The sequence below is a fragment of the Candidatus Symbiobacter mobilis CR genome, from assembly GCF_000477435.1.
Classification (GTDB): Bacteria; Pseudomonadota; Gammaproteobacteria; order Burkholderiales; family Burkholderiaceae_C; genus Rhodoferax; species Rhodoferax mobilis.
The window spans coordinates 1,321,984-2,244,729 of the sequence record NC_022576.1 but is presented as its reverse complement, the minus strand read 5'-3'; the positions used below and the strand labels follow the sequence as shown (position 1 = coordinate 2,244,729).

760 protein-coding genes, 8 tRNA genes, 4 rRNA genes, 2 other RNA genes and 11 pseudogenes (2 of these 785 cut by a window edge) are annotated in these 922,746 nt (G+C 59.8%); 401 read left to right on the top strand and 384 right to left on the bottom strand.

Features of this window, described 5'->3' with window-relative positions; genetic code table 11:
• From CENROD_RS09210 to CENROD_RS09150, 13 genes are all read right to left on the bottom strand, one after another.
• Window positions 1-787: ribosomal RNA gene (locus tag CENROD_RS09210) — 16S ribosomal RNA — on the bottom strand (it extends 749 nt beyond the left edge of the window).
• A 189-nt stretch (window positions 788-976) separates the two neighbouring features.
• Window positions 977-1,089: ribosomal RNA gene (gene rrf / locus CENROD_RS09205) — 5S ribosomal RNA — on the bottom strand.
• Window positions 1,090-1,187: 98 nt separating this feature from the next.
• Window positions 1,188-4,070: ribosomal RNA gene (locus CENROD_RS09200) — 23S ribosomal RNA — on the bottom strand.
• 331 nt (window positions 4,071-4,401) lie between these two features.
• Window positions 4,402-4,477: transfer RNA gene (locus CENROD_RS09195), tRNA-Ala, on the bottom strand.
• A 39-nt stretch (window positions 4,478-4,516) separates the two neighbouring features.
• Window positions 4,517-4,593, bottom strand: a tRNA-Ile gene (locus tag CENROD_RS09190).
• 114 nt (window positions 4,594-4,707) lie between these two features.
• Window positions 4,708-6,243: ribosomal RNA gene (locus tag CENROD_RS09185) — 16S ribosomal RNA — on the bottom strand.
• Together the 16S, 23S and 5S rRNA genes with 2 tRNA genes alongside form the textbook arrangement of a ribosomal RNA operon.
• A gap of 282 nt (window positions 6,244-6,525) precedes the next feature.
• Window positions 6,526-7,530 (bottom strand): cytochrome c-type biogenesis protein CcmH, encoded by a 1,005-nt coding sequence (locus CENROD_RS12605; protein ID WP_238551773.1) that lies wholly within the window; start codon window positions 7,528-7,530, stop codon window positions 6,526-6,528.
• Window positions 7,531-7,717: 187 nt separating this feature from the next.
• Window positions 7,718-8,338: a redoxin family protein gene (locus tag CENROD_RS09175; RefSeq protein ID WP_187292294.1), complete on the bottom strand. Its 621-nt coding sequence runs from the start codon at window positions 8,336-8,338 to the stop codon at window positions 7,718-7,720.
• The gene (locus CENROD_RS09170; RefSeq protein WP_081699865.1) at window positions 8,335-10,269 is read right to left on the bottom strand and encodes a heme lyase CcmF/NrfE family subunit; all 1,935 of its coding nucleotides are present in this window, start codon (window positions 10,267-10,269) and stop codon (window positions 8,335-8,337) included. Before CENROD_RS09170 ends, CENROD_RS09175 begins: the two co-directional genes overlap by 4 nt.
• A gap of 39 nt (window positions 10,270-10,308) precedes the next feature.
• Window positions 10,309-12,396: an excinuclease ABC subunit UvrB gene (gene uvrB / locus CENROD_RS09165; RefSeq protein ID WP_022775027.1), complete on the bottom strand. Its 2,088-nt coding sequence runs from the start codon at window positions 12,394-12,396 to the stop codon at window positions 10,309-10,311.
• 27 nt (window positions 12,397-12,423) lie between these two features.
• Window positions 12,424-13,956: a sensor domain-containing diguanylate cyclase gene (locus CENROD_RS12600; RefSeq protein ID WP_022775023.1), complete on the bottom strand. Its 1,533-nt coding sequence runs from the start codon at window positions 13,954-13,956 to the stop codon at window positions 12,424-12,426.
• Window positions 13,957-14,018: 62 nt separating this feature from the next.
• Complete coding sequence (locus tag CENROD_RS09155) at window positions 14,019-14,762, bottom strand: substrate-binding periplasmic protein (protein ID WP_041193476.1); 744 nt, start codon at window positions 14,760-14,762, stop codon at window positions 14,019-14,021.
• Between the two features lie 232 nt (window positions 14,763-14,994).
• The gene (locus tag CENROD_RS09150; protein WP_041194521.1) at window positions 14,995-15,633 is read right to left on the bottom strand and encodes a MotA/TolQ/ExbB proton channel family protein; all 639 of its coding nucleotides are present in this window, start codon (window positions 15,631-15,633) and stop codon (window positions 14,995-14,997) included.
• Between the two features lie 358 nt (window positions 15,634-15,991).
• On the opposite strand from CENROD_RS09150, the gene CENROD_RS12595 reads away from it, so the two are divergent.
• The 7 genes from CENROD_RS12595 to CENROD_RS09115 all read left to right on the top strand — a co-directional run bounded on the left by CENROD_RS12595 (window position 15,992) and on the right by CENROD_RS09115 (window position 25,536).
• Complete coding sequence (locus tag CENROD_RS12595; RefSeq protein ID WP_022775012.1) at window positions 15,992-18,577, top strand: Cache 3/Cache 2 fusion domain-containing protein; 2,586 nt, start codon at window positions 15,992-15,994, stop codon at window positions 18,575-18,577.
• Window positions 18,578-18,732: 155 nt separating this feature from the next.
• Window positions 18,733-19,119 (top strand): response regulator transcription factor, encoded by a 387-nt coding sequence (locus tag CENROD_RS09140; RefSeq protein WP_022775008.1) that lies wholly within the window; start codon window positions 18,733-18,735, stop codon window positions 19,117-19,119.
• On the top strand, window positions 19,116-20,933 hold the full coding sequence (locus CENROD_RS09135; protein WP_022775005.1) for an HD domain-containing phosphohydrolase: 1,818 nt from the start codon (window positions 19,116-19,118) through the stop codon (window positions 20,931-20,933). Before CENROD_RS09140 ends, CENROD_RS09135 begins: the two co-directional genes overlap by 4 nt.
• 1 nt (window position 20,934) lies before the next feature.
• Window positions 20,935-22,986: a cache domain-containing protein gene (locus CENROD_RS09130; protein ID WP_022775004.1), complete on the top strand. Its 2,052-nt coding sequence runs from the start codon at window positions 20,935-20,937 to the stop codon at window positions 22,984-22,986.
• 109 nt (window positions 22,987-23,095) lie between these two features.
• Window positions 23,096-23,740, top strand: coding sequence for a protein phosphatase CheZ (locus tag CENROD_RS09125; protein WP_022775001.1), 645 nt, complete (start codon window positions 23,096-23,098; stop codon window positions 23,738-23,740).
• Window positions 23,741-23,842: 102 nt separating this feature from the next.
• Entirely contained in the window at window positions 23,843-24,220 is a 378-nt protein-coding gene (locus CENROD_RS09120; RefSeq protein WP_022774997.1) for a PilZ domain-containing protein, read from the top strand.
• Window positions 24,221-24,285: 65 nt separating this feature from the next.
• Window positions 24,286-25,536, top strand: a complete 1,251-nt coding sequence (locus CENROD_RS09115; RefSeq protein ID WP_022774993.1) for a nitronate monooxygenase — start codon at window positions 24,286-24,288, stop codon at window positions 25,534-25,536.
• A 65-nt stretch (window positions 25,537-25,601) separates the two neighbouring features.
• Here CENROD_RS09115 and CENROD_RS09110 read toward each other — a convergent pair whose 3' ends face one another.
• The 4 genes from CENROD_RS09110 to CENROD_RS09095 are packed head-to-tail and all read right to left on the bottom strand — an operon-like array spanning window position 25,602 to window position 29,038.
• Entirely contained in the window at window positions 25,602-26,810 is a 1,209-nt protein-coding gene (locus CENROD_RS09110; protein WP_022774990.1) for a branched-chain amino acid ABC transporter substrate-binding protein, read from the bottom strand.
• Window positions 26,779-27,120: a hypothetical protein gene (locus CENROD_RS09105; RefSeq protein WP_022774986.1), complete on the bottom strand. Its 342-nt coding sequence runs from the start codon at window positions 27,118-27,120 to the stop codon at window positions 26,779-26,781. Before CENROD_RS09105 ends, CENROD_RS09110 begins: the two co-directional genes overlap by 32 nt.
• A complete protein-coding gene (locus tag CENROD_RS09100; RefSeq protein ID WP_022774982.1) occupies window positions 27,117-27,548 on the bottom strand; it encodes a DNA polymerase III subunit chi in 432 nt (143 codons plus the stop codon). Before CENROD_RS09100 ends, CENROD_RS09105 begins: the two co-directional genes overlap by 4 nt.
• A 2-nt stretch (window positions 27,549-27,550) precedes the next feature.
• Window positions 27,551-29,038, bottom strand: coding sequence for a leucyl aminopeptidase (locus CENROD_RS09095; RefSeq protein ID WP_238551772.1), 1,488 nt, complete (start codon window positions 29,036-29,038; stop codon window positions 27,551-27,553).
• Between the two features lie 28 nt (window positions 29,039-29,066).
• Between CENROD_RS09095 and lptF the strand changes: the two genes are divergently transcribed.
• The 8 genes from lptF (at window position 29,067) to mfd (ending at window position 36,940) form a co-directional block, all read left to right on the top strand.
• On the top strand, window positions 29,067-30,143 hold the full coding sequence (gene lptF, locus CENROD_RS09090; protein WP_022774976.1) for an LPS export ABC transporter permease LptF: 1,077 nt from the start codon (window positions 29,067-29,069) through the stop codon (window positions 30,141-30,143).
• Window positions 30,144-30,165: 22 nt separating this feature from the next.
• Window positions 30,166-31,272, top strand: coding sequence for an LPS export ABC transporter permease LptG (lptG, locus tag CENROD_RS09085; RefSeq protein ID WP_022774972.1), 1,107 nt, complete (start codon window positions 30,166-30,168; stop codon window positions 31,270-31,272).
• Between the two features lie 185 nt (window positions 31,273-31,457).
• On the top strand, window positions 31,458-31,676 hold the full coding sequence (locus CENROD_RS09080; RefSeq protein ID WP_202961196.1) for a DUF4160 domain-containing protein: 219 nt from the start codon (window positions 31,458-31,460) through the stop codon (window positions 31,674-31,676).
• Window positions 31,673-31,936 carry a DUF2442 domain-containing protein gene (locus CENROD_RS09075; protein ID WP_022774965.1) on the top strand — a complete coding sequence of 88 codons (264 nt, stop codon included), beginning with the start codon at window positions 31,673-31,675 and terminating at the stop codon, window positions 31,934-31,936. The genes CENROD_RS09080 and CENROD_RS09075 overlap by 4 nt, the downstream gene beginning before the upstream one ends.
• A 22-nt stretch (window positions 31,937-31,958) precedes the next feature.
• Window positions 31,959-32,222 carry a DUF4160 domain-containing protein gene (locus CENROD_RS09070; RefSeq protein WP_041193473.1) on the top strand — a complete coding sequence of 88 codons (264 nt, stop codon included), beginning with the start codon at window positions 31,959-31,961 and terminating at the stop codon, window positions 32,220-32,222.
• 35 nt (window positions 32,223-32,257) lie between these two features.
• On the top strand, window positions 32,258-32,506 hold the full coding sequence (locus tag CENROD_RS09065; protein WP_202961148.1) for a DUF2442 domain-containing protein: 249 nt from the start codon (window positions 32,258-32,260) through the stop codon (window positions 32,504-32,506).
• Window positions 32,507-32,815: 309 nt separating this feature from the next.
• On the top strand, window positions 32,816-33,277 hold the full coding sequence (locus tag CENROD_RS09060) for a hypothetical protein (RefSeq protein WP_022774952.1): 462 nt from the start codon (window positions 32,816-32,818) through the stop codon (window positions 33,275-33,277).
• Window positions 33,278-33,448: 171 nt separating this feature from the next.
• Window positions 33,449-36,940 carry a transcription-repair coupling factor gene (mfd, locus tag CENROD_RS09055; protein WP_022774949.1) on the top strand — a complete coding sequence of 1,164 codons (3,492 nt, stop codon included), beginning with the start codon at window positions 33,449-33,451 and terminating at the stop codon, window positions 36,938-36,940.
• A gap of 161 nt (window positions 36,941-37,101) precedes the next feature.
• On the opposite strand, the gene CENROD_RS09050 is transcribed toward mfd, so the two are convergent.
• The 4 genes from CENROD_RS09050 to CENROD_RS09035 all read right to left on the bottom strand — a co-directional run bounded on the left by CENROD_RS09050 (window position 37,102) and on the right by CENROD_RS09035 (window position 40,580).
• The gene (locus CENROD_RS09050) at window positions 37,102-38,040 is read right to left on the bottom strand and encodes an electron transfer flavoprotein subunit alpha/FixB family protein (RefSeq protein WP_022774946.1); all 939 of its coding nucleotides are present in this window, start codon (window positions 38,038-38,040) and stop codon (window positions 37,102-37,104) included.
• 106 nt (window positions 38,041-38,146) lie between these two features.
• A complete protein-coding gene (locus tag CENROD_RS09045) occupies window positions 38,147-38,902 on the bottom strand; it encodes an electron transfer flavoprotein subunit beta/FixA family protein (RefSeq protein ID WP_022774944.1) in 756 nt (251 codons plus the stop codon).
• Window positions 38,903-38,953: 51 nt separating this feature from the next.
• Window positions 38,954-39,718 (bottom strand): PP2C family protein-serine/threonine phosphatase, encoded by a 765-nt coding sequence (locus CENROD_RS09040; protein WP_022774941.1) that lies wholly within the window; start codon window positions 39,716-39,718, stop codon window positions 38,954-38,956.
• Window positions 39,719-39,773: 55 nt separating this feature from the next.
• On the bottom strand, window positions 39,774-40,580 hold the full coding sequence (locus CENROD_RS09035) for an outer membrane protein assembly factor BamD (RefSeq protein WP_022774939.1): 807 nt from the start codon (window positions 40,578-40,580) through the stop codon (window positions 39,774-39,776).
• 135 nt (window positions 40,581-40,715) lie between these two features.
• Between CENROD_RS09035 and CENROD_RS09030 the strand changes: the two genes are divergently transcribed.
• From CENROD_RS09030 to CENROD_RS08980, 11 genes are all read left to right on the top strand, one after another.
• Window positions 40,716-41,762, top strand: coding sequence for an RluA family pseudouridine synthase (locus CENROD_RS09030; protein ID WP_041194506.1), 1,047 nt, complete (start codon window positions 40,716-40,718; stop codon window positions 41,760-41,762).
• A 199-nt stretch (window positions 41,763-41,961) separates the two neighbouring features.
• Entirely contained in the window at window positions 41,962-43,236 is a 1,275-nt protein-coding gene (locus tag CENROD_RS12590) for a pseudouridine synthase (protein WP_022774931.1), read from the top strand.
• 119 nt (window positions 43,237-43,355) lie between these two features.
• Window positions 43,356-43,604 (top strand): RNA chaperone Hfq, encoded by a 249-nt coding sequence (gene hfq / locus CENROD_RS09020; RefSeq protein ID WP_022774929.1) that lies wholly within the window; start codon window positions 43,356-43,358, stop codon window positions 43,602-43,604.
• Between the two features lie 62 nt (window positions 43,605-43,666).
• The gene (hflX, locus tag CENROD_RS09015) at window positions 43,667-44,797 is read left to right on the top strand and encodes a GTPase HflX (RefSeq protein ID WP_022774927.1); all 1,131 of its coding nucleotides are present in this window, start codon (window positions 43,667-43,669) and stop codon (window positions 44,795-44,797) included.
• A 78-nt stretch (window positions 44,798-44,875) separates the two neighbouring features.
• Entirely contained in the window at window positions 44,876-46,198 is a 1,323-nt protein-coding gene (gene hflK / locus CENROD_RS09010; RefSeq protein ID WP_022774925.1) for an FtsH protease activity modulator HflK, read from the top strand.
• 10 nt (window positions 46,199-46,208) lie between these two features.
• On the top strand, window positions 46,209-47,108 hold the full coding sequence (gene hflC, locus CENROD_RS09005) for a protease modulator HflC (protein WP_022774924.1): 900 nt from the start codon (window positions 46,209-46,211) through the stop codon (window positions 47,106-47,108).
• Window positions 47,109-47,129: 21 nt separating this feature from the next.
• On the top strand, window positions 47,130-47,321 hold the full coding sequence (locus CENROD_RS09000; protein ID WP_022774921.1) for a DUF2065 domain-containing protein: 192 nt from the start codon (window positions 47,130-47,132) through the stop codon (window positions 47,319-47,321).
• A 115-nt stretch (window positions 47,322-47,436) separates the two neighbouring features.
• Window positions 47,437-48,648 carry an ATP phosphoribosyltransferase regulatory subunit gene (locus CENROD_RS08995; protein ID WP_022774917.1) on the top strand — a complete coding sequence of 404 codons (1,212 nt, stop codon included), beginning with the start codon at window positions 47,437-47,439 and terminating at the stop codon, window positions 48,646-48,648.
• Window positions 48,645-50,018, top strand: coding sequence for an adenylosuccinate synthase (locus CENROD_RS08990; RefSeq protein ID WP_022774914.1), 1,374 nt, complete (start codon window positions 48,645-48,647; stop codon window positions 50,016-50,018). Before CENROD_RS08995 ends, CENROD_RS08990 begins: the two co-directional genes overlap by 4 nt.
• Window positions 50,019-50,211: 193 nt before the next feature.
• Window positions 50,212-50,379, top strand: coding sequence for a hypothetical protein (locus tag CENROD_RS13940; RefSeq protein WP_022774910.1), 168 nt, complete (start codon window positions 50,212-50,214; stop codon window positions 50,377-50,379).
• 395 nt (window positions 50,380-50,774) lie between these two features.
• Window positions 50,775-52,235, top strand: coding sequence for a diguanylate cyclase domain-containing protein (locus CENROD_RS08980; protein WP_022774906.1), 1,461 nt, complete (start codon window positions 50,775-50,777; stop codon window positions 52,233-52,235).
• Window positions 52,236-52,408: 173 nt separating this feature from the next.
• Here CENROD_RS08980 and CENROD_RS08975 read toward each other — a convergent pair whose 3' ends face one another.
• Window positions 52,409-56,125 (bottom strand): PAS domain S-box protein, encoded by a 3,717-nt coding sequence (locus tag CENROD_RS08975; protein WP_022774903.1) that lies wholly within the window; start codon window positions 56,123-56,125, stop codon window positions 52,409-52,411.
• Between the two features lie 525 nt (window positions 56,126-56,650).
• Between CENROD_RS08975 and CENROD_RS08970 the strand changes: the two genes are divergently transcribed.
• The 11 genes from CENROD_RS08970 (at window position 56,651) to CENROD_RS08920 (ending at window position 72,071) form a co-directional block, all read left to right on the top strand.
• Window positions 56,651-57,247 carry a hypothetical protein gene (locus tag CENROD_RS08970; RefSeq protein ID WP_022774895.1) on the top strand — a complete coding sequence of 199 codons (597 nt, stop codon included), beginning with the start codon at window positions 56,651-56,653 and terminating at the stop codon, window positions 57,245-57,247.
• 94 nt (window positions 57,248-57,341) lie between these two features.
• Window positions 57,342-58,565 carry a PLP-dependent transferase gene (locus CENROD_RS08965; RefSeq protein WP_022774892.1) on the top strand — a complete coding sequence of 408 codons (1,224 nt, stop codon included), beginning with the start codon at window positions 57,342-57,344 and terminating at the stop codon, window positions 58,563-58,565.
• A gap of 18 nt (window positions 58,566-58,583) precedes the next feature.
• A complete protein-coding gene (locus tag CENROD_RS08960) occupies window positions 58,584-59,375 on the top strand; it encodes a spermidine synthase (protein WP_022774888.1) in 792 nt (263 codons plus the stop codon).
• Between the two features lie 18 nt (window positions 59,376-59,393).
• Window positions 59,394-61,175, top strand: coding sequence for a type IV pilus assembly ATPase TfpB (tfpB, locus tag CENROD_RS08955; RefSeq protein WP_022774884.1), 1,782 nt, complete (start codon window positions 59,394-59,396; stop codon window positions 61,173-61,175).
• Window positions 61,176-61,250: 75 nt separating this feature from the next.
• A complete protein-coding gene (locus CENROD_RS08950; protein ID WP_022774880.1) occupies window positions 61,251-63,989 on the top strand; it encodes a CHASE2 domain-containing serine/threonine-protein kinase in 2,739 nt (912 codons plus the stop codon).
• 10 nt (window positions 63,990-63,999) lie between these two features.
• Window positions 64,000-64,800, top strand: a complete 801-nt coding sequence (locus CENROD_RS08945; protein ID WP_022774877.1) for a Stp1/IreP family PP2C-type Ser/Thr phosphatase — start codon at window positions 64,000-64,002, stop codon at window positions 64,798-64,800.
• A 40-nt stretch (window positions 64,801-64,840) separates the two neighbouring features.
• A complete protein-coding gene (locus tag CENROD_RS08940; protein WP_022774874.1) occupies window positions 64,841-65,497 on the top strand; it encodes an FHA domain-containing protein in 657 nt (218 codons plus the stop codon).
• A gap of 51 nt (window positions 65,498-65,548) precedes the next feature.
• The gene (locus CENROD_RS08935; protein WP_041193469.1) at window positions 65,549-67,771 is read left to right on the top strand and encodes a CHASE2 domain-containing protein; all 2,223 of its coding nucleotides are present in this window, start codon (window positions 65,549-65,551) and stop codon (window positions 67,769-67,771) included.
• Between the two features lie 2 nt (window positions 67,772-67,773).
• Window positions 67,774-70,146, top strand: coding sequence for a GspE/PulE family protein (locus tag CENROD_RS08930; RefSeq protein WP_022774866.1), 2,373 nt, complete (start codon window positions 67,774-67,776; stop codon window positions 70,144-70,146).
• Window positions 70,134-71,036: a M48 family metallopeptidase gene (locus tag CENROD_RS08925; protein ID WP_081699862.1), complete on the top strand. Its 903-nt coding sequence runs from the start codon at window positions 70,134-70,136 to the stop codon at window positions 71,034-71,036. Before CENROD_RS08930 ends, CENROD_RS08925 begins: the two co-directional genes overlap by 13 nt.
• Before the next feature lie 108 nt (window positions 71,037-71,144).
• Window positions 71,145-72,071, top strand: coding sequence for a restriction endonuclease (locus CENROD_RS08920; RefSeq protein WP_022774859.1), 927 nt, complete (start codon window positions 71,145-71,147; stop codon window positions 72,069-72,071).
• 68 nt (window positions 72,072-72,139) lie between these two features.
• Here the strand turns inward: CENROD_RS08920 and CENROD_RS14585 are convergent, their stop codons facing one another.
• Entirely contained in the window at window positions 72,140-72,502 is a 363-nt protein-coding gene (locus CENROD_RS14585; RefSeq protein WP_022774855.1) for a group II intron maturase-specific domain-containing protein, read from the bottom strand.
• Window positions 72,503-72,671: 169 nt separating this feature from the next.
• Between CENROD_RS14585 and CENROD_RS08910 the strand changes: the two genes are divergently transcribed.
• The 10 genes and pseudogenes from CENROD_RS08910 to CENROD_RS08860 all read left to right on the top strand — a co-directional run bounded on the left by CENROD_RS08910 (window position 72,672) and on the right by CENROD_RS08860 (window position 82,887).
• Complete coding sequence (locus tag CENROD_RS08910; protein WP_022774852.1) at window positions 72,672-73,928, top strand: tyrosine-type recombinase/integrase; 1,257 nt, start codon at window positions 72,672-72,674, stop codon at window positions 73,926-73,928.
• Window positions 73,929-74,260: 332 nt separating this feature from the next.
• Window positions 74,261-74,458 (top strand): hypothetical protein, encoded by a 198-nt coding sequence (locus CENROD_RS08900; RefSeq protein WP_022774848.1) that lies wholly within the window; start codon window positions 74,261-74,263, stop codon window positions 74,456-74,458.
• Window positions 74,459-75,196: 738 nt separating this feature from the next.
• A complete protein-coding gene (locus CENROD_RS13630) occupies window positions 75,197-75,565 on the top strand; it encodes a hypothetical protein (RefSeq protein WP_022774841.1) in 369 nt (122 codons plus the stop codon).
• Between the two features lie 287 nt (window positions 75,566-75,852).
• Complete coding sequence (locus CENROD_RS13935; RefSeq protein WP_022774837.1) at window positions 75,853-76,095, top strand: helix-turn-helix transcriptional regulator; 243 nt, start codon at window positions 75,853-75,855, stop codon at window positions 76,093-76,095.
• A gap of 116 nt (window positions 76,096-76,211) precedes the next feature.
• Window positions 76,212-77,357: a toprim domain-containing protein gene (locus tag CENROD_RS08885; RefSeq protein WP_041193461.1), complete on the top strand. Its 1,146-nt coding sequence runs from the start codon at window positions 76,212-76,214 to the stop codon at window positions 77,355-77,357.
• A complete protein-coding gene (locus CENROD_RS08880) occupies window positions 77,354-78,949 on the top strand; it encodes a YfjI family protein (protein WP_022774827.1) in 1,596 nt (531 codons plus the stop codon). The genes CENROD_RS08885 and CENROD_RS08880 overlap by 4 nt, the downstream gene beginning before the upstream one ends.
• A 139-nt stretch (window positions 78,950-79,088) precedes the next feature.
• Window positions 79,089-79,310, top strand: a complete 222-nt coding sequence (locus CENROD_RS08875; protein ID WP_041193460.1) for a hypothetical protein — start codon at window positions 79,089-79,091, stop codon at window positions 79,308-79,310.
• A gap of 111 nt (window positions 79,311-79,421) precedes the next feature.
• The gene (gene istA / locus CENROD_RS08870; RefSeq protein WP_022771022.1) at window positions 79,422-80,963 is read left to right on the top strand and encodes an IS21 family transposase; all 1,542 of its coding nucleotides are present in this window, start codon (window positions 79,422-79,424) and stop codon (window positions 80,961-80,963) included.
• Between the two features lie 13 nt (window positions 80,964-80,976).
• Window positions 80,977-81,715 (top strand): annotated as a pseudogene (istB, locus tag CENROD_RS08865) (IS21-like element helper ATPase IstB).
• A 635-nt stretch (window positions 81,716-82,350) separates the two neighbouring features.
• Window positions 82,351-82,887: a hypothetical protein gene (locus CENROD_RS08860; RefSeq protein WP_022774815.1), complete on the top strand. Its 537-nt coding sequence runs from the start codon at window positions 82,351-82,353 to the stop codon at window positions 82,885-82,887.
• Window positions 82,888-83,466: 579 nt separating this feature from the next.
• Here the strand turns inward: CENROD_RS08860 and ltrA (CENROD_RS08855) are convergent.
• Window positions 83,467-84,465, bottom strand: coding sequence for a group II intron reverse transcriptase/maturase (gene ltrA, locus CENROD_RS08855; RefSeq protein ID WP_202961147.1), 999 nt, complete (start codon window positions 84,463-84,465; stop codon window positions 83,467-83,469).
• A 130-nt stretch (window positions 84,466-84,595) separates the two neighbouring features.
• On the opposite strand from ltrA (CENROD_RS08855), the gene CENROD_RS08850 reads away from it, so the two are divergent.
• From CENROD_RS08850 to CENROD_RS08840, 4 genes are all read left to right on the top strand, one after another.
• On the top strand, window positions 84,596-84,982 hold the full coding sequence (locus CENROD_RS08850) for a hypothetical protein (protein WP_041193457.1): 387 nt from the start codon (window positions 84,596-84,598) through the stop codon (window positions 84,980-84,982).
• Between the two features lie 264 nt (window positions 84,983-85,246).
• Window positions 85,247-85,996, top strand: coding sequence for a TIGR04255 family protein (locus tag CENROD_RS08845; RefSeq protein ID WP_022774801.1), 750 nt, complete (start codon window positions 85,247-85,249; stop codon window positions 85,994-85,996).
• Window positions 85,989-86,333 (top strand): hypothetical protein, encoded by a 345-nt coding sequence (locus CENROD_RS13625; protein WP_151194609.1) that lies wholly within the window; start codon window positions 85,989-85,991, stop codon window positions 86,331-86,333. The genes CENROD_RS08845 and CENROD_RS13625 overlap by 8 nt, the downstream gene beginning before the upstream one ends.
• A gap of 6 nt (window positions 86,334-86,339) precedes the next feature.
• Complete coding sequence (locus CENROD_RS08840; protein ID WP_022774794.1) at window positions 86,340-86,975, top strand: hypothetical protein; 636 nt, start codon at window positions 86,340-86,342, stop codon at window positions 86,973-86,975.
• Between the two features lie 46 nt (window positions 86,976-87,021).
• Here the strand turns inward: CENROD_RS08840 and ltrA (CENROD_RS08835) are convergent, their stop codons facing one another.
• Window positions 87,022-88,332: a group II intron reverse transcriptase/maturase gene (gene ltrA / locus CENROD_RS08835; RefSeq protein ID WP_022774790.1), complete on the bottom strand. Its 1,311-nt coding sequence runs from the start codon at window positions 88,330-88,332 to the stop codon at window positions 87,022-87,024.
• Between the two features lie 285 nt (window positions 88,333-88,617).
• Between ltrA (CENROD_RS08835) and CENROD_RS14580 the strand changes: the two genes are divergently transcribed.
• Together CENROD_RS14580 and CENROD_RS08830 are read left to right on the top strand one after the other, a co-directional pair.
• A complete protein-coding gene (locus tag CENROD_RS14580; RefSeq protein WP_022774782.1) occupies window positions 88,618-88,845 on the top strand; it encodes an addiction module protein in 228 nt (75 codons plus the stop codon).
• Window positions 88,800-89,138, top strand: coding sequence for a type II toxin-antitoxin system RelE/ParE family toxin (locus tag CENROD_RS08830; RefSeq protein ID WP_202961146.1), 339 nt, complete (start codon window positions 88,800-88,802; stop codon window positions 89,136-89,138). The genes CENROD_RS14580 and CENROD_RS08830 overlap by 46 nt, the downstream gene beginning before the upstream one ends.
• Here CENROD_RS08830 and CENROD_RS08825 read toward each other — a convergent pair.
• Complete coding sequence (locus tag CENROD_RS08825) at window positions 89,135-89,800, bottom strand: group II intron maturase-specific domain-containing protein (RefSeq protein ID WP_022774775.1); 666 nt, start codon at window positions 89,798-89,800, stop codon at window positions 89,135-89,137. The genes CENROD_RS08830 and CENROD_RS08825 overlap by 4 nt on opposite strands.
• A 303-nt stretch (window positions 89,801-90,103) precedes the next feature.
• On the opposite strand from CENROD_RS08825, the gene CENROD_RS13160 reads away from it, so the two are divergent.
• The 9 genes and pseudogenes from CENROD_RS13160 (at window position 90,104) to CENROD_RS13145 (ending at window position 96,278) form a co-directional block, all read left to right on the top strand.
• Window positions 90,104-90,415, top strand: coding sequence for a type II toxin-antitoxin system RelE/ParE family toxin (locus tag CENROD_RS13160; RefSeq protein WP_022774771.1), 312 nt, complete (start codon window positions 90,104-90,106; stop codon window positions 90,413-90,415).
• Window positions 90,408-90,695 (top strand): addiction module antidote protein, encoded by a 288-nt coding sequence (locus CENROD_RS08820; protein WP_022774767.1) that lies wholly within the window; start codon window positions 90,408-90,410, stop codon window positions 90,693-90,695. The genes CENROD_RS13160 and CENROD_RS08820 overlap by 8 nt, the downstream gene beginning before the upstream one ends.
• A 96-nt stretch (window positions 90,696-90,791) precedes the next feature.
• Entirely contained in the window at window positions 90,792-91,064 is a 273-nt protein-coding gene (locus CENROD_RS08815; RefSeq protein ID WP_041193453.1) for a BrnT family toxin, read from the top strand.
• On the top strand, window positions 91,051-91,281 hold the full coding sequence (locus CENROD_RS13155) for a hypothetical protein (protein WP_022774763.1): 231 nt from the start codon (window positions 91,051-91,053) through the stop codon (window positions 91,279-91,281). Before CENROD_RS08815 ends, CENROD_RS13155 begins: the two co-directional genes overlap by 14 nt.
• A 334-nt stretch (window positions 91,282-91,615) precedes the next feature.
• Complete coding sequence (locus tag CENROD_RS08810) at window positions 91,616-92,296, top strand: DUF4194 domain-containing protein (RefSeq protein ID WP_022774759.1); 681 nt, start codon at window positions 91,616-91,618, stop codon at window positions 92,294-92,296.
• Window positions 92,202-94,424 (top strand): annotated as a pseudogene (locus tag CENROD_RS08805) (ATP-binding protein); the annotation flags it as partial. The gene CENROD_RS08810 and the pseudogene CENROD_RS08805, both read left to right, overlap by 95 nt.
• A gap of 134 nt (window positions 94,425-94,558) precedes the next feature.
• A pseudogene (locus CENROD_RS14375) lies at window positions 94,559-94,792 on the top strand (DUF3322 domain-containing protein); the annotation flags it as partial.
• Complete coding sequence (locus CENROD_RS13150) at window positions 94,772-95,482, top strand: Wadjet anti-phage system protein JetD domain-containing protein (RefSeq protein ID WP_338010371.1); 711 nt, start codon at window positions 94,772-94,774, stop codon at window positions 95,480-95,482. The pseudogene CENROD_RS14375 and the gene CENROD_RS13150, both read left to right, overlap by 21 nt.
• Before the next feature lie 43 nt (window positions 95,483-95,525).
• Window positions 95,526-96,278: a proteasome-type protease gene (locus CENROD_RS13145; RefSeq protein ID WP_081699944.1), complete on the top strand. Its 753-nt coding sequence runs from the start codon at window positions 95,526-95,528 to the stop codon at window positions 96,276-96,278.
• Here CENROD_RS13145 and CENROD_RS13140 read toward each other — a convergent pair.
• The 10 genes from CENROD_RS13140 to ccmA form a co-directional block, all read right to left on the bottom strand.
• Window positions 96,241-97,308 (bottom strand): zinc-binding metallopeptidase family protein, encoded by a 1,068-nt coding sequence (locus tag CENROD_RS13140; protein ID WP_022774747.1) that lies wholly within the window; start codon window positions 97,306-97,308, stop codon window positions 96,241-96,243. The genes CENROD_RS13145 and CENROD_RS13140 overlap by 38 nt on opposite strands.
• Window positions 97,305-98,243 (bottom strand): alpha-E domain-containing protein, encoded by a 939-nt coding sequence (locus CENROD_RS08785; RefSeq protein ID WP_041193450.1) that lies wholly within the window; start codon window positions 98,241-98,243, stop codon window positions 97,305-97,307. Before CENROD_RS08785 ends, CENROD_RS13140 begins: the two co-directional genes overlap by 4 nt.
• A gap of 1 nt (window position 98,244) precedes the next feature.
• Window positions 98,245-99,693 (bottom strand): circularly permuted type 2 ATP-grasp protein, encoded by a 1,449-nt coding sequence (locus CENROD_RS08780; RefSeq protein ID WP_022774739.1) that lies wholly within the window; start codon window positions 99,691-99,693, stop codon window positions 98,245-98,247.
• Window positions 99,694-100,409: 716 nt separating this feature from the next.
• Window positions 100,410-103,712: an EAL domain-containing protein gene (locus CENROD_RS08775; protein WP_022774733.1), complete on the bottom strand. Its 3,303-nt coding sequence runs from the start codon at window positions 103,710-103,712 to the stop codon at window positions 100,410-100,412.
• Between the two features lie 623 nt (window positions 103,713-104,335).
• Window positions 104,336-105,202 carry a bifunctional methylenetetrahydrofolate dehydrogenase/methenyltetrahydrofolate cyclohydrolase FolD gene (gene folD, locus CENROD_RS08770; protein WP_022774729.1) on the bottom strand — a complete coding sequence of 289 codons (867 nt, stop codon included), beginning with the start codon at window positions 105,200-105,202 and terminating at the stop codon, window positions 104,336-104,338.
• Between the two features lie 211 nt (window positions 105,203-105,413).
• On the bottom strand, window positions 105,414-106,598 hold the full coding sequence (gene nhaA / locus CENROD_RS08765) for a Na+/H+ antiporter NhaA (RefSeq protein WP_022774726.1): 1,185 nt from the start codon (window positions 106,596-106,598) through the stop codon (window positions 105,414-105,416).
• A gap of 267 nt (window positions 106,599-106,865) precedes the next feature.
• Window positions 106,866-107,060, bottom strand: coding sequence for a heme exporter protein CcmD (gene ccmD / locus CENROD_RS08760; RefSeq protein ID WP_041193449.1), 195 nt, complete (start codon window positions 107,058-107,060; stop codon window positions 106,866-106,868).
• A complete protein-coding gene (gene ccmC, locus CENROD_RS08755; RefSeq protein ID WP_041194473.1) occupies window positions 107,038-107,763 on the bottom strand; it encodes a heme ABC transporter permease CcmC in 726 nt (241 codons plus the stop codon). Before ccmC ends, ccmD begins: the two co-directional genes overlap by 23 nt.
• A gap of 58 nt (window positions 107,764-107,821) precedes the next feature.
• Window positions 107,822-108,496 carry a heme exporter protein CcmB gene (gene ccmB, locus CENROD_RS08750; RefSeq protein WP_022774715.1) on the bottom strand — a complete coding sequence of 225 codons (675 nt, stop codon included), beginning with the start codon at window positions 108,494-108,496 and terminating at the stop codon, window positions 107,822-107,824.
• Window positions 108,497-108,503: 7 nt separating this feature from the next.
• The gene (gene ccmA, locus CENROD_RS08745; RefSeq protein WP_022774711.1) at window positions 108,504-109,214 is read right to left on the bottom strand and encodes a cytochrome c biogenesis heme-transporting ATPase CcmA; all 711 of its coding nucleotides are present in this window, start codon (window positions 109,212-109,214) and stop codon (window positions 108,504-108,506) included.
• Between the two features lie 614 nt (window positions 109,215-109,828).
• On the opposite strand from ccmA, the gene CENROD_RS08735 reads away from it, so the two are divergent.
• A complete protein-coding gene (locus CENROD_RS08735; RefSeq protein WP_022774706.1) occupies window positions 109,829-110,011 on the top strand; it encodes a hypothetical protein in 183 nt (60 codons plus the stop codon).
• A 26-nt stretch (window positions 110,012-110,037) separates the two neighbouring features.
• Here CENROD_RS08735 and CENROD_RS08730 read toward each other — a convergent pair whose 3' ends face one another.
• Window positions 110,038-111,645, bottom strand: coding sequence for an IS66 family transposase (locus tag CENROD_RS08730; protein WP_202961145.1), 1,608 nt, complete (start codon window positions 111,643-111,645; stop codon window positions 110,038-110,040).
• A 108-nt stretch (window positions 111,646-111,753) separates the two neighbouring features.
• Between CENROD_RS08730 and CENROD_RS12575 the strand changes: the two genes are divergently transcribed.
• Window positions 111,754-115,971: a PAS domain S-box protein gene (locus CENROD_RS12575; protein WP_022774700.1), complete on the top strand. Its 4,218-nt coding sequence runs from the start codon at window positions 111,754-111,756 to the stop codon at window positions 115,969-115,971.
• Between the two features lie 97 nt (window positions 115,972-116,068).
• On the top strand, window positions 116,069-117,187 hold the full coding sequence (locus CENROD_RS08720; protein ID WP_022774696.1) for an HD domain-containing phosphohydrolase: 1,119 nt from the start codon (window positions 116,069-116,071) through the stop codon (window positions 117,185-117,187).
• A gap of 185 nt (window positions 117,188-117,372) precedes the next feature.
• Here the strand turns inward: CENROD_RS08720 and CENROD_RS08715 are convergent, their stop codons facing one another.
• From CENROD_RS08715 to CENROD_RS08705, 3 genes are all read right to left on the bottom strand, one after another.
• Entirely contained in the window at window positions 117,373-118,662 is a 1,290-nt protein-coding gene (locus CENROD_RS08715; protein WP_022774692.1) for a mechanosensitive ion channel family protein, read from the bottom strand.
• A 47-nt stretch (window positions 118,663-118,709) separates the two neighbouring features.
• Window positions 118,710-119,573, bottom strand: coding sequence for a septum site-determining protein MinC (minC, locus tag CENROD_RS08710; protein ID WP_022774688.1), 864 nt, complete (start codon window positions 119,571-119,573; stop codon window positions 118,710-118,712).
• Between the two features lie 117 nt (window positions 119,574-119,690).
• On the bottom strand, window positions 119,691-120,302 hold the full coding sequence (locus CENROD_RS08705) for a 5-formyltetrahydrofolate cyclo-ligase (RefSeq protein ID WP_051360447.1): 612 nt from the start codon (window positions 120,300-120,302) through the stop codon (window positions 119,691-119,693).
• Window positions 120,303-120,324: 22 nt separating this feature from the next.
• Between CENROD_RS08705 and CENROD_RS08700 the strand changes: the two genes are divergently transcribed.
• The 5 genes from CENROD_RS08700 (at window position 120,325) to holA (ending at window position 126,746) form a co-directional block, all read left to right on the top strand.
• Window positions 120,325-122,280, top strand: a complete 1,956-nt coding sequence (locus CENROD_RS08700) for a lytic transglycosylase domain-containing protein (protein WP_022774681.1) — start codon at window positions 120,325-120,327, stop codon at window positions 122,278-122,280.
• Between the two features lie 154 nt (window positions 122,281-122,434).
• Window positions 122,435-123,619: a hypothetical protein gene (locus CENROD_RS08695; protein WP_151194608.1), complete on the top strand. Its 1,185-nt coding sequence runs from the start codon at window positions 122,435-122,437 to the stop codon at window positions 123,617-123,619.
• 13 nt (window positions 123,620-123,632) lie between these two features.
• Window positions 123,633-124,052 carry a hypothetical protein gene (locus tag CENROD_RS08690; protein WP_022774675.1) on the top strand — a complete coding sequence of 140 codons (420 nt, stop codon included), beginning with the start codon at window positions 123,633-123,635 and terminating at the stop codon, window positions 124,050-124,052.
• 78 nt (window positions 124,053-124,130) lie between these two features.
• Window positions 124,131-125,666, top strand: a complete 1,536-nt coding sequence (locus tag CENROD_RS08685) for a methyl-accepting chemotaxis protein (RefSeq protein ID WP_022774672.1) — start codon at window positions 124,131-124,133, stop codon at window positions 125,664-125,666.
• Window positions 125,667-125,693: 27 nt separating this feature from the next.
• Complete coding sequence (holA, locus tag CENROD_RS08680) at window positions 125,694-126,746, top strand: DNA polymerase III subunit delta (RefSeq protein ID WP_022774669.1); 1,053 nt, start codon at window positions 125,694-125,696, stop codon at window positions 126,744-126,746.
• On the opposite strand, the gene CENROD_RS08675 is transcribed toward holA, so the two are convergent.
• The 4 genes from CENROD_RS08675 to CENROD_RS08660 all read right to left on the bottom strand — a co-directional run bounded on the left by CENROD_RS08675 (window position 126,743) and on the right by CENROD_RS08660 (window position 133,021).
• Window positions 126,743-127,411 carry a glutaredoxin family protein gene (locus CENROD_RS08675; RefSeq protein ID WP_022774666.1) on the bottom strand — a complete coding sequence of 223 codons (669 nt, stop codon included), beginning with the start codon at window positions 127,409-127,411 and terminating at the stop codon, window positions 126,743-126,745. The genes holA and CENROD_RS08675 overlap by 4 nt on opposite strands.
• 5 nt (window positions 127,412-127,416) lie before the next feature.
• Window positions 127,417-129,486 (bottom strand): M3 family metallopeptidase, encoded by a 2,070-nt coding sequence (locus tag CENROD_RS08670; RefSeq protein WP_022774663.1) that lies wholly within the window; start codon window positions 129,484-129,486, stop codon window positions 127,417-127,419.
• A 128-nt stretch (window positions 129,487-129,614) separates the two neighbouring features.
• Window positions 129,615-131,702, bottom strand: coding sequence for a GGDEF domain-containing protein (locus CENROD_RS14100; RefSeq protein WP_202961144.1), 2,088 nt, complete (start codon window positions 131,700-131,702; stop codon window positions 129,615-129,617).
• 17 nt (window positions 131,703-131,719) lie between these two features.
• A complete protein-coding gene (locus tag CENROD_RS08660; protein ID WP_187292293.1) occupies window positions 131,720-133,021 on the bottom strand; it encodes a serine hydrolase domain-containing protein in 1,302 nt (433 codons plus the stop codon).
• Window positions 133,022-133,344: 323 nt separating this feature from the next.
• Here CENROD_RS08660 and CENROD_RS08650 point away from each other — a divergent pair, with 323 nt between their 5' ends.
• Window positions 133,345-135,798 carry a DsrE/DsrF/DrsH-like family protein gene (locus tag CENROD_RS08650; protein WP_022774649.1) on the top strand — a complete coding sequence of 818 codons (2,454 nt, stop codon included), beginning with the start codon at window positions 133,345-133,347 and terminating at the stop codon, window positions 135,796-135,798.
• Between the two features lie 41 nt (window positions 135,799-135,839).
• Here CENROD_RS08650 and mnmG read toward each other — a convergent pair whose 3' ends face one another.
• The gene (gene mnmG / locus CENROD_RS08645; protein WP_022774645.1) at window positions 135,840-137,825 is read right to left on the bottom strand and encodes a tRNA uridine-5-carboxymethylaminomethyl(34) synthesis enzyme MnmG; all 1,986 of its coding nucleotides are present in this window, start codon (window positions 137,823-137,825) and stop codon (window positions 135,840-135,842) included.
• A gap of 270 nt (window positions 137,826-138,095) precedes the next feature.
• On the opposite strand from mnmG, the gene nadB reads away from it, so the two are divergent.
• From nadB to CENROD_RS08595, 10 genes are all read left to right on the top strand, one after another.
• Window positions 138,096-139,691, top strand: coding sequence for an L-aspartate oxidase (gene nadB / locus CENROD_RS08640; RefSeq protein ID WP_022774641.1), 1,596 nt, complete (start codon window positions 138,096-138,098; stop codon window positions 139,689-139,691).
• Window positions 139,692-139,715: 24 nt separating this feature from the next.
• Window positions 139,716-140,597: a 3-methyl-2-oxobutanoate hydroxymethyltransferase gene (gene panB / locus CENROD_RS08635; protein ID WP_022774639.1), complete on the top strand. Its 882-nt coding sequence runs from the start codon at window positions 139,716-139,718 to the stop codon at window positions 140,595-140,597.
• Window positions 140,598-140,637: 40 nt separating this feature from the next.
• A complete protein-coding gene (gene panC, locus CENROD_RS08630; RefSeq protein WP_022774638.1) occupies window positions 140,638-141,516 on the top strand; it encodes a pantoate--beta-alanine ligase in 879 nt (292 codons plus the stop codon).
• A gap of 74 nt (window positions 141,517-141,590) precedes the next feature.
• A complete protein-coding gene (hyfB, locus tag CENROD_RS08625; protein WP_022774635.1) occupies window positions 141,591-143,609 on the top strand; it encodes a hydrogenase 4 subunit B in 2,019 nt (672 codons plus the stop codon).
• Complete coding sequence (locus CENROD_RS08620) at window positions 143,606-144,556, top strand: respiratory chain complex I subunit 1 family protein (RefSeq protein WP_022774631.1); 951 nt, start codon at window positions 143,606-143,608, stop codon at window positions 144,554-144,556. Before hyfB ends, CENROD_RS08620 begins: the two co-directional genes overlap by 4 nt.
• Window positions 144,556-145,218, top strand: coding sequence for a hydrogenase-4 component E (locus tag CENROD_RS08615; RefSeq protein WP_022774627.1), 663 nt, complete (start codon window positions 144,556-144,558; stop codon window positions 145,216-145,218). Before CENROD_RS08620 ends, CENROD_RS08615 begins: the two co-directional genes overlap by 1 nt.
• 46 nt (window positions 145,219-145,264) lie before the next feature.
• Window positions 145,265-146,725 (top strand): hydrogenase 4 subunit F, encoded by a 1,461-nt coding sequence (locus CENROD_RS08610; protein ID WP_041194461.1) that lies wholly within the window; start codon window positions 145,265-145,267, stop codon window positions 146,723-146,725.
• Window positions 146,722-148,362 (top strand): hydrogenase large subunit, encoded by a 1,641-nt coding sequence (locus CENROD_RS08605; RefSeq protein ID WP_041194459.1) that lies wholly within the window; start codon window positions 146,722-146,724, stop codon window positions 148,360-148,362. The genes CENROD_RS08610 and CENROD_RS08605 overlap by 4 nt, the downstream gene beginning before the upstream one ends.
• Before the next feature lie 10 nt (window positions 148,363-148,372).
• Complete coding sequence (locus tag CENROD_RS08600; RefSeq protein ID WP_041194457.1) at window positions 148,373-148,888, top strand: NADH-quinone oxidoreductase subunit B family protein; 516 nt, start codon at window positions 148,373-148,375, stop codon at window positions 148,886-148,888.
• 9 nt (window positions 148,889-148,897) lie between these two features.
• A complete protein-coding gene (locus CENROD_RS08595; RefSeq protein WP_022774615.1) occupies window positions 148,898-150,007 on the top strand; it encodes an MBL fold metallo-hydrolase in 1,110 nt (369 codons plus the stop codon).
• Window positions 150,008-150,045: 38 nt separating this feature from the next.
• On the opposite strand, the gene CENROD_RS08590 is transcribed toward CENROD_RS08595, so the two are convergent.
• Window positions 150,046-151,101 (bottom strand): hypothetical protein, encoded by a 1,056-nt coding sequence (locus CENROD_RS08590; protein WP_022774610.1) that lies wholly within the window; start codon window positions 151,099-151,101, stop codon window positions 150,046-150,048.
• 601 nt (window positions 151,102-151,702) lie between these two features.
• Between CENROD_RS08590 and CENROD_RS08585 the strand changes: the two genes are divergently transcribed.
• Window positions 151,703-152,398, top strand: coding sequence for a hypothetical protein (locus CENROD_RS08585; RefSeq protein WP_022774601.1), 696 nt, complete (start codon window positions 151,703-151,705; stop codon window positions 152,396-152,398).
• Here the strand turns inward: CENROD_RS08585 and CENROD_RS08580 are convergent.
• From CENROD_RS08580 to CENROD_RS12565, 4 genes are all read right to left on the bottom strand, one after another.
• The gene (locus CENROD_RS08580) at window positions 152,376-154,478 is read right to left on the bottom strand and encodes an EAL domain-containing response regulator (protein ID WP_022774597.1); all 2,103 of its coding nucleotides are present in this window, start codon (window positions 154,476-154,478) and stop codon (window positions 152,376-152,378) included. The two genes, CENROD_RS08585 and CENROD_RS08580, sit on opposite strands and share 23 nt — an antisense overlap.
• A complete protein-coding gene (locus tag CENROD_RS08575; protein ID WP_022774593.1) occupies window positions 154,475-157,465 on the bottom strand; it encodes a hybrid sensor histidine kinase/response regulator in 2,991 nt (996 codons plus the stop codon). The genes CENROD_RS08580 and CENROD_RS08575 overlap by 4 nt, the downstream gene beginning before the upstream one ends.
• 32 nt (window positions 157,466-157,497) lie before the next feature.
• Entirely contained in the window at window positions 157,498-158,376 is an 879-nt protein-coding gene (locus CENROD_RS08570) for a substrate-binding periplasmic protein (protein WP_022774589.1), read from the bottom strand.
• Window positions 158,377-158,536: 160 nt separating this feature from the next.
• Complete coding sequence (locus tag CENROD_RS12565) at window positions 158,537-161,437, bottom strand: response regulator (RefSeq protein ID WP_022774585.1); 2,901 nt, start codon at window positions 161,435-161,437, stop codon at window positions 158,537-158,539.
• Between the two features lie 161 nt (window positions 161,438-161,598).
• Here CENROD_RS12565 and CENROD_RS12560 point away from each other — a divergent pair, with 161 nt between their 5' ends.
• The 5 genes from CENROD_RS12560 to CENROD_RS08540 are packed head-to-tail and all read left to right on the top strand — an operon-like array spanning window position 161,599 to window position 166,366.
• Window positions 161,599-162,597, top strand: coding sequence for a response regulator (locus CENROD_RS12560; protein WP_022774581.1), 999 nt, complete (start codon window positions 161,599-161,601; stop codon window positions 162,595-162,597).
• The gene (locus tag CENROD_RS08555; RefSeq protein ID WP_051360350.1) at window positions 162,573-163,640 is read left to right on the top strand and encodes an ABC transporter substrate-binding protein; all 1,068 of its coding nucleotides are present in this window, start codon (window positions 162,573-162,575) and stop codon (window positions 163,638-163,640) included. The genes CENROD_RS12560 and CENROD_RS08555 overlap by 25 nt, the downstream gene beginning before the upstream one ends.
• On the top strand, window positions 163,637-164,734 hold the full coding sequence (locus CENROD_RS08550) for a FecCD family ABC transporter permease (RefSeq protein WP_022774574.1): 1,098 nt from the start codon (window positions 163,637-163,639) through the stop codon (window positions 164,732-164,734). Before CENROD_RS08555 ends, CENROD_RS08550 begins: the two co-directional genes overlap by 4 nt.
• Window positions 164,735-164,738: 4 nt before the next feature.
• Complete coding sequence (locus CENROD_RS08545) at window positions 164,739-165,488, top strand: ABC transporter ATP-binding protein (RefSeq protein WP_022774571.1); 750 nt, start codon at window positions 164,739-164,741, stop codon at window positions 165,486-165,488.
• Complete coding sequence (locus CENROD_RS08540; RefSeq protein ID WP_022774567.1) at window positions 165,485-166,366, top strand: Rossmann-like domain-containing protein; 882 nt, start codon at window positions 165,485-165,487, stop codon at window positions 166,364-166,366. Before CENROD_RS08545 ends, CENROD_RS08540 begins: the two co-directional genes overlap by 4 nt.
• 10 nt (window positions 166,367-166,376) lie before the next feature.
• Here the strand turns inward: CENROD_RS08540 and CENROD_RS08535 are convergent, their stop codons facing one another.
• Both CENROD_RS08535 and CENROD_RS08530 read right to left on the bottom strand, forming a co-directional pair.
• Window positions 166,377-167,552 (bottom strand): response regulator, encoded by a 1,176-nt coding sequence (locus CENROD_RS08535; protein ID WP_022774563.1) that lies wholly within the window; start codon window positions 167,550-167,552, stop codon window positions 166,377-166,379.
• Window positions 167,549-171,769, bottom strand: coding sequence for a PAS domain S-box protein (locus tag CENROD_RS08530; RefSeq protein ID WP_022774559.1), 4,221 nt, complete (start codon window positions 171,767-171,769; stop codon window positions 167,549-167,551). Before CENROD_RS08530 ends, CENROD_RS08535 begins: the two co-directional genes overlap by 4 nt.
• 322 nt (window positions 171,770-172,091) lie before the next feature.
• Between CENROD_RS08530 and CENROD_RS08525 the strand changes: the two genes are divergently transcribed.
• The 3 genes from CENROD_RS08525 to ybeY are packed head-to-tail and all read left to right on the top strand — an operon-like array spanning window position 172,092 to window position 175,671.
• Window positions 172,092-173,975, top strand: coding sequence for a metallophosphoesterase family protein (locus CENROD_RS08525; RefSeq protein WP_022774555.1), 1,884 nt, complete (start codon window positions 172,092-172,094; stop codon window positions 173,973-173,975).
• A complete protein-coding gene (locus CENROD_RS08520; protein WP_022774551.1) occupies window positions 173,972-175,213 on the top strand; it encodes a multidrug effflux MFS transporter in 1,242 nt (413 codons plus the stop codon). The genes CENROD_RS08525 and CENROD_RS08520 overlap by 4 nt, the downstream gene beginning before the upstream one ends.
• On the top strand, window positions 175,210-175,671 hold the full coding sequence (ybeY, locus tag CENROD_RS08515; RefSeq protein WP_022774547.1) for an rRNA maturation RNase YbeY: 462 nt from the start codon (window positions 175,210-175,212) through the stop codon (window positions 175,669-175,671). Before CENROD_RS08520 ends, ybeY begins: the two co-directional genes overlap by 4 nt.
• Window positions 175,672-175,909: 238 nt before the next feature.
• Here the strand turns inward: ybeY and CENROD_RS08510 are convergent.
• From CENROD_RS08510 to CENROD_RS14370, 8 genes are all read right to left on the bottom strand, one after another.
• Window positions 175,910-175,985, bottom strand: a tRNA-Thr gene (locus tag CENROD_RS08510).
• An 84-nt stretch (window positions 175,986-176,069) separates the two neighbouring features.
• Window positions 176,070-178,697, bottom strand: a complete 2,628-nt coding sequence (locus CENROD_RS08505) for a sensor domain-containing protein (RefSeq protein ID WP_022774544.1) — start codon at window positions 178,695-178,697, stop codon at window positions 176,070-176,072.
• Between the two features lie 49 nt (window positions 178,698-178,746).
• Complete coding sequence (locus tag CENROD_RS08500; protein WP_022774540.1) at window positions 178,747-181,677, bottom strand: chemotaxis protein CheB; 2,931 nt, start codon at window positions 181,675-181,677, stop codon at window positions 178,747-178,749.
• A 262-nt stretch (window positions 181,678-181,939) separates the two neighbouring features.
• The gene (gene glgC, locus CENROD_RS08495) at window positions 181,940-183,253 is read right to left on the bottom strand and encodes a glucose-1-phosphate adenylyltransferase (protein WP_022774538.1); all 1,314 of its coding nucleotides are present in this window, start codon (window positions 183,251-183,253) and stop codon (window positions 181,940-181,942) included.
• Window positions 183,254-183,393: 140 nt separating this feature from the next.
• Window positions 183,394-184,983, bottom strand: a complete 1,590-nt coding sequence (locus tag CENROD_RS08490) for a methyl-accepting chemotaxis protein (protein WP_022774537.1) — start codon at window positions 184,981-184,983, stop codon at window positions 183,394-183,396.
• Window positions 184,984-185,164: 181 nt separating this feature from the next.
• Window positions 185,165-185,629 (bottom strand): cache domain-containing protein, encoded by a 465-nt coding sequence (locus CENROD_RS08485; protein ID WP_022774534.1) that lies wholly within the window; start codon window positions 185,627-185,629, stop codon window positions 185,165-185,167.
• A gap of 139 nt (window positions 185,630-185,768) precedes the next feature.
• Window positions 185,769-186,233, bottom strand: coding sequence for a cache domain-containing protein (locus CENROD_RS08480; protein ID WP_022774530.1), 465 nt, complete (start codon window positions 186,231-186,233; stop codon window positions 185,769-185,771).
• A gap of 238 nt (window positions 186,234-186,471) precedes the next feature.
• Window positions 186,472-186,654 carry a hypothetical protein gene (locus tag CENROD_RS14370; protein WP_238551767.1) on the bottom strand — a complete coding sequence of 61 codons (183 nt, stop codon included), beginning with the start codon at window positions 186,652-186,654 and terminating at the stop codon, window positions 186,472-186,474.
• 372 nt (window positions 186,655-187,026) lie between these two features.
• On the opposite strand from CENROD_RS14370, the gene mscL reads away from it, so the two are divergent.
• Window positions 187,027-187,431: a large-conductance mechanosensitive channel protein MscL gene (gene mscL / locus CENROD_RS08475; protein WP_041193440.1), complete on the top strand. Its 405-nt coding sequence runs from the start codon at window positions 187,027-187,029 to the stop codon at window positions 187,429-187,431.
• Between the two features lie 15 nt (window positions 187,432-187,446).
• Here mscL and recX read toward each other — a convergent pair whose 3' ends face one another.
• The 4 genes from recX to alr form a co-directional block, all read right to left on the bottom strand.
• Window positions 187,447-187,881, bottom strand: coding sequence for a recombination regulator RecX (gene recX / locus CENROD_RS08470; RefSeq protein ID WP_022774518.1), 435 nt, complete (start codon window positions 187,879-187,881; stop codon window positions 187,447-187,449).
• A 22-nt stretch (window positions 187,882-187,903) separates the two neighbouring features.
• Window positions 187,904-188,941, bottom strand: a complete 1,038-nt coding sequence (gene recA / locus CENROD_RS08465) for a recombinase RecA (protein WP_022774515.1) — start codon at window positions 188,939-188,941, stop codon at window positions 187,904-187,906.
• 124 nt (window positions 188,942-189,065) lie between these two features.
• On the bottom strand, window positions 189,066-190,283 hold the full coding sequence (locus CENROD_RS08460) for an HD-GYP domain-containing protein (RefSeq protein WP_151194606.1): 1,218 nt from the start codon (window positions 190,281-190,283) through the stop codon (window positions 189,066-189,068).
• A 37-nt stretch (window positions 190,284-190,320) separates the two neighbouring features.
• Entirely contained in the window at window positions 190,321-191,424 is a 1,104-nt protein-coding gene (alr, locus tag CENROD_RS08455; protein WP_022774508.1) for an alanine racemase, read from the bottom strand.
• A 161-nt stretch (window positions 191,425-191,585) separates the two neighbouring features.
• Here alr and lplT point away from each other — a divergent pair, with 161 nt between their 5' ends.
• Window positions 191,586-192,851 carry a lysophospholipid transporter LplT gene (gene lplT / locus CENROD_RS08450; protein ID WP_022774504.1) on the top strand — a complete coding sequence of 422 codons (1,266 nt, stop codon included), beginning with the start codon at window positions 191,586-191,588 and terminating at the stop codon, window positions 192,849-192,851.
• 3 nt (window positions 192,852-192,854) lie between these two features.
• On the opposite strand, the gene yihA is transcribed toward lplT, so the two are convergent.
• From yihA to CENROD_RS14360, 3 genes are read right to left on the bottom strand one after another with little or no spacing between them, the layout of a single operon-like run.
• Window positions 192,855-193,487: a ribosome biogenesis GTP-binding protein YihA/YsxC gene (gene yihA / locus CENROD_RS08445; protein ID WP_022774501.1), complete on the bottom strand. Its 633-nt coding sequence runs from the start codon at window positions 193,485-193,487 to the stop codon at window positions 192,855-192,857.
• Window positions 193,484-193,906, bottom strand: coding sequence for a CinA family protein (locus CENROD_RS14365; RefSeq protein WP_238551853.1), 423 nt, complete (start codon window positions 193,904-193,906; stop codon window positions 193,484-193,486). The genes yihA and CENROD_RS14365 overlap by 4 nt, the downstream gene beginning before the upstream one ends.
• Before the next feature lie 50 nt (window positions 193,907-193,956).
• Window positions 193,957-194,424: a phosphatidylglycerophosphatase A family protein gene (locus CENROD_RS14360; protein ID WP_238551852.1), complete on the bottom strand. Its 468-nt coding sequence runs from the start codon at window positions 194,422-194,424 to the stop codon at window positions 193,957-193,959.
• A gap of 244 nt (window positions 194,425-194,668) precedes the next feature.
• Between CENROD_RS14360 and CENROD_RS08430 the strand changes: the two genes are divergently transcribed.
• The 7 genes from CENROD_RS08430 to CENROD_RS08400 all read left to right on the top strand — a co-directional run bounded on the left by CENROD_RS08430 (window position 194,669) and on the right by CENROD_RS08400 (window position 201,038).
• Entirely contained in the window at window positions 194,669-195,379 is a 711-nt protein-coding gene (locus tag CENROD_RS08430) for a zf-TFIIB domain-containing protein (protein ID WP_238551766.1), read from the top strand.
• A 75-nt stretch (window positions 195,380-195,454) separates the two neighbouring features.
• Window positions 195,455-195,946, top strand: a complete 492-nt coding sequence (locus CENROD_RS08425) for a PTS sugar transporter subunit IIA (protein ID WP_022774487.1) — start codon at window positions 195,455-195,457, stop codon at window positions 195,944-195,946.
• Window positions 195,943-196,209, top strand: coding sequence for an HPr family phosphocarrier protein (locus CENROD_RS08420; RefSeq protein ID WP_022774483.1), 267 nt, complete (start codon window positions 195,943-195,945; stop codon window positions 196,207-196,209). Before CENROD_RS08425 ends, CENROD_RS08420 begins: the two co-directional genes overlap by 4 nt.
• Window positions 196,206-197,984, top strand: a complete 1,779-nt coding sequence (ptsP, locus tag CENROD_RS08415) for a phosphoenolpyruvate--protein phosphotransferase (protein WP_022774480.1) — start codon at window positions 196,206-196,208, stop codon at window positions 197,982-197,984. Before CENROD_RS08420 ends, ptsP begins: the two co-directional genes overlap by 4 nt.
• A gap of 82 nt (window positions 197,985-198,066) precedes the next feature.
• Window positions 198,067-198,513 carry a FecR family protein gene (locus CENROD_RS08410; protein ID WP_022774477.1) on the top strand — a complete coding sequence of 149 codons (447 nt, stop codon included), beginning with the start codon at window positions 198,067-198,069 and terminating at the stop codon, window positions 198,511-198,513.
• Window positions 198,510-199,130, top strand: coding sequence for an OmpA family protein (locus CENROD_RS08405; protein ID WP_081699855.1), 621 nt, complete (start codon window positions 198,510-198,512; stop codon window positions 199,128-199,130). Before CENROD_RS08410 ends, CENROD_RS08405 begins: the two co-directional genes overlap by 4 nt.
• Window positions 199,131-199,313: 183 nt before the next feature.
• Window positions 199,314-201,038, top strand: coding sequence for an AAA family ATPase (locus CENROD_RS08400; protein ID WP_022774470.1), 1,725 nt, complete (start codon window positions 199,314-199,316; stop codon window positions 201,036-201,038).
• A 205-nt stretch (window positions 201,039-201,243) separates the two neighbouring features.
• On the opposite strand, the gene glnE is transcribed toward CENROD_RS08400, so the two are convergent.
• Window positions 201,244-203,925 carry a bifunctional [glutamate--ammonia ligase]-adenylyl-L-tyrosine phosphorylase/[glutamate--ammonia-ligase] adenylyltransferase gene (gene glnE, locus CENROD_RS08395; RefSeq protein ID WP_022774464.1) on the bottom strand — a complete coding sequence of 894 codons (2,682 nt, stop codon included), beginning with the start codon at window positions 203,923-203,925 and terminating at the stop codon, window positions 201,244-201,246.
• Between the two features lie 70 nt (window positions 203,926-203,995).
• Between glnE and CENROD_RS08390 the strand changes: the two genes are divergently transcribed.
• From CENROD_RS08390 to der, 19 genes are all read left to right on the top strand, one after another.
• On the top strand, window positions 203,996-207,946 hold the full coding sequence (locus CENROD_RS08390; protein ID WP_022774461.1) for a YhdP family protein: 3,951 nt from the start codon (window positions 203,996-203,998) through the stop codon (window positions 207,944-207,946).
• Window positions 207,943-209,052, top strand: a complete 1,110-nt coding sequence (gene mltA / locus CENROD_RS08385) for a murein transglycosylase A (RefSeq protein ID WP_022774458.1) — start codon at window positions 207,943-207,945, stop codon at window positions 209,050-209,052. Before CENROD_RS08390 ends, mltA begins: the two co-directional genes overlap by 4 nt.
• A gap of 105 nt (window positions 209,053-209,157) precedes the next feature.
• Window positions 209,158-210,111 carry a chemotaxis protein gene (locus tag CENROD_RS08380; protein WP_022774455.1) on the top strand — a complete coding sequence of 318 codons (954 nt, stop codon included), beginning with the start codon at window positions 209,158-209,160 and terminating at the stop codon, window positions 210,109-210,111.
• Window positions 210,112-210,378: 267 nt separating this feature from the next.
• Window positions 210,379-210,705, top strand: coding sequence for a preprotein translocase subunit YajC (gene yajC, locus CENROD_RS08375; RefSeq protein ID WP_022774451.1), 327 nt, complete (start codon window positions 210,379-210,381; stop codon window positions 210,703-210,705).
• Window positions 210,706-210,804: 99 nt separating this feature from the next.
• Window positions 210,805-212,676: a protein translocase subunit SecD gene (gene secD, locus CENROD_RS08370; RefSeq protein ID WP_022774448.1), complete on the top strand. Its 1,872-nt coding sequence runs from the start codon at window positions 210,805-210,807 to the stop codon at window positions 212,674-212,676.
• Between the two features lie 12 nt (window positions 212,677-212,688).
• Complete coding sequence (gene secF, locus CENROD_RS08365) at window positions 212,689-213,642, top strand: protein translocase subunit SecF (protein ID WP_022774445.1); 954 nt, start codon at window positions 212,689-212,691, stop codon at window positions 213,640-213,642.
• 26 nt (window positions 213,643-213,668) lie between these two features.
• A complete protein-coding gene (locus CENROD_RS08360) occupies window positions 213,669-216,017 on the top strand; it encodes a DUF1631 domain-containing protein (RefSeq protein ID WP_022774441.1) in 2,349 nt (782 codons plus the stop codon).
• A 79-nt stretch (window positions 216,018-216,096) separates the two neighbouring features.
• A tRNA-Asn gene (locus CENROD_RS08355) sits at window positions 216,097-216,172 on the top strand.
• A 232-nt stretch (window positions 216,173-216,404) separates the two neighbouring features.
• Entirely contained in the window at window positions 216,405-216,950 is a 546-nt protein-coding gene (locus CENROD_RS08350) for a hypothetical protein (protein ID WP_041193432.1), read from the top strand.
• Window positions 216,951-216,991: 41 nt separating this feature from the next.
• Window positions 216,992-217,384, top strand: a complete 393-nt coding sequence (locus CENROD_RS08345) for a hypothetical protein (protein WP_022774435.1) — start codon at window positions 216,992-216,994, stop codon at window positions 217,382-217,384.
• A gap of 384 nt (window positions 217,385-217,768) precedes the next feature.
• Window positions 217,769-218,191 carry a nucleoside-diphosphate kinase gene (gene ndk, locus CENROD_RS08340; RefSeq protein WP_022774433.1) on the top strand — a complete coding sequence of 141 codons (423 nt, stop codon included), beginning with the start codon at window positions 217,769-217,771 and terminating at the stop codon, window positions 218,189-218,191.
• A gap of 22 nt (window positions 218,192-218,213) precedes the next feature.
• Window positions 218,214-219,407, top strand: a complete 1,194-nt coding sequence (rlmN, locus tag CENROD_RS08335) for a dual-specificity RNA methyltransferase RlmN (RefSeq protein WP_022774431.1) — start codon at window positions 218,214-218,216, stop codon at window positions 219,405-219,407.
• A gap of 14 nt (window positions 219,408-219,421) precedes the next feature.
• Window positions 219,422-220,258: a type IV pilus biogenesis/stability protein PilW gene (gene pilW, locus CENROD_RS08330; protein ID WP_022774420.1), complete on the top strand. Its 837-nt coding sequence runs from the start codon at window positions 219,422-219,424 to the stop codon at window positions 220,256-220,258.
• Complete coding sequence (locus CENROD_RS08325) at window positions 220,251-221,195, top strand: helix-turn-helix domain-containing protein (RefSeq protein WP_041193430.1); 945 nt, start codon at window positions 220,251-220,253, stop codon at window positions 221,193-221,195. Before pilW ends, CENROD_RS08325 begins: the two co-directional genes overlap by 8 nt.
• Complete coding sequence (gene ispG, locus CENROD_RS08320) at window positions 221,192-222,469, top strand: flavodoxin-dependent (E)-4-hydroxy-3-methylbut-2-enyl-diphosphate synthase (RefSeq protein WP_041194423.1); 1,278 nt, start codon at window positions 221,192-221,194, stop codon at window positions 222,467-222,469. The genes CENROD_RS08325 and ispG overlap by 4 nt, the downstream gene beginning before the upstream one ends.
• Complete coding sequence (gene hisS / locus CENROD_RS08315) at window positions 222,466-223,770, top strand: histidine--tRNA ligase (protein ID WP_022774408.1); 1,305 nt, start codon at window positions 222,466-222,468, stop codon at window positions 223,768-223,770. Before ispG ends, hisS begins: the two co-directional genes overlap by 4 nt.
• 4 nt (window positions 223,771-223,774) lie before the next feature.
• Window positions 223,775-224,491: a YfgM family protein gene (locus CENROD_RS08310; RefSeq protein ID WP_022774404.1), complete on the top strand. Its 717-nt coding sequence runs from the start codon at window positions 223,775-223,777 to the stop codon at window positions 224,489-224,491.
• A gap of 13 nt (window positions 224,492-224,504) precedes the next feature.
• Window positions 224,505-225,722, top strand: coding sequence for an outer membrane protein assembly factor BamB (locus tag CENROD_RS08305; RefSeq protein WP_022774400.1), 1,218 nt, complete (start codon window positions 224,505-224,507; stop codon window positions 225,720-225,722).
• Window positions 225,723-225,849: 127 nt separating this feature from the next.
• Complete coding sequence (gene der / locus CENROD_RS08300) at window positions 225,850-227,181, top strand: ribosome biogenesis GTPase Der (RefSeq protein ID WP_022774397.1); 1,332 nt, start codon at window positions 225,850-225,852, stop codon at window positions 227,179-227,181.
• 47 nt (window positions 227,182-227,228) lie between these two features.
• Here der and CENROD_RS12555 read toward each other — a convergent pair whose 3' ends face one another.
• The 3 genes from CENROD_RS12555 to orn all read right to left on the bottom strand — a co-directional run bounded on the left by CENROD_RS12555 (window position 227,229) and on the right by orn (window position 232,806).
• A complete protein-coding gene (locus CENROD_RS12555; protein ID WP_022774393.1) occupies window positions 227,229-230,057 on the bottom strand; it encodes a methyl-accepting chemotaxis protein in 2,829 nt (942 codons plus the stop codon).
• A gap of 379 nt (window positions 230,058-230,436) precedes the next feature.
• Complete coding sequence (locus CENROD_RS08290) at window positions 230,437-231,942, bottom strand: DEAD/DEAH box helicase (RefSeq protein ID WP_022774385.1); 1,506 nt, start codon at window positions 231,940-231,942, stop codon at window positions 230,437-230,439.
• A gap of 261 nt (window positions 231,943-232,203) precedes the next feature.
• Window positions 232,204-232,806 (bottom strand): oligoribonuclease, encoded by a 603-nt coding sequence (gene orn / locus CENROD_RS08285; RefSeq protein WP_022774377.1) that lies wholly within the window; start codon window positions 232,804-232,806, stop codon window positions 232,204-232,206.
• Between the two features lie 32 nt (window positions 232,807-232,838).
• Between orn and CENROD_RS08280 the strand changes: the two genes are divergently transcribed.
• Window positions 232,839-234,113 (top strand): M48 family metallopeptidase, encoded by a 1,275-nt coding sequence (locus CENROD_RS08280; RefSeq protein ID WP_238551764.1) that lies wholly within the window; start codon window positions 232,839-232,841, stop codon window positions 234,111-234,113.
• Window positions 234,110-235,042 (top strand): ribosome small subunit-dependent GTPase A, encoded by a 933-nt coding sequence (gene rsgA, locus CENROD_RS08275; protein WP_238551763.1) that lies wholly within the window; start codon window positions 234,110-234,112, stop codon window positions 235,040-235,042. The genes CENROD_RS08280 and rsgA overlap by 4 nt, the downstream gene beginning before the upstream one ends.
• Window positions 235,043-235,245: 203 nt before the next feature.
• On the opposite strand, the gene CENROD_RS08270 is transcribed toward rsgA, so the two are convergent.
• The 5 genes from CENROD_RS08270 to rpsP all read right to left on the bottom strand — a co-directional run bounded on the left by CENROD_RS08270 (window position 235,246) and on the right by rpsP (window position 238,629).
• A complete protein-coding gene (locus CENROD_RS08270; RefSeq protein WP_022774364.1) occupies window positions 235,246-236,223 on the bottom strand; it encodes a CobD/CbiB family protein in 978 nt (325 codons plus the stop codon).
• A 119-nt stretch (window positions 236,224-236,342) separates the two neighbouring features.
• Complete coding sequence (gene rplS / locus CENROD_RS08265; RefSeq protein WP_022774361.1) at window positions 236,343-236,771, bottom strand: 50S ribosomal protein L19; 429 nt, start codon at window positions 236,769-236,771, stop codon at window positions 236,343-236,345.
• Between the two features lie 115 nt (window positions 236,772-236,886).
• Window positions 236,887-237,645: a tRNA (guanosine(37)-N1)-methyltransferase TrmD gene (gene trmD / locus CENROD_RS08260; protein WP_022774356.1), complete on the bottom strand. Its 759-nt coding sequence runs from the start codon at window positions 237,643-237,645 to the stop codon at window positions 236,887-236,889.
• Between the two features lie 65 nt (window positions 237,646-237,710).
• Complete coding sequence (gene rimM, locus CENROD_RS08255) at window positions 237,711-238,310, bottom strand: ribosome maturation factor RimM (RefSeq protein ID WP_022774352.1); 600 nt, start codon at window positions 238,308-238,310, stop codon at window positions 237,711-237,713.
• A gap of 73 nt (window positions 238,311-238,383) precedes the next feature.
• Complete coding sequence (gene rpsP, locus CENROD_RS08250; RefSeq protein ID WP_022774348.1) at window positions 238,384-238,629, bottom strand: 30S ribosomal protein S16; 246 nt, start codon at window positions 238,627-238,629, stop codon at window positions 238,384-238,386.
• Window positions 238,630-239,118: 489 nt separating this feature from the next.
• Between rpsP and CENROD_RS08245 the strand changes: the two genes are divergently transcribed.
• Window positions 239,119-239,733 (top strand): DsbA family protein, encoded by a 615-nt coding sequence (locus CENROD_RS08245; protein ID WP_051360347.1) that lies wholly within the window; start codon window positions 239,119-239,121, stop codon window positions 239,731-239,733.
• Between the two features lie 26 nt (window positions 239,734-239,759).
• Here the strand turns inward: CENROD_RS08245 and CENROD_RS08240 are convergent, their stop codons facing one another.
• From CENROD_RS08240 to CENROD_RS13605, 12 genes are all read right to left on the bottom strand, one after another.
• Complete coding sequence (locus tag CENROD_RS08240) at window positions 239,760-240,758, bottom strand: sensor histidine kinase (RefSeq protein WP_022774340.1); 999 nt, start codon at window positions 240,756-240,758, stop codon at window positions 239,760-239,762.
• A 4-nt stretch (window positions 240,759-240,762) separates the two neighbouring features.
• Complete coding sequence (locus CENROD_RS08235) at window positions 240,763-241,152, bottom strand: DUF1987 domain-containing protein (RefSeq protein ID WP_022774335.1); 390 nt, start codon at window positions 241,150-241,152, stop codon at window positions 240,763-240,765.
• Between the two features lie 12 nt (window positions 241,153-241,164).
• Window positions 241,165-241,710 carry a SiaB family protein kinase gene (locus CENROD_RS08230; RefSeq protein ID WP_022774331.1) on the bottom strand — a complete coding sequence of 182 codons (546 nt, stop codon included), beginning with the start codon at window positions 241,708-241,710 and terminating at the stop codon, window positions 241,165-241,167.
• Window positions 241,707-243,677 carry a cache domain-containing protein gene (locus CENROD_RS12550; RefSeq protein ID WP_022774327.1) on the bottom strand — a complete coding sequence of 657 codons (1,971 nt, stop codon included), beginning with the start codon at window positions 243,675-243,677 and terminating at the stop codon, window positions 241,707-241,709. Before CENROD_RS12550 ends, CENROD_RS08230 begins: the two co-directional genes overlap by 4 nt.
• Complete coding sequence (locus CENROD_RS08220; RefSeq protein WP_022774322.1) at window positions 243,674-245,608, bottom strand: cache domain-containing protein; 1,935 nt, start codon at window positions 245,606-245,608, stop codon at window positions 243,674-243,676. The genes CENROD_RS12550 and CENROD_RS08220 overlap by 4 nt, the downstream gene beginning before the upstream one ends.
• Window positions 245,609-245,665: 57 nt before the next feature.
• Window positions 245,666-247,537 carry a HAMP domain-containing sensor histidine kinase gene (locus tag CENROD_RS08215; protein ID WP_022774318.1) on the bottom strand — a complete coding sequence of 624 codons (1,872 nt, stop codon included), beginning with the start codon at window positions 247,535-247,537 and terminating at the stop codon, window positions 245,666-245,668.
• A 123-nt stretch (window positions 247,538-247,660) separates the two neighbouring features.
• Window positions 247,661-248,932 carry a hypothetical protein gene (locus tag CENROD_RS08210; protein WP_022774310.1) on the bottom strand — a complete coding sequence of 424 codons (1,272 nt, stop codon included), beginning with the start codon at window positions 248,930-248,932 and terminating at the stop codon, window positions 247,661-247,663.
• A gap of 25 nt (window positions 248,933-248,957) precedes the next feature.
• Complete coding sequence (locus CENROD_RS08205) at window positions 248,958-249,743, bottom strand: hypothetical protein (protein ID WP_022774307.1); 786 nt, start codon at window positions 249,741-249,743, stop codon at window positions 248,958-248,960.
• Between the two features lie 11 nt (window positions 249,744-249,754).
• Complete coding sequence (locus CENROD_RS08200) at window positions 249,755-250,306, bottom strand: hypothetical protein (protein WP_022774303.1); 552 nt, start codon at window positions 250,304-250,306, stop codon at window positions 249,755-249,757.
• A 112-nt stretch (window positions 250,307-250,418) separates the two neighbouring features.
• Entirely contained in the window at window positions 250,419-250,772 is a 354-nt protein-coding gene (locus tag CENROD_RS08195) for a J domain-containing protein (protein WP_420795866.1), read from the bottom strand.
• Between the two features lie 10 nt (window positions 250,773-250,782).
• Window positions 250,783-253,554 (bottom strand): Rne/Rng family ribonuclease, encoded by a 2,772-nt coding sequence (locus tag CENROD_RS08190; protein WP_022774294.1) that lies wholly within the window; start codon window positions 253,552-253,554, stop codon window positions 250,783-250,785.
• Window positions 253,555-253,564: 10 nt separating this feature from the next.
• A complete protein-coding gene (locus CENROD_RS13605) occupies window positions 253,565-253,933 on the bottom strand; it encodes a hypothetical protein (RefSeq protein ID WP_022774290.1) in 369 nt (122 codons plus the stop codon).
• Here CENROD_RS13605 and CENROD_RS14355 point away from each other — a divergent pair.
• The 8 genes from CENROD_RS14355 to CENROD_RS08155 all read left to right on the top strand — a co-directional run bounded on the left by CENROD_RS14355 (window position 253,927) and on the right by CENROD_RS08155 (window position 259,931).
• On the top strand, window positions 253,927-254,106 hold the full coding sequence (locus CENROD_RS14355; protein WP_238551762.1) for a hypothetical protein: 180 nt from the start codon (window positions 253,927-253,929) through the stop codon (window positions 254,104-254,106). The two genes, CENROD_RS13605 and CENROD_RS14355, sit on opposite strands and share 7 nt — an antisense overlap.
• 115 nt (window positions 254,107-254,221) lie before the next feature.
• Window positions 254,222-255,196, top strand: coding sequence for an RluA family pseudouridine synthase (locus CENROD_RS08180; protein WP_022774279.1), 975 nt, complete (start codon window positions 254,222-254,224; stop codon window positions 255,194-255,196).
• Between the two features lie 46 nt (window positions 255,197-255,242).
• Window positions 255,243-256,274, top strand: a complete 1,032-nt coding sequence (locus CENROD_RS08175; protein WP_022774276.1) for a S49 family peptidase — start codon at window positions 255,243-255,245, stop codon at window positions 256,272-256,274.
• Window positions 256,275-256,309: 35 nt separating this feature from the next.
• Window positions 256,310-256,405, top strand: an RNA gene (gene ffs, locus CENROD_RS13130) — signal recognition particle sRNA small type.
• A gap of 346 nt (window positions 256,406-256,751) precedes the next feature.
• Window positions 256,752-257,399, top strand: a complete 648-nt coding sequence (locus tag CENROD_RS08170; protein WP_022774269.1) for a DUF47 domain-containing protein — start codon at window positions 256,752-256,754, stop codon at window positions 257,397-257,399.
• An 11-nt stretch (window positions 257,400-257,410) separates the two neighbouring features.
• On the top strand, window positions 257,411-258,424 hold the full coding sequence (locus CENROD_RS08165) for an inorganic phosphate transporter (protein WP_022774265.1): 1,014 nt from the start codon (window positions 257,411-257,413) through the stop codon (window positions 258,422-258,424).
• 91 nt (window positions 258,425-258,515) lie between these two features.
• On the top strand, window positions 258,516-258,770 hold the full coding sequence (locus CENROD_RS08160) for a PsiF family protein (protein ID WP_022774261.1): 255 nt from the start codon (window positions 258,516-258,518) through the stop codon (window positions 258,768-258,770).
• A 90-nt stretch (window positions 258,771-258,860) separates the two neighbouring features.
• Complete coding sequence (locus CENROD_RS08155) at window positions 258,861-259,931, top strand: glycosyltransferase family 2 protein (RefSeq protein ID WP_420795904.1); 1,071 nt, start codon at window positions 258,861-258,863, stop codon at window positions 259,929-259,931.
• A gap of 38 nt (window positions 259,932-259,969) precedes the next feature.
• Here CENROD_RS08155 and CENROD_RS12545 read toward each other — a convergent pair whose 3' ends face one another.
• The 4 genes from CENROD_RS12545 to rfbF are packed head-to-tail and all read right to left on the bottom strand — an operon-like array spanning window position 259,970 to window position 265,865.
• Window positions 259,970-262,609, bottom strand: coding sequence for an EAL domain-containing protein (locus CENROD_RS12545; RefSeq protein WP_022774258.1), 2,640 nt, complete (start codon window positions 262,607-262,609; stop codon window positions 259,970-259,972).
• Complete coding sequence (rfbH, locus tag CENROD_RS08145) at window positions 262,602-263,945, bottom strand: lipopolysaccharide biosynthesis protein RfbH (protein ID WP_420795903.1); 1,344 nt, start codon at window positions 263,943-263,945, stop codon at window positions 262,602-262,604. The genes CENROD_RS12545 and rfbH overlap by 8 nt, the downstream gene beginning before the upstream one ends.
• Window positions 263,932-265,131, bottom strand: coding sequence for a CDP-glucose 4,6-dehydratase (gene rfbG, locus CENROD_RS08140; protein WP_022774252.1), 1,200 nt, complete (start codon window positions 265,129-265,131; stop codon window positions 263,932-263,934). The genes rfbH and rfbG overlap by 14 nt, the downstream gene beginning before the upstream one ends.
• The gene (gene rfbF / locus CENROD_RS08135; RefSeq protein ID WP_022774248.1) at window positions 265,092-265,865 is read right to left on the bottom strand and encodes a glucose-1-phosphate cytidylyltransferase; all 774 of its coding nucleotides are present in this window, start codon (window positions 265,863-265,865) and stop codon (window positions 265,092-265,094) included. The genes rfbG and rfbF overlap by 40 nt, the downstream gene beginning before the upstream one ends.
• Before the next feature lie 320 nt (window positions 265,866-266,185).
• On the opposite strand from rfbF, the gene CENROD_RS08130 reads away from it, so the two are divergent.
• Window positions 266,186-267,274, top strand: coding sequence for an FkbM family methyltransferase (locus CENROD_RS08130; RefSeq protein ID WP_022774245.1), 1,089 nt, complete (start codon window positions 266,186-266,188; stop codon window positions 267,272-267,274).
• A 95-nt stretch (window positions 267,275-267,369) separates the two neighbouring features.
• Here CENROD_RS08130 and CENROD_RS08125 read toward each other — a convergent pair whose 3' ends face one another.
• The 21 genes and pseudogenes from CENROD_RS08125 to CENROD_RS08030 form a co-directional block, all read right to left on the bottom strand.
• A complete protein-coding gene (locus CENROD_RS08125; protein WP_022774242.1) occupies window positions 267,370-268,749 on the bottom strand; it encodes a diguanylate cyclase in 1,380 nt (459 codons plus the stop codon).
• Entirely contained in the window at window positions 268,743-270,608 is a 1,866-nt protein-coding gene (locus CENROD_RS08120) for a polysaccharide biosynthesis protein (RefSeq protein WP_022774239.1), read from the bottom strand. The genes CENROD_RS08125 and CENROD_RS08120 overlap by 7 nt, the downstream gene beginning before the upstream one ends.
• Window positions 270,609-270,731: 123 nt before the next feature.
• Window positions 270,732-273,938, bottom strand: a complete 3,207-nt coding sequence (locus CENROD_RS12540) for a hybrid sensor histidine kinase/response regulator (RefSeq protein WP_051360344.1) — start codon at window positions 273,936-273,938, stop codon at window positions 270,732-270,734.
• Complete coding sequence (locus CENROD_RS08110) at window positions 273,935-275,017, bottom strand: cytochrome-c peroxidase (protein ID WP_022774233.1); 1,083 nt, start codon at window positions 275,015-275,017, stop codon at window positions 273,935-273,937. The genes CENROD_RS12540 and CENROD_RS08110 overlap by 4 nt, the downstream gene beginning before the upstream one ends.
• Window positions 274,983-276,020, bottom strand: a complete 1,038-nt coding sequence (locus CENROD_RS08105) for an HD domain-containing phosphohydrolase (protein WP_022774230.1) — start codon at window positions 276,018-276,020, stop codon at window positions 274,983-274,985. The genes CENROD_RS08110 and CENROD_RS08105 overlap by 35 nt, the downstream gene beginning before the upstream one ends.
• A gap of 210 nt (window positions 276,021-276,230) precedes the next feature.
• Window positions 276,231-277,724 (bottom strand): methyl-accepting chemotaxis protein, encoded by a 1,494-nt coding sequence (locus CENROD_RS14665; protein WP_476577879.1) that lies wholly within the window; start codon window positions 277,722-277,724, stop codon window positions 276,231-276,233.
• A 6-nt stretch (window positions 277,725-277,730) separates the two neighbouring features.
• Window positions 277,731-279,116: pseudogene (locus CENROD_RS14660) on the bottom strand (Cache 3/Cache 2 fusion domain-containing protein); the annotation flags it as partial.
• 243 nt (window positions 279,117-279,359) lie between these two features.
• Window positions 279,360-281,429, bottom strand: coding sequence for a methyl-accepting chemotaxis protein (locus tag CENROD_RS12530; protein WP_022774222.1), 2,070 nt, complete (start codon window positions 281,427-281,429; stop codon window positions 279,360-279,362).
• Window positions 281,430-281,508: 79 nt separating this feature from the next.
• Window positions 281,509-282,468, bottom strand: a complete 960-nt coding sequence (locus tag CENROD_RS08090; RefSeq protein WP_022774219.1) for a chemotaxis protein — start codon at window positions 282,466-282,468, stop codon at window positions 281,509-281,511.
• Window positions 282,469-282,488: 20 nt separating this feature from the next.
• Window positions 282,489-284,495 (bottom strand): methyl-accepting chemotaxis protein, encoded by a 2,007-nt coding sequence (locus CENROD_RS13600; RefSeq protein WP_022774216.1) that lies wholly within the window; start codon window positions 284,493-284,495, stop codon window positions 282,489-282,491.
• Window positions 284,470-284,988: a PAS domain-containing protein gene (locus CENROD_RS08080; RefSeq protein WP_022774212.1), complete on the bottom strand. Its 519-nt coding sequence runs from the start codon at window positions 284,986-284,988 to the stop codon at window positions 284,470-284,472. The genes CENROD_RS13600 and CENROD_RS08080 overlap by 26 nt, the downstream gene beginning before the upstream one ends.
• Before the next feature lie 137 nt (window positions 284,989-285,125).
• Window positions 285,126-285,680, bottom strand: coding sequence for a chemotaxis protein CheW (locus CENROD_RS08075; RefSeq protein WP_022774209.1), 555 nt, complete (start codon window positions 285,678-285,680; stop codon window positions 285,126-285,128).
• A 127-nt stretch (window positions 285,681-285,807) separates the two neighbouring features.
• Window positions 285,808-288,342, bottom strand: coding sequence for a methyl-accepting chemotaxis protein (locus CENROD_RS08070; RefSeq protein WP_022774205.1), 2,535 nt, complete (start codon window positions 288,340-288,342; stop codon window positions 285,808-285,810).
• Window positions 288,343-288,451: 109 nt separating this feature from the next.
• Window positions 288,452-288,862, bottom strand: a complete 411-nt coding sequence (locus tag CENROD_RS08065) for a hypothetical protein (protein WP_022774201.1) — start codon at window positions 288,860-288,862, stop codon at window positions 288,452-288,454.
• A gap of 84 nt (window positions 288,863-288,946) precedes the next feature.
• Entirely contained in the window at window positions 288,947-291,136 is a 2,190-nt protein-coding gene (locus CENROD_RS08060; protein ID WP_022774198.1) for a chemotaxis protein CheA, read from the bottom strand.
• Between the two features lie 13 nt (window positions 291,137-291,149).
• Window positions 291,150-291,437, bottom strand: coding sequence for an STAS domain-containing protein (locus CENROD_RS08055; protein ID WP_022774194.1), 288 nt, complete (start codon window positions 291,435-291,437; stop codon window positions 291,150-291,152).
• A 205-nt stretch (window positions 291,438-291,642) separates the two neighbouring features.
• On the bottom strand, window positions 291,643-292,011 hold the full coding sequence (locus CENROD_RS08050; RefSeq protein ID WP_022774191.1) for a response regulator: 369 nt from the start codon (window positions 292,009-292,011) through the stop codon (window positions 291,643-291,645).
• 11 nt (window positions 292,012-292,022) lie between these two features.
• Window positions 292,023-292,658 (bottom strand): hypothetical protein, encoded by a 636-nt coding sequence (locus CENROD_RS08045; protein ID WP_022774188.1) that lies wholly within the window; start codon window positions 292,656-292,658, stop codon window positions 292,023-292,025.
• Window positions 292,651-294,183, bottom strand: a complete 1,533-nt coding sequence (locus CENROD_RS08040; RefSeq protein WP_022774183.1) for a methyl-accepting chemotaxis protein — start codon at window positions 294,181-294,183, stop codon at window positions 292,651-292,653. Before CENROD_RS08040 ends, CENROD_RS08045 begins: the two co-directional genes overlap by 8 nt.
• Window positions 294,184-294,285: 102 nt before the next feature.
• A complete protein-coding gene (locus tag CENROD_RS08035) occupies window positions 294,286-294,681 on the bottom strand; it encodes a response regulator (RefSeq protein ID WP_022774178.1) in 396 nt (131 codons plus the stop codon).
• Between the two features lie 122 nt (window positions 294,682-294,803).
• On the bottom strand, window positions 294,804-295,121 hold the full coding sequence (locus tag CENROD_RS08030) for an Hpt domain-containing protein (protein ID WP_022774175.1): 318 nt from the start codon (window positions 295,119-295,121) through the stop codon (window positions 294,804-294,806).
• A 214-nt stretch (window positions 295,122-295,335) separates the two neighbouring features.
• On the opposite strand from CENROD_RS08030, the gene CENROD_RS08025 reads away from it, so the two are divergent.
• Window positions 295,336-296,841: an ISNCY-like element ISSymo1 family transposase gene (locus tag CENROD_RS08025; protein WP_022771644.1), complete on the top strand. Its 1,506-nt coding sequence runs from the start codon at window positions 295,336-295,338 to the stop codon at window positions 296,839-296,841.
• Between the two features lie 455 nt (window positions 296,842-297,296).
• Here the strand turns inward: CENROD_RS08025 and fmt are convergent, their stop codons facing one another.
• Together fmt and def are read right to left on the bottom strand one after the other, a co-directional pair.
• Window positions 297,297-298,262: a methionyl-tRNA formyltransferase gene (gene fmt, locus CENROD_RS08020; protein WP_041194371.1), complete on the bottom strand. Its 966-nt coding sequence runs from the start codon at window positions 298,260-298,262 to the stop codon at window positions 297,297-297,299.
• Window positions 298,263-298,314: 52 nt separating this feature from the next.
• The gene (gene def, locus CENROD_RS08015) at window positions 298,315-298,818 is read right to left on the bottom strand and encodes a peptide deformylase (protein ID WP_022774165.1); all 504 of its coding nucleotides are present in this window, start codon (window positions 298,816-298,818) and stop codon (window positions 298,315-298,317) included.
• A gap of 146 nt (window positions 298,819-298,964) precedes the next feature.
• Between def and CENROD_RS08010 the strand changes: the two genes are divergently transcribed.
• The 3 genes from CENROD_RS08010 (at window position 298,965) to CENROD_RS12525 (ending at window position 301,999) form a co-directional block, all read left to right on the top strand.
• Window positions 298,965-300,188, top strand: coding sequence for a LysM peptidoglycan-binding domain-containing protein (locus tag CENROD_RS08010; protein ID WP_022774160.1), 1,224 nt, complete (start codon window positions 298,965-298,967; stop codon window positions 300,186-300,188).
• Window positions 300,175-301,359 (top strand): DNA-processing protein DprA, encoded by a 1,185-nt coding sequence (gene dprA, locus CENROD_RS08005; RefSeq protein WP_022774155.1) that lies wholly within the window; start codon window positions 300,175-300,177, stop codon window positions 301,357-301,359. The genes CENROD_RS08010 and dprA overlap by 14 nt, the downstream gene beginning before the upstream one ends.
• Window positions 301,360-301,504: 145 nt before the next feature.
• Window positions 301,505-301,999 (top strand): DUF494 family protein, encoded by a 495-nt coding sequence (locus CENROD_RS12525; RefSeq protein WP_022774150.1) that lies wholly within the window; start codon window positions 301,505-301,507, stop codon window positions 301,997-301,999.
• Here CENROD_RS12525 and CENROD_RS07995 read toward each other — a convergent pair.
• The 7 genes from CENROD_RS07995 to CENROD_RS07965 form a co-directional block, all read right to left on the bottom strand.
• Window positions 301,956-303,623 carry a tetratricopeptide repeat protein gene (locus CENROD_RS07995; protein ID WP_022774146.1) on the bottom strand — a complete coding sequence of 556 codons (1,668 nt, stop codon included), beginning with the start codon at window positions 303,621-303,623 and terminating at the stop codon, window positions 301,956-301,958. The genes CENROD_RS12525 and CENROD_RS07995 overlap by 44 nt on opposite strands.
• Window positions 303,624-303,736: 113 nt before the next feature.
• Entirely contained in the window at window positions 303,737-304,156 is a 420-nt protein-coding gene (locus tag CENROD_RS07990) for a pilin (RefSeq protein WP_022774145.1), read from the bottom strand.
• A gap of 350 nt (window positions 304,157-304,506) precedes the next feature.
• Window positions 304,507-305,067, bottom strand: coding sequence for a sugar transferase (locus CENROD_RS07985; protein WP_022774141.1), 561 nt, complete (start codon window positions 305,065-305,067; stop codon window positions 304,507-304,509).
• Window positions 305,064-306,032: a UDP-glucose 4-epimerase family protein gene (locus CENROD_RS07980; protein WP_022774136.1), complete on the bottom strand. Its 969-nt coding sequence runs from the start codon at window positions 306,030-306,032 to the stop codon at window positions 305,064-305,066. Before CENROD_RS07980 ends, CENROD_RS07985 begins: the two co-directional genes overlap by 4 nt.
• Window positions 306,029-306,895 (bottom strand): glycosyltransferase, encoded by an 867-nt coding sequence (locus CENROD_RS07975; RefSeq protein WP_022774133.1) that lies wholly within the window; start codon window positions 306,893-306,895, stop codon window positions 306,029-306,031. Before CENROD_RS07975 ends, CENROD_RS07980 begins: the two co-directional genes overlap by 4 nt.
• Window positions 306,883-307,704, bottom strand: coding sequence for a glycosyltransferase family 2 protein (locus CENROD_RS07970; protein WP_022774132.1), 822 nt, complete (start codon window positions 307,702-307,704; stop codon window positions 306,883-306,885). Before CENROD_RS07970 ends, CENROD_RS07975 begins: the two co-directional genes overlap by 13 nt.
• Complete coding sequence (locus tag CENROD_RS07965; RefSeq protein ID WP_022774131.1) at window positions 307,674-308,576, bottom strand: glycosyltransferase family 2 protein; 903 nt, start codon at window positions 308,574-308,576, stop codon at window positions 307,674-307,676. Before CENROD_RS07965 ends, CENROD_RS07970 begins: the two co-directional genes overlap by 31 nt.
• 30 nt (window positions 308,577-308,606) lie before the next feature.
• On the opposite strand from CENROD_RS07965, the gene rsmG reads away from it, so the two are divergent.
• Together rsmG and gspF are read left to right on the top strand one after the other, a co-directional pair.
• On the top strand, window positions 308,607-309,245 hold the full coding sequence (rsmG, locus tag CENROD_RS07960; RefSeq protein ID WP_022774130.1) for a 16S rRNA (guanine(527)-N(7))-methyltransferase RsmG: 639 nt from the start codon (window positions 308,607-308,609) through the stop codon (window positions 309,243-309,245).
• A gap of 42 nt (window positions 309,246-309,287) precedes the next feature.
• A complete protein-coding gene (gene gspF / locus CENROD_RS07955; RefSeq protein ID WP_022774127.1) occupies window positions 309,288-310,502 on the top strand; it encodes a type II secretion system inner membrane protein GspF in 1,215 nt (404 codons plus the stop codon).
• Window positions 310,503-310,572: 70 nt separating this feature from the next.
• Here the strand turns inward: gspF and CENROD_RS07950 are convergent, their stop codons facing one another.
• The 19 genes and pseudogenes from CENROD_RS07950 to CENROD_RS14575 all read right to left on the bottom strand — a co-directional run.
• Window positions 310,573-310,989, bottom strand: coding sequence for a F0F1 ATP synthase subunit epsilon (locus tag CENROD_RS07950; protein WP_022774122.1), 417 nt, complete (start codon window positions 310,987-310,989; stop codon window positions 310,573-310,575).
• The gene (atpD, locus tag CENROD_RS07945) at window positions 310,986-312,416 is read right to left on the bottom strand and encodes a F0F1 ATP synthase subunit beta (protein WP_022774118.1); all 1,431 of its coding nucleotides are present in this window, start codon (window positions 312,414-312,416) and stop codon (window positions 310,986-310,988) included. Before atpD ends, CENROD_RS07950 begins: the two co-directional genes overlap by 4 nt.
• A gap of 139 nt (window positions 312,417-312,555) precedes the next feature.
• On the bottom strand, window positions 312,556-313,491 hold the full coding sequence (gene atpG / locus CENROD_RS07940; RefSeq protein WP_022774113.1) for a F0F1 ATP synthase subunit gamma: 936 nt from the start codon (window positions 313,489-313,491) through the stop codon (window positions 312,556-312,558).
• Between the two features lie 50 nt (window positions 313,492-313,541).
• On the bottom strand, window positions 313,542-315,095 hold the full coding sequence (gene atpA / locus CENROD_RS07935) for a F0F1 ATP synthase subunit alpha (RefSeq protein ID WP_022774109.1): 1,554 nt from the start codon (window positions 315,093-315,095) through the stop codon (window positions 313,542-313,544).
• Window positions 315,096-315,170: 75 nt separating this feature from the next.
• Window positions 315,171-315,701 carry a F0F1 ATP synthase subunit delta gene (locus CENROD_RS07930; protein WP_022774106.1) on the bottom strand — a complete coding sequence of 177 codons (531 nt, stop codon included), beginning with the start codon at window positions 315,699-315,701 and terminating at the stop codon, window positions 315,171-315,173.
• A gap of 12 nt (window positions 315,702-315,713) precedes the next feature.
• Window positions 315,714-316,184, bottom strand: a complete 471-nt coding sequence (locus CENROD_RS07925) for a F0F1 ATP synthase subunit B (RefSeq protein WP_022774105.1) — start codon at window positions 316,182-316,184, stop codon at window positions 315,714-315,716.
• Window positions 316,185-316,248: 64 nt separating this feature from the next.
• Complete coding sequence (gene atpE, locus CENROD_RS07920; RefSeq protein WP_022774104.1) at window positions 316,249-316,497, bottom strand: F0F1 ATP synthase subunit C; 249 nt, start codon at window positions 316,495-316,497, stop codon at window positions 316,249-316,251.
• A 111-nt stretch (window positions 316,498-316,608) separates the two neighbouring features.
• Window positions 316,609-317,481: a F0F1 ATP synthase subunit A gene (gene atpB / locus CENROD_RS07915; RefSeq protein WP_022774101.1), complete on the bottom strand. Its 873-nt coding sequence runs from the start codon at window positions 317,479-317,481 to the stop codon at window positions 316,609-316,611.
• A gap of 65 nt (window positions 317,482-317,546) precedes the next feature.
• On the bottom strand, window positions 317,547-317,969 hold the full coding sequence (locus tag CENROD_RS07910) for a hypothetical protein (RefSeq protein WP_022774096.1): 423 nt from the start codon (window positions 317,967-317,969) through the stop codon (window positions 317,547-317,549).
• A 134-nt stretch (window positions 317,970-318,103) separates the two neighbouring features.
• On the bottom strand, window positions 318,104-319,144 hold the full coding sequence (locus tag CENROD_RS07905) for a GGDEF domain-containing protein (RefSeq protein WP_022774092.1): 1,041 nt from the start codon (window positions 319,142-319,144) through the stop codon (window positions 318,104-318,106).
• Between the two features lie 5 nt (window positions 319,145-319,149).
• Window positions 319,150-320,502, bottom strand: a complete 1,353-nt coding sequence (locus tag CENROD_RS07900) for a heme biosynthesis protein HemY (RefSeq protein WP_022774088.1) — start codon at window positions 320,500-320,502, stop codon at window positions 319,150-319,152.
• Window positions 320,503-320,701: 199 nt separating this feature from the next.
• On the bottom strand, window positions 320,702-321,742 hold the full coding sequence (locus tag CENROD_RS07895) for a uroporphyrinogen-III C-methyltransferase (RefSeq protein ID WP_022774083.1): 1,041 nt from the start codon (window positions 321,740-321,742) through the stop codon (window positions 320,702-320,704).
• Between the two features lie 10 nt (window positions 321,743-321,752).
• A complete protein-coding gene (locus tag CENROD_RS07890) occupies window positions 321,753-322,601 on the bottom strand; it encodes a uroporphyrinogen-III synthase (RefSeq protein ID WP_022774078.1) in 849 nt (282 codons plus the stop codon).
• A gap of 25 nt (window positions 322,602-322,626) precedes the next feature.
• Window positions 322,627-323,553, bottom strand: a complete 927-nt coding sequence (hemC, locus tag CENROD_RS07885; protein ID WP_022774074.1) for a hydroxymethylbilane synthase — start codon at window positions 323,551-323,553, stop codon at window positions 322,627-322,629.
• Window positions 323,550-326,018 (bottom strand): glycoside hydrolase family 94 protein, encoded by a 2,469-nt coding sequence (locus CENROD_RS07880; protein ID WP_051360341.1) that lies wholly within the window; start codon window positions 326,016-326,018, stop codon window positions 323,550-323,552. Before CENROD_RS07880 ends, hemC begins: the two co-directional genes overlap by 4 nt.
• A 39-nt stretch (window positions 326,019-326,057) precedes the next feature.
• Window positions 326,058-329,552 (bottom strand): hypothetical protein, encoded by a 3,495-nt coding sequence (locus CENROD_RS07875; protein WP_022774065.1) that lies wholly within the window; start codon window positions 329,550-329,552, stop codon window positions 326,058-326,060.
• Between the two features lie 88 nt (window positions 329,553-329,640).
• Entirely contained in the window at window positions 329,641-334,728 is a 5,088-nt protein-coding gene (locus CENROD_RS12520) for a PAS domain S-box protein (RefSeq protein WP_238551851.1), read from the bottom strand.
• 91 nt (window positions 334,729-334,819) lie between these two features.
• Window positions 334,820-337,534 carry a response regulator gene (locus CENROD_RS12515; protein WP_238551760.1) on the bottom strand — a complete coding sequence of 905 codons (2,715 nt, stop codon included), beginning with the start codon at window positions 337,532-337,534 and terminating at the stop codon, window positions 334,820-334,822.
• A 108-nt stretch (window positions 337,535-337,642) separates the two neighbouring features.
• A pseudogene (locus CENROD_RS14575) lies at window positions 337,643-337,954 on the bottom strand (PAS-domain containing protein); the annotation flags it as partial.
• 390 nt (window positions 337,955-338,344) lie between these two features.
• Between CENROD_RS14575 and CENROD_RS14345 the strand changes: the two are divergent.
• Both CENROD_RS14345 and CENROD_RS14340 read left to right on the top strand, forming a co-directional pair.
• Window positions 338,345-338,623, top strand: a complete 279-nt coding sequence (locus tag CENROD_RS14345; protein ID WP_238551758.1) for a hypothetical protein — start codon at window positions 338,345-338,347, stop codon at window positions 338,621-338,623.
• A 36-nt stretch (window positions 338,624-338,659) separates the two neighbouring features.
• On the top strand, window positions 338,660-338,884 hold the full coding sequence (locus tag CENROD_RS14340; protein ID WP_238551757.1) for a hypothetical protein: 225 nt from the start codon (window positions 338,660-338,662) through the stop codon (window positions 338,882-338,884).
• A 438-nt stretch (window positions 338,885-339,322) separates the two neighbouring features.
• Here the strand turns inward: CENROD_RS14340 and CENROD_RS07850 are convergent, their stop codons facing one another.
• From CENROD_RS07850 to CENROD_RS13595, 3 genes are all read right to left on the bottom strand, one after another.
• Window positions 339,323-339,976, bottom strand: a complete 654-nt coding sequence (locus CENROD_RS07850; RefSeq protein WP_022774048.1) for a response regulator — start codon at window positions 339,974-339,976, stop codon at window positions 339,323-339,325.
• Between the two features lie 36 nt (window positions 339,977-340,012).
• On the bottom strand, window positions 340,013-343,366 hold the full coding sequence (locus tag CENROD_RS07845) for a PAS domain S-box protein (protein ID WP_022774044.1): 3,354 nt from the start codon (window positions 343,364-343,366) through the stop codon (window positions 340,013-340,015).
• A gap of 104 nt (window positions 343,367-343,470) precedes the next feature.
• Complete coding sequence (locus CENROD_RS13595) at window positions 343,471-343,716, bottom strand: Fic family protein (RefSeq protein WP_022774040.1); 246 nt, start codon at window positions 343,714-343,716, stop codon at window positions 343,471-343,473.
• Between the two features lie 96 nt (window positions 343,717-343,812).
• Between CENROD_RS13595 and CENROD_RS07840 the strand changes: the two genes are divergently transcribed.
• Entirely contained in the window at window positions 343,813-345,021 is a 1,209-nt protein-coding gene (locus CENROD_RS07840) for an ATP-binding protein (protein WP_022774036.1), read from the top strand.
• 175 nt (window positions 345,022-345,196) lie between these two features.
• Here the strand turns inward: CENROD_RS07840 and CENROD_RS07835 are convergent, their stop codons facing one another.
• A complete protein-coding gene (locus CENROD_RS07835; protein WP_022774033.1) occupies window positions 345,197-345,724 on the bottom strand; it encodes a Fic family protein in 528 nt (175 codons plus the stop codon).
• A gap of 129 nt (window positions 345,725-345,853) precedes the next feature.
• Between CENROD_RS07835 and ilvA the strand changes: the two genes are divergently transcribed.
• The 3 genes from ilvA to CENROD_RS07820 are packed head-to-tail and all read left to right on the top strand — an operon-like array spanning window position 345,854 to window position 350,207.
• Window positions 345,854-347,419 carry a threonine ammonia-lyase, biosynthetic gene (ilvA, locus tag CENROD_RS07830; RefSeq protein WP_022774029.1) on the top strand — a complete coding sequence of 522 codons (1,566 nt, stop codon included), beginning with the start codon at window positions 345,854-345,856 and terminating at the stop codon, window positions 347,417-347,419.
• On the top strand, window positions 347,416-348,339 hold the full coding sequence (locus tag CENROD_RS07825) for a 5'-nucleotidase (RefSeq protein WP_041193414.1): 924 nt from the start codon (window positions 347,416-347,418) through the stop codon (window positions 348,337-348,339). The genes ilvA and CENROD_RS07825 overlap by 4 nt, the downstream gene beginning before the upstream one ends.
• Before the next feature lie 41 nt (window positions 348,340-348,380).
• On the top strand, window positions 348,381-350,207 hold the full coding sequence (locus CENROD_RS07820) for an ABC transporter ATP-binding protein/permease (RefSeq protein WP_022774027.1): 1,827 nt from the start codon (window positions 348,381-348,383) through the stop codon (window positions 350,205-350,207).
• Window positions 350,208-350,231: 24 nt separating this feature from the next.
• Here CENROD_RS07820 and CENROD_RS13925 read toward each other — a convergent pair whose 3' ends face one another.
• The 9 genes from CENROD_RS13925 to CENROD_RS07780 form a co-directional block, all read right to left on the bottom strand.
• Complete coding sequence (locus CENROD_RS13925; RefSeq protein ID WP_187292289.1) at window positions 350,232-350,390, bottom strand: hypothetical protein; 159 nt, start codon at window positions 350,388-350,390, stop codon at window positions 350,232-350,234.
• 32 nt (window positions 350,391-350,422) lie between these two features.
• Window positions 350,423-350,962 carry a hypothetical protein gene (locus CENROD_RS07815; protein ID WP_022774024.1) on the bottom strand — a complete coding sequence of 180 codons (540 nt, stop codon included), beginning with the start codon at window positions 350,960-350,962 and terminating at the stop codon, window positions 350,423-350,425.
• Between the two features lie 188 nt (window positions 350,963-351,150).
• A complete protein-coding gene (locus CENROD_RS07810) occupies window positions 351,151-352,245 on the bottom strand; it encodes a protein-glutamate methylesterase/protein-glutamine glutaminase (RefSeq protein ID WP_022774020.1) in 1,095 nt (364 codons plus the stop codon).
• A gap of 88 nt (window positions 352,246-352,333) precedes the next feature.
• Window positions 352,334-353,047 (bottom strand): chemoreceptor glutamine deamidase CheD, encoded by a 714-nt coding sequence (cheD, locus tag CENROD_RS07805; protein WP_081699848.1) that lies wholly within the window; start codon window positions 353,045-353,047, stop codon window positions 352,334-352,336.
• A gap of 55 nt (window positions 353,048-353,102) precedes the next feature.
• Window positions 353,103-353,969, bottom strand: a complete 867-nt coding sequence (locus CENROD_RS07800) for a CheR family methyltransferase (RefSeq protein WP_022774011.1) — start codon at window positions 353,967-353,969, stop codon at window positions 353,103-353,105.
• A gap of 61 nt (window positions 353,970-354,030) precedes the next feature.
• Complete coding sequence (locus CENROD_RS07795; protein ID WP_022774006.1) at window positions 354,031-354,513, bottom strand: chemotaxis protein CheW; 483 nt, start codon at window positions 354,511-354,513, stop codon at window positions 354,031-354,033.
• Window positions 354,514-354,531: 18 nt separating this feature from the next.
• Window positions 354,532-356,700 (bottom strand): chemotaxis protein CheW, encoded by a 2,169-nt coding sequence (locus CENROD_RS07790; RefSeq protein WP_022774001.1) that lies wholly within the window; start codon window positions 356,698-356,700, stop codon window positions 354,532-354,534.
• An 82-nt stretch (window positions 356,701-356,782) separates the two neighbouring features.
• On the bottom strand, window positions 356,783-357,148 hold the full coding sequence (locus CENROD_RS07785; protein ID WP_022773997.1) for a response regulator: 366 nt from the start codon (window positions 357,146-357,148) through the stop codon (window positions 356,783-356,785).
• Window positions 357,149-357,250: 102 nt separating this feature from the next.
• Window positions 357,251-357,694 (bottom strand): hypothetical protein, encoded by a 444-nt coding sequence (locus tag CENROD_RS07780; RefSeq protein ID WP_041193411.1) that lies wholly within the window; start codon window positions 357,692-357,694, stop codon window positions 357,251-357,253.
• Window positions 357,695-357,829: 135 nt separating this feature from the next.
• Between CENROD_RS07780 and CENROD_RS07775 the strand changes: the two genes are divergently transcribed.
• The 3 genes and pseudogenes from CENROD_RS07775 to CENROD_RS14535 all read left to right on the top strand — a co-directional run bounded on the left by CENROD_RS07775 (window position 357,830) and on the right by CENROD_RS14535 (window position 360,161).
• The gene (locus tag CENROD_RS07775) at window positions 357,830-358,921 is read left to right on the top strand and encodes a hybrid sensor histidine kinase/response regulator (RefSeq protein WP_041193410.1); all 1,092 of its coding nucleotides are present in this window, start codon (window positions 357,830-357,832) and stop codon (window positions 358,919-358,921) included.
• Between the two features lie 86 nt (window positions 358,922-359,007).
• Window positions 359,008-359,637, top strand: a complete 630-nt coding sequence (locus CENROD_RS07770; RefSeq protein WP_022773985.1) for a response regulator — start codon at window positions 359,008-359,010, stop codon at window positions 359,635-359,637.
• Window positions 359,638-359,717: 80 nt separating this feature from the next.
• Window positions 359,718-360,161 (top strand): annotated as a pseudogene (locus CENROD_RS14535) (group II intron maturase-specific domain-containing protein).
• Between the two features lie 230 nt (window positions 360,162-360,391).
• Here the strand turns inward: CENROD_RS14535 and CENROD_RS14085 are convergent.
• Both CENROD_RS14085 and CENROD_RS07760 read right to left on the bottom strand, forming a co-directional pair.
• On the bottom strand, window positions 360,392-360,712 hold the full coding sequence (locus CENROD_RS14085) for a hypothetical protein (protein WP_022773976.1): 321 nt from the start codon (window positions 360,710-360,712) through the stop codon (window positions 360,392-360,394).
• Between the two features lie 118 nt (window positions 360,713-360,830).
• Window positions 360,831-361,199, bottom strand: coding sequence for a hypothetical protein (locus CENROD_RS07760; protein ID WP_022773972.1), 369 nt, complete (start codon window positions 361,197-361,199; stop codon window positions 360,831-360,833).
• 446 nt (window positions 361,200-361,645) lie between these two features.
• On the opposite strand from CENROD_RS07760, the gene CENROD_RS07755 reads away from it, so the two are divergent.
• Window positions 361,646-362,239 carry a group II intron maturase-specific domain-containing protein gene (locus CENROD_RS07755; RefSeq protein WP_022773964.1) on the top strand — a complete coding sequence of 198 codons (594 nt, stop codon included), beginning with the start codon at window positions 361,646-361,648 and terminating at the stop codon, window positions 362,237-362,239.
• 86 nt (window positions 362,240-362,325) lie between these two features.
• Here the strand turns inward: CENROD_RS07755 and CENROD_RS13920 are convergent, their stop codons facing one another.
• Together CENROD_RS13920 and CENROD_RS13115 are read right to left on the bottom strand one after the other, a co-directional pair.
• Window positions 362,326-362,496: a hypothetical protein gene (locus tag CENROD_RS13920; protein WP_022773960.1), complete on the bottom strand. Its 171-nt coding sequence runs from the start codon at window positions 362,494-362,496 to the stop codon at window positions 362,326-362,328.
• Window positions 362,489-362,971 (bottom strand): type II toxin-antitoxin system VapC family toxin, encoded by a 483-nt coding sequence (locus tag CENROD_RS13115; protein WP_022773956.1) that lies wholly within the window; start codon window positions 362,969-362,971, stop codon window positions 362,489-362,491. The genes CENROD_RS13920 and CENROD_RS13115 overlap by 8 nt, the downstream gene beginning before the upstream one ends.
• Before the next feature lie 441 nt (window positions 362,972-363,412).
• Here CENROD_RS13115 and CENROD_RS07750 point away from each other — a divergent pair, with 441 nt between their 5' ends.
• Window positions 363,413-363,697 carry a reverse transcriptase domain-containing protein gene (locus tag CENROD_RS07750; RefSeq protein WP_338010385.1) on the top strand — a complete coding sequence of 95 codons (285 nt, stop codon included), beginning with the start codon at window positions 363,413-363,415 and terminating at the stop codon, window positions 363,695-363,697.
• 65 nt (window positions 363,698-363,762) lie between these two features.
• Here CENROD_RS07750 and CENROD_RS13110 read toward each other — a convergent pair whose 3' ends face one another.
• The 4 genes from CENROD_RS13110 to CENROD_RS13915 all read right to left on the bottom strand — a co-directional run bounded on the left by CENROD_RS13110 (window position 363,763) and on the right by CENROD_RS13915 (window position 369,300).
• A complete protein-coding gene (locus CENROD_RS13110) occupies window positions 363,763-364,215 on the bottom strand; it encodes a GtrA family protein (RefSeq protein WP_187292287.1) in 453 nt (150 codons plus the stop codon).
• Entirely contained in the window at window positions 364,212-366,809 is a 2,598-nt protein-coding gene (locus CENROD_RS07740) for a 6-pyruvoyl-tetrahydropterin synthase-related protein (RefSeq protein WP_022773940.1), read from the bottom strand. Before CENROD_RS07740 ends, CENROD_RS13110 begins: the two co-directional genes overlap by 4 nt.
• A 3-nt stretch (window positions 366,810-366,812) precedes the next feature.
• The gene (locus CENROD_RS07735; protein WP_022773936.1) at window positions 366,813-367,604 is read right to left on the bottom strand and encodes a hypothetical protein; all 792 of its coding nucleotides are present in this window, start codon (window positions 367,602-367,604) and stop codon (window positions 366,813-366,815) included.
• 94 nt (window positions 367,605-367,698) lie between these two features.
• Window positions 367,699-369,300 (bottom strand): hypothetical protein, encoded by a 1,602-nt coding sequence (locus tag CENROD_RS13915; protein WP_187292286.1) that lies wholly within the window; start codon window positions 369,298-369,300, stop codon window positions 367,699-367,701.
• A 187-nt stretch (window positions 369,301-369,487) separates the two neighbouring features.
• Here CENROD_RS13915 and gspG point away from each other — a divergent pair, with 187 nt between their 5' ends.
• The 35 genes from gspG (at window position 369,488) to CENROD_RS13905 (ending at window position 407,854) form a co-directional block, all read left to right on the top strand.
• Window positions 369,488-369,904 (top strand): type II secretion system major pseudopilin GspG, encoded by a 417-nt coding sequence (gspG, locus tag CENROD_RS07725; RefSeq protein WP_022773928.1) that lies wholly within the window; start codon window positions 369,488-369,490, stop codon window positions 369,902-369,904.
• Entirely contained in the window at window positions 369,901-371,103 is a 1,203-nt protein-coding gene (locus CENROD_RS07720; RefSeq protein WP_022773924.1) for a type II secretion system F family protein, read from the top strand. The genes gspG and CENROD_RS07720 overlap by 4 nt, the downstream gene beginning before the upstream one ends.
• 108 nt (window positions 371,104-371,211) lie before the next feature.
• Window positions 371,212-371,478 carry a 30S ribosomal protein S15 gene (gene rpsO, locus CENROD_RS07715; protein WP_022773921.1) on the top strand — a complete coding sequence of 89 codons (267 nt, stop codon included), beginning with the start codon at window positions 371,212-371,214 and terminating at the stop codon, window positions 371,476-371,478.
• A gap of 269 nt (window positions 371,479-371,747) precedes the next feature.
• A complete protein-coding gene (gene pnp, locus CENROD_RS07710; RefSeq protein ID WP_022773919.1) occupies window positions 371,748-373,874 on the top strand; it encodes a polyribonucleotide nucleotidyltransferase in 2,127 nt (708 codons plus the stop codon).
• A 44-nt stretch (window positions 373,875-373,918) separates the two neighbouring features.
• A complete protein-coding gene (locus CENROD_RS07705) occupies window positions 373,919-374,941 on the top strand; it encodes an NAD(P)H-quinone oxidoreductase (RefSeq protein WP_022773916.1) in 1,023 nt (340 codons plus the stop codon).
• On the top strand, window positions 374,938-375,681 hold the full coding sequence (gene tpiA, locus CENROD_RS07700) for a triose-phosphate isomerase (RefSeq protein ID WP_022773913.1): 744 nt from the start codon (window positions 374,938-374,940) through the stop codon (window positions 375,679-375,681). Before CENROD_RS07705 ends, tpiA begins: the two co-directional genes overlap by 4 nt.
• 319 nt (window positions 375,682-376,000) lie before the next feature.
• On the top strand, window positions 376,001-376,345 hold the full coding sequence (gene secG / locus CENROD_RS07695; RefSeq protein WP_022773911.1) for a preprotein translocase subunit SecG: 345 nt from the start codon (window positions 376,001-376,003) through the stop codon (window positions 376,343-376,345).
• 223 nt (window positions 376,346-376,568) lie between these two features.
• Window positions 376,569-376,653, top strand: a tRNA-Leu gene (locus tag CENROD_RS07690).
• A 42-nt stretch (window positions 376,654-376,695) separates the two neighbouring features.
• Window positions 376,696-377,058, top strand: coding sequence for an NADH-quinone oxidoreductase subunit A (locus tag CENROD_RS07685; RefSeq protein WP_022773908.1), 363 nt, complete (start codon window positions 376,696-376,698; stop codon window positions 377,056-377,058).
• Between the two features lie 28 nt (window positions 377,059-377,086).
• Window positions 377,087-377,566, top strand: coding sequence for a NuoB/complex I 20 kDa subunit family protein (locus CENROD_RS07680; protein WP_022773905.1), 480 nt, complete (start codon window positions 377,087-377,089; stop codon window positions 377,564-377,566).
• Between the two features lie 61 nt (window positions 377,567-377,627).
• Window positions 377,628-378,317 carry an NADH-quinone oxidoreductase subunit C gene (locus CENROD_RS07675; RefSeq protein ID WP_022773902.1) on the top strand — a complete coding sequence of 230 codons (690 nt, stop codon included), beginning with the start codon at window positions 377,628-377,630 and terminating at the stop codon, window positions 378,315-378,317.
• Between the two features lie 71 nt (window positions 378,318-378,388).
• Window positions 378,389-379,642, top strand: coding sequence for an NADH-quinone oxidoreductase subunit D (locus CENROD_RS07670; RefSeq protein ID WP_022773899.1), 1,254 nt, complete (start codon window positions 378,389-378,391; stop codon window positions 379,640-379,642).
• A gap of 95 nt (window positions 379,643-379,737) precedes the next feature.
• On the top strand, window positions 379,738-380,292 hold the full coding sequence (locus tag CENROD_RS07665; protein ID WP_022773896.1) for an NADH-quinone oxidoreductase subunit NuoE family protein: 555 nt from the start codon (window positions 379,738-379,740) through the stop codon (window positions 380,290-380,292).
• Entirely contained in the window at window positions 380,289-381,644 is a 1,356-nt protein-coding gene (gene nuoF / locus CENROD_RS07660; RefSeq protein ID WP_041194333.1) for an NADH-quinone oxidoreductase subunit NuoF, read from the top strand. The genes CENROD_RS07665 and nuoF overlap by 4 nt, the downstream gene beginning before the upstream one ends.
• Before the next feature lie 78 nt (window positions 381,645-381,722).
• A complete protein-coding gene (gene nuoG, locus CENROD_RS07655; protein WP_022773892.1) occupies window positions 381,723-383,885 on the top strand; it encodes an NADH-quinone oxidoreductase subunit NuoG in 2,163 nt (720 codons plus the stop codon).
• The gene (gene nuoH / locus CENROD_RS07650) at window positions 383,882-384,961 is read left to right on the top strand and encodes an NADH-quinone oxidoreductase subunit NuoH (RefSeq protein ID WP_022773889.1); all 1,080 of its coding nucleotides are present in this window, start codon (window positions 383,882-383,884) and stop codon (window positions 384,959-384,961) included. The genes nuoG and nuoH overlap by 4 nt, the downstream gene beginning before the upstream one ends.
• Window positions 384,962-385,044: 83 nt before the next feature.
• Window positions 385,045-385,584 (top strand): NADH-quinone oxidoreductase subunit NuoI, encoded by a 540-nt coding sequence (nuoI, locus tag CENROD_RS07645; protein WP_051360339.1) that lies wholly within the window; start codon window positions 385,045-385,047, stop codon window positions 385,582-385,584.
• Between the two features lie 117 nt (window positions 385,585-385,701).
• Window positions 385,702-386,355 (top strand): NADH-quinone oxidoreductase subunit J, encoded by a 654-nt coding sequence (locus tag CENROD_RS07640; protein WP_022773882.1) that lies wholly within the window; start codon window positions 385,702-385,704, stop codon window positions 386,353-386,355.
• Window positions 386,352-386,660: an NADH-quinone oxidoreductase subunit NuoK gene (gene nuoK, locus CENROD_RS07635; protein WP_022773880.1), complete on the top strand. Its 309-nt coding sequence runs from the start codon at window positions 386,352-386,354 to the stop codon at window positions 386,658-386,660. The genes CENROD_RS07640 and nuoK overlap by 4 nt, the downstream gene beginning before the upstream one ends.
• A 4-nt stretch (window positions 386,661-386,664) precedes the next feature.
• Entirely contained in the window at window positions 386,665-388,683 is a 2,019-nt protein-coding gene (gene nuoL, locus CENROD_RS07630; protein WP_022773876.1) for an NADH-quinone oxidoreductase subunit L, read from the top strand.
• Between the two features lie 13 nt (window positions 388,684-388,696).
• A complete protein-coding gene (locus tag CENROD_RS07625; RefSeq protein WP_022773871.1) occupies window positions 388,697-390,172 on the top strand; it encodes an NADH-quinone oxidoreductase subunit M in 1,476 nt (491 codons plus the stop codon).
• A 45-nt stretch (window positions 390,173-390,217) separates the two neighbouring features.
• Window positions 390,218-391,711 carry an NADH-quinone oxidoreductase subunit NuoN gene (nuoN, locus tag CENROD_RS07620; RefSeq protein WP_022773867.1) on the top strand — a complete coding sequence of 498 codons (1,494 nt, stop codon included), beginning with the start codon at window positions 390,218-390,220 and terminating at the stop codon, window positions 391,709-391,711.
• Window positions 391,712-391,745: 34 nt separating this feature from the next.
• Window positions 391,746-392,327 (top strand): NUDIX domain-containing protein, encoded by a 582-nt coding sequence (locus tag CENROD_RS07615; RefSeq protein WP_022773863.1) that lies wholly within the window; start codon window positions 391,746-391,748, stop codon window positions 392,325-392,327.
• 20 nt (window positions 392,328-392,347) lie between these two features.
• Window positions 392,348-394,726: a DNA topoisomerase IV subunit A gene (parC, locus tag CENROD_RS07610; RefSeq protein WP_022773858.1), complete on the top strand. Its 2,379-nt coding sequence runs from the start codon at window positions 392,348-392,350 to the stop codon at window positions 394,724-394,726.
• Between the two features lie 7 nt (window positions 394,727-394,733).
• A complete protein-coding gene (locus CENROD_RS07605) occupies window positions 394,734-395,270 on the top strand; it encodes a DNA-methyltransferase (RefSeq protein ID WP_022773854.1) in 537 nt (178 codons plus the stop codon).
• Between the two features lie 144 nt (window positions 395,271-395,414).
• Entirely contained in the window at window positions 395,415-396,722 is a 1,308-nt protein-coding gene (gene gspL, locus CENROD_RS07600; protein WP_022773849.1) for a type II secretion system protein GspL, read from the top strand.
• Between the two features lie 29 nt (window positions 396,723-396,751).
• Window positions 396,752-397,243 (top strand): type II secretion system protein GspM, encoded by a 492-nt coding sequence (gspM, locus tag CENROD_RS07595; protein ID WP_022773845.1) that lies wholly within the window; start codon window positions 396,752-396,754, stop codon window positions 397,241-397,243.
• The gene (locus CENROD_RS07590; protein ID WP_022773839.1) at window positions 397,240-398,040 is read left to right on the top strand and encodes a type II secretion system protein N; all 801 of its coding nucleotides are present in this window, start codon (window positions 397,240-397,242) and stop codon (window positions 398,038-398,040) included. The genes gspM and CENROD_RS07590 overlap by 4 nt, the downstream gene beginning before the upstream one ends.
• Window positions 398,041-398,087: 47 nt before the next feature.
• The gene (gene gspD, locus CENROD_RS07585) at window positions 398,088-400,193 is read left to right on the top strand and encodes a type II secretion system secretin GspD (RefSeq protein WP_022773834.1); all 2,106 of its coding nucleotides are present in this window, start codon (window positions 398,088-398,090) and stop codon (window positions 400,191-400,193) included.
• Window positions 400,194-400,195: 2 nt separating this feature from the next.
• Window positions 400,196-401,596, top strand: coding sequence for a type II secretion system ATPase GspE (gspE, locus tag CENROD_RS07580; RefSeq protein WP_022773830.1), 1,401 nt, complete (start codon window positions 400,196-400,198; stop codon window positions 401,594-401,596).
• Window positions 401,597-401,733: 137 nt separating this feature from the next.
• Window positions 401,734-402,558, top strand: coding sequence for a prohibitin family protein (locus CENROD_RS07575; protein WP_022773827.1), 825 nt, complete (start codon window positions 401,734-401,736; stop codon window positions 402,556-402,558).
• Window positions 402,559-402,607: 49 nt separating this feature from the next.
• Window positions 402,608-405,343 carry a response regulator gene (locus CENROD_RS07570; RefSeq protein WP_081699846.1) on the top strand — a complete coding sequence of 912 codons (2,736 nt, stop codon included), beginning with the start codon at window positions 402,608-402,610 and terminating at the stop codon, window positions 405,341-405,343.
• A complete protein-coding gene (locus tag CENROD_RS07565; RefSeq protein ID WP_022773825.1) occupies window positions 405,340-407,136 on the top strand; it encodes a putative bifunctional diguanylate cyclase/phosphodiesterase in 1,797 nt (598 codons plus the stop codon). Before CENROD_RS07570 ends, CENROD_RS07565 begins: the two co-directional genes overlap by 4 nt.
• A complete protein-coding gene (locus tag CENROD_RS13910; protein WP_022773822.1) occupies window positions 407,133-407,333 on the top strand; it encodes a hypothetical protein in 201 nt (66 codons plus the stop codon). Before CENROD_RS07565 ends, CENROD_RS13910 begins: the two co-directional genes overlap by 4 nt.
• A 14-nt stretch (window positions 407,334-407,347) precedes the next feature.
• On the top strand, window positions 407,348-407,854 hold the full coding sequence (locus CENROD_RS13905; protein WP_022773818.1) for a YfiR family protein: 507 nt from the start codon (window positions 407,348-407,350) through the stop codon (window positions 407,852-407,854).
• Between the two features lie 19 nt (window positions 407,855-407,873).
• Here the strand turns inward: CENROD_RS13905 and CENROD_RS07555 are convergent, their stop codons facing one another.
• The 8 genes from CENROD_RS07555 to CENROD_RS07520 all read right to left on the bottom strand — a co-directional run bounded on the left by CENROD_RS07555 (window position 407,874) and on the right by CENROD_RS07520 (window position 414,095).
• Complete coding sequence (locus CENROD_RS07555) at window positions 407,874-409,415, bottom strand: ATP-binding protein (RefSeq protein ID WP_041193400.1); 1,542 nt, start codon at window positions 409,413-409,415, stop codon at window positions 407,874-407,876.
• Window positions 409,416-409,647: 232 nt separating this feature from the next.
• Window positions 409,648-411,198, bottom strand: a complete 1,551-nt coding sequence (locus CENROD_RS07550; RefSeq protein WP_022773809.1) for an ATP-binding protein — start codon at window positions 411,196-411,198, stop codon at window positions 409,648-409,650.
• A 111-nt stretch (window positions 411,199-411,309) separates the two neighbouring features.
• On the bottom strand, window positions 411,310-411,846 hold the full coding sequence (locus CENROD_RS07545; protein ID WP_051360438.1) for a dihydrofolate reductase: 537 nt from the start codon (window positions 411,844-411,846) through the stop codon (window positions 411,310-411,312).
• A 116-nt stretch (window positions 411,847-411,962) separates the two neighbouring features.
• Complete coding sequence (locus CENROD_RS07540) at window positions 411,963-412,130, bottom strand: hypothetical protein (RefSeq protein WP_022773804.1); 168 nt, start codon at window positions 412,128-412,130, stop codon at window positions 411,963-411,965.
• 13 nt (window positions 412,131-412,143) lie between these two features.
• Complete coding sequence (locus CENROD_RS07535; RefSeq protein ID WP_022773800.1) at window positions 412,144-412,359, bottom strand: DUF2281 domain-containing protein; 216 nt, start codon at window positions 412,357-412,359, stop codon at window positions 412,144-412,146.
• 256 nt (window positions 412,360-412,615) lie between these two features.
• Complete coding sequence (locus tag CENROD_RS07530) at window positions 412,616-413,530, bottom strand: Rpn family recombination-promoting nuclease/putative transposase (protein ID WP_022773796.1); 915 nt, start codon at window positions 413,528-413,530, stop codon at window positions 412,616-412,618.
• Window positions 413,531-413,604: 74 nt separating this feature from the next.
• The gene (locus CENROD_RS07525; RefSeq protein WP_022773792.1) at window positions 413,605-413,868 is read right to left on the bottom strand and encodes a Txe/YoeB family addiction module toxin; all 264 of its coding nucleotides are present in this window, start codon (window positions 413,866-413,868) and stop codon (window positions 413,605-413,607) included.
• Window positions 413,865-414,095, bottom strand: a complete 231-nt coding sequence (locus CENROD_RS07520) for a type II toxin-antitoxin system Phd/YefM family antitoxin (RefSeq protein ID WP_022773788.1) — start codon at window positions 414,093-414,095, stop codon at window positions 413,865-413,867. The genes CENROD_RS07525 and CENROD_RS07520 overlap by 4 nt, the downstream gene beginning before the upstream one ends.
• Before the next feature lie 101 nt (window positions 414,096-414,196).
• Here CENROD_RS07520 and CENROD_RS07515 point away from each other — a divergent pair, with 101 nt between their 5' ends.
• The 3 genes from CENROD_RS07515 (at window position 414,197) to CENROD_RS07500 (ending at window position 420,247) form a co-directional block, all read left to right on the top strand.
• Window positions 414,197-415,387: an IS1182 family transposase gene (locus CENROD_RS07515; RefSeq protein ID WP_041194319.1), complete on the top strand. Its 1,191-nt coding sequence runs from the start codon at window positions 414,197-414,199 to the stop codon at window positions 415,385-415,387.
• A gap of 208 nt (window positions 415,388-415,595) precedes the next feature.
• Window positions 415,596-418,400: an AAA family ATPase gene (locus tag CENROD_RS12500; RefSeq protein ID WP_022773781.1), complete on the top strand. Its 2,805-nt coding sequence runs from the start codon at window positions 415,596-415,598 to the stop codon at window positions 418,398-418,400.
• Window positions 418,397-420,247 (top strand): vWA domain-containing protein, encoded by a 1,851-nt coding sequence (locus CENROD_RS07500; RefSeq protein WP_022773777.1) that lies wholly within the window; start codon window positions 418,397-418,399, stop codon window positions 420,245-420,247. The genes CENROD_RS12500 and CENROD_RS07500 overlap by 4 nt, the downstream gene beginning before the upstream one ends.
• Window positions 420,248-420,316: 69 nt before the next feature.
• On the opposite strand, the gene CENROD_RS07495 is transcribed toward CENROD_RS07500, so the two are convergent.
• From CENROD_RS07495 to polA, 4 genes are all read right to left on the bottom strand, one after another.
• A complete protein-coding gene (locus CENROD_RS07495) occupies window positions 420,317-421,588 on the bottom strand; it encodes a hypothetical protein (RefSeq protein ID WP_022773773.1) in 1,272 nt (423 codons plus the stop codon).
• A 76-nt stretch (window positions 421,589-421,664) separates the two neighbouring features.
• A complete protein-coding gene (locus CENROD_RS07490) occupies window positions 421,665-422,087 on the bottom strand; it encodes a PIN domain-containing protein (protein WP_022773769.1) in 423 nt (140 codons plus the stop codon).
• On the bottom strand, window positions 422,074-422,274 hold the full coding sequence (locus CENROD_RS07485; protein ID WP_022773765.1) for a ribbon-helix-helix domain-containing protein: 201 nt from the start codon (window positions 422,272-422,274) through the stop codon (window positions 422,074-422,076). The genes CENROD_RS07490 and CENROD_RS07485 overlap by 14 nt, the downstream gene beginning before the upstream one ends.
• 69 nt (window positions 422,275-422,343) lie before the next feature.
• Window positions 422,344-425,295 (bottom strand): DNA polymerase I, encoded by a 2,952-nt coding sequence (gene polA / locus CENROD_RS07480; RefSeq protein WP_022773761.1) that lies wholly within the window; start codon window positions 425,293-425,295, stop codon window positions 422,344-422,346.
• A gap of 266 nt (window positions 425,296-425,561) precedes the next feature.
• Here polA and CENROD_RS07475 point away from each other — a divergent pair.
• The 3 genes and pseudogenes from CENROD_RS07475 to CENROD_RS07460 all read left to right on the top strand — a co-directional run.
• Window positions 425,562-426,290, top strand: a pseudogene (locus CENROD_RS07475) (transposase); the annotation flags it as partial.
• 70 nt (window positions 426,291-426,360) lie between these two features.
• Window positions 426,361-427,922, top strand: a protein-coding gene (locus CENROD_RS07465; protein ID WP_420795902.1) for an IS3 family transposase whose coding sequence is annotated in 2 segments (ribosomal slippage) — window positions 426,361-426,814 and window positions 426,814-427,922 — 1,563 coding nt in all. Because the reading frame shifts where the segments join, the coding sequence is not laid out codon by codon here.
• Window positions 427,923-428,115: 193 nt separating this feature from the next.
• Entirely contained in the window at window positions 428,116-429,147 is a 1,032-nt protein-coding gene (locus CENROD_RS07460; RefSeq protein ID WP_022773751.1) for an outer membrane protein assembly factor BamD, read from the top strand.
• Window positions 429,148-429,420: 273 nt separating this feature from the next.
• Here CENROD_RS07460 and CENROD_RS07455 read toward each other — a convergent pair whose 3' ends face one another.
• The gene (locus tag CENROD_RS07455) at window positions 429,421-429,813 is read right to left on the bottom strand and encodes a transposase (protein WP_187292285.1); all 393 of its coding nucleotides are present in this window, start codon (window positions 429,811-429,813) and stop codon (window positions 429,421-429,423) included.
• A gap of 201 nt (window positions 429,814-430,014) precedes the next feature.
• Window positions 430,015-430,314: a hypothetical protein gene (locus CENROD_RS07450; RefSeq protein WP_041193392.1), complete on the bottom strand. Its 300-nt coding sequence runs from the start codon at window positions 430,312-430,314 to the stop codon at window positions 430,015-430,017.
• A 12-nt stretch (window positions 430,315-430,326) separates the two neighbouring features.
• On the opposite strand from CENROD_RS07450, the gene CENROD_RS07445 reads away from it, so the two are divergent.
• From CENROD_RS07445 to CENROD_RS07415, 7 genes are all read left to right on the top strand, one after another.
• The gene (locus tag CENROD_RS07445; RefSeq protein ID WP_022773740.1) at window positions 430,327-430,944 is read left to right on the top strand and encodes a hypothetical protein; all 618 of its coding nucleotides are present in this window, start codon (window positions 430,327-430,329) and stop codon (window positions 430,942-430,944) included.
• Window positions 430,928-432,622 carry an Hsp70 family protein gene (locus CENROD_RS07440; protein WP_022773736.1) on the top strand — a complete coding sequence of 565 codons (1,695 nt, stop codon included), beginning with the start codon at window positions 430,928-430,930 and terminating at the stop codon, window positions 432,620-432,622. The genes CENROD_RS07445 and CENROD_RS07440 overlap by 17 nt, the downstream gene beginning before the upstream one ends.
• A gap of 6 nt (window positions 432,623-432,628) precedes the next feature.
• Window positions 432,629-433,786 (top strand): J domain-containing protein, encoded by a 1,158-nt coding sequence (locus CENROD_RS07435; RefSeq protein ID WP_022773732.1) that lies wholly within the window; start codon window positions 432,629-432,631, stop codon window positions 433,784-433,786.
• Window positions 433,787-433,850: 64 nt separating this feature from the next.
• Window positions 433,851-434,423, top strand: a complete 573-nt coding sequence (locus tag CENROD_RS07430; protein WP_022773729.1) for a T3SS (YopN, CesT) and YbjN peptide-binding chaperone 1 — start codon at window positions 433,851-433,853, stop codon at window positions 434,421-434,423.
• Between the two features lie 491 nt (window positions 434,424-434,914).
• Window positions 434,915-435,787 carry a formylglycine-generating enzyme family protein gene (locus tag CENROD_RS07425; RefSeq protein WP_022773722.1) on the top strand — a complete coding sequence of 291 codons (873 nt, stop codon included), beginning with the start codon at window positions 434,915-434,917 and terminating at the stop codon, window positions 435,785-435,787.
• A 164-nt stretch (window positions 435,788-435,951) separates the two neighbouring features.
• Entirely contained in the window at window positions 435,952-437,352 is a 1,401-nt protein-coding gene (locus tag CENROD_RS07420; protein ID WP_238551850.1) for an ankyrin repeat domain-containing protein, read from the top strand.
• Between the two features lie 549 nt (window positions 437,353-437,901).
• Window positions 437,902-438,603 carry a PP2C family protein-serine/threonine phosphatase gene (locus CENROD_RS07415; protein WP_022773708.1) on the top strand — a complete coding sequence of 234 codons (702 nt, stop codon included), beginning with the start codon at window positions 437,902-437,904 and terminating at the stop codon, window positions 438,601-438,603.
• A 100-nt stretch (window positions 438,604-438,703) separates the two neighbouring features.
• On the opposite strand, the gene CENROD_RS07410 is transcribed toward CENROD_RS07415, so the two are convergent.
• Together CENROD_RS07410 and CENROD_RS07405 are read right to left on the bottom strand one after the other, a co-directional pair.
• Window positions 438,704-439,237: a MotA/TolQ/ExbB proton channel family protein gene (locus tag CENROD_RS07410; RefSeq protein ID WP_022773704.1), complete on the bottom strand. Its 534-nt coding sequence runs from the start codon at window positions 439,235-439,237 to the stop codon at window positions 438,704-438,706.
• A gap of 23 nt (window positions 439,238-439,260) precedes the next feature.
• Window positions 439,261-439,716 (bottom strand): FliG C-terminal domain-containing protein, encoded by a 456-nt coding sequence (locus tag CENROD_RS07405; protein ID WP_041193388.1) that lies wholly within the window; start codon window positions 439,714-439,716, stop codon window positions 439,261-439,263.
• Between the two features lie 217 nt (window positions 439,717-439,933).
• On the opposite strand from CENROD_RS07405, the gene CENROD_RS07400 reads away from it, so the two are divergent.
• The 4 genes from CENROD_RS07400 to CENROD_RS07390 all read left to right on the top strand — a co-directional run bounded on the left by CENROD_RS07400 (window position 439,934) and on the right by CENROD_RS07390 (window position 442,077).
• The gene (locus tag CENROD_RS07400; protein ID WP_022773693.1) at window positions 439,934-440,122 is read left to right on the top strand and encodes a type II toxin-antitoxin system TacA family antitoxin; all 189 of its coding nucleotides are present in this window, start codon (window positions 439,934-439,936) and stop codon (window positions 440,120-440,122) included.
• Window positions 440,123-440,156: 34 nt separating this feature from the next.
• A complete protein-coding gene (locus CENROD_RS13580) occupies window positions 440,157-440,429 on the top strand; it encodes a hypothetical protein (protein WP_022773690.1) in 273 nt (90 codons plus the stop codon).
• A 128-nt stretch (window positions 440,430-440,557) separates the two neighbouring features.
• Window positions 440,558-441,070 (top strand): pilin, encoded by a 513-nt coding sequence (locus CENROD_RS07395; protein ID WP_022773686.1) that lies wholly within the window; start codon window positions 440,558-440,560, stop codon window positions 441,068-441,070.
• 89 nt (window positions 441,071-441,159) lie between these two features.
• Entirely contained in the window at window positions 441,160-442,077 is a 918-nt protein-coding gene (locus CENROD_RS07390) for a cation diffusion facilitator family transporter (protein WP_022773682.1), read from the top strand.
• A 141-nt stretch (window positions 442,078-442,218) separates the two neighbouring features.
• Here CENROD_RS07390 and htpX read toward each other — a convergent pair whose 3' ends face one another.
• A complete protein-coding gene (htpX, locus tag CENROD_RS07385; RefSeq protein ID WP_022773679.1) occupies window positions 442,219-443,118 on the bottom strand; it encodes a protease HtpX in 900 nt (299 codons plus the stop codon).
• Here htpX and rsmI point away from each other — a divergent pair.
• Window positions 443,117-444,175 (top strand): 16S rRNA (cytidine(1402)-2'-O)-methyltransferase, encoded by a 1,059-nt coding sequence (rsmI, locus tag CENROD_RS07380; RefSeq protein WP_022773676.1) that lies wholly within the window; start codon window positions 443,117-443,119, stop codon window positions 444,173-444,175. The two genes, htpX and rsmI, sit on opposite strands and share 2 nt — an antisense overlap.
• Here rsmI and CENROD_RS07375 read toward each other — a convergent pair.
• The 4 genes from CENROD_RS07375 to lgt all read right to left on the bottom strand — a co-directional run bounded on the left by CENROD_RS07375 (window position 444,152) and on the right by lgt (window position 446,333).
• The gene (locus CENROD_RS07375; protein ID WP_022773672.1) at window positions 444,152-444,475 is read right to left on the bottom strand and encodes a type II toxin-antitoxin system PemK/MazF family toxin; all 324 of its coding nucleotides are present in this window, start codon (window positions 444,473-444,475) and stop codon (window positions 444,152-444,154) included. The two genes, rsmI and CENROD_RS07375, sit on opposite strands and share 24 nt — an antisense overlap.
• On the bottom strand, window positions 444,472-444,693 hold the full coding sequence (locus CENROD_RS07370) for an antitoxin MazE family protein (protein WP_041194305.1): 222 nt from the start codon (window positions 444,691-444,693) through the stop codon (window positions 444,472-444,474). Before CENROD_RS07370 ends, CENROD_RS07375 begins: the two co-directional genes overlap by 4 nt.
• A 102-nt stretch (window positions 444,694-444,795) precedes the next feature.
• Window positions 444,796-445,509 carry a tRNA (guanosine(46)-N7)-methyltransferase TrmB gene (gene trmB / locus CENROD_RS07365; protein ID WP_022773666.1) on the bottom strand — a complete coding sequence of 238 codons (714 nt, stop codon included), beginning with the start codon at window positions 445,507-445,509 and terminating at the stop codon, window positions 444,796-444,798.
• Between the two features lie 8 nt (window positions 445,510-445,517).
• On the bottom strand, window positions 445,518-446,333 hold the full coding sequence (gene lgt, locus CENROD_RS07360; protein ID WP_022773664.1) for a prolipoprotein diacylglyceryl transferase: 816 nt from the start codon (window positions 446,331-446,333) through the stop codon (window positions 445,518-445,520).
• 199 nt (window positions 446,334-446,532) lie between these two features.
• On the opposite strand from lgt, the gene ilvD reads away from it, so the two are divergent.
• From ilvD to CENROD_RS07340, 4 genes are all read left to right on the top strand, one after another.
• Window positions 446,533-448,245: a dihydroxy-acid dehydratase gene (gene ilvD, locus CENROD_RS07355; RefSeq protein WP_022773661.1), complete on the top strand. Its 1,713-nt coding sequence runs from the start codon at window positions 446,533-446,535 to the stop codon at window positions 448,243-448,245.
• A gap of 9 nt (window positions 448,246-448,254) precedes the next feature.
• On the top strand, window positions 448,255-449,601 hold the full coding sequence (locus CENROD_RS07350; RefSeq protein ID WP_022773657.1) for a YuxH family protein: 1,347 nt from the start codon (window positions 448,255-448,257) through the stop codon (window positions 449,599-449,601).
• An 80-nt stretch (window positions 449,602-449,681) separates the two neighbouring features.
• Complete coding sequence (locus tag CENROD_RS07345) at window positions 449,682-450,980, top strand: ABC transporter substrate-binding protein (RefSeq protein ID WP_081699842.1); 1,299 nt, start codon at window positions 449,682-449,684, stop codon at window positions 450,978-450,980.
• Window positions 450,981-450,987: 7 nt separating this feature from the next.
• Entirely contained in the window at window positions 450,988-452,988 is a 2,001-nt protein-coding gene (locus CENROD_RS07340) for a PAS domain S-box protein (RefSeq protein ID WP_022773651.1), read from the top strand.
• A 73-nt stretch (window positions 452,989-453,061) separates the two neighbouring features.
• Here the strand turns inward: CENROD_RS07340 and metG are convergent, their stop codons facing one another.
• Window positions 453,062-455,254 (bottom strand): methionine--tRNA ligase, encoded by a 2,193-nt coding sequence (gene metG, locus CENROD_RS07335; protein WP_022773649.1) that lies wholly within the window; start codon window positions 455,252-455,254, stop codon window positions 453,062-453,064.
• Window positions 455,255-455,495: 241 nt separating this feature from the next.
• On the opposite strand from metG, the gene tsaB reads away from it, so the two are divergent.
• The 6 genes from tsaB to CENROD_RS07305 all read left to right on the top strand — a co-directional run bounded on the left by tsaB (window position 455,496) and on the right by CENROD_RS07305 (window position 462,414).
• Window positions 455,496-456,203 (top strand): tRNA (adenosine(37)-N6)-threonylcarbamoyltransferase complex dimerization subunit type 1 TsaB, encoded by a 708-nt coding sequence (tsaB, locus tag CENROD_RS07330; RefSeq protein ID WP_022773645.1) that lies wholly within the window; start codon window positions 455,496-455,498, stop codon window positions 456,201-456,203.
• On the top strand, window positions 456,200-456,682 hold the full coding sequence (rimI, locus tag CENROD_RS07325) for a ribosomal protein S18-alanine N-acetyltransferase (protein WP_051360337.1): 483 nt from the start codon (window positions 456,200-456,202) through the stop codon (window positions 456,680-456,682). The genes tsaB and rimI overlap by 4 nt, the downstream gene beginning before the upstream one ends.
• Window positions 456,679-457,560, top strand: coding sequence for a uracil-DNA glycosylase (locus tag CENROD_RS07320; RefSeq protein WP_022773637.1), 882 nt, complete (start codon window positions 456,679-456,681; stop codon window positions 457,558-457,560). Before rimI ends, CENROD_RS07320 begins: the two co-directional genes overlap by 4 nt.
• A 115-nt stretch (window positions 457,561-457,675) precedes the next feature.
• Window positions 457,676-459,376, top strand: coding sequence for a response regulator (locus tag CENROD_RS07315; protein WP_022773633.1), 1,701 nt, complete (start codon window positions 457,676-457,678; stop codon window positions 459,374-459,376).
• A 73-nt stretch (window positions 459,377-459,449) separates the two neighbouring features.
• The gene (locus tag CENROD_RS13900; protein ID WP_022773629.1) at window positions 459,450-460,334 is read left to right on the top strand and encodes a hypothetical protein; all 885 of its coding nucleotides are present in this window, start codon (window positions 459,450-459,452) and stop codon (window positions 460,332-460,334) included.
• 301 nt (window positions 460,335-460,635) lie between these two features.
• Window positions 460,636-462,414, top strand: coding sequence for an ATP-binding cassette domain-containing protein (locus CENROD_RS07305; protein WP_022773625.1), 1,779 nt, complete (start codon window positions 460,636-460,638; stop codon window positions 462,412-462,414).
• Window positions 462,415-462,518: 104 nt separating this feature from the next.
• Here the strand turns inward: CENROD_RS07305 and CENROD_RS07300 are convergent, their stop codons facing one another.
• Both CENROD_RS07300 and CENROD_RS07295 read right to left on the bottom strand, forming a co-directional pair.
• The gene (locus tag CENROD_RS07300) at window positions 462,519-463,445 is read right to left on the bottom strand and encodes a glycoside hydrolase family 16 protein (RefSeq protein WP_187292282.1); all 927 of its coding nucleotides are present in this window, start codon (window positions 463,443-463,445) and stop codon (window positions 462,519-462,521) included.
• A 77-nt stretch (window positions 463,446-463,522) separates the two neighbouring features.
• Entirely contained in the window at window positions 463,523-465,820 is a 2,298-nt protein-coding gene (locus CENROD_RS07295) for a glycosyl hydrolase (protein WP_022773618.1), read from the bottom strand.
• 641 nt (window positions 465,821-466,461) lie between these two features.
• Between CENROD_RS07295 and CENROD_RS07290 the strand changes: the two genes are divergently transcribed.
• The 6 genes from CENROD_RS07290 (at window position 466,462) to pepN (ending at window position 479,755) form a co-directional block, all read left to right on the top strand.
• Window positions 466,462-467,487 carry a hypothetical protein gene (locus CENROD_RS07290; protein ID WP_151194602.1) on the top strand — a complete coding sequence of 342 codons (1,026 nt, stop codon included), beginning with the start codon at window positions 466,462-466,464 and terminating at the stop codon, window positions 467,485-467,487.
• Between the two features lie 63 nt (window positions 467,488-467,550).
• Window positions 467,551-469,290, top strand: a complete 1,740-nt coding sequence (locus tag CENROD_RS07285; RefSeq protein WP_022773612.1) for a glycosyl hydrolase family 17 protein — start codon at window positions 467,551-467,553, stop codon at window positions 469,288-469,290.
• A 236-nt stretch (window positions 469,291-469,526) separates the two neighbouring features.
• Window positions 469,527-474,218, top strand: coding sequence for a glutamate synthase-related protein (locus CENROD_RS07280; protein ID WP_022773609.1), 4,692 nt, complete (start codon window positions 469,527-469,529; stop codon window positions 474,216-474,218).
• A 24-nt stretch (window positions 474,219-474,242) separates the two neighbouring features.
• Window positions 474,243-475,706, top strand: a complete 1,464-nt coding sequence (locus tag CENROD_RS07275) for a glutamate synthase subunit beta (RefSeq protein ID WP_022773607.1) — start codon at window positions 474,243-474,245, stop codon at window positions 475,704-475,706.
• 104 nt (window positions 475,707-475,810) lie between these two features.
• A protein-coding gene (gene prfB, locus CENROD_RS07270; protein WP_151194601.1) for a peptide chain release factor 2 occupies window positions 475,811-476,915 on the top strand; the annotation gives its coding sequence in 2 pieces (ribosomal slippage) (window positions 475,811-475,885 and window positions 475,887-476,915; 1,104 coding nt in all).
• Between the two features lie 119 nt (window positions 476,916-477,034).
• The gene (gene pepN / locus CENROD_RS07265) at window positions 477,035-479,755 is read left to right on the top strand and encodes an aminopeptidase N (RefSeq protein WP_022773601.1); all 2,721 of its coding nucleotides are present in this window, start codon (window positions 477,035-477,037) and stop codon (window positions 479,753-479,755) included.
• A gap of 54 nt (window positions 479,756-479,809) precedes the next feature.
• Here the strand turns inward: pepN and rnpB are convergent.
• Window positions 479,810-480,160: RNase P RNA component class A (gene rnpB / locus CENROD_RS12795), an RNA gene on the bottom strand.
• A 26-nt stretch (window positions 480,161-480,186) separates the two neighbouring features.
• Entirely contained in the window at window positions 480,187-480,576 is a 390-nt protein-coding gene (locus CENROD_RS07260; protein WP_041193384.1) for a YraN family protein, read from the bottom strand.
• Between the two features lie 94 nt (window positions 480,577-480,670).
• On the opposite strand from CENROD_RS07260, the gene CENROD_RS12495 reads away from it, so the two are divergent.
• Both CENROD_RS12495 and CENROD_RS07250 read left to right on the top strand, forming a co-directional pair.
• Window positions 480,671-482,023: an O-antigen ligase family protein gene (locus CENROD_RS12495; RefSeq protein ID WP_081699840.1), complete on the top strand. Its 1,353-nt coding sequence runs from the start codon at window positions 480,671-480,673 to the stop codon at window positions 482,021-482,023.
• Complete coding sequence (locus CENROD_RS07250; RefSeq protein ID WP_238551756.1) at window positions 482,020-482,847, top strand: glycosyltransferase family 2 protein; 828 nt, start codon at window positions 482,020-482,022, stop codon at window positions 482,845-482,847. The genes CENROD_RS12495 and CENROD_RS07250 overlap by 4 nt, the downstream gene beginning before the upstream one ends.
• A gap of 69 nt (window positions 482,848-482,916) precedes the next feature.
• Here the strand turns inward: CENROD_RS07250 and CENROD_RS07245 are convergent, their stop codons facing one another.
• Window positions 482,917-484,533 carry a transglycosylase SLT domain-containing protein gene (locus CENROD_RS07245; protein WP_022773586.1) on the bottom strand — a complete coding sequence of 539 codons (1,617 nt, stop codon included), beginning with the start codon at window positions 484,531-484,533 and terminating at the stop codon, window positions 482,917-482,919.
• Window positions 484,527-485,318, bottom strand: coding sequence for a hydroxyacylglutathione hydrolase (gene gloB / locus CENROD_RS07240; protein ID WP_022773581.1), 792 nt, complete (start codon window positions 485,316-485,318; stop codon window positions 484,527-484,529). Before gloB ends, CENROD_RS07245 begins: the two co-directional genes overlap by 7 nt.
• Before the next feature lie 129 nt (window positions 485,319-485,447).
• Here gloB and CENROD_RS07235 point away from each other — a divergent pair, with 129 nt between their 5' ends.
• Window positions 485,448-486,287, top strand: a complete 840-nt coding sequence (locus CENROD_RS07235) for a class I SAM-dependent methyltransferase (protein ID WP_022773576.1) — start codon at window positions 485,448-485,450, stop codon at window positions 486,285-486,287.
• Window positions 486,284-486,748, top strand: coding sequence for a ribonuclease HI (gene rnhA / locus CENROD_RS07230; protein WP_022773573.1), 465 nt, complete (start codon window positions 486,284-486,286; stop codon window positions 486,746-486,748). The genes CENROD_RS07235 and rnhA overlap by 4 nt, the downstream gene beginning before the upstream one ends.
• Window positions 486,749-486,797: 49 nt before the next feature.
• On the opposite strand, the gene ssb is transcribed toward rnhA, so the two are convergent.
• Window positions 486,798-487,304 carry a single-stranded DNA-binding protein gene (gene ssb / locus CENROD_RS07225; protein ID WP_022773569.1) on the bottom strand — a complete coding sequence of 169 codons (507 nt, stop codon included), beginning with the start codon at window positions 487,302-487,304 and terminating at the stop codon, window positions 486,798-486,800.
• 317 nt (window positions 487,305-487,621) lie between these two features.
• Between ssb and CENROD_RS07220 the strand changes: the two genes are divergently transcribed.
• Window positions 487,622-488,044, top strand: coding sequence for a VanZ family protein (locus CENROD_RS07220; protein ID WP_022773562.1), 423 nt, complete (start codon window positions 487,622-487,624; stop codon window positions 488,042-488,044).
• Here CENROD_RS07220 and CENROD_RS07215 read toward each other — a convergent pair.
• Complete coding sequence (locus CENROD_RS07215; RefSeq protein WP_022773558.1) at window positions 488,035-488,238, bottom strand: putative motility protein; 204 nt, start codon at window positions 488,236-488,238, stop codon at window positions 488,035-488,037. The genes CENROD_RS07220 and CENROD_RS07215 overlap by 10 nt on opposite strands.
• Before the next feature lie 135 nt (window positions 488,239-488,373).
• Here CENROD_RS07215 and CENROD_RS07210 point away from each other — a divergent pair, with 135 nt between their 5' ends.
• Entirely contained in the window at window positions 488,374-490,428 is a 2,055-nt protein-coding gene (locus CENROD_RS07210) for a hybrid sensor histidine kinase/response regulator (RefSeq protein ID WP_238551755.1), read from the top strand.
• A gap of 78 nt (window positions 490,429-490,506) precedes the next feature.
• Here CENROD_RS07210 and CENROD_RS07205 read toward each other — a convergent pair whose 3' ends face one another.
• The 11 genes from CENROD_RS07205 to bcsD all read right to left on the bottom strand — a co-directional run bounded on the left by CENROD_RS07205 (window position 490,507) and on the right by bcsD (window position 503,955).
• Window positions 490,507-491,232, bottom strand: coding sequence for a YggS family pyridoxal phosphate-dependent enzyme (locus CENROD_RS07205; RefSeq protein ID WP_022773547.1), 726 nt, complete (start codon window positions 491,230-491,232; stop codon window positions 490,507-490,509).
• Window positions 491,232-492,101 (bottom strand): HDOD domain-containing protein, encoded by an 870-nt coding sequence (locus tag CENROD_RS07200; protein ID WP_022773544.1) that lies wholly within the window; start codon window positions 492,099-492,101, stop codon window positions 491,232-491,234. Before CENROD_RS07200 ends, CENROD_RS07205 begins: the two co-directional genes overlap by 1 nt.
• A 151-nt stretch (window positions 492,102-492,252) precedes the next feature.
• Window positions 492,253-493,245, bottom strand: a complete 993-nt coding sequence (locus CENROD_RS07195; protein WP_022773540.1) for a porin — start codon at window positions 493,243-493,245, stop codon at window positions 492,253-492,255.
• 294 nt (window positions 493,246-493,539) lie between these two features.
• Entirely contained in the window at window positions 493,540-495,210 is a 1,671-nt protein-coding gene (locus CENROD_RS07190) for a Wzy polymerase domain-containing protein (RefSeq protein ID WP_041193379.1), read from the bottom strand.
• Between the two features lie 40 nt (window positions 495,211-495,250).
• Window positions 495,251-496,387: a glycosyl hydrolase family 18 protein gene (locus CENROD_RS07185; protein ID WP_022773533.1), complete on the bottom strand. Its 1,137-nt coding sequence runs from the start codon at window positions 496,385-496,387 to the stop codon at window positions 495,251-495,253.
• Window positions 496,384-497,130 (bottom strand): cellulose biosynthesis protein BcsQ, encoded by a 747-nt coding sequence (gene bcsQ, locus CENROD_RS07180; protein WP_022773529.1) that lies wholly within the window; start codon window positions 497,128-497,130, stop codon window positions 496,384-496,386. The genes CENROD_RS07185 and bcsQ (CENROD_RS07180) overlap by 4 nt, the downstream gene beginning before the upstream one ends.
• 73 nt (window positions 497,131-497,203) lie before the next feature.
• Window positions 497,204-499,498 (bottom strand): cellulose biosynthesis cyclic di-GMP-binding regulatory protein BcsB, encoded by a 2,295-nt coding sequence (locus tag CENROD_RS07175; protein WP_051360334.1) that lies wholly within the window; start codon window positions 499,496-499,498, stop codon window positions 497,204-497,206.
• A gap of 56 nt (window positions 499,499-499,554) precedes the next feature.
• A complete protein-coding gene (locus CENROD_RS07170) occupies window positions 499,555-501,552 on the bottom strand; it encodes a glycosyltransferase family protein (RefSeq protein ID WP_022773522.1) in 1,998 nt (665 codons plus the stop codon).
• Window positions 501,549-502,319: a cellulose biosynthesis protein BcsQ gene (bcsQ, locus tag CENROD_RS07165; protein WP_041193377.1), complete on the bottom strand. Its 771-nt coding sequence runs from the start codon at window positions 502,317-502,319 to the stop codon at window positions 501,549-501,551. The genes CENROD_RS07170 and bcsQ (CENROD_RS07165) overlap by 4 nt, the downstream gene beginning before the upstream one ends.
• 184 nt (window positions 502,320-502,503) lie before the next feature.
• Window positions 502,504-503,451 (bottom strand): hypothetical protein, encoded by a 948-nt coding sequence (locus CENROD_RS07160; RefSeq protein WP_022773510.1) that lies wholly within the window; start codon window positions 503,449-503,451, stop codon window positions 502,504-502,506.
• A 33-nt stretch (window positions 503,452-503,484) separates the two neighbouring features.
• Window positions 503,485-503,955, bottom strand: a complete 471-nt coding sequence (bcsD, locus tag CENROD_RS07155) for a cellulose biosynthesis protein BcsD (protein ID WP_022773506.1) — start codon at window positions 503,953-503,955, stop codon at window positions 503,485-503,487.
• Window positions 503,956-504,240: 285 nt separating this feature from the next.
• Between bcsD and CENROD_RS14330 the strand changes: the two genes are divergently transcribed.
• The gene (locus CENROD_RS14330; protein ID WP_022773502.1) at window positions 504,241-504,915 is read left to right on the top strand and encodes a PEP-CTERM sorting domain-containing protein; all 675 of its coding nucleotides are present in this window, start codon (window positions 504,241-504,243) and stop codon (window positions 504,913-504,915) included.
• 130 nt (window positions 504,916-505,045) lie between these two features.
• Here CENROD_RS14330 and CENROD_RS07145 read toward each other — a convergent pair whose 3' ends face one another.
• From CENROD_RS07145 to CENROD_RS07130, 4 genes are read right to left on the bottom strand one after another with little or no spacing between them, the layout of a single operon-like run.
• Window positions 505,046-505,840 carry a transglycosylase domain-containing protein gene (locus CENROD_RS07145; RefSeq protein ID WP_022773498.1) on the bottom strand — a complete coding sequence of 265 codons (795 nt, stop codon included), beginning with the start codon at window positions 505,838-505,840 and terminating at the stop codon, window positions 505,046-505,048.
• The gene (aroE, locus tag CENROD_RS07140; RefSeq protein WP_022773494.1) at window positions 505,837-506,691 is read right to left on the bottom strand and encodes a shikimate dehydrogenase; all 855 of its coding nucleotides are present in this window, start codon (window positions 506,689-506,691) and stop codon (window positions 505,837-505,839) included. Before aroE ends, CENROD_RS07145 begins: the two co-directional genes overlap by 4 nt.
• 14 nt (window positions 506,692-506,705) lie before the next feature.
• Window positions 506,706-507,557: an energy transducer TonB gene (locus CENROD_RS07135; protein ID WP_022773490.1), complete on the bottom strand. Its 852-nt coding sequence runs from the start codon at window positions 507,555-507,557 to the stop codon at window positions 506,706-506,708.
• 4 nt (window positions 507,558-507,561) lie between these two features.
• Window positions 507,562-509,706, bottom strand: coding sequence for a ribonuclease catalytic domain-containing protein (locus CENROD_RS07130; protein ID WP_022773486.1), 2,145 nt, complete (start codon window positions 509,704-509,706; stop codon window positions 507,562-507,564).
• 82 nt (window positions 509,707-509,788) lie between these two features.
• Between CENROD_RS07130 and CENROD_RS07125 the strand changes: the two genes are divergently transcribed.
• Complete coding sequence (locus tag CENROD_RS07125) at window positions 509,789-510,628, top strand: hypothetical protein (protein WP_022773482.1); 840 nt, start codon at window positions 509,789-509,791, stop codon at window positions 510,626-510,628.
• Between the two features lie 47 nt (window positions 510,629-510,675).
• Here the strand turns inward: CENROD_RS07125 and CENROD_RS07120 are convergent, their stop codons facing one another.
• The 5 genes and pseudogenes from CENROD_RS07120 to CENROD_RS14075 all read right to left on the bottom strand — a co-directional run bounded on the left by CENROD_RS07120 (window position 510,676) and on the right by CENROD_RS14075 (window position 512,970).
• Window positions 510,676-511,092, bottom strand: coding sequence for a type II toxin-antitoxin system HicB family antitoxin (locus CENROD_RS07120; RefSeq protein WP_022773478.1), 417 nt, complete (start codon window positions 511,090-511,092; stop codon window positions 510,676-510,678).
• Between the two features lie 9 nt (window positions 511,093-511,101).
• Window positions 511,102-511,287, bottom strand: coding sequence for a type II toxin-antitoxin system HicA family toxin (locus tag CENROD_RS07115; protein ID WP_022773474.1), 186 nt, complete (start codon window positions 511,285-511,287; stop codon window positions 511,102-511,104).
• Window positions 511,288-511,585: 298 nt separating this feature from the next.
• Window positions 511,586-512,230: a SprT family zinc-dependent metalloprotease gene (locus CENROD_RS14080; RefSeq protein ID WP_022773471.1), complete on the bottom strand. Its 645-nt coding sequence runs from the start codon at window positions 512,228-512,230 to the stop codon at window positions 511,586-511,588.
• 81 nt (window positions 512,231-512,311) lie between these two features.
• A pseudogene (locus CENROD_RS14655) lies at window positions 512,312-512,449 on the bottom strand (hypothetical protein); the annotation flags it as partial.
• Between the two features lie 44 nt (window positions 512,450-512,493).
• Window positions 512,494-512,970, bottom strand: a complete 477-nt coding sequence (locus CENROD_RS14075) for an ATP-binding protein (protein ID WP_202961141.1) — start codon at window positions 512,968-512,970, stop codon at window positions 512,494-512,496.
• Between the two features lie 204 nt (window positions 512,971-513,174).
• Here CENROD_RS14075 and CENROD_RS13095 point away from each other — a divergent pair, with 204 nt between their 5' ends.
• From CENROD_RS13095 to CENROD_RS07075, 7 genes are all read left to right on the top strand, one after another.
• On the top strand, window positions 513,175-514,008 hold the full coding sequence (locus CENROD_RS13095; protein WP_081699931.1) for an IS5 family transposase: 834 nt from the start codon (window positions 513,175-513,177) through the stop codon (window positions 514,006-514,008).
• A gap of 339 nt (window positions 514,009-514,347) precedes the next feature.
• Entirely contained in the window at window positions 514,348-514,668 is a 321-nt protein-coding gene (locus CENROD_RS07100; protein WP_022773464.1) for a hypothetical protein, read from the top strand.
• Between the two features lie 3 nt (window positions 514,669-514,671).
• Window positions 514,672-515,460 (top strand): phage antirepressor KilAC domain-containing protein, encoded by a 789-nt coding sequence (locus CENROD_RS07095; protein ID WP_022773460.1) that lies wholly within the window; start codon window positions 514,672-514,674, stop codon window positions 515,458-515,460.
• A 74-nt stretch (window positions 515,461-515,534) separates the two neighbouring features.
• Window positions 515,535-516,260 (top strand): putative barnase/colicin E5 family endoribonuclease, encoded by a 726-nt coding sequence (locus CENROD_RS07090; protein WP_022773456.1) that lies wholly within the window; start codon window positions 515,535-515,537, stop codon window positions 516,258-516,260.
• Between the two features lie 63 nt (window positions 516,261-516,323).
• A complete protein-coding gene (locus CENROD_RS07085) occupies window positions 516,324-517,115 on the top strand; it encodes a hypothetical protein (protein WP_041193374.1) in 792 nt (263 codons plus the stop codon).
• Between the two features lie 51 nt (window positions 517,116-517,166).
• Complete coding sequence (locus tag CENROD_RS07080) at window positions 517,167-517,796, top strand: IS607 family transposase (RefSeq protein ID WP_022773448.1); 630 nt, start codon at window positions 517,167-517,169, stop codon at window positions 517,794-517,796.
• The gene (locus CENROD_RS07075; protein ID WP_022773445.1) at window positions 517,790-518,986 is read left to right on the top strand and encodes an RNA-guided endonuclease InsQ/TnpB family protein; all 1,197 of its coding nucleotides are present in this window, start codon (window positions 517,790-517,792) and stop codon (window positions 518,984-518,986) included. Before CENROD_RS07080 ends, CENROD_RS07075 begins: the two co-directional genes overlap by 7 nt.
• A gap of 29 nt (window positions 518,987-519,015) precedes the next feature.
• On the opposite strand, the gene CENROD_RS07070 is transcribed toward CENROD_RS07075, so the two are convergent.
• Window positions 519,016-519,684 (bottom strand): hypothetical protein, encoded by a 669-nt coding sequence (locus CENROD_RS07070; RefSeq protein ID WP_022773442.1) that lies wholly within the window; start codon window positions 519,682-519,684, stop codon window positions 519,016-519,018.
• Complete coding sequence (locus tag CENROD_RS07065; protein ID WP_022773439.1) at window positions 519,672-520,496, bottom strand: biotin--[acetyl-CoA-carboxylase] ligase; 825 nt, start codon at window positions 520,494-520,496, stop codon at window positions 519,672-519,674. The genes CENROD_RS07070 and CENROD_RS07065 overlap by 13 nt, the downstream gene beginning before the upstream one ends.
• A gap of 379 nt (window positions 520,497-520,875) precedes the next feature.
• On the opposite strand from CENROD_RS07065, the gene CENROD_RS07060 reads away from it, so the two are divergent.
• Together CENROD_RS07060 and recG are read left to right on the top strand one after the other, a co-directional pair.
• Window positions 520,876-523,941 (top strand): DNA topoisomerase III, encoded by a 3,066-nt coding sequence (locus tag CENROD_RS07060; protein ID WP_041193372.1) that lies wholly within the window; start codon window positions 520,876-520,878, stop codon window positions 523,939-523,941.
• Between the two features lie 111 nt (window positions 523,942-524,052).
• Window positions 524,053-526,128, top strand: coding sequence for an ATP-dependent DNA helicase RecG (gene recG / locus CENROD_RS07055; protein ID WP_238551754.1), 2,076 nt, complete (start codon window positions 524,053-524,055; stop codon window positions 526,126-526,128).
• A gap of 165 nt (window positions 526,129-526,293) precedes the next feature.
• On the opposite strand, the gene CENROD_RS13090 is transcribed toward recG, so the two are convergent.
• From CENROD_RS13090 to CENROD_RS13570, 8 genes are all read right to left on the bottom strand, one after another.
• Window positions 526,294-526,509 carry a hypothetical protein gene (locus tag CENROD_RS13090; RefSeq protein WP_022773431.1) on the bottom strand — a complete coding sequence of 72 codons (216 nt, stop codon included), beginning with the start codon at window positions 526,507-526,509 and terminating at the stop codon, window positions 526,294-526,296.
• Entirely contained in the window at window positions 526,506-526,955 is a 450-nt protein-coding gene (locus CENROD_RS13085) for a PIN domain-containing protein (RefSeq protein ID WP_022773427.1), read from the bottom strand. The genes CENROD_RS13090 and CENROD_RS13085 overlap by 4 nt, the downstream gene beginning before the upstream one ends.
• A 256-nt stretch (window positions 526,956-527,211) precedes the next feature.
• The gene (locus tag CENROD_RS14570; RefSeq protein ID WP_081699838.1) at window positions 527,212-527,508 is read right to left on the bottom strand and encodes a restriction endonuclease; all 297 of its coding nucleotides are present in this window, start codon (window positions 527,506-527,508) and stop codon (window positions 527,212-527,214) included.
• Between the two features lie 19 nt (window positions 527,509-527,527).
• On the bottom strand, window positions 527,528-527,797 hold the full coding sequence (locus CENROD_RS07045; RefSeq protein WP_022773421.1) for a hypothetical protein: 270 nt from the start codon (window positions 527,795-527,797) through the stop codon (window positions 527,528-527,530).
• A gap of 108 nt (window positions 527,798-527,905) precedes the next feature.
• Entirely contained in the window at window positions 527,906-528,514 is a 609-nt protein-coding gene (locus CENROD_RS07040) for a PIN domain-containing protein (RefSeq protein WP_022773419.1), read from the bottom strand.
• Between the two features lie 10 nt (window positions 528,515-528,524).
• On the bottom strand, window positions 528,525-529,109 hold the full coding sequence (locus CENROD_RS07035) for a hypothetical protein (protein WP_022773418.1): 585 nt from the start codon (window positions 529,107-529,109) through the stop codon (window positions 528,525-528,527).
• A gap of 488 nt (window positions 529,110-529,597) precedes the next feature.
• Window positions 529,598-529,882 carry a hypothetical protein gene (locus CENROD_RS07030; RefSeq protein WP_022773410.1) on the bottom strand — a complete coding sequence of 95 codons (285 nt, stop codon included), beginning with the start codon at window positions 529,880-529,882 and terminating at the stop codon, window positions 529,598-529,600.
• On the bottom strand, window positions 529,866-530,138 hold the full coding sequence (locus CENROD_RS13570; RefSeq protein WP_151194599.1) for a hypothetical protein: 273 nt from the start codon (window positions 530,136-530,138) through the stop codon (window positions 529,866-529,868). Before CENROD_RS13570 ends, CENROD_RS07030 begins: the two co-directional genes overlap by 17 nt.
• Window positions 530,139-530,613: 475 nt before the next feature.
• On the opposite strand from CENROD_RS13570, the gene CENROD_RS07025 reads away from it, so the two are divergent.
• The 3 genes from CENROD_RS07025 to CENROD_RS07015 are packed head-to-tail and all read left to right on the top strand — an operon-like array spanning window position 530,614 to window position 531,915.
• Window positions 530,614-531,096 carry a mobile mystery protein A gene (locus CENROD_RS07025; protein WP_022773399.1) on the top strand — a complete coding sequence of 161 codons (483 nt, stop codon included), beginning with the start codon at window positions 530,614-530,616 and terminating at the stop codon, window positions 531,094-531,096.
• 2 nt (window positions 531,097-531,098) lie between these two features.
• Window positions 531,099-531,683, top strand: coding sequence for a mobile mystery protein B (locus CENROD_RS07020; protein ID WP_022773395.1), 585 nt, complete (start codon window positions 531,099-531,101; stop codon window positions 531,681-531,683).
• Between the two features lie 7 nt (window positions 531,684-531,690).
• On the top strand, window positions 531,691-531,915 hold the full coding sequence (locus tag CENROD_RS07015) for a hypothetical protein (RefSeq protein ID WP_022773391.1): 225 nt from the start codon (window positions 531,691-531,693) through the stop codon (window positions 531,913-531,915).
• A 22-nt stretch (window positions 531,916-531,937) separates the two neighbouring features.
• Here CENROD_RS07015 and CENROD_RS07010 read toward each other — a convergent pair whose 3' ends face one another.
• The gene (locus CENROD_RS07010) at window positions 531,938-532,237 is read right to left on the bottom strand and encodes a hypothetical protein (protein WP_022773389.1); all 300 of its coding nucleotides are present in this window, start codon (window positions 532,235-532,237) and stop codon (window positions 531,938-531,940) included.
• Window positions 532,238-532,386: 149 nt separating this feature from the next.
• On the opposite strand from CENROD_RS07010, the gene CENROD_RS07005 reads away from it, so the two are divergent.
• From CENROD_RS07005 to mnmH, 5 genes are all read left to right on the top strand, one after another.
• Entirely contained in the window at window positions 532,387-532,680 is a 294-nt protein-coding gene (locus CENROD_RS07005; RefSeq protein WP_022773386.1) for a hypothetical protein, read from the top strand.
• A 3-nt stretch (window positions 532,681-532,683) separates the two neighbouring features.
• Window positions 532,684-533,697: a homoserine kinase gene (locus tag CENROD_RS07000; RefSeq protein ID WP_022773382.1), complete on the top strand. Its 1,014-nt coding sequence runs from the start codon at window positions 532,684-532,686 to the stop codon at window positions 533,695-533,697.
• The gene (locus CENROD_RS06995; protein WP_022773379.1) at window positions 533,694-534,470 is read left to right on the top strand and encodes a BPSS1780 family membrane protein; all 777 of its coding nucleotides are present in this window, start codon (window positions 533,694-533,696) and stop codon (window positions 534,468-534,470) included. The genes CENROD_RS07000 and CENROD_RS06995 overlap by 4 nt, the downstream gene beginning before the upstream one ends.
• A gap of 67 nt (window positions 534,471-534,537) precedes the next feature.
• Window positions 534,538-534,765 carry a sulfurtransferase TusA family protein gene (locus CENROD_RS06990; protein WP_022773375.1) on the top strand — a complete coding sequence of 76 codons (228 nt, stop codon included), beginning with the start codon at window positions 534,538-534,540 and terminating at the stop codon, window positions 534,763-534,765.
• Between the two features lie 10 nt (window positions 534,766-534,775).
• The gene (mnmH, locus tag CENROD_RS06985; RefSeq protein ID WP_238551753.1) at window positions 534,776-535,939 is read left to right on the top strand and encodes a tRNA 2-selenouridine(34) synthase MnmH; all 1,164 of its coding nucleotides are present in this window, start codon (window positions 534,776-534,778) and stop codon (window positions 535,937-535,939) included.
• On the opposite strand, the gene CENROD_RS06980 is transcribed toward mnmH, so the two are convergent.
• The gene (locus CENROD_RS06980) at window positions 535,906-537,066 is read right to left on the bottom strand and encodes an ATP-binding protein (protein ID WP_022773368.1); all 1,161 of its coding nucleotides are present in this window, start codon (window positions 537,064-537,066) and stop codon (window positions 535,906-535,908) included. The two genes, mnmH and CENROD_RS06980, sit on opposite strands and share 34 nt — an antisense overlap.
• 343 nt (window positions 537,067-537,409) lie before the next feature.
• Between CENROD_RS06980 and CENROD_RS06975 the strand changes: the two genes are divergently transcribed.
• Complete coding sequence (locus CENROD_RS06975; RefSeq protein WP_022773364.1) at window positions 537,410-540,031, top strand: bifunctional diguanylate cyclase/phosphodiesterase; 2,622 nt, start codon at window positions 537,410-537,412, stop codon at window positions 540,029-540,031.
• Between the two features lie 129 nt (window positions 540,032-540,160).
• Here the strand turns inward: CENROD_RS06975 and CENROD_RS06970 are convergent, their stop codons facing one another.
• Complete coding sequence (locus CENROD_RS06970) at window positions 540,161-540,520, bottom strand: CZB domain-containing protein (protein ID WP_022773361.1); 360 nt, start codon at window positions 540,518-540,520, stop codon at window positions 540,161-540,163.
• A gap of 221 nt (window positions 540,521-540,741) precedes the next feature.
• Here CENROD_RS06970 and CENROD_RS06965 point away from each other — a divergent pair, with 221 nt between their 5' ends.
• Window positions 540,742-541,575: an NUDIX hydrolase gene (locus tag CENROD_RS06965; RefSeq protein ID WP_051360332.1), complete on the top strand. Its 834-nt coding sequence runs from the start codon at window positions 540,742-540,744 to the stop codon at window positions 541,573-541,575.
• 117 nt (window positions 541,576-541,692) lie between these two features.
• On the opposite strand, the gene CENROD_RS06960 is transcribed toward CENROD_RS06965, so the two are convergent.
• The 5 genes from CENROD_RS06960 to CENROD_RS12485 all read right to left on the bottom strand — a co-directional run bounded on the left by CENROD_RS06960 (window position 541,693) and on the right by CENROD_RS12485 (window position 552,064).
• Window positions 541,693-544,533, bottom strand: coding sequence for a sensor domain-containing protein (locus CENROD_RS06960; protein WP_151194598.1), 2,841 nt, complete (start codon window positions 544,531-544,533; stop codon window positions 541,693-541,695).
• A 16-nt stretch (window positions 544,534-544,549) separates the two neighbouring features.
• Window positions 544,550-546,472: a response regulator gene (locus tag CENROD_RS12490; RefSeq protein WP_022773351.1), complete on the bottom strand. Its 1,923-nt coding sequence runs from the start codon at window positions 546,470-546,472 to the stop codon at window positions 544,550-544,552.
• Window positions 546,469-547,524, bottom strand: a complete 1,056-nt coding sequence (locus CENROD_RS06950; RefSeq protein ID WP_022773348.1) for an HD domain-containing phosphohydrolase — start codon at window positions 547,522-547,524, stop codon at window positions 546,469-546,471. The genes CENROD_RS12490 and CENROD_RS06950 overlap by 4 nt, the downstream gene beginning before the upstream one ends.
• Window positions 547,525-547,639: 115 nt before the next feature.
• Window positions 547,640-548,683, bottom strand: coding sequence for an HD domain-containing phosphohydrolase (locus CENROD_RS06945; protein WP_022773344.1), 1,044 nt, complete (start codon window positions 548,681-548,683; stop codon window positions 547,640-547,642).
• A gap of 165 nt (window positions 548,684-548,848) precedes the next feature.
• Window positions 548,849-552,064 (bottom strand): hybrid sensor histidine kinase/response regulator, encoded by a 3,216-nt coding sequence (locus tag CENROD_RS12485; protein WP_187292281.1) that lies wholly within the window; start codon window positions 552,062-552,064, stop codon window positions 548,849-548,851.
• 190 nt (window positions 552,065-552,254) lie between these two features.
• Between CENROD_RS12485 and aroD the strand changes: the two genes are divergently transcribed.
• Window positions 552,255-553,070: a type I 3-dehydroquinate dehydratase gene (aroD, locus tag CENROD_RS06935; RefSeq protein ID WP_051360329.1), complete on the top strand. Its 816-nt coding sequence runs from the start codon at window positions 552,255-552,257 to the stop codon at window positions 553,068-553,070.
• 18 nt (window positions 553,071-553,088) lie between these two features.
• Window positions 553,089-554,654, top strand: a complete 1,566-nt coding sequence (gene gshA, locus CENROD_RS06930; protein WP_022773334.1) for a glutamate--cysteine ligase — start codon at window positions 553,089-553,091, stop codon at window positions 554,652-554,654.
• 52 nt (window positions 554,655-554,706) lie between these two features.
• Here the strand turns inward: gshA and CENROD_RS06925 are convergent, their stop codons facing one another.
• Together CENROD_RS06925 and CENROD_RS06920 are read right to left on the bottom strand one after the other, a co-directional pair.
• Window positions 554,707-556,119 carry an aminopeptidase P N-terminal domain-containing protein gene (locus tag CENROD_RS06925; protein ID WP_022773331.1) on the bottom strand — a complete coding sequence of 471 codons (1,413 nt, stop codon included), beginning with the start codon at window positions 556,117-556,119 and terminating at the stop codon, window positions 554,707-554,709.
• 93 nt (window positions 556,120-556,212) lie between these two features.
• A complete protein-coding gene (locus CENROD_RS06920; protein WP_022773328.1) occupies window positions 556,213-556,944 on the bottom strand; it encodes a sugar phosphate nucleotidyltransferase in 732 nt (243 codons plus the stop codon).
• A 76-nt stretch (window positions 556,945-557,020) separates the two neighbouring features.
• Between CENROD_RS06920 and CENROD_RS06915 the strand changes: the two genes are divergently transcribed.
• The 7 genes from CENROD_RS06915 (at window position 557,021) to CENROD_RS06885 (ending at window position 562,380) form a co-directional block, all read left to right on the top strand.
• Window positions 557,021-557,383 carry a response regulator transcription factor gene (locus tag CENROD_RS06915; RefSeq protein WP_041193365.1) on the top strand — a complete coding sequence of 121 codons (363 nt, stop codon included), beginning with the start codon at window positions 557,021-557,023 and terminating at the stop codon, window positions 557,381-557,383.
• Window positions 557,380-557,985 carry a chemotaxis protein CheC gene (locus CENROD_RS06910; RefSeq protein WP_022773321.1) on the top strand — a complete coding sequence of 202 codons (606 nt, stop codon included), beginning with the start codon at window positions 557,380-557,382 and terminating at the stop codon, window positions 557,983-557,985. The genes CENROD_RS06915 and CENROD_RS06910 overlap by 4 nt, the downstream gene beginning before the upstream one ends.
• Window positions 557,982-559,043: a sensor domain-containing diguanylate cyclase gene (locus CENROD_RS06905; RefSeq protein ID WP_051360328.1), complete on the top strand. Its 1,062-nt coding sequence runs from the start codon at window positions 557,982-557,984 to the stop codon at window positions 559,041-559,043. Before CENROD_RS06910 ends, CENROD_RS06905 begins: the two co-directional genes overlap by 4 nt.
• Window positions 559,044-559,194: 151 nt before the next feature.
• Window positions 559,195-559,617 carry a BLUF domain-containing protein gene (locus tag CENROD_RS06900; RefSeq protein ID WP_022773313.1) on the top strand — a complete coding sequence of 141 codons (423 nt, stop codon included), beginning with the start codon at window positions 559,195-559,197 and terminating at the stop codon, window positions 559,615-559,617.
• Between the two features lie 157 nt (window positions 559,618-559,774).
• Complete coding sequence (gene plsY / locus CENROD_RS06895) at window positions 559,775-560,467, top strand: glycerol-3-phosphate 1-O-acyltransferase PlsY (RefSeq protein WP_022773309.1); 693 nt, start codon at window positions 559,775-559,777, stop codon at window positions 560,465-560,467.
• Window positions 560,464-561,195: a glutamine amidotransferase-related protein gene (locus CENROD_RS06890; protein WP_022773305.1), complete on the top strand. Its 732-nt coding sequence runs from the start codon at window positions 560,464-560,466 to the stop codon at window positions 561,193-561,195. The genes plsY and CENROD_RS06890 overlap by 4 nt, the downstream gene beginning before the upstream one ends.
• 9 nt (window positions 561,196-561,204) lie before the next feature.
• Entirely contained in the window at window positions 561,205-562,380 is a 1,176-nt protein-coding gene (locus CENROD_RS06885; RefSeq protein WP_022773300.1) for an HD-GYP domain-containing protein, read from the top strand.
• A gap of 175 nt (window positions 562,381-562,555) precedes the next feature.
• On the opposite strand, the gene CENROD_RS06880 is transcribed toward CENROD_RS06885, so the two are convergent.
• The gene (locus CENROD_RS06880; RefSeq protein ID WP_041193363.1) at window positions 562,556-564,031 is read right to left on the bottom strand and encodes a cryptochrome/photolyase family protein; all 1,476 of its coding nucleotides are present in this window, start codon (window positions 564,029-564,031) and stop codon (window positions 562,556-562,558) included.
• Between the two features lie 78 nt (window positions 564,032-564,109).
• On the opposite strand from CENROD_RS06880, the gene CENROD_RS06875 reads away from it, so the two are divergent.
• From CENROD_RS06875 to CENROD_RS06850, 6 genes are all read left to right on the top strand, one after another.
• On the top strand, window positions 564,110-564,709 hold the full coding sequence (locus CENROD_RS06875) for a YqgE/AlgH family protein (RefSeq protein ID WP_022773292.1): 600 nt from the start codon (window positions 564,110-564,112) through the stop codon (window positions 564,707-564,709).
• On the top strand, window positions 564,706-565,119 hold the full coding sequence (gene ruvX / locus CENROD_RS06870) for a Holliday junction resolvase RuvX (protein ID WP_022773291.1): 414 nt from the start codon (window positions 564,706-564,708) through the stop codon (window positions 565,117-565,119). Before CENROD_RS06875 ends, ruvX begins: the two co-directional genes overlap by 4 nt.
• Window positions 565,116-565,616, top strand: coding sequence for a bifunctional pyr operon transcriptional regulator/uracil phosphoribosyltransferase PyrR (pyrR, locus tag CENROD_RS06865; RefSeq protein WP_022773288.1), 501 nt, complete (start codon window positions 565,116-565,118; stop codon window positions 565,614-565,616). The genes ruvX and pyrR overlap by 4 nt, the downstream gene beginning before the upstream one ends.
• Window positions 565,613-566,599: an aspartate carbamoyltransferase catalytic subunit gene (locus CENROD_RS06860; RefSeq protein ID WP_022773284.1), complete on the top strand. Its 987-nt coding sequence runs from the start codon at window positions 565,613-565,615 to the stop codon at window positions 566,597-566,599. Before pyrR ends, CENROD_RS06860 begins: the two co-directional genes overlap by 4 nt.
• A 14-nt stretch (window positions 566,600-566,613) precedes the next feature.
• A complete protein-coding gene (locus CENROD_RS06855; RefSeq protein ID WP_022773280.1) occupies window positions 566,614-567,945 on the top strand; it encodes a dihydroorotase in 1,332 nt (443 codons plus the stop codon).
• Window positions 567,946-568,007: 62 nt separating this feature from the next.
• Window positions 568,008-571,088, top strand: a complete 3,081-nt coding sequence (locus CENROD_RS06850; protein ID WP_022773276.1) for a bifunctional diguanylate cyclase/phosphodiesterase — start codon at window positions 568,008-568,010, stop codon at window positions 571,086-571,088.
• Window positions 571,089-571,184: 96 nt separating this feature from the next.
• Here CENROD_RS06850 and CENROD_RS06845 read toward each other — a convergent pair whose 3' ends face one another.
• From CENROD_RS06845 to rfbD, 15 genes are all read right to left on the bottom strand, one after another.
• Complete coding sequence (locus CENROD_RS06845; protein ID WP_022773271.1) at window positions 571,185-572,993, bottom strand: Fic family protein; 1,809 nt, start codon at window positions 572,991-572,993, stop codon at window positions 571,185-571,187.
• A 200-nt stretch (window positions 572,994-573,193) separates the two neighbouring features.
• On the bottom strand, window positions 573,194-573,658 hold the full coding sequence (locus tag CENROD_RS06840) for a hypothetical protein (protein ID WP_022773266.1): 465 nt from the start codon (window positions 573,656-573,658) through the stop codon (window positions 573,194-573,196).
• A gap of 233 nt (window positions 573,659-573,891) precedes the next feature.
• The gene (locus CENROD_RS06835; RefSeq protein ID WP_022773262.1) at window positions 573,892-575,322 is read right to left on the bottom strand and encodes a Fic family protein; all 1,431 of its coding nucleotides are present in this window, start codon (window positions 575,320-575,322) and stop codon (window positions 573,892-573,894) included.
• A 133-nt stretch (window positions 575,323-575,455) separates the two neighbouring features.
• Window positions 575,456-576,316 (bottom strand): methylenetetrahydrofolate reductase [NAD(P)H], encoded by an 861-nt coding sequence (gene metF, locus CENROD_RS06830; RefSeq protein ID WP_022773258.1) that lies wholly within the window; start codon window positions 576,314-576,316, stop codon window positions 575,456-575,458.
• Window positions 576,313-577,086 (bottom strand): TlyA family RNA methyltransferase, encoded by a 774-nt coding sequence (locus tag CENROD_RS06825; RefSeq protein ID WP_022773254.1) that lies wholly within the window; start codon window positions 577,084-577,086, stop codon window positions 576,313-576,315. The genes metF and CENROD_RS06825 overlap by 4 nt, the downstream gene beginning before the upstream one ends.
• 58 nt (window positions 577,087-577,144) lie before the next feature.
• Window positions 577,145-578,587 (bottom strand): adenosylhomocysteinase, encoded by a 1,443-nt coding sequence (gene ahcY / locus CENROD_RS06820; RefSeq protein ID WP_022773250.1) that lies wholly within the window; start codon window positions 578,585-578,587, stop codon window positions 577,145-577,147.
• A 165-nt stretch (window positions 578,588-578,752) separates the two neighbouring features.
• The gene (locus CENROD_RS06815; protein WP_022773246.1) at window positions 578,753-579,820 is read right to left on the bottom strand and encodes a porin; all 1,068 of its coding nucleotides are present in this window, start codon (window positions 579,818-579,820) and stop codon (window positions 578,753-578,755) included.
• Between the two features lie 277 nt (window positions 579,821-580,097).
• Entirely contained in the window at window positions 580,098-580,691 is a 594-nt protein-coding gene (locus CENROD_RS06810) for a superoxide dismutase (RefSeq protein ID WP_022773243.1), read from the bottom strand.
• A 110-nt stretch (window positions 580,692-580,801) separates the two neighbouring features.
• Window positions 580,802-582,157, bottom strand: a complete 1,356-nt coding sequence (gene xseA / locus CENROD_RS06805) for an exodeoxyribonuclease VII large subunit (RefSeq protein ID WP_238551752.1) — start codon at window positions 582,155-582,157, stop codon at window positions 580,802-580,804.
• A gap of 181 nt (window positions 582,158-582,338) precedes the next feature.
• Window positions 582,339-583,697, bottom strand: coding sequence for an adenylate/guanylate cyclase domain-containing protein (locus CENROD_RS12480; RefSeq protein ID WP_022773229.1), 1,359 nt, complete (start codon window positions 583,695-583,697; stop codon window positions 582,339-582,341).
• A gap of 83 nt (window positions 583,698-583,780) precedes the next feature.
• Window positions 583,781-584,854, bottom strand: a complete 1,074-nt coding sequence (locus CENROD_RS06795; protein WP_022773225.1) for a protein-glutamate methylesterase/protein-glutamine glutaminase — start codon at window positions 584,852-584,854, stop codon at window positions 583,781-583,783.
• A 10-nt stretch (window positions 584,855-584,864) separates the two neighbouring features.
• Window positions 584,865-585,323: a chemotaxis protein CheD gene (locus CENROD_RS06790; protein WP_022773221.1), complete on the bottom strand. Its 459-nt coding sequence runs from the start codon at window positions 585,321-585,323 to the stop codon at window positions 584,865-584,867.
• Between the two features lie 38 nt (window positions 585,324-585,361).
• Complete coding sequence (locus CENROD_RS06785) at window positions 585,362-586,180, bottom strand: CheR family methyltransferase (protein WP_041193361.1); 819 nt, start codon at window positions 586,178-586,180, stop codon at window positions 585,362-585,364.
• Between the two features lie 180 nt (window positions 586,181-586,360).
• Entirely contained in the window at window positions 586,361-587,230 is an 870-nt protein-coding gene (rfbA, locus tag CENROD_RS06780; protein ID WP_041194252.1) for a glucose-1-phosphate thymidylyltransferase RfbA, read from the bottom strand.
• Between the two features lie 19 nt (window positions 587,231-587,249).
• Complete coding sequence (rfbD, locus tag CENROD_RS06775; protein WP_022773212.1) at window positions 587,250-588,173, bottom strand: dTDP-4-dehydrorhamnose reductase; 924 nt, start codon at window positions 588,171-588,173, stop codon at window positions 587,250-587,252.
• A 294-nt stretch (window positions 588,174-588,467) separates the two neighbouring features.
• Here rfbD and CENROD_RS06770 point away from each other — a divergent pair, with 294 nt between their 5' ends.
• Entirely contained in the window at window positions 588,468-589,937 is a 1,470-nt protein-coding gene (locus CENROD_RS06770; RefSeq protein WP_238551751.1) for a homospermidine synthase, read from the top strand.
• A 27-nt stretch (window positions 589,938-589,964) separates the two neighbouring features.
• On the opposite strand, the gene CENROD_RS06765 is transcribed toward CENROD_RS06770, so the two are convergent.
• The gene (locus CENROD_RS06765) at window positions 589,965-590,474 is read right to left on the bottom strand and encodes an FKBP-type peptidyl-prolyl cis-trans isomerase (RefSeq protein WP_041193359.1); all 510 of its coding nucleotides are present in this window, start codon (window positions 590,472-590,474) and stop codon (window positions 589,965-589,967) included.
• A 290-nt stretch (window positions 590,475-590,764) separates the two neighbouring features.
• On the opposite strand from CENROD_RS06765, the gene CENROD_RS06760 reads away from it, so the two are divergent.
• Window positions 590,765-591,019 carry a hypothetical protein gene (locus tag CENROD_RS06760; RefSeq protein WP_022773199.1) on the top strand — a complete coding sequence of 85 codons (255 nt, stop codon included), beginning with the start codon at window positions 590,765-590,767 and terminating at the stop codon, window positions 591,017-591,019.
• Window positions 591,020-591,139: 120 nt separating this feature from the next.
• On the opposite strand, the gene efp is transcribed toward CENROD_RS06760, so the two are convergent.
• Together efp and earP are read right to left on the bottom strand one after the other, a co-directional pair.
• Window positions 591,140-591,694, bottom strand: a complete 555-nt coding sequence (efp, locus tag CENROD_RS06755; protein ID WP_022773196.1) for an elongation factor P — start codon at window positions 591,692-591,694, stop codon at window positions 591,140-591,142.
• Between the two features lie 222 nt (window positions 591,695-591,916).
• On the bottom strand, window positions 591,917-592,990 hold the full coding sequence (earP, locus tag CENROD_RS06750) for an elongation factor P maturation arginine rhamnosyltransferase EarP (RefSeq protein ID WP_041193357.1): 1,074 nt from the start codon (window positions 592,988-592,990) through the stop codon (window positions 591,917-591,919).
• Window positions 592,991-593,045: 55 nt separating this feature from the next.
• Here earP and uvrC point away from each other — a divergent pair, with 55 nt between their 5' ends.
• The 4 genes from uvrC to CENROD_RS06730 all read left to right on the top strand — a co-directional run bounded on the left by uvrC (window position 593,046) and on the right by CENROD_RS06730 (window position 596,268).
• The gene (gene uvrC, locus CENROD_RS06745) at window positions 593,046-595,010 is read left to right on the top strand and encodes an excinuclease ABC subunit UvrC (RefSeq protein WP_041193356.1); all 1,965 of its coding nucleotides are present in this window, start codon (window positions 593,046-593,048) and stop codon (window positions 595,008-595,010) included.
• A gap of 28 nt (window positions 595,011-595,038) precedes the next feature.
• Window positions 595,039-595,614, top strand: coding sequence for a CDP-diacylglycerol--glycerol-3-phosphate 3-phosphatidyltransferase (gene pgsA / locus CENROD_RS06740; RefSeq protein WP_022773185.1), 576 nt, complete (start codon window positions 595,039-595,041; stop codon window positions 595,612-595,614).
• Window positions 595,615-595,773: 159 nt separating this feature from the next.
• Window positions 595,774-596,049 carry an HU family DNA-binding protein gene (locus CENROD_RS06735; RefSeq protein WP_041194248.1) on the top strand — a complete coding sequence of 92 codons (276 nt, stop codon included), beginning with the start codon at window positions 595,774-595,776 and terminating at the stop codon, window positions 596,047-596,049.
• 143 nt (window positions 596,050-596,192) lie between these two features.
• Window positions 596,193-596,268: transfer RNA gene (locus CENROD_RS06730), tRNA-Val, on the top strand.
• A gap of 35 nt (window positions 596,269-596,303) precedes the next feature.
• On the opposite strand, the gene CENROD_RS06725 is transcribed toward CENROD_RS06730, so the two are convergent.
• The 8 genes from CENROD_RS06725 to CENROD_RS06690 all read right to left on the bottom strand — a co-directional run bounded on the left by CENROD_RS06725 (window position 596,304) and on the right by CENROD_RS06690 (window position 619,262).
• A complete protein-coding gene (locus CENROD_RS06725; protein WP_022773178.1) occupies window positions 596,304-596,903 on the bottom strand; it encodes a shikimate kinase in 600 nt (199 codons plus the stop codon).
• A gap of 19 nt (window positions 596,904-596,922) precedes the next feature.
• Entirely contained in the window at window positions 596,923-597,423 is a 501-nt protein-coding gene (locus CENROD_RS06720; RefSeq protein WP_022773174.1) for a pilin, read from the bottom strand.
• Between the two features lie 91 nt (window positions 597,424-597,514).
• A complete protein-coding gene (locus CENROD_RS06715; RefSeq protein WP_022773171.1) occupies window positions 597,515-613,750 on the bottom strand; it encodes a pilus assembly protein N-terminal domain-containing protein in 16,236 nt (5,411 codons plus the stop codon).
• Between the two features lie 257 nt (window positions 613,751-614,007).
• Window positions 614,008-616,239 carry a type IV pilus secretin PilQ gene (locus tag CENROD_RS06710; RefSeq protein ID WP_022773168.1) on the bottom strand — a complete coding sequence of 744 codons (2,232 nt, stop codon included), beginning with the start codon at window positions 616,237-616,239 and terminating at the stop codon, window positions 614,008-614,010.
• A complete protein-coding gene (locus CENROD_RS06705) occupies window positions 616,223-616,786 on the bottom strand; it encodes a pilus assembly protein PilP (RefSeq protein ID WP_022773164.1) in 564 nt (187 codons plus the stop codon). Before CENROD_RS06705 ends, CENROD_RS06710 begins: the two co-directional genes overlap by 17 nt.
• An 11-nt stretch (window positions 616,787-616,797) precedes the next feature.
• On the bottom strand, window positions 616,798-617,454 hold the full coding sequence (locus tag CENROD_RS06700) for a type IV pilus inner membrane component PilO (RefSeq protein ID WP_022773161.1): 657 nt from the start codon (window positions 617,452-617,454) through the stop codon (window positions 616,798-616,800).
• A 114-nt stretch (window positions 617,455-617,568) separates the two neighbouring features.
• Window positions 617,569-618,186, bottom strand: coding sequence for a PilN domain-containing protein (locus tag CENROD_RS06695; protein ID WP_022773158.1), 618 nt, complete (start codon window positions 618,184-618,186; stop codon window positions 617,569-617,571).
• Window positions 618,183-619,262 carry a pilus assembly protein PilM gene (locus CENROD_RS06690; RefSeq protein ID WP_041193353.1) on the bottom strand — a complete coding sequence of 360 codons (1,080 nt, stop codon included), beginning with the start codon at window positions 619,260-619,262 and terminating at the stop codon, window positions 618,183-618,185. Before CENROD_RS06690 ends, CENROD_RS06695 begins: the two co-directional genes overlap by 4 nt.
• A gap of 237 nt (window positions 619,263-619,499) precedes the next feature.
• Here CENROD_RS06690 and CENROD_RS06685 point away from each other — a divergent pair, with 237 nt between their 5' ends.
• The 4 genes from CENROD_RS06685 to rlmD all read left to right on the top strand — a co-directional run bounded on the left by CENROD_RS06685 (window position 619,500) and on the right by rlmD (window position 625,127).
• Window positions 619,500-621,884: a penicillin-binding protein 1A gene (locus tag CENROD_RS06685; RefSeq protein WP_022773150.1), complete on the top strand. Its 2,385-nt coding sequence runs from the start codon at window positions 619,500-619,502 to the stop codon at window positions 621,882-621,884.
• A gap of 66 nt (window positions 621,885-621,950) precedes the next feature.
• Complete coding sequence (gene surE, locus CENROD_RS06680; protein WP_022773146.1) at window positions 621,951-622,718, top strand: 5'/3'-nucleotidase SurE; 768 nt, start codon at window positions 621,951-621,953, stop codon at window positions 622,716-622,718.
• 82 nt (window positions 622,719-622,800) lie between these two features.
• Window positions 622,801-623,667: a peptidoglycan DD-metalloendopeptidase family protein gene (locus CENROD_RS06675; RefSeq protein WP_022773143.1), complete on the top strand. Its 867-nt coding sequence runs from the start codon at window positions 622,801-622,803 to the stop codon at window positions 623,665-623,667.
• 47 nt (window positions 623,668-623,714) lie between these two features.
• Window positions 623,715-625,127, top strand: a complete 1,413-nt coding sequence (gene rlmD, locus CENROD_RS06670) for a 23S rRNA (uracil(1939)-C(5))-methyltransferase RlmD (RefSeq protein ID WP_022773139.1) — start codon at window positions 623,715-623,717, stop codon at window positions 625,125-625,127.
• A gap of 118 nt (window positions 625,128-625,245) precedes the next feature.
• Here rlmD and CENROD_RS06665 read toward each other — a convergent pair.
• Window positions 625,246-625,319: transfer RNA gene (locus CENROD_RS06665), tRNA-Gly, on the bottom strand.
• A 164-nt stretch (window positions 625,320-625,483) separates the two neighbouring features.
• On the opposite strand from CENROD_RS06665, the gene CENROD_RS06660 reads away from it, so the two are divergent.
• From CENROD_RS06660 to waaF, 5 genes are all read left to right on the top strand, one after another.
• The gene (locus CENROD_RS06660; RefSeq protein ID WP_022773136.1) at window positions 625,484-627,250 is read left to right on the top strand and encodes a methyl-accepting chemotaxis protein; all 1,767 of its coding nucleotides are present in this window, start codon (window positions 625,484-625,486) and stop codon (window positions 627,248-627,250) included.
• A gap of 118 nt (window positions 627,251-627,368) precedes the next feature.
• Entirely contained in the window at window positions 627,369-628,211 is an 843-nt protein-coding gene (locus tag CENROD_RS06655) for a phosphate/phosphite/phosphonate ABC transporter substrate-binding protein (RefSeq protein WP_022773135.1), read from the top strand.
• Between the two features lie 19 nt (window positions 628,212-628,230).
• Window positions 628,231-630,453, top strand: coding sequence for an ATP-binding protein (locus tag CENROD_RS12475; protein ID WP_022773134.1), 2,223 nt, complete (start codon window positions 628,231-628,233; stop codon window positions 630,451-630,453).
• 167 nt (window positions 630,454-630,620) lie between these two features.
• A complete protein-coding gene (locus CENROD_RS06645) occupies window positions 630,621-630,827 on the top strand; it encodes a zinc-finger domain-containing protein (protein WP_022773133.1) in 207 nt (68 codons plus the stop codon).
• Window positions 630,814-631,887 (top strand): lipopolysaccharide heptosyltransferase II, encoded by a 1,074-nt coding sequence (gene waaF, locus CENROD_RS06640; RefSeq protein ID WP_274518141.1) that lies wholly within the window; start codon window positions 630,814-630,816, stop codon window positions 631,885-631,887. Before CENROD_RS06645 ends, waaF begins: the two co-directional genes overlap by 14 nt.
• 29 nt (window positions 631,888-631,916) lie before the next feature.
• On the opposite strand, the gene CENROD_RS06635 is transcribed toward waaF, so the two are convergent.
• Entirely contained in the window at window positions 631,917-633,200 is a 1,284-nt protein-coding gene (locus CENROD_RS06635) for a sensor histidine kinase (RefSeq protein ID WP_022773126.1), read from the bottom strand.
• A 15-nt stretch (window positions 633,201-633,215) separates the two neighbouring features.
• Entirely contained in the window at window positions 633,216-633,920 is a 705-nt protein-coding gene (locus CENROD_RS06630) for a response regulator transcription factor (RefSeq protein WP_022773123.1), read from the bottom strand.
• A 340-nt stretch (window positions 633,921-634,260) separates the two neighbouring features.
• Between CENROD_RS06630 and CENROD_RS06625 the strand changes: the two genes are divergently transcribed.
• The 4 genes from CENROD_RS06625 to cuyA are packed head-to-tail and all read left to right on the top strand — an operon-like array spanning window position 634,261 to window position 638,101.
• Entirely contained in the window at window positions 634,261-635,286 is a 1,026-nt protein-coding gene (locus CENROD_RS06625) for a taurine ABC transporter substrate-binding protein (protein ID WP_022773119.1), read from the top strand.
• 2 nt (window positions 635,287-635,288) lie between these two features.
• A complete protein-coding gene (locus CENROD_RS06620) occupies window positions 635,289-636,185 on the top strand; it encodes an ABC transporter permease (protein WP_238551750.1) in 897 nt (298 codons plus the stop codon).
• Window positions 636,182-637,057 (top strand): ABC transporter ATP-binding protein, encoded by an 876-nt coding sequence (locus tag CENROD_RS06615; protein WP_022773112.1) that lies wholly within the window; start codon window positions 636,182-636,184, stop codon window positions 637,055-637,057. The genes CENROD_RS06620 and CENROD_RS06615 overlap by 4 nt, the downstream gene beginning before the upstream one ends.
• A 21-nt stretch (window positions 637,058-637,078) precedes the next feature.
• Window positions 637,079-638,101: a D-cysteate sulfo-lyase gene (gene cuyA / locus CENROD_RS06610; RefSeq protein ID WP_022773109.1), complete on the top strand. Its 1,023-nt coding sequence runs from the start codon at window positions 637,079-637,081 to the stop codon at window positions 638,099-638,101.
• 35 nt (window positions 638,102-638,136) lie between these two features.
• Here cuyA and CENROD_RS06605 read toward each other — a convergent pair whose 3' ends face one another.
• On the bottom strand, window positions 638,137-639,441 hold the full coding sequence (locus CENROD_RS06605) for an AmpG family muropeptide MFS transporter (protein ID WP_051360327.1): 1,305 nt from the start codon (window positions 639,439-639,441) through the stop codon (window positions 638,137-638,139).
• Between the two features lie 66 nt (window positions 639,442-639,507).
• Here CENROD_RS06605 and apbC point away from each other — a divergent pair, with 66 nt between their 5' ends.
• On the top strand, window positions 639,508-640,593 hold the full coding sequence (gene apbC / locus CENROD_RS06600) for an iron-sulfur cluster carrier protein ApbC (RefSeq protein WP_022773103.1): 1,086 nt from the start codon (window positions 639,508-639,510) through the stop codon (window positions 640,591-640,593).
• A gap of 116 nt (window positions 640,594-640,709) precedes the next feature.
• On the opposite strand, the gene CENROD_RS06595 is transcribed toward apbC, so the two are convergent.
• Complete coding sequence (locus CENROD_RS06595) at window positions 640,710-641,666, bottom strand: tetratricopeptide repeat protein (RefSeq protein ID WP_022773100.1); 957 nt, start codon at window positions 641,664-641,666, stop codon at window positions 640,710-640,712.
• A 50-nt stretch (window positions 641,667-641,716) separates the two neighbouring features.
• On the opposite strand from CENROD_RS06595, the gene purE reads away from it, so the two are divergent.
• Genes purE through CENROD_RS06580 form a run of 3 tightly spaced genes read left to right on the top strand, consistent with a single transcriptional unit; the run spans window position 641,717 to window position 644,480 of the window.
• Window positions 641,717-642,211 carry a 5-(carboxyamino)imidazole ribonucleotide mutase gene (purE, locus tag CENROD_RS06590; protein WP_022773097.1) on the top strand — a complete coding sequence of 165 codons (495 nt, stop codon included), beginning with the start codon at window positions 641,717-641,719 and terminating at the stop codon, window positions 642,209-642,211.
• The gene (locus tag CENROD_RS06585) at window positions 642,208-643,437 is read left to right on the top strand and encodes a 5-(carboxyamino)imidazole ribonucleotide synthase (protein WP_041193347.1); all 1,230 of its coding nucleotides are present in this window, start codon (window positions 642,208-642,210) and stop codon (window positions 643,435-643,437) included. Before purE ends, CENROD_RS06585 begins: the two co-directional genes overlap by 4 nt.
• A 17-nt stretch (window positions 643,438-643,454) precedes the next feature.
• Window positions 643,455-644,480: an L-threonylcarbamoyladenylate synthase gene (locus CENROD_RS06580; protein WP_022773091.1), complete on the top strand. Its 1,026-nt coding sequence runs from the start codon at window positions 643,455-643,457 to the stop codon at window positions 644,478-644,480.
• Between the two features lie 53 nt (window positions 644,481-644,533).
• Here CENROD_RS06580 and CENROD_RS06575 read toward each other — a convergent pair whose 3' ends face one another.
• Complete coding sequence (locus CENROD_RS06575) at window positions 644,534-646,162, bottom strand: peptide chain release factor 3 (RefSeq protein WP_022773088.1); 1,629 nt, start codon at window positions 646,160-646,162, stop codon at window positions 644,534-644,536.
• A gap of 174 nt (window positions 646,163-646,336) precedes the next feature.
• Between CENROD_RS06575 and CENROD_RS06570 the strand changes: the two genes are divergently transcribed.
• Window positions 646,337-647,989, top strand: a complete 1,653-nt coding sequence (locus CENROD_RS06570; RefSeq protein ID WP_022773085.1) for an alpha-D-glucose phosphate-specific phosphoglucomutase — start codon at window positions 646,337-646,339, stop codon at window positions 647,987-647,989.
• Here CENROD_RS06570 and CENROD_RS14510 read toward each other — a convergent pair.
• Window positions 647,982-648,110, bottom strand: a complete 129-nt coding sequence (locus CENROD_RS14510) for a hypothetical protein (RefSeq protein WP_274518140.1) — start codon at window positions 648,108-648,110, stop codon at window positions 647,982-647,984. The genes CENROD_RS06570 and CENROD_RS14510 overlap by 8 nt on opposite strands.
• Before the next feature lie 83 nt (window positions 648,111-648,193).
• Between CENROD_RS14510 and glgA the strand changes: the two genes are divergently transcribed.
• The 4 genes from glgA (at window position 648,194) to CENROD_RS06550 (ending at window position 651,961) form a co-directional block, all read left to right on the top strand.
• A complete protein-coding gene (gene glgA / locus CENROD_RS06565) occupies window positions 648,194-649,642 on the top strand; it encodes a glycogen synthase GlgA (protein ID WP_022773082.1) in 1,449 nt (482 codons plus the stop codon).
• Between the two features lie 57 nt (window positions 649,643-649,699).
• Window positions 649,700-651,220: a 4-alpha-glucanotransferase gene (malQ, locus tag CENROD_RS06560; protein ID WP_022773079.1), complete on the top strand. Its 1,521-nt coding sequence runs from the start codon at window positions 649,700-649,702 to the stop codon at window positions 651,218-651,220.
• Between the two features lie 125 nt (window positions 651,221-651,345).
• Window positions 651,346-651,660 carry a BrnT family toxin gene (locus tag CENROD_RS06555; RefSeq protein WP_022773076.1) on the top strand — a complete coding sequence of 105 codons (315 nt, stop codon included), beginning with the start codon at window positions 651,346-651,348 and terminating at the stop codon, window positions 651,658-651,660.
• Window positions 651,626-651,961, top strand: a complete 336-nt coding sequence (locus CENROD_RS06550; RefSeq protein WP_051360433.1) for a BrnA antitoxin family protein — start codon at window positions 651,626-651,628, stop codon at window positions 651,959-651,961. Before CENROD_RS06555 ends, CENROD_RS06550 begins: the two co-directional genes overlap by 35 nt.
• A 58-nt stretch (window positions 651,962-652,019) precedes the next feature.
• Here the strand turns inward: CENROD_RS06550 and CENROD_RS06545 are convergent, their stop codons facing one another.
• The 6 genes from CENROD_RS06545 to CENROD_RS06520 all read right to left on the bottom strand — a co-directional run bounded on the left by CENROD_RS06545 (window position 652,020) and on the right by CENROD_RS06520 (window position 666,880).
• Window positions 652,020-653,453 (bottom strand): DUF4139 domain-containing protein, encoded by a 1,434-nt coding sequence (locus tag CENROD_RS06545; RefSeq protein WP_022773070.1) that lies wholly within the window; start codon window positions 653,451-653,453, stop codon window positions 652,020-652,022.
• Window positions 653,454-653,645: 192 nt separating this feature from the next.
• Entirely contained in the window at window positions 653,646-657,503 is a 3,858-nt protein-coding gene (locus CENROD_RS06540) for an Eco57I restriction-modification methylase domain-containing protein (RefSeq protein WP_022773067.1), read from the bottom strand.
• Between the two features lie 44 nt (window positions 657,504-657,547).
• Complete coding sequence (gene glgX / locus CENROD_RS06535; RefSeq protein ID WP_041193345.1) at window positions 657,548-659,641, bottom strand: glycogen debranching protein GlgX; 2,094 nt, start codon at window positions 659,639-659,641, stop codon at window positions 657,548-657,550.
• Between the two features lie 124 nt (window positions 659,642-659,765).
• The gene (glgB, locus tag CENROD_RS06530) at window positions 659,766-661,958 is read right to left on the bottom strand and encodes a 1,4-alpha-glucan branching protein GlgB (RefSeq protein ID WP_022773060.1); all 2,193 of its coding nucleotides are present in this window, start codon (window positions 661,956-661,958) and stop codon (window positions 659,766-659,768) included.
• 13 nt (window positions 661,959-661,971) lie between these two features.
• On the bottom strand, window positions 661,972-664,398 hold the full coding sequence (locus tag CENROD_RS06525) for a glycogen/starch/alpha-glucan phosphorylase (RefSeq protein ID WP_022773057.1): 2,427 nt from the start codon (window positions 664,396-664,398) through the stop codon (window positions 661,972-661,974).
• 184 nt (window positions 664,399-664,582) lie between these two features.
• Complete coding sequence (locus CENROD_RS06520; RefSeq protein WP_022773054.1) at window positions 664,583-666,880, bottom strand: NADP-dependent malic enzyme; 2,298 nt, start codon at window positions 666,878-666,880, stop codon at window positions 664,583-664,585.
• A gap of 276 nt (window positions 666,881-667,156) precedes the next feature.
• Here CENROD_RS06520 and CENROD_RS06515 point away from each other — a divergent pair, with 276 nt between their 5' ends.
• The 3 genes from CENROD_RS06515 (at window position 667,157) to CENROD_RS06510 (ending at window position 670,315) form a co-directional block, all read left to right on the top strand.
• The gene (locus CENROD_RS06515; RefSeq protein ID WP_022773051.1) at window positions 667,157-668,776 is read left to right on the top strand and encodes an ATP-binding protein; all 1,620 of its coding nucleotides are present in this window, start codon (window positions 667,157-667,159) and stop codon (window positions 668,774-668,776) included.
• 207 nt (window positions 668,777-668,983) lie between these two features.
• Entirely contained in the window at window positions 668,984-669,184 is a 201-nt protein-coding gene (locus tag CENROD_RS13075) for a hypothetical protein (RefSeq protein WP_022773048.1), read from the top strand.
• Between the two features lie 42 nt (window positions 669,185-669,226).
• Entirely contained in the window at window positions 669,227-670,315 is a 1,089-nt protein-coding gene (locus CENROD_RS06510; protein WP_022773045.1) for an FIST signal transduction protein, read from the top strand.
• A gap of 36 nt (window positions 670,316-670,351) precedes the next feature.
• Here CENROD_RS06510 and CENROD_RS14325 read toward each other — a convergent pair whose 3' ends face one another.
• From CENROD_RS14325 to CENROD_RS06500, 3 genes are all read right to left on the bottom strand, one after another.
• The gene (locus CENROD_RS14325; protein ID WP_022773042.1) at window positions 670,352-670,528 is read right to left on the bottom strand and encodes a hypothetical protein; all 177 of its coding nucleotides are present in this window, start codon (window positions 670,526-670,528) and stop codon (window positions 670,352-670,354) included.
• 487 nt (window positions 670,529-671,015) lie between these two features.
• Window positions 671,016-671,243: a hypothetical protein gene (locus tag CENROD_RS06505; RefSeq protein WP_022773036.1), complete on the bottom strand. Its 228-nt coding sequence runs from the start codon at window positions 671,241-671,243 to the stop codon at window positions 671,016-671,018.
• Window positions 671,244-671,583: 340 nt separating this feature from the next.
• Window positions 671,584-672,303 (bottom strand): Crp/Fnr family transcriptional regulator, encoded by a 720-nt coding sequence (locus tag CENROD_RS06500; protein WP_022773029.1) that lies wholly within the window; start codon window positions 672,301-672,303, stop codon window positions 671,584-671,586.
• Window positions 672,304-672,702: 399 nt separating this feature from the next.
• On the opposite strand from CENROD_RS06500, the gene CENROD_RS06495 reads away from it, so the two are divergent.
• From CENROD_RS06495 to CENROD_RS13555, 5 genes are all read left to right on the top strand, one after another.
• Complete coding sequence (locus tag CENROD_RS06495; protein WP_022773025.1) at window positions 672,703-672,945, top strand: hypothetical protein; 243 nt, start codon at window positions 672,703-672,705, stop codon at window positions 672,943-672,945.
• 3 nt (window positions 672,946-672,948) lie between these two features.
• Window positions 672,949-681,420: a glycoside hydrolase family 94 protein gene (locus tag CENROD_RS06490; protein WP_022773022.1), complete on the top strand. Its 8,472-nt coding sequence runs from the start codon at window positions 672,949-672,951 to the stop codon at window positions 681,418-681,420.
• A 159-nt stretch (window positions 681,421-681,579) separates the two neighbouring features.
• Window positions 681,580-681,990 carry a PRC-barrel domain-containing protein gene (locus tag CENROD_RS06485; protein ID WP_022773018.1) on the top strand — a complete coding sequence of 137 codons (411 nt, stop codon included), beginning with the start codon at window positions 681,580-681,582 and terminating at the stop codon, window positions 681,988-681,990.
• A 52-nt stretch (window positions 681,991-682,042) separates the two neighbouring features.
• Window positions 682,043-682,225, top strand: a complete 183-nt coding sequence (locus CENROD_RS06480) for a CsbD family protein (RefSeq protein ID WP_022773015.1) — start codon at window positions 682,043-682,045, stop codon at window positions 682,223-682,225.
• 54 nt (window positions 682,226-682,279) lie between these two features.
• Window positions 682,280-682,426, top strand: a complete 147-nt coding sequence (locus CENROD_RS13555; protein ID WP_022773011.1) for a lmo0937 family membrane protein — start codon at window positions 682,280-682,282, stop codon at window positions 682,424-682,426.
• Between the two features lie 195 nt (window positions 682,427-682,621).
• Here the strand turns inward: CENROD_RS13555 and CENROD_RS06475 are convergent, their stop codons facing one another.
• On the bottom strand, window positions 682,622-683,290 hold the full coding sequence (locus CENROD_RS06475) for a PRC-barrel domain-containing protein (protein ID WP_022773006.1): 669 nt from the start codon (window positions 683,288-683,290) through the stop codon (window positions 682,622-682,624).
• A gap of 359 nt (window positions 683,291-683,649) precedes the next feature.
• Here CENROD_RS06475 and CENROD_RS06470 point away from each other — a divergent pair, with 359 nt between their 5' ends.
• Window positions 683,650-683,934 carry a sll1863 family stress response protein gene (locus tag CENROD_RS06470; RefSeq protein WP_022772997.1) on the top strand — a complete coding sequence of 95 codons (285 nt, stop codon included), beginning with the start codon at window positions 683,650-683,652 and terminating at the stop codon, window positions 683,932-683,934.
• Between the two features lie 253 nt (window positions 683,935-684,187).
• Here CENROD_RS06470 and CENROD_RS06465 read toward each other — a convergent pair whose 3' ends face one another.
• On the bottom strand, window positions 684,188-685,099 hold the full coding sequence (locus tag CENROD_RS06465) for an OmpA family protein (protein ID WP_022772993.1): 912 nt from the start codon (window positions 685,097-685,099) through the stop codon (window positions 684,188-684,190).
• Between the two features lie 36 nt (window positions 685,100-685,135).
• Window positions 685,136-685,615 carry a DUF4398 domain-containing protein gene (locus CENROD_RS06460; RefSeq protein WP_022772988.1) on the bottom strand — a complete coding sequence of 160 codons (480 nt, stop codon included), beginning with the start codon at window positions 685,613-685,615 and terminating at the stop codon, window positions 685,136-685,138.
• Window positions 685,616-685,896: 281 nt separating this feature from the next.
• Here CENROD_RS06460 and CENROD_RS06455 point away from each other — a divergent pair, with 281 nt between their 5' ends.
• Together CENROD_RS06455 and CENROD_RS06450 are read left to right on the top strand one after the other, a co-directional pair.
• Window positions 685,897-686,205: a BON domain-containing protein gene (locus CENROD_RS06455; protein WP_041194223.1), complete on the top strand. Its 309-nt coding sequence runs from the start codon at window positions 685,897-685,899 to the stop codon at window positions 686,203-686,205.
• Window positions 686,206-686,456: 251 nt separating this feature from the next.
• Window positions 686,457-687,281 carry an EcsC family protein gene (locus CENROD_RS06450; protein ID WP_022772977.1) on the top strand — a complete coding sequence of 275 codons (825 nt, stop codon included), beginning with the start codon at window positions 686,457-686,459 and terminating at the stop codon, window positions 687,279-687,281.
• A gap of 340 nt (window positions 687,282-687,621) precedes the next feature.
• Here the strand turns inward: CENROD_RS06450 and CENROD_RS06445 are convergent, their stop codons facing one another.
• Window positions 687,622-687,900: a helix-turn-helix transcriptional regulator gene (locus CENROD_RS06445; RefSeq protein WP_022772973.1), complete on the bottom strand. Its 279-nt coding sequence runs from the start codon at window positions 687,898-687,900 to the stop codon at window positions 687,622-687,624.
• 195 nt (window positions 687,901-688,095) lie between these two features.
• On the opposite strand from CENROD_RS06445, the gene CENROD_RS06440 reads away from it, so the two are divergent.
• Both CENROD_RS06440 and CENROD_RS06435 read left to right on the top strand, forming a co-directional pair.
• Window positions 688,096-688,434, top strand: a complete 339-nt coding sequence (locus CENROD_RS06440) for a type II toxin-antitoxin system RelE/ParE family toxin (RefSeq protein ID WP_022772970.1) — start codon at window positions 688,096-688,098, stop codon at window positions 688,432-688,434.
• Window positions 688,435-688,444: 10 nt separating this feature from the next.
• Window positions 688,445-688,765, top strand: a complete 321-nt coding sequence (locus CENROD_RS06435) for a helix-turn-helix domain-containing transcriptional regulator (RefSeq protein WP_022772924.1) — start codon at window positions 688,445-688,447, stop codon at window positions 688,763-688,765.
• Between the two features lie 73 nt (window positions 688,766-688,838).
• Here the strand turns inward: CENROD_RS06435 and CENROD_RS06430 are convergent.
• The 3 genes and pseudogenes from CENROD_RS06430 to CENROD_RS06420 all read right to left on the bottom strand — a co-directional run bounded on the left by CENROD_RS06430 (window position 688,839) and on the right by CENROD_RS06420 (window position 689,650).
• Window positions 688,839-689,149 (bottom strand): annotated as a pseudogene (locus tag CENROD_RS06430) (addiction module antidote protein).
• Window positions 689,150-689,162: 13 nt separating this feature from the next.
• Window positions 689,163-689,387 carry a HipA domain-containing protein gene (locus CENROD_RS06425; protein WP_022772962.1) on the bottom strand — a complete coding sequence of 75 codons (225 nt, stop codon included), beginning with the start codon at window positions 689,385-689,387 and terminating at the stop codon, window positions 689,163-689,165.
• Window positions 689,384-689,650, bottom strand: a complete 267-nt coding sequence (locus tag CENROD_RS06420; RefSeq protein WP_022772958.1) for a helix-turn-helix transcriptional regulator — start codon at window positions 689,648-689,650, stop codon at window positions 689,384-689,386. The genes CENROD_RS06425 and CENROD_RS06420 overlap by 4 nt, the downstream gene beginning before the upstream one ends.
• A gap of 281 nt (window positions 689,651-689,931) precedes the next feature.
• Between CENROD_RS06420 and CENROD_RS06415 the strand changes: the two genes are divergently transcribed.
• From CENROD_RS06415 to CENROD_RS14505, 3 genes are all read left to right on the top strand, one after another.
• Window positions 689,932-690,372, top strand: coding sequence for a hypothetical protein (locus CENROD_RS06415; RefSeq protein WP_022772950.1), 441 nt, complete (start codon window positions 689,932-689,934; stop codon window positions 690,370-690,372).
• Between the two features lie 27 nt (window positions 690,373-690,399).
• Complete coding sequence (locus tag CENROD_RS06410; RefSeq protein ID WP_022772946.1) at window positions 690,400-690,639, top strand: YlcI/YnfO family protein; 240 nt, start codon at window positions 690,400-690,402, stop codon at window positions 690,637-690,639.
• A 95-nt stretch (window positions 690,640-690,734) separates the two neighbouring features.
• On the top strand, window positions 690,735-691,037 hold the full coding sequence (locus tag CENROD_RS14505) for a DEAD/DEAH box helicase-like protein (protein ID WP_022772943.1): 303 nt from the start codon (window positions 690,735-690,737) through the stop codon (window positions 691,035-691,037).
• 43 nt (window positions 691,038-691,080) lie between these two features.
• Here CENROD_RS14505 and CENROD_RS06400 read toward each other — a convergent pair whose 3' ends face one another.
• From CENROD_RS06400 to CENROD_RS06390, 3 genes are all read right to left on the bottom strand, one after another.
• Window positions 691,081-691,506, bottom strand: coding sequence for an RES family NAD+ phosphorylase (locus CENROD_RS06400; protein ID WP_022772939.1), 426 nt, complete (start codon window positions 691,504-691,506; stop codon window positions 691,081-691,083).
• A 53-nt stretch (window positions 691,507-691,559) separates the two neighbouring features.
• The gene (locus CENROD_RS06395) at window positions 691,560-692,003 is read right to left on the bottom strand and encodes an antitoxin Xre/MbcA/ParS toxin-binding domain-containing protein (protein ID WP_022772936.1); all 444 of its coding nucleotides are present in this window, start codon (window positions 692,001-692,003) and stop codon (window positions 691,560-691,562) included.
• A gap of 195 nt (window positions 692,004-692,198) precedes the next feature.
• Window positions 692,199-692,453 (bottom strand): hypothetical protein, encoded by a 255-nt coding sequence (locus tag CENROD_RS06390; RefSeq protein ID WP_022772932.1) that lies wholly within the window; start codon window positions 692,451-692,453, stop codon window positions 692,199-692,201.
• A 315-nt stretch (window positions 692,454-692,768) separates the two neighbouring features.
• Here CENROD_RS06390 and CENROD_RS06380 point away from each other — a divergent pair, with 315 nt between their 5' ends.
• The 9 genes from CENROD_RS06380 (at window position 692,769) to CENROD_RS06345 (ending at window position 700,509) form a co-directional block, all read left to right on the top strand.
• On the top strand, window positions 692,769-693,089 hold the full coding sequence (locus CENROD_RS06380) for a helix-turn-helix domain-containing transcriptional regulator (RefSeq protein WP_022772924.1): 321 nt from the start codon (window positions 692,769-692,771) through the stop codon (window positions 693,087-693,089).
• 50 nt (window positions 693,090-693,139) lie between these two features.
• Window positions 693,140-693,418 (top strand): type II toxin-antitoxin system RelB/DinJ family antitoxin, encoded by a 279-nt coding sequence (locus CENROD_RS06375; protein ID WP_022772920.1) that lies wholly within the window; start codon window positions 693,140-693,142, stop codon window positions 693,416-693,418.
• Between the two features lie 470 nt (window positions 693,419-693,888).
• Window positions 693,889-694,806: a helix-turn-helix transcriptional regulator gene (locus CENROD_RS06370; protein ID WP_022772912.1), complete on the top strand. Its 918-nt coding sequence runs from the start codon at window positions 693,889-693,891 to the stop codon at window positions 694,804-694,806.
• A 28-nt stretch (window positions 694,807-694,834) separates the two neighbouring features.
• Window positions 694,835-694,963, top strand: coding sequence for a hypothetical protein (locus CENROD_RS14500; protein WP_022772908.1), 129 nt, complete (start codon window positions 694,835-694,837; stop codon window positions 694,961-694,963).
• A gap of 103 nt (window positions 694,964-695,066) precedes the next feature.
• Window positions 695,067-695,903 carry an EcsC family protein gene (locus tag CENROD_RS06365; RefSeq protein WP_022772905.1) on the top strand — a complete coding sequence of 279 codons (837 nt, stop codon included), beginning with the start codon at window positions 695,067-695,069 and terminating at the stop codon, window positions 695,901-695,903.
• A 304-nt stretch (window positions 695,904-696,207) separates the two neighbouring features.
• Complete coding sequence (locus CENROD_RS06360; RefSeq protein ID WP_022772901.1) at window positions 696,208-697,308, top strand: hypothetical protein; 1,101 nt, start codon at window positions 696,208-696,210, stop codon at window positions 697,306-697,308.
• Window positions 697,305-699,008 (top strand): hypothetical protein, encoded by a 1,704-nt coding sequence (locus CENROD_RS06355; protein ID WP_238551749.1) that lies wholly within the window; start codon window positions 697,305-697,307, stop codon window positions 699,006-699,008. The genes CENROD_RS06360 and CENROD_RS06355 overlap by 4 nt, the downstream gene beginning before the upstream one ends.
• 562 nt (window positions 699,009-699,570) lie before the next feature.
• Window positions 699,571-700,002 (top strand): IS200/IS605 family transposase, encoded by a 432-nt coding sequence (gene tnpA, locus CENROD_RS06350; protein ID WP_022776326.1) that lies wholly within the window; start codon window positions 699,571-699,573, stop codon window positions 700,000-700,002.
• Window positions 700,003-700,287: 285 nt separating this feature from the next.
• A complete protein-coding gene (locus CENROD_RS06345) occupies window positions 700,288-700,509 on the top strand; it encodes a hypothetical protein (RefSeq protein WP_022772891.1) in 222 nt (73 codons plus the stop codon).
• A gap of 24 nt (window positions 700,510-700,533) precedes the next feature.
• Here the strand turns inward: CENROD_RS06345 and CENROD_RS06340 are convergent, their stop codons facing one another.
• Window positions 700,534-701,844 (bottom strand): hydroxysqualene dehydroxylase, encoded by a 1,311-nt coding sequence (locus tag CENROD_RS06340; RefSeq protein ID WP_022772888.1) that lies wholly within the window; start codon window positions 701,842-701,844, stop codon window positions 700,534-700,536.
• Window positions 701,845-702,699, bottom strand: a complete 855-nt coding sequence (gene hpnD, locus CENROD_RS06335) for a presqualene diphosphate synthase HpnD (protein ID WP_022772884.1) — start codon at window positions 702,697-702,699, stop codon at window positions 701,845-701,847.
• A gap of 271 nt (window positions 702,700-702,970) precedes the next feature.
• Between hpnD and CENROD_RS06330 the strand changes: the two genes are divergently transcribed.
• The 3 genes from CENROD_RS06330 to CENROD_RS06320 all read left to right on the top strand — a co-directional run bounded on the left by CENROD_RS06330 (window position 702,971) and on the right by CENROD_RS06320 (window position 706,992).
• A complete protein-coding gene (locus CENROD_RS06330) occupies window positions 702,971-704,059 on the top strand; it encodes an N-acetylneuraminate synthase family protein (RefSeq protein ID WP_022772877.1) in 1,089 nt (362 codons plus the stop codon).
• Window positions 704,060-704,131: 72 nt separating this feature from the next.
• Window positions 704,132-705,109 carry an NAD-dependent epimerase/dehydratase family protein gene (locus CENROD_RS06325; protein WP_022772874.1) on the top strand — a complete coding sequence of 326 codons (978 nt, stop codon included), beginning with the start codon at window positions 704,132-704,134 and terminating at the stop codon, window positions 705,107-705,109.
• A gap of 125 nt (window positions 705,110-705,234) precedes the next feature.
• Complete coding sequence (locus CENROD_RS06320; protein ID WP_022772870.1) at window positions 705,235-706,992, top strand: thiamine pyrophosphate-binding protein; 1,758 nt, start codon at window positions 705,235-705,237, stop codon at window positions 706,990-706,992.
• Here the strand turns inward: CENROD_RS06320 and CENROD_RS06315 are convergent.
• Both CENROD_RS06315 and CENROD_RS06310 read right to left on the bottom strand, forming a co-directional pair.
• Window positions 706,938-709,139 carry an O-linked N-acetylglucosamine transferase, SPINDLY family protein gene (locus tag CENROD_RS06315; protein ID WP_022772867.1) on the bottom strand — a complete coding sequence of 734 codons (2,202 nt, stop codon included), beginning with the start codon at window positions 709,137-709,139 and terminating at the stop codon, window positions 706,938-706,940. The two genes, CENROD_RS06320 and CENROD_RS06315, sit on opposite strands and share 55 nt — an antisense overlap.
• Before the next feature lie 138 nt (window positions 709,140-709,277).
• Complete coding sequence (locus CENROD_RS06310) at window positions 709,278-710,783, bottom strand: flagellin N-terminal helical domain-containing protein (protein ID WP_022772864.1); 1,506 nt, start codon at window positions 710,781-710,783, stop codon at window positions 709,278-709,280.
• A gap of 399 nt (window positions 710,784-711,182) precedes the next feature.
• On the opposite strand from CENROD_RS06310, the gene CENROD_RS06305 reads away from it, so the two are divergent.
• From CENROD_RS06305 to fliS (CENROD_RS06290), 4 genes are all read left to right on the top strand, one after another.
• The gene (locus CENROD_RS06305) at window positions 711,183-712,679 is read left to right on the top strand and encodes a flagellin N-terminal helical domain-containing protein (protein ID WP_022772860.1); all 1,497 of its coding nucleotides are present in this window, start codon (window positions 711,183-711,185) and stop codon (window positions 712,677-712,679) included.
• A 391-nt stretch (window positions 712,680-713,070) separates the two neighbouring features.
• Window positions 713,071-714,447, top strand: a complete 1,377-nt coding sequence (fliD, locus tag CENROD_RS06300) for a flagellar filament capping protein FliD (RefSeq protein ID WP_022772857.1) — start codon at window positions 713,071-713,073, stop codon at window positions 714,445-714,447.
• Between the two features lie 182 nt (window positions 714,448-714,629).
• Entirely contained in the window at window positions 714,630-715,049 is a 420-nt protein-coding gene (gene fliS, locus CENROD_RS06295) for a flagellar export chaperone FliS (protein WP_022772849.1), read from the top strand.
• Window positions 715,050-715,129: 80 nt separating this feature from the next.
• Window positions 715,130-715,573 (top strand): flagellar export chaperone FliS, encoded by a 444-nt coding sequence (gene fliS / locus CENROD_RS06290; protein WP_022772846.1) that lies wholly within the window; start codon window positions 715,130-715,132, stop codon window positions 715,571-715,573.
• A 56-nt stretch (window positions 715,574-715,629) separates the two neighbouring features.
• Here fliS (CENROD_RS06290) and CENROD_RS06285 read toward each other — a convergent pair whose 3' ends face one another.
• The 9 genes from CENROD_RS06285 to ribBA all read right to left on the bottom strand — a co-directional run bounded on the left by CENROD_RS06285 (window position 715,630) and on the right by ribBA (window position 724,008).
• Window positions 715,630-718,218 (bottom strand): [protein-PII] uridylyltransferase, encoded by a 2,589-nt coding sequence (locus CENROD_RS06285; RefSeq protein WP_022772843.1) that lies wholly within the window; start codon window positions 718,216-718,218, stop codon window positions 715,630-715,632.
• Between the two features lie 7 nt (window positions 718,219-718,225).
• Window positions 718,226-719,059, bottom strand: a complete 834-nt coding sequence (gene map / locus CENROD_RS06280; protein ID WP_022772840.1) for a type I methionyl aminopeptidase — start codon at window positions 719,057-719,059, stop codon at window positions 718,226-718,228.
• A gap of 291 nt (window positions 719,060-719,350) precedes the next feature.
• Complete coding sequence (locus CENROD_RS06275) at window positions 719,351-720,211, bottom strand: energy transducer TonB (RefSeq protein WP_022772838.1); 861 nt, start codon at window positions 720,209-720,211, stop codon at window positions 719,351-719,353.
• Complete coding sequence (locus CENROD_RS06270; RefSeq protein WP_022772836.1) at window positions 720,198-720,641, bottom strand: biopolymer transporter ExbD; 444 nt, start codon at window positions 720,639-720,641, stop codon at window positions 720,198-720,200. Before CENROD_RS06270 ends, CENROD_RS06275 begins: the two co-directional genes overlap by 14 nt.
• Window positions 720,642-720,695: 54 nt before the next feature.
• Entirely contained in the window at window positions 720,696-721,388 is a 693-nt protein-coding gene (gene tolQ / locus CENROD_RS06265) for a protein TolQ (RefSeq protein ID WP_022772834.1), read from the bottom strand.
• Window positions 721,385-721,819: a tol-pal system-associated acyl-CoA thioesterase gene (ybgC, locus tag CENROD_RS06260; RefSeq protein WP_022772831.1), complete on the bottom strand. Its 435-nt coding sequence runs from the start codon at window positions 721,817-721,819 to the stop codon at window positions 721,385-721,387. Before ybgC ends, tolQ begins: the two co-directional genes overlap by 4 nt.
• Window positions 721,797-722,324, bottom strand: coding sequence for a transcription antitermination factor NusB (gene nusB, locus CENROD_RS06255; RefSeq protein WP_022772829.1), 528 nt, complete (start codon window positions 722,322-722,324; stop codon window positions 721,797-721,799). The genes ybgC and nusB overlap by 23 nt, the downstream gene beginning before the upstream one ends.
• A complete protein-coding gene (ribH, locus tag CENROD_RS06250) occupies window positions 722,321-722,797 on the bottom strand; it encodes a 6,7-dimethyl-8-ribityllumazine synthase (protein WP_022772827.1) in 477 nt (158 codons plus the stop codon). Before ribH ends, nusB begins: the two co-directional genes overlap by 4 nt.
• Window positions 722,798-722,892: 95 nt before the next feature.
• Window positions 722,893-724,008 carry a bifunctional 3,4-dihydroxy-2-butanone-4-phosphate synthase/GTP cyclohydrolase II gene (ribBA, locus tag CENROD_RS06245; protein WP_022772825.1) on the bottom strand — a complete coding sequence of 372 codons (1,116 nt, stop codon included), beginning with the start codon at window positions 724,006-724,008 and terminating at the stop codon, window positions 722,893-722,895.
• Window positions 724,009-724,333: 325 nt separating this feature from the next.
• Between ribBA and CENROD_RS06240 the strand changes: the two genes are divergently transcribed.
• Window positions 724,334-725,839, top strand: coding sequence for an ISNCY-like element ISSymo1 family transposase (locus CENROD_RS06240; protein WP_022771644.1), 1,506 nt, complete (start codon window positions 724,334-724,336; stop codon window positions 725,837-725,839).
• 233 nt (window positions 725,840-726,072) lie between these two features.
• Here the strand turns inward: CENROD_RS06240 and CENROD_RS06235 are convergent, their stop codons facing one another.
• On the bottom strand, window positions 726,073-728,124 hold the full coding sequence (locus CENROD_RS06235; RefSeq protein ID WP_022772823.1) for a YgiQ family radical SAM protein: 2,052 nt from the start codon (window positions 728,122-728,124) through the stop codon (window positions 726,073-726,075).
• A 114-nt stretch (window positions 728,125-728,238) separates the two neighbouring features.
• On the opposite strand from CENROD_RS06235, the gene ftsY reads away from it, so the two are divergent.
• The 14 genes from ftsY to CENROD_RS06165 all read left to right on the top strand — a co-directional run bounded on the left by ftsY (window position 728,239) and on the right by CENROD_RS06165 (window position 744,109).
• On the top strand, window positions 728,239-729,333 hold the full coding sequence (gene ftsY / locus CENROD_RS06230) for a signal recognition particle-docking protein FtsY (protein WP_041193331.1): 1,095 nt from the start codon (window positions 728,239-728,241) through the stop codon (window positions 729,331-729,333).
• A 47-nt stretch (window positions 729,334-729,380) separates the two neighbouring features.
• On the top strand, window positions 729,381-730,061 hold the full coding sequence (locus CENROD_RS06225) for an alpha/beta hydrolase (RefSeq protein ID WP_022772817.1): 681 nt from the start codon (window positions 729,381-729,383) through the stop codon (window positions 730,059-730,061).
• A 343-nt stretch (window positions 730,062-730,404) separates the two neighbouring features.
• Window positions 730,405-730,968 (top strand): FxDxF family PEP-CTERM protein, encoded by a 564-nt coding sequence (locus tag CENROD_RS13895; protein ID WP_022772814.1) that lies wholly within the window; start codon window positions 730,405-730,407, stop codon window positions 730,966-730,968.
• A 210-nt stretch (window positions 730,969-731,178) separates the two neighbouring features.
• Window positions 731,179-731,955 (top strand): XrtB/PEP-CTERM-associated transcriptional regulator EpsA, encoded by a 777-nt coding sequence (gene epsA / locus CENROD_RS06215; RefSeq protein WP_022772812.1) that lies wholly within the window; start codon window positions 731,179-731,181, stop codon window positions 731,953-731,955.
• A gap of 131 nt (window positions 731,956-732,086) precedes the next feature.
• Window positions 732,087-733,286, top strand: coding sequence for a hypothetical protein (locus CENROD_RS06210; protein WP_022772808.1), 1,200 nt, complete (start codon window positions 732,087-732,089; stop codon window positions 733,284-733,286).
• A 94-nt stretch (window positions 733,287-733,380) separates the two neighbouring features.
• A complete protein-coding gene (locus CENROD_RS06205; RefSeq protein ID WP_022772805.1) occupies window positions 733,381-734,352 on the top strand; it encodes an EpsD family peptidyl-prolyl cis-trans isomerase in 972 nt (323 codons plus the stop codon).
• A gap of 45 nt (window positions 734,353-734,397) precedes the next feature.
• Window positions 734,398-735,207, top strand: coding sequence for a polysaccharide export protein EpsE (epsE, locus tag CENROD_RS06200; RefSeq protein WP_051360325.1), 810 nt, complete (start codon window positions 734,398-734,400; stop codon window positions 735,205-735,207).
• Between the two features lie 37 nt (window positions 735,208-735,244).
• Complete coding sequence (epsF, locus tag CENROD_RS06195; protein WP_022772797.1) at window positions 735,245-736,612, top strand: chain length determinant protein EpsF; 1,368 nt, start codon at window positions 735,245-735,247, stop codon at window positions 736,610-736,612.
• Window positions 736,609-737,598 (top strand): chain length determinant protein tyrosine kinase EpsG, encoded by a 990-nt coding sequence (gene epsG / locus CENROD_RS06190; RefSeq protein ID WP_022772793.1) that lies wholly within the window; start codon window positions 736,609-736,611, stop codon window positions 737,596-737,598. Before epsF ends, epsG begins: the two co-directional genes overlap by 4 nt.
• A complete protein-coding gene (gene xrtB / locus CENROD_RS06185; RefSeq protein WP_022772789.1) occupies window positions 737,591-738,517 on the top strand; it encodes an exosortase B in 927 nt (308 codons plus the stop codon). Before epsG ends, xrtB begins: the two co-directional genes overlap by 8 nt.
• 85 nt (window positions 738,518-738,602) lie before the next feature.
• A complete protein-coding gene (gene epsI, locus CENROD_RS06180) occupies window positions 738,603-739,286 on the top strand; it encodes an exosortase-associated protein EpsI, B-type (RefSeq protein ID WP_022772785.1) in 684 nt (227 codons plus the stop codon).
• A gap of 42 nt (window positions 739,287-739,328) precedes the next feature.
• Window positions 739,329-740,822 (top strand): oligosaccharide flippase family protein, encoded by a 1,494-nt coding sequence (locus CENROD_RS06175; RefSeq protein WP_022772781.1) that lies wholly within the window; start codon window positions 739,329-739,331, stop codon window positions 740,820-740,822.
• Between the two features lie 27 nt (window positions 740,823-740,849).
• Window positions 740,850-742,250, top strand: a complete 1,401-nt coding sequence (locus CENROD_RS06170; RefSeq protein ID WP_022772778.1) for an O-antigen ligase family protein — start codon at window positions 740,850-740,852, stop codon at window positions 742,248-742,250.
• A 140-nt stretch (window positions 742,251-742,390) separates the two neighbouring features.
• Complete coding sequence (locus CENROD_RS06165; RefSeq protein WP_022772775.1) at window positions 742,391-744,109, top strand: AAA family ATPase; 1,719 nt, start codon at window positions 742,391-742,393, stop codon at window positions 744,107-744,109.
• A gap of 277 nt (window positions 744,110-744,386) precedes the next feature.
• Here the strand turns inward: CENROD_RS06165 and CENROD_RS13540 are convergent, their stop codons facing one another.
• The 3 genes from CENROD_RS13540 to CENROD_RS12470 all read right to left on the bottom strand — a co-directional run bounded on the left by CENROD_RS13540 (window position 744,387) and on the right by CENROD_RS12470 (window position 752,661).
• Window positions 744,387-745,865: a hypothetical protein gene (locus CENROD_RS13540; RefSeq protein ID WP_022772768.1), complete on the bottom strand. Its 1,479-nt coding sequence runs from the start codon at window positions 745,863-745,865 to the stop codon at window positions 744,387-744,389.
• Between the two features lie 126 nt (window positions 745,866-745,991).
• The gene (locus CENROD_RS06160; RefSeq protein ID WP_202961140.1) at window positions 745,992-746,942 is read right to left on the bottom strand and encodes a diguanylate cyclase domain-containing protein; all 951 of its coding nucleotides are present in this window, start codon (window positions 746,940-746,942) and stop codon (window positions 745,992-745,994) included.
• Window positions 746,884-752,661 carry a PAS domain S-box protein gene (locus CENROD_RS12470; RefSeq protein ID WP_051360324.1) on the bottom strand — a complete coding sequence of 1,926 codons (5,778 nt, stop codon included), beginning with the start codon at window positions 752,659-752,661 and terminating at the stop codon, window positions 746,884-746,886. Before CENROD_RS12470 ends, CENROD_RS06160 begins: the two co-directional genes overlap by 59 nt.
• Before the next feature lie 247 nt (window positions 752,662-752,908).
• Here CENROD_RS12470 and CENROD_RS06150 point away from each other — a divergent pair, with 247 nt between their 5' ends.
• From CENROD_RS06150 to CENROD_RS06130, 6 genes are all read left to right on the top strand, one after another.
• Window positions 752,909-753,652 carry a glycosyltransferase family 2 protein gene (locus CENROD_RS06150; RefSeq protein ID WP_022772757.1) on the top strand — a complete coding sequence of 248 codons (744 nt, stop codon included), beginning with the start codon at window positions 752,909-752,911 and terminating at the stop codon, window positions 753,650-753,652.
• Window positions 753,652-754,530 (top strand): glycosyltransferase family 2 protein, encoded by an 879-nt coding sequence (locus CENROD_RS06145; RefSeq protein ID WP_022772753.1) that lies wholly within the window; start codon window positions 753,652-753,654, stop codon window positions 754,528-754,530. The genes CENROD_RS06150 and CENROD_RS06145 overlap by 1 nt, the downstream gene beginning before the upstream one ends.
• Window positions 754,482-755,660, top strand: a complete 1,179-nt coding sequence (locus CENROD_RS06140) for a glycoside hydrolase family protein (RefSeq protein ID WP_187292342.1) — start codon at window positions 754,482-754,484, stop codon at window positions 755,658-755,660. The genes CENROD_RS06145 and CENROD_RS06140 overlap by 49 nt, the downstream gene beginning before the upstream one ends.
• A gap of 164 nt (window positions 755,661-755,824) precedes the next feature.
• On the top strand, window positions 755,825-756,427 hold the full coding sequence (locus CENROD_RS14495) for an acyltransferase (RefSeq protein WP_151194596.1): 603 nt from the start codon (window positions 755,825-755,827) through the stop codon (window positions 756,425-756,427).
• Between the two features lie 105 nt (window positions 756,428-756,532).
• Window positions 756,533-757,588, top strand: coding sequence for a glycosyltransferase family 4 protein (locus CENROD_RS06135; RefSeq protein WP_187292341.1), 1,056 nt, complete (start codon window positions 756,533-756,535; stop codon window positions 757,586-757,588).
• A 221-nt stretch (window positions 757,589-757,809) separates the two neighbouring features.
• The gene (locus CENROD_RS06130; RefSeq protein WP_022772738.1) at window positions 757,810-758,577 is read left to right on the top strand and encodes a WecB/TagA/CpsF family glycosyltransferase; all 768 of its coding nucleotides are present in this window, start codon (window positions 757,810-757,812) and stop codon (window positions 758,575-758,577) included.
• 70 nt (window positions 758,578-758,647) lie between these two features.
• Here the strand turns inward: CENROD_RS06130 and CENROD_RS06125 are convergent, their stop codons facing one another.
• From CENROD_RS06125 to CENROD_RS06110, 4 genes and pseudogenes are all read right to left on the bottom strand, one after another.
• Window positions 758,648-759,214, bottom strand: a complete 567-nt coding sequence (locus CENROD_RS06125; RefSeq protein ID WP_187292350.1) for an anthranilate synthase component II — start codon at window positions 759,212-759,214, stop codon at window positions 758,648-758,650.
• 120 nt (window positions 759,215-759,334) lie between these two features.
• Window positions 759,335-759,514 (bottom strand): annotated as a pseudogene (locus CENROD_RS14565) (addiction module antidote protein); the annotation flags it as partial.
• Window positions 759,515-759,542: 28 nt separating this feature from the next.
• A complete protein-coding gene (mazF, locus tag CENROD_RS06115) occupies window positions 759,543-759,884 on the bottom strand; it encodes an endoribonuclease MazF (protein ID WP_022772727.1) in 342 nt (113 codons plus the stop codon).
• Window positions 759,884-760,126 (bottom strand): AbrB/MazE/SpoVT family DNA-binding domain-containing protein, encoded by a 243-nt coding sequence (locus CENROD_RS06110; protein WP_022772723.1) that lies wholly within the window; start codon window positions 760,124-760,126, stop codon window positions 759,884-759,886. Before CENROD_RS06110 ends, mazF begins: the two co-directional genes overlap by 1 nt.
• Before the next feature lie 279 nt (window positions 760,127-760,405).
• Here CENROD_RS06110 and CENROD_RS12465 point away from each other — a divergent pair, with 279 nt between their 5' ends.
• Window positions 760,406-762,238, top strand: coding sequence for a DNA translocase FtsK (locus CENROD_RS12465; protein WP_022772720.1), 1,833 nt, complete (start codon window positions 760,406-760,408; stop codon window positions 762,236-762,238).
• Between the two features lie 126 nt (window positions 762,239-762,364).
• On the opposite strand, the gene CENROD_RS06100 is transcribed toward CENROD_RS12465, so the two are convergent.
• Complete coding sequence (locus CENROD_RS06100; protein ID WP_022772716.1) at window positions 762,365-763,123, bottom strand: Fic family protein; 759 nt, start codon at window positions 763,121-763,123, stop codon at window positions 762,365-762,367.
• A 1-nt stretch (window position 763,124) separates the two neighbouring features.
• Window positions 763,125-764,720, bottom strand: a complete 1,596-nt coding sequence (locus CENROD_RS06095; RefSeq protein WP_022772712.1) for an AAA family ATPase — start codon at window positions 764,718-764,720, stop codon at window positions 763,125-763,127.
• Window positions 764,721-765,020: 300 nt separating this feature from the next.
• Here CENROD_RS06095 and CENROD_RS06090 point away from each other — a divergent pair, with 300 nt between their 5' ends.
• Together CENROD_RS06090 and CENROD_RS06085 are read left to right on the top strand one after the other, a co-directional pair.
• On the top strand, window positions 765,021-766,184 hold the full coding sequence (locus tag CENROD_RS06090) for an AAA family ATPase (protein WP_022772704.1): 1,164 nt from the start codon (window positions 765,021-765,023) through the stop codon (window positions 766,182-766,184).
• Window positions 766,181-766,783 (top strand): hypothetical protein, encoded by a 603-nt coding sequence (locus CENROD_RS06085; protein WP_022772700.1) that lies wholly within the window; start codon window positions 766,181-766,183, stop codon window positions 766,781-766,783. The genes CENROD_RS06090 and CENROD_RS06085 overlap by 4 nt, the downstream gene beginning before the upstream one ends.
• Window positions 766,784-766,820: 37 nt before the next feature.
• Here CENROD_RS06085 and CENROD_RS06080 read toward each other — a convergent pair whose 3' ends face one another.
• Window positions 766,821-768,419, bottom strand: coding sequence for a P-loop NTPase family protein (locus CENROD_RS06080; protein ID WP_022772696.1), 1,599 nt, complete (start codon window positions 768,417-768,419; stop codon window positions 766,821-766,823).
• A gap of 400 nt (window positions 768,420-768,819) precedes the next feature.
• Here CENROD_RS06080 and CENROD_RS06075 point away from each other — a divergent pair, with 400 nt between their 5' ends.
• The 4 genes and pseudogenes from CENROD_RS06075 to CENROD_RS14560 all read left to right on the top strand — a co-directional run bounded on the left by CENROD_RS06075 (window position 768,820) and on the right by CENROD_RS14560 (window position 776,253).
• Complete coding sequence (locus tag CENROD_RS06075) at window positions 768,820-772,215, top strand: site-specific DNA-methyltransferase (protein WP_022772689.1); 3,396 nt, start codon at window positions 768,820-768,822, stop codon at window positions 772,213-772,215.
• Window positions 772,216-772,219: 4 nt separating this feature from the next.
• Complete coding sequence (locus tag CENROD_RS06070; RefSeq protein WP_022772685.1) at window positions 772,220-773,413, top strand: AAA family ATPase; 1,194 nt, start codon at window positions 772,220-772,222, stop codon at window positions 773,411-773,413.
• Window positions 773,414-773,430: 17 nt separating this feature from the next.
• Window positions 773,431-773,967, top strand: a complete 537-nt coding sequence (locus CENROD_RS06065) for a DUF4276 family protein (protein WP_238551834.1) — start codon at window positions 773,431-773,433, stop codon at window positions 773,965-773,967.
• Window positions 773,964-776,253, top strand: a pseudogene (locus tag CENROD_RS14560) (DEAD/DEAH box helicase). The gene CENROD_RS06065 and the pseudogene CENROD_RS14560 overlap by 4 nt, the downstream one beginning before the upstream one ends.
• 47 nt (window positions 776,254-776,300) lie before the next feature.
• On the opposite strand, the gene CENROD_RS06055 reads toward CENROD_RS14560, so the two are convergent.
• The 3 genes from CENROD_RS06055 to CENROD_RS13060 form a co-directional block, all read right to left on the bottom strand.
• Window positions 776,301-777,896 (bottom strand): AAA family ATPase, encoded by a 1,596-nt coding sequence (locus CENROD_RS06055; protein WP_022772678.1) that lies wholly within the window; start codon window positions 777,894-777,896, stop codon window positions 776,301-776,303.
• 298 nt (window positions 777,897-778,194) lie between these two features.
• Window positions 778,195-778,530 (bottom strand): helix-turn-helix domain-containing protein, encoded by a 336-nt coding sequence (locus CENROD_RS06050; protein ID WP_022772674.1) that lies wholly within the window; start codon window positions 778,528-778,530, stop codon window positions 778,195-778,197.
• On the bottom strand, window positions 778,505-778,675 hold the full coding sequence (locus tag CENROD_RS13060; RefSeq protein WP_238551833.1) for a BrnT family toxin: 171 nt from the start codon (window positions 778,673-778,675) through the stop codon (window positions 778,505-778,507). Before CENROD_RS13060 ends, CENROD_RS06050 begins: the two co-directional genes overlap by 26 nt.
• Window positions 778,676-779,135: 460 nt before the next feature.
• Here CENROD_RS13060 and CENROD_RS06040 point away from each other — a divergent pair, with 460 nt between their 5' ends.
• A complete protein-coding gene (locus tag CENROD_RS06040) occupies window positions 779,136-780,080 on the top strand; it encodes an Rpn family recombination-promoting nuclease/putative transposase (protein WP_022772667.1) in 945 nt (314 codons plus the stop codon).
• Window positions 780,081-780,214: 134 nt separating this feature from the next.
• Here the strand turns inward: CENROD_RS06040 and vapC are convergent, their stop codons facing one another.
• The 20 genes from vapC to flgB form a co-directional block, all read right to left on the bottom strand.
• On the bottom strand, window positions 780,215-780,631 hold the full coding sequence (vapC, locus tag CENROD_RS06035) for a type II toxin-antitoxin system VapC family toxin (RefSeq protein WP_022772664.1): 417 nt from the start codon (window positions 780,629-780,631) through the stop codon (window positions 780,215-780,217).
• Entirely contained in the window at window positions 780,628-780,840 is a 213-nt protein-coding gene (locus CENROD_RS06030; protein WP_041194190.1) for a type II toxin-antitoxin system VapB family antitoxin, read from the bottom strand. Before CENROD_RS06030 ends, vapC begins: the two co-directional genes overlap by 4 nt.
• A 199-nt stretch (window positions 780,841-781,039) precedes the next feature.
• On the bottom strand, window positions 781,040-781,168 hold the full coding sequence (locus CENROD_RS14490) for a hypothetical protein (RefSeq protein WP_274518154.1): 129 nt from the start codon (window positions 781,166-781,168) through the stop codon (window positions 781,040-781,042).
• Between the two features lie 63 nt (window positions 781,169-781,231).
• Window positions 781,232-783,937, bottom strand: coding sequence for a DEAD/DEAH box helicase (locus tag CENROD_RS06025; protein WP_022772654.1), 2,706 nt, complete (start codon window positions 783,935-783,937; stop codon window positions 781,232-781,234).
• An 11-nt stretch (window positions 783,938-783,948) separates the two neighbouring features.
• Window positions 783,949-784,158, bottom strand: coding sequence for a hypothetical protein (locus CENROD_RS06020; protein ID WP_022772650.1), 210 nt, complete (start codon window positions 784,156-784,158; stop codon window positions 783,949-783,951).
• Window positions 784,155-784,442 carry a hypothetical protein gene (locus CENROD_RS06015; protein ID WP_022772647.1) on the bottom strand — a complete coding sequence of 96 codons (288 nt, stop codon included), beginning with the start codon at window positions 784,440-784,442 and terminating at the stop codon, window positions 784,155-784,157. The genes CENROD_RS06020 and CENROD_RS06015 overlap by 4 nt, the downstream gene beginning before the upstream one ends.
• 2 nt (window positions 784,443-784,444) lie before the next feature.
• Window positions 784,445-786,025 (bottom strand): site-specific DNA-methyltransferase, encoded by a 1,581-nt coding sequence (locus tag CENROD_RS06010; protein WP_022772644.1) that lies wholly within the window; start codon window positions 786,023-786,025, stop codon window positions 784,445-784,447.
• A gap of 262 nt (window positions 786,026-786,287) precedes the next feature.
• Window positions 786,288-786,437 (bottom strand): hypothetical protein, encoded by a 150-nt coding sequence (locus CENROD_RS14060; protein ID WP_202961180.1) that lies wholly within the window; start codon window positions 786,435-786,437, stop codon window positions 786,288-786,290.
• Window positions 786,430-786,657: an AbrB/MazE/SpoVT family DNA-binding domain-containing protein gene (locus tag CENROD_RS06000; protein WP_022772641.1), complete on the bottom strand. Its 228-nt coding sequence runs from the start codon at window positions 786,655-786,657 to the stop codon at window positions 786,430-786,432. The genes CENROD_RS14060 and CENROD_RS06000 overlap by 8 nt, the downstream gene beginning before the upstream one ends.
• A gap of 145 nt (window positions 786,658-786,802) precedes the next feature.
• On the bottom strand, window positions 786,803-788,050 hold the full coding sequence (flgL, locus tag CENROD_RS05995) for a flagellar hook-associated protein FlgL (RefSeq protein WP_022772637.1): 1,248 nt from the start codon (window positions 788,048-788,050) through the stop codon (window positions 786,803-786,805).
• Window positions 788,051-788,065: 15 nt separating this feature from the next.
• Window positions 788,066-789,997 carry a flagellar hook-associated protein FlgK gene (gene flgK / locus CENROD_RS05990; RefSeq protein WP_022772633.1) on the bottom strand — a complete coding sequence of 644 codons (1,932 nt, stop codon included), beginning with the start codon at window positions 789,995-789,997 and terminating at the stop codon, window positions 788,066-788,068.
• Window positions 789,994-790,941, bottom strand: a complete 948-nt coding sequence (gene flgJ / locus CENROD_RS05985; RefSeq protein ID WP_022772630.1) for a flagellar assembly peptidoglycan hydrolase FlgJ — start codon at window positions 790,939-790,941, stop codon at window positions 789,994-789,996. The genes flgK and flgJ overlap by 4 nt, the downstream gene beginning before the upstream one ends.
• A complete protein-coding gene (locus CENROD_RS05980; RefSeq protein ID WP_420795901.1) occupies window positions 790,941-792,053 on the bottom strand; it encodes a flagellar basal body P-ring protein FlgI in 1,113 nt (370 codons plus the stop codon). Before CENROD_RS05980 ends, flgJ begins: the two co-directional genes overlap by 1 nt.
• A 185-nt stretch (window positions 792,054-792,238) precedes the next feature.
• Complete coding sequence (locus CENROD_RS05975) at window positions 792,239-792,958, bottom strand: flagellar basal body L-ring protein FlgH (protein WP_022772625.1); 720 nt, start codon at window positions 792,956-792,958, stop codon at window positions 792,239-792,241.
• A gap of 86 nt (window positions 792,959-793,044) precedes the next feature.
• Complete coding sequence (gene flgG, locus CENROD_RS05970; RefSeq protein WP_022772624.1) at window positions 793,045-793,827, bottom strand: flagellar basal-body rod protein FlgG; 783 nt, start codon at window positions 793,825-793,827, stop codon at window positions 793,045-793,047.
• A 37-nt stretch (window positions 793,828-793,864) separates the two neighbouring features.
• Window positions 793,865-794,605, bottom strand: a complete 741-nt coding sequence (locus tag CENROD_RS05965; protein WP_022772620.1) for a flagellar basal body rod protein FlgF — start codon at window positions 794,603-794,605, stop codon at window positions 793,865-793,867.
• 136 nt (window positions 794,606-794,741) lie between these two features.
• Window positions 794,742-796,367, bottom strand: coding sequence for a flagellar hook protein FlgE (locus CENROD_RS05960; protein WP_022772616.1), 1,626 nt, complete (start codon window positions 796,365-796,367; stop codon window positions 794,742-794,744).
• A gap of 59 nt (window positions 796,368-796,426) precedes the next feature.
• Complete coding sequence (locus tag CENROD_RS05955; RefSeq protein WP_022772613.1) at window positions 796,427-797,077, bottom strand: flagellar hook assembly protein FlgD; 651 nt, start codon at window positions 797,075-797,077, stop codon at window positions 796,427-796,429.
• 71 nt (window positions 797,078-797,148) lie between these two features.
• Complete coding sequence (gene flgC, locus CENROD_RS05950) at window positions 797,149-797,553, bottom strand: flagellar basal body rod protein FlgC (protein WP_022772609.1); 405 nt, start codon at window positions 797,551-797,553, stop codon at window positions 797,149-797,151.
• A gap of 137 nt (window positions 797,554-797,690) precedes the next feature.
• A complete protein-coding gene (gene flgB / locus CENROD_RS05945; RefSeq protein ID WP_022772605.1) occupies window positions 797,691-798,140 on the bottom strand; it encodes a flagellar basal body rod protein FlgB in 450 nt (149 codons plus the stop codon).
• A gap of 421 nt (window positions 798,141-798,561) precedes the next feature.
• Between flgB and flgA the strand changes: the two genes are divergently transcribed.
• The 3 genes from flgA to CENROD_RS05930 all read left to right on the top strand — a co-directional run bounded on the left by flgA (window position 798,562) and on the right by CENROD_RS05930 (window position 800,417).
• Complete coding sequence (flgA, locus tag CENROD_RS05940) at window positions 798,562-799,257, top strand: flagellar basal body P-ring formation chaperone FlgA (RefSeq protein ID WP_151194595.1); 696 nt, start codon at window positions 798,562-798,564, stop codon at window positions 799,255-799,257.
• Between the two features lie 141 nt (window positions 799,258-799,398).
• Window positions 799,399-799,797 carry a flagellar biosynthesis anti-sigma factor FlgM gene (gene flgM, locus CENROD_RS05935; protein WP_022772598.1) on the top strand — a complete coding sequence of 133 codons (399 nt, stop codon included), beginning with the start codon at window positions 799,399-799,401 and terminating at the stop codon, window positions 799,795-799,797.
• A gap of 194 nt (window positions 799,798-799,991) precedes the next feature.
• Window positions 799,992-800,417 carry a hypothetical protein gene (locus tag CENROD_RS05930; protein WP_022772595.1) on the top strand — a complete coding sequence of 142 codons (426 nt, stop codon included), beginning with the start codon at window positions 799,992-799,994 and terminating at the stop codon, window positions 800,415-800,417.
• Window positions 800,418-800,591: 174 nt separating this feature from the next.
• On the opposite strand, the gene CENROD_RS05925 is transcribed toward CENROD_RS05930, so the two are convergent.
• Both CENROD_RS05925 and CENROD_RS05920 read right to left on the bottom strand, forming a co-directional pair.
• Complete coding sequence (locus CENROD_RS05925) at window positions 800,592-801,896, bottom strand: ISL3 family transposase (RefSeq protein ID WP_022772591.1); 1,305 nt, start codon at window positions 801,894-801,896, stop codon at window positions 800,592-800,594.
• On the bottom strand, window positions 801,889-805,125 hold the full coding sequence (locus CENROD_RS05920; RefSeq protein ID WP_022772587.1) for a type I restriction endonuclease subunit R: 3,237 nt from the start codon (window positions 805,123-805,125) through the stop codon (window positions 801,889-801,891). Before CENROD_RS05920 ends, CENROD_RS05925 begins: the two co-directional genes overlap by 8 nt.
• A gap of 54 nt (window positions 805,126-805,179) precedes the next feature.
• Here CENROD_RS05920 and CENROD_RS05915 point away from each other — a divergent pair, with 54 nt between their 5' ends.
• Together CENROD_RS05915 and CENROD_RS05910 are read left to right on the top strand one after the other, a co-directional pair.
• Entirely contained in the window at window positions 805,180-805,491 is a 312-nt protein-coding gene (locus tag CENROD_RS05915; protein WP_022772583.1) for a cytotoxic translational repressor, read from the top strand.
• On the top strand, window positions 805,484-805,765 hold the full coding sequence (locus CENROD_RS05910) for a helix-turn-helix domain-containing protein (RefSeq protein ID WP_041193322.1): 282 nt from the start codon (window positions 805,484-805,486) through the stop codon (window positions 805,763-805,765). Before CENROD_RS05915 ends, CENROD_RS05910 begins: the two co-directional genes overlap by 8 nt.
• Window positions 805,766-805,771: 6 nt before the next feature.
• On the opposite strand, the gene CENROD_RS12460 is transcribed toward CENROD_RS05910, so the two are convergent.
• From CENROD_RS12460 to queA, 13 genes are all read right to left on the bottom strand, one after another.
• Window positions 805,772-807,043, bottom strand: coding sequence for a restriction endonuclease subunit S (locus CENROD_RS12460; RefSeq protein WP_022772576.1), 1,272 nt, complete (start codon window positions 807,041-807,043; stop codon window positions 805,772-805,774).
• Entirely contained in the window at window positions 807,040-809,007 is a 1,968-nt protein-coding gene (locus CENROD_RS05900) for a type I restriction-modification system subunit M (protein WP_022772573.1), read from the bottom strand. Before CENROD_RS05900 ends, CENROD_RS12460 begins: the two co-directional genes overlap by 4 nt.
• A gap of 141 nt (window positions 809,008-809,148) precedes the next feature.
• Window positions 809,149-809,865 carry an RNA polymerase sigma factor FliA gene (locus CENROD_RS05895; protein ID WP_022772567.1) on the bottom strand — a complete coding sequence of 239 codons (717 nt, stop codon included), beginning with the start codon at window positions 809,863-809,865 and terminating at the stop codon, window positions 809,149-809,151.
• Window positions 809,866-809,922: 57 nt separating this feature from the next.
• Entirely contained in the window at window positions 809,923-810,714 is a 792-nt protein-coding gene (locus tag CENROD_RS05890; RefSeq protein WP_022772565.1) for a hypothetical protein, read from the bottom strand.
• Entirely contained in the window at window positions 810,707-812,215 is a 1,509-nt protein-coding gene (gene flhF / locus CENROD_RS05885) for a flagellar biosynthesis GTPase FlhF (protein WP_022772558.1), read from the bottom strand. The genes CENROD_RS05890 and flhF overlap by 8 nt, the downstream gene beginning before the upstream one ends.
• The gene (gene flhA, locus CENROD_RS05880; RefSeq protein WP_022772542.1) at window positions 812,212-814,299 is read right to left on the bottom strand and encodes a flagellar biosynthesis protein FlhA; all 2,088 of its coding nucleotides are present in this window, start codon (window positions 814,297-814,299) and stop codon (window positions 812,212-812,214) included. Before flhA ends, flhF begins: the two co-directional genes overlap by 4 nt.
• 52 nt (window positions 814,300-814,351) lie before the next feature.
• Window positions 814,352-815,509: an EscU/YscU/HrcU family type III secretion system export apparatus switch protein gene (locus CENROD_RS05875; protein WP_022772541.1), complete on the bottom strand. Its 1,158-nt coding sequence runs from the start codon at window positions 815,507-815,509 to the stop codon at window positions 814,352-814,354.
• A gap of 252 nt (window positions 815,510-815,761) precedes the next feature.
• On the bottom strand, window positions 815,762-816,409 hold the full coding sequence (locus CENROD_RS05870; protein ID WP_041194183.1) for a protein phosphatase CheZ: 648 nt from the start codon (window positions 816,407-816,409) through the stop codon (window positions 815,762-815,764).
• An 11-nt stretch (window positions 816,410-816,420) separates the two neighbouring features.
• Window positions 816,421-816,810 carry a chemotaxis response regulator CheY gene (cheY, locus tag CENROD_RS05865; protein ID WP_022772535.1) on the bottom strand — a complete coding sequence of 130 codons (390 nt, stop codon included), beginning with the start codon at window positions 816,808-816,810 and terminating at the stop codon, window positions 816,421-816,423.
• A gap of 85 nt (window positions 816,811-816,895) precedes the next feature.
• Window positions 816,896-817,798, bottom strand: a complete 903-nt coding sequence (gene motB, locus CENROD_RS05860; RefSeq protein ID WP_022772531.1) for a flagellar motor protein MotB — start codon at window positions 817,796-817,798, stop codon at window positions 816,896-816,898.
• A 27-nt stretch (window positions 817,799-817,825) separates the two neighbouring features.
• Window positions 817,826-818,683 (bottom strand): flagellar motor stator protein MotA, encoded by an 858-nt coding sequence (motA, locus tag CENROD_RS05855; protein ID WP_022772528.1) that lies wholly within the window; start codon window positions 818,681-818,683, stop codon window positions 817,826-817,828.
• 203 nt (window positions 818,684-818,886) lie between these two features.
• On the bottom strand, window positions 818,887-820,149 hold the full coding sequence (locus CENROD_RS05850; protein ID WP_022772522.1) for an HD-GYP domain-containing protein: 1,263 nt from the start codon (window positions 820,147-820,149) through the stop codon (window positions 818,887-818,889).
• Window positions 820,146-821,228: a tRNA preQ1(34) S-adenosylmethionine ribosyltransferase-isomerase QueA gene (gene queA / locus CENROD_RS05845; protein WP_022772519.1), complete on the bottom strand. Its 1,083-nt coding sequence runs from the start codon at window positions 821,226-821,228 to the stop codon at window positions 820,146-820,148. The genes CENROD_RS05850 and queA overlap by 4 nt, the downstream gene beginning before the upstream one ends.
• Before the next feature lie 219 nt (window positions 821,229-821,447).
• On the opposite strand from queA, the gene CENROD_RS05840 reads away from it, so the two are divergent.
• Entirely contained in the window at window positions 821,448-822,539 is a 1,092-nt protein-coding gene (locus CENROD_RS05840) for a nucleotidyltransferase family protein (RefSeq protein ID WP_202961179.1), read from the top strand.
• Between the two features lie 102 nt (window positions 822,540-822,641).
• Window positions 822,642-824,123, top strand: a complete 1,482-nt coding sequence (locus tag CENROD_RS05835; RefSeq protein ID WP_041193320.1) for a mannose-1-phosphate guanylyltransferase/mannose-6-phosphate isomerase — start codon at window positions 822,642-822,644, stop codon at window positions 824,121-824,123.
• Window positions 824,124-824,243: 120 nt separating this feature from the next.
• Here CENROD_RS05835 and CENROD_RS05830 read toward each other — a convergent pair whose 3' ends face one another.
• Complete coding sequence (locus CENROD_RS05830; RefSeq protein WP_187292340.1) at window positions 824,244-825,692, bottom strand: N-6 DNA methylase; 1,449 nt, start codon at window positions 825,690-825,692, stop codon at window positions 824,244-824,246.
• A 91-nt stretch (window positions 825,693-825,783) separates the two neighbouring features.
• On the opposite strand from CENROD_RS05830, the gene CENROD_RS05825 reads away from it, so the two are divergent.
• The 4 genes from CENROD_RS05825 (at window position 825,784) to CENROD_RS05810 (ending at window position 832,360) form a co-directional block, all read left to right on the top strand.
• Window positions 825,784-828,408 (top strand): DUF349 domain-containing protein, encoded by a 2,625-nt coding sequence (locus CENROD_RS05825; protein WP_022772508.1) that lies wholly within the window; start codon window positions 825,784-825,786, stop codon window positions 828,406-828,408.
• 107 nt (window positions 828,409-828,515) lie between these two features.
• On the top strand, window positions 828,516-829,580 hold the full coding sequence (fba, locus tag CENROD_RS05820) for a class II fructose-bisphosphate aldolase (protein ID WP_022772505.1): 1,065 nt from the start codon (window positions 828,516-828,518) through the stop codon (window positions 829,578-829,580).
• 129 nt (window positions 829,581-829,709) lie between these two features.
• Entirely contained in the window at window positions 829,710-830,051 is a 342-nt protein-coding gene (locus tag CENROD_RS05815; RefSeq protein WP_022772503.1) for a DUF167 domain-containing protein, read from the top strand.
• A gap of 101 nt (window positions 830,052-830,152) precedes the next feature.
• The gene (locus tag CENROD_RS05810; RefSeq protein ID WP_022772500.1) at window positions 830,153-832,360 is read left to right on the top strand and encodes a protein-disulfide reductase DsbD family protein; all 2,208 of its coding nucleotides are present in this window, start codon (window positions 830,153-830,155) and stop codon (window positions 832,358-832,360) included.
• Window positions 832,361-832,375: 15 nt separating this feature from the next.
• On the opposite strand, the gene CENROD_RS05805 is transcribed toward CENROD_RS05810, so the two are convergent.
• Together CENROD_RS05805 and CENROD_RS12455 are read right to left on the bottom strand one after the other, a co-directional pair.
• A complete protein-coding gene (locus tag CENROD_RS05805) occupies window positions 832,376-833,536 on the bottom strand; it encodes a response regulator (RefSeq protein ID WP_022772496.1) in 1,161 nt (386 codons plus the stop codon).
• Window positions 833,537-833,572: 36 nt separating this feature from the next.
• Window positions 833,573-838,603 carry a PAS domain-containing hybrid sensor histidine kinase/response regulator gene (locus CENROD_RS12455; protein ID WP_022772492.1) on the bottom strand — a complete coding sequence of 1,677 codons (5,031 nt, stop codon included), beginning with the start codon at window positions 838,601-838,603 and terminating at the stop codon, window positions 833,573-833,575.
• Window positions 838,604-838,890: 287 nt separating this feature from the next.
• Between CENROD_RS12455 and CENROD_RS05795 the strand changes: the two genes are divergently transcribed.
• Window positions 838,891-840,759: a potassium transporter Kup gene (locus CENROD_RS05795; RefSeq protein WP_022772489.1), complete on the top strand. Its 1,869-nt coding sequence runs from the start codon at window positions 838,891-838,893 to the stop codon at window positions 840,757-840,759.
• Between the two features lie 66 nt (window positions 840,760-840,825).
• Here CENROD_RS05795 and CENROD_RS05790 read toward each other — a convergent pair whose 3' ends face one another.
• Together CENROD_RS05790 and tsaE are read right to left on the bottom strand one after the other, a co-directional pair.
• Window positions 840,826-842,211 (bottom strand): N-acetylmuramoyl-L-alanine amidase, encoded by a 1,386-nt coding sequence (locus CENROD_RS05790; RefSeq protein ID WP_022772485.1) that lies wholly within the window; start codon window positions 842,209-842,211, stop codon window positions 840,826-840,828.
• A complete protein-coding gene (gene tsaE / locus CENROD_RS05785) occupies window positions 842,208-842,711 on the bottom strand; it encodes a tRNA (adenosine(37)-N6)-threonylcarbamoyltransferase complex ATPase subunit type 1 TsaE (RefSeq protein WP_022772482.1) in 504 nt (167 codons plus the stop codon). The genes CENROD_RS05790 and tsaE overlap by 4 nt, the downstream gene beginning before the upstream one ends.
• Window positions 842,712-842,824: 113 nt before the next feature.
• On the opposite strand from tsaE, the gene queG reads away from it, so the two are divergent.
• On the top strand, window positions 842,825-844,081 hold the full coding sequence (gene queG, locus CENROD_RS05780; protein ID WP_051360318.1) for a tRNA epoxyqueuosine(34) reductase QueG: 1,257 nt from the start codon (window positions 842,825-842,827) through the stop codon (window positions 844,079-844,081).
• On the opposite strand, the gene CENROD_RS14650 is transcribed toward queG, so the two are convergent.
• From CENROD_RS14650 to CENROD_RS13890, 10 genes are all read right to left on the bottom strand, one after another.
• Window positions 844,032-844,160, bottom strand: a complete 129-nt coding sequence (locus tag CENROD_RS14650; protein WP_476577876.1) for a MerR family DNA-binding transcriptional regulator — start codon at window positions 844,158-844,160, stop codon at window positions 844,032-844,034. The two genes, queG and CENROD_RS14650, sit on opposite strands and share 50 nt — an antisense overlap.
• Before the next feature lie 162 nt (window positions 844,161-844,322).
• Window positions 844,323-845,240 carry an Abi family protein gene (locus CENROD_RS05775; protein ID WP_022772475.1) on the bottom strand — a complete coding sequence of 306 codons (918 nt, stop codon included), beginning with the start codon at window positions 845,238-845,240 and terminating at the stop codon, window positions 844,323-844,325.
• Complete coding sequence (locus CENROD_RS05770; RefSeq protein WP_022772471.1) at window positions 845,237-845,620, bottom strand: type I restriction-modification system subunit M N-terminal domain-containing protein; 384 nt, start codon at window positions 845,618-845,620, stop codon at window positions 845,237-845,239. The genes CENROD_RS05775 and CENROD_RS05770 overlap by 4 nt, the downstream gene beginning before the upstream one ends.
• 182 nt (window positions 845,621-845,802) lie before the next feature.
• The gene (locus tag CENROD_RS05765; protein WP_022772467.1) at window positions 845,803-847,608 is read right to left on the bottom strand and encodes an ATP-dependent nuclease; all 1,806 of its coding nucleotides are present in this window, start codon (window positions 847,606-847,608) and stop codon (window positions 845,803-845,805) included.
• 77 nt (window positions 847,609-847,685) lie between these two features.
• Window positions 847,686-850,448 carry a DEAD/DEAH box helicase gene (locus CENROD_RS05760; RefSeq protein ID WP_022772463.1) on the bottom strand — a complete coding sequence of 921 codons (2,763 nt, stop codon included), beginning with the start codon at window positions 850,446-850,448 and terminating at the stop codon, window positions 847,686-847,688.
• Window positions 850,445-851,524: a virulence RhuM family protein gene (locus CENROD_RS05755; protein ID WP_041194168.1), complete on the bottom strand. Its 1,080-nt coding sequence runs from the start codon at window positions 851,522-851,524 to the stop codon at window positions 850,445-850,447. Before CENROD_RS05755 ends, CENROD_RS05760 begins: the two co-directional genes overlap by 4 nt.
• A gap of 44 nt (window positions 851,525-851,568) precedes the next feature.
• The gene (locus CENROD_RS05750; RefSeq protein WP_022772456.1) at window positions 851,569-853,380 is read right to left on the bottom strand and encodes a site-specific DNA-methyltransferase; all 1,812 of its coding nucleotides are present in this window, start codon (window positions 853,378-853,380) and stop codon (window positions 851,569-851,571) included.
• 7 nt (window positions 853,381-853,387) lie between these two features.
• A complete protein-coding gene (locus CENROD_RS12450; protein ID WP_022772452.1) occupies window positions 853,388-854,122 on the bottom strand; it encodes a retron system putative HNH endonuclease in 735 nt (244 codons plus the stop codon).
• Between the two features lie 3 nt (window positions 854,123-854,125).
• Window positions 854,126-855,421, bottom strand: a complete 1,296-nt coding sequence (locus tag CENROD_RS05740) for an AAA family ATPase (RefSeq protein WP_022772448.1) — start codon at window positions 855,419-855,421, stop codon at window positions 854,126-854,128.
• Between the two features lie 218 nt (window positions 855,422-855,639).
• On the bottom strand, window positions 855,640-856,200 hold the full coding sequence (locus CENROD_RS13890) for a winged helix-turn-helix transcriptional regulator (protein WP_041193316.1): 561 nt from the start codon (window positions 856,198-856,200) through the stop codon (window positions 855,640-855,642).
• A gap of 118 nt (window positions 856,201-856,318) precedes the next feature.
• Between CENROD_RS13890 and CENROD_RS05730 the strand changes: the two genes are divergently transcribed.
• The 7 genes from CENROD_RS05730 to CENROD_RS05700 all read left to right on the top strand — a co-directional run bounded on the left by CENROD_RS05730 (window position 856,319) and on the right by CENROD_RS05700 (window position 865,105).
• Entirely contained in the window at window positions 856,319-856,762 is a 444-nt protein-coding gene (locus CENROD_RS05730; protein WP_022772441.1) for a helix-turn-helix domain-containing protein, read from the top strand.
• A gap of 74 nt (window positions 856,763-856,836) precedes the next feature.
• Window positions 856,837-857,340 (top strand): hypothetical protein, encoded by a 504-nt coding sequence (locus tag CENROD_RS13050; protein WP_151194593.1) that lies wholly within the window; start codon window positions 856,837-856,839, stop codon window positions 857,338-857,340.
• Window positions 857,337-858,362, top strand: coding sequence for a GGDEF domain-containing response regulator (locus tag CENROD_RS05720; protein ID WP_022772433.1), 1,026 nt, complete (start codon window positions 857,337-857,339; stop codon window positions 858,360-858,362). The genes CENROD_RS13050 and CENROD_RS05720 overlap by 4 nt, the downstream gene beginning before the upstream one ends.
• Window positions 858,359-859,474, top strand: a complete 1,116-nt coding sequence (locus CENROD_RS05715; protein ID WP_022772429.1) for an ABC transporter substrate-binding protein — start codon at window positions 858,359-858,361, stop codon at window positions 859,472-859,474. Before CENROD_RS05720 ends, CENROD_RS05715 begins: the two co-directional genes overlap by 4 nt.
• Window positions 859,471-863,613, top strand: coding sequence for a response regulator (locus CENROD_RS05710; protein ID WP_022772426.1), 4,143 nt, complete (start codon window positions 859,471-859,473; stop codon window positions 863,611-863,613). The genes CENROD_RS05715 and CENROD_RS05710 overlap by 4 nt, the downstream gene beginning before the upstream one ends.
• Before the next feature lie 5 nt (window positions 863,614-863,618).
• Entirely contained in the window at window positions 863,619-864,506 is an 888-nt protein-coding gene (locus CENROD_RS05705; protein WP_022772422.1) for a CheR family methyltransferase, read from the top strand.
• Between the two features lie 17 nt (window positions 864,507-864,523).
• On the top strand, window positions 864,524-865,105 hold the full coding sequence (locus CENROD_RS05700) for a chemotaxis protein CheB (RefSeq protein ID WP_022772419.1): 582 nt from the start codon (window positions 864,524-864,526) through the stop codon (window positions 865,103-865,105).
• 329 nt (window positions 865,106-865,434) lie between these two features.
• On the opposite strand, the gene CENROD_RS05695 is transcribed toward CENROD_RS05700, so the two are convergent.
• Both CENROD_RS05695 and ribD read right to left on the bottom strand, forming a co-directional pair.
• Window positions 865,435-867,678 carry an O-antigen ligase family protein gene (locus CENROD_RS05695; protein WP_041193314.1) on the bottom strand — a complete coding sequence of 748 codons (2,244 nt, stop codon included), beginning with the start codon at window positions 867,676-867,678 and terminating at the stop codon, window positions 865,435-865,437.
• 24 nt (window positions 867,679-867,702) lie between these two features.
• Window positions 867,703-868,818: a bifunctional diaminohydroxyphosphoribosylaminopyrimidine deaminase/5-amino-6-(5-phosphoribosylamino)uracil reductase RibD gene (gene ribD / locus CENROD_RS05690; protein WP_022772411.1), complete on the bottom strand. Its 1,116-nt coding sequence runs from the start codon at window positions 868,816-868,818 to the stop codon at window positions 867,703-867,705.
• Window positions 868,819-869,138: 320 nt separating this feature from the next.
• Here ribD and CENROD_RS05685 point away from each other — a divergent pair, with 320 nt between their 5' ends.
• The 5 genes from CENROD_RS05685 to CENROD_RS05665 all read left to right on the top strand — a co-directional run bounded on the left by CENROD_RS05685 (window position 869,139) and on the right by CENROD_RS05665 (window position 871,832).
• Complete coding sequence (locus tag CENROD_RS05685) at window positions 869,139-869,537, top strand: DUF2721 domain-containing protein (protein WP_022772407.1); 399 nt, start codon at window positions 869,139-869,141, stop codon at window positions 869,535-869,537.
• 262 nt (window positions 869,538-869,799) lie between these two features.
• Window positions 869,800-870,228: a 50S ribosomal protein L13 gene (gene rplM / locus CENROD_RS05680; protein ID WP_022772404.1), complete on the top strand. Its 429-nt coding sequence runs from the start codon at window positions 869,800-869,802 to the stop codon at window positions 870,226-870,228.
• Window positions 870,229-870,237: 9 nt separating this feature from the next.
• Entirely contained in the window at window positions 870,238-870,630 is a 393-nt protein-coding gene (gene rpsI, locus CENROD_RS05675) for a 30S ribosomal protein S9 (RefSeq protein WP_022772401.1), read from the top strand.
• Window positions 870,631-870,705: 75 nt separating this feature from the next.
• Complete coding sequence (locus CENROD_RS05670) at window positions 870,706-871,401, top strand: DUF6776 family protein (RefSeq protein WP_022772398.1); 696 nt, start codon at window positions 870,706-870,708, stop codon at window positions 871,399-871,401.
• 38 nt (window positions 871,402-871,439) lie between these two features.
• Entirely contained in the window at window positions 871,440-871,832 is a 393-nt protein-coding gene (locus tag CENROD_RS05665; RefSeq protein ID WP_022772394.1) for a bactofilin family protein, read from the top strand.
• A 184-nt stretch (window positions 871,833-872,016) separates the two neighbouring features.
• On the opposite strand, the gene CENROD_RS05660 is transcribed toward CENROD_RS05665, so the two are convergent.
• On the bottom strand, window positions 872,017-872,577 hold the full coding sequence (locus CENROD_RS05660; protein ID WP_022772390.1) for a DapH/DapD/GlmU-related protein: 561 nt from the start codon (window positions 872,575-872,577) through the stop codon (window positions 872,017-872,019).
• Between the two features lie 85 nt (window positions 872,578-872,662).
• On the opposite strand from CENROD_RS05660, the gene erpA reads away from it, so the two are divergent.
• From erpA to CENROD_RS05630, 6 genes are all read left to right on the top strand, one after another.
• On the top strand, window positions 872,663-873,052 hold the full coding sequence (gene erpA / locus CENROD_RS05655) for an iron-sulfur cluster insertion protein ErpA (protein WP_051360316.1): 390 nt from the start codon (window positions 872,663-872,665) through the stop codon (window positions 873,050-873,052).
• Between the two features lie 147 nt (window positions 873,053-873,199).
• Complete coding sequence (tgt, locus tag CENROD_RS05650) at window positions 873,200-874,426, top strand: tRNA guanosine(34) transglycosylase Tgt (RefSeq protein ID WP_022772388.1); 1,227 nt, start codon at window positions 873,200-873,202, stop codon at window positions 874,424-874,426.
• A 33-nt stretch (window positions 874,427-874,459) separates the two neighbouring features.
• On the top strand, window positions 874,460-875,482 hold the full coding sequence (gene hemB / locus CENROD_RS05645; protein WP_022772387.1) for a porphobilinogen synthase: 1,023 nt from the start codon (window positions 874,460-874,462) through the stop codon (window positions 875,480-875,482).
• Window positions 875,483-875,768: 286 nt separating this feature from the next.
• Window positions 875,769-875,845 (top strand) — tRNA-Met (locus CENROD_RS05640).
• Window positions 875,846-875,975: 130 nt separating this feature from the next.
• Entirely contained in the window at window positions 875,976-876,560 is a 585-nt protein-coding gene (locus tag CENROD_RS05635) for a phosphoheptose isomerase (RefSeq protein WP_041194157.1), read from the top strand.
• 11 nt (window positions 876,561-876,571) lie between these two features.
• Window positions 876,572-877,243, top strand: coding sequence for a BON domain-containing protein (locus CENROD_RS05630; protein ID WP_022772378.1), 672 nt, complete (start codon window positions 876,572-876,574; stop codon window positions 877,241-877,243).
• 162 nt (window positions 877,244-877,405) lie between these two features.
• Here the strand turns inward: CENROD_RS05630 and dnaB are convergent, their stop codons facing one another.
• Both dnaB and metK read right to left on the bottom strand, forming a co-directional pair.
• Window positions 877,406-878,812, bottom strand: coding sequence for a replicative DNA helicase (gene dnaB / locus CENROD_RS05625; protein ID WP_041194155.1), 1,407 nt, complete (start codon window positions 878,810-878,812; stop codon window positions 877,406-877,408).
• A 37-nt stretch (window positions 878,813-878,849) separates the two neighbouring features.
• The gene (gene metK / locus CENROD_RS05620; RefSeq protein ID WP_022772368.1) at window positions 878,850-880,031 is read right to left on the bottom strand and encodes a methionine adenosyltransferase; all 1,182 of its coding nucleotides are present in this window, start codon (window positions 880,029-880,031) and stop codon (window positions 878,850-878,852) included.
• Window positions 880,032-880,295: 264 nt separating this feature from the next.
• On the opposite strand from metK, the gene CENROD_RS05615 reads away from it, so the two are divergent.
• The 15 genes from CENROD_RS05615 to CENROD_RS05555 all read left to right on the top strand — a co-directional run bounded on the left by CENROD_RS05615 (window position 880,296) and on the right by CENROD_RS05555 (window position 892,562).
• Window positions 880,296-881,141 (top strand): lysophospholipid acyltransferase family protein, encoded by an 846-nt coding sequence (locus tag CENROD_RS05615; RefSeq protein WP_022772358.1) that lies wholly within the window; start codon window positions 880,296-880,298, stop codon window positions 881,139-881,141.
• Window positions 881,138-882,007: an LpxL/LpxP family acyltransferase gene (locus CENROD_RS05610; RefSeq protein ID WP_022772354.1), complete on the top strand. Its 870-nt coding sequence runs from the start codon at window positions 881,138-881,140 to the stop codon at window positions 882,005-882,007. The genes CENROD_RS05615 and CENROD_RS05610 overlap by 4 nt, the downstream gene beginning before the upstream one ends.
• A 232-nt stretch (window positions 882,008-882,239) precedes the next feature.
• Window positions 882,240-882,683, top strand: a complete 444-nt coding sequence (locus CENROD_RS05605; protein ID WP_022772349.1) for a nucleotidyltransferase substrate binding protein — start codon at window positions 882,240-882,242, stop codon at window positions 882,681-882,683.
• Window positions 882,667-882,906: a nucleotidyltransferase domain-containing protein gene (locus CENROD_RS05600; RefSeq protein WP_022772343.1), complete on the top strand. Its 240-nt coding sequence runs from the start codon at window positions 882,667-882,669 to the stop codon at window positions 882,904-882,906. The genes CENROD_RS05605 and CENROD_RS05600 overlap by 17 nt, the downstream gene beginning before the upstream one ends.
• 442 nt (window positions 882,907-883,348) lie before the next feature.
• Window positions 883,349-883,522 carry a hypothetical protein gene (locus tag CENROD_RS13885; RefSeq protein ID WP_022772333.1) on the top strand — a complete coding sequence of 58 codons (174 nt, stop codon included), beginning with the start codon at window positions 883,349-883,351 and terminating at the stop codon, window positions 883,520-883,522.
• A 44-nt stretch (window positions 883,523-883,566) separates the two neighbouring features.
• A complete protein-coding gene (locus tag CENROD_RS05595; protein WP_238551832.1) occupies window positions 883,567-884,793 on the top strand; it encodes an AAA family ATPase in 1,227 nt (408 codons plus the stop codon).
• Window positions 884,790-885,317 (top strand): hypothetical protein, encoded by a 528-nt coding sequence (locus CENROD_RS05590; protein ID WP_022772325.1) that lies wholly within the window; start codon window positions 884,790-884,792, stop codon window positions 885,315-885,317. The genes CENROD_RS05595 and CENROD_RS05590 overlap by 4 nt, the downstream gene beginning before the upstream one ends.
• Window positions 885,318-885,331: 14 nt before the next feature.
• A complete protein-coding gene (locus CENROD_RS05585) occupies window positions 885,332-886,030 on the top strand; it encodes an RNA ligase family protein (protein WP_022772321.1) in 699 nt (232 codons plus the stop codon).
• A gap of 61 nt (window positions 886,031-886,091) precedes the next feature.
• Window positions 886,092-886,859: a DUF3800 domain-containing protein gene (locus CENROD_RS05580; protein ID WP_202961178.1), complete on the top strand. Its 768-nt coding sequence runs from the start codon at window positions 886,092-886,094 to the stop codon at window positions 886,857-886,859.
• 28 nt (window positions 886,860-886,887) lie between these two features.
• Entirely contained in the window at window positions 886,888-887,352 is a 465-nt protein-coding gene (locus tag CENROD_RS14055; RefSeq protein ID WP_022772311.1) for a hypothetical protein, read from the top strand.
• Entirely contained in the window at window positions 887,349-887,546 is a 198-nt protein-coding gene (locus tag CENROD_RS13530) for a hypothetical protein (RefSeq protein ID WP_151194592.1), read from the top strand. Before CENROD_RS14055 ends, CENROD_RS13530 begins: the two co-directional genes overlap by 4 nt.
• Window positions 887,547-887,648: 102 nt before the next feature.
• On the top strand, window positions 887,649-888,206 hold the full coding sequence (locus CENROD_RS05570) for an HNH endonuclease (RefSeq protein WP_022772307.1): 558 nt from the start codon (window positions 887,649-887,651) through the stop codon (window positions 888,204-888,206).
• A gap of 89 nt (window positions 888,207-888,295) precedes the next feature.
• Window positions 888,296-889,609: a sensor domain-containing diguanylate cyclase gene (locus CENROD_RS12445; RefSeq protein ID WP_051360315.1), complete on the top strand. Its 1,314-nt coding sequence runs from the start codon at window positions 888,296-888,298 to the stop codon at window positions 889,607-889,609.
• Window positions 889,610-889,638: 29 nt separating this feature from the next.
• Window positions 889,639-890,166 carry a YfiR family protein gene (locus tag CENROD_RS05560; protein ID WP_022772299.1) on the top strand — a complete coding sequence of 176 codons (528 nt, stop codon included), beginning with the start codon at window positions 889,639-889,641 and terminating at the stop codon, window positions 890,164-890,166.
• 56 nt (window positions 890,167-890,222) lie between these two features.
• A complete protein-coding gene (locus tag CENROD_RS05555; protein ID WP_187292339.1) occupies window positions 890,223-892,562 on the top strand; it encodes a TonB-dependent receptor plug domain-containing protein in 2,340 nt (779 codons plus the stop codon).
• Window positions 892,563-892,586: 24 nt separating this feature from the next.
• Here CENROD_RS05555 and CENROD_RS05550 read toward each other — a convergent pair whose 3' ends face one another.
• Entirely contained in the window at window positions 892,587-893,960 is a 1,374-nt protein-coding gene (locus tag CENROD_RS05550) for an ATP-binding protein (protein ID WP_022772290.1), read from the bottom strand.
• Window positions 893,947-894,687 carry an osmolarity response regulator transcription factor OmpR gene (gene ompR / locus CENROD_RS05545; RefSeq protein ID WP_022772286.1) on the bottom strand — a complete coding sequence of 247 codons (741 nt, stop codon included), beginning with the start codon at window positions 894,685-894,687 and terminating at the stop codon, window positions 893,947-893,949. The genes CENROD_RS05550 and ompR overlap by 14 nt, the downstream gene beginning before the upstream one ends.
• Window positions 894,688-894,817: 130 nt before the next feature.
• Here ompR and CENROD_RS05540 point away from each other — a divergent pair, with 130 nt between their 5' ends.
• From CENROD_RS05540 to CENROD_RS14300, 5 genes are all read left to right on the top strand, one after another.
• Complete coding sequence (locus CENROD_RS05540) at window positions 894,818-897,331, top strand: serine/threonine protein kinase (protein WP_238551831.1); 2,514 nt, start codon at window positions 894,818-894,820, stop codon at window positions 897,329-897,331.
• 184 nt (window positions 897,332-897,515) lie between these two features.
• Complete coding sequence (locus CENROD_RS05535) at window positions 897,516-897,890, top strand: hypothetical protein (protein WP_022772278.1); 375 nt, start codon at window positions 897,516-897,518, stop codon at window positions 897,888-897,890.
• 13 nt (window positions 897,891-897,903) lie between these two features.
• Window positions 897,904-898,713 carry a DUF2145 domain-containing protein gene (locus CENROD_RS05530; RefSeq protein ID WP_022772274.1) on the top strand — a complete coding sequence of 270 codons (810 nt, stop codon included), beginning with the start codon at window positions 897,904-897,906 and terminating at the stop codon, window positions 898,711-898,713.
• Between the two features lie 180 nt (window positions 898,714-898,893).
• Entirely contained in the window at window positions 898,894-899,307 is a 414-nt protein-coding gene (locus CENROD_RS05525) for a GGDEF domain-containing protein (protein WP_041193306.1), read from the top strand.
• A gap of 49 nt (window positions 899,308-899,356) precedes the next feature.
• Window positions 899,357-902,107, top strand: a complete 2,751-nt coding sequence (locus tag CENROD_RS14300; protein ID WP_022772262.1) for a methyl-accepting chemotaxis protein — start codon at window positions 899,357-899,359, stop codon at window positions 902,105-902,107.
• 84 nt (window positions 902,108-902,191) lie between these two features.
• Here the strand turns inward: CENROD_RS14300 and CENROD_RS05515 are convergent, their stop codons facing one another.
• The 4 genes from CENROD_RS05515 to CENROD_RS05500 all read right to left on the bottom strand — a co-directional run bounded on the left by CENROD_RS05515 (window position 902,192) and on the right by CENROD_RS05500 (window position 906,988).
• Window positions 902,192-902,782 carry a cytochrome b/b6 domain-containing protein gene (locus tag CENROD_RS05515; protein WP_022772258.1) on the bottom strand — a complete coding sequence of 197 codons (591 nt, stop codon included), beginning with the start codon at window positions 902,780-902,782 and terminating at the stop codon, window positions 902,192-902,194.
• 13 nt (window positions 902,783-902,795) lie between these two features.
• Window positions 902,796-903,053 carry a PepSY domain-containing protein gene (locus tag CENROD_RS05510; protein WP_022772254.1) on the bottom strand — a complete coding sequence of 86 codons (258 nt, stop codon included), beginning with the start codon at window positions 903,051-903,053 and terminating at the stop codon, window positions 902,796-902,798.
• Window positions 903,054-903,193: 140 nt separating this feature from the next.
• Window positions 903,194-905,377, bottom strand: coding sequence for a replication restart helicase PriA (priA, locus tag CENROD_RS05505; protein WP_022772250.1), 2,184 nt, complete (start codon window positions 905,375-905,377; stop codon window positions 903,194-903,196).
• A gap of 75 nt (window positions 905,378-905,452) precedes the next feature.
• Entirely contained in the window at window positions 905,453-906,988 is a 1,536-nt protein-coding gene (locus tag CENROD_RS05500) for a YifB family Mg chelatase-like AAA ATPase (protein ID WP_041194145.1), read from the bottom strand.
• A gap of 208 nt (window positions 906,989-907,196) precedes the next feature.
• Here CENROD_RS05500 and glnK point away from each other — a divergent pair, with 208 nt between their 5' ends.
• The 3 genes from glnK (at window position 907,197) to CENROD_RS05485 (ending at window position 910,819) form a co-directional block, all read left to right on the top strand.
• Window positions 907,197-907,535, top strand: coding sequence for a P-II family nitrogen regulator (glnK, locus tag CENROD_RS05495; protein ID WP_022772242.1), 339 nt, complete (start codon window positions 907,197-907,199; stop codon window positions 907,533-907,535).
• Between the two features lie 152 nt (window positions 907,536-907,687).
• Window positions 907,688-909,298, top strand: a complete 1,611-nt coding sequence (gene amt, locus CENROD_RS05490) for an ammonium transporter (RefSeq protein WP_022772238.1) — start codon at window positions 907,688-907,690, stop codon at window positions 909,296-909,298.
• Window positions 909,299-909,973: 675 nt separating this feature from the next.
• Window positions 909,974-910,819 carry a DUF3800 domain-containing protein gene (locus CENROD_RS05485; protein ID WP_022772234.1) on the top strand — a complete coding sequence of 282 codons (846 nt, stop codon included), beginning with the start codon at window positions 909,974-909,976 and terminating at the stop codon, window positions 910,817-910,819.
• Window positions 910,820-911,133: 314 nt separating this feature from the next.
• Here CENROD_RS05485 and CENROD_RS05480 read toward each other — a convergent pair whose 3' ends face one another.
• The 11 genes from CENROD_RS05480 to CENROD_RS05430 all read right to left on the bottom strand — a co-directional run.
• Entirely contained in the window at window positions 911,134-911,391 is a 258-nt protein-coding gene (locus CENROD_RS05480; protein WP_151194591.1) for a hypothetical protein, read from the bottom strand.
• Entirely contained in the window at window positions 911,379-913,265 is a 1,887-nt protein-coding gene (gene feoB, locus CENROD_RS05475) for a ferrous iron transporter B (protein ID WP_022772225.1), read from the bottom strand. Before feoB ends, CENROD_RS05480 begins: the two co-directional genes overlap by 13 nt.
• On the bottom strand, window positions 913,262-913,528 hold the full coding sequence (locus CENROD_RS05470) for a FeoA family protein (protein ID WP_022772221.1): 267 nt from the start codon (window positions 913,526-913,528) through the stop codon (window positions 913,262-913,264). Before CENROD_RS05470 ends, feoB begins: the two co-directional genes overlap by 4 nt.
• Before the next feature lie 33 nt (window positions 913,529-913,561).
• Entirely contained in the window at window positions 913,562-915,640 is a 2,079-nt protein-coding gene (locus CENROD_RS05465) for a hypothetical protein (protein WP_022772217.1), read from the bottom strand.
• Between the two features lie 60 nt (window positions 915,641-915,700).
• Window positions 915,701-916,627 (bottom strand): RNase adapter RapZ, encoded by a 927-nt coding sequence (gene rapZ, locus CENROD_RS05460; RefSeq protein WP_022772213.1) that lies wholly within the window; start codon window positions 916,625-916,627, stop codon window positions 915,701-915,703.
• 85 nt (window positions 916,628-916,712) lie between these two features.
• Entirely contained in the window at window positions 916,713-917,819 is a 1,107-nt protein-coding gene (locus CENROD_RS05455; RefSeq protein WP_022772209.1) for a saccharopine dehydrogenase family protein, read from the bottom strand.
• Between the two features lie 195 nt (window positions 917,820-918,014).
• A complete protein-coding gene (gene recN, locus CENROD_RS05450) occupies window positions 918,015-919,667 on the bottom strand; it encodes a DNA repair protein RecN (protein ID WP_022772206.1) in 1,653 nt (550 codons plus the stop codon).
• Entirely contained in the window at window positions 919,664-920,566 is a 903-nt protein-coding gene (locus tag CENROD_RS05445; RefSeq protein ID WP_022772203.1) for an NAD kinase, read from the bottom strand. The genes recN and CENROD_RS05445 overlap by 4 nt, the downstream gene beginning before the upstream one ends.
• A gap of 51 nt (window positions 920,567-920,617) precedes the next feature.
• Window positions 920,618-921,388, bottom strand: a complete 771-nt coding sequence (locus CENROD_RS05440; protein ID WP_022772200.1) for a type III pantothenate kinase — start codon at window positions 921,386-921,388, stop codon at window positions 920,618-920,620.
• Window positions 921,389-921,422: 34 nt separating this feature from the next.
• Window positions 921,423-922,304, bottom strand: coding sequence for a class I SAM-dependent methyltransferase (locus tag CENROD_RS05435; protein WP_022772197.1), 882 nt, complete (start codon window positions 922,302-922,304; stop codon window positions 921,423-921,425).
• 75 nt (window positions 922,305-922,379) lie between these two features.
• Window positions 922,380-922,746, bottom strand: partial view of a ParA family protein gene (locus tag CENROD_RS05430; RefSeq protein ID WP_022772194.1) — the 3' end only. Its footprint extends 413 nt past the window's final position; the window shows 367 of its 780 coding nt (coding positions 414-780); the start codon falls outside the window, past its right edge — the gene reads right to left on this strand; the stop codon is at window positions 922,380-922,382.

Here is a 922,746-nt window from a genome sequence, read left to right as displayed (position 1 = left end):
TCTAATCCTGTTTGCTCCCCACGCTTTCGTGCATGAGCGTCAGTACAGGCCCAGGGGACTGCCTTCGCCATCGGTGTTCCTCCGCATATCTACGCATTTCACTGCTACATGCAGAATTCCATCCCCCTCTGCCGTACTCTAGCATCTGCAGTCACAAATGCAATTCCCAGGTTGAGCCCGGGGATTTCACATCCGTCTTACAGAACCGCCTGCGCACGCTTTACGCCCAGTAATTCCGATTAACGCTTGCACCCTACGTATTACCGCGGCTGCTGGCACGTAGTTAGCCGGTGCTTATTCTTACGGTACCGTCATTCGCCTCACGTATTAGGCAAGGCTGTTTCGCTCCGTACAAAAGCAGTTTACAACCCGAAGGCCTTCGTCCTGCACGCGGCATCGCTGGATCAGGCTTGCGCCCATTGTCCAAAATTCCCCACTGCTGCCTCCCGTAGGAGTCTGGACCGTCTCTCAGTTCCAGTGTGGCTGGTCGTCCTCTCAGACCAGCTACAGATCGTCGCCTTGGTAGGCCTTTACCCCACCAACTAGCTAATCTGATATCAGCCGCTCCAATCGCGCGAGGCCCTCTCAGGTCCCCCGCTTTCATCCTTAGATCTCATGCGGTATTAGCACAGCTTTCGCTGCGTTATCCCCCACGACTGGGCACGTTCCGATACTCTACTCACCCGTTCGCCACTCGTCAGCACCTTGCGGCCTGTTACCGTTCGACTTGCATGTGTAAGGCATGCCGCCAGCGTTCAATCTGAGCCAGGATCAAACTCTTCCGTTCTTTCCTTCGCTCACTCAAAGTCCTTTCTTGACTTCACAAGCTTCTTCTTCCGTGAGCATCTACCTTCTAGTTAACCTCTCAGCTAACCTTCCACTAAACACCCACACCTATCGGCTGTTGGTTGTTAATGATCAATAAACACGCTGCATTGCCACGATGGACTACTAGCGATTACGAAACAATAATGTAGCCTGACGATGACCTACTTTCACGCGGGAATCCGCACTATCATTGGCGCGAAGGTGTTTCACGGTCCTGTTCGGGAAGGGAAGGGGTGGTACCACCAAGCTATGGTCGTCAGGCAAAACTTTTGCTCCCTTTATGGGGGAACCAATTTACGGAGATGATGATCTTGATTGTGTCTAGTCAAATTGGGTGATGGCAGACCTATCAAAGTTATAGGGTCAAGCCGAACGAGCCATTAGTATCGGTTAGCTGAAGCGCTTACACGCCTTACACACCCGACCTATCAACGTCCTAGTCTTGAACGGCTCTTCAGGCAGATCTCATCTTGGAACGAGTTTCCCGCTTAGATGCTTTCAGCGGTTATCTCTTCCACACTTAGCTACTCGGCTATGCCACTGGCGTGACAACCGATACACCAGAGGTGTGTCCACTCCGGTCCTCTCGTACTAGGAGCAGGCTTCCTCAAATCTGCAACGCCCACGGAAGATAGGGACCAAACTGTCTCACGACGTTTTAAACCCAGCTCACGTACCTCTTTAAATGGCGAACAGCCATACCCTTGGGACCTGCTACAGCCCCAGGATGAGATGAGCCGACATCGAGGTGCCAAACACCGCCGTCGATATGAACTCTTGGGCGGTATCAGCCTGTTATCCCCAGAGTACCTTTTATCCGTTGAGCGATGGCCTTTCCATACAGTACCACCGGATCACTATGTCCTGCTTTCGCACCTGCTCGACTTGTCAGTCTCGCAGTCAAGCACGCTTTTGCCATTGCACTATCGTCACGATTTCCGACCGTAACTAGCGTACCTTCGAACTCCTCCGTTACGCTTTGGGAGGAGACCGCCCCAGTCAAACTGCCTACCATGCACTGTCCCCAGTCCAGCTTATGGACCTAGGTTAGAACCTCAAACACACCAGGGTGGTATTTCAACGTTGGCTCCACAAGATCTAGCAACCTTGCATCTTAGCCTCCCACCTATCCTACACAGATCTGTTCAAAATCCAATACAAAGCTACAGTAAAGGTTCATGGGGTCTTTCCGTCTTTCCGCGGGGAGATTGCATCATCACAAACATTTCAATTTCGCTGAGTCTCTGGAGGAGACAGTGTGGCCATCGTTACGCCATTCGTGCAGGTCGGAACTTACCCGACAAGGAATTTCGCTACCTTAGGACCGTTATAGTTACGGCCGCCGTTTACTGGGACTTCAATCAAGAGCTTGCACCCCATCATTTAATCTTCCAGCACCGGGCAGGCGTCACACCCTATACGTCCACTTTCGTGTTTGCAGAGTGCTGTGTTTTTATTAAACAGTCGCAGCCACCATTTCTTTGCAACCCCTTCCAGCTCCATCCGCTAGGGACTTCACCTACTCAGGGCACACCTTATCCCGAAGTTACGGTGTCAATTTGCCGAGTTCCTTCTCCAGAGTTCTCTCAAGCGCCTAAGAATACTCATCTCGCGCACCAGTGTCGGTTTGCGGTACGGTCGCGTGTAGCTGAAGCTTAGTGGCTTTTCCTGGAAGCAGGGTATCACTCACTTCGGCAGCATGCTGCCTCGTTATCACCCCTCATCTATTCCGGGCGGATTTACCTACCCAGTACGACTACAGGCTTGAACCAACAATTCCAACTGTTGGCTGAGCTAACCTTCTCCGTCCCCACATCGCACTACACGTCGGTACAGGAATATTAACCTGTTTCCCATCAGCTACGCATCTCTGCCTCGCCTTAGGGGCCGACTCACTCTACGCCGATGAACGTTGCGTAGAAAACCTTGCGCTTTCGGCGAGGGGGCTTTTCACCCCCTTTAACGCTACTCATGTCAGCATTCGCACTTCTGATACCTCCAGCACGCCTCCCGACGCACCTTCACAGGCTTACAGAACGCTCTCCTACCACTCGCAATTCCTTGCGAATCCGCAGCTTCGGTAACTGGCTTAGCCCCGTTACATCTTCCGCGCAGAACGACTCGATCAGTGAGCTATTACGCTTTCTTTAAATGATGGCTGCTTCTAAGCCAACATCCTGACTGTTTTAGCCTTTCCACTTCGTTTCCCACTTAGCCAATTTTGGGGACCTTAGCTGGCGGTCTGGGTTGTTTCCCTCTTGAGTCCGGACGTTAGCACCCGGTGCTCTGTCTCCCAGGCTCTACTCGCTGGTATTCGGAGTTTGCATTGGTTTGGTAAGTCGCCATGACCCCCTAGCCAAAACAGCGCTCTACCCCCAGCGGTAATACCTGAGGCACTACCTAAATAGTTTTCGGAGAGAACCAGCTATTTCCAAGTTTGTTTAGCCTTTCACCCCTATCCACAGCTCATCCGCTAGTTTTGCAACACTAGTCGGTTCGAACCTCCAGTACCTGTTACAGCACTTTCATTCTGGCCATGGATAGATCACTTGGTTTCGGGTCTACACCCAGCGACTACAACTGAAAGTTTCCTTCCAATTACGCCCTATTCGGACTCGATTTCTCTTCGGCTTCCCTATGCGGTTAACCTCGCCACTGAATGTAAGTCGCTGACCCATTATACAAAAGGTACGCAGTCACCCTCTCGGGCTCCTACTTTTTGTAAGCATGCGGTTTCAGGTTCTATTTCACTCCCCTCCCGGGGTTCTTTTCACCTTTCCCTCACGGTACTTGTTCACTATCGGTCAATGATGAGTATTTAGCCTTGGAGGATGGTCCCCCCATCTTCAGACAGGATTTCACGTGTCCCGCCCTACTTGTCGCAAACTCAGTACCACGGTCTTCTTTTCGCATACGGGGCTATCACCCACTACGGCCGACCTTTCAAAATCGTTCTGCTAAAAAAACCGCTATCTCTTGCAGGCTTCTCCAATTTCGCTCGCCACTACTCTCGGAATCTCGGTTGATGTCTTTTCCTCGGGCTACTTAGATGTTTCAGTTCACCCGGTTCGCTTTCTTGCCCTATATATTCAGGCAAGAATACCCAAAAGGGTAGGTTCCCCCATTCGGAAATCTCCGGATCACAGCTCGTTGCCAGCTCCCCGAAGCTTATCGCAGGCTTCCACGTCCTTCATCGCCTATCATTGCCAAGGCATCCACCACATGCTCTTAATTACTTGACCCTATAACTTTGACGATCTTTCCGACCATCTCCGTCAGGTCACATCACTCTTCTTCGCCTCCCTGGTACTCTTCATACCAGAGCATGTCTCTTCAACATGTTTGTTCGACGCAATCAAGATCTCGTCACTAACTCCGTCATGCCTGGCTCGCGCCATACACAACCGCAATTAGCAACAATTTCATTCTCCATAAATTGTTAATGAACAGCCTACTAGCCTCTTCGGCTAGCATAATCTTTCCGCTTCACTTCATAACCATGAGCAAAACCATTCCAAAACCTTCTTCAAAAGCTTTGGAATGTTCGCCTCGGCATCGCCTTCTCTTTGCACTTGGTGGAGGTGACAGGACTCGAACCCGCTACCTACTGCATGCAAAGCAGCCGCTCTCCCAGTTGAGCTACACCCCCGCGTGTCCCGCCAAGTTCCTTTGTTCGCCCGTTCAACACTGGTGGGTCTGGTTGGTCTCGAACCAACGACCCCCGCCTTATCAAGACGGTGCTCTAACCAACTGAGCTACAGACCCGCTTGGCTTTCTCACCAATCCAGCACCGATGTCTCCAGCGCGGCTCTTCTCCCAATCAGCATTGCCGATCAGATTACAACCGATAAGTGTGGGTGTCTAGCGGTAACTTTCCAGAAAGGAGGTGATCCAGCCGCACCTTCCGATACGGCTACCTTGTTACGACTTCACCCCAGTCACGAACCCTGCCGTGGTAATCGCCCTCCTTGCGGTTAAGCTAACTACTTCTGGCAGAACCCGCTCCCATGGTGTGACGGGCGGTGTGTACAAGACCCGGGAACGTATTCACCGTGACATGCTGATCCACGATTACTAGCGATTCCGACTTCACGCAGTCGAGTTGCAGACTGCGATCCGGACTACGACTGACTTTATGGGGTTGGCTCCCTCTCGCGAGTTGGCATCCCTTTGTATCAGCCATTGTATGACGTGTGTAGCCCCACCTATAAGGGCCATGAGGACTTGACGTCATCCTCACCTTCCTCCGGCTTGTCACCGGCAGTCTCATTAGAGTGCCCAACTTAATGTAGCAACTAATGACAAGGGTTGCGCTCGTTGCGGGACTTAACCCAACATCTCACGACACGAGCTGACGACAGCCATGCAGCACCTGTGTTACAGCTCTCTTTCGAGCACTCCCACATCTCTGCAGGATTCTGTACATGTCAAAGGTGGGTAAGGTTTTTCGCGTTGCATCGAATTAAACCACATCATCCACCGCTTGTGCGGGTCCCCGTCAATTCCTTTGAGTTTCAACCTTGCGGCCGTACTCCCCAGGCGGTCAACTTCACGCGTTAGCTTCGTTACTGAGTCAGCTAAGACCCAACAACCAGTTGACATCGTTTAGGGCGTGGACTACCAGGGTATCTAATCCTGTTTGCTCCCCACGCTTTCGTGCATGAGCGTCAGTACAGGCCCAGGGGACTGCCTTCGCCATCGGTGTTCCTCCGCATATCTACGCATTTCACTGCTACATGCAGAATTCCATCCCCCTCTGCCGTACTCTAGCATCTGCAGTCACAAATGCAATTCCCAGGTTGAGCCCGGGGATTTCACATCCGTCTTACAGAACCGCCTGCGCACGCTTTACGCCCAGTAATTCCGATTAACGCTTGCACCCTACGTATTACCGCGGCTGCTGGCACGTAGTTAGCCGGTGCTTATTCTTACGGTACCGTCATTCGCCTCACGTATTAGGCAAGGCTGTTTCGCTCCGTACAAAAGCAGTTTACAACCCGAAGGCCTTCGTCCTGCACGCGGCATCGCTGGATCAGGCTTGCGCCCATTGTCCAAAATTCCCCACTGCTGCCTCCCGTAGGAGTCTGGACCGTCTCTCAGTTCCAGTGTGGCTGGTCGTCCTCTCAGACCAGCTACAGATCGTCGCCTTGGTAGGCCTTTACCCCACCAACTAGCTAATCTGATATCAGCCGCTCCAATCGCGCGAGGCCCTCTCAGGTCCCCCGCTTTCATCCTTAGATCTCATGCGGTATTAGCACAGCTTTCGCTGCGTTATCCCCCACGACTGGGCACGTTCCGATACTCTACTCACCCGTTCGCCACTCGTCAGCACCTTGCGGCCTGTTACCGTTCGACTTGCATGTGTAAGGCATGCCGCCAGCGTTCAATCTGAGCCAGGATCAAACTCTTCCGTTCTTTCCTTCGCTCACTCAAAGTCCTTTCTTGACTTCACAAGCTTCTTCTTCCGTGAGCATCTACCTTCTAGTTAACCTCTCAGCTAACCTTCCACTAAACACCCACACCTATCGGCTGTTGGTTGTTAATGACCTTTATTCCCTCCGCCGCGATGAGCAGAGCTACGCACTGTAGCATGGTTCGGCGCGCCACTTTTTCAAACAGCCTGTTTTCGTCACGGAAGTTCGCCAATGCCGTTGCAGCTCCACTACATGCGCGAATCGCTTCCGTCCCATCCAGCACCTAATTTTTGGCCTTGATTCCTATCGGTGATTTTTTCCTTGCTTGCTGAATAAGGATTTGCAGCTCCTTTTTCTGTGGCAAATCATTGGGAAGACGAGGTAACAGTTTCTCCCACTTTTCCACCGCCATTGCGTACTGTGCTCGCTGATACGCAGCAACGCCAGCGATCATCAGCGCAATCGGATGCTGTGGGTCTATCCGAAGCGCCTGATGGATCAACGCCAGCGCCTGATCCCCCACCGCATTGCCTTCCATCACCACGAGCAGATCCGCGTAATCGACCAACCAGTCTGCCTCGGGATATGCCGTATTGACGGCGTGCGCGTAGGCGTGCTTTGCTTCAGCCCATCTGCCTGCTGCCTTGTGCGCCCTGGCGATGGCAGCCCACTGTGCGGCGTCTTCCCTAGTGTGTGGCGCATCGGTGTTCTTCGACGTTCCCGGCAATGCGTTCGGCAACGTCGACGGAGGTCCACCGTGGGTATCCACTGCATACCTCGATCGCAGCCACGCTGTGGCGCACAGTGCCCCGGCCACCACGGCACACACGCCGACAACGACCCAACGTGTCGACACCGATGTTGCCTGCTTTGGCACAGCATGCGGAGTGCTATCCCGCTCTCGCTCGTGGGCATGGTCGTACTTGCCATCGCTATCGCCGTCGACGGCGCCACGCGATGCACACCCCACTGTTCGGAAAAACCACACCATCACCCCCGCCACCATCAACCCCGGGCCTAGCCACAGCAGCCATGTCGCCGGTCGCCAAGGGGGGGCGTACAACACCCGATCCCCGTACCGGTCCACAAGGTATTCGCGAATCTGTTCGTCCGTCTTCGACGCTCGCAGCAACCGCCGTATTTCGTTGCGCAAATCGCGAGCCAGGTCGGCCTGCGAATCCGCCACAGACTCGTTCTGGCAAACCAGGCAGCGTAGCTCTTTGGCTATCTCATGCACTTGTCGTTCGATCGCGACCGCACTCGCCGCGTTCATAGCACCTGCATTCATGGCACTCATGTTCGTAGCACCCGGATTCAGTCCCCCCCCCGATTCATCCACCCTGCCCATGGCGGCCCACGCTCCACCGCAGCAGAGAAACCACATAGCGCAACCATACAGGCAGCAAGAAAACCAATGCTTCATAGTGTCAGTGCATCACCGGTTCCATACATCACCACGTCGATGCATCACTGCATCACTGCGTAAATGCCCCAGTGCGGGAGTGCATCAGGGTATGAATGAGCGGCAGCAGGGTGTTCTGCCATATTTCCTGCGTCAATGGCCCGGATTGGTGGTGACGAATCGTTCCCGATGCATCGATGACGAACGTCTCTGGCAAAGCCGTCAACCCCCATTGCAGGCCCATCGCCCCCGTCGGATCCGTCACCACCACGTCATAGGGATTCCCCGCCCGTTGGAGCCACAGCGCTCCCTGCGGATCCTTGTAATCAAGCCCGATGATCGACAGCCCCGTAGGCCGATCAGACTCCCGGTGCAACGTCCACATCAGCCAGTCATGATCCTGTCTGCACGCAGCGCACCACGATGCCCATGCATGCAAGACCCACACCTTGCCCAGCATGTCTTCGCTCCGCCATACGGCGGCAGACTGGCCCGCAGACTGCCACGCCGTCGCGGTCATCGGCGGAGCTTGGCGGCCTACCCACACCGATGGCGCCGGTTTGCCACCCCACTGCCACCCTATCCACGCCACCCCCACAAGCAGTACGAAAAACAGCAAGGGCGCCCAGCGCCATGCGATCCCCACCCATTTCCTGCTGACCACCCCACGAGTGCTCCAGGGTGGCTGATTCACGGCTTGTCTCCTGCATGAACGGTCCGCCACGTTCCCCACACGCTGCCCGCAGCCATCATCCAGCAGCCCAGCCAAATCCATGCCACAAAAGGTTGATACGCCACGCGAAGGACCCACGCCTGCCCGGCATCGACCTGTTCCCGCAACGCCACCACCACATCCCGCATCCCATTCCGGTCGATGGATGCTTCGGTCACGATCGAAGCAGCGCCTTCGTAGCCGTACCCTCTGCGTTCTGATCGCAATGCCACCGGTGCGCGGCCAGGCTCTTCCCAGACGAAATCCGCCGCGTACCCACGGTAATTGGGGCCGCTATGCCGTTCCCATTGCACGAACCGCAACACCCCTCCACCCATAGGCAGCGCGTCTCCCGCCCGCATCCGTACATCGTGCTCCTCCCCATACGTCCCGGACATCGTCATGCCGACCATGCTGACCACCACCCCGGCATGGGCAAGCTGCGCGCCGGTTCCCAGCGTCCACCTGCGCGACTTCCAGGCATGGACCATCGGCGTGGCGACGACCCACACCGCCAGCGTCATCACGCCTGCCACGACGGGCGTGGCACCTCCCGCCCACAAGCATCCCCATGAGAGCGCAGCGCCCAACGCCGGCCATCGCCAATTCCATGGGGTGGGGGTCTGCGTACCGGGCTGCATCACGGCACCAGGCACCATCAGCACGACGACGAGCGCCATCAACGGCGCCATCACCCGCTCGAAATACGGTGGGCCGACGGAGATTCGGCCCACCCCTAGCGCATCGAGCACCATGGGGTATAGCGTTCCCAACAGCACCGTTCCGGCAGCCACGCACAGCAGCAGCACCAAAGCCAGCAAAACGGCTTCTCTGCTTCGCCACGGCAGTACGCCATCAGGCGGTAGCCTGCCTGCACCCAGGCCATACAGGCCCAGAGCGCCCCCCACGACCAACGTCAACACCACCAGCAAGGCCATGCCGCGCCCCGGATCCATCGCAAAAGCGTGGACGGACATCAACACCCCGGATCGAACCAGAAAAGTGCCTAGCAACGTCGTCGCAAACGCCGCAATCGCAAGCAACACTGTCCACCGTGCCCCCTTTCCTGCACTTCGTGTCACCAGCAGGGAATGCAGCAACGCGGTACCCAGCAGCCAAGGCACCAGCGAGGCGTTTTCAACCGGATCCCAAAACCACCATCCTCCCCACCCCAATTCGGCATACGCCCACTGCGACCCCGTCGCAATCCCCAGCGTCAACCAAGCCCAGGCCCACAGCACCCATGGGCGCATCCCATCGGCCCAGGCTGTACCAGGCTGCGCGGAACGCAGTACTGCGATGGCCACGGCGAAAGGCACCGCAAGCCCTGCATATCCCAGATACAGCAGCGGGGGGTGCCAAGCCAGCAGAGGGTCTTGCAGCAACGGGTGCAAATCCATCCCTTCCGACACCGGGGCTGGCAAGGGGACGAAAGGGTTCGATCCGTACAGGATCAGCGCCACCAATGCAAAGACCAGCCAAGCCAGCACCCCCACCGTGCGCGCCAGCAGCATTGCAGCGTCCTTGCCTGCCATGTCTACACCATCACAACCAGCGGAACCCACGCAACCAGCACAGCCACGCCACGCAACCAGCGCCATCCATCCCGCCAGCAGCAGCGCCCACAGGAGCAGAGAGCCTTCATGCCCCCCCCAGGCTGCCGCCAGGCGATACGCCACGGGCAACCGCGAATGCGCGTGCTGCGCCACGTACGCCATCGAAAAATCGTTCGTGTAGAACGCGAACTCCAGCGTGATGAACGCCGCCAGTACGCTGGCCAACACCCCCCACGCAGCCCACCGCAACTGGCGCAGAGTCAGCAAAGCTCCTTGGCGCGACGATGCAGTACATCCCAGCGCCAACGCGCCGACAGCACCCAACACCACGCAAAACAGGCCTACGTCTGCAACCACATCGCTCCCTGCACCGCCGTTCCCTGCACCATCGTTCCCTCATGCCCCCTGCATCGGCCGATCGACCACCGCAGCGCCGAAGACCTGTTCGCGCAAGATGAACAGCCGATCCCGCACGGCTGCAGCCTCTTCAAACTCCAGGTTCCGCGCGTGCTCGACCATCTGTTTTTCCAGCCGTTTGATTTCCCGTGCAACGTCGCTGGCGCTCATTTCCTTCGCCTGCTTGCGCTGCGCCTGTTGACGGTCACGCTGCTGCGCGGCCTGCTGGGCTTTTTCGCTATACACCCCATCGATGAGGTCGCGCACCTCCTTGACGATGGAGCGCGGCGTGATGCCGTTCGCTGCGTTGAACGCCATCTGCTTGGTGCGCCTGCGCTGTGTTTCGTCCATCGCACGCCGCATCGAATCGGTCACCCGGTCTGCGTACAGGATCGCACGCCCGGATCGATTGCGCGCCGCCCGCCCGATCGTCTGGATCAGCGAACGCTCTGACCGCAAAAAGCCTTCCTTGTCGGCATCGAAGATCGCCACCAGGGAAACCTCGGGAATGTCCAGTCCCTCGCGCAACAGATTGATCCCCACCAGCACGTCGAACACCCCCAGGCGCAAATCCCTGATGATTTCGACGCGCTCGACCGTGTCGATGTCGCTATGGAGGTACCGCACTTTCACCCCGTTTTCGGTGAGGTAATCGGTGAGCTGCTCTGCCATACGCTTGGTCAGGGTGGTGATCAACACCCGCTCCTGAGAGTCCACGCACCGGCGAATCTCCCCGAGTACATCGTCCACCTGCGAGGAAGCTGGCCGCACCACGACCTCTGGATCGACCAGCCCCGTGGGCCGCACAACCTGTTCGACGATCTGCCCGGCATGGTCGCGCTCCCACTGCGCCGGCGTCGCGGAGACGAGGATGGCCTGCCGCATCCGCGACTGGAATTCCTCGAATTTCAAGGGTCTGTTGTCCATCGCGCTCGGGAGGCGGAATCCGTACTCGACCAGCGTTGCCTTGCGTGCCCGATCGCCGTTGTACATCCCGCCGAACTGCCCGATGAGCACGTGGCTTTCGTCGAGGAACATCAGCGCATCCTTCGGCAAATAGTCGATGAGCGTGGCAGGCGGTTCGCCGGGGGCAGTGCCACTCAAATGCCTGCTGTAGTTTTCGATGCCTTTGCAGTGCCCGACTTCGACGAGCATTTCCAGGTCGAAGCGCGTGCGTTGCTCAATGCGTTGCGCCTCCACCAGCTTGCCTAGCGCCACGAACTCCTTTGCGCGCTGCGCCAACTCGACCTTGATCGTCTCGACCGCAGCGAGCACTTGCTCACGCGGGGTCACGTAGTGGCTGCTGGGGTACACGGTGAATCGCGTAGTCTTCTGCCGCAAATGACCGGTCAGGGGGTCGAAGAACTGCAAGCTCTCGATTTCATCGTCCCACAGCCCAAGCCGGATGGCCAGCTCGCTGTGCTCGGCAGGGAAGATGTCGATCGTCTCCCCACGCACGCGAAACGTTCCCCGCCCGAAATCCATATCGTTGCGCGTGTACTGCATCCGCACGAGCTGCGCGAGGATGTCCCGCTGCGGCATGCGATCCCCGCAACGCAGCGTCATGATCATCTGGTGGTACGACTCCGGCGCGCCGATCCCATAGATTGCCGACACCGAGGCCACGATCACGACATCGCGCCGCTCCAGCAAGCTCTTGGTGCAGGACAACCGCATCTGCTCGATCTGGCTATTGATGGCAGAGTCTTTCTCGATGAACAGATCGCGTTGGGGCACATAGGCTTCCGGCTGGTAGTAGTCGTAGTAGCTCACGAAATACTCGACCGCATTGCGGGGAAAAAATTCGCGGAACTCCGCATACAACTGCGCCGCCAGCGTTTTGTTCGGCGCAAACACAATCGCCGGGCGCCCCAGCCTGGCGATGACGTTGGCCATGGTGAACGTCTTGCCCGACCCCGTCACCCCCAGCAATACCTGGTATGCCTCCCCGTGATGCACCCCGGCGACCAGTTGCTCGATAGCCGCAGGCTGGTCTCCAGCAGGCGGGTAGGGCTGGTACAGCGCGAAAGGGGATTCCGGAAACGACACGAAAACCCCGCCCGAAGGCAGCGGTGGGGAAGCAGACATCGTGGGTAGAGGAGAGAAAACCGGTACTCAGGCCGGTGCCGTCTCCACGCGGTTACGCCCGTTCGACTTGGCGCAATACAGCGCTTCGTCCGCATGGCGAAGCAAATCGTCCGCAGACAGTGCCGCTACGGGGACCAGAGAAGCCACGCCCACGCTGACCGTAACCACCCCGAACGGGGTAGCGGGGTGGGGCAACGCCAGCGCAGCAACGGCGCGACACAGCTCCTCACCCAGCGTATACGCTTGCTGCCCGTCCAGGTTGGCTGCGACGATCACAAACTCTTCTCCCCCATAACGAGCCACGGTATCGGCGGGACGCCGCGCCTTGTTTTGCATCGCCTGCGCCACCCGCACTAGGCAATCGTCGCCAGCCAGATGCCCAAGTTCATCGTTGTATTTCTTGAAAAAATCCACGTCGATCATCAAGATCGACAAAGGGTGCCGTTCGCGCCGGGCGCGCGCCCATTCCGACACCACCACCTCGTCGAATCGGCGCCGGTTTGCCACTCCCGTCAACCCGTCAGTCACGGCCAATGCAGCCAGCTTGCGATTGGCCTGCCGCAATTCTTCCTCCATACGACGACGGTCGGAGATGTCAGCGATGCCCGCCATCAGCACAGGCTCCCCACGGAAAGTCGTCGGCACGACCGAAATCATCCCCCACAGCGTCGTACCGTCCACACGCCGAAGCAAGGCCTCGAAATGGGCGACAAAGCCTTTTTGCGACAACTCAGCAAGCAAACGCATGCGATCCTGGGGGTCGGCATAAAACTCTCCGACGAAAAACCCATCAAAGTCCTGCCCACACATCGCGCGCGCCTGCCGGTTGGCAAACAACACCCTGCTATCGCTACGACGAATCATCACGACCGGCACGGGCATGTTGTCGACAACCACCCGCAACCATTCCTCGCTCTCGCGCAACGCCTGCGCAGCGGCCCGTTCCTCTCCAAGCTGCCCGGCTTCGCGGGCATGGCGGCGAAAGACTTCCGCCGCTCTGGCGATATCGCCAATGTCGTCGGGTCGATCCACCCCCGAAAACTGCACATCTTGGCTGCCCTGCGCCAATTGCAGCAGGGTATGCGTGACCTCCCGCAAGGGCGTCGTAACCCTGCGCACACTCCAGACGATGGCGATCGATAGCGCGAGCACCATGGCGACCGTTCCGTACAGGCTCAATTGCACGCTGTGTCGCACGTCGCGATCCGCAGCTTCCGCAGAAAACCCGATGCGCACAGTCCCTACCGGGATGTCCTCGCGTCCTTGCCGAAAAAAAACCATGCGATCTACCTGCATCGCAGCAGGCATCTGGGCATCACGAAGCTGTCCAAAAATTTTCCCGTCTTCCCCCATCACCGTGGCCCAAACGATGTCGGGGTCGCCGCCCATCGCCTTGACAAGGATGGCAACGCCCTCCCGGTCGTAATCGAACAGAAGCCGGGACATCGCCACCGCCTGCACATCAGCCATTCGCTCGGCTTTCTGCTGCAGGACAGCCATCCTGTCGATGCGCAACGCCCAGATGCGATGGGTCTCCGCAGCCACGACGACAACAGCCATCGCTACAAGGGCTACCAACAATACCCTCGCTTCCAGGGAACGAGGAAAGCGACGGTAGAAATTCACAGCGCCATCTCTTCGCGAGTCCACGCTTCCAGGCGCCGTTCCTTGCGCAAGTCTTGCAAAACGGCTTCCAGCCGTTCGAGCAAGGTTTGTGCCTTGGCCGACGAACCATCCAGTTGGCGTGCAAGCACGACAAAGTAGTCTTTCTCCGAGACCGGCTTGGGCAGTATCTCTACCTTGTCACCCAGGCCCATATCCCGGATCAACAGCTTCGCAGCGGCATCCTCGATCACCGCAGTCCCCACCCGGCCGGCCACCAGCTTTTCCAGATTCTGGCGATCCTGGAGCGCGCCGTCGTCGACCGCCAACCCTTGCTTACGCAAGTCCCTGCCGACGTTGTAACCGCGAGGAATGGCGAGAGGGGCAGGCAAGGCAGCCAAGCTGGCCCCATCCCAGACTGTCCCTTTGCGAACGACAGCCATGTACGCCACGCGCTGCAACGGCGTCTTGGGATACAGCACCCGCGCCGCACGCTCCTCGTTGTACGAAGCCGAAAAAATCGCTTGGTACCTGCCCTTGGCCAGCTCGTTCCAGCAGCGTTCCCACGCCACGCTTTCCACTTGCGGTTCCATCCCGAGGCGCCGAAAGGCTTCGACGACCAAGCCCGTATGCACACCGCGCACCACCCCATCCCGGGTGTACTGGTACGGCGGCCATTCGGTAACGCACACCCGCAATGGCTGCGCATACACCGCCGCGCAGCACAGACTGCCCAGCACCATCCACAGTATCCGCAGCCTCATCTTGGCCTCCCGACCATTCCTGTCGCCGCAGCGAAAACCATCGCGACTTCCGGCGCTCCCACACCATGCATCCGCCGGGATAGGCTTTTGAACCTATTCCAGTAGGGGCTGCACCATCGCATTGCACGCGGCGGCGGTGCTCGGAATCCTCATGTACCGTAAGTACATTCCGGTTCCTGCGCTCCGGCGCCACGCACACTGCTTCGGCTCGCCTGCCTACTGAAATTGGTTCTTACCGGCGCGGCAACTGCCGCAATGCGTTGAGGTGATGAAGCAGTCGCTCCGCCGAGACCTCCAGCGTCAACAAATACGCATCGACGCGGGCACGAAAGTACCGCCAAAAAATCAGCGAGGGAATCGCAATCAACAACCCGAAGGCCGTGTTGTAGAGCGCGACGGAAATGCCATGCGCCAACTGCGCCGGGTTTCCCCCCACGCCCGCACCGGGCCCCTGGGAACCAAACAGTTCGATCATCCCGACGACAGTACCGAACAGCCCCATCAGAGGTGCTGCGGAAGCGATGGTTGCCAGCGCAGTCAGGTTCCTTTCCAGCCGATGGGCAACGATCCGGCCCGTGCTCTCGACGCGGGAGCGCAACTCGTCCTCGCTGCACTTGGGGTCTGCATTCAGGGTGCGCAGCCCGCTGGCCAGTACTTCCCCCAACGCAGAATTCCGTTCGAGCTGGGTAACCACATCGGGACTGGGAACGCTGGTCCGCGCAAAACTCAGCACCTCGTTGAGCAGGCTCGCGGGGGCCACTTTCGCCGGGCGCAAGCACAAAAATCTATCGATGATCAGCGCCACAGCCCAGACCGAACAGGCAACGAGAGGCCATACAGGCCAACCGGCCGCTTGCACCACGGCAAACAAATTCACACTGCACTCCCGAAAACAATACAAATGATTATCAATCGTCCACAACCCGAAAGCGCAGGGATGTTTGGGTGAGAAAGCAATGCGAGATTTGCGCGCACTCTATTAGCCTACAAAAAGCACCGGGCGGCGCCCATGGTTGTTCCTGCGGATGCAATACCCTGGCTCCCCGAAAATGGAATTCGGCAAGCTGATAATGCGCCGTCGTTTACAGGGTTCGCTCCACGTAATGACCAAGCTACCAAGCTGTCAGCCCATTGCAAGATCGGTGACGAAGCATGTGCCGTCTTTGCCTGGGTCATCACTTCTCGCTTTCGATGTCAAAGGCCCGACAGGCACCTAGGAATCGGTACCGATGTTGACACATAGCCTACAAGCCAAATTCATCTGGCCGGTTTCGTTGCTTGTCGTGGTGGTCACGCTGACCCTCGTTGCTGCCATTTCGCTGCGCAATAGTCGCAGCATCGAACTTTCCGCCCAGACCGCCAGCCGCGAAAACCTTGCCAGCGTCGGTCAGCTCCTGTCTGTGACGGACGCGATCCTCATGGAGCGCGTCAAAGGCTCGATGCGCCTGCTACTCGAACGGGGACAAGCCCTCGGCCCAGCGCGACGCGGCCCGCTCGTGCAAGTCGACGGACGCCAAGTGCCCGACATCCTGTTGGGCGGGCACGCGCAAGCCTTTCACTTTGGCCTCGTCGATGGCGTCACGGCATCCCAGGGTGGAACGGCGACCTTGTTTTCCCGCGATGGCGACCAGTTCGTTCGCATCAGCACCAACGTGCGCAAGGACGGAAAGCGCGCCGTCGGCACGCTGCTCGACCCCCACGGTCAAGCCATCCGTTCGATCTGGGAAGGGCGCCCTTTTTACGGCCAGGTCGACATCCTCGGCACGCCGTTCCTGACTGCTTACGAACCCATGCGCGACGCAAGCGGGGAAATCATAGGAATTTGGTACGTGGGGTACCCCGTCCATTTGCAGGCACTGCGCGAATCCATCGCACGCAGCCGCATCCTCACCAGAGGGTTTATCGTCCTGCTCGATGGCAAAGGCGCCGTGCGATTCCATTCCGGCAACGTCACCCCAGAAGTAGCGGCGAGCGTGACCGAAGGCACCGCGCGGGGCTGGGTCATCAGCAAGGAATCCTTTGCACCGTGGGGTTTTCAAATGGTCGCTGCCTACCCCAACGATGAAGTACTCCATATCGTTCGCCAAGAAGTGTTTGCCGTGGCGATGTTCGGCTTGGCCTTCGGCAGTCTGCTCATTGGTTTGCTGATCTGGCTTGCGCGTTCCCTCGTCATCGCACCGCTGCGAGAGGTCGTCGCCGTTGCAGAGGCCATCGCCCAAGGGAACCTCACAGACCCCATAGCCAGCCGCCGCAAGGACGAGATCGGTGTATTGCTGGCTGCGCTTAACCACATGCGCATCTCCTTGCTACAGATGATCGACAAGATCACTGCCCACGCCGAAAGCATCGGCAAACTCAAAGACACGGCGATCCAACACCTGCGCAAACAGGATCAGCTCAAATCCGGGTTCCTGTCTTCGGTTTCTCACGAATTGCGCACCCCGCTGACCTCGATCCGGGGGTTTGCCCACCTTGTGGAAAGAGAGTTCTCGCGCAGCTTCGCCCCCCTCGCAGCCCATGACCCCACGTTGGAGAAGAAAGCCGGGCGCATTCGGGAAAACCTCGACGTGATCCTCAAAGAGTCGGATCGCCTGACCAGGCTGATCAACGACGTGCTCGACCTCGCCAAGATCGAGGCAGGCCGCGTCGACTGGAGAGACGTCACCGTAGACGTCGGCCGCCTGGTTCGCGACGCATCCAAGGCCGCCCAGGGCGCATTCAACCTCAATCCGCACGTGGAACTGCTCGTCGATGTGCAGGAAGGGCTGCCTACCTTGATCGGGGACGTGGATCGTCTGCTGCAGGTGCTGGTCAACCTGCTCAACAACGCGGGCAAATTCACCGTCGAAGGCCAGGTGGTGATCTCGGCCCGGCTCGCCGAAGACGAATGCATACGCATCGAGGTTCGCGACACCGGCATTGGGTTCCCGCCGGAAGATGCCGAATCCATCTTCGACAAATTCCAGCAAGCCCGGCAAGGCGATACCCTCGTCGATCGTCCTAAAGGCACTGGCCTGGGCCTGGCCATTGCGCGGGAGATCGTCGAACGCCACGGCGGGAAGATCTGGGCGACTTCCCAGCCTGGATCGGGCAGCGTATTCACCATCTCCCTCCCGGTGAAAACGCCTCCAACCGCCGCGAACATTGCAGCGCAGGAATGCCCACTACCCTTACCTCCTGCCCATTACAACCGCACTCCACCACAGCGCAGCGATGCCACGCGCCCGCGTGTGCTCGTCGTCGACGACGATCCTGCTGTGCGTGAATACCTCAGCCAACTGCTGCAGGAGCACGACTACGAAGTGCTGGCCGTTGCCGATGGACAGGCATCCGTGCGCGCTGCACAAGACTTTTTGCCCCACCTCATCACCATGGATTTGGCCATGCCGGGGATGGACGGCCGCACGGCCATTGCCCGCCTGCGCGCCGACCCCCGCACCCGCCGCATCCCCGTGATGGTGCTGTCCGCCCTCCCGGATCTGGACAGCGCCGGGGGAACCATCTCGATGGGCAAGCCACTCAACGAAAAAGCCTTTCTCAAGAATATCGAATGCCTGTTGGGGCGCGCGGCGATTGCCGAGCAAAAGCAAATGCGCTTTCTGGTGCTGTACGACAAGCAACGCGACAAGACCGTGCAGCCCAATAACCTTCCCACCTTGTGCGAATGGGACTACTGCCCGCTGGAGGAGCTGGAGCAACGCATCCAGTCCGATTTCGACGGCGTGCTGCTGATTCCCAGCGATTTGCTCGACAAGATCGACGTGCATAAGCTGCAATCCTTTTCTTCCCTCAAAACTATGGTCGTCCCGGCATAGTTCGGACTTACGCAAAACTGCCCCAGCATCGTTCGCCCCCTTGCCGTACTGCTTTGTGCTGTCTGCGTGGGGCTGTCTGGCCGGGACTATTTTTTGTACATCCCAATAGTCCAGTCTTCCCTGTCCCACGCCCCAGACAACCGGAGCGCGCATCGATGAATAGCCCTATCAACAAGATCGTCATCGTCGACGATGAAGCCCACATCCGCTCGCTCTTGCAGCAGACACTGGAAGAACTGGAGGGTTCTCCCCCCATCCTCACCGCGCCCAACGGCGCAATGGGGTTGGCGTTGATCGAGAAAGAGCACCCTCGGCTCGTGTTCCTCGACGTCATGATGCCGCTGATGAATGGCTACGACGTCTGTGCCGCCGTGCGCAAAAACCCTGCGCTGGCCGACGTCACCATCGTCATGCTCACCGCCAAAGGCCAGGAAGCAGACCGCATTCATGGGCTTGATGTCGGCGCGCACCATTTCGTGACCAAACCTTTCGACCCGGACGAGATCCTCGAACTCGCCCGCTCCGTCTTCGACGCAGCATGAAACCCCTGGGGCGCTTGCTCAAACCCGCGTGGGTACGGCGGCAATTCGACCGGATTGCCGCACTGCTTCCTGCCGGAGGGCAATGCGTACTGTGGGTGGGTGATACCGTGCTGGCGCAGTGCGGCGCTCCCGCCGTCAATTCCGACGCCGTGACCGCATCCTGCCCGCTGCGCATCGAGGAAGAAGCCATCGGCAAGGTATGCGTACACCTCCCTGCCACATCTTCCGCCACGCTCGCACAACACTGGGCAAACTTTGTGGGCGACACAGCGCAGTCGCAGGTGGATGCCGCAGTGGCCGTGCGCGCCGTCACGCAGGAAACGCTGGAAAGCTACCGGGAGCTTTCCCTGCTGCAACGCGCAGTCACCGAGCTTAACCACAGCCTCCAACCCACGGCCGTGATCCAGGCACTGCTGCGGGAATTCGACGCAACCCGCAACGCTCCAGAATTTGGGGCGATCTTCCTGTACTCCCCCGAATCCGGCAAGCATTCGCTAGAACAATGTTTTGGCGAGGATTGCCGTACCGCCTTCGAGGAACTGCACGGTAGCCGGGTCTTCGACATCATGGCCCAGGCAGAGACAGGGGATATTGCCAACGACTGGACGCACTCCCCGCACTGGACGGGGGAATCCACGCAATTCTGTTCGCTGCTGTGGCTACCTTTGTTCGCCCATGACCGGCGCCTGGGGTTGCTCGTCCTCGCTTCCCGGCAGACCGAAGCCTTCAGCGCCGCCGACCTCAAGCGCGCACGCACCCTGGCTTCCGTTGCAGCGACTGCACTGCGCAACGCCCAGTTGTACGCTGCCGAACAGCAAATGTTCGAGTCCTTCGTTCACATCATCGCCACGACGATCGACGCCAAATCCCCCTACACGGCCGGGCACTGTCGGCGCGTGCCGGAAATCGCCCTCGATCTGGCCGATAGGGCACACCACTGCGAACAAGGCCCCCTTGCCGCTTTTTCGATGGAGGCAACCGACCGCAAGGCGCTCGAAATCGCAGCGCTGCTGCACGACTGTGGCAAGGTCATCACCCCGGAATGGGTCGTCGCCAAAGCCACCAAGCTCGAAGGCATCGTCAACCGTGCCGACCTGCTGGCTCTGCGTTGCGAAATCCTGCGCCATACTGCCACGAACGCCTATCTGCGCGCCATCGCCAACGGCCAGGATCCCCATGCGCAGCGCCCCCGGTTGACGGCTCGGCTGTGCGAGATCGACGAGGACTTCGCCTTCCTGCTGCGCTGCAACCTTGGCACCGAATTCCTTCGGGAAGAGCATATAGAACGCATCCACCGTATTGCCCAACAACGGTGGACGGACATCCACGGCGACACCCATCCCATGCTGACCGACGACGAGGTCTACAACCTGTGCATCGCCCGGGGCACGCTCAACACTCACGAACGCAAGACCATCGAAGATCACGCCGCCCACACGATCGCGATGCTCTCGCAGATTCGCTTTCCCTACGAGCTGCGCAATGTCCCGGAATACGCAGCCGGACACCACGAGCGCATCGATGGCAAGGGGTATCCACGCGGGCTGACCGGGCAGCAGCTTTCGGTGCCGGCCCGGATCATGGCCATTGCCGACATCTTCGAGGCCCTCACGGCCCCCGACCGTCCCTACCGCCGCCCCAGCACCTTGAGCTGGGCCATCGACACGATGCACAAGATGCGGATCGAAGGGCACATCGACAGCGACCTGTTCGACCTCTTCCTGCGCGACGGGGTGTACCTCGCCTATGCCCGCAAGCATTTGCCTGCGGCACAGATCGACGAGGTCGATGTAGCCCCCTACCTGCAGCGCTAACGTGCCTTCCGCCTTTCAATCCCGCCTGTTCCGGCGCATCTATATCCTGATCACGGTTGGCTTGGCCGTGCTCTTCGGCGTGCTGTACGCGCTGTCCGTACCCTTCACCCAACGTACCGTTGCCGACCTGGAAGAGCGCTCCGCCCACACCATCCTCGACAACGTCTACGAATTGGTCGAAAAAATCCACACCGACCAGCAAGTGGCGCGCGCTGCCCTGATCGAGGAACGCAAGGAAGCCCTGCGCCATATCGTCGAAGTCGTCCACTCCCGCGCGCAGATGCTCGACGCCAAGGTTCACCAAGGCGCCATGACCCGTGCGGCTGCCCGGCAAGCGCTACTCGAAGAACTGCGGCACATCCGGTATGGCCACGGTGGGTACATCTTCGCCGCAGACTACCAGGGAACGACCCGTGCGCACATCGACCCCGCCCTGATCGACCAAGACTTTTCCACGCAGCGCGATGCCCACGGCAACCTGATCCTGCAGCCGATGATCGACGGCGCACGGCGGGCTGGCGAAGGGTTCCACATCTACTGGTGGCGTCGCCTCGGTGAGCCTACGCCCTCGGAAAAACTGAGCTATTACAAGAATCTCGAATCCTTCGGCCTGGTCATCGGCAGCGGGATGTACCTCGACGACATCGACGCAGCCATGCGCACCCGGCTTGCCGTCGCGACCGACAACCTGCGTCGGCGCCTGCGCACAATCCACATCGCCCAATCCGGGTATGTCTACATCTTCACAGGCAAGATGCAGATGATCATCCACCCCAACGCCAACATCGAGGAAACGGATGTATCGGGCCTCATCGACCAAGCCACGGGGAAGCCACTGATGCCCATGCTTCAGGCCGCCGCCGATACGACATCCGGGCTGCGTTACCAATGGAATTGCCCCTTTACCTTAGGGGAAGGCGTGTGCGACAAAATTTCCTGGGTTCGCCACCATGTGGGGTACGACTGGTACATCGGCGCCAGCGTTTACCTCGCAGACCTCAACGCTAGTGGCATTGCTCTGCGCAACCGGATGCTGACGGTGTTTGGAACTACCTGGCTGGTTGCCATGGCGCTGGTGTATCTCTTCACACGCACGCTGACGACACCGCTACAACGACTCAGCGCCACCGCCCACCGCATCCAGCAGGGCGACCTCAACGCACGCTGCCCTCTGCTTGGCAACGACGAAATCGGCATCGTCGCGCAGGCCTTCAACGCCATGGTGGCCCAGCTCCAAGACAATATTCGCCATCTGGACGAGAAAGTGTCCCAACGCACGAGCGAGCTGGCCCATGCCAACGAAGAGCTACAACAGCTCGATCGCCTCAAGACGGACTTTCTCTCGACCATCTCCCACGAGCTGCGCACCCCCACGACGTCGATCGTCGGGTTCTCCAAACTGATTCGCAAAAAGCTTGATGCCGCCGTATTCCCCATCGTTCCCGACGATGCGTCCGCGCAGCGCGCCATCGTGCAGATTCGCCAAAACCTGGATATCGTCGCAGGGGAAGGCGAACGCCTGACCCGATTGATCACCGACGTCCTCGACAGCGCGCAACTTCAGGCGGGGCGCGTGGATTGGCGGTTTGCCACGCTGCCTGTGCAGCGTATCCTCGACCGGCTCCGTGACGCCACGTCCACGCTCTTTGCAAAAAGTCCCTACACGCTGGTCTTTGACATCCACCCCCCGATACCGGACATCCGCGCAGACGACAACCGCATCTTGCAAGTATTGGTCAACCTTGTGGACAACGCCGTCAAATTCGGCCATGATGGGGACATCGTCGTGGGGGTACAGGCATTGCCTGCGGCCGTGTGCTTTCGGGTCGAAGATCACGGCCCCGGTATCGCACCAGAAGCGCAGCAGAGACTCTTCCAGTCCTTTCAACAACTTGGCGATACCCTCACCGAAAAGCCCCAGGGCACGGGCCTGGGGCTTTCCATCTGCCGCCGTATCGTCGAGCATCACGGTGGCAAAATCTGGCTCGAATCTACGCTCGGGCAAGGAAGTGTATTTTTCTTCACTGTGCCGCTGGCCCATGGCGATTCTTGACACGATGCCGTGCAGGGCCGCAGGAAGCGATTTTCCGCACTGCTTCCCCGGGTGGATGGACTCTCTCCCACCACGCAGTTCTTCTGGTTTTCAAACAGGGTAGTCGTTCATGTCTGTAACGTTGTCCAAGGAAGAAGCGTACACCCGTCTTGGTGCGATCGTCCGTGAAATGCACGAAGCCCTGACTCTGCTTGGCTCCAACCAGTTGAATTCGATCGTCCAGGAAATTCCCAACGCCCGCGACCGGCTGACCTATGTCGGCAAAATGACCGAGGACGCCGCCAACAAGGTGCTTGGCCTCGTAGAAAAAGCCAAGCCCGATTGCGACCACCTCGCCACCCACGGCAGCGAGCTAAGCCAATCGCTTGCGCGGATGGCGTCTGCGGAGGATTTCAGCGTTGATCGCGCCCGTGCTTTGCTCATGGTATGTGGCAAGTTCGCCGACCGCACGGCCCGTTTTGCGCAAGATCAAGCCGAGACACTCAGTGACATCATGATGGCCCAGGACTTTCAGGATTTGTCCGGGCAGGTGATCAAGAAAGTCGTCGACATCATCAACCGCACCGAAGTACAGCTCGTTCAATTGCTGCTCGACAGCTCTCCCGGCGCATCCACCGCCGAATCACCGGATCCATCGGCTACGCAGACCGCAACCATGAATGTGAACGATCACCGTTTGGAAGGCCCGCAAACAGCCGATGACGCGCTCAAACAAAGCGACGTCGACGATCTTCTTGCTTCTCTGGGGTTCTAAGTACAGCCCGCTTCCTTCCCCTTCCTTGTCTTGTCCCGCTGCACAGTCCGGAGCATTGCGCGTACCGGCCGCCAGCCCGATGCCCTCCTGGAGACAGCATCCATGAACATTCCGTCCCAAGGCTGCCAGCGCCTGTTTTCCCGGGTTCCCTTCCACGCTCCGGTGCGTCTGCACCTGACTAATCAGACCCTGGATGTCGAGCTGCTCGACATCGCCCTGCGTGGCGCCCTGGTGCGCATTGATACCGCTGCGCCGGTGGCCCTGCAGGAGCCTTGCCGTCTGGTGCTTCCTCTGGCTACGGAGGAAGACTCCATCGAGATGCACGGCGTCGTCGTCCATCTGGAGGGGCCGAACGTCGGCATCTCCTGCCAAGACATCGACGTGGCCAGCCTCACGAGCTTGCGCCGCCTGCTCGAACTCAACACGGGGGATGCCGAGTTGATGGATCGCGAACTTTCTCTTCTTTTCGCCAAGCGCTGAACCACAGCGAACCCACTGCGGAACGTACCGGCGTACGTATACGCAAAGGCGCACCAAGGATTCTCATGAAATGTGTGGATGATTTCCGCCTGACTTTCGGCACCCGCGAATACGTTCCGATCATCGTTGGCGGAATGGGTGTTGATATTTCGACGGCGGAATTGGCCTTGGAAGCAGCCCGGCTGGGCGGCATCGGCCACATCTCCGACGCGATGGTGACTGACGTCTCCGACCGCCGTTTCGATACCAGTTTCGTCAAGGACAAAACCCGGCTGTACCGCTACAACATCCACAACAGCGACAAGTCCGAGGTCAAGTTTCATCTCGGCGCCATTGCGGAAGCGACCCGCCGCCACGTGGGCGCGACGATGGAAGCGAAACAGGGCGACGGGCTGATCTTTGTGAACTGCATGGAAAAGCTGACGATGAACGCCCCGCGCGAGACCCTGCAAGTACGCATGGCCAGCGCGCTCGACGCGGGCGTCGACGGCATCACCCTGAGCGCCGGGCTGCATCTGGGGTCCTTCGCGCTGATCGCCGACCACCCGCGTTTTCGCGACGCCAAGCTCGGGATCATCATTTCCTCGGTACGCGCCTTGCAGCTCTTTCTGCGCAAGAACGCCAGGCTCGATCGCCTGCCGGACTTCATCGTCGTCGAAGGCCCATTGGCCGGTGGGCATCTGGGGTTTGGCATGGACTGGGCGCAGCATGACTTGGCCACCATCGTGCATGAAGTGCATCAGTACCTACTGCAAGAACACTTGACGATCCCCGTCATTGCCGCAGGGGGCATCTTCACGGGGAGCGACGCCGTATCCTTTCTCGAAACGGGATCTGCAGCAGTGCAGGTGGCAACGCGGTTTACCGTCACGCACGAATGCGGCTTGCCTGCCGATGTCAAACAGGAATACTTCCGCGCCAGCGAGGCAGACATCGAGGTCAACACCATCTCCCCGACGGGGTACCCGATGCGTATGCTCAAAAACTCGCCCGCCATCGGCGACGGCATCCGCCCCAACTGCGAGTCGTACGGATACCTGCTCGACGGCAACGGCCACTGCGCGTACATCAGCGCCTACAACCGCGAACTGGCCCTGCACCCCGACGGCAAGAACCTGTCCGTCAAGGACAAAACCTGCCTATGCACCCAGATGCGCAACTTCCGCTGCTGGACTTGCGGGCACAACACCTACCGGCTCAAGGACACCACGCGCCGCACGCCGGAAGGCGGATATGTGTTGCTCAGCGCAGAGCACGTCTTCCGGGACTACCAGTACAGCAAGGACGGGGACATCGCGCCTGCGCCTGCCGCGTAGGCGCGCACCCGGTGTCATCACGATGGCAGCCTTTTTCCGCCATCGCCGCGCCTCCTGTGCCTCCCCTACCGCACCACCGCCAGCGTCGCGAGCTTGCCTGCGCGGATCGTCTTGAAGGTCAGCGCTCCATTGCGCAAATCGCCTTTCTCATCGAAGCTGATGGGGCCGGTGATGCCGGGGTAATCCCGGGTCGCAGCCAAAACGGGTAGATAGTGCGCAGGGTCGGCTGACCCCGCTTGCTGCATTGCCGCGACCATCACACGCACGGCGTCATACACATAGGGTGCATAAAGCTGCACATCGGTGCCAAAGCGCGCGCGGAATCGGGCCTTGAAGGCTTCCAGCGTCGCGACGCCGACCCCTTCGACGCCACCGGCTTCGGCGCAGAACACCTTGTCGTCTGCAATGGTGTTCCCGCTCAAGCGATACAGGGCGGACGAACAAATGCCGTCCCCACCCATGAACTTCGCATCGATAGCCAACGCCTTCATCTGTTTCAGCATTGGGCCAGCCACGGCATCAAGCCCCCCCAGAAAGATCAGGTCGGGTTGCTTGCCCTTGATCGAAGTCAGGATTGGCGCGAAATCGACGGCCTTGTCCGTCGTGAACTCGCGTGCGACGATGTTGCCCCCGGCCTGCTGCACAGCCTTGATGAACTCCTCGGCCACCCCCTGCCCATACGCAGTACGGTCATCAATGACGGCAATAGCCTTGCTCTGCAAGGTCGTCACTGCATACTGCCCCAGCGCGCTGCCCAGCCGGGTATCGTCGGCAACGACGCGAAACGTCGTGCGGAACCCTTGCCTCGTCAGACGCGGGTTCGTCGCCGCAGGGGTGATCTGCGGAATGCCGGCTTCGTGGTAGATGCGGGAAGCAGGAATCGACGTGCCGGAGTTGAGGTGGCCGACGACCCCGGAGACCTTCGCATCGACCAGCTTTTGCGCCACGGCCGTTCCCTGCTTGGGGTCAGAGGCATCGTCTTCGAGCAACAGCTCGATCCGCACCTTCTGCCCGCCGATCGTGATTCCTTCGGCGTTGAGGTCGGCAGCAGCAAGCAACGCACCGTATTCGTTGTCCTTGCCCAGGTGGGCATTGGCCCCCGTCGTCGGCGCCACATGGCCAATGCGCACCACGGTCACGTCCTGCGGTTCCCCAGCCGCAGGTGCTTCCTGACGGTTTCCACACGCTGCCAGCGCGATGCATGCAGCCAGTAGCCAAAGCTTTCCGCATTGCGGGATGCCGTTACGTGGGGTGTGGTTCTTCCTGGTTTCCATGGTGCTCCGTTTTGTGGGTATCAAGGTTTGGGGGTTCCGACAAAGCCTGCCGGACGAGTGCCTCCAACTGTGTACGCAACTGCTCTTGCACCTGCGTCCGAATCTGCTGCAACCCTTGCTCGAAAACCTCGCGCGCAAGGCGGTCGAGGTGCTCGTCCACGTACTGGTTCATCTGCTGCGCACAGTGTGCCAGCACGCGGCCATAGAGCGCATCGTCCGCAACCGTCTCGGCAGATTCCTGCACAGCGGGGGTGGGTTCGACGACTTCGGTCAGCGTCGGGACGAAACGTGGCGGCGCAGGCGTGCTCATGCATCCCCTTGCTGATGCGTCGTGGGGACGACCCCTGCCGCTGCGTAGTGCTTCCAGCGCCGCCGCGCCTGCCTTTTGTCTTCTTCGTCTTGCCCTACGATTTCGATGACCCGGGCATAACGGGGAAACTCCTGCGCCACGTCGGCGCCGAGGTTCAGCAAAAAGGCCTGGGCTGCGACGTCTTCGCTCCACGGCGGCGCTGCGGGGTCGAGCACGATCGGCGTTCGCGCCAGCACGCCATACGGCGCGCCCCCCCGGCAGTGGGGCAAAAACGCACCTTGAGACCACAGCGAAGCGTCAAGCTCGTCGAGCGTCTGCGCATCGCCGCGCACCCATACCGTTTTTTCTTGGCGAACCGCCTTGTGCAGCAAGCGGCGGGCGTAGTCGAGCCGATCCCCGACGTGCAAATGGAAAGAGACTTCAGCCACTCCTATTCCCCGACAGCCTGCACAGTCGCCAGCAAATACTCCAGCAACAAGGGCACGGGCCGACCCGTGGCGCCTTTGGCGTCGCCACTTTTCCAGGCCGTCCCGGCGATGTCCAGGTGCGCCCAGGGGTATCCCTGCGCAAAACGCTGGAGGAATTTCGCAGCGGTGATCACCCCCGCAGGCCGCCCAGCGACGTTGGCCACGTCGGCAAAGTTCGACTTCAGCCCTTCCGCATACTCTTCATCCAACGGCAAGGGCCAGCAGGGGTCGAGCGCGGCATCCCCAGCAGCGGACAAGGCTGCGGAAAGCGCGGCATCGCTCGCAAACAGCCCGCTGCGCACCTTGCCGAGCGCGATCACGCAAGCCCCGGTCAACGTGGCGATGTCGATCACGGCATGGGGGGCGAAGCGCTGGGCGTACGCGAGTGCATCGCAGAGGATCAACCGACCTTCTGCATCGGTATTGAGTATCTCGATGGTCTGGCCGCTCAGGCTGGTGACCACATCGCCAGGCTTGACTGCCCTCCCGCTAGGCAGGTTCTCGCAAGCGGGGATCAACCCCACGACGGAAATGTCCGGCTGCAACTCGCCCAGCGCGCGGAAAACGCCGAGCACGCTGGCCGCGCCGGACATATCGAACTTCATCTCGTCCATGTCCGCAGCGGGCTTGATGCAGATTCCCCCACTATCAAAAGTGATGCCCTTGCCCACGAGCACGATGGGAGGGTGCTGCGGTGTGGGGTCAGCCTTCTTTTTGCGCGCCGGGGCGTTGTAGCGCAAGACGATGAATTGGGGTGGCTCTTCCGACCCCTGCGCCACGGCAAGGAAAGCACCCATGCCGAGCTTGTGCGCATCCCCAGCGTCGAGCACCTTGCAGGTAATACGCGCATAGCACTTCAGCGAGGCAGCAGCCCGCGCAAGCATCCGGGGCGTTGCGTGGTTGGCAGGACGGTTGGCCCAGTCCTTGGCAAACTCGACCCCATGCACCGTCGCTACCGCTGCGTCGAAGGCAGCCTGCACGGCGGCAGGATCGGGGACGGCCACGTGCAAGGTCTGCGGAAACCGCCCCTTAGGCTCGGTCTTGGTCAGCTCGAAACGGTAGGTCGTCTCCGCCACGGCAAGCAATGCCGCCTGGAGCTGGCGCGCATCGGGCTGTTGGGCAAAGGCCAACGCAACGGCAGTGGGCTTTGTCGCAGCCAGCAACGCGGCAGCGGCCGAGGCAGCCTTGCGCACCTGCGCGGGGGTGCCGTCTTCCGTATGGGCCAGCAACACGCGCCGCCAGGGCACGTCAGCGGGACGGTACACGTCGAGCACGTTCCTGTCGATGGGAGCCAGATCGCCCGATTCCAGGGCGAGGGTGGTGATCCGCGCCAGAGGATGGAGCCACTGCACCGGCGGACGGCTGCATAGCACGATGCCTTCCTGCACCTCGGCTACTTCCAGCTCATCCAGCGCCACCAAAGTGAAACCCAGCCCGAAGTCCATAATCATTTCCCTTTTTGCCCGGAATCGTTCGACGATGTTATTCCATTCGTCCATTCGGCAAGAGTTGTCCCGCAGCTTTAGCGCAGTGCTGATCGTCCTATTGACGGTGGTGATGACGATGACGCTGATCCGCACGCTGGGCATGGCTTCCCGAGGGGGAATCGCCCCGGCGGACATCTTGGTCGCGATGGGGCTGACCGTCTTTTCCTATGCGCCCACGCTGCTGACGATGGGACTGTTCATCGCCATCATCGTGAGCCTGTCGCGTATGCACCGCGACAACGAAATGATCGTCTGGCAATGCAGCGGGCGCGGCGTGCTATCCCTATTGCCCGTGCTGCTGCGTTTTGCCTGGCCGGTGCTGCTGGTCATCGCCGGGCTGGCGCTGTGGGTGGTGCCGTGGGCGAATCAGCGTATCGACTACCTCAAGGCGCAATTCGAGCACCGCAGCGACGTCGAGCGCGTGGAGCCAGGGCAGTTCCGCGAGTCTGCGCGGGGGGAACGGGTGTTTTTCGTCGACAAGGACACTGCCAACGCCAAGGCTGCCTCGCACGTCTTCGTTTCCACGCATCTGCCCGACAGGGAAATCGTCACCTCGGCGCGCTCCGGCCGCGTCGAACACCGGCCTGACGGCACCTATGTGCTACTGGAACAAGGGCAAAACCTGGAGATCGACCCCCGGTCGGCCACGGTGCGCGTCACCGCTTTCGAGCAATACGGCACGCGCATCACAGCGCGGGGCGAAACAGGCGACGACCGCCCACCACCCAAAACCGTACACACCGCCACGCTGCTTGCCGACCCCACCCCGGCACACCTTGCCGAGCTGTTTTGGCGCTTGAGCCTGGTACTGGCTGCGGGGAATTTCCTGCTGATCGCCGTGGTCGTCTCCCACGTCCAGCCCCGCGCAGGGCGCGGCGCAAACCTGATCCTTGCGCTATGCACCTTCGTCGTCTACCAAAACCTGTTGCACCTGGGGCACAACTGGGTGACGCATTCCGTATTCGTCTGGTGGCACTGCCTGCTAGGGCTGCATGGAGTGGTGTTGGTGCTGGTTGTGGCGCGGATATTGGCTTTGCAGCACCCGTGGGGGCTACGCGATCTGCGCTGACCACAACCCTCAAGTAGACACCATGCGAACAATCCGCAAACTCCTGCACGCTGAAATCCTGATCGCCGTTGCTTTTGCAACGCTGGCCTTTCTTTCCCTGTTCTTTTTTTTCGACCTCGTCGAAGAGATGCAGGCAGTGACCCGGCACGATGGCACGGGGTACACGCTGACGCAGGCGCTGGGGTATGTTGCGCTGATCGCTCCTACGCATCTGTACGAGCTGCTTCCCATCACCGTGCTGATCGGCACCATCTTCGTGATGGCGCGGCTGGCGCAAAGTTCCGAGTACGTCATTCTGCGCACAAGCGGGCTGGGCCCGTGGCGGGCATTGGGCACGCTGCTGTCGCTCGGCTTGGTTTTCGTCGTCCTGACTTTCGTCCTCGGCGACTACGTGGCCCCGTCAGCCAGCCGGGCTGCGGAGTTGCTCAAAGCGCAGTACACGGGCCATATCACCGTGGGGCACACGGGGGCCTGGCTCAAGGAAAAACAGCCTGGGCGGCAGTTCATGGTCAACGTGGGCGAATTGGCCGCAGACGGCAGCTTGCGCGGGGTACGCCTATTCGAGTTCGACGACGCAGGCATTCTGGTCGCGACGACGCAGGCAGACCGGGCCGTACTCGAAGAAGTGGGCGCATGGCGGCTGTATGCGGTGCAGCGAACGGTGTTTCCGCACCCTGCCGATGCCGACGGCGCCGTGGTGCGGGAGTCGCAGGCAGAGTTGCGCTGGGCCAACCACCTGGGGGTGGAAACCATTTCTGCCGCCCTGCTACGCCCTGGGCGTATGCGCACCGTCGATCTCTACGGATACATCGCGCACCTGCACAGCAATAGGCAGGCTGCGCAACGCTACGAAATCGAGTTCTGGCGCAAGGTGTTCTATCCCTTGAGCTGCCTGGTGATGGTCGTGCTGGCGTTGCCTTTTGCGTACCTGCACTTCCGCTCGAACCGCATCGCCACCTACGTCTTCGCCGGAGTGCTGGCGGGGATCAGCTTTTTTCTGCTCAACAACGTGATGGGCTACGTTGGCAACTTGCGCCACTGGGCACCATGGTTCGCTGCGGCGCTGCCGGGGATGGTCTATTCGGCCTTATCGCTGGGAGCTTTTGGGTGGCTGGTGGTGCGGAGGTAATGAGCCGATGCCACGATCTAGCAACATCCCACGGATTACGGACCGATGCAGCAATTGGTACAGCCGCACGGTGGAGTGGTCATGCAAAATTTCCCACGAGGTGGGAAAATGATGAATTGTGAAATAGATACTATGCCTACTATTTCCATGTTTTACGGCGTTCTGATTCGAATGTTTTTCGGGACATTGATCGTCATAGCGTTGCGCATATTCATGCCGAATATCAGGGGGAAGTGGGTACATATTCCATTCCTGATGGGGTATTGCTTGCAGGAAATTTGCCGCAAAACAAGCATAAACTTGTTGTGGCATGGATTGAAATTCATCAGGATGACCTATTGGCTGACTGGGAACTTGCAGTCAATGGCCAGAAGCCATTTCCCATCAAAGGACTTGACCAATGAAAATCACACACCTTACCCCCCATGCAGACTGGTCGATCACCGTCACTGCCGACGACGGCAGAGTAGGGCATTTTGATGTGCGTCCTTATCTGCAATATGAAGCATTTTCACCATTGAAAGACATTGATCGATTTATGGAGTGCCATAACGGCGGATACTTTGTGGAGTGGGACTGTGGCGCGGACCTCTGCGTTGATACGATCGAGACAAAAATGGGAAAGGAAGTGACCAAAGTGCAACGGAGTCCGTGTACCCAATAACCTCACGCAACAACAACAGATCATGCCTACGATCAGCCAGTTTTTCGGCATACTCATCCACATGTATATCCGTGGCGAACACAATCCACCACATTTTCATGCCCTCTATGCCGAGTATGAAGCACAGCTCAACATTCAAACACTAGAAGTCATTGAAGGCAAACTTCCACGACGGGCACTGGCCATGGTGCTGGAGTGGGCTGCCGAACATCGAACCGAACTGATGGAAGACTGGAATTTATGTCAAGCCAAACAATTACCCAACCCCATCAAACCACTGGAATAATCCCCGCCGCACCCTGGCGAGTGTGTGCATGTAGTGTGCTGGCCGACTGGAAACTGGCAGTCACCTTTAATGATGGTTTGAGTGGTATGGTGGATATGTGTACGTTGGTGCATCAAGACAATGCGGGTGTATTTAAGCCGTTGCGTGATGTCGCTTTTTTTGAATCTGCTTACCTTGAATATGGTGCAGTGACATGGCCTAATGGGGCGGATATATCACCCCTGGCCATGTACAAAGCCATAAAGCGCGATGGTATCTGGCAAGGGGATGATGAATTGTGCTGATGGAATGTAACCGTTGAACGTGAAAGAACAAAAGAAGTATAGCAATGTATCCTTATCTTACAAAGGTTACAGGCCGTTTTGATGGTGTTCGGACGCACAGGGCGGTTAGCCAACGTAGCCCAGATGGAATGAAATGGAATCCGGGGTTGTGTGAACCCAACTCCACAAAATGCGTATGTGCCATTCCCTGGATTCTGCTTCGCTTCATCCAGGCTACTTGCTGCACCGATACGATCAAATTGCCCCTTTGAAATAGCCAACAGGTGACAGTATGTACTGGGACGTGATGGAACAGGGTGGCAGATATTTATGCCTTCTTTGACTACGGAGGAAATGCAATCTTTTGCAACACGCCGTGGATTGGGCGTTTTGCAAAGCATCGAACCGGGTGAAGGGTTTTGGCTCAATGTGGCCAGCACCGTATCGCTGGAATTACAAGCTGACAAACCGTTCATTCTGAAGAATACGAACTTGGTTCGTGGCTGGAATCTCGCTGCGACGGGAGAAGAATGCACGCCTTCCGCGTTCCATCGATCTTTGAGCGCGACTCCACCAGCGGATGATGTGGTGCCCAACCTTATCAAAACGCTGTGGGTATGGAATCACGATACCTCCAAGTGGTATTTCTATTCCCCTGCTTTGGAAGCGCAAGGGGGGTTGGGGCAAGATAGTCCGCTCGTGGAATACATTTCCCGCCTCGGTTACCTCGATTTCACCCAAGACCACAAAACCCTTGGGAACGGTATCGGTTTTTGGGTGAATAAGCGATAGGCAATAAGCGATAGGCATCTCGCTGCCTTATGCGATCGCTGGCCACCGCTGCACATTGCGCCGACCCCAACCGCCCTCCTCCTACAATTTCCCGCACTTCCCCCGCCCTACACCCCGCCGACCACCCTCGGCGGGGTTTTTGTGTTTTCTGTTTTTCGATCCAGGATTTGCATGGATTTGCCCAAATTGGCGCACGGCAAGCGGTTTGCCTTGCCTCTTCCCCCCGGTTCCGCCGACGCGATGTTGTTGGCGGAGTTGGCCTCCCGCGAAGCAGCCCAGGGCAGGATCGTTGCCGTCGTTACTGCGGATGCCGTCGACGCGCAACGGCTGTGCGAGGAAATCGCGTTCTTCGCACCCCAGTTGCGCTGCGTGCTGTTTCCCGACTGGGAAACCCTGCCTTTCGATACCTTTTCGCCGCACCAGGATCTGATTAGCGAGCGGCTATCCACCCTGTGGCGCATCCGCCGCTTTGACCCTGCCGACGTCGCGGATGTCGTCTTGCTGAGCGCGACATCCGCGCTGCACCGGCTTGCTCCGCCCAGCTTTCTGGCGGGAACCACCTTCCATTTCGCGGTCAAGCAAAAGCTGGCCGCCGCAAGCCTGAAGGAACAGCTCACGCTGGCGGGCTACCGCAACGTCACGCAGGTGCTCAGCCCGGGGGAATACACCGTGCGCGGCGGGTTGATCGACCTGTTCCCCATGGGCAGCCCCGTTCCCTACCGCATCGACCTGTTCGACGACGATGTCGATTCGATCCGCATCTTCGACCCCGACACGCAGCGCAGCGCCAAAGAAACGGTGCAGGAAGTGCGTCTGCTCCCCGGCCACGAGTTCCCGATGGATGAGGAGGCGCGCAAGGGTTTCCGTAGCCGTTGGCGCGAGACCTTCGAAGGCGATCCCTCTCGCAGCCAGGTGTACCAAGACATCAGCAAGGGCATCGCAGTCGGTGGGATCGAGTACTACCTGCCGCTATTTTTTGACGACACCGCGACGATCTTCGACTACCTCGGCGCAGACGCCACGGTGGCCACGGTGGTATTGCATGGCGACATTCCCCAAGCCATAGCGCATTTCTGGAAAGACATTGCCGAACGCCACCGCATGGCTGGCATGACCCCACACCGCCCTGTGCTCCCGCCGGGGGCGCTATTTCTGAGCGGGGAGCAGTTCTACGAACGCGCCAATCGCCACGCGCAGTTGGCGCTGCGTCCTGGTGGGGACGCGCCTGCTGCGGAAGGCGCTTTCCACAACCTGGGTGATGTGTCCGTCACACGCGGCGCCGAAGACCCGATGGCCCGGCTGCGTGCGCACATCCAAGCCACGCCGCACAAGGTGCTGCTGCTGGCGGAAAGCGAAGGCCGCCGGTCGAGCCTGCTTGACATACTGCACTCGGCGCACATCGAGCCGGTCGGGGTCGATGCCCTGCAAGACTTTCTGCGCGGGCCGCACAAGCTGGGCATCGCGGTATGTCCGCTGGCGCGCGGGTTCTCTGCCGTCGAGCAGGGGGTCGATTTCGTCACCGAAACCGAGCTGTACCGCCTGCCCCCCGCGCAACGTCGGCGCAAAAAGCAAGAGCAGGTCAGCGACGTCGAAGCGCTGGTGCGCGACCTCAGCGAGCTGCGCCCCGGAGACCCCGTCGTGCATATCGCCCATGGCATCGGGCGGTACCGGGGGCTGATCACCATGGACGTTGGCAGTGACAAGGCACCGCGCACCGAAGAGTTTTTGCACATTGAGTACGCAGACCAAGCCTGCCTGTACGTCCCGGTCGGGCAGTTGCACCTGATCGGACGGTACACGGGCGTGGCCGCCGAAGAAGCCCCCCTGCACCGCCTAGGCAGCCCGCAATGGGAAAAAGCCAAACGCAAGGCTGCGCAACAGGTGCGTGACAGCGCGGCGGAACTGCTCGACATCTACGCCCGCCGCGCCGCGAGGGAAGGGCACGCCTTCCGCATGTCCGCGCAGGATTTCGAATCCTTCTGCGCCGATTTCGGTTTCGAGGAAACACCGGACCAACTCGCTGCAATCCATGCCGTCGTCGCCGACCTGTGCAGCCCGCGACCGATGGATCGCCTCGTCTGCGGGGATGTCGGCTTCGGCAAGACGGAAGTGGCCCTGCGCGCAGCGTTCATCGCCGTCATGGGGGGCAAGCAGGTGGCGATCCTCACGCCCACGACCCTGCTGGCCGAGCAGCACTACCAGACGATCGTCGACCGCTTCGCACGTTGGCCGGTCAAGGTGGCAGAACTGAGCCGGTTCCGATCCGCGAAGGAAAACGCCAAGGCCCTCCAAGGATTGGCGGATGGGACGATCGACATCGCCGTCGGCACCCACAAGCTGTTGAGCCAAGACGTGCGGTTCCAGGACCTGGGCCTGCTCATCATCGACGAGGAACACCGCTTCGGCGTGCGCCACAAGGAAAAGATGAAAGCGATGCGCGCCGAAGTCGACGTGCTCACGCTCACCGCCACGCCGATCCCCCGAACGATGGGCATGGCGCTCGAAGGGCTGCGCGACCTCAGCGTCATCGCCACGGCGCCGCAGCGCAGGCTGGCCATCAAAACCTTCGTTCGCGACGACAGCGAAAGCGTGATCCGTGAGGCCGTGCTGCGCGAGCTACTGCGTGGCGGGCAGGTCTACTTTTTGCACAACGAGGTCGCAACGATCGAGGACCGCCGATCCCGCCTCGAAAAACTGGTGCCCGAAGCGCGCATCGCCGTTGCGCACGGACAGATGCCCGAACGCCAGCTCGAAGGCGTGATGCGCGACTTCGTCGCCCAGCGCAGCAACCTGCTGCTGTGCTCGACGATCATCGAAACGGGGATCGACGTACCCAGCGCGAACACCATCGTCATCAGCCGCGCTGACAAATTTGGGCTGGCGCAGTTGCACCAATTGCGTGGCCGCGTAGGCCGCAGCCACCACCAAGCCTACGCCTATCTGATGATTCCCGAAGCCGCCAGCCTGGGCAAGCAAGCGCGCCAGCGGCTCGATGCCATCGTGGCAATGGAAGAACTGGGCAGCGGCTTCTACCTGGCGATGCACGACCTGGAAATTCGCGGCGCAGGCGAGGTGCTGGGGGAAAACCAGAGCGGCAACATGATGGAAATCGGCTTCCAGCTCTACAGCGACATGCTGGCCGAGGCCGTTCGCTGCTTGCGGGAAGGCAAGGAACCCGATCTGCTCGCGCCCTTGCATCCAGCAACGGAGATCAACCTTCATGCGCCCACACTGCTCCCCACCGAGTACTGTGACGACATCCACCTGCGGCTGGGGTTTTACAAAAAACTCGCTTCTGCCAAGGCGATGCGCCAGATCGACGCCGTCGTCGACGAGCTGTCTGACCGCTTCGGCCCCCTGCCCGAAGCGGCGCAGACGCTCGTCGCCTCGCACCGGCTGCGCATCGTTGCCGAAGCCTGCGGGGTACGCAAGATCGACGCCAGCCCGGAACAAGCCTTGCTCACCTTTGGCGAACGGCCTGCCATCGACCTCGCAAAAGTGGTGCGGCTGCTGCAATCCCGCAAAGACCTGAAGCTCGACAAAACCCAAACGAAACTATGGATTGCCCGCGAAGTAGCGTCCCCGCAGGAGCGTGCGCAACTGGTGCGCGACACGCTGCGCAGCATCGCTGACGACGAAGCTGCCCGCACTGTGGCGGCGTAGTGCAGAAGGGCCAGCGCCAGCGCGACTGCCGTCGCTCCTACAGCGGGAACGCAAGCGTTGTGCTGGTGTAGGAGCGACGGCAGTCCACGATATAAGCAAAAACAAGCAGCAAAAACAAGCTGAGAAGCCAAACAGCAAAACCATGCGTTCGGCCCCAGCGCTCAACCCAATGCGTCGATCAACCGAGGAACGGCGTCGAAGAGGTCGGCGACCAGCCCGTAGTCGGCGACCTGGAAGATTGGCGCATCAGGGTCTTTGTTGATCGCGACGATCACTTTGCTGTCTTTCATCCCGGTAAGGTGCTGGATCGCGCCGCTGATCCCCACCGCGATGTACAGCTCCGGGGCGACGATCTTGCCCGTCTGGCCGACCTGCCAGTCATTCGGCGCATACCCGGCATCGACCGCAGCGCGGCTGGCCCCAGTGGCCGCGCCCAGCTTGTCCGCCAGTTTGCCGACGAGCGCCTGGAATTGCTCCGCCGACCCCAGCGCCCGCCCACCGCTGACGACGACGCGAGCGGTGGCCAGCTCGGCATGGGTGTTCTGCACCAATTCCTGCCCGACGAACATGGCACTGCACGGGGCTGCGACGACTGCGCAGACTTCGATGGGCGCGTGGGGTTCCGCCAAGGTCGGTGCAGCGTCGAAGCTCGTGGTGCGGATCGTCAACACGCAGGCATCGTCGAGGGTGCGCACCGTTTCGATGGCGCTGCCGGCATAAATGGGGCGGCAAAAGGTGTGGTCATCGACGATGCGCAAGACATCGGACACTTGTGCAATACCACACCGCGCAGCGACGCGCGGGGCAATGTTCTTGCCCGACGCCGTCGCGGCAAAAACGAGATGGCAATACCCTCCGGCCAGCGCGATGACCTGCTCGCACACGACTTCGGCAACCGCGTGTTCGAGCGAGGCATCATCGACGTGCCAGACCTTCGTCACGCCCTCGACGCACGCGGCCTCCCGAGCGACGGGCGCGACCTGGTGCCCGCAAACGAGGATGTGTACTTCCCCCCCACATTGGCGCGCCGCCGTGACGGCGTGCAGCGTGGCGGGCAGAAGGCGGGAATGGGCGTGGTCGGCAAGGACAAGGGCGGTCATGGGTCAGAACGCAAAAAACAGGGCACGGGGCGTGTAGCGGAAAAGTTGCGAAGCGGCTTCTCCAAGCTCCCCTCGCCCAGCGGGAGAGGGGCGGGGGTGAGGGCAGTTATGGCAACACCTTCGCTTCGGTACGCAGCTTGGCGACGAGGGTGGCGACATCGTGTACCTGCACGCCCGCTTTGCGCACAGGGGGTTCGGTCACGGCCATCGTCTGCAAGCGGGGGCGCACATCGACGCCCAGCTCGGCAGCGTCGATCGTCTGCACCGGTTTTTTGCGCGCGCGCATCAGGTTGGGCAGCGTGACGTAGCGCGGTTCGTTCAGCCGCAAGTCTGTGGTGACGACTGCTGGCAGGGCCATGCGCAGCGTTTCCAGCCCACCGTCGATTTCGCGGGTGACGAGCGCGGTGGTGGCGTCGACAAGCTCGATGCGGCTCGCGCATACCGCTTGCGGGGTGCGCAGCAGTGCAGCGAGCATCGGCCCGGTCTGGCTGCAATCGTCGTCGATGGCCTGTTTGCCCAGCAGCACCAGGTCAGGCCGTTCGCGCTCACAGACGGCGCAGAGCAAACGTGCAACGGCCAGCGGTTGCAGCAATGCCTCGCTTTGCACGAGGATCGCGCGGTCTGCGCCCAACGCCATCGCGGTGCGCAACGTCTCTTGGCACGCTGCTACCCCGCAGGAGACGGCAACGATGTCGTCGGCCAACCCTTTTTCCTTGAGCCGGACAGCCTCTTCGACAGCAATTTCGTCGAAGGGGTTCATGCTCATCTTGACATGCTCAATGTCCACCCCGGAGTGGTCGGGCTTGACCCGAACGTTGACGTTGTAATCGACGACGCGCTTGACGGCTACCAAGACTTTCATGCAGAAACCGAAGGAAAAGGAAGGAAAAAGTGACAGCGCGGCAACGCTCGCTCAGGCATCCAGGGGTTCGAGTTTGACGATGGCCAGCGAGAGGTTGTCCCCTGTGCCCCGGGCACGGGAACGCGCTTTCTGGATCAGAAACTCGCTGGCTTCACGGGGGGTGAGGGTGTGGAGCACGGAACCCAGCTCCTCGTTGGTGAAGTAGTGCCAAACCCCATCGCTGCACGCCATGAGCGTATCGCCGGTGCGTAGACGCTCGATGAAATGGGTATCGATAGGTGGGTCTTTCTCCGCGCCGAGGCACCCCATCAGAATATTGGACTTGGGGTGGCAATTGGCTTGCTCTTCGGTCAGCTCGCCTCGGCTGACGAGCAACTGGACATAAGAATGGTCGAGGGTGCGCTTGATCAGCCGGGGGCCGTGAAAGTGATAGATGCGCGAATCCCCGGCATGTGCCCAGTAGCAATCGCCACCAGGGTTGATGAGGAAGGATGCAATGGTGCTGTGAGGCTCTTCTTCGGCGGAAATGGCCGTCAAACGGATCACCGTGTGGGCCTCCTGCACAAGCTGCGATAGCGTTGCGACGGGATCGTCGGTGGCGGGGTCGTAGCGTTCAAAGAGCTGCCCAGCCGTCATCATCACTTGGTCGGAAGCCTTGCGTCCCCCGCTGCGGCCACCCATCCCATCGGCCAGCACGGCCATGACGCAGCCCTTGGCGCGCTGATGGCACAAGAACTTCACCTGGTCCTGCTGGTAATCGCGATCCCCCTTGTGCAGCCCAGTGGACGCATTTAGCCGAAACCCACCGTTGCTCATGGATGAACCTTGTTGGGGAAGGACAGCGTTCTTCCCAAGGCGCTGCCGAGGGCCTTTACCAGAACTTCCACCATGGACGCTCCTTGGTGTGCGCCGGAACCCCCTGGGGGTAGTTATGTTCCAGCACGCGGCGGGCGTCGTCACGCAGTTGGGTCATTCCCATCGCGTCGTAGGCACGAACCAGAATGTCAAGCGCCTGGGCGGTCGATGCAGCGCCGGGGTAGTCCGTGACCGCCGTCTGGGCGCGGTTTGCTGCGGCAAGGTATGCCCCGCGTTGTAGGTAGTACCGCGCAACGTGGACTTCGGATTGCGCCAGCAGATTGACGATATAGCGCATCCGGTGCGTGGCATCCGCAGCATAGCGGGATGCAGGGAAACGCCGCACCAGTTCCTGGAAAGCGTCGAAAGCGTCCTTGGCCGACTTTTGGTCGCGCTCGGACAAATCCTGCCGGGTGACCGACGCGAAAGGCCCCAAGTCATCCTGAAAATTCACCACCCCCTTGAGGTACAGCGCGTAGTCCAACACAGGGCTGGCGGGGTGCTGCTTCATAAAGCGGTCGAGCACCGCAACCGCAAGCAAAGGTTCCCCGGCTTTGTGGTGGGCGTAGGCACGGTCAAGCTGTGCCTGCTGCGCCAGCGGGGTTCCCACGGCGCGGCCTTCGAGCTTTTCGAGCAAGGGAACAGCTTTGTCGTAGGCGCCGACATCCATTTCTTCCCGCGCCAAGGCATACAACTCCTGCAAGGAGAGGTTGGCCGTGGGATCCTTGGGAACGGTGGAACACGCAGCCAACACCAGCGCTGCACAGGTAACGGCAACGGCAGCGCGGAAACTGGGCAAAGATAATCGTGCGCCGAGGGGCATGGAAGGAAAACGGAGGAAAAAAGGGTGGCCAAAAACGGTCGGGAGTGTATATCGGGCACCTTTTCTGGCGTCTTTGCAGAAACCTTTCCCACCCCCTTGTCTGGCGCCCTGTCACAACCCCCGTCGGGTTCCCCCTTGGCAGGATGCCCGTCAAGGGATAGCGACGGAGGCCAAGGCCCTGACCAGAGTGCTGACCAGGGTTATGCAAAAGGTAGCGCAATAAGCAGCGCAGGCCCCACGGTGCGCACCCTGCACGTCCCCGATACCGCGCACGGGCGCCGTCTGGATCAAGTGCTGCACGCTGCGATGGGGGAGTGCTCCCGCAACTATTTGCAGCAGTTGATCGAAGCCGGAGCCGTGCGCATCAACGGCGCCATCGTCACCCGCCCTGCGCACAAAGTTCGCGCCCTCGACGAAGCAGCCGTGGAACTGCGCCCCACGCCGCAAAGCCAATCCTTCACCGCCGAACACGCCGCGCTCGACCTCGTCTATGAAGACGAACACCTGCTCGTCGTCCACAAACCTGCGGGTTGGGTGGTACACCCCGCCCCCGGCCACTGGGGCGGAACGCTGATGAATGCTTTGTTGGGGTACGACGAACGCGCTTTCGACCTGCCCCGCGCGGGGATCGTCCACCGGCTCGACCAAGACACGAGCGGGCTGATGGTCGTTGCCCGCACCCGTTATGCGATGGATGCCCTGGTACTTGCCATTGCCGAGCGACGGGTCCACCGGCAGTACATCGCCCTGGCGCATGGCGCATGGACTGGCCCCGCACGGCGCAGGGTGGATGCGGCGATAGGCCGCGACCCGCGCCACCGCTTGCGCATGGCCGTGCTCGACGCGAAGCGCCCAGGCGCCAAGCCCGCGCAGACGGACATCGTGGCCCTAGGTAGCGTGGCGCAGGGCTGCTTGGTGCGATGCACCCTGCATACAGGCAGAACCCACCAGATTCGCGTACACATGGCGTCGATCGGGCACCCGCTCGTTGCGGATTCCCTCTATGGCGGTGCCCCCGCAGCAGGCATGACCCGGCAGGCGCTACACGCCGACAAGCTGGCCTTCCACCATCCGATTACCGCAACGCCCCTGGCTTTCCATATCCCTTGGCCGCAAGACATGGTGCATGCCATCGAGATTTGGGGCCTTCCCTACAATGATTCAGCCCAGATAGTCCATTAGGGTTTGCAGGGCAGGTGGATGCAGTGGCGAGGCAGTTTTGGCCTGACTGAGGCGTACATAGCTTGCGCTATGAACAACGAAGAAGGGCAAAAATGGCCGCCAATGCGCCGCATGCACGCAAACAGCACCGAAGGTGCGCCTAATGAACGATCTGGGTTCAGTGCATCGATACCCGGGCGCCGACTTGTAGGAAAACATCATGAGACCCTTTCGCAGCGCCCCGGATCGACGTCGTGGCCCCAATCCCCCCTCGCCTCCCCACTCGAATCACCCCGGTCAGCGTCCCCCCATGGCCGCACGCGGGGTGCCACGCGGCGCAAGGCCAGCCACGGCTTCCACGCGCTCGGCTCCTGCTCCCTCTGCCCGGCCTTCTTCCCCGCCATCTTCCCGGCCCCGGAACGCCCCCGCGCCCACTGCCACGCCGAAGCTGCACAAGGCGCTGGCGCAGGCGGGACTAGGCTCCCGCCTCGATATCGAAGCGCTGATCGCGCAACAGCGGGTCACGGTCAATGGGCAGCCCGCACACATCGGCCAGCGTACCAGCGCGGGCGACCGCATCCGCGTCGATGGCCGACCCGTTCGTGCGGTACTCGTGCCGTCAGCCGTAAGGGTGCTGCTGTACCACAAGCCAACGGGGGAGATCGTTAGCCACGACGACCCGCAGCACCGTCCCACCGTCTTTCAGAACCTGCCACGGCTCCCCGGGGGCAAGTGGCAGTCGATCGGTCGGCTCGACATCAATACCGAAGGACTGCTGCTGCTGACCAACTCCGGCGAGCTGGCCAACCGCCTTGCGCATCCCCGGTACGCGCTGGAACGCGAGTACGCCGTGCGTGTACTCGGGTCGTTGTCTGCAGAAGAACGACAGAGGTTGCGCGATGGAGTGCCCCTCTCGGACGGCCCGGCGCGCTTCGACCTCGTCGAAGAAGCAGGGGCTTCGGGGGTCAATTGCTGGTATCGCGTCGTGCTGCGCGAAGGGCGCAATCGCGAGGTGCGCCGCATCTTCGAGGCCGTGGGGCGCACGGTTAGCCGATTGATTCGCGTTCGCTACGGGTCGGTGCTATTGCCACGGTGGCTGCGCCGGGGGGCTTCGGTCGAGCTTGATGAAGTGGATATCGAGGCTTTGCTGCATCCCACCCATCATGCTTATCCCTCTTCTCATCCGCCTTCTCATCCGCCTTCTTCTCATTCATCTCCCCAGCCATCTCCCCACCCGCCGCAACGCCCGCCGAACCAAGGCAGGAATGGTGGCGGGCATCAGCGGCCGGTTCCACAGGCTGCTCGCCCTGCCCCGGCAACACCGGCAGCGCCGGGGTCACCCAGTGCAGGGCGGCGCGTGCTGTCTCCCGTGGCGGCGCGGCGCGGGCCTTCGCCCACGGCAGGGTCGCGCAGGAATGCGCCGTTACGGGCTACGGGGCCTCGTCCGCCCCGACGCCCTCCCGCATCGGGGTTTCGGAACCGCCCCGGTTCCTAGGCGCATCAGGGCTGTAGCATGGATTCGCTGCACTGGGGGCATGGTTGGTTGGGGGCATTTTGCGCACCCCCCCGTGTGGTATCGTCCCTGGGCTAACACTAGGAACACGGAGCTATATCGTGGAGCACAAAGGCTTACCGCTGCAAGACCCCTTTCTCAATGCGCTGCGGCGCGAGCATGTTCCGGTGTCGATTTACCTCGTCAACGGCATCAAGCTGCAAGGGCAGATCGAGGCTTTCGACCAATATGTCGTGCTGTTGCGCAATACCGTAACGCAGATGGTCTACAAGCACGCGATTTCGACCATCGTTCCCAGCCGCATGGTGGCTTTTCCCCCGGCTGAGGGGCAGCCCGCCGCCAGCGAGTGAGCGTCGGCGTTCACCACGGCCCGGCGCAGCTTGCGCCCTCTACGCCACCATGCACGCCCGTCGTGCTGGTGGGGGTGGATTTGGCTTCCTCCGGTTCTTCCGGTTCCCTCCTCTTCGACCCTGCGCTCGAAGAGCTGGGCTTGCTGGCCCAGTCTGCGGGGATGGAACCCGTCGCCCGCGTTGCATGTCGGCGCAAGGCCCCCGATCCTTCCTTGTTCATTGGCAGCGGCAAGGCCGACGAGATTCGCGACCTTGCTCGCGACTGCGGCGCACTCGAAGTACTTTTTGACCAGAACCTCAGCCCCGCGCAGCAGCGCAACCTCGAACGGCATCTGGGTTTGCCGGTCAACGACCGCACCTTCCTGATCCTCGGCATCTTCGCGCAGCGTGCGCGCAGCCACGAAGGCAAGTTGCAGGTCGAGCTGGCGCGCTTGCAGTACCTCAGCACGCGGCTGGTGCGGCGCTGGTCGCACCTGGAGCGCCAGAGCGGCGGGATCGGGATGCGCGGCGGCCCCGGTGAATCGCAAATCGAACTCGACCGGCGGATGATCGCCGATGGCATCCGCCGCATCCAGTCCCGCCTCTCGCGGGTCAAGCGCCAGCGTGCCACCCAGCGCAGGCAACGGCAGCGGCATGGGATGCTGTGCGTCTCGCTCGTCGGATACACCAACGCGGGCAAGTCCACCCTATTCAATGCCCTCGTCAAAGCTGGCGCTTTTGCCGCAGACCAGCTCTTCGCCACGCTCGATACGACCACGCGCAAGCTGTACCTGGGGTGCGCGCAGCCACCGCAGCCCATCTTGCTGTCCGATACCGTCGGGTTCATCCGTGACCTGCCTCACGGTTTGGTCGATGCCTTCGAGGCCACCTTGCAGGAAGCCGTCGATGCCGATTTGCTCCTGCATATCGTTGATTACAGCGACCCCCACCACATTGAGCGCATCGCGCAAGTGCAGACAGTGCTGGAAGAAATCGGTGCCGGGGACATCCCCCAGGTGCTGGTATTCAACAAGGTCGATGCCGTGGGGCCGGAGCGGCGTCCCGGGGTTTTGCGGGATACTTACGAGTGGGGAGGGTCGTGGGTTCCGCGTACTTTCGTCAGCGCCCACTCGGGGGAAGGACTCCCCGGGCTGCGACAAGTGCTGTGCGAAAAGTTGTTCCCCCCGCCGCGTGAATCGGACGTTCCGAGTTGACCACGTTGACCTAGTTGACCACCTTGACACCTCCCAGCGTTCGCCGCAGTGCGCCGGTGCGCTTTTTTTAGACATTCCATGAAATCGTTTCCTTTGTTCCACGGCTGGTCGTGGCAGGCATGGCTTGCCCGCCATCGAAGCACTGCCTTCCTCCGCAATGGCGCAGACGGTTCTCCTGGCGGCCCCGAGCATCCCAATGGCTCTGGTCGTCCAGAGCGCCCCCATCGCGAAGACCCCTACGGCAATCGGGGCGCGCCCCCGGACCTCGACGAGATGTGGGAAGACTTGCGCAGCCGGTTCGGCGGGCTTTTTGGCGGCCAACCTCCATCCCCGCGTGGGCCCGGAGGCGACGATCCCGGCCAGCGCGGGCCATGGTTTGGCGTCGGCGCCATCGTGCTTGCAGCAGTATTGATCTGGACGGGAACCGGGTTTTTTATCGTCGAGGAAGGCCAACAGGCGGTCATTACCCAATTTGGACGGTATGCCGACACCGTCGGCGCGGGGTTCCATTGGCGCTTGCCTTTCCCGTTCCAGCGTCATGAAAAGGTGTTCGTGACGCAGATCCGTTCCGTTGACGTGGGGCGGGACACCATCGTCAAAGCCACCGGTCTGCGCGATTGCGCGATGCTGACCGAGGACGAGAACATTGTCGAAGTCCGCTTTGCCGTGCAATACCGGTTGCACAACGCCAGGGCTTACCTGTTCGAGAGCAAGAACCCCGGCGAGGCCGTCGTACAGGCTGCGGAAACCGCCGTGCGCGAAGTGATCGGCAAGATGCGCATGGACAGCGTGCTGTCTGACGAGCGCGACCAGATTGCCCCTCGGGTTCGGGTGCTCATGCAACGCATCCTCGACCGCTATAAGGTCGGCATCGAAGTCGTCGGGGTCAATCTGCAACAAGGCGGTGTCAGCCCGCCGGAACAGGTGCAGGCGTCTTTCGACGACGTGCTCAAGGCAGGCCAAGAGGGCGAACGCGCCAAGAACGAGGCGCAGGCCTACGCCAATGACGTGGTGCCGCGTGCCACCGGTGCTGCGTCCCGGCTGCGCGAGGAATCCCATGCCTACCGTTCCCGCATCGTCGCGCAGGCGCAGGGCGATGCGCAACGCTTCCGCTCCGTCCTGGACGAATACCGCAATGCCCCGCAGGTGACGCGGGATCGGATGTATATCGATGCGATGCAGCAGGTGTATTCCGGGGTGAGCAAAGTGCTCGTCGATACCCGCCAGGGTTCGAGTTTGCTGTACCTGCCGCTCGACAAAATCCTGCACGCATCCCCGAACGAATCCGCAGTGCAGGCGCCCCCCGCGCCCGGCTCCGCATCGGGGCAGGGAACCCCCGATGCCGCCGCCGACGCACGACTGCGCGACGCGCTGCGTTCCCGTTCCCGTGAATTGCGCTAGGAGTCTCGGTATGCATCGATTCGGTTTTTGGGTATCGGGATTGCTATTGCTGGCGTGGCTGGCGAGCACAACCCTTTTCGTCGTCGACCAACGGCAGTTCGGCATCGTCTATGCGTTCGGGCAAATCAAGGCGGTGATCGTCGAACCCGGGCTGAATGTCAAGCTTCCCCCACCGTTCCAAAACGTGTCGTACATCGACAAGCGGCTGCTGACCCTCGACAGCACGGACACCGAACCCGTGCTGACCGCAGAAAAGCAGCGGATGGTGATCGACTGGTACGTGCGCTGGCGCATCTCCGAGCCTTCGCAATACATCCGCAACGTTGGCACGACGGAAGCCGCCGGGGCCAGCCAACTCAACCGCGTCGTGCGCAATGCCTTTCAGGACGCGGTCAACCAATACACCGTGCGCCAGCTTCTTGCCACCCACCGCGAAACCCTGATGAACGATGTCAAAACCGCCGTGCTCGCGCAAGTGCGTGGGGACAAACCCTGGGGCATCGATGTCGCCGACGTGCGCATCACCCGGGTGGACTATGTGGAAAACATCACCGAGTCGGTATACCGACGCATGGAGGCCGAACGCAAGCGCGTGGCCAATGAGCTACGTTCGCTGGGCGCTGCGGAAGGCGAGAAGATCCGCGCCGACGCAGACCGCCAGCGCGAAGTGGCCCTGGCCGAGGCCTACCGCGATGCGCAAATCGCCAAAGGCGAGGGCGACGCGCAGGCTGCGCGCATCTACTCCGAAGCCTTTGGTCAGGATCCGCAGTTCGCGCAGTTCTATCGCAGCCTCGACGCCTACAAGGCCGCCTTTGCGGGCAAGTCTGACGTGATGGTGATCGACCCCGCTTCCCACGAGTTCTTCCGCACGTTGCGCGGCGACCAGCCCGCCGCCGCTTCCAGGAAATGACCTGCCTTCGGAAAGCCCACCGTGCCCGACGACAACACCCTGCTCACTGCCCTGGCTCTGGTGCTCCTGTTCGAGGGGTTCATGCCTTTCGTCGCCCCCGCAGCCTGGCGCAAGGTGCTGCTCCAGCTCCTGCAATTCCGGGACGGGCAGCTCCGCTTCTTTGGCCTGTGTTGCCTGCTGCTGGCGATGGGGTTGCTATGGATGCAGCAGTGAGCGAGGGCATCGACAACGAGCAAAAGGAATCGCGGCTTCCGCCGACTCTGCAAACTCGTGCAAGCTCTTGGGCCTGCTCTGCCTGCATCGTGACTGTTTGCTAAGAACGTAGCCCATGTCTGCCTGGCTGTTGCCTGACCACTTTGCCGACCTGCTGCCTGCGCAAGCGGGGCACATCGAACGGATGCGCACGGCCATGCTGGGGGTGGCACGCACCTACGGCTACGAACTGGTGATCCCGCCCTTGCTGGAACACCTGGAATCGCTGCAAACAGCAAGCCACGGCGAGCTGGACTTGCAAACGTTCAAGCTCGTCGATCAGCTCTCCGGCCGGACGCTGGGGTTGCGCGCAGACACCACCCCGCAGGTTGCGCGGATCGACGCGCACCTGCTCGGCAGACCCGGGGTGAGCCGCCTGTGCTACTGCGGACCGACCGTCCACACACGCCCGCAGTCGCCCCAATCGAGCCGGGAACCCTTGCAGCTTGGGGCGGAAATCTATGGGGAAGCAGCGCTGGACGCCGATGTCGAAATCCTGCACCTGGCTTGCGACTGCCTGCACTCCGCAGGAATCGGCGACATCGGCATCGACTTGGCCCACGCACGCATCGTCACTGCCGTGCTCGAAGACGTTCCCCCCCGTGACGCGCAACGCCTGCACGAGGCGCTGGCCGCCAAAGACCGTAGCGCGATCCTTCAACTGGGTGCCGGGCTGCCTGCCTCCACGCTCGACGATTTGCTGGTGCTGATCGGGCTGTACGGCGACGAATCTGTGCTGGCCCAGGCACGGCAGAGCCTGCACCCCCGCCCCGCCGTGGAGCGTGCGCTGGGCGACCTGGAACGTCTGGCAGGCCGTGTTCGCGGTGTGCGGCTGACCTTTGACCTGGCCGATATGCGTGGTTACGACTACTACACCGGGCCGTGTTTTGCGCTCTACGCCCCGCGTACGAGCGAAGCCCTGGTACGCGGTGGACGCTACGACGACATCGGCGCAGCCTTTGGCCGCAACCGCCCGGCTGCGGGGTTCAGCGTGGACCTCAAGGCGCTCTTGCCCCTGCTTCCGCCCCCGTTGCCCGCACGGGCCATCCTGGCGCCATGGGACGCTGACCCCGATCTGGAGTGGGTTATCGCGACGCTGCGCGGCAAGGGGGAGACCGTGATTCGCACGCAGCCAATGCAGGACATGCACGGCGAACATGCCACGCCAGTCGTCCAGCCCGTTTTTCACTGTGACCGTGCGCTGGTTCGCCGGGCCGGAGCCTGGTGCCTCGCAGATATCGATCCCTCCCACACTCCACCCCACCCCCATTCCGCAGGATCAGCATGAACGCACAACGAGGACGCAATGTAGTCGTCGTCGGCGCCCAATGGGGCGACGAAGGCAAAGGCAAACTGGTCGATTGGCTCTCCGAAGGCGTGCATGGTGTCGTGCGCTTCCAAGGCGGGCACAACGCGGGCCATACGCTCGTCATCCACGGGGAGCGCACCGCGCTGCACCTGATCCCCAGCGGGATCATGCATCCCGGGGTGTACTGCTACATCGGCAACGGGGTGGTGCTCTCGGTTCCGAAGTTGTTCGACGAAATGGCCTCGCTGGAAAGCGCCGGAGTCGATGTGCGGTCACGGCTGCGCGTGAGCACGCTATGCCCGCTGATCCTCCCCATCCACGCCGTGCTCGACGCCGCGCGCGAGCAGGCCCGTGCCGATGAAGGCGTCGAAAAGATCGGCACGACGGGGCGTGGCATCGGCCCTGCCTACGAGGACAAGGTGGCCCGGCGGGCGCTGCGCGTGCAGGATCTGCGTTCCCCCGAACAGTTTGCGGACAAATTGCGTGCGTTGCTGGCCCTGCACAACCATACGCTGCGCCACTATCTGCACAGCGAGAGCATGTCCTTCGACCCCATGCTTCAGCCCTATCTGCAAGACGGGCAAGTGCTCTTTGCCCCGGTGTACGAAGAAGCCATGCGCTTCGCACCCCTGCTCATTCCGATGATGGCCGACGTCTCCCGCGAGCTGAACGATGCCCACCAGCGCGGCGAAAACCTGCTTTTTGAAGGTGCGCAGGGCACCTTCCTCGACATCGACCACGGTAGTTACCCCTTCGTGACGTCGAGCAACTGCGTAGCCGGCAATGCCGCTGCGGGCGCGGGGGTGGGGCCAGGGATGCTGCATTACGTTTTGGGGCTGGCCAAGGCCTACTGCACCCGGGTGGGCGGTGGGCCTTTCCCCACCGAGCTGGACTGGCAAACCCAGGGAACGCCGGGGTGGCACATGAGCACCGTCGGCGCGGAAAAAGGCGTGACCACGGGACGCAGCCGCCGCTGCGGGTGGTTCGATGCGGCGCTGCTCAAACGATCCGTGCAGGTCAACGGCATCACTGGGCTGTGCATCACCAAGCTCGACGTGCTTGATGGCCTGCCAGAAGTGCAACTCTGCACAGGCTATGAGCTGGACGGCCAGCGTATCGACATCCTGCCTAGCGCCGCAGAAGAAATCGCACGCTGCCGCCCGGTGTACGAAACACTGCCCGGATGGGACTGCACCGCGCACGTCACGCGCTACGAAGACCTGCCCCAGACCGCGCGTAACTACCTGGAACGCATTGAGCAATGCACGGGGGTTCCGGTCCACATCGTCTCGACCAGCCCCGACCGCGACCACACGATCACGCGCTGCCACCCTTTCGCGCAGGCATAGCCCCAGGGGTGGAACGCGGGGTGGGTGAAGAGAGCGTGCCCATCGGCACCTAGTCAGGCTGTGTGGTGGGCACTGCGCGGGGGTTGCTGCCCCCTGCAACGCCCAGGGTTTGCGCAAACGGGTCGCCTGGCTACGATGCGTAGGCTGCCCAGCCTTGGCAGGGGCACCCCATGTTTCCCCAGGAGTACCCACCATGCACCCTATTCAGGAATCCGCTCCCACCATCGGAAGAATCTGGAAGCTGATCGAGGAAACGAACCGGATCGTCCAGGAAGTGGCTGCGATGGTGATGGGGGAAGAAGCGCAGCAGTACGCGCAAAGCCAGGGTTTGTATGGCTCTGCCAAAGCGGAGAGGGCGTAGTGGTGGGGAACCAGCCAGGGTTCGTTCCCAAGGCCTGGGAACGGGGGGAACGGCCATAATTTGGCGCAAACACCTCGCCACCGCCATGACTTTGCACAGAGGCTATGAATCCAGATAGTGCATTAGGCGCACTTCGGTGCTGTTTGCGTGCAAGCGGCACATTGGCGGCCATTTTGGCCCTGCAAACCCTCATGGACTATCTGGGTTGAATCAGGAAAGTCATGGCAATTTTCCTCACCCCATCCACTCTCCTGCTGGGCACGGGGAACTTCGAGAAGCCTCTTCGCGACTGGCACCGTTTCGTAGTCATCATTGGCGCAGACACGGGTTGAAGGACAGATTCATTGATATATTGAATCTGTCGCCTATTTGATTCTACATCTATCATACTAATCATGATTAGCAGTACATCTGTTCAACACCGCCAGCGCATTATTCGTGAGTTGTTTGACGAGTACATTGAAATGTATGCTTCACGAGATGAACGGTTGACAACACATTTCAGCGAAAACTTTAGCGGCTACACGGGGTCCGGTGATTTTCTGGTCAAGGATCGGTTGGAATGGGAAAAAATCACTCGACAAGATTTCGGTCAAGTGCCTGGCCGTATTGGCATCGAGATGCTCGATATCGCGATGCAGGACATCAGTGATAACGTGGCCGTGGTGACTGCCTTCTTTCATATTCACTTGCCTTGCTTTAGCTCTCTGCTTTCGAAAGAGGTCGCACGACTGGTGTTGATTTTTCGTCTGGAACGTGAGGGCTGGAAGATTGTGCATAGTGGCATTTCCATCCCTTATCTGCAGCGGGCGCAGGCTGGTGAGGTGTATCCTCTCAAGGGCCTGCAGGAACGCAATAGCGAGCTTGAGGCTTTGGTCGAAGAACGCACTCAGGCATTACATGAAAGCCAAACTCTCTATCGCCGACTAACAGAGGATGCCTTGGACGTCCTCTGGAGGACCGATGCCAATTATTGCATCACTTACATCAGCCCGGCAGACGAACGCCTGCGCGGCTTCCAGGCAGATGAGGTCATTGGGCGCCACATTTTTGAATTTTTCAACGACAAGGGTGTGGAGACTGTCAAAAAGGTGATGCAACAGAGACAGATCAGTGAAGCATTGGGAAAGCCCGTTGGTTTTTTGAAATTTGAGGCAGAACATCGTTGTAAAGACGGCAGTCTTATCTGGGGGGAAGTCATGTCCAAGCCAGAGAGAAACGAGTACGGCGCCATTGTCGGGTACCACGGCATTACCCGAGAAATTACGGAGCGCAAACTTTTGGAAGAGCAGGTGCATGAATTGGCGTTCTATGACACGCTGACCAAGTTGGCCAATCGCCGGTTGCTGGAAAACCGCCTCACTCAGGCTATGTCATCAAGTAAGCGCAGCAGCCTTTATGGCGCACTGCTGTTTCTTGATCTCGACAACTTCAAGCCGCTCAATGACGCACATGGTCATGCTGCGGGTGACTTGTTGCTGATAGAGGCAGCAAATCGCTTGACATCTTCCGTACGTGAAACTGACACAGTCGCCCGTTTTGGCGGAGATGAGTTTGTGGTGTTGCTCACTAATCTGAGTACTAACAAAGAGGAAACCATCTCACACGCCCAAACAATTGCAGAGAAAATACGTGTTGGATTGTCAACCCCTTATGTACTACAGGCTTTGCAAAACGGATCGGCCCAGAATCAAATCCAACATCACTGCACCGCCAGCATCGGTTGTGTCGTATTCAGTGGTCATGAAAATAGTTACGGTAACATCATGGATTCGGCCGACTTGGCCATGTACCAAGCAAAAAAAGCGGGGCGTAATTCGATTCGCTTTTATGAGAATTCCGTGGACAAAATATAGAGTTATTCCGGTTGTTGTGGTCGGTGAGTATGCGTAATCCAGAATCCACTTTGACTGGCCACCAAACAGAATCAGTGGAAAACATGATCCTAGATTCCTCAGTGGGGGCTGCGCCATCGCATTGCACGCGGCGGCGGTGCTCGTGCTTTCGTTACGGATTGTTCGACAGACGGCTAGCCGGATTGCGAAAGCCATTTCTGCAAAGTCGATTGCAGGTCATTCAATATGATGGGTTTGGGCAGGAAATCGTCCATGCCTATCGCGATGCAACGTCGATAGGTTTCCTCGTACGCATCGGCAGTCACGGCAATGATGGGCGTATTGGGCAGATCGTTGTCCTGCTCCCATTGGCGTATTTGCTTCGTGGCCTGGTATCCATCCATATTGGGCATGTGCAAGTCCATCAGAATCACATCGGGACGAGCGCCTTGCGTGATGGCATCCAGGGCTTGTTGGCCGTCGTGGGCATGGGCTACATGGATACCGAGCGTCGCAAGCAAGGATTGGATGACCATGCGATTGACAGGGTTGTCTTCGGCTACCAGAATTTGCCGTCCCAACAACGAAATCGGTTGGGCGGTGGCATTTGGAGTTTGCTGTATCGGCGAATCGTTGGAATCGTTCTTATGGGCATCTTTGTCCACCAGTTTGGCCCGGACACGAAACCAGAATTTGGAACCTTGGCCGACTATGCTTTCGACCCCCACATCCCCGGCCATCATTTTGGCCAGATGATGCACGATCGATAGACCCAGCCCCGATCCATCATGCTGTCTGGTGATCGAACCGTCGGCCTGCGAAAACGATTCGAATAGCGAATCGATTTTGTCTTTGGGTATACCCATTCCTGTATCACGAACGGAAAGTTCCAATAACGCGGACGTTTCATCGCGCTCCACTTCTTCTCCTTGAATTTGAATGCCACCATGGGTGGTAAATTTGATGGCATTTCCAACAAGATTCGAGAGCATTTGGCGGATCCGATGGACATCGGAAATATATTGGGCGCTTGGGATACCTTTCCATTCATAGTGCAATTGCAGGCTTTTGGTATGCGCTGCGCAGGAAAATAGCAATTGCATTTCACGAAGAATGGCATGAGGTTCCCATACTTCGCTATGTAAATGTAGTTTGCCTGATTCGATTTTCGAGATGTCGAGAATATCGTTGAGCAGCGCCAACAAAGATTGGCTGGATGCCTGGATCGTTTTTGCATAGTCGATACGACGACTTTCGATCACATCCGCCATGGACAAAAGCTGTGCCATCCCCAAAATGCCATTCATGGGGGTACGCAGTTCATGTGACATTGTTGCCAAAAAGCGGCTTTTTGCAACGTTTGCGGCTTCTGCGGCGACCATGGCATCTCGTAGTTCTTCCTCAATGCGTTTCAATTTGGAAATATCTACCATGGCCCAGATCGTTGCTGTATCGTTGGAGGGCAAACGTGCGCCGGAAAGATCGAACCATTTCAAGGAGCTGTCTTTGTGGCGCAACTGGTGCTGACTATGGTATACCCTGCCATCGTCAATTTCACAGTAAGCCTTGCGTCCGAATTCCTCATAATAGGAATCGTCAGGATAAAGAATTCGGGAGTCTTTTCCGGCCAATTTATGGCATTCGTAACCCAGCATATTGGCCGCTGCATTATTGATCCACCTGATGGTGCGTTCGTGCATGATGACGAATCCCACGGCCTCGCTTTGCAGAATTGCATTCTGATCCGCCAGCAATTGGGACACTTTTTCTTCTGCAGCCTTGCGTTGCGTAATATCCTGCATGAAGCCGAGAATTTTGCGTGGAATTCCATGCTCGTCTTTTTCAATATTTCCCAGAACGTGGATGATTCTGGGGGACGATCCATCGGCGGGGTGGATTTCGTATTCGTCTTCGTATGGTCTTCCTTGGCGGATGGCGCCCAACAGATTTTGGCGAACGCGCTCTCGTTCCGGGATGCACGCCAGACAGAAATCCAGGGGGTAATCTTTGTCCTCTGGTGGGTACCCGAAAATCGCCTGGCAATGGTCTGATACGTGAAGGATATTCTTGTCAACGTCATATTCCCACGAACCCGTTCCGCCCAGGATTTGTGCAGAGGCCATCAGGCTTTGACTGCGTTGCAGCGCCTTTTGTTGTTCCGACAGCAATTGTTGGGCTTGGATACGATCGGTGATATCGCGATGGGAGACATACAACACTTTGTGGCCATGCAGATCAATCGGTGTGCCATGCAATTCCACGTCGTACATGCTGCCGTCCTTGCGACGATGGCGTGAATGAATCAGGGGATGAATGGGATTTGCCAATTCCTGTTCGAATATCGCGATGACTTTTTCAGGGTTCACCATCCCGCAATCCCATTGGGACGGGTTCATTCCCATCATTTCTTCACGTGAATAACCGAGCATCGCGCAAAATGAATTGCTCACTTCAATGACTTGTGCATATTCATTGAGGATGACGACACCATCGCTGGCATTGCGCAAAAGCGTCTGGTTGTTTTCGTACTCTTTCTGCAATTTTCTTTCTGCTTTTTTCTGTTCTGTGATATCCATACCCGTGACGGCAATGTAAAACTCCGTACCGACCTGCACAGGCTGGATATGCAGCATCACATCGATTATTTTTCCATCAGCCGTGGGATGCATGACTTCGAATCGTGAAAACTTCCCGATCGTCGTTGCGTCCTTGATGCCATTCTCGAGGCGGGCGCGGTCTTCAGCTTCAGACCACCAGGGGCAATCTGGGAAATACTTGCTCGTCACTGCTTCGCGACGGCTACCGATCACAGCCAAAGCCTTTTCGTTGATTTCCAGCACATATCCATCGCTGTTCAGAATACCAGCCAGCAACAGGGACTGGTCAAACAATGCGCTGAAGAGAGCTTGGCGATATTCGAGTATTTCCAAAGCAACCTTGGCAAGACGGTTGCTTCGGTGCAGGCGGACAAGAGCCACTCCAAAAGCCACGAACAAAGGTATCACCAGAATACCGATGCATAGTACTTGCCGCCGCCATGCATCCAGATAATGGTCTTTGGAAAAAGCCACCTTCACATAATACGGAAATCGATTATCCAATCTGGAAAAACTTGCGATGCGTTCCACCCCATCGGTGCTTGCCGTATACGCCAAGGTTCCATTCCGAGCGCCAGAAGCCAGGAGTTGAGATATAGGATGGTTTTTGGGCAATGGCTGGTTGAAGTCCTCTTCGTTATAGCGAGGGACGCGTGCAACCAATTGCAAGGTATCTGTACGCCGCAGTATCGTCGCACCACCGGGGCCTACATCGATACTGCGAAACAACTCCGAGAAGGTGTCGATGTGCATGACGGCATGGACAGCTCCCAGGAAGCGTCCCGTATCGTCCCGGATAGACCGGGCTTGGATCAACGACCACTTTCCGGTGGTGCGCGATACAAGCGGTTCGGAAAAAGTGAGGTTGACGTGAGGGTTGTCACGCAATATCTGGAAATGGCGACGGTCCGCCACGCTAAACGGCTTGACATCTGCTCTGGAGCTCATTTGCAGATTTCCTTCTGCATCGAAGGCACACAATACCGCCAGTTTGGGGAAGGAACTCACCATGCGAAGGAGATGCTGCCTCTTTGCTTCTGCAACGGATGCGGATCGACGGTGAAACGGTACTGCAACCACTTCGTGAGCGATGAAAGTGAGCATTCCATCGACGCGGGCCAATTCGCTGGATAGCCGCGATTCCATCAGCTCCGTCAGATTCCGGGTTTCGTTGCCCGCAACGACGATTGCATGACGGTAGCTGGCTTGCAAGAAATACCCAGTCATAAGTAGCAAACAAACCAGTGCTACCCAAACCAAGGTAATAGGATTCGTTTCACGCTGTGTAGACGAATCCGTGGGGTTCGTAGTCATGACTCGTAGTACTCCCTGTTTGCAAGCTATAGAATGGCTGACGACGGTACAGCAGTAGCATCTTGATAAGTATTACTGTACCACGATGACGAGTGGGGCTACGAAATACATAAATACATAAATACATAAATACATAAATACATAAATACATAAATACATGAAATGATGTATTGGTTTTTTATTGGCACTGCATCCATCTGCCCTGCAAACCCTCATGGACTATCTGGGTTCAATCCGGTCGGCCACAAAAAGCCTAATCGGGTAGCCAGGCGTTTCTTACTCCCAGCCCCCACACCAGCCATCGTGCGGGTCCGCAGTGGGCGGTTCCACCAGTCGACTTGCTCGACGAAGTCTTTCGCTTGACGATGCATAGCCTATTTATTGATGGGTTGAACCGTTCCGCTAGGCAGGTGCGGGCGTTGCGGGCGCGAGCGCAGGGTTTGCGCAAACGGGTCGCCTTGGCTACGATGCGTATAGGCAGCCCAACACGGGCAGGCGCGTTATGTATCCAGAGGAGAACCCACGATGCACCACACCCAAGAATCCAACCCCACTGTCGAAAGAATCTGGAAGCTGATCGAGGAAACGAACCGGATCATCCAAGAAGTGGCAGAACAGTCCCGCGAAACCGACCGGAAGTTTCAAGAAACGGATAGGCAGTTCCAGGAAACCAAACTCATGTTGCAGGATGTCTCCAGGCGAGAGGGCGATTTGGGGAACCGGCTGGGCGAATTCGTCGAGCACATGGTGGCCCCAGCGGTGGTGCGGTTGTTTCAAGAACAAGGCATCGAAGTGCATGAGGTCCACCAGAACTACGGCACCAAGCGTGGCGGGGGGATGGAAATCGATTTGCTCGTCGTTGACGATGGCGTGCTCGTTGCAGTGGAGTGCAAAAGCAAGCTGGCCACGGAGCACGTGGACAAACACCTGTCCAGATTGGGCCGCCTCAAGGAATGCTTTCCGCTGTACGCGAACCATCGCGTGCTGGGCGCCGTGGCTGCGATGGTGATGGGGGAAGAAGCGCAGCAGTACGCGCAAAGCCAGGGTTTGTATGTACTCTGCCAAAGCGGAGAGGGCGTAGTGGTGGGGAACCAGCCAGGGTTCGTTCCCAAGACTTGGTAATCCAAGGCTTGGGAATGCGCTGGGCAATACGAGGCAATACGATCAAGCAGCCTCGCAGCAACGAGGGCCATGAAGATACGAGTGTGCCAAGCCCATGACCACCCCACGCACCCAATTGATCCACCATCGCTATGAACCCCCGGCGGGTTTTTCCGCGCCGCAACCGGGGGTACATAAGGCTTCGACGGTGTTTTTCTCCAGCGTCGAAGCCCTGCGCTCCATCCGCTGGAAAGACCGTAGCGCCTACACCTATGGCCTGCACGGCACCCCTACGACCTACACGCTCGAAGAACGGCTGTGTACCCTCGAAGGAGGGCGCTACTGCGTGCTCACTCCCAGCGGGTTGTCGGCCATCACCTTGGTGTTCCTCGCAATGCTGCGAACGGGTGATGAAGTGCTCCTGCCCTGGAATACCTACAGTCCCGCAGTGGCTTTTGCCCAGCAGGAACTGCTGCGCTGGGGAATCACCCACCAGTTTTACGACCCCCTGCGCCCCGAAGACTTGGCCCAGCGCATCCGTGCAAGCACACGGCTGGTGTGGATCGAGGCAGCAGGCTCCGTCACGCTGGAATTCCCCGACCTCCCCGCGCTCGTTCGCATCTGCCTTGATGCCGGGGTGCGCTGCGCCTTGGACGACACCTGGAGCGCGGGGCAAGCCTACGCGCCGTTCGACTTGCTACCCGGAACCACGCCCGCCCTGGGGGTAGATATCGCCCTGTCCGCGCTCACCAAGTACCACAGCGGAGGCGGCGACATACTGATGGGCAGCCTTATTACGGTTGATGCCGACTTGCATGAACGCCTGTCGCTATGCCACATGCGCCTGGGGCTGGGCGTGGGCGCCAACGATGTCGAGGCCGTGTTGCGTGGCCTGCCTACGCTGGCCGTTCGCTACGCAGCGCAGGACGAGGCTGCACGCACGCTGGCCGTGTGGTGCCAGAGCAGGCCGGAATTCGCCCAGGTACTGCATCCCGCTTTGCCGGGTTCCCCGGGTCATGCGCACTGGCTGGCGCTATGCCATGGCAACGGGAGTCGTGCGGGCCGTGCTGCGGGCCTATTCGCCGTCGTCTTCCGCGCAGACATTCCCCAAGCCAGCGTCGATGCCTTTTGCAATGCCTTGCAGTATTTCCGCATTGGCTATAGCTGGGGCGGGCCAGTCAGCTTGGTCATGCCCTACGACTTGCCCCCTGAGCGCAGACAGTCCAGCCCACACCTGGCCTCGGGCTGCCTGGTGCGTTTCGCCATCGGTTTCGAAGACGTGGCGGACTTGCAGGCAGATTTGTCCCGTGCTTTGGGGCAATGCCTCCAGCCACGATGAACTTGCCAAAGCCTTCCCATGCATCTTCCCCATCCTTTGCAATCCTTGCTACGTAAGTACCGCCCTGGAAAAGGCCCAGGCAAAGGCCCTGGAGTGCGCTGCACGGAAGAAGGGCGCATTCGCCATCTGCATTTGGGGAGCGGATCGCTCTGCATCCAGGGGTCGATCGACCTCGACAAACCCACCCGGCTCGTGCATGAGTACACCGAACAAATGATGGCGGTTTTGCTTTTCGTCGATCCGCAGGACGTTCCAGACCTCCACGCCATGCAATTGGGGCTGGGGGCCGGTTCCCTGACGCGCTTTTGCACGCAAAAGCTCGGCGTGCGCGCCACCGTCATCGAAATCGACCCCGAAGTCGTGCAGGCTTGCCAACGCTGGTTCGGCCTGGCCGGAGAGCACCCGCTGCTGCGCATCGTCCTGGCTGACGCCGCCACCGAGATACAACAACCCCAGTGGTGGGGGATGGTCGATGTCTTGCACGTCGATGTCTATGACCACGACGCCGCCCGCCCCGTGCTGGACGACGCACCGTTTTACGCGCACTGCCGCCGCATGCTGTCCCCCAAGGGTTGCATGGCGGTCAACGTGTTCGGGGAGTCATCGCACGTGGAAGGCACGATCGAGCGCATCGCCCACAGTTTTGGGAACGCGGCGCTCTGGAAATTCCCTACCACCCGCTACGGCAACACCGTCGTGCTGGCGCAGTACACCCCTACGCATCCGGGAGGGGAAGACCGCGCCAGCGCCATCCAGGCACGCTGGGGGCTGCCTGCGCGGCGCTGGCTGCGTGCCCTGCGGCGGATTTGAGAGAACGAGTACAGCACGATGACAGCCACCCACGACTCTGGCCCGCTGGATTGGCGCCGTCTGGTGCAATGGCTGCGCGAGGACGGGATCATCGACGCAGCGCAGGCCCAGCGTATCCACGCACGGTGCGCCCACGCGGAAAGCGCGCAACACCCTCTGCTGCGGCTGGTGAGCGTAGGGGTGCAACGCACCAGCGACCACAAACCTCTGGATGTCGACATGCTGTTGCAATGGCTGGCAGGCCGTTCCGGCCTCGACTATGTGCGGATCGACCCATTGCGCGTGGACGTGGGCAAGGTGGCCGAAACCATGGGGCTGGCCTACGCGCAGCACCACAAGATTCTGCCGATCCAAATCGGTCCGGCGGAAGTGACGGTCGCCACGTCCGAGCCTTTCGTGACCGGATGGGTGACGGAAGTCGAACGCCAGTCGCGCCGCAGCGTGCGCCGCGTGCTGGCCAACCCGCAAGACATCCATCGCTACACCGTCGAGTTCTACACGCTGGCCAAGTCAGTGCAGTCGGCTGCGCGAACGGGGAACCATGTGGGGTCGAACTTTGAGCAGATCGTCGAGCTGGGCAAGAGCAACCGCCAGCTCGACGCCAACGACCAGGGTGTGGTGCAGGTCGTCGATTGGCTGTGGCAATACGCCTTTGACCAGCGTGCCAGCGACATCCACCTCGAACCCCGCCGCGAACAGGGGGTGATCCGCTTCCGTATCGACGGCGTGTTGCATCTCGTGTACCAATTGCCGATGGGGGTATTCGGCGCGATGGTCGCACGCATCAAGCTGCTGGGGCGGATAGACGTGCTCGAACGGCGGCGCCCGCAGGACGGACGCATCAAGACGCGCAACCCCGCCGGGGACGAAGTGGAAATGCGCATTTCCACCCTGCCGACCGCCTTCGGCGAAAAGATGGTGATGCGCATCTTCGACCCCGACACCACGGTGCGGAACCTCGACGCGCTGGGTTTTTCCGTACACGATGCCCAGCGCTGGGAAGACCTCGTCCGCAAACCGCACGGCATCCTGCTGGTGACAGGCCCGACGGGGTCAGGCAAGACGACTACCCTCTACGCCACGCTCAAGCGACTGGCGACGGAAGAAGTGAACGTCAGCACCGTCGAAGACCCCATCGAAATGATCGAGCCTGCCTTCAACCAGACGCAGGTGCAGACGCAGCTCGACTTTGGTTTTCCCGAAGGGTTGCGTGCGCTGATGCGCCAAGACCCCGACATCGTCATGGTTGGCGAGATTCGCGACCAGGCCACTGCGGAAATGGCCGTGCAGGCGGCGCTCACCGGGCATCTGGTGCTCTCGACCCTGCACACCAACGATGCCCCTGCGGCCATCACGCGGCTGATGGAACTGGGCATCGCGCCGTACCTGATCCAAGCCACCCTGCTAGGGGTGCTTGCGCAACGGCTGGTGCGCACGCTATGCCCCTCGTGCAAGCAGCCTGGGGAGGTGATTCCCCGCGAACAGCTTTCCCAGGCTGTCCACCCCTGGCGCATCGACGGCGATTACCGGCCCTTCCGCCCCGTAGGCTGCGTGGACTGCCGGACGACGGGCTTTCGCGGCAGGATGGGCTTGTATGAACTGCTCGTCGTCACCCCCGCGTTCCAGGCGCTGATCCGCCCCGACCCTGACTCCCCAGCCCTGCTACGCCAAGCCGTTGCCGACGGTATGCGCCCCCTGCGGCTCGCTGGCGTGCTGCGCGTGGCCGAAGGGCTGACCGTGCTGGACGAAGTACTGTCTTGCACCCCGGCGCCGCAGTACAAGGGTGGGGTAGGTGGGTAAAGGGTTCGTCGGCCATCTGGAATACTTTTTGCGCGGTGGCATACTCCCCGCCACCCCACGCAGAGGAGGTAGCCTGTGAAGCTTGGCAAATCGACGCGCCTGTGGCGCACGGATGGTTTTGTTGCAGTCGTTGCCATCGTGGCCATGCTAGTGCTACACCTGTCCACCGACGCCATCGGGACGATCGAACGTCGGTTCTACGACTACGCCAGCACCAGCACTGCACGGCAGCCTTCGGGCCAGATTGCCGTCATCGCCATCGATGACCAGAGCATTGCGAACATCGGCAGGTGGCCTTGGTCTCGCGATGTCTTGGCACGGATGATCGACACGCTCGCGCAAGCCAAGGCCAAGACCATCGTTTTGACGACGTTTTTCTTCGAGCCGCAGGTGGATCGCGGTTTGCGGTACATCCAGACGATGAAGGGCATCCTCGCGGCGCAGCCCCCGGCGGAGGATGGCACCCTGCCCAACCAGCCCTTGCTCGACCTGATTCGCGAAGCCGAAACCGCGCTCGATACCGACGCCCAGCTCGCGCAGAGCCTCGCACAGGCAGGCAATGTCCTCCTGCCCAGCCTGTTCGACTTGGGCGAACCCCGTGGGAACCCCGATACCGAGTTGCCAGCCTTTGCCCAACGCAGCGCGATCGAGGAATTCGAGGGCTTCTCGATCCCGGCCGTCCGTGCCCAGGAACCGCTGGCGGCACTGGGGGAAGCTGCTGCCGGTGTCGGCCACCTCAATCAATTGCAGGACATGGACGGGGCACTGCGCCGGGAAGTTCTGCTCGTGAACTACTACGGCAAAGCCATCCCCTCAATGGCGTTGCTGGCGGCGCTCCACAGCCTGAATCTGAAAGTGTCGGACGTGAAGCTCCATCCCGGTGAGGCCGTGCAAATCGGCAAACTGCGGATCACGACCGACGGCGCAGCGATGATGCTGCCGCAGTTCTACCCGATGCAGGCAGGGCGCGGCGCTTTCCCCGTCGATTCTTTTTTCGATGTGCTCAACGGCAAGATTCCTGCATCCAAGTACGCAGGCAAGATCGTCGTGATCGGCGCCACCGCAGCGGGTGTGGGGACGCAGTTCGCCGCGCCGGGCAGCCCCGCGTTGTCCCCGGCGGAAACGATCGCGCACGTGGGGTCGAGCATCCTGCAGGAACACTTCATCGTCCAACCTGGATGGGCGGTCGGGACGACTTGGTTGATCGGGCTACTGGTCTGCGCCTACCTTGTCGCGCTGCTGCCCAAAATGTCCGCAGGGATGTCCGCAGGTGTGACTTCCGTGCTGTTTGCGGGGATGCTCGGCAGTGAATTCGTGCTGCTGTCTGCGTCGGCGCTGTGGCTCGATCTGGTGTTCCCCGCCGCGCTGCTGTTGTGGGGGCACCTGGCGCTGACGACCAAACGCTTCCTCGTCACCGAAGCCGGCAAGCTCAAGTCTGACGAAGAGTCCGCAGAAACCAACCGGATGATGGGGCTGGCTCTGCAAGGGCAAGGGCAACTCGACATGGCCTTCGACCGCTTTCGCCGCGTTCCGGTCAGCGAGGAGCTGATGGGCAACCTCTACAACCTGGCGCTGGATTTCGAGCGCAAGCGCCAGTTCAACAAAGCCCAGGCCGTGTACGAACACATGGCTGGCTTCGATGCAGGCTACAAGGATCTGCAAACCAAGCTGAACCGGGCCAAAAACCTCTCGGAGACGGTCATGCTCGGCGGAGGGGGTTCGCACCCCGGCGGTGCGCTGTTGCTCGACGGCGGCGCCGTGGAAAAGCCCATGCTGGGGCGCTACCAGGTGGAAAAAGAGTTGGGCAAGGGCGCGATGGGAATCGTCTACCTGGGGCGCGACCCCAAGATCGGGCGCGTCGTGGCGATCAAGACCATGGCGCTCGGCGACGAATTCGAAGGCAGCGAATTGGTCGATGCACGCGAGCGCTTCTTCCGTGAAGCCGAAACGGCCGGTCGGCTACAGCACCAAAACATCGTCACGATCTTCGACGCTGGCGAAGAGCACGATCTCGCATACATCGCGATGGAATTCCTCAAGGGCAAGGATTTGACCGGCTACTGCAAGCCGGACAACCTGCTCCCCGTTTCCACGGTCGTGTCCATCGTCAGCCGCGTTGCGCAGGCGCTGGCCTATGCGCACCGTGCCCATGTGGTGCATCGCGACATCAAGCCCGCCAACATCATGTACGAGCTGGACTCCGACACCGTCAAGGTCACGGACTTCGGCATCGCAAGGATCACGGACTCCAGCAAGACCAAAACGGGGCTTGTCCTCGGCACCCCCAGCTTCATGTCGCCGGAGCAACTGTCGGGCAAGAAGGTCGATGGGCGCTCAGACTTGTATTCGCTGGGGGTGATGCTCTACCAGATGCTGACTGCCGTGCTCCCCTTCCGGGGCGAGTCGATGTCCGAGCTGATGTACAAGATCGCCAACGAAGAAGCATCGGACGTCCGCACGATCCGGCCCGAGTTGTCGGCAGAGCTGGCCGCCGTCGTGGCATGCTCCATGCGCAAAGACCCCAACACCCGCTACCAGGACGGGGACGCTTTTGCCCAGGCATTGCAGGCGGCGATGGGCGCCCCGGGGACGACGACACCGTCTTCGCCCTCTACCCCGGCTGCCCCGCCAACGCCGCCAGCCCCACCGCCACCCCAGTCGGCCCACCCCACCCCCGCTGGCAGCAACGAAAAAACATCTGCCTTCACGGCGCCTGGACAACACGACACCCAGCCCGACTTTGCCAACACGTCCACGATGCAGGCATCGACACCCGATGCCGCAAAAGGGGTACAACCTGATTTCGAACTCTAGGCGCACCACCATGATGTATTCGCACTATGCGCTCACCGACCCCGGCCTGGTACGCACCAACAACGAAGATGCCTTTCTCCTCGACGAAACGACAGGGGTCGTGGTGCTTGCAGACGGCATGGGCGGCTACAACGCCGGAGAAATTGCCAGCGGTATGGCAACGACGTTCATCCAGTCCGAAGTGGCGCGGTGGATGACGCAGACGGGGTCATCCGCCACGCCGGAAAAGATCGCGCAGGCCATCGAGATCAGTGTTTTCAAAACCAATCTGTCGATCTTCCAGTCGGCCAGTTCCAATCCGCAATATGCCGGTATGGGCACCACGCTCGTCGTCGGCGTTTTCCACGGGCCTGTGCTCGTTCTGGGTCATGTGGGGGATTCCCGCTGCTACCGCCTGCGCGACCACAAGCTGTTGCGAATAACCAAAGACCATTCGATGCTGCAAGAGCAGGTGGATGCCGGGCTGCTGACCGCGCAGGAAGCCAGCAAGGCCCCGGGGAAAAACCTATTGACGCGCGCACTCGGCGTCGAAGAAAACGTGCAGATCGAGTTGCACACGCACTCCGTCTGCCCCAACGACCTATACCTCATGTGTTCCGATGGGTTGACGGACATGGTCGACGATGATCGGATCGCCGAATTGCTCGACGCTGGTACGCCCCTGGAGGACACTGCGCAGGCGCTGATCCGCCAAGCCACCCAGGGAGGGGGACGCGATAACATCACCGTCGTGCTAACCCGGGCACACCCGGTTCCCGAAAGACCTGGGCTGCTTTCCCGTTTGCTGGGACGAGCCGCCAACCATTCCTGACCCCTTGCATCGGACTCGGACACATCCTTAGGAGGCATTCATGCCCAAAGTCATCCTGTCGCTCGATGGTGCCGTGCTCAAGGAAGTCGATCTGACGAAAGAACGCACCACCCTTGGGCGACGCCCCTACAACGATATCGTGATCGAGAACCTCGCGGTCAGTGGCGAACACGCTGTGTTCGTCTTGGTGGGGGGGCAGGTGGTGCTCGAAGATCTCAACAGCACCAACGGAACGTACATCAATGGCAAGGTCGTAAAAAAACAGGCGTTGCTGCATAACGATGTCGTCGAGATCGGCAAGTTCCGGCTCAAGTTCGAGAACCCCCAGCCTGCTGCAGATTTCGAGAAAACCATGGTGTTGCGGCCCCATGCCGCTGCTGCCCCACCTGCTGCCGCGCCCATGGCGCCCTCGATACCCGAAGCGCATCCCCAGGATGTGCGTGGCTCGATCAAGGTCATCTCCGGCGCTGCCGCTGGGCGGGAACTGCCCTTGACCAAGGTCGTGACCACCTTTGGCAAGCCTGGCGTAGCCGTTGCGGCCATCACGCGCAGAACCCACCAGTTCCTGGTACACCATGTCGAAGGGGACGACCGGCCGTTCCTCAATGGGGTCGCCATCGGCAGTGAGCCTGTGGTGCTCAAACACGGGGATCAGATCGTCCTGGCGGGAACCCACATGCAGTTCTTCCAATCGTAGGCGGCGTGCCGTGGGGTGCGCTCCACCATCCACACGGCTGCTGCGTAGCTGATGCGCTCCCTTGCGCGGCACCGGCGGCGCGTTGCGTTGTCGATGGTTCCGATCGTGCTGGCTTTGCTGCATGTCCTGGGTTGGGTCGAATGGGATGTGCTGCGCATTCTGGATGCCTGGGCCTATGACGTTCGCTTGGGATGGAGCATGTCGCAAACCCGTGACCCCCGAATCGTCATCGTGGACATCGACGAAAAAAGCCTTTCCCAGATCGGGCGCTGGCCGTGGTCGCGCAACAAAATGGCGCAACTCACCGGCGTGCTGTGCGCTCAGCAGGTGGCGGCCATCGGCTTCGATGTCGTCTTTGCCGAGCCTGACCAGAGTTCTGGAATCGAGCCGCTCCGTCGCCTGGCACAGCGGGAAGGGGCTGCCAATCCCGACTTGGCCCGGCACGTGGCACGCCTGGCGCCCGAGCTGGATTACGACGGACTCTTTGCCCAGGCGCTGCATCGCTGCCCTGTCGTGCTGGGCTACTACTTCTCCGGCGAGCCAGATGCCCGTCCCAGCGGAGTACTTCCTGCTCCTGTGGTTCACAGCGCGACCAAGCCACCCGCCTTGCGGGCCAACCCTGCCTGGCGCGGGTACGGCGCCAGCATCGCAACGCTGGCGCAGGCTGCGCCGTTGGGGGGCTTTTTCAACTCGATCACCGACCGCGATGGCGTGGTGCGGTCGCTGCCGATGTTGACGTGGTACGAAGGCCGGGTGTACGAATCGCTGCCCTTGTCCCTGTACCGGCTCGTCACCGGCATGCCTGCGATCCACCTCGACGCAGAACCCGGCGCGACGCTGACGTGGGAGACCGGAACCGTGCGCTTGCCCTTGGACGAACGCGGCACCATGGCCATCCCGTTCCGTGGCAAAGGGGGCGCTCGGGGCGGCACGTTCGAGTATGTGTCCGCAGCCGATGTGTTGGCTGGCGCCATGTCGCCGAAGCATTTGCAGGGCAAGATCGTGCTGGTAGGCACCTCCGCGCCAGGGATCGTCGACTTGCGCGCAACGCCCGTTGCTGCGGTGTACCCTGGGGTCGAGGTGCAGGCCAGCATGTTGTCGGGCCTGCTCGATCAGCGCTTTTTGCGTCGCCCCATGCACATGCAAACCTACGACGTACTGCTGATGCTCTTCGTCGGACTGGGGTTGGCGTGGGCACTGCCGAGGATGCGTGCGCCGGTTGCCGTCGCAGTGTGCGTATTGACTGCCCTCACGCTTGTCATATTGCACACCGCCCTGTTTCTGTGGCACGGGTGGATCATCGACTCGGCTGCGCCGCTGACCATGGTGCTGTCGATCTTCATCCTGAACATGGGGTATGGCTATCTGGTCGCCAGCCGTTCGCGGCGAGAGCTTGTCGAGCTTTTTGGCACCTACGTACCTCGCGAACTGGTTCGCGAGATGGTGCAAGACCCCGACAACTACTCCATGCGTGCGCGCAACGAGGAACTGACGGTGATGTTCTGTGACATGCGTGGCTTTACCACCCTGGCGGAAAGGTTGGACCCCCTGGCGCTCCAACGGTTTCTCAACGGCATCTTCACCGAGCTGACGAACCTGATCGGAGCCAATCGGGGAACGGTGGACAAGTACATGGGCGACTGCATCATGGCGTTTTGGGGCGCGCCCGTGCCGTCTCCCTTGCATGCACAGCTTGCTGTCAAAACAGCGATACAGATGGTGCAGGCCCTGGGGCTGATCAACGAACGCCAGCGACAGGCATCGCCAGAAGGGATCCACACCGAAATCGGGGTGGGAATCGGACTCAACACCGGGCAGATGTACGTGGGAGACATGGGGTCGAACATCCGGCGCAGCTACACCGTGATTGGCGACGCAGTCAACCTGGGGTCACGACTCGAAGGGTTGTCGAAGATCTACGGCGTCAGCATCGTCGTCAGCGAATCCACGCGCCTGCTTGGCAGCAACTACGCATGGCAGGAACTCGACTTGGTGCGCGTCAAGGGCAAGGCGCAGGCCATCGCCATCTTCACCCCCGTGTGTGAAGCATCCCTACTGACGCAAGCCGACGGCGACAGGATCGAAACCTGGCGGAATTTTCTCGACCGCTACCGTCGTCAGGACTGGAAAGCCTGCACCACGCTGCTCGCATCCATGCAACCCACGCAGCGGGATGCCGTGCTGATCGCGCTGTACGCCGACCGCGTTGCCCAGCGCAGTGCGTTGGGCTTCGACTTTTCCTGGGATGGGGTCACGAACTTTGACACCAAATAAGCATGAACACGCCCACCAAACCTTCGACGTCCGACCGCACCGGGATGACCTTCGAGGCGCTGTTCTACAAACAGCTCCAGCATGTCACGGCGCGAATCCACGAAACGGACAACGTCGAGCAGATCATGCTCGAATCCAGCGCGGACATTTGCAAACTTTTCAATGCAGACCGGCTGACGCTGTACGTGGTCAACGAGGAACGCAATGCGATCATCTCGAAGATCAAGACCGGCCTGAATAGCAGCCGCGACCTCAAGCTCCCCATGACGCCGCAGAGCGTTGCGGGCTACGTCGCGTGCAGCCGCACCTTGGTCAACCTGGCCGACGTATACGACGAAGAAGCGCTCAAAAAAGTCCACCCCTCGCTGACTTTCCTCAAGGAGGTCGACAAGCGCTCCGGGTACCGCACGAAGCAGATGCTCGTCGCGCCCATCGTCGAAGGCGACACCCTCAGTGGCGTGCTCCAGATCATCAACAACAAGGGCGACCAACCTTTTGGCGACCTGGAGGTCGAAGGGGTCACCCAACTGTGCAAGACGCTGGCGACCGCCATCCGGCAGCGGATGCGCAAGCTGGAGGAAGGCCCCCGGCGGATGCTGACCAAGTACGACGCCTTGGTTACGAACGGCATCATCACCGAAGAGGAACTGCAACGCTGCCTGCAAGATGCGCGTACCTCGGAGCAGTCGGTGGAACAGGTGTTACTGAGCCAATACCAAGTCAAGCCAGCGCAAATTGGGCAGTCGCTTGCCAAGTTCTTTGGCGTACCGTATGAGCCGTTCAGCCCGGGGATCATCCGCTCAGAAATGCTGCACGGCAGCCTCAAACGGGACTTCACCGAATCACAGGGGTGGATTCCGCTCGAAGATTCGCCCGAAGGGCTGGTGGTGATGTGCCTCGATCCAGAGGCCGTGCGCAGTTCGCGCATCGTTCCCCAGGTTTTTCCACGTTCGTCCAAGTTTTCGTACCGGGTCACGACCAACGTCGAATTCAAGGACACCTTGGGCAAGATTTTTGGCGTCGAGGCAACGACCGGCAGCATCGACGACCTGCTCGCGGACATGGACGGCGCGCCCATGGACGACGGAACGAGCGAGGACGCGCTCGAATCCGCTGCTGCGGACAACGAGCTGGTCAAGTTCGTCAACAAAATCATCATTGATGCCTATTCGATGGGGGTGTCGGACATCCACATCGAACCGATGCCCGGCAAGCTCAAGACGGGCATCCGTTTCCGTATCGACGGCTCGCTGCAACCGTATATCGAGGTGCCCTCCCATTTCCGCCAAGCCATGGTCACGCGGCTGAAGATCATGTGCGATCTCGACATCTCCGAGCGGCGCAAGCCCCAGGACGGCAAGATCAAATTCAAGAAATACGGCCCACTCGACATTGAGCTGCGGGTAGCGACGATCCCTTCCGCAGGCGGGGTGGAAGACGTGGTGATGCGGATCTTGGCTGCCGGCGAGCCGATTCCGCTCGACAAGCTGGGCCTGACTCCGCACAACAAGGCCCGCGTCGTCCAGACTATCGAGAAACCCTATGGACTGTTTTACGTCTGCGGGCCGACGGGTTCAGGCAAGACGACGACCCTGCACTCGATCCTCAAACACATCAACACCCCGGACAACAAAATCTGGACTGCCGAAGACCCCGTCGAAATCACGCAAAGGGGCCTGCGGCAGGTGCAGATCAACAAAAAGGCTGGGATCGACTTTGCGCTGGTGATGCGCGCCTTCCTGCGGGCTGACCCGGACGTCATCATGGTCGGCGAATCGCGGGACAAGGAAACCGTTTCGATGGGCGTGGAAGCCTCGCTGACCGGGCACTTGGTGTTCTCGACCCTGCACACGAATTCCGCGCCGGAATCGATCACCCGCTTGCTCGACATGGGCATGGATCCCTTCAACTTCGCCGATGCCCTGCTGGGCATTCTGGCGCAGCGGCTGGCCAAACGGCTATGCGCCTGCAAGGAAGCCTACGTGCCCGACGCAGACGAACTACGGCTCTTTGCCGTCGAGTACTCCGAAGAGCTGCGCCATTCCAGCGCATGGAAAGCCGACTACGAGGGCGAACTCGCCAAGCTCATCGAAAGCTGGAGGCAGGTGTACGGGGACAACGGGGAACTCAAGCTGTACCGGCATGTGGGATGCCCCAAGTGCAATAACACGGGCTACAAAGGCCGGGTGGGGTTGCACGAGCTGTTGATTGCCGATGACCTCATCAAGCGCCTGATCCAGGAACGCGCCCGGGTGGCCGAAATTTTTGCCGCAGCCGTCGAAGGGGGGATGCGCACCCTCAAGATGGACGGCATGGAAAAAATTCTTATGGGGCTGACAGACATCAAGATGGTTCGCTCGGTATGCATCAAGTAGATTTTTCTCCACCAGATCAACGCGATAGGGTGATCGACCTCGCCCCCTCCCCTGGCTGCCCCTGCTGCGCGCGCAGGTCCATGCTGCGTGCGCTGGCGCTGGCTCCCCTGCTGTCGGCTTCAGGCATCGTCCTCGGTCGCGAGGGCATTGATGTGGGGCAAACCTCGATGTTTGCGCGGTTGATCCCCGCAGAACAAATCGAGAAGGTCGCCGCCTTGCAGTACCGGCAAATGCTCCAGCAGGCTGCTGCGGCCAAAAAGCTGGCGCCTGCGGAGCATCCCTCCGTGCGCCGCTTACGCTCCATTGCGGGGAGTTTTCTGCGGCATACCGTCGGCTGGAACCCTCGCGCCAAGGACTGGAAGTGGGAAGTTCACCTGATCCAAAGCAAGGAAATCAACGCTTTCTGTATGCCAGGGGGCAAGATCGTCTTTTTCAGCGCGATCCTCGACACCTTGCGGCTCAGCGACGACGAAACCGCAACGGTGATGGGCCACGAAATGGCGCATGCGCTGCGCGAACATGCCCGCGAGCGGCTAGGCAAGTCCACGGCCACCAGTCTGGGGGTCAGCTTGCTCGGGCAGGTGCTGGGGCTGGGAGATCTGGGGCGCGAGTTGACCAACCTCGGCGCGAAGCTGTTGACGCTGCAATTCAGCCGCAGCGACGAGTCCGAGGCAGACCTGGTGGGGATGGAACTGGCTGCCCGCGCCGGGTTCGACCCACGCGCAGGCATTTCCCTATGGCAAAAAATGGCTGCGGCCAGCAAAGGGGCGCCGCCGCAGTGGCTGTCCACGCACCCCAGCAACGATGCCCGCATCGGCGACATCCGCGCCAGCCTGCCCAAGGTGCTGCCGCTGTACCGCCCCGCATCGTCGGCAACAGGGCGGCCATAGGCATCCATCCCTTGCAGGAATCCCCTGTAGAAGCGACGGAAGTCGCGATCAGCGCTCGCCTATGCTTGAAGCCTATCGTTAGAGACCAACAACCCACGCGGGAACACTATGCCCATTCCTGACTATCAAACGCTGATGCTCCCGTTGCTTCGGTTTGCCGCCGACGGAATCGACCACACCACGCGCGAAGCCGTTGAAGTTCTCGCCACTGAGTTTCAACTTACTCCGGCGGAACGCAATGAACTCCTGGCGAGCGGCCAGCAGGCGATTTTCAACAACCGGGTTGGCTGGGCCAATTCCTATCTCAAAAAAGCGGGACTCTTGGAGTCACCACGTAGAGGGGCGCTACGTATTACCGCCCGTGGAAAGCAGATTCTTGGCGACAACCCCGCAAGAATTGACATCAAGTTTCTTGAACGCTTTCCCGAGTTCATCGAATTCCGCGATGCTTCACGGAACAATCGAGAAACAACAACAACGGAATCCGTTGCTATCGCAACGGAACAAACCCCAGAGGAAGCGCTTGAACTTGCTCACCAGAGTCTTCGGCTCAGCCTTGCTCAAGACATTCTTAGTCGCATCCTCTCGTGTTCTCCTACCTTCTTCGAGCGGCTTGTCGTCGAGCTTCTAGTCAAGATGGGCTACGGCGGCTCTCGCCGCGATGCTGGTGAGCGTATCGGGCAAAGTGGCGACGGAGGCATTGACGGAATCATCAAGGAAGACCGTCTTGGTTTGGACACCATCTACATTCAAGCGAAGAGATGGCAAGGTTCAGTCGGTCGCCCAGAAATTCAGAAATTCGTCGGCGCGCTGCAAGGTCAGCGCGCAAAGAAGGGCGTTTTCATAACCACCTCGTCCTATACTGCCGAGGCAATTGACTACGCATCCCGCATTGACACCAAAGTCGTTCTCATTGACGGACAGCTTCTTGCAAACCTCATGATGGACTTCGACGTTGGGGTTTCGGTCTCCGCTTCATACATCGTCAAGCGCATCGACTCCGACTACTTCGAGGAGGGCGAAGTTGGTCTCTAATCGGGTAGGCAACGGCTTCTAACCGTCGCCCCCCACACCACCCACCGTGCGGGTCCGCAGTGGGCGGTTCAACAAGTCGGCTCGCTCGACAAAGTCTTTCGCTTCCTACCCGTGTACCCCTGTGCCTTGCACCACAGGTCTTTCACACTCAGCAAACCTTGCTCCTCTAGCCACGCATTGGATATCGCCTGATTGATTACCGGGGTTCTGGACATCTGCCAATAGCTCTTGCTGCTGACTCCGTGCTGAATTGCCGATTTCAGGCTTACGCCCAAAGCCAGTAAGTTCTTGATCTTCGTGCGCGCCCATCGCCACTGTTTCCAGTAGCACATTCGGATGCGCCTTCTGATCCACTCGTCCAGTTCGGGTACCGGGCGGTAATACTGGCTGATGCCAAAGTAACCCGTCCATCCCCGTAGGTATTGCCCCATTATGTAATTTAGTGGTTCACGGGGTATCAGGGGCACCCATACGGTGCCACCCAAAAAAGCACCATCACGGTAAATCAACGATTTAGCGATTCATGCAGTTTCAGGAGTAGCCACTACATCTAGTGGACAATGTTCCCATCGCAACCATGGAGGAAGGTTCGGTAGGAGCATGGCACAGAAACTAAGTGATGTTCAGATTCGGCAACTCAAGGCGCAAACCCGTGCCTACTGCTTGTCTGACGGACAAGGGTTGATCCTGACGGTATCGACGACCGGCGCAAAGAGCTGGAGCCACCGCTATCGGCTTCGTGGCGCAACGGTGCAGGAAAAGTGCATCCTGGGCGAATACCCGACCTTCGGGCTGGCCGAGGCACGGAGATGGCTGGCAGATAGCAAAACGCTTGTAACGAAGTTTCACCTTTCGCCAGCCAAGATCAAGGCCGACGGGCCACCGCTTGATCGTTCGCAGGAATCGATTGATGCAGCGACCGAGTACCTAAAAAAGTGGTTCCCGGCATCTTGGGCGCTTTTCAATCGGAAGAAGTCTAGTTCCGTTGCTGAGGCTGTTCAAGCGTGGATTGACGGGGTTTTGTCCGAAACAAGAGCGAGCACCGTTGCTGAAGAAGCAGCAATTGCGCGGCACGTAATCCCGGCCATCGGCGACCTACCGCTGATCGACGTTCGATCAATCCACCTTCGGGAGGTTATAGCGGGCGCAAAGATTCGCGGCGGTATTTCCGCAGCAAGGCGAATCGATCAATTGATGAAGCAATTTTTCCGTTACCAATTGCAGACTGAAGCGCTGAAGAGTGATCCAACTGTGGCACTGGAACCACTACCGCCAGCAATTGCGCGGGATAGGTATCTGAGCATTACCGAGATCGAGGAGGTATTGCGCCAGGCTGACGAATTACCACCACGAAGCGCGGCACTGGCATTGCGCCTATTGCTTTCCTTTGGATGCCGAAAGGATGAGTTACTCTCTTCAGCGTGGAATGAGTTTGACCTATCCAGCGATAACCCTATCTGGACAATTCCTGCTGCACGTACAAAAACCAATCAAGAAAGAATCATTCCCATTACTGGCAAGGTAGTGGAATGGTTGAAAGAGCTATATGAGCTTTCCAATGGTTCACAGTATGTATTTCCCGGAGAAGTGAAAAGCGGGCATGTAAGTCATGCATGGCTAAACAATTATTCCAAGGAATTGCAAGGCGATGGAGAACCGTGGACTATCCACGACCTGCGGCGGACATTCGCCACCATTGCGAACGAGCGTAAGCACCGACCAGACGCGATAGAGCTACAGCTAGGCCACGCTATAGGCGGGATTCGAGGTATCTATGCACGCATGGCCTTGATCGACGAGCGGCGGGCACTGGTCGAGGACATGGCACGATTCATTGACTGCCTTACCGAGGATTGACCCGTAGCGCTGAAGGGGGAATACACCATCACCCCCACCTAACCATTACATCCTGCTTTATCCACATAAACCAATTATTCTCTTCAACGAAAGGCTATATCATGGACACGAATCAATTTGCTGCTATTGAGGATGCATTGCACTCTACTACTACCACGTTATATGATGTATTGCGGAAGGACAAAGAGCAAGATGCCAGAACGGTATTATTTGATTTACTCGAAAGCATTGAGCAAGCAAGGAATGGGCTACGGGATTTTTGGATACGTAGAGCCATGTACGGTAGCGAGAGTGCTACCACTATTTCAACCAAGTAAGAAGGAGATATTTCAATGAATACGCATACAAGCATTGATTCAATTGCCAACTTCGAGGAAGCTGCACATGAGCTTGCAGAAACCATCATCCATGCACTGCACAGCACCAACGACCCGCGACTGACCACCCCCCTGCTGACCCTTTCCGAGGCGCTGGAGGATGCCAGGCACAAGATCAATTCGACCATGCTGGAGCTGTTCGACGCTTCGTAGGGCGAAACCCCCTCAAAGCCTTGTCCTGCCTAGCTTACACCGTAGAGTGCGTAGGGAGCGTAGGGGGCGTTGAGTGCGTAGGGAGCACCCCCATACCCCGATGCACTCTACGGCGCACCCTTCGGTCACCCCCCCCATGATTTTCTGCACACCCCCTAGGTGCCACCCGGCAAAACCGGCAAAAGGTACCAAAGCACCCCCATGATTTTCTGTACACCCCCTAGGTGCCACCCGGCAAAACCGGCAAAAGGTACCAAAGCACCCCCATGATTTTCTGTACACCCCCTAGGTGCCACCCGGCAAAACCGGCAAAAGGTACCAAAGCACCCCCATGATTTTCTGTACACCCCCTAGGTGCCACCCGGCAAAACCGGCAAAAGGTACTCCAATGGGTATATCGGGGACGGGGGCGGGGGCGGTTCCCACCCCCCCCACCAAGGCGACGGGATCGAGGGGGGCTATCCACCCCCTACCAGGCAGGGACGGTGCCAGCATGGGGGCGCTGGACGTGTACAGGCACCGTATGCGCTGAAGGAAGAAGGCATGGCATTCCTATTCACACATAGCGGGAGTAATTCATTCGACTGTTATGCATATTTGGCGGACTGTTCCAGCAAAGGCAATGGGTATGCTCAAAACCGAGCACACCCCCCTAGTAATTTTGGCAAGTAACCCCCCACTATAAACGGGGAATAGTGGAATCAGGGAATATCCCCCTTCAGCGAAAAGGTTTTTATCATGGAAGAGGCATCGAAGTATTCTGTAAATGATTCAACTTCAATTGTTGAGAAAGAAAAGCATGATGATAGATTCTCTGGGTTTTATGATTCGTATGGTGACGAACCGCCGATTATCCTGAACAAAAACGCTTCGATTCATTCCAAGGTTTGTTGGTGTTGTGAACAAGCTGGCGAAATGCTTACTTTGGCACTGGAATTGCAAGATGAAGAATCAAGCAAACGGGCAAAGGCGCATTTATCCGATGAAGATAAGTTACCCAGCAGGTTTGGTGACATTTTTTATCGCAATGCATTGCAGCTAAAGGCGATGCTGGAGCACTTGGAAGAAGCAACGAATCAGGCACCGGCGGCAAAAGCGGCGGCGTGAATCCACCCATGTACCGGCACGCCACCCCTTGCAATCCCCACGAAGAAGAGGGAAGGAGGGGGGCGCGGAGCCGGTACGCGGGCCGGGCACGGCACTGGCGCATTGACGCAGTTTCACCACGAATCACCACCGTGCAGGGGCTATCTAGAGCGGTTTTTGCGCCAAAAAGGGGCGATGTTCCCTATCTGAAACCATGTCGTGACGGAATGATTCACGGTGCCCACGGAGCATTTATCGAACCGGTTCCGTTGTGGCATGTATCAACTTTTCCCAAGGAGATCAACGACATGGACATGACATTACTACGACCCAAGGAGCTTGCAGCCGAATTGCGCCTGAGCAGAGCATCCGCGTACCGGCTGGCGCAGGAGCCGGGCTTCCCATCGGCGTTCCGCCTGAGCAAGGGCATTCGAGGCTGGCGGCGTGGCGAGGTTCACGCATGGCTGGAGAACCGTCGCGAAGGCCCCGCACCGACGGCCAGCACCACCACCACCCCCACCCCAAATAAAGGAGTTCGCAATGCGAAGTAGGCAAAAAAAAACCCTCGAGGCCGTGACAGCGACATCGAGGGAAATTGTGCGATTCGACGTAGAAAAGCAGCGAGTGCATTTTATGGCACCCCTGCTTCAATTTTCAGGAGCAGGATATGAGAGCGACACATTTTGGGCGTGAACCGTCCATCCCCCCCTTCAGCGAAACGGCGCGGGCAATGTCCGCACTGTGGGCTACTCACTCACCCAGCGAGATCGAGCGGGCACGTTCGGCATTGCACACCATCCCCCCCGACGGAATCGAATACCCAGAATGGGTTCGCGTTATCGGTAGCGCGGCGGCGAACGGGCTGACGCTTGACGATGTGCAGGAATGGGACGCGCAAAGCGCCAGGCACGACCATCGAGCCGTGCGGGACACCTTCAAATCCATGCGGCGCACCGGACGGGCTACGCTGTTTTGGTTCGCCAGGCAGCATGGATTCGCCGACGACTGCCCCCTCACCGCCGACGATCTCACGGCACTCCGAGCCGACCAGGAAGCCCGCATTGCGCAGGAGCGGGCCGACCAGGAACGGCGGACAACCGGGGAACGATGGACTGCCCACCGGCACGCCAAAGCGCTCTGGAGCCGGGCGCAGCAAGCCATCGACGACCACCCTTACCTTGTGCGGAAAAGGCTGCCAGGCACGGAGGCGCGTGAGCTGCCGGCCGTGGAAATCCACAACGCGCTGGGGTATCGACCGGCTGGCGCTGAAGGGGAAATCCAAGGCCGTTGCTTGGTTCTGGCCATCGCGGGCGCATTGCCTGACGGTTCGAGCGGGCTGACGAACGTCGAGCTGATCGACGAGGGCGGGCAGAAGGTTTTCCTTCGAGGGGCGGGCACGCTGCATGGTTCGTACATCCTGTGCAAGGCACACCCCCTGCCTGACAACGACGGCGCGGGGGCCACGATCCTTGTTGCTGAGGGCTGGGCCACTGCACTGGCCGCGAGCCTTGCCACGGGCCACCCGGCGCTTGCGGCACTGTCCTGCACGAACCTACGGGCCGTCGTTGATCGAGCGCGTGGGCGCTGGCCACGGGCTGGCTTCGTGATCCTTGCTGACCTTGACAAGACCGGCACAAGGCCGCACCAATCGGCTGTGGACGCTGCACATGCAACGGGCGCGAGGCTGGCAGTTCCTTCCTTCGGCGACGGCGAATCGCACCCCCACGGGGACTTTGCCGACCTTTGGGCACTAGGGGCCGTGGAAGCCATTCGGCGGGCCATTGCTGGGCATGAAGGGAGGGCCGCTGCATGAGCCACGACGCACCCCCAATTTGGGAACCATGGCCGGACGAGGACGCGATCCCCTCACTGCAAGCCACCCCCGACGAGCCGACACCGTTACCAAGCGGACTGCCACCGGTTCCACCACTGCCATTCAAGGCGCTTCCTTCAGCGATTCGACCATGGATTGAGGACATCGCCGACCGTATGCAATCCCCCCCGGACTACGTTGCGGCGGCTGCACTGACTGCGGCATCTAGCCTTGTTGGGGCGCGTGTAGTCATTCGACCGAAGCGGCTGGATTCGTGGCGCGAGGCGTGCAACCTTTGGGGACTGGTAGTAGGCCGACCGGGCACGATGAAGACCCCATGCGTCGATGAGGCATTGCGCCCACTGAAGGCCATTGCAAGCGCTGAAGAGAGGGAATTCCATGCCACGTTGAATGAGTGGGAGATTGATGCCAAGGTATCGAAGCTGGCGGCGGAGGAGCGGGAAAGACTCGCCCGGAAACTCGCCCGGAAAGCTGCACAGACCGACCTTGCAAAAGCACGGGAGCTTTTGGCACAGCGTGATGAAACCACCGGCACAGAACCGCGACAACGGCGCTTCATTCTTTGCGATCCCACTGTGGAAAAGCTGGGCGAACTACTCGCCGAAGGTTCCGAGGATGGCCATGGAGTGCTGCTGCAACGGGACGAATTGGCCGGGCTACTGGCATCGTTCGACCGCCAGGGGTATGAGGGGGCGCGGACGTTTTATCTGCAATCCTTCAACGGCATGGGTAGCTACACATTCGATAGGATAGGCCGAGGCAAGACCCACATACCGAAGCTGTGCCTATCGCTGCTGGGCGGCATCCAACCGGGCCGACTTCAGTCATACATCCGGGATGCTGTTCGCGGCAGTGGGGGCGACGACGGGCTATTGCAGCGATTCGGGCTGGCAGTTTGGCCGGACACGTCTACATCGTTCCAGTACATCGACCGTGAACCGGGCATGGCAGCAATGCAAGATTCCCAAGCGGTTTTCGAGCGGCTGGCCAAGCTACGAGCACAAGCCGACGGCACCCCCTGGGAGCGGCAATTTGACGCTGAAGCACAAGCGCTGTTCGTAGAGTGGCTGACCACCTTCGAGGAGGAATTGCGGCGCGGTGAAATGCATGATTCACTCGTTTCGCACCTTGCAAAGTATCGAAAACTTGTGCCAGTTCTGGCGACGCTGTTCGCGCTGATCGACAACGAGCCGGAAAACGTATCGGCACTATCCCTAAACCGCGCAATCGTTTTCGCCATGGAGTACTTGAAACCCCATGCCGAGCGGCTGTATTCGGCGGCGACACGGCCAGACGTTGAGGGCGCGCGACTGCTGCTTTCCAGGGTCAAGGTTGATCGAAACGGTATCGGCGGCACGTTCACCCCCCGCGAAATTGCCAAAAAAGGATGGACGGGGCTGACCACTTCGGACGAAGTGCGCAAAGCGGCGGACACGCTGACCGACTACGGCTGGCTGTACCAAGAGACCGTATCGACTGGCGGGCGACCGAGCGACCGATACATCCTGCACCCCTCACTTTTGAGCCATGGGCCAGTGGGCAGACAGGCTGAAAAACCTAGAAGCCACTAGGTACCACCCGGCAGAACCGGCAAAAGGGGGTTTTTCCTGTTTTGCCGGTTTTGCCGGTAGGGGGGGCGGGGCTATTGGGAATTCACAAGAGGGTTCCCCCGCTACCGAGCGCTGCTGTACATGGCCGACCGGGCCATGCATGAATGAGCAGGAGCTATCGGAATTCTGGGCACGCATGGAGCTTTTTGCACGGCGCGGGCTTCGTGATCTTGATGCCGAGCGACTGGCGGATAAGTGCCTTTTCCGGGATCGAGACCAAGCGGGCCACTGGCGAGCCTGCATGGAATGCGCCAATGCGCAACGGCTGGGGGCGACCGTGCGTATTTCACGCGAACGTGACCGCGAATTCGCAGAAGTGTGACCGGCGTTTCACGAAAGCGTGACCGCGATTTCACGGTGAACGTGACCGCTGAGTGGGAGCGTGATGGATAGTCCGAAGTAGCCTTGCTGTTTTTTTTGAAAGCGAGCGGGGATGCCACAAGAGAGACTATCCATGAGAAAAATTCGAGACGTACTGCGTTACCGAAACGACACTGACCTGAGTCTGGAGGCGATTGCCCGGGCGCTGAGGCTATCGAAAGGGGTGGTATCGAAATACCTGAAGCTGGCGGAGAACGCCGGGCTGAAATGGCCATTGCCAGACGACCTGGATGACGGCGCTCTGGAGCATCGGCTGTATCGCCAATTGGCTGCCCGGGAGTCGGCATTTGTTGAGCCTGACCATGCGCTGATCCACCAGGAGCTGAAGAAGAAAGGTGTCACTCTCACCCTGCTGTGGGAAGAGTACAAGCAAGAGGCCGGGGAAACGGCTTACCAGTACACAGCTTTTTGTACCCGCTACAGAGCTTGGGCTGGTTCGCTCAAGCGCTCGATGCGTCAGATTCACCGTGCAGGTGAAAAGCTGTTTGCCGACTTTGCGGGCCCGACCGTTGCGATCTTCGATGCCGACACTGGTGAGAGCAGAGTGGCGAGCATCTTTGTTGCCGTGCTGGGCGCATCCAGCTACACCTTTGCTTGTGCAACGGCTGGGCAAACGCAGGCAGACTGGCTGGGCGGGCTGGCCAGGGCGCTCGAGTTCATAGGTGGCGTGACAGAACTGATCGTTCCGGACAATCCCAAGGCGCTGGTCAAAGTCGCCAACGCTTATGAGCCGGAACTGAACCGGGCAACAGCCGAATTTGCCCAACACTACGGAACGGTGATATTGCCTGCGCGACCGAAGAAGCCGCAGGACAAGGCGAAGGTCGAAGTGGGTGTTCAGGTGGTCGAGCGCTGGATTCTGGCGCGACTACGGCATCGCCAATTCTTCTCGCTGGTGGAACTGGACAGTGCCGTAGGTGAACTATTGCCAGTGCTGAACGACCGGCCATTCAAGAAACTGCCTGGTTCCCGGCGGGAAGCATTCGAGAGGCTGGACGTTGCGTGCCTGAAAGCCCTGCCGACCACCCGATTCGAACTGGCAGACTGGAAACGCGCACGTGTCAATATCGACTATCACGTCGAGTTCGAGGGCCATTTCTACAGCGTACCGCATGTGCTGGCGCGGCAGGAAGTCGAATTGCGCATTACGCAAGGAATGGTGGAAATCCTGGCTCGCAATCGCAGGGTGGCAGGCCATGCGCGCAATACCAGCAAAGGCAACTACACGACCGTGGCCGAACACATGCCGGCGGCGCACCGCGCCCATGCAGAGTGGACACCTGGGAAGTTGATCGCCTGGGGGACTTTGGTAGGCGTTGCCACTGGCGAATTGGTTCAGCGCATGCTCCTGGAAAAGCAGCATTCAGAGCAAGGGTACCGCGCCTGCCTCGGCCTGATGCGTTTGGCCCGCAAGGTGGGCGCGGAACGGATGGAAGCCGCCTGTACCCGGGCACTGGCTATTGGCGCGTATCGCTTCCGGTCGGTGGCATCGATCCTGGACAAAGGTCTCGATCGCCAGCCCGTCGATCCCACCAAAACTGACACGCCCTTGCACAGCCATGCCAATGTGCGTGGGCCTGATTACTACCACTGATGAAGGAGGAATCATGTTGATGGAACAGACCGTACAAACTCTCAAGACCCTGCGTCTGCCTGGCATGCTTGCCGCATTCGAAGAGCAGCAGACGAATAGCGCAGCCGCCAGCCTGTCATTCGACGAACGATTCGCCATGCTCGTCGATCGTGAACAGACTTGGCGGGAAAACCGCCGTGTTTCTCGTCTGCTGCGCGAGGCCCGCATGAAGTCTGGTCAAGCGTGCCTGGAGGATGTGCGCTACGGCACCGACCGGGAAACTGGACAAAGCGTCCATGGCGCAGCTAGGTTCCTGCCAGTGGATACGAGCGCATCAAAATGTGATTTTGACGGGTGCCACGGGGTGTGGAAAGACCTGGCTTGCTTGCGCACTGGGCAACGCCGCATGCCGTCAGGGACTGTCCGTGGCGTATGTTCGTACCCCCCGGTTCTTCGAGGAACTGCGCATCGCGCACGGTGATGGCAGTTTCGGCAAGAAATTAGCCAGCCTGTCCAAGACGGACTTGCTGATCCTGGACGATTGGGGCCTGGCTGCGCTCAACCAGTCCGAGCGCAATGACCTGCTGGAGGTTCTCGACGATCGCGTCGGCTCCCGATCGACCCTGATAACGAGCCAATTGCCGGTCGAGCATTGGCATGCCTACCTGAACGATCCCACACTGGCCGATGCCATTCTCGACCGAGTCATCCATGCTGCGCACAAGATTGCCCTAGCGGGCGAATCCATGCGCAAACAGAAAGAACTTCAGTGAGACCGGTTCCATCCAAACCGGGTTACCCACCGCGCCGTCCACCTCCGGCAGGAAAGATACCTGCGGCGAACGGCACCGTGGATAACCCTATCCCCGTACCCATTTCATGCCATCGTGACCGGCGTTTCGCAAAAGCGTGTCCGCCATTTCACGAAAGCGTGACCGATTGAACCTACCATCTAGCCCTATCCATTTCGCACCCACTATCGGTCACGTTCGCGTGAAATCACCGGTCACGTTCCGCGAAATACGCACGACCGAATGGCGATGCCATGCGCCAGGGGCACCCTACTTCGGGCCAACCTTCGGTCATACGAGCGCGATACGGTTCCACAACTGCCACCGGTTCCAAAGCGCGACCGGGGGGCGGAAAGATGGATAGAGGGCTTTTGCCGGTTTTGCCGGTACCCACCCCTAGGCATTCTTGGAAATTCGTACACCGGAAAAGCCGATTCGGGAAGCACGCTGAAGGAGGGGATGGCCATGCGCTTTCCCTTCGGCGGAGGATGTGGGTTTACCCCGGATTCAGGGAAAAACTGGCTTTTGCCGGTTTTGCCGGGCCATACCCTAGGGCATATCTGGAAATTGTTGAGCCGAAAGCACCCACATCACGGGCACACATCGAGGAGGGACGAATGACGAAGAACGACACGAAAGCCGGAGCGGGGGCGCGGCGGTTCCTACGGGAGCAACTGGCCGGGGGCGCGAGAGCGGCGCGGGAGGTGCTCGAAGCTGGAAAGCTGGCCGGGTTCAAGCGGGGGGCGCTGCACCGTGCTTGCAAGAGGCTTGGAATCACCCCCAACAAGGCCGGTTTTCTTGGAGGATGGACATGGGTACTGCCCACCCCAGACAGTCACCGGCTAGGGGGCGAGGGCCAGGACATTCCCCCTTCAGCGAACAACGGCGCTGCACCCCCAAGCGATGCCACCATCGAGGAGAGCCAGGCTACCAGGAGGGAGCGGGTTTTGGCGCTGCTGAGGAAGCGGTATCTGAGCGAATCCGACATGAATCGAAGCGGGGGGCGGCCAGCCTGCATGACATGCAAGGAGCTTGACTGCACTTCAGGCTATCGATGCCTAGCCCCCAGACCGGCATTGCGTGCAGGGGAGCGAATGAGTTCCTTGACGGTGACATTGCCAGTCGTATGCCCACTGTTCGAGGATGCAGCTTGAATCCCCTTTGGCCGGTCACAATGGCCGTCCAGGGCTTGCATGTACTCGATTCCTGCGGTCACATTGACCAGGTAGGTAGGGCATCCATCGAAGCCGGAACCTACGGAATCTTCGAGCTTCGAGCTACGCGCCCCCCAAGGCAGATTGATCCCCCAAATTTGGGGAGCGCCCCCCACTGGAAAGCACGTGCCGAGGGATGCATTGCCATGCGCTGAAGGAGGAAGATCGTTCCTGATCGACGTTGTGAGCATCGATGGATGCACAGTGCCTGACCGACCAGGACACACCACAGAGGGGTTTTGTAGGTTTTGTAGGCACCTACCCTAGGGAATATCTGGAATCGAAGAGGCGACGATCCTGCACCGGGCACGGTCGATCCCAAAGGGAGCGATCCTTCACTTTTCCCCCTTCAGCGTGGCTGTTCGTGGCCTATCTGGTAGCACGATGGTTCAGGAAGATTCACAGCGTGATCTACATCACACTTTTGGGGAAGAGCGATACAACGAGGCTTCCAGTGCCACGTCATTGTTCCTGTTTTTGTTCCCTTCGAGGAAAGCCGATAGGCCGTAAAGCCTTGATTTATATGGGTTTCCTCGGAAAGGTTACATAATGCCCCAGTTTCTTCAGCCGGTATTCCATGGAAACGCCCCAGTTTCGCGCCGTCAGCTTCTTGATGCGGTGCTTGAAATCCGTCAGGGCCTTATCAGTCCAGCGTACTTTCTTGCCCTTGATCGTGAAGCCCAGAAAGGCGCTTTCGCTCATCGGTGCCACCTTGCTTTTGGCAAGATTGACTTGGAGTTGGAGAACGGTTTCCAGATACCGCGTGATGGATTGCATCACCCGCTGTGCGGCGCGTGGGCTTCTGACCAGAATGATCAGGTCATCGGCGTAGCGTGCAAAGCGGTGGCCCCGCCTTTCCAACTCACGGTCGAGTTGGTGCAGCAGGACGTTTGCCAGCAGTGGCGATAGTGGCCCACCCTGTGGGGTGCCCACTTCGCTGGGTTTTATGTGCTCACCGACCAGCACCCCGGCGCGCAGGTAGCGCCCTATCAGGCACAGCAGTCGCTTGTCCGCAATGGTTCGCCCTAGCAAGTTCATCAGCACGTCGTGGTTGACGGTGTCAAAAAACTTCGCCAGATCAATGTCCACTGCGATGTTTCTGCCTTCCTTTACGGTCGCTTGCACCTGCCTGATCGCCTGGTGTGCATTGCGGCCTGGTCGAAAGCCGTAGCTCGATTCCGAAAAGGTCGGGTCGAATATCGGCGTGAGCACCTGGGCGATGGCCTGCTGGATCACCCGATCCATGATGGTGGGGATGCCCAGCAGGCGTTTGCCGCCACCATGCTTGGGTATTTCTACCCTGCGCACGGCTTGCGGCTGGTATCGCCCTTCTCTGATTTGCTTTCGCACGGCTGGCCAGTGCGCGCGCGCATGGGTGGGAAAGTCTTCCATGGTCACGCCGTCAATGCCCGGCGCTCCCTTGTTGGCCTTCACCCGTTTCCATGCACGCGCCAGGTTGTCGCTGTCCAGCACGTCTTCAAGCAGGTCTCTCTTCACTTTGACTTCGTCTTGTTTCAAGGCCCGGTGCGTGTTGGCCGCCGCCCGCATCTGGCCCGGTCGGGCTTGATGGATGGGGGCGAGGTCTTCACGTCTGCTCCTTGTCTCTCGTTGTTTGGCCCTTCGATGTTCCGACTCCTGAGCACCTACTATGGCCTCTGCTGACTTCTGCACCATCACGGCCTGCATTGCTGCAAGTCGCGCTGTGTTCCGGAATGACGATGCTGCCAGTTTCTTCGTCACGCAGCGGGCAGCTCGCCACGGCGCTTGGGTCTTGGTTTCCCGGTACACCCTTCCGGGGTCATGTCGTCATCCATTCGCACCGCACGTGGTACAGATCTCCCCAGGTAAGAACGCAAACTTTCTGTGCGCAAACGCCGCATTTACCCTAAGCGCCAAACCGATGGGCTTTGCTGTCATGTGCCAGCTCGCCTCGGCACTCTGGGCCTTCTATGCGATTTCTGTTCGTCGTCTCGCACTTTTGCTCTCGGGCTTCCTCCAGACTACTTCTCGCGAAGTAGCCCTTGCCGTCGGCTAGTGGTTACTATTGCTCACGTTGAGTCCAATTCGGTTCTCCCACAGGGGACTTCCACACCTTCAGTTCGCGCCCATGCTGGGCGCACACTCTCCATTCAAGCGGGACGCGGCTAAACGCCGCGCCCCTTAATTTCAGCGTTAGGTTGCTTGGATGCCCCCGATATGATGCATATATTATGGTTTTAAGCGTGGTGGAAGAACAAGTAAAAATATGTTATTTTACAGAAGCATAAATCCCGTCAACATAGCTACTTAGTAAAAAAAGATGGCCAATAAACTTCCAAAGCGACTTCGCAAAGAACCATTATTAGACGCACTTTTTGAGTGTCGTTTTGATGCGCATTTTCCCGTGTCGAATATACTTCCTGGAATTTTGTTTTCGGAATTCGAAGGGGAAAAACAATTAGAACGACTTCCGCAGTCCGAAATACCTGAAGTAATACGGAAAAGCGATCCAAATCTACAATATGTTCCCCTCGTCCGCATTCGCTTTCAGAATTATAGCTTTTTGGTCGGTGATCGCAGTGTGGCCGTTGCCTGCAATTTGCCATACAAAGGTTGGAATGATTTCAAGGCAACAATCATTAAATTGATTGGGGTGTTAAAGAAAAGCGGATTAGTTGACAAGGTTCTACGTTATTCCACCAAATATGTTGATCTTATTCATTCTAATGACCCTACCGATCAAGTCGACTTGGCTAATTTATCGCTGAGAATTGGTAGCCATAACTTAACTAAGGAGTCATACCAAGTTCGGATGGAAATTTCCGTTGAAGGGTTCATTAATATCATCCAGATTATTTCTGGAACGAGAGTTATTATTCCTGGTAAACCCGAGCAAGAAGGCGTTGTAATTGACATAGACACTATAAAGGACATTGGCGGTATTTCCGTTGAACAGCTTGAGCAAGATTTGGATAGTGCGCTTGAGCACATCCATCGCGTAAGCAAAGAAACATTTTTCGATTGCCTTACTGAACAGACCCTCATGCGACTGGAGCCAGAATATGAATAAATACCAAACTAACCAAACATCACTGACACTCGGGACTGTAGTGATGGTCGGAATGTTGGCTAGCACTTTCTCGCCGCCGGATGGCAAGCATGAGCCATCCTCAAGCACGCCGCATTTTTCCGGGGGCAGTAATTATGGTTTTGTATTTCGTGGAACATCTCTAACCCACGAACCTAGCAAGAGTTTTTTGACTGGATATTCTCTATCAATTTTAGAAACATCATTTGAGGCTGTTGTCACTAGCTTTTTTGAGGAACTATCTTCAAATCAAGAGCCCCTAGGTCGTGAGTTTGAGAAGGTGTTATTCGAAAACCTCTGGGATTTTTATCAGGGCTAAGTTTTTATGGACATCACGATAGAAGACATCAAAGAGCATATTCCATATTATCTGACTCAGGAAGCCAAGGAAGGGCTTATTAAAGCACTCAAGGATTTCCCCGAGAAGATGAATTATTATACAGCGAGACACCCGGGTGGATTGCTACAAGGAGACGGCTGGAACAGTCTTGACATAATTAATATAGAAACTGCGGAACGAAAATCAATAAAAGGTATTATCCTCAGCAACAGTTGCGATATCAGCCAAGAAAATACTAGAGACCTTCCGGCTCGCATCGTATTCGCACCGATCTTCCCGCTTTCCCTTTATGAAAGTTTGCTTGCTCAAAGTGGGATTGATCCAAACAAAGTTTCATCGAAAATTAGCTCAATTAAATTGCAGAAGGTTACTTCTTTGTTCTATCTCCCCAAGGGCGGATACTTAGAATCTAATTATATTGCAGTGCTGGACGACTTGCATACATTGCCGGTACAGATTTTTGATAAAAAACCCAAAAGGGAAAAGCAATTTACTCTTAGCCAGGCAGGTTTTTACTTATTTCTTTTTAAGTTATCAATTCATTTTTGCAGATTTCATGAGAACGTATTTAGGGATTATGAGCAGCTACAGACAACCTATCGGGTAGGCAACGGCTTCTAACCGTCGCCCCCCACACCACCCACCGTGCGGGTCCGCAGTGGGCGGTTCAACAAGTCGGCTCGCTCGACAAAGTCTTTCGCTTCCTACCCGTGTACCCCTGTGCTTTGCACCACAGGTCTTTCACACTCAGCAAACCCTGCTCCTGTAACCACACGTTGGATATGGCTTGATTGATAACCGGGGTTCTGGACATCTGCCAATAGCTTTTGCTGCTGACTCCGTGCTGAATTGCCGACTTCAGGCTTACGCCCAATGCCAGCAAGTTCTTAATCTTCGTGCGTGGCCAGCGCCACTGTTTCCAGTAGCACATTCGGATGCGCCTTCTGATCCACTCGTCCAGTTCGGGTACCGGGCGGTAATACTGGCTGATGCCAAAGTAGCCCGTCCACCCCCGCACGTATTGCCCCAGTTTCTTCAGCCGGTATTCCATGGAAACGCCCCAGTTTCGCGCCGTCAGCTTCTTGATGCGGTGCTTGAAATCCGCCAGGGCTTTATCAGTCCAGCGTACTTTCTTGCCCTTGATCGTGAAGCCCAAAAAGGCGCTTTCGCTCATCGGTGCCACCTTGCTTTTGGCAAGATTGACTTGGAGTTGGAGAACGGTTTCCAGATACCGCGTGATGGATTGCATCACCCGCTGTGCGGCGCGTGGGCTTCTGACCAGAATGATCAGGTCATCGGCGTAGCGTGCAAAGCGGTGGCCCCGCCTTTCCAACTCACGGTCGAGTTGGTGCAGCAGGACGTTTGCCAGCAGTGGCGATAGTGGCCCACCCTGTGGGGTGCCCACTTCGCTGGGTTTTATATGCTCACCGACCAGCACCCCGGCGCGCAGGTAGCGCCCTATCAGGCACAGCAGTCGCTTGTCCGCAATGGTTCGCACTAGCAAGTTCATCAGCACGTCGTGGTTGACGGTGTCGAAAAACTTCGCCAAATCAATGTCCACTGCGATGTTTCTGCCTTCCTTTACGGTCGCTTGCACCTGCCTGATCGCCTGGTGTGCATTGCGGCCTGGTCGAAAGCCGTAGCTCGATTCCGAAAAGGTCGGGTCGAATATCGGCGTGAGCACCTGGGCGATGGCCTGCTGGATCACCCGATCCATGATGGTGGGGATGCCCAGCAGGCGTTTGCCGCCACCATGCTTGGGTATTTCTACCCTGCGCACGGCTTGCGGCTGGTATCGCCCTTCTCTGATTTGCTTTCGCACGGCTGGCCAGTGCGCGCGCGCATGGGTGGGAAAGTCTTCCATGGTCACGCCGTCAATGCCCGGCGCTCCCTTGTTGGCCTTCACCCGTTTCCATGCACGCGCCAGGTTGTCGCTGTCCAGCACGTCTTCAAGCAGTTCGATGGGCTTTGCTGTCATGTGCCAGCTCGCCTCGGCACTCTGGGCCTTCTATGCGGTTCCTGTTCGTCGTCTCGCACTTTTGCACTCGGGCTTCCTCCAGACTACTTCTCGCGAAGTAGCCCTTGCCGTCGGCTAGTGGTTAAGATTACTCACGTTGAGTCCAATCCGGTTCTCCCACAAGGGACTTTCACCCCATAAGTTCGCGCCCATGCTGGGCGCACACCTCGTAGTCAAGCGGGATGTCGCGTTGAAGCGCGTCGCCCCTTACTTTTGACGTTAGCCCCATTGGCGTATCCTTCATCTATGAACACAACCACATTAGACTTTAGATCTTTACCCATTGCAGAGCGCATCCAACTTGTCGAAGACATCTGGGACAGCATCGCTGAAAACACGGCAGGTGCATTGCATCTGTCGTCGGAGGAGTCGGCTGAGTTGCATCGTCGCCTGTCCGAACACCACAACGAGCCGTCAAGCAGTATTCCATGGGAACAGGTTCGTTCAACGCTTTTTGGAAACCAAAGGCAATGAAGGTGGTTTTCAGGCCAGAAGCTGAGCAGGAACTATTGGAGGCTCAAAATTGGTACGAGGCATGTGCAGTAGGCTTGGGTTTTGAATTTGCCCGTGCGGTAGATGCCGCCATTTCAAAAATGCAGCGAATGCCGCTTGCATTTCCGCGAATTGAAGGTGAGTTTCGTCACATCCTTACCCGGAAATTCCCGTATTCAATCATTTATCACGCAAGCAGTACAGAAATCATAGTAGTCTCAGTTTTCCACCACCGGCGTAAGCCGAAAGTATGGTTACAGCATACCAAAGGCTAATCGGGTAGGCAACGACTTCTAGCCGTCACCCCCCACACCACCCACCGTGCGGGTCCGCAGTGGGTGGTGCTACAAGTCGGCTCGCTCGACGATGTCTTTCTCTTGATGACCGTGTATCCCTGTGCCTTGCACCACAGGTCTTTCACACTCAGCAAACCCTGCTCCCATAACCACACGTTGGATAGGGCCTGATTGATAACCGGGGTTCTGGACATCTGCCAATAGCTTTGGCTGCTGACTCCGTGCTGCATTGCCGACTTCAGGCTTATGCCCAATGCCAGCAAGTTCTTGATCTTCGTGCGTGACCATCGCCACTGTTTCCAGTAGCACATTCGGATGCGCATTCTGATCCACTCGTCCAGTTCGGGTACCGGGCGGTAATACTGGCTGATGCCAAAGTACGCCGTCCACCCCCGCACGTATTGCCCCAGTTTCTTCAGCCGGTATTCCATGGAAACGCCCCAGTTTCGCCCAGTCAGCTTCTTGATGCGGTGCTTGAAATCCGCCAGGGCCTTATCAGTCCAGCGTACTTTCTTGCCCTGGATCGTGAAGCCCAAAAAGGCGCATTCGCTCATCGGTGCCACCTTGCTTTTGACCAGCACCCCGGCGCGCAGGTAGCGCCCAAATTTGCTGTCGCACGGCTGGCCAGTGTGCGCGTGCATGGGTGGGAAAGTCTTCCATGGTCACGCCGTCATCCATTCGCACCGCACGCGGTGCAGATCTCCCCAGGTAAGAATGCAAACTTTCTGTGCGCAAACGCCGCATGAACGCCGCATGTACCCTAAGCGCCAAGCCGATGGGCTTTGCTGTCGCCCCATAAGCTCGCGCCCATGCTGGGCGCACACGATTCATTCCAGCGGACTGCCTTCGGCAGCCCCTAAATTCAGACGTTAGGCCACACATGCTACGAACTGACAATTTCGCCAAGCTTGCATCCTGGTATCCGACTGGATACACTTAGTTGTATGAACACCTTTCAACGCTCAGATGAATTTGACGCTTGGCTTGCGGCATTGAAGGACAAGGCAGGACGTGCTCGTATCGCTCTCCGCATCCGATCTGCCGAGCATGGCAACTTCAGAGACTGTGAACCTGTCGGTGAGGGAGTTTCTGAAATGCGCATTCACTTCGGTCCTGGCTATCGCGTCTATTTCACCCGTCGTAAGGATGTGCTCTATCTGCTTTTGTTGGGAGGCGATAAGTCCTCACAGAAGCGCGACATCAAACGTCGCCATCGAGATGGCGCGAGCTTTGGACAAGGAGTAAATCATGGTTAAATTTTCCCCATTCGATGCCGCCGACTATCTCGACGATGAAGAAACCATCGCGGAATACATTACTGCTGCGCTTGAAGATTCCAACCCAGATGTGTTTCTAACCGCAGTGCGAGATGTGGCTCGCGCTCGTGGTATGTCACAACTCGCCAAAGATGCAGGCCTTGGGCGCGAAAGCCTCTACAAAGCGCTTATGCCCGGCGCAAAGCCGCGCTATGACACAATGCTCAAGTTACTTCATGCTCTCGGTGTAAAGCTCTCTGCTTCACCCGTCCATTCATGAGTTGCTTGCTACTAAGGAGTAAAATTAGCCAGGCAGAGTCTTCCATAAACATTATGGACTTGACCATGCCAGTAAGCTGAAGTATTTATTTTTATAATGACATACGAATGGGATGAACATAAAGCGACAGCGAACTTGTCGAAGCATGGTGTTTCTTTTGAGGAAGCCAAAACAGTTTTCGATGATCCGTTGTATGTGGATTTCTACGATCCTGACCATTCCTACGGGGAACACCGTTTTATCTTGCTGGGTCAATCGAAACAAGGGCGATTATTATTCGTCTCGTACATGGAGCGTAACGGCTCCATCCGTTTAATCAGCGCAAGGGAAGCAACGCCATCGGAGCGTAGAGCATATGAACAAAATTGAAGCAGAAGACGAATTACGGTCAGAGTACGACGTTCAAAGTTTACAAGTCCGTAAATTAGGCCCGAAACGTAAAAACTTTTGCGATACGGTTCGCTTAGAACCTGATGTGATAGCCGCGTTTCCAAATGCAGAAACCGTAAACGAAGCTTTGCGTTATCTGATCGAAATCGCCAAGCACTCGGCGAGCCTAACTCAGCGATCCAGCGGACTCCCCTAAGGAAGGTCTGCATAAGTCCCAATTTCGGCGGCCTATTTGTCGTAACCTATTGATGATTCTGTGGCAGAAACACCGAAAAATGACTTATGCAGAAGTTCCTTAGATATGGCCTGATTGATAACCGGGGTTCTGGACATCTGCCAATAGCTCTTGCTGCTGACTCCGTGCTGCATCGCCGACTTCAGGCTTACGCCCAATGCCAGCAGGTTCTTGATCTTCGTTCGCGGCCAGCGCCACTATTGCTCACAATGAGTCCAATTCGGTTCTCCCACAGGGGACTTCCACCCCATCAGTTCGCGCCCATGCTGGGCGCACACGATCCAGGGACAACGAGATGGACACCGTCGAACACGAAACACCGCTAGCCCCAACACCGACTGCTGCGCAGCCAGCCGTACCCGAACTATCGATCCTGCTCGTGCATCTGCTCAAAGGCGTGCTGTACCGGGAGGACGACGAGCGACTGTGGGCAAGCCTGTTGCGTTTGCAGGCCCGCGTGCGCGAGCAGGCCGCCGTGCTGCTGCTCGATCTGGTGCTGGACGAGTCCGAAGGTTTCGCCTTCCTCCAAAGCCGCCCTGACCCGGAGGAGTCCGACGGCGCGCCGCGCCTGCCCCGGCTGGTCGTCCGCCGCCCGCTGTCCTACCCGGTGAGCCTGATGCTGGCGCTGCTGCGCAAGCGCATGGCGGAGTTCGATGCAGCGGGCAGTGACACGCGGCTTGTGCTGCTGCGCGACGACATCGTCGAGCTGATGCGGGTGTTTCTGCCCGACGGTACGAACGAGGCACGGCTGATCGACCAAGTGGATTCGACCATCACCAAGGTCGTCGATCTGGGCTTTTTGCGCCGGTTGAAAGGTGCTGCGGGCACCGCGCCAGACCGAGGACGCTACGAGGTGCGCCGCATCCTCAAGGCTTTCGTCGATGCGCAGTGGCTGGCTAACTTCGATGCGCGGCTGGAGCAGTACCGCACGGCGCTGTCCGGCGGGGCGCAGACCAAGGAGGCCGCCGATGCGTGAGGCGCCGACGCAGGGACTGGACTTCGTCGCCGACGATAGCCGGGTGGGCTTTCGCCTGGAACGGCTGGAGGTGCTGAACTGGGGCACCTTTGATCAGCGGGTGTGGAGGTTGCCCCTCCACGGGCGCAACGGGTTGCTCACGGGTGACATCGGCTCGGGCAAGTCCACCCTGGTCGATGCCGTCACCACCTTGCTGGTATCGGCGCACCGCGTGGCCTACAACAAGGCTGCGGGGGCAGAAAGCCGCGAACGTACCTTGCGCTCCTACGTGCTGGGCCACTACAAAAGCGAGCGCAACGAGGGGTATGACCAGTCCGTGACGCTGGCCCAGGTCTTCTGGCTGAAAGACCCCCAGGGGCAGCCTGCACGCCTGTTGGTCGGGGCCGATCGCTCGCTCGGCATTGCGGAAGACTTTGCAGGCTTTGGCAGCGACATTGCCGCCTTGCGCAAGAAATTGCGCGGCGCAGGTTGCGAGCTGTTCGACGGCTACCAGTCCTATGGCGCGTGGTTCCGCCGCCGCTTTGGCATCGAGCACGACCAAGCGTTGGAGCTGTTCCATCAGACGGTATCGATGAAGTCGGTGGGCAACCTCACCGACTTCGTGCGGAACCACATGCTGGAGCCTTTCGACTCGGAGCAACGCATCGACGTGTTGCTCCAGCACTTCGATGATCTGGACCGTGCGCACCAAGCCGTGCTCAAGGCCAAGCGGCAGGTCGAGCTGCTGACGCCCTTGATCACAGACGGGCATCGCCACGCGGCGCTGTCGGCAGAGATTCAAGGCTTGCGCGAGGGCCGCGATGCGCTGCGCCCCTACTTTGCGCGGTGCAAGACGGTGCTGCTGGATCGTCGGCTGGAGTTGCTGACGCAAGATGCCCTGAAGCTGGACGCGCAGATCGAGCGCTTGAGCGTAGAGCGTGACACCGGGCGGGAAGAAGTGGGGCGCATCGAGCGCGCCTTGCGCGACAACGGCGGCGACCGGCTGGAGCAACTGGCCAAGCTGGAGGAGTTCACGCACTACCCGGACATCGACTGGCAAGCCGTGGCCCGCGACATCGCCCAGCTCCTCGACGAGCGCCAACGGCTGGAGGCAGCCGCCGACGCATTGCAGGAGCTGGGCCGACAGCTTGCCGCTGCACGCGGGCGCCTCGCTGTCACCGAAAGGACGCTTGATGACGCACGAGGCAAGCGCGGCGAGGTCAAGAGCAAGCTCGAAGCAGCCGAAGCCTTGCGTCAGCAGGCGCCAGCCATCGTCGATGCCACCGTGCTGGACGATGGCCAGACCACGCGCCTGGACGGCTGGCGCGCCGAGGCGCTGGGCGAACACCAGTTATCGGTGGAATCCTGCGACAACCGCGAGCAAGACGTGCGGCGCTGGCTGCAAGAGCGCATCGACTCCGAAGACAAACGCTTGGCCCGCCTTGCCGAAAGACTGGTCAAGGCGATGGCCGGCTTTCAGGACGAATTCAAGGCCGAGACCGTCGAGATGGACACCGCGCTGGCTGCGTTGCCGGAATATGAGCGGCTGCTGACGGGCTTGCAACGCGATGATCTGCCGCGATTCGAGGCGCGATTCAAGGATCTGCTCAACGTCAACACCATCAACGAGATTGCCAACTTCAACGCCCAACTGGCCCGCGAGCGCGAGACGATCAAAGAACGGGTCGAGTTCATCAACCAGTCGTTACAGGCCATCGACTACAACCCCGGACGCTTCATCAAGCTCGTGGCCCAGCCCAGCCCGGACGCCGAGATCCGCGACTTTCAGCAGGACTTGCGCGCCTGTACCGAAGGTGCGCTGACTGGATCGGGCGACGAACAGTATTCGGAAGCCAAGTTCCTCCAAGTCAAGGCCATCATCGACCGCTTTCGTGGCCGAGAAGGGCTGTCGGATGCCGATCGCCGCTGGACGGCCAAGGTCACGGACGTGCGGAACTGGTTCCTGTTCTCGGTTAGCGAACGGTGGCGCGCCGACGGTGTGGAACACGAGCACTACTCGGATTCCGGCGGCAAATCGGGTGGGCAGAAAGAAAAGCTCGCCTACACGGTGCTGGCCGCGAGTCTGGCGTACCAATTCGGCTTGGAGTGGGGCGCAGTGCGTTCGCGGTCCTTCCGCTTCGTGGTGATCGATGAAGCGTTCGGGCGCGGCTCGGACGAGTCTGCGCAGTACGGGCTGCGCCTGTTCCAGCAACTCAACCTGCAACTCTTGATCGTCACGCCGCTACAGAAGATTCACGTGATCGAACCCTACGTTGCCAGCGTGGGCTTCGTACACAACGAGCCAAGACGCCGCATATCACGGTCGAGTGGCGGGAGTGGACCCATCGGGTGCAAGGACGCCAGCGTTTGCCGGCTGCCGTGTGGGTCGTGTCGCTTGATGAAGCGCTCGCATGGATCGGCAAGGGGCGCGCTGCGGAACCATTGCAGGGCCTGTGGCAGCACACCGGCCATACACAGCCCGCCTTGCAGCCGTGGGTGCGCAAACGTCCCTTGCAGGCATTGGCCTTGCCCGCCGAAGCCATCGACGCGAACGCTACCGGCACCGCGCAATTCGCCCGGCGCTACGGGTTTCTGGACAAGCCAGTGCGCATTCGCTTCCGCCTGCTCGACCCCACGCTACCCAGCCTGCCGGGGTGCGTGGGCTGTACGGATATCACGCTTGATGCTGCAAGTTTTGCGGGGTTGGCGCTGCCTGTGGAGCGCGTGTTCATCACCGAGAACGAGACCAATTTCCTCGCGTTCCCGCCCGTGTCCCGTGCAATCGTCGTGTTCGGGGCCGGATATGGATGGGAGGCGCTGGCCCGCGCAGACTGGCTGCATCGCTGCCCCCTGCACTACTGGGGGGACATCGACACCCACGGCTTCGCCATTCTGGACCAGTTGCGCGGGTACTTTCCCCATACCGCATCCTTGCTGATGGACAAGGAAACGCTGCTGGCGCACCGGGAGCATTGGGGCGAGGAGCCTGACCAAGCGTGCCACGACCTTCGACGACTGACGCCCGACGAGGCCAGCCTCTACGATGCTCTGCGCTGTGACCGTTTTCAAGAGCGCTTGAGGTTGGAGCAGGAACGCATTGGGTACCACCATTTGCTTGCGCAACTGGGCTTGGCGCCCTATCCTTCGCAACCCCACCCTTTTCCCCCTGTGTTCAGCCGAACCAACCTACATGCCAGTGCCGGATAGTTGCTGAGTTTATTATGTTTGCGTTTATTTCAGGATGGATATTATGACGTACTGTATCGCAGTTTCCCTAAAAGATGGCTTGGTTTTAACATCAGATTCGAGAACCAACGCGGGTATTGATAACGTCAGCATTTACGGAAAAATGCACGCTTTTGAAACGGCGCCGGACAGGAAAATAGTTGTACTTAGCGCCGGGAATCTTGCCACCACACAAGCCGTTATTGATCAAGTGAAACGTGATCGCAAAGATCATGTCGAAACCAATTTGGATTCCGTGCGATATTTATCTGAAGCAGCAGAATATATTGGAAAAATCAGTGTGGAAAAACAGCGTCGTTATCTTGATGCTGGCGGACAAAACAGTTTTAACCCCACAGCAACGTTCATCCTGGCTGGGCAAATACGCAACGATACACACGCTGCCTATTTGATTTATCCAGAAGGCAATTTTATTACCACATCCACACAAACACCATATTTGCAAATTGGAGAAAATAAATATGGAAAACCCGTATTGGATCGTTTTTTGCGCATTGACACCCCACTACAGGAAGCGGGGCGTTGCTGTTTGATTTCGATGGACTCCACCATGCGTAGCAATGCAAGCGTGGGTGCGCCTGTGGAATTACTGATCTATCACACGGATAGCTTTATTTTGGATGAGTATTATTGTTTTCAAGAAGACAACGAGTATTTGATCAAGTTGCGGCGGATGTGGCACGAAAAACTGAAGGAAGTATTTATAGGTTTGCCTCACTTCAGCACGCAAGAGGCTCGCCCTTTACCAAACAGTTAATAAATTGCAATTTCCGCTTCACCATGTCGCCAATCACAAAAGGATAGGGGTCATCCATTCCCATACTTCGATTGAGCGCATTGAACGTGACCGAAAACCGCATCCATGCAGATAACCAGCGGTGAAACGTTCCCATGATTTCATCGCTGGGCAGCAATCCGAAACTGCAAGCCGTTTCCAACGTGTCACTGATATGCAAATAGTGCGCCCATGTTTCTGCCCAGTCTTCCAATGGATGGGAACTTGCATACGCACTAATGTAACGATTTTGCCAATCTCCACTTGCACCCAGTGTGTAAAACTGCTGCATCGTCTTGGCATAATCAGCGCGTTCGTCACCAAATAGTTCTCGAAATGCGTGCAAGGTCGCGTCCTGTTTTACTACAACGGACCAATAATAATGCCCCAATTCGTGACGAAAATGCCCCAGTAACGTGCGATACGGTTCATGCATACATTGCTGTGTGGCAATTCGATAACTATCGTCGGCTTCCGCAACATTGATCGTCACAACACCATTTGCATGACCTGTATAAACAAAGTCTAACGCAGAATCAGGATTCGAGCGTTGATCTTCCAAAAAATCAAATAACAGCGATAGTGATTCAGAGTGCAGTTGCGATGTAGACTGCGCATTATGAGACTGACCATTTTGAGACTGCCCATTTTTTGGTTGTTGTGGCAATAGTATTCGATCTGGAATTGCCAAATGCAAACGCAACAACGTATAAAAAGCGCGGCGTTTGGTAACTTCCAATTTTTCCCATCGCCGCCAATTATTTTCTTTATTCAAATTTGGCACAATGCGCGTCAATCGGCACGCGATGCATTGTGGATTGGAGTCACTTTCATGAATCAGCCAATTACATTGCAACGATTCATAATTTGAACAAAATCGATAACCCGTTTGCGTGAACGGATTGATGAACAATTGCTGCTTGGGTACAAACCCTAACGAATTGTTGCAAACATTACAAAATCGATTCTCAAAGAAAATTTCGTTGCCGCAATCGCAGTGAAATCGTTTCATGCAGTTAGATGATTAAAAAACCACGTTTGTGCAATACGCTGATGTAGCGCATTGAAATCGCTCTGTAATTTGTCAAAAATATGCCGCAGTTGCAGTGGTGTATGTTGCGCGATATTGACTGCCAATACATTCTCTTCGAGCATATCAATTTGTGTAATCAAACAGGAAGAATGGGGCAGTTTTTTTATACAACTTTCAATTTCGTGCAAACAATGATGTACCGCCGCTGAAAAATCAGCATTTTTCAACAAAAAATCCAAAACATCTTGCCCCGTAATGCGTCGGCGAACTTGTTTGCGATACATGAGCAGCGCGCTGAGCGATTTTAACACATTGATCCACAACATACTTTCGTATTCACGCATTGTTTGTGAACGATTTTCAGCCAGTAACACCGTGCCGAAATCCATAATTCTTGTAGTCATATCGGCACGTTCAATATTTCTTCCCAAACAAATAAAACGGTAACTATCATTACGGCTCATCGCGCCAGCAAGAAATCCTGTAAAACGCTGGCAGCCCTGCATAATTTGTTGTAAAAAAATGGCTCGCCCGCGCCGATTGGATAAATTTTCCAAATTATTTATGGCGTACAAATACATCTCATTGACTTGTTCCCATGCTTCGTCTGGCATCGAATCCCGGCTCGTTCGTATATTTTCTCGCGCAAACGACAATGACGATAACAACGAACTGGTATTCACCGAATCAGCAAGCAAAAAACGAATCACGTTTTGTTCACTAGGATTTTTGAAACGGTGATAAAACGCTTCTTCCACACCGCATATATTTAATAAATTATGCCAGCCTACTTCAATACCATAAGGCAGGTCGTAAATCAAATTCATCGTTGCATTGATTAAACGTGCGGTATTTTCAGTACGTTCTAAATAACGCGCAAGCCAATACAGTCTCTCTGCGGTTTTCGATAACATCTTACTGCTCCATATTGATAATCCACGTGTCTTTACTTCCGCCGCCTTGTGAAGAATTCACAACCAGTGAACCCTTGCGCAATGCAACGCGCGTCAGCCCCCCTGCTGTCACAAAGCTGTTTTCACCTTGCAAAATAAACGGGCGCAAATCGATGTGGCGCGGCTCCAAATGGTCATGGCAAAGAGTAGGACAAGTGGATAACGCAAGCGTTGGCTGCGCGATGTAATTGCGTGGATTTTCTTTGATCAATTGGCCAAATTGTGCAAGCTCTTTTTTTGTCGCTTGCGTACCAATCAACATTCCATAACCGCCTGATTCATTGGCTGGTTTGACAACCAATTCTGACAGATGCGCCAAAACGTAGGCGCGCTGTTCCTTATTGCTACATAAATAAGTAGGTACATTTGGCAATAATGGCTGTTCATGCAAATAATACTGGATCATTTGCGGAACATACGCATACACGACCTTGTCATCCGCAACGCCTGCACCGGGTGCATTGGCAATCGCCACATTGCCTGCTTTCCACGCACGCATCAAGCCTGTAACGCCAAGCAAAGAATCTTTGTGGAATACTTCAGGATCCAAGAATAAATCATCAATTCTCCGATAAATGACATCTACTTTTTCCAGTCCTTCTATCGTTTTCATGTAAACACAGTCGTCTTTTTGCACTACCAAATCACTTCCCTCGACCAGTTCTACGCCCATTTGCTGCGCCAAAAAAGCGTGCTCAAAATAAGCAGAATTATAAATTCCTGGCGTCAGAACCACAATTTGCGGATGGTCGATTTCTGAAAGTGAATTCAGCATTTCAAAAAGCTGTGATGGATAATCATCTACAGGCATGACGTTCAAATTGTGCAGCAATTCTGGAAAAACGCGCTTGGTAATCACGCGATTTTCAATCATGTATGAAACGCCAGAAGGAACGCGCAAATTGTCTTCTAATACATACACCACCCCATCGCCGCCACGCACCAAATCACTGCCACAGATGTTGGCCCATATTTCAAATTTTGGCGTAATCCCCACGCATTCACGGCGAAAATTACTCGAACTCAAAATCAATTCTGCTGGAACGAACCCGTCTTTGATAATTGATTGCGAGTTATATACGTCGTTAATAAAACAATTCAAGGCTTTCAAACGCTGCTGCAAACCTGCTTCAATACGCTTCCATTCCTGAAATTCAATCAGGCGCGGAATAATATCAAACGGCCAAGCGCGGTCTATATTTCCTGTATCGCTGTATACAGTAAAAGTGATGCCCATTTCCAGAATGGCCGCATCCGCAGCGGCGCGACGATTCTTCAATGCGTCAACGCCCAAATTTTGCAAATAGTCACACAACGTTTCGCATATAGGACGTGCATGACGTTGTGCAGAGAGCATTTCATCAAATGTTTTCTCTGCATCATAATGGTCCCAAATCGAGTGTTTTGTCATAATCTTACATTCCTCTCAGTGGAACGCGCCCGAGTGTGCTGCTGGCAGCGCATCCGGGTAGGCGCGACGACGACGCAGGCGACTGCCGTCGCTCATACATCAGTCGCTAATACATTATGAAGACGTACGCGAAACCGCACCTGCATCTTGATACCCACTTGCCGTCCTGTTATGTTCTATCTTCGTGGGTATGCCTACTGAAATTGGTTCTTAGGCTTGACGGCGGGTTCTGGACAGTTGCATCGCCAATCCACACACAATAACGGATACGCAAAAAACGTGCCAATGGAATGGTTGCTGCCAAAATGCTACGGTTTTGGTGCGTCGGTAACACCGATAACAGGGACGATAAGAGCGTCGGTCCTCTCTACCGAGCTTTTCCTGCGCAGTCGCATTGCTTACCAACGGCGGGTGCGCACGGTATCGCAGTAATCGGAACCGGTGGAGGCAATCCACTGCACCGCAGTGCGAAGACTGCTAGTCAGCCGAGTTTGCCTAGACTGCCTGCTCCACAGCAGGGCAGTATTGGTGCAGTAGGCATTGCTCCATGGCCCATGCGACGATGCACAGCACCATGTTGAGTACATCCCCCATCGCGCTGTATGACATAGCGCAGTCTTTTGGGTACAAACTGCACCCACTGACGTTCTCAGTGACCGTCATTTCGGGAAGTGCAGCGATGGAATTATCTGCATTGTGCAGAAATCAGCCTGGTGTCACGGAAGTTGGTTATTTTCTCTTGAGAGCGAATGAAAAAGCGCATAACAAACTCTTGGATCTTGTGAAAGTTCTGCAAAACCAAAGCGCTTGACGTTGAGTTCTTCAAAATCAAACTTTTTGTGCAGCTCATCGATAATCCAATAACCCATCGACCATTCATGAAAGAGCCTCGATTTTGTCAAACCTTTGAGGATCGTTTTCATATTTTTATGTCTACCATCTTGAGAGATTTTCAATAACAGCGAATCTACAATCTCCTTTCTCCCCTCAAGCAACTGCAAAAAATAGCCCTTTTCATAAAGCAGATAGCCTGTGATTCCGTGCGTACTGTTGAATTTTCTAGATTGTTGTACCAGCGATTCTATGGTGTGCCTATCCATGGCATCCACTGCTTCACTAACGTACATCGCAGTAAAGATATCGCTGTTTTCTGATGCGATCAAATTTTGATTTTCAAGCGCTTGCACAAATTGTCCGAATGCCAGTGGCTTATAAAAATAGTACCCTTGTATATAATCCACTCCGTTGGCTCGTAACTCAAAAAGCTGTAGCTCACTTTCGACACCCTCTGCGACAGTCTTTTTCCCAAGATTTTTGGCCATTTTGATGATGGTGGAGGTGACGAGCTTGCTATTTTCATGTTGATCAAGCCCATCGACAAACTCTTTATCTATCTTGATGTGCGAAATGGGCAATCGCAAAAGCTGTGCAAATGAGGAGTAGCCCGTCCCAAAATCATCGACTGCGATACTCATGCCGAGCTTACGCAACCCCTCTAATGTGGATATGTTTTTCTCCACATTGCTCATAATGGAGGTCTCGGTAATCTCCAAGAGTACTTTGGATGCATCCGCCCCCTCTTTTTGCAAAATTTCTCGAAAATCCTCCACTATGGTATTGCTATCAATCTGCTTTACAGAGATATTGACAGAGATATATGGGGCATGATTACCATATTTTTGAGTTAAAAAATGCTGTGTTTTGCACACCTGCTCAAAGACCCATTTCCCAATCGAGAGCATGGAACCACTCTCTTCGGCCAATGGGATAAAAATAGCTGGGGATATATTTTTCTCGTTTGTTTTCCATCGCAACAGTGCTTCGGCCCCTTGTATGGCGCCATTTTGCGCAGCAACGATGGGCTGGTACACGACCTCCATCTCCCCTTTTTCTATCGCGCTCCGAAGGCCCGATTCAATTTCCAGACGCTGCTTGGAGCGCTCATGAAGCTCACTAGAAAAAATATGCCATGTATCTCTTCCATGCTGCTTGGATGCATACATAGCCGTATCAGATTCGCGCAATAGATCATCTGCGCTGTGTGTCGCCCCACTTCCATACGTCAAACCAATAGATGCCGTGGAGATAATCTCTTTATTTTCCACAATGAGAGGCTGGCGCAATGCATCATTGATACGCTCGGCAAGTTGGATGAGCGCGCTCTCATTCCCTATGTTTTCGCACATCACCACAAATTCATCTCCACCGAGCCTTGCAACCGTATCTCCGGGGCGCACATGATCTGTGAGTTTTTTTGCAAAATCGATGAGCAGTTTATCGCCCGCATTATGTCCGTAGGTGTCATTGATAAGTTTAAACTTATCTAAATCTATAAAAAGCAATCCTACTTGGGAACCACTTCTTTTGGTTCGTGCAAGGGCGTTCTCCAGTCGCTCTTTGATCAGCGCTCTATTGGGAAGTCTGGTAAGTGCATCATGCGTAGCCCTCCATGTGAGATCCTCTTCTGCTTTTTTTCGAGCAGTGATATCCATGACAGTGGCCACAAGTATCCACTCATTTTCTGTTTGAAATTTGGCAATAGATGCTTCTGCGGAGAAGAAAGTACCATCTTTTTTGTAGCCGGCAATTTCCCCCCTTTTGCCCATTCTGAGTTCTTTCGTATCACTTGCCACAAATGATTTGATCGCTTCCTTATGAAAAGAGCGAAAATGGGGTGGCACAAGCATATTGATGGATATACCAGCCAACTCCACATCACTGTATCCAAAAAGCTCGTGCGCTCCTTTATTGGACTGCAAAATGATTCCATCTGCATCCGTGGCTATCACAGCAATATCGGTCGAATCCAAAATGGATTTGGAGGCAAAACCTAGTCCTCTATCTAGTGTTTCAGAGCGCTTTCGTGGGAAGGAGGGTACAGTGATCTGTGACGCACTGTATCGCTGGGGAATCATTGGGACTATCTGCCCAAAATTTTCAATAATCGCAAATCTGCCATTGCTGCCACATTGTGCAAGATAAGAATTTACGATAGCGTGATGTGTCTGTCTATCCATACAGACCACTCCTTGAGGCGCGTCCACACTCACACTCTCCAACGCTTCAACAATCTTTTCCCTGTCTACCTCTCCAGCCATTTTGCACGCTTTGGCAAACGCATGGACACAGACATAGGTGCCTTCGCCAAAGTTTGTAAGCACCCCATTACCAATGGGATGGATGCCTGTGACATCCTTTTGTTTTTGGAGTATTTCCAGGTAGGCTCTATTTTTTGCAGTCTCCAGCGACATAAAGTAGGTATTGCTTGAAAAAAATCCTTCCCTCACTTCGGGCTTCAAAAGAGAGGCCATCATTTCATCATAGTGCCCCATCACAACCGCCATCTTCCTTTTCAGCCCCATCTTTGTGAAGTGATTGAGAAGATTGATTTGATCTAAGCCTGCAAAATAGGGGACAAATACATCCGCGCCAGAGCTGCCTACCATCTCTACCAGCGCTTCCACCTCTGCCATCGAGGCTCCAATAGACAAATATTCTTCCCCGATAATCTCACCATTCTCTTTGAGGAGTACTCTCTTGGCTGCATCAATAGAGCCTCTTGGCCACTCATAGTTGTTGCCTGCTAGGAACATCTTGGAGCCAAAGCGATTGGCCATATAGGGAATCATCTTCTCTATCTGCTGATTAGGCAATGCCGCGAAACTAAAAAAGTATCGCCCACTGATGGATCCTTCATAAAAGGAGAAGTTGAGATAGGGAATTTTTCGCGGTTCTGCGACGAGATTGGCCACCGCGATGCGAGAGTTGGAGAGAAGATTGCCTATGATGGCCATACAGCCAAACTCATCAATGAGTCTAGTAGCCGCATGCACAGAAGACTCGGGAAGTGAGCCATCATCCAAGATGACAAGTTCGATGTCTCTGCCAAGCACGCCGCCGTTTCTATTGATCTCTTCCGTGGCGATTTTTCCTGCTCGTGAGATTTCCTCTCCATAGAGTGAAACGATGCCACTCAGGGGCGGCATAAGACCGAGTTTTATCTTTGTCTTTTCACTCATAATATGCCTTCTAGGTATGAATTTTATGTGTATTTGCTGATCCAATCCAACGTAGTGCCTATTGCTTAGGATGTATGCGGTTCCAATATCTAGAATATTTGCTCCACATGGGGAATGCATGTACCGTCGATCACCCTGCGTCGGATCTGTTCCGATAACGATTTGGCGTACCCTGTGAATACCTGCTGTTCCAGCATCCCACTTGTGCAGGAAGGCCGACGTTCGCTGCGGCCAACGCATGGTGCTGTGTATAGCTGGCGTGCTCGACCCATTCTCTGGCCATACTGTTCACACCCCACTGACCTGTAGAACCTATTCCATTAGGGGCTGCGCCATCGCATTGCACGCGGCGGCGGTGCTCGGACTCCTCATGTACTGTCAGTACATTCCGGTTCCTGCGCTCCGGCGCCACGCACACTGCTTCGGCTCGCCTGCCTACTGAAATTGGTTCTTATTGGCCGATTTGCCTGCGACCATCCACCACAGCAATAAAAAATTGTTGATGGGAACAATCTGGGATGATCTGTGCTGTGACCGTTTTCGAACCCCAAATCACAAAAAATAGAATGAATTCCGAATCAATGCTGAGTCAATGCTGAATCCATACCGAAAGATCGGGAAAGTCATTTCACCGCTCTTTCCGCCGCTTCCACCGTATTGGCCATCAGCATCGTGATGGTCATCGGGCCGACGCCGCCGGGCACGGGGGTGATAGCGCCAGCCACTTGGCGCACTGCGGGATAGTCCACGTCACCGCAGAGTTTGCCCTGGTCGTCGCGATTCATGCCTACGTCAAGGACGATGGCGCCGGGGCGCACCATGTCAGCCGTAACCAGGTTGCGTTTGCCGACTGCGGCGACGATGACGTCGGCTTGCAGGGTCAGGGCTTTCAAGTCCCGCGTGGCGCTGTGACAGATCGTGACGGTGGCGTTGTGCTGGAGTAGCAGCATCGCCATGGGTTTGCCGACGATATTGCTGCGGCCGATCACCACCGCGTGCTTGCCGCGCAGTTCGTAACCAATCGATTCGAGCATCTTCATGCATCCGTAAGGGGTGCAGGGCCGGAACCCAGGCATACCGGTCATCAACGCACCGGCGCTGGCGACATGAAACCCATCAACATCCTTGGCCACGGAGATGGTTTCGATCACCCTGGCTGCGTCGATATGGCGCGGCAGCGGCAGTTGCACGAGGATGCCGTGGATCGCAGGGTCTTGGTTGAGGGCTTCGATGCGGGCAAGCAGTTCGGCTTGCGTCAAGCTGGCGTCGTACTTCTCCATCACCGAATGCAGGCCGCATTCCTGGCAGGCTTTGACCTTGTTGCGGACGTACACCGCGCTGGCGGGGTCGTCCCCAACGAGGATCACGGCCAGCCCCGGCTGGCGCCCTTGTTCACGCAGGGTTTGGGCACGGGTGGCAAGTTGCGCGCGCAGCTCGCGGGAGAGCGCTACGCCGTCGATGATGCGGGCGGTGGAAGGTTCGGTTTGCATGGAAGGGTGCGCAATAAGGTGTACAACGGGGCCGAAAAACGATAAATGGTACCCGTGCAAGGGAGATTCCCCAGGGAACGCGGGGCTTGCCGCGTACCAGCTTGGCACCGGCCATGCACTACACCGATGGAGCACACCGGGAAGCCCGGCGATGCAGGGCAATCCCGGTGCGTGCCGCAGGATCGTGGGCGTAGTGGGGTGACCGAGCCGGTCACTTGCGTGGGCGATACCCCAGCAGCACACTGCCCAGCACCCCGGCTGTAAGGGAACCGCAGAGCACGCCGAGCTTGAGTTCCAGGGTGTAGAGGGGATCCAGCCCCCCGAAGGCCAGACCGCCGATGAACAGACTCATCGTGAACCCCATCCCGCACAACACGCCGATGCCGAACAGTTGGAGCGTGGTGGTTCCCGTTGGTTGGGGTACCCAACCCATGCGGATCAGCAGCAGGCTGGCGCCAAAAACGCCCAAGGTTTTGCCCAGTACCAGCCCCAGCCCGATGCCCAGCGGAACAGGCGATAGCAGCGTTTGCCACGTCACGCCCTGTAATGCCACGCCCGCGTTGACGAAGGCAAAGACCGGCAGGATCGCGAAAGCGACCCACGGGCGCAAGTCATGTTCCACCTGTTCCAGCACCTTGCCCCCACTGGCGGTACGCATGGGGATGGCCAGCGCAGTCAACACCCCCGCCAGCGTGGCATGTACCCCAGACTGGAGCACGAAGAACCACAGCACCAAACCGACGAGCGCGTACACGTCCACCCGGCAGACGCGCAGCCGATGCAGGCCCCACAACACCCCACATGCAACGAACGCGCCGCCCAACATGGGCCAAGACAAAGACGAGGTATAGAACAGCGCAATCACAACGATGGCGCCGAGGTCATCGATGATGGCTACGGCAGTGAGGAAAACTTTGAGCGAAGGCGGCACCCTGCTACCCAGCAAGGCGACGACGCCCAGCGCAAAGGCGATGTCGGTCGCCGCAGGGATGGCCCAGCCGCGTAGTGCGGCGGCGTCGCCCCAATTGATCATCGTGTACCAGAGCGCAGGCATGGCCATACCCCCCAAGGCCGCCGTGGCCGGCAACAGCAATTGCCCGGGGCCGGAGAGTTCCCCTTCCAGAAACTCGCGCTTGATCTCCAGCCCGACCTGAAAGAAAAACACCGCCATCCATAGGTCATTGACCCAGTGGAGCAGCGACTTGGACAGCACCAGCGCACGGTCGCCGAAGACAACCTCCGCGTGCAGATGCACCAAGGCCTGGTACCAGCCCCCCAGCGCGGAATTGCTGGCAACCAGCGCAGCCAGGGCAGCCACAGCCAACACCACGCCCCCGGCAGATTCGTGCGTGAAATGCTCGGGCAGGAACCGGCGACGAATAACAAGCTTGGCCATGGCAGTGCGGGGAGGAAAGCACACCGTCCTGCCTCCAGGGATGGGAATCGTTCAACCCCATCGCCTTGCCAGCAGCAACGGCGCAAAAAAAACGGGCCTACACAGCGTCAGGCAGCGTCAGGCCCGCTACAACAATGGTGCAAAAGAGTGTATGTGGCATCTTCCGGCGAACGTGACCGAGGGTCTGTGTTGCGCGTTGATAGTCCATGAGGGTTTGCAGGGCAGGTGGATACAGTGGCGAGGCAGTTTTGGCCTGAATGAGTGGGTTCAACCCCTCTCCATAGGCGCTACCGATTTGGCGCTTTCCCATTCCTCTGCAATCCTCCGCACCCATTCGCGGCGGCAGCGGCGCAGCAGGGCCACCTCAACCACAGCGACGAGCGCCGTGGCGGCGACGCTTCCCCACACATAGACGGCATAGCCGCCCATGTGCAGGAACTCAGCAGCGCTGTGCCACGACATCACGAACCCAGGGTTCGTTGCGCTCCCGCTCCAGCAGCAGGCAGCGCATGCGCAGCAAGGCCACGCAGGCTACATAGGCGGCGAAAGCCAGCGCCATCACGGCCATCCCCGCCAGCACGGGCGGGGCCACGGTGCTTCCGCGTAGCGATAGGGAAGCGCCCTGGTGCAGGGTGTTCCACCACTGCACCGAAAAATGGATGACCGGCACGTTGATGACCCCGACGACCGCAAGCACCGCCGCTGCCCGGTCAGCCCGGTGGAGGTCGGTGATCGACGAATGCAGCGCCAGAAACCCCAGGTAGAGGAACAGCAGCAGCAGCTCGGAAGTGAGGCGGGCGTCCCACACCCACCAAGTGCCCCACATGGGCTTGCCCCAGAGCGCGCCGGTACACAGCGCCAGCGCCGTACACCAAGCCCCGGTGGGAGCCAGCGCACGCGCGGCCATTCCTGCCAAGGGCAGCCTCCACACCAGCGCAGCCGCAGCGGCACCGGCCATTGCCACGTACACCAGCAGCGACATTTGCGCGGCGGGGACGTGTACGAAGATGATTCGATAGCCCTGCCCTTGCTGCGCGTCGATGGGCGCGACGAACCACCCGATCCACCCCCCCAGTACGGCCAGCAGCGCAGCCGCTCCCGCCAGCCAGGGCACGGCCAGCCCGGCGCGGCGGTAGCAGCCTTCGGGGGTACTGAAAGGGGGCATGGGGCGGGGGGCCATGGGGGCAAGACGAAAGGGCGGGCAGGGGTGCGGGATTGTCTGGTCACTCCATGGCAATGCGCAAAGCGGCCGCACTCGCCACCGGGGCAAAAAACGCGGAAAAGGCGAGCAGCGCCGCGAGCAACGACAGATGCCCACGTACCGCCGCCGCGTCTGCCCCCACCAACCCCGCGCCGAAAACCAGAACGGGCACGTACAACGGCAACACCAGCAGTGCGACGAGTACCCCACCATTGCGCGCACCCAACGCCAGCGCAGCACCCACGCTGCCGACGAGGCTGAGCGTGGGCACCCCCAGCAGCAGGGACAACGCGCACAACGCCGTGGTACGCGGTTCCCATCCAAAGAACAGTGCCGCCACCGGCGTAGCCAGTACCAGTGGCCCACCCGTCCAGACGCAGTGTGCCGCCACCTTGGCCAGCACCCATCCTTCTGGCGGCGCGGGGGATAGCAGCAGCCGGTCTAGTGTTCCCTCTGCTGCGTCGTCGGCGTACAGGCGGGGCAGCGACATCATCGTGGCCAGCAGCGCAGCCACCCACACCACTCCCGGTGTTGCCGCACGGGGCAGGGCGGGCACCGTTCCCATCGCAAACAGCGTGGCAACCATCAGAAAAAACGCCAGTGGCCACAGCGACTCCCCCGGGTGGAGCGCGCCGAGCCGCAACTCGCGCACGAACACGGCGCCGACGATGCGACCGGCAATCCTCAAGGAACGCATGGCATCCTCAATGTGCAAATCGCGAAGCGGCTTCTCGCAGCTCCCCTCGCCCGCCGACTTCTGCGCAAGCAAGCCGAACGCAGACGCTGGGCGTGCCCCAAGCCATGTCCTCGTGCCCTGTGCCGACCACCAGGCCGCCACCGCGAAGGTGTTCCCGCACCAGGTCTGCCAAGATCGTGCGCCCGGCTGCGTCGAGCGAGGCACCGGGTTCATCGAGCACCCATAGTGGCGACGGCTCCAGCAGCAGCGCTGCCAGCGCGACGCGACGTTGCTGCCCTTGGGACAGGGTACGCATCTGCCGGGCAGCGAGGGAGCGCACCCCCAGCCGATCGAGCGCGTCGAGCACGGCATCCGGCTTGGCGTCCATGCCGCGCACCGCAGCGCAGAAGGCAAGGTTTTCCTGCGGGGTCATCGAAGCGTGCAACGCATGGGCGTGCCCCAGGTATTGCAGACAGCGGCCATAGTCGCCGCCCCATTCCTGTACTGGCGCCCCATTCCAGCAAACCTGCCCGGATGCAGCGGGGTATAGGGCGCAGAGGGTGCGAAGCAGGGTCGTTTTGCCCGCCCCGTTGGAGCCATGCACATGCAGCCATTCGCCGCGATGCAGAGTTAGGTTCAGCCCCTCCACGATCTGCCGCCCCCCTCGCACCACGCGCAAGGCGCAGAGCTGCAAGACGGGAGATGCGCTATCCGTGGGGGAGCTAGGGGATGCACACATCAATGCCTCCGTCCCACGCCAGCGCGGTTTTCGTGGCGTTGACACAGGCAGGCAGGCGGTTTTGTCGTGGTAGGGGCGACGGAAGTCACGGTGGTTTCCGAATGCGAAATCAGCGATTTATTTGCACAAATGGCTGGCGAGGGCTACAGTGCTGAGCATATTGTGCGCAAGGCCCGAGAGCTGAAAAAACGCACGAAATCGCCTGCCAGAGCAGGGATCGCACTGTGTACTGTCCGCGTAGGTATGCCTAGCCGGGACTATTTTGCGTAAGAACCTATTTCAGTAGGCAGGCGAGCCGAAGCAGTGTGCGTGGCACCGGAGCGCAGGAACCGGAATGTACTGACAGTACATGAGGATTCCGAGCACCGCCGCCGCGTGCAATGCGATGGCGCAGCCCCTACTGGAATAGGTTCTCAGTCCCCGTGCTGATGGAAGGGACATGGCGACGTGGACAACCCGTGTATGCCAAGCACGAGAAGACGCTAGCGCTATCGCGAGAGATGTTTTGCGCTGGTACAGCCTGCGCTACCGCTGACGGCCAACATGGCGCAGCGAGCATTGCGGCACGAAGTGAACGATGACAACGGCACTACTCAAGGCAGAAGGGAATTTTCTTGAAAGCCATTCACAAAATTGCCGCATCGCTGGCTGGAGCGATCCTGCTTATAGCGCTGGGGACGACAGTGTCCTTTGTGTCCCTCAAACATGTCGAAGAAGCCGTCGCGGACAGAAAGCATACCCGCGAGGTACTAACCAAGGCGGACGAAATACTTTCCAAATTGGTAACTTCTCAATAAGTTATGGCGAAATTGCAAATAGTATATTAGGCACGAATGAGCGTTGCCAATCGCGGAATGGCATTAGTTTGTGTGATGCGATCTTCCAAATACCGCCAAAACGAAATGCCTTGTTTCCGACAAGTCTTCTTCAAACTCGCAAACGTGTCTCGACATTGTCGCCCAAGGTCGCTACGGGTTCCACCACTCACTTTTCGTTTCTTTACAAAATCCCGAAGGGCAGTTTCGCTTCCGTTCGTATGTAGCGGGATTTCTGGTCGTTGTAATACTAACAACAACTCTTCTTTTTTCCCATACAAGCGCTTCAGGAGCTTGTCTAGTGTTTGGTAGCCGGTTTTTCTATTGAAAACACTATCAAAACGTTTTTCGAACTGTTCTACCATATTCGCGTTCGGGTTGCGCTTGTATGCTTTCAAGTCGCCATACAACCTCCATATATCGGAGCGCACCTGCGCTACAGCTTGTCTCTGCCCTTCATTGACCGGTATCAGCTTGTGAACAAGACGTTCAGCGTGTATCCAGCACAGAGCATGCAACAGGACTGCGAATTGACCGGCTCCATCACTGACGATGGCCAATTTCAGGTTGAAGCCTTTTTCTACCAGGCTCCCAAGTAAAGCACCTTCCGTAGCGATACGTACGTGCGTCTCACTATCGATTTTCAATGCTTCGAGATGTTTGCGCCATAGTTCGATGCTTAAGAACTCAGGAGTTGCATGATTTTGTAGCTGACTACGTATGTCATTACTCAAGCCATGTTCTTCCATGTAGGTCAGGGCATGTTCGTTGACCAGGGTTGTGACCGGACCGGCGTGCAAACATTGGAGGAAGTTGATTCTACTCTTGCTGTCGGTGCTTTGGAACCAGCCGAACCCCTCGTTCCCGACGTGCAGGGCGTAGCCGTTCTGGCCTGCATGACGTGCGCCGGTGTCATCGACTGTGACGTACTGGCTTTTTTGCAGACCGATGGCTAGTATTTCATCTTTTTCTGTGTGGAATGCTTCAGTATGTTGACTCAGCAGGGCATTGATTTGACCTGACGAGATATCGATATGCCATTCGCTCAATTGCTCCAAGAGAAGTGGCTGTGTAACATGGCAGTGGTGATGTTGGTACAGAATATAGCTGCGCAATGTAGGATTGAAATGCTGGCCTTGCAATTCTGGTGGGAGTTGGCCTCTGAGGCATTTCCCGTCATTGGTTTGATAACAAGCGAGGCGATAACAGATGTTGTGCGCCTTGATGATGAGGCCTTGAACAACGAAGTCTTGATATGTTTTTAGCCGAGCGCCGGGGGGAATCGGGCCTGCTGGCTCAATGATGCGAATTTCGTGGATGATTAGTTGAGCTGTTTTGCTGCGCTTTGCGGAACCAGGTCTTTTGGAGATTACGCCACTGCCGTTACTGTGTGGGGGATTGTCACCCAGATCAGTATTTTTGTCCATTTTGCTGGGCTTTAATACTGGTTTTGGTTTTTCACCTTTGAGGATAGCGATTTCATCGCGCAACTGCTGAATCTCTGTTTTCAATTCTTGGATGGTTTCAGCTTGCGCATCAATAATGTCCGACTTATTTTTGCAATGCAGACATATTTCTTCTGCAGGAATTTGCGGGAGACTCGGTACAGGGGACACGGTATACTCGTCTCTGGCTAGTATCTGTGCTTGATCCATGGATAGCATTATATGCTGTTTTTTACGAAAAACAATATATTGCCATAACTTTTTGAGAAGTTACCCAAATTGAAAGATGCCGAGACTGGTCAACGCGGCTATTTGCTCAGTCGCAATGGCGCCTATCTGGAACGGTACCTCGCAGTGACCAACGACATCAGTGGGAATCTGCATGAACTTCGTAGGATGGCCTTCATCAGCGGTTCCCATAAGCATCTGGACACACTGGAACCATTGATTCATGAGAAGTTGCAGGAAATGGCGCGATCCATTCAATTGCGTCGTGACAATGACCAGAATGGCGCTCTGGCATTGTTCAATAGTGATGATGGTAAGCGCATAATGGATGCGATTCGTGCCGAGTTCATACAGTTCAATCGGGTAGAGTCAGATTCTTTGGAGCAACTCAATGCGAAGGCCAATGCGGAGTTATCCCGCTCTTTTGTCCTGGTAACTATTTCAAGTATGTTGGCGCTGCTGTTTGCCATTGCATTCGCCTCTTTGATTCATCAGCAAACACAGCAGCGGATCAAGAGTTTGTTGCTGATCGAAACGCGGCAGTTGCTTGATGCGCAGGACGTGGCGAATGCGCAGTTACGGCATGCCAACTTCACTTTGCAAGTCAGCGAGGCAAAGCTCACGGTAACGCTCAATTCCATTGGTGATGCGGTAATTGCCACTGACGCCGAAGCGTGCGTGACGCTGCTGAACCCCGCCGCCGAACTCCTTACCGGCTGGACAAACGCGCAAGCGAACGGCCGCAAAGTAGACGACATTTTTCACATCATCAACAAAGTCACGCGGCAGCCAGCGACGATCCCGGTTACGGCAGCATTGACATGCGGAACGATGCAGGGCCTCCTCAATCACACGGTGTTGATTGCACGTGATGGCAGCGAGAGAGATATTGCGGATAGTTGCGCGCCGATTCGCGACAGCGACGGCAACGTGGTCGGTGCAGTGCTGGTGTTCCGTAACGTCTCTGAAGAGTACGCGGCGCAACGGGTGCTCAGTAAGCAAAGGGAAGAACTGGAAGCCCAGAATGAAGCACTGAGTAGTTCGCAGGCAGAATTGGATTCCTCGCGAGCGCGCTATTTCGACCTCTACGACCTTGCGCCCGTCGGCTACTGCACCTTGAGCATAGACGGGCGAATCATGGAGTCCAACGCAGCCATAGCCACCCTGCTTGGACAGGAACAGACCTCTTTGAATGGACAATTCTTTTCCAAGTTTCTTTTGGAGACAGATGCCGACTCCTTTCATGTATTAAAGAATAGGCTGACCAAGACGAGCGCGCAGGAGACAGTCGAATTCCAATTGCGAGGAAAGGATGGTCGGCCATTCTGGGCGTATTTGACTGGTACCGTTGCGCAAGATGAAGGACAAACGGTTCTGCACTTTGCCATCATCGACATCAGCGCACGAAAACAGGCGGAAGATGCCTTGCTCCAGGCTGGAGCACTGCAAAGCGCCATTTTCAATAGCGCCAATTTCTCCAGCATCGCCACCGACGCCCAAGGCGTGATCCAGATCTTCAACGTGGGCGCCGAGCGCATGCTGGGCTACACCGCCACTGAGGTGCTGAACAAAATCACTCCGGCGGACATTTCGGACCCCAAAGAGGTGATTACGCGCGCCGAAACCCTGAGCGCCGAACTCGATACCCCTATCACGCCAGGCTTCGAAGCCTTGGTGTTCAAGGCATCTCGTGGTATCGAAGACATTTACGAACTGACCTACATCCGCAAGGACAGTAGCCGCTTCCCGGCGGTCGTCTCGGTCACCGCCCTGCGTGACGCCGAGGGCGCCATCATCGGCTACCTGTTGATCGGTACCGACAACACGGCCCGCAAGCAGGCGGAAGAAGCGCTGCTCAAGGCCGGCGCCCTGCAGAGCGCCATCTTCAATAGCGCCAACTTCTCCAGCATCGCCACGGACGCCCGAGGCGTGATCCAGATCTTCAACGTGGGCGCCGAACGCATGCTGGGCTACACGGCGGCGGAAGTGATGAACAAGATCACGCCTGCCGATATTTCTGATCCGCAGGAAGTGATTGCACGCGCCAAGTCACTGACCACCGAACTCGAAACCCCTATTGCACCAGGCTTTGAAGCATTGGTATTCAAGGCTTCTCGCGGCATTGAGGATATTTATGAGTTGACCTACATCCGCAAGGACGGCACGCGCTTTCCAGCGGTGGTCTCGGTAACGGCCCTGCGTGACGCCGAGGGCGCCATCATCGGCTACCTGTTGATCGGTACCGATAACACCGCCCGCAAACAAATCGAGGCAGAACAAGAGCAACTCGCTCAGCGCTTGCGGGACCACCAGTTCTATACACGCTCCCTGTTTGAATCCAATATCGATGCGCTGATGACCACCGATCCATCCGGCATCATTACCGACGTCAATAAGCAGATGGAAGCACTGACCGATCACACGCGGGACGAATTAATTGGAGCGCCATTAAAGAATTACTTTACCGATCCAGATCAGGCTGATCAAAGCATCAAACTCGTATTGAGTGAAAAAAAGGTGACCGACTACGAGCTTACCGCTTGTGCAAGAAACGGCCAAGAAACCGCAGTGTCCTTCAACGCCACCACTTTATATGATCGGAATAGGAAATTGCAGGGTGTATTTGTTGCAGCGCGTGATGTGACGGAACGCAAGCGTCTTGATCAAGTGCTGCGGGAAAAGAACCTGGAACTGGAGGGCGCAAAGTCTGCGGCGGAAAAAGCCAATCTGGCCAAGAGCACTTTCCTTGCCAATATGAGCCATGAGATCCGTACGCCGCTCAATGCCGTTCTGGGGCTGGCACAGATCGGCATGCGCGACGGCGCCGGGAGCCAAGCCAGCGATACCTTCAGTAGCATCGCCGATGCCGGAGAGCATCTGCTTGGGGTGATCAACGACATCTTGGACATCTCCAAGATCGAGGCCAACAAACTCCAGATAGAAAACCGACCCTTCGCCCTGCTCGACGTCATGGAGGGCGTGATGAGTTTTGTCACCGGTCGCGCCAAGGATAAGGGCCTATCCTTGCGCGTCTCTTTGGCATCCGAATTGCCGGAGTGGGTGGAAGGCGATGGTTTGCGTCTAGCGCAGATTCTTACCAACCTGCTGTCCAATGCCATCAAATTCACTGCTACCGGTGTAGTGACCGTCGCAGTGGAACGCGATGGCGACGATACCGATTTTCGGATCACCGATACCGGCATCGGTATGAACGACGAACAGCGGGCACGCCTGTTTCATCCCTTTGAGCAGGCGGATACATCGACTACGCGCACCTACGGCGGCACCGGCCTGGGACTGGCGATCAGCATGAATCTTGCCCGTTTGATGGCGGGCGATATCAGCGTGGAAAGCGTTCTCGGCAGGGGGAGCAGTTTCACCCTGCATTTGCGATTACCGGCAGTGGCCGCTGTGGAGGATGCAGCCGGTGTGTCGCCTACCGTGGGCTGTGGCTTGTCCGGGCTATCAGTGCTTGCGGTGGACGATGTTGCTGTCAATAGGATGCTGCTGGAGGACCTTCTCGTGCATGAGGGCGCGCATGTAGTCTTGGCGGAGCACGGCCAACAGGCCCTCGACTGTCTGCAACAGGCGGGAGCAGCAGCCTTCGACGTGGTACTGATGGACGTGCAGATGCCGGGCATGGACGGTTTCGAGGCCACTCGCCGAATCAGATTGATGGCCCCGGCCCTCCCCGTCGTGGGCCTTACGGCCTATGCACTGGCCGAGGAGCGGGCCAAATGTCTCGCATCAGGCATGGTAGACGTGGTAACCAAGCCGATCAATCTGAAAGTGCTGGTGGACGCTATCCGCCGTCAAACCCAACCCAGCAGGTGGAAAGCTTTCGAGGACGAGCGGCCAGCGCCTGGATTCGTAGCCTCGGCAGCACCAGTTCCTGCGGCAATGGCTACCGAAAGCGCGTTGGTAGCTGTCAGCGCCGTTGATTGGCCGATGACGCTCCTCCGTCACCACGGACGTCATGCATTCGTCAAAAAGTTAGCCACCGCGATGCACGAACACTTTGCCGAGATGCCGACCCAGCTTCGGGGGGCAGCCCGGGACGGTGATCGTGAGGCCATGGCGCTCATGGCGCACAGCCTCAAGGGGTTCAGCATGGAAGCCCCCCAACTCCATGAGCTGACGAAGACCTTCGAGGCAGTCATGCGTGGCGGGGACGCCATCCAAGCGGGAACCGTCGAGACCTTGGCGTGCGCATTGGAGGCCGTGTTGGCTGAACTGGTGCATCGCAGTCAGCAGGACGGAGATGCCTGAGGCCCAATGATCGGCCCTCGCATTGCGGGAATACCCAGGCACAGGCAATGTGGTAATGGCCACGCAGCAATTGCTGGAAGAAAAGTAGGAAATACCAATGGACACCCATATTCTGATTGTGGACGATGAGCTACCCAACCGACTCATCCTGGAAGATCTGCTAGAGACACAGTACTTTGTGCATGCACTGAGTAACGGGCATCAGGCGCTGGACTACCTCATGGCGGCTAGACCGGCCGATCTCATCCTGTTGGATGTAGTGATGCCGGGCATGGACGGTTTTGAAGTGTGCCGACAAATCAAGGCAGCACCTCGGTTGCAGGATATTCCGGTAATGTTCCTGACCAGCCTCGATAGCGTGGTGGACGAGGAGCACGGGCTATCGCTGGGGGCTGCGGACTTTATCCACAAACCGTATTCGCGGGCGATCGTTCTTGCCCGAATCCGCAACCATTTGGAACTAGCGCAGGCCCGCCGCCGATTGTGTGATCGCAATCTACAACTGGAACATCTGGTGGCTGAACGCACCCGCGAGGTGCTGCACGAGAAAGAACAAGTGATCGCAGTACAGGATGTCATCATCACGGCCCTGTGCGCACTGGCGGAAATTCGTGACAATGAAACAGGCAACCATATTCGCCGCACGCAAAAATACATACAGTCATTGGCCAATAAGCTCAGCAATCATCCCCGTTTCATGGCGGAATTGAGCAACGATATCATCCAATTGCTGTTCAAGTCAGCGCCCCTGCATGACATCGGCAAAGTCGGCATTCCCGATTCCATACTACTGAAGCCAGGCAAATTGACCGATGAGGAATGGGTCATCATGAAACGGCATACCGAATACGGCCGCGATGCCATATCCCAGGCAGAAGGCGAGATCGGTGCATCGACGAACTTTCTTCGCTACGCGAGAGATATTGCCTATAGTCATCATGAGAAATGGGATGGCTCCGGCTACCCTCAGGGCATCTCCGGGGATGCCATTCCTCTCGCCGCACGCCTCATGGCTGTGGCCGATGTGTACGACGCCCTGATTTCGGCGCGAGTCTACAAATCCGCATATTCCCACGACGAAGCCGTAAGAATGATTGTGGAGGAACGCGGAACGCATTTTGATCCAGACATCGCCGATGCACTACTGGAAGTCGAAGGGGAATTTCGAGCCATCGCGATGAGCTATTGCGATGAAGAAGCAGGGATTAGAAAGTAGGGATGAAAAAATAGAGATGAAAAAGTAGGAAGTAGGGATTAGGAAGGTTTCCACCCACTTGCCGACCCACTTTCCGTATTGCTTGGTACGGTCTGCGTGGATATGCCCAGCCGGGACCATGTGGCATACATCCCTGCGACAACAGTCGCGGAACAGTCGCAGTCCAGCCCCTACTGGAATAGGTTCTAAGCCAATGGCGCCTGGTGTACCACCCGTTGCGGGTAGGGAATGTCGATCTCGTGCTTGCGCAGCGCATGCAGCACGTCGAGCAGGATCGCTGATTTCAGGTTCAGCGTGCCGTTGGCGGGGTCGGCAATCCAGTACCCGAGCGTGAATTCCAGCCCGTCAGCGCCGAAGTTGCTCAGCGCTACCGAAGGCCCGGGGTCGCGCAGGACCCGTTCCTGGCGTAGGGCGGCTTGCGAGAGCAGCGACATCACGAGATCGACATCGCTGTCATACCCCACCATCACGACGGTCGATTGCCACACCTTGGGGTCGGCCAGCGAGAGGTTTTCGACGCGGCTTGTGATGAGCATTTCGTTGGGAACGATCGACTCGCGTCCCGTCAACGAGCGAATGACCGTATAGCGCGCCCTGATTTCCGTGATGACCCCGGTGAAGGAATCGACCATGATGCTGTCGCCGATGCGCATACTGCGCTCGGCCAGGATCACGAAACCGCTGACGTAGTTGGCCGCAAGTTTTTGCAGCCCAAAGCCGATGCCGACACCGATAGCGCCGCCAAGCACCGACAGCGCAGTGAGGTCGATCCCCACCGCAGACAGCGCAACCAGCAGCCCAACGAACAGTAGCAAAGCGCGCGTGGCATTGCTGACGGCCAGCCGCAGGCTCAGCTCCCCACCCGTTGCGCGACGCAGCAGCCGTGCCTCGATCGCTGCGGATACCCACAGCGCCAGAATCAGCACGACGGCGGCAGTGAGCGTTCCTTCGATGATCTTGCGCAGGGAAAGGTCTACGTCTCCGACCTTCCAGTGGATTTGGTCGAGTTCCGTCAGCACCAGTGGCAACAGCCCGGTGATCCACAACACGAGCGTGAGCCAGACCAGCCAGGAAATGCTGCGTTCGAGCATTCGAATGAGCGGCGTTTCCTGAAAAGCCGCTTGCAGCACCTTCACCGTGAGGCGAATGCTCACCAAAGCCAGCAAGATCGGGATCGCGAGGTGAAAAACCGGCGAGTGCAGCGAACCCGCAAAACCCCGCACGGCCAGAAAGGCCAGCCCCATCAGCAGCGTGGGGAACAGCACGCCGTCGATGACGCGACGGCCAAACATGATCGACGTGCTGGGCGTGGCTGCCGTGCCCTCGCGCGCGCCAAAAGCGCGTGCCAATCGCTGGGCGATCAGCCACGCCAGCGCCACGCACCCGGCCAGCACCAGGGTATCAAGCAAGGCGCCGACATGCAGCAGCGAGGCCCGCCAGCCATCGAGCTGCGAAGGCAGGGTGCCCGCTTGCATCACGCTTGCGGCGCTCCCCGTGCTTGCAGCGCCTGCGGGCAACACCATCAAACGCCCAGGGAATCGAAGACCAGGCGTTCCTGCCCGTCTTCGCTGAGCCAGACCTGCGCTGGCTTGCAGCGCAAGCCGGAAGCCTGTTCACCGTCCAGGGTGCAGTACACCCCGGCTATGCAGACTAGCTCTGCATCAAGGTACGTGGTAACGATGCGCGCCTGCGTATCGCCCCTGGCCCCGGCAATCGCCCTGCCCTTGAGGGGAGCGTAGGAGTAAATGCTGCCATCCGCCACCGCTTCCGCGCCAGAATGCACCGGGCACAGGAGCAGCAAATCCGCAGAGCGTGCATAGACCTTTTGGCCCGAACGCAAAGGCTTGCGCACGACGACGGGGGGGAGTGGGCCGACGGGGGGTTCCGGGGGAGCGACTGCTGCTGCAATATCCGCAGCTTGCTCCGTGTTGGCTGTAGGGGCGGCATGGGTCGGGGCGGCCGCCGTGGTCGCATTGCCGGAATGGGCAGGCTGGGCCGATTCCCCACCATGCCCTTGGGCAGCCTCGGCGTTGGTGGAAGCGGTGGGCGTAGCCGATGCAGGCACGCGCCGTTGTGGTGCAGGCGCAGAGAACAAGCCACGTTCTTCCAACGCGCCAGCCAACGCAGGCGAGATGCTGCGGTACGCCACCGGGCGCATCCTGCAACTTCGCAGCGCCGCGAACAAGGTGTCCAAGGCAGTGCCGGGGGGAATGTCCCAATCCTGAAAATCGAGAACGACGGGGTCGTCGTCAAAAAATCCACTCGATTGGCTATCCGGGCCGAAACGCTGCAACAACGATGCGGCGACGTCTTCCAATGCATCGGTACGCAACAGCAGTACGGTGCTTTGCAGGAAATGACTTTTGATGTCGAACAACGTACCCACTGGATCTCCTCGGGACAAAACACCCTTCAAATGATTCTATCGACGCACTTTGGGGCCGCTGAGAGAGGGCCATGGGGCTGCTATGGAATGGCTACGGCGCGGCTTGGGGGCCGGTTTCTACACGGGCCACACCACGCCGTGCTCGTTGAGAATGGCATCGAGCGGCTGGTCGTGGGGTTCGGGGTAGAAGTCGGGCAGGAAGCCCGAGGCAAAACCTACCCCCACGGTGTAGGGCCGTGGGGAAAGCGTGGCCAGCGTTCGGTCGTAAAACCCGCCGCCGTAGCCTAGGCGATACCCCCCGGCGGCGTACCCCACGCAGGGAACGAACAGCAAGGTCGGGATGATTTGGTCGGTATCCTTCGGCTTGGGGATGCCAAAAGCGTCTTCCTGCATCGGGCAGCCGGGGTACCAATCGTGAAAGCGCAGCGTTTTGTGCGCGGAATCGACGACGGGCAGGCCGATCTTGCGGCGCTGCGGGTATTCGAGCAGCTCGCCGTCTTCCTTCCACCGATGCAGTGCAGGCAGGGGGTCGAATTCCCCACGAATAGGCCAGTAGGCGCCAACGGAGGTGTCTGGTCGCGCAAGCAGCCAGACCCGAAGCACTTGCTGGAGCATCGCCACGCGCTCCATCCGATCCGGCATGTGGGTTCGGTACGCCAACAGCCGTTTGCGCAGCGATTTTTTGTCTTCCCCATCAGAGTGAGCTGGAGTACCGTGGCCACTATCCATACCACCATCCATAATTTGATCCATGCAATGGAAGGCTCTGTGCGCAGGCATCGCCGTCGTCGGCGCTCTATGCATCCCCCCGGCGGGGGCACAACCGTCGGCGGATGCGGTGATCGTGCGCATGCACGAGGCGTTTCAGAAGAACGATAGCACCACTTTGCAGGCGCTGCTTCCGCAAGCACGGGGGCATTTGCTTGCGCCATGGGCTGCATACTGGGCGCTGCGTGTCCGCCTCGACACCGCCAGCGATGCCGAAGTCGCCACATTCTTGCGCAGCCACGCCGGAACGTACCACGAAGACCGCTTGCGCAACGACTGGTTGCTGGTGCTGGGGCAACGGCGGGATTGGCCCCGTTTCACGCAGATGCTGGCCGGGTACCGGATGCACGACGACCCCGCAGTGCGTTGCTACACCCTGGCGCGGGACTTGCTGACCACTGCCATCCCCAATGCCGAGGAAGTGCGTTCCCTCTGGTTTGCGCTGAAAGCCCCGGACGACGCCTGCGCCCTGGCTGCCCAGAGCCACCTTGCCGCAGGGCACCTGACTGCCGACGACGTGTGGGAAAAAGCCCGCATCGCCGCGCAAGGCGGACATCTGCGCACAGCGAAGCAGGCGGTGGAGATGGTCGCGCCCGCAGCGATGCTCTTGGCCGACGAGGCGCTGGAGCGGCCTGAACGTTTCTTGCATTCGCTGCCACGCAGGGATGTCCTGTCGCGCGAGCTGGCCACGCTGGCGCTCCTCCGGCTGGCAACGCAATTCCCCCATCGCGCCGCAGCGGAACTGGCGCGCCGATGGGGCCGCTACCTCTACGAGCCGCAACGCGCATGGGTATGGGGGGCGATTGGCAGACAAGCGATGCTCGATCGCAGCGGCGGCGCCCTGGATTACTTTCGCTACGCCCGCCCTGAGCGGCAAACCGACGACCACTTGGCATGGCGGGTGCGTGCCGCGCTATGCCAAAGTCATTGGAGCGAGGTGCGCCGCAGCATCGAAGCCATGCGACCGGATGTCGCCGCGCAGCCCGTATGGGTGTACTGGTATGCACGCTCGCTGCTGCAACCCGGCGCCCTGCCTTCGCAGCGCAAAAAGGCGCATGCTGCATTGCAGCGTATTGCCAGCACCGGGGGCTTTTATGAAATGCTCGCGCTCGAAGAGCTGGGCCAGCTCATCGCCCCACCACCACGCCCAGCCCCCCTCACTGCCGAAGAGCGACGGCAGGCCCGATCCAACCCCGGGTTGCAGCGTGCGCTGGCTGCCATCGCCGTGGGGTTGCGCGCCATCGGGATTCGCGAATGGAACTACACGACGAGCCTGCACACCCCCGGCGGCATGGACGACCGATCCCTGCTCGCCGCAGCGGAATTGGCATGCCAAAAACAAATGTGGGATCGCTGCATCCACACCAGTGAACGCGCCCGCAAAGACATCGACATCAGCTTGCGCTACCCCATGCCGTACCGTGAAGCCATCGTCCGCCCCAGCACGATGGCGGGCCTCGACCCTGCTTTCGTGCTGGGGCTGATCCGTCAGGAAAGCCGATTCCTCGTCGATGCAAGCTCCGGCGTGGGGGCGACGGGGCTGATGCAGCTTATGCCCCGCACAGCACGGTGGATGGCAGCGGATGTAGGCATGGCAGGTTTTGCGCCGGAACAGTTGACCGATACGGACGTGAATCTCCGTCTGGGAACTGCATACCTGCGGCACCTCGTCGATGGCTTTGCAGGCGCATTGCCCATGGCAACGGCCGCGTACAACGCCGGCCCCGCCCGGCCCCGTCAATGGCGCTGCGGGCCTGCCGCTATCGATAGCGCGGCGTGGATCGAGTCCATCCCCTTTGGCGAAACCCGCGACTACGTCAAAAAAGTGCTGGCCAACGCGACGATGTATGCCGCATTGCTGACTGGCCAACCCCAGTCCCTGCGCAGCCGGTTGACATCAAGCAACGCAGTCGGCAAGCTGCCAGAAGGGCTGCCCTGATCCCGCTCCGACCACCCTTTTTTCCTCTTGTACCACTGTCTCCGTAGCGCCCGATTTCGCTCCCTACAATCCATGCGAGTGCATTCTCGGGCTGCCTTGTGCGCCGCCAGCCCCCCCACATCTTGGGGGTTTTCGTCTTTTTTCCTCCCCTATCATGACTAGTCCTCGTGTACCTTCGTGGCGGAGTTCGCGTCTGGGTATGGCGGCCGTGCTGGGCACCTTTGCCTTGACGGCATTCGCCGAACCGGACTCCTTGCCTGCGGAATCTTCCCGTTTGCAGATTTCCGGCTACCTGTCCCTGGTCGGTGGCAGGGTGTGGGACGGCGTTCCCGACGTATACGGAACCGCGCAAATGCTCGATGCCACCTGTCCTTGCTACATCGCGGACTGGGGCAACGCTGGCGTTTATGGGCGCGATTTCTCGATTACCCCCGAGAGTCGTATCGGATTGCAAGGCACCTATACGTTGACGGATACCGCGAGTGTGACAGCGCAAATCGTCAGCCGGGGCACCGACGAGCGCCCCACGCTGACGTGGGCGTATGCCAGCGTCAAGCTCTCTGATGCCTTCGAGGTACAAGCCGGGCGCAAGAGGATCCCGCTGTATTACTACTCGGACTTTCAGGACATCGGCCTGTCATACCCCTGGATCACGCCGCCACCCGAGTTGTATGGATGGGAAGCCACCAATTACAACGGCGCGAGCGTGCGCTATGAAGGCAATGTCCAGGGTACCGACGTGCGTGCCAGCCTCTTTGCGGGGCAGGAAAAGGTCGATGATTCGTTGTACTACGAGTTGCTCGGTTATATGGATGGATATCAAGGTCCTACCACCGTGAAGTGGAAAAACCTCGTTGGCGCGGACGCCGAATTCAGCAGAGGCCCACTCGTCGCACGCCTGGTCACGATGCAATCCGATATCCATATCGATAACACCGCTGACCCCGACGACCCGTGGGAAGAACAGCAAAGACTGCGTGCGCACGGCATTGCGGTCAATCTCGATTTCGACAGTTGGTTCGTGCTCTCCGAGTTCACCAAACTCACCCGCGACTACCCGCAGGACGGCTATACCGTCAGTGCTCCGGCCAAAACCATCGGTGCAGGGTACCGATGGGGCGCGTGGACACCCTTCTTGAACTACGCCAAGTTCACCGAGGAAAGCTCGGATATCGAGTTGTACCCACCCACCGGATACAAACGGACCTCGCTGACCCTGCGCTACGACTTGCGCCCAGGCAACGCGATCAAGGTGCAGTGGGACAAAAATACCGACATCACCAAAAATTACGGTGGGGATGGCAAAGTGTTGCGCATCGCCTATGACTTGGTGTTCTGAAGGAAGCCGCCTCATGAAACAACATATTCTGGCCACCGTTGCGCTGGCTTTGTGGGCGCAAACCTCGGTGGCGCAAGTCGCCGTCGTCGTCGGCGCGGGCAGCCCGGCTACTTCGTTGACCCTCGAACAAGCCGCCAGCCTATTCCTGGGCAAATCCGGGCAGCTCCCAGGGTTTGGCACGGCCCTGCTCTTGGATCTGCCGGATTCCTCGTCGGCGCGGGAGCATTTCTACACCAAGGTCACGGGCAAATCCGCAGCGCAAATCAAGGCAGCTTGGTCCAGGCTGATGTTCTCCGGCAAAGCCACTCCGCCCAAAGAGGTGGCGAACTCCGCAGCGGTCAAAAAAGCCGTTGCCGCCCATCCTGGCACAGTCGGGTATATCGAAAAAAGCCAGGTGGATTCTTCGGTCAAGGTGCTGTTGGCAGTCGATTGACCCACGTAGGCTACGGCGCGGGCTATTGGCCTGTTCCCCGCAGCCTGCAAGCGCCTTCCAGGCTCTACAGGAGTAGCCATGAAATTCCGTTCGAAGATGTGGGCGCTCCCCGCGAGCGTCGGCGTTGCACTTGCAGTGGGGTTGGCGCTGAGCCTGACCGTGGGGGTGCGCAACAACCGCAACCTGGAATTGCTCCGCACGGTCGAAACACCGTACCTGGAGTACCTCTTCGAAGCGGAGCGCGGGGTACACCAGCTCCAGGCCGACTTTCAGGCCGCTGCCTCCGAGGGCGAGGCCGAACGCCTGCGCGACGCCCAGGCCAGCGCAGATGCCGTGCGCAACGCGCTGACCCGTGCGCGCCAGCTTGACGGCAAGGGGCAGCCTGCCGAGGCGCTGGTTGCAGCCTTCGATGCCTACCATTCCGCAGCGTTGGCGGCGACGCAAGCGATGCTGGAACACCGCATCGGCCCCGAGCTTGTCGAGCGCATGAACAACGCGCAAAAAGAGCTGGCGGTCCAGACCCAACGTTCCCGCGAGGAAGCGCACCGCACCCTCGAAGCCCGTTTCCAGAACGTCGCGCAAGCGCAGCGGGACGCGCTGACCATCAGCACGGTGCTGGGGGTATTGATCGTCGTGGGGCTGGGGCTAGGGTCGCGTGCCATCATTACCTCGGTGTGGAATGATTTGGGCGCTGAGCCGTCTGACGCAGCAGCAGCGGTACAGCGTGTTGGCAGCGGGGATCTCAGCGTGCATATCGACGTTGTGTCCCAGGACACGTCCAGCCTGATCGCCTACATCGCGCACATGCAGGACAACCTGTCTGATGTGGTCACCCACATCCGGACAGGTGCGGAAACCATGGCCGACGCCACCACGCGCATTGCCTCCGAAAACATCGATCTCTCCACCCGTACCGAAGAACAGGCCACCGCACTCAAGCAAACGGCCCGCTTGATGGAAGAACTGGCCACGACGGTGCGGAGCAACTACGAAGGTGGCCTCAACGCCAACGCCATCGTTGGTTCGGCGCGGGATACGGCCTTGCAGGGTGGAACCGTCGTCAAGCAGGTGGTACAGACGATGGAGTCGATCAATGCCTCGTCCAAGAAGATCGGCGACATCATCGGCGTGATCGATGGCATCGCTTTCCAGACCAACATCCTCGCCCTGAATGCTGCCGTCGAGGCCGCGCGCGCCGGGGAGCAAGGGCGCGGTTTTGCCGTTGTCGCCAGCGAGGTGCGCAACCTGGCCAGCCGCGCTGCCGCAGCCGCCAAAGAAATCAAGGCGCTCATCGTGTCGTCGGTCGATAGCGTCGATGCAGGCTACCAGCTCGTCGAGCAGGCGGGCAGCACGATGGATCAGATCGTCGACGGCGTGCGGCGCGCTGCGGACATCATGGGCGAAATCACTGCGGAAAGCGCACACCAATCCGAAGAAATCGAGCGGATCAAACAATCGATCTTCCAGATGGATCAGGTGACGCGCCAGAACGCAGAACTGGTCGTCAAAGCCGCCGACGCAGCGCAGTCCTTGCAACAACAGGCCAACGCCATGGTGGAAGCCGTCAGCGTATTCAAGGTCGCATCCGCATCCTGGCCGGCCTTGGGGCGCTGAGAAACGGTACGCCAAGATAGTGCGGCCATGGCGCTAAGCCCCGCGCAGCTTCCTGATCATCTGGCTGGCGGGCTGCGCAGCCTGTACACCGTTGTGGGGGACGACCCCTTGCTGGTCCAGGAGTGCATGGACTCTCTGCGCGCAGCAGCCCGTGCGCAAGGAGCTGCGGAGCGCGAGCGCTACGTCAGCACCGACCCGCGCTTCGACTGGAGCGCAGTCTGGATGGCGCTACACAGCGTGGGGTTGTTCGCGCCCAAAAAGATTCTGGAGCTGCACGTCCCCAACGGCAAACCCGGCAAGGAAGGCAGCACAGCCCTGCAACGCCTGGCACAGGATGCCTTGCGCAGCGATACGGCGACGACCCTTGTCGCCCTGCCCCGGCTCGACAAGGCATCGCGTGGTTCGTCGTGGTTCGCCGCGCTGGAAAAAGGGGTGACGATCGACGTCCCGCCGGTGGATCGTGCGCAATTGCCCAAGTGGATCGCCCAACGCCTGCGCCAGCAGGGGCAGCGCGTCCCCGCCGGGGCCGAAGGGCAGCGCGTGCTGGATTTCTTTGCCGACAGGGTCGAAGGCAACTTGCTCGCCGCGCACCAGGAAATCCAGAAACTCGCGCTGCTGTACCCGCAAGGCGAGCTTGGATACGAACAGATCGCCGAGGCCGTGCTCGACGTTGCCCGCTACCACGTCTTTCAGCTTCCCGAAGCCGTGCTCGCCGCCGATGCCCAGCGCGTGCAGCGCGTGCTCGACGCACTGCAAGGGGAGGGAGAAGCCGTCGTCCTCGTGCTCTTCACCTTGGCCGAGGACTTGCGTGCGCTCTGGCGAGTGAAAGAGGCCACGCTCGCTGGCAAGGCGCTGGCTGCTGCGCTGCAAGAACACCGCATCTGGTACCAGAAAGCCCGCGCCTTCGAGCAGCTTATTCCCCGCCTGCGTCGAGAAGATTTGGGGCACCTCGTGCAAGCCGCGCACCAGGTCGATGGCATCACCAAGGGGCTGCGCCACCCCGATTGGCCCGAAGACCCCTGGCAAGCGGTGCTACAGCTTGCGCTGCGGGCGTGCAAGGTACTGGGGCGGCCGTCTTAAAACTGCAACCCCGCTGGCGGCGCGACAGAAGGGGTGGCTGGAGTAGGTTGCGCGGGTTCGGCGTCACGAGCCGGTACGGGCACCTTGGGGGGGACGAGCGCAACGGGCGCCGGGTTGCTGTACCCGGGCGGGAGCTGGGACTCTTGCGGATAGCCCGCAGCGTCGATGTTCTGCACCCACTCGGCCTCGGAAAACCCCCGAAGGTGCTGTGCCCCGACGGTCAGCATCGGAATCGAGACGCTGCCAAAAAGCTGGCGCAGCATCTTGGCGTCTTCCGGCGACTGCACGAGCTTTTCGGAAAACGGCACGCCGCGCTGCTGCAACCATGCCCGCCCACCGTCGCAAGGGACACAGCCTTTGGTGGTGTACAGCGTCACGGGGTACTGGCTGACCGCTTGGCGTAATGCAAACGGCATCCCGGTGGTCGTCACGGCATCGCTTGCCGCAGCCCCCCGGATGTCCAGCGGCTGGGCGTTGTCGGTATCTGCAGGCGGTTTGTCCGAAAACACCACCCTGCCTTTGGCATCGACGCTGCGGTAGATCGTCTGCGCCCCGGCTGGGTACGCGCTGCATACGGCGGCGACGAGGGCGCAGCACCACAGCCCCCTAGCCCAAGGCGCCACCATGCGATGCGGTGGCAACGGTAGGGATGTATATCGATCCATGGCAATCACTCCTTGTATTCCTTGTTCCCCAACCCACGGTGCCGTAGCAGGGCATCGATGCGTGGCGCACGACCGCGAAAGGCCTGGAAAGACTCCATCGCCGGTCGGCTCCCCCCCACTTCCAGAATCTCCTGGCGGAAGCGCAGCCCGGTTCGTCGATCCAGCTCCCCGTCGGGAGACGCCGTTTCCTCGAAGGCGGCGTAGGCATCGCTGCTCAGCACCTCGGCCCACAAATAACTGTAGTAGCCCGCGCTGTACCCGCCGGAGAAAATGTGGCTGAATGTGTGCGCAGGCCGCGCCCATGGCGGCGAAGGCAGCACGGCTACCTCGTCGCGTACTTGCTGCAACAGGGCCTGTACCTCCGCCGGGGGTGGGGTTTGCGCATGGAGCAGCATGTCAAACAGCGCGTATTCCACCTGTCGCAGAAGCTGCAACCCGCTGTGGAAATGGCGTGCGGCGACCATCTTGTCGAACAGCGTGCGAGGCAGGGGTTCGCCCGTATCGACGTGCGCGCTCATTCGTGACAGCACGTTCCACTCCCAACCAAAGTGTTCGAGGAACTGGCTGGGCAACTCGACGGCATCCCATTCCACCCCCTGGATGCCTGCGACCTCGACCTCATCGACCTGGGTGAGCAGATGGTGCAGCGTATGGCCAAACTCGTGAAACAGGGTCAGCACATCTTCGTGCGTCAGCAATGCCGGTTTGCCATCCGCCCCGGTGGAAAAATTGCACACCAGGTACGCAATCGGCAACTGCTGCCGGTCTGCACGGAACCAGCGGTTTTGGTACTCGTCCATCCAAGCACCGCCGCGCTTACCGTTGCGCGCCGTCGTATCGAGGTAAAAGCGCCCTAGCTCCGTGGCAGGAGATGTATCGGTAGCCAGGCGCGAGACGCGAAAACAGCGCACGTCCTCATGCCAGACTGGGGCATCGTGTGGCTCGATACCGATGTCGAACAAGGCACGCGCCAAGCCAAACAGCCCGTCGAGCACCCTGGGCAACGGGAAGTAGGGTTTGACCTCCTGCTCGCTGTACGCATAGCGGGATTGCCGCAGCCGCTCGCCAAGGTATGTCCAATCCCAAGCCTCGGGGTGATCGCAACCCAGTTGCTGCGCGGCGAACTGGCGCAGTGCCCGCACGTCGCGGCGCGCATAGGGGCGGGCCTTGCGAGCCAGGTCACGCAAAAAGGCCAGCACGTCCTGGGGCGAATCGGCCATTTTGGGAACGAGCGAGACCTCGGCAAAGCTGGAGTACCGCAGCAGCCGGGCTTCCTCCTGCCGCAAGCGCAGTAGATCGGCGATGACGGGGGTGTTGTCCCAGCGGCACCCTGCTTCGGCCGCCTGTTCCGAAGCGCGTGTCGTGTAGGCGCGGTACAGGCGCTCGCGCAGCGAACGGCTGTGTGCAAACTGCATCACCGGCATGTAGCACGGCGCTTTCAGCGTTAGCTTGTACCCCGGCTGGCCTTCGGCCTGGGCCTGCTCCCGCGCCTGTGCGATGACGTCTGTGGGCAAACCAGCGACCTCGTCCTCCGTCGCGAAGTACGCAAAGGCTTCGGTGGCGTCGAGCACGTTTTCGCTGAAAGTCTGGCTGGCCTGCGCCATGCATTCCTGCAACTGCAAGAAGCGTTCGCGCTCTTCCCCCTGGAGCTGCGCCCCGCCCAGAACGAAGTCCCGCAGGGCATTGCGCAGCGCACGCAGGGTCTCTCGCCCCAGCCCTTCCTGCGGAATCGCCTGGTACTTGGCATACAGGCGCGTATCGCTGGCCAGACGCGCAAAAAACTCCGTGATCCGGGGCAGCACCACATGCACCACAGCGCGCCATTCCGCGCTATCGCACACACTCTTGAGGTGCCCCACCACCCCCCATGCGCGGGAAAGCCGCTCGACGGCAACGCCCAACACGCTGGCCATGGCATCCCAGTCTGGAGCAAAGTCCGGCGCGGCCACTTGCTCCAGCGCAGCCTGCGCCTGGTCGATCAGCGCCGTGATCGCAGGTTCGATATGTGCGGGAAGGACGGCGGGAAAGTCGGGACGGTCGTCAAGGTGCAGCAGGGGGTTGTGGGCAGCAGGCATAGGGGTGGCAAGAGGTAGGAGGATCTCATCCAAAACGGGGGATCGTACGAAAAACTTGCAGACAGTCCCGATAGGGGCTGCAATATGCACATTCCTTGGCCAACATGGCTCGGCCCACGCGCCTTGGGCTATCCCTGCCGACCGCCATTGCGGTTGTCGCCGCTCCTACTGGGTGCAACCGCCACACACACCCGATTTCGTCCCTGGGCCTTGGCTTGGTATAAGGCTTGGTCAGCCTGCCGTAGCAAATCGTCGGGGGTGTTGGGGGCGCCAACGGCCGCGCTCACCACCCCGAGGCTGGCGGTGACGCAGTCTGCGACCTGCGAGCGTGCATGCGGCAGGGCACGCGCCGCGATGCCCTGGCGAATTTGTTCGGCCACTTTGCTGGCGCCAGCGGGTTCCGTTCCCGGCAGGATGCAGGCAAATTCCTCCCCACCGTAGCGTGCGGCCAGATCGGTGGGGCGTTTGGTGGCCTCGGCCAGCACCTGGGCCACTTGCCGCAGGCATTCGTCCCCTTGCTGGTGGCCGTAGTGGTCGTTGTACAGCTTGAAAAAATCCACGTCGAGCAGGATCAGCGACAGCGCAGCGCCGGTGCGAGCATGACGTTCGCATTCGGCAGCCAACGTCAAGTCGAACTGCCGACGGTTGGCGATGCCTGTCAGCGCGTCGGTGTTGCTCAGTGCTTCCAGTTTCTCGTTGGAGTCTGCCAGGGCTTGGTTGGCAAGCTCCACTTCTTCGAATGCCTGCTGGGTGCGCTCGTGGTGTTCGCGCAGTTGCTCGACCATCCGGTTGAGCGAATGCATCAGCCGGTCTCCGTCGGATCGGGGCGTGGCATGTGCAGCCAGGTTGCCTGCGGCGATGGTTTCCGCCAGGGCAACAGTGTCCGCACTGGCGTGGAGCAACTCGTCGAGGGCACGATCCATTTGGCGCACCTCGACGAACGCTGCGCGTTCCACAGCACCCACCGGTTCGAGTTCCCCGCGTGCCAGGCGCTCCATCGCATGCACCATCCTGCGAATTGGCGTGGAGATGGCCTGACTGAATCGCGCCGCTTCTGTAGCCGCTAGCAGCCCGAAGAGGATGACCGCCCCGGCAATGCTCAGCAACATCGTTCGCATGGACTGCTGTTCGGTGCCACGGGATCGCAGCACCGCCACCGAGGCCACGGGACCCTCCTCGTTGCCGACGTCGATATGGCTTTCGTAGTAGGCATTGCTGGCCACCGTGCGGGCAACGACTGGCTGGATAGGCTGGGTGTTGACGAAGGTACCGAAGGAAACCCGGTCTACGACGGAATGCAACGGGTGTGCAAAGTGCGTGTAGGGATGGAGCGTTCCCAGTACCCAACGGCCATCGACATAGGCATTGATGTCGGTGCGGCTCATAGCCGCGATGCGCTGGATGTCTGAAGCGCCCCATGCCAGGGACAGAAGGAGCAAACCGTTGGGGGGGTCTGCGCGCCCGGGTTCTTGGTCGACGGGAGAGAAGTAGTCGAACCCGGAGGGCACCCCGTGTACCGGGGCACGGTATTCGATCGCAGGGCGCCGATGCAGCAGCGCGAACCGTTCCTGCGCGGGGGCCGCAATGGCATGCACCGGCAAGCCTGGCGCCACAAAGTCGGGCAAGGGCGTCGTGTCTAGCCGTTGCAAGGCATCCCCCCGGCTGAAGCGCTCTTCTGCCAAAACGGTGCGGGCGACGCCGCTGCCAACGAGCACTGTTTTTTTGCGCTGCACCAGCAACATGCCGGGCTGCCACTCGGGAAGGTGCAGGTACACCGTTTTGTGCGGGGTATCGTCGGCCACGTAGAGCAGAAGCAGCCTGCCAAGGTCGTCATAGACGGCAATGTGCAACCCTTCCCGGCCCAGTGCGTCGGCCAAGTCATAGAGGTGATCCGCCAGCGGGGCGGTCTGTGCGACGACGGACTGGATCCAAGCCAGGCGCTGCGCTGGATGCGGCGATAGCGGTTTTTGGCGCGCTGCCCGCACCTTGTCGAGCGCTGCGCGAATCGGGTAATTGCGCTTTTCCACCTCGCGCGCCATTTCCCGCTGCTTTTGTTGCATGGTGTCCGCCAGCAAGGCAAAGGCCGCTTCGATCGAGAGTTGCGTGCGTTGCTTGACGTCGTGGGCAAAGATCGCGTAAAACACGCCGGACAAGGACAACACCGACAGGCCGAGCAGCAGCCCGACCCGCATCAGGATAGTGCGGCGCAACGTCACGACCGGGCCAATCGGAACTATTCGAGAGCTTGGTACACCAATCGGGAAATCTGCTCGGAGATTTCCCACGCGGGTTTCGGGGGCAGCACGGTTTGCAGCACAACGATCAGCAGGTTGCGGTCGAAATTCAGGTCCAGGTTCTTGCCTCCCAACCCCAGCACGCTGACCGAACCAGGATCGCGAAAACTGCCCTTGCCGTTGAGGAAGCAGCCCAGGCCGTAGCGCTCGTACCCCTGCTGAAAAAAGTGAAACTTGTCTACCCCTGGCAAATCGCCGACCTGGTTGGTATGGATTTCCTGGACGGATTCTGGCTTCAGGATACGCACACCGCCGTATTCCCCGCCGTTGAGCAACATCTGCCCGAGCCGGAAATAGTCGGCAGTCGTCGAATACACGCCGACCCCCGCAGAATAGAGCTTTCTGTTGCGGTGGGCGTGGGGGCTGACTTTGCCGGTCAGTCGCTGACCGTCACTTTCCCAGGACACAGAAGTGCGACCGATTTTGTCGGTGGGGGGGTAGAAGAAGCTGTCGCGCATCCCCAGCGGACCGAAGATGTGCCGCTGGTAGTAGTCTGCCAGCGACAGGCCCGAGACCACCTCCACCACCCGTCCGGCCACATCGGTGCTGAGGCCATAACCGAATTCTGTTCCTGGATGAAACAGCAGGGGAACTGTGGCAAGGCGGCGGGTGTTTTCCGCCAAGTCGAAGTCGGGATCCCCCGCGCCGATGTCCACGCCTGCGGGGATGAAGTCTTCGTCCCAGTAGCCGACGATGCCCGAAGTCATCGATAGCAATTGGCGAACGGTGATGAGGCTGCGCGCCGGTTCCAGCCGGTAAGGCGTGGGCGAACCTGGGGGCAGCTTGACCTTGACCTGGGGGTGGGCAAATTCTGGAAGGTATTGGGAAACGGGGTCGTCAAGCCGGAGCCTGCCCTGCTCCACCAACTGCATGACCGCAATGCCAACGATGATCTTGCTGCTGGAGTACATCAAAAAGATCGTGTCCGTGGTCATCGGAACGCCGAGGTTGGCGTGGCCGAAAGCCTTGTGGTAGACCACCTTGCCATTCTTGGCGACAAGCACCGTCGTGCCGGGGACGATGCGGTCGGCGATGGCCTGGTTCACTAGCGCGTCAATGCGCGCCAAACCCGATGCAGAAAGGCCGACTTGTTTCGGTGCGGCGGTGGGCAGGCCCGTGGAACCGGGCGCTTGTGAGCCTTGGCAGGCGACAAGCAGCGCCACGACGATTCCCCCAACCCCCAGGCGTATCCAGCAAGGCCCACAACGCAAGATGCAAGAGAGGGATACAGGTCGTGCCATGGCGTTCCTTGCAAGGTATGTCGTGGGTGGGGAAAGAGAGGGTGCATTATGGAAGCGTGGCATGTCCCCGTTTGGTACGAGCGACGGCAGTCGCGATGCACCGATGTCGGCCGTGCTCACAGTCGACCAGTACACGCACTCGGTATGCATCTCCCTTCCCCTTCTGCCTGACGCCAGGGCGCAAGCATAAAATCCAAGGCATCGCAGCGCAAAGGCCCCGTCACGTCGGGCCTTTTTTTTGCGCTGCGTTTTTCTTTTTTCTTGCCCGTGCTTGCTTGCTGGGCAATTCCCCTTTCCCTTTTTTTCCCTATCAGGAGGTTTGCATGAGGATATTGATCGTCGGTGGTGTGGCGGGGGGTGCTTCCGCTGCGGCGCGAGCTAGAAGGTTGTCGGAGGATGCCGAAATCGTTCTGTTCGAGCGCGGGGAGTACATCTCCTTTGCCAATTGCGGGCTGCCGTACCACATCGGCGGCGTGATTGCCGACCGCCAGCGCCTGTTGGTGCAAACCCCTGAAGCGATGCGCGCGCGGTTCCGCATCGACGTGCGCACCCGCACCGAGGTGCTCCAGATCGATCGCGCTGGCAAATTCGTGCTCACCCGTGACCTGGCCACGGGAACCGAGCGTCGGGAACCCTACGACTTTCTGATCCTTAGCCCCGGCGCAGAACCTGTGCGCCCACCGCTGCCCGGCGTCAACCTGCCCCGCGTGCTGACGCTGAAAAACATGGCCGACATGGACGCCATCAAAGCCAAGCTCGACGGCGGCGGGGTACGCAAAGTCGCCGTCATCGGAGCGGGCTATGTGGGGCTGGAAATGGCCGAAGCCCTGCGTGAGCGCAAGCTCGACGTGACGCTGATCGAACTGCGCAAGCAGGTGATGGAGCCGGTAGACCCGGAAATGGCGGCGTTCCTGCACCAGGAACTCGCCTTGCATAGGGTCGATCTGCGCCTGGGCACGGCTGTCAAAGGTTTTGCGGACGAGGGCAATGCCCTGCGCGTCGAGCTGGGTACCGGCGAATCCTTGCAGTTCGACCTGGCGATTCTTGTCGTCGGCGTCAAGCCCGAATCACGGCTGGCCGTTGTCGCCGGGCTGCCAGTCGGCCAGCGTGGCGGGATCGTCGTCGATGACACCATGCGCACCGCCGATCCTGCTATTTACGCGGTCGGCGACGTGGTCGAAGTCACCGACTTTGTCACCCAACAGCCTACGATCATCCCGCTGGCCGGCCCAGCCAACCGCCAAGGCCGCATCGCTGCAGACAACATTTTTGGCAGGCACTCGGTCTACAAAAGCACCCAGGGCACCGCAGTCTGCAAAATTTTTGGCCTGACGGTCGCGATGACCGGGGTCAATGAGAAGCAGCTTGCGGAAAAGTCCATCCCCTGCGAAAAGGTCTACATCCACCCTGCCAGCCACGCCAGCTACTACCCAGGCGCTTCGCAAATCAGCCTCAAGCTCCTGTTTGACCCCGCCAAGGGAACCATTCTGGGCGCCCAAGCCATCGGTCGGCAAGGCGTGGAAAAGCGCATCGACGTGCTGGCCGTGGCGATGCGCGCCAAACTGAGCGTGCGGGACTTGCAGGATCTCGAACTGTGCTACGCCCCCCCCTATGGGTCGGCCAAGGACCCCGTCAACTATCTGGGCTTCGTCGCCACCAACGTGCTCGACGGTTCCTGTGGGGTTTGCCATGTCGAGGAAGTCACCCGTCCGAAGCCAGATCAAGGGCTGCTTGACGTGCGCGACCCTGCCGAAGTCGAACTGGGGATGATCCCCGGCGCGATACATATTCCACTCAACGACTTGCGTTCGCGTATGAGCGAGCTGGCCAAGGACAAGGAATGGCTCGTGTACTGCAAGGTGGGGCTGCGTGGGTATTTGGCGTGCCGCATCTTGTTGCAACACGGGTTCCGCTGCCGGAACCTGTCCGGCGGGTACCTGACGTACGAAGCCAAGCTCGGGCTATTCGCCAAACCCGAGCATACGGAAGCCGAGTTGGTCGATGACTCCGGCGCGCAGCAAGCGCCCCAACCGCTGGAATCGAATGTTCCCGCAGTGCGCATTGATGCCTGCGGCTTGCAATGCCCCGGCCCGATCCTGCGCATCAAGCAGACCATCGACACGCTGCAACCCCGCCAAGTGCTCGAAATCACCGCGACGGATCCGGGTTTCCCCGGCGACGTGCGCTCCTGGTGCAAGGTCACTGGCAACGAGCTGCTGAGCTTGCAAGCCCAAGCTGCCGGAACGACCGCAGTGATCCGCAAACAGGGGCAAGCCGCTCCGGCGCCTGCCGCGCTGCCTTCGGGGGGATCGGGCAAGACGATCATCGTCTTTAGCAGCGATTTCGACAAGGTCATGGCCGCATTCGTCATCGCCACGGGAGCAGCGGCGATGGGAAGCCCGGTCACGCTGTTCTTCACCTTCTGGGGGCTGAATGCCCTGCGTCGCAAAGAATGCGTGAAGGTCTCCAAAAACTTCGTCGAGCGCATGTTCGGCTGGATGATGCCCCGTGGCACCGACAAGCTCGTCCTTTCCAAAATGAATATGTGCGGTGCTGGAACGAGCATGATCAAGGCCATCATGCAGCGCAAGAATGTGTCTTCGCTCCCCGAGCTGGTCAAGATCGCGCAGGAATCGGGCGTGCGCCTTGTCGCTTGCACGATGTCGATGGATCTGATGGGAATCAAGCAGGAAGAGCTGATCGACGGCGTCGAATTCGGTGGCGTGGCGATGTACCTCGAACAAGCCGACCGTTCGAACGTCAATCTGTTCGTTTGATCGATCGTCGGGTTGCTGCCGGGATGGGGCTGAAATGGGTTCTACGTATCCAGATTCTCGGAATCAAGGCTGTCGCCGAGGGATTTTTTCCCTATCGCTGGGTGTTTTTTGAGATACACCAGCAGCAGCGAGATGGCCGCCGGAGTCACCCCGGACAACCGCGACGCCTGCCCCAAGGTGCGCGGCTTGTGCTTGTGCAGAATCTGCCGTACCTCAATGCTCAGCGATGCAATGCCCATGTAGTCGAGATCGGGCGGCAATTCGAGGTGCTCGTGGTGCGCGGCGCGTGCGATGTCCCCTTGTTGGCGCTGGATGTACCCGGCGTACTTTGCCTCGATTTCGACCTGTTCCTGCGCTGCCACCATCTCGCGCGATGTTTCACGGGAAACATCGCTGGCAAACTTGCCACCTGCCATGGTCATGAGGCCCTCGTAATGCACATCGGGCCTGCGTAGCAGATCGGCCAAGTTGTATTCATGCTCCAGCGCACGCCCGAATATCCGGGCTGCCTCTTCCGCATCCAGGTTGTGCGGGCCTACCCAGGTGGAACGCAGTCGCTCCGTTTCACGTGAAACGGCGTCACGCTTGCGGCAAAACGCATCCCAGCGCTGATCGTCGACCAATCCGAGCTTGCGCCCGGTTTCGGTGAGGCGCAAATCGGCGTTGTCCTCGCGCAGTTGCAGTCGAAATTCCGCACGGCTGGTAAACATGCGGTACGGTTCGGTCACGCCACGGGTAATCAGGTCGTCGATCATCACGCCAAGATAGGCTTCGTTGCGCGCCGGGGTCCAACTGTCCCCCGTCCACGCGCACCGTGCGCCAGAACGAAGCGCTGCATTGACCCCAGCGTATAAGCCTTGCGCTGCGGCCTCCTCGTAGCCCGTCGTTCCATTGATCTGGCCTGCGAAAAACAATCCGGCGATTTGGCGGGTCTCGAACGTGCTGTGGAGCGCACGCGGGTCGTAGTAGTCGTACTCGATGGCATAGCCGCTGCGCAGGATGTACGCGCTTTCCAGCCCAGGCAGGCTGCGCACCAGGGCGAGCTGAATATCGAAGGGAAGACTGGTGCTGATTCCGTTCGGGTAGTACTCAGTTGTTGTCAGCCCTTCGGGTTCGAGGAAGATTTGGTGGCTGTCCTTGTCGGCAAACCGGTGAATCTTGTCTTCGATACTGGGGCAATACCGGGGGCCGATGCCTTCGATCTTGCCTCGGAACAACGGGCTGCGATCCAGACCACTGCGAATGATGTCGTGCGTGCGCTCGTTGGTATGGGTGATCCAGCACGGCACTTGCTGCGGGTGCATCTGTGGCGTGCCCAAAAAACTGAATACCGGCATCCCGCCATGCAACCCGCCGGGCATCCCATCCCCCGGCTGTGCGGTACATCGGGAAAAGTCAATCGTCCTAGCATCAATGCGCGGGGGGGTGCCCGTTTTGAGCCTGCCCTGTGGAAGCTGCAACTCCATCAGACGCGCTGCCAGCGCCGTCGAAGAGACATCCCCCGCACGGCCAGCGGGGCAATGCTGAAGGCCAATGTGGATCAATCCGTTCAAAAAGGTACCCGCAGTCAGCACGACAGTCGTGGCAGCAAAGCGAATGCCCATCTGCGTGACCACGCCCGTAACGCGGTCTCCCTGCACCAGAATGTCATCGACAGCCTGCTGGAACAGACACAACCCGGGCTGGTTCTCGATCCTGGTGCGAATCGCCGCGCGGTACAGCAGCCGATCCGCTTGGGCACGTGTGGCACGCACTGCGTAGCCCTTGCTCGAATTGAGGATGCGGAACTGGATGCCGCTTTCGTCGGTGGCCAGCGCCATCGCGCCACCCAGCGCATCGACTTCCTTGACCAAATGCCCCTTGCCGATGCCCCCGATCGACGGGTTGCAGCTCATCTGACCCAGGGTTTCGACCTGGTGCGTCAACAGCAGCGTTTTGCACCCCATCCGCGCCGCCGCCAACGCAGCCTCCGTCCCGGCGTGCCCTCCACCAACGACGATGACATCGAAATGGTCTGGATACAGCATGGGTAACTCCGGTGGTGGGTGAGGGACAGCGTCGTGATACCCGCTGGCTGTACGGCTTTGTATGGCCTGCGTGGATAGGCCTAGCCAAGACAATTGTGCGGAAGTCCTGGATGGGGCAGAAGCGTCGATTGTGTCCCCACAAATCGGAAAAGCCGCAGAAAAACCCAGCCCTCAGGCACGGCAGAGAACGTATATGCTCAGGCCTTCTCGCCCAGTATTGGCTATCGGCGCGGGCCTTGTGGCCGCTCGTCAGCTCGGTTCCGGTTTCGTATGACCTCCCCTACTTCCCCTACTTCTCCACGTTCTTTTGACGTGCTCATCGTCGGCAGTGGTTTGGCTGGACTCAGCGCCGCACTGCTTTTGCCCCGTACTTGCTCGGTCGCCGTGCTCACCAAAAGCCATCGCTGCGATGGTTCGAGTTGCTGGGCGCAGGGAGGTATTGCCGCCGTTTGGGATCAAAACGACAGCTTCGACGCCCACGTGCAAGACACGCTGATCGCCGGTGCAGGGTTGTGTGACCCCACCGTCACCCGTTTTGTCGTCGAGCACGCCCCCCATGCCATCGGTTGGCTCCAAAAAATGGGGGTATCTTTTTCGGAACACGATGGCAAGTTGCACCTGGGCCGGGAGGGTGGGCATAGCGCACGGCGCATCGTCCATGTCACGGACGCCACAGGCGCCGCCGTCCAGCGGTCGCTGATGCAGGCCGTGCTCGAAGCGCCCAACATCACGCTGTGCGAGCAACATACCCTGGTCGATCTGATTACGACGCGCAAGCTGGGTTTGCCCGGCAAGCGTTGCCTTGGGCTGTACGCGCTGGATAACGCCACGGGCCAGGTGCTGACCTTCGCAGCGAGCCATACGATCTTGGCCACGGGGGGGCTGGGCAAGGTGTACCTCTACACCACCAACCCTGATACCGCGACGGGCGACGGCATCGCAGCCGCGTACCGCGCAGGCTGCCGGGTCCAGAACATGGAGTTCATCCAGTTCCACCCGACTTGCCTTTACCACCCCCACGCCAAATCGTTTCTGATCAGCGAAGCCGTTCGCGGGGAAGGGGGGAAATTGCTATTGCCCGATGGCACGCGGTTCATGCCTCGTCACGACCCGCGTGCAGAGCTGGCTCCCCGGGACATCGTTGCGCGTGCGATCGACTTCGAGATGAAAAAAGGCGGTCACGACTGCGTCTACCTCGACATCAGCCACCAGAGCGAAGCATTCCTGATCGAGCACTTCCCCACCATCCACCAACGGTGCCTGGAACTGGGCATCGACATCGCCAAACAGCCGATTCCCGTCGTTCCCGCTGCGCACTATGCATGCGGCGGGGTAGCCACCGACCTCGACGGCAAAACGCCTCTGCAGGGCCTGTACGCCATTGGAGAAATGGCATGTACCGGCCTGCATGGGGCCAACCGCCTTGCCAGCAACTCCCTGGTCGAATGCATGGTTTTTGCGCAGGCTGCGGTGGAACACATCGTCCGCCAAGGCAACCGGCCCGTTCCCGCGCTGCCGGCCTGGGATGTCAGCCAGGTCAGCGATGCAGACGAGGCCGTGATCCTTTCGCACAACTGGGACGAATTGCGCCGTTTCATGTGGGACTACGTTGGCATCGTCCGCACGAACAAGCGGCTCGATCGCGCCCAACACCGCATCGCCCTGTTGCGCAGTGAAATCCACGAGTACTACGCGCACTGTCCCATCACGCGCGATTTGCTGGAAGTGCGCAACCTCGTTCTCGTCGCGGAGCTGATCGTTCGCAGCGCGCAGCAGCGCCACGAAAGCCGGGGGCTGCATTGCAGCCGGGACTACCCCGATCTGCTGCCCGAGGCGCGCCCCACCATCTTGGCCCCTCGCCGTTAGCCGATGTAGCCGATGACCCCAACCATGCCTTCCAACGACTGCGCAGGGCTGCATACAGGGCTAGGGCCACACATAGGGCAACGTGCAGAGCAGCGCAAACCCTTCACCCTGCCCCGCCTGCGCGAGATGCATACGCGGCGGGAAGCCATCGCCATGCTTACGGCCTACGACGCCACGTTCGCAGCCGTGGCCGACGCAGCGGGGGTCGACGCCATCCTTGTCGGCGATTCGCTGGGAATGGTCTGCCAAGGCCACCCCAGCACGGTACCCGTGCGGATGGATGCGATGTGCTACCACGTCGAATGCGTTGCACGCGGGCTGGCCCGCACGAGCGGTACGGCCATGGTGATCGCAGACTTGCCTTATGGCTCGTACCACGAATCTCCCTCGCAAGCGCTGCGCAACGCCGTGGCCCTGATGCAGGCCGGCGCGCACATGGTCAAGCTGGAAGGGGGAGGGTGGACGACGGACACTGTACGTTGCCTGACCGAGCGGGGCATCCCCGTCTGCGCGCACCTCGGGCTGACGCCGCAAAGCGTCCACGCCCTGGGGGGCTACCGCGTGCAAGGCAACACGGCTGACGATGCATCCAGGCTGCGCACGCACGCCGTGGCCTTGCAAGAGGCTGGCGCCGCCATGCTGGTGTTGGAGATGGTGCGGGCGCAGGTGGCTGCGGACATCACCGCAGCGTTGGCCCATTGCCCAACGATTGGCATTGGCTCCGGGCGCGGCACCGCCGGGCAGGTGCTGGTGTTGCACGATGTGCTGGGGGTCGGGCTGGGCCGTACACCACGCTTCGTGCGCAACTTTCTGGCCGAAGGCGGCGGCATCGAGGCTGCGCTGCGGTCGTATGTGTGCGCCGTCAAAGACGGCAGTTTCCCCGACGACAGCTTGCATGCCTGGTAGGCACAGGTCGTCCGCGCGTTCTTTCCGTTCTTTCGCTTCCATGCTTATCGTCCAGACCATCGCTGCACTTCGGCAGCATCTCGCAGCGTTTCACCGACCCGCCTTCGTCCCGACGATGGGCAATTTGCACGAGGGCCATCTTGCGCTGGTACAGCGTGCCTGTGTGCTGGGCGACGTGACCGTGGCCAGCCTCTTCGTCAACCGGCTGCAATTCCTCCCGCACGAAGATTTCGACACCTATCCACGCACCCCGCAAGAAGACTACGAAGCGCTGGAGCGCGAGGGTTGCGATGTCGTCTTCGCCCCTGCGGAAGCGGAGCTGTACCCCGTTCCGCAAACGTACAAGGTGCATCCACCCGCCGCACTGGCAGACATCCTGGAAGGGCATTTCCGCCCAGGGTTTTTCGTGGGGGTCAGCACGGTGCTGCTCAAGCTGTTCGGGATCGTTCGCCCGGCAGTCGCCGTATTCGGGGATAAGGACTACCAGCAACTGCTCGTCGTTCGCCAGCTCGTTGCGCAGTTTGCCTTGCCCATCGACGTAGTCGGCCACCCGACTGTGCGCAGCAAGGACGGGCTGGCGCTGTCCTCGCGCAACCGCTATCTCGATGCCGCCGAGCGGGTGGAGGCCGTGCAGCTCTCCCAAACGCTGCGGACGATGGCCCAGGCGCTGCGCGACGGTGCGCAGGATGTCCCCAGCCTCGAAACCCAGGCAACCCAGGCCATGCAGGCGCGTGGATGGAGCGTGGACTATCTGTGCATACGCCGCAGTGCTGATTTGCAGGAACCCACCCCACAAGACCTGGCCACCCCCATCGCAGCAGACCGACTGATCGTGCTCGGCGCTGCCAGATTGGGACGTACCAGATTGATCGACAACCTACTGGTAGGAGAGTTGGGTGGATGCGCCGAGGCCCCATAGAGCACCGGAATTGCCGTATCACGCCCCCACCCCCCCCGCAGTAACATCCTCCCTTCCCCACTTTCACACCCGCAATGACCGACTTTCTGCGCCCATGGGCAAGCCTGGATTGGGCTTTGGCTGTGGTGGTGGCGTGGCTGCTTATCGGGGTGGCGGGGGTGGTGGCGATGCGGCGGTTGCGCTTTGTCGCGCTGGTGTTGTTTCCCACCGGGGCCGTGCTGTCACTGGTGTTATTGGCTGTGGGGGTGGTGGCTACTTTGGGGCCGACGCAGCACGCCATCTTGCCCTTGGGCCTGCCTAACCTGCCGTTTCACTTGCGGCTGGATGCCCTCTCAGCCTTTTTCCTTGCGCTCATCGGCGCTGCGTCTGCGGGTATTTCGACCTTCGCCGCAGGGTATTTCCGCACGGGGGAGGGCACTGCGCCGGGCTTGATCTGCCTGGAGTACCACGTCTTCCTCGCCAGCATCGTGCTGGTGGTGCTGGCCGACGATGCCTATGCCTTTATGGTGATGTGGGAATCGATGGCGCTGTCCTCGTTCTTCCTGGTCATTACCAACCACCGCATTCCCGACATTCGCCGCGCGGGGTATCTGTACCTGCTGATCGCACACATCGGGGCATTGGCCATCTTTCTGTGTTTCGGGCTGTTGCAGGCCAATACGGGGGACTACACCTTTGCCAACATGCGTGCGCAGCAACTCCCCAACGGCTGGGCTTCCGTCGCTTTTGCGCTGGCGGTGTTCGGTTTCGGCGCGAAGGCGGGCTTGCTTCCCGTCCATGCCTGGTTGCCGGAGGCACACCCCGCTGCCCCGTCGCCCTTTTCGGCGTTGATGAGCGGGGTGATGCTCAAGATTGCGCTGTATGGGTTGCTCCGCGTCGCTTTTGATTTGCTTGCGCACCCTCTGTGGTGGTGGGGGCTGGCGTTGATGCTGCTGGGGCTGTGTACCGCGCTGTTTGGCGTCGTGTTTTCGACCGTGCAGACGGAGATGAAACGCCTGCTCGCCTATTCCTCGATCGAGAACATCGGGCTGATCTGCACGGGGCTGGGGCTGGCGCTGCTGTGTGCTGCGTATGCGATGTCCACCTTCGCCGCACTGGCGCTGACTGCCGCGCTGTACCACATGCTTAGCCACGCTTTTTTCAAAGGCCTGCTGTTTTGCAGCACGGGCGCGGTGATGCACGCCACAGGGGAGCGCAGTCTGGGCAAGCTGGGGGGACTGTTGCGATTCATGCCCTGGGTAGGTTGGCCCACGCTCGTCGGCGTGCTGGCTTGCGCAGGGCTGCCGCCCTTCGGGGGCTTCGTCGCCGAATGGCTGTTGTTGCAAACCTTTTTGTTCACGACCGGGCTGCCCAGTTCTTCGCTGGACATGCTCGTCCCCGTGCTGGCTGCGTGGGTCGCGCTTGTCGCCGCGCTCTCCGGGTACACGATGGTCAAGTATTTCGGCGTCGTCTTTCTGGGCCAGCCACGCGAGGAAAAAATCGCCACCGCACGCGATGCTGGTATCCGTGAACGGATCGGGATGCTCTGGCTCGCTGCGGGTTGCGTGCTGCTGGGGCTGTTCCCGAACCAAGTCATCGCGTGGATGGCGCCCGTTACCCGGATGCTCGTCGGTGGGGTGCTTGCGCCATCGTCGCAGGGGGCGTCCTGGCTGCTGGTTCCCGTCGATGTCGAACGCGCAAGCTATGCGCCGCTGTTGTTCCTGTTGGGCGTGCTGTGTACCGTGGGGCTGACGTTCTATCTGGTTCGCAAGCGGTACCACGGCCGGGTACGGCGCGTTCCGGCCTGGGGCTGCGGGTACCCCGTGGCCAATGCACGCATGCAAGACAGCGCCGAAGGCTTCGGCCAGCCGATCCGCCAGATCTTTGCGCCGTTCTTCCTCATGCATCGCAATCTGCCCAGCCCCTGGGATACCCAGCCGCAGTACCGGGTCACGCTCGAAGACCCCTTCTGGCGCGGGCTATACCTTCCCGTCGCCGCGCTCGTCGAGCGCATTTCCGGCTTCGTCGCCCTGTTGCAGCGCGGGCGCATTGCTGTGTACCTTCTCTATAGCTTCGGCACCCTGCTGCTGGTGCTGTGGTTCGTGATGCGATGACTGCCGGTGGTGTTTTCGTCCAAGGGCTGGAGCTTGTGCTCGCGCTGGCGCTGGCCCCGTTGCTATCGGGGTGGGTGCAGAGTTGGCGCATCCGCTTGCAGAACAAACAGCCCCCGAGCATGCTCCAGCCGTACCGAAACCTGCACAAGCTCTTCCACAAGGAATGCCTCGTCGCGCAGGGGGCCTCGCCGTTGTTTCGGATGGCACCGTACCTCGTTTTCGGCTGCATGTTGCTGACGTGCGCGATCGTTCCCACGTTGTCGACAGAACTGCCCCTGGCCCCCGCCGCCGATGCCATTGCCCTCGTCGGGTTGTTTGCCTTGGCGCGGGTATTCCTCTCGCTGGCGGCAATGGACGTGGGCACCGCATTCGGCACGCTGGGCGCGCGTAGGGAGATGCTCGTCGGCTTTCTGGCTGAACCGGCTTTGCTGATGGTGCTGTTTTGCGCATCGACCATCACCGGTTCGACGTCGCTGGCCACGATCGTCGATACCCTCAGCCACCGCGAATTGGTGATTTACCCCAGCCTGCTGCTGGCCGGTGTGGCGTTCACGATGGTCTCGCTTGCCGAAAACGCCCGTGTCCCGGTCGACAACCCCGACACGCACCTGGAACTCACGATGGTGCATGAGGCCCTGCTGCTCGAATACTCCGGCCGGCACCTCGCGCTGATGGAATGGGCGGCGAGCCTCAAGCTCTTTTCGTATTCGTGCATCGGGCTGGCGATCTTTTTTCCGTGGGGGGTGGCGCAGTCGCACCAGCCTGTCGCGCTGGCTTCTGCGGTAGCGGTGTTGATGGGCAAGCTCGCCATCGGGGGCTTTTTGCTGGCGTGGATTGAAACCCTCAGCGCCAAGATGCGCATCTTCCGGGTGCCGGAATTTCTGGGCACCGCGTTTCTGCTCGCGGTCATCGGCCTGCTGGTCAATGTGTTGCTGGGGGTACGGTGATGCGACACGTCCCGCAGCTCATCCACCTGTTTGCCACGCTGATCCTGCTGCTGTCTTTCGCGATGATTGCGCAGCGGCGCATTGTCACGCTGCTCCATCTGTTCCTTGCGCAAGGGGCTGCTCTCGTTGCCACGTCGTTTCTGCTGGCTGCCGTGTCGAACCAGCCGCATCTTTACGTTTCCGGGGCCTTGACGCTGGTGCTGAAGGTGCTGTGCATTCCCTGGCTGCTGCATCGCCTCATCCGCAAGCTCAATGTGCGCTGGGACGTCGAAACCCTGCTCAATATCCCCAGCACGATGCTCATCGGGATCATGCTCGTCATCTTCGCCTTCAGCCTGGCGTTGCCCGTTTCCCGCTTATCCGATTCGATTGCCGGTGCTGCGCTGGGCATCGCTTTGGCGTGCATCTTTTTGTCGTTTTTGATGATGATCACGCGCTCGAAAGCCGTTGCGCAAATCGTCGCGTTCCTGTCGATGGAAAACGGGCTGATCCTTGCCGCGATCACGATCACGCACGGTATGCCCATGGTCGTCGAATTCGGCATCGCGCTCGACGTGCTCGTGGCAGTGCTGATCCTCGGCGTCTTTCTCTTCCAGTTGCGCGAGAAATTCGACACCCTCGACATCCACCACCTCGAAGCGCTGAAGGAGGATGGCGTATGAGGATGCGCGGGCAGGCTGCGGGGCAGGGACCGCTGTGGGGGCCGCAATGAGCGCGCTGTGGTTCGTGCTCGCCTTTCCGCTCGCTGGCAGTGTGGTGTTGGGCCTTGTCGGGCACCGCGCCTACGCCACGCAAGTGAACACGGCTTTTGGGGTTTGTACTTTCCTGTCCGCGTGCCTGCTGACGCTGCAAGTCATCGGCAACGGCCCCCAGACGGTGTGGGGCGCGCAGTTTTACGTCGATCCGCTCAATGTCTTTCTCGTTGCGCTCACGTCATTCGTGGGGTGGACTACGGCGATTTTTTCCGGGCCGTACATGCGCGTCGAGCAGGATCACGGCAAGATGAACCCCAAGCGCATGCGGCTGTACCACAGCATGTACCAGCTTTTCTGCTTTGCCATGCTGCTGGGGCTGACGACGAACAACCTTGGCATCCTGTGGGTGGCGATGGAAGCCGCCACGTTGACTACCGTGTTGCTTGTCAGCGTGTACCGCACTTCCGAAAGCCTGGAGGCAGCGTGGAAGTACTTCATCCTTTGCGGCGTCGGCATCGCGCAGGCGCTTTTTGGAACGATCCTGCTCTACATGGCCGCAGAACGTGTGCTCGGCCCACAAAACGCCACCCTGCTGTGGACGGGGCTGGAAGCGATCAAGGGCCAGCTCGACCCCACCATCGTGTTCCTCGCTTTCGCCTTTTTGCTCGTCGGCTACGGCACCAAAATCGGCTTCGTTCCGCTGCACAACTGGCTGCCGGATGCCCATGCGCAAGGGCCTACGCCCGTGTCTGCGGTGCTTTCCGGGCTGCTGCTGAATGTGGCGATGTATGCCGTGCTGCGCTGCAAGGTACTGACTGACGGTGCCATCGGCACGGCCATGGCCGGGCAATTGATGATGGGCTTTGGCCTGCTTTCGGTGGTGGTGGCGGCGTTTTTCCTCTCGCGCCAGAAAGACGTCAAGAGGATGTTTTCGTATTCGTCGATCGAACACATGGGGCTGATCACCTTTGCCTTCGGAATGGGCGGGCCTGCGGGGAACTTTGCCGGGCTGCTGCACATGACAGTGCATTCCTTGGTCAAGTCCGCCATCTTCTTCACCGTAGGTCATGCCGCCCAGAACGCACGTTCGCAGCGCATGGACGAGATTCGCGGGCTGATTCAGGTACACCCTTCCGTGGGGTGGGGGCTGATTCTGGGGACGATGGCGATTTTGGGGATGCCGCCCTTTGGCGTGTTTGCCAGCGAATTTCTGATTCTGACGACGGCCATGCGGGAACACCCCTGGGCCACGCCGTTCCTGTTCATAGGACTGGGGGTGGCTTTTGCCTCGATCCTCGCGCGGATTCTGCCGATGGTCTTCGGCCAGACGGATCGGAAACCGCTGCCGCACCCGCCTTCGCTGATGCCGGTGTTCGTACACCTGGCGCTGGCATTGCTGCTGGGGCTGTACATCCCGGCCTTTCTGAACCAGTGGTACGTGCTGGCCGGGGCGATGCTGGGGGGTGTACGGTGAGTACCCCATTGCCCACGCCCGTTCCCATTGCCCACGCCGTCGTCGATGCCGAGGCGTGGATAGGCACCGCACGCTCGTTGCATGAGGCTGGGGCGCGGTTGGTCGCGCTGTGGGGCAGCATCGGCGCCTGCGGAACCCCGCACATCCACGCTGCTTTTGCGCGCAAGACCGGCGCGCTGTGGATCACGTTGCCCATCACGCTGCCCATACCTCAGCCTATTCTCCAGCCTGATCCGCCGACTGTCCCGCCTTACACCACTGCGCAGCACTCCACTCCAGAACACCCCGCCCCGCCAAGCCCCACACCACAGTACCCCGATCTGTCCACGCTGTTCCCCGCTGCGGGACGGATGCAGCGCGCTGCGGCGGATTTGTGCGGCATCGTCGCGGCAGGCGCTGCCGACACACGCCCCTGGCTCGATCACGGCGCTTGGTTCTTCGCCCCCGGTGTTTCCCCTTGCCCCCTGGGCGCACCTGGGCCGCACCGCTCTGGCGCCACCAGCGACTACCCCTTCATTCCCGTGGCGGGGGACGGGGTACATGAAATCGCCGTCGGCCCCGTTCACGCCGGGATCATCGAACCCGGCCACTTCCGCTTCAGCGTCGTGGGGGAAAAAATCCTCCGGCTCGAAGAGCGGCTGGGGTATACGCACAAGGGGATCGAACGCCGGATGACCGAGGTCGATCTGGCGCAGGCCTGCCGCATTGCCGGCCGCGTCTGCGCAGATTCGACCGTTGCCTACACCTGGGCCACGTGCATGGCGCTCGAAGCCGCTGCCCACGCCGACATCCCCCCCCGGGCGCAGACGCTGCGGGCCGTGCTGCTGGAACGAGAGCGGGTGGCGAACCACCTTGGCGATCTCGGCGCGCTGGCCAATGACGTGGCCTTTGCCTTCGCGCTGGCGCAGTTCTCCCGCCTGCGGGAAGACTGGCTGCGCGCCTCCGCCGCCGTATTTGGGCACCGCTGGCAGATGGATGCCATCGTCCCCGGCGGCGTGGCCCGGGACATCGATGCCTCCCAACTGGATACGCTGCGCCAAGTCTGCAACGCCACCGAGCGCGCCGCGCACGAGCTGTTCACGATCTACGAAGAACACGCCACCTTGCAGGATCGCTTCGTCACCACCGGCAAGGTCAGCCCCACGCTGGCCGCCACCTTGGGGCTGACCGGCCCCTGCGCCCGCGCCAGCAGCCAGAACGTTGACCTGCGCCACCATCACCCCTTCGGGCCTTACGCCAAGCACCCGGTGCGCGTGGCAATGCGCCGCAATGGCGATGTCGCCGCACGCGCAGCCGTTCGCTTCGACGAGCTGTTCGAATCGCTACGGTGGCTGCGCGAGGTGCTCGACTCCCTGCCGCCCGGAGCGGTGCGCATCCCGCTAGCGTGGCCCACGCAATGGCCTGATACCCCCGTGCTGGGCGCGGGCTGGGTGGAGGGCTGGCGTGGCGAAGTCTGGGCCGCGCTCGAAGTCGTTCCCACGCAAGAAGGCGGCCACCGCCTGCTGCGTTGCCATCTGCATGACCCTTCCTGGCAGAACTGGCTTGCGCTGGAGCACGCGATCATCGGCGACATCGTCGCGGACTTTCCGCTGATCAACAAATCCTTCAACCTCAGTTACACGGGGCAAGACCTGTGAGGCCACGATGATTTGGCGCATCGTTCGTTCCATCGCTGCAGCCGGGGTGTGCAGCGAACCGCCCCCGGACATCGGCGCAGAGGCTGCCGAAGAAGCCCATCGCATCCAGTCCGAACTGCTGGCGACGCTGGGGCGCGCGCTGACGATCCGGCAGGTCGATGCAGGCTCCTGCGGCGGTTGCGAGCTGGAAATCCACGCGATGGGCAACCCCTACTACAACCTCGAAGGGCTGGGAATCCGCTTCGTCGCCAGCCCCCGCCACGCCGACCTATTGCTGGTGACCGGCCCCGTGGCGCGCAATATGCACGCGGCGCTGCTGCGCACCTATGAGGCCGTTCCCGAACCGAGGCTCGTCGTCGCTGTGGGGGACTGCGCCTGCGACGGCGGCGTATTCGGCGCTGGGTATGCCACTGCGGGAGCGCTGTGCGACGTGCTCCCCGTTGACGAAACGGTTCCCGGCTGCCCCCCACCACCTGTGGACATCCTGCGCGGCATTCTGCGCGCTGTGCGTCGGCGGGCTGGGTAACGCATCCCCATGCGTCGGTGGCTGTTCTGGGCGGGCGCCTGTCTGGTCGTTGCGCTGGGCGCATCGGCCCAGACCCAGATTCCGACCCAGATTGCAACCCACATCCCACCCCCGATCCCGCTACATGCCGACGCTGCATCCAGCGCGCCCAGCCTAGCTGCCAGCGATAGCGACGTGGACACCTCGCCCTCCACGTGGCCCTGGTACCGCAGGCTACGGCTGTGGTGGATCTTTTTGTTTGACAAGCCCGCGAACACGGCGCCGCACAAGCCGATTCCCCTACAGCCGCTGACCCGCGCAGCCCTGCTTGCCGCGCCAGAAGGCACCGTGGTGCGCATGGGGCATTCCAGCGTGCTGCTCAAGTTGCACGGCAAGTTCTGGCTTACCGACCCGATGTTTGGCGAGCGTGCCTCCCCGGTTCCCTGGATCGGCCCCCGTCGCTTCCACCCCCCGCCCATCGCCATCGAAGAGTTGCCCCCCATCGAGGCGGTGATCCTCTCGCACGACCACTACGACCACCTCGACCAAGGGTCGATCCTCGCATTGCAGGGCAAAACCTCGCACTTCCTTGCCCCGCGCGGGGTGGGCGACATCCTGCGGGACTGGGGCGTTCCCGCACACAAGGTGCGGCAGTTCTCGTGGTGGGAATCGGCCGAGATCGCCGGGGTGCGCCTGGTGGCCACGCCCACGCAGCACTTTTCCGGGAGGTGGTTGTGGGGGCGTAACCGCACCCTGTGGTGCTCCTGGGCCATCCTGACTCCGCAATGGCGAATCTTTTTTAGCGGGGACTCAGGCTACTTCGACGGCTTTCGCACCATCGGCGACAAGCTGGGGCCTTTCGACCTGACACTGCTCGAAGCAGGCGCCTACAACCCCCGTTGGAAGCGCAACCACATGTTCCCGGAGCAGACCGTGCAAGCGCACCGCGACCTGCGCGGACGCTGGCTGCTCCCCATTCACCACGGCACCTTCTCGCTGGCGTTCCACCCCTGGAACGAACCGCCGGAGCGCGTCACCCAGGAAGCGCGGCGACTCGGCGTATCCGTCACCACCCCCCGCATGGGGGAACCCCTCGACCTTTCGCAAATGCACCCAGGCAGCGCGTGGTGGAGGGAGTGACTGCCGCCAGATGGTCCCCGCATGGTCTCCGATTTCCGCTATCGGTACGAAGAGCAGCGTGCGCTGGCTTCGGCAGAGGTCATGCGATCCAGGTGCGAATTCATGCACGTCCAATAGCGTTTTTCATTCGCCGCTTTGCGCTCTTCCATCATTCTTTGTTGCTCTTGCGCCCTTTGTGCTTGCACGGCAGCGTACCGTTCTTGTTCTTGCCTGCGCATCTCCATATTCCGCGCATTCATCTCGGTGCGGTATTCCATTTCCTGGCGTTGGCGTCGTTCTGCCACGTCCAGTGATCTATTGTGGATTTGCGCAGTGTGGTCGATTGCCGTTGCCTGGTTTTCCAAGGCCCCTTCCACCAGGATTCTTTCCGTTTGGGCGCGCGTGGCATCGTTATCTGCCGTGCGGTTGGTTTGCAACATGGTGGCGTCGATCGCTTGTTTTTGCACTTCGCTGGTTTTTTGTTCCTTGAAAAATCCCAGCAGCATATAGCCGACGATGGCAATGCATACGGATGCGACGATCATCCCAGTCTTGTGGGTAGCCCAAAGCGACAACACTACGCTATCGTTATCCGGTTCCACTTCCACGGAACGACGCCGTGGGCGGGATTCCGTAGTGGAACCGGAACGGAAACGTTCCAGCATCTTTCGGTCGTAGCTTTCCCTCAATCTGGGGTTTCCCAGTGTCTCGCTGGCATATTTGAATTCGGGTGTAGAGGCCAGGGCGCCACTGGCGATTTGGGCTTCCATCGCAGCAATGGCATGGGCAATGGCTGCATCGCTGGCGCTGGCAGGCAAACGCAGAACGGAATAAAAGCTCGATGCCTGGTTGATAGCCAGCGTTTTGGCCAATTCCGTGCGTAGCAATTGCAGGCCATGATCCTCGACAGAAGGAGGTTCTACAGCCATGCGCATCGGTTCCGCTTGCGCTGCTGCGATTTTTTTCAATTCGGCCAGACGAAGCCGAATATAGAGCGCCTTGGTTTTCTCTATATCCCCGCCGGACTCGCCGAGCGCACGTGTCCATGTGACGCGATCGGTTTTGTTTTGTTCCAACTCGTCGGCAATGCGTTGGTACAGGGATTCATCAGTCATGGTTGACTCCTTTCCTCGGTCATCCTTGCAGTGGGGGTGCTGGGCACTGCTTGATCGTAGCGCGGCGAAGCAGCCTACTCCAGCCCTCGCCGCCATCGACGCGCCCCACACCGCACCCCGTTGCCCATACCACCCTGCTAAGAACCTATTTAAGAACCGATTTCAGTAGGCAGGCGAGCCGAAGCAGTGTGCGTGGCGCCGGAGCGCAGGAACCGGAATGTACTGACAGTACATGAGGATTTCGAGCACCGCCGCCGCGTGCAATGCGATGGCGCAGCCCCTACTGGAATAGGTTCTAAGCGCAGCGCATCCAATACGTTGTAGGAGCGACGGAAGTCGCGATACAGCTCGGAATGCGCCAACCTTGTTCCCACTACTAGTAGCCCGGTCATCGCGATGGGTTCCGAAGCCCCAAAGATGTTTGCTTACCGTAGCCTGTGATCAACAAATCGCCACCCGATATGCCAAAGGGTAAGGTAGTACACAAGGCGGGGATAGAAAATGCTAGTACAATTTCTCGATCAACAGGCTTTTTCGAGGCTTGTTGACCGTTCCTTTTCACATCTTTCCACCTTTTCGTCCTTTACTTGAAGAGATCACCATGAAATACAACGAATTTTTGCAGAAAAAAGCCGCGCTCATTCAAAGACTGGAGGCTGTCAACGATGAGTTGGCTTTGGAAGATCTGTTCGCACGGATCAAAGAAACCAATAAGGCGCTGCAAGACTACGGCCAAGAGCGCGAGAAAGCCCGGGTGACGGTCGAGGGCTACATCCGGGACTACGATTTCAAGCTCGTAGATTTCGCGTACGAAATACAAATGCGGATGAACCCACCCAAGTCGGCCATCGAGGAGCCGGAGGCGGAATCCAAAAAAGCCAAGACCAAGGTCGCCAAGCCCGAATTGATCGTCGGTACCTTTTGGCTATCCGACTATGGCTTCAAAATGCCCACAAACAGCAAAGGCGACCCGATGAGCCATGCGACGTCCCTCGTTTGGAATGCCAATCAACGTTATGGCGGCCGGTCCTGGGAGCAATCTTTCATTGCCACCATTCTGCAAGGTGGCATCGACAAAGCGCAAAGATACTTCTCGGATGCATTCCAAGCCTGGCTGGAAGAAACGATCACCAACCAAAAAGGCCGTTATGCAGGCAAGCCCGTCTACAACAACAAGAAAGACTTTTACGCCAAGTTTGGCGTGGATATCGATCCGCTGACCGGCGAAGCCGTCACCAAGGCAGCCCAGCCCTCCGTCGCACAGCCCACCATCGTTACAGTGGGATCGTCGTACTAAGAGCGTAAGAGCCTTCCCCCGCATACCTCCGCCCCAAGTCCAGCACATCTGCGGGCTGAGGGCGGGCAAACAGGTATCCCTGCATCACGTCACAGCCCAGCGATTGCAGAAAGGCGTGTTGCGCCGGGGTTTCCACCCCTTCCGCGACGACACGCAGCCCCATCGCGTGGGCCAGAGCCACGGTGGCGGAGCAGATGGCGGTGTCATGGGGGTCGGTTTCGATGTCGCGGACGAAAGACCGGTCGAGCTTGAGACGCTGGATCGGCAGCAGCTTGAGGTGATTCAGCGAGGAATAACCCGTGCCAAAGTCGTCGAGCGCCAAGTCGATGGCCTGGGCGCGTAGCAGATGCAGCACCCGGATGGTTTCTTCGGGGTTTTGCATCGCCATCGATTCGGTCAATTCCAGCTCGATGTCGCGGCCATGCAGGCGGTAGCCGTGGAGAATTTCGACGATATGGTGCGCAAAACTCTCCTGCCGCAACTGGTGCAGCGACAAGTTGACGGCGACGCGCACGGTGGCATGGCCTGCGTCGCGCCAGTGCCGCAATTGTTGGCAAGCCTGGTGGAGCACCCAGCTCCCCAACGGGAGGATCAGCCCGATTTCCTCGGCCAGAGGGATGAATTGATCCGGCGGCACCATCCCCAGTTCGGGGTGATGCCAACGTAGCAGTGCCTCGACAACGACGACCTCGGTGCTCAAGGTATCGACCAAGGGCTGGTAGTACAACTGCAATTGCCCGCGTTCCAATGCCAAATGCAGATCGTTTTCCAGCCGCAGCCGTTCTCGTGCAGCCTGGTTCACGCCTTGGCTGAAAAACTGCGCGTTGTTGCGCCCCCGGGACTTGGCCTGGTACATCGCCAAATCGGCGTTGCGCATCAGGGTATCGGCATCTGCGCCGTCTTCCGGGAACAGGCTGATGCCGATGCTGGGCGAAGTGCGCAGCGTGTGCCCGTACATTTCATAGGGCTGCGCGACGAGAGTGATGATCTTCTCGGCCACCTGCGCCGCCGCAGTAGCGCCCGCACCGCTGAGCAGCACGACGAATTCGTCCCCGCCCAGGCGGGCAACGATGTCGCTCTCGCGCACGCAGTTGCGCAGCCGCCGGGACACTTCCATCAACAGCTCGTCGCCAACGTGGTGGCCCAGGGTGTCGTTGATCGTCTTGAAGCGGTCGAGGTCGATGAACATCAGCCCCAGGGGCCGGTTCTCGCGCCGAGACAGCGCCAAGTCCCGCTGTAGCGTTCCTTGCAGGTGCAGCCGGTTGGGCAGCCCGGTCAGGGGATCGTGGTGCGCAAGGTGGCGGATGCGATCCTCGGCCTCTTTTTGCTCGGTCAGGCTGGCAAAGCTGCCGATGTAATAGTCCACCCCGCCCAAGCGGTTGCGCACGACCGAGATCGTCAGCAGCTTGGGGTACACGCTGCCATTTTTGTGGCGATCCCACATCTCGCCCTGCCAAAAACCGTTCTGGCGGATGGCGGCCCACATGCCCTGGTAGAGACCCGCTTCGGTGCGGCCCGCGCTCAATAGCTTGGGGTCTTGGCCGCGTACCTCGTCCTGGGTATAGCCCGTCATCCGCGTAAACGCAGGGTTCACCTCCATGATGCGGTTGTCGTTGTCGCACAGGATGATGGCTTCGCCGCTGTGTTCGAACACATGCGCAGCCAATCGCAACTGGCTTTCTCCGAGCTTGCGCAGCAGCAGGTTGCGCACCCGCGCTTGCAGCACCGAAGTGAGTACGGGCTTGGTCAAGTAATCGTCGGCCCCCAGGTCCAGCCCGTCGAGCTGCGTTTGTTCGGAGGTGTCCGCACTGACCAGGACGACCGGGATGTCCCGGGTGCGTTCGTCGCCCCGCAGGTGGCGCAGCACCTCGATGCCGTCCATCCCCGGCATCATCACGTCAAGCAGGATCAGTTGCGGCGGCTGCAGGGCATGGGCGAGTTTGAGCGCCGTCTCACCGCTCGTGGCAAAGCACAGCTCGTAATCGCTTTTGAGCGCCGAGGACAGGATGTGCAGATTAGTCGGTTGGTCATCGACCAGCAATACCAGCGGTCTGCCCTGGGTGGTTTCGAGACCCTTCATGCCGACTCTCCCGATTGCGCCAGGGTGGAACGTAGCCGGGAAGAGGCTTGCGTCGCGCCGTCGAAATCGAAACGGTCGATGGCTTCGACCATCGCAGCGCATTCCACCGAGGGAAACGCACGCAACGCAACCATCGTTTCCTCCGGTACCAATCGTTGCGCGGCGAGCAGTGGGTCAATGGTGTCGAGCAACGCCCGCAACTGGCCGTGGGAAGGGCCTTCGCGTTCGCCAGAAGCAGGCGTGGGCAACACGACGCGCAGTGCGTCGAGCTGCTTGTCCAACGCTTCGAGCAAGCGTTGTTTGCCGCTGCCTGCGATGGCGGTTTTGAGTTCCGCTTCATAGTTGCGCGCAGCGTCAGATACATCAAGCATGCCCAGGTTGGCCGACACCCCCTTGAGGGTATGCACCAGCGAGAGGGCGTGCTCCCGCTCGCCACGCTGCAACGCTGCGTCGAGCAGTGCAGGAAATGCTGCTTGGTCCTGCAAGAACTGCCCCAGTAAGCGCAGCAGCAATGCGGGGTCTCCGCCCACGCGCCGCAATGCGGTGGCGGTATGCACACCCGGCAGGGCTGGGAGAGATTCGGCCTGCGTGGGCTGCTCGGGGGCGTCCTTGTGGACGTATTTCGGGGGGAGCCATTGGGCGAGCGTGGCGCACAGTGCATCGGGATCGACCGGCTTGGCGACGAAATCGACCATTCCCGCTTGTTGGCAGCGCTCCCGGTCTTCTTGCAACACCGCAGCCGTCATCGCGACGATCGGCGGCTGGTGGGCCAAGGACATGGCGCGGATTCGCCGCGTGGCCTCCAGCCCATCCATCACCGGCATGTGCAAATCCATCAGCACCAGGTCGAAGGGGGACTTTTTCATCCATGCCACGGCCTCGCCGCCATGGTCGGCCACTGTGACGTGTACGCCGCGTTTTTTGAGGAAGCCAGCGGCCACATCCTGGTTGATGAGGTTGTCTTCGACCAGCAGGATGTGCGCCCCGTCGAAGCGCACTGCGCAGGACGCTTCGGCACGCACCGTGCGATGCAAGCGTGTACCGCTCTGTTGTCCACCCTCTTGTCCCCCCTGTGATCCACCGTGCTGCCCACGTGCGTCGAGGAGCGCATCGAGCAGATACGAGGGCGTCACCGGTTTGCGCAGCACTCCGCTGAGCGGCAGGGAACCGGCCTCCCGGCGCAGATCAGCCTGGTCGTGCGCGGTGACCATGAAGATCAGTGGCGAAGGCTGTCCCGCGCTGTGGGTTTCGAGCGCGCGGGCCACGGCCAGGCCGTCCATCCCTGGCATCCGCCAATCGAGCAGGATGGCATCGAAGGGATGCTGGGCGTCAAAGGCTTTCTGGATTGCACGCAGCGCGGCCTCGCCAGATTGGACGCACTCGCAGGAAAAGCCCCAGGCTTCGAGCAGGTGGCGCAAGATCATGCGAGAGGTCTCTTGGTCGTCGGCAACCAGAACATGCAAGCGCCCAAGCTGCTGCAAGTCCCGCGTCACGGTGCGGGATCGGCCTACGCGCACGGTGAAGGTGAACGTGGCCCCCTTGCCTTCTTCACCGCTAACGGCGATCTCGCCGCCCATCAGTTCGACGAGGCGCTGGCTGATCGACAGCCCCAACCCTGTTCCGCCAAACTTCCGCGTGATCGAGTTGTCGGCCTGGCTGAAGGCATGGAACAGCCGTTCGGCCTGCTCGCGGGACAACCCGATTCCCGTATCGCGCACCGCAAAACGCAGCAGCAGCGCATCGTCGTCTTGCTGGGCCACGCTGGCCTGAACGTGGATTTCGCCGCGCTCGGTAAATTTGACCGCGTTACCCACAAGGTTGTGCAACACCTGCGTCAAGCGCAGGGGGTCGCCAATGACTTCGTGCGGCAGGTCTGGAGCGATGTCGAGGAAGAGTTCCAGCCCCTTGCCGTCGATCAGGGGGGCAAACAGGTCGGCCACGTCGCACAAGGCTTCTTCGATACGCATGGGCACGCGCTCGATTTCCAGCCTGCCTGCTTCGATCTTCGAATAATCGAGGATGTCGTTGAGGATACGCAACAAAGCCCGCGACGAGGCATAGGACTTTTCCAGATAGTCGCGCTGCTGGGCATCAAGGCGCGTATCGAGCAGCAGGCGCGTCAGCCCCAGCACGGCGTTCATTGGCGTGCGAATCTCGTGGCTCATGTTGGCCAGGAATGCGGACTTGGCCTGGTTGGCTTGCTCTGCGGCTTGTTTGGCGGCTTCGGCCTCCCGGGTGCGCAAGGCAACCCGGTGTTCCAAGGCGATGTTGTGCGCGGCAACTTCGGCGTGGCTGACGGCGAGCTGCTGCATCAGGCGGTTGAACCCGCTCTGGAGGGTGTCGATTTCGGCGATTTCTATGGTGCCCAGGTCGATGGGGCGCCCCAAATCGCTGCCAGTCAACGCGGCTACTTGCGTGGAAAACTCCACCAGTGGCCGCACCACCAACGCATGCGCAAGCAACCACAGCACGATGCTGACGAACAGCAACTGCGCCGTGCCAAAAACGAGCACGGGGATCAGAACGGCACGCATCCGCTCACGCAGCAGCGTGTCGCTGGACGCGATGGTCAGCGTTCCCAGATGTTCGCGAACGCTATCAATGCCTTGGCGATAGAGGGGGAGGACGACACGCAAATCCTCCGACACCGCAACCGGGCGCTCGGATTGCCACGTTGCGCTCAGCCCCCCGCGCAGGGCGCGAATGTCAACATACACCACCATCGGATGCGCGCCGATGCCCCGCGCCATGGCTTCGATAAGCGAGTCTTGGAATTCCCACAGCGCCGATTCGGCGCTGGGAGCCGACGTCGATGCCAACGCATGTAGGTCTTCGATGGTCTGCGTACGCACGCGCTCGTATTCCAACCCCAGACGCAGCCCGACGACCAAGCACACAAACACCAGGTAAATCGGCAGCAGGCGCAACAGCAGCACGCGGGTGAGCGCACGTGTGGGCCGCGTGAAGGGAGCAGAAGGGGCGGACATGGTGAACCCGCGCAACACCTCGGACTCGGCGGCTAGAACGCCAACAACTGCTTTGCTTCCTCCACCGGCAGGTAGCGGGAATAGATACGTTGGAGGGTACCGTCCGCACGCATTGCATCGATCAGAGCACGCCACTGGCGGGCGTTTTCTTCGCCGAAACGACTCTTGGCGAGGATCAACCCGTGGGGAACGCCTTGTTCCGTGGGCGTCCAGTCCTGCACATGCACCAGGTGTTGCAGGCCCAGGTCGGCAATTTTTTTGCGGTACACCGGCGGTTGCGAAAACATCGCATCGACACGCCGCTCACGCAGTTTTTTGAAGATCGTCTCGACATCCGGGCTTTCCTGCACCCGGCCCGCAGCGCGCAGGATGGCCAGCCAGCGCTCTTGGTCAGCCCCGTGCTGAAAGGCGCGCACCACGCCGAACTGCCGCATGGGCTGCGCCAAAAAATCGCCTGCGTTGCGCACGATGGGAACGATGTCCGCACGCAAGATTGCGTGGTTCTTCATCGTCAGGTAGTGCGCAAACCATGCAAAGGTATCGCGCTGCGGGTTCTGGATGCCGGAAACGCTCATATCCAGATCCCCGCTGGCCAGGTTGGCCCAAATGCGCGCACGCACCATCAAACTCCGGGCAAAGGCACACCCGCTGCGGCGTTCGAGTTCATCGACGATATCTTTGTCGATGCCTTGGGCCTTGCCGTTCTCGACGTAGTAGAAATACCCGAATTCGTAAAACGCCACGCTAATGGGTTTCGGCCCGCAAACCACGGGAGGCGTGGCCTCGACGGCAGATGCAGCCTTCACAGCAGGTGCAGCCTGCACGGCAGGCGTGGCCTGTATCGCAGACGCTGCCGCAAGGAATGACAACCACACCCCACAGCGCAACAAACGACGCAGCAACAACCCCATGGCGCACCTCCAAAATGGTGCGCGGGATTATCCCGAGCGCCCACCAATGGCGTGCCACAGCCTTCGTAGCGCAGCCATCGCGACTTCCGTCGCTCCCACAAGGCAGTGCGCCGCCTGTACGCAAACAGCACCGAAGGTGCGCCTTATGGACTATCTGGGTTCAACGCAATGCCTCGACAAGCGCTGCAGCGCCGGAGTAATCAAAGCGCGCCAGCGCCGTGCGCAATGCCTGCATCTGCTCGCGTTGTCCTGCCTCTTGCAGCCCAGCTTCGAGACTGCCAAGCAGGTCTTCGGGGACGTAGAGATGCCGAGCAACCTTGTCTGCCACGGTGGCCCATGCAGCGGTAGTGCTGGGGGCGATGGGGGAGCCAGGGGAGCTGTGGGGTAGCGTTGCGTCCGGCTGCGGGCCGGTCGCATTCGCAGGAGCCATCGCCACAGCGCCCCACTGCGGCATACCAGCGCGGATGGCCTCTAGTTCCCGGGTCACTTCTTGCGACAGCGCCACCTTCTGCAAGGAATCCTGTGCCTGGAGCAATGCCGTGGCCAAGGTTTGCAGTCTGCTGGCCCCGACCGTCCCCGCCGCGCCTTTGAGCGCGTGCGCCTGTTCCCACAACTGCGCCCATTGCTCCGCTTGTGCGCATTGGCACAGGCGGGTACCGGCATCGCCCATTTCCGCGACGAATTGCTGCAACCGGGCCACCAGCCGCTCGGGTCGACCCGCAGCCATGCGCATCGCCAAAGGTAAGTCAATGCCGGGGATCGCAGGCAGAAGGTCTGCATCCGTAGCCCTGGACTCGCCACGACGAACTCGCCGCGCCTGGGGAGCCACCCATTGCAGCAAGGTGCTGTACAACAACCCGGGGGAAATGGGCTTGATGAGGTAATCGCTCACCCCGGCCTGCCTCCCTTGCTGGCGCATCTCGTTCATGCCATGCGCGGTCATCGCGATGATCGGTAGCCCCATCGACGCGGAACGTGCGCGAATCTGGCGAGTGGCTTCCAAGCCATCCATTTCGGGCATCTGGATGTCCATCAGGATGGCGTCGTAGGGCGCGGCGGCGACTTTGTTCACGGCTTCCCGCCCATTCCCGGCAAGGTCTACGACGATGCCCGCGTCTTCCAACATCTCCCACGCCACTTGCTGGTTGAATGCGTTGTCCTCCACCAATAAAACACGCTTGCCGCGCAGCGCTTCGGGCGGCTGCAGGGTATGCCCCACCGCCACAGGGGTGGTGGACTGGGGTGGCTCGGCCACATCAAGTTGCACGGAAAACTGGAAGTTGCTCCCCTGCCCCAGGGTGCTCTCGGCCCAAATGTGCCCGCCCATACGTTCGACAAGCTGCCTGCTGATGGCCAGCCCCAACCCCGTCCCCCCATGACGCCGAGTCAAGGAACCATCGAGCTGGATGAAAGGATGGAACAGCGTGCGCAAGTCCTCCTGCGCGATGCCGATCCCCGTATCCCGCACGGAAAACAGCAACTCGGCGAACGCAGCGTTCTGCCGGAGCACCCGCACGCTCAGGACCACCTCGCCTTCGTCGGTGAACTTGGCCGCGTTACCGGCAAGGTTGATGAGGATTTGTTCGATGCGCAGCCGGTCTCCGACCAGACACGGGGGAACGTTCCGCGCTACATCGACGACGAGCCGCAACCCCCGTGCCTCGGTGGCGATGCCGACGACGTCGAGGACACGGGTCAATGCGTCTTGCAGCAGAAAAGGACGGTACTCCAGCTCCAGCTTGCCCGCATCGAGCTTGGAAAAGTCGAGCAAGTCGTTGATGATGTGCAGCAATAGTTCCGAAGACTGCGCGATCTTGTACAGGTAGCCCAGTTGCTTTTGCGTAAGCGTGGTGTGCAATACCCGCGAGCACAGGCCGATGATGGCGTTGACTGGCGTTCGCAGCTCATGGCTGACCGTCGAAATGAAGGTGCGCTTGGCGTCCTCCGCTTGTCTGCGCTCGGTAATGTCGAGGTGGATTCCCGCCATCTGCAAGGGCTTGCCGACAGCATCGCGCTCGACAGCCAGGCCCCCCGCATGAATCCAGCGCCAGCGTCCATCCTTGGCGCGCATGCGGAAATCGACCTCGTAAAACTCGCTGGCTCCCGCTAGGTGGGTGCTGACTGCGGATTCCATCACCGGCACATCATCGGGGTGGAGCAGATTGCGAAAGCCTTCAAAGGTCTCGGGAACCTCGCCGCGTTCGTAGCCCAACATGCCGAGCCAGGCATCGTCCATGCGGTTGACGTTGGTGACGATGTTCCATTCCCACGTCGCCAGCCGCCCCCCGCGCAGGCTTGCCAGCAGCCGCTGGTGGGCGTGTTCGACGTCGTGGGTGCGTTCCAGCACCCGGGTTTCGAGCTGCGCGCGCAGATTGGCTTCTGCCTCATGGGCGGCGTGCAAACGTTGGTAGGCATCGTTGATGCTTTCGGCAAGCAGATCCAGTTCATCGGGAGCGCTGGCCTTGCCGCGACGATCCAGCCGCAGCGGCGCCGGGGCAGCGCCTGGGGGGTAGCCGGTCACGAACTGGGCGATGCGCTGCAAATGGCGCGTGATAAGCCAATGCACCAGCCATACCATGCAAACGGAAAAAACGAGCACCTTGAACAACTGCGTAGCCAACACCGTGGCTAGGCGTTGCCACGCACGCTGATCGACGATGTCGAAATTCGGCTGCACCCAGAGATGCCCGATGCTGGAAGATACGTCCCCCTCCTGGTGAACCAGGGTGTACTCGACCCCCCCCGATGCACCGGGGACGACGATGCCCGCAGCGTAGTACTGCAATTCTTCGGGGCCGTAGCGAACCTGTGCGCTGGCAATCCACGGAATCTGGGCAATCCCATCGACGAGACGCTCGATCTGATCGGCATCGAAAGTCCATACGGCGTTGACCAGACTGGGCAACTGCGTGCGTTCGACGAGCTGCACGGTATGCGTCAGGTGCTCCATATCCCTGCGGTAATCCAGGTAGATCTGGATCGAGATGGCGATGACTGCGTTCACTCCGCTAATCACCATGACCCAGAACAACATCTTGCACCCCAGGACACCGCAACGCATGGTTTTCCTCACCTGTTTCCTATTGCAAGAGCCATGCACCGCAAGCATGGCCGCGCCTCCCCCCCCACCCACCGCAACGCTCCCAGCGCATGGTGGGCACGGTGCCGCATCGGCGCTACAGTCTACGTGCCGCCACAATGGCACTTGAACCCAGATAGTCCATGAGGCGCACCTTCCACGCCTTGCCTACGCTTATGTCTTTACCCCGCTTACTTTTGGTTGATGACGTCCCAGCGAACCTGCGTGCGTTGGTCGATCTGCTGCGCGATGGGTACGAATTGCAGTTCGCCACCAGCGGCGGCGATGCCCTCACGCTACTCCAGGCCGATCCCAAGCCGGATTTGATCCTGCTCGACGTGATGATGCCCGTGATGGACGGCTATGCGGTTTGTCGCGAACTCAAGCGGCGCCCGGCCACGCAGCACATTCCCGTGGTTTTCATCACCGCGCTGGACGCTCCGCACGACGAGGTGCTAGGGCTGGAAGTCGGCGCGGCCGACTACATCACCAAGCCCTTCGAACCCGATGTGGCGCTGGCCCGAGTGCGCAATCAATTGCGGCAAAAGTTTGCTGCGGATGGCCTGCGTGCTTCGGCCTCCAATACCTCGACCCGTGCCCACAATGTCTTTCGCCAGCAAGGAGGCGTGTGGGAATTGGGATTTCAGGGAGGAACGCGCATCGCCTTGCGGGACATGCTCGGCTTGCAATACCTCCAGTACCTGTTACGGCACCCGCAGCGGTTTTTCTCGGTGGAAGAGATCGTTTTTCTGGCCTCGCCGCGTGAGCGCGAACGCCTGTTCGAACATGCTTCCACCTACCTCGACGAGCACAGCCTACGCTGTTATCGCCTGCGCACCCAACAGTTGCTCGACGAAGACGCGCCAGAGAACGGCGGTGCCGTCAATGCCGAAAGCATCGATCGCCTGCTCGGCGAGCTGCGCCGCACGGGCATCCTTGCCAGCGACACGCCCCGCGCCATCGACGCGCGGGAGCGCCTGCGCAAGTCCATCGGTAACGCCATCCGCCGCGCCATCGGCGAAATCGCCAACCATGACCCCGCTCTGGCCAGCCACTTGCAACACCCCACCTTGCGGATGGGCTATGCCTTGGTCTACGCGCCTACCGTGTCGGTCACGTGGTGTACGTCGGCGGAGTGGTAGCGGTGCAGCGGCGTAGCGTCTTGCTGGGCTTGGCCCTCGCACCCTTCTGGGGAACCCGTGCCATGGCCGCAGCGCGAAGGGTCGTCGCCATCGGCCCGGGCGCGCTACGCATGGTGGCCTATCTCGGCGCCACCGATCTGCTGGTGGGGTGCGAGGACGTCGAGCGCCGTCTTCCCAACGCCAGCACCTATCGCCTGGCCTTGCCCCAGCGAGTGCGGACCTTGCCCTCGCTGGGGCCGGGTGGCCCGGGGCGCTTGCCCGATCTGGAGCAATTGCTCGCCGTCCACCCTGATTTGGCGGTTAGCGTCGCGCTTGATGCGCAACAGGTGCAGGCGCTCAGCCAACGGGCGGGCATTCCAGCGCTGTCTCTCAGCTTCGGGGAAACCGGCATCTTGCGCGAAGACACGGTGGTCGATGCCTGGCGCAGGCTCGGCGCTGCGCTCGGGCGCGAGCACCGAGCTGCCGAACTGGCAGCGTTTTTCCAAGCATCGATTGCGGAGCTGCAAAGTCGGCTGCGCGGGCAGCCCCGCGTGCCGACCTACCTCGGCGGCGTGAGTTTGTCCGGCTCGCACGGTATTGCCAGCACCCAGGCGGGCCATCTCCCGCTGGTCTGGGCTGGCGCGCGCAACCTTGCCGACCAAACCGGGCGCAGTGGCCACCTGTTCCTCGACCGGGAGCAACTGCTGGCCTGGGATCCCACCGTGCTGTTCATCGATGGGGGCGGCCTGCCCGGCATCGTCGCGGAATATGCCCGCGACCCCGCCTTGTACCAGCGCTTGCGCGCAGTCCGAGAACGCCGCGTGTACCTGACGCTTCCCTTCAACGCCTACAACGCCAATGTGGAAAACGCCTTGGCCAACGCCTGGTTCATGGCGAAGGTATTGCATCCCCAGGCGCTGGCCACGCTGCATATCGAAGCCAAGGCAGGCGAAATTTTGCGGGGTTTTCTGGGCGCCGACCTATTGCCCGCGTTGGCCAAGCTGGGCTACGGCCAGGGCTTGCTGGATTTGGCCAGCGGTCGTTGGACACCGCTATCGGCGTGAATACCGCGAATCCCGCCGCGCACACTGACCTGCTCGTCCCCGCACGGGCCGTCTATCTTCGCCAAACCACGCGCCGCCTGTTGGCGGGTGGCGTCTTGCTCTGCGCCTTGCTGGCGTTGTCGTTGTTTGCCTTGGGCCGAGGCAGCTACCCGTTGCCGGTCAGCGAAGTGCTGGCGGCATTGCAAGCCGGCCCCGAAGCGCAAGGCCCTGCTGCACATGTGGTGTGGTTCCTGCGTTTGCCTCGGTTGTTGGCGGCAATGCTGGCGGGGATGGCGCTGGCGCTGGCCGGAACGGTGATGCAGACGGCGCTGCGCAATCCCCTGGCTTCGCCATTGACCCTGGGTGTATCGCAAGGGGCAGCTTTCGGCGCCACCTGCGCCATCGTGTTGCTCGGCGCTGGCGAGATGCGCCGTCTGGGGCCTGACGCAGTGGTCATCCACGAACCCGCGCTTGTCGTCGCTGCCGCCCTGGCCGGTGGGCTGGGGGTGGCAGGGTTGATCCTATTCATCGCCCTGTTGCGTGGGTTGCGGCCCGAAGCCCTGGTGCTGGCGGGAGTGGCTTTGGGCGCCTTTGCCAGCGCGGGCACCATGCTGGTGCAGTACTTTGCGGACGAAGTGCAAGTTGCCGCCACGCTGTTCTGGACTTTCGGAGACCTCAGCAAGGCGGGCTGGCGCGAGGTAGCCTGGCTTGCGGCGGTGACCCTGCCGCTGCTACTGTGGCTGGTCAGCCTGGCTTGGCGTTTCAACGCACTGGCTTGGGGGGAGGACAGTGCCCGCGCTTTGGGAGTGGCGGTAGGGCGGCTGCGCCTGGGGGGCCTGGCGGCGGCGTCCACCTTGGCTGCGGTGGCGACGGCTTTTCTGGGCGTCATCGGCTTCGTCGGCCTGATCGCCCCCCACCTGGTGCGGCTGGCCATCGGTGCAGACCATCGCTATCTATTGCCCTACGCAGCGCTAACCGGCGCCATCGTCTTGCTTGCCGCAGATACCCTGGGTCGCCTCGTCATCGCCCCGGCGGTACTGCCGGTGGGCGCAGTGACTGCCTTGTTGGGCGCGCCGATGTTGCTGGCGCTGCTGCTACGTTGGCGAATGCATTGACCCCATGCTCCGCGTACGACACCTGTGTTTCGGCCATGGCTCCCGCGTCTTGTTGCGCGACTTGGATATGGACGTGCGTCCCGGGGAAATGCTGGCCGTGCTGGGGCCGAACGGCGCAGGCAAAACCACGCTGCTCAAGGTGCTGGCGCACTTGTGGATGCCGCACGCGGGTTCGCTGCTGCTTGATGACGTTCCCCTGACCGGGCTGACGCCCCCAGAGCGCGCGCGCCGTGTGTCGTACCTGCCGCAGCAAAGCGAAGCGGCGCCCGTCACGGTGTTCGAGGCAGTGCTGCTGGGGCGCGTGCCGCACCTGGGCTGGCAGGTGGGCGAGGCCGATCTGGCGCGGGTCGACAACGTCCTGGCCCATCTTCATTTGGCTCCCCTGGCTGACCGATGCTGCATGGCCCTATCCGGCGGCGAGCTGCAAAAAGTGCTGATTGGCCGCGCCCTGGCCCAAGAACCGCGCTTGTTGCTGCTGGACGAGCCGGTCAACCACCTCGACCTGGCAAACCAGATCGACGTGCTGTCGCTGGTACGCGCAAGCACCCGCGAGCAAGGCTTGATCACCCTGGTCGTGATTCACGATCTCAACCTCGCGCTGCGTTTTGCGGATCGTTTTCTGCTTCTCGACGGCCACGGCGGCTGCGAAACCTTTCCGATGGATGCGCTCAGCCCGGATCGGGTGCGCCGTGCCTACGGCGTGCCCGTGGCGCGGGGTGAAGTGGCCGGTTTTTCGATGCTGGTACCGCTATGAACCCCACACTGCCGCCGCCCGGTTGGGCGGTCGATCCGCTGCTGCAAGCCATTGCCGACCGTTGCACCGCTTGGCTGCAAGGGCGCGACCTGGGCGTGGAAGACATCTGTCTGGGGCACCCTGTCTCCTGGGCCATCGTTCGCGACGGCCAAGGCCGCCGTGGCCTGGGCGCCGCGCTGACGCCCATCGGCGAAAGCAACGACCGTGACGGCCTATTCGCCGGGTTGTCGCAAGACTGGCGGGACTGGCCCTTGTCCGCGCTGCCCGCACGGCTGCTGGCGCGCCACCCCCTGGAGCGTTGCATCGCGCTGGCGGCCATCAATGCCGTCTCGCAATACCGCCTGGGTTGGGAAAACCTAGCGCCGGTCGAGCCGGGGGAACGCGGGGAACGGGAAGCAGGGCAGGGTGGTGGACGCGCAAGCGTCGTGCGCTGGGTGGCCGCGCAAACACCCCAGCGGCTGGTGATGATCGGCAACATGCAGCCCTTGGTGGCAGGGCTGCGGGAATTCGGCATCGTGCCGATGGTGTTCGAACGCCACGCAAGCAACCGCTGCGGCGCGCTGAACGACGCGCAGGAATGGGCTTGGCTGCCACACGCCGACGGATTGATCGCGACTGGCGCTACCCTGGTCAACCATACCCTGGCGCCCTTGGTTGCGTGGACGGGAGCAGCGCGCTTTCGCATCTTGGTGGGGTTTTCCGCGCAGACCCACCCTGCTTTTCTGGCCGGGCTGGGGCTGACCCATGTATTCAGCGTCCATGTGGACGACGTGGACGGCATTCGCCGACGCTTGCAATTGGGCCACTGGAATGCGATGTTCGAGAGCGAAACCCCCTACCTGGCACGCTTGGCGGACAAAACGCCGGGACTACTCTAGACAGCGAGATTCAGGTTGTCCGCGCCGATTCTGCAGCGCCATTGAGGTAGCGTGCTTTTTCCTGAAAGTCTTGGTCGGAATCGGCATGCTGCAAAGCAATTTGACGGAAGTCTTCCTGAATCGCGAGGAAAGCCAGGGTGATATCGGGGTCGAAGTGCAGGCTCTTCCCGTCCAGCATCACCGTTACAGCTTGGTCATGCGGCATTCCTTCTTTGTAGATGCGTCGGCTGATCAAGGCATCGTACACATCGGCAATCGCCATCAATCGCGCAGAAATGGGAATGTCATTCCCTATCAATCCTTGCGGATAACCGGAGCCATCCCACTTTTCATGGTGTGATAAAGCGATTTCCTTGACCATCGTCAAGAATTCGACGGTCATTCCCAGGGACTTTTCTCCGTGTGCGATGGCACGATACCCCAGCGTCGTATGGGTTTTCATGATCTCGAATTCGGACGGCTCCAAACGCCCTGGTTTGAGCAAAATCCGATCCGGAATGCCTACCTTGCCGATGTCGTGCAGCGGCGCCGACTTGAATAGCAGCGTGATGTTGGCAGGGGTCAAGTAGCGTGCAAAACGTGGATGGTGCTGCAACCTCGTAGCCAAGGCGCGCACGTACAACTGCGTGCGGCGGATGTGGTTGCCCGTTTCCGGGTCGCGTGTTTCGGCCAAGGAAGCCATCGCATGGATGGTGACGTCCTGAATGGCGGCGACTTCCTGGGTGCGTTGGACTACTTCGACTTCCAGGGTATGCGCTTTGTTTTGCAAAAAATCGGCGTAGTTCTTGAGTTCCAGTTCCTTTTTGACCCGGGCGAGCACGACGGGGGGGCTGATTGGTTTGGTAATGAAATCGGCGGCCCCCAGGTCAAAGCACAATTTTTCATTGTCAATCGACGTTTTGGCGGTCAGGAATATCACGGGAATGTGGTGGGTACTGGGGTCGGCCTTGAGGCGACGGCATACTTCGTACCCATCGAGTACCGGCATCATGATGTCGAGCAGAATCAAATCCGGTTGCTTTCCCGATATATGCCCAGAAGAAACCAGTTTGAGCGCTCTTTCGCCATTGTTGGCGATTTGCACGTGGTACACCGGCTTGAGCAGGGCGCTCATCAAAGCCAGGTTGTCGGGCGAATCGTCCACGATCAATATCGTGGATTTGGTATCGACATCGGGCGCATTCATGATGATATGTTGGCTTTTTCGGAGAAAGCAGTCTGTGCGGCTTGGAGGATGTGCAAGGCGACCTCGAAGTCGAACATGGCAATGGCCTCCTGCATGGCGTGATAGTGATCAGGGAAAGCCGCCTGGAGCAAATCCGCATGGGCTTCCAAGACTTCCCCCGCTTGGATGCTTCCTTCAGCAAGCAACATGCCAAGCTGTTCCACCACGTTGCGAACGGGCGCAAGGTCCCGGGGGGGCGCATCGGCATCGGACAGCGGGGATGCCGGTGCATCGCCGGTACCCATCGACGCCAATCCAACCACAACAGGGTGCAACGCTGCCAATGTCGCTTGCAATAACGCATCGATGCGCTCGGGTGGCTCCCCGTTCTTGCATGCCAGCTCCAATTCCTCCGCCGCAGCCTGCACAGCAGCCGCGCCGATATTGCCGGCAGTGCCCTTGAGGGTGTGGGCCAGGCGCTCGGGCGCTGCGGCATCCACAGAATCCATGGCATGGTTCCCGGCATCCATTCCGGCATGGATCGCGACATGCTTGCGAGCGTCGCCAAACAGTGTGGCAAATTGCCCCATCGCCTCGCGAAACCGGATCAGCAACGAGGTATACAGCCGCACGTCTTGCATGGCGATGGCCAGCCCAGTGTTCACATTGATGCCCGGCAATGCCGGGAAGTGCGCGGGCGCTGCGGGCGCTGGCAGTGCCCCGGCGGGCGACGATGCATCGACCACTTGCTTGGGCTTGATCCAGTGGATCAGGGTATCAAACATGGCTTCAATATTCAGTGGCTTGCCGATGTGGTCGCACATGCCGACAGCCAAGACCTTTTCTCGTTCTCCAGTGATGACGTTGGCGGTCATCGCAATGATCGGCAAGGCGGCCCAGGCAGGGTTTTTGCGAATCTCCCGCGCGGCGGTATAGCCGTCCATGACGGGCATTTGGCAGTCCATCAACACCCCATCGAACCTGTCATCCCTCGCCAGGGTTTCCAGCGCCTCTTGCCCGTTCGTGGCCAGCACCACATCAATGCCGACCTTGCGCAGCAATTCGGTCGCGAGTTCCTGGTTCATTTCATTGTCTTCCACCAATAGCACGCGCGCACCCCGCAGGCTTTGCATTGCTTGGCCATGCATCTTGGCTCGGGCCGCTGCGCGTCTGTCGCTGGGGACGTGCAGGGACAAGGCTTCGCCAATGGCGTCGAACAGGGTCGATACGGTGACGGGTTTGATCAGCACGGCATGGACGTCGATGCCTTGCTGCTGGGCGGCGTGCTGCATCTCTTCCTTGCCGTGGCCCGTGACGATGATCACCTTGGGCGCGGAGACCAGCTCCATGGTTCGCAGGTGCCGCAGGCACTCGATGCCGTCCATGCCCGGCATCTTCCAGTCCATCAAAACCAGGCCGTAGGGCGTACCGTTCTGGCTTGCATACGCTAGGCGTTCCAGCGCTTCCCGGCCATGGGCTGCCACGTCGGTGGGCATGCCCCAGGCCAGCATCATCTCGGAAAGAATCTCGCGCGCGGTGGCGTTGTCGTCGACGACGAGAACGCGGGTTTGCTGCACGGTATCGAGGGGGATCGCCCGGTCGAAGGCAGGCGCATCTTGCAGGCCAAACTGCGCATGAAAGTGAAAGGTGGAACCTTGGCCATAGGTGGTGTCTGCCCAGATCGTGCCTCCCATCAATGCGATGAGGTTCCGGGAAATGGCCAGTCCCAGTCCGGTACCGCCATATTTGCGGGTGGTCGAGGCATCCGCCTGGCTGAAGGACTGAAAGAGTTTGCCTTGTTGCTCTTGGGTCATTCCAATACCGGTATCCTGCACCCAAAAATGCAATTGCACGGTATCGGAAGTGCTCGATACCGTTTCGATTCCCACGATGATTTCGCCGCGCTCGGTAAATTTGACGGCATTGTTGCCCAGATTGACCAATACCTGACTCAGGCGCAAGGCATCGCCAACGAGCGCATTGGGAACATTCTTGGAAATCCGGAACAAGAGTTCGACACCGGTATCTTCAACACGGATTCCCAAAATATTGGCGAGGTTATCCATCACATCGTACAACTGGAAAGGGGACTGCTCCAGGGACAGTTTGCCCGCTTCGATTTTTGAGAAATCCAGGATGTCATTGATGATCCCAAGCAGGTTTTCCGCAGCACGATGGATTTTTAGTACATAGTGTTGTTGTTTGGGGTTGAGTTCCGTTTGTAAAGCCAGGTAGGACATGCCGATGATGGCGTTCATCGGCGTGCGTATCTCGTGGCTCATATTGGCCAGGAAATCTGCTTTGGCCTGGCTGGCGCGTTCTGCCGTTTCCCGCGCAGCGGCAAGGTCGTCTTCCATGCGTTTGCGTTCGGTCAAATCGCGAATCGTCTCGATGGCTCCCGTGATGTTGCCTTCTGCATCGCGCAACAACGATGCGCTGCCCTGCAGCCACAGTTGATTACCCATTCGCACGTTCACGGCAGTCTCGGCAACGATTCTTTCGCCAAAGCGTTGCACATGACGGTAATTTGCATCCAATAAGTCATTGTCTGGCATGAAAACCAGATCGATCAGAATGGGCTTGCGTTCGCCATAGAACGCGAGGGCATATTCCCGGTTTCCTTTGCCGAGGATATCCACGGCTTTGATTCCCGTCATTTGTTCCGCCGCCCGGTTCCAACTGGTCACGATGCCTTCGCTGTCGATCACGAACGTGGCATCCGGCAAAAAGTCGATGATGGTCGATAACTTGGTTTCTGATGCGCGCAACCCGTCTTCGAGCTGTTTGTGCCCTGTGATGTCATGGATCGTCTCGATGGCACCGCTGACCTGGCCTTGCGTGTCGTGGAGCGCCGTCGCATACGCCTGGATCCAGAGTTCTTTCCCCATGGGGCTGATCGACACTTCCCCGGCAAGCACATCGCCAATTTTCCGGAAGTGGTGGTAGTGGCCACGCACGTCGATATCGGGATGCAACACAGCATCGATCATGATGGGACGACGCTGCCCGTAAAACGCAATAGCGTATTCATAGTGGCCTTTGCCGATCATGTCTTGCGCTTTGGCGCCCGTCATCATTTCCGCAGCGCGGTTCCAGGCAGTGATCATCCCTTCTGCATCGACAACGAACGCTGCATCCGGCAACATATTGATGATGTCATCCACCCTGCGTTTTGATTGCTCCAGTTCCAGCATGACATTTTTTCTGGCGGTGATATCCCGAACGATTTCGATACCGCCATAAATCGTTCCGCTGGTATCACGCAATGGCGATGCACTGGCTTCAAACCACAATCCACGCTGCGGAAGATATCCCTCTCCCGAAAGGGTATCGCCTTGTTTGGAGAAGTGGGCGTATTTGTGCGGAGTGACATCGTCCATCTGCAAAAGCAGGTCGATCAGCACAGGCCGTCGCTCTCCGTAGAAAGATACGGCATATTCGTAATTGCCTTTGCCAATGATGTCTTTCGCCATGGTTCCCGTCATCAATTCCGCAGCGCGATTCCATGCGGTAACGACCCCCTGGGCATCGGTGACGAAAGTCGCATCAGGCAGGTTGTCGAGAATCGCTGCCAGTTTGACGTTTTGCTGTTTGGCTTCTTCGGTCAGGGATTCGTTTTGAATACGCAGTCGCAAGGCTTCTGTGACCGAGGCGCCCATGTACCGGGACACGGAGTGATACGCCAAAAATGTCACCATCATTCCAGCGGCCATGAAATAGTCATACTTCTGCCCTGCCAACAAATGGGACACTATGGCAACGGTCGCAGGGGGGATGACGTAAAACTTGAATAGCCCCCGAACCAACGCCATAGAACCCAGGGCAGTTCCACTGCTCGCCAGAACGACCAAGTCCAAAAACCCCCAGTATTCGTGCGGCACATACCGGTAGCCGATCACGCCAACGAGAAAATAAATCCCTCCGCTGTTCACGGCTAATCGAATCAGCCGGAATTTCCAGGCGGGGATATCGAATTCATGGATAGCCAGTTTCCGTACAGCCAAGGTGGCCTGATAACGAATCACCAAAACCCCTACCGTAAACAACCCGAGGCCCACAATATGGCCCAATGGAGCGATCCCGTAAAAGAAAGCCAGGATGACGACAACGGACAGGACGATCGAAAAGAGGATATGCGTCTGGCTGCAAAACAGACGGACTTGTTCAATGGCTACGCGGTCCTCCAGCGGAAGAGCAGAGGATTCGGGAGAACCAGAAGAGTGGATGTATTGGTTCATAAGGGTTCATCCAGACACGGATGCGGTCACGAAAAACCGCTTTGTGCAAGCAAATCTATGCACACGATACAGCCCCGCAATGGTGGTCACACCCCACCACGTGAAGAACAGCTTGCCAAGGCTGCCAATGCGTAGTCCTCAAGAAAGGCGACTGTATCGGCCAGAGTCGGCCAAGATTTTCCAGTGCCGACCATAGTTCGTTGTTCATGCAAAAGAAGGCTGCGCAGCACATCCCCCCATTGCCCCCCCATGGCGCTCCCGCAAGGCGGAAAGCAGATGCGCCAAGCCGACAATGCTTGCCTCCCCATCTTGCTCTTTTCCCATGACTGCCTTTCGCCTGGGCCGCAGGGTTCCCCCGCACGAACGCCCCCCCGTTTGCTGGTATCACCCGGGTACGCTGCTGCGTACTGCGTTAGGGCTGCTGTCTTCACGCAACCAGTTCTACAACCGCGATGAACGCGAAAGTCAGCCCACGCCCTTGACGATCATGGACCTGGGTATCCCGCAACCTCAACAAGAGCGCGACCACGAAGGCAAGAGCGGCAATAACGACACAAACAACAAGAACGACCAAAACGAGCAGCACACCGCAGATTTCTGGTTCGACTTCATTGCCGACACAGGGGACGGGGGCAACGCCACCTATGCCGTGGCGCAGACAGCGCTGGGGGCCTGCGTTCGCAATAGCACAAAGACCGAAAAGACTGAAAAGAGCCAGAACGGCGACAACGGCGAACCCTTCCTCCCCCGCGCAGACTTGCTGCTCTTTGGCGGCGACTTGGCGTACCCCAGCGCCGGGGTGTTGGAGTATCGCTACCGCTTCGTCGAGATGTTCGAAGCTGCGCTGCCGCCGGATGCCCACGCCCAGCCGAGGACGATCGCCGCGATTCCGCAGAACCATGATTGGATGGATAGCGCTTCGACCTTCGCACGGTACTTTCTTCGGCACAAAACCGCCCGGGGCTTGCTGGGCGCACGCATTCCCCAACGGCAGAGCTACTTCTGCGCCCGGCTACCCCACAGATGGTGGGTGCTGGGCCTTGACTTCGCGCTGACCGACGACATCGACCGGGAACAGTTCGAGCAATTCCGCGCTATCGCCCTGGGTAGCACCGACCCTGCGATGGGCGCCGGGGACAAGGTCATCCTCGTCTATCCACACCCGGTTTGGACGACGCCCGTCGATGCCGCTGTCTGCCCCGGCGCTGCGCTGCGCTACCAGTTGCTCGAAGGCTTGTTGGGCGACCGCATCGCGCTGCGGTTGACGGGCGACCTGCACCACTATCTGCGGTGGACGTCCCCTCGCGGTGGGATGCTCGTCGTCTGCGGAACGGGCGGGGCCTTCACGCACCCCACGCATACGCGAACGACGAATGCGCCCATCGTGCTGCGGCGCGAAGCCAACGCCGATGCGATCCCCGCCAACCCCGGCACCGTAGTACGCATGGGGGTGGAAGACGGCCCCTTGCATCCTGGTGACGAGCGCTTCGAGCGGGTCGAACCCAGTGCCTATCCCTCTGCGGCGCAGAGCCGGACACTGGCGCTGCACGGCCTATGGGCGCTGTTCGGCGGTGGAATGACATGGGGGGAGGGCAACCGCTGGTTCGCTGCCCTGCTTGGGGGGCTGTACCTCGTCGCAGCCATGGGGGCTGGTTCCCTCGTAGGCACCCTCGGCGCGCTGGCAGTATTCGGGGCGCTGTGCCTGACCATCGGTTGGGAGGCCCACTACGAAACGCCGACGACCTGGGGCGCTTGGCGTCGCTGGGGGCTGGTGCTGGGCGCGGGTACGGGGCACGCGCTGGCGCACTGTGTGCTGGCGTGGTCGGTCGGCACGGTGCTCCCCGGGCTGGTGGAAGCATGGTTGCCACAGTCGCCCGGCTGGGCTGTGCAAGGGCTGACTGCATTGGGGGCGCTGGCCGTGGGCAGCGTGGTGGGCGCGCTGCTCTTTGGCGGTGTGCTCGCTGCAATGTCGTGGTGCGGGTACCTCACGAACAACGCTTTTTCCGTATTGGGGGTGCAGGACTACAAAGGGTTCCTGCGGTGTCGCATCGACCGCAACGGGGTGCTGACCGGGCACTTCGTCGCCATCGACCGCACCCCACGCCAGTGGCGTGCTGCTGCGGGTGGGCAACCCGTGTGGGAGAGCGCGGAGGCACCGATCCAGCCCCGCGTGCATGACCACTTCACCATTGGGGCAGCGCCGTGAACCCGGACGCACATCTGCTCTGGCGTGCGCCGCCGTGGGCGCTGGCCGTGTTGCTGGCCATGCTGGCAATGCTCGGCCCCTTTTCGATCGACACCTACCTACCAGCGTTCGCGGGCATTGCGCAGTCGCTGCACGCCACCCCCGTGCAAATGCAGCAAACCCTGTCCGCGTATCTGTTCGGCTTTGCGTTCATGAGCCTGTTCCACGGCGCCATTTCAGACAGCGTGGGGCGCAGGCCGGTGGTGCTGTGGGGGCTGGCGGCGTTCACGCTCGCATCGCTGGGGTGTACGCTGGCGCAGAGCATCGGCCAGCTCGTGTTTTTTCGCGGGATGCAGGGGTTGACCACGGGCGCCGGGATCGTCGTTTCCCGCGCCGTGGTGCGCGATATGTTCCCGCCTTCGCAAGCGCAGCAGGTGATGAGCCAGATCACCATCTTTTTTGGCGCTGCTCCGGCCATCGCGCCCATCATCGGGGGGATGCTCTTCGTGCATTGGGGTTGGCACAGCGTGTTCGGGTTCCTGACTGTCGTCGGCATCGCGCTATGGATCGCCAACTATCGCCTGCTGCCGGAAACGCTGCACGTCAGCGCACGCCAGCCTTTTGGCCCGCGCAACCTGATGCAGGGGTACTGGAAGCTTGGGATGGATCCGCGCTTTGTGCTGCTGACGCTCTCCAGCGGCATTCCATTCAATGCGCTGTTCGTGTACGTGCTGTCGGCCCCCGCGTTTCTGGGCGAACACCTGGGGCTTGCGCCGACGCAGTATTTCTGGTTCTTTTTGTGCTCGGTCGCCGGCATCATGGGCGGGGCATGGTGGAGCGGCAGACTGGCAGGCACGCTTGCGCCGCAACGGCAGGTGCGCCTGGGGCTGGGGGTGTTTGTGGGGGTCGCGATAGTGAACCTCGTCGCGCATGCGCTGTTTCCAGCGCATGTGGGGTGGGCGCTGCTGCCGATCTTCGTTTTTGGGGTAGGGTGGGCGGTACTCGTTCCGGCGGTGACGATCCTGCTGCTTGACCTGCACCCCGACCGGCGCGGGATGGCGTCTTCCCTGCAAGCCTTCGTTGCCTCGGCATCGACCGGCATCGTCGCGGGGGTGGTAGCGCCGTGGGTGATGCACTCCACCGTGGCGCTGGCTGCCTCAGCCCTGGTCATGGCGCTCATCGGTTGGGCGGCCTGGGTAACCCTCCACCGCCGATGGCCGGACATTGGCCGGACGATCCACGCGGTGCCTGCACGATGAACGCACGCCCCACGCTACAACTGTCCCTGCAATTCGCACGCGGGGATTTGGGCACCGAACACCGCGCCGCGCTGCAACGCCACCACGTCACACGGTGGATTCGCTCCGCCTTGTGCCGCGACGCGGAGATGACCGTTCGCGTGGTGGGTGCGGAAGAAGGGCTGGCACTGCACCGCGACTATCGCCACGGCGACCATCCGACCAATGTGCTGACCTTCGACTACGAGCAGGAACCGATCGTCGTGGCAGACCTGGTGCTATGCGCGCCCGTCGTCGCGAAAGAGGCCGCAGCGCTGGGCATCCCGCTGGCCGCGCACTACGCGCACCTGCTCGTCCACGGTACCCTGCACGCCCAAGGCTGGACGCACGACGGCGAAGACGACGCGCAAGCCATGGAACGCCGGGAATCCGAGATCATGCAGAAACTGGGCTTTGCCGATCCGTACCGTATTGCGTAGGCACGACGGTAGTTGCGATGGCGGCCCTTCCTTCGGCAACGTAGGCTCTGTATCCCCTTCCACTTTTACGACCGAGACCATGGTGATAGTGCGTAATCGGTGTGTAATCTCCACAGATTTTTGTCGGTTTTTGTTGGCGATTTTTGATCGATCAGACGAAAAACCCCCTGAATCTCAAAAAATTCAGGGGGTTAGGGTGGTTTGCGGTGATTGGGGGGCTATTGCGCTTTTTGTGTGTTGGTGCCGGTAGACGGAATCGAACCGCCGACCTTCTCATTACGAATGAGCTGCTCTACCGACTGAGCTACACCGGCGAAAGCGGCGAATTCTAGCGGCCTCCCCGCAGGGGCGATGACTGCCATGACGACTGCTAGGACTGCTCCACAACGCGCACCCGGTCAACTGGCAAAGTTGCGCAACCAGCGCTGCTCAAACTCCTCGGCACTGACGGGATAGCCAAAAAAGTAGCCTTGACCCACTTCCGCGCCGAGTTCGCACAGCCGTTCGCATTGCATCGGCGTTTCCACCCCTTCTGCCACGAGGCTGTGGCCTAGGTCGTGCGCCATGTCGATGATCGTGCGCACCAACACGGCGTCGTTGGCATCGGTGAGCATGCTCGCGACAAAACTTTGGTCGATCTTGATGACTGATACCGGCAACAAGCGTAAATACGACAAGCTGGAGTAGCCGGTACCGAAGTCGTCGATCGCCACCGACACCCCCGTGGAGCGCAACGCCTGCAAGCGTTCGAGCTGCTCGGAGGTATGGTGGAGCAGGGCGTCTTCCGTGATCTCCAGTTCCAGCATTTCAGGCCCGACACCACTGGCTTGCAGCAATGCGTTGATTTGGTCGAGGAGGTCGCTACGCTGCAGATCGGCAACATTCTGGTTGACGGCCATCCGCATCGTCGGCTTCCACAACCCCGCACGCAACCATTCCCCCAATTGGCGCAGCGAATCCTGCATCACCCAATGGTCTAGCTCGACGAGGAGGCCACTTTTTTCCGCGACGCCGATGAACACCCCCGGCAGCGTAATGCCATGGCCCGGCCGATCCCAGCGCACCAACGCCTCTGCGCCAACCAGCTCCCCCGTATTGAGCATGCATTTGGGCTGGTAGTACACACGGAATTGCTGCTCGACCAAGCCGATGGCCAGCTCGGTCTGGATCGTGAACGCAAGGTCGTTGCTGGCGCCCATGTCTGCCGTGTAGCTGAGCATCCGATTGCGCCCAGTCATCTTGGCCCGGTACATCGCCATGTCTGCGCTACGCAGCAGTTCGTCCGGCGAACGTCCGTCTTCCGGAAAGACCGACACCCCCATGCTCGCCATCGGACGGTACGAACCCGCCCCTTCGAGCACGAGCGGTTCTCGCAACCGCACGAGCAGATTGTTCGCTAGCGACAAGGCGCCTGGCCGGTCGGTATTGGGCAGCAGGATGACGAATTCGTCACCCCCCATCCGGGCGACGGTATCTTCGCTGCGCACCCCGCGCTGCAAGCGTTCGGACACCGTGCGCAGCAGAATGTCCCCCACCTGGTGGCCCAGGGTGTCGTTGACCTCCTTGAAATGGTCGAGATCAACGAACAACAGCGCAAACTGGGATTGTTGGCGCTGTGACTGCGCAACGAGCTGCGCGATGCGGTCGTTGAAGAGATCGCGGTTGGGCAAGCCGGTCAACCCATCGTAGGACGCCTGCCGCTGCAAAGCGATTTGCGCTTCGTGGAGCTGGGTCACATCGCTTTGCAAGGCGATGTAGTGCATCACCTGCCCTTCACTGTCCCGCACGACGGAAATATTGCTCCAAACTGTGAAGAAGCTGCCATCGGCGCGACGGTTGTTGAGTTCCCCGGCCCAGTGCCCCGTTTGCATCAACGATCTGCCGATCGATTCATAAAAAGCAGGGCTATGCCGCCCGGACTTCAATACCCGCGTATGCTGCCCCAGCACGGCCTCTGCACTGAACCCGGTCATCCGTGTGAAAGCCGCGTTGACGCGGATGATGTGCATCTGCGCGTCCGTGACGATGATGGCTTGGTCGGAATTCTGGAAGACCGATTCGCTGAGCAAGAGCTTCCGTTGCTGCGCTTTGAGGGCGCTGACGTCGGTCGCAATCCCGCCCACCCCATAGGCTTTGCCTGCGCGGTCATACAACGGAAAACGCCGCGTGACGAAATCGATGGGGTCGCTTTCTCCAACGGGGTGGATCCGTTCCTCGAACGTCGTGGGCACCCCCGATTGCAACACTTGCTGATCGGCTTCGCGGTGCAAAAGCGCATCACGCAATGGTTGGAAGGATTCCCGCGTGTGCCCGAGCACGGCATCGCGGGGGCGCTGCAAAAGCTGAAGCAGAGCCTGATTCACCAACAGCATCTTGCCTTCCAGATCGGCAGCGTAGATAGGGTTGTCGGTGGCATCGAGCAGCGCGTCATACAGTCGCCGCTCCTGCTCCCGCGCCTGTTCGGCATTGCGGTCGACGAGCAGCAGCAACACCCGGCGGTCGAGCTTGTAGTCCATCGACAAACCGATGAGGTGTACGTCGAACACGACGGGCGCGCCAGCCTGGTTGGTGATTTCGACACGCCGCAAGACTTGGGACTGGCCGGGCATGACATCGCGCAGCGCCACGTGCAGCCGCGCACGGTCAGGCTTGTTGAGCCGGTGCCAGAAGCGGATATCCAGAGCTACGAAGCGCCCGTGCGCGCCAAGCAAGGTGGTCGCACGCTCATTGCAGTCGTCGACGATGCCGTTGGTATCGAGCACCAGCGCCGGCAGCGGCATCTGGTCGAAGAGGGTGCGGTAGCTACGCTGGGCGTGTTCGGCCTCGAGCTGCGCTGCACGCAGTTCTTCGTTCTGCAGCTCCAGCTCGACCTGGTAGATACGCAGGTCTTCGAGCAGCTTGCTCGTACCCATCGCGTCGGGACGATCCATCGTCCCGGACTTCTGGCATTGATCCAGCACCGCTTGCGCACGCTGCTTGAGCAACTGCAAACGTTGCGACTTCCGCTCTTTGGATTCCTGATCCATCTGGCTTAGGACGTGACAACTGCGAGAACCGCTGGACAGCGGAATACGCTCAAGTCTTGCGCCAGTCAGTAATGTCGAGATGGCTCACTACTGCACCGGGCTGCTCCCCGGCAACAGTGGATACATGCATGAGAAACCAACGCTGACCCGATGACAAATCCGCAGGGTATTCCACGGAGAAATGCGACTCTGCGCCGGACAGCACGTCCCGCACACCACGCTCCGCGTTCGCCAGCAACGTGTCCGACGAACCGAGCAGCCGCTCGCACACGGATAGGTAATCGATGCCCAAGCCGAAATACCCCAATTCGGGGTCGCCATGGCTGGCGGCAATGCCATGCCAAGCGCTATTCACCGAGGTGATGATCCCGTGGTTGTTGAGCACCACCACACCGGCCGGGAGCGAGTCGATGATGTTTTGCAAGCGGGACACTTCATGGAGCGCAGTGACGTCCATGAACGTGATGACTGCCCCCTTCGACGGGGACGAGGGCACGCTGTACGGCAGCATGCGAACGAAATAGTGCAACCCGGCTATGCCCCGGATTTCTTTTTCGACGCGCGTTCCCTCTTTGAGCGTGCGTGTCAGGTCGGCGATGAGGTCCGGGTAGATGAGGGTATGCGCCAAGTCGTCCAGCGGACGACCCAGATCCGTCTCTCGCAACTTGAAGATGTGCGTAGCGTCCGGGCTGAAGCGCGTCAGCAGCAGGTTGTCATCGACGAACACTGCCCCGGCGGCAACGGCTTGCGCCATGTTGTCGAGATCGGCATTGAGCCGGTTGAGGATGTCGATCTTCTCTTGGTACTCGGCGTTGACGGTGTTGAGTTCCTCATTGACCGACTGCAATTCCTCGTTGGAGCTTTGGAGTTCCTCATTGGAGGACATCAGCTCTTCGTTGGTCGATTGCAGTTCCTCGTTCGAGGTTTCGAGTTCTTCGACGGTGGCTTGCAGGCTTTCGCGCGTGGCGGTCAGTTCGCGTTCCAGCACCTCCATGCGCTCGGCGGTCTCGGAATCGACGTCGATCGTCGTGGCCAACTCGGCAGGGTTGGGCGCATGCAACTGCTCGAAAGCCAGCAAGGTCAGACGCTCGCCTTCGAACTCTTCGACAGGCCACGCACTCATGCGCAGATGTTCGACTTCGCCCTCGCGCGTCATCATCTTGAGGCGATCCGAGCTGACGCTGGCACCTTCGCGGCCCGCCTTGAACAGCAGGGCCACAGCGATCGGCACGAGGGAATCAGGGAGGATACGGTTGAGTTCGAGGCTGGCGTGTCCTTCACGAAGTTGTAGAAACTTGTGTACGTCACCGTAGGAATGGACAAGCTCGTGGCGGCTGTTGACCAGGATGGCAGCAGGCGGCCCGAAGGCCTTGAGCAGTGCGGCGAAGCCCTGATCCACCGCGCTGGACTTGATCCGGTTCGAACGGTTGGACTGGCCCGTCATCAGCGGCGTGCTGCCGGAGTAGCCGTAGCCCGTTCCCTTGGCCATGTCCAGCGGCAGGCTCAGCGGGCGGATCATTTGCCAGATCTTGTGCTTGGCGCTGACCGGCGTGAAGTCCTTCTGCATCTCGGCCAGCGATTCGCTCGAACCCAGGAACAGATATGCCCCTGGCAGCAGCGCATATTGCAAGCGCTTGAGCGCGCGCTCCTGCGCCTGGCTGCGGAAGTAGATCAAGGCATTGCGGCAGACGACGAGATCCATCCGCGTGAACGGCGGATCTGTCAACAGGTTATGCCGGGCAAAGACGATGCACTGGCGCAACTCGTTTTTGACGACGAAGTTATTGCCTTTTTTGATGAAGAAGCGTTCCAACTGTTGCGGAGAGACTTCCGCAGCGATCGATTCCGGATAGGTACCAGCACCAGCGGTTTCGATGTTCTGCTGTTCGACGTCGGTCGCAAAGATCTTGAGCGAAGGCCAACGTTTGAGCTGGTCGAAAGCCTCCAGGAACATCATCGCGATGGAGTAGGCTTCCTCACCAGTGGAGACCGCCGCCGCCCAGACGCGGATCGAATCCCCGGCCTGCTTGCGGGCAACCATCGGCTCGATGATCTGTCTGCCCAGAATGTCGAAGGCTTCGGTATCCCGGAAGAAGCTCGTGACCGGGATGAGCAATTCCCGCCGCAGCGCGAGAACCTCGTTGCGGTCGTCGTTGAGCATGTCCAGATAGGCTTCGAGCGACGTCACCTGGCGGACGTTCATCCTGCGCTCAATGCGCCGCATAACGGTTCCGGTCTTGTATTCCTGGAAGTCGATGCCACCCACCTGCAAAAGCAGGCGCAGGATGCCATTCATGGCAGCTTCCGGCGTCAGCGCGAGCACGCGCACGGCGGGTTCTTCGAGCGCGACGGCAGCCTTGACGATGGGCTGGTTGGTGATGTGCGCGATCAGGCGGGAGCCGATCTGTTCGACCGGCAGGATGGCGTCGACGAGGCCAGTCGCAATGACGCTGCGCGGCATACCGTCGAATTTGGCGTTGTCCGGATCCTGCGCGATCAGGAACCCCCCAGCGTCGTTGATCGATGCAGCGCCCCGGGTTCCGTCGGAACCGGTGCCCGACAACACCACGCCCACCGAGCGCGGGCCGTAGTGCGCAGCCATCGACTTGAAGAACACGTCGATGGGCAAAGTCAGCGTACGAGGGTTTTTGGGAGTCAGGCTCAGGATGCCATCGCCCATGTGCATGATCGACCCCGGCGGAATCAGATACACCCGGTCAGGTTCGATCGGCATGTCTTGCTCGACCATCACCACGGGCATGCGCGTGTGGCGGGAGAGCAGATTGGCCATCATGCTCTTGTGGTCAGGGGATAGATGCTGGATGACGACGAAAGTCGCCCCCGAGTCACAGGACAGGCCGTCGAACAGCTTCTCCAGCGCTTCCAGGCCACCAGCCGATGCGCCGATAGCAACGACGTGCGACACGCTGCTGCTACGCTCCGAAGAGGGGGAAGGGGCAACAACTTCTACAGACGACATACAGACCTCTACTCCAAATCGAACGTGCAACGACCCCGGCCACGATGTGCCAAGGCATTATCGATCAACCCTATAACGCAAAACAGGCTGCAATTCGTGCCCAAAACCGCACTGCGGAACCGGCAACAAACCGAAAAACTGGCTACAAAGCGCAAGCAAACAGGTGGAAAACCGGTGGAAATATGGGCGCCTATATAGGCCCTTTATGGGCATCTTTATGGCGCCTTGGAATCCTCGCTCAGGATGACCCGGATGCCATAGTTCAGCGCATACCGTCCACATCTTGCCCCAGCATGGAGCGGGTTACCAGTGTCACACCGGAATCGGTGACGTGAAAGCGCTTGCCATCGGCAACGGGATCGACGCCGATGCGCGTGTTGTGGGGCAGGACGCAATCCCGATCAATGATGCACTTGCGCAGGATGCAATGGTTGCCGACCTGGACGCTAGGCAGGATGATCGAGTCTTCGATCACCGAATAGCTATGCACCCGCACCCCGGAAAACAGCATCGACCTACGCACCATCGAACCACTGACGATGCAGCCGTCGGAGATGACGGAATCGACCGCCATACCGCGCCGGGCGTCGTCGTCAAAGACGAATTTCGCGGGGGGGTTCTGCTGCGGCCAAGTCCAAATCGGCCAACTGTCGTCGTACAGGCTGAGTTGGGGGGTGACTTGCACCAAGTCCATGTTGGCTTCCCAATAGGCGTCAAGCGTTCCAACATCGCGCCAGTAGGGGGGTTTGCCAGGCTCCTGCACGCAACTGTTGGCAAAGTTCTGGGCAAAGGTGCGGTAGCGTTTGACGCAATGGGGAATGACGTCCTTGCCGAAATCATGGCTGGACTTGGGGTCGTCTGCGTCGCGGCGAAGCTGCTCGAAAAGGAAGGCCGCATTAAAAACATAGATTCCCATGCTCGCCAGCGCCCGATCTGGATGCCCCGGCATGTGTTGGGGTTCCTTGGGCTTCTCCTGGAACGCGACGATGCGCCCCTCTTCGGCAACGGACATGACCCCGAATTCCTGCGCAGACTTGATCGGAACCTCAATGCATGCGACGGTCATATCGGCACTGCGCTCGACGTGCGCGGCAAGCAAGCGCCCATAGTCCATCCGGTAGATATGATCCCCGGAGAGGATCAGCACGTACTTCGGGTTGGCGTGACGGATTTCGCGTAGGTTCTGGTACACGGCATCGGCCGTGCCCTGGTACCACTGGTCTTCATCGACCTGCTGCTGCGCCGGCATGATCTCGACGAACTCGCCCAGGCGACCGTCCAGAAAACTCCACCCGAGCTGCAAATGCCGGATGAGGCTCTGCGACTTGTACTGCGTGGCCACGCCGATGCGGCGTACCCCGGAATTGACGCAGTTGGAGAGGGTGAAGTCGATGATCCGGAACTTGCCCCCGAAAGGCACTGCGGGCTTGGAGCGCCAATCGGTGAGCTGATGCAGACGACTGCCCCGACCGCCAGCCAGCACCATCGCAAAAGTATTGTGGGTAAGCTGGCTGATGAACCGGGCGTTGCGGCGATCCGGGGCTGCTGTGGACTGGAAACCGGAATCGAGGGACATGGTGCGTGTGTCAGTAGGTGCGTCAGGAGATTGGGAAAACAGGAAAACGGCCTTGGACGCTATGTCATGCCGTTAAAAACCCCGTGCATCCCATTCTATGGGCGCAAGCACAGCACTACCCCCGCTTCCCCACTCTGCGCTCAGCCCGAATACGCCAGAGCGGTATGGGATAGAACCCCGGCATCTGGGAGTTTGAAAGTGCCGACGACCTGGACCATGCTCCCGGCCTGCTTGCGAAGATTGTCCGCAGCGGCGGCGGACTCCTCGGCCAAGGCTGCATTCTGCTGGGTGGCTCCGTCAAGCTGGGTGATGGCTTGGTTGACCTGCGCAATGCCGCTAGTCTGCTCCTGCGCGCCGGTGCTGATGTCTGCGATCAGACCGGCGAGTTTCTGCACCTGCGTGACGATGTCCTGGATCGAGTCCCCGGCCTGATTGACGAGATGGGTACCGGCTTCGACCTTCTCGACGCTGATGCCAATGAGGCTCTTGATCTCCTTGGCTGCCTGCGCAGAACGCCCCGCCAGACTGCGCACCTCGGTGGCGACGACGGCAAATCCTCGGCCCTGCTCCCCGGCGCGCGCAGCTTCCACAGCAGCGTTGAGCGCGAGGATGTTGGTTTGGAAAGCAATGCCGTCGATAACCTGGATGATGTCAGCGATCTTGTGCGACGCCGAGGTGATCTCCTGCATCGTCACGACCACCTGCCTCATCACGTTCCCGCCTTCCACGGCGGCGCCGCTGGCGGTACTAGCCATCTGGTTGACTTGCTTGGCGGTGTCGGCGTTGCTTTGGACTGCGCTGTGGAGCTGCTCCATGGCCGAAGCCGTTTCTTCGATGCTGCTGGCCTGGGCCTCGGTGCGGCTGGACAGGTCGGCGCTGCCCGCAGCGATCTGGCTGGCACCCGTCGCGATGTTCTGCGCGCTAGCGCGCACACTGGCCACGAGGCCGGATAACCCATCGCGCATTTGCTGCAAACCGGCCAGCAAGGCTGCCGCTTCATCCTGCCCGCCACGATCTGCGCCTTCGATGGCGCAGGACAGATCGCCCTGGGCAATCCGTGCCGTCGCGTCGAGCGCATGCTGCAAGGGCGCAGTGATGCTACGAGTCAATCGCCAAGCCAACATGGTGGACAGCCCCAACACCAGCACCCCTACCAAGGCGATGACAAGCACGGTTCGCCGCGTGTTCTTGTCGAGCTGTTCGGCGGCTATAGCCACATCGTTCGCATGCTCCTTCTGCAAGGTAACGTAGTTGCACAACTCCGACATGGCCTGCTGGAGCAAGGGATCGATTTTTTCGGTAATGACTGCGGCTGCCTGTTCGGCTGCGAACTGGGAGGCAAAGTCCACTGCTTCGCGGAAGTGGGCCTCCATTTTGCGGTCGATGTCATCCATGCGCGCAAAGACCTCACGCTCCTTGTCGCCGATCCCAAGGGCTTCGAGCTTGCTCTTGGCTTGCAGGTACAACTTGCGCAGCCGATCGGCCTCGGCTTGGTCGCGTTGGACGTTGGCCACCTGGGTTTGCAACCCCATATTGCGCACGGCCACGGCACTTTGCAGCAATGCTTGGTTCATCTCATGCGCCAAGTTTTGCTGTTCAGAAGTTTTTTGCATCGCTTCGAGCAAGGAAGCATGCCCTGCCTGGTTGCTGACCAGCGCCCCCGTCACCAGGATCCCCGCAACCAGGAGGATCAGCCCGAAACCCAATCCCAATCGAACACCGATTTTCATATTTGCCTATTCGTCTGTTAGTCGATAGTCCACCAGCCCACGGTTCCGCAAAGGGCTGCCCTAGCACCTAGAACGTACCGCAGCCCAATACTGGCGCTGCGGCCTACGCACGGATCGCGACTTCCGTCGCTGCGACAAAAGCCAGGCCCTGCATCGGTGCAGGGCCAACCCACTCAACAGCTCAGCCTTTGTAGATACCCACGCCCACCCAGTGGTCGCCCACGCGCTCGACATAGATCATCTTGTCTTCGATCTTTTTGGTGGCAGGGTTGAGGAATTTGTACGGCTCCGACCAGCCTTTGCCTTTTGTCTTGGCCAGTACAAGGAGCTTGTCGTAAAACAATTGCCCGGCTGGATCCTTAAGCCCAACGAGGTTCTTGCCGACGAGCTTCGGATTGCCGCCGTGGCCGACCATCACCCCGTCCAACTCTGCGAACGCCACGTACAGGTCACGATCCTTGAACGCGGTGCCAGTGGTGAATTCCTCAGCAGCCTTGTCCACCCCATGGGCTTTCACATAAGCAGCGGCTTTCTTGGCCATGGCTTCGGCCTCTGCAACCGTTCCGCGCTCTGCGGCTACGGCACACAGCGAGACGCCCACAAGAATCCCGAAAACGATAGCCCGTACACGATGCAAAGCTTGCATGTCATCTCCTTGAATACATCAGGACAAAAAAAAACCCTGCACCCGGCGAATTCCGGACACAGGGGATCAACGGAAGGAAATCACGTTCAGGAGCAATGTGCAACCTGCGGTCGTTCTTTCCATCTATTCGGACGGCGTCTCACTCCTTGTAGACACCAACCCCGACCCAGTGGTCGTCGATACGCTCGACATACATGGCTTTGTTCTCGATCTTCTTGGTCACAGGGTTGAGGAACTTGTATTCCTGCGACCACCCCTTACCCTGGTTTTTGGCCAGATCCAGCAACATCTGGAAGAAAGGCTTGCCATCGGGATCCTTGAGCCCGACAAGGTTTTTGCCCACGAGCTTGGGGTTGCCGCCGTGCCCAAACACATTGCCCTGTAGATCGGTGAAGGCAATGTACAGATCCCCTTCCTTGAAGCTTGTCCCTTTGGTGAATTCCTGGGCAGCCTTCTGTACGCCATTGGCCTTGATGTATGCGACGGCTCGATGGGCAAGTGCCTCGGCTTGCGCGGGGGTTCCGTGCCCGGAGGCCCAAGATAGCCCCGTGGCAAACCATGCTGCCACGCACACGACGAGAAAGCGAGGGAACAGACGTTTCATGGTGCAACTCCTTCAACAAAATACCCAATACGGGCCAGACACAAACCCGTGCGAAACACGGACTACACGAACACGATGGAAACCTTCTACCGCCAGCCTGTCAACGTATCGAGTTTTCGCAGCCCTGGCTGCATGCCGACCCCGCCTGAAGCCAGCCCGAATCAGCTCGACAGCTCCGGCGCCACGCACACTGCTTCGGCTCGCCTGCCTACTGAAATAGGCTCTAAGGAAATAAGTTCTAGGCCACAGAGCGTGCTTGGGCAGGTGGAGCAGGACGACCGCCAATCGTCGAAACACCGCCACCTTGCCTGCGCTGCCGGGAGGGTGCCGCAGGCCGCCCCCGCCCCGCAGCCCAATGCTCCAGAAATTGAGCAATGTCTGATTGGTAGTGGGGGCGCTGGAACAGCCTGGACAGATTCATGGAAAAACTAACACCGGTTGGAAACCCTACCCGGCAAGGCGGTAAGCCGTGCCCAGTACTGTAAGTCGGTTCTGGACAGTTGCTGGGTCAAGGTATTTCCAGCCATTGTAGACAGAGGCCAAAGCAATAGGACATGCGCAAAATTGTCCCGGCTCAGCGTACCAACCAAGTTGGTACACGATGGTACGGCGAGGCGGTACCACAACGCCATGGCGGTTTTGCGTACGTCCTACGCAGAAGAAATGTTCTCCGCTGCATGTTCCGCTGCATCGCGACACATGATGGGATTCAGCGTAATTCCACGGCCTGATTCAGGAGGGCACAATGCTTCGTCATTCCCTTTTTTCCATTCTTTGCAAGGAGCAAGCAAGTATGAGCATGATCAAGGAATTCCGGGATTTTGCCGTGCGCGGCAACGTGGTTGATATGGCCGTTGGCGTGATCGTCGGGGCAGCGTTCGGGAAGATTGTTTCTTCCCTGGTGGCCGATGTGGTCATGCCACCCATTGGCATGCTGCTTGGCGGGGTGAATTTTTCCGACTTGGTCATCACGCTCAAGGAAGCCGCCGGGACGGCCCCTGCCGTCGTCATCGCCTACGGCAAATTCCTCCAGACTGTCGTGGATTTCTTGATCATCGCCTGGGTGATTTTCCTGGCCGTGCGCGGAATCAACTCCCTCCAGCGAAAAGAGGAAGCCGCGCCAGCCGCACCACCTGCTCCGTCCAAGGAAGAGCTGCTGCTCACCGAGATTCGCGACCTGCTCCGGCCAGGACGCTGAACCGACTACACCCCGCTACCGGCCCCGGACGATCCGGGCGACTACTTCGCTGGCAAAACCACGCGCCGCAAGGAATCGGGCCTGCCTGGCAGTCTCTTGGGGCGTGGTGGCGGGTTCGCCAAATTTGCGCTGCCACACCGCCAGCGCCCGGTCGTATTCCGTAGCGTGCAGTGTCTCCAATGCCGCGTCGATCTGTGGCGCGGAAATGCCCTTGTCACGCAATTCCTCCCGCAATCGCAACACGCCGTGCCGGGGCGCACGACGGCGGAGTAGCGATTCCATGACCCGTTCCTCACTCAACCAACCTTGGCGCTCCAGATCGTCAAGCAGTGCGTCGAGGTCATCGGCGCCCCTCGCACCGGGAGCCAGTTTGCGCTGCAACTCGCTACGTGCGTATTCACGCCGAGCCAACAACCCCAAGGCCCGTGCGCGCAAAGTGGGCGTGGGCATGGCATGAGATGCTGCGGGCAGGCTACTGCGCGCTATCGCCCAACAGGGGCACACCCAAGCCTGCGCGCACCTTGTTTTCGATTTCGCGCGCCAGCGTGGAGTTTTCTCGCAGGAACTCGCGGGCGTTGTCGCGACCTTGTCCGATCTTTTCGCCCTGGTAGGCGTACCAGGAACCGGACTTTTCCAGCACGCCAGCGTTGACGCCCATATCGATGATTTCGCCTTCCCGGCTGATCCCCTTGCCAAAGAGGATGTCAAATTCGGCGGTTTTGAACGGGGGTGCGACCTTGTTCTTGACGACCTTGACCTTGGTCTCGCTGCCGATCGACTCTTCCCCCTTCTTGATCGTCCCGATGCGGCGAATGTCAAGCCGCACCGAGGCGTAAAACTTGAGCGCATTGCCACCCGTCGTCGTCTCCGGGGAACCGAAAAGCACGCCGATCTTCATCCGGATCTGGTTGATGAAGATGACCATGCAATTGGTTTTTTTGATATGCGCAGTCAGTTTGCGCAGCGCCTGGCTCATCAGCCGCGCCTGCAACCCGGGCAGGTTGTCCCCCATGTCACCTTCCAGTTCGGCCTTCGGCGTGAGCGCGGCGACGGAGTCGATGACGATGAGATCGACCGCGCCCGAACGCACGAGGCTGTCGACGATTTCCAGCGCCTGTTCCCCCGTATCGGGCTGGCTGATCAGCAGGCTACGCAGATCTACGCCCAGGTTCTGGGCGTACTGGATGTCCAGCGCGTGTTCTGCATCGACGAAAGCGCACTGGCCACCGACCTTCTGCATCTCGGCGATGACTTGCAAGGTCAGCGTGGTCTTGCCGGAAGACTCCGGGCCATAGATTTCCACCACCCTCCCGCGAGGCAGCCCCCCGACACCGAGCGCGGCATCGAGGCCCAGCGATCCGGTAGACACCACTTGGATGTCCTCAATCACCTCGCCTTCCCCGAGGCGCATGATCGTTCCCTTCCCAAACTGCTTTTCGATTTGCGCCAAAGCGACTTGCAGGGCGCGGGCTTTTTCCGCTTGAATAGACGGTTTGGAGGGTGTTTCCATGATGAAAGGTGCGTGATAAGGTGCGTTATGGAGCAGCAGGGAGGTGCGGCGCAAGGGCGGCGCGGACGGCCGAATCGGTCGATGATAGCCACGCAAACTTCGCCACCCAGGCGCCTGCGCTGACTCAAATGCCGTGCTGGACGCGCAGACGGCGAATTCTTTCGAGATGCACACGGACATGCACGGCGCTGGCTGGCACGCTCGATCGCACTGCGTATTGGGGAGTGTGCATCTCCGCCGTGTCATGGTAGACATACTTGGCCAACGGCATTCCGCCGACGCCAAGGATGCTGGCAACGTGGGGCGCATTGGCGCGCAGCCCGCGCTTGACGACGACGGCCACTTCCCCATTGACGAGCTGCACGTAGCTGCCTGGCGGGTAAAAACCCAAGACAGCAGCCATCGCACGGTGGGCATCGCCGATGGAGCCTTCATCCTGCAGGACGAGCGACTTGACGGCATGTAGCGAAGACATGGCCGGGCGCGAAGCCCTCGGCGCCATCTTGGCGATTTGCGCATCGGCAAGGTGCAGCACGTGCAGCGCAGAGGCATAAGCGGGGTCGATGGGCGCATCCTGCGGCGCGTGGTGCCACTGCACGAACTCCAGCAGGATGTCGTCGCAAATGCCAAAGTCCCGGAGGATCTCGACCCCCGTTGGCGCGTGGGTGGCAATCAGCGTGCGCTGCGCAGGGTTGGGCGGGGTGCGCTGCCGGGCCAGTTTGTCCTGCGGCTGCGCCATCCCGATGTTCATCACCAGCGCAGAACGCAGCAACAGCGCGGATTGGTCTTCGTTCTGGGCCAGTTTTTCCGCAGTCAGCGCGCCGACCACTGCGCACAGCAGTGCGTGCGTCGCGCAGTAGCCCAGAGACAGATCGGGAAGAGCCTGGAAGAGGATAAACAATGCCTCGTCGGGGTCTTCCCGCAGCAGGGCCAGCACCTTCTGCTCGATGCCTGTGAGGCGCATTGCGGGCATCACGGCGTGGTGCCCCTGGTAGAGCAGGCCACGCAGCACGTCCTGCACATCGAGCCAGCCGCCGTCCACATGCATGCCCTCACAGTAGTCGCTGTCGAGGATCTCCGCAGGCATCGGCAGCATGGCCAGCGTCGCCAGATCAACGCCCTCGGTGCGCAGCGCACGCATCGTGCGCTCCAGGCTTTTCTGCCATGCCATGGCATCGCTTTGGGTCATCCCGGCCTGGTGTTGGGCGAGCATTTCGCGGTGCGACTCCGACCGCAACGTCTGCCCACGGCGCAGCAGCAGCCTGCCGTCGGGGCTCCAGATATCGATGGGCAAGGGGCGTCCCAACTGGATCCGTCCCAACGGAATTGGGTGGTATTTCATCGACATGACACATGCCCCCCTGCTGCACGGACCGACTTCATGCATCCACCCGAACCGGAACCCGCAAGGACAGGGCGCACATCAGCTCGTACCCGACCGTTCCCGCTGCATGGGCGACCTCGTCGATGCCCAGGATCGCCCCGTTGCTCGCACAGCCCCATAGCACCACCTCGCTGCCCATTCCGGCATCATGACCTTCTTCACGCAGTGCGGTGAGGTCGACTGCAAGCATGTCCATGCTCACCCGCCCCAGCAGCCGGGTACGGTGTCCACCGACGAGGACAGGGGTATCTGTGGGAGCATGTCGCGGGTATCCGTCCGCATAGCCACACGCGACGATGCCGATCCGCATCGGTGCTTGCGCGACGAAGGTCGATCCATAGCCTACGGTATCCCCGGCAACCAAGTCTTGCACGGCGATCACGCGGGAAGCCAGGGTCATCGTCGGCAGCAGTGCGTGGTCTGCGATGGTGTGCGCAGGGTAATCCGGCGCGCTGCCGTACAGCAGAATGCCCGGACGCACCCATTCGCAGGAAGGAGCGAGATCACCGGCCAGCATGGCTGCGCTGTTGTCCAGGCTACGCTCTCCGGGCAGATCGCAGGCAGCGACATCAAAAGTGCTGCGCTGGCGTTGCGTGCCGCCGGGAACGTCGGCGTCGCTGAAATGCGTCATCAGCGAGATCTCCCCCACTTGGGTCAGAGCATGGAGCCGCGCCCATGCAGCGCGGAACTGGTTTGCGGGAAAGCCCAAACGATTCATCCCCGAGTTCATTTTGAGGAAGACATGGTGCGCAGTGCGGGTCTTGTGGGCTGCGAGCATGTCGATCTGCGCATGGCAGTGGATGGTATGCCACAGGCGTAGCTCGCAGCACAGCTCCAGATCGCGGGGTTCGAACACCCCCTCGATCAGCAGGATCGGGCCACGCCACCCCAGGCCGCGCACCCGCTGTGCTTCATCGAGATCAAGCAACGCAAAACCATCCGCACCGCGCAGAGCCTCATGGACGCGCTCAATGCCGTGACCGTATGCATTGGCTTTGATGACCGCCCAGACCTTGGAATCCGGGGCAGCGCTGCGGCAACGTAGCAGGTTGTGTCGCAGCGCGGCATGGTGAATGGTGGCAGAAATAGGGCGAGGCATAGGGTTGGAACCAGGGCGAGACAGTGGCAAAACGCAACCCCGAACCTCTGTCGGAAGGAACCCGGCAGCCACGCCCCACCGTGCTATAACCCTGCATTGTCGTTCGACGTACCCCCCGTTGCCCGCCGTGAGAACCCCGGGGCAGTAACGATCCTCATGCAATGAGACGCGGCTTTTACACCATCATGGCGGCGCAGTTCTGTAGCTCGTTGGCTGACAACGCGCTATTCGTCGCTGCCGTGCAATTGCTGCGAACCAACGGCTCCGCCCCTTGGCAGCAGGCAGCGCTGGTACCGATGTTCGCGCTGTTCTATGTCGTGCTCGCGCCCTTCGTCGGCGCTTTTGCCGACTCCCTGCCCAAGGGCAGGGTCATGCTCCTGAGCAATTTCATCAAGATCGCCGGGTGCCTGCTGATGCTGCTGGATGTGCATCCGCTGATGGCCTATGCCTTGGTCGGTCTGGGCGCCGCAGCGTATTCGCCAGCCAAATACGGCATCCTCACCGAGCTGCTCCCCGCTTCCCAACTGGTCAAAGCGAATGGCTGGATCGAAGGGCTGACCATCGGGTCGATCATCCTCGGCGTGGTGCTGGGTGGCCAGCTTGTAGGGCCACGCTGCGCGCCGTGGCTGCTGAGGCTGGACATTCCGGGCCTCGACACTGCCCCCCTGGCAGCCATCGCCGTGCTCGTGGGGGTGTACCTGCTGGCTACTTGGTTCAATACGGGAATTCCCAACACCGGCGTGGCGTTGTGCCCCGTCCCTACCCCGATCGGCTCGCTGCTGTCCGACTTCTGGGTATGCAACGTCCGCTTGTGGCGGGACAAACTGGGGCAGATTTCGCTGGCCGCAACGACGCTGATTTGGGGCGTTGCGGGCAATTTGCGCTTCATCGTGCTGGCATGGGCCGCCGCCGCGCTGGACTACTCGGTCACGCAGGCTTCCACGCTGCAGGGGGTCGTGGCCATTGGCATGGCTGCGGGAGCAGTGATGGCTTCGCTGCGCATGCGTCTCGAAGATGGGCCAGGGGTGGTCGATGTCGGCATCGCAATGGGCGTGCTCATCGTGCTGCTCATCTTTGTCAATAACGTCTGGGTCGCCGTGCCGTTCCTGATTCTGCTGGGCGCCTTGGGCGGGTTCATGGTCGTCCCTATGAATGCGCTGCTGCAACATCGCGGACACAACCTGATGGGCGCGGGCCGCTCGATCGCAGTACAAAACTTCAACGAGCAGGCGTGCATCCTCGTTCTGGGTGCGTTCTATAGCCTGTCCACCGGGCTGGGACTGCCCACCTTCAGCGCCATTGCTTTCTTCGGAACCATCGTCGCAGGCTTTATGTGGTGGATCCGCCGCTGGCACGCCAACAACTGCATTCATGCCCACGCTGAAGTCGAGCGCCTGCTGACCATTGCACGCAATGACGATTCTTAGAACCTATTTCAGTAGGGGCTGCGCCCACCCCCGCAGCAGTGCGGACACTTCCTCCACTCCCTGACGGCGGAGGGCGGAGAACAGGCGCACCTCCCCACCGGCAGCCTGGAGTCGGGTGATCGACAGCACCTTCTGCTGTGCGCTGCGGGACAGTTTGTCTGCCTTGGTCAGCAAGACAAGGAACGGCATGCCTCGTTCCACGCGGGGGCGGAGGATTTCGAGAAGTTCTGCATCCAGCGCGGTAATGCCTCGGCGGCTGTCACACAGCAAGACGACACCCGCGAGATTGGCGCGCGAGCACAGGTAGCCGACCATGTTTCGCTGCCAGCGCAGCTTGTCCTGTTGGGGCACTGCGGCATAGCCATAGCCGGGCAGGTCGGCCAGGATACCGTCGGTCTGCCCGCCCTTGCCCAAGGCAAACAGGTTGATGTGCTGGGTACGCCCGGGGCGCTTGGATGCATAGGCGAGTTGCCGCTGCTGCGTGAGCATGTTGACGCAGGTGGACTTGCCCGAGTTCGACCGACCGGTGAACGCGATTTCGGGGATGTCCAACTTGGGCAATACATGCAGATCCGGGGCAGACGTCAAAAAACGGGCCGTGTGCAGCCAGCCTGCTGCGTCGGCGCCTGCTGTCATGGCCGCACCCAGGGCAACAGGGCTGCGAGCGCATGGCGCACCGCTGCCGCACGTACCGCACTGCGATCCCCCTCGAACCTGCCACACTCCGCGACGAGGCGATCCCCCACCGCCCACGCAAACCACACGGTTCCCACAGGTTTGGCGGGGGTGCCGCCCGCAGGCCCCGCCACCCCCGTGACTGCCAGAGCCACCTGCACGGAGGATCGTTCCTGGGCGCCCCGCGCCATCGCACGGGCCACGGCCTCGCTGACGGCGCCGTGCTCCTCGATCAACGCGGGATCCACCCCCAACATCTCGATCTTGGCGCGGTTGGAATAGGTCACGTACCCCCGGTCGAACCAGTCGCTAGACCCCGGCATGTCCGTGCATGCTGCGGCAATGCCCCCTCCCGTGCAGCTCTCCGCAGTGACCAGCATCCAGCCCCGTTCCCGCAGTAGGCAGGCCAAGTCGCCCACTGCGTCGGGGGTCACCAGGCGCGCCACAGCGCAAGCACCAGCAAGGTACAGAAGGCGGCGACAAGGTCGTCGAGCATGATTCCCCACCCGGCCTTGCGCCACGCGGCAGGATCCCGCACGGTATCCACGCCGCGATAGAGCCGATCCGCCCACCCCACAGGGCCAGGCTTGACGGCGTCGAAAAACCGGAACAGGGCGAATGCGGCCAACTGCTCCCACCCGGTCGTCGGCTCGATCAGCCAGAGGATCAACCAGAACGCGACGATTTCGTCCCAGACGACGCTGGCAGGGTCGTGTACACGCAGATTGCGCGCAGTGATGGTGCATACCCACCAACCCAGCATGACGCTGACTCCCAGCACGGCTGCATACGCCACATCGCCGTGCAGATACGGCTGAAACCATAGAAATGCCGCCCATGCCCACAGGGTGCCTACCGTTCCCGGAGCCACCGGGCTGAGGCCGGAGCCAAAACCCATCGCGATGATGTGCGCCGGGTGGCGCAGCAGGAACCGTGCGGTGGGGGCGACGGCAGGATCTTTCGCGCCTACCTCCCGGTACGCGATGTCTTGCACTTTGGTGGGGTCTACCTTCATGCTGCGATTATCCAATTCGCTTCTGCGAACGCTTTCCATGCGCTAGTACAGTTCCCCACTATCTTTCCTCCCCAGCAGTGCCCTACCCATGGCTCCCCCTCTTTCCTGCCCTTCTTGCCGGATGGACATGACTCCCCAGTCCTTTGGGGGTATCCATGGGAGGACTGTGGACATCGATTTGTGTTACGCCTGCCGGGGAATCTGGTTCGACCCGCAGGAAAACCTCCAACTGTCCCCCGCTTCGGTCGTTGACCTGTTCCGGTTGCTCCACGAGCATCGCAATGACCCCAACCACCCCCTGGCGCAGCGTCTTTTTTGCCCACGCTGCCACCAGCCACTGGCCCAAGGCTACGACATCGTGCGCAGCGGGCGCTATGTCACGCACCGTTGCAACCACCGCCACGGGCGGTTCAGCACCTTTGCCGCATTCATGATCGAAAAGGGCTTCATCCGCCAGATGACCCAGCTCGAAATCGACGACATGGCCCAGCGCGTTGCCATCGTGCATTGCACAAGCTGTGGCGCGCCCATCGATATCCGCAAGGAGCACGCCTGCCCGCACTGCCGTAGCGCGCTGTCGCTACTCGACCCCAACGCCGTGGAGCGTGCGCTGCAAGGCTACGCACAAGCCGCACGGCACCAGGGCTTGCCGCCGCGCCCCACCGAGGTGGCAGATGCCCTCGTCATGATCGAACGCGACCGCCAGAAAGCGCTGCGCGAAGAACGCTCCCCGGGTTCGATGGGCATCACCATCTTTTCCAATGACCGGGGCACCCATCCACTGGAAGTCGACCTGTGGAGTGCTGGGGTGACGCTCGTCTGGAATCTATTGCGTTGAGCGGCCCCGGCCACACCATCCACGCCACGCGCCAAAGCCATAATCCCCCGACTATCCGCGCCCGGGAGCGCTTCCATGAATGCCATCCTTCTCCTTGCGCACGCCCCATTGGCTTCTGCCCTGCGCACTTGCGCACTCCACGTCTTCCCCGACGCCGGATTGCAGGTGATCGCAGTGGATGTGCATGCCGACCACGGTGTCGAAGACACCCTGTGCCAGGCGCGCAATGCCTTGGATGGCCCCCAATGCGATCGTGTCCAATGCGATGGCATCCCCCCATACGATGGCATCCTCGTGCTGACGGATATGCAGGGCGCGACCCCCGGCAATGTCGCACGCAAGTTCGTCGAAGAATCCCCCCGGCCCGCCCGCCTGCTCTGCGGCGCGAATCTGCCTATGTTGCTGCGCGCCGTGACCTACTGTGGCGAGCCGCTTGATGCGATGCTCGAACGCGCCCGCGCTGGGGGCATCCAAGGTGTCGTTGCGTACGCGCCCGACATGCCATCCCTGACTTCTTCCAGTACCTTTGCCACACATCCCCCTATTTCTGAATCCACACCACGATGAAGTCGACTGCAACCATCCTCAATAAGCTGGGCCTGCACGCGCGTGCTTCGGCCAAACTCACCAAACTTGCTGGCGGCTACCGCTGCGAAGTCTGGATGTCCCGGGGAGACCGCCGCGTCAACGCCAAGAGCATCATGGGCGTGCTCATGCTTGCCGCTGGGCAGGGTACGCAGGTGGAAATCGAAACGATAGGGGAGCAGGAAGAAGATGCCATGGAAGCTCTCCTGGCGCTCATCGCCAACAAGTTCGGGGAAGGCGAGTGACCTTTGCCATCCACGGGCTGGCGGTATCGCGTGGCATCGCCATCGGGCGTGCCGTCCTCGTCACGTCCGGGCGTCTGGAGGTCTCGCACTACTTCATCGAACCTGCCCAGGTCGAAGCGGAAATCGCCCGCGTTCGCGATGGGCGCGATGCCGTCATTGAGGAGATTCAGCGTCTGCAAAACAGCATCGCGCAGATGCACCCCAAGGAAGCCCCCCACGAGCTGGATGCCTTGATCGACGCGCACCTGCTGCTATTACAGGACGAAGACCTGAGGAATGGCGTCAAGCGATGGATCACGGATCGCTTCTACAACGCCGAGTGGGCGCTGACCGCGCAACTGGAGGTCATGGCGCGCCAGTTCGATGACATGGAGGACGAATACCTGCGTGAGCGCAAGGCTGACCTCGAACAAATCACGGAAAAAGTGCTGCGTGCGATGCGGGGCATGTCTGCTTCGGTAGTTCCGTCGTGGACGCACACGGCACGCAAGGCCGGTGGGCAGGAGCTGCCCCTCAATGAATTCGTCGATGTCCCGCTGATCCTCATCGGGCACGATCTCTCGCCGACGGATTTGCTCCACTTCAAAAACAGCGTCTTTGACGGCTTTGCCACCGATGTCGGCGGCAAGAATTCGCACACGGCGATCGTTGCGCGCAGCCTGGACATTCCGGCAGTCGTCGGCCTGCGGCTGTGCAGCCAGCTCGTTCGCCAGGACGACTGGGTCGTCATCGACGGAGATGCCGGGGTCGTGATGGTCGACCCTTCGCCATCGATCATCGCGGACTACGGATTCAAGCAACGCAAGGGCGAACTCGAACGCAGCCGCCTCGCACGGCTGCTACGCACCCCGGCAGTCACGCTCGACGGCCAAAAGATCGAACTGCTGGCCAACATCGAAGGGCCGCAGGACGCCGCGCACGCCGTCGAAGCCGGTGCTGCGGGTGTGGGCCTGTTCCGCAGCGAGTTCCTCTTCATGGGTCGCCTGGGCAAGCTGCCGGACGAAGAGGAACAGTACCGCGCCTACCGCACCGCCATCGACGGGGCACAGGGCCTGCCGGTCACGATCCGCACGGTAGATGTCGGCGCCGACAAGCCTCTCGACGCCAACTGGCGCGACGAAGCGCACCTCAACCCTGCACTCGGGCTACGCGCCATTCGCTGGAGCCTAGCCGACCCTGCGATGTTCCTGACCCAACTGCGCGCCATCCTGCGGGCAGCAGCGCATGGGCCTACCTCGTTGCTGATTCCGATGCTGGTTCATGCCAGCGAGATTCGCCGCACCCTTGCGCTGATTGACCACGCCCGCGCCCAGCTCAACAACCTGGGCATCCCCCACGGTGAAGTGCGCATTGGCGCGATGATCGAAATTCCCGCCGCAGCGCTGACGGTGCCCTTGTTTCTACAGTACTTCGACTTCCTGTCGATCGGCACGAACGACCTCACGCAATACACCTTGGCGATCGACCGTTCTGACGAATCGGTAGCGCACCTCTATGACCCCCTGCACCCCGCCGTGTTGCGTCTGATCGCGACGACGATCACGCAGTGCAATGAGGCTGGCAAACCCGTGAGCGTCTGCGGGGAAATGGCCGGAGACCCCGCGATGACCCGTCTGCTGCTCGGCATGGGCCTGCGCATCTTTTCGATGCACCCGGGGCATATCCTGCCGGTGAAATTCGAGATCCTCCGGTGCGACGCCAGAAAACTACAGCCTTGGGCGCAGCAGCTCGTTGCTGAAGTCGATCCCCAGGCGCGCGACATGGGCACGCCCTGAGTGGACAGGCCCTGCCCTGAGTGGGGAGGCCCTGAATGAATATGCCCTGAATCTGCGGCAACCCACGGAAAAAGGAACCCCAATGCGACATCGAACCCTGCAAACTACGATCCTCGTCTTGCTCTTGCATGCCGATCTGTGCGGCGCTGCACAGGTGCAGCGCGCGGGGACGATCAAATCCGTACAAGGGGACGTTCGCCTGCTCCAGCAGAACACCCCCCGTACCGTAGCTCCGGGCGCTGCCGTGGCCGAGGCCGACCGCGTGGTTACCGGACGCAACGCCAGCGCCACCTTCACCCTGCGTGACGGGATGATGGTGACGGTAGGGCCTAACTCGACGCTTGATCTGGCCAAGGTGCGGTTTGACCCCGTGACCCAGGAAGGAAGCATCGGCCTAAGCCTTCTGCAAGGCGTGGTGCGTGTCGTAACGGGGGTGATCGGCAAGCTGCACCCGGAACAGGTCGAAATCGCGACCCCCACGTCCGTCGTTGGCGTGCGGGGTACAGACTTCATCGTGGAGGTGCCATGATGGCCTTATCGTGTTTTTCCCTATCGCGTTGGTGGTCGATGGGAGCGCTCATGGGGGCGCTAGGGGCCTTGTCGGCATGTGCTCCGACGACGAGGGTGATCCTGCTCCCCGAACCACAGGGGGTAGCCACAGCGGTGGAAGTCAAGACGGCTGCGGGGTCGCAGACGCTGACCAAGCCCTACCAGAGCGCCGAAGTGCGCAAGGATGGCCAGGTACGGGTCGTGCAGGTTGACCCCTTGCGGGTGATGGAGCGCTATGGAGCCATGCTGGCCGAGGCGCCGGACGTCGAAGAACGCTTTCTGCTGTATTTTGAAACCGGGGGAACGCTGCTGACCGCGCAATCCCAAGCCACCGTGCCAACGATCCTGGAACGTGCCCGTGCCCGCAAAGGCGGCGAGATCTTGGTGATCGGCCACACCGACCGCGCGGGTTCGCTGGAGGACAACGATGGGTTGTCTGCCCGGCGTGCGCAGGCCATCCGCGATCTGCTATTGGCGCAAGGGTTTGATGCGGAACGCATCGAAGCGATTGGCCGTGGCGAACGTGCGCCGCTCGTCCCCACCGACGACGACATTGCCGAACCCCGCAATCGGCGGGTGGAAATCCTGGTGCGCTGAGTCCCCCCTGGCGCCTGCCAAACGCAGGCGCAACCCTTTGGCGCTGTCGCGCCGTTACTTCCCGTCGGCAAGATCGACGACGGTGTACGTGCCCCCACACGTGCGGGTTGCTGCAGATGGAGCGGTATATCTCCACACCGCCGGTGGGATACCCATGGCCCTACGCACATCGAAGGTTCTACGATGACCATACTACCCAAACTCCCCTACGGCCTGAGCAATTTCCACAAGTTGATTACTGAAGGCCATTTTTACGTAGATCGCACGAACTACATCGCCCAGCTCGAAGCGCATGGCAGCTACCACGTCCTGATGCGCCCGCGCCGCTTTGGCAAAAGCCTGTTTTTGTCGATGCTGGAGCATTACTACGACCAGCTTCGCAAGCCGGAGTTCGATGCGCTTTTCGGTACGCTGCATATAGGCAGGAACCCTACTCTGCTGGCAAATGCGTACCAAGTACTGGTGCTCGATTTCAGCGGGATCGAAACCGGCAATAGTGTCGATACCGTGCGGCAGGGTTTTGCTTCCAGGGTGTCGATGCCTGCAATCCGCTTTTTACGGCGATATGGTTACCCTGCATCCGATGTCGAGGAATTGCGTAGCCTGGCCACCCCACAGGAACAGCTCACCTTGCTCTGTCAATGCGTCGCGGACTCCGGCCACAAGCTCCTACTTCTGATCGACGAATACGACCACTTTGCCAATAGCCTGCTTGCGGAAGACTTGGATTCTTTTCGCTCTGCCGTTGGCAAGGGTGGGTTTGTACGCAGTTTTTATGAAACGATCAAATCCGCAACGCAGGCAGGAACCCTTGACCGGTTTTTTATTACCGGTGTCACCGCGATCATGCTCGATAGCTTGACGAGTGGATTCAATATCACCAAGAACCTGACTTTCGAGGAAGATTTCCACGACATCCTGGGCTTTACCCGCGAGGAAACGTTGTCGCTGATTCGCCCCTTGGCGGAGTGCTGCAAGCTGGATGCCGAAGCGATGATGGAAGACGTAACCCATTGGTACAACGGATATCGCTTTCATCGCAGGTGCCACACCATCTACAACTCCGACATGGTGTTGTACTTTGCGGATAACTTTGATTGCAAAGCCTGTGCCTACCCAGACCGGATGCTGGACGAAAACATTGCCTCCGACTACGGAAAGCTGATGGCGCTGTTTGCTATTGGCGACCGCGAAGACAACTACCGCGTGCTCGAAGCGCTGGTGACGGAAGGCGAAGTCATAGCCCAGCAACAGCGCCGGTTTGATCTTGACAAAACCTTTGGGCGCGATGACTTCATTAGCTTGCTGGCGTATGTGGGCTTTGCTTCTCTTGCCGGGGGAGATGGGAACGATATGCGCTATGCAATCCCGAACCATGTGATTCGCGAGTTGTACTTTCAGTATTTCCTTGTGGAATTGGAGCGGCGCAATAACGTCGATCTGCCGATCTGGGAAGTGCGGGACGCTTTGCGAGCCTTGTACCGCGCCAACAACCTCGAACCCCTGCGTGCCCAGTTGGAGCGCGTGCTTCGCCACCTCTCGAACCGCGACAGCATTCGCATGGATGAAAAACATCTGAAGGTGATTCTGGTCACGCTGCTGTTCCAGACATCCGTATGGCGTTTACAAAGCGAACCCGAAGTGAATCGGCGCTACCCTGATGTGTTGTTGTGGGAACGAAGTCCCTTCGAGCTTGCCGGGCAGCATTTGATCGAATTGAAATACGCCAAGAAACAAGATGGTGAATTGGGGTGGGAGGCCAAGCGGCAAGAGGGCTTGGAGCAAATCGCCGCGTACTGTGCATTGCCGGAGATTGCGGCAATGGCCAAGCTGCATTGCTGGCTGATGTTGACGGATGGGGAAAGGGTCGAGGTGGTGAACCATGCCATGCTCCCATGCCAGCGCTGATCGCGGCTTCCGTCAGTCCTGCATCGACGCTTGTCTATGGCAAGGAATGTTGCACATCGTTAGAACCTATTCCAGTAGGGGCTGCGCCATCGCATTGCACGTGGCGGCGGTGCTCGGAATCCTCATGTACTGTCAGTACATTCCGGTTCCTGCGCTCCGGCGCCACGCACACTGCTTCGGCTCGCCTGCCTACTGAAATTGGTTCTTACTCCCCAAATACCGTCAACCACAGCGTGAGGATGGCTTCCCGCTCTTCCCGCAACGCAGTGTCAGGCACCTTGGCCGGGGCTTCGTCGAGCCGGGCGTGGTGTTGCGCTTGGCGTAGCGCACGGTAGGCGCTGGCGGCACGTCGGCCCAGCCCTTCCGGCAGCAGGCCCAGCGATTCCGCGCGTTCGAGCAAGGCGGTATTCCCCACATTGGCCGCCAGCGCCGCGTGCTGGTGCGACTGCGACAGTACGAGGAACTGTGTCACGAATTCCGTATCGATCATTCCCCCGGGGCTGTGCTTGATGTCGAAGATCCCCTGCGGTACGGGGTGCGCTTGCGCCAGCTTGCGCCGCATTGCACGAACTTCCTCCCGCAGGGCATCGGCATCGCGTTGGGTGGTCAGAACAGCGTGGCGCACGGTGTCGAAGCGCTCGCGCATCGCTTCGTCCCCCAGCACACAACGCGCCCGGGTGATGGCTTGGTGTTCCCACGTCCACGCGGTGTTCGACCCCCGCTGTTGCTGGTACCCGGCATACGACTCCAAGCTCGTGATCAGCAGGCCCGCGTTGCCGTTGGGGCGCAGCGCGGTGTCGATTTCGTACAAATCGCCTTCGCCTGTTTTGACCGTCAGCCACTGGATGAGCTTGCGCACCAGCGCCGCGTAGGCTTCGTGGGCGCGTTCGTCTTTGTCCTTGTCCTCGTAGACGAAGACGAGATCAAGGTCGCTGCCGTACCCCAGCTCCTTGCCGCCCAGTTTGCCGTAGGCCAGGATGCCGAAGGCAGGCTGGGGCCGGTGCGCCTTGGGTAGCCGCTCCCAACACCAACGCGCCACGATGCACAGCACGGCGTCGGCCAGGGCGCTGAGGTCGTCGGCGACTTCTTCGACACGCAAGCGCCCTTCGACGTCGCGGGTCAGCGTGCGGAACACCTCGGCATGGTGCGCGCGGCGCAGCAGGTTGAGCAGAGATTCCTCGTCGTCCTCCCCGGTATTGCGTAACGACGCACGGCGGCGCTCCAGCTCTGCGTCGAAGGCGGCCGCATCGAAACGCTCGTCGAGCAGCCCCGCATCGGCCAGCTCATCGATCACCCCGGGGTGGAGTTGCAGGTATTTGGCAGGCCACCGTGCAGCACCGAGTAGCCGCAGCAGGCGGCCCAGGATGGTGGGGCGCTCGCGCAGCAAGACGAGGTAGCTCTCCCGCCGCAGCACGGATTCCAGCCAGTCCAGCAAGCGCAAGATGGCTTCAGGCGTGGTTTTTCCGCTGCGCATCCATCGCAGCACGCGCAGCAGCAACGCAGCCAGCCGCTCGCGGGATTTGTCGCGCAGCGCCAGCACTTTCGGGCGCCCGATCCATTGGCGGATCTGCTCGGCAAAAGGCTGCGGCAAATCGGCCAGGACGGAGTCGAGTGCGGCTGCATCCGTATGCTGCCCAGCGCGGCTCGCACCCAGCAAGGTGTCGAATTCCTGCTCCACGCGGCTGCGGTGCAGGGCAAGCGTGTCGAGCAGTTCCTGTGCGTTGGCCATTCCCATCGTGGCGGCGATCCATTCCCGATCGGGTTCGGCAATGGGCACGGCGTGTGTCTGCGCGTCGTCGAGGTACTGAATACGGTGCTCGACCTCGCGCAAAAAGGTGTAGGCCCCCGCCAGGCTGCGTGCGGTGTCTTCGGGCATCAACCCGGCTTCAACGATACGCGGCAACGCACCCAGGGTCGCACGGCAGCGCAATTCGGGGTACTGCCCGCCGCGCACGACTTGCAGGAGCTGTACGGTGAATTCGATCTCCCGAATCCCCCCGCGCCCTAACTTCACGTCGTCGGCGCGCTCGGGCCGCCCGGCACTGGTGCGCAGGGCATGGCTTCGAATCTCGCGATGGAGCGCACGCAGCGCTTCAAACACCCCGTAATCCAGGTATTTGCGAAAAACGAAAGGAGAGACAACGTTGCGCAACGGCTGGGTGGCCAGATCGTCCATCGCAGAAACGGGCGCGACGACGCGGCTCTTGAGCCAGGCAAAGCGCTCCCATTCCCTGCCGTGGACATGCAGGTATTCCTCCAGCGCATCGAGAGACACCGCCGCCGGGCCGCTGCCCCCATGCGGACGCAGCGCCAGATCGACTCGAAAAACGAAACCATGCCCGGTGCTGTCGCCCACAAGGGCATAGACACCGCGAACCACTCGCGCAAAGTACTCATGGTTCGACAGACGGGAACGGCCCAGGGCGCTTCCATCGGTATCGCCATCCTCGTCGTACACGTAGACCAAGTCGATGTCGCTGGAGACATTCAGCTCGCACGCGCCGAGCTTGCCCATCCCCACGACCCAGAGCTGCGCACGCTGGCCGCTGGCGGTGCGTGGCGCGCCGTGGCATTCATCCAGTTCCAGGACCACACTGCGCACGGCGATATCAAGCGCAAATTCGGCCAGATTCGTCATGCACGTCGTCACGTCGGCCAGGGTGGCCTGGCGCGTGCAATCCAGCGTCAGCAGGCGCTCGACGACGAGATGGCGCAAAACGCGCAGCGCCGCTGCGGTATCGAGCCTTGCATCAAGCAAGCGGGCATGGCAGCGCTGCAAGTGCTCCAGCGTAGGCACGCCGGGGTCGAGCCAACTCAGCTCGACGGCATAACGGCGGTAGACACGCTGGGCAAAACGGGAGTACTCTGCCAGGGAGGGCTTGGTCATAATCGTTCGCGCAACGTGGAACCAATTTCAGTATGGAATAGGTTCTTATCCCTGGGGCACAGTGGCATCAATGTCGCACTTCTTCCGCCAATGCTGGTTGGCTGGCACCCACCTCGTGTTCTGGGCGGTGGTGCTGGCGTGGGTGCTTCTGGCTGCTGCGTGGGGCGCGCTGCACTGGTGGATTGTGCCGCGCATCGACGATTGGCGGCCTTTCCTCGAACGGCAGGTATCCCAGTCGCTGGGGACCACGGTGCGCATCGGCGCCATTCATGTCCGCGACAGTGGTTGGTTCCCTACTTTTGCGTTGCACGACGTGCGTTTGATCGATGCCGAGGGCCGCGTGGCACTCTCACTGCCGCAGACGATCGCCAGCATTTCCGCGCACTCGCTGTGGCGCCTGGGGTTCGAGCAGTTGTACGTCCTGCAACCCGAACTCGACATCCGCCGCAACGCCCAAGGCCAATGGATCGTCGGTGGGCTAACCCTCTCCGCGCAACCCAGCGGGGATTCTGCGGTGCTGGACTGGTTGTTTGCGCAACGCGAATTCGTCATCCACCAAGGCACCGTGCGATGGAACGACGAACTTCGCGGCGCAGCGCCCGTCGTGCTCCATGATCTGGGCGTAGTGCTGCGTAACCGGGGCCGCAGCCACGCCATCCGTTGGCAGGCCACGCCCCCTTCGGCATGGGGCCAGCCTTTCGTTGCCATGGGGACCTTCCAGCAGCCCTTGCTGTCGAGGCATCCCGGTCGCTGGCGCGACTGGAATGGGGAGTGGTATGCCTTACTGCCGCACGTCGATGTAGCGCGTGTTTCCCGGCAAATGGGTATCGACCTTCCCCTACGCCAAGGAGGCGGCGCCCTCCGGCTCTGGGCCGATGTGCGCCGTGGCCGCATGGAGCAGGTGCTGGTCGATACGGCTTTGGTACGACTACACGGGGCTTTTGCTACCGATCTGCCTGTCCTATCGCTGTCGCGCATGCAAGGGCGTCTGGGCGCCCAATTCCTGAAAGGGGAAACCAGGTACTCTGCCCGGTCTCTGGCGCTGGTGACTACGCGGGAAGAACGCGCCACCGTCGGGAACCTCGTGCTCATGCTGCGCGATCCCGGCGTACGGGGAATACGCGGCGGCACGTTCCACGGGGAAGGCATCGACCTCGCAGGCATGGCGCGGCTCGTTCCCCATCTACCCGTAGATGCACAGGTTCGCACCGCCATCGCGCAATACCAACCCCAAGGCTTGCTGCATACCCTGGATGCATACTGGGAAGGCACTGCGGAGCGCTGGACACGCTACGGCGCCCAGGGAAAGCTGCGCGCAACAAAATGGGCCGCTGCATCGGGTTGGCCCGGCTGGCAGGGTGCAGACTTCGATGTCTACCTCGACCAGGACGCAGGCCGGGTTGGCGTGTCGATGGCAGCGGGGCGCATCCTTGCCCCTGGCGTCCTACCTGACGGAGAAGTCGCCGTGGAGCGCCTGAACGGCCAGGCGCGCTGGCGCGTGACGGGCAACCACCTGCTCGTACAGGTCGACGACTTGACCTTCGCCAATGCCGATGCGCAAGGACAAGCACGGATGCGGTGGGAAACCGGTGGGGGAGCAACGCCGACACCTGCTGCACGCTTGCCCGGCGTGCTTGATCTGTACGCCACGCTCTCGCGGGCCGACGGCAAGCAGGTGCATCGCTACCTCCCTCTGGTGATTCCTCAGGAAGCGCGGGACTACGTGCGCAACGCCGTGCAAGAAGCCCGTTCCTCCCACGTCGAGTTCCGGGTGCGCGGCCCGCTCGACAAGCTGCCGCGCTTCCACGCCGGAGAAGGGGTGTTCCGGGTCCGCGCGCAAGTGGAGAACGCCACGTTTGCGTACGTCCCTACGGCATTCCAGCCATCGGGCACGCTGCCCTGGCCGGTGCTGCGCGGGCTGCAAGGTGAACTGGAGATCGACGGCATGCGGCTGCAAGTGCGCAATGCCACTGCGCGCGTCGGCGACGCCTTGCAGGCCAGGGGTATCGATGTGGGTATTGCCGACCTCGAACATCCGCAGGTACGGGTTCATGCAGCACTCCGTGGCCCGGCGACACAGTGGCTCCGCACGGTGCGTGCATCGCCGCTGGATGGGCTGACCGCAGGCGTGCTGCAACAGGCTACCGCAAGCGCAGACTTGGCCGGCGAATTCGACTTGACGATCGACCCCGCCGCCCCGCACGACGCACAGTTGCGCGCAGCGCTGACCTTCGCGGGCAACGAGCTCCAGCTCCTGCCGACCTTGCCCAGGCTCCAACAACTGCGCGGGCGGCTGACGTTTACCGAATCCGGGTTGTCCGTGGCCGGTATCCAGGCACATGCATTGGGGGGAACCGTTCGCTTCGAAGGCGGTATGCACCTGAGCGACGGGCCGATGCCCCACAACACACCGACCACTGTCCGCGTTGCAGGGACGGCGACTGCGGAGGGGCTGCGCAAAGCGACGGAGCTGGGGCCGGTATCCAAGCTGGCGCGGTGGGCGCGAGGTACTGCGGGCTACGTCCTGTCCCTCGGCATGCGCCAGGGAAAGCTGGAATGGCAGCTCACCACGCCACTGCGCGGCATGGCGCTCACCCTGCCTGCTCCGCTGGCCAAGGCTGCCGAATCCAGCCTGGGCGTGCAATACCGCGTCAGCGCCACGGGGGCCAAGTCCACGCTGGAGCGCACGAGCATCTTCGTCGGCACGCAGTTGCGAGCCTGGATCGAGCACGACGCGGCATCTGCCCGGCGAGGTGTCATCGAAGTCGGCGCGCAACCCGGCGAAGCTCCTCCGGCACCGCATGTGGGCATTGGCATTCACATCCATCTGCCACAGGTGGACATCGACGCATGGCAGGACGTCCTGGCGCAATGCGGCGCCGATCCTGCCGAGGAAGCAACGGCATACCTCCCCTCGGTCGTCGCATTGCATTCCAACACCGTGCGATTCGGAAACCGGGACTTTCGCAAAGTGATGTTGAGGGCTACGCGGGCAGGAGCGCTGTGGAAAGCAACCCTGGAAGCCGAGGAAGCTGCGGGAATTGTGGAATACCTTCCACCCGGAGCGCCCGGTATGCAGGCAGGACGGGTGCTGGCGCGGTTGGAGCGGCTGGCGCTGTCCCCCGGAGCTACCCGCGACGTCGAAAACCTGCTGGCCAATCCACCGCAATCGATCCCCGCGCTCGACGTGACCGTCGACGCCTTTTCGTGGCGTGGCAAACCCTTGGGCAAACTCGAAGTGCAGGCTACCAACCGCGCAGTGCCTGCGCCAGCCAAGGGCGCGACCCAACGCGAGTGGCGGCTGGCCTTGTTGCGCCTGACCCTGCCCGAAGCCAGCTTCGCAGCATCCGGAAGCTGGGTGGCGCGCGGTTCGAACCGTACCACGCTGGACTTCACGCTGGACCTCGCCGACAGTGGCGCGCTCCTGCGCCGCTTCGGGATGCATGACGTGGTGGCGGGCGGCAAGGGCCATCTGCGTGGCACAGTCGGATGGGTCGGCTCGCCCATGCAACCGGACTACGGCACCATGGATGGAGCGGTGGCAATCGACGTGTCTTCCGGCCAATTTCTGCAGGCCGAACCCGGTGTAGCCAAGCTGCTGGGGGTGCTGAGCCTGCAATCCCTGCCCCGGCGCCTGACGCTGGACTTTCGGGACGTATTCCGCAAGGGCTTCGCCTTCGATTTCGTGCGGGGCAATGCCACGCTCGACAAAGGCATAGCCAGCACGCGCAACCTGGTCATGAAAGGGGTCAACGCCGCAGTGCTGATGGAGGGGTCTGCCGACATCGAGCACGAAACGCAGGATATTCAGGTCGTCGTCATTCCCGAAATCAACGCGGGAACGGCTTCGCTACTCGCATCGATGATCAACCCCGCAATTGGCCTGGGTACGCTGCTTGCGCAAGTTTTTCTGCGTGGCCCACTGATCAAATCCGCGACGCAGGAGTTCCGCGTTCGTGGCAGTTGGGCTGACCCCGAAGTGACCCAGGTACCCCGCTCCACCGAAACACCCACGCCATGAACTTCGTGCGCCGCCCTGTTCTGCTGCTCTCACTCATCCTTGCTACATGGATGCTGGGGGCGTGCTCGATCCTGCCCTGGTGGGAGCCGGATGTTCCCGACCAAGTCCAACGGCCCCAAGGCCCCGGCAATAGCCGCTGGGTCCCGACAGACTGGAGCGAACTGCCCGGTTTCGACGACGACAAGCTGCACGAAGCCTGGAACGCCTGGGTACGCAATTGCGCGCTCCCCCATCCGGCGTTTGCCCCACTGTGCCCGGACATTCGGCGCCTCAGCCTCGCTGGCGAAGCGCAAAAACGTGCGTGGATCGTCGACAACCTGGAGCCATACCGCGTCGAATCGATGCAAGGCAGCGCGCAGGGGCTGCTGACCGCGTATTTCGAGCCGGAACTGGAAGGGCGGCGACAGCCCGAACCGGGTTTTGCCGTACCGGTGTACCGCCCCCCGCATGGGTTGGAGCGAGGCGAAGCCTGGTACAGCCGACGCGAGATGGACACGAACGCCTCGGCCCGCGCATCCCTGCGTGGGCGCGAGATCCTGTACCTGGCCGACCCCGTGCAGGCGATGCTGCTCCAGACCCAGGGATCAGGCAGGGTGCGTATCACCGAACCCGACGGAACCCGCAGGCTGGTGCGACTGGCCTTTGCCGCGCACAACGGGCACCCCTACCGCAGCATCGCACGGTGGCTGCTCGACGAAGGCGAGGTGCGCGATGCCTCTTGGGCAGGAATCCAGGCATGGGCACAGCGCAACCCGGACCAGGTCGATGCACTGATGCACCGCAACCCTCGGGTCGTGTTTTTTCGTGAAGAGCCGATGGACGCTACCGCCGCAGCGGCAGGCCCCAAAGGTTCGCAAGGGGTGGCGCTGACCCCAGGCAGATCGGTGGCCATCGACCCGCAAAGCATCCCGTATGGCGCGCCTATCTGGCTTGTCGCGCCCGCAGCCGGGCTACGGCGCCTGGTATTCGCGCAAGACAGCGGCGGTGCGATTCGCGGCGCGGTCCGTGCAGACTATTTCGCTGGGTGGGGATCGGAAGCCGGAGAATGGGCAGGGAGGGTCAGGCAAAATCTGCAAATGTGGGTTCTATGGCCCAAAGCGTCTTGACCCAGGTACCAAGAACCTATTCCAAGCACACCTTGGCATACCTGGGCACAGTAGCGCAGGCGAAGGGCCACGCCACGCCGGGTTTTTTTCCAGAAAGGCAGCACCATGAACCACCACTCCACCATGCGCGACATCGACGAGCGCACCAATCTCACGAGCAAGAGCATGTTCGAGCTCTTGCTATTCCGGTTGGGCGAGGCCCCCGGCACCAACCGGCGCGAACTCTTTGGCATCAACGTTTTCAAGGTACGCGAGATTCTCGTCATGCCCGAAATCACCTCCATGGTGAACTCCCCCCCCTCAGTCATGGGGGTGGCGAACATCCGGGGCCAGATGATCACCGTCATCAACTTGCCGATGATCGTCGGCTGCAACCCCTCCAAGGGGCTGGGCATCCTGCTCGTGACGGAATTTGCGCGCACAACCCAGGCTTTCGCCGTCGAGGAAGTCAACGAAATCGTCCGGCTGGAATGGAAGCAGGTACTGTCTGCCGAAGGGCGGGGCGGCGGCCTGGTGACGAGCATCGCCCGTCTCGACGGCGATGCCGAGGACACCCGCCTCGCGCAGGTGCTGGATGTAGAGCAAATTTTGCGTGACGTCTTTCCCGATCAGCACGCCATAGAAGTCGACCTTGACGGCAGACTCCACCTGCCCGCAGGTTCGGTGATCCTTGCCGCAGACGACTCTGCCGTGGCCCGCGCGATGATCGAAAAGAGCCTGCAAGCGATGGGCGCGCCGTACATCATGACCAAGAGTGGCCGCGAAGCCTGGGAGCGCCTCCAGCAAATCGAAGAACAAGCCCGGCTGCAAGGTTTGTCGGTGAGCGACAAAGTCGCGCTCGTGCTTTCCGACCTCGAGATGCCCGAGATGGACGGGTTCACACTCACCCGCCACATCAAGCAGGATGGGCGTTTCAGCTCCATCCCCGTCGTGATCCATTCTTCGCTGACTGGCGCGACCAACGAAGACCACGTCCGCAAGGTCGGCGCGGACGGGTATGTTGCCAAATTCGTCGCCGAAGAGCTGGCGCAAACCATCAGCAAGGTGCTGACGCGCTGAGGCCCAGCCTGCTGCGTGGCCGCGCCCATGGCGGATGCCGCCGCTCTTGCAAGGGATGGAAGCGCTGCATTTGCATTGAGGCAGGAGCGGCGGCAGCCCCGATAAGGGTGTCCACTTGCCGGGGCTGTTTCTCGCAATCGTCGTTCCAGCCCGGTAGTTCCACTGGAATGCCGGGCGTCGCACTCTAGAACACCACATGAATACAATGGCCCGCTTGCCCATGTGGGCCATTTTTGTTGGTACTTGTTGATTTTTTTGGAGTTTTCCGTGCTCATTCCTGCTGCATTCGCCCAGGCTGCCACCGTTCCCGCCGGGGAGGCTGCTTCTCCTTGGGTGGGGATGCTTCCGCTGGTGTTGATGTTCGTGGTGCTCTACTTTTTGATGATCCGGCCGCAGATGAAGAAGGCGAAGGAGCACAAGACCATGGTTGATGCCCTCGCCAAAGGGGACGAGATCGTTTGCATCGGAGGAATGCTGGGCAAGGTCAGCAAACTGGGGGACAGCTTTCTGAGCGTGGAAATCGCGCAAGGCGTCGAAGTGCAGATCCAACGCAGCGCGGTCGTGCAAATCCTCCCCAAGGGCACCATCCGCTAAATCGCGTGGCTACCGTGCCGGTTTGCCGGTTCCCTAGGCGTATCCGTTCCCTACCCGGCAGCGCTTGTAGCGCCTTTTTGCAGGTCACTTGAGGGTCGTATGAATCGCTATCCATCTTGGAAATACGCAATCATTGTCATTGCGTGGATCGTCGCGGGCTTATATGCCTTGCCCAATTTTTTCGGGGAATCCCCCGCAGTGCAAATTTCCAGCGCCAAGCCTGCCGTCGTCGTTGACGGGCGAACGTTGGCCAAGGTCGAAGATGCGCTGCGCAAAGCCGGGATCACTGCGGAGCGCGTCGCGCTCGATGGCGCATCGATCCGGGTTCGCCTGGCCGACACAAGCACCCAACTCCGCGCCAAGGACGTCATTGCCCGTGCGTTGGCTACGGAATCCACCGGATACGTCGTCGCACTGCATTTGCTGAATCGCTCTCCGGCCTGGCTGTCCACGTTGCGCGCTTCGCCGATGTACCTGGGGCTGGACTTGCGCGGCGGCGTGCATTTCATGCTGCAAGTGGATATGCAGGCCGCACTGGCCAAGCGTGCCGAATCGCAGGCGGGCGATCTGCGCACCAGCCTGCGCGAGAAAAACATCCGCCACGCCGGGATCACCCGCACCCGGCAGACGATTGAGCTGCGTTTCCGCGATACCTCCGCTGTGGTGGCAGCCCGTTCCGTGCTGCAAGACGAATTTGCGGATTTGGTTGTACAAGAACAATCCCAAGGCGGAGATGTGCAGCTCGTCGCGACGATCCGGCCCGAAGCCGCACGGCGCGTGCAGGAACAGGCGCTCAAGCAGAACATCACGACGCTGCACAACCGGATCAACGAATTGGGCGTGGCCGAACCCGTGATCGCACAACAGGGTTTGGATCGCATCGTCGTCCAGCTTCCCGGCGTGCAAGACACTGCCAAAGCCAAGGACATCCTCGGACGCACCGCGACACTCGAAGTGCGCATGGTCGACGAAAGCGTCGAAGCCAACGCGGCAGAAGCCGGTACCGGCCCAGTGCCCTACGGCTCCGAAAGCTACAAAGAGCGCAGCGGTGCAATCGTCATCGTCAAGAAACAAGTCATCTTGACCGGAGAAAACCTGACCGACGCCCAACCTGGCTTTGACAGCCAGACGCAGGAACCGACGGTCAACTTGAACCTGGATGCCAAGGGCACGCGCGTTTTCCGCGATGTCACGCGCGAAAACGTCGGCAAGCGTATGGCCATCCTCCTGTTCGAAAAAGGGCAGGGGGAAGTCGTCACCGCACCCGTCATCCGCACGGAAATCGGCGGGGGCAGGGTGCAGATCTCGGGGCGGATGACCACGGTGGAGGCGCACGACATCGCACTGCTGCTGCGTTCGGGTTCACTGGCCGCTCCGATGGACATCATCGAAGAAACGACCATCGGCCCCAGCCTGGGCGCAGAAAACATCGCCAAAGGCTTCCACAGCGTGGCTTGGGGTTTCCTGGCTGTCGCCTTGTTCATGTGCATGTACTACATGCTTTTTGGGGTGTTTTCGAGCATTGCCCTCGCATTCAATCTGCTGCTGCTCGTCGCCGTCCTGTCGATGCTGCAAGCCACGCTCACCCTGCCTGGCATGGCAGCCATGGCGCTGGTGCTAGGCATGGCCATCGACGCGAACGTGCTCATCAACGAACGTGTGCGGGAGGAACTGCGCAGCGGCGCAGCACCACAGCTTGCTATCCACACCGGCTACGAGCGTGCCTGGGCGACGATCTTCGATTCGAACATCACCACGCTCATCGCGGGTCTGGCGCTGCTGGCCTTTGGTTCCGGGCCTGTGCGCGGCTTTGCCGTGGTGCATTGCCTGGGTATTCTGACGAGCATGTTTTCCGCAGTGTTTTTCTCGCGGGGGTTGGTCAATCTTTGGTACGGCAGCAGGAGTCGGCTCCAGTCGGTATCGATCGGAACAGTGTGGCGCCCCCACCCCGTTCCCCCCACTACAGCGTGATCGAGGTACGGTATGGAATTTTTCCGGATTCGGCGTGACATCCCCTTCATGCGCCACGCGCTGGCGTTCAACATCATCTCGATACTGACGTTTTTGGCTGCGGTGTACTTTTTGTGGGCGCGGGGGTTGCACCTCTCGGTCGAATTCACGGGGGGGACATTGATGGAGGTCACCCATGCGAAAGTCGTCGAGCTTTCGCAAGTACGCGATGCGGTGGCGAAGCTGGGCTTTGCAGATGTGCAGGTCCAGCACTTTGGCACCACGCAAGACGTGCTCATCCGCCTACCGGCACAAAAAGGAGTGACTTCTGCCGCACAAAGTACCAAGGTTCTCGAAGCATTGCGCGCCATCGACCCGCAAACCTCGCTGCGACGCACGGAATTCGTTGGCCCGCAGGTGGGGGAGGAACTGGCCGTCGATGGCTTGCTCGCGCTGGCCTTCGTCGTCATCGGGATCGTGCTGTACCTGGCTTTTCGCTTCGAGTGGAAATTCGCCGTCGCCGCCATCATCGCCAACCTGCATGACGTCATCATCATCTTGGGGTTCTTCGCGTTCTTCCAGTGGGAGTTTTCGTTGTCGGTGCTGGCGGCAGTACTGGCGGTGCTGGGCTATTCGGTCAACGAGTCCGTCGTCATCTTCGACCGTATCCGGGAAAACTTCCGCCGCTACCGCAAGATGGACACGATCGACATCATCAACAACGCCATTACCTCGACGATGAGCCGCACGATCATCACGCATGGTTCGACGCAGATGATGGTGCTCTCGATGCTGCTCTTCGGGGGGGCCACCCTGCACTACTTCGCGCTGGCGTTGACGATCGGCATCCTGTTCGGTATTTATTCCTCGGTCTTCGTCGCTGCTGCCATCGCCATGTGGCTGGGCATTGCGCGGGAAGATTTGGTCAAGGCTGGCGCTGGCACCACGCTGGATCGCAACGATCCCAACGCTGGCGCCGTAGTCTGAGGCGTGTACGGAACGCCAAAATAGGTATGGCTTCAACGGGATCAGATCGCAGACACCAAGCACTCGCCGACAAGGTTCGTCTGCGTTTGGTGGCCGAACTGTCCCAATCGATGGACACCCTGGCCCAACGGGTGCGCGAACGCTTGCTCGAACTGCTCGACCAACCCGCCAGTTCCAAAGACGCACAACTGCGCCGCGATGCATGGACGCTCTACCAACGCCACCAGGCGCTGTGGTGCGATGCGACACGGCGTGCGTGGCAAGCAGCCCTCCAGCCCACGCCCTCGACGCGCAGCGGCCCGCTGGCGCTGGACGCCGGCTTGCAGCTCGTCGGCACCGACGTGGTGGAAAACCGCATCCTGGCATCGCGGCTGGCGCTGGGGGTCATGGAACACGCCGCCAGCGAAGTCAATGATTTGCGCAAGCGGCTCAAGTCGCTGCAAGCCGAGGAAACCCTCTCCCCCCAGGACATCGTCCACCCCGAAAGTCTGGCACTGCCTCTGATTGAGCAATGGGGGCATTGCGGACTGCTGCGCGAATACTGGGCGCTGGTGCATGACACCATCCAGAAATTGCTGGGCTTACAGCTCAAAGAGATCTACGCGCACTGCAACGCCGAGTTGATCGACCATGGCGTGCTTCCCGTGATCGAATTCGTTGCTCGCCCACGCAACGACACACTGTCTGCTCCCATAGGAGGCGGCACCACCCGTCAAACTGGTGGCGGCACAAGCGGCCACGCGCCTTCACACGTAGCCCAGCGCAGCGGTGGCCAGGACAGAATGGCCCGGCCAGCAGACCACTACGCTGGCGGCATGTCGCCCCGTTCGCATCGGCTCGGCAATGCGCGGGGAATTCTGGATCGCGTCAGCCGTTTGATCGGAGACCTTGTGCCCCAGCGCGGCGCTGTGGACACAAGGGGTGCCGTGGACACTGCACACCACGGCGCGCCCCACACTGTCCCCTACACCGCACCATCGGAAAGCCTGCTCCAAGCCTTGCAGCAGCAACCCACTTTCGATTCGCAGCTCCAAGCACAAGTGCCCGAAGGCTATGAAGTGCAGTACGCCCCGGTCGTGATCGAACGCGTCGCCAGCGGGCTGCGGCAACAGACCAGCTCGATCAAAGCCCACGCCAAAAGCGACAGCGAAAAGGCCATCATTGAGCTTATCGCGCTGATGTTCCAGTCGATCCTGCAGGAAGATCGCATCCCCACGGGGGTGCGGGTGTGGTTTGCGCGCTTGCAAATCCCGGTGCTGCGGGTGGCGCTGGCCGAGCCTGATTTTTTTCAGAAACTCGACCATCCCGCACGCCAGCTCATCGACCGCATGGGGTCGTGCGTGCTGGGCTTCGATGCCAGCGGAATCAGCAGCGCAGCGCTCGAAACCGAAATTAAGCGCATCGTGCAGGTCATCGAGCAATACCCCGAAACCGGGCAGCGCGTCTACGTGCGGGTGTACGAAGAATTTCAGAGCTTTTTGCAGCAACACCTGGCACAGCGCAATGAATCCACCATCAAGGTCGTCGGGGTGGCACAGCAGGTCGAGCAAAAAGAGACCCTCGCCATTCAGTACACGATCGAGCTTCGCAACCAGATCCAAGACATGCCCGTGCGCGACGAAATCCGGGAGTTCCTGTACAAGGTCTGGGCAGAAGTGCTGGCCGTGTCGACGATCCGCCAAGGCGCACAACATCCCGACACGCTGCTCCTCAAGAAAACCGCAGCAGACCTGATCTGGGCTGCCAGCGCCAAGCCCAACCGCGCTGACCGTGCGCGGGTGATTGCTGACTTGCCCGACCTGCTCAAGAGTCTGCGTACCGGCATGGGGTCGCTGGGACTGCACAAGGCTGCGCAGGAAGTACACATCAAGATCATCAGCGACACCCTGGCCGATGCTTTCATGTCCAAGACGCACACCATTGCTGCGGAACAAGTGCAGGCTTTGGCCGAGCGGCTCGTGCATCTGGAAGACTATCTGTCCGACGACGGTACGGAGGAACTTCCGCTCGATGCGCAAAGCATTGAGGAGCTGTTCGAGGTCGATGCCTCGGAGCTGGAAGTCATCACCAGCGGGGGCAGTACCGCGAACCCCGAGGGCATTGAGTGGGCGCGTTCCCTCCAGCTTGGGGATTGGTTCACCCTGGATCACAACAGCAATGTGGCGCAAGTGCAGTACATGTGGCGCAGCCCGATGGGGCATCTGCACCTTTTTGCCAACCAGATCGGGCGCAGCTACTTGATCCAAAGCGCAAGGCTGGCCGCCTATCTTCAAGCGGGGTTGCTTGTTGCGCAGGAGGAAGAGTCCCTGACCGTTCGCGCCACCCGCGATGCCCTTGGCAAGATCGAAGCCAACCCGGAACGGCTGCTGGCCTGAGGAATGACAGCACTCCTGCGGCCTGTGCGGCCCCCTGTGCAAAAGCCCCGCACGGCACCCATTACAATCTTTGACCTATTCCCTGATAGCTCAGTTGGTAGAGCGCCGGACTGTTAATCCGTAGGTCCCTGGTTCGAGCCCAGGTCGGGGAGCCATGACAAGCCGTATAGGCATGAAAAAGCCTGCTACTTCATCAGTAGCAGGCTTTTTTCTTTGGCGTGCGTTGGTGTATGCGTTGGTGTAATTCCTGCGTGCAGTCGGCTATTCGCTTCGGCAGGAGTTATGCAAGAGGCGCAATATATTTTTCGTAAAAGCACCTATTTTTTGCCTTTAATGGGTGTATACACTGAAAATTCTGCACCTTCATACTCGATTGGGAGTTGTACCATGAGTTTGTCTTCTGTCACCAACCGCGACCAAGCCGCTACGCTTAGAGCGACCATTACTAGCATGCTCGAATCTCACCGTGCCAGCATGCGCGAATCTCACCAGCAGAGAGCAGATGCAAAGATACAGGAATTAAGTCAGTCATTCAAAATGTCTTCGGGGCCGCTCACGTCATCGGCGAGTGGCTTGGGTTCCAGTCAAAAGCAGCAAACGGGGACAACAGCCACGTTTTCAGAGGAGTCGTTGAGCTTGAGTTCTGGGTCGGGGTCGGGGAAGGTGGAGTCTGCTGCCACGTACACCTCGGCTCTTAGGATGTCCTCCACAAACACCAAAGTGGATGAGGGTGTCCAGATCGACAAAATGGGACCACAATTCACAATCGACATGAAAGCACGCATGGAGGCCGCCAAGGCCGCCTTCAACCGCTTCACATCCACAGCAAGCGCGGCCCCGCCAGTTCAGCAACAGACAGGGCAACAAGCTGGCATAGCCATGCTGACCCAGGCCAATGCACCGGCGCAGCAAGCGCTATCGTTATTCGCGTAAGCCGTTGGAACCGGGTCACTGGCTGACCCCGAAGGCCGACCATGGCATCTCTCGCTGTTACTCCCAGCGCAACGCGGTACGGCTCAACGCAGCGTGCGCTGGCGCAGGCCCGGCGCGCTGCCGAGCAAGCGCAGCAGACGGCCAGTACGCAGCAGGCGCAAGCGCGCGATGCGTGGAAAACCGTTGAACGCGCAGAAGCCGATGCACGGACTGCAGACGCACGGTCAAGCCAATCCACTGCCAAATCCGAGCAAGCGCAGCAAACCCTGGCAGCGCTTGGCAATTCCGGTCAAAGCCAGTCGCGGCCGCTGACATCGGTCAAAGCTGCACCTGACAAAGCTACACCTGAATATGCAGCGATGCGGTCCAACAATTCATCGTTGATCAACAAGCCAACCCAACGCTTGGGCGTGTTGGTTAACGCCATGGCCTGAAGCGCTAAGAACTTATTCCAGTAAGAACCTATTCCAGTAGGCAGGCCAGCCAAAGCAGGGTAAGGTAGACCCCGAATGCAAGACAAAAATGGAAGATGTCCTTCAACCCAGATAGTCCATGAGGGTTTGCAGGGCAGGTGGATGCAGTAGCAAGGCAGTTTGGGCCTGCATGAGGCGTTCCTAGCTTGCGCTATGAACAACGAAGAAGGGCAAAAATGGCCGCCAATACGCCGCCTGCACGCAAACAGCACCGAAGGTGCGCCGAATGGACTATTTGGGTTCATCGCCCAGCAGGCAAGCAGGCATAGCCAAATCGGCGTTCACGGTAAGATCATCCTTCTCACCCGCCATTCCCCCCAGCCATTCCTTCAGGGAGCCGCAGCGATGGTCGAACGTACTCTTTCCATCATCAAGCCCGATGCCGTCGCCAAGAACGTCATTGGCCAGATTTATTCCCGCTTCGAAGCGGCGGGGCTGCGGATCATCGCGGCCCGGATGCTGCATCTCTCCACTGCGCAGGCGCAGGGTTTCTATGCTGTGCATCGGGAACGTCCCTTTTTCAAGGACCTGGTGCAATTCATGACCTCCGGCCCCGTCATGGTGCAGGTGCTCGAAGGCCCAGATGCCATCCGCAAAAACCGCGAACTGATGGGCGCGACGGATCCCCAATTGGCTGCGCCAGGGACGATCCGCAGCGACTTCGCCAGCAGCATTGATGCCAACGCCGTCCATGGGTCGGATGGCCCCGAGACGGCTGCTTTCGAAATCGCGTACTTTTTCCCTGGTCTGGACATCCCCTCTCGCTGAGGTTCCCGCCTCCCTGGGCACCATGGCCGTCAACTTGCTGGACTACGACCACGATCACCTGAGCGTGTACTGCCAAACGCTGGGGGAACGGGGGTTTCGGGCCGCGCAACTTCTGCGCTGGATCCACCAGCGGGGCGTTGCCGACTTTGGTGCGATGACCGACTTGGCGCGCTCCCTGCGCAGCAAGCTCGCCGAACACGCTTATGTGCCTGCCATGCAGGTGCTCTCTCGCCAAGCTGCTGCGGATGGCACGATCAAATGGTTGTTCGATGTCGGCAATGGGGATGCCGTCGAAGCTGTTTTCATCGAAGACCCTGGCCGGGGCACCCTCTGCGTATCCTCGCAAGCAGGTTGCCCGATGGGTTGCCTGTTCTGCGCAACGGGGAACCAAGGGTTCAGCCGGAACCTGACGACTGCGGAAATCATCGGGCAGCTCTGGCATGTGGAGCACGATTTACGTTCCCAGGGTATCCATTCCCGGTTTTCGGATCGGGATCGTGCTATTACCAATGTCGTCATGATGGGCATGGGCGAGCCGCTGCAAAACTACCGTGCGCTCATTCCAGCATTGCGCCTCATGCTCGACGACCACGCCTACGGCTTGTCTCGCCGTCGGGTGACTGTGTCAACCGCTGGGGTCATTCCCAAGATCGACGCCTTGGCGCAGGACTGCCCCGTGGCGCTGGCCGTGTCTCTACACGCTCCCAACGACGCGCTGCGCAGCGAGCTTATGCCCTTGAATCGCAAATACCCTCTGGCCGATTTGCTCGACGCCTGCCAGCGCTACATCCAGTACGCCCCCCGGGACTTCGTCACCTTCGAATACTGCATGCTCGACGGAGTCAACGACCAGGATCGCCATGCCAACGAGCTTGTCGATCTGCTTCGCAGTCGCGGGCGCTCCTGGTGCAAGTGCAATCTCATCGCGTTCAACCCTTTTGCGCAGTCCGGGCTGCGCGCTTCGCCGCCGCAGCGGATCGAAGCCTTTGCGCACACCCTGTCCGCTGCAGGGATCGTCACGACCGTGCGCCGCACGCGCGGCGACGACATCGCGGCAGCCTGCGGGCAATTGGCCGGTGAGGTGCAGGATCGCACCCACGCAGAACAACGGATGCAGCGGCGCCACCTCGAATTCGGCCAACGCTGCAAGGTCGGTTCCCACGCCGCTGCCATTCGCAACGCATCGCACGCCATCCCATCGCACTCCATCCCTTGAGCAGGATGCACGCCATGCGGTTCTTCCCCCCCACGCTGCAAGCCTGTCCCCTATCCCATGGATGGCCCGCCATCTTGCTGTGCTGCGGCACATGCCTGCTGCTATGGGGGTGTGGCGCCACGCCGCAAGCATCGCGCACAGGGCTGACCGCCAGCGGAACGATCGCCCAGGACAGCGAAGCGCGCAAGCGTGCGCGGATCCGGTTGGAGCTTGCCGTCGCGTATTTCCAGCAAGGCAAGACCGACATCGCGCTCGACGAACTGCGCCAGGTACTGGCGGTGGATCCCGCGTTTCCCGAAGCGCACAACCTGCGTGGCCTCATCGCGATGCGGCTTCGGGAATTCCCCACTGCCGAGGAAAGCTTCCTCAAGGCACTATCGCTCCGGCCCGGCGACGCCAACGTGCTGCACAACCTAGGTTGGCTCGAATGCCAGCGTGCGGCATACCCGCAGTCGTTCCGCTACTTTGGCCGGGCGCTGGCCACGCCGGGATACCAGGAACGCGGCAAGACCTGGATGACCCAGGGACTGTGCCAAATCAGCGCGGGGCAACACAAGGAAGCCGAATCCAGCTTGTTGCACGCCTACGAATTCGACGCAACCAACCCCATCGTCGGGTACAACTTGGCCCACGTTTTATACCTGCGCAAGGAGTACGCCCGTGCGCAGTTCTACATCCGCAGACTCAACAACAGCGACTGGGCCAGCGCCGAATCGCTATGGCTAGGCATCAAAATCGACAAACTCCTCGCCGACGACGACGCCGTCGCGCAGCTTGCACAACAACTGGAGAAGCGCTTTTCCCAGTCCGCGCAGGCAGATGCTTACCGCCGAGGGGCTTTTGATGAATGACGACAACGTAACTTGGGCTGCCGCCGCGTCTTTTGCCGACCCTGGCACGCAATTGCGGGCGGCGAGAGAAAAGATGGGCGTAGACATCCTCGACCTTGCCGAAATACTCAAGGTATCGCCGGAGCGGTTGGAAGCCCTCGAAGCAGGGCGCCTGCATGAACTGCCCGATTTGGTCTTTGCGCGTGCGCTCGCCGCGAGCATTTGCCGGGTGTTACAGATCGACCCCGCAGACATTCTGGCGCGGCTGCCCCATGTGGTCACTCCCCGAATCAGCCAAGACGATTCGGGGCCGCATTCGACGCTGCGCGACCCCTCGCCTTCGCCGTGGCGCGTCTTATGGATGTATGCCTCGCACCCGATGGGGGTAGGGATACTGCTGGCGTGCGTGGGCATTGGCATCGTGTTGTGGATGCCTCCCCAATCTGCCCCGCAACACGACATGCCTATGCCTACGGTAGTCATGCCTGTACCTACCCCATGGCACGACGCTTCTGCACCGTCGATGGAGGCATTTCCCCCCTCTGCGGAGGGTGAATCTGCCTTGCCCCTGTCTGCTCCTCTTTCCCCCAGCGCAGCAGGAAGCGCATCCCCGCCGCCTGCCTCCACGTCCAGCGCCACGCTCCACCCGGCTCTGCACCCCTCTATCCATTCCTCTTTCGGTCCCTCTGTCAACACGTCTCCCGATACCGCACCTAGCGGTACGCTGACGTTGGCATTGCGCGCCATCGATTCATCGTGGGTCGAAATCGTCGACGCCCAAGGCACGCAGGTGCTGCGCCGCATGCTCCTTGCCGGCGAGATCACACAAGCATCGGGAATACCGCCCCTGTCTGTACTGCTAGGCAAGGCCGACGGCGTCGAAGTCACGGTGCGCGGCAACAAGTTCGATACCCTCGCGCACGCCCAGCGCAACGTGGCGCGTTTCGAGGTGCGATAGTGGGCCTCGCACCACCATCCGGGGCGCTGCCCCGGCGGCGCGCTTCCCTGCAAACACGCATTGCGTGGGGGGGCCGCACCCTGACGCTGGGTGGCGATGCTCCGGTGCGCGTGCAGTCGATGACCAATACCGACACGCGCGACGACCTGGCTACGGCAACGCAGGTGCGTGAACTGTTCCAGGCTGGCTCCGAACTGGTGCGCATCACGGTGGACACCCCCCAGGCTGCGGATGCGGTGCCCCGTATTCGCGACCACCTCGACCGCTGGGGGATCGACGTTCCCCTCATCGGGGATTTCCACTTCAACGGGCACCGCCTGCTGCAAGACCACCCCGCCTGCGCTGCGGCCCTGTCCAAGTACCGCATCAATCCTGGCAACGTCGGCAAGGGTGACAAGCGTGACCGGCAATTTGCCGCCATGATCGAAACCGCCTTGCACTGGAATCGCCCCATCCGCATCGGCGTCAATGGCGGTAGCGTGGACCCCGAACTGCTGGAGTCCATGATGGACGACAACTGCCAACGCAGCCAGCCTTGGGATGCACACGCGGTGATGCTCGAAGCGGTCGTGACCTCGGCGGTCGAATCGGCAAAACAAGCCTGCGCCCTGGGGATGGATCCTGCGCAGATCGTGCTGTCGTGCAAGCTCAGCAGCGTCGGCGACCTACTCGTCGTCTACCGGGAACTGGCCCGGCGCTGTAACCACGCGCTGCACCTGGGGCTGACGGAAGCAGGGCAGGGGATGCAAGGCATCGTTGCCTCGACGGCGGCGATGTCCATCCTGCTGCATGAAGGCATCGGAGACACGCTGCGCGTTTCGCTGACGCCGCGCCCCGGCGAATCGCGTGTGCAAGAAGTCGTCGTCTCCTGCGAGATTCTGCAAGCGCTGGGGCTGCGTTCCCTGCGTCCCACCGTCACCTCGTGCCCAGGGTGCGGGCGCACATCCGGCCACGCTTTCACCGAACTCGCGGCCAAGGTCGATGACTTCGTTCGCGAGCGCATGACCGACTGGCGTGGGCGTTACCCTGGCGTCGAAACCCTGCAAGTAGCGGTGATGGGGTGCATCGTCAACGGCCCCGGGGAAAGTCGACAAGCCGACATCGGCATCAGCCTGCCCGGTTCCGGCGAAGACCCCGCCGCGCCAGTCTTTATCGACGGCGTCAAGCACGCGACCCTGCGCGGGCCTGCGCTGGGCGACGAATTCCTGCACCTTCTCGAACAGTACGTACAGCGCCGTTTCGGCAGCGGCGCGGCCAACCAGGAGCAAGCATGAGCGAGGGATCGCAACGCATCGTCGCGGTCAAAGGGATGAACGACCTGCTGCCCGGACGTTCGCATAGGGTCGAATGGCTCGAATCCCGCGCGCGGGAGCTATTCGCACGCTATGCCTACCGCAACATCCGCACCCCCATCGTCGAAACGACACCACTGTTCGTACGCGGGCTGGGCGAAGTAACCGACGTCGTCGAAAAGGAGATGTACAGCTTCGAGGATCGGCTCAACGGCGACCCTTTGACCCTGCGCCCCGAAGCCACCGCCGGGGTCGTGCGGGCAGCCATTGAACACAACCTGCTCTACGACGGCGGCAAGCGGCTCTACTACATGGGGCCGATGTTCCGACACGAGCGTCCCCAGAAAGGGCGGTACCGGCAGTTCGACCAGATCGGCGCGGAGGCGATGGGATTCGCCGGCCCGGAGGTCGATGCCGAACTGATCGTGATGGCGGCGCAACTGCTGCACGAGCTGGGCCTGCGCGACCTTCGCCTGGAACTCAACAGCCTGGGCATTTCTTCCGAGCGCAGCGCGCACCGCATGGCGCTCATTGCGTACTTCGAGCGCCACCTCGCCCTGCTCGATGCCGATGCACGCCGCCGACTCCACAGCAACCCCCTGCGCGTCCTCGACAGCAAAAACCCCGCGATGCGCGCGGTCATCGACAACGCGCCGCGACTGTTCGACTTTCTGGGGCCGGAATCGCGCACGCATTTCGACCGTGTCCTCGCAATCCTCGACGCCAACGGCATCGCTTGCACCATCCAGCATCGGCTGGTTCGTGGGCTGGACTACTACACGAAGACCGTCTTCGAGTTCATCACCGACCAACTCGGCGCGCAGGGAACGGTTTGCGCCGGCGGCCGCTACGACGGCCTGTTCGCGCAACTCGGCGGCAAGCCCACCCCGGCAGTCGGCTGGGCGATGGGAATGGATCGGGTGCTCGACTTGCTCGACGACACGGAACACATGCCGGATACGCCAGTGCCCGACGCCTATGCGATCGTCGCCGAGCCTGCCACGTACCCGGAAGTGCTCCGCGTGCTCCAAGAACTACGCCGCCATGGCGTGTGCGTGCAAATGCACGCAGACACTGCCGGGGCCAGTAGCCTCAAGAGCCAGTTCAAGCGCGCAGATGCCAGTGGCGCCACCTACGCGCTGGTTTTTGCCCAGGATGAAATGGCGCATCGGCAGGTTGCGATCAAGCACCTGCGCGACGCCTCCATCGGCCAAATCCTGCGCCCGGTCGACGACATCGCCAACTGGGCCCCCACCCTACAATCCCGCCCCCTTTCGCACTGACCCCATGGCCAACACCTTCGACCTCGAAGAACAAGAGCAGCTCGACCAGATCAAGCATTTCTGGCAGCAGTACGGCAATGCCATCACCTGGGTGCTCATCCTGGTGCTCGGCGCGTATGCCGGGTGGAATGGCTACCAATACTGGAAGGTCAACACCGCCAACAAAGCGGCCGCGCTATACGATGAATTCGACCGTGCGCTGTCCGCTGCGGAGACATCTCGTATTTCCAGGGCCTTTGCCGATCTGCGGGAGCGTTTTGGCGACACGATCCACGCCCGCCACGCTGCGCTGCTCGTGGCCAAGCACCACGCCGATGCAGGCCGGGTGGACGACGCCATCGCCGCGATCGAATGGCTGTCCCGGCAAGCTACCGACGTTGGCTTGCAGTCGGTGGCACGCCTGCGGTGGAGTGCCCTGCTGGTACAAAAGAAAGACTACGACCGTGCCCTGGCAGCATTGGCTGCCCCCTTTCCAGAACCCTTCCACGCCCTGGCCGCCGACCGCAAGGCGGACATTCTGGTGCTCCAGGGCCGCACAGAACAGGCCGCCGCCGAGTACCAAAAAGCGCTGCAACCCGCCCTGACCGGGGAATACCGCCGGATGGTCGAAGTCAAGCGTTCTGCCATGGCTGCGCCGACTGTTGCGTCTGCTGCGGCATCTACAGCATCTACAGCAACCTCCGCCGTTGCAGCATCAGCCTCGGCTGCTGCGTCACGCTGATTCCTTGCACGCCATGTTTCGTCGTCCTTTCCCCTTGCTGGCGCTGCATGATGCATTGCTTTCCGCGCTGCATCGTTCGCTGCATTCCCTGGCCGTTCGCCGAACGCTCTGTGCCTTCTTGCTCCCGGCAGCGTTGCTCGGTGCCTGCGCCAGTGGCCCCCGGGCGCCCGAGCCTGCGCCCCTAGGCCCGGACCCCGCTCGCTTGGCTGTGCGTACCGCGTGGACGAGGCACCTTGGCACGGTCGGCCTCACCCTGCGCCCTGCATGGAAGGCAGACGTGCTCACGGTGGCGAATGCCGCCGGGACAGTGCTGGCATTGCGTGCATCGACTGGCGAAGAGCTTTGGCGGGTCGATGTGGGGCATCCACTCAGCGCCGGCGTCGGCAGCGATGGACGGCGCGCCGCCGTCGTCACGCAAGACAACGTGCTTGTCGCGCTCGACGACAAGGGCGTGTCATGGAAGCAACCGCTGTCGACCCAGGTCATCACGCCTCCCCTGGTCGCAGGGGAACGGGTGTTCGTCCTGGGTGGAGATCGCAGCGTTATGGCTTTCGATGGCAAGACGGGCCACAGACTGTGGCGATTCCATCGTCACGAGGAAGCCCTCGTACTCGGACAACCCTCGGTGCTAATGGCTGTCGGTGACACCCTCGTTGTCGCGCAGTCCGGGCACCTGATCGGCCTGCATCCCGCTACGGCCAGCGTGCTGTGGGACGCCCCCCTCGCCACCCCCCGCGAAACCAGCGACATCGACCGGCTCGTCGACTTGGTCGAAGGGGTTTCGCGCAATGGCTACGAGGTATGCGTGCGGGCTTACCACTACGGCGTGGGCTGCGTCAGCGCCCTGCACGGCGGTATCTCTTGGAGCAAGTCCAGCCAAGGGCACGTGGGGTTGAGCGGCGATGCGCGCTGGGTGTATGGCGTCGATAGCGACGGCACCCTGCGCTCGTGGAGACGGAGTGATGGAGAACCCGGATGGACGAACACCGATCTGCGCTACCGCAAACTGGGCCGCGCAGTGCTGGCCGGGGACGTATTGGTCGTCGGGGACGACAACGGCATGTTGCACTGGTTTTCTTCCGCTGATGGCGCCGCCCTGGCCCGCAGCACGACCGACGGATCCGCAATCGTCGGCTCCCCCCTCTGGGCAGACTCCCTCCTCATCGCCGTGACCCGTCACGGTGGGGTGTACGCCTTCGGCACTGCTCCTGCAAACGCTGCTTCCCGCTAGACCGTCAGCGCGGCACCTACGCCGCCGGGCGCTGCAACCGTGCCCCATCTCACCCCCAACCCCTCTCCCACTGGGCGAGGGGAGCGTCGAGAAGCCGCTTCGCGACCTGCACAGTAAAGGCTCCCCCATGCAACCCGTCCTCGCTCTGGTCGGCCGAACGAACGTCGGCAAATCGACCCTTTTCAACCGCCTGACCCGCACCCGCGACGCCATCGTCGCCGACATGCCGGGCCTGACCCGCGACCGTCGCTACGGTACAGGCAAGCACGCCGGACGCAGCTTCCTCGTCGTCGATACGGGGGGCTTCGAGCCGTCTGCCGACACAGGCATCGTGCGCGAAATGGCCAAGCAAACCCGACAAGCCATCGCCGATGCCGACGTGGTCCTGCTCGTGACGGATACCCGCGCCGGGCTGAATATGCAAGACCATGCCATCGCCACGGAACTGCGGCGCGCAAACAAGCCCTGCATCCTCGTGGCCAACAAGGCCGAAGGCATGTTCGACAGCCCCCGGCTGGCGGAGTTCTACGAGCTGGGCTTTCCCCAGGTTTTTCCCCTCTCCGCAGAGCATGGACATGGAATCGAAGAACTGCTCGACCATGCGCTGTCCCCCTTCCACGCGGAAGAGAAAGACAACGCCCCCGCGCAGGACAACACGCCCAACGTCGTGCGCCTTGCCGTCGCTGGCCGCCCCAACGTTGGCAAATCCACCCTGCTCAATGTATGGCTGGGGGAAGAGCGCCTCGTCACCTTCGACGCCCCCGGCACCACGCGGGACGCCATCGTCGTTCCCTTCGAGCGCAACGGCCAGCGGTTCGAGCTGATCGACACGGCGGGCCTGCGTCGTCGAGGCAAGGTGTTCGAAGCCGTCGAAAAGTTTTCGGTGATCAAAACCCTGCAAGCGATCGAGTCCTCCAATGTCGTGCTGCTGATGATCGACGCGACCGACGGCGTTACCGACCTCGACGCGCATATCGCCGGGTATTTGCTCGAAAAGGGCCGTGCCGTCGTCGTCGCCATCAACAAATGGGACGCCGTAGACGACTACCACCGCCAGCTCGTCCAGACTTCTCTTGCAACGCGGCTAGGGTTTCTGCGGTATGCAGAGGTGCATACGATCTCCGCCCGCAACAAGCAAGGGCTGGGGCCGTTGTGGAAAGCCCTGCTCACTGCGTACCGCTGCGCATTCCACAAAATGCCCACGTCAGTGCTGACGCGCGTGCTGCTCGAAGCCGTGCGCTTTCAAGCTCCCCGGCGGGCGCAGATGTTCCGCCCCAAATTGCGTTTTGCGCACCAGGGGGGGTCCAATCCGCCGATGATCGTGATCCACGGCAACTCGCTCGACCACATCAGCGACGCCTACCGCCGCTATCTCGAAGGCCGCTTCCGCAAAGCCTTCGACCTCGTCGGCACCCCACTACGCATCGAATTCCGCACCACGGTGAACCCGTATCGCTGAAGCAGGCAGGAAGCACGCTGCGTTTGTGAACCGTATCGAACCAGCCTCTACGCCGCAGTGCGGAAAAAGGCGATGTTGTGCTGCAACTGGCGCGCTTGCGTGGCCAGCTCTTCGCTGGTCGAAGCCAATTCCTCCGACGAGGAAGCGTTGTGCTCCGTGGCGTTGCTGAGCTGTGTCATGGCGCTGCCGATGTGCTGGACGGAGGCACTTTGTTCTGCCGACGCACGGGCGATTTCCTGTACGAGTTGGCTGGTCTTCTGCACGCTGGGGACAATTTGATCGAGTAGCCTGCCGGCGCGCTCTGCCGTGCTGACGCTACTGCTGGCCAGCTTGCCGATTTCCTGCGCTGCCCCCTGGCTGCGTTCGGCGAGCTTGCGCACTTCGGCTGCAACGACGGCAAAGCCCTTGCCATGGCTGCCCGCCCGTGCGGCTTCGATGGCCGCATTGAGCGCCAGCAGATTGGTCTGGTACGCAATGTCGTCGACGATGCCGATCTTGACCGCAATCTCCTTCATCGCCGCAACGGTCTGGTTGACTGCTGCGCCACCCTCGACGGCCTCGAAGGTGGTTTGGCTCGCCATCGTGCCAGTCAGTGTCGCGTTGTCGCTGTTGTGCTGAATCGAGTTCGACATCGTAGTGATCTGTGTCGTCGTCTCTTCGACCGACGCCGCCTGCTCGCTGGCCGACTGGCTCAGTGACTGGGCCGTTGCGCTGACCTGCGCGGACACATTGGTCAACGCCTGAGCTGCCCCACGCACTTCGTCGAGCACCCGGGACAGGTTGTCGTTCGAGCGGTTCACGCTGTCCTTGACCTCGCCGAACAAGCCTTGGTACGCATTGGTAATCCGCTGGCTCAAATCACCCTGCGCCACCGCCATCAACACCCTGGCGACGTCTCCCAATCCTTGTTCGCTCATGGCCACAAGGCGATTCATCCCCTCGGACAACTTGCGCAAGAACCCGGTTTTCCCCTCCAGGTGCAGCCTGCCGCGAAAGTCGCCCTGCAACGCAGCATGCACCAGCTCATCCAGTTCCTGCTCGGAACGCAGCTCAGCGGTACGGTCATACCACTGCGTAATGCGGCCAATGGCCCTGCCTTCGCCATCGTGAACCGGGCGCGCCTGCAACAACAACTTGCGGCCCTGGGTGTCCATCGTCACCGTATCCCCGGTCTGTACCGCGTGGTCGAATTTTTCTGCCAGCGCGGAGTCGGTGAACAAATTGCTGAGTTTGGTGCCATACAGCTTGTCCACATCAAACCCATCCCCCCCAAAAAGCTGCAACATATTTTTGGCTTGCGGGGTGACATGCACCAGTTCGGCCTGTGCGTTCGATACCGTCACGCACACATCCAGGCTATCGAGAGACTGGCGGATACGCAAGTTGAACGCCGCAGCCTGCGCGGCCTGCGTCATGGCGGACTGCACCCGATCCATCGCAATGCTGATTCGCTCCTTCTGCCCAGGCATCCGGGGCATGCTTTCGTCGAGCCGACCTTCGGTGTACGCGGTGACGCGCTCGACCACCTGCATGATCGTTGCGATATGGCCTTGGACAAGGTGGTTGATCGACTCCGCCATGCCTGCATAAACGCCGGGCAGCCCCTGCGTGGACATGCGGAAATCGAGCATCCCTGCCTCATGCTGGCGGGCTAGTTCTGTCTGCGCTGCCTGAAAGCGGAACAGCACTTCCTGCATCGCGATCAGCGAACCCATCACCTGCGCGGGTTCGTCCCGCCCTTCCAGCGCTGTGGGGGGATCGTTGAGATCACCCTGCGCAATACGCTCCAAATGCACCTGGATTTGCCGCAACCCGTGGTTCGTCACGAGGAAGAAACAATAGAACAGATACGCAGCCAACACTACCGCGCAAACCCCGAGGGCAGACAGAAGCCGCAGGCGCCACAGCATCGCCTCCACCCGGTCTACCAAGACTGCATCAAGCGCCGGCAAACCCTTGTCATAGAAAGCCAGCAACCGCAGCAAGACGGCAGCGCCCCGGTCGTAGTACTGCTGCGCGGTCACGTCGTCGTAACTCGTGAGCATGCGTGCGTCCCCTGCGTACTCGTGAAAGGCCTTGACCTCGTCGAGGATCGCCATGTCCAGCCGCGCTTGCAGACCGGGGTTGGCGCGGAAAGCGCGATCGAGGTAAATACGCACCCTCTCCAGGCCCTTGCGCACCCCTGCGGACCACACGGCATAGTGCCGTTCCTGCGTGGCAGAGTGCCCAGAGTGCGCCAGGAAATAGGTGCCCCATCCCCACAATTGACCGAGGTCCTCGGCCAGTTCGGGCATGGTCAACACCAGCACGCTGACGAGGTAAAAGCTGTCAAGGTCGGGGTCGAGCACGAGCGTTGAATCGTCGGCAATCTGCGCCAACATCGCTGCCACCGATGCCGTGACAGGCCCGAAGATCGTGCGGCCTTTCTCATCCGCACCCGTGGCAGATTGGGCAGTGTCCTCCCAGGCTGTGCGCAGCTTGGCGTACGTGGGGGCCAATTGCAGGGGGTCTTCCGTCACAGCCAGATGTTGCGCAAAGGCTGCCAGCGCTGCATCCGTGCGTGCGCGAGCCTGTGCATAGCCTTGCTGCGTATCGAACCCACCCAGGGTCGCACGGGTGGCATTGCGGGTTTGGAGCACGCCGGTATACACCGGAACAAAAGCCCGCAATGCGGCCACCCCCGCACGCTCCTTGTTGGCGGTCGCCACGCGCTCCAAGGCATCCACCCCGTATTCGTACCCAAACAGGGCAATGGGCACGGCAAAGCATAGGCTGATGAGCATCGCCTTGCCCCCAAATTGCAGGCTGCGCATCCAGCGCACCCCTGGAACGAACACACCCAGCCACAAACCTGCAATGCCCATAGGACGGTTCATATCCCGGCTACCCACTTTTGGATGATGGAACCCAGATAGTCCATGAGGCGCACCTTCGGTGCTGTTTGCGTGCATGCGGCGCATTGGCGGCCATTTTTGCCCTTCTTCGTTGTTCATAGCTCACGCTATGTACGCCTCAGTCAGACCAAAACTGCCTCGCCACTGCATCCACCTGCCCTGCAAACCCTCATGGGCTATCTGGGTTGAACGACAACGCCTGCCAATGCACCCCAGGCAAGGACATCCTGGGAGCTGGCAGGCGAACGACGGAAGCCGTGAGAATGTACCTACGAAATCGTCACAGAATGCTAGGCTATATTGGGTAATTTCATACCCTGCATGAGGTAAATTGCAGGAATTGGGGCGATGACTGGGGTGATTAGGGGTGCCTGATAGCCTGGGGCTTGCGCCCTGCACGGTTGGCGGGGGCGAAATCATCCCGGCGCATCTGGGTACGGCCATGCGAGCGCTCTTGCGGGCGGGCAAAACCGCGATTGTGAACATCGGCCCCGCGCGGCGGAAAACGCCCTGGCCCACGAGGGGGCGCCACGCGCTGCCGGGGTTCCAGCCCAGGAACGGTGCGCGCTTCGAGCGGCTGTTTGCGGTAGGCCTCGATGTCACCGATCTTGCGGCGGTCGCGGAACTCGGCAAAGGTCACTGCCAGCCCGTCACGCCCGGCGCGGCCCGTCCTGCCCACGCGATGCACGTAGTCTTCCGCCTTCATCGGCAGGCCGAAGTTGAAGACGTGCGTCACGGTGGGGACGTCCAGGCCCCGCGCCGCGACGTCGGTGGCGACGAGGATTTGCACCTTGCCCTCACGCATCGCGGTCATGCGACGGTTGCGCAAACCTTGGCCCAATGCCCCGTGCAAGGCAACGGCATCGAAGCCATCCTGCTGCAAGGCATAGGCCAGTTCATCGCATTCGATCTGCGTACTAGCAAAGACGATAGCTTGGTCGATCGATTCGTCCCGCAGCCAGTGATCCAACAGCTTGCGCTTGTGCTGGGCATCGTCTGCCCAATACAGGCACTGCTGGATGTTTGCGTGCTGCTCCTGCGGGGTGGCCGTGGCAATGCGCCGGGGAGATCGCATCACGCGTGCGGCAAGCTGCTCAATGCGCGGCGCGAAAGTGGCGCTGAACATCATGGTCTGACGGCGGGTGCGGGTGAGCTCGTGGATTTGGGCGAGGTCGTCGCAAAAACCGAGGTCGAGCATCCGGTCGGCCTCGTCGACGACCAGGCATTGCACCGCGTCAAGCTGTAGCTTGCCGCTGCGATGAAGGTCGAGCAGTCGGCCGGGGGTGGCGATGAGCAGATCGACATTGCGCAGTGCGCGCAACTGCAAGGCATAGGGCGTCCCGCCCACGATGCAGGCCACATGGATGCCCCGTGCGCACTGGAGCAGATCAATGGCATCGGCAGCGACTTGCTGCGCAAGTTCCCTCGTCGGACAGACGATCAGCGCTGTGGGCGCAACGACTTCGCGGAACGGACGCTGATTCCTGCGGCTCCCTGCTTGGCTATCCGCCTTGGGGGGCCGACCCAGCATGGAATGCAACACAGGCAGCAAAAAGGCGGCAGTCTTGCCACTGCCCGTCTGGCTGGACACCATCAGATCGTTGGCGTTCCCAGGCTCGGTCTCAGCGGTCAGCGCAAGGGGGATCGTCTTCTGCTGGACGACGGTCGGCTGGGAAAACCCCAGCGCCTCGACGGCAGCAAGCAAGGAAGGATGCAGATGCAGCGCTGCAAAACCTTGAGCGGTTTGCGCTGGAGCAGTCTGCGCACAGCCCTGTGCCACAGCAGGCGCGGCAGGCTGGGCAACGGGAACGGCGGAAAAAGGAGCAGACGCAACAGCGTCCACCCCTGCAGGGGAGACATTCATCATGGGAAGGATTCCTACGTGGCCGCCGCAATGGGCAACCGGTGGGGAGCAAAACATCCACCACCTATCGGCACGGCCATTCCCGCAAGGGGAACGCCATCACACGGAAGAACCCCACACAGAAGGGAAACCCCGCACAAACAACCCCAACGAAACACCCGCAAGGGTGGAGGGGTCTGCGCAAAAAGCTGGGAGATGCACGACTACGCCAGCAGGGTGCTGACGAGGGGCGCGATTGTGGCACAGACGATGGGATTGCTGGGGTTACGGTATCTGCAAGAAAACGCGGCGGTAGTGTTCGAGGGCATCGATGGCCTCGTGTACATCGGCCAGCGCGGTATGGCGCTGTTTTTTGCGAAAGCCCCGGTATACCTCGGGCGCCCAGCGCCGGGCCAGTTCACGTAGCGTGGCCACATCAAGGTTTCGGTAGTGGAAGTAGGCATCGAAATGGGGAAGATAGCGAACCAGAAAGCGCCGATCCTGGCTCACGCAGTCCCCACACATCGGCGAGGCGTGCGCGGGAACGTAGCGTGCAAGAAAGGCCAGCAGTTCCCCTTGCGCATCCTCTTCGCCGAGCGTCGATGCGCGAACCTTGTCCAGCAGCCCGGTTTTGGCGTGCGTGTTGCGGTTCCATTTGTCCATCCGGCCCAGCACATCTTCCTCCTGCCGCAGCACCAGCACCGGCCCGTCGGTGCGTGCTTCAAGGTGTGGGCCGGTGACGACCACGGCAATTTCCAGCAAACGATCCGTCTCGGGATGCAGCCCGGTCATTTCGCAATCGACCCAGACGAGGTTGCGTTCAGACTTCGACAACTCGCCGGACGAGACCTTGGCGGGCGCTATAGCAGGGCTTTCCATGCGGGGCATTGTGCATCTCCTACACTGCCCGGATGGTTGATATGGATGGACAGATGGCGCAATGGTGGGGCACGGTGTTCCTTCTTGCAGTGTTCGTAGCGGGCGCATTGCAAGGGTGGCTGGCCTGGCGGCAGGTTCGGCATGTGCGTGCGCACCGTGACCGCGTTCCCGCCGCCTTTGCCGAAACCATCCCCCTGAACGCCCACCAGAAGGCTGCCGACTACGCCGTTGCCAAGGTACGGCTTTCGACGGTGGAAGATGCCGTCGGCCTGTGTGTACTGCTGGCATGGACGGTATGGGGCGGGCTGGCAGTGCTGCACACCGCGCTGCTCCAGTGGCTAGGGGCCGGGATGGTGCAGCAACTCGCCCTGCTGGGGGCATTTGCGCTCGTGCAAGGCGTTATCGACTTGCCGCTGTCTTGGTACCGCGCCTTCGTGCTCGAAGAACGGTTCGGGTTCAATCGCCAAACGCTGGGCCTATGGTGGATCGACCTAGGCAAATCGTTCGTCATCGGCATGGTCGTCGGTCTGCCCATCGCTGCTGCGGTGCTCTGGATCATGGGGAATGTCGAGGCGTGGTGGTGGTGGGCGTGGGGCTTGTGGGCGGGACTGAACCTGCTGCTGCTCGTCGTCTACCCGATCTGGATTGCGCCGTGGTTCCACAAGTTCCGCCCCCTCGAAGATGTCGCGCTACGCGAGCGCGTGTCGGCCTTGCTGGAACGATGCGGTTTTGCCGTGCAGGGGGTATATGTCGTCGATGCAAGTCGGCGCAGCGCGCACGCCAACGCCTATTTCACCGGCCTGGGCCGCTCCAAGCGTGTGGTCTTTTTCGATACGCTGCTGGCGCAGCTTCGGCCGGAGGAAATCGAGGCCGTGCTGGCGCACGAGCTGGGGCACTTTCGCAGGTTTCACATCCACCAGCGCCTGGTATTGCTGCTGGGGTTGGGGCTGGCCGGTTTCGTCCTGCTGGGGTGGGCTTCACAGCAAGCGTGGTTTTTTGCGGGAATGGGCATCGTCGTCGAGGCAGGCTCCCACCCTGCGCTATCGCTGCTAAGCCTATTGCTGCTATCCCCTTTGCTATCGCTACTGCTATCCCCGGCGCTGGCATCCCTGTCCCGCAGGCACGAATTTGAAGCCGACGCTTTTGCGGCCCGGCACGTACGTGCCCAGGATTTGTGCAGTGCCCTGCTGTGCCTGTATCGCGACAACGCCTCGACGCTGACCCCAGACCCCTGGTATGCCGCATTCCACGCCACGCACCCGGGGGCGTGCGAACGGCTCGAACGGCTGGGCTGCCAGACCCGCCAGACGCCGTGACCCTGCCCCAAGAGCATCCGGGCCAAGAGCACCCGGGGCTGGTCGTTGTTGGCCACGGTCGGCACTTCTGGGTGGAAGACTCGGATGGTCAGCGTCGGCTATGCCACCCCCGTGGCAAGCAGGGAGGGTGTGTCGTCGGGGATCGGGTGTGGTGGCTGCCCTCGGGCGATACCGGCACCATCGAGCGCGTGGAACCCCGCAGGAATTCGCTGTTTCGCCAGGACGAGACACGCACCAAAGTCTTTGCCGCAAACATCGACGCGGTATGGATCACTTTGGCAGCGCAGCCGGAGATTTCTCTGCTTCAGCTTTCTCGGGTGCTCATTGCCGCAGAAGCGCAAGACCTGCCTTGCGTGATCGTGCTCAACAAGCGCGACCTGCAGGAACCCTTTGCCCGCGCCTGGGATGCGCTGGCCCCCTACCGGGAGATGGGGTACGAGGTGCTGCCCCTATCCACGCTGCATGGCAACGAGGACGATCGCCAAGCACTCTGCCAAAAGCTGCAAGGCCAGTCCACCCTGGTACTCGGCCCTTCCGGCGCGGGCAAAAGCACCCTCGTCAATCTGCTCGTACCGCAGGCCCGCGCTGCCACTGCGGCGTTGTCACAGTCCGTGCAGACTGGACGACACACCACCACATGCACGGCGCTGTACTGGATCGATGCAGAACGAACCACCGCTTTGCTGGATTCCCCAGGATTCCAGGAATTTGGACTCCGGCACATCGACGCATCGCAACTTGCCGGCTACATGCCCGACCTACATCGGCATGCCATCCACTGCCGTTTTCTGGATTGCAAGCACCTTCGCGAACCGGGGTGCGCCGTGTTGGCCGCAGTGGATCGGGGCGAGCACCCGGTGCATGGCGCGCGCTACCGAATCTATGAACAGCTTTACGAGGAAATCGTCTCGATGCGTCGCTTTCGCTGACGGCATGAACAGGCATACCTCGAAACGGAGACCCAAGACCACCGCAGGCCCAAGCCTTCAGAACCTATTCCAGTAGGGGCTGCGCCATCGCATTGCACGCGGCGGCGGTGCTCGGAATCCTCATGTACCGTCAGTACATTCCGGTTCCTGCGCTCCGGCGCCACGCACACTGCTTCGGCTCGCCTGCCTACTGAAATTGGTTCTCAGCCCAGCAGCCGCGCCACACTGAGCAACGCCAACAGGATGACCCACAGCACAACGGTACGCCATACCATCCCGACGACGACAGGCAGATGGCCCATCTGTGGTTGCGGGCGGATCGACTGAGGTTCTGCATTGTTGTCGGCAGTCTCGACCAGACCCTGGTGTGCTGCCATGGCCCCCCCAAGATCGACGTCCATTGCTCCCTGGGTGGCAGCGAGGATCAGCACATCGGATCCTCGCACTCCGCATTGGGTACAGCGACGCCAGCCATCGATGGCCTCTTCAAAATTGCCCACGATGGCAAACCCCACTGCGGTTGCCCGTGCGGGGAGCCAATCCAGTTTGGCCCAGCTTCGCGAAGCGATGCGTACCAGTTCGGTACTGGCCAAGGAGCAATCTGCATCCTTGCCATCGCGATTGCCACCACGTACATAGCGCGCCGTACTCTCACCCAATCGATAGAGCACGGCCCCGGCTGGACCCATACCCAGAGCAGCCAGCAGGGAGAACCACACAAGTACCCCGAAAACGTGCCGGTGCGCTGCCAATACGGACAAGGCAATCACGTCGGCGACGATTTCGCTACGGGTGGCTTCGTTGCCTGCGTCAGGCTCCCATTCCGCCAACAAGCGGCGGGCCTGCTCGTCATTCCCGTCGAGCAAGGCGTCCCGAATCTGGGTGAAATGAAAACTGAACTGACGAAACCCGAGCGTTGCGTACAGCGCCAGCACGCACCACGCGACCGCCAAAGGCCATCCCACCAAAAGCAGGCATAGCCAGTAGATTCCGGCGGAAAGCAAGGTGGGCACCAGCACGGCCAGCGCCCACGCCATCCAGGCATGTCCGATTTCGCCGGTGTCGAGCACACGCTGGCACCAGCGTACCCACGCTGCCGACGCTCTATGCACCACATTTCCCTGGCCCAACGGCCGGGCTTGCTCCAGCAAAAAGGCCAACAGTACCGAGAGAAAACCCATGGGGTGCTCCTACAACATGTGGCAGACGTTGGGCATGAGAACGCCGGATAACACCGGCAGCCATGATCCCGACAGGATCATGGGGTTTTTCGGGTGGATTTTTTGGGAATGGGCGACGACTATGCCGAAGTCGCCGTAGGCTGTTCCGTCTGTTCTGCCACAGCCACAGCGACTTCTGCCACCGTTCCCTTGCGGGCGGGAAGTTTTTCCTTGATGCGTGCGGATTTGCCGCTGCGATCACGCAGGTAGTACAGCTTGGCGCGACGCACATCGCCGCGACGCTTCACTTCCATGCTCGCAATCAGGGGGCTGTACGTTTGGAACGTCCGTTCCACGCCTTCACCGCTGGAAATTTTGCGCACGGTGAACCCGCTATTCAGCCCACGGTTGCGCTTGGCGATGACTACGCCTTCAAAAGCCTGGATTCGCTTGCGCGAGCCTTCGACAACGTTGACGTTGACGATGACGGTGTCCCCGGGGGCAAAGTCCGGGATGGTTTTGCCCAGGCGAGCAATTTCTTCTTGCTCAAGTTCTTGGATCAGATTCATGGTTTTCTCGAAAAGATCGTACGCATCCGATGGCACGACGGAGCACAAAGAACACACGGAACACTTGTGCAACCCCGTGGAGGAACGAAGGCCGTTCCCGTTGCATGGCAGAGGATCAAAGGGGGGCGGATTCTATCGTGGCAAGGATTTGCTCGTCTTCGGCGCCGAAACGGCCTTGCTGTCTGCCTTGGGCGACCACATCGGGCCGCAGCCGCCCCGTCGCCAAGAGGCGCTGTTCCCGGCGCCAATGTTCGATTTGCCGATGATCCCCGGACAGCAGCACAGGGGGCACTTCCACCCCCGACCATTCCCTGGGACGGGTGTATTGCGGGCAATCGAGCAAGCCGTCCACATCCGGATGAAAACTTTCCTCTCGTGCGCTTTGTGCATCGTGCAACACGCCGGGAAGCAAGCGGGCCACGGCATCCAGCAATGCCAATGCGGCAATTTCTCCCCCGGACAACACGAAGTCACCTAGGCTGATTTCTTCGGTCACATACCTGTCGATGAAGCGTTGGTCGATCCCCTCGTACCTGCCACAGACAAGGATGGCACCCGTTCCAGACGCCCAGCGCTGTACCGAGTCGTGGGTCAAGCGTCGGCCTGATGGGGAAAACAACAGTACGTCCGCAGCATCGGATCTGCGGCTGCGCACGTCATCCACGGCACGCGCAAGGGGGTCGGCTTGCATCACCATGCCTGGCCCACCTCCAAAGGGTCTGTCATCCACCCTGCCGTGCGGATCGTCGGAAAACTCCCGGGGATTGCAGCAGCGCAGCACCATTTGTTCCCGCTCGAAAGCCCTGCGTGTCACCCCTGTGGTGGGCAGCAGCGAAAACCATTGCGGAAACAAGGTAATGACGTCGAACAACACGCTGGACTTCTTGGCTTCTTTCACGACATCTCGCCACGACACCTCGATCAGCCAGACTCGCTCAATCAATCGTCAGGATGCCAATCGACGACGATGCTGCGCAAAGCAGTGTCCACCGTATCGACGTAAGCGCTGACGAAAGGCACCATGCGAGAGCGTTCGCCGTCAAGGACGAGTACCCAATGCGGGCCAGTAGGAAAAAATTTGGCGACGCTGCCCAGATACACGCCCTGGCGGTTCTGCACCCGCATCCCGATCAGGTCAACCAGGTAGTACTCGTCGTTACCGAGCCGGGGGAAATCGGCCTTGCGAACAGCAACGACAGCCCCGGCCCAAGACTGGGCCATGGTTCGATCGACGATCCCTTCGATGTCGGCGACGACATTCCCGCTGTGTCTGCGGGATTGGCGCACCGACCACACCCCTCGTACCCGCTGCTCGTCGTTGCCATCGGCAGGGAGCGGCGCATTCCGACAAGCCGAATAGGTGTAATACCACCGGGATGCAGCCAATAAGGCCACCGGTTCCGGGCTATGCGCCACCAGCCTGAGCCATCCGCGAACGCCCCAGGCGCCTTGCACCCGGGCTACTTCGACGAGGTCTTCGGGCCACTGCGCTGGAGCATTGCATTCCCCTGTCGCAGTAGGAGCCACCGGGGGAAACATCGTCACCGTGCCACGACGCTACGCAACGCGGAACCAGGGCGTTGTAGCCTATTCCACCATCCTGCCGATCCTGTCACGCAGGCTTGACGGTACGAACCAGACGCGCCACAGCGTCGGAAACCTCTGCGCCAACGCCTTTCCAGTAGTGGAGACGGTCGAGGGCAATACGCAAGCCTTCTTCGTTCGACGCAGCAACAGGGTTGTAAAAACCCAACCGCTCGATAAAGCGACCATCCCGGCGTTTGCGTTTGTCGGTAACGACGATGTCGAAAAACGGACGGGCTTTTGCGCCGCCACGAGCCAGTCGGACTACGACCATGGTGTTTCCTTTCGGGGATGGGTCAAAAAAGGGAACCCCAAGAAGGGTTCCCCAAAAAAGGGGCGGATTGTAGACAGCCGAAACTGCAGGAGAGGTGCGCATCCATTTCGTCGCTCCCACCACATTTTCGAGACGTTGGGCATAGAGGCGCCATCTCAGTCAGCCGATTCCCAAGATTGGAAATGATCTTGAATAGAAATACTTTTTCAAAGATCATCGTAGTAACAAGCCAGTCCCCGTGCTGTGGAAAAGTATCGTTTTTCACATCGAAACAACGTGTTATGTTGCATACAACCCCTGGGACAACCTGGTACCGTGGTGTACGCAAATGGAGAACAAGTAGCGTTGGCCGTGTCGGGCTGGGGATAACGGGGGGAAAAGCAGGAAGAAAGGCGCTGGGTTGTCCACAGTCCAGCGTCGAACGGCGCTTCTACACTGCGGCCTATGGATGTTGCAAGGTGTTTTCTTTGGCGAGGAGGAAGCAGAAATATGAAGGCGTGGTGGTGTGCAGTAGGGTTGAGTTTGGCGGGTTGTAGCGGGCAGGCAGTGGATCCCCCGGCGATCCGCGTATCACAGCCCGCGTCGACGCCGCAAGTGCAGAGTAAGCCCGTGCGGGAGATGTTGCAAAGTGGTGCAAGGGGCTTCTCGCTGGGTTCGCAGATAGGCCGCAAGACAGCCTATGTGTTTTTTGATCCGCAGTGCGGGCACTGTGGCCATCTCTGGCAGGCTGCGCTGCCTTTGCAGCAGCGTATGCATTTCGTATGGGTGCCGGTGGCGTTCATGTCTCGCAAGAGCTTGCCTCAGGGGGTGGCAATTCTTCATGCGGCGGATCCTGCTGCAGCGATGGCCAAGCACGAAGATGCGTTGCTATCCGGCTCCGGCGGGATCGACGTGGCGTTGGGGCAGGGGAACGGGCAGGAAAACGATACGGCGATACAGACGCTACAAGAGGCGATTCGCGCCAACACTGCCCTGCTGGAAAAGCTGGGAGTCAATTCCGTTCCGCATCTGATCATCGTCGATGCGGAAAGCGACGCTACTACAAGCCATAGCGGCGCAATGCCTACCCCGGCGTTGGCGGAACTGCTGGGTGTGCAACCTTGAAGAGGGGTGGTGGGAGACACTATGGTTCAACGGCCTCCTTGCAGGTCGATAGGTTCAGCGGGGTTCTTTTGTAGGGTGCCACTGTCAGCAGGTTGACCTGCAGGAATCTCGAAAACGAACGTGCTCCCGCGTCCAGGCTCACTGTCCACCCAGATTCTTCCGCCGTGGTGCTCGACGATTTCCTTGCAGATCGGTAGGCCAAGGCCAGTTCCCTTGGGGCCATCGGCAACATCGTCCCCGACCTGCCTGAACTTTTCAAACACTGCCTGATGGTGCTCGGCGGCAATGCCACTGCCGGAATCTTGCACGCTGACCCGGACACTTTGGTGGATGGAGATGACACGGCAAGTGACTGTGCCCTGATTTGTGAATTTGACGGCATTAGATAACAGATTAATCATGACTTGAATCAGTCTGTCGCCATCGCCCATCCATGTTGGCAAATTCGGGGCGATTTCTATTTCCAAGGGAATGGACTTTTTGTCAAACAACGACGACGTTGCCGCTGTCGCACGTTGCACCACATCGGCCGGGGCAACGGGGTGAGACTTCCATTCCATCTTTCCCGCACGCATTTTCGAAAGATCAAGAATGTCGTTGATCAAACAGGTCAGCCGTTCGCCTTCGGAAATAATGATATCGATGTTGCCGTCGATCTGTCTGACTGTCTTTTCTGTTTTGGAATCCAACGGTAGTAGCCGAGGATAAATCACCTCATTGAGCTTTTTCTTGATAACCTGGATGAATCCCAGAACAGAGGTGATTGGAGTTCTTAGCTCATGGGATGCAGTAGATAAAAAGTCATCTTTCAAGTTTTGCAGTTTTATCAGCCGATCCTGTTGTCGGTCGCTGATGTTGACCAATTGTTGACTTTGTTGTAATAGTTTTTTGTAGCCAATATAAAGATCTTCGAATTGAGTACGAATAGGATTATCAACGTAGTCAGGGCTGCGCAAAACTTTGGCAGCATTTTCCAAAATTTCGAATTCGATTCGGAAAATGTCCTTTTTATTGGCTTGTTTCATGGTGTCAGGACCCTTTTTCTGCAATCAAATTAAATTCAAGCTCAACGTATTCCTTGAAGTCTTGCGCGCACTCCATTTCACTTTCATTTTCTTCATCGTAATACCAGTTGACGACCACGGATTTTCCATCCTGATAAGCCTTTTCAAACTTTTCCAGCAACATCAAAATGCATTTCGAACTACTGGTGTTGATGTACGGTAGGCTGATCTCCAGTTTTGTCACATCTTGGTCGGTGACTTGTTCAAAAAAAGCATCCAGCCACTGCAAAATCGGTTCATAAAACTTGAACGAATTTTCAGGGTAAGATTCACCCTTGATCGTAAAAATGCGAGTACTCACATTAAAATCAACCAGTGGAGTAGATTTTGCAGGTTCAAGACGTAATGATTCCATGAACATTTCCCCTTAAACAATGACTTTGATTTCAAAAAACGAAAACTGTTCATCCACTTTACCAATCGAAAACTCAATCGGTTGTCTGGCTCTTTTGGCAATATCAAAAAATCCCACGCCAGCACCTACCTGCCCAGGCTCGATGTCTTTCATCATTTGCGCCTTGTAAAGTTTTTTCAATTCGTCTTTTTCGGCATTGACTATGATATTCAGTTTAGCGGAAAGCTGTTCAACATCCACGTTGTCAACCAAATTGCCCGACCAGATAAAATAGTCATTCTCTTTTCGACCAATACCAATTATGGCAGAACAGGCAATGCGTTCTGAAACAGGTGAATTCGCCTTGCTGTTCACATAGTTTCTGATGTTTTGAGACTGCTCGACAAAAATCCTGAGCACATTAAATATATCGCTTTTAGGCCGTTCTTCATTCTCCATGTGTTTTTTCAGAGCATCGCCAATTTCTTCAATCAACACCTGAGAAAACCGCCCTGAAAAACAGGTCAAAATGCCACTTGATTCAAGCACATTCTGAATATCTGTCAATTTGCTAATCATAATCCTATTGTTCCTTTCAAGTAATTGCCTATTTCAAACCCGACCACTGTGATGTCGTCACGCTGTTCGACCTGTTTCAAACTGGTGGCAATCAATTGTTCCACAGTCTGTTCCTGCGCCGCAAATGACTGACCAGCCAAACTTTGGAGCAAGCGCACAAAGCCACCACGACCCATGCCGCCTTTGCCTTCTTGGCTATTCTGATCCAATAGCCCATCCGTGGTGAAATAAACCACGCTGCCCTCAATCCAGTCAATCTGACGGTCATCAAAAGTGACCTCACGGCCATGCGAATAGCCGACACTGTGCCTTGTCCCCTTGTACTCGGTGATCTGACCGGCTTTCTCTACAAATGCTGACAATTTGGCGCCAGCGTAGAGAAAGGTTTTTTCCTGTTTGTCCAGCAGACACAGGGCCATATCCGCGCCGTCATTGGCCAGTGAATCCTGATTCTCTTGCCGCAGGGTCTCTTTCAGCCCCATGTTGATGCGGTGCAGCAAGGCCGAGGGTTTAAGTCCCTCCAGCGATCTCGGCAATCCGTCCAAGATCGAACTCAGCGCCATTGTCATCAGTGCGCCCGGCACACCGTGGCCTGTGCAGTCTGCAACGGCTACCAACACAAATCGGTCATCGCCTCGACACCAGTACATATCGCCGCCCACGACGTCTCTCGGCTTCCAGATCACGAAACATTTGTCATCAGAAATACCCAATCGGTGGGGCAACGGTGGCAAGATGGCGCGTTGCAAGCGCTCAGCGTAATCAATGCTCTCCATAATTTTGTCGTTCTTTTCCTGTAGCTCTCTGGTTCGCTCAATGACCTTCTGCTCCAACGACTGGCTGTATTCCTGAATGGTATCAGCCATCTGGTTAAAGTTTTTGCCCAGTTCGCCAATTTCGTCTTGTGTATCGACTGTAACCCGTGCCGACATATTGGCTGCCGAGAAACTCTTGACGCTCTCATTCAGCGACTTGATGGGCCTGATCATCCCTCCAACCAGCTTGTACATGATGCTAAGTCCAAGCAGTAAAGAAACCAGCATGGCTAAACCGTAGCCATAAAGTAGGTTGTTGAGCGGTTTTTGGTACGATGATTTGGGGATGGCGATTCCTAAAATCCAATTTGTTGAGCTGATTTTGTTTGTAATAATCATGCGTGACTCACCATCATAATCTTGAATTTCGATGAGTCCGCTTTGATTTTGCAATAGCGCCTGTTTTAATTCAGAATAATATACCCCTTGAACGTTTGTCAGATTTTTGAATCCGCTTTTTTCGTCAAATAAAAAAGCATTATTTGGATGTGTAATAATATTACCTTCTTGATCCATTAAAAAAGCATAGCTATTTTCTCCAAATTTGCTATTATTAACAATGGAAATTACATCAGATAAATACACAGGAGTAACAAACGATCCGATAAATTTTCCATTATCTTTTAATGGCGCGACAACAGAGCAAGCAATTTCTTTAGTTGAATAAATTACAAAAGGTTTTGTATAAATTAATCCATTTGATTGTTTTGATTGAATATACCACGGCCTTGTTCTAACATCATATGAATCAGAAATGACCATCTTTGTTGATGAATGGATGTTTACATTATTCTCAAAGCCAATTTGGTAAAGTATTCTATCCGAATTAATATCAACATATCTTAACTTCTTATTAATCAATAATCTGCGTAAATGGTTTACATTATAATTATTTTCAATAACAACATCAGAGACAATACCTTCAACTATTTGTCCATATTTTCTAAACCAACTATCCAGCTCAGTGGCTTTCTGAAACGCCGTTGCCTTCGCCCATTGATTAATTTGCTCCTTGGTAATGGAATATGCTACATAGTAACTAACCGTGGACACCAATAACAAAGTGGCAAGACAAATCGCCAAGCCTGTCAACAAGTATTTTGTTTTGATGCTATTTTTAACAGATAGCCCACAAAAAATTTTGTCAGTCATGGTCCAATCCGTCCTTTCAAACTACCACCCATTTCAAACCCGACCACCGTGATGTCATCACGCTGCTGAACCTGCGCCAAACTGGTGGTAATCAATTGTTCCACAGTCTGTTCTTGCACTGCGAAGGGCTGACCGGCCAAACTTTGCAGCAGCTTGATGAAACCGCTGCGGCCCATTCCGCCTTTTCCTTCTACGCTATTTTGGTCCAGTAATCCATCTGTAGTCAGATACACCACGCTGCCGTCAATCCATTTAATCTCGCGATCTTCAAAAATTACCTCACGGCCATGCGAATAGCCAACGCTATGCTTTGTACCCTTGTACTCGGTGATCTGACCGTTTTTCTCTACAAATGCAGACAATTTGGCACCGGCGTACAGAAAAGTCTTTTCCTGTTTATCCAGAAGACATAGTGCTACATCCGCGCCGTCATTGGCCAGTGAGTTTTGATTCTCTTGCCGCAGGGTTTCACGCAAACTGAGGTTGATACGATGCAGAAGCGCCGAGGGCTTCGTCCCCTCCAGCGAACGCGGCAAACTGTCCAAAATGGACCCCAGGGCCATGGTCATCAACGCACCTGGCACACCGTGACCCGTGCAATCCGCCACGGCTACCAGCACGTACCGGTCATCGCCGCGACACCAGTACATGTCGCCACCCACTGTATCCTTGGGCTTCCAGATGACAAAGCATTTATCGTCCGCAATGCCCAGGCGATGAGGTAACGGCGGCAAGATGGCGCGTTGCAGCCGCTCGGCATAATGAATGCTTTCCATGATGTTCTGGTTTTTCTCTTGCAATTCTCTGGTGCGGTCAGCCACCTTTTTCTCCAATGATTGACTGTATTCTTGAATAGTGTCGGCCATCTGGTTGAAGCTTTTTCCCAGTTCACCTATCTCGTCGTCGCTGTGGACTGCAACGCGCGCAGACATGTTCTCCACAGAAAAACTTTTAACACCGTCGTTGAGCGACTTGATAGGTTTGGTCATCCCGATCACCAATTTGTACATGATGCCGAAACCTATGACCAACGCAAGAAGCAACGCAGCAATATATCCAGAAAATAATCTGTTCAATGGTTTGCGATACATGCTTTCTGGAATGGCGACTCCAAGAACCCATTGATTAGATTCAATCATGGCGGTTGTGAAATACCGAATTTGATTATCATAGTCTACAATCTTGATGATGTCTGTTTTCCCCCTTTTTAATCTGGCTTGGAGATGAGAATACCCTTTGATATTGACAGAATAAATATTTTTGAGACTTGTTTTTTGATCAGGCAAAAAGTTTGTATTGGGATGCGTTAGAAATTGTCCTTCCTGATCCAGCAAAAATGCATAACTTGATTCACCGACATTATAGTTCTTGACAATTTCCAGCACATCGGTGATCTGAAAATCCACCGCAATTACGCCAATCAATTCGCCATTCCTTTGCAATTTCTTTGAAATCGTGATGATCATTTTCCCTGTAAAGGCATCGACGTATGGTGTCGAGTACACGGGAATCTCACTCTTGATAGCACTGAGATACCAGCCCCGGGTACGAAAATCAAAACCTGGTAGGGGTTTCCAATTTTGATCCGGATAAAAAAGTTTATTATCTTGTAATACAATATAAAAAGTTGGAGATTCTGAACTGTATTGTGCATTTTTTTTCACAATGATGTTCAGCAACCATCGATCTTGTAACTCACCATCGTGGTTTGCGATTTCGGATGCCATGTCCTCCAAAATTTGTCCATACTTCCGAAATCGCCAGTCTAGTCCCACTGCATTTTTCATGGCGCTGGCTTCCACCCACGCATTGGTTTGTTCCCGCGTGATTGAATACGCCACGTAGTAACTAGCTACAGAAACCAGAATCAGTGAAACCAGACAAATCACCAAACCGGTCAACAAATATTTGGTCTTGATGCTTTTTTTCATCGTAAAACAAACTTCGGTTTGCAACCCCGGCCTGAAGGCCTGTCGTGAATTTCTTCTTCAGGAAGTAGTGGGAATTTCCATAAAAAACGCACTCCCGCGTCCAGGCTCGCTATCCACCCAAATTCGCCCGCCATGGTGCTCGACAATTTCCTTGCAGATCGGTAGGCCCAGGCCCATGCCGCTGGGCTTGCTCGAAAGAATGTCGCCCACTTGCTTGAATTTGTTGAAGATAGCTTGGTGCAATTCGGGGGCTATCCCCACGCCGGTGTCGGTCACGCGAACCAGAATTCCCTGGGGTGTTTTTCGGGCTTCGCAGGTCACTTGACCAGCGTCGGTAAATTTGGCCGCATTGCTTAATAGGTTGACCAGCGCCTGCACAAGCCTTTCGCCATCACCTATCACGCTGGGCAGCTCGGGGTCTGTCGCCTGGGTACAGGGGATTCCCTTTTTTTCAAACAAATCGGAAGTCATTGCCATCGCTCGGCGTAGGACATCCGCAAAATCGACGCTTTCCGACTTCCATTCCATTTTTCCCGCATCCATTCTGGTGATATCGAGAACGTCGCTGATCAGCAGAGTCAGCCGCTCGCTTTCGGCAATGATGATGTCCAGGTTTCCTCGAATTTGCGTAATGGCTTTGATGATTTTGGGATCGGCATTCGTCAAGACGGGAGTGATGACCTCGTCGTGCTTTTTCCTGATGACTTTGGCAAACCCCACGACCGAGGTGAGCGGGGTTCGCAATTCGTGCGAAACCGTTGACAGGAATACCGACTTTGCCGCATCCAGTTCAAGCAGTTTGTGGTTGATTGCCTCCAGTTCGTGCGCACGTTTTTGGATGGTGGCGCTCATATCGTTGAAGCTGGCCGCAAGCTGCCCCAATTCATCGGTGCGATGCAATTCCAATGGCGCATTCTGGCCCGTGGATGCAAAGGTATGAACTGCTTGGTTCAGCATTTCGATGGGCTTAGTCATTCTCCTGACTAGGCGCAGCATGGTAGCCATGCTGATCAGTATGGACAAAAGTAGGGCAGCCACAAAGCCGTATAGCAATGCCGTCAAAGGTTTTCGGTATTCGGCTTCATCGGTTGCCACGCCCAAAATCCATTGGGAGGGTGTAATCTCGCTCATCATCACATTTCGTCGCACGCCATCGGCATCACGCACCCAGACTGGGGTTGCATCGTAGGGTTGCTCGGTCATCGCACGGATGAGCGCAGCGTAATCGATGCCTGGAATCGATTGAATGTTTTTCAGCCCTTTCTTTGTTGCCAAAAACTGTGGAATGGGGTGTGCAATGACGTTGCCGACCTGATCAAGGAGGAATGCGTAGCTGTTAGGCCCAAAACTGTGGTTTTGCACGATTTGGATGACATGTTTGAGGCTGATGTCTGCAGCCAATACAAAAACCTTGTCTTGATACGTCACGGTTCTGGCAACCGTCATAACAAAATCGGTGGAGTGATCGGTGTTGAGGATGGCATCTTCATAAGGTTTGGTGACGATGACTTTGCCATGGGCTGCAATGGCATCTTGAAACCAAGGGCGTGACCGAACCTGGTAGTCGGGGGGAGGTACCCAGCCTGATGCGATAATGAGTTTGTTATTTTCTTCATCACCCAGGTAAAGATCTTTGATGTTGCCGTGAGATCTGCGAACTTTGTTGGCAAAAATGCTTTGTAACTGGACTGCATCGAGATTTTGTGTAATTTGCAAATCTTCCGCAGTTTCTTCAATCAGATTTTGATAATGACTAAACCACAGATTCAGCTCTGAGGCATTTTTCCGAACCTGGATACGCATGCGCTCATCCAATAGTTTGGATGTGATCGAATAAGAAACAAAATATGTTGTTACGGAAACGGTTAACACCGTCAGGAGGCTGATAAACAACCCAGTCAAAATATATTGGGATTTGATGGTTTTCATGGTTCACATGTGGATTCGTTTTGGCGCGGAAAATGAATGCAACCCCCTCATTGTTATCAAGGAGACTCTGTGGTCCATCGACCTGGATTCGATGCGGTCTGAAGGCGGTCGAGTGGGCGGCTTCTACCCCACGATCGCGCATTCCTGCCGTAGCAAAGCCATGGCGTCGCGAATTGGGGAATCTGCGGTGCAGAGCGTCTGGGTTGCCTGCTGAACGAAATCGTTCCACAGGCGTTGGCAGTCTTTGCGGTAATACGGGGGGGCGTGTTCGTCGAGGAAAGCCGTTGCGCGCTCCGGGTGCCAGCCTGTTTTGCGGATTTTGCGAACCAGGGTTTGCGCTGCCCGGTCGGATAGTGACGTGGCAGGCTTTCTCGCTGCCGCCACGCACAACAGCATCGTTAGCAATGTGGTGTCGTCATGCGTGCCTTGCGTCAATCGGTACCACGTGGAGGACGCATTGCGGTCGTGGTGGTCCAGCTCGCCCATCGGGTCGTCGACCCAGAAATAGCGGCCAACGAAGGCGGGAGTCTGATCAAACAATGCCCGCACCGGGATATGGGGGTCGAGGATGCGTGGCAAGTCATCGCATACCCCATGCGCGATGCGGTCGATCACCGGCTGCATGGTGTCTGGCAGGCCAGGCACGGTGCGTAGCGTGGCGGCAATATTGCACTGACTGCACTGTCCGCTCTGGGTCCATTCTGCAGACTGCCGCAGCGTGTCGATCATGGCCTCGAAGCAAGGCCAGTTGGGCGTTTCATGGCATTGGGCCGCGTGGGCAAGCAAGGCGGTGCGGATAACGGCTTCTGCATCAGGCTGCGCTTCGTCGAGAACGCTGGGCTGCACGCCGATGCGCCCCGCCAGCCACATGGCGGTATCGAGCGTCAGCGCCACCTGCGAGCGTTGTGCCCATTCCTGTTGGATGGCTTCCCATCCTTCGCTCGACCACTTGTCGAGCAATGGGATATGGCGTTCGCCAAATGCTGCGTCGTCATTCATCCCAAAGTGGGTGCTCTTGGGCATCGTGATCAACGCCTTGAGCTGGTCTGCACCGGCCTTGGAGAGCGCAAGCAGACTTTGCTCGCGCAAGGCCACGGCGGCGGCATGCAGATCCCCCTGGCTGGAGGTTTGCAGTGCCAAGCTGACGAAGCGAACCAGCCGCTCGCGGGCGCGTTCTAGCTCGGCAAGCAGGTATTCCGAACCGAAGTACCGGGCGATTTGCACGATGCCCTGGGCTGCTTTTTCCGCAAGCAGCTCCAGCCGGGCATCGTCCAGGATGCCATGTTGCACGCCGTAGACCAGCGCTTTTTCGAAAAAGAGTCGGTCGTCGTAAGCAGCCAGACTGCCTGCGGTAGCGCGGCGGTCGGGAAGAGGGGGGCGAGTACCGCGAACCATGGCATACCGGCCTGCGTAGCGTGCGCTAAATGGCTGATTCTTCTTGCAACCCTGCGCTGCCAGGGGAGGCAGCGTCGGGCAACGGTGCGTCCTGCAGAGCAAATGCACGCGCTTTGGCCCGCAGGATCAGCAGTACTTCGGAAAACTGGTCCGGCCTACGCATACGCAACAGCCATGCCAGATGCTTCCAGTCTGTGTCCGCGACCTCTTCTTCGCTGAGGCGGGAAGAGCCGCTCGTCGTATGCAGCAGGTCGCTATCCACCGGGCCTTCATCTTCGGATTCCACGCCCCAGCCGTCCCATTCCCGCGTGCCGTGCGTGTGGCACAGCATCTCGTCTTCGGAAGGCAGGCTATCAAGCTCGCCTACGGGTTCGAAAGAGCCGGTGCGGGCGTATTCGATGACCTCTGCCCAGTACTCCTCGAAGTAGTCGGCCAAGGCTTCGGAACCACCGTCGCGTTCTGCGAGCGCGTCGAGAAAATCCAGGGGATTGGCTCCGTCGCGGAACAGGACTGCATTGACCATGCCACGCAGGTGGGCATGTGTAGGGTCTCGGTAGTTGCGTTCCAAGACGACAGCGCTGGCGAATTGTTCGGGGTCGAGGACGAGCTGCACGATCGAGGGCTTGCCGGGGTCGAATTCGCGCACGATGGCGAGGACATCGCGAACGGGGAGCTGTGCAACGGCTTCGACGAGCGCGCCGTCTCCATGGGCATCGGCCAGGGCCACCAGGGCGGACTCGGCACCTGCAATGTCCCCACGGGCAATCAGGTCGTGGGTTTGTTCAACGACGATAGACAAGGCGTAGGACATCGTGGGTCTCCTCAGTGCTTGCGGTCAAACCCCTGGCTTGCGAGCCAGTCTGCGCCTGCATCGCTATCGAGATCGTCGATGTCTTCTCCATCGCTGGCGTCGGGGTCTGCGTCCGCGTGTTGCTGTTTCGGCGTTTCCTCGTCCACTGCCTGCGTGGCAGTGTTGTTCGGTTTGGGGTGGGTGGCACGCTGGTATAGGTATTCCAGCACAACGGCAATGGTCAGAAAGCGCTCTCCTTCGGGGGCGACCAGCGCCTGGGCTACGAGCGGCTGCGCCCAGGGGGCGACATGCACCGTCGGGCATATCTTGCTCCACGCAGGAAGTTTGTCGGCGTGGAGGTTGGTGAGGCGGTCGAGTACAGCGCGGTCGCCAAACTGAAAGCCGCCGTGCAAGGCGGAGGCAGCCATTTCCGGGTTGGAATCGGCCATCTGTAGCAAAAAGGCGAACTGGGTACGTTTCTGCGCGAGTCGGCGCTGGAGCACGTCGCGCCCCTCGCTGTCTTGCCGAAGATCGTCGATTTCGGCCTGGTACGTGGTGTGCAGGGTGCGGAAGAACGGGCTCATCGGTGGTTCCTTACTGGGACTGACTGGGACTGACAGGGAGATAAGGCAATAGGCCGGGGGATGCACGCATCATCCCCAATCCCCCCCCCCGCCAACGTGACTGCCGTCGCTCCTACAACGAAGGAGGAAGCGTCGTGCTGGTGAAAGAGCGACGGAGATCGCGGACATAGTCGCGCCAGAGGGAGGCTGCGACGGGCAGGGGGTCATCGAGCAGCTTGCGCTGGCGTAGATCGTCGTAGGCTTTGCGCCGTTCGGGGTCAGATAGCACCTCATACGACTGCTGCACGGCGCGAAACCGCGTAGCAGCGTCGGGGGAGGGGTTGCGATCTGGATGGTGTAGCGCAGCCTGGCGACGGAAAGCCTGCTTGATCTCGGCCATCGTGGCATTGCAATGCACCCCCAGTCTGGCGTAATGATCCTGCATGGTGTGGATGTCGATGGCAGTACCCCGTGCGATGCCGCGCACGGGGGGTTGATCACTGGCGGGGAGCCGAATCCTCGAAAGGGAGTACGACAGTGCGCAGGTCACGTTTGGTTTCGACCAGCACCAGGGCAGAGTCTTCGAGGGGAGCGGGAGCCGGGCGTTCGCGAGGGACATGGACAGGCTCAGGCTGTGCAGCAATGGCTTGCTGCGCAGCAGCAACCTTGCTCGTATCCGACTGCACCCACACCAACCCGGATTCCTGCGCTACCTGCGCCAATTCCTGTTCGGGCAAGCGGTATGGCTGCGCCGGTACGGCCGGTATTGCAGGTGCTGCGGGCATGGCAGCCGTTGCAAGGGGCGCTACGGGTACTGCGGTGACGGGCAGGGTCGTTGGCGGTGCCAGCGGCGCATCCGCCTGAACGGCCTGCGCAGGTTGAGCCGGGGCGTCGTTCGTAGTGGGCGGAACCGGGGCCTCGGTACTGTCCGCATTCGTTGCGGGACGGGGCTTGCGTTCCCGGCCAAAACGGTCGCGCTGGCGGCGCGATCCGCGAGCGTCGGCGCTAGACGCAGAGGAAGCGCCATCGTTGCCAAGCTCTCCTTCTGCAGACAGTGCATCGTCTACCGCTGGCACAGGCTCGGTCAGGCTGGCGCTTGCCAGCGGCGCGGCGGGTTGGGCAGGGTCTGTGCGCGAGTCGCCTTCTGCGCGGCCACCACGTGGGGTGCGACGGCCAGACCGGCCACTGCGGCTGGGTCTTGGATCACGCGGATCACGGGGGTCGCGCGGGCCGGAGGGGGGCTGGGCGCCGTCGGACGAGGGCGACATCGGTGCTTCCTGCTCGGTGCGCAGGGCGCCCTGGCGGGGTTCGGAGCGGCGGGCAAGGGGGGTATCGCTTTTGTCGTTGTTGTCGGCCCTGTCTGTTTTGTCGAAGCGATCGGTTTTCTCGAAAGCGGCCTCGGCCTTGGTCCCCTGCGGGGGTTCATTGCGGGGTTTGCGCTGGCGGTCTGCGCGCCGCCCTCCTGCCCGGGCAGGGGTGGGAGATTCCGCCGTGGCGGCAGGCTGCTCCTGGCTGGCTGCGGTGAAGATACCCAGCAAGTGCTTGACCCATTCAAACAGCCCTTTTTCGATGATCGTCGGCGTGGCCACCACGGTTTTGTCGCGGGGTTCGCCATGCGCTTCGGCTGTGCGTTGGGCGGGTTCCCGCACCGGGGCTTGCGGGGCGGGCGCGTCAGGGAGCACCCCCTTGATCAGCGGAACCTGCTTGTTTGTAGGCTCGCGCGAACCGCGTGTCACTGCGGTCGATTCCTCCGCTTCGACGGCCAGCCTGTAGCTCGGTTCGATGTTGTCGAGCCGGGGATCGTCGTGCTTGAGGCGTTCGAGCAGGTAGTTCGGCGTTTCCAGTGATTTGTTGGGCACGACGAGCACGTTGATGCGCTGCTTGAGCTCGATCTTGGCGATTTCGGTGCGCTTTTCGTTGAGCAGGAAGGATGCCACGTCGACGGGAACCTGGCATAGCACCGATGCTGTGTTGTCCTTATGCGATTCTTCCTGGACGATACGCAGGATTTGCAGGGCGCTGGATTCGGTATCGCGGACGTGGCCGGACCCTCCGCAACGTGGGCAAGGCATCGAAGCGCCTTCGCTGAGCGCAGGGCGCAGACGCTGGCGGCTCATCTCCATCAGGCCGAAGCGGCTGATCGTCCCAAACTGCACCCGGGCGCGATCCTGGCGCAGGGAATCGCGCAGACGGGTTTCCACTTCCCGGCGGTTGCGGCTTTCTTCCATGTCGATGAAGTCGATGACGATCAGACCGCCCAAGTCACGCAGGCGGGCTTGGCGTGCGACTTCTTCCGCAGCTTCGAGGTTCGTGCGCAGCGCGGTTTCCTCAATGTCGCTGCCCTTGATGGCGCGGGCGGAGTTCACGTCGATCGAGACCAGCGCTTCCGTGTGGTCGATGACGATGGCCCCCCCGCCAGGCAGCGTTACGGTGCGTGCATACGCCGTTTCGATCTGGTGCTCGATCTGGAAGCGGCTGAACAGCGGCGCGTCGTCACGGTAGCGCTTGACCCGGGGGGCGTGCTCGGGCATGACGTGTGCCATGAATTGCCGGGCTTGCTCGTACACGTCGTCGGTGTCGATGAGGATTTCGCCGATTTCCTGGTGGAAGTAGTCGCGAATCGCACGGATGACGAGGTTGGATTCCTGGTAGATCAGCAAGGGGCCTTTGCTCCCCTTGGCTGCAGCGTCGATGGCAGACCACAGCTTGAGCAGGTAGCTCAAATCCCATTGCAGTTCGACGGCGTTTCGGCCAATACCGGCAGTGCGGGCAATGATGCTCATCCCGTTGGGGTATTCGAGCTGATCGAGCGCTTCCTTGAGGTCGGTACGGTCGTCGCCTTCCACCCTGCGGGAGACCCCGCCGCCACGCGGGTTGTTGGGCATCAGCACGATGTAGCGCCCGGCCAGCGAGACGAACGTCGTCAACGCGGCACCCTTGTTGCCCCGTTCCTCGCGTTCTACCTGGACGAGCAATTCCTGCCCTTCCTTGAGGGCTTCGGAAATTTTGGCCTGCCCGGTAGGAATGCCTTGCTGGAAGTACTGTCGAGCAACTTCCTTGAAGGGGAGAAAGCCGTGGCGATCCTCGCCGTAGTCGACGAAGCAGGCTTCGAGCGAAGGCTCGATGCGTGTGACGATCGCCTTGTAGATGTTGCCTTTGCGTTGTTCGCGTCCTTCGATTTCTATTTCATAGTCCAGCAACTTTTGGCCATCCACCACGGCGAGGCGGCGTTCTTCGGCCTGGGTTGCATTGATCAACATTCGTTTCATGGTCATATTCCTAGGATCCAGGTTGGGGGGCATGCCAGATATGGCATGCAAAGTACCGGAACCAGCGCGGGGAATACCGCAAACCGCAGAGCACAGACTGCGCAACGACCACGTAGCGATCCAACGAAGGCACCATGCCAACGGACAAGCCGCTGGAGGGCCGACGCGAAAAAACCATGGCAGCACACCGGATATACAACGGATGCAACGGAGGCGATAGGCCATGCAGGTCATGCAGACGATGCAAACCGTATAGACCGTTGTAGAGATCGTTGTATAGGGAGACAGGCCCACGGGGCCGTTGTCTGCCAGGGGTGGACGACGCGCAACCCGCCGCAATTCGCACGGGGTGCGTATTTCCTCGGGGTTGCAGTGTCATCTTGCTACGTTGCGTACACGGAGCCGATTCGGGGCTTCGGGACGGTTGGGGATTCCACAGCGCATTTCCGTACCGTTCGTCTGCCCGGTTGGGCCGGGAAGCGTGGCATCGCGTGGACGAACGGGGGTACCGACGAGTTCTGGCGGGATGGATACCACGATGGGTACCAATAACGCGGCATAGGGCGGCTTGCAGTACACTGCGACGCAAACTTTTGCCACGATTCTGATAAAAATCAACAACTTGCACCAAATTTCGCCAGGAAAATCCATTATAGGGGGCAACGCCATGCCGCTCGCGGCATCCCCCACATGGCTGGTAGTCGATGAGGAGTCTGCCGGGCAGCGCCTAGACAACTATCTGGTTCGTTTGCTCAAGGGGGTTCCCAAGACGCGCATCTACCGGATGATCCGTAGCGGAGAGGTGCGCGTCAATGGCAAACGGGCTGCGGTGGGGGATCGGCTCGAAGTGGGCGCTGCGCTGCGCCTGCCCCCGGTGCGTGTGGCGCAGGCAGAGAGCAAGCCCGCCATGGCACCAGCGCGGGAGCCTCCGATCCTGTGGGAAGACGACGTTCTTCTCGCTATCGACAAGCCCTCCGGTTTGGCCGTGCATGGGGGGTCGGGCGTGCGCTTCGGGGTCATCGAGCAATTGCGCGCTGCGCGCCCCGCACAGCGCTTTCTGGAATTGGTACACCGGCTCGACCGGGACACGAGCGGGGTTTTGCTCGTTTCCAAAAAACGCAGCGTGCTCACCCATTTGCACGAGCAATTCCGCAACCGTCAGACTGCCAAGACGTACCTGGCGATGGTGCGCGGCCCATGGCCGCAGACGCTGCGGGTGCTGGATAGCCCTTTGCGCACCCTTCCAGCCGGGGATAACGGGGAGCGCAGGGTATGCATTGCCACGACGGAAGACCCTTATGCCCGCGAGAGCCTCACCCTTGTTCGGGTTTGCGCCGCGTGCGCCGAGTATTCCTTGCTCGAAGTGCAGATCAAGACGGGCCGGATGCACCAGATCCGCGTGCATCTTGCTGCGCAGGGGCACCCGATCCTCGGCGACGACAAATACGGCGACTTTGCCCTCAACAAAGCGCTGGCCGCTGCCTACCCTGGGTTGCGGCGTTGTTTTCTCCACGCATGGCGGCTGCGGTTTCTGCATCCGCGCAGCGGGGAGCGAATGAGCCTTGTGGCAGACTTGCCCGAGGAATTGCAGGCTTTTGTCGCCGCTGCGTTTCCCGCATTGCCTCCCCTTGCTGCGTCGTGAGCGTGCCGCGCGGCAAGGATTTCCAGTTTGCCTACCCCACGATGCTATGAGCGAAGACACCGACCCCGATGCGTCCACGGCGCAGCCCGCCCCCGCACGCGCAACCAAGGCCCTGGCGGAAGAGGTTCCTCCCCCAGGCTGGGAGCGCGCGATCTTGGAAAAACTGGTTCTTGCCACGTTGCAGGAGCAGCGGTCGGCACGGCGCTGGCGTACTTTCGTGCGGTTGGCATGGTTGGGGTTCTTCGTCGTTGTTGTTTGGCTAGGGTTTCAGCAAAGCGTGGACAAACCCGGGGAAAGCCCCGCGCATACGGCCGTCGTCCACATCAAGGGAGAAATTGCTGCCGACACGGTAGCCAGTGCGGAGCTGCTCGTTCCTTCGCTGCGGTCGGCGTTCGAGGACGCTGGCGCTCGCGCGGTGGTGTTGCGCGTGAATTCCCCGGGTGGCAGCCCAGTGCAAGCAGGCATCGTCCACGACGAAATCCTGCGGCTGAAAGCCCTGCACAAGAAGCCCGTGTACGCGGTGGTCGAAGAATCTTGCGCTTCCGCCGCGTACTACATCGCTGTGGCAGCGGATCACATTTATGTCGACAAGGCCAGCATCGTCGGCAGCATTGGCGTGTTGTTCGATGGCTTCGGGTTCACCGGGGTGATGGAGAAGATCGGCATTGAGCGGCGATTGCTTACAGCGGGGGGAAACAAGGGCATCCTCGACCCCTTCAGCCCGGAGACGCCCGAGCATCGTGCGTTTGCGCAATCTTTGCTTGACCAAATCCATCGGCAGTTCATTGCCGTAGTCAAGGCAGGGCGAGGAACCCGCCTGAAGGATCAGCAGGATGGTTCCGACGTATTCACCGGGCTATTCTGGAACGGGGAACAGGCCATCGCTCTGGGGCTGGCAGATCAATTGGGCAGCCTGGACTATGTGGCGCGCGAGGTCGTCCATGCCGAGGATATTGTCGACTACACCCGCCAGGAAAACGTTGCCGAGCGCTTGGTCAAACGCTTTGGTTTGGCCGTGGGGCAAGGCATCGCCCGGTCTGTCGCACCCCATCCCGCGCTGCGTGGCATGGCGCCTTGAATTGGGATGTGAGGGGCGCGACTACAATTTTCCTTGACGGGCCTCCCCGCATGGCGGAAGGCCAACCGGGTCAGGTGGGGAACCAAGCAGCCCTAACCATGATGTCAGTGCCGGGGTTCAGGCTCGTCAACTCTCTAGACTTACGCAAAACCGCCCCAGCGTCGTTGTACCCACTTGCCGTACTGTTTTGTACTGTCTGCGTGGGTACGCCTAGCCGGGACAATTTTGCGTAAGTCTTATTTTTCCTAGACTTACGCAAAACCGCCCCAGCGTTGTTGTACCCACTTGCCGTACTGCTTTGTACTGTCTGCGTGGGTATGCCTAGCCAGGACAATTTTGCGTAAGTCTTGTTTCCTCCTGTCTTAGGCGCTTTGGGGGTTTCCCCATCGCGCCGTTTTTTCTCCCCCATCTCTTTCGCATCCCTGTCAGATTCTGGCGCTTGGCGCCGGGTCGAGTGCGCCCAACGAGGAGTTGCTTGTGCTGTTCGGAAAACTGCTTCCGCGAAATACCGATTTTTTTGCGCTGTTCGACCAACATGCCGACCATATCGTCGAGGCAGCGCAGGCTTTCTCGAAACTGGTCGAACATTACAACGATCCCGAATTGCGTTCGCAGTACCACCGGGCAGTCGATCACGCCGAAAAAGCCGCAGACCGGGTCACGCATGAGGTCAACAAAGCTATCCATCAGACTTTCATCACCCCGATCGACCGGGAACAGATCCATGGCTTGATCAACACGATGGACGATGTCGCCGACCTGATCCAGGATTCGGCGGAGACGATGGCGCTCTATGACGTGCGGGGGATGACCGACGAAATTTCCCGCTTGACCGATTTGAGTTTGCGCTGCTGTAGCCGGGTGCGCGATGCAGTGCGCTTGCTTGCCCGCATTGCCGACCCCGCAACGGCAGAGGCCGCGCTCAAGACTTGCGACGAGATCGATCTGCTCGAAGGCGATGCCGACCGCGTGATGCGCACCGCGATGAGCAAGCTGTTCCGCGAGGAACCCGATGTGCGCGAGCTGATCAAGCTCAAGGCCATTTATGAATTGCTGGAGACGATCACCGACCGTTGCGAGGACGTGGCCAACCTGATCGAAGGCATCATCCTCGAAAACTCCTGAGCGAAGATGCCATGCCAGTGAGTGAGGTGAGCCTGTGGATCGTGGTCGTCCTGGTGTCGATGGCCATTGCCTTCGACTTCATGAACGGGTTTCACGATGCCGCCAATTCGATAGCGACGGTGGTATCGACCGGGGTGCTCAAGCCTGGGCAAGCCGTCGTATTCGCCGCGTTTTTCAACGTCATCGCGATTCTGTTTTTTCCGCTGAGCGTGGCGGCCACGGTTGGCAAAGGGATCGTTCTGCCCGGCGTGGTCGATATCTACGTCGTTTTCGGCGCACTCACGGGGGCGATTACCTGGAATCTGATCACCTGGTGGTACGGCATTCCCAGCAGCTCTTCCCATGCGCTGATCGGCGGTATTGCCGGGGCGGCCATCGCCAAGGTTGGCGTGCAGTCGCTCATCCTTCCCGGCATCATCAAGACCGTCGTTTTTATCTTCGTATCCCCATTGCTGGGGTTCCTGTTGGGTTCGCTGATGATGGTGCTGGTGTCGTGGATTTTTCGGCGTACCCGACCTTTGCGCGTGGATCGCTGGTTCCGGCGGCTGCAATTGCTGTCTGCCGGTGCATACAGCCTGGGGCATGGCGGCAACGATGCCCAGAAAACCATCGGCATCATCTGGATGCTGCTGCTGGCTACGGGTTATGCCAGTCACGATGACGCAGCCCCGGCGGGGTGGATCATCGTGTCGTGCTATACCGCCATCGGACTGGGGACGATGTTCGGGGGGTGGCGCATCGTCAAGACGATGGGACAAAAGCTGACCAAACTCAAGCCGGTGGGGGGATTTTGTGCAGAAACCGGAGGAGCAGTGACCCTGTTCACGGCCACTGCGCTGGGTATTCCGGTGTCGACCACGCACACCATCACGGGGGCGATCATCGGCGTGGGGTCCACGCGGCGCCCCAGCGCCGTCCGTTGGGGCGTTGCAGGGAACATCGTCTGGGCGTGGATTTTCACGATTCCCGCCAGCGCTTTCGTTGCCGCCGTGGCGTATTGGGTCAGTCTGGGCATGTTGCACTGAGTCGATGTGGCGGTGTGATGTCGTGCGATGCGCTTGCGCTACGATGCCTTCCGGCTCAGAGGTTGGTTTGTTTTATCCAGAAAGGGCTTGTATGAAATCATTGCTTTGCATCGTGGGTTTGGGTTTGACCTTGTGGGGAACCGCCCACGCTACGGAAGCCGCTGCGGATGCTGCTTCCGCAGCGGAACCGGCTGCTGCGACAGCCAAGGCCAAGGCGCCCGTCAGTAGTGCCGTGCAGGCGCAGCGGAACCGTATGAAGGCTTGCAACCAGGAAGCCCGTACACAACAACTCAAGGGACAGCCGCGCAGGGACTTCATGAAGGAATGCCTGCGCAAGAAGGATTGAGAGGACGAATAGCCTATGTCGGCAGGCCATTGCATGGGCTGCTCGCCTATGCAAGGCAGCTCTCCGCCGCATCCACCCTCACCCGCCCCTATCGGGGCGCCCTCTCCCGCTGGGAGAGGGCAAAAAATCCCCTTTCCCAGCGGGAGAGGGGCGCGGACCCAGGCCATTGCTCCGAGCATTTTTCCGAGCATTGCTCCGAGCATTTCTTGCGTAGTTCCCGTCTACAACGAGGCTGGGGTGGTGGCTCGTGTCGTCGCGGACATCCTGGCCGCCCTTGTTGCGCTGAGTGACCGCGTCGAGCTGATCGCTGTCGACGACGGCAGCCGCGATGGCACCTATGCCGAATTGCTCGCGCTGTGTGCGCAGCATCCCCAGCTCGTCTGCCTTCGTTTGTCGCGCAATTTCGGCAAGGAGCGTGCGCTGACGGCAGGCATTGATGCCGCGCGTGGGGAGGTGGTCGTGCTGATGGATGGGGATGGCCAGCATCCCACCGCGCTGTTGCCCGTCATGTTCCAGCAATGGCGTGACGGCGCGGATGTCGTCTACGCAGTACGGCAGCACCGCAACGACCAGTCGCCCTTACATGCCCGGCTGACTGCGTGGTTCTACCGCCTGATCAACCTCGGCAGCCGGGTGCGGATCCCGCCCGATGCCGGCGACTATCGCTGGATGGATCGCAAAGTGGTCGATGCGCTCAAGCAATTGCCCGAGCGCAACCGCTTCATGAAAGGGCTGTACGCCTGGGTAGGCTTTCAGAGCGTCGCCATTCCCTACGACCCCCTACCGCGTTCCGCAGGGCACAGCAATTTCGGGCTTGTGAGCGCTTTTTCGCTGGCATTGACCGGGATGCTGGCGTTTTCCGTCACGCCCCTGCGGGTCTTGACCCTGGCGGGGCTGGTCCTCTCCTGTCTGGCTTTGGGCTATGGGGCGTGGGTCGTCGCGGAATACTTTCTCTACGGCATCGCCGTACCCGGCTTTGCCACGATCGTCGTTGCGATCATGTTTTTCAGCGGGGTGCAACTGCTGGCCACGGGCATCCTGTCCGAATACGTGGCCCGTATCTACGAAGAAGTCAAACGCCGCCCCAATTATTTGATCGGGGAGCGGGTGGGGGAAGGGTTGGACATCAAGCTGCCACCACCACCTGTAGATCTGTTGTAGAAGCGACGGAAGTCGCGATGGATTCCCTACACCCAGTCCTACACCCGCATCGGCGTTACGCCCCGGTTCGTGCGTAGCACCAAGGCTTCCAGCTCCTCGGAACGCACCGGGCGGGAAAACAGGTAGCCCTGCCCGTAGTCGCAGCCGGCAGCGGCGAGCAGGTCGCGTTGCTGTGCGGTTTCCACGCCCTCGGCGATGACTTGCATGTTCAGCGCATGCGCCATGGCGATGATGGCCTGGCAGAGCGCGAGGTCGGTCGACTCCCCGACGAGCTGCCGCACGAAAGACTGGTCGATCTTGATGTAGTCGATATCGAACTTCTGCAAGTACGCCAGCGAGGAATAGCCAGTACCAAAATCGTCCAGCGAGACCTGGATCCCGTCGTCGCTGAGCGCGAGGATTTGTTCGATCACCTCGTCGCTATGGGAAAGCAGCAGCCCTTCCGTGATTTCGACGACGAGGCAATTTCCCTCTTGCCCATGCTGCCGGATCTGGTCGATCCAGCGCGAGCGTGCCAGATCCACTTTTTCGAACTGCACTGGGGACTTGTTGACACTGACTTGGAATTGCGGGTGCAAGCGCTGGCGCCATCTGCATACTTGTTCCAGTGCCCGTTGGAATACCCACTCGCCGATTTCGACGATCAGCCCGCTGGATTCGGCGATGGGGATGAACTCCCCTGGGCTGACCGAGCCGCGTTGGGGGTGCTCCCAGCGCAGCAGGGCCTCGGCCTTGTGGATATGCCCTGTCGCCAGCTCGACGATGGGTTGGTACACCACCTGGAACTGCTCGACGGCGAGAGCTGCGCGCAAGTCATTGGTCAGCCGTACCCGCCGCTGCGCCGCGTGTTGCAGCTCCGGGGTGAAGTAGCAGAAGCGGTTTCGCCCGGCGTCTTTCGCGGCATACAGGGCTTGGTCCGCGTTGCGGAAGAGGTCTTCGATCGCAGTGGCATCGTCGGGATAAATCGTCACGCCCACGCTGGCGGACACATACACCTGCTGCTGGTCGAGGAGGAAGGCTTCCCCCAGCGTGCATAGCAGCTTGGCCAGGATCGTCTCGATGTGGCGCGTGTCGACGATCTCGGTCAACAGCAAGGTGAATTCGTCGCCGCCCATGCGGGCCACGGTGTCCACCTCCCGCAGGCAGCCCAGGATGCGTTGCGTGGCCTGGATGAGCAGCGCATCCCCATGGTGGTGCCCCAGGGTGTCGTTGACTTCCTTGAAATGGTCGAGATCGACGAAGGCCACGGTGAGCTTGTGGCCATCCCGTCGGCATTTCTTCAGTTCCTGCTCCAGCCGCGAACGCAGCATTCGCCGGTTGGGCAGCCCGGTGAGGGTGTCGAAATTGGCCTGTTGCCAGATTTGCGCTTCGGCAGCCTTGTGCTCGGTGATGTCCGTGTGCGTGCCAATCATCCGCAGTGGCCGCCCCAGCTCGTCGCGGCTGATCACCATCCCGCGCGAAAGCACCCACTTCCAGCTTCCACTCTTGCAGCGAACCCGGTGTTCATTGCGGTAGACAGGCGTTCGCCCATCCAGGTGCGCCTGCCGGTCGCGCATCATGCGGGGAACGTCGTCGGGGTGCGTGCGTGCGTCGAGCGCGTGGATGCTTTGGTCGATGTCCTTTTCGACGAAGCCGTACATGCGCAACAGGTTGGGTGAGAAGTACTCCTGCCCGGTACGCACATCCAAATCCCACATGCCGTCCCCGGTGCTTTCGAGCGCGAGCTTCCACCGTGCAATGTCCTCGCGCCACGTGGCTTCGCTGCGTTTGCGTTCGGTGATGTCCTGCACGATTGCCGTGCGCCGCATGGGCAGGCTGAAGCGCCATTGCGTGGAACCGACCATGTGTACCCAGATCGTGTTCCCCTTAGCCGTGACCATCTCCAGCTCCAGATCGAAACTGCCTGGCTGGAGCTGGGTATCGTCGCAGGCGATGGCAATCCGCTCTAGCGACTGGGGAGGGAAAAAACAGCGCATCGCTTCCAGCGAGGGCACGTAGTCCGTGGTGGAAAGCTCCAAGATGCGGTAGATGCCTTCGGTCCATGTGACGGTGTCGTTGGCAAAGTCCATGTCCCAAGCGCCGACCTGGGCCGTGGCCTGCATTTCCGAACTGAGCCGTTCGAGATGTTGGCGGTCTGCTTGCGCTTGCACATAGCGGGTGATGTCGGCAATGGTGCGCACCATGCCGCCCGTGGACATCATGCGGGTTCGGACTTCCAGGGTGCGCCCTGCAGGCGTGGTACGCAGAAAGCGCCGTGGGGGATGCAGGTGGCCTCCGCCCAGGATGTATTCGCGGGCGCTTTGCCCGACGAGGGCGGCCTCTGGGCCAAAGTCTCCGCGTTGAAGCTGGAATTGGAGCAGTATCGAGAGCGTGGGCTTGGTGGCCAGAAAAGCCGGAGGCAGATCGAGCAGATGGCATGCCTGCGCGTTGTAGAGGATCACGCGCCGCTCTGCGTCGAAAACGAGGATGCCCTGCGAGATGTTGCTGAGCGTTGTGTGCAGCAGACCGGTTTGTTCGAGCAATTGCTTTTCAAGCTCGTCCACGCTGAAGGTGGCGTGCAGGCCGGTCGGTGCTCTGCCCTCCAGCGTCGACCAATCGGAATCGTCGCGCGCAGGGTGGCCGTGGCTGTCTCCGGGCGGAGCACTGGGGGTCTGCGGGAGTACGGGCAGCTTAGCCAAAGCGCACCCCTAGAAAACGTTCGATCGCCCTTGCCGCAAAGTCGAGCATTTCCGTGGTGAGCGCAGGCTGCACGCCGATCCAGAAACTGCGCTCCATCACCGCATCAGCGTGGCGTAGCGTCCCGTGGATGCGGTAGGGCACCCCTTGCATCGAAGGCTGGCGGGTCAGGTTTCCGGCAAAGACGAGTCGCGTGCCCACCCGGTGCTGGTCGAGGTACGAGAGCAAATCGACCCGGGAGACGGGGCAGTCCTCGCGCAGCGTGAGCGCGAAGCCAAACCACGAGGGGTCGGCGTAGGCGGTGGCCCGGGGCAGTTGCAGCAGTCCTTCGCAAGGCCGCAACTGATCGAGCAGATACGCGAAATGATCTTTGCGTGACCGAATGAAGCCGGGGGCCTTGGCCAGTTGCGCCAGCGCACACGCTGCCTGCATGTCGGTAATCTTGAGGTTGAACCCGAGATGGCTGTAGGTGTATTTGTGGTCGTACCCCGCAGGCAGGGTGCCGAGCTGCTGTGCGTAGCGCTTGCCGCAGGTGTTGTCCCGCCCCGGCGGGCAAGAGCAGTCGCGGCCCCAGTCCCGAAAGCTTTCGGCGATGGCGCGCAGGGTGGGGTCGTTGGTCAGCACTGCGCCGCCTTCTCCCATCGTGATGTGGTGCGCGGGGTAAAAGCTCAGGGTGGCCAGGTCGCCAAAGGTGCCGACCATCTTGCCCCGGTACGTGGAACCCAGCGCGTCGCAGCAGTCTTCGACGAGCCACAGCCCATGCTTGCGGCACAGCGCAGTCACTGCATCAAGGTCAAAAGGGTTGCCCAGGCAGTGCGCCAGCATCACAGCCTTGGTGCGCGGGCCAATCGCGGCTTCGAGCTGCGCAACATCGACGTTGTAGGTCGCCGGATCGACATCGACGAATACCGGGATGGCGCCGAACTGGACGATGGGGTTAACCGTCGTCGGGAACCCCACCGCCGTAGTCAGGACCTCGTCGCCTTTGCGGATTGCGCGGTCGCCGAGCTTGGGGGACGTCAGCGTGAAAAAAGCGACGAGGTTGGCCGAAGAACCCGAGTTGACGGTGAGCGCATGGTTCACACCGACGAAACGGGCCAGCCGCCGCTCGAAATCGGCATTGAATCGCCCTGTCGTCAGCCAGCCGTCGAGACTGGCTTCGACCATCGCCTCCAGCTCTTCCGCGCCCAGCAGCTTGCCTGAAGGCGGCACCGGCGTGATGCCTGGAACGAAGGCCGGGGGGGCGAGGACAAGCTGCGCGTACTCACGCACCAGCGCGGCGATGTGCTTGCGCAGCGCCTGCGGCCGATCCGGCGGGGTGGGTTCATCGATGTCCAGAATGCGATCCATGCGTTGGGTCCTCGCTGCGGTAGCGTTGCAGTTGCTGGAGCGTGAGTTCGCGGGCATCTTCCCCCGCGTGCAGCCGCCGGTACCAGTCCACCGTATGTTCCAGCGCCTGCTGCAAGCGCAACCGGGGTTGCCAGCGTAGCCGGGCGCGTGCTTTGGCGATATCGAGCTGTAGGCAGTGGGCTTCGTGGGGGTGCATGGCTTTGTCCACTTCCCAACGGGCCGTCCCGCCCCATAGCGTAGCCAGCGTGTCGATGACTTGCGCAACGGGCCAGGCGTCTTCGGCGTGGGGGCCGAAATTCCACGCCTCGGCGTAGTCTTGCCCATGTTCCCACAACGCTTGCGCCAGGATGAGGTAGCCGCCCAATGGTTCGAGCACGTGTTGCCAGGGTCGGGTTGCGCCGGGGTTGCGCAGGGTCAGCGTCCTGCCTGCCGCAAAGGCCGCCATGGCGTCGGGAATAAGTCGATCCGGCGCCCAGTCCCCCCCGCCGATCACATTGCCCGCGCGTGCGCTGGCCACGGCGACGGCGCCCTCGCGGAAAAAAGAGGAACGGTAGGCAGCGGTCACGAGTTCCGCACATCCCTTGCTGCTGCTGTAGGGGTCGAAGCCGCCCATCGCTTCGTTTTCCCGGTAGGGCCACGGCCATTCGCGGTTGTCATAGCACTTGTCGGTCGTGACGACGACGACGGCGCGCACGCTGGGAACGCGCCGCACGCAGTCAAGCAGATGCACGGTTCCCATGACGTTGGTGGCGTAGGTTTCCACCGGTTCTTGGTACGAGCGGCGCACCAAGGGCTGCGCTGCCAAGTGGAAGACGATCTCGCTGCGGTGCGCGGCCATTGCTGTGTGCAGGGTCGGCAGATCACACACATCGCCAATCGTGTGTGCCATGCCGGATGCCACCTGCGCCAGCTCGAACAGCGAAGGGGTCGTGGGAGCCGGGAGTGCGTACCCCGCGACCTGCGCGTGCATGGCTTGTAGCCATAGCGCCAGCCAGCTTCCCTTGAAGCCGGTATGTCCGGTCAGGAACACGCGCTTGCCGTGCCAGAAGTCCGCCGGAACGGTGCTGTGTTCGCGCACGGTGCCGCCCACTGTATTGGCGCCACCCACCGTATTCCCCGATGTCGGGGGCGAGGTCAGTTCCACAGCTTCCACGGTGCTTTCCCGCTCTCCCATAGGGCTTCGAGGGAGCGTTTGTCGTAAAGCGTGTCCATCGGCTGCCAGAACCCGGTGTGCCGGTAGGCCATGAGTTGCCCGTCTTGCGCGAGTTGCCGCAGCGGTTCCTGTTCCCAGATGGTGGCATCGTCGGCCAGGTAATCCAGCACGCCAGGCGAGAGCACGAAAAACCCCCCGTTGACAACGGCGCCGTCGCCCCGGGGTTTTTCGCGGAAATGCAGCACCTGCCCGTCCTGGATGTCCAGCGCGCCAAAGCGCCCCGGCGGCAGCGCGGCGGTGACGGTGGCGAGCTTGCCGTGGCTATGGTGGAAGCGGATCGTCTCCGCGATGTCCACATCCCCGAGGCCGTCCCCGTAAGTCAGGCAGAACGCTTCTTCATTGCGCACGTATTCGGCCACGCGCAGCAGCCTGCCACCGGTCATCGTGTGTTCCCCGGTATCGACGAGGGTCACGTTCCACGGCTCGGCGTGCTGGTGATGCACTTCCATCTTGTTGGTTTGCATGTGGAAGGTGACGTCGGAGGTATGCAAAAAATAGTTTGCAAAGAACTCCTTGATCAGGTACCCCTTGTACCCGCAGCAGATTACAAAATCGTGGATACCGTGGCAAGAGTAAATTTTGAGCAGATGCCACAGCAGCGGATGCCCGCCGATCTCGACCATCGGCTTGGGGCGAACCACGGTTTCTTCACTGAGCCGCGTGCCCAGGCCACCGGCCAGGATGACTGCTTTCATGGTGTCGTCGGGGGAAAGGGGTAGAGCAGAAGGGCTGCCACGGTAGGCTGGAACCCTGAGGTTGGGCGCCCTTCGAGGATCATACGACCCCACGATGTGCCGATCCTTGCTTGCATGGGGATGCTGATCAGGCTGTATCGTGACTTCCGTCGCTTCTGCACCAGGAACGGAAACGTTGTACTGCTGTAGGAGCGGCGGAAATCACGATGCGCAAGAGAAATGGGGCTACCCAAGCCTGGTAGATTCCCACAAATTCCGAAGTACTGCGGGAGCGTGAGAGAATGGCTATTTCAGCCTAATCCAGCAATGGGAGCATAACCATGCAAACAGTGATTGCGCAACTGTACCAAGATCTGGATGGGCGGATTCCAGGTATGACTGGCCAGGCAGGGCAAAAGACGGAGAAGAAAACCGGGAATATTGCTGGAACTGGAAATAAGGCAGCAAATAAGACTGGAAGAAACACTCGAAATAATCCCGGAAAAGAAACTGGTAACAAAACCAATGCATTGCTAAACAATGCACACGTTGTACAAATTCAAAATAAGGCCAGGAAGGCTGGGATCCAGGTCAAGCTCGCAGCGCATTATGTTGATTTCATAAAAGATGGAAAAATTTTACGAATCAGCCTGAAGCACTTTATCTATTCTTACGACATGATCGATAGCTTCGATTACTACTTTTCTTCCGTCGAACCGATGGAATTCCAAGGGTACGAGCTGGTCGATTATTCGACTCCCAGATACCACCACGTCGTGGGTTTCGGATTGATGCCGATCCATTTCCCCTCGTTGTCCGAGCCGGTGGCAACGACGTACCAGTACCTGGAGTTTGCAGACCTGAAAGCAGGGCAGAACGTGATCGACCTGGGCGCCTATGCGGGGCTGACGTCGATCATCTTCAAGGAGTTCGTGGGATCCACAGGCCGGGTCATTGCATTGGATGCCGACCAATACAACTTGCAATCGATACAAAAGAATATCGATTTGTATACCCGAATCAGGGGGGACGTCATCGAAGCCTTTGCGGGAGCCATCTGGAACCATGGCAATGGGTTGTCATTCTCTTCGGAAGGCAATATGGGCGCGGCGGTTTCCCATATTCTTGGCGCCAACAGGGGTGATACGCAGGTGGTAGAGTCAGTGACGTTGAGTGGTTTGATGCAAGTGGCCGATCTTCCCTCGGTGGACTTCATCAAATGTGATGTGGAAGGCGCAGAATCCGTCGTCTTCGAAGACCGCGAATTTTTTGCCAACCATAGACCCAAAATCGTCATTGAAACCCATCTCGTCAACGGGTCGGCAACTGCAGACAAATGCATCCAGGATTTGTCTGCGTATGGCTATACATGCACGAAAGTGGCGCAAGTCGGCGCGACATTGCCGCTGATTGAATGTCGGCCGTCCTAGATTTTTTCCCTTCCCTTTCTTTCCCTCGCCTTGCTTCTTCCCTATCCCTACCTCTGCCTGTATCCTTACCTTTGAAGTTCCATGTACCTGTATCTTTACCCTGCCTCCACCCGGTTGCGCCCGTTGCGCTTGGCCTCGTAGAGCGCGGTGTCTGCGCGGGCGACGACGTCCTTGGCGTGATCCTTCGCTTCGTAGGCGGCTACGCCAAAGCTCGCCGTCTTGTGCCCGACGGTAGGGATGTCTCGCTCCTGCATCTTGGATCGTAGGTTTTCGGCGAGTGTGCGGGCGCCTTCGCGGTGCGTGTGCGGGCACACCACGAGGAATTCTTCGCCCCCCCACCTGCCCACGACGTCTGTTTCCCGGGTGTGCGTTTGCAGGATGCGGGCGACTTCGATGAGCACATCGTCCCCTGTGTGGTGGCCGTACTCGTCGTTGACTGCCTTGAAATGGTCGATGTCCAGCAGAATGACCGAGAAAGGCTGCCCGAAGCGGGAAGAGCGCTGCACCTCCGCTTCGAGCACGGTATCGAGCCGTAGGCGGTTGTAAAGCCCTGTGAGCCGGTCGGTGATCGAAAGGCGCTCGAATTCGCGGTTGATCGCTTGCAGCTTGCGGTTCCAGTACAGCACCAAGGCGATGACGACCAAGGCCACAGCGCCGACCTGCCATAGCAGCGTCGTATCGAAGTTGCTGTACACCTGCACGGATACATGCCGGTTGGCGATGGCTTCCCGGTCTTGGGGCGTGATCGTCTGGACACCTTTGTCAAGGATGCTGCGCAGCAGCGGTTCTTCCTTGCGCACGCCGATGCGCAGTTTGTTGGAGTATTCGGGAATCTGCCCGGCGATCTTGAGGTTGAACAGCCCTTCCTTTTTGATGGCATACGCAGCGACGATCAGCGAGCGCACGGTCAGCTCCGCCTTGCGTTCGGACACCAGAGACACCGCCTCGGATTCGCTGCCGGTCGTCACGATGACGAGGTTCGGGAAATCGCGCCGGATCCGTTCTTCGACCATCGTCCCCCCGGGTAGCGCCACCCGTTCGTCTTTCAGCCCGCGTATGTCACCGATGTAGGGGTGTTCTTCGCGGGTGATGATGATGTTCTGGTCGTAAAAGATGGGGTCGGTGAAGGAGAGCCATTCCTCGCGCGAGGGCGTCTGGTTGAGGAAGCTCAATATGTGGCAGTGCCCAACTTTGGACGCCGCCACGCTCTCTTCCCATGTTTTGGTGGGGTAGAGGTCGATGCGCAGCCCCACACGTTGCGCCACCCTCTGTACGAGGTCTGCGGCGATCCCGACGTGTCGTCCCTGTTTATCGATGTGTTCGAAGGGCGTCCAGTCCGGGTCGACACACATCTTGATCGCTGGGATGCGGCGGAGGTATTCGCGCTCTTCGGGGGTGAGGGCGATTTCCGGGTCTTGGGCGCCAGCCAAGGCAGACCCTGCCATGGCGATGGCGAGGAGCAGTTTTTTCAGCATATTTCGTCCCACTCTTTCCGTAGATGCACATGGCGCCGTAGCAAGGCCCGCAGCGCGCCATGGTCATCGCGTTGCACGCAGTCTTTGCATTCTTCGAGGATAGGGCAGAGGGCATCCCAGGGCAGGAAAGGTTCGTGCGCTTTCATGATCCTGGGGTGCATGGTGCCTTGGGGATCGTTGCCGATCAGCAGTTCTTCGTGGAGCTTTTCCCCGGGGCGCAGACCGGTGATCTGGATGTCGATGTCTCCGTCGGGCTGCGCAGGGGAATGAACGCGCAGGCCCGATAGCTCGACCATGCGGCACGCCAGTTCCATGATCCGTACCGGCTCGCCCATGTCGAGCACGAAAACGTCTCCGCCGACGGCCATTGCCCCCGCCTGGATGACGAGCTGTGCGGCTTCGGGGATCGTCATGAAATAGCGGGTGACTTCGGGGTGCGTCACGGTCAATGGCCCCCCTGCGGCGATTTGCTTGCGAAACAGCGGGACGACGCTGCCGCTGGAGTCCAGCACATTGCCAAAGCGCACCATGGCAAAACAGGTCTGCCCCCCGCACGCGGCCAGCGCCTGCAACACCATCTCCGAAAGGCGTTTGCTCGCGCCCATCACGTTGGTGGGGCGAACAGCCTTGTCCGTGCTGATCAGGACGAAGCGGGCCACGTGGGATTGCTGCGCTGCCTGTGCCAGATGCAGCGTGCCGAAGACGTTGTTGCGCACGCCCTCGCAGGCGTTGGCTTCGACCATCGGAACGTGCTTGTACGCCGCAGCGTGGTAAATCACGGAAGGACGGTGCGTAGCGCAGAGTGCGTGCATGCGCACGGAATCGCCCACATCCCCGAGCAGTGGCAGGAGTTCGACCGGCAGCGCGGCCGTGCTGCACAGCGCTTGCAGTTCTTGGTGGATGGCGTACAGGGCGTATTCGCTGTGGTCAAGCAACAGCAGCGTGCGCGGGTGCTGTGCAACGATTTGCCGGGTCAGTTCGCTGCCAATGCTGCCCCCCGCGCCACTGACCAGTACCACCTTGCCTTGCAAGTCGTGCGCAAGCAGGTCGGTGTGGGGGCCGACGGTTTCCCGGCCCAGGAGGTCTTCGACGTCGAGTTCGCGGAAATCGCGAACGGTGACTTTGCCCGAAGCCAGGTCTGCCACGCTGGGCAGCGTGCGCACATGCACAGGCAAGCCCGCAAGCGTGGCGATGATGGCGTTGCGGCGCTCCCGCCGCGAGGTGGGCAGCGCAAGCAGTACGTCGGTGACTTCGCATCGCGTGACCCAGTCGCGCATCTGTGACGCGGCCACCACCGGAACGCCGTTGATATTGCGGCCTACCTTGCGGTCATCGTCGTCGAGGAATGCGAGCAGCTCGAACCCCCCGCAGGCCCGGAGCGCGGAAGCCGCCTGCACGCCGATCGCCCCGGCGCCGAAGATCAGCACCCGCGCACAGGGCCGGGCGGGCCAGATACCGGCCAGCCAGAACCGCGCTACTGCGCGGCTGGCCCCGACGAGCAGAAAGAACACCAGCGGTTGCAGTACGCCTAGGGTTCTTGGCACCATGGGCCAACGCACCCACAGCAGCAGGATGGTGAGCAAACAGGCGTAGACGAGCACGGCGCGGGCCGTTGCATCAAGCGCAGCCTGCCCCGTGTAGCGGAAGATGGCGCGGTACAACCCAAACCGGGCGAAGAGGGGAATGGCCAGCGCAGGGGCCACGGCATACATCTGCCACTGGGCCGGAGTCGGCCATTCCAGGGTATCGAGCCGCAGGGCAAAAGCCACTGCAGTGGCCAGCAGTGACAGGGCGACGTCGAGCGTGACGACGGTAGCCTGTTTGGCAGGCCGTGGCCACCCCAGCACCCAATCTCGCATTGTTATTGTGAAAGTCGCGAAGCGACTTCTCGAAGCTCCCCTCGCCCAGCGGGAGAGGGGTTGGGGGTGAGGGGAGCTGCCATGACTTTCATGATCCAAGGCGGCTGTGCAAAGTCAAGGCAGTTACCAGTGCGCAGCGCATTGCTCTAGCGCAGCATCCAGTGCGCGCAGCTCTTGTTCCAGCGCGCCGATGGCCCCCTCCACATCGCCCTCGATTGCACGCTCTTCCAGCAGCCTGGCGGCGGCGGCGGCCCGGTCTGCGCAGTAGACGCTGACCATGCCCTTGATGGCGTGCGCTGCAGTACGTATCCCTTCGCGGTCTGCGGCAGCCTGTGCTTGTTGCAGGCGCTGCCATTGCACTGGCAAATCGCTGCGATACAAGCCACACAGTTCATCGAACAGGGCGCGGCTATCGCCCAGGGACTGGCGCATCCGGTCGAAATCGATCAGCGGTTCCTCGCGCCGGGACTGCGCGGAAGGCAGCTCCTCCGGGGTATGTCCGCGTGCGCCTGGCAATTCGTCGAGCGCATGCAGCAAGGCGGCCACTTGGATAGGCTTGGAGAGGTAGCCGTCCATGCCGCTTTCCAGGCAGTTTTCCCGCACACCGTCCATGGCGTGGGCTGTCATCGCGAGGATGGGGATATGTCCGCCGCGCAGGCGTTCGCGCTCGCGGATGCATCGCGTGGCCTCGTACCCGTTCATTTCCGGCATTTCCAGATCCATGAGCACGGCGTCGAATTCCCCGGATTCCCACTGGTCTACTGCCTCCTTGCCGTCGTTGGCGATGCGGACAGTGTGGCCGTTTTTTTCGAGCAGGATCGTGGCCAGACGCTGGTTGACGATGTTGTCTTCGGCCAGCAGCAACCGCAGCCCAGAGCGGGAAACCATAGGCAGGGAGGACGCGAATTGCTTCGCAGGCCGGGCATAGGGCGTTGCGGCGCCGACTGCCGTCATGACCGCGTCAAACAATGCGGATTGCGTCACCGGCTTGCTGAGATGCGCCTGCACCCCTGCATCGTGGTACCGATCCAGCGCAATATGGGGTTCGAACACTGTAGCCATCGCGACCATCGCCGTGTCTGCGCTGAGGGCATGGATGTCTTGCACCAGGTGGATGCCATCCGTTTCCGGCATTTGGACGTCGATCAGGGCGAGGGGGAAGGGGTGCCCCGCAGCAATGGCGTTGCGCACTGCGGCCAGGGCGGCTCCATCGTTGGTCGCGGTGGTGGGGTGCATTCCCCAGTGCTGGAGGATGTCTGCGATGAGCTGGCCATTGCGTTCGCTGTCGTCGACGACGAGTACATCCGTGCCTGTGACCAAGTCCGTGCGCAATGGGCTGGAGATCGTCGCATCGCCGCTGACCGGGAAGGGCAGGCGGAAGAAGAATCGGCTCCCTTTTCCGACGGTGCTTTCCACCTCGATCTGCCCGCCCATCAGGGCGACGAGCTGCGCGGAAATCGTCAGCCCCAACCCCGTTCCTCCGTACTTGCGGGTGATGCTTGTATCAGCCTGGGAGAAGGATTCGAAGATCGTCGCAAACTTCTCCGGCGGGATGCCGATGCCGGTATCGCGGACGGCAAACTCCAGCGCCACCCACTCCCCCAGCAGTCCCGTGTGCGCTTCCTGCGATGGCTGTACGGACAACTCGATTTCGCCACGTTCCGTGAACTTGATCGCGTTGCCGATGAGATTGATCAGCACTTGGCGCAAGCGTCCGGGGTCGCCCTGGATCCGGTCGGGAACTTCGGGGTCCACGCGCAGCAGTAGCTCCAGCGATTTCTGGTGTGCGCGGATGCCGAGCATCTTGACGGTGTCACGCAACAGGGCTTCGAGCGAGAAACTCACATGCTCAATGCTCATCTTGCCGGACTCGATTTTGGAAAAGTCCAGAATGTCGTTGATGATCGTCAGCAGGGAATCCGCCGATGAGCGCACCAGTTCGAGGTACTCGCGCTGTTCCTCGGTGAGTGTGGTGCCCAGCGCGAGTTCGGTCATTCCGATGATCCCGTTCATCGGTGTGCGGATCTCGTGGCTCATGTTGGCGAGGAAGTCGCTCTTGACGCGAACGGCGTGTTCTGCCGCGTCCCGGGCTTCGACCAGCGCTTCTTCGACACGTTTGCGCTCGGTGATGTCGGTGCATACCGAGACGTAGCGCAGCACATGTCCCTCTTCGTCCAGGAAAGGAACGATGGTCGCATCGACCCAGTATTCGCTGCCGTCCTTGCGGCGGTTCTTGACCTCGCTGCGCCACACCCGCCCGTGCGTGATCGTCGACCACATCTCTTGAAAATGTTCGTCGGGGTGATGGCCCGAGTTGAGGATGCGGTGGTTCTGGCCTATCAGCTCTGCACGGGTGTATTGGCTGATTTCGCTGAATTTGTCGTTGGTATAGAAGATCTTGCCTTCGTGGTCGGCGATGCTGACGATCGAGTGCGCGTCCATTGCGTATTTCTGGAATTCGAGTTCGCGCAGCGAATCCTGGAGGTGCTGGCGCGCCTGCCGGAGTACCCCCAGCACCCATACCGCGTGGGTCAGCAACGCCACGGCAATCAATGCCAGGAAGACGAGCACGAGCCGGTAATCGTTGGCGGTGCGTTGGCGTTGCGCGTAGGAATCGCCGTACATGCGAAGGAGCTCGTGCCCTTCCCGCGCACTGGAGGCGTGAACGATCAAGGAGACCAGTTCGTCCGTGCCGATCTGGTGGCTTAGCAACAGTTCGACATGCCGCGCCACCGAGCCGTGGAGGATGCTGCCTGCCGGGACGACGCGCAATAGCGAGCGCATGGCCGCTTCGAGATGGATGCGGCTGCGCCCATGAGTGGCGCTGAATAGCAGCACTTCATGCAACAGGTTATGTAGCAATCTATGCTGTATCGACCCGAGCGTTGCTTCATCCACAGAACGTTGGATGACGAGTGGCAGGTAGCTGGCGGAGTTGCGCAGAATCGAGTTGCTGCTTTTGAATTCCTCGACCTGGTCGAGTTTGCCGAGAAAAGCCTTGCGGTATTGCTCGAATTTCTGTTGCAGGGGTGCTTCCACCGTCCCGAAGTAGGTGGGGTTGTCCCGGGCCATCGCGTCGAAGGCCTCAATGACTGCTATCTGCGTTTCGGCAAGAAGGTCGTAATTGCGTAGCAGACCGTAGCGCGCCTGCAAGACATACTGGTTCAGGAGCGTGTCGTACTGCCGTAGCTGTTCGAGCTGCGTAACGATGCGGATGTGCAGGGCGCTGTCGATCTGCGTGGATTGGCGGTATAGCCAGCCCAGCAGGCCCAGAGCCATCAGGCCCATGGTCAGCAGCCATAGCAGGGCGTTTCCGTGACTGCGCTTCACAGGGGGCTGCCGTTGTACGTGCCGGTGAGGCTGCGCAGAAAAGCGACCAACGCAGCCATGTCTTCTTCCGGCATGGAACGCCCGAGCTGGTATTTGCCCATGACGGAAATAGCTTGTTCCAAGGTGTTTGCGCTGCCATCATGGAAGTACGGCATCGTGCGTGCGACGTTGCGCAGCGGGGGGACGCGGAATTGGTACAGGTGATCGAGATTGCGGGTGCGCTGGTAGCGTCCATAGTCGGCTTCGGTGATGTTTCCCCGGTCGGCAAAGTAGTCGCCGATCAGGCCCATCTTGCCGTACATGTTCCCACCGAGGTTCACGCCTTGGTGGCAGCTCGCGCAGCCATAGGACAAAAATAGCTCGTAGCCCCGTTGTTCTTGCTCGGTGAATGCGCCTGCGTCCCCGGCCAAAAACTGGTCGAAAGAGGAACCGGGGGTATGGAGTGAGCGCTCGAAGGTTGCGATGGCGTCTTTGACGTTGTCGGCTGTGATGCCTTGAGCGTACAACTGGGAGAACCACCGGGGATAGGAAGGGTCTTGGCGCAGTTTGTGTAATACCAGCGTCCAGTTGGCCCCCATCTCCTTGGGGTCGTTGAGCGGCCCTTCGATCTGGGCTTCAAGGGTACGTGCGCGTCCATCCCAGAACTGCACGAAATTCAGGCCACTGTTGTAGACGGTGGGGGCATTGATGTTGCCGAGCTGGCCTTGCACGCCCACGGAATGAACCCGGTTGTCCACTCCCCCTGTATTGAGCGAGTGGCACGTCGCGCAACTGACGGTGTCGTCGACGGATAGCCGTACATCGTGGAACAACTGCCTGCCCAGGCGCACTTTCTCGGGGTCGGCATCGGAATACGCTGGAACGGGACGCGCAATGTCCAGGCTGACAACAGCGGAAAAAGCACGGACGGAGCGAACCTCTTCGTCCGGACTTTCGCGCAGCAGCACGAAAAGCAGTACTGCAAGCAGTAGCGCAAGCACCCCAGCTCCGACGACGAACCCACGGTAAAAGGGTTGCGGCGTCCCGGACTGCTGCGGCCGCGAGCTATGCGGGAATTCGGGCGTCAGGAGAGTCTTCATCCCTGAAACGGGCACGGATGTCGAGGATCTCGGCGAAGTCCGCAAAAAAGGCTTCCACGCAAGCGGGGTCGAAACGGGTGCCGGAACCGTTGCGCACGAAGTCTGCGGCTCGCTCCACTCCCCATGCCTGCCGGTACGGACGATCTGCGGTCAAGGCATCGAAGACGTCTGCCACAGCGACGATGCGGCCCCAAATCTGGATGTCCTCCCCCGCAAGGCCACGGGGGTAGCCGCTGCCGTCGTAGCGTTCGTGGTGCGTGCGTGCAATCTCCGCCGCAAGCTGGAGGATCGGAGAGCTGTTCAGGTGCAGGATGTTGTACCCCACCTGCGCGTGCGTCTTCATGATCTCGTATTCCTCGGGAGTGAGCATCCCAGGCTTGAGCAGGATGTGATCCGGGATGCCGACCTTGCCAACGTCGTGCATCGGGGCTGCCCGCAAAAGCATATCTTGGTCATCGGCAGAGTATCCGAGCATGCGGGCGATCTGCTGCGAATAGTGCGCCATGCGCAGGATGTGCGACCCCGTTTCCGGATCGCGGCATTCCACGGCTTTGGCCAAGCAAAAGATGGTCTCGCGTTCCTGGGCTGTAATGCGGGCAGTGGCCAGGCGCACTTCTTCGACGAGGCGTTGGTGGCTATGGCGCAGCGCCAGCATGTTGCGCGCACGGGCAAGCAATTCGGTGCTGTTGATCGGCTTATTGAGAAAGTCGGTAGCGCCAAGCTCAAGCACCTTGTAGCGAACGGCCATTTCATGGTTGGCCGTGACCATTAGCACGGGGGTATTGGGATAGCGGGAACGGAAACGACTCACGAAATCCGCCCCGCTCATTTCCGGCATCATGTAGTCGACGATGACCAGATCAGGGTCATGCGCCAGGCACCACGCAAGGGCCAGTAAGGGGTTGGTGAAGCAGGCAGGCTCTATATCGGGCAACTGCATCACGAGTGCCTTGACCAAGGCGACGTTCATGGGAACGTCGTCGATGATTGCGATCTTGGTCATGCAGTGTCAAGGACTGGGCGAATACTGTTGTGGGCCTGTGGCGGGCAATGTCCTCGTTCGAGTGTACTCACCGACTTTGCGAGGTCTGCTACGCCGGGAGGCAGGGAATCTTGATGCAGCTCGGCTGGCTCACGCATGGTGGGCCTGTTTGCCGCACCGGAAATGGCTCGGCACTTTGCCATCGTGGCAGCCCTGGGGGGCCGTGTGGGCCTATCTGCCGCGTACCGGCGCTTGCAACATGGGGCGCGTGGGGGATGATGCACCATACACCCCTCTGCTTCCTTGGGTTCCCGCCCTCCGTTCTTTGGCCGATGTGGCGATGGCTACTCCGGTACTGGCATGGGCGGTACGGAAAAAGCCGATGGTGCTTTGCAACTGCCCGGCCTGGTTCGCCAGCTCCTCACTGGTGGCAGCCAATTCCTCGGATGCAGAAGAGTTTTGCTGCGTAGACCGGCCCAGCATTCCCATGGCGCCGCCGATGTGCTGGATCGACGAACTCTGTTCTCCAGATGCCGCAGCGATCTCCTGCACCAATTCACTGGTTCGGCGGATGCTGGGTACGATTTGTTCGAGCAGCTCCCCAGCCAGCTCGGAGGTGGTGACGCTGTTCCTGGCTAGTTCGCCGATTTCCTTGGCGGCTTCTTGACTGCGTTCTGCCAACTTGCGCACTTCCGCTGCGACGACGGCAAACCCTTTGCCGTGTTCCCCGGCGCGTGCAGCTTCGATGGCTGCATTCAGCGCAAGGAGGTTGGTTTGGTACGCAATGTCGTCGACGATGCCGATCTTGACGGCGATCTGTTTCATGGCTTCCACCGTCTGCGCGACGGCTGCGCCCCCTTCGCCGGCTTCTTGCGTCGTCCTGCTTGCAAGGTCGTCAGTCACGCGGGCGTTGTCGGTGTTCTGGTTGATCGACGTCGTCATCGTGTTGACTTGCGTAGTCGCCTCTTCTACCGAAGAAGCCTGCTCCATCGCTGCTTGGCTCAGGGACTGCGCCGTGGCGCTGACCTGGTTGGCCGCATTGCTGAGTGCTTGCGCTGCATCGCGCACTTCATCGACCACACGGGTGAGGTTCTCGCTGGTTTTGTTGACGCTCTCTTTGACCTTCGCGAATAACCCGCCGTAATCCCGGGTGATTCGGCGCGTCAAATCTCCTTGCGCCACGGACGCTAGTACCTCGGCCACGTCTTCCAGGCTTTGTTCGCAGGTATCCACCAGACGATTCATTCCTTCGAAAATTTTGCGGAAAAACCCCGTTTTGCCTTCCAACCCCAGCCGTCCGCCGAAATCTCCTGCACCTGCGGCGTTCACCAATACGTCCAGTTCCTCTTCCGCAGCCAATTCTTCGGTGCGATCGACCCATTGGGTGATGCGTCCAATGAGCGCTCCCTGTCCGTCACGTACGGGCCGAGCGAGCAGACGCAACTTCCTGCCATGTGCATCAATGTCCAAAGTCTCCGGCGCATGCAGCGCACGATCAAACTGGGCCACGTCGGAGCCCTTTTGGAGCAGGATGCTGACTTTTTGTCCGTACAACTTGTGGGGGTCGATGCCCGATGCACTGAACAATCGGAGCAATTCTTCCGCAGCAGGGGTGGCGTGGGTCAGGCGCCCTTCCGTGTCCGAAATCGTCACGCACACGGGCAGGCCGTCGAGTGACTGGCGGATACGCAGGTTGAACGCCGCTGCTGCAGCGGCCTCTTTCATCGCTTGCTGCACGCTGTCGACGGCTTGCGTGATCCTGGCTTTTTGCCCGGGTAGCCGTTCTATGGCGACGTCGAGCTTCCCTTCGGTATACCCAGCCACCACTTCGACGACCCGCATCGTCGTGGCCAGGTGTGACTCCACGATGTCGTTGACGCCTTGCGCCATGTCGCCATAAGCGCCAGGAAGTGCAGCCACGGGCATCCGGTAGTCGATCATTCCATCGGCATGCTGCTTCGCCATCTGCTCTTGCGCGTTCTGGAAGTCGAGGAGCACCATCTCTACCGTGGCCATCGCCTGCACCAAGTCGCCGATTTCGTCTTCGCGGTCGGTACCCAGCACCGAAGTCAGGTCCCCCTGCGCGATTTTTTCGGCGGCTTCCTTGAGATGGTGCATCGGCGCTACGACCAATCGACGAATCAAACCCCACCACGATAGGGAAATCAGGAGCACGATCCCAAGACCGACAGCGGTGTACTGCAGCAGCAGGGTGAGAATCTCTGTGGTGTACTCATCGACATACGTTCCCCCGCCCAGTACCCAGTTCCAATTTTTGATGTAGGTGAACGCAACCACCTTTTCCCGGGGTTGCGTTTCCCCAAGCCCTGGGTTGAGCCAGGGATAGCGAATCAGCCCGGTCTTGCGCTCAAGGATCTCGCGAATGAACTCCCGTCCATCGGAATCTTTGGCAGTCAGAATGTTCTTCCCTTCCTGCGATGGGTGGACGACGAGCTTGCCGTAGTGCTCCCCGGGACGGGTATCGAGTACGTAGTAATAGCCGGTTTGCCCCAACTTGAGATTGCGGATCGAATCCTTGAGCGAGACGAGCTGATCGGAAAAATCCAGCCCGATAAAGCTCAAGCCAATCACCTTGCCCTGTGTGTCGACGATGGGGTCGTACTGCGTCATGTACTGTTTGCCGAACAGCGATGCGACCCCGGTGAAGCTCCCCCCAGCCAGGACGGCTTGGTAGCCCGGGTGTGCCCGGTCGAGCAAGGTACCGATGGCACGTTCCCCTTTGTCGTTTTTGAGCGAGGTCGTTACGCGAACGAAGTCGTCCCCGGTTTTGACGAAAACGGTGGCCACTGCCCCGGTCAGTTGGGTGAAGCCATCGACGATCCCAAAGTCCAGGTTCATCGGCGCACCGTTGCGCAACATCGCTGGGGTTTGTTGCCCTTTGACCTCGATTTGTTCGGCCCCAATCTCGAACGACCCGGCGATGTGATGCTGGAAGGCCTTGGCGAGTTGCCCCGTTCTGCCACGGAGATCCCGATCCGCCCCGTCGATCATTGCACCGAGCATTTGCGTCTTGCCCTCGATTTCCTCGACGACTCGATCCTCGATGAGGTGGGAAATGGAGTAACTGATGGCAGCGATGCATAGCACCAACGCCATAGCCACCAGCAGGAAATTGCTGATGGCGAGCTTGCCTCCCAAACTGACTTTTTTCCACTGCAAAGTAGGCATCATTCAAACTTTCTCTTTTTCAGCCTGCAAGGCAGGCTGACCCATAGGGGGTATGTCGGGGTAGGCAGGGAGCGCCATCGTTCCATGGCGAAAGCAATGCGCAGTAACTACAGCGTAGTCACGCGGCGCATCCCTTGCGTTGTAGGAGCGACGGAAGTCGCGATCAGCGTATCAAAACGGTCGGAAATTTCCCGTCGGGCGCCCCGGGGCTGGCAGTCGCGCTGTGGTGGAGGCAATGCGTCGATCTATGGCGGCTGCCCGAGGTATCGATGGGGGAGCGAACACCCCCTGTCCCCCCAAATTGAAGAAGGCCACGGAACGCTGCAACTGCTCGGCTTGGCTGGATAGCTCTTCGCTCGTCGCGGCAAGTTCCTCCGAAGCGCTGGCGTTTTGTTGCGTGGCCGAATTGAGTTGCCCCATTGCCGCGCCGATTTGCGTGACGGATTCGCTTTGCTCCGTACTGGCTGCGGCGATTTCCTGCACCAACTCGGACGTCTTTTTGACGCTGGGGACGATTTCGTCGAGCAGCTTGCCAGCACGCTCGGCCGTTGTCACGCTCGACCCTGCCAGTTCGCCGATTTCCTTGGCTGCTTCCTGGCTGCGTTCGGCCAGCTTGCGCACTTCGGCCGCCACGACGGCAAAACCCTTGCCATGTTCGCCTGCGCGTGCCGCTTCGATCGCGGCGTTGAGCGCTAGCAGGTTGGTCTGGTAGGCAATGTCGTCGACGATGCCGATCTTGGCGGCGATTTGCTTCATCGCCGATACGGTCTGCGCTACGGCATTGCCACCATCCACGGCTTCCCGGGTTGTCTTGGTCGCCATCCCGTCCGTCACCCGTGCGTTATCGCTGTTCTGGGTGATGGATGCAGACATGACTTCGATTTGCGAAGTGGTCTCCTCCACGCCTGCCGCCTGCTGGCTTGCTGCCTGGCTGATCGACTGCGCAGTGGCACTGACCTGATTGGCTGCGGAAGTGAGTGCATCGGCTGCGCCGCGCACCTCTTCGATGATGCCGGCGAGCTTGCCGAAGCTGTCGTTCGCATCGCGCTTGACGCGGTCAAAGGCTCCTTCGGTCTCGCGTGTGATGCGCTGCGTCAAATCTCCTTTGGCCAAGGCTTCGAACAGGCGCGCCATGTCGTCGATGATGTGGGCGAGTTTTTCCGCCGTGGTGTTGGCATCCTGCTTGATTTGGTCGAAGGTGCCCGAATACTCGCGAGCGATGCGTTGCTCCAGATCTCCGCGCGACAGCGCTGCCATGATTTGCGCCACATCGGCAAAGGCGACGACGGTAGTTTCCAGCAATTCGTTGATTCCGCCGCTCAGCGCCTGGATGGGCCCCGATTTGCCGACGAGATCGACGCGCTTGCTCAGATCCCCCTTCTTTGCCGCAGCGATGACTACCAGGGATTCTTCGACTGCCGTCTTGAGCATGGTATTGGCCTGCACATCGGCCGTAATGTCCGTGCCGATCTTGACGACTTTGAGTACGCGACCGACTTCATCGAGTACCGGCGTATACACCGCTTGCAGCCAGACGACTTTGCCAGCTTTGGTAAATCGCTTGAACACGCTTTGTTGGGCCTTGCCAGCGCCTAGGTCGGCCCAGAATTGCCGGTATGTGGCTGCGCCTGCTTCGGCAGGATCCACGAATATGCGGTGGTGTTTGCCTGTGATTTCCGCTGCCGAATACCCCATGGCGCGCAAAAAGTTCTCATTGGCTTTTTGCACTTGACCAGTCAGGTCGAATTCGATCATGCAGTAGGACGCATCAATGGCGGACAGTAGCCCTTTGGCATCTTGTCGCTGTGCTTCGGCTTCGGTGATGTCGTACCGCACGCCGAGATACTTTTTGGGCTTGCCGTTGTCGCCCATGATGGGGGCGATGACGGCATCGACGTAGTAGGGGGTGCCGTCTTTCGCTCGGTTTTTGATGATTCCCCGGAACATCTCCCCACGCCCGATCGTGGCCCACATTTGCCGGAATGTTTCCTTGGGCATGTCCGGGTGCCGCGTTTTGCTATGCGGGAACCCGATCAATTCGGAACGACCGTATTTCGAGACCTCGACGAATTTCTCGTTGACGCTGACGATGTCGCCTTTCTTGTCTGCCTCCGAGACGATGCTCGTCATGTTCAGGATGTCGGTTCGCACCCGCAGTTCGTCTTCCAACTCGGTCAGTCTGCGGTTGATCTTCGCGCCTTGGAAGAGGCGCTCCCACAAGGAAAATGGTTTGCTGCTCATGTCTGTTCTCACGTTTGTTGGGGAAGATATTTTTTAGAAAGATATCTGGGAATGCACCACTAGCCATGCACCCTGCGTTTCAGCTCGTGCTCAGCACTCTGCGCAGGGTAGCGGAGAGTTCGCTTGGGGAAAACTTGGCGACGTACCCGTCTGCTCCTACCCCTTTGACATGGACTTCGTTCGTCGTACCGGTCAGGGAAGAGTGGATGACGACTGGCATCCCCCGGAAACGGCTGTCCTGTTTGATCAGTTTGGTGAGGGTGAACCCATCCATTTCTGGCATTTCCAGGTCCGTAAGCACGACGGCCACTTTGTTGCGCACCATCATTCCTTCCGCTTTGGCTTGTTCTGCCTGGTTTTGCAGGTAGTCCCACGCTTCTTTGCCGGTCTTGGTCATGATGTAGGAGGCGTTCATGGCCTTGAGGCCCAGCTCGATGACGGAACGCGCCACGTACGAGTCGTCTGCGACCAGAATCACCGTTCCTGGCGGCAAGGGCAATGCCGTCTTGTCCATTTCCCTTTCCGCCGCTTCCCCCCGGCTGTCTGGGGAAACTTCCCGGATGACCTGCTCGACGTCGAGCACTTGCGCGAGCCTCGTGTCGGGGTTGCCGGGGTCGAGGCGGGCTATGCCAGTCACCAACGTGCCAGCGTGCGTGCCTTCTGCGGGAAGCACCTGATCCCAATCCAGCCGGACGATTTCGCGAACGTCTTCTACGGCGAAGGCTTGTACAGTTCGCGCAAACTCTGTCACCATCAGGATCGTGTGCCCTAGTTTGGGCTTGCAGCCGATGACGGCGGAAAGATTGATCACCGGGATGATCTGCCCACGAATGTTGGCCACGCCCATGAGGTGCTCGTGCGCATTGGCCAGCGCGGTGATCTTGGGCATGACAAGCACTTCGCGTACCTTGAATACGTTGATGCCGTACAGCTCCCGCTCGCCCGTCGATGGCGATTCACCGAGCCGGAACAGCAATAGCTCGAATTTGTTCGTGCCAGCCAGCTTGGTGCGTTCTTCGATATCCTGATCAATGCTCATGGTCGCTCTTTCACGTACTTTCAGTACTCGGTAAAGTTCCCTACCGCCGAAGTAGCGGTAGCCGCAACAGGTCTGGCGACGGGTGTTGGCAAGGCCTTTTGTGCGGGCGGGGTTTGGGGAGCGCGACTGGCAAATCGATCCGCTACCTCGATATGCCCGTCCTCGATGCGGAAGAACTGGATGCTTTGCTGGAGTTGCTCGGCTTGGCCGGATAGTTCTTCGCTGGTCGCTGCCAATTCCTCGGATGCCGCAGCGTTGTGCTGTGTCGAGGTGCTGAGTTGGTTCATGGCTTTGCCCACCTTGGTCACGGTGTCGCTCTGCTCGGAAGAAGCCGCTGCGATTTCCTGTACCAGTTCGGAGGTCTTGCGGATGCTGGGAACGATGGCATCAAGCAATGATCCAGCCCGTTCTGCTGTCACTACGCTGTCGCGGGCCAATTCGCCGATTTCCTTGGCGGCTTCCTGGCTGCGTTCCGCCAGTTTGCGCACTTCGGCGGCGACGACGGCGAACCCTTTGCCATGTTCCCCGGCGCGTGCCGCTTCGATGGCGGCGTTGAGGGCGAGCAGGTTGGTTTGGTAGGCGATGTCGTCGACGATGCCGATCTTGGATGCGATTTGTTTCATCGCCTGCACGGTGGAACTAACGGCTTCCCCGCCTTCCACAGCCTCTTTCGTGGTCTGCGTGGCCATGTTGTCCGTCACCCGGGCGTTGTCGCTGTTTTGGGCAATGGAGCTTGACATGACGTTGATCGACCCCGTGGTCTGTTCCACCCCCGCAGCCTGCTCCGAAGCAGCTTGGCTGAGCGACTGGGCAGTCGAGCTGACCTGGTTGGCAGCGCCAGAGAGGGCATCGGCGGCAGCGCGCACTTCCGAGATCACTTGCGTCAGGTTCTCCACCGTCGTGTTGACGCTGTCTTTGACCTTGCCGAAAAGACCGGCATAGCTGCCGCTGATTCGCTGAGTCAGATCGCCTTCGGCCAGCGCGGCGAGCACCCGCGCCACGTCGGTCAGTCCTTGCTCTGTAGTTTGTAGTAACTCATTCATGCCGACGCTGAGGTCGGCGATGAAATCGGTTTTTCCTTCCACGCGGATGCGGCGGCTGAAATCGCCTACACCGGCGGCTGCGACGATGTTGGCCAACTCCACTTCCGATTTCATGTCTTCGGTGCGGTCGACCCAGCGTGTGATCCGGCCCAGCGGGTTGCCCTCTGCATCCCGAATTGGCGTCGCCATGAGCCGGAAGTTTCGGCCATGGGCCTCCACGTCAAAGGTTTGGCCGTTTTGCATGGCTGCTTCGAAGCGCTGCACTGCATCGGGTTGTTTGACGAGGTCTGTGAGCCGCTGTCCGTAGTAGCCCCGGACGTCGAAGCCTGGGCCGCCAAAGCGCTGGAGCACCGTGTAGGCGGCAGGGGTTGCGTACACGAATCCCCCGGTGGCGTCCGACACGGTGACGCTTTCGGGAAGGCTATCGAAGGCGAGGCGGATGCGGAGATTCTCCTGGGCTATCTGCTGCTCTTTCTCTTGCAATCGACGGTTTTCTTCCGCCGCACGTTCCCGTTCTTCGGTGCTCTTTGCCATCTGCGCGACAGAGGAATTGGTCTGGTGCAAGGCGTCTCGGAAAGTGCCCCGCAAACCTGCTTCTTGTGCAGTGCGGAAATACTGCCCTTGGCTGGCGTAGCGCAGCACCGTGGCTTGTTCGCGGAAGCAGGCTTCGAGCTGGTCGAGCATGTCGTTGAAATCCCAACACACTCCCTGGAATAGCCCCTGCGTGGGTAATCGGGTTAGTCGTTCTCCAAACTTTCCTCGCGCCACCGCCTTGGCGATGTGCTGGATTTGCAGGATATGCCGATGCTGGCAGCGCAGATTGCGCAGAAGCACTGTCAGGCACCACAAAACCGGTATCAACCAATAAACGGTGAAGGGATCCCCCCTATCGTGCCAAACTTGGAGTGCAGCGCCCCCTACGAGCAGCACACCCGTCACCCATGCGTAGGGTAGTACATCAGAGCGACAGGATGAACTGCTCATAACTCACTCCTTTTTGTTGTAGAACGTTGACCAACCACGCCAGCGATGCAGCGCAGGCGTCCTTCGGACCTGCTTTTCGTTCTTCTTCGAGCATCGCGTGGTACACGTCCGTCATGACGGCAACTCCGGAGGCCTTGGCCTTGCGCCGGACGGAAAAATACCCTGTTGGCATTCCCTGGGGATCCAAATCGGGCGTCACATTGGCAAAAACCCAATAAAACCCGCCGTCCTTGCACATATTCTTGACATAGGCAAAGCATTCATTTTTCTGTTCCAGCGTGTTCCACAAAAAATGGAACACTCCGCGAGGCATATCGGGGTGTCGAATAAGGTTGTGCGGGGCGCCGAGCAATTCTTTCTCGGTGAACCCGGAAAACTCCATGAAAATTTGGTTGCAGTAGGTGATGTGTCCCTTGAGATCGGTCTTGGAGACGATGAAATCGTCTTCCCGCATGACCCGTTCGTGTTTGGTGGGCTGTACCTTGTATTTCATGGGTTTCTCCCTCTGCGTGTGGCTATGGCGGTATGCAGTCGGTAGGGGCCACACTCCCCGTTTCTTTACACATCAGGTCCACCCCAAGCAGGTGGTATCCGGCGTTGCGCTCGGACTATCTCCGTGCCTCCGGGCAACTACGCAACCTTTGCTATGGATAGGCTGCGTATTCCTTGGTGCTTTTCCGCCAAGGTGGCCATATCCTCGATATTGAGCGCCTTGTCAGGTTCCAGGATGACGATGAATTCCTTCCCAATCTTGCCCAGCCCGTGGATGAATTCCCGGGAGATGGTCGTTCCAAACTGGGGCGCTGGTTCGATGTGGGCAGGCGGAATGTCGATGACCTCGCTGACCGCATCGACGAGCAAACCCAACTCCACCTTGTCCATGCCCACGTCGAAGATGATGACGCAGGTTTTTTTCCCCACCTGCGCTCGTTGTCGGCCAAAGCGGGCTTGCAGGTCGATGACTGGCACGACGGCGCCGCGCAAGTTGATGACCCCCCGCACGAATGCCGGCATCAGCGGTACGACGGTCATCGCGCTGTGCTGGATGATTTCCCGCACGCTCCGAATATCGATAGCAAATACCTCGTCGCCAAGGCTGAATGTCAGGTACTGCTCTGCCTGTTCCTTCGTCACCACTGGCGTTCCAGTTTGGGACGCAGGCTTTATGGGTAGTTGTTGCGTCATATTCGACTTTCTCTACTACGGAACGATCCCTCTCCCCCTGGGAAAGGGAAGGGGGAGGGGAGGCTCTGGGTGCGTGCCGTGCGTTGGGATGCCACGATCCCGGCACTGCACAGTGACCCCTATTTTTCTAGAACGGGCGGAAGTTGTCGGGATCGGTTCTGCGTACCGGCCTGGGAATCAGGGGAGTGTGTTCCGGCATGGGTGCGCTGCGCCGCCCTCGCACTTCCACATGTGGTACTGCGGGAGCATCGTCGCCTGTGTGGAAGAAAGCGATGCTCCGCTGCAATTGCCCGGCTTGCTCGGAAAGTTGCTCGCTGGTGGCAGCAAGCTCCTCGGATACGCTGGCGTTTTGTTGCGTGACCTTGCTGAGTTCCCCCATCGCCCCGCCGATTTGGGTGACAGACTCGCTCTGCTCCGCGCTGGCAGCGGCAATTTCCTGTACAAGCTCCGAAGTCTTGCGGATGCTGGGGACGATTTCTTCGAGCAGCCGCCCTGCATGTTCGGCTTTTGTCACGCTGTTACCGGCGAGGGAACCAATTTCCTTGGCGGCCTCTTGGCTGCGCTCCGCCAGTTTGCGTACTTCTGCAGCAACGACGGCGAAGCCTTTGCCGTGTTCCCCTGCACGCGCAGCTTCGATGGCTGCGTTGAGCGCAAGCAGGTTCGTTTGGTATGCGATGTCGTCGACGATGCCGATTTTGGTAGCGATGAGCTTCATGGCATCGACCGTTTGCGTCACCGCACCACCGCCATCCGTAGCTTGCTCCGTGGCCTTGGACGCCATGCCATCCGTCACTTTGGCGTTGTCGCTGTTCTGGTTGATCGACGACGACATCAACGCGATTTGTGCAGTCGTTTCTTCGACCGACGCCGCTTGTTCACTGGATGCCTGGCTCAATGCTTGTGCAGATGAACTAAGCTGCCCCGAAGCGCTGGTCACCGACCCCGCTGCCATCCGTACTTCCCCGATCACGCGCTTGAGGTTGTCGACGGAGGTATTCACGCCATCCTTGACTCGGCCAAATAGACCGTCGTAGTCCTGGATGATGCGCTGTGTCAAGTCACCCTGGGAAATGGCCAGCATGACTCTGGCTACGTCTTCCAGACCCCGTTCGTTGATGTCCAACAACTGGTTCATCCCGCTGGAAATTTTGGCGAAGAAGCCTACTTTGTTGTCGACCCGCAGCCTGTTGTTGAAGTTTCCTCGTGTGGCTGCTTCCACCATTGCATCCAGCTCGACCTCCGAGGCAATTTCGTCAGTGCGGTCGATCCATTGCGTAATCCTGCCAATGGTGGTTCCGCTGGCATCACGCACGGGTTTGGCTTGCAGCCGCAGTTGGCGCCCCCCTGCTTCCAGATCGAGGGTTTCTTCGGAGCGCAAGGCGTGTTCGAAGCGCGCTGCGCGGTCTGGATCCCGCAGCAGGGTGCCGATCTTGTTCCCGTAGAACTGCTGCACATCGAATCCCGGCCCACCTACAAGTCGGAGCATTTCCTGTGCCGAGGGTGAGGCATGCACTAGGCGGCCTTGGGCATCGGATACCGTGACGCTCACGGTATCTAGCGCGACACGAATGCGTTCGTTGAATCGGGCAGCTTCGGCCGCAGCACGCATCGTGGCTTGCACCGTGTCCATGGCTTGGGTCACACGGGCTTTTTGGCCCGGCAAGCGATCCATGACCACGTCCAGATTGCCGTTGGAATATGCCTGGATGACCTCAACCACTCGCATCTTGACCGCTATATGGTTGCGAACGAGCTGGTTGACGGACACTGCCATTTCGCCATACACGCCCTGCAACTGATCCGTCGGGATTGTGTAATCGAGCATGCCCGCATCGTGTTGGCGTCCCATCTCACGCAGTGCATCGACGAAGCGACCGAGAACTTCTTGCATGGATGCCATGGAACACAAAAGCTGCCCGGTTTCGTCGGCAAACTGTTCTCCTGTGTCGCCATCCAGTTTGCCAGCCGCTACCCCTTCGGCTACGCGCACAGCACGCGCCAACGGAATCGTGATGCTGCGGATGAGTAGATAGCCGGCTACGACTGTCGCGACTACCGCTAGAGTGATGGCGGCAATGATTCGGCTCTGCGTTGTTGCCGCACTGGAATGAGCCGCACGATATGCATCCTCCGCTTGCGTGAGTTGTGCTTTCTTCAGGCGATGGATGGCAGGCGCCAGCTCTGCCCAGCGGTTCGTGAGCGTCTCATCAAGGAGTAATGCGCGGGACGGGCTGTCGTCACGCAAGGCATCGACCATGGGCTGCAGGCCATCGCGGACGAAGGCCGTGCGCTTGGCTTCCAAGTCTAGGAGCAATTTGCGATCTTCGTCATCGTCGCGTCCATCCGCGTGGGCATGGAAGCGGCGTAGTGCTTCATCGACGATGGCAATGTTGGCTGTGATGCTCTCGACAGCTTGGCGAGAATTCGCAGTCGAGGGGTTGAGGATAGCGCGCATCACCAACAACTGATTCTGCTGGATGAGCGTCTCGACCGTAGCCAGGTGTTCGAGCGGAAGCATTCCCTGGTCGTATTGATCCTCGACTTGGTCATTGGCATGGGCGGCTGCACGCAACCCCACCCAGCCAACGACGACCAATGCACACGCCAGCACTGTCAACAACACAGTAAGGCGCACCCCAATTCCCAGATCTTTCCAACGCATGACTATGCTCCTGCCCTGTGAGGACTTGCTATGGCGCCAGACCGACACCAACGTTGTTACCAAGCAGCGGCGTGCGACCTTTCCAAGAATGCACGCCCGTGCAAACTGTTTATCCGCCGAGCTCCGTTAGCAGGCTGAAACACTTGTTGATGCGTTCTTTCTGAATGCCTCCGGCCAGTTTGAGCGCATCGGCTTCCTGCCCAGCGAGGATGAGCGGAACCAGTTCAGTTTCCCGGGTTTTCTTGAAGGCACCCCAGGTCTCCACCAATTCCTGGAATTGGGCTTCCTTGCCTGGAGGTGCCTTGAGTTTGGCCAGCAGAGCACTGGTTGCCGCAGCAGTATCTTTGACGATCTTTTGCTGGTCGGCTCCGCGCCGGGTTTTGTCGGTCGCCAGCACGACGAGGCTTTCGCGCGCTGCGGTCATCTTGGCACGCAGGGTTTTGAAATCATCGGCATAGGCTCCGGTTGCCCACAACATCGCGCACAGCGCGACCGTTCCTGCCATCAACCACTTTTTCATGATGCTCTCCTTGCTTTGCTAGTTAGACACACAATCATTTCGCCCACCACGGATCGCGGTGCATGCCACGGTTTACGTCACAGCTTATGCCACGCTAGTGTGCTCCGCAGTGACCAATTCCCCCAACGACGCGACATCCAGAATCAACGCGACTTCGCCGCTCCCCAGGATGCTCGACCCGGAAATGCCCCGCAGCGTGCGGAATAGCCTTCCCAAAGGCTTGATGACGGTTTGTTGCTGACCAAGCAGCACTTCGACTTCGATCCCGTATTTGCCACGCGGGGAGTTGACGACGACGACGCTGGTGCGGTCCGGCAAGCCCGATTCGATGCTGTACAGCGTGCGCAGCCGAACCACCGGCAACACCGCACCGCGCAACTCGACGCAATGCCGCCCGGTAGGATCGACGCGGACATGTTCCCCACCTGCCTCAATGACCTCGACGACCGAGCCGAGGGGCAGGACGAATTTGGCTTTGCCTACGCCGACGAGGAAGCCGTCGATGATCGCCAATGTCAGCGGTAGCCGAATGTCCACTTGCAACCCTTTGCCAGGGCGGCTGTACAGTTTGATCGACCCGCGCAATGCTTCGATATTGCGGCGTACCACGTCCATCCCCACCCCGCGACCGGACAGGTTGGTGACCTGGTCCGCAGTGGAAAAGCCAGGCTCGAAGATCATCATGTAGATCGTCTCATCGCTGGGAACGATGCCTGGCTCGATCAGTCCCCGGTTCCAGGCACGCTGCAAGACGCGGTCTTTGTTGATCCCCCGGCCATCGTCTTCGATGCGAATCAGGATGGCGCCTGTCTCATGGCGTGCGCACAGCGCGAGCCGCCCCATGGAAGGCTTCCCTGCCGCAAGGCGCTCCTGTGGCGGTTCCAGGCCGTGATCAAGGGAATTGCGAACGAGGTGCATGAGCGGGTCTGCGATCTTCTCGACCATCGATTTGTCGAGTTCGGCCTCCCCGCCGATGATTTCGAAATTCACTTCTTTGCCCAGACTGGATGCGGTATCGCGCACCACGCGGCGGAATCGGCTGAAAGTCTCCCCTACGGGAACCATCCGCAGCCCCAGCGTGCCGTTGCGGATTTCCTCAATGAGGCTGTTCATGTGCAGGTTGGCTTCGATCAGCGCGACGTTGCGCGTTTCGCGCGCCAGCAGATTCGCGCCCGCCCCGGCAATCACCAGCTCGCCCAACAAGTTGATGACGGCGTCGAGCCGGTCGGCTTGCACCCGGATGTAGCGGTTTTCTTCGCTGACATTCGTTTCCCGCGCCTTTTGTTGCTTTTTCAGCGCAGCTTCGACGACGTCCGGGGAGACACCGGCGTTGGCTTCGAGGAGGTTCCCGATCTTGGGTCTTTCCCCTGCCGAGACCGTGGCCGCACGTTCTTGGTCGGTCAGGACTTCGGTGAGCTTGTTTTGGGTGACTGCGCCGACGGAAACCAGCATGTCCCCCAGCCTCGGGGTGCTGGGCATCGTTTCGATTGCCCGCACGAGCTTCTGTTCCGGGCTTTCCGGCGCACGGATATCGAGTTCGCAGTCATCGACGACGAAGCTGAACGCGCCCTCAATGTCTTCCCGGGTTGCCTTGGATTCGAGCTCCATCGTAAACCCGAGATAGCAGGTTTCCGGGTTGAGGTTGACCAGCGAGGGAACCGTGTCCACTGCACACACCATCGACCTGATCTTGCCCTGGACATTGAGGTACTTAACGATGGACAGGGGATCAAGCCCATTGCGGAAAGTGTCGGGGCCAAAGCGTGCAGAAACGTTCCAAGTCGCAATCGCAGGAGTACTCCCTGGAGTGAGCGAGGTGGGTGAATCGCCCGGTGACGATACCGCTGGTGCCGGGGCAGCTATTCCTTCCGTATACGCACGCAACTGGATGGTTAAGTCGGCGCGGAGATCGCGTTGATCCCCGGAATCCGCAGCGTCGTCCGTCGCAGTCTGCACCAGGAATTTGATCTGGTCGTTGCATTGCAGCAGCAAGGTACTCATTTCAGGGGTCAGGGCGACTTCCCCATCGCGCAATTTGTCGAGCAAGGTTTCGACATGGTGCGTGAATTCGACGATCTTGTGCAGCCCGAAAATGCCGGCGGAGCCTTTGACGGTATGTGCGCAACGGAATAAGCTGTCCAACAATTCCCTGTTGTCTGGCGCTTCCTCCAGTTCGAGCAACAAAGACTCGATGGACTGCGTCTGTTCCCCGGCTTCGCTGATGAATGCGGGCATTGCCGCAGCGATGAAATCCTGGTCTGCGTCTTGATTCATGGTGTGTCTTCCCTCAGGACGGGTGGGTCATGGTGTCCAGCCAGCGCGTCAGTCCCAACAAGGAGCAGGCGCGAACGACGGCATCGCTGGGATGCGTCAATCGCCAAGCGTGATCCATGTTGGCCAGTGATGCCAGCAACTGCAACCCGGCGCCGTCGATTTCTGACACCTTCGCTGCAGAAACATCAAGCACCGCTGTGTTCTTCGCGGTCTGCTTGCTGACCCACGCCAAGAGCTTGTCCCGGGTCTCGATGGCGCTGTAGATGGTCATTTCCTCGGGGAGCTCGAACTGTTCACTCATGGCAATTTCCTGGAAAAAACGCCAGATGCATTAATGAAGGACGAAAAGCACAGCACTACACCACGGCCTGGCTTGTGGGTCGAAGACCTGCATCTTGGCAATACGCCTTGGCAATACGCACACTGCAACGCGCCCACCACAATAAGACACGGCGTCATTAGCGTTGACCCCGGTTGGCGTTGACCCCGGTTAGTGGTACGAATAATCAGGGCAAGCAGAGCTTGGAGACGGCATTGAGCAGAGAGGCGGGGGAAAAAGGTTTGACCATCCATGCCTTGGCACCGGCGGCTTTGCCTTCCTCTTTTTTGGCCTCCTGGCTTTCCGTAGTCAACATGAGGATGGGCAGGAACTTGTAGTTGGGCAGCGCCTTGGCGGCCCGTACAAATTCGATCCCGTTCATTTTGGGCATGTTGACGTCACATACCACCATGTTGATCTTGCGACCATCAAGATACCGCAATGCGTCTTGACCATCGCACGCTTGCAGCACCTCATACCCCGCACCTTGCAGTGCCATCGCAACCACCTGGCGGAGGCTGGCGGAATCATCAACCACCAATATCGTTTGCGCCATACCTTTGCACCTCAAAAGAAAGTCGTTTCTTCTTCACCACCATTGTTCTGGTGTGATTCCCCGGCGTGGTGGAACTGCTCCACCATCACATACGAAGACTGTAGGCGTTCGAGCCATTGCTCCGGCCCCAAAGATGTGTCTGCATCTTCGATGGCCTTGCGCAGTCGCTCGACGTCAGTTCGGAGGATGGCCACCATCTGGTTGAGCCGATCCTGGTATTGAAAACCGCGATACATCCGATCCACCTGTTGGATGACCAGTTGTGTTTCCCGCTCAAAGGGTTTGGCCATCGCTTCGAGGGAATCGACGCAACGGTGAATCATTTCCTTGGCGCGGTCGATTGCCTCCGCCACCTGGGGAGTGCATTCCCCCAACACGGGATCGAATACGGCATCGCAGGCCCGCGCCAATTGGGTGATGCCCCCATCTCCCTGGGCGAGCGCTTCGGTGATCTGCTGCGACTGGCGCGTCGTCATGTCGAGGTGCGGGCCGATATCCGAGAAGGCGGAGAGCATTTCCGCCACGGCACCTTCGGAATGCCGACACAGCACATCAAGGTGTCTGGTCCAGACTGGCAAGACTTGCGCGCTTAACCCAACGAGGGTCTGCGCAGCAACCTCGCGGGCTTCAGGAGTGGGTTCAGTCATAACTATGCCACCGGGAGTTGAAGTAGCACCCACAGCCCACCAAGCGATCATCGTCCAACGGAACGACGTACGCTGTTTTGCGCTGCACCTCGCCCGTCGTGGGATTGGTGATGCTGTAGCTAACCCAGCCCCCTTGTTCTTGGTCGCACAAAGCCCACGCTTCTTCCAAAAGCTGGTCGGCATCCAAGCCCGGCATGGAACGCAGATCGGTACCATCTTTTTCCGGCATCGCACCATGGACGGTGTACATCCCGGCACGGTCGACCACGAAGACGTACATATCCCGGTCGAGGAAAGGGCCGTGGGGGTCATGGAAATCGTGGATGGCGCGCTCTTCTCCCACGCTGCGCCAGTGCATCATTGCGTCGAAAACGAGCTGCCGAGCCTGGTCTGCAGTGCCTTGCCGCAACTGGATGTCCCCCACCGAAATCTCCAGCGTCGATGCTTGCTGGATGAGACGGTCGGAATTGACGCTTGCGCGGGTGACCAGTGTCGTGTTTTCTTGTGTGAGGATATCGAGGTCACCGACGGCATGCACTACTTCTTCCAACGCGCTGCTTTGGGAGGCAGAGCCTTCGGCCATGACGTTCACGTTCATGGCGATCTCCGCAATACCGGAAATCAGGCTGGCCATCGTGTCGTTGATTTGCTTGATCCCCAGTACCGTATCCCCCACGCGGGCAGCGGATTCGGCAATCAATCCCCGAATTTCGGCAGCGGCAGCTTGGCTGCGCTTGGCAAGGTTGCGCACTTCTGCAGCCACCACGGCAAACCCCCGGCCCTGTTCGCCAGCCCGTGCTGCTTCGACGGCGGCGTTGAGCGCAAGCAGGTTGGTCTGGAAAGCGATGCCGTCGATCACGCCGATGATTTCGGACATCCTGCGGGATGTGACCTCCAGCGGCCCCATGCTTTGCATGGCATCGTGCATCATCGTGCCTGCCGAGTTGGCTTCGTTGTGCAGGCTGCTCGTCATCATGCTGACCTCGTGCGCCGCCTGGGCGTTGCGGGCAACGGTCTCGCTGACGTGCTTGACGTGGATCGACGTCTGTTGCAAATGCTGCCCTTGTGCTTCGGCTCGCTCCGCCAGCGAACGGGTATCTTCCACGAGCTTCTTGCCCGTATCCCCCAGCAGCACGGCGGCAGTACGGATGTTGGAAACCATCCAAGACATGTTCTGGATCATGTGTTCCAGATGGCGCCCGAATTCGCCGAGGGTGCTGATGTCCGTCGTTCCCCTGCGAGTGAGGTCGCCCATCGACGCCGAACGCATGGCCCCTTCGGTGCGGTCGCGCTCGTTGTAAGTCAGGTCAAAGAACGCCGCCTGAAAATACCCCCACAGCAATACTCCTATGGCGATCACGACCAAGACAGCAATATCTACAGCCAAGCTCTTTTGCTCGCCCTCGGTCAACCGCAACACAAAAACGACAGCCAGCGCCAACAGTAAGGGGGCAGGCAAAACCCAGAACCGCGCACGCCCCGACAAGGGGCGCAGGATCCAGGATGCGGGCGTGAAAAATGCCATGGAGAGGCTCCCGAGGTGGTCCCGACAGTACGGCGACAGTGACGCTACGACGGAGTACGACGATGAAAAGTGCGATGAGCGCTACCGGTGCAACCAGTGTTGCTACGGGGTAGTGCCGTTCAGTGCCAACTCCAGCTTGGCTTGCAGCGTTTCGAGCCTCGGAGGCTTGACGATATATCCGAAGGTACCCAGCGGCATGGCATGCTCCAAAGTGGTCGTGCTGGCATCGGCGCTCATGAAAATGACTTTCATGCTCCGGACGAGCTGATTGGCATGGGAGCGCAATTGCTGCACGAACTCTATACCGTCCATCGGCTGCATGTGGATATCGGTCAACACCACGTCGGGCCGAAAAGTCTCGACAGCGCGCAGGGCACTGGCACCGTCCGCTGCCGTTTCGATGGCATGGATTCCCAGGCGGCGTAAATTGTTGACGACGAAATTGCGCATTACGGGGTCGTCTTCCACCACCATGATACGGGCTTGGGTAATTTTCATTGCTGATTTGCTCACTTATTTGGCCACCGGCCAGAACACCGCGATCAATAGACGATCCACGCCGGATCGACGAGAACACTGCACATCACAGAACTCAGAACTGCCCCAGCGATTCCCTTCTCTCAGCAACTCGCACCATTTTGCGCCAAAAACTCGCGAATCTCCGCGACGAGCCGCTCCAACTGCGGCTCCAATTCGGTGTAGAGGGGCAGTACCACCGACGCAGGCTCGGTCTTGCTGATTTTCTCCACGGACGTGACACGTTCGATCAACGCATCGCACGCAAAGATAGGCATGTATCCCTTGATCGAGTGGAGCACCTTGTTGGCGGATGCAGCATCTCCGGCATGGAGCGCTTTCCCGATACGCGGTAGCTCTGGGGCCAAGCTGGCCACGACTGTTTCCAGAATTCTGGCCAGGCTTGCATGGGAACCCATCATGCCTACGCCTCGGCTTATATCTAGTATCTGACAGAAAAATAGAAAACCATGCAAAATCAACAGGGTACGCTACGTTTGGGTGGGTGAAGATTGAGCCGCTTTCCTGCGATTTTCATGAGATTATGCATAAGATGTCGCATTACACACAAAATTTTTAATTTTGATATAATATTTTCATCCTACTTCAATCTTCATTAAAATAATTGGGAACTACATGCGCTCTGTCATAAATCCTCAGATGAAATTAGGCGAAGATCCTATCGCCAACATTCAACTTGATCTGCGTTCTCGCGATGATATCCCAAAATTGCTGCTAGGACTTCAGTACATCTACACAATACCAGACGTACGCAAAGAAGTTTTCTCTATCCTCTCAGAAATTCTCCCGGTACTCCCTTCTGGTGAAAAAGTAAAAGCACATATGGGTCGCCCAGGTATGTCGCAGTGGCAAATTCTTGTCATCGGTGTGGTTCGATTGGGTCTGAATATCGATTACGACCGATTGGAAGAGCTGGTGAATCAACATCGGACATTGCGACAAATGCTCGGGCATACTGACTGGTATGATGAGACAAAATACAACGTGCAAACCCTGAAAGATAATTTGAGGTTATTTACCCCAGAGATTCTTGATCGAATCAATCAAGTTGTGGTCAAAACCGGCCATACGCTAGTAAAAAAAAGCCCGGACGACGTTCTACACGGTCGTTGTGATTCCTTTGTCGTTGAAACAGATGTACATTTTCCAACCGATTTGAATCTTCTTTTTGATGCTATAAAAAAGATCATTGCATGGAGTGCAAAGTTAGCGGAGAAACATAAATTGTCTGGCTGGCGTCAGCATGAACACTCTTATCGCCAATTCAAAAAGCAGTATCGCCATATCCAGCGGCTTCGGCGCTCTCATTCAAAAAATGAAGCCAAACGTGCAGCAAAGGAAGCTGCCATCCACGAAGCATGCGAGGAATATCTCAAGCAAGCCAAAGAGCTGTTCGAGCGCGCCACCCAAACAAGGCAGGAAGTCGTCTTGGCTGCATCGCAGATCAGCGCACAGGAGCAAGGGTTGCTATCGAAGCTGCAGGTCTTCATAGGGCATGCAGAAAAGTTATCAGATCAGATTCGCCGTAGGGTGATCAACGGGGAACGCATTCCGCATTCGGAAAAGATATTCTCGCTGTTTGAACCGCATACGGAGTGGATAAGCAAAGGCAAGGCTGGTGTGCCTGTGGAATTGGGGGTAAAGGTTTGTATTCTGGAAGATCAACATCGTTTCATTCTGCATCATCACGTTATGGAGAAGCAAGAAGATAACGAAGTTGCTGTACCAATGGTTGAAGCTGCCAAAGAACGATTCTCGACTTTGAATGCCGTGAGTTTTGACAAAGGATTCCACAGTCAAGAGAATCAGAAAAAATTGGCAAAATTATTAGACTGTGCTGCTTTACCAAAGAAAGGGCGCTGTTCTCAAGCGGAACAAGAACGAGAATCGAGCGAGACATTTGTGAAACTACGGAAAGCACATTCTGCTGTAGAGTCGGCGATCAATGGATTGGAACACTTTGGTTTGGATATGTGCCCCGATGAGGGAATAAAAGGATTCAAACGCTATGTTTCATTGTCAGTCTTGGCACGAAATTTTTACCGTATTGGCATGGTGGTTCGTCAGCAATCGATTGATGCCGAGCGAACGACACCACCATCCATTCGTCGAGCGGCTTGATGCCGCTCGACGGTCTTTTTCAAGGGATGCATGAGTGGTTGCAGAGGATAGCTTTTCCTTCATTCACCAATAATTCAATTTTTGGAGCAGGATACATGGTTTTTGTCAAAATTCGACCGCAAAAAAATTTGTAATCCGGTCTAGGTTCCGGATCACTTCCTGAAAGTACCGGGTACACGCATCAAAAATCCGACTTTTCTGTCAGCCACTATCTAGGCATTTATCCAGGCATTTCGCCTGATTTGTATCGTTGACCGACGAACCCATCGTGACTTCCTCGCTCCCAGCAACGCAAGATCAAACTCTGTACCCCATAGGCCGAAGATATGGCCGGAAGTTACGGTGCAGATGGTACCCAATATGTAGGTGGATAGTCTGCCTGAGGCATTGTAGAGTTCGAGGAATTTGCCTTGTCCAGCCCTTGTGCTACTTTGTCCCAACCAGCGTGTAACCTTTCAGGTTCCGAGCACACTGCCGCTACGTAGCGTGTAGCCCCGCAGAAATTCTGCGAGCAACAAACGCTTTCCGCCGGCACGTTGCACTTCGAGCAACTGTACTGCCGTGCCGTTCCCGGCAGCCACGACGATACCTTGCTCCCCGACATCGAGCACTGCGCCGCAACATGCGCCTTCCCCGTGCCCGCGCTGGGTTGCCTCGGCCTTCCACACTTTGAGCACAGTGTCCGCATACGTGGTGTGGGCGCCGGGGGCAGGCTGGAAAGCACGCACCTTGCGGCAGATGGCTGGTGCGTCGAGTGTCCAGTCGATCTGTGCCTCGTGTTTGTCGATCTTGGCTGCGTAGCACACGCCATCCGTCGGCTGCGGGGTGGGAACGATCTTGCCGGAAGCCACTCCATGGAGCGCCTGTAATACCAGCCCTGCCCCGATGTCTGCGAGCCTGTCATGCACCGTCTGCGCCGTGTCTTGCGCGTCGATCGGGATGGAGCCTGCGAGCAGGATGCCCCCGGTATCGAGACCGGCATCCATTTGCATGATCGTGACCCCGGTCTGGGTATCGCCTGCCTCGATGGCGCGCTGGATCGGCGCTGCTCCACGCCAGCGAGGCAACAGGGATGCATGGATGTTCAGGCACCCCAGCCGGGGGGTATCGAGCACCCACTGCGGCAAGATCAGCCCATAGGCAGCGACGACCATGGCATCTGCCTGCACACGTTGTAGCGCAGTCTGCGCGGCGCGGGCATCGTCCGGGAACTTGCCGTCCAGCCGCAGGCTGCGCGGTTGCTGCACGTCGATGCCTTGGCGCTGTGCAAATTCCTTGACGGGCGAAGCTATCGTGCGCATCCCGCGCCCTGCAGGGCGGTCGGGTTGGGTCCATACCAGCGTGACTTCGTGCCCGGCATTGCACAGCCCCGCCAGCGCTTGGGCGGCGAAAGGTGGCGTTCCGGCAAAGACGAGGCGCAAACGTTGCATCACGGCCCTTCCATTGATACCAACAACAAGAAGAACGGAGACTTCAAGCTTCCCGCTCTGCCTTGCGCAATCTGCTGCGGATGCGGCTGCGTTTGAGAGGGGACAAGTACTCGACGAACACCTTCCCGGCCAGGTGATCCATCTCATGCTGGATGCATACTGCCAACAGTCCTTCGGCTTCGATGCGACGCCAGGCCCCAGCAGTGTCTTGCACGTCGATATGCACTGCTGCGTGGCGGGAAACCTTGTCGTACTCCCCGGGGACGGACAGACATCCTTCTTCGCCGACCACGCATTCTTCGCTAACCCAAACCAGCCTTGGGTTGATCAGCACCTGCGGGCAGTCATGTTGTTCAGACACATCGAGCACGACCACCCGCTCATGCACGTCGACTTGCGTCGCTGCCAGCCCGATTCCCTTGGCGGTGTACATCGTTTCGATCATGTCTGCCACCAGCGACTGCAAGCGGGGGCCGAATTCCTGCACAGACTGGGCGACGGTGTGCAGCCGGGGGTCGGGGTAACGGAGAATGGGGAGCAGGGCCATGGCAGCAAATCGGGGATGGGATGGCGCGGCCGCCAAGGGCAAACCGACGGCGCAGCGCATCAGAACATTGTCGCAACTCGCTGCTGCCGTGCAGGGCTATGATCTTTGTCGACCCCACCCTCGCAACCTTTGCCGTAGAGAACACGATGCACACCTTGCCACGACCATCGGGTGCGGTCGCACTGACCTTGGCCCTGCTCCTTGCCGCTTTCGCACAGGGTTCCCCGGCATCGACCTACGACACCCCAACCCCTCGCCAGCGAGCCACCGCCAAGCAGGTAGCTGTGACGGGGGTGCCGTTGGGGGAGCTGGCCGCCAATGCGCCTTCCAGCTACACCATCCAAGCCGGCGATACGCTCTGGGGCATTGCGGGGATGTTCTTGCGCAGCGTGTGGCGCTGGCCGGAACTGTGGGGGATGAATCTCGATGACATCCAGAACCCGCACCTCATCTACCCAGGGCAGGTGTTGTATCTCGACACCCGCAATGGCCGGGCTTTTCTCCGCACCAGGCCGGGCGGGGGCGTCGGCGGTACCCCCACCGTGCGGCTTTCTCCGCGCACCCGCATCGAACCCCTGAGTGCCGGGGCCTTGCCCACGCTCCAAAGCCATTTGATCGAGCCTTTTCTGGCTGAACCAATCATCGTGGGGGAAGGGGAATTGGCGAAGGCTGCGCGCATCGTCGCCACGCTGGAAGGCCGCGTACTGCTGACACGCGGAGACCGCGCCTACGCCCGTGGCCCCTTCGGCGCGGAACTGCTCGACGACCCGACCAAAAAACACCAGATCTACCGCATCTTCCGCAACACGACGGCGTTGCGTGACCCCATCACCGGCGAAGTGCTCGGCCACGAGGCGCAATACGTGGGTACAGCGCGGCTGATGCGCAGCGAGTCCACGCAAACCAGTGTGGACGCCGAAGGCAAAGAGGTCGTCGAAATCCTGCCCGCGACGATCGACATCATCGCCGCCAAGGAAGAAATGCGCGTTGGCGACAGGCTGTTGCCCGAACCCCCGCGCGAGGTGCAGAGCTATGCGCCCCACGCGCCTGCTCCAGATTTCGAGGCGCGGGTGGTATCCGTCTACGGTAGCGCTGTCGCCAATGCTGCGCAAAACCAGGTCGTCGCCATCAGCCGTGGCGTGCGCGACGGGGTGGAAAGTGGGCACATCTTCGCGATCCTCAACGACGGTGAGCGCATCATCGACAAAACCGACCCCGAACGTCCGCAGATCAAGCTCCCCGAGGAACGCAACGGCCTGATGATGGTGTTCCGTACCTTTGACCGGGTGTCTTACGCCCTGGTGCTGAACATTACGCGCGGCGTCAAGGTTGGGGATCGGCTCATCAGCCCGATGCATGGAGCGCGATGAACTCGAAGCCTGGCTGCGGCTGACGCTGTGCCCAGGCGTGGGCAACGTTGCGGCACGCGCCTTATTGCAGGCCTTTGGCAGCGCCCCCGCCATCTTTGCGCAGACTGCGGCCAGTCTGGAGCAGGTCGTCTCCGCCAAACAGGCACGATCCCTGCGTACTGCGCCCCCGGAACTGCTGGAGCTGCTGGAGTCCACCCTGACTTGGTTGCAACAGCAACAGGAAGGTGGTGATCCACGGCGCGCCGTCTTGACTTTGGGCGACCCCGATTACCCGCAGGCCCTGCTTCAGACCGAAGACCCCCCGCTGCTGCTGTATGCGCTCGGGAATGCGCGTTGTGCACGCAGCGAGTTGTCGTCGGAACCGCCACCGGAATGGGCATCGGCACCGGCTATCGACCCCACGCGCTGCCTGGCCATCGTCGGCACCCGTTCGCCCACCCCGCAGGGGCTGGACACCGCACGTCGCTTTGCGCGCGTCGCCGCCGAATGCGGGTGGACGGTGATCAGCGGGCTGGCGCGTGGCATCGACGGCGCTGCGCACGCAGGCGCGCTGGACGCTGAGGTGGCGCACTCCCCCACGGTGGCTGTCGTCGGGACGGGTGTCGATCGCGTCTACCCCAAGGCGCACCTCGCACTGGCGCACCGCATCGCCCAACGCGGGCTGGTGCTTAGCGAATACCCGTTGGGCAGTGCCCCGGTCAGTGCGCACTTTCCTCGGCGCAATCGCCTGATCGCCGCGCTCAGCCGGGGGACCTTGGTCGTCGAAGCCGCGCTGCGCTCCGGCTCGCTCATCACGGCGCGGCTCAGTGCGGAACAAGGCAAGGACGTTTTTGCCGTCCCCGGTTCGATCCACGCTCTGCAATCCACCGGCTGCCATGCGCTGATTCAGCAAGGGGCCAAATTGGTCACCTGCCCGCAGGACATCTTCGACGAATACCCGGGCCAGCCCGAGCGCGCAATCTCCGCACCCACTCCAGCACCGATTGCTGTGGATCCTGCGGACCCGAGCCACTGCGTGTTGCGGGCGATGGGCTATGACCCCACCGGGTTGGACACGATCCAGGCCCGCACCGGGATGGACACCGCGCCTTTGCAAGCGCTGCTAACCCAGTTGGAGCTGGAAGGCTCCGTTGCGCGCCTGCCCGGAGGGCGGTTCCAGCGGCAGGGGTGAGGAATCTAGGATCATCGCGACTTCCATCGCTCCCACAACATGTTGGGCAAAGCGGGGGATGGAGGGATGTTGTTGTAGGAGCGATGGAAGAAAACCCTGGCTTTTCCGCGCTTTGCCGCCTACCCACGCGGCCTACAGTGCCCGGATGTTTGACGTTCTGGCTTTTGTTTTTGCTGGTGGTGGCGTTCCCCCGCTACCGCAATGGCCGCTATTGCGGCGCAGGCTCTATGCCCAAGGCTTTGCCCCGCGCGCCATCGACCGTGCGCTGGCGTGGCTGGTGGAATTGCTTCCTGATCCTATGGATGCGATCCACGCCACTGCTTTGACATCGGCTACCCCAAACACCCCACAAGACGACCCAGCGCCTTGCGCTCCAACCAGTATCCGGGTGCTGTCTGCTTGGGAACAACAGCGCCTGGGTTCCGAGAACTGGGGATACCTCTGCCATCTGCACGCCACCGGGGTGCTGTCACAGCAGTGCCTGCACCTCGTACTCGACCGGGCCACGGCAGCATCGCCTATCCCACTGCGGAAGGAAGACCTGCTGCTCGTCGTGGCGATGGTGCTATGGAGCCGCAGGGCGCCCGCCGTCGCGCCTAGGGACGCGAGGTGGGTGGCAGGGGGGATGGGGTGGCATTGACGGGGGTGGAGGTTGTTGCAAGTCTTTGCATCGCAATGCAGCCAACGTTGGATAGCTCGCAACTTTTGCGGTAGTCGGCCAGGGCTTCCTCGCGCTTGCCCAGGGCCTCGTAGGCTTGGGCGCGGCCATGATGGATGATCCCATTGGGCGGTTCGTGCAAATCTTCCACGATACGCATGGCGATATTGAAGGCCGTCACTGCCTTGGTGTTTTCCTTCAATATGGAGTACGTCACACCGAGATTGATCCACGCTGGCCACATGTTTTCCCGGAGCAAGATGGCGATGCGTAGGTGATGCATCGCTTCCTGGAAGTTGTTGACAGGAATCAGCTCCCTACCCAAGTTGTAGTGGATGCGGTACGCCCCGGGAACCAGTGGACGATCACGCACGAGTCGTTCTGCATCACTCCATACCATCACCAAGTGGGAACAGGTCACCAGCCGTTCCATCGACAGGGGAACCAACGTTAGGGCGACGACGAGACCCATCGCGATGATGACGCGCAATCGCATCCTGGTTGCCACCCACCCGAGTGCCAAAAATACTCCAGGCATCCACAAGTAGCCGCGATACAGCACAAACACTTCCTGCATCCGCACGGTGGAAAACTCGGTGCCGAACAGGAGCCAGGGAAACAACATCCCCAGGCCCACCAGACCCACCACACCCCTACGCAATAACAGCCATGCCCCCATGCCACCCCATGCCAGGTAGGCCACCAGAGCCAGCAGGTATGGTGACCATACTGCCGAAGCAAAGTATTCCCGCATGTCGATCGACATCCACTGGGTATTGGGAAAGAGCCACAGGAACAGATATTTGAAAAACAACCAAGACTGGGTGAGTACGCTCAGGGGGTAAGCTAGGCCAAGGTCTGGAAAAACGTCTGTTACGCGCTCTTCGTACGCAGTGGCCAGCAGCCAAGTTCGCCCCCATACTGCCCAGGCTGCAATCAACGCCATGGCAACAAAAACCGGCCAGCGCGCCCGCATCCGCGCAATCCAATCAGTGTGCAACCACGCAGTCAGCGCCACCAGCACTGCGGGCAACAACACTGCATGTTCCTTGGAATACACAGCCATTGCGTACAACAGGACCGCCATCCACAACCCCCAGCGACGTTCCTGGACGCTGCCCCAGGTATAGGCCAGCATCGCCAGCAATGCAAAGAACGTGGACATCAGGACTGTCCGTTGCACTAGATACCCCGCAGCGTAGGTTGCCACAGGGTGCAACGCGAACCATAGTGCTCCAAGGAAGGCCACGACTCGAGGTGGGAATGGCCGTTCCCTGCCCTCCACTTGTGCCAACGCAAACAAATGCGCCAGTAGCCAGTACAGAGCACACACCACCGCTACGTGCAGCGACAGTTGCACGATCCGGTGGGAACGCACCTCCGCGCCCCACCACGCTTGCGTCCAGAGGAAGGTGGCATAAGGCAGCCCCCGCAATTCGTACCACGGCCCAGGGGTGGTAAACAGGGCGGGCTGACCCAGCTTAGTAGTCCGAAAAAAATTCCAGTCGTCGAAAAACAGGGCATTCGATAGGAATGCCGCGTACAACCCCACCGTGGCGGCACACAGCAAAGCCAAGGGCAAGACGGCTTTTAGAAAAGTGCGCATATCGGTTCGGCCAATCGGGAATATGGCCGGAATCTGGATGCTTCTGGAACCGGATTCCGGCAATAAAAAAGCCCCTGCGAGAGGGGCTGCGCTTCGTCAACGCTAAGAGTCAATTAGCCTGCTTTGCACAGGTTGGCAGCAGCGCAAGAGCCACTGACAACCCAAGTTACCTTGCCACTGGTGTAAGTGGGGGTCAATATGTAGTTCTCGCCGTTGAGACCATTGGATCCAATGGCTGTCGCAGTGATCACACCACTTGCCCCGACGGCGACCGAGGCTACGTTGCCTGATGCACCGGCATTGCCAGGGACATTGTTGTTTCCAGCGGTACAGTTCGTCAGGCCATTCTGATCTTGCGCACAAAGTTCCACAGCTACCTTCGCTGCAGAGGTCGCCAAGATGACTTCGCTGAACTTGGCTTTCTTCGTGTATTCCTGGTACGCAGGCAGCGCGACAGCAGCCAGAATGCCGATGATGGCGACGACGATCATCAGTTCGATTAGGGTAAAGCCCTTTTGCATGGAACGGTTCATGATTAACTCCTAGAAAGTGGATTGGGCCACAGCGGCACCGCCAGAGATACAGCAGGAACCGTGCCAGGGCATTTCGACGGGGCAATAGGGGGTCGTTGGGGGCAAATCGGGCATTCGGGGACGCAAACTGTCACTTCCATCGACCGGATACTGACAATTTTTGTCAGCGCCCCCCCAAACTGCCGTTTTTTGTCATGGCGCGATGTATGCCCGTAGCTCGGATGCTGCGTGGCGAAATCTAGGAACTGCTGTACCGGCAAAACCGATCCGTTTTGACCAAGAGCCTGTATTGCGACTCCCGTCGCTCTTACAACGCCAAAACGACCATGGTTCGTAGGCCCCGAGCCGCCTCAATGCGCGACGTTTTCCCGCCGTAGCACTTTGCCGACTGTCTGGAACAGGATCCAGAGGTCAAGCCGGAACGTGCGGCGGCTGGCGTATTCGGCATCGAGCCGCACCTTTTCCGGAATGGGCAATTCGTCCCGGCCATGGATTTGCGCCCACCCCGTCAAACCGGGCGTCAAACGGTGTACTCCTGCCGCAGTGCGTAAGGCGATCAAGTCTTCTTGGTTGAATAAAGCTGGCCTGGGGCCGACGACACTCATCTCTCCACGCAGAATGCTCCAGAGTTGCGGCAATTCGTCGAGGCTGGTTTTGCGCAGCCACCTCCCCAGCGGGGTCACATAGTCTTGGGGGTTGGGAAGCAAATGCGTGGCCACCGCCGGGGTATCGGTACGCATGCTGCGGAATTTGGGCATCCGAAAAAGCCGGTTGTCCCGCCCCACCCGATCCGACCAATACAGCACCGGCCCTGGGGACGTCCATCGCACTGCCAGCGCGATGGCCAACATCGGTATGGCCAGGATCGTCCCGGCAACCAGGGCCAGCATGATGTCGAACAGCCGCTTCATTCCGTTCCCTCCACGGTTTGGCGCAATCCTTCTTCCAGGCTTAGCGGAGGTATCCACCCCAGCATGGTTCGCAGTTTGGTGCTGTCCACCTGCAAGGGGGAGCACAGCCGTTCCACCGCCGCTGCCTTGCCCGCACACCATCCCGCGCAGTGCAACAACTCCACAGGAACGGGAACGATGCGTGGGGCGCGGTGCATGGCCTGCGCCAGCATTCGTACCAGGTCGGCCACCGACAAATCCTGTCCATCGCTGACGAAAAACACCTCCCCGGCGGCGCGAGGGTGCCGCATGGCCACGCACAGGGCATCGACGAGGTTGTCCAGCGCCACCAGGCTGCGCCGTGCGTCCACGCTGCCTACGGGTAACGGCCATCCCTGCCGCACTGCGCGTAGCAACGCGGCAAAGTTGGCGCGCACTCCAGGCCCGTATACCAGCGGGGGCCGCAGCACGACGGCTTCCATCGCCCCGGCTTCTTGCCAAAGCGCTGTTTCGGCTTCGAACTTGCTGCGTCCGTAGTGGTCTTGGGGCTGGGGCATATCGGCTTCGCGGAAAGGCTGGCCCACAGGGCTGCACTCGCCCATCACCTTGACCGAACTCAGGAACACGAAGCGACGCACCCCACAGCGTGCTGCATCCCGTACCAGCTTGCGCGTGGCGTCGACATTGGTTTGGCGGTACGCGGCGAGCGGGTCTGGCGCCGTCTCCCGCATCTGGTGGACGCGCGCCGCCAGATGTACGACGGTATCCACCCCTGCCAGCGCAGGTGACCAATCGGTGTCTGCCCCTATGTCGCCGACGATGATGTATCTCGTCTCCACTCCCGTCTCCACCCCCGTCCTCGTTCCCGCCCCTTCCTTCCGTATTGCCGCCCGGACGTCTACCCCTTCCCGGCGCAGCCGTGCGCACAGCGCCTGCCCAATCCATCCGTTGGCCCCGGTCACAAGTACCGTCATTCCTGTTGTCATGTCTGTCGTCCTAGCTGCCCATCCTGTCGTCGTTGCCCCAGCTTGCGGTACACGTCCGAACACAAAAACCGCAGTACGCTATGCACATGCCAGCGCAGGTACCGCAACTGGCGGTGGCTGGCGCGTTGGGCATGATGCTCTACACGGCTTGCAGTGCAAACGATGGCGCGTAGCCCGGCAAGGGCCATCCGCGCACACAAGTCGACGTCTTCGTAATACAAAAAGAACCGTTCGTCGAAGCCGCCCATACGGGCATACACCTCGCGGCGGAAAAGCTGGAACATCCCGGCGACCCAATCCACCTCGATGCCCACTTTGGCGTCGATGTTTGCGCCCCCTTGGGTGCGGCATCCCCCTTTGACATCGCCCTCCCTTTGGGCGCGATCCTCAGTCAGCACATAGTCGATGCGCCGATGCATCCCCAGCAGCTTGCGCGCCAGCATGCTCCATGTGGGGAAACGCCGCGCGCTGTCTTCCAGTTCCCCCGTAGGCCCTACGACGACCGGGGCCACCACGCCCACACTATCCTGCTGCATAGCTTGCAGCAAGGCGGGCCAGGGGCAGTCGTGCAGGCGAATGTCGGGGTTGAGTACGCAGAAATAGGCGCCTTGCGCCCGCGCAAAAGCCTGGTTGTGGTTGGCGCCAAAGCCCTTGGGGGTGGGATTGCGCAGCACTGTCACCGGCCATGGGAAGGCCGCTGCCTCCAACGATGCCAGGGGTTCCGCAGATTCTTGCGTGTTGAGCGTGACGATCCATTCCATCGCCACCCCCGCGCATACCCGTTGTGCGTCCTGCATCAGCCGTAGCACCATCGGGAGCTGATCGTGGCTGACGACGGAGATCGATACCACTACCGCCTCCATCGGGGATGCAAGGCGACGAGCAAGACCCGGCGCACGAATTTCAGCAAGGAATACCCGCTCAACCCTACCCAGGCGGGCCAGGACAGGCAGCCGTTTCGGTACAGCAGGCGGTAGTTGCCCAGCTCGGCGCGCTCCATGGGCCAGAGGTCGGCACTCAGTCCGGACACCCCGAATGCGCGCTTGTAGATCGCAGCCAAGGCAATGGGGATGCGTGCGATGGGCAACCCCATGCACGCTGCCTGCATCCATAACAAATGGTCTTCCATATATCGCTGGCCTGCGTGGAACCGGCAGGGCAGGTCGCGCCGCAGCATCACCGACGGGGTGACGAAAGGATTTTTGGCCAGCACATGCCACCTCTGCAACCGCTGCGTGGGCTGTTCTTCCACGGGCCACTGCGGCAGCGAGGGTGATGCCACGCGCCGGAACCCATGCCCGACGATCTGCACATCCGGATGGGCCTGCAAGACATCGACCTGCACCGCCACTTTCTGCGGATGCCATGCGTCGTCTGCATCCAGAAAAGCCACCAGTGGTTGCGTTGCCACATTCCACCCCGCATTGCGCGCCGATGCCGCGCCCCGGTTCTCATCGAAGGCCAGCACACGAATCCAACCTGGTGGGTAGTGCGTCTGTACCTGGTACAGGCAAGCGCGTGTTGCGTCCGCACTGCCGTCATCGACGAGGATCAGCTCCGCAGGCCGCAGCGTCTGTGCCGCCACCGAGGCCACAGCACGGGCAATCGTTGCGCTGCACCGGTAGCAGGGGACGACGACGCTCACCGGGGCGCAGTCGGGTGGGTGCTGCATGTGCGTGTCCAGTAGGCGGGCTGGCCCATGCACCGCCGCCCCCAATCCAGCCAAACTCGCGCCCTTGCAGGGCCTAGGCACTTCCACAGCGCAGTGCGCAGCAGTACCCGGGCCAGTGCAAGCAGCCATACCGTACCGGGCCAGCGCAACCCGGCCTTGCGTTGTGCGCGGCGTACTTCCCAGAGCATGGACAGGGAGCGTGTGGGGTCGCTGCTCAGCCCCCCGACGCGCATCGCGCTCACTCCTTTGTCGATAAACACCGCAGAAGTACCGTGCAGCGCCCGCAGCAGCCAGTCGTAATCCCCGGCAATCCGGAAATTCGTGTCGAAGTCCCCGTATCGGGCAAAGGCTGTGCGACGGTGCAACGTTGCCGGGTGTGGAATGCACATTTCTTGCAGAAAGCGCTGCCGAATCTGCGGCCACGGGGTTCCCAACGCATAGAGGGTGTGGTCTCCATCCCCCAGAATCTCGACCCGCCCATACACCACCGGCACCTCGTCAGTCACCCCTCGCAACGCCTGGGCCAGGCTGTCCAGCACGCCGGGGTGCAGCAGCCGGTCGCTGGCTCCGAGAAAGAGCACCCAGTCCCCACGCACGTGCTCCAACGCCTTGTTCCATGCGTCGTAGACCCCGGTGTCCGGTTCGGAAATCCAGTACGCCAGGCACGCACGCTGGCCGGTGTTGCGGCGCAGTAGCTCGACCGTACCATCGGTCGATCCGCCATCGATCACGACGACTTCCCGGTGCGGGTAGGTCTGCGCGTCGATGCTGTCGAGGCACTCTTGCAGATGCGCTGCGCCATTGCGCACGGCCACGACTACGCTGAATCGCGGCTTTTCTTGCTCATCCCGGCAGCCTGTGGCTTCCGTCATGCAGTCTTTCTCCTTGTACACACGCACACCATGTTCCTGCTGACCGATGCGCTGCAAGATCTCGGCCTATCGCTATCCACCCAACAGATCGATCAACTGCTGGCATATACCGATCTGATCCAGCGATGGGGCGCTGTTTATAACCTCACAGCCATTCGCGATAGGGAAGGCATCCTGCGCCACCATCTGGCCGATTCCCTCGCCGTTGTCGGGCCTTTGTTGCGTCGATGTGCCGATCTTGGTATTCCCACCCAGTCGCTGCTCGATGTCGGCTCCGGCGCTGGACTGCCGGGGGTGGTGGTCGCCATCGCCTGCCCGGAGATTGCCGTCGATTGCGTCGATAAGGTGGCCAAAAAGGCCGCATTCGTGCAGCAGGTAGCAACGGAGCTGGAGTTGCCCCGGTTGCGTTCGCTGCACTCGCGCGTCGAAGCCTTGCGCGGGCAGTATGCGGTGATCACGTCCCGCGCCTTTGCCAGCTTGGCCGACTTCACCGGCTGCACCGGCCATCTATTGCGCGAAGGTGGGGTCTGGATGGCGATGAAGGGTGCCATGCCAGAACAGGAAATGGCTGCATTGCCCGCCACAGTGCAGGTGCGGGAGGTCGACAAGCTCCCTGTGCCGGGGGTGCAGCGCTGCCTAGTCTGGATGGAACGGCACCCTGAAGCCTGATCGCACCGAAACCCGGACAATCCGCGCTCTTTCCATCACGCCATGCCTGCCTATTCCTACGAAGCCCTCGACGCCCAGGGCAAGCCACGCAAAGGGGTGCTCCACGCTGATTCCCTCAAGACTGCACGCAGCACGCTGCGGATGCAGGCTATGGTGCCACTCACCGTGTCCGCGCTGGGGGCGCAATCCACGCCTACCGGAGGCACGCCCCGCTCGCGCAAGGTGTTTTCCGCCGCCGGGTTGGCGTTGTGGACCCGGCAAATTGCTGGGCTGGTGTCTTGCGGGTTGCCGTTGGAGCGGGCGCTGTCTTCGCTGGCCGACGAAGCCGAGCGCGCATCGGAACACGAGTTGCTCGCCACCCTGTGCGCAGAAGTTGGCGCGGGGGCGACGTTCGCCAAGGCGTTGGCGCAGTTCCCCGGCGAGTTCCCCGAGGTCTACGTCGCTGTGGTCCGTGCGGGGGAACATAGCGGCGACTTGGGCCTGGTGCTCGAACGCATGGCCGACGAGCTGGAAGCACAGCAGGCGCTGCGTTCTAAGCTCTTCGGTGCGGCGCTGTATCCCGCGATCGTCACCGTATTGGCTATCGCGATCGTCGCGTTTCTCGTCACGTACGTCGTTCCCCAGGTGGCCAACGTCTTTGCCGGAAGCAAGCGTGCATTGCCACTGCTGACGACGATCTTGCTCGCCATCAGTGCCTTTTTGCGCAGCCATGGTTGGTGGATTGTGCTCACGGCGGTAGCGGCGGCCATCGCTGCAAAGTTTGCCTTGCGTGACGAGCGTGTGCAGGAACGCGTCGATGCAGCGTGGCTGACCTTGCCTCTGCTGGGCAAGCTGTCCCGCAGCTACCATGCTGCGCGCTTTGCCAGTACGCTGGCGCTGCTTGCCGCAGCGGGCGTGCCGATCCTGAAGGCGCTGCAAGCCGCAGCGGAAACATTGGGCAACCGCGCACTGCGCAGCGATGCCTTGCATGCTCTGCAACTTGTTCGTGAAGGGGCGCCGCTGGCCTCCGCGCTGGCACAACACAAGCGCTTCCCCGCCATCTTGTCGATGTTTTCGCGGCTGGGGGAACAGACCGGGCAACTCCCCCTGATGCTGCATCGCGCTGCCAGTCAGCTTAGCGGTGAGGTACAGCGCCGTGCCATGCAACTGGCCACCGTGCTCGAACCCTTGCTGATCGTCGCGATGGGAGCCGTCGTCATGCTCATCGTCCTGGCCGTGCTGCTGCCGATCATCCAGCTCAATCAGTTGGTGCGGTAGGGGGCTGTGCTGCTTTCGGTGGACGGCCCATCCCTCTAAGCCGTGCGCATTGCGAAGACTCCCGGCGCTCCTATCGCTGCTGCCGGAATTTGCGCAGCGCGGTGATTTGGGCGAGCATGACGACCAGTTCGGAGCTGGCTTTTTCCAAATCGACGTCGGATTTGGCGTTTTTGACGGCATCTTCTGCGGCCTTTTTGGCTGCCAAGGCTTTCTCTTCGTCCAAGTCTTGCCCGCGTATGGCAGTGTCTGACAACACGGTCACGCCAGTGGGCTGCACTTCCAGAATGCCGCCTGCTACGAAGATGAACTCCTCGGTGCCGTCTTCCTTATTGATGCGTACCGATCCTGGCTTGATCCGGGTGATCAAGGGGGTATGGCGGGGATAGATGCCCAATTCGCCGATTTCGCCGGGGAGCGCGACGAACAGGGCTTCCCCGGAAAAGATGCACTCTTCGGCACTGACGACGTCGACGTGGAGGGTATTCATTGCAACTTCTTGGCCTTTTCGAAGACTTCCTCAATCGCGCCGACCATGTAGAACGCTTGTTCCGGAAGGTGGTCGCACTCGCCGGAGACGATCATTTTGAATCCCTGGATCGTCTGCGCAAGGCTGACGTACTTGCCTGGCGTGCCAGTAAACACTTCGGCCACATGGAAAGGCTGGCTCAGGAATCGGGTGATTTTGCGTGCGCGGCTAACGGTCAGCTTGTCTTCCGGGGCGAGTTCGTCCATTCCCAGAATCGCGATGATGTCTCGCAATTCCTTGTAGCGTTGGAGCATGCCCTGCACGGCGCGCGCCGTTTCGTAGTGTTCCGTGCCTACGACGTTGGGGTCGAGCTGGCGGCTGGTCGAGTCGAGCGGATCCACCGCTGGGTAGATTCCCATCGATGCGATGTCGCGGCTCAGCACGACGGTCGAGTCCAAATGGGTGAATGTGGTGGCCGGGCTGGGGTCGGTCAGGTCGTCTGCCGGGACGTAGACGGCCTGGATCGATGTGATCGAACCCACGCGGGTCGACGTGATGCGTTCCTGCAAGCGCCCCATTTCCTCGGCCAGGGTGGGTTGGTACCCCACCGCAGAGGGCATGCGGCCCAGCAGCGCGGAGACTTCGGTGCCAGCCAGGGTGTAGCGGTAGATGTTGTCGACGAAAAAGAGCACATCGCGCCCTTCGTCGCGGAAGGATTCGGCGATGGTCAGCCCCGTCAGCGCGACGCGCAGGCGGTTTCCTGGGGGTTCGTTCATCTGCCCGTACACCATCGAGACCTTGGAGTCTTCGAACTTGCTGAGGTTGACCACGCCGGATTCCGCCATCTCGTGGTAGAAGTCGTTGCCTTCCCGCGTGCGCTCGCCCACGCCGGCAAACACCGACAACCCGCTGTGCGCCTTGGCGATGTTGTTGATCAATTCCATCATGTTGACGGTTTTGCCCACCCCAGCGCCGCCAAACAGGCCCACCTTGCCACCCTTGGCGAACGGGCATACCAAGTCGATCACCTTGATCCCGGTTTCGAGCAGCTCCTGGGAAGGGCTTAGCTCGTCATAGACCGGGGCTTTGCGGTGGATCGGCGCGTGCTCGGTGGAGGCAATGGGGCCGCATTCGTCGATGGGGTTGCCCAGCACGTCCATGATCCGCCCTAGCGTGCCCTTGCCGACAGGAACCGTGATGGGAGCGCCCGTGTTCTTCACGACCAAGCCTCTGCGCAATCCGTCGCTGGAGCCTAAGGCGATGGTGCGGACTACTCCGTCACCGATTTGCTGCTGCACCTCCAGAGTGAGGTTGGTTCCTTCCAAATGCAGTGCGTCGTACACCCGGGGCACATGGTCACGGGGAAATTCCACGTCAACGACGGCACCGATGCATTGGACGATTTTTCCGGGCATGGCAGTACTCGGGGAAACAGTTTCGGTCACCATGGGGTCTATGCTCCTGAGAGGGAATCTGGATGCGTCGTAGCGGACAGGATTGGGAGTAGCGCAGGGGCTACAGGGTCTATCTAGCGTGTGGCTGGTACGGTGCGGCTGGAACGGTATGGGCGGGAACGGCCGGGGGGGACTACACGGCAATGGCCGCTGCCCCGGAGACGATTTCCGACAATTCCTTCGTGATCGCAGCCTGGCGGGTTTTGTTGTACACGAGCTTGAGGTCGTCGATCACATGGCCTGCGTTGTCCGTTGCTGCCTTCATCGCGACCATGCGCGCCGCCTGTTCCGATGCCATGTTTTCCGCAATGGCCTGGAAAACCAGGGCTTCCACATAGCGGATCAGCAATTCGTCGATGACGGTTTTGGCGTCGGGTTCGTAGAGGTAGTCCCAAGTCTTGTGGCCCACGCCGCCGTTGCTTTCCGCAGCCTGCACTTGCTCGTGTATGGCGACTTGCTCGCGCATAGCAACCTGCTCGCGCATGGCGGTGGAGGACAGGGGCAGCAGCAGCTCCCCGACGACTTCCTGTTTCATCCGATTGACGAAGCGGGTGTAAAACAGGTGGATGGCCCGGAGTTCCCCGCGCGCGTAGGCGTCGAGAAGCACCTTGACCGGGCCGATGAGTTTGTCGAGTTGCGGACGGTCTCCCAAGTGGGTCACGTGCGCCACGACGGGAAGCCCGACACGTTTGAGGAAGCCAAACCCTTTGTGTCCGATGGCCACGGCATCCATGGCCAATCCTTCGGCTTGGCAGCCACGCATTTTTTGGATCACGGCCCGGAAAATGGCTGCATTAAGCCCGCCACACAAGCCTTTGTCCGTGCTGACGACGATGAAGCCCACCCTCGGTGCTTCGTTCGTTTTCATGAACGGATGCACGTATTCGGGGTTGGCCTGCCCAAGATGCGTGGCGATGCTGCGTACCTTGTCGGCATAGGGGCGCGCAGCCTGCATCCGATCCTGGGCCTTGCGCATCTTGGAGACGGAAATCATCTCCATCGCCTTCGTGATCTTGCGCGTGCTTTCGAGATTCTGGATCTTGCTGCGGATCTCTTTGCCGGTGGCCATGTCGTTGTCCTGGTCAGTCCTGTGCCGTTGCGAACCGGATCGTGGGGGAATCAGGCAAAGTTCTTTTTGCAGGCCATGATTGCTGCGTCCAGTTCCGCCTGGGCAGTGGCATCCATGGCGCGTTCCTTGTCCAGTTTGGCCAAGAGCGCAGCGTACGAATCTTTCAGCGTCCCATGCAGTGCGTGCTCGAAAGCCAAGACGTTGTTGACGGGAATGTCGTCGAAATGGCCCTTGTTCAGCGCGTATAGCGTCGCGCCGATCAGCGAGATCGGCAGGGGACAGTACTGCGCCTGCTTGAGCAATTCCATGCTGCGCGCACCCCGATCAAGCTGTTTGCGGGTTGCGTCGTCGAGGTCGGAAGCAAACTGCGCAAAGGCTGCGAGTTCACGGTACTGCGCCAAGTCCGTACGAATCCCCCCGGAGAGGCTCTTGATCAGCTTGGTTTGCGCTGCACCGCCGACGCGAGACACCGAGATGCCAGCATTGATGGCGGGGCGGATGCCTGCATTGAACAGGCTCGTGTCGAGGAAGATTTGCCCGTCTGTGATGGAAATGACGTTCGTGGGAACGAAGGCAGACACGTCACCAGCTTGCGTTTCGATGATGGGCAAGGCGGTGAGCGACCCCGTTTTGCCCTGGACGGCCCCTTTGGTGAAGTTCTCGACGTAGGCCGCATTGACCCGCGCCGCACGTTCCAGCAATCGGCTGTGGAGATAAAACACGTCGCCAGGGAAAGCCTCGCGGCCAGGCGGACGACGCAGCAGCAGCGAGACTTGGCGGTACGCAACGGCCTGCTTGGACAGGTCGTCGTAGACGATCAGCGCATCTTCTCCCCGGTCGCGGAAGTATTCGCCCATCGTGCAGCCGGAATACGCAGAGACGTATTGCATCGCTGCCGATTCGGAAGCCGTCGCGGCGACGACGATGGTGTATTCCATCGCACCGGCGCGTTCCAGGGCGCGAACGACGTTCTTTACGCTGGAGGCCTTTTGGCCAATCGCAACGTAAATGCAGGTCATGTCCTGCCCCTTCTGGTTGATGATCGTGTCGATCGCCAGGGCTGTCTTGCCGGTCTGGCGGTCGCCGATGATCAGTTCGCGCTGTCCACGACCGATGGGCACCATTGAGTCGATGGATTTCAGCCCGGTGTGCATCGGTTGCTTGACGGATTCGCGGGCGATGACCCCCGGAGCCACTTTTTCGATGATGTCCGTCAGCTTGGTATCGATAGGCCCTTTGCCGTCGATGGGCTGCCCCAGCGCATTGACCACGCGCCCTTTGAGTTCCGGGCCTACGGGTACTTCCAGGATGCGCCCCGTGCATTTGACGGTGTCGCCCTCGCAGAGGTGTTCATATTCGCCCAGAATGACAGCGCCAACGGAATCGCGTTCCAAATTGAGCGCCAAGCCGTAGGTAGGTATCCCCTCAGCAGTGGGGGGGAATTCCAGCATTTCCCCTTGCATCACGTCAGACAGGCCGTGGATGCGGCTGATCCCGTCCGTGACGGTGAGGATCGTGCCCTCGTTGCGGGTACTCGTGTCTGTTTGCAGCGCTTCGATCTTGCTGCGAATCAGTTCGGAAATTTCGGAAGGTTGGAGTTGCATGACGCTCTCAAACGTTGGGGTTCGACGTGGCTGTACGTGCAGGGAAGATCGGGTGATCGGAATAAGGCAATCAGGTCAGGCCATCAAGGCAGCGCGCATCTGATCGAGTCTGGCGCGTACCGATACATCGAGTACCTCGTCGCCGACGACGACGCGGATGCCGCCGATCAATTCCGGCTGTACCTGCACGGTCCACAGCAGTTTGCGGGCGAAGCGATGCTCCAGCAGCGCGCCCAAGGCCTGCAACCGCTCTGCCTCGATCGGAAAGGCGCTGTATACAGTGGCTTCCGACACTGCCAGCCCGTCATGGACGAGTGTGCGGAATTGGGAAGCCACATCGGCCAGGCAGGGCAATCTATGGTTCGCAATGACGATGCGCAGAAAGTTCCGAGCGCGGTCTTCCAGCGTGCTGCGCATCGTTGTGGCGATCACGTCGAAAATCTGCTCTGCGGTAGCGTGCGGATTCTGGGCGAATGCGAGCAATGCCGGCTGACTCGCGATGAGGGCGAATTCGTCCAGCCAAGCAAGCGCCGATTGCGCATCCGCGCCATAAGAGGCGTACAGCGCCTGGGCATAGGGGCGCGCAATAGTGGCAACCTCAGCCATGCGGGCGCTCCATCACAGTTCTTTCTGAAGCCGTGTGAGCAGCTCTGCGTGGACAGATGCGTCAATTTCCCGCTGCAAGATTTGCTCGGCTCCCTTGACGGCAAGCACTGCCACCTGTTCGCGAAGCAGTTCCCGCGCTTTGGCTACTTGCTGCTCTGCTTCCAACCGGGCCGTTTCCATCACGCGCTGACTTTCCGCAGCGGCCCGGGATTTGGCTTCCTCCAAGATGATCTGCGCACGGCGCTCTGCATCGGCGATGCGCGCAGAAAGCTCCTTGCGGGCGATGGCCTGTTCCTCTGCCACCTGTTTGTGGACGGCAGAGAGTTCCAGCTTGGCACGGTCGGCGGCGTCCAACCCCTCGGCAATCCGCTGCGCTCGTTCGTCCAGCGCCCGCGCCATGGGTGGCCAGACGAAGCGCATGGTGAACAGCACCAGCAGGAAAAACACCACCATCTGCGCAAAAAACGTCGCATTGATGCTCACGGCCTTACCTTTCCGCGAAGAAGCACTTGGCTGTACGGCACACAGCAGTACGGAAACGCACTGGTCACTTCAGCACGAACGGGTTGGCGAAGGCGAACATCATCGCAATCCCCACCCCGATCAGGAACGCAGCGTCAATCAACCCAGCCAGCAGGAACATTTTGGTTTGCAGCGCGTTCATCAACTCAGGCTGGCGAGCCGCCGCTTCCAGATACTTGCTGCCCATGATGCCGATGCCGATACAGGCACCCAAAGCACCCAGGCCAATGATTACGCCCGCAGCCACCGCTACCAGACCAAGCACGTTTTCCATTCGTAAAACTCCTGTAGTAGTAAAAGAAAAAACCCAGCGCAGCACCCTTCCACAGCCCACCCGAAGCGCTACATCGCAGCGGCGCCTACCTCTGCGCCCACATTGCAGCAATCAATGGTGGTCATGCGCCTGACCGACGTACACCAGCGTCAGCATCATGAAGATGAACGCTTGCAATACGACGATCAGGATGTGGAAAATGGCCCAACCCATTCCCGCCAGTATGTGGCCGAACCAGAGCGCTACCCCTGTTGCCGAGCCAAATCCGACGGCGCCCATCAGCGCGATCAGCAGGAAGACCAGTTCCCCTGCGTACATGTTTCCAAATAGCCGCATGCCATGAGATACGGTCTTGGCCGTGAATTCGATGAGTTGCATCGTGCAATTCAGCACGCCCATCACGAGCGCCAACACGGGGTTTTTGCTGGTGCCAAACGGAGCGGAGACAAGCTCATGCGCCCATCCTGCCACCCCTTTGATCTTGAGGTTGTAGTAGAAGCACACGAGTAGTACGGATGTGGACATGGCCATCGTCGTGGACAGATCCGCCGTAGGCACCACGCGCAGGTAGTGGATTTGGTGCGCCAACCCCGTCCAAGCCAGCAGCATGTGGAACAGATCGACGGGCAGGAAGTCCATCGCGTTGAGTACCAGTACCCACACGAAGACCGTCAGCGCCAAAGGAGCCACGAATCGCTGGGAATGCTCGTTATGGACGATGGCTTTGGCTTGGTTGTCGACCATGTCGAGCAGGATTTCCACCGCTGCCTGCCAGCGCCCGGGTACCCCGGAAGTGGCTTGTTGTGCGGCGCGCCAAAGCAGGAAAACGGACAACCCGCCCAGCAGAACCGACCAGAAGATCGAGTCCAGATTCCAGACGGAAAAATCGATGACCGCCGCTTGCTTGCCCGTTTGCAGGTGCGTCAAATGGTGGGAGATGTACTCCCCCGCTGTCAAGCCACCCGATGCGCCACCGTCTTGCATTCCTACTGCCACCTTTGTTTAGCTTTTTTTAGGCTTTGCCAGTCTGCCCAGTCCCCAACGACTGATTACACCCCACGGACTGGCGAAGATTGCTCTGGAAGGAGCCCAACCCACCAACCCATTCTGGAATGCAGCACCATGCCGATCAGTGCCACCCACCAGGAAAAAGACCCTACCAGACGATGCGCGGCGATCAACACGACCACCACGACACCCGCCTTGATTGCTTGCCACAGCAACAACCTTGCGAAAAACACTTGCGCAGACGACCCAGCCACCGTCGCAACGCCCATTCCTACGACTGCAGGCACCGTAGCCAACAAAATGGCGACAGCACCGATAGCGTAAGAAATCGCCCCCGGCCAACCTAGAAAACCACCCGCCACAAGAATGCCAGCCAGAGCCAGCACAATTTGTCCCACAAGCCAGCGTTGCATCCACACCGTTTGTGAATAACCGAGGGATGCACCACATTTCTGTGCCCCCATGACCACCTTGGAATGGCAAGATGGAGGCAAAGAGCTGGGCATTATAGGCAGCCCCTTTTTCTCGAAAGTTTTCGACAGAGCGCGGAAAGTGTGGCTATGGTGTGGCCAGGCGGGGGCGTGCAGGGCTGCTATGCCTACACAGGCCGATCAACCAAGATACCCCGCTGCACCAGCCCCTGGTAGCTGCAAGCCTTGTTGCCTCCACTACGCTGCGCAAAGTTCATGGCCACTTCGGTTTTCTGGAGCAAGCTGTTGGGAGAATCCTCGGCAAGTACGCTGGAGAAGCCGCAGCTCAGCGTGATGCGCCCCACCTGGGACAAGGTGCTCTTTTCGACATTCATGCGCAGTCGTTCGAAAGCCGCGAGCACCAAAGCCTCGTCGGGGCAGTGCATTAGCACGCCGAAGTGGCCGCCATCGAATCGGTAGAGGCGGTCGTAGGTGCGGAACGTGTTTTTCAAAGCGCGTGCCACCAGAGATAGCACTTCGGTCACGACAGTCTGCCCGTGTTTTTCGCTGATGAGTTTGAAGTTGTCGATCGAGGCCGAGCCAAGCCAGTAGTTGGCGGGGACACGGTTCCTGCGCTCGGGTTCCGACCCGGCCGGCGCTGGCGTTGGAGTGCCACCTACTTCCTCGAAGAAGGTGTTGTAGAAGGCGTCGTTGAGCGATTTGCGGTTGAGCAGCCCGGTCATGGCGTCGCGGTCGCTGAATTCCAGCAGGCTGTACATGTTCCGGTAGATCCGGCAGAGCTGGTCGAGGAGTTGCAGGGATTGCGCATCGAGCGCGGTGTCGGAATGGAGTTCGATCACCCCTTCGTCTTCGCCGCGCACATCCGAGAACAGGGGAACGTAGTTGACACGCGGGCCATCGGGGGCGACCCAGATTTTTTCGACGCGCTGGCGGTTGCGCACGCAACCGCAGCGGTCGCTGTCTTCGTCGAGTTTGGGCAAGGTTTGGAAATCCGTGCGCATGGGGTCGGCGAGCACTCGGCCTCCGCCCTTGGAGTCCAGCCTGGCGACTTCGAGCCAGCGTTCCTCCCCCTCTTCCCGCACGATCTTGGCGATCACGATCCGCCCTATGGGTAGCAGGTCGAGCAGCGATTTTGAGAGCGTGAGTTCCAGAAAGTCCCGATCCCGGTGGTCGGTCAGTTTGACGACGTGTTCGATAAGCGTATGCATCGGGTTCAGTCAGTACGTGTGATGGCCATAAGGGGAGCACCAAGCGAACCATTCCGCGTGGGTTCCAGCGAGGGATCAATATAAGCCCGTGCAGCGTTTTTCCATGCCAGCAGGGCGCTGGCCTCGTCGTCTTGACGGTGCGCCAGTTCCGCAAGCGATTGCCATCCCCGGCTCAGCAGCCCGGGGTCGGACAGCCTGGGCAAGGCTTGCCGTAGCAACTGCTGGGCTTTGCCCCACAACTGCAAATGCCAACATGCCACCCCGGCGAGGTATTGCAGGGCAGGATCGGCCAAGCGACGTTGCTGTGCCCGCTCGATACGCTGTAGCCAAGTAGCGTCGAGGGCGCTCGGGTTGCGGGAAAAACAGTCTTCGAGGGCGCGCACCATCGTCAGACTTTGGGCTGCGGATACGGTGTCGGGCGATGCGATCATGCGATCCCATACCGGTATCAGCCAATCGAGCGCTTCCAGAACGGTACCACCCAGGCGCAGCCAGCGCTGCGCTGCGCGGCAGGCGATGTCTGGTTGCAGGGACTCTGCAGAATCCAGTTGCTGCCAAACGGCCAGCAGTTCTTCCTGTGTACGTGCGTCCCGAATGGATTCTTGTACCAGGGCGTTGAGCAACCCCGAGGCCGTGGACGCCGGGACAGCGCGATGTTTGACAAGCAGCCGGGCAGTTTCCAGCGCAAGAATCGTGTGACCGGCCATGCGCGTCACCTTCAGACGCAGGCGCAGAGCCAGAGTACGCCGCGCCGCGCCGGCAGGGAGTTGTTCGAGGAGCCGCAACGCAGCTTCGGCATCACGGTCTTCGTGCGCCCAGGCCACTGCACGCAGCAGCACGCCTTCGCGATGGCCGGGGTCTGCCAGCGCAGTGGCCAGATCCAGGGCCTGCGCGCAGTGGGTGGCGCGGGTTTGGGGGTCTCGCAAGGCATGAGCGCTTTCCGCAGCCAGCCAATGCGCCAACACAGTGAGCCGGGCCGCCCAAGGGGGGGAAGGGTCAGGCGCTTCGAAGGGCGCAGTTTGCTCCAGCACCCATTGCGCCGACTTGCGCGCACGCAAAAAACGCCCGGCAAGCAGGTGCGTGATCGCATCAAGGATGGCATCGTGCGCCAGCCGTTCCTCGCGCCGTTCGCGCCAAGCCTGGGCACGCTGGGGGATGTTCCATAACGCCGAGAGCGCACGTAGCGACAAATGGAGCAACACGAACAGCAGCGCCAGAACGAACAGCGCAAAGTGCAGGGAAACGTCGATTCGGTGCGGTGGCCAGAAGATCGTGACCATGGCAGCATTGCCCTGCGCGAACCCCGCCAGGCCGACCGCTACGGCAAACAATCCCACCAACCACAAGGCAACGCGCACGTACCGCTCCTTCTCGAAATCCCCAGCCTACGGATAGCCAGCGTTTCCTGCCCACCAGCCCGCCCAATCCACTGGGTGTGGCACACCCAAAACCGCGTTCGATTGTGCCCCACGTGGTAGCGCATCGCGACTTCCGATGCTCCGCGCCATACCGGCAACGTGCATGGTCACGGAAAGACGGAGCGTGCCAATTGGCGCGTCAGCGCATCGGGGTGACGGCAGCCAGTGCGGTGAAGGTGCCTTCGATGCCGGGGAGCTGCAGGTAGCGCATTCGCGTGAGCAGGCGCTGCAGCAACTCGGACGTAGCACGGGTCTTGCGCGACTGGGCATCGAAGTACTTCCGCAGCAAAGCCTGCGCTTCTTGCAGGTCGGCCACCGCTGCCCGATCCTGGCGGGAGAGCAAACAAAGCCTGGCGTTGAGAATCTTGAGCTTGAAGTTTTCCCGGACGAAAAACGCCTGTTGCGGCGACAGCAAGGCAGCGTCTGCCGAATCCACACGGTGGATGCGAACCAGTGAACGCAGCTCATCGGCGACGGCAAGCATCCCACGCTTCCACCATGATTGACCGGTGGTATCAACGGCTGGGCGTGGCGTAACGGTGGCGGTGTCGTCTGGGGGGACGGCGTTGGCCAGCATCAAGCCATCGACCATACGCGCCAGCTCATCCATCAGCGATAACAGACCGGGCGTGTCGCTGAAGGCTGTGGAACGAACCTGGTCGATGTCTGCGGCGATGGCGCGTTCCAGCCCGGCCAGCCTGGGCTGTGCAGCCCGTTTTGTTCGCCGGGCGGCGGTCTGGAGCGCGGCAAGCAAGGGTTCGACGCTGCCGGTCCATTGCGCCTGTTGCTGGGCCAGGCGCAGCGTGGCATCAAGGTCGACGAGCAGGTTTTCCTCGCGGGAACGGGAAAGGTTGTCTAGCAGCTCTTCGAGGCGTACACGCTGCACGCTCACTTCCCCCAGGCGGGATTCGAAGACCGCTGCGCGGGAATGCACATCCTGCGCCAAAGTGATGGCCTGCTTGGCCAGCACGCGCGCTTCCATCGATACGGACATGGCTTCGGCGCTTTGGCGTGCAAGCTGCTCTTGCATGGCGCCGATACGCTGCCAAGAGAGGACGCCGAAAAACAGCGCCAGCCCCGTTCCCAGCGCCAGCAACCACCACCCCATGCGGCGCAGCACGGTGACGAGAACGCGATCGGGCCGGGAGGGCTGCGTGGATGGGGATGGTGTTTCGGTCATGCCAAAGATTCTAGAAAGGTCGGACAGCGTACAGCGTGGCGCATACGCTGGAGATGTCTGCATCGCTGGTATGGAGATTGCCGAAGCCTAGACGCCGTGCTGCATCGGCCAGACGCGGGTGTGTCACCACGGCGTTGCTCGCCGTCCAGTCTGTGTGGGGGAGCAGCGCGTGCAGGTGATCGATGGCCATGGCACTACCCAGCAACCAGACTGCACCGTCGCGGCTGGCTGTTTGTGCGCATTCGCGTTCGTGTGGAGACCAGTGCGGCGCGCAGCGGCGGTATGCAGCGACGATCTCGACCTGCCCAGCGCATTCACGCACGCGCTGGGCCAGCCATTCGCGCCCGTTGCCCATGTCATGCGACATGGCGCGGTCTGTTTTGCGGTGTAGTTCGCTGTCGCTGTCCATGTCGTTGCCTCGTTGCTGGGCGTCATCCATGCCACGAACGATGAGCACGCGCATCCCAGGCCGCACGGTGGGCGCAACCACTTGCCACAGCCTTTCCGAGTCATAGGGAGCCGCCGTCGGCGCAGCAATGCAGTCCGGGGTTACGCCGTGTTGCAGGGCAGCGCTGCGCGTTCCTGGCCCGGTGACCCACACGCCGGGCTTGCCGGAAGCGCCCCATTCCCCGCAGGCATCGGCGGGCCGTGCGGCAAAAAAGTGCGATACCGCCGCCGGGCTGACAAACACCAAGGCGTCGTAGCCAGGCAAGGCGCTCCATGCATGCTGTAGTGGCGCTGCATCGGGCAGCGCGCAGACCTCCAGCAAAGGCAGCAGCAGTACTTCGTGCCCGGCTTGGGTCAGGGAGCAAGCCCATGCTTGCGCTCGCGGGGGAGCCTGGGTGACGACGACGCGCACTGTCAGCGCTCAGGAATGCCAGTGTTCAGGCATCGCCCAGCTCCGCGCCTGCGCGACGCACGTCGGAACGCAAGGCCCGCGCAGTGGCTTCGCCCAATTGCCGCGCATCGTGCAAGTTGTTCAGCTTTGCAGTGCGCCGCACGCGTAGTACACCCAGCCGCCCGCCAGGGTCGCCCCATCCTGCTTCGAGGGTCAGCGTGCCGTCGTCGATGGTGGCGTGCGCGGCTACGGGGGTGGAGCATCCGCTACCCAGGGTGCGGCTGACGGCGCGCTCGGCCTCGACGGCCAGCCAGGTGCGATGGCATACCAACGGCGCCAGGGCATCAAGGACATCCTTGCGCTGTGCATCGACTTCGATGCCCAGGGCGCCTTGCCCGGGCGAGGGAAGCAGGATATCCGTCTCGAACACGGCACGGATGCGTTCCTGCAGCCCCAGTCGTTGCAGGCCGCAGGCGGAAAGGACGATGCCGTCGAATGCGCCGTCGTCGAGCTTGCGCAGCCGCGAATCGAGGTTGCCGCGCAGCGGCGCCACGCGCAGATCAGGGCGCAGGGCGCGAATCCATACGGCTCTGCGCAAGCTGGCCGTCCCTACGGTGGCTCCGGCGGGGAGTTCGTTGATCGAGCCAAAACGCGGTGAAATCCATGCATCGCGGGGGTCATCCCGGGCAGGGACGCACGCCAGCATCAGCCCTTCGGGGAGGATGGCAGGCATGTCCTTGAGCGAGTGGACGGCCAGATCGGCGCGGCCATCGACCAGCGCCGTCTCCAGCTCTTTGACGAAGAGGTTTTTCCCCCCTGCAGGCAGTGGGGCGGCGCCGAGCATCCGGTCCCCCTGCGTCAGCATTCCCAGCACACGGACCTCGTGGCCCAGGCGCTCCAGCAGGGACTGGACATGCTGTGCCTGCCACAGCGCCAGGCGGCTTTGGCGGGTGGCGATGATGAAGTGACTCATGCCTCCAGCGTCACCTCGACCGTGTGCGTGGCACCGTCCTGGAACACGGGGACGACGTTGCCTTCGAGGGCCGCTCCATCGACGACGACCGTTCGCACCCCCTTGCAGACCCCTTTCGGGTTGTGGACGGTCACCACGTATTGGCAGCCCCGGAACTGGCGCCGCACGGTGTAGTCCTTCCACGCACGGGGGATGCAGGGGTCGATCAGCAGCCCTTTGTACGTGGGGCGTACCCCCAGGATGTACTGCGTGGCAGCCTGGTATGTCCAGGAAGCCGTGCCGGAAAGCCAACTGTTGCGTGCCAGCCCGAACTGCGGGTGCTCATTGCCCAGGATGTTCTGGGGGTACGAATACGGTTCGCATTCGTACTGGTCGATGGCGTCGTTGCGCGTGGCGGGGTTGATTTGCTGGTAGTACTGAAAAGCCTGGTCACCCCTGCCGAGCATGGTTTCGGCGATCATGCACCAGGGGTTGGTGTGCAGAAAGACCCCACCGTTTTCTTTGGCTCCGGGGGGGTACGTAGTGATGCCGCCTTTGCTGGGGTCAAAGCTGTGGAAGCCCGGCCAGCTTAGTTTGATGCCGAAGCGGGTATTGAGCAGCCGCTGCACGGAGTCCATCGCCTTATGCGCCCGTTCCTCCGGGGCCACGCCGGATAGCACCGCCCAGGATTGGCTGTTGACGTAAATTTTGCCGTGTTCGTTGGTCGAAGAGCCTAGCGGGGTGCCGTCCTCCTCAAAGTAGCGCACGTACCAATCGCCGTCCCAGGCATGGATGTTGATGGCTTCGCGCATTTCTTCGTAATCGGCTTGGTACTGTGCGCACCGGTCGTTGCGGCCCAGGTGTTCCATCAGCGCGATGATTTCCCGCAGTGCCAGCGCGTACTGGTTGGCGACGAAGAGGCTTTCGGCCTTGCCAGGCAGGTTGACCGTATCGTTCCAGTCTGCAAACCCCAACAACGGCAAGCCATGGCGGCCCCGTTGCGCCTTGGTGAACGCCAGCGCGCGTTCGAGGTGATCGAGCACCGTGCCCCGAGGCCGCTGGTCCAGGGGTACGCCTTTTTCGTAGTACGGAATCTCTTGGTCGAGGAGGTCGAAGGTGCCCGTCTCTTTGAGATATGCGCACACCGCCAGCACGACCCACAGGTGGTCATCCCCGTAGAAGCGGTGCCCGGGTTTCTCGCGGGAGTCGCCTTCGTTGGCCTCCATCGTCGAGGCATAGAACTGGTGCATAGCCGATCCATCGGCCTTTTGCACGCTCAGCAGCTTTTGCAATAGCGCCAGGCAAACGTCGGGCATGTGCGCCATCGCCCCCATGATGTCTTGCGAGCTGTCCCGAAACCCCATCCCTCGCCCGCCAAAGCCGAGCTGATACAGCGATAAGTCACGCGACCAGTTCACCGTCGTGTGGCATTGCCGGGGGTTGTGTACGTTGACCATGGAATTGAACGCAGCATCCGGGGTCTGCGCTTGCAGCGTGGCCAGGTACCCGTCCCAGAACGAATGCAGTGCATCGAATGCCTGATCGACGTTGGAGGGGTTGCGGAACCGCATGATCGAATCCAGTGCGGCATCAATGTTTTGCGCTTGCCCAAGCTGGGTGACGATCCGGCGCGTTTCCCCAGGCTGGAGGGTGCCCAGGCAGTGCAGCAGGGCGCTGATGTTGTCCCCACGGCGCGCCTGGTGGTTGGAAAGGCGTACCTTGTGCAGCGCCTGGGGGTCTTTCCACGTTCCGTATTCGTTGTCGCCCAGGAAGAGCTTGCGGTCGGTCTCCCACGAATCGACCGTGTAGTTGGAGGTGAAGTAGTTGATGGCCGTGTTCTTCTTCATGAAGGCGTACTGCCGGTGTATGACGTGGCCAAAGCGATCCGATACGGCATCGACCGTCATCGTCTGCGGAACCCAGTCCGCGTTGGTAAGCTGCTTGAGTGCATCGAAGTGGCTGTACTCGACGACAGGGATGACGTCGAGCATCTTGGGAACCGGGGAGATGTTCGTGATCTGGATGTCCCGCACGACGACGTGCGCGCCGAGCGGAACGAAGATCGTCACCTGCGTGCGGATCCCGTAGAACTCGGAAACGATGCGCTGGTAAGACAGCCCTACATGGCATTCGTATTTGTCGTAGGCATCGAGCGTGGGGACGAAGAAGGGGGAAAAGACCTTGTACCCCGGATGGTTGTGGAGCCGGAGGTACAGCGTTTCCCCTTTGAAGTCCGAGGCTGGGTTTTGCGGGATGTACTTGGTGATGCGGTTGAGCGCGGGGTCACCCTTGCAGACGATCCCCCCGCCTGTGTGGTCGACGATGCCCCCGAACTCCAGGGTACCGATGTAGTTGATCCACTTGACCGGGGTTTTGGGGTTGGTGATGACGTACTCGCGGTGTTCGTCGTCGAAAGTACCGTAGCGCATGGCGGATTCCTTGAGGCGGTGTTGTTCTTGGGGGTCGGAAAAACGCGAGATTGTCACGGTGGACGCCGATGTGCTCTACCCACTATCCACTACCCACTATCGGATATCGACGCGAGCCAGCTCCACGTCGATGCGCTCGACCTGCCCGGTGCGTTCCCAGATGGCGGCGCTCGTCCCGGCATCGAGAACGTAGTGGTGATGCTTGTCCACGGGGAAGGCTTCCACCACGGAACCGTTGGCGTACAGGCAGCGTAGGCTGTGCTTCGCGCCCAGGTGATAGACGATCGGCACTTGGCAGTAGCTGAACGCCAGGCTATGGGCTTCCAGATAGATCGTCAGCGGGGAACCGGCGACGTTGATGTACCCGAATTCCGACGGTTTGGCGAGGAACTCGCTGCGCTGCAACCAGTCGGTGCGCAGGTGGATGCACCCCCCATGCAGGCAGACCCCCAGCTCCCTCATGCGCGAAAGGAAGTCTTCCTTGACTTGCCCTGTCATCCCCGGCTGTTGCGCGCCCAAATGCCGAGGCGTGTGCGAGTAGGGGTCCGTCGGGAATGCGCCGTATTCCGCAGGGGATTTGTGTACGCCCAGCCCCTCGCGCACTGCGTAGTAGGTGTTTCGCAACGAGGCAAAGATCGGCTGGCTGCGCATGGCCGGGTAGAAATCGAAGACTTCCTGGATCGCGGGCAGCAGCTTGGCGACCATGTGCCAGTAGATCGACCCCAGACCTTCGTACTTGTAGAACGTCCCTGATCGTCCGGTGAAAAACCGATGCTGGAACACGGCTTCGTACAAGGCGCAGGCTGCGCGGATGTCTTCTTCGCTCGGCGCGGGGTGCGTGGGGTGCTTCCATGCCCGTAGCGCTTGTTCCAGCACTTTGGCGTTGTGCATGGTGCCGTGGAAGTGGCAGCCGCCGTACCCATCGCGAACGACGATCCCCCCGCCATCAGAGTCGGCCAGGCGTTGCAGCCAAGGGGCTTGTTCCAGCAGGGACAGGGGCACCTGGTTTTTGTCTTCAAACCGTGGCAGGCGGCGTTCCGGGTAGAGCATCAGGCTGTTTTGGTCCTCGCGGTACAGCGGGCCGTTGCGCAGAGCCTGGAGGATTCGCAGTGTTTCCTCGGGGTCGGGGTAGCCCGAACTAAGGACGGCGACTTGCCCTTCGAGCATCTCGTACAAATGCTGCACGTCGATCACGCCGGGGCCGAATGCCAGCAGGTTGTAGGCGTGGTACAGCCCATCTTCGCGCCGGTTGGCGCGGATCGAGTGGTCGATATACGCTAGTACGGTCTCGCAGAACCGGGCCAGCTCTTCCTTGTCGATGGTGTCTCCCGCGTGGGTCAGGCCGTCGCGGTACACCGTCTTGCGGTAGGTCTCCCCGGCATGGCCCAGCGCGTCGAGCAGTGCTCTGCGCTGCGTGGGGGAGGGCGTGTCATCAAGGGTGGCGAGGATCGGGCGATGGTCGGTCAACGCAGCGAGGATGTCGCGGTACAGCGCATGCACCTCTTGCGACAGCACAAAGTGCTGGTGCGGCGCGTCTGCCATCAATCGCGCCAGAAAGACGATCGTCCGCCGCAAGTAGTACAGCGTCACCATCGAAGCGCCGTGGCCGACGAGTGCATTGTTCGCGTCGTTCCACTCCGGGCGCTGCGTGTTCATCCAAATCCCGGCGCCGATGACGAAGTTCGAGAGCTTGGTCAGCACCGAAAGCAGCATTTTTTCGGTGAGGGAAACGAGATGGACGCCGCCCCCTTTGGCAGGGAGCAACTGCCCGTCGGTGCCGAGGGCCGCGACGCGATCAAGCACACAGCGATGGCGCTCTTCGTCGAAGACGATGCTTTCCTGCGGGTTGGCGCACAGCTCCCGGTAGGTGCGGATGCGGTACGGAACGTCCGCGTAGGAAAAGATTGGCGAGACGAGCAGCTCCGCGAGACGCTGCGGATGCGTGGCGTGCGAGAGTTCGAGCAGCTTGAGCAGGTAGATGAGTTGGTGATCCCCCCAGTAGCCGATGTTCGACCAGGGGTCGTGCGGGTCGGGCACTTCCCAGTCCACGCCGTCGCGCAGGATGCGGTAGGGGTTGTACCCATCGACCGTCGAGGCGTTGACGAAGCGGGCGATCATGCTTTCGATGAACCCGGGGTACGAAAAGGCGAGCGCTTCCCAGTTCTGGAAGATGTCGCGCCAATTGCCCTGGTAGTTCAGCACGCGCGTCCCGTCGCTGCGCTCGACGTCGATCAGGAACTGGTTCCACGGGCGGCTCGGGTCGCCGTGGCGGCGGCTGAAGGTCAGCGGCAGGTATTCGTGGCAGATGCGCTCGAAGTCGGGGTCTTGCACCACACGGGCGCGTTGCAAGGCTTCCTGGTACGGCAAACAGGTGGGCCAGGAGCGCACGGTGTCGCCGTGGCGGGCCAGTTGGTCGGCGTTGCGGCGTTGCAGAAAGGAGAGAAAGTCCCCCGTGCGGATGCGGTAGTGGTCTTCAAAGATGCCCCCGCGCATGATGTTGAAGAGCACGTTGGAGAAGTGGCGCAATGTGCAGCGGGAGTCTTGTGTCTGCTGCAATCCGTCCGCACGTGCCACCATTGCGATGAGGGTGCCGGTGCTGTGGGTGATGTCTTCATCAAGGATTCTGGCCAGCCTCGTTTGGTTGATGTGCTGCGATTTCAGTTCCCAGAGATCGACGAGGGTTTTGCGCCCGTCGATCACGATCGTCCACCGCAGGCTTGCGTCTGCGGCAAGCTCGAAAGCACCGCAGACGAAGTACGCGCCCTGCGTGCCATGCACGGCCTCTTCCTGCTGCACCGCCCCGCCGCTGCGGAAGAGGTCGAGCTGGTGGGAAGAGAGCAGCACCGTGGGGGGGAATGGGCCTACATACCAGGCCACCGTGGCTTCCAAGGATTCATTCGGCTCGGCCTTGTCCGTCGGGATCGAACTGAGCGAGAACACCCCGATGTTTTCGGGGGTCACTAGCTCGCTCTTTTTGTAGGCATCGACGAGCGTGCTGTATTGCGTCTGCATTGCCCGCGATACGCCCGCCGGTAGCAGGTTTTGCACGCCGTCGAGGACTTCGATGCGCACACTGTCGGCATCGCCGAAGTACTGGATACGCGCAGTGCGGACGAAGCCGAACTTCCGGCTCGTACACCATTCGTATTCGAAAGACAACTGCAAATCGGCATTGCTTTCCTCGAACACCAACCTGTTGCCGGGCATGTTCTTGGCCAGACTGCGCTCAATGGCGTACACGCCACGGTAGGCATCGCTGAACGGTTCCCAGAGCCAGCACCGCCCCCCACGGGTCACGCGCAGCACCGTGCGGCTGCCCGTGTTCCACGAGGAATCATGAATCTTGTCGTCGGTGGTGTAGGGAAACAGCGCGTTGTCCGGGCTTTTGCGCCCCGCAGTCAGCCCCCCTTTGCTCGACAGGAACATCCAGTGGTCGCTGTCGCTGACCAGGGTCAGGAAAAACGGCGCCATGCGCTCGACATGCGAGATCCGGAAAAACGATTCCCCATCGCGGACGATCTCATCGCCGGTCACATTGCCATGGCTGGGTTGGAAGGGGGTGTTGCCGAGGTAGAGGGTGGGAGCAGTCATGGGAAGAGGAAAGATTGATGACGATGGGGTATTTTCTGTGGCAAAGGCAGCGTCGTCTGCGCTGCCGTCACGGCATACATGGCATGATTTATTGCTGCTTCAATTCCTGTTGTACCAGTGCCCATTCCTCCATGAGTGCATCGAAGCGTTGTTGCAGTAGAGCCAGATTTCCATTCCCTTTGGCAATCGCTTCCATATCTGCTGCCATCAATGCCAGCACAGGCAGTTCTCCATTGAGGCAAGCGCCTTTCAAACTGTGCGTTTGCGTGCATATCTTGGCGATGTCCATGGCAGTGAGTGCTGCGCCGATCGCGGTCAGTTGTGCGGGAATATCGGTGCCCATGTACTGTATTACCGTTGTTGCCATTGCTGCGCCACAGCGTTCCACCAACCGTTCCCGGTGGAAATGGACTACAGCAGAAGGATTGCGTGGTTCGGCAAGAAATTGGTGGAGCACTTCCGTGAGCTTTTCGAGATCGATGGGCTTCGTCAGAAAAGCATCCATTCCTGCAGCAAGGCACCGCGCCTGTTCTTCTTTGAAAGCCCCTGCAGTCAGTGCAACGATGGGAACATGTTTCCCGGTATGGGTCTCCAAATCGCGAATTATTTTTGTGGCGTCCAGTCCATCCATCTCCGGCATTTGTACATCCATCAGAATCAGGTCCGGGCGTTCTTTGGTGTATTGTTCTACAGTGGCGATGCCATTATTCGCTTCGAGGATTGTGATCGACGGATAGGTCATCTGTATCAAACCTTTGATCACTATCATATTCATGGCCACATCCTCGGCAATGAGGATGCTGTAGCGCGGCATATCCGTTTGCGGTTGCTTTCGGCGTTCTGTCGTATTGGTTTCCCCAGGAATCGTTGCTGCATCGCCTTCCATCTTGGTGCTGAGGTTGCACAAAAAATCGAATAGATTTTGGGATTTGACGGGTTTCGTCATCCGAAACCGCACGCCGAGTTCATCGCATTTCTTGTGCAGCTCGGCGTTGTCAGACGAGGAATGGAGCAGAATGATGGGCAATATTCTGGGTGTAAGGCGGAGTTTTTGGCGAATCATCTGGATGACTTCCAACCCGTCGATATATGGCATGTGGTAGTCACACAGAATGGCATCGAACGGTTGCGAGGTTTCGAGCCATTGCAGCGCGGTAAGACCGTTGTCGCAGGATTCGACGGCAATGCCCCATTGCTCCAGCATTCGTTCCAGGATCTGGCGATTGTGGGCGTTGTCGTCGATGACGAGGCATCGCTGGATATGCTGTATCGTCGATGCGTCCCGTTTGGCGCCATGTTCTGCGTCGGTAACGAGATCCAGGAAAAACGTGGCCCCTTGACCGGGCGTGCTATCGATGTAGATTTTGCTCCCCATCTTTTTGGCGATCATGTCGGAAATGATCAGCCCCAGACCAGTTCCTCCGAACTTTCTGGTAGTCGAGCTATCGGCTTGGGAAAATGCTTTGAATAGCTTATCCTTTTGTGTTTCTGTAATCCCGATTCCTGTATCACGAACAGCAAAACGGAACCGACCTTGGGTTCCTTCCAACTGTGTATAAAGAACTTGTAGTTCTACCTCGCCCTCTTCCGTGAATTTGACGGCATTGCCAAGCAGGTTCGCAAGAATCTGTTGGATGCGGATCGGATCGACCATGGCAAAACGCGGCATGGCGGGGTCGATATCGAGGAGGACTTCCAGATTCTTTTTGTTGGCTGAATACTTCACGAGATCGACGCTATGATCGAGAAGTTCGATCATGTCGGTGTTGATGATCTCCAGACTCATCATACCGGCTTCGATTTTCGAGAAATCGAGGATGTCATTGATAATTCCCAGCAAAGTGTGCCCTGAGACATTGGCATTATCAATGTACTGCTGTTGTAGTGGAGTGAGCTGCGTTTTTCTCAACAAATCGGTAAAGCCAATAATGCCGTTGAGCGGCGTGCGAATTTCATGGCTCATGTTGGCAAGGAATTCCGATTTGGATTTGCTGGCATCTTGGGCGCATTGAACAGCTTGGACAAGCTCGTCATGCACCTTGTTGCGCTGGAATAAATTCACCAGCATCAAAGCAAACAGTTGCAGCAGCGTTTGTTCTTTTCCGGAAAAGTGGTGGCGTTCCCGTACTGCGTCAAAGCCGACGAAGCCGATGCATTCGCTGCCGACCATCATCGGTAAGGCCATGACGCTTTGGATACCTTGCGATTCCAGAAGTCGCCGCAGCCCGTTCTCTGGCGGTAGTGCCGCCACATCAGGGATACACATGACTTTGCCGTTGCGGTGGTGCATGACCCATTCCGGTATCACTTCGAGGGGGACATCTTGTAGTTGCTCTATTTGCGGCGCAACCCCCTCACGGCACCATTCGTGGGTATTCCTGCACGTCTGCTTATGGAAATCGTAAAAAAACACATAGGCCCGGTCTACATGGGTGAATCGACCCAAACGTTCTAGCGATTCATGGAGGATGGCCTCCGTCCGCTCCAACGGCACATTGATGAATGCATTGGAAATGTCCATAAGCGTTTGCTGCAATGTAGACTGCGCCACGATCATCGCTTCCGCCTTTTTGCGTTCCGTGATGTCTTGGTGCGTACCCAGCATCAGCAGCGGTTTGCCATCAGCGGTCCATGTCGCGACCCGGCCACGGTCGAGCACCCACACCCATTCCCCATTTTTGTGGAGCATTCGCGATTCAAATTCGTAGTAATCTATCTCTCCTGCGAAGTGTTTGGCAAGCAATGCACCGCTTGTTTGTAGATCATCAGGGTGGGCACATTTCTCCCATGTCTTGATGGAGATTGGCGAGATGTCTTCAAGCGTATGACCGATGATGCGTGCCCAGCGATCATTGAAAATGGTTTCGCCGGTTTGGACATTCCATTCCCAGGTGCCGACATGGGTTCCTTCGATGATGCCGGCCAGGCGCGTGCGTTCTGCGGCCAGTTGCAGTTCCGCCGTTTTTTGTACCGTTTGGTCATACAAATAGCCGCGTATGCCTGTGAGGCTGCCGTGTTCGTCATAGGTCAGCATGGTGAAATCGTAGAACCAGCGGTATTCACCACCTTTGGTATGGATACGGTATGACTGTTCGTACGTGTCGAGATGGTTTGCGATGTTGTGCAGCACCTCTTTCACAACGCGATCGATGTCTTCCGGGTGGATCAGCTTGGAATATCGGAACTCCGGCGACATCATTTCTGTCGGGCTGTAGCCGAGGATCTGCTCTACATTGGATGAAACGGCTCGCACCGGCCAATGCTCGGAAGGACTCCATTCGATGGTAAAGACTGGGCCGGCTGTGAACAGCTCTTTTTCGCGTTGCAGGGCTTCTTCCGCTTTTTTTCTATCGGTAATGTCTATGGCCAGTTCAAAACGAACATCGCGCCCATCGAGCCATTGGATGACCCGGTCGATCAGCACATAATGGCGGTCTAAATGCCGGTTGTAAAATTCCCAACGGTATGGCTGATTTTTGTTTTGGAAAATGATGTCGTTCGTGCAGAAATGGCAAGGCGTATCGCGTCCATGTATTGCGGTATAGCATTTCTTTCCTATGCATCCTTCTGGAAGCAGCGCCGAAAGATGTTGATTGACGTAGAGCAGCTCATGGTTCGTTGGGTCTACTATAGAGATAGATTCGTCAATGCTATGGAATAAAGACAGCAATTGATCTCGCTCGGCCTGCAATTTTTTTTGTGTTTGTTTTTGCTCGGTGATATCAAGCATGACGGATAAGAGATATTTCTTCCCTTGTACATCGATGATTTCACCAGAGAGTAGGCCGTCTCGCAATGTCCCGTTGGCGGTATGGAATTGCAACTCCATATTGCGGATGCGTCCATCGCGTTGCAGAATTTCTCTGGATTGACGCATGGCATCGGGGTCAGCCATGATTTCCAGTTCCATGGCGGTTTTGCCGATGATTTGCTCTCGCGTTATACCCAGGTTGGTCAGAAAGGCCCGGTTCACTTCCATGTACCGCCGGTATGGCAGGAGGGTCAATGCCATCATGGATGGGTGAAGATCGAACAGTTTGTCGAATTTCTGCAAGGCTTCTTGTTCTTTGGAGAGATCCTTGATCACGCCGAAAATGCAACCCTGACTGTTCCATTTGCCGAAGGAGACGCGGGTTTCGACTGGAACCAATGTGCCATCCTTGCGTTGTACCGGTAGCGGGCAGGTAGCGCGCTCGCCACGGAACATGGCGGCAAAGATTTCTTCGGCCTCCTGTCGGTTGGCCGCAGGATGCAGATTCAAGATGCCCAGTGCATCGAGTTCCTCGACGCTGTAGCCCAGCTTTTTGATCATGGAGTCGTTGGCATAGAGCACCCGGCCCTCCGGCGTGGCAACGACCACCATATCTTCCATGGCATCAAAAAAAGCGTGGTAATTGGCTTCGCTTTCCTTGAGCGTTTCTTCTGCCCGTTTCCGCTCGGTGACGTCGTGCGCCGCAGCGTAAACCCGGTTGCCGTGGGGATGTGTATGCCATTCGATGTACCGGTACGAACCGTCTTTGCGCTGGTAGCGGTTGGTGAAATTGCGTATATCCTGATTCTTGGCAAGCGCGGCCATGGCATCGAGCGTCGATGGAATGTCATCGGGATGCACGAACTCCAGAAACTTTTTTTTGCACAGTTCTTCGGTGGAGTACCCGAGCAAGCGGCTCCACGCTTCGTTGGTTTTGAGGAAATTCCCTTCGAAATCGGCAATGCAGAGCAGGTCAAGATTGACTGCATAAAATCCTTCCAGTTCTTCTGTCTGCCTTTTGTGTTCTGTGATATCGATGAACATGGTGCAGAAAAACAGCTTCTCCGTCGAGTAGACATGCACTCTGTACCATCGGCCTAGATGCTCACTAAATTGTTCGACCTCTTTTTCGCCCCCGTGGAGGGCTATATTTCCGTAAAAGCCGATCCAGTCAAACCGCGCATGATCTATTCCTGGAATGGCCTGGCGGACGGTGTGGCCGATCAGGTCGTCCTTGTTGAGACCGGTAAGTTTCTCGAAGGTTGCATTGACTTCCAGAAATTCATAATCACAAGGGTGCCCTGCATCGTCAAGAATGATCCGGTGATACGCATAGCCTACGATGGGGCTGTTGCATATCGGATGCATGTAGTTATTCATAAAATATTCCCTATTCTGTGGTCGGTATAGGCACCCCGGTACCACGACCAAAATTCAACCAAAAATCTATTGAACCAGTATCGACATCATCGCTCACGCCTATGCGCCTATACGGTATCCGAAAACAGGATGCCGCTTACGCCACGACGACTTGGTTGCGACCCTGCGATTTTGCTGCATAGAGCGCTCGATCAGCATCTTGCAGGATGCTGTGAGGAGTATTGCTGGAACTCACATATAGCGAACACACGCCGATGCTGATCGTGACATGGTCGGCGACAGTGGATTGTTCGTGCGGAATCGCAAGATTGCCAACGGCTTCGCGCAAATTGTCCGCGATGGTCACTGCCCCTTCTTGGCTGCATTCGGGCAAGAGGACGAGGAACTCTTCGCCGCCATACCGTCCAACGAAATCGCCAGGACGCCGCAATTCTTGCCATAGGGCCGCAGCAATATGTTGCAGGCATATATCGCCTGCGCCATGACCATAACGATCATTGAAATTCTTGAAGTGATCGACATCAATCATCAAAACCGAGAGTGCAATCCCGTCTCTGCGCGAACGACCGCATTCACGATCCAACGCTTCTTCGATCGAACGTCGGTTGGGAATATCTGTCAGGCCATCGATCATCGCCAGTTTCTCCAGACGTTCTGTCTTTTGCTTCAGCCGGATATGCACATGGACCCGTTCCAACATCAAGGGAATGCTGATTGGCTTGGTAATGTAATCCACTGCCCCCAGGTTGAAGCCATGTTGTTGGTTCATCATGTCATCTTTGGCGGAAGTGAAAATGATGGGAATCTCTTGCGTGGCAGGTTCCCGCTTGATGCGACGACATACCTCATAGCCATCCATTCCCGGCATCATCACATCGAGCAGGATCAAATCGGGTTTTTCGGAACGTAGCAACATGGCCAGCGCAGCGTAACTGTTTGTTGCGCAGCGCACGTCGTAACGATTGACCAATGCTTTGGCCAATATATGTATATTTCCTGGCATGTCATCCACGATCAGCACCTTCGGTAAGGGCAAGGCAACGGAATCCTTGGCATTCATAAGAATTTTGTTTGTTTCGATTCCACACGCTGTGGCCAATTCCAGCAATGCGATCTTTGCCGAAGGATAGTCGAAGAGATCGAGTTGTTGCTTGAGGTTGTCGCACAGGGCAATGGGATCGGATTCGATGAGAAATTGCCGTAGCTCGTCCAATCGTTCGGGGCGCACGTAGCCGGATCGTTCCAAAATCGGCGCCATGTCCTTCAGGATGGCTTCGACACGGGCTGCGTCGAAGGCCGCAGTCGTGGCTGGCGTTGGTTCCAAAGTCTGGCTAATCGTTGCAATGGTTTGCGCCAAAGCAATTTGGAAGCCCTCCAGCGATGGAATTTGTTGATCATCCCATTCCCGTTCGAGTTGCAGGCTGCAATTTCCCAACTCCGTTGCGCCAATCGACAGCGATATGCCTTTGATGGTATGCACCATTCGCCGCATTTCCGTCCACTTGCCGGCAGCGTAATCCGCTTCGATTTGTGCGCCGCTTTGCGCAAAATCGCGCGCAAATCCATGCAAGGCACTGCGCAGCAGGTTCCAGTTGTGCCCCATCCGTACGATGGCGTCTGAAAAGTCCAACCCTGGAACACGGAAAGGCAAGCCGAGGATGACCGACTGCGTGACTGCGGCCGACGTTCCCGATATGGTTTGCCTAGCTGGCACCCAGCGCAGCAGGGCGGCACACAACTCCGTGATATCGACCGGCTTGGCTATGAAATCGTCCATGCCTGCTTCTTGGCAGGATTCCCGGTCTGCCACCGTTGCCGCCGCAGTCATCGCGATGATGGGGGTGCTCTGGTTCCGTGACTGGGCGCGGATGTGGCGCGAGGCTTCCACACCATCCATTTCCGGCATTTGCAAATCCATCAAGATGGCGTCGTACCGCTGATTTGCGGCCTTTTCGATACCTTCCAGGCCATCGTTGGCTACCGTGACGTGCAGTCCCATTTGTTGGAGCAGGTCTGCCGCAATCAATTGGTTCGTAGGGTTGTCCTCGACCAGCAGGATATGGGCGCCGCGAATCGCATCGAGCCGACAGCGGCCTTCTTGTATGTCGCTCCATGGATGCGGGCTTTCCTCTTCAGCGTGGATGCCCTGCAGGCTGGCTGCACACCGCTTGGCGGGCGTCGCGTTCGATACTTGGCATTGCACCGTAAAAGTGAAGACGCTGCCATGACCCGGTTTGCTTTCGACCGAAATGCTGCCACCCATCAACGCGACCAAGCGCTTGCAGATGGCCAACCCCAGGCCCGTTCCACCGTATTTGCGGGTAGTGGAAGCATCGGCTTGTTCGAAGGCACCGAAGAGTTTGTCGATTTGGGCAGGTGTTATGCCGATGCCGGTGTCGCTGACCATGACTTGCAGCATGAGGTTGTCGCCATCCAGCGGCCGTTGCTTCATCGTCACGCGAACATGACCGCTTTGGGTGAATTTGAGGGCGTTGCCGACCAAGTTGTTGAGCACTTGCTTGATGCGCGTGGGATCGCCATGGAGCACCGCAGGAAGGTCGGGGGCAATATCGAAGGCGAGTTCGATATTCTTGTCTTCAGCACTGAAAGAAAAAAGACTTGCGGTATTGCCGAGCACTTCGGCCAATTCGAAATCGACAGCCTCGATATCCAGCTTGCCGGCCTCGATTTTGGAATAGTCGAGGATGTCGTTCAGAATGCCCAGCAGTGACCGGGCCGAGTCCTGCAATTTATTCAGATAGTCACGTTGTTGAACATGGAGTGCAGTATTCAGAAGTAGCTGCGTCAACCCCATCACGCCGTTCATGGGCGTGCGGATCTCGTGGCTCATGGTGGCCAGGAATTGGCTTTTCGCGATACTGGCTGCTTCGGCAGCTTCCTTGGCATTGATGGATTCCGTAATGTCTACACGAAAGCTGACCAGTTTGCCGTTGGGCATTGGGCGATCGATTATGCGCATCCATTTGCCGTCGTGCATGCGTCGTACGACAGCACCCCCTTCGCGGCGAAGTGCAAGTTCGCTGGCAACCCATGCGTCGATATCTTGGGGAGGATGTTCGCCATGCTCGGCGCGTGCGCGCAAAAGTTCTTCCAATGTCATCCCGGGAACAATCATAGCGGAAATGTTGGAGTATATGTTTCGGTACTGATCATTACAAAATATCAAACGATCATCTGCACCATATACTGCAAAGGCTTCGCCAATGGTGTCAATGGCCAACCGCAGATTTTCTTCGGCTTCGCGGAGCATTTTTGCACTACCTGCTATTTTTGCCTGATGCTGGTAGGAATGAATCAGGAATGCGCAAACGGTGCCCGCAAATGCAAGCAATACCAGGATACCGAATACGGCATGTTTCCTTTGGAGTTGCTGCGACAGCACCAGGGGTTGCAGTTCCTTGATTTCGTTGATGCCCACACCGGTAGCCAGCGGCCAGCTTGAAGATTTTGTCCAGGCAAACAGAAGGGGAATCTTATCGACCGTCGATACCGAACGGAAAATCCCTTTTTCCCCAGCTTTTGCCTGTAGATAAGGCCGATCAGGTGGAACGGTGAGGGAGATAGATTCCTGCAAATTCTTGCTTCGGGTAATGAATTTGCCGTCATTGCGTACAACGAAGACCAAATCTTCCGGATGGGTATGGAGCAAGGCGAATCGATGGGCGAGGTGGTCTGCACGTACTGCAATGCCGACGACCCCGACCAGCCGATTCCCATTGTGTATCGGTCTGGTAATGTGGACAACCGGTACGTTGGCCATGCTGTCGAGCATCACATGCCCGATGAACAATTCATCACTCTTTCGCGTAAAATGAACTTGTATATATTCGCAGTCACCCATGCACCGTTGCTGCCCGGAAAGGTTGGAAACAAACTTTATATTTCCATCCGTATCCCACACCATCACGGACTGCAATAGGCCGTTCGGATATCCATCCAGAACTTCTTGCACGGCATGAACAAAGCGGTTGTGATCGGAGAGAAAGCTGTACCGTATTTGCTTCAAACCAATGTCGATACTACGAATCAGGACGTCGAATTCCTGTTCGACGGCAAGGTTGATCAACCGAACGCGCTGCTCATTGCGCGCCTTTGCCTCTTCCAGTTGTTCTTCATGCGTGGTGGTCAAGGAATGCCAAAAATATCCGCTACCAGCGATTGCTGTGGTGACAATGCTTAAAACCCACGCCAATACAGCATTGCGTGGGAGTAACAATAAATGATCCATAGGAAAAATGCGGTAGTATGCAGACAGGTTGCGATAGTGCTTGGAGAAATTACGATGTTGCAGACTGGAGCAAACGTACCGTCTGCACAACGGTTTGGGACCACTCCACTTGGCCTGGCGATGCTTGCAGCGCTTGCTCACGCTGAAGAAACCGGGACTGACGCAAAACCGGCCCAGCGTCGTACTACCCACATGCCGTACTGCTGCATACTGGTTGCGTAGGTATGCATAGCCGGGACAATGTTGCGTAGTCCCAAGGGCAAAGATTCTGCCTACGCCCAGGTGCAGAAAAGTCAGTCGATCCTGACCTATCCTCAGGAAATTCTGAGGCGCGGCTTGTCGAGGGAGGGGCGTTGTTACGCAGTGGGTGCGGCAACGTCTGGTGGGGATTCAGGCGCCGATGTTGTGCTGGATGGCGTAGCGCGTCAGTTCGACGATGCTGGACACATGCAACTTTTCCATCATTTTGGCTTTGTGCGTGCTGACGGTTTTGTTGCTGATTCCGAGCGTGGCGGCAATGTCATTGATGCTCAGCCCGGCTACCAGCCATTTGAATACCTGCATTTCCCTATTTGTCAACAAGGAGTGCAATGCAGACGTGGCGGAAGGCGTTTCTGTAAAAACCATCTTTGCCGCCAGCCCGGGAGTAATGAAGGTTTGGTGCGAAGATACTGCGCGGATTGCGGGAAGCAGGACGTCGAGGTCACAATCCTTGGTGATATATCCGGATGCCCCCGCTTTGATGGCCATCATGGCAATATGGGGTTCATCGTACATGCTCAATACCAGAATAGGGAGACAGGGATAACAGGCTTTGATGCGCGAGATCAATTCAGCGCCACTCATTCCGGGCATATTCATATCGAGTAGCAAAATGTCATACACATTTTTGCTCAATTGCTCCAGCAATTCTCTGCTGTTGGAGGCTTCCCCTGCAACCTGAAAGTCGCTGACGTGTTCAAAAATCATTTTCAAACCGCTGCGCACAATCGCATGGTCATCGACGATCAGGATGCGAATATTATTGGTTTGCATCTTGCTCATGTTGTCTAGATGGAAGGAAATAGGGACCAATGCAAATCAAGTCCCTGTCTTGGGTGATGCAGGCTTCCATGGCAGGGTGAGTCGGATTGTCGTTCCTTGCATGGGTGTGCTGCCGATTTCCAAACGCCCTTCCAAGGCAATGGCCCGTTCATGCATGCCCAGCAAGCCAAAAGACTTGTTCATGCCGACTTCCTCAATACGAAAGCCAACCCCGTTGTCACAAATTTCGACAACCAGGGTATCCTGGACATCGAGAGTGAGAGTGATGGCTACTTTGCTTGCTGTCGCGTGACGGATGATGTTGTTCAAGGATTCCTGGACGATCCGATAGACTACAACGTATGTTTTTTTGTCCATGGGAATATTTTCTTCAGGAATATCGATGTCGAAAGTGAGATCGGTGTTGCTTTGATGTTCACGGCACAAGTAGCTGATGGCATTTTGGATGTCGAGATCCAAGGTCGTTGGTCGCAGGTACAAGATGACATTGCGTACATTGCGAATTCCTTGATCCAGGATGTCCTTCATGTCCGATACCAATTTGGGCAATGCCGGATCCAACGAGCAATAGCGCATTTCCATGAGCAGCAGATTCATCCGTAGTCCGGTGAGAACTTGCCCAAGTTCGTCATGAATTTCCCGTGCGATATGTTTTCTTTCTTGTTCTCGCGCAATTTCATTTTGTACGACCAGTTCACGCAACCGTTGTCGCGAAACGCCGAGTGCGATTTCGGCCCTTGCGGAAATCAATTCTTCTTCGATCAATTTTCGATCTGTAATATCGCTGGCAAACCCATGCCATAGAATTGCCCCATTTTCATCGGGCTGGGGCATGGCATTGGCTATGACCCACCGTTCGCTACCATCCTGCAAGATCATACGGAACTCATGATTCCATAGCGATAACTCTCTTGCAGATTTTTCTATCGAAAAATGCAATCCATCGAGGTCCTCAGGGTGTACTTGCTGAATAATCTTGGTGGCATCATCGTGTACATCGTGGGGATTGATGCGGAACAGTTCTCGTATAGTATTGCTTATATACGGAAAGCAGAGTTGGCCATCCCGATTTCTTTGGAATGTATAGACCACTCCTGGAACGCGGTCGGCGATTTGTTGTAATCTCGTCAAAATTTCTTTCTGTTCTGCTTCAGCCTGGATGCGTGCGGACACGTCGATCAGCACCCCAATCAACGCTGTGCCGCCTTGCTGGAGAAACCCCATGTGCAATGCATACCAACCAAGCTGACCGTTTTTTTGAACCAATTGCAATTCCTGTCGAAATGTCGTACCGGTTTGCATGGCTGGCAGAGCATACTGGCAAAAATCCGCATACGAAGTATCGCTGGAATAGAACTGGCGCATGGAGCAACCATGCAATTCACCTTCCGCATATCGGAGCATGGTACACAACGCAGTATTGGTCCATGCAATCGTCATCGAGTGGTAAATTTTGAAAATTCCAACCAGATCGCTGCTTAGAATGGCTCTTTGCTCATCCAATAATTGTTCCAGCCGAATTTCCGCAAGCTTTCTGGTGGTGATGTTTTCATGCGCGACAATGGCACCTTGTCGCAACCCCAGCAATGGGTATACATTCATACGGAACCAGCGCTGTTCTTCTGGCGAATCGCAGGGATAGTCCAGTGTGAAGTGATTCAGCTTACTTTGTAATACGGCATCAATGCCTTCCCATGCCGGTGGAGCTGCGGTACTGGTATTGTCAGGGCAAGCGCAAAAATTTTTGTAATTTTTGCCGACTGTTGTGTCCACCAGTTCGGGGGCGCCATTTTCTTGCGCGAACCGATTCCAGGAAGCATTGACTGCCGTGATCACGCCATGGTGGTTCAGGACTGCGATGTGTGACGGGATCGAATTCAGAATCGCTTGGGAAAATGCATCGTGTTCTCGAAGCGATTCGATTTCGAGCAGAGAGCCGAGTTCTATTGCTGAATCCAATTCTTCTGTAGTCCAGGGCAGGCTTTTGCCTTCGATCGTCGTCAAAAATTGGGCGAATGACTTTCGGGGAGAAATGCGCCCCGTTTCGTCCGTGGTATGGGGTTGTTGGGGGTCTCCACCCCATTGCATGGTCTGTGATCGCTCTACCCGAAACCAGATCAGGGTCATCTGTAGGGTGCTCGGCAAGGATATGCAAAGTGCTCCGGCAATACCACGCGAAACAGGCCCAATATCCAGATCCTGGAAAATCGAGTTGGTATGGAACAATGCGCTATTGCCATGGCGTTCGATTCGGCATCGTTGCATTGCACGAATTTGTTCCGTGGTGGGAACCGTACCGATGACCGATACAATGTCATCGACTTGGAGCGCGAATCCATCCGCATGGACTACGCCAAGCAGGTCTTGTTTCTCCTCAGACTGCATCAGAGTCTGAAAATCCACCTTGCGGATTTTCTCCACCAGCGTTCTACGCCGCAAAGCCAGTTCCGCCTGGATTTCCTGCTTTCTCCGAAGCAATCTTTCTTCCAGCAGGCATCCTATATCTGCACAAAACCAACCCAGTGCATCGCGTTCCTGTACGCCGAAGTATTTTGGTTTGCTTTTGTTCTGGCAGGAAATCAATCCCCACAAGGTATCATTCACGACCAATGAACCAACCAATGTTGCGCTCACCCCTATGTTGCACAAATACTCGATATGGACGGGGGATACGCTGCGCAGGCTGGATGCTGCAAGATCGATCGAATGCTTGTCAGGGTGGCCCCATATCGACGATGGTGTGTAGTGGACATCGGGAATCGAGCGTATTGTGCTGAACTGGTACAACTCCCGTGCTGGAGTAGGAATATCCGATGCAGGGAAATGCAGTCCGAGATACGGTTCGATATGTTCGTCGCGGGCTTCGGCAATCACTTGGCCGTTCCATGCCTCATCGAAGCGATAGATCATCACGCGGTCGAAACCCGTAATCTTTCTAATGATTTGCGCCGCTTCCCGCGTCAGTGATTCGACCTGGGTATGCTTTCGCAAGGTGGCAAGTCCCTGCCGCAATGCATAGTGGTATCGGGTAAAGTTGGCTTCTTCATTGATCGATTCTATATCCAGAAGGAGAAACCTTTCGCCACCATCATGCTGGCGAATGCTCCAGGTTTTTCCCTGGAGCGAAACCATCGCCGGTGGCATCGTTGCAAGATTGGCCTGATTGTCCTGTCGTACGAGATGGTCCAGAATGGGTTCTGCAAAGATATGCTGGAGATGTTGGCCCAGAATCTTTTGGGGAGCTATTCCCAATAAAGAAGAACAGGATTCACTGGCTGCTTCGACGGTCCAGGTTCGTGCATTGAGAACCAGCACAGCGCCATGCGGTTGAATAGCGCCGGGGAAACGGATCGGTTCCGATACGCAGCTTGCGATGTCTTGGTTAGGCATAGGGAACCCCTTTCGTCTGTTGCGTCCCATTGCAGGGTACCGGGTAGCCGATGGATACGAGCAGAAACGCCCCGAGCAGAAATGCCACGACTTCGTGCTGCGATCTACACGAGATTCACCGCACGGTACACCTGCGTGGGATCGTTGGGTTTGTCCGGCCAGGTCATCGCGATATGTCCAGCCTCAAGCAGGGGATGCACATGGTAGATAGTGTCTGCATATTCCGGTGAACGTGGGGACCGCTGATTCCAGCGAACATGACCGAGGGGGCGGTGTTGCGCGTTTTGATTTGGTGCCGCGCTGTTTTTTCGGCGGAATTCGCCTTGCTGGTTTGGGTTTTTTTCATGCATAGGCCCCTGCCAGGCCGCCGGGGGCCATAGGGGGCGCTCTGTATGGAACAACCAGCCTGCCAGTTTTGCTCAATACGTTGAGTAAAAATACTCAACATGGTGCGCAATCCTGAACCCACTTTCCAGCGTCCGCAGGCGGCGGTGCTGGCTGGTCGCCTGAACGAGCCGCGCCGATGCATCCAAGTGGTGGCCGGGCCTCGGCAAGTAGGCAAGTCCACGCTGGTACAGCAAGTCACCGCGACACTGCCGCAGCCGGTGCGTTATGCCAGTGCTGACGAGCCGATGCTTCGCGGCGCGGTCTGGATCGCCCAGCAGTGGGAAGCTGCGCGCCTGGCCATCGAAAACGCCGAGGGCGCGGTGCTGGTGCTGGACGAAATCCAGAAGATCGCGGGCTGGTCGGAAACCGTCAAGCGCCTGTGGGATGAAGACACCCGTGCTCGGTGTCCGCTCCAGGTGGTGCTGCTGGGTTCGGCACCATTGCTGATCGCGCAGGGTTTGACCGAAAGCCTGGCCGGGCGCTTCGAGGTGTTGCCGCTGTCGCATTGGTCGCTGGCGGAAATGCACGCCGCCTTTGGCTGGAGCGTGGAGCAATACGTGTTCTACGGCGGTTATCCGGGCGCTGCGCCTTTGGTCGGCGAGCATAAACGCTGGGCGCGCTATGTTGCAGACAGCCTGATCGAAACGTCGATTGCACGCGATGTGCTGCTGCTCACCCGGGTGGACAAGCCCGCGCTGCTGCGCCGCCTGTTCGAACTGGCCTGCCACTACTCGGGGCAAGTGCTGTCATACACCAAGATGTTGGGCCAACTGCAGGACGCAGGCAACACCACGACGTTGGCGCATTACCTCAATCTGCTGGCTGGCGCCGGCATGGTCTGCGGTGTGCCCAAGTACGCAAGAGACGTGGCGCGCAACCGGGCCTCCAGCCCCAAATTGCAAGTGCTTAACACCGCGCTGATGACGGTGACGAGTGGCCTGACGCTGGATGAGGCCCGCGCCGACCGCGAATTCTGGGGGCGGCTGGTCGAATCTGCCGTAGGCGCACACTTGGCCAATGCCGCCATGCGCGGCGAATGCACGCTGCACTACTGGCGCGAAGGCAACCGCGAGGTGGATTTCATCGTGCAGGCCGGGCGGCGCTTGACGGCCATCGAAGTAAAAAGCGGACGCGCCCCGCTGGCGCATCCAGGCATCTCCGCCTTTGCCGAGGCATTCCAGCCACAGCGCAGCCTGCTGGTGGGCGGCGACGGCATCGCGCTGGAGGATTTTTTGCTGCGTCCCGTTGCGCACTGGGTGGCAGGGTGATCGCAGGCTTTGATTGCGGATTCCGGTTCCATGTGAACGGGGATTCCGGGAACGTGACCGAGGAGTAACTTCGAGAACCCCTTTCGTCTGTTGCGTCCCATTGCAGGGTACCGGGTAGCCGATGGATACGAGCAGACACGACCCGAGCAGAAACGACCCGACTGCGTGCTGCGATCTACACGAGATTCACCGCACGGTACGCCTGCGTGGGATCGTTGGGTTTGTCCGGCCAGGTCATCGCGATATGTCCAGCCTCAAGCAGGGGATGCACATATTTCTGCCGGACATACTCCGGGTTCCGGCCGAGCAGCAACCCCAGTTCTTCGAGCCGACAGGCTCTGTGGCGCAGCAGATGCAGCACGACTTTCCGGACGGCGTGCGGCGGGCTGCGTTGGCCCAGGCTGCAGATTTGCGCGCCCAGATTGCCGGGAAGGGTGGCCAGCAATGCCTGGCGAGCGGCAGCAATGCTTTCCTCCGGGACTTTCGAGTCCCTAGATAAGGCATCGGGGTCCCTAGATAAGGCGCTGGGGCTTCCTGCCAACATGTGGTCGGTGGGTTGGTACCAGGTGGCCGAGCCTCGGCCTTTTTGCGCAAACAGCCCTGCATCAAGCAACGATCTTCCAACTTGGCTTGCGCTTTTGGCTTCGATGCGTTCGGTTTCGTCAAGCAACTGGAGTTGCTCGAAAAGCTCCTGGGCGGTCATTGCGTGGTGTTTCCGATCTGGAACCGCGATGGGCACATTCAGGTAGTATGGCATCGACCGGTTCGCCCCAGGGCAGTAGCCGGTTCCCCTCATGGGAGCGCAACGCTCCCGGTTTCCGTACCGATTTCCATGTCTTCCATTCCCCCCCTGTCTACCGACGACTACCTCAAAAAAATCCTGACCGCACGCGTCTATGACGTGGCGGTCGAAACGCCGCTCGAATGCGCCCCGGTGCTGAGTGCGCGAACCGGCAATACCGTGCTGCTTAAGCGCGAAGACCAGCAGCCGGTACACAGTTTCAAGCTGCGCGGCGCGTACAACAAGATGGCGAACCTGGCTCCCGATCTGTTGGCCCGAGGCGTGGTGTGCGCTTCCGCAGGCAACCATGCGCAGGGAGTGGCCCTGGGTGCCCGGCGCTTGGGAACCCGCGCAGTCATCGTCATGCCGACGACGACCCCGCAAGTCAAGATCGATGCCGTGCGCACCCTGGGCGGCGAGGTGGTGCTCGTCGGCGAAAGCTATTCCGATGCCTACGCCCACGCCGTCACCGTTGGGCAGGAGCAAGGGCTGACTTTCGTCCACCCCTTCGACGACCCCGACGTCATTGCGGGGCAAGGCACCGTCGCGATGGAAATCCTGCGCCAGCGGCCCCGGCAGCTTGATGCTGTGTTCGTCGCGGTGGGCGGCGGTGGGCTGCTTGCGGGCGTGGCCAGCTACATCAAGGCCGTGCGCCCCGAGGTTCGCGTGATCGGCGTGCAGATGAACGATTCGGACGCTTTTGCACGATCGGTATCCGCCGGGGAACGGGTCACGTTGTCCGATGTGGGGCTGTTTTCCGACGGGACGGCCGTCAAACTGGTGGGGGAAGAGACCTTTCGCATTGCGCGCGAGCTGGTCGACGACTACGTGCTCGTCGATACGGATGCCGTCTGCGCGGCGATCAAGGACGTCTTCATCGACACCCGCAGCATCGTCGAACCCGCAGGGGCGCTGTCCGTCGCCGCAGCGAAGCAGTACGCAGCCATGCATGGCGTGCAGGGGCAGACTTTCGTCGCGATCCTCTGCGGGGCGAACATGAACTTCGACCGGCTGCGCTTCGTTGCCGAGCGTGCCGAGGTCGGCGAGGAACGCGAAGCGCTGTTCGCAGTGACCTTGCCGGAGGAGCGCGGGAGCTTCCGCCGCTTTTGCGAGCTGATCGGCGACCTGCCCGCGCTCGGCGGGGAAAGCCGCGCACGCAACGTCACCGAGTTCAATTACCGCATCAGCGACGCGAACAAGGCGCATGTTTTCGTCGGGCTGACGACGACGGTGCGCGGCGAATCCGCGCACATCGCACAAGTGCTGGACCAGCAGGGGTTCGATGCGCTCGACCTCACGCACGACGACCTGGCCAAGGAGCATCTGCGCCACATGGTCGGCGGGCATTCGCCGCTGGCGCACGACGAGCGTTTGCTGCGCTTCGTGTTCCCCGAACGGCCTGGGGCGTTGCTCCAGTTTCTGCGCCTGATGCAGCCCAACTGGAACATCAGCCTGTTCCACTACCGCAACCAGGGCGCAGACTACGGGCGCATCCTCGTCGGCATCCAGGTTCCCCAAGCAGACGATGCCGCCTTTGCGCAATTCCTATCCACCTTGGGATACCCATGGGTGGAGGAAACGGCCAACCCTGCCTACCGCATCTTTTTGCAATCGTGAGCGCAACCCTGTCTGGCAAGCTCGTCGTCGCCCTCTCCAGCCGGGCGCTGTTCGATTTCGAGGAAGAAAACCAAGTCTTCGAGCATGGCAACGACCGCGACTACATGGCTTTGCAGCGCGAACGGCTGGAGATTCCGGCACGGCCCGGCGTGGCTTTTGCGCTGGCGCGCAAGCTGCTCGACGTTCGCCTGGGGACGCAGGCCACCGATCCCAGCCTCGTCGAGGTGGTGATCCTCTCGCGCAACGACCCTGTGTCGGGGATGCGCGTGTTCCGGTCGGTACGGCACTACGGCCTGCGTATCGACCGGGGCGTTTTCACGCGGGGGGAAGCGCCGTGGCGTTACCTGCGCCCGCTGCACGCCCATCTTTTTTTGAGCGCGCATTCCAGCGACGTCCGCGCAGCGCTCTCCGCCGGGGTGCCTGCTGCGCTCGTCTACCCCCGCAGCGCGCACGCCAGCGACGCCCACCCCAACGAGATTCGCATTGCCTTCGACGGCGATGCCGTGCTGTTCAGCGACGAAGCCGAGCGCGTGTTCCAAAGCCTGGGGCTGGAGGCCTTCCACCGCCATGAGGTCGATCACGCCGACCAACCCCTGCCCGATGGCCCCTTCAAACCCTTGCTGACCGCACTCCAACGCCTGCGCGCCGCGCCGACGATGCGATTGCGCACCGCCTTGGTGACGGCCCGCAGCGCCCCAGCGCACGAACGGGCGATTAACACGTTGATGAATTGGGGGGTGGAGGTGGATGAGGCCTTGTTTTTGGGGGGGCTGCCGAAGGCCGAATTTCTGCGCGAGTTCGAACCGGACTTCTTTTTCGACGACCACACCGGGCATCTGGCCTCTGCGGCGGCGGTGGTTCCGTGCGGGCACGTGGCGAGTGGGGTGCATAACGAGGGGAACCCCGGCGGTTTGCTTTGAGCAGGGTGCCGTGAATGGCTGAGGCAAGGAAAAGGAAAGCAATGCGAATCGTGCAAACCTGGCGCACCGTGCATGGCACCGGCGCAAGCGCCTTGGCGCTGATACGGCCTTTTTTTGCTTCGGAGCACAAGGTGCGTGCGTGGTCGCTGCTCGCTGCCATCGTCGCGCTGAATCTGGGCCTGGTGTGGCTGGCGGTGTGGTTCAACGAATGGAACCGCCTGTTCTACGACGCCCTGCAAGAGCGCAATGCGCAGGAGTTCTGGAAGCAATTGGGGCGCTTCGCGGCCCTGGCTGCGGTGTTCATCCTGGCCGCCGTCTACAAGTTCTATCTGACGCAGGTGCTCGAATTGCGATGGCGTGCGTGGATGACGCGCCATTACCTCGACCGCTGGCTTTCCCACCAGGCGTACTACCGCCTCGAACTGCGCCGCTTTGCCGGCGCAGCGCCCGATGCGCCGGGGCCGGACAACCCCGACCAGCGGATGCAGGAAGACATCCAGCAGTTCACGGGCTACACGCTGTCGCTGAGCATGGGTTTGCTCCACGCCGTGGTGACCTTGGCGAGCTTCGTCGGCATTCTGTGGACTCTTTCCGGGTCTTTCACCTTCGATGTGGCGGGCGTGTCGGTGGTCGTCCCCGGTTTCATGGTGTGGCTGGCCGTCTTGTATTGCGCTGCGGGCAGTTACCTCACGCACCGCATCGGTAAGCCACAGATTCGGCTGAACTTTCTGCAACAGCGCCGTGAGGCGGACTTTCGCCATCATCTGGTGCGGGTGCGCGAGGCCAGCGAGGCCATTGCGCTCGACCGGGGGGAAAGCGCCGAGCTTGCCGGGCTACAGGGGCGATTCGATCGCGTGCTCGACAACACCTGGGCGCTGATCCGTGCGCAAAAGAACCTGATCTGGTTCACGAGCTTTTTTGGGCAAGCGGCGGTGGTGTTCCCGTTCCTCGTGGCCTCGGGCCGTTTTTTGAGCGGTGCCATCCAGTTGGGCACCTTGATGCAAATCGCCAGCGCGTTCGGGCAAGTGCAGGGCGCGTTGAGCTGGTTCGTGGAGCAGTACACCGGCATTGCGGCGTGGAAGGCGACGACGGACCGGCTGACCGGCTTTGACGATGCCTTGCGCGCTGCGCGGTTGCAGGAGAAGGAGGAGGGGGAGCTGGTCGTCACGGCAGCGGAAGAACTGCGGATGGAAGATGTACGCATCAATCTGCCGCCTGGCGTGCCCATCGACGCTTTCACCGCTGCGGTTACGTTGGATGACGCGCCCCGCAATGGCGTTTTGCTCGACGGATTGCACTGGGGCGTTCCCGCCGGGCGCAGCGTGTTGTTGCGCGGCGCCTCCGGCATGGGCAAATCGACGTTGTTCCGTGCAATCGCCGGAATCTGGCCTTATGGAAGCGGGCGCATCGAACGGCCCGGCGATGCGGTCTTCCTGCCTCAAAAGCCGTACCTCCCCGTGGGAACGCTGCGTGACGCGCTGTGCTACCCCGAGGCCCGACGGATCGACGACGATGCCTTGCGCGAGGCGCTGCGCCAGGTCGGGCTGGAAGCATTGGGGGATCGGCTCGACGAGCACGCCGCGTGGGGGCAGACGCTCTCCGGCGGCGAGGTGCAGCGGCTGGCCATTGCCCGCGTGCTGTTGCGCCCGGCGCGGTGGGTCTTTGCCGACGAGGCCTCCAGCGCGCTCGATGCCGTGGCGGAAGAGCAGGCGTACCGCGCTTTGCTCGGCCATGTCCACGCCCAAGGCGGAACCCTGGTATCGATTGGCCACAAGCCAACGCTGGCTGCACTACACGGGGAATGCTGGGAACTGTGCGCCGGGGTGCCCCCTTTGCGCCGTTGCCCTGGCGACACCCCCGCTCTATAGCGTTGCCGGGGCTGGTGGACAGAATCACCCAAAGACAAAAAAACGGCCCAAGGCCGCTTCGTTTTTGTCATCCCCAACCTTGGCGCATTCGGCAACCAGCGCAGGATGTGCGCCGTACCCCGAGGGGCTATGCCGATACCCGGCTGCTTGCAGATCGATGAGATCGGTGAGTGCAAACGCCAAGCAACGTTCTAGGTCAAAAGCTAAGTCAAAGCCTAAGTCAAAGGCTTCTCGGCCTTCTGAATCTTGTTGGGAGAGTAGGTGAACACCTCTGTAGACATTTCTCCCTTGGGCAGATGTTGCAGCTCCTCCTTGGGTTGGATGCGCAATTCGTCCTTGGCCTGCTGTTGCACCTGAATGGCGCTGGCACTGGCCTCCCACAAAGACTTGAGGTAGTTGATGATCAGCTCTTGCAGCGGGGGCTTGGGCGGTTCCTTGGCTTCCTCGGTCTCCGAGACGCGCCGAGTCTTGGCTTCGGGGTCTTGGGCATCCAGGGGATCGCCGCCACGGCTGGGGTCGACACGGCTGGGGTCATAGACCTTTGCGTAGATTCCATCGCCATCGTTGGGAACCAATTCGTTCTGATGGCTACGGTTGATCATGTTGATGACGCTAGGCGTGGCTACCGGTTCCGTCAAGCCATGCGGCGCCGTGTTCACCGGGGGCACCGGTATGACGCGGCCAGTCGAGAACGCCGCAGCATCAGCGGAGATGGGCCGCTGGCCGGGTATTCGATCAATGGTGGGCAGTTGCATGATGACTCGGATTACAGAATGAGTCCGTAGTCCTTCCTCCGTTCGTAGGGTGTTATTCGGCAGAATTGACGGGGAATTTAGCCCCTTCTGCAACTTTTTTTTCGCCTACTCGTGCCGAGCCTCCCCGCTACAGGGTGCTGCCCATCCGCCGGGGGCGCCCATCCCGCGCCAGCCGGTCGATAGTTACCTCAAATTCGATAGCGATCAGTCAAAGCGCCCAGCTTGCCCAGCAGGGCAGGGGCGATTTGCGTCAGCGGCAAGACTTCGTCAGCAGCACCGTGGGCAATGGCTTCCTTGGGCATGCCGAATACGACGCAGGTGGATTCGTCCTGCGCGTAGTTGTAGCTACCGGCATCCTTCATTTCCCGCATGGCTTTGGCGCCATCGTTGCCCATGCCTGTGAGCATGACCCCAAATGCGTTGCGCCCGACGACCTGTGCCACGGAGCGGAACAGCACTTCCACTGACGGCTTGTGGCGGTTGACGAGCGCGCCGTCTTCGACTACCGCGACGTAGTTGGCGCCGCTGCGCGTGATGGAAAACTGCTTGCCCCCCGGAGCGATGTAGGCATGGCCGGGCAGGATGCGTTCTCCATCGACAGCCTCTTGTACGGCAATTTGGCATAGCCCGTTGAGCCGTGCGGCAAAACTTGTCGTGAACCCTGCCGGCATGTGCTGGGTGATGACGATGGCCGGGGCATTGGCAGGCATAGGCACCAGGACTTCCTTGATCGCCTCGGTCCCCCCCGTCGATGCGCCGATGGCGATGAGTTTTTCCGTAAATACTCGCCCCGTCAGGGCAGATCCGGCTGTAGGCTGCGCTGGCGCCGTTGCCGATGCTTGCGTTGGTGCAGGCGCAGCGACCGTCCTTTTGATCCGCGCCGCAGCGGCGATGCGCACCTTGTCGACGATCTCCGTCGCCAGCTCGTTGAGCCCATCGACGATGCCAATGCGGGGCTTGGAAACGAAGTCCACCGCGCCGAGTTCGAGCGCACGCATCGTGACGTCGGCACCGCGCTCGGTCAGCGTGGAAATCATGACGACAGGAGTAGGCCGTAGGCGCATCAACCGGCCGAGAAAGTCGATCCCGTCCATGCGCGGCATCTCGATATCGAGCGTGATGACGTCGGGATCCAGCTCCCGGATCATTTCCCGGGCGATGAGCGGGTCGTTGGCAGCACCGACGCATTCCATGTCCGGCTGCCGATTGATGATTTCTGCCAGCAGACGCCGTACGAGCGCCGAATCGTCTACCACTACGACACGAGTCTTTTTCAATTGCATCTCCCCTGGATCGTTGCGGACACCACACGTGCCGCGTGAAGGATGACGACCAGGCGCGCAGCCGACGGATACGTAGACCGGCGCCGGTTCAGAACAAGTCGACCGAGCCCCCTGCGGTGGACTGGACGACACGGGCCACATTCCCCTTGCGTTCCTGCACCACCAGCGCTTCCGGATGCGCATGGGCAAGGCGCTTGACCAGCGCCTTGCCACTGAGGGGGAAATAACACACCTTGCGTGGGTGAATGTCGAGCACGTCTTGCGAGATTATCGGAATGCGTTCGGTCGCGAGATAGTCCAGCACGAACTCGGTATTGCGTTCCCCCACGTTCATGGCGGTGAATCCTGCCATGACTTGTCCGCCCCCGAACACCTTGGCCTGCATCGTCTCGCGTCGGCCACCGAGCTTGACCATCTGGTTGATGAGCAGTTCCATCGCGTAGGAACCGTAGCGCCCCATCCCCTCGGTGCTTTCGCCATCGGGCAGCATGAAGTGATTCATTCCCCCCGCACGCACCCGGGAATCCCAGATGCACGCGGCGATGCATGACCCCAGCACCGTTGTGATGAGGATGTCTTCGGTAGACACGTAGTACTCGCCGGGCAGGACCTTGACGGCGTCGTACCGGAAATGGTTGTCGCTGTAAAAAAAGGAAGCTTCGCCGGGGTTGCGGGGCAACGTCTTGAGCCGTTCCAGGCGCGGTGACTTGGCACTTCCGGGCTTGGCTGGGGCCGTGGATGCACTCCCCGTGGCACCAGGATGCCCGGAGGAAGCAAAGGCCGTGTTCTGCATCAGACTCATACACAACGCCGCGAGCGGCCGGGATGCGCAACGATGCGCTGATTGGGGGCGCGCATCATGGCAGACGCTCGTATACCGTTTTCCCTTTGGGGACGAACAGATCTCGGGCTTCGCTGAAATTTTCGGCGTGACCAACGAATAACAGTCCCTTGGGTGCCATGACGCGGTGGATACGTTCCAGGACTTGCCTCTGGGTCTTGGAGTCGAAGTAAATCATGACATTGCGACAGAACACGACATCGAACGGTTCCCGAAACGGCCAATCGTCCCGGACGAGGTTGACGGAGAGAAATTGGACCATCCGCTGTAGTTCGGGCTTGATACGAACGCGGCCCAGATTGGCATCTTTGCCGCGTAGGAAGAAACGTTGCAACTGGGCCTCGCTGAGGTTCTTGAGCCCGTCGACGCGGTAGATGCCTTCGCGTGCGGTGGCCAAGACCTTCGAGTCGATGTCGCTGGCAACGAGACTGACCCGTGCGCCGGATCCCAGCGCTTCCAGCGCGGTCATGAGGATCGAATACGGCTCTTCCCCCGTCGAAGCAGCACTGCACCAGAGCTTCCATGTCCCATGGTGTGGGCGCGACTGCAAATGTTCCGCAAGAATGTCAAAGTGGTGACGCTCCCGAAAGAATGAGGTCAGATTGGTCGTGAGCGCATTGATGAACTCCTGCCATTCCGGCCCATCGTGCCCTTCGAGCCAGTGCAGGTATTCCGAAAAGCTGCGGTGCCCCGTTTCGCGCAGCCTGCGGGCGAGACGGCTGTACACCATGGCGTGCTTGCCATCGTGCAGACTGATCCCTGCGCGCTGGTAGATCAGCGCCTGCACCTTGTCGAAGTCTGCATCGCACCAGGGAAACTCGCGTCCCTGCATGTCGGTGGGGGTGGACTCCCCCCAAGGAGGGACAGGTAGCGCAGCAGCCATACGAATCAGGAGGAACCTGTTGCCGTCGCGATTCGCCGGGGCACCTGCTGCCAGTGCCCTGTTAGAGCAAATCGGAATTGAGACCCATATCGTCCGCAGACATCAGTTTTTCGATGTCGAGCAGGATGAGCATGCGTTCCCCCATGGAGCCTAGACCTACGACGGCGTCGCTGTCGATCACGCTTTCCACGTCTGGGGCAGGGCGCATGTTTTCGGGCGCAATTTCCATCACGTCGCTGACCGAATCGACAACGATGCCGACGATGCGTTGGTGCAGATTGAGGACGATCACCACGGTGAATGCGTCGTACGTGGCTTGTTCACACTGAAAGCGCAGACGCATGTCGACGATGGGGACGATAGTCCCCCGAAGGTTGACGACCCCCTTGATGAAGTGCGGGGCGTTGGCAATCCTCGTGGGCGATTCGTACCCGCGAATTTCCTGTACCTTGAGGATGTCGATCCCGTACTCTTCGCGGTCGAGCCGGAAGGTCAGATACTCCCGCGCGCCGGAAGTGGCGTTGCTCTTTTCCGTAGCTCCCATCTTGCTTCTCCGATGACTCTAGTGGCGGGAACGACGCACCAGCGCGGCGGTATCCAGGATGAGCGCCACTTTGCCATCGCCCAGGATCGTCGCGCCCGACACGTTGGGCACCTTGCGGTAGTTGGTTTCGAGGTTCTTGACGACGACCTGTTGTTGTCCTAACAACTCGTCGACGAGGAGAACGACCCGGCTGCCTTCGGCCTCGATGACGACCATGATGTCGCTGGATCGATCCATTTCGAACCGGGGAACCTGGAAGACTTTTTCCAGCTCGATCACCGGCATGTATTCATCGCGCACCTTGACCAACTGCGCACCTTGCCCAACAGTGCTGACCGCGCCGGGCTGCACCTGAAAGGATTCGACCACCGAAGACAGTGGCAGGATGTAGACCTCGTCACCCACGCCTACAGACATGCCGTCCATGATTGCCAGCGTCAACGGTAGACGAACGGACACGCGCGTGCCATAGCCTTCAGATGATTCGATGTCGACGGTGCCGTTGAGCGCAGTGATGTTGCGCTTGACGACGTCCATGCCCACGCCCCGGCCAGATACGTCGGTGACGATCTCGGCAGTGGAAAAACCCGGCGCAAAGATGAGTTGCCATACCTCAGCGTCAGTCATCTGGTCGGAAACATCCATGCCGCGTTCCCTTGCCTTGACCAGAATTCTTTCCCGAGACATGCCGCGCCCATCGTCTCGCACTTCGATGACGATGGATCCACCCTGGTGGGCGGCGGATAGGGTGATGGTGCCTGTCTCCGGCTTCTTGGCTTGCACTCGGTCTGCAGGCATTTCGATACCGTGGTCGCAACTGTTGCGTACCAGATGGGTGAGGGGGTCGATGATTTTTTCGACCAATCCCTTGTCGAGTTCGGTGGCTTCCCCCTGGGTTACGAAATCGACCTTTTTGCCAAGTTTGCTGGCGAGGTCGCGCAACATGCGCGGGAAACGGCTGAACACGATCGACATCGGAATCATCCGGATCGACATCACCGATTCTTGCAAGTCGCGGGTATTGCGGTCGAGGTCGGTCAACCCGGTCAAGATCTGCTGATGCACTGCGGGGTCGAGAGCGCGGCTGCACTGCGCCAGCATGGCTTGCGTGATGACCAGTTCGCCGACGAGGTTGATAAGCTGATCGACTTTGCTGATCGCCACGCGAATCGTCGAAGCCTCGGGTTGGATCGCAGGTGGAGCAGGCCGCGCCGAGGCCGCTCCCGCTCGACTGCGGGCCGAGTCGGCGTCGGTGGTGGGACGCACAGCACCCTGTGAACCTGGGGCGCCTGGCGCGCCATCGAAGAAACCGTACCCTTCATCTGCTGGAGTGGCCGATGCCGGTTTGGCGTTCTCGGGCATCGCAGATTGCGGCACGACAGCCACGGGAGGCGCGGCTTCGGCGGGGGCAGCAATAGAGGGCGCGGCAACGGGGGTCTGATCGTCGATCGCCACCTGCTCGCGGGAGACATGGAAGGCAAACAAGTCGAGCAGATCGTCGTCTGTCGACGCCGTTTCGATCTTGAACATGCGGGTATCCGGGCGATCACAGGGGATGCCTTCGATGCGCCCCAAACCGGGAATGTCGTGGAACAGCTCGGCAATCGCGTCAGCAAGATCGGCGTGGGCCAGACGGCTGATCGTGACCACAAGTTGCCGGGACACGTTTTTGGCCTTGGCAGCAGGGGTCGGGACGGCAACTGGAGCAGCCATAGGGACAGGAGAGGGAGGGGGTGGTGGGGGAGGCGCCGCAGGAGCGTCTTCGCCGCTGGCCAGCACGCGGATACGTTGCACCAGATCGTGAGTCGGGATGGCTACCCCCATGCCGCCAGATTGGTGTCGTGCAAGCAGGCTGCGCGAAGCATCGGCGGATTCGAGGAGCACATCGACCATCGCGGAAGTGGTTTGCAGTTCGTGCCGACGAAGACGATCGAGCAGCGATTCCATTTGGTGGGTCAGCTCTGCCACATCCGAAAAACCGAAGGTCGCCGCACCACCCTTGACCGAATGGGCGCAGCGGAAGACGCCGTTGAGCACCTCATCGTCCGCAGTCTCCAAATTGAGGTTGAGCAGCATTTGTTCCATCAAGTCGAGGTTTTCTCCGGCTTCCTCGAAAAAAATTTGATAGAACTGGCTCAGGTCAAAGTCGCTGCCTGATCCGCCCGCTTCTGCGTGTGCCTCTGCCATGAATTTCTCCCCGCAATGGTTGTGTGCCGTTTCGTAACCTGGCGCAGCCCGCAGGAGCGGGCGCCGCGCCATCGCGCACGCCTCAGGATTTGGTGACTTTCTTGATGACTTCGATCAACCGAACCGGGTCGAAAGGCTTGACTAGCCACCCGGTAGCTCCTGCAGCGCGACCTGCTTGTTTCATCAGGTCGCTGGATTCGGTCGTCAACATAAGGATAGGGATATTCTTGAACTGGGGATGTTCGCGCAGTTTGCGTGTCAACCCCAGCCCATCAAGGCGCGGCATGTTCTGGTCAGTCAGTACCAGGTCGAACGGCTGCGTTTGCGCCTTCTCGTAGGCATCAATGCCGTCGACGGCCTCCACTACCTGATGGCCCGCACCGGCAAGCGTGAATGTCACCATCTTGCGCATGGACGGTGAATCATCGACAGCAAGTATGAGAGACATGAATCAACACTCCGACAAACAAAATTTCCAAACCGTATGCATACCGCAATACCCAAAGTAACCAAAATAATCCATTTCCGCACTCCCTGACCCAGTCCGGACTCAAAAGAGTTCGATCGACCCCGCTTCCATTTCATCCTGGGTCACGGGGTTGGGTCGCTCGGGCACTTCCTCGACGAAGGGAACCGCTTCGCCGTCTTCCGCATCCATGGCCTCTGCTGCGAGCCGGTACGCGCAACCTTGCAGGATGCGCGACGTATGACCAATCAACTGGGTAGCCATGTCCTGAAACTGGAGTTCCGTCACCGCTGTACGCAGCGCGGAACGCACGCCATCAAGTTCTGCCAAATGCATCAGCGTGGGCCCTGCCAAATCGGCGCTTGCATTGGTAAAGCGCTCCATGAGGTTTTCCATGGCATGGGTCAGCAACCCGTCCAGGCGCTCCAGATCGTGAACCACCACGAGAAGGGAGTCCTGCACTTCGGCCACCAACATGACCGGCAACTCCACCGTTGGCGGCGAGGACAAGCCGTCTCCAAATGCCATAAACAAAAAGCACTCCGGACAGGATGGGGCAAAATGAAAATGCGTGCGCCGGGGACGACCCCGGCGCCTGCGGACAATCATAGCGCCAAACTTTTTGCTCTTCCACGCCGCCCTGCGGACGCCCCAGCACGGGACATGCCTACCGATATCGACCCCGCCGATGCTTGGCATCTGCTGCACCTGGAAGATTCCGCCATTGACCACGCCCTCGTCCGCAGGGAGCTGGCCAAGAGTGGTCGGGCGATCCATATTGACCGGGTGGAAACCCTCGCCGATTTCGACGCGGCGCTGGATGGAGCACGCTTCGACGCCATTCTTGCAGACTACCGCCTGGCAGGCTTTACGGCGCTCGATGCTTGGCAGCGCATGCACGCTACGGGTTCGACCGTGCCCTTCATCCTGCTCTCGGGCGCGATTGGCGAGGCTGCCGCTGTCGCGGCGATCCAGACCGGCATCAGCGATTACCTTTCCAAGGATGACCTGGGTCGGCTGTACCACGTCATCGACCGTGCGATCGAGCTGCACCAGACGCGCATCGCCAAGGAGTTGGCAGACCGGGAACTTGCGCAGTCCCGCGAGCGCCTTGCAGGGTTTGCGGAGCATCTGCAACACATCATCGAGCAGGAACGTGCAGCGATAGCGCGAGAGATTCACGACGACATCGGTGGCGCGCTGGCCGCGATTCGCTTCGATCTGTTTTGGCTACAGCGCCACTGCCCTGCTGCCGATGCGCAGGAACACATCGGGACTGCGACTGAGATGCTCCAGCAGGCCATCGAAGCCAGCCAGCGGATCATGCGCAACCTGCGCCCGGCCATCCTCGACCAGGGGCTGAGCGCGGCGATCACATGGCTGGCCGACAGTTTTTCGCGCCGCACGGGCATCGACACCCATGTCGCCATTCCGCACGAGCCGGAAGGGCTTCCGAAAGAGGTGCTACTCGTCGCGTACCGCACCGCCCAGGAGGCTTTGACGAACATCGCCAAGCACGCCCAGTGCTCCCGCGTGCAGATCGAGCTTTCCGATAGCGGGGGGATGTTGACGCTGGAAGTGCGCGACGACGGTATCGGCCTGACTCCGCAGGATCGGGAGAAGCAGCGTTCTTTCGGGCTGCGTGGGATGGTCGAACGGGCCAAGACCGTCGAGGGTTGGGTGGACATCAGTTCGCAGCCCGGTGTGGGAACGTCGATCACCCTGAGCATTCCCCTGAGTGCTTCCCTTTCCTAGCCCATAGCGCGCAGCATTTCGGAGTACGCAGCGATGATCCTAGATGCCAGCAGCCCACTCGGGCGCGTCCCACTGAGGAATCCAGGATGATCCGTGTCGTTTTGTGCGATGACCATGCGATGGTTCGCCGGGGGATCCGCGACACCCTCAAGGAAGCGGTGGACATCCAGGTCACTGCGGAAGCGGGGAGTTACGCAGAAGTGCGCAGTGCGTTGCGCACGGTGGATTGCGACGTGCTGGTGCTCGACATCAATATGCCCGGCCGCGACGGTATCGAGGTGCTGGCCAGCCTGCGCGATGCCGAATCCCCGGTGCGTGTCCTCATCGTGTCGATGTATCCGGAAGACCAGTACGCGCTGCGGTGCCTCAAGGCGGGTGCGCATGGCTACCTGAACAAGGCGGGGGATCCTGCCGAACTGATCACTGCCGTGCGCACCGTTGCGCAAGGCCGCAAGTACGTCACGCCAGCGGTGGCGCAGATGCTTGTCGATCACCTCCACGCCCCGGCCAGTGAAAGCCTGCACGACAGCCTATCGGAGCGCGAATTGCAAACACTGTGCAAAATCGCCAGCGGCAAACGCCTCGCAGACATTGCCGAGGAGCTGATGCTCAGCCCGAAGACTGTGAGTGTGTACCGCGCCAGGGTGCTCGAAAAACTCAAGCTGACGAACAATTCCGAGCTGACTGTCTACGCCATCCGCAACGGGCTGGTGTGAAGAGATGGGTTACCTGGGGATATCTGCACCGCGTGCGGTGCGAATGGATGACGGCGTGACCATGGACGGCTTCCCCACCCATGCACGCGCACACTGGCCAGCCGTGCGACAGCAAATTTGGGCGCTACCTGCGCACCGGGGCGCTGGTCAAAAGCAAAGTGGCACCGATGAGCGAATGCGCCTTTTTGGGCTTCACGATCCAGGGCAAGAAAGTACGCTGGACTGATAAAGCCCTGGCGGATTTCAAGCACCGCATCAAGAAGCTGACGGCGCGAAACTGGGGCGTTTCCATGGAATACCGGCTAAAGAAACTGGGGCAATACTTGCGGGGGTGGACGGCGTACTTTGGCATCAGCTAGTATTACCGCCCGGTACCCGAACTGGACGAGTGGATCAGAAGGCGTATCCGAATGTGCTACTGGAAACAGTGGCGCTGGCCGCGCACGAAGATCAAGAACTTACTGGCATTGGGCGTAAGCCTGAAGTCGGCGATTCAGCACGGAGTCAGCAGCAACAGCTATTAGCCGATGTCCAGAACCCCGGTAATCAATCAGGTGATATCCAATGCGTGGCTAGAGGAGCAAGGTTTGCTGAGTGTGAAAGACCTGTGGTGCAAGGCACAGGGTTACTTGGTTATGAAGCGAAATACATCGTCGAGCGAGCCGACTTGTTGAACCGCCCACTGCGGACCCGCACGGTGGGTGGTGTGGGGGGCGACGGTTAGAAGCCGTTGCCTACCCGATTTAGCTGATTGTTATTCCGCGCTGTAGTTTGTAAGAGATTCTCTTGTTGCCCAGAATTTGATCCCATTATACACAAACTCAACCTTACCGCCAAACATTCCGGGAGATTTCGTAACTGTTACCTTTAATCCACTTTTCAGGATGATGCATTTGTTTGTTTTAACATATGCTTCAAAACTTTTCATATCTTTTGATATGACAAACTGCGTCATATCATTAAGCCATGTTTCAGACAAACAGGCACATCCATTTTCTACGGTTGTCGCACTCATACCAAAAACCGTAGGTGTAAAAACAAATATGAAAATAATCGACATAACTGCTTTTTTCATTTTTTCCTCATTTGTGTTTTTTTATTATTTAACGTTATGGATGAGCCGCCCGGCACATAAACGTTGCCTGACTGGACGGGCGTTTTCTGGTAGGCTCCAACTACTGGTTCGGATTATTTTATTTCTTTTTTTCAAGCTCCAGCATTTGCAGAGGAACATCGTTGATACGAAAACTGCTCATGCCTGAAGGTGTAAATTCGGCAATACCGTAGGCTCCAGAGTTGAAGTTCTTGATTTCTCCAAAGATCATGAACACTGTGAATTCCTTCCATTTCTGGTTGCCGTCCTTCCAAATCTGCTGGGCAGTTTCTTTCATTTGAGTTTGATCAGGATTAGTTTGAGTATTGAGGTAGATTCTGTAGACCATTCGTTTGGTTGCTCCATACGATATGTCTTGTTTTTCAATCACTCGATACGTGTATGGATTGGAGAATGCAGGTGTACAAATGCATAGCGCGATGAGGACTATTAAAACTTTGATCTTCATTTTCTTTTCCCTCCGAACGTTTAAGATAAGCAACGTTTATAAGATAACCGTCAACAGTAAGGGGCGACGCGCGTAAGCGCGGCATCCCGCTTGACTGCAAGGTGTGCGCCCAGCATGGGCGCGAACTGATGGGGTGGAAGTCCCCTGTGGGAGAACCGAATTGGACTCACCGTGAGCAATCTTAACCACTAGCCGACGGCAAGGGTTACTTCGCGAGAAGTAGTCTGGAGGAAGCCTGAGTGCAAAGGTGCGAGACGACGAACAGAAACCGCATAGAAGGCCCAGAGTGCCGAGGCGAGCTGGCACAGGACAGCAAAGCCCATCGGTTTGGCGCTTAGGGTAAATGCGGCGTTTGCGCACAGAAAGTTTGCGTTCTTACCTGGGGATATCTGCACCGCGTGCGGTGCGAATGGATGACGGCGTGACCATGGAAGGCTTCCCCACCCATGCACGCGCACACTGGCCAGCCGTGCGACAGCAAATTTGGGCGCTACCTGCGCGCCGGGGTGCTGGCCAAAAGCAAGGTGGCACCGATGAGCGAAAGCGCCTTTCTGGGCTTCACGATCCAGGGCAAGAAAGTACGCTGGACTGATAAGGCCCTGGCGGATTTCAAGCACCGCATCAAGAAGCTGACTGCGCGAAACTGGGGCGTTTCCATGGAATACCGGCTGAAGAAACTGGGGCAATACTTGCGGGGGTGGACGGGCTACTTTGGCATCAGCCAGTATTACCGCCCGGTACCCGAACTGGACGAGTGGATCAGAAGGCGCATCCGAATGTGCTACTGGAAACAGTGGCGCTGGCGGCGCACGAAGATCAAGAACCTGTTGGCATTGGGCGTAAGCCTGAAGTCGGCAATTCAGCACGGAGTCAGCAGCAAAAGCTATTGGCAGATGTCCAGAACCCCGGTTATCAATCAGGCCCTATCCAACGTGTGGTTACAGGAGCAAGGTTTGCTGAGTGTGAAAGACCTGTGGTGCAAGGCACAGGGGTACATGGGTAGGAAGCGAAAGACTTTGTCGAGCGAGCCGACTTGTTGAACCGCCCACTGCGGACCCGCACGGTGGGTGGTGTGGGGGGCGACGGTTAGAAGCCGTTGCCTACCCGATTAGGCCAGAACTTCTTGCTACGTCGTTTGTTTTTGAAGTAGCTTAGGACCAGGGTTTAAATAAACACGACCTGACTCTTGTTCCTTTTTTCTAAATGCCTCGATAATTCGATTTAAATCGTTTCCATATCGCGCTGCATGTTCTTGCCGGTATAAACGAACTTCTTTAACAATTGGATCATTAATCATCCGACATTCCTCCTAATTCTTCAGGTGAACATAGTTGTGGACATTTATAACCACACGATTCTACAAGTTGAATAATGGCTTCTCTAGTTTCTGCATTGTTGATATGTTTGAAGTTCCAAGTAAGTAAAAAGTCGACACCCTGAGCAGCGGCTATACCGATATGCAAAGCATCTTCTTCGCTACCTTTCGGAATGGCTCCTCTAGTCAACAGCAATTCGGAAATCCTCGCAGCTTCACTCGAAATAGTGAGGCTCGGAATGTTAGCAACAGCTTCAAGGCGAAGCTGTGCGGCTTTGTAATCGCCTCGACTAATTTCTTCTTCGACCAAAACAGATATGCGAAGCGCAAATCTTTGTCGCTGATTTTCCCACCAATCAATGGTAATGGCTTGCCTTCCAGAAATAATAACATCCCTGTTTGGTCTAGCTGTCAAATAGCTTATTACTGACGACTCAAGATAAACTACTGCTTCCATCAAATTATATTGAAATAATAGAGACTAATTTCATCAACGGCGTAACCACTGTGGATGCCTAACGTAGAAGTGAGCGGCCTGCGCGGCTTTTTGCGCAGGTCCGGTTGACTGCCAAGTGTGCGCCCAGCATGGGCGCGAACTGATGGGGTGGAAGTCCCCTGTGGGAGAACCGAATTGGACTCAACGTGAGCAATAGTAATCACTAGCCGACGGCAAGGGCTATTTCGCGAGAAGTAGTCTGGAGGAAGCCCGAGTGCAAAAGTGCGAGACGACGAACAGAAACCGCATAGAAGGCCCAGAGTGCCGAGGCGAGCTGGCACAGGACAGCAAAGCCCATCGGTTTGGCGCTTAGGGTAAATGCGGCGTTTATGCACAGCAAGTTTGCGTTCTTACCTGGGGAGATCTGCACCGCGTGCGGTGGGAATGGATGACGGCGTGACCATGGAAGACTTTCCCACCCATGCACGCGCACACTGGCCAGCCGTGCGGCAGCAAATCCGAGAAGGGCGATACCAGCCGCAGGCCGTGCGCAGGGTAGAAATACCCAAGCATGGTGGCGGCAAACGCCTGCTGGGCATCCCCACCATCATGGATCGGGTGATCCAACAGGCCATCGCCCAGGTGCTCACGCCGATATTCGACCCGACCTTTTCGGAATCGAGCTACGGCTTTCGACCAGGCCGCAATGCACACCAAGCGCCCAGCGGGATAGGGGCTGGGGGGTGAGGGAATGGCCATGACTTTTCTGATTCAGTGCGCCTGTGCAAAGTCATGGCCGTGATGGGGAGCGCCTACGCGATGCGGCCAGCAGTGCCCTCGGGCGGCATCCCCTGCTGACGGAATACCCAGTACCGCGCCGCGACGAAGTTGAGTATCGGCATCGCCGCTTCGACCAGTACCTTTCCCACCGTTTCCTGCACGCCGAGGGCCAGCAGCGCGTGCAGCAGCAAGGTGGAGAGCACCGTGGCTGCCCCCCACAACACGACGTACCGCCCACCGCAGCGCAGCATGGGGGCACGATGGGCATGCAGCGCGAATGTCCATGCATAGTTCGCCGCAAAAGCAGCGAGCGCGCCCAGCAACCGCCCCAGCACATTGGCCGTGACGAGATCGGCCCCCCCATACCGAGCCAGCGTGAAGGCGCCTACATCCACCCCCAGCGCGCCGACCCCAACGAGACCATAGCGCACGAACTGCTGGATCCATGGGGCGCGGCGGCCACACCATCCGATCACTGCCCTCACTGTCCTAGCTCCTGCTCCATCCGCTGTGTCCAGCGGTTGTGCGGATATTCCTGCCGCAGCCGATGGCGCAAGGGGATAGCCTGCTCTGTGCGCCCTGCCTGGGCTTCGAGGGTGGACAGGGTGTAGAGCGATTCCGGAAGCCAATATCCGTGGAAGTCCCGCACCAGCAGGCGGTACCGCTTGATCGCACGCGCAGGCAGCCCAGCCTGTTCGGCAGCCTTGGCTGCCCAGAACAGCGCTTCCTCCTGCTTGGCATCCCCTCGGCGCAGGGCAAAGGCTTTGTCAAACACATCGGCTGCCTGCTGAAACTGTTGGGCGCGCATCGCGACCCATGCCTTGGCGTAGAGGCGCTCGGGGTTGTGGACGTGCAGCGTCACCCCCAGTACGACGAGGAGCAAGGGCCACAACATTGCCACCCACCCACGCGGCCAGTAGCCACTGGGCGCTAGGCAGGGCTGGGGTGCGTGCTGCACACGCTGGCGCCGCTGCGCGAAGATTGCCCATGCCAACCCCGCCAGCCCTAGCGCGGTGCCTACCATGCCCGCGATGCCGATGGGGGTGTGTCCGTATTCGAGGACTACGCTCGCTTCCTGTGGGACGACGAGCATCAGGCCCGGCCCGGCGAGGAACAGTTCCCCCCGGGTAGCCAGTTGCCAACGCGGATGCCACGCCACCCGCAGCAGGTGCGCACTGCCGACGGCATGGGTCTTCCACGCGATGCGGTGCCTGTCGAGCCGGATATCGTGTATCCGTGCATCGGGTGCAGCGGTGGCAAGAGTGGGGGGAACACCGTCGTGGAACACCGGCAATTCCCGCGCAAACCGGCTGCGTGAACGGAACCACGCGAAGGCGTTTTCCATCCATCGGCGTCGGCTTTCCCAACGCAATACCTGGTCACCATGATCGACCAGATCGACGAGATGGGTATGGAAGTCACGCACCCGAAAGACATGGAAAGGGGCAGCGCTGGTCACCGGAGTGAACAGGGGGCTGGCCGCAAAGGCAGAGACAGTCTCGGGATGCCGGACGAGCACATCGTTGGCGTACAGGAACCGCATGTGTTCGGCTGCCAATTCCAGATCCATGCTTGCGCTGGGAAAGCGTGCCAACGGGGACGAAGGATGCCGGGATACCTCGCTCTGGAGCTGGTAGATCGCCGGGCCTAGCAGGGCAGATTCCATGTACAGCCCTTCGAGCACCGGGCGCCCGCCCAAGAACATCGGCAGCGCTTCGAGCACGCGGGTCGAGCCTAGATCGTGGTTGGCGGGGTCGTGCTCGAACAGCAGCCGGGGGCCATCTGGGGGGCCGGACATCGCCGGGAACAGGGTTGACAAGCGGTTCCACTGCGGCTTGGCTTCCAGCCCGCTGTGGTTCCACAACCCCCAGTCCGGGGCGACGGCGATGCCGACAGCCACGTGCCCGATGAACGCCACTGCTGCGGCAAGGCCCAGCACATGCCATCCCCACCGTATTGCAGCGGGCAGCGCTTGCGCCACGTGCATACAGGCATACCCCCATAGCCACCCGCAAGCCAAGCCACCCAGCAACCATACGAAAGGAAAAAAACGGATGTTGGCCAGCCCCACCAATCCTGCTGCCAGAAAGCCCACCGCAGCGAGCATGGTTGATACAGCAAAAAAGGCCACGTGCCGGAGCGCATCCGTTCCCGACTGCGCAAACCTGTGCCCTGCGCCGGGCAATAGCGCCGAGGCCAGCAGCACCATTGCGGCAAACAGCCCTCCTCCGACGACAGGCTCCATGCCTGCTGGCAACAATTCCCGCCACTGGCGCACCTCGAAAAACGCATCGTTGGGTACTGTCAGGGCGTGCATTTCCATCATCGGCCACAACCACCCGCCAAGCAGCAGGAATGCAAGCCCATGCCCCAGCACGAGCAGGCGCAAATTGCGCAGGAACCGGGGGGCATCGAACAGGTATGCCGTCGTCGCAAACCCCGTCACCAGCAGCGCAAAGCCGTGCGAGGCGCCTGTGGCGACTTCGAGCACCGCAGCCACCAGCCACCAGTGCCGTTCTGTCGCTATGGCGCGCTGCCATGCGCATAGTGTGAGCACCGCAAACAAGGCACCGTAACCGTAGGCAAATTCGCCAGCGAGGGTGGACAGCAGATTGCCGCCCCAAATCGAATGCTGCTCCTGCCACAGAAAAGGCAGGATGCCCAACACCCCCCAGATTGCAACGCGCCGGGGCATTCCCAGCAACCGCACGCTGCCCCACCATGCTGCGGCGGGCAAGGCCATCGCCGCAGCGAACATTCCCAGTTTCATGGCTTGCGCGAACGGCAGCACCGCAGCCAGCCCGGCTATGGCCACGAACGGCAAGGGAAAGTAGTAGGAGAGGAAGGGAAAGCCTCCGAACACCTCCGGCATCCACGCCGTGAGGTACCCACGGGGGAGCAGTTCGTGGACGAACGTCCAGACGTACAACAGATGCGAAGCGGTGTCCCCCCCAGTGGGGAGATTGCCGCAAAGCAGAAATTCGATGCCCAGCACCGACGCCACTGCCAGGGCGCCTAGGACTGCGACGGCGCAGTCGATGGCCAGCGCCTGGCGTGGGTTCCATGTTCCCCAAGCCATGGGTCAGACCGGGTTGCGCCGCAAGGTCACGGTGCCCCAAACCATCCCCAGCGCACCCACCACAGCACAAGCCGCAGCGATCCATCCGAACGCCGAACGCGCCCACTCCAGCCATCGGGTACGTTGCTCCGAGCCTGTGGTTCGTGCATCGGGGACGATCTGCACGCGCAGTTCCCCGGAAGCCAGCTCATGCACCAGCCATGCGCCGCGCAGCCCTTGCCCCGTATCGAAACGCATCGCAGCACCGGTTTTCCAGACGTGGCGTGCGGGGTAGGGGGGCGGAGTGTGTCCCGCAAAAGGGCGAGTCAGTCGCACGACCCCAGGGTCTGCGAGGCGTATCGCCGACGTCGCGACCACACCGGCAGCCTGTGCTGGCACGTCGATTACCAGCGCGGAACCCTCGCGCTTTACGGGCAAGGGGGGCAAGGGCGATGCCATCGCGCCTGGCGGAACACGCCACGCCACTTGCGCAAAACGGCTGCCCGCTGCGTCGAAAAACACCAGCAACAGGGGATCGGCTTGGTGGATGGCCGTGGCGATGCCGGGTGGGAGGGGGGGCCGCGACCACCGTACTTCTGCGCCAGGCGACAACGTTGCTGGGTCCCCTTCGACAACGCGCCCCTGCTTCCACCAACCTGTTGCGTCCAAGGTCCACGCCGTGAGAGCGTAGGCGGGTTGGGAGCCAGTATTGCGGACGGAGAAACCGGTAGGGAGAAAGTCGACGGCATAGGAGATGGTGCCGGCGTGGACAGCCAACGCCCAGACAGAGCACCAAATCAGCAGCAGGTAGCGCACGATAGGGAACAAAAAAGGCCGGAACCCCGGCCTGATTGCATGCACCGAACAGGGGGCACAGACCGCCCCCTGTAGGTATCTCGCAATGCGTGGACTACTCTACCCGGCAAACGACCAATTTGCCGGACAGATCGGGCGGGCCAGTAAAGGGACCACAAAGGGCCGCCGTCGCAAAATTTACCTGCATTGCACCAGCAGGAACGGCAGTCTCGACAGTAACAACCGCTTCCGAAGGCTTTCCGTCGATGTTCACCTTGGTGGGACTGCAGGTTGCTGCGTTGGGCACACCAGTCATATAACCCACCATGCTCGAATAGCTCACCTTGCACACCACGGATGCGGGGAGTTGCGTTGTCGTAGTAGTCGACCCGGTAGTGGTGGTCGTTGCGCCAGTGGTAGTGGTAGTGGCTCCGGTGGTGGTTGTCGCTGCGCCAGTAGTAGTGGTGGTAGCTCCGGTGGTAGTTGTCGTTGCGGCAGTGGTAGTGGTAGCTGCCCCGGTGGTGGTTGTCGTTGCGCCAGTGGTAGTGGTGGTGGCTCCGGTGGTAGTTGTCGCTGCGCCAGTGGTAGTGGTTGTCGAAGTGGGTACCGTCGTTGTCACGCGCACCGCAGTGCCACTGGGGAGCAGATTACTCATCGCGGTTTCGGTATCGATGCGCTGGGCGTCCGCCGTCGCCATGGAAGAGGGGTTGCTCAGCACTGCCGCGACAAAAGCCGTCTTGGCTTGCATCTTGCTCACCAGATACGTGTACTGCTGCGCCAGCGCATTCGTATCCCACTGCATGAATAGCTCGTTGCTGGCCTCGTTCAGCGAGGCTGGCACGTCCGCATCCGTGGTGTGTCCATCCAGATTGAAGGTTTGGACAAGCAAGTTGTACAGCCGCACGGATGCGTTCTGGATTACTGGGACATCGGCATGGAGGGCCAGATTTTGGAGACCCGTAACCGGGGACTGCAATGCCTGGGCAACCTGCTCCGCAGTGCGGAGTGCAGGGGTACCTTGCGGGGTTGTCATGGAATTGGTAAGGGCATCGACGAGGAATTGCCCTATCGTCTTCCCCTGCAAATTGGTGGCGTTCGTGACGAGTTGCTGCGCAGCCAGCGCAGACACCCACGCCAGGCGTGCGCTGGCTTCGGCCACATCGGGGTCGGACAAGTCGTGCCCCGCATCGCCCGCAGGCAGCCCTAGCGCTGTTTCGACAAAGCGCTGCGATTCCGCTACGGTGCGCCCGGTACGGGTTGATATAGCCTGCACCAGGGTGGACACCGGGTTCAGCGTGATGGTCATGCTTGGGCCATGCACGGTATCGAACATGGCGGAAATGGGCAGATGTACGCCCACACGATACGGTACGTCGCCACTGCCATCGGTATTGGCGCCAATGGGGCGCATTTTTCCGTCGCTGGTCGCACGGACGACGACGGGGAGCTGGCATGACTCGGGCAGGAATAGCCTTCCGCTGCCGGGCGCATACACAGTCCCGACCGTCGCGGACGCCGCCGCGCCGTTGGCGCAGGTGGCCGTGACCGTCACGCCCACAAAGGGGCTATTGCCAGCATTGACGATATCCAATGTGACGGGCCCGAGTGGTTCGTCCCCGCCGCCACACCCCGAAAACCCCGCCACGACGGCCGCACAGGCCAAGGCCAGCGCGCTACGGCGTGCCGACTGCGAATGGAGAAAGTCATTGCTTTTCAAGATGCCCCCCTGATCGATTTGGTAGGATGCCTCGCTGCCTGCGCTGCCATGGCGCACAAGTACAGTGCTTATAACAATATGAAGCAACATGACTATAGCGCAACGGTTTTGCGGCATGGGTTGCGCGGTCGGCCCTCGGCGTACAGCCCCTGTCTCCTGGTTCTTCTTCCCCCCAGATGCTTCCTCTATGCTCTCTGCACGCCGTCCCACCCCCGGTTTCACCTTGCTCGAATTGCTTGTGGTGATGGTCATCATCGGTCTGCTGGTCGGCTATGTGGGGCCGAGGTACTTTGGTCAGATTGGCAAATCGGAGGTGCAAGCGGCACGTGCCCAAATCGATGCCTTTACCAAAGCGATCGAGCAGTACCGTCTGGACGTAGGCCGTTTCCCCACCAATGAACAGGGGTTAGATGCCCTGTTCGTGCGCCCAGCAGCGGAACCGCGCTGGCAGGGGCCGTACCTCAAAAAAGCCCCGCCGCCTGATCCCTGGGGCCATCCTTATCTGTATCGCACGCCTGGGCAGAACGGAGACTTCGACGTGTTTTCCCTCGGCAAGGATGGCGCCCCGGGTGGGGAAGGGGAAGCTGCCGACATCGTGCCATGAGCCAGGCCCCGGGGCCTGACGGGGTGCTGCGGGCGAAGGTGTACTGCCCCGAGCAAGGGGTACTGACGATCGAGCGCTGCGGCATCGGTGTGGAAGCGTTGCGCGCGGAACTGCGCCAGCGCGGGCAGACGTTGTTGTCCTGCCAGCAAGATCGGCGTCCTTCCTCGCGTTCGCAGCGGTTCCCTTTGCTGGTGTTCTGCCAGCAACTCGTCTCCCTGCTTGGAGCGGGGTTGCAGCTCATCGAGGCCGTCGATACGTTGGCCCACAAGGAAAATCACCCCGGGCACCGGGATGCCCTGGTTCGGCTCCAGCAGCAACTGCGAGCGGGGCTGCCTTTCTCGCAGGCGCTGGCGTCGATGCCGGACATCTTCCCCCCTTTGTTGCACACGGCCATCGAGGCCAGCGAGCAAACGGGGGATGTTTTGCTCGCCTTGCAGCGTTTCGTGGCGCACGAAACCCGTTTGCAAGCCTTGCGTAGCAGACTGGGCGGCGCGCTGATCTATCCCACTCTGTTGCTGACGCTGGGTTTGCTCGTCGTCGCCTTTCTCCTGGGCTACGTCGTTCCCCGGTTCAGCGTCGTTTTTGAAGACCGTATCGCCGACATGCCTGCCATGTCGGCATTTGTCATCCGGATGGGGCTGTGGATCGACGCGCACCCCGGCGGTGCGTTGGCGATGCTGGGAACATTGGCTGGCGTGGTTGCCGCGTTGGCCTTGCACCCTGCATTGCGCAGCCAAGTCGGGAGCCTGGCCCGGCATATCCCCTGGCTAGGGGAGGCACTGCGCCACTTTGCTCTGATCCGCTTGTACCGTTCGCTGGGGATGCTTTTGCGTGCGGGCATTCCCGCAGTGTCTGCGTTGGACATGGTGACAGGAATGGTGCCGATGCGTGATCGCGCACGTATCCTTCATGCCACGGAGAGCGTGCGCGAGGGGCTGCCGATCTCGGTCGCCCTGCAACAGGGAGGGTTCACGACCGTCGTCAGCGAACGGCTGCTTGCGGTGGGAGAACGCTCGGGGCAGATGGGGGAGATGCTCGAACGTTCCGCAGATTTTCTGGATACCGACCTCGAACGCACGCTCGACCGCGCCGTGCGCTTGCTCGAACCCCTGTTGATGGTCGGGATCGGCGTGCTCATCGGCGGCATCGTCGCCCTGATGTATCTGCCAATCTTCGAATTGGCCGACAGCGTGGGTTGATGCTGCTAGGTACACTCGTCGGTTCCGTGCATGCGCTAGGCAGGTACGGGGTTCACGCAGGGTGCATTTTTGGGCGCCCTGCGCATGTCCATTACCAAGAAATACACCATGATTGCATCCAACGTCAAAGCCGCCGTCGTTCAGGACAACGCACGCCACGAGCGTGATACGGGCAGCCCCGAAGTGCAGGTCGCATTGCTGACCGCCCGCATCAACGAGCTTACCCCCCACTTCAAAACCCACACCAAAGATCACCATGGCCGTCGCGGGCTGCTGCAGATGGTCAGCCGTCGGCGCAAGCTGCTGGACTACCTCAAGGGTCGCAGCCCCGAGCGCTATTCCGCGCTGATCGCCAAGCTGGGCTTGCGCAAATAATGCCGCTCCCACGCCACAGGCCGTGTACCGGTGGCGATGGGTATGGACGATGGCTGAGTTGGCCGATAGATATCCCCGTCATACCCCCGTCGGTCTATCTGGGGTCGGCATTCGGTTCGCTCCGACGTAGTTCGTCTTCTTCCTTTTTACGATGGCTCTGCACGGGTTGTCGTTGTCTATGTCGCCGGTTCCTGCCTTCGTAGCGAACCGGTTGTTTTTTGCCCTCTCCCAAGCTCTTGGGCTATTGGGAGCACACAGGATTCACCATCATGACGATGTTCCGCAAATCTACCCAAACGTTCCAATGGGGCGCGCACCGCGTCACCATGGAAACCGGCGAAATCGCCCGGCAAGCCACCGCTGCGGTACTGCTCGACATGGAAGGCACCGTGGTGCTGGCCACGGTCGTTGCCAAGACCGAGAGCAAGGCTGGCCAAGATTTTTTCCCCTTGACGGTGGACTACCTCGAAAAGTCCTACGCCGCAGGCAAGATTCCGGGCAGCTTTTTCAAGCGTGAAGGGCGTCCCAGCGAGTACGAAACGCTCACGAGCCGCCTGATTGATCGTCCGATCCGTCCGCTGTTCCCGGATGGCTTCTTCAATGAGGTGCATGTCGTCGTGCATACGCTGTCCCTGAACCCCGAGGTCGATGCCGACATCGCCGCGATGGTGGCGACCAGTGCTGCCCTGAGTTTGAGCGGATTGCCTTTCCACGGTCCTGTCGGTGCAGCCCGGATCGGGTACGTCGATGGCCAGTACGTGCTCAATCCGGGGCAGACCGCACGCAAGAACAGTCGCCTCGACATGGTCGTTGCCGGCACAGACAATGCCCTGCTGATGGTCGAATCCGAGGCAGACCAGCTCCCCGAGGAAATCATGCTCGGGGCTGTAGTGTTTGGCCAAGAGCAGTTTGCCGTGGCCATTGAGGCCATCCACGCTCTGGTGCAACAAGCAGGGTTTGCGCCGTGGGACTGGCAGCCCCATCCCAAGGATGAAGCGTTGATCGCCAAAGTCCGTGCGCTGGCTGAAGGCCCGCTCACTGCGGCCTACCAGATCCGCAACAAGCAGGAACGCACCCGCTCCTGCCGTGCTGCATATACCCAAGTGCTCGACGGGCTGCGCGCCGATGGTGTCGAGTTCGACGAGGTCAAGGTGCAGGGGATGTTGTTCGACATCGAGGCCTCCCTCGTCCGTGGACAAATCTTGTCCGGCGAACCGCGCATCGACGGGCGCGACACCCGCACCGTTCGTCCCATCGAAATTCGTACCGGCGTGTTGCCTCGTACCCATGGATCGGCGCTGTTTACCCGGGGGGAAACCCAGGCTTTGGCCATCGCCACACTGGGTACCGACCGTGACGCCCAACGCATCGACGCGCTCTCCGGCGACTACGAAGACCGTTTCATGCTGCACTACAACATGCCGCCATTCGCCACCGGGGAAACGGGGCGTGTCGGAACGCCCAAGCGCCGCGAGATCGGCCATGGCCGGTTGGCCAAGCGTGCCCTGGTTGCGGTGCTACCAGACAAAGATGTGTTCCCCTACATCATGCGCGTGGTATCGGAAATCACCGAATCCAACGGTTCTTCGAGCATGGCTTCCGTGTGCGGGGCTTGCCTAAGCCTGATGGATGCCGGGGTTCCGCTCAAGACCCACGTGGCTGGCGTGGCCATGGGGCTGATCAAGGAAGGCAACCGCTTTGCCGTGCTGACGGACATCCTTGGTGACGAAGATCACCTTGGCGACATGGACTTCAAAGTAGCCGGGTCGACGACGGGTGTCACTGCCTTGCAGATGGACATCAAGATTCGTGGCATCACCCGCGAAATCATGCAGGTGGCACTGGCGCAGGCCAAGGAAGGACGCCTGCACATTCTCGGGCTTATGCAGCAGGCTATGGCGCAGTCTCGGCCGGATGTGTCCAACTTCGCTCCCCGGCTCTTCACGATGAAGATCAACCCGGAAAAGATTCGCGATGTCATCGGCAAGGGCGGCGCTGTGATCCGCGCACTGACCGAAGAGACTGGCACGCAGATCAATATCGACGACGACGGAACGATCACCATTGCTTCTGCCGATCCTGCCAAAGCCGAAGAAGCCAGGAAGCGCATTGAGCAAATCACCGCAGATGTCGAAATCGGCAAGGTGTACGAAGGCAATGTGACCAAGCTCCTCGATTTTGGTGCGCTGGTCAACCTGCTCCCCGGTAAGGATGGGTTGCTGCACATCAGCCAGATCGCGCACGAGCGCGTCGAAAAGGTGTCTGACTACCTGAGTGAAGGGCAGACTGTGCGGGTCAAGGTGCTCGAAGTCGATGAAAAAGGGCGGGTCAAGCTGTCGATGAAAGTCTTGCTAGACCGTCCGGTAGCTGCTACCAATACGGAACCCCGGCCCTGACCTTCGACGCGACGACGCGGGGGGCGGGGTTCGGCACGCATCTCATGCAGGTCATCGAGATCGCAGCGCCCGGCGGGCCGGAGGTGTTGCGTTGGGCAGAGCGCCCGATGCCGGTTCCCCGAAGCGGGGAGTTGCGCATCGCGGTGCATGCCAGCGGGGTCAATCGCCCGGACGTATTGCAGCGGCAGGGCCGGTACCCTCCGCCCCCTGGAGCTTCGGATATTCCCGGGCTGGAAGTCGCGGGGATCGTCGTCGACGGTGACTCCGCCGGGCTTCGCGCTGCGGGGTTGCGGGAAGGGGACGCAGTGTGTGCACTGGTCACTGCCGGTGGGTATGCGCAGTACTGCGTGGCTCCGATAGGGCAATGTTTGCCGTGCCCACGGGGCATCGACTTCGTCGGCGCTGCGAGTCTGCCCGAGGCCTTCTGCACTGTTTGGAGCAATCTGATCGACCGTGCCGGATTGCGTGCGGGAGAGCGTGTGCTGGTACATGGCGGCGCCAGCGGCATTGGCGTCGCTGCGATCCAGATCGCCAAAGCCTTCGGTGCCTGGGTTGCCGTGACGGCGCGCAACGAAGAACGCTGTGCCGCTTGCCGTGCCTTGGGCGCGGATCTCGCCATCTGCCACGCAACCCACGACTTCTGCGCAGAGGTATTGCGTGCGACGGGAGGCGATAGGGGCATAGAGAGAGGTGTTGATATCGTGCTCGATATGGTGGCTGGCGACTACACGGCACGGAATCTCGAATGCTTGCGTGATGACGGCAGGCTCGTGCTCATCGGGGTGCAAGGAGGGGCGCACAGTACACTCGATTGTTTTCGTGTCATGCGGCGGCGGCTGACGATCACCGGATCCACGCTGCGCCCGCGTTCCGTCGGGTACAAATCCGCCATCGTCCAGGCGTTGCGCGAGCAGGTATGGTCGCTGCTGGAAGCTGGTGTGATCCGCCCCGTCGTGCATGCCACCTTTGCGGCACAGGATGCCGCACTCGCGCACGCAATGTTGGAGCGCGGCGAGCATGTAGGAAAAATCGTTTTGCTGTGGGAAGACATGTCGGAGGGTGTATGAACAAGAAGCTGATCGCTGGGAATTGGAAAATGAACGGGAGCTTGCGCGCCAATGCGGAGCTTCTGCACGCTCTTTCCACCGGGGAATGGCCCTCGCAATGCGAGGTTGCGGTGTGTGCGCCAGCGGTATATCTGGGTCAGTGCCAGGCTTTGCTCGCCGAGGCAGGCAAGATGGCCTACGGCGCGCAAGATGTGTCCGCGCACGAGGCTGGCGCGTACACAGGGGAAGTATCTGCTGCGATGTTGCGCGAGTTTGGCGTGCGCTATGTCATCGTCGGGCATTCGGAGCGGCGCCAGTACCACCACGAAACCGACGCTCTCGTCGCCACCAAGGCTCAGCGTGCGCTGGCGCAGGGCATCGTCCCGATCGTCTGCGTGGGGGAAACCTTGGCGCAACGCGAAGCGGGAACCACGGATGACGTCGTTTGCAGCCAGTTCGCCGTCGTTGCCGACGTGCTTGGCCCGCAAGTGGCAGACATCGTCATTGCCTACGAACCTGTATGGGCCATCGGCACGGGTAGGACTGCCACGCCGGAACAGGCCCAGCAAGTGCATGCCTTGTTGCGCCAGGAACTGGGCGTGCGTGGCGCTGCGTCCGTGCGCGTACTCTACGGCGGAAGCATGAACGCAGCCAATGCTGCCTCGTTGCTCGCCCAGCCTGACATCGACGGGGGGTTGATTGGCGGAGCTTCGCTCAAGGCCGCGGACTTTTTGCGCATTGCGGCGTCCGTCGCTGGCTAAATTGGCCAAGACAGGGGTTCATTGAAAACGAATTCCGGTTCGAAGAACCAATTTCAGTAGGCAGGCGAGCCGAAGCAGTGTGCGTGGCGCCGGAGCGCAGGAACCGGAATGTACTGACGGTACATGAGGATTCCAAGCACCGCCGCCGCGTGCAATGTGATGGCGCAGCCCCTACTGGATAGGCTCTAAGCCGTGTCCCCGGCCTGAAGGCCGGTTTTGGATAGTGGCTTGGGATCGAACTGGGACCAACAAATAGGGATGTCAAGGCGAGGGCACTACTGTCTGACGTCTTCTTGATCCATTACGGAGGTGGTTGATTGTGGGTGTGATGTGGAATATCTTGCTGGTCGTGCAGTTGTTGGCTGCACTGGCTATGGTGGGTTTGGTGCTGCTCCAGCACGGCAAGGGCGCCGATATGGGGGCTGCATTTGGTAGTGGCAGTGCCGGGAGCCTGTTCGGCGCCAGTGGGGGAGCCAATGTTCTCTCGCGCACCACAGCCGTGTTGGCGACGGTTTTTTTTCTCTGTACCTTGGCTTTGGCGTACTTTGGCAATCTGCGTACCGAACCGGGAGGGCAAAGTGTGTTGGCAGCGCCTGTTGCCGCGCAAGCTGCTCCTGCCAGCGCACCGAGCAGTGGAGCGGTACAGCAGATTCCTTTGCAATAAAGGCCCATGTCATGTCGTAGGCTATCAGCACGGGCCGTTGCTCATCGCGCTCCAGTCCTCTTGCAACGAGGTCACATTCCCCACGCTGATTCGGTGCTACGCATAGGTACGGTAATCCGGAAATACTCCCAATGAATTCCAGTACACTGCATCTTTTCTGGCAAAGATTTCGTGCGCAAAACGCCGACATAAAACGCCGACAAAAGTGCTTCAAGTACTGTGCGCCGTCGTGGTGAAACTGGTAGACACGCTATCTTGAGGGGGTAGTGGCGAAAGCTGTGCGAGTTCGAGTCTCGCCGACGGCACCAAGCGATTTCCGGGCATTTCTCCCAGGCATTCTCCGTAACCCAATGAGCAATTTGTCCGAGTACTTCCCCATCCTGCTGTTTCTCCTTGTGGGCATTGCTCTCGGGGTAGGCCCCCAGGTCACGGGTTTCGTCCTGGGGCCTAATCGTCCCGGAGTAGCCAAGAATTCTCCCTATGAGTGCGGATTCGATGCATTCGGGGATGCACGGATGAAATTTGACGTCCGGTATTACCTCGTTGCCATCCTGTTTATCCTTTTCGACTTGGAAGTGGCTTTTCTGATTCCCTGGGCGGTATCCGTGCGCGAAGTGGGGTTCGTCGGGTTTTCGGAAGTCATGGTATTCATTGCCATCTTGGTCGTCGGTCTGGTGTACGCCTGGAAAAAAGGCGCCCTGGATTGGGAATGAGGGCCAAACGCTGGGCCGGAGAACACGGATGATCGAAGGTTTGTTCAAGGAAGGTTTCATCACGACCAATTACGACATGGTCATGAATTGGGCCAAAACGGGTTCTATCTGGCCGATGACTTTTGGTCTGGCATGTTGTGCCGTGGAGATGATGCACGCCGCCAATGCGCGGTATGACCTCAGCCGTTTTGGCGCCGAAGTGTTTCGTGCCAGTCCGCGACAAGCGGATCTCATCATCGTCGCCGGGACGTTGACCAACAAGATGGCCCCTGCTTTCCGCAAGGTCTATGACCAGATGAGCGAGCCGAAGTGGGTGATGTCGCTGGGATCGTGCGCCAACGGCGGCGGGTACTATCACTACGGGTATTCTGTCGTTCGGGGATGCGATCGCATCGTTCCCGTCGATGTGTATGTACCGGGTTGCCCCCCCACGGCAGAAGCGCTGATTTATGGACTGATCCAGCTCCAAAGCAAGATTCGGCGTACCCAGACGATTGCGCGTGCCTGATCCCTCTTGGCTTGATACCCTGCTGTACTCCGGTTCTGCTCCACCCCCATCTCTCCTAGACATGACGACGACAGCCAGCGTCCTCCCTCCACAGGCTTTGCTGCACAAGGTCGAGACCGTGCTGGGTTCTGCCGTGTGCAGTGCTTCCTTGACGTGGGAGGAAGCGACCATCGTCGTCGATGCGGCGCACTATTTGGATGCCTGTCAACGGCTGCGTGATCACCCCGATCTTTGCTTTGATCAGCTCATTGACCTTTGCGGAGTCGACTATTCGACGTATGGTGGCGCCACCCTTGATGCGGAGGGTGCAGAAGGTGCAGAGGAAGAAGGCTCGCCAGAAGAAAGCGGGTTGGACAGTGGCGCTTGCCATGGTGCCCGGTACTGCGTGGTGTTGCATCTGCTTTCCGTTGCGCGCAATCATCGCCTTCGCGTCAAGGTCTTTGCGCCGGATGACACTTTTCCCCGCATTCCTACCGTGTGTGCGGTCTGGAGTTGCGCGAATTGGTTTGAACGCGAAGCCTACGACCTGTACGGTATCGTTTTCGATGGTCATGACGACCTTCGGCGAATCCTGACGGATTACGGTTTCGTCGGGCATCCCTTGCGCAAGGATTTCCCCCTCGAAGGGCACGTGGAGATGCGCTATGACGAACAGCAGGGGCGCGTCGTCTACGAGCCGGTGAGCATTGCGCCCCGGGAAGTCGTTCCCCGGGTCATTCGTCGGGATGACCGAGGTGGCTTCCTCTCCTGAGCACCACCGAACCCTCTAGACAGATTCCACTAGACAGATCAAGCAGATAGATCGCTCACGGCACCGACAAGATGGCGGACATCAAAAATTACACGCTCAACTTTGGCCCGCAGCACCCAGCAGCGCATGGGGTGTTGCGGCTGGTGCTTGAGCTTGATGGGGAAGTCGTGCAGCGTGCCGATCCACACATCGGCTTGTTGCACCGTGCGACGGAAAAGCTGGCAGAAACCAAAACGTATCTGCAAACGCTGCCGTACATGGATCGGCTCGACTACATGTCGATGATGTGCAACGAGAGCGCCTACTGCCTCGTCATCGAAAAGATGCTGGGCGTGGAAGTGCCTTTGCGTGCGCAATACATCCGCGTGATGTATTCTGAAATCACCAGGCTACTCAACCACCTGCTCTGGGTGGGTGCCCATGCCCTGGACTGCGGCGCCATGACGCTGATGATGTATGCGTTCCGCGAGCGTGAAGACCTCTTCGACATGTACGAAGCCGTCAGCGGAGCGCGGATGCACGCAGCCTACTTCCGGCCTGGGGGGGTGTACCGCGATCTGCCGGACAGCATGCCCCGCCACGCACCCAATCGCTTCCGCAGCCCGCAATCGACACGCCAGCTCAACCGGAACCGGGAAGGCAGTCTGCTCGACTTCATCGACGACTTCACGCAGCGTTTTCCCGCTTCCCTGGCCGAATACCACACCCTGTTGACCGACAACCGTATATGGAAACAGCGCACGGTGGGTATCGGGGTCGTCACTCCGGAGCGTGCGCTCCAGCTTGGGTTCACCGGGCCGATGCTGCGTGGTTCCGGCATCGCATGGGATCTGCGCAAGATGCAGCCTTATGATGCCTATGACCGGGTCCATTTCGATGTGCCGGTAGGCAAAACGGGGGACTCCTACGACCGTTACCTCGTTCGCATGGAGGAAATGAATCAGGCCAACCGGATCATCAAGCAGTGCGTGGAGTGGCTGCGCGCCAACCCAGGCCCAGTGATTACCGAAGACTACAAAGTAGCCCCCCCGTGTCGGGAGACGATGAAGTCGACGATGGAAGGGCTAATCCACCATTTCAAGTTGTTCTCCGAAGGGTTCTCACTGCCGGTGGGGGAAGCCTACGCAGCCGTCGAACATCCCAAGGGCGAATTCGGCATTTACATCGTCAGCGACGGAGCCAACAAGCCGTACCGCCTGAAAATCCGCCCCCCGGCTTTCGTGCATCTCGCAGCCTTGGATGAAATGAGCAAAGGCCACATGATTGCCGATACCGTGGCGATCATTGGGACCATGGACATCGTGTTTGGGGAAGTGGATCGATGACCTCCGCAGCAGACTCCGCCACCCATTCTGCAACCCATTCCGCAAATATGTCGGTAGATACATCGGCAGTTATTTCTGCAGATAGGTCAGCAACCATGTCCGCCAAAATGTCCCTTGCACTGCGGGACCGTTTTGAACGGGAAATTGCCAAATATCCGCCAGCACAACGCCAGTCTGCGGTGATTGCCTGCTTGGCTATCGTCCAGCAAATGCAGGGGTACATCAGCGCGGAAAGCGAAGAAATGGTTGCGCAGTATCTAGGGATGCCTTCCATGGCCGTGCATGAGGTTGTCACGTTCTACAACATGTACAACCAGCAACCGGTAGGCAAATACAAACTCAATGTATGTACGAACCTGCCTTGTCAGTTGCGAGGGGGTAGTGCAGCGTTGCATCACCTCGAAGAAAAGTTGGGGGTATCGGCAGGGGAGACGACTGCGGACGGCCTGTTCACTTTGCAGGAATGCGAATGTCTCGGTGCCTGTGCCGACGCCCCCGTCATGCTGGTCAATGACCGTGCCATGTGCAGCTTCATGCATACAGAGCGGCTTGATGAGCTGGTCGCGGGGCTGCGTGCGTTGCATGTCGTCGTGGACGCTGGTGATTCCGGTTCTTCCCCATCTGCGGAGGATGCGCCATGCAAGCCATGACGAGCGCTGCGCAAGTGCTGGAGCGGTTCCGCGCCAGCGGCAAGGAGACGTGTTTTCATGGTCGGCACATCCAGCCGATCCTCTACGCCGGGCTGTCTGGAGACAACTGGGGGTTGGCAGACTACGAGCGCCGTGGTGGGTATCGCGCCTTGCGCAAGGTGTTGGGTCTCGACGGTGGGCAGGGTTGGACGCCGTCGCAAGTCGTGCAGGCCGTCAAGGAATCGGCGTTACGCGGTCGCGGTGGTGCAGGCTTTCCGGCCGGGGTGAAGTGGGGGTTCATGTCGCCCAACCAGCCGGGGCAGAAATACGTCGTCTGTAATTCCGACGAAGGGGAACCTGGAACCTGCAAGGATCGCGATATCCTTCAGTACAACCCCCACAGCGTTATCGAAGGGATGCTCATCGCTGGCTATGCCGTTGGTGCATCGGTCGGCTACAACTACATCCACGGCGAAATTTTCCAGACTTACGAGCGCTTCGAGGAAGCGCTGGCCCAGGCCCGGGAGGCAGGGTATCTCGGAGAACGCATCCTGGGTTCGGACTTTGCGTTCCAGCTCCATGCAGTCCACGGTTTTGGCGCGTACATCTGCGGGGAAGAAACCGGCTTGCTCGAATCGATCGAAGGCAAAAAAGGACAACCCCGGTTCAAGCCTCCATTCCCTGCCACCGTGGGCCTCTACGGACGCCCGACGACCATCAACAACACCGAAACCTTTGCGGCGGTGCCATACATCGTGCGCGAAGGGGCGCAGGCCTATGTGGCGCTGGGCAAGCCCAACAACGGTGGTACCAAGATTTTTTCTGTGACCGGGGACGTGGAAAAGCCCGGCAACTTTGAAGTCCCCATGGGGCTGTCTTTTTCCAAGTTGCTGGAACTTGCCGGTGGGGTGCGTGGCGGCAGGCAGCTCAAGGCCGTCATTCCAGGCGGATCGTCGTCGCCCGTTCTGCCAGCCTCGGTCATGATGGATTGCACGATGGATTACGAATCCATCGCCAAGGCTGGGTCGATGTTGGGGTCCGGCGCAGTGATCGTCCTCGACGATTCGCGTTGCATGGTCAAGAGCCTGGAGCGGTTGAGCTACTTTTACATGCATGAATCCTGCGGCCAATGCACCCCCTGCCGCGAAGGGTCGGGGTGGTTATATCGCGTTGTCCGTCGCATCGAACACGGGCAAGGCAAACCCCAAGACCTTGATCTCCTCGACTCTGTCGCAGCCAACATCCAGGGCCGAACGATTTGTGCGATGGGGGACGCTGCTGCCATGCCCGTACGCGGCATGTTGGCGCACTTCCGTCCCGAATTCGAGTACCACATCAGCCATAAGACCTGCATCGTCCCAGCGTATGTCTAAGGGCGTATCCGCTTACCCTTGTTTTTGCCCTAGACCTTGCCTGCGCTTTCCTTGCGAATTCCTTCGATCGATACCGACATGACCGACCCCACCAAGATCGCGATGCACATCGACGGCGAGCCGCTGGAGGTGCTGCCTGGGAGCACGATCCTCCAGGCTGCGCATGGGGCAGGCATGTCGATCCCGCATTTCTGTTACCACAAGAAACTGAGCATTGCAGCGAGTTGTCGGATGTGCCTCGTCGAAGTCGATAAGGTGTCCAAGCCCGTGCCTGCTTGCGCCACCACCGTTTCTTCGGGAATGGTCGTTCGGACGCGCTCGGAACCGGCATTGCGTGCGCAGCAGGCCGTGATGGAGTTCTTGCTGATCAACCATCCGCTCGACTGCCCGATTTGTGACCAGGGCGGCGAATGCCAGCTCCAGGATTTGGCGCTGGGCTACGGTGGCGCCCATTCGCGCTATACCGAAGAAAAGCGCGTGGCTCCGGGGCAAGAAGACGTAGGCCCGCTCATTGCGATGAAAGAGATGAGCCGCTGCATCCATTGCACGCGGTGCGTGCGTTTTGGGCAGGAAATCGCCGGGGTGATGGAATTGGGCATGGCCCACCGGGGCGAGCACAGTGCCATCGAAACCTTCGTGTCGCGAGCCATCGAATCCGAACTCTCCGGTAACCTCGTCGACGTTTGTCCTGTGGGGGCGCTGACCAGCCGCCCTTTCCGGTACCGTGGGCGTTCCTGGGAATTGTCCCGGCGCAAGTCGATCAGCCCGCACGATTCGACCGGTGCGAACCTGATCCTCGGCGTCCGGGACGACCAGGTCCTGCGCGTCACGCCTTTCGACAACGAAGAAGTCAACGAATGTTGGCTTGCCGACCGCGACCGCTACTCTGTCGATGCCCTCTACACCCAGGATCGCTTGCTGTCTCCGATGGTCAAAGTGGGCGGTACCTGGAAGGAAGTGGCGTGGGAAGATGCCTTGGCCGTCGTGGTCAATGGATGGAAATCGATCCTCGCCAAACAGGGGGCTGCGGCCATCGGCGCGCTGGTCAGCCCGCATTCCACGCTAGAAGAGCAGCATCTGTGCGTGCGGTTGTTGCGTGGATTGGGTAGTCCCCACATCGATTACCGGCTTCGCCACGCGGAATTCCCCCAGCCGGAACGGGTGCGGTACCTGGGCATGACGATCGCCGCACTGTCCAGTCTGGAGAGCGTGTTGCTCGTCGGATCGAGCTTGCGCCGGGATCATCCCCTGTTCGCGCAACGGATCCGCCAGGCGGCGCGCAAGTCTTGCATCGTCTCGGGTCTGGTCGAATCCCGCGAAGACTGGGCGATGCCGGTAGCGCACTGGATGGAAGCACCTGCGACGGATTGGACCGGTGCATTGGCCGAAGTGGTCGTCGCGGTTGCTGCGATACAGGGTGTTCCTGCACCAGTCTCCGCCACGGCAGGCCCGCTTGCCACAGCCATCGCGCAGAGCTTGGTTGGACGCGAACGCACTGCATTGCTGTTGGGCAACGCAGCGGCACACCACCCCAAAGCGTCGGCGTTGTTGGCCATGGCGAACTGGATTGGACGGCAGACGGGCGCGCGGGTCGGCTATCTCACGGAAGCAGCCAACACCGTCGGTGCGCAGTGGGTAGGCGCGCTGCCGGGCGAGGGTGGGCGCAATGCAGCCCAGATGCTGGAAGGCGGGCTGGCTTCCCTGCTACTGCTCAACAACGAACCGGCATTCGATAGCGCCGCTGGGAACGATGCCCTCGCACGGCTCGCCGATTCCGCCAATACCGACCTGGTGGTGACCCTGAGTCCTTTCCGTGCCAACCTCGAATACAGCAAGGTACTGCTTCCGATTGCTCCCTTTGCCGAAACGTCTGGAACCTACATCAATGCGGAAGGCCGGGTGCAGACATTCCGCGCTGCGGTGCGCCCACAGGGTGCTGCCCGGCCTGCGTGGAAGGTATTGCGGGTCCTTGCCAACATGATGGAACTGCCCGGGTTTGAGGAAAATTCCAGCGAGGAAGTACTCCGCTCCCTTCCGGGGCTACGGTACGAAGGCACATGGAGCACAGACCCGGCGCGGCTGGGGAATGACACCACCGCTGCCCTGGATCCCACGTCTTGCACGGGCAAACCTGTCGTAGCCAGCATCTACGGCCTCGACGGCATCGTTCGTCGTTCGCCCAGCTTGCAAGCCACCGCCCTGGCCACCGCAGCCCCGCACCGCTCGCACGCTACAGCATGATCGACGATCTCTACAACCTGGGTTCCGGCTTGTTGGACGCACCGTGGTGGGTAGCGGCTTGGCCTGCCGTATGGACGCTCATCAAGATTGGCGTGCTCGTCGCTCCCCTGATGGGCGCCATTGCGTACCTCACGCTCTGGGAACGCAAATTCATTGCCTGGGTGCAGATTCGGCTGGGCCCGAACCGGGTTGGCCCGTGGGGTCTGCTACAGCCTATGGCGGACGGGCTTAAGCTGCTTACCAAGGAGATTCTGGCTCCCACTGCAGCCCACAAGCCGTTGTTCTTTCTGGCTCCTGTCCTCACTCTCCTCCCGGCCATGGTCGCCTGGGCAGTCGTTCCCTTCGGCCCCGACATTGCCTTGGCCAATATCAATGCCGGGTTGTTGTTCGTCATGGCCATTGCGTCGATGGAGGTCTACGGCGTCGTCATCGCGGGCTGGTCTTCCAACTCCAAATATCCGTTCCTGGGTGCGATTCGGGCATCAGCCCAAATGGTCAGTTACGAACTGGCGATGGGTTTCTGCATCGTCGTCATCCTGATGGTTTCCGCAAGCATGAATCTCACCGACATCGTCCTGGGGCAGGCGCGTGGGATGTTTGCGGGCATCGGATGGAATTTCCTGTCCTGGAATTGGCTCCCGCTGCTGCCGATCTTCGTGGTCTACTTCATCTCCGGGCTGGCGGAGACCAATCGCCATCCCTTCGACGTGGTCGAAGGCGAATCCGAAATCGTTGCCGGGCACATGGTGGAATACTCCGGCATGTCGTATTCGGTCTTTTACTTGGCCGAATACGCCAATATGTGGCTGATTTCGATCCTCACCGCGCTCTTGTTTTTGGGGGGATGGCTGGCACCGCTGGAATGTGCATGGCTACAGTGGATTCCAGGATGGATATGGCTCGGTCTCAAGACATTCTTCGTCGTGACGCTGTTCATCTGGGTTCGCGCCACGTTTCCGAGGTATCGCTATGACCAAATCATGCGGTTGGGCTGGAAAGTCTTCCTGCCCGTAACTCTTGTCTGGTTGGTCGTTGTGGCCGTGTGGATGCAGACTCCATGGAACATCTGGAATTGAGTGCCCAAGCGCAGGCGAAGGGAGAGCCCCCGGTGGCCCTCGCTAAGGTATCGCAATCCTCGTCTTCGTCTATGCCTACGCCTATGCCTGCTCCTGAGCCGTCTGGATCGCCATCGTGTGCGTCGTGCGCATGGTGGAACACGCTGTGGAAATCCCTGCGGGGGTTCTTCCTGATTGAGCTGTTCCAGGGGTTGATCCTGACAGGCAAATACGTCTTTCGCCGCAAGATCACCCTCGAATACCCCGAAGAAAAAACTCCGCAGTCGCCGCGTTTTCGCGGGCTGCATGCGTTGCGCCGCTACCCCAACGGCGAGGAACGCTGCATAGCCTGCAAGCTCTGCGAAGCAGTCTGCCCCGCCATGGCAATCCGGATTGAATCGGAAGAGCGTGAAGACGGTACTCGTCGCACCACCCGCTACGAGATCGACCTGTCCAAGTGCATCTTTTGTGGCTTGTGCGAAGAAAGCTGCCCAGTGGATTCCATCGTCGAAACCCCATTCTTCGAATACACCGCCGAGCGTCGTGACCAGTTGGTTTTTACCAAAGACATGCTATTGGCCATTGGTGACAAGTATGAGCGCGACATTGCTGCCCGCAAGGCAGCGGATGCCAAATACCGCTAAATCAGTGGGAATCAGTCAGTAGGAAAAAGTCAGTAGGCAGCCACAGCGCAAACGGTTCACACAAACGGAACACAGAAACAGTTCACTCAAACGGTTCAATGGAACAGTAGGGATTTCATGGATTTCCAGTTCGTACTCTTTGCACTTTTCTCGGCCATAGCGTTGCTTGCTGCGCTGGGCGTCGTGACGGTGCGCAATCCGGTACATGCTGTGCTGTTGCTGGTGCTGACCTTCTTCCAGACAGCCATGATCTGGATGCTCTTGCAAGCGGAGTTTTTGGCTATTGCGCTGGTGCTGGTCTACGTCGGTGCAGTGATGGTGCTGCTGCTGTTCGTCGTGATGATGCTCGACGTTCGACCACAAGAATTGCGTGGCAGCTTGCGCAAACACCTTCCTGTCGCGGCACTGATCGGCACGCTGATCGTCATGGAAATGTCCGCCGTGTTGATGGGCGGTTTCGCTACCGCTGAAGGAAGCAGCGCCATCGGCGCCGGGGCCGCTGCGGACGTCGACAACACCAAAGCGCTTGGGGAATGGCTGTATTCGGAATATCTGTACCCACTCGAAGTAGCTGCGGCCATCCTGCTTGTTGCGATGATCGCGGCCATCTTCCTCACCCTGCGTACTCGCAAGGACAGCAAAGCGGTGCATCCCCATGACCAGGTGCAGGTGCGAGCGGAGGATCGGATGACCCTCGTCGCCATGCCTGTGCAAGGCAAGCAGACACCATCAGCCCCATCCACCAACCCACCGGCGGAGTCTGCACAATGAATTTGACGCTCGGTCACTTCCTGACATTCGCTGCGGTGCTGTTTGCGCTTGCAGTGGTCGGGATGTACCTCCATCGCAGGAATCTGATCGTGTTGCTGATGGCGCTCGAATTGATGCTGCTTGCCGTCAACACCAATTTCGTTGCCTTTTCCCATTACCAGGGCAATCTGCATGGACAAATCTTCGTGTTTTTCATCATGACGGTCGCCGCTGCGGAATCCGCCATCGGGCTGGCCATTCTGGTTCTGCTGTTCCGCAACCGCAGTTGCGTCGACGTCGACGGCATCCACGCGCTCAAGGGATAGAAAGATGAGTGAAGCACCCTGCCTGACGACCCTGCTGCTCATTCCCCTGCTGCCTTTGCTGGCCAGCATACTGACGGGGGTGCTGGGCACGCAGTTCGGTGGCAATCTGCTGGGTAGAAAAGCCTGCCATTCCTTGACGATTGGCGGTGTTTTTCTGTCTTTCGTGCTGTCTAGCGTCGTGTTGTATCGCGTTCTTTCTCAGGGGATACGCATCGACGAGACGGTCTATACCTGGATGGTGGTGGGTGGGATGCGGATGGAAGTGGGCTTCCTCATCGACGGTTTGTCAGCGTTGATGATGTGCGTCGTCTCTTTCGTGTCGCTGGCCATCCATATCTATACGGTGGGGTATATGGAAGAGGATGCCGGATACAACCGGTTCTTTTCGTACATCTCGCTTTTCACTTTTGCGATGCTGATGCTGGTGATGAGCAACAACTTCCTCCAGCTCTTCTTTGGCTGGGAGGCAGTGGGGCTGGTGTCCTACTTGTTGATCGGCTTCTGGTACCAAAAGCCGTCTGCCACCCTGGCCAACATGAAGGCATTCCTCGTCAATCGGGTGGGGGATTTCGGGTTCATCCTCGGTATTGCGTTGCTGGTCGCGCACACGGGCACCCTCCACTTCGGGGAAAACTTCGACAAGGTCGAAGAGCTGGCGAATGTGCTGTTCCCGGGTACCGATTGGCTTTTGTTGACGGTAGTGTGCATCGGCCTCTTTCTGGGTGCTATGGGCAAGTCGGCGCAGTTTCCGCTGCATGTCTGGCTGCCTGATTCGATGGAAGGCCCAACACCAATTTCTGCATTGATCCACGCAGCGACGATGGTGACCGCAGGCATCTTCATGGTTGCCCGCATGTCGCCAATCTATGAATTCAGCGACGCCGCGCTCAACCTGGTTCTGGTTATCGGTTCGATCACCGCCCTGTTCATGGGCTTTCTCGGTGTCGTGCAGAACGACATTAAGCGCGTCATTGCCTATTCAACACTGTCGCAACTGGGTTATATGACCGTGGCGCTGGGGGCTTCAGCGTACTCCGCAGCAGTCTTCCACCTGATGACCCACGCATTCTTCAAAGCGTTGCTCTTCCTTGCAGCGGGGTCGGTCATTCTTGGGATGCACCACATACAGGATATCCGCATGATGGGAGGATTGCGCAAGTACATGCCGATCACTGCGACCACCTTCCTGTTGGGCACACTTGCGCTGGTCGGCACTCCATTGTTTTCGGGGTTTTATTCCAAGGATGCGATCATCCTTGCGGTCGAGGCCAGCACCTTGCCTGCGTCGGGCTTTGCCTACTTTGCCGTACTGACGGGCGTGTTCGTCACGGCGCTGTATTCCTTCCGGCTGTATTTCCTGGTATTTCACGGCAAGCTGCGCACGGAAATCGGGCACTCTACAAGCCATGATTCCCACCACGGCCAGACAGGGCATCATGCAGCCCTGCCCACCGAATCCGCCTGGGTTGTGACGCTGCCGCTCATCATGCTGGCCATTCCTTCGGTGCTGATTGGCTATCTCACGGTGTCGGAAGTCCTCTTTGGTGACGTATTGCAAGGCGCGGTGTGGGTCGATGTGGAAAGCCACCCCGCTATGGCGAAGCTGGCTGCGGAATTCCACGGGCCTGCGCAAATGGCCTGGCACGCACTGGCTACGCTGCCACTCTGGCTGGCCATCGCAGGGGCTGGGTGTGCGTACTACTTCTACGTACAGCGGCCTACCCTGCCTGCGCTCATGAAAATTCGCTACCCCGCCCTGTACCGCTTGCTCGACAACAAGTACTACATGGACTGGATCAACGAAAGCGTCCTCGCTCCTTTTATACGCGGCTTGGGGCTGCTGCTATGGAAGGTGGGTGATCGTGCGCTCATCGACGGCGCCTGCGTCAACGGGTCATGGAAAGCAGTGGGATGGCTGGCAGGGGTCGTGCGCAAGTTCCAGACGGGCTTTTTGTACGACTACGTCCTCACGATGTTGCTGGGGTTGTTCGTCTTGATGACGTACTTTGTTTGGCTCCAGTGAGAAAGAGAACGACATGGGATTGTTGAGTCTGGCGATTTGGATTCCGATCCTGTTTGGCGTCGCGCTCCTGGGATTGGGGGGCGCGCAACGGGCAGGATTCGCACGATGGACGGCGCTGGTAGGCGCTTTGGCAGGGTTTCTGGTCACTGCGGTACTACCGATGCAATTCGACTCCACCACGGCGTCGATGCAATTCGTCGAGCATGTCGCCTGGATCGAGCGGTACGACATCCACTACTTTCTCGGCATCGACGGCATTTCGCTGTGGTTCCTCCCGCTGACGGGTTTCATCACCGTCCTGGTCGTCATCGCGGGTTGGGAAGCGACGACAGAACGTCTGCACCAGTACATGGGGTCTTTCCTGATCCTGAGCGGCCTGATGGTCGGCGTGTTCAGCGCACTCGATGGGATGCTTTTTTATGTCTTCTTCGAGGCGACCCTGATTCCGATGTACCTCATCATCGGTGTATGGGGGGGGCAAAACCGCATTTACGCAGCCTTCAAGTTTTTCCTTTACACCCTGCTGGGTTCTTTGCTGCTGTTGTTGGCGCTGCTGTATCTCTACAACCTGTCGAATGGCAGTTTCGACATCTTGCTCTGGCACGCTCTGCCCATCGACGGAACCGCGCAAACGGCACTCTTCTTTGCCTTCCTGGCGGCCTTTGCAGTCAAGGTGCCCATGTGGCCGGTGCATACCTGGCTTCCTGATGTCCACGTCGAGGCTCCGACGGGGGGGTCGGCGGTGCTGGCGGCCATCATGCTCAAGCTTGGCGCCTACGGATTTCTGCGCTTTTCGCTGCCCATCGCTCCGGATGCCTCGCAGGAATGGGCGGGGTTGATGGTGGGGTTGTCCTTGGTCGCCGTCGTTTACGTGGGTTTGGTGACGCTGGTGCAGGCGGATATGAAAAAACTCGTTGCCTACTCTTCCGTTGCGCACATGGGGTTCGTGACCCTCGGGTTCTTCCTCTTCAATGCGCTCGGCATATCCGGTGGGATCGTGCAAATGATCTCGCATGGCTTGGTATCGGCGGCAATGTTCTTGGCCATTGGCGTGTTGTATGAAAGGATGCATACCCGCGAGATCGCCGACTATGGCGGTGTGGTTCATGCCATGCCTCGCTTCACGGCTTTGGCGCTGCTGTTCTTCTTGGCCAACTGTGGCCTGCCGGGCACTGCCGGGTTCGTTGGGGAATGGATGGTCATCCTTGCCGCAGTCGAAGTCGATTTTTGGCTGGGCTTGCTTGCAGCGACGGCGCTGTTTTTCGGCGCAGCCTATTCGCTATGGATGTTCAAGCGGGTGTACCTCGGGCCGATGGGGAATGATCACGTAGCCGCCATGCCGGACATCCATCGGCGTGAATGGATCGTGTTGTGCAGTCTGGCAGTGTCGATCTTGGTTCTGGGGCTGTATCCCAAGCCCTTCACCGATGCGATGAATGCATCGGTCGATAAGTTGGTCGCCCACGTTGCCGAGTCCAAACTTCCCTAACCCAGGGGTTTTCTAGCCCTTGTTTGCCTCACCCGACAGCCCTTCATGATCGACGAACTCAGTCTGCTGGTCGTTTTCCCGGAACTGCTCCTGCTAGTGATGGCGTGCGCCGTCGCCATCTATGACCTGTACGGCAATGGCAAGGATCGCGGGGAAACTTTTGCACTGACCATGCTGACCCTGGCTGGCATTGCCGCCATCCAGGCCAACGATGCCCTTGCCGGGAGGACGCTGTACGCCTTTGGCGATATGGTCGTCAGTGACAAGCTGGGGAACTGGCTCAAGTGTTTTTCCACGCTCTCCGTCATGGTCACGCTCGTCTATGCACGACCGTATATCGGCGAACGTGGAATGCTGCGCTCGGGGGGAGAGTTCTATCTGTTCAGCCTATTTGCGCTGCTGGGCATGTCGGTGATGATCTCTGCCAACCATTTGCTCGTGGTCTACCTAGGCATTGAGCTGTTGACGTTGACCAGCTACGCGCTCGTCGCATCCCGCAGGGACGATCCGGTAGGCACGGAAGCGGCGATGAAGTACTTTGTCCTCGGCGCCTTGGGTTCCGGCCTGCTGCTCTACGGCATGTCCATGCTGTACGGCGCGACGGGTTCTCTGCATCTGGGGGAAGTGCTCCACGCCATCAACTCGGGGCAAATCCAGCATACGGTGCTGGTATTCGGGTTGGTATTCCTCGTCAGCGGGCTGGCGTTCAAGCTCGGCGCTGCTCCCTTTCACATGTGGATTCCAGACGTCTACCACGGCGCGCCGACTGCCGTCACGCTCCTCATCGCCGGTGCTCCCAAGCTGGCAGCTTTTGCCGTGGCTCTGCGTGTTTTGGTCGAAGGGATGCATGGCCTTGCCATGGAATGGCAGCAGATGCTTGCCGTGCTCGCCGTCTTGTCGCTGGCTGTGGGGAATTTCGCAGCGATCATGCAGACCAACCTCAAGCGGATGCTGGCATATTCGACGATTTCGCACATGGGGTTCGTCGTGCTGGGGCTGCTCTCTGGAGGGTTGGGGAACGATCACGCGCTGGCCGAATCGGCCTATGGCGCTGCGATGTTCTACGCCATCTCCTATGTGTTGACGACGCTGGTGGGGTTTGGGGTGATTCTGGCGTTGGCATGCAAAGACAAGGAAAGCGACACCCTGCAAGACTTTGTTGGGTTGAATCAGCGCAGCCCCTTCCTTGCAGCCGCGATGGCGCTGTGCATGTTTTCCCTTGCGGGCGTGCCGCCGATGCTGGGCTTTTACGCGAAGCTGGCCGTGTTGCAAGTCCTGCTGGCTTCCGGGGGAACCCCGTACCTGATGCTGGCGATCTTCGCTGTGCTGATGTCGCTCGTCGGGGCTTTCTACTATTTGCGGGTTGTCAAGGTCATGTATTTCGATGCACCCGGGACCACCGCAGCGCCGCATTCCTGCGGCATCGACGTGCGTCTGGTATTGAGCGCCAACGCGGCCCTGCTCCTGCTGGTCGGGTTGTTGCCCGGAGCCTTGCTCACCCTCTGCCAAGACGCCGTCGCAGGCATCTTGGTAGGTTGAGCCGGTCTTTTTGCAGGCCGGGCTGCGCGACTGCATGTCCAAGACATTGCTGGAAACGGCGGTACACCGCGAAGAGCTGTACCACGGCAAGATCCTGCACTTGCAGCGCGATACCGTCGAGTTGCCCAATGGGCAGACTGCGATCCGGGAATACGTCGTACACCCCGGAGCGGTGGTCATCGTCCCGATCCTCGAACGAGAAGACGGCTCCTGGGAACTGGTTCTGGAACGGCAGTACCGCTACCCCGTTGCCAAGGTCATGCTCGAATTCCCTGCCGGCAAGCTCGACCATGGCGAGGAGTGTCTGGCCAGCGCGCAACGCGAATTGCGGGAAGAAACGGGCTACAGCGCCGCTGAATGGGCGCATGCAGGGCTATTCCACCCTGTCGTTGCGTATTCGACCGAATTCATCGATGTCTGGTTCGCGCGGGGGCTGACTGCCGGGGATCGTGACCTCGACGAGGAAGAATTCCTCGAAGTGCTGACGCTCCCCCTTGAAGAATTCCTGGATCAATGCCGGACCGGCAGCGTTACTGACGGCAAAACGCTGATTGCCGCGCACTGGCTGTTGCAAATCCGCGCCGGGGCCTGGGTACCGGACTGGCAGCGCGTCTGATAGGCGTGCGGATACGCGCCATGGACGTCGTGATCGACGACACCCCTGCCCCCAGCCTGGAAACCGAAGACGGCGAATCCCTGCTGCTCGCCACCTACGCGCAGCGTGCCTACCTCGAATATGCGCTCAGCGTGGTCAAGGGCCGTGCGCTGCCGGATGTCTGCGATGGGCAAAAGCCCGTGCAGCGGCGCATCCTGTATGCGATGTCCCGGATGGGACTGGGGTACAGCGGCCCGCAAGGAAGCACAGCAGCCAAGCCGGTGAAGTGCGCAAGGGTGGTGGGCGATGTGCTCGGCAAGTTTCACCCCCATGGCGACTCTGCGGCCTACGACGCCCTCGTGCGGATGGCGCAGGATTTTCATCAGCGCTACCCGTTGATTGACGGCCAAGGCAATTTCGGCAGCCGGGACGGCGATGGCGCTGCGGCCATGCGCTACACCGAAGCCCGGCTTTCCAAAATTGCCACGCTGCTGCTCTCCGAAGTCGACGAAGGTACCGTCGACTACATCGGCAACTACGACGGCAGTACCGAAGAGCCTCGGCTGCTCCCCGCACGCCTGCCTTTCGTGCTGCTCAATGGCGCTAGCGGCATCGCTGTGGGGATGGCGACCGAAATTCCCAGCCACAACCTGCGCGAAGTCGCACAAGCCTGTACGGCTTTGTTGCGAGACCCCACCCTGACCGACGAGGCGCTGCTCCATCTTGTCCCTGGCCCGGACTTTCCCGGAGGCGGACAACTCATCAGCCCCCGCGAGGACATTCTGCGCACCTACCAGGCAGGGCGCGGCTCGCTCCTGTGTAGGGCACGCTGGCTGATCGAACCCCTGGCACGCAATCAGTGGCAACTGGTTGTGACCGAGCTGCCGCCAGGGGTCAGCGCGCAGCGTGTGCTGGAAGAAATCGAGGAACGCAGCAACCCCAAAGTCAAGGTCGGCAAAAAAGGGCTAAGCCCCGAGCAGTTGCACCTCAAAGCTGCCATGCTCTCCGCCATCGACGAGGTGCGCGACGAATCGGGCAAGGAAGCCAGCGTGAGGCTGGTGATCGAACCCAAAGGCAGCAAGGTCGATCAGGACGAGCTTGTGCGGATGCTGTTGGCCCACACGAGCTTGGAATGCACGGTGCCCATCAATCTCACCGTCGTCGGCCGGGACGGCAAGCCCACAGTCAAGCCCCTGCGCACCCTGCTGGAGGAATGGATCGCTTTTCGGCAGGAAACGGTGACGCGGCGCACCCGGCACAGGCTGGATCGGGTCGAGCACCGCATCCATATCCTCGAAGGCAGGGCCTTGGTGCTACTGCATATCGACGAAGTGATCGCGCTCATCCGCGAATCCGACGAACCCAAAAGCGCACTGATCGCCCGCTTTGGCCTGAGCGACACGCAGGCAGAAGACATCCTTGAAATCCGGTTACGGCAACTGGCCCGGCTCGAAGCCATTGCGATCGAGAAAGAACTGGGCGAACTGCGCTCGCAACGAGAAGCGCTGGGGGACATCCTCGGTAATAGCAAAACCTTGCAACGCCTGCTGATCCGCGAAATCGAGGCCGATGCCAAAACCTTCGGGGACGAGCGGCGCACGCGCATCCAGGCGGAACAGCGTGTCGTCGCCGAAGTCAAGGTGCTGGAAGAGCCGGTGACAGTCATCGTCAGCCGCAAGGGATGGGTGCGGGCGCAGAAAGGCTGGGCGCGAGACCGCAGCGCCGGAATGCCCGCCCCGGAATACACCTTCAAGGCAGGCGATGCGCTCTACGCCACGTTTGAATGCCGAAGCACCGACAGCTTGCTGGTTTTTGGCAGCAACGGCAGGGTCTACACCGTCGCCGTATCCAGCCTCCCCGGCGGGCGCGGCGATGGGCAGCCCATCACCAGCCTGATCGACCTCGAACCCAATACCGAGGCCACGCACTTTTTTGCAGGGGCTGCGGATGCCTTGCTGTTGCTGGCGGGGTCGGGCGGGTACGGGTTTTTGGTCCGGGTCGAGGACATGCTCTCGCGCTTCAAGGCCGGCAAAGCCTTTTTGACCGTACATGAGGGGGAATACCTGTGCAAACCGTCCGTCGTGGACGGGGGAGCCTTGTCGGGTGGCAGCCCCGCTGCGCCCACGGTCGCCTGTGTGTCCACTGGGGGCCGCGTGCTGGCCTTTCCCGTCACCGATCTCAAAGCGATGCCCAATGGGGGCAGGGGGCTGGTATTGATGGAACTGGGCGTGGGTGAGGCACTGGCTGGTGCTGCAGCATTCACGCACAGCGTGCGGGTCGATGGCATTACGCGATCTGGACAAGCACGCAGCGAAACACTGGATCAGCGCAGCTTGAAACTGGCAATGGGCGTGCGTGGCCGCAAAGGCAAACGCGCAAGCTTTGGCTTCGTCCCGAATGCGGTGGTGCGGGTCGGGTAAGGTTTTTATGGAAATCAAGAATCAGACATTGTTCCATCGGAATCACAGCATTGCCCATGTCTTCGATCCATCGGAATCGGTCATTGCGTACCATGGCGATTGTCTTGATCTATTGAAATCGATTCCCAATGAGTCACTCCAACTCATTGTCACGTCACCCCCTTACAACATCGGAAAAGAGTACGAGACAAAACTGCATCTCGATGTATATCTTCAACAGCAGGCCAAAGTCATCACCGAATGCGTGCGCGCCTTGTCGCAGAAAGGCAGTATTTGCTGGCAGGTGGGAAATTATGTTGATAAAGGAGCGATCATCCCTTTGGATACGGTGCTCTATCCCATTTTTTCCAAACTTGGGCTGAAGATGCGGAACCGGATCATCTGGCATTTTGAGAAAACAGAGCATCCTTGTCAATTCCCAGTGGAATTGATAGAACGTTTTGTGCTTTCTCTAACCAATGAGGGGGATTGGGTACTAGATGTGGTGCCATGGGGTTCCAAGGATGCTGTGCAGAGCGCATTGCTGGATACCAACCCACAGTAGCAAGAAATTAGCGACAGGCCCAGGCCAGTTTTTACCGTACCTGCCATGGGGCCAAGGCTGATTGGGTGCTGCGCTTTTGCCATGGTGCAACGTAGGTGGTGAAGGTGCCGCGTTCTTCCGCTCCCTACAATCCTGCACCCTACCATGGCCATGTTGCTCGTCGTCTTGCCCGCAGGCCTTAGCGCTGGGGGTTCCCCTTCGGAAGCGCTGTATGAGTACGTGGTCGACCGTATGGACGGCTCGGAGCCCCTTCATGCGCAAGGCGGCGTGGAAGAACTGCTGGCGCGCCGGGCTGCTACCAAGGTTGCCGAGGGGGAGGAAGTCGTCTTCCTCGTTCCGGCGCAGTCCCTTTCCTGGTATCGCGTCGCTTTGCCCAAGGGCAGCGTGCGCCGCAGTGCGGATCGAGGGGGAGCGCGGTTGCGGGCCGTGCTCGACGGCATCCTCGAAGACCATTTGCTCGACGATGGCCCGCAGCTTCACCTGGCCGTTCATGGCGCTCCCGATGTACCTGTGTGGGTCAGCGCTTGTGACAAAGCCTGGCTCCACGGCCACGTCCGCTGGTTGTGCGACCTGGGGTTGCGCCCAGCGCGCGTCGTTCCCGAATGCACGCCCCCGGCGTTGTCTGACACGCTGTTCGTCGTCGGAACGGAAGACGACCCCTGGTTGATCGCCGCGACATCCCCGGCGCCTGCTGCGCAGTCCCCCGAAGAGGCTGCACCGGCCACGGGAGTAGCCCATGACGAAGGTGTCCTCGCTGTCCCCTTGTCTGCCGGGGCCTTGGCGTGGTGGACGGAGCGCGAAGGCATGGCCCTGCCGCCGCAATGCGTTGCCGAACCTGCTGTGGCGCAGGTGGCGGAGCGGCTGCTGGGCAAGCCCCCGGCATTGCGCCAGCGTCCGCATCGTTTGCTCGACGCTGCGCAGACTTCGTGGGATCTCGCGCAGTTCGACCTGCCGTGCGCGCGGCAGGATCGGCGTTGGGCGCGTTGCACCACCTTGGCGCGTGCCTTGCTGCGTTCCCCAGCCTGGCGTCCTGCCCGTGCGGCTGCGGTGGCTGTGCTGTGCTGTACCCTCGTGGGCATCGTTGCGACCGCATTGCATGCCCGCTCGGCCTTGCAGGCGCAACGCGCAGCCTTGCGTTCCCTGCTGACGCAGACTTTTCCGCATATCCCTGTCGTCGTCGATGCCCCCGCGCAAATGGAACGCGAATTGGCCGCGCTCCAACGCGCCAGCGGTGCCCTGTCTGCTGGTGATCTGGAACCGTTGCTTGCCGCCATGGCCGAGACTTTGCCGTTGGGGGTGACCCTCTCCGCTGTCGACTATGACTCCGGCACGCTGCGGGTGTTGACTTCGGGCATGGCCGCCAATGCCGGAGTGCAGGCCGCGCTGGAGCGCAAGGGGCTGCGCGTCCGGCAGGAAGGCAGCCATTGGATCGTCGAAGCCGTGCGCAAATGACACGGCAATGATCCTGCAATGACCCTGCCATGACTCGATTGACCCTGCCCCTTGCCGTGCGCTCCCGCTGGGAAGCGCTGTCCCCCCCCGAGCGGCGCGCCCTGCGCTGGGCGCTGGTCGTGTTGGTCTGCGCGCTGGCGTGGTGGGGGGCGCTGGCTCCCGCGTTGCGGATCCTGCGCGCAGCACCGCAGCAGTATGAAGAGCTGGAAGCGCAATGGCAGCAGATGCGTGTTGCGCAGGCGCAGGTGCAGGCCTTGCAGGCTCGGCCCCGCATCTCCGTCGAGGAAGCGCGCAAAGCCATTGCCTTGGCTGCGGCGACGCTGGGGACGTCGGCACAGGTCATCGAACAAGGGGAGCAAACCGTCGTGCGCTATCGGGACGTGCCCGGCGACGTGCTGGCACGCTGGCTGGCCACGGTGCGCCAAAACGCCCGCGCCCTGCCGACGGAAGCGCACTGGAAGCGCAATGCAGCCGGAACCTGGGAAGGCACCATCGTCCTGACGATGGGAGGGCCACCATGAGCACCACAGCGTCGCGCACCGAGGGCGCGCCATGGCGTTGGGCGTGGATCGGCGCGGTGCTGGGGTTTTTGCTGGGGGTGCTCGTCTACGCGCCTGCCGGATGGCTGGCCGTCTTGGCTGAAACAGGCAGCGGTGGGCGCGTACAGCTCCACGAGGCGCGTGGAACCGTGTGGAACGGGTCTGCCCGCTTGGCGCTGGGCGCGGGGGGGGAGCGGGCACCGATGTCGTCACCCGTGCTGTCCCTGCCGGGCAGGCTGCAATGGCGCCTGGCACCGATGTTGTGGGGCGTGCGGCTGACTTGGCGCGCCGCCTGCTGCATGTCCCAAGAGGCCTCGGCCACGTTCGCGTTGCAACAGAAGGGCTTCGTGCTGACCTTGTCCGATGGCGATTCGCGCTGGCCTGCGCAGTGGTTGCGTGCGTTGGGAACCCCGTGGAACACGATCGATGCGCGTGGCGACCTCGATCTCCACCTCGAAGGCGTCTCCTTCACCCGGCACGATGGGCGCTTGCGCATGGCGGGCACTGCGCGGCTCGACGCAGTGGACATTTCTTCCAACCTCTCCACCCTGCGGCCGATGGGCAGCTATCGCGTTCTCGTTCGCGGCGGGGAAGCACCCACGCTGGCGTTGTCAACACTGCGCGGCAGTCTGCGGCTATCGGGCACGGGCCAATGGACCGGGGGGCGGCTGCGCTTTGCCGGCGAAGCCACCGCAGCGCCAGAACACCGCAGCGCGCTGGACAACCTGCTCAACATCATCGGGCGGCGCAATGGCGACCGTTCGATCATCCAGCTTTGACATAGCGCTTGGATTACCCTCCGATCACTTTGCTTGTACCGATTGCCATGATGTTTGCCTTCCTCTCCCCACTGCGCCGAGCGGTATTGCTCCGGCGGAACTTGCCTATTCGGAACTTGCCCATCCTGTTCTTGCTGGCCGTGGCTTTGGCATTGGGCAGCTTGTCTGCGAACGCGGCGCGTGCGCGCCGGGCGCCACCATCGACCGAACCCGTCACGCTGCAATTCCAAGCGGCGGAGATCGACGCGGTAGCGCGTACCTTTGCGAGCATCATGGGCAGGAACATCATCGTTGACCCGCGCGTCAAGGGAACGATCACCCTGCTGACCGAAAAACCCATCCCCCGCGAGGCCGCGCTTGCGCAGTTTGTCGCGGCGCTGCGGATGCAGGGCTACACGCTGATCCAGGCTTCCGGCCTGTACAAGGTGGTCCCCGAGGCCGATGGCAAGCTGCAAACCGAAGTCGTCGCTGACCAAGCCCTGTCCGGCAACCAGATCGTTACGCAAGTTTTTGTGCTCCAGCACGAATCCGCCAACAACCTCGTCCCGATCCTGCGCCCGCTCATCAGCCCCAACAACACGATCAACGCCAATCCTGGCAACAACTCGCTGATCGTCACGGACTACGCGGACAACTTGCGGCGTCTGGGTCGGATCGTTGCTGCGATGGACGTTTCCAACGCCACCGACATCCAAATCCTGCCCTTGCGCCATGCGATTGCCTCGGACCTCGCCCCCCTTGTCGCCAAACTGTTGGGTACTTCCGCAGGCACCGGCACCGCCCAGGCTGGGCAGGCCGACCCCGCCGCCCGGACGGTGCTGCTGGCCGACCCCCGTTCGAATACGCTGATCATTCGTGCTGCCAACGCTGCGCAGCTTGCGCTCGTCGTCTCGATGGTCGACAAGCTCGACCGCCCTGCCGGTGGCAATGGCGATGCGGGGAATATCTACGTCGTCCACCTCAAAAATGCCGACGCGACGAAGGTGGCGCAAACGTTGCGGGCTGCGATGTCCGCAACCCCAGTGACGACCACGCCCACCACGGGCAACAACGCCAACACCCCCGCCGCGACGACGGGCGGCCAAATCCAGGCCGACCCTGCGACGAACTCCCTGCTTATCACCGCCTCCGAGCCGCAATACCGCCAGATTCGCGCCGTCATCGACCAGCTCGATACGCGCCGTGCGCAGGTCTTCGTCGAAAGCCTCATCGCCGAAGTCAGCGTGGACAAGGCTGCCGAATTCGGCATCCAGTGGCAAGGCCCGCTGGGGGATTCCCATAGCGGTGTGATCGGGCTGTTGGGGAGCAACTTCGGCACTGCGGGCAAGAACATCATCAACTTGGCAGCAGGGGCGGCCAGCGGCAGCGTTACCCCCGCGCGTGGGCTGAATATCGGCGCAGTGCAGCGCGTCGATGGCGGGGTCTACGTGCTCGGTTTTCTGGCGCGGTTTTTGGAAGACTCCGGCAGCGGCAACGTGCTCTCCACCCCCAACTTGCTGACGTTGGACAACGAGGAAGCCAAGATCGTCATCGGGCAGAACGTTCCTTTCGTCACCGGCCAATACACCAGCACGGGCACATCCAGCTCGGGAACCGTCAACCCTTTCCAGACGATCGAACGCCGCGACGTGGGGCTGACGCTCAAGGTCAAGCCGCAGATCAGCGAAGACGGAACGGTCAAGCTGACGATCTACCAAGAAGTTTCCAGCGTGTTGGCTTCGACGGTGGCTTCCACCAACGGGCCGACGACGAACAAGCGCACGATCGAATCGACCGTCCTCGTCGATGACGGCAGCATCGTGGTGTTGGGGGGGTTGTTGCAGGACGAGTCTGCCGGTAACGAAGAGCGCGTCCCCGGCATCGCGCAGGTTCCTGTGCTGGGCAATTTGTTCAAGTCCGAATCGCGCAGCCGCAGAAAGACGAATCTGATGGTCTTTTTGCGCCCGGTCGTTGTTCGCGATGCCCGCTCGACAGAGCGGCTCACCCTCGACCGCTACGACTTCATGCGCTCGAACATGGAGGCCAATCGCCCGCAGCCCGGCGGGGTGCTGCCGCCGACGGATGCGCCCGTGCTGCCTGCTGCCCAGCCGACGCAGCCGCAGACCAAGTCGCCGGATTTGTCGTTGCCCAAGCCTGTGCCACCTGCCCCCTGACGATGCGCTACCCGCTGCCCTACGCCTTTGCGCGCACCCACCGCCTGTTGCTGCAAGAGGACGCAGGGGTGCTCGACCTGTTTGTTGCTAACGATGCCAGCGCCCCTGCTTTGGGCGAAGTGCTGCGCAAGTACCCGCGCTGTCGTATGCACCTCCAGCCTGTGGGAACCTTGGTGCAGCGCATCAGTACCGCCTATGCGCAGGGCGAATCCAGCGCTGCGGCGGTGGTCAACGAAGTCGAAAGCGACGCCGATCTCTCGCGGATGATGCAGGAATTGCCTGCCATCGAAGACCTGCTCGAAACCGCCGACGACGCGCCGATCATCCGCATGCTCAATGCCCTGCTCACGCAGGCCGCACGCGACGGCGCGAGCGACATCCACATCGAACCCTACGAGCGCCATTCCAGCGTGCGTTTTCGCGTCGATGGCACGCTGCGCGAGGTGGTGCAACCCCACCGCGCCCTGCACGCCGCGCTGATTTCGCGGCTCAAGATCATGGCCGAGCTTGACATTGCCGAGCGCCGCCTTCCGCAGGACGGGCGTATTTCGCTGCGCATCGGCAGCCGTGCCGTCGATGTGCGCGTCAGCACCTTGCCCAGCGCGCACGGAGAACGCGCCGTGCTGCGCCTGCTCGACAAATCCGAAGGGCGGCTCGACCTCGAAGCGCTGGGGATGCAAGGCGAAGTGCTACGCCGCTTCGAGGCCCTAATCGCCCAGCCGCACGGCATCGTGCTGGTCACGGGGCCGACGGGGTCAGGCAAAACGACGACGCTCTACGCAGCGCTGGGTCGGCTTGATGCGACCCGCAGCAACATCATGACGGTCGAAGACCCCATCGAATACGAGTTGGCCGGGGTGGGGCAGACGCAGGTCAACCCCAAGATCGAGCTGGACTTTGCCAAGGCGCTGCGTGCGATCCTGCGCCAGGATCCCGACGTCATCATGATCGGCGAGATTCGCGATTACGAAACCGCGCAAATCGCGATCCAAGCGTCGCTGACCGGGCATCTGGTGCTGGCGACGCTGCACACCAACGATGCCGCCAGCGCCGTCACGCGGCTGACGGACATGGGCGTCGAGCCTTTTCTGCTCAGCTCCAGCCTGTTGGGTGTGCTCGCGCAACGGCTGGTTCGCAAGCTATGTACGCATTGCAGCGCCCAACACCGCCCCGTGGGGTGCGAACGCTGCGGGCACACCGGCTACAGCGGCCGCAGCGGGGTTTTTGAGCTGCTCGTCACCGATGAGGCGATCCGTGCGCTGATCCACAACCGTGCATCCGAAGCCGAAATCCGCGCCGCCGCTCAGGCAACCGGCATGGTGCCGATGCGCGAAGACGGCGAGCGCCTGGTGCAACAGGGCGTGACCTCTCGCGAGGAATTGGTGCGGGTGACGAGGGAGTAGGCGGGGGTTCACATCCCTGTAAAAGGGCCGCGCTATGATGGTCCGCATCTCTTGGCGTGGGCTGGGTTGGGAGTGTTGTGGGCCTTGCCGGGGCGTGTCATTCGCTTCTTTCTCTGCTACTTGTTCTGTTGCATCCTATGAACTTCTCTACCTTCTCGCTCTTCAAAAAACTGCTCTTGTTGATCGTTGCGGCGATGGCAGTCATCTGGCTTGCACCGTTTGCGATCGTTCCCACGGGGTGGCGCGGGGTGATTACGACCTTCGGGCAGGCCAAAGGCGTGAGCTATGAACCCGGCATCCACTTCCGCATTCCCGTCGCGCAGACGATGCACCTGATGAATGTGCAGATTCAGAACGGCGAAGGCGAGGGCGAGGCAGCGTCCAAGGACTTGCAAGCCATTCACACCAAGGTCGCGATCAACTACCACCTTGACCCCAAGCGCGTCGTCGATGCCTTCATGAACGTCGGCCCCTCGACGGACATCCTCGTCGAACGCATCATCATCCCAGCGACGCATGAGTCCGTCAAAGCCGTCACCGCGCGCTTCACCGCCGAAGAGCTGATCACCCGGCGCACGGAGGTTCGCGACGCCATCGTCGTCCTCCTCAAAGACAAGATGCAGCGCCATGGCTTGATCCTTGACGAATTCAACCTGATCAATTTCAGCTTCTCGAAGTCGTTCTCCGAGGCCATCGAAAACAAGGTACGCGCCGAGCAGCTCAAGCAGCAGGCGGAACGCGACTTGCAGCGGATGCAGATCGAGGCCGAGCAGAAACTCGTTGGCGCCAAGGCCGAAGCCGAGTCCCTGGCTCTCCAGCGCCAGCAAATTACCCCCGATCTGCTCACGCTGCGGCGCATCGAAAACGAGCGCATGGCCATTTCCAAATGGAACGGTGTGTTGCCCTCGGTCACGGGAGGGGCAGTGCCCTTCCTGCAGATCGACCCCGATGCCAAGCGTTGACATGCTGATGCCACGGGGGCGTTTCCCGGAGCAGATTGCATAACACCCTATGCACCCTATGCGTCGGCTGTCCTTGCACTCCCGGCTACGGCGAATCCATGTCGTCGTGCTGGCCGCAGCAATGGGAACCCTCGGCGTGCTGGTGCTCTCCACCCACTGGTGGATGCTGGTCGCGCAAAACCTGGACAACGGCCGCCTGCTGTTGGCCAATCTGCATGAAAACCTGACCGCTCCCCTGGCGTTTGGGGATGCCAAAAACGCCAGCGAGATCCTGCACGGGTTGCAAGTCGTCCCCGACGTGCTTTGCGCCGAAGTGCAGACGGCCGACGGCGCAACCTTCGCCCACTATGAACGACATCCCCAGGTGCGGGAGCGTGTCGTTGCCTACCCTGGGGAAGGGCATCGGCTGCATGGCACGACGGTGTTGTTCCGCCAGGCCATCCGCCCGGATCACCAGCTTCTTGGGTGGATCACCCTCGCGATCGACTTGCGGCCCCTGCTGCACCAGCTCTCCTTGCAAGTGTTGCTGCTGCTGGTGTTGGTTCCCATTGCGCTGTGGGTGATACAGCGTTTGCAGGGCCGCCTCATCAACCGCGTGCTCGGCCCGCTGGGGGAACTGGCGAAGACGATGAACGAGGTTGCCGCCGGCAAGCACGACCATCAAGTCGCCTTGTCGGGCATCGAGGAATTCGACCAGCTTGCGCACAGCTTCCACACGATGAGCGCGCAGCTTGCCCAGCGGGACCGTTGGCAGGCTTCGTACACCGAGACGCTGGAACGCGCTGTGGCGGAACGTACCGCAGAACTGCAACATGCCAAGGAACGCGCCGAAGCAGCGTCGCGGGCCAAAAGCGAATTCCTGGCAACGATGAGCCATGAGATTCGCACCCCGATGAACGGTGTGCTCGGCATGGCAGAGCTACTGCAACGCACCCTGCTCGATACCACCCAGTGCCGGTACGTCCGTGCGATTCACGCTTCGGGCAAACACCTGCTCGACGTTATCAACGACATCCTCGACTTTTCGAAGATCGAGTCCGGGCGGATGGAGTTGGAGATCACCCACCTCGACCTGTGTACGCTCATCGAAGACACAGCGGCAATGTTTGCGCTGCCCGCGCACAACAAAGGGTTGGAATTGCTCGTCGAGGTTCCCGTCGCCACCGACTTGTGCGTGCGCGGCGATCCCTTGCGGCTTCGCCAGGTATTGGCCAACCTGGTGGGCAACGCGGTCAAATTCACCCAAGCCGGGGAGATTCATATCCGGCTTGACGTGCGGGAATCCACCGCAGAGGCCTTGGCCATCGACCTGTTCGTTCGGGACACAGGGATCGGCATTCCCCAAGAGGCCACGGAAAAAATCTTTGAACACTTTTCGCAAGTCGACGGTTCCACGTCCCGCAACTTTGGGGGTACCGGGTTGGGGCTGGCGATTTGCCGACACCTGGTGCGTCTGATGCAAGGGGACGTGACGGTGGAAAGCCGCGTTGGGGAAGGTTCCACGTTCCGCGTGCGCCTGTCGCTGCCCCGCTGCAACTGCGCAGCGGGTCGATGCACCCCTGCCCCCGCTGCGGTACAAGGCGTGCATGTGCTGGTCGTCGATGCCCATCCCGTCAGCCTCGCGATTCTGGCCGACCAAATCCGGGGTTGGGGTATGGTGCCGCACGTGGCGGCGAGTACGACCGAAGCCCTCGCCATCGTCGGCGATGCGTTGCAGTCGGGCTGGCGTTTGGGCGTGGCGCTGCTCAATCACCGTTTGCCGATGCAGGATGGATTGGCGCTGGCACGCACCTTGCGTTATGCACCTGCGCCACCGCATATCGTCCTGCTTACCGCTTCGGAAATTCCACCGGCCGAGGAAACCGCTTTCGACCGCTGGGTTCACAAACCCGCACGGCAGTCCGAACTTTTGGATGCCTGCACTGCCTCAGGCAGAGCCATGAAATTCACGCCACCCCCCAATGACCAAGATGAGCCGATGTTCCACGGTACGGTGCTGCTCGTCGAAGACAACCAAGTCAACCAACTCATGGCGCGGGCCTGGCTCGAAAAGCTGGGCTTGCGCGTACATACCGCATCCCACGGACAGGAAGCGCTGGAATGCGTGCAAGCGCAAGCTTTCGACCTGATTCTGATGGATTGCCAGATGCCGGGCATGGATGGGTACGAGGCCACTGCCGCGATCCGCACGATGGAAAAACCGGGTACACGAACCCCCATCGTCGCGCTGACGGCCAATGCCATGGCGCAGGATCGGGAACAGTGCCTGGCCTGCGGGATGGATGATTACCTCACCAAACCCTATTCGGGAGCGCAACTCGTCGGCATCCTGACACGCTGGCTCGTCGCTCCACCCGTGGCAGGCGCAGCGAGCACGGCGTCGTCTTCCAATGCGTCGCCCCTTCTCGTTCCTCCTGCGCCACCTGCGCCTGCTGGCCCTTCGGCGATTGATCCCAATTTGCTTACGCAGCTCCAGGCACTTGGCGCGGGCCAGGCCGGTGAGCTGCTGCGCAAACTGGCGCAGGCGTATTTGCATGGCGCCCCGGCAACGGTTGATCGCATGCTCACGGCCACCTCCGCCGAAGACCTTGCCGAGGTAGCACGCTGCGCGCACGCGCTCAAGTCCAGTTCCTACAACATGGGCGCCCATGCGCTCGCAGACATGGCCAGCGAGGTAGAACACGCGGCACGATCCGGCAACGTGGATACTGCACGAATCCACGCTGTGCGCGAAGAATTCGACAGGGTGCGCGCAGCGTTGGCACAACTTCTGGAGACGCTATGAATGCACCAATTTCCAGCGCGCACACCACCCGCATCCTCATCGCGGACGATGATCCGACGGTCGGGTTGCTCCTGCAGGCCGCTTTGGCATCGCAAGGGTATGTGGTCATGGTCCACGAAGACGGCGCCAGCGCGCTGGAGTCGTTTCGCAACGACCCTGCCGATTTGGTCTTGCTCGATGTGGAAATGCCGGAACGCAACGGGTACGAGGTCTGCGAGGAGATTCGCCAAGGCCTCGAATCGGATGTTCCCGTCATTCTGATCACAGGACATGACGATGTCGCATCAATCGACCGCGCCTACGAAGTCGGCGCGACCGACTTCATCCCCAAGCCCCTCAACTGGACGCTGATTGCCCATCGGATCCGGTACGTGCTGCGTTCGTTCCATGACGCCGCGCAGCGCCGCATTGCCGAAAAGCAGGTGCGCTATCTGGCGTACTTCGATACCTTGACCAACCTGCCAAACCGGCAATCGTTCCTGGAAATCCTGCAACAGGAAATCGACCGCGCATTGCGGACGGCGTCGACGCTGGCCGTTTTGTACCTCGACCTCGACAACTTCAAAAGCGTCAACGATTCGCTGGGGCATCAGGCTGGCGATGTGGTGTTGCAGCGCGTGGCCGACCGCCTGCGGGTATCACTGCGATCCTTTGACGTGCTGGGCAGACCGGCGCCCGGCGCCCATACCCGCGAGATCCACGATGCGGGGGTGCAGGTAGCCCGGCACGCCGGGGACGAATTCACCATGCTTTTGCCCATCCTGCACAAGGCCGACGACGCGCTGAGTGCGGCGCAACGCATTCGGGAATCGGTGGCGCGCCCGCTGTTCGTGGACGGGCGCGAGCTGTTCATCACGGCCAGCATCGGCATTGCGCTGTTTCCCGATGATCAGACAGACGCGCAAACGCTCGTCAACCATGCGGAAACGGCGATGTACGCCGCCAAGGATCTGGGGCGCAACCATTGCGAGTACTACAGCGCTTCGCTCACGGAACGCGCCGTCGGTCGTTTTGCGATGGAATCCGCGCTACGGTACGCGCTGGAGCGCAACGAGTTCGAGTTGGTATACCAGCCGCAAATCGATGTGGTGACCCGCACTGCCCATGCCGTGGAAGCGCTGATTCGTTGGCACCACCCCGTGCGAGGGATGGTGTCTCCGCTGGAATTCATCCATATCGCCGAAGAGACCGGGATGATCCACCCCCTGGGTTCCTGGGTACTGCATACGGCGTGCAAACAGGCCCAACAGTGGATCGCCGAAGTGGGGATGCCGATTCGTGTTTGCGTGAACATCTCTCCCGTCCAGTTCCGCGCAGCGGGGTTTCTCGACGAAGTCATGGCAACGCTCGAAGCCACGGGGCTGCAACCGGAGTGCCTGGAGCTGGAAATCACCGAGAACGTGCTCATGGACGACAGCGGCAAAACGCTGGCCGACATCTGCACACTCCGCAGGCACGGCATCCATATCGCTATCGACGACTTTGGCACGGGGTATTCGTCGCTACGGTATCTCAAGCGCTTGCCGTTGACCAAACTCAAGATCGACCGCGCATTTGTGCGTGATATGCCCGACTCCCGCGAGGACGAGGCCATCGTTCGCGCCGTCGTCGCGTTGGCGGACAGCCTGGATATGCATGTCACTGCCGAGGGCGTGGAGACTCGTCAACAATTTGAAACATTGCGCGCCCTGGGGTGTGACAGCATTCAGGGGTACTACTTCAGCCGTCCCGTCTCGTCGTCGTGCGTTGCCGAGATGTTTCTGCAACCGATCCCGGAGGATCTGCCACTATGAAATGGTTGCCAAGTGCTCTGCTTCCTCGCGACTGCACCGGGGTGACGGCGGTACCCGCCGTGCATGGGTACATCTTGCCTGTTTTGTACTCTTTGCACAGCCTGCCCAAGCGAACCGGCAAGTTCGTAGCGTACCGAACGGGCGTTCCCCCACCATCTCACCTGCCTGCCACGATGGCAGGTATGTGGATAGCCTGACCAGAGGACGCATCATGCGCTCCCTTTTCGCAGCGCTCATGGTGTTCTGGATTGGTTGTGCGTGGGGCCAGGATCCCATGACCGTCCGGATGGCGCTGCTGCTAAATCTGGCCCGCTTTACCGAATGGCCACCCCAAGCCTTGGCCCAGCAGTGCGCGATGCAGTTTTGCATAGCGCCCGGGGATGAAGCCCTCTCGGAACGTCTGCGCGAACTGGCCCAGCATTCCGCACACGACCTGTCCATCGCCGCCCGCACGTTGAATCGCCCCGCAGATGCCAAGGGGTGCCACGTTCTCTATCTGCCCCCTGCGGTGCAGGCTACGCAAGAGTGGTTCGACGCCGTGGCAAAACGGGCGACCCTTACTGTCCGGGATAGCGTAGACGGTGCCGAATCCGGCGCAGTGATCGACCTGTTTCCCGTAGGGGGGCGCTACCGTTTCGATATCAATATGGGTGCAGCCCGCCGTGCGGGCCTGCAACCCAGCGCGCACCTGCTACGGTTGGCGCGCAAAGTGCGGTAAGCACCTATTCCAGTAGGGGCTACGCCACCGCAAACCCCACGATATTCCGCGTTTTTTTGCTGAATTCCACGCCAATCAGGTGTATCGGTTGGCCGGTGCTCCGGTACTTTTCTGCGTACCCCATTTTTTGGAGTTGTTCCAGCGCTTTGCCTTCTGGCTCCATTTCGACGACTTTGAATTCAAAAAGAAAGATGTGTCCGTGGAATTTCACCGTCATGTCGATTCTGCCGTGGTTCGTCGGGTCTTCAACATGGATGTCTAGTCCCAATGCAGCAAAGTAGCTGTAGAAGATGCTGACATAGTAGCCTTCATACGTGCTCATTTCGTTTTTTCTGTACCAGTCGTTCGCAATGCTGGCATAGAAGGATTGAAACAGGCCTTGAAGTCCTGCAAAGTCGGGAATCGACAGGAGTTTGTAGAGTTTGCTGATATGCCGTATCGGTGTCGTTCGGCTATTTGTCAGGCTTTCGAGCAGGCAGTTGTTGAGGCTCGCCTGCACTTCCAAGTTGGGGTATTTGAGGGTGAGTTCCATCAGCCCCGGTATGTGGTCAACGCTGGCAATCGTCAGATAACCTGTCTGGAACATCAGGGTTTCTGTAGGAATGGTATCCACGTCGAAGGTGGAAAGCAGGGTATCCGATGCAATGCTCCGCCCCAGGTCTGGGGTAAAGGTTTGTCGTTGTTGCAGGAGCTTGATGAGGAAGGTCGGCGTTCCGGTTTCAAACCAATGGGCGCGGAAGGAGCGGGTATCAAAGAGCAGCAGGATGTCGAAAGGGTTGTAGACGGAAGTTCCCAGCCAGTTGTAGCCGTTGTACCAGTCTTTGATCCTTTGGCGATCCAGATCAAACAATTCTGGGGAAAAGGTGGAGTCGATATCCGTTTCGGTGTACCCGCAAATGTCACTATAGCGGGCATCAAGCGTGATGTCTTGGAGGTTGTTCAGCCCGGAAAACAGGCTGACTTTGCTGAATTTGGAAACGCCGGTGAGGAAAGCGAATTTGATGTAGGCATCGCTGTCTTTGATGACCGAGTACAAGTCTTTGAGGACTTCCCGGATTTGCGCAGCCGTTTGGGGTTCCTCGATTCGATCTAGAATCGGTTTGTCGTATTCGTCAACCAGAATGACGACCCGTTGGTGGGTGCTGTCGGCAATGCGGACGATCAAATCCTTGAACCTGCCGCGCAAGTCAGGATACCTGGTTGGCAAGGAAAAAGCTTCTTCCATGAAGCTGAGTTGCTGGTTGATGCTTGATTGCGCATCGGCGACCGACCCCAAAACGCCGCCACCAAAGCTGAAGCGGATGACGGGGTATTTTGTGGACCAGTCCCAGCGGTTTTCGGCGGCCAAACCTGTGAATAAAGCAGCATTGCCCTCAAACAATTCCTTGAGGGTATCCAAAAACAGGCTTTTGCCAAATCTGCGCGGGCGGGAGAGGAAGTAGTAGCTTCCGTGTTCGACCAAATCTACCGCAAAGCGTGTTTTGTCCACGTAATACACATTGCTTTGGCGGATTTTTTCGAAGGTCTGAATGCCAATGGGCAGTTTTTTACGAGTAGTCATTCTTGTCCCTCCATATTACCATAATGAATCCGCCTTGCCTTTTTATGAAATCAGGATATTGACTTCACTGAAAGCATATATGGCCGAGCAATACTTTACTATTCGTAGCTTCTCCATAGGCTCTGATAACCAGCAACAACCCATTGCATCTTGGATGTATTCGCTGTCTTGATGCAAAACCTATTTTCAGAGTATGCTCAAGCCGGTAAGCATTTCCACCACCCTTCTCTATTCACCCCAGACTGTCCACCGCAAACCCCACGATATTCCGCGTTTTTTTGCTGAATTCCACGCCAATCAGGTGTATCGGTTGGCCGGTGCTCCGGTACTTTTCTGCGTATCCCATTTTCTGGAGTTGTTCCAGCGCTTTGCCTTCTGGCTCCATTTCGACGACTTTGAATTCAAAAAGAAAGATGTGTCCGTGGAATTTCACCGTCATGTCGATTCTGCCGTGGTTCGTCGGGTCTTCGACATGGATGTCTAGTCCCAATGCAGCAAAGTAGCTGTAGAAGATGCTGACATAGTAGCCTTCATACGTGCTCATTTCGTTTTTTCTGTACCAGTCGTTCGCAATGCTGGCATAGAAGGATTGAAACAGGCCTTGAAGTCCTGCAAAGTCGGGAATCGACAGGAGTTTGTAGAGTTTGCTGATATGCCGTATCGGTGTTGTTCGGCTGTTTGTCAGGCTTTCGAGCAGGCAGTTGTTGAGGCTCGCCTGCACTTCTAAGTTGGGGTATTTGAGGGTGAGTTCCATCAGCCCCGGTATGTGGTCAACGCTGGCAATCGTCAGATAACCCGTCTGGAACATCAGGGTTTCTGTGGGGATGGTATCCACGTCGAAGGTGGAAAGCAGGGTATCCGATGCAATGCTCCGCCCCAGGTCTGGGGTAAAGGTTTGTCGTTGTTGCAGGAGCTTGATGAGGAAGGTCGGCGTTCCGGTTTCAAACCAATGGGCGCGGAAGGAGCGGGTATCAAAGAGCAGCAGGATGTCGAAAGGGTTGTAGACGGAAGTTCCCAGCCAGTTGTAGCCGTTGTACCAGTCTTTGATCCTTTGGCGATCCAGATCAAACAATTCTGGGGAAAAGGTGGAGTCGATATCCGTTTCGGTGTACCCGCAGATGTCGCTATAGCGGGCATCGAGTGTGATGTCTTGGAGGTTGTTCAGCCCGGAAAACAGGCTGACTTTGCTGAATTTGGAAACGCCGGTGAGGAAAGCGAATTTGATGTAGGCATCGCTGTCTTTGATGACCGAGTACAAGTCTTTGAGGACTTCCCGGATTTGCGCAGCAGTTTGGGGTTCCTCGATTCGATCTAGAATCGGTTTGTCGTATTCGTCAACCAGAATGACGACCCGTTGGTGGGTGCTTGTTACCAAACGATGTATAAGCCGTTTGAATCGACTAAATACATCCGGGTACTCGGCAGGCAAATCGTATTGTTTTTCTAACGTGCCGAGTTGTTCGTCGATGGATTGTTCCAGACGTGTCACCGACCCCAAAACACCGCCACCAAAGCTGATGCGGATGACGGGGTATTTTTTGGACCAGTCCCAGCGGTTTTCGGCGGCCAAACCTGTGAACAAACTGGCATTCCCCTCAAATAGTTCCTTGAGGGTATCCAAAAACAGGCTTTTGCCAAATCTGCGCGGGCGGGAGAGGAAATAATACTTTCCGTGTTCAATCAACTGCAGGGCATGGCGGCTTTTGTCCACATAGTAGTAGCCCTCTTCGCGAATTTCACGAAGATTCTGGATGCCAATGGGCAGTTTGCGGCGAGTGGTCATTCTCTACTTTCTACATTACCATGTACGATCCGCGTTACCTTCCATGCACTCATGGGGGGAACTTGATGACCTTGCATTCAAAAAGAAAGATGTATCCGTGGAATTTCACCGTCATGTCGATTCTTCTGTGGTTCGTCGAGCGGATCCACAACAGTTCTGCGCCAATCGCCCCCATCGCACCAAAGCAAACCGCAGCCCTTCCGGCGTGCAATGCGCATCCCGTGAGACTTCTACCCACTGCGCCGGGTCGAATTCGGGGGCATACGCATCCCCATCGTAGTCCGCGTCGATCTCGGTGATCACGGCTTCTTCCGCCAGGGGTAACGCCAGCGCGTAGGTTTGCGCGCCGCCGATGACCCAGGCGATGCCGTCGTCGGCACCGAGGGCCAGCGCTTCTTCCAGCGAATGCGCGACGAGCGCGCCGGGGGCTTGCCAATCGGCTTGCCGCGTCAGCACGACGTTCTGTCTTCCCGGCAAGGGCCGGTATCGTTCTGGCAGCCCTTCCCACGTCGTCCTGCCCATCAGCACGTGCGCGCCCCAGGTGGTGCGGCGGAAGTGCGCCAAGTCTTGCGGCAAGTGCCACGGCAACGCGCCATGGCGGCCGATTACACCGTTGCGTGCGCGGGCAAGGATCAAGTGGCAGTGCATGGCAATCGGGAGCCGGTTATTGTGGGGAGATGCGTGGATGGTGTGAATGCGCCGGGTGTCGGCAAACGCCTTGAAGTTTCCATACGCAGGGGATGCAGGCAACGGGTCACGCTCCCTCATCCTTGGCCTGTTTCGGCCTGATCGAGTTGCGACGAGACCATGCAGACCAGCCAGTCGTCGTAACGGTGCGAAGCCTTGCGCAGCAACAAGACTGGGCGCAGTTTGGCACCACTGAGATCGGTAAAAGGGTAGGGTACGAGGGCAATGAGGCCTGCCTGCTTCATTGCCACCGTTCCTTCAGATCCGTCGACGATAAAGATCAGGCTCGTCTTGTAGGCCACGAAGGGCCTGCGACATCGACATGATCGAAAAGTTCTGGTCACCCGATGCGGCCTGCTCCGGCGCACTCGGTGTGCCAAACCGGCTAGCCAAGTAATCGACGAAGTCCCAGACCTCGGCTTGCTTGTTTTCCGGCAGGGCCTGCAATTTTTCGATCAGGGCGGTCATGTTCATCGAGTGGTCTCCAATTGTTGTCGAAGATTCTGGGCATGCTCTTCCTCGAATGCAGAGCCTTTTTCGATAGGGATCAGCAATCCCTAGTTTTGCATCAGGTTGGATGCCCAGCGCTGCTACTTTCCCGGCGACGACAGGTGCGCACAGCGTTAACCCACGGCTCCGGGGTGTAGGCGCAGCGTGTTCATCGCAACATCGATTGTGGATGGGGTGGTAATGGTCGATTATCCATTACAGAAAAAATAAAAAATAAAAACTAGTCGTTCTTCTGCATGTATTGGGAAAGTTGCTCGACTGGCAACCCTACCACTTCGGTAATTTGTTGCAGAGACATCCCGTGTTGCAATAAGCGTTGCGCGACTTCGAGCTTCGCTTCCCATTTTCCTTCTTCTTTTCCTATCTTGATCCCTTCTTCTTTCCCTTCCTGGATTCCTTCTACCTTGCCTTCCCTGATCCCATTCGCATGAGCCAATGCGATGGAGTCTTTTTGCAGAATGATGAAATCTTTGCGCTTGCTTTGCATGGCCAGTTCTTCTTGGGATAATCCAGCTTCGTTGGCAATGGTGAAGGCTTGCGAAAATACAGGCAATTGTCCGAGTGTTTCTGGAATGTAAGCCAGGCCGCCTGCGTTTTGAATGAAATAAATCCATTTATCCACGATATCGATCAATTCGGATTCTGTTTTGTGGAACTTGGGTAGTTCGATGAAGACAAGCTCGATATCGCCGTTGTACTGCACGAGCTGGTCTTTTTCAATCAATTGGAACGTGCTCACATATTCGCTGTAATTTTCGAACATCACAAAGTCCGTGATGGTCAGGGCGACCACAGGATTGAGAAGGTGATAATGTTCCCCTTTGATCAGTTGCGTGGAGTACGCCTTTGCGGCGTTGTACAGCACGCGCTGTTCAAATCCTGGCACATTCAATACCTGCATTTCGATGATGACCGACGTGCCGTTGGACAACGTGGCCCGGACATTGACAAAGGTGTCTTTCATTCCCTGGATCAGCGGAATCTGGTAGGGGTCGACGATAGTCAAGTCTTCGATGAATCCTTGATCGTGAAACAAGTCCAAGGAATTGAGAAAGCTCAACAGAATGTTTTTGGAGTTATCGCTACCGAAAACTTTCTTGAACGCATAGTCTGTTTTGACATCAAGGAATTTCATAATCTGATACTCCGGTTCCTGCGCTCCAGCGCCATGCACACTGCTTTAGCTCGCCTTCTTACTGAAATAGGTTCTTACTCATAGTGCGTCCACATGCGCAAGACGCGAACGGTTTTTTCTTGGAGAAAGACTTCGTAAACGATGCGGTGCTGAATATTGATGCGCCGTGAGTAAGCGCCAGCGAGATCACCGACCAATTTTTCCAAGGGCGGCGGATTGGGAAATGGATCTTTTGCAAGCACAGTGAGCAACTCTTGCGTTTTGGGCTTGAGGTCACTTGCTGCGAGCTTCTTTGCATCTTGAAGCGCTTGCCTGGCAAAAACAAGTGCCCAACTCACCACGTAAGCTCCTTGGCACTTTGGGCAAGTGGCTCTGCCATACCTGCCTTGATGGACTCGCGCATGCCTGGAACGGCGAGCAAATACAAGGTTTCCTGAATCGCGCTCCAATCTTCCGCAGACAACAAAACAGCGCTGCTGCGCTTGCCTGAAATAACGATGGGCTCGTGGGATTCGGCGGCTTCATCGATAAGACGATAAAGATGAGCCTCTTGCAAAACCCCCATTCCGAGGCTGAATTTTTGCCGGTTGAGGCAAAAATTTCGGGTGCGGGCGCGCCATTTCTGGCAAGATGAAGTTCTTCAATCCGACATCGAACGCCCGCAAAATGAATAGTAATCGACGCGAACTTCTCATGCAACGTTGGAGCATTGTCCAAGAAGAGCTTTTGCCAGAACTCTGGAATGAGGTGGGGCCGTTGATACCCAAACTGGAGAAAGTGATCCATACCCTGGAGTGGGTTCGCCTTGAGGAGTATGTACGGGCATCGTGGTGCGGTCTCGGTCGCCCGCCGCACGAACGCTCGTGGCTGGCAAACGCTTTTGTCGCCAAGGTGGTATTGGGGATTACCACGACGGTGGGGTTGATCGAACGCCTGTCCGTGGATCGTTCCTTGCGCCGCATCTGTGGTTGTCCGACCCAAAAAGTGCTGCCCTCGGAAGCCACCTTCTCGCGCGCCTTCGACGAATTTGCCAAGGCCCGTTTGGCCGAGCGAGTGCATGAAGCCTTGATCCAAGAACACCTCGGCAAGGAGCTGATTGGGCACATCAGCCGGGATGGCACAGCCATCGAAGCACGCGAGCGCCCCTGTTCGGTCAAGGCAACACAAGCGCCGTCATCCGTTCCCACAACCACCCCAGCGACCGACGCTCCACCAGCATCCCAGCCAACGGCCACAGTCTGCGATACGCCGGTCGCGCCCAAGCGGCGGCGTGGGCGCCCAAAGAGTGGTGAAGAACGCCAGCAGACGGCCAAAATCTCCCCATTAGCGCGTCAGCGCATACAAACACTGGCTGAGATGATCGAGGAGATTCCCACAGCTTGTGATCGGGGTACCAAGTCCAATGCTCAAGGCTACAAGGTCAGTTGGAATGGCTACAAATTGCACCTCGACACGGCCGACTGTGGCGTGCCTATCGCCGCATTGCTGTCCTCGGCCTCGATGCACGACAGCCGTGCAGCCATCCCCTTGTCGCGGATCAGCGCCCAGCGGGTGACGAATCTCTACGATCTGATGGATGCAGCCTATTGCAGCCATGATCTCCGGGAGGACAGCCGAAATCTGGGCCATGTCCCGCTGATTGACCACAATCCGCGTGGAGGCGAGAAGATCGAGTTTTTGCCTCACGAAGCCATTCGCTACAACGAACGTACCGCTGCAGAGCGCACCAACGCTCGCCTCAAGGACGAGTTTGGCGCAAGCCACCTCATGGTCAGGGGCGCTACCAAAGTAATGAGCCACCTGATGTTCGGCGTGCTGGCGCTGTGCGCCGACCAATTGATGCGATTGCGATCATGATCCCCCTTTCTCCCGCCTTGGAATCCACGGCATCCGCAGATGTCGGCTTCCGTTCGCCCTGAATCATGAAATACCGACCTTCAGGATAGACACAGGAACGATTCCACTCCGGAATCAGCCCTTTGACTCCAAAAAATCGCAATTTATGGGCGACACATGCAGTCGGCTCTTCGCTTCGGCAGGAAGTTTTGCAAGAGGCTCTATGGACATGAAACTCAAAATCGTCAGCAGCGACAACGCGCTCGCCATCGAAGTCGGCGCGAATCTCGAAGCCGCATCCTGCAAGGTTTCTCTCGATAACGCCTCCGGCGGCTACCATTTCTGGGTTCGCGATGGCCTGTCGTTGGGCGAAACCCAGGCCATCCGTAAGGCAATCGCGCCCTTCGATCCGCCGGTCGCCACCGATGCCACGCTGGCCGACAACGGCCTTGATGCCCTGCTCTGCCTCGGCTTCGAATCCGATGTCTCGTTTTCCCGTTTCGATATCCCCATTGCCTGCGCGGCGCAGGACGTTGCAGCCGACATAGCCGACGAACTTCATCGCATCGGATTTTCGGCGAAGCTGATCGAACCGGCTTGGCCCGAGCAGGATATTGTTTCTTTCGGCAGCGACGTGCCTTTGTTTCTCCGCCACCGCATCCTTTGGCTGCTGCGCCAGCGTGACATCTCACCGCGCCAGGCGAGCGGCGGTGTGAGCAACAATGCAATCGGACTGGTGCTGCGCACTTCCTGTGCGGTTGCACAGGCGAAGCGCCTTTTCCCCGTCGTCGTCCATTGTGATGACCCGACAGTGATGGCCCACCTGCAAGCTGAAGGACTGGCCGGTTTCAAAGTGGTGCCTTCACTCAAGCAGCCCAAGTCCCGCTTTCAGTTGGGGTTGGGGCCGCTGCGCAGCCCCGAGTTTGCCGCCGAGCGCGTTGCGTTGGAGCATGCGATCCTGGAAATCCTGAAGGCCGATGGCGTTGATCTTGGCCGTCACCCGCTGAAGATCAAGGCCAGCAAGGACCTCGATATCCCGGTGGTGGCCAAGTGCGAACTGCATTTGCCCATCGCGGCCTGGCGCAATCAGCAGTTGCGTCCCTACACGGGCGACTCGCCGGATCGTTTCGACATCGAGCTGCTGACGGATTGCGCCGAAGCTGTTGCGCCGTTGGCAGCGCAGTTGCAAACGCAAGGCTTTACGGTGGTGGAGCGTCCGTTGCCGGTTGCGGAAGCCAGCGCCGGGTTTCAGGTGATCTGGGCGATGGCGGAACTCTGCCCGCAGCAAAAGCAGCGCATCGGCGACACCCTGCGTCTCTTCATTCAGGGCAATACCCTGCCGGCCGGCTATCGGCTCGTCGAGCACAAGGGCGAGGCGAAGGAAGCGGTGGTCCGCATCAAGCTGCCGATGGGGGCGGCGCTGGCCGGCACTCTGCCCGATCGCCGTGGCGCGGGTTATGACTTCAAGCTCAACTGCGAGCAGCCGGAAGGCTGGGAAGAGACGTTGGGCACCTTGCGCACCTGGGGTTTTGATGAATTCCAAACGGACACGTCGGCACCGATGTCGATCAAGATGGGGCGCGGCGCAACGATCCGCTATGGCGGCGCACCGCGCGATCTGCTGGAGGAGATTGCCAACCTGTTTCGGCAGGAGGGCATTGCCATCAAACTGGAAAAGGACTGGTCGGATCACGACAACGATATCTGGGTGGAGGTCGACACCCATCCCAGTCATGTTGCCGGCAAGAAACCGGAGCCCAAGCCGGTTTCGCTTCTGGCTGCCAGCAAGCTTCCTCTGCCGCCACCCGATGTCCAGTTGGGCAAGGCCATTGAAGTGGGCGGGGATGTTGTTCGCTTGGGTGCGTATCGCCTGCCGAGCCGCGCGGATGTGCCGCTCGATCACCCGCTTCTGATCGACGTTGACACAAAGAGCTTCTGCCTCGATACGCCCACACTGGCGACGCTGGAACATCTGGCGGCGAGCGTGCATTTGCGCGAGCCGGTACTGCTGGAGGGCGATACGTCGACCTCAAAAACCAGTTCCATCCTGTATCTGGCCAAGATGTTGAACCAGCCAGTCATCCGCTTGAACCTGAACGGCCAGACGGATACGGGCGAACTGATCGGCCGCTATGTGCCAGCAGAATCCGGCGGTTGGCGCTGGGAGGATGGCGCTGTGCCCAAGGCCATGCGCCAGGGTTATTGGCTGCTGATGGACGAGGTCAATTTGGCCGAACCCCAGGTTCTGGAACGCCTGAACCCGATCATGGAGCGCAGCCCTTCGCTCTTGATGAGCGAACATGACGGCTCGCTGCTCGCCGGGGAGGACGTGCATGCGGACTTTCGGGTGCTCGCGACCATGAACCCGGCCGAGTTTGCCGGACGCAGCACGCTTTCGCCCGCCTGGCGCGACCGCTTCGGCGGATACCGCTTCTGCCCGGTGCCAGATGAACAGGATTACCTCGCCATGTTGCGCTACTGGGTAGCCGGCGAGCAGCCGGCGGTCTTGATGGGCGGAGCCTGGGTGCGCGGCGATTCGTGCGGGACACCGCCGTATGGCGCGCTGGCAGAATTGCCTGGCATCGACGGGGCGCTGTTGTCGCTGGCTCGCTTTCACATGTCGATGATCGGTGTTTCCGGTCGCGATGGAGATAGTGCCGCCAAGCTGGGGGCACGCCGCAAGGAGCGCCATGTTTTCACCCGTCGCGGGCTGTTTCTGGTGCTGGATTTTCTGGTCGACCAGTTGGCGAAGACGGCGGCAGAGGCGTTTTCACTCGGCAACGCCATCGAGCAAGCCATCACCCGCTATTACGTGAATCGCATGGATTCCCCGGCCGACCGCGAAACCGTGCGCGCCTTGCAGGAAGCCAATGGCCTGACTGCCGTGCTGATCGTGCAGGCGCAACAGCGTGCCGCGCAGGCGGAAGCCCATGCGCTTCACAGCCAGCGCGCGCGTCTGGTGGCGACGCTGAAGGCCCGCGCCGAGCAGTTGCAGGGTGATGAAGATGCAGCATCGGATCGCGAGGCGGCATGATGCGCGAGAGTATCGAGGCCGCCTCGCAACGCCTGCTGGCGCTGGCGGCGGGCCTGGCCCACCAATCCGGCATCCGTGTCGAGATCAGCGACAGCTCCTGGGCGTGGAACGTTCAGAACCATGTACTCCAGGTTGCCCGCGATTCCATTGTTGAACACGGCGTTGAGCGCTGCTTCGGCTATGTCGCCCACGAGATCGGCCACTGCCTGATTTCGCGCTATCCGGATTTCGACTTGTCCGGCTGGCCGGGGGCGATTACTGCCTCTATCCTGAATGCCATCGAGGACCCGCGCGTCGAGACTTTCATGGCGCAGCGCTTTCCCGGCGTGAAGCCATGGATCAACCAGATCTATGCCCAGAGTCAGCGCGCGGAACTGACGGGCGAGACGCTGGCGCGGGCACCCTACTCGGCACTGTATGTGCTGGGGTGCATTGAGGAGTATCACAACGACTGGCAGGCGGTTGGTACGCCCTACCCCGGCGTGGTGGCGCAGGCGCTGGCAGCCACGCGCCATGCACGACAGCAGTATGCGCAAACCCTGCCGTTGGCCGATTTCTCCGCGCAGGACGATTCCGCGCTGGCCTTCGCCCAGGAGGTGCGGCCTCGGCTCGACGATCCGTCCATCTCGCCCGACCATCGGGAGATGGCGATCTACGTCAGCGCCTGGCGTGCGTTTCACATCGCCCAATCTGAAATTCTGCCCTCCGCACTGTCGCTCCACCTGCTTGATGTCCATCGTGCCGGCCGGGTTCTGGACGGGGATACTGAACTGCGCGGCAAGATCGAGCGCATCCTCGGCAACCCGTTAGCGCCGCATGTGGCGCTGACCAACGACATCCTCCGTACAACGGTCATGGCCGTGCTAGAAAGGGCCACTGATAGCGGACCGGTTCCGAGCGCCCGCAGCCGGGTCGTGGCCGAACGCCTGCTGAACGCGCTGAGGGAAGACAAGACATCGGCACCACCTTACGGTTTGCCTCGCCCGATGGCTTCGGCAGCAGGTCATGCAGGCGAAAGCGAAGATCCTTGGTCAGGGCGCGGCTCGGTCCCGCCCAGCAGATCGCCGCCCACCCGCTACGAAGCCATTCGGGAAAAACACGCTGCCGCGATCGACCGGCTCACTACGGACATTGAAACTGTCTTGCAACCACGGCGTCACCCGCAGGTCAAGAGCGGCTATGCCAGCGGGGTGCGCCTGGACATGCGCAAGGCCATGGCCTTCGAAGCCGACCCGCGCCAATACGTGGGGCTTTGGCAGCGCACCCGATTGCCGGACCGCACCGACCTGGCTATGTTTCTGCTCGTCGACCTCTCGGGCAGCATGGGGCGCGATGGCAAGGACGATGCCGCGGTGGCGGGCAGCATCATCATGCTCGAGACGCTCTCGCGCATGCCGCATGTGCGCTGGGCGGCGGCGGGGTTTCAGGATGAGATCATCCCCGTGGCCGATTTCGGGGAAGGACTGACTCTGGAGGTTCGCCAGCGTGTCGAGGCCATGAAGCTGGAAATCCATGACGAAAATCCCGGGGGACACAATTGCGCAGAGTTCAACGACGACGGACCGGCACTTACGGCGGCGGCAGAACAGCTGCTGTCGCTGCAGGCTACCCGGCATCTGCTGATTGTCGTGAGCGATGGCGGTCCTGCTGGCCGGCACTCCGACGAGGAAGACTTGCGCCTGGCGGTAAGCCAGATCAACGAAAGCGGGATCGACCTGATCGGCGTGGGAATTGGCGAGGGTACGGGGCACGTGCGCGAATACTATCCGCGCCATCTGGCGGAAGTGCCTGTATCCGAGTTTCCGGAACGCATGGGCGCACTGGTGCGCGAACTGCTGACGGACTGAGGTTCCTTTCCAGATCGTCGCTGAATCCGTTGGACTCTATGATTTGCAACCGACATCATCCTACCTTAATCAAAATCCGAGATAGTTCCTCAACCAAGCCATCATCACCGGTAGCCTATCCGCGACGACTGGCATGAATGGCGCCCCGAGTAATCCGCTATATCGAAGCATGGTCACTGTGTCAAAGGGCCATACGGCCATGGCCTGTGCTTCGCGGTAGAGGTCATTCAAAGCCCCCAATCCTTGTAGCATTTCAGCGTTGAACGTCCTGGTCTCAAGTTCGGAAACGTGTTGAGTAGCCGAGACCGAAATAAGCTTTGATAATTTCAGCAGATATTCTCGCTTTACCTTGGCCATACGCTTGCGGATGGGAATCAGGGGCAACACAAAGAGCAGTGTCCCTATAGCGAAGTACAGGGCCCAAAGACTGAACAGCAGATATAGGTTTGCGGTCAGCGGCTGACCGACGGATCGAAACAACTCATTGATCACCAACTCGCCAAGGGTAAGTCCGGCGAGGTCCACGCCAAGTGCGAATGTAAACAGGGAGTAGAAGAGCGCAACTTGTCCTATGGGTCGTAAGCCTCCAGTCCGGTCTGGATGGTGAGGGCAGATATTCAAACCCTCGTTTCGTGCAATGTGCGAGCACAAGCATGCGAAAACGACCAGCAACCTCGCCACCACAACCATCAAGTAGAGTATGCAAGGACTCCAGACAAACACGGACCAAAGCCCCGCCAAATTGGGCTGTCGTTCGCCAACTGACAAAATGTAGAGGGCGCTGCCCGGGGTCGCCGCCGCTGAGTGCCACATGGGGTTTGCGTCGTTTAGGATTACAGCAAAGTAGACGACGATTTGGTCAACCAACATGATCAAAAACCAGATCAAGCCTCCTTTGCCCTCGAGTCGCGTCAGGCGCTCAATTCGCCGCAGCACCATTCCATAGCGCCCATCCTGAGGATTGAAGTCTCTGATCGTCGAATCCGACAAACCCCTTGTTTCCAATTCGTTAATTAGAATCCCAATCAATCTTCGACCGATAGGCAGCAGGCTTGTCGAAATGATGAGGAACAGCAATACAGAAAGGTTACCGATATCAGCGGTAAGCGAACCTTTACCGACGAGCTTGCCTCCAGAAAACAAGGATGGGATCGCCGACAGGATGATCATCGGCATGTAGAGAAATAGGACTACTCCCACGACACGACGCCACGACGGGATGCCTGCGACAGCCCCAGTTGGCACTGGATCAAGGTAGTTCAGCAGAAATGCACCGCGCAGTGGATCATGGATATTCAGTGCTTCACGATACCTTTCTCTCTGGCACAAAAACAATGGCATACCAAACTCCTCCATTCCGACGCTTTTGCAATGAAAGTTTAAGCATGTGCAAGCAAATGCGAATTAATTAAACAGCTTAATGTCGCTGCTTGTTAAATTTTGACCAGACGTGCGCGTTGAAAATTGACCAAGGCACGTAACCGGTAATCATCAACCGGTTGATTTGAAGTGTAGAGTAGCACGGTGCAGCGGTATCGTCGGTCAGCAACAAACTATTGCCCATTGCTACACACCAATGCAGCGCTTCCTGCTCGCCGCTATGCAGTGTGTACAGCGGCGTCAGCGCCGTTACCAATGGAGAAGTCTTGACTGTGTTCTGCCGGATGAATAGCGATGAAAAGACATCCATCGCCCGAGGCTGATGATTGACGACTTCCTGCCAAACGGCATTGGGCACGTACACTTTTTCCCAATCGGCCAATACGTCGAGACAACCCAATTCGTCCAGATGAATGATTGGGCCTGCATCGGCGATAACGACAAGTCTATTCTTGTCCATGCAGGCCCCAATCAACATCTTCCTTGATGAATTGTTCTGCAACCGCTTCGCGGTGCGATTCCAGATAACGCCGCATGGCTTCGGCGATCAACTCATCGATATTGGCGATCCAACCTTGGTGTACCAGATGTTGGGCTTGCCGGAGGATTTGGTCGGGGATTTGGGTTTGTAGGGTGGTCATATTCATGGAGTGGTCTCCAAATCGTTGCAAGGATCAGATGGCAATGCATGGTGTGTCTTTGCTACCGATGTCCGCTCAATGCGCCTCTTCCCAATTCCGCCCCACACCCACTTCGGCGAGCAGCGGAACCTGAAGCTGCGCGACGGCGGCCATCAGGCGGGGGACTTCCGTGCGTACCCAGGCCACTTCGGCATCGTGTACTTCGAAGACGAGTTCGTCGTGTACCTGCATGACGATCTTGGTGCCGAGCCGTTGCGCGTCGATGTCGCGCTGCACTGCGATCATGCTGCGTTTGATTAGGTCGGCAGCGGTTCCCTGCATCGGGGCGTTGATTGCGGCGCGTTCGGCTGCGGCGCGGCGTGCTGCCTGGGGTGCGTGAATTTCCGGCAGATAGAGCCTGCGCCCGAAGACGGTTTCAACGTACCCCTGCCTGCGCGCCAGCTCCCGCGTGTGGTCCATGTAGGCGCGCACTCCGGGGTAGCGGTCGAAATAGCGGTCGATGTAGTTGCGCGCGGCGGTCTGGTCGATCCCCAGCGACTTGGCCAGCCCGAAGGCGCCCATCCCGTAGATCAGCCCGAAGTTGATGACCTTGGCGCAGCGGCGTTGTTCGGGGGTGACTTGCGCGGTGCCGATGCCAAAAATCTCCGCTGCCGTAGCGCGGTGGACGTCCATCCCATCGTGAAACGCCAGCAGCAGCGCGGCATCGCCGCTAAGGTGCGCCATGATTCGCAGCTCGATCTGGCTGTAGTCGGCGCTGGCGATGGCACACCCCGGCGGGGCGATGAAGGCTTCGCGGATGCGGCGGCCTTCGGGCGTGCGCACAGGGATGTTTTGCAGATTCGGCTCGATGCTCGAAAGCCGCCCCGTCGCCGTCACTGCCTGCGCGTAGTGCGTGTGTACCCGCCCCGTGTCTGCGCGAACCAGCGTCGGCAGCTTGTCCGTGTACGTTCCCTTGAGTTTGGATAGGCTGCGGTGTTCGAGGATCGTCGCGGGCAGCGGATAGTCCTGCGCAAGTTTGTGCAGCACCTCATCGTCGGTGCTCGGGGTGCCTGTCGGCGTCTTTTTGACGACGGGCAACCCCAGCCGCACGAAGAAGATTTCCGCGATCTGCTTGGGGCTTTGCAGATTGAATACCTGCCCGGCCTGCTCGTGCGCCTGGCGCTCCAGGCTCGCGATGCGTTCGCCCAGCTCCACGCTTTGCCTGCCCAGCAGCGCTGCATCGATGCAGACACCGTTGCGTTCGATACGGCACAGCGCTTCGCTCGACGCGATTTCGAGTTCGTAGATGCCGCGCAGCCGTTCGTCGTCGCGGATGCGTGGCCAAAGCACCGCGTGTACGCCCCACGTCAGGTCGCTGTCTTCACACGAGTACTGCGCGGCGCGGGTCAGCTCCACTTGGTCGAAGCCGATCTGGCTGGCCCCCTTGCCGCAAAGCTCTTGGTAGGAGATGCCCACCTTGTCCAGATGCCTGCGGGCGAGGCTTTCGAGGTTGTGCGGTTCGTGGACTTCGAGCACGTAGCTTTGGAGCATCGTGTCATGCACATAGCCTTGCACTGCGATGCCGTGGTTGGCGAAGACGTGCCAGTCGTACTTGGTGTGCTGGCCCAGTTTGGGGCGCGTCGGGTCTTCGAGCCAGCCGCGCAGCCGCTGTAGCACGGTGTCGATCGGCAATTGCGCCGGTGTGTCCGGGTGCTGGTGCGCCAGCGGGATGTAGGCGGCATGGCCTGGGGCTGTGGCAAAGCTGATGCCGACGAGGCGTGCGGACATGGCGTCGAGCGACGTCGTTTCGGTATCGACGGCGACGAGGTCGGCTGCGGCGATGCGCTCCATCCATGCATCGAAGGTGGCCCAGTCAAGGATCGTCTCGTAGCGGTTGTCTGGAGCATTTGGGGCATCTGGGGTGCCTGGCGTGGATGCTGGGGAAGGTTCCTGGGTAGGCTGGGGATTGGCCCCTGCGGATGCGGCGTTGCCAGCGGGGGGTGCGTCGTCGAACAAGTCCCGTTCCCGGCTTGTGCCCATGCCTGCACCACTGCCCGCGCCCATAGTCCCCCGCCGTGCCGGGGAGGGAGCCAGCAGGTCGCGCAGCACCGTGCGCACACCGTAGCGGCGGGCAAAGTCCGCCAGTTCTGGGATGCGCACGGGGCTGACTGCCAGCACGCCGAGGTCGGGGAAGCCCGGAATCCACTCGCGCAGGTCGCAGTCCGTGCGGATCGTGACCAGCTCCCGTGCGGTGGGGATCCACCCCAGGCTCTCGCGCAGGTTTTGCCCTACCGCCCCGGGGATGGCATGGGCGTTGTCGAGGATGCCTTCCAGGCTGCCGTACTCGCGCAGCCATTTGACGGCAGTTTTGGGGCCGACCTTGGGAACGCCGGGGACGTTATCAACCGCGTCGCCGACGAGCACTTGGTAGTCACGCATCTGCTGTGGGGGAACGCCGAATTCCGCAGTGACCCCGGCGATGTCGCGGCGCTTGCCTTGCAGGGTATCGACGATCGTGACGTGCTCATCGACAAGTTGCGCCAGATCTTTGTCCCAGCTGCTAATGAGCACATCGCGCCCTTCCCGTTCTACTGGCTTGGCTTGCCCATCATGCCCCTCGCACGCGCCCCGCCCCTGTGCGGCTGCGGCGAGTGTGCCGATCACATCGTCGGCCTCGACGCCCGGCACTTGCAACACCTTCCACCCCAGCAGTTCCACCACTTCATGGATGGGGTCGATCTGCTCGCGCAAGGCTTCAGGCATCGGCGAACGCTGCGCTTTGTACGCGGGGTAGATCGCATCGCGGAACGTCGGCCCGGGGGCATCGAAGATGCAGACTGCGTGGGTGCAGGGCACGTCCTTGCGCAGGCGCAGCAGCATCTGGATCATCCCGCAGATCGCACCCGTCGGCGGGCTGGCCGGATCACCGGGAATCGCCCGCAGGTCGGGCATCGCGTAGTAGGCGCGGTACAGATAGCTCGAACCGTCGACGAGCAGGACGACGGGATGCGCGGGGCGGGAGGAAGAGAGGGTGTGGACTGCAACCATCGGAAGATTGTGCATGGTTGGGGGGTGGCGTTGAGAGCGGTGCGCCATGCCCAGTCTGCATCTTGTATGCCGTAAGATTCTCCAGACGACAACACGGTGCTTGCATCCAGAGTGACGCGCATCCACGCGATGTTGGAGGCGAAGGGTTTCCCGTCCAGCTATTGACAGGGCCTATTCCTGAATCCGTGTTCACCCAGCCGCCATGCACACGTAACGCATTGATTATATGAGATAATTACAGTATTTTCAGGCTCACCCAAACGAACATGGCGCAATTTGAAGTCAAGCAAACCAGCAAGCTGCAACTGACCTCGTATTCCGGACTGGCGCTGATCGGGCAATGCTGTCAGGCCGCCCAGGTAGAGGCGGTGATTGACCCGAAGATTCCGGTGTCGCAGGGCATGCGCACCTCGGACATCGTCAAGAGCGCGGTTGGGCTGCTGAGCTTGGGCAAGAGCGACTTTGAAGCCATCGAATCGTTCCGCGATGACCGTTTTTTCAAGGAAGCCCTGAACCTGTCCAAGGTTCCCGGCAGCGTTTGGCTGCGTCAGCGCCTGGATGCCAAGGCCGACGCGATCCGCGAATTGACCGACGAGTTGTCGCTGCGCCTGCTGGAGCGCACCGAAGCCCCCATCACGACGCACAAAGGATTTGTCTGTGTCGACATTGACACCTTCGCCATGGACAACAGCGGCACCAAGAAGGAAGAGGTGAAACGCACCTACCAGGGGTTTGACGGTTATACCCCGATCGCCGGTTACATCGGTAACGAAGGCTGGAACATCGGCTTGGAGTTGCGGCCTGGTTCCCAGCACTCTGCGAGCAAGACGGAATACTTCTACGAGCGCATGTTTCCTCGCATCGAACGTTTGGTCAAAGCCGACCAGCCCGTTCTGTTGCGCGAGGACAGCGGTTTCGACAGCGCCCGCCTGTTGTTTGCCAAGGCGACGGAACGAGACCGGCTCGCCCGCCTGGGGCGGTCTTTTGACTTCCTCTGGCAGTCCCCCTATGTCACAGTAGATGTCCGATAAATTGAGTAGCCCGGGGGCGGAGAAGGACACCGATATGACGAGATACAGCCGGGAATTTCAGGAACAGATAGCACGCAAGATGATGCCACCGAACAGCCAAAGCATTGCGAAGATCAGCCAAGAGACGGGCGTTTCAACGCCCACCTTGTACGCATGGCGGAATCGATACCGATCACAGGGTCACGTAGTACCCGCGAAACCAGAAGACCCGCAAGGCTGGGACTGGAAAGCGAAGGCGGCTGCGGTGCTGAAGACGGTGGCGATGAACGAGGCGGAGAAGGCCGAGTACTGCCGACAAAATGGGCTGTACCCCGAACACATCCAGGCATGGGAGCAGGTGTTTGAAGAGGCGGACAGTATGCGAGGCCCTGTCAATGCAGGGGATATTGGAGCGGAGCGCAAGAAGGTCAGGCACCTGGAAAAGGAGCTGAAGCGCAAGGACAAAGCACTGGCGGAGGCGGCGGCACTGCTGGTGCTGTCAAAAAAAGTCCAGGCCATTTGGGGCAGCAAAGAGGAAGACTGATCACCTCGGAGCTGAAACAGATGGCCATAGACCTGATCAAGGAAGCGTGCCAGCAAGGAGCACGTGAGAGCCGAGCCTGCGCAGTGCTGGAGATAACGTGCCGTACCCTTCGGCGATGGCGGGAACAGTTGCGCAAAGAGGGAGTGCTTAGCGACCGACGCATGGAAGCGGCGCAGGAGCGCATTCATCCCCAAGCGTTGACGGCAGAGGAGAAGCAGGAGGTACTGGATGTGTGCAACAGCGCGGAATTTGGGAGCCTGCCGCCGTCGCAGATCGTTCCGATACTGGCGGATCGTGGGAGGTATCTTGCATCGGAATCGACGTTTTATCGAGTGCTGAGGGAAGCAGGGCAGTGCAACCGACGAGGTCGAGCGCGGGCACCGAAGCAGACGCAGCGGCCACAGGCATGGGAGGCAAGTAGCCCGAATCGTGTGTGGACGTGGGACATCACGTACATGCCGACACTGGTGAAAGGGGAGTTCTACCGGCTGTACATGGCTGTGGACGTATACAGCCGGAAGATCATGGGCTGGGAAGTGCATTGTGAGGAAACGGCACAGCACGCTGCGATCCTGATCGAGAAGGCGTGCATGGTGCATGAGATCACGCGGGAACAACTGGTGCTGCACTCGGACAACGGAAGCCCGATGAAAGGAGTGACGATGCTGGGTATGTTGCAGAAGCTGGGGGTGATGCCATCATTCAGCCGCCCATCGGTGAGCGATGACAACCCGTACTCGGAGAGTTTGTTTCGGACGATGAAGTACTGCCCGAAATATCCAGCCAAGCCATTTGAGACGTTGGATCAAGCGCGGGAGTGGGTACTGGGATTTGTGACCTGGTACAACAACGAACACCGGCACAGCGGGATACGGTTCGTCACGCCAGAGCAAAGGCACCGGCGGATGGACCAGGAGCTGCTCGCAACCCGCAGCAAGGTGTATGAACAAGCCAAGGCGGCCAGACCACAACGGTGGAAGAGCCGAGCGGTGCGGAATTGGTCACCTGTTGAAACGGTGTGGCTGAATCCAGCCAAAGAACATCGGGCGCTCCTCAGAAGCGAGAGTGCCTGAGTGAAAAAAGCGGACATCTTTCTTGACAAACACCGGAATCGCGGTTTTGCAAGAGGCTCACCTTGAAAGGGATAGGTCTAAAGGGTTACATCTAAACGGTAACAATGCATGGTACACGACAGTTTCGTATGATAGACTGCATTTCGGTGCAGTCGAATTTGCGCTGGGTACCACTCACTGAATGGAGGAACAAATGACTAGGAAAATATCTATTTGCCTATTGGCTGTCTTTTATCTTTTTTATTTACCGGCGGGCGAGGCATCACCAATATCGTCCGGTCGTATTGATGACGGTACCTTCGAAGTTTTACGACAGATTGACTCATCCGTTTACACAGAAAATCCAGATAAAACCAAGTTTTTTAAGACCACAATCACCCTAGAAATTGAGCGACCGAATAGGCAAAGCAAGAAAATTCTGCTCGACGACGATATATACATAAATGACGATATAGGAATATCTAGTATTTACGATCCGATTGCCAAGAAATTGACATTATTTGTTCTTTCATACTCTGGGGCTTCTTACGCTATGAATGGGTTTTCCTATCGCGTGGAGTGCCAAAATAATTCCTTCACTAAAGAGGTTGTCTTTTCTAAGGAAAACGATGGGTGGTTCTCGTATTTTGGCGGCGCTGAATCAGGGAATCCCGTACTTTGGCATTTTTCATTTTATAATTATTGGCAGATGAGAAGCGTGAGGAATGCTAACGGCACTTGGTCAACATATAAAGAATATAAGATAGAACCATCCCAAGCGGCGGAAATATTCCAAAAACGGCGTCTGTTTCTGATTGCGAGTGAAATGGACAAACAAACACCTTCTGAATCGTACGAAGAGCGTGAAATTTCTGTACAAAATGAGAAGGCGCGGGTGATAAATGAGAAGGCACAAAAAGCTGCTTGGGCGGCAGAACTGAATGGTAAAAACCCCCAGGCCATGTATTTAAAGGCTGGAAAGTTGATGCGAAATGGCGAAAAAAGCAAAGCTACAGAATTGTATGAAGCCATTATTGCCCGTCACGCTGGGAGTGTATGGGCCGTCAAAGCCAGCGACCAATTGGACCAGAGTCAGCGTGAGAGCTCGGTACGCGAATCCGTCGATCGCGCCGGCAGAGATGCCGCCATGCGTGCCTATGAGCAGTGCATACATGAGGAGCGTCGTTGTTTGGGCCACACCAACCAAGCTAGTTGCTTTCGCAATTGCCGTTCACTTTTGAATTGAAAAAATAGCTTGAATGTAACTGTTTAGACCCAATACTGTCTAATTAAAACAAATAATCCTTGGAATTGGGTTGCAAGGCTGATTCAACGGGTCGCCTCGCTTACACAAATTCAAATTGCTCATCTTGCGCTGGACCCCTCTGGGATTGCCCTTGCCACGACTTGTGTTTGCACGTTCCTGGCTGTCTCCGCCAGCAGACTGTCAAGCCAACATTGGCGTTCCACAGGGGGGGGAATGGCCACACAAGTGGGTAATCGCCGCTTGAGTACACGCTCAGCATGCACGAATGATAAAGAATGATAAATCCTGGGCTGCCTGCGCACTTGCAGCAGCAGCCTGGGTCATCATCCGTCGTATGGCCGCATGAACAATCAGTAAAGCATACAACTCTTGCAGTACCAACTGTGGTCGCTTGCTGCGCAGTGTCACTGCACGCTCGGCCAAATGGGTCTTCATCCCATCAAACGTTTGTTCAATCGTCCAGCGTTGGTGGTGCAGCGCTGTCAGTTCTTCTGCAGGTGCTTCTTGCTCATCTAGCCAGTTCGTAATCAAACGATAGTTTGGTTCCGCATCAGCTATCTCTTCCAGAGCGTATTCAATGACGCGAACTTCGATGCCTCTGGTCTTGTGTTGCCGATCTTTGGCGCTGGGGTAAACGTGGCTCAAGTAGGCGCCATCGGGCAGGTTTCGCTCGCTGCCAAAATGCGTAGCCGCAAAAGTTGCGGTCTGCCGTGACCAGCATGGATGCATCTGCACAGTCCATGACTGTGCCCGCCAGGCCAAGTTCACTGGTGGCGTAAGTGCCTTCGTTGGCGTGACACACCGTATGAAATTCCTCCGCAACAATTGTCTCAACCGCGCGGATGTTTATGCCAGATTGATCGCGGCTGGGAAGTCAACATCATGCAAGCGAACGGCGGTCCACATGGTGCGCACACCGTGTAAGCTGACCTGATACAGGCGTGAGTTTTGAACCTTGTTGATCAAGCGATGACCGCGCAGCTTGGCGATCAGACTGCTGGTGCGATGGATACGACGTTTGGCTTCAGCGCGGTCCTTGGGCTTTGTGTCAAATATCTTTTGCTGCAAATCGGTGTTGCGAAACCCGTTGAGTGCAAATTCTCCAGAGAGAAACGCCTTGAATAGCTCGATATTTTCTTTGGTCACGGGATATTGTTCATGCACCAACGCATCGCCTTTTTGCTCTTGACTTGTATGGCTCTGGCTGCCTGCGCGCCCCATCACCCTCTGGGCATTGCGGACGACCACTGGCAAGCCCTTTCGAACGAGCAGCGGCTGCAAGCCTATGGCGAGCAAGCCGCGATCGACCGTGCTGAAAACGAGCGCCAGGCGGCTGAAGCCCGGGCGAGCGAAGCGGAAGCTCTGCGAAAAAATGCCGAACTGGCCGAGCGTCGTCGCGTTGCGCGGGATGGCGAACGGGTGCAATGCGTGCTGGGTGATGCGGAAGCAAGCATCGGCAACCGGTGGCGCAAGATCGAGCCTGTGGCGCTGGATTTGGTGCTGGGGCTGCGCGTGCCCCTGACGCTGATCGAACCGGCGGATCGATCCATCCGCCGCCGCATGGCCGCGAATGCCACGTTCGATGGGCAGATCGTCAGCCTCTGCCCGGGTGACAGCGCCGACGATGACCCCGGCAACTGCGTGCGTATGCTCGGCACCTATGGCGATTACCGGCGTGGCATTGACCAGCGCATTGATTCATCGCATTTCCTGCGTGGCCGTTTGCGATGTGAATGGCCCTACCGTTCCGGAGCCTTGCATGATCGTCGGCATTGACCTGGGCACCACCCATTCCTTGATCTCCGTCTGGCAAGAGAACCAAGCCGTTCTGATCCCGAACGCGCTGGGCGAGGTGCTGACGCCATCTGCCGTGGGCATCGGTGAAGAGGGACATGTCCTCGTCGGACGCGCAGCGCACGACTACTGGCTGACACGGCCCGAGTCTTGCGCGACGATTTTCAAGCGCCACATGGGCAGTGATCGGCAGTATCGACTGGGCCAGCGCAGTTTTCGACCAGAGGAACTCTCCGCCCTGGTGCTCAAGTCGCTCAAGGCGGATGCCGAGCACTATCTTCATGAGAGCGTCAGCGAAGCCATCATCACGGTGCCAGCCTACTTCAGCAACGTCCAGCGTACTGCCACCCGTCAGGCTGGCGAACTGGCCGGGTTGACCGTCAAACGTCTGATCAACGAACCCACGGCTGCCGCCTTGTCGTATGGACTGCAAGAGGCACCGAACGAAAGCACCTTCATGGTCGTCGATCTGGGGGGCGGCACATTTGACGTTGCCATCCTGGAACGATTCGACGACCTGATGGAAGTACGCGCCAGCACGGGAGACAACTTTCTGGGTGGCGAGGATTTTGTCGACATCATCCTAGACATGGTCCGACGGCAATGGCCCAATCTGCCTTACGACGGGTCTTCCACACTGCAAGGGCGACTGTGGCGGGAGGCCGAGCGCGTCAAGCGTGTGCTAGGCAGTGGCGAGGATGCCGAATTCGCCCTGGAATGGGAAACAGCGTCTTACCGGCACACAATTCATGCTGCCGCTTTTGAAAAAGCCTGCGAGCCACTGTTACAACGCATTCGCCGCCCGATCGAACGCGCTTTGCGCGATGCCAAGCTGGATGCATCCACCATTGGCGAAGTCGTTCTGGCAGGTGGGGCAACCCGCATGCCGATGGTCCGTCGTCTGGTCGCCAAGATGTTCGGTCGCATTCCTGCGATGCATCTCAACCCCGACGAAGTGATCGCACGCGGGGCTGCGGTGATGGCGGGTTTGGCAGCGCGTGACCAGGTGCTGCGCGAAATTGTGATGGTCGATGTCTGCCCCTACAGCCTGGGCACGTCCATCACCCGACAATGCAACGGCGTTCGCCAGCACGGCTGTTTCGACCCGATCATCGAGCGCAACACCCCCGTTCCGGTCAGCAGGGAATCGCAGTATCAAACCGGGCATGACTACCAGCAAGCGGTTGCCATCGACGTGTACCAAGGGGAAGCGCGCCTCGTCAAGGACAACATTCTGCTGGGCACGCTTGAAATCCCCATCCCCCCGCGAGCTGCCGGCGAAATCACGATGACCGTGCGGTTCACCTACGACGTCAGCGGCATTCTCGAATGCGAAGTCACGATCCCCTCGACGGGGGTCGTCGAGCGCCTTGTCTTGCAGGGCAATGCCCATTCCCTGACCCCCAGCCAAGTCGCAGCGCGGCTGCAAGAACTGGCCACGCTCAAGATTCACCCACGGAACCAACAGGCCAACATCACGACTTTGGCGCGTGCCGACCGTTTGCATGAAGAACTGACCGGCAGCGACCGGCGCACATTGGCCGACCAGATTCTTGCCATGGAAGCGGCGCTGGAAAGCCAGGAAACCGAAAGCATCGACCAGGCGCGAAAAATGCTCGAAGCCTGCATGAACCGTTTGGAGCGGAATTACCTGTATTGACTACCCATGGATTGTTGGGAACAACTGGGCATCGAGGCCACCGACGACCAGCATGCCATCAAACGCGCTTACCTCGCCCGGTTGAAAACGGCGCGACCCGAAGAGGACCCTGACGGTTTCCAGCGTGTTCGCGCAGCGTACGAAGCGGCCATGGTATGGGCCACGTCGCCCAAGCCAACGAGCCTATCGTTCGACAGTGATGACGACTTGCACGCTTGGTTGTGGGCCATGGCTGCTCAGGCTTCAGCGTTGCCATATCCGCCGACAAGCCAGGTTCCCGACTGGTTCGGCCAGCCACCACGATCTCTGTACGCGCCGCAATCATTGCCGCAGACCATACCGCGACCCAGCCAGTACCAGCACGACGATGGTGAAGCCTTGCCGGACGTGCTGTTGGAGAGCGACCTTCCACGCACGAATCGCAATTTGCTGGCCCGGATTGCCAACGGAACCCTTCGACATGAAGCCATAGATGCCCAGGCCGCACAGGCGCTGCTGGCTCCACGCATCGGTTACCGGCATTGGCTGATTGCAGTGCTACCCCGATGGCATGACCGCATGAACCGGGCACTGATCTGGATCAGCGAAAACGACCCCGAAGCCCTGGGAGGGGTGCAGTCGGCCGTATTCCGCTGGTGGACCAGCCCACGTCCGCAGCAACATTGGTTGTGGTACCTATCGACCATCGTCGTTGCCGTCAACGCAGGCTTGTGGGCGACTGCGGCAGTGGAACACCACCTGACCGATGCATGGGCGTGGCTGGGCATTGGGCTTGCCGGGGTGTTGGGTGCCATGGTGGGTTACGGCTTGGCAAGGGGAGTGGCCTGGCTGCGTTTGCAATACACGGTACGGCTGTACTGGCCCTGGCAGGCATGGGACCAGCGTTTGGCCCAAAAGCTCCCCTGGGTGCAAGGTTTTCTGCTGGCACACGACATCGGGCCGACGCGGGTATTGCTTCCGCTCTTGCTGTTTTTTGTGATTGATTTCGCACGGACCCTGTCGCAAACAGATGGGTCGGAATGGGGCGGGGTACTATTCATTTCCGCGATGGTGACGGCCATATTGGGGGTAATCTGGTACAACTTTCTCCAAATTTTTGCCAACTCCCCCGGGGCCATGCGATGGAATGAGATCAGAGGGTTTCTGGTTCATCCATCGGGATAAAGCAAACAGCAATCATGTCTGGCCATCGACCTGATTTTTTTCAACCAATGAAAGGGAATAGAGTATGAGCGTGGTATCCAAAAATCGGATGAAACAATCTTTTGTTCTAGGAATTGGTATATTGTTGGTGGCTTCTTCGCACGTCATTGCCGGGAACAACGGAGCAGTGAGTGGGGCAAGCCCAAGCGCGGTGCAATCGACTGCCGTCACAGAGAGTGCCGAAAAGAAGCCCCCCACCAAGACGGAACTGCAACGGCTGTATATGGATTATTTGAGCAGTGAAGGCTACAAACCTGACATCGATAGCGATGGCGATGTTCGGTTCAAACACGAAGGAAAAACCTACTTCATCGATGTATCCGAGCGGGACCCTGAATTCTTCCGCATTGTGCTGGCGAATGTGTGGCGTATCGATGATGAGCAAGAACGTTCGCAAGTGCTTGCTGCAGCCGACAAGTCCAATGCATTATCAAAAGTCACGAAGGTTTTTACCGTTAATGACAGGGTGTGGGTCAGTATTGAGTTGTTTGTGGCGCACCCCGAAGACTTCCGCCCCCTGTTTTCCCGGGCCATGTCGGCGTTGGATAATGGATTGGGTAATTTTGTTACGGCATTGCGGGACAAAGAAACTCAGTAGTGCTGTGATTTGATTATAAGTGTTTTCTATTCAAATTGCTGTGATATGCGCCTAGCAGCGATTTGATTTTTATGACTGGCGCGAGGAAACTGAAATGAAAAAAGTGTTTGCAATAGCGACAGGGGTATTGTCATTTTTCGCACTGATTGGTAGCGCATATTCCTACACTACCGAGGTATACGGCAAAGAGGACATGAGTACTGTCTACAGGGTTGCTTGTGAAAATGGCAAAGTTCAGTTGGTTAGACAAGAGAAAAGTAACGGTCGCTGGTGCTCTGGAATGACATGTTACGAAACCCTTGATGCATTGATGCGGAACGCGTTTTCAAGCTGTAAATAAGCAGCGAACGCTGCTGAAGTGATGACCGAATGCCTTAGGCACTTTGCGATTTGCTGCCCACATCCGGTCGTTTGTTTTCTTCGGCAAGGTTCGCTGACCTTTTCAATGGGGCTTTGCCGTATTCATTCTCATCGCAATCAGAGGTAGAACCATGCATTACTTGATCATTCGGGCTGGCTTGATGATGGTCAGCGCCATGCTCGTCACGACCATCCAGGCCGGTGAACGAACCAACAAATACGGCATCACGATGGTGGACATCCCCGCTGGCAGTTTTGTGATGGGTTCGTGCAAGCTGACCCAGGCGCAAGTGGAGGACAACAAAAAGCGCGCCTTTTTGGGCCAGGCACCCATTGGGGTGGATTGCCTGGCTGGTTCACCTGATTCCGATGCTGGCGATAGTGAAACCCCTCAGCATCGGGTGTCGATCCGGGCCTTCCAAATGGGCAAGACCGAGGTCACGCTGGGCCAGTTCAAGCGGTTCATTGCCGCCACCGGGCGCCATGACCTGGTGAACGACGACTTCATGAAATACAACGCCTACGGTGCCGATGCCCCGGTGGTGCAGGTGAGCTGGAACGACGCGCAAAATTTCATCGAATGGCTCAACAAAACCGACGGGGGTGGGTGGCGGTTGCCCAGTGAATCGGAATGGGAATACGCTTGCCGTGCTGGCGGCCGTCACACCTATTGTGGCGGTGACAACCCTGAAGCGGTGGGGTGGTTTGGCGGCAACAGCGGCGGCAGACAGCATGCTGTTGCAGGCAAGCAGCCCAATGCCTGGGGCCTGTACGACATGAGCGGAAATGTCTATGAATGGGTGCAGGACTGCTGGCATGACAGTTACAACGGCGCGCCTGCCAATGGCAGTGCCTGGATGAGTGGCCAGTGCGAATTACGTGTTTTGCGCGGCGGCTCCTGGCTCGACAATCCAGACAGCTTGCGTGCAGCCATCCGCAACGGGGACAGGCCCGTCAACCGGAACTATATCGCTGGGTTCCGTCTTGCCAGGACTGCGCCGTAGGCGCTTACAGCTTGCAGCTTGATTGCTTTACCCCTTGGGGGACTGGGGGGCTTGCCCCCCAGCGACGTTTTTTTGGGTTCAAAGCCGTTGGCGGCCTGAGCCTGCCTTGGCGTTATCCGAATCGCAGCCCATGCAAACGCCCCAGGGTAGTGGGGGTGTACACGATGCTTCTGGCCGGTGTTGTGCTGATGGCTGGTTGGGGTGCATACGGCGCGGAAAAACAACCCTCTCAATCCTGCGATCTGCATGGTCTGATGGATCGGCGGGACTACGCTGCCGCAACGGCCTGTGCGACATCCGGCGCCAACCCGAACGAGCGCGATGCTGGCGGACGGGGGCCGCTCAACCGTCTGATCTGGTTTGGGCGCGATCTTTCCGTGATCGATCAGGCTGAACATCCCTTGATCGAAGCCCTGATTGACGCCGGTGCCGATCTCAATGTGCGTCCGCCCCAACAGGAAGCTTCTGCCTTTGAAGCGTTGCTTGAATTTGGCGACCGAACCACGGCCCGCAGCCTCGTTCGTCGCATGCTGCTGCGCCCGGTCCATCCTGCGGACCCGAATGTGTCTGTATCCATGCAACACACGCCACCGCAAGGCCATCGACGGCTGACCCCACTGCTCTGGGCCATCAAAGTGGGCGACGCTGAGATGGTGACCTTCCTGCTGAAAAAAGGAGCTGACCCCGATTTCATTCCCGTGCGGGGCATGGGAACCCCCATGCACCATGCTGTTTTCTACAACCGGCCGGAAATCCTTCGCCTGCTGTATCAGCACGGTGCCAACATTCTTACCGTTTCCCCAGCGCCCATTCTTGAAATGGTCAACAACGGTGTGATGACCGATCTGGAAACCTTGCGTACTCTGCTCGAACTGGGTGCGCTGAATGTTTTGGAAAATCAGGAAGCCTGGCTACGGCGTGCCTTATCCCTGCGCATAGGCAATCAGAAACCATTGACGCAGGCGCAGTTCGAGCTGCTTGCCCCCTATTTGCAGATTGACTTTGGCCAGCCACAATCCTTGTTCCTGGAGCAACTGCTGGACAATACCGCACGAGCACAGCGGGCAACCGGAGCCAACCTTCCGGCATTCCGGGCCGCCTTTCTTCATGCGTTGAACCACAACGCAAACCCAAACGGTTCTTGCACGTTGACCCGAGCCAATGCCACCCTGTTGGAGATGCTGGTGGTCATCGGCAGGGGTGACCTTGCACTGGAAAAAGCGCTCATCGACCACGGTGCCAACCCCAATTTGGCTGACAAGGATGGTGACACCCCACTCCACCAGATTGCCTACGATCGAATCGACCTCCAGGCCATGCAGGCCACTCGGTGCCCTGACCCAAAAGATGCACGGTTTCTGTCTATCGATACAACAAAAGAACGAGCCAGCCAACCACAGCGTGACGATGCCATCAAGACACAGGCCACCTGCGAGGCCATCCAGCAACGCCTCAACCGCCTGGACGAACTGGAACAATTGCTGTTGGCGAATGGTGCCAACCCTGCCCTGAAAAACGCGAAAGGGCTGACACCTGGTGACTGCATGAGGGAAAAACGACCATGATGTCGCATTCCCAACGACGGTAGACTGTAAAAGGTACCCGCTGTTTGCATAACTGTCACTGACCGCAGCACCTGCGCCGGTGCGTGGAGACGATCAAGACTTGTACCCGTTTGAACCGAAAGAACCACCGATGCCCCATCTGGCCGGGGTTCGATCGTTCCCATGCTCCGGCGTGGGAACGCAGCCCACACCGCTGCAGCGGTGCCGGATAGGGCGAGGCTTGCCAAGCAAAGGGACTGTTTGCGCAAGCTTGGCGGGTACCGTGCGGGAGAAGTCCAGTATGGGCGCTTTCTGGCGAATCCCCCGTGTGCATACGGCGGCATGGATCGACGGTACCTGTACGGGGTTTGGGAAGCGAACCGCCGGGAGGTACGTTTTGGCGATGCAGGATCCGAGCGGAATCCACTACCAAGCCTATACGAAGCAGGGGACTGGACTGGAGACAGTAGGCAACGGAACCATGCTTGGGGGGTGCATTGGGATAAAGCAAACAGCAATCCAAAGTTTCTGGCTTCTTGACGTGCCCTGGATCAATCTGCAATTCATTCGATGTCCATTTTCCATCTGGAAGAACGAGGCAATGCCGCAGTTGCCTGGCGACCGGGGGTGCGCCATGCAGAGTATGCAGACCGCTATCGTTTGCTGTGCGCACCCGTGCCGTTGGTGGTGCAAGCCGATAAGGGGGAAGTGCTGGCCGTGTGCGATGGCGTAGGCTCAGCGCCCAGAGGCACGTCGGCTGCCCAGGAGGTCTGTGATGCCCTGCCTGCCTTCTATCGAGGGGCGGCTTCGGCCCAAGCCATGCACGACTTGTTGCTGGAGGCAAGCCGACGTATCCATGGCTGGGGCTGGATCGAAGGTACCGATCGGCCGCTGGGGGCCTGCGCTGCCACCGTGTTGTGGGTATATGCAGGGCAGGTTCATGTTTTCCACGCCGGGGATACCTCGGCACTGCTGATTCGGGATGGGCAAGTGCAAGCTTTGACGCACGCCCATCAAAGCGCCGAGGGGCATCTTGTCAATTACATCGGCCATGCGCAGGTAGAGATCGAAGTCCGGGCATTCCCTATCGAGGAAGGGGACCGTCTGGTATTGATGTCGGATGGCATTACGAAAGTGATGTACAACCAGGCGATTGCAGAAGCGGTGGAATCTGCGGGAACACGCAAAGCAAGTCTTGTGACCTTGATGACCCAGGCCTTGGCCAAGGGTGCGACCGACGACGTCACGGTCGTGCTGATGGATATCGAATAACGCCAAACCGGCCCAGCAATGCAATGGGATGCAGAGCCATCTGACTGCATTGGTGTTTCCGTCAAAGGGTTGCTTGGCAGGCCGCGCCCGGTCATCATGGTCATTGCACATCGGTACCGTCAGCGCCGATGCTTTGCAGGAATGCTGCAATACGTTCTTTTGAGAGAGGAATCCGGCTGGATGCACGCTGCTCTTTCAGCCAGGCCCCCATGTCATCAAAAGTCGGGCGCTGCGCAAAGGGAATCGCTTGCCGCCCAAATTCACAGGCAATGTTGGGATGGTGGCCGTCACTGAGCATCCGCAGCGTGATGGCGATGAGTTGGAGCAGATTCTCGTTGGCGCGTCGCCAAAACCATTGGCGGCGGTTAGCACGAACTGCATTGTCAAGGTACAGGTCGATCCTTCCGGAATGCTGTGCCATGCCGTCGACCATCATCCGCAAGGTATCACAGGCAAAATCCAAATACGGTTGTTTCCGTGTCAGTGGATATTTTCCAAACAGCGAATCTTCCTGGTGTGGATGGACGATATCTTCCTCGATGGCCAGCAGACCTTCGCGGCGGATCTTCAGCCCGATTGCATACAGGCATCCTAGCCAGGCCCAATATGGCGAGGATTGGTGGCAATTCCCCATGGAAGGTTCCAGAAGAGGTTGTGTTATTCGACCATCGGGAAGTCGCGAAGCGGCTTCTTGACGCTCCCCTCGCCCAGCGGGTGAAGGACGGGCGGTGAGGATGTGGGGAGGCGGTGCGCCAAGTCATTCGGGATGTGCCCTTCTGCGATCAGACGCTCGACGATGTCCATGACCCTGCTGATGGCCAGTCGGCCTTTTTCGGCATCGAACGCATGGGCATGATCCGGGTCTTTTCCACTCCAGGTATTTTCCAGATCGTCGAAAACCATTTCCGCAGCTCGCTGCGACATGTTTTGGAGCACTCGACAAAGCAACTGGCCACTCTTCATGTACCAGAGGAAGTGGATCAATGTTTCCGAATCGACTTCGCAGAGAAAGGTCTGGAGTGACCGGGCGTCCCATTCGCGCAGAATGTCCACGGGTTTGCGAAAAGTATCAGCGTCCCCGGTAATGGAGATGGACGATTCCCTTTGCGGCATTTGTGGCTCGATATTGCAGGATCAGGTTGCGGCGACTATCGCGGGCCGCATGGAAAGTCTCCGTCCGCAAGCGACGACGGATCGGACGGTGTGGATTGGAAGATTGTGCATGGTTGGGGTGGGACTCGTCGCCTGCTCTAGCCAAGCAGGCTGTCGGTAACAGCTCCACGTGCACCGTATCATTTGTGTATCCAATGAATTTGCATGAGGAGGCGCCATGCGCGCTGCTGCCATCCATTTGCGCGCCTTGCCGGAGCAGCGTGAACTGATCGATCACGCCGCCAACTTGCTGGGCAAAAACCGTTCGGACTTCATGCTGGAAGCCGCTTGCGAGCGTGCGCAATCGGTATTGCTCGATCAGGTGTTCTTCGGGCTGGACGCGCCAACGAAGGTCTTGAGCGGCTGATGGCCGTCCAGGCATCATGGAACAGCAATCCAGCATGACACACTCGCTCGCCGCCATACAAGCTACCTTGGCTCACCTGATGGATCACTGCGGCCACCGGCTGCCCGATGAGGACGTGATACACCGGCGGCGCGGCCACATTGGGGGCGAGGATGGCGACTACGGTCGTGGTGATACGGTTCACTACCTGTTCGGACGGGACGAGCCAGGCGAGTTTCTCGACTGTTCCCAGTGCGGAACGGATCACCAATCGGAACGGTGTGGCGGAACCCACCCAAAGAACAGCGGATGCTCCACAATAGTGTGAGTACCTGAGTGAAGATCGGTAGTACGAGTGGTTGGTGCCTGTACGGTTATTGGCAGACATGTATTGGTCGAAATGTATTGACCGAATTAGGCCCCAATTTTGGTAGACCCATCATTGATATTTGCACCATGTCCTCGCATTCCAAGACCCTACCTTACAGCGGGTTCACGCTGATTGAATTGATGATTGTCGTGGCCATCATCGGCATTCTGGCCGCAATGGCTGTGCCAGCGTACCAGCTTTTCATCATTCGGGCCAAAGCCAGCGAAGGTCTGGCGCTTGCAGCGCCTGCCAAAGTAACCGTGCTTGGCAATGCCATGCAGGGAGATCCGTTTAGCAGGGGGTGGACTAGCCCATCTCCAACGCCTTATGTCAGCAGTATTGCCATCGACAATGCACGTGGAAATATCATCATCACGTATACCACAGCCATCGCCCCGGCTGGAGCCAATACGTTGGTGTTGGCCCCCCGTGTGGGTGGTGCGACGGGCACCAGGTTGTACGGCACCGACACAAGTTCGACTCCACCAATCGGAAAGATTGTCTGGAACTGCAATTCTGCCGACCAAGACCCTGTTACACACTTTGGCACAAAAGGTACTATTTCTGGCAAGTATTTGCCATCCAATTGTGGTGGCTAAGAATGGATGTTTCGTGTACGGTCTTCGTCGGTATGCCGAGCCGGGACAACTTTGCGTAAGTCCTAATCTATTCGAATAGGTTCTGCGTTATGGAGTCTGCATCCGTGCTGCCGCCGTCCCTTACCCGCTACGCTTGGCTTTCCATCGCCGCTGCGGTGACCACCATCCTGCTGAAAGGGATGGCTTGGTGGCTGACCGGCTCGGTGGGTCTGTTGTCGGACGCCATGGAGTCGTTCGTCAATCTTGCGGGGGCGCTCATGGCGCTGTGGATGCTCACGTTGGCGGCGCTGCCTGCGGATGTCGAACATCCGCATGGCCATGGCAAGGCGGAATACTTCTCCAGCGCTTTCGAGGGAATCCTGATTCTGTTCGCCGCAATCAGTATTGGTTATACCGGAATCGAGCGACTGATCAATCCTCAGCCCATCGAAGCAGTCGGGGTCGGTTTGTTGGTTTCCGTTGTAGCGTCCGTCATCAATTTCGCCACCGCACGCATTCTGATGAAGGTGGGACGCGAAAACAACTCCATTACGCTGGAGGCAGATGCACATCACTTGATGACCGATGTGTGGACATCGGTTGGTGTGATTCTTGGCGTTGGATTGGTAGTCCTCACCGACTGGCTCTGGCTTGATCCTGCGATTGCCATGCTCGTTGCGGTGAACATCATCTGGACTGGTTGGCAGCTCATGCGGCGCTCCGCAGACGGCCTCATGGATGTTTCCTTGCCCGCTGACAAGCTTTCGCAAATCGAGGCCGTGCTCGCCCAGTATCGTGCCCACGGCCTGAGCTTTCATGCCCTTCGTACCCGCCAGGCTGGCAGCCGGGCGTTCATCACGCTACATGTCCTGGTACCCGGTACGTGGACGGTGCAGTTCGGCCATGACTGGGTGGATCGTTTGGAAACGGATATTCGTCGCGTCTTGCTCCATGCGCATGTCACCACGCATCTGGAGCCGATAGAAGATCCGCTGTCAATGATTGATCAGGAGCTGGATCAAGATTGATGGCCTGCTTGATGGCCTGCGTCGCAAGGCTTCTATGCAATGGCTGCCGGGGCGGTTTCCCATGGACTGGCTACCAGTTCGGTTCGCCGCAATATGCCTGACCCGGTTCCCGTCATGGCGCTGTTTTCGCGAAACAGCTTCCTAGTCCAACCGCAACGCAGAATCACCGGGGCGAAGATTGCGCAGCGCGGCGATGCGTTCTTCGAGCGGGGGGTGCGTGGCAAAGAGCTGCGACATGCCGCCGTGGATGCCCAGCGCAGCCAGGCTGCGCGGTAGCGGCGCAGCGTGCAGGGAGCGAAGCCGGTCTAGCGCGGCGATCATTGGGCGCGTTTGCCCCAGCAGGGCGGCGGAACCCGCATCGGCGCGGAATTCGCGATGGCGGCTGAACCATGCCACCACGATTGCGGCGGCGAAGCCCAGCACGATGTCGAGTACGACGGTCGTGAGCAGGTAGCCGATGCCTGGCCCATGACCACGGTCGTCGCCCCGGCGCAGGAATGCATCGACTGCGTACCCGATGGCGCGGCTCAAAAAGACGACGAAGGTGTTCATCACGCCTTGGATCAAGGTCATCGTCACCATGTCCCCATTCGCAACGTGGGCGATTTCGTGGCCCAGTACCGCACGTACCTCGTCGGCGTTCATCGATTCCAGCAGCCCCGTGCTCACGGCAACGAGGGCAGAGTTTTTGAACGCCCCCGTGGCAAAGGCGTTGGGCGCGCCGTCGAACACCCCGACTTCTGGCCTGCCGATCCCCGCACGTTCGGCCAGTTCGTGTACGGTTTGCACGAGCCATGCTTCCGTCGCATTGGATGGTTGGTCGATGATCCGCACCCCGGCTGTCCACTTCGCCATCGGCTTGCTGATCAACAGCGAAAAGATCGCGCCGCCGAAGCCCATCAAGAAAGCGAAGCCCAGGAGCATTCCCAGATGCAACCCGTTCGCTTGCAGATACCCTCGCAGCCCCAGCAGGTTCGCGGTCACCCCCAGCACGGCCACGACCAAGACATTCGTCAGCAAAAAGAGCAGGATTCTTTGCATGCAGCACCTCGATGAAAACTTGGCAGATGCGCAGATGGTGGGGGTGGAATGCCCAGGATCAAGCGGTCCGGTTGCGCCCACCACGGCGTGGGAAGGAAAACAGGCCGTGCTCGCAGCCGCCCGCCAGGCGTGCGCGGGGCAGGCATTGCGGCACGGTGCGCTCCACGTCGTGGCCACGCCGATTGGCAATCTGGCGGACATCAGCCTGCGTGCGCTCGATGTATTGCAGCGCATGGACGTTCTGGCCTGTGAAGACACCCGCCACACCCGCGCCTTGCTTGATGCCTATGGCGTGGCGCATCCGGCGGCGTGGATCGCCGTACACGAACACAACGAAAACGAGGCTGCGCAGGGGGTGCTGCGCTTGCTGGCAGCGGGCAAGAACGTTGCGTTCGTCAGCGATGCAGGCACGCCAGCAGTCAGCGACCCCGGTGCGCGGCTGGTTGCCGCCGTGCGCCAGGCTGGTCATTCTGTCGTGCCCATTCCCGGCGCCAGTAGCGTGACGACCTTGCTCAGCGTCGCTGGCATCGTGGGGGGCGGATCGTTCGTGTTCATGGGGTTCCTGCCGACCGCGCAGGGGGAACGCAGTGCGGCCCTTGATGTCTTGCGCCGGGAGCACCGGGCCGTCGTCTTGCTCGAAGCACCCCATCGCATCCGCCCGCTGGCGCAAGCGTTGGGGGTACTGGGAGACCGCATCATCACCGTGGGGCGGGAACTGACCAAGCGCTTCGAGGACATCGCCACCCTCCCTGCCCAAGAGCTTGCCGGGTGGCTGGATAGCGCCAGCCACCGTTGCAAAGGCGAATTCGCGCTTGTTCTCCACCCTATTGCGCAGCCTGCGCAAGTCGAAGACGCTTCTCCCTTGCTGACCACCTTGCTACGGCACGTTCCGCTCAAAACCGCCGTGCATATTGCGCAGGAACTCACCGGCCACCCCCACCGTAGCCTCTATGCGCAAGCGTTGGCGTTGCGTGCTGTGCCGGAACCGCCGAAATTTCCGCGAGGGAACCGAGCAAGCATCTTGTCGTCGGCATCAGATCACGCCAACGACCAGTAGCAAGGCCCGGTCTACCGTCTTCATCCTGTCTTCATCAAGACGGCCAAACGGTTCGCTGATTTTGGTACGCGGCAGCGTCGAAAGTTTGTCTACCATGACTTGCGAAAGCGTGCGCAACCCATTGGCGGGATTCGGTTCCACGGTCACGCGAAATGCGGCATTGCGCAGATCGCTTGTGACCGGGCACAGCACAACGCTTTCCAAATCCGTCAAGAGGTCTGATTGGATGACCAAGGCTGGGCGCGGTTTGCCATAGTTGCCTTGCAGAGAAACCATCACCAAGTCGCCTCGTTGCGTCATTCCCAACCCTCAACATGGGTTGCGGCCTCTTCGGTGAAGCGCAAAACGTCGGCTTCTGCCGGGTCGCCCTGGAGACTTTGGCACTGCTGGCGCACCTGCGCCATGAACTCCGGCGAGCGGGTGTCCGGCACCCAAAACTGCACAGGCCGCAGCCCCGCAGCACGCATCCGCTCGCGGTGACGCGCTACCTTGCTGGTCGATTCGTGGATTGAGGCCATGATGCCCTCCATTGGTTGCATGTGTGGTTACATGATACTTCACATGCAACTATGAGGCAACGCAAGCCGCCCGGCAGCGTCGTGCAGGGGAGTTCCAATTTCTTACTTGCGCACAAACACCAAATCCCACACACCATGCCCCAGGCGCACTCCCCGCTGCTCGAACTTGGTCAGGGGCCGGTACGGGGGCCGGGGGACGAAGCCGGGTGCGCAGCCCGTATCGCCAGGCAAGTCGATGGCCGTGTTGTGCCACTGTGGGTGGGCTTGCAATACCGCCAGCATTTGCTGCGCATAGTCTTCGATGTCGGTGGCGCAGTGCAGGTACCCGCCCACGCGCACCCGCTGCACCAGGGTATCGACGAAGGTGGGTTGGATGAGCCTGCGCTTGTGGTGGCGTTTTTTGGGCCAGGGGTCGGGAAAGAACAGATGCACCCCGTCGAGGCAGGCCGGGGGGAGCATCGTGCCGACGACTTCGACGGCATCATGCACACAGATGCGCACATTGCGCAGCCCCAGCGCTTCGATGCGCCCCAGCAGTGCGCCCACGCCAGGCACATGCACGTCGCAGCAGAGGAACCGCGTCTCGGGCATCGCCTGCGCGATGGTTGCTGTTGCCTCCCCCATGCCGAAGCCGATTTCCAGCACTAGGGGGGCCAAGGGCGCGGCGTTGTCCGACTCTGCAAAAAGCCCCTGTGGATCGACGGGATGCGGGCAGAACGGGACGACGTAGCGCGGGCCTAGTGTGTCCAGGGCACGCGTCTGCGCAGTCGTCATCCGCCCCAGGCGCCGCACAAAACTGCGGATATTGCGCTCCATCGTCGCCCTCAGCCGTTCTGCGAAGGTTGCCGCAGCGACCATGCCCACAGCGCCATGCCGCCCAGCACCATGGGGACGCAAAGCCATTGCCCCATGCTCAACCCCAGGCCCAGCAGCCCCAGATGCGCGTCGGGTTCGCGGAAAAATTCGGCGAAGAAACGCAGCGTGCCGTACCCCAGTAGAAAAAACGCAGAAACCTGCCCCCGAGGGCGCGGCGTGCGTGACCACCACCACAGCAGCGCGAAAAGCAGCAGCCCTTCCAATAGGAACTGGTAAATCTGCGACGGGTGCCGGGGGGCGTCTCCCGCGCCACGAAACACCATGCCCCAAGGCAAGGTAGGGTCACAGAGCCTGCCCCATAGCTCGCCATTGAGAAAGTTCCCCAGCCTGCCGCAGGCCAAGCCCGTGGGAACGCAGGGCGCGGCGAGATCTGTCACTTCCATCATGGGCTTGCCGCACGAGTAGGCAAACCACACCATCGCAGCGATGGCGCCCAGCATCCCACCATGAAAACTCATTCCCCCCTGCCAGACGGCAAACACTTCCAGCGGGTGCGTGGCGTAGTACCCCGGCTTGTAAAACAGGCAATAGCCGAGCCGCCCACCGAGGATCGCGCCCATCGCCCCCAGGAACAGCAAGTCTTCGACATGTTGGCGGTTCCATGCCCGTGCGCCCGTCATGGACGCAAAGGGTGCATCGCGCAGGCGCTGCAGCGCCAGGGCAAAGAACAGGCCAAAGGCCGCGAGGTACGTCAGCCCGTACCAGCGGATCGAAAGGGGCCCCAGGTGCAGGGCAACGGGGTCGATGGCGGGGTGGATCAGCATGGGCGCGATTGTCTTGGAAGGACGCAAGGTCCGCGCACAGCGTCGTAATCTGGTCGCCATGGCGCCCCATCCGGGCGATGGGCCACCGTCTTCACTTCGCTGCGCACCCACTTCCTACAATGGCTTGGAGCCGGTTCTGATGAGACTGGCCATGGTTTTGTTGATTCTTTTTGCTGATATTTTTCGTAGCGCACGCACCATGAACGCACCCTCCGACCCCTCCACCCAACGCAGCAAGCACATCACGGAAGGCAAGTCCCGCGCGCCCAACCGTTCGATGTTCTATGGAATGGGCTACCAGGCAGACGACTTTCAGAAACCGATGGTCGGCGTGGCCAATGCGCACAGCACCATTACCCCCTGCAACAGCGGCCTACAAACGTTGGCAGATGCTGCGGTGGAAGGGGTGCGAGAAGCCGGGGGCAACCCGCAGATGTTCGGAACGCCGACTGTTTCCGACGGGATGTCGATGGGCACTGAGGGGATGAAATACAGCCTTGTTAGCCGCGAAGTGATTGCCGACTGCATCGAAACCTGCGTGCAGGGGCAGTGGATGGACGGCGTGCTCGTCGTCGGCGGCTGCGACAAAAACATGCCCGGCGGGATGATGGGAATCTTGCGCGCCAATGTCCCGGCCATCTTCGTCTATGGCGGGACGATCCTCCCCGGCCGCCATGAGGGCAAGGATCTCAACATCGTCAGCGTCTTCGAAGCCGTTGGGGAAAACGCCTGCGGCAGGCTCAGCGACGATGCGCTGGTGCAGATCGAGCAGCGTGCGATTCCCGGAACGGGGTCTTGCGGGGGGATGTACACCGCCAACACGATGAGCGCTGCGTTCGAGGCAATGGGGATGTCCCTGCCTTTCTCCAGCACCATGGCCAATGTGCATGAGGAAAAGGCTGCTTCCGCACGCGAATCCGCACGGGTGTTGCTGGATGCGATCCGCCATGGCCGCAAGCCGCGTGACATCGTCACCCGCGAATCCATCGACAACGCCGTGGCCGTCGTCATGGCCGTCGGCGGGTCGACCAATGCTGTGCTGCACTTTCTGGCCATCGCCCACGCCGCACAGGTGCCCTGGACGATCGACGACTTCGAGCGCATTCGTGCCCGCACCCCCGTGCTCTGCGACCTCAAACCCAGCGGCCAATACCTCACGATCGACTTCCACCGTGCGGGCGGGGTTCCGCAAGTCATGAAGATGCTGCTGCGCGCTGGCCTGCTACACCCGCACTGCATGACGATCACCGGCCAGACGATTGCAGAGGTGCTGGCAGCCATTCCCGATGTAGGCGACACCCCCCGGCCCGACCAAGACGTCATCCACCCCATCGAAAACCCTCTGTACCCCACGGGGCATTTGGCCATCCTCAAGGGGAACCTGGCTACAGAAGGTTGCGTGGCCAAAATCACGGGGCTGAAGAACCCGGTGATGACCGGTCCCGCACGGGTTTTTGACGACGAACAGTCGGCGCTCAAAGCCATCCTGACCGACAACATTGCCCCCGGGGACGTGATGGTGTTGCGCTACCTAGGCCCCAAAGGTGGGCCGGGGATGCCCGAGATGCTGGCCCCGACCGGTGCCTTGATCGGCAAAAGGCTGGGCGAATCCGTTGGGCTGATCACCGACGGGAGGTTTTCCGGGGGGACGTGGGGGATGGTCGTCGGCCATGTCGCGCCGGAAGCAGCGGTAGGCGGGTTGATCGCCCTGGTGCAGGAAGGGGATGCCATCACCATCGACGCGCACCGCAGGCTGCTGCACCTCGACGTCAGCGACGAAGAAATCGCCCGCCGCCGCACTGCATGGACACCGCCGCAGCCACGCTACACGCGGGGCGTGCAGGCCAAATTTGCCTTCAACGTCTCCAGCGCCAGCCAAGGCGCCGTGCTCGACGCGCATTTCGTCCGCTAGGTACTTCGTATGTTCCTTGGGCTGCGGCGGTGGTGGGCGCGCCTCTTTACCGAGGCCGAAGCGCCCGATTCCCGGAACGAAGGCAATGCGCAGCCTGTCGGGGGGGCTGCGTCCTACGCCGCAGCGCAGGCTGCGCCCGTCGTCGGTTCGCGCTGCCCGCTGATTTCCAGCCAGGGGGAAATTGCCGGCTTCGAATTCCGTCTTGGGCAGGACTTGCAACGGCGTTTGTGCCGCCGGGGGGAACGCAGCGCGATGCTTGCCCATTCGCGCGCGGTGTTGGCCAGTGCGCAGATGGTCAGCCAGAGCGGGCGCATTGGCCTGGCCAGGCTGCCCGCAGACTGCGTGGTACATCTGCTGGGCGAGGAAGTTGTTCAGGGCGTGTGGATTGCCATCGACCGCAGCGAGTGCGACCCCGCCACCACGCCAGACTTTGCACAGGGACTCCACGACGCATTGCTGCACCTGCGTTCGCAGGGCGCCAAACTGGCGTGGGAAGTCGAAACGGGAGAAGGGCTCAATATGCTCCCCGACTTCGTTCTGGCCCGCCAGGGCAAACAGCCCATGTTCACGCTGCTTGCCACGTTGGCTGCCTTGCCACCCAAGCTGCGTCCGTTGCCCACCCTCTGCACGGACATCGCCGCTTTTGAAGACCTGGAATTGGCGTTGCAGAGCGGGGTGGACTACATCTGCGGAGCGCTGGCCCCTACTGGTTCCGGGGCGGATTCGGGCCAGACTGTTTCCGTTTCCCCGGAGGTCGGGCGCATCGGTCAGTTGCTGCACCAGATCGTCACAGGTGCGGAAACGGAAGCGATCGTTGCCAATATCAAGAGCGACGTCGGCCTGTCGTACCGGCTACTGCAGCGGCTCAAAACCGCGAATCTCGCGCACCTCGAAGCGGGAACGAGCATTGATGCCGCCGTCCTGCTGCTGGGTCGTGATGAGCTGTACCGCTGGTTGTCGCTGCTGCTGTTCCAGTTCGCCGGCAAACGTAGGGTGTCGAGTGCCTTGCAGGAAGTCGCGCTATGGCGCTCGCACCTGATGGAAGGATTGGCGAGGGAACAGCACGAAGAGGCCCCCGCGCTGCTGTTCACGCTGGGGCTGGCGTCGATGATGTCGCCGATCCTCAAAATCAGCGTGCAAGATGTCATCTCGACCTTGCACCTGCACCCCCACGCAGAGCAGGCGCTGTTGGCACATGCAGGCCCGTGGCAACCGTATCTCGCACTCGTCACCTTGCTGGAGATGCAAGAGTTGGATCCTTGCCCTGTGCTCGACCATTTCGGGGGGGCCGAGCATGTCACCGCCCTGTCCGATGAAGCGTGGCAATGGGCGTGGACGGCGTCGCACGCAAGCTGATGCAACGGCTATAGCGGCTTTTGCCGTTGCTACGAGAGCATGGCGCATCCCGGCGTTGTCCATGGGTGCCCACGACGACAATGCATCTTTCACCGGATCAGGAGGATGCATGTTCCGTGTATGGTGTGTGGTGTGGATCGTGCTGGGGGGCGCTGGCTGGCTGTAGCCGTGTCCCGGAACCCGTGGCCCCACAACGTCCAGTGGTCACTTTTCTGCACTACTTCACGGATTCGCTCAGCGGCGGGGTGGATGACATGGCCCGTGTGTTCAACGCGAACAACCCGCGCTATGAGCTGAAAGCAGTGGCGCTGGATCACGAATCCTTCGACGCCAGCATGCAGGACACGCTCCAACACGGTCATCCGCCAGACTTGTATTCGTACTGGGCGGGGGAGCGCACCGCCGCCGTATTGGCCGACCTCGAACCCATCGACGACGTCTGGAAACAAGCCAAGCTCGATGAGCGCTTTTCCGCGAGTCTGATTCGCGCTGCCAGCGTATACCGGGGCAAAACCTACTTTTTGCCGTTGACCCAGCATGTTGTGGGCTTTTTCTATAGCAAAAAAGTGTTTGCGGCCTATGGCGTGCAACCCCCCAAAACGTGGGAGGAATTCCTCGCTGTGTGCGAGCGGCTGCGTTCCGGTGGCGTGACTCCCATTGCGCTGGGGGCCAAGGATCGCTGGCCTGCGCAGTTCTGGTTCGACTTCCTGCTGCTGCGCACAGTGCCATACGAATTCCGCGAGCGGCTCATGGCGGGCAGTGCCTCGTATGACGACCCGAAGGTGCATGCCGTGTTTGCACGCTGGGCGGAACTCATTGAGAAGGGGTACTTCAACGCTGCTCCCAACGATGCCGCGTGGGACAAGGACGCCAACGCGATGGTGCATGACGGCAAGGCGGCGATGACCCTGATGGGCACGTGGAACCTGGGGCATTTGGCACAGAAGCCTTACGAATGGGTTCCTGGCAAGGACTATGGGTTTTTTCCGTTCCCGATGATCGTTCCCGAAATCCCTGCGGTGGCGCTAGGCCCCATCGACGGCATCGTCATCCCCAAAAAGGCGCAGAACCTGCCTGGCGCCAAGGAAGCACTCGTTTTTCTTGCCGGGGTGGAAGCGCAGCGGGCTTTTAGCCAGGGATCGGGGGCGCTGGCGCCCAACCTCGACATTCCTCGCAGCGTCTACAACGAAGTGCAGCAACACGCCCTGGACGAAATTGGTCGCAGTCCCTACTTTGCTTTTCCGTACGACCTCTCCACCCCACCCGCCCTCGCCGAGCTGGGGTTGAATGCCTTTTCCGAATTCCTGGCTTACCCCAAGGCGTACCCCACCCTTCTGCGCCAATTGGCCCGTGACGTCCACGCCCACACCCAACGGTAGATATACCTTGCGTATCTTCTTCGGCAGTGGACGATTGCGCGATCGGATCCGCGTTGGGCTGGGGGTCCTGATTGCCTTGCTCGTCGCCAATGCGTTGGTTGCCAGCGTGGCGACGGTGGTGCTGGTTCGGCAACTGCATAGCCAGCGGCAGATCGACGCCATTCTGGTCGGGATCGAAAAGGTGCGCGTACACACAGCGCTGTACGCAGATACCTCGGATCGCAGTGGCGCGCAGCGCGTCTTCACCGAACTCGACGCGCTGGCCCAGGGCGTGCGTGCTGCGGATCCCGGCCAGCAAGATCCGCAGTGGACGGGGATGCTCCCGGTGCTGGACGACTTTCGGCTCCACTTTCAGAAATACGTCGTCGAAGCCGACCAACTCGCCGCGCTGCGCAGCCGCACGAACTTGTTGGGCAAGCGCATGGCCGAACACCTGCATCGTGGGCGGGAAGCCGATTCGGATCGTCTCGACGACATCGCTTTCGACACGGCACACACTGCACTGCTGCAATTGCTATGGGCGGGGCAGGCGTTGCAGGCAGACCCTGGGCATCCGTCAGCGCAAGCCCTGCAAAACTTGCGTGAGGCCATGGAGCGCTTGCGTGCCTACAACCACCGTGTTTCCGGGCACCCGGAGCGCGATTTGTTGCTGTTCCGCTTGCACCGCGATGCTGCGACTTATGTCGACGTACTGGAAAGCTTCGTGCGCTTTCACAACGCACGCGCAGAAACCCAGCACACGCTGTCTTGGCTATCCAACATGCTCGAACAGCGCAGCGCACGCATCCAGTCCGATGTGGTGGCAGCGTTGCGACGGCAGTTATCCCTGACTGTGGGGCTGATGGCTGCCATCCTCCTGCTATCCATCGCCAGTGCGGCGTTGTTCTCGCGTTCGCTATCGCGGGCGATTCTGCTTCCGCTGCAAGCACTGGTACGCACGACCAGGGCGATTGCCGCCGGACGGCTGGATGCCCGTGCCCCCGTGACGGACGACGAGGTGGGCGAGCTTGCGCGCTCCTTCAACACCATGACGCGCACCTTGCTGGAGACGCAGTCTGCCCTTAGCGCCAAGAATGAAGTCATGACGCAGGCGCAGCAAGAACTCGAAGCGCGTGTGCAGGAACGTACCGAACAGCTTGCCCGCGCCAACGACGCGCTCCGGGCCGAAATCGACGAACGAACCCGTGCGCAACTGCACGCCGAGCGGGCGCACCAGGCACTGCTGACCCGCGAAACGCTGACGCGGCAAATCACCGATACGGCGCCCGTCGGGATCTTTCTGATGGACGAAACGGGGCGCATCGTCCAGGCCAACCGAAGCATGACCGAGCTGTTCGGGCACCCAATGGATGCGCTGCTGGGCAGGGAGTACCTATCGCTGGTGACGCCCACCGAGCTGGCGCGGCGGCCCCTGCAATTGCTGTCGATGGTGCGTGGAGAGGTGCCTTACGTGCAGATAGATCGCAAGTTCGTCCGCAAGGATGGCAGCGAATTCTGGGCCAATGTGATTGGCAGGCCCCTGTGTGACCCTACGGGGCAAGCACATGGTTTCGTCGTCGTCATCAGCGACATCAGCGACCGCAAGCGTGTCGAGGAGCAACTGGCCTTGGTCGCCAGCGTATTCACCGCCATGCGGGAAGGCATCCTCATTGCCGATGCCCGCGCCCGCATCGTCGAATGCAACGAAGCCCTGGCGCGTGTGACAGGGTATTCCCGTTCCGACATGTTGCAACAGCCTTTGCGGCGTTTCCGTTCCCTCCGCCACACGCGGCGCTTCTATTCCTTGCTGTGGCGGACGCTGTGCCAGGACGGGCACTGGGCCGGCGAATGCTGGATTCGCGGCAACAACCAGACCGAATGCCTGCACTGGTGGACGATCACCGCAGTCCGGGACGATGACGGAGCCATCGTGCGCTTCGTCGCGCTCTGCTCCGAAGTCCCCCCGGCGAGGCAGCAGACTGCCATCCCTTGGCGCGGCGCAGGCAGGGCTACGGCGCTACGCTGTTGATGCGGTTCCTGCCATTGCGGCCCAGGCTGTGCGCTAGGGTTCCATCAGGTGCAGAGGAATAGGCTTGACGCCGCTATCGAATCCGCATCCCAGGCTGCGCGCCGGAGGTAGGTTCTAGCAAATAGATACCGGGGTCGGCTTTTTTGTCGGCGTGGCTGGCGGCCAGCACCATTCCTTCGCTCAGGCCGAATTTCATTTGGCGTGGTTCCAGGTTGGCGACGACGACGGTGAGTTTGCCGACGAGATCCTGCGGTTGGTATGCGCTGGCTATGCCGCTGAGGACATTGCGCATCCGCCCTTCGCCAACGTCGAGCGTCAGTTGCAGCAGCTTGGTGGCGCCTTCCACGCGCTGGCAATCGACGATGCGTGCGATGCGCAGGTCGATCTTGGCAAAGTCGTCGATGCGGATGGTCGGGGCGATGGCTTCGCCCCCAGGGAGAATGGGTGGTTCCATGGTGGTTGTGGTTATGGTTGTGGGTGCGGTGGCAGTTGCGGTAGAGGGCGGGGTGGAAGGGGCTACTGCATGGGCCGAAATCTTGGTGGATGCTTGGGTCGATTCCTTCGCCGATTCCTTGGTCGATACATTGCCAGGCGTTTCAAACAAGGCTTCGAGCTGTTGGGGCTGCACGCGCTGTAGCAGATGCGTGTACGGCTCCACCTTGTGTCCGGCAGGCAAGGTGGCATCGACATCCGCCCAGCACATCTGGGGTATGTGCAGCAATTCGCTGACCTTGCGCGCCGTCTCGGGCAGCACGGGTTGGAGGTAGATTGTCAGCAGCCGGAAGGCTTCGAGGGTCGATGCGCACACGGCCCCCAACTCTTCCGAGCGCTGTTCGCGCGCCAGAATCCACGGCTTGGCTGCGTCGAAATGCTGGTTCGTGCGGTCGGCCAGCTCCATGACCCGGCGCATCGCCTTGCCGAATTCCCGCTGCTCGTACAAGGTGGCCAGCTCTTCGGCGCACGTGCGCACCGCAGAGGGCAAGGCATCGTCTGCTTGCGCGGGCGCCTGTGGCAGGCATCCGCCAAAGTGCTTGTGTACGAACCCCAGCACCCGGCTGGCGATGTTGACGTACTTGCCGACCAGATCGCTGTTGACGCGGGCAAGGAAGTCGGCGGGGGTGAAGTCGATGTCCTCGTTGCGTGCGGAGAGTTTGGTTGCCAAGTAGTACCGCAGCCATTCCGGGTGCATCCCCAATTCGAGGTACCGCAAGGGGTCCAGCCCCGTTCCCCGGCTTTTGCTCATCTTCTGGCCGTTGTTGACGGTCAAAAAGCCGTGGACGAAAACGTTGTCCGGCACCTTGCGGCCACTGCAATGCAGCAGGGCGGGCCAGAACAGCGTGTGGAAGGTGATGATGTCCTTGCCGATGAAGTGGTACTGCTCCAGCGCGGGGTTTGCCAGGTATGCGTCGATGTTGACGCCGCGCAGCCCTAGCCAATGCTGCAACGCGGCCAGATAGCCGATGGGCGCATCCAGCCAGACGTAGAAATACTTGCCCGGCGCATCAGGGATCTCGATGCCGAAATAGGGGGCGTCGCGAGAGATGTCCCAGTCGTCGAGGCCCGTGCGCACCGTCCCGTCGGGCAGCGTGCGTTGCGTGAACCACTCCTGTACCTTGTGGGCGACTTCGGGTTGCAGGCGCTGCGTCCATGGCTCCAGAAAAGTGACGCAGCGGGGGTCGGACAAGCGGAAGAAAAAGTGCTGCGAACGGCGCAGCTCGGGCGTCATGCCGGACAGCGCCGAATAGGGCGCGACGAGATCTGTCGGCGCGTAGACGGCGCCGCATTGCTCGCAGTTGTCCCCATACTGATCCTGGGCGCCGCACCGTGGGCATGTGCCCTTGATAAAGCGATCCGGCAAAAAAATGCCCTTTTGGGGGTCGTAGAACTGCTCAATCGTCCGCTCGTCGATCAACGAACCTTCGGGGTGGTCGCGCAATGCCAGGTAGATTTGGCGGGCCAGCGCATGGTTTTCCGGGCTATCCGTGTTGTGCCAGTGGTCAAAGGATAGGAGAAAGCCATCGAGATACGCCCTGCGCCCTGCGCCGATGTTTTGGACGAATTGCTGCGGCGTGACCCCTGCGGCCTCGGCGGCAAGCATGATCGGCGCGCCATGCGTGTCGTCAGCACAGACGAAATCGACCGCATGGCCACGCATCCGCTGAAACCGCACCCAGATGTCGGCCTGGATGTATTCCATGATGTGGCCGACGTGGAATGTGCCGTTGGCGTAGGGCAGGGCAGTGGTGACGAAAAGCTGTCTGGGCATGGGGTATACCGGCAATGGAGCAACAACCGTTTCCGAACACGTTGTAGGAGCGACAGAAGTCGCGATGGCGGCGTTACTGTGGGGAACGGGGTTTGCGCATTCGGCGCTGGATTGCGACTTCTGTCGCTCCTACGACGCGAGTGAAGCGGGAAATTGTAGAAAGGGGGCGCTGCCGATAATGCCCGCGCCTGACTCTCCATATTTCCCCCCATATTCCTCCCTATTTCTCCCTATTCCCTCCATGCATCTGCTGGCTATCGAGACGAGTACCCCAACACAATTCGTCGCAGTGCAGCGTGGAGATGGCGCGCCGCCTTGGCAACACGAGGCGCCAGCGGGGGCGCAGGCTTCGCAAACGTTGATTCCGACGATCCAGTCCCTGCTGGACCAGGCAGGGCTGGCGTTTTCCGACCTCGATGCCATCGTCTTTGGCGCAGGGCCGGGTGCTTTCACCGGGCTGCGCACGGCGTGTTCGGTGGCGCAAGGGCTGGCTTTTGCGCTGTCGCTGCCCGTGCTGCCCATCCCCAGCCTGCTGGCCGTGGCCGAAACCGCACGCCATAACCTGGGGCATACCGGCGTGTACACGGTCTGCGCCATGCTTGATGCACGCATGGACGAGGTCTACCACGCCGTGTATCGCTACGACGGCAGCGATGGTCCCCATGAGCATAGTGGGACAGCGTGGCGCCAGCGCAGCCCCATCGCACTAGCACGCCCGGAGCTGGTGCAAGCAGATTGCGATGCGTGGGCTGGGAACGCCTTGGCCGTCTATGGCGAGCGGCTGGCGCATGCCACGCCTTGGCACAACGCCCTGCCCACCGCGCTGGCCTTGCTGCGGCTGGCTCCAGAGCGCATCGCACGCGGGGAGGCTTTGCCTGCCGACCAAGCCTTGCCGCTGTATGTGCGTGACAAGGTGGCGCTGACGACGCAGGAACGGGCCAAACCATGACTGGCGATGCAGACCGGGCAGCCCCGGTGCAGCACCCCATGCGTGAGGACCAGTTGGACGCCGTGCTGGCTTTGGAGTGCAGCGCCCATGCCAGCTCGTGGTCGCGAGAGCATTTTTTGGACTGTCTGCGCAGCGGGTACCACGCGCAATGCTGGATGGACGGCGATGCATTGCTGGGGTTCGTCGTCGCCATGTCTGGCGTGGATGAGGCACATTTGCTGGACTTGGCCATCGCGCCGCGTTACCAGCGCCAGGGGTGGGGGCGGGTCCTCCTTAACGCGGTGGATGCATGGGCCTGTGACACCGGCGCCTACAACATCTGGCTGGAGGTACGCGCCAGCAATACGCGCGCCATCCACGTCTACCGCACCCACGGGTACCGCAGCGTGGGGATACGCAAGGCCTACTACCCGTGCCCCGATGGTTCGATGGAAGACGCCATCGTGATGAACTTGCACCTCTACCCCGTCACTCCATGAACCCCACTCCCTTGCGCGCGCATCTGGATGACCGCCGCCGCGCCATGCTGCGTGAAATGGGTGTCGTCGTCTGGTGGCCCCAGCCCGCTCTGGCCCAATCTGCTGCCACACCATCTACCCCTGCTACCCCATCTACCCCTGCCATCCGGCCCACGCCCCCTCGGAAACCACCCACTGTGCTGTCGCCCGAACGGGTGGCAGCGAAGGCTGACACCCCGCCGACCCCGGACGTGGCCACTGCGACGTGGGAGGCCTGGGCGCAAGCCCTGGCAGGCTGTCAGGCTTGTGCGGCTGCGGCACGGCAGGTGGTGCGGCAGACGCCCCGAACAGTGCCCGCTTGCGACTGGATGGTCGTGGGGGATCTGCCCGACGAGTGCGTGGATGGGGGACAAAGCGGGGCGCCAAGGCTGGGCGTTCCCTTTGCAGGGAATGCTGGCGTCTTGCTCGACCAGATCCTGCACGCCGTCGGCGCACAGCGCGCCACGTTGCAGACGGTACCCGACATACCGTCGCGCTCGCTGGCGTATGTCACGGCTGTGCGCAAATGCCGTCCGATGGTTCCCGCTGCGCCTACCTCTGAAGAACTGGCCCAATGCGAACCGTTTTTGCGCAGGGAAATCGCCTTGGTCCAGCCGAAGGTCATCGTCTGCCTGGGCAGGCTGGCCATGCAGGTGTTGCTGCGCGAAGTTCCCCCGGAACAATCCCGGCTCCCCCTGGGCAAGCTGCGCCAGCGTGTGTGGCGCTTTGCCGGGGTGCCAGTCGTCGTGAGCTACCCGCCGGACTACCTGCTACGCGCATGCCCAGACAAAGCCAACGCCTGGGTGGATTGGTGCCTGGCTTGCGACGTGGTCGAAGGCAAGGCAGGATCGTCTTCGTAGCGGCGAAAGCCGCGATGCGTGATGGAGCGGAACCATGCCGACAGGCTCCTAGAATGGTTCCGCCCCCCCGCTCCCAGAAACGTCTTGCAGACTTGGGGCTACCGCGCGCCGGAGAATGAACCGCAAAACCTACATGATCGACACAGAGGATGACTTGTCGTCCTCGCGTGCGATGGTGATCGACTCCAACCCTACGTCGCGGTCGATCCTCGTCGCGCAATTGCGGGAATTTGGCGTGGCGTCGATCGTGCAGTGCGCACGGTTGGCTGACGCACGCAAGCATCTGGAATACCGCACCTTCGACGTGGTGCTGTGCGAGCACTACTTCAGCCAAGAGTCGATGTCCGGGCAGGACTTGCTCGACGATCTACGGCGCAACCAATTGCTCCCTTTTTCCACCGTGTTCATTATGGTGACTGGGGAAGCAAGCTACACCCAGGTGGCCGAAGCCGCCGAATCCGCGCTCGACGGCTACCTGCTCAAGCCGCACAAGGCTTCCCAGCTTGGGGAACGGCTGCGGCAGGCGCGCATCCGCAAAAACTCTCTGGCAGATATCTTTACCGCCATCGAAGGCGAGGAATACGAACGTGCAGCGATGTTGTGCCTGCAGCGCTTTCAATCTCGGGGGCGGTTTTGGTTGTACGCAGCGCGCGTGGGGGCAGAGCTGTTCCTGCGCGTGGGCAAATTCGACCAAGCGGAAAAGCTGTACCAAGCCGTGATCGCAGCCAAGACGCTCCCGTGGGCCAAGCTGGGCATTGCCCGCGCCCAGCTCGATGAAGGGCAAACGGGCAAGGCCATCACCACCATGGAAAACCTCATCAGCGAAGACCCCCAGTACGCCGATGCCTACGACGTGCTGGCCCGCGCTCAGTTCGAGCAGGGCAAATTCGATGCCGCCCTGTCCACTTACAGAATGGCCAACACCCTCACGCCGGCGTCGATCACCCGGCTGCAGAACCTGGGGATGATGAGCTATTACTGCGGCAAGCACCAGGAAGCGGAGGAATTTTTGGATCGCACCGCCCGCATGGGGCTGGATTCCAAGATGTTCGACTGCCAGACCCTCGTCCTGCTGGCGTTTGTCCGGCTACAGACCGCCGACCGCAAAGGCCTGCAACGTTGCCGGGACGACTTTGCCCGGTTGATCGAACGCAAGCCCGATGAAATCCGTTTGCAACGCCAGGCCGAGATCGTCGAAGCCATTGCGCTGATCGAGCAAGGCCAGGTGGGCCAAGTGTTGCAAGTGGTGCGGGACATGTCTAGCCGCGTCAAGGATCCCGAAATCGACTTCGAAACCGCGTGCAATTTTCTGGCGTTGCTGGCGCAGATGGCCGACAAGGCGATTCGGCTCGAAGAAGTCGACGATGTGGTCGACGTGTTGGCCTTGCGCTTTGGGGGAACCCGTGCGCTGTGCGAGCTGCTGGCCGGTGCAGTCGAAGTACACCAGCCCTATGTGCAGCGGGTGCGCCAGGCCAACGCGCAAATTCTGCGGATTGCGGAAAACGCGCTGTCGCTCAGCCTCAACGGCGACCCTCGCGCTGCCGTGGAAGACCTCATCGCCCACGGCAAACAGACCCTCTGTGGCAAGCTGCTGGACACGGCGTACCTGGTGCTGCACCGCTACGCACACACCATCGGCGATACCCATGCGCTGACGCAGATCGTCCACGATCTGCGTTCCCGCTACGCCAGCACGCATACTCAGCGTGCCAGCTTGGGCAACCCCCAGCGGGACGCCGGGGGCCTTTCGCTGCGCGTGGCCGCCAAGCCGAAGACGACGACACCAATCAGCGCATTGAAAGTCAGCAGCCTGTAGCGGAATTGGTGGGCTATCTTGGCTCTTGGCGGATGAACCGCATCCTTTTTCCTCCCTCTACGAAGGACGAATCATGAAATTCACATTGCAAAGCGCACACCTTACGCTGGAACTCTGCCCCCCCGGTGCGGCCTACCAGGGGGCGCGCTTCGACTGGAGCGGGCAGATCACCCAATTGCACTATCGCAAACACAGCTTTTGCACCACCGAGAGCCTCGACCTGACGTGGCTGCACCACGCCGGGCGCGGGCTGTACAACGAGTTTGGCATCGATACGGCGCTGGGGTACGTGGATTGCCCCGTGGGCGAGAAATTCCACAAGATCGGTGTCGGGCTGCTGACACGCGCGACTGCGGAGCCATACCGCTTTGCGCATCTGTACCCCGTCGACCCCGCAAAGTTCGATGTGCAGCGCAGCGAAGACCGTGCCGTATTCACCGTCACCGCGCCCACCGTGCGCGGCTATGCCTACACCCTTGTCAAAACCATCTCGGTGCTTGATACCGCAGTGCGCATCCACTACCGGCTGCACAACACTGGCACGAAGCGGATCGATACGAACGAGTATGTCCACCACTTCCTCGCCGTCGACCACCATCCGCTGAATCGCGATTACACGCTGCGTTTCTCCTTCGATCCCGAACCCGCCACGTTCGGGGAAACGGTCAACGTCGAAGGCTGTGTCGTTTTTGAAAACAATGCGATGCGCTGGGTTGGCACCCCCTCCGAACCCTTCTTCTTTGGCGCGATCCACCCTCCTGCCGACACCACGCAGGCGTTCTGGGAACTTGGTCACGAATCCACCGGGGTGGCTATCCGCGAGACCGTCTCCTTCCCCCCGGAAAAGCTCAACATCTGGGGAACCAGCCACGTCGTCAGCCCGGAAATCTTTTACCCCATCCGCCTGGGGCCAGGGGAAGAGTGCGAGTGGGAGAGGGTGGTGGAAGTGCTGGGGTAGAAAAGCCTCGCCGTCCCTTATTCCATGTGCAAGTCGCGAAGCGGCTTCTCGAAGCCCCCCTCGCCCAGCGGGAGAGGAGTTGGGGGGTGAGGGAGACTGCCATGACTTGCATGATGTAGAACCTATTTCAGTAGGCAGGCGAGCCGAAGCAGTGTGCGTGGTGCCGGAGCGCAGGAACCGGAATGTACTGACAGTACATGAGGATTCCGAGCACCGCCGCCGCGTGCAATGCGATGGCGTAGCCCCTACTGGAATAGGTTCTTAGGGTGTCTGTGCAAAGTCATGACAGTTATTCCCCAGTATGCGCAAGCCTGAACCTTTGACATCCCGCCCCGCGCAGCAGGGCATCGGCCAACCCGGATTGCTATCCCAATTGCAGCAGTTTGGCCCGTACTTCACACAGCGCCCTGGGTTGTGGGTACTGGTCATCTGTAGTGCATTGGTAGGCGCTGCTTGCGAGCCGATCATTCCCGCGTTGATGCAGCCGCTGCTCGACAAGGGGTTCCAGCAAGGCGGCATTCCTGTGTGGTATGTCCCTGCAAGCCTGCTCTTGCTGTTTGGGGTGCGCGGATGCGCGAGCTACCTGACCCAAGTGGGGCTGACATCCCTCTCGCACCATGGGCTGCAGGCGCTACGCCAGCAAATGTTCTCCAGCCTGCTTGCGGCAGACCTCCAGTTGTTCAGAAAAAGCACCGCGAGTAGCTTGTCGAATACCGTCGTATTTGAAGCGCATCAGGGCGCAACGATCCTGGTGCATGCGCTACTCAGTCTGTTACGCAATGGCCTCACGCTGCTGGCGCTATTGGCCTATTTGCTGTATCTGAACTGGAAGCTCACGCTGATCGTCGGCCTCGTATTGCCTGCCGTCGTGTGGGTTATGCGTACTTTGGCTGCCAGAGTCCACCAATTGACTACCGCCACGCAGCGGGCCACAGACGAATTGGCGTATGTGGTGGAAGAAAACGTGCTGGCCCACCGCGATATCCGTTTGTTTAGCGCGCAGCAACAGCAACAGCGGCGCTTCGACCAGCTCAGCGCTGGGCTGCGCAAACTGGCGGTGCTATCCACCGTGGCTGGCGCTGCCATGACGCCCATCACCCAAATGCTGGCTGCACTGGCGTTGTCGGCCGTTGTCTCCGTGGCGTTGCTACAAAGCTCCGCAGCCCAAACTTCCGTAGGCGGGTTCGTTGCGTTTATTACAGCAATGCTGATGATGATCTCCCCCGTTCGGCAACTGTCCGAGATTGCAGGCTCCCTCACACGCAGCAGGGTCGCCTTGCAAAGGGCGGTGGCGTTGATCGAAGAACGTCCGGAAGAACCGGGGGGTACCCATGCGCCAGCCCGTGCGACGGGGCGGATCACTGTGGAGAACCTGATCGTGCGCTACCCTGACCACACTGCCCCCGCGCTGTCTGTGGCAAGCCTGGATATTCAACCTGGGCAGACGGTGGCTTTCGTCGGCGCTTCCGGTTCGGGCAAAACGACACTCATCCACACCTTGTTGCGATTCCAGACACAGGATGCGGGGGGGATTGCACTCGACGGCATTGATACCCGCCAATGGAACCTGACGCACTTCCGCAAGCAGTTTGGACTCGTCAGCCAACAGGTCAACCTGTTGAATGTGAGCATTGCCGAGAACATCGCTCTGGGGCAGTCCGTCGAGGAGCACAGGGTGTGGGAGTGCCTGGAGTTGGCGCATTTGGCCGATTTCGTACGCAGTCTCCCTGCACAAATCCACACTCCCGTAGGCCACAACGCGGGATTGCTATCGGGGGGGCAACGCCAGCGGCTGTCCATTGCCAGGGCGCTATACCGGGATGCACCGATCTTGATCCTGGATGAGGCGACTGCCGCACTCGATCAAGAGTCGGAACGCTACGTACAGCAGGCATTGGCACACCTACAGCGAGGGCGAACGACCCTGGTCATCGCGCACAGGCTCGCATCGATTCGTCATGCTGATTGCATCGTGGTTCTCGATCATGGCCAGATACTGGAATCCGGCACGCACCAGGAACTCCTCGCCCGCCAAGGGCGGTATGCACACCTGTGCGATCCGCAGGTGGTGCAGCACTGAAGTGGAAAGGGTCAGCCAGCAACAAAAAACCCCTGCAGGCAGGCACCTGAACAGGGGTTGGCGTAGACGAAGATCAGCGAATGGGTCAGTGTGAAGCGACTGGGTCAGTGTGAAATCGCAGGCGTGTCAGCCCCTTGCGCCCCTGATGCAGGAACGCTAGCCGGGGTGGCTCCATCCGGCTTTTTCTCGACAACGGAGAGACTGTAGATGCGCACATAGTCCACCAGCATTGCGTCGTGCTCGAATTCCTGGGGCACCTTGCCTCCGAGCACACCGCCAACAGCGACGTTGAGCAGCAGATAGTGCGGGCGATCAAATGGCCAGACGCTACGTCTGGCATGGTGGGGCTTCTGAAAATGGAAATAGGGCACGTCATCCACGCCAATGACGATGTCTTGGTCTGTCCAACGCAACTGGTAGTTGTGGAAGGCAGTGCAGGCGGTGGGGACACTATGCGTTTCTTCCCGGCTTTTGCCCATGCTTCCCCCGGCATGGTTATAGGCTTTGGTGTGCAGGGCAGCTTGTACCGAGAGTTTGTCGGCATCTGTCAGGCCTTTCTGCTCCATGATGTCGATTTCTCCATCATCGGGCCAGACACCGCCTACCCCCAGTAACCAGATGGCAGGCCATAACCCTCTGCTGCACGGAAGCTTGGCTCGCACCTCGAAGAACCCATACGTCCATTCTCCGCCCGGAAGGTTACGGGTCATCAATCTGGCCGAGGTGTAGTCCTGTCCCCCATAGTCTGGCATGGACCGCAGTTGTTCACGGCGTGCGGTGATCGAAAGCACCCCATTGGCTACGTGCGCATTTTCCTTGCGTTCGTGGGCGTAATACTGCAATTCCTGGTTGTACCAACCGGCTGCATTTCTATCGACGTCATACGTCCATTTCGTCGGATCAGGCAAACCTTCGCGATCGAACTCGTCAGACCAAACCAAAGCCCACTCCTGGCGCCCGGATACGAATCCGGCTACTGCGTCAGGAGGGTTGTCTGATGCCATCACCTCGCCAGCCGAAACAGGAACCACGGTAGGGAAGAGCAGGAGGCTGGCTGCAATGAATCTGCCTGTGCGTCGGAATGCGTACTTTATGGCACCGATACCCATCACTTTTTCTTTTCCAAAGTTCCAGGGGCTACCGTCATGGTTTGCCCATCGCTGAACTTCACTTCGATCGGCGCAGAACCAGCATTGAATGCCAAGTAGGTTCTTTTCCCCTCTTTGTCTTTGAAAACACTGTAGAACACCGTGTTGGCAGTGACCTCGAAATCTGGCGTACCCATTGCCTGGAGGCTCAGCATGTAATGCAAGGCATGGGTGCGGGTATCCCCCAACTCATACGTTCCCCACTTGTTCCACCACTTGAGTCCTTCGTCAGGATCGGCCAGCGCCATGGTTTGCGCAAAAATATCTTGCCACATATCGGGGGGATCGACGTTGAACCCACGATCCTTGTAGATTTTGGATTCGGCTTCCAACGTTCCCAGGCTGCGCTTGATGTACTGCGGATCGCGTCCCAGATAAGTGGATGCAGTGGTGATGGGAAGGAAATTGATCCCTTTGATTTGCCGAGGCTCTGACGTCCACCACGTGTTGTGTACATACTTTCCGGCAAAGACAATGCTGGCTTCGGCGCTCTTGTATTCGGGAGCAAAAACCTGACCGTACAGGTCAAACCAATAGTGTGACAGGGAGTTGATTTCATTGGTGTAGAGATAAATGCCCGCATCGCGCAGCTTGGTATTGCCAGTGATTTCCCCCCAAAGAATCAAGGCCGCCCATGCGTTGACTGCCTCGGAAGAGGATTCTTGGTTGCTGCCAAAAGGATCCTGAGGAATACCCGCAGCCCAGGAATGCCCTTCGTAGGGGTCGAAATTCCGCAGGAAGGGGAAATCGGTGCCATTGCGCTCCAGCGTTGCAATATCGCGCACCAGGATGTCGATCATGCTGCCCCATTTATCCTTGGCAATCCAGGAAGGATCGCGCAGGGCGATGTCCGCAGCTACGCGAATCCAGTATCCATAGACGAAATGGTGGTCATTCATCTGCTCGACGAAGTAGTACTCCTCAGGGTAGCTGGCGATGGCGCCTTGTGATGAATCCCAAAGGAAATACGACTTGCCTTCACCCCGGAACCATTCCGCAGCCCGCTCTTTGGCTATGGCAAGCAACTTGTCGCGCCCTTGCATATCGCCCTGTTGCTCGAAAACCTCCATCATCTTTAGGATGCGGTGGAGGCACTTTCCTTGCCAGTAGGGGCCTTTGCCTTCCTCCAGCAACATCTTGCGTGCACGACGGAGGTCGAGGCCCATGACCTCCTGCAGATCGCTCAAATGTGGCGATTCCGAGACGCCAGGCCAGTAGGGAACGAAACCGTTGTAGGTCAACTCGGTCTGAAACTGCGCCGCAGGCAGCAATTTGATGGCACCGCGAATCGTGTCATAGGATGCACCGAGGCTGCCCTGTACGAGATGATTGCGGAACCATTGGTGCGGATACAACCCCAGCAAGGGGCCGTGATCTGCACCTTCCATGGTTTTCGTCACGGCTGTAAACGTCGTGAGTACCTTGCTGCGATCCAGATCGACCTTCCAATCGACGCGGGTGTCATCGATGAACGCATAAGCGTGTTTGGTGAACAGCGCCAGCGTTTCGGCACGGTCATCAGGCATCCCGGCGACAGAGAAATACCCTTTGCCCTTGGGCAGCTTGCCTCGCCATTCCGTCGGAGACTCCTTCACCCACTCCGTGCCAGTCGGCGCAAAGACCGCATAGGGCTTGCCGGAGACACGCAAAGGCAACACGTGCGCGGGCGTTGCGCCAGCAATCCGGTACCCTTCCTCGGCCAGCGTCAAACGTACGTCACCGCTGGACAAATGAAAGGAAACATAGGGATGCCCATGTGCAAGCGTGAACCGGAAGTGGTTTTCGTTCCTATCCATCGACACATCAATGGACCAGTCACGAACCTTGGCCAGCTTGGATTGGCCAGGCTCGAAATTTGCAGGCGCCAGCAGCAATGTGGGCTTGTGTAGGTAGTGAATCTCGACATCCCTGCGTGGCGAGGGAACCACATTCTTGCTAGGCAGAGATACCTCAACGCCCCTCGGAGTTGCCTTGACGGCAAGAGGCATGGCGTACAAAACTTCGGGTTCCTTGTGGAACATCAACGCGGTATACCACTGCGCCGTTGGCGCAGCCATCGACAGAATGTCGTCGGTTCGGAGATTCGCCTTGGGCACAGGGCGATCCCCCTTTTTGGGAACCAGGTGCATCACACCCTCACCCAACTGGGCTGTTTTGGGCATAACTTGCGCCATGGCGACGCTGGACATGGCAAAAGCCAGCAGCGCGAACAGAGAGGGTAGCAGGGAAGTCAGCCGGAGTGCTTGGTTGTGGCGCATATCGTCAATTCCTTGTTGGATGGGTGCCTATAATGAGCAAGGATGCACACCGGAGCATTATATAGTCACGGTATCTTTCCCAGGGTTTGGGCCCAAAAAGGATATCTGTTGCTGGTTCTGCTGCGCCTTTTAGACTAAGCAGGTCAGTTCCTCTAATTGATACGCTTCGGTGCGTGCTTTCGTCACCCAGTGCTGCAAGGTGCTTGTCGCCGTTTCCGGATCGCTCCGGGCCGGTAGCAGATCCACAGTGCGGTTCTTTTCTACCTCTAGCCATGCACACCAACGCAAGAACTCAGCACCGACCCGCCGGGTCGCTCACGCCAGCTTCGACCGGTACAAAACGGGCCGTACGCACTCAACGACTCGCATCGCTTGCCGCGTTGTTGTTGACGACTTCCACCGCAGGCGCTTACACCACCTTTGGGCCAGACGGAATGTTTGTCTTCGGGGGGTTCGCCGAAATACGGCTGGGGATGCGTAGCAATTACTGCGCAGACTGCCAGTGGATTCCGGGGCAGTCCAAAGAGACGCCATGGTCTGATGCGGTGATCCCGGGGCGGGAATTCCATTCTGTCGGTACCACATTCACGCAAATCCACCCAGAATTGGCAGCGTGGTATCCCCTCGGTCGGGGGTACAAATTGGGGGCGGTCATCAGCCAGCGTTGGCGCAATGGCGAAATTGATGTACCCAATATGGGGTCTAGTTGGACGGGATACTGGTACAAGAAACTCATTGCCTTGAACCATGACGACTTTGGTAAGTGGCAAATTGGTCACATGATGACCCAGGCTTGGAGCCGTTCCGATGCCATGGGTAATGATTCTTCTCTTTCTGGCCCGCTGAGTGCGACAGGCGCTGGATATGGCATGTTGACCAATGCTATTCGCTATACCGCGCCTACGGTAGACGTTGCCAAGGGAACGATGACCCTGGAGTTCACATACGACCGTGGCAATCGCAACTTCAAGGTACACACTCCCCATTTCCTGGAAGTCTACGGACAATACAAACAGGGAAATTGGCTTTTCGAAGGGATATACCAAACCACACGCAACGGCACCCCAACTGCTTGGGGGCAGGGTCCATTCCGGGGGCTTACGCCGTTCAATGCCGACGGAAACAATCCAGATTTGGTGGAAGCAAGCCAAGGCATCACCATGCTTATGGCGCGGTACGAACTTGACAAAGCGACGGAGTTGATGGGGGCCGTGCGCCGCAATACTTGGAGTGGTGTGGATGCAGTGGCCGTCACTACGAATCCGGCAGGCTGGAACAATATGTTCAATGTCGACTGGAGCGATGTGACCTATGCCGATGGAAAAAAATTCCCAGGCTATGGCGCCAATTCCGTGGACCTGATGCTCGGCTTTAAGCATGTTTCCGGGCGATGGACGACGATGGGTGGATTGGTGTACCTCGGGGCAGCCAGCACAGACAACCCCAGCGAAAGAGGACAAAGCAATTCTTCTTTGGTCGGTGGATTCGGTATGGAATACGACTTGGGAAACAAAGTCAAGTTGACTTTTCAGACCGGGGCAGTGCATTACGCTCGGCTAGGTCTTACGCCCATGTCACTGGGTAGTAACGAAGGCTTGAATTACTCCGATTCCCGCATTACGCGAGATAGTAATTGGTACACCGCTGGTGTTGTCTGGGGCTTCTAAGCCTTGGCCTTCCCACGGATCACCCACGGATTGTTTTCCAGATACCTGAAGATTATTTGACTTATGAAGCACTATTTGATTCACTTTATTCGCATCGTGGCTTTTGCCATGGTGTCGCTGACTTTGGTTTCCTGCGGGGGAGGGGGGTATGCGCCAACGCTTCGGACACCATTGCGGACATTGCCAGCGAATTTTTCCGAGCTGAAGGCAATTGCTTATTCCCCTTATCGAAATGCAGAAAAGGGAGAGTTACCATCTCCAGAGCAGGATTTGCGTGAAGATATTGTTGTAGCAGACTTGCAGAAACTACAGCAAAGTGGATTCCAACTCATTCGTTTATATAGTTCTAGACATGTTGGGGAATTGATTCTCAAGGTTATTTCTGAAAATAAGTTGGGACTCAAGGTAATGCTTGGTGCCAATCTTGCAAAAGAAATGGCTAGTGAGGAGGACAAACAAGCAGCAGTGCAAAATAATTTGCTGGAGCTGCAATCTGCGATTGATCTTGCAAAACGTTATAGTGGTATCGTTGTAGCGGTTAGTGTTGGTAATGAAAATTTGAAAAACCAATCTTCCAATGCTATTGACCCAGCACAAATGGTTCGATACCTGAAAATGGTTAGAAATGGTATTGTGCAGCCTGTGACTACGAGCGATGACTGGGCTTTTTACGCAAACGAAGCATCATACGATGGCGGAACCAAAAAAATGGAGTATCAGATGAATATGCCGAATTTGGTACTCTCCGCAGTGGATTTTGTTTCCATTCATACGTATCCCATGTGGGATGCGGTGGCCACTTTCAATGCTCCTATCGGGGAACTGTGGGATTGGCGCCAAACTGGGGTGCCCGAACAGCAACGAGCTGCGGCCATGATGGATGCGGCCGTGGCAGTGCTTGATACGCACTACGAGAAGACTCGCGCTTACTTGGACGCACGAGAGTTGTCGCACATGCCCATCATCGTCGGGGAAACGGGATGGAAATCCAGTGGTGAAGATTTTAAAGATCACAACGTTACTGTCTATCGTGCGCTTTCATTTATGGCGTCAACGGCGAACCAAGCGATGTACCGCGAAAAAGTGCAATCTTGGCAGGAAAAAAATGGCGTTAACGTGGTTTGGTTTTCTTCGTTCGATGAACCTTGGAAGCAGCAATATACGACCGGCGGTAGTACTGTTTTTGGCGACGATTATTTTGGGATTTTTGACAGCAACGCTGTGGAAAAGGTTTCGGGTACTTCTGTGAGCTGGGTGGATCTCAATGCAGCCAAACAAATTTCCAAACACTCCCAAGGAGAATGGCAGGTATTTCCAGTTGTGACTCAAAATACGATTATTCCTATTACGTGGGACAAGTCCGTAGGCGAGGTGGATAGTAGTGGTGTCTGGACTATCAGTCCCGTGGCAGATCAGAATTGGGGATGGGGTGCATCCCTTCTCGCAGATGATCCTAGCCATACCGAGAGTGGGGATGCCCTCCATGATGTCGCGGATATGTATGCCACTGGTACCCTGAAGTTCAGGGTCAAGACTACCTATTCTGGAAGTCTATGCGTCGGGGCGATCACGAATAACAGGGATGCATTGGAATCGCAAAACTGCATTGCACTGACGAGTGGAAAATATGGATTCGTAAATTCTGGACAGTGGGTGGATGTTTCGATACCCCTCAAAGAATTCCTACAAAACTCCAATTGGGTCTTGCATCCCTTCATGATTGCTGGATTCCAGAGTGGGCTGGGTACTGCATTACCAAAGATCTATATCGAAAAAGTGTCTTACTCGCCTACTGGCCAGTGAGGAGCATTGGAGTTTGCTTCCAGTCAGGAGTAGTCAAGGTATAGTCCTTAAGTATTTCTATAACTGATAGGACTCAGACGGTTTGCTGACTGGATTCCGAGGCACCCCGCCCCGGCTGCCTGAAAAGGAAGCCGGGGTTTTTTTTGAACTTCGTGTAGTAACATGATGGACGGTCCATTCTGATTACATGATGGAACATATCGAATCATTGTTGAATTCCAAGTAGGAATCGTGTCATGACCTTTTCAGCAGAAACTCAGTATTCCCAAAAACACGGTTTGTACGACCCACACAACGAACACGACTCCTGCGGCGTAGGTTTTGTTGCCCACATTCGAGGGAACAAGTCCCATGACATCATTACCAATGCCCTGAAGATTCTGGAAAATCTGGATCATCGCGGTGCTGTAGGGGCAGACAAGCTGATGGGCGATGGGGCTGGTATCCTGATCCAGGTTCCCGATGACTTGTACCGGCAGGATTTGCAAAGCCAGGGTATTGCACTCCCGCCACCGGGTGAATACGGGGTGGGAATGATTTTTCTGCCCAAGGAAAATGCCTCGCGCCTGGCTTGCGAGCAAGAATTGGAGCGTGCCGTCAAGGAAGAAGGGCAAGTCGTTTTAGGCTGGAGGGATGTGCCCATTGACCGCGAAATGCCGATGTCCCCCGTGGTGCGCGCCAAGGAGCCTGTCATACGCCAGCTCTTCATTGGCCGGGGCAACGATGTCATCGTCCAGGATGCTTTGGAGCGCAAACTCTATGTGATCCGCAAAACCGCGAGTACCCGCATTCGTGGATTGCAGTTACACCATGGTCAAGAGTATTACGTAGCCAGTATGTCCACGAGAACCGTGGTCTACAAAGGCTTGCTTTTGGCTTCTCAAGTGGGAACCTATTACCTGGATTTGCGCGATCCGCGCTGCATTTCTGCACTGGGGCTGGTTCACCAACGGTTTTCCACCAATACATTCCCGGAATGGCCGCTCGCGCATCCCTACCGGTATATCGCCCACAATGGCGAAATCAATACGGTACGTGGCAATTTCAATTGGATGCGGGCGCGGGAAGGGGTGATGTCGTCCCCCGTTTTGGGTGCGGATTTGCAAAAGCTGTATCCCATCAGTTATCCCACGCAATCCGATACGGCCATTTTCGACAATTGCCTGGAATTGCTTACCATGGCTGGCTACCCACTTAGTCAGGCCATGATGATGATGATCCCGGAGCCATGGGAACAGCACACTGCGATGGACGAGCGTCGCAAGGCGTTTTATGAGTACCACGCCTCGATGCTTGAACCCTGGGATGGTCCGGCAAGCATCGTGTTCACCGATGGCAGGCAGATCGGCGCCACGCTGGATCGCAATGGCCTGCGACCATCGAGGTATTGGGTGACCAGTGACGATCTGGTGGTGTTGGCTTCGGAGTCTGGAGTCTTGCCTTTTCTGGAATCGAAGGTGGTGCGGAAGTGGAGACTCCAGCCCGGAAAGATGTTCATGATCGACCTGGAATTGGGTCGATTCATCGAGAACGACGAAATCAAGGCCTCGCTTGCGCATAGCAAGCCATACAAACAGTGGATTGAAAACCTTCGCGTCCGTATTGAGTATCTTGCCAAGCCGATGGAAGTCCCGGCACTTGCCGAGCACGCGGGTTCCTTGTTGGAATTGCAGCAGGCATTTGGCATGACGGAGGAAGATCTCCGGTTCCTCATGCTCCCCATGGCGACGAATGCCGAGGAACCTGTGGGGTCGATGGGGAATGACAGCCCATTGGCCGTGCTGTCGGATCGTCCGAAGCCTCTGTACAACTACTTCACGCAATTGTTTGCGCAAGTCACAAACCCGCCTATCGATCCGATACGCGAATCTATTGTGATGAGCTTGGTCACTTTTGTTGGCCCCAAGCCCAATCTCCTGGATATCAACCAGGTCAATCCTCCTCTGCGTCTGGAGCTGTCGCAACCCATTTTGGGTTTTGCGGAAATGCAATTGCTGCGCACTATCGACTCGCACACACAGGGCAAATTCCGCAGTTGTGTGGTCGATATCACGTACCCCGTCGAATGGGGCGCTGCGGGGATTGAGGCGCGATTGGCTTCGTTGTGCGCGCAAGCCGTCGATGCGATTCGCGCAGGCCACAACATCCTGATCATCAGTGACCGTGGCGTGGAGGCCACCCGGGTGGCGATTCCGGCATTGCTGGCCTTGTCGGCTATCCATCAACACTTGGTGCGCCAGGGTATGCGGACCTTGGCTGGCTTGGTCGTGGAAACAGGATCGGCCAGGGAAGTCCACCACTACGCCGTATTGGCTGGCTATGGCGCGGAAGCCATTCATCCCTATTTGGCGTTGGAAACCCTGGCACAACTGGCTCCGACCCTGCCCCAGTCCCCCGAACCGGCCAAAGTGCTGGGCAACTACATCAAGGCGGTAGGCAAAGGGTTGGCCAAAGTCATGTCGAAGATGGGGGTTTCCACGTACATGAGCTACTGTGGCGCCCAGCTCTTCGAGGCCATTGGATTGACGAGCGAGACCGTTGACAAGTACTTCACCGGCACGCCGAGCAGGGTCGAGGGGGTCTCCGTTTTTGGCATCGGGGAAGAAGCGTTGCGCATGCATCGCAGTGCCTTTGCCGCCAAGCTGCCTGCGTCCAGGCATCTCGATAGTGGCGGCGATTACGCTTGGCGTGCGCGTGGCGAAGAGCACATGTGGACGCCGGATGCCATCGCCAAACTCCAGCACAGCACCCGCGCCAACAAGTGGGAAACCTACCAGGAATATGCGCGAATCATCAACGACCAAACCCGCAGACAGATGACCTTGCGGGGGCTTTTCGAGTTCCAGGTCGATCCTGCGCGTGCCATTCCCTTGGAAGAAGTGGAACCAGCACAGTCCATCGTCCGCCGTTTTGCCACCGGTGCCATGTCTTTGGGGTCGATTTCGACCGAAGCGCACGCGACCTTGGCTGTGGCCATGAATCGCATTGGGGGCAAAAGCAATACCGGGGAAGGGGGAGAAGACCCCGCACGCTACCGCAAGGAACAGCAGGGCATTCCAATTCAAGCGGGGGACACGCTCAAAGGCATCGTCGGCGCAGACGTGGTCGAAGTCGATTTGCCCCTGCAAGAAGGGGACAGCCTGCGCTCGCGCATCAAGCAGGTGGCGTCGGGTCGTTTCGGCGTCACAGCGGAATACCTGGCCAGCGCAGACCAGATCCAGATCAAGATGGCCCAGGGCGCCAAACCGGGGGAAGGGGGCCAATTGCCCGGTGGCAAGGTATCGGCGTACATCGGCAAATTGCGGCATTCCGTACCGGGTGTAGGGTTGATTTCTCCGCCGCCGCACCATGACATTTATTCGATCGAGGATTTGGCGCAATTGATTCACGATCTCAAAAATGTCGCTCCCCATGCCGCCATCAGTGTCAAGCTGGTATCCGAGATCGGCGTGGGCACCGTCGCTGCGGGGGTTGCCAAATGCAAGGCGGATCACTTGGTCATTGCTGGCTATGACGGTGGAACGGGGGCGTCTCCCTGGTCATCGATCAAGCATTGCGGCAGCCCCTGGGAAATCGGACTCGCGGAAACCCAACAAACCTTGGTGCTCAATCGCCTGCGTGGGCGGATCCGCGTGCAGGCCGACGGCCAAATGAAGACAGGGCGCGATGTGGTGATCGCGGCCTTGCTCGGCGCGGACGAATTCGGCTTTGCCACAGCGCCGCTCGTCGTCGAAGGCTGCGTCATGATGCGCAAGTGCCATCTCAACACCTGCCCAGTGGGGGTCGCTACCCAGGACCCCGTGTTGCGGCGAAAGTTCTCCGGCAAACCGGAACACGTGGTCAACTACTTTTTCTTCGTTGCGGAAGAAGTGCGCCAGATCATGGCCTCGTTGGGCATCCGCAAATTCGACGACCTCATTGGGCGCTCCGATTTGCTCGATATGCGCGCCGGGATCGGGCATTGGAAGTCGCAAGGGCTGGATTTCAGCAGATTGCTTGCGCAGCCGCAGGCCCCCGTCGATGTGCCCCGCTACCACGTCGAAGAGCAGGAACACGGCCTGGATCGCGCCCTGGACCAAGAGCTGATGCAATCGGCGCAGCGCGCCATCGACAACGGAGAGCGCGTCACCTTGGCGCTTCCGTTGCGCAATGTGCATCGTTCTACAGGGGCCATGCTGTCCGGCGCGGTGATTCGCAAGCATCCGGAGGGACTGCCGGATGACACGATCCACGTGACCTTTCGCGGGACTGCGGGCCAATCCTTCGGCGCATTCCTGACCAAGGGCATCACGCTGGTCGTCGAGGGCGATGCGAATGACTACACCGGCAAAGGCTTGTGCGGCGGTCGGGTGGTCGTTCGACCCAGCGCCGAATTCCAGGGGGCAGCGCACAGCAACATCATCGTGGGGAACACGGTTCTATTTGGCGCCACCAGTGGCGAAGCCTTCTTCCGGGGCGTTGCCGGGGAGCGCTTTGCGGTACGGCTGTCGGGGGCATCAGCGGTCGTCGAAGGGGCGGGAGACCATGGCTGCGAGTACATGACCGGCGGAACGGTCGTGGTACTGGGCATCACAGGCCGCAATTTCGCAGCCGGGATGAGTGGTGGCATTGCCTACGTCTACGACGAAGATGGCCAGTTTGCCTCGCGCTGCAACACCGTTATGGTGGCCTTGGAGCGCACGTTGGCCTCTTCGGAGCAATTGCAAATACTCGGCCAGCAGTATTGGCACCGAGGCAAAAGCGACGAAGAGCAGCTCAAGGCGTTGATTGCCGAGCACCATCGATGGACAGGCAGCCAACGTGCAGCGGAGCTTCTTGCCGATTGGGGAAATTCTTTGCGCAAGTTTGTCAAAGTCTTCCCCCATGAGTACCGCAGAGCATTGGGAGAACTAGCCCAAGCAAAAGTGGATGGCGTGAAAAGTGCCTAAACTTCCACAATAAAGGAACATATCATGGGCAAGATCACAGGATTCATGGAACTGGATCGGATCGAAGAAAAATACGAACCAGCCAAAGAGCGTATTCGTCACTATCGGGAATTCGTTGCCAAACTCAGCGATGCGGAAGCCCACCAGCAAGCAGCGCGTTGTATGGATTGCGGAACTCCATTTTGTAATTATGGTTGCCCCATCCACAATATCATCCCCGATTTCAACGATCAGGTGTACAAGGGAAACTGGGAACGTGCTGCGGAGGTATTGCATGGCACAAACAATTTCCCAGAAATTACGGGGAGGATTTGCCCTGCGCCTTGTGAAGCAGCCTGTACCCTGAATATCGATGCCAAGCCCGTTGGCATTCGCTCGATCGAGCGGGTCATTGCCGATGTGGCGTGGGATCGTGGGTGGGTGCGTGCGTATCGCCCAGTGCAGAAGACGGGCAAGCGTGTGGCCATCGTCGGCTCCGGCCCGGCTGGGCTGGCTGCTGCGCAGCAGCTCGTCAGAGCCGGGCACGACATCGTGGTCTTCGAGAAAAACGAACGCGCCGGGGGGCTGCTTCGGTACGGCATTCCCGATTTCAAACTCGACAAATCCCTGATTGATCGACGTATCGAACAAATGCAGGAAGAAGGTGTTATTTTCAAAACCGGCGTGCAAATTGGAAAACTGGCACGCAGAGCGGAAATACTCAATCTTTCCACGCAGGTGCTCGAACCGGAACAGCTATTGCAAGAATTCGATGCCGTGTTGCTCGCTGTGGGGTCGGAATGCCCGCGTGATTTGCCCGTACCCGGTAGGGAATTGTCTGGCGTTCATTTTGCGATGGAATTGCTGACACAACAAAATCTGGACAACTACCGCGCACAAACGGGCCCAATCCAGTTGCAAGGCACGCATGTCATCGTCATCGGTGGTGGCGATACGGGTTCGGACTGTGTAGGAACCAGCAATCGGCACGGTGCAAAAAGCGTGACGCAATTCGAAGTGCTCCCGCAGCCCCCCGTCGAAGAAAATCGCCCCCTGACCTGGCCCTATTGGCCGCTGAAATTGCGTACGAGTTCCAGCCACGCCGAAGGTTGCGTAAGAGAGTTTGCGATTGCCACGAAAGCATTCCTGGGAGACAACGGCAAGCTACAAGGGTTGCGGACGATTCGCACGGAATGGAAAGACGGGCAATGCCGGGAAATGCCTGGCACCGAACAGGAATTTCCAGCAGATGTGGTGTTGCTGGCCATGGGCTTCGTACATCCTTTGCCCGATCTGCTGGATGCCTTTGGCGTTCGCAAGGATGGCCGGGGCAATGCCGCTGCGACGACCGAAGCGCAGGGTGGCTATGCCACGAGCGTGGCCAAAGTCTTTGCTGCGGGCGACGTGCGCCGTGGCCAAAGTCTGGTTGTCTGGGCGATTCGGGAAGGTCGCCAGGCAGCCCATGCCATCGATAAGTTTTTATTGGGCAGCAGCACCTTGCCTTGGTGATTGCGATGGCGGATAGCGGGGATAGCGGGGATCAGGCATCCCCTTGAGAGAAAATCCCCGCCCCTGTCACCCCCTTTGCTTTTTTCCCCCACCTGGATCATTCGATGGAACCCGAACGTGTCAATGCCATTGGCAATCAGCTCTCCGATCTGCTGGCTCGCACCCGCGAGTTACGGAGGCTTCTTTGACTACGACGCCAAATACGAGCGGCTGCGCACGGTCAACGCTGCGCTAGAGGATCCCACAGTCTGGGACGACCCCAAGCGTGCCCAGGAATTGGGCAAGGAAAAGAAGCTCTTGGAGGGCGTGGTCATCACGCTGTCCGATCTGGATCACCATCTGCAAGATGATGCAGAGCTGTTCGCGTTGAGTCGCGACGATGGGGACGTGGACAGCCTCGCCCATATCGAGGCCAGCACCGCGCAGTGGGAGGCCACCGTCAAGGAACTCGAATTCCGGCGGATGTTCAACAACCCGGCCGACCCTCTGAACTGCTTTCTGGACATTCAGGCCGGCGCTGGGGGCACCGAAGCCTGCGACTGGGCCAATATGCTGCTGCGCCAGTATTTGCGTTACGCGGAACGCAAGGGCTTTCGCACGGCCTTGGAAGATGAAACCCCTGGGGACACGGCAGGGATCAAGAGCGCGACGATCAAGATCGAAGGGGAATACGCCTTTGGTCTGCTGCGCACCGAAACCGGGGTGCATAGGCTGGTGCGCAAAAGTCCCTTCGACTCTGCGGGGGGGCGGCATACCTCTTTTGCGTCGGTGTTCGTATACCCGGAAGTCGATGATTCGATCGTCATCGATATCAACCCCAGCGAAGTGCGTGTGGATACGTTCCGCGCCAGCGGGGCAGGCGGGCAGCACATCAATAAGACCGATTCCGCAGTGCGGCTGACGCACCTGCCCACAGGCATCGTCGTGCAGTGTCAGGATGGGCGCAGCCAGCATAGCAACCGGGACGTCGCATGGAAGCGGCTGCGCAGCCGCCTCTACGACTTCGAGCTGCGCAAGCGCCAGGCGCAGCAGCAGCAGCTCGAAGACACGAAAACCGATGTGGGCTGGGGGCACCAGATCCGTAGCTACGTCTTGGACAACAGCCGAATCAAGGATTTGCGTACCAATGTCGAAACGGCGGCGACGCAGAAGGTGCTTGATGGCGACCTTGATCTCTTCATCGAAGCATCGCTGAAGCAAGGAGTGTGAACGCTATGGCCCTGAATACCACGCATCCCCCCGACGAGCTGCAAGGCCCCCACGTCCTCGCGGCAGTGGATGACTACCTTGCTGTGCTCGACCCTCCTTTTTTGCTGGAGCAATGATTCATGTTGCCTACGCATCCCTCCGCTGCCCGTGCGATTCATCGTGCTGACTACCGTCCCCCTGCGTTCTGGATCGATACGGTTGCGTTGACGTTCGACCTCGACCCTGCCAAGACCAGGGTGCTCAACCGCATGACGCTGCGGCGCAACCCGGCAGTGGCTGCCCAGGCGCTGCGGCTCGATGGGGAAGACCTCAGCCTCGTTCGCGTGCTATGCAATGGCGCGGGCACGTCGTTCCGGCTGGAAGAGGGGGTGCTCGTGCTCGAAAAACTGCCGAGCGACGACAAGCCTTTCGAGCTGGAAATTTTCACGACGTGTACGCCGGTGGACAACACCCGCCTGATGGGCCTCTACGTCAGCCAAGACACCTTCACCACCCAGTGCGAGCCGGAAGGGTTTCGCCGAATCACCTACTTTCTGGACCGGCCTGATGTGATGGCGCGGTTCACCGTCACGCTGCGCGCAGATCGTGACCGCTACCCTGTGCTGCTGTCCAACGGCAATCTTGTCGATAGCGGGCCTCTCGACGGGAACCGGCACATGGCGACGTGGGAGGATCCCTTCCGCAAACCCTGCTACCTTTTCGCGCTCGTGGCTGGCAAGCTGGCTTGCAGGGAGCAGCGCGTGGTGTCCCGCACGGGCAAGGAGCACTTGTTGCAGGTGTACGTGCGCCCGGCAGACATCGAAAAAACCGAACACGCGATGCAGTCGCTCTGCAAATCGGTAGTGTGGGATGAATCCCGCTTCGGGTTGAGCCTGGATTTGGAGCGCTACATGATCGTGGCGACCTCCGACTTCAACATGGGCGCCATGGAAAACAAGGGACTCAACATTTTCAACAGCAAGTACGTGCTTGCTGCGCGTGCGACGGCCACCGATGCGGACTTTGCCAATATCGAGCGCGTCATTGGCCACGAGTACTTCCACAACTGGACGGGCAATCGCATCACCTGCCGGGACTGGTTCCAGCTCAGCCTGAAGGAAGGGTTGACGGTCTTTCGCGATCAGGAATTCAGCATGGACTTGTGCGCGCAGCCTTCAGCGCGTGCGGTCCAGCGCATTAGCGAAGTGCGCGACCTGCGCACGGTGCAGTTTGCCGAGGACGCCAGCCCTGTGGCGCACCCCGTCCGCCCGGATAGCTACGTGGAAATCAACAACTTCTACACGGCGACGGTCTACGAAAAGGGCGCCGAAGTCGTTCGCATGATGCAAACCCTTGTCGGCAGGGAAGGTTTTGCTGCGGGGATGCGCTTGTATTTCGAGCGCCACGACGGCAGTGCGGTGACGTGCGAGGACTTTCTTCGCGCTGTGTCCGACGCCAACCCGGGTTCGCTGCTGGCTACGCGGTGCGCAGCCTTCGAGCGCTGGTACAGCCAGGCCGGGACGCCGAGGATCGTTGTGTCCGACCACTACGACCCCGACGCTGCCACCTATACCTTGCATCTGGCGCAAAACTGCCCGCAATGTCCTGGGCAGGCTACTGCGGCGCCTTTTGTGCTCCCGATCGCATTGGGACTGGTCGGCGCACGCACGGGGGCTGCACTGCCCTTGCATCCTCAGAGCGAGATTCCCGGTCGACAAGACGGAGACAGCCTGCTGGTCGTGCTGGATCAATCGCAGTGTTCGTTGCGCTTCGAGCAGGTGCAGGAGCCACCGGTTCCCTCGCTGCTGCGCGGATTCAGTGCGCCGGCCATCGTCCAGTATGCCTACAGCGATGATCAGCTCTACACACTGCTGGCGAACGATACGGATCCCTTCAACCGATGGGAGGCCGGGCAGCGCTTGGCGTTGCAGCATGCCGTTGCGGTCATCACCTCCGGTACAGGTACCGGGGACACAGGAGCGCTGAGCGGGCGTTTTCTGGATGCGATGCGTGGAGTGCTGCGCCATCCCGGTCTCGATCCCGCCTTCAAGGACTTGGTGCTGACTTTGCCGAGCGAGGCCTACATCTCCGAGCAGCTCGACGTCGTCGACCCCCAGCGTATCCATGCCGTGCGAGAGGCCATGCGAACCCAGCTTGCCACTGCGCTCCAGGAAGATTGGCAATGGGCCTACGAGCAGCATGGCGACAACGGGGGGTACCGCTTCGACCCCGTCTCCTGCGGACGGCGTGCGTTGTGCGGACTGGCATTGGCCTATCTCTGCCTGGCTGCGGAGGTCGAGCAAGCAATGCAGGCGCATCCGGTCTGGCCCGGCAAGGCTTATCAGCGCTGCAAGGATGCGGACAACATGACCGACCGCTTCCATGCGCTCAGCGCCCTGGTGCATAGCGGAAACGCTTTGGCGCAGCCTGCGCTGGCCCGGTTCTACGAGCAGTTCCGTAGCGAGGAGTTGGTGATCGACAAGTGGTTTGCCCTGCAGGCCGGGTGCAACGACCGGGGCGGGCAAGTGTTGTCGGCAGTGCGGAAGTTGCTCCAGCACCCCGATTTCACGCTACGCAACCCCAACCGTGCGCGCAGCGTGATCTTCAGCTACTGCCTCCACAACCCTGGGGCTTTCCACAGGGTCGATGCCGGGGGCTATGTGCTTTGGGGGGAACAGGTGCTGGCCATCGACGCGATCAACCCGCAAGTGGCCGCACGGCTGGTTCGTGCGATGGACAACTGGAAGAAGCTGGCCCAACCGTACCGCGACGGGGCTTTCGATGCATTGAGCCGACTGGCCGGGAAGGCCGATCTGAGCAAGGATGTACGCGAGCTTGTCACCCGCGTGCTGGCGGATTGACTACAACCGGATGGGGAGGAAGGCAGCAAGAGCCTGACAAACTCCTGGGCTGTGGTGTGAAGCCTGCCGATACGCCGGATTCTGTGCGCCGGGGGAAACCCCAGCGTGACCGCCATTCCTCTGGGCGTCTGGTCACCCAGGCGCTCAATGCTACCTACCCGCACGCTCGGGGGGCACCGTCGGCGCGTGCCTACTTGGTATTGCTGCGCGTAGAGATTGCCCGTTTCACCCACCACCGGCTTGCGGCGGCGACTCGTCTCTGTTGCTCTGATCCTCGCCTTCTTCCCCAGGAAATCCCGAAGGTTCCCCGTGGTCTTCGGCGGACAGCCGTTAGCTGCTACGCTGCCCTGTGCAGTCCGGACGTTCCTCCAGTGCCATGGCACCAGCGGCGGCCTGGCAGGCTTCACGGGGCGGGATTATCAGGCCACAGCTCAGAACGACTCGGCATCGAAAGCCCCAGGAATCCATTGCAGCACCCCGGCCTCGACCACGACGACATCGAACCGGCATGGCGGGGGGCTGGCGCAGCGCAGCAAGTAGTAGCGCGCTGCGCGGACGATGCGCCTGCGCTTGGCTACCCCAATGCTGGCTGCTGCCCCGCCATGTTGTCCATTGCTGCGCGACCGTACCTCCACAAACACCAAGGTACCATCTTGCGCCCGCAAAATCAGGTCGATTTCCCCTCCACCTCGCCCGGGCGTGCGGTAGTTGCGCTCCACCAGCCGCAACCCGGCCTGCTGCAGGTGCGCCAACGCGGCGTTTTCTGCATCGTCGCCGAGGGCTTTGGTGGTGAGGGGGTGTGTGCGGGTACCAGGAGGCATGGGTGCATGGCCAGTGTCTCTTTCGAAGCCCATTGTGCGCCCCGTGTGACGTAGGTTGTATCTCCCGACTATTGAACGCAAGAAAGCCTGGTCGATGTCCTCCATTCTTTCCTGTCCGGCAACATGGCGTTTGGCTGTTGCGAAGGCTGTTACGAAACCTCGCATCGATATCGAAACAGGGTTGGTCACGCTCTTCTTGGTGTCGTTCCCTTTGTTTGTCGTGACACTGCGCTCGTGGGCCAGCACCATGCTGCTAGTGGGGGCGGTACTGTGTACGCTGGCCTTGGTGCTGCGCCAGCAGAACACCGTGTGGGCGGAAGAGACTGTATGGCTACGTCGCGCCGTCTTGCTCACCTTGCTAGCGCCCGCAATGGCTACGGCTTTGGGATGCCTGCTGCGGGGCCAATGTACATGGACACTGTTCGATACGCCGTTCCGGTTCGTACTGGCCGCCATCGTTTTCTGGTTCGCGGTGGATCGAAAGATCGACTTCTTGCGGGTCTTTCAGTACGTCGTCGTCGCCACTTTGCTGGGGATGGCGTTGCATCAGCTTTTCTTTCCGCAGCCTCGGTTGTGGGGGCCGCATCGGATGTCCACGTACTTCGCCGATCCACTGGCCTTTGGCTATTTGTCTTTGACGCTAGGACTGGTCAGTCTGGCGTCCATCGACGCGCTGGGCAAGGACTCCCCGGTCGTGGTGGGATGCAAACTGCTGGGGGCTGTGGTGGGTGGATTGCTCTCGGTCTATTCCAGCAGCCGCACTGGGTGGTTGGCGGTGCCGATTTTGGTGGGGCTATGGTGGCTGGGTAGATCGTGTGTTGGGGATGTGCGTGGGCAGAGGATACGAATTGCTGTGGTGGGCGTTGCCGTCGTGGTGGTAGCGGGTGCATGGATGTCGCCGATGGAACGGCGTGTGGAGTCTGCTATCCAGGAAGTCCAGCACTATCCGTGGACAGGGCTTGCACCGGAAACTTCTGTGGGGATTCGGATTTCTTTGCTGCGTATCGCCAACGACATGTTTCAGGCGCATCCAGTCGCTGGCGTTGGAGACACACGGCTTATGCAAGCACATCTGCCTGCTCAGGTGCAAGAGTACGCCACCTTCCAGACTCAGCGCATCGCCTTGAAATCAGGCTTCCACAACGAAATCGTGACAAACACCATCCGTCACGGGCTTCCCGGGCTGGTTGCGTACACGATGTTGTTTGTGGTTCCCTGGGTCGTGTTTCGGCGTCAACTGCGCAGCCCGGTTCGAGCACAGCGGGCCAATGCCAGGGTGGGGATCGTATGTATCGTCTGTATAAGCGTCAGCAGCCTGAGCACGGAAGTGTTCGATATGAAACACATGGCCAGTTTTTGGGCGCTTACCCTTGCGTTGCTGTGCGCATCTGCCATGGCTGCCGATGACCCGTCTACGCCGTCTGCAGAAACCGAGAGGATGCCATGATGAGGGAAGAGGACTATGCGATGACCTTTGCCTGTTTTGGTTCGGTAGACACCACGAAGATTTGCGTTGATAGCCTGGTGCGTGCGGGCACGCCGCTGAGCCGGGTGGTGGTTGTCGACAACGGTTCGACGGACGGCACCGTTGAATATCTACGTTCCTTGCCATTGGGCGGCTGTATCGTCAACAAGAGCAACCTGTCTTGCGGTGCGGCGTGGAACCAGGGGATATTGCACTTCCAGTCGGAATGGACTGTGGTGATGAACAACGATATTCTGGTGCCACCAGGATGGGTCGAAGAGCTGATTGCCATTGCCAATACGCACGGCTTGTCCATCATTTCCCCAGCGATGGTCGAAGGAGAGGCGGACTACGACTTCGAGTCTTTTGCCGAAAAGTCGGGTGCAACGATGCGCGACGTTTTTCGGCACGGTACCCAGAGCGCTGTTTGTTTGTGCATCCATCGTCGTGTTTTCGAGGAAATCGGGTATTTCCGCGCGCACCCCAAACTGCTGGGGTTCGAGGACGCGATCTTTTTTCACGACTTGGCGCAAACGTCCCTGCGCCGCGCCATCACCGGAAGGGTATGGATCCATCACTTCGGTTCGATCACTCAGAAAGCGATGAAAAAAGCGATGGGGAAGAGGGAGCGGGAGGAGTTGATGCACGTCAATAAGCGACGGCTCTTGCAACAAAGCTGGATGGAACGCAAGCTATCCCGGTTTCGTGCCCAACGGCAGGCGCATGGATGGAAAACCGAGGAGTTGGCACGCTATGGCATGACCCTGCACGGCGAGCGCGTAGGGGGTGCGTGGGTGTGGAGATAGTGCGGAGACGCTGGGCATCAAGGCGCCGTGCAGAACCGTCAGCCGGTCCCCCAATACCGACATGGGCGCCTACCGGCGTGTTTTTGTTTTGGGCGCCGCCTTCTTCCCCTTGGTCTTCCCTGCCTTCCCCCCAAGCTTCTTGGTTGCTTTGGGTGCAGCACGGGTGGGGCTGCGTGCCGATGTGTGGGCCTTGGCCTTGGTAGCAGCTTGGGCATGTTTTTGCGCTGAACGCAGAGGGCGCTTCTTGGCCGTAGTAGGCAGATACACCAGTACCTTCTGGCCCTTGGCAAAGGTGACGGACGACGAGACCTTGTTCCACTGTGCGACGCTGGCCGCGCTGAGCTTGTAGCGTGCGGCGAGTTGGGCAACGGATTCTTTTTTGCGTGCGCGAACCCAGGTCTTGCGCAGCACAACTTCCGGGGCCAGGGCCAGGTAGCTGTTTTCGGCGACACGCTCGCTCACGTCGTGGCGGATCCCGTTGCTGCGGCGGACGACCAAGGTCGAGCCAGCACGAATCTGCATTCTGGGCGGAATCTTGTTGACGCTGCGCAGCTCGTCCTCGCCCATTCCTATCCGCTTGGCTGCTTCGCGCGCCGTCAGCGTGGTGGGCGCGATCCACGCCGTCCAACTCGCTAGACGGTCGCCGGTGAAGGATTCCAGATTGCTCTGAAAACGCTCGGCCTTGTCCCAGGGCAGCAATATTTGTGGATGACCTGCCGCCAAGAGCACAGGCTTGGTGCTGCTGGGGTTGAGCGACCGAAACTCTGCCAGCGAGATTTCCGCCAGCGAGGCAGCGACAGCCACGTCGATGTCTTGGCGAATCTCCACCGTCTGAAAGTACGGATGGTTCGGAATCGATGGCAGTCGGATGCGGAAGGCGTCGGGGGCCGCGATGATGTTTTTGACGGCTTGTAGCTTGGGGACGTACATCCGCGTTTCCATCGGCATCGGCAGATCGGCATACGAGGCGCTGGCTCCCGCCTTACGGGCCTGGGTGACGGCGCGGGTTACCCGTCCTTCCCCCCAGTTGTAGGCGGCGAGGGCGAGGTGCCAGTCGCCAAACATGTCGTAGAGTTTTTGCAGGTAGTCCAGCGCAGCGCGGGTAGAAGCCAGCACATCCCGCCGGTCGTCCTGGAACATGTTTTGGCGCAAGTCGAAATTGCGGCCCGTAGCCGGCATGAATTGCCACATCCCGGCTGCCTTCGCGCTGGAGATGGCCTGGGGGTTGAAAGCACTTTCCACGAAGGGCAGCAGGGCCAACTCGGTCGGCATGTTGCGGCACTCCAGCTCTTCGACGATGTGGAAGAGGTATTTGCTTCCGCGCTCGACCATGCGCTCGACGTAATCGGGTCGGCTGCTGTACCACAGCTCGCGTTCGCGCACCAGCTCGGTGTCCAAATCGGGCATGGCAAAGCCACGCCGGATGCGATCCCACAGATCTTGGGGAGCGGTCAGGGGATGGACATCCTGACCACGCAGCAAGGAGGGCTGTAAGGGTTGGAGACGAATCCCCGTCGCCCGTGGGGGATCGACGGGGGTCACCGTGGCCCCCGTCGGCACGGCAGGGATGGCTGTGGAAACAGGGGCAGGAACATCGCGTTGCATGGACAACGGCCATTCCAGGGTGGCGCATCCAGTCAGCAGCAGCGTGGCTGCGACGATCCAGTGGCGTAGTGCATTCAGCATCGGTCTTTCCATCTGCGCAGTGCGGCGAACACGGCCACCGGGTCGGTGGCATCGGGGTCCTGGGCGCGCACTGCGCGTTGGACGGATTCGACGTGGGTACGCAAAAAAGGGTTGACGGCCTTTTCCAGGCCGATCGTCGAGGGTAGGGTCGGCTTGCCATGGCTGCGCAGGGCATGGACCCGATCCTGGTAGTCCCGCAGCGCTATATTGTCCGGTTCGACCCTACGCGCAAAGCGCAGGCAGCCCTCGGTGTACTCGTGCGCACAGCAGACCCTGGTTTCCTCTGGAAGCTGCGCCAAGCGCGAGAGCGATGCCAGCATCTGCTGGGCCGTTCCCTCGAACAGGCGACCACATCCTCCGCTGAAAAGGGTATCACCACAAAACAGGATCGGTGGTTCTGCAGGGGAAGTAAGCAGGTATGCCACGTGCCCGGCAGTGTGGCCTGGAACGTGCAGCACGCGGCAGGGCAGGCCCAACAGCAGAAGTTCTGTGCCATCTTGGCATGGCACCACGGGGCCAGCGATGTGCTCTTGGGGGGCATATACCGTAACTGCAACACCGCCTTCGCGGAGGACCGTAGCGCCGCCATTGCGTAGAGCATGTACCCCACCAGTGTGGTCTGCATGGTGGTGCGTGACTAGAATCGATTCGATTCGCACTCCCAGGCTGTCCGCAGCACGCTGCACCGGGCCTGCGTCTCCCGGGTCCACGACGATGGCCCGTCCGTCCTCCCACAGCATCCAAGCATAGTTGTCTGCAAGGCAGGGGATGGGTACCAGGTTCATGCTCCAAAAAATTATAGGTAGGACGTACCCAAAATTGTCCCAGCTTGGCACCTCCACGCAGACAGTACAAAGCAGTACGGCAAGTGGGGTTTACAACGCTGGGGCGGTTTTGCGTAAGCCCCAATAGGTATGCAACACTGGCTCCAGGCCCCTGCAGGGCAGTATGTTCTGGCGTGGGAACAGGCACAGTTGGATGCTGCTGTGGCCAACGCTTTCGGGTTCCATGCGCTGCAATTGGGTTTTCCGGAACTCGACGGGCTACGCGCCAATCGCATGGCGCATCGCTGGCTGGCTGTTTCGCAGCTCTCGTTGCAGGCGGGTGTTTCTGATCGCTCTGATCGTATTCCCGAGGGCATTCTTGAGCGGATGTCCGAACGTATTCCCGATGTGGTCACAGACTTTGCTGCGCTGCCTTTTCCGGCAAACAGCCTGGATTTGGTGATCCTTCCTCACACCTTGGAACGCGCCACCGACCCCCATGGGGTGTTGCGGGAAGTGGCCCGGGTGCTGGTGCCTGAAGGGGTGGCGGTGCTCACGGGCTTTAACCCCGTGAGCCTGTGGGGCTTGCGCGAGGCGCGTGTGCCCAGGCGGCGGTGGTTGCCTCGTGCCCCTTCCGCAGAGGTAATGGAATTCATCGGTTCTCTGCGCCTGCGCGACTGGCTGGGGTTACTCAGCCTGGAGGTACGGGCCGAACATTTTGGCTGCTACCGACCGATGTGTTCCAGCATGTCGTGGTTGCGGCGTCTGGCGTGGATGGATCGGGCTGGAGAGCGCTGGTGGCCGATCCTGGGCGCGGTGTATTGCCTGGTCGCCGTCAAGCGCGTGCGTGGCATGACGCTGCTCCAGCCGGGGTGGAAGCCCGCCGTATCGCTTGTTGGGGCGCGTGCCGTTTCCCGCAACGGCGTTCGCGCTGTGCAAACCGCAGGCCGGGAACCCTGCTCCCAGGAATCCCAAGGAATGATTCGATGACCGAAGTGGAGATCTACACCGATGGCGCATGCAAGGGCAATCCTGGCACGGGGGGTTGGGGTGTGTTGTTGCAGTACGGGGATAAGCGTAAGGAACTGTGCGGCGGCGAAGTGCATACCACCAACAACCGCATGGAAATGACTGCTGTGATCGAGGCGTTGCGCGCATTGCGCAAGCCCTGCCATGTCACCCTGTATGTCGATAGCCAATACGTGCTCAAAGGCGCCACGGAATGGATGCCGGCATGGAAAGCGCGCAATTGGGTCACTGCGCAGAACACCCCGGTCAAGAACGAGGATTTGTGGCATCGCATCGACGAGTTGCTACGGGAAGGAGGGCACCGCATCGAATGGCGTTGGGTGCGTGGGCATTCCAACCACCCCGGCAACGAACGTGCGGATGCCTTGGCCAACCAGGGGGTGGAAATGGCGCGCCACCGTGCCCGTGCAGGGGCGAAGTGATAGTCAGCCTGCATTGCGCGCCGTCGGCAAGCCACCCCCGGTATGCCCATTAAAAAGGAATGTCGTCGTCCATGTCGCCGTCCATGCCGCCGAAACTACTTCCCGCCGGGGGTGTGGAAGTAGCAGGAAGAGGAGCTGGGGCAGTCTGTGGGACGGGGTCACGGCGTGGTGCAGGGGAAGAATTGCGGGCATATCCCGGCTCGTCCTCTTCGTTGGGAACATTGCGGCTGCCCAGCATCTTCATCTGGTCGACGCGAATTTCCACGGTGTTGCGCTCTTGTCCATCCTTGTCTGTCCATTTGCGGGTACGCAGGCTGCCCTCCACATATACCTGCGAACCTTTGCGCAGGTATTGTTCGACGATGTCGACGAGCCGACTGTGGAACACCAGGCGGTGCCACTCGGTCTGGTCCCGCATCTCGTTGCTTTGCTTGTCGCGCCAGCGCTCAGTAGTCGCGATGGTGACGTTGGCCACCCGGTCGCCGTTGGAAAAGGAGCGAATCTCGGGGTCGCGCCCGAGATTGCCAATCAGGATGACCTTGTTGACGCTAGCCATGTGTAGTCCTCAGAAAAAGGAAAAAAGGGAACAAGACAGGGTGCAGCAAACCATGGGGTGCGATGTGGAGAGCGTGGCAAGCAACCCCATGGTTGCGCAGAACCCGGATGCGCGGGCGATTTTCTATGGAAAAACCCGTGGCGTTGGCCACGCAAGTACCAGCAACTATCCAGAACCAGCCTGCAGGCCGGTATGGCTGCACACTTTGGGAAGGGGTTTGCACCCCCCCCAAAGAGGCGCCGAAACCCTGACTTTCAGGCCGGGGTCACGGCTTACCGCCCTGAAGTGCGTGGTGTCCAACCGGTATTAGTTTTTCGATGATGCAGCAAAGACCACCAATGTCGTTGTGCGGAACGAAAACGGCCTCGACGCACCGCTGGTGCGCCCGTGCGCTGTTTTGGGGGCTGGTCGCGATGGCGTCGTGGTTGGCGCTTGCGCCAGCGCCCCAGGTGCCCGAAGTGCTGCGATGGTGGGACAAAGCGCAGCACACTGCCGGATTCGCAGCCCTGGCATTTTGGGGGCTGGTGGCCTATCCACGCGGACTGAGCAGGCTCGTACCAGGATTGGTGCTATTCGGCGTGGGCATCGAAATCGCGCAGGCGTTCACCGGATGGAGGCACGGAGATTGGCGGGACTGGGCCGCAGACTGCGTGGGGATTGCGCTGGGTTGGGCAGCGTGGCGCTGCCTGCTATGGTGGTGGGGCTGGCGTTCCCGCTCTCGCCCCACGTTTCATGCGTAGGTGTTGACTACCGTCCCCATATTGGTATTGTTGTTCGATGGCGCGGGTTGGGGCAGCGTTTGGAGCATGGCTGCGGCAGCGTTGGATTCCGCGTCGAGCGCCTTGCGCAGTACCAGCATGTGCAAGGCATCCGAAGTGCTGCTTTGGGCTGCGGTCGTGGCCGTGCGAACTGCGGCGGTGTTGGTGATATTCATGCTTTTCTCCCATGTAGTGTGCAAGGTGACCAAGGTGATAAACGACCCCAAGTCTTTATCGGTAGCTCTGCGTCGTTCTGTAGTTGTTTATGACACATACAGCATCGGTGCATGCTGTGCTTGGGAGCCAACGCAGTGACCAGACGTTCCCCAGCGCGCCCCCAGCCCTTGCGCCGCGCACGCTCCGCTGCATCCGCCACCCCCGTTCGCCCGGGCAGGCTTGTCGATGAGCTGCGCAGGTATCAGGCAGAGCTACGCATCCAAAACCAGGCGCTACGGTTCAGCCAGGCTGACGCCGAAGCGGCCTCCGAACGCTTTGCCACCCTGTTTGCGCATGTGCCGCTGGCGTTGATGGTGGTGGATGAGCGCACGCAGGTGTTGCAGCACAACGCACGGGCATTGGCGCTGTTTCGTCCGCTGGAAAGCGATCCGCCGCTGGTCTTTCTGCTGCCTTTCGTGGAACCGGGCATGGCGTCGCAAGTCGAGCAAGGCATCGAATGCGCATGCAGGGAAGGTGCCAGCGTGCTGCACGAGCTGACCTTCCTGTCCGGCATCGACGGGCGTTTCACTGGTGATCTGCACATCGCCTGCTTCGACGACGCAGAGCAGCCCAGCCTTGTCTGCGCCATCATCGACCAAAGTCCTTTGCTGGAGCAGCGCCGCGCTTTGCAGGCCAACCAGCGGATGCTGACCGAGCGCAATGAGGCGCTGGGCCAAAGTCAGGCGCAGATGGCTGCGATCATCGATTCTTCCCTTGATGCCATCGTCAGCGTCGACGAACGGCTGTGCATCTCGGTCTGCAACCCGGCTGCGCAGTCCTTGTTCGACTGTGGCGCTGCGCAGGCCATCGGGCGTGGGCTGGACGTCTTTTTGCCCACCGCAGCGCAGGCGTTGCGCCAGGGGGAGGTCGAGCAAACCGTGCGTCTGGGCGAGATGGATGCAAGGACCCTCGATGGGGTGCAGGTGCCCGTCGAAGTGAGCGTGTCGCGCCAGCGCAATCCGGATGTGGCCACCCTGTTTCTGCGCGATTTGCGCATGAGCAAGGAGCTGGAACGCCGCCGTGCAGTGCTGGAGGCGCAGTTGCTGGAGTCGCAAAAGATGCAGGCCATTGGTACCTTGGCTGGCGGTATCGCGCACGACTTCAACAACATCATCGCGGCGATTCTGGGCAATGTCGCGTTGGCGATGCAGGATGCAGGCAACGAAGGCCCCGTCGGCGTGAGCCTGGCCGAGATCGACCGCGCCGCTCGCCGTGCGCGGGATTTGGTGCGACAGATTCTGACCTTCAGCCGCCACGAACCCCCGCGCCGTTGCTCCGTGATGCTTGCCAGGATCGTCCAAGATGCGGCGCGGTTGTTTCACGTGACCTTGCCGCCGCATATCCAGCTTCGGCAGGCGATTTCCTCCGAACCCTTGTGGGTGATGGCCGATGCGACGCAAATCGAGCAAGCGTTGCTGAACCTGTGTACGAATGCGATGCACGCGATCGGCGACCACGCGGGGTACATCGCCGTGGAACTCGAAGCGGACCATGGCGCATCGCCACCGCAAGCGCTGTTGCGGGTGCGTGATACGGGCAGCGGGATCGATCCGGAGACATTGCAGCGGATCTTCGAACCCTTTTTTACGACCAAGCCGGTCGGTCAGGGTACAGGGCTGGGGCTGTCCGTCGTTCACGGCATCATGCAATCGCATTCCGGCAACATCGCGGTGCGCAGCGCGCCGGGGGAAGGCAGTGAGTTCGTGCTGCGCTTTCCGTTGTGTGCGCAGGCGCCTGTTGCGCAAGCTCCTGCCGTGGCGACGGCGTCAGCAGCGCGCCGCACGGGGCACCGGGTGATGTACGTCGACGACGATGAGGCGCTCGTCTTTTTGGTACAGCGTGCGTTGCGTAGGCGGGGGTACATCGTGACCACCTACGGCGACCCCAAGGATGCCCTCGTTGCGCTCGGCGACGACAGCAACCACGTCGATTTGCTTGTCACCGACTTCAACATGCCCGGCTACAGCGGGGTGGAGCTGATTCGCGACGCCCTGCGCATCCGGCCCGCTTTGCCGGTGGCGCTGGCTTCGGGCTATGTCAGCCCGGACATTGAACGCGATGCGCTGGCTGCGGGAGCGCGCGCCCTGCTGCACAAGCCCAACGACATCGATGAACTCTGCGCGGCCATGCAGGCGCTGCTCGACGGTTAAGGGGGTGGCGTTTGCAGGGGGAACGGGTTTTGCACATCCGGCGCTGCATCGCGACTGCCGTCGCTCCCACAAATACCGCTATGGGGAAGGTGGGACAGCGGGTGGCTTGGGTGTACGGTAGCCAAAAATTGCGCTGCCGACGCGAACCATCGTGCTCCCTGCGGCGATGGCTGCGTCGAGGTCTGCGCTCATACCCATCGATAAGGTATCTAGCTCCCACCCCTGCGCACGTAGGGATTCCCACAGCGCCGTGGCCCGGGCAAAAACGGCCACCTGCCCGGTGGCATCGTCGACGGGGTCGGGAATGCACATTAGCCCGCGCAATCGCAGACGGGGGAGCGCCGCAATCTCCCGCGCCAACGCAGGCACATCGGCAGGCGCCACGCCAGATTTGGTCGGCCCCCCGTCAATATTGACCTGGATGCACACCTGCAAAACGTCCCTCTGCGCAGGGCGTTGCTGGCTGAGGCGCTGCGCGATCTGCATTCGGTCGATCGATTGCACCCAGTCGAAGTGCTCGGCAACGAGTCGGGTTTTGTTGCTCTGGATTGGACCGATGCAATGCCATTCCAAGGGAAGGTGGCGGAGCAGGGTGATTTTTTGCACCGCTTCCTGCACGTAGTTTTCGCCAAAAGCTGTTTGCCCGGCTGCGTACGCTGCCGCCACGTCATCGGCGCTGAAAGTCTTGGATACCGCCAGCAGTTGGACGGCATCTTCATGACGATGGTGACGGATACAGGCTGTCGCAATGCGCTGTCGCACCGATTCCAGCCGCGCAGCCAACGCCGTGGCGTGCGCGTCCATCAGGTTACGACGACGCTTTCGAAGGGGTGGTAGAGCACGTCCACCCAGGCTTCCACTTCTGCAGGGCCGATCTGCAGGAAAGCCATGCAGCGCTCGCCATAGCGCTGCCACTCGCGCTGCACCTCAATGGCTTCGTGTTGGGCGACGAGATGGTCGGCAATCGCTGCGATGGCGACGAGGTTGCGCACTGCGATGGGTACGGTATCGTCCTCAAGCACGGAAAAATCGTGGTGCAGGCGAACGGCAAGGACGATGACAGTGGGCAGCCTCCACGTCTTGGCGACGATGGCTCCCACGACGGCGTGGTCGGTGCGGTGCGCGGCGTTTTCGGTTTCGATGAAGGTGCGATCCTGCCGCGCCATCGCTTCCACCAGGGTGCCGGAATACCCGCGCACCCCTTGCAGCATGATCGGGATGCCGACGTGGAAGAACAGTCCGCAGGTCTTTGCGATTTCGACGTCCATCCCGTACATCTGCCCGGCGATGTGCGCCATGGCAATCGACCTGCGGGTCGACGATTCCCAAAAGTGCTCGATGAGCGTGGGGTCGATGCGGATGCTGTTGCGCAGCAGAAAGCTCGTCAGCAGCGTGGCTGTGGGCCGTACGCCCAGCATGGCGACGGCTTGCGCGGCAGACGCCACGGGTTCTTTGCGTGCATACAGCGAACTGTTGGCCACGCGGATCAACCCCGCTGCCATAGCCACGTCGCTCCCTGCAATGGCTGCGACGCGGTGGGGGTCTGGATCCGCCAAGGCCAATTCCTGTTGCAACTGCACCAGCAGTTGGGGGCATGGGGGAATGACGATGTCTTTGACCGGGCCAGCGTACCGCGCTGCGTCGAGTTCTCGGTTGATGGCTTGTGCGTCCATGATTCCGTGATTATTGCGGGCTTTTTGCCGGAAATGACGGGTGCATGGATATCTTTGCGCGCACTGTACAGGGACGAAAAAAAACCGCCCACAAGGGGCGGTTTGTCACCATGTCGTGCTGGCCGGAAAAGCCAGCACAGCAGGGCAGGGCTTAGAACTTGTGGTTCACGCCCACGGCAAAGGTGCTGTTTTCCACATCTTCGGCACGGCCATTTTTCTCTTCTGCAGCGAAGCGATAGCCGCCGTAAACCGTAGTGCGCTTGGACAGCGAATACGCGGCACCTAGACCATAACCAGTGCGGGTGGTATCGGCAGCATCATCGTCCGTCGAACGTGCGAAGCCCGCAGAGAGCACCAGCGCGCTGGAGACGGGGTAATCAATGCCAAATTGCCATTCGTCCGTGGTATTGCCATCATCCACAGAACCATACGAACCCAACACTTTGACGATGCCAAAATCGTATGAAGCTTGGACAGTGGTGTAGTCGGTACTAACGACATTGACACCTTGTGGTTCTTCGGTTTGGTACCCCACAGCTGCATACAAGGGACCATCAGCATATTGCAGATTGAGGCTGGTGACAGAACTGGGATCCAACTTGGTAGTCTTGTCTTCGCCAAAGCTCAAGCTGATAGCGCCGGTGAAACCAGCTAGGCTGGGCATTGCGTAGTACACGGTGTTGCCAGGATTGGCAAGATACGCATCACTACTTATCCACACATTTGTCGTCGGAGCGAGCTTGGAATCAAATACCGAATTGGCGGTGCCAACGATGTCATCGTAAGCGGTATAAGGTTTGCCAAGTCTGATTTCCCCAAATCCACCGGTCAAGCCTACATAGGCTTTGCGGCTGAAAGCTTGACCAGCGGTAGCTCCACCATCGTCTACATTGAACCCTTGCTCCAACACGAAGTTGGCTTTCAAGCCACTACCCAGATCTTCTACGCCTTTGAAGCCAATACGACTGGAATTGACTCCACCGCTTTGAATGACGGTTTGCGTGGCACCAAGAGTCTTGGGGTCGGCATCATTTTTCGTCGCACCAAAGTACCCGTCAACGATCCCATAGACATTGACGCTGGATTGGGCAAACGTGGCACCGGTTGCGGCCAGGGCGGCCAGGGCGATCAAACTTTTTTTCATATCAAAAACTCCTTGATGAACTCTCAAAAACCCATCGTTGCCCGTTGCGGGAACGAGGTGAACGACGATTCACAGGGAGTGATTCCACCATGAAAGGGCGGCCAAAATCGAATCGGTGCCCCAATTCGGCAGGGAATGCTATGTATTCCGCAACATAACGTGGCTACATTGCAACGCATTGTTGCCCTGGTGGGTGCGAGGCAAGGCGTAGGAATAGGCATAAGCTTAGTCCTAGGCATAGTCATAGTTGCAGGCGACTGACTGCACAGGCGAAAGCGATCAAAGCGAAGACGGTTACGGGTCCAAGGATTGCTTGGCTGGCTGGCGCGCCACCCAGTGTGCCCAGGCATCGGGAAAGGCTGCCCGGAACCGCAGGGTGTAGAAATCGGCCTCCTCCTGTTGCCCCAGCATGCGTGTACTGTCGATCAGCCGCTCGACGACGCGAGGCTCCGGGGAAAAGTGCAACAACTGCCGGGATAGCGCGTACACGCTGGCGGCGTTGTGGGGTTCGGCGGTCGTCATCGTCAGCTCCGCGAACAGCACTTGGTCGCGGAACAGCACCACATCCAGTGTTTTGTCGAGGGTGTCTTCCTTGTAGCCGGGCAGGCGTTGTTCTGGAGGCAGGTAAATTTGGCTGGCCAGCTCGTATTGCCATGCGGCGACCACGCAATACCCACCCAGCAGCAGCGCAGCCAGCCCCTGCACGGCGCGCAGCCATAGCCCGCCGCGCACGCGGGGCCAAAGCAGGTACAGGCTCAGCACCACAGCGATCTGGAATGGGCCATACCACAGCGGGTACTCCAGCAGGCTATGCAGCAGGATGAGGGCCAGTACCGACCACGCGAGTTGGCGCGTGGGGTCGTCGTCCTTCCAAAACCGGGCGCGCAGGGGCGCCCAGACGATCAGCCCAGTCCATAGCACGGCGATGGGAGCGCCAAGCTCTACGGCAAGGTGCAGCGGGAGGTTGTGCGCGTTGTCGAGGATGTCGCAAAAGCGTGGGTGTGGGTAGAGGGTGACGAAGTGCGCGTAGTCGAGTTCGTCCCACCCCCATCCCGCCCAGGGCCGCTGCGCGATCAGGTACAGCACATTGCGCCACAGCGTCAGTCGGCTTGCGCACGGCGGGTCGCCCGCTTGCAGGCGTGCGAGCGCCCCGTGCGAGGCAGGCTCCACCCCCAGCCACCAGGGCAGCGCGACGTTGCCCAGCAGATATGCCCCTGCCGCCACCGCCCAAACCAGCCCCACCGTCCGCAGCACTGCGGGGCGCAGCCCCCCCCACAACGCCGCGAGCGCACCCAGCAGTGCAAGCTGCACCAGCCCGGTACGCGACGACGACGCAGCATTGCCCAGCCCGATCACGCAAGCTGCCGCAAGCAGCCAGGCCCACATCGCCCATTGCGCCCATGGCACCGACCTCAGCCGCATCGCCCATCTTGCACGGACTGGCCAGGTAGGGGCCATGGACATAGGCCCCACCGATACAGGCCCCATCGCCGACATGGTGGACAGAGGTGGTGCCTCACCTGCGCACGAGGCCGCTATGCCATCGTCGCTGCACCCTGTCGACCTGATCGTGGACCGAGGGCGCGCATCACCACGATGCAACGTGCCGGCAAACCACAGCAACGCGGCCAGGCCGATGTTCATCAGCGTGGCGAACTGGTTGCGCTGGCGCAGGTTGCCATAGGCCTGCCCGGTACCGGGGTGGCTGGCCCAGCGCCCCATCCAGTCGCTGGTTCCGGTGTATTGCATCAGCCCGATGGCGGCGCTCAGCACCGCAGCGATGGCCCATGCCCAGGCGATGGCGTGCGCCATCCGTTCCCGATCCGGCTGCCCCACGGCCCATAGCATCGCCAGCCCGGCGGCGCAGCCCCAGGATGCCAGCAGTGGGACGACGGCAGGCATCGGCCCCGGCGCAAAGGGGTGGATCCACGGCCAGACGATCAGCGGTAGCGCAAGGAAAGGCATGGCGGAAACAGGGCATGCGAGCGGAAGCACGACGCAACGGCTACCGCAACCGCTCGATCAGTCCGTCGAGGTTGTCCATGCTCCGCCGCTGCACGTAGGCGCTGAGCAAGGCGTGGCGGTCGTACCCCAGCAGGAAGAACGCCATGCCGCCCAGGCCTCGTTGCGCAACGAAGCCGTACTTGCGTCCCAGCGACCACCAGTCCTCGAACCACCCCTCTCGCCATTGCCCGGCGTCGTTGCGGAATTTGTAGTACGACGACCCCGTGACTGGATCGTGGGTGGCGCCGTACCGTTGCACCCGTTCCGCAACGGAGATACGCAGCTCGGGCAGCCAGTCTTCCGGCACGGCGGCAAAGGTCGTGGTATCTGCGGGCCGGATGACTTCGGAGCGCGGGGGCGCATCGCGCACGCCCCATTCGTAGCCATAAAGGGGGAACCCCATCACGATGCGCTGCGCAGGCAAGCCCAGCGCAGTGGCCGCCTCGACGGCCTTGGCCCACGTCCAGGAATCCGGCCCGTCGAGGGGAGCCACAGGCCCCGCACGGCGGCTGGCGCGGTAGTGGGTGTCGTACCCCTGAACGACGACGTACTCCGCCAGCGCCAGCGTGGCGGGGTCGTAGAGCGCGGTACCTTCGCCCGCAGGCAAAAAGACTGAGAGCGCCTTGCCTTGGCTACGCAGGCGTTGCGCCAGCGTGCGAACGAAGGCGCGGTATCCGGCCACTATGGCGGCGTCCTGGACTTCGAAAATTTCGATGTCCAGGTGTACGCCAGCCGTTTCCTTGGCGTGGGACAGGGACAGCGTCTCGTCCAGCAGCCGTGCCCTGGCAGCTTCTGTGCGGAACAACGTTCGGAATTCGGCGGGGTCGAATAGCGTCAATACCACATCGATCGGCACTTTCGACCGCGCAGCCTCGGCACAGAGCGCGGCCCACTCGGTCGGCCAGCCGTGGCGTTCCGCAATCGTTCCGTCGGGTGCAATGCGGAATTCGAAGAACAGCAGCCGATCCAGCTCCGCCAAGGGGGCCGACCGCCAGCTCTGCGGCACCCACCAGGGGAAGTAGGCCATGGCCTGCAAGCCTTGTGCAGCGGCGGCGCCAGCCAGGGCGCCCGCGAGCGTCAACACAGTCAGAAAGCGGCGCCAAATCCAGGGAGGGCGAAGGACAGCGCCGCGCATCATTCGAGGTTCGTCAGCAGCCAGTCCACCACGTACTGGATGTCCAGACTCGCCTTGCACCCCGGCTCGTACTGGAGCACGGGGCGTTCAAAGGCCAGGGCCTGCGCGACATGCACGTCGCGGTGTATCGATACGGGGATCAGTTGCGTGGAGTAGTGTGATTGCAGTGCCACCCGAACCTGGTGCCCCAGCTTGCCGCGCGTGGGCATCTGGTTGATGAGCAGGTACGTTCCCGCATAGTCCGGGCGGTCTGCGGTGTACTGCCCTATGAGCGCAAGCATCTTGTCGACCGTCACCAGCGAGGCAGCGTCCGCCAAGACGATTTTGAATGCACAGTGCGCAGCGCGCAGCGCTTGTACCAAGAACACCGTTGCGCCAGGGGGGGTATCGAGCAGGATGAAATCGAACGCTGTCGTTCCCAGGGTTCCGATACCCCGTGCCACCCAGTCGGGGTCGGCGCGCAAATGCGCTTCGAAGTCTTCCAGCTCCGCATCGGTCACCCGCCCAAAGGGGATGAAACTGACGTCGAAGGGGCTATCGAATACTGAAGCAGGGCTGATCCCTTCGCGAACCAGCCCCGCGATTTCCTGCGGATCCATGCTGAGGTGGAAGCGTTGCGCGTTCTGCGGATCCAGGTCGATGAGTAGGACGCGCTTTTTGCGCTGGGCCAGCGCCACGGCGAGGTTGGCAGTCAGGGTCGATTTGCCGACCCCGCCTTTGCCCGAGAGAAACGCGATGATATGCATGAGAAAACCGTCGAAACAGTCGGAATGTGCGTCAGGAAGTGGGCGTCAAGAAGTGTGCATCAGGCAGAGGATGTCACACCTTGCGCTTCGGAACCAGGCGTCGCAGCAGCACGAGCGTGGGGCGGTATGCAGCCAGCGCGGCCAAGATGCACAGCAGTGCCACGCCGATACCCACCCACGTGGGGTGGTCTTCCAGCAGCCAGCCTAGCTTGGTTTTCCACGCCAGCGAGCCGAGGTAGTACGTTGCGCTGACCTTGGCTGCGTCCAACGCCTTGTCGTCGATCACGACCAAATCGCCCTGAATCTGCCCGATCCGCTCCGGGTTGGTGAGCAGATCGCCCACTTTTTGCAGGTCTGCCGCCTTGTCGGCATGAATTAGCACCACGCTGCGGCTGGCTTCTAGCGGGGATTCGAAGGCTATCAGCGTCGTCAATTCGCCACGCCCGGCCAAATTCAGCTTGCCGCGTGGCTGGGCAATCGCATGGACGTCTTCTTCCTCCCAGCGGAATTTCGGCAGCCAGGTGGCGTCGGGTTCGCGCACCCGGCGCTCGCCGCTGACGGACACCACGGGAAGTTTGTCTGCCCACAACGTCATCAGCGTCTGGCTGTTGGCCGATCCGATCACCAGCATATCCATCCCGCTGGCTTGCTCGACCTCCGCAGCCGTCAACAGACTGTGCCGCAGCACGGGGTACCCGGTGGCCTCGCCAAAGCGCCCCATCGCCATCAGGTACGCCCCCAGTTCAAAGGCATTCGGCGCATCGGGCAGCAGTACGGCGGTTTCGGAAAGATCCGCCATCCGCGTGAAGGGGAAGCCAATGTTGGCGTAGTGCGCCAAGTTCGGCAGCGCGACGTAGCGCGGAAAAACGCTGAAATCCATCGTCGATTCGGGGTCGATGGCTGCCTGGAGGTTGTCGGGGGGCATGGCTTGGCATTCCCCCTGCTGGATGATGTCGAAGAAAAACGCCATCTGGAGCTGGTCTTTCCCACCCACGGCGTAGGGGGGGATGTAGAGCAGATCGCTGCGGCGCGAGACGTTGTCGCTGCCGGGAAGGTTCAGGCGTTGGACATCGTCCGGGTTCCTCCATGGAGCGTTGAGCGGGAAGGCGTGCAGAAAGTGGTTGTTGAGGCTGACGTTCAGGCTCGAATTTTTGTGCTCGGGCAGGCGGAGGAAGCGGTAGCGCAATTGCATCGGCACTCCCTTGGTCCTCCAGGTGAAGACATCCGGGGATACGCGGTAGTTCAGCCGAATGACTTCGGGGTACCAGCCGTGTACCCGCAACTCTTCGGGTTTGGCCAGCTCGCCGAATCGCACGGGGCGGTGGCTAGGTACCCACGCCGGCGCGTCGTAGGGAACGCGTTCCTCCATCGGGGTTTCCTGCGTGATCCGCACGGCAGGCCCGGCAAGGGTGGCGGAAACCAAAGCCAGCGTGCGAGCTGCCCGCAGCAGGTCGGCATCCTGGACACCGGAAAACACCAGCAGCTTGGCCAGCGGGTTGTTGGGGTGGGTGATAACGCTCAGGTGCGCATCGGCGGGCACATTCACGCCTGGAACCCCCTGCATCCCCTGCGTGAACACGACTGCGTTGCCTTCTGGCAGGGTGCCCAGGGAGACGGGGAACTGTGCCCCCCGTGCGCCAGCCTGGATGCTGAACCACGACGCGACGATTCCCGCAGCCTGTACGGCTCCCCGCGATGGTCGTGCGGGGAACACGAATGGCAGTTTGAGCATCGCGTCGTCGAATTTGTCGAAAAACGGCGCGGGCAGGTACTTCAGGTCATTGGTTCGCGTCTTGGGCGCGAGCGTGAGTTCGAGCTTGGCGATGTCGTTGAGCGTGAGCCATAGCGAGGTATGGAACATGTTTTCGCACTGGCGCGTGTAGTGGGCGATCAGGTGGAAACGCAGGAAGTTGGCATCGGCAAACCAACGCGGGTCCAGGTCGATCTCGCGCCGGTTGCCCAGGTTTTTGCCTGCGGGCAGCTCGAAGACGGTGGAGACGCGCTCGTTGAGCAGGATGCGCAGGTGGCTCCATTCGGGGATCAGGGACGGCGAATAGTCGTAGACGATCGACAGTTTGGCGGCGACGACCATCTCGTCGGAGCGCACGGAAAAAGTCAGCGTGCGCGAGGCATCAGCGCCTCGCAAATGCACCGAAGACCATGCCCCCATGTCCTTGAAGCTCAGCGAGACCTTGCGGTAGGTGGCCGAGGCTTCTGGAACGGCGGTTTCGACGATCTCTTCCTGCACGGGCGCCTTGCGCCGGGACTTGGATCGTGGCTCGGCAGACAGGCTGGTACATGCGATCCCCAGGATCAGCGCCCACGACAGGCACCGAAAGGAGCGATGCAAGAAGGAAGACAAGGACATGGTTGGGCAGAACATGCGTGGAATGGCTGGAAGTGGTATGGAAGCGGTAACGGGGGTCAGGTTGTGGAGCGACGCGGAGTGCCTTGCCGCCCTTGTGTCGCCCGCTTGACCCAGGCAGGCAACAGGTTGTCTGCGTCCCGATCCGGGAACCATTCGGGCCAGTCGGGGGTGCGGGCCAGTGCTGCCGATACGAATCGAGCAAATTCTGTCCGGTCTGCGACGTCAACCGTGACCTCGCGCCGGGACTCCGAGACGGCCAGCACTTTGGCGGGAACGGCGCATTCGTCGTTGTCGCAAAAGATCGAGACAGCGATGTCTTCTTCGGCCGTCCACGGCACGTCGATGGGCGTGGCGATGCGTAGCGGGAGTTGCGGGAAATTGGCCGTCTCGCACACCATGGATCGTTGTTGGGCGCTGCGCAGCATGGCGGATAAGCGCTGCCTACGCAGGGTATGTAGCCGAATTTCTTCCATTTCTCCGCAAACGGCCCAGTACGCCATCAGCAACACCCATACGGTGGCGGACCACACGGCGTAGAGCGTCGTGGCATCCCCGTCCCCGAAGCGCTGCGCCGCGATGACCAGCGCAGCGAGGTGGGCTACAGCCAGCAAGGCGTGATAGGGTTTCCAAAGGCCCTCCACCATGCGTTCCCAGGTACACCATCTGTGCAGTCGCAAGCGGCGTACTGGTGTCGATAAAGCCGTCAACAACAGCAAATGGATGCCCAGTAGCCCATCCCGCGCAGCGTTCCACCACGATGGCACGGCCCGGTCATGGAGCAGCCAGGCACCAAACAGCGCATGCGGCAAGACCAGCGCCAGCAGCATCGGTACGTCGCCGGGGATGGGGTCGATACCGGCCAGGAAATACCACAGTGGCACAGTGGCGGCAACGGGGACGCCTGTTTTGCGCCAGGGATCGAACAACCGCTGCGCCTGGTGCAGCACCGCTCGCCATGTCCGCGAAGTGGGGTCAATGGGGGTGCAGCCCCATTCCCCGGTGGGGGAGGCAGCGAGAAGCCAGTCCATGTCGATGCCTGCGCGGAGCATCGCCGCTGCAGGGTGCATGGGTGTCGCAGCCTCGGCAGCAGCGGCATGGGTCAGCCAGAAGCTGCGGCGCAGCAGCAGGCATTCCTGGGGAACGGGGCCGTTGTGCCGTTGCGACGGCGCAGTGGGCAATGTGGGGGGAAGAAAACCATGCCCGGGGGTGGCAACGAGTCCCAGCAGGGGGCGCTGCGCAAACCACCCCACGCTTTGTCGCAGCGCTTGGGGATGCACCGTCTGCCCGGCACGCAGAATCAGCACGACATCGTCCTTGGTTGGCCATAGCGCGTTGCGCAGATGGTCGAGCGTGCAGTGGGATTCGGCAGAGGGAGGAATCCACGTCAGCGGAACCTGCGACACACCCAGGGCACGCACACGCTCCTCGTCCCCGCCCGTATCAATGCCGTAGAGCGTACGCATGTGCCGGGGCCAATCCAGCGCATCAGCGCTACGCAGCGTATGGGCGATGTCTTCGGCGTTGGCTTGGGCGCATAACACGAAAACGCCCACCCTGGGCCACTCCTGCGCATCCTGCGGTAGCGCGGAAGGGACGCGGCGGAGCGGGAACTGCGTCGCCAGCCATTGCGTGCAGTACCCGAGCACGCACCCCAGCTCCACTACCCACAGCGCCATGGCGATGCGGAAATCCCGGCCATCGGCCAGCGCCCAGATCGCATCGAACCGCCAATACAGATACCGCGACGTAGAGAACACGGCCAGCGCGCACAACACCAGCGACGCAGACAGACCATCATGGCCGCGCGCCCACAGCGCAACAAAGAGCAGCGGGACGACGAGGAGTACCTGCCCTTGCAAGCCGAATTGCAGCGGCATCAATAACGGCACACACAGCGCATAGCCCACCAGCATGGATTCCGGAACCCCAGGAATGTTCCAGAGGAACCAATTCGCCAGCCGGTCCACGGCTGGAAAAGGAGTGCCAGGCCCTGCTGTGGGGGCAGATTTTCCCCAGCGTTGGCGCCACAACGACAAAAACAACCCCGGGGTCATCGGGGTGGCGTGTGGGCCAAGGTGTCGAGCAACCAGGCAGCCGCCCGCGTCCAGTCCAGACTAGCCTGCGCGTGCGGTTCGTACTCCAGCACGGTGCGCTGAAAGGCGAGCGCCTCCCCCACGGCTTCGTCGCGGTGGATGTCCACGGGGCAGAGCCGATTCCCCAAGTGCTGGCGTAGAAAAGCCGCCGTATCGCGGTTCAGGGCTTCGCTGCGATCGACCTGGTTGAGCAGGTAGTGCGCACGCAGCAGACTTTGGGGGAACGACGCCAACCACCCCTCCATCGCGGGAATGGCGGCGTAGGAACCAGCATCGGCCATGAGTACCAGCAGCACGAGGTCTGCGCAGGCAAAGACTTGCCGGAGGTACACGGAAGGCCCAGGGGGGGTATCGATCAGTACGAGGGCATCGTGATCGATCCCATAGTGGCGCAGTTGCTGTCCGATCCAGCCAGGCTGTTCTGCCAGCAAAGACTCAAAAGCCTGGCGCTCGATTTCGGTGGCATCCCCATAGGGAAGGCAGACGATGCCGCAATCCGCAGTGCGCGCAATCGCTGACCAGTCGCCCCCTGCAATCGACTGCGTACAAACCCCAGGGGCATGATCTTCGGTATTGCCGAAGTGCCAGTGCAAGGCATTTTGGGGGTCGAGATCGAGCGTGCGCACCCGCTCGCCACCCAGCGTGGCAGCCAGGGCCACGGACAGATTCGCCGTGGCGGACGTCTTGCCGACGCCACCCTTCATGGAGATGACCCCGATGATGCTCATCTACCGTGCCAGTCGCGAAGTGGTTTCTCGAAGCTCCCCTGGCCTGCAATCGGGAGGGGGGATGGGGGGGACGGAAACGGCCATGACATTCCCGATGCGGGGCGATTGTGCAAAGTCATCAAAGTCATAGATGGATTGATGGCCATTGTTCTGAGCGTTTTCATAGCCGTTTCCATGGCCGTCTTCATGGCCGTTTGCGCAGCCTGCCGAGGAAGGACGACTTTTTGGCAGTGGCCTTCTCGGAAGGGGCATTCGGGTTTTCAAGTCGGCGAAAGAGGCTTTTGAGAGGCTCTGTGGATTTGGCAGCGTCTCCCGAGGCCTCCGCCTGCTCGGCGGCCTTGCGAAAGAGTCCATGGAAGGCTGGGGGGGCAGCGGGCGCTGCAGCAGCGTCCTGTGGAGCAGCCGGGGGGGCGGTAGGTGTCATGACAGGCGTCATGATGGGTGGCGCAGTGGGCGCTGGCGGTACCTCCCGAGTAGGTTCGGGGTGGGGAGGTTCGTGGGGGGGATGCATGACGGCAGCGCGGGTGCCCAGCACACCGTGGGCTGGTGGGAGGACTTCCGCACTGCGCCGAGGGGGGAAGGGATGCGCCGCAGCACTCGGCAGTGGCGATGGCGCCGTAGGTGCCGGTGCAGGTGGTGGTGCATGCACAGGCTTGGGGAGGGGCGCAACGTAAGCAGGCTGGGGCGGTGGCGCGGGTTCTGGCGCATTGACGGGTGTCGGCGTGGAGGTCTGCGCATAGAGGGGCGCAGCAATCGGGGGAACACCTGATGCTGGCGTGGCCTCGCCGAACGTGGGCGACCGTGCGGCGCGGGGTGCAGACCCTGCGGCGTGGGCAGTACCTTGCGTGATGCGGCCCAGCCCCTGCGCAAGCTGGGCGCCCAAGCCAGGCATGCTGGGTTGGGGTGGTGGAGCGGCGGGTGCTGGATTCGTAGCCCCGCGCCAGAGGGCGCGCGCTTCTTCCGCCAGCGGCTCCGGTTCGGGCTGCTGTTGCGGGGGCATGGCCCGGAAAAGGGGCCAGCGCTGCTGTGCCTCGGTGGCTTGTGCAGCCTGCGCGGCGGTGGGCCGCTCCGGTTGCAGGGATTGGAGCAAGGGGGATATGCGATCCCCCGGCTGGTCGGCAGCAAGCACCACGACGGTACCCCCGGATAGTGGTTCTGGCAGAAATCAGGAAAGTTGACCGAAGCGCAGGGTGACGGTCATGTCCCCGCAGGCCTCCGTCACGGCTTGCACCCGCATCGAAGCCCCGGCGCCGAGGCTGGCGAACAGCGCTTGGTAAAAACCTTCGAGCAGCCCCACGCTCCAGCCCAGGTGTTCTTCTCCAAAGGCCTCTGCCAGCGGTGCGGCCTGGTGCTCAATATCGATGGTGCCCCGTGCTTCTGACAATTGCACCCAACCCCAATGGAGCTGCAACCAGAATTCGTTGACGGCTTCTTCCAGTTCAGCGAGCGTTTGCGCTTGTTCGAACCGGTCGCCGGCATCGTTGGCAAAGCGTTCCCCCACTTTGAAGAAAAGCTGCCGCAACCCCTCTGCGTCGGCGCTGGCGGCAAGCTCAATGGCCAGTGCGCGCAGCACGGGCAGCCATTGCAGAGACACCTGCTGGCTGCGGAAGTAAGTCTGGAGTGCATCGCTGGACATGAAAACGCCCCCTCGGCAACGGAGCGCGGCAAGCCCCGCGCGACGGGCAGAGCACGGAGAACCCGCGCTACGAATTTCGCCGGAAATTCTAGGAGCCTGCACGCTATGTGCGGCGTACCACCGGAAATCCGGTAGGACTAGCCCCCCACTGTGCGGTGAATGTAACAAATGTCACAACTTTGCAGTAGGTGCCACACATTTTCTGCGCAGGCTGGGACGTTGCCACCTACTATTTGGTCATAGATTCTTGTTGCATTCATTCCATCCATTCATAAGGAGATCGCCATGAATACCTTGACTTCCCTCGCCAAAGCCGCTCTGTGCGCCCTTGCTTCCTCTGCTTGCCTGGTTGGTGCTTCGCACGCTGCGATTGATGCCGGTAGCGTCATCAAGCTCAACTGGACGGAACAGTTCGGTGCGCAAGCTGCAGGCAACGGCATGTATGTAGGTAGCGTGGTATCGGGCCCTGGGGCTGGGGAGTCGTTCCTGAGCTTCTGCCTGGAACACGGAGAAACCTTCAACATCGGTGCCAAAATGTTTGTGAAAGACGTGACCGAAATCACCAGCTCCAGGGACGTGCTGGATTCCAGGACGGCATGGTTGTTCACGCAGTTCAGCAACGGTGTCGATGGTTACCGCGTGACCGATTCCTCGACCAATCTGTCGATGCAAAACGCGATTTGGTACCTTGAACAGGAATTTGGTATCAACAAGCTCAGCCGGGATGCCCAAGCCAGTGCTTGGGTACAGGCAGCGACCGATGCGGTCGAGTCCGGCCAGTGGACTGGTTTGGGCAATGTGCGGGTGATCAACCTCTACAAGAATGCTGCGTACACCCAGGACGCGCAAGACCAGCTTTACATGCTGCCCACCACGCCGGTTCCCGAACCCGAAAGCTATGCCATGCTGCTGGCTGGGCTGGGCATCGTCGGTGCCATGGCGCGCCGCCGCCGTGCTTGATTTGCGCCTAAGCGGCTGCGCCCGGTGCGGGCGCATCTCCTCGCTACGCTTGCTCCGCGTTCTGGTCTGACTTCCTCGGCCAGTGCAATCCCAAGGCCCCGCAAGGGGCTTTGGTGTTTCTGGGACTTGGCTACGGAATCTCCGCGCTCGCCATGCGCCGCTGAATGACCGCAGCGCGGCCAGCGACGTAGCTGGAATTCGGCAGCTTCTCGAAGTACTTGGGGCGTGGGAGCATCACGGCCAGCCGGGCTGCCTCGTTCGCGCCCAATTTGGCTGCCGGTTTGCGGAAATAGCGCCGTGCTGCGGCTTCCGCGCCAAAAACGCCTTCCCCCCACTCGACGTGGTTGAGATAAATCTCGAAGATGCGGCGTTTGTCGAGCATCGCTTCGAGCATCAGCGTCAGCACGAATTCCTGCCCCTTGCGTAGCAGGGTTCGTTCCCCCGAGAGCAGTAGGTTTTTCGCCAACTGCTGGGTGATCGTCGATCCGCCGTACACCTTGGGGGGCTTCGTGGCCTTACCGGGTTTGCTGGCCCTGGAGGGGGCTGCGTGGGGGGGAACGGGGCGTGGCTTTTCCCGTTGCCGTTGCTTTTCCATGCGAGCCTGCGCTTGCAGATTTTTTTCCCATGCTTTTTCGACCGCGTTCCAGTCGATTCCGTCATGGTGCGCAAAGCCGTCGTCTTCGCTGGCGATCACCGCACGCTTGAGCGATGGCGCAATCGCCGCGTAGGGCACCCACTGCTGTTTCCACTGCAATGGGGTATCGCCCTGCGCAAGGCGCGCCCATTCGGATCGCTCAAAAGTCGTCGAAGCGGGGTCGACAACCGCCAGCAGCGCGACACGCGCCAGAAAAAACCCTTGCCAGCACAACAGCCCCACGGCCATCCACCCTAGCCAGCATGTCCATCGTGGCAGGCGCAGTGTCATGGCGCAGCGCCCTCCACCATGGCGCGCAAGGCTGCCAGCACCTCCCCGGTCGGGGGACGCACGCCGCGCCAGAGCCAAAACGATTCCGCAGCTTGTTCGACGAGCATCCCCAGGCCGTCGCACGCCTGGGCGCCGTGGTGGCGCGCCCAGGCCAGAAAAGGCTGTGCGGCCGCGCCATACATCAGGTCGTAGGCCAGCGTTGCGGGGTGCAGCACCCGCGCATCGACCGGGACGGGCGCGCCGTGCAGGCTGCTGCTGCTGGCATTGCACAGCACATCGACAGGCTCCGCCACATCCGCCAAGCCCGCAGCATGCAAGGCCACCCCGCATTCCCGCGCCAGCGCTTGGTGCCTGTGTACCAGTTCCTCGGCGCGCGAGATGGTGCGATTGGCCACTGTGACCCAGGCAGGCCGACGGCGCAGCAGCGGCCCCAGCACCCCGGCGGCGGCGCCGCCCGCGCCCAGCAGCAAGATGCGCCGACCCGCAAGGGCACAGCGGGCGTTCTGTTCCAGATCGCGCACCAGCCCAATGCCATCGGTGTTGTGCGCGACGATGCGCCCCTCTACGATGCACAACGTGTTGCCCGCTTGCGCCAGCGCCACGTCTACGCTCGCTTCATCCGCCAGCGCACAGGCTTCGCTTTTGCAGGGGACGGTGACGTTGCAACCGCGCAACCCGGCTTCGACCAATGCAGGCAGGCACGCTGCCAGGCCCTGCGTCGGCACTTCGATGGCGTCGTAGCGGATGCGTTGTTGCGTCAGCGCCGCAAAGCGGGCGTGGATCCAGGGCGAGCGGCTGTGGCCGATCGGGCGGCCCAGTACGGCGTAGCGGTCGGTGATGGCGTGGGGCATGGTGCGTAGGGATGTCAGGGCGCCGCGCCGACGTGGGCGGCAAACCCTTCCTCGCGGGTGAACTGGAAGCGGGAAATCACGACGATCTGGTCGGACTGCTTGCGCATGGCCTCGGTAAAGCGGCCAAAGGGCGCTGCGCTGCGAACGATGCGTTGCGCATGCAAATCGAGCGCACGTTGCCCGGAACTGTGTTCAATGCGGGTATCCAGCACCGTGCCGTGCGTGTCGATGGTGATCGACATCAGCAGCTCCCCATACAGCTTGCGGCCCTGGGTTTCGGGAAAGTGCAGCGTTCCCTGTTCTTCGATGGCGCGGCGCAGGTGGTCGTAGTAGAGGGCGTAGACGGCTTCGCGGGTCGTGGGGCTGATGTAGCGCTTGCGTGGGCGGGCGTTTTCGCGCTGGATGCGCCGCTCGATTTCGGCCAGCATTTCGACGAGCTGGCGTTGCTTGCGCTGTTGCGCGTCTTCGGCCTCGGCCTTGCGGGCTGTGGTCTGCGCCATGGCCCGCAGGGTGCCGCGCAGTTGGGTGAGGATCTGCCGCTGTTGCGCTTCCAGCGACGCAAGCTGCCGTTGCTGCGTGTCCTCGTCATCGGCGGCATCGACCGTGGTGTGCGCCGGGGGGGTAGGGCTTGTTGCACGCCCCGCTGCGGCATCGCCACCGCCGACGAGGTTGGCCTGGGCAATGGCTTGTGCGGCCTGGGGGTGTTCCGTGCTGCGCGCATTGACGAGGATGACGTCGAGCGAGGTGTGCTCGAACACGCTGTCCAGCGCCTGCGGATCGACCAAGCGCACGCTCAGCGCCACTGCATGCAACAGCAGCGAGATGCCGAGCGCCCACTCGAAGGTACTGATCGACCGTAGGTTCACGCCTTCACGTGGGCAGGGTACCGTCTTCGGTGGCGACGGTGTTGTCGGTCGTGTCGGTGGTACCGGCGTCTTCGGGAGCGTCTGCCAGGTCGACGTCGATGGTGATCGCAGTGGGGAGCGCTTCGTCCTCGTCGTCGGCCAGGTTCTCCAAGTCCTGGGCGTCGTCGTCCAGCGTCGAGACATAGATGGCGCGCACTTCGAGCGACACCTCGTCGATCTTGTCCAGCCGTACCCGAACCCGATCACCCCGCTCCAGCACCGGCGCCTGTACCAGGGTCAGCACCAAGGGGAGTTCGAGCGCACGCACAAGCCCTTCGCGCAGGACGAGGGCCTCAAGTTCGGCCACGCCACGTTGTTGCAGGTAGCGCAGCGTCCAAAACCGTTCCAGCGCGTTCTGCACGTCGCGGTACGCAGAGTAGGTGGCGTCGAAGTCCGAGAGGATGGCGAACAGCCGGGTATCCCGCGCCGGAAACGGGGCGGCCAGTCGCGCGGTCGTCCCGTGCCGCACGCACGCGATGAGTTGCCACTGGTTGACGAGGTCGACGTACCGCCGCAGTGGGGAGCTGCTCCAAGCGTAGTCGCGAACGCCCATTCCCGCATGGATTTGCGGTTTGGTGCTCATGCGCACCTTGACGCCGGGCGCCAGCGCGGGTTGCCCCCGATAGATCCCCGCCACGCCCAGTTCGGCCAGCCACGCCCCCCAGGTGCTGTTGGCGACGATCATCGCCTCGGAAACGATCAGGTCGAGCGGGGCGCCACGGCGACGCACGCCGATCTCGACCCACTCGCTGCCATCGGGTTCTGCGTCGGAGTGGGCATCGGCGCGCATCAAGCGAAAGTTGTAGTCTGGATGCCCTAAGGATTCGGGTTTGCCGCGAACGGCCTCTCGGTCTGCGTGCAGCCGTTGGGCCAGGCGATAGAGCAACGACAACGCGCTGCGGTAGCGCTCCACGCCCTCTGCACCGGCGCCACCATCGACGCTATCCACCCTATCCATGCCATCCGTGGTGCCTACTTGCGTCCGCCCATCGAGCCATTCTGGGGTGACGATGCCGTCGAGCCGGTCATGGCGGAGGTTGGCTTCGATATGCACTTGCTCGATGCGTGTGCTCCGTTCGACGATGTCGAGCGAATCCGCACGCACCCGCAGGTACAGCGAGAGCGCAGGGCAGTTGCGGCCTTCCTGCAGGGTGAAGCGTTCGACCACTGCGTCGGGCAGCATCGTGACTTTGTGGCCGGGAACGTAGACGGTCGATAGACGGGCGCGGCATAGGGCGTCGATGGCATCGCCTGGCTCAATGCCCAACCCTGGAATGGCGATATGGATGCCAACGGTGACGATGTCTTCCCCCAGCCCTTGCACGGAGAGCGCATCGTCGATTTCCGTTGTCGATGAATCGTCGATCGACAACGCACGCACCGGCGACAAAGGCAGCTCTTCCCACGAGTTGGGCAGGGTCGATAGATCGATTCGGGGGAACGCAGTGCCTTGCGGAAAGTGTTCGAGCAGAAAGCGTTTCCAGTGGAACTGGTAGGCCGAATCGATGGCCCCTGCGCGTACCAGCAGGTCGAGCGGAGCACACTGCGCCCTGCGCGAGGCATCGACCACTGCCTGGTATGGCGCGGAGGTTTTGTCCGGCTTGAATAGGATTTTGTGGAGCTGCTCGCGGATCGGCGCGGGGCATTCGGCGTTGCACAGTGCGTCAGACCAGGCGCGAATCTGCTGGGCGACCTGCTTTTTCTTTTCTATCGCCGCCAGCGCCAAGGCCACCGTTTGCGCGCTGGCCTTGCGGAAACGGCCCCGGCCCGCACGGCGAAAGTAGTGCGGCGCGCCGTGCAGGGCAAACAGCATCCCGGCTTGCTCCAGGGGGCTGGGGTGTGCGGAAAAGTATTCCCGCGCCAGCTCGCCAAAGTCGAAATCTTCTTCCGGCGCGAACTCCCAGGCTACGGGGATGTCTACCTCTGTGCCCACGTGCCGAGCTTGTGCAAGCCATGCCACAGGGTCGGTTGTCTCGATGGAAAGCAAGATATTGGTCGCCTTGACCTTCAGACGCCGCCCGCTATCCAGCTCGACCTGGCTGGAGGTATCGGTCTTGGTCAGCAGCCTGCCGACGTGGAACTTGCCGGCTTCTTCGATAAGCAAATGCATGGGAGCATTCTCCCAGGTTCGGTATGGCTGAGAACTATTGCTCCCCTCGCCCAGCGGGAGAGGGGCTAGGGGTGTACTGAGCATGGAATGGCTATTTGTCGGGCGCGTGATTGATGTGCATCAGCATGACAATTCGTTGGATGTGCTGCTGGTGTATGACGGTTCCAGATTGACCGGCGTCCCCGTGCTGTCTCCGATGATGACGACATCCTCCGGGGTGGCAGACTTGCACGAGCCAGAGGGGAATGAATGGGAAAGCGAGGGAAGCCGCACGCGGGATGCCTTTGCGGTTTTGGCACGCACGGCGGGGGGCGGGTATCTGGTTATCGGGTTTCTGCCCCCCCAGGTGACGGAGATCGCCTTTGACCGGCGCAATTTCCGCGTGGAGCGCCATGCTTCGGACGTGTACCGCACGACGGACGATGCCGGGAATACCGAGTATGCCCACCCTTCCGGCACGTTCCTGCGCATTGCGGAACAGCCAGAGCATGAGGATTTGACCGGGAAGGATTTTGACGGGCTGTGGAAGATCACGCGCAACAAGAACCGCCGGGTATGGCTGGCTGCAACGGTGGCGAACAGTGCCGGGGTGCAGGCCACGCTACGAATCAGCCCGGATGGTGATGTATCGCTTGACCACGTGGGGGCGTTGACGGTACGGACTGCCGGGAAAAGCACGCTGCACGTGGATACCGGCGGGAACGTATCGCTTTCGCATTCCGGCAATTTGGGCATCGACACTGCGGGCAATGCAACATGGAACGTGGATGGCAGCATGACGATCAACGCCCCCACGGTGACAATCAATGGCGTGGTATCCATCCATGGCGGTGGCCTTACCCACAATAGCAAGAATGTGGGCGATACCCATGCGCATTCCGGTGTACTTGGCGGGCCTAGCAATACGGGTGCGCCGGTGTAGCCATTGCGACATTTTGCTGGCTTTCTGTAGGAAGGCTACTGGCTAGATTACTCCACGCTCAAAACAAGGCGCTTTCCAAATACACGGGCCGCGCGGTCAAGCTGCTTTAGGCTGGGCCAATGGTGCGGGTCTTCAAGGCGTTGGGCTGCCGCCCACGATGTACCCAAGCCTCTGGCCAAGTCGGCCACGGGGCGATCACCACGGGCGCAACGCAGCAATAGGGCAGACTGTGTTTTGGCATCTGGGGCGATGTAGTACGCGCCCGCAACCCCAACGCTTGGCTGTGGAATGGCGCTTCCCTGATCCAAGTGCCAACCCAACATTGCCGAAAGCACTTCCGTGCCGTTGAACAACGCATCCTCCAACGTATCGCCCTCGGTAAAGGTGTCGGGCAAATCGATAAATGTGACGAGCAAAGCTCCGTTGTCTTGGTGTGTTACCAGAGCGGGGTAGGTTGTTTGCATCCAATCTCCTTATTTCAGTTTCACGCCAGTCTGTCGTGCAATGTTTGCCAGCAGTCCTGGGCCTAGGTCTTTGGTGCCATGCACGGGAACCGGTACAGCCACGCTTCCTTTGATCATGACATGGTGGCTTCCGTGGATTCGATCCTGCCTCCACCCTTCCGCTTTGAGTTTGGCAATGACCTGCTTCCCGTTCATGGAACAATTCTATACCAAAAATGATACAGATGGATCAATAAAGATATAAACTTCCCCGCGCCTATTGATTTCGATCAGAAACTTGTGCTACATTCCCCATGTCGCGCACATGCGCGACACGGGTTTAGCGACCCGAACATAGGCGCAGCAACCGCGCCACCCATAAAACAGGTTCGCGGTTTTTTTATTCCCGTGTTGCGCGGGCACGGTCTCCTTTTTGGCAGGCTGTGTGGGACACCGCAAGGTGTGCCGGTTCCTATGTCCGGTTCGCTAACCCGCACAGTCTGCCTACCAAATTTCAATTTACTAGCAATTGCTGACAAAGATTCCCGATATTGTCGGTTAAAGCGATTTCAAAATCTCGCGTAACATCACAATGTCCTGTTTTTGCATGAATCAATTCATGTATTAGCGTGCCTGAGTAGACGTTAAGCGATTTTAGTGACTTGCGTGACATGATGATCAAATTTGATTTTCTGTCCCAGCAGCCAAGTGTTTCTACATTTGAGAAAATGTCTTTTCTCATTGTTGATGAAATTTTAATGGACTGTACAGTTCCTGGCAGCCCGCCAAACAGTTTCACGATTTTTGGTGTAAAATAGTAAATTGCCTTCTCTTGATCTGTTAATGTTCTTATATCAACAAATGTAAATTCGTAGCTATCGTAATAGCTCGCAAAAAATTGATCAATATCAGTTATTGGGTCTCCCGACGAATCTTTTGCGCCCTGTATCTTTTGTTTTAGATTTTCTGGAATAATTATAATTTCATGATCGCTGCTCTTTGCCTTGTCGATCATGCCCGAATGTTCCATTGCTTCTAATGGCGTAATAAAAAGATATTTCCCTTGTTGGTTCAATATTTTTACTGAATGCTCCTGAACATCGATCCATGATAGTTCATCCCGTGCAGTTCCATTGCTGATATTTTGCAAATCTTCCATAAGAGTTTTGGCAACCTCTTCCGTTTTTGATGCAAGTAATATTTTCTTAATCGAATCGGCGTATGCGCTTCGACCAACATTGGCTCTCTCTCTATTGATTGCTTTCTTAATCGATGCAGTTATCGCTGTTATGTTGTAACTAAACAGAAAATTTTCCTCTTCGGAAACTTTTACTCCGTTGATATAAATATACCCTATATTATTTCCGTTACTGATAATCTGCCCATACTTGGTGTCTGCGACTATTTTTTCCTCAGAAAATTTTAGGAAAAGTTTTTTGCAGCATCAATGTCCCTTTCTGAGACACCTATCAATTCAAACTCAGTGCCAACAAAGTTTGATTCATGAGATTCTTTAATGACTGCGTGCAGAGTTTTGACATCATGAAACCCCTGCTTTGTAGATTGCTCTGTTCTGATTATGTTGTGTTTAGATTTTGCTGTTACAATTACGCCTTTCCTGTCAAAAGTTGCTAACGCATCTTTTAGACCTATGCCAAATTTTCCAATTACGTTGCCATTATCAATTTTTTCCTGATTCTCATTTTGAGTAAGATGTGTGTATTTTAGACCGCGCCCATAATCGCGTATTATCCAAGCATTTCCTATTTGGGAAATACACACATCTTTTGTTTGCGTAAGTAGCTGCTCGTCCAGCGCATTAGCAATAATTTCTCTGATTGCGTGGCACAATTCCCAGCTTTCCAATATTTTTTCAATATTGAGGTCGAATTTTTTCATACCAATTCGGCGCATTTCCGAAAGGGAATAGCTTTGCCCATAAGTCTCCATGGAGTGGTTGACTTTTGCACTTGGTTATGCGCTATTTACGACCTATCCAAAGCCTAGTACAGTTCATTTCGCCTAGGCTAAGAGCCTATTTCAGTAGGCTAATGATATATAATATTAATCATCACAGTCGCAATAACCCAGATGAGGAAAATTATGGGCCTGATATTTCATGATGATGGGTGGAGATTGCATGATGCACTCTGGGGAATAATAAAATCATCGCTCCCTGAACCCAAAAAACATCCCCTTGGTTGCCATAATCCGCGTGTATCTGATCGCAGCGCAATGAACGCAATTCTTTTCGTATTGCGAACTGGCTGCCAGTGGAACGCCTTAAACATGACGGGAATTTGCTCGTGCAGTTCTGCCTATCGACGCTTTCGCGAATGGACGAAAGCAGGTATATTTTCAGCCCTTTGGATACAACAATTGGTCGAATACGACAAATCCCAAGGCATTGATTGGGCATGGACATCCATGGATGGAGCGTTAACCAAAGCGCCCCTAGCAGGTCAGCAAACAACTGGGGCCAACCCAACAGATCGAGGCAAGCAAGGTGTCAAGCGCAGTGTGCTTACTGATGGTGCAGGCATACCGCTTGCCGTCGCCATCGACGGTGCGAATCGGCACGACATGAAGTTGGTCAGGAGTACGCTGGAAGACATCAAAGCAAAACGACCAGACCCGACGGATACAAAACCACAAGGCATCTGCTTGGACAAAGGATACGATTTTGATGAAGTAAGAGAGATCGTCAAAGAATTTGGCTTTACGGCTCACATTCGTTCCAGAGGCGAAGAAGCTAAATCTATAAAGCAAGAAGCTGGTTTCAAGGCACGGCGCTGGGTAGTAGAACGTACACATAGCTGGATGAATCGCTTTCGCCGAATTCTGGTTCGTTGGGAAAAACTTCCTGAAACGTATATCGCCATGTTGCACCTCACTTGCGCCCTAATCACTTTAAGGGCATATTGCCTACTGAAATAGGCTCTAACTCGCCACGTCTCTTTTTTTACACAACGTACAGTATACGTCGCTCCGTTTGTGCTACATTCCATCCGTCACGTTCAGCAAGGGCGTGACCGGGGGTGAGATCCCGAAATGGAGCGGTGACAAGCCGCGACACTTGCAACGAGTGTGACGCGGCTTTTTTGCGTCTGTGCCCCTATTGCTTTGGTTGGCTTTGCCAGTCATAGTCAGTTTGGTGGCCCGGTCGGGGGGTAGCCGCAAGGCTCGCCGTTGCTCCATACGGTATCTCAACCCCCTTCCGGGCCGCCTCCCGTTTGAGATGGGAGGTGGTTTACAAAACCGCAAATGGAGTAAACCATGACAACCGTCACCTCTTCTGGTGCGCAAAGCACCACCACCACCACCCAAGAAACCCTGTGGCTTCGTGAAGAAGTCAGGCAGATACAGGGTGCCAGCGTCGAGGCGCTTGCGCAAATTGTTGCGATCTCGCGTCTGTTGCATTGCTACATGGAATCGCACAACGACGACCGCGATGGCGACATTCAAACGGCCATTCGCGCCATTGAAACCATCGCGACCGAAGCGGGCCAGTTTGCGATGGATCGGGACAGCTACCACACCGCGCAGCAATGCATCGCTTCCGCCGCCAATGGTTCCAACGACAAGATTGGAGCCTGAGCCATGGAAAACGCACTCATCCCCGTCGGGTTGAACCCTATCGGTGCGGCGGTCGCGCAGACCGTCAACGCACGCGACCTGCACTCCTTCCTGGAAGTCGGGAAGGATTTCTCAACGTGGATCAAAGACAGGATCGAGAAATACGATTTTGTTGAAAATCAAGACTTTGTGATTGATTCCCCAAATTTGGGGAATCAAAACGGACGCGGTGGAGACCGCCGAAGCCTCAGCTACCACCTTGCCCTCGACATGGCGAAGGAACTCTCGATGGTCGAGAACAATGCGAAAGGCCGCCAAGCCCGCCGGTACTTCATCGACTGCGAAAGGGAAGCCAAGGAAGCAAAACCCCGTGACCCGATGCAGGTGCTCAACGACCCTGCTGCAATGCGCGGGCTGCTGCTGAACTACACCGAAAAGGTGCTGAACCTGGAAAAGCAGGTTGGCGAACTGGCCCCCAAAGCCGAAGCACTGGATTTGATCTCTACGGCGGAGGGTGCCATGTGCATCACCAACGCTGCAAAGAACTTGCAGATGCAGCCCAAAAAGCTATTTGCCTGGTTGCAGGAAAACCAATGGATTTACCGGCGTGCCGGTGGAAAGTGCTATGCGGGGTACCAAGCACGAATCCAAGTCGGGTATCTGGAGCACAAGATCACCACGGTGGAGCGGGCCGATGGAACGATCAAGCAAGCGGAACAAGTGCTGGTAACGGCCAAAGGTCTTGCCAAACTGGCTACTGACATTTGTAAAGAACTGCGCACTGTGCGGGAAGAGGACGCGAAAGCCGCATAAGCGCAATGCCCGCCCTCGGCATGGGGGCGGGCTGTATGGCCACCCGTCTGTGGTCGTGACCGCATCATCACCGCATGAACGCCGCCACACAACCGAAGCGTATCGTGCTGTTCCTCAAGGGCGGCGAGCCTGGGGGGAAGGGGTTATCTCCCAAGGTCGTGACCGACAAGAACGGTCGGCGTGTGACGCATTGGGTGCGGGCCAAGTCTGGCGAAGAAGCAAAGCCGCCGGGTCCCTTCAATGCGAACGAATCCGGCCCATTTGGGCCAATACTTAGGCAGTACCGCCACGATGCACAGGGTGCAATTGAGGCACTTACCGCATTGCAAGACGGAGAGGCCGTAGCTGCGCTATATCACCCAGAAGTTGGGGATATTGATCTGGTGTGGGGGAGAGCGGGGACATCTCGTAGCGATGGTAGCGGTCTTTCCAAATTGTTGAAATGGCATCCTGAAGTGCTTAATGACCTGCAAGGATTCATTTCGTCCCTAACAATACGGCAACGAGACAAAAAGGTAGTGCAGTTATGGGATGGCAGATCGCGCCGTGCAGCAGTGAAACTAACCTACGACGAAAAACAAAAGCACTGGCTTCTCACCGCATTCGAGAAAGACGGGAGTGGGAGTGGACGTATCACGAGTCCAGACACTGACACGCTTCGCGGAAAGGGTGACACAGCTCGCCTTTCCTCCATTCCCACTGAAAGTGTACGGCAGGACACTCAAGGCAGCAACCCCAAAGGAGCGGGAAGAATGACCAAAGCCTTCCCAAGGATCGTCTTCCTCTTGTCTCCCCGTTGATCCGCTTGCGCGTCAACCCCCGTCGTGACTGCACGATAGCGACATTCAACGGATGTCGCTGCCATGCCCATATTTTTCGACGGCCAATTGCTCGTATCGCCGGGAACGTCGTCCAAGGTAGACGATTCCCGGATGTTCGTAGAGAGCTTCGCTCGGGATTTCTACACACCCGGGGATCCCACCTACTCCGTAACGCCTGACGCGACCGAAGCGAACGAGGGCGCAACGGTCAATTTTGCCTTCCAGGCTGACAACGTGCGCGACGGCGCATTGTTCACGTGGGAGGTAGTCAGTGAAAAAGTTTCCGCGCAAGACTTCGACGATGGCGCAATGGCTGGCGCTTTCAGCGTGGCGAATTGGGCAGGATCATTCACCCGCACGCTGAAAAACGACCTTTCCTTTGAAGAAGGGCCAGAACCATTTTCTGTGCGCGTGCATTCCGGTTCCATACTCGGGCCGGTGGTGGCAACGAGTACCGCCGTGATGGTGTTCGATACATCTGTCGAGCCGGAAAGCTACCAAGTCGCCCCCAGTGCCCTGATTCTGCGATCCGGTGGCACCGTCACCTTCGACGTGGTTACATCTGGCGTTCCAAGCGGGCGGCAAGTGCAATGGCAAAAACTATCCGGCACGGCGGTGGCCGGGGACTTTGTTACCCCCCTGAGCGGAGTGGTGGAGATTCAGAACCGTCGCGCCAGTTTCAGCTTGACCGTGGCCGATACGGTAACGGCACTGCGCACCCTGGCCGTGTGCCTGACGGATGGCGCGAACGTGCTGGCCGAATCCCTTTCCATCGCCATCTATCCGCCCCCCAGCATCACGCCGAAAACCGTCAGCGTCTACGAAGGGGTTTGAACAGTTCAACGAATAATTGCGCATTTTTGCGCTTTCATGTATATTTTGCGCATGTCCCGCAAGATGGTCAGCATTCATGAAGCCGCCGAGTTTCTTGGTGTCGCGGCGCAAACGCTGCGGCGCTGGGAGTGTGAAGGCAAGCTTGCCCCTGATGAGCGCACGCCGGGCGGGCGGCGGCGCTATGACCTGACGCGTCTGCGGCCCGAGCAGTTCCATGCGAGGGAAGCTGCGCGTCGTACCGTCGCCTACGCCCGTGTATCTAGTCACGACCAGAAGGACGATCTGGAGCGACAGAAACAAGTATTGGAACTGTACTGTGCCCGGCAGGGCTGGACGTTCGAGGTCATCGCCGACCTTGGTTCGGGCATGAACTATCACAAGAAAGGTCTCAAGCGACTGTTGAACGATGTGGTGGAAGGCCGCATCGGGCGACTGGTCATCACGCACAAAGATCGGCTGCTGCGCTTCGGCGCGGAACTGGTGTTCGCCATCTGCGAGGCCCAGGGTGTTGAGGTCGTCATCCTCAACCAGGGCGAGGACACCACGTTCGAGGAAGACCTAGCGAAGGACGTGCTGGAGATCATCACCGTGTTCAGCGCCAGGCTGTATGGCAGCCGTTCACGCAAGAACCAGAAGCTGCTCGATGGGGTGAAGGCCGCCGTGGAGGCATCGCAATGCTGATTGCGCACCGTATCGCGCTGGATCCGAACAACGTGCAGGCGACATACCTAGCCCGTGCGGCAGGCACGGCGCGGTTCGCCTACAACTGGGCGCTTGCCGAATGGAAGCGCCAGTACGAGGCATGGAAGGCCAACAGCAGCCTGCCCAAGCCGTCACAACAAGCCTTGCGACGGCAACTGAATGCGGTGAAGCGCGAGCAATTCCCGTGGATGTTGGAGGTCACGAAGAATGCGCCGCAGATGGCGATCATGCAGTTGGGGAAGGCGTTCCAGAACTTCTTCGCGGGCCGTACACGCTACCCGACCTTCCGCAAGAAGGGCGTGCATGACCGCTTCACCATGACCAACGACCAGTTCGATGTCGACGGTTCCCGTATTCGCATCCCTCATCTTGGCTGGGTGCGCATGCGCGAGGCGTTGCGCTTCGTCGGCAGGATCATGTCTGCCACCGTTTCCCGTGTAGCCGACAAGTGGTTCGTCAGCATTACCGTGGACGCACCCGACAGTTCGCACCTACCCCAAGCCGAAAACCAAGGCGCGGTCGGTGTCGATCTGGGCGTGTCGGCGCTGGCGACGCTTTCGACGGGAGAGAAGGTTCCCGGTCCGAGGGCACACAAGGCGCTGTTGGACAGATTGCGCAAGCTCACCCGGAGCCTATCGCGCAAGGTCAAGGGGTCGGCGAACCGCCGTAAGGCCAAAGCCAAACTGGCGAAGCTGCACGCCCGCATTGCCGCGATCCGCTCGGACGCGATGCACAAGCTCACCACGGGCCTGATGCGCCGCTTCCATACCATCGGCATCGAGGACCTGAACGTGCGCGGCATGATGGCGAACCGGCATCTGGCCCGATCCATCGCCGACATGGGCTTTTTCGAGTTCCGGCGACAACTGGAGTACAAGGCCGCGATGCGCGGCGGCGTAGTGAAGGTGGCGGATCGCTTTTTTGCGAGCAGCAAGACGTGCTCAGCGTGCGGGCACAAGCTGGAGACATTGGCGCTGTCGGTGCGCGAATGGGTGTGCCCAGCCTGCGGCGCAGTTCATGACCGCGACGTGAACGCCGCGATCAACCTGAAGAACATGGCCGTGAGTTCCACGGTCGCAGCCTGTGGAGAGGAAGGCGCTGGCCCGACGCGCAAGCGCCGGGTGAAACCGTCCTCGATGAAGCAGGAAGTTAGCTTCATTCATGTTTAGGCAGGAATGAGCAAGTCTGATTGAACGGTTCAGCAGGGAGACAAGCCCTTGGGAAATTCAGCGCGTACGGCGTCGAGCAAGGTAGGGTCGCCCTGCACGCGCAACCGGAACCCTGGCGTGGCGGGCCGTTCCTGGATCACCCTGGCCGTGCGCACTCCGCGCGGAATGATCGCTGCCAGGGCCACCTGCGCCTGGGCTTTCGTGCTGAACACGCCCAGCGAAAGGCCCGGAGCCAGAGCGTTGCGTGGCACGTCGTAGGGGAGGCCGAGTTTGTCGAGTTGCGTGCGTTTTTGGGCCAGCTCCGCAGCGTTGACAAATTTGCCCATGTACACCATCCAGCGTTCGGGCAGGGATTCCGGTTCCAAGGCCCAGCCCCCCTGAGGCAGTGCTTCAGCGAGGATCTTCCGCAAGGTCTGTGCGCGGGGCACGTCAAGCCAGCCAGACTGCAAGCAGACGATGGACGGCGCCGATGCATCCGACATGGCTGGCGCACTGGGTGCGGATGCGGGGAGATGCGGCGGTGACAGTGCCTCGTTCCCACGCAGCAGCGTCAGCCGCTCCGGGTGGATTTGCCGTTGCATGCGCTGGGGTTCACGCTGGGTATCTTGCGCCAAGCCATAGGCGCGTAGCCATCCACCTGCCCAGGCAAAGTACCCCAGGTTGGCCAGTAGCAGGCACAACGCAATCAGCCGCAGCACGGCGGGGGATCCTCGGAATTGGCTGGGGGATGCACGCGGACTTCCTCGCTCGTCATCCGCAGCATGCCCCGTTCTGTACGCACTTGCAGCGCGCCGTCTGCATCGACACCCAGCGCCACGCCAGTCGTACCGTCTTCGAGCGTGACCGCAGCATTGGCCAGCGCATCGCGAGATTGGTAGTGATCGCGGAACGGAGCGAAGGCATCGCGTTCGAAGGCATACAGGGTATCGATGAGCGCGGGGACGGTACGCAGCAGCGTGTCCAACGCGCCTACGCCGGGCAGAAATTCATCCAGCGACGCGGCATCCAGGGGAACATCGGCGGAGGGAGCCATGACGTTGATGCCCACGCCGACGACGACAAAACGGGCCGGGCGTTGTGGATGCAGGTCGGCGGTTTCCACCAGGATGCCCGCGAGCTTGCGGCGCGCCCACCAGAGGTCATTGGGCCATTTCAGCAGGATGCCGGGGTGCAGGCTTTGCGCGACGCTCCACCCCGCAGCCAGCGAAAAGCCCAGCCACGTAGGTGGCGCCAGCGCTACGCCGACCGAAAAGGTCAGGCTGCCGGGGCCTTGGTCGCAAGCAGGCTGCGTGCTGCCGTACCAGCGCCGGCCATGGCGCCCTTTGCCCTGGGTTTGGTGGCAGGCGATCAGCACGGTGGGCTGGGTATTGCCTGCGCGAGCGCGGCGCATCAGCTCGGAATTGGTCGAATCCACCTCACTGACCACTTCGACGGCGAAGCCCGGAATCAATGGGCGCAGGGATTCGGCAACGGCTGGGGAAGACCAAGGCGCGGCGGAAGTGGAATGCATGGCAGGGGGAGCGGCCTGCAGCCGCCTGGGTGGGGGAAAACCACGGCGTGGCGGGAGGAGCGCGCCGCACGTCCCAACAGGGGCACAACGGCGCGAACCGGAAAATGTCCACAATCGGGTATTGTGGCTGCGTTATGAGTTTTTGTGAGTTTTTGTGAATTCTTGTACAAGGCTCCTGTACAAGGCTTTTGTACACCACGATGGCGTTATGGCGTACCGGCCCGCCCGATTTTCAAACGGGTCGAAATGAGGAAATGAGGACGTACACAAAACCGCCCCAGCGTCGTTCAACCCACTTTCCGTACTGCTTGGTGCTGTCTGCGTGGGGTTGCCTCGCTGGGACAATTTTGCGTACGTCCTAGAAATGATACTTAGTCAGATGAAAACATTGGTTATTGCAGAAAAACCCTCGGTAGCGCAAGACATCGTCCGCGCCCTGACCCCTGAGTCGGGCAAGTTCGAGAAGCACGACGAGTACTACGAAAACGCCCGCTACGTCGTCTCCAGCGCCGTGGGGCACTTGCTCGAAATCCATGCCCCGGAGGAATACGACGTGAAGCGCGGCAAGTGGAGTTTTGCCCATCTTCCGGTCATTCCGCCGTATTTCGACCTCAAACCCGTCGAGAAGACGAAAACGCGGCTGTCTGCGCTGGTGAAACTGGCGCGGCGCAAGGACGTGACCAACCTTATCAATGCCTGCGACGCGGGCCGGGAAGGGGAGCTGATCTTTCGCCTGATCGAGCAGTACGCAGCCGGTTCCAAACCCTTGGGTAAACCAGTGTCGCGCCTGTGGTTGCAGAGCATGACGCCGCAGGCGATACGGGACGGTTTTCATGCCCTGCGCACCGACGAGCAAATGCGCCCGTTAGCCGACGCCGCCCGTTGCCGCAGCGAGGCAGATTGGCTGGTCGGCATCAACGGCACGCGGGCGATGACTGCGTTCAATTCCCGCGACGGCGGGTTTTTTCTGACGACTGTCGGTCGGGTGCAGACGCCCACGCTGAGCGTCGTCGTCGAACGCGAGGAAAAAATTCGCGCTTTCGTCAGCCGCGACTACTGGGAAGTGCAGGCGCAATTCGCCGTCGAGGCCGGGGTGTATCCCGGCAAATGGTTCGACCCGGCATGGAAAAAGCCCGCTGCTGCCCCTGCCACCGCCAATGCCGCCGCTGCCACGGCCGCTACGAGCGCTACGGCGGATACCGACCCCGAATTGCGCGCAGACCGGCTCTGGAACGAGGCAGACGCCCGCGCCATTGCCAGCGCGGTGCAAGGCAAACCGGCCACCGTTCGCGAGGAAACCCGCCCGGCGACGCAGTCCAGCCCCTTGCTTTTCGACCTGACGTCCCTGCAGCGCGAGGCCAACGCCAAATTCGGCTTTTCTGCGCGGACGACGCTGTCCTTGGCGCAAAGCCTGTATGAACGGCACAAGGCGCTGACCTACCCGCGTACCGACTCGCACGCCCTGCCGCAAGACTATCTGCCTGTGGTGCAGCAAACGTGCGCGATGCTTGCGCAAAGCGCGATGCCGCACCTCGCAGTCCACGCCCAAACGGCGATCGACCAAGGGTATCTGCGGATGCAGAAGCGCGTCTTCGACGATGCCAAGGTCAGCGACCACTTCGCGATCATCCCTACGCTGCAAGCGCCGACCTCGTTATCGGAAGCGGAACAAAAGCTCTATGACCTGGTTGCGCGGCGTTTTCTGGCGGTGTTTTTCCCTCCGGCGCAATACCAGTTGACGACGCGCATTTCCGTCGTCGCCTGCCCGCAGGCCGAGCACCATTTCAAAAGCGAAGGCAAGGTGCTGTTGCAGCCGGGGTGGCTGGCCATCTACGGCAAAGAGGCCGCCACCGAAGTGCGCGATGAGAAGACCCAGAGCCTCGTCGTCGTGCGGCCCGGAGAATCCGCGTCCACCGTCGAAGCGCAGGCCAAGGGGCTATCCACCCGCCCCCCAGCCCGCTATACGGAAGCAACGCTGCTCGGTGCGATGGAAGGCGCGGGCAAGTTCATTGACGACGAAGGGCTGCGCGAAGCCATGCGGGAAAAGGGACTCGGCACTCCCGCCACGCGCGCCAGCATCATCGAAGGGCTGCTACAGGAAGGCTACATGGTGCGTGATGGCCGCGAGCTTGTCCCCACCGCCAAGGCGTTCCAGCTCATGACCTTGCTGCGCGGGCTGGGGGTCGAGGAACTGTCCCGTCCCGAGCTGACTGGCGAATGGGAATACAAGCTCAACCAGATGGAGCAGGGCAAGCTCAGCCGTGACCGTTTCATGGCGGATATTGCGGATATGACGCAGCGGCTGGTGCAAAAAGCCAAGTCCTACGACGGCAACACCGTCCCCGGCAACTTTGCGACGTTGCGCACCCCTTGCCCCCAGTGTGGTGGTGTCGTCAAGGAAAACTACCGGCGCTATGCCTGCGTAGGGCCGGATGGGCAAGGGGAGGGCTGCGGCTTTTCTTTCGGCAAGATGCCTGCAGGGCGGGTGTTCGAGGCCGAGGAGGTCGAGCGCTTTTTGCATGACCGCAGGATCGGCCCCCTCGAAGGATTCCGATCCAAAGCCGGCCTGCCCTTTGCTGCGGAGATGGTGCTGCGCTACGACGACGAGGCGCGCAACTACCGGCTCGAATTTGATTTCGGCACCTCTTCGGCAACGCTCGGGCCTGTCGATTTTTCCGGGCAAGAGCCGCTGGGCGCCTGCCCCCGGTGCCGGTCCGGGGTGTTTGAGCATGGCAAGGAATACGTCTGCGAAAAGGCCGTGCCCTCGCAGGAACAGGTTGGGCAAGCGTGTACGTTCCGCAGTGGCAAGACGATCTTGCAACAGGCGGTGGAACCCGTGCAGATGCGCAAGCTCCTGGCCGGTGGGCGCACCGACGTATTGCAGCGCTTTGTCAGCGCACGCACTCGCCGTCCTTTCCAGGCCGCGCTGGTGTGGGACGCCCAGCAGGACAAGGTGACATTCGAGTTCACCGTGCCCAAGAAGGGGGTTGCATCCTCCCGCGCCCGCACCGCAGCGGCTGCAAAGGCCACGGGAGCGACCGGAGCGACAGCAGCCACAGTCGCAACGAGGGCAACGAAGACCACAAGAACGACAAAAGCGACCCAAGCGACCCAAGCCACCAAAGTCACAAAAGGGGCAAAAGCAACCCCGGCCACAAGAACGGCGAGCGCCACCCAACCCGCCGCCAAGGCGCGCGCTCCCCGATCTGCTCCCTCCGCAGCAGGATCGACCCCCAGCGCGGAGCTGGCCGCAGTCATCGGCGCGGAGCCTGTCGTCCGCACGCAGGTCATCAAAAAACTCTGGGACTACATCAAGGCCCAGCAGCTTCAGGACCCCGCAGACCGCCGCACCATTCGCGCCGACGACAAGCTGCAAGCAGTCTTTGGCAAACCCCAGGTCCACATGTTCGAGATTGCCGGGTTGGTGGGGCAGCATTTGCGTTGACCCCAACCAATCCATGCGCTTTCGGGATGGGCTGACGGTTTGGCGTGGTGCCCCAATGCCTAGCGTTGGGGCCAGCGTTTGCTACAGGTTGTGGGAGCGATGGAAGTCGCAATGACGCCGCGTTCCGGCCCCCAGCGGGCGCTGCACAAACTCGGGCTGGTGCGTCCCATCGACCTGGCCCTGCACCTGCCGCTGCGCTACGAGGACGAAACCTGCCTGTATACCCTGCGCACCGTGCGGGAGGGGCAAACAGCCCAGATCGAAGGCCAGATCCGTGCCACCGAGGTGCGCGCAGGTCGGCAGTTGCTCGTGACGCTTGACGACGGAACGGGAACGTGTCTGCTGCGGTTTTTTTCTTTCACCCCCGGGATGCAGCGTGCATTGGCCGTGGGGCAGAAGATTCGCGTTCGTGGCGAGGTCAAAGGCGGTTTTGCCGGGTGGACGATGCTGCACCCGGCCTTCCAGCCCGCCGGGGGGACGCTGCCTGCAACGCTGACCCCCGTCTATCCCAGCACCGCAGGGCTGCCGCAGGCGTATTTGCGCAAAGCCATCGACGGGGGCCTGCAAGCCGCCGTGCTCGACGAATTCGTGCCCCCGCAGTGTTGGGAGGAAGCGGGAATCGACCCCGCGTGGACGTTGCGCGCCGCGCTCGCTTTGTTGCATCACCCCCCACCCGGTCCGCCGCCGCAGCGCACGCACCCGCCGCAGCGCACGCACCCGGCGTGGCGCAGGCTCCAGGCGGAGGAATTGCTCGCGCAGCAAATCGCCCAACAGCGTTCGCGTGCCGAGCGGGAGCGCCAGCGTGCGCCGACGCTGGCCGGCGGCACGTTGCAAGAGCGCCTGCTGGCTGCCTTGCCTTTTGGGCTGACCGCCGCGCAACGCCGCGTCTGTGCGGAAATTGCCGACGATCTGCGGCGCCGTGCGCCGATGCATCGCCTGCTGCAAGGTGACGTCGGTTCCGGCAAGACCATCGTCGCCGCCATGGCCGCGTGCATTGCCATCGATGCGGGTTGGCAATGCGCGCTGATGGCGCCGACTGAAATCCTCGCGACCCAGCACATCGCCAAACTCGTTGCGTGGCTTCAACCGCTGGGGGTGCAGGTGGCGTGGCTGATGGGGGGGCAGGGCAAACGGCAGCGTCACGCCGCGCTCGACGCCATCGCCAGCGGCCAGGCGCAGCTCGCTGTGGGAACGCACGCCATGGTGCAAGACACCGTGCGCTTTGCGCGGTTGGGGCTGGCGATCATCGACGAACAGCACCGTTTCGGCGTCGAACAGCGCTGGAAGCTGCGCAACAAGACGGCTACCGTGGGCGACGGTGGAGACAGTACATCTCCTCTGCAGCCCCCTCTGCAACCCCATTTGCTGATGATGACCGCAACGCCGATCCCTCGCACGCTGGCGATGAGTTATTGGGCAGACCTCGACGTTTCGACGATCGACGAACTGCCCCCAGGCCGAACGCCGGTCGTGACCAGGCTCGTCCACGCCGCACGCCGGGGGCAGGTGATCGAGCGCGTGCGCATCGCCGTCGAATCGGGAAGGCAGGCGTACTGGGTGTGCCCGCTGATCGAGGAGAGCGAGGCGCTTGACCTTTCCAATGCCACCCAGACCCATGCGGAACTCTGCGCCGCTATGCCGGGGGTGCGCGTGGGGCTGCTGCATTCGCGTATGTCCCCTGCCGAGAAGCGCATGGTTATGCAGGAATTTGTTGCCGGGACGATGGGGCTGCTGGTCAGCACGACGGTCATCGAAGTCGGCGTGGATGTTCCCAATGCCAGTCTGATGATCGTCGAGAACGCCCAGCGCTTCGGCCTATCCCAGCTCCATCAATTGCGCGGAAGGGTGGGGCGCGGGCAGGCTGCTTCGGCCTGCGTGCTGCTCTACGCTGCAGAAGAAGGCGGCAAGCTGGGCGAAGGCGCACGTGACCGGCTCCAGGCCATGGCGCAGTGCCAGGACGGGTTTGCCATCGCCCAGCGGGATTTGGAGATACGCGGCCCCGGCGAATTCCTCGGGCTGCGCCAATCCGGCGCGATGCTGCTGCGCTTTGCCGACCTGCGCGACAACGCCGATGTGCTCGACTGGGCACGCCACACCGCCCGCCACCTTCTCACCCACAACCCCGAAGCAGCCCAGGCGCACGAACAACGGTGGCTGGGGAACAAGACGCAGTTTTTGGGTGCGTGAGGGGAGGGGGGTGTCTGGGCGTGCGGTGATTTCGTGTGATGAATGAACCTAGATTCCTCAGTTGGACGCGCCGCCAGCAGCACACTCGGGCGCGTCCAATGTCGGAATTTTGGTTGAATGATGGGATGGATATCCCAACATTTCGAGACGTTCGGCAAGCCACACTTAGGCTTGGGTCTTGCCGCTTTTTTCTCCTATCTCAGCAAGAACATCATCCAAGGTAAGTTGGCCGAAAAGATATTCTCTTTCCTCAGTATAATTTCCAGTACCAGTAGAAAACTGGCCTAGAAAACGCATAGTATTAGCCGCTCCCATTTCTTTTGCAAGAATATGAAGGGCCTGATTGGTAATTTCTTGTAAAGGTATTGCTGGGATGGTCATGGTTCAATTCCCTCGATAAGTTCCAAAGGGGAAACTACCTTTGTTGTTTTAGTATTCATCTGCTTTGCTCGCCTAAGAAAACGGTCATCGCAAGTGCAAAAATAAGTTGCTTTCGCTTCTACCGCGCAAGCAAGATGTAACGAATCTAATACTTTGATTCCAAATTTTCCGAAGTGTTGAGTACGTTGTTTTACAGAGTCCGTAGCCTGAACGGTAAAAACGCTTTTTGACAAGACTTCTTGAACAAAAGCCTTTCTTGACGGATGAGGGTTGTGGTCAGCTTCATATTCCAAGGCAACGGAGTTTAATAAGTCCGCGTTTCCAGCTTCACACCAAGCTAATATGCCAAGAATGGCTTCAGCTTCGATATGAATGCGCATATGGGCTTGATCATCCATTGGGCGCTGTAGACAGCACATGTCTAGGTAAATCCGGATTGGTTTCATGGCTCCTCATTGCTTCTATGCAAAACGTCACAAGAACGGGCGACGTGCTTCAGCGCGGCATCCCGCTCGACAACAAGGTGTCGCGTATGCGTAAACAGATATTAGAAGAGGCTTTCTTGTTTGGGCGGCATTTTGTGCATAATTTCTTTTGCTTTCTTGCGTTCGCCGTAAAAAAATTCATTATCAATTTGTGTTTGGGTGGAGTACGCGTCGATTCTTTCAGAAGCCATGGGCTGACAGATGTTTAATAATTTTTTTAATTCCCTTCCCGAAACAACATGTAGCTTATTTGCGTGAGAGGATGAATTAGCCAGAGGGGGAAATTTATTAATCGCTTGATTTGATAGTGTTGATGTTGTAAAAAATACCCCGTGGCAGTCCTTGAAACCATAACACCAAAGAAGTCACGAATATCTGATACTGGAGCTTGATCTCGATATAGCTTGCATTGTACAATGCTTGTAATTGAAACCAAAACAATATCTGTTTTATAATATTCAGTGACTATTAAATCTATTCCTTCATCGTGACTGCCTTTTTTATGTAGAAATATTTATTAAAAACGAGATACATCATCGATTGCACAAGCATTTCAAAATCTGTTGGAGAAAACAAACCATACTGGGTTCTTTTTTTGTTAGGAGGTCCTCAAGCGCAATTGATTTATGCCAAAGAGCTTTAAATTTGTAGTAGAGCCAAAGAAACTGAGATGCCATAATTACAGCAAGCGAGTTTTCAGGCGATAAATCATCGTCGTCTATACATTCCATAAAAATGTCTCGGTGGATATTTGCCATATCCATCTGTAAGTCAATTACTTCCAGAAAATCATTTTCAGTCATACTGACTCCGAATATGCATTGGCTGCCACAACACTTCCTTGCCGTCTCACGTCGTACCTCAGGGCGCGAAGTCGGCTTGCATGCAGATCGTCTCACTGGAGCGCAGAGTTATGGCCCTGCTGGCAGAGCATAGGAAACCTTTGTGCCATCAACCCTGACGATGCCGCGTTTGCACAATTCGGAGAATAACTCAGCGAGCTGTTGCTCGGAAAGCTCCTTCTTGAAAAGAGCGTGAAGCGTGCTCAGCAGAGTTTTCTGTGTTCGCGGTTTCGACGCTTTACGGCGAACAAGATCGGCAATGACGGCACCTACTTGCGCTTCATGCGTGGCGGGGAGAGCAGGCTTAAAATAGGGAATATCTGCAATGCAGGTTGAGCGTTGAGCAAAGATTTTCTTTCCCTTGAGATATTTCAGCAGCGGATCGAACCCGGAATCTTTCGAGATGATGTGGAAGAAGGCCGTCGGTTCGGTCGCGGACAATGTACCCATGTAATAGGCGATATGGAAATCGAGGGCATTGTTTCCAGCAGTTTCGAGAATGATGTACTCGGCACTATCGCCCAGAGATTGCAGTGCCGTAGCCAGCGAAACGGGAATCTTTGATTGATTGGGGCCAAGGAAAACCTTGACCTTGAAAGGACCACCCTTGAGCAACCCGATATCCTTCGGCTGAACATTCTCGAAATCGACGAGGACAAAGTTCGTGCGTGTCGTCACGGGAGAACCCTTAGTTTGCGTTCATGTGCCGCAGCAGCCCGGAGGGAACCAGTTCTTCTCTATGAGTTCGACGGCTTTCATCATGGAGGCGCTGTCCGCTGGGCGATAAGCCTGGAGGAACAGTACGTTCAAAGACCGCAGAAGAATGACAGACGAGCCTGGCAAGTGAGACTTCATTTTCTCCACACGGGCAGGAATGTACTTCGACGAGTTCTTTTGCCCGCAAAACGCGCAACACCGACCACTCGGTCACGCTCCCAGAATCCCCGTTCACGTTGAACCGGAATCCGCAATCAAAGCCTTTGATCACCCTGCCACCCAGTGCGCAACGGGACGCAGCAAAAAATCCTCCAGCGCGATGCCGTCGCCGCCCACCAGCAGGGTGCGCTGTGTCCAGGCCGCGCCGCGTAGGCTTGTCGGCGCTGGCATAACGCACCGGCTGTGGCAGTGTCGCGGTGACTTGCTGTACCAGCGTGGACTTGTCTACTTGCCGAGGCCCGGCCACCACATGGATGCATCGGCGCGGCTTGTTCAGGCGACCGGCCAGCACCGCTGCCTGCGCACGCTGGAAAGTGGGTTCAGGATTGCGCACCATGTTGAGTATTTTTACTCAACGGCGCGTTGGCACTCGAAGTCGTTCCCTTCGATGCCATGCAGTCGTGTCAGCCGTTTGTTCTGATTCATGTTTGACCCGCATTCGAAATTTTTGCCTCGACCGGCAAAATTCAGCCCCGGAATGGGAGTTTTGCAAGAGGCTCATTGGGGTCCACTTGAGCTATGAATCAGGAAAGTCATGGCAGCCCTCCAGCCTCCCCCGCCCGACCTCTCTACGCTTGTGGGAGATGTTTGAACGGTGTTCGCTGTGCTGTAACTTCTCAATAAGTTATGGCGAAATTGCAGAAATGTATTAGGCACGAATGAGCGTCGCCAATCGCGGAATGGCATTAGTTCGTGTGATGCGATCTTCCAAATACGCCAAAACTAAATACCTTGTTTCCGACAAGTTTTCTTCAAACTCGCAAACGTGTCTCGACATTGTCGCCCAAGGTCGCTACGGGTTCCACCACTCACTTTTCGTTTCTTTCAAAAATCCCGAAGGTCGGTTTCGCTTCCGTTCGTATGGTTCGGGATTTCTGGCCGTTGTAATATTAACAACTCTTCTTTTTTTCCATACAAGCGTTTCAGTAGCTTATCTAGTGTTTGGTAGCTGGTTTTTCTATTGAAAACACTATCAAAACGTTTTTCGAACTGTTCTACCATATTCGCGTTCGGGCTGCGCTTGTATGCTTTCAAGTCCCCATACAACCTCCATATATCGGAGCGCACCTGCGCTACAGCTTGTCTCTGCCCTTCATTGACCGGCTCCATCACTGACGATGGCCAATGTAAGGTTGAAGCCTTTTTCTACCAGGCTCCCAAGTAAAGCACCTTCCGTCGCAATGCGTACGTGCGTCTCACTGTCGATTTTCAATGCTTCGTGATGTTTGCGCCATAGTTCGATGCTTGAGAACTCAGCAGTTGCATGATTTTGTAGCTGACTATATACGTCATTACTCAAGCCATGCTCTTCCATGTAGGTCAGGGCATGTTCGTTGACCTGGGTTGTGACCGGACCGGCGTGCAAACATGCGAGGAAGTTGATTCTGCTCTTGCTGTCTGTACTGTGGAACCAGCCGAATTTTTCAATTCTTGGATAGTTTCAGCTAGCGCATCAATGGTGCCCGACTTATTTTTGCAACGCAGACACATTTCTTCTGCAGGAATTTGCGGGAGACTCGGTACGAGGAACACGTTATACTCGTCTTTGGCTAGTATCTGTGCTTGATCTATGGATAGCATTATATGCTGTTTTTGACGAAAAACAATATATTTCCATAACTTTTTGAGAAGTTACATAAAAATCGGGGCAACGCCGTGCAGTGGTGTGTGTCAACAGCTACAGCGTACATCGACCGAAAAATTGTCTTGACATTCGGGTACCCTTCAGGGCGACGAGGCCGAGCGAATAGCTTTTGCAGCAACTAACAAAATAATAAATTCATTTATTTTTTTATTTAAGTTATATTATAAACTATGTACTTTGCGTTATGGAGTAAAAAGTGAAATGCAACTTCTCTGAACTCAAGCTTCGCCAAGTCGATGCCAACCTCAACCGTTGGTGCAGTGCCGACTTGCCACCGCGCCCGCCCATAGGCTGGATCAAGGCCATCCGCGAGGGCCTGGGCATGGCCAAAACGGACCTCGCCGATCGGCTGGGTGTCACTACGTCTACCGTCACCCGGCTGGAGACCTCCGAGGCCGATGACACCATCAGCCTGGCCACCTTGCGCCGTGCCGCCGAAGCCATGGGTTGCGAGTTGCAATATGCCCTGGTGCCCAAGCAGTCCTTGGCCGACACCCTGGAAAACCGCGCCCTGGCGTTGGCACGCCAGCAAATGGCATCCATCAGTCACACCATGGCGCTAGAAGCACAAGCGACTTCACGCGAGGCTCTCGAGTCGCAAACCCGCGCCCTAGCCGAGAACCTGCTCAAGGGTTCATGGCACGTCCTTTGGAAACAACCGGAGCGGGAAGCCAAATAGCGATGACTACCAAACTCGACGATCCCCCCGGTGCCACGCCGCTTGATGCTGACGAACTTGCCAGCCTGATTCCCGGCCACATCACCACGCAGAGCGAATTGAACGAATGGGAGCAACTCAACATCGTCCAGGGCGAGAGTTGGGCACACCAACAACGCACGGAAATCCTCACCGAAGCCTTCTTGCGCCAGTTGCACAAGCAGATGTTCGGCGAAACCTGGAAATGGGCTGGCCAGTTTCGCAAGACCGACACGAACATCGGCGTTGATTGGCTCAAGATCGGTGTCGAAGGCAAGAACCTGCTCGACGATGCCCAGTACCAGAGCAAACACGCCAGCTATCCGCCCGACGAAATCGCGGTGCGCTTCCATCATCGTCTAGTCGCCATTCATCCCTTCCCCAACGGCAATGGCCGTCATGCCCGTCTGATGGCCGATCTGCTCGTCAAGCGTCTGGGCCAGCCCCGTTTCACTTGGGGCAGCCGTAGTTTGGTCCATGCCAGCGAAACACGTCAGCAATACATCGCCGCCCTGCAAGCGGCCAACGTGGGTCTCATCGCGCCCTTGCTCGCGTTCGCCAGAAGTTGAACCCAACATGAAGCAAACCCTCTCCCGCGAACACCGCAAGATTCTGGAAGCCACCGTTGCCCAGAAAACGCTGCGCGTTCGCTTGCGCGCCCATGGCCGGGCGCTGGGCGACTCTCTCCGCCCCGACGACACGCAAGCCGTCGACCACCTCGTCACCGAAATTGCCTACGAGCATTGGCACCGCATGCTCTTCGCACGCTTCCAGAAGCGCCCCTTCATCTGGCACGTCTGAGACGGGCCACAAGGAAGGCTTTTCAGCGCTGATCAACTACCACCTGCTGACGCACGAGAAGCTCAACACCCTGATCAACCTCTACCTGGGCGACTGGATCACCCAGCAGAAACGCACTGTCGATACGGAGAATGCGGATGCCACGCTCAAGATCGCCAAGGCCGAGGCGCTGAAGTGGCAACTGGCAGCCATCCTGGCAGGCGAAAAACCCTATGACATCTTCGTGCGCTGGACCGGAATACTCACCATTGCGCAAGGCTTCCAACCCCACCTTCGCTTTGTACTTTGCGGTGTGGACTTTGCGCTTCTTCGTTTCACTCATGATTCTGGATTCCCTGGATGGAAGGACATCTTCAATTTTTGTCTTGAAGTCGGGGTCCACTTTAGAACCGCCAGCATAGCCAACGCCCCCAGCGTTTTGCGCCTGCCTCCCTACAATGCCCCGCTACCCAGAAAAGGACGGATTCGACTATGCGAGCCTTGTGCATCCCCCTGTTGTGCGCCCTTTCCGGGCTGGTTTTTGCGACGGAGCCTGTGTCGGCTCCCATCGCTCCCACTACGCCCACGTCGCCCACTGCGCCGACTTCCCCCAAGGTCGAGAAGCGCACCGAGCGCATCCACGTGGAAGATACGGCTACGCGCATCGACGAACTGCGCGTGGGCGGGGAGACGCAGACAATCACCGTCCAACCCAAAAGCAGCATGCCGGCGTACCAGATCGCCCCCAAAACCGGAGAGCGAAGCTGGAAAGTGCTTGGGTTCTGAGCGATGGCGGTCTACACGGAGGTGTCCTTCGCGCAGGCCAGCGAGTTGCTGTCCGGGCTGGGGCTGGGAACGCTGCGGGATATGCAGGGCTGCCCCGGCGGTATCGAAAACACCAACTATTTCGTCACCACCGAGCGTGACGGCGTGCCGCACGGCTACGTGCTGACCCTTTTCGAGCGCCTGGACTTCGATCAGCTTCCGTTCTACCTGCGGCTGATGGAGCATCTGGCGCTGCGGTGCATCCCCGTTCCCCGCCCCCATGCCAACGCACGGGGCGAGTTGGTGTTTCGGATGCAGGGCAAACCGGCCAGCGTCGTGGACCGGCTGCGGGGCAGTGCTGCGATGCGCCCCGGCTCCCGGCACTGCGCCCAGGTGGGGGTGACGCTGGCGCGGATGCATCTTGCAGGGCACGACTTTCCCCTGTATCAACCGCATTTGCGCGGGCTGCCTTGGTGCATCGACACGGCAGAAGTCGTGCGTGGGCACCTTGATGCAGAACAGGCCACGCTGCTGGACGCGGAAATCGCCCTGCAACGCCAAACCCTGCCCGCGTATGCCGCGCTGCCACGGGGGCCAATTCACGCCGACCTGTTTCGTGACAACGTCTTGTTCGCAGATGCTGGGGTAGAGGGAAATCCTGAGGGCGGGCCAGATGGTGATCTTGCTACAGGGCCTGTGCTCAGCGGCGTTTTCGACTTCTACTTTGCCGGCATCGACACCTGGCTGTTCGACCTGGCAGTGACCCTCAACGACTGGTGCGTCGACCCGCAGACGGGTGCCGAGGACCCCGTGTTGTCTGCCGTGCTGATCGACGCCTACGATGCTGTGCGTCCGCTGGAAGCGGCGGAACGCGAACTGCTCGTGCCGATGTTGCGTGCGGGGGCGCTACGGTTTTGGTTGTCACGCTTGTGGGACTGGTACCTGCCCCGCGACGCCAAGCTGCTGCGCGCCCACGACCCCCGCCACTTTGAGCGGGTGCTGCGCCATCGGGCTGCGAGGAAAGGCCCCTCCCGATGAAGCTGGGGTTGGTTCCCGCAGGAACGGGGTTGATTTGGGTACGGATGGGGGTACTGACCGTGGCCCGGCACCCAGCCACGTGGATGATGTTGTTTCTGCTCTTCATGGCTTGGATGTCCCTGCTGACCCTGCTACCGTGGCTGGGCGTGCCCCTGGCCATGGCCATGCTGCCGGGCGCCACACTGGGGCTGATGGTTGCTGCGCGGACGTTGCACGAAGGGGCGATGCCGACGTTGACGACGTTGTTCTGTGGCTTTGTTCCCGCCAGCCCAGCGACGCCGGGCATCTGGGGAATCGGGCTGGCGTATGCAGCAGGGGCGCTGTTGGCCATAGGCGCGTCGAGCTTTGTCGATGGGGGCCAGTTTGCCGAGGTGTACCTGGGCAATGCCTCGCCCAATGCTGACACGCCGCTGTTCCCTGCGATGTGGGTGTTCATCGCACTGCATATTCCCTTGTCGTGGATGACGTGGCATGCCCCTGCGCTGGTCTATTGGCACCGGCTCCCGGTCGCCAAAAGCCTGTTTTTCAGCTTGGTGGCGTGTGCGCGCAATGTGTCGGCTTTTCTCGTCTTCGGGCTGGCATGGATGGGGATCATGGTGTTGACCATCACGGTTTTGCAGCTCCTGGGGTCGATGTTGGGCCTGGCGGAACCCGTGCGGATGCTGGCTTTCCCCGCGCTGCTGCTGGTGGCGAGCATGTTTTTTTGCTCGCTGTATTTTTCGTACCGGGATTGTTTTCCCCAGCAGACTACCGGGGAATGGGTGGTGAACTAGTAAATCCGTCCATTTCATTCCGGCATGTTTGTGGTGGAACGGACTACTAGCCATCGGGAGTGACCTCATGCAGGCAGACAAGGAAATCGATACAAGCGGGTTGAGTTGCCCCATACCCATCTTGCGTGCCAAAAAGGCACTGGCCGATCTGCAAACGGGGCAGACGCTCAAAATCATCTCGACCGACATCGGGTCAATCCGCGACTTCGAGGCTTTTGCACGACAGACTGGCAATGAATTGCTCGCACAGCAGACCGTCGGCAAGCAGTACCACCACCTCCTGCGCAGACGCTGAAGCCCCGGCCGTGCTGCCCACCCGGGCCACGCCCTGCAACCCTTGCAGCCTGTCCGCCGACGAGGTGCTGGCGCGGCTGGATGACTTCGACGCGATCCTCGACGCACGCAGCGAGGACGAATACGCCCTCGACCATCTGCCCGGCGCACGCAATTGGCCCACGCTGCGTAACGAAGAGCGCCGGATCGTCGGGACGATCTACAAACAGGTACACCCTTTCGAGGCGCGCAAGCGCGGCGCAGCGATGGCCGCGCGCAATATCGCCGCGCATATCGAGAACGAGGCGCTCGACTTGCCCAAATCGTGGCGCCCGCTCGTCTATTGCTGGCGCGGCGGGCAGCGCAGTGCTTCCTTGGCGTTGGTGCTCGCGCAGATCGGTTTCCGGGTCAGCATGCTTGCCGGGGGGTACAAAGCGTTTCGGGCAGCGGTCGTTGCGGACACCCAGCGCCGCGTTCCCACGCTGGCCTGGCGCGTCGTCTGCGGGCCGACGGGTGCCGGCAAGACGCGCCTGCTGCACGCACTGGCCGAGCAAGGTGCGCAGGTGCTCGACCTCGAAGCGCTGGCGGTACACCGCAGTTCGGTGCTGGGCGCGATCCACGGCGAACCCCAACCGAGTCAGAAACACTTCGAGACCCGCATTTGGGAAGCCCTGCGCCGCTTCGACCCCGAGCGCCCCGTCTTTGTCGAAAGCGAAAGCCGCAAGGTGGGCAACCTCAGCGTTCCCCCCGTGCTGATCGACGCAATGCGCAACAGCCCGTGCCTGGATTTGCAGCTCCCGATCGACGAGCGCGTGGCCTTGTTGATGGAGGACTATGCGCACCTTGCCGACGACATCGGCGACTTTTGCCAGCGGCTTTCCGTGCTGTCTGCGCTGCGTGGCAAAGCCACGGTGGCATCCTGGCAGGATCGCGCACGCAATGGCGCGTTGACGCAGGTGGTGCGCGAGCTGCTCGAACTCCACTACGACCCTGCGTACAGTCAATCGATCGCTCGCAATTTCCCCCACTTTGCCCAGGCCGTCCCCCTGCGGCTCGCCAACCGGGGTGCGCAGGCGATGCGCGAGGTGGCCAATCGGGCCATTGCGACTTGCGTCGCTCCAACGGGGGTGGGTGCATCGCGCATCGGTGGGACACAGCGTGGTCAATACAGCGAGGCCAGTTCCCCCAATGCGTAGAGCGGCAAGGCGGTGATGCCGGGGGCCAAAGGCCATGGGGGGCCGTTGCCATGGCATACCACGAACAGATGATCCAGCCCCAAAGTCTCCTGTGCTGACCGCATCGACGGCGTGACGTGGGGAGAGCGGGTGAGTTTCACTTCAAAGCCCAGACGACGACCATGGCGCACTGTCAGCAAGTCCAGTTCCGCACCCGAATGCAAGGCCCAGAAAAACGCCTCGTCACGCCCTGTGTGCGTTTGGCGAAGGATTTCATGCAGGACGAACCCTTCCCAGGAAGCGCCGCATTTGGGGTGCGCCAGCAAGTTTTGTTCGTCGCCAATCCCCAGCAAGCTGTGCAATAAGCCTGTATCGGCGAGATACACCTTGGGGGCTTTGACCTCCCGTTTGCCCTGATTGGTATGCCAGGGTCGCAGCCTCCAGGTCATGAACGTGCCTTCCAGGATGTCCAGGTACCGTGAAACGGTTTTGTCGCTAACGCCCAGTGCGCGCCCCAGTTCGCTACCGTTCCAGGTTTGGCCGTGGTAATGCCCCAGCATGGTCCAGAAACGGCGCAAGGTCAGTGACGGCAGCTTGATGCCCAGTTGGGGCAGATCCCGTTCCAGGTAGGTGCGGATCAACGACGCACGCCAGGCACGGCTTTGTTCCAGGTCTTCGGCCAGCAAAGCGCGGGGAAAGCCGCCGCGCAGCCAACGCATCTCCCATTGTTCTGGCGGCAGTTCCTCCAAGGCCAAGCCGTCCAGTTCATGGAACAGGACGCGCCCCGCCAGACTTTCCGACGTGTTGCGCAGCAATTCGGGCGCTGCGCTGCCCAGAATCAAAAAACGGGCGGGTGTGCCGGGCCTGTCGGCCAAAACGCGCAACAAGGGGAAGAGATCCGGCCGCAACTGCATTTCGTCCAGCACCACCAATCCTGTCAAGCCGCGCAGCACAAAAGAGGGGTCGCTCAATCGGGCCTGGTCGTCGGGATCTTCCCAGTCAAAAAGATGTGCATGCCCGTCCCACCGCGTGGCCACCTGACGAGCCAGAGTCGTTTTGCCTACTTGACGCGGCCCCAGCAGGGCCACCACAGGAAACTGCCGTAGCCCTTGCGCAATGTCTGCGAGATGTCGATTGCGTGCGATCATCGTTGAACTTTACTGCGAATTTTCGGAGTGAAACTCCGAATTTTCAATCCAGATAGTCCATGAGGGTTTGCAGGGCAGGTGGATGCAGTGGCGAGGCAGTTTTGGCCTGACTGAGGCGTTCATAGCTTGAGCTATGAACAACGAAGAAGGGCAAAAATGGCCGCCAATGCGCCGCCTGCACGCAAACAGCACCGAAGGTGCGCCGAATGGACTATCTGGGTGCAAGGTAATCCGTGCCCTTCCCACCACGCGGAACGAGATGCGTGGCGATGCTGGGTTGGTGGTACCCCTGCCTCCCTAGAATCGCGCCCGCCGTGCCACCCCGCAGGCCGGTTCTTGGCCCATGCCCTCTTTTTTTCTTGTCCAGCTCGTTCGTTGGTACCGCCCTGGTGTCGTAGGCTGGGTCGTATTTGCATTGGGCGTCGTGCTGGGGGCTATCGGCGTGGCAGCCATCGAATCCCACCGCATCGATGTGGAGCGCCAACGTACCCAGGAATTGGCCCGGGACTACGCGCAAACCACGCGCAATCACATCGACCGTGCGCTGTCTGCCACCTATGCTTTGGCGGCGCTGGTGCAGCAAGGCCGGGGGGAAGTGCAGGATTTCGAGGATGTGGCCGCACGGATGCTGCCCAATTACCCAGGGGCTTCGCTGTTGATCCTGGCTCCGGGCGGGGTGATTCGCAGCATCGTCCCCGAGCCTGGCAACGAAAAAGCCCTCGGGCTGAATCTGTTGGAAGACCCCGTGATGCGTGCGGAAGCACGGCGTGCGCATAGCAGTGGCAAGCTCACCCTGGCCGGGCCTTTGCCGTTGCGGCAGGGAGGAATTGGCCTAGTGGCGCGGTTGCCGGTATTCCTTGCCACCCCCCCGGATAAACACAGCACGTTCTGGGGCTTTGCCAATGTGGTCATGCGTCTTCCCGAATCCATCAAGACCATCGGCCTTGATGCCCTTGAACAACGCGGCATGCACTACCTCCTCTGGCGTCAGCAGCCAGAAAGTGACCAGCGTCAGACCATTCTCGGATCGACGACCCTGCCTTTGCACGACCCTGTCTGCACGGAAATTGCTGTGCCCAATGGGGCGTGGAACCTGTGCCTGGCTCCGCAATCCGGGTGGCGCCAACCGCAGGGCTTGGCCAGAAATGCCGTGCTTGCAACGCTGCTTGCCGCGTTGTTGGGGTATCTGGCGCGGTTGCAGGCACAGCTTTTTTGGTCGCATCGGGAATTGGAGCGGCAGGTGCAGCAGCGCACGGCGGATATTGCCGCATCGAAGGCGCAGCTTTCCGCCACCCTCGACGCCGTTGCCGACCTGATGTTCGAGCTGGACCTCGACGGCCTTTGCCACGCTTGCCATGCCCCGGCGCAAAACCCCTTGGCACGCTATGCAAGCAGATTGCTGGGGAGGTACGTGCGCGACACCTTGCCGCCGGACGCTGCGGAAATCGTGCTTGGCGCCTTGGCAGAAGCCCATGCCAATGGGCTGTCGATGGGCCGCCAAATTTTTGTGCAGCGTGCGCCGCAGAGCCAGTGGTTCGAGCTGTCGGTCGCACGCAAGCGGCTCGACCCCGAACCTGCCAAGCCCCGGTTCATCGTCGTTGCGCACGATGTGACCGAGCATCGCCTTGCGCAGGACAACGTGGCCAGTCTGGCGTATTTCGATGTGCTCACGGCGCTGCCCAACCGTTCCCTGCTCAATGAGCGCATCGCACGCACGCTGACCGAGGCCGGGCGGCGCAAGGAACATTTGTGCCTGATGTTCCTCGACCTCGACCATTTCAAATACATCAACGATACGCTCGGCCACAGCGTGGGCGATCAGTTCCTCGTACTGCTGGCGCGTCGGATGCAGCAGACCGTTCGCGAACAGGATACGGTGGCGCGGCTGGGCGGGGACGAATTCATCCTGCTGCTGCCGAACACCGATGGGCGCGGCGCGGCGCGCGTCGCCGAAAAGCTGTTGCAAGCAGTCAGCCAGCCGGCGGCGGTCGGCGCGCACGAGTTGTGCATTACCCCGTCGATCGGCATTGCCGTCTACCCCGAGGACGGCCACGATGCAGATACCTTGCTGCAACACGCCGACATTGCGATGTACCGCGCCAAAGGCACAGGGCGCAATGGGTTCCGCTTCTTCACCAATGAGATGCAGTCCGCCGCTGCGCGCACGCTGTTGCTCGACAACGAGCTGCGCCGGGCCTTGGCGCGTGAACAGTTCGGGGTCGTCTACCAACCCCAGGTGTGTTTGGCCACAGGCAGGATCATTGGCTTCGAAGCGCTGCTGCGGTGGACCCACCCGGAATTGGGCCGCGTGTCGCCCCTCGAATTCATCCCCGTTGCGGAAAGCAACGGCCTGATCCTTCCCATCGGCGAATGGGTACTGCGCACGGCAGTGACGCAGGCCCGGGACTGGGCAGCGATGGGTTTTGCCGAACTCACGATGGCCGTCAACCTCTCCGCCATCCAGTTCCGCCAGCCGCATCTCAACGCGCTCATCAACATCATCTTGCTCAAGGCGGGCCTGCCTGCGGATCTGCTCAAACTGGAGCTGACCGAGAGCGTGGCGCACCAGGATCCTCTTGCCGCAGTGCGGATCATGGACAAGCTGCACCAGCGCGGTATCCACTTGTCGATCGACGACTTTGGCACGGGCTACTCCTCGCTGAGCTACCTCAAGCGTTTTGCCGTACACCAAATCAAGATCGACCAGTCCTTCGTTCGCGACATCACCCACGACGCCGACGACCTCGCCATCGTCCGGGCGATCATCAACATGGCGCGCAGCCTTGACCTCACGACTGTGGCCGAAGGGGTGGAAACTGCCGAACAGCTTGCGTTACTGCGGCAGGAAGGCTGCAACGAAGTGCAGGGGTACTGCATTAGCCAGCCCTTGTCTGCAGAACTCGCCACGGCCTTTCTGCAAAAGCATTGGGAGCGTGGAGCGCTGCCCGTGGGCGAGCCGACGTAGACAGAGCACGCAGGGCAGTGAGTGGGGGCTGCGTAGGCTGTAGAGCCTATTCCAATAGGGGCTGCGCCATCGCATTGCACGCGGCGGCGGTACACGGAATCTTCATCCTGGATTCCTTTTTGCGATGGATCAAAGCTGTCGAAGCAGCAACACCAATTTCCCTGACAAGATCGTCAATTTGCCACTGGGTGCAATTTCATTCGTTGCAGCGGCTTGTTGACCGGATAACGCCATGGACAAGGCCTCCGATGCCAATTTGTGAAATTCTGCATGTGTTGTTCGGATATCTTGAAAAACTTTTTCGTTTGGGCACATTCCTCGCATATCCGAATAGATCCATTGTCCAAATTCACATTTGCTATCAGCTTTGACGACATCTGGGTTAAATTCACTTTTTCCAGTGGCAATAGCATTTTTGATGCGGCCAAACCAGGCAAAATGTGCCGAGATGGCTGCGTTTATTTTTTCTTTCTTTTCGCTGTCGTTCATGATGTGAAAAAATAAAAATAAGGATCAAAGAGGAAGAATCAAGAACCCAAGAACCCAAGAACCCAAGAACCCAAGAACCCAAGAACCCAAGAACCCAAGAACCCAAGAATATCACCTGCAAAAAGACATCACCTGCAATGCCCGCCATTCGCGTCCCCATCCCATACAAACCCGGTGGGCTATCGGCTCATGGGGCATCGGCTGTGCTATAGCCGACGCCGATGGATTGTGACGTTTTTGGAAATGGCGTAGCCGGTCGCGGTGCATGGCGTTGGTCGATGTGCGTGGACGATGGTTGCCACACCACCCCTACACTGCGCCGCAGCCCGCGAGGGTTGAGCGCCATCCTCATTGCCGATTCGGCGGCTTTACTGTACGCACTGCCCATGCACGTCACACCGCACCCCTCCAAATCTCCTGGTACGTGGCACCCCAAGCTGGGGCCGGATGGTCAGCCTTTCCCGATCTGGAAACCCTCGCAGCCTGTGCTCGACGGGTTGGAGGACGATGCAGCGCTGGTCACGATCACCCCCGGTTGCATCTTGCCAGCGGCGCTGCGTGGCATTGCCTTTGCGTCATGGGCGCCCCCACAGGGCGCTGCCTGGGTGCAGGTTCCCGGCCAGCGCCCAGGGTTGCAGGAACCGACGCTCCATTCCCGGCGCGGCAAAACCCCGGCTTCCGGGCTGTTGATCATGGAAGGCGGCAGGGTATGGGCGGTGTCTCCCTCGAACCAATTCGGAGGGTATGCGCACACTTTCCCCAAAGGGAAGGCGGAGCACGGGCTTCCTCTGCAAGCCAATGCGATCAAGAAAGGGTGGGAAGAGAGCGGCGTTCTGGCGGAGATCGTCGACCATGTCGGCGATGTGGAACGGTCGGGAACCGTCACGCGGTATTACCTGGGACGGCGGGTGGGCGGCCACCCTGGGCTGGATATGGGCTGGGCATCCCAGGCGGTACACCTGGTTCCGTTGGAGGATGCAGACGCCTTCTTCGCCACCCCCGACCGCACGGTACTGAACCTGCTTCGTACCAAGTTGGCAACGCTGGCTTCCTAGGACGTACGCAAAACCGCTTCAGCGTCGTGCTACCCACTTGCCGTACTGCTTTGTGCTGTCTGCGTGGGGTTGTCTAGTTCGGACGACTTTGCGCAAGTTCTTCCGCAAGTCCTTCCATTACCTCTGTCCCATCCATTGCGCCAGGCTGTCGGCAGGCATAGGCATGGCATACGCGTAACCTTGGGCGTAGCGGCAACCCAGTTGTAGCAAGATTTGGCCTTGTTCCGGGTGTTCCACGCCGACGGCGACGACATCGCGGCGAAAGGCGCGGGCGATTTTGACGATGCCGTCCACCGTGGCTAGGTCGTCGGGATCCTGGTGGATGTCGCGGACGTAGTCTTGGTCGATCTTGAGCACGTCTACCGGCAGGGTGCGGAAGTACGACAAGGGAGAGTTGCCCATGCCGAAACCGTCGAGGGCGATGCGCACCCCCAGGTCGTGGCACGCTGCGATGACTGTTGCCATGTCTTCGGCGTGGGCCAGCGCTTGGGATTCGGGAACCTCGATTTCCAGATCTGCGCCGACGACGGTGGGGTGCTGCGATAGCGCCTTGGCCAATCCATCGGGAAAACCCGCGTGGCAGATGTCACGGGCAGAAAGATTGATGCTGATGGGCAGGCGTAGTTCATGGCGCTTCCACTGTGCGATTTGGCCCAGGGCGTTGTGCAATACCCAGATTCCCAGGTGGGTTTCCAGCTCGGTATCGGACATGGCGTACAGAAATTCCGCCGGCATCAGCAAGCCGCGTTCCGGGTGGCGCCAGCGGATCATGGCTTCCACGCTCGTCACTTTGCCGGTGGCGATTTCCACACGCGGCTGGTAGTGCAGGATGAATTGGTCGTGGCTGATGGCCTGCGTCAAATCCTCGATCAGGCGACGGTTTTCTCGCACCAGGCGGTCGTGTTCGGGGTTGTAGAGGCGGTACTGTGCGCCGCCGGCTTTTTTGGCCTCGCGCAGGGCAGTGTCCGCGCGGCGCAGCAGGGTTTCGGGGTCTTGTCCGTCTTGGGGAAACATGGCCACCCCCATGCTTGCGGTGGTGCTTGCGCTTTGCTTGTCCAGCATGACTGCGGCAGCAAGGTCGAGCAGGATGCGCCGCAGGATCGTGTCGCATTCCTCCACCCATTTCAGGTCGAGCAGCAGCAGGGCAAAGGCATCGCCACCCAGCCGCGCTGCGGTGTCCCGTTCGCGCAGGCAGGCACGGATCCGGCGGGACAGTTCCACCAGTACCTGATCTCCCGCAGGCAATCCGCAGAAATCGTTGATGGCTTGTAGGCGGTCGATGTCGATTACGCATACGGCCATGATCTTGCCCTGCCGTTGCGTCAGTGCAATGCCCTGGCGCAGGCGGTCGGTGAAGAGGCGGCGGTTGGGCAGGTCGGTCAGGGGGTCGTAGTGCGCAAGCCGGTTGAGCTGCGCTTCGCGTTCCTTGATCCCGGTGATGTCGCTGAAACTGCCGATGTAGTGGCTGACTTGCCCTGCGTTGTCTTTGACCACGGCGATCGACAGCAGCTCGGGGTAGACCTCGCCGCGTTTGCTGCGATTCCAAACTTCCCCGCGCCACGTTCCCTGGTCGTGTAGGGACTGCCACATCCGGCGGTAGAACTGTTCATCATGGTGGCCGGAACTCAACAGCTTGGGCGTTTTGCCCAGTACTTCCTCGCGCCGGTAGCCCGTGATGCGGCTGAAGGCCGGGTTGATGTCGAGAATGCGGCAGTCTGCGTCGGTGATGGTGATGCCTTCCTGTGCGTTGGCGAATACGCTTGCTGCCAGACGCAGACTGTTTTGCGCCTCAATGTCTGCGGTCGCGTCGGTCATGAACCCGTGCCACAGACAACTGCCGTCCGGTTCGGTGCGTGGCGTTCCGCTGCCGTCGATCCAGCGCATCGAGCCGTCGTCGTTGACCACGCGAAAACGCAACCGCCATGTTTGCCCCGTAGTGGCGGAGACCTGGGCGGAGCGCCACACGGTAGGCACATCGTCTGGATGTACCCGGGCAAAGGCTGGGGTGGCATCGTTGCGCACGTCTTCCGCGGTCAGGCCGCAGATGCCGGCGATGCCCTCGCTGGCGTAAGGAAAGCACGCGCTTCCGTCCGGGCGCAGCAGGAATTGGTAGACCATTCCCGGCAGTTGCGCGGTGATGTTGCGCAGCATCCTGACGTTGGCCTCCAGGTTCTGGCGGTACCGTTCGAGCGCGGCTTCGGCCTTTTTGCGGTCGTCGATGTCGCGCAGCAGCGCCAGGTGTACCGTGCTTCCATTGCTATGCATGGGGACGGCGTGGGTTTCCAGCCATCGGCTCGTTCCCCGCAAGCCGATGATTTCGAATTGCATTTTTCTCTTGGCACCTGCCAGCACACGCTGGTGCAGATCCAGGAAGGCATTGCGGTAGTTTGGCGCGAGGAAATGCACCACCGTGGCCCCTACCACTCGTTCAGGGTCGTCGGCTTCGAGCATGGCCAACCCTGCGGCGTTGATCTGTACGAGGTGTCCGTCGGCATCGACGATCTGGATGCCTTCGGGTTCGTTGTCGATGATCGTGCGCAGGTAGGACTCGCTCTGCGCCAGCGCAGCCGTGCGCTCCTGCACGCGCTGTTCCAGCAGGGCACGCTCTTGGCCCAGGTCGTCCAGCGCCTTGCGCCGTTCGCGCATGCTGCGCAACAGCAGCAGGATCAGCGCGGCTTGGATGACCATCACCGCAGCGATGGTCGCCAGCTCCCAGCGGTAGGTGTCCCATACGGAGGGTGCGCGCACGGCGTCGATGCGTTCCTCCAAAAGGATGGGACGTTCGGATACAGGGGGGGTGTGCACGTGCTCGGCAATGCCTGACCGTACCCCGGCTTGCCACGGCAGTTGGTCGTGCCAGGAGTAGACGATCAGCACATGGGGGGGGGTGGCCCAGCACGGCAGCGCCAGGGCCAGCAGTGCCCACAGCATCCCTAGCCTGAGGCTGGTCTTTAGCATCGCCGTGCGGCTTTCATCATCGCGGCGCTGCAATGGGCAGCTCGAACCAGAACTCGCTGCCTGCCCCGGGCGCGCTGATGACCCCGACGCGCCCCCCCATGCGTTCGACGAGGTTTTTGGACAGCGACAGCCCGATTCCCGATCCTTCGATGGACTGCGCGTTCTGCCGCAAGCGGGAGAAGGGCTGAAAAAGCTCATCCTGGTCTTCGGGGCGGATTCCCGGGCCGGTATCGCGCACATAGACCTGACAGTGGTTGGCGCGCAGCGTGTGGCCGACGGTGATCGTCCCCTGATCCTGGTTGTACTTGACGGCGTTGGAGAGCAGGTTTAGCAGCACCTGTTTGACGCGAATGCGATCTGCATAGACCTGCGCAGTGCCAGGGGTATCTGTGGCGAAGCTCTCCGCATGCAGCGCAATGCCACGCCGTTGCGCCTGGGGTTTGATGAGGGCGAGGCATTCGCGCACCAGCGGAGGGAGCGAGACAGTCTCCATCGTCAGCCCCATGTGGCCGGTTTCGATCTTGGCCAGGTCGACGAGGTCGCTGATCAGCTCCAGCAAATGCCTGCCCCCGCGCTCAATCGCACCGAGCATGTCGGCCTGTTCCGTCGTGGGGGGTTGCAGGGTGTCCATCAGCATCACTTGCGAAAACCCCAGGATGCTGTTGAGCGGGGTTTTCAGCTCGTGGCTCATGTGCGCAAGGAATACGGTCTTGGCCTGGCTGGCGGCTTCGGCTTCTGCCTTGGCGACGATGAGCTGCGCTTGCAGTTCCTTGAGCTGCGTGATGTCGGTGCGCACCGAGACGTAGCGCACGGGAACCCCGTGGTCGTCGAACTGCGGGGTGATCGTCGCACGCACCCAGTATTGGCTGCCGTCACGGCGGCGGTTGCAGACTTCACCGTGCCAGGTGTGGCCTCGGCTGATCGTGTCCCACATTTCGCGGTAAAACTCTGGCGGGTGCAGGTCGGATTTGATGATGCGGTGGTTCACGCCCAGTAGTTCGTTGGCGCTGTAGCCGGAGACATCGCAGAAATTGCGGTTGACGTACAGAATGTTGCCCTGCACGTCGCCGATGCTCACGAGGCTGTGGCGGTCGATGGCCATTTCGATGCTCGTCATGTGCTTGGCCACGCGCTGGAATTCCTCGCGGCTGCGGCGCAACATGCGTGCGCGCTTGGCGCGGGCGATGACTGTGGCTTGGAGGATGTCTACGTCCAGTGGCTTGATGAGGAAGTCGTCCGCGCCGACATCCAGGGCATTGATCTGCAAGTGCGAATTGGTCTCGCTCGACAGAAAAAGGATCGGCGTGTCGGTCAGCAGTTCGTCCTGCCGTAGCAGCGCAGTGAGTTCGAAACCGTCGCACTGCGGCATATACAAGTCGGTAACGACGACGTCGGGGACAAATTCCCCGATGAGCGCAGGGCAGGCCAGGGGGTTTTCGATGGTGCGGCATTCCACGCCCACTTCCTGCATCGCAGCGGCGTAGAGCGCGTTCATCGTGGGGTCGTCGTCGACGAAGAGCACGCGGAAGGGTGTTGGCGCAGCGTGGGATGCAAGCCCTTTGACGACAGCGGCGAGCCGGTCCGCATCGACGGGTTTGGGGACGAAGCGTGTCGCCCCCAGGCGCACTGCCTGCAAGCGTGCCGGGACGTCTTCCGCGCTGGCCAGGCAGAACAGCAGCGGTGCGGGGGAGCGCTCGCGCAGCGATTGCAATACGAGCAGCGCGCCGGGGTCACGCTGGCATAGCGAAAGGTCGGCGATGACGGCGCAAGGGTGGTCGTAGGCCCGGGCCTGCGCCAATTCCTGCAAGGTCATCAGCGGGCGGGGGGAAAAGCCCGATCGGGTCAGTGCCTCTTGCAGGCTGGCGGTCGTTGCGCGGCTTTCGATAAAGAGTGCGACGCGGTTGTTTCGGGCCGAACCCGATTCAGCGAAATGGCTCATCGGGCAGGGTCGGGGTTGGCGTGGCGGATGTGCAGGATTTCCTCGAAGCATGCGTCGAAGGCCAAGACGACATCTGGGTCGAAATGGTTTCCGGCAAGGCGGCAGACCTCGCGGTAGGCCTCTTCGGTGGGCCAGGCGGACTTGTAGGGGCGCACCATCGTCAGCGCATCGAAGACGTCAGCCACTGCCGCGATGCGTGCGGGCAGCGGGATCTGCTGCGCATGCAGGCCGTTGGGGTAGCCGTCGCCATTCCAACGTTCGTGATGCCATAGCGCGATGTCATGCGCGGTGCGTAGTAGTTCGGAATCGTGCCCCTGCAGAATGTTTGCGCCGATGAGCGTGTGCTCTTGCATGGTGGCGTATTCCTCGGGCGTGAGCTTGCCCGGCTTGAGCAGGATGCGGTCGGAAATGCCGATCTTGCCAAGGTCGTGCATGGGGCTGGCGTTGAGCAACAGTTCGTGTTCTGGCGTGGACATGCCCATCTCGCGCCCAATGGCTTGCGCGAACAGGCTCATGCGCTGGATGTGTAGCCCGGTGTCGGTATCCCGGAACTCCGCAGCGCGGGCGAGGCGACGGATGACTTCGAGCTGGGTCGACCGCAGCTCTTCGGTACGGGCATGAACGACTTCTTCGAGATGCTGGTTGTGTTGGCGCAGCGCCAGATTCAGCGTGCGCGTCTCCAGCAGGTTGTGTACGCGCACCTTGAGTTCGGCGAGGTCGATGGGTTTGCCCAAAAAGTCCTTCGCGCCAGCGCCCAGGGTTTGCAGGCGCGTGTCCCGGTCGATCTGCGCGGTGACCATGACGACAGGAATCTGCTCGCTGCGGGATTTGTCAGCAATGGCATGAAGCACCCCCAGCCCAGAAAGCCCTGGCATGTTGTAGTCCAGCAAGACGAGGTCGAAGTCTTCCGCCAGAAAGCGTTCGATGGCGCGAACGGGGTCGCTTTCCGTTTCGCACAGCGGGTGGCCCAGTTGCCGCAGCGCCTGGCGGATGAGCAGCAGGTTGTCGGGTTCGTCGTCAATGGCGAAGATGCGGTAGGGGGGGGCAGTCATGGGGCGGCGGGGGGAAAGGGCTGGCGGCGGGCGCGGGGGATCATAAGGAAACTATCGCGACTTCCGCAGCTCGTACATGGGATGGATGCGTGGGGAAGGGGCATTGGCGCGATGCCTACGCCTGATCCTGGAACCGTTCGCGAATGGTCATCACCGTGTCCCATCCGGCGAAGAAGGCGTCGACGCACCGGGGGTCGAAGTGTTTGCCGGATCCATTGCGTAGGAATTGGGTGGCGGTGTCCAGCGGCCAGGCTTTTTTGTAGGGGCGTTCGGAGGTCAGCGCATCGAATACGTCGGCCACGGCGACGATGCGTCCAAACAGGGGAATGTCCTCGCCGTGCAGGCGCTTGGGGTAGCCGGAGCCGTCGTACTTTTCATGGTGCGAGAGGGCGATTTCCGCGCCGAGCTGGAGCACGCGGGATGCGCTGTGGGACAGGATCTCGTACCCAATGGCCGCGTGATGCTGCATGACTTCGAATTCCTCCGGAGTCAGCCGCCCGGGCTTGAGCAGGATGTGGTCGGCGATGCCGACTTTGCCGATGTCGTGCATCGGCGCGGCATCCCGTAGCACTTCCTGTTCCTGCGTGCTACAGCCTAGCTCGCGGGCGATCAGCTCCGAGTAGTGCGCCATGCGCAGGATGTGCCCGCCGGTTTCGGGGTCGCGGTATTCCGCCGCCTTGGAAAGGCGAAAGACGGTCTCCCGCTCGCGTGCGACGATTTCTCCCGTCGCCTTCTGTACTTCTTCGGCCAGCCACTGCGCGCGGTCGGCCAGTTTGCGGCGGTGGTCGCCGAGCTGAAGGAGATTGCGTGCGCGAGCCAGGAATTCGGTCTTGTCGATGGGCTTGGTCAAAAAGTCCGTCGCGCCGACTTCGAGCGCCTGGTAGCGCACCTGCTTTTGGTCATTGGCCGTGATCATCAGGATGGGAATGTCTTCCCGGCCTGGCCTGGCGCGTAGCAGGCGGATGAACTCGATGCCGTCAAGCTCCGGCATCATGTAATCGACGATCAGCAAGTCGAAAGGGTGTTCTTGCGCCCAGCGCAGCCCTTCTTGCGCATCGGAAAAGACGGCGGATTGCGCATCCCCGAGGCGCTTGACCAGCGCGTCGAAGAGGATCAGGTTGACTTGGGTGTCGTCGACGATGACGATCTGGTAGGGCATGGGTATTCCTTACTGTGCAAGTCGCGAAGCGGCTTCTCGAAGCTCCTCTCGCCCAGCGGGAGAGGGGAGGAGGGGGAGGGACACTGCCATAACTGTCCTGATGCAGGGCGCTGGCGCAAAGTCATGGCCGTTGACAGGGTGGAAGCGGCAAGATGGCCTGGGGGGTCAGGGTGCTGGGAAGCGTTCGAGCGCGTCGATGACGCAGCGAACCTGACCGACGAGGGTGTCGATCTGTAGTCGCAGCAAGGCGTCGTCGGGTGCAGGGCCGTCCTGGGTTCCCCGCTTGGCGTGTTGTTCGAGTTCCAGCGCTTGCGTTGCGGCGGGGCGCGCACCAAACAGCCCTAGCGTTCCCTTGAGCGAATGCGTGGTGCGCATCAACGTGGTGTAGTCCCGCGCTTGCAAGGACGTTGTCATGCGCTCTTCGTCGATGGGCCATTGTTCCCGGAAGGCCTCGGAGATGATCTCGACGACCTCGGGGTCGGATTCGGCCAGCGCGGAGGCGTAGTCGAAGTCTTCCGGGCGCGGCGCATCGACTGCTGCGGCCAAGGGTGCTGCATTGGCAGGGTCGGAACCGTGGGCAGTGCCCCCGGTTTGTTGGTCGGCGATGTGGGCCGCGAACTGTGCCAGCAGACGCTGCAAATGTCCGACCTGGATCGGTTTGGAGATGTAGTCGTCCATGCCTGCGGCCAGGCAGCGTTCGCGGTCTCCCTGCATGGCGTTGGCGGTCATCGCGACGATGGGGGTTCGCGGGCCTTGTTCGCTCGCGCGGAAGAGCCGCGTGGCTTCCAGCCCATCCATCACCGGCATCATCATGTCCATGAAGACGAGGTCAAAGCGGTGTCGCCCCAAGTGGTCGAGCGCTTGTCGACCATCGGCGGCGACGGTGACGGTGTGCCCACGGCGCTGAAGCAGCGCCAGGGCCAGCGTTTGGTTGACCTCGTTGTCCTCGACGAGCAGGATGTCCAGCGCTACCTGCGCCGCCATGGGAGTGTGGCGGGTGGCCAGTTCCTGCTGCACTGCCTCGTCGGGGTGCAACATGCGGCCCAGCACGTCGAGCAGTTCATCGTGGGTGAAGGGCTTGGAAAGGTAGCCCGCAAAACCGGCCTCCCGGGCTTGTTGCGCGTCGCCTTTGAGCGCGGCGGAAGACAGCATCAGCAACGGCAGCGATGCATACCCAGGAAGTTCGTGCAAGCGCTGCCCGGTGTCGTAGCCGTCGAGATCGGGCATTTGCGCGTCGAGGAGCGCGAGATCGAAACCGTGCCCTGCCTCGCTGGCGCTGCATGCGACATCCAACGCCTGCGCGCCCGATCTGGCCACGGTCACGATCATGTCCAGACGGGACAGGTAGCCTTCAAGCACTTGGCCATTGACATCGTTGTCGTCGACGACCAGCACGCGCAGCCCGCGCACGTCGGCCCAGGAGGGGGCAGGGCGCTGCGGATGGTCGTCGGGTTGTAGCGGAAGGCAAAAGTTGAAGCGGCTGCCCCGTCCGACCTCGCTATGCACCGTCAGCGTTCCACCCATGGTTTCTACCAGGCGCGAGGAGATCGACAGCCCCAGCCCTGTTCCCCCGTAGCGCCGGGTGATGCTGCTGTCTTCCTGCGCGAAGGCGTCGAAGATCGTTCGCAACTTGTCCGGGGCGATGCCGATGCCGGAATCCTGCACTGAAAAGGTGAACCAGGGCGATACCCCCGCCCGCTCTTGCGTGCCCAGCTCCAGCACGACTTGGCCATGGTCGGTGAACTTGATGGCGTTGCCGAGCAAATTCATCAGAATTTGGCGCAGTCGGCCGGGATCCCCCCGGACGGCGACGGGCATGTGCGGTTGCATCCTGCAAATCAGCTCAATGCCTTTTTCCTGGGCGCGGACGCTCAGGGTCTTGAGGGTGTCCCCCACCACGCGCCCCAGGTCGAAGCCGATGGTTTCGATGGTGAGCTTGCCCGCTTCGATCTTGGAGAAGTCGAGGATGTCGTTGATGACCTTGAGCAAGGAGTCTGACGAGGATTTGACGATCTCCAGGTACCCGCGCTGCTCTTCGGTCAGCTCCGTATCAAGCGCCAATTCGGTCATGCCGATGACCCCGTTCATCGGGGTGCGGATCTCGTGGCTCATGTTGGCCAGGAACTCGGACTTGGCGCGGTTGGCAATTTCGGCAACTTCCTTGGCGCGCTGCAATTCTTCGGAAGCGGTGCGCGCTGCCGTCACATCCTGCCAAATGCCGGTGAACACCATCGCGCCGTTGGCCGCAGGCTCGGGTTCGGGGGTCATTTCCGAGCGGATCCAGCGGATGCTTCCGTCAGGCAGGACGATGCGGTATTCCCCCTGCCAGGGTTCGCGGCGGGAGCCTGCTTGCAGTACGGCGGCGTAGCACTGTCGGTCTTCGGGCAGCACTTGTTCAAAAATGAGCTGGCTGTCGGCCATCAGCGCTTCGGGGTCAAGCCCGCGAATGTCGCGCAGGCGTTCGCTCAGAAAGGTGAATCGCACCCCGGTGGCATCGATCTCGCACTGGAACACGGCGGCGGGTACGGCGTGGGCAATGCGCCGCAGCCGGGCTTCGGCGCTGGCGATGGCACGTTCCATCGTTTTGCGCTCGGTAATGTCGGTGCGGATCCCGATGAATTGCTCGGGTACGCCGGCATCGTCGAGCAGCGGGACGATCGTCGCTTGCACCCAGAACAGAATGCCGGAACGGGATTTGTTGCAGATTTCCCCGTGCCACACCTGGCCGGTGAGGATCGTCTCCCACAAGTTTGCGTAGAAAGCGCGGGATTGCACGCCGGATTTGAGAATGTTGTGGTTCTTCCCCAGCAGTTCTGTGCGGGTGTAGCCGCAAATTTCACAGAACTTGTCGTTCGCGTAGGTGATTTCCCCGGCAAGGTTGGCCATGCTGACGATGGCGTGTTCGTCGAGGGCAAACTTTTGTTTGGCGAGGTCGGCGAGGGCTTCCTGCAGCTCGTGTTCGCTTTCCTCGCGCTGGCGCACCAGGTTGGACATGAGCCGGGAGAGCGATTCCAGGTTATCGATGTCGGCATCGGACACTTCGACGGGGTCGGCCTGCATCAGGCTGGTGGCGGTCTGGCGCAGCGAGTCGATGGCGCGGGTCCGGCTTTCTAGCTCTTGCGACAACCGGTCATTGCTGTGCGAGAGTTCGATCGACTGCCATTGCAGGTCGCGCGTTTGGCGTTCGAGGTCGCCTTCGATCTGTGCATAGTGTGCCCCGACCAGTTCGAGAACCTGGGGCAGCCCACGCAGCCACTGCGTCAAGGCGCCTTCCGGCGGGGCGGTGGCCAGCCAGCGTTGGAGCTGCTCTTGCACTGCGGGGAGGTCCTGCTGTGCCAGCCCTGTTGCGCGCTGGATCTGTTCCGCCAGAAGAGGGTGCATAGTGGTGGGGTCGTGGGGTGGCATATATCGGAGCGCGCCACCTTCGGACATTCTAGGAACCTGGTGGCCTTGCGCCGTTCCCGCCAAGGCCATTCAGTCCGCTCGGGCCATCGAAGTCGTTGTAGGAACGACGGAAGTTGCGATGGCGTGCGTCGCCCGGGTACCATGACCGACTTTGCGGGAGGGTGCTGTGCAGGCTGGTCGATGGGTCGAGGAACCGGGGCGCAGAATGGCGCCGGGCGGAGGGTTCCCCTGGTTGTGTACGCCTTTGGTGGGATGCAATCGGGAGGAACTCGCTGCGGAGTTGCGCGAGATCGTTCCCAAACGGCCCGATTTGCTGGAGTGGCGGGCTGACCATTTTGGCGACGTGGGCGATGTCGAAGCTGTCATCGAGACCGCGCAGGCCATCCGAGCCGCTGCGCCGACGATTCCTCTGTTGTTCACCATGCGCAGTGTCGTGGAGGGCGGGCAGCCCGTGGCGCTCGACGATGAGCAGATCGTTGCCCTCTGCGCGGCGGTTTGCGCCCATGCTGGCATCGCATGGATCGACTACGAAATGCGCCAGCCCGCAGAGCGAATCGCCGCAGTGCGTGCGGTGGCGCAAACCCACGGGGTGCGGCTGCTGCTCTCGTTTCACGACTTCGGGCGCACCCCGTCAGTGGAAGCGATGACGGCGAAGTTCTTCTTGGCGCAGGAACGCGGTGCAGATGTCGCCAAGATTGCCGTGATGCCGCATTCCATCGACGATGTGTTGGCGCTGTTGACCGCGACCCGCCATGCCAGCAAGGTGCTGACTATCCCGGTCGCGGGGATGTCGATGGGGGCGCTGGGCGCCCTCTCCCGCTGGATGGGATGGACATGCGGGTCGGCATTGGTTTTTGTCGTGGGGGCATCGTCGTCGGCGCCGGGGCAAGTGCGCATCGAAGACATGCGCGAGGTACTGGCCAAGATGCAGCAGACCATGCAGCCGCCGGGCGTCCCGTATCCGAAGGGCAGTGGCCGCTAGGCCCAGTGCCGACGAACCATGCTGCAATGCGCCGGTTGCGATGGGGTGCGGTTGCTGTCCGAGCCAGGGATGGCCGCCTTGCTGCGCGGCGCGCTGCGGGGGTGGGAGCGGGAGTGTCTGCGCGTAGACCCGACGGGAGAACTGGCCTGCACGCCGCACCCCCGCACGCTGGGAGCCAAGGGAACGCATCCCTGGATCACGACGGATTACGCCGAACCACTGCTGGAATTCATCACCCCGCCTGCACCGGACGTGGGCGAGACGCTGGACTTTCTGCGCAACGTCCACCGCTACGCTGCGCGGCGCATCGGGGACGAATGGCTGTGGGCGGGGTCGATGCCCTGCCGCATCGGTCGGGATGAAGACATCCCTATCGCCCACTACGGAACGACCAACGAAGCCCGGTTCCGCCAGGTCTACCGCGAAGGGCTGGGGCTGCGCTACGGCAAGGCAATGCAGACCATTGCCGGCGCGCACTACAACTGGTCGCTGCCCGCGCCGTTCTGGGAGGCGCTGTACGAGCGTTGTCCGCAGCAGCCGAGCCTGCGTGCCGAGGTCGACGAACGCTACTTCGGCCTGGTGCGCAACATGCTGCGTTTCGGTTGGCTGGTGCTGTATCTCTTTGGCGCTTCCCCGGCAGTGGGGGCTTCTTTCGTACAGGGGCGCTCCACCCGGCTGCATGCGCTGGGCGCTTCCACGCTGTATGGGCCTTGGGCCACGAGCCTGCGCATGAGCAGGCTGGGGTACCAGAACCGCGTGCAGGACAAGCTGGTCATTGGCTGCAACAGTCTGAAAGAGTACGTGCGCACACTTGATGCGGCAGTGCGCACTCCCGACCCCTACTACGCCACCCTGGGCGTGCGGGAAGGCGCGGCATGGAAGCAGCTCAGCGCCCATGTGTTGCAGACCGAGGCAGAGTGGTACGCGCCGATCCGCCCCAAAAGGACGGACGCTGCCGGGTTGCGCCCCGCGCAAGCGTTGCGCGCCCATGGCGTGCAGTACGTCGAAGTGCGCTTGCTCGACATCGACCCCTTCATCGACATTGGCGTACATGCGCAGCAGGCGCATTTTCTCGACACGCTCCTGTTGCTATGTCTGCTACGCGCCAGTCCGCCGATCAGCCCCCGGGAATACGCGGAAAACGACGAAAACCTCCATCGCGTCGCCGCCGGAGGGCGAGACCCCCGGCTGCACTTGTTATTGCACAACAGGGAGTACCCCATGCGCGCGCTGGCGCACCGACTTGTCGATGACATGCTCCCGGTGGCCGAGGTGCTTGATGCTGCACATGCGGGGCAAGAGCACCGCAACGCGCTGGCTGCGGCGCGCGCCTGCATCGACGACCCCGGCTCCACCCCTTCTGCGCGGGTGCTGAACGCCGTCCAGCAGGCAGGCGGTCATGCAACCTTTGCCTTGGAACAGGCCCGCGTACACACGGCTGCGCTGCAATCGCAACCCTTGACGCCCTTCTGGCAGGAGCGGATGGATCGCAGCGTGGCGGATTCGCTCACCGAAGACGAACGCCTGCACGCTTTGCCGCAGGAGCCTTTTGAGGACTACGTTGCACGGTATCTGGGGGGGTAGTACGTGATGGATGCGCCGTATTGCTGTGCATGACCACCGTGGCAGTGCATCGTCAGCGCAACATCAGCGCGGTAAGTTCTTCCGGCAGCACGGGAACGTCGCGCGTGAGCAGCTCGCAGCCGCTGGGGGTGACGAGGGCTTCGTCCTCGATGCGGATGCCGATGCCGTGGAAAGGCTCGGGAACGTCGGGGCTGGGGCGCACGTACAGGCCAGGCTCGACAGTCAGCATCATCCCCGTGTGCAGGATGCGCGAAGGGAGTTCCTTGGTGGCGGCATTCCCGGTGCCCGATGGGGCAGGGGGTTCCTCGCTGCGTTCGCCGCGCTCCATGTATGCACCGCAGTCATGCACGTCCATCCCGATCCAATGGCTAGTGCGGTGCATGTAGAAGCGCCGGTAGTGCTCGTGTGCGATCACGTCATCGACAGTCCCCACCACATCGCGCCGGAGTAGCCCTAGGTCGAGCATTCCTTGCGACAGCACGCGCACGCTGGCTTCATGGGCATGGACGAAACGTGCGCCGGGGCGGATTGCAGCGATGGCGGCCTGCTGCGCAGCGAGTACGAGCGTGTATAGCTCCCGCTGCACGCTGGTGAAGGTGCCGATCGCGGGAAAAGTGCGCGTGATGTCGCTGGCGTAGCCATCGAGTTCGCAGCCTGCATCGACCAGCACCAAATCGCCTGCGCGCACTGGGGTACTGCCCGCAGGGTAGTGCAGGATGCAGGCATTGGCGCCGGTGGCGACGACGGATTCATACGCAGCGGCCTGCGCGCCGCAGGAGCGGAACTCATGCAGCAATTCCGCTTCGAGGTGGTACTCGCGCACTTCTTCCCCAGCGCGGAGCTGCTGCGCGCAGAACCGCATCGCGCGGGAATGGGCGCTGGCGCTGATCCGCGCTGCGTGGCGCATCAGCCGTGTCTCGTGCGCGGTCTTGTACAAGCGCATGTCGTCGATGACGTTGCAGAGATCCAGGGTCTGCCATGGGCTGGGAACCCCGCGTCGCCCGAAGCGTGCGTCGTTGCGCACTGCACGTAGCCAGGCATGGACGCGAAGCTCGTGGTCTGCGCCGAAGGGGTACCAGAGGGCCTCGCGCCCCGCGAGCAGCTCGGGCATCCGTGCATCAAGCACGTCGATGGCAAAGGCTTCGTCGATCCCCAGGGCGGCTGGGGCTGCATCCGGGCCGAGGCGCAAGCCATTCCAGGTTTCGCGTTCGGGGTCGCGGGGCAGGCAAAAGAGCGTCGTTCGCGGGGTGCTGTGCGCGTCCGTGGTCAAGACGAGCCAGGCATCGGCTTCGCCGAATCCGCATAGATAGTGAAAGGCGCTGTCGTGCCGATAGGGATAGGCCACATCCCGGTTGCGCAGCCGCATCGGCGCGGTGGGGAGCAAGGCCACGGCGTTGGGACCGATCCGGCGGGCAAGGTCGCGTCGGCGTTGGTCGTAGACGCTGAGAGCGAAAGTCGAAGTCATGGGCGAGAAGCTAGGTTGCGCTATGGGTTTGGCATAGACGAAGGAGCAAGTGAAGGAGTAGACCGAGACATTGACGCAAGAAGGGGCGCCATGTCACCCCAGCGCAGCCAGACGCTGCGGGGTGCCCACATCGTGCCAGACACCGGGGTACAGCGTAGCGCCGATGCTGCCTGCTTCGATGGCGGGGCGCAGGACGTCTGCCAGCCTGCGGGTGATGCCATCCGGGTTGCCCAGGGGAATGTCGCACCACGGTGGCGCGAACAGGGCACGGCGATACAGCCCAAGGGAAGAATAGGTATAGCGCGGCGAGGCGTGGGTGGCCAGGCAACCGTCGATGCCAAAGTCCCCATCGGGGTGGTGCGCAGGGTTGGGAACGAGCCACAGGTGCGCGAGCAGGCCGCTATGGGCGAAGTGATCGACGATGTCTGGCGCAAAGGCAAAGCCGGGGGCGAAGACGTCTGCGGCCAGTACCCAGAAGATGCCGTCGTCCGGGCCGTCTTGCGCGTGCGGAAACAGCAGAGGCATTGCGCGGCAGATTCCGCCCGCAGTTTCCAGCGCGGTACCAAAATCCCGCCCCTCGTGCGAGAAGACCACATCCCAATCCAGATACGGGAAGGTTATCGCGCCTGGGGCGTATTGCAGGGCGCACTGCACTACCTGTTCGGCCAGCCACGCGGTGTTGCAGACGACCCTGCCCACCCCGGCGCGCGCCAGCGCATCCAGGTGCCAGTGCAGCAGCGGCTTGCCCCGTACAGCCAGCGCAGGCTTGGGGCAGGAATCGGTGAACGGGCGCATGCGCTCGCCGCGTCCGGCGCACAACACCATTGCGGGTGTACCGGGCGCCCATCCACAATCCTTCATAATGCCCCCATCCTCAACGATTCGACTGGATCCAGCTCGTATGGCACAAACATTGTTGATTGTGGATGACAGCGTGGTGTCCCGCATGATGATCAAATCCAAGGTTGGGAAGCTGCAGCCGGACTGGGTCGTGCTGGAAGCCATCAACGGTTCGCAGGCGGTGGAGATGGTTCGGGAACGTGCCCCGGACTACATCACGATGGACATCAATATGCCTGGCATCAGCGGTTTCGATGCTGTCGAACAGATTCGGGCGTTCAATACCACGGCGCGCATTGCCATGCTTACGGCAAATATTCAGGACAGCAGCCGCGCCCGCGCAGCCGAACTGCAGGTGACGTTCGTGCAGAAGCCGGTGACTGAAACCGCCGTACGTCAGGCCATCGAGTACTTTTTGTCATGACGCTGTCGGACATCGAACTCGATGCCCTTGCCGAAGTTTTTAACGTCGGCGTGGGGCAGGCGGCGCACGCGCTCAGTCAGCTTGCGGGCGCGATGGTGCGGCTCAACGTGCCCAAGGTCACGATGGTTAGCAAGCAGGGCGTTGCCGAAGAGCTGATCGGCCATGGTTCCGAGCGAATTTGCGCTGTACGGCAGGAGTTTTCCGGGGTGTTCAACACCGAAGCCGTGCTGATGTTCCCGGTGCAGCAGAGTTTGCAGCTCGTGCAGATGATGGTGGACGACGACGTGCCGCTTGAACAGCTCGGAGAAATGGAGCAGGAGGCCCTTGCCGAAATCGGCAACATCCTGCTCAATTCGGTGGTCTCCGGCATCGCCGATATGCTCCATCTGCAATTCGAGGGGTCGTTGCCGCAGGTGGAACTGGGGCAAGTGGCTTCGGTGCTTGGGGAGTGTGAAGAAATCCGGGAAGACGTGCTGAGCTTGCAGATCGACTTTGCGATTGATGCACTCGCCATCAAAGGGTTCCTGGTCTTTCTGCTCGACGTGGATTCCGTGGCGTCTCTCCAATCCAACGTCCGGGCTTTTCTGGCTAGCGCGTCGTGAATACGGGGAATACGGGGAATACGGGAATAGATGCAGCGACGAACGCCGGGGTGTCCGGCGCAGTTGCGTATCCTTGCCCGGTGTGGGCGGGATGGGCGCTGGATCATTTGCAGCTCGGGCTACTGGTGCTCGATGCGGACAAAAGGATCGCCTTCGCCAACCAATGGTTTCTGCGGCATGCTGCGATGCAGTTGCAGGATGTGCTGGCCAGGACGCTCATTGAGGTCTTTCCCCAGTTTCAGCACAGCCACTTTCTGCTGTTTTTGGAGCAGGCGATCAACAGCGGGTTCCCGGTTTTGCTGTCGCAGTCGCTGCATCCTTCGCCTTTTCCGTTGTTCTTGCCTTCGGCGGAACGTGGGCAGGACAGGTTCTTGCGCCAGTCGATCCGAATCATCCCGATGGGGCATGGCGTGGCCAACGGGCTGGATCAGCGCTACACGATGATTCAGATCACCGATGTGACGCACTCCGTGTTGCGCGAGCGCCTGCTCAAGGCGCAGGCCAGCAAACTCATGGGGCTGGCCCACCAAGACGTACTCACTGGCCTGGGCAACCGGCGCATGTTGGATAGCCGCCTTGCCCAGGAACTGCGTACTTCGGTGCGGGCCAATACGGTGCTGGCGTTGGCCCTCTTCGATATCGATTACTTCAAGCAGTACAACGACCAGTACGGTCATCTGGCGGGAGACAACTGCCTGCGCCGCGTTGCGGAGACCTTGCGCGAGGTGTGTCGTCGGCCCAACGATGTGGTAGCGCGCTTCGGTGGGGAGGAAATGGTCGCCATCCTCCCCGGTACGGACTACGCGGGCGCCATGCAGGTCGCCAACGAAGTACTGGATCGGGTGCGCGCCCTGCGCATCGTCCACGAGGGCAGCATGGCCAGCGATGTCATTACGCTCAGTGCTGGTGTGGCCATCAGCGAACCCACCAAGCCTTTGACGCCGGAAGCACTGCTCCACGTGGCAGACCAGGCGCTGTACGCCGCCAAAGGGAGTGGCCGCAACATGGTTTGCGGGTATGACGCAGAGGGTGTGATCGCGACGGTGGAGCATTCGTAGCGTTGTTCGCGGCCGCCGCTCCTACAACGTGAACAGAAGATGCGTTGTACGGATGTGAAAGCATGTCGGCGTTCGTTGGTAGTGGTGGTGGTGTCGTTGTCGGCATATTCCTTGGTAATTTTTTCGTCGAAACGCAAGGGGGGAAGTTCGTATGAGGCTGATCCAGTTGATTTATGTCAGTGACCTGGTTGGAGAGAACGAGGCAGCCATTCCTGCCATCCTGGAGAGCAGCGTTCGCCGCAATGGCGAGAATGGCATCACGGGGATGTTGCTGTATTCGCACGGGAATTTCTTGCAGGTACTCGAAGGCGAGCAGGATTCCGTGCGCGAAACCTATTCCCGGATTTGCAAGGATCCCCGGCACCACAACGCCATTCTGTTGACCGAGGAAGACGTATCCGAGCGCCATTTTGCGAACTGGAGCATGGGCTACCGGCAACTCGGCCCGGAACACGCGGCCAAACTGCCCAAGTACGCGCCGTATTTCCAGTTTGGTTTTGACGTATCGGCCATCCGGGCCAAGCCCGGTATTGCGTTGGAGATGCTGGAACTGTTCAGCCAAGGAATGCTGTAACAGACAGGTGGGAGAGCACAGTCTCCAGTCCCTGTTTTCCAATCTCGGCGCAGTCGGCTACGGGTAGGCCGTTCCAGTCAGTTTCCCTCGCCCACAGCCCTTTTTCCGCTGGGCGATGGGAGCTGCAAGAAGCCGCTTCGCGACTTGCACAGTACTCATGTCGTCGGTCGATCCGGTTCTGCTCTCCGCGCTGGCTGCGCTGCTGGCCTACCTGTTGGGGTCGGTATCTTTCGCCGTAGTCATCAGCCGTGCCTTGGGGCTGGCAGACCCACGCAGCTACGGTAGCCGCAACCCGGGAGCGACGAATGTTTTGCGTTCGGGTTCGAAAGCCGCAGCCGCTGCGACGCTGTTGCTCGACGTAGCCAAAGGCTGGCTGCCGGTGGCGTGCGTCGTCCAGTGGGGAGGGGGCTTTGGTCTGCACGGTGGGGTTGTGGCCGTGGTGGGGGTGGCGGCATTTCTGGGGCACGTCTATCCGGTGTTTTTCCGTTTTGTCGGTGGCAAGGGGGTGGCCACCGCGCTGGGGGTGTTGCTGGGATGGAGCCTCGGATGGGGGTTGGGCGTGGCGTTGTGCTGGCTCGTCGTTGCGGGGGCTACGCGCTATTCCTCCTTGGCTTCGGTGGCCGCAGCAGTGCTCGCGCCTGTGGTGTATTGGGTTGGGGGGGCGATGTGGTGGGGGCGTGATGTAGCACTGCTACTCGGCTCGCTGTGCATGGCGGTTATGCTTCTTTGGCGCCACCGGGCCAATCTGCGACGCCTGCTGGCCGGACAGGAACCACGCATCGGCAGCAAGGGCCGTGCGCACGGCGCAGCGCCTGCCTCCGCAAACGATTCCGCCAAGGAGCGTCCATGACCCTGTGCATTCTGGAAAACGACGACCTCGATCCTGCGCTCGCTCCCATCTACGGCGGCTACGCGCCGATGTTCCTGCGCATGTTGCGCGATGCCGGGTACCGGGGGGCGTTTGAAGTCTTTCGTCCGATGCGGAACGACTACCCCGCGTCTTTCGATGCCTATGACGCTGTGTTGCTGACGGGCAGCCGTGCGGATGCCTTTGCCGACGAACCGTGGATTCGCACCCTGCGCGCCAAAGTGGATGGGCTGCTGGCCACGGGGAAAAAGCTTGTCGGCGTGTGTTTTGGGCACCAGCTCGTCGGTTGCTGCATGGGGGCGCGGGTCGGGCGTGCTCCTCAAGGGTGGGGGGTGGGCAGGTTGGTGTACCGCTGGCTGGAACCGGAGATGGTCGGCGGGCGCACGGAACTGGCTTTGCTGGCCAGCCACCAAGATCAAGTGTTCGACCTGCCCGTCGGCGCGCGCCTGCTGGCTACGAGCGACTATTGCCCGATTGCTGCCTTTTCCGTGGGCAATGCCGTGCTGTGCGTGCAACCGCATCCCGAGTTCGTGGTTGGCTATAGCGCCTTTTTGCTGGACAAGCAGCGTGACATGCTGGGGCCGCAGCGCCATGCTGTATGTATACAAGGGCTGGCGCAAGGGCACGATGGGCCTGTCATCGCCCGTGCGATCGTCGATTGGATCGGCGCCGACGACGCTGCCTTGGTGCGTGCCTTGCAGGTTGCATAGAAACCGCGTATGGACGATAGCCTCGATCAGGTAGAGCTGCCTGCGACGATCCTGGCTGTCGACGAAGACGCCGGGAGGCTGGAGGCCTTGCAAACGTTTTTGGCCGACGGGTATTCCGTGTTGCTCGCGGGTCGGTACGACATGGCTTGGGATATGGCGCGCGCCCCACGCGCCCCGGATCTGCTCCTCCTCGCGATTCCCGAATCCTGCGGGGCTGCACTCGCCTTGTGCAAGCAGCTCCAGCAATCGTTGTCTACCCGCTCCATGCCTATCATTGCGCTGGTTCCTGGGACCGAGCTGGGCCGCATGGCGCTGGAGGCTGGCGCGGCGGACTATCTGCCACAACCAGTGTGCCCATCGCTCTTGCGGGTGCGGGTGCAGACCCAACTGGCCCTGCGCCGTGCGCAGGAGCGATTGCGGGATCGGGATGGCGCTGTCGGGCGGGAAGTGCAACGCCGGGTGATCGAATCCGGAGCGACCGAGGACGTGACGATCTTCGCAACGGCTTCCCTTGCGGAAACCCGCGATGCCGATACCACGAACCATCTTTGCCGCACCCAGCGTTATGTGCGTGCGCTGGCGTGGAAGCTCTCGACCCATCCGCGCTTCGTTGCATTCCTGACTGTGGAGATGATCGCGCTGCTGTTCCGTGCGGTGCCGTTGCACGACATAGGCAAGGCTGGCATTCCCGATCGCATTCTGCTCAAGCCGGGCAAGCTCACTGCCGAAGAGTTTGAGGTGATGAAAACGCACACTACCCTGGGGCGCGACGCCATTGCACGTGCGCAGCATCTCTTCGGCTATGACGCACGGTTTTTGCAGGTGTGCAAGGAGATTGCCCTCTCGCATCAGGAGAAGTGGAATGGCACTGGTTACCCCCATGGGTTGCAAGGCGATGCCATTCCTATCGCGGCGCGTCTGATGGCCATTGCCGATGTGTATGACGCGCTGATCAGCGAGCGTGTGTATAAGGCAGCGATGCCCCATGAGGAAGCCGTGCAGGTCATCGCCGCCGCCAGCGGTCGGCATTTCGACCCCGACGTCATTGAGGCCTTTCTCGCGCTGCAAGACAGTTTTCGTGCCATTGCCATCAGCTTTGCGGACTCTGCCGAGGAACTGCGCGATAAGCGCAAGTACTTGGAACTCGCCGGAACCTTCGGCGAGGGCAATGCCGTAGCGCCGTAATTCCCAAAATGCCCCACGACGCTCCAACACGCCGCAATACGCTGCCAGGGCACGGCGGCTACTCCAGCACAACGCATCCGTTCCCGTTGTAGGAGCGACGGAAGTCGCGATGGCGCGGCATGTTGGGGGGAACGGGTTGAGGCTATCGGGGCTACATCCGTGACTGCCGTCGTTCCTACCCGTTGACGGCTTTGGTCACTGCGTACCGCGCCAGGGTGGCACGGCGTGCGGCGTCGTGGTCGACGATTGGCAAGGGGTAATTGCCCCCTAGCACCACTCCGGCGGCATCCAGCTCCAGGGGGCTGGCGCGCCAAGGGGCGTGGATCCATCGGTCCGGCAATCGGGCCAGTTGCGGCAGGTAGCGGCGGATGAACTTGCCTTGGGCGTCGAATTTCTCGCTCTGCGTGACGGGGTGGAAGATGCGGAAAAAGGGCTGCGCATCGCAGCCGCTGGAACTGACCCACTGCCACCCGCCGTTGTTGGCGGCCAGGTCGAAGTCGTTGAGGTGCGTGGCAAAGAACCGCTCTCCCCAGCGCCAGTCGATGCCCAGATCCTTGACAAGGAAGCTCCCGGCGACCATCCGCAGGCGGTTGTGCATGTACCCCGTCTGTGCGAGTTGCGCCATCGCGGCATCGACCAGGGGATACCCCGTCTGCCCCGCGCACCATGCGGCAAAGCGTGCTTCGGCTTGGGGGCCTTGTTCCCAGGCGATGGCGTCGTAGGCAGGTTTGAACGATGCGCCGCTGGTGACGTGAGGAAAGTTCGCCAGGATCGAGAAATAGAAATCCCTCCAGACCAGTTCGCTGATCCATGTCGTTGCCGAGGCATTGCCAGCCAAGTGCAGTGGCCACGCGATGCGCACCAGGGTACGGATCGAGATCGTCCCGAAACGCAGATGCACCCCGAGGTAGCTGGGGCCTTTGATGGCGGGAAAGTCCCGGGTATCGGCGTAGCGGTCGATGCGGGTCAGGAAATCGTCGAGCAACCGCTGTGCGCCGGACATGCCCACAGGGATAGGCAGCGAGCCGAGGTTGGTGTGCGCGAATCCCAGTTCTTCGAGCGTGGGGACGGGCCGCTGGTATTGCGCGGGGCGCTGCGCCAGGGCATGGGGCAGGCTGCGGGTGTCGTGCGCTGCGCAGTCCGTAGCACCCAGGCGAGCGAACCACGCCTTGCGGTAGGGGGTGAAGACGGTGTACGGCGATCCCGATTGGGTGAGGATCTCCTGTCGTTCGAAGATGGTGTGGTCCTTGCACGTGTGCAAGGCTATGCCGTGGGGGAGCAGTGCCTCGCGCACCTGTGTATCGCGTTCGATGCTGGTGGACTCGTCGTCATGCGCGGCAAAGACGGCTTGCACGCCCAAGTCCAGCGCCAGCGTGACCAGCTCTGCTTGCGCACGGCCATGCAGCACGATCAGGCCACAGCCGGGGTGCGCGCCCTCGTTGCGTAGCGCTTCGTCCAGTTCGCGCACGCACAGCACGAGGAACTCGACGCGCCGATCTTGCCGGGGCAGGGAGTCGAGGATGTCACGGTCGAAGAGAAAGGCGCAATGCACGCGCCGACACGAGCGCAGCGCCAGCGCCAACGCAGCGTTGTCGTCGAGACGCAAATCACGCCGGAACCACACCAGACCCAGCTCGTAAGGAACATCCATGGCAAACCCAAGGCAAAGGCAAGAAAGCGCCGGATTGTGCGGGGGAGCGCGCATTTCACAGCCTCCTAGAATGAACCCATGATTGCGGACTCCGTCCCCACCAACCTGACGAACCATTTCCTCATTGCCATGCCTAGCGTGCAGGACGAAATGTTTGCGCACAGCGTGGTGTACCTGTGTGAACACAGTCGGCATGGGGCGATGGGGCTGGTCATCAACAAGCCTTGCGATCTCAGCATCAAACACTTGTTCGAGCAGGTGCAGCTTCCTTTGTTGCGTTCCGATCTGGTGTCCAGCCCCGTGTTCGTTGGGGGGCCGGTGCAGATCGAACGCGGGTTCGTCTTGCACGAGCCTTTGTTCGATCTGGACGACAAGCCTTCCGAATCGGTCTTCACGTCGACGCTCAGCGTGCCTGGGGGGCTGGACATGACGACATCGAAGGACATCCTGGAGGCCCTCTCCACAGGGTCTGGGCCTAAGAAAGTCCTGATTTCGCTGGGGTATTCCGCGTGGGGAGAGGGACAGCTCGAATCCGAGTTATCGGAAAACAGTTGGCTGACCGTCGTTGCGGATCGCCGCCTGGTTTTCGATACCCCGGTTCCCCTACGGTGGGACGCAGCATTGCAATTGCTGGGCCTGCAAGCCTGGATGTTGTCCCCAGACTCGGGGCATGCATGACGGCAGCCACTGCTGACGTTGCGGAACATTTGCGCGTGTTCCTCGCTTTCGACTACGGTACCAAGCGCGTGGGGTGCGCGGTGGGCAATCGCCTGTTGCGCACGGCAACGCCCCAGCGCTCCGCAGTCTGTGCCGACGAAGCGCGCTGGGCCTGGGTGGCTGCGCGGATCCATGAGTGGTGCCCCGATGCGTTGGTGGTGGGGGTACCCTTTCACCCCGACGGCGCCGCGCACGACAACACCCGCCGTGCGCGCGGTTTTGCAGAGCAACTGCGCAACCGCTACCGCCTGCCGGTTTTTGAGGCCGACGAGCGCTACACCACGACCGAAGCCCTATCGCAGGGCGCTACGGACCTCGATAGCGCGGCGGCGGCGATTTTTCTGGAACAGTTTTTGCGGGGGTTGCCATGACGACGATGCCGGATGCCGAAGCGTTGTACGCACGGCTTGCAGAAGGAGTACGGACGTTGGCGCGCCCTGGGGTGCGTTTGGTGGGCGTGACATCCGGCGGGGTCTGGTTGGCGCAGCGGTTGCAGGCAGAGCTGGGACTGCCCGGCCCCGTTGGCGTGATTTCCTCCGCCATGCACCGTGACGACTACGCCCGCCGGGGCATGGCTGCTGCGGCGCAAACACGTATTCCCTTTCCGGTGCAGGGGGCCGACATCCTGCTCCTTGATGACGTGCTCTTCACTGGCAGGACGGTGCGCGCCGTGCTCAATGAACTGTTCGACTTCGGCAGACCCGACTGTGTCCGCCTGGCGGTGCTTGTCGATCGCGGCGGGCGAGAGCTACCGATCCAGCCCGACGTGTGCGCTGCCAGCATCCCCTTGCGGGCCACCCAAGTGTTGAGTTTGCAGCGCGATGGTGATGGCCGGTTTTCTTTCCACCTTCAGGAGCAGGCGAAATGAGCGCATCCCTGCCGGGTGCCGATCGGGATCGGCCCCATCCGCAGCTCAACCGCCATGGGGAATTGGTACACCTGCTGTCCACAGAGGGGTTGCCCCGCAGCATCTTGCAGCATGTACTCGATACGGCGCGCAACTTCGTATCCGTCAGCGACCGGGAAGTCAAGAAGGTTCCGCTACTGCGCGGCAAGAGCGTCTTCAACCTGTTCTTCGAGAACTCGACACGCACGCGCACGACTTTTGAAATCGCTGCGACCCGGTTGAGCGCGGACATCATCAACCTTGATATCGCACGTTCGTCGACGTCCAAAGGCGAATCGCTCCTCGACACGATTGCCAATCTCAGCGCGATGGCTGCGGATATCTTCGTCGTTCGCCACAGTGCTTCCGGCGCGCCGTACCTCATCGCTCGGCATGTTGCCCCCCACGTCCACGTCATCAACGCCGGGGATGGCCGACACGCACACCCCACGCAGGCCCTGCTGGACATGTACACCATCCAGCACTACAAGGGCGACTTCGCGAATCTTGTCGTCGCAATCGTTGGCGACGTACTGCACTCGCGCGTGGCCCGGTCGGACATCCACGCCCTGCGCACCCTGGGGTGCGCGGAACTGCGGGTCGTCGGGCCCAAAACCCTTGTCCCCGGTGACGTAGCCGAGATGGGGGTGCGGGTGTGCCATAGTCTGGACGAAGGTTTGCGCGGCTGCGACGTGGTCATCATGTTGCGCCTGCAAAACGAGCGCATGAATGGCGCGTTGCTGCCTTCGAGCCAAGAGTTTTTCAAAACCTATGGGTTGACGCCGGACAAGCTGTTGCTGGCCAAGCCTGATGCCATCGTCATGCATCCTGGCCCCATCAACCGAGGGGTGGAGATCGACTCGGCGGTGGTCGAAGGCAGGCAGAGCGTCATCCTTCCGCAGGTGACGTTCGGAATTGCCGTGCGCATGGCCGTCATGAGCATCGTCGCGGGCAACGAAGCGTGAACAGAAAGTAGCGAATGGAAGCTGGAGTCTGGATTCGTGGTGGCCGGGTGCTCGACCCCGTCAGCGGGCGCGATGACGTGGCAGATGTTGCCGTGGCAGGCTCTTCGGTGCTGGCCATCGCGCAGGTCGCCCCGCAGGAGTCGAACCCGCAGGCCATGGCGCCGGGATTTGCACCGCATCGAGTGATCGACGCCTCCGGGTGCTGGGTGCTCCCGGGGCTGGTCGATCTGGCAGTGCGTCTGCGCGAGCCAGGGTGCGAACATGCACGGATGCTCGAATCGGAAATGTCCGCTGCGATGGCTGGGGGCATCACCAGCCTCGTGTGCCAACCCGACACCGACCCCGTGCTCGACGAACCCGGCTTGGTCGAGATGCTGCGCTTCCGCGCGGAAAAACTTCGGCAGGCGCGGGTGTATCCGATGGGCGCGCTGACCTGTGGTTTGCGCGGGGAAATGATCACCGAGATGGTGGAACTCTCCGAGGCCGGGTGCGTTGCATTTGGGCAGGCGGACGTGGCCTTGATGGACACGCAGGTGTTGCTGCGCGCCATGCAGTACGCCAGCACTTTTGGTTACGCGGTCTGGCTGCGCCCGCAGGATCCCTGGTTGGGGAAAGGCGTTGCCGCCAGCGGCCCGCGAGCGATGCGCATGGGCTTGAGCGGTGTGCCCGTCGTCGCCGAGACGATTGCCTTGCACACCATCTTCGCGCTGATGCAGGCCACCGGGGCGCGGGTGCATCTCTGCCGCATCAGTAGCGCGGAAGGCGTGGAATTGGTGCGGGCTGCCAAGGCGCGTGGGCTGCCCGTGAGTTGCGACGTGGCCGTGCATTCGCTGCATCTGTGCGACGAGGATTTGGGGGACTTCGACAGCCGCGCGCGCATGGAGCCTGTGTTGCGCCAGCGACGCGACCGCGACGCTTTGCGGGCTGCCTTGGCCGATGGAACGATTGATGCCCTTGTCTCCAACCACACCCCGGTGGGGGAAGACGCCAAGACTCTCCCTTTCGCCGAAGCCGAGCCGGGCGCGACAGCGCTGGAATTGCTGCTTTCCCTAGCGTACCAATGGCATCTCGAAGACGGAGTCTCTCCGCTGCGTTGCGTGCAGGCCGTGACCAGCACGCCATCCGAGGTGCTGGGGAGTGCATTGGGAACGCGCCAGGGGCGTACTGGACGCCTGCAAGTGGGGGGGCTGGCGGATGTCTGCGTTTTCGACCCTCGGCACGAGTGGGTACTGGGTACCGAGGCGTTGTGCAGCCAAGGCAAGCACACCCCTTTCGTGGGCAGGATGTTGCATGGCCGCGTGCGTGCAACGATCGTCGGGGCGCGCGTGGCGTACGAAGCGGATTGACCGACCGGCACAGTAACGATGCTGGGGCGGTTTTGCGTAAGTCCTACCCCACAAGGAGATCAATGGCACTGCTACGTTTTCCACGACTATTGCCAAGGCTGCATCCCAAGGAAGGGGTCGAGTGGCTGATCCTGCTCGTATGTGCCTGTCTGTTCGGCGGGTCCTTTTTTTACGCGCGCTACCTGGAATATCTTTTGGTCGAGGAACGCGAGCAGGATCGGCTGCAAAGGCAACTGGTGCTTGTCGAGTCGAACCTGGTTCCCCAACTGCACCTTGCCCGCCGTGCGTTGGGGACGATTGCCACCAGCTTTGGCGCCTGGGTTCAGGAAGACGGCGGAGCACGCCTTGCCGGGCAGCGCGTGCGGCTGATCGCGGAAACCCTTGCTGGGGTACATGCGATTCTGGTGGTGAATGCGCAAGGGAATGTCGCAGCCGCCAGCAGCGCCCAGCTCGTGGGCACGGCGATGCCCTATCCGCAAGCAATGGCGGCGCTACGCAAGAGTTTTGCGCCGGAATCGCTGTATGTGACCCCGCCGTTCCGAATGGGGCAGGCCTGGGTCATCGGGTTGTATCGCACGATCACCGACGCAGACGGAGGCTTTGGCGGGATCGTGCTGGCGTGCGTGGAGTCGCGGTTCTTCGAGGTTTTGCTGGATTCGGTGCGTTATGCGCCGGATGCGTGGACGTACCTGGCCCATGGGGATGGCACGCTGTTCCTGATGCAGCCGCAGCGCCCCGAAGTGCGCGGCATGGCGCTGGATGATCCCCGGAGCTTTTTTTCCCGGCACATGCGTACAGGCCAGCCGATGAGCGTCTTCACGGGGGTTGCCCTGGTCACCGGCGAAAAAAGGATGATTGCATTGCGCACGATCCACCCTGTGGATTTGCGCATGGACAAATCGCTCGTCATCACTGTCTCGCGCGATACGGACGCAGTATTCGCTCCCTGGAAAGACTCCACCCGGGTGCAGGCGGGCATCTTTGCCGTGCTGGTATTCATCTGCGGCGCGGGCTTGGGGATGTACCAGCGTCGGCAACGGAAGGCGGATGCGCTGGCCCAACGCCAGCAGGAATTCTTGCAGGCCAGCGAGGCCTTGCAACATGCCATCTTCGATGCCAGCCCGGATGCCCTGCTCGTCGTCGATACCCGCGACATCATCACGATGACCAACAAACAGGTCGAATCCGTGTTGGGGTATCGGGGCAGTGAACTGGTAGGGCAACCGATTGATATCTTGATCCCGCAGCGTTTTCGCGCGATGCATGCGACGCGCAAGGACGCTTTTTCGGATTCCCGGCTTTCGTTGCGGATGGGGCATGGCGTCGATGTGAATGCTTTGCGGCGCGATGGCAGCGAATGCATCGTCGAAATCCGCATCAGCCGCGTGGAAACGCCGCAAGGATGGTTTTTCGTGTGTTCGTTGCGTGACCAATCCGAACGCAAATCCGCCCAGGAGCAATTGCGCATCGCCGCAGTGGCTTTCGAATCGCAAGAAGCGCTGGTCGTGACCGATAGGCTGTGCCGCATTCTGCGCGTCAACCAAGCGTTCACGCGCATCACGGGGTTTGCTGCGGACGAGGTCATGGGCCGCAACCCGAGTTTGCTCAAGTCTGGTCGGCAGGGGCCGGAGTTCTACCGGGAGATGTGGGCCACGATCGAGGAGACGGGGAGCTGGCAGGGGGAACTGTGGGGCCGCCGAAAGAATGGGGAGCTGTACCCCAAATGGCTCGCCATTTCGGCCGTGCGCGGAGAAGACGGGCAGGTCACGCACTACATCGGCGCGCACTACGACATCACCGCGCACAAAATGGCCGAAGCCAAGATCAAGGAACTGGCTTTTTATGACCAGCTCACCGGCCTGCCCAATCGCACCCTGCTTGCCGACAGGTTGCGGCAGACGATGTCCTCCTGCCTGCGCGACGGAACGTGGGGGGCGCTGCTCGTCATCGACCTCGACAATTTCAAGACGCTCAACGACACCCTGGGGCACGAGCGCGGGGATGCGCTGCTCAAACAGGCTGCCATTCGATTGGCATCGTACGTGGGCGAAGGGGATACCGTGGCCCGCGTGGGGGGGGACGAATTTGTCGTCGTTCTGGCTGGGCGGCATCGCAAGATGGTCGATGCCGCCAGCGCGACGGAATCCACGGCGCGCAAGATGCTGGCTGCGCTCGACGCACCCTACGAAATGGACGGGGCCGTACACCACAACACGGCCAGCGTGGGGGTGACTTTGCTCGGTGGCGAATCCGTATCGAGCGAGGAAAGGATGAAACAGGCCGAGTTGGCCATGTACCGCTCCAAGGAAGAGGGGCGCAATGGCTTGCGGTTCTTCGACCCGAGCATGGAGCGGGCCATCCACGTGCGGGTGGCGCTGGAAAAGGATTTGCGCGAGGCGCTGGAGTCTTGCAAGTTTCAGCTTTATTACCAGGCGCAGGCCTGCGACGATGGCACGGTGCTGGGCGCGGAAGTGCTGCTGCGCTGGCTTCATCCACAGCGGGGATGGGTATCTCCCGCATCATTCATTCCCCTTGCCGAGGAAACCGGCCTGATTCTTCCCCTGGGGCAATGGGTGCTGGAGACTGTCTGCGCCCAACTGGCGGCGTGGGGCGACGACCCTTTGTTTGCCGACTTGACGGTAGCCGTCAATGTGAGCGCATTGCAGTTTCAGCAGAACGATTTCGTCGATCGGGTGCTGGGTGCGTTGCGCAGCCACGCAGCCAACCCGCAGCGGATCAAGATCGAGTTGACCGAGTCGCTGTTCGTCGATAAGGTCGAAGAGATCGTCCAGAAGATGTACCAGCTCAAAGGGCACGGCATTGGCTTTTCGCTGGACGACTTCGGCACGGGGTATTCCTCGCTGTCGTACCTCAAACGCTTGCCGCTCGACCAGCTCAAGATCGACCAGTCCTTCGTCCGTGATCTGCTCATCGACCCCAACGACGCAGCGATTGCGCGAACGATCGTCGCGCTGGCGCAAAGCCTGGGGCTGGGGGTCATCGCCGAAGGGGTGGAAACCCAGGCGCAACTCGACACCCTCTCGCACTCTGGCTGCCACATGTACCAGGGCTACCTACTCAGCCGCCCCGTTCCGCTGGGGGAATTTGAGGAATTCGTTCGGAGCCGTGGCCAGGCGGGGTGAGCCAGGGGAGGGTGCGATGTTGAATTCAAAGGGGCAATACGATGCGCTGGTTTGTGCATGGTTCCAACCGGCATTCGATGCGTCGCATTGGCAGGATCATTGCCCGCTTTCGTCTCGCAAGGCCTTGCCCTGTTGGGTCAGCCGATAGCGCTGTTTGCTCGACCGTGGCTTGTCGGGCTGCGTCATTTCGATCACACCTGAAGTGATACCGCATTGCTGGTAGTGGGTGCGAAAGTGTTTTTCATCTTTGAGGCCCAGTTTTTTCATGATCTCGCCACGGCTCATCTCGCTGGTGATGATGGAGAGCATCCGCCGCACTTCGGGGGTGACTTCGGGGGTGACTTCGGGGGTGACTTCCCCGGTAGCTTCGCTCCTACTTGGTCCCGATTTGGTTCCCACTAGGTCTGCTGGTCGGGCAATAAGCACCTGTGCAAACTGCTCCCGCACTGCTTCGCGCACCTGAAACCGCGTATTGCCGAGCTGATCGATCAACCGCTGCCGAACCAGTTGGTCCGCCACTGCCTGGGCTTGCTGCGTGGTGCTGATGCCGAGGCTGCGGATCGCCGTGAGGGTCAGGTGCTCGCCCTCCGGCAGTGACAGTGCCAAGGCCAGCACATCGGCCTGTTCGGGCGTCAAGTTGGTTCCCAAGGTTGGGTGGAAGCGGAGCATGGTATCGGTGACCAACGGCTTGTTGATCAGCGCCAGTGCAAACTCCTTGCGAGCCTTGTCGTTCTTCAACTGCGGAGGCGTGCGCCCCAGCTCGTGCCAGTTGCGGAAGATGGCACGAATACCGGTACCCGCTTGGTCCGATAGGCCAATGCGGCGAAACGCCTTCACGATGGCTGGGTTGCGCACTTCTTTTTCGGTGGGGTCCAGCAACTCAGCCTCTGTGGCAAAGGCATCGCCGGGGTTCCAGAACACTGTGCGGTCGGTAAAGAGCTTGATGGAAGCCTTTCGACCATGGTCGCCGTAATCTTGGTGGATCAGCAGGTTGATGGCTGCTTCGCGAAAGGCCACATAGTCGGGCGGATCATCGTTGCGGCGCAGAGTGGCCGGGTCGATCGAGAACGGGTGCTCAGCGATGCGCATGTAGCGTGCCACCAAGCCCTGCCAAGTCTGGAAGATGTTCTCCTCAAACACGTAGCGGTCGTGCCAGCGCTGTTCGGTAGACCACTGGTCCAAAGCAGTGTCGATGCGCTGGTAGTCCAGCACCGGCCTGGGCAGAATCTGGCGCACATAGCGGCCCGTGCCAAACAGCAACACGCCAGCGCGGGTCGGATGCAGCTTGCCACCTTGCTCGACCACGAAATTCCAGTTCAGCAAAAAGGCAATCGGGTCAGTGATTTCGACATGCTCGGGGTTTCGCCGTGCAAACTGCGTCTGATACCAGTGGACCGTGTCCATGTCGAAGCAAGATTCCACAGAAAGCTCCGACAACACCGTGCCGTCGTACCGGTCCTGCGCAGCGTCGCGCAGAAAGCGCTCCAACTCACTTTGCGTGCATTGCTCGTCGCACGCACCACGTCGAAGGTAGCTCTGACGCGGGTCGCCCTTCAGGTAGACCGGCTTCTCTGCGCGGGGCGACTCAGGCACGTGGAACGCAAACACATACTTGCCGTCGATCTCCAAGCGATGGGGTTCCACCGAAATCTTCCGGTTGAGCTTCTGCCCACCACGCAGCACTGCCAAGAAATCATTCTGGACTTTGTCAGGCTCCTCGACGCCCGTCACCACCAACTGACCGTTCGCCTCACTGACACCGAACACCAACCAACCGCCTGCTGTGTTGGCAAAGGCGGATACTGTTTTGTAGGCATCATCTGGCACGCCTCGCTGAGCGCGTTTGCATTCAAAGTCGTTCCATTCGATGCCATGCAATCGTGTCAGCAATTCGTTCTGATTCATGCTTCCAATCTCGTCTGCGGCGGTCTCGTTTTTCCGGACAGTGGCTCAGCAACGGCCGATCTGCTCGTCGCGCAGTGGATGCACGAGTCCCAGCGTCACTGGGATATCCGGCCTACGGCTTGGCAACAACGGTATGCCGTTGCGATCTGACCTTGCACCGCACGAGCCACGTGCCAGACCCTGTCGTGCAAGTGCGGAGATCACTTCGTCGATGCTCTTGCAAGGGTGGAGCGCAAAGCGACGAACTGGTTGCTCGGCCCTTCCGACCGAAGGCTCAGGTTCGCACTGTTTGACACCACATAGGCCAGATGTCGCGTCAGGGTGAACGGGAACAGCACTGGCAGCGATTGCAGGCTGGGTATCGAAACGGGCTTGCCGACGTAGCGCACAGCCGCCTCGATCAGCCACGCCGTGAGTTCGTCGTTGTCGATTCCTGTTGGCGCAAGCCGGATGATCCGCTTGCCTTTTGCCACCCGCTCTACGATGCCCCAGCTCGCCAGGCTTTGGATGACCATGTTGGTTGTGCGTCGGGTGCCTTCGCGTTCCCCGTAGGTTTCGCTCATGCGCCGATGCACTTCGGCGGACGCGCAGTCGCCCTGGATGGCGGTAAGGCGACCCACTAGCTCGGCCACCTTGCCAAAGAACGGGTATGTCGCTACGGACATGCCCCAGCACAGCGCGGTGACAGGAATGTCCGGCTATCAGATTGGATTTGCCTGATCCATTTGGGCCGATGACGACATTGAGTGAGCGAAATTCCAATGGCTGCGTGGATTCGCCAAAGCTCAGGAAATTCGTCAATTGTAATGACTTGAGCAACACAATGATCTCCTTTATTCGATCACGAAGCGCAGCTTGGTGGCATCCTTGCCCTTGCAATGCTCGTTCATGGCTTTGGCTACCTGTTCTTTTGTTCGTCCAGCACAACCTTTCCTTGCTCAGTCAACCGGTACCGCTGCTTGCTACTTTGTGGCCTGTCAGGAATGGTCATCTCAATGAAACCCGCTTGGATCGCCGGTTGCAGGTAGGCATGCATAAAGCTGTCCCGGTGTTTGAGGTGCAGCAGGCTTTGCAAGTCGGTACGGCTGTGTTCGCCGTCCATCACCGATAGCAGGCGCAAGATTTGCCCGGTTACTTGCCCGGTTACTTGCCCGGTTACTTGCCCGGTCACTTGCCCGGCCACAGGTCGCCAGACCACCGCACGAAATTGATTGGCCTCGCGCTCGTCGATCAGATCGATCTTTGGCCACGCGCCCAACGCACGGGGGATGCCGGTGCCCAGACCTCGGTAGGGCAAGATGTGGGCGGCATGCTCAGCCAGCACCTTGTTGCGGCGGTTGGAAACGCCCGCGCGAATTTGTTCGGGCATCAGGCTGTCGGGCAGATGGCCGGGGCTAATAATTTCCACCCGGTCGGCGAACACAAACAGGCGAACGGTGGCACTGATGAAGAAATCACGGTGTACCAGCGCGTTGACCAGCAGTTCGACAAATGCCTCTTCTGGCACTTCCAGCAAACCCAGGCTGTTAACGCTCTGGTTTCCCTGAACGTGATGTAGGTTGCGCTTGATGAAGGCCAAACCACGTTGGTACTGCTCTTCCAGCGGGCCTTCGATGTTTTCGCTGTCGAGGTAGCGGCTGTCGGAAAGCTGGGTGCCGGGAAAGCACGCAGCGGCAATGAAACACACATGCAGGCGGCGCTGCGGGTGTTTGCCGAACAACAGCAAACCAGCCAGGTTGGGATGCCCTTGCTGCGCCAGATCAATGTTTTCCATGAGTTGGGTAACAGGCAGTCCGGCCTGTTCGACGCTTTGGCCATAGCGTCGCTCAAAGTACCTGGCAAAGGCGCGCTCGTCAATGTCGCTGGCTATCGCGTTGGGTACCGGCACCTGGTCGGCATGCAGCAGGCCGGATTGCTGAAACATGCGCTGCAACTCTTCACGGGCGGTAACGTGTCGTTTGTCGGCACCATTTTTGACCCACACGCGTCCTTGCAAGTCCATATAGGGCTTGTTCAGCCCTTCGGGCACATCCACCACCATGACCAAGCCGTTGTCGGTCTGGATGTTCTGACTGGTTGGACTGATTGGCGGCTTGACATGTTGGCTGGCAGCATTGGATAGCAATTGGTTGAGTCGCTGGATGTCCGCCTGCGCCAACCCTGTTGCATGTCCGGCATCACGGATGCCAACAAAGAGCCAGCCTCCACGGCTATTGGCCAATGCAGCCAGCTCTGCCGCCAGTGCATCGGCATTGGTGAAGTCGCGTTTGAACTGATGCTGGCTGTCTTCGCCGCGCGCCAGAACTTGCAGAAGTTCGGTTTCCGTCATTGCTAAGAGCCTATTCCAGTAAGGGCTGCACCATCGGATTGCACGCGGCGGCGGTACACGGAATCCTCATGTACTGCAAGGTCATTCCGGTTCCGGCGCTCCGGCGCCACGCACACTGCTTCGGCTCGTCTGCCTACTGAAGTAGGTTCTTGGTCGATAGCACCCCAAGCCTGCGGCAAATGTCCAGCGTGGTCTCGCTTTGGTTCATCGTGTAGAAATGCAGCCCTGGCGCGCCGAGCACGAGCAGCCGTTCGCATAGCCCCGTCACCACGTCGAGGCCGAAGGCGCGGATGGAGTCCAGGTCGTCGCCATACGACTGCAATCGGGATCGGATCCAGCGGGGGATTTCCGCGCCGCAGGCGTCACTGAACCGCAGGAGCTGCGATGAGCTGACGATCGGCATGATTCCAGGGACGATGGGGATGTCCACCCCCTTTGCACGCACGTCGTCGACAAAGCGGGCGTAGGCATCCGGGTTGTAGAAATACTGGGTGATCGCTGCGTTGGCGCCGGCACGTACCTTGGTCACGAAAGCCTGGATGTCGGCTTCCGGGGATCGGGCCTGGGGATGCATTTCGGGGTACGCGGCAACGTCGAGAAAAAAGTGTTCTTGCGTTTGTTCGCGGATGAATGCGACGAGGTCGCTGGCATACGCGAATTCGCTGCCGATGCCGTAGCCGCTGGGCAGGTCGCCGCGCAGCGCGACGATGCGCCGCACGCCCAGTGCTTGCAGCGATTCGAGTTGGGCGCGTACCCGTTCTCGCGTTGCGCCGATGCACGACAGGTGCGAAGCGGCGGATACCCCTTCGGAAAGGATTGCGCCGACGGTGGCGAAGGTGCCTTCCTGCGTGGAACCGCCTGCGCCAAAAGTGACCGAGCAGTACTCCGGCTGCATCGCATAGAGCTGTTGGCGGACGGTGCGGAGTTTGTCCGCGCCGTCGGGCGTTTTGGGGGGGAAGAATTCCACGCTGAGTGCGACGGTCGCAGAGGTCATACAAGGCTCCTGGGGGTGGCGATGAAAAGGAATTCCTGGTTGCCGTCTCCGCCCAACAAAGGGGACGCAAACCAATCGATGACGCGCAGGCCCAGATCGGCGCAACAGGTGCGCAGGCGTTCTTCGACGACGGCAAACAGCGCGGGGTCTTTGACGATACCGCCCTTGGCGATTTGCGCCGGTTGCAGCTCGAACTGCGGCTTGGCCAGCGACACCAAAACGGCATCGGGGCGAAGCAAGGGCGTCAGGGCAGGCAATACCAGCGTTTGGGAGACGAACGATACGTCGATGACGATGCGGTCGAACGCCGTGGGAAAGTCCCGCGCACCGCACGCGGTCTTGATGTCCATCGCACGCAATGAGCGGGCATTGGTGCGCTCAATGCATAGCACCCGGGGATCAGCCCGCAGGCGTTCGTGCAATTGGCCATACCCGACATCGACACCCACCACGCGGGCAGCGCCATGCTGGAGCAGGCAGTCGGTAAAGCCGCCGGTGGACTGCCCTACGTCGAGGCAGTCTTTCCCCGCCACATCAATGCCACCGCGTTCCAGCGCTGCGGCCAATTTGTCGCCAGCGCGGGAGACATAGCGAAGCACGGCGGAAGGAGGAAGCTCGATCAATGCGTCGTCGGGGACGTTCTGCGCATTGCTATGGCAGATGCGCCAATCGCCCCCGCAGGACCAGCGTACCCCGGCGGCGATCAGCCGCTGCGCTTGGGCTCGGGTCGGCGCAAGGCCACGCCGTACCAGGAGTTGGTCGAGACGCACCGGAACGTCGCAATCACAGCCCAAGCAATGCCACAGCGCCGTGTTGCGCCGACCGGGATCAGTACCGGTAGTGGGTGGCCTTGTACGGCCCGTCCTTGGAGACGCCGATGTAGGCAGCTTGTTCGTCCGTCAGCCGCGTAAGCTGCACGCCGACTTTTTGCAGGTGCAGACGGGCGACTTTTTCGTCGAGGAGCTTGGGGAGCACGTACACCTTGCCGGCTTCGTAATGCTGGGAACGGGTGAAAAGCTCGATTTGCGCAAGGGTCTGGTTGACGAAGCTCGAACTCATCACGAAGCTGGGGTGCCCCGTTCCACAACCGAGGTTGACCAGCCTGCCTTTGGCCAGCAGGATGATCCGCTTGGAAGGTTTGCCAGCACGTGCAGGGAAGATGACGTGGTCGACCTGGGGTTTGATCTCTTCCCATTCGCATTGCGACAGCGAAGCCACGTCGATTTCGTGGTCGAAGTGGCCGATATTGCAGACGATCGCCTGGTCTTTCATCGCGTCCATGTGTTCGTAGGTGATGACGTTCTTGTTGCCGGTGCAGGTGACGAAGATGTCACAGCGCGGTGCGGCGTATTCCATCGTCACCACCTTGTAGCCTTCCATCGCGGCCTGTAGTGCGTTGATGGGGTCGATTTCCGTCACCCACACCTGCGCGCTCAACGCACGCAGCGCCTGCGCAGAGCCTTTGCCCACGTCGCCATAGCCCGCCACGCAGGCCACCTTGCCGGCAATCATGACATCGGTGGCTCGCTTGATGGCATCGACGAGCGACTCGCGGCAGCCGTAGAGGTTGTCGAACTTGCTTTTGGTGACCGAATCGTTGACGTTGATCGCCCGGAAGGCCAGCTCGCCACGGGCGGACATTTCCTGCAGGCGATGCACCCCCGTGGTCGTTTCTTCGGTCACGCCAATCAGTTGGCGTTGGCGGCGGCTGTACCAGGTGGGGTCTTTGGCCAGCGTTGCGCGAATCGCGGCGTAGAGGCAGGTTTCTTCTTCGCTGTGGGGGTGGTCGAGCACGCTGGAGTCTTGCTCGGCGCGGCAGCCCAGGTGGATGAGTAGCGTCGCGTCCCCCCCGTCGTCGAGGATCATGTTCGGGCCTTCGGTATCCGAACCAGGTTCGCCGAACGCAAAGATGCGGTGGGTGTAGTCCCAATAGTCTTGCAGGGTTTCGCCCTTGTACGCAAAGACATGCGTTCCCTGCACGGCCAGCGCCGCTGCGGCGTGATCCTGCGTCGAAAAGATGTTGCACGACGCCCAGCGGACCTGCGCGCCCAGCGCTTGCAGGGTTTCGATCAGCACGGCGGTTTGGATCGTCATGTGCAACGATCCGGCGATTCGTGCGCCAGACAGCGGGCGGGAGGGGGCAAATTCATCGCGAATCGCCATCAGCCCGGGCATTTCCGTCTGCGCGATCAGGATTTCTCTGCGGCCCCAGTCGGCCAGATCAAGGTTGGCGACGACATAAGGGGCGTTCGGGTCGGTTTGCACGGGCATGGGAGACTCCACGGAAAAAAACAAAAACTGGGCATCAGGCCCGGGGATTGCGCATTATCGGAAAACAAAAAACCCCGCAGGGCGAACCGTACGGGGTAGTCTGCAAGCCGCTGGATGGCTGGCTTTGCGTGGGCGCTAGGCCCGAATGGCAAGGAGAACCCGCGATCAGAAGCGGTGTTGCATACCGGCTGCGAGCGTGGTGTCTGTCACGTCGAGCTGTCCAAGTACTTCGTCCGTGTGCGATTCCAGCCCACCGTAGAGGAAGGTGCGCTTGGATAGCGTGTACTTGGCACCCAAACCATAGCCGGTACGCCCCGATGAGTTGTTGCCACCCGCGACGTATTGCCCGTTGCGGATCAGGGTGTTTTCGTCGGACTTGGCATAGCTGGCGGAAACGACCAGTGCAGCAGAGACCGGAACATCGACGCCGATTTGCCATTCGGTCGTTTCGTTGCCGAGTGCAGCCTTCACTGCTTTGGCGGCGCTATCCCATTGCGCATCGTTCAGGCGGCCGTAGGTAGCCTTGGCAGTCAAAAACCCGAAGTTGTACGCACCGCCCAGGCGCATAAAGGAGGCCGAATCAGCTTTACCTTGCTCTCTCTCATTCTGCGCGGCAAAAGCGATGCTGATGGGGCCGTCGCTATAGGTCAGATTCAGGCCGGTGACACGCATGCCCTTGTTAGCCGCATTCGTGTCTTCATGCAGGCTGTAGCTGTATGCGCCGCTGAATCCGCCCAGCGTGGGGGACTGGTAGAAGATCGTGTTATCGGGCCGTGCCTTGTACTTCGTGCTGCGGAAGATTTTTTGCTGGGGCGAGAACACCGCGTCGAACATGGCGTTTTGCAACCCGCTCACATCGTCGAAGGGGGTGGTGGTGTAGCCCAGGCGGATCGTTCCAAAACCGCAAGAGGCGCCGACCCACGCTTGGCGTTGAAAGGCATCCTTGGCATCCTTGGCAGCGCCAGTGTCGAGGTCATAACCTTGTTGTAGGTCGAATAGCGCTTTCATCCCATCACCCAAGTCTTCCACACCCTTGAGGCCCCAGCGCGAGGTATTGACGCCGCCGCTGTTCAGCTTGGTGTTGGTCACTGACGTGACTCTATTGGCGTTGCGTGTTTCGACTTTCTCGCTCGCGAGATAGGTATCGACGATCCCGTAAAGGGTGACGGAAGACTCCGCCAGAACGGCGCCGGAAGCGGCCAGGGCGGCCAGGGCTACGAGGGTAGATTTCATTTCCAGGGTTCTCCAGGTTGCAAGAAGTGCCCTACTGGGGGCGGTAATACGAAAGAGACTGCGTAAGAATCTTGAGAAGGAACCTCAAGGGAATCCGGCAGCCCAGGCCGGGCGGCGGGCGTATTGGAACAGAGCAGCCAAAGTAGGAATGACGAATGGGTGAAAGGCGATACATATTTTGTCGTGGTAGGACAACAAGCGCTGTATTGCAACTTTCGCCGTTCCTACAACGTGCAGAAATACGCCGCGCTGTGGAAGGGATAGGAACGATCCGGGTTTATGCAACGGGCCGTTGCAAGTTGTCCAGTACGAAATCCCAATGCACCAAGTGGTCGAGGAAGGTCTCGACGAATTTCTGGCGCAGATTGCGGTAGTCGATGTAGTAGGCGTGTTCCCAGACGTCGACCGTGAGCAGGGGGGCATCGTCCGTCGTCAGTGGCGTGCCGGCAGGCCCCATATTGACGATGGTCAGCAAACCGTCTGGCTTTTTGACCAGCCACGTCCAGCCCGAACCGAAGTTGCCGACGGCGCTTTTGACGAAGGCTTCCCGAAACGCGCCATAGGACCCCCATTGCGCTTGCAACGCTTGCGCCACTGCGCCGGAAGGTTCCCCACCGCCGCCGGGGCGCATGCATTGCCAGAAGAAGCTGTGGTTCCAAGTCTGCGCAGCGTTGTTGTAAACGCCGCCCGAGGCTTTGCGGATGATCGATTCGAGATCCATGGTCTCGAATTCGGTACCGCGCTGGAGCTGGTTGAGGTTGTTGACGTAGGCCTGGTGGTGCTTGCCATGGTGAAATTCCAGCGCCTCCCGCGAGTAGTGGGGTGCCAGTGCGTCCAGGGCGAAAGGGAGTGCGGGCAGGACATGTTCCATGAGGTTCCTCCGGGAGAGAGTAAGGGAAAAAACATTGTAGGAATGGGTGGTTCCACAGCCACCAACGTGCCTTCCGTTTTGTAGGAGCGATGGAAGTTGCAGTGGTTTCCCTACGGCCCAGCCAGCACAGCAATCGGCACAGTCCCGTCGCACAAGGTGGCGGTCAGACGTTGGCCGGGGTGGGTTTGCGCGCAGCGCGTGATGGGCGTTCCCTGCGCGTCGCCAAGCCATGCGTAGCCGCGCTCCAGGACGTGTTGCGGCGCCAGGAGATCGAGCCGCAATGCAGCGTGTTCCAGCCGTTGCCGGTGTGCGCCTTGGGCAAGCCGCGATGCCATGGCAAGCTGGTCTGCCTTGCGTTCGAGGCGGTTGCCATGGGAATGCAGGGCGTGTGCGACGCCGACGCGCAGAGCCTGGGCGCGTGTGGCGAGCCGCAAGCGCTCGATCTCGCACCGTTGCGCCGGGCTGCGCAACGCATGTACCAGCGCGTCGAGGCGCTGCGCATGGCGTTCGAAGCGGCGCTGCATGGCAGTGGCAAGCCGGAGGGAGAGCCGGTTCAGGATGTCGTGTTCGGCGCTGTGTTCGCTGGCGGCAAGTTCTGCTGCCGCAGTCGGTGTGGCTGCGCGGGCATCTGCTACGAAGTCAGCGATCGTGAAGTCCGTTTCATGCCCGACCCCGGACACCACAGGCACAGGGCTGGCTGCGATGGTGCGGGCCAGGGCTTCGTCGTTGAAGGCCCATAGGTCTTCGATCGAACCCCCACCGCGTACCAGCAGGATGACTTCGACAGGGATGGCGAAGGAGCTGGCGCCAGGGATCGAATCTTCCCCTGCCGCGCCAGGCCGGGGTGGCGTTGCCCCCCATGCATACAGCGCTTGCAGGGCGGCGCATAGCTCCGCCGGGGCACCCGCGCCTTGCACCAAAGCCGGTGCGAGCACCACGGGGATATGCGGCGCACGGCGATGCAGGGTGGTGGCTACATCGCGCAACGCTGCGGCGGCCAGGGAGGTTACGACGCCGATGCAGCGCGGCTGCCGTGGCACGGGGCGTTTGCGGGCGGGGTCGAAGAGTCCTTCCGCATCGAGAGCGGCTTTGCGTCGCAAAAATTCCTCGAATAACGAACCCGCCCCGCAGCGCACCATGCGGTCGACGACGAGTTGCAGGTCGCCCCGTGGTTCATATACGCTCAGTCGGCCATCGACTTCGACCACGTCTCCGTCGCGGGGGGCAAAGCCCAGTTCGGAGGCAGAGCGCCGGAACATTGCGCAGCGCAACTGCCCACTCGCATCCTTCAGGGCAAAGTAGCAATGGCCGCTGGGCGCGCGAGAAAACCCGCCGAGTTCGCCGCGCACGCGCACCGGGTTGAAGCGTGTTTGCAAGGCGTCGGCGACGGCTCGACACAGTCCTCCTACGGACCACAGTGGGCCTGCGGGGCCGATGGCCTCGGCCCAGGCTGGAAGATTGTCCACAATCGCGTTGGGGATAAAAAATCAATCTGACGGAAGCGATATCTCGGAAATCGCTTTCAGATTATCTGCATAATATGTTGATAAATAAACAAATCCTGTTGCTGTGCCAGAACCTTGTGCAAAAGGAGCATAGGGCCATGGCGCACGCCACGACAAGGATTTCTGCATGTTCTCCACAAAGTTATCCACAGTGTGGTGTGGCAGGTGCTGGGGATTCCTTGTCGTCATACGAGAACAGCACTTCGTAGACGCGGACAGGATCCCGATGCCCCCGGAACTGCCGTTCGTCGAGGAGCATGCAGTCGATGTCGTGGTGTACCAGCGCCCAGGTTGCTTGGCTGATGAGTACCTTGTCCGGCAGACAGTGCGCCTGAATACGGGCTGCGAGGTTGACGTGGCGCCCAATGGCGGTGTATTCCAGACGTTGCGGGGAACCGAAGGCGCCAACGCTGGTCAAGCCGGTGTTGATGCCGATGCGGATGTGAAAGGTGCGTGCGATGCCGAGGGCTGCCCACTTTTGGCGCAAGGTATGCATGGAGCGCTGCATCTCGATCGCCATGCGCACGGCGCGTAGCGCATGATCCCGGTCATCCGTCGCATCCGGGGCGCCAAAAAAGATCATGATCGCGTCGCCAACGAATTTGTCGATCGTGGCACCGAAGCGGTGTGCGATGCGGGTCATCTCGGTCAGATAGTCGTTGAGCAGCCGGGAAAGGTCTTCGGGTTCGATGGCATCCGCCGTCTCCGAGAACTTCTCGATGTCGGAGAAAAACAGCGTTAGCTTGCGGCGCTCGTGGCGGGTCAATACCTCATGGTTCCCGGAACGGATCTGGTCGGAGAGCTGTACGGCGACGAAACGGCTGACAAGCTCGTTGGCTTGCGCCAGGCGATCCCCCATCTCGATGAGATCGCTTTCCCGCTGCTTCCACCTCGTGATGATGAAGTAGGTGAAACCCAGTACCGAAACGAAGAGCAGCATCGTGACGCCGTTCATCGGCTGGAACAACCCGGGGTTGGTTTGGCCGATGCTTGATGCCGTGGTGCGGAAGAAGGGCGCGTAAGGAATCCACCCCAGGTGTGCGAAGGCGATGCAGGCGGTGGTTCCCAGGGTGCTGAGCGCCAGATTGACCATCATTTCTCGGTGGGTGAACAGGGTCAACCCGACCATCCAAGCGCCGACGAGCGCTACCCCGGCGTACAGATGCGTGAAAAACCCATAGAAGTACGTCGAAAACACGACCACCCAGGTGCAGAGCAGCACTGTCGGCCACTGGAGCCAGGGGATGCGCTCGGTGCGGTAGCGCAGCCGGTAGCCGATGCCCATCAACGCAGCCATGATCAGTCCGGTGGACAAGACGGTAGCTATCGCAGTCGGCAGAAAGTCTGGATGGACTTCCGGGTTGGCCTCGGGAAACCACAGTACGTAGGCATATACCGCCAGGTAGAGAACGGCAAACGCTACGTTGATCGACGTCGCGGCCAGGCAGCGCTGCGCTGGGGTCCAAACAAGGGGGTTGAAGGAAGACGCAGGCCCAACCACGATGGGAACCTCAGCGCTGGGGGAAGCGGAAGAACGGGGCGCGGAACGTGGTGGCCGACTGCGCTGTGCGAGCTTGCCGGGAGTCAGGCGCGAGCATCGGCACGCGAATCGAACTGCAGGATTGCGCGGGCCATGCTTTCCAGGGGCAGGATGTCGTCGACGGCCTGGAGCTTGATCGCCTCCTTGGGCATACCAAAGACGACGCAGGTTTCCTCGTTCTGCGCAATCGTGCGGGCCCCGGTGTCGTGCATGACTTTCATGCCACGGGCGCCATCGTCCCCCATGCCGGTCATGATGATGCCTAGCGCATCGCGACCCGCACATTCGGCGGCCGAGCGAAAGAGCACATCGACGGAGGGCTTGTGCCGGTTGACGGGTGGGCCGTCGACGACCTTGACGTAATACTGGCCGTGGGTTTTTTGTAGCTGCATATGCCATCCCCCAGGTGCGATGAGCGCCACCCCGCGTTCAAGCCGGTCACCATCCTTGGCTTCCCGGATATTCATCGCACAAATGCCATCCAGACGCTGGGCATACATAGCCGTGAACTTTTCGGGCATGTGCTGGGTGATGGCGATGCCGGGAGCGTCCGAGGGCAGGCTGGTCAGCACCAATTCCAACGCTTGCGTGCCCCCCGTGGAACTGCCGATGACGACAGGCTTGTTGACGGCGAAGGCATGCACGCCTATGGCAGTCGGTGCAGGGGCCGCAAAGGCAGCCCGCGACACCACGCCGGCTGGCGCCATCTTGGGCCGTGGCCGCGAGCGTGCGGCGGTTTTGAGCGTTTGGATCATCTCGTGGCGGGATTCGTCGAGGTGTTGGCGCAGCCCTAGCTTGGGCTTGGCCAGTACCGCCACAGCACCTGCGCTCAAGGCATCGAGAGCCACCTTGCTGCCTTCGGTGGAGAGCGTCGAACAAATCACCGTCGGAATGGGGGTTCCCGCCATGATTTGCCGCAGGAATGTCAGCCCATCCATGCCGGGCATTTCGATATCGAGCAGCAGCACGTCGGGAGGGTTCTTGCGGATGGCATCCATGGCCAACAAAGGGTTCGGGGCGCTGCCGACAAGCTCGACCTCCGGGTGATTGGCCAGCATGTGGGACATGGCCTGCCGCACTACGGCGGAATCGTCAACCACGAATACTTTGATGGGCATTTTCTTTCCTTCAGTCCGATAGGACGGTTTCGACGATGGGCTCGGAGGGGCCTACCGTCCACAGCAATTTGCGGTATCCATGGCCCCCGAGATCGTGCTGGAGCACGGGAATCTTGTGGTGTTCGAGATAACCCAGCACCCAGTCCACGTTGTTGGAGCCGACGTGGTGGTGACTGAACAGCTTGGGGAACATGTTGCCGCCCCCGAAGACGTAGGCCTCGCAGCTTCGAGGCGTAAACCCCACGCTGTAGAGCAGGCGCACCATCTCAGCCATGGCCACCGAACCGTAGGCAGTGTTGTGGTGGTTGGCTGCGTTGGGATGTCCAACGTGAACGATGTGGCTCATCACCCCGATAGTGCGCGGCCGATCTGTGAGGATCACGCTGACGCAAGACCCCAGCAAGGTTTTGAGTTGGTCGCCAGCTCTGCCCAAGGTGACATCGCCGGGAAGCAGTTCGTAGAGAGCCATGGTGCAGCGTGTGGGTACGAAGCGATGGCCCGAAGACCTCAACCTACCTTGCGAAAGGCGCCAGGTTGGAGCACCTGCAGGGGAGTTTGGCACGGTACCCGTCCTTCTGCAGTGCCCAGAAAAAACAGCCCACCGGGACGAAGCATGGACAGCACCCGATCAACGACGGCAACCTTGGTGGGCAAGTCGAAGTAAATGAGCACGTTGCGCAAAAAGACGATGTCGAAAGGGCCCAGTCCCTCGAAAGGCTGGCACAGATTGAGCCGACCGAAACGAACGCGCTCGCGAATGTTGTCGCGCAGCAGCACCTGGCCCTCGGCTTCGTTTTCTCCACGCAGGCAATACCTGCGCAACCGATCTGGAGATACCGCACGCAGACGGTCGACGGGGTAGATGGCCTCTTTGGCGCTGAGTAGAACGCGGTGGCTGATGTCTGTAGCCAAGATCGACCAGTCCGGGCCGATACGTCCTTGCGTCTGCATGTCCGAGAGCAGCATGGCCACGCTGTATGCCTCATCGCCAAAGGAAGAAGCCGCGCTCCAGATGGCGATGGGCAACGTCGATTTGCGTGTGGCCAGTTCCTGTTCGAGCAGCTCGAAGTGCTTGGGCTCGCGGAAGAAATAGGTTTCGTTGGTCGTCAGCAGATCGACGGCCATCTGGAACTCGGCAGCGTTGGATTCGTCTTCGAGCAAGTCGATGTACGCACTGAACCCGGACAACCCCAAGCGCTGGATGCGCTGCGACAGGCGGGAATGGATCAGCGATTTTTTGGATTCATTGAACGACAGCCCAGCGGCTTCGTACATGATCTGGCTAATTCGCTGGAAATCGCGATCACTGAAGTCGGAGGAAGACACTGCGCAAATTTACAAATCAGCCGCGCCAGAACGCAGAGGGAAGGAGGGGAGGAAGGGAGACAACATACCCAAGCAGGCAGGCACAGCGCGAAGCCCAGTGCTGTACGGTTCCGCTCGCCCAGGGAACCAATCCATTGTAGAAGCGGCCAAAGCAGCGAATTTGATGAGGTTCCACGCCAGTCAGTCGAGTAGCTCCAGCAGGTATCGACCGTAGGCGTTTTTGGCCAGGGGTTGCGCAAGCTGCTGAATTTGCTGCGCGTCGATCCACCCTTGGCGGAAGGAGATTTCCTCCGGGCATGCCACCTGCAACCCTTGCCGATTCTGTAGGGTGGCGATGAAGCTCGATGCTTCCAGCAGGCTGTCGTGGGTACCGGTGTCGAGCCACGCATAGCCTCGGCCCATCACTTCGACATGCAATTGGTTTGCTACGAGGTAGCGGCGGTTGACGTCGGTGATTTCCAATTCTCCCCGTGCGGAAGGGCGAATCTCCCCAGCGATGTCGCACACCTGCTCGTCGTAGAAGTACAGCCCTGTCACCGCGAAATGGCTTTGGGGGTGCGCGGGCTTTTCCTCGATGCTGACTGCACGCCCGGAAGGGTCGAAGGCGACGACGCCGTACCGCTCGGGATCATGCACATGGTAGGCAAACACGGTAGCCCCCGTCGTGCAGGCATTGGCATGGGTAAGCAGCGTGCTGAGGTCGTGCCCGTGGAAGATGTTGTCGCCGAGGACGAGCGCGCTGGGATGCCCATCGACGAAGTCGCGCCCTATGAGGAAGGCTTGCGCCAGGCCGTCCGGCGAAGGCTGCACTGCGTAGCGGATGTCCATGCCCCAGGCGCTGCCATCCCCCAGCAGTTGTGCAAAGCGGGGGGTGTCTTCGGGGGTGGAGATGATCAGTACTTCGCGGATCCCGGCAAGCATCAGCGTACTCAATGGGTAGTACACCATCGGCTTGTCGTACACCGGAAGGAGTTGTTTGGAAATGGCCTGGGTGACTGGGTACAGACGGGTACCGGATCCACCGGCCAAGAGGATGCCTTTGCGGGACAGTGCCATCGTTCTTGCGTGGTCAGGGGCGCAGGGTGGCAGCAACCTGCGGGAGCACTTCATCGAGCACCCTGTCGACCCCCGCCTGCCAGGGGGGAAGGTGCAGTCCAAATCGATCCTGCACTTTGCGGGTGTTCAGGCGCGAATTTCTCGGTCGGTATGCAGCAGTGGGGAATGCGCTGCTGGGGACGGGGACGAGTTCCGTAGTGGAGATGGAAAGCTTGTCGGCATGCAGGCGCTGCAAGATGTGTAGTGCGTAGTCATACCAAGTGGTTTCTCCGCTGGGAACAACGTGGTAGATACCCGCCAGGGCATCGGCAGCCATTCCTATGCTGCGCACTTGGCGAATCATGCAGGCAGTGATGTCAGCCAGCAATTCCGCGCCGGTGGGGGCACCAAACTGGTCATGGACCACTTCCACGCGGTGCCTCTCCCGGAACAGGCGCAGCATGGTGCGCAGGAAATTGTGGCCCCGGGCTGCATACACCCAACTTGTGCGCAAGATGAGGTGCCGGGGACATACGGCCGCTACCAGGCGATCTCCGCTGCACTTGCCACGGCCGTATTCGTTGGCGGGAGAAGGCTCGTCGTCTTCGATCCAGGGAGTATTTCCAGTGCCGGGGTATACGTAGTCCGAGCTGTAATGCACGAACCAGGCACCCACGGAATGTGCCGCACGCGCCAGCGCTTCCGGGACGAGAGCGTTGCATCGAAATGCATAGTCGCTTTCCTGCTCTGCTTTATCGACGGCAGTGTATGCAGCGGCATTGACGATGACATCGGGACGAAGCGTTTCGATGCCTTGCTGGATGCGGACCATGTCATCGAAGTTGCCCCAGGGATCCGTGCTGTGACGGCCGACTGCGGTGAGTATTCCTAGAGGAGCCAGACTGCGCTGCAATTCCCAGCCAACCTGTCCATCTTTACCGAGTAGGAGAAGCTTCATCGAAAACCGAACACCAATGGGAAATCCCGCCATGCAGGGTGGTAAGCCGTGCCACCGGCCTGTAGGCCGGTTCTGGATAGTTGCTTGCGAGGGGACGCATCATGCCACGGCAGCGATTGGCGCAACCAGTTCCGCAACCCCATTCAGGGTGTGCCAATGTACCTTATGGCTGGAGTTTTCTGACAGAACAGTGCAGACCAGGGGGTTTAAGGCTTATGGAAATCATGGGGTTACGTCAATAATGGGATGGGGTGGCTAAAATGTGAAGTTTTCGTCGTTGTTTCCCGCACGGCCATGGCAGTCCAGGAAACGAACCGGTATTACGGAGACATCCCCATGCCACTGAAAGAGGTTGCGTCCCGGGCGGTGGAATTTCCCCATCACATCTTGTTCGTGGGATTCGGCGCCGTAGGGCAAGGCGCGCTGCCGCTGTTGCTGCGGCACTTGGCCATTCCTACTGATCGTGTTGCTATTTTGAGCGCGGATGAGGATGGGAAAGACGTAGCCCGCCAATTTGGGGTGGCGTTGGAAGTCGTGCGGCTTGATCGGGATTGTTACCGGGAGGTACTGGCGCAACGCTTGCGCCCAGGGGACTTTTTGGTCAATGCCTCGCTGAACATCTCTAGCGTCGAGCTGGTTGCTTGGTGTCAGCAGGCCGGGGTGTTGTACATCGACGCGTGCGTGGAGCCTTGGGCGGGCGAACACATGGATGCTGCGGTAACGCCTGCTTTGCGATCCAACTATGCATACCGGGAGCAGGCGCTGGCATTGCGGTCGCAGTTCCCATCTGGCCCTACAGCCATGTTGATGCATGGGGCCAACCCGGGTCTGGTCTCGCATTTTGTCAAAGAGGCACTGTCCCAACTCGCTGCGGAAGCAGGGATCGATGTGCTTGCGTCGATGCGCCGGGAAGACTGGGCGCAGTTGGCGATGCGGTTGGGTATCCGGGCCATCCAGGTGGCAGAGCGCGACGGGCAAGTGAGTGGTCGCGCCAAATTGCCGGATGAATTCGTCAATACATGGTCATGCCCGGGTTTTTACGAAGAAGCGATCCAGCCTGCCGAACTGGGTTGGGGAACGCATGAAAAGTGTCTTCCTCCCGATGGGCGGGAACACGACTTTGGGTGTAAGGCAGGCATCTATTTGGACAGGCCTGGCCTGTCCACGCGGGTGCGCTCATGGGTTCCGCATCACGGGGCGTTTCACGGGTGGCTGATTTCGCATGGGGAGTCCCTGTCGATTGCGGACTACCTGACTGTTCGCGAGGGGGCAGACGTTATCTACCGTCCTACCTGCTACTACGCCTACCACCCGTGTGATCAGGCGGTGCTATCGTTACTGGAGTTTGCTGCGCGGGAAGGGCGTCCTCAATCAACGTGCAGGGTGCTGCGCGACGAGCTTGTAGGGGGAATGGACGAGCTGGGTGTGCTCTTGATGGGGCCGAAAACGGGGGCGTACTGGTATGGCTCGCAATTGGACGTGCATACTGCACGCACCTTGTGTCCCTTCAACAATGCGACTACGCTGCAAGTCAATGCGCCTTTTGTCGCGGCCATCTTGTGGGCGATGGCGCACCCCCAGGCAGGCATTGTGGAACCGGAGGAGATCGATCACCATTTCGTCCTCCAATTTGCCAGGCCATACCTCGGCAAGCTCGTTGGTGCGCATGGGCACTGGACACCGCTGCAGGGTCGCAGCAAATTGTTTGCGGAAGAGATTGACGCTGCCGACCCTTGGCAGTTCACGAACTTTCTCGTGCGTTGATCCCCAAGAATCCCTGGGATCACAGCGTCACGATCCGATACGAAAAAAACCGCCGACTCCAGTAGACCTCCGCTCCAGTTCTGCGGCCTCGGCATCCCGCACACTGCTTACATGCAGTTGCAAGCGCAGTGCCATCCCGGCAAGGGGATGGTTACCGTCGAGCACGATGTGTTCCGGGTACAGCTCTGTGACTGTGTACACCAGATCGGCTTGGTCGTCAGGCAGTTTTGCTTTGCAAGCCGGGGGCAGTGCGGTGGCATCGAACATCATTCCCTCGTCCAGCACAGCCGGAAATAGTGACCGGGGTGCGATGTGGACACGTTGTGCCTCGTAGTCGCCAAATGCATCCTCGGGTTCGAGATGCAGATGCAGGGTACTGCCTGCGCAGTGCCCGCGCAGTGCGGCCTCAATGGCGTCGAGCAGGTCGGTGCCGCCGATGAAAAATTCGATCGGAGTGTCCAGTACGTCGAGTACGTCACCGGTCGTGTCGGTCAATGTCCAGCGCAGCGCGGCAACACAAGGGGGATGGATCTGCATAGTCATGGAAACGTCTTCGGGCTACCGTTGGCGAGCGTTGTAAATCGGTACCAGTGCGCCTGGTACGAGGGCAATCAAACAGTGTATGACGGGTGAAAACAAGCCGTCGAACCTATAATTTTGCAAGGTCGAACGGTGCAATACGGTCGAATTCCGGCAAGTTTCAGTGGGACTTCATTGAAAACCTCAGTGGGATTTTGCCGGGTGGAACACCGTGTTGCTCGAAAGTCCGTCTGCACTGTGGCTGCACAATCAGAAGTCCATCATTTCCTTATTTTTGGGTACCGTCCATGAAAAAATCCATCCTCCTTGCGTCTGTTCTTGCCGCTGCGCTCGCCGCTTGTGGCAATCAGGAAGAAGTCGCCCCGCCTGCTCCTGAGCCTGTCGTGACGCCTGCTCCGGCCCCTGCTCCTGAGCCCGCGCCGGTTACCGAGCCTGCTTCCGAAGCAGCTTCGCCTGCTAGTGCGGACGCCTCCGCTGCTGCGCCCGAAGCCGCTACTTCGGAAGCTGCTCCTGTGGATGCTGCTGCTTCCCAGGCGCACTAAAGCGTACTAAAGCATACTGTTGCGGTGACGGCCGTGCCGTCATCAGCACACTGTATTCTGCGCTGGCGGTAAAGAACAAAACCGTCCTGGCCGGTATCGGTCAGGACGGTTTTTTTGCGATCAGACGCGCCTGCGGTATTCGCCTGTGCGTGTATCGATTTCGATCTTGTCCCCTTGGGCGACGAAGATGGGAACGGGTACCTCGAACCCCGTAGCAATCTTGGCGGGTTTGAGCACCTTGCCGGAGGTATCGCCTTTGACGGCTGGTTCAGTCCAAGTGACTTCCCGCACGACAGAGGTCGGCAGTTCGACGGAGATGGCCTTGCCGTCGTAGAACACGACTTCCACGGCCATCCCATCCTCCAGATAGTGGAGGGAGTCGCCCATGTTCTCCGCTTCGACTTCGTATTGGTTGTACTCGGCATCCATGCATACGTACATCGGGTCGGCAAAGTACGAATACGTGCATTCCTTCTTTTCGAGGATGACCTGTTCGAGTTTGTCGTCGGCCTTGAATACCACTTCGGTGTTGAAGTTGGCAATGAGACTCTTGAGTTTCATCCTCACGGTGGCAGAGTTGCGTCCGCCACGGCTGTATTCGGTCTTGAGGACGACCATCGGGTCTTTGCCGTGCATGATGACGTTGCCGGCACGGATTTCTTGTGCTGTTTTCATGGTGATGCGGGGGAGGGAGGAGCGGATGCCCAATATCCTGTTTTTTGAAGGGAACCCAAAATTTTACTGTCGCGATCCCATGGTTTGCGCTGGGTATGGATGGGGACTTTGTATCGCGACTTCCGTCGCTCCTACAACGGGAATGGAAGCGTTGTGTTGGGACGGGAGCGACGGAAGCGATGACGGCTTGTGCAGTAGTGCAGTAGCCTCCCGAAACAGGCTCTATGCGGCCCAACGCAGCAGCGTGTCCGTCAGGTCGTCCAGCGCCAGCAGGGTCGAACGCGCACGCCGCATCGTTGGGAGCCAGGCAGGCCAGTCGTTCCAGGCGATGCCGGGTAGTGCAGGGGTCGATCCATTCCACCACGCATGTACTGCGCGCATCAAGGGCGGCGCGCCGATTGCATCCAGTACGGCGTGCAATTTGGCGTGGTGCGCGCCGTCTTCCTGCGGGTACGCCTGCCACAGCATGGGTTTTCCTGCCCAGATGGCGCGCACCAGCGAATCTTCCCCGCGAACGACGTTCCCATCCGACGACCATAGCAGGTGGTCGAATTCTTGTTGGGAGAGTCGCTGTAGGTAGTACACGTGGAGCGAATCGCTCGCGCCATGGCCGTGTGCCAGTGCTTCGCGCACCAGCCGCGCCGCAATCCCGTCCGTGACAAGCACCAGAGTGCGTTGTCCGCTCTGGGACAGGGCATCGAGCCAGCTCCGCACCGGCGCTGTGGCATAGCAGAACAGCGACCACACGGTCTGGGAAGGGTGCCATGCGATGCCTTGTTGGTCGAACCATGCAGCGCGGTCGAAGCGTTCCAGCTTGGGCAACAGATCGTCCTCATGCAACAAGCCGCCCGTTTGCGCAGTGAAGCCGGGGTAGCAGAACCGCTTGACCAAGCCTTTGCCCGCGCCGACCGAGACGGGGGAAGGCAGGCCATGGCAGCGTGCAGCATAGTTCTGCGCGCTGAGGTATTCCAGGTTGAACCAGCGTGCCGGGCTTGCGCCCAAGTGCCGCACGTATTCGGTGATAAATTCTTCGGGAATCTCGCAGCCGAAAGCTTCGACGAGCACGTCGCCGGGCGTGAGGTCGGTCATGTCTATCGGTGTCGTCCATCGGCGTACTTCCACTCCATCGGGGCCTTGGGGCGCCATCCACGCCAGCGCTTCCGGTTCGTCGATCCACAGCCGGACGCGCTGGCCGCGTTGCGCCAGGTGCGTGGCCAGCCGCCAAGACACCCCGATATCGCCCCAGTTGTCGATGACTTGGCAGAACACGTCCCATCGTTGCCTTACCTTCCCCATGGATTGCACGGATGTCCCTCCTTCGAATGGCGCTGACAGTGTCTTAGACGGCGCTATGCCCACGGATGCCGAAACGCGGCAACGGGCTTTGTTGCATGCCGTCGCGAGTTTGCCCGCCTTGCCTGGGGTGTACCGCTATGTCGATGAACACGGCGAGGTGTTGTACGTAGGCAAGGCCATACACCTTAAGCGCCGGGTATCGAGCTACTTTCAACGCAACCATGAAGGCACGCGCATCGGCCACATGGTCAGCAAGATTGCCCGGATCGAGACGACCGTAGTGCGCTCCGAGGCCGAGGCCCTGCTTCTCGAAAACACGCTCATCAAAACGCTACAGCCCCGCTACAACATTTTGTTCCGGGACGACAAAAGCTATCCCTACGTCCGCATCGGAACCGCTGGGGGAACCGGCCGATCCAGCCGGGAAGCCTTCCCGCGTGTGTCGTACTACCGGGGCGCGGTCGACAAGCGCAACGAGTACTACGGCCCGTACCCCAACGCTGCATCCGTGCGGGAAGCGATCATGCTGATGCAAAAAGTCTTCCGGCTACGGACTTGCGAGGATGCCGTGTTCCAACATCGTTCCCGGCCCTGCCTGCTGTACCAGATCAAACGTTGTTCGGGCCCATGCGTTGGGCATATCAGCGAGGAAGCCTACGCACGGGATTTGGACAGCGCACGGCGTTTTCTCGGAGGGGATGCGCAATCCGTGCTGACAGACATCGAAGCGCGGATGGTGGCCCACGCCATGCAGCTTGAATTCGAGCAGGCAGCCGTCTTGCGCAACCAGATGGGGGCGTTGTCGGGCGTGTTGCAGCAGCAGGTTGTGGACAACGTGCCGGATCGGGATGTGGACATCCTGGCTGTGGCGGTGCAGGGGGGTCATGCCTGCGTCAACCTCGCGATGGTGCGCGGGGGACGGCATTTGGGGGATCGGGCGTACTTTCCTGCGCATGTCCTTGATGGGGTCGAGATCGAAGCGGGGTTGTCGGAAGACCGGGATGCGGAAGATCCCGCTGCACAAGCACCCCATGCTGTGCCGTTTTCGATCGAATCCAAGGTACTGCAAGCGTTTTTGACACAGCATTACCTGGACGTGCCGATGCCTTCGACGCTGGTTGTCGGCGCTCTTGTCGATGAGACGCTGCTCGATGCGTTGTACGAGCGCACAGGGGTGCGGCCACACCTGGTTCATCAGCCGCGTGAGCGTCGGCGTGTATGGCTGGAGATGGCGCAAACCAATGCTGGATTGCAGTTGGCGCGGTTGTTGAGCGAGGAAGGCTCGCAGCGCGCGCGCACCATGGCGTTGGCGCAGGCTTTGGGGTTGACGACCGAGGAACCCGATGCGCTGCGTATCGAATGCTTCGACATCTCGCATTCTGCAGGGGAGGCCACGCAGGCTTCTTGCGTGGTGTTCGCGAACCATGCGATGCAGCGCAGCGCGTACCGCCGCTTTCGCATCGAAGGCATCCAGCGTGGGGATGACTACGCGGCGATGCGCCAGGTGTTACGGCGGCGCTACGCCAAGGTGGCGCAAGCCCTGGCGGAGGGGGAAAACCCCACGGCCTCCCGGTTGCCCGATGTGGTGCTAGTCGATGGCGGGGTGGGGCAAGTATCCGCAGCCCGAGAAGTCTTTGCCGAATTGGGGCTGGATGTGTCGGTGCTGGTCGGTATCGAAAAAGGCGAAGGGCGCAAGGTCGGGCTGGAGGAATTGGTGTTTGCCGATGGCCGGGAAAAGGTCTATTTGGGCAAGGATTCCGCAGCGCTGATGCTGCTGGCGCAGATTCGCGACGAGGCGCACCGCTTTGCCATTACCGGGATGCGCAACGCCCGTGCCCGGGCGCGGGTCGATGGGGGGCAATTGCAAAGCATTCCCGGCGTCGGGCCTAAGCGGCGCGCCCGGTTGTTGCAGCGATTCGGTGGGGTGCGTGCTGTGGCGGCGGCGACGGTCGAAGACCTGGCCACGGTGGAAGGCATTTCTACCGAATTGGCGCAGACGATCTATCGTGCTTTGCATTGAGGCGTGGGGCGCGTGCCACAATTCCTGGATGTTTTGGACGGTTCCGACCCTGATGACCTGGACGCGCATCGTTGCGATTCCTTGGATCGTGGGGGTGTTCTATTTGCCTATTGCCCCTACCACGGGCAACCTGGTAGCCACGGTCTTGTTCGTCGTATTTGCCGCGACGGATTGGCTCGATGGTTATTTGGCGCGCAAGCTCAACCAAGTCTCTGCCTTCGGGGCCTTTCTCGATCCGGTGGCGGACAAGATTCTGGTGTGTGCCTGCGTTCTAGTCTTGGTACATCTGGGCAGGGCGGATGTCTTCGTGGGGTTGATCATCATTGGCCGGGAGATTGCCATTTCCGCGTTGCGGGAGTGGATGGCGCAGATCGGCGCGGCATCGAGCGTTGCAGTACACCGGGTTGGCAAATTCAAGACGATTGCACAAATGGTGGCCATTCCCTTTTTGTTGTATGACGGAACATTGCTGGGGGTGCTCCCTACGCGCCTGTGGGGTACCGTGTTGTTGTGGGTCGCTGCGGTGCTCACTGTATGGTCGATGGTGTATTACTTGCGCAAGGCACTGCCGGTGATTCGTTCCAAAGTGCATACAACGGCGTGAATACAAGGGTTCTGGGCACGTGAGTCCGGCTTCGTGGGGCATTCCGTCTAGAATCTTTGGCTTGTGTCGTGGCGATGCGGGGTGGTTTCCCGGTGCCTTGGACGGGGTTGTGGAGTCGGTACGGTTTTTTTTGTTGATGAACCTTTTGAGGGGTGGATGGTGAACAAGTCTGAATTGCTCAAATACGTTGCTGGTCGTGCCGAGGTTAGTCAGGTCGTAGCGTCCCGTGTGCTCGATGCCATGATCGACGCGGTCACGTCCAGTATGCAAAAAGGGGATTCCGTGGCGCTTGTCGGGTTTGGTACCTTTGCCACCGGCAAGCGCGCTGCCCGTACGGGGCGGAATCCGCGTACCGGCGACACGATCAAGATTCCTGCGGCAGTGATCCCCAAATTCCGCCCAGGCAAAACGTTGCGCGACGCGCTCAATTCGTAATTCGCGCTTCGTGATCCACTCCTCGTGATCCATTCTCGGTGCTGGCTTTGGCTGGCGATGTTCCGGTTCCAGGCTATCGCTGGGAACTGGGCAGTGCTACGGACAGTGCTATAGAGGATGGTCCGCCGGAGTACTGCACTCCGGGGTGATTAGCTCAGTTGGTAGAGCGGCGCCCTTACAAGGCGTAGGTCGGCGGTTCGAGACCGTCATCACCCACCATTCCCACCATTCAGATGGCCTCTGGAATCGTTTGTCTATTCCATGGCTATTCCATCATTGCGGGCCTTCGAGGGCCCGCAGTCGTTGTGGGCGCTGTGGTCATCGTGCATTGCGTGCATGGTGTCGCCGGGAAGGATCGGGCCGCATCGTGTCAGGATTTTGTCGACGATACGCCCTAGCGGAGGGTGCCCGGTTTCGACCATGAGATGTGCAGTTTCCCGGTACAGGGGGTGGCGTTGGTCGTGCAGCTCGTGCAGGCGGCTTTGCATGTCCTCTACCTGGAGTAGCGGGCGGTTTTTGTCGTGGCGTAGCCGCCGGTGCAGTTCTTCCGCCGTGGCGTGCAGGTAGACCACGCAGGCGCGTTCGCGCAGCAGGCGGCGGTTGCATTCGCGTAGCACCGCGCCTCCGCCTGTCGATAGCACGCCGTCGAATTGCTGCGTGCGTTGTGCGAGCACGGCGCTTTCGATGTTCCGAAAGTACTCTTCGCCTTGTTGTTCGAAGCACAGTCGAATCGAACACCCCAGCTCTCGTTCGATTGCGTGATCAAGGTCGAGAAAAGGGACTTGCAGCCGCCGGGCCAGTTGGCGGCCTACCGTCGTTTTGCCGGAACCCGGCAGGCCGATCAGCGCAATCATTGCGCGACTGGGCTGGTGTCTACCCTTTGCAGTCGGCGGGGAGCAGTTTGGCAGGGATCGTCGTGCCGTCTGCACGGCTGCCGCAGCGCCAGCTTGCAATTTTTTGGCGCACATCGCCAGGCTGCAAGGGGTGACCTTTGGCGGTGAGCGGAACGACGGTGAGCGTGTTCGTCGTGGGAGACAGTTCCGGTAGGGTGCGGTGGTGCAGGGTCACGGTGATGACGCCTGCCTGGTTGACCGCGATCGATTTGAGGTGCTTGGAGATGCGCACCCCCGTCGAGATGCCCCCGTCGCAACTGAACAGCGAAGGCGAGAGCACCGGGGCCGTCGTCGTCTGCACGACGCGCGCCACGTCCGCACGGCAGGCAGCGACCGAAGGAAATACATCGGCCAATAACGACTGCGACTGCTGATCCTGGTACGCAGGGCGCAGCAAGAACACCGTCACCAACAACGCTACCACCAAGACCGACGCAGCGCCCAAGGCCCATGCACGCGGGCCAGTCCACCAACTTTTCATCGTTGCTCCAGAAAACGTAAGGAAAAAACCGCCACGGTGCGCCTAGACAGGCTACGCTGTGGCGGAGGAGAGAGGGGATCGTAGCGGGTGCTCAGTGGATTGGGAATGTGGTGGAAGTGGCCATACCCAAGGGACTCGTGACGGTGACGAAGATCAGATCACCCACTGCGCAATTGGAGTAACTAGAGCCGATGTGCATGGGATCCAGGGTATTGGGCACGACGACATTGGCGCCACTAGCCATTGCGCACGTCATGTTGTTGAGTGGCGTGTTGTCGGCTGCTTCAACAGTAACAGTCGTTCCGGTGGGCATGCTGTTGCCGTTGCCGTCATAGACCCAGAAGCTTAGGCTGCTGGTGGTTTGTACATAGGGTGATTCCACGATACCGTCTCCATTCCGATCCAGATCCCCGATATTTGCTCCACTGGTGGCAAAGACGATGGGGATTTGGGCGCGGATATCCGCAGCACCCCATACGCCGTCGCCAGCAGTGGGGGTGGGGGTGGTACCAGACACACCACACACGCCGGCTTCCGCATTCCGTGGCACGGTGAATTCTCCATCGCTGTAGCCACTGCGAGTTAATACAGTACTGGGTAGCTGATCGTCCCGGAAAGCAATACCCAAGTCTGTGAAAGATTCTTTAACATTGTTAACACAGTCGTAGTCATAGACGTTGTTGCCATTCGTGTCGGTAAAGTCTTCTTCGCCAGCCACATAAGCCAGGATCGTGACCCGACCCGTTTGGGGTGCAAGGGTACCGGGATCAAAGCTTTCAACGGTGTGTGGGGGGGGGATGGAGCCTAGTGGAACTGGCCTCGGCGCTTGTGACCGGATGGTCACCGAACACTGCGAATCCCCTGGTGTCGTCCCTGTGGTGCAGGTGGCCGGGATCATCACGCCGCCTTCGGTCACGAAGTTGACGACCGTTCCATCCGGTACGGGGTTGCCTTGGCGGTCAGCCAGGCTGACGGTCACTGTCGTCGTCGTTCCATCGACATTGAACCCTTCAATAGCCCACTCTTTGGCTGCGATGCTCATCCGCACTTGCGCTGGCCTGCCCGACGCAATGGTCAATACCGACGAATCGGTTTGGATGCCCAGATTGCTTGCCAGCGCAGCGTTGACGATCACATTGGTTGGAACCGAACCGGAATAGACGGGCTGGGTGACGTAACCGTCGGCATTCGTCGTCAGGGTAACGTTGGCCGTGCTGCCACTGGTATCGAAGGTAGCCTTCGGCAAGCCGGGGCTAAGCGATTTGAGCGACAGAACAACTTGTTGCCCTGCAATCCCTTCGCCGGACTGGTTGACCAAGCGATAGGTCAATACCGACGATGTTTTGCATGCGGCGTTCGTACCGCAAGCATTGGCCAGATAGATTCGCGTTGGCTCCGCGCTAATGAAGCCAATGCTCGTTGCGGGGGCACTTTGGATCGCAATATTCTTGCTGACCGCAGCGGCGCCGCTGGTGCTGGCGGTGATTTGTGCCGTTTTGCCGCTGCAACCCAGGGTACTGGGCGAAGTGCCTGCAGGATCGGTTGCTGAGTAGGTGACGAGCACTTTGCCGGTGTTGTCGGTCGTCGCTGTGGCAGGACTGATCTGCCCGCACGAGGCGCTGAAGTTCACCGATACAGGGGTCGATGTCGCAGGCGCACCATTGATATTGACTGACACCGTAACCTGGCTCGTTCCATAGGCTGGCAGGATTTCGGGGTTGTCATCGGTATCACCAACGGTCAGGTCTTCGAGCGTGATATTCGCAGTCGTGACCTGGTAGCCCACATAGGTTGATAGTTGGCTGCCCGTGGCGGGTGGCGCGGAAGAGTCGCTGTATTGGGTAATCATCCCGGGCTGGTAGTTGTAGTTGACGGTCAGCGCGCCAGCCCCCGTCGCCAGCAGGTTGGCCCGTGCAACTTTGAGCGTGGCCACGCCGGTGGCGTCGGTCAGGGCTGCGCTGCCGTCTGGGAAGCTGACTTGGCTCGTATCGCCCGTGGCGTTGACGACCTGGTTGGCGATGCCGACGCTGAACGGATCTTTCAACGTGACTTTGAGCAGGGTGTAGTTGGTCGCATCGATGGCGCTGGTGTCTGCTCCGGCAAGCGTTTGCAACTTCGCGGATAGAACGGGGTACGAAGACACCGCAGTACCCCCGCTGTTACCCGTCCCTACCCACACGGGAATGTCGATCTTGGTTCCCATCGCATCGGTCACCTGGATCGTTCCGAACCCGCTATTGGCGCCCGTGACGATGGTGAGCACCGGCCCGGCAAAACTGCCTGTGACGATGGATTCGTTGCTGCTCGTCGCTGCGTAGGAAGCCAACTGGCCTTCAAAGGGCGATCCGCCGTGGACGAGGTACGTGTACGTCGAATTCGGCGCGGTGATCACGCACGTAGCGGCCCCTTGGGTATTGGATGGGCAGGCAACGATCGGCGCGGTCGTGTAGAGCATGGTCGATGTGCCGACGTGGACGGTGATCGTCACGGTTTGGCCTTGCGCGTCACGCAGCACCACGTCCACCACGCCTGCTGGCACGGTCGATGACACTGCGCTGATGCTCAGCATCGATCCTTGCACTGCTGCACTGACGATTCCAGGCTCGCTACTTGTTGCCGAGTAGGGTGCATATCCGCCGGAGATGGCGTAGGTGAATGGGCTGGATGTGCGAGAGATGTACAGCGTACTGGGTGCAGTGGTGTACAGCGTACCGGGCGATGGAACGGTCACGTCGATGGATACCACTGTCCCAGCCAAGTCGGTCACCGTCACGGTGGCTGTTCCCGATGCCACGGCAGTGATCTTGACCGAGGTCAGGTTCACGAGTTCCGCCGTTGCCACAGCGCTATCGCTGCTGCTGACGACGTAGGTTGGTGTACCGCCGTGGATCGAATAGCTGCCGAACATCCCGGTCGCGAGCGTCACGTCCAAGGGTGCGCTGGTGAACAGCGGGCCGGGTGCGGTAACGGTGACGGATACCGTCACTGTCGCGCCTTGGCTATCGCTGATCAGCAATTGCGCCGTTCCTTGGCTGACGCCGGTGATGTCCAGGGTGCCCGTGTTGGCGGCGATCACACCCTGCGCAATCGCCGGGTGCGTGTTGACCACGGAGTACGGCGCTGTCCCGCCCAACACCGCGAACGTTCTGGCAGCGCCGCCAGAAGCGATGGCCAGCGAGGAAGGCGCGGTTGTGAACAGGGCAGGCGGCGTGGTGATCGTGACCGTGATCGTGCGTTGCGTGCCAACACTGTCGGTCAGCAGGACTTGTGTCGTCCCGCCGGTCGAACCCGTTGCTGCGGCAATGGTCAGCGTCGATCCATTGATGCCAGCAGTCACCAGGCTCGGCTGTGAGCTTTCAGCGTGGTATGGAGCCGTTCCTCCGTACACCGTGTAGTCTTCCGACTTCCCGGCAACGAGCGTGAGGTCGGAAGGCGCAGTGGAGAGTAGCGACCCCGGAGCAACGACCGTCGCGGACAGCGTGATGGTCACCCCTGCTGCGTCGCGAACGATGAGCTGGGTGTTCCCGGGGGCAACGCCAGCAATGTCGAGCACGGATTGGGTGATCGTCGCGGTGACCACGCCGTCACGGGTGCTTTCGATCTCGTAGTAGCGATTGTTGGGGTCGTTCGGATCGACGAAAGGCGTACCGCCAAAGATGGTGAAGGAAACCCCCGTTCCGCTGGCCAATGTCAAGTCAGTCGGCGCGTCGGTGTACATCCCCTGGTTCACGGTGGCGTCAATCGTGATGACGGCACCGTTGGCATCACTGACTGCGATGGTTTCATGCCCGGTAACCACCCCGGTGATTGCCAGTTCGTGCGTGACCGGATCAAGCACGGCCTTGGCGACAAAGCCGCTCGTGTTGACGACGTAGGGTGCCGTGCCACCGTAGACCTTGTAAAAGTTCGTCGTTCCGTGCAGGATTTCCATGGTCGTCGGCGCAGTGCTGAAGAGGGCAGTCGGCGCCGGAACGGTCACGGACAGGACGATGGTCGCGCCGAGGCTGTCGGTCACGTACACGGCGGCAGTGCCTGCGCCGATGGCCGTGAGGTCGAACTTACCGTTGGCCGCTGGGGTGGTGGCCGTCACGACGGCAGGGTCACTGCTTTGTGCCGCGTAGGGAGCAGTGCCGCCGGAAATCGTCACCGTGTAGGCGGGGGATGCCGTGCCCAGGGTGATGTTGGCCGGGGCGTCGGTAAAGAGTGCCGGGCCGGAGGGCACCGTTGCCGTCAGGCTGACGGTGGCGCCTTGGCTGTCTTTGATGGTGATCGTCGCAGTACCACCCGCCACGCTGGTGAGGGTGTAGTCGGAACCTGCCAGCGTCACGCTGACCACTCCGGTATCACTGCTGGTAACGGTGTAGCCTGCTTTCCCGCCATGGATCGAGAAGCTGCGGGTACCTCCGGCGCTAGGCATGGTCACGGTGTTGGGCGCAGTCGTGAACAACGCGGTCGGAGCCGGTACCGTGACTGCGAGCGCAAGCTGCGCGCCCTTCGCGTCAGTCACGATCACGTTCGCGGTACCGCCATTCGTTCCGGTCGCCGCAGCAAGGTCGAGGCGTTTTCCATCGCCTCCGCCCATCGTTGCCGAGACCAGCGAGGGTTGGCCGCTTTCCGCTGTGTAGGGCGCAGTGCCGCCAAACACGCTGTAGCTGTCGGATTCGCCCATCGTCAAGACGATGTTGTTGGGCGCAGTGGTACCCAAGGCAGCGGAGTCGGAAACGGTGACGTTCAAGGTGATCCGGTTCCCTTGGGAATCGCTCAACACGACGCTGGCATTGCCTGCGGATAGGGCATCAAGGGTCAACGACGACCCTGCAATCGTTGCGGCGACGATTGATTCGTGGCTGACGTTCGCGGTGTAGTTCGGATCTGTCTCATACGGTACGCCACCGAAGATCGTGAACGTGTTCGCCGTTCCCTGCGCAAGGGACAGGCTTGCCGGCGCATCGGTATAGAGCGCATCCGGCGCGGGAACGGTCACGGTGATCGTGACGGTGCTAGCCTGCGAGTCGCTAATGGCAATCAGCGCCGTCCCTGCCGATTTGGCGGTGATCGTCACCACGCCTTGGGCATCGACCGCCGCCGTGGCGACTGCGGGGTTGCTCGTTCCCACGCTATAGGGACTGCCCGACGCAAAGGGAATGCCGCCTTGCATCCGCACGGTGTGCGTTTTGTCTGCTGCGAGCACCAGGGAGGAGGGCGTATCGGCAAACAGCGTTTGCGGCGCAGGGACTGTTACGCCGATTGTGATCGTCGCATTCGTCGCATCGCGCAAAGTCAGGGTCGTCGTTCCCATTGCCTTGCCGGTGACGGTGAAGGCACCGTTCGCCGGGTTGGGCATCGAGACGGTGGCCACGGAAGTATCCGAGCTCAAGATGGAGTACGGGCCAACTCCCCCGGACACCACATAACTGCCCGTAGCCGCCGCGCCCGTTGCGGCAAGGGTCAGGTTGGATGGAGCTGTGGTTGCAAGCAGGCTGGCCTGTACGTTGAGGGTCAGGTTGATCTGCCTCCCAGCCGCGTCGGTGACCGAAATTTGCACAGTGGGGGGCAGGATGTCTGTCACCAGCCCTGTGACTTCCAATTGGTTGCCGTTGACGATGGTCCCATACCCGATACGCAGGTCGCTGCTGTTTGCCACGTAGGGTGGAATGCCTCCGATGATGTTGAACGTGTTGGAATCGCCTGGTGCCACCGAGATGGTGCTGCCGCAGACCGGGGCGGAGCCTCCACCCCCCTCGTTCGTACATCCTGGTGCGCTAAGGTACAACGGCCCTTGGGCATTGACGACCACGTCGATCTGGACGATGGCACCGGACGAATCGCGAACGAGGACTGCCCCAGTACCGGGGATGGAACCCGTGATCTCCAACACATCGCCAGCCAGGGTAGCCGAGACGATATCCGGGTAGGTACTTTCGACCGTGTAGTCGCCCGTACCGCCGAACACGGCAAAGGTGCGTGCGCCCACCCCCGCAGCGATGGCCAGCGGTGACGGAGCAGTCGTCATCAATGTGGCGGGTTGCGCAGTCACGGCGATGGTGTAGGTTGCACCTTGGTTGTCACGGACGATGACGTTGCTGACCCCGCCAGCCGTTCCCGCAACGGCATCGATGCGGAGCACTGCGCCTGCAACGGTGGCTTCGACCAGGGCTTCGTTGGCGCTGGTGACGGTGTACGGCGCAACGCCACCAGATACGACGTAGTTGTTGCCGGTACCCGTGGTTAAGGTCAGCGAGCTGGGCGCGGTCGAGGACAGCGCGCCGGGCGCGGTGATCGTGACGTTGACCGCAACCGTTGCGCCTACAGAGTCGCTCAGCACCACGGTGGTGGAACCTGGGGCAACGCCTGTGACAGCCAACGTGGTTCCGGTTACGAAGGCCGTGGCAATGCGGGTATCGCCAACATTGACGGTGTATTTGTTCGCGCCGGACAGCGGAATGCCACCAAAGACCGCGAAGGTGTTGCCGGTTCCGCTAGCCAAGCTGAGGTTGGCCGGGGCATCGGTGTACATGCCTTGGTTGACGGTCACATCAATCGTGATGACTGCGCCTTTGGCATCGCTGATCGCAACGGTTTGGTGGCCGGGAACCAGGCCCGACAGGCTCAAGGTGTCATCGATCAGCGTGGCCTTGGCGACGACGCTGTTGCCATTGACGGTGTAGGGTTTGGTTCCGCCATAAATTGTGTAGTAGTTCGTCGCGCCCTGGAGGATCTGGAGCGTAGCTGGCGCGTCGGAGTACAACGCCGTCGGAGCGGGAACCGTGACGGAGACTGTCAGGGTCGCGCTCGTGGCGTCTTTGACCGTGATCGCGGCGGTACCGGCTCCGACACCATGGATCGTGAACAGACCATTGGCATCGACTGCCGTCGTGGTGGCAACGGTTGCATCGCTACCCAGCGCGGTATACGGGCCTACGCCGCCAGAGATGGTGACTGGGTAGTCGGCGCCCACGCCAACGATGATGTTGGTCGGAGCATCGACAAAGAGTGCGGTGGCTGCAACGGTGACGGAGATGCTTACTGTCTTGCCTTGGGAATCCTTGATCTGGACGGTGGTCGTACCGCCGGACTTGGCTGTCAACGTAAAGGACTGTGCGTCAGGTCGGGTGACTTCGACGATCGCCTCGTTGGCGCTGGTGACGGTATAGATGGGAGACCCGCCGACGATGGCATAAATGCCCGATCCAAACCGGGGGAGATCAAGCGTTGCTGGCGCAGTGGTGAAGAGATCAATAGTGGGAACGGTGACGGAGATAGTGACCGAAGCGCCTTGGTTGTCGCGAACGATGACATTGCTTTGTCCGCCGGTGGTGCCTGCTACGGCATCAATGCGCAGCAGCGAGCCGTTCGTTCCGCTGGTGGAAGCGGTGACGAGGCCGGTATTGGCGCTGGTCGCGGTGTAGGGGCCTACGCCGCCGGAGATGACGTAGGTGTTGCCTGATCCAGCCGATAGTGTGAGATTAGAGGGTGCGGTGGTCAGCAGTGCGCTTGGAGCGACGACGGTGACGGTGACGGCGATCGTGGCACCAGCGGTATCACTGACCACGAGCGTGGCAGTTCCTTGGGATAGACCGCCGATCGACAGGGTGGAACCACGGATGGTGGCGTTGACGACATTCGGGTCGGTATTGTTGACGTTGTACTTGGGTTCGTTGGGGCCGGTGGTGCTATGGGGGACGCCGCCATAGATGGTGTACTCGTTCCCAGCACCCATGGCAAGAGAGAAGCTGGCAGGAGCATCGGTATACATACCGGATTGGACGGTGATGTCGATGGTGACGACTTTGCCGACGGCATCGCTGATGGCCATGATCTCATGTCCTTCCGATACTGCTCTGATAGCGAGTTGGCGGGTAATGGGGTCATAGTCGGCTTGGATGATTTCCCCGCTGCTGTGGACGGTGTAGGGCTCGGTACCGCCATGGATCGTGTGGAAAGCGGTCGTTCCATGCAGGAGTTGCATGGCAGTACCTGCGGTGGTAAAGAGGGTGGTTGGGGCGGGGACGGTGACAGAAAGGACGATGGAAGTGCCTGTAGCATCCTTGATGGCCATCGCTGCAGTTCCTGCAGCGACACCATGGATCGTGAAGACACCATCGTTGCCGACGGCGGATGCGGTGGCGACGGAAGGATCGCCGCTGGTTGCGGTGTAGGGACCTACGCCGCCGGAGATGGTGACCGGGTAATCGCTGTTGGCAGCGAGGATGACATTGGGCGGGGCATCGAAAAAGAGCGTAGTGGAAGCGACATTGACGGAGATGATGACCATCACGCCTCGAGAATCTTTGATCTGAATAGCTGCATAACCACCGGACTTGGCAGTCAAGGTGTATGAGCTTGCGTCAGGTTGGGTGACGGCGATGACAGCCGTATTGGAACTGGTGACGGTATAGCCGGGAGACCCACCGAGGATCGCGAAGGTCGCCGTGCCTGCCTTGGGCAGGTTCAGCACGTCCGGGGCAGTCGTAAAGAGCGGATCGGGAGCGGGCACCGTGACGTAGACGGTTCGTTGGTTGCCTTGGGAGTCCCGGATGGTGATATAGGTAAATCCACCGTTGGTGTTGGGCAGAGCCTCGATAACAAAGGATGTTGAAGTGATGCCCCCCACTGTGGTCGTAGTCGCTATGGCACGAGCGAGGTCAGGGATATCACTGACGATGGAGTAACTCCCATCAGTAGAGAAAGGCACGCCCCCGGAAATGGAATAGGTCGGACTGGAAGTGCCCATCGTGAGGGTGAGGGTCGCAGGGGCGGTGGTGAACAAGGCACTGGGTGCAGCGACGGTGACCGGGATGATTGTGCTGGCACCCTTCGAGTCGATGGCGACGATATTGGCCGTCCCGCTGGCGAGCGCATCAATGGTGAAGGACTTGCCTTCGGTGACCGAGGGAGTGGCAACGGCGGGGTTGGAGCTGGAGAAGTGGTAATTGCCGCCCGCGAAGGGTTCGCCGCCGCCGACGGTGAAGACGGAGCTGGAAGTACCCGCAGCGAGTGCGATGCTTGCAGGCCCGTCGGTGAAGACAGTCGCGGCGGTGGGCACGGTGACGGCGATGGTGAGGGTATTGCCCAGAGAGTCAGCGATGGCGACGGTGGCGGAGCCAGCGGACTTGGCGGAGATGGTGAACGCGGAGACGCCAGCGCCGAGGGAGCCGGTAGCGGTGGTGACGACAGCGGGATTGCTGTTGTTGACGGAGTAGGGGCCGGTACCGCCGAAGACGCGGGTGAAGTGGCTGGTTCCGATGGAGAGGGTGAGCGCGGAGGGTGTGTCGGTAAAGAGCGTTGCGGGAGCGGGAACGGTGACGGAGAGGGTGAGGGTTGCGCCGGTAGCGTCCTTGACGGTGATGGCCGTGACGCCTGGATCGACGCCCGAGATGGTGAAGCCCCCGTCATTGCCGACAGCGGAGGCAGTGGCGACAGCAGGAGTGCTGCTGAGGGCGGTGTAGGGGCCCACGCCGCCGGAGATGGTGACGTCGTAATCGGTGCCATCGGCGACGATGATGTTGGCTGGAGCGTCGACGAAGAGCGTGGTGGCTGCGACGGTGACTGCAACAGTGACGGTAGCGCCCTTGGAATCCTTGATTTGGACAGTAGCGGTACCACCGGATTTGGCGGTCAACAGGAACGAATCCGCATCGGGCTGGGTGGCGACAAGGACGGAATCGTCAGAACTGGTGACGGTGTAGTTGGGAGACCCGCCGAGGATCGCGAAGGTCGCGGTGGCTGCCTTGGACAGATTGACTGAGGCAGGAGCGGTGGTGAAGAGTGCCAGGGTAGGCACGGTGACGGAGATGGTGACGGAATTGCCTTGTGCATCGCGAACGATGACATTGCTTTGTCCGCCTGTGGTGCCTGCGAGGGCATCGATGCGGAGGAACGCACCGTTGGCGCCGCTGGTGGAAGCGGTGACGAGGCTGGTGTTGGCGCTGGTCGCGGTGTAGGGGCCGACGCCGCCGGAGATGACGTAGGTGTTGCCGGTACCAGCGGAGAGGCTGAGGTCGGTGGGCGCGGTGGTGAGCAATGCGCCGGGAGCGGTGACAGTGACGGCGATGGTGACGGTGGTACCGGAAGCATCGCGAACGAGGACATTGGTGGTACCTACCGAGACACCGGTGATGGCGAGATCGGCGCCGGAGATGGTGGCGGTGACGACGCGGGTATCACCGACGTTGACGGAGTACTTATCGGCGCCGGGGAACTGGGTGCCACCGAAGACGGTGTAGGTGTTTCCGGTACCGCTGGCGAGGGTGAGGGATGCCGGGGCATCGGAGTACATGCCTTGGTTGACGGTGACGTCGATGGAGATCACAGCGCCCTTGGCATCGCTGATGGCGATGGTTGTGTGCCCGGGCACCTTGCCTGTGATGGTGAGGGTGTCGTCAGCGGCGATGGTGGCTTCTGCGATGACACCGTTGCTGTTAACGACATAAGGCTTGGTACCGCCAAAGACCTTGTAGGTGTTGGTAGCACCGTGAAGGATTTGCAGGGTTGCGGGCGCAGTACTAAACAGAGCAGCCGGAGCGGGGACAGTGAGGGAGAGGGTGAAAGTGGTACCCGCAGCGTCCTTGACGGTGACGGCTGCGGAACCTGCAGCGATGCCATGGACGGTGAATACGCCATCGTTGCCGACTGTGGAAGCTGTTGCGATGGCGGGATCGCTGCTCAGCGCGGTGTAGGGGCCAACGCCGCCGGAGACAGTGACATCGTAGTCAGCACCGATGGCGACGACGACATTGGGCGGAGCATCGACGAAGAGTGCAGTGGAAGCGACGGTGACGGAAACCGAGACGGTAGCGCCTTTGGAATCCTTGATCTGGATGGTTGCGGTACCGCCGGACTTGGCAGTGAGCATGTACGAATCAGCGGTGGGCTGGGTAACGGTGACGACAGCCGTATCAGAGCTGGTGACGGTGTATGCCGGAGACCCGCCGAGGATGGCGAAGGTTGCAGTACCCGCCTTGGGCAGGTTCAACGTAGACGGGGCGGTAGTGAAGAGATCGAGCGTGGGAACGGTGACGGAGATCGTCACCGAAGCGCCTTGGGCATCGCGAACGATGACATTGCTTTGGCCGCCTGCCGTGCCGGGCAGGGCATCGATCTCCAGGAACGAGCGATCGTCACCGCTGAGGGTGGCAGTGACCAGTGCGGGTTTGGCGCTGGTTACGGTATAGGGCTTGACCCCGCCGGAAATGACATAGGTGTTGCCGGAACCAGCGTTCAGCGTCAGGATTCCGGGCGCAGAGGTCATCAGCGTTCCGGGTGGGACGACCGTGACGGCGATGGTTGCCGATTTCCCCTGGGCGTCGGTGATGATGATGTTGGCCGAACCGCTACCCATGCCGATGATCGAGAAGGCCTTGCCTTCCGCCACCGAAGGAACAGCCACAGAAGGGCTGCTGCTCGTGATACGGTAGTTGCCATTCGCCAGCGGTTCCCCACCGCCGATGCTGTACGACGGGCTGGCGGTATCGGTAGCGAGCGTTAGGCCCGTCGGGGCATCCGTGAAGACGACACCGGCTGCGGGGACAGTCACGGTGATGGTGGTGACGCTGCCTTGTGCATCAGCAATGGCGATGGTGGCAGTACCTGCCGACCGGGCTGCGATGGAGAAGCTGGAAACGTCAGCAGCCAGCGCGCCAACGGGAGTGGTGACCACAGCCGGGTTGCTGTTGTTGACGGTATAGGGACCTGTCCCGCCAAAAATATGGGAAAAATGCGTTGCGCCTTGCGCGAGGGTGATCGTCGATGGGGTGTCGGTGAAGACTGCCGTCGGCGCAAAGACCGTGACGGAAAGGGTGATGGCTGTGCCGGTGGAGTCTTGCACCTTGATCGATACCGCCGATGTGGCCGTGGCGACTGCGGAAATCGTGAAGGCGCCATCCGGGCCGACAGTGGATGTGGTGGCGATATTGGGTGAGCTGCTCAACGCGGTGTAGGGGCCGATACCGCCGGAAACAGCAACGCGGTAGTCGGTGCCGGCAGCCAAAGAAATGTTCGCAGGCGCGTCCGTGAAGAGCGCGGTCGATGCGACTGTGACCGAGATGGTGACCGTCTGGCCTTTGGCATCTTTGATTTCAACGGAGGCCGTACCGCCCGATTTGGGAGTCAGCGTGAACGAAGTCGTGCTATCCCGTTCGACCTGGACGACACCGGGATGCGATGTTGTCACCGTGTATTCAGGCGTTCCACCATAGATGGCGTAAGGTAGAGATTCCGCAGACCTAGGCAGGTTGAGCGTGGACGGTGCCGTGGTAAAGAGAGGCACTGTCGGAACGCTGACCGCAATCGTCAACGATGCGCCTTTGCTATCGCGAACGATGACGTTGCTTGTACCGCCAAGGGTTCCGGCAACGGCATCAATGCGCAGCACCTTGTTGTCGTTGTCGATCGACGCAGTGACGAGGTCCTTGTTCGCGCTGATAGGAGGCATATAGGGCGCGACACCACCAGATACGACATAGGAATTGCCCGTTCCGGCAGTCAGCGTCAGGTTGGCGGGAGCGGTGGTTGTCAAAGCGCTTGCAGCGGGAACGGTGACAGCCAAGGTCAAGGTTTTGCCTTTCGCATCACTGATGGTGACCTGCGTGGAACCGGCAGCCAAGCCCGCGATGGTGATCGACGAACCGGCAATCGACACCGTGGCAATGCTGTCATCGCTGTTGTTGACTTGGTACTGCTGTGGCCCATCAATCGGCGTTCCGCCAAAGATGGTGAACTGGTTTTCGGTGTTTGCGGCGAGCGTCAGATTGGCAGGGGCATCGGTGTACAGCGTGGCTGGATCGGGAACGGTGACGTAGACGAAAACGACCGCCCCCTTCGCGTCGTTGATCGCAATCTGTGCTGTTCCTGCGGAATGCGCTTGCAGCAGCAGGGTGCCTTCCTCATCGACCGTCGCGGTCGCGACTGCGGGGTTGCTGCTTCCGGCGATATACGGAGCTTCGCCGCCAAAGCGCATTCCGCCGTAGACGTTGGCTCGGTAGGGTGGCGACCCTGCAGCCAGCACGATGCTTGATGGCGCGTTGGTGAAGAGCGCATCCACAGCGGGAACGGTCACTGCGACAGAGAGGGCCGTGCCAGCCGCATCACGCAGCGTGATGACTGCGGAACCTGGCTTCAGACCGGTGAGGGTATAGACATTGCCGTTGTCTGGGTCGAGTTCGACTTTGACGACGGTGGGGTCGCTGCTTGCCACGATATAGGAAGAGGAAGCGACACCGCCGGTGAGCTGGAATTCCACCGGGGTGCCGCCGATGGCCACGGTCGTGCTAGTCGGCGCCGTAGTGGAAAGCGGCGGGATGTGCGCGACAAGCGTGAGGTTGATTTGCGACCCGGCTGCGTCGGTCACGGAAATTTGCGCGGTGGCGGCGGGGGTGGCCGATGCAGAGGCTTCGACGTGCAGGCGGTTGCCGTCTTTGATGGTTCCGATTCCAATGGCTTTGTTGCTGCTGTTGGCGACGTAGGGCGGGATGCCGCCGATGATGTCGAAGACATCGGAATCGCCGGGAGCGATGTACACCGTGCTGCCACAGACTGGCGCGCCGCTTCCGCCACCGGTATTGACGCAACTGGGGGCGCTGAGGTACAGCGGGCCTGGGGCGTTGACGACGACTTCGATCGTCACCGTTGCGCCGCCGGAGTCACTGAGCAGGATCGACCCCGTTCCCGGCATCGACCCCTTGATGGCAAGGAGGGATTTTTCTTCGTCGATCTCGGCGGAGGCGATAGCCGGATGGGTGTTGACGACCGAGTATTTGCCCGTTCCGCCCAGAATCGCGAAGACTTTGGGTTCGGTATCCGCAGCGATGGCCAGCCGCGCAGGCGCCGTCGTCATCAGCGGAACCGTCGTGACCGTGACGGCAATCGTTAAGGTCGTTCCATTGGCATCTTTGACCAGGACGTTGCTCGATCCACCAAGGGTTCCGGGAAGAGCATCGATACGGAGCACCGAACCTTCCATGCTGGCGGTGACGAGCAAGGGATTAGCGCTGGATGGCTCGTAGGGGCCTTTCCCGCCGGAAACGGTGTACAGATTGCCGGTTCCAGCGGGCAGCGAGAGGGTGGCTGGCGCGGTGCTGGTAAGCGCGCCCAGAGGGGTAACGGTGACGGTGATGGAGATCGTCGCGCCGGCTTTATCGCTGACGACGATCGTCGCGCTCCCTTCGGCAACCCCGGCTATGTACAGCGTGGAGCCTTTGACGGTGGCGCTGGCGACGTTGGGATGCGTGCTGTTGACAAAGTATTTCGGATCATCGGGGTCCGCAGTGTCGCGGGGTACGCCGTTGTAAATGGTGTATTCGTTTCCGGCGCCCGTGGCAAGGGCAAAACTTGTCGGCGCATCGGTATAGAGACCGGATTGGACGGTGATGTCGACAGTGATGACATGGCCCACGGCATCACTGATTGCGAGGACTTCGCGCCCAGGCGATAGGGCCTTGATGACGAGCCGTTCATTGACTGTGTCGTACTCTGCATCAATGATTTCCCCGCTGCTGCCGACGGAATACGGCTTGGTGCCGCCATGCACCGTATGAAAGACGGTCGTTCCATGCAGGATTTGCATGGCAGTTCCCGCAGTGGTGAAGAGCGCGGCGGGGGTGGGGACAGTCACGGCAATGACTATCGAGGCATTGGCTGTGTCTTTGAACAGGATGGAGGTCGTTCCGGGGGTGTGGCCAGTGATGCGGAACTGGTTCGTCGTTCCGTCGATCAACGCCACGGATGCAACCGCAGGCTGCGCGGATTGGGCTGAATAGCCTAGAGCGCCTCCGGAAAGGGTGACGATGTAGGTATTGGCCGGTTCCGTAGCGCTGAGAACGAGGTTGTCCGGGGCGTCGGCAAACAGGGCGCGCAAGGGCACCGTGGCGACGATCTGGATGGTGACGCCTTCGGCATCGCGGATGACGATCGTCGCCGCACCCTGGCCTTTGGTGCGGAGGGTGTAGCTGTTTTCGCCAGATGCGGGGGAATCCACAGCAACCACGTCAGGGTTGCTACTGGTGACGGTGTAGTCGGGTGTTCCGCCAAGGATGGCGAAAGTCTGCGTGGCATCGACTGCTTGGGGCATGGTCAGGGAATCTGGTGCAGTCGTGAATAGCGCGATCGTCTGCGGTGCCGTCACGGTAACGGTGATCGTCAGCTTGGCGCCCAGGTTGTCTTGCACGACGAGCGTCGTAGTTCCAGGCTGTTTGCCAGTGATCGTCAGGTTTTTGCCGTCGATGCTGGCGCTGGCGACCAGGGGTTTGTTGTTGAGGGCGACCTTGTACGGTGCAGTGCCACCGAAGAGCAGGAATTCGCCGAAGGCTTCCCGGGCAAGCTCCAGATTGGCTGGGGCAGTCGAATACAGCACGCCCGATGCTGGCACCGAGACGATGATTTTTTTGCTGCGGGTGGAATCCACCGGGTCACGAATCAGGATGGTTGCCTCACCGTATTCCTTGGCCTCGATGGTCAGGATGCCATCCTCGACGTGCCCTATCGCCACGGCGGGTTTGCTGTTGACGACTTGGTAGGGAAGGGGATTGGGTTGCCCAGTCTGGGAACCGCCAAAAACCTGATATATGGCCGACGTGCCTGCAGCGAGGGTGACGGTACTGGGGGCATCGGTGTACAGCTCCGTGGGGGGCAGTGCCGTGACGGCAATGGTGGTCAGCTTGCCTTCGGCGTCACTGATGGCAATCGTGGCGGTACCGGCAGCCAATGCCTGTACGACCAGTCGGTTGCCTTGGATCTCAGTGCGGACGACGCTGGGGTTGCTGTTGTTGACGCGGTACGGAATATTGGGGTCCAGATCGAAGGTGGTGCCCCCATACACCGTAGCGAAATTGGTGGTGCCGACGGCCAGATTGAGCGCAGTGCCCAGATCGGTGAACAGAACGTCCGAGTCGGGGATCGTGACGATGACCGAACTGCTAACGCCTACGGCATCTTTGATGACGATCGATGCAGTACCGACCGCTTTGGGGGCGATGCAAAACTCGTAGTCGCCTTCCATGGCACCCGCGCGTGTCGAAGGTGCGGGCTTCGTCGCGGCCAGCAGCTTGGAGTTGTCGGATTGCGCGGTGTATGGGGGAACGCCACCCCGGATGGTGTAGCAGGGCGCTTCTTCTAACTCCAGCGTCAGCGTACTGGGCGCATCGGTGAACATCGCCTCCGGCTTCGGCACCGTCGTCGTGGTCGTCGTCGCGACGGTGGTAGCCGTGCCGCCACCGGAGGCAGTGGTATCGACCGTGGTTAGCGGAGTGCCACCGCCTCCTCCCCCTCCACCCCCGCAGGCAGATAGCAAAAGAGTCAGGATCCAAGCCGCGAGCGTGACGGATGGGCGCATGGGGAACCTCAGTTCGGTGGGGGCGATATAGGAATGCCGACTAGTGGCAAACAAGGCCGCGAATTATGGCCATGGCTACCAGGGCAGGAAAAAGCGAGAAAGCGACGAGAAAGCGGCGAAAAAATAGAGGGAATGCAGCGACGAATACAGCGGGAAGGAGGCCACAAGCAAGCTACAACGAGGCTACGGAGGCTGCTACACGGCAACTTGGGCGCATTGCATGACAGCCCATGTGGATTGGCGCGGTGCAATGCAGCTTAGTGCGATGCCCGGTCTGCAATGACCTTGGGCGTGATGAAAACGAGCATTTCCTGCTTGTTAGCGATTTTGGAACGTGCCTTGAACAGGTTACCGAAGGCGGGGATATCGCCCAGAACGGGCACTTTGGTTTCGCTGTCGCTTTCGGTCATCTCGAAGATGCCGCCAATCACAACCGTGCCCCCGTTTTCGACGAGCACCTGGGTCTGGATGTGTTTGGTATTGATGGCAAACCCTGCGGCGGTAGCTTGGCCGACGGTGTCCTTGTTGACATCGAGACTCAGGATGATGTTGCCTTCGGGGGTGATTTGCGGGGTGACTTCGAGCTTGAGATTGGCCTTGCGGAAGGCAATCGACGTTGCCCCGCTGGCAGAGGCCACTTGGTACGGTAGTTCCGTTCCCTGTTCGATCAGAGCCTTGATTTGGTCTGCGGTGACCACGCGCGGGCTGGAAACGACCTTGCCTTTGCCGTCTGCTTCGAGCGCGGAGAGTTCGAGGTTGAGGAAGCGGTTGGCCGTTGCGCTGAAGATCGACAGTGCGAAGCTGGCCGGGTTGTAGCCGCCTTGACCGATAGCAGGGAGATTGACGAAGGCGGCGCTGGTGTCTACCACCCCACCCGCGCCTGTCGTGGCAACGACGTTGCCATAGTTTGTTCCCATGGCGATGCTGTTGGTGCTGCTGAGGGCATAGCCAGGAGAACCCCCTTGCTGCGCACGCAAATCCGATCCCCCCAGTTTGACGCCCAGCGATTTGCCGAAGGTGTCCGAGGCCTCGACGATGCGGGCTTCGATGAGCACCTGGCGTACCGGGATATCCAGCTTGGTGACGAGTTGTTGCACCTGTTCGAGCTTGGACGGGATGTCCGTCACGAACAGTTGGTTGGTGCGGGCCTCGGCGATGACGCTGCCACGGGTGCTCAACAGCCGGGAGTTGGGGGCGTTGGTTCCGCTACCGCCACCGCTGCTGGTGCTCGTGCCAGTGAGTTTGGAAGCGATGTCTTCGGCCTTGGTGTAGTTGAGCTGAAAGGACTGGGTTCGCAAGGGCTCCAGGTTTTGCACGACTGCGGCGGATTCGAGGTCGAGCTTTTCCTTGGCATTGATTTCGTCTTTGGGCGCAATCCAGAGCACGTTGCCGGTCTTGCGCATCCCCAGCCCTTTGGACTGGAGGATGATGTCGAGCGCTTGATCCCAGGGCACATCTTGCAGCCGCAAGGTCACGGAGCCTCCGACGGAATCCGAGGTGACGACATTGAAGTTGGTGAAGTCCGCGATGACTTGCAGCAAGGCGCGAATCTCGATGTTCTGGAAGTTCAGCGACAGCTTTTGGCCGTTGTAGCCGACACCGGGAGTCAGCTTGGCGGGATCCACCTTCACGGTTTTGATTTCGATGACGAACTGGTCGTCCGTTTGGTACGCGCTGTGTGCCCAGAGTCCGTGCGGCTCGATGGTCAGGCGAACGCGGTCGCCTGCTTCGGAACTGGTGACGGTGCGCACCGGGGTGGCGAAGTCGGCCACGTCGAGCCGCCTACGCAACCCTTGCGGCAGCGTTGTCTTGAGGAATTCGACGATGAGTGCCTGCCCTTGTTGGCGGATATCGACGCCGACTTGGTTGTTGGGCAGCGTCACGATGATGCGGCCAGAGCCGTCTTCCCCACGGCGGAAGTCGATGTCACGCAAAGGCTGGGTATCGCGGTTGAGGTCTTCGGCGAACATCATCGAAGAACCTGGGGCGAACTGAGCCGGGGGGGCAATAGGCTCCAGCAGCACGAGCAATGATTTGCCCTGCCACTGGGTTTGGTACGGGGTGGCTTGCTTGAGGTTGAGAACAACCCGGGTGCGATCGCCGACCTGCACGACGCTGGCCGAGCGCAAATTGCCTTGGTTGATCTCGATGCTGGAGCGCCCAATGGCGCTGACCACGTTGGGGAAATCGAGGGCAATCCGTGCGGGAGACTGAATCGCGAAACCAGTAGGCATGGCGCCTAGCGGGGCGCTGAGGTCGATCTTGGCCATTTCCTTTCCGCCTTGCACGGAACCCGAGACGGCTTCTATGGAGACCGATTGCGATGGCGCCACCACGGTGGCGACGGTACCGGCATCTTGCGCAGGAACGCAGACCACCGTATTGGAAAAAGTGAGCAGCACGATGGCTGCTCTCAGCACTCGGAGTGGTTCAAGCATGGTGCGTCTGCGCCAGTAGACAAGCAGGGGGTATTCAGCGCGGTTTTTCATTTTGGCCCTTCTCCTGCAATTGCAGATGCGCGAGGCGTTCTACCCACTCTCCGGCGGAATCCTGGACGACCTCTCGCAGGGTGATCTGGGTTTCATCGATGTCCATGACCCGTCCGTAGTTTTGCCCAAGGTGGTCACCCACGCGAACCTGATAGAGCAGGTTGTTAACAAGGACGAGGGCAACGGGGCGAGCCTCCTGCACCATGGTGCCGACCATCGTCATGGAGTCCAGAGGGTACTCTTCCAACGGTTCTTTGCGGCGGGTGAGTTCCGGGGCGACGAGCGCGCCGTTCGACGCAGCCAGCGTGGATTCCTTTTTGAGGGCTTGCGTCAATTTCTGGTTGCTGAAAGGCTCCACTTGGCCGAGCATGGTGTACGTTTCTGGCTTGAACTGCTTGGGCTCCGCAATCGGTTTGACCTTGGGGTGCGCCTGGGTGCGTTGCTCGGTCATCCATTGCTGTAGCTCTTCTTCAGACGATGCACCACATGCAGCCAGCAGGAGGGTAGCGGCGAGCGTGAGGAGCAGGAAGAAAAACCGTATCGACATCGTCACCCTCGTCACTTTTTCTTGTTTTTGGGGTCGGAGCTTTGGGCTGCAAGCTCGTCGGCGTCGAGGTAGCGGAATGTTTTGGCAACGGCGTCCATGATCAACGTGCTGTCCTTGGTGGGGAGAATGCCGATGTTGTTGAGGGTGACGATACGCGAAAGATTGGCGATATCCGCTGCGAAGGCGCCCATGTCATGGTACTTGCCGGAGACACGCAGAGAGATGGGCAATTCCGCGTAGTAGTCGCGCACCACGACCTGACCGGGCCGGAACAGCTCGAATTGGAGGCTGCGCCCGATCCCGGCCTGGTTAATGTCCGAGAGCAAGGCATCCATTTCTGCCTTGCTGGGCAGTTGCTTTTCGAGTTGGGTCACGTACTGTTCCACCTGCTCACGTTGTTTGCGCAGGGCGTCGAGGTTGGTAGCCTGGGCCAATTTATCGACGTAATCTTTGCGTAGTGTTTCTTCCTGAGCCTGGGCGGTGGTGAGTTCCTGTTCCACCCCCTGGAGCCAGACGAACCACAACACCACCACGCACCCCACCAAGACTGCGAGGAACAGGCTGAATCGCGGCAAGATCGGCCAGCTCGCAGGGTCCCGGCTATCGAGGTTGCGGAACTGGGCCAGGACGATGTTTTGCAACTCCTGGAAATCGACGTGAACCGCCACGTGGTGTGCTCCTGAAAACGGGAATACCGGGGTGAGAAAGCGGGGTGGGGAAAAAACGAAGGGCAACTATGGAGGGCAACGCTGCGACGCTGGGCCAACGACAAGCTATTTCTGCTATTTCTTCGGCGCGGAAGCGGCGGAATCCTGGGCTGTCGCTTCTTTATTCTGCTCACTGGCACGAACGAGTTTGACGCGCATGCTGAAGTTGGCTACACGGCGCGTATCGCGTGGAGATAGTGCCACAGTGCCGGTGATGATCTCGACGAGATCCGGCTTGGCAAACCAGCGGGACTGGTTGGAAAAATTGCGCAGCAACTCGGATACACGCTCATTGGATTGCGCGACGCCTTGAAGCAGGACATTCTGTGCTTCCTGTCGCAAAGACTGCACATAGACCCCCTCTGGAAGCAGGCGCACCAGTTCATTGAGCAGATGCACGGGGAGGTTGCGGTCGGATTGCAAGTCTTCCACGGCCTGTTGGCGTGCCACCAAAGCGGCGATTTGCGATTCCAGCCCGGCAATGTCTTTGATTTGTTCGTTGAACTTGTCGATTTCCGATTGCAAGACTCGATTGCGGCTCTGTTGCGTGGAAATGTGCGCCTGGAACCAAAGAAAGATCACGCCAGCGATGATGCCGCCGATCAGTGCAGAGGATGCCAGGCCGACATTGAAAGCGTCGCGGCGTTTTTTGCGGGCGATCTCCCGGTGGGGGAGCAGGTTGATCAGGATCACTGCAGGAATCTCCGCAAGGCTAGTCCGCAGCAGGTAAGGTACGAGGGGGCTTCCCGGGCGATTTTTTTGACCCGGATGCTTCCGGACATTTCCATCCCATCGAAGGGGTTGGCCACTTCGCATGCGAAGGTAGTCTGCTTGGCCACTGCGGCCGGGAGCCCCTGGATGCCCGCAGAACCACCGGCCAACAGCACCATATCGACTTTGTTGTGCGTGGTGCTGGTGAAAAAGAATTGCAACGCCCGGCTGATTTCCTGCACCAAACTATCGACGAAAGGATGGAGTACGACGAGGTTGTAGTCGTCGGGCAATTCGCCGCTGCGTTTCTTGGTTTCTGCCTCCTCCGGGGAAAAACCATACTGCCGCACGATCAACTGGGTAAGCTGCGCGCCGCCGAAAGCCTGGTCACGGTCGTACAGCACTTCTTCGTTGCGCAGCACTTGCATGCTTGTCGTCATCGCGCCGATCTCGAACAAGGCAATGATGCGATCCGTACCTTGGTTGGGCATTCTGGCGATGAGCCGACGGGCGGCCAGGCGGGAGGCATAAGACTCGACATCGACGATGACGGGGATCAGTCCAGCAGCTTCCGCCAAGCCTTGAATATCTTGTACTTTTTCCCGGCGGGACGCAGCAATGAGCACGTCGACATCGCCAGTGGCAGATGCGCTGGAGCCAATGACGCAAAAGTCGAGACTGACTTCCTCCAGCGGGAAAGGGATGTACTGGTTCGCCTCGCTTTGCACCTGCAATTCCATCTCGGCATCGGTTAGCCCCCCAGGCAACACGATCTTTTTGGTGATGACTGCGGATGGTGGCAAAGCCATGGCGACATGGCGAGTGCGGGTGCCACTCTTTTTGACGAGCTTGCGCAGGGCTTCGGAAACTTCCTCGAACTTTTCGACGGCGCCATCGGTGATCCAGCCGCGTTCGAGCGGAATCATCGCGCAGCTTTGCAAGACGTATTCCCCCAGGCCGTTTTGGCTGAGTTCCACGAGCTTGACGCTGGACGTACTAACGTCTAGTCCCATCATGGGGGGGGCTTGGCGGCGAAATAGTGACCCCAAAGAAAACACAACACACCCCAGCGAAAAACAACGACGCTAACAGCACGGCAACTTGCTTCTCTGCCGTGCCGACAACCCTGAAAGCATTGTGCCATCGGCACCGGTATGGTCACCAAACCCGGGATTCCCCGCCAAACCCGCTCCCTACAATGCTTTGGCGGTTTATGGCTTGTCTGGATTCGTTGCCAGCGGCAGTGACGGCCTTTTTCCTTCCCTTTTCTCCTTCTTTTTTCCTCTTTCGCATCCATGGCCCGCACGACTCCGGAACCCTCACCAGCCCCAGCGGGTACTGTGGTGGGAACGGTGACACGGTGGATGTTGCGGATGGTGCTTGGCCTGTCCGGATTGGTAGTGGCGGGCATCGTCTCCGCAGTGCTGCTGGGGCTGATCGCCATGGCTGCTGCGTACCCGAACTTGCCGGATATTTCCGATTTGCAGGATTACCGGCCCAAGCTGCCGTTGCGGGTTTTTTCTGCGGAAGGTGTGCTCATCGGCGAGTTTGGCGAGGAGCGCAGACGCCTGACTCCCATTCACGAGATTCCCCAGATGATGAAGGATGCCGTGCTGGCGATTGAGGATGCACGCTTCTATTCGCATAGTGGAGTCGATTACCGGGGGCTGGTGCGCGCCGCATTGGCCAACCTGTGGAAGGTCAAAAGCCAGGGTGCTTCGACGATCACGATGCAGGTTGCCCGCAATGCATACCTGTCCAGCGAAAAAACCTATACCCGAAAGCTCTACGAGGTATTGCTGACCTTCAAGCTGGAGCATTCGCTGAGCAAGGATCAGATCCTCGAGATTTACATGAACCAGATTTTTCTGGGCAACAGGGCTTACGGTTTTGCGGCTGCGGCGGAAACCTACTTTGGCAAGCCCTTGCGGGAAGTCACTTTGGCGCAGGCCGCGATGCTTGCCGGGCTACCCAAAGCCCCGTCTGCATACAACCCGATCCACAACCCCAAGCGTGCGCGTGCCCGGCAGCTTTACATCTTGGATCGGATGCTCGAAAACGGATTCATCACCCCCAGCGAAGCCAGCGAGGCCAAGCGGGAACCGTTGCAAGTCGTCACGCACACAGGTCATACCGAGTTGCACGCCGAATACCTGGCTGAAACAGTACGCCAACTGATGTACGCCCGCTATGGAGAAGAAACCTACACCCGGGGGCTCAACGTCTTCACCACGCTGCATGCTGCCGACCAAATCGCCGCGTACCGCGCATTGCGCAGGGGCATCATGGTCTACGAGCGGCGCCAGCACTATCGCGGGCCCGAGGGGTTTGTCGACCTTCCGCAGGATCCAGAGGCTCTCGATGACACCATCGACGATGCCTTGCTGGAATATCCCGACAACGATGAAGTGCTTTCCGCCGTCGTGCTGGACGCCACCCCGCGCAAGGTGCAGGTGATTCGGCGCAACGGAGAATTGCTGGACATTACCGGGGATGGGCTGAAGCCTGTGCGGTCTGGGCTAAGTCCCCGGGCTGCGGATCGCATACGGATTCGGCGCGGGGCCATCGTGCGGATCGTGCGCAATGCCAAAGGGTATTGGGAATTGACCCAGCTCCCTGAGGTCGAAGGGGCTTTGGTGGCGATGGACCCGCGTGATGGCGAGGTGCGGGCCATGGTAGGCGGCTTCGACTTTGCCAAGAGCAAGTTCAACCATGTGACGCAGGCATGGAGACAGCCTGGGTCGAGTTTCAAGCCTTTCATCTACTCTGCCGCTTTGGAACATGGCATCACTCCTGCGACGGTAATCCAGGATGGCCCACTGTTTTTCGATGCCGGGACGACGGGCAGCGCACCGTGGGAACCGAAAAACTACGATGGCCAATTTGAAGGGCCGATGACCCTGCGCCGCGCCCTGGCCCGCTCGAAGAACATGGTGTCCATCCGGGTACTGCAAGTGGTTGGGCCTAAGGAGGCGCAGCAGTGGATTACCCGTTTCGGTTTTGATGCCGACAAGCACCCTCCTTATCTCACGATGGCGTTGGGGGCCGGTTCGGTCACGCCGATGCAGATGGCGGTGGCGTACTCGGTATTTGCCAATGGGGGGCATCTGGTGCAGCCGTGGATCATCCGGGCAGTGACCGACCACAAGGGCAAGGTGTTGTCTCGGGTAGGGCCTGTTTCCTTGGGAGAAGCGACACGGGTCATCGACGAACGCAACGCTTTCGTGATGAATTCCCTGCTCCAGGAAGTGACCCGTTCGGGCACGGCAGCGTCTGCACAGGCCATGTTGCGACGCCCTGACTTGTACGGAAAGACCGGAACGACCAACGATTCGATGGATGCCTGGTTCGCCGGATTCCACCCCACGATGACGGCGGTGACCTGGATTGGGTATGACGCTCCGCGCAACCTGGGTAGCCGGGAAACGGGTGGGGGATTGAGTCTGCCTGTGTGGATCGAATTCATGGCGCACGCACTGCAGAACGTTCCCGTGGTCGAGATGGAAGCGCCGGAGGGCATCGTGTATTCCGGCGGGGAGTGGTTTTACGAGGAATACTCCCGCAGCACGGGGGTCACGACACTGGGCGTGGAGGGGGCGTTGCCCGACGATGCGCAGATCGTCCCACCAGCGCCAGAGGAAGAAAAGAAGCAGATCCTTGATCTGTTCCAAATACATTGATCGTGCATTGATCGTGGATAGAGGACCGGGTGGCGCAAAGCCATTGAGCATCGATACGGAGACGAGATGAAGATTCTTCTTGCCAATGACGATGGATACCAGGCACCGGGGCTTCATGCCTTGTATGTTGCTTTGCAGGGTGTGGCGGATGTCGAGGTGCTGGCTCCGGAACACAACAACAGCGCCAAGTCCAACGCGCTGACCTTGCATACCCCCTTGTACGTCCATCGTGCGCCCAACGGTTTTCGGTATGTGAACGGCACCCCCGCCGACTGCGTGCATATCGCGCTGACGGGGCTGCTCGACTATCGCCCGGATCTCGTCGTTTCCGGTATCAACAACGGCCCCAATATGGGGGATGACACCCTCTATTCGGGGACGGTCGGCGCTGCGATGGAAGGATATTTGTTTGGTACCCCCGCCATTGCTTTTTCTCAGGCCGAACACGATTGGAAGCATATCGATGCTGCGGCGCACAAGGCGCGCGAGCTGGTATCGATGTTGCAGCGGCTGGACTTGATTGGCCGTGCGCCGTGGCTGCTCAATGTGAACATTCCGGGGCGGCCCTTGGAGGAAATTGGAGACTTCGAGTTGTGCCGACTGGGGCGGCGGCATGCGGCAGAGTCTGTCATTACCCAGACCAACCCGCATGGTCAGACGATGTATTGGATTGGTGCGGCAGGGCAGGTGAAGGATGATGCACCCGGTACAGACTTCCACGCTATCGCGCAGGGGAAGGTGTCCATCACCCCCCTCCAAATCGATCTGACCGACCATGCCCATCTGGGAGACTGGGCCGCGCTGGTTCCCCGGACGGGTACGCTGGCCTCGTAGTCGGTGACAAAAACCGTTGCCACCATCGCGTCCAACATGGATGGAAGGGCACTCCTACAATCCTGACCGCTTGGAGGAGAGCATGGAAATCAGGGAACGAAGCGTTCAAGCTGCGGTCGGTGTGCTGGCAGTGCTGCTGTTGGCGGGGTGCGGGGGAACCCGGCTCAACCATGCGCCGGTGGAGGAACGGGCCACCCGTGCGGGCAATCCGGGATCGGTCATTTCCCTCCCCAATGGGTACCCGGCAGGGGTCGAGAACGCAGGCAAGCCTGGGTACTACACCGTCAAGCCCGGGGACACGCTCTTGCGTATTGCCCTGGAGCATGGGCAGACGGTGCAGGACGTTTCCCGCTGGAACCAGTTGCAGAATCCGAATCGGATCGAGGTGGGGCAGGTCTTGCGTATCGCTCCCCCTGTGGGAGCACCGCCGCAGGTGCGTCCGGTGCTTCCTTCCGCAGCGGGGGTGGCTGCATCGCAGCCCTTGCCGCCGGTGCGCCCGGTTTCTGGTGCGGTAGCGTCGGCATCTTCGCCTGCTGCTCCCGTTGCCCCCACTTCTGCATCTGCCGCCCCTGCACAGGCCCCCATCACGTGGGCGTGGCCGGCGACTGGTTCGGTATTGGCAGCGTTCGACGACGTGCGCAACAAGGGTATCGACATCGAGGGTGCAACGGGTGCTCCTGTGCTGGCTGCCGCAGACGGTCGGGTCGTGTACGTGGGTTCCGGCCTGCGTGGGTACGGGAACCTCATCATCCTCAAGCATGACAACGTCTTTCTGACTGCCTACGCGCACAACAAGACCTTGCTGGTCAAGGAAGACCAAGTCGTGCGCAAAGGGGAAAAGATCGCCGAGATGGGGGACAGCGATGCCGACCGGGTCAAGCTGCATTTCGAGCTGCGGCGCAATGGCAAGCCGGTCGATCCCCTGAAGTTCCTGCCCGCCCGTCACTGAGGCGGAGCCGGTTCTCGAGTCTCTCCACGCCGCACGGGTTCGCTGTCTTGGCTGCCTTGGTGGAGGCCCCGGCGCTTCGGCAGGAGGACGAACTTCTGCAAGTCGAATCGCTGGATTTGGATGCGCAAGGCATTGCGCATCGCAGCGATGGCAAAGTGGTGTTCATCGAAGGGGCGCTTCCGCAGGAGCGGGTTCGCGTTGCGGTGCATCGCCGCAAGAACCAGTGGGAAAAGGGCACCGTCACGGCCATTGAGCAGGAATCGCCTTGGCGCGTGGTTCCGGCGTGCCCCCACTACGGGATGCATCGCGGGGCGTGTGGGGGTTGCAGCATGCAGCACTGCCATGTGGATGCCCAGGTCGCTGTCAAACAGCGCGCCCTGGAAGACAGCCTGTGGCACCTGGGGCGGGTACGCCCCGCAGTCGTCTTGCGTCCTATTCAGGGGCCGAGTTGGGGGTACCGGTATCGTGCGCGGCTCTCGGTGCGGTACGTGCGGGCCAAGCAGACCGTCTTGGTGGGTTTTCATGAGCGCCACAGTAGTTATGTGGCGGATATGCAGTCATGCCGGGTCTTGCCGCAGGAAGTGGGCAGCCTGCTGATGCCACTACGCACCCTGATCGGGCAACTCGAAGCGCGGGAGCGTTGTCCGCAAATCGAGCTGGCTTGCGATGCAGACCACATCGCGCTGGTGTTGCGGCACCTGCAGCCGCTCAGCGAGCACGATACCGAGGCACTGCGCGCTTTTGCCAAAGAGCATGACCGGGTTCGGTGGTGGTTGCAACCTGGCGGGCCGGCTTCCGTGCATCCCCTCGATGCCAACACCCAGGCATTGCGCCACGCCTTGCCGGAATTCGGTGTGGAACTGCCCTTTCTGCCGACGGACTTCACGCAGGTTAATCCGTTCGTCAACCGGGTGCTGGTGTCGATGGCCGTGCGATGCTTGGAGATCGGGGCAACCGAGACAGTCATCGACTGGTTTTGCGGGTTGGGCAATTTCACCCTGCCCATTGCCACCCGCGCTGCGCGGGTGCTCGGTGTCGAAGGCAATGCGGTTTTGGTGGAACGCGCCCGGCAGGGCTACGAACGGCATGGTGGAAGCACAGTTACCGGACGACCCCTGGCTCCGACGACCTTTGCGGCGCACAACCTCTTCGAGCTGGACGTGCGGGCACTACTGCAATGGGGCTGCGCGGAAAAATGGCTAATCGACCCGCCCAGAGAGGGCGCCGTGGCGCTCGTTCGCTCCTTGGCTGAACTGATCAGGGGGGACAACCCTGCTCCGCAGACATGGAACCCCCCGCACAGAATCGTCTACGTGAGCTGCAACCCTGCAACCCTGGCGCGTGATGCAGGAATCCTGGTACACCAGGCAGGCTATTTGTTACAGCAGGCGGGGGTAGTCAACATGTTTCCACACACGGCGCATGTGGAAAGCATCGCTGTATTGGACCGGATGCGTTGACCGGCTGCATGGGCCGAGTGCGTGGGCCACGTGCGCGAACCGGATGTGGAAGACCGTGTACGGGACAACCACATTCGGGGACGATGGACTGGGGGAAGGCAGATCGCAGAAAACGATCTGGAGCGGGTGAAGGGAATCGAACCCTCGTATGAAGCTTGGGAAGCTGCCGTTCTGCCATTGAACTACACCCGCCGAACCATGTAGGCGGCGCATTCTAGCGAGGCCGCCTGTCTGTCTGGGATGCCCCTCAGGGCTTGGTACATCACCCTTCCAGATGGCAGAAGGGCTACCGCAGGCGCACAGCGTATCATCGTGGGCACAGCAAATGTCGTAGTGCTTTCCAAGCAGGGAATACCATGAACCAATTCAAGATTTCGACCCGGCTCGCCATCCTGATCGGCGTGATGGCCATACTTTTGCTCGTTGTGGGCGGCATTGGGCTACTAGGTATCGGGAAGGGCACCGATGCACTCCATACGCTGTATGTCGATTCCCTTGGACATTTGGAACGGCTGGGGCGCGTCGATTACCTGATCTTGCAGAACCGCACTGTTTTGGGCGCTGTGGTCATGGCGTCTGATCCGTCCCAAAAGCAGCAAAGCATCGACCAAGTCGAAGCCGGCATTGCAGAGGTCGACAAGTTGATCACTGAATACCTTGCCTCGAGTATGGAACCCGAAGAAGAACGCATGAACTCAAGCTTCCAGGAGCGACGTACTCAGTACGTGCGGGAGGGGCTGAAGCCCGCATTGGATGCCTTGCGGCAAGACAAGATCGACGAAGTGCGTACCCTGTTGATGGAAAAAGTCATTCCGCTGTATCGTGCCGTGCATGAAGAACTTTCGGCACTGATCTCTTTCCAACAGCGGGAGGCGAGGCAGGAGTTCGATGATGCCAACGATCAGTTCGCGACTGTGCGCATGTTGTCGCTCTCGTCGATCGTTCTCGGGGTGTTGTTCGCAGTATGGTTTGGATGGGTATTGATGCGCAGCATTGCGGAGCCTCTGCAACGCGCTGTATCCGTGACCTTGGCCACTGCGCAGGGGGATTTGACGACCCATATCGAGGTAGCGGGCAATGACGAATTCACCGTGTTGATGGCGGCACTCGCCGAGATGCAGACCAGTCTGGCAGAGGTGGTGGGTCAAGTGCGCCAAAGTTCCGACAGCTTGGCCAATGCCAGCGCAGAAATCGCCCAGGGCAACCAGGATCTGTCCGGCCGCACCGAAAGCCAGGCCAGCGCGCTGGAGCAAACCGCAGCGAGCATGGAAGAACTCAGCTCTACCGTCAAGCACAACGCGGACAACGCTCGCCAGGCCAACCAGCTTGCGATGAATGCGAGCACGGTGGCGGTGCAGGGTGGGGATGTCGTTGCCCAGGTGGTCGATACGATGCGTGCGATCAACGAAGCATCGCGCAAGATCAGCGACATCATCAGTGTGATCGACGGTATCGCCTTCCAGACCAACATCCTCGCGCTCAATGCCGCTGTCGAGGCCGCGCGTGCTGGTGAACAGGGGCGTGGTTTTGCGGTCGTTGCATCGGAGGTGCGCTCGCTGGCCGGGCGCAGCGCGCAGGCTGCCAAGGAGATCAAGTCTTTGATCAACGCGAGCGTCGAGCGCGTTGAACAGGGCACCACGCTGGTTGATCAGGCGGGAACGACGATGCAGGAGGTGGTGAGCTCGATCAAGCGCGTCACCGATATCGTCGGGGAAATCAGCGCTGCCAGCGTGGAACAGAGTCAGGGGGTCAGCCAGGTTGGCGAGGCCGTTACCCAGATGGATCAGGCCACGCAACAAAACGCCGCGTTGGTCGAGGAAATGGCCGCTGCTGCCAGCAGCCTGATGGGGCAGGCGCAAGAGATGGTCCAGGCCGTCGCGGTCTTCAAGGTTCCCAGTCGGCTAGGCGCTGCGCGTGCCACGATCACGCCTGCTCCGGTTCGTTCCACACAGCCCAGGCCTACAGGCGGCAAGCTTGCATCGAAGCCTAGGGCTCCTGCCAAGCCGCGTACGGTGCCTACGCCAGTCAAGGCTGCCGCCGCGCCGGCAAAACTGGCTGCGCCTGCGTCGCACCCGCCAGCACAGTCTTCTGGCGCTGGCGATGCCGACTGGGAAACGTTCTAAGGGCGGGCCACCTGTTGGCTAGACCGGCATCGTCGTTCGGAAAATCGTGTCGGCGGCTCCCACGTAGCCTGGGTTGTTGGCGGTGCGTCGTAGTGCGTGGAAGATACGGGAGGGTGCCATGCAGTGTTCCGTTTCCGTCTTGCGGTGGCTGTGCCTGGGTGTGTTCTGGGCTGCTTCCCTTGCGTTGGCGCAGCCATCCCAGCCATTCCAACCACCCCAACCATTCCGGGTTGGGGTGGCGCCCCACTCCAGTGCGCGCGCCATTCTGGAGATGTACCAGCCCTTGCGTAAGTATCTGGAGCAAGCGTTGGGGCAGCCGGTGGAAATCGTCACAGCAACGGATTTCGGCGAATTTGCCCGGCGGATGCTGAAACAAGACTATGACATTGCCATCACCACGGGCCACCAAGCTCGGCTTGCGCAGACCGACGCGCAGTACATCCCCTTGTTGACCTATGCTGCGGAGTTCCGTGCTGTCACCGTCGTTGCCAATGATGATGCTGTCAAGGCGGTGGCAGATCTGCGCGGCAAACCTGTGTTGGGGCTGTCCCCCGCGTCGCTTGTTACCCTATGGGGGGAGCATTGGCTGCGTGTCAACGAGGTCGCCGTCGACCTGCGCTACATCAGCGCTTCGGACAGTGTGGCCCGGCTGGTATTGGAAGGCCAGGCTGTGGCGGGCTTTCTGTCGATGGCCAATTACCAGAGCCTTCCCCGTGCCATGCAGGCACGGCTGCGTTTCCTCGTCGTAGGGGAACCGATGGCGGGAAGGGTCTACATGCTCAATCACCGCAATACAAAGCGGGCAGAAGAGATCAGGCAAGCCTTGGAGGGCTTTGCGCAGACGCCTGCGGCGCGGGACTACTTTGCCAAGTACAAGCTGGAGGGGTATCGCCCTTTGCGTTCCGGGGAATTGGAGGCGATGGACCTCTACACCGCCGCAGTTCGCCAGTCCCTGCGCTGATCAGCGGTATGGGTCGACGATGATTGCCCTGCGTTCGGTTCGATCCCGATTGTTGTTGGCTGCGCTGCTTGTCGAGACGGTCATGCTGACTGTGCTCGTCTACAACAGCGTGCGGCTGATGCGCCACCACATGATCGAGCAGGGGCGTATGCATGTCGAGCAGCTCGTCCCGATCCTTCAGGCCGCGTTGGTGGCGCCGCTGGCGCAACTGGATCAAGCCACTCTCCAGTCTGTGCTCGACGAGAGCATGAGCCGGGGGGGGATTCGGTACTTGGCGCTCCTGGATTCGCGTGGCGAAACGCTGGCGCTTTCGGGTTGGGAGCGTGGCAAGGTGCTGCCGCTGCCGGATGCAGACATCGAAAAACTGCATAACGAAAACGTCTACCACGTTCAGCGTGCCATCGCCGTGCATGGGCAGCATTTGGGAACCTTGCGTTTCGGTCTGGATATGTCTGAAGTGCTGCTCGCACGCAAACGCCTGCTTACGCAAGGCGTGCTGATCGCATCGCTGGAGGTGCTGCTTTCTTTTGTGATGCTGATGCTGATCGTATGGTGGTTGATGCGCCAGCTTGGCGGGTTGACCCAGGCCAGCCATGCCGTTGCTGTCGGAGATTTGTCTCCCACCCGGCTGCCGGAAGGACCCGATGACCTGGGTCAGTTGGGTACGGCATTCAATACGATGACCAAGGCCATTGCCGACCGTGTTACCGAGCTAACCCGAGCTAAGGAACAGGCCGATATCGCCAACCAAGCCAAGGGCTGCTTCCTGGCAACGATGTCGCACGAAATTCGTACTCCCATGAATGGCATCCTGGGAATGGCGCAGTTGCTGCAAAAGCCTCGGTTGAGCGAAGAAGAGCGCTTGCACTATGCCCACGTCATCCTGGGATCGGGGCAGATGCTCCTGAGCCTGATCAACGACATCCTCGATATTTCCAAGATCGAGGCCAACAAAGTCACTTTGGAATGCATCGCATTCGATCCCAAGGTGTTGCTGCACGACGTGTATGCGTTATTCGCGGAGTCAGCCAGCAGCAAGCAACTTGTGCTCGACCATCATTGGGATGGGCCTGTTGGGCAGCACTATCTGGCTGATGTGACCCGATTGCGTCAGATGCTCAGCAACCTGATCTCCAACGCGATCAAGTTCACCACGCAGGGTGCCATCCACGTCAGTGCTACAGAACTGGAGCGGCAAGGCAGCAAGGCGTTGCTGCAATTCACCGTGGCGGATGATGGGATTGGCATGACACCGGAACAGCAGGCGCGTTTGTTCGAGCCTTTCGTGCAGGCCGACAACACGACGACCCGCAAATACGGGGGCAGCGGCCTGGGCCTATCCATCGTCAAACGCCTTGCCGAATTGATGGGGGGCAAGGTAGGGGTACACAGTACTACCGGACAAGGTTCGCGTTTCTGGTTTGTTGTCGCTATGGATGTGGGGGAGGTACTAGTGCCAGACGACGGTGAAGAAGCCGACGAGGACGACGAGGATGCATTGGCTTTTTCGGGCAATTTGGTAGGCCACGTGCTGGTGGCGGAAGACAACGCTGTCAATTGCATGGTCATCGAATCCATGCTCGAACATCTTGGGCTGGACTTCACGATGGTGCATGACGGGGTGCAGGCGTTGCAGGCCATCGAACGCGGCTTGCGGCCCGATGTGGTGCTCATGGACGTGCAAATGCCGGTGCTCGACGGGTGTGGTGCCACGGAGCGTATTCGTGCGTGGGAACACAACGCCGGGGTGCGGCCGGTGCCCGTCATTGCGCTGACTGCTGGCGCGTATGAGGAAGATCGCCAACGATGTTTCGCTGCGGGCATGAACGATTTCCTGGCCAAGCCGGTGCAGGCGGACGTATTGCGCGAGAAGCTCGCTCGATGCATTCAGTCGCATAAGTGCGGGCATTCCGGGCATAAGTGCGGGCACTCCGGGTTTACGGGCTTGGATGACGCGTCACCGCAGCATGTGGCTGGGAATGCCATCGATTGGGAGCGGTTCATGCAGGTACGAGAGGAGCTGGAGCCTTTGCTCATCAGCCAGCGGTTCGATGCGCTCGAACGTATCGTTGTCTTGCGTGCGGACTTTGTCTCGACCCAGCTTGGTCCGGTATTCGACCGCGTCGGTGCCCACCTGCAACGGCTGGAGTTTGCTGCTGCGTTGCGTGTGTTGCAAGGGATCACGGTTCCAGGCGCTGCCCCGTCCTGTGCTGCACAGTCCGTGGATCGTGCGCACAAGTAGCGCGGCCATCCCACTTTTGTCGCTCCTACCACGGGAGCAAAAAGCGTTGTGCCGATGTCAGAGGCATGGCAGTAGCAATAGCGATGCTGAATGTGGCTCTTATGGCATCATGCTCCGTCTTTCGGGCTGAGGGTATGGTGCAAGGAATGGTGAGCAAGGAATGGTGAATGAGTAACGCGAAATTTGAATTGCTGGACTCGGATCTCGACCCCAATGGGCATGTGCATTGCCCGAATTTGTTGGCGGATCTTCGGCTCTGGAGCGGGCATCCCAAGGTATCGCTCGATGTTTCCCGTACGGGGCAGGTGCGTTGTCCGTACTGCGGAACGGTGTACAAGCTGAAGGCTGCCCGGCGTTCCAGTGCCAAGCACTGACGGCGACGCTGTCGCGCCGTGCCAGGCGCGCAGCCTGGTGATCGCGCCGCAGTGGATTGGCGACGCCGTAATGACCGAGCCGCTGCTGCGGCGTCTACATCTGCGTGGGGAGCGGTTGACGGTGGCCGCGTTGCCTGCCATTGCGCCCGTATACCGGGCCATGCCCCAGGTTTGCGAGGTGCTCGAACTGCCTTTTGTACGCAGTCGGTTGCAGCCCGTGCAGCGGTTCCGATGGGCCAGACAGTGGCGGGGGCGTTTTGACATCGCCTACGTCTGTCCCAATTCTTTCAAGAGCGCGTTGCTACCCTGGTTGGCAAGCATCGCACGACGGGTGGGGTATCTGGGAGAAATGCGGTATGGGTTGCTCACGCACCGGCTGCCCAATCCTTCGCGCTTGCAGCGAATGCCGATGGTGCAGTGGTATCTGGCGCTGGCGGGGGATGCGGTAGGGGATGCGTTTGATGTACCCCGGTTGACGATGGAAGCTGGGCAGGTCGATATCGTGTTGCGTCGCTTTGGGCTGGAACGCGGTGGGTACCACGTGTTGGCCCCCGGCGCCGAATACGGCCCGGCCAAGCGTTGGCCTGTAGGGCACTTTGCCGCATTGGCAAGGGGGCTGGATCGTCCTGTAGTGCTGGTCGGCGCTGCGCGTGATGCGCAGGCATGTCAAGCGGTGTGCAGCCATGCCCCTGGGGTGCGCGATCTGGCTGGTCAGACTACGTTGACTGAGGCCATGGCGATCCTCGCTGCTGCGCATTGCGTGGTGAGCAACGATTCGGGGCTGATGCACATCGCTGCGGCGTTTTCCGTCCCCCAGGTTGCGGTATTCGGCTCCAGTAGCCCGTTGCATACGCCGCCGAACAACCCGCGTGCGCAGGTGCTATGGCGCAAGACAGACCCCGACTGCATTCCCCCGCTCGACTGCGCTCCCTGCTTTGCCCGTGCCTGTCCCCATGGTCATACCCGTTGCCTGCACGAGCTATCCGTGCCGATGGTATTGCGTGCCGTAGAGGATGTGGTGGGAAGGGCTGTGTTCAACGCCACTCGGCATGGCTGGTGAAGAAGCAGGGGAGGGCGACCCCATGCAGGCTACTTGGCATCCTGCACGTTGTCTTTCCCTTCCCGGGGCAGTTCCAGCACAAAGCATGCTCCGCCGCCGTCGCGGTTGTGGCAATGCACCGTCCCGCCGTGGCGGGTGGCGATAGACCGAACCAGTGATAGGCCCAGGCCGACGCCGCCATCGCGTTCGGAAGCGCCGGGTAGCCGGTAGAAAGGCTCGAAGATGCGCTCTTGCATGCCTTCGGGAACGCCAGGGCCTCTGTCGCAGACGCGCAGGACGATCCCATTCCCCTGCTGACCGAGGTGGGCGCGAACGTCGTGGGCGCCATGGCGGCGGGCGTTTTCCAGCAGATTGCGAAGGGCGCGGCGCAGCAGCTTGTTCACGCCATGCACCGTCCACGGCGCAGCAGGCTGTGGTGCGTCGATGTCGAGGTCGATGTCGAGCCGTGCGCACTCTTCCGCAGCCAACCCCAGCAGATCGACGGATTCCATCGTCCCCAGGTTGGCTTCGTGCGCATCGAGCCGGCTTGCAAGCAGGATTTCTTCGACGAGTTGGTCTAGCTCGGCGACGTTGCGTTCCAATTCCTTGCGCAGTGGTGGCGCAATAGCGTTCCCGAGCAGCTCCATGCCCATGCGGATACGCGCCAGGGGGGAGCGCAACTCATGCGAGGCATTGGCCAGCAGCGATTTTTGGGATGCCAGCAATGCCTCGTGCGAGGTGATGAGCGTCTGGATGCGTTGCGCAGCTTGGTTGAAGCGACGAGCCAGAAAAGCCACCTCGTCTTTGCCCTCCTCATCAATGCGCACCGACAAATCCCCTTCACCCCAGCGCTGCACACCATCCTGCAAGCGTTCCAGCCTGCGGGTGAGGGTGCGCACGATCGGGTAGGTCGCCAGCGCGACGGCCAGCCCCACCCACACCAGCATCCACGCAAAGCCGAAGGGCGGGCGTCCCCACGGTGGGGGTGCGGGGCGTGCCAGATGCATCCGCATGGTTTGCCCGTCTCGCATACGAATCAGGAATTCGCCGGTGTTGTCGCCCATCGCTACGGGAGAGGAAGCCCCGGAGCCAGGCGGGGCGAGCTGCTTCCAGCGCGGGGAGGCGTGAGGATTCCGGCCCCGGTGCGGCGGGGGGCCATCGTCCATCCACCGTGGTTGACCCATGCCGATGACCTGCCCGGAAGGGTCACGCACGATCACGTCTCGGGGTGGGGGTTCGACCGTCCACCGCCAGACCTGTGCCACGAGCAACGTCAGCACTGCCACGGCGAGTACGACGGCGAGCCAGATGCGCAGATAGAGTTTGTGTGGCATGGCGATGGTGGGGCGTTAGTCCTGCTGCTTGGCGAACACATACCCCACGCCCCGAACAGTCAGGATGCGCTTGGGGTTGCGTGCATCGTCCTCGATCGCTGCGCGGATGCGGCCCATGTGTACGTCGATCGACCTATCGAAGGCTTCGAGTTCGCGCCCACGGACGGCCTCCATGATTTGCTCTCGTGTCAGTACCCGCCCCGCACGGCGGGCCAATGCGAGGAGCAGATCGAACTGGTAGGAAGTGAGTTCGCAGGGTTTGTCGCCCAGGTGTACCGTGCGTGCGTCGCCATCGATTTCCAGCGACCCGAATCGCAGCATCTGGGTGGAACTGGGGGTGGGGTCGGCGCGACGGCGCAGCACGGCGCGGATGCGCGCAAGCAACTCACGGGGCTCGAAGGGCTTGGGCAGGTAATCATCTGCTCCGATCTCCAGGCCGATGATGCGATCCATCGGGTCTCCCTTCGCCGTGAGCATCAGGATGGGTGTTTGCGCACGGGCGCCTTCCAGAGTGCGAATGCGTCGACACACCTCCAGCCCGTCCATATCCGGCAGCATGAGGTCGAGGATGACGAGGTCGGGCACAGTGGCTTGCACTGCGTCGAGCCCCGTGCGTCCATCGCCTGCGTGGGCAAAACCGTATCCCGACTGCCCCAGGTAGGTGCCGACCATTTGGGCCAGACGGGAATCGTCTTCGATCATCAGAATGTGCTGGTTCATAGCAAAACGAACACTGGTTGGAAACCCCGCCCTGCAATGCGGTACGCCGTGACTCCGGCCTGAAGGCCGGTTATTGATAGCTGTGCAGTCTATGCAGCCAGTATGGCGCTGCGTTGGCGGAGTGGTAACGGCTTGGTAAAGCTGTCCAGCGCTTGCCCATAGGTCAGCGGCTGACTACAAGCTCCACAGTGCCCCGGCTACACTTTTCCAATCCGGGGAAGTCAATATCATCTCTGTAGCGGCAGTTCGAGCGTATTCCGCCCCGGGTACCTGTCCACACTACGGAGCCACCGCAGTCTTTGAGCCTGACCGGCCCATCACACCATGGATGAGTACAACGATGTTCCAATTTGCCTGGTTGAAAAAGTTACTCCATACCGTGCTGCTGGGCGCGAGTTTGGTCAGCACTGGCGTGCAGGCGCAGGCAGTGCCAGAGGAAGTTCGCTTTGCCTATGCAGGCGGGCCGCGTGTATGGGTACTGGGCAAGATCGACAAAGCCTATGACAAAGCCTTTGGCGCCAAGGTGAAGTGGGTTCCTTATGCCTCGGGCGCGGACGTGTTGACCCTCTTTGCCGCCAAAGAGATTGATATTGCACGGTTCGGGTCTAGCCCCACAGCCGCTGCCATTGCACGCAAATTGCCTATTGAAGTCATTGGCGCGCCGGAAATCATTGCCACCAGTGAGCGTTTGATTGCCCGCAAAGGCATTGATTCCCTGAAAGACCTGGAAGGAAAAACCGTCGCCTATCCCGCCAATTCCACTGCGCAATATGCTTTTGAGGTCGCTATCAAACTGGCCAAGGTCGATCGCAGCCGCATCAAAGGGATAGCCCTCAAGCCTGCGGAAATGGTGGCAGCCTGGAAGCGCAACGACATTGACGCAGCCTACGTTTGGGGACCCTTCTCGCAACAGCTCGAAGGCGACGGTGGCAAAGAAATTTTCGCAACCCGAGATCTGCAGAAATACGATGTTTTGATCTTCAATAACTTTGCGGTGCGCAAAGAATTTGCTGACAAATATCCAGAGATTGTTGTGAAGTTTTTGCGTGTCGTGCAAGACAAGGTGGACCAATACCAGCGTGACCCCGAAGGCTCAGCCCAAGCGATTGCCAAACATCTAGACATTCCGGTGGACACCGCCCGCAGCACCCTCGCCGGCTTGCAGCACCCTTCGATCGCCGAACAACTGACGACGGCCTATCTGGGCAACGAAACCACCAAAGCAAACTCCCGCATCACACGCGCCTTCCAAAATTCGGCCATCTTTCTGGCTGAGATGGGCGAAATGCGCAAGGCCGACATTCCTGCATCCTTCGCCCCCGCAATCAACACTACCTACCTGCAACGCGCCGCTGCGCTCCCGTAAGCGTGTCGCTCCCACAGCCGACCGGGATGCAGCGGCCCGTGTCGCTGCCCGCGCAGAATGCCTTGGCTGCGCATCCCCGCGCCGCGAGCACCGCCAGCGTTCTCCATGGCCATGCATCCCGCGCCTGGATACGCTGGCGGTTGTCGCTGATCAGCGCCCTGGCAGTCGTGGCCTTTCTGGTGCTCTGGCAGCTTTCCGGCTCGCTGCACTGGGTAGACCCCCTGCTGCTGCCTCCGCCCAGTGACATCCTGACCACTGCGCTCGAACTGGCGGAAAGCGGCTATCGACAGACCCCGCTATGGCAGCACTGGGCCATCAGTACCGCACGTGCGCTGTTGGCCGTTGTCGTGGCGATCGGCGTGGGGGTGCCGCTCGGTTTGGGAATGGGTTTGTCGCCCATCCTGGCCGCTACGCTCAATCCCTTTGTCCAGTTCCTGCGGCCTTTGCCCAAGATCGCGCTGATCCCGCTGGTGATCGTCTGGTTTGGCATTGGGGAGAGCGCCAAATTTTTTTTGATCTTCGTCTCCAGCTTTCTCAGCATCGTGGTCGGCTCCGCTGCTGCCGTGCTGGGCGTCAGTCAAGCCCGCTTGCGGGCTGCGCAGACGCTGGGCGCCAGTCGCCGCCAGTTGTTCTGGTACGTGGTGCTGCCCGATGCACTGCCCGAACTATTCACCAGCGTGCGCCTTTCCGTGGGCATTGGCTGGACTACTCTGATTGCCGCAGAGATGATCGCCGCCCATGCAGGGCTGGGTTGGATGGTCATCAATGCTGGCAACTACCTCCGCACCGACGTGGTCTTGCTCGGTATTGCGCTGCTGGGCCTGACCGGATATTTCTTTGATTGGATTCTTTTGCGTTGGCAAAAGCGCCTGGCCCCTTGGAGCGGGAAGGACGCATGAGTACCTCTCCCCGTATTGCTATGCAAGGGGTTTGCAAACAATTTGCCGGTCCCACGGCCCAAGTCCTTGGTCAGCAGGTACTCCAAGACGTTGCACTCACGCTGGAGAAAGGGGAGTTCGTCTGCCTGCTCGGTGCATCGGGCTGCGGCAAAACGACGGTCCTTCACTTGCTGGCGGGTTTTGAGCAAGCAGACCAAGGCACGCTGCTGATCGATGGACAACCGATTGCTGGCCCAGGACCAGACCGTGGAATGGTGTTTCAGCAACCTACCTTGTTCCCCTGGCTTTCCGTGCTCGACAACGTGACCTTTGGCCCACGCATGGCCGGTCAATCCCAAGCCGCTGTGACGGGCCAAGCCATGCACTTTCTACGGATGGTGGGGTTGCAAAACCATGTCCACCACTTTCCCTGGCAACTGTCAGGCGGTATGCGCCAGCGCGCTGCCTTGGCTCGCGCATGGTTGCCGGGGCCGGAAATACTGCTGATGGACGAACCCTTTGGCGCCTTGGATGCACAAACCCGTCTGGCCATGCAGGAGTTGCTGACAGGACTTTGGCAAACAACAGGCACCACGATCCTGTTTGTCACCCACGATGTGGATGAGGCGCTCTATTTGGCAGACCGCGTGCTCATCATGGCCTCCGCCCCGGGGCGCATTCGCACCGAGCGGAAAGTGCCTTTTGTGCGCCCGCGCTCGGTGGAAGACCTGGTCGCAGACCCGGCGTATGGCGTGCTCAAGAGAGACATCCTCCACATCGTTCGCGAAGAATCGGCAAAGTCTCTGCCCGCCGCAATCTTTCCCTCACCCCCCAGCCCTTCTCCCGCTGGGCGAGGGGAGCGTCCAGAATCCGCTTCGCGACTTGCACAGTAACCACCACCGCAACGGCAACCTATGAACCTCAGCGCTTTCCCCCGCGTATGTCTGACCCGGACACCGACACCGCTGGAATTCCTGCCCAATCTGACCCGCCATCTGGGTGGGCCAAACCTGTACATCAAACGCGATGACACCGTCGGAGTGGCTTTGGGCGGCAACAAATCCCGCAAACTCGAATTCCTCCTCGGTGAGGCGCTGGCGCAAGGCGCCACCCATATCGTTACGCAGGGCGCCACCCAATCCAACCATGTGTCGCAAACCATTGCAGCAGCCAACCGTGTAGGGCTGCCCTCCACGGTGCTGTTGGAAGAGCGTGTCAGCAATGCCCACAGCGACTACTACCAGAACGGCAACGTGTTGTTGGACCAAATCCTGGGCGCGACGATCGAAACCCGGCCTGGCGGCATCGATATGAATCAGGAGCTGGTTTCCGTGGGCGAGCGCTTGCGGGCGGCGGGCGAGCGCCCCTACCTGATCCCCGGTGGCGGCTCCAACGCCGTGGGGGCGCTGGGCTATGTGGTGTCTGCGAACGAAATCGTCGCGCAAGCCAATGCACAGCAACTCCGCATCGACCACGTGGTGCATGCCACGGGCAGCACAGGAACCCAAGCCGGGCTGGTCGTGGGCATGGAAGGGTCGAACAGCCACATCCCCGTGCTGGGAATCAGCGTGCGCGCTGCCCGCGAACAGCAGGAAGAGAACGTCCGCAAGCTCGCGCGCCAGACCTGGGAGCTGCTGCGCCTTCGCGGCGACTTTCCCGACGCAGCGGTCCAAGTCGATGCAGACTATGTGGGCGGCGGCTATGGCATCCCCACAGACGGGATGCTCGAAGCCGTGCAAATGCTGGCGCGGCTCGAAGGCATCCTGCTCGATCCGGTCTATACCGGCAAGGCCTTTGCGGGCCTGCTGGACCTGATCCGTCAAAGGCGATGGAAAGCGGGCGAAAACATTGTGTTCGTACACACGGGCGGGGTCGCAGGCCTTTTTGCGTACCGCAGCGTGCTCGCACCCACACCGGCTTTCGCAAGAAAAATATAAGGCAAGCCATGGCGCAGCCCCTACTGAAATAGGTTCTAAGGCTTGCCTTGCGCACGCGCAGCCAGCCACAGCAACCCGAGCACCGGCACGCCGAGCAGCGCAGTCCCGACGAAAAAGACGGGGTACCCGAAGAGATCGACGACGTGGCCGGAGTACCCTGCCACAAACTTCGGCAACAGCAGCATGATCGAGCTGAGCAGGGCATATTGCGTCGCGCAAAACTGCACGGCAGTCAGCCCGGAAAGGTAGGCGACGAAGGCTGCGGAAGCCAGCCCCCCGGCCAGGTTGTCTGCGGATACGACGAGGATTAGCCCATGCACATCGGCCCCCTTCCCAGCCAGCCAGGCGAACAGCAGATTGCTTGCCGCGCTGGAGGCTGCGCCGAGCAGCAATACCGGGAACATACCCCAGCGCAGAACGAGCACGCCGCCCAGAAAGGCCCCGGCGAGGGTCATGGCCGTTCCATAGACTTTGGTGACGGTGGCCACTTCGCTTTTGCCGAACCCCATGTCCACGTAAAAGGGATTGGCCATGATGCCCAGGACGATGTCGCTGATGCGGTACGTCGCAATCAAAGCCAGGATGAGCGCCGCGTGCCAGCGGTGGCGGTGCAGAAAGTCGGCAAAGGGTTCGATGAGCGTCTCCCGCAGCCATCGTGCGGGGCCGACACGGCGAGGCGGGGGAATCGTCGAGGGTTCGCGTGACCAGAGCACGGTACCCACGCCGATAAGCATCGTCAGCGCCATCGTCTGGTACGCCAATCGCCATGCGGTGTGCTGGTACCCGGCAGTGGCGGCATCCTGGAAGTACGCTGCCAGCCAGAGGGTCCCTGCTCCCGCCCAGATCATCGCCAGCCGGTACCCGGCCTGGTACGTGGCGGCCAGCGCTGCCTGCCGGTCGGTGTCTGCGGATTCGATGCGAAAGGCGTCGATCACGACATCTTGCGTTGCGGAGCCGAACGCGACGAGCAGCGCACTCCATACCAAGGTGGGCAAAGTGGTGCGGGGGTCGCTCCAAGACATAGCGAACAACCCCGCGACGATCAGCCCTTGCGAGCACAGCAGCCAGCTTCTGCGTCGCCCCAGCAAGCGTGTCAGGATCGGAATGGGAAGACGATCGACCAGCGGAGCCCATGCCCACTTGGCGGCGTAGGCCAGCCCGACCCAGCTCAGGTAGCCGATCGTCGTGCGGTCGATGCCGGCTTCGCGCAGCCAGAACCCCAGCGTGCCCAGCACCAGCAGCAGCGGCAGTCCTGCGGAAAATCCCAGCGCCAGCATGTGCAGGGCGGCAGGTTCCAGATAGACCTTCCAGGCCTCGGAAAAGCGACGAATGGCATGCATGCTGGGAAAGGAAAAGAAAGGCCCGCACAACCCGACGGGGATAATTTCCGCCAGAAGGAGCAAATCATGACCATACCCCAAGAAGCCGTACTCGCAGCGCTGCGCAGCGTCGCCCACCCGTACACGGGGGGCGATTTCCTTGCTGCGGTGCGCAATCTCCACATCGATGACGGCGATGTTTCCCTTGATCTGGAACTGGGCTACCCCGCAGCCAGCCTGCTCGAAGGCTGGTGTACTGCGTTGCGCGAGGCCGTGCAGCGGGTCGAGGGGGTACGACGGGTCGACATCCATCCCCAGCTCCAAATCCAGGCGCACGCAGTGCAGCGTGGGGCCAAACGGATGCCTGGCGTCAAAAATCTCCTGCTGGTCTCCTGCGCCAAGGGTGGGGTGGGCAAAAGCACGGTGGCCGTCAATTTGGCCGTTGCGCTGGCTGCGGAAGGCGCGCGCGTAGGGTTGCTCGATGCCGACGTGTACGGCCCCAGCGTTCCCACGATGATGGGGCTGGACGAGCGCCCGCACAGCGTTGATGGCGACACTCTCGAACCCCTGTTACGCCATGGGGTGCAGTGCATGTCCATCGGCTTGCTTGCCGGGCGTGACGAGGCCATGGTATGGCGCGGGCCGATGGCTGCGCGAGCCTTCGAGCAACTACTGCGCCAGACGCGGTGGGACAACTTGGATTACCTAATCGTCGATATGCCCCCTGGAACGGGAGACATGCCGTTGACCTTGGCGCAGCGTGCCCCGGTAACGGGCACCGTCGTCGTCACCACGCCGCAAGAAGTCGCGCTGCTCGATGCGCGCAAGGGGATACGGATGTTCGAAAAGGTCGGCGTGGCCGTGCTGGGGGTGGTCGAAAACATGGCTGCGCACGTTTGCAGCCAGTGTGGGCACGTCGAAGCGTTGTTTGGCGCGGAAGGCGGGCGCAAGCTGGCCGAGGAATGCAACACCACGCTACTCGGGAGCCTGCCTTTGTCGCTGGATGTGCGTGTCCAGGGGGATACCGGCATGCCGATAGCCATTGCCGATGCAGACACCCCGACAGCACGGAGCTTTCGCATGCTGGCGCACCGCGTGGGGCTGGCCGTGGCTGGCCTGGGCAAAGACTATTCGGAAAAATTTGGCACGATCGAAGTCGTGCATGGGGGCTAATTGAGCCAGGGCACCGAATGTGCGAGGCCCGGCGCCCTGAATAGCGCCGCAAAATTGCGCCGCAAAATAGCGTCAATATCGCGCGACTTCCGTCGCTCCTGCAACGGATGCAACGGTTAGTTCAGCACCATGCTGAGGCGGCGGCGGTAGGTGGAGACCAACGCAACCTGGGGGTCTTCCTGTTTGGCAGGCCCGGAGAGCACCTCGATGCCCCCGGCTGTCTTGCCTGGTACCGGGGCATTGCCCTTGGCGGGGGGGGGCGTGAGCAATTCGAGGATCGCGACCACGGTTTTGCGTGGGGCTTCGTCGGCCCATTTCTTGTCACGCATGACGATGTCGAGCAACTCGTCCATTGCTTTCGTCCACTCGCGGCGCTGCATCAGCCAGCGTGCTTTGGCAAAGCGGGTGTCGAAGTCGCGGGGGTTGGCGCGAATCTTCTCGTCGAACTGCTCCGCGTTCCAGTCGCGGTAGGGGCCTTCCAGCGTGGCGCGAATCGCTTCGACCCAGTGCGCCAGCGCCTCAAAAGCCAGTTTGCGGGGAATCTCCGACAACTTGGGCGCCAGGGCAGACTGCGCGCCGTCGAGATCCCCGGCATCGATGAGCAACCGCACGTAGCGAAAGCGGAGATCGTCGTTGGTGGAATCCATCTCCAGCGCTTCGGCCAATCTGGCGAGGGCTGCGTGGTGGTCTCCGGATTCGAGCAATGCGTCTGCTTCCTCGGTTTGCGCGCTGGCGGCGAGGGCCTCCGGGGTGGGCAGGTGCTTATCGAGAAAGGCGCGAACCTGCGCGGCGCTCTGTGCTCCGGCAAAGCCGTCTACGGGCCTGCCGCCGATCATCAGGATGCAAGTTGGGATGCTGCGCACCCCAAAGGCCTGCGAGAGCTGTGGCTCCTCGTCCGAATTGACTTTGGCAAGGAGGAAGCGCCCGTTGTACTCTTTTTCTACCTGCTCCAGCACGGGGCCTAGAGAGCGACACGGCCCACACCAGGCGGCGTAAAAGTCGAGCAAAACCGGGGTATCCAGGGAAGCTGCGGCGACTTCGGTCTCGAAATTGTCTAGGGTAACGTCGAACATGGGATGACAGACAGCGACAATGAAAGCTCCAAATACGGAGCGGAGGTGCGATGAAATCCTTGCAAGTGGGAGTGCTGATGGGGTCAGTCTCAGACTGGGACACCATGCAGCACGCGGTCGCCATTCTCCAGCAATTCGGTGTGGCCCATGAGGCCAAGGTCGTCTCAGCGCACCGAATGCCTGACGATATGTTCGAGTATGCGCAAACTGCCGTGGCCCGGGGGCTGAAAGCACTGATTGCCGGTGCGGGCGGCGCGGCGCACTTGCCGGGGATGCTTGCCGCCAAGACGACCTTGCCCGTCCTGGGGGTGCCGGTACCCTCGCGGCATCTGCATGGGGTGGATTCGCTGCACAGCATCGTCCAGATGCCACGGGGCATTCCGGTGGCCACCTTTGCGATCGGCGAGGCCGGCGCGGTCAATGCCGCGCTATTTGCCGTGGCGTTGCTGGCCAATTACGACATCGTCTTGCGCACGCGGCTGGAAGACTTTCGCGCACAGCAAACCCACGCTGCACGGTCGTCGGTGCTGCCGGATCAACCATGAACATGCGCTGCCACCTCCCTGGATCGGTACTTGGTGTGCTCGGCGGCGGGCAGCTCGGTCGCATGTTCGTGCATGCTGCCCAAGCCATGGGTTACGCCACCGCCGTGCTTGATCCTGATCCCGCCAGTCCGGCAGGGTTGATTGCCCACCACCACATTCGCACCGGCTACACCGATACCGTAGGGTTGACCGAGATGGCGCAGCGCTGCGCCGCAGTGACGACTGAGTTCGAGAATGTCCCGGCATCGTCGATGGAGACTCTGGGGCAATCGTTGCCTGTCCGACCTGCCGCACAGGCCGTGGCCGTTGCGCAGGATCGAATCCTGGAAAAAGCGCAGTTGTGTGCGTGCGGTGTTCCCGTCGCACCCTACGTGGTCGTGCAATCGACGGATGACCTCACTGCCATTGAGGATGCGCTGTTCCCCGGCATCCTCAAAACCGCCCGACTGGGTTACGACGGCAAGGGCCAGGTTCGCGTGATGCATTCCTCGCAGCTTGCGCGGGCCTGGGAAAGCCTGGGCCGCGTGCCCTGCGTATTCGAAAAAGCCTTGCCGCTCGACTTCGAGTGCTCGGTGCTCGTGGCGCGTGGCAGTGACGGATGCTGTGTGCATTACTGGCCGCAGCGCAATGTGCATGATGGGGGCATCCTGGCCGTGACGCGGGCGTATTTCGGGAATATGGATGCTGCCATTGCCCACCAAGTAATCGCGTTGACGGAAACCATCGCCACAAAGATGAACTATGTCGGCGTGTTGTGCGTCGAGTATTTCGTCCTCCAGGCAGGCACGCCGGAACACGCATTGCTGGGCGCTGTCGTTGCCAACGAAATGGCGCCTCGTCCCCACAACAGCGGTCACTACACGATCGATGCCTGCGATGTCTCGCAGTTCGCGCTGCAAGTGCGTACCCTGGCCGGGTTGCCGTTGGTGCAGCCGCGCCAGCACAGTGCTGCGGTGATGCTCAACCTGCTGGGCGATTTGTGGCCGGGTGTCACCAGCCCGCAGGGTGCCCAAGCAGGCGCTGCGGCATCAGAAGCTGGAGAAACCGGCTCGCCGCCGTGGGACAAGGTGCTTGCGTTGCCGGGGGCGCATCTGCACCTCTACGGCAAACCGCAGCCGCGCCCCGGCAGGAAGATGGGGCATCTGACGCTCACCGCCCCCACCGCAGACCAGGCAAACGCTACCGCGCTGGATGCGGTGCATCTGCTGGGGCTGCGTGAGTTTTGAGGTTCCAAGCGCCTTGCATGATCCTGCCTGGGGATTCGCCACAAGCCATTGAGCAATGCGCACGCCATCTGCGCGGTGGCGGGCTGGTGGGGTTGCCTACGGAAACGGTATACGGCTTGGCAGCGAATGCGCACGACGATGCTGCTGTTGCACGCATCTTTGCCGCCAAGGGCAGACCTGCCGACCATCCCCTCATCATCCATGTGGCGGGCGTGCAGGCGTTGGGCCACTTTGCGCACGGTGTCCCGGCGTATTGCACGGCGTTGCTGCAAGCGTTCTGGCCCGGGCCGTTGACAGTCGTGTTGCGCAGAAATACGGGGATGGCGATGGCGGCGTCGGGGGGGCATGGCACGATTGCCTTGCGTTGCCCCGCGCACCCCGTGGCGCAAGCCTTGCTGGCCAAGCTGGCCGATGCCGCTGCGGGCGGTGCATGTTGGGGATCGCAGGTATGGGGGCTGGCCGCGCCCAGTGCCAACCGCTTCGGCAAGGTCAGCCCGACTACGGCGCAGCATGTGGCCGAGGAATTCGGGGAGGCTTTCCCCGTGCTCGACGGCGGCCCCTGCGCCGTCGGGATCGAATCGACGATCGTCGACTGCACGCACGACCGGCCTGTGCTGTTGCGCCCTGGGGTGTTGACCGGGCAGGCGCTGCACGAAGCGTGCGGAGTCGCCTTGGCTGCCCCTACACAGGCGCAGCAACCGGTTCGGGCGCCGGGAACCCTGGCCTCGCACTACGCGCCGCGTGCGCGGGTTCGGTTGCTGGAGGAACAGGCCTTGCGTGATGCACTGCATACCCTGCCTCCGACTGCTGCACAACGGGTGGCAGTCTGGTCACGATGGGAGGATGCCCCCACGGCGATCCGCCAATGCACGATGCCCGATGTCGCCGCCGAAGCAGCACGGCAACTCTTTGCCGTGCTGCGGAACTACGACGCAGAAGGCGTCGAAGAAATCTGGGTGCAAACCGTTCCCGACTCTCCAGAGTGGGAGGGAGTGCGGGATCGCTTGCAACGGGCTGCGGCGACGTGGACGCATACCGATTGACGCGGGATCCACCCCCGCCGTTCCTCGCCCCTCGCCAATCCATCTCTCACCAATCAATCCGCTGCCGCTTGCAGCGACAACCCTGCGTGTTCGCGCAGCGGGTGGAAGTGGATGTGGGGGAAGCGCTCCTGCGCAAGCCGGATGTCGTACGGGCTGGTGCAGAGAAAAGCCAGGGCGTCGGAGGCATCGCGTGCCATGCGCTGGGGGTAGGCGTCGGTGAACGCACGCAACTCCGCAGGGGTATCTGCCGTGATCCATCTTGCGCCCATGTACGGGCAGCCTTCGAGCTGCACGGCGGTGTCGTATTCGGTCTGCAAGCGGTGTTGCACCACGTCGAATTGCAGTGGCCCTACCGCTGCGAGCAGGGCGTTGCCCCCGATCTCTGGGCGAAAGACCTGAATCGCGCCTTCCTCGCCAAGCTGTGCCAAACCTTGCTGAAGCTGTTTGGTACGTAGAGGGTTTTTGAGGAGGACGGTGCGGAATAGCTCTGGGGCGAAGAAAGGCAGGCCGGTGTAGAGCAACTGGATCGACCCGTCGGTGATCGTGTCTCCCAATTGCACACCCCCGTGGGTGGTCAGGCCGACGATGTCGCCGGCGTAGGCTTCGAGCACGGCTTCGCGGCGTTGGCTCATGAAGGTGACGACGCTCGTCGGGCGCAGTTCCTTGCCTGTTCGCAGCACCTTGAGACGCATCCCCGGCGCATAGTGGCCGCTGACGACGCGAACAAAGGCGATGCGGTCACGGTGGTTGGCATCCATGTTTGCCTGCACCTTGAAGACCACGCCGGTGAACGCTGCGTCGTCCGGCTGCACGACGAGGGGCTTCCGATCCGGGATCGACAGCCCCGTTCGGGGACACGGCGCGGGGGCGAGATCGACGAGCGCGTCGAGCACTTCCCGCACGCCGAAGTTGTTGACCCCGGAGCCGAAAAACACCGGAGTTTGGCGCGCAGCCAGGAACTCCGCATGGTCGAAGGCTGGGGTGGCCCCCATCGCAAGCTCCAGGCTTTCTGCGGCATGGGGCCAGGTGGAGGGAAAGCGTTGGTGCAGGGCGGCCGCATTGGTCAGCGGCAGCGTTGCAAAGTCCTGTGGACGCCGATCCGACCCCGGTTCGAAGACTGTCATCGTCTGCGTGTGCAGGTCGACGATCCCGCCGAAGGTTTTGCCTTGGCCCACCGGCCACGTCATCGGTGCGCAGGGCATACCCAGTTCGCGCTCGACCTCGTCGAGCAGGTCCAAGGGATCGCGTACCTCGCGATCCATCTTGTTGACGAAGGTCAGGATCGGGGTATTGCGCTGGCGGCAGACTTCGATGAGCTTGCGCGTTTGCGACTCGACCCCGTTGGCTGCGTCGATGACCATCAGCGCGCAATCGACGGCGGTGAGCACCCGGTAGGTGTCTTCGGAAAAATCCCGGTGCCCAGGGGTGTCGAGCAGGTTGATGACATGGTCGCGGTACACCATTTGCATCACGCTCGAAGCTACGGAAATGCCACGCTGTTTTTCGATCTCCATCCAGTCGCTCGTCGCATGGCGCGTGGCCTTGCGTGCCTTGACGCTACCGGCGATCTGAATCGCGCCGGAAAACAGCAGGAGTTTTTCCGTCAGCGTGGTCTTGCCTGCGTCCGGGTGCGAAATGATGGCGAAAGTCCGACGGCGACGGGTTTCCTGGGCAAAGGACACGGGGAATCCTTGAAAGAGGGAACAGGCAAGAGGGAAAAGGCTGGGCGCCTATCCCATAGTATCCACGCCATTTCCTGGCATTTGGCGGTGCATTCGCTTGGGGCACAATGCCGAAGCGCCGTGCCCTGGAAGAGCATCGGGGCGGCGCAGTAAGCCTTTGAGGAGAGCGCCAACATGACCATTCAGTCCATCGCCACACAGCCTTTCGACGGGCAGCGCCCGGGAACCTCGGGGCTGCGCAAGAAGACGTCTGTGTTCTTGCAGCCGATGTACCTCGAAAACTTCGTGCAGGCGTTGCTGGATGTGCTCAACGACTCCCTTGCAGGGGGCCAGGCGCTCCTGGGCAAGACCTTGGTTTTGGGCGGGGATGGGCGGTACCACAACAGCGTGGCTGTCCAGACCATCCTCAAGATTGCAGCAGCCAACGGTTTGGGGCGCATCCTGTTGGGGCAGGACGGATTGTTGTCCACGCCTGCGGCGAGCGCGGTGATTCGCAGTCGCAACGTTTTTGGCGGGATCGTCCTGTCTGCCAGCCACAACCCTGGGGGGGTGGAAGGCGACTTTGGCATCAAGTACAACGCTGGCAATGGGGGGCCTGCCCCCGAGTCGCTCACCGAAGCCGTGTACGTACGGACGCAAGCCATCACGCAAGTGCGGATCAGCGATGCACCCGATGTGCCGATCGATCAACTCGGCATCCATTGGGTGGAGCGGATGCGTGTCGAAGTCATCGATTCCGTCGCCGATTACGCCGCGCTGATGCGGTCTCTGTTCGATTTCGGGATGTTGCGCGGGATGTTTGCGCACGGATTTTCGATGCGGCTCGACGCGATGAACGCCGTCGGGGGGATTTATGCCAAAGCCATTCTGGAAGGGGAACTGGAAGCGCCGCACGGCACGGTCGTCAACGCTGTTCCGCTCGAAGACTTCGGCGGGCTGCACCCTGACCCTAACCCCGTGTACGCCGCCGATCTTGTCGCGCACATGGCTGGCCCCAATGCGCCCGACTTTGGCGCCGCGCTCGATGGCGATGCCGACCGCAACATGATTCTGGGGCGCAACTTTCTCGTCACGCCTTCGGATAGCCTAGCCGTGCTGACCGCCCAGGCGCGTTGCATTCCTGCGTACCACGATGGGTTGCGCGGGGTGGCGCGGTCGATGCCTACCTCCACCGCAGTGGATCGGGTGGCCAAGGCACTGGGGATCGATTGCTACGAAACGCCTACAGGCTGGAAATTCTTCGGCAATCTGCTTGATGCCGACAAGGTGACGATCTGCGGCGAGGAAAGCTACGGCGCAGGCTCCAGCCACGTCCGGGAAAAGGATGGGCTATGGGCCGTGTTGTGCTGGCTCAGCCTGCAAGGGGTAACGGGTTCTTCCGTCGAGACCCTGGTGCGCGAGCACTGGAAGACGTATGGGCGCAATTACTACTCTCGGCACGACTACGAGGGCATCCCCACCGACGCTGCGCGTGCCCTGATGGTTGCGCTGGAAGAGCAAGGCGCTGCGCAGCAGGGAAAGCAGTTCGGGCCGCGTGTTCTCACCCAGGCGGACAACTTTGCTTACACCGACCCCGTGGACGGATCGCGGGCTGCCGGGCAAGGTATCCGCTGGATCTTCGACGACGGATCGCGGATCGTGTTCCGCCTGTCGGGTACGGGAACGCAGGGGGCGACCCTGCGGGTGTACTTTGAGCACTACGAGGCAGATCCGCTGCGCCAGAACGAGCCTACCCAGCAGGCCCTGGCGGATTGGATCGACTTGGCCCAATCGCTAGGCCAACTTCGTGAACGAACGGGGATGGATGCCCCTACCGTGGTCACTTGATGGGTATCGAATCGCTGCGTGCGCTGGCAGCTTGGGGAAGGGCTGCTGCGTCGATGTCCATGCCCGTGTTGCCCTGGTGTGCCCGAAATGGGGCAAGAGTGTGGGCCAGGTTATGGGCCAAGTTATGGGTCCGGTTATGGGCAGGAAGGTGGGCAGGAGTGTGGGCATGTGGGCTAGGGCAGTGCTGCCGGTAGGGATGGTGCCGTGAGGGTTTTGCAAGTTAGTGCGGAGTTGTATCCCCTCGTCAAAACGGGGGGATTGGCGGACATCACCGGGGCGCTTCCTGCTGCGCTGCAAAGCGCGGGGTGCGAGGTCCGCGCCGTCCTGCCCGGCTTCGTGGGCGTGATGGTGGATCTGCAGGATTCCGTCCTGCTTGCGCATGTCGAAGCCCCCTGGGGGGAGCGCGTGGCCGTGCGATATGGTCGCTTGGCGACCATCAATCTGATGGCCTACGTCATCGACGTTCCCGGGTTGTATTTGCGCCGGGGAACGCCCTACGAGGACGAATACCGCCAGCCCCACGGCGACAACCATCGCCGCTTTGCCCTGTTGGGTTGGGTGGCAACCAAGCTTGCGTATGGGCTGGACCCTTTGTGGCAGCCCCAGGTGGTCCATAGCCACGACTGGCATGCGGGCCTGACCAGCGCTTACATGGCGTTCGTGACGCCGAAGGTACAGCGCGTTGCCAGTATCTTCACGATCCACAACCTGGCGTACCAGGGGGTGTTTCCGCCCAGCTACTTCTTTGATTTGGGTCTTCCACTCGAAGCATTCGGGGTCAACGGCGTCGAGTTCCACGGGCAACTGTCTTTCATGAAGGCAGGGTTGTTCTACTCGGACTACATCACGACGGTCAGCCCGACCTATGCACGCGAAATTCAGACCCCCGAGCAGGGGTGCGGACTCGACGGGCTTTTGCGTGCCCGTTCCGGTGCGCTGGTGGGAATCCTTAACGCGGTCGATGAATCCGTCTGGAACCCTGCTATCGATCCGCACATCCCTTTTTGCTACGACGCACGCACCCCATACGACAAGGTGCTGTGCAAGGCTGACTTTCAGCGGCGCGTGGGCCTGACCGTCCAGAACGAGGCACCGCTGTTTGGCATCGTCAGCCGACTGACAGAGCAAAAAGGGTTGTATCTGGTGCTGAGCGTGCTCGATACGATCCTGGGCCGTGGTGGCCAGCTTGTCGTATTGGGCACGGGGGATGCCTGGCTCGAAGCCGTGTTCCGCGAGCGCGCTGCGGCGCATCCGAAGTCGGTCTCCGTATGCATCGGCTACGACGAACCCTACGCGCACCGGGTGTTTGCTGCGACCGACGTCACGCTCGTTCCTTCGCGGTTCGAGCCTTGCGGGTTGACGCAAATGTACGGCTTGAAGTACGGTAGCCTGCCCTTGGTACACAGGGTGGGGGGGCTGGCTGATACCGTCATCGACTGCACGCTCGAAGACTTGGCGAATGGCTTGGCCAACGGTTTCGTTTTCGACGAGTTCACGATTCCGGCGTTCGACCGCGCCATTCTGCGGTCGTTTGCGCTGTATGGCAGGAGGTACGAATGGCTGCGCGTGTGCGAGTGCGCTATGCAGCAACGTCTGGGCTGGGAGACTGCTGCCCAAAAATACAAGGCGCTGTACCAGCAGCTTTGCGAGTGATCATGGACACGGGTGTGGAGCGTGGTGTCCCGTATCGTTACCGGGAAGGGGTTCGCGATGGATTTCTTTGAACACCAGCGTTGTTCGGGGGTGTTGCTGCACCCTACATCCCTGCCGGGGCCGCACGGGTCGGGCGATTTGGGCCCTAACAGCTACTACTTCGTCGATTGGCTCCACGCTGCGGGGCAGAGCTTGTGGCAGACCCTGCCTGTTGGCCCGGCGGGGTGTGGGGATTCGCCCTACATGGGAACGTCCGCCTTTGCCGGGAATCCCCTGCTCGTGGCATTCGAGCCGATGGTCGTTCGCGGCTGGATCGACGGGCACGCGCTGCATGCGACGTTCTCGGCCGAGCGTGTGCAGTATTCCTTGGTCAATCCCTGGAGGTTGGCGCGGCTGCGGGAGGCTTTCGAGGGGTTTGAGCGCAAGGCGACGGAAGAAGACCATGCAGCGATGCGCAGTTGGGCCAAGACGCAGCGGCACTGGTTGGACGACTACGTGCTCTTCATGGCGATCGATCACGCCATGCTTCCCGCGCAGTGGCCCGAGTGGCCGAGGGAGTTGGTCCAGCGTGACCCACAGGCCTTGCAGCAGGCGCGGGAAGACCATGCGGCGGAGATTGCGTTCTGGACTTTCGTGCAGTGGCAGTTCGACGTGCAATGGAAGGCGCTCAAAAGCTATGCCCATTCGCGGGGGGTGCGGATCGTGGGCGATATGCCCATCTTCGTGGCGCACCATAGCGCGGATTGTTGGGCACGGCCCGACCTGTTTCAGCTCGACGAGAAAGGCCACACTACCGTGGTGGCTGGGGTGCCGCCGGATTTTTTCTCGGCGACCGGCCAGCGTTGGGGCAACCCCTTGTACGACTGGGGCGCGATGCAGGCGGACGGCTACCGCTGGTGGGTTGCGCGGGTGCGGCGGCAACTGGAGCTGGCGGATGCCGTGCGCATTGACCACTTTCGCGGCTTCGTCGACTATTGGGAGATCCCCGCCGACGAGCCGACCGCGATTGCGGGACGCTGGCGTGCAGGGCCGGGGATGGAGCTATTCGAGGCACTGACCCGCGCACTGGGGGAACTACCCATCATTGCCGAGGATTTGGGGATCATCACGCCGGAAGTGACCGCGCTGCGCGAGCGTATCGGGCTACCCGGAATGCGCGTGCTCCAGTTCGCCTTCACCGAGGATATGGATCACCCCTTTCTGCCGCACAACTATGAGGCGAACACGGTGGTGTACATCGGCACCCACGACAACGACACGGTGCAGGGATGGTGGAAGGCGTGCAGCGCCCGGGAGCGCACATTGGCCAACCTCTACCTTGATGTCGAAGACCGGGAAGTGCATTGGGCCATGCTGCGTGCGGCGGCACTATCGGTAGCGCGCATGGCGATTTGCCAGTTTCAGGACGTGCTGGGCCTCGACACCACGCACCGCATGAACACCCCGGGAACGACGGGGGACTGCTGGTCGTGGCGCTTTCAGTGGGAATGGGTACACCACGACATGGGAGAACGCCTGCTGCGCTTGACGGCGGTCAGCGGACGCTGCCCGCTCGATCGGATCCATTTGCCGCATTGAACCCAGATAGTCCATGAGGCGCACCTTCGGTGCTGTTTGCCTCGCCACTGCATCCACCTGCCCTGCAAACCCGAATGAACAATCTGGGTGGAATCTAGGATGATTAACGCATCTACACTTATTGGATGAACACGCGCTACTTCTGGGATGACGCCAAGCGGCAGGGCAATCTCGAAAAGCACGGCCTCGATTTCTCTGACGCTGATCTGGTGCTGACGAGCAACTACCGGCTGGATTTGCCCAGCGAAAGGAATGGCGAGCGACGGGTGCAGTCCTTTGCTTATGTGTTCGAGGTGCTCACGGTGTTGACTGTGGTGTTCCTGCCCGGTGCGGAAGGCTTGCGCATCATCAGTTTTCGCCGGGCCAACCGTTCAGAAAGAGAGGTTTACCATGACTGGCTCGACCATGACTGGCTCGAAAATAACGGCGATGACATCTGAAGAAATGCGCGCCCGCCGCGCCTGTGGCGAGGCTCAGACCGATTGGGCGCGGCTGCATCGCGAGCAGAAGGCGGACGCTGAACCCGAAGAAGACGAGGATTCGCCCGATGCAACGGCAGCCCTGCGCGAAGTCGTTACTCGCCGCAGGGCGGGTCGGCCAGCGGGCAGCGGCAGCAAGGAACAAGTGGCAATCCGCTTCGACCGGGAGGTTCTGGCCGCCTTTCGCGCTGCTGGGCCAGGCTGGCAGACGCGCATGAATGAGGCGCTCAAGGATTGGCTCAAGACGCATATACCGGCGTAGTGCCACGAGAAAGAGCAGGGAATGGGGGTTTGCCTTGATGGTTTGATTGTTCCCACCATCAATACCGCACCAAACACCGGTATTCCAACGTACTGCTCCCTTGCGGTGGAACGCGGACCTTCCACACTGCGGTGTGGCTGGCGTCTTTGCTGTGCGGGTGACTTTCGCTCAGGATTTGCCAGTCTCCGGGCATCGGTTCCTGGACGGTCACGGTGACGGCCTCCGATTTGGCATTGCGCAATACCACTTGGTAGGCGCTTTCGAACCGGTAGTTGTACTTTCCGCTGGCGCTCAGTTTTTGGAAATCGGTTTGCTTTTTGTCGGCAGTCACGTCGAAAGCGTCGCCCAGTTTCAGGCGTACTTTTTCGTTTTTGGGCGTGTGGTCCATCGTGTCTTCGCCAATGAATTGCCCGTTGCCGGAACGGTCTTTTTTGTATACGCGAACCACGCCTTTGGGTAAAGGCATTCCGAGTTTTTCGCTTTCCTTATTTTCAAATTCCAGAAATACGCCAATTTTGATTTTCTGGCCGATATTGCCGTAGCTGCTTTGGTAGTAATAGTCATTGCCACGCAATAAATATTCTTTGCGTACCGGCACCCCGGCGGCGGAAAGCAACGCCACCTGTTTGGTCTGGTTTTCGGCAATCGTGGTGGGCCGGTCGAGCGTATACAGGTGGTATTCGAACAGGCTTTCTTCCGTCATCTCTTTGCTGGCTGCAGTCACTGCGGGGGCAAGCATGGCATCCATCTGCGCTCTGCCTCTGCGCTGTGGGTGAACTTGATGCACATCGCCGGCTACCAATTGCAGTCGCGCATTGTTGTACGTTGCGCCACTGGTGTTGGTGAGCGTGACCCATCCAGAAATGTCGAATTGGTCCTCGTTGGCATGTAGTTCGAGAACATAGTCGGCTTGCCAGGCTAATCCACCGGTCAGGTAACTCAATTCGACATTTTGTTCTGGAGCACCTGTGTTGTCCAGCAACATGACCAGCGTGGGGCGGTCTCGCAAATTGGCCGGAACGTTGCCATACACGATGCGACCGGGAATACCCGTTTCAATACGGTCGCCGATTTTCAGCACTACGCCCTGGTTGGCGGCAAGCACCTGCGCGGATTCGGTGGTTTCTTGCCCTGCAGGCGCGTTGCGGATGATTTGTACGGTATGCCCAACGTATTTCTCCAGCAATTTCTGTGGCGTCAACAAATCGAAATCAAAGTTCTGTTCCAGCACAGACAAACTTCCGGGTGCGCTCACGCTACGCAACAAGGCAGTTTCCGCCCGCATTTTTGCGCTGATATCCCGAAAAGCGAGCGTGGATGATCCATGGGGCAGATGGACCGTGCGTTGGTCTTTGACGAGCGCGAGGTTTTCGTTGTAAATGGTGACGGACACTTCTTTTTGGTCGCTCAATGTGCTGCGTTGCTCTGCAGATTGGGCCGAAACATTGCTAACCAATATCAAGAAAATCGAAGCGATCAGAAATGGTTGCATGGTGAATCCTTGTAGGCTATGGTCAAAAAGAAGAATGTGATTTTGCATTGCGCACAATGGTAGTGCGCAATATGCTTTTGTGCGTTGGTAGCGCGCTGCTGTGTTGTGAAGGCTTTATGCGCTTGGAGCATGTAGTAGGTGCGACGCCAAGCTGCGATGGTGTCTGGTGGTGGCTGGCCGATGGGGGCTGGCTCAGCGCAGCAATGTCAGGTATTCGGGCCGTTTGGTGGCCATGCCGGGGAAGCTGCGCAGGATATGGCGGAATTCTTCGGGGGTGATGCCGTAGAGGCGTGCGGTGATTTGGTCGTTGTGGGCGCGGAGCTTGTCGCGGGCTTTGGCGGTGGTGGGGACATCAGTTTTTTGCACTGCGCAGAGTGGCGCGAGGTCGGCGAAGTCGTCCCAACTGGAGGCCAAGGTCAATAGCATGGCGTTGCGGGCGAGCTGGGCGTAGTCGGGGTTGGCGCGGATGGCTTCATCGCTGGGCTGAGGGATGGGCAGGCGGTAGAGGTAGGTTTGGTTGACGTTGATTTGGATCATCTGGCGTGCAATCCAGTCCACGATCAAGCTGTTGAACCACGCCAAAGCAAACAGCAATCGCAGGGGTGAGGTGCCGATGGCGGTCACGCCCCCCTGTGGGATTTGTGCATAGGTTTTGCAGATGCAGTAGTTGAGGGAGTTGCCCACGCCACAGTGTTTGGGTAGCAGGGTACCGATCAGGGTCCGCTCATTGGTATCGCTGGCGATGGCGCGCAACGCCAGCCGCACGAATTCCCGGTCAAACCGCACCGACGTTGCGTACTGGGCGACTTTGTTGCCTGTCAGGCCCAAGTCCTGCGCCATGCGATGCAATTCCTTGCTTCGCAGCCGTTCGTCGAGCGCAGAGGGATCGAGCCAGTACCGGGGCTTGGCATGGAGATGGCTGAATTGCCAGATCATCTTGCCCTCGAACAACGGCAGCAGGTCGGGCGCTTCCTGCTCGATGAACAAATCCCGGTCCTGCGTCATATCCAGCTCGCGGCGGAAGTCCAACCAATCAGCGGACAGCGCCGGGAAAGCGCCATAGCACTTGCGAAGCAAGGGCAGATCGGCTGCATCGTGCAGCTCCATCAACGCCCATTGTTCTGGGGAAAGGGCTTGGATGGTGGCCAGGGGGTAGGGAATGTGGGTCTGGGGTCGGTGCAGGTCGTCGGGGTCCAGCATGTAGAACGCCGTATCGATGATGGGCGTGTAGTCGGCGCTGGCTGCAACGGGCGGTGTGTTAATCACCTGCACCATGGCGAATTTGTAACTGCGATGCACGTCCAGAAAGATGGCTTTACGGTTCTCAAAGCTGTAGAAGAACGGAACCTGGCAGTGCGTGAAAAGGTGTTTGCGCAGGATCGTCGATCCTTCCTCGAACATCAGCGCGCTGGGCAGCACGTAACTCAGGCTGCCGCCCTGGTTGAGCAGGGCGAGGTTGCGTTCGACGAACAGGCGGAAGAGGTTGCCGTCGCCGGGGCCTTTGTTGAGGGGGAAGGCGGCCTTGTAGTACTCGTTGTGGACTTCCATCTGGCGCTGCGCATCGCGGTATTCGGCGGCGATGTGGGGGAATGCGAGCAGGCGCTTGCGAACGGCGTCTTTCTGCGCCTTGGAAAGGCTGCGGTAGTTGCTGTGGTACTGGGGGAAGCAGTCGGAATCGGCGAACTTGGTTTTGTCCCAGGGCGGGTTGCCGACGATGATGTCGAAGCCTGTGTTCGTCCCCGCTTTGACGGACCCCGCGAAGGCTTCGGGGAATGCGACTTCATAGTGGAAGAAGTGGAACCGCCGCGTCATGTCGTCGATCTGGTCGAGCAGCGGGTTGCCGCGTTCGTCGAACAACTTTGTCAGCAGGTCTGGGGTTTTGTCGAGGGCCTCGCAGTCCGCAGTGCGGCCTTCGGCAAGCAGAACCCGGCGCGTGCAGACGAAGCTCAGCGCACGGGAGAGCAGGGCTAGCCTCGGGGCGATGCGGGCGTTCCAGAGATGCTTGGAATGTTCGACCTCGGATGCCGTCGTATCGTGCAGGGCGTCCAGCTCCTGCATGACGGAGCGCAGCTCGTCGAAGCGAGCGCCGAGCGTGCCGACGAAGAGATCGTCCTGCCGCAGCGCGGTGGCATGGAAGTCGAGGAACTCCTGCACGCTGGCGCCGAGCAGGGCGTTGCCATGCTGGATATGGTGTTCGATGAAAGACAGCGGCGTGCCGAAGAGGAAGGTGTCCATCCACAAGCTCAGCCGCGCTAGCTCGATGGCAAAGGGATTCAAGTCCACGCCAAAGATGCAGCGTTTGAGCAGAGCGCGTTTCAGAATCTTGGCATCGTCAGGGACGTAGTCGAGGTTCAGCAAAGCCAGTTGCCCGGCGATCTTGGAACGTTCTTCGGCGACGAGCTGCTGCAAGTCGGCATCGGTATCGAGCTGTTCCATGGCCAGGTCGGTCAGGTAGCCGAGCGCTTCGACGAGGAAGTGGCCGCTGCCGCAGGCGTTGTCCAGAATGCGCAAGTTGATCAACGGTTTGCCGAGGTTCCGGGCCTGGTCGATGGCGGCTTGGACGAGGGGTTGTGACAGCGCGGTCGGGGTGTAGAAACTGGCGGAGGCCTTGCGGGAGTTGTTGGCGCTTTTGAGGTAGACCTCGCCTTGGGCGATGTGGATTTCGCGCAGAGCGCGGAAGCCTTTTTCCTTGCGGAGGCAGGCGGCGTCGTAGGCATCGAAATAGGCTTCGATGGATTGGCCGCGTGTGGCGGAGGTTTCGTATTCGAGGTAGACGGCGTCCTGATCCGCTCTGGCGAAGCGGAATTCGAGCAGTCCTTCGTAGATGCGCCCGAGGTGTGTGACGCTCATGTGACGGAAGTCGCGGCGCGTATCGAAAAGGGTGTTGCCCTGGTGGGTGCGGAAGAAGAGCTTTTCGAGGACGGCGCGCAGCGTGGCGTTGTCGAGGATTTTGGGCTGGAGCAACAAAGGCGCACGCTGCGCATGGAACAACCCGCCGTTGAAGAGGGGGACATCAATGTCCGGCGCGCCTGTGTCGAGCATGCAAAAAAGCAGCTTGAGGGTATAGAGGCCATCATGCTGGGCGTTACGGATTCCGTCCAGATTGGCCAGGCTCCGAAAGAGGTTTGCGAGGCTGTAGCGCTGGTAGAAGGGGTGCAGCGCAAGGAGTTCGCGGTTTTTGTCCTCGAAGTAGACGATGAACAGAAGCCGGAAGAGGAGCACGACGCTGTTTTGGTAGACGCTGGCCAAATCGGCATCGGGGTTGGCGCGGGCGATGGCGCGGCCGAGGATTTCGAAGAGAGAGTCTTCGCCGTCGTAGCCGTAGATGACGGCTTTGAGGTTTTCTTCGACTTCGAGGGCGACGCGGGCGGATTCGGCGATGGCCGCTTCGATGGCGGTGGAGGCGCCTGTGGCGCGGGGAGGGGCGTAGGTATCGCGGCCAAAGAAGAACGCGAAAAGAGCGAGTGCGCGGGATTTTTCTGCGGGGTCGGTCAGTGCGCAGAGTGCCTGGAGGTCGAATTCGAGGAAGGTTTTGCGAGCGGTGATGCGGTCGGTGTCGTAGACGCGCCAGAAGCGGCCGTTGGTGAGAAAACCGAAGCGGACGCGCAGGGTGCTGAGGTAGTCCTGCAACTGGTGGTGAGGGTTGTAGGTACGGTCGGCCTTGCCGGTATCGAGGGGGATGCCCCATGCCTTGGATTCGCAGATGGCGGCGATGAGCGAGGGGTCTTTGCTGGCAAGGAAAGCGCCGTCCTGCCCAGGATCGCGCAGCAGACACCAGTCCGGCTTGGCGACCTTGCCTTGGACGGTGAGGATTTGCTGGACGATGCCGACCCAGCCCAGTTGGGCAAGAAGAGGGCCGATGAAACACTCTTCGAGCTGCGCCTCATTGCGCTGGCTTAAGGTGTGCGCGTCGAAGTGCGCGGCGAGCCAGGATTCGAGACCGTAGGGGATGGGTCGCTCGGCCAGTTCCAGGCTCTTGGCGGTCAGGTAGCTGTCGTCGAGCAGGGCATTGACCAGCCAGGTGTTGGCGGCAAATAGCGTGGATTGCATGGCGCTGGTTCCCTTCCGTCGCTCCCACAACGGGTATGGACTCCTCACCCCCGCTGGGGCTGCTGTTGCAGGAGCATCAGGCTATGGGCTTCGACCGTGATGGGCTGGTCCGTGGGGCCGGGCAGCGTGGTCGTTCCCTGGGGGTGACTGGTGTCGAGGACGCACCGCCAATGTCCTCGGGGTAGTTCGAAGAAGATGGGGCCAGTAGTCGGATTGAAGAGAAACAACACAGGGTGGATGCTGCGCCCTGGGCTGCGAATCAGGCAGGCAAGGGCCAGCATGTCATGGCGGTGCCAGTCTTCGTGGTGCAAGGGGGTGCCATTGGCATTCATCCATGCCACGTCGGGAATGCCATTGGCATCCGAGGTACCGCTGTACCAGGCGTTGGCAAAAGGTTGCAACTGGTGCCGCAGTGCGATCACGCGCTGGGTGAATGCGAGCAGGTCGTGATCCATCGCGAACCAGTCGATCCACGTGGTCGTGTTGTCTTGGCAATAGGGGTTGTTGTTGCCGTTTTGGGTATGGCCCACCTCGTCGCCAGCGCAAAGCATGGGGGTACCCTGGGCCAGCAACATCGTGGCAAGCAGGCTGCGTTGCAGTCGCTGGCGCAGGCGGTTGACGGCGGGGTCGTCCGTAGGGCCTTCGACGCCGCAGTTGCAGCTTAGGTTGTTGCCGTGGCCGTCGCGGTTGTCTTCCCCATTCGCGTGGTTATGCCGCTGGTCGTAGGTGACGAGGTCGTGCAGCGTGAACCCATCATGCGAGACCACATAGTTGATCGAATGGGAAGGCGAGCGGCGGTGGCGTTGGTACAGGTCGGAGGAAGCGCAGAGCCGCATCGCGAACTCCCCCCGGTGGCCCGATGCAACGGGAAAGCGCGAGGCGCTCTGCACCCAGTACCTGCGCATGCTGTCGCGAAACTGGTCGTTCCACTCGTGCCAGCTTTTGGGAAAGTTGCCCACCTGGTAGCCGTTGGGGCCGATGTCCCAGGGTTCCGCGATCATCTTGACGTGGCAGAGCACGGGATCCTGCGCGATGGCCATGAAAAACGCATGATTCGGCGTGAAACCGTTGTCGTCGCGGCCCAGCACGGGGGCCAGGTCAAAGCGGAAGCCATCGACGTGCATCGTCGTGACCCAGTAGCGCAGGCTGTCCAAGACAAGCCGCAGCGTGTAGGGGTGCTGGATGTTGAGCGTGTTGCCGCAACCGCTGTAGTTTTCGTATTGCGAGGGCTGGCGGGGAACCAGGCGGTAGTAGCTGGGGTTGTCCAGCCCGCGAAAGCTCAGCGTGGGGCCGGCGTCCCCGGCCTCGGAGGTGTGGTTGTAGACGACGTCGAGGATGACCTCGATACGTGCGGCGTGCAGGTTCTGCACCATCGTGCGGAACTCGTCATTGGGGGACAACCCCCCGAATCCGCTACATAGGCGCGGGTTTGGGCAGAAGAACCCGATGGTGTTGTAGCCCCAGTAGTTGCTCAGCCCCATGTTGACGAGGCGCTCTTCGCTGAGACAGTAATGCACGGGCATCAGGCTGATGGCCGTCACGCCCAACCGACGGAAATAGTCGATCGACGTCTGGTGCCCCAACCCGGCGAAGGTGCCGCGCAGCTCGGGTGGCAGCAGGGGCTGGAGCTTGGAGAAGCCCCGCACATGGCATTCGTAGAGCAACGTATCCGCCGGGCTGAGTCGCGGGGGGCGGTCGTTCTTCCAGTCGAAGGTGTCATGCACCACCCGCGCCTTGAGTGCGATGGTGGCGTTATCGCGCGTTTTGGCATGACCAGGGTACGAGGCCTCTGGGGTGAAATGCTCGTCGCCCCAGATGAAGTCACCGATGATGTCGCGTGCGTAGGGGTCGAGCAGCAGCTTGGAGGCATCGAAGCGCAGCCCACGGTCGGGCCGCCATGGGCCATAGGCGCGCAGGCCATAGACCAGTCCAGGCTTGGCATGGGGCAGATAGCCGTGCCAGACGTCGTTGGTACACGCAGGCAGACGTATGCGTGCGGTTTCCCGGCTGCCCAGCTCGTCGAAGATGCAGACGTCGATGGCCAAGGCGTTGGCGGAGAACACGGCAAAGTTGACGCCCTGGCCGTCGTAGGTCGCGCCCAGCGGCCATGGCCTGCCGTATTGCATGCTGTACAGCATTTACCGTGCAAGTCGCGAAGCGGCTTCTCGAAGCTCCCTTCGCCCGCAGGCGGGAGAGGGGAGGGGGGTGAGGGAAACGGCCATGACTGTCATGATTCGGGGCGTCTGCGCAATGTCATGGCCGTTAGCCCATCCACTCCAGAAACACGGCAGCCAGCGGGGGCAGGGTCAATACCACGGAATGCGGTTGGTTCTGCCAGGGTTCCGCAGTGGCCTCCACGGTGCCCAGACCGTCCGCAAAGGCATGCACGCCACTGCCGCCAAAGCGCTCGGCGTCGGTGTCGAGCCGCTCCGCATAGCCGCCCGGTCTGGGCACGCCCAGCCGGTACCCCGTCCACACGACTGGGGTGAAATTGCATACCACGACGACCAGCGAACGATCCCCCACGCCGCGCCGCGCGAAAGCAAGCACGCTGTGCTCGGCGTCGCCGTGATCGATCCAATGGAAGCCGTCGGGAACGAAGTCTTGCTGGTACAACGCCGGGGTATTGCGGTAGAGAGCGTTGAGCTCGCGAACGAGCTGTTGGATTCCCGCATGGGCGGGGTCGTCGAGCAGGTGCCAGTCCAGGCTGTGTTCGTAGTTCCACTCGCGATCCTGCCCGAACTCGCAGCCCATGAAGAGCAGCTTTTTGCCAGGGTGGGCGTACATGTACCCCAGAAAGACGCGCAGATTGGCGAATTGCTGCCAGCGGTCGCCCGGCATCTTGCGCAGCAGCGAGCCTTTGCCATGGACGACTTCGTCGTGCGAGATAGGCAGGACGAAGTTTTCGTGGAAGGCGTAGACCAGGCCGAACGTCAGCTCCTCTTGGTGGTATTTGCGGTGCACGGGGTCGCGGGCCATGTACGAGAGGGTGTCGTGCATCCAACCCATATTCCACTTGTAGTGGAACCCCAGCCCGCCGGTGTACGTGGGGCGGGAAACGCCGGGGTACGCGGTCGATTCTTCGGCGACGGTCATTGCATGGGGGCATTCCGCGCAGACGATCTCATTCATGCGGCGCAAGAACGAGATGGATTCCAGGTTTTCCCGTCCGCCATAGACGTTGGGAATCCATTCCCCCGGCTTGCGGCTGTAGTCGCGGTAGAGCATCGACGCAACGGCATCGACACGCAGCCCGTCCACGCCAAAGCGCTCCAGCCAGTAGAGCGCGTTGCCCAGCAGGTGGTTGCGCACTTCCGTGCGGCCCAGGTTGTAGATGTAGGTTTTCCAGTCGTTGTGGAAGCCTTCGCGCGGGTCGGCGTATTCGTACAGGTGCGTTCCGTCGAAGTACGCCAAGCCATGGGCGTCCCCCGGAAAGTGCGCGGGAACCCAATCCAGCAGCACGCCGATGCCCTGTGCGTGGCAGCGTTGCACTAGACGCGCCAGCCCGTCGGGGTCTCCGAAGCGTGCAGTCGGCGCGTACAGCCCCAGCGGCTGGTAGCCCCACGACCCGTCGTAGGGGTGTTCGCTGACCGGCAACAGTTCGATGTGCGTGAAGCCCATGTCCTGCACGTAGGCGATGAGCGACTGCGCGATCTCGTCCCAGTCCATGCAGCGGTTGCCGTCCTCTACGACGCGCTTCCACGAACCCAAATGCACTTCGTAGATGCTGATCGGCGCATCCAGAGCATTCGCCTGTTTGCGCTGAGGGGGAACGCGCACCGGGGGGGGCAAGGCGCGCACCACGCTGGCTGTTGCCGGGCGCAGCTCGCATTGCAGCGCGTAGGGGTCGGAGCGCAGAGGGAGGATGCTGCTGCCCGCGTGGCCGTCGTGCGCAAGGATCTCGTACTTGTAGACAGCCCCGGGGTGGACGCCGGGCAGGAACAGTTCCCAGATTCCGCATTCCTGGCGCAGCCGCATGGGATGGCGGCGTCCGTCCCAGTGGTTGAAGTCGCCGACCACGCTCACGCGCAGGGCATTTGGCGCCCACACGGCAAAGGTAGTGCCGGTCACATCAAGCAGAGTGCGGGGATGCGCGCCCATCACCTCGAAAGGCCGCAGGTGCGTGCCTTCGGCAAGGAGCCAGACGTCCATGTCGGAGAGCACCATCGGAAAGCGGTATGGGTCCTCAATGATGTCGTACACCTGCCCAGACCAGCGCACGCGCAGGCGGTACGGATCTGTGATGGCGATGGGCACTTCGCCTGCAAAGAACCCGGGGGCCAGCTTGTCCAGGCTGGCCAATTCCTTGCCATGGCCATCCACCACCGCCACGGATGTCGCGGTGGGTAGAAAGGCCCGCACGCAAGTGCGAGCGTGGGGGCCATGGTGTGGCCCCAGGATCGAGAAGGGATCGCCGTGGCGGGCCTGGCAGATTGCGGCGATCTCGGACTGCATGGTCACCAAGGCGTCAACGCAGGTCGGGTTGCACGCGCCAGATGCGGCGTGCGTATTCTTCGATCGCGCGGTCGGAGGAGAACATGCCCATCCCGGCTACGTTGCGGATGGCCTTATTCACCCACAGCTCGGGCTGGCGGTAGACCTCATCGACTTTGGTTTGCATCGCCACGTAGGAGGCATAGTCCGCCAGCAGCATGTAGTGGTCTCCCTGCCAGACGAGGGTATCGACCAGCCCACGGTAGCGGTCAGGTTCGTCGGGCGAGAACTGCCCGCTGGCAATGGCGTCGAGCACGGCCTTGAGCGCGGGGTTTTGCTGGTAATAGTCCACGGGGTGGTACCCCGCGATGCGCAGCGCCCGCACTTCCGGGGTCTTCAGCCCGAAGATGAAGATGTTTTCGTCACCCACGTTCTGGCGAATCTCGATGTTGGCGCCGTCGTCCGTGCCGATGGTCAGCGCGCCATTGAGCGCCAGCTTCATATTGCCGGTGCCCGAGGCTTCCGTGCCTGCCGTCGAGATTTGTTCGGAAAGGTCTGCGCCGGGCAGGATGATTTCTGCGACAGACACCCCGTAGTTCGGCACGAAGACGACTTTGAGGCGGTCACCGACGCGGGGATCGTTGTTGATCGTCGTGCCAATGTCGTGGATCAGGCGGATGATCGATTTGGCAGTTTGGTAGCTTGATGCCGCTTTGCCCGCAAAGATGACCGTGCGTGGCACCCAGTCTGCCTTGGGGTCGGCCAGGATGGCCTGGTAGCGGGTGACGACATGCAAGACGTTGAGCAGTTGGCGCTTGTATTCGTGGATGCGCTTGACATGCACGTCAAACATGCTTTCGGGGTTGACTTCGATCCCCGTGGTGTGCGCGATGTGCTGCGCCAGCCGCGCCTTATTGGCGCGCTTGACAGTCATGAAACGGCGAACGAAGTCGATGTCGGCCAAGTGGTTGTGTAGCCGTTGCAGTTCTTCCAGGTGCAGGCGCCAAGTCTGTCCCAGCGTTTCGTCGAGTAGCTCGGCAAGCCCATGGTTGGCTTGCGCCAGCCAGCGCCGGGGGGTAATGCCGTTGGTCACATTGGTGAAGCGCTCGGGCCAGATGGCCGCGAAGTCGGCAAAGACTGTCGTCGTCAGCAGCTCGGAGTGCAGCGCCGAGACGCCGTTGATATGGTGGCTGGCAACGACGGACAAGTGCGCCATGCGAACGCGGCGCTCGCCGGAGTCGTCGATCAGCGAGAGCCGCTGGATGAAAGGCTTGTCGTTGGGGCGTAAGCGAGCGGCGTAGTCCAGGAATTCCTTGTTGATGCGGAAGATGATTTCCATGTGGCGCGGCAGCACGGACTGCATCAGGGCCACGTCCCACGTTTCCAGCGCCTCGGGCATCAGGGTGTGGTTGGTATACGAAAACACGGCTTTGCACAGGTTCCACGCCTTGTTCCACGGCATGGCCCGGTCGTCGTGGAGGATGCGCATCAGCTCTGCCACAGCGATGGCGGGGTGCGTGTCGTTCAGGTGGATGGCGACGTGTTCGGCAAGGTTTTCCAGCCCGGGGTGTTCTTCCAGGTGGCGGTGGATCAAGTCCTGGATCGACGCGCTGACGAAGAAGTATTCCTGCTTGAGCCGCAGCTCGCGACCGGCGGGCGTGCTGTCGTTGGGGTACAGCACCCAGGAGATGTTTTCGTACTCGTTTTTGGTGCTCGCTGCGCGGCCATAGTCACCGAGGTTGAATGCGCGCAGGTCGATGAGGTCGGGGGCCACGGCCTTCCACAGCCGCAGCGTGCTGACCTTGTCGGTACCGTGCCCAGGGATGACCATGTCATAGGCTTTGGCAGTCACTTCCCCGGCGGGTGCCCAGCGGGCGACGTCGTTTTCGTGCGTGACCCACCCGCCGAAGCGGACGGGGTACGCGATGTGGGGGCGCGGGAATTCCCAAATCGTCCCGTCCTTGAGCCAGGAATCGGGGTTTTCCATCTGACAGCCATTGAGGATGTGCTGCGCGAACATTCCGTACTCATAGCGAATGCCATAGCCAAAGGAAGGCAGCCCCAGCGTGGCCATCGAATCGAGGAAACACGAGGCCAGTCGGCCCAGGCCCCCGTTGCCCAGCGCAGCGTCCAGCTCCAGGCTGGCGATGTCTTCCATGGATTTGGCGCGCTGCATCAGCACGGTGGCGGTCTCTTGCGTTAGCCCCAGCGCGGCGAGGGCATTGCAGAGCGTGCGCCCCATCAGGAATTCCATCGATAGGTACACCACGCGGCGAGCCTTGCCGTTGCGTTCCTGTTCCTGGTTTTGTACCCATCGTTCACTCAGCTCGGCGCGTGCGATGTGGGAGACGGCCTGCACCAAATCGACTGGGGTGGCGCGTCGGGGTTCGACGCCGATGGTGTGCAGCAGATGGTCGTCCACGAGCTGGCTGAGCGAGGCGGGAGGGGGGGAAGCGTTCATGATCGATCCTTTCGGTCAAGAAAAGCCGCGCAGCACACCAACTACACCTGGCGTTCCATCACACCGGCGGCAGGGAGGCAGCGGGGAGCGGAGGAAAAAAAGGGGGGAAAGAAAAGCGAATACCCCGCCATGGGCGGGGACACAACAAAAAGCGGCCACAAGGGCCGCAGGGTTCCGTTCCGATTTAGCGGACAGCGCCGACTTCGGCGACGGCCAGCGCGCTCATGTTGACCACACGGCGCACGGTGCTGGACGGAGTCAACACATGCGCCACGCCGGCGGTGCCAAGCAGGATAGGCCCGACTGTCACCCCATTGCTGCCAGTCATCTTGAGGACGTTGAAAAGGATGTTGGCTGCGTCGAGGTTCGGGCAGATCAACACATTGGCCTGATCGTGCAGTGTCGAAGCGGGCAGGGCGGTTTTGCGCACCGATTCGCTCAACGCGGCATCGCCTTGTAGTTCGCCGTCGCATTCGACGTTCGGGCACGCAGCGCGGAACAATTCCGTGGCGCGGCGCATCTTGCGCGCTGAAGCACGCTGCGAAGAACCATAGTTGGAGTGCGAGAGGAACGCCACCTTGGCGGTCAGGCCGAAGCGCCGCACTTCGTCCGAAGCCATTTGCGCGATGGCGCAGAGTTGCTCGGGGGTGGGGTCTTCGTTGACGAAGGTGTCTGCCACAAAAATGCAACGGTGCTCCAGCATCAGCGCATTGAGCGTGGCCAGCACTTCGGCGCCCTGGCGCAAGCCCAAGATGTTGCGTACGTGGGACAAGTGCGTATCGAAGCCTCCGTGCAGGCCACAGAGCATGGCGTCGGCTTCGCCGAGCTGCACCATCAGCGCGGCAAGCACCGTGGGGTCATTGCGGACGATAGTCTGCGCGGCGTGAGGCGTGATGCCATCGCGCCCCATCTTCTGGTGGTAGGCATCGACGTACCGTGCGAAGTCCGGCGCCTCCTGTGGGTCGATGCATTCGAGGTCGCGGCCCACCTGCATTCGCAACCCTGCCTTGGCGATACGTGCCTGAATCACCTCGGTGCGGCCGATCAGGATGGGTTTGACCAGCGCGTTTTCGGTAACGACCTGCACCGCACGCAGCACGCGCTCGTCTTCGCCTTCCGCGTAGACCACGCGCTTGGCCGGGGCATTGCGTGCGGCGTTGAAGACGGGTTCCATCAACAGGCCGGTGGAATAGACGAATCGCGCAAGCTCACGCCGGTAGGCTTCCATGTCTTCGATCGGGCGCGTGGCCACGCCGGACTTGCGTGCCGCTTCCGCCACGGCGGGGGCGATGCGCAGGATCAGGCGGGAATCGAAAGGCTTGGGGATGATGAATTCCGGCCCAAAAGCCAAGTCTTGCCCGGCATAGGCGCTGGCTACTTCCTCGCTGACGTCGGCCTTGGCGAGTTCGGCGATTTCACGCACGCACGCCAGTTTCATTTCCTCGGTGATCTTCGTCGCACCGCAGTCGAGCGCGCCACGGAAGATGTAGGGGAAGCAAAGGACGTTGTTGACTTGGTTGGGGTAATCCGACCGGCCCGTGGCGATGATGCAGTCTGGCCGCGCTTCCTTGGCCAGTTCGGGGCGGATTTCCGGCTCGGGGTTGGCAAGCGCCAAGATGATGGGCTTGTCAGCCATCGAACGCACCATGTCCGGCGAAACGACCCCCGCCGTCGAGCAGCCGAGGAAGACATCGGCGCCACGCATGGCATCTGCCAGGGTACGCATGTCCGTGTCTTTCGCAAAACGCGCCTTGGATGCGTCATAGCCGCCGGGGCGGCCCGTGTAGACGACGCCTTTGGAGTCGCAAATCACGATGTTCTTGACCTGCACCCCCAAGCCCACCATCACCGTAAGGCAGGCTATCGCCGCCGCCCCCGCGCCGGAAACAGCCACGCGAACGTCGGCGATGTTTTTGCCGACGAGTTCGAGCGCATTGAGCAATGCTGCGCTGGAAATGATCGCGGTGCCGTGCTGGTCGTCATGAAAGACGGGGATGCCCATGCGCTCGCTGAGTTTTTGCTCAATGTAGAAGCACTCCGGCGCCTTGATGTCTTCCAGGTTGATGCCGCCGAGGGTGGGTTCGAGCGAGGCGATGATGTCGATGAGTTTGTCGGGGTCATGCTCGGCAATTTCGATGTCGAAGACGTCGATCCCCGCGAATTTCTTGAACAGGCACCCCTTGCCTTCCATCACTGGCTTGCCGGCGAGCGGGCCGATGTCCCCCAGGCCGAGCACGGCCGTACCGTTGGTGACGACGGCCACCAGATTCCCCCGACTGGTGTATTCATGAGCCAACGCAGGGTCAGCCTGGATTTCCAGGCACGGGTATGCCACGCCGGGGGAGTAGGCCAGCGAGAGATCACGTTGGTTGTGCAACGGTTTGGTGGCATTGACCGTGATCTTTCCATGCCGTGGAGTGCGGTGGTACTCCGTCGCGGCATCGCGCAGGGCCTGCTCTGCGGGGGACAGCTTGTTGCTCATGAAGGCTCCTTGGGGAAATGAAACGGGCGCTACTGTACTCCCGCCGAATTCCTGTATCGTCTGCCCATCCGCACACGGAGTAGCAAGGCTGGAAAGCAAGGAACGGCGCGGGTTGCAGGGGGTGCAAGGTTGCAGGGGCGCGCCCGAGAGTGCTGCTGGCGGCACCCCCAGATTCGTTGCCAGTAGCGCAATCGGGTGCGTAGCGCGCTCCCCCACAGGGCGAACTCCATCGAAGGCACAAATACCACGAAGGCACAAATACCAATATGCATAACGATGTCACGCAGTACACAAGCGGTCAACGGAGGAAGCCAAGTCTTGCTATGGGATAAGCTGCAAAAAATGAACCGCAAAAAACTCCCAATCGGAATTCAGACATTTCGTGAAATCATTGAGGATGGGCATTATTACGTTGATAAAACTTCCTATGCCCTGCAATTGATTGAACAGGGCAAATACTATTTTCTTTCTCGCCCACGCCGCTTCGGGAAAAGCTTGTTTGTAGACACCCTGAAAGAATTGTTTGAGGGAAACCAGGCATTGTTCATGGGTCTGGCCGCTGAAAACCGCTGGGATTGGAACAAAAAACACCCCGTGATTCGCATTAGTTTTGCAGTGGGTGTATTTCGCAACCGTACTGAACTGGATCAGCGCCTGTATGAGATTTTGCTGGATCACCAGAATACGTTGGGTGTGCAATGTCAGCACCACAGCCTGGGTGGACAGTTTGAAGAACTCTTGGCGCTTGCGCATCGAAAAACAGGCCAGCGCGTCGTGGTGCTGGTAGATGAATACGATAAACCCATCTTGGATAACCTCGAAAACCGGGATGCAGCCATTGCCATGCGCGAGGGGCTGAAAAATTTTTATTCTGTGCTCAAGGGCGCAGACCAACATATCCGGTTTCTTTTTATGACCGGTGTCTCCAAATTCAGCAAAGTCAGTTTGTTTTCGGGGTTGAACAACCTGATCGACATTACCTTGGAATCTGAGTACAGCGATCTTTGCGGGTACACTGACGACGACATCGACACCGTATTTGCTACGGAACTACCCACTATTGATAGAATTATGTTACGTGACTGGTACAACGGCTACAACTGGCTGGGAAGATCAGTCTATAACCCGTTCTGCGTCTTGCAACTGTTCAGAACCAAAAAATATCACCCCCATTGGTTTGGAACCGGCACGCCGGAATTTGTCATCAAACTCCTGCGCCAGCGCCAGCAATTCACGCCGGATCTTTCGCGCATGGTGGCGTCGAGCGCCTTGCTCTCGACTTTTGACGTGGATGACATGCCGCTCGAAGCCCTGCTGTTTCAAACTGGCTATTTGACCGTTGACAGTTGTGATGACACGATACCGGGCCAGCTCCAGATCACCCTGAAATACCCGAACAAAGAAGTCCAATCCGCCCTGAACACCAGTCTGTTGCAAGGCTTGACAGGAAACCATTCAGCGCCCGTGCAGAACATCCACCGATTACACCACCTGCTCAAACAGACGGATTGGGAAGGACTAAAAATACTCTTCCAAGCCTTCTACGCTAGCATCGCCAATGACTGGTACCGAAAAAACAATTTGGACAGTTACGAAGGCTACTACGTCAGTATCTTCTACAGTTACTTTGCGGCATTGGGGTTTTATATCAAACTGGAAGACCCGACGAACTTGGGAAGAATCGACATGACGGTGATAGACAACGGACAAGTCTATCTGTTCGAATTCAAGGTAGTGGACACAGAAGAACCTCAGGGCAAAGCCCTGCAACAAATCAAAAATAAAGGCTACGCAGAAAAATACCAAAATCGGGGCGAACGCATCCACCTGGTTGGGGTGGAATTCAGCAAAATCAGTCGGAACATCGTGGGGTGGGAATGGGAAACGCTACCGTAGCGTCGTTGCGCACTGCCTTGATACTTCTTGGATGGCTATGGGTGTGGAACGTAGGTGGGCGGAGAACTTGGAACCCTTCTAGACTCCAAACTATGTTGGTGAACGGTAATTTTCAATATATTTCCTAAATTTAGAAATCACGTGTTGGCCGTTGGTTGGATATTTCGTCCAGCCGACATTTTTTGTTCTTACTTTTTGGAGTATGCTGTGGCTGGAAAAGTACATGAATTGATAAAAAAATTGATTGATAAAAGATCAAAAGGAAATCCTGTGGTCGCCAATATGGTCAAAACCAAATTGTTATTGAAAGGCATCCAGATAGAGACTTGGACACCGCTATCTCCAGATGATCCCAGTGTGATAGCAAAAATACGTGCTATTGCGGCAGACATGGGACATGCTGTCTAAGCGTATCCATCATGTGATTGACATACTTCAAAGGAAACAAAAATGATCAAAATCGCGTCTTCCAAAAATCCAGAAACGCTTGCTGCGTTGCAAGAAATAGCCACTGCCCTGCAAGGCATTACGCCCACTTTGGTGGTTGTCTTTTATTCCTCGCACCATGCAGCACAACAGGTGGCTGATCAGGCGCGCAAGGTCTGGCCTCAGTCGCAAAGTCTGGGGTGTTCCACATCGGGCGAGATCATTTCGCAGGAGATGATGGACGGAGGCATGGTGGCCATGGCTTTTGACGCTGCAACCATTCCTGAAGCACGTGTGGCCGTCGTGGACGACATCGGCGATGCGGCCAAAATCAAGTCGGTATGCCAGTCCCTGGGTGACGTGCTCCATGCCGATATAGATCAGTACATTGGCTTGGTGCTGATGGACGGAATGTCCGGCAAGGAAGAATTTTTCCTGGATCATCTCGGCAATCTGACCGATTTGCGTTTCATAGGCGGTTCGGCCGGTGACGATTTGGCCTTTCAAGCCACGACGGTTTTCGCCAATGGCGTGGTGTACGACCATGCAGCCCTTTTGGCGGTGCTGCATGCGCCGGCGGGTATTCGCGTCATCAAAACCCAATCGTTTTGCAAAACCGGGAAGACGCTCACACCCACGCAAGTCGATGCCAGTGGTCGCCAGGTGCTCCAGTTTGACGGCAAACCGGCGGGGTGTGCGTACATGGAAGCGGTGGGCGCCAGTAGCTTGGAAGAAGCAGCCAAGCGGTTTATGTCCAGCCCCCTGGGGTTGATGGATGGGGAGGAACCTTATGTCCGCTCACCGCAAACTTTTGACAACGAAACATTGAAGTTTTATTGCGCCGTCAGCCCCGATATTCCGCTGGACCTTCTGCAATCGACTGACATCCTGACCGACACGCGCAATGCGCTGGCAACAACCAATGCCGATGGAAAAGTGGCGGGCATTCTGCTGTTCCATTGCATTCTGCGAACGCTGGAATTGAAATCGCTGAACAAGACAGCGGAGTTTTCCGGGCTGTTCACCGTGCCCACCGTGGGCTTTTCCACTTACGGCGAAGCGGATATTGGCCATATTAACCAAACGGCAACCATGATTGCCTTTTTGGAATAAGGCGCAGAATCCATTTTGATATTGCGCTACGCATTCTCAGAAGCTGCGAATCCCGGCGGTTGCATGGCCTCCAGCCCATCCTCGGTGGTATAGGCTTGATCCGCCCGGTTGGGCTTGCTCGTGCAGCTCTGGCGTCCGCCAATGCTGTGATGCCCAGCCTTGGCGTACTTTGTCTACCTCGGAACCGGCCTTTTCGGCTGCTCCGATCAGCATGAACAGGGTTTGAGCGTTTTGTTGCGGCACTCGCTGACATGGGATGCCAGGTGCCGTCTGCATGGAGCCTGTCGCTCCAGCGTACGGCGGGGTCGCTGGACAACCGCTCCCGGTAATCGACGTGGTAACCCGGTATGCCCTCACGCAAGGTCTCGTCACGGCCAAACATCAGCAGACCGGCTGCCGTCAGCCCTTCGGCGCCGCTCTTTCGATCGCGCCGCCAACCGCCAAGCTTGGTCAACAAACCCAGATCGTCTTAGAACCTATTCCAGTAGGGGCTGCGCCATCGCATTGCACGCGGCGGCGGTGCTCGGAATCCTCATGTACTGTCAGTACATTCCGGTTCCTGCGCTCCGGCGCCACGCACACTGCTTCGGCTCGCCTGCCTACTGGAATAGGTTCTTATTGAACCGCCCACTGCGGATCCGCACGTGGGTGGTGTGGGGGCTGGGAGCGAGAAACTCCTAGCTACCCGATTTGCGTGCAGTCAGTGCTTATTGGCTTCGTTGCCGATAAATCCACCCACGGCCGCGCCGCCTACGGTGCCTATGGCGTTGCCACCGGTCAGGATGGCGCCACCCACGGCGCCTGCACCGGCACCCACAGCAATAGATTTTTCACGCTCAGACATGCCTGCGCAGCCTGTTGTGAGCAGAACGACGACGGTCAGCGCGGCGGCACTGGCGGGGAAAAGAAGGCGGAGATGTTGTGTCATGGGAGGCTTTCTTGAGGTTGCGATGGCGTCTGATGACCGGGCTTGCAGCCCGAACATCTGTGTTGCCATCAGACATGCCACGGTAAGCCGTCACCCAGAACCCGTCTGTACGTCAGGACACCAACACCATGCGTGGGCCAACAGACAGACGTGTGTGTTGCATGGTGGTCTCGGGTGGTGCGCTGAGAACCTCTTCCCGTAGGGGCTGCGCCATCGCATTGCACGCGGCGGCGGTACACGGAATCCTCATGTACCGTCAGTACATTCCGGTGCCTGCGCTCCGGCGCCACGCACACTGCTTCGGCTCGCCTGCCTACTGAAATTGGTTCTGAATAGGTTCTCAATCAGCCGATTTGTACGGCAACAACCGGTCGTACTCTCTTTTGACTACGTCATAGCACTCGCAGGTGCGTTTTTCCAGCCCCACTCGGTCCAGCACCTTGATGTGGCCGCGCGCGTAACTGATCAGCCCTGTCTTTTGCAGCTTGAGCGCACTTTCGGTCACGCCTTCCCGACGCACGCCCAGCATATTGGCGATCAGCTCTTGCGTCATGACCAAGTCGCTGCCGGTTAGTCGATCCAGACTGAGCAGCAGCCAACGGCACAACTGCTGGTCCAGGCTGTGGTGACGGTTGCACACAGCAGTTTGCGCCATTTGGGTGATCAGGGCTTGCGTGTAGCGCAGCAACAAATGCATGACGGCGCTGGAGCGGTTGAATTCTTCCTGGATCGCGGCCGAGCGCAACTTGAACCCCCACCCCGCGCTTTGTACAACCGCCCGGCTGGGGGTGGAACCACCCCCCATAAAAATGGAAATCCCCACCACTCCCTCATGACCAACCACCGCAATCTCTGCGGACGAGCCGTCTTCCATGACATATAGCAGCGACACGATGGCGTTCGTAGGAAAAAAAACGTGATACATGACACTGCCCGATTCATAGAGCACCTGACCCAGTTTCAGTTCCACCAATTCCAGTTGCGGTGACCAACGTAACCATTCGGATTCCGGCAAGGCGGCAAGCAAGTTGTTGGTTTGTGGGTTGGATGGCAGCTTCATCGAAAAACGAATACTGGTTTCGGTGTGTAGCCAAACCGGCCTGAAGGCCAGTGCTGGGTCGTTGATTCTGGATTTCCAGGATCGAAGGACATCGGAAATGGTTGTCTTCCACCCAGGGGCCACTGTAGAACCTATTGCAGTAGGCAGGCGAGCCGAAGCAGTGTGCGTGGTGCCGGAGCGTAGGAACCGGAATGTACTTGCAGTACCTGAGGATTTCGAGCACTGCCGCCGCGTGCGATGCGATGGCGCAGCCCCTACTGGAATAGGTTCTTAGTCCATCGACAGCCACTGCCGATTCCGTATGGTGACATGTTCGGCAACGCACAGACCCCAAACACGCTACGACGTACAAACAAACACATCTCCCTGACCCACGTTGCGCCCACCGGAGACGTTTGTATGCACGAAAAAAATTCCCTATCACCTTGCTGGCAAACCTCCAGTTACGGTTCTAGTGCCGACATGTCAGGGCTGGAGCAGTCTGAACTGGGTAACCACTTTATCGTTTGCCAAACATTGCGAGGGCGGTTGCACTACCTCAAAGGCAGCGCCGACACCTTGCATGGCCTTGTGTCAGCACGCTTCATCACTTGCGCGTTGGTCGTTGTGGCCTTGGGCACAGTCGGCTATTTGGCGCTGTAAGGAATGGGGTTCCTCTCACCGTTCTCCCTGCGATCACCGCTCTCACCGCTAACCCATTGGGACTGGATTCCGCAGCGGGTTGGCCGCATCCTTGATGCGGGCATGGGGCCTGCCTTGGAGCCTATACGCTCCGAAGTGTTTGGCATCCAGCGGTTCGCTCAGCATGGCCGCAGCCTGGGTGATACCCACCGTGCGGTACAGGCGCGTTTTGGGCAGACCACGTTTTATCCACGGCTGCGGGACAACATACGTAGGTTGCGCGCGGCGCACCAATACCTATTACAGCAAGCCGATTTCGGACTGGAGTTAAGCCCGGCTGCCCAATGGCTGGTTGATAACTTTTACTTGATCGAATCGCAGTTGGGTGACATCCACGATGGCCTGCCTGACCGTTACTTTCAATCCCTGCCCGTGCTACAGGACGAGCCCCTTGTGGGACTGCCTCGCGTGTACGGCGTCGCGTGGGCTTTTGTGGCCCACACCGATAGCGTGTTTGACGGCGACTTGCTGGTTCACTTTCTGAATGCATATCAAGAGCGTCGCGAACTGACCCAGGGGGAAATGTGGGCCTTGCCCACGACCTTCCGCGTTGTGTTGATCGAAAACCTACGCAGGCTGGCCGACCGCGTGGCGGCGTTCAAGGCGGCGTGTGAGTTGGCAAACCTGTGCTCTGACCGCTTTGACACGCTAGAAGTTTCCTGGATGCAAGACCTGCTGGGTACCCTGAACCTGCGTGGTGTGGGGCAGGTGTTTCTGGCTCAACTTGCCCAAAGCCAACAAGGCCGCCGACTGGACCCCGATGGTGCGGATAACGCCACCCTGCGTCAGTGGCTCCAACAGGTCATGCCAGATGTGCAGTCGGTGCAGGCCCAGCACCGCGCTGACCAAGTGGCCGACAACCTTAGCGTCGGGAACGCAGTCAATGCGTTGCGGCGGATTGGCTCGGTCGATTGGTCGGACATCGTGGCGCGAAGCAGTTTGGTGATGCGCGTCATGCTCACCTCTCCCGTGTTTTTGGCAGAAGACGCCGGGACTCGCGATCAGACTTTGCATGCCATCGAGCGCCTGGCACACCAGGCGGGCAGAGGCGAAGCGTCGGTGGCTCGTCAGCTCCTGGCACTGATGGCCCAAGCTGTGGGCAACCGCGCGCTGGCGAGGCATTGGCTCGACGGGCCGGGACGCCCTGCGTTCGAGGAACAACTGGGCATACCAAGTCGCACGGCACGTGCATTGCGCGCCGCATGGGCACTATTGCGGACTCCTGCCTATCTATTGACGTTGCTGCTTGCCACCGCCGCATGGGTGGCTGGGCTGGATTGGCATGGCAACCTCAGTTTGGTGGATGGGTCGGGATGGCCGCATCTGGCGATCCATATCCTGACAACCGCAGCTTTGTGCCTGCCAGTGTCCGAAGCGGTGGTGGCGCTGCTCAACCGCCTGATCAGCGAATCTGTCACGCCCGTGCATCTTCCCAGGTTCTCCCTGGAACAGGGTATTCCGCCCACAGAGCGGGTACTGGTGGTGGTGCCTGCCATGTTGAGCGACGACGTCACCACGCGCCAACTGCTTCACAACCTGCTTCTGCACCACTTGGCCAGCAATGAGCGCCATGCGCAGTTTGCACTGCTGACCGATTGGCCCGATGCCCCCGCCGCGTGTGCAGACGGCGATGCGTACTCCCTGGCTACCGCCCTGTCCGGCATCGAGCATCTCAATCGCACGTATCCAGTGGCATGGGGCGACCCACCACGTTTTTTGCTGCTGCATCGCGTACGCCAGTACAGCCCCACGCAGCAGACGTGGATGGGCTGGGAGCGAAAGCGCGGCAAGCTGGAGCAACTGGTAGCCACCTTGGTAACGGGAGCGCTAGGCCCATTCTTGAACCTGGGCGAATCTTCCCGACTCGCCCCCGGCACGCTCCACCTGCTCACGCTGGACAGCGACACCCAACTCCCTCCCGGCCAATTGCGCGCACTAGTGGCAGTTGCCGCCCACCCGCAGAACCAACCGGTGTTGGACGCCACAGGCCAATACGTGGTGTCAGGCTACGGCATTCTTCAGCCTCGTATCACCGCGCCGTTGACTGACGTCAGCGCCGACTCCACCCTTGCCACGCCGTACCACTGGCTGCTGTCGGGCCAGCAGGGCATGGACCCTTACAGCGCCATGGCATCCGACGTGTACCAAGACCTGTTTGGCGAAGGGAGCTTTACGGGCAAGGGGCTCCTCAACGTAGCTGTTTTGCACGCCGTATTAGGCGGCCGACTACCGCACGAGCGGGTGCTGAGTCACGACTTGCTGGAAGGATCCCTGGTGCGCTGTGCAGTGGTCAGCGACGTGACCCTGGTGGAATCGGAGCCGGGCCGGGCCGATGTGGCCCGCTCGCGCATGCACCGATGGACGCGCGGCGACTGGCAGTTGCTGCCATTTCTGCTGCGGCCCGGCCCATGGCCCATGGCCGCCATCAACCGCTGGAAGATGTGGGACAACCTGCGCCGCTCGCTTGTCGCGCCGGCCTCGGTGTGGATGCTGGTGATGTCGTTTCTGGGCGTGGGGCTGGCGCCCGTCGTGGCCTTGGTCGTGGTGTGTGCCGCGTATGCCGCAGGCCCACTGATGGGCGCCGTGGCCAGCCTGGTACCGGTTCGAGCCGACTTTGCCTGGCGTCGCTATTGCTGGGCGGCCGCAGTGGACTTGTGCCGCACGGGGCTGGGAGCGCTGTGGAACATCAGCCAACTGCTGCAACAAGCCGTCAGCAACGTGGACGCCATCGGCCGCACGCTGTACCGCTTGGCCGTTAGCCACAGGCATTTGATGGAGTGGGCAACAGCCGCCACGCTGCACCCCGATACCGCTGGGATCTGGCGCGGCGATACAGCACGCACACTCATTGGCCCGGCGCTGGCCGCCAGCGCGCTGCTGGCCAGTGCCTTCACGCCGTTGCAAGCCAGCCCCTATCTGCTGTGCTTGCTGTGGGCATGGTTGCTGGCGCCCGTGGTGTCGCTGGGTGTCAGCACCCCTTTCCCGCGCCCGAAAAGCCGAGGCCCCACGCGGGAACAGGCCGACTATTTGCACCACGTGGCACGCGACACCTGGCGGCTGTTCGAACGGTTGGTCGATGCCAGCAACCACCACCTGCCGCCCGATAACCTGCAAACCTCGCCAACCGACTTGGTGGCCCCGCGCACATCGCCCACCAACATCGGGCTGTACCTGTTGAGCGTGGCTTGCGCCCGTTCCTTTGGCTGGCTGGGCACGCTGGACATGATGGATCGGCTCGATGCGACGTTGACTACGCTGGCACGCCTGCAGCGGTACGAAGGGCACTGTTTGAACTGGTACAACACCCAGACCCTGCAACCCCTGTACCCGCGCTATGTATCCACAGTGGATAGCGGCAACCTCTGCTCGCATCTGCTGGCCGTGGCGGAGGCCTGCAAGGCCTTGGCAGCCGACCCCTTCAATACAGCGCCCGCCGCTCATGCGGTAGCCCTTGCACAGGATCGGCTGAGTCGGGTTCCAGCCCAGCCCGAAGCCACCGCCACGCTGCCCCCATGGTGGCAAACCGATCTGCACGACACCCTGGTCAGCGCCCGGCGCGATGCGCAAGCCATGGCAGGGGGCGAAGCGCCAGCCACGGCGCTGCGTCTGCAAGCCTTGGCGCAGTGGCTGGAAGCCCTGGCATGGGAAGCCAGCTTCACCTTTCTATACCACTCCCAACGGCGCCTGCTGCACATCGGTTACCGCGTGGACGACCAAGTGCTGGACACGGCCTGCTACGACTTGCTGGCGTCCGAGTCGCGCATGACCAGCCTGCTGGCTATCGCCAAGGGCGATGTGCCCGTGGCGCATTGGGCCGCACTGGGGCGACCGTACTTTGCCGTGGGCAGCCTGGCCGGTTTGCGCTCGTGGTCTGGCTCGATGTTTGAGTACCTGATGCCCTTGCTTGTGCTGCGTGAACCTGGCGGCAGCGCACTGCGCGAGGCGTGCAAGGCCGCCGTGCGGGAGCACATTGCCTACCTGGCCCATCAGGCGTTGCCCTGGGGCATTTCAGAAAGCGCCTATGCCGGGCGCGATCACACTCTGGCGTACCAGTACGCACCCCAAGGCGTGCCCAGGCTTGCCCTGCGCCGCACGCCAGAACTGGAACTGGTGGTCGCCCCCTATGCCACTGCACTGGCTACACAGGTGGATGTGAACAGTGCTTGCGCCAACCTGCATGCACTGGAGAACCTGGGCGCACGGGGCCGATACGGGTTTTGCGAAGCAACGGACTTCACGCCCTCGCGCCAGTTGCACGGCGGGCACTTCACCTTGGTATACGCCTACATGGCCCACCACCAGGGCATGTCCATCGTGGCACTGGCCAACGTGGTGCTGGATGGGGTGGCCCAAGGCTGGGGCATGGCCAGCCCGCGTGTGCAAGCCGTGCAATGGTTGCTGCACGAACGTGCCCCACGCGAGATACCGGTGCTCAAGTCGCCACCCCCCAGGCTGCCGGTGAAGGATCTGCTGGAAAAGCCCAGCCGCCTGACGCAAATTTTTGCGCCCGGAGCACAGACGGTCGAGCCTACGCACCTCATGTCCAATGGGCGGTACAGCGTCAGCCTGCGGCCCAATGGCGCAGGCTGGAGCCGTTGGGAAAACATTGCCCTCACACGTTGGCGCGACGATGCCCCGCGTGACACACACGGCAGCTTTGTGTACCTCAGGCTGGACCCTGCGCGAGGCCCCATGTCGGTCACGCAGCACCCCGCCCCAGACGACCAGGCGACGTACCAAAGTACGTTCCATGTGGACCGCGTGGTTTTTGAGGCCGACTGGCCCAGCCTTCACGCACTGACCACCGTATGGGTAAGCCCGGAAGACGACATCGAATTTCGCAAAGTGGTCCTAGTCAACCACGGTCGGTACACCCTGACACTGGACGTGCTGTCTGCTTGCGAGGTCGCGCTGTGCCCACAGGCGGCTGATGCGGCGCACCCGGCGTTTTCCAACCTGTTTGTGCAGGCGCAGTGGCTACCCGAACAGCATGCCGTCTTGTTCACGCGCAAGCCCCGCCTGCCCACGGAAAACCCTTTCCAGGCGGCCCACTTCATTGCAGCTACCGAGGGCGACGTGACCAGGTTGCTGTTGCAGACCGACCGCCAGGCCTGGCTGGGCCGCAACCACGCACCCAGCGGGCCACAGGCCCACCTGGCGCCGGTGCCCACCGCAGCCTGCACGCTGGTCACAGGGCTGGACCCCGTTTCGGTGTTGGGCGTGTCGTTCAGCATCGCACCCGGGGCACAGGCGGTGGTCACGTTTGCCATGGCAGCTTCGGACAACCCTACCACCCTGTGGGCCGTGATCGACAAACACCACCAGGCCAGTACGGTGGAGCGGGCGTCGTTGATGTCGGCCACACTGGCAGGCATACAGACCCGGCCGCACCACCTGTACCCCGAGTTTTTGCCCACCTTCCAGACGCTGACTACCGCACTGGTGTTCACCCTGCCCAGGGTACACCTCCGGCTGGCCACGCCACCTGGTCTGTCACCAGCGTGCTGCGACCGGCGGTTGCTGTGGAGCTTGTCCATTTCGGGCGACAGGCCGCTGCTACTGGTGACCATTTGCGACCTGCAAGGAATGGGGCTACTGCGGGCACTGGTGCAGTCGCTGGGTGAGTGGGCGCGTGGCGGCGTGCCGTGCGACGTGGTGGTGCTGAGTAACGAAGTCCACTCCTACCTGATGCCGCTGCACCGCGAACTGCTGGCCCTGCGGGAACAGCACCAGGCCAGCCTGCGCACCCCGTATGGCGTGGGCGTGACGGGGTTACACGTTCACCGCACCGAAGAACTGTCTGCCGACCAGATCAGCACCCTGACGCAACGTGCCAGCCTGTGCTTCCAGGCTGATGGCCGATCGCTGCACCACCATGTTCGGACTTGGGCAGATGCCCAGGCCCAAGGCAGACCGGCCATCGCCACCGCCAAAGGCCTATGGCGGCTTGCTGCCGCAGCGGTGGTGTACGCACACCGACCGGCGGTTGCTGTGGCCGAAACAAAGGGGGCGTTCGATGCCCAAGGCAACTTCCGCTTTCCAGCCAGCGCTACCACGCGCCCTACCCGCCCATGGATCAATGTGCTGGCCAACCCCGACTTCGGCACACAGGTGTCGGAAGCAGGTGGCGGGCACACCTGGGCCATCAACAGCAGGCTGAACCAGCTTACGCCCTGGCGCAACGACCCCGTGGCCGACTTGCCGGGCGAATGGCTGCTGCTGCAAGACAGGCGCACCCATGCCGTGTGGAGCGTCAGCCCTTCGGCTTGGGGCGATCCGGCAGTGACCTACGACATCACCCACGGCCAAGGTTTGACCACCATCCGGCATCAGCGCGATGGGCTGGAGGTGACCGCCACATGGTGCGTGGACGCCCAGACTGCCGTCAAGCACATCCGGCTGGAGCTGGTCAACCGGGGCGACACGCGCCAACACCTGCGCATGATGGCGATGGTCGAATGGCAGATGGGCGAAAACCTGGTGGACCGTGCCACCACAGTCACCAGCATCGTGCCGCCCAGACAGATGGTGCTCGGTGGCACGATGCTGCTGTGTACGCAGGGGGAACAGTCGGCCGGTTTGGGCCAGGGCACTGCTTTTCTGGCGATGCCCCTGGAACACAGCCCTGAGCTGGATGGCCCAGACTGGACTTGTGATCGCAGGGAGTTTTTTGGCCCGCAAGGCCGATTGCAACTGCCGCCGCAACTAGGGCGGCGCAGCGGCCAGGGTCATGACCCGTGCGCAGCGCTGGCTCGGCGCGTCACGCTGCTGCCCGGTCAACGGCTGACACAGGTGTTTCTTCTGGGGTACGCAGCGACGCCGACTGCTGCCATCGAGCTGGCGGGGGCGGCAATGCGGGTCTCTCCCGAGCATCGCGAGCAGAGGGTTGTTGGCAAGTGGAATGCGCTGCTGGGTACTTGCGTGGTCAGCACCCCTGACCCGCTGTTTGACGTGCTGGTCAACCGCTGGCTGCTGTACCAGACGTTGTCGTCGCGCATGTGGGCGAAAGCAGGGTACTACCAGGCAGGAGGGGCCACGGGCTTTCGGGACCAGTTGCAAGACGCCATGGCATTGGTCTGGGCGCGGCCCGATCTGCTGCACGATCAAATTGTGCTGGCTGCTTCCCGGCAATTTGAGGCAGGAGATGTACAGCACTGGTGGCACATGCCCGGCGGTGCAGGCGTGCGCACCCATATTTCGGACGACCTGCTATGGCTTCCCTACGCCTGCGCCCACTACCTGCGCAGCACAGGTGACGTCGCGCTGCTGAACACCATGGTGCCTTTTTTGACCAGCGCGCCGATAGCCGAAGGCGCCGAAGACAGTTACACGGTCCCGCTCCCCAGCGACACCCAGGGCACCGTGTACGAACACGGAGCACGGGCCATCGACCACAGCCTGCAAGTGGGCGCGCACGGTCTGCCGCTGATGGGCACTGGTGATTGGAATGATGGCATGAACCGCGTGGGCCACGGCGGGCAAGGGGAATCTGTTTGGCTTGCTTGGTTTTTGTGCATCATTTCCGCTGAGTGGATTCCCTTGGCGCGCAGTCGCCAAGAGCCGGAACGCGCCGCCCGCTGGGAGCGTGCGCTGGCAGGCTGGCAAGCTGCGCTGGACGGCCCAGCCTGGGATGGCGCCTGGTATGTACGCGCTTTTTTTGACGATGGCAGCCCTATAGGCTCTCATGCCAACGGCGAAGCCCGTATTGACCTGCTGGCCCAAGCCTGGGCTGTGCTCTCTGGCGTGGCACCAGCAGCCCGCCAGCAACAAGCCATGGGTAGCGTGGAAACACAACTGATTGACCCGACATCGGGGTTGATCCAGCTTCTGACACCACCACTGGCTCATGCCCAGCCCAATGCTGGGTACATACAGGCGTACCCGTCTGGAGTCCGGGAAAACGGTGGCCAATACGCCCATGCTGGCGTGTGGGCGCTCATGGCGGCAGCCCGTCTTGCACGGCACACGCCAGCCGCCGACCCAGCCCGTGACGCACCCTACCGGTACTTCACCTACTTAAGCCCTGCACACCGCGCTCAAGACGCCCGATGGGGCCATGTCTACGGGCTGGAACCCTATGCCATGGCAGGGGATGTCTACAGCCAGCCGCCCTATGTTGGCAAAGGCGGCTGGAGCTGGTACACCGGGGCGGCGGGCTGGTTACACCGTGCAGCCATTGAATCTCTCTTAGGGTTGGATTGGCGAGCAGACAGTGTGACGCTATGGCCGTGTTTGCCCTCCCACTGGAACCGTGCTCAGGTCACGCTGACACGCAGTGGTCGCGTCGTGACCTTGACGTTGCTGCGCGGGGATACGGAAGAGGTGCGAAAAGAACTCTGCATCCAGGAATCGTTGCTGCTGCCCCCGGGACAGCCACTGGTCTGGGAAACACTGCCCGCAAGCAGTCGGTATGTAGTACCTCTGGTGCCTACGTAACCCAGTTTGTCCTATTCCTGCGGGGGGTTCGGTGGCGCACAGACGCTGTGCAGCGCCCCCCCTACAGTGGGTGCAGTCCCCAACGGATCATCTTGCGCAGACAGCATGCATGGTCGGTTGGTTACCGACCAGCCCCTTCCACTGACATCAGGAGAACACATGGCTTCCAACTACATCACCCGCGACAACTTCGGCATGTACGCCAATGGCACCGAGGGCCCTGGGCCGTCGCTGATGGGTGCCAACACGCTGCTGGGCAACGACGTCAGCAACCAAAACGGCGAGAGCCTGGGTGACATCAAGGAGTTCATGCTGGACATGGCTACCGGCAGGGTTGCCTACGCGGTGCTGTCTTTCGGTGGTCTGCTGGGCCTTGGCGACAAGCTGTTCGCAGTGCCCTGGGGCGCGCTGACGCTGGACACGATCAACAAGCGCTTCACGCTGAACGTTTCCAAAGATGCGCTGAAAGATGCGCCTGGCTTCAACAAAGACCGTTGGCCGTCCATGTCGGACAAAACCTGGGCTGGCGGCGTACACAAGTTTTATGGCACGCCATACACCCAGCCATGAGCGCACAAAAGCGTGCTTCCCACCCATTTCTTCCACCACGAAAGGCAATGCCATGAACAAAGATCAAGTCGAAGGCACCATCAAGGACGTCGTCGGCAAAGTGCAGGAGCAGGCCGGCAAGCTCACCGGCAGTACCGGGCAGCAATTCAAGGGCCTCAACAAGCAGGCCAAGGGCCAGGCTCAGAAAGCTGTCGGCGATATGAAGGAAGTGATTCAGGACGCCACCCACAAGTAACCGACATCCTGGCCCGCAACTGCGGGCCAGTTCTGATTGGAAAGAACCCAAGCCATGCTTCAGACCCTTGCCATCATCCTGCTCGTGCTCTGGGCTGTGGGCTTGGTCACGTCCTCCATGCTGGGTGGATTCATCCACCTTCTGCTGGTCGTGGCCGTCGTCATGTTTTTGGTGCGCTATATCAGCGGTGATCGCAAATAGCGCTCTATTGATTGATTCACGCACACCGATTCACGCACACCGATGGAAAACCCGCCCTGCAGGGCGGAACGCCGAAACCCCCGGACTTTTTTAGTCCGGGGGTTTCGGCGTTTCTTTGGGAAGGGGGCAAACCCTTTCCCAAAGGGTGCAGCCAAACCGGCCTAGAGGCCGGTTCTGGATTGTTGCAATGTATTGCTATGCAGCTTCCAACGCCTTGCGCAGACGGACGATTGCTGCGTTGACGTCAGATTCAAAGTCGTGCCAGTTCGCGGCGCCGACGCGCTTCATGTGGTCCAATTTTTCCTGGGCGTATTTCAGATCCAACTGAAGCTGATCGATGTCGCGGTTGATGACCGCTTTGGATTCGGCGGATGCCTCCCCGGCGCGCCGTAGCAATTCAGTGACTTTGTCGCGGGCGCGGGCCATTTGGTGTTCTGCATCGGCTATGAACTGGTCTCTGCGAGCCGTGTCACTGGCGTAGTTGAAAGTAGGCATGGCCTTGATAGCATCTTTGGTAGCCCCCGGCATGATTAGTTTGTCACCATGATTTTGAATCTGGCTGACCGGAATGGCGACATCGTGGCGGCCAATGCCGATGAATCCACCCGCCCCCACGATCACGAACGACAGGTTGCGGTCGGGCGCAATGATCAAGTCGATCACTTCACCGATTTTTTCGCCGGATTCGTTGTGAACCGTTTTGCCTAATAGTGATTTGGTGACGCTCCAGCCCATGGCCACTTGCGTGGCCTCGGTGACGGTAATGCCAATCGTCGTAGAGCCTGCCACTTGTGACTGTGCCAAACCAAAATGGGTCAGAGTGGCTGCGGCGAGGAGGGCGCTGAGAAGAAGGGGGTTTTTCATTGGTGTTTTCATAAGTACTTTCATGGTTGTGAGGAATGGGTGGCGGGTATCCTGAACAAGGTACAGGTTCAGTAGCGATGCAAAAGTGCATGGTATGTGTCCAGAAACACCCCGTCTGTGCAGTGCAACACAGACCAGCCTTGTTGCAGGGCTTCCCATTCGCGGTATGTCCCAATGCACAGCCCCCAAAACAGTACTTTGTTCCCCACAATGGGCTTGCCTGTGGTCTGTGGGCATGTCGTGGGTGGGGTGTCGTACAGACAGGGCAGCGCGAAAGACCTAGCCTGTAGATGGGTTCAGGTGGAAGGCCGCTTGGCTGCGCACCTGATGAACTCGATCAACCAAACGGAGTCCGAATCATGACCACCAGAGAAGCCTACATTGAAAAAATGAAAACCCAGCTCGACGAGCTCAACGTACGCATGGAGCACTTGGGCAACAAAGCCGCCGAAGTACAGGCCAGCATGCACGCCACGTATGTGGAGGACATGGCTCAATTGCGCGCCCAGTCGGTGCAGGCTATCAAAAAGATGGAAGAGTTGAAGGCGACTGGTGAAGACCGCTGGGACGCCATGGTGGCCGAAATGGAAAAAGTGCGCGATGCGTTCGTGCATTCATTCAGCTACTTCAAGTCACAGTTGTAAGCCAGCATTTGAGAGCGCATGCCCCAGTGCTTGCGCAGTGCTTCATGCAGTGCCTGATGCAGCATGGCCGCCGGTTTTGATGGACCGGCCATCAACGGCCATCAGCGGCCGTCAGCGGTCATCGCCTCTTTGGGAGGGGTGCAAACCCCTTCCCAAAGTGTGCAGCCAAACCGGTCTGAAGGCCGGTTCTGGATGTATCAGTGCTGTTCTGAAACCATCTGGCTGGGTATGGCGCGGCCATGCCATGGGCGAGTTAGCGCTGCGTGTTCAGCTTGCGCCCATCAAACAACACGATTTCCACGCGCCGGTTCAGCATCCGTCCATCAGCACTGTCATTGCTGGCCACGGGGTTGCTTTCGCCGAGAGCTTGGGTGGTCACCCGGATTGGCGATACGCCTTCGTGCAGCAGCGCGGCACGAACGGCCTCGGCACGCTGGCCTGACAGGTTCAGGTTGTGTGCTTCGGTGCCGGTGCTATCAGTAAACCCTTCGACCCGTACGTTGTGCGTCGGGTAATCGTTCAGCACCGTTGCCAGTTGGCGCACAAGATGCAGCCCGGCCGGTTTGAGTTGGGCCTTGTCGGTGTCGAATAACACGTCGCCCAGCGTGAGCAAGATGCCCTGGGGGGTGGGTCTGGCGTTCAGTTCGCGAAGCCGTTCCTGCAACTCCCGATTTTGGGCTTGTGCCAGGTCGGTATGGAGCTGCGCCTCGGTGGCAGCGGCGAGCGCTATGTCCGCGCCTTGTTGTGCAGCTTGTGCATCGCTTTCGGCCAGCTCCGCCTTGCGTTCAGCGCTGTCGGCTTCTTGGGTGCGGGCTTGCAACTGAATGTTGCTGCGTGTGCTGCTCGTCGCGCCAGCAGCCTGTTCTGCGCTGCGCAGTGCAACGGTTTCACGGGCAATGGCCACGCGCTGGCGGGTAAGGTAGGCCAGGTGGTTCACTTGGTCTGGTGGGTCTTCCCGTACCCATGCGGCAGTGGCGGTGTTGAGTGCATCGATAGCCTGTTGCAGCTCGGTTGCAGCCATGCGGTTGGTGCGCGGGTCGCTTTGCACAGCGATCAGGTCGCTTTTGGCTTGGGTCAGTTGCGCGTTGGGTGTGGGCACGGTGCTGCACGCAGACAGCAATGCAGCGCTGAGCAGGGCCAGGCAGAGGGGGGTACGGGTAGTCATGATGAATCCTTGGTCGGTGTGTGTGGGGGGTGGGCTTTATTGGGCTGAGCGCTGTAGTTCTTCGCGCAGCACGCGGTTGCCTTCGGCCAGTTCGCCGGCAGCTTTCTGGGCCTTTTGGCTGCGGGCCTTCACTTCAGCCAGGTTGGCATCGACCTGGGACTCACGAGCCAGAAAAGTGGCGTGTTCGTGGTGTTGGTCGGCAACGGCCACATTGGCCTGCGTGAGTTTGTCGCGTGCCATGCGCAACTCGGTGGGGGCCAGGTCTGCAGCACCGGCGCTGGCTGCGCTGGTCACGGCGGTTCGCGCTATGGCCAGTTGCTCGTTGGGGATGGGCACAGTGCTGGCGCAAGCAGCAATCAGCACCGGTGCGACCAGCAATGCGGCCAGCAGCCCGATTTGGGGGCCAGGTTGTTTGGGAGCGTCTGTCGTGGAGGCAGGCTGGACTGGGTTGATGCCTGTGGGTGTTGCAGCAGGCGAAGGTGCAGGTGCGGTGGGGGGGGAAGGAAGGATAGGCATGGCGTGGTTAGTTTGTGGTGGCGTGGGACCCCGGCCCGAAAAAAGCACGAGCCGGGCACACCGCCAGAGTTTGGGGGGGGAATGCCTGCGTGTCGGTGCTGTGGCGAACACAGCAAGAAAGAGGAAGTAGGCCCGTATGCCCCGAAAGATGCGTACTACGCTGGAGCCGGTGCGTGCGAGAGCGTACAGACCAAACCGGTCTGGCGAACTAAATTGGGGCAATGGTTGCGTGCTGCCGCCCCGGCAGACGACCCGATTGAAGGAGTTATTCCGTGTACAACATTCGTTCTGCCTTGGGCATCGGCTTGGTCACTTTGGCACTGGTTGTTGCATCAGGCTGCGCCGTCACGCGCGGCCAAGAGACTGTGGGTTCCTACATTGACGACACCGGCATCACCACTGCGGTGAAAAGCCATTTCTTTGACAACCGGTTTGTGGACGGTACCGCCATCAGCGTGGAAACGTTGAACGGCACGGTCATGCTGTCAGGCTTTGCCAAGAGCAGCGGCGAGAGGGCCACCGCCGAAAAATTGACCTGGAAAGTCAAGGGCGTGAAATCGGTGAAGAACGAAATCGTTGTTCGCCCTTGATCGTGTATCACTGCGCTATGTAAGTCCAGTTGTCGCCTTGCCCGGTTAGGAACCGGGGGCGATGTACGTCCAACAGTACGCCCAACAATGCGTCGGTGCCGGAACTAGCCCAAGAGACTGGGGTATCGGTACCGACGCTGATTTGCTGCGGCCCGGTTGGATGCCATCCATACCACCGTTGGAATGGATGAGCGCGGAGAAAGCAATGGGTGCCGGGAATACGGACTGTGCCCTTCATCGAGTACTTCCCCATGATGATGGAATGGAAAGCCCATGACTATGCAGACCTGAAAACTGCCGTCACTCTGCTGGAATCTCCCATGATCACAGCAATCATCGCCAATCTAGTGGGAACGCCAATAGAGTCGCTACTGCGAAAACGTTCGGATGGCGCGCAGGATGTCTTCCACGAAACCGTCAAAATCGCGCTCCACAAAGCGGCCAATGCTGCCTTATGGAGCCTGGCAAATAAGCCGAACAAAGCAGCATCCACGTTGTTGCACAAAGTCCTGGCGGCCATATCAGGCGCTATCGGCGGCGCATTCGGTTTTGCTGCTTTGGCTATGGAATTGCCCATTTCCACAACCATCATGTTGCGGTCCATCGCGGACATTGCCCGCAGCGAAGGTTTTGATCTCCATGATCGGGCGACCAAACAATCGTGCATGGAAGTCTTTGCACTCGGCGGCCCAGGTGACGCCGATGACGCCGCAAAAACAAGCTACTACGCCGTCCGAGGCTTTGTGGCGGAAACAATCTCGATGTTGTCAAGACAGTTTGCCGATATTGCCGCGAACCAAGTCAGCGGCTTTGTATTCCCACCGGGGAAGGCAATATTCTGGCTCGCGACTGTAATGACAAGAATCGCGGCCAGATTCGGCATTGTCATCACAGAGAAATCCGCCGCGAAGGCGCGGCCGATGATGGGATGCATTGCCGGTGCCAGTCTGAATGTCATGTTCACCGACTTTTACCAGGACATGGCCCGTGGCCACTTCATTGTGAAACGCCTGAAATTGATTTATGGCGAAGAAGACATCCAAACAAAATATGAGGCAATACGCAAGGCGCTGTGAGGGCGGGTGATGGGGGAATGTGTAAAAACTACGTATTCCAGTGAACGTGACCACCATTTCACAAAAGCGTGACCGCAGTGACCGGTCGTATCGGTCATGTTCCCCGGAATCAGCAGTCATGTTGGACTGGAATACGCACATAGGAACCATCGACTTTTCCATGCAAGCCAGGGGCGATCAGATCGTGCCAGGGAATGTGCAGCCTTGCACATCATTCGATGTCTGTTGCGCCTTCCGTCAGCCTGCGTACGGTCAACGCCGTGCGCTGTTCGATCAAGGGTATCGGCCAGCCACCAGCGACAGCGTTCCGACCGGCTCTGCCCACAGCCAGACGGCAGCCTCATGCGCCATGGTCAATCTCTGCATGTGGCTTGGCCCCAGCATCCAAGCCTGTCAACGACAACGGCAACGTCAGCATCAGCGTCAGCGAACCGCCCAGGGCGTCGATGACCCGCAGAACCTGTTCCAGGCGCACCGTGTTCTTGCCGCCCTCCAGATCGACGATGAATCGCAACCCCACGCCAGCGGCCAGGGCTAGGTCGGCCTGCGTCAGGCCCAAGCGTTTTCTGGCGGCGCGCAACGCGGTGCCCAGTGTTTGCGCAGAGTCGATGGAGGTCATGAGTGCATCGCAACAAAGTTCCCGATCGGGAAATTATGGCGCAATGCATCGGCTAGCGTGCGAGAAATTTCCCGTTCGGGAATGAGCGGGGAGGTGAGATGCAGGCCCATGCGATTGCGTAGGGGGGGCAGGTAAGCATTACCGGATGCTTTGCCTTATTGGTGCAATAGGAGCTTATACGTTACTATTCAATCCATGAGCTATCAGATCAAGGAACTGCTGCTGGACGATGGTGACAGCCCCTTTGCAGAGTGGTTCGGGTCCCTGGAAGCCGTTGCCGCCGCCAAGGTGCGCGTAGCCGTAAGCCGGATGGAACAGGGCAACCTGTCCAACATCGAGTGGTTTCGTGGCATTGGTGAGTACAAGATCGATTGGGGGCCGGGGTTGCGCATCTACCTGGCCAAGGATGGTCTGAAGATCATTATTCTGATTGGCGGCGGTACCAAGAAGCGCCAGCAGCAGGACATTGATCAAGCAGTGGCGCTGTGGGCGGACTACAAGCGCCGAAAGGCATCCACCTTACAAGGAAAGTGAAAAAGTGAATATGGCACTGACCCGTGATTTCCAACAAACCGTCGCCGCACGCGTGCAAAACGATCCGGCATTTGCACAGGCGCTTTTTGACGAGGCCATCACCCTATTCATCCATGGCGAACCGGAATCAGCCAAGTTGATTCTGCGTGACCTCGTCAATGCGACCGTTGGCTTCGAAGCGCTGGCCGATGAGATCCACAAGCCCGCCAAGAGCTTGCACAGAATGCTTTCCAAGTCAGGAAACCCAACCATGCGCAACATCTCGGCAGTCTTTGCCGCCATCCAAAGTGCGCTGAAGGTGGAGGTTCGCACCCAGATCGTGATGGTCTGAGGCAACAACAAAGCGCGGAGCATGGGGCAAGGAACGTGAGGCGGGTGGAAGCTCGACCTTTGCCAGAGCCTGGTCAGTGGCGGGGTATGGCCGGTTGGATATGCAGTGCAAAACCCAATGCGCGGATCACTTTGAACAAGGTGTCGGAATTCGGCGCACGCTCGCCGGAAAGGCTTTTGTACAGACTTTCGCGTGAAAGGCCGATGAAAGGCCAGTACTGCGGGCCAGTTGGGTCATTCCGCGAGCGCGGGCAATATCCCCCAAGGCGGCAGCCAACAATGCCGTGTTGCCTTCTTCCATGACGGCACTGAGGTATTCCGCCATTTCTTCCTCATTGGTCAGATAGTTGGCTGCATCAAATGGGCGTGTTTTCCAGTGACTCATAGATTCATCTCCCTCACCATGCCGTGCGCTGTTCGATCAAGGTGACGATCTTGGCAATGATCGGCTGGTCTGCGAAGGGGGGTAACGCCTGCAACTGCCTTGCCGTGGGGGGCAAGGCACGGGCCATGCGCAGAACGCGGTTTTTCGTCTGCGCCTTGGACAAGCTGGCGGCTTGGGCAAACTGCTCCCAGTGCCTTGTCTGCACTTCGGTGAACTTGTACTTGCCGCCCAGTTTCATGCGCCATGGCCTGCCTCTGCATGCGGCTTGGCCTCAGCATCCAAGCCTGTCAACGACAAGGTCAGCGTCAGCGAACCGCTCAGGGCTTCGACGACCCGCAGAACCTGTTCCAGGCGCACCGTGTTCTTGCCGCCCTCCAGATCGACGATGAATCGCAACCCCACGCCAGCGGCCAGGGCTAGGTCGGCCTGCGTCAGGCCCAAGCGTTTTCTGGCGGCGCGCAACGCGGTGCCCAGTGTTTGCGCAGAGTCGATGGATGTCATGAGTGCATCGCAACAAAGTTCCCGATCGGGAAATTATGGCGCAATGCATCGGCTAGCGTGCGAGAAATTTCCCGTTCGGGAATGAGCGGGGAGGTGAGATGCAGGCCCATGCGATTGCGTAGGGGGTGCGGGTAAGGGTGAGTAGACGATTCCTTTTTGGAGCTTCGTCGATTGCAACGCTGGCCCCGGAATGGCATTCGCCTTGACGTTGCGGCTGCTATCGGATTGATGGAATGGGAGCACCGCAGGGCGATGTTCCTGATTCCTGCACCATAGCGTCCATGCGGCATGAAGACCTGGGGTTGGTGCTTTGGCATCAGAAGGTACAGCTTGCGGCGGAGTGTCAAGGCTGGTTCGGGGACGACCCCGATGTGGTCTACGGCATCGAGTTCTGGGCCGGTGCCGTGATGGGGCACCGTGGGCAACCCCTTGCGCATAGCGAAGTGCCGTTGCATCGGTACTTTCTTCCCCGTGACGTGGATGCTGCCTTGGGCTATGCCGATGCGTTGCGATCCTTATTCCTGCCGGATTCGCTCCCGTTGTTGGTGCATGACCTTGATGCGGAAGCGTTCGAACGTTCAAGCCGCGAACGTTCCTGGTGGTTCGCAGTGCTTGTTGCTGGAATGCGCGGTTGCATCGGGCAGTCAGTACATCGTGACTCACAATGTCAAAGACTTTCGACGTGTGCCGGAACTGAAGGTGCAGGCCATTACACCTGCTGATTTTTTGAATCTGTTGAGGAGCTGAACATGACCGCAATCACCATTCGCCTGCCAAACTCTGTTCACCAGAAGATCAAAGAGCTGGCCGCTCGGGATGATGTTTCTGTGAACCAGTTCATTGCCAGTGCTGCATCCGAAAAAATGGCCTCTGTTTTGACGCTGGACTTTCTCAAGGCTGAAGCGGCCAAGGGCAAACGCAGCGACTTTGACCACTACCTGGGCATGGTGCCGGACATACCTGCGCAGCCGGGAGACGAACGGGTGTAAGCCTTGGTTCGATTACGAAGAAGAATGTGAATTACAGCCAGCACCAACTCGCCTTTTTCGCGCACCAACTCACACGTAGGGCCGCCTCCAGTTCCATGGAGGCCATGGCGGGGGCGTTGCTGGACGCTCAAGTTGATTGGAACCCGCATCAGATTGATGCGGCGATGCTTGCCACCAGCAACCCACTATCCAAGGGCGTAATACTGGCGGACGAAGTAGGTTTGGGGAAAACTGCGTATTTCGGCGAACGTGACCGAGTAGTCGGTGTTCCCCTCGTTCCCACGCTCCAGCGTGGGAACGAGGAATACCAGACACGGCATGACCCCATCGCCCTGGACATTCTGCGTTGCCATGATTCCCAGGCTGCACCGCTGGAGCGGTGCGGGCTGCAATATTGAGGATTTGCGCATCCAACCAGTAATCATCTAGTCGGTGCTGGAATCACAGCAACCGCGCATCAAATTCAAACGGACTTCGTTCGACACTTAATCCAATCCGCGCAAAGTGAGGATGCATGGGATTGAGCAACAAATTGTGCTCCAACGGCTCAACAAAGGAAGGCACCCAAAGCCCCAGGCTGGCCCCTCGCTGCAACCATTCATCCCCCAGGGATCGGGTCAGAGCAATGTCGCTCGCCCAATTCGGTTCCAGGCCGAGATCGTTGACATCAAGCAGCACCGCATCGGCGGGCAAATCCAGGCGCATGAGGATCTGGTCTTTCACCGCCAGCCCGCCGGTGTGGACCCGCTTTTCCAGTTGGCACAGCGCACGGCTGGAACTCGTGTAGACGATTTGCCTGCCGGTCCGGGTGTGCCAACGGCCATCAAAGAAGGTGGAGCCCAACCCCTGAGCTAGGAGGATGGCCATGCTGTCAGGCAGTGGCGCTGGGCAATACCCAATGCGCCAGACGCTGACCCGACTCAAGCCGCGCCACCGTACTTCGTGGACATCAGCAGGTTCTTGACGAGCTGCGCCCCATAAGAGGTTTTGATCGCATCCAGTGGCACCTCGTTGTCCAGCAGCGGGTGTGGGGTGCGCAGCCACGCAGAGGCCCCCTCCTCGGTCGCAAAGACATCGGCGGCCATGTCATGCACCTCCACCAGCCGAAGCAGCGTCTCAGCTGCATGGGCAGGCAAATCCTGGCCTTTGGCAGACAGCCTGGTGGCCGTTCCCCGGTCCAGATTCATGTACTGGGCCAGTACCCCCTTACCCAGCCCCAAATACTGGCTCACAGGCTCAATGATCCGGCTGGAAAGGCCTTTGCGTATCAACTGATGCCCATGGGCTGGAACATCATGAAAGCTGCGCAACCCCAGCATCACCAAGGGGCTGTGGACGGAAGAAGGTTGGATGGTGCTTGGCATGATGCAATTACAGCATGTAGTCGACGTTTTTACAACAGCAGAAAAACAGGAGTACGAAGAATCAGCGACAGTGTGAGCAATACACAGGTGATGCATCCCCGCAGGTACGGACATGCATTGATGCGAGAAGTATTGCTACAGCAGCGCCGAAAGTGGCGTTGCATGTCCAAACAAATTGGGCGGCGCAAATAGGCATCAAGATGGTTTGGCTGGCGTGGCCTTGCTGCGCTGAGTATTGCTGCGCTGGTCGTGTGGCCGCTGGGGCGCGACGATGACGTGGAATGCAGCCGGTGCCTTCCCGGTGGCTAGTGCAAGGATGTACAACGCAACGACGAGGCACATCCCGCCCAAGCATAGGTAAAACACCACCAAAAGCGCAGGGTGCCAAAACAGCCCGAACCCCAGGCTGACTACGGCACACCCAAAGAGCAACAACAAAGCGCGGAGCATGGGGCAAGGAACGTGAGGCGGATGGAGATCGACATCTCTGCCAGAGCAAGGTCAGTGGATGCAACATTCTCGTACCGATCCATAGTGGTAGTGTGCAAACCGCGTGGCGGTATAGCGAAGCCCCCTTGCCGGTGGACGGGAGGGGGGAGGGAGGGCTTGCGCCCATCAGGGAGCTAGTCACTGGTCGCGCTGGTTTGCGTGACAACGTCGGTACCAAGAAGCGCCAGCAGCAGGACATTGATCAAGCAGTAGCGCTGTGGGCGGACTACAAGCGCCGAAAGGCATCTACCTTACAAGGAAAGTGAAAAAGTGAATATGGCACTGACCCGTGATTTCCAACAAACCGTCGCCGCACGCGTGCAAAACGATCCGGCATTTGCACAGGCGCTTTTTGACGAGGCCATCACCCTATTCATCCATGGCGAACCGGAATCAGCCAAGTTGATTCTGCGTGACCTCGTCAATGCGACCGTTGGCTTCGAAGCGCTGGCCGATGAGATCCACAAGCCCGCCAAGAGCTTGCACCGAATGCTTTCCAAGTCAGGAAACCCAACCATGCGCAACATCTCGGCAGTCTTTGCCGCCATCCAAAGTGCGCTGAAGGTGGAGGTTCGCACCCAGATCGTGATGGTCTGATTTCAGCGAAGCCTGTGGAATACGATGCATCTCATTGATAAGGAGTGACGATGATTACAACAACGATGGTTCACGTCCGTGTGGATGAGCAGATCAAGACCCAAGCTGCTGCTACGTTGGCAACGATGGGTTTGACCATTTCCGATGCAGTGCGGGTTTTGCTGACGCGGGTGGTGGCGGACCAGCAAATGCCCTTTGCCATTGAGGCCCCCAACGCTGAAACACGCGCAGCGATGGCCGAAGCTGATGAAATCGCCCGCGCGCACAGCGCCCGGTTCACTTCTGCGGATGCGCTGTTTGAGGATGCCCCCCTCACCCCAACGGCGTAGCCACAGGCAGCGCACGCACAGCATCCAAGGCGTTGCGGGGTGCGTTTCGTCACTGGGCAGATGATCGCAGTGACCGGTCGTATCGGTCATGTTCCCCGGAATCAACGGTCATGTTGGACTGGAATACTCAGGCACGCATCGGCCCGTGGGCAAGCGGCGGGCAATGCAGGGTGGTGGCGGTGGGTTGTTCGCACCGAACCAGCGCAAATGTGACGCAAGGGCAGACCTGCCCCATACCCCATTTTGATGGACTGTTTGCCGTAACGTATTGTTTTTATAAACAAAAACAAGGGATGTTTTTTGGGAGGATTCCCAAGTCATGGCAGTGACCCAGAATCCATGCAAAAAAGTGCAAAATACCTCACGGCACGGGGGAATGCGACACCGTTTGTCAAAAACGCTATATACAGTTTGGCTCCATAACGCTTGGCTAGTCGCCACGACGCATTCACCACCTGATCCGGCCCATCATGCCCAAACGCGCCGCCACCTATGACACTTTGGCTTTCCGTCTGACGGAAATTCTGAAACGGCTGAACGAGGGCGGCAAGCTGGAAGTGGCCAGCCTGGCTGAAGAATTCACCGTCCACCCCCGCACCATCCAGCGTGACCTGAACGAACGCTTTGCATTTTTGCCATGGGACAAAAAAGGCGACTCCTACAAATTGGACACCGCCTACCTGGGCAAACTGACCCTGGGCGATATGAAGCGCTTTGCCGCATTGGCGGGCGTGCGGGATTTGTTCCCTTCGCTGTCGGATGATTTTTTGCGCGACATTTTTGATAACCGCATTCAATCCGCGCTGCTCGTCAAAGGCCACCATTACGAAGACCTGCGCGACAAAGCTCCAATATTCCGGCAATTGGAACAGGCCATCCTCGGCAATCACCTGATCGATTTTGCGTACCACAAAGACCAGGGAACCAAAAACTACACCGCCGCCCAGCCTTACAAACTGGTCAACCACAGCGGAATTTGGTATCTGGCTGCATTGGACCGGAATACTCACGAAGGCAAGCTCAAAGCATTTTCATTCAGCAAAATCGATCGGCTTCAAGTCTTGGAATCCACCTTTGACCATGACCAAACGATCGATCAAACGTTGAAAGACGAAGATGGCATTTGGTTGAACCCGGAAAAAACCGAAGTCGTACTCAAAATCGCCCGGGAAGCCGCGAACTACTTCCGCCGCCGCAGCCTGATTGCGCACCAGGTCATAGAAAAAGAACTGGAAGACGGCGGTTTGCTCGTATCCGGCAAAGTCGCCCACGTCAACCAAATACTGCCCATCGTCCGGTACTGGATACCCCATGTGCGCATCATCAGCCCCGAAGGCTTGCAGGCGGACATGGAACACCAAATTAAAGCGTATCTGGAAGCGTATTGAGCTTGTTCTTTTTATCAAGGAGAAAACCATGTACCCCTGCAACAACTCCCCCCTGGAAAACCTGGCCGCATTTGCGATTGCCTTTGCGGCGGGAGTTTTGTCCACCACCATTCTGCAATGGTATGTTGGGCGGATACAAAAGCCGGAGTGGGATTAACCTCCCCACGCCATGGAGTGAAATGCATTCCCGTTGAGAAAGAGCTTATGGCATAGGCACCAAAGGCATTCAAAGAACTCAAGGCACCAAAAAGGAAAACCCCATGATGGATTGGAAATCCGAAGACGATGCAGCATTGAAAACTGCCATCACCTTGCTGGAATCTCCAACGATCACAGCAAAAATCGCCAACCTTGTGGGAACGCCGTTGGATTCGCTACTCAGCAAACTTCCCGAAGGCGCGCAGGAAAAAATCAACGAAACCGTCAAAACCGCGCTGCAAAAAGCGGCCGATGCAGCATTGTGGAGCCTGGAAAATGCTCCCAATACAAAAGCATCTACCCTAATGCACAAAGTTATGGCAGGCGCATCCGGCGCAATGGGCGGCGCTTTCGGTTTGCCCGCACTGGCTGTGGAACTGCCCATATCGACCACCATCATGCTGCGGTCTATTGCAGACATTGCCCGCAGCGAAGGTTTCGATCTGCATGATTGGGAAACGAAACAATGGTGTATAGAAGTCTTTGCACTCGGTGGCCCCAATGATGCCGATGACGCTACGAAATCCAGTTACTACGCCGCCCGGGGATTCATGGCGCAAACGGCAACCATCCTTTCCAAACAGTTTGCCGATATTGCGGCCAAAAACATGGCTGCAAAAAATCTCAGCGGACTCGCACTCTCACCAGGGCAGGCTGGTTCCTGGCTCGCAGCCCTGATCGAAAGAATCGCCGCCAGATTCGGCATTGTCATCACAGGCAAATTCGCAGCGCAGGCTATGCCGATCATTGGTGGCTTCACCGGTGCTGGGCTGAATGTGATGTTCACCGATTTCTACCAAGACATGGCGCGTGGCCACTTCATCGTAAAGCGCCTGGAAATGATCCATGGGGAGGAGGATATTCAAAAGAAATACGAGGAAATGCGTAAGGCGGTGTGAGGGGGTGAAAGGGGGTATACAAATAATCCTATAAGTTTTCTTCATAATTGGTGGGTATTAAGAGGTAGAAATATACGATGGAGTAGGCCGAATACTAAACCATCGTCAAGGCTCTATTGGATATTAAACATATACCGGAGGATCAATAAAGCCGAAAAATCCTGATCGAAAAATTTATATAGCTACGCAACATCCTAATCAAAATCGGCTCCGATGCAGAAATATGCATTAGATATCATGCTAGAAATAAGATTGTGTGCAGCTTCTTCCAAGAATTTTCTAACTTATCAAATTTAATAATATCATGCCTTTACCATTAATTATTGCAGCCGGTGCCATAGCTGCTGCCTCATATGGCGTCAAAAAAGGTTACGACGGCTATCAGAAGCACTCAGAAGCTGATGAGATTGTTGATAGAGCCAAGACTCGTTATGAACGCCAAAAATCCGCTTTCGATGAGCAGGATAAAGAAACCACCTTAGCGTTCGATACTCTAGGAAAGAAAGAGCTAGAAATCGGAAATAGTATTTGTGAATTCAAAACTTTAGCTGACGAACTGTTACGGAAGCTCAATGATGGACGGGCAAAGAAGCTATGTATCAGCATTCCTAAGCATAAACTGCAAAAAATAGAAGACTACAGTTATACAGCGATTGGTGTATTGGGTTCAGCAGTCGGCGCTGCTGCGACCGGAGCGGCTGTAGGGTTTGCTGTCTATGGTGGGGTGATGGCGTTGGGCGCTGCATCTACAGGTACTGCTATTTCTGCCTTGTCAGGCGTGGCTGCCACCAACGCAACGCTAGCTGCCCTGGGGGGCGGTGCTCTATCCGCTGGTGGGTTAGGCATGGCTGGCGGGACGGCCATTTTGGGTGCTGCTGTGGCAGCGCCTGTGCTTGCCATTGCTGGTTGGGCATACGACAGTCATGGTGACGAAGCACTTAAAAACGCACGCAAAGCCGATGCAGAGGTTACCAGTGCGGTAGAAAAACTGCGGAAAGCTATCGATCAGTTAGAAGAGACAGCAAGATATGCGCGCAGAATCAAACGTGAATTGCTCTCAATTTTTGGCGAATTCCAGCTATATTTTGACGATCTTAAAGATATCAATATTTTTATTGAAGATATCAAGGGTCGAAATGTTGATGTAAAAGCCGAGATAGAGAAGTTGGGAGATAGTATTCTCCGCGCCATTGAAAATGGTTTTGCGCTGGCTGCTATTATGGTGGATCTCATAACTACACCAATATTTAAACCTAAGGAGGTAAAAGGTCAAGTTGTGTGTAACAAAGACGGCGTGCCTGAAATGGAGAAAGATAGTGATGGCTTTATGATGCTTAATGACACTGCTCTTGAGTCAGCACTATGTCAGGCGAAAAATAAAGCGAGTGGTATCGAAACTGCTTGACCACTACACTTGTGCGTACGGAAACATGCCTGCGCACATTTTTTTCAAATATTTTAAATTTCATACAAAATCAAATGTATAATACAATTGCTGACTTTCCTTGGGTCGATGAGCTTGAGAGAACAGTGGTTTCTAGCTTGGCTACTACTTTTGGATTAGATTTTTTACTTATTGAAGATAAATTGGGCGGTGATGTAGATACCATTCACAATGGACGCAAAAACGTCTGGGCAACAAAAGAAGCAGAAGAAGATTATAAACAGCGCGGTAATTATAATAGTACGCAATATCACACACATCCTAATTACATAGCCAGAGGTTCAAGAGATAAGGTCTCCTTTCAAAAAGGTGAGCTACATGATGGTTATCGTGATAAATATTTTATCGCAAGTGAGCAGCCAAACCTGGATCACATTATTTCCGCAAAAGAAATTCATGAGGATCCAGGTCGAGTGTTGGCGGAAATGAGTGGCGTTGAATTGGCAAACAAGGATAGTAATTTACAATCTACAAGTGAAACCATCAACAAGTCCAAGAAGCAGACACCCATCAAGGAATTTTTAAAAAAATTGCCGAGCAGAATCGAAGGTAATGAAACAAAAATGGACAAGATGCAGGTAGAACTGGATGCTTTACCACGTAAAACACCCGAGCAGAAACATGTGGCAAGAAAACTCGAAGCAAAAATTGAGAAGTTAAAGAAGAAAAATGCCGAATTTAAATCAATTGATCCTAATGCGATGAAGAAAAAAGACCAAGAAGCACGTGCATCATACAACATGGAGGTCAATAAAGTATACTATACTAGTAGCAAATTTATAAAGAATATTTCCAGTACATCTGCCAAAGCTGGGCTTAGAATGGGGGTGCGCCAGGTTCTAGGGTTGGTAATGGCAGAAGTTTGGTACGAGTTACGCGCACAGATTCCGAAAATTCTAATAACCATTCAAAAAAATTTTAGTTTCGAAAAATTTTTTGTTCAAATAAAAGATGCTTTTCATGGAATTTGGCATCGGGTCCAACAGCGATTTAAAGATTTTCTAACGAGCTTTCAGGATGGATTTTTTGCTGGTGCTATGTCTAATTTAACCACAACGATTTTCAACATCTTTGCCACAACACAACGCGCAGCAATAAAAATCATTCGGGAAATTTGGGGTCAATTGATCAAAGCCTTCAAGTTAATTTTTTTCAATCCCGATCAGTTGAGTATTGTTGAATTATGCCAAGCTGTGGCTGGTATATTATCGGCTGCTGCAGGTGTGGCAATTGGCTCAAGTGTACATGCATCATTGTTGCCATTGTGTAATTTCCCATTCGGTGCTGAATTAGCGGGGTTCACAAGTGCTCTAGTGACTGGGTTGGCAACACTGGGTCTCACATATGTTTTATTGCACAGCAGTGTGGCGCAAAAGCTTTGGGCATATGTCGAATCCATAATGCCGCACGCGGTTTTAGTAAAAAAATATCAAGCTATTAATGCAGAATTGGATCGTTACCTGATCGAATTAGCGCGTTTGGAGCTTAATATGAATATTGAAGAATTGGCTGCGTTTTCGCGTGATTTAGTTGACTGTAACGATGAAATACAGCGTGGCCAAGTTTTAAATAGAGAGATTGCTAAGCGGGGAATCAAGCTGCCGTACGAAATGGGTAACTTGAACAGCACGCGTGCGTGGTTAGCATCTGTAGCGAAGTGAATATGCTATTCGCACGTGCGTTCCCCTGTACGAGATGCGGGTTGTGTTGCCAGAACGTACATTTAAGTGATGAAACTCATTTTCTAGATCGAGGTGATGGTATATGCAAGTATTACGATGTCACATATAAAGGATGTTCCATTTATTATGAACGTCCAGATATTTGCAGGGTAGATCGGATGTATGAGTTGCATTTTTCGCACATATACAGTTGGAATGAGTTTGTCGCCATAAACCAGCAAATATGTGTGCATCTCAAAGCGATTTTCGCGGCACATACCTCTCCAATTTAATCTGGCGCAAGTGGCGTTTTTCAATGCCAATCACTAAATGATATTAGTCTACTGTTGTAAAATCAAAAATTTTTTCGTATATGGTGGAGTATTGGTACCATAGTGCAATGCATACAATGCCAAAAATTCTACGTATTGGCGCTTACCGTTTCTTTTTCTACGATAATGAGCTGGGTAAATCACATTTTATTATCAATCACAAGGTTAAAACCACCGGCTTTAGCCGGTCAGCTTTAGCTACGCGAATAAGCCTCAAAAAAGGGGACGGCATGGATTATAGATACGGAAGTCATACAGTATTCCAGATAGAGTATCACTTTGTATGGGTTACGAAATACCGTTACAAGGTTCTGACGGGAGAAATTGGGGAGCGGGTCAGAGAGCTAGTGCGAGAAACATGTGAGGCATTTGAAATCAGGATTGTGAAGGGTGTGGTAAGTAAGGATCACGTGCATATCTTGGTAAGTTGCCCGCCGGTAATGGCACCAAGTGAGATTGTCCGGAGGCTGAAAGGGCGGACAGCAAGCAAGCTGTTGGAAGAGTTTCCACACATAAAAAAGAGATACTGGGGACGTCACTTTTGGGCGAGAGGATACTTTTGTGCAACTGTAGGGCAGATGACAGAAGAAATGATTAAGAGCTACTTAGAACACCATTTTGAACCGAGGCAGAACGATGATTTCAAGATGGAGCCGGGCTAAAACGCGTCGTTCAGCCGACGCGTATCCGGACTTTCAGTCCGTAATATCAACCCACCAGCTTTAGCTGGTGGTTGTTGAGTTATTTTCAAAAAGAAGGCCTATCCGCGAAATTTTGGCTACAGCCGTATCGTTGGCAAAAAACACCGGGTTTCCTGCGCATGAATTGAGTAGTCTTCAAAGCATAGTGAAAAAAATCGTACAAACAATCCCTTTCGCGACACCACCTGTCATCCTCCTTCCGTAACATCCCCTGCTTTACAGCAAGAAGCAAGAAAGGAGCACCCTATGCAACTGAAGTCGTTGGAAGCTTTTCTACCCCGCTATCCTGCTTTGGCTGGGGAGTGGGAGGGGTATATTTGTCTGGATTGTTCCCAAACCGTTACGGTGGATTCGCGGCTGATCTATTCACCGGGTATTGAATGGGCGCTCAAGGTGGGTTTGTTGCGTTTCGATTGCCCGCAGTGCGGTGGCAAAAACTTGAAGTTTTCGGGGCATCTGGTTTCGTAATGGAGCCGGGTATCCGGCCCCCCCTCACCCCAACGGCGTAGCCACAGGCAGCGCGCGCACGGCATCCAAGGCATTGCGGACTGCGCCTTCCAGCGTTGCGGGGTAGGGGTTGGCAACGAAGTCCGCGCAGGCCAGCAGGCCGGGGGCGATGCGGTGTGGCGGGCGGGCGATGCGGGGTTCGCAGCAGAAAGTGGCGCGTTTTTCAACGACGGTTTGCACGGGGGTCAGCGTCCACCCCAGTTGCTCTCGTGCTTGGTGCAGCACGGCTTCTTCGGTGTGTTCGCGTGTTGCGTTGCTGTCGCTGACGACGAAGGCCAGCAGCCCCGCCGGGCCGCCGAGCTGGCCTCGGTCGAAGACGAATTGCGCGGGGTGTTCGTCGTCGCTGGGCAGGTGGCACATTGGTCGCGGTAGTCGCAACCCTGCGCCCCAGGCGTAGACCGTCGCAATGGCGGTAGTGCGCAATTCCTGCGCCATGGCGGCCCAGCTCAGCAGCCGCTGGGCCATGATCGCCGGGGTGCTGTTGAGCGATGCGTGGAGGATGCGTGCGCTTTGGGCGGCGTCCGTCGCCAGCAGCACTGCGGAAAACTCCTCATCGCCCACGCGCCAGCCCCGGCCATGGTGTACCAGGCTCTCTACACGTTCCCCCAAGTGGCATGCCACGCCTTGTTCGCGGAGCCAAGCCAGCGCGGCCTGCGGGAATAGGCGGCCCAGATCGACGGTGGGCAGCAGCAGTCGCGCCCCTCGGGGGCACCCGACTACCCCGTCATGCAGCACGCGCAGAAACATGTGCGCGCTGGCAAGGTGGGCAGGCGTATTGAGCGCGGAAACACATAGCGGGTCGATCAGCCCGCTGCGCACGCGCTGTGGCAGGTGTGCGCACAGTTCTGCGACCGTGATGGCAGGGTTGCATGAGAACCCGGCGCTTTGCCACGCCGCAGCGTTGCGCAGCAGGGCCAGGGCATCACGCAGGTGCCAACCCCGCGCCCGCAGGCTGGCCCAGAGCAAGTCCAGCGTGGGGTGCCAGTCGGGAAAACGCAGCCCGGTGCCGTCGGGGTAACGCAAATCCAACCCCTGGGGCAGCAGGGTGTGGGCGGCATCGACGCCAACGGTATCGAGCAGTTGCAGCGTGGCGGTGTACGCGCCGCTGAGGATGTGTTGCCCGTTATCGAGGATGGCCGACGTGCCATCGAGCAGCACTTGAGGTTCGAGCAGCGTACGCGCGCGGCCCCCGACGGTGCGCGTAGCCTCGAAAACGGTGACGTCGTACCCCTGCGAGCGCGCTGCCACCGCTGCGGCCAGCCCGGCCCATCCTGCCCCGATGACGGCGACATCCATTTACTTCCCCCCAGCCAATACGGTGCCCGCCACCCAGAGTTTGTGCAGGGGGTGCAGCCGGGTGCGCCGGTGCAGAACGGGAAAACCCTCGCGCTCAATGGCGCGTAGCAGGGCGCGGTACAGGTGCGCCATCATCAGGCCGGGCTGTTGGGCGCGGCGGTCGCAGTCGGGCAATAGCCCCAGGGCGCGGTCGAACCATCCATGCGCCCGCTGCGCTTGGAATCGCATCAGCGCGGCAAAGGCGGGGGTGTCGCGCTGGTCGACGATGTCCGCAGTCGCCACGCCAAAGCGCTCCAGTTCGTCGAGCGGCAGGTAGATGCGTCCGCGCCGGGCATCTTCGCCCACGTCACGGACGATGTTCGTCAATTGCAGGGCTTGGCCCAAGGCGTGCGCGTATTCGGTGGTTTGCGGGTGGGTCTGGCCGAAGATGCCGGCGGCTACTTCGCCGACGATGCCGGCGACGAGGTGACAGTACCGCTGTAGCGACGCATAGTCGGGGTAGCGGGCATGGTCAATGTCCATCGCGCAGCCTTCGACGATGGCGCGCAATTGCTCTTCGCGGATGCCGAAGTCCGTAGCGTGGGGCAGCAGCGCTTGCATGGCCGGGTGCGTAGGCGCCCCGGCAAAGGCGCGGGGCAGTTCTTCTCGCCACCATGCCAGTGCCGATTCGGCTTGCGCTGTCGATGCCGCGTCGTCCACGGCGTCGTCCACTTCCCGGCAGAAAGCATAGAACGCCGAGATGGCCGCGCGGCGGCGTGGAGGAAGGAACCGGAACGCAAAACGAAAGCTGCTCCCGGCCCGCGCAAGGGTGCGCGCCACGTAGCGTTCGGGGGGGGCGTATGCGGGGGCGGGCATGTTCGCGGGTAGCGGCACAACGGGGGCGAAAGGGTAAGGGATTGTGCGTCTCCCTCACACCCCCCGCTCCTCTCCCGCTGGGCGAGGGGAGCATCGAAAAGCCGCTGCGTGACGTACACAGTAAAGGGGGAAATCCCCCCTGTAATAGGCCAATAGGCCCAAAAAGTGCGTGCCTACAATGATTGATCCCTTGGGAAAGCGCGCCAGATCGTGCAAAACGTGCAATCGTGCAAAACGTGTGATGTGGCGGGAATGTCTACGCGGAGCCATCATGCAAAACAGGATATTTGAAGACCTTTTCGTGCTGGAAATGGCGAGCAACCACCAAGGCAGCGTGCAGCGTGGTTTGGCCATCATCGAGCGGTTTTCCAAGATCGTTCGTTTCAACAATGTCCGGGCTGCGATCAAGCTCCAGTTTCGGGACATTGACAATTTCATCCACAAGGATTTCGTCCACCGCAACGATATTCGCTATATCCAGCGCGTTACGGGAACGAGGCTGACGAAGGAGGAATTCACCGCCCTTGTCGATGCCATTCGCGGCAGCGGTTGCATTCCGATGTCGACCCCTTTCGATGAAAAGTCGGTCGATTGGTGCGTCGAATTCAATATGCCGATCATCAAGGTCGCCAGCGCGGACAACAACGACTGGACCTTGCTCGAAAAAATCGCCACGACGCGCAAGCCCGTGATCGTCTCGACGGGGGGGATGTCCAAGAAAGATATGGACGACCTGGTCGCGTTTTTTGAGCGGCGCAACATTCCGCTGGCGCTTAACCACTGCGTCGCGGCCTATCCCCATGAAGACTGCGAGTGCGAGCTAGGGCAGATCGACTACCTTCGCCACCGCTACCCCAATCTGGTCATTGGCTATTCCTGCCACGAGTACCGGGACTGGACTGCCTCGATCCAGATCGCCGTGGCCAAGGGCGCACGCACCTTCGAGCGGCACATCGACATCGACGATGACGGCTTTCAGGTGGCCAAGTATTCCTCGCTACCGCACCAGATCGATACCTGGTTCAAGGCCTGGAAAAAAGCCAAGGAGATGATTGGCAACTCCGGTATGGAGCGCAGGATTCCGCTGGCGAAGGAGGTCGACTATCTCGATTCCTATGTGCGTGGGGTGTATGCCAAGCGCGATTTGGTCAAAGGGCAATTGCTCACTGCGGACGATGTGTACCTCGCCATCCCCTTGCAAAAGAAACAGATTTCCAGCCGCGAGCTGATGCTTGGCAAGTACGGGCACCGCCTGTTGGCCGATTGCAAAAAAGACGCCCCCCTGACGATCGACGAGCTGGATACCCCGTATTCGGAGAGCGCAGAGCTGTGCAAAAGCATTTGCGAACGGGGGTTGTAGCTCCCCTCGCCCAGCGGGAGAGGGGCTGGGGGGTGAGGGAAACTGCCATGACTTGTCTGATGCAGGGTGTCTGTGCAAAGTCATGACAGTTATCTGGCGTTGACCGAAGCATCCGCGCAGGCGCTGCGTGCCTTGCCTTGCGATGTTGTCGTTACGGGCGCGAACGGCTGGCTGGGCCGGGCGACGCTGGACATGCTCCGGCAGGCTTTGGGGGCGGAGTTCGGGCAACGGGTCGTTGCGCTGGGGTCTCGCGATGATCCTCCCGTGCGGGCGCTCGAATCCTGGGTTCCCCCGGCTGGGCGTGGCTTGCTGCTGTGGCACTACGCCTTTCTGACCAAGGATCGCGCCGAAGGGATGCCGCTGGCCGACTACGAACGGCGCAATCGTGCCTTGCGCGAGCGGGTGCTGGGCTGGGTGCGGGGCGGCAGCGTATGGGGCATGGTTTTGCCTTCTTCCGGCGCGGTGTATGACTACCTTCATGCCACGGGGCGCGATGCTGCGGTGCGGGAGTACGGCAGGCTCAAGGTCGAAGACGAACAAGCCTTTGGCGCGGCGTGTGCCCAAGCTGGTGCGCGGCTGGTCATTGCGCGGGTGTTCAACCTGTCCGGGCCGTACATCAACAAGATCGAGCACTACGCGCTGGCTTCGATGATCCGGCAGGTGCTGGCAGGCGAGCCGGTGGCAGTGCGTGCGGCGCGGCCAGTGCTGCGGTCGTATTACTACGTGGGGGACTGCCTGGAGTTGTGCGCGAGGATGTTGTTGCGTAGCGTGCCTGGGCAGTGCGAGGCTTTCGATGTAGCGGGCGAGGAAGTCGTCGAACTCGGCGAACTGGGACGGTGCGTGGCGGCAGTGCTGCAATCTCCCCATGCGCAGGTGCTGCGCCCCGCGCTGCTCGCCGATGCCGAGGAAGACTGTTATGTGGGCGACCGCACCCGAATCTCCCTTCTGGAAAACAAGCTGGGCCTGCACCCCTTGGGGCTGGCAGCGCAGATTCGGGAAACCGCCAGGTATTTGCAGACCATGCTGGCCCCCCTGCCAGCGTTGGGATGATGGTGCCTCTTTGGGTAACGGGTTTGGGTACATCTGGCGCTGATCGCGACTTCCGTCGCTCCTGCAAAAGATAGGTACGACGTGATGGGTCACGCGCAACGTGGAATAGAAACAGAAACATCATCATGAAATACAGTGACTTGCTTGCAAAGTGGCTCCGCAACATGGGCTATACCCATTGCTTTTTCGTCCCCGGGGGGAACGTGATGCACCTGGTGGCGAGCTGTAGCGCGCACTTTCGCATGGTGGGGGTGGTGCATGAAGTGGCTGCGGGCATTGCCGCCGAGTACTTCAACGAGGCGCACCCCCAGGAAAAAGCCTTTGCCTTGGTCACCGCTGGCCCCGGGTTGACGAATGTCGTCACCGCGCTGGCTGGCGCATTCCTCGAAAGCCGGGAACTGCTGGTGCTGGGCGGGCAGGTCAAAACTGCCGACCTGCGCGACCTATGGCTGCGCCAGCGGGGGATTCAGGAAATCGACGGCGTGCGCATTGCGGAACCCGTGTGCTGTGTTGCGCGGCGGCTTGATGCCCCCGTGTCGTTGGCCAGCTTTCAGCGCTGGGTGGGCAATGTAGGCAGCCCGCGCCCCGGCCCAGTGTTTTTGGAATTGCCGCTGGACGTGCAAGCGCGTAGCGTGGATGAGGCATCCCTGGAGCGGGCAGACCCCGCAGAGGGCTTGCACCCCGTCATTCCGCTGGCAGGGGCATCGGTCAAGACCGCGCTGGTCGAACGCATTCGCGCAGCAGAGCGCCCCGTGTTGCTGTTGGGCGGTGGGGTGTCGCGCAAGACGATGCGAACGGTGTACGCGCAGCTCGAAGCGATGGGGATCCCCCTGATGACCACGTGGAACGGGGCGGATCGCGTTGGTGCCGAACACCCCCTGTACTTTGGCAGGCCCAATACCTGGGGGCAGCGGTATGCAAACGTCCTGCTCCAGAAGTGCGATCTGCTCGTTGCGCTCGGGACGAGGCTGGGCCTACAGCAAACCGGGTTTCGCTGGCAGGAATTCGTCCCCGAAGGCGAAGTGCTGCAGGTCGAGATCGACCCTGCTGAGTTGTCCAAAGGCCATCCCCACGTCGAATGGCCAGTGCTGGGCGATGCCAACGACGTGTTGCGCCACCTTGCCGGATCGCACCTCGGTGATCACACGGCCTGGGTGCGTTGCTGCAGCAAGGTGCGCGATGCATTGCCCTTGGTCGAACCGAACCACACGGGGGCGGGGTATGTGTCTCCGTACCGGTTCTATGAAGAGATTGCGGGGTGGTGCAGGGCCGAAGACGTCGTCATTCCATGCAGCAGCGGTTGTGCGTATACCGTGGCGATGCAAGTTTTTGCGCAGCGCTGGGGGCAGACGATCATCACCAACAAGGGGCTGGCGTCGATGGGCTATGGGTTGAGCGGGGCCATCGGCGCTGCGTTGGCGCACCCGGATCGGCGAACGATCCTGTTCGAGGGGGACGGCGGCTTTGCCCAGAATCTGCAAGAGCTGGGGACAGTGGTGGCCAACCGGTTATCGCTGAAGATTTTTTTGTTCGACGACCAAGGCTATGCGTCGATCCGCATGACCCAGCAAAGCTACTTTGCCGGGCGCTTCGTCGGTTGCGAAGTCCAGGGCGGGCTGGGGCTACCGCCGTGGGACAAGCTCTTTGCTGCCTATGGCATCCCCGTGCTGCGGATCGACGGGCCAGTGGCCGATTGCCCCGGCTTTGCCGAAGCCTTCGAGGCACCGGGGCCGTGTGCTTTTGTGTTGGCGATCGACCCCGCCCAAACCTACTTCCCCAAAATCACCAGCCGCGTGGCCGCAGACGGAACGATGCAGTCCAACCCTCTTCACCGCATGACGCCCGAAGTCCCGGACATCGACTGGGCTGCATACTGCAAATAGGTGAGGGCAAAGTCCTTGTACCCGTGCGCAAGCTCGATCTCGGCCAGGCAAGTCAAGGCCACGGGGTCGTGGGGAACGGCGCAAAGCACAAGCTCGGCAAATTGGGTCGCGGCCACCCAGCGGATGTCCTCGATCTTCGGGGCGGGCAGCGATGGGGGGGGAGGGGCATTGCGTGCGTCGGCGATGAGCTGCTGCAAGCGTTGATGCGCTTCCTCCAGCGGGATGCGCTGGCCTGGTGCGATACCCACGCCAGGGCGGGGAGGTTGCTCCCATTCCGGGGGGATGTCCTGCAGCCAGGATTCGATGGCGCTGGATTGGGCGTCGGGGTCGCCGGGGTGATTGGTCTGCGCGATCCACTGCACCCACATCGCCCGCAACGCCTCGCCAAAGTAGTGGCGGAAGAAATCCTCACGCATCAGCGTAGAGCGCTCCGTTTCCCCACGCAGGCCCAGCCGAATCTGGTTGAGCCGCTGCACATCGCTGGCCAGCTCTGCGGCGATGTCCAGGTACGCATCGGTCGATGGGGCGATCCATTCCGTCCTGCCGACGGCCGTCAACGCCGAGACCCCCATGCGCCCCTGGGCGTTCTTGCCCTCCAGGGTGACGAGCGGCACCCCCATCCACAGCACATCACACGTCGTCGTTCCTCCCCCTAGCGGAAAGGGGTCGAGCGCAATGTCGATCTGGTGGTACGTCAGGTACTGGTTGTCTTGGTGTAGCGGAACGAGTTGGAGCCGTTGGGGGTCGATGCCCAGCCTGCCGCAACGTTCCCGGTAGGCATCGGCCACCGCAGGCAGGTCGAAATTCTTGCCCTCGATCAACAACCAGGACCCGGCAACGCGCTGTTGAAGCTGGCCCCAGAGGGTCAAGACTCCGTCGGTGAGCTTGCCCAGGTTGTTACACGTGCCAAAGGTGATGTAGCCGTTGGCCATTGCGGGGGTAGGCCGTACCGTGTAGCGGGGTTGGTAGCGCCAGAGGGGGTTGCGGATCATCGGCCGGTAGCAGCCGCATACCGGTAAGCGATAGATTTTTTCGGTGTAGAGAAAGTCGATGCCTTCGGGATCCTGCACCGCGCAACTGATCTTGTAGTCGATGGCGCTCAGCCCGGACGTCGAGACGAAACCGAGCCAATTGACCTGAACGGGAGCAGGCTTGCGGGCAACGGTCATCAACCCGTTGTTGCCCGTATGGCCCGAAAGGTCGACGAGGATGTCGATGCCTTGCTCTTGAATGCGCTGGGCGCGCACTTCCGGCAGCATGCGATCGACATGAATGAAGTGATCGACATGGCATTGCACCCGGTCGGTGATCCAGTCGTCCTTGGGGAACATATAAAAGGCGTACACCTCGAACTGTCTGCGGTCGAGCTGGGACAGCAGCCCTTCCATCCAGTACATCGCAGCGTGGTTGCGAAAGTCCGCCGACAAAAAACCGATGCGCAGCCTGCGCCAAGGCCCACGGGGATGGTCGGCAAAGGTGGGCCAGAAAGGCTTGAGGGGGGTTTCGAACTGTTCTGCATACTCCCTCGCAGCCCGCGCCATGTCCTCGTCGGTAGAAAGCGGGTCAGCCAGCATGAATAGCAGGCGGTTGGTGTAGTTGCACTCGCAGGTGGGGTCGAGGGTAATGCCTTCCTCGCAGTCGAGAACGGCTGCACGCACTTGGCCCAGTTCCCGGCGTTGAATGGCGCGTTGGGTGAGCGCCGCGACCTTGTCCGGTAGTTCCACGGCCAGCTCCACCGCACGCTGTGCGGCGGCAAAGCCTTTTTCGTGCTGTTGCAGGGGATAACAGGCTTGCGACAAGCGGATCCACACCAAGACATCGTCGGGCCGCAGGGTACACAGGCGTTCGAGGAGCTTTTTCGATTCCTCGAACCGGGCGCTATGCAGCAGGATGTTGGCGTAATTCAGCAGCAGCTTGCCGTCGTCGGGAAAAAGGATGTTGGCGTGACCATACGCAGCCAATGCCGCGTCGATCTCCCCCGTCTGATAGAGGGCAAAACCCAGGTAGCGGTGGGACGGAAGATGCAGGGGGTTCTTGCGCAGCGTGGCCTTGCATAGACGGATCGCTTCGGCCCAGTTGCTGGCGTCGAATGCGGCGCGGATGCGGTCGGCAAGAGCGTCGGAGCCTCGGGAAATAGGGCGGGACATGCAAGAAGAACCAAAGCAAACAATGCGATAGCCACCAATGCGATAGCAGCCGCAAGGAGGTACCGGGGGGAAAAAAAGTGTACCCGTAGCGCCCAAGCCGGGCGCTACGGATCCACCCTACCCACCCTGGCCTCAGGGTTACTTCAAAAGCTGCATCACACCTTGCGGGAGCTGGTTCGCTTGCGCCACCATCGCCGTGCCAGCCTGTTGCAGGATCTGCGCACGGGCCAGGTTGGCGGTTTCCACCGCGAAGTCCGCATCCTGGATCCGGCTGCGGGACGCCGACATGTTCTCGGACGTGATCTGCAAGCTGGAGATCGTCGTTTCGAACCGCGACTGCAAGGCGCCGAGTTTGGCGCGTTCGCTGTTGATGTACGCCATCGCGGAATCGACGGTCTTGATCGCATTCGTCGAATTGGCGAAAGTCGTGACATCAAGGCTGGCCACGTCGTTCAAGGTCGAACTTTCGTCGGTGAAAACGTTGCCGCCGGTTGCATCGTCATCGACGGTATAGCTCTTTTCGGAATCGAGCGTGATGAACCCGCTGACGATGGTGGCAGTGGCTGGGTCTCCGGCAGCGACGTTGACAGAGGCTCCGATGGATTGAAAATCTCCATTGGTATCCAAACCATATTTCTGTACGGTCACGTCGCCGTCGTTGACCAGATCGGTTTTGCCGACGAGGATGTTGTTGCCGGATTCGTTGGTCAGCATGATCCCCGTCCCATCTTCGCTGAGGCTGGCGATGACCCCGGTTTTGGAGGAACGGTCATTGATGGACGAGATCGCGATCGACAACCCATCCGAGGCATTCGTCGCATTGAGCGTGAACGAAATGCTTTCGGGTTCTTCGTTGTTGGAGGCAATCGTCATCGAATACGACCCCGTGGCCGAGAAGGAAATCATCGCGTTGGTACGCGCCGTTGCGCTCACCCCGGTATTGGGGGCTTGCACGTTGATCGTGTTGGCGATTTCGGAAGCAGATGCATTGGCTGCGTAGGTGATGTCGCGGGCACCGATGGCTCCGTTGATCGTCACCTTGCCGGCCAGTACGCCGTTGTTGGCGCCGATGGGTGTGGTTGCCGCAGGGTCTGCGGCCACAGCTTCTGCGCCTTCGGCGATGAGCTGGTTGTTGCCGTAGGCGTTGACGCGCAGGTCTGCGGTCGAAGCCACGATCGTTTGGTTGGCGTTGGCGCCGACTTGGAATTGCTGCGTTCCGAAGCTGCCGTCGAGGAGCTTCAGCCCGTTGAACTCGGAATTGTTCGAGATGCGGTCGAGCTCGTTGACGAGTTGCGTCACTTCCTGGTTCAATGCTTGCCGATCGGTGGCGCTGTTGGTCGCGTTGGCCGATTGCACCGCCAGCTCGCGGATCCGTTGGAGGATGTTGCTGGCCGATTGCATCGCCCCTTCCGTGGTTTGCGCCAGCGAGATGCCATCATTGGCATTGCGGGCGGCTTGGTTCAGGCCACGAATCTGGGCTGTGAAGCGCTCGGAAATCGCCAGCCCGGCGGCGTCGTCCTTGGCGCTGTTGATGCGCAGGCCTGAAGACAGGCGCTGGATCGACGTCGACAGCGACGACATGCTGGTACTGAGGTGGCGTTGCGCGGTAAGAGAACTGACATTGGTATTGATGGTAGAGGCCATGGTAGAGACTCCTTCAAGGTGGGTAACACACATCTCTTCTGCGTTGGCCGGTTTTTTTTGTGGCCTTCATCGAAGAGCTGGTAGGCAAATTGTTGGAGTGAGACCCCTTGGGCATAGGCTGGATAAACAGCACAAAACAAAGGCTTATTCTGGTTTTGGCATAGGCGTTTTGGGGTTGGGTGGACGATGGTCTGGGCGTAATCCAGGGCGGCGTGGCGTGGGGGAACGCGAACGAAGCAGCGAATCCCTCAAGTTTTTGCCATTCGCTCCGAAAGAGTTCCCAACGGCTTGCAGCAGGTTCGTCCCGATCCAGGGTAGAAAAAAGATCGGGGCGGTTTTGTAGAGGGTCGTAGTTAGCGCACAGCGCTATTTCAGTCGGTTCTTACTGGGAGAAATATCATGGCTGCCACCATCAACACCAATGTCAATTCCCTGACAGCGCAAAGAAATCTGAGCAACAGCGCTGCGTCGCTGAGCACGTCGATTCAGCGTTTGTCTTCGGGTATGCGCATCAATTCCGCCAAAGACGATGCGGCGGGTCTCGCAATTTCGGAACGCTTCACCGGGCAAATTCGCGGCTTAAACCAAGCCGTGCGCAATGCCAACGACGGCGTCTCTCTCATGCAAACTGCGGAAGGCGCGATGGCATCCTCCGGCAACATCCTCCAACGGATTCGCGAACTGGCGGTGCAGTCGGCCAACGCAACGAACAGCGCTACCGACCGGCAAGCCCTGAATCAGGAAGTGACGCAGCTCGTCGGTGAATTGGATCGGATCGCGGTCATGACGGAATTCAACGGCAAGAAATTGCTCGATGGGTCCTTCGGAACCGGGCAATTCCAGGTCGGCGCGAATGCCAACCAAACCCTTGTCGCTGCTACGGCTAACCTGCGTACCACCACCTACGGCAACCAACAAACGGTAGCCACGATTGCGGAATCACAAGCGGCAGCCGCTGTGACCTCGCCCTTCGAGGGCAATGGCACTACCGCCGGTACCGTAGCCATCAACGGTAGCGTGGGCTCGGCAACGGTCAGCTTTGCTGACGGTGACTCCGCCAAAGATATCGCTGCTGCAATCAATACGCAATCGCCCAACACCGGGGTATCCGCTACAGCCAGGACGGACGTGGAAATCTCTTTCTCCACCTCCGGGGCATACACGATCAGCCTGGGTGCGAACAGTACGGAAACGCAGAATGTTTCCTTTACGCTGACTTCCAATACCGGATCGGACGGATTGGCATCGGCCATCACCGCGATCAACGACCGTTCTTCCAAGACCGGGGTCACAGCCAGCTTGAATAGCGATGGGACAGGGATCGTGCTGAATAACGAGACGGGCAACAACATTCTGGTTGGCAAAACTGGCGTTGCCAACGATGGGGAAGTCAGTGTGCAAAAACTGGCTGTCGATACGGATGGAACCCTGCAAGATGTGGGGGCAGCACAGGCACTGACGGCCAGCGATACCACTGTGGAAGCGGTTATATCGAGCGGGTATGTCGTCCTGGATGCGCAGAACAGCTACTCGGTCAAGAGCGATGGTGGTGGCATCTTTCAGGACGCGACGTCCACCTTGAATGATGTGGCCAGCCTCGATATCTCGACCTTCAGCAAGGCGACCAATGCAATGAAGACGGTCGATTCTGCGATGGCGATGATCAACAGCGAACGCGCCAAGCTCGGTGCCTTGCAGTCCCGCTTCGAGACCGCGATGTCCAACCTGTCGAACACGTCGGAAAACCTCTCTGCATCCCGTGGGCGCATTCAGGACGCAGACTTCGCGCAAGAAACCGCGAACCTTTCCCGCACCCAAGTGCTGCAACAAGCAGGTACCGCGATGGTCGCGCAGGCCAACCAGATCCCCCAAGGGGTGCTGTCTCTGCTGCGGTAAGCGCTATCCCCACCGGGGGGGTAGCCCCGGTGGGTCGTTCTCCAGGTTTTCTCCTTCAAGTTTGGGCCCGCTTCGGCGGGCTTTTTTTCGTTCCGTTTCCATCCAGCAGGTTCCTGTGCAAGTCGCGAAGCGGCTGCTCGCAGCGCCCCTCGCCCAACGGGAGAGGGGCTGGGGGTGAGGGAAACTGTCAAGTTTGGTGCAACTTCGCCGAAATGAGAAGTAGAGGTAGTGCGTTGCGAGTGCGAGCGGGTCGTGCGACGTACCACTGTATGGACAAAGCGGAAAGGCTGGGAGGGGGTGCATGAACGGTGCCCCAGCATGGTTTTTTTCTGCTTTGTTTTTTGGGGGGTAGGCAGATAATGCTTTGGCTTGGGCCAATCAGGAGAACATCATGGCAGCGATATCTTCGGCGGGAATCGGTAGCGGTCTGGACGTGAAGTCGATCGTCTCGCAGCTCGTGGCGATCGAAAAGCAGCCCATCGTCAAGCTCCAGGCCAAACAAGCGTCGATCGAAACCAAAATCTCCACGTTTTCACAGATCAAGTCCCTGTTCTCGAACCTGTCGAGCGCAGTGGGAACGTTAAGCAGCCTGACGACATGGAATGCCGTCACGGCTTCGTCGTCGGATGAAGAATCTGTCAGCGCTTCGGCCATTGGGGGGACGGCAGCCAACGATTTCACGGTACAGGTGACCGGATTGGCCAAGGCCCAAAGCTACGCATCGGCTTCGCTACCCACCCCGGCGGGAACGCCCTTGGGGGCAGGCACATTGAAGATTGCGCCGACGGAAGGCACTGCCATCGATATCGAGGTGCTGGCTACCGATTCGGTCTCGGACATTGCCAGCAAGATCAACGGTTCCGGTGCGAAGGTCAGTGCCACCGTGCTCAATGACGCCTCCGGCGAGCGGCTGCTGCTGCGTTCCAAGGATACGGGGGTCAAAAACGGCTTCACGTTGAGCGTCGAAGACACCGATGGGGTGCATGATGACGAGGCGGGCCTGTCCCGGCTGGTGCATGGGTCGAGTACCCAGGCTGCGGTAGACGCGACGGCGCTCATCAACGGCAGCATCACTGTTTCTTCGTCAACCAATACTTTCAGCAACGTTATTTCCGGCGTGACGCTGACGGCCAAGAAAGTCATGACCACCGAGGCCGAGGTCAAGGTGGGCGCGGACAAGGCCAAGATCACGAGTGCGGTAGACGGTTTCGTCAAGGCCTATAACGAGATCAACAAAACGATGCAGGATCTCACCAAATACGATGCCGAAACCAAACAGGCCGGGTTGTTGCAGGGGGATACGACGGCTGTCAGCCTGCAACGTGCCTTGCAGGGAGTCTTGCAGTCCAAGACGACAGGCTCGGTGTTCTCGCGATTGGCCGATGTCGGCATCACCGCGCAATTGGGGGGAGATTTGTCCGTGGACAGCGCAACGCTTTCCACGGCGCTCGACCAGCGCGACGAGGTCAAGAAGCTGTTCACCATCGACAACAAGAACGCGCAAACCAACGGCTTTGCCTTGAAATTCAAGGATTTCACGTCAGGGCTGTTGTCTACGAACGGCTTTTTTGGATCCAAGGATGCCTCGCTCAAGCGCACGCTCGAAGCCAATACCAAAGACCAAACCAAATTCAACGAGAAGGTGGCGCGTATCGAAGCGCAACTCAACAAGCGTTACAGCGCCCTCGACGTGCAAATGAGCAACCTCAATGCGCTCAATACCTACGTCGGCCAGCAGATCACGCAGTGGAACAAGAGCACGTCTTGAGCTAGGTCATGTGCCAGGACAAGTGCGAAGACATGTGCGACGACAGCGTGTGCCAAGTGGTATTCGGTACGCCAATCGATCCGCAGAAATGACCTGCCAAGTTGCCTGAATTCTTTGCATGAACGGCTTGATTTTTCTTGGAATGTGCCGATAAACAGAACATAAATTAGGGGAAATTCATCATGTTTACACCATTCCATTCCAGGTCGGCAAATGCGTACAAAGTGGTCGGTATCGAAACGGGGATTCCCCAAGCCGACCCGCATACTTTGGTCAATATGTTGTTTGAAGGGTTATTGCAGCAAATCGGCGCAGCGCGTTCCGCGCTGGCCCGTGGCGATATCAAGGCCAAATGCAAGCACATCGTCTCTGCGGTGCGTTTGCTGGAAGAAGGGCTGAAGGGTGGCCTCAATCATTCGGCGGGTGGAACGCTGGCGCAGACCCTGCAAGACATTTACGATTTCTGCGAAATGCGGTTGACCCAGGCCAACGTGCGCAATGACGACCGTATGCTTGACGAAGTGCGCCAGGTGATCGAGCCTATTGCCGATGCCTGGAAGAGGATTGGCGGTGCCGTTCCGGTTCCGGAACGGGTGATGTGAGCAGGTGGCCGGAAAGCATTTCCCACCGGAAAGTCAGTCAGTCAAGGCAAGTCGAATAGACCAATCAAGGGGCCATCATCATGTTTACCGCCTACCATCCTCGCGCAGCTTCCGCCTACCAACAGGTGCATGTGGCCACCAGCGTCAAGGCGAATGACAAACACCAGATCGTCACCCTGCTGTACGACGGTCTGATCGAAACCCTGGGCATTGCCCGCAGCGCCTTGGCGCGGGGCGACATCCCAACCAAATGCGCTGCGCTGACCAAGGCACTGCGCCTGATGCAGGAGGGACTGATGACTGGTCTCGACCTGGAAGAAGGTGGGGACTTGGCCAACAACCTCTATCGGCTGTATGACTATTGTTCGTATCGCCTGATGCTGGCCAATGCACGCAACGACGACGCCATCATCCTCGAAGTCCAGCAGCTCATTGAGCCTCTGGCGATGGCGTGGAAGGAAGTCAAACCCGTTCCCCAGGGGGAACCCCCCAAAAGGGCGCAGGCTGCATACGCCGCAGCGTAATGCATACGCCGTAGCGTAAATGCCGCTGGATTGTTGGGTTGTACCCAAATTGGGGTTCAACCCAACGCTGCCAGCAGCTCGGTTTCGATAGCGAGCTGGGTGTTTTGGTTTTGCAGGGCCGATCCTCGTATCAGGAATGTGTCTTCGACACGCTCGCCCAGGGTGATGACTTTGGCCAGTTGCAAATCGATGCCGTGCCGGGCTAGCACCCTTGCGACGGCATAGAGCAGCCCCACCCGGTCGCTGGCGGATAGGTTCAGCACCCAGCGTTGCCCAGTCTCATCGGGACGCAGTCGCACGCGGGGGGGGAGCGGAAAGCTTCGAACCCGGCGGGATACCCGGCCCTTGCCTGGTTCGGGTAGCGGCCCGGCAATCGCAATGGTGTGTGCCAACTCGCTTTCGACCATGTTGACCAGTTCACGGTAGCGCTCCGTCGGATCCGGCGAGACGACCTGAAAGGTATCGAGGGCATATCCCTTGAGGGTGGTGTGGATGCGTGCATCAAGGATGCTCAGCCCACTGCGCTCGAAGTATCCGCAAATCCGCGCAAAAAGGTCTGCCTGATCCCGGGTGTAGACGAGCACTTGTAAGCCATCGACCACTGGGGAAGGGCGCGCCCGCACGATGGGCGTGGGTGACTCGACGTAGCGGGAGAGCTTGCGTGCGTGCCAGGCAATTTCGACAGCGTCATGCCGCATGAAGTACCCCGCATCCAGCGTATCCCACAGCGGTTTGTGCGAGAGGTAGGGCTGCGCGTGCAGCGCCAGCTCGACGATGGCATCGTGCTGGCGTTCGCGGATGTCGGCGTGGATATCTGGCACGTGCCCGCCCAGCATTTGCGAGGTCGAGTGGTACAGGTCTGCGAGCAGCTTGCTTTTCCAGGAGTTCCATACCTTGGGACTGGTGCCACGGATATCCGCTACCGTGAAAAGGTAGAGCGCGGTCAATTGGCGTTCGGTACGGACGTAGCGGGCAAATTGTGCGATCACGGATGGATCGGTGTGGTCGCACTTCTGCGCGATGCGGCTCATCGTCAGGTGTTCGCGGACGAGAAACTCGATCAACTGCGCGTCTTCGGCTGCGATGGCGTAGCGCTTGCAAAACCGGCGCACCTCCTTCGCCCCCAGCACGCTGTGATCCCCGCCACGGCCTTTGGCGATGTCGTGGAACAGGGCAGCCACATACAGCAGCCAGGGTTTGTCCCAATCTGCGGCAAGCTGCGAGCAAAAAGGGTACTCATGCACATGCTCGGGCAAAAAGAAGCGCCGCACATTGCGCAGCACCATCATGGTGTGTTGATCGACCGTGTAGACGTGGAACAGGTCGTGCTGCATCTGGCCGACGATCCGCAAAAACGGGGGCAGGAAGCGCCCGAGCACGGAGGTATCGTTCATCAGCCGCAAGGTGTGCGTCAGCCCGCTGGGGTGCTGCAAGATGCGCAAGAAGGTAGCTTGGTTGACGGGGTCGTTGCGGAAGCGGTGGTCGATGAGGTCCTGTACGTGGTATAGCGCCCGCAGCGTGCGGGCAGACAGGCCCTGGATCCCCACCTCGCTTTGGAAGACGAAAAAGGTCTGCAAGATCGCATGGGGGTCGCGGCGGTAGAAGTCGTCGCTGGCGATGTCGAGCATTCCGGCGTTGTCGAAGAAATGTTCGTCGATGCGACGTGGTGCTGCCGGGGAACGCGAACGCAGCCGCTCTTCGATGTTGAGCAGGACGATTTCGCGCAGTTGCGTCACCGCCTTGGCGGCCAGGTAGTACTGGCGCATCAGCCGTTCGCCAGGGCGTGCCGCAGCGCGTGGGTCTCCCTCGGGGGCTAGGTACCCGAAGGACTGGGCCACGCTGTTTTGCAGGTCGAAGAGGAGTCGGTCTTCACGGCGGCGCGTGGCCACGTGCAGCAAGGTGCGAATGCGTTGCAGCAGCGCTTCGTTGCGCCGGATCTGTCGAATCTCGAAGGGCGTGGCCAGCCCCGCACGCGCCAGGCTGCCCCAGTCTTCGGCAAACCCTGCCGCCTTGGCGACCCACAGGATCACGTGCAGATCGCGCAGCCCGCCAGGGGATTCCTTGCAGTGGGGTTCCAGCGCGTAGGGTGTGTCTTCGTACTTGCCGTGGCGCTGCTGCATTTCCAGCGTCTTGGCGATGAAGAAAGCCTGGGGGTCGACGATGGAGCGAAAGCGCGTGCGAAAGTCTGCAACCAGGGTGCGGCTGCCGGTGATGCAACGCGATTCGAGCAACGCCGTCTGGACGGTGAGGTCCTTGGTGGCTTCTTCGAGGCATTCGCCAACGGTGCGCACGCTCGAGCCGATTTCCAGGCCGGTGTCCCAGCAACTGCGGATGAAGGTCTCGATTTGCGCAGAACGCGCTGCATCCAGGCTGGTTGTGGGGCTGTCGGGCAACAGCACCAGCACGTCGATATCGGAATGGGGGAACAGCTCCCGCCGTCCAAACCCGCCGACGGCCAGCAATGCGCAGGGCTTGCCCAGTCCCGCTTGGCGCCACAAGGTCAGCAGAAACTCATCGGCCAGGTTGCTGAGCTTGCGCAGGGTGCTACGGATACACGGTGTTGCCAAGTTGGGGGAACAGCTTGCAAGCACGGCGGCTTGGCGCGCACGGTACTGCTGGCGCAGGAGTGGTGTGGTGGGGGACACGGCATCCTCAAGGCGGTGTGGCGAGGGAAGCGGGAACGAATTCGGGAACGAATGGAGGCGCCGTGGGGCAGCCTGGGGAGAGCGTCAGCACCTCGACCCCCGTTGCCGTGACCAGCACGGTGTGTTCCCACTGGGCGGACAGCGAACGATCTTTGGTAATGACCGTCCAACCGTCGCCCAGCTCCCGCACTTCCTTGCGCCCGATGTTGAGCATAGGCTCGATGGTGAAGGTCATTCCGGGTTCGAGGACAGCGAGCGTGCCCGGCTGGCCGAAGTGGAGCACCTGCGGTTCCTCATGGAAGCTGCGCCCGATGCCATGCCCGCAGTATTCGCGCACCACGCTGTAGCTGTGTTGTTGGGCGAAGGTCTGGATGGTGTGGCCGATGTCCCCGAGGTACGCGCCGGGGCGTACCTGCAGGATGCCGTGCCACATCGCCTCGAAGCAGACGCGGCAAAGGCGCTGCGCAGCAAACGAGGCGTCGCCGACGAGGAACATCCGGCTCGTGTCGCCATGCCAGCCGTTTTTGATCACCGTGACGTCGACATTGACGATGTCACCGTTTTTGAGGGGGTTGTCGTTGGGGATGCCGTGGCAAACCTGGTGATTGACCGAAGTGCAGATCGATTTGGGGTACGGACGATGCCCGCTGGGCGCGTAGTGCAGCGGTGCGGAGGTGGCGCCGAGCACCTGGGTGGTGTATTGCTCGGCAAGCCGATCGATCTCGTTGGTGGTGACGCCAGGCTGGACGAAGGGGGCCAGGTAATCGAGCAGCGCAGCCGCGCAACGGCCTGCGGCACGCATCCCGGCAATTCCTTCAGAGTCTTTGGGGACGATAGACATGGTGAGGAATGTATCGTGGGCAGGACTGACGCAAAACCGCCCCGGCGTTGTTCTACCCACTTGCCGTACTGCTTTGTACTGTCTGCGTGGGTATGCCTAGCCGGAACGATGTTGCATAAGAACCTATTCCAGTAGGGGCTGCGCCATCGCATTGCACGCGGCGGCGGTGCTCGGAATCCTCATGTACTGTCAGTACATTCCGGTTCCTGCGCTCCGGCGCCACGCACACTGCTTCGGCTCGCCTGCCTACTGAAATAGGTTCTAAGTCCTATTGGAGAGTCCTTCGGGCACTCAGTCCCGCAGGCTGAAGACGATGACCAGCGGGGTGGGAACCCGGCCATCCGTGTCTCTGGGAAGGGAGTCGGTTTTGTCAATGGCCTTGAGGACGGCGTCGTCCCAGGAGGCCACGCCGCTGGGCTGCACGAGCCTGCGTCCGAGGATTCTTCCATCCGGTGCAGCGCGCACTTCGACTTCTGCGGTGGGGTTCCCGGCAACGTCTTCGGTGAAAACGATATTGGGCCGGATGCGTGCGCGGATGCGCCCTGCATACCCCGCAGACGGTGCTGCGCTGTGCGCGGCGGTTCCTGTCCCCTGCGATGTCGCATCTACTCCTGCAAGCTGCGCCAGGCGCTGCATGTGTGCTGTGCGTTGCGCGGCCACCAGGGCATCGTCCAGCACGGGCTGGGCTGCGCGTGGGGTGGGAGGGGGTGGCTTTTTGGGTGGTGGCGCAGGGGTTTTGGGGGGAATGGGCTTGGGTGGCGTTGGTGGAGGAGGAACCAGGGGCTTGGGGCGCTCCAGAGGACGCTCAATGGGGCGGGGGGGAGCAGGCGGGGTGGTGGCGATCTCGGGTTCTTCTTGCGGGGGAGGGTCGGGTGGGGCAAGTTCTGCTGGGGGTGGGGCGGGCGGTTCCACCGGTGCTGGCGGGGCGGATTCCTGGGGCAGGGCTGCCCAGATCTCGGCTTCAATGGGTGTGTCGGGCCGATCCTTTTGCCACTGCACCCCCCACGTCAGTGCGAACAGCAGCAGGCCGTGAACCAACAGCGCCAGCCCGAAGGCACGCAGCGATCCCGGTGTGTGGGGGGGCAGGAATTCGGGCCGATCCGATTCGGGATGGACGACAACCCCGGTGGCCGCAGCGCTAATGGGCGGCATGGGGTTTCCCGGCTGCGGCGGGTTGCAGCGCCAGGCCCACACGCCGAATGCCGTTGCGGTGCAATCGATCCATAGCGCGCACCACGACGTCGTAGCGCACATCCTTGTCCGCGAACAGCACGACGGCCGCATCGCGATCCCCGGCCTGCGCTGTCGTCACATCCCGGGCCAGTTCGTCGAACGTCGTGGCATGAGAACGCTCGTCGGTCTTGATGCGCAAGCTTTCGTCGCGGGCAATGAGGATTTGCACCACCCGATCCGGCAACTTCTTGCCCTGCCCAGCGCGGGGCAGGTCGATCGTCGTTGGCGCGATGAGCGGGGCAGTGACCATGAAAATGATCAACAGCACCAACATCACGTCGATGAAGGGAACCATGTTGATTTCATGGATGGAGCGGCGTCCTTTGCCGCGCCGAACGACGGTGGTCATGGTGCAGGCTTTCGGTATTGCAGGACTACAGCGTTGTGATCTGGGACGATGGTCTCAGTGCCCACCGGGGGATTGGGCGCCTACATTCCGTTGCAAGATATTCGAGAACTCTTCCATGAAGGTTTCGAGCCGGATTGCGATGCGGTCGATGTCGCGGGCGAAGCGGTTGTGCGCTACGACGGCGGGGATGGCGGCAAACAGCCCGATGGCGGTAGCGACGAGGGCTTCGGCGATGCCGGGGGCCACGGTGGCGAGGGTCACTTGGGTCAGGGCTGCGAGGCCCGTGAAGGCATGCATGATCCCCCACACCGTTCCGAACAGACCGACGTAGGGGGAGACGGAACCGACCGAGGCGAGGAAAGAAAGGTAGTGCTCGATGGCGTCCATCTCCCGCTGGTAGCTGGCACGCATGGCACGGCGGGCACCGTCCATCATGGTGCCGGGGTCGGTGATGCGTCGCTCGCGCAGTTTTTGGTATTCCCGCATCCCGCTGGCGAAGATGCGCTCCATCGGCCCTGCTGCGCGGGCGTTTTTCATGGCGGCGGCGTAGAGGTCGTTGAGGCTGCTGCCGGACCAAAAATCGCGCTCGAAGCGGTCATTGAGCGCACGGATCTTGCCCAGCGAAAAGAGCTTGCGGAAGATGGCCGCCCAGCTCGTGATGGACAACACCAGCAACAGCAGCATCACCAATTGGACGACCAGACTGGCCTGTTGCACCAGTGTGAGGATGGAAAGATCCTGGTTCATGGCAGGGAGTGCAGAAGAGGGGTGGGAATGCGTGTGGGCCGACCGTCGCGGTCGACCCAGCCTAGGCGGATGGTGGCTTCGCACAGGGCAGATGCCGTGCGGGCAGGGCACAGTACCTGCTGGTGCAGCGTCAGCCGGGCGCGGCCGCGTTCGTGCAACGTTGCCGTGACGAACAGCTCGTCACCCAGGCGGGCGCTGTGCAGGTAGCGGGCGTGGACCTCGCTGACGACGAACATGCATCCCGTTTCTTGCAGCAACGCTTGCTGATCCACCCCCAGGCTGCGCAGCCATTCGCTGCGCGCACGCTCGAAAAACCGCAGGTAATTGGCGTAGTACACCACGCCACCGGCATCGGTGTCTTCCCAATAGACCCGCACCGGCCAGGCAAAAGCTGGGGAAGCGGGAGGGTCAGCGGAAGCGCCGGGGGCCATCGGTGGCAACCTCCGTGGGACGCAGTCTGCGCGCCAGCGCGTGGAGTACGCCGTTCACGTATCTGTGGCCATCGGTGCCGCCAAATTCCTTGGCCAGCTCGATGGCCTCGTTGAGCACCACCCGTGCCGGAATGTCCGGGTGGTGCAGCAATTCGTAGGCTCCGATCCACATGGCGGCGCGTTCGATGGGGGACAGTTCGGTCAGCTTTCGATCCAGCATTGGCGCGATGAGCGCGTCCAAATCCTCGGATTCGGCTGCGCATCCATGCAGCAAGGCCTGGAAATGGTCGGTGTCGCACTTGGAAAAACCTACCAACTCCCGGGTGAATGGATCGACTTCGGCCACGGGATTGTTGCCGACGAGCACCTGGTACAGCGCTTGCAGGGCAAACCCGCGTGCGCGGGATCGATCCGACTTGCCGACAGCCTTGCGCGCCTCGGTGAGAGGCGTATGGGGCGTACCGGGGGGAGGCTTGGATGGATCGGAGGGAGGGGGGTGTCTCATGCGAAGGCTGCGCACAGGTTAGCCATCTCAACGGCGGCTCGTGCGGCGTAGCGGCCTTTGTCGTGCTGCCTGGCCACGGCCTGCTCCAGGTTTTCGGTGGTCAGGACGGCGTTGACGATGGGAATGCGACAGTCCAAGGCTACCCGGGTGATTCCCGCTGCCGATTCGTTGGCGACGAGTTCGAAGTGGTACGTTTCCCCCCGGATGATGCAGCCGATTCCGATCAATGCCTGGTACGCCTTTTTTTGCGCCAGCGTGGCCAGTGCTATGGGAATTTCGAGCGCGCCGGGAACTTGCATCAGCATGATGCGTGCGTCGGGAACGTGCAGCAGAGCAAGCTCGGTCAGGCAGGCCTGGGCGAGGGCTTGGGTAATGTCGATATTGAACCGTGCCTGCACGATGCCGATGGAAAAGCGGCTGCCGTCGAGGCGGGGATCGTCATCGCCGGGGGTACCGAGTGCTGAAGTGATCATGGGAAAGCGCGGAAAGGCAAAGGAAGGGGATAGAGAGCACGCCGGGGGGCGACGCAGGAGAGTGGTGGGCCGTTGCGGGGAATCAGGGGATGGGGTCAAGGCATCTGATAGCCCACGACTTCCAGCCCGTACCCTGCCATGCTGGGCATCCGGCGTGGCGGGCCGAGCAATTGCATCTTGCACACGCCGCACTGGCGCAGGATCTGCGCGCCGATGCCGTAGGTACGCAAATCAACCTTGCTACCCTGTACGCCATGGCTGGCGACCGCCGTTCCCGCAAATTGGGCCAGCAACTGTGCGGGGCTTTCCCCGCAGTTCAGAAAGACGACCACACCGCGCGGAACCGTGGCCATGTGGGCCAGGCAGGCATCCAGGCTCCACGAGTGCATGGCGCGGCCCACTTCCAGGGCGTCGAGTACGGAAAGGGGTTCGTGTACCCGAACGGGGACGACATCGTCGTCGGACCAATCGCCTTTGACCAGCGCCAGGTGCGCGCCGTGGGCGATCTTGTCGCGAAAGGCATGGGCAGTGAAATCGCCGAAAGCCGTGCGCAGCGGGCGAACACCAGCATGTTCGATGATCGATTCGGATTGGCTGCGGTACGCGATGAGGTCGGCAATCGTTCCGATCCGCAGCCCATGTTCGGCGGCAAAGCGCTGCAAGTCAGGCAGGCGCGCCATCGTTCCGTCGTCCTTCATGATCTCGCAGATCACTGCGGCGGGGATACACCCAGCCATGACGGCCAGGTCGCATCCAGCTTCGGTGTGGCCGGCTCGCATGAGTACCCCACCGGCTGCGGCGCGCAGCGGGAAGATGTGGCCGGGCTGGACAAGATCGCACGGTTGGCTCTTGGGATCGACGGCCACTCGGATGGTGTGCGCCCGGTCCGCAGCGGAAATGCCAGTCGTGACCCCTTCTGCGGCTTCGATGGATACGGTGAATGCCGTCCCTCGCTTGTCGCGGTTGCGGGCAGTCATCGGGGGCAACTGCAGCGCATCGCAGCGTTCTGCAGTCAGCGTCAGGCAGATCAGTCCGCGCCCGAATCGGGCCATGAAATTCACCGCATCGGCAGTGATGTGCTCTGCAGCCATGAGTAGGTCGCCCTCGTTCTCGCGGTCTTCTTCATCGACCAGGATGACCATCCGCCCCGACCGGAGATCGTCGACGATGGCTTCGATGGGGGAAATGGCAGCGGGGGTAGGCTCGTTCATCGGGTGCGAAGGCGTGGAAATAAGGGGCAAACAGGGCGAGGCAGTGTATCGGTGGCTATGTACCGTGCGGAGAACCGGAGCACCCAGCTCGGTATAGGTACATGTTGGCCTCTGCAACCACCACCGCGTAGGTAGTATCTGACAGAAAAATAGAAAACCATGCAAAATCAACAGGGTACGCTACGTTTGGGTGGGTGAAGATTGAGCCGCTTTCCTGCGATTTTCATGAGATTATGCATAAGATGTCGCATTACACACAAAATTTTTAATTTTGATATAATATTTTCATCCTACTTCAATCTTCATTAAAATAATTGGGAACTACATGCGCTCTGTCATAAATCCTCAGATGAAATTAGGCGAAGATCCTATCGCCAACATTCAACTTGATCTGCGTTCTCGCGATGATATCCCAAAATTGCTGCTAGGACTTCAGTACATCTACACAATACCAGACGTACGCAAAGAAGTTTTCTCTATCCTCTCAGAAATTCTCCCGGTACTCCCTTCTGGTGAAAAAGTAAAAGCACATATGGGTCGCCCAGGTATGTCGCAGTGGCAAATTCTTGTCATCGGTGTGGTTCGATTGGGTCTGAATATCGATTACGACCGATTGGAAGAGCTGGTGAATCAACATCGGACATTGCGACAAATGCTCGGGCATACTGACTGGTATGATGAGACAAAATACAACGTGCAAACCCTGAAAGATAATTTGAGGTTATTTACCCCAGAGATTCTTGATCGAATCAATCAAGTTGTGGTCAAAACCGGCCATACGCTAGTAAAAAAAAGCCCGGACGACGTTCTACACGGTCGTTGTGATTCCTTTGTCGTTGAAACAGATGTACATTTTCCAACCGATTTGAATCTTCTTTTTGATGCTATAAAAAAGATCATTGCATGGAGTGCAAAGTTAGCGGAGAAACATAAATTGTCTGGCTGGCGTCAGCATGAACACTCTTATCGCCAATTCAAAAAGCAGTATCGCCATATCCAGCGGCTTCGGCGCTCTCATTCAAAAAATGAAGCCAAACGTGCAGCAAAGGAAGCTGCCATCCACGAAGCATGCGAGGAATATCTCAAGCAAGCCAAAGAGCTGTTCGAGCGCGCCACCCAAACAAGGCAGGAAGTCGTCTTGGCTGCATCGCAGATCAGCGCACAGGAGCAAGGGTTGCTATCGAAGCTGCAGGTCTTCATAGGGCATGCAGAAAAGTTATCAGATCAGATTCGCCGTAGGGTGATCAACGGGGAACGCATTCCGCATTCGGAAAAGATATTCTCGCTGTTTGAACCGCATACGGAGTGGATAAGCAAAGGCAAGGCTGGTGTGCCTGTGGAATTGGGGGTAAAGGTTTGTATTCTGGAAGATCAACATCGTTTCATTCTGCATCATCACGTTATGGAGAAGCAAGAAGATAACGAAGTTGCTGTACCAATGGTTGAAGCTGCCAAAGAACGATTCTCGACTTTGAATGCCGTGAGTTTTGACAAAGGATTCCACAGTCAAGAGAATCAGAAAAAATTGGCAAAATTATTAGACTGTGCTGCTTTACCAAAGAAAGGGCGCTGTTCTCAAGCGGAACAAGAACGAGAATCGAGCGAGACATTTGTGAAACTACGGAAAGCACATTCTGCTGTAGAGTCGGCGATCAATGGATTGGAACACTTTGGTTTGGATATGTGCCCCGATGAGGGAATAAAAGGATTCAAACGCTATGTTTCATTGTCAGTCTTGGCACGAAATTTTTACCGTATTGGCATGGTGGTTCGTCAGCAATCGATTGATGCCGAGCGAACGACACCACCATCCATTCGTCGAGCGGCTTGATGCCGCTCGACGGTCTTTTTCAAGGGATGCATGAGTGGTTGCAGAGGATAGCTTTTCCTTCATTCACCAATAATTCAATTTTTGGAGCAGGATACATGGTTTTTGTCAAAATTCGACCGCAAAAAAATTTGTAATCCGGTCTAGGTTCCGGATCACTTCCTGAAAGTACCGGGTACACGCATCAAAAATCCGACTTTTCTGTCAGCCACTAGGTAAGCAAGCTGTGCAGTAGCCTACCGAATTCGGCTCTTGGCTGCGCCGGGGGGGTAGGTCTTCTCGCCAGGGGGAACCAGGTGGCGTTTGCCGTGGCCGATGAGGTCGCTGCGGCCCATGGCGCACAAGGCAGCGCGCAGCAGGGGCCAGTTGGCGGGGTCGTGGTAGCGCAGAAAGGCTTTGTGCAGCTTGCGGCGTTTTTCCGTGCGAACGACTTCGACCTTTTCCTGAGGATCGACGGGGTCGCGATGCACGGGGTGCCAGGGGTCACGGCCTGTGTGGTGCATCGTTGTCGATGCCGTCATGGGAGTGGGATAGAAGGTTTGCACTTGATCGACGCGCAGCCGATTCCTTTGGAGCCACAGCGCGAGCGCGAGCATGTCCTCGTCGCTCGTGCCGGGGTGCGCGGCGATGAAGTAGGGGATCAGGTATTGCTCTTTGCCAGCCTGGGTGGAGCAACGTTCGAACAGCTCGCGGAAGTGCTCGTAGCGTTCCAGTCCAGGCTTGTGCATTCTGGAGAGCGGGCCGTGCTCGGTGTGTTCTGGGGCGATCTTGAGGTATCCGCCGACGTGGTGCTCGGCCAGCTCTTGTATATACGCACGGCTGGCGAAGTCGTAGCGAACGCCGGAACCGATCAGCACCTTTTTTATTCTGGGAATGTCCCGGCTGGCGCGGTATAGCGCGATCAGGGGAGCATGGTCGGTGCGCAGGTTCTTGCACACGTCTGGGTAGACGCAACTGGGCTTGCGGCACAGGGCTTCGGCACGGGGGTTCCCGCAGCCTTGGCGGTACATATTTGCCGTGGCGCCGCCGAGGTCGGAAATGGTTCCGGTGAAGCCGGACACGGTGTCGCGAATCTGTTCGATTTCGTGCAGGATCGATGTCTGCGAGCGGCTTTGGACGATGCGCCCTTCGTGGCTGGTGATGCTGCAAAAAGAGCAGCCACCGAAACATCCGCGCAGAATGGTCACGCTGTGGCGGATCATTTCCCACGCCGGGATGCGTGTTGAGGCATCCAGCTTGCCGTCTGGCCCGCAGTAGCCGGGGTGGGGGCTGCGTGCGTACGGCAAATCGTAGACGTGGTCCAGCTCTGCGGTGGTTAGCGGTAGTGGCGGCGGTTGAATCCAGACGTCCCGTGCCGTATCGCCTTCGCCGTGGGCCTGCACCAGGGCGCGGGCGTTGTGGGGGTTGGATTCGTGCAGCAGGATGCGGCTGGCGTGGGCGTACAGCACGGGGTCGTTGCGCACCTGTTCGAAGCTGGGAAGGCGCACGACGCTAGGGCATGTTTCGGTGCGTGCTGTGGGCGTTGCATCGCATAGTGCGGTGTGATCGAGTTCGTGCCAGGTGGTGGCTTCTGCAGAGAGCAAACGGCTGTGGCGGCGGACGAAAGCGGTTCCACGGATGTCTGTCAGGTTCGCGACGGGTTCTCGGGCGGCGAGCCGGTGCGCGACCTCGACGACGGCGCGTTCGGCATTGCCGTAGAGCAGCAGGTCGCACTTGGCATCGAGCAGGATGCTGCGGCGCACTGTGTCGCTCCAGGTGTCGTAGTGCGCTGCACGGCGCAGGCTGCCTTCGATGCCCCCCAGCACGACGGGAATGCCGCCAAAGGCTTCCCGGCAGCGTTGGCAATACACGGTGGCCGCACGGTCCGGGCGTCTGCCGCTGGCTCCGCCGGGGGTATAGGCATCGTCGCTGCGAATTTTGCGATCTGCCGTGTAGTGGTTGACCATGCTGTCCATGTTCCCGGCTGTCACGCCCCAAAACAGCCGGGGGGCGCCCAGTTTGCGGAACGGTGCTGCATTGCGCCAGTCCGGCTGGGCCACGATGCCCACGCGAAAGCCCTGCGCTTCAAGCAGGCGGCCAATCAATGCCATGCCAAAACTCGGGTGGTCGATGTAGGCATCGCCGGTGACGAGGATCACATCGCAGGCATCCCAACCCAAGCTCTCCATTTCCTCGTGCGACATCGGCAGGAAGGGAGCCACGCCGAATCGTGCCGCCCAGTATTTGCGGTAACCAAATAGCGATGCGGCCTCGGCGGGGCAGGGGCGGTAGAGGGATGTGCTCGTCATGCGCGGGCATCTTAGCGATGGGGTGTAGGCGATGGAGGATAGGTGCCGCAAAAGCAGCGGTGCATAGAATGAGAGCGGACTTCCCTGGGGCTGATCCCGGCACTGCCATCGACCATGTTTCGCTTCTTCCGCAAAAAAATTGCCCCACCACCGGATACACCGCAGGGGACTCCATCAAGCGCGTCATTGCCACCAGTTGGAGGCGCGACGGTGGCTGGCGCTGTGGTGGATAGGGTGGTCGGTAGGGTGATCGATGGGTCGGTCGGTACCGTTGCCGGTACTGTGATGGATACGGTGGCCGAGCCTGCGGCGCGTGTCGGTTGGATCGCCCGGCTACGCGAAGGGTTGCGAAAAACCAGTTCCAGCATTGCCAGCGTCTTCGTTCGCGTCCATATCGACGATGCCTTGTACGACGCGCTGGAAGAAGCACTCCTCTTGGCCGACGCAGGGGTATCGGCCAGTACCCATCTGCTCGACGAGCTACGCAAACGGGTACGCAGCGCCCGCGCTACTGACCCCGCCGCCGTGCGGGAATTGCTCGTCGCTGCATGCGAAGATTTGCTGCGCCCCCTGCAAAAACCGCTGGAGATTGGGATGGATACGCCGACGGTCATCATGATGGTCGGCGTCAACGGCGCGGGGAAGACTACCTCCATTGGCAAACTCACCCGGCGCCTGGCCCAGGAGGGAGCCACTGTTCTGCTCGCGGCGGGGGACACCTTTCGTGCCGCTGCGCGGGAGCAGTTGGGGGTCTGGGCGGATCGCAATACGGTGGACATCGTTGGCCAGATCGGCGGCGACCCTGCCGCTGTGGCTTTCGACGCAGTGCAGGCGGGCGCGGCGCGTGGCTGCGATGTCGTCCTCGTCGATACGGCAGGGCGCTTGCCCACGCAATTGCATTTGATGGAAGAGCTGAAGAAAGTGCGGCGGGTGGTGCAAAAGGCGATGCCTACTGCGCCGCACGAAGTGATCCTGGTGCTTGATGGCAATACGGGGCAAAACGCACTCGCGCAGGTTCGCGCCTTTGACGATGCGCTGGGGCTGACGGGGCTGATCGTGACCAAACTTGACGGCACCGCCAAGGGAGGCGTGCTCGCAGCGATAGCTCGCGAGCGGCCCATTCCTGTCTACTTCATCGGCGTTGGGGAACAGCTCGAAGATTTGGAAACCTTCGACGCTCGGGAATTTGCGCAGGCGTTGCTTGCCTGAATGGCAGGAACGACCAGCACTGTGCGCCACGAACTGGAGACGATGCGATGCCTGCCGATCTTGCTTTGTTGCCTTGTGTGACGCGCGATACCGGCGCCCACCCGGATGCCACCGTCATTTGGCTCCATGGTTTGGGTGCCGATGGGTACGACTTTTACGATGTCATCCCGGAATTGCAGTTGCCTGCGTGGATGCGCATTCGCTTTGTCTTCCCCCATGCGCCCAAAATGTCCGTCACCGTCTGCGGGGGCGCTGTGCAATCGGCTTGGTATGACATTCGACACAACGATTTACGCCGCGATGAGGATGAAGCGGGAATCAGCGCCAGTGCTGCGGCGGTACTGGCATGGGTCGAGCACGAAGTCGGGCGCGGCGTGCCACCGCAACGCATCGTGTTGGCCGGGTTTTCGCAAGGATGCGCGGTAGTGCTCTATGCAGGCTTGCGTTGCCCCCGAACGTTGGCCGGGATCATCGGCTTGTCGGGCTATCTTCCGCTACCGAAACAGTGCGATGGTCACCCGGCCAACCAGAACACGCCAATCTTTTTGGCGCATGGCATGGGGGATACGGTGGTGGCCCTCAGTCACGCCGAATCCAGCCTCGGCGTGCTGCGTCGGTTGGGCTATTCCGTGGAGTGGAAGACCTACGCGATGCCGCATACAGTCTGTGCCGCAGAGCTGGCGGACATCGCGGTTTTTCTGCAAAGGGTGCTGCCGAGTTCCACGTAAGCGCGTAAGTGCGTAGGCGCTGGTTGCCGCGAAGGCGGTAAGCTTGGACGGTTGTCAAGACGAGACAGGCATGCAGGCACGAATTGGTCACGGTTCGAGCGGGGTAGTCTGGAACAATAGCTCGAAAGGGCTACAGACTTTGCCAGGAACGCTGCGTACACTGACTAAAAATCTAGGGAAAGATCGCGATTGGTTGCTGCTCGTAGTGTGTTACTCGTGTGGTGCATCGGTCTTGGTGTGTCGCTGGGAATTGCGCTGTAGGTTGTAGGGCGCTTTGGTTCATGTGTTAAGCATGTGTGTTAAAGGCCCGCAGCCTGCGCAGTATTTTGTTAAGGAGAATGTCATGAAACTCAAAAATGTTGTTGCCGCTGCGGTGTTAGCCGTAGGTGCTTTGGTTGGCGGGCATGCTTCTGCGTCGGTGACGAGCTGGGTCTCCGGGGGGGATCAAGGAGAGTGGGGGTCTTGGGGTGGTGGTACCTTCTTTTCGACTGGGGATTTCGTTGACACCTACACGTTCAACGCATTTTCCACACCGTGGTCGGCGATGAGCTTATCCGTGCAAGGGTGGACACTGGGTACCGTGAGTGACTTGAATGTGTACCTTGATGACATGCTGATGGGTTCCACTTTACAGAACTTGTATACCGGCGGGGAGCAGTGGGGTGCTAATGTTGGGGCCTTCAACTTTGGTACTTCCTTGACCTCTGGGGCGCACACCCTGGTTCTCAAAGGCAAGGTCGATCCTTTGTCTTACACCGCCAATTACTTTGGCAACTACAGCGTGGTCGTAGCACCGGTACCCGTTCCAGAACCGGAAAGCTATGCCATGTTGCTCGCGGGCTTGGGGGTAGTGGGTGCTGTGGTGCGGCGTCGCCAGCGCCACCAATCCTCTGCTTCCAAGCATTGATCCCAGTGTGGATGTCAGGCAGAAGGAGAGGTGCTTTTTCGAGGTGCTTTTCGCCAACAACGACAAAGACGATAATCCCGGGTGATCCCCGGTTGTCCCCCGCCCGGGGGGATTGCGGCGCATCAAGCGCTGTGTAAGAAGAAAAAGGGGTTGCTTTGCGATCCCTTTTTTTTCGCCTTTTTTCTGCTTGGCGGCAATGCGTTTTTCCCCATGCCCGATCCAGCGTCTTCGGCCAGCGTAGCTTGGCGTGATTACCCCCGCTGTATTGCGGGGGCTGCGAGGGTGCGTACCCATCGCGATTTGCTTGATTGGTTGCAGGGAGACTTTCGCAGTTTCTTGCCCCACGATGTGCTGCTTGCTGCGTGGGGAGATTACGGCGCGGGGGAGCGATTTCTGATTCATGACATCCTGTCCCCCCACGAACGTGCGCGCACGCAGAATGTGCAACCCCAAGAGATCAACGAAACGTTGCGCGCCTTGTATGCTGCGTGGTGTGCGGCGGGCCGTTTGCCGGTGATCGACCCGCCGCGTGTGGCAAAGATGGGGGGGGAACAGTGGCCGGCTGTGCTGGGTGGGTACGTCGAGATCGTTCCTGCGATGCTGGTGCATGGTCACAGCGACAAGCGTCACCAGTACGACTGCTTGTACGTGGCTTTGCGTTGGCAAGGCAAGTTTGCGGAGCAGGACCGGGAAACCATGTTGGTATTGACGCCTGTCGTCGATGCTGCGCTGCGCCAGGTAGAGTTACTGGCCTCGCAACGGCTGGCTGCTGCGGAGATTTCTGGCCGGGAAATTCCCGCTCTGTCGGATCGAGAACGCGAAGTTTTGCACTGGGTCATGGTCGGAAAAACCAACGTGGAAATTGGACTGATTTTGCAGATCAGTGAGTTCACGGTAAAAAATCACCTCAAACGGATTTTCAGTAAACTGGCTGTCAGCAATCGTGCGCAGGCTGTAGGCAAGTTGCGATCGATCGGTGGTTTGTGAAAATATTTGTTTCTCTTTTTACTCGATAGTTTTCTATATCGCTTCGTATATGTAGTTTTGCAATTTTCTTGTGAAGTATGCAAAACTCCTGATAGCCATTTTGGCATTTTCCTTTGTTTCTATTTGTTCGTATGTGTATTCGCTGTTTGCGATGGTTCCTGGCAATATGTTGTGCCGGGGCGGCTGGGGTTGCATGGTGTGGTGAGGGATGGTGCGGCGAGAATTGCCCTCTGACCATCGAGATCGAATCCTCGCTCGTGTTCGATGACAACCTGTTGCGTCTGCCTGCCGGAACGGACACGGTGGCGCGCCTAGGCAAAGCCAGCGCCGCAGACCAGCGTCTTTCCAACGAGTTGCAGCTTGCGTTCACCTCCCAGTTGGGCATGCAAAAGCTGGAGATCCACGCCAAAGTGGGAGACCACCGCTTTCGTAGCTTCGAGTTTCTGAACTACACCTCCAGCGATGCAGGCATTGCGCTGCGCTGGAGCGTGACGCCCGATTTCCATGGAACGCTTGCGCTGGATCGCACGGTGTCGCTCAACAGTTTTTCCGACTATGTGGGGTTGGAACACCGCAATGAACGAATCGAGCGTACCCGTCGCGTAGACGCGGTGTACGAACTCGGTGGGCCATGGCAGTTGTTGGCTGGCGCTTCCCGAAAGGATCAGACCAATCAGCAAAATCTCGTTGCCGGGGGCGACCACACCCTGGACTCTTTGTATGCCGGGGTAGGGTATCGTTGGGCAAGCGGAACGGTAGTCTCCTGGCGCCACCAGGATGTGGAAGCCGAGTACGTCGTTTCCACGCAGAGCGATTTCGACCAAGAACGCGACGAGCTACGTTTACAGTGGGCACTGCCGGATCAATTGCGGGTCGATGTGTCGATGGGGCTGGTAAACCAGACCCATCCTGCGCGGCCCACTGGGGATTTCGACGAAGTCGACCATGCCGCCAGCTTGCTGTGGCAATTGGGCGGCAAGTCCAGCGTGTTGTTGGGACATTCCCGCAGCTTTTCCGGGTACGTCACCACTTACAGCAGCTTTGCGCAGACGGACACGTTCTACGTAGCGCCAACCTGGCAGGTGGGGCCGAAGACCACGCTGCAATTGCGCCGGGATCGTTCTCGTGTGCAGTACTTGGGCGATGCGGCTATCCCCATTGCACTTCCCAGGCAAGACGACAAGCGCGACACCAGCGTTGTTCTGCGCTGGCAGCGCGACCCACGGTTGGGAGTCAGCGTGACCCTACAGAATTCCCGGCGCGGCGCCAATTGGCCAGGATTGGATTACGCCAGCACCATGTATTCGGTGTCTGCGCAATACCAGTTTTGACTGGTTGGAAATCCTGTCATGCAGGGCGGTAAGCCGTGACCCCGGCCTAAATGCTGGTTTAGGATAGTTGTTCTTTCCACGTCGAAAGGTTCTCATGTCTGGTTCTCATTGTTCTCCCGGTTTTTGTAGTACTCCGTTTCATCGTTTGTTGCTCGTGGCGCTGCTTGTGGGCTTGGCTGCTTGTGGCAAGAAAGACGGGGCTTCTTCCCAGGTTGCGGCCAAGGTGGGATCGGAAGAGATTTCGGTACACCAGGTCAACCAGGTGTTGGCGCGTAGCCGCGTGCCCAGCGATTCGCCGCAGGCCGTCCAGCAAGCCAGCCGAGAGGCCATCGAAAGGCTGATCGACCAATCACTGGCGGTACAGCAGGCCGTGGAGCAAAAGCTTGATCGCACGCCGGAAACCATTGCAGCGCTCGAAGAAGCGCGGCGCGACGTGCTGGCCCGTGCGTATTTCCAAAAAATCATGGCGGGGATGGCCAAGCCCACTACGCAGGAGTGCGAGCAATACTATGCCGAGCATCCCGAGCTGTTTGCTGCCCGGCGCGTCTATAACGTGCAGGAAGTACTCGTCCCCGCCAATGCTGGGGTGCTGGACACCTTGCGCACCATGGCTGCTGCGGGCAAATCGGCCGAGGAAGTGGCAGTCTGGCTCAAGGGCAAAGGCGTGAAGTTCGGGGGCGGGAGTGCAACGCGCTCTGCAGAGCAGATTCCGCTCGATTTGCTTACCAAAGTGCATGCGTTGAAAGATGGGCAGAGCGTGGTGTTGGAATCGCCGGAGACTTTGACCTATCTGCGCGTGGTTGCTTCCCGCTCTGCGCCGGTGGATCAGGCCACGGCGCTGCCGCGCATTGAACAGTTTCTGCAAAACAAGCGTTCCAGCGATGCCGTCAAGGACGAGTTGGCCCGGCTGCGTGCAGCAAAACCGGTGGAATACGTTGGCGAATTCGGCAGTATGACCCCTGCGGCCCCTGCGGTTTCCCCAGTTCCTGTGGAACCAGCCGTGCAGCCCGTACAAGGCGATGCGCGGCAGACGGCGATAGAAAAAGGCGTGGCTGGCCTGAAGTAAGCGCAAAGGTCAGCGCAAAGGGAAAAGGAGACAGGCGTGCAGGAAATGATCTGGTTGCGTTGGGTGCGAGCATGGATGTGTGGGATCGTCTGCGTCATGGCGGCTGTGAGTGCGAGTGCCGGGGCCAAGTCTGACTATCCTTTGGGTCCAGGGGATGCGATCAAGATTCAGGTGTTCCAAAACCCCGACCTCACGCTCGAAACCCGTGTTTCCGAAAGCGGAGCGATTTCTTATCCCTTGCTGGGGTCGGTCGAGTTGGGTGGGCTGTCGGTGGCGCAAGCGGAGCAGCGAATTCGCGATGCCTTGCAACAAGGGGGCTTCTTGCAGAACCCGCAGGTCAGCATCCTGTTGATGCAAATTCGCGGCAACCAGGTCTCCGTTTTGGGCCAAGTGGCTCGGCCTGGGCGCTTTCCTTTGGAGACGGCCAACATCCGATTGACAGACATGTTGGCCAACGCCGGCGGGGCTGTTCCGGGGGGCGATGACATCGTGATCGTGACGGGAATGCGCGATGGGCAACCTTTCCGCAAGGAAGTCGATATTCCAGCGATCTTCCTCCACGCTCGCACGGAAGATGACCTTATCTTGCAAGGGGGTGACAGCATTTACGTGCATCGTGCCCCGGTCTTTTATGTCTATGGCGAGGTGCAGCGCCCCGGGGCTTACCGTGTCGAGCGTGCCATGACGGTGATGCAGGCCATCGCCCTCGGTGGCGGGCCTACTGCACGTGGCAGCGAAAAACGCCTGCGCCTGCACCGCAAGGCCGAAAGCGGCGCCGTCGTCCAGTCCGAACCCAAACTCACGGACCCCGTCCAGACCAACGACGTGCTCTACGTTCGCGAGAGCATTTTCTAATCGTCTTCACCTCGTCGCTCACCTCGTCGTTTCAGCTATGACGCTCCAGCAGTTCCTGCTTGTTTTGCGTGCGCGCTACCTGGTAGTGCTCCTGACCTTGGTGATCACGGTGGGGCTGACGGGAACCGTGAGTTTGCTTCTGCCGCGCCAGTACACGGCCAGCGCTGCCGTGGTCGTCGACGTCAAGGCGCCAGACATGGTGAGCGGCATGATGTTGCAGGGAATGATGGCGCCGGGGTACATGGCGACCCAGGTTGACATCATCCAGAGTGACCGTGTTGCGCGCACGGTGGTCAAACTGCTCAAGATGGACGAAAACCCCACGGTGCGCCAGCAATGGCAGACCGAGGCCAAAGGCAAAGGGCAGATTGCTGACTGGCTTGGTGCCGCATTGCAAAAGGACCTTTCCGTCAAGCCCTCGCGGGAGAGCACTGTCATCCAGGTCGAGTACACCGCTGCGGACCCGGAGTTTGCTGCAATGGTGGCCAACGCTTTCGCACAGGGCTACATCGACGTCAATCTGGACTTGCAAGTTGCCCCGGCAAGGCAGTACGCAGCATTCTTCGATGAACAAACCAAGGCTGCACGCCTCAAGCTGGAAAGGGCGCAACAGGCCTTGTCGGATTACCAGCAGCAGCATGGCATCACCTCGGCAGACGAGCGGCTCGACTTTGAAACGGCCAAGCTCAATGAGATTTCCAGCCAGCTCACCCTGATCCAGGGCCAGACCACCGACAGCCAAAGCAAGCGGGGAACCAGCCAGACCGATACCTTGGCGGAGGTCATGCAAAGCCCTCTCATCAACGGGCTGAAGGCTGACATCTCCAGGCTGGAGGCGCGCCTGACCGAAAGTAGCGTCAACCTCGGGCAGAACCATCCGCAAACCCAACGTTCCCGCGCAGAGCTGGAAACGCTCAAAACGCAGCTCGCAGACGAAACCCGCCGGATCACCCACTCGATCGAGACGACTTTCCAGGTCAACCGTGCCCGCGAAGGGCAATTGCTTTCCGCCCTGCAAAAGCAGAAAACACGTGTGCTGCAACTCAACAAACAGCGTGACGAGCTCAACGTGTTGCGCCGAGACATCGAATCCGCGCAGCGTTCTTTTGAACTGGTCAGCCAGCGTGCCTCGCAGACGAACATTGCCAGCCAGACCAATCAGACCAACGTGGCTGTGCTGAACCCCGCGACACCTCCCGCGCAGCCTTCTCGGCCCCGGGTTTTTCTCAATGTGCTGGTGTCGATCTTTCTGGGAACCTTGTCGGGGGTGGGTATCGCCCTGTTGTTGGAGTTGCGTGACCGGCGTGTGCGCTGTGCGGAAGACCTGTCCGAGGCCTTGCACATGCCCGTCCTTGGGCAGATCGGTGCGGCAGCTCCCTCTTCATCCACCCAGGCCAGCGCATGAGAGCGAAAACGGCGGCGCGCGCTGCGGCTCCAGCGGCGGGGTATGCGACGACGCCCGAAGCTGGGCAGACCGTACATACAGCGGTTTCCGTATCGCCCATCTTTAGCGCAAGCCGTTCGATCGGCGACATCCTCGTTGCCAACGGAAGGTTGACGCAGGACAGCGCGCAGCAGATCCTCGAATACCAGCAAGCCCACCATGTCCCATTCGGGGAAGCTGCACTTGCGCTGCGGCTCCTGACCAAGGAGGACATCGACTTTGCGCTGAGCCAGCAGTACGACTATGCCTACCTCAGCACATCCAATACCAGCCTCAGCCCCATGCTGCTGGCGGCATACCAGCCCTTTGGCGCCGTCAGCGAAAGTATGCGTGCGGTGCGCAGCCAGCTCATGCTGCGCTGGCTCAACAAGCCCCCGGAAAACAAAGTTTTGCGCTGGCTCAACAAAGCCGGGGCCAACAAGGTGCTGGCCATCGTCAGCCCGCGCACGGGGGATGGGCGCAGCTTCGTGGCGAGCAATCTGGCCATCGTCTTCGCGCAGCAAGGCCAGCGCACCTTGTTGATCGACGCAGACTTGCGTGCCAAGCCTGAGCAGGGTCAGCAGGCGATGTTCAAGCTGGGCAAAAACTTCGGGCTGTCCGGCATCCTGGCCAACCGTGCGGGGATGGAGGTCGCCACCCTCGTTCCCGGGCTGCCCAATTTGGCGGTCATCCCTGCCGGGGCCAATCCGCCGAACCCGCAGGAGCTGCTGGGGCGCCTTGCTTTTGGGAACCTGCTCGAAGCCGCGAACCAGCAATTCGACGTAGTGCTGATCGACACCCCGGCCGGGAGCGTGTATGCGGACTCGGAAATCATTGCCGCAAGGGCGCGCAATGCGCTGATGGTCAGCCGCAGGAATGCCACGCGCATCCCGGACGTCATCCAGCTCGCGCAGCGCTTGCAATCCAGCGGGGTCGAACTGATCGGGTCGGTACTCAACGATGCCTGAAGCGAAAAAGGCCATGCTGACTGGCCGCAACATCCTTGCAGCGCCATGGCTGCCGTGGCTGCCCCTCATCGTTGGGCTGGCTGCGTTGTACGTGCCGACCCTCTATCGGTTGTTGTCGGGAATCTGGGGTTCGCAGGAGCACATGCACGGGCCGGTCGTGCTCACCATTGGCTTATGGCTTTTCTACCGCAACTGGGATGCCATGGAAAAGGCGGCGCAGGGGGATGCCCATCGCCGCTCCAGCCCATGGGGGTGGGTGGTTTTCGGCAAGGGGCTGTTGCTGTATGCCATAGGCCGTTCGCAAGACGTGCTGATGTTCGAGACTGGCTCGGTCATCGCGCTGCTGGCAGGGATGGTGTGGTTGCGGTATGGCGCTACGGCATTGCGGGTGCAGTGGTTCGCGCTGTTCTTTCTGTTCTTCATGATTCCGCTGCCTGGCGTGATCGTCGATGCCTTCACGATGCCCATGAAGATGGCGGTGTCTTATGTAGCCGAGCATTTGCTGTATGCCGTGGGCTACCCCATCGCACGCAGCGGGGTCATCTTGCAGGTCGGGCAATACATGTTGCTCGTCGCCGATGCTTGTGCAGGGCTGCACACCTTGCTCACGCTCGAATCGCTGGGCTTGCTGTACCTCAATCTGGTGCGGCGGGATTCGCTTTTTCGCAATGTCACTCTGGCGATCCTCATCGTCCCGATTTCCTTTGCAGCGAATGTGATTCGGGTGACGACGCTATGCCTGATCACGTACCACTTCGGCGACGAAGCCGGGCAGGGCTTTTTGCATGGGTTTGCCGGGATGGTGCTGTTTTTGAGCGCGTTGCTGCTGATCGTGGGTATCGATAGCGCGGTACAGGCCATCGAGGCATGGGAACCCGTGCGCGGGTGGTTGGCGCGCCGCGCTCGTGTCGATGCCTAACTCCCTCACCCCCAACCCCTCTCCCGCAGGGCGAGGGGAGCTTCGAGAAGCCGCTTCGCGACTGTCACTGCAAAGGCGCAACGGTATGCTGACGAGAAACCTGTTGCTCATGGCAGGCATGTTGCTGGCGGCGGCTTTGGGCGCGCTGCTGCGCCCTACGCACTATCTGGCCGATGAACTCCCCGCGATCGATTTGGAACGCATGGTTCCGAAAACGGTCGGGTTGTGGAGGGAGGAGACGAACACCATCGCGCAGGTCGTCAATCCACAGCAAACGGAAATGCTACAAAAACTGTACAGCCAGACGTTGAGCCGGGTGTACATCGATCCAGCAGGGTACCGGGTCATGCTGTCGGTCGCCTACGGCAAGAATCAAAGCGACGACTTGCAACTACACAAACCCGAGATTTGCTACCCCGCGCAGGGGTTCACTTTGCTGGACAAACAGCCCATCGCCCTCAACATGGATGCGCAGCAAATCCCAGCCATCCGCTTGCAAACGACCCTGGGGCGTCGCGTCGAGCCTGTCACGTACTGGACGGTCGTTGGCGAATATGGCATCACTTCCGGGTTGGAAAAGAAGTGGGTCGAATGGCAGTACGCCCTGGATCGGCGCATCCCTGACGGCATGCTTGTGCGCGTGTCGTCGGTCGATGAAGATACAGGGCGGGCTTTCGAGAAACACCGCGAGTTTGCATCGGCATTGCGGGCTGCGCTCGCATGGGACGTGCGCCAGCGTTTTCTGGGCAAGCCGCTGCAGGGTGGTTAGGGTTGCACCCTCCACGCCTGACCAACCGCCACCCTTGCTTCGATGAGCACCCTCGGAACGCGCAGCGTGGATGCCATCCTCTGGGGTGGCGCTGGAACGGTGGCGCGCCTTGCTGTTCAGCTTGTGACCCAAATCGTGCTGGCGCGCACCCTGGGGCCGGAGCAATATGGCTTGTTTGCGATCGGTGCGATCGTCGTCAGCTTCAGCAACTTCTTCGCCGATTTTGGGATTGCGTACGGGCTGATCCAGCAAAAAGAGCTTGGCGACTGCGATGTGCGTTTCGTCGTTGCGTGGCAATGGATTGTGGGGGGCGTGGTCACTGGGGCCATCGTGGCCGGCAGCGGAGCCATTGCTGCGTTCTTCGGGCAGGAGAAAGCGCGTGCGCTGGTGCAAGTGCTCGCGTGGGTTTGTTTGGTCAATGCGCTGGCGGCGCCCTCGCTCAACCTGCTCAAGCGTGCGCTGGACTTTCGTCACCTGCAAATCGCGCAGTTTTTCGGATACGTCGTGGGCTATGTGGTGGTGGGTATTCCTCTTGCCATGGCGGGCTGGCAGGTATGGGCGCTGGTGTGTGCGTGGATCGTGCAAAGCCTGGTCGTGCTGCTGGTCGCGTATGCCAAGGTTCGCCACCCTTTGCGCCCGTTGTGGTGGCACCCGCAGGCGTGGGAGACCTTGCGTTACGGCTTGACTGTGCTGGGGACGAATCTCGTCAACTGGATGATCGGCAATATCGACAAGGTGGCAGTAGGGCGCACCTTCGCGCCACGGGAAACGGGGTTGTACACCACGGCGTACAACTTGCTGTACAACCCTACATCCGCTCTATTGGGGGCAGTGCAGCCTGTGTTGCTCTCTTCGGCTGCCAAAGTAGAGAACGATCCAGCGCGTATTGCGCGGGGGTATGAGGCTCTGGTGGGCGGCATTGCCTTGTGTGTGTTGCCTGGGTTTGTGGCGCTGGCTGCCGTGGCACCCACCCTGGTGCTGGCGCTGTATGGCATGGCCTGGGCACCAATGGGAGACTTTATTCCGCCGCTGGCATTGACGATGCCGGTGTTTCTGCTGTGGGGGCTGACTACACCGCTGCTGTGGGCGTGCGTATCGGTGACGAGGGAGCTGCGTGTGCAGTTGCCTGTAGCCATGCTTTGGGTGGTGTGCGCCAGTTTGGCGGCAACGATCTCGGCAGTATGTGTGGCTTGGACGGTGCTGGCGTTGTTCTTGCTGCGCTTCGCGGTGGTGTTCGCATCGGTGCAAGGGGCGCTGGGGCTTTCTTGGCGCAGATTGGCTGCCGTATGCCGTGGCGGGATAGCCGTATCGATCATTTTGGCTGCGGCTCTATGGGGCTGGGATACGGTATGGACGCCATGGATTAGCGCCCCGTTGGCTCGCCTGGCGTTGGATATGGGGTTTGGTGCGATGCTGTACCTGGTGCTGTTGTCATTGCCCGGCATCGTCACTGGACCAGCGCGGGCGGCTCTAGGCACGGTAGTTCGACGGGCACCCCGGCCTGTGGCAAGGGCCTTGACCTGGTTGACGCGGTAGCACTACTGCGCAAGGTTTGTCATACCGATGGAAGTGGTTGTCGTCGCAATCTATGTTGGTGCTGCGTTGGGTGCAGCACTGGGGCTTGCGCTGCTGCTGGGGGTGCTACTGCATGCGCAGCGGGACTATGGGCAGTGGTTGCAAGTGTTGCTCATCCCTTGGATAGTGGGTGCCATTACCGTTGGTTCTTTGCTGTCGAACCGAAACCTGCGCAGCATCGAATTTGCGTTGTCGCAGGCAGTCGAACCGGCGCAAGGGGGTGGGGTGCTGCGCATTTTCACGATGATGCTTGTAGGGGCCTGCTTTGCCCGGATCGGCGCGCATTTTTTCCGCCCGAAGCTGGATCGCATCAAGATGGATGTGGTGCCATTTCTGGCTTTTGCGTTCGTATTTCTTACGCACCACGTACTCGCGAGTATTTGGGGTACCAAGCCTGCATTCATCTATCAACTGATGTATCCCATCGTGGTATTTGGGGCGTTGTACTTGGCCCAGAACGAGCCGGTGGAACCGGTGCTGCATGCAGCAAAACTCGGTCTGCACGCCATGATGTTGCTGAGCTTGCTCCTAGCTGTGGTGTGGCCGACCCTCACCGTACAGTATGGGTATCACGGATTTTTGCCGGGCATTTCCTTCAGGTTATGGGGTGTGGGGTCGAACCCCAACAGCATTGGCCCTCTGGCTTGGATAGCGTTATTGTTCGAATACCTGTATCCCACGCGAAGCCGGTGGTTGCGCATCATTGCTATAGGGGCCGGGGTGCTGGTATTTGTGTTGGCGCAGTCCAAGACGGCATGGGGGATTGCTGTGCTGCTGACCCCAGTGCTCATCGCCTACCGAATGCCCCAGCGCGAACAAGGCGTGGATGTGCGTTGGCTGCTGCTTGCCGTATTTGGCGCTAGTGCAGGATTGTTGGGGCTACTCTTTACCGACCCCGTTGCCATCTGGGAGCGATTTGCCTATTCCAGCTCCGGTTCGGAGCTGACTTCGCTGACGGGGCGTGATCAGATATGGGAAGTGGCCATTCAGGAATGGTTGCGCAACCCAATCTTCGGTTACGGCCCAACTTTGTGGAATGCCGAATTTCGCCAGCAAATCGGGATGTTGTTTGCTTTTAGCGCGCACAACCAATTTCTACAAAGTCTCAGCATGGCTGGCATTCTGGGACTCGTGAGTATGGTGGTGTACTTGGTAGTGTTGGGCCGCTATGCGTGGCGGGCAGGAGCGCAGAGCCGGGGCGTTTCGATGGTGTTGTACCTGACCATTCTGATCCGTTCCCTTACCGAAACCCCCATGTCGATGGGTACCCTGCTCAGTGGTGAAGTCATGACGCAAATCCTGCTATTCATGCTGTGTTTGCATTGGGGCAGGGCGCCAGTGGAAGCGCAGCCTGGTGAGGTGAATGGTGTACCGCAGAGGGAACAGTAACTTCTCAGTCAGGCCAAAACTGCCTCGCCACTGCATCCACCTGCACTGCAAACCCTAATGGACTATCTGGGGTTCCCTCAAAACGCGCAACACCGACCACTTGGTCACGTTCGCCGGAATACGCACTGCATACAAGAACCATGACTACATTACCCAAACTTCCCTATGGCCTAAGCAATTTTCGGCAAGTCGCACTGGAGGACTACTTCTACGTCGACCGCACCAACTACATCGCCCAACTTGAAGCACATGGCCGCTACCACGTTTTGATGCGCCCGCGCCGTTTTGGCAAAAGCCTGTTTTTATCGATGTTGGAGCACTATTACGATCAACGTCGCAAGCCGGAATTTGATGCACTATTTGGCAAGCTGCACGTAGGCAGGAACCCGACACCGCTGGCCAATGCGTACCAAGTGCTGGTGCTCGATTTCAGTGGGATCGATACCACGCGGGGGATGGATGTTTTATTGCAGGGATTTGCATTCCGGGTGGAATACGGGGCACTCTCATTTCTGGAACGTTACGGGTATCCCCAAGACGCGATCAACGCAGTGCAACAGCAGTCTTTACCACAGGCCAAGCTTGGAATGTTGCTGCGCTATGTAGCCCAAACTGGCCAAAAGATGCTGCTATTGATCGATGAATACGACCACTTTGCGAATAGTCTTCTTGCCGAAGACATGGATGCATTTCGATCCGCAATTGGCAAAGGTGGGTTTGTTCGCAGCTTTTATGAAACGATCAAGTCTGCAACGCAGGCGGGAACTATCGACCGGTTTTTTATTACCGGCGTTACGGCCATCATGCTCGATAGCTTGACGAGTGGGTTCAACATTGCGGAGAACCTGACCTTCGAGGAAGAGTTTCATGATATTCTTGGCTTTACGCGGGAAGAAACATTTGCGCTACTCCGCCCCTTGGCAGAATGTTGTGGAATGAATCCCGATGCCATGATGGACGATGTGACCTACTGGTACAACGGATACCGGTTTCACCGCAGGTGTCATACCGTCTACAACTCCGATATGGTGCTGTACTTTGCCAAGAAGTTCGACCAGAAAGCCTGCGCATACCCGGATCGGATGCTCGATGAAAACATTGCTTCCGACTACAGCAAGCTGATGGCATTTTTTTCCATCGGCGACCGCGAGGACAACTATCGCGTGCTGGAAGCGCTAGTGACTGAAGGCGAAGTGATAGCCCAGCAGCAGCGGCGGTTTGACTTGGATAAAACCTTTGGGCGCGACGATTTCATTAGCCTGCTTGCGTATGTGGGTTTTGCTTCGTTGGTTTCCGCCCAGTCGGATCGGATGCGCTACGCAATACCCAATCACGTCATCCGAGAGCTGTACTTTCAGTATTTCCTCATCGAATGGGAGCGGCGCAACCAATTGGCCTTGCCCATGCATGAATTGGCTGATGCGTTGTACGCCCTATCGAATTCCAACGACTTCGAGCCGCTGTGCGCCAAGCTGGAATACGTGCTGCAACACCTATCGAACCGAGACAGCATGAGGATGGATGAAAAGCATCTCAAAGTCATTCTGGTAACGCTGCTATTCCAGACCTCCGTGTGGCGTTTGCAAAGCGAACCCGAAGTAAACCGTCGCTATCCAGATATATTGCTCCGTGAACGCAGCCCTTTTGAACTGGCTGGGCAGCATTTGATCGAATTGAAATACGCGAAGAAGCAGGAAGGGGAAGCGGGATGGGCAGCCAAGAGACAAGAAGGGCTGGAACAAATTGCCGCATACCGTGCGTTGCCGGAGATAGCGGCGATGGCGAAGCTGCATAGCTGGCTGCTGTTGAGCGACGGGGACAGGGTGGAAGTGGTGGAGGTAGATCAAGCACTGCCCTGATGTAGCGAGATATATTTGTAAATCGCACATGTAGTGACATGGAAATAATTAGCGACTTCGGCGAAAGAGACATTATTTTTGAGAAGCTGAATAGCGTGGTGGCGAATGTACGGTTGTTTGACGTGGAAAGGTGTGGTGGTAGAGGAAATTTTCATGTTCTTTATTTATAAAAATATCTTTTATAGAAAATAAAATGATCTTTGTGAAAAATAATTTCTTCTTTAGTATTTCGGGTAATTTTTTGTAAGTTCTAAGCGATAGATTTGTTATTATATTATTATCTTCTCATAATGTGTCGCAAAAGTCCAATAATTATCCGAAACTCTAATATGGCAGTAATTCTATTTTTGATGTTTTGTTTTGAAATAAAGTTAGTAGCATGAATACTGTTTACTGGATATGTAAGTAAACCAGGCTCCAATGCTCTGACGATCTCACGGGCTACTTTATATGTTGGGCCAGTACGCCAATGCACTGGTACACTGCACAATAGAGATATCATATAACGGTTGTTAAAGGGGGAGATTTCATCTATGGCAATATCTTGTTCCAGCGGGTATAAAGAACCCCATAGTGCCATGCGTTGTTCCCAGTAGAACAAATCTGTAATAGTTATATGGTTTTCTTTGGCATACCCTTTAGAAATTTTGTACCAGGCTTCGATGCCGTTGACGAGGAGCTTCCAATGGGCGACACCAGTCAAATATGCCAAGGATAATGGTGATATGGTGCTATTGAATAGTGGGCGGCCATAATAACAACGAAAAATTTCTGCGCCATTCCCGTTGATGTTGATTGCTTTCTTGTTTGTGTGCAGGAAATGGTGGTAAATATTATCTGTTTTTGGTAGGTGTCGAGTAGGTAATACTTGTTTTTTTAATGCATCAAGGAATTCTGAACTTGTTGGTTTTGGTGTAATGGTTGAGAATGTTATACCGTAGTCTTTGGATAAAATTTTAGGCAATACAATATCCGGGGTGATTTCTTCCTTATAATTGCTATATGAAAATATATAGTATTTTATTCGATCTTTCCATCCGAGGCTTGCAGAAAATAAACAACGACTATCCCAACCTGCTGTCAAAGGTTGTATAAGAGGATATTTGTCTACCAAAGTTGCAAAAGTCTGTTGCAAGATGTAAGCCGCTTCCTGCACTTTCTGTAGATTCGTCTGTTGATGTATTTTTGGAATAGAAATGCGCTGGGGCTGGAGTTTTGCGACATCGAGAATATGGTTGGGAAGTAAAAAGTGGAACCTGCTATCCACAGATTGCAAACCAAACCATGGACTTTCTTTTTTTTGGTATACCTGATCTTCCAACAATGATTGCGTTTCCGAATTGAGTCTGGCCTTATCAAGAAACAACGAATAGTAGACGCACTCAGATGACGTCATGATTCGCACGCCACCAATACGACCAAACAAGAGACGTTTGAGTGCACAAGCGTCTGTTAAGGCATATATGCCGCCATTTACTGCACAAAACAGAACATAACGGCCAGTGCAGTGATCAGTATGTGCTATCACATCCTGCAGGTTTGTATAGCTTGCCAGTGTGTTGGCGATATCTTGCCTGGTGTGATCGATACTTCGGTAATCAACAATTTTTCCGATCAACAGAACAGATATGGTGTTTTTTGAAAAGGAAATATTATCTGTTGTATCGACGTAGATGGAGAAATCTTCCCATGTGGTTGATGGTTCCGCCTCGCATTGCGAATGCTGATCACAAAGTAGGAATTGGTTCTTGAACATTGGCACTCTCCATTGCAGAAGTAAATGACCTTCCGTATATGATAATTCTCGATGTGGATCATTGCATGATTTTCCTATCACAACTACGTTGTGATAGGAGGCAGATTCCCTTGCCTAGTCACTCAATTACACAATCACCGAATCAGCTTTCCCACCCACCACCTGATTCCTTCCCTGCCTCTTGGCACAGTACAGCGCCTCGTCGGCTGCGGCCAGCAGTGCGGGGCCGCAGTCTGGTTCCGGGCCGATGGCCCTGGAGCAAAGGCCCACGCTGATGCTGATATGCACCGCAGCGCTGGAATGCGCGTGGGGGATGGCTAGCGCGGCGACGGCAGCGCGCAGGTTTTCGGCGATTTGGGTGGCTCCGGCGGTGTCGCAGTGGGGCAGGACGATGCAGAACTCCTCGCCACCGTAGCGGGCCAAAAAGTCACCTGGGCGGTGCAGTTCGGCGCCCAGGGTGTGGGCTACGCGGCGCAGGCAGTCGTCCCCGACGCCGTGCCCATAGTGGTCGTTGTAGGCCTTGAAATGATCGATGTCGATCATGAGCACGGCCAACGGCGTTCCGTCGCGTGCGGCGCGGCCGCATTCCCGGTCCAGCAGGTCGTCGAGCGCGCGGCGGTTCGGGATGTCTGTCAGTCCGTCGAGCATCGCCAGTTTTTCCAGGCGAGCGGACTTCTGTTGCAGCCGGATATGCACCCCCACCCGCGCCAGCACCAGCGGAACCTCGAAGGGTTTGGTGATGTAGTCCACCGCGCCCAGGTTGAACCCGAATTGTTGGTCTTCGACGGCATCGCGCGCAGTGATGAAGATGATGGGCAGGTTCCACGTTGCTGGGTCGGCCTTGATGCGGCGGCAGACCTCGTGGCCGTCCATGCCTGGCATCATCACGTCCAGCAGGATGAGGTCGGGCCTGTGACCTGCTTGCAATAGCTCCAGCGCAGCCGGGCCGTTGGTGCTGACCAGCACCTCGTAATCCCGCAGTAGTGCCTGGGCCAGGATCTGAATGTTGCCGGGGGTGTCATCGACGATCAGGATCGTCGGGCGATTCGGCGGGAATGTCATGTGCGGTGGTGTCATGCAAATTGGTTCCATCTTCCTGGGGGCTGACCAGCGTGGCCAGTGCTGCAAGGGTACTACCGGCGCTGTGGTAGTCGAAGCACTCGATCTCGGTTTGTAGCTTGTCGCAAAGGTCTCGCAGCGCAGGGGAGTCCAGCCCCTGCCGCAGGGTCAGCACCAAATCGGGTGGGATGAACCGGGAGCCTGCCAAGGAGGCTTGGATTTCGCGCAGGGTTGCCGCCAAAGCGGCCGGTGTGGTGTCGACAGGGGTTGGGGCTGCGTCTGGCACTGTTGCCGCCGCTGCAGCAGTCAGCGTCCGCGCCAAGGCTGCATGGAAACGATCCAGTGCAGAGGGCAGTGGCCGATGTCTGACGCCCAAGTCTGCCTCCAGCTCTTTGCTGGCGCTGTGCAGGTCGTTCGCGCCAATGGCTTGCGCCATGCCTTTGATGGTGTGGGCCAGGCGTTGGGCGTCGGGCCAACGTTCCTGCTGCAGGCTGTCTTCCATCTCTGCGGCGCTGTCGGCAAAGTCGCGGGCAAAGCCCGCTATCGCTTGGCGCAGCAGGTTCCAGTTATTACCCATGCGCAGTGCGGCCTGTTCCACATCCAGGCCTTCGACGGCGAAGGAAGTTCCGCGATGGCCGGACATCTGCAGGGCTATCGAGGGTGCCGTGGGCGCTTGGCGCGGAACCTGTGCGGGAATCCATCGCAGCAGGACGGTGGTCAGTTCGGCCACGTCGATGGGCTTGGAGACGAAATCGTCCATCCCCGCAGACTCGCTGGCTACCCGATCAGCCATCATCGCCGCAGCGGTCATTGCGATGATCGGCGCCTGCTTGCATCCGGGCAGGGCGCGGATCGTCCGGGTGGCTTCGATGCCGTCCATTTCCGGCATGTGCAGATCCATCAGGATGGCGTCGAAGCGATGCGTGGCGGCCAGTTCGGTAGCTTCGCGACCGTTGCTTGCGAGGGTCACGGCCAGCCCGAGTCCTTCGAGCATCGCTTGCGCCACCATCTGGTTGGTCGGGTTGTCTTCGACGAGCAGGATCGTGGCCCCGTGTACAAGTCGCATTCGGCTGCGCCCATGCTGCAAGCTGCTGGAGGGAGGCTGCACGCCGGTATCGACGATCCCCGCTTGCAGGCGCGCCAGCAAGGTGGCGAGCGGGGATGCCATGACGGGTTTGTCGATGATTGCATCGATCCGTACTTGGATCGCTGTTTGCTGCGCGGACTGTCGCGAGTGGGTGGTCACCATGGCGACGACCCTGGACTGCATGCCATCGTGCAGCGATGCCTGCGATTCACGCAGACGGCGGGTGAACGCGGCACCGTCGAAGCCAGGCAGTTCCCAATCCAGCAGGATCAGCTCGTAGGGCAATCCTGGGTGCAAGGCTCCCAGCGCCTTGGCCAAGCCTTCTTCCGCAGACTGCGCCGTGTCAACGTCGAACGACCATGCCTGCAACAGCTTGCGTACTGCCGTGCATACCAAAGGCTGATCGTCGACGACGAGGGTGCGCATCCTGCTTGGGGGTGCGTTCGCAGGGGCGGGGTTGGAGGTGGAGGGGATACGCAGGCGCAGGGTACACACGAAAGTGCTGCCATGGCCCCATTGGCTCTGGACGGTGACTTCCCCGCGCATCGCATGAGCCAGCCGCCGGGCGATGGCCAGCCCCAGCCCGGTACCGCCGAATTGGCGCGTGGTCGAGGTATCCGCCTGCTCAAAGGGCTGGAACAGCCGGGTGGCCTGCTCGGGGGTCATGCCGATTCCGGAATCATTGACCGTGGCTTGCAGCATCAGTTCGTCGCCCACTTGGGCCACTGGCTGTACCGTCAACGATACGTATCCTTCGCGGGTGAACTTGATTGCGTTGCCCAACAGGTTGTTGATGATCTGTTTGATGCGCAAGGGGTCGCCGACCAGCACTGGGGGCAGGGCTGGCGAGATGTCGAAAACCAGTTCCACCCCTCTGTCCGCCGCAGCAAGGCCGAAAAGGTCCGCAGCGTCTTCGAGTAGCTCGGCCATGGGGAATTCGACCTTTTCGAGATCGAGTTTTCCGGCTTCGATCTTGGAGTAGTCGAGGATGTCGTTGAGGATCCCCAACAACGAACGCGCCGAGTTGCGCAACTTGCTCAAGTAGTCGCTCTGGCGGGTGTCGAGGCGGGTGTCGAACAGCAATTCGGTCAGCCCCATCACTGCGTTCATCGGGGTACGGATTTCGTGGCTCATGTTTGCCAGGAATTCCGATTTGGATCGACTTGCCGCTTCGGCTTTATCCCGGGCCATCATCAGCGCCTGCATCGTCTGCTTTTGTTGCGAGATGTCGTCGATCGCGCCAACGAGGCCCCGTTCCTTGCCGCTGGCATCGGCCAGTTTTCTGCCGGAGATACGGCCCCAGAACTGGGTGCTGTCGCTACGCCAATACATCCGTTCGATGGGTGTGCCTTCGCTTTGCAGCAACGCATGCATTTCGTCGCGTTCCACCCCGCGCGTGGCAGGGTGTACCAGGGAGCCGTACTCGGTGCCGACCAACATGCGCAGCGGTATTCCAAACATGTCTTCCATGCGACGGTTTGCGTGCGTGATGGTGCCTCGCTGGTCGACGAGGAAGATGCCTACGCTGACCGTGTCAAAGATCTTCGTGAGCAGCTCTTCTCGCTCGGCCAGGCTAGCGTTCGCCAGCGCCAGCGCTTGCTCTGCTGCCCTGCGTAGCGTTACGTCATGGATGATGGAAAACAGCATCGGAACCCCATGCACGGGAATGGGGGTGACGTAAGCATCGACGTCCCGAATATCGCCGCTGGCCAACCGGTGGCGGAAGTGGAAATGGCTGGTCTGTTCCCGTGCGGCGCGTTCCCGTGCGTTGGTGACCTCCTGCTGGGGCAGGGTATTGATGGCATCGATCGACATCGATGTCAGGGTGGGTGCGTCGTAGCCGTAGAAAGTCATCGCAGCCTGGTTGGCGCGGACGATGCGGCCCGTGGTCGGTTCGATCAGCAACATGACTGAGTGACTGCGCTCGAACAGTTGCCGGAACTGGGCTTCGCTTTCCGCGAGCTGCAATTCGGCTTTCTTTTGCGCGGTAATGTCGCGAATCGACCCGACCATGCGGATGGGGTGGCCGTCTGGGTCGAACGTTGCGATGCCATGCGCGTGGATCCACAGGAAGTCGCCCGATTTGTGGCGCAGGCGGTATTCGTCCTCGTAGGGGGAGGGATCGAGCAAATGCGCCTCGATGGTCGCCATGGCCGATGCTTGATCGTCGGGATGCAGGCGGGTATGCCAGGCTTCCCAGGTGGAGGGGAGTTCTTCGTCCTGGAACCCCAAAATCTCCTTGAATCGTGGGGCCATATAGAAGGATTGGGTATGGAGGTTCCAGTCCCAGATACCGTCGTTGCTGCCGCGCACGGCCAAGTCGTAGCGTTCTTCGCTGTCCCGCAACGCTTGTTCCGCCATGCGTTGGTCGTGGATGTCCGCGTTCATTCCGACCCAGGACAACACCGTGCCGCTGTCATCAAGGATAGGAACGCCGCGCGCAAGATTCCAGCGCCACTGCCCCGACACATGGCGCAGCCGGTACACATTGGTCACCGTGGTTCCTGCGGCCAGGGCCTTGCGCCACCTTTCCATGACCTCTGTCCGATCGTCGGGGTGGATGGCGCTGACGTAGCCGTAGCCCTGCCACTGCTCCAAATTCTGGCCGGTGTAAGCGCGCCAGCTTGGGGAATCGTCCATGACGGCTCCCGTGGGGTCGCAGCTCCAGACGATTTGGGCGGTGGCCTCAATCAGGGCGCGGTACCGTCGTTCACTGGCTTGGAGTGCTTCCGTGGCCAGCTTGCGTTCGGTGATGTCTTGGATTTGTGAGATGAAGTGGCGGGGCTTTCCCGCTGCATCGCGCACCAGCGACACATTCAGTTGTACCCAAACGGTGCGCCCATCCTTGTGCAGATAGCGTTTGTCGCTTTGGAAGGTGGCGATTTTCCCAGCCAGCATGTGGCGGGCGCGATCCAGGCTGGCTTCCAAGTCATCGGGGTGGGTGATGCGCTGGTAGTCGGTCACCAGCAAGTCTGCTTCGCTGTACCCGACGATCTTGCACAGTGCCGGGTTGACATCCAGCCACCGCCCATCCGGCGCGACGATGGCCATGCCGATGGGGGCATGGAACATCGCAAGGTGGAATTTCTCTTCGCTTTCGCGCAGCGCCACTTCCGCTTGTTTGCGTGGCGTGATGTCTTCGTAGAGCGCGACGATCTCCCCGCTGCTGAGGCGGTAGACGAAGTTATCCCGCCAGCCGGCGATGCGGTTGTCTTGGTAAAACCCGATGGGAAAGTGTTCCGGGGTGCCAGTGCGCCAAACACGGCGAAATATGTCAAGCAGGCCGAAGTCATGGATTCCGGGAAAGGCTTGGGTGACCCGCTTGCCAATGAGGGTTGCGCGATCGAGGTTTTCGTAGCGCTCGACAGCCTTGTTGACCTCGCGGAAGACGAAGTCGGCACCATCGTCCACGGCTTCATAAATCACTGCGCCGAGGTTCATGTTCTCGAAAAGACAGCGCAGGCGCTCTTCCCGGTCGCGCAGGGTTTCTTCGATGAGCACTTGGTCGGTGATGTCCTGCACCAGACCGATGCTTTCGATGGGTTCACCGTCGGGGCCAAAGTGCAGCTCGGCCCACTCGCGTACCCACCGGATGTGTCCATCGACGACGATGCGGTGGCGGATATCGAAAGGTGCTCCGTGCAAGGCTGCCTGCCAAGCATCAAGCACTGGCTGCCGGTCATCGGGATGCAAGAGCTTGATCGATGCGTCCAACGACAGGGGAGTGCCGGGCGCGATGCCGAAAATCTGGTACGTCTGGTCAGACCATGTCAGCATTCCCGAAGGTACGTCCAGGTACCAGGTCCCCATCCCGGGCATATCGGGTGTCCTGCCAGGATCGGTACCGAGGATACGGCGCCGCAGCGTAAGGAGGGTCTGTTCCTGTTGCGCCAGTTGCTGGAACAGCAGCACCGCCGGGCTGCGTACCTCAGACATGACGAGAGCCAGAAAGGCAAGCACGACGCTGCAAAGTTGGAAGGTATGCCCCAGCGCATCGAAGAAATCGTGGGTAACGTCCTTGTGCAGGGCAAAGACCTCGGCAGCTATGGCAGAGAGGATGGCCCACACCAGCAGCCACGATACGGTAGGGGAATAGGTGTGGCGGATGCGCTGGAGCAAGAGCAGACCGCCTGCGAGCAAAGCCAGGGTGAGGTATCCGCCGTACAGCATGAATGCCGCAGGGGGTGCAAAACCCGCCCCGATGACCACAATGGCAGCCAGACCACATAGGCCAAATCCAGCGATGACGTGCAGAAAATGCATCGGGCGCAGCGCCCACAATGGGGCCAGCAGCCACGCCAAGGCGCCGATCCACCGAGAGGCAAGCCAGTACAGCGTGGTGGAGGTGGCGTTGCTACTCGGCAGGTATCCACCGGAAGCAAGGGTGTGCAGCAAGTCCAGCAGCCCCACCGTTGCCCAGGCCCCGCCGAGTACGACGAAATAGTTGGTGCGCCGCCGTTGCAAGCTGGCCCACGTCAGCAGGAAGATGGCCACCCCGAACGAGAGGGACACCAGCTCGCAAGCCGTATGTAACTGCAGGGCATGCATCCAGGATGCCGTAGCGAGCAGTACCCCTGCGGCGGTCAGCAAAACGACCACGCGGGCGATGGTGGTTCGCAGAGGCGCTGGGAGGGGGGATAAGGCTTGCATGGCTGCTCCGAGTGCGGTGCGGCGGCGGGGATGAGCAAGGTATGGGAATGCGCAGGCTAGGGTAGACCCCAAGCGCAGTGTGCGGGGGTACCAGCGTGCATAGCACATCCCCACTCTACGCCAAGAAATTCCATTGCGGATTGTGCTGCCGACGGGAAGTTGGTCGGAAAGTAGGGTGTGGAGCTGATGCTTATGGGGGGGCGTGGGGGACTCCAGATGTATCCGTCTGGGTGGGAGAATGGCCGATATGCAAGTCTCTGTCATCACCTGCACGTACAACAGTGAGCCGTTTTTGGCAGACTCGATTGCTTCCGTGCTTGCTCAAACCTATCCAGATATCGACTACCTCTTCGTCGATGGGGGTTCCACAGACGGGACGTTGCAGCGCATTGCTGCCATCGAACGGCCTGTACGTGTCGTGCATGAGGTGCGTGGGGGGATCTCGCACGCAATGAATGTCGGGTTGTCGGAAGCTACAGGGGATGTCATCGCATACCTGCACTCGGATGATTTTTATCTCGATGGCGCTGTGCTGGCCAAGGTGGTGCGCGCCATGGAACAACACGACGTAGGCTGGTGTTATGGGAGGATCGAATCCCTGCGTGAGCAGAAACGGATGCCTGAAAATTTTGTTGCTCCTCGTTATTCGGCACAGTGTTTATTGCGAGGCAACTTCATTCCTCACCCCGCAGCTTTCGTGCGGCGGGACTGGCTGGAGCGGGTAGGGGGCTTTGAGGAAAACCTGCGGTACGCGATGGACTACGACCTGTGGTTGAAATTGGCTCGACTGGGGGCGCCATACGAGTTGGATGAGCCACTGACGGTTTTTCGGGTTCACCCAGGCAGCCTGTCGTCGGCCAACCGTCTTGCTGCCTTGCGGGAAGACTTGGAGGTTCGGCTTGCACACTGCGGCCGACGGCCCTGGCTGTGGCTGGAATCGTGGCTGCGCTATGGGGTGCGGCGGCACCGCATGATCCGTCAGGGTCTGTGATGCACATCTCCCTGGTTCTGGCCACGGTGCATCGCCGCGATGACGTGGTGCGTATGCTGGATTCGCTCGTGCAGCAGACGGAAAAGGGTTTCGATGTCATCCTCGTCGATCAAAACCCTGATGACCGTTTGTCCAGCGTCGTCGAACGCGCCGTGGCGCAAGGGTTGACCATCCAGCATGTGCGTATGACGGTTGCCAACCTCTCGCAGGCACGGAATCTTGGGTTGCGCCATGCGCAGGGAGATGTCGTCGGATTCCCTGACGACGACTGCTGGTACGAGCCGGATACGGTGGCGCAGATTCGGCGGGCATTTGCTGATCGGCTTGGGCTGGGGGGTGTGGTGGCGCAGTGGGTGGAACAGGCTCAAGCACGTGGCAAAACGTCTGTGGGGACTTTGTCGTTGCAGGCGTGGCGCAGGTTTCGGGGGGGTGATGCGAGTTCTATCTCCCTGTTTTTGCGCCGGGAACTGTTGGACGGTCTGAAAGGCTTTGATGAGAGGCTGGGCGTGGGGCAATGGTATGGATGCGGAGAGGAAACCGATCTCGTACTCCGTGCGCTCAGCGCGGGGGCATGCATTGAACATATTCCACAGGCACGGGTACACCATCTTTGGTCTGCTACGCCATCCAGCCTATGGTCGAACCAATGCCAAGGGGCGTACATCCGTGGCCGGGGGGCAGGTGCGCTCTATGCCAAGCATCGTTTGGGTGCATGGGTCGTGTGGCGGGGGTTGTTGGCTCCGGTGTGCATCCCCTTGCTGCGGGGACAGGTGCGTACGGCGGTGGTGGGTGCGTGTACGGCGCTGGGCAGGCTCGAAGGTTGGCTGCGATGGATGATCCAGGAAAGGGGCACAGAACCATGCAAAAAAGCTGGCTAAAGCGGTGGTGGTTTGCGGTCGCTGTGGCGGCTGCGGTGGGGTGCGGTATAGGGTGCAGTGCGGCGAGTAGCGCCAAAGATGCGATGGGGCCGATCCCTTTGAGCTATTTCGGTTTGCATCTTCACCGTGCGGATCGGGGCACAGCCTGGCCCAATGTTCCCTTTGGAAGCTGGCGGCTGTGGGATGCCGGCGTAACCTGGGCGTATTTGGAACCCAAGAAGGCCTATTGGGACTTCAGTCGGCTGGATCGTTATGTGGCGATGGCGTCGATAGCGAATGTGGATATCGTCCTGCCGCTGGGCGCCAGCCCACAATGGGCGTCGGCACGGCCCTACGAACCCAGCGCCTACCAGCCAGGGTGGGCCGCAGAACCGGCGCAGATCGAAGACTGGATTCGCTATGTGCAAGTCATCGGCAACCGCTACCGGGGGCGGATTCGGCACTATGAGATATGGAATGAACCTAGCGACAAAGCGCATTTTTCCGGTGACATTGATGCCATCGTCCGGCTGACGTGCGAGGCCAAGCGGGTGTTGCACCAGATCGACCCGACGATTGCCGTTGTGTCTGCCGCTTCTGCTGGCGGGGGTAAGCACATCGAGTACCTGGATCGCTACTTGGCGGCGGGGGCCAACAAGTGCGTGGACATCGTCGCGCACCATTTTTATGTCTTTCGCCAAGGCCCCGAGGCAATGGTTCCCTTCATTCGTCAAGTCCGCCAAGTCATGGAAAAAAACGGCGTAGGGGACAAACCCTTATGGAACACGGAAACCGGGTGGTGGCTGGCCAACGGCGATGGCACTCCCGACCACCCCATGGTGGCCAAAGGGGGCTGGAAGAAACTGGAGTGGTCGCAAGAATCCGGCGATGTACTGGAGCGTGCGCTGATGCTGGCGCGTGCGGAGGGCGTGGAACGTTTTTACTGGTATGGATGGGATAACCAATATGGACTCGGCATGATCGAACCCACCTCCGGCAAGCCCAAGCCTATCGTGGATCGTTGGCGCAGCGTTGTCCAAGAACTGCAAGGCGCCACAGGCTTGCGTTGTTCCCAGCGGGGCCGGGAATGGACATGCAGCTATACCCGGCGCGATGGTCGTTTGCAGCAGCGAACGTGGTTAATGCCGTGAAAGAGTAGGTGAAAGGTGACATCGTTCCTGAGTTGGGTGGTGTTTGTATTATGCGAAGCATCGAAAGTAGTATCGCCATTGGTAAAAGAATTGAATAATATATTTGTGTTTAATCGTTGAGAAAATGAATGACATATTTTTGTGAAATAATTATTTAAATTTTCATGATGTTTACAATTTTGCGACGTTTTCAGACATACATCCTGACTTCTGGCAAGAAAAGTTATTTGTGTCATGGTCGTGACTTGCATGTTGGATGGGGTACACGCCTTTGGGCACCAAAGTCGATTAACATTGGAAACCATGTATATATCGGGAAACAGGTCCATATTGAGGCAAATTGTGATATTGGCGATTATTGCTTGATTGCGAACCGTGTTGCCATCATTGGTCGAAACGATCATGACTTCATGGCAGTTGGTTATCCTGTTCGTTATGCACCATGGGTGGGTAGTCTGCGTATGCAAAACACGCATGTCAATGAAAAAGTTGTGATCGAATCCGATGTATGGATTGGGTTTGGAGCTATTTTGCTAACGAAAGTTACGATAGGAAAGGGCAGTGTAGTCGCAGCAGGTAGCGTCGTAACGTGCGATGTTCCTCCTTACTCTATTGCTGCCGGAGTTCCCGCACGGGTCATTGGCCGACGGTTTGAAGATGATACATCCATCGTATTACACGAATTGGCGATAAAAAATGGAAAATTCACATTTTCTGAACGAGGGTATGATTATTGTGTAATCCAACCTGCATTATTAAATCAATGAATGCTTGCGATGAAAAAGGTAGTCATTCTTCAACATCGTCTCCTTCACTATCGCGTTGCTCTTTTTGATCGTCTTCGACAAATATGTAGTGCCCAAGGTATCGAGTTGGAGTTAGTACATGGGCAAGCTACAAGACGAGAAAAAAATAAAAAGGACGAAGGCCAACTCCCCTGGGCGCACCGGGTAGTCAATCGATTTTGGGAAGTGGGGGAACGGGACTGGGTTTGGCAGCCTTTGCCGCCTGGGCTGCGCAGTGCCGATCTGGTTATCGTGATGCAGGAAAACCGCATCCTTTCCAACTACCCCGTGTTGATGCGCCGCCTAGGGTCGCCTACGAAGGTGGCGTACTGGGGGCATGGCAAGAATTTCCAGAGCGACGCACCGACTGGCTTGCGCGAGCGGTGGAAATCGTGGTTGATGCATCGTGTCGACTGGTGGTTTGCTTACACCGATGCGACGGTCGATTTGCTTGCGCAGGCAGGCTATCCCGCGCAGCGCATCACCTGTTTGGACAATGCCATCGATACAACCAGCTTTCGCCGTGATCTGGCATCTTGGGCCGATGCTGACGTAGCGCAGGCTCGGCGGGATATGCATATTCCGCTGGATGCGCCGGTGGGGCTGTACTGTGGATCGTTGTACCCGGACAAGCGGCTCGATGTCCTTGTCGATGCGGTGGATCGGATCCGGCAACGTATGCCGGGGTTTGTGTTGCTGGTCGTCGGCGATGGGCCGGAGATGCCTTGGCTGCGCGAAGCTGCGGCAACCCGTGCGCATATCCGGCCAATGGGAGTGCGCACGGGCCGGGACAAGGCTCTGTACTTTCGGATGGCCGATGTGGTGCTCAACCCTGGGTTGGTGGGGCTGCATATCGTCGACGCATTCTGTGCGGGGCTGGTGATGGTTTCTCTTCGCGCATCAAGACATTCGCCGGAAATCGCCTACCTACGCGATGGAGATAACGGCTTGCTGACAGAGAACGATGTCAGCGCCTACGCCGATGCAGTCCTACAACTACTGGCCAACCCCCAGCGTATGCAGCGTATGCGCACGCAAGCACTGGCCGATGCAGACCGCTATACGCTGGACAACATGGTGCGACGCTTTGCGCATGGCATTGCTTCTGCGTTGGAAGCACCGCCGTACCGGCGGGGGGTGTAGGGAACGTCCAAAGCAGTACGGCAAGTGGGTATCACGACGCTGGGGCGGTTTTGCGTACGTCCTACCTCCTTCTTCAGCATTAGAACGGCGCGAGAACAGCACAAGAACAGCCAAGGTGCCTGTGCGCTGCGTGTGTTGTGGTGTATCAGGCGTAACAGTGCAGTACCGGGCAGGTGTAACAATTTGCAACTTGTTCCAACCCAGCCTTCTTTGTCTTGTCCATGACTACTCCCCACCGCACCGTTGCCCGTGTATTGAGCTCCCCGATCGACGTCATTGACTGGGATACGGCGTTGTCTCGCGTGGCGGAATGGGCGGATCGGCGCGAAAGCCGCTACGTCTGCTTTTGCAATGTGCATTCTGTCGTGACGGCGGATAGCGATTTGGTTTTCAGCCAGGTCATTGCCCGTTCGGACATGGCGCTGCCTGACGGCGCTCCCGTGGCGTGGATGCTGCGCAAACAGGGTTTTGCCGGGCAGGAACGGATCAATGGGCCGGATTTCATGTGGCGCTATCTGGCTCAAGCGTCCGAGCGCCAAGAAAGTGTGTACCTCTACGGCAGCAGTGCGCGTACCGTCGAAACGTTGGCAAAAAAGCTGCGTGTTGCGTTCCCGGGGCTGGTGATCGCCGGGTATTCCTGCCCGCCGTACCGTGCGTTGACGCTCGAAGAAGACCGCGACATCATCGACAAGATCAATGCTTCCGGCGCGCAGACGTTGTGGGTCAGCTTGGGATGCCCCAAGCAGGAAGGCTGGATGGCCTCGCATCGCGGCGAAATTCGCGCCGTGATGCTGGGGGTGGGGGCTGCGTTCAATTACCACTCCGGTCAGATCAAGCGCCCGCCGCAGTGGATGCAACGCTATGGGCTGGAGTGGCTGGGGCGGCTCGCGGCCAACCCCATCCTGCTGTTGCGCCGGTACCTGAGCACCAATACCTGGTTTGTACTGGCCGCTGCGGCGCAGCTCTGGCGTGCTCGGCCTAGCCGCTAGGGGCTAGCCGCTGGCATCACAGCGGTCGATTGCAGTGGTTGCGGTATGGCCCGAATCCAACAGGGCTGTATCAAATAGACAAAAAATTCCTCAGCAGCGCATGCCCGTGCTCTGTCAGGATGCTTTCGGGGTGGAACTGCACCCCTTCGATGGGGTATTGCGTATGCCGAACGCCCATGATTTCCCCGTCGTCGGTCCATGCCGTGATCTCCAGGCATGGCGGGCAGCTTGGGCGGTCGATCGCTAGCGAGTGGTAGCGGTTGACCGTGAACCGCTCGGGCAGCCCGGCAAAAACGCCTTGCTGCGTCGTGGTGATGTCGCTCGTTTTGCCATGCATCAGTTGTTGCGCACGGACGATATTCCCCCCGAATGCCGCGCCGATGGCCTGGTGCCCCAGGCATACCCCCAGCATTGGAACCCGGCCAGCCAGGCGGGTGATCGTCCCCACCGAGATTCCGGCTTCCGCAGGGGAACAAGGCCCGGGGGAGATGACGATCCTGTCGATTTCTCCAGCCTCCACCCATGCGGCGACTTCATCGACCGTCGCTTCGTCATTGCGCACCACCCGCACCTGCGCGCCCAGCTCGCCTAGGTATTGGACGATGTTGTAGGTAAAGCTGTCGTAGTTGTCGATCATCAGCAGCATGGTTGTCGGTCCGCAGGGGTTGATGGTGAGGGAATGCGTGGATAGTCCATGAGGGTTTGCAGGGCAGGTGGATGCAATCGCGAGGCAGTTTGGGCCTGAATTTGGTCCAGCCTACGCATGATGCGCCACTTGGGCCACCAGCTTCACACCCAGCGCCGCGCAAACCCGGGCAATGGTGTCAAAGCGCGGCTGTGAATTGGGGCGCAAGGCTTTGTACAGGGCTTCGCGGGTCAGACCGCTGGCTTTGGCAACCTCTGTCATGCCTCGCGCACGGGCAATGACCCCCAACGCATCTGGAATGTAGGATCATCGTCGTTCCTCATGAAATCTGCAACAAGGCCTTCATCTTTGCTTTGACATGCAGTATCACATCGGCGCTGACGACAGATTTTCTTTTGGCCTGCCGGACCTTCCAGTCGAGGGATTTCACTTGATCTGAAAGCACCGCGCAATCCACGCCATCGACCTTGGTGACGACTTCGAAGGGGTGCCCTTTGATCTTGGTTGACATTGGGCAACACACCATCAGTCCGGTTTTCCCGTTGTAGCTTGCTGGGCTGATGACCAACGCAGGCCGGTGGCCGGCCTGTTCATGCCCAGCCTGTGGATCAAATTCCAGCCAAACCACTTCGCCTGTATCGGGGACATAAGCACGTGGCATCAGAGTGCCTCATTGCCAACGGGCGAACCAAAGCTGACTTCATCGTGAGCATTGGTCGCATTGATGCCACTGATGAGTGCATCAAGGTCATATTCAACTTTTTCAGATGGCTGAATGATGATGCGACCACGCGAGACGATCAAATCGACCTTCTGCTCCAATTGATAACCCGCCTCCCTCAAAACGGTGGTTGGCAGGCGCAGGGCGGGGCTGTTACCCCATTTGCGAATGACTGCTTCCATAGATGCCTCCTGAAATGTTTCTACATTGTAGACACATAGAAGCCGCTTCGCAAGTAGCCTTGAGCCATCTTTGGAAACGCATGTTCAGATGAATCACCACGATCTCAAGGGCCTTTTCCCACCGCCGCGCAGCCGTGTTCCGATTACACGCTCGCTTCCCGTTCGGCACCAGAAGGAAGTGGGCCATTGACGAACGTCTGTGTGCGGAGGTGCCGCGGTATCGGCGATCAATGAAATCGTAGGCCAGAATACCGACCACAAATCCGGGAAGGTACGAATATGGAATTGCAAAAGGGTCAGCGGATCAGCCTGGCGCAGGTGCTGGACCTGCATCAACCGTTCGTAGTCGGTATGCAAACCCCTGTACCCCAGGGTGAGGTGGATGGCGCTTGCTTTGGGCTGGATGGGAACGGGCGGGTCGCGGACGAGCGTTACGTGACGTACTACAACCAGCCGATGACGCCATGCGGTGGCGTACAGCTTGCCTCCCCAAGGGGGGATCAGGAAGGTTTCGAGCTGCTGCTCGACGCAGTGCCTGCGCATATCGTCCGGTTCCTGTTTGTAATGACCGTGGATGATGAATCCAGCTTCGCCGATATGCGGGGCGGCCATGCACGGCTGCTGCAGGGGGATTGCGTGACCGCGATTTTTCGTTTGGATGGCGCTGCGCTTGCTGGGGAAAAGGCGTTGATCTTGTTGGAGATCTACCGCAAGGATGCCGATTGGCGGGTGGCTGCGGTGGGGCAGGGCTTTGCGGGCGGCATGGCGGATCTGGTCACCGAGTTTGGTATCCAGGCCCAGTCTTCGGATGCCAGTGTGACATCGCCGCCCATTCCACCGTTGGCGTTGCTGGGGCCGGATTCCATGGTGACGACTGCCGACGATGCAGACAGTCTCCAACAGCAGACGGACGCGATCGAAAGAACGTTGGAAGGTTTCAAGGTGAAGGCCACCGTGGTGGGCACGGAGGTGGGTCCCATCGTCACGACCTTTGCGCTACGTCCCGCGCCGGGGGTCAAGGTTTCCCGCATCCGCAACCTGGAGACTGACCTGGCGCTTGCCTTGTCGAGTCCTGGACTCCGGGTCGATCCGATGTTTCAACATGGCGTGATCGGTATCGAAATCCCCAATCGGGAACGGCAGGTCGTGCCCTTGCGCAGGCTGCTCCAAGCGGGGTCGCCCCGCCGGGCGCACGACAAACCCCTGCTGTTGCCCATCGGAGTGGATGCCCGGGGCAATCCCCAATGGGAGGATCTGGAGGAACTGCCCCACCTGCTCGTCGCTGGCACCACCCGTTCCGGCAAGTCCGTGGCGCTGCATGCGATGCTGGGGGCGGTGTTGTTCGGCGCGCAGCCCAGTCAGGTGCGGTTGTTGCTGGTAGACCCCAAAGGTTCCGAATTCACCATCTACGATGGGATTCCGCATTTGCTGGCGCCCGTCATCACCCAGACGCGCCAGACGATGGCTGCCTTGGGGTGGCTGGTTGGGGAGATGGAGGCCCGCTATCGCCACATGGCCAGCCTGGGGGTGCGCAATCGTGCAGGGCTGCAAATGCTGGAGGCCAGACGTTCGCCCCAAGACCCGGCCCCGGCGGTCGAGGTGCCCCCGCTGCTCCTGCTGGTGATCGACGAACTGGCTGACCTGATGCTGCAAAGCGGGAAAGCCGTCGAGGAGCCCCTGGTGCGTCTGGCCCAGATGGGGAGGGCTGCGGGCATCCATCTAATTTTGGCTACCCAGCGGCCCTCGCGGGATGTGTTGACGGGACTCATCAAGGCCAATATGCCCGCGCGTTTGGCGTTCCGGGTGACTTCCAGCATGGAGTCGCGAATCATTCTGGACGAGCAAGGTGCTGAAAACCTGCTTGGCAAAGGGGATGGCCTGCTGCTGGTCCCGGGGAATCACTCCCTGGCGCGGGTGCAGACGCCATTTGTGACGGAGGCGGAGACGGAAGCGGTCATTCGTTTTTTGAAGCGTACAGGAACACCGAATCCGGCTCCAGACTTGCTAGAGGTTTTGGCGAAGGCCGAACCATCCTCTTTACCGAATGGCTGGTCCAGCCAGCGTGACCCGAATTCTGGATCGATGAGGGATGACGATAACGATGAGGATTGAGGCGGCAAAGGATGTTGCATGCCCAATACGCAAAAAATTTTGCGATACGGTTCGCCTCGAACTTGATTTCTGAGGTGATCGCTGCATTCCCCAATGCGGAAACCGTTCACGCAACTTTGCGTGATCTCATCGCAAAATCGCCTCCGCTTCCGGGTGGCAGCCGACGAGGAACGCCATCATTGCTGTCGCATCTTTCGACAGATAAAAACGAACCATCTTCTCGTTGAATTCCTGCGCCTTGGCGGCGGGAACGCTGATCGCGTCGATCCCCTGCGACATGAGCACGCCGTTCATCATGAAGCGCGACGTGCGTTTGTTGCCGTCAAAAAAGAACTGCTGCAATGCACCGAACAGAAAGAAGGCTGTTGCCCGCTCGAATGGTGCGCACGCTTGCAGCGCGGTCACGCCTTGATCGAATACCTGGTTGAGTTCTGGCGCGCCGGGCCGCGTCGGCAAAGGGGTATGACGCCCACGCTCACCCAGTCCCACGTCCGGGGTGTAGTTCGTCTCCTGGCCTTCACCACGAAACACGCCCCATTCCAAGGCTTCATTGCGGGCAACGATGCTGTGTAGTTCCGTGAACACCGGCTTGGAAAGCGAAAACTGGCCGCTCTTGACCATGACCAGCAGTCGCTTGGCGCTCTGCGCCAGATTCAGCACCTGTTCCTGATCGGAAATGTTGTGGCCGCCGACGGTAATGCCGTCCAGCAGCGTCTTGACCTCTGGAAAAGTGAAGGGGTTGCCTTCCAGCATTGAAGCGTCCCAGACGAACTCCGGCAGCATCTTGTGGAAGCGGAAGCAAACCCGTTCTATCGAGTACACAGGAACGGAAGTCGGAACGATAGAACGATCCCATTCGAAGCCAAGAACATTCAACAAAGTCATGTTACACCCCCCACACCACAATAGTTCGTAGCCCTTCGGTGGCTTCGGATTGCCATATCCGTTCTTCCCAGGTCTTGCCCGGCCTTCTGTCAAAAAGAACCAAATGCGCTTCATGGGCGCCACATTGGTCGGCATACCCTGCCGTTTGGGTGATTCCCTGTTTTTGTAATGTGTCCAGGCTTTGGTGGTCGTGGACGATTTTGATTTCTATCACCACGCGCTGCACTGGCCCCAAATAGCCTTGTTGTATATCCACCGGCCATTCCAAAAACAAATCGGTGCGTTTTCTTCCCAGTCCATATTCGCGGCTGATTCGCCCGCCGCCGTTGACGATGCGCTGTAGAAAAGCCTGCAACAACAATTGCGGGCCGGCTTCTTTGTAGTCGTATTTTTCCAGCCAGGCATCCGCGTTTTCCCGAAAGAATTGTTGGAATGCACGAAGCAATTTGGGCAGTTTGAGCCGGCGGTTTTCATCCAGATACCAGGGTTGTTCGTGGGTGATGCGGGTTTGGGCGATCCAGGTCAGTTCCCGTGGGATGATTTCCTGGTAAATGCGGTTGGCAATGCGCAATTGGGGGCGGGTGATGACCAAGCCCATGTCTTCGACGTACTGTTGATCATCGGTGGTGACATCAATGTTTGTCGCTTCCCCCTGCAACAGCGCCGCGACGATGCCATGCACGCGGGGTTCCCGGAGTTTGTCGGTGAGCTGGTCCAAATGCGTGGCCCGGCTTTGGATCAACCGCTCGCGGGCTGCTTTGTACCGTTCCAGCGTGATCGGTACCTGGGGGTTGCGTGCTTCGCGGTCCTGCCACGTCACCTCATACCCCAGGGCGTTGACCAGCCACGGCTGGCCTGCTGTGTCCTGCCAGAGTTCCGGGTAGATCGCAGGGTCGATGTGCTGGCCGGTGGCGTCCTGATGCTGTTGCCACAGTTCCCGCGTTTCCTGTTCGCTCAGATTCCCCAGCCGCAATGACACGGCTTTGATGTTGAATGCTGACCCGCCGGTGATGATTTCATGGTGCGCAGTGTGGATGCGGTAGTCGCGAACGTCCCGAACGCCGCACAAAATCATCGCTTGCGGAAAGGCTTCTGGGCGCTGCGCATAGCCTGCACGGATTTGGCGCAGCAACGAAATCAACGTATCGCCGACCAGCGCATCGACTTCATCGAGCAGCAACACCACAGGCCGGTCACTGGTTTGTGCCCAGTGGGAAAGCAGCGCCGTCAGCAGCTCGTTGGGGTCCATGTCCTTGTTCTGACGCAGCCATGCGGAAAGCGCGGTGTCTTGGATGTAATACGCCGCCTGACGAACCAGCGCCTGGGTGATTGCGGACAACCCGCTTGCCACATTGCCCCGTGCGGTTTGCGCTGCCGCAATATTGGCGTACAGCGCACGGTATGTTCCCTGCGCATTCAAATAGTGCATCAACGCGAGCAGCGATGTGGTCTTGCCGGTTTGACGTGGGGCGTGGAGGACGAAATACCGCTTGTCGGCAATCAATGTCTCGATTTCCGGCAAGTCGATGCGCGCCAGCGGGTCGATCAGGTAATGGTCTGCGGCAATGCTGGGGCCAGCGGTGTTGAACTTTTTCATCGGTGCATGGTAACTTTTGCCGATACGTTGCTGGATCGGCTGATAAAAAACCACCAGCGTTGTACGCTGACCGGAACGTCGATGCACAGAAATAATCGGGCCGCAACAGGGAGAATCGACGACCAAGCCAACCCGGTCAGGGGGAACATCCGGCGGCCTGGTAGGGGTTTATGAAAAAAATCTCAAGCACAACACCGACCCCTTGGTTACGCCTCCCAGAATCAGCGGTCACATTGCTGGAATATGCGACAGCGAAGGCCCATATCACAGCGAACCATTGCTGCCCAAAAGGACTGAAAGATGTTGGTCACCCGAATCAAACTGAAAAACTGGCGCAATTTCCGCGAGGTGGATATTCCCCTCGGGCCCAGGGCGTACCTGATTGGGGCCAATGCCTCGGGCAAGTCCAACCTGCTTGATGTTTTTCGGTTTTTGCGCACGCTGGCACAAACGGACGGCGGTGGGCTGCAGAAAGCGATCAAGGAGCGTGGCGGGCTGGGCAAGATTCGCAGTCTGCACGCAAGAAAAGACCCGGGAGTGCGCATTGAGGTGGAGATGACAGACTCCACCCCTGATCAACCCACGGCCTGGCGCTATGTGCTGGCCATCAAATCGGAAAGTACTGGCTTACACAGGGCGCTGGTATTACACGAATCTGTAGAGTGCAATGGCAAGGAAGTTTTTACCCGCCCCAACCCCGAAGACCAGGCAGACCCTGACCGCTTGACGCAAACCCACCTGGAACAAATCAACAATAACGCAAGTTTCCGGCCTTTGGTGGAGCATTTATCAGGCACAACGTATTTGCATCTGGTACCCCAATTGTTGAAGTTCAGCGACGAAATTGGTAGCCGAATGCTGGAGAGCGATCCTTTTGGGCAAGGATTGATGCAACGCATCGCCAAAACACCCACCAAAACCCGTGATGCACGACTCCGCCGCATTTCCAGTACTTTGGCCAAAGCTGTGCCGCTGTTTTCAGCATTGCGCTTTGAACAAGACGCTGTGACGGGGTTATGGCACCTGGCGGCCAACTTTTCCCATTGGCGTGGACATGGTGCATGGCAAAAAGAAGATCAGTTGTCTGATGGAACGCTGCGCTTGATTGGCTTGCTGTGGGCATTGCAGGAGGGTGATGGCCTGTTGTTGCTGGAGGAGCCGGAACTGTCGCTCAACGACGGTATCGTGGCACATATCCCCTTGATGATCGACCGTATCCTGCGTGACCGCAAAAAACGCTTGTCGCCACGGCAGGTCTTGGTCAGTACGCACAGCGCGGTACTGCTCACCGAGGTCGCTGATCCACAGGCCATGTTGCTGATTGAGCCGGGTGCCAATGGTTCAACGATTCGTGTACCTGACCCCGATGAATCGAATGCCATGGCACATGGGCTTCATCCGTCCGAAGTCCTGCTACCCAAAACTCGACCGCAAGCGCTGGAGCAGTTGGGTCTTTTTGCATGAAGCGCATCCTGGTGGTAGGTGAAGATGCCTTGTGTTGTGCGCTGGGAGAACGCCTGGTAGCGGCTGGTTTGCCCGGTTGGAGCTTGGCGCGAACATCGATTGATACGCAAGGTGTGACCAAGCTCAAGCCCGCTTTGCCTCGGTACATCGAGCAGGCCAAGTACGTTCAGCCTGTGCTTTGTATCGCCGATACCGATGGCCAATGTGCTGTGGCGCTTCGCTCTTCATGGTTGCAAGGCGTTGACCCTGATCGCTTCGTTCTGCGACTGGCACAGACCGAAGCCGAAAGCTGGCTGCTGGCCGACCGCGAGGGTTTTGCCCAGGCACTGGCGGTACCGCTGAACAAATTGCCACACCATCCTGATGCAGAACCAGACCCTAAGCGATTGATACTGAACCTGATGCGGCGTTCCAAAGTTCGGATGTTCCGCGACGAAGTGATTGCTGCGACCGACCCCGGTAAACCGGGCACGGGGTACAACCTGCATCTGGGAACCTTTGTCCGCAGCCATTGGAGTGCCTGGCGTGCGGCGCGGTATTCCTCCAGTCTGGCGCGAGCGCTCCAAGGTGTTCAAGCCTTGGACGTACATCAGGGGTAGATCGTGCGCGGCGTTGCACTGGAATACCCGGCAACGCCTACACCCCCCACACCACAATAGTTCGTGGCCCTTCGGTGGCTTCGGATTGCCATATCCGTTCTTCCCAGGTCTTGCCCGGCCTTCTGTCAAAAAGAACCAAATGCGCCTCCTGGGCGCCGCATTGGTCGGCATACCCTGCCGTTTGGGCAATTCCCTGTTTTTGTAATGTGTCCAGGCTTTGGTGGTCGTGGACGATTTTGATTTCTATTACTACGCGCTGCACCGTCCCCAAATAGCCTTGTTGTATGTCCAACGGCCATTCCAGAAACAAATCGGTGCGTTTTCTTCCCAGCCCATATTCGCGGCTGATTCGTCCGCCGCCGTTGACGATGCGCTGTAGAAAAGCCTGCAACAACAATTGCGGCCCGGCTTCTTTGTAGTCGTATTTTTCTAGCCAGGCATCCGCATTCTCCCGAAAGAATTGTTGGAATGCACGAAGCAATTTGGGCACATCAATCCGGCGGTTGTCGTCCAGATACCAAGGTTGTTCGTGGGTGAGGACGACTTGCGTAGACCACGTGAGTTCGCGGGGGATGATTTCCTGGTAAATGCGATTGGACAAAGCCAACATCGGCTTTTGGCGTACCAATCCCAAGTCTTCGACGTATTGCAGGTCGTCGGTCGGGAATTGTTCTGTCACTGCTTCGCCTTGCAACAACGCCGCCACGATGCCATGCACGCGGGGTTCCCGGAGTTTGTCGGTGAGCTGGTCCAAATGCGTGGCCCGGCTTTGGATCAACCGCTCGCGGGCTGCTTTGTACCGTTCCAGTGTGATCGGTACCTGGGGGTTGCGTGCTTCGCGGTCTTGCCACGTCACCTCATACCCCAGGGCGTTGACCAGCCACGGCTGGCCTGCTGTGTCTTGCCACAGTTCCGGGTAGATCGCAGGGTCGATGTGCTGGCCGGTGGCATCCTGATGCTGTTGCCACAGTTCCCGCGTTTCCTGTTCGCTCAGATTCCCCAGCCGCAATGACACGGCTTTGATGTTGAATGCTGACCCGCCGGTGATGATTTCATGGTGCGCAGTGTGGATGCGGTAGTCGCGAACGTCCCGAACGCCGCACAAGATCATCGCCTGCGGAAAGGCTTCTGGGCGCTGCGCATAGCCTGCACGGATTTGGCGCAGCAACGAAATCAGCGTATCGCCGACCAGCGCATCGACTTCATCGAGCAGCAACACCACTGGGCGGTCACTGGTTTGGGACCAGTAAGCAAGAAGGCGCGACAGAATGTCTCCTTCTGGGATGGATTGCCCCTCTCGTCCCAGCCATTCGACCAACCGGTGGTCTTGCAGATACAGCCCCGCCGCATGGGCCACTGCGCTGCCGATGACGGCCATTCCCGCCTTCACATCCCCGCGCAATGCTTGCGCTGCCTCGATATTGACGTACAGCGCACGGTATGTTTCCTGCGCATTCAAATAGTGCATCAACGCGAGCAGCGATGTGGTCTTGCCGGTTTGACGTGGGGCGTGGAGGACGAAATACCGCTTGTCGGCAATCAAGGTCTCGATTTCCGGCAAGTCGATGCGCGCCAGCGGGTCGATCAGGTAATGGTCTGCGGCAATGCTGGGGCCAGCGGTGTTGAACTTTTTCATGGGCGCATGGTAACTGTTCAAATGGTCATTTTTCCATCGGCTATGCCGAGCATGGAAATATCTCCATAAAGCACAAAACCTTGGCAATGAGAAACATCTTTTTTCTATGGGATGTATTGGCTGCCATGATGCAAAGCCTATTTTGATTCATGCTTTCCAAGCTGGGTAGCATCCCCCCCTAAACAGGCTACGTTATCTAGCTACGTTATCAGGCATACGATATGCGCACATATTTTTTGGGAATCTAGTGCCATGCAAGGAATATGCGCCATGCAGTTTTACAATGAACCGCGCTGCCCAATACTTTCCATTCCCTAATCCCATTCCTGTACCCACCACCTGTCGGCCAATGTCAGACCACTGGCCCAACGCGCACAATGGGTATACCAAGAAGGCATCCATGAGCGATCCCGACACACCACCAACCCATCCCGATCCGCCCTTGACCGAGCTGCTGCTGGCCCTGGTGCACTCTGACGGCAGCCCCATTGGCAACACCACACTCCAACGTGCGCTGGAAGCCAAGCTCGCCAGCATGGGGTGTACGCCACTCACCGAAGGCGCTTACTGGCAGGCGCATGCCGCCCTTGTCACACAAGGTCTGCTGGTCAAGGGCCAGGGGCGTGGCGGCTCGGTGCGGCGCGCTGCACCGCCAACACCACAGGCTGATCTGGCGGATGGCGCGGATGCATTGGCGCTGCATCCCCAAGCTGTACCGGAGGTCGTCGCCCAAGCCGCCACCCTGCCAGCAGCCACAGCAGCGGTGCAAGCGCCCATGCCACGTGTTGCCACGGTAGCGCAGATCATTTCTTATCGCCATGCGGACAAAAGGGTGAACAACCCCGAAGTGGGCATGGTCTCGCCGGCCACTGACCCTGAAGCGGGCAAAAACCGCTGGGCCTACGACCCGCATCTGGACCCTGCCTTGCAGTTTGACCCCCAACGTACACGCATTGAGGCGTTGATTGATGATGCGTTGGCATCGGAAAACCCGTCAGATCTGCGTGATGCGCTTCAGGAATTGAAGCGATTGCAGCGCCCCTATTTGGACTGGGCAGGCAAGGCCGAGCGCACCAGTTTTGACATCGACACCGTCAGCCTGCACGTGCATGAGCGCATCGACCCTGCAAGCATTTTGTCTGCCGTGCGCAAAGCCATGGCCGCCAACGGGAAAGGCCAGGGTGCGATAAAAGCCATGCAGCAAGCCATACAACCCGGTTTGTTTGATGCGCCGTTTGAAAACCTGCCGCTGCGCGATGCAATCGATTTTTACCGCCACGAGCGCGGATGGGCGAATCGGTTGATTGCCGGTGACAGCTTGCTGGTCATGAACAGCCTGCTACAAAAAGAAAGCATGGCTGGAAAGGTGCAGATGATCTACATCGACCCGCCCTACGGCATCAAGTACGGCAGCAATTTCCAGCCTTTTGTAGGCAAGCGCGATGTCAAAGACCGCGCAGATGCCGACCTGACCCAAGAACCTGAAATGATCAAGGCGTTTCGGGATACCTGGGAATTGGGGATTCATTCGTACTTGACCTATTTGCGGGATAGGCTGCTATTGGCCAAGGAATTGCTCAGTGAGACGGGAAGCGTGTTTGTCCAGATTTCGGATGAAAACTTGCATTTGATACGAAATCTTCTGGATGAAGTTATGGGTGAAAGCAACTATTGCTCAACCATACAAGTTCAAAAAACAGGCAGTCAGGAAGGCGCACTACTCGGCGCTACTGTTGATTTTTTGGTTTGGTACGCCAAGGATAAAAGTCACGTTAGATATCACCAACTCTATTTACCTCGTCAAACTGGCGATAAGTCTTTAACGCGCTATGACCAAGTTGAGTTTCCAAGCGGCGCATCCCGGCGATTCACCAAAGCCGAACATTTAGACCCATTTAGTAAACCGGTAGGCAGAGCCTACCAGTTTACTAGCTTAATCTCTGATGGTCAGTCAAATACGGGACAGGTGTTCACTTTCCATAGTCGTGAGTTCCAACCAAAGTCCACATCGCATTGGAAAACATCTGTGGCTGGACTCGACCGCGTGGCGAAAACAGGAAGGATTTTTGAGGCTGACACCACGATTCGGTACAAACGATATCTTGATGATTTTCCAGTCGTACCTGTCGATGACCACTGGGAATCCATGCAAATCGGTAAGGAGTTGACTTACGTCGTCCAGACCGCAGACAGGGTCATCGAACGCTGCATCCTAATGACCACCGACCCCGGTGACCTGGTTTTCGACCCCACCTGCGGTAGCGGCACCACCGCGTATGTCGCCGAAAAATGGGGCCGGCGCTGGATTACCTGCGATACCTCTCGCGTGGCCGTCACCCTGGCCAAGCAGCGGTTGATGACCGCCAGCTTTGACTATTACGCGCTGAAATACCCGCACGAAGGATTGAAAGGCGGCTTTGTCTACAAAACCGTTCCGCACGTCACCCTCAAAAGTATTGCCAACAACCCTGAGATCGACACCATTTACGGGCGGCTGCATCCGGGCATCGAGGCTGCGCTGGCGAACTTCAACGCGGCGCTGGCAGCCTGTCCACCCACCCGGCCGTTTGTGGTGACCGAAGGCGTTCGCAAAGGGCAAAAGCTGGTTTTTGGTATGTCACCCCCTTTGCCTGCTTGCGGGAGAGGGGTGGGGGGTGAGGGCGAAGCCGAAGGCACCGCGCTGCTGGAATGGGAAGTGCCTTTTGATTTCCCTCCAGACTGGCCTGCATCCATCCAGCCTCTATGGGCTGCCTTGCACGCCGCACGCCAAAAAATGCAGGCGGAGATGGATCGTTCCATCGCCGCACATGCCGACCAGGAAACCCTGTTCGACCAACCTGAAAAGGCCAAAGACAAACTCCGCATCACCGGCCCGTTCACCGTCGAGGCCGTTCCATTCCCCAGCGTCAAATCGCTGGATGAGGCCAGCGGTCCGGAACAGGCCGATGCGAGCATTGCCCGCACGGGGGAGAGCGGACGCCAGCACCAGTGGCGTGACGAATTGCTGAAAACAGGCATTCGCGGCAAGGGCGGACAGAGGTTGCAATTTGCCGATCTGGAAGCACTGCCTTCGGCCGACCGCATCCGCAACCTGCACGCCAGCGGTCACCTGGACACGGGGGAACGGGTGGTGGTGAGCTTTGGCCCCGAACATGGGGCACTCGAACCAAGGCAGGTCAGCAATGCGATGTACGAGGCAGGCACCTTGTTCCCGCTGCCCAAAATGCTGGTGTTTTGCGCCTTTGCCTTCGACCCCGAAGCCGCCAAGGATATCGATGCCATCCAAGGCATTACCGCCTTGAAAGCGCAGATGAACACCGACCTATTGACCGAAGACCTGAAAAAAGCCCGAACCAGCAACCAGAGCTTTTGGCTGATGGGACAGCCTGAGGTGGAGGTGCGCCGTGTATTTCTCCCCTCGCCCGCAGGCGGGAAAGGGGCAGAGGGGGAGGAAAAGTACTATCAAGTCGAAGTCCACGGCTTTGATTACTTTGACACCGTGAAAGGGGAACTGGTCTCTGGTGGCAAAAACAACATTGCGATGTGGGCGCTGGATACCGACTACGACGAACGCAGCCTGTTCCCCAAACAGGTGTTCTTTCCGATGGCGGGCAAAGGCGAAGGCTGGGAAAAGCTCAAAAAGGATATTCGCGCCGAATTGGATGAATCCCTCTTGCAGGCATTTCATGGCACGGTGAGTCTGCCGTTTGCGGCGGGCGACAACCGCAAAATTGCCGTGAAGATTGTGGATGACCGGGGAATCGAGTCGCTCAAGGTTATGAATTTGGAAGGGTGAAATGATGCCAATAGAGTCGATACGATTGAAAAACTTTCGGGCATTTCAAAATGTGCATCTGAAAAACATTCCCAAGTTTTGTGTTCTGGTGGGTGCCAACGGCACTGGCAAAAGCACCCTGTTTTCCGTGTTCGCTTTTTTGCGTGATGCCATGACGACCAATGTCACCGCTGCATTGGGGCGGCTGGGCGGCAGCAGAGGGCTGGCAGAGGTGCGAAGTCGGGGGAGCATCGGGGCCATCGAGATTGAAATCAAACTCCGCGTAGAGCTGTCGCAAGGACGATCGCGGTTGATGACTTACGAGTTGCACATTGACGAAGATCACGGGCAACCTGTCGTTGTGAAAGAGGTGTTGCAATACCGGCGTGGCAACCGTGGGCGGCCCTGGCGGCTTCTGGATTTTGCGTATGGCAAAGGGGAAGCTGTTACCAACGAGCTGGAATCCGTGACGGAGGAAAGTCTGCTTCAACGTGAACAACAAACGCTGAAAAGCCAGGACATTCTTGCCATCAAAGGGCTGGCGCAATTTGCGCGTTTTCCAGCCGTGGTGGCCCTGGGCAATTGGATTGAAAACTGGCATTTGTCTGACTTTCATATCAGCCGTGCGCGCCCCGAGGCCGATGCAGGCTATGCCGAGCACTTGTCACGCGAAGGTGACAACCTGTCTTTGGTCGTAGCGTATCTGCACAAGCACCATCCAGGTGTATTCAACGACATACTGGAACGCTTGCAACGCCGTGTACCGGGTGTGACACAGGTTGAAGCCAAGACGACCGAAGAAGGCCGGGTGCTGTTGAAATTTCAGGATGGCGCTTTTCAAGACCCGTTTCTGGCCCGTTACGTCTCTGACGGCACGATCAAAATGCTGGCTTACCTGGTTTTGCTTTATGACCCCCACCCCTATCCCCTGTTGTGCGTGGAAGAGCCTGAAAACCAGATTTACCCTTCTTTGTTGTGGGAACTGGCCGAAGAATTTCGCGCTTATGCGCAACGTGGTGGGCAGGTTTTCCTCAGCACCCATTCGCCTGATTTTTTGAATGCAGTGGAACTATGCGAAGTATTCTGGCTTGTGAAAGACAAAGGCCAATCGCAAGTGCATCGTGCGGCCGATAACGAACAACTCTGCGCCTATATGCGAGAAGGCGACCAGATGGGCTATCTTTGGAAGCAGGGGCTTTTTCCAGGGGCGCAGCCGTGACAGGGCATCTCGTCTTTTTGCTCGAAGAGCCTTCGGCGAAAGATTTTCTTGAAGGCATTCTGTCGGGCATCCTGCCTGGTGGCACGACAGTGCATTTTTTGGTATTCGAGGGCAAGCAGGATTTGGAAAAGCAGCTTGTACGCCGCATCAAGGGCTGGCTGCTGCCCAACAGTCAATTCATCGTGATGCGTGATCAAGACAGTGGTGAATGCACTGTCATCAAACAACGTTTGCAAAGCTTATGCACCTTGGCAGGCCGACCTGAGACGGTGGTCCGGATTGCCTGTCGAGAGTTGGAAGCCTTTTTTACCGGTGACTGGCAAGCCGTGGCACAGGCATTTGACAAGCCGAACTTGGCCGCAAATGACCGCAAGGCCAAATTTCGCAATCCTGACGTACTGGGCAGTCCCTCGCAAGAGTTGCGGCGTGCGATTCCCCATTATCAAAAGCGCGATGGTGCGCGCAGGATTACGGCCTATTTGGTACCTGATCGAAACCGTTCCAACAGTTTTCGGGTATTGTTTCAAACGCTTTGCGGGTTATCACGTGCATGAGCACATCCCTCATCATCAATTCGCCTTTTGAGCGCCCCACCCATCACTGGAAGCGCGTTAGTGACCGCCAACTGACCCTGATTGCGGGCAGAAGACCGGCAGGCTATGAAATTTTTGATACGCGCAACAATACTGTGCGCGGCATTGAACTGGAGTTGGTGCAACGCATACGCGAGCGGGTGGATGCCTGGCGCATCGCAAATTATCCCGGTATTACTGCGATAACAGAGCAACTGCTGGCGCACTGGAAAGACCCACAAACCAACCGCACTTATCCTTTTTATTTTTGCCAACTGGAAGCGATAGAAACCCTGATTTGGTCTGTGGAGGCCAAACCTGAATTCAAACAGGGTATTGCCGTGCCGGGTGATGGCGGCCCATGGGAGCGCCTGTGCAACAAGATGGCCACAGGAAGCGGAAAGACTGTCGTGATGGCGATGATCATCACCTGGCAGGTACTCAACGCGCTGACCTACCCCAGGCGAAACAAGGATTTTTCTCGGGCGGTGCTTGTCGTGGCACCGGGGCTGACCGTCAAAGAGCGCTTGCAGGTGTTGTTGCCCGGTCATCCCGACAACTGTTACGACATGTTTTCCCTATGCCCCAACGAGGCGCTGCGTGAAAAGCTCAATCAGGCGGTATTGCTGATCGACAACTGGCACAGCCTGATGCCACGCAAAATGCAAGATCGCTCGGTGGTCAAAAAAGGGGCCGAAAGCGATGCAGCGTATGTGCGCCGTGTACTGGGCAAACTTGCCAGTCACAAAGACCTGATCATCATCAATGATGAAGCCCACCATGCGTACCGCAAACCCGCCGAGAGCAAGGTGAGCAAGAAACAGGCCGAAGAACTTGGCCTTGACTTGGATGAAGCGACGCGCTGGATCGAGGGCCTGGACCGGATTCACAAAATGCAGCGCATCATCCGCTGCTTTGATTTATCGGCCACGCCGTTTGCGCCTACTGGCAAAACCAGCACCGAGGCATCGCTGTTTGAATGGGTGATTTCTGATTTTGGCTTGAATGATGCTATTGAAGCCGGATTGGTGAAAACGCCGCGTGTGGTGATTCGTGACAGTGCTTTGCCCAACGCGCAGACGTACCGAAGCAAGCTGTACCACTTGTACCGCGAACCCGAGGTGGCCGACGATTTGAACCGGCGTGGCGCGGAACCGCATGAGGCTTTGCCGCAAATCGTCCAGGAGGCCTACACCCTGCTGGGCGCAGACTGGCGCGAAACGCAGAGCGCATGGGCAAAAGCTGGGCATCTGTCACCGCCGGTGATGCTGACGGTGTGCAACAAAACCGAAACGGCCGCTCGTGTAGAGCATTACTTTCGCCAGGGCGATGCCTATTGTGCTGCGCGTGGATGTGATCGTTCGTCCTGACCTGACGGTGGACTGGTCCAAGATGCCGCGCCTCAAAATTGACCCCGCCCAGGTGCGTGTGAGTGCCGATCTGGCCCCCGCACTGGATGGTGCTGCGGATTTGTCCCAAGCAGTGTCGATCGACCTGGAAGCCTTTCCTGATGAATTTCGCTTGCAGCGCTTGCTGTTTTTGGCTGCGCGCAAGGCTTTGGAGACACTAGAACATGGCTTTACCGGGGGGCGGGAGTTGTTGATCGTTCAACTGGTTCGACTTGTTGAGCAGTTTCTGGCCTCTGACCGGCTGGAAATTCCCTCGCTATTCCATCAGGAACCCCTGCGCAAACGCATTCTGGTTGCTTTGTCCATCGACACGCTGGTGGGACACGTCATCGCCCAAATCCATCAGCAAAACAGCGAAAAGCTGGAACCGGTGTTTGACGCTGAATTTCCGATTGGCTCCACCCGACTGATGCGCACCTGGTACTCCACCAAGCCCTGCATCGAAACTACCAAGTCTCAAATCAGTCACGCCGTGGCCGACAGTACCTGGGAGCCGTACACCACGACCCTGCTGGAAAAGCGCTTGGATGTGGCTGCATTTGCCAAAAACGACCATTTGGGTTTTCAGATTTATTACCTTTGGCGTGGCAGCAAGCGGCGTTTTGTGCCTGACTTTTTGATTCGTCTGGCCAATGGAAAATTGTTGGTGCTGGAAATCAAAGGCGAGGATTCTGACCAAAACCGCAATAAACGTTTGGCGCTGGATGCCTGGGTACATGCGGTGAATTCGCGCGGTGGGTTTGGTACGTGGTGTTGGGATGTGGTGAACGGCGAACCCTCCAAAGTCATGGATGTCATCGATCACCATGCCCGCTATGCGATGCACAGTACACCGATTGGGGAAGGTGTGGGAACCTAGAAAGAGATAATTCTGTCCATGAGAGAACTGCAGTAATCCAGCAGGCACTACGCCCCCCACACCACAATGGTGCGTAGCCCTTCGGTGGCTTCGGATTGCCATATCCGTTCTTCCCAGGTCTTGCCCGGCCTTCTGTCAAAAAGAACCAAATGCGCCTCCTGGGCGCCGCATTGGTCGGCATACCCTGCCGTTTGGGTGATGCCCTGTTTTTGTAATGTGTCCAGGCTTTGGTGGTCGTGGACGATTTTGATTTCTATCACCACGCGCTGTACCGGCCCCAAATAGCCTTGTTGTACGTCCAGCGGCCATTCCAAAAACAAATCGGTGCGTTTTCTTCCCAGCCCATATTCGCGGCTGATTCGCCCGCCGCCGTTGACGATGCGCTGTAGAAAAGCCTGCAACAACAATTGCGGCCCGGCTTCTTTGTAGTCGTATTTTTCCAGCCAGGCATCCGCATTCTCCCGAAAGAATTGTTGGAAGGCACGAAGCAATTTGGGCACATCAATCCGGCGGTTTTCGTCCAGATACCAAGGTTGTTCGTGGGTGAGGACGACTTGCGTAGACCACGTGAGTTCGCGGGGAATGATTTCCTGGTAAATGCGATTGGATAAGGCCAACATCGGCTTTTGGCGTATCAATCCCAAGTCTTCGACGTATTGCAGGTCGTCGGTCGGGAATTGTTCTGTCACTGCTTCGCCTTGCAACAGCGCCGCGACGATGCCATGCACGCGGGGTTCCCGGAGTTTGTCGGTGAGCTGGTCCAAATGCGTGGCCCGGCTTTGGATCAACCGCTCGCGGGCTGCTTTGTACCGTTCCAGCGTGATCGGTACCTGGGGGTTGCGTGCTTCGCGGTCTTGCCACGTCACCTCATACCCCAGGGCGTTGACCAGCCACGGCTGGCCTGCTGTGTCTTGCCAGAGTTCCGGGTAGATCGCAGGGTCGATGTGCTGGCCGGTGGCGTCCTGATGCTGTTGCCACAGTTCCCGCGTTTCCTGTTCGCTCAGATTCCCCAGCCGCAATGACACGGCTTTGATGTTGAATGCTGACCCGCCGGTGATGATTTCATGGTGCGCAGTGTGGATGCGGTAGTCGCGAACGTCCCGAACGCCGCACAAGATCATCGCCTGCGGAAATGCTTCTGGGCGCTGCGCATAGCCTGCACGGATTTGGCGCAGCAACGAAATCAGCGTATCGCCGACCAGCGCATCGACTTCATCGAGCAGCAACACCACAGGCCGGTCGCTGGTTTGTGCCCAGTGGGAAAGCAGCGCCGTCAGCAGCTCGTTGGGGTCCATGTCCTTGTTCTGACGCAGCCATGCGGAAAGCGCGGTGTCTTGGATGTAATACGCCGCCTGACGAACCAGCGCCTGGGTGATTGCGGACAACCCGCTTGCCACATTGCCCCGTGCGGTTTGCGCTGCCGCAATATTGGCGTACAGCGCACGGTATGTTCCCTGCGCATTCAAATAGTGCATCAACGCGAGCAGCGATGTGGTCTTGCCGGTTTGACGTGGGGCGTGGAGGACGAAATACCGCTTGTCGGCAATCAAGGTCTCGATTTCCGGCAAGTCGATGCGCGCCAGCGGGTCGATCAGGTAATGGTCTGCGGCAATGCTGGGGCCAGCGGTGTTGAACTTTTTCATCGTAAAACAAACTTCGGTTTGGAATCCTGGCCTAAAGGCCTGTCGCTAATTTCTTGCTCTAGCGGCCAGGGGGCATTCTTGGCCGAGGTGATCATCGCCAACACGACAACGCGGCGGAACCCCGCTAGTCCCCGACGGCGCCACCATCACCCAGTGGGTGATGGACGACACCCTGCCCGGCGGCTCCCGCTAGGTCGAACGCATCTACACCGCCCCCTTCACCCGCGCAAACCGCGAAGCCGACTACCGCGCCGCCTGGTCCTTCTTCGTCACCTGACCCACCCGTCATGTCGACGGTTCATTGCAGCGCTGCCAGCGCTGCCTCGGGGGCTTTGTCCAGCACTTTCAATAGGGCTTTTGCCGCGCCGGTTGGGCAGCGCTTCCCTTGTTCCCAGTTGCGGATGGTGTCGAGCGACACATCGATACGCTGGGCAAACTCAGCCTGGCTCCATCCCAGTCGTTTGCGAATACGGCGTGCGAACGTCGCTGCATCAAGCAAGGCATCGGCATCGTCAGCCGCTTTGTACCTGGCAATGTCCGCAGTGGTCGTGGCATCGACCACGTTGGTGTCGATGCGCCCTGTGGGTTGGGCTGGCGGGTTCTGGATGTCAATCCTCATGCGTACGGTTTTCATATTGCTTTCTGTCCCGTGGATTGGCTTTTCGTGCGGAAATAATGCGGATCACACCGTGGCGCGGCGTATAAACCAACACGTAGAGACACCTATCAATATTGCCGCGCAATGGGTAGCGATCTTCTCCAATCGCTTTTTGCTTCATCCCACTCGAATTGCATCGGCGAAGTGTAGTTCAATGAACGACTACTGGCCGCCGAACTCACCGCACGCTGGGGGCCTGGCAGACGCTGAGAGCACAAGAAAGAACCTGCATGCTTCCATCGCTACTCGCCCGCAGCATCCAGTTCGGCCTCACGCAATTTCTGGTTTCGGCATTCGAACCGGCGGATGCCTTCAGCCACGGATTGATGAGCCGCTTCGTACACGACGAAGAAGAGGCCTGGTGCAAGGGGCCTTTCGTTCAAGTGGGCCTGCCTTTTAGAACCTATTCCAGTAGGGGCTGCGCCATCGCATTGCACGCGGCGGCGGTGCTCGGAATCCTCATGTACTGTACGTACATTCCGGTTCCTGCGCTCCGGTGCCGCGCACATTGCTTCGGTTCGCCTGCCTACTGAAATAGGTTCCAAGTCGTCAATCGTCATTATTTTTTACGGAGAAACAGCATGCGATTTCTTGATGTCAAAACCGACTACGCATTCAAAAAAGTCTTTGGATCTTTGCAGTCCAAACCTGTTCTGATCGATTTTCTCAACGCGATGCTCGATTACGCCGGTGATCGGGCTATCACGGATTTGGACATTGTCGATCCGTACCAAATCCCCATGCTCAAGGGGATGAAAGACACCTATGTCGATGTCAAGGCCGTTTTGGCGAATGGCAGCGCTGTCATCATTGAAATGCAGGTCTTGAACGTCAAGGGCTTCGAAGCGCGCGTCCTATACAACGCGGCCAAGCACTATGCGGACCAACTGCAAGCAGGAGAATGCTACACGAGCCTTTGTCCTATCATTGCGCTCACCCTGGCAGACTTTGTGATGTTCCATGATAACGAAGATACAGTCATCAGCCACTTCAAATTGATTGAGAAAAAGCGGTTTATCGAATACACCGGGGATATCGAGCTGATCTTTGTGGAATTGCCAAAGTTCACCAAGACAATTGAAGAACTGGAAAACATTCGGGATAAATGGATTTACTTCATCAAAAATGCCGGCAAGCTGGACTACATCCCGGAAACCATGGCATCACCGATGCTCCAACAGGCATTCACGATCATCAATAAAGCGGGGATGAGTCAAGAAGAACTGGAAATGCAGCACAAACGGATGGACTTCATTTTTTTGCAACGGGGCGCCTTGGAAAAAGCGAGCAATGATGGGTTGAAAGAAGGTATACAACAAGGTATACAACAAGGTATACAACAAGGGCTGCAAGAAGGGCGACAACAAGGGCTGCAAAAGGGGCTGCAAGAAGGGCGGCAGGCCGAACGAGCGGCCATTGCCTGGAAGGCGCTTCAGAGTGGATTGACGCCGCAACAAGTCGCTGGCTTGGTCGGGCTGACCGAGGCGGAGGTCATGTTGATGATGCAAAACGGCAAGACGGAATAAAAGCGCCCCCCAGCCCCTACCGCATGTACTCAAACAGCGAAAGCTGCTGCACCTTGGCGTAGCTTTGCAGTGCGACTTGTGGCCGGTTTGTTTGTTGTCCGCTTCATCACGTGCGTGAAGGTCATCACCTTTGGCTATGTGGCCCCATCCCCCGATGGAGAGCGCCAGACGTGCAAACCGAGGTGTTCGGCCAACGGGTCGAAATCGCGATCCGCATGCAGCAAGGCAAAACCATTACGCAGACAAAACGTGCCGATCAAGACATCGATGGTTTTGCGTATCGTGATGCCACGCACACGCAGCGCGGAATAATTCTTCGCAGCCTCCAGCGCAACTGCCTGACCGACCATGTCGCGGTAATGAAACCCCAGCAGCAGCATTCGTGCCCGCTCGCGTTCCTCGTTGTGGCGAAAGCCCTGTAAAACTTCGCACAGGATCAGATCGCCAACGACGAGTGTGGAACGATCGGCCTCGTCGCGCAAAAAGCAGGTTTGTGGCGTTGTCATGCCACGGAAGTAATCGATCCAGACGGAAGAGTCGACGAGGATCATTGATCCCTCCTCATTGCGTCGAGATCGCCCTCCCAGTGCAACTGGCCAAAGACTGCCGCAAGCGCGTCTACCGGTGCCGCTGCTTCCCCTTTTCGACGCTGGGCAATGAATTCCCGCAATGCTGTTTCGACAAGCTGGCGTTCGTCCTGAACACCGCTGACACGGATGGCTTGCTCGATCAATTCGTCTTCAATAACAAGGGCATGCATGGTATGTCTCCACTGCATCACACGGGATGCGCAGCGCTGTGGGTGGGAGGATAGGCGTGATAGAAGTCGCGATGGCCCGCTACCCTGTGGTGACGGGGAGTACCCATTCTGCGACGTGTCGCAACTTCGCCAGCAACCTGCCCAAGCGCCCCCAAGCCCAGCCAAACGCCCAGCCAAGCTCACCAGCGCCCCCCAGCCCCTACCGCATGTACTCAAACAGCGAAAGCTGCTGCACCTTGGCGTAGCTTTGCAGTGCGGCTTGGTAGCCGGTTTGCTTGTTGTTGAAGTCCGAGATGCCGGTGACGGTGCATGCGATACGCACGGACATATTCGCCCGAACGGCGAATCTCATCAGTGTCTACAAGCATAGGCTTTCGCGCATTGCAAAGGCTTATCGCAACTGCTCCTCGATCCGCTCCCACTGTTTGTCCTTGACCATCACGAACCGGCATCGTCCTTCGGAAAGGCTCGCCCACAGGCCGCCGATCAGGCGGTCGTCCTCTGCGTTGGCCCATCCATACCCGCCTTTGTATTCGACGACGAGGATCGGGCCAGGCTGGTCCCCTTTGCCGGGCAGTTGGCAAACAAAGTCCGGGTAGAAACGGCCGTTGGCCTTTTGCAGGAAGAAAGCGCAACCTTCGCGGCGAACCAGGTTGCGAACCCAGAACTGGATTCGCCCCTGCTGCGCAAGAATGTCCAACCTGCATGCGCACTCGAATTCTTCGTTGCTATCGAAGTTGCCGATGCGCCCGTAATAGTGCTTGCGAAAGTCGAAGCGCCCGAATTGACCGTCGTAGTCGCGGGTCGGCGCATAAGCCTGTGCGTGGAACGCATAAGCGTACTGATCGGTCACCGCCACGCGCACAGCCGCGTCATCGCCAAACAGCGTTTGTTGGAACGCCTTGCTGACGGCCCGTTGGCGCAGCGCACGGATGCGTGCTTCCAGCAGGCTGCGGATCAGAAACTTTTGCAGATTGGCGCGTGCCAGCGTAAAGCCTTCCGTCCGCAGCAACGCAGTCACCCACGCGGCGACGAAGGCTTGCTTGCTGGCGTGCGTAAGAGAAGGCTCCGGCAGGTTCCGGCACAGCCATGTGGCCAGACGCACCTCGTCCCAGTGCTCGGGCCGATAGACCAACCCCAGATCGCGCTGCACCCCAGGCAGAAAGGATGGGATCAGTGTTCCATTCTGGTCATGGATATCGATCTCGCCAAATTCCGCCACCTTCATGCCAGCACCCAGCGCACGCAGATCGTCGCCGGTCGGTACGGCATCAAAAGTCGGCAAGTCCCACGGGTAGTCGAGCACTTCCGGGTCGTCGAACAACTGGAGCTTGCCCTGCACCCGCAAGGCAAGTTGTGGAACGCGCAGTCTCTCGCCCCGTTCTGCAGGGGTCTGGAAGAAATCGATGGCCGTGGTGCGGCTGGTTTCGGCGGCTTGGGCAAGCGCCGCCGCTGCCGAAGCGCCCGTGACCGTCGCCTGTAGCAATGCAGTCTCGTCCTCGGTCAGCGGCACGGTGATGGTTAGCGTTTGGAGCAGGCTGTCCCAGCGCACCTTGTCGCGAACCGGCTTGGGTATGTCGTGGAGGTCGGGCTGTTCGGTCAGCGCGATGGTCACAGGTGGAACAGCCACGCGCCCGGCATGTCCCGCCCAATCTAGCCATGCCTGTTCTGTCTTCGCTGCGGCGACGAAATCGGCCACTTCGCGCCGCTCGAATCCAGCGCCCGCGACCAGTCGTTCCCGCAACGTGGCTGCGGTTTCACTGAAGTTGCGCGACACCACGAAGGCATACGACTTGTTCAGCTCCAGGGCCTGCCGATGGACTGCGCCGGGTTGGCGCAACACGCGCCCCAGCAATTGCTCGACAGCCGTGGCAGAGGTCAGCGAGGCCATGCTGACCAAGATGTACGCAAAAGGGCAATCCCACCCCTCGGCCAGCGCCCGTTGGGTCAGGACGAACTTGACCGGGCAGGCGGGGTCGGCGATTCCCAGCGTGTAGTCTGCATCGATTTGCTCCAAGCCCTTTTCCTCGCCGGTGGCGACGACGATCTCGTTGGCGGGAATGCCGTGGTTGGCGCTCAGCTCGTTGCGAACCCGTTCCACGTCCAGCGTATCGATTCCGGCGCGGCGCGGTTCTGCCTGGATCAGCACGAGCGGACGCAGGTAGGGGCTGCCTACGCGGCGCTCTTGGTCGGCCAGCGCATGCAGGGCTTCTCGCTTGGCGATGGCATCCGCCAGACATTGCTGCCAGTTCGGCTCGGTTTCCAGTACCACCGGGAGCTTGATCATTTCCTCCGCCTTCAGCTCTGCGGCGCAGACGCTGTGGAGCACATTGCTCGGCGTGCGTTCCAGGTCGGGCGTGGCAGTCAGCTCCATCACTCCACTGGGGCGGAATCGCGCCAGCGTGTCGAAAGCGAGCGGCGTGCGGCTGTTGTGCGCTTCGTCCACCACGATGAACGGTCGGCGCAGGCGCAGCACATTGGCCAGCGAGCAGGGGGCGGTGCGTTCGGCGCCTTCCCCTTCGTGCAGCAGCGCGTCGCGCTGGGTGGGCGACAGGTTGTCGAAGTGGTGCATCAACGCGCCACTGTTTTGGTACACCTTGCGCGATTCTTCGTCTTCCACCTGGAACGCTTGGCGGGTGGCGACGATGACGGTCGTCGACGTGTCCAGCGTGGCGCGGGGGACGCTCTTGGCTTCTTCCAAATCCAGGACCGTGACTGGCCCAGCCTCGCGCAGCGCGGCATGGTAAGGATGCAGCCGGTCACGCAAGGCGCGCAGCGTCTGTTCCCGGATGGGCTTGCTTGGTACCAGCCACAGGATCACGCTGTGCTCGGTTCGCAGCAGATGCGTATTGACCAGCGCGATGCTCCTGGCAGCCAGCCAAGTCTTGCCGCCGCCGGTGGGAACCCGCAGGCAGAAGTACGGCATGTCGGCAGGAAAACCCGAGAGCGGGTGGTAGGGGTTGCCGCGCCCCCACAGGCGCTCAGTCGTGGCGGTGAAGGCCACCGCAGGCGAAGGCAGCGCATGGCAGGCATGGAAATAGGCCTCGATGCTGTCAAGCACCTGCTGTTGGTAGGTTTTGGGGGCAAATCCGGTCACGGTTGCTGTCTCTACGGTGCTTCGGACTCATCCACCACAGCAGGTGGTTGTGGGGAAATCGTGGGTTGAACATACGTAAGGACACCATGTCGTAGCACAACGATGGCCGTACCGGTTTGCATGGCGACTTCGCGTGCGCGTTGGGCGGCGCGGATCAAGGCGGCTTGTGACAGACGCAAGTCCGCAGTAAGGGCCAACTCAATGGGTTGTGGATTGTTCATCGTTCGCTCCAGTCCAGCAATTGCGGGAGTTCGCCTGAGTTGTCATACAAGGCCCAGGCATTGACCAATCGAGAGTAGTGGTGGGTGAAGTGGTGCAGCCCGGCATCGAACCGTCGTCGAATCACCATTTCGGGGATGTTGTGCCCACCTTGCTTGACGCGCAGGGCTACGCGGGCAACGGCCTCGTCGGCATTGGCAAGGCGCAGAAAAATCAGCTCCACCCAGTACCCGGCGGCTTGCCATTGTGGGATGTGATGCAGATAGGTTTTGCGCGGCGGTTCCATCGTCAAACATCCAGCGCGTAGGGGGTTTGCTTGAAGGTGATGCCCTCCCGCGCAGTGCGGCTGCCCATGCGGTTGGCTGCGGCGTAGATCACTTTCGGGCCTGGGAAAGGGGACAACAGGTCGAACACCGCGCCGGTGAGGACGTTGCCGCCATCGACCGATCGATCTGCAAGGATGCCGTTGTAGAGCAGATAAATCGCACGGCCCTGGTGTACCCCCAACAGCGGCGAGTGGGCTGGGCCGGTGTAGCCGGTGCCGGTTTCGGCAAACCAGACGAACTCGGCCAACTGGGCAAAGCGCACGTCGCTGCGAATCTGGCCTTCGGCATCGAACAGCGGTTTTGCGGAAAGGCGGCAGAACTGGAAGCCACCGCCCAGGCCCGGCACTTGCTGGCCTTTGGCGTTGGTATAGCCCCGCGCCACGCGGCGCACACGCTCTGCAGTGACATTGCGTGCAATGCCCTCGTCCATTTCGACGAGGAGGAAACGGCGATGGCCCCCGTCTTCGGCGTTTTGCTTCAGCACGGCGTGGGCGGTGGTGCCGGAACCGGCAAAGCTATCAAGGATCAGCGAGTTTTTGTCGGTGGCGATTTGAAGGATGCGTTGGAGTAGGCGGGTGGGTTTGGGTGTGTCGAATGCTTTACTTCCAGAAAAAATTTCCATCAGATCTTTAGTGCCTTCTGTAGCCGTACCAACATCCGTCCAGATAGTTGATGGATTGACGCCTTTTTCTTGCGCCTCAAATTTGAACCGCTTGAACTGGGGTTTGGAAGTTCCCTTCTTCCCAAACAAAATCCGGCTATCTGCGAGCGCTAATTCAAATTTTTCCTGAGTGAAACGCCAATGTCTGCCAGGCGGGGGATAGTAAATCTTCCCTGTCTTCGGATTACTAATTGGGTACTGCAAGTTTTCCCGAATATTCGGCGCGTCCATCGGGTCAGCGACCCATTCGCCCCGTGGGTCATTGTCAGGATTGGAAAATTTAGTAGCATCAATCGCTAGAGCCAATAGCCTGAATACTCTGCGATCTCTGGCAAAACACAATGTGTAGTTATGAGAGAGCGAAACATCAACATCGTTTTGACTGGACTTTCGGTGTTCCCACACAAAATTGGCCACAAAGTTTCTCGCCCCAAACACCTCGTCCATCAATAACCGCAATGTCGCCACTTCGTTGTCGTCGATCGACACAAAGATGGCCCCGTCCTCGCGCAGAAACTGCCGCAGCAGCACCAGGCGCGGGTACATCATGCAAAGCCAGCGGTCGTGCCGGTCGAGCGTTTCGCCTTCCTTGCCGACTACCTCTCCCAGCCACTTGCGAATTTCCGGGCTGTTGACGTTGTCGTTGTAGACCCATCCCTCGTTGCCGGTGTTGTACGGCGGGTCGATGTAGATGCATTGCACCTGGCCTGCGTAGCGCGGAAGCAGGCTTTTGAGTGCGTGCAGGTTGTCGCCCTGCACGATCAGGTTCCCATCGGCGCTGCCCCCGCAGGAAAGCTCCGGTGCTGGTTCCAACATGCGGAACGGCACCTCTTTGTGGTGTTTGACGACGGCTTCCTTGCCGATCCAATTCAACGTGGGCATGGCGTTTTTCGATCTCTGATTCCTGCGCAATGAGCACAGCAGTGGAAAGCCGCTGCACCTTGGCGTAGCTTGGCAGCGCGGCTTGGTAGCCGGTTTGTTTGTTGTAGAAGTCCGAGATGCCCTGGATCATGTCGAGGTCTTCTGCGCGGGATATGGATGAAGGTCATCATTGGGTGCCCTCCCAAGTAGACAGATCAGGGCTGTATCGACGCAATGCGCATCCACTTCGGCCAAGTGACCGAGCACGCCACGGACGAGTTGTTCATCCCAGCGTGAACAGCTTGCATCGAACCACCGAGGGTGCCGGTAGCCCAGCTACGGCCAAGTTTTTGATGTGGATGTCCAGCGGCCAGGGGGCATTCTTGGCCGAGGTGATCATCGCTAACACGACTTGGCCACGCTCATCAGTCACGATAGGCCTCCTCGTCTGCCGCCGAATTCCATTCGGTCAGCGTGCCTTCGATGGCTTGTAGGTAATCCGAATCGATGCGCGGAACGCGGCGCACGCACGCCACGCCGTCTTCCAGCATTTCCCAGGCTAGCAAGTCGCCCGACCCCACACGCAGGGCCTGGCGTACATCGGCCGGAATGGTGGTTTGGCCTTGGGCGGTGATTTTGGCGATGGCAGTCATTGCATTCCCTTCTGAATGGGAGAGTTGCGAAGCGGTTTTGGGAAGCCTGTCGCGTCCAGTGGAAGAGAAAGGTACTCTGCCATGACTGTACTGACTCCCGTCCCCTGCGCCACGCCACCAAGGCGCGTCCTTTACCCCCCAGCCCCTACCGCATGTACTCAAACAGCGAAAGCTGCTGCACCTTGGCGTAGCTTTGCAGTGCGGCTTGGTAGCCGGTTTGCTTGTTGTTGAAGTCCGAGATGCCTTGGATCATGTCCAAGTCTTCTGCGCGGGATTTGTCGGCTTCGAGCTGTTCGGTGCGCTTGCCTTGGTTGGTGGTGATGCGGTCGGCGCGGCTGAGCAGTTCGCCAGCCTGCCCCCGCACGGCGGAGACGCGGCCCATGCCGATGTCGATGTTCTGCAGGGTTTGGGCCACGGCCAGATTGGCATTGTTGTTGTTGGGCGCGAGGGCAAGATCCTGAATCGCACGGTCGAGCACGCTGAAGATGCTGACCACGGGTTCCACCGTCATCGTGTCCGTCGCGCTCGGGGTGCCGGTCAGCGTCATGGTCAGGCCGCCGAAAGTGATGGGGATATTGTTGCTGGTGGTGGGGAAGTCCGGGCCAGTCGCGATATTCGTGCTTTCGGTGCCATCGGGCAGGGTTTCGGTGAGCGTGTACGTCGCACGCTGGCTGTCCGCAACGGAACCGGGGCCAAGGGAGATGTCGCTAATCGTGTAAGAAGCCTGCGTGAGTTTCGATGCATCCGCCAGCGATACGGTGCTGGCGATCAGCGGGGTGAGCCGGTCGCCCATTTCGACGTTGTAGGCGATGTCGATATCGTGGTCGAACATGAAGGCGCCGTCGCCGTCGAGCGTGTACGGTATCGACACGTCCGTGCTCGCCGTTTGTCCGGGCAGACCGTTGAATTGGTAGTCCTGCGCGGTGGGCAGGGGGCCGACGAAGGGCGCCAAGGCACTGCCCAGCGAGCTGAACAGGGGCATGCCGTTGGTGTCCTTGGTATTGGCCATCGAGAAGATGTGGTCTCGCAAGCCCTGGAGTTCATTGATGATGAATTGGCGTTCCGTGTCGCGGTTGATGCCATTGCCGGCATTGACGACCAGTTCGCGGAAGCGTTGCAGGGAATCGGTGATGTCGCCGAGTGTGCTTTCCGCCGTAGCAATGGCATTGCGCTGTGTTTCGAGCATACGCATGTCCGTGGCGGTGCGGCTAATGCGCATGCGGGCGCGTTCGGCGTTGGCGGCGCTGGTGGGGTCGTCGCTGGTGCGGATGATTTTTTTGCCCGACGTCAGGTTGGCCTGAAGATTGTTCAGATCGGATTGGCGTTGGCCAATGTTGCGCAATGCGTTGCCGTAGGCGTGTGCGGTACCGGTGCGATGGATGAACATGGACATGGTGACTCCCCTTCATCAACGTGCGACGGCCTGGATCAGCGCGTCGAAGATCCCTTGGGCGACTTGGATGACCTTGGCGGAAGCCTGATAAGCCTGCTGGAACTGAATCAGCTTCGACGCCTCTTCGTCGAGGTTGACCCCGGATACGCCGGTGCGGTCGGTTTCGAGGTTTTCCGAGATCTGGCCGGAGACGTCCGCCGCGTAATTGGCGCTTTGGGCGCGGATGCCAACCTGCGCAATGATCCCGGCGTAGCCGTCGGTCAGCGCGGAGCCGTCGAACATGGCCACGTCGCGCAAGTCCATCAGCGCTTGGGCGTTGCCCGCATCGAGATTGCGAAAGGCAGCAGGCTGCGCAAGGATCGTGTAGGTGTCCCCCGCCTGGGGTTCGCCCTGAAGCACGACGGACCATTGGCTCAAGGGGAAGACCGTCGGCACGGCGCCTTCGATGCTTTGGCCCGAAGTGAAGGCAAAAGTGCCTGCCACATCGCTGCGGGTATAGGTGCCATCCCCCTGAAACGTCAGCGTGACGGGGATGTTTGTCGGCGGGTTGGTGCGCGCCACCAGACGGGACAGTTGCAGGCTCCCTTGGTTGGCTTGGCCCATCTCCCCGGCAACGGGGCTGGCAACGGCCAACGCGCGCGGGGTGGAAAACTCCGCATGGATGTTGCTTGCCGAGGTGCTGAAAGGCTTGAGCAAAAACCGGTCGCTGACTTGCGCTGTGCCGCTGTCGAGGGTCACTTTCAGTCCGTCGATGATCAGCGGCCCGCTGGCAAGGTCGAAAGCCGTCGTCACCCCGTCCATGCTGCGCTTGATCGTTCCCGAGTGGTCGCCGGTGAAGACGATTTCGTAGTCCGACCCCGAAAACTTCGTCACGTCGTACACAGCCATTCCCAGCACTGCGTCGCCCTTGTTGGGCACGGCAGGGGGTTGGGGGGTGAGGATGTTGCGGGGGCCGTAGACCGTCGGCGTGAACAAATCCCCGCCCTTGTTGCCGTCAAGGTCAAGCCCAAGCCGGTGCTGGTCATTCATGCTCGTGCTCACTGCCAGCGTCAGCCTGCCCATCAGGTTGCGCCCTTCGTTGAGGTCGTTGTTCTGAAAGCGAATCAGGCCGGAGATTTGCCCGCCGCCGAGCAGGTTCTCGTCGAGCATCTGTTCCTGATCGCCTCGATGGATCGATAGCTTGGACTTCGTGGGGTCGGCAAAGTCATCCGAGCCTGCCGAGAGGGTGGATACCGTGCTGCCGTAGACGAGCGTTTGCCCGCCGCCGATGAACACGGACATCGTCCCGTCGTCGTTCTCGATCGTCGTGGCCTGGACGTATTCGCCCAGTTCGCGCAAGAGCTGGTCGCGCTGGTCGAGCAGGTCGTTGGCCGTTTGGCCGTTGCCCCGTGCGTCCGAGATTTGGCGGTTTACCGTTGCGATCGACTGGGCGATGCTGTTCGCCGTATCGACCTTTTGGGAGATTTCCTGGGAAACGCGCAATTGCAGGTCGTCGAGGCTTTGCGAGACGCTGCGCATACGCGAAGCAGCTTCGTTGACACGGGTCAGCGCCACCGTTCTGGCAGTCAGATCGGTAGGCGCGCCGGCCACATCGGCAAAGGCATTGAGCATGTCGCTGACGGCTGCGCCCAGGGCACTTTCCCCGCTGGGGAAGATGTCTTCCAACATGCGCATCTTTTCTGCGCGGGTGGCATCCCCGGCGCTGATGGAACCGGCCATCGCAGACTGGCGCGTGAGGAATTCGTTGTAGGTGCGGGCGATGTCGACGATGTCCACGCCCTTGCCGACGTACCCACCCCCGGTGACTTGTCCTGGCGTTGTGTGCAGCACTCCGGACTGGCGTGAGTAGCCCGGGGTGTTCACGTTGGCAATGTTGTGCCCCGTGGTTTGCAGCAGGGTTTGGTTGGCCAGCAACGCCTTGGTGGCCACGTTGAGGACGCCGCTCATACGCTTTGGGCCGCCACTTGGGTGCCACGTTGCAAGCGTTGCGTGGCCTCAATGGTTCGGCGTAGTTTGGTTGCGTACTGGGGATCGGTGGCGTACCCGGCGCGTTGCAGGCTCGTGGCGAAGGAGTGGGCGGAGCCATCCTGCAGGTTCACTTTGGCGTAGCGCGGGGATTTGGTGATCAGACGGGCGTAGTCGCGGAACGATTCCTCGTAAGAACCGTAGGCGCGGAACTTGGCCACCTTTCTGGTCGCGACGCCGTTGACGTATTCGGTCGTCGTGACTTCGGCAACCTTGCCTTTCCACCCCGGGCCGGCCTTGATGCCGAAGAGGTTGTGCGACAGCGATCCATCGCGGGCCTTGATTTGACGCTGCCCCCAGCCGGTTTCCAGCGCGGCTTGGCCGACCATGTAGCTCGCGGGGATGCCCGTGTCCTTTTCGATGCGCGCCGCTGTTTCGGTATGGAGCTGGACGAAATCCGTCTGGCGCGTTGTGGGTTGGGTGGGGGGCTGCGTTTGGTTGGCGCGGTACGCGGCAATCGAGCTGTTTCTGCGCAGCAGGGGCGTGTCCGTCTGGCTGGGGGGCGTTTTCTCGAACGATTCGGGTTGCAGCCCGGCTTGTTTGGAAAGCTGCGCGGCGATCAGGTCGGACAAGCCGCCAGGCTGCCCGGACATTTGTACCGAAAACTGTTGGTCGAGCATGTCGGTGGCCATGTTGCCGGTCGGGCTATCGAACATGTCGGATTTCATCGAAGCCGTGGCCTCGCGCATGCTTTTGATCAGCTCGCGCATGAACAGCGATTCGAACTGCCTGGCCGTTTCCCGGATCGATTCGGGGGTGGCTTGCCCGGTATTGCGCTTGAGGGCGTCGAGCGAATGGATGTCCGCAGCCAGCCCGGCGGATGCCGACGAGTACGGCGAGTACGAGGAAAGGGAATCGAGGCTCATCAGATCACCTCCAGCTCGGCTTGGAGCGCGCCAGCAGCCTTGATGGCTTGCAGAATCGCGAGTAGGTCTTGGGGGGTGGCGCCCAGGGAATTGATGGCGCGAACGACGTCGGAAAGCTGGGCCGAGGGGGGCAGCTCAATGAGCATCCCCGGCTCGCTGCGAATCTGAATATTGGTTTTTTCTGTCACCGTGGTTTGCCCGCCAGACATGGGGTTGGGCTGGCTGACAGTAGGGGTGCTGCTGATGCTGATCGACAGATTGCCGTGCGCAATGGCGACGGGCCCCAGCGTAACGGCCTGGTTGAGCGCGATCGACCCCGTGCGGGAATTGATCACGACCTTGGCAGATGGCTTGGTGGCGTCAATCGGCAGTTCTTCGAGTTCGGCGAGGAAGCTGACCCGTTCGTTCGGGGTGGTGGGCGCGGTCACGCGGACGGTGCGTCCGTCCAGCGCCTGGGCTACGCCGTCGCCAAAGCGGGTGTTGATGGCTTGGGCAACGCGGCGCGCGGTTTGGAAATCGCTCGATTGCAGGCCGAGGGTGACGGCCTCGCCCTGCTGCAAGGGCGTTTCGACGATGCGCTCGACCTGTGCCCCACCGGGGATGCGACCCGCGCTGAGGTGGTTGACCTGCACCTTGCTACCACCCGCAGCGGCGCCAGCACCGGCGATGACGAGGTTGCCCTGGGCGAGGGCATACACCTCGCCATCCGCGCCCTTGAGCGGGGTGGCGATGAGCGTTCCCCCCTTGAGGGACTTGGCGTTGCCGACCGAGGAGACGCTGACGTCGATGGCTTGCCCAGGCCGTGCGAAGGCCGGAAGCTGCGCCGTGACGAGGACGGCTGCGACGTTTTTGAGTTGCATGGCACTCCCGGCAGGCAGGGAAATGCCGAGCTGCTGGAGGTAGTTGGCCATGCCCTGCGAGGTATAGGGCATCTGGGTGGTTTGGTCCCCCGTGCCGTCGAGGCCGACGACCAGGCCAAAACCTGTCAGCGCGTTGCTGCGAACGCCTTCGACGGCGGCGACTTCCTTGATGCGCAGGGCGTGCGCAGGGGCTGCGCACAGAACGGCTGCGCACAGTATGGCCAGACAGCGCGCCAGCAGGCTATGCGGCAGGATGCGGAACTTTGCCCTCACCCCTGCCCCTCTCCCGGTAGGAGAGGGGAGTACAGGGCCGCTCCCGCTGGGAGAGAGAAATGGGCGCTCTCCCACAGCGGGAGAGGAGTGTTGGCAAGCAGTGCGATGGTGGTTCTTGGAATCGTGCATGGTGGTTTCCCCCCTCGGCACGATTCTGCAAACCTTTAGAACGGCAGAAAACTAAAAAAGAACCGTGTTAACCACCCAGTTGTTTGCGCTTCGGCCTGCGCACCCCGTCCCTTGGACTCGATGCGCGCATTCGCTACCTGCGTTGAATTGACCACATTGCCGGGCTGGATCACCCGGGGGTCGATGGTTCCAGAGAACCGCAGCACATCGACGTTTTGGTTGACGCCGATCTGTTTGTCCCCCGCGACGAGGAGATGGCCGTTGGGGAGGACGTCAACGACCGTCGCAGTGATGGTGCCGTAGAAAGTGTTGGCGTTTTCTGTCCCCCCCTTGCCGGAAAAGTCTTGGCTGGACTCCGTGCCCATATTGAGATTGGCGATGTCGGGCGGGGAAATGAGCGGGAAGGCAGAGACGCTGGCCGAATTGGAGGAACTGCGGTTTGCCGTGGACGAGGACTTCTGGCTGGCAGTCACCTTTTCAACGATGTTGATCGTGATCTGGTCGCCCACCAAGCGCGCACGCGGGTCTTCAAAAGCAGGGCGGTACGTGGTCTTTTGGTACAGACTGCCCGTGGCGTTGGGGGCAGAGGCAGGGGCTGCAATGGGCTTGGGCGGCGGTGGATCGGGGAAATCCACCGACACGGACTGCGGCAAGCTGCCGCACGCCGCGAGCGTGCCCAGGCAGGCAGCCACCGCGCCGTGTTGCAGCAGGCGCCGCAGAGCGTCCCGCTGTCGGTTGCGGACAAGGGTATTCATGGTCTGGTGTGATGAGGGCAGAGGTGTGGTGCCGAGGAAGGAGCCAAGATGGACGCCATCAGGAAGGATCAGGTCAAGGACTGGATTTAGATCTGGGTCAGTTTCTGCAGCATCTGGTCGGAAGTCTGGATGCCTTTGGAATTCAGCTCGTAGGCGCGTTGCGTCTGGATCATCGTGACCAGTTCCTGGACGACGTTGACGTTCGATGATTCGACATAGCACTGCAACAGCGAACCCATTCCATCCGCGCCGGGGGTACCGGCGTTGGGCTGGCCCGACGCAGCGCTTTCGGCAAACAGGTTCTGCCCCAGCGGCGTCAGGCCCGCAGGGTTGACGAAGCGTGCCAGCGCAATCGTCCCGATGTTTTGCGGGGCGGGGTCGCCAGGGATCGTTGCAGTCACGGTGCCGTTGCCGTCGATCGTGACGTTCGTCGCATTGGGCGGAACGGTCACTCCATTGGCCACGGGCAGCCCCGTGGAGGTGACGAGCGTGCCGGCGGAGTTGACCTGAAAGGCGCCGTCCCGGGTGTAGCCAGTCGATCCATCGGGCATCGTGATTTGGAAGAACCCGTCCCCCTGAATCGCAACGTCGAGGCGGTTGTTCGTCTGGTGCAGCGCGCCTTGGGTGAAGGATCGGCTCGTCGCCACCGTGCGCACCCCCAGCCCGATTTGCAATCCGGTGGGGAGCTGCGCTTGTTCGGTGCTGTTCGTGCCCACCTGTCGGTGATTTTGGTACATCAGATCCTCGAACACCGCCGTGGAACGCTTGAACCCATTGGTCGAGACGTTGGCCAGGTTGTTGGTGATGACGTCGAGCTGCATCTGCTGGGCTTCCATGCCCGTTTTGGAGATCCACAGCGAATTGATCATGGTCGTTTCCTAGGTGGTGGTGGGTGGGGTATAGGCCTTAGCCTTGCATGTTGAGCAATTGCGCCGCAGCGCGGTCGCTGGCTTCGGCAGTTTGCATCAGGCGGGTTTGGGCGTCGAATTGCCGCGCGGACTGGATCATCGAGACCATCGTCTCGATCACGTTGACGTTCGATCCTTCGATGGTTCCCGGCTGGATTCGCACGGTGGCATCGTTGGCAAGGGGGTCGCCGGAGGTGGTGCGGAAGAGGCCATCGTCTCCGCGCTTGAGGGGGTCTTCGGGAGTAGGGGTCGCGATCTTGAGTCGGCCCACCACTGCGGCTGGCTGGCCTGGTACCTGCGCTGTCACCGTACCGTCCACGCCGAGGGTGACTTCCGCGCCCTGTGGGGCGGTGATGGGCGCGCCGCCGTCGCCCAGTACCGTCAGCCCTGTGTTGGTCAGCACGGTGCCATCAAGCGATACCTCGAAAGCCCCATTGCGGGTATAGGCTTCGGTGCCGTCCAGCCCCTGGACGGCGAACCAGGAATTGCCCATGATCATCGCGTCCATCGCACGCCCTGTGCGGTGGGGGGTGCCGGGCAAATCCAGAAAGCCCGGCGTGGCATCAAGCGCCATCACCCGCGTGGTGCTGCCCGTTCCCCGCACGGGAACGGAGCGGTATGTGGAAAGCTCTGCGCGAAAGCCGTTGGTCGAGACATTGGCCAGGTTGTTGGATAGCAAGGCTTGCCGGTGCGCTGCGGCGTTGGCGCCGGTCATGGCGGTGTAGATGATGCGATCCATGGCGTGGACTCCTTGGCGTGTTCAGATGAGTGGGACAGTCGCGAAGAGGCTTCTCGACGCTCCCCTCGCCCAATGGGAGAGGGGCTGGGGGGTGAGGGAAATTGCCATGACTGTCCTGATTCAGTGTCTCAGGGCATTAACGCAGATTGACGAGCGTGGACATGACTTGGTCTTGCGTCTTGATCGTTTGCGCGTTGGCTTGGTAGGCGCGTTGCGCGGTCATCATGTTGACCAGTTCGGAAGTCAGGTCCACGTTCGAGTCTTCGAGCGCCCCCGGGCGTAGTCCGCCGAATTTGCCCACGCTGGGCATGCCCTGTACGGGCGGGCCGGACAGCATCGTGGACACCCAGGCATTGCCGCCAGCGGGCATCAGCCCCTGGACGTTGCGGAAGTCCGCCAAGGCAATCTTGCCGACGGACTGCGTCTGCCCGTTGGAGTAGCGTGCGTTGATGACGCCGTCTTCCCCGACGCTCAGCCCGGTCAGATCTCCGGCGGTGTAGCCGTCTTGCGTGAGGTCGGACACGGCGAAGGACGTGCCGTACTGCGTGGCCTTGCTGAGGTCAAGCTCGACGGTGAATTCGCCGTTTTCGCCCACAGCGGGGTTGAGGGAGGTGAGCGTCAGCTCGACGTTTTCTTTGGGGGTGACGAGCTTGCCATTGGCGTCAAAGGTGAGTTGCAGCGTGGCCCCGGTCGGAACCAGCTCGGCCGCAGCGGGAATTTTTTCTTCCGCAGGGTTGAGGCCGGTGACGTCGTAGGTCGGCAGCCGCGTCAGCCCGCCCGATGCGTAGGTGGGGTGGCGGGTCAGCCCGCCCGTCGCATAGGTGGGGAGCCGCGTCAGCCCGCCCGATGCGTAGGTGGGGCGGGGCGTTTCTGTGGGGTTCTCTGTATTCCACGTGGTGTTTTCTGCGTCGAGTGCATCCGTGGCGGCGTTGAGTTCCGTATTGGTCGCGTCGAGTGTGTCGTTGGGGGCATTGAGCGTTGTGTTGGTGACATCCAGCGCATCGTTGGTGGCATTGAGCGCGGTGTTCTTGGTGTGGAGTTCCGCGTTGGCGGCATTGGTTTGCGTGATGGCAGCGTTGGTGGCCAATGCCTGCGCACCGGTTGCCAGCGTGGTGCTGTCGTACACATCCCAGGTGTTGGCGCTGGTTTTGACGAAGTTGAGCGTCACGGGGATTTCCACCCCCTGCGAGTCGTAGGCCACCAGGGAGGTGCCATAGGTGGTGATGGGGGGGTAGGGAACGATGTCCGTGGCTACTTTGGCGCGGGCATCGAGGTTGAATTCGGCGGCGATTTTGGTTGTCTGCTTGGCGCCGATGGGGGAGTTGGTCGGGAGCTGGAGTTTTTGCAGCGTCGCGCTGGTGGGTTTGCCGGTGGCATCCGTAGGCAGGCCCATGACGTTGGCATCGCTGTTGGTGATGAGGAAGCCTTCTTTGTCGAGCTTGAACGAGCCGTCTCGGGTATACGCCGGGGATCCATCAGTCTGCGTAACCTGGAAGAACCCGCCGCCGTTGATCGCGACGTCGAGGTTGTTGCCGGTGCTGGTGATGCTGCCCTGCCCGAATTGCTGCGAGATGGTCGCGACGCTCACCCCGATACCGGGGTTGATCGATTTGCAGGCCCCCAGCGAAGCGGCGACAAGCTCGTGAAACTCTGCGCGGGAGGCTTTCATCCCGGTGGTGTTGACGTTGGCGATGTTGTGGCCGATGACGTCGAGGCTGCGGCTGGAGGCAGTCAGCCCGGAAAGTCCAGTTTGGAACGACATGATTTCTCCTTGCGGATCGGGGTTTCTGAAAGAAGGAAAAAGGAAGACAGCAGAAAGGATCAGAGGATGGCTGCGATGGCGTCGTAGGCCACGGTGGGACGGCCTTGGAGCTGTAGCTGGAGCGTGCCTGCATCGCTGCCTACGCCGGTAACTTTGGCGCGGGTCAGCGCGGTGTTGGCAATGGGTTGTCCACCAAGCGTCGCGTTGATGCGGAAGGAGGGGGCGCTGGTGCCCTGGTAGTTTGATGCGTCCCAGGAGAAGTCGTGCCGCCCTGGTTCGAGCGCGCCCATGTGTACGGTGTCGATCACCATGCCGCCGGGGGTGAGGATGTCTACGCTGACGTTTTCTGCGCGGGCGGAGAGATCGACGGAACCTTTGGCAGCGCCATCGACGATCGACAGGGTATTGCCTTCGAGCAGTACCTCGTGACCCACCATCGAAGAACCCTGCAATACCTGCATGGCGCTGAATTGCTGGGCCATGCTTTGCAGGGTTTCGTTGACTTGCTGGACGCTGGTGACGGTGTTGATCTGCGCCATCTGGCTGGTCATCTGCGCGTTGTCCATGGGGTTCATGGGGTCCTGGTTATTGAGTTGCGCGACAAGCAGTTTCAAAAAGCGGTCTTGCGCTGCGTCCATGTCCGCTACCTTGGTTTTGGACGAGGTATCGGTGGTGGTGGCGCTGGTGGCGGAGGAAAGGGAGGTCAACATGGTGCGGTCCTATCCGAAAAAATGTTCCAAAAATAGCGCGATGGTTGCGAAATTCGCGATGGTCGCGACGATCACTGGCCCAACTGCAATGTTTTAAGTAGCAGCGACTTGGCGGTGTTCATGACTTCGACGTTGTTTTGGTACGAGCGGGACGCCGAAATCATGTTGACCATTTCTTCCACGGGGTTGACGTTGGAAAACTGCACGTAGCCGTTGGCGTCCGCAGAAGGATGGTGGGGGTTGTAGACGCGCTTGAAGGGCGCATCGCTTTCTTTGATGTGCAGTACCTTGACCCCGGCGGTCGCTTCCGAACCCATCGGCACGGTTTGAAAGACGACTTGGCGGCTTTTGTAGCCTTGGCCGTCCGGCCCGGCGACGGCATCGACGTTGGCCAGGTTGCTGGCGACGGCGTTGAGCCGCTGCGACTGCGCGCTGACCGCGCTGCCCGAGACACTGAAGATGGAAAACATGGACATGGTCGTCCTCCCGGTCAATTGGTGTGCAAGTCGCGAAGCTCCCCTCGCCCAGCGGGAGAGGGGTTGGGGGTGAGGGCAATGGGCATGACTTTCATGATGGTGAATGGGTACACAAAGTCATGGTTGTTGGCAATGCCTTACTGCCCCTGGATCGCGCTGAGCATGGTTTTGGACGAGCCGTTGATGAAGCGCAGCGTGGCTTCGTAATGCACGGCGTTATCCAGAAAGCTGGCGCGTTCGCGGTCGAGGTCTACCGTGTTGCCGTCCGCGCTAGGTTGGCTGTGCAGGGCATACGTCAGCGCGGAGGGGCCTTTGATCTCGCTGTCTTCCACGCCTGGGATCGTCAGGTGGCTGGCATGGGTACGCAAGCCGGGTTCCCGTAGGGCGACATGAACCTGGGGGCCAGGAAGCTGGCTGTCGGAAAAAGGCAGGGACTGCGCCAGCGCTTCCTGAAAACGGAACTCTTTGGCAACGTAGCCAGGGGTATCCACATTGGCGATGTTGCTAGCCAAGATGCGCTGGCGTTGGGAACGCAGCACCAGGGCGTCGGTGTGTAGGGTGAGTCCACTCGTCAGATGGGCAAACATGGCGCATCTCCTTCTTGTGCAAGTCGCGAAGCGGCTTTGCGAAGCTCCCCTCGCCCAGCGGGAGAGGGGATGGGGGTGAGGAAAACTGGCATGACTTTCATGATGCAGGGCGTTATGGCAGTGAGGTCGTTGTCGCAGTTCGCTTCTTCTAATCAGTAGGCTGCATGGGAACCGCTGCCGGGGCAGGGGCCTCGGGGCGGTGATGGTGCAGCGGCTTCGGACGGATTGTGGAGAGACGGCCACATTTCTATAGCTCGAACAACGGCAGGTTCGCTGCGCACTTTCGGGCTTTGCGCCGCGAGGGGCTGGGTACATTGCTGGGCATGACCCGCACTACCCAGGGAGCATGGCGATGAAGCAAAGCAGGCAGCTTCTTTTTATATGTTTGTCTTTTCTACGTTCGCGTTGGCTTGCCCTGCGTATGTCATGGCGCACGCTATGCGTATGCAGCGCTTTCATGGTGTGGGCGGCAGTGGCAGAGACCCATGCGCCCTCGGCAGAGCAAAGCCTGACGCAGCAATGGCTGGCTGCGCAGACACAGCAGATGGCAGTGGAGAACCTGCGCCTGGACGTGGAAGTGGGCGCGCTGGACCCGCGTCTGCGCTTGGCGCCCTGCAATCGCGTCGAACCGTATGTGCCACCGGGCAATCGCCTATGGGGCCGCACCCGCGTGGGGCTGCGTTGCGTGGAAGGCGCCACGCGCTGGAATGTCTTTCTCCCCGTCACTGTGCGTGCCTGGGGGTCGGCATGGGTCATTAAGGGCAGGGTAGCCTCTGGCACCGTGCTGGGGCCGGACGATGCCATGTTGGCCGAGGTGGACTGGGCTGCCAACGACAGCCCGGTTCTGGCCACGCAAGATCAATGGCTGGGGCTTACCACGACCCGCCCGCTGGAGACTGGGCAGGCGCTGCGCCGGAATATGGTCAAGGCTTCACAGGTGTTTGCAGCCGGGGCCGAAGTGCGCGTTCGCGCCATGGGGCGGGGCTTTGTGGTGACGACCAGTGCGCAAGCCTTGTCTGCCGGGGTGGTGGGGCAGTCGGCGCGGGTGCGCACGACCAACGGCAATATCCTCACGGGCATCGTCCAACCTGATCGCAGCGTGGGGGTCACGCTATGATCTTCGGCACGAAATCGCCTCCGAGCGCGCTGCCTGCATCGCCCGTGATCCGTTCGGGAGGGCACAAATCGCTAAAGTCTGCCCGGAACCTGCCGATGATGCCCACAAGGGGTTTCATCCACCGAGGTTTTGGAGAGCATCATGAAAGTCAGTTCGTCTTCCGACAATCCATACATGGCCGGCAACATGGCGGCCGGTGCTGCCAGAACTGGTTCAGGCTCCGCCAATGCCGTTGGCAACGAGAGTGCAACCCACGCCGCCCAGGCAACCCAGACGCAAGCCAAGCAGGCCAACGCCAGCACGCAGGCCCAAACTTCTGCAACCCAGAGCACCCAATCCGCCGGGGTGGCAGTGTCTGTTTCCACCTTGGCGCGCACGATGGAAACCGGTGGCGCCAGCGCTGCCGGGGATATCGACATGAAAAAGGTCGCCGCGATGCGCGAAGCCATCAGCAAAGGCACTTTCACCGTCAATGCGGAAGTCATTGCGGACAAGCTGCTTGCCGGGGCGCAGGAGTCTTTGCGCCGGGCGCGGGTGTAAGCGCTGCTGGTACTTTTCAGGGACTGTCGGTCTTTCCAGACTGCCACCTACCACTACCGTTTCTCCTCGCCCCGCACTGCTCTTCTCCAAGAAGAGCGCGGGGCGTTTTTCGTTGGTGTGTATACGCAATGCGCTAGGCCCCGCAATGGGGAAAGCAGGAGGCGACCATGAACCCCATGAACTCCATAAACCCTATGAATGCCACGAATCCCATGCATCGGGAAGTGTTGCGATTGCTGGAAGCTGCCGAAGCCTGTGTCGCGGAGCTGCGAGAAGCAGCCGTGGCGCGGGATGCCGACAAGCTGCAACAGGCGAGTGTCCGCCTGCAACATGGCTGCGTGGCGCTGACGCAGATGCTGCGCGCCATGCCGCGCAGCGCGTCCGAGCCGGGGGTGCATGAGCGAGCACGCCGTATCGTCGCCATGCTGGGAACATGCCAGGATGTGTTGCATCGCCAAGGCGCGGCTACTGTGCGTGCGTTGGGGATCCTCGTTCCTGCCGCCCCTTCCCCACGCAATGCGCCGACCTACGGCGCCGCCGGTCGATCTGCGTATGGCAGGGCAGGGGGCTTTGGTTCCGTGGGGCGATCCAGCGGGGAATTCCGCGCAGCGGTGGCGTAAGGGCGTAAACGACACCCATCGCCAAGTGCATTGCACTATCGCGGTTCTCGTCGTTTCTACCTCAGCACAGCGCTGTGGCAGAAGGGCGGGGGGCAGGAGTGCCAACCGGGAACCTCCCGAAACAGGGAAAAAATTTCGGCTTTGTGCCAAATGAGGTTGGAATCTGCTTAGTTTTCAGTCTAAACCGCCCGACTCCGCCAATTCAACCAAGGTTGGAATGTGAGGTCCGTACTCCACCGTTTCCAAGCCCCCTTTGGTTGAAACCCTGTTCACACCTGTCGCTGCAAGGCGCACACCGCTTCCCACTTTGCGTGCGTGTTTGGCGTACATGGTCTTGGCCCTGATGATTTTGAAGCTGTACCCCCGGCCCATCCTGTTGGACATCTTCATCAGGCCATTCAGACATTCTGTGTAAGCGTTCGTGATTCGCTTGGGTGAGTCCCAGTAGGTAAAGATGTCTTCGTAGTGGTTGTGAACGGTTCTCGCCAAGCTGTGAAACAGGGGTAGCTCTTTGTCGGGCAACGAGGTTTCCCATGCTTCAAAAGCCCGCATCGCGGACTCCTTAACCGGGTCGTCGTAGATCCTGAAGAACATCTCCTTGAAGTCGTATGCGAGTGCCAAACCCGGCATTACCTCGCGCACAACCTCCAGAGCCTTCAATTCGTTGGGACTCAGGTTCGCTGGCCTTTTCACAAGCAGCCAGCGAACCGACTTTTTGACCTGAACGCGCTCATCCTTGGTCAGTTGGGATTGGTAAGCCTTGCGCTCTTCCTCCAGAGCCTCGGATGCCATCTTCACGACATGGAATTTATCAATGATCAGTTTGGCGTTGGGCAGATAGGCTGAGAAGGAGTTTTTGAACGGTTTCCACATGTCGGTGCAGACCCATTCCACCTTCTCTCTGTCTTTTAACGTCTTGAAGTAAGGCTTCAGGACATCCTGCGTCCTGTCCTCAAGAATCTCGAACACGTTGTTCGTTGCGAGATTTGTCATGACACAGCGGTAGTCGCCAGCAATCATGACTTCATCAATACCCAAGATGACAGGTGTTTCGTATCTGACAGTCGCTTCCAACTCCGCGATCAAGTCATGTGCGATGTTTTTGATGGTGTTCACGGCAAGCCCTGTTTGGTCAGCAAGGCTGTGAAACGTCTGTCCCAGACATCGTTCACGCACAGCATCAACCAGTCTGGCCGTTGCCCTGCGCCGGTCATCCAAAAATGGAAGCTCCGGGGTCAACAGTTTGGCGCACTCCGCACACCTGTAACGGGGTCGTGAAACTTCCAGCCGAACGGGTTGCATCTGTATGGGTGTATCAGCAAACGTGGTGACTCGTTTGCCATGCCGATACAGCGGCTTTTGGCACTGAGGACAGTTGGGAACCTCCCCATCAATGACATCAGCAACGATGGTGATTTCCTTGTGGCTGCTTCGCAGATCAACCGGCGTGACACCGGGTAAGTTCAGCAGGTCAAACACCCATGTCACCTACATCAATGTCTTTTTGATCACGAAGCAGGTCATAGATCACATCAGTGAGTCCAGCCAGTGCCTGCTTATCGGATTTGAGCAACAGGGTAGCCAGCTTCTGATGTGACGTAAGCGCACGCACCACCCCCTGCTGCACAGCACCTGGCAGATTGCCCTTTAAAGCGAGTTCGCGGGATGGACTGTTTTCCACCTGCGCCATCACCACATCGTTTTCTCGGGCGATGGACGTGATGTGATTGACGAATATGGCCTGGTCTTTCAACGGTGCCACATCACCAAACAGTGCATTGAGCTTGGCGATGATTTCTTGCAGGAATTTGGGGTCATCACCACCGCCGCCACCTCCTGGCCCAACAGGTTTGAGGATCGGCGTTTTTTCGTCAGGGGCTTGTGGCTCTGTTTTGCACTTGATCTCAAACCCTGTCAGCACCAGGCCCACCAGATCGACGTTTTCAGGCGGTTCGCCACTCAGTCGCTTTTGAAGCAGCTTTGCAAAGGCAGCGAAGTTCTCCAGCTCCGGGTCACCAAAATCGATCAATTGCGCCACATACGCATAGGTGCGGCAAAAGCGACCCAATCCCGACTTGAATGCCAATAAAGACTTGAGCTGTTCGGCGTGCTCTTTGCGATGATGGTCTGCTGACTTCATGCCAGCTTTGTCGCCCTGGTTCAGCGCTTTGGTGTATGCACCCTCCCATGTCTCAATCGCTTCGCGCAACATCTTGCGCCGTTGATGGAACAGGCGTGTGGGCTGTTCCGTGGCCGCATACAGTGCCTTGTGCTGGGGCTCCTGTGCGTGTGTGATGTCACGAATGGTCCTGAAGCGTGCTTCCTTGAATTTTTCGAGATCGGAAGTTTCGTAAAAGCGTTGGTCATCCAGATATTTCTTGATCACGTAGACGACATCCGGGTCTTGCACTTCTTCGATCAACGCTCCTTGGTCATACAGGGCAAAGGCGCGGCGAACATTGGCGGGATCGTTGACGAAATCGATGATGAACACCTCGTCCTTGCCTGGAGCCATGCGGTTCAGGCGAGAGTAGGTCTGCACAATTTCGACATCGTTGGCTATCTTCTTGTCCACATACATCGCCACCAACTTTGGCTGGTCGAACCCAGTCTGGAACTTGTCGGCCACCAGTATCAGTTGGTATTCGGGGCGGTCGAATGCAATCCGCAAATCCTGGCCCGCCACATCGGGGTTCATGTTGATTTCGGTGAACTCCTCGTCTTCATCTGCAATGAATGTCTCGCCCGAGATGCGCTCATCGTCTGAGTGCATCACCTGCTTTCCGGTCATCTTGCCGGAGAAGGCCACCAACGAGCGGATGCTCGAATACTCTGTGTGTTTGGCAATGTAGGCATCAAAGGCCTTTTTGTAACGAATGACAGCCGCACGGGAACTGGTCACCACCATCGCTTTGGCCTTCCCGTCCAAACGGTGCGCGACGTTCTTGCTGAAGTGCTCGATGATGAACTGCACCTTCTGTGTCACGTTGGTTGGGTGCAGGGTCATCCACTGCGCAAGCGCACGTTTGGCCTGCTTGCCGCTTACCCGTTTTTTGTCCTCAAGCTGCTTACCCAAGTGGAATGCCGTCTTGTACGGCACGAAGCCTTGAAGCACGTCCAGGATAAAGCCCTCTTCAATCGCCTGACGCATGGTGTAGCGATGAAACGGCTGGGGCATGTTGTCTTTGTCGGCTTTTCTCGTGGGGTCAGGGGGCCTTCCAAACAACATCAATGTGGAATGTTTGGGCGTGCCTGTGAACGCGAAATAGCTGATGTTTTCAGGGCGTGCGCGGGACTTTTGCAGTTGCTCCAGCAACTCTTCGACAGTCAGGCCTGACATCTGTCCGGCCCCACTCATGGCGAGTGCCGATTGCAGTTTTGCAGCCGTGGTGCCTGTTTGTGATGCGTGGGCCTCATCGATGATCACCGCGAAGTTTTTGCCCTTCAGGCTCTTGTCCGTGACGATGGCTTCCATCGCGTAGGGAAAGGTCTGGATGGTGACCACGATGATCGGCACGCCAGTGCGCATGGCCTCAGCCAATTGCTCGCTTTTTGACTTGGAGGATTTTTGGCGGTCAATGGCCGCAATCACGCCAAATTGATGGTCAATTTGCTTGACGGCATCCTGCAACTGTCCATCGAGAACGGTGCGGTCTGTGACGATGATGACGCTGCTGAAGATGGCTTCTCCATTGTCCTTGCGCAGCTTGACCAGATCGTGAGCCGTCCAGGAGATCGTGCTGGTTTTGCCTGAACCCGCGCTGTGGTCACACAGGTATGACAGGCCAGGGCCGTTCTTGTATGCGTCGGCAATCATGCCGTTGACGGCAGCCCACTGGTGGAAACGCGGAAAGATCAGTGTTTCCTTCTTCGACCAATTGCCCTTGAGGTCAACAACGTCCTTCTTCTCGACATAAACAAAGCTGTGAAACACGCGCAACCAAGCATCGGGTTGGCAAATCTGCTCCCAGAAGTAGGCCACGGGGTATTCCTTGTCCGCACGTGCAGGGTTGCCTGCATGTCCGGCGTTGCCCTGGTTGAAGGGCAGGAAAAAGGTGTTGGCACCGTCCAACTTCGTAGCCATCTGAATGTCTGAATCAGACATGGCAAAGTGAACCACTGCCCCACGTTTGAACGTCAGCAACGGCTCCTTGCGCTTGCTCTTGGGGTCATAGGGCAAGCGATCTGTACGGTACTGCTCCATGGCCGATTCAGCGGACTGCGTGAAGTCGGTTTTGAGTTCCACCGTGGCAACGGGCAAGCCGTTGATGAACAGCACCAGATCCATCGCCAGCTTGCGTGAAGGGTGGTACTGCAACTGGGGCACGACGCGCAAGATGTTTGCGGCATACCGCTTCAGAACGTCTTCATTTCGCTTGTCTTCAGGAGCCGCCTCGGACAAGTCAATGTGGCCGCACCCCGCGATGGGCAGCCCCTGGCGCAGCACCTGCACAGTTCCATGCTTGTCCAGGGCAGATGCCACCTTGTCCAATAGCAAGTTTTGGGCACGATCCCCGTTGTCTTTGCAAAGCTTGTCCCACTTGGCTTTCTGGGTTGCCTGCAACCACGCAACAACGTCCTCTGGGTACAAAGCCCGCTCGGTGTCGTACTGGCTGGTCTCGCCCACTTTCCAGCCTTGTGCAGCCAGCTTCGAGATGACGTAGGACTCGAAATGCTTTTCTTGGTGCGCTGTGTCTGCCGAGGTCATCGATTGACTCCCTGAATCTTGTTTTTACTACGGCAATGACGTATCATTGGGCGCATGTTTACCGTTTCTGAAACCGAAATCTTCCAGCGATATGCGGAAACGGTATGGACGGCGGATGAGCGAACGGCGTTTGTGAACTGGATCGCGGTGAACCCATTCGCTGGAGATGTCATCCCAGGCTCCAACGGGTGCAGAAAGATTCGCTGGAGTCGAGGTGGAATGGGCAAGCGTGGCGGTGTGCGCGTCGTGTATTTCACTGAGGTTGAGGGCCGGATATGGCTTTTGATCGTGTATGCCAAGGCCAAGTTTGACAACTTGCCGCCCCAGTTTTTAGCCAAACTTCGATATGAGGTAGAACATGGATAAAGAGATGGAACAGTTCCAGAACGACTTGCTGGAATCGGTGCGGCAGATGAAAGCGGGCAAAGCCGCCCGAACCACCGTGGTGACCCCGACAGCAGCGGCTGAAGCCCGTGCCAAAGTTGGCGTGCCCCAAATTGCCTTTGCCGCCATGCTGGGCGTTTCGGTTCGCACCTTGCAGGAATGGGAGCAAGGCAGGCGCGAACCTTCGGGTGCTGCACGCTCTCTGCTGCGCATCGCACAAACCCACCCACAGGCACTGCGCGAGTTGATGGCTTGACGAAGCTCATACCGCCTCCCGGAGATCGATTTGACCTGTTACGGCGGCTGTTATGAGTGCTGAGCGGCGTTCTTTTAGGAGGTCGATGCTGAGCTTTGATTTTTCAATTAACGTATCGATGCGGGTGGTTTCGCGGTCAAGGGCAACAAGAATGCGGACTTGTTCTTCTTCATTCGGAGCGGGCATCTCAATAGAAGCGACATGCTCCCAATCTGCGCGAGGCATTTTGGCTCCTTCGCAACCCGCCTCAATTTGATGTGTTACCTCTGTCGTGAGTAACCACTGGTTCAGCCAGCGAGGATTTGTGTTATTTGTCTTTAGAACCAAGAACTCAGTGGAGCAGGTGCCATCCATCTTAGTCACAATCGATTTTCGCAAATACGGTCGAAGCTTGCTATAAAGGACATCATCTTTATAAAAAACCCCTACTGTTGAGTCTTCTGATTGCCGAGAATTTCTACTGATTGGCTTATATTTACCAGACTTGCTTTCAACATCCTCAAGTCCGATATAAATTACGCCACTGGAAATGTCATTTCTGCGTTCTGTGCGAATCTTCGCATGTCTTTTGATTCTTGCTACTTGCCAATGTTCAGGCACCTCCCCAATCCACTCCACCCCTGAATCCTTCATCTTCACATTGGGATCAAGTCCCTTGGTGACAGCCTGAGTGATCAGCGCCTGACGCTTCTCTTTCAGGAGTTCGATGAAGCGGGTTTTCTTGGAAATGAGGGTGTCGATGCGGGTGGTTTCGCGGTTGAGCGTTTGATTGATGAATTTCAGCTCTTCCTGTGGCGGAATCGGAACGCGTGTATGCAATACTTCGTAGGATGACAGGTGTTTAACCGTAGTTGCATAGGCCAAATCATTGACCATCTTGAGAGGAATCGCTACGGAATGACTTAGAAAATAAGAAATCTCATTTGTATTTCCATTTACAGCGCACATTCGCTGATTTAGTTTTGCATTTCCACGCTCCCAGAGATGAACATTAAAATCACCATCCATACCGATTAAGATATCACCACTTTTGATCTCAGCCATCTTTGGGGATGGTTCATCAGAATAGATTGCCTCATCATCTCCGCTGATATCACGGATTCGCAAGATTCTGTTCGACTTCGCCCCTTCTTTTCTAAATAGCTCAGCCTTAAACGGGAAGCCATTTCTAAGTGATGCAACGGAATAAATAGGCTTAACCCCCCAGTGCTCTGGCACCTGTCCAATCCATTCAACACCGGATTCTTTGTACGCAGGATATGGTTTGTAATGGCTCATTCCGTCACCTCGCCCAACAAGTCAGCTATCTCAGCTTCCACGGCTTTAAGATCAGCGTCAATATCAGTCAATTTGCGTGGCGGCACATACTGATAAAAAAATCGGTTGAAGTTGATTTCGTAGCCGACGATGCCGACCTTTTTGTCCTTCTCGTCCCGCTTGGTTTCATCGATCCAGGCATCCGGCACATGGGCAAGGACTTCCTTTGCGAAGTAGTCCCGAATATCTTGGCCCAGTGGAACGTTTTCGTTATCCCGCAAGTCGCTGTCGGGCATCACGTTGCCCTTTTCATCGAGCATGGGCTGAGCCTCTGGGTCTTTGATGCCTATGACCGCCATCAACTCTTTCAGGTGTCCCTTGGGCATTTTCTTGATGCCAGCCGCTGCAAACAAGGTTTGTAAGCTGTCAAAGTTGCCTCTGACTTTGGTAAACGCTTCAGCATGGGCACCGTTGGTCATGGCGTTGAAGTTCGCCACCCATTCGTCACTGGCTTCAAACCGCATACGCAAGGGCCGCTCCACCGTGATGCGGCGGTAACCGAACGTGCGGTAGTCCAGCATTTTGCTAATGGGGCCGTCTTGGGCTGCTGCGTAAATCTCCAGGATTTGTGCGCGTTGCTCATCACTGATGATGCGTCGCTTGTTGCCTTCGTTTTTGATAGCAGTCCACAGGCCCGTTGCGTTGATCAATTGCACCCGTCCTTTGCGGTTTTCTGGCTTCTTGTTCGAGAGAATCCACAGGTAGGTGCCAATGCCCGTGCGGAAGAAGATTTCCGTGGGCAGTGCCACGATGGCTTCCACCAGATCGTTCTCCAGCAACCAGCGGCGGATTTCAGATTCACCAGACCCCGCGCCTCCGTTGAACAAAGGCGATCCAGAAAGAACAATGGCCGCTCTGCCACCACCGTTGGCAGGCAACTCCATCTTGCTCGCAAGGTTCATCAAAAACAGCATGGAACCATCGTTGATGCGCGGCAAGCCTGGCCCAAAGCGACCTTCGTACTTCTTTTCCTTGTGCTCCAGGTTGACGGCATCGGCATCTTTTTCCCACTTTTTTCCGAAAGGGGGATTACTGACGCTGTAATGAAACCGCTCACCTTTGAAGTGGTCAGCAGAGAGTGTTGAACCCAGTTTGATGTTTTTCGACAGATCTCGACCTGGGTCGGTTTCCAGCGTGCGAAGCAACATGGCCGTGAGGCACACTGCATGCGTTTCAGGCTCCAACTCTTGCCCGTAAGGAACCAGCACAGGTGGCACCTTGTAATGGCTGCTGTGATCGGCAACATGATTCATCGCATCTGACAGGAACCCGCCAGTGCCGCATGTCTGGTCATACAGGGTGCGAATCAAACCTGGGTGCGATGCAAAGAAGGCATCGTCAGGGTCAAGCAGCAGGGACGTTGCCAGATGCACCACATCGCGTGGTGTCATGAAATCCTCAGCACCTTCATTCACCTCAGCACCAAACCGGCGAATCAGGTGTTCATAGAGGTTGCTCATCACGCGATCTGGCACTTCATTTGGGTGCAAATCGACTTTGGCGAAGTTCTGGCAAATCTTGTAGAGAACGCCAGCCTTGTTCAAGCGAGAGACTGTGTTCGAGAAATCGAACTGGTCAAAAATGACTCTGGCGTTGTCAGAGAAATGGGAGATGTAGTCGAGCAGGTTCTGTGCTGTCTTGCCGCTGCCCAAGTTCCCCAGCGCGTACTTGGAGGTGTTGTAGAAAGGGTATCGGGTTGCCTGCCTCAAGATCACATCCAGGTGGATACCCGAATCCCTGAATGTGGCGTGACTGTTCAGCACCTCTTGACGGCTTGGCTCCAGCACGCACTCCAGCCGTCGAAGCAGCGTGAAGGGCAGGATGATCTTGCCAAAGTCCGTGTGCTTGAAGTCCCCCCAAAGGTATTCAGCGTTTTTCCAAATGAAGTCCGCCAGCGTGGAAGCTGTTCCTGTCGTTTCTGCCATGTTTTGTTCCAACCTTAGTTTGCACAAAACAGTGTAACCGACTGGTTGGGTTTTCAACCAACTTTTGCACAAAACAGGCGTTTATCCAGCCCTCGCTTCAAAACCCGGTTTCAACCCTAGAATGCACAAAGCCAAAATTTCTCAGTGCGACCGCAATTTGGTCCGCAGCCGCGCCACGGATTGGCTGTGGAGCTGGCAGACCCGCGATTCGGTGATGTCGAGCACGGCAGCGATTTCCTTGAGGTTCATGTCCTGCTCGTAGTACATGCTCATGATCTGCTGTTCGCGCTCGGGCAGACCCTTGATTGCGGCGACGAGGGCCTGGCGCAGGCGTTGGTCCCGCAGGATGCGGATGGGGTCGGATTCGGGGTCGCCGGCGTGGTGGTCCAGAAAGCCTTCCTCGTCGTCCGCGTTGCTTTGCAGGTCTTCGAGGTAGAGGAGCTGGCTCCCGCGCACCTTGGTGAGCAGGCTTTGGTACTGGGCCAAGGTGATGCCCATTTCCTCGGCGACTTCGCTTTCCAGGGGAATGCGGCCGAGACGATGCTCGACGTGGCGCATCGCGTCTTCAATGTCCCGCTGGCTTTTGCGCGTCCCGCGTGAAACCCAGTCGTACTCGCGTAGCTCGTCGAGCATGGCTCCACGAATGCGTTGCGTCGCAAAGGTCTCGAATTGCACGCCCTGGGTGGATTCGAAGCGGGCGAGCGCTTCGGACAAGCCGATCAACCCCACCTGGATGAGGTCGTCGATCTCCACATTCGCAGGAAGTTTGGCCATCATGTGGTACGCAAGTTTGCGCACCAGTGGCTGGTACTGGTGGATCAACGCGTTGCGATCAAGCTGACCCTTGGCGGTGTACATCAGAGCGGAATGGATGGCTGCGGCCAAGCTAGGGCCGCTGTAGTGCAGTCAGTGCAGTCAGTGGAGCAACGCGGCGTGGGCACTGCCCAGTTCCACGCTGTTTTCCAGCATCAGCAGCGCCAGACGCAACACGTCATCCCGGGAACAGTCGCCATGCGCAGGTAGGCGAACCGTCAGCGCGTCGGGTTCAAACCCCAAGAACTCGCGGGAGCAGCGCTGCAAATTGCGCAAGGCTGCTTCGGTGGGCGCAACGGCATTCATAGCGGAAAGGGAGGCATCGGTCAGGCGGGAGGCGGCGTGTGCAACGGGCGCAACAATGGGCGCGATATTAGCAATTGTGGGGCGCAATTGCGCCTGCACCAGCAGGTGTTTCACAGCCAGGTACGCATGAACGGTAGAGGTGGAGTGCGCATGGAGCGGCACGAGGGGAGACAGCCCGCACGCAGTGAAGGTTTTGGGCCAGGTGGCGATGTCCGTATAGAGGGCAACGACGCCATAGTCGCCCAGCAGGCTCCCCAGCCCGTCGAGCGACATGCCAACTTCCGAGATCGTCGCGATCCCTGTCTGGGCAGGCAGCACGACCCATCCATCCCCCGGCGCAGCGTTGGGGGGCAGGTGCCGATCGTGCAATAGCTGCTCCAGCCCGGGGTTGTCCGGGCTTTCCACGCTCAGCCCGTCGAGGACGAGCACGTCGAGACCCATATCCCGCCAAGCTTGGCACAGGCTCCACAGCAGGGGCCATTCGTGAGGCTCCGGGTTGCTGTGGCGCACGATGGCCGTGCAGCGCGTGGTCAGCGGGCGGGCCAGGCCCCATAGCCCGCTGGCTTGGTGGAGTTCGGCATCAAGCATGGAACCTCCCTGCAGCAAGAGGGGTGGCCTCCGAGAAGAAAAAGTTCAGCTCGGCGGCTTTGGGATCGTAGGCAGACTTGTTCGGCGCACGCATCGACAGGGCGGTGAGCTTCGATGCGTCCGCACGCTCCCAGTCCTGCGGCACTTTCTGGCCTGTCGTTACGCCGCGCAGCAGGAGCTGGTGGCGGATGCACGCATCAAGCGCGGGGCCGATCTTGGCGGCTTCGTCGATTTTGGAGAGGATCGTTTGTTGCGATCCGCCGGATTTGAACGAGGCGACGACGTCGTCGATGGTGTCGCCGTGGCTTCCGGCATTGAGGACGAGCAGTCTGGTGACTTCTGGCAGGTCGAGCATGTCGAGCATGTCGCGCTTGCGGGGGTCGTTGGGGGCGATGCCGGTCGTGTCGATGAGCACCATCTTTTTGTTGGAAAGCAGGCCCAGCAAGTCTTGGAGCGCGGCGCGGTCGTGCGCAAGGTGGGCCACGACGCCAAGCATCCGGCCGTAGGTACGGAGCTGTTCATGTGCGCCGACGCGGTAGGTATCGAGGGTGATCAGCCCGACGCTGTTGGGGCCGTGGGCTTGCGTGCATAGCCCGGCGAGCTTGGCGACTGTTGTCGTCTTGCCGACGCCGGTGGCGCCGATCAGCGCGAAGCATCCGCCTTTTTCGTGCAGGGCAGGGGCTGCGGCGTCGGTGCGCAGGTTGCGAACGAGAACGTCGATGATCCAGCGCATGGCCTCGGAAGGCTCTAGGTGCTCGGGCATGCGTTCCAGGATCGTGCGGGCCAGCGTGGGCGAATAGCCCGAACGCAGCAGCTTGAGCATGAGGTTGGAATGGATGGGGTTTTGGCGTGCCTGCCCCAGCCAGGTGAGTGTGTTGAAGCGTTCTTCGATCATCGTCTTCATGGCCTGCAACTCGTCGACCAGCCCAGCGGGCATGGACGAGGAAACCATGGCGGGGGCCGCAGGGGCGGCATGGGATGTGTGGACGGCGGGCGCTGCGGTTTTGGCGGGCGTGGGCGTTGGGGGCGCGAAGTGGATCGTCCCAAAGCGCCGATCCGTGCGGGATTCCAACTGGTCTGCTGCACGCTCCGACAGGGCAGTCGTGGCGGGAGCGGTCTGGGCACGCAGGCTTTCCTGGCGGCGGCGCAGCATGCGTTCGCGCACATAGTCTTGGAAGGAGAGCGTGCTCATCGCCAGCTTCGTCGCGTCGTCGACGGGGACCCCGCCGATTTCCGATCCTGCCGCGCCTGCGGAGGATGCCGACGCTGCCGATGTTGTGGAAGCCATGGGCGCGGCGGGCTTGGTCGATACCGCACGGGTGTTGCGGCGCGCCGCATCGGCCTGGTCGAGCGCTGCAAGCGTGTCCTCGCCGGTGGCGATGACTTCGATGCCTTCTGCGGTGGAGCGGTTGGAGAGGATCAGCGTGCCTTCCCCGAAGGTCATGCGGGCCTTGGCCAATGCTTCGCGGGAGGTGGGGGCGGTGAATCGTTGGATGTTCATGATGCAGCACCTTTGAGGACTGGACCAATACGGATGGAGTGGGTATCAGGAATCTCGCTGTGCCCGAGCACCTGCAAGCGGGGAGCGACGCGGCGAACGAGCCGGGCAATCGCGTTGCGGATGGCGTCGGGAACCAGCAAACAGGCGGGGATGCCGATTTCTTCTTGTCTCATGGCCACTTCGGCGGCTTTGCGCGAAAGCAGATCGGCCACGCCGGGGTCGAGTGCTTGTCCAGGCCCGGATGGATTGCCCAGGGCTTGTACCAGCAGCCGTTCCAGCGGGGGATCAATCGCGATCACATTGAGTTCGTCGACGGGGCCATAGATTTGCTGCACGATCGCCGGGGACAAGGCGATGCGCACACGGCGGGCGAGTTCGATGGAGTCGCTCACGGTGGTTGCATGTTCTGCCAGGGTTTCGATGATCGTGCGGATATCGCGGATATGCACCGACTCTTCGAGCAGAAGCTGCAACACCTTCTGGAATACGGCGATGGGAACCATTTTGGGTACCACTTCTTCGATGAGTTTGGGGGCTTGTTTCGCGACGTGCTCGACGAGTTGCTGGGTCTCGGTGCGGCTCAGTAACTTTGCGGCGTGCACTTGCATCAAGTGTGACAAATGGGTGGCCATGACAGTCTCAGAATCAACCACGGTAAACCCGGCCATTTGTGCGGCTTCCTTTTGCGATTCATCGATCCAGTGTGCCGGTAGGCCGAAGGCGGGATCGGTCGTTGGGGTGCCGACGAGCGGGGTGGTGATGCCGCCGGGGTTGATGGCCAGGAATTGCCCGGGGAAGGCTTCCCCTTCTCCGACGATGACCCCGCGTGAGGTGATGCGGTAGCAGCTTGGCTTGAGTTCGAGGTTGTCACGCACATGCACCGGCGGGGGCAGAAAGCCGACTTCCTGCGCAAACTTGCGGCGTACCCCCTTGATGCGCGTGAGCAGGTCGCCGTGGCGGTTCCTGTCGACCAGCGCGATGAGGCGGTATCCCAGCTCCAGCCCAAGCTGATCGACGGGCTGCAAGTCGTCCCAGCTTGCTTCGGTATCGGCAGCGGGGGCGGGTGTGGCGGGCGCTTCGTCGACGGGTTCTTTCTTGTGCGAGAGGAACCAGGCAGCGTAGCCCAGCACGAAAGACACGGCCAGAAATACGGTGTGGGGCATCCCGGGGATCAGCCCCAGCACTCCCATGATCGTCCCGCTGATGGCCAGTGCGCGCGGGGAGATGAATACCTGCGAGATGATCTGCCCGCTCAGGTCGCGATCTTTGCCAACGCGGGAAACGACCATCGCAGCCGCCACCGAAATCAGCAAACCGGGAATCTGGGCGACCAATGCATCACCAATGGCCAGCAGGATGTAGCTGTTGGCGGCCTGGCTGACGCTGAGGTCGTGCTGGAGCATCCCGACGCCCAAGCCGCCGATGATGTTGATCAGCAAGATCAGGATGCCGGCGATGGCGTCGCCACGAACGAATTTGGACGCACCGTCCATTGATCCGAAGAAATCAGCCTCTTCCGAGACTTCCGCACGGCGGCGCTTGGCTTCTTTCTCGTCGATCAACCCGGCGTTGAGGTCGGCATCGACGGCCATTTGCTTGCCGGGCATCGCGTCCAAGGCAAAGCGTGCGGCCACTTCAGCGATGCGCTCGGCGCCCTTGGTCACAACGATGAAGTTGATGACGACGAGGATCGCGAACACGATCAAACCGACTGCGAAGTTGCCGCCGATCAGGAAGTGGCCGAAGGCCTCGATCACCGCGCCAGCGGCGCCAGGCCCAGTATGCCCTTCGATCAGAACGACGCGGGTGGACGCGACATTGAGCGACAGACGCAGCAGCGTCGTGAGCAGCAGCACTGCGGGAAAGGCGGCAAAGTCCAGCGGACGGATCATGTATGCCGCGACCATCATCACCATCAGCGCCACGGCGATGTTGATCGTGAAGAAGGTGTCGAGCATCCACGAAGGCAGTGGCAAAACCATCATCGACAGGATGGCCACCACCAGAATCGGCGCTCCGGCGCTTTGGGCCGCAGAGACGTGGTTGCTGAACCATTGCTTGATGGATTGCAGGGAGATGTTCATGGCATCACGCAGGCGTTATGGTTGTCGTGGGGACGAAAACGAGGGAAGGGGATCACTGGGCGATGGCGGCGCCGATCACCCTGGAATGCGGGTCCAGTTCCGGCGGAACGAAGGGCTGGGGTGGTTCGTCTGGCATGGGGCCGTTGCCGCGCATTGCCGAACGCAGCCGGTATACATAGGCCAATACCTGCGCAACGGCGGTGTAGAGGGTGCTGGGAATCTCGCGGTCGAGTTCGGCGTGCGCGTACAGGGCGCGAGCCAGGACCGGGGCTTGGAGGACGGGAATCTCGCATTCGCGGGCGAGGTCGCGAATCTTGAAAGCAAGCAAGTCGGCGCCCTTGGCAATGACGTGGGGAGCCTGCATCGCGGATTCGTCGTAGCGGATCGCGACGGCATAGTGGGTCGGGTTCATCACGACGAAATCCGCTTTGGGAACGGCCTGGATGCTGTTGCCATTGGCGATTTCGCTCTGGCGCCTGCGCATGTGCCCCTTCATTTCCGGGTTGCCTTCGGACTCCTTGTTTTCCTGCTTGACTTCCTGGTGCGACATCTTCAGGCGAGACTTGTGCAGGAATTGCTGCAAGGGAATGTCGATCACCGCGACGACAAGGATGATGAGTAGCAACATCCCCAGCCCCTGGTACAGCCAATGGCTGAGGTACGCCACGGCCCAGTCGCCGGGTTGCAGTACCAGGCCGCGAAGGTGTTCGAGCCCGGAGGACAGGTAGAGGTAGCCGACAACCAGCAACATGCTGGCGATGAAGACCATCTTGGCCGTCTCAAACAGCTTGTCCTTGGAAAACAACCGGCCAAAGCCTGCGAGCGGGTCGAGGCGGGTGAGGTCGGGAGTGATCGGCTTGAGGCTGTGTACCAACCCCCCGGTTGCCACATTGCCTAGCATGGCGACGAGGGAGATGATCGCGCCCAGCGCCACCGTGGCTGTGAGTCCGACGGCGACCATCGCTCCGAGGCGTTGCGTCATGACCAGGGGGTCGTGGACTGCGTGTACGTCGAAAGTGAGTTGGATTCCCAGCTCGTTGTGCAGGTGCTGGAAGATCGTCGGCCCAAGCAGGACAAGGCATGCCGCTCCGGCGCCGAGTACGGCCAGGTGCGTGAGGTCGCGAGAGCGGGCGACCTGTCCGTCATCCCGAGCCTTGCGGAGCTTGTGCTCCGTGGCCGGTAAATTGCGATCTTGACTTCCGGAATCCATGATGGGGAAAAAAACTGGTTTTCCCCATTGTCCAAACCCCTTGCTGGGGGCTAAAGGAAGAAAAGAGGCGAGAAAGGGAGGTACTTCAGGCGCTGGTTTGTAACTGCTGTCGCTCTTGCACAAGAGTGATGCGCAGCGCAAACTGAGGGGTATGGGCACTTGGCGTATGCATATTCCGGCATACCAAGCAAAAAACCGTCAAAAAAAAGCCCCGGCTTTGCGGGGCAACATCCGGCTTCCCAGGCTTGGAAATCAAAACCCCAAGCTGGCAAGCAGATCGTCGACCTCGGACTGGCCTTGCACCACGTCCGTGCGGTTTGCCGCATTGACCACGGGGCCATCAAGCGCGTGCTCGGTACTCTTGGCAAGCAACTGGGCAGGGATACCCTGCGCTTCGGGCGGCGCGGTCACGATCAGAAGCTGGACGAGCTGTTCTTCGATGTTGGCAGCCAGGCTCACGACGCGGGTGATGACTTGCCCAGTGAGATCGTGGAAATCCTGCGCCATCATGATGTCAGTCAGGTTCTGATCGATTTCCCGGCTGGTGCGGTCGACTTCGGCGACGAATTGCGCCACGTGGCCTTGGGCCACGGCGGCGGCGGGGTCTGCGGCGAGGAGTGCGCCGATGCGGCGGGTTTCTTCCGCAATGTGATCGTGGTGAACCTTGGCCTGATCCACGCTATTGAGCACCTTCTCGGCGGCCTCACCCGTCAGGCGGGCGATGTACGAAAGGCGGCTTTTGGCGTCTGGCAGCTCGCCAGCCCAGGTGCGCACCTTGTCGGTCAGCCCCAGACCATTCAGAGAATCGTGGAGCTGGCGCGTCAGCGACCCCAGCCGCAGATGCACATCATGAAAATCCGCAGCAGTTTGCGATGACGCGGGTTCGGCAGACTCGTGCATGGTGTCTCCCATCATTTCATTCCCAGTTTTGTCAAGATCAAATTGACCTTGTCTTCCAGCGTGGCCTTGGTGAACGGTTTGACGATATACCCCGCAGCCCCCTGCTGAGCGGCAAGAACGATGTCTTCCTTGCGGGCCTCGGCGGTGACCATCAGAACGGGGAGATGCTTGAGCTTCTCGTCTTTCTTGATTTCGGCCAGCAATTGGAAGCCGTTGAGGTTGGGCATGTTGATGTCGCTGACGACGAAGTCGAAATGCCCATTGCGCAGCTTGTGCAGGGCGGCGGCGCCATCTTCCGCTTCGTCGGCTTCGGTGTATCCACTTTCCTTGAGCAAGTTGCGGACGATGCGACGCATCGTCGAAAAATCGTCTACTACCAGGAATTTGAGGGTGCTGGCCATGAAAAAGCCTTTCGAGGATGGAAGATTCTCTGCGAGAAAGACCCTACCCGGCATGGCCGGGCTGCGACGCTGTCTGACGTGAGGCTCAGTGGACGGGTTCCACAGGCTCCTGCTCGGTGCGCCTTGGGCCCAGAAGACGTTCCTCGGCCTCCCGGGTCATCACAGTGATACTGATTCTACGATTCGCTGCGCCGCGCGGGTTTTCATGGTCCATCAGCACGCTCGATGCCAAGCCCATCACGCGGGCCACTTGTTCGTCGGGCATCCCGGCGCTGACCAGCTCCCGCCGGGATGCATTGGCGCGGTCGGCGGAAAGCTCCCAGTTGCTGTAGCCGAATACCCCGGATCCATAAGGCGTTTGGTCGGTGTGGCCATCAAGGCTGATGCGGTGCTCGATACCCGTGAGCGCCTTGCCGATTTCACGCAGGATCTCGCGCATATAGGGTTTGACGACGGCGCTGCCGCTGTCGAACATGGGCCGGTTTTGCTCATCGACGATCTGGATTTGTAGTCCGTCTGGCGTCATGCGCAGAATGATCTGTTTGCTGAATTCCGCAAGAGCGGGGGTATTGGTGATGATTGCGCTGATTTTTGCGCTGAGCTCGGCGAGTTTGCGAGCGTCATCCTTGGCCTGCTGCTCTTTTTTTTGTTTTTGCGTAGATGTTTTTTTGATTTCGCCGTCGCCCTTCCGCGTCATGCCAGCCGATTGGGTCAGGTCGGAGCCGCCGCCCATGATGGGACTCGAACTCGAACCCGAACCGCTGCCCCCCAGCATCGCGACTTTCAGGGGTGACTGGAAGAAGTCGGACAAACCCTTTTTGTCGCCTTCGGTGGTGCTGCCCAACAGCCACATCAGCAGAAAGAAGGCCATCATCGCGGTCACAAAGTCCGCGTAGGCGATCTTCCACGCACCCCCGTGCGCAGCGTGTCCCCCTTTCTTGACACGCTTGATGATGATGGGTTGTAGTTTCTTGGCCTCCGTTGCCATGGCTATCGGGTGGGACTATGCCGTTCGTTATTTCTTCTTGACGAAGGCTTCGAGTTCCTGGAACGTCGGCCGGTCGGTGGAGTAGAGCACCTTGCGGCCGAACTCGATGGCTGTTGCCGGGTTGTACCCTTGCATGCTGGCCAGCAGCGTTGTCTTGATGCACTGGAATTCCTTGCCGGCTTCCTCGACCTTTTGTTCTAGCAGACCGGCCAGGGGTTCGGCGAAGGCGTAGGCCAGCAGAATCCCCAAGAAGGTGCCCACCAGCGCCGAGGCGATCATCCCCCCCAGCACGGCAGGTGGTTGCCCCACCGAACCCATGGTGTTGACCACGCCGAGCACCGCAGCGACGATCCCGAAAGCGGGCAGCCCGCCTGCTATGCGCTGCAATGCAGCCACCGCAGCGTGTTCTTCTTGATGGTGGGTGTCGATTTCGCTGTCCATCAGCGACTCGATTTCGTGGGCATTGAGGTTGCCGGAGACCATCATGCGCAGGTAATCCGTGATGAATTCGACGACATGGTGGTCGTGGCCCACGTCACCGTGCCGTTTGAAGATTTCCGAAGAATGGGGTTCTTCGACGTCCTTTTCGATGGCCATCAGCCCTTCTTTGCGGGCCTTTTGCAGGATGTCGAAGAGCAGCGCCAGCAGTTCCATATAGCGGGCCTTGGTGTACTTGCTACCTTTGAAGCAAGTCCCCAACCCTTTGAGGCTGGCCTTGATGACCTTCATTTGGTTGTTGGCGACGAAGGCACCCATCGTCGCCCCCCCGATCGTGATCATTTCGAAGGGCAAAGCTGTGAGCACCACACCGATATTGCCGCCGTGAAAGATGAACACGCCAAAGACGCACACCATCACGATCAGCCAGCCGACGATGACGAACATAGGGCAGGAGCGGAAACAGGGATGCGGGGAAGGGGGAAGATGCCCCAAGTGATGCGGGGCGAGGCCTTGGGTAGGGGCCGGAAGTGCAAATGATCATAGCCGAAGCCCCCCTGCGGGAAAGCCAGCAATTTTGGGGGCAAGCTGGCGCTTTTTCTGGGTTTTTTGTCACCCGGACGAACTTCTGAGCATCCCATGCAGGGCATTTACTGTCGGAAATGGCGGCGCATGCATTCTGCGAGTAAGGCCCGTGTACCGTCCTCCCCGCACGTGGAAAGCTGGTCGTGAAAGTTGCGCGCCAAGGGGCGGAAAACGGCCATCACCGTGGGGTCGAAGTGGGTACCCGTGTCGCGTTCGAGTATCGCCATGGCTTCGTCGAACCCCATCGCGGCCTTGTAGGGACGTTGGGAACACAGCGCGTCGAACACGTCGGCCACAGCAAAGATACGCGCTGCAAGGGGAATGTCTTCCCCGCGCAATCCGGCGGGGTAGCCGCTGCCGTCCCACTTTTCGTGGTGCGCAGCAACCACGTCATGGGCACCGTCGAGCCAGCCAGCGCCGACGACGATGTCCTTGCCCAGGTTGACGTGGGTGCGCATGATTTCCATCTCCGAGTCCAGAAGCCGGGCGGGTTTGCGCAGGATGGCGTCCGGGATGCCGACCTTGCCGACATCGTGCAAAAAACTGCCAGCAATGAGCGCTTGCATCGATGTGCCGGACAGACCCATCGCTTCGGCGATCATCGCCGCCATCCACGCAACGCGGTAGTTGTGCGCCCCGGTGTCGGAATCGCGCTGGGCGACGGTGCGGCCCAGTGCTTCCATCATCAGGATGTGGGAATCGAGCACCTCGTGCGTCTTGCGCTCGTTTTCCCGCGAGAGGCGTACCACTACCGGGTAGAGCACAGCGCCACACAGTAGCGAGGCGACGCACACCAGCACGGCTGCGCCCAGTGATTGCCCCAGCATTTGCTGGCGTTGCCATGGGGGTACGACGCGAACACCTTCGAGGTAGCCGATCACCGATCCGCCCTCATTGTCCGCCGGGTGCTGCAGGGGGACGAACACCCGCAACACCCACCCTGTTCCCGGCAAGTCGTGACTTTCGTAGCCGGGTTTGCGGTAGTCGGGCCTGTCGTGGTGCGCCATGGCAGCTTCGACCTTTTTGCCGATGTCTGTGACGGACTCGGCCAGCTTGTTGCCTTGCCCGTCATACATTTCGACGATATCAAAGATCCCGCCGGCAAGGCTTTGGGCAGCAGCGTGCGCGTGCGACGCTGCGTCGGGCCCGGTGAGGTACATGGCGTCGAGCGGCCCCAATAGTTTCTCGGATTCCTCGATGGCAATCGCTACGACGGTGTCTTCGGCCATTCCACGGGAGAGGAACCACGCCAGGGGGCTGGTCACGCACGCCAGCAACACGCTGACGGTGGCGATGCGCAAGGCAATGCGGCGGTGTAAGGGGTTCATGGCAGTGTTGGCAGCGTTGTGGAGGACATGCGTGCCAGGAGCATCGCATCCCCATAGCTAAAGAAGCGGTACCGGTTGTCGATTGCGTGCCGGTACGCCACACGGATACGGTCCAGCCCCGCGAAGGCGGCCACGAGCATCAGCAACGTGGAGTGGGGGAGATGGAAGTTGGTCACGAGCAGATCGACGGTACGAAAGTCGAACCCCGGCAGGATGAACAGGCGGGTTTCCCCTTGGGGTTGGCCGGTGTGCGCCCATGATTCGAGCGCCCGCACGCAGGTGGTACCGACGGCGACGACGCGCCCATTGCGGCGACGGCACGCGGCGACGGCCTCGCGGGTAGCTGCGGGCACTTCGTACCACTCGCTGTGCATGCGGTGTTGGGATACGTCAGTGCATTGCACCGGTTGGAAAGTCCCGGCGCCGACATGCAGCGTCAGGAACGCCCGCTCGATGCCTCGGTCATCGAGCCGCTGTAACAGTGCCTCGTCGAAATGCAGCGAGGCCGTTGGCGCGGCGATAGCCCCAGGGCTGCGCGCGAACACGCTTTGGTAGCGGGTGTCGTCGGGCGCGGCGTCCGGGCGTGCGATGTAGGGGGGTAGTGGGACGTGGCCATGCCGTTCGAGGATGGCGTAGGGGTCGCTGTCTGCCTCATCGTGCAGGGCCAGCCGAAAGAGGGGGCCGTGCTCGTCGGGCCAACGCCCCAGCATCGTGGCGTGCAGCGGTTCCAAGGGGTGGTGCGCGCTGACGAGGGAAAACTGCGCTCCCGGCTGGGGCTTGCGGCGGCAACGCAAGTGGGCTGCGACTTCCTGCCCGCCGAGTACGCGCTCGACGAGCAATTCGATCTGCCCGCCTGTGGGCTTGTGGCCGTAGAGGCGAGCGCGTAGTACCCGGGTGTCGTTGCAGACAAGCAGGTCGCCTTCGCGCAGCAGCGTGGGGAGTTCGTCGAAGACCCGATCCACCATAGTGCTCCCGCTTGCATCGAGCAAACGCGACTGCGAACGCTGCGCAGCAGGGTACTGCGCAATGCGGTCGGCAGGCAGGTCGAAGTCGACATCTTCCAGCGTCAAGGGGGGCATGGTAGGGAAAGAGGGAGGCAAAAGAGGGATACGCTGGGGTGGGTGGGGCCAAAGCATTGTCGTGGTGGCGCCCGCTATGATGAATGATCACCCGGTGCATAGGCTCCGGGCAACGGCTTGGTCCCCCAACCCCTCTCCCGCTGGGCGAGGGAAGCTACGAGCAGCCGCTTCGCGACTTCCACCTATTAACGAAATTCCTTGCTGTGTATGGCTAAAGGCATGATTCTGGCTGCCGGCCAGGGAACGAGAGTCAGACCGCTGACGTTGCACTACCCCAAGCCGATGATTCCCATCCTGGGCAAACCGGTGATGGAATATTTGGTAGAGCATTTGGCACGGCACGGTATTGCCGAAATCATGGTGAACGTCGCGCACGATCACGGCAAGATCGAACAGTACTTTGGGGATGGGCGCCGTTGGGGAGTGCAACTCGGTTATTCCTATGAGGGAACGCTCGGGCACGGCGTCGTCGTGCCGAAGCCGATGGGTTCTGCCGGGGGGATGCGGCGAATCCAAGACCTTGGGGGCTTTTTCGACGACACCACCGTCGTGTTGTGTGGCGATGCGCTGATCGATCTGGATATCCGCGCAGCCGTGCAGGAGCACCGTGCCAAAGGTGCTGTCGCCACCGTGGTCACGCTCGAAGTGCCCGAATCCGAAGTTTCCCGTTTTGGCATCGTCGTGGCCGACGAAGACGGCAGGGTGCGCTCGTTCCAGGAGAAGCCTTCCCCCCGCGACGCCCTGTCTCGCCAAGCCAGCACGGGGGTGTACCTGTTCGAGCCGCAGGTGCTCGATCTTGTTCCGCAAGGGCAGGTGTACGACATCGGTTCGCAGCTCTTTCCCCAGCTCGTGTCGCAGAACCTGCCGTTCTACGCGCAGTGCAGGCCTTTTCAATGGCACGACATTGGCCAGGTGCGGGATCTTTGGGTCGTTGTACAGCGGGCCTTGCGTGGCGAAATCCCGCAAGCGCGGATGCCCGGCATCGAAGTCCGCCCCGGCGTGTGGGTGGGGCTGAATACGGCGATCGACTGGGACCACGTCACGATCGAAGGCCCGGTGTACTGCGGGTCGGGGGTTCGCATCGAAGCGGGGGCTGTGGTGCGGGGGCCATGCTGGATCGGACATGGCAGCCATCTCTGCGCCGGGGCGCACGTCGAACGCTGCGTGCTGTTTGAGTACACCCGCATTTCCCCGGGGATGCACTTTGCCGACATGACCGTTGCTCCAAGTTATGGCATCGACCGTGCAGGCCGCGTGCTGTATCGGGGTGACGAACAGACCCCTTTGCGATGGGAAGACGCCAGGGCTTGATTGCCGGTCTACGCCGTGGCCCCAGGCATTGCAGGGGCTTGCCGTTGATGGCACAGGCGCAGGGATTTTTTGGAATCAAAGAAGGGACCAGAAATGGGAAGAATGGTTTTGCAACCCGTCGTGTTGTCGGGGGGGTCGGGAACGAGGATGTGGCCCCTGTCGCGGGAGAAATTTCCGAAGCAATTGCTTGCCCTGACAGGGGATAGCACCCTCTTGCAGGCGACGGTGGCCCGTACCGAGGGTATTGCGGGCGCTGCGGGCATCACGAACATCGAAGTCGCCGCGCCAGTGGTCGTCTGTAACGAGGAATATCGCTTCCTGGTCGCGGAGCAACTGCGAGCAATGGGCAAACCCGGCACGGTCATTCTGGAGCCTGTCGGGCGCAACACTGCACCGGCGTTGACGTTGGCGGCCTTGGCCGCTGCGGAGGCAGACCCGGTGATGCTCGTCATGCCTGCCGACCATTTTTTGCAGGATATTCCTGCTTTCTGTAGCACCGTGGCCCGTGCAGCAAAACTGGCTGCAGACGGTGCGGTCGTAACCTTTGGCATCTGCCCTGACGCCCCCGAGACTGGTTATGGCTATATCCAAGTCGGTGCGGCGTATGGATCGGAGGGCGATGAGGTATTCGCACCCGCACCCGCACCAGGCGGCGCACGGCGTATTGCCCGGTTTGTCGAAAAGCCCGATGCGGCGACTGCGCAGCGGTACCTCGATGACGGTGGCTATCTCTGGAACAGCGGTATCTTCGTGCTGCGCGCCAGCGTGTGGTTGCGTGCGCTGTCCGCTTGTCGGCCCGACATCCATGCAGCGTGTACCGCTGCGTGGGAGCAACGGCCCGTGTCCGCAGACTTCGTTCGCGTCGATGCACAAGCGTTCACGCACTGCCCCGGCGACTCGATCGACTACGCCGTCATGGAACGCCTAGTGGATACACCCGAGTTGGCTCCGGGCGTCGTCTTGCCCTTGGCTGCAGGGTGGTCGGACGTAGGCGCGTGGGATGCGTTGTGGAAGGTCTCTCCCAAGGATGACGACGGCAATGCGGTGCATGGCGATGTGCTGCTTCATGGCTGCGCAGGTTCGCTGGTGCAGTCGGAGAGTCGGCTCGTTGCCTGCGTGGGGGTGCGGGACCTTGTCGTCGTCGAGACGGCGGATGCGGTGCTCGTCGCGCACAAGGATCGCACGCAGGAGGTGAAGCAAATCGTCGATGCCTTGCGTAGCCGGGGCCGCAGCGAGGGGTTGACCCACCGCAAGGTGTTTCGCCCCTGGGGGTGGTACGACTGCGTCGATGCCGGGGAACGATTCCAGGTCAAGCGGATCGTCGTGCAGCCGCAGGGGGTGCTGTCGTTGCAACTGCACCACCACCGGGCGGAGCACTGGATCGTCGTGCGCGGAACGGCGCGGGTGACGTGCGCGGACAAAAACTATTTGGTGAGCGAGAACCAATCGACCTTCATTCCGTTGGGAGTGCGGCACCGGCTGGAGAACCCAGGCCGGGTTCCGCTGGAGATGATCGAGGTGCAGTCGGGTTCGTACCTGGGGGAGGACGACATCGTCCGCTTTGAGGACGCTTATGGGCGTTGAGGGCGTTGACAGCGCCACTATCGTGACTCCCGTGGCTCCCACAACGTGACAAGAAGCACAGTGCCCCCACCACACTCGTTGTAGGAGCTTCGGCAGTCGCTACCAACCCCCTACGGAGGGCTATGCCGTGCCGGCCTCGATGTACCGGGGCAGGTTGAGGTTGAAGGCATTGGCTTCGAGTTCGATGCTGCCGACCATCCTCGAATACCCCAGCACTTCCGTGCGGTGGTGGAAGGTATCGGCAATGCGTTGCACGTCTTCGTCGCGCAGGCGGTTTTTGCACCCGTCCTGCACAAAGCCGTGGCTCGCGTCGATCATCAGGATGCCCGAGTGGTGGGATCCTTCTTCGGTATTGAGCACGAGCAAACATGCAGGCACGCTCGTGCCGTGGAACAGGTTGGCGGGCAGGCCGACCACGCAGCGGATCGATCCTTGTCGCACGATGCGTGCGCGAATGCTCCCTTCCACCGCGCCGCGATACAACACGTCCTGGGGCAACAGCAGCACGGCCTTGCCGGATTTTTTGAGGCTGTGGAGAGCGTGAAGCAGAAAAGCGAAGTCCCCGCTTTTGTCCGGCGGAATGCCTAGTTCGAAACGCCCGAAGGGGTCTTTGGACGGATGGAGAGCGCCAGACCAGGATTTGTAGACGAAAGACGGGTGGGACAGGATGTAATCGAAGGACTCAAGCTGGGTGGGGCTTGCGCAGTACAGCGGGTTGGCGAAGGTATGACCGCTGCCAACCCGTACCTGTGAACCGCCGTGCAGCGCTAGATTGATGCGCGCCATCGCGCAAGTCAGGGGGTCGAGTTCCTGCCCAAACAGCCGCAGGCTGTAGCCAGTTTGGCGTAGCGTGTAGTCGTATGCACACGCCAGCGTCGTTCCGATACCACAGGCGGGGTCATAGACGCTTTGTTCTGGCGTGGTGGCCCGATCCAACCCGGCGAGCTGCACCATCAATCGAGACAGTTCAATGGGCGTGTAGAGCGGGACACGGGCCTTGCAAGGCTCGTTGGTGAAGCTGCGACAAAGGTGTTCAAAGGCATCGTTGAGATCGTCACGCATCGCTGCGGGATCACCGCAGAAATGCAGGGCCTCGAAGATCGACACCATTTTTCCCAGACGATCCGCCACGTCTTTGGTGTAGCCGAGCCGCTCCTTATCGTGGAAAGGGACGGAATCCAGCGTGCCTTGGATCGCGGGGTTGGCGGCGACGAGCCGGGAAATCAGCGCATTGCATTGGTACCCGGCGTCTGGGCTGCCCGGCAGTTTGGCGACATCCGCAAAACTGCATCCGGGGGGAACCAAGATCGATGGCTGGGAGGCTGCCGTGCTGGCATCGCTCAGGAATTTGAGGAACAGCAGGACGAGCAAATAGTCCCGGAACTGCAGGGCATCGGCACCACAGTGCAATTCTTCGCAGGCATTGCACAGGGATGCGTAGCGTTCCGATTTTTTCAGGCTCATCGCGGGTGGGGAACCCGTTGCAGTAGGGGCTGACGATGATACCGAATGCGCCTTGGGCGCAGCACAGTGGGATGCTGGCGGGCTGTAGGGCGGGCGCTGTGCCATGGGGGGAATCACGGCGAAAATGCTTGCGTCCCGGCCACCATGCTCTGGTGGCATTTTTTCTGCCCTTTCTGGGGTAATTGGGGTAATTCCGATGTTCCCTTTCCATCGCTTTGCTTCGTCTGACGCCGAGACCGATACAGCGCAGGCCGTCACTCCCCCCCATCCTGCCAAGGAAGGGCATCCGCTCGACGAGCTAACGCATGGCGCCTTTTCTGCGGCGACGTCTGCGGAGCGTTTGGCTCGCATTGGTGCGTGGCTGGCCACGGACCCCGGCGCAGAACAGATGCAGCAGGTGTTCCGAGAGCTAAGTGCCAAGGACAAGGGCGCAGCCAAACTGATTCGCGAGCGCCTCGACGACATCCGGCGCGACAAGGCGCAGGGAACCTTGGCCAAGGAATGGGCAGAAAAGGCCGAAGCCTTGCTTGCGATACCGCGTTTGAATTTGGCCGATGCCATGGCGTGGCAGCGCGATGCAGCGCGAGCCAGCGCCCCGCTGGGCCGGGAACCCTTGTCCGGGTTGCGGGCGCGGCTTCAGCAGCGTGTGCAGGTCATCGAAGATTTGCACCACCGGGTGCAAGTGCAGCGGGAAGCTGCCGCCTTGCTCGCGCAACGGATCGAATCCCTATCGACCCGATCCTGGAAAGACGCGGAAGCTGCGCAGGCAGGGCTGGATGTGGACATCGCACGGTGGGATCAAGAGGCAAGCACTTTGGTTGCTGAGCCGGACTGGGCGAGCATTGATCCCCGTTTTCCCCCCATGTTGGCTGCCTCGCAGGAACAGTTGCGTGTCGTGTGGACGGCGTTTCGGGAAGCCCTGGCCATGGCGACGGCAGCCAGTGCCGATGTCGATGCCCCGGTTCCCTACGTTCCCCTGTGGGCGGAGGAGCTTCGTCAGGTGCGCGGTGCGGCGGCCGAGCCTGGGCCAGCCGTCGATCCTGCGGTGCAGGCCCGCGCCGTGGCGGCGACTACCGATGCGTTGAACATTCTGGAAGAAGAAATCGCCCAAGGCCACGGCAAGGCCAGCGCCGGGGCTGCCAATGCCTTGCGCGCTGCGCTCAAGGAACACGGGCGCTGGCTAGACGAAGTCTTGGCTGGCCGTGTACACGCAGCGTTGGGAGCAGCCAGCGAGCTGGAAGGTTGGCAACGTTGGCGTGCAGACCAATTGCGCACGGAGTTGGTGACCAAGGCCCAGCGGTTGTTGCATCCTCCGCAGGGCGAAGCGCCGCTGCAAGGCAAAAAGTTGATGGAAACCCTGCGCCAGTTGCGAGAGCAATGGAAGGTCGTCGACCAGGGCGGAGTGCCCAACCATGCGTTGTGGAGACGCTTCGACGAGGCGTGCAACGAGGCCCATCGCCTCGTCGAGGCGTGGCAAGAGAAGCTCCGCGCCGAAAACGCCGAACACCGCGCTCGGAGGCTGACGTTGATCGAGGAAGTGCAAGCGTGGGCGCGTTCCCGTACCGCCGAGGCCGAGGAAGATTGGAAAGGGGTGTCCCGCACGTTGCAGCAGTTTGCGCTGCGGTGGCAGCAATCCGGCCACGTTTCGGAGAAAACCTTCGCCGAGCTTCAGCCGCTGTGGAAGGCGGCGATGGATGAAGTCGGCGCATCGTTGCGCGCCCGCCAGCACGACAGCCTGGCTGCGCGCAACGCCATGGTCGTCGAAGCCCAGGCGTTGGCTGACGAGGCCGATCTGCGTATCGATGCCATCCGGGCATTGCAGCAGCGTTGGCAAGCGGAGGCAGCGCAGGTGCCGCTGGATCGGCGCTTGGAACAGAAACTCTGGGAGGCCTTTCGCGCCCCGATCGACGCCGCCTTTGCGCGAAAGTCCGCACAGCGCCAGCGCACGCAGGAAGCGATGGGAGAGCGCGACCGCCAAGTGTGCGATGCAGCGCAAGCCGTGCAGGACGCCATTGCCAAGGCCGATGTGCAGGCCATTCGGGCTGCGCTGGCCATGCTGGAAGAATGTGTGCAGGGAGCCGCCGGTGCCGCTGCATCGGATGCGCCCCCCATCGGGCAGTCGGCAGCGTCGCAGTCCCCGGCGGAAGAGGGCCAGTCTGGTGCCGCAGCAATCCCTGCGCGCAAGCCAGTCGTCGCAGTGCGCGGGGACGACCGGCCTGGGGCCAAGCTGGGTGGCGCTCCAGCTCCTGTGCCACGGCGTGGCGCAGGGGGCGATGCGCCGCACGCATCGCGGCGGGGTGCTCCCCCCGTCCGGGGCAAGGAGGAATATCCAGCGCGCACGCGCAGCCCGGAACAGCGCCCTCCCCGGTTGGGAGACACCGCCTTCCGTGCCCAGCGCGATGCGGGCGAACAAGCGCAAATCGCATTGCGCAAGCTGGCCGCGCAGGCGCATGGCGAAGCCCTGATGCAGTTGTTGGGCGCGTGGGAGCAGCGCGATGCCGCCAAGGTGCCCACGGTGCAGGAAATCGGTTCCCGGGTGCATGCAGCAGCGCGTAGCGCTTGGGCGCAAGCCATTGCCTCCGCCCCTGCGGGGGAGGCGGACACCGCATTGCTGCGTATCGAATTGGCAGCGCAGGTGCCCACTCCCGCTGCGCATCTGCCTGCATTGCGCGCTCTGCAATTGCAGATGCTGACCCGTCGCAACGATCCGCCCCCGGCGCTCACGTGGGCGCAGGATGTGTCCGTGGTGCTGGCTTCGGCCTACGACGCCGCTGCCGCGCAGCGCTTGCAGGGCGCGCTCAAGGTGCTATTGCGGCGTTGAAGCACTGCAATGCTGGCGGGTGCGTGCCCACGGCGCGCCCATAGCCTTCGAAGGGCTGGAGGGGACGCTGTTTAGAATCGTTTTTTCCCATTTTTGAAGGATTGACCATGGCTCTCGTTTCCCTGCGCGAATTGCTCGACCACGCCGCCGCCAACGGGTACGGCATACCCGCTTTCAACGTCAACAATCTGGAGCAAGTGCAGGCTGTCATGGCTGCTGCGGACGAAGTCGGCGCGCCGGCCATCCTCCAAGCCAGCGCTGGCGCACGCAAGTACGCCGGGGAGCCTTTCATCAAGCATCTGATCCTCGCTGCGCTGGAGGCCTACCCCAAGGTTCCCGTCGTCATGCATCAGGATCATGGGCAAAGCCCCGCCGTCTGCCGTGGCGCGCTCGACCTCGGCTTCAGCTCCGTGATGATGGACGGTTCGTTGATGGCTGACGGCAAGACCATCTCTAGCTTCGACTACAACGTCCAGGTCACGAGTGAAGTCGTGCAAATGGCCCACGCCATGGGCGCTTCCGTCGAAGGCGAACTGGGTTGCTTGGGCAGCCTCGAAACCGGCCGTGGCGATAAGGAAGACGGTCATGGCACCGATGCCGTGATGTCGCGCGAGCAGATGCTGACCGATCCCGAACAGGCTGCCGAATTTGTCCGCCGCACCCAGCTTGATGCCTTGGCCATCGCCATCGGCACCAGCCATGGCGCGTACAAGTTCACCCGCAAGCCCACGGGCGACATCCTTGCCATCGACCGGATTCGCGAAATCCACGAGCGCATTCCCACCACCCATCTTGTGATGCACGGGTCCAGCAGCGTTCCGCAGGAATCGCTCGAAATCATCCGCCAATACGGCGGGGATATGAAGGAAACCTACGGCGTTCCGGTCGAGGAAATCCAAAAGGCGATCCGCTTCGGGGTGCGCAAGATCAACATCGACACCGACTTGCGCTTGGCCATGACCGCCGCAGTGCGCCAGTACATGGCCAAAAACCCCGAGAAGTTCGACGCACGCGACTGGCTCAAGCCCGCGCGTGAGGCCGCCAAGGCCCTGTGCAAGCAGCGCTATCTCGAATTCGGTTGCGAAGGCCAAGGGCCGAAGATCAAGGGCGATTCCCTCAGCGTCGTCGCTGCGCGCTACCAGCGCGGCGAGTTGGCGCAGGTCGTTCGCTAAAGGGATTCCTTCGTTATAGCGATTCCTGCGGCCACCGCGAATCCAATCGGTCGTTTCCATTGATGACCAGACCGCCCTGGGGATCCCCTCGGCGGTTTTTTTTCGTCCCTGTCTTGGGCTTCCCGTTGTATGCAAGACCGCAAGCCGCCTTCGCCAGCCTGGTGTTCCTGGGACGGCGATACCCTGATGCTCAACGTCCTGGGCCATGCCGGCGCACGGCGCGACGCCATCGGCAAGCCCCACGGCGATGTGCTCAAGGTCAGCGTTGCCGCTGCGCCGGAGCAAGGGCGTGCGACGGAGGCGATGCAACGCTTTCTGGCAGCGCAGTTCGGGGTGCCTGTAGGGAAGGTCGAGCTGGAATTTGGGCGTACCTCGCCGCGCAAGCGCTTCCGCATCCAATGCCCCACGCGCTGGCCTGCCGGGCTGGAGCAGCCGGGTAGGCCGCTGGGGGGGACGGTGCGCGGTGGGTAATTCAACACGCCATGGAAGTAACCAATACCAATAGCCATCACGATGGCACGCAGTACACAAGCGGTCCACGGAGAAATCTAGGTTCACACCAAGGTTTTGCTATGCATTCGTTGTTTGCGCTGCATGGGTATCGTTCCGCAGTCCTGCGCTGGGCGCTGGGGGCGTTGCTATGGGCCTGGGGTTTGTGCGCGTGGGCATCGTTCGCGTTGCGCGGGCCGGTATACGAAACGCCGCAGGTGCGTGCGGAGCTGCTGCTCCATGCCCCGGACGGGGTTACGCCGGGCAAGACGGTGTGGGCGGGGCTGCGCTTGCAGCACCAGCCGGGCTGGCATACCTATTGGCGCAATCCCGGCGATGCCGGGCTGCCGACTGCCTTGCAGTGGACGATCCCTGCCGGGGTGGAAGCGGGAGACATCGTCTGGCCTTTGCCAGAGCGCTTTCTGACGGGGGAGTTGGTCAATTACGGCTACGAAGGCGCCGTGCTGCTGCTTGTGCCCTTGCGCGTGGCCGAGGGCTTCGTCGCGCCCGCTGCGGAATGGGAATTGCGCGTTCATGCAAGCTGGCTGGCATGCCGCAACGAATGCCTGCCGCAGGAAGGGGATGTGCTGTTGCGCGTCCCCGCACAGGGCGCCGTGGTACACGATGCCGCAGCCTTTGCGCACGCCTTGCGACAGCAGCCCGTGCAGAGAGACGTGAAAAAGGACGAGCAGCATCCTGTGCTACAGGACGCAATAAGGGAGGCATCTCAGGAAGCACATCAGGAAGCGCCAAGGGAAGCGCAGGCCATGATGCAGGCCGAGGGCGCGCATCTCAATATGGCCATTCGGGGGCTGCCGCAGGCATGGCGTTGGCAGGAAATCGATGCCTTCGTCGAACCCCCCGGTGTGCTCGAAGCCACGGCCCAGACGCAGCGCTGGCAAGGGGAGGTATGGCGCTCCCGCTGGGTGCGTACCGCTGGCGCAGCGCTACCGCAGACGCTGCCAGTGCTGTTGGTGGCGCAGGTCGAGGGACAGCGCATCGGCATCCGCGTGGCGGCTCGGTCGGGCGCTTTGCCTGTCGATGCACTGCGCACCGCCACCACGCAGTCTTCCTCAATGGGGGTGGGTATTGCCTTGCTGTTCGCATGGTTGGGGGGAATACTGCTCAACCTGATGCCCTGCGTTTTTCCTGTTCTGGCGATCAAGGTCATGCAATTCGCCGGGAACGACAAGCCGTTGCGCGAGCGGGTGACGGCTTCGCTGTTGTACACGGTGGGCGTCGTGGCCACCGTGCTGGCATTGGGCGCGGCGGTGCTGGCGTTGCGCGGGGTGGGGACGACATTGGGGTGGGGGTTCCAGCTTCAGTCGCCCGCAGTGGTGGCTGCGTTGGCGGCGTTGTTCACGGCGATCGGGCTACACCTTGCGGGGGTGTTCGCATTCGGCGCGGTATCGATTGGCGCGGCAGGGCCACCCCGGCAGCGCAGCCGGTATGCGCAGGCGCTGGCTTCGGGCGTGCTGGTCGTCGTCGTCGCATCGCCATGCACGGCGCCGTTTCTCGGTGCTTCGCTGGGGCTGGCGTGGACGTTGCCCACCATGCCTGCTTTGGCCATCTTTCTGGCGCTGGGGGTGGGCATTGCATTGCCTTTCCTGATTTTGGGCATCTTGCCGGGATGGACGCGCTATCTGCCCCGGTCGGGAACGTGGATGCAGACTTTTCGCAGCGCGATGGCCTTTCCGATGTTCGCCACCGTCGTGTGGCTATTGTGGGTTTTTGGCAAGCAGCAGGGTGTGGATGCAGCAGCCTGGCTGCTTGCGGGGCTGCTGGCATTGGCGTGGCTGCTGTGGTGTACGGGGCGTAGGCGCAAGGGGTGGTGGGTCGGCGTATCGATGGCTGTGTTCGCCGTGTTGGCCGCAGTGGGAGGGGGGTGGAAGCAGGCGGTGTTTTCGTCGTCTGCTTCTGCGGATGCGCGGACGGTGGTTTGGGAGGAATGGGCACCATCCCGCGTGGAGGAACGGCTTGCGCAGGGCCAGCCCGTTCTTGTCGAATTCACCGCAGCCTGGTGCGTGATTTGCCAGCGCAATGCCCGCGTGCTGCAAGACCCCGCCGTGGTTGCCGCGATGGCCGGTGGCAAGGTGGCCGCGTTGCGTGCGGACTGGACCAGGCGCGACCCCGCGATTGCCGAAGCCCTGGCCCGGTTGGGGCGCAGTGGCGTGCCGGTGCATGTGCTCTATGTGCCTGGCAGGGAACCGTTGCTATTGCCCGAATGGCTGACCGTGGACAACGTCCGCGCAGCGCTGGCGACGGCGCCGCGTGGGGGAGGCAGTTCGTAGGAGCGCGCTGCCTCGCTACGCTTTGCCTGGTTCCGCGTTTTGCATCAGCGACAGGCTGTTGGCTTTTTTGCGCAGGTCGTCGTCGCTATCGGCAAAGCGGGCGGCGATGGCGAGGAACTCGTTTTGCAGGGCGAGGAACTGGCTGGCGATGTCGGGGTCGAAATGCGTTCCCTGCCCTTCGCGGATGATGGCCACCGCTTTCTCGTGCGGCATGCCTTCTTTGTAGACGCGCCGGCTGATCAGCGCGTCGTACACGTCGGCCACGGCCATCAGCCGGGCGCTTAGGGGGATGTCGTCCCCGCGTAGACCGTCGGGGTAGCCGCTGCCGTCCCATTTCTCGTGGTGGGATTGCGCGATGTCCTTGGCAGTCCGCAAAAAGGCGACCTCCACACCGAGCGAGCGCTCTGCCAGCTCGATGGCCTCGCGCCCCAAGACGGTGTGGCGTTTCATGATGTCGAATTCTTCTGGCTCGAAGCGTCCCGGCTTGAGCAGGATGCGATCCGGAATCCCCACCTTGCCGATGTCGTGCAAGGGGGCGGACTTGAACAGCATCGCGATCATCGCGTCGTCGAGCTGTGCGCTGAAACGGGGGTGGGCGCGTAGGTGCTCTGCCAGGAGGCGCACGTAATGCTGCGTGCGGCGGATGTGGTTGCCGGTGTCGGTATCCCGGGTTTCGGCAAGCGATGCCATGGCAAGGATCGTCACGTCCTGGATGGCGTTGACCTCGCGGGTCCGGCGATCCACTTCCTCTTCGAGAAACTGGTTCTTGTCGCGCAGAAAGTCGCTCGATGCCTTGAGCGAGAGGTGCATCTTGATGCGTTCGAGCAGGATCGGCGGGCTGATGGGCTTGGTGATGTAGTCGACGGCGCCGAGCGTGAATCCCATGCGTTCGTCCTCGACGTCGGACTTCGCCGTCAGAAAAATGACCCGGATGTCGCGGGTGCGCTCGTTGCTCTTGAGTCTGCGGCAGACCTCGTATCCGTCCAGCCCAGGCATCATGATGTCGAGCAGGATCAGGTCGGGAATCGGGTCGCTGGCGGCGATGCGCAACGCTTTGTCGCCATGGTTGGCCACGCGCACGGTGTAGATGTCGCGCAGCAGGCTGTTGACGAGCGAGAGGTTGTCCGGGGTGTCGTCCACGACGAGGACGGTGGGTTTGGGGAGAACGGGTTCCATGGTCGGCGTGACAAGGTGTGGGGAAGGCTGTGCCCATCAACCGATGGAACGCGCTGCACGCAGCGCAGCCAAGGCGGTTTCAAAGTCGAACAATTGGATGGCCTGCTCCAAAGCGGGGTAGTGGGCAGGGAAGGCTGCGCGAAGCAGATCGGCGCTTTCGGCGATGACATCGACAACGCTGGCGTCGTCGAATGCCAGCAGGGATTCGAGCTTGTCGCACACCGTGCGCAGCCGTTCGGCATCGACCACAGGCGGAGCTTGCGTCGTGGCGGGTAGCGCGGTGTCGATGGCTTCGATCAGCCGCAGCAGCAGGGGTTCCCATTGCAGCACTTGCTTCTGCACAAGGTCGACAGTGGCCCCGGCAAGGATGGCTTGTTCGATCTCGGCGAAGGCGGTTTGGAGTTCGTTGGCGCAGATGCTGCCGGCGTTGCCTTTGAGGGTATGCACCATGCGTTGCACGGTGGCGCGGTCTTCGTTGGCGATGGCAGCGGAGCACTGGGCAACCCAGTCGCGATTGCTTTTGACAAAGCGACGCAGCATCGATTCGTAGAGCTGCGTTCGCCCCAAGGCGCGGCGCAGCCCTTTCTGCGTATCCAATCCTTCGATCAGGGGAAAAGCGGCTTTGCCCGTCGACGACGTAGGCCCCTGCGTGACAACCCCTGGGGCCGTGTGGCTGGGCCGGGGCGCTATCCATTTGGGGAGCACGTGCCAGAGCTGATTGGGGTCGAGCGGTTTGGAGATGAAATCATTCATCCCAGCTTCGAGGCAATGTTCCCGGTCTGCGGCCAGGACGCTGGCAGTCATGGCAATGATCGGGAGGGTTGCCGGGGTGTGAATTTTGCGAATCTCGCGCGTGGTGGTAACGCCGTCCATTACGGGCATCTGCATGTCCATGCAGACGAGGTCATAGGTCGAGTGGGACAGCTTGTCGAGCGCATCCTGCCCATTCGGCGCGATGTCAACGAGGAACCCTGCATCGCGCAGCAACTCGCCAGCAACTTCCTGGTTGAGCTCGTTGTCTTCGACGACGAGGATGCGTGCCCCCTTGATCGGGGCCAGTCCCTCCAGCGCCAACGAGGGCGCATCGCTGGCGACCCGCCGCTCTGCCAAGGATTCCCCCAAAAGGCTGACGACGTTGTCGAAGAGCATCGAAGCATTGACCGGCTTGATCAGCACGTGCTCCAGTCCGACATCGGCTGCTGCGCGCAACACTTCCTCCCGCCCGAAGGCCGTGACCATCACCAGGTGCGGGGCCTTGCGCAGCGGGCGTTCGCGCAATCGCAGCGCGACTTCGATGCCGTCCATCCCCGGCATCTGCCAGTCGAGGAAGATGACGTCGAAGGGTTTGTCGGCGATCTCGACTTGGTCCACCATTTGCAGGGCGCGGGCGCCGCCGGGAGCTTCTTCCACCTGCAAGCCCATGACCTCCAGCAGATTGCGCAATACATAGCGTGCGTTATCGTTGTCGTCGACGACAAGGGCGCGCCGACCACGCAAATGCGTGCTGAGCATCCGGTTCGTGGGGTGCGTTTCCCCCCTGTCCATTCGTGCGGTGAACCAGAACGTGCTCCCTTGGCCCGGAGTGCTTTGCACCCCCACCTGCCCGTGCATCAGTTCGGCAAGGCTGCGGGAAATCGACAACCCCAGCCCGGTTCCGCCGTGTTGGCGGGTGATCGACGTATCGGCCTGCTCGAAGGACTGGAACAACCGGGTGCATTGTTCTTCGGTCAGGCCAATGCCGGTATCGCGCACTGCAAAGTAGAGCAACACATCGCTGTCGCTCTGTTCTTGCACCCGCACGAGGACGTCGACTTCCCCCTTGGTGGTGAATTTGATCGCGTTGTTGACGTAGTTGATCAGAATCTGGCTGAGCCGCAGGGCATCGCCCACCAAATGCTGGGGCACCTCGCGGTCGACGTCGAAGAGCAGTTCGAGCCCTTTGGCGGAAGCCTTTTCGCCAAGCAGAACGCTGACGTTGGCGAGTACCTTTTCCAGGTCGAAGGGAACGTGTTCGATGGCGAGCTTGCCTGCTTCGATTTTGGAGACGTCGAGGATGTCATTGAGGATCCCCATCAGGTGCTGGCCCGACTCCATGATTTTTCGGATGTAGTCGCGCTGGCGGGGCAGCAGCTCTGTTTTGAGCAGCAGGTGTGTCAGCCCGATGACGGCGTTCATCGGCGTGCGAATTTCGTGGCTCATGTTGGCCAGAAAGTCGGCTTTGGTGCGTGCGGCGTCTTCGGCCAGTTCCTTGGCGCGCACCATGGCTGCTGCGGCTGCGCGCTCGTCGCTGATGTCGTCGATGATCCACACCGCCCCTTTTTCCGGGGCGCGATGGTCAATGGCGCGGCCCGTCAACCGCGCCCAGAAGGTCGAGTCGTCGAGCCTGCGCAGTACCTGCTCGCGGTGCAGGGATGCACCCTGCCACAGGGTATCGTGCAGCGAATCGTCCCCCAGGGGGTCTGGCTGCCCGGGGGCGCGGCACACGGTTGTGTTTTGTCCTACCAGGCTGCCGTGGGGCCAGCCCAGAATCTCGTGTAGCCGATGGTTGCATCGCACGAATACCATGCCTTGCACCAGCGCCATGCCGGAAGTGGCGCCATCGAAAACGGCGTTTTGTTCTTCGTTGGCGCGGCGCAGCGCATCCGTGGTTTGGGCCAGCGCAAGGGTGCGTGACTCGACCAGGTCTTCGAGGTGCATCCGGTATTCCTCCAGCTCCAGCGACATGCGCTGTTTTTCGGTGACGTTCTCCTTGATCGCGAGGTAGTGGCTAATGACGCCGTCAGGCTGGCGCACGGGGGTGATGTGGGCGAACTCGACGAACTCGCTGCCGTCTTTGCGGCGGTTATGGAGCAGCCCTTGCCAGGCCTCGCCCCGAGTCAGGCATTGCCACATGTCGTCAAAGGTGGATCGCGGCGTTTTGTTGGAGTGCAGCAGACGTGGGTTGGCGCCGAGTACCTCCGTGGCGGAATACCCCGTGTTGAGCGTGAAAGCCTGGTTGACGTACTCGATTTCCGCTTGCAGGTTGGTGATGATGATGCTTTCCGGACTTTGCTCCACAGCCAGATAGAGCTTGCGTAGTTCATCTTCGGTGCGCTGCCGTTCGGTGATGTCTTCCTTGACGGCAACGTAATTGCAGATTCGGCCTTGGGCGTCACGCAAGGGCGTGATGATGGCGAACTCCATGCGTTCGCAGCCTTCCTTGGTGCGGTTGACGAAGTTGCCCATCCATTGCTGGCCTGCGGTGAGGGTGCGCCACATGTCCTCGTACACCGAGCGTGGGGTTTTGCCAGAAGCAAGGAGCCGGGGGTTGTGGCCCAGCACCTCTTCCCGCGAGTAGCCTGTGAGGGAGACGAAAGCATCGTTGACGAATTCGATGCATGCATCAATGTCGGTGATAACGACCGCATGCGGGCTTTGCTCGACGCACAGGCTGATTTTGCGTAGCGCGAATTCGGCTTGCTTGCGCTCGCTGATGTCATCCCACAGCACGACGAGGTATACCTTTCCTTGCCGAACGATGGTGCTGGCGCGGATGAGCACGTCGAGAACGGAGCCGTCCTTGCGGCGGTAGCGGTTCTCGAAAGTGAAAGCCCCCGTGGCGACCACAAGTTGCACCTGTTCCCGTAGCGCATGCGGGTTGAGGTGGGCCTGAAAGTCGCTGAGGTACATCGCCAGCAGCTCTGCGCGGGTGTAGCCCAGCAGCGCGCAACATGCGTCATTGGCCAGGACGATGCGCAGGCTTTCGGCATCGATAAGGTTGATGGCGTTGCCGGCGCGATTGACGATGGCGTGAACGAGTGTTTGGGATTCGATCTCGCTGGCGCGTACCGCACGCAATGCCAGCGTTTTGTGTAGCCGAATCGCCAGTGCGTCGAGTAGCGCCCGTTCTTCCGGCAGAAAGGGTGCGCCTGCATCCGGGGGCAAAGCACCCAGGTAGGCAATGTGCAGACGGCTTGGGGGCACCCCATCGCACCCGCCGAATTCGACGGACAGACGCTCGTCCGTATCGAGCACGGCGCGGTCTCCGAGCACCGTCCCGTCGCGATCCAGACAGGCCGCAGCAAGGTGGGGGAAGCGCATCCCGCCGGGGAGGCGTTCGAGCACCAGCGTCAGCAAGGCTTCGTCGGACAGGTCATCGCGTTCGGTCAGGCGGGCCACATCGTGGGAGCAGGACAGCTCTTTGATCCGTTCCCTCAGGTTGGTTTCTGCGGTGTGGCGTGCGTCGATCGTGTCCCGGAACGTCAGTACGGAGCGGGCCAGTTCGCGAAAGATGTGCCGTGCATCGCGGGCAATGCGTTCTACGTCGATGAGCGCGGACGAATCCACGCGGTGGTTTGCCATATCCAGCAATGCTTCGGCCAAGGTCGCAATTTTGCGCACCATTTGCCGGGCTACGGCAGCCCACAGCAGCAGCAGGGCGACGAGCAGCAGCGCGGCGCTGACTCCAAGCCGCGTGAGGAGCGTGGTGAAAGACCGCGCCTGGACTTCGTTGCGCCGGGCCATCGCCTTGGTCAGGTCTTGGGCCAGGCCTTGGTTGCACGCAGTCAGCGAAAGAAAGTGCTGCCCGGCGGTAAAAGCATGCTGCATCGACGTGGAGCGGTCTGTCGATGCTGCCTGCAGGGCTTGCAGGATGTGGGTGTGGTACCGGTCGAAATCGCTTTGCGCGTCGAGGATTGCACGGTGGGGCGCATTGGGCTGCTGCATTCCCCACAACTGGGGTTGCAGTGTGCGCAGGGATTGCGAGATCGATATGCGAACCTCGTCAAGGCGAGCTGGGGTGGCGTTCCCGGCGACGACGGTATCAAGGGTGCGCGCAGCCAGCTTTTGCACCGTTGCCAGTTCTTGGACGAAACGCAGATTCGCCGCGACGTATTGCGCGTCGGCCTCTTGCTCTAAGGCAAATTGGCGCAAATCCCGCTGCATGCTGTGGATGGACGCCATGACGACGGCGCCCGCAAGCAACATGCTCCCCAGCGCCGGAGCAAGCAGCAGGAAGAGGAAGGGGGACAGCGCACCCTTGGTAGGTGCAGGGGGCTGCGTGGAGCGCGGAGGGGGTGTGGTGCGCATCGTGCCCAGCGTGCAAGGGGTGGAGTGTGCCGAAGTCTTTGCCTGTATTCGACAGCGCGGGCGGGAGACGGAAACATTCTAGGAGCCGGTGGGTCAGATGACGGGCTATCGCGACTTCTGTCGTTCCCACAGCGTGAGAGGATGCACGGAAGTGCGGTAGACGTTGTGGGAGCGACGGGAGTCGCGATGCAGCGCTGTAGCAAGGCCCGGGGTTCCCAGGCAGGGGTGGCGCACAATCCGGCTCCCTTTTTCCTGCATACCCGGCACAACGCGCCGGGCCTGAAGCGGTGTCTATCCAGAAAAGCTCTCTCGGTGCGCTGACGCTCGGCGCCGTTGGCGTGGTGTACGGCGACATCGGGACGAGCGTCCTGTATGCCGTCAAGGAAGTGTTTGGTTCCGGCCATGTGCCGTTCCACCACGACAACGTCCTGGGAATCCTGTCGATCATCTTCTGGACGTTGACGTTCATCATCTCGATCAAGTATGTCGCGCTGGTTTTGCGCGCCGATAACCATGGCGAAGGCGGCCTTGTCGCGATGCTTTCGCTGGCATCGCAGTCGGTGCAGGACAAACCGGCGGTGCGCAAGGTATTGATGCTGGTCGGTGTATTCGGCACCTGCCTTTTCTATGGCGATGGGGTCATCACACCGGCCATTTCGGTGTTGTCTGCCGTCGAGGGGCTGGAGATCGTTTCCCCGGCATTCCATTCGGCGATCTTGCCGTTGACGCTACTGATTCTGTTGGGATTGTTTGCCGTGCAGAAGCGCGGCACGGCCGACATTGGCCGTTTTTTCGGCCCAATCATGTGTATATGGTTTGCGGCGATTGCCGTGCTGGGGGTGGTACACATTGCCCATACGCCGGAGGTCCTTTGGGCTGTGGGGCCGCAGTACGCGCTGCGCTTTTTGCTGAACCAGCCGATGACGACTTTTCTGGTCCTCGGCGCTGTCGTGCTTTGCGTCACGGGGGGGGAGGCGCTCTACGCCGACATGGGGCACTTTGGCCGCAAGCCGATTCGCCTTGCGTGGTTTGCGCTGGTGATGCCCGCGCTCGTGCTCAATTACTTTGGGCAGGGGGCGCTGTTGTTGCAGGACCCCTCTGCCGTCAAAAACCCGTTTTTCATGATGGCTCCGTCGTGGGCGCGGTTCCCGATGGTCGGACTGGCCACGCTGGCGACGGTGATTGCCTCGCAAGCGCTGATTACCGGCGCGTTTTCCGTGACCAAGCAGGTCATCCAGCTCGGATATTTGCCGCGCTTTCAGGTTTGGCACACCAGCGTCAAACAGGCGGGGCAAATTTTCATGCCCTTCGTCAACTGGGGGCTGTTCGTCGCCATCGTCCTGGCGGTGCTGCTGTTTCGCTCCTCCAGCAACCTGGCGGCAGCCTATGGTGTTGCGGTCACGTTGGACATGCTGATCACCACCGTGCTGACGTTCTTCGTCGTTCGCTATACGTGGGGGTATCCGCTGTGGCTGTGCATTGGTGCAACGGGGGTGTTTTTTCTCGTCGACCTGGCGTTTTTCTCGTCCAACCTCATCAAGCTGGTCGATGGGGGCTGGTTCCCCTTGCTGATCGCTGCCGGGGTGTACACCGTGATGCTTACGTGGAAGGACGGCAGGCGGTTGATACGCAAGAAACTCAAGGAACATGCCATCGATTTGCAGAGCTTTCTCGAAGCCATCTTCATCAGCCCCCCGGTGCGGGTTCCCGGTACCGCTGTGTTTTTGACTGCCGAGCGTGGAACGGTGCCCAACGCCTTCTTGCACAACCTCAAGCACAACAAGGTGTTGCACGAGGTCAATTTGTTCGTGACCGTACACCACCACGAGGTGCCGTGGATCGGGATGAACAAGCGCATCGACGTAGAAGCGCTGGGGCACGATTGCTGGCAAGTCGTTGTTCACTACGGCTACAAAAACGACCCCGACCTGCCCAAAGCCTTGCAAATGCTGCAATGCCTGGGGCGTGAGCTGGAACCGATGACGACGAGCTATTTCCTCAGCCGCGACACGGTCTGCCCCACCCCTGGGGGCGGCATGGCGCAGTGGCGGGAAAAAATCTTCGCCCAGATGCACCTCAACGCCAGCGCTGCGGCAGACTTTCTGAACCTGCCGAGCAATGCCGTCGTGGAGCTTGGCGGCAAGATCGAGATTTGATACGGCACGGTGCATCCCCCAACGCGGGGAGATGCCCGGCGCTTCAGTAGACGTTGTAAGGAGCGACTACACCACCCGGTCACGCGCTGTGGGGGGGCGTTGGGCGAAGTAGCGTTGGATCGACCGGAAGATTGCCTCCGCAAGCCGTTCTTGGAAGGCTTCATTGTTGAGCTGTGCTTCCTCGTCGGGGTTGCTCAGAAAGGCGGCTTCGACGAGCACGCTCGGAATGTCCGGCGCACGCAGCACGGTAAAACCTGCTTGTTCGACCATCGGCTTGTGCAGCGTGCCCACCTTGCCGATTTCCCCCAGCATCGTCTGCCCTAGCAGTAGGCTTTCCCGAATCTGCCCCGTCGTGCTCAGGTCGAGCAGGGTGCGCGTGATGTGTGCATCCTTGGCTTGGACATTGATACCGCCGATGAGATCGGCCTGGTTTTCCCGCGCTGCCATCCACCGCGCTGCCGCGCTGGATGCACCGCGCTGGCTCAGCACGAAAACGCTGGCTCCCTTGGGGCGCGGGGTGTAGAAGGCATCGGCATGGATGCTTAGGAACAGGTCTGCCTGCACGCGGCGGGCCTTGCGCACCCGCACGTGCAAGGGGACAAAGTAGTCCCCGTCGCGAACCAGGTACGCCCGCAAGGGGTTGCCGTCGATGCTCGCGGTGTTGATCCGTTCACGCACGCGGCGCGCCAGTTGCAGCACTACGTCTTTTTCCCGCGTTCCCCTCGGGCCGATGGCACCGGGGTCTTCGCCGCCATGGCCGGGGTCGAGCGCAACGATGACGAGTCGGCGCGTGCCGGAGCGGGCAGGCCCCTGCGGCGCGGGGCGCGAAGCCGCTTTGGTGCTGCGCTGCGCGAGCAAATCCATCAAATCGGCGGGTTCTGACATCGCCTGCCGGGGGGCCGTCGCGGCGCTGGATCGACGCGCCATCCATTCCCCCAGCGGGTCCGTGGAAGGGGCAGCGGAAGGGGCAGTGGATAGGCTGGCCGATGGCGTGGTGTCGCGCTGGTGTTCGGCAATCAGCGCTTCGAGCGGGTCGGCCACCTGCAAGGGGTATAGGTCGAAAACCAGGCGATGCCGGTATGCAGCCACCGGGGACAGCGTGAACACCTGCGGCGCGACGGGCCGCTTGAGGTCTACGACCAACCGGACGATGCCGGGGCGGAATTGGCCGACGCGAATCCCCAGAATCGTCGGGTCGGAAGGGACGACCTTGGCGACGATCTCGCGCAGCGCGGCATCAAGCGCGAGGCCGGGAATATCGACGGCCAGCCTGGGCGGATTCGGGACGAAATGCTGCGTAAAAAAGAGCTGTGTATCCGTCTCGATCGTCACGCGCGAGTAGTCTTCCGCAGGCCATATCCGCACGGCCAAGATCGCTGCCCCGTGCACGATGTGCTGCGTTCCTAGCAGCAGTGCCAGGGTACCGCCTTGCAACAACGTGCGGCGCTTCATGGTGGTGCAGAGTTGCCGGGCGCGGCCGCAGCGCGGAGCGTTAGCCCCAGCGGGGTGTAGGCGCGAAGGGTGGCTTGCCGGGCGTCTGCGTCGAGGGCCTCGATATCGATGGCCAGATCGGGCAAGGGCAGCGCGGCGTGCTGTGGCCATTCGACGAGGTGCAGGCCCGGCGCGGCAAGCAGCTCGCGCAGCCCGGCGTCTTCCCATTCGGCGGGGTCGCTACAGCGGTAGAAGTCGAAATGCCAGGCGCGTAGGTCGCCCACTTCATAGGGTTCGACGACCGCGTAGCTAGGGCTTTTGATAGCGCCACGCACCCCCAGCGCACGCAGCAGGTGCCGCGCCAGCGTCGTTTTGCCGGCGCCCAGCCCGCCGAATAGATGCACCGTCGCGGTGCGCAGCGCCTCGCAACCCGCCAGGGCGACGGCAAAACGCTGCGTGGCGTTTTCATCGGGCCAGTGCAGGGTGCAAGAAGGAGGGAGGGGGGAGGAAGGGATGCGCACTACCGGGATGCTGGACGGAATTCTGGACTGCCTACACTCGTTCGATGACTGTGGCTGTGACTGTGCAAGTCGCGAAGCGGCTGCTCGAAGTTCCCCTCGCCTGTACCGTTGCCATGTCTCCCCTCCAACGCAGTGCATTGGTCTCGAATTTGAAGGGGTGGGGGAGGGAGTTGGGTTTTTCCCGCACGGGCGTGGCGGGGGTGGATCTATCCGGGGCACGGCAAGGATTATCGGCATGGCTTGCCGCCGGGTTCCACGGGGATATGGCCTACATGGCGCGCCACGGGCTGGCGCGCTGCGAGCCGCAAACGCTATTGCCCGGCGCACGGAGTGTGGTGCTTGCGCGGATGGACTATCTGGACGTGAACGCCACCCCCGGTTGGCCAGAGGCCGCCCGGGAGCGCCTGCGCCAGCCCTTGCAAGCCAGCATCGCGCTGTATGCGCTGGGGCGGGATTACCACAAGGTAGTGCGCAGCCGTTTGGAGCAGTTGGGGCGCAGGGTTGTTGCCGAATGCGCAGAGTGCGCCCGCAGTGCCCATTGCACCCCATGCCTGGAATGCGCCGAACGCAACCCCGTGCGTTACCCCGTGCGTTACCGCGTCGTTTGCGATTCCGCGCCGATCCAGGAAGCGGAACTGGCCGTGCGCAGCGGCCTGGGGTGGCGCGGGCGGAACACGCTGATCGTCGATCGCGATGGAGGGTCGATGTTCGTGCTGGGGGCGTTGCTGCTCGACATTGCATTGCCTTGTGAGGAACCCGTGGCCCCCCGTTGCGGAAGCTGCCACGCCTGCATTGCTGCGTGCCCGACGCAGGCGCTCGTCGCCCCCTATCGGCTCGACGCCCGGCGTTGTCTGGCGTACCTCAGCATCGAACACCCGGGGCCGATCCCGGTCGCGCTACGCAGCGCGATGGGCAACCGCATCTACGGTTGCGACGACTGCCAGCTTGCCTGCCCGTGGAACAAATTCGCCCGCCCCACCACGGTGCCGGACTTTGCGGTGCGGCCCTGGCTGGCAGGGCGTACCTTGCTCGAACTGTGGGAATGGGACGAAGCCACCTTTCTGCGCAACACCGAAGGCAGCCCCATCCGCCGCATCGGCCACGAACGCTGGCTGCGCAACCTGGCCGTGGCGCTGGGCAATGCCTTGCGCGGCGTGCAGGGGGCATCGACGCAGGGGGAATTGGTGCAGGGGGCATCGGTGTCTGGCATCCCCGTAGCAGCGCGCTGGGATGCGCTGCGCCAGGCATTGGCCTCTCGCGCGGAGCATCCCAGCGCGCTGGTGCGGGAGCATGTGGCGTGGGCGTTGGAGGGGGGTACGGCTATATGGGGGAATGCGGCTGCCCTCCCGGCGTGTGTTCGTCCGGGATGAACTTGCCCTTACGCTCCCAGCACAGCAGCGTTGGCGCTGCGACATCCAAGAATTCGGCGGCTTCGTGGATGCTGATCATGGTGCGTGTCTAGGCTATGGGGTCTCCAGTGCTTGCGTTGCTAGCCAACTGCTGTTGCGCATGCACTGCCGCAAAGAGCGTGGTCGGCGGGGTTCTGTCGATCCGGATGACGGTAAGAAATTCGAGCAAAGGCTTCGATCTCACTCCAGTGATAGATCTGATTTATGGTGTGTTCTCCTGCCAGATTGCCATCTGCTCCCAGCCTGCCGGGAAACCCATGTCCGCCACCGCAATCTGTGGCGTGGTCTGAATCAGCGCCTTGAGTCGCTGCCGCCAGGTGGAGGCAGGGCTGATCACACTCATCAGGTAAGCGAGCATGGTCAGGGTGTTGTAGATGCGGCGGTCTTGGGCCGGGTGGAATTGCTCCGATAAGTTGGCTGGTTTCTTGCCGGGAATCTGCATCTTCAGTGACAGTTTGCGGTTCCATACCCTGCCATGGTGGGCGCAGTGGTTGCGCACGATGGTGAGGTGGTGGGCAAAGGACACCAGCACTTTTTCATCCAACCCATAGGCATCGGCAATGGTCTGCCGGTCTTTGGGAATGCGAAGATTTTGCAGCCAACGCGAAAGGTGGCCCAGCGTCATCAACTCGCAAGCTACCCACAGCGGCGGGCTGGGCAACTGCGGGTACTGGCTGCGGTAGTGTTCGGCAAAGGTTTCGCGGCTGCGGGCGTATTCCTTGGCCAGCTCGTCGTGGCTTTGTTGCCACAGATTGGCCTTGGCGAAATGACTGACATCTTCGTGGGCAAACGGGCCGTAGCGTAGGCTGAGCACGTTGGCTAGACGAGTGCGCAGAGAGATTTCCACCCGCTCGATAGCATCAATCAGCAGTAGGCGCAATTCGCGGTCGAAGTCGTAAATGGCCAAGACGGTGGCGAAGTCGGCTCCGGCAGCAAAGGCGTGGTCATCGCCGTTGCTCGCCGCCTGCTCGAAGGGCAGCCAGTAGGCACGCAGGCGGTAGTAGTTGATGTGGGTAAGGTGCTGCTGCGCCTGTGTGCGGTTGGCAATGCGCATGCCGCGCCGGATGAGCAGGTGAACTTGCTGATCAGTGGTCAGCGCCTGCTTGCCGTACTGGTTCATTGGCAGGCCCTGGCAGCCCAAACAGCGGGCACAAAAAACCCGCCAGAACGCGCAGATGTTTGCAGCGTGGCGGGGTTGTGACCGGGCTTGCGCCCGTGGCGAAAGCCCAAAAAATAACCCCCCTGGTGCGCATCGTGGAGAGGCGTGGGGGGTGTTGTTGAAAATGATTGTACGCAAAGCCATGGCCTTGCGCCAGCAAAAACCGGGCTGCAGAAACGCAGGTGTTCCGGGGTGGACAGGCGGACGTTCCGTTCGCGGTCCACGTGCTTGAGGCAGTCCAGAAACACCTTGCGGTATTCATTGCGCTTATACGGCCCGCGAAGCAGGTTGCAGATACTCCAGATGTCATTGGCAATTTGATGGTGGGTGTCGGTATTCATTCGCTCGTTCCGTATGATGGTCCCGGTAGTTTGGACAGTTACCGGGGGGAATAAGAACCTATTTCAGTCCACTTTACACAACGCCCGGGACTCGTCCCACTCGGCATTGGTGCCAGACAGCCAGCCATCTTCGGTGAATATTTATTCCAGGAAACTCTCGAAGGCTTTGTCGTTGGTTGTGCTCATGGAACCCCTTCAAGCGCCTCAGGTTGACCAGAGATGCGGAACAACTCCACCAGCAAATCAAGCTTTTCAACTACCTCAAACGAAATAGACTGCGGGTTGACGAATGGCACCAAACGGTGCAATTCACCTTTTTTGAGCAACATTGGGCTATGGAGCTGGTCTGCCAACCGGCGGAAGAACTCTTCGGCAAATGCGCTGAGTTTGCGCCGCTCGGTCTTGGCTTCCCAAAGCACACGCGCCACTTCAGGCGCGGATTGTTTCCAAGCTTGGAAGTCTGCTTCCATGCCATCAAACACTTGCTCCCAAATCAATCTATCGAGCACCGCATCAATATCTTGTTGGAAACCGCCAAACAGTTCCATATCCGCATAGTGGGTACGTGCGTAATTGCGCAATACATCGGGCGTGATGAAATAGTTTTCAGCCTCGTAGCGCTTCCAATAGCTGATTTGTAGCGGGCCATCTTGTCTACCATTGCGACTCCGCCCATCGTTGTCCAAAATGGCTAGGCCTTGGAGTTGTGGCAACAAGTTGCGCAACCCATTGAAGTGCTGTTGAGGCGTCACGCCAAAACCGCCTTCTACCCGTTCCAGCTCGGCATTGAGGTCTTGATCCGGGTAATTGTTTTGTACGTAAAACGAGTTGATGCATTCGTCCCAAAACTGGGCCGCCGCGTGGTTCAGCCGTTCGGCCAAGGCACGCAACATATCCACATCGGTGCTCCCCTCTACGTACAGCACATAGCCACGCTCGCGAGCTTTTACATAATGCGCAGTGCCAAAGAGTTTGAGACTGTTGCGAATATCGCTTTTCTTGGCCAAATCATCCGCTCTGCCATCCAGAAGCAAGGTCAGGTTGTTGTCAAGCGCTTCGTCCAGAATCACCTCGGAATGGGTGACCATCACTACCTGTGAGGCATTCTCACTGGCAATGTCGCGCAATAGCACATACACCTGCTTTTGCCGCAATATTTCCAAATGGGCATCAGGTTCATCCACCAGCAACACGCTGCCCTTGTGTGAATACAGGTAGGCAAAAATCAGCAGCATTTGCTGGAAGCCCCGTCCGGAAGAAGATACGTCCAGCGTCTCCTTGACGCCAGGTTGACGGTATTCCAGTGCAATGCTGCCGCGTGTGGTTTCCTTGGGTGCAGCCAGTTCCACGTTGAAAAGCCGCTTCATCAGACTGGTCACACGCTGCCAATCGTCGGCAGACTTGCTCAGCACCATCAAGCACAGGTTACGCAATACCTGCGCCGTTTGTCCCTGCCCTAATAGAACGTCGATACGGCCCGGCTGAAGCAAGGGTTCCTCCGTTTCCAGGCCGGACATTGGATACAGCAATTCCACCTTCAGCGTGGCGGCATGGCATAGCAGCTCCACATTGCCGACGATGCCAGGATCGGGTGAGCAATAAACCAGTTCATCGCCATGGTTCCGAAAACGCATGCACAAAGCCACTACTTCGCCTTGGAATTCGACCCCCACGGTGATGATCAGCGGAATGTCTTTGTTGCCCGTCCGTACCTGCGTGTTGTGCCAGAAAAACCGTGTGCGCTGCACGGGAACTGCGACGATGTTCAACCGATTGATCGAGGTTGCGGTGCGTTCTTTGGCTGAGGAATCCTTGCGCACGTCGTACCACGTTTTGACCGCCTGCGACCACAGCGCCAGCGCTTGCATGGCGCTGGTTTTGCCGCAGTTGTTGGGGCCGATCAGCACTGCGGGATGATCCAGTTCAATACGTTGCTTGTCACCAAAGCGTTTGAAGTTTTCGATTTCTAGATAGTGCAGCAGGCGCATGGCTCAGGGCTTCGTAGTTTGTTCAAAGTGGCGCACGTCAATTTTGCAAGTGACGGCGGAGGTGAGAAGGGCTGCCATCAATCCTTCACCTCGAACCGCAAAAAATCGATAAGCCGCCGCGATTCATGGACTTCATCGTGGGGGATCAGCAGGTATTTCCACGGTTTGCCGCCGACGCTTGCGGTGAAGTGGGCAGCATGTTTGCTCCACTGCACGGCAGCGGCGGCCTTGGCCTGCACTTCTTGCGTGTGGATATCGCTGTGCGCCTTGGTTTCGACCAGGAAGATCGTCGAATCGGTTTCTGCCACGAAGTCCGGGATGTATTCCGGCTGCTCGGTGCCCAGCTTGTAGAAGATCTGGAACTGTCCTTTGGCGGGTTTGCACCATTTGCTGGCATCGCGTTCCAGAATGATGGCAAAGCGCCGCTCGGTGTCTGAATCGAATTTCTGTAGCGGATACAGGCAGCGTGCGAAGCCACCGAACAGCATTTGCTTGATGCGGCTGGTCTCGGCAACGGTTCCGCGGAAATGGTGCGCCGTCTGGCCTGCCGTGGCGGTGTAGTGGCAAGGTTTCAGTTGGGTGAAACCGCGATGAACCTGTACCTCGTACCCGGTGGCCTGTTCCCAGCAGTGCGCCATCATCTGCGCGTGGATTTCCCGCGCAATCCAACGCCGCTCCCGATCCAGCACGCTAATCGTCTCCTCCACCGTCAGGTAGCTTTGCAGGTGCCGCACCATCTGGCCCGCAAGGTCATAGAGCAGGGCGGCGTGGGTGACGTAGTCGATATCGTCAAAGTCCACCAGGGCGTGGACGATGTAGTCCTCGGGGCGTTGTTCCTGGATGCCGATTCCGGTCGCCAGCGTGTCCTGCTCGTTGGTGTGCAAGTTTTGGATCACGATTTCCCGCCTACCGGGCTGCAGGTGAAGCTGTTGCACATCCAGCGTGAATGGGTGAAAGCCTGTGGTGACATCGCCTTTCGGCACCACGGCGATACGCGGAATATCGATGGTTTGCTGCACCACGATCTCGGTCGTCTTTGCGACCACGGCAGACAAATCCCATGCAGGCGCGGCTTCGTCCACGCCTGCCAGCAGATTGCCCGTTGTTCCTGCGACAGGTTTCAGGCGTTCGGCCACTTCCGCAACGATCATGCGCTGCACCTCGGGCATCCGTAGCGCAGCACTGGTCGGAACCAGATCGCGTTGGACCTCGTACGTGCCAATGACATCCATCGTCACACGGGCGGCCTCTTTTTCCGCTTCGGTGGCAAACACTGGCGCGTGGGTTGGCGCCATGCATGGTTGCGTGACGCTGCCGCCAGTCGTCTTGTTGGCGATGGCAGGGGAAACCACTGGAGCTTCCGCCAGCCCCAACCGCGCCATCGTGTTGGAACCGACTTGCACACTCACTGTCCTGTCGTCCGCAGAAGGTGCGTCGAGGATGAGCTGCTGTAGGCGGATCGGCGAATCGCCACGATTGGCCTCGTCGATGATCTCCTGAAACTTGTCGTGGGCGACGATGTGCAGCCGATCCACTGCTGCAACACCGGTGCGCTTGCCATAGGGCAGGCGTAAGCCGCGACCGATGCTCTGCTCGATCAAGGTACGGGCGTTGGCCGCACGCAGCGGCACGATGGTGTACAGGTTGGTCACGTCCCAACCTTCTTTGAGCATATTGACGTGGATGACGATCTCAGTCGGCTCATCGACGCTTTCCACCGCCAACAGGCGCGTGACCATCGCTTCCTCTTCCGCGCCGGTGCGGCTGGAATCGACCTGAATCACTTTGTTCGCATAACGGCCCTCGTAGAAGGCATCAGACTGGATCAACGCCTTGAGTTGCGCCGCGTGCGTGGTATCACGCGCTATCACCAGCATGAAGGGCTTGACCACTGGCACACCGTTTTCGCGGGCGTAGGTCAACAGTTCCACTTGGGTCGTTTCATGCAGCCGCACGCCGTCTTCCAGCTTGATCTTCTCGATGTCTTCCGGCGTATGCGCCGAGGCCGAGAAGTTGCGCTGGGTCACCACGGCAGGCGCTTTGACAAAGCCATCTTCCATGGCCCGCGCCAGCGGGTAGTCCATCACCACGTTTTGGAAGGGAACCGGCCCCTTGGTCGATTCGACGAATGGCGTAGCGGTCACCTCCAGGCCCAACAGGGGCTGTAGCTCATTGATCGCCCGCATTCCGGCTTGTGCGCGGTAGCGATGCGATTCGTCCATCAACAGCACCAAATCGGGCAGGTTGGCCAAGTGGTTGAAATAGCTGTCGCCCAGCACCTCGCGCATGCGCTTGATTCGCGGCTCCTTGCCGCCACGCACTTCCGAATTGATCTTGGAAATATTGAAAATATTGATGCGCACATCATGGGCAAAGCCTATGGCATGGTTATCCACCGCCATGCCGGTCTGGTCGTAGTTATCGCCGGTAATGACCAAGGGCGGTTGTTGGGCAAATTCGGCAATGCCCTTGAATACGTATTTGGGCGTATTGCGCGTGAAGTCGGTAATCAGCTTGTTGTAGATCGTCAGGTTAGGTGCCAGCACAAAGAAGTTGCGGATGCCATGCGCCAAATGCAAATAGGCGATGAACGCCCCCATTAGCCGAGTCTTTCCCACACCCGTGGCCAGCGCAAAACACAGCGAGGGGAATTCGCGCTCGAAGTCCGCAAGCGTCGGAAATTCGGCCTGCAACGTGGACAGAATGGCCGAAACGTCCCGCTCTTTGGCCAACAGCTCTGGCGATGCCTCCAGGGCGCGAACCAGCCGGGAAAGGGATTCGGACTGGGGTTGGCGCAGTGATAAACGACCGGTAATATGTTTTTGTAAGTGTGCGCTCATGTCTGCTCCCCTTTTTTCTTATTCGGTAATGCTTTCCTGCTTTTCTGAAATTGGTTGACCGATTGCGCGATGGCGGCTTCAAAATCCCGCTCCACTGGCGATGGCAGATTGCGAACCTGAGCCTGATATTCGGCATACGCTGCCTGTGCTTTCGCCAGCGCCGTATCGGCAGACACCTTGCCTGTGTGGGTCAGAATGTCCTTGCGGGTCATGCGCAGGAAGTTATCCAGCTCCTGCGCCCAGTCGCGCATGGTCATCGGTTGGTGCGACTGAGCTTGAAGCTCCGCCACTTCAATGTACGCGGTGACAATGCGGTTGAGCGTGTCCAGTTCTTCGGCATTGAGGTAGTTTTTCGCGATGCCCACATCCGTTTTGCGTACCGGAGCACCTTGACTGGCCCCCGCCCAATTCGTCAATCCCATGTTCGGCGCTTGTGCGTCCACTCGTTGCATGATCAGTTCCGCCGCCGTATGGCCATGCGCTGCCCAATGCATCTTGTTTTGCACAGTGGCGAAGAACTGTTGCGAGGTTTCTGTGTGCGGGGCGTAATCGATGCTGGTGGCGTAGATGTCCAGCACTTTGCGCCAGAACACCTTTTCCGAAGATCGGATGTCGCGGATGCGTGCCAGCAGCTCCTCAAAATACTCCGCGTCGTCGCCACGCTTGAAACGCTCATCGTCCAGCAATACGCCCTTGGATAGGAATGCCTTGAGCTGCTCTGTGGCCCAACGGCGGAATTGCGTACCGCGATGCGATTTCGCCCGGTACCCCACCGCCAGCACCACCTCCAGGTTGTAATGCTTGAGGCTGCGGTGTACCTGCCGTCCACGCTCCATGCGAACTTGTAAGTACGGCTTACACGTTGCATCTTCCTCCAATTCCCCAGATTCGTAGATGGCGCGGATATGTTGCGTGATGTTCTGCGATGAACACTGGTACAGCTCGGCCAGTTGCGTCTGAGTTAGCCAAATACTGTCCTCGTGAAAACGCACCTGCACCCGCGTCTGGGCATCTGCCGTTTGGTAAAGCAGGAACTGGCCTTGTCCGGCAATGGAGGCAGCGGACTGCTGTCCCATTTCGCCTGCTTTCGCAGACGGGGAGGCTATGGATTTCTGCGCCATCACGCATCCTCCCCGGCATCGCCAAACAGATCAGACGTGCCTGCGACCTTGCTTGCATTCCTTCCTCTCGCATCTCGGGAGTGTGCCGGTAAGAGGGGAGTTTCCGGTTCAGGAGCCGCCATCGGCAGGTTGGCCACATTCAGGCTGTAGTCGTCATGCCCCCACTCGCAACGGGCCAGCACCATCTTGGGAATCTTCTTCAGCGTCAGGTTGGGCCAGCGTTGTGAGGCTTGTTCCGCCGTCACGCCCCGAAAGGCAGCGCAGCACACCAGCAGCGTATTCCCTCCTCCCCCGTAGGCGTGGGAGGAGCCGGGTGAGAGGGCAACCTCGTCAGAAAGCGCCTGCAACTGGTCGGCAGACAGGTTTTGCGTGGTGACGAACAGAAAGTCGCGCTCGCTGGAATGGCCGTGCTGCCACCAGCGGGTTTCCGACGGAGCATAGGTAAAACCTTCCAGCTTGGCCAGCGCCTCGGCCAGCATTGCCGCGTTGTATTCCGGGTTGATGACCGGGTTGCCCCAACGGTCATTGACGATGAGCGTGGGCGCAAGTTTGTAATAGCGAAAGCCACCGCCGCCCTGCCAGTTCACGCTTTCGGTAATGCCGCCTTTGTCTGCACCGTCGATGACTTTTTTGAGGCGCGGGATGATGTGGGTATGGCAATGTTCGCCCAGCTCGACCATGATCCAGCGGCGCCCCATTTTGTGGGCGACAGCGCCGGTGGTGCCGGAGCCGGCGAAGGAGTCAAGGACAAGGTCGTTGGGGTTGGTGGAAATTTCCAGAATCCGCTTTAGGAGCCTTTCAGGCTTTGGAGTACTAAAAGTATCTTCAGCACCAAACAAGTGAATGACTTCCTTCTTGGCTTCTTGGTTGTGGCCGACTTCGGAGTTCGACCACCAAGTCCATGCACTTACACCCTCTGCATCACATAGATAGTTTTTGACCCTCGGTCGTGCTGCACCATCTTTGCCAAACCACATTCGACCTGCTGCAAGCAATTTCTTGAACTCTGGCTCGATGTTCGACCAGCAGCGGCCAGGAGGTGGTTCGAACTCAACCCCAGTTGGCGATATCAATTTGTACATCTGATTGGGACGCCAGCCTTGTGCGGTGAAGTCTGCCGAAGCCCATGGGCCTTTGGGATCGTTATCAGGGTTTTTGAAGTTTTTTGCTTGGTTTTCAGTTAGTGCCAGCTTGTTGAATTGCAGCTTTTGAATGGATGGCCCGTAGACAAGAATATGGTCGTGTGCTGCGCCGAGCTGTAACCTAGCCTCTGGCGAAGTGCGCTTTTGCCAAAGCACATTTGCAACGAAATTTGCTCGCCCAAACACCTCATCACACATTACTTTCAAATAATGCGCTTCATTGTCATCAATCGTGATCCACAGTGATCCATCTTCGGCCATCAGCCGACGAATAATCTCCAGCCGATCCCGCATCAATCCCAACCAGATGGAATGCTCCAACCCATCGTCGTAATGGGTAAACGCGCTGCCGGTGTTATAGGGTGGGTCAATAAACACACACTTCACCTTGCCCGAGAACTCCGCCTCCAGCGCTTTGAGCGCCAGCAGGTTGTCGCCAAAGATCAGGCGGTTGTCAAAAATATCTTCCCTCACCCCCGGCCCCTCTCCCGCAAGCGGGCGAGGGGGGCAAACCCCCATGACTCTTGGCTCCTTTTCCAGGGCGCGAGGGCAGTGACGGAATGGGGCGTGATAGGACTTGTCCGGGTCTTCGAGCAGGATGCGCGGCTCCAGCTTGGGGCGCTTTTCTTTCCCGATCCAGGTCAGTTCGAGTTTTTGTTTGCTGCTCATACGCGCACTAGAGTGATTGCCGACAGAAGTTCCATGCTTCCAGGTGTCTCTGAAAGAGGTCGGAAAATGGCGCAATGGTTTGACCTGTCGTACCAAAGCACCAGCCAAGAAGGCCATGATCATCGGCCTGAGTCAATTCATCAAAGAGAGCTGGTGCGTCGCTAACGCCGTTTGCCAAGGCTGCCCGAACAATGGCGGACAAGCGCTGGAAACTGGTCTGATACCCGGCCGCCACAGCCTCCCGCTGATCGAGCATCAGCACCTCGACCGTCTTGCTGCCTTTGGTCGACCATTCGTTTTGTTGTGGGTCAAAGCGAGCGGTCAGATTGCCGGTATCCGGGTCAAAGTCCAGATACTGCCACGGGTCTTCGGCGCAAGGGTCGATCAACAGAGGCTGCCCCTGATGCATCGGAAATTGACTCCCTGTGAGTCGGCCGCACTCGGTGCAACAAAGCAGCAGGTTAGGCCACTGGAAAGCATGTTGCGGATAAGGCATCTTGGGGCGGAAATGTTCAATATCCGATCCGTGCGAATCAACGCAATACATGCATCTTTCCCGTGTACCCATCATTTGCTGCAAAGTAGCGAGGACTGCTTTCAGACATTGGGTCTGGCGTGCTGATTTCCATTCTTTCTCGATGTCCAGCGTTCCCAGGCTGTACTTTTGGTTGGCCGACGATTGCCGCTTTTCGAGATAGGTCCATATCGGCTTGGGCAAGTCCGCACGTTGGAGTCGCCGCATGGCTCATATCTCCTCGCCGGTCGCTGCAAACAATTGAAGCTGATGGACTTTGCCTTGCTCTTCCTTGGTCAGCTTGCCGCCAGCCCGTTGCTTTGCCATGAGTTTGGCGTACTCCGCCCGGCCCGCCACAGCGCGTGGTGATCGGGTGTTTTGCATGCCAAAAGCGGCAGTGAGCAAAATGGTGTCCGGTCGCGATGCAATGACTTTTTTGTACTCGTCAGTGCTCAGTGCGCACGGCGTAGCCATGCTTCCGGGTTCGGGCAAGACGAACAAACCATTCTCGTCGGCTGCTTGGCAGATGATGGGGCTGTGGGTCGTGACAAGAAACTGAATGTTCGGGAAATGCTCCTTGAGCCAGAAGCCAATTTCGCGTTGCCACTCAGGATGCAAATGGGCATCGATTTCATCGATCATGACCACTCCGCTGCGAACGATTCGAAGCTTGCCATCTTCGCCCCGCTGGGCGAGACCGTCGAGACCATAGGCGTTGATGAGGTGGCGAAGGATGTCGGAGAGCAGAGCAAGGGCGGCGCGATAGCCGTCGCTCATGTCGCTCCAAGCCAGTTGCAGCCCGTTGCGATCCTTGAGCCAAAGTCCATCCGAATCTACCCGGTCAACGGTGATCTGGTTGGGCATCAGATCGTCGCGGAGTATTTCCAGCAGCAAGGTCAAGTGCTCACTTTCCGCGACTTTTCCTTCCAGCTTTTTGTGGCTCAGGTTGCGTAACCACTGATCCACTTCAAAAAGTGATGCGGCTTCCTGGAACATGGTGACAAAGCGCTCCGTTGTCGGGCTAACCATCAAGCGCGTGGCTTCTGGTGACGCGCCAAATACCCGACGGAAAGGCCCATAACCGCAAGAAAACCAACCGCGTGAATTCGCCGACCAAAGCCCTCTCTGCGCGAGCGAAGCCTTGCGTCCCAGGTCACTTGATAATTCAATGGATGTATCTTTTCCGGTGGATTGCAGTACAACTGTGGCCGGAAATTTTTTGTATGCAGTTTTCCTTTTCTCGGAGAATTCGTCCGCTTTGATCTCGGGCAGGATCATCAATTCGATCTTTGATTCCTGGTTTTCAGCACCTTCCCGTATCCATCGATGAAAGCTGGGTTGTAACGAGCGAGCAACATCACGGCCAGTGAGTGCGACCGCAATGGCTTTGAGGAGTGTGCTTTTCCCGGCGCCGTTGTCGCCGGTAAAAACAGTCCATCCTGCATATTGGGAATCTCCGCGACAAAGATCGAACTCCAAATGCTCAAAGCCCCGGATATTTTTCAATGTGATTTTGTCAATGTACATATATCTACTCCAGCGCTCGCATTATTCTGACAAGAATGGATAAAGGGTAGTGTAAAAAATTCATCTCGATAGATAAGGTTCCCATGGATAGAGTCCCTGCAAGAAGACTGTTCAAGAGCCTGCAAGTCGCGTGCAATGCACTGGCGGCGACGATGGCATCTACCAGCCGGTTTGCTAGAACCAGCCGATGCAACGGTCTTCAAGTTGTTGTTCGATCCTCATGGCAGTACTTCCCAATGCCCCGTCTTGTCTGATCCGATGCGGCGCAATGCGTGTTTTTTGAGCTTACCTACCCGACGTTCTATGGTGCGCAACGATTTGCCCATGCTGCGAGCCAGCTCGGGCAGTGTGATGGCCGGGTTTTGGCGAATCAGCGTCAGTATTTGTTGATCCACCGTGTCCAGACCGTCATTTACCCTGCCATTTACCCCGTCAGGTTCGGGGGAAGTCGACACCCAAGTCATCTTCAGCACCGTGTGCTCGTGAGGCTCGTAACGCTCCAGCAATCGCATGTCATGTCCCAGGTCTTTCCAGCCATGGAGGATGCGCGACATGCCCGACCCGGCCCGTTCCCCCAAGCCAATCATCAGAAACATTTGCTGCATGGTGCGGTTGCGGCAATCACTCACGCCGCCCATCGTGTTGGCCATGGCGCTGTAGGTGGGCCAGAAGTCTTCCGGCAATGCGCTTTGGCCATCACGGCCTTGGGCCAGCTTGCATTCGAGGGACACAGATTCGCGTAGCAGAGCGAGGTCATCAAGGGATTGCAAGGTCATCATCCGAGGTTCCGCAATGGGACTGTAGTTTTGGGCGGAACGGGCCCCTAGTACATCAACACATAAATAACGAAACATAATTAAAATTCCCATATCGCCAACGGCATCCATGGGAGTTGTCATGCGCCAGACAGAGTTGCACTTGAGCGAGGAAGCTCGTTCAATCGTCGATGGAATTCGAGCCAAGGGAGTGCATCGGTCGCGAGAGGTCAACCGAGCACACATTCTGTCGTGCCTGGACCGAGGCATCCCAGAATCGCAGATTCTGGATGTGCTGGGAGTTGGACGCACCGCCGTGTGGCGTACTCGAGCGGCGTACCTGCAAGGCGGTGTGGATCTGGCGCTTTTCGATCTCGAGCGCTGTGGTCGCCCGCGCCAGTACGATACGGATGCACAAGCGCGGGTCACAGCGCTGGCGTGTTCGACACCTCCGGCGGGTCGGCAGCGCTGGACCATGCTCGAATTGGAGCGAGTCGCCCGCCAGGAACCTGGCCTGCAAGGTGTCAGCAGAGAAACGGTGCGGCGCATGCTAAAAAAAACGACATCAAACCCTGGTGCCGGTTGATGTGGTGTATCGGTGTCTTGAGCGAAGAGTACCGACAACGCATGTACGCACTGCTTGACTTGTACGCACGACCGATGTCTGTTGCCCAGCCGGTGATCTGTATTGATGAGAAGAGCCTGCAACTCATCGCTGACAGCCGCAAGCGCTTGCCCATGGCACCGAAAAGTCCAGTCAAGCAGGATTACGAATACGTGCGAAATGGCACGACCAACCTGTTTGTGGCTGTTGATCCCAAGGCCGGAAAATTGGCATCCTCGCTCGCCAGTGTTTGGATCGACGCATCCCCAATCGCAATGCCTTGCAAACCGAAGTCGATGCCTGGCAACAAGCGCGAAACGCACAGCAACGCACCATCGAGTGGAATTTCACTCGACAAGATGCAGCTCGCAAGCTCGGACATCATTATGTTTCATAACTTACGTGTTGCTGTACTAGTAGTAGTGGTGGTGAGGGTCTTGGAACACCACTTTGCATCGCACCCCCAACCTACCGGAGGCATAGTCATTCACGATACAGTTCCCGGCTCTACGCGACCGCAGGATGTCGCCGGTCTTCTCCCCTTCTCTACGCACCCATGACCCATTCCGCGTCCTGCAACGACGACCCCCATGTGCTGATGGTCGATGACCGTGAAGAAAACCTGATCGCACTGGAAGCGCTGCTGTCCGACGTCGATGCCACACTGCACCAGGCCCGTTCTGGCAATGAAGCGCTTGCGAGCATGCTCAAACATCGGTACGCACTCGTACTGCTGGACGTGCAGATGCCCGGGATGGACGGATACGAGGTGGCCGATCTGATGCAGCTCAACCCCACCACGCGCGGCACGCCGATCATCTTCGTCACAGCCATCAACAAGGACGAGCCTCATCAGTGCAAGGGCTACAAGTCCGGCGCAGTGGATTTCCTCTTCAAGCCGATCAACCCCTTCATCCTCCAATGTAAGGTTCGCGTGTTCCTCGACCTGTGGCGCCAGCGCGAGGAAATCGAACTGGCAATGCGACAGTTGGAGGCCGCCAACCGCAAGATTCTGGAGCAACAAGAGGAGTTGCACAAGCTGGCGATCCACGACCACCTGACCGGCCTGTACCAGCGCCGCTGGTTCGACGAAATGATCGACAAGACACTGGCTACCGCGCAACGCACTGGCGAACCGGTTGCCATTGCCCTGCTCGACCTCGACCATTTCAAAACCATCAACGATACCGCTGGTCACGAGGCTGGCGACGATGTGCTGGTGTCCGTTGCGCAATCGCTCGAACACTCGATTCGCGCCATGGATACGGTGTTTCGCTACGGTGGGGAGGAATTCGCGCTGATCATGCCCCAGGCCCGTCTCGCGCTTGCGCAGAACGTGTGCGAGCGCGTGCGTCAGGCAGTCGCCTGTTCCAGCGTCCCCACCTCGAAGGGCACGTTGCGCCTCACGGTCAGCATCGGCGTCGTGTGCTCGAACGAGTTCGAGGAACCGACACCCAGGGAAATGATGCGCACAGCGGATATGCGGCTCTATGAGGCAAAGAGCGCGGGACGCAATCGCGTCGTCCCCGTCGTCCCCGTCGTTCCGTTTGACGTGGACACGACCACTGGAACATCGGCATGAAGCATCGGATCGCCCCCCTCCGGCGCTGGCTGGGACCCATCCTGCTGTGGCTCGCTGCGGCCCATGCCACACCTGCGATGGCGCAACGGCAACGCATCGAGCTTGTCGGCATTCCCCTTGCAGACCACTACGCCGCGATCGTCGCTTACGAGAAATACCGCGGCCAGATGCAGCACGCCGATTTCCGTCTCAAGATTCTGTCCGGCCCCGACTTGGTGCGCGCCTATTTCCTTTCCGAACCCGAGGCCGACGCTGCAATGACCGTGGCACCGATGGTGATGGACATGTTTGCCAAAAAGCCGGACTTCCGCTGGGTGAGTCTGGTACACCGCGACGGCAATGCGCTGGTGATCAACGAGGCGCTCGGTCGTTACGTGCAAATGCCTCCCGACAAGGCCGCACGGATGCCTGACGCACGGGTCGCCGATGGCCTGCGCGCATGGAAGCGCGGCAACGGGCAGCCGATCATCGCCGTCCCCTCGCCGCTCTCCACGCACGCCACGGTGCTCTACAAGTACCTCAAGGACAACCACATGACGCTCGGCTTGCGCCACGGCGACCCGGTGGATGTCTTGCTGCGTATCGTCAAGCCGCCGGCGTCCACCGCCTTTCTCAAGCAGGAAACGGCGCGCAACCAGCCGGCAGCTTTCGAGCAATCGCTGCCATGGCCGGAGATTGCGGAGACCAGCGGCTTCGGACATGTCGCCTGGTATTCCAAGGACGTGATGAAGTATCCCAAGGGGCACGTCGAATGCGTCCTGATCGCCAAGAACAGCGTGATCGCCGACAAACGCGACGCGCTGCAAGAGGTGATCACGGCCATCCATCGCGCCGGTCTCGACATCGAAATAGCCAGAAAGCAGGGCGGCAAGGCGCTGGATGACATCGTCACCATGGTGCAGCGCCACATCCCGGCGCACACACGCGATGCCATCATCGCCAGCATGGAACTCAGCAAGATCAACTACCTGAACCTCAATGTCGATCTCAACAGCAAGGAGAGCTTCCGCCAGATCATGGACCTTGCGTACGAAGCCGGCTTCATACACAGCAAGATCGACATCAATGCGCTGGCCGACGACAGCTTCTCCACGGAGATCACGAAACAATGAGGGTTTCCCCTTCGCCAGCGCCCGCCACGACCCGCCCGTGGATGGGCATGGGCATCCGCAGCCGACTCGGTGTCAGTCTCACACTCTGGTTTCTGGTAGTCGCCCTCGTACCGCTGCTGGGCGTGACGCTGTTCGGCCTCCAAAAGGCGCGTGAGAACCTGCGTTCCGCCGCTGTGCAAACGGTCATCGCGCAGGCACGCATCGAAGCCGGTGCCATGCAAACCTACAGCCAGCAAATTCTCTCGACCTTGTTGCGGGAAGCGCGGCGGGACCGCAACCTTGCTTTTATGGCGGCCTTGGATGCCGACTTTCAGGCCAGTGGGCTGCCCGCGTCAAGCTACGTCGGCAGCTTCCGGCACGCGCAGCTCATCGACCAATATGCGTCCCACCTGCAAGACTTGCGTTTGGTCGAAGGTTTTTACGACACGCTGTTCGTCGATCCGGCAGGCAATATCTTGTACACGCTGGCCGTCGAGGCCAATCTTGGCGCCAATCTGTTCTCCGGCAGTGCGGCCGGATCGCGCCTAGCGAACGCGGTGCGCAAAGCCCTCGACAACGGTCGTCCCATCTTCTCCGATTTGGAAATCTACGCGCCCAGCAACAATGCGGTGAGCGGTTTCATGGCGGCACCGATGATCGACGCGACGGGCCAAAAAATCGGCGTATTCGTTCTGCAGATCACCTCCCGCAATCTGCTCAATGCCTTGAACGCCATCAACCACGATCGCCAACTCCGCAGCGTCAACTACCTGATCGGGAGCGACCTCCAACTGCGCTCGCACGGTCCCGGCGCAGACACCCACACAGACACCTCTTTTCTCGGCAAGACCATCGACACCGAACTGACGCGGTTATGGCACCAGCAATTGGTCCCAACGGCCAATGCACAGTCCCCTCTGCGCAATGGGGACATTCTCACCTTGCTGTGCAAAGGCCCACTGGGCAATGAAGTGGTCGGCGCGATCCATACCCTGAAGCTGCCGGAAGTCACCTGGGCCATCGTCGTTGAAGTCGATGCCGACACCGCCTTCGCCACAGCCAGCCATTTCCAGTGGCTGGCCATAGGACTGCTTGGACTGACGATCCTGGTCGTCACCCTGGCCACGATCCCGATTACCCGCAACATCGTTCGTCCCATTCTTGCGCTTACCGACGGCGTGAAACGCGTGCGTACCGGCTATCTCGATTCGCCTATCGTCCTCGATGTCCACAACGAACTCGGCCAGTTGGCCGAGGGGTTCAACGCCATGGTCGGCGAGTTGCGCGAAGCCCATGAACAGGATGCCGCGCACGATTGGTTGCAACAGTCTATGGGCCGCCTCAATGACGCTATGCGCGGCGACTTGGCGCTGCCCGTGCTGGCGCGCGCCATCGTCGACAGCCTGTGCGATACGCTGGGCGTAGCCGCCGGTGCCTTCTACGTCGTCCGCAACGCACGCATCAAACTGTTTGGCGCATACGCCGGCGTTGGCGCGCAGGCCACGCCCCCAGAGTTTTGCCTGGGTGAAGGTTTCGTCGGCCAGGCTGCGCTGGATCGCAAAACCCGGATCATCAATGATCTGCCCGATGATTATTTTCATCTGTGCTCGGGCCTGGGCAATACGCAACCGCGCCACCTGGCTATCGTCCCACTGAGTTGGAACGGCGAAGTGCTGGCGCTGCTGGAATTCGCCATGCTGCACCCCTTGCGTCCGCTCGATATGAAGTTGCTCGCGGAAGTCGATGTCCGCATTGCCGTCACCGTGCAATCAGCGCTGGCTCGCGAGCAGACGGAACGGCTGCTGTACCAAACCCAGGCGCAAGCCGAGGAACTTCAGACACGCGAAGAGGAGCTGCGCGACAGCAACCGCCTGCTTGCACAGCAGGCCAATGACTTGCGCCTTTCCGAAGAGGGTTTGCTGCGTAGCCAGACGGAACTCGAGGAAAAGAACGAGCAATTGCGGGTGCAACAGGAGGAACTGCGCGTCGCCAACGAAGAGCTTGCCCAACGGGCCGATGAATTGGAACGCGCCACGCACGAGATCGAACGGCGGTCCGCAGCAGTCGCCCAGGCCAGCCGCTACAAGTCGGAATTCCTCGCCAATATGTCGCACGAGTTGCGCACGCCGCTCAATAGCGTGCTGATCCTTGCACGCCTGCTGGGCGAAAACAAGCACGGCAACCTCGACGCGCAACAGATCAAGTACGCGCAGACCATCCATGACTCAGGCAGCGACCTGCTCGAACTCATCAACGACATCCTCGATCTGTCCAAGATCGAAGCTGGCCGGATGGAAGTGCATACCGAAACGATGCGGCTGGACGGATTCGTAGCCGACATCGAACGCAAATTCCTGCCGCTAGCGCAGGCCAAAGGCATTGCCTTCCGCATCGAGACTGCCGAGGCACCGGAAAAATGGCAGAGTGATGCCCAGAAGCTGACGCAGATCGTTCGCAACCTGCTGTCCAATGCCATCAAATTCACGGATACCGGCGGCAGCGTCGAGCTACGCATTGGGCAGCCACCGCCAGACCTGCGGCCCTTCAGCGCCGTACTGGCCCATGCCGACCACGCCGGTATCCTGGACTTTGCGGTGATCGACACCGGCATTGGCATTCCCCTTACCAAGCGGCAGTCGATTTTCGAAGCCTTTCAGCAGGCCGACGGCACCACCAGCCGCAAATATGGCGGCACCGGCCTGGGACTGACCATCTCGCGCGAACTGGCGCAATTGCTCGGCGGCGAAATTCGACTGGAAAGCCAGGAAGGGCAAGGCAGCCAATTCCATCTGCTGGTTCCGCGAAACCACCAGCCGGTGGTAGGGGTGACTGCGCCTCCAGTCACCGCGCAAACCGGACGGTCCGCCGCCGCAACGGCAACCGCGCCTCATGCAGTGCATACCGTGCCACCAGCGTCCATGGCCGCGTCGGCTACATCCCATGCAGCGCCAGAATTGCATGACGACCGCCAGGAGCTGAAGCCGGGTGATCGCGCCATTCTGATCGTCGAAGACGATATCCGTTTTGCCGAAATTCTTGCCGATACCGCCCACGACCGTGGATTCAAAGTGCTGCTGGCCACGGATGGCGAAACGGGTCTGTATCTGGCCGACTACCACCAACCCAGCGGAATCATTCTCGATATCGGCCTGCCTGGAATCTCGGGACTGAAAGTCATGGAACGGCTCAAGGAAAGCAGCCGCACACGCCACATTCCCGTACACATCATGTCGGCAGCCGACCGGCAAATCGACGTACTGAACAATGGTGCCGTCGGTTTCCTCGTCAAACCCGTCGAGATCGAAGCCATGCATACGGCATTCGCCCGCATCGAACACATCATCGACCGTCCGGTGAAGCGGTTGCTGCTGGTGGAGGATGATCCGACCCAACAGGAAATCGTTCGTGAGATGCTTGGCGGCGGCGACCTGGAGATCGTCACCACTGCCAAGGGCACCAAGGCGCGCGAACTCCTTGCCGCCGAGGAATTCGACTGCATGGTGCTCGACCTCGGGTTGGACGACATGAACGGCATCGAACTGATCGACTCACTCGGCCCGACGCTCCAAGCAAGCAAGCTGCCCGTAGTAATCTATACCGGCCGGGAACTGGAGCCGAGGGAACGCCACCTGCTGCGACAGTATGCGCGCAGCGTGATCATCAAGGACGCCCATTCGCCCGCACGGCTGCTGGATGACACCGCGCTCTTCCTGCATCGCGTGGAAAGCAATTTGCCCACCGAGAAGCAGCGGATGCTGCGGATGCTGCACGATGGCGAAACGCTGTTCAAGGGTCGCAAAGTGCTGCTGGTCGACGATGACATGCGCAATGTCTTCGCCCTCTCCGCAGCCCTGCAGGAGCAGGATATGCAAGTGATCCCCGCCGCCAACGGCATCGAAGCGCTCAAGCTGCTGGACGAGCACCCGGATGTCTCGCTGGTGCTGATGGACATCATGATGCCGGAGATGGATGGGTACGAAGCCATGCGACGCATCCGTGCGCAGGATCGTTTCGCCTCGCTGCCGATCATCGCGTTGACCGCCAAAGCCATGAAAGGCGACCGCAGCAAGTGCATCGAAGCCGGGGCCAGCGACTATCTCGCGAAGCCTGTCGACAGCGCCAAGCTGATCTCGATGATGCGGGTCTGGCTGTACCGCTGACGGCCATGGACAACAGCCACGACAGCCACGATAGACCCGACGGCTCCAATGATCCGGCTCCCCCCGGCGAAGAGGGGGAAGTCGAACGGTTAGAGATCGAACTGCTGTTCGAGGCGATTCTCCGGCGCTATGGCCGGGACTTCCGCAACTATGCCTACGACTCGGCCCGCCGCCGCGTTCTGCACCGGCTGCAAATCGAACGGCTGCCATCGCTGGGCGCGATGCAACACAGTGCCCTGCACGATCGTCGGCTGGCCGATCGCCTGATGAGCGACATGTCCATCAACGTCACCGAGATGTTCCGTGACCCGGTCTTTTTCCACACACTGCGTGAGGACGTGCTGCCGGTGCTGCGCGAGGAAGATCACATCAAGATTTGGCATGCTGGCTGCGCCAGCGGCGAAGAGGTGTATTCAATGGCCATTCTGCTCATGGAGGCCGGCCTTTACGAACGCGCCAAACTCTACGCCACCGACTTCAACCCGGCCATACTCGAACAAGCCCGCAACGGCATCTTCCCGCTCGAATCGATGCGGCGCAATGTGCAGAACTACCAGGCTGCCGGCGGCGAACGCGACTTTTCAGACTACTACCATGCCCGCTACGGCGGTGCCGCCATGGAGGCCCACCTCAAGCGCAACCTGGTCTTCTCACACCACGACTTGGCACGCGACGAGCCTTTTGGCGAAATGCAAGCGATCATTTGCCGCAACGTACTCATTTACTTCAACCAGTCGCTGAAAAACCGGGCGCTGCAACTGTTTCTCGACAGCCTTGCGCCAAGCGGCTTCCTCTGCCTAGGCTCGCACGAAGGCTTGTATTTCTCCGCGCTGGCGCAGCACTTCACGATCGTGTCTGCCGAACATCGCATCTACCGCAAGCGCCCCGCGTGAACCCATCGCCCAGCCCCATGAGACCCATTTCCAGGCTGATCGTCGTTGGCGCATCACAAGGGGGCTTCGATGCCCTGCGCACCATGCTGGCACCGCTGCCGGTCGATTTTGCCGCGCCCATTCTTGTTGCACGGCACCAGCATCCGGGCAGCGACGCATACGTACTGACTGCGCTGGCGCGCGAATGCCGATTGCCGGTCGACTTCGCCGGGGACGGCGAATTGCCTCAACGAGGCCATGTGCATCTGGCACCGCCGGACCGTCATCTGCTGATCGACGAGGACGGGCGCATGCGTTTGTCGGACGGGCCGAAAGTCAAACATTCTCGCCCCGCCATCGACCCCCTGTTCACAACCGCCGCCGCCTACTACGGCCCGGCGTTGCTGGCGGTACTACTGACCGGCGGCAACGACGATGGCAGCGACGGTCTGTGTGCAGTGCAAGCAGCGCACGGCGAAATTCTGATTCAAGACCCCGACAGCGCCGAAGCGCCGGAGATGCCCCGCGCTGCATTGGCCTGCGTGACACCGGACCACACCGTCTGGCTCGACCAGATCGGCCCTCTGCTATGGAGTCGCACGAAGAACCAATTTCGGTAGGCAGGCGAGCCGAAGCAGTGTGCGTGGCGTCGGAGCGCAGGAACCGGAATGTACGCAAGGTACAGGAGGATGCCGAGCACCAATCCGTTCCAGCTCCGCCTGGAAGCGATGCCGGTCACCCGCCAGTTCCGCAAGGGGGCTGGCGTTGTTGTTTGTTGTTGCAATAGCTGCGGCAATTGCGTCTTCTCTCGCCTAGCCAGACACAAAAATCCATCCATGTCATCTTGTCATCCTTTTGACGGAACGGGCTACTAGTAACAGACCATTCGCCGGAGAAGAGTTTGGGGAGGAGGGTTGCGCGGGCGGGCAGTGAGGGCAGCAAGGCACACCTACTCCACCGGCCGGTACGCCTTGGGAATGTGTTCCTGTAGCAGCCACCGCGTCATCGGCGGGGAAAGCGCCAGGGCGGTTGCAAAGGCTTTGCGGGCGCGGTCGGGGTCGTGTTTGGCCAGGTACAGGTGCCCCAGGCGCAGCCAGCCGTCCATGGCGCGTTGCGGCCAGGCGCGGATGCCAGCGTGCATGGCCAGGATTGCCAGATCAAGGTCATGGCTGCGCCCCAGCACGTAGGCCTCTTGCACAAGGTTTTGGTCTATGACGCCGCTAACCAGCAGCGCACGTGCGCGCCGCATCGCTGGGCCGATTTGGCCTTCCCGGTGCAGCAGGGTGACGTGCAGCGCTTGCAGCGCCGGGGAATGCGGGTTGACGTGCAGCGCCAGTGCATAGTGGCGGTACGCCCCCGGAATGTCCCCGGCGGCGAGATGGCCACGCGCGGCATTCACCCGCAGCGAGACGACGTAGGGGCGCGACGCGAGCACGGATTCCCACACCCACGTCGCGTGCGCCCAGTCCCCCCACCGGGCCATGGCATCTGCGGCGATGACGCTGAGCTTGCGGTAGTGCGGGTGGATGGCGATGCCCTCACGCAGCCAGCCGACGACGGCCTGCTTCTCGGCATCCCACCGGGGGTCTTGGGCCGTGCGGGTAGCGGCGATGCCCAGCGCAGTTTTGCCCGCACGCACCAGCCACCATTCGCAACGCACGGCTTGGGTGCTGATGGCGATGGCCATGCCGATGCATACGGCCATCGCGCACAGCATGGCGACGGCATGGTGACGTTGTATCGTCCATGGGCGCGGGCGGAACCAGGGGGGGATGACGGCGTTGGAAGCCCGATCCGCCGCGCTCAGCACCGCCAGCCCCAAGGCGAATAGCGCCCCCGTCGCGGCCATCCGCCACGGAAACCCCCCTTGGCTGACCCATAGCAGCGCAGCCACGCTGGCCAAGGCGCAAGTGCGGATGAGCGCATCGGCTTGCATGGTGGTGGGCAATTCGGCTTGCGTGGCGTCATGCATCGTGGCGTGCATCTCTGCTGGCGTGTCGGCGGGTATGGCTACGCCAGCGTTCCGTTCGCGCCAAATCTGGAATGCAGTGCGCGCCAGATATGCCAGCAGCAGCACCAAAAAGCCCCAGCCCACCAAGCCATATTCGGCTACGAGCTGCAAGGGTTCGTGGTGCGCGTAGTAGTCCAGCTCGGTGGAGAGGTCGTCGTCCTGATAGCGGGGAACGTGGACTTCCCACGCACCCGCGCCGACTCCCGCTAAGGGGTGGTCGGCAATCATCCGCAGCGTGGCCATCCACATCCGGGATCGGATTGAGATCGACCCTTCCGTGTATTCCTGTGGCTGGGTTAGCGAAGCCACGCGCTGGGTGCTGCGGTGCAGCGCATCGATGCGGCCATATTCCTGGATCAAGGTCGTGTTGTTCGTGGGGATGCTCCCCAGCCCTGCGATGACCAGGCCCAGGGTGGCGACCAGCGCGACGACATGGCCCCGGCTCCAGCCTTGCGATACCACCTCCCGCCGCAGCATCCATAGCGCAGTGGGCAGTACGACGGCCAGCCCGGCCAGTGCGGTCAGGGCAGAGCGTGTACCCGTCATCAGCAGCGCGACGACGACCCACGCCAGCGAGGCAGAGAGCACGAACACCGTGGATTTGTCCCGCACCCTTGCCAGCAGCAGGACGGAATAGGGCAGCGCGCACACCAGGTATTCCGCAAGGAAATTGCGGTTGATGAACGTCGAAGCCGGATTCGGCCCCTGGGGAAAAAACGACCACCCGAACCAGAACTGCCAGCTTGCCCACAGCGATGCCACCACCGCGCCCAGGTGTACGCCCCACGCCAGCAGCGTGACATGGCGAACGGAAAACAGTTGTGTCCCCAGCAGGACGATCGAGCCAAAGAGGAACCATCGCACCGCCTCGACCCCAGCAAGGTAGGTATGCGACCACGCCATGCTCCCCAGCGCGTAGGCCATCAGTCCGAATGGCAGGACGGCGAGAGGGGGTAGGGCAAGGGGAGGCAGGGCGTCGTGAGGCAAGGCATGGGGAAGCCATGCATCCTGTGGCCCGTTGCGGTACGCCCAGAGAAACCCCCCGCAAGCCGCCAGGGTGCCTGCGGCGACGACGATCGACTTGAGCGTGTCCTGCAACAGTTCTTCGTACGGAACGCCCACAGCAGGGGCGAGCGCTGCCATCGCGCACAGCAGAAAGAGGGGGATGCGTGATGGGGTCATGAGGGGTGCGCCGTCTGCGCGTTGTCAAAACAGCTCACGCCCCCGAACCCTGGCGACGATGCGTAGATCGACCCCCACGCGCTCGATGTCCTGGAATTCGAGCGCGATGGCTTCGCCCAAATCGTGCAAGGGGCCGAAGTGGGCGAGGTCGCGGCCTTGGCCGAGCAGCTTGGGGGCGAGGTACAGCACCATCTCGTCGACCAGCCCGGCTTGCCAGAGCGCGCCGCAGAGCCGCGCCCCCGCTTCCACGTGCAATTCGTTGACTTCTCTTTGGGCCAGATCGCCGAGCATTCCCGCTAGATCGACCTGGCCTTGCGGATTCGGCATCTGGACGATGGTGACCCCACATTCCTGCAATGCGGCGCTGCGTTGTGCGTCGTGCGATGCGGTGTACACCAAGCGCAGGCGCGCCGTGCGGAACACGGCTGCATCGGGCGGCGTGCGTAGCGTGCTGTCGGCAATGACGATCGCGGGTTGCCGGGGGGTGTCGATCCAACGCACATCGAGCAGGGGGTCGTCGGCCAGCACGGTGCCCACGCCGGTCAGCACCGCGCAGGATCGCGCACGCCATGCGTGGCCGTCGGTGCGCGCCGGGGCGGAGGTGATCCACCGGCTCTGCCCATCGGGCAACGCCGTTTTGCCGTCGAGCGACGCGGCGCACTTCATCCGCACCCACGGTCTGCCCCGCAGCATCCGGCTGAAAAACCCCAGATTCAGCTCACGGCACGCCTGGGCCAGCGCGTCTTCGGGGGGGAGGACATCGACCGTGACCCCGGCATTGCGCAGGGCTGCGAAGCCCTGCCCACGCACCAGGGGGTTCGGGTCTTGCTGGGTGGCGACGACACGGCGAATCCCCGCAGCAATCAGCGCATTGCAACAAGGGGGGGTGCGCCCGGTGTGCGAACAAGGTTCGAGCGTGACGTAGGCCGTGGCACCATGAACATCGTGCCCCCTGGTCGCGGCATCGCGCAAGGCCATGATTTCCGCATGGGGTTCGCCTGCGCGCTGCGTGTGCCCTTGCCCCAGTACGCACCCGTGGGGGTCGGTCAGGACGCATCCAACGCGGGGGTTCGGTGCGGTGAGAACCAGCCCGTTGTGGGCCAGTTGGAGTGCTTGTTCGAGAAAAGGGCGGTCATGCATGGGGGGCTTGCAGCAAAACGGGGTGGGGCCTTGCGGAGTGAGGCATTGTCTTGCGTGGCAGAACCTCGGCAAACAGGCATGGATGCTGATTCGCCCCGGCTGGGCAAGTAGCCTATAGAGAGACCGCGCCAATATGCCTTCTCGCTGGCAACGTTTTTCGCTGTATTCCCCATGTGCATACACTGGAGTCATGCGTCATTTGCACGTCATTCGCATGTCATTCGCATCATTGCGGCGCACAAGACGGTAGCAAGCGAGTGCTACTGTTACCCTGGAAAGTGAACTATGCGCAACAAATACTACTTTATTGGAAAATAGCTATGACACTCGGAACTCCAGCGCTTCTTTTTGGTTCTATTGCGTTGATCATGTTGGCTTATACCAACAGATTCTTTGTGTTGGCAAAGTTGATACGTGATATGCATTCCGAAAAATCACAGGATCATCGTGAATTGAATAGGAAGCAAATTCCCAGTCTTCGCCTACGAATAAAGCTTGTCCAGGGAATGCAGGCGCTGGGTGTATTGAGTTTTTTGATCTGCACATGTTCGATGTTTTGTATATTCATCAACATGATCCATGTTGGGGAGATTTTATTTGGCGTGAGTGTTTTGGCGTTGATGTTATCCTTGCTATGCTCTTTGTGGGAAGTGTTGATTTCCACCAAAGCATTGAATGTCGTTTTGAACGATTTTGCAGACAATAATCGCATTCCTTAAAAGTGCGAGCAGATATTGCCTTTGAGAATGCCGCGCAATGTGGTCGTGCGCACCGGGCGGTGGTGTGGAAAGGAGGGTGCGTTCCTGATTTTGCAGCGGGATCTGCGTTCCTATAATGCTCAGTTCCGTTGCGCCTTAGGGGCTGCGCGGCGGGGTCGCAAGGGGTGCGCAAAGATGTACCTGGTGCGGCGATTCGGAGGTTTCCGTCAGAGAGATTCCCGAATAGTCCTGTTTTCTCTTTCTTTTTCAACGAAGTCCATCCATGTCCACATTCAGTGCCAAGCCTGCAGAGGTCGTGCATGAGTGGTATGTGCTCGACGCCACAGACCAGGTACTCGGGCGGGTAGCCAGCGAAGTTGCCCGTCGCCTGCGCGGAAAGCACAAACCCACGTACACCCCTCACGTCGACACCGGCGACTACATCGTCGTCATCAATGCGGCCAAGCTCCGCGTCACCGGTACCAAGGCCCTTGACAAGGTCTACTACCGCCATACCGGGTACCCAGGGGGGATCCGGGCCATCAACTTCCGCGACATGCAGGCCAAGCATCCTGGCCGCGCCTTGGAAAAGGCCGTCAAAGGGATGTTGCCCAAGGGGCCGCTGGGGTACGCCATGATCAAAAAACTCAAGGTGTATGCCGGGGATAGTCATCCCCACACGGCGCAGCAACCCAAGACATTGGTGATCTAGGAGCACGGCATGATCAAGGATTGGAATCACGGTACCGGGCGTCGCAAATCGAGCGTCGCACGGGTTTTTCTGAAAAAAGGCTCTGGCAGCATTCAGGTCAATGACAAGCCCATCGACCAGTTTTTTGGCCGGGCGACGTCGATCATGGTGTGCAAGCAGCCATTGGTGTTGACGCACAACCTCGACAACTTCGACATCGTCGTGAACGTTGCCGGCGGAGGGGAATCTGGGCAGGCGGGGGCGATTCGCCACGGCATCACCCGTGCGCTGATCGAATATGACGAGACCCTCAAGCCCGCGCTGAGCCAGGCAGGCTTCGTGACCCGAGACGCCCGCATCGTCGAGCGCAAGAAGGTCGGTCTGCACGGCGCACGCCGACGCAAGCAGTTCAGCAAGCGCTGATCGCTGTTTGCACAGGCCCCGCGTTCCTGCCACAGGGTGGGTGCCGGGGCTTTTTTTTGTCCGGGTTTTTTTGTCATGTTTTGGCGCACTGTTCCCCGTCGATATCCTCCCCGTGCAGTACAGGTGTCGGTGTGCGCTGCGTGGGCGCCGCCGTGGCGGTGGGCCGCGCTGCTGCTCGCTGCGGCGGTGTTGGCTGCCACGCTGTGGGGGCTGGGCTGGGGCGATGCCACGATGCAGCAGTTGCGGCAGGAGCGCGATGCGCTGCGCGAGCGTGTCACGCAACTGGAGCAGTCCTTGCATACCGTGCAAGCAGCGGCGGATGCCGCACGCACGCTGCAAGCCACGCAACGCGCGGCGCAAGAACAATGGTTGGCCGTACACCGGGCCATCGAAGCCGAAAACCACCGCCTGCGCGAAGACTTGGCGTTTTTCGAGCGGCTGATTCCGGCTTCCGGCGCGCCAGGCTTGTCGATACGCGGGCTGCAAGCGCAGAAGCTGGCCAGCGGGGAATGGTCATGGCAAGTGCTGGTGATGCAGTCGGCCAAAAATCCTTCCCCCACGCGGGTGCAACTGGCGCTCACCTTTTCGGGACGTGCGCACGGAAAACCGTGGTCTGCAGGGCTGGCTAGCGGCCTGGTGCCGTTGGAAGTGGTGCAATACGTGCGTCGGCAGGGTGTGTTCCGCCCGCCGGCGAATGCGGTCTTGCAGCAGGTGACGGCCCGCGTATACCTCGATGGCGTGGTGCGCGCCGAGCGAACCATCCCACTGTAATTCCTCCTTTTTTGCCTCTCCCTTGGCTGGAGTCGTCGATGTTCGGACACAAGCAACCCACCATCAAAAGCCTGATTTCGCCGGGCTGCGCCATTGAAGGCAACGTGGTTTTTCAGGATGGGCTGCGCCTCGATGGCGAGCTGCGCGGAAACGTCCTTGGGCGGCCTGGTAGCGCGAGCATCCTCGTCGTGTCCGAATCGGCGACGGTGCATGGCGAAATCGAGGCCGACCACGTCATCGTCAACGGCGCCGTGCATGGCCCGGTGCGTGCGCGGGTCATGCTCGAACTCCAACCCAAGGCCCGTGTGCTGGGCGATGTGACGTACCAGGCGCTGGAAATGCACCAGGGCGCCCTGGTCAACGGCCGCCTGTGCCCGATGCAGGACGCTGCGGCTTCCGTCGTTCCCGCTGCGCCGCAGGTGTCTGACTGAAACTCTTCAACCCAGATAGTCCATGAGGCGCACCTTTGGTGCTGTTTGCGTACAGGCGGCGCCCTGACGGCCATTTTTGCCCTTCTTCGTTGTTCATAGCTCAAGCTATGAACGCCTCAGTCAGGCCAAAACTGCCTCGCCACTGCATCCACCTGCCCTGCAAACCCTCATGGACTATCTGGGTTCAAAACTCGTTGTGTAGCGCCTTGTAGCCTTTGATCAGGTCAATATTGGTCTGTGCCACGTCTTCGGAGAACTCCGCAGCGGAAAAACAGACTTTGGGCAGGGCGCTGAGGTCGGTTTTGGGCCCCAGGCGTTCGGTAGAGCCTACGGCAAAGCCCGGCGGCAGGTTGCACCCATCGATGACGACGTTGTGGCGCACCACGCACCCGTCGCCCACCGTGCAGTGGAAAAGCACGCTGTTGAACCCGATGAACACGCGGTTGCCGATGATGCAAGGGCCATGGATGATCGATCTGTGCGCGATCGAGGTATAGCTCCCGATGGTGACTGCGGCGCCGGATTTGGAGTGGATGACTACCCCGTCTTGGATGTTGGAGTGCGAACCAATGCGGATCGGCTCCATATCGCCCTGCGCGTTAACTTCGTCGGCACGGATCACCGCATAGGGGCCGACGAAGACATGTTCTTCGATCACGACCTTGCCGCAGATGATGGCGGTGCTATCGATATAGGCGGATTCGGCAATGACGGGCAGGTGCCCGCTGGGGTTTCTGCGGATCATGGGGGGGGGCCTTGTGGCGATGGGGGAGACGATTGTGGTGCAGCCCTTACGATACATTCCATGCCCATTTTCCTGACGAAGATCAATGCAGAGGAATGCCATGAATACCACTACCGCGCAAGAAGCAGTGCCTGACCCTCTCGTGCCTGACCCCCTCGTGTTTACCGACCGCGCTGCCGCGAAGGTGGCCGAATTGATCGTGGAAGAAGGGAACCCCGATCTGAAGCTGCGCGTGTTCGTGCAAGGCGGCGGGTGCGCGGGGTTTCAATACGGCTTCACGTTCGACGAGATCACCAACGAGGACGACACCGTGATGCAGAAAAACGGCGTTTCGCTCCTGATCGACCCCATGAGCTACCAGTACATGGTCGGCGCGGAAATCGACTTCAAGGAAGACCTCGAAGGTTCGCGCTTCGTCATCAAAAACCCCAACGCCGTCACCACCTGCGGCTGCGGTTCGAGCTTTTCCGTCTGATTCGTTCAGTGGGTGGTCCACCGGGACGCTATGGCTTTGCCATGGCTGCAACCCGGTGACTCCGAACCCGTTGTAGGAGCGACGGCAGTCGCGATCAACGTATGCAGAAGCATGGGGTGGGCCATGTGTCGTAGGAGCGCGGAAATCATGCATGGCACAAACGTTTGCGTCGACGGTACACCCCTGCGTTTCGACATCCAAGCCACCGACCCCCTCCAGGCCACCGACACCGGTTCGCAAGCGCGGGCTGGTGTGCTGACTTTGCGGCGTGGCGTGGTGCATACCCCGGCTTTCATGCCCGTGGGAACCTACGGGACGGTTAAGGGGGTGTTGCCCAACGCGCTCGAAGCGATGGGGGCCGAGATCATCCTGGGCAACGCTTTCCACCTGTGGCTGCGCCCGGGGCTGGAGGTGATCGAACGGTTTGGGGGGCTGCACGCCTTCGAGGGCTGGCACCGGCCCATCTTGACCGATTCCGGCGGCTTTCAGGTCTGGAGCCTCGGCGCGATGCGCAAGCTCACCGAAGAAGGCGCGCACTTTGCCTCGCCGATCAATGGGGACAAGCTGTTCCTGTCGCCCGAAGTGAGCATCCGCATCCAGACTGTCTTGGACGCGGATATTTGCATGCAGCTCGATGAATGCACGCCGTACCGGGACCCCCAGGCCCCGGAGAGATTGACGACCGAACGGCAGGCCCGCACGTCGATGGAGCTGAGCCTGCGTTGGGCGCGCCGCAGCCAGGACGCCTTTCGTGCGCTGGAGAACCCCAATGCCCTGTTCGGCATCGTGCAGGGGGGCATGTACGAGAACCTGCGCAGTGCCTCGGTCGATGCACTCATTGCGATGGACTTCCCCGGCTACGCCATCGGCGGCGTCAGCGTGGGCGAGCCGAAGGAAGAGATGCTGCGCATCCTGGCGCACACCCCACGCCTGCTGCCAGCGCACAAGCCGCGCTACCTGATGGGGGTCGGCACCCCCGAAGACTTGGTCGAAGGGGTGCTCCAGGGGGTCGATTTGTTCGACTGCGTCTTGCCCACGCGCAATGCGCGCAATGGCACGCTGCTGACGCGCTACGGCAACCTCAAGATTCGCAACGCCCGCTACAAAAGCGACCCCGCTCCCATCGACGAAGGCTGCACCTGTTACGCCTGCGCGGGGCGCACGGCCCTGGACAGCAGCGTTCGCGGCGGGTTCAGCAGGGCCTATCTGCACCACCTCGACCGCTGTGGAGAGATGCTCGGCCCGATGCTTGCGAGCATCCACAACCTGCATTACCTCGTGCAGTTGATGCGCGAGATGCGCACGGCGATCCTCGAATCTCGCGTCGAATCCTTTCGTACCCGCTTTGCGCAAGATCGTTTGCGCGGGGTGTGAGCGAACGTCCTATGCATTCTTTTTGGTGAACCTATGCCCATTCCCCTGTTTGCCCCATATCCCGAAGGGCGCCCGCGCCGCCTGCGCCGCGATGGTTTCATCCGCAATCTCGTTTGCGAACACCACCTCAGCGCGCACGACCTGATCGACCCCGTTTTCATCGTCGAGGGGACGAACCAGCGCCAGCCCGTCGCGTCGATGCCGGGGGTGTTCCGGCTCAGCATCGATCACGTCCTGTTGCGTGCGCAGGAGTGCGTGGAGCTGGGCATCCCGGTGATGGCGCTGTTCCCGGTCATTGATCCTGCCCTCAAAACCCCCGATGGTCGCGAGGCACTGCGTGGTGAAGGGCTGGTTCCGCGCACCGTGCGGGCGCTCAAGGGGGCTTTCCCCCAACTCGGCGTGATGGTCGATGTGGCGCTGGACCCCTACACCAGCCACGGGCAGGATGGGCTGATCGACGCGCAGTCGCACGTACTCAACGACGCGACGGTCGATGTGCTCGTTCGCCAGGCGCTGGTTCTGGCCGATGCGGGCGCCGACATCGTCGCGCCGAGCGACATGATGGATGGCCGTATCAAGGCAATTCGCCAGGCGCTGGAAGCGCATCACTTCGTCGATACGCGCATCCTCGCCTACAGCGCCAAATACGCCAGCGCGCTCTATGGGCCTTTTCGCGATGCGGTCGGGTCTGCGGCGCAGCTTGGGTCTGCCGACAAAAAAAGCTACCAGATGGACCCCGCCAACACCGACGAAGCCATGCGGGAAGTGGCGATGGACATTGCCGAAGGGGCGGATATGGTGCTCGTCAAACCCGGGTTGGCGTACCTCGACGTGGTGTACCGCGTCAAAACGACCTTCCGCGTACCCACCTTTGCGTACCAAGTGTCCGGCGAATACGCCATGATCGAAGCAGCGGCCCGCCAGGGCTGGATCGACCGCGACGCCGTCATGCTCGAAACCCTGCTTTCCTGCAAACGTGCTGGCGCGGATGCCGTAGTGAGCTACTTTTCGCTTGATGCTGCGAGGCTGCTGGCGGGGGTGGGGTCTGCTTTGTAACCGTGGCAGGGGTTTCACCACATTCCAATTCCGCGACCAGATTCCCACGCTAGTCGATGCCCATGTCTGGGCTACCTCATCGAGGACTTCCTCGACCCCGAGATCAATCTCTCCCCGTTGCCGGTCCGACGTGGTGGCTGAGGAAGACCTGGCGACACCATGGAGTTGGTCACATGTGACCGAGGTGTTGGCGCTGAAAACATCCCCATCGGTCTGATGTAGGGGCGAGGTGCCTCCTTTATCGCCCACATCCCCCTCATAGCCCACGCTAGAATTTGCGCCACGTGGTGATATAGCTCAGGTGGTTAGAGCGCAGCACTCATAACGCTGAGGTCGGTGGTTCAAATCCACCTATCACCACCACCTTCTCCCTCTTCTCTCCCCCCTCTTTCTTTCCCCCTCTCCCCGGTTTGTCTGCATTGCATTCGTCGCAGCCGTATATTGCTGCGCGCCGATGCAGGGCACGTGGTTGCAGGGGATCCTGGCAGGCATCATGAAAGATCGCATCCTCCAGCACTTTCTCGATAGCGCGGAACTCAAGCGCAGCGCAGCGCCCCTACTTTGTTCCCCGATAGCGCGTGCTGCGGAGTTGCTCTCCCGCTGCGTGGTCGATGGCGGCAAGGTGTTGGCGTGCGGCAATGGTGGGTCTGCGGCGGATGCGCAGCATTTCGCTGCCGAATTCGTCGGTCGCTTCGAGAAAGAACGGCCCGCGCTGGCTGCCGTGGCGCTGACGACGGACACATCGATCCTGACCGCTGTGGGTAACGACTACGGTTTCGACGCGGTCTTTGCCCGGCAGGTTCGCGCTTTGGGCCGTGCGGGTGACGTGCTGATCGCCATCTCGACCAGCGGCAATTCCCCCAACGTCCTGCAAGCCATTGACGCCGCCCATGAGCGGGACATGACCATCGTCGCGTTGACTGGGCGGGATGGCGGCAAGATGGCGAGCGTGCTGCGCGCGTCGGACGTGCATCTTTGCGTCCCCCATGGCCGTACTGCGCGGATACAGGAAGTGCATCTGCTGATCCTGCATTGCCTGTGCGAGGCGGTCGATGCCGGGTTCGATACCACGCCATGAAAGGGATAGCCATGCCGAACCACCCCATACCCCGTGCCGCGCTGCGTGCCGTGGGCCTCGCCGTCGCGGGAGCGCTTTCCCTGGCTGCATTGGGGACCTTCGGGGGCTGCGCGCCCATGTTCGTCGGCAGTGCCGTTTTCGGCGGGGCGCTGGTGGCTACGGATCGGCGGACTTCGGGCATCCAGCTCGAAGACGAAGGGATCGAGACACGCGCTGGCAAGCGCATCCAGGATCAGTTTGCTGATCGTGTCCGCATCAACGTCACGAGCTACAACCGCCTAGTGTTGCTGACCGGAGAAGTCCCTTCTGTGCAGGATCGGCAGCTTGCGGGGCAGCTCGTCGCCCGTGTGGAAAACGTCAAGTCCGTCGTCAACGAGTTGGCTGTGCTGGGGAATACCACGCTGGCGCAGCGCTCTACCGACGCGCTCATCACGGGCAAGGTCAAGGCTGCCTTCGTTGATGCGCGGGATCTCTATGCCAATGCAGTCAAGGTCGTCACCGACCGGGGCGCGGTGTACCTCATGGGCCGCGTCTCCCAGAAGGAAGCCGATCGCGCCACGGACATCGCACGCTCGATTCCCGGTGTGCAGAAGGTCGTTCGCGTTTTCGAGCTGCTGAGCGAGGAAGCGCTGCAAGAGCTACTGCCCAAGCCTATTCCTGCGCCTGCCCGGCCTCCCTTGTAGGAGGCATAGGAGGCATCGGGGTACCCGGTTGGCCACGCTGGCTGGGGTCTGCGGGAGTGTTGCCCGGTCCCCCTTGTAGCGATGGCTCTGGCATGTTGTGCGGAATGGGAATGGCGGAATGGGAATGGGCGATGGCGGGGGCTACTACAGGCTACAGGCTACTCAATAGTCCCCAGGGGAAGCCAGCGATTCAAATTTGGTCAGCTTGTTCAGGAACGCGAGTTTGACTACCCCGGTGGGGCCATTGCGCTGTTTGGCGATGAGGATTTCCGCCACCCCGGGTTCTTTGCACGCATCCTTGGTGTAGTACTCGTCGCGGTAGATAAACATCACGATGTCGGCGTCCTGCTCGATCGCGCCGGACTCGCGCAAATCGCTCATCAGCGGGCGCTTGTCGGGGCGGCTTTCCACCCCCCGGTTGAGCTGGGAAAGCGCCAGCACCGGGCATTTCAGTTCCTTGGCCAGCATCTTGAGGTTGCGGGAGATGCCGCCCAGCTCGGTGGCGCGGTTTTCGTTGTCGCCCCCGGTGTCCGATCCGCTCATCAGTTGCAGGTAGTCGACGACCACCAGCCCCAGCTTGCCGCATTGGCGGGCCAGTCGGCGTGCGTTGGCGCGCAGTTCGCCGGATGTCAGCCCGGCGGTTTCGTCGATGTGTAGTGAGACCGTGCGCAGTTTTTCGATCGTTTGCAGCAGACGCGGCCACTCCTCGTCGGTCAGCTTGCCGGTGCGCAGGTGGCCCTGGTCGATGCGCCCGATCGAGCCGACGATGCGCACCGCAAGCTGCGCAGCACCCATTTCCATCGAAAACACGGCCACAGGCAGTCCTTCATGCAAGGCTACGTGTTCGGCGATATTGATTGCCAGCGCGGTCTTGCCCATCGAAGGGCGAGCGGCCAGGACCACCAGATCGCCTGCCTGGAACCCGGAGGTCATCCGGTCGAGGTCGTAAAAACCCGTGGGAACGCCGGTGACGTCGTTGGGGTGATCGGCCATCTCCTGCACTCGTTCCAGTAGCGAGGACACCAGGGTGTCCATGCGCTGAAACCCTTGCCGGGTGCGTGCGCTTTGTTCGCCGATGCGGAAGATGCGCTGTTCTGCATCGTCCAACACGGATGCCACCGGCCGCCCCTGCGGTTGGAAGGCCATGGCCGAGATTTCTTCGCTCGTGTGGATCAGCGTGCGCAGAATCGAGCGGTCGCGGACGATTTCCGCGTAGCGGCGGATGTTCCCCGCACTGGGGACGAATTGCGCCAGCGCGTTCAGGTACGCCAGCCCCCCCACATCATCGGCCTTGCCCACGCTGCGCAATTGCTCGTAGACGGTGACGACGTCGGCGGGCTTGCTGGCCTGAATGAGCGCATGGATTGCCGTGAAGATCAGCCGATGTTCCAGGCGATAGAAATCGTTCTCGCCAAGCAGATCGCTGACCCGATCCCACGCGGCGTTGTCCAGCAGCAGCCCGCCGAGCACGCACGATTCTGATTCCACCGAATGCGGCGGAACGCGCAACTGGGCGTATTCGGGATCCTGCTCGGGAGCTTCGGGGAACGGGGGAAAGTCGTCGGTCACGGCGGGCTTTGTGGGGCGCAGGATGTCGTGCAGGGGGTCATAACCCGGCCGCAGCGCGCAGGGCATCCGCGCGGTCGGTGCGTTCCCATGTGAACTCCGGCTCCTCGCGGCCAAAGTGCCCGTAGGCTGCGGTCTTGGTATAGATGGGGCGCAGCAGATCAAGCATCGCGATGATCCCGCGCGGGCGCAGGTCGAAGTGCTGGTGAACCAGTTCGGCGATGGCTTCGTCGGGAATCACTCCCGTCCCCTGCGTGGATACGGTGATGTTCATCGGACGCGCCACGCCGATGGCATAGGCCACCTGCACCTGGCACTTGCGCGCCAAGCCTGCAGCAACGACGTTTTTGGCCACATACCGCGCAGCGTAGGCTGCGGAACGATCGACCTTGGAGGGGTCTTTGCCACTGAACGCGCCGCCGCCATGGGGGCAGGCTCCACCATAGGTATCGACGATGATCTTGCGCCCGGTCAGCCCGCAGTCGCCCTGCGGCCCGCCGACGACGAAACGCCCCGTGGGGTTGATCAGGTAGCGGGTGTCGGCTGTCAACCATTCCTTGGGCAGCACGGGCCGGATGATTTCCTCGCGCACGGCTTCGTAAAAGGCGTCGGTCATGCGGTTGCCCAGGCTCATTTCGGGGGCATGCTGCGTAGAAAGGACGATGGTGTCGATTGAATGCGGCTTGCCATCGACATAACGCATCGTTACCTGGCTTTTGGCATCGGGCCGCAGGAAGGGCAGGCGCCCGTCCTTGCGCAATTGCGCCTGGCGTTCGACGAGGCGGTGCGCGTAGTAGATCGGCGCAGGCATCAGTTCCGGGGTTTCGTCGCAGGCGTAGCCGAACATCAGGCCCTGGTCTCCGGCGCCGGCGTCGAGGGGATCGTCGCTTGCGTGATCGACCCCCTGGGCGATGTCGTTGCTCTGCCTGTCGTAGGCCACGAGTACCGCGCAGCCCTTGTAGTCGATGCCGTATTCCGTGTTGTCGTAGCCGATGCGCCGGATCGTGTCACGCGCCACCGCGATGTAGTCGACGTGCGCATTGGTGGTGATTTCCCCGGCCAGCACGACCAGCCCGGTGTTGCACAGCGTTTCCGCTGCGACGCGGCTGCGGGGGTCTTGCTCGAAGATCGCGTCGAGGATTGCGTCCGAAATTTGGTCTGCCACCTTGTCGGGGTGGCCTTCGGAGACGGATTCGGAAGTGAAGAGGTAGTCGTTCGCCATGATGAAAGCTCCTGGAATGGAGGGGGGTGCAACAGGCGTTGCCACGGCCCGGGGAGCTTTGGCGAACGCTTTAGCAGGCAAGCCGGCAAAACCGGCCGAAAGGCACAATCGCGGCCCCGGTGCGCTGCCTGAGGGGGTTAGCCCAAACAGCCTGCCAAGCAGCCGATGGGGCTGCCCGCGCAGTGGCACCAGTCACCGCCCTTGTGGGGTTGTCGCCCTGCAAGTAGTTCCGTAACTCAGCGACGAATCGAGTGTAGTCCAGCGATGCAGGCCATTTTTCGACTGCTGTCCCACTGCCCGTTGTGGTTGTTACATGCCGTGGGGTGGGGGTTGGGTTGGGCTGCATACCTGGGTTCGGCCACCTATCGCGAACGCTATCTCTCTCATGCCGGGCAGGCTGGGGTAGGGCGGCGTGAACGCTGGCGCGCGGTGGGGGAAGCTGGCAAGATGGTCGCGGAATTGCCTCGGCTCTGGTTTGGCAAGCCCGTTGCCGTGGAATGGACGGGGGCAGCGCATATCGAGTCCGCCTTGCAGTCTGGCCAAGGGCTGCTGTTGTTGACGCCGCACCTGGGGTGTTTCGAGGTGGCAGCGCAGGCATTCGCGGCGCGTTTTGGCGCAGAGCACCCCATCACAGTACTGTTCCGCCCGCCGCGCAAGGCGTGGCTGCGCGCAGTCGTCGAGGGGGCACGTACCAGACCGGGGATGTGCGCAGTGCCCACCGACCTTTCCGGGGTGCGCAGACTGGTGCAGGCGTTGCGCCGTGGGGGGTGCGTGGGGCTGCTGCCCGACCAGGTGCCCCCGGCAGGCATGGGCATCATCGCACCAGTGTTCGGGCGTGACGCCTATGTGTCCCCGCTGGCTGCGCGGCTGGCGCTGCATACGGGCGCGCATGTCTTACTGGTATGGGGGGAACGGCTCGGCTGGGGGCGGGGGTACCGCGTACATGCGTGCCCGCTACTCCACAGCCTGCCCGCAGCGTTGGAAGATGCGGTGCGCGAGATCAATGTCGCGATGGAACACCTGATCCTGCAATGCCCTGGGCAATACCTGTGGGGATATGCACGGTACAAAATGCCCGAAGACGTGTCACACCCCGACGCCAAGCCATGAGCAACTGGTTGACGGTTGCGCTGATGCGGGCGTTGGCGTATGTCCCCTTGCCTTGGGTCCGTTCGCTGGGGTGGCTGCTGGGCCACCTGCTGTACGGGGTAGTGCGTGAGCGTCGGCACATCGTTTGCGTGAACCTGCGGTTGTGCTTTCCCCAGCGCAGCCCTGCCGAGATTCATTCGTTGGCACGGCGGGTGTTCGTGCGTTTTGCGCAGGCGTGGCTGGATCGAAGCTGGTTGTGGCACGGCTCGCCGTGCGTAGTGCGCAACCGGCTGCGCTTGTGTGGGGAAGTCGCTGCGCTAGAAGGGGATGAACCCACTGTGCTGTTCGCCCCGCACTTCGTCGGGCTCGATGCAGGCTGGACGGCGATGACCCAGCAATTGCCGCGTTCCTGGACGACGATCTACACCCAGCAGTCCAACCCGGGAATGGATCGGTGGATCCAGCAGGGCCGCCAACGTTTCGGCACGGTGCGGTTGTTTCGGCGTGCCGATGGGGTGCGCACCATCGTCGGTTCGCTGCGCCAGGGGCACCCGCTGTATCTGCTACCCGATATGAATTTCGGCCCGCAAGAGTCCGTCTTCGTTCCGTTCTACGGGGTCAGCGCAGCGACGGTGCCCAGCTTGTCCCGCTTCGCACGATTGGCCAAGGCCCAGGTCATCCCGGTCGTGAGCCAGATGACGCGGCGCGGGTACGACATCCATATCCTGCCCGCATGGACGGACTTTCCCGGCGGCGATCCCATTGCCGATACCGTACAGATGAACGAGCGCTTGCAGGGTTATATCGATGCCATGCCGGAACAGTACTACTGGGTACACAAGCGCTTCAAGAATCGCCCTGTGGGGGAACCGGACGTGTACCGGTAGCAGGGGGGCAGCGGATGGGGCGGCGCTTGGTTACCGTGCGCCCAAGGGAAGGACGTAAAGATGAACAACGTATTTGGCTTCCGTGACCAACTTGTCAGTGAGTACAGCTCGTTTCAGGACTTACGCAAAGCCGGTTCAGCTAGGTGTCCCGGCGCAGACAGTACAAGACGTACGGCAAGCCGGGACAACAACGCTGGGGTGGTTTTGCGTAAGTCCTAATAGCAAGAACGTCATGACACATTCCCTACCTATGGATGTACCAGACATCCGTTGGCAGCAACGCCTGGCCAACTACAACCGCGCCTTGGCGCAACTGAACGACGCTGTGGCCCTGCATCACCAGCGATCTCTCTCCAAACTGGAACAACTGGGTTTGATCAAAGCCTTCGAATTCACCCAGGAACTCGGGTGGAAGGTGATGAAGGATTATTTTGAATACCAGGGCAATGTCACCTTGACAGGTTCCCGTGATGCCATCCGCGAAGCTTTCCAACGTGGATTGATACAAGATGGCGAAGGCTGGATGGACACCATCAAAAGCCGCAACCGATCGGCCTATACCTATGATGAAGTCACTGCTCGCCAATTGGTCGAATGGATTGACCATTGCTACGAGTCGATCTTCGTCGCCTTTGCGCACCGCATGGAGGCCTTGCGCCATGTTCAATCCGACTGACGCTTCCGTATTCGGCCTGAGTCCCGCCATACGTCAGCAACTCTGTGCCGAATTTGCCCGCACTCCGGCCATTTTGCGTGCCTTGGTGTTCGGTTCACGTTACCGTCCCGGTTCGGACATCGACATCGCCCTGATGGCACCCCAACTTACCGCAGCACAGCTTGACGATCTGCTGCTGCCTTACCAGATTGACCTATGCCTCTTTGCCCCCCCTCACCCTTGAAGGCTACCGTATGCATACATTTTTTGGTATTTGGCGGGGTAAGGGCAGTGATGCATCCCTTGCCGAACCCTCGCAATCAATGCACGGTACATGGTAGGCAGTTTTGCCCGTTACGCCCTACTATTCGGCCATGGGAACCGAACACGATAGCAGCTACAAATTTTTGTTCTCGAACCCGGGTGCAATGCACAGTGATGTGGAATGTGCGCCAAAAACCTGGGAGCGAGGGCATCTTTCCCTCGAAATACCCGAGGGCGATACACCCTCGCTCCCAGCCCACCCCGTAGCCCGGATGGAGTGAAACGGAATCCGGGGTGTGCGTTCGCCGGTACAGCTTCGGCATCGCAGCAAGGTGGTTGGGCGATCCTCCCATCCTTAAAACTTTGGCAACCCATACCAGACATGGCATTCCCCATCGCCCTGTGCATCCTGCGTTGCCACGATGCACAGGCTGCACCGCTGGAGCGGTGCGGGCTGCATTCCCACGCTGGAGCGTGGGAACGAGTGGAAGAAAAACGAAGAGCGTGAATATGGCGAATACCGTACGCAAAGGCTGGTGCTGGAAGCGTGGGATCGATTGGAAAAAGGAGAATTCCTCTTATGTTTAACCGATTAAGACTGACTAATTTCAAGGCGTGGCAAGACACAGGTGACGTTGTATTGAAGCCCGTCACCATGTTACTAGGCACTAATTCATCCGGCAAATCAACGTTAATTCAAAGCCTGTTGCTACTCAAACAGACGGTGCAGTCACCCGATCGCAGCATTCATTTGAATCTGGGTGGCGACGAAACCAACGACATCTTTAATTTTGGTGATTTTGACAATGTATTGCGCCAGGGTACGTCGAACCCTCGTCAGTTTTCATTGAGCTTTAGCTTTCAATCACACGCAGACTTGCGTGTTAAAGAAGGTGATTTATTCTGTAGTTACGGCCAAAATTCGGCTGGGGGGGTTGTGATCCAGGATTGGCTTCTCAAAACCAATGTACACCAGTTCCGGGCCGTTCGCCGCGAAAAAGGCGCCTACTCGGTCACAGTAAATGATGAGAGTCAACCACGAGATAAAGGGCGTCATCTGGCCCCTGAACGTTCGGTATCGTTGTCGGCAGAGGCAATTGCCAAGCTGGGACAAGATGGAACCACGTTGGAGGATTTGAGCTTATCCATTCGCCGCGAGTTGGAAAACATTGTCTATCTTGGCCCGTTGCGCAGAAAGCCTGAGCGGGACTATGTCTGGAATAAGGCCAATCCTGGCGGAATAGGTAGCGATGGTCATCGCGCCGTTGATGTACTTTTGGCCAGTGCCTTAATGAAGAGGGAAGATCAAAATCGCATCATCGAAGGGGTTTCCAAATGGTTGGTGCGAATGAAGATCGCCGATAAACTGGAAGTGAAGCAATTGGGGCGTTCCACACGCTATGAGGTTGTCATACATCGCGCTGAAGTCGAAGCAAACTTGCGTGATGTGGGTATTGGCATATCACAAGTATTGCCGGTGCTGACGTTGGCCTACCTTGCACCGAGCGGTAGCACCATCATGCTTGAAGAGCCGGAAATTCATCTTCATCCATTGGCGCAGTCTGTATTGGCCGAGCTATTCGTGGAATTAAGCCAAGAAAGAAACGTCCAGTTTATTGTCGAAACGCATTCCGAACACCTGTTCCGACGCATGCAAACTTTAATGGCCAAACAGAAGATTACACCAAGCGATTCTGCTATGTATTTTGTGGAATGCAAGGATAAAACTGCCTCCATGCGTCAGTTGGAACTGGACGAATTCGGTCGTGTGAAAAACTGGCCGGAAGGTTTCTTTGGCGATGCGTTAGGCGAGACCCGTGAGCAAGCCCGCCTGATGTTTACCCGTCAGCAGGAAGCCAAAGTATGAGAGCACGTTATGTGGTGGATACCAATGTGCTGATTGCCGCCAGCGCGGCCGACCCAACTCACCCCAAGGATATTGATGCAACACCCACTGATCCGAAGCTGCGAATGCGGGTATGGCAATGGCTCGACGCATTTCAGTCTAGTCCATCGCGGATGGTGCTGGATTTGGCTGGTGGCATTTATGAAGAGTACAACAATAAACTCGGTTTTAATGATTTCGGGATTCAGGTGGTCATGCACAAGTGGAGTACCGCAGCCGTTGATAACGTCAATGTTGCTTATGACGAGCATGGTCATGGAATCTTGCAGCCGCCGTTGTTGGCAGTGATTCATGACGACGCAGACAAGAAAATGGTGGCCGCTGCGCTAGATTCACATAGGCAGTACGGCGAGGGATGTGTTGCTTTTGCCGGGGACACTGATTGGCATGATTGGGAAGGTGATCTTCTGGCAAACAGCGTTTTATTAGAGCCGATCATTGAAGACTGGTCACGGCAAAAACATGCAGACAAGAAGGCTCGCTGAACGGGAGGCACAACATGACCGACTTCTTCCGCTTCCCCCACACACCGCACCTTGCTTGGCTGGGCGAAGGCACCCCACGCGACGACAAGGTCTTGTTGCCCAATGAGGTGACGGCGCTTCTGGCTGGTGATGTGGCGGTGGAGGAAAAGCTGGATGGGGCCAACGTCGGCCTGTCTCTTTCCCCGGATGGCCGTTTGCGAGCACAGAACCGAGGGCAGTATCTTTCAGCGCCCCACGCCGGGCAGTTCGCCCGCTTGCCTGCATGGCTGGCGCAGCATGATGAAGCACTGCGTTCTGCACTGGCACCCAACCTCATTCTGTTCGGCGAATGGTGTGCCGCACGCCATTCGCTGGATTACGCGGCACTGCCAGACTGGTTTCTGCTCTTTGATGTGTATGACCGCTCTGCAGACCGTTTCTGGAGCAGTCTGCGCCGCAATGCACTGGCAAGTAGCGCATGTTTGGTGACTGTGCCGCCAGTGCTGCATGGCAAGACCACGGTGACCGCGCTCAAGCAGCTTGTTGTTACGAAAGCGAGTCATTACCGCAAAGGTTCCCTGGAGGGTGTGGTGATTCGCCGGGAATCGCCCGAGTGGTGTGAAGCCCGCGCCAAGCTGGTTCGCCCCGATTTCACGCAAGCCATCGACACCCACTGGCGTAAGCGGGCGCTGGAGTGGAATCGCATTGTCAATACATCAGGGATGATGAAATGACCCCTGTGCAACGAATCACCATCGGCCTCAAAAATAAAGAGCTGCACGAATTCTGTTTGGGATGGCAGATGCTGGCGGCGGCGTGGGGTCGATTGGAAACAGGAGAATTGCGCTGATGCCCATCGATAAGATAACGCTCTACAACGTGTATTGCGATGAATCTTGCCATCTGGAAAACGACGGCCAACCGATCATGGTGCTGGGGGCGATCTGGTGCCCGAAGGACGATGCCCGCCGCTTGGGGGCAGAACTACGCGATATCAAAGCCCGGCATCGGGCGCGGGGGGAGTTGAAATGGTCAAAAACTTCCGAATCCCGATTGCCGTTTTACCTGGAAATCATTGATTGGTTCTTGGCTGAATCACCGCTGCATTTTCGGGGCTTGGTGGTATTGAACAAGCAAGCATTGAACCATGCGGCATTCAATCAGGGCGATCATGATCTTTTTTATTACAAGATGCAGTTTTCCCTGCTTAACAAAATTTTGTCGCCCGACAGTCAGTATGCGATTTATCTGGATATCAAAGACACGCGCAGCCGCCTGAAACTGAAACGATTGCGCGAGGTTTTGTGTAATAACGTGTATGACTTTACCAGCGACATGATTGGGCATATCCAGAATATCCATTCTCACGAAGCAGAGTTGATGCAGGTGGCGGATTACTTGACGGGGGCGCTGGCCTACCGTCACCGCAATTTGCAGGGCAACCCGGCCAAAGTGGCGGTGCTTGAGCATCTGGAGCGCAAATGGGGGTGTAGTTTGTCGTTTTCCACACCGTTGCGGGAGCAGAAGATCAACATCTTCTTGTTTAGCCCAAGGCAGGTGTAGCCGTCATGACCGTGATGAAGCCGCCTGCATGGTTGCCTGCCATGTTCCCGATGTCACCGTGGAGCGAACAGGTGATGGAAGCCTTGTACACGATTTCCATCGCGACTTTGTGAGCCAGCCTGCGTGCTACGCCGGACATGAGGTTTGGTTCTTCCCCGAAAAGGATCGGGGTAAAGAGTTGATTTTTTGGCATCTGGTTGAGCGAGAAGACCCTCCGCGCTCTGGCAACCGCCTGCCAGATTTCCGGCGCTCAGAGCGCTTGCCATGGGCGCGCCCCATGCTGGACAACTGTGTGCAGCCCGAGATCAAGGCATGGGATTACGAAGAGGGCGATGGTGATATGCACACCTACGTGTGGCTAGAGCATTTCGATTACGTGATCGTGATGAAACGCTACCGCGATGGATGTCGCCGCCTGATCACAGCGTATTGGGTGGACTACGAGAGCAAGCGCAGGGCGTTGCTCAAGAAGTACAGCAAGCGGTTGCCATGAGCCAGAAACAGAAAGGCCAGCGCACATGGCGCTGGCCCAACTCCTTCAGCCTTGGGCTGATGAGTCTTTGCATTCTAGAGAGTATCGCGATGACAAATCAAGGTGGCAATCAATGCCTAGAGGATGGGGCGGTGATTCGCCGCGAATCGCCTGAGTGGAATGCCATTGTCGATACACCTGGGACTCTGGAATGAACCCTCTACAACGCATACTCATCGAGAAAACCGGCAACGACAATGGCTTCGAGCATGTCGTGGCCTCCGATGTGCGTGGTGTCACCCTGGCCTCGGCGCGTCATGCCAATCGCTGATGCGTTCCGGGTAGCCACCGAGTCGGATTTGGCAGCATTGCTGCGCCGTGCGGCCAGTCTTTCCCGTGCACTGCCTAGTCAGGCCGCGAATGATTACCAGCAGGCAGTGGCTGCAGAACTGGCAGAGCTTCCAGCAGGCATTGCAGGTACTGAGGTCGAACGCATGGTTCGTCAGCGCGTTGGGCAAAACAAGTTTCGTGACGCAATGTTGGACTACTGGGGAGGTGCGTGCGCCGTAACTGGTATGGCCATACCGGAGGTGCTGCGTGCAAGCCACGCCAAGCCATGGGCCGAATGCGCGACGGATGCAGAGCGGATGGATGTGTTCAACGGCTTTCTGCTCAGTGCAAACCTGGACGCGCTGTTTGACCGCTTCCTCATCAGCTTTGATGACCAAGGTGTGCTGGTCATCGCACCTGCGCTGGCAGGGATCGACGTGCAGCCGCTGGGTATTTCATCCGGCATGAAACTACGTTGGGTGAATGCACTGCATCAGCCGTATCTGGCAATGCATCGTGGCCGCTTACATGTGTGCATACGGTAGGGGCACAGCGGGAGCAGGGTTGGGGGTGAGGAAAACTCCCATGACTTTCCTTTCCTGCTTTTCCTGATGCAGGGTGCCTACGAAAGGCCATGGCAGTCAGTGAGAATCGCAGCCTTTGGGTCATTCTGACTATGTTCCACAAGTTGTCGATCCGGTTCAAATTGGTCGTGTTGCTTGCTGGTAGTGCAGCGCTGGCGTTGCTGGTGTCTTCCCTCATCACGTCGTATACGACCTACGTGACCGAATCGCGCGCCTCGCTGCGGGTGTTGCAACAGCTCACGAGCGTCATCAGCGAAAACATGCGCGCCGCGCTGGCGTTTCATGACGTACACAGCGCGGGCAACATCCTTGCGCCGCTCCGGGTGGATTCGCACATTCTGCTGGCCGTGGTCACCGACGATGTTGGCAAGGTATGGAGCCAGTACCGCCATCCCACGTTGTCGAAAGCGCAAGGGGATGCCATGCTGCAGCATGTGCGGGACACGATCACTGCCGAATCGCAGAAGCTGTTTGACCAGGAAGCAACCGTCGAACACTTGCACGACGACTGCATGGGGGTGCTCCAGACGGTGTGGTTCGATGGCAAGCCGATTGGCGTCCTTGCAGTGATTTCCGATACGCAGAGGCTGCGGACCAAGATTCGGGACTTCATCCTCGTGCAGTTGTCCATTTCCCTACTGACCCTCGTCGTCCTGGTGTTCCTATCCGTGCGGCTGCAAGCGCTATTCACGCGCCCCATCCTGGATTTGGTCGCGGCCATGCATTCGGTGGCTGCGACGAAAGACTATCGCCACGCTTTGAGCGTGCAGCGCAGCGACGAGTTTGGCGAGCTATACGAAGGGTTCGACGCGATGCTGGCCGAGGTGCGTGAACGTGACGAGCGTCTGAGCAAACTGGCCACGACCGATGCGCTTACCGGGCTGGCGAATCGTCGCCACGCGATGGATGTGTTGGCGACGATGCTGGCGCGTTCCCAACGCAAAGGGGAACCGCTGGGCGTCGTCATGCTCGACATCGACTTTTTCAAGAAGGTCAACGACCACTATGGACACCCGGCGGGCGACCTGGTGCTCCAGACGGTGGCGAGGGTGTTGCAAGATAGCGCACGCGAGTACGACCTCGTCGCTCGCTTCGGAGGCGAGGAATTCCTGGTGATCTGCGAAGGGGCCACGGTGGAGATGGCGGCGGCAGTGGCCGAGCGCATTCGCAGCAGCGTGCAGGAGTACCGCATCAATCTGCAAGGCGACGGGTTCCTGTACGTGACAGTCAGCCTTGGCGTGCATGCGCGGACTCCGAGCGCAGACGATGCCCTCGAAGGGGTGATCGAGAGCATGATCAAGACTGCGGACGAGGCGATGTACCGCGCCAAGGAGTCTGGCCGAAATCGGTTCGTCGTGGGTTGATCGCGGGGGTGGCCCAGGAGGAGATCACGGTGAAAAATCTTTGTTTTTTGTTGGTGCTGCTTGCGCTGCTGCGCATACCCTGTGCGTGGGCCAGCGATGAGGAACGCAAGTTGCAAGCCGTGTTCATCGGCCGCCTGGCCAGCTACATCGAATGGCCGGTCCAACAGCGCGAGTCTTTCGTCATCACGCTGCTCGGCGACAACCCTTTCGGCTCCCTGCTTGATCATCTATACCGGGACAAGAGCATCCACGGCAAGCCCATCGTGCTGCGCTATGCGCATCGGTTGGAGGAAGTCCCGCCGGATACCGACATCCTGTTCCTTACCTTGGCCAGATCTGCCGAGCGCCAGGCGGCAATCGAGTATGCCAAGGCGCACCATATCTTGACCGTTGGCAGTACAAAGGGTTTTGCCGAAAGCGGCGGGATCATCCAGCTCGACTTCGTGGAACAGCGCGCCCGCATCAAGATCAACCACGATGCAGCAATGCATGCCGGGTTGCGGATTGGCGCGCCGTTGTTGTCGATTGCCACGGTGCTGCGGGGGGTACGGCCATGAAAAGGGTTTCGTTGGTATTGCTGTCCGCGGTAATGTGGATGGGAGCAGGGGATGTCGTGTGGGCCGTTGACCGGGCGGTGCAAGACAGCAAGGTCTATTACGACCGTCCGTTGGAAGAACTGCTGCGTATCGAAACCCAGGCCAAGGCCGAGGTTGGTTCGCGCGGGGGCAGCCGCGACGCGCTCGACGCCGAGGTGCCGATCGATGTCATCACTGCTGCACAGCTTCAGTCCACGGGCCAAAGCTCTCTGCAACGTGCGCTGACCATGCTGGTGGTGGGGTTCAACGCGCCCCGCCCGTCGATTGCCGACGGCACAGACCATGCACCGCCTTTCACGCTGCGCGGACTCAACCCCGACCAAGTGCTTGTGCTCGTCAACGGCAAGCGGCTGCACCAGAGTTCGCTGCTGCACAACAACGGTACCGTGGGCCGGGGTAGTTCCGGTGTCGATCTCGACACGATCCCCCTGTACGCGGTCGAGCGGGTTGAAGTGCTGCGTGACGGCGCTGCGGCCCAGTATGGTTCAGAGGCCATTGCCGGCATTCTCAACATCGTCCTCAAAGGCTACGGGTACGGGAGTCACGCCACGGTCGGCGCTGGCCGCACCACCAAGGGGGATGGGACCCAGCGTCATGCAGATGTGTTCCTTTCCCAACCGCTGGCTGGGGATGGTTTTCTGAACCTGACAGCCGCGCTGCATGATCGTGGGCCTACGAACCGCGCTGGCCCGGATCCCGCAGACGGGGGCAGGATCAACACGCACTTCGGCGATGCCGACACGCAGGATGCCTTGTTGGCCATCCATGGCGAACTGCCGCACGGCGATGTCACCCCCTATTTCCACGTCCTCCACGATACCCGCCGCAGCAGCGCCGGGGCCTTTTACCGCACTGCGAACAGCGACCGCAATATCCCTGCGATCTATCCCGACGGCTTTTTGCCGTTGATCGAGCCCAAGATCACCGATACCACCGCAACAGGTGGGGTACGGGGGTTGTGGGCAGACGGCACCCGCTGGGATTGGAGTCTGACGCATGGGCAAAACGACTACCACTTCTACGTCAACCATTCGCTGAACCGGTCAATGGGGGCATCCTCTCCCACGTCCTTCGACTCCGGGGCAACGCGGTATACGCAGCAGACCCTAAATGGAGACATCAGCAAGAGAGTGGGGCGCCACTATTGGGCAGGCGGCGTCGAACTCCGTCGGGAACACTACCGCATTACCCCAGGGGAGCCTGCCTCGTACAGGCTGGGCCAGGATTTGCCGTGGTACGCCGGTTCCCAAGGCTTTGGCGGCTTTAGCCCGGAGAACGCAGTGTCTGCCACCCGCGATGCCTATTCCCTCTACGGAGACTGGAAATACAGCCTGTCCGAGCGGCTCAGCATCGACACCGCAGCGCGTGCCGAGCGCTACAGTGACTTTGGCTCCACGCTCAACGGCAAGCTTGCCCTGCGTTACCGCGCCAACGAAGATACCCTGCTACGCGCCAGCGCCAGCACAGGATTCCGTGCACCATCGCTATCGCAGTCGCACTTTTCTTCGACCGCTTCCTACCGCGATGGGGATTCCCTCATGACATTCGGCAACTATGGGGTCGATCACCCCGTTGCGCGGGCGCTGGGGGCCACGGCGCTCAAGCCAGAGGAATCGCAACACCTGACTGTGGGAATAGTGCTCCAGCCTTCCTCGCAGCTCACGGCCAGCGCCGATGTGTTTTGGACGGACATCGCCGACCGTATCCTGCCGACGGGGTACATCTCGGCGGGGAGTTTGCAATCGCTCAGTCCGCAGGCGGTGGAGATCTTGCGACAGCATGGTGTGGAGGGTGCCGTGTACTTCACCAATGCCATCGCCACGCGCACGCGAGGCATCGACTTGCGGCTGGAATACCGGCAGTCGCTAGAGAACAGTGCGCGGCTCAAATGGGTGGGCGCGTACCAATACAGCAAGACGGCGATCACGCAGGTCAACCCCGCTCCGTCCGTGCTGGGCGTGGACATGATGGATTTGATTCTCGAACCCTTCGTGCGGGTGTTGATTGAAGGCGCACAGCCCCGTGATGCCTTCAAGCTGTGGACGCAGTACTCGATGCGCGACGTCGACGTCGTGCTCAACCTGAACCGCTTCGGCAAGTATTCCAGTACCGCAAACTACGACAAAGTGACTTTTGCCGCCCGCTGGACGCTCGACGCCGAAGTGGCCTATCGCCTAGCCAAGGATGTGACCCTTGCCGTCGGCGCCACGAACCTTTTTGATGCATACCCCCAAGCATGGGGAGAGACTGGCGCGAAGAGCGTGATCAGCTCCGGCGATATCGTTCCCTACAGCCAGTACGCCCCTTTTGGGTACAACGGCGCGTACTACTATCTGCGGCTGACGGTGGGGTGGTAGGGTGCATCGCGACGGAAGTCGCTCCTACCTTGTGGCGCTGGGCAGGACGATCCGCACTAACAACCCTCCCTCTTCCGCATTGCGCAGTTGCAGGGTACCGGCCATTCGCAGCACGAGCCGTTCGACGATGGCCAGCCCCAGGCCAGCGCCAGTCGTGGCCGTGCGTGCGGCTTCCCCCCGGAAAAAAGGGGTGGTGATCTGGTCGATCTGCGCATCGGCGATACCGATGCCGTGATCCCGCACGCACAGCACGACGTCGTCTCCCTCGCCATGGGCATGCAGCGCGATGCGTGCGATGCCCGTATCGACGGATTTGCCATAGCGGGCAGCGTTTTCCAGCAGGTTGGCGATGATGCGCGCCAGCTCGACGGGGTCTCCGAGCACGTGCAAATCCTCGGTCATATCCAGCACCATGCCCACGTCTTTGTTGTTGCGCAGCGGATCCATGCAAGTTGCGAGCACCTCGCGCAGCGCTACGGGTTGCGCGTGAGGCTGCCCGGGCCGCGCGTAATCGAGAAACTTGTCGACGATGGCATCGAGTTGCGCGATATCACGCACCATGTTGGCGCGGGACTGCGGATCGGGAACGGCCAGCTCGATTTCCAGCCGCAAGTGCCCCAACGGGGTGCGTAGATCGTGCGAGATGCCCGCGAGCATCACGGCACGATCTTGGTCGATGCGCGCAAGCTGCTGCGCCATGCGGTTGAACCCGACATGGACGTCGCGCAGTTCCGGGGCTTGCACGGATTCGTCGAGCGTGCTGGCGGCGAAGTCGCCTTCGCGGATGCGGCTCGTTGCAAAAGACAGCCGCGCCACAGGCAGATTCACCCACCGCGCCAGCCATACCGCGCCGACCAGCGAAAACCCGACCGCCGTCCATAACCACGCCAAGCGCACAGGGTCAACCAAGGGGTGCAGCAGTGCAGGGTCGGCACGCAGCCAGTAGGACCCTGCATGGGTGTCGAACAGAATCCAGAGACCCTGGGCACCATTGACCGACGTTGCGAGTGGTGTTGGGGCGCCGAGCAATCGGGAGACAGCCTCGGCAATGCGCTGCGCAAGGGCGTTGTCTGCCAGGGGTTGATGCCGATCATCGGCATGGTGTGGAACCACGCGCAAATGCTCCCCCCCTTGCAGTCCTTGGAAAAAAGGCGTTACACGATCCGCTGGCAAATGCTCCAGCGCAGCACGCACCACGCGCACCAGGGAGACCAAATGTCTTGCGGTATGCACTGCATGGGGGCCTTGGTCGGCCTCGCGCAGGGTTTGCACCCAAGCCAACGTGCTGATGGCGATCCACGCGCTCAGTAGCAGGAAGGTACGCCAAAACAGCCCCACGCCCCGCCGCCGCACGGCATGTCCCGGCGTGGGGGGCAATGCCGAATCAGGCAAGGTCATCGGGGATGAATACGTAGCCTACGCCCCAGACGGTCTGGATATAGCGGGGCTGGGTATGGTCGTCTTCAATGAGCTTGCGCAGGCGGGAGATCTGCACGTCGAGGCTGCGATCCAGCGGTTCAAAGCTGCGTCCACGGGCGAGCTGGGACAGCTTTTCCCGCGACAAGGGTTTGCGGGCATTGCGAACCAGCACCTTGAGTAGTGCGAATTCGCCACTGGTCAGCGATAGTTCCTCTGTCCCACGGTGTAGGGTCCGTGCGCCTACATCGAAGGCATAGGCGCCAAAGCAGACGGTTTCTTGCTGCGTGGCTGGGGCGCCGGGGTCTTCCTGCAAAGGGCGGCGGCGCAACACGGCGTGGATGCGCGCCACCAGCTCCATGGGGTTACAGGGCTTGCCAAGGTAGTCGTCCGCGCCTTCTTCGAGGCCATGGATCCGATCTATATCGTTGCCTTTGGCGGTGAGCATGATGACTGGCGTGGTATCGCCGTCGGCCCTCATGCGTTTGCATAGGCTGAGGCCATCTTCTCCAGGGAGCATCAGGTCGAGCACGATGAGATCGACAGTCTCACGCAAGCGCAAGCGGGCCATGGCTGCCCCGTCTTCCGCTTGGAGCACGTCGAAACCTTGTTGGATGAGATAGCGCCGTAGCAGTTCACGGCCTCGGGAGTCATCGTCGACGAGGAGGATGCGGTCGGTGTGGGGATGGGCTGCGTGGGCGGGAGACATGGCACAGCGTAAAGAAGCGTGGAGAAGCGTGCTGAATGGGTTTTTCTTTGTATCACACGGTATATGAGCCTATGCGATGGGAAAGCCGGGAACACAGGGGGTTTTTCACGCGATATGGCGTGGAATGTGGATGCGAGAATCCCTCGCCGCGCCGCACACCCAGGCTGCATTCCCTATGGCTGATTTCTCCCCTCTCTCCACCCTCAGACGAATGAGTACGGGGCTGATGTACGCACAGCCAGGGACGACTTTGGGCCGTTTCGAACTCAAGAAGCTGCTTGGGCAAGGCGCGCAGTCGCAGGTATGGCTGGCTTTCGACTCCCGACTGGAGCGCGAAGTTGCCATCAAATTGTTGAAGATGGGCCGGGGTGCCGATGCCCAAGTTATCGCGCAGTGGTTGCAGGAGGCGCGCAGCGTCAGCCGTCTGACGCACCCCAACGTCGTTCCCGTGTTCGAAGCCGACGTGCAGGATCAGCAGCCGTACCTCGTCTTCGAGTTCGCGCAGGGCAAAACCCTGGAGGCGCTCACCAAAAAAAGCTCCTTGCCGGTGCAGCGTGCGGTGCGTATCGTCCTGGACGTGCTTTCCGCATTGATTGCCGCCCATGCGCTGGGTGTGGTGCATCGCGACCTCAAGCCTTCCAACGTCATCGTCGACGACTCCGGGCGTGCAAGGGTGATGGACTTTGGCATCGCGGCGCGTGTCAACAAAGAAGCGGGCTCTGCCCAAGGCAAAGACGCAGCGGGGACACCCAATTTCATGTCGCCGGAAGCAGCGCGTGGCGAACCCGTCACCCCGCTGATGGATGTGTATGGCGCTGGGCTGCTGCTGGCACAGTCGTTGTCCGACCGGCCTTTGGTGCCCAACGACGACCCGTACCGCGTGATTTATAAGGTGGCGCACGAGCCTTTGCGGCTGCCCCCACCGTTGCTGGCAAGCCTGGACGATACGTTGCGGTCGATCCTGTTGCAGTCGATTGCCTTCGAGCCTGGGCGGCGCTACCCCAGCGCGCAAATCATGCACGACGCGCTGGAGCAATGGCTCAACAGCCAGCTTGCGCCGGGCGCGGCCGAGGTCGCGAACGTTGGCGCAGCAAGCGGGACGCTGGAATTTCTGTTGCGCAAGATGCGCCACAAGACGGACTTTCCCGCGCTCTCCGATTCGATCATCCGCATCCAGAACATGGCGGCTTCGGACAAGGAGAGCATCAGCAGCGTCACCAACGAAATTCTCAAAAACGTTGCCTTGACCAATAAGCTCCTGCGCTTGGTCAACAGTGCCCACTATTCGCGGGGGTACAAGGTCGGCACGGTCTCGCGCGCGGTCACGCTCGTCGGGTTCAATGGCATCCGCAATATGGCGCTGAGCCTGGTCTTGCTGGATCACATGCAGGATCGCCACAACGCGCAGTTCCTCAAGGAAGAATTCATCCGTGCGTTGATGGCCGCGTCGATCGCTTCCGAGATGGGGCAGGCTTCGGGCCATGGCGAAGAAGCCTTTATCGGCGCGATGTTCCACAACCTGGGGCGGATGCTGACCCAGTTCTACTTTCCCGAAGAAGCGGCTGCGATTCGGGAGTTGATGAACGACAAGAAGAATCCGATGAGCGAGTCGGCGGCTTCGGAGCGCGTGCTCGGGCTGGATTACGAAGAGCTGGGATCCGGCGTGGCACAGGCATGGGGGTTGCCGGAGGTGATTCAGCGCTGCATCCTCAAGCCCGAGGGGGATCCTCCATCCCAGCCGATGCCGGATCTTTCCGAGCAACTGCGTTGGATGGCCGCTGCCTCGAACGAGATGATGCAGGACATGCTCGACACCGACCCCGAAACGGTGCGGGAAAACCTGGATCACACCTTCAAGCGCTACACCAGGGTGCTGGGGCTACCCAGCAACGCGTTGCGGTCGATGACGAAGCAGGCGCGTGGCAAGCTGGTTGATCTGGCGAGGGCGATGGACATCGTGGTGCCGCAAAGCTCGCCGGTGGCGCATTTGCTCCAGGATTTCACCGTCGAACCAGCCAAGGCCGATGCCAAGGTCGCGGGAGGCAACGCATTCCAGGCCAATGAGTTGCATGCCACGCACGTGAACATCGACCCTGCGGCCGCAGCGGCCTTCCGCCAATCCGAAGAACGCACCGACTTGCTCGCTGCCGGGATTCAGGACATCACCAACGTCATGGTCGAGGAATTCAAACTGGTCGATGTGCTGCGCATGATCCTCGAAGCCATGTACCGGGCATTGGAATTTCGCCGCATCCTTTTTTGTATGCGCGATGCGCGGCTGGATACGCTCACAGGCCGTTTTGGGCTTGGGGCGGGGGTGGAGGGCGTGGTCAAGCACTTTGCCGTTCCCCTGCGTCAAGGCGCCAAGCTGGATTTGTTCTCTGCGGTGTGCCTGAAGGGTGCCGACACGCTCATCAACGATGCCAGCGATCCACGCATCGCTTCCAGTCTGCCTGCGTGGTACCGCCAGCATTTCAACGCGCCCACTTTCATGGTGCTTCCGCTGCTCACCAAAGGCAAGCCCTTTGGGTTGATTTACGCCGACAAGGCCAAGCAGGGGAGCCTGACGGTCGATGAAAAAGAGCTGGCGCTACTGCGCACCTTGCGCAACCAGGCCATCATGGCGTTCAAGCAACTGTCGTGAAAAGCCTGCGTGACAGAAGTGGCGTGAAAGATTTGGCATTGCCCGCCGACGGGATGGCAGTTTTCAGCAAAGTTCAGCAAAGCGAGCAACGATCCTGAACCGGCCTTCAGGCCGGGGGCACGGCTTACCGCTATGAAGGGCGGGGTTGCAAACCGGTGTTAGTTTTTCAATGAAAGGAACTGAGATGTGTAGTGGGCAAAAAATGATTTGCGCTGCGATGTTTGCGGTGGCATCCGCCGCCGTGGGCGCACAGGGTGCTTCGGCAGTGGGGGCGGTGTTGGCGGGGGGGGCCAGCGCCGACGGCAGCGCGAGCGCCGCCCATGGCGTGGCTGCGTCGGGAAAGCTGACCATGGCTGTTTCCGCAGTGCCATCGTCTGCGCACGAAGCGGCGATGGTCAGCGCGGGGGCAGCAGTGGTGTCTGGTGTGCGGGGTTCCGCAGCTCCCGGCCCCTTGGCTGTCGCCGGGGACACTTTCACGGCCACGGCGGTCGTTCCGCCGAATCGTGCCTTGCATGTTCCGGTCTCGGCGGACAAGTCCGTCGATCCCACCGCACCTTGAGGGAGAAGCCCCGATGAAAAAGCGTATGGGTAGGGCTTTGTGGTGTGGCTTGGCGCTGCTGTGGGCGTTGCGCGTCGCGGTGGCAGCGGGGGAGTCAGGTTCCGGTAGCGCACGGGGGGAAGTGCCCCACTTCACGCAGGAACAGGTGCGGGCCTTTGCCAAAAAGGTCGAGAAGGCGATGGCGGAGCGCGGTGCCCGCGTCGCCATCCTGGCGCGCATGGGCAGGCCGTCTTCCGAATTGCCGCAGGGGATGCACTTCACGCACGTGGCCTTCGCCGTCTATTCGGAAATCACGACGGTGGATGGACGCAAGCTGCCTGGGTACGCGATCCACAACCTGTATCAGCTCGACGACCGTCCCGATCGCAGCGCACTGGTGCAAGACTTTCCCTTTGATTTCTTCTCGGGGGTTGCTGTGCTGGAAGCGGGGGTGCTCGTTCCTTCGCCAACGTTGCAAGATCGTCTGCTGCGGCTTATCGGAACGCCTGCGTATGCTGGACTCCACGAACCACACTACTCGGTGATCGCCAACCCCTTTACTTTGGGGAGACAAAACTGCACCGAGTTCGTGCTGGACGTGTTGCACAGCGCCATCTACCAGACTGCCGACATCGACGTCCTCAAAGCGAACGAGAAAGCGTATTTCGAGGCCCAGCCCGTGCGGGTCAATCCTGTCAAACTACTGTTCGGCGCTGCGATGAGTGCGGACGTGTTTTTGGCGGATCACCCAGGCTCCCCCGTCACGGCGACCTTCGAAACCTTGGGCAAGTATCTGCTACGGTACGACGCAGGTTCTAGCCTGTTTACTGTGCTCTCTGACTAAGAACCTACTTCGGTAGGCAGGCGAGCCAAAGCAGTGTGCGTGGCGCCGGAGCGCAGGAACCGGAATGTACTTACGGTACATGAGGATTCCGAGCACCGCCGCCGCGTGCAATGCGATGGCGCAGCCCCTACTGAAATAGGTTCTTAGTACGACAGCCTGACGCAGCTTCCCAACCGTCGATTGCTGCACGATCGTCTGGTACAGGCCATTGCCGGCAGCCGTCGCACGGGGATGTACGGTGCGCTGATGTTGCTTGATCTCGATCACTTCAAGCCGCTCAACGACCAGTATGGGCACGCCGTGGGTGACTTGTTGCTTATCGAAGTGGCAGATCGCCTGCGTGCCAGCGTGCGGGAAGTCGATACCGTCGCCCGTTTGGGTGGGGACGAATTTGTCGTGACGCTGGCCAGTCTGCATGAGGATGCGGCTACCTCGGTGGGCCAGGCACGCACCATCGCGGACAAAATCCTTGATGCGCTCTCGCGCCCCTACATGCTGACCCCGGATATGCGCGCCCCGCAGTGCATTCAGCACCATTGCTCGGCCAGCATTGGCGTGGCCGTGTTTTCCGTCGCTCCTACCGCTTGCGTTTGAGTGCGGATTCTGGGGTAACGTCGTGCTTTTGTTTGTGGAGGAGGGGGCGATGCGTATCCAAACGAAATTGCTGGCGTTGGCGTTGGTTCCACTGGTCGTGACGTTGGCGATCAGCCTGGGCATTGGGTATCGGGGCGTAACGAGGTTGGGAGACACCGAATCTCGCGAGATGGTCGAATCCTCGGTCAGTGCCGCGTCGCAAATGATGGCGGCGCAACAGGGCAAGGTCACGCTATTGGCAGATATGCTGGGCCGACGGCGTGACATTGCCACGGTGGTTGCAGACCAAGATGCGGAACGGCTCGAACTGTTGCTGACCGAGGAATACGCCGACATCCACTCCGAAGATCCAACGATCCAGACGCTGGAGGTGACGGATTCCCAAGGCATCGTTCTGATGCGCGGGCACAAACCCGAGCTGAAAGGCGACAACAAGGCCGAGCAGGAACTGGTGAAAAAGGCGTTGCAGCGCAACCTCGTCAGTGGATTGGCAGTGTCCCCCACGTCGCACGAGCTGGCGCAGGATGCCGTGGTGCCACTTGTGACACAGGGAAGTCTTGTTGGCACGGTCAAGGTCGGCAGCTATCTGCGGAAAGAAACCGCAGCCCATCTCAAAAAGAACACGGCGCATGACGTGGCATTCGTCGTCCAGGGCAAGTTGCATGCTTCGACGATCGACCTGGGGGCTGCGGCCGCCATCGTGGAACAGGCGGCCAAGAATGTTCCGCACACCGGATCTTTCGAGCTTGGCGGCACGTCATACATGTTTGCCGCAGTGGCCGTGCCGGGCCGGAGCGAGAGCACCGATGCCGTCGTCGTGTCGATCGTCTCCCGCGCAGTGGGGGATGATGTCGAGCGGGATTTGCTGATCCAGGGCGGGTTGTTGTTGTTGGGGGTACTGGCTATTGCGTTACCGCTGATCGGGCGGGCGTCTCTCCGCATCTCCCTGCAGGTGCGTCATGCCCAGGAGGCTGCCGAGGCGATTGCCCTGGGCGATTTTTCGTTTGCGGTGGCGACGGGCCAGCACAGCGACGCAGGGCAAGACGGTGCATCCGGTGGCGATGAAATCGATGCCATGTTGCTGGCGTTTTCGAGGATGCAGGGGGTGTTGACCCGCTTCCAGGAAGCACAGGCCGGGATGTTCGCGCAGCACCAGGTGGGCATGATGGACTTCGAGATGGCGGAGCAAGACTTTCCTGGCGGCTATGCGGAGATGGTGCGTTCGACCAACGAGCTGGTTCGGGCGCACGTGGCGCTCAACGCCAAGGTGATCGGCCTCGTTTCCGCGTATTCCGAAGGGGATTTCCAGCAGGCGATGGATCGGCTGCCGGGCCAAAAGGCCCGCATCAGTGCCGCCATGGACAAGGTGCGGCGCATCATGCAGGAAGCGCGGGAAGCTGCGGGCATCAACGAGCGAATCCGTCTTTCCCTCGATAGCTTGCCGGTGTGCGTGACCGTGGCGAATGCGGCAGGGGAGATGGTGCATGCCACGCCTCGGGCCAAGGAGTTGCTCCGGGTGATCGGCGTGGCTGCGAAAGACCCTGCGAAGTTTGACGAGCTGTATGGCAGCAAGCTTTCTGCGCTGATACAGGATCGGGAGTGTGCCGAGCGCCTTGGAAAAGCGTTGCATGCCCCAGTGACCATCGATGCGGAGCTAGGGGGGCGCAAGCTGCGATTGGTGTCCGGCCCCGTGCAGGATGCGCAGGGGAAAGCCATTGGGCGCATCACGCAGTGGATTGATCGCACCGACGAGCTGGCTGGAGAGCAGGAACTCGACGACTTGGTTGCCGACGCCAACCGGGGAGAATTTGCCCGTAGGCTGTGCCTGGAGGGCAAAACCGGGTTCTTCCGCAAGATGGCGCTGGGGATGAACCAGCTCATGGAAACCAGCGAACGGGGCTTGACTGACGTCGCTGAGGTCATGGCAGCCATCGCAGGCGGTCAATTGGGCAGTCGTGTGGAACGAGAGTACAGCGGGCTGTTTGCCAAAGTAAAGGACAGCGTCAATGCGACAGCAGAGCACTTGACCACCATGATCGGCGAGGTGTGCGAGGCCACGAACGCCTTGTTGGGCGTGGCGCATCAGGTCAGCACCACCGCGCAGTCTCTGTCCCAGGCTGCCAGCGAACAGGCTGCCAGCGTCGAGCAGACTACTTCGCAGATCGAGGTGGTCTCGGCCAGCATCAGCCAGAACAGCGACAACGCGCATACCACTGACGGCGTGGCGGTAACGGCCAGCACGGAAGCTATCGAGGGCGGCCAGGCAGTGCATCAAACGGTGGCAGCGATGAAACAGATCGCAGCCAAGATCGGCGTGGTCGACGACATCGCCTACCAGACCAATTTGCTCGCCCTGAATGCCGCCATCGAAGCCGCCCGCGCCGGCGAGCATGGCAAAGGCTTTGCGGTGGTGGCTGCGGAAGTGCGCAAGCTTGCGGAAAACAGCCAGGCTGCGGCCAAGGAAATCGGCGAACTGGCCAGCGAGAGCGTGCAGAAATCCGAACGCGCAGGCACTTTGTTGACCGCCATCGTCCCCAGAATCCAGCGAACCAGCGCGCTGATCCAAGACATTGCCGTGGCGAGCAAGGATCAAAAGGAATCCGTGCAGCAGATTGGCATCGCCATGGCGCAACTGCGCCATGCAACGCAACAAAACGCCTCTGCCTCGGAAGAACTGGCCGCCACGAGCGAGGAGCTTACCGACCGGGCAAAACGGCTACAGGGTAGCGTGGCGTTTTTCGTGGTGCCGGAGGCAGGGATAAAGCGCGGCAAACCGGCTTTGGGGTATCACGGCGGTTGAATTTCTCCTTCCCTCCTCCAGCGGGGGAGGGTGGGGTGAAACGCCTGTAGTGTGTGGGGGACAACGCCCGCAGCAACCCCAGCCTCAGTAGCGGCGCTTGACCCCGGTAACCATTGCCGTAATCAGCGCGGTTCGCTCGATGCGGCCCATGACGATGGCTGCGGTGGCGTGCAACCCTACACAGAGCAGCAATAGGTGCGCCAGTGTTTCATGGGCTTCCATCAGCCACTCTTCGCCCCAAAAGGCATCCAGCCCTTGCATCCAGCCGGTGACGGCCATGCAGAGGACGATTCCCATCATGGCCAGCATCACGAGCGCACCGATGGGGTTGTGGCCCACATAGTGGGGGGGCTGTCCACGCAGCAGGGATTGGATGTGGAAGAGCAATCGCGAAGGAGTGGGGAAGAAGTCGTTGAAGCGTGCATGGGAGGTACCGACGAACCCCCACACGATGCGTGCCAGTACTAGGGCGCAGGCAGCGTACCCGGCCCAGCGGTGCGCCAAGCCGCCTGCGTCCAGCACGAATTCGTTGAGCGCAATGCAGGAGACCAAGCTCCAGTGGAATACACGCACGAAAAGATCCCACACGTACACCCCGTTTTCTGGGATCGGTGGGATGGGTGTCCCCGCTTCGGCAGCGGGGACACCCAGCGAGGGACGCTTTGTTTCATCCATGCTGGGTCCAGGCTCAGTGTTGCTGAATCGGAGCACCCGTGGCCGGGTCGAAGTAAATCTCGACCTTCTTGCCTTCTTTGTCGGTACCGTAGATTTCGTAGCACTCACCCTTGCTGACCTTAAAGGTCTTGATCTTGTAGCCTTGGGCTTCGATCATGGCCTTGAAGTCGGCCTCTTTCATCCATTTGTCTTTGGGAACGTGGCAGGCAGGGCCTGCAAAGGCTGCAGTGGTAGCGAAGGCAAGAAGAAGGGCGAACGGAAACAGCTTCATGGTTTGTCTCAAAAGGTAAATGGAAAAGGCGTGGAGTACATGCTCCACGCAGGGCATTCTATGTATACGTCGCGCTTGCATTGGTGCATTCGTGTTCGTCGGGGGAATATGCGTGAAATGCGTGAACAAAGCGCACGATGTCAAATCTGCACCGGGTCCACATCCACTGCCCAGCGCAGTAGCCCTTTGCATCCGGGATGGCGGTGCGCCGCGTGGGCGAGTGGGTGCCATGCGGTAAGGAAGCGTTGGAGCGCGGAACGTCGCGGGCTTTCGATCAGCATCTGCGCACGTTCGACGTTGGCGATGCGTGCCACGCTCATCGGCACTGCCGGGTAGAGCGTGACGGCGTGCAGCAGTGCCGGAGGCAGGTCGTTGCAGGCATCGCGGGCTGTGCGCAGAAAGGCTTGCGCGGCTTCCTGCGTGCGGGCTTCGGCGCGTACCAGCGCCTGGTGCGCAAAGGGGGGCAGGCCCGCACGGCGGCGCTCTGCAAGCTGGGCGTTGGCAAACGCCGCATAGTCGTGCCGTTGTAGCGCGGCGAATAGCGGATGGTCGGGGGAGAACGTTTGCACCCACACCTCGCTGGGGTGGGGGGCGTCGCTGTTCCGCCCTGCGCGTCCTGCAGCCTGCATCAGCAGGGCAAACAGGCGTTCCGAGGCGCGGAAGTCGCTCGAATACAAAGCGGTATCGCCATGGAGCGCGGCGACGAGGGTAATGTGCCGAAAGTCGTGCCCCTTGGCGATCATCTGCGTCCCCACCAGCACGTCGACAGCGCCGGAATGCACCCGCAGTAGCCGTTCTTCCAGGGCGCCTTTGCGTCTCGTCGTGTCCGCGTCGATGCGTTCGATGCAGACGGTGCTCCCGTCGGGGCGGGTCAGCCCGGCCAACAGCTCTTGCACCTGTTCTTCCAGCCTTTCGGTGCCGCGCCCCACGGGGGTGATGTCCAGATGGCCGCATTGCGGGCAGGTGCGTGGTACGCGCTCGGTACACCCGCAGTGGTGGCATCGCAGCGTTCGGTCGCTCTTGTGGAAAACGCGGAACACACTGCAATGCGGGCACTGGCTTTTCCAGTCGCAATTCGTGCATTGCAGCACGGGGGCGTAGCCACGGCGATTGAGCAGCAGCAGGCTTTGTTCCCCGCGTGCGATGCGTTCTTCGATGGCTTGCAGCAAGGGCAGGGCGATGACGCAGCCTCGTGGTTGCTGGCCCATGTCGATTGTTCGCACCACGGGCAGCCCGGCGCCGGGGTTGCGCAAGGCTCCAACCCTATTGGGCATATCGATGCGCAGGTAGCGCCCGCCTTGTTCGGGCGGGCGGCATTGGTGCCAGCTTTCCAGCGAGGGGGTGGCCGAACCCAGCAGCACCTTGGCGGGTTCGATAGCTCCCCTGTACACGGCCAGATCGCGCGCGGAGTGCCGGGCGCCGTCCTGGCTTTTGTAGCTGGGGTCGTGTTCCTCGTCGACGACGATCAGCCGCAACTGTGGGATCGACGCGAACACGGCCATGCGCGTTCCCAGGACGATGCGTGCCGCGCCATGGTGTGCGGCCAGCCAGTTTTGCAGCCTCCGCACGGGGGATAGCCCGCTGTGCAGCGAGACGACGGCGCCATCGCCAAAGCGTGGGCAAAAGCGTGCGCGGAACCGCTCTTCGAGCTGCGGGGTCAGGTTGATTTCCGGAACCATCACAAGCACCTGTGCCGTAGGGTCTGCGCAGAGGGTGTCGAGAGTGCAGCGTAGAAAGACTTCGGTCTTGCCGCTACCCGTCACGCCAAACAGCAGAAACGGCCCGGAGTGCGCGTGGTATTGCGCGATGGCGTGTCGTTGTTCGTCGGTGAGCGCCACGTCGAATTCTGGGGCGAGTCCTTCGGCAAGGTTGTCTGCCAGTTCTGCGGCGGACTTAGCCGCAGGGGCTGGCGCTGCGGCAGACAGGGCGAGGCTGCGGCGCTTGCGTGCGTTGGGGGAGGCGTCGAGTTCCCGCAGCTTCGGGGGCAGTGCGCCCAGCGCCACTTCGCCGATCGAGCGCTGGTAGTACGCCGCGCTGAAACGCACGAGCTTGCGCCAGGCATCCGCCAGGGGCGGAATCGCGTCGAAGACATGGGCGATGGGGCGCAGCCGGGATCGGTCGGGCGGCGCTTGCGTGGGGTCGTCGTCCCACGCGATGCCCAGCACGTTGCGCGTGCCCAGCGGAACCCGCACCAGGGTTCCGGGGGGGAGGGGCCGGTCGTACAGGTAGGTCAGCACATCGGGCAGTTCCCCGTAGGCAGGCAGGTGCAACAGCACGCGGACGTGGACATCCACGACCCCGGTCGGGCTAGGGTTTTCACACATCGGTGCAGCCGTCAGACACTATCGCGACTTCCGTCGCTCCTACATGGATGCAAATCTTGGCACCGCAGGGGGCATTCACGGCGCAGAGCGCAGCACGCGGCGGTACTGAATGGCCTCGGCCACGTGGGCGGCCTGGGTTGTGGCGCTGTCTGCCAGGTCGGCGATAGTGCGCGCCACTTTCAGGGCACGGTGGGTACTGCGGGCGGACCAGCGCAGGCGTTGGGCAGCGGCGTGCAGCAGTTTGGTCGCTGCGGCATCAAGTTGCAGGGACTGGTCGAGTTCCTCGCCCTGCAAAGAACGGTTGGGCTTGCCTTGCCGCGCCAGCGCGCGTTCCCGGGCTGCGAGGCACCGAGCGCGAACGCTGGCGCTGGATTCGGAGCGGGGTGCGTGCAGCAGGTCTTGCACATCGACGGCGGGTACTTCGACGTGCAGGTCGATGCGGTCCATCAGCGGGCCGCTGAGTTTGCCCTGGTAGCGCGCCACCTGGTCTGGGGTGCATCGGCACGGCGCTTGCGCCGAACCCAGGTACCCGCACGGGCAGGGGTTCATCGCAGCGATGAGCTGAAAGCGCGCGGGGAATTCGCAGCGTTGCGCAGCGCGGGAAATCGAGATCGTCCCCGTCTCCAGCGGTTCGCGCAGCGCTTCGAGCGCGGTTTTGGGGAATTCGGGGAACTCGTCGAGGAACAGCACGCCGTGGTGCGCCAGCGAAATCTCGCCGGGGCGCGGTGGGGAACCTCCGCCGACCAGGGCCACGGCGCTGGCCGTGTGGTGCGGGCGGCGCGTGGGTCGTCGACCCCAGTGCTCTAGCGAGAACTGCCCCCCCACGCTGGCAATGGCCGCGCACTGCAAGGATTCCTCCAAGTCCATCGGCGGCAACAGCCCGGCAAAACGTTCGGCCAGCATCGACTTGCCTGACCCCGGCGGGCCGACGAGCACCACGCTGTGTTCCCCTGCTGCGGCGATTTCGAGCGCCCTGCGTGCGGCAGCCTGGCCTTTGACGTCAGCGAGATCGGGGTAGGTAGCCGCAGTCGCCGTGGGGAGGGGATACACACGTTCGCACCCGATGGGAGCATCCGTTGCGATCCTTCCTTCTTGCGCCGCAAAGTGCTGCACCACGTCGAGCAGGTGCGCAGCGCCGTAGACCGAGGCCGTGGGCACGAGGGCGGCTTCCTGCGCGCTGGCCGTTGGCAATACCAGGCGCGTGGGCGGTTGCGCGGAGCACGACGCCAGCGCCATGGCGAGCGCGCCGCGAATCGGGCGCAGCTCTGCCGATAGCGAAAGCTCCCCGGCAAATTCGTGGCCGGCGATGCGAGCAGCGTCGATTTGCCCGCTCGCTGCGAGGATGCCGACGGCGATGGGCAAGTCGAAGCGGCCCGAATCTTTCGGCAGATCGGCCGGGGCCAGGTTGACGATGATGCGCCGGTTGTGCGGGAATTCCAGGTTCGCGTTCAGGATGGCCGAGCGAACCCGCTCGCGCGCTTCCCGCACTTCGACATCCGCCAGCCCCACCAGGGTGAAGCTGGGCAGGCCGTTGGACAGGTGGACTTCTACCGTGACCGCTGGCGCTGCCATCCCCACCAGCGCCCGGCTTTGTACGAACGCGAGGCTCACCCGGGCTGTCCCATTCGAGGGAGAACCCCCCAACGTGAGGAACATAGCCATGCACCGCATTGGTGCAATCGGGGGGACAATGTAGGGGGCATAGGCTGGTACGAACCTTGCTTAAGTAACGGGGTCAACCCCTCGAAGGTTGTCGGAATCGCGAAGGCTGCGGTTCCGCACGGGTCTTTTATCCCATTGATTCATCGAAGGAGTCTGCATGAAACTTGTCACTGCCATTATCAAACCTTTCAAGCTCGACGAGGTGCGGGAAATGCTTTCCGCCGTCGGTGTCCAGGGCGTCACCGTCACCGAAGTGAAAGGGTTTGGCCGCCAAAAAGGGCACACCGAGCTGTACCGGGGCGCCGAATACGTGGTCGATTTCCTGCCCAAGGTCAAGATCGAGGCTGCCGTTGCCGACGAGCTGCTCGAACAGGTCATCGACGCGATCGAGAGCGCGGCGCGTACCGGAAAGATCGGCGACGGAAAAATTTTCGTCACCCCTATCGAACAGGTCGTTCGCATCCGTACCGGAGAAACCGGCAAAGAAGCCCTGTAAGCCTTCCTATACGCATTCCTCCGTGCCTTGCGATGGATTTCCCGGGTTGCGTCGCGGCCTATGCCTGTTGACTTGGTTTTTGACCTGAAACCTTCGACGTACCGCCCCCGGGTTTTTCGTTCTTCCTTCCGTTTTCCACATCGAGACCAGCAATGAAAAAACTTCTTGTGTCCCTGGGCCTGACTTTCCTTTGTGTCTGGGGAAGTACCGCCCACGCCCAAACTCTTGCCTCCGAGGCAGCCTCTGCGGCAGTATCCGAGGCTGCCCCAGCGGTATCCGCAGCGGCCTCCACTGCCGCTATGCCCGCCTCGGCAGTGCAGTCCACGGCGCCTCCTGCACCCGTGGTGGCGCCAGCCCCTACGGCAGCCCCTACTACAGCCCCTACGGCAACACAGGTCGAAGCCCCGGCAGCGGCCCCCCCTGCTCCCACGCCAGACAAAGGGGACAACGCCTGGATGATGGTGTCTACCCTGCTGGTCATTCTGATGACTATCCCAGGGCTGGCATTGTTTTACGGGGGGTTGGTGCGATCCAAAAACATGCTCTCCGTGCTGATGCAGGTGATGATGACGTTCTCGCTGATCGTCGTGCTGTGGTTCGTGTATGGCTATAGCTTGGCATTTACCGAGGGCAACGCATTTTTTGGCGGATTTGACCGGGTGCTGATGTCCGGCATTTGGGACAACGTCGCGGGTGCCTTCGTCAATGGAGCTACCTTCAGCAAGGGGGTCGTCATTCCTGAAATCATCTTCGCGGCATTCCAAGCCACCTTTGCAGGGATCACCGGCGCGTTGATCGTCGGGGCTTTTGCAGAGCGCATGAAATTTGCTGCGGTGCTGGCCTTCATGGCGCTGTGGTTCACCTTTGCCTACGCGCCGATTGCGCACATGGTGTGGTTCTGGATGGGCCCGGATGCATATTCCGCAGCGGAAGTCGTCGACGCGATGAATGCCAAGGCCGGGTACATCTGGCAATCCGGCGCGCTGGACTTTGCCGGTGGCACCGTGGTGCATATCAATGCCGCCGTTGCCGGGTTGATCGGCGCGCTCATGGTCGGCAAGCGCATCGGCTACGGCAAGGAGTCGATGGCTCCTCATAGCCTGACGATGACGATGGTTGGCGCTTCGCTGCTGTGGGTAGGCTGGTTCGGGTTCAACGCCGGTTCTGCGCTGGAAGCCAACGGTTTTGCTGCGCTGGCCTTCATCAACACCTTCGGCGCCACGGCTGCTGCGGTGCTGTCTTGGTCCTTGGGCGAAGCGCTGATGCGCGGCAAGGCCTCGATGCTGGGTGCGGCGTCGGGTTGCGTGGCGGGGCTGGTCGCCATCACCCCGGCTGCGGGCAATGTCGGCGTGGGCGGCGCGCTTGTGATCGGCTTCCTCGCCGGGCTGGCCGGGCTGTGGGGTGTCAATGGCCTCAAGAGAATGATTGGCGCGGACGATTCGCTCGACGTGTTCGGCGTGCATGGTGTCTGCGGCATTCTTGGCGCGGTGCTGACTGGGGTCTTCAACAGCCCTGCGCTGGGTGGCCCTGGCTACGTGGCCGACTGGGTCAGCGCCAGCGTCATCAGCGCTGCGGACTATTCCATCGTCTCCCAAGTCTGGGTGCAAACCAAGGCCGTGCTGATCACCATCCTGTGGTCTGGCGTCGTGTCTTACGCTGCATACAAGGTCATCGACCTGACCATCGGGCTGCGCGCCCCGGAAGAGTCCGAGCGCGAAGGCCTCGACATCAGCTTCCACGGCGAATCCGCCTACGGGCACTGAAAACGGTACCCCTTCCTACCCCGCATGGGGTGGGAAGGCGGAGGGGAACCACCCCGGTTCCCCTTTTGGGCCGCATGCAGGGCAACTTGCATGCGGTTTTTTTGCGTCGGGTATTTGCACAGCCTCTTTCCCGCTGGGCGAGGGGAGCTGCTTGACAAACACCGGAGGTAAGAACTCCTGGCTACTCGATGAGATCATTTGCCTTGGGCTTAAAAATATGAATCCATCTAGCGCTCAGAATAATAAAGTAGACCCCGAATTCAAGACAAAAATTGAAGCTGTCTTTCAATCCAGGTAATCCAGAATCATGACGAGTACGAAAGCCTGTGCCATGGCGCTTACTTGCTCACAGCTCCACAGTTCCTACCTGTGCTTACCCATAAGGGTTTGCCTTCGGCCTGGCGCGCTTCGCTTACCAACAGCCATTGGAGATGGAAGAAAGGGAGACCGAATACCAAGACAAAAACCGGGGCAACGCCGTGCAGTGGTGTGTAAAAACAGGTCCAGCTTATATCGACTGACTGAAATCGACTGAAAAATTGTCTTGACATTGGGGGCCACTTTCCGCCGCCTGGGGTACACTGTTTCCGCCGAACAACGGGCAGCAATGCCCACTGGCGGCAAATCCTAAGGCCACGCAAGTGGCCTTAGCTGTTTCTGCGAGGAGGAATGCGCATGTACGTGTGCTACATCGATGAAGCCGGGTGTACCGGCGAGCTGACAGGGCCCGGCTCGGCCGTCCAGCCAGCGTTCGTACTCAACGGGCTCATCGTCCCAGCAGGCCGCATTGAGAGCCTGACCCGCGCATGGATCCAGCTCAAGCAGACCTATTTCCCCAAGCGCCTGCCACAGGAATCCAACATCCATGACTGGATGGTTGCTGAGATCAAAGGCTCAGACATCAGGCGCATGGCAAGGGCAGACGCTCGGAACGAACGCAGGTTTGCGCACCAAGTCGTAGGCAGTGCGCTTGACCTCTTGGAACGTCACGGGACGCATATCGTTGGTCGTGTCTTCGTGAAGCCCATCCCCGGGGCCTTTGACGGTACTGCCGTCTACACCTCCTCTGTCCAGTCCGTGTGCCGCAGCTTCCAGACCTTTCTTGAACAGAATGACGACATCGGCATAGTAATAGCAGATAGTCGGAACAAGGGAAAGAACACCAACGTCGCACATTCTGTCTTCACGCAGCGATATGCGGCTGCAGGTGATCCCTACAGCCGCATTATCGAAATACCCACGTTTGGGCACAGCGATAACCATGCCGGGTTGCAACTTGCCGACCTCATCTGTTCAACATTACTGTTTCCGATCGCGGTTCAGCGCTGTGCGTCGCATGTACTCACCGACCACACGCATTGTTCCCCCCACTACGAACGCCTGCCTGACAAGTTTGGCGAGCGCCTACAGGCGCTCCAGTACCGCTATCGTGATGGCAATAGCTACTGGCACGGTGGCATCTCGCTCACAGACAAAGTCTCGCAACAGCACGCAACAATTCTCTTCTCTCGCACGCCGTGAGGCCCAATCGGGTAGCCAAGAGTTTGGAGTTTCTACCTCCCGGCTCTCACACCACCCACCGTGCGGGTCCGCAGTGGGCGGTTCAACAAGTCGGTTCGCTCGACGAAGTCTTGCGTTTCCTACCCGTGTATCCCCGTGCCTTGCACCACAGGTCTTTCACACCCAGCAAGCCTGGCTCCTGTAACTACCCGTTGGATATGGCTTGGTTGATGCAGATTGCGCACCAAGACGGCCAAAGAAAAGCAGAGTCCCAATAGTCGTCCACTGCTTTCCGGCTGTGGTGGGCTAGACCGAAATAACGGCGCGGGTCGAAGTCATTGCAGATTGGGCGGATCGCCCGGCGCTGTATTTCCGTACCCTTTGCCGTACCCCTTGCCGCAGCCGCCACTGCGCCGCATAGGGCATCCTTCGCACGCCGATGTCGTCGTTGGCGCTGGGCCAGGTTTGCGCAGCAGCTTGTGCCGCCAGGACCGTGGCAGCAACCACCATAGTGCCCCGGCGAAGGCGAATACGACAACGAGCGCAACGGTGGCTTCTTGCCAATGCCCGCGCAGTGTGTTCAGGATATCCACCACAGCGAGCAGCGGTAGGTCAGGAACGCCGCGCCGTAAGCCAGTGCGAACTGGTATGCGGCCATGAGGAGCGGGTAGCGCCAGGAATCGGTTTCCCGGCGCACCACTGCGAGGGTCGAAATGCATTGCGGGGCGAAGACGAACCATGCCAGTAGCGACCATGCCGTGGGCAAGGACCAGCTTTGCGCAATGATGGGCCCCAGGTATTCGGAGATGTCTGCATTCGGCACGGATAGTGCGTAGACGATGCCCAATACGCCGACGATTACCTCGCGGGCGACCATCCCTGGCAGCATGGCTACGGAAATTTGCCAGTTGAAGCCGATCGGTTCGAAGATCGGCGCCATGGCCATGCCCACTTGCCCGACCAGGCTGTACTCGATGGCCGGTTCCGTCGCGCCCTCCGGCGGGGTGGGGTAGCTTGATAGAAACCACAGGATGACCACGAGCACGAAGATGATCGTCCCCACTTGCACCAAAAAGATTCGCGTGCGTTCCCACAGCCCCAGCCCCAGCGTGCGTAGCGTGGGCAGGCGGTAGGGGGGGAGTTCCAGCATCAGGGGGTGGTAGCGCCGATCCCGCCGGAAGCGATGGAACAGCCAGGCCACCCCCATCGCTGCGGCTACCCCGACGGCGTAGAGGATGAACAGCACCATACCGCGCAGGTTAAACGGCCCCAATGCCCGATCCGGAACGAAGGTGCCGATCAGCAGCGTATAGACCGGTAGCCGCGCAGAGCATGTCATCAGCGGGGCAATCATGATCGTGGTGATGCGGTCACGCCAATGGGGAATCGTCCTTGCAGCCATGATGCCCGGCACGGCGCACGCAAAGCTCGATAGCAGGGGGATGAAAGCGCGCCCGGACAAGCCAACCTTGCCCATTGCCCTGTCGAGCAGGAAGGCTGCGCGGGGCAGGTATCCCGACTCTTCGAGAACAAGGATGAACAGAAAGAGCACCAGGATTTGCGGCAGGAAGACCAGTACGCTGCCTACACCGGCGATGACACCATCGACAAGCAGGCTGCGCAGTGGCCCCGGCGACATCGATGTCTGGAGTGCATCCCCGGCCCAGGACATGCCGGAGCGGATCGCATCCATCGGCCACGCCGCCCATGCAAACACGGCTTGGAACATCAGGAAGAGGATTCCCAGCAGGATGAGCATTCCCCACAAGGGATGCAAAGCCCAGCCGTCGAGCAGCATCTGCGAGCGTTGCAGGCCGCATTCGTTGCAGGAAGCCAGCGTGAGGATGCGGCGGACATCGACTTGCAGTTCCTCGGGGGTGGCCATCGGCTCGGTGGGGAGCGTGACATCGTGACGGCTTTCCGGCAAGGCCCAATGCATCAGCACGTCGAGCAGCGCGGCATGTCCATGGGGTTGCACGGCCACCGTGGGGATGACGGGGCAGTCCAGCTCACGCGACAGGGCCTCGACGTCGATGTGCAACCCGCGCTTTTGGGCAGCATCCATCATGTTGAGCGCGACGAGCATCGGCCTGCCCAGTCGGCGTAGTTCGAGGACGAGGCGCAGGTTCATGCGCAGGTTGGTCGCGTCGACGACGACGACGAGCGCATCGGGCACATCTTCCCCGGCACGGCGCCCCTCGATCACTTCGAGCATCACCTGCTCGTCCGGGGTGGCTGGGTGCAGGCTGTAGGCGCCGGGCAGGTCGATGACCGAGAGCGTATGGCCGTTGGGGAGGTGCGCCATGCCAGTACGGCGTTCGACTGTGACCCCGGCGTAGTTGGCGACCTTTTGCCGCGCTCCGGTCAGCAGGTTGAATAGGGCGGTTTTGCCGCAATTCGGGTTGCCGACCAGGGCAATACTGCGCAGGGTGGTGCTGTGCAGGGCGGGGCCTTCCGCTGCGCTCATGGCGCGTTCCGGGTCGGCAGGAGATCCACCTCAATGCATCGCGATTCGCGCAGGCGCAGGGCAAATAGGGTTCCACCCACGGCCACGGCTAGTGGTTCCTGGCCTCCGGGGCCTCGGCGCAGTACGCAGACAGGTTCCCCCGGCAGAAAGCCCAGCTCTTCGAGTCTGCGCAGATGTCCGGCGTCGAGGGAGGGGTCGTTGGCAACGACGGCCCGCACCGTGGCGCGGGATCGATCCGGCAAGTCAGCGAGGGAGAGGGGCATGGATGCGACGGTGGGCGGGAACGGAACGACGCATCAATACAAATAGTCACTGACTTGTTGGAGCAAGGATTCGGACTGCGCGTACGCCTTGGCCTGGTGCTGTGCCCGGGCCAGCGCCAGGGTGCGCCGGACGCTGAGGTCTGTCTTGATTTCGCGCATTTCCGGGGGGGTCATCCCGGTGGCGGCCTCGGCGCGCTGGGCCATTTGGAGGGAAGGCTCTTGCGCGCCTTGTTCTGCGTGCAGCAAGGCAAGCTGCGTGAGCGCTGCGGCTTTGTCCGGGCCTACTGCGGGGTCGATTTGCGGGAGCAAGGATTGGATTGCAGCCTGAATGTCCGGCCAGGCATGTGGGCCGGCGAGGCGTGCGACGGTACGCAATGCAGCGGCCCGTTCCGCAAAGCTGGGCAGTGTTGCAGCCAAATCGATGGCGGCTTGCAGGTGTTCGCGGGCGGGTGCGTCTTGTCCCATCCACTGCGCCAAGCTGGAGCGCACGGCCAGCACAGCCATGCGGGCCGTGGGGCGGTCGGGGGCATCGTTCTGCATCGTCTGCAAGGTGTTGGCATGGGCTTGTACCTTGTTCCAGTGCCCGGAACGCGCATGGGTTTGCGCTTCCGTCTGCAATACCTGTGCCATCGCTGTCATCCATTCACCCATCAGCGTGGATCGTTCGGTATCGTCGTTCACGGTTTTGAGCGAGGCCCCAGCCATCGACAGGAAAGCATGGGGCACCTCCTGCGACATCCCCGGATGCTGTGCCAGGATCACGGCCACGCGCCCCAGAGAACGCACGCGCTGGGGCAAGTAGGGTAGTGCTTCGATGCGGGCGCGCAGGTCGTCGATAGCTTTGCGCCCTGGGTTGGACTGCGCTTGCAAAGACCGAGCCTGGATGTCGATGTCGATGACGGCGAGTTCCTCGACAAATCGCGGCTCGTTGGCCAATGCCGGGTTGGCCCGGATCGACCGGATCACAGCGAGGGCGCGGGCGCGGTGCCCCAGTTCCGCCAGCGTCTGCGCGAATTCGGACTGCATCACGAGCTTGATGCGGGCCGACACGGGAACGGTGGGCAGCTCTGCGCCACCAGCCCCTTCCCCGCCGATGCCGGGAGTCGCCCCAGGGATTGCGCCTACCCCTGCGCCAGGCGCTCCGCCTCCCCAGGCTCGTTCCGCCGTGGTGTTGCCTACAGCCTTGGCTAGGACCGTAGCAGCGCCGAGTGCTTGTTCCAGGCTCAGACCCTTGGCGCCGACGCGGTTCCCGCCGATGGCTTGCATCATTGGGTCGTTGTCGATGTCGGGATCGCCCGTAGTCGACGAAGCACCCCCGGCGGCCATCGTGGCCGCAGAGTCGCCCATGCTGCCGCCGGAAGGCGCAGCCCCCAAGCCTTTGTCGAGCATCTTGTCGACATTGGCAGCGCTGCTGGAGACTGCATCGCCGGATTCCCACGGCAGTTTGCCGCTGGTGAAGGTTTGGCCGCCGACGAAGGATGCCGCCATCAGCGTGACCAGCCCGGCAACGCGCAGCAAACCGGCTTTGCCGTGGAATATCCCCTCGCGCTCGCGGCGGATGCCGTATTCGGCTTCCAGTTCTTCGCGGATGCGCGCACGCATTGCGTCTTCCAGCGCCTTGCGGGTTGTTTCTGCCGCTTCCTGGGTTTCGCGCGCGGCCTGCATTTCCAGCTTGGCGCGTTCTTGTTGCAGGATCTTGCGTTTGAGCAGGAATTCCTCATCGACCTTGTCGACGAACACGCCGCATTCCGGGCACTGGCGGTTGTCCGGCAACACCACCCGTTTTTCGCAAGCAGGGCACAAAAAGCGCGTGTCGATGGCGCCCGTGTTGAGCGATTCGAGCGCCAGCACAGGCGAGATGGACACTTTCAGCCCCGTGCCCGCGAATTTTTTGCTGGCAGCATGGCTGCGTTCGCGGGTGACGGCTGCGCCGACCTTGGCCCGGTGGGTGGATCGCAAGGTGTTGAACAGGGCTTCGACCTGCTGTAACTGCAACCCGGCCTGCAACAAAGGCTCTTTGCGAATCGATTCCAGCGACGTGTTGGGGGGCACTTCCACGAACACGTCAAAGAGCGGAACGTCAGTTTCCTGCGGGTGCTGGGGGTCAGTCATGGCAGCAAAGTAGGGTGTGGGCAGGGAAAAAATGAGTGTAGCAAGGCACCCTTGGCATCCTTACCCGCCCGTGGGCTGTGCGTCGAGCTCCCGGTGTCGGCGCAAGGTAGCCCAGTGGGGGGCGAAGTGCAGGGCCAGTTGCTCGACCAGATAGACCGATCGGTGCTGGCCGCCGGTACAGCCTATGGCGACGGTGACGTAGCTGCGGTGGTTGCCTTCCATCGCGCCAAGCCAGTCTTCCAGAAATCCGCGCACCTGCCCGAGCATCTTGCCGACGTCGGGTTGCTGGCGCAAAAAGGCAGCCACGGGTTCGTCACGTCCGGTCAGTTCGCGTAGGTCGGGTTCGTAATGCGGATTGGGGAGCATGCGCACGTCGAAGACGAAATCCGCATCATTGGGAAGGCCGCGCTTGAAGGCAAAAGATTCGAACACCAGCGTCATCCGAGGGGATTGCACCGGGAATAGCGCCTTGACGTAGCTTTGCAGTTGCGTGGGGCGCAGCACGCTCGTATCGACCACATGAGCTTGGTCGCGCAATGCGGCCAGCAGCCCGCGCTCCAGTTCGAGCGCCTCATTCAACGCACGCTGCGGGTGCCCGTCCAGCCCGACGTGGGAGGTTTCGGACAAAGGATGCCGCCGCCGTGTCTCCGAAAAACGCCGCACCAGCGTGGGGGTGGATGCGTCCAGAAACAGGCACGACACCCGCACCCCTTGCGTGCGCAGCCGATCCAGTTGGGCAGGCACTTCCGGCAACGCCGCTGCGCTGCGGGCGTCGATGGCAATGGCCAGCAACCTCCCTGCGCCGGCACGTTGCCATTCGACCAGGGCCGTCATCAGCCCAGGGGGTAGGTTGTCGACACAGTAGTAGCCCACGTCCTCCAGCGCATTGAGTGCCACGGACTTGCCGGAACCGGACATTCCGGTAATCAACACCAGCTCCAGCACGTCGTCTGTACTGCGCGCATCGCCTGGGGTCTGCTTCGTCATATCGTTCTCCCTTCCGTGGCACATTTGGTGCGGGTGACGTGGGGTATGGGCTGTGTTTCCGGGATGGTCCGCATTGGTTCTGTGGTTATTGCGTACCGGTTCTGCATTGAATCCCCATTCTTTCCATGTCCTGCATGAGACGGATCGGCTCCACAAGGTGCCCCATCATCCACAGTCCGGGTTTTCTGGCAGAACCGTCCACATATTGCAGCAACGCGGCTACCACGGCAATGGCTGTGAACACGTACCCATCGGGGTGCGAAAGGGTTCCGTGGACTGTCGCCCTCTGCCCATCCTTGAGGCCGGATGCCTGCCATTGCAATTCGACCCGATAAGGCGGTTGGTGAAAAGTGCGCATGCCCCACCACAGCAATTTCCCGATTGGGCGCACGGCATGGGGCATGATTTTCAGTAATGCCATGATCATGGGAATGAGGATCCAATCCATCACCCAATGCGATTCGGAGATATAGAAGCCCGTCTCTTGGAGTGAGGGATAAAGGTCTGGCAGAGGGCGCAATTCCTCGAAAAACATGGCATAGCAGTTTTTCCAACCAATATCGCTTCCAAAATCGGTTTTGCGTGTGATGAATTCGTCGGTCTTTGTCCAATGGCCGTTTCGGTACACCTGGCCCTGGTAGTCCTTGAAACATTCGATCAATTCTTCTACGGATTCCGTATAAGGCAGATCTTTGCCTATTTGCAGATAGCCGCAGACGTTTGCGCTATCGAGCGTATCCAACTGGGTGGCAGCGTAACGCACCAATGCGGAAGGAAGCCCCGGATGGAATCCGGCTTCCGTAATACAACACCTGCCTTGGCGTTGGATCTCTGTGGCCAGGGATTGCAACAACGCAAACTTTTTGGCCCCGAGCTGAATATCGAGATAGTCGACACCTGTTTCCAATGCAGTACGAACCACGGTTTCCGCATGATTCGTGGTCGGTGCGGCCACGACGACGAGGGTATGCCCTGCGAATGCCGCTCGCAAAGAGGGCGCATCGGCGGTGTTCGCATACACCCCAGCCACACGTTGACCAGGGTATTGCCGATTCCACTCCTCGGCAACGGCATGTGCTTGCTCTGGATGTCGTCCGGCGATGGTTACGGTCACGTCAGACTGTTCGAGCAAATGTCTTGCTATCCATTTGCCGGTATGGCCCGTGCCGCCAAGGATCAGGATGTTTGCCATGTTGTGCCCTGTGCAAGTCGCGAAGAGGCTTCTCCAAACGCCCCGTACCCAGTGGAAAAAGGGTTGGGGCTGCGATGCACTGCAATAACTTTCCTGATTCAGGGTGTCTGCGCACAGTCATGGCAGGGATGCCGCGCTGTCGCAAAGAAACTTACACCAACAATCATTTCGTATTGCCGTTTTGCATCAACAACATCACTCCCCCCTCTCCCCCAACAAATCCCGCGCATGCGCCAGGGTGCTTTCCGTTTGCCTTGCGCCGCCCAGCATCCGGGCTAGTTCCACCACGCGGGCTTCGCCTTCCACGGGTTCCACGGTACTGCGTGTTTTCTCGCCGTGCAGGCTTTTGGATACGACCCAGTGGTGATCCGCGCATGCGGCTACCTGGTGCAGGTGGGTGACGGCGAAGACTTGCCGTTCGGCGCCGAGCTTGCCCAGCAGGCGGCCAATGGTTTGCGCGACGGCGCCGCCCACGCCGGTGTCCACCTCGTCGAAGATCAGCGTCTGCGCGCCGCCCAATTGGCTGGTGGTGACGGCAATCGCCAGCGCGATGCGCGAGAGTTCTCCGCCGGAGGCCACCTTTTGGATGGGCCGGGGCGTGCTGCCCACGTGCCCGGCTACGAGAAAGCCCACTTCCTCCATCCCATTGCGTGCGGGCGTCTCGATAGGCTGTAGCGCGACGTCGAAGCATCCCCCAGGCATGCCCAGTTCTTGCAGCAGGGCCGTGATCGCCGTAGCCAGCTTGGGCGCGGCGTGGGCACGTTCGGCGCTGAGCGTGCGTGCAGCCTCGTGGTACCGCGCCAGGGTGTCTGCGACAGCAGCGTCGAGCGCGCGCAGGTCGCACGCCTGCTCCAGCCCGGCCAGTTCCTGCTTCCATCGCTCCAGCAATGCGGGCAGTTCTTCGGGGTGGTGCTGGTAGCGCCGCGCCAGGGACATCCAGTTTGCAATGCGTTCGTCAACGACGGCCAGCCGTTCGGGGTCGAGTTCGGCTTTGGCCAAGTAGGCGCGCAGGGTGCGTAGCCCGTCCTGCACCTGCGCCACGTTCTCGTGCAGGGTTTGCCCCACTTCGGCAAACACGGGTTCGATCTGCCCTTGTTGTTGCAATAGGTCTGCTGCGCGAACGAGCATCGATACCGCGTTGGCCTCGTTCTCGTCCAGCAGGCGCACGGCTTCGGAGGCAGCGTCGATCAGGCTTTGAGCGTGCGCCAGGCGGTGGTGCTCGGCGTTAAGTTCGGGCCACTCGTTTGCGCCGGGGGAGAGTCGTTCCAGTTCTTCGACCTGCCACGCAAGCTGCTGGCGTTCGCGCTGGATCGCATCTTGCCGGGATCGCGCTGCTTCCCGCTGCTCCACGGCCTGTTTCCACTGGCTCCAGCACGCGGCTACGTCTGCGTTGGAAGTCTGCGCGTAGGCATCAAGCAGCCCGGCCATAGCGTCGGGGCGGATCAGGCTTTGCCAGGCGTGCTGCCCGTGGATGTCCAGCAGCCGCTCCCCCACCATGCGCAATTGGGAAGCGGTCGCGGGGCTGCCGTTGATCCATGCCCGGCTTTTGCCTTGGCGGTCAATCGTTCTGCGCAGCAGCAGCGATTCTTCGGCGTGGAACCCAGCATCGCTGAGCCAGGTTTCGAGGGCTGCGTCAGCATCGAACTCCGCAGCGACTTCGGCACGGTCTGCGCCTTCGCGGATCAGGCTCGCGTCGGCGCGCCCACCGGTCGCCCACTGCAAGGCATCGACCAAGATCGATTTGCCTGCGCCCGTCTCGCCAGTCAAGACCGAAAACCCCTGCGCCAGGTCCAGTTCGAGCGCATCGACGAGAACGAAATTGCGCAATACCAGTCGCTTCAGGCTCACGGCAGCAATCCCCTTTCATTCCAGAGTAGTTTCCGCCGCAAGGTATCGAAGTACGACCACCCATGGGGATGCAAAAAGCGCGCACGGTGTTCGGAGAGGCGCACGGCAATGCAATCCCCCACAGCCAGGCTGGCCAGCGATTGGGTGTCGAAGCTGGCGCTGGCATCGCGCCCGGCGACGATTTCGAGGGTGATCGTGCTCGAATTGGGCAGGACGATGGGTCGGTTGGACAAGGTGTGGGGGGCGATGGGTGCGAGCACCCAGCCCGCCACGGCAGGGTGCAGTAGCGGCCCGCCTGCGGATAGGTTGTACGCGGTCGAGCCGGTGGCGGAGGCCACGATCAGCCCGTCTGCGCGTTGGCTGGCGACGAAATGGCCGTCGACGCGCACTTGCAGCTCGACCATCCCCGCCGTCGCACCCCGGTTGACGACGACATCGTTCAGCGCAAGGGCCGCAAAGACGACGCTCCCCGCACGCAGCACCTGTGCGTCGATCAGGCAGCGGTGGTCTTCGATGTACTCGCCTTCGAGGACGAGCGCCAGGCTGGAGGCGAAGTCGCGGTACGAGATGTCAGTGATAAACCCCAGCCGCCCCTGGTTGATGCCAATGAGCGGAACCGAAAAAGGCGCGAGCTGCCGGGCCACCCCAAGCATCGTGCCGTCACCGCCGACGACGACGACGAGATCGCATTCCCGGCCCATGTCTTCGAGACTGCGCGAGGTGCAGTCCGTGACGCCCTCATACCGCGCCCATTCCTCTTCGATGTCGACGGCGCAGCCACGCTGCTCCAAAAACCGTGCCACGGAGAGCAAGTCTTCCACCGCCTTGCCTCCGCGCGCTGCCAGGTTGGCGTCGTGGTACTTGCCGACCAGCCCCACGCGGTGGAATGCCAGGGTCATGATGCATGGCTCCGAAAGGGGTTGCCCGCAGGGGCAGGCTGCCGTGTGTTCTCAGGGGCGGGCATGGGCACAGCGCTTTTCGGCGATGTCGAGCAGCCCCTCGAAAACGAGGTTTTCCACTAGGGTATGGGGCACCGTGATGCTGGGCGCTACCTTCCACGCCGCGCCACCGCCCACGATGCAGGCCGGTTGCGTTCCAAAGCGTTGCGCCAGTTGGGACACCATGCGCCCGATGGATGCGGCGATGGCGTAGGTGCCGCCGGTAGTGAGCGCGTCGCTGGTATTGGTGGGAAAGTCGCAGACCGTGCCCGTGGGGACGTGCAGCCCCGCAGTGCCGGATTGCAGCGCGCGCAACATGATCCCGTGCCCGGGCAGGATCCACCCCCCCAGAAAGCGCCCTTGCGGGTCGATGGCATCCACGGTCACTGCCGTGCCGACCATGGCTACGACGATGGGCCGGTAATCGGCTTGGCAACGGTGCCAGGCGCCGATCATCGCCACCCAGCGATCAGCACCCAGGCGGTTGGGGGTGTCGTAGCCGTTGGTTACGCCGCATTCCGCAGTGCTGGCATGAACCCATTGGGCAGAGACTTCCCACAGCTCCATCTGTTCCGCGACCCTACGCCGCGCGGCATCGCTGGCCACGCAGCAGCCGAGCATCCCAGTTGGCGCTGGCAGCCCCAACCAGTCCCCGTGCGGGAGTTGTTCGATGTTGTCCAGAAATGCCACCCCTTGCGCCAACACCGAAGCCCCACGGCGGGGAGCGGCGTACAACGCCCATTTCAGGCGGGTATTTCCTACGTCTACGAGCAAAAAGGCCATTGCTCGATTATCGGCATGGGGTAGGCTGCACTGTTCAGGAATCGAGGGCGCAAGCCATTTGCCACCAATGCCCGGTGCGCCCGGCATTGGCTGCTTGCAAGGGGCGCAACGACAGCACCCGCAGCCCGAGGTTTTCGACCAGCTTGGTCAGGGACGGTGCGGTGTAGAAATTGATGTGTTCGTGCCAATGCTTTTTGTGCCGATGCAGGTTGTCGGCATTGCAACGCACCACGTCTTCCAGCGGCACTTCGATGTACAGCACAGACTGGCTGTCCATGTGGCGGCGAATATCCCCCAGTACATCGGCAGGGTAGGGGATGTGTTCGAGCACATTGCTACAAACGATGAGCGAGTATTTGCGATCCCCAAGCTGTGCGGGGTCTACACGCCGCGCCCCGGGCAGCACGGCCTTATCGCTGATGTCGTAAATGTCCCAGACTTCGGCGCGATGCTGAAAAGGCGTGTTCCGCCCTGTATCGCCGCCCCAGTCCAGCACGTGCAGGGGTTCGTGCAAGAACGGTGCAAGGAATTGCTCAATGTCTTCCCGGTACGTGATTCCCGCATTGAGGTTGTCGTTACGCTGGGTGTAGCCAGGCTCGTACCGTTCGCGCAGACTGGTGTATTCCTCGCCACGGTAGTCGTGGTACAGCCGGGACATTTCTTGGTCGCTGAATCGGATATCGAGAAACAACAGCCCGCACACCGTGCAGTGCAAGGACTTGCACACGGCATAGGCATTGCCTTGCCGAATCGTCTGCAATCCCCAGCTTTCGTCGATCAGCACAGGCTCCCATCCGAAGACACGGTGGGCCACGAAAGGCATCAGGATGGCCGGGGCAGAGAGCAAAGCACTGCTGCCACAGCAGACGCAGTGGTGGGCGATGCGTTCACGCGGGAGGCTGGTGAGGTCAAACATGGGGTGGGGAACCAGGCTGGGGCAAAACAGCGCGTGAGTGCGAGTGCGATGGTGATTGCGATGGTGGCAAGGCAGTCATTCCATGCGTTGTGGGGCCAATGCGGGCACGATATGTGCCGCCAATTTGACGAAATCTTCCGCCCCTCTGGACTTGGGGGCATATTGGCAAATGGGTTGCCCTGCAGCGAACGCCTCGGCCAAACGGATGTCATTGCGAATACCCGGAAGCAAGCGATTCGCGCCGAATTGCCGGGAGACTTCGGCGCTAATGGTACGGTGCTGACGAATATGGTCCGCAGCAATGGTGGGGAGAAACCCCAGTATTTTCAATTGCGGATTGGGGCCAGAAATCACCTTGAAAAGCACCCGCATCAACTGCAATACCCCCTCGAATCCCAAGTGATGCGGAACAAAAGGGATCATGAGCCAGTTTGCTGCGGTC

Coding starts and splice junctions, on each gene's coding strand:
- CENROD_RS12605 (WP_238551773.1), bottom strand. CDS start 7,530: ATGAATGCAGGTGCTATGAACGCGGCGAGTGCGGTCGCGATCGAACGA.
- uvrB (WP_022775027.1), bottom strand. CDS start 12,396: ATGTCTGCTTCCCCACCGCTGCCTTCGGGCGGGGTTTTCGTGTCGTTT.
- CENROD_RS12600 (WP_022775023.1), bottom strand. CDS start 13,956: ATGGCTGTTGTCGTCGTGGCTGCGGAGACCCATCGCATCTGGGCGTTG.
- CENROD_RS09155 (WP_041193476.1), bottom strand. CDS start 14,762: ATGAGGCTGCGGATACTGTGGATGGTGCTGGGCAGTCTGTGCTGCGCG.
- CENROD_RS12595 (WP_022775012.1), top strand. CDS start 15,992: ATGTTGACACATAGCCTACAAGCCAAATTCATCTGGCCGGTTTCGTTG.
- CENROD_RS09140 (WP_022775008.1), top strand. CDS start 18,733: ATGAATAGCCCTATCAACAAGATCGTCATCGTCGACGATGAAGCCCAC.
- CENROD_RS09135 (WP_022775005.1), top strand. CDS start 19,116: ATGAAACCCCTGGGGCGCTTGCTCAAACCCGCGTGGGTACGGCGGCAA.
- CENROD_RS09125 (WP_022775001.1), top strand. CDS start 23,096: ATGTCTGTAACGTTGTCCAAGGAAGAAGCGTACACCCGTCTTGGTGCG.
- CENROD_RS09120 (WP_022774997.1), top strand. CDS start 23,843: ATGAACATTCCGTCCCAAGGCTGCCAGCGCCTGTTTTCCCGGGTTCCC.
- CENROD_RS09115 (WP_022774993.1), top strand. CDS start 24,286: ATGAAATGTGTGGATGATTTCCGCCTGACTTTCGGCACCCGCGAATAC.
- CENROD_RS09110 (WP_022774990.1), bottom strand. CDS start 26,810: ATGGAAACCAGGAAGAACCACACCCCACGTAACGGCATCCCGCAATGC.
- CENROD_RS09105 (WP_022774986.1), bottom strand. CDS start 27,120: ATGAGCACGCCTGCGCCGCCACGTTTCGTCCCGACGCTGACCGAAGTC.
- CENROD_RS09095 (WP_238551772.1), bottom strand. CDS start 29,038: ATGATTATGGACTTCGGGCTGGGTTTCACTTTGGTGGCGCTGGATGAG.
- lptF (WP_022774976.1), top strand. CDS start 29,067: ATGTTATTCCATTCGTCCATTCGGCAAGAGTTGTCCCGCAGCTTTAGC.
- lptG (WP_022774972.1), top strand. CDS start 30,166: ATGCGAACAATCCGCAAACTCCTGCACGCTGAAATCCTGATCGCCGTT.
- CENROD_RS09075 (WP_022774965.1), top strand. CDS start 31,673: ATGAAAATCACACACCTTACCCCCCATGCAGACTGGTCGATCACCGTC.
- CENROD_RS09070 (WP_041193473.1), top strand. CDS start 31,959: ATGCCTACGATCAGCCAGTTTTTCGGCATACTCATCCACATGTATATC.
- CENROD_RS09060 (WP_022774952.1), top strand. CDS start 32,816: ATGCCTTCTTTGACTACGGAGGAAATGCAATCTTTTGCAACACGCCGT.
- mfd (WP_022774949.1), top strand. CDS start 33,449: ATGGATTTGCCCAAATTGGCGCACGGCAAGCGGTTTGCCTTGCCTCTT.
- CENROD_RS09050 (WP_022774946.1), bottom strand. CDS start 38,040: ATGACCGCCCTTGTCCTTGCCGACCACGCCCATTCCCGCCTTCTGCCC.
- CENROD_RS09045 (WP_022774944.1), bottom strand. CDS start 38,902: ATGAAAGTCTTGGTAGCCGTCAAGCGCGTCGTCGATTACAACGTCAAC.
- CENROD_RS09040 (WP_022774941.1), bottom strand. CDS start 39,718: ATGAGCAACGGTGGGTTTCGGCTAAATGCGTCCACTGGGCTGCACAAG.
- CENROD_RS09035 (WP_022774939.1), bottom strand. CDS start 40,580: ATGCCCCTCGGCGCACGATTATCTTTGCCCAGTTTCCGCGCTGCCGTT.
- CENROD_RS12590 (WP_022774931.1), top strand. CDS start 41,962: ATGAGACCCTTTCGCAGCGCCCCGGATCGACGTCGTGGCCCCAATCCC.
- hflK (WP_022774925.1), top strand. CDS start 44,876: ATGAAATCGTTTCCTTTGTTCCACGGCTGGTCGTGGCAGGCATGGCTT.
- hflC (WP_022774924.1), top strand. CDS start 46,209: ATGCATCGATTCGGTTTTTGGGTATCGGGATTGCTATTGCTGGCGTGG.
- CENROD_RS08995 (WP_022774917.1), top strand. CDS start 47,437: ATGTCTGCCTGGCTGTTGCCTGACCACTTTGCCGACCTGCTGCCTGCG.
- CENROD_RS08990 (WP_022774914.1), top strand. CDS start 48,645: ATGAACGCACAACGAGGACGCAATGTAGTCGTCGTCGGCGCCCAATGG.
- CENROD_RS13940 (WP_022774910.1), top strand. CDS start 50,212: ATGCACCCTATTCAGGAATCCGCTCCCACCATCGGAAGAATCTGGAAG.
- CENROD_RS08980 (WP_022774906.1), top strand. CDS start 50,775: ATGATTAGCAGTACATCTGTTCAACACCGCCAGCGCATTATTCGTGAG.
- CENROD_RS08975 (WP_022774903.1), bottom strand. CDS start 56,125: ATGACTACGAACCCCACGGATTCGTCTACACAGCGTGAAACGAATCCT.
- CENROD_RS08970 (WP_022774895.1), top strand. CDS start 56,651: ATGCACCACACCCAAGAATCCAACCCCACTGTCGAAAGAATCTGGAAG.
- CENROD_RS08965 (WP_022774892.1), top strand. CDS start 57,342: ATGACCACCCCACGCACCCAATTGATCCACCATCGCTATGAACCCCCG.
- CENROD_RS08960 (WP_022774888.1), top strand. CDS start 58,584: ATGCATCTTCCCCATCCTTTGCAATCCTTGCTACGTAAGTACCGCCCT.
- tfpB (WP_022774884.1), top strand. CDS start 59,394: ATGACAGCCACCCACGACTCTGGCCCGCTGGATTGGCGCCGTCTGGTG.
- CENROD_RS08945 (WP_022774877.1), top strand. CDS start 64,000: ATGATGTATTCGCACTATGCGCTCACCGACCCCGGCCTGGTACGCACC.
- CENROD_RS08940 (WP_022774874.1), top strand. CDS start 64,841: ATGCCCAAAGTCATCCTGTCGCTCGATGGTGCCGTGCTCAAGGAAGTC.
- CENROD_RS08935 (WP_041193469.1), top strand. CDS start 65,549: ATGCGCTCCCTTGCGCGGCACCGGCGGCGCGTTGCGTTGTCGATGGTT.
- CENROD_RS08930 (WP_022774866.1), top strand. CDS start 67,774: ATGAACACGCCCACCAAACCTTCGACGTCCGACCGCACCGGGATGACC.
- CENROD_RS08925 (WP_081699862.1), top strand. CDS start 70,134: ATGCATCAAGTAGATTTTTCTCCACCAGATCAACGCGATAGGGTGATC.
- CENROD_RS08920 (WP_022774859.1), top strand. CDS start 71,145: ATGCCCATTCCTGACTATCAAACGCTGATGCTCCCGTTGCTTCGGTTT.
- CENROD_RS14585 (WP_022774855.1), bottom strand. CDS start 72,502: ATGGGGCAATACCTACGGGGATGGACGGGTTACTTTGGCATCAGCCAG.
- CENROD_RS08910 (WP_022774852.1), top strand. CDS start 72,672: ATGGCACAGAAACTAAGTGATGTTCAGATTCGGCAACTCAAGGCGCAA.
- CENROD_RS08900 (WP_022774848.1), top strand. CDS start 74,261: ATGAATACGCATACAAGCATTGATTCAATTGCCAACTTCGAGGAAGCT.
- CENROD_RS13630 (WP_022774841.1), top strand. CDS start 75,197: ATGGAAGAGGCATCGAAGTATTCTGTAAATGATTCAACTTCAATTGTT.
- CENROD_RS13935 (WP_022774837.1), top strand. CDS start 75,853: ATGGACATGACATTACTACGACCCAAGGAGCTTGCAGCCGAATTGCGC.
- CENROD_RS08885 (WP_041193461.1), top strand. CDS start 76,212: ATGAGAGCGACACATTTTGGGCGTGAACCGTCCATCCCCCCCTTCAGC.
- CENROD_RS08880 (WP_022774827.1), top strand. CDS start 77,354: ATGAGCCACGACGCACCCCCAATTTGGGAACCATGGCCGGACGAGGAC.
- CENROD_RS08875 (WP_041193460.1), top strand. CDS start 79,089: ATGAATGAGCAGGAGCTATCGGAATTCTGGGCACGCATGGAGCTTTTT.
- istA (WP_022771022.1), top strand. CDS start 79,422: ATGCCACAAGAGAGACTATCCATGAGAAAAATTCGAGACGTACTGCGT.
- CENROD_RS08860 (WP_022774815.1), top strand. CDS start 82,351: ATGACGAAGAACGACACGAAAGCCGGAGCGGGGGCGCGGCGGTTCCTA.
- CENROD_RS08850 (WP_041193457.1), top strand. CDS start 84,596: ATGGCCTCTGCTGACTTCTGCACCATCACGGCCTGCATTGCTGCAAGT.
- CENROD_RS08845 (WP_022774801.1), top strand. CDS start 85,247: ATGGCCAATAAACTTCCAAAGCGACTTCGCAAAGAACCATTATTAGAC.
- CENROD_RS13625 (WP_151194609.1), top strand. CDS start 85,989: ATGAATAAATACCAAACTAACCAAACATCACTGACACTCGGGACTGTA.
- CENROD_RS08840 (WP_022774794.1), top strand. CDS start 86,340: ATGGACATCACGATAGAAGACATCAAAGAGCATATTCCATATTATCTG.
- ltrA (WP_022774790.1), bottom strand. CDS start 88,332: ATGACAGCAAAGCCCATCGAACTGCTTGAAGACGTGCTGGACAGCGAC.
- CENROD_RS14580 (WP_022774782.1), top strand. CDS start 88,618: ATGAACACAACCACATTAGACTTTAGATCTTTACCCATTGCAGAGCGC.
- CENROD_RS08830 (WP_202961146.1), top strand. CDS start 88,800: ATGGGAACAGGTTCGTTCAACGCTTTTTGGAAACCAAAGGCAATGAAG.
- CENROD_RS08825 (WP_022774775.1), bottom strand. CDS start 89,800: ATGCACGCGCACACTGGCCAGCCGTGCGACAGCAAATTTGGGCGCTAC.
- CENROD_RS13160 (WP_022774771.1), top strand. CDS start 90,104: ATGAACACCTTTCAACGCTCAGATGAATTTGACGCTTGGCTTGCGGCA.
- CENROD_RS08820 (WP_022774767.1), top strand. CDS start 90,408: ATGGTTAAATTTTCCCCATTCGATGCCGCCGACTATCTCGACGATGAA.
- CENROD_RS08815 (WP_041193453.1), top strand. CDS start 90,792: ATGACATACGAATGGGATGAACATAAAGCGACAGCGAACTTGTCGAAG.
- CENROD_RS13155 (WP_022774763.1), top strand. CDS start 91,051: ATGAACAAAATTGAAGCAGAAGACGAATTACGGTCAGAGTACGACGTT.
- CENROD_RS08810 (WP_022774759.1), top strand. CDS start 91,616: ATGGACACCGTCGAACACGAAACACCGCTAGCCCCAACACCGACTGCT.
- CENROD_RS13145 (WP_081699944.1), top strand. CDS start 95,526: ATGACGTACTGTATCGCAGTTTCCCTAAAAGATGGCTTGGTTTTAACA.
- CENROD_RS13140 (WP_022774747.1), bottom strand. CDS start 97,308: ATGAAACGATTTCACTGCGATTGCGGCAACGAAATTTTCTTTGAGAAT.
- CENROD_RS08785 (WP_041193450.1), bottom strand. CDS start 98,243: ATGTTATCGAAAACCGCAGAGAGACTGTATTGGCTTGCGCGTTATTTA.
- CENROD_RS08780 (WP_022774739.1), bottom strand. CDS start 99,693: ATGACAAAACACTCGATTTGGGACCATTATGATGCAGAGAAAACATTT.
- CENROD_RS08775 (WP_022774733.1), bottom strand. CDS start 103,712: ATGAGTGAAAAGACAAAGATAAAACTCGGTCTTATGCCGCCCCTGAGT.
- folD (WP_022774729.1), bottom strand. CDS start 105,202: ATGCAAACCGAACCTTCCACCGCCCGCATCATCGACGGCGTAGCGCTC.
- nhaA (WP_022774726.1), bottom strand. CDS start 106,598: ATGGCCAAGCTTGTTATTCGTCGCCGGTTCCTGCCCGAGCATTTCACG.
- ccmD (WP_041193449.1), bottom strand. CDS start 107,060: ATGTCGTGGCACAGCGCTGCTGAGTTCCTGCACATGGGCGGCTATGCC.
- ccmC (WP_041194473.1), bottom strand. CDS start 107,763: ATGCCCCCTTTCAGTACCCCCGAAGGCTGCTACCGCCGCGCCGGGCTG.
- ccmB (WP_022774715.1), bottom strand. CDS start 108,496: ATGCGTTCCTTGAGGATTGCCGGTCGCATCGTCGGCGCCGTGTTCGTG.
- ccmA (WP_022774711.1), bottom strand. CDS start 109,214: ATGTGTGCATCCCCTAGCTCCCCCACGGATAGCGCATCTCCCGTCTTG.
- CENROD_RS08720 (WP_022774696.1), top strand. CDS start 116,069: ATGGACACCCATATTCTGATTGTGGACGATGAGCTACCCAACCGACTC.
- CENROD_RS08715 (WP_022774692.1), bottom strand. CDS start 118,662: ATGCAAGCGGGCACCCTGCCTTCGCAGCTCGATGGCTGGCGGGCCTCG.
- CENROD_RS08705 (WP_051360447.1), bottom strand. CDS start 120,302: ATGGATAGTGGCCACGGTACTCCAGCTCACTCTGATGGGGAAGACAAA.
- CENROD_RS08700 (WP_022774681.1), top strand. CDS start 120,325: ATGCAATGGAAGGCTCTGTGCGCAGGCATCGCCGTCGTCGGCGCTCTA.
- CENROD_RS08695 (WP_151194608.1), top strand. CDS start 122,435: ATGACTAGTCCTCGTGTACCTTCGTGGCGGAGTTCGCGTCTGGGTATG.
- CENROD_RS08690 (WP_022774675.1), top strand. CDS start 123,633: ATGAAACAACATATTCTGGCCACCGTTGCGCTGGCTTTGTGGGCGCAA.
- CENROD_RS08685 (WP_022774672.1), top strand. CDS start 124,131: ATGAAATTCCGTTCGAAGATGTGGGCGCTCCCCGCGAGCGTCGGCGTT.
- holA (WP_022774669.1), top strand. CDS start 125,694: ATGGCGCTAAGCCCCGCGCAGCTTCCTGATCATCTGGCTGGCGGGCTG.
- CENROD_RS08675 (WP_022774666.1), bottom strand. CDS start 127,411: ATGGATCGATATACATCCCTACCGTTGCCACCGCATCGCATGGTGGCG.
- CENROD_RS08670 (WP_022774663.1), bottom strand. CDS start 129,486: ATGCCTGCTGCCCACAACCCCCTGCTGCACCTTGACGACCGTCCCGAC.
- CENROD_RS08660 (WP_187292293.1), bottom strand. CDS start 133,021: ATGGCACGACCTGTATCCCTCTCTTGCATCTTGCGTTGTGGGCCTTGC.
- CENROD_RS08650 (WP_022774649.1), top strand. CDS start 133,345: ATGAGGATATTGATCGTCGGTGGTGTGGCGGGGGGTGCTTCCGCTGCG.
- mnmG (WP_022774645.1), bottom strand. CDS start 137,825: ATGCTGTATCCAGACCATTTCGATGTCATCGTCGTTGGTGGAGGGCAC.
- nadB (WP_022774641.1), top strand. CDS start 138,096: ATGACCTCCCCTACTTCCCCTACTTCTCCACGTTCTTTTGACGTGCTC.
- panB (WP_022774639.1), top strand. CDS start 139,716: ATGCCTTCCAACGACTGCGCAGGGCTGCATACAGGGCTAGGGCCACAC.
- panC (WP_022774638.1), top strand. CDS start 140,638: ATGCTTATCGTCCAGACCATCGCTGCACTTCGGCAGCATCTCGCAGCG.
- hyfB (WP_022774635.1), top strand. CDS start 141,591: ATGACCGACTTTCTGCGCCCATGGGCAAGCCTGGATTGGGCTTTGGCT.
- CENROD_RS08620 (WP_022774631.1), top strand. CDS start 143,606: ATGACTGCCGGTGGTGTTTTCGTCCAAGGGCTGGAGCTTGTGCTCGCG.
- CENROD_RS08615 (WP_022774627.1), top strand. CDS start 144,556: ATGCGACACGTCCCGCAGCTCATCCACCTGTTTGCCACGCTGATCCTG.
- CENROD_RS08610 (WP_041194461.1), top strand. CDS start 145,265: ATGAGCGCGCTGTGGTTCGTGCTCGCCTTTCCGCTCGCTGGCAGTGTG.
- CENROD_RS08595 (WP_022774615.1), top strand. CDS start 148,898: ATGCGTCGGTGGCTGTTCTGGGCGGGCGCCTGTCTGGTCGTTGCGCTG.
- CENROD_RS08590 (WP_022774610.1), bottom strand. CDS start 151,101: ATGACTGATGAATCCCTGTACCAACGCATTGCCGACGAGTTGGAACAA.
- CENROD_RS08585 (WP_022774601.1), top strand. CDS start 151,703: ATGAAATACAACGAATTTTTGCAGAAAAAAGCCGCGCTCATTCAAAGA.
- CENROD_RS08580 (WP_022774597.1), bottom strand. CDS start 154,478: ATGAAGGGTCTCGAAACCACCCAGGGCAGACCGCTGGTATTGCTGGTC.
- CENROD_RS08575 (WP_022774593.1), bottom strand. CDS start 157,465: ATGTCCGCCCCTTCTGCTCCCTTCACGCGGCCCACACGTGCGCTCACC.
- CENROD_RS08570 (WP_022774589.1), bottom strand. CDS start 158,376: ATGGGGTTGTTGCTGCGTCGTTTGTTGCGCTGTGGGGTGTGGTTGTCA.
- CENROD_RS12565 (WP_022774585.1), bottom strand. CDS start 161,437: ATGCGTTGCGGTGTCCTGGGGTGCAAGATGTTGTTCTGGGTCATGGTG.
- CENROD_RS12560 (WP_022774581.1), top strand. CDS start 161,599: ATGAGGCGCACCTTCCACGCCTTGCCTACGCTTATGTCTTTACCCCGC.
- CENROD_RS08545 (WP_022774571.1), top strand. CDS start 164,739: ATGCTCCGCGTACGACACCTGTGTTTCGGCCATGGCTCCCGCGTCTTG.
- CENROD_RS08540 (WP_022774567.1), top strand. CDS start 165,485: ATGAACCCCACACTGCCGCCGCCCGGTTGGGCGGTCGATCCGCTGCTG.
- CENROD_RS08535 (WP_022774563.1), bottom strand. CDS start 167,552: ATGAATGCGCCCGATGTCGATACCAAATCCACGATATTGATCGTGGAC.
- CENROD_RS08530 (WP_022774559.1), bottom strand. CDS start 171,769: ATGAACCAATACATCCACTCTTCTGGTTCTCCCGAATCCTCTGCTCTT.
- CENROD_RS08525 (WP_022774555.1), top strand. CDS start 172,092: ATGACTGCCTTTCGCCTGGGCCGCAGGGTTCCCCCGCACGAACGCCCC.
- ybeY (WP_022774547.1), top strand. CDS start 175,210: ATGAACGCACGCCCCACGCTACAACTGTCCCTGCAATTCGCACGCGGG.
- CENROD_RS08505 (WP_022774544.1), bottom strand. CDS start 178,697: ATGGATCAGGAATCCAAAGAGCGGAAGTCGCAACGTTTGCAGTTGCTC.
- CENROD_RS08500 (WP_022774540.1), bottom strand. CDS start 181,677: ATGTCGTCTGTAGAAGTTGTTGCCCCTTCCCCCTCTTCGGAGCGTAGC.
- glgC (WP_022774538.1), bottom strand. CDS start 183,253: ATGTCCCTCGATTCCGGTTTCCAGTCCACAGCAGCCCCGGATCGCCGC.
- CENROD_RS08490 (WP_022774537.1), bottom strand. CDS start 184,983: ATGAAAATCGGTGTTCGATTGGGATTGGGTTTCGGGCTGATCCTCCTG.
- CENROD_RS08485 (WP_022774534.1), bottom strand. CDS start 185,629: ATGCAAGCTTTGCATCGTGTACGGGCTATCGTTTTCGGGATTCTTGTG.
- CENROD_RS08480 (WP_022774530.1), bottom strand. CDS start 186,233: ATGAAACGTCTGTTCCCTCGCTTTCTCGTCGTGTGCGTGGCAGCATGG.
- CENROD_RS14370 (WP_238551767.1), bottom strand. CDS start 186,654: ATGAATCTGTCCAGGCTGTTCCAGCGCCCCCACTACCAATCAGACATT.
- mscL (WP_041193440.1), top strand. CDS start 187,027: ATGAGCATGATCAAGGAATTCCGGGATTTTGCCGTGCGCGGCAACGTG.
- recX (WP_022774518.1), bottom strand. CDS start 187,881: ATGCCCACGCCCACTTTGCGCGCACGGGCCTTGGGGTTGTTGGCTCGG.
- recA (WP_022774515.1), bottom strand. CDS start 188,941: ATGGAAACACCCTCCAAACCGTCTATTCAAGCGGAAAAAGCCCGCGCC.
- CENROD_RS08460 (WP_151194606.1), bottom strand. CDS start 190,283: ATGAAATACCACCCAATTCCGTTGGGACGGATCCAGTTGGGACGCCCC.
- alr (WP_022774508.1), bottom strand. CDS start 191,424: ATGCCTCGCCCTATTTCTGCCACCATTCACCATGCCGCGCTGCGACAC.
- lplT (WP_022774504.1), top strand. CDS start 191,586: ATGAGACGCGGCTTTTACACCATCATGGCGGCGCAGTTCTGTAGCTCG.
- yihA (WP_022774501.1), bottom strand. CDS start 193,487: ATGACAGCAGGCGCCGACGCAGCAGGCTGGCTGCACACGGCCCGTTTT.
- CENROD_RS14365 (WP_238551853.1), bottom strand. CDS start 193,906: ATGCTGGTCACTGCGGAGAGCTGCACGGGAGGGGGCATTGCCGCAGCA.
- CENROD_RS14360 (WP_238551852.1), bottom strand. CDS start 194,424: ATGGGTTTTGGCTCCGGCCTCAGCCCGGTGGCTCCGGGAACGGTAGGC.
- CENROD_RS08430 (WP_238551766.1), top strand. CDS start 194,669: ATGACTCCCCAGTCCTTTGGGGGTATCCATGGGAGGACTGTGGACATC.
- CENROD_RS08425 (WP_022774487.1), top strand. CDS start 195,455: ATGAATGCCATCCTTCTCCTTGCGCACGCCCCATTGGCTTCTGCCCTG.
- CENROD_RS08420 (WP_022774483.1), top strand. CDS start 195,943: ATGAAGTCGACTGCAACCATCCTCAATAAGCTGGGCCTGCACGCGCGT.
- CENROD_RS08410 (WP_022774477.1), top strand. CDS start 198,067: ATGCGACATCGAACCCTGCAAACTACGATCCTCGTCTTGCTCTTGCAT.
- CENROD_RS08405 (WP_081699855.1), top strand. CDS start 198,510: ATGATGGCCTTATCGTGTTTTTCCCTATCGCGTTGGTGGTCGATGGGA.
- CENROD_RS08400 (WP_022774470.1), top strand. CDS start 199,314: ATGACCATACTACCCAAACTCCCCTACGGCCTGAGCAATTTCCACAAG.
- glnE (WP_022774464.1), bottom strand. CDS start 203,925: ATGACCAAGCCCTCCCTGGCAGAGTACTCCCGTTTTGCCCAGCGTGTC.
- CENROD_RS08390 (WP_022774461.1), top strand. CDS start 203,996: ATGTCGCACTTCTTCCGCCAATGCTGGTTGGCTGGCACCCACCTCGTG.
- mltA (WP_022774458.1), top strand. CDS start 207,943: ATGAACTTCGTGCGCCGCCCTGTTCTGCTGCTCTCACTCATCCTTGCT.
- CENROD_RS08380 (WP_022774455.1), top strand. CDS start 209,158: ATGAACCACCACTCCACCATGCGCGACATCGACGAGCGCACCAATCTC.
- secD (WP_022774448.1), top strand. CDS start 210,805: ATGAATCGCTATCCATCTTGGAAATACGCAATCATTGTCATTGCGTGG.
- secF (WP_022774445.1), top strand. CDS start 212,689: ATGGAATTTTTCCGGATTCGGCGTGACATCCCCTTCATGCGCCACGCG.
- CENROD_RS08360 (WP_022774441.1), top strand. CDS start 213,669: ATGGCTTCAACGGGATCAGATCGCAGACACCAAGCACTCGCCGACAAG.
- CENROD_RS08350 (WP_041193432.1), top strand. CDS start 216,405: ATGAGTTTGTCTTCTGTCACCAACCGCGACCAAGCCGCTACGCTTAGA.
- CENROD_RS08345 (WP_022774435.1), top strand. CDS start 216,992: ATGGCATCTCTCGCTGTTACTCCCAGCGCAACGCGGTACGGCTCAACG.
- ndk (WP_022774433.1), top strand. CDS start 217,769: ATGGTCGAACGTACTCTTTCCATCATCAAGCCCGATGCCGTCGCCAAG.
- rlmN (WP_022774431.1), top strand. CDS start 218,214: ATGGCCGTCAACTTGCTGGACTACGACCACGATCACCTGAGCGTGTAC.
- pilW (WP_022774420.1), top strand. CDS start 219,422: ATGCGGTTCTTCCCCCCCACGCTGCAAGCCTGTCCCCTATCCCATGGA.
- CENROD_RS08325 (WP_041193430.1), top strand. CDS start 220,251: ATGAATGACGACAACGTAACTTGGGCTGCCGCCGCGTCTTTTGCCGAC.
- hisS (WP_022774408.1), top strand. CDS start 222,466: ATGAGCGAGGGATCGCAACGCATCGTCGCGGTCAAAGGGATGAACGAC.
- CENROD_RS08310 (WP_022774404.1), top strand. CDS start 223,775: ATGGCCAACACCTTCGACCTCGAAGAACAAGAGCAGCTCGACCAGATC.
- CENROD_RS08305 (WP_022774400.1), top strand. CDS start 224,505: ATGTTTCGTCGTCCTTTCCCCTTGCTGGCGCTGCATGATGCATTGCTT.
- der (WP_022774397.1), top strand. CDS start 225,850: ATGCAACCCGTCCTCGCTCTGGTCGGCCGAACGAACGTCGGCAAATCG.
- CENROD_RS12555 (WP_022774393.1), bottom strand. CDS start 230,057: ATGAACCGTCCTATGGGCATTGCAGGTTTGTGGCTGGGTGTGTTCGTT.
- CENROD_RS08290 (WP_022774385.1), bottom strand. CDS start 231,942: ATGATGAATGTCTCCCCTGCAGGGGTGGACGCTGTTGCGTCTGCTCCT.
- orn (WP_022774377.1), bottom strand. CDS start 232,806: ATGCCCCGCATGGAAAGCCCTGCTATAGCGCCCGCCAAGGTCTCGTCC.
- CENROD_RS08280 (WP_238551764.1), top strand. CDS start 232,839: ATGGATGGACAGATGGCGCAATGGTGGGGCACGGTGTTCCTTCTTGCA.
- CENROD_RS08270 (WP_022774364.1), bottom strand. CDS start 236,223: ATGGGTTTTCTCTCGGTACTGTTGGCCTTTTTGCTGGAGCAAGCCCGG.
- rplS (WP_022774361.1), bottom strand. CDS start 236,771: ATGAATCTGATCCAAGAACTTGAGCAAGAAGAAATTGCTCGCCTGGGC.
- rimM (WP_022774352.1), bottom strand. CDS start 238,310: ATGTTTCCCCCGGTGGCTCCTACTGCGACAGGGGAATGCAATGCTCCA.
- rpsP (WP_022774348.1), bottom strand. CDS start 238,629: ATGGTCGTAGTCCGACTGGCTCGTGGCGGCGCAAAAGCCCGTCCGTTT.
- CENROD_RS08245 (WP_051360347.1), top strand. CDS start 239,119: ATGAAGGCGTGGTGGTGTGCAGTAGGGTTGAGTTTGGCGGGTTGTAGC.
- CENROD_RS08240 (WP_022774340.1), bottom strand. CDS start 240,758: ATGAAACAAGCCAATAAAAAGGACATTTTCCGAATCGAATTCGAAATT.
- CENROD_RS08235 (WP_022774335.1), bottom strand. CDS start 241,152: ATGGAATCATTACGTCTTGAACCTGCAAAATCTACTCCACTGGTTGAT.
- CENROD_RS08230 (WP_022774331.1), bottom strand. CDS start 241,710: ATGATTAGCAAATTGACAGATATTCAGAATGTGCTTGAATCAAGTGGC.
- CENROD_RS12550 (WP_022774327.1), bottom strand. CDS start 243,677: ATGACTGACAAAATTTTTTGTGGGCTATCTGTTAAAAATAGCATCAAA.
- CENROD_RS08220 (WP_022774322.1), bottom strand. CDS start 245,608: ATGAAAAAAAGCATCAAGACCAAATATTTGTTGACCGGTTTGGTGATT.
- CENROD_RS08215 (WP_022774318.1), bottom strand. CDS start 247,537: ATGAAAACCATCAAATCCCAATATATTTTGACTGGGTTGTTTATCAGC.
- CENROD_RS08210 (WP_022774310.1), bottom strand. CDS start 248,932: ATGGTTCGCGGTACTCGCCCCCCTCTTCCCGACCGCCGCGCTACCGCA.
- CENROD_RS08205 (WP_022774307.1), bottom strand. CDS start 249,743: ATGTCCTACGCCTTGTCTATCGTCGTTGAACAAACCCACGACCTGATT.
- CENROD_RS08200 (WP_022774303.1), bottom strand. CDS start 250,306: ATGAGCCCGTTCTTCCGCACCCTGCACACCACGTACCAGGCCGAAATC.
- CENROD_RS08190 (WP_022774294.1), bottom strand. CDS start 253,554: ATGAAACGAATGTTGATCAATGCAACCCAGGCCGAAGAACGCCGCCTC.
- CENROD_RS13605 (WP_022774290.1), bottom strand. CDS start 253,933: ATGACACTGCAACCCCGAGGAAATACGCACCCCGTGCGAATTGCGGCG.
- CENROD_RS08180 (WP_022774279.1), top strand. CDS start 254,222: ATGCCGCTCGCGGCATCCCCCACATGGCTGGTAGTCGATGAGGAGTCT.
- CENROD_RS08175 (WP_022774276.1), top strand. CDS start 255,243: ATGAGCGAAGACACCGACCCCGATGCGTCCACGGCGCAGCCCGCCCCC.
- CENROD_RS08165 (WP_022774265.1), top strand. CDS start 257,411: ATGCCAGTGAGTGAGGTGAGCCTGTGGATCGTGGTCGTCCTGGTGTCG.
- CENROD_RS08160 (WP_022774261.1), top strand. CDS start 258,516: ATGAAATCATTGCTTTGCATCGTGGGTTTGGGTTTGACCTTGTGGGGA.
- rfbG (WP_022774252.1), bottom strand. CDS start 265,131: ATGGGAGAGCGGGAAAGCACCGTGGAAGCTGTGGAACTGACCTCGCCC.
- rfbF (WP_022774248.1), bottom strand. CDS start 265,865: ATGAAAGCAGTCATCCTGGCCGGTGGCCTGGGCACGCGGCTCAGTGAA.
- CENROD_RS08130 (WP_022774245.1), top strand. CDS start 266,186: ATGCAAACAGTGATTGCGCAACTGTACCAAGATCTGGATGGGCGGATT.
- CENROD_RS08125 (WP_022774242.1), bottom strand. CDS start 268,749: ATGCTGAAAAAACTGCTCCTCGCCATCGCCATGGCAGGGTCTGCCTTG.
- CENROD_RS08120 (WP_022774239.1), bottom strand. CDS start 270,608: ATGCGAGATTGGGTGCTGGGGTGGCCACGGCCTGCCAAACAGGCTACC.
- CENROD_RS08110 (WP_022774233.1), bottom strand. CDS start 275,017: ATGAAGACTCTCCTGACGCCCGAATTCCCGCATAGCTCGCGGCCGCAG.
- CENROD_RS08105 (WP_022774230.1), bottom strand. CDS start 276,020: ATGACCAAGATCGCAATCATCGACGACGTTCCCATGAACGTCGCCTTG.
- CENROD_RS14665 (WP_476577879.1), bottom strand. CDS start 277,724: ATGAAAGAGGCCGCTGCAGCAGCGGCGTTCAACCTGCGTATCCGCCAG.
- CENROD_RS12530 (WP_022774222.1), bottom strand. CDS start 281,429: ATGAGCAGCAAACCATTTTCCTTGTGGGAGCGCCTCTTCCAAGGCGCG.
- CENROD_RS08090 (WP_022774219.1), bottom strand. CDS start 282,468: ATGAGCATTGATCAGGATATCGAAGAACGCACCAAGCTGGCTGGCACG.
- CENROD_RS13600 (WP_022774216.1), bottom strand. CDS start 284,495: ATGAGCAGTTCATCCTGTCGCTCTGATGTACTACCCTACGCATGGGTG.
- CENROD_RS08080 (WP_022774212.1), bottom strand. CDS start 284,988: ATGAAATACAAGGTACAGCCCACCAAACACGAACGGGTCATGCGGGAA.
- CENROD_RS08075 (WP_022774209.1), bottom strand. CDS start 285,680: ATGACGCAACAACTACCCATAAAGCCTGCGTCCCAAACTGGAACGCCA.
- CENROD_RS08070 (WP_022774205.1), bottom strand. CDS start 288,342: ATGCGTTGGAAAGATCTGGGAATTGGGGTGCGCCTTACTGTGTTGTTG.
- CENROD_RS08065 (WP_022774201.1), bottom strand. CDS start 288,862: ATGAAAAAGTGGTTGATGGCAGGAACGGTCGCGCTGTGCGCGATGTTG.
- CENROD_RS08060 (WP_022774198.1), bottom strand. CDS start 291,136: ATGAATCAAGACGCAGACCAGGATTTCATCGCTGCGGCAATGCCCGCA.
- CENROD_RS08055 (WP_022774194.1), bottom strand. CDS start 291,437: ATGAGTGAACAGTTCGAGCTCCCCGAGGAAATGACCATCTACAGCGCC.
- CENROD_RS08050 (WP_022774191.1), bottom strand. CDS start 292,011: ATGGCGCAAACGATATTGGTGGTTGATGATTCCGCCAGCCTCCGCCAG.
- CENROD_RS08045 (WP_022774188.1), bottom strand. CDS start 292,658: ATGACTGAACCCACTCCTGAAGCCCGCGAGGTTGCTGCGCAGACCCTC.
- CENROD_RS08040 (WP_022774183.1), bottom strand. CDS start 294,183: ATGGCATTTTTCACGCCCGCATCCTGGATCCTGCGCCCCTTGTCGGGG.
- CENROD_RS08035 (WP_022774178.1), bottom strand. CDS start 294,681: ATGAAAATTACCCAAGCCCGTATCATGGTGGTGGAAGACGACCCCGTA.
- CENROD_RS08030 (WP_022774175.1), bottom strand. CDS start 295,121: ATGATGGGTTCCCATGCAAGCCTGGCCAGAATTCTGGAAACAGTCGTG.
- CENROD_RS08025 (WP_022771644.1), top strand. CDS start 295,336: ATGCGCTCTGTCATAAATCCTCAGATGAAATTAGGCGAAGATCCTATC.
- def (WP_022774165.1), bottom strand. CDS start 298,818: ATGGCCCTGCTCCCCATTCTCCGTTACCCCGACCCCCGGCTGCACACC.
- CENROD_RS08010 (WP_022774160.1), top strand. CDS start 298,965: ATGCACACCTTGCCACGACCATCGGGTGCGGTCGCACTGACCTTGGCC.
- dprA (WP_022774155.1), top strand. CDS start 300,175: ATGGAGCGCGATGAACTCGAAGCCTGGCTGCGGCTGACGCTGTGCCCA.
- CENROD_RS12525 (WP_022774150.1), top strand. CDS start 301,505: ATGTTTGACGTTCTGGCTTTTGTTTTTGCTGGTGGTGGCGTTCCCCCG.
- CENROD_RS07995 (WP_022774146.1), bottom strand. CDS start 303,623: ATGCGCACTTTTCTAAAAGCCGTCTTGCCCTTGGCTTTGCTGTGTGCC.
- CENROD_RS07990 (WP_022774145.1), bottom strand. CDS start 304,156: ATGAACCGTTCCATGCAAAAGGGCTTTACCCTAATCGAACTGATGATC.
- CENROD_RS07985 (WP_022774141.1), bottom strand. CDS start 305,067: ATGAAGCGGCTGTTCGACATCATGCTGGCCCTGGTTGCCGGGACGATC.
- CENROD_RS07980 (WP_022774136.1), bottom strand. CDS start 306,032: ATGACAACAGGAATGACGGTACTTGTGACCGGGGCCAACGGATGGATT.
- CENROD_RS07975 (WP_022774133.1), bottom strand. CDS start 306,895: ATGGAGGCGGTAGTGGTATCGATCTCCGTCGTCAGCCACGATCAGCTC.
- CENROD_RS07970 (WP_022774132.1), bottom strand. CDS start 307,704: ATGCAGCACCCACCCGACTGCGCCCCGGTGAGCGTCGTCGTCCCCTGC.
- CENROD_RS07965 (WP_022774131.1), bottom strand. CDS start 308,576: ATGACGGAAGCCACAGGCTGCCGGGATGAGCAAGAAAAGCCGCGATTC.
- rsmG (WP_022774130.1), top strand. CDS start 308,607: ATGTTCCTGCTGACCGATGCGCTGCAAGATCTCGGCCTATCGCTATCC.
- gspF (WP_022774127.1), top strand. CDS start 309,288: ATGCCTGCCTATTCCTACGAAGCCCTCGACGCCCAGGGCAAGCCACGC.
- CENROD_RS07950 (WP_022774122.1), bottom strand. CDS start 310,989: ATGAATACCCTCCACGTCGACGTCGTCAGTGCCGAAGAGTGCATCTTT.
- atpD (WP_022774118.1), bottom strand. CDS start 312,416: ATGGTGACCGAAACTGTTTCCCCGAGTACTGCCATGCCCGGAAAAATC.
- atpG (WP_022774113.1), bottom strand. CDS start 313,491: ATGGCCACCGGCAAAGAGATCCGCAGCAAGATCCAGAATCTCGAAAGC.
- atpA (WP_022774109.1), bottom strand. CDS start 315,095: ATGCAACTCCAACCTTCCGAAATTTCCGAACTGATTCGCAGCAAGATC.
- CENROD_RS07930 (WP_022774106.1), bottom strand. CDS start 315,701: ATGGCTGAGGTTGCCACTATTGCGCGCCCCTATGCCCAGGCGCTGTAC.
- atpE (WP_022774104.1), bottom strand. CDS start 316,497: ATGGAAAACGTGCTTGGTCTGGTAGCGGTGGCTGCGGGCGTAATCATT.
- atpB (WP_022774101.1), bottom strand. CDS start 317,481: ATGCAAGACGGTGGCGCATCGGGTGGCTTGACAGCGGGGGAGTACATC.
- CENROD_RS07910 (WP_022774096.1), bottom strand. CDS start 317,969: ATGGGGGCACAGAAATGTGGTGCATCCCTCGGTTATTCACAAACGGTG.
- CENROD_RS07905 (WP_022774092.1), bottom strand. CDS start 319,144: ATGCATACGCTTATCGAACACGTCGTCAAACTGACCGACCACCGGGAT.
- CENROD_RS07895 (WP_022774083.1), bottom strand. CDS start 321,742: ATGACCGAAACACCATCCCCATCCACGCAGCCCTCCCGGCCCGATCGC.
- hemC (WP_022774074.1), bottom strand. CDS start 323,553: ATGAGTCACTTCATCATCGCCACCCGCCAAAGCCGCCTGGCGCTGTGG.
- CENROD_RS07875 (WP_022774065.1), bottom strand. CDS start 329,552: ATGACTGCTCCCACCCTCTACCTCGGCAACACCCCCTTCCAACCCAGC.
- CENROD_RS12515 (WP_238551760.1), bottom strand. CDS start 337,534: ATGAGCCACGAGATCCGCACGCCCATGAACGGCGTGATGGGGTTGACG.
- CENROD_RS14345 (WP_238551758.1), top strand. CDS start 338,345: ATGGAGCAAGGCGAATCGATGGGCGAGGTGGTCTGCACGTACTGCAAT.
- CENROD_RS14340 (WP_238551757.1), top strand. CDS start 338,660: ATGAACAAAGCGGTTGTGATCGGAGAGAAAGCTGTACCGTATTTGCTT.
- CENROD_RS07850 (WP_022774048.1), bottom strand. CDS start 339,976: ATGAGCAAGATGCAAACCAATAATATTCGCATCCTGATCGTCGATGAC.
- CENROD_RS07845 (WP_022774044.1), bottom strand. CDS start 343,366: ATGCCTAACCAAGACATCGCAAGCTGCGTATCGGAACCGATCCGTTTC.
- CENROD_RS13595 (WP_022774040.1), bottom strand. CDS start 343,716: ATGCATGAAAAAAACCCAAACCAGCAAGGCGAATTCCGCCGAAAAAAC.
- CENROD_RS07840 (WP_022774036.1), top strand. CDS start 343,813: ATGGTGCGCAATCCTGAACCCACTTTCCAGCGTCCGCAGGCGGCGGTG.
- CENROD_RS07835 (WP_022774033.1), bottom strand. CDS start 345,724: ATGACCGCCCAGGAGCTTTTCGAGCAACTCCAGTTGCTTGACGAAACC.
- ilvA (WP_022774029.1), top strand. CDS start 345,854: ATGTCTTCCATTCCCCCCCTGTCTACCGACGACTACCTCAAAAAAATC.
- CENROD_RS07820 (WP_022774027.1), top strand. CDS start 348,381: ATGCGAATCGTGCAAACCTGGCGCACCGTGCATGGCACCGGCGCAAGC.
- CENROD_RS07815 (WP_022774024.1), bottom strand. CDS start 350,962: ATGCAACTGCCCACCATTGATCGAATACCCGGCCAGCGGCCCATCTCC.
- CENROD_RS07810 (WP_022774020.1), bottom strand. CDS start 352,245: ATGCAATTGAAAAAGACTCGTGTCGTAGTGGTAGACGATTCGGCGCTC.
- cheD (WP_081699848.1), bottom strand. CDS start 353,047: ATGAGTCTGATGCAGAACACGGCCTTTGCTTCCTCCGGGCATCCTGGT.
- CENROD_RS07800 (WP_022774011.1), bottom strand. CDS start 353,969: ATGGCTGCTGCGCTACCTGTCCCTCCTTGGGGGGAGTCCACCCCCACC.
- CENROD_RS07795 (WP_022774006.1), bottom strand. CDS start 354,513: ATGGGAGCTACGGAAAAGAGCAACGCCACTTCCGGCGCGCGGGAGTAT.
- CENROD_RS07790 (WP_022774001.1), bottom strand. CDS start 356,700: ATGGCAGAGGCACACGCAGAAGCGGGCGGATCAGGCAGCGACTTTGAC.
- CENROD_RS07785 (WP_022773997.1), bottom strand. CDS start 357,148: ATGTCTCTCATACTTGCTGTCGATGATTCACCGTCCATGCGCAAGATG.
- CENROD_RS07780 (WP_041193411.1), bottom strand. CDS start 357,694: ATGGCATTTGGAGACGGCTTGTCCTCGCCGCCAACGGTGGAGTTGCCG.
- CENROD_RS07775 (WP_041193410.1), top strand. CDS start 357,830: ATGCCTACCGATATCGACCCCGCCGATGCTTGGCATCTGCTGCACCTG.
- CENROD_RS07770 (WP_022773985.1), top strand. CDS start 359,008: ATGATCCGTGTCGTTTTGTGCGATGACCATGCGATGGTTCGCCGGGGG.
- CENROD_RS14085 (WP_022773976.1), bottom strand. CDS start 360,712: ATGAAAAAAGCAGTTATGTCGATTATTTTCATATTTGTTTTTACACCT.
- CENROD_RS07760 (WP_022773972.1), bottom strand. CDS start 361,199: ATGAAGATCAAAGTTTTAATAGTCCTCATCGCGCTATGCATTTGTACA.
- CENROD_RS07755 (WP_022773964.1), top strand. CDS start 361,646: ATGCACGCGCACACTGGCCAGCCGTGCGACAGCAAATTTGGGCGCTAC.
- CENROD_RS13920 (WP_022773960.1), bottom strand. CDS start 362,496: ATGATTAATGATCCAATTGTTAAAGAAGTTCGTTTATACCGGCAAGAA.
- CENROD_RS13115 (WP_022773956.1), bottom strand. CDS start 362,971: ATGGAAGCAGTAGTTTATCTTGAGTCGTCAGTAATAAGCTATTTGACA.
- CENROD_RS07750 (WP_338010385.1), top strand. CDS start 363,413: ATGGAAGACTTTCCCACCCATGCACGCGCACACTGGCCAGCCGTGCGG.
- CENROD_RS07740 (WP_022773940.1), bottom strand. CDS start 366,809: ATGGCTTGGGGAACATGGAACCCACGCCAGGCGCTGGCCATCGACTGC.
- gspG (WP_022773928.1), top strand. CDS start 369,488: ATGCTCTCTGCACGCCGTCCCACCCCCGGTTTCACCTTGCTCGAATTG.
- CENROD_RS07720 (WP_022773924.1), top strand. CDS start 369,901: ATGAGCCAGGCCCCGGGGCCTGACGGGGTGCTGCGGGCGAAGGTGTAC.
- rpsO (WP_022773921.1), top strand. CDS start 371,212: ATGATTGCATCCAACGTCAAAGCCGCCGTCGTTCAGGACAACGCACGC.
- pnp (WP_022773919.1), top strand. CDS start 371,748: ATGACGATGTTCCGCAAATCTACCCAAACGTTCCAATGGGGCGCGCAC.
- CENROD_RS07705 (WP_022773916.1), top strand. CDS start 373,919: ATGCAGGTCATCGAGATCGCAGCGCCCGGCGGGCCGGAGGTGTTGCGT.
- tpiA (WP_022773913.1), top strand. CDS start 374,938: ATGAACAAGAAGCTGATCGCTGGGAATTGGAAAATGAACGGGAGCTTG.
- CENROD_RS07685 (WP_022773908.1), top strand. CDS start 376,696: ATGAGCAATTTGTCCGAGTACTTCCCCATCCTGCTGTTTCTCCTTGTG.
- CENROD_RS07680 (WP_022773905.1), top strand. CDS start 377,087: ATGATCGAAGGTTTGTTCAAGGAAGGTTTCATCACGACCAATTACGAC.
- CENROD_RS07675 (WP_022773902.1), top strand. CDS start 377,628: ATGACGACGACAGCCAGCGTCCTCCCTCCACAGGCTTTGCTGCACAAG.
- CENROD_RS07670 (WP_022773899.1), top strand. CDS start 378,389: ATGGCGGACATCAAAAATTACACGCTCAACTTTGGCCCGCAGCACCCA.
- CENROD_RS07665 (WP_022773896.1), top strand. CDS start 379,738: ATGTCCGCCAAAATGTCCCTTGCACTGCGGGACCGTTTTGAACGGGAA.
- nuoF (WP_041194333.1), top strand. CDS start 380,289: ATGACGAGCGCTGCGCAAGTGCTGGAGCGGTTCCGCGCCAGCGGCAAG.
- nuoG (WP_022773892.1), top strand. CDS start 381,723: ATGACCGACCCCACCAAGATCGCGATGCACATCGACGGCGAGCCGCTG.
- nuoH (WP_022773889.1), top strand. CDS start 383,882: ATGATCGACGATCTCTACAACCTGGGTTCCGGCTTGTTGGACGCACCG.
- nuoI (WP_051360339.1), top strand. CDS start 385,045: ATGCCTGCTCCTGAGCCGTCTGGATCGCCATCGTGTGCGTCGTGCGCA.
- CENROD_RS07640 (WP_022773882.1), top strand. CDS start 385,702: ATGGATTTCCAGTTCGTACTCTTTGCACTTTTCTCGGCCATAGCGTTG.
- nuoK (WP_022773880.1), top strand. CDS start 386,352: ATGAATTTGACGCTCGGTCACTTCCTGACATTCGCTGCGGTGCTGTTT.
- nuoL (WP_022773876.1), top strand. CDS start 386,665: ATGAGTGAAGCACCCTGCCTGACGACCCTGCTGCTCATTCCCCTGCTG.
- CENROD_RS07625 (WP_022773871.1), top strand. CDS start 388,697: ATGGGATTGTTGAGTCTGGCGATTTGGATTCCGATCCTGTTTGGCGTC.
- nuoN (WP_022773867.1), top strand. CDS start 390,218: ATGATCGACGAACTCAGTCTGCTGGTCGTTTTCCCGGAACTGCTCCTG.
- CENROD_RS07615 (WP_022773863.1), top strand. CDS start 391,746: ATGTCCAAGACATTGCTGGAAACGGCGGTACACCGCGAAGAGCTGTAC.
- parC (WP_022773858.1), top strand. CDS start 392,348: ATGGACGTCGTGATCGACGACACCCCTGCCCCCAGCCTGGAAACCGAA.
- CENROD_RS07605 (WP_022773854.1), top strand. CDS start 394,734: ATGGAAATCAAGAATCAGACATTGTTCCATCGGAATCACAGCATTGCC.
- gspL (WP_022773849.1), top strand. CDS start 395,415: ATGGCCATGTTGCTCGTCGTCTTGCCCGCAGGCCTTAGCGCTGGGGGT.
- gspM (WP_022773845.1), top strand. CDS start 396,752: ATGACTCGATTGACCCTGCCCCTTGCCGTGCGCTCCCGCTGGGAAGCG.
- CENROD_RS07590 (WP_022773839.1), top strand. CDS start 397,240: ATGAGCACCACAGCGTCGCGCACCGAGGGCGCGCCATGGCGTTGGGCG.
- gspD (WP_022773834.1), top strand. CDS start 398,088: ATGATGTTTGCCTTCCTCTCCCCACTGCGCCGAGCGGTATTGCTCCGG.
- gspE (WP_022773830.1), top strand. CDS start 400,196: ATGCGCTACCCGCTGCCCTACGCCTTTGCGCGCACCCACCGCCTGTTG.
- CENROD_RS07575 (WP_022773827.1), top strand. CDS start 401,734: ATGAACTTCTCTACCTTCTCGCTCTTCAAAAAACTGCTCTTGTTGATC.
- CENROD_RS07570 (WP_081699846.1), top strand. CDS start 402,608: ATGCACCCTATGCGTCGGCTGTCCTTGCACTCCCGGCTACGGCGAATC.
- CENROD_RS07565 (WP_022773825.1), top strand. CDS start 405,340: ATGAATGCACCAATTTCCAGCGCGCACACCACCCGCATCCTCATCGCG.
- CENROD_RS13910 (WP_022773822.1), top strand. CDS start 407,133: ATGAAATGGTTGCCAAGTGCTCTGCTTCCTCGCGACTGCACCGGGGTG.
- CENROD_RS13905 (WP_022773818.1), top strand. CDS start 407,348: ATGCGCTCCCTTTTCGCAGCGCTCATGGTGTTCTGGATTGGTTGTGCG.
- CENROD_RS07555 (WP_041193400.1), bottom strand. CDS start 409,415: ATGACTACTCGTAAAAAACTGCCCATTGGCATTCAGACCTTCGAAAAA.
- CENROD_RS07550 (WP_022773809.1), bottom strand. CDS start 411,198: ATGACCACTCGCCGCAAACTGCCCATTGGCATCCAGAATCTTCGTGAA.
- CENROD_RS07545 (WP_051360438.1), bottom strand. CDS start 411,846: ATGCACTGCCACTTGATCCTTGCCCGCGCACGCAACGGTGTAATCGGC.
- CENROD_RS07540 (WP_022773804.1), bottom strand. CDS start 412,130: ATGAAGCAGGCAGGCCTCATTGCCCTCGTACCCTACCCTTTTACCGAT.
- CENROD_RS07535 (WP_022773800.1), bottom strand. CDS start 412,359: ATGAACATGACCGCCCTGATCGAAAAATTGCAGGCCCTGCCGGAAAAC.
- CENROD_RS07530 (WP_022773796.1), bottom strand. CDS start 413,530: ATGAAATTCCTTGATGTCAAAACAGACTATGCGTTCAAGAAAGTTTTC.
- CENROD_RS07520 (WP_022773788.1), bottom strand. CDS start 414,095: ATGGGGGTTTTGCAAGAGGCTCATCTTTATCGTCTTATCGATGAAGCC.
- CENROD_RS07515 (WP_041194319.1), top strand. CDS start 414,197: ATGAATAGTAATCGACGCGAACTTCTCATGCAACGTTGGAGCATTGTC.
- CENROD_RS12500 (WP_022773781.1), top strand. CDS start 415,596: ATGAAACTCAAAATCGTCAGCAGCGACAACGCGCTCGCCATCGAAGTC.
- CENROD_RS07500 (WP_022773777.1), top strand. CDS start 418,397: ATGATGCGCGAGAGTATCGAGGCCGCCTCGCAACGCCTGCTGGCGCTG.
- CENROD_RS07495 (WP_022773773.1), bottom strand. CDS start 421,588: ATGCCATTGTTTTTGTGCCAGAGAGAAAGGTATCGTGAAGCACTGAAT.
- CENROD_RS07490 (WP_022773769.1), bottom strand. CDS start 422,087: ATGGACAAGAATAGACTTGTCGTTATCGCCGATGCAGGCCCAATCATT.
- CENROD_RS07485 (WP_022773765.1), bottom strand. CDS start 422,274: ATGAATATGACCACCCTACAAACCCAAATCCCCGACCAAATCCTCCGG.
- polA (WP_022773761.1), bottom strand. CDS start 425,295: ATGGTTGCAGTCCACACCCTCTCTTCCTCCCGCCCCGCGCATCCCGTC.
- CENROD_RS07460 (WP_022773751.1), top strand. CDS start 428,116: ATGACTAGGAAAATATCTATTTGCCTATTGGCTGTCTTTTATCTTTTT.
- CENROD_RS07445 (WP_022773740.1), top strand. CDS start 430,327: ATGCACCAACGCATCGCCTTTTTGCTCTTGACTTGTATGGCTCTGGCT.
- CENROD_RS07440 (WP_022773736.1), top strand. CDS start 430,928: ATGATCGTCGGCATTGACCTGGGCACCACCCATTCCTTGATCTCCGTC.
- CENROD_RS07435 (WP_022773732.1), top strand. CDS start 432,629: ATGGATTGTTGGGAACAACTGGGCATCGAGGCCACCGACGACCAGCAT.
- CENROD_RS07430 (WP_022773729.1), top strand. CDS start 433,851: ATGAGCGTGGTATCCAAAAATCGGATGAAACAATCTTTTGTTCTAGGA.
- CENROD_RS07425 (WP_022773722.1), top strand. CDS start 434,915: ATGCATTACTTGATCATTCGGGCTGGCTTGATGATGGTCAGCGCCATG.
- CENROD_RS07420 (WP_238551850.1), top strand. CDS start 435,952: ATGCTTCTGGCCGGTGTTGTGCTGATGGCTGGTTGGGGTGCATACGGC.
- CENROD_RS07415 (WP_022773708.1), top strand. CDS start 437,902: ATGTCCATTTTCCATCTGGAAGAACGAGGCAATGCCGCAGTTGCCTGG.
- CENROD_RS07410 (WP_022773704.1), bottom strand. CDS start 439,237: ATGGGGAATTGCCACCAATCCTCGCCATATTGGGCCTGGCTAGGATGC.
- CENROD_RS07405 (WP_041193388.1), bottom strand. CDS start 439,716: ATGCCGCAAAGGGAATCGTCCATCTCCATTACCGGGGACGCTGATACT.
- CENROD_RS07400 (WP_022773693.1), top strand. CDS start 439,934: ATGCGCGCTGCTGCCATCCATTTGCGCGCCTTGCCGGAGCAGCGTGAA.
- CENROD_RS13580 (WP_022773690.1), top strand. CDS start 440,157: ATGACACACTCGCTCGCCGCCATACAAGCTACCTTGGCTCACCTGATG.
- CENROD_RS07395 (WP_022773686.1), top strand. CDS start 440,558: ATGTCCTCGCATTCCAAGACCCTACCTTACAGCGGGTTCACGCTGATT.
- CENROD_RS07390 (WP_022773682.1), top strand. CDS start 441,160: ATGGAGTCTGCATCCGTGCTGCCGCCGTCCCTTACCCGCTACGCTTGG.
- rsmI (WP_022773676.1), top strand. CDS start 443,117: ATGCAGCACCTCGATGAAAACTTGGCAGATGCGCAGATGGTGGGGGTG.
- htpX (WP_022773679.1), bottom strand. CDS start 443,118: ATGCAAAGAATCCTGCTCTTTTTGCTGACGAATGTCTTGGTCGTGGCC.
- CENROD_RS07375 (WP_022773672.1), bottom strand. CDS start 444,475: ATGACGCAACGAGGCGACTTGGTGATGGTTTCTCTGCAAGGCAACTAT.
- CENROD_RS07370 (WP_041194305.1), bottom strand. CDS start 444,693: ATGGCCTCAATCCACGAATCGACCAGCAAGGTAGCGCGTCACCGCGAG.
- trmB (WP_022773666.1), bottom strand. CDS start 445,509: ATGGAGCGCAATATCCGCAGTTTTGTGCGGCGCCTGGGGCGGATGACG.
- lgt (WP_022773664.1), bottom strand. CDS start 446,333: ATGCTGATCCACCCCGCCATCGACCCCGTTGCCCTGCACCTGGGGCCC.
- ilvD (WP_022773661.1), top strand. CDS start 446,533: ATGAACGCACCCTCCGACCCCTCCACCCAACGCAGCAAGCACATCACG.
- CENROD_RS07350 (WP_022773657.1), top strand. CDS start 448,255: ATGTTCCTTGGGCTGCGGCGGTGGTGGGCGCGCCTCTTTACCGAGGCC.
- CENROD_RS07345 (WP_081699842.1), top strand. CDS start 449,682: ATGCATCTTTCACCGGATCAGGAGGATGCATGTTCCGTGTATGGTGTG.
- metG (WP_022773649.1), bottom strand. CDS start 455,254: ATGCCCAGACAGCTTTTCGTCACCACTGCCCTGCCCTACGCCAACGGC.
- tsaB (WP_022773645.1), top strand. CDS start 455,496: ATGCATCTGCTGGCTATCGAGACGAGTACCCCAACACAATTCGTCGCA.
- rimI (WP_051360337.1), top strand. CDS start 456,200: ATGACTGGCGATGCAGACCGGGCAGCCCCGGTGCAGCACCCCATGCGT.
- CENROD_RS07320 (WP_022773637.1), top strand. CDS start 456,679: ATGAACCCCACTCCCTTGCGCGCGCATCTGGATGACCGCCGCCGCGCC.
- CENROD_RS07315 (WP_022773633.1), top strand. CDS start 457,676: ATGAACCGCAAAACCTACATGATCGACACAGAGGATGACTTGTCGTCC.
- CENROD_RS13900 (WP_022773629.1), top strand. CDS start 459,450: ATGAAATTCACATTGCAAAGCGCACACCTTACGCTGGAACTCTGCCCC.
- CENROD_RS07305 (WP_022773625.1), top strand. CDS start 460,636: ATGCGCAAGCCTGAACCTTTGACATCCCGCCCCGCGCAGCAGGGCATC.
- CENROD_RS07295 (WP_022773618.1), bottom strand. CDS start 465,820: ATGCGCCACAACCAAGCACTCCGGCTGACTTCCCTGCTACCCTCTCTG.
- CENROD_RS07285 (WP_022773612.1), top strand. CDS start 467,551: ATGAAGCACTATTTGATTCACTTTATTCGCATCGTGGCTTTTGCCATG.
- CENROD_RS07280 (WP_022773609.1), top strand. CDS start 469,527: ATGACCTTTTCAGCAGAAACTCAGTATTCCCAAAAACACGGTTTGTAC.
- CENROD_RS07275 (WP_022773607.1), top strand. CDS start 474,243: ATGGGCAAGATCACAGGATTCATGGAACTGGATCGGATCGAAGAAAAA.
- pepN (WP_022773601.1), top strand. CDS start 477,035: ATGTTGCCTACGCATCCCTCCGCTGCCCGTGCGATTCATCGTGCTGAC.
- CENROD_RS07260 (WP_041193384.1), bottom strand. CDS start 480,576: ATGCCTCCTGGTACCCGCACACACCCCCTCACCACCAAAGCCCTCGGC.
- CENROD_RS12495 (WP_081699840.1), top strand. CDS start 480,671: ATGTCCTCCATTCTTTCCTGTCCGGCAACATGGCGTTTGGCTGTTGCG.
- CENROD_RS07250 (WP_238551756.1), top strand. CDS start 482,020: ATGATGAGGGAAGAGGACTATGCGATGACCTTTGCCTGTTTTGGTTCG.
- CENROD_RS07245 (WP_022773586.1), bottom strand. CDS start 484,533: ATGCTGAATGCACTACGCCACTGGATCGTCGCAGCCACGCTGCTGCTG.
- gloB (WP_022773581.1), bottom strand. CDS start 485,318: ATGAACCTGGTACCCATCCCCTGCCTTGCAGACAACTATGCTTGGATG.
- CENROD_RS07235 (WP_022773576.1), top strand. CDS start 485,448: ATGCAACACTGGCTCCAGGCCCCTGCAGGGCAGTATGTTCTGGCGTGG.
- rnhA (WP_022773573.1), top strand. CDS start 486,284: ATGACCGAAGTGGAGATCTACACCGATGGCGCATGCAAGGGCAATCCT.
- ssb (WP_022773569.1), bottom strand. CDS start 487,304: ATGGCTAGCGTCAACAAGGTCATCCTGATTGGCAATCTCGGGCGCGAC.
- CENROD_RS07220 (WP_022773562.1), top strand. CDS start 487,622: ATGATGCAGCAAAGACCACCAATGTCGTTGTGCGGAACGAAAACGGCC.
- CENROD_RS07215 (WP_022773558.1), bottom strand. CDS start 488,238: ATGAATATCACCAACACCGCCGCAGTTCGCACGGCCACGACCGCAGCC.
- CENROD_RS07205 (WP_022773547.1), bottom strand. CDS start 491,232: ATGGACGCGCACGCCACGGCGTTGGCTGCGCGGCTGGAATCGGTGCGA.
- CENROD_RS07200 (WP_022773544.1), bottom strand. CDS start 492,101: ATGGACGCACAAGCCATCAACCGAGAACTCGACGCAGCGCGGTACGCT.
- CENROD_RS07195 (WP_022773540.1), bottom strand. CDS start 493,245: ATGAAAAAAAGTTTGATCGCCCTGGCCGCCCTGGCCGCAACCGGTGCC.
- CENROD_RS07190 (WP_041193379.1), bottom strand. CDS start 495,210: ATGCCTTTCCTTGCGCTACCGCTGATCGTCTGGCCGTGGATCCACCCC.
- CENROD_RS07185 (WP_022773533.1), bottom strand. CDS start 496,387: ATGATGCGCGGCGCTGTCCTTCGCCCTCCCTGGATTTGGCGCCGCTTT.
- bcsQ (WP_022773529.1), bottom strand. CDS start 497,130: ATGCATATCATCGCGTTTCTCTCGGGCAAAGGCGGGGTCGGCAAATCG.
- CENROD_RS07175 (WP_051360334.1), bottom strand. CDS start 499,498: ATGTCCTTGTCTTCCTTCTTGCATCGCTCCTTTCGGTGCCTGTCGTGG.
- CENROD_RS07170 (WP_022773522.1), bottom strand. CDS start 501,552: ATGACCCCGGGGTTGTTTTTGTCGTTGTGGCGCCAACGCTGGGGAAAA.
- bcsQ (WP_041193377.1), bottom strand. CDS start 502,319: ATGAGCATCATCGGGGTCATCTCCATGAAGGGTGGCGTCGGCAAGACG.
- bcsD (WP_022773506.1), bottom strand. CDS start 503,955: ATGTCCAGCGATGCACTCCAGACTTACTTCCGCAGCCAGCAGGTGTCT.
- CENROD_RS14330 (WP_022773502.1), top strand. CDS start 504,241: ATGAATACCTTGACTTCCCTCGCCAAAGCCGCTCTGTGCGCCCTTGCT.
- CENROD_RS07145 (WP_022773498.1), bottom strand. CDS start 505,840: ATGACACTGCGCCTGCCACGATGGACATGCTGGCTAGGGTGGATGGCC.
- aroE (WP_022773494.1), bottom strand. CDS start 506,691: ATGCCCCACGCCATCACCGACCGCTACGCCGTACTGGGCCGCCCGATC.
- CENROD_RS07130 (WP_022773486.1), bottom strand. CDS start 509,706: ATGCATTTGCTTATCGAAGAAGCCGGCAAGTTCCACGTCGGCAGGCTG.
- CENROD_RS07125 (WP_022773482.1), top strand. CDS start 509,789: ATGGAATGGCTATTTGTCGGGCGCGTGATTGATGTGCATCAGCATGAC.
- CENROD_RS07120 (WP_022773478.1), bottom strand. CDS start 511,092: ATGCAAACAACCTACCCCGCTCTGGTAACACACCAAGACAACGGAGCT.
- CENROD_RS07115 (WP_022773474.1), bottom strand. CDS start 511,287: ATGAACGGGAAGCAGGTCATTGCCAAACTCAAAGCGGAAGGGTGGAGG.
- CENROD_RS14080 (WP_022773471.1), bottom strand. CDS start 512,230: ATGGAAGATTTGCAAAATATCAGCAATGGAACTGCACGGGATGAACTA.
- CENROD_RS14075 (WP_202961141.1), bottom strand. CDS start 512,970: ATGAAAAAATTCGACCTCAATATTGAAAAAATATTGGAAAGCTGGGAA.
- CENROD_RS13095 (WP_081699931.1), top strand. CDS start 513,175: ATGGGCCTGATATTTCATGATGATGGGTGGAGATTGCATGATGCACTC.
- CENROD_RS07100 (WP_022773464.1), top strand. CDS start 514,348: ATGACAACCGTCACCTCTTCTGGTGCGCAAAGCACCACCACCACCACC.
- CENROD_RS07095 (WP_022773460.1), top strand. CDS start 514,672: ATGGAAAACGCACTCATCCCCGTCGGGTTGAACCCTATCGGTGCGGCG.
- CENROD_RS07090 (WP_022773456.1), top strand. CDS start 515,535: ATGAACGCCGCCACACAACCGAAGCGTATCGTGCTGTTCCTCAAGGGC.
- CENROD_RS07085 (WP_041193374.1), top strand. CDS start 516,324: ATGCCCATATTTTTCGACGGCCAATTGCTCGTATCGCCGGGAACGTCG.
- CENROD_RS07080 (WP_022773448.1), top strand. CDS start 517,167: ATGTCCCGCAAGATGGTCAGCATTCATGAAGCCGCCGAGTTTCTTGGT.
- CENROD_RS07075 (WP_022773445.1), top strand. CDS start 517,790: ATGCTGATTGCGCACCGTATCGCGCTGGATCCGAACAACGTGCAGGCG.
- CENROD_RS07065 (WP_022773439.1), bottom strand. CDS start 520,496: ATGCATTCCACTTCCGCCGCGCCTTGGTCTTCCCCAGCCGTTGCCGAA.
- CENROD_RS07060 (WP_041193372.1), top strand. CDS start 520,876: ATGAAAACATTGGTTATTGCAGAAAAACCCTCGGTAGCGCAAGACATC.
- recG (WP_238551754.1), top strand. CDS start 524,053: ATGACGCCGCGTTCCGGCCCCCAGCGGGCGCTGCACAAACTCGGGCTG.
- CENROD_RS13090 (WP_022773431.1), bottom strand. CDS start 526,509: ATGACCATCCCAGCAATACCTTTACAAGAAATTACCAATCAGGCCCTT.
- CENROD_RS13085 (WP_022773427.1), bottom strand. CDS start 526,955: ATGAAACCAATCCGGATTTACCTAGACATGTGCTGTCTACAGCGCCCA.
- CENROD_RS07045 (WP_022773421.1), bottom strand. CDS start 527,797: ATGACTGAAAATGATTTTCTGGAAGTAATTGACTTACAGATGGATATG.
- CENROD_RS07035 (WP_022773418.1), bottom strand. CDS start 529,109: ATGGTGCGCAATCCTGAACCCACTTTCCAGCGTGCGCAGGCAGCGGTG.
- CENROD_RS07030 (WP_022773410.1), bottom strand. CDS start 529,882: ATGGAGCCGGTCAATGAAGGGCAGAGACAAGCTGTAGCGCAGGTGCGC.
- CENROD_RS07020 (WP_022773395.1), top strand. CDS start 531,099: ATGACTACCAAACTCGACGATCCCCCCGGTGCCACGCCGCTTGATGCT.
- CENROD_RS07015 (WP_022773391.1), top strand. CDS start 531,691: ATGAAGCAAACCCTCTCCCGCGAACACCGCAAGATTCTGGAAGCCACC.
- CENROD_RS07010 (WP_022773389.1), bottom strand. CDS start 532,237: ATGAGTGAAACGAAGAAGCGCAAAGTCCACACCGCAAAGTACAAAGCG.
- CENROD_RS07005 (WP_022773386.1), top strand. CDS start 532,387: ATGCGAGCCTTGTGCATCCCCCTGTTGTGCGCCCTTTCCGGGCTGGTT.
- CENROD_RS07000 (WP_022773382.1), top strand. CDS start 532,684: ATGGCGGTCTACACGGAGGTGTCCTTCGCGCAGGCCAGCGAGTTGCTG.
- CENROD_RS06995 (WP_022773379.1), top strand. CDS start 533,694: ATGAAGCTGGGGTTGGTTCCCGCAGGAACGGGGTTGATTTGGGTACGG.
- CENROD_RS06990 (WP_022773375.1), top strand. CDS start 534,538: ATGCAGGCAGACAAGGAAATCGATACAAGCGGGTTGAGTTGCCCCATA.
- CENROD_RS06980 (WP_022773368.1), bottom strand. CDS start 537,066: ATGATCGCACGCAATCGACATCTCGCAGACATTGCGCAAGGGCTACGG.
- CENROD_RS06975 (WP_022773364.1), top strand. CDS start 537,410: ATGCCCTCTTTTTTTCTTGTCCAGCTCGTTCGTTGGTACCGCCCTGGT.
- CENROD_RS06970 (WP_022773361.1), bottom strand. CDS start 540,520: ATGAACGACAGCGAAAAGAAAGAAAAAATAAACGCAGCCATCTCGGCA.
- CENROD_RS06965 (WP_051360332.1), top strand. CDS start 540,742: ATGGATTGTGACGTTTTTGGAAATGGCGTAGCCGGTCGCGGTGCATGG.
- CENROD_RS06960 (WP_151194598.1), bottom strand. CDS start 544,533: ATGCTAAAGACCAGCCTCAGGCTAGGGATGCTGTGGGCACTGCTGGCC.
- CENROD_RS12490 (WP_022773351.1), bottom strand. CDS start 546,472: ATGAGCCATTTCGCTGAATCGGGTTCGGCCCGAAACAACCGCGTCGCA.
- CENROD_RS06950 (WP_022773348.1), bottom strand. CDS start 547,524: ATGACTGCCCCCCCCTACCGCATCTTCGCCATTGACGACGAACCCGAC.
- CENROD_RS06945 (WP_022773344.1), bottom strand. CDS start 548,683: ATGCCCTACCAGATCGTCATCGTCGACGACACCCAAGTCAACCTGATC.
- CENROD_RS12485 (WP_187292281.1), bottom strand. CDS start 552,064: ATGCACCCTCTTCTGGCGGAACAGATCCAGCGCGCAACAGGGCTGGCA.
- gshA (WP_022773334.1), top strand. CDS start 553,089: ATGCTGCAATGCGCCGGTTGCGATGGGGTGCGGTTGCTGTCCGAGCCA.
- CENROD_RS06925 (WP_022773331.1), bottom strand. CDS start 556,119: ATGACTTCGACTTTCGCTCTCAGCGTCTACGACCAACGCCGACGCGAC.
- CENROD_RS06920 (WP_022773328.1), bottom strand. CDS start 556,944: ATGGTGTTGTGCGCCGGACGCGGCGAGCGCATGCGCCCGTTCACCGAT.
- CENROD_RS06915 (WP_041193365.1), top strand. CDS start 557,021: ATGGCACAAACATTGTTGATTGTGGATGACAGCGTGGTGTCCCGCATG.
- CENROD_RS06910 (WP_022773321.1), top strand. CDS start 557,380: ATGACGCTGTCGGACATCGAACTCGATGCCCTTGCCGAAGTTTTTAAC.
- CENROD_RS06900 (WP_022773313.1), top strand. CDS start 559,195: ATGAGGCTGATCCAGTTGATTTATGTCAGTGACCTGGTTGGAGAGAAC.
- plsY (WP_022773309.1), top strand. CDS start 559,775: ATGTCGTCGGTCGATCCGGTTCTGCTCTCCGCGCTGGCTGCGCTGCTG.
- CENROD_RS06890 (WP_022773305.1), top strand. CDS start 560,464: ATGACCCTGTGCATTCTGGAAAACGACGACCTCGATCCTGCGCTCGCT.
- CENROD_RS06885 (WP_022773300.1), top strand. CDS start 561,205: ATGGACGATAGCCTCGATCAGGTAGAGCTGCCTGCGACGATCCTGGCT.
- CENROD_RS06880 (WP_041193363.1), bottom strand. CDS start 564,031: ATGGATGTTCCTTACGAGCTGGGTCTGGTGTGGTTCCGGCGTGATTTG.
- CENROD_RS06875 (WP_022773292.1), top strand. CDS start 564,110: ATGATTGCGGACTCCGTCCCCACCAACCTGACGAACCATTTCCTCATT.
- ruvX (WP_022773291.1), top strand. CDS start 564,706: ATGACGGCAGCCACTGCTGACGTTGCGGAACATTTGCGCGTGTTCCTC.
- pyrR (WP_022773288.1), top strand. CDS start 565,116: ATGACGACGATGCCGGATGCCGAAGCGTTGTACGCACGGCTTGCAGAA.
- CENROD_RS06860 (WP_022773284.1), top strand. CDS start 565,613: ATGAGCGCATCCCTGCCGGGTGCCGATCGGGATCGGCCCCATCCGCAG.
- CENROD_RS06855 (WP_022773280.1), top strand. CDS start 566,614: ATGGAAGCTGGAGTCTGGATTCGTGGTGGCCGGGTGCTCGACCCCGTC.
- CENROD_RS06850 (WP_022773276.1), top strand. CDS start 568,008: ATGGCACTGCTACGTTTTCCACGACTATTGCCAAGGCTGCATCCCAAG.
- CENROD_RS06845 (WP_022773271.1), bottom strand. CDS start 572,993: ATGAATCAGAACGAATTGCTGACACGATTGCATGGCATCGAATGGAAC.
- CENROD_RS06840 (WP_022773266.1), bottom strand. CDS start 573,658: ATGTCCGTAGCGACATACCCGTTCTTTGGCAAGGTGGCCGAGCTAGTG.
- CENROD_RS06835 (WP_022773262.1), bottom strand. CDS start 575,322: ATGACGGAAACCGAACTTCTGCAAGTTCTGGCGCGCGGCGAAGACAGC.
- metF (WP_022773258.1), bottom strand. CDS start 576,316: ATGACCTCTGCGACCGTCGCACTCAGCGTGGAATTCTTCCCCCCCAAA.
- ahcY (WP_022773250.1), bottom strand. CDS start 578,587: ATGCCCGTGCAAACCGACCCGAACGCCCCTTATGTCGTCGCCAACCTT.
- CENROD_RS06815 (WP_022773246.1), bottom strand. CDS start 579,820: ATGAAATCTACCCTCGTAGCCCTGGCCGCCCTGGCCGCTTCCGGCGCC.
- CENROD_RS06810 (WP_022773243.1), bottom strand. CDS start 580,691: ATGGAACATGTCCTGCCCGCACTCCCTTTCGCCCTGGACGCACTGGCA.
- CENROD_RS06795 (WP_022773225.1), bottom strand. CDS start 584,854: ATGCCCATCAAAGTATTCGTGGTTGACGATTCCGCCGTAGTGCGGCAG.
- CENROD_RS06790 (WP_022773221.1), bottom strand. CDS start 585,323: ATGGCTCTCTACGAACTGCTTCCCGGCGATGTCACCTTGGGCAGAGCT.
- rfbD (WP_022773212.1), bottom strand. CDS start 588,173: ATGAAGCTTCTCCTACTCGGTAAAGATGGACAGGTTGGCTGGGAATTG.
- CENROD_RS06770 (WP_238551751.1), top strand. CDS start 588,468: ATGGCAGTCCAGGAAACGAACCGGTATTACGGAGACATCCCCATGCCA.
- CENROD_RS06765 (WP_041193359.1), bottom strand. CDS start 590,474: ATGCAGATCCATCCCCCTTGTGTTGCCGCGCTGCGCTGGACATTGACC.
- CENROD_RS06760 (WP_022773199.1), top strand. CDS start 590,765: ATGAAAAAATCCATCCTCCTTGCGTCTGTTCTTGCCGCTGCGCTCGCC.
- efp (WP_022773196.1), bottom strand. CDS start 591,694: ATGAAAACAGCACAAGAAATCCGTGCCGGCAACGTCATCATGCACGGC.
- earP (WP_041193357.1), bottom strand. CDS start 592,990: ATGGGGAAGGTAAGGCAACGATGGGACGTGTTCTGCCAAGTCATCGAC.
- uvrC (WP_041193356.1), top strand. CDS start 593,046: ATGCCCACGGATGCCGAAACGCGGCAACGGGCTTTGTTGCATGCCGTC.
- pgsA (WP_022773185.1), top strand. CDS start 595,039: ATGTTTTGGACGGTTCCGACCCTGATGACCTGGACGCGCATCGTTGCG.
- CENROD_RS06725 (WP_022773178.1), bottom strand. CDS start 596,903: ATGATTGCGCTGATCGGCCTGCCGGGTTCCGGCAAAACGACGGTAGGC.
- CENROD_RS06720 (WP_022773174.1), bottom strand. CDS start 597,423: ATGAAAAGTTGGTGGACTGGCCCGCGTGCATGGGCCTTGGGCGCTGCG.
- CENROD_RS06715 (WP_022773171.1), bottom strand. CDS start 613,750: ATGCGCCCATCCGTCACGCTCGCGGCTTGGATCCTGACTCTTTTGCTA.
- CENROD_RS06710 (WP_022773168.1), bottom strand. CDS start 616,239: ATGAAAAACCGCGCTGAATACCCCCTGCTTGTCTACTGGCGCAGACGC.
- CENROD_RS06705 (WP_022773164.1), bottom strand. CDS start 616,786: ATGTCGATACGGTTTTTCTTCCTGCTCCTCACGCTCGCCGCTACCCTC.
- CENROD_RS06685 (WP_022773150.1), top strand. CDS start 619,500: ATGGCCCGCACGACTCCGGAACCCTCACCAGCCCCAGCGGGTACTGTG.
- surE (WP_022773146.1), top strand. CDS start 621,951: ATGAAGATTCTTCTTGCCAATGACGATGGATACCAGGCACCGGGGCTT.
- CENROD_RS06675 (WP_022773143.1), top strand. CDS start 622,801: ATGGAAATCAGGGAACGAAGCGTTCAAGCTGCGGTCGGTGTGCTGGCA.
- CENROD_RS06660 (WP_022773136.1), top strand. CDS start 625,484: ATGAACCAATTCAAGATTTCGACCCGGCTCGCCATCCTGATCGGCGTG.
- CENROD_RS06655 (WP_022773135.1), top strand. CDS start 627,369: ATGCAGTGTTCCGTTTCCGTCTTGCGGTGGCTGTGCCTGGGTGTGTTC.
- CENROD_RS12475 (WP_022773134.1), top strand. CDS start 628,231: ATGATTGCCCTGCGTTCGGTTCGATCCCGATTGTTGTTGGCTGCGCTG.
- CENROD_RS06645 (WP_022773133.1), top strand. CDS start 630,621: ATGAGTAACGCGAAATTTGAATTGCTGGACTCGGATCTCGACCCCAAT.
- CENROD_RS06635 (WP_022773126.1), bottom strand. CDS start 633,200: ATGCCACACAAACTCTATCTGCGCATCTGGCTCGCCGTCGTACTCGCC.
- CENROD_RS06630 (WP_022773123.1), bottom strand. CDS start 633,920: ATGAACCAGCACATTCTGATGATCGAAGACGATTCCCGTCTGGCCCAA.
- CENROD_RS06625 (WP_022773119.1), top strand. CDS start 634,261: ATGTTCCAATTTGCCTGGTTGAAAAAGTTACTCCATACCGTGCTGCTG.
- CENROD_RS06615 (WP_022773112.1), top strand. CDS start 636,182: ATGAGTACCTCTCCCCGTATTGCTATGCAAGGGGTTTGCAAACAATTT.
- cuyA (WP_022773109.1), top strand. CDS start 637,079: ATGAACCTCAGCGCTTTCCCCCGCGTATGTCTGACCCGGACACCGACA.
- CENROD_RS06605 (WP_051360327.1), bottom strand. CDS start 639,441: ATGCATGCCATTCGTCGCTTTTCCGAGGCCTGGAAGGTCTATCTGGAA.
- apbC (WP_022773103.1), top strand. CDS start 639,508: ATGACCATACCCCAAGAAGCCGTACTCGCAGCGCTGCGCAGCGTCGCC.
- CENROD_RS06595 (WP_022773100.1), bottom strand. CDS start 641,666: ATGTTCGACGTTACCCTAGACAATTTCGAGACCGAAGTCGCCGCAGCT.
- purE (WP_022773097.1), top strand. CDS start 641,717: ATGAAATCCTTGCAAGTGGGAGTGCTGATGGGGTCAGTCTCAGACTGG.
- CENROD_RS06585 (WP_041193347.1), top strand. CDS start 642,208: ATGAACATGCGCTGCCACCTCCCTGGATCGGTACTTGGTGTGCTCGGC.
- CENROD_RS06580 (WP_022773091.1), top strand. CDS start 643,455: ATGATCCTGCCTGGGGATTCGCCACAAGCCATTGAGCAATGCGCACGC.
- CENROD_RS06570 (WP_022773085.1), top strand. CDS start 646,337: ATGACCATTCAGTCCATCGCCACACAGCCTTTCGACGGGCAGCGCCCG.
- malQ (WP_022773079.1), top strand. CDS start 649,700: ATGGATTTCTTTGAACACCAGCGTTGTTCGGGGGTGTTGCTGCACCCT.
- CENROD_RS06555 (WP_022773076.1), top strand. CDS start 651,346: ATGAACACGCGCTACTTCTGGGATGACGCCAAGCGGCAGGGCAATCTC.
- CENROD_RS06550 (WP_051360433.1), top strand. CDS start 651,626: ATGACTGGCTCGAAAATAACGGCGATGACATCTGAAGAAATGCGCGCC.
- CENROD_RS06545 (WP_022773070.1), bottom strand. CDS start 653,453: ATGCAACCATTTCTGATCGCTTCGATTTTCTTGATATTGGTTAGCAAT.
- CENROD_RS06540 (WP_022773067.1), bottom strand. CDS start 657,503: ATGCAATCCACGCTATTTGCCGCCAACACCTGGCTGGTCAATGCCCTG.
- glgX (WP_041193345.1), bottom strand. CDS start 659,641: ATGCTGTACAGCATGCAATACGGCAGGCCATGGCCGCTGGGCGCGACC.
- glgB (WP_022773060.1), bottom strand. CDS start 661,958: ATGCAGTCCGAGATCGCCGCAATCTGCCAGGCCCGCCACGGCGATCCC.
- CENROD_RS06525 (WP_022773057.1), bottom strand. CDS start 664,398: ATGAACGCTTCCCCCCCTCCCGCCTCGCTCAGCCAGCTCGTGGACGAC.
- CENROD_RS06520 (WP_022773054.1), bottom strand. CDS start 666,880: ATGAGCAACAAGCTGTCCCCCGCAGAGCAGGCCCTGCGCGATGCCGCG.
- CENROD_RS06515 (WP_022773051.1), top strand. CDS start 667,157: ATGTCACGCAGTACACAAGCGGTCAACGGAGGAAGCCAAGTCTTGCTA.
- CENROD_RS06510 (WP_022773045.1), top strand. CDS start 669,227: ATGATCAAAATCGCGTCTTCCAAAAATCCAGAAACGCTTGCTGCGTTG.
- CENROD_RS14325 (WP_022773042.1), bottom strand. CDS start 670,528: ATGCTGATCGGAGCAGCCGAAAAGGCCGGTTCCGAGGTAGACAAAGTA.
- CENROD_RS06505 (WP_022773036.1), bottom strand. CDS start 671,243: ATGACACAACATCTCCGCCTTCTTTTCCCCGCCAGTGCCGCCGCGCTG.
- CENROD_RS06500 (WP_022773029.1), bottom strand. CDS start 672,303: ATGAAGCTGCCATCCAACCCACAAACCAACAACTTGCTTGCCGCCTTG.
- CENROD_RS06495 (WP_022773025.1), top strand. CDS start 672,703: ATGCACGAAAAAAATTCCCTATCACCTTGCTGGCAAACCTCCAGTTAC.
- CENROD_RS06490 (WP_022773022.1), top strand. CDS start 672,949: ATGGGGTTCCTCTCACCGTTCTCCCTGCGATCACCGCTCTCACCGCTA.
- CENROD_RS06485 (WP_022773018.1), top strand. CDS start 681,580: ATGGCTTCCAACTACATCACCCGCGACAACTTCGGCATGTACGCCAAT.
- CENROD_RS06480 (WP_022773015.1), top strand. CDS start 682,043: ATGAACAAAGATCAAGTCGAAGGCACCATCAAGGACGTCGTCGGCAAA.
- CENROD_RS13555 (WP_022773011.1), top strand. CDS start 682,280: ATGCTTCAGACCCTTGCCATCATCCTGCTCGTGCTCTGGGCTGTGGGC.
- CENROD_RS06475 (WP_022773006.1), bottom strand. CDS start 683,290: ATGAAAAACCCCCTTCTTCTCAGCGCCCTCCTCGCCGCAGCCACTCTG.
- CENROD_RS06470 (WP_022772997.1), top strand. CDS start 683,650: ATGACCACCAGAGAAGCCTACATTGAAAAAATGAAAACCCAGCTCGAC.
- CENROD_RS06465 (WP_022772993.1), bottom strand. CDS start 685,099: ATGACTACCCGTACCCCCCTCTGCCTGGCCCTGCTCAGCGCTGCATTG.
- CENROD_RS06460 (WP_022772988.1), bottom strand. CDS start 685,615: ATGCCTATCCTTCCTTCCCCCCCCACCGCACCTGCACCTTCGCCTGCT.
- CENROD_RS06450 (WP_022772977.1), top strand. CDS start 686,457: ATGATGATGGAATGGAAAGCCCATGACTATGCAGACCTGAAAACTGCC.
- CENROD_RS06445 (WP_022772973.1), bottom strand. CDS start 687,900: ATGACCTCCATCGACTCTGCGCAAACACTGGGCACCGCGTTGCGCGCC.
- CENROD_RS06440 (WP_022772970.1), top strand. CDS start 688,096: ATGAGCTATCAGATCAAGGAACTGCTGCTGGACGATGGTGACAGCCCC.
- CENROD_RS06435 (WP_022772924.1), top strand. CDS start 688,445: ATGGCACTGACCCGTGATTTCCAACAAACCGTCGCCGCACGCGTGCAA.
- CENROD_RS06425 (WP_022772962.1), bottom strand. CDS start 689,387: ATGAAACTGGGCGGCAAGTACAAGTTCACCGAAGTGCAGACAAGGCAC.
- CENROD_RS06420 (WP_022772958.1), bottom strand. CDS start 689,650: ATGACATCCATCGACTCTGCGCAAACACTGGGCACCGCGTTGCGCGCC.
- CENROD_RS06415 (WP_022772950.1), top strand. CDS start 689,932: ATGCGGCATGAAGACCTGGGGTTGGTGCTTTGGCATCAGAAGGTACAG.
- CENROD_RS06410 (WP_022772946.1), top strand. CDS start 690,400: ATGACCGCAATCACCATTCGCCTGCCAAACTCTGTTCACCAGAAGATC.
- CENROD_RS14505 (WP_022772943.1), top strand. CDS start 690,735: ATGGAGGCCATGGCGGGGGCGTTGCTGGACGCTCAAGTTGATTGGAAC.
- CENROD_RS06400 (WP_022772939.1), bottom strand. CDS start 691,506: ATGGCCATCCTCCTAGCTCAGGGGTTGGGCTCCACCTTCTTTGATGGC.
- CENROD_RS06395 (WP_022772936.1), bottom strand. CDS start 692,003: ATGCCAAGCACCATCCAACCTTCTTCCGTCCACAGCCCCTTGGTGATG.
- CENROD_RS06390 (WP_022772932.1), bottom strand. CDS start 692,453: ATGCTCCGCGCTTTGTTGTTGCTCTTTGGGTGTGCCGTAGTCAGCCTG.
- CENROD_RS06380 (WP_022772924.1), top strand. CDS start 692,769: ATGGCACTGACCCGTGATTTCCAACAAACCGTCGCCGCACGCGTGCAA.
- CENROD_RS06375 (WP_022772920.1), top strand. CDS start 693,140: ATGATTACAACAACGATGGTTCACGTCCGTGTGGATGAGCAGATCAAG.
- CENROD_RS06370 (WP_022772912.1), top strand. CDS start 693,889: ATGCCCAAACGCGCCGCCACCTATGACACTTTGGCTTTCCGTCTGACG.
- CENROD_RS14500 (WP_022772908.1), top strand. CDS start 694,835: ATGTACCCCTGCAACAACTCCCCCCTGGAAAACCTGGCCGCATTTGCG.
- CENROD_RS06365 (WP_022772905.1), top strand. CDS start 695,067: ATGATGGATTGGAAATCCGAAGACGATGCAGCATTGAAAACTGCCATC.
- CENROD_RS06360 (WP_022772901.1), top strand. CDS start 696,208: ATGCCTTTACCATTAATTATTGCAGCCGGTGCCATAGCTGCTGCCTCA.
- tnpA (WP_022776326.1), top strand. CDS start 699,571: ATGGATTATAGATACGGAAGTCATACAGTATTCCAGATAGAGTATCAC.
- CENROD_RS06345 (WP_022772891.1), top strand. CDS start 700,288: ATGCAACTGAAGTCGTTGGAAGCTTTTCTACCCCGCTATCCTGCTTTG.
- CENROD_RS06340 (WP_022772888.1), bottom strand. CDS start 701,844: ATGGATGTCGCCGTCATCGGGGCAGGATGGGCCGGGCTGGCCGCAGCG.
- hpnD (WP_022772884.1), bottom strand. CDS start 702,699: ATGCCCGCCCCCGCATACGCCCCCCCCGAACGCTACGTGGCGCGCACC.
- CENROD_RS06330 (WP_022772877.1), top strand. CDS start 702,971: ATGCAAAACAGGATATTTGAAGACCTTTTCGTGCTGGAAATGGCGAGC.
- CENROD_RS06320 (WP_022772870.1), top strand. CDS start 705,235: ATGAAATACAGTGACTTGCTTGCAAAGTGGCTCCGCAACATGGGCTAT.
- CENROD_RS06315 (WP_022772867.1), bottom strand. CDS start 709,139: ATGTCCCGCCCTATTTCCCGAGGCTCCGACGCTCTTGCCGACCGCATC.
- CENROD_RS06310 (WP_022772864.1), bottom strand. CDS start 710,783: ATGGCCTCTACCATCAATACCAATGTCAGTTCTCTTACCGCGCAACGC.
- CENROD_RS06305 (WP_022772860.1), top strand. CDS start 711,183: ATGGCTGCCACCATCAACACCAATGTCAATTCCCTGACAGCGCAAAGA.
- fliD (WP_022772857.1), top strand. CDS start 713,071: ATGGCAGCGATATCTTCGGCGGGAATCGGTAGCGGTCTGGACGTGAAG.
- fliS (WP_022772849.1), top strand. CDS start 714,630: ATGTTTACACCATTCCATTCCAGGTCGGCAAATGCGTACAAAGTGGTC.
- fliS (WP_022772846.1), top strand. CDS start 715,130: ATGTTTACCGCCTACCATCCTCGCGCAGCTTCCGCCTACCAACAGGTG.
- map (WP_022772840.1), bottom strand. CDS start 719,059: ATGTCTATCGTCCCCAAAGACTCTGAAGGAATTGCCGGGATGCGTGCC.
- CENROD_RS06275 (WP_022772838.1), bottom strand. CDS start 720,211: ATGCCGCCCATTAGCGCTGCGGCCACCGGGGTTGTCGTCCATCCCGAA.
- CENROD_RS06270 (WP_022772836.1), bottom strand. CDS start 720,641: ATGACCACCGTCGTTCGGCGCGGCAAAGGACGCCGCTCCATCCATGAA.
- tolQ (WP_022772834.1), bottom strand. CDS start 721,388: ATGAACCAGGATCTTTCCATCCTCACACTGGTGCAACAGGCCAGTCTG.
- ybgC (WP_022772831.1), bottom strand. CDS start 721,819: ATGGCCCCCGGCGCTTCCGCTGACCCTCCCGCTTCCCCAGCTTTTGCC.
- nusB (WP_022772829.1), bottom strand. CDS start 722,324: ATGAGACACCCCCCTCCCTCCGATCCATCCAAGCCTCCCCCCGGTACG.
- ribH (WP_022772827.1), bottom strand. CDS start 722,797: ATGATCACTTCAGCACTCGGTACCCCCGGCGATGACGATCCCCGCCTC.
- ribBA (WP_022772825.1), bottom strand. CDS start 724,008: ATGAACGAGCCTACCCCCGCTGCCATTTCCCCCATCGAAGCCATCGTC.
- CENROD_RS06240 (WP_022771644.1), top strand. CDS start 724,334: ATGCGCTCTGTCATAAATCCTCAGATGAAATTAGGCGAAGATCCTATC.
- CENROD_RS06235 (WP_022772823.1), bottom strand. CDS start 728,124: ATGACGAGCACATCCCTCTACCGCCCCTGCCCCGCCGAGGCCGCATCG.
- ftsY (WP_041193331.1), top strand. CDS start 728,239: ATGTTTCGCTTCTTCCGCAAAAAAATTGCCCCACCACCGGATACACCG.
- CENROD_RS06225 (WP_022772817.1), top strand. CDS start 729,381: ATGCCTGCCGATCTTGCTTTGTTGCCTTGTGTGACGCGCGATACCGGC.
- CENROD_RS13895 (WP_022772814.1), top strand. CDS start 730,405: ATGAAACTCAAAAATGTTGTTGCCGCTGCGGTGTTAGCCGTAGGTGCT.
- epsA (WP_022772812.1), top strand. CDS start 731,179: ATGCCCGATCCAGCGTCTTCGGCCAGCGTAGCTTGGCGTGATTACCCC.
- CENROD_RS06210 (WP_022772808.1), top strand. CDS start 732,087: ATGTGTATTCGCTGTTTGCGATGGTTCCTGGCAATATGTTGTGCCGGG.
- CENROD_RS06205 (WP_022772805.1), top strand. CDS start 733,381: ATGTCTGGTTCTCATTGTTCTCCCGGTTTTTGTAGTACTCCGTTTCAT.
- epsE (WP_051360325.1), top strand. CDS start 734,398: ATGATCTGGTTGCGTTGGGTGCGAGCATGGATGTGTGGGATCGTCTGC.
- epsF (WP_022772797.1), top strand. CDS start 735,245: ATGACGCTCCAGCAGTTCCTGCTTGTTTTGCGTGCGCGCTACCTGGTA.
- epsG (WP_022772793.1), top strand. CDS start 736,609: ATGAGAGCGAAAACGGCGGCGCGCGCTGCGGCTCCAGCGGCGGGGTAT.
- xrtB (WP_022772789.1), top strand. CDS start 737,591: ATGCCTGAAGCGAAAAAGGCCATGCTGACTGGCCGCAACATCCTTGCA.
- epsI (WP_022772785.1), top strand. CDS start 738,603: ATGCTGACGAGAAACCTGTTGCTCATGGCAGGCATGTTGCTGGCGGCG.
- CENROD_RS06175 (WP_022772781.1), top strand. CDS start 739,329: ATGAGCACCCTCGGAACGCGCAGCGTGGATGCCATCCTCTGGGGTGGC.
- CENROD_RS06170 (WP_022772778.1), top strand. CDS start 740,850: ATGGAAGTGGTTGTCGTCGCAATCTATGTTGGTGCTGCGTTGGGTGCA.
- CENROD_RS06165 (WP_022772775.1), top strand. CDS start 742,391: ATGACTACATTACCCAAACTTCCCTATGGCCTAAGCAATTTTCGGCAA.
- CENROD_RS13540 (WP_022772768.1), bottom strand. CDS start 745,865: ATGTTCAAGAACCAATTCCTACTTTGTGATCAGCATTCGCAATGCGAG.
- CENROD_RS06160 (WP_202961140.1), bottom strand. CDS start 746,942: ATGACACCACCGCACATGACATTCCCGCCGAATCGCCCGACGATCCTG.
- CENROD_RS12470 (WP_051360324.1), bottom strand. CDS start 752,661: ATGCAAGCCTTATCCCCCCTCCCAGCGCCTCTGCGAACCACCATCGCC.
- CENROD_RS06150 (WP_022772757.1), top strand. CDS start 752,909: ATGCAAGTCTCTGTCATCACCTGCACGTACAACAGTGAGCCGTTTTTG.
- CENROD_RS06145 (WP_022772753.1), top strand. CDS start 753,652: ATGCACATCTCCCTGGTTCTGGCCACGGTGCATCGCCGCGATGACGTG.
- CENROD_RS06140 (WP_187292342.1), top strand. CDS start 754,482: ATGGATGATCCAGGAAAGGGGCACAGAACCATGCAAAAAAGCTGGCTA.
- CENROD_RS14495 (WP_151194596.1), top strand. CDS start 755,825: ATGATGTTTACAATTTTGCGACGTTTTCAGACATACATCCTGACTTCT.
- CENROD_RS06130 (WP_022772738.1), top strand. CDS start 757,810: ATGACTACTCCCCACCGCACCGTTGCCCGTGTATTGAGCTCCCCGATC.
- CENROD_RS06125 (WP_187292350.1), bottom strand. CDS start 759,214: ATGATCGACAACTACGACAGCTTTACCTACAACATCGTCCAATACCTA.
- mazF (WP_022772727.1), bottom strand. CDS start 759,884: ATGCCACGTGCTTATGTCCCCGATACAGGCGAAGTGGTTTGGCTGGAA.
- CENROD_RS06110 (WP_022772723.1), bottom strand. CDS start 760,126: ATGGAAGCAGTCATTCGCAAATGGGGTAACAGCCCCGCCCTGCGCCTG.
- CENROD_RS12465 (WP_022772720.1), top strand. CDS start 760,406: ATGGAATTGCAAAAGGGTCAGCGGATCAGCCTGGCGCAGGTGCTGGAC.
- CENROD_RS06100 (WP_022772716.1), bottom strand. CDS start 763,123: ATGACTTTGTTGAATGTTCTTGGCTTCGAATGGGATCGTTCTATCGTT.
- CENROD_RS06095 (WP_022772712.1), bottom strand. CDS start 764,720: ATGAAAAAGTTCAACACCGCTGGCCCCAGCATTGCCGCAGACCATTAC.
- CENROD_RS06090 (WP_022772704.1), top strand. CDS start 765,021: ATGTTGGTCACCCGAATCAAACTGAAAAACTGGCGCAATTTCCGCGAG.
- CENROD_RS06085 (WP_022772700.1), top strand. CDS start 766,181: ATGAAGCGCATCCTGGTGGTAGGTGAAGATGCCTTGTGTTGTGCGCTG.
- CENROD_RS06080 (WP_022772696.1), bottom strand. CDS start 768,419: ATGAAAAAGTTCAACACCGCTGGCCCCAGCATTGCCGCAGACCATTAC.
- CENROD_RS06075 (WP_022772689.1), top strand. CDS start 768,820: ATGAGCGATCCCGACACACCACCAACCCATCCCGATCCGCCCTTGACC.
- CENROD_RS06070 (WP_022772685.1), top strand. CDS start 772,220: ATGCCAATAGAGTCGATACGATTGAAAAACTTTCGGGCATTTCAAAAT.
- CENROD_RS06055 (WP_022772678.1), bottom strand. CDS start 777,896: ATGAAAAAGTTCAACACCGCTGGCCCCAGCATTGCCGCAGACCATTAC.
- CENROD_RS06050 (WP_022772674.1), bottom strand. CDS start 778,530: ATGAAAACCGTACGCATGAGGATTGACATCCAGAACCCGCCAGCCCAA.
- CENROD_RS13060 (WP_238551833.1), bottom strand. CDS start 778,675: ATGAAGCAAAAAGCGATTGGAGAAGATCGCTACCCATTGCGCGGCAAT.
- CENROD_RS06040 (WP_022772667.1), top strand. CDS start 779,136: ATGCGATTTCTTGATGTCAAAACCGACTACGCATTCAAAAAAGTCTTT.
- vapC (WP_022772664.1), bottom strand. CDS start 780,631: ATGATCCTCGTCGACTCTTCCGTCTGGATCGATTACTTCCGTGGCATG.
- CENROD_RS06030 (WP_041194190.1), bottom strand. CDS start 780,840: ATGCATGCCCTTGTTATTGAAGACGAATTGATCGAGCAAGCCATCCGT.
- CENROD_RS14490 (WP_274518154.1), bottom strand. CDS start 781,168: ATGTCCGTGCGTATCGCATGCACCGTCACCGGCATCTCGGACTTCAAC.
- CENROD_RS06020 (WP_022772650.1), bottom strand. CDS start 784,158: ATGAACAATCCACAACCCATTGAGTTGGCCCTTACTGCGGACTTGCGT.
- CENROD_RS06015 (WP_022772647.1), bottom strand. CDS start 784,442: ATGGAACCGCCGCGCAAAACCTATCTGCATCACATCCCACAATGGCAA.
- CENROD_RS06010 (WP_022772644.1), bottom strand. CDS start 786,025: ATGCCCACGTTGAATTGGATCGGCAAGGAAGCCGTCGTCAAACACCAC.
- CENROD_RS06000 (WP_022772641.1), bottom strand. CDS start 786,657: ATGACTGCCATCGCCAAAATCACCGCCCAAGGCCAAACCACCATTCCG.
- flgL (WP_022772637.1), bottom strand. CDS start 788,050: ATGTCCATGTTCATCCATCGCACCGGTACCGCACACGCCTACGGCAAC.
- flgK (WP_022772633.1), bottom strand. CDS start 789,997: ATGAGCGGCGTCCTCAACGTGGCCACCAAGGCGTTGCTGGCCAACCAA.
- flgJ (WP_022772630.1), bottom strand. CDS start 790,941: ATGAGCCTCGATTCCCTTTCCTCGTACTCGCCGTACTCGTCGGCATCC.
- CENROD_RS05975 (WP_022772625.1), bottom strand. CDS start 792,958: ATGAATACCCTTGTCCGCAACCGACAGCGGGACGCTCTGCGGCGCCTG.
- flgG (WP_022772624.1), bottom strand. CDS start 793,827: ATGATCAATTCGCTGTGGATCTCCAAAACGGGCATGGAAGCCCAGCAG.
- CENROD_RS05965 (WP_022772620.1), bottom strand. CDS start 794,605: ATGGATCGCATCATCTACACCGCCATGACCGGCGCCAACGCCGCAGCG.
- CENROD_RS05960 (WP_022772616.1), bottom strand. CDS start 796,367: ATGTCGTTCCAAACTGGACTTTCCGGGCTGACTGCCTCCAGCCGCAGC.
- CENROD_RS05955 (WP_022772613.1), bottom strand. CDS start 797,077: ATGTTGACCTCCCTTTCCTCCGCCACCAGCGCCACCACCACCGATACC.
- flgC (WP_022772609.1), bottom strand. CDS start 797,553: ATGTCCATGTTTTCCATCTTCAGTGTCTCGGGCAGCGCGGTCAGCGCG.
- flgB (WP_022772605.1), bottom strand. CDS start 798,140: ATGTTTGCCCATCTGACGAGTGGACTCACCCTACACACCGACGCCCTG.
- flgA (WP_151194595.1), top strand. CDS start 798,562: ATGTCATGGCGCACGCTATGCGTATGCAGCGCTTTCATGGTGTGGGCG.
- flgM (WP_022772598.1), top strand. CDS start 799,399: ATGAAAGTCAGTTCGTCTTCCGACAATCCATACATGGCCGGCAACATG.
- CENROD_RS05930 (WP_022772595.1), top strand. CDS start 799,992: ATGAATGCCACGAATCCCATGCATCGGGAAGTGTTGCGATTGCTGGAA.
- CENROD_RS05920 (WP_022772587.1), bottom strand. CDS start 805,125: ATGACCTCGGCAGACACAGCGCACCAAGAAAAGCATTTCGAGTCCTAC.
- CENROD_RS05915 (WP_022772583.1), top strand. CDS start 805,180: ATGTTTACCGTTTCTGAAACCGAAATCTTCCAGCGATATGCGGAAACG.
- CENROD_RS05910 (WP_041193322.1), top strand. CDS start 805,484: ATGGATAAAGAGATGGAACAGTTCCAGAACGACTTGCTGGAATCGGTG.
- CENROD_RS12460 (WP_022772576.1), bottom strand. CDS start 807,043: ATGAGCCATTACAAACCATATCCTGCGTACAAAGAATCCGGTGTTGAA.
- CENROD_RS05900 (WP_022772573.1), bottom strand. CDS start 809,007: ATGGCAGAAACGACAGGAACAGCTTCCACGCTGGCGGACTTCATTTGG.
- CENROD_RS05895 (WP_022772567.1), bottom strand. CDS start 809,865: ATGTACACCGCCAAGGGTCAGCTTGATCGCAACGCGTTGATCCACCAG.
- CENROD_RS05890 (WP_022772565.1), bottom strand. CDS start 810,714: ATGCTTGATGCCGAACTCCACCAAGCCAGCGGGCTATGGGGCCTGGCC.
- flhF (WP_022772558.1), bottom strand. CDS start 812,215: ATGAACATCCAACGATTCACCGCCCCCACCTCCCGCGAAGCATTGGCC.
- flhA (WP_022772542.1), bottom strand. CDS start 814,299: ATGAACATCTCCCTGCAATCCATCAAGCAATGGTTCAGCAACCACGTC.
- CENROD_RS05875 (WP_022772541.1), bottom strand. CDS start 815,509: ATGGATTCCGGAAGTCAAGATCGCAATTTACCGGCCACGGAGCACAAG.
- CENROD_RS05870 (WP_041194183.1), bottom strand. CDS start 816,409: ATGCACGAGTCTGCCGAACCCGCGTCATCGCAAACTGCTGCGGATTTT.
- cheY (WP_022772535.1), bottom strand. CDS start 816,810: ATGGCCAGCACCCTCAAATTCCTGGTAGTAGACGATTTTTCGACGATG.
- motB (WP_022772531.1), bottom strand. CDS start 817,798: ATGGCAACGGAGGCCAAGAAACTACAACCCATCATCATCAAGCGTGTC.
- motA (WP_022772528.1), bottom strand. CDS start 818,683: ATGTTCGTCATCGTCGGCTGGCTGATCGTGATGGTGTGCGTCTTTGGC.
- CENROD_RS05850 (WP_022772522.1), bottom strand. CDS start 820,149: ATGAACCCCTTACACCGCCGCATTGCCTTGCGCATCGCCACCGTCAGC.
- queA (WP_022772519.1), bottom strand. CDS start 821,228: ATGCCCCCCTTGACGCTGGAAGATGTCGACTTCGACCTGCCTGCCGAC.
- CENROD_RS05840 (WP_202961179.1), top strand. CDS start 821,448: ATGATTCTGGCTGCCGGCCAGGGAACGAGAGTCAGACCGCTGACGTTG.
- CENROD_RS05835 (WP_041193320.1), top strand. CDS start 822,642: ATGGTTTTGCAACCCGTCGTGTTGTCGGGGGGGTCGGGAACGAGGATG.
- CENROD_RS05830 (WP_187292340.1), bottom strand. CDS start 825,692: ATGGCACAGCGCCCGCCCTACAGCCCGCCAGCATCCCACTGTGCTGCG.
- CENROD_RS05825 (WP_022772508.1), top strand. CDS start 825,784: ATGTTCCCTTTCCATCGCTTTGCTTCGTCTGACGCCGAGACCGATACA.
- fba (WP_022772505.1), top strand. CDS start 828,516: ATGGCTCTCGTTTCCCTGCGCGAATTGCTCGACCACGCCGCCGCCAAC.
- CENROD_RS05815 (WP_022772503.1), top strand. CDS start 829,710: ATGCAAGACCGCAAGCCGCCTTCGCCAGCCTGGTGTTCCTGGGACGGC.
- CENROD_RS05810 (WP_022772500.1), top strand. CDS start 830,153: ATGCATTCGTTGTTTGCGCTGCATGGGTATCGTTCCGCAGTCCTGCGC.
- CENROD_RS05805 (WP_022772496.1), bottom strand. CDS start 833,536: ATGGAACCCGTTCTCCCCAAACCCACCGTCCTCGTCGTGGACGACACC.
- CENROD_RS12455 (WP_022772492.1), bottom strand. CDS start 838,603: ATGCGCACCACACCCCCTCCGCGCTCCACGCAGCCCCCTGCACCTACC.
- CENROD_RS05790 (WP_022772485.1), bottom strand. CDS start 842,211: ATGAAGCGCCGCACGTTGTTGCAAGGCGGTACCCTGGCACTGCTGCTA.
- queG (WP_051360318.1), top strand. CDS start 842,825: ATGTCTCCCCTCCAACGCAGTGCATTGGTCTCGAATTTGAAGGGGTGG.
- CENROD_RS14650 (WP_476577876.1), bottom strand. CDS start 844,160: ATGATCAGCATCCACGAAGCCGCCGAATTCTTGGATGTCGCAGCGCCA.
- CENROD_RS05775 (WP_022772475.1), bottom strand. CDS start 845,240: ATGAACCAGTACGGCAAGCAGGCGCTGACCACTGATCAGCAAGTTCAC.
- CENROD_RS05770 (WP_022772471.1), bottom strand. CDS start 845,620: ATGAATACCGACACCCACCATCAAATTGCCAATGACATCTGGAGTATC.
- CENROD_RS05765 (WP_022772467.1), bottom strand. CDS start 847,608: ATGCGCCTGCTGCACTATCTAGAAATCGAAAACTTCAAACGCTTTGGT.
- CENROD_RS05760 (WP_022772463.1), bottom strand. CDS start 850,448: ATGAGCGCACACTTACAAAAACATATTACCGGTCGTTTATCACTGCGC.
- CENROD_RS05755 (WP_041194168.1), bottom strand. CDS start 851,524: ATGGGACAGCAGTCCGCTGCCTCCATTGCCGGACAAGGCCAGTTCCTG.
- CENROD_RS05750 (WP_022772456.1), bottom strand. CDS start 853,380: ATGAGCAGCAAACAAAAACTCGAACTGACCTGGATCGGGAAAGAAAAG.
- CENROD_RS12450 (WP_022772452.1), bottom strand. CDS start 854,122: ATGCGGCGACTCCAACGTGCGGACTTGCCCAAGCCGATATGGACCTAT.
- CENROD_RS05740 (WP_022772448.1), bottom strand. CDS start 855,421: ATGTACATTGACAAAATCACATTGAAAAATATCCGGGGCTTTGAGCAT.
- CENROD_RS13890 (WP_041193316.1), bottom strand. CDS start 856,200: ATGATGACCTTGCAATCCCTTGATGACCTCGCTCTGCTACGCGAATCT.
- CENROD_RS05730 (WP_022772441.1), top strand. CDS start 856,319: ATGCGCCAGACAGAGTTGCACTTGAGCGAGGAAGCTCGTTCAATCGTC.
- CENROD_RS13050 (WP_151194593.1), top strand. CDS start 856,837: ATGTCTGTTGCCCAGCCGGTGATCTGTATTGATGAGAAGAGCCTGCAA.
- CENROD_RS05720 (WP_022772433.1), top strand. CDS start 857,337: ATGACCCATTCCGCGTCCTGCAACGACGACCCCCATGTGCTGATGGTC.
- CENROD_RS05715 (WP_022772429.1), top strand. CDS start 858,359: ATGAAGCATCGGATCGCCCCCCTCCGGCGCTGGCTGGGACCCATCCTG.
- CENROD_RS05710 (WP_022772426.1), top strand. CDS start 859,471: ATGAGGGTTTCCCCTTCGCCAGCGCCCGCCACGACCCGCCCGTGGATG.
- CENROD_RS05705 (WP_022772422.1), top strand. CDS start 863,619: ATGGACAACAGCCACGACAGCCACGATAGACCCGACGGCTCCAATGAT.
- CENROD_RS05700 (WP_022772419.1), top strand. CDS start 864,524: ATGAGACCCATTTCCAGGCTGATCGTCGTTGGCGCATCACAAGGGGGC.
- CENROD_RS05695 (WP_041193314.1), bottom strand. CDS start 867,678: ATGACCCCATCACGCATCCCCCTCTTTCTGCTGTGCGCGATGGCAGCG.
- ribD (WP_022772411.1), bottom strand. CDS start 868,818: ATGCATGACCGCCCTTTTCTCGAACAAGCACTCCAACTGGCCCACAAC.
- CENROD_RS05685 (WP_022772407.1), top strand. CDS start 869,139: ATGACACTCGGAACTCCAGCGCTTCTTTTTGGTTCTATTGCGTTGATC.
- rplM (WP_022772404.1), top strand. CDS start 869,800: ATGTCCACATTCAGTGCCAAGCCTGCAGAGGTCGTGCATGAGTGGTAT.
- rpsI (WP_022772401.1), top strand. CDS start 870,238: ATGATCAAGGATTGGAATCACGGTACCGGGCGTCGCAAATCGAGCGTC.
- CENROD_RS05670 (WP_022772398.1), top strand. CDS start 870,706: ATGTTTTGGCGCACTGTTCCCCGTCGATATCCTCCCCGTGCAGTACAG.
- CENROD_RS05665 (WP_022772394.1), top strand. CDS start 871,440: ATGTTCGGACACAAGCAACCCACCATCAAAAGCCTGATTTCGCCGGGC.
- CENROD_RS05660 (WP_022772390.1), bottom strand. CDS start 872,577: ATGATCCGCAGAAACCCCAGCGGGCACCTGCCCGTCATTGCCGAATCC.
- erpA (WP_051360316.1), top strand. CDS start 872,663: ATGCAGAGGAATGCCATGAATACCACTACCGCGCAAGAAGCAGTGCCT.
- tgt (WP_022772388.1), top strand. CDS start 873,200: ATGCATGGCACAAACGTTTGCGTCGACGGTACACCCCTGCGTTTCGAC.
- hemB (WP_022772387.1), top strand. CDS start 874,460: ATGCCCATTCCCCTGTTTGCCCCATATCCCGAAGGGCGCCCGCGCCGC.
- CENROD_RS05635 (WP_041194157.1), top strand. CDS start 875,976: ATGAAAGATCGCATCCTCCAGCACTTTCTCGATAGCGCGGAACTCAAG.
- CENROD_RS05630 (WP_022772378.1), top strand. CDS start 876,572: ATGCCGAACCACCCCATACCCCGTGCCGCGCTGCGTGCCGTGGGCCTC.
- metK (WP_022772368.1), bottom strand. CDS start 880,031: ATGGCGAACGACTACCTCTTCACTTCCGAATCCGTCTCCGAAGGCCAC.
- CENROD_RS05615 (WP_022772358.1), top strand. CDS start 880,296: ATGCAGGCCATTTTTCGACTGCTGTCCCACTGCCCGTTGTGGTTGTTA.
- CENROD_RS05610 (WP_022772354.1), top strand. CDS start 881,138: ATGAGCAACTGGTTGACGGTTGCGCTGATGCGGGCGTTGGCGTATGTC.
- CENROD_RS05605 (WP_022772349.1), top strand. CDS start 882,240: ATGACACATTCCCTACCTATGGATGTACCAGACATCCGTTGGCAGCAA.
- CENROD_RS05600 (WP_022772343.1), top strand. CDS start 882,667: ATGTTCAATCCGACTGACGCTTCCGTATTCGGCCTGAGTCCCGCCATA.
- CENROD_RS13885 (WP_022772333.1), top strand. CDS start 883,349: ATGCACAGGCTGCACCGCTGGAGCGGTGCGGGCTGCATTCCCACGCTG.
- CENROD_RS05590 (WP_022772325.1), top strand. CDS start 884,790: ATGAGAGCACGTTATGTGGTGGATACCAATGTGCTGATTGCCGCCAGC.
- CENROD_RS05585 (WP_022772321.1), top strand. CDS start 885,332: ATGACCGACTTCTTCCGCTTCCCCCACACACCGCACCTTGCTTGGCTG.
- CENROD_RS05580 (WP_202961178.1), top strand. CDS start 886,092: ATGGCAGATGCTGGCGGCGGCGTGGGGTCGATTGGAAACAGGAGAATT.
- CENROD_RS14055 (WP_022772311.1), top strand. CDS start 886,888: ATGGTTGCCTGCCATGTTCCCGATGTCACCGTGGAGCGAACAGGTGAT.
- CENROD_RS13530 (WP_151194592.1), top strand. CDS start 887,349: ATGAGCCAGAAACAGAAAGGCCAGCGCACATGGCGCTGGCCCAACTCC.
- CENROD_RS05570 (WP_022772307.1), top strand. CDS start 887,649: ATGCCAATCGCTGATGCGTTCCGGGTAGCCACCGAGTCGGATTTGGCA.
- CENROD_RS12445 (WP_051360315.1), top strand. CDS start 888,296: ATGGCAGTCAGTGAGAATCGCAGCCTTTGGGTCATTCTGACTATGTTC.
- CENROD_RS05550 (WP_022772290.1), bottom strand. CDS start 893,960: ATGACCTTGCCTGATTCGGCATTGCCCCCCACGCCGGGACATGCCGTG.
- ompR (WP_022772286.1), bottom strand. CDS start 894,687: ATGTCTCCCGCCCACGCAGCCCATCCCCACACCGACCGCATCCTCCTC.
- CENROD_RS05540 (WP_238551831.1), top strand. CDS start 894,818: ATGCGAGAATCCCTCGCCGCGCCGCACACCCAGGCTGCATTCCCTATG.
- CENROD_RS05535 (WP_022772278.1), top strand. CDS start 897,516: ATGTGTAGTGGGCAAAAAATGATTTGCGCTGCGATGTTTGCGGTGGCA.
- CENROD_RS05530 (WP_022772274.1), top strand. CDS start 897,904: ATGAAAAAGCGTATGGGTAGGGCTTTGTGGTGTGGCTTGGCGCTGCTG.
- CENROD_RS14300 (WP_022772262.1), top strand. CDS start 899,357: ATGCGTATCCAAACGAAATTGCTGGCGTTGGCGTTGGTTCCACTGGTC.
- CENROD_RS05515 (WP_022772258.1), bottom strand. CDS start 902,782: ATGGATGAAACAAAGCGTCCCTCGCTGGGTGTCCCCGCTGCCGAAGCG.
- CENROD_RS05510 (WP_022772254.1), bottom strand. CDS start 903,053: ATGAAGCTGTTTCCGTTCGCCCTTCTTCTTGCCTTCGCTACCACTGCA.
- priA (WP_022772250.1), bottom strand. CDS start 905,377: ATGTGTGAAAACCCTAGCCCGACCGGGGTCGTGGATGTCCACGTCCGC.
- glnK (WP_022772242.1), top strand. CDS start 907,197: ATGAAACTTGTCACTGCCATTATCAAACCTTTCAAGCTCGACGAGGTG.
- amt (WP_022772238.1), top strand. CDS start 907,688: ATGAAAAAACTTCTTGTGTCCCTGGGCCTGACTTTCCTTTGTGTCTGG.
- CENROD_RS05485 (WP_022772234.1), top strand. CDS start 909,974: ATGTACGTGTGCTACATCGATGAAGCCGGGTGTACCGGCGAGCTGACA.
- feoB (WP_022772225.1), bottom strand. CDS start 913,265: ATGAGCGCAGCGGAAGGCCCCGCCCTGCACAGCACCACCCTGCGCAGT.
- CENROD_RS05470 (WP_022772221.1), bottom strand. CDS start 913,528: ATGCCCCTCTCCCTCGCTGACTTGCCGGATCGATCCCGCGCCACGGTG.
- CENROD_RS05465 (WP_022772217.1), bottom strand. CDS start 915,640: ATGACTGACCCCCAGCACCCGCAGGAAACTGACGTTCCGCTCTTTGAC.
- rapZ (WP_022772213.1), bottom strand. CDS start 916,627: ATGACGAAGCAGACCCCAGGCGATGCGCGCAGTACAGACGACGTGCTG.
- CENROD_RS05455 (WP_022772209.1), bottom strand. CDS start 917,819: ATGGCAAACATCCTGATCCTTGGCGGCACGGGCCATACCGGCAAATGG.
- CENROD_RS05445 (WP_022772203.1), bottom strand. CDS start 920,566: ATGACCCTGGCATTCCACCGCGTGGGGCTGGTCGGCAAGTACCACGAC.
- CENROD_RS05440 (WP_022772200.1), bottom strand. CDS start 921,388: ATGGCCTTTTTGCTCGTAGACGTAGGAAATACCCGCCTGAAATGGGCG.
- CENROD_RS05435 (WP_022772197.1), bottom strand. CDS start 922,304: ATGTTTGACCTCACCAGCCTCCCGCGTGAACGCATCGCCCACCACTGC.